Origin of the sequence: Aerococcus viridans (assembly GCF_001543285.1) — a bacterium.
GTDB lineage: Bacteria > Bacillota > Bacilli > Lactobacillales > Aerococcaceae > Aerococcus > Aerococcus viridans.
Genome location: NZ_CP014164.1, coordinates 1211100 through 2133845 on the forward strand (window position 1 = coordinate 1211100; position 922746 = coordinate 2133845).

Sequence of the window (922746 nt, forward strand, 5' to 3'; positions counted from 1 at the left end):
CGCCACTGTTTCAAAGTTTGTGGTTTGACTCACCCAATTACCACCAAATGTCTTCATCTCGCTATTTAAGACCACTTGATAAGTACCTGCATATGGTACACCGATTCGATAGTGACTACGTTCAACAGGTGTAAAATTGAAGGCACATACCAACAAGGCATCCGCTGCTTTACCATGGCGTATAAACGATAAGGTGGTTTCTTGATCATCATCAGCTTCGATAATTGTAATACCAGCTTTTTGGTTATCTTGCTCGTGAAGTGCAGGCGTCTCTTTATAAAGCCGGTTCAATTCAGCAACGTAAGATTGGAATTCAGTGTTATACTCACGATCTAGAGATGACCATTCTAACCCTTCATAGAAACGCCATTCCAAGAATTGACCAATTTCATTACCCATGAAGGATAATTTTTTACCAGGATATAGCAGTCGATAACCTTCAAGGACACGCAAGTTCGCAAACATCTCATAGCGGTTATGATTCGGCATCTTGCCTAATAAAGACTGCTTACCGTGTACAACTTCATCGTGAGAGAAAGGTAAAACAAAATTCTCATCATGCATGTACATGAAAGTGAAATTAATTAACTTGTAGTTAGAGCTTCTACCTAAGGCATCAATCCCGAAGAATTTCAAGGTGTCATTCATCCATCCCATATTCCATTTAAAGTTAAATCCTAGACCACCTTGGCTAGTCGGTTTCGTTACCCCGCTCCAAGCGGTAGATTCTTCAGCAATCATTAAGTAAGATGGGTCTCTGAAAAGAATTTCTGTATTGAGTTTCCGTAAAAATTCAAGCCCTTCCAGATTAACGTTATGTCCGTATTTATTCGGCACCCATGGTCCAATGTCATAATCCAAATACAACATATTTGAAACTGCATCAACTCGGATACCATCAAAATGGAAAGTTTCGAGCCAAAATACAGCATTGGAAATTAAGAATGACTGGACCTGCTTACGCCCTAAATCGAAGTTTTTAGTCCCCCAACGTACGTTTTCAGCACGATTAGGATCTTGGTATTCAAAAGTTGCTGTGCCATCATAGTTAGCTAAAGCATCATCATTTACCACAAAGTGACCTGGTACCCAGTCAACGATGACCCCAATCCCTGCCTGGTGACAGGCATCTACGAAGGACATTAATGGCCCAAAATCATGACCAAAACGACCAGCAATAGAGAAATAACCCGAAATTTGATAACCCCAAGAGGCTTCTAATGGGTGCTCCATTAAAGGCATAAATTCAATATGGGTATAGCCCATTTTTTTAACGTAAGGAATCAATTCTGCTTGTAGGTCAGCAAAAGTATAGGCCGAACCATCTTCGTGTCTATTCCAAGATGACATATGCACTTCATAAATATTTATCGGACTAGCAAACATATTGGATTGCTGTCTTTCTTTGATCCATTCTTGATCGTGCCACTCGTAAGTTGGGATGTCTTGTATCACAGAGGCGTTCTTTGGTGGCACTTCACCAGCAAAGGCAAAGGGATCTTGCTTTTCTCGTTTAACGCCATCATGATCTTCAATGACAAATTTATAAAGGTCCCATTCTTTTGCATCTTGCATAAAAATAGTCCATGCACCGGTCTCAGCAACCTTATCCATTCGCAGTTCTGCCCAATCGGAAAAATCTCCTTCCAAGTAAACACACTTGGCGTTCGGTGCCCATACAGTAAACTGGTAGCCATCTTGGTCATTATTAACTTGTTTCTTAGCTCCCAGAAATTTAAACGCTTCAAAATGATTGCCAATATTAAAATAATACATTTCATCGACCAAGCTTCTATCCTGGATTGATGAGCTTGCTTCTTTTCCTTTATACAAAATAACTTCCTCCTTACTTAATAACAAATATTATTATTTGCTATCTAAAAATCTGACCTAAAACTTTTCCTTCTACTGGCGTTTTAAATGCTAAATCTAACATTGCTAGCATTGTTGGGCCTTCATCTACCAAACGCCCACTGGCTAAAGTTTCACCAGCTCTAATCTTAGGGCCTTTTGCCATAAACATTGTCGTATACTTTCCTTTTTTGGGACTATAGCCGTGACTCGCTTTTAATAGCTTGACGCCTGGAATTTGTTTATTGGTATATTCAATGATTGGTCGTTCAATGTCACTTTCAAAGTAATAACCTTCACTTGCTTCGATTAAGGCAAAACATTCAGGGTCTGCACCTAGAGCAGCCGCCTCCTCCCGATTATAAATGGTTTCGATGTAAGGTTTTAAAGGTGCTAGTATTTCTTTAAGTTGTACCATTGTGAATGCATCATGATCTTTCACATAGATATAGCAAGACCCGTCCGTCGCTTTTGCATAGACTTTATAATCTTGAATTTCATTTTGTGCTTTTGTTTGAATTAATCTAGCTTTTTTAAATAGATGATTCGGTCGTATAACGACTTGGGTATCAATTTGATAGTGATCACCTAATAAGACGATATGGGCTTCTTTATAGGCAGGGGTTGTTTCAATTGCATGAAATAATTGGCCTAAATGTGCGTCTATTCGCTCAATGGCCGCCTTAGCTTCAGGTGATTTCACGCCAAAACCATGTCGAGTAGAATCAAGGTCAACAAGGTGGATTGCCATCACATCTGGTTTTTCATTTTCAATAGTATCTACTGCTACTGCCATAACAAAGTCGTCTAATTCTGGTTGTTTAATCCCTGACCGTAAATGACCAAATTTATGATTCTTTTCAATGAGGTATTTAGCTGATGATACTAATAGGGATACCGCAACTTGAGAGTGCCATTTCCGGTTTGCGAAAATTTCTGCAATATTATAATCAATTGATTTACTTTTACCGGTAGCAGGCCAAAGGATTGTTGAAACACTCAAACCATTTTCACTCGCGATATCGAATAAGTTTGGTGTTTTAATATATTTGGTATACCAGTGCCAATCAGGAGAAATTCGGTTTGGCTGTAAGAGTGTGTTGTTTATAATGCCGTGATCTTTGGGGTATTGACCAGTCACAATTGAGGTATGACACATATAGGTTAGTGATGGGTAAACTGATTCAACTGCCTCTACTAAAGCTGCTTCTTGACGGTATTTTTTGAAGTTTGGCAACGTTAAGGCATATGCTAGATCCTCCGTTCCAAAAGCATCTAAACTTACTATGACTAACTTCTTACTCGGCATTAATTAAATCCCCCTGATATGATTGCTGTATTCTTTATTATAACTTAAAATTTAATCTTAGTGGTATGAAAAAGCTTTCATTTCTAGATAAATAAAAAAGCGAGGACAAAAATGTCCTCGCTTTCCAAGACTAGGGTCTAAGCCGTTCACATCAGCTTTTGACCAAGTACCCACTTCCCGTGGTGATTTTCATCGTGTACTTTCTTTAACTACATGCACAGTCTTACAATATGCTGTGCGTGTCGCCTCATCGCATATTGAAATTCTAACATGAATTCACTTAGAAAACAATCCTTTTTTGTCGGATAAAGCTTTAATCGTTAAAGACCTTGAATTTAGTTATTATAACCGAATCACTTCAATTTTGTAGCCATCTGGATCAGTCACAAAGAAGTATCTTGGTTTGGTATCCCCTGGTAATTGTTTAAGGTCAGTAACATCCAAACCTTTTTCGCTTTGCGATGCATGAAGCGCTTCTAAATCTTCTACAGCAATCGCAATATGGCCATAGCCATTTCCTAAGTCATAAGCCTCTGAACCGTAGTTATAAGTCAACTCTAACTCATAATCATCACCTGGTAAAGATAAATAAGTCAATGTAAATTCGTGTTCTGGAAAATCTTTTTCTTCTGCAATTTCAAAACCAAATGCTTCTTTATAGAATGCTTTTGAAGCTTCTAAGTCTTTTACACGATAACAAGTATGTGCCATTTTCATTGATCCCATCTCCATTTCAATTTCTTTTTTTATTATATAGTTGTATTCTATCAAAGATAGTTTAAAAGGTTAAACGAAATATCCTATTTAAGATAAAAAAATGCAAATACTTTTATAATCTATCGATTGTCTTGAAGTGACTTTGCATATATTGATATCCTTCGCGAATAAACTCTCTCAGTACCTCTTCATCAATATCAGCTAATTTATTGACATAAACACAAGAAACACCGGCCTTATACTTACCAATTCTATCTAAAAATTGTTGCGAAATTTTCTTATCAAATTTTAGGTACAGAGAAAATCGTGCTTTTTGGATCGAAAATCCAGTCATTGGCCAAACGCCTTCGATGCCAGAAGTGGTCGTATATTCGTAAATACCATAGCCTATGATCGATGGCCCCCACATAACCGGTTCTTCCCCTGTTTCTTCGGTGAAAATCTTTAATAGCTTTAACCCATCTTCTTTTTTTGTTTTCGACACATCTAATGCTTCTATATGTTCTTTGGGATCAACTTTTGTTGGTAAAGTTTTTTGTTGATAGGTCATATTTTTATTCCTTAAAAAACATTAAAATTATTGGTAATTGTACTGTCCTCTATAAAACTATGCTATCATGGATTGGAGTAAATCACACTTTTAAACCCGTAAATGTTAGGGAAATTGTGATGAAAAGATGAGGAGCAACGATAACTATGATATGTCCAAACTGTCAGTCGACAATTCCAACAGATACAAAAATTTGTCCAAATTGTGACTATATTTTTACCCATCGTGACTCGGATGACAACTTTCATGATACGATTGAAATTCCCGCAGCTTCATATGCGGATACAATATATGATAAAGACGACCACTTTGAGGCTTATAAAGAGCACCAAACCTCTCCAATTCAAAACGCAGCTTATGCGGGTGGCAATACCGACTCTTATGATAGCAAAGATGATAATAAAGACGAGAAGAAAGCTAAGAAACCATTATTTTCTTTTGGCAAAAACAATAAAAAGACAAAAGCTACTGATAATGGTGGCCCTAGTCGCCTTCAAAACAAACAAGATGGCAACCGTCTCACTTCTTACATAGCTTATCTTTTGTCTTATATCAAAAAACCAATACAATCACCTACCACTAACGAATTAAATAAGAATCCAAACCACGGTATCACAAGCTTATTGCTACTTGCAATCTTAAATACTGTATCTATTACTTCCCTTGCAAATTACCTCGTTTCTCATTACGAATGGTTTGCTGATTTATCTGTCTTACCAAACTTGAATTTCGAATTTGTTGCTTGGCGCTTTGGTTTGAAAACATTCGTCTTTCTCATTATTAGCCTGTGGTTATTACCAGCAATGATTCACCTGTTCAATCGGAATAATGAATCCGAAAAAATGAGTAACAATGTATGGCTGACCCATTTCTTTGGTATGAATAGTATCTCAGTAATTGTCGCTATCGTTTGTTTCTTAAGCTCATTACTAGCGCCATTGATTTTTATGATTTTTGTGCTATTATTGACTTTAATGCAAATTGCTTTATTGATCATTACCATGACGATACATTTCTTGCAATCAGGTAATGTTAGCAAATCAAAAGCCTTCTATAGTATTTTGGGTGTTTTACTACTATTCTTCTTAGCAATCATTTTCTTAGTAGGTTTAATCTATTAATTTTCACTAGACTTCATTAGAAGTCTAGGTTCGCGGCTATGGCGGAATGGCAGACGCGCTGCCTTGAGGGGGCAGTGAGAGTATTCTCGTGCAAGTTCAAATCTTGTTAGCCGCATATGTACTTTTTATGAATAAAAAAACAGCCAGACACCCTAATTTAAAAGGACTTTGGCTGTTTTTTTTGGATGAAAAACTCTACTGAATAAGAGGAATATTGTCGAAAAAATGCCGACTTAATTTATACAAAAAGCGGTCCAGATGTTGAAATCTAAACCACTTTTCCGCTATATAATATTATAGTGTGACAACTTCATAACCAGCAGTTTCAATAGCTGCTTTAGCATTATCACCTTGGCCAGCATGAACTTGAATTGTAATTTCAATACCATCTTCATCATTCACAAAGATATGCGATACACTTACACTCGCGTCAGCAAGGACTTTGGTAATTTCTGAAAGAACCCCTACTCTGTCTTCGACAACTTTTACGACGATACGGCTACCTTTATCACCTGGTGTATAACCAGATAAGTCAATTAAGGCTTTGAAGATATCTTTATACGTTATGATTCCTTGAACTGTTTTATTTTCATCAACAATTGGTAACACGCGTAGGTTATTCGTACGCATATATTCCGCCGCTTCTTCTACCATCCACTCAGTAGTGGCAGTTGCTGCTTTCTTGTCCATGAATTTTTCAACATCAGCTTGAGAAAGAATGTAGTTCAATTCGTAAACACTTAGACTTGTCGCATCTGAAGCAGATTTTGCATCAATAATGTCTTGTGTAATTAACCCAACAAATTGACCATTCTTTGTAACTGGCAGATTATGAATCTGGTGACTTTCCATTTTGGCCACAGCTTCTGTTACAGAAGTCTCCGGTGAAATAGTAATCACATCTTTACTCATATATTGTTTAATTTTCATGAAGAACCCTCCCTATTTATCAATAGTTTTTAAGTGCTTACATATATTTTATCATTTACTTGAGTAAAGTACAGATTTTTGACCCTATTCTGGCTCAATTACTGTAACATTTTCGGTTGGTTCGCCGTTAACAACTTCTTGAATATAAGCCGGTGCAGATACGTTATGTTTTTCATCAAAGGTAATATCATAAGCGATACCCTCAAATCCTTCCGTTGCGCCAATAGCGTCTTTGATGGCTCTTGGGTCTGTAGAATCGGCTTCATCAATCGCGTCCATCACCATATTTGCAGCGTCATATGCTACTGCAGAGAACATATCTGGTTGAGTACCGAATTTTTCAACATAAGCATTATAGAAGTCTTGGACATCTTGGTCAGCATCTTCTGTATACACGAAATGGGCTACATAATAGACATTGGTCATATTTTCAGCACCTGCTAGTTCGACAATATTTTGGTTACCCAAGCCATTAGGACCAACAATCGCAATATCGATACCCATTTCTCTGGCTTGTTTAATGATTGGACCAGCTTCTTGGTAGTAACCTGCAATAAAGATTACATCAGGACTTTGAGATTTAACATTTGTTAGGACTGAGCTGAAGTCTGTATCACCAGAAATATATGATTCATCAATGATTACGTCACCGTCAAATTTTTCAACAAAGATATCTGTTAAGTTTTGACCATAATCAGTCGAGTTGTCTTTCAATACAGCAGCGGTTTCATAGCTATTTTGGTTGGCAAGCTCAGCGATAGCAGCACCTTGGAAAGAAATTTCAAAACTTGTCCGGTAAAAGTATTCCCATACTTCACCCGTTTCTGAGTTAATGGTTGCATCATCTACTGTAGTCGTTGCGGATACAAATGGCACTTGCGCATTTTCAGCCACTGGTTGGGTAGCAAAAGTTAAGGCCGCTGTAGCGGGTCCAAGGACGACTGAATTGCCTTGCTCAATTAAATAAGTCATACCTGTAGCAGCTTCTTCTGGTGTACCTTGATTGTCGTATGATTGATAACTCACTTCTTTTCCATCAATCCCGCCCTCTTCATTCCGTTGTTCAACGGCCAATTGGACAGCATTATCTTGGACCACACCATATGCCGCAGTAGCACCAGTTAGTTCCCAAAGGCCACCAATATTTACCGTATCTAACTTGCTAGTTGACACCTCTGAGGAGGATGACGAATTTGAATGATTAGAAGTGGCAGTAGTTGCTTGCGAGCAACCAGCTACTATAATAGAAGCCGCAAAGATCGTTGTTAGCATTTTAGTAAATTTCATATTTTTCATAAAAGATTTCTCCCATCTATTTGTAAATATTGTCTCCAACCCAAAACTAACCCAAAAGCCACATCCAACAACATAACCAAATAAAAAACGCCGACCCGTTCAAACGGGCCGGCGTTTTAGCTAAGAGCCCGTATCTCACGAGAAATAGGACTCTACAATATATGGTAGAATCCTCAGTTAGCTAATGATAATAATAAATTTAGATGTGGGAAAGCAGAAACAAATTCCGCTTGCATATTTGAATGTACAGTCATTATCGTTTCTACCTTCCTCTCTTTAAGTTAATTTAAATATAACAAATAAAGTAGAATAATCAAGTATTTTTTTAATTTAATTTTAATTATTTTCTAATTTATTTAATATCAAGCATGCTTAAGCCGATTCGACCTTTTTTCTCGTCTACTTCAGATACCCAAACTTCAACAATATCACCTACAGAAACGAAATCACTTGGATTACTTACGAATTTTGTAGACATTCTCGAAATATGAACTAAACCATCTTGTTTAACACCAACATCGACAAAGGCACCAAAATCGACAACATTACGCACTGTACCTTGTAATTTCATCCCTACTTTCAAATCTTTCAACGAAAGAACATCAGATCTTAAAATTGGCGCAGCAACGTCTTCACGTGGATCACGTCCTGGTGTCAGTAGTGATTTTTGGATATCTACTAAGGTCTCTTTACCAATACCGTATGCTTCAGATAAGGCATCTAAATCAAAATTGGCAATTGTTTTTCTGGCTTCTTCACTTTGAAGTTCTTCTAAAGAAACACCTAAGTCTTTCAGAATCGCCTTAACTTCCTTATAATTTTCAGGGTGAATGCCTGTATTATCTAAAATGTTGTCGCCCCCTGTAATACGGATGAAACCAACCGCTTGTTCATAAGTTTTAGGTCCTAAACGCTTTACCTTACCTAATTGCTTGCGGTCAGTAAAGACACCATTCTCATTTCGGTACTCAACGACATTTTTAGCAACTGCCATCGATAAGCCGGCAACATGGCTCAATAATGAAGCGGAAGCTGTATTTAAGTTGACGCCAACCCGGTTAACCACAGTTTCAACAGTGAAATCCAAGCTTTCAGCAAGTTCTTTTTGAGACACATCATGTTGGTACTGACCTACTCCGATGGCTTTAGGTTCAATTTTTACCAATTCAGCCAATGGGTCTTGCAAACGACGCGCGATAGAAACGGCTGAACGTTCTTCAACATTATACTCAGGGAATTCTTCGCGGGCAATTTCACTAGCTGAATAAACTGAAGCACCAGCTTCATTAACAATGCTATAAACCAAGTCTAAGTCATTATCTTGGATTTGTTCAGCAACAAATTGTTCAGACTCACGACTTGCTGTTCCGTTACCAATCGCGACCATTTCTACCTGGTAAGTTTTGATTAATTCATTGAATTTTTTGCTGGCTTCAGCTTTTTTATTGACTGGTGCATGCGGATAAATCACATCTTTAGCCAAAACTTTACCTGTGGCATCAACTACAGCTAACTTACAACCTGTTCTAAAGGCTGGGTCTAAACCTAAAACAACGCGTCCCTTCAATGGAGGTTGCATTAACAAGTTACCCAAATTCGTTGAAAAAGTAGCAATAGCGTGTTGCTCAGCAGTTTCGGTTAATTTAGAACGCAATTCTCTTTCAATAGAAGGTTTTAAGAAACGATCTAAGGAATCTTGAATAGCCGCTTGGATTTCGCGCGTTGACACTGGGTGGCCTTTGATAAAACGGTGTACCAAGTGTTCAATGATTGGAAACTCATCAGCTTCAATAGAAACATTTAAAATCTTCAACTTTTCAGCCCGATTAATCGCTAATACCTGATAAGGTTTCAGGTTTTGGATATTTTGGCTAAAATCGTAATATATTTCGAAGATAGCTTTTTCATCTTCCGCATTTTTACGTTTTATACTGGTTAATTTACCTTCTTTTAAAGTATATTTACGTAACCATAGACGAATATCTGCATCTTCTGCAATCCATTCAGCCATAATTTCGTGTGCCCCATCCAAGGCCATTTTAGTGTCTTGAATTTCGTCATTTAAGAATTTTTCAGCTTCCGCTTGAACATTACCTGTAGCTGGAGATGAAAATAACCATTTGGCAAGGTCTTCTAAACCATTCTCTTTGGCAATAGTTGCCTTTGTACGACGTTTTTGTTTGTACGGCGCATAAAGGTCTTCAACCGTTTGTAAAACTGTCGCTTGTTTAATTTTTTTAGCTAGGTCATCTGTTAATTTTCCTTGTTCTTCAATATTTGCAAGAACCGATGCCTTTCTTTCCTCTAATTGTTTCGTATATTGGTAAGCATGTTCAATTTCTCTAATCTGAACCTCGTCTAATGACTGCGTTACTTCCTTACGATAACGAGCGATAAAAGGTACTGTATTGCCCTCTTCTAGCAATCCCAATACATTTTCAATTTGCTTTTTATTAAATGGTAAGCTTTGATTAATAATTTGAATGTAAGATGACTCCATATTCAACACCTTTCTTTTTTCACGAACAATTATTATACCCCAAAAATGGTGCTTTTGCCATTCAACAAATTTAGACAGTCTTTGCGCATTTTAATTTCAGTTAATTATTGCAATTCTATCTTAAATAAAATATAATTATCTTAACTTAAACAGTTCCATGAGGGAGTAATCAGCGATTATTGTATCGTGGCGGCGCCAACATATACGGCAGATATCTGCTGGTGCCGTCTTAAAAGATGAGACTTATGGCTACTTCTCTACTTGGAGGAGTAGTCATAGGTCTTTTTTTTGAAAGACAACCTCTGGATCCTGCTTTAGGGATAATAATTTAAAGGATGGAGAGATGATTAATGTCAGAAGAAAAGAACAATCAGTCTTTTTTCACTCAAGATGCTGATCAAGTCTTCACATCATTAAATTCTTCTACTGAAGGTTTATCTGATGCTGAAGCTGCCAGTCGCTTAGAGAAGAACGGACCGAACGAAATTAAAGAAGGTGAACGCAAGTCAACCTTACAAAAGTTCTTGGATCAATTTAAAGATTTAATGATTATTATCTTATCCTGAATAATTCATACTTTGACTTCAAACCGTCTGAAACTGCCTAACGGCAGTCTTCATTTACTTTTTCATTTTCACCTGTTAAGTGATGCAAAAAGAACCCCATTCTGATATGGTAAAGGTGTCGAAACCAACCAAAAGAAAGGAGTTCTTCTCATGACTAGCTTACACAAAAACCAGGTAAAATTCAATTCAAATTTGACTATTTCACATACAGGTGGTCGCTTATCGAGTGATTCGGGTTTGGTCTTAGTTAAAGAGGTGATGAATACCTTCGACTTTTCACACGTAGCTAAACAGTGGCTCCATATTAAAGACAAACGTGTTTACTTCACACATGATAACTTAGCGATATTAGAACAACTCATTATGCAGTTAATTGCTGGGTACTCGGCAGACTCATCAGCTAATCTATTAAGACAGGATCCAGTCTTTCAAGCTGTACTCGGTAAAAAAGAGTTGGCCTCACAATCGTCAATCTCTCGGTTTTTAGATCGTTTCACCGAGGAGAACATGGATCAACTCCAAGCATTAAATCAGTCGCTGATTGATAAAGCGCGTTTGATTCGCAATGACACCGAGTTAATCATTGATGTCGATTCCACACATTCGGATACCTTTGGACGCCAAGAACAAACAGATTATAATGCCCATTATCAAACCTACGGCTATCACCCATTAGTTGCATTTGACGGATTGACCGGAGATTTCCTAAAAGCTGAACTGCGTTCAGGCAATCAGTACACGTCTAAAGGGGTAAAAGCCTTTATCGACCCGCTGTTACACCACTACAAGAGCACGTTACCTCATACCGAGATATTGGTTCGGGGTGACAGCGGCTTCGCCACACCAGAGGTGTATGAATCTTGTGAAGCAACTGAAAGCCAGTACGTTATCCGATTAAAGAGCAATCGGAGGTTAAGTCAGTTAGCTGAACACTCTGTTCTTTATGGGGATAATAAAAAATGGGAAGACCGAGAAATACAGTATTTTTCACTCCCTTATCAAGCACAATCCTGGTCAAAACCCCGTCGCGTTTGTATTCGATCAATCCGTGAAGCAGGAGAGCTTCTTTTTCACCACGCATTCATTGTGACGAATCTATCCGATAATGTCTCGCCTGAAGTCATATTCTCTCTTTACGGCAAGCGTGGAACAATGGAAAATTTCATCAAAGAAGCGAAATCAGGCTTTTATTTTGACAAAACAGATAGTCCGCGTTTCCTGGAAAATCATGTCAGAATGATGATCAGTGTCCTGGCTTACAACCTCGTCAATTTTTTAAAGACCATTGGATTTGAACAAGTCAATCGGGGGATGACGATTCATTCTATACGATTGACATTGCTTAAAGTTGCCGGAAAACTCGTTAAAACAGGTAGACAAGTCTATCTCAAACTGTCGAGTTATCATGTGTATCAAACTGAATTTTATAAGGTTTTTGAACGCCTACGGCGATCTAGGCAATGGATTTAGGCTAGTTATCGTAAAAATTTTTAACCTATTTTTCCAAGGGGTCAGTCTGCCCTTAAATAGACAAATAATTTTTATTACAGCCTTCTTCCGTATATATCCTGTTCGAAAACACATTATTTTGGAAGAATGTATCTGCCTAATTTAAATATAGGCACTTTGTTCAAAAAAATAGCTTAAATTTAGAGCTATGAATTATTCAGGTCTTATTAATCGCTGCAGCACTTTCATTAATTTTAGAAGGTTCTCACGGTTTGGTAGATGCAATTATTATTCTTGCGGTTGTATTAATTAATGCAATCATGGGTGTTGTTCAAGAAAATAAAGCTGAGGATGCTATTGACTCTCTTAAGAAAATGTCTTCACCTAAAGCAAACGTTCGTCGTGATGGCGAAGTTAAAGCAATCGATTCTAAAGAAATCGTTGTTGGTGACATTGTAATTCTTGAAGCTGGTGACGTTGTACCTGCCGACTTACGTCTATTTAAAGCAAGTTCATTACAAATTGAAGAAGCTGCTTTAACTGGTGAATCTGTACCGGTTACTAAAGATACGGCCCCTGTTGAAGGTGACGCTGGTATCGGTGACCGTTTAAATATGGGGTTCTCTTCTACTAACGTAACTTACGGACGTGGTGAAGGTGTTGTAACTGCAACAGCTATGGATACTGAAGTCGGTAACATCGCTGAGATGTTAGAAAACGCTGAAGGTAAAACAACACCATTACAAGAAAATATGAACGGGTTAACTCGTTTCCTAACTTATGCAATTGTTATTATTGCCGTTGTTATTTTCTTCCTAGGTTTATTGCGTGGATTTGACTGGATCACAATGCTATTAACTGCAATCTCAATTGCTGTTGCTGCACTTCCAGAAGGTCTACCTGCTATCTCAACTATTATCCTTGCATTAGGTACTCAAAAGATGGCCGACCGTCGTGCCTTGGTACGTAAGTTACCTGCTGTTGAAACACTTGGGGGTACTGAAGTTATCTGTTCAGATAAAACTGGTACCCTAACTCAAAACAAGATGACTATCGAAAAAGTTTACTACAATGGTGAATTACACGATGCATCTGAAGACATTGACCATAACGAACCTGTTTTCCGAGTTATGAATATGGCCAATGACTCTACAATCGCTAAAGATGGTTCATTAGCTGGTGACCCTACTGAAACTGCAATGATTCAATTCGGTTTCGACAAAGGTTACGATGTACGTGAAACAATCAAAGTTCAACCTCGTGTTGGTGAAGTACCATTCGATTCAGATCGTAAAATGTCTACTACTGTTCACGAAACTTTAGGTGAAGAGCAATCACACGGTAAATACGTTTCAATGACTAAAGGGGCGCCTGATGTTATTATTGAAAAATGTACACACTACGTGAACAACGGCGAAATCTTACCATTGGATGAAGCTGCTCGTAAGGAATTATTAGACGCTAACCACGCTATGGCTATCCAAGCATTACGTGTATTAGGTATGTCTTACCGTTACATTGATGAATTACCTGGTGAATTCAACACAGAAACTTTAGAGCATGATCTAATCTTCGCTGGTATGGTTGGGGAAATTGACCCTGAGCGTCCAGAAGCTAAAGACTCTATCGCTACTGCAAAACAAGCGGGTATCCGTACTGTTATGATCACTGGTGACCACAAAGATACCGCCGCAGCTATCGCAGCTCGTTTAGGTATCATTGAAGAAGGTCAAGAAGAAGCAGTTACAACTGGTGCACACTTAAACGAAATGACTGATGAAGAATTAGCAGCAAATGTTGAACAATACTCAGTCTACGCGCGTGTATCTCCAGAACATAAAGTTCGTATCGTATCTGCTTGGCAATCACACGATAAAGTTGTTGCGATGACTGGTGACGGTGTTAATGACGCGCCTTCTTTGAAACAAGCTGATATCGGTATTGGTATGGGTATCACTGGTACAGAAGTTTCTAAAGGTGCTTCTGACATGGTACTTGCAGATGATAACTTCGCGACAATCATCACTGCAATCGAAGAGGGACGTAAAGTATTCTCAAATATCCAAAAAGCAGTTCAATTCTTACTATCTGCTAACTTGGGTGAGGTTATGACTTTATTCGTTGCAACAATGCTTGGTTGGACAATCTTAGAACCTATTCATATCTTATGGATCAACTTAGTAACTGATACCTTCCCTGCAATTGCTTTAGGTCTTGAAGCAGCGGAATCTGATGTAATGGAACACAAACCTCGTGGACGTTCTGGTAACTTATTATCAAATGGTGTATTACCATCAATTATTTATCAAGGTATCTATGAAGGTGCTGTAACATTATTTGTATTCTGGTACGGTCGTTACCAAATGGGTGTTCCGTTGGAAGATGCAGAAGCTATGGCCTTCTTAACATTAGCATTCATCCAATTGTTCCACGCTTACAACTCTAAGTCAGTATTCAAGTCACTATTCGCTTCAAATCCATTCGACAACAAGTGGTTAAACATCGCAGTATTAGCTTCAACAGTATTGATGTTAATTACTGTATTCGTACCTGGTCTAAACGACGCCTTCGGTACTGTTCACTTGTTAGGTGACCCAATGGCTATGGAAATGTGGACTGTAATTCTATTAGCTGCTGCTTCTGTAGTACTTTACGTAGAAATCGGTAAATTTATTATCCGTGCTACTGGTTGGGATGAAAAATTTGATGCGGGGTCAGAATTAAACAAATAACAATTTTATCTATTTGCTTTTTTAAGCTACAAAGGGCTGTGACACTTCCGTCATAGCCCTTTTACATTGTGTCATATGATCTGTTTTTCCTGAGTTTATCTCATTATATATCTTTGCAATTTTTGCTTGTTTACCTACCAAATTCTTGCTAAGATTGAATAAAAATAAACTATACTATACTATTAAAGGTGGTTTTAGATGCGCAATACAATCAACAATCAACTACAACGATTTTTAGTTCTGTTCTTTGGTAAAACTGAAATAAAACCCTTATTCTTCTATACAGTAGCTAGCATTTTTATATTATTTGGATTAATTATGCAATCACCTAGCACTTTAATATCTGGTTATTGGACAATTCTCTTGTCTCCTAGTAATTTGATTACGGATTATTTTGAAGTTGGTGGAATAGGTGCAACTTTTTTTAACGTAGGAACTTTAACTTTAGCCAATACTTTTTTTATACATCGTAACGCCCCTAAAATTACTGGTCCACTTTTAGCTGCAATATTGACAGTTATGGGCTTTTCCTTCTTCGGGAAAAACTTATATAATTCGATACCATTTCTAATTGGTACCTTTCTTTATAGCAAATATTCGAATACGCCGATTGCAAACCTAGTATTGGGTGCTCTTTTTTCTTCAGCTCTAAGTCCTGTAGTGTCTTTAATCACATTTGGGCAGGGGTTACCCATCTATATAGGTATGCCGGTTGGTATCTTGTCCGGGGTAATGATTGGTTTCGTAATCCACCCAGTCTCATCTAGCTTTATACGATTTCATCAGGGATTTAATCTATATAATACTGGTTTCACTGCTGGTGTTATAGGATTACTGATTGCATCTATAATGCGGGTTTTCGAATTGCCGGTATCTTACGATATTGAACCCCAACAATTATTTAGTCCGCTCGTAACATGGTTTTTTCTCGTTTTTTCACTTGTGTTATTCTTATCGGGTTTTATTTTGAATGATTATTCATTTAAGGGTTATATGAACTTGCGAAAATCTTCCGGACAACTAATCTCAGATATTGTGATTGAATTTGGTACACCCATTACCTTAATGAATATGGGTATTCTAGGTTTAATTGCTATCACATATGTGCATATTGTTGGTGGCCAACTAGAAGGTGCAGTTGTTGGCGGAGTCTTGACTGTAATAGGTTTTGCAGCATTTGGTAAAAACCCATTTAATATCATTCCTATTATAGTGGGTATTTATTTGATGCAAATTGCTATGCATATTGACAACCCTAACACAACAAGTTCACTATTAGCTGCATTATTTGGTACTACCCTAGCACCAATCGCTGGGCATTATGGATGGAAGGCAGGTCTTGTTGCCGGTGCTTTGCATGCAGCAGTTGTGCAAAACACTGGTACTGCCCATGCCGGATTGAACCTATACAATAATGGCTTTTCTGGAGGTTTTGTTGCAGCGTTCCTTGTCCCTATACTTGATGTCATAAAGGAGAGAATTAACAAACATGAGAGAATACGCAAAGGTTAATCGTATTATATCAGAATTTATGAACTTATTTGATCATTATGAAATTAATAAATACCAAATGGAGCTATCCATCGCGACCGATAAGCAATCTACGTCTGTAATTAAATTTGATGGAAAAAAATCTAATCTTCCGCACTCCTTTGTTGATCAACTAAATGAGTTAAATGCTAAGAGACAACCAGAAATTGAATATTATTATGAGGACCTTCTTGGTATCCGTAATGATACTTTTAATACAGAAATTTTAGCTGCAGTTATCGATTATGTTACTTTTGATGTTACAGATACAGGGTTCCAGATTTATATTGAATGTGTATATGACTAGACTGAAAGTGCGCCTATTTTTAAAAATAATAAAATAACGTCTATATGGACTACAATGAATCTCTACCCGAAAACTGAACACTCAAAAAAAGAGTGTTGTAAGTTTTCGGGTTATTTTTATGCAATTTTTCGGTATACTTTATTTGAGTTATACAGAAGGGAGTGGACATTTTGAGTAAAAAGATATATAGCCAAGCTGAGATTCAAGTTTTAAGAAACAATCCTAATGTGAAAAGTGTGACAGAGAAAAGTATTACCTATTCATCAGAATTCAAAATAAAGGCCATTAAACAAAGCAAACAAGGTATGACGTCCACTCAGATATTTGAGCTTGCTGGACTTCCTTCGCATTTAATTGGAGAAGGAAAAGCGAATCAATCACTGTCTCGTTGGAAAAGATTATATAAAGATCACGGAGAAGATGTATTGTTACAAGAGACTCGTGGTTCAAAAAATAATGGTCCCTATGGACCAAGAGAACAATTATCGTTACAAGAGGCACTAGACAAAGCAAATGCCCGTATAGCCTATCTAGAGGGGAATCTTGAACTAGTAAAAAAATTAGAACAGCACGAGAGGAGCGTGAAAATCGACAGAAAAAACGACTTAAATAAACAGGAACGCTTTAAATTAATTAACCAAATTATTCGTGAAAATCAACTTGCTGGAATGGTGAATCATTTATGCGACCTTGCAGGGGTAAGTAGAAGTGGCTATTATTACTGGCTAAATAGTAGCGATAAACGTGCTGAGCGTGAACAAAATGATTGGGAAGATTTCCAATTGTTATATAGAATTTTTCTGGATAAGAAGAAGTGTGGGATTGGTGAAATAAAAATGGCGTTAGAAACTGAATACGATGTAGTAATGAATCATAAAAAAATCAGAAGAATTATGCGTAAGAATAATATCATCAATACGAGCAGCGAAACCATACCGTAAAATGATGAAGGCAACCCAAGAAAATGCTACCAAGAAAAACCTTGTCAATCGTCAGTTTGATCAAGGTATCCCGTACAAAGTATTTCTCACAGATATCACTTATCTTCCTTATGGAAGTGGACAATGGGCCTATCTTTCAGCGGTTAAGGATGGTGCTACCGGCGAGATTGTTGCACATCACTTCTCAACTAGCTTAAAAATGAATTTAGTTTATGAAACGCTAGATAAATTAAATAATGTGATTAAGGATATGCCAGTAATGGAAAGGTATATCCACTCAGATCAAGGGGTTCATTATACCTACCCTATTTTCCAGGAAAAAGTTGAGAATATGGGGCTAATACAGTCTATGTCGAGGCGCGGTAACTGTTGGGACAATGCACCTATGGAATCATTCTTTGGTCATATGAAGGACGTTGTATTATCTGAAAGAACAGAAACACTACAAGATCTTTGGTATGCAGTTGAAGATTATATTGAATTTTACAACAATCGTCGCTATCAGAAAAAATTAAAAAAGATGACCCCGACAGCTTATCGGGATCATCTTTTGTGGGTAGCGTAACTCTCTTTTTTTATTTGTTCAGTTTAACGGTAGGGTTTCACAAGTCCACTATAGACGTTTTTAATTATCTTTAGCGCATCGTTACAAACTCTTCAGCACCTGTTGGATGGATGGCAATTGTTTGGTCGAATTGTTTCTTGGTTAATCCTAAACGAACACCAACCGCAAAACCTTGCATCATTTCTTCTACGGCATAACCAATCCCATGAACACCAACAACCACTTCATCGTCGCCTTGGGTAATCAATTTAAACCGTGCTGGTTGTCGGTTTTCTGAAACTGCTGAATACATTGGCGTGAAGTTTGAAGTATACACTTTCACCTTGTCCGCACCAAATTTTTCTTTAGCTGCCTCTTCTGAATAGCCAATAGATCCGATTGCTGGATGGGTAAAGATGACAGTTGGTACTGTGTCATAGTCTAACAAATACGGGTCAGCACCATTAAAAATGGTATCCGATAAGGTTCTACCCGCCATAATGGCTACCGGTGTTAATTCAACTTTACCAATAACGTCACCAAAGGCATATAAGCCTTCCACATTGGTATTATGGTAGTCATCCACTTTGATGTGGCCTGATTTTGTTAATTCAACATCTGTATTTTCCAAACCGATATTATCTGTGTTTGGTGTACGTCCGATGGCATAAATCACTTTTTCAGCGTCAGCATGTTGGCCATTTTTAAAGTTTACACGAAGTGAACCATCAGCTAATTGTTCAATGGATTCAGGATCGCTTTCAGTCAGCAATTCAATGCCCGTTTTCTTCATTTCATCAACTAAGACTTCGATAATTGCTTGATCGTATCCTCTTAAAGGACGGTCATGTCGAACAGCTTGGCTTGTTTTGACACCTAGGCCATTTAATACGCCCGCAAATTCGGTTGCCACATAACCTGCACCAATGATTAAGACGCTTTCTGGTAAAGTTTCCCATTCAAAGAAGTCGTCAGAAGTATCCACCAAATCGATTCCTGGTAGGTCGATTAAACGCGGACGACCACCTGGCACAATGGCGATATGTGGGGCTATGTATTGGACGCCGTCAACTTCTACAGTATGGTTGTCGATGAACTTGGCTTCACCCGCTAAATAATGGGTGCCACGAGATTTAAATCCTGACGCATAGCCACCGTGGATACGGTCAATATAAGCATCTCTATTGGCTTTTAATACAGGGTAGTCAACTGGACCTTCTTCAGTGAAGTTTAGGCCGTATGCAGAACCGTACTCGTTAATCTGGTCTCTGAGCATCGTGCCATGCCAAGAAATTTTCTTGGGTACACAACCTCTATTTACGCAAGTACCGCCAACGTCTCTTTTCTCAATAATTAACGCTTTAGCCCCATATTCAGCGGCACGGTTTGCTGATGCGATACCGGCACTCCCGCCACCGATACTTATATAATCATATCTTTCCATTCATTCCACTCTTTTCCAAAAATTTGTTTTTTCTTCCGTTCTTCAGCTTCTTTAGCTTGTCGTTTTAAAAAGATTTGTCTCGCTTGATTGGTTTCAATCGCAATATCTTTTGTAAAATCGTCCACTTCATTGGTTATTTCGTCAGTAGACGGCTCTATTGTCGTTGCTTGGATTGGCTCTAAATACACATAGGCATTCGTTTGTTTAGCTGGAATGACCGCATTGTGTTTACCGTGATTGTCGTAAGCTTTAAAATATAAATCATTTTGCTCGTCATAAGCGTATGCATAGGCAATTAGCCAATGGTTTTTATAGGGGGAACCTAAATATTTTAAGGTACCAACGATGACTGGTGCTTGGTATTGGTCAATTAACTTAGGTACTTCAATATCCGGTAACAAGCCTGATTTCGCACGGTAATTTTCGAAATTGAATACCGAATTTAAGCCTGTTTCCACATTCCAATAAAAAGTCCCATTATGTAGGTGGTAGTCGTCGACAACTTTTTTAAAGGCATTAATTAGGTCCTGTTTAGCCATCCAATGGTTGGTGTCCCTAAGCACTGTAAAGTGTGTTAATACCGCAGCACAATAGGTGCCACAGATACCTGGACTACCTTTGTTTATGCAAGACTTGTAAGGTTTAAAGGCCTTTTCATCAAGTCCGGTCCAAATGAGTTTTTCCATATCCGTCCCTCCAATCAATATAACTTATTATATCATTATTCGACCTATCTTTTAATTATAGTGCTTATAGAATAGGAATTCACTCCTTGCCCGCACCACAAATTAAAGGTCTTAAAAATCTGATAATATTGCGACCTATCCGTGTTTTTCCCGTGAATTGTTGCTATAATGATAATTATGATTACATTAGGGAGGTGTACTTTTGGTGAGTAAACCAGAAGCTCAACTAACCTGGCCAGTTCAATCATTACTGATCTCGATATTATTTATCAGTAACCTATTTCCATTTTATATGACCTTAGTCACTTTCGCTGTCATATTTATATTCTTATTCATGTTAGGCCTACTTGGTCCGCGCTACATTAAGCGAGAAGTTGCAACCTCAATATGGATATTTATTGCGTATTCAGCAGTGATTTCATTTATCTTTCAAAACTGGGCAGGATTAGGGATTTCGATTGCCTTTATACCAATCGCCATCTATTTTAACTATTATCAGCAAGTCATTCGACCCTATTACGTTGAAGAATTATTGAACATTGCCTTAATTGGCTCATTTATCATCTTTATATTCGCAACCTTTGAATATTTAAATTGGGTACCAGAATGGGATTACAGTTTCATATCCCCAGAAATTAACCGCATCCACAACGGGCGGGCGGAAGCAACATTTGCCAACCCCAATTACTATGCCATGATGCTAGAATTCTTCTTCTTCATCGGCCTCTACAAAATGATGCGGACGACCAAGTACCGGAAGAAATTCGTTTTCCTATTTATATCCTTATGCAACCTATTCGCGATCACCTATACCGGGACCCGTACCTCACTACTCGTGGTGATTGGGACACTCTTTGTATTCTATTTCGTATTAGGTTATAAAAAAATAGCAGTTGGGACATTTCTAACCGCCACGACTGGCACACTGATCGCCATCAAATTAGGTTTTCTTCCGAGATTTGAGGACTTAGGATTTGCTTTTGAAGACCGGTTTGTCATCTGGGAAATCGGCTTGAAAGGCTTAAGAGACAACTTTTGGTTTGGACAAGGGCCTTTGACTTATCTCAATGTCTGGCAAGACTATGGGGACAAATACACACAACATGCCCATAATATTGTTCTAGACACCCTTCTTTCCTACGGTGTAGTTGGGACAGGTATATTGTTACCTTCGCTGATTTCATTAGGCAAGAAGATTCATCAAATGCGGCAATATCCGATTTTACGACGACGTTTAGCCTTGATTTGTAGTTTCTGCAGTATCGTTATCCTGCACGGCATGTTTGACTTGACCATTTTCTGGTTACAAACAGCCTTCTTATTCTTGTTCGTTGTTCTGTCTATCCATAACATGTACCACGAAGTTGAAACCAACCCAGAATTACAAGGCGAAGATAAAGACTATTCCAGAGACTAATTAACACATTTTCAAAAAAATAAATGCTAAAACGGCGGTTGAGACTAAGCTATCTCAACCGCCGTTTTGCTAACAATTTTTATATAATTATTTAACATCTCTATCTGCATGGAAAGTCACTTCTGCAGGCAAGATTAAGTTTAATACAATACCAACGATGGCTGATAAAGAAGTTCCTGAGAAGGTTAAGTAACCAAGGTCTAAGACAGCGCCACCTAATCCAATAACCAACATTGCTGATGCAATAATTAAGTTACGTACTTGGTTGAAGTCGATTTGCTCTTCAATTATGACTTTCAAACCGTTACTTGCGATAATTCCGTAAAGCAAGATAGACATCCCACCAATTACAGCGTTTGGAATTGTTGAAATCAAGGCAGTAAATTTACCTAGGAAGGCTAAGATAATAGCGATAATAGCGGCGTTTCGGATAACTGATACTGAAGCCACACGCGTTAAACCAATCACCCCAGTGTTTTCACCATATGTCGTATTCGCTGGTCCACCGATGAAGGCTGACACTGCAGTGGCTACCCCGTCACCGATTAAGGTTTTGCTTAGACCTGGATCTTTTAGGAAGTTACGGTCAACAACTTTACCTAATACTGTATGGTCACCAATATGTTCTGAAATAGTTACCAAGACAATAGGTACAATCGCCCATGTTTCAGGACCAAAGTATAAATTATATGATTTAAACACAGATGTCTCAAATGGTAGGTATAAAGCAGGCAACTCAAACCATTGCGCTTCAAAAACTGGGGTAAAATCTACAATCCCAAGTAGGACCGCTACAATATAACCACCAACAATCCCTACTAAGAACGGAATAATTTTGAAAAAGCCTTTCGCTCTTGTTTGAACAAGGGCTGTGATTAGGAATGTCGCAACCGCTACGACGATGTTACGTACATCCCCCTCTGCTACGAAACCTGCATTGGCTACCGCACTTGATGATAAACCTAAACCAATTACCATGATCATAGGTCCAATAACGATTGGCGGTAATAATTTATCAATCCAGTTAGTACCTGCAAAATGAATCGCAATCGCTACAAGAACGTAGACTATACCAGAAATGATGACACCAGTTTGGGCTGCTGAAATATCTCCGCCCATTTGTTGAATTGCAATTTGCATCGCTGTAATATAAGCAAATGATGACCCTAAGTAAACGGGTACTTTCGCTTTAGTTGCAACTTGATAAATTAAAGTCCCAATCCCACTCGCAAAAAGAGCAACAGATACAGGCATCCCTAAAAGAATAGGCACCAATACTGTTGCTCCAAACATTGCAAATACATGTTGAAAACTCAATAATAAACCTTTCGCGAACGACGGTTTTCCCTCTACATCTAATAAAAGTGGTTTCGCTTTAATTGCCATAACTCACATCTCCCTCAAATTTGTTTTACCTTATTTTTCTTCAAAAAAATAAGGTCATTCGCAAATTGACCTAAGAACACAATTGACATTATGTGGTCACACCTCGGGTTCCGCCCTCAATGCTTCACAGGATTTTATGCTTTCATTATTATAAGGGTTTGACATTTAAAGTCAAGACACTTGTAAAGATTTTTTAAAGATGGATGAGCATTTTTAGGAAAATATGCATTAAAAATCGATGAAAAAGGAGAAAGGCAGTGACTACCTTTCTTCTTTGAAAACATATTTTGTTTTAAATCGGTTTTAACAACCTGTCGCCCAAAAAAAATTACATTTGGCTTGGTGCTTGTACGCCAAGGATAGCTAAACCAGATTCTAACACTTGTGTTAAGGCATACACTAATGCTAAACGAGATTGTAATTGATCATCTTCAGTTAGGATACGTGTATGTGCATAGTATTTGTTGAATTGCTGAGATAAGGCTAATAAGTATTTAGCCACAACAGATGGTTCGTATTTTTCATATGCACTAGCTACGATATCTGGGTATCGGTTCAATTCTTTCAATACTTGGAAAGCTTCATCGCTATCTAGGTTGAAGTTTGTCATTTCGCTGATCTTAGCCGGCTCAAAGTTTCCTTTGCGCAAGATTGAGTGAGCACGAGCATTGGCATATTGTACATATGGGCCAGTCTCCCCTTCAAATTGTACAACTTCTTCTAAGTTGAAATCGAAGCTATTTAAGCGGTCATTTTTCAAGTCATGGAAAATAACAGCACCAACACCAACTTGGTGGGCAACTTCTTCTTTATTTTCTAAGTCAGGGTTTTTCTCGTTAATTTGTTTGAAGGCCAAGTCAATGGCATCGTTTAATACGTCTTCTAACAATACAACATTCCCTTTACGAGTAGATAACTTCTTACCATCTTGAGTAATTAAACCAAATGGAATGTGGTTAATGTCTGCAGCCCAGTCATAACCCATTAACTCTAATACAGCTTTTAATTGCTTGAAGTGGTTACTTTGTTCGTTACCTACCACATAAAGTGATTGGTCGAAGTTATAAGTATTTTTACGGTATATAGCTGTTGCTAAATCACGTGTGATATATAAAGTCGCTCCATCAGATTTTTTAATTAAAGCTGGGTTTAAGTTATAAGCCTCTAAATCAACGATTGTTGCACCGCGGTCCACTTTTAATAAGCCTTTGTCATCTAATTCGTCGATAACAGCTGGCATTTTATCTGAGTAGAATGCTTCCCCGTTGTAAGAATCAAATTCAATGCCAAGGATATCATAGATGCGTTGGAATTCTTTTAATGATTCGTCTTTAAACCATTTCCATAATGCATAAGCTTCTGGATCGCCGTCTTCTAATTTTTTAAACCATAGACGTCCTTCGTCTTCAAGACTTTCATCATTTTCTGCTTCTTCATGGAATTGTACATAGTATTTCAACAATTCTTGAATTGGGTTTTCACGAACAGCTTCTTCAGAACCCCATTTTTTGTAACCAACAATCAACTTACCGAATTGTGTCCCCCAGTCACCCAAGTGATTGATACGTACTGGATTGAACCCAACTTTTGTTGTGATGTTGGCAATGGCATTCCCGATAACAGTTGAACGTAAGTGTCCCATTGACATTGGTTTCGCAATGTTTGGACTAGACATATCGATGGTGATATTTTCACCGTGTCCAATGGCTAATTCACCAAAGTGGTTACCTGCTTCATAAATCTCAGTTAGGATCGCTTGTGTCACCAATGTTTGATTTAAGAAGAAGTTAATGTATGGGCCAACTGCTTCAACACGGTCTACAATTTCTCCCTCAATTTGTGGTGCAATTTCCTGTGCAATGGCTTGAGGCGCTTTGCGCAATTCCTTAGCAAAAATAAAACATGGGAAGGCGATATCCCCGTGTCCTTCATGTTTTGGTACTTCTAATAGATTTTGAATTTGTTCCAAAGTCAATTCAGTTTCAATGCTCGATTTAATGACTTGGGCAACTTGATTTTTTAAGTCCATTAAGTGTTCTCCTCTCGAAAAATAAGACAAATCATCAACTTAGTCAGATGCCAACTTGCCTCTTATTTTGATTTATATATTGAAGGCCGATTCATGAATTTATACATCCCTTGCTAGTTTACTTGTTTAATTTAAACCACCAAGCAAACACATTAAATTCCTATTGGTAAGAACCGGGCACTTTGTAAAAAAACTGTTTTACAATTAGTCAATTATATCACTTTTCCCCCAAATATAAAAGGCTCTACACGCATAAAGCTTCTTCGTCGCTATCATTCTATCATGTTTAATGGACCCACAGCAAAAGTTATTTTGATAGCCTTCCCCGACTGAAAAAATCCCAAAAAAAGGACTGCAGCATTTCGCCACAGCCCGCACGCGATGATATAAATCATAATGCATCAAATGAATGGTTTAATTTTTCAACTTTTCGAATAGCTTCTTCAACCATTTGACGGTTAATTTCAAATGGAGATGTTTGAATATGGTCTAAGGTAAATGCCTTATCTAATACTGTTTTTAAATCTTCGTCACTTTCAATTTCTAAGGCTTTCAATGATGTTGGTAATCCCACTGAAATCATGAAGTCACGAATTTCTTTTAATTCGTCATATTTTTTAGCCAACTGTAGGACAATTAATACTCCGTAAGAAACGATTTCACCGTGCAAGTGTCTTTCTCCTTGAGGTAAGACAGTTACGCCGTAGTAGAATGAGTGGGCAAAGTGACCGTTATAATCGTGATCTACTAATACTGACGTATACGAAGTCGTCCCAAGAATCTCAAATAGAATATTGTCGATAGCAGGTGATTCTTGGTGGGCTTTGGCAGCTTCAAGTGCCGCTAAGCCATTTTTCAAGACACGTTGGTTAGCACCCTGGACAATATGAACACCAATGGTATTATTGTAGGCTAATTCTCGTCCTTCAGCTGAAAAAGATACTTCCATTTCTTTGGAAATTGCGTCACCGATCCCGGCCCAAATGTATTGCTCAGGTGCTTCAGCAATAATAGTTGAGTCGGAAAATGAATGGACGGCTGGTGCATGTAACCGGTATGAACCCGCTGATTCATGGTCGTCATTGTATAAGACGCAAACGGCTGAAGTTGGCGCACAGTTTGAGGCAATTGTTGGGAAAGTGAACACTGGTTTTTCAAGTTTAGCTGAAACTGTTTTACCAGTATCAATGGCACGCCCGCCACCGACCGCAAAAATCATATCTGCTGCTTGAACTTGGTTTAAAGCTGCGAGGTGGTCGATGTTTGAATAAGAAGCTTCGCCCCCATACCATTCAATAGCGGTAATGGTTAACCCAGCTGCTTGAATCGCTGGTTTCAATCTTGGTAAAGCCTTTTCTAAAGCAGTTTGTCCACCTATGATGGCAACTTTCTCTCCTGCAAAACCTGCGTATTTTTTAATATCGTCATAGGCATCCGGCCCGATCGTAAAACTTGGTAAATTCACTGATATACTGATATCCATTTCCTTCTTCCTTAAATTCATTGCAATTAATATACCATTCAATATTGCAATATTCGAAGAATCGAGCTCCTTTTCGGGGTATCGGTTAGCTATCAATTGTTATCCTTATTTGCTATCATCTTGAAAAAGTAGTCTAAGTTGACCCTACCCCAGTGTTTGTTGGTATAATAGATTGGAAATCAAAGTTTGGAGTGACAGTATGAATAATAAAGTATCCACATATAAACGCATTATAGGCGTTACTGGGAACCACAATGCACTTGATCATGATTGGGATGAATTTATGCGTGATTATAGTCCGCATGGTTATAGTAAATCATTAACTATGGCTGGCCATATGCCAATTATTATCCCATTACAAGAAGACTTAGCTTTGGCAGAACAATATGTTGCTAATCTGGATGGCTTAGTTTTTACTGGTGGTCAAGACGTTTCCCCGCTATTATATGGTCGTGAACCTTCCCCTAGGTTGCAAAGTGTCTATCCCCCACGAGATCGTTGGGAACGGGCGCTATTTGAAGCTGCCACCAAAAAGAATATCCCGATATTAGCTATTTGCCGCGGTTTCCAGTTAATTAACATTTTGTTGAATGGTACCGTCTATCAAGACTTGAGCGAATACCCCATCGGTCAAGCAAATGCTGTTCAACACATTCAGAATTGGAGTCGCATGCACTTCCCACACCACTCAATCAAATTGGAAAAAGGGTCTATCATCAGCAACCTGTTTGATAATCCAAAAACACTGCTGATCAATACCTATCACCACCAAGTGATTGAAGACCTATCACCCCTACTTAAGGCAACAGCCTGGGCCAATGATGGGGTCATTGAATCCTATGAAGTGGACAAGTCCAAATCAACCTATAATATTTTAGGGGTACAGTGGCATCCGGAAATGATGACAGATAACCTTGAAGACAATATGCTACCAATATTTGAATGGTTCCACAATTTCTAATAAAATTAAACGCTTTCTTTTTCTAGTAAGTTCGTTTAGAATGTAATAGATTTATATTCAAACTATAACAGAAATCAGGAGGCGTTTTTTCTTTATGAAGTTTAGAAAATTATTGTGGTTGTTTATCCTACCTTTCCTTGTAGCCTGTGGTGTAACAGCTGGCTCTGGGGAAGCTAGTGAAAGTAGTACAGCAAGCGACAAGACAACAAGCTCAAGTGAAACTAATGATATAGAAAGTGCTAGTGACGAAGTGGTCAACTTAAAAGTCGGTGTAGTGTCCGCCATCGCGGAAGACATTTGGCAAAATGTTGCTGACCGTTTAGAAGAAAACGAAACGAATATTAACCTTGAAGTCGTTCTTTTCAATGATTTCGCCACTGCCAATACAGCCTTAGTTGAAGGCGATATTGATTTAAATAATTTCCAATATATCCCCTTCATGTATACCTTTAACCAAGAACAAACGCAAGGCCAGGAAATTCGTCCTATTGCCTTTACCTTAGTTTCTCGTTTAGGCCTATTTTCTAGTGATGATGCCATTGATTCGCTTGAAGATATTCCAGACAATGCAGCATTAGGGATGAATGATGATGCTGTTAGCATCGGTTATATCATGAATTTCTTAGATGCTAATGGCGTAATCACCTTAGCTGACGACGCGAGCACTATCCCTACCGAAGATGAAATTGTAGAGAATCCAAAAAATATTCAATTCAACTATATGCCAGCTGCCCAGCTACCACGTGCTTTACCTGATTTAGACTTGGCTGTGTCTGCTGTGGCTTACTTTGTAGACGCTGGTATGACCGTTGATGACGCCATCATTTTAGAAGATCCAGAACAAACACCGCCAGAATACTTCCTATCGATTGCAGTGAGAGAAGATGAGCTAGACGATCCTAACTTACAAACCATTGTTGATACTTATATGACGCCGGAAACCGATGAATACGCGGCTTCTATTAACCCAATCTACACCCCAGTTTGGCAACTTGGTATCGACGCTAATCAAATCTATGAAGACTATGCTGCTGAACTAGAAAATCAATAAAAGAAGTAAATGAATATAACAGCAAGATAAGCTGCAAAAAAAGAACTGCCTGCTCTCTCTAATTCAGAGAAAGCGGCAGTTCTTTTTTTATAAATGACTTTTGTTAATTGTTCGCTTTATTTTTACGGAAATATTTTTCTAATTCTGTCACCAATAAGACAATAATACCTGCACCAATGGCAATCAACCAACCTACCTAAGAATAAACCACCTAAATTTGACGGGTTTTGCGTCCCTACTTTAGGTGGTTCTTGTGATGTATTTATTTTTTTGTAAGATAGTAACCGTAGTTTAGCTAACAATTACTTAAGTTTAAGCAAACAGCATTAATCAGCGCGCAAGGCTTCAGCGGCGTCTTTCTTCGCTGCCATCCGTGCTGGAATATGACCACCAATAACTGTTAAAACAGTTGAAATGATCAATAATACAACTGCATGTACTGGGTCTAAAATGGCTACATTTTTAAGGTCTGTTAAGGATTCAATCAGTATATTGATTGGGAATGTCAATAAGTAAGCAGTTCCAACACCAATTAAGCCAGAAAGCACACCTAGGATTAAAGTCTCAGAGTCAAATACACGGGTAATGTCTTTTTTTCGAGCACCTAAGGCTTTAAGAACACCGATTTCTTTAGTACGTTCAAGAACTGATGTATAGGTGATAATCCCAATCATAATCATTGAAGTCACTAACGAGATACCGGCAAAGGCAACTAGCACGTAAGTTGTTGCGTCCATAATACCGCCAGTTAATTCAGTCATGGTACCCGCTAAATCTGTATAAAGGATCTTCTCATCTTCAGATTTGCCTTCGTTGTATGCATCTAAATAAGCAAGAACGTTATCTTTCGTTTCAAAGTTTTTAGGGTAAATCATGATAGATGACGGGATTGCGTTAGCGCCAAGTGCAGTTAAGACTTGTTCTTTACCAGCTTCATCTAAACTTTCGCCTGTAAGAACTGAACTGTCGCTATCATTTTGTGCTTGAACGATAGCTGAATTTTGATTATTTTCAATCACTGTTTCAGTCAAAGCGTTTGAATAGTTGATCCCTTCAGTTAAGATCGCCATAGTGGCATCTTCTTTTGGCCGGATAACAGCTGATACGCGTAATGTCTGATTGTTCTCGTTATCGTAAACAGCATTTAAATCTTGGTTTGGCATGTATAGACCAGTTGGTAATTCTTGATAGTAAGCGTCATTTGAAGCGACCACTACTTGGATACCGACGATGTCTTCAAAGGTAATTTCGTCGCCATTTTCATAGTCGAATCCTAGATTATTCAAGGCATTTAAGTTGACCTTGTTGTATTCGTCAACTACTAGAACAATATCCGTTTCTTCAGATGGTAATTCTCCTGCAAGCACGTCGTAGTTTTCCGTTAAAAAGGCATTCTCATCGCCAGAAGTAGCCTCTGGGAAGGTAGAAGCCCCTATACCTGATGATGTCGCATAGAAACTTTGGATGTCACCGGTAGCTGAATCTTGAGCGTAATTAGAAAAGGCAACTTGCTCAACTTCCCCATCTACATCGCGTAAAAGGTTCAACTGGGCAGAATAAGTATAGTTTAAAGCCTCAGTCAAGGCTGGGTCGATGTCTTTCACGTACTCAACTAAATCAGTGGTAATGTCATTCTCATGTTGACGAGCTGAAGCTGGGTCTTCGTTGGCAATTACGGTATTGCCATCTGGGTATTCCGTTTCTTCTTCAGTTGATAGTGTGAAATTAGAGGCATCTTGTGCCACTTGTGATATGGTTACCGGGAATTGAGCACTTGTTTCCGCCTGGGTTGAATCAATCTGCTTTTGGAAACCGTTTGATAGAGATAGGACAACCGCAATTGAAATAATCCCAATACTTGAAGCGAAGGATGTGATAAAGGTCCGCCCTTTTTTGGTCATGATATTTTTAAAGGAAAGGTTTAAAGCGGTTAGGTAAGACATACCCGTACGGCGCATATCTAAAATTGCATCCGCGTTCTCATTATCGTAAGGATTTGAGTCATTTAGTACTTCCCCATCTTTAAAATTAATGATACGGTTGGCGTATTGGTGAGCTAATTCCCCATCATGCGTAACCATGATCACCAATTTTTCAGTCGCTAATTCCTGGATCAAGCCCATAATTTGTTGACCAGTTTCAGAATCCAAAGCACCTGTTGGCTCGTCACATAATAATACATCCGGATCATTGGCTAAAGCACGCGCAATCGCCACACGTTGCATTTGTCCACCAGATAATTGGTTGGGTTGCTTGTGCATATGGTCCTCTAAGCCCACACGAATCAAAGCGTTTTTCGCTTTTTCCCGTTTCTCTTCTTTCGCCACACCAGATAAAGTCATCCCTAATTCAACGTTAGATAAGACATCTAAATGGCTGATAATATTATATGACTGGAAAACAAACCCGATTGAATTATTCCGGTAAGCGTCCCAATCGATGTCTTTAAAGTTTTTAGTTGACTGGCCGTTGATCACCATATCACCAGAGTCATACTGGTCTAAACCACCAATCATATTTAAAAGTGTTGTTTTCCCTGAACCTGAAGGCCCTAAGATGGCAACGAATTCTTGTTTTCTAAAAGCTAACGATACATCATTTAAAGCATGTGTTACCGTATCGCCCACTTCATACGTTTTCTTGAGGTTTTTTAATTCAAGCATTTACATAAGACTCCTTTTATTTTTACTGCTTTCATAGCTTATAGTATATTCATTCTCATGGCTAGCACAAAATAGGACAAAGTGTCTTATTTGGTAAAAGAATGATAAAATTGCATGAGTATAAGTATATTTTACCCTAAAAATTGGCAAAGGACGAATAAATGACTATAAGCAATAAATCATTACAAACACGCGAAAACATCAAATCATCCCTTCTAAAATTAATGGAAGCCCAACCCTTCACCAGCATCACTATTCAAGATATCGTCAAAGAGGCTGATCTAAACCGGTCGTCTTTCTACCGTTATTTTGATGATAAATACGCCGTGGTTGAAGAAATCGAAAATGAAATTATCGATAATTTAAAAAACGAGGCTATTGGTCAAGTTGAAGAGTTGTTCGCTCAAACAAGTAAATACGAGGTGCTTTTTTATATTCTGAACAAATTTTCCAAAGATACTACCCGATCAAGCATCCTTTTAGGCGAAAATGGCGACCCCTCCTTCGTCCATAAAATGACCAAGTCTGTTAAAGTAAATTTCCCAACCGATGTGAGACAAATGGAAATTCCTAGTAAATATGATGAATTAGCCAATGATTTGAAGGCCTCTGCCGTCATCAATTTCTTGGCTAAATTTGAAGCGTACAATAAGAAATATACCATCGAAGAAATTGCCTACTTCTTTTCATTGATCTAGCAATTTAGCAGCTATTGTATAATAAAAAAAATGGACCTTTTAAAGCCGCATGTTTGGCTAAGAGGTCCAGTTCTTTTTTGTTTATTTAGTTTTCAATCGGTTGATCTTCAGATAAGAATTCCGACCACTTGATTGCGTGATTGCTTTTTGTGACAACCAACCATTTAAGGCTTTCGTCATCTTCATTCAGCAATTCAGGTTGGTCCGTTAATGATTCATTTTTCGAAACAATATCTGCTGAGATTGGTGCTAGCATGTCTGTGACAGCTTTAGACCCTTCAACTGAGAAAAATGGCTCACCCGCAACTAACTCACGATCATTGAAGAAGGCGAAGTAAGAAACCTCACCAACTGCATCTGAACCGTAAGAAGAAAGGCCGATACGAACTGTGCCGTCAGCTTGCTCTTCAAGGTACAAGCCCTCTTTACTATAAACTTTATGCATGCAATTCACCTCTAAAATTATTCAAAAATTAGGTTAGTTTATCAATCAAATTTTGTGGGATTAAACGGTTGACCCAGCGAATGGCTTTCACAACCGGATTCTTGCTTAAGTGCTCATCATCCAAGCCCTCATTGTATTTGATTGACAATATTAAACCAATACTTAGCATACTCGTGAGTAAGGCAGTACCACCCGCCGAAATTAGCGGTAATGGAATACCTGTCAGCGGTAAAAGCCCGATAGACATCCCAATATTTTCGACGATATGGAAGGTGAACATCATGACTACCCCTGAAACCATTGACGCATAGAAGGCGTCGTGGGCTCTAAAGGCCACTGAAATCATTTGGAATATTAAGATGAAGTATAATAAGACGACAAAACTTGACCCTAGGAAACCAAAGTTTTCACCGATAGTAGAGAAAATCATATCCGACTCTCGAACTGGGACGTGAACTTGGAATTGACCAAGCCCTTTTCCAAGAAGGCCTCCCGAACCTATTGCCTTCAAACTTTGCGCTAACTGGTAAGATTCATTGGCCGAATTACCGAATGGATTTAACCATGAATCGATACGGGCAAATTGGTAGTCTTGGAAGCCTAATGCATATAGTAAATCCCGTTGATAGACTACCAAGATAATCAATATTAAGGCGATAACTGCAAATGATAGGAATGCAGGTAAAATAATATACCAGGTGATTCCTGACACGAATATGACACCGATAAACATCATTAAGAATACCAAGGTTGTCCCCAAGTCATTCTGTGCAATGATTAAAGCAACCGGTGGGATAGTCCATAAAGTAATTTTTAATAAGAATCGCGCATCAAATTTAACTCGTTCCATCATGACCATGTCTTCAATACCAAGACGACGGCCTTCATCATTGTAGCCTTGAACTAAATAAGCCATCATGATGATATAAGCAACCTTCATTAACTCTGAAGGTTGAAGAGATAACGGTCCAATGGTAATCCATGAATGCGCCCCATTGGTCACGGCTAATTCACGGTCATAGAAAATCAATACTAATACGAGTAAAACTAGCCCGAACCCGTAAGCTACCGGTGCAAAGTGATACAAGGTTTTCCGGTCAAGCTGCATCACTATAGCTGCTGCTACAGCCCCAACCGCAAACCAAGCTATTTGCATAATGGTTTGGGAATAGGACCCTGAATCATATTGTAAATATGTCGTTGAAAAAATAGTCACGATACTCACCAAAGCTAACAACGTGACGCATATGACGATAGTGATATCGACTCTACTCGTTGGTTTCTTCTTTAATCGCCGATTTGACGAACGTTTTTCCAAAATAATGCGCCCCTTTAATCTCTATTTCCTTGTGGTCGTGCAGGATTATTCGAAATAACGATATCTCCTGGTTGACGCTTTAATGTACCTATTGCGATTGTCTTTTTATCCATAAAAGGGAAACCCGCAGAGGTTGTTGTATGGTAGTTTGGACTTGAATCGATAAATTCTTCCACATTGTTTAAACGGTAGATAATATGGTTAATCATGGCACCTACAATTAACACGATTGATGTTAACCAAAGGTAGATCATTAATACAATGAATACCCCGATAGTCCCGTTTGAAACTGATGAACCACCAAAATTATTCACATAGAATGAAAATCCACTCGACAGAACAGCTGAAAGCAGTGTCGCTACAACCGCTCCTGGTACCGCGAACTTAAGCGGATACTTGTGATGTGGAATAAATTGGTAAATAAAAGTAAATACCAGAATCAAAACAAGCAATAGAATTGGCCATTTTACACTGGTAAAAATATCAAACAATTGCATTGGCACGTCTATGAATTGGTTTACTGCTTCTAAAAGTGTTTGTCCAAATACGAACAGGACACTTAATGCCACAGCAAATATAACTAAAACGAAGGCAATGGCGAAGGAGAATAAGCGCGAAATAATAAAATTCGGTTTATCTGTAATGCCATAGGTCCTGTTTAAAATATTTTGTACGGTTCCAAAAGCCGTAGATCCAGACCATAGAATCAATATGAAGGAAACAGAAAGCGCACCAGTTGTATCTGATGATAGGTAAGACTCCAATGTAGGCACAATTATAGGCTCCACTTGGTCAGGTAATAACGTTTCAAGTAATCCAACAACTGAATCTGGATCAAATGGTAACATCGGTATAATGTTGGCAATCATCATCAATAGCGGGAACAGAGATAGTAGAAAGTAATAGGACATTTCTGCAGCACTACCAGCAATATTTGCCTGATTAACCGAGGCTAAGGTCATTGGAATAATTCGATCTTTCAATTTTTCTTTCACTCTTGCCACCTCAATTCTTTACTCTTAATACTACTTAATTTAGGGCTATTTAACAAGTTTTCTTCCTGATTTAAAGCAAATAAAAACTGGTGGTTGAAATCGAATGCTATATACCCTTAGCACCAATTAAAAATCACCAGCCTTAAATTTATTTGTATGCACTAAGCGATTCTATTGTCCCGTATTTTGCCAAGTACCACTCACAACATCCATCACCATCAAAGTGCCTGAATAAGCATCATAACGGTAAGTTGCAATCAGGTTTGTATGTCCTTGTCCATCAGGAGATTGACGATAAACATCTACTTGTGCTAAATCTTCATTCACCAATGTTGGTAAGAAGAAATATTCGTCAGATTGGTATGCACCTTGCGAATCAGCAGAAATTAAAGGCGCTGCTTCAGCCAACAAGTCACGCGCACGTGTATTGTCGAAAGAGCCTTGGTTACCTTCTGCTTGACTAGAACTTGCATAAGTCCCTTGATCTTCCACTTCGCTAGATGGTACTACTTCTGAGGATGGTGCAGTTTTTTCAGGTTCTGCTGCAATGATAGAAGATTCAATCTCATCAGTTGTCATGGCTTGTGCAGTTGCAGCTTCACTCGCTACCGATGAATCCGCCACAACTTCTTCCGATGTTTGTGTTGTTTCATCAATTGACGCTCCAGTATCGTCGCTTGAAGATTCTGAATCAGCATCAGCAGATGCTTCACTTGAAGAAGAGCTGTCAGCTTCTACAACATTTAAAGAAGCACTCTCAGACGATGTTGAAGAAGAAGCACTTTCTTCACTTGATGACGTTTCATCTGAATACATACCCAAAGCAGAATCAACATTGTCACAAGCCGCCAAAGATAAAGCTAATAAAGAAATACCTAATAATGAATATACTTTTTTCATGGTCCTACCTCCCGTTTATCTTATAACTATTTTATCATAACAAATCAAATTGCAAGCCTTAAATGTCGTATCTTTACAAAAGGTTAACTATTTCATGAATACAAGATTACACTCTAGTAAAATTTGCCTGCCTCTACAATTTCATTATAACAAACCACCCTGCATAACCATATTGATGTGACAAGGAAAATGAACAAAACAATACAATCTGTAAGAAATGCACGTTGATTCGAATCAATTCCTTACAAATTATTCTATTTTTGAATTTAAATATGGGATTCATCTCTGAATATTGTAAGATCATTTAGAGAGAATATATTTTCATGTTTTATTTTCTAATAAAAAAGATTGTTTCTAATTAGGCAAGTCTACAATTTTTTATAAAATACAGTGCATCGAATCATACACCACTCTTTACTTGTCTTTTTCTTTGTATAGGCTGTGGGAATGATATCCGCTTTTTGTAAGGTGTGCGCTTCTGTACTTTTATTTCTTAAACATCACATAAGTAGTCATACCCACGAGGGTCACGAATCAAAAAAAGATTATCGCTTTAATTAGCTATCAAATTTTTTATCAATTCCATTCGACAGAAATTATTCTTCGGTCTAATCTAGAGGCAGAACGCTTGTTAGAAGAATGAACTTTAATTGAATGAATTTTCTACATACCTATTATCAGTTGACTAATAAATAATTGAGAATTTGATTGCTACGAACTTGATAGTAATGTGTTATTGATATCATAATGAGATTATTTACCATTATGGACACTGTGATTAGCGGAAATAATAAGAGTATCCAAGAGAAAAAAGGCAAAAGTACTAACAAGGTCAAATATCAAAAAATAGAGGAAGCCATTTTCCAAGCTATATTAAATATTTATGCTCATGTAACTAAAAATGAACATAAATACACCTTTAAAAAAATTTAATTCATGCATTTTTAGCCCCACTAGTTGGTAAAAAAAGTTTTCAACAAAAAACCACTATACACCAACACTTAAATGTTGATATATAGCGGTTTTCACTTAATGTTAAGAGTGGGATTCGAACCCACGACCTACGGTTTAGAAGACCGTTGCTCTATCCAGCTGAGCTATCCTAACAAAAGTCGTCATGTTTAGATGACAACTATTAAATATTATACCAAGATAGCAATATCTGTCAAGTGCATTTTACTCAGACTTAGGCAATTGTAAATATTTGGGTTTAAATAAATGCAATTCGTATTGCTGAGACACTTCGTCAAATTCCATCTTTTCAAAATAAATATGATCTTGCAGTCCCAACCAATTACCGATTTGACTCGGTGAAACAGCAATTTCAACTTCATCATATTGGTCTTTCAATTCATTGACGATGGCTGCTAACAGTTCTTCAATGCTTTCTTCAGACTTGGCACTAATCTGCACGTTTGGCTGATTAAAGGCCAAGATCGCCTGGTTGGTATTTGCCACTTTATCCATCTTGTTATAAACAAATAAATGTGGGATATCCAGCATGTCTAATTGCTTCAAGGTATCTAGGACGACCGCTTCCTGTTCGCTTGCATACGGTGATGACGCGTCGATCACAATCAACATCAAATCCACCTGACGACTTTCTTCCAAGGTTGAATGGAATGAATCGATAATTTGTGGTGGTAAATCTTGTATAAATCCTACCGTATCCGTAATGGACATTTGGAAATGATTGTTGAGTGAAAATACCCGTGTTAGGGGTGTTAAGGTGGCGAATAATTGGTTTTCTTCCAAGGTATCCGCTTGGGACAAGGCGTTTGTAATTGTTGACTTGCCTGCATTGGTATAGCCAATTAAGCCCAATTGGAAAATGGCGCCCTTTTCCCGGTTCTCACGAGTCCGACTACGGTGCTTCTCTACTTCTTTCAACTCACCCTTGATGCGTTGAATCTCGTTACGAAGAACCCGACGGTCTTGCTCAATTTTCGTTTCACCAGGACCTCTCGTCCCAATCCCCCCACCAAGTCTAGATAGGGCATTATAATTACCTGCTAAACGCGGTAATAGGTATTCGTTCTGTGCTAAGGCAACCTGTAATTTACCTTCTTTTGATGTTGCCCGCATAGCGAAAATATCCAAAATTAATTGAATTCGGTCAATCACTGGAAAATCTACTGCTTGTTGTAGGTTGTTATTTTGTGATGGCGTTAATTGCTGATAGAAAATAATTAAATCAGCTTCATTTGCATCTGCATGCATGGCCAATTCTTCTACTTTCCCCTTACCAATTAGGGTTCTGGCGTCAAATCTTTCCCGTTTTTGTGAAACGAGCCCAACCACTTCTCCCCCTGCCGTATTCACTAACTCCTCTAACTCTTCAATTTGCATATCAAATTGTCGGTCACTGGTGTCAGGTGTCTGAACTGCTGCTAATAAAACTTTTTGCATACTTCCTCCTTCTGAACCGAAAATCTAAATTAAGGCAAACTAGTCGCTTTCAAAAAATCTTCTGCTAGCTTTAATACCTGCTGCAAATTCTCAGGATGCGTCACTAAATCTAGCCAATGCGCATCTGTTAATCGATTTCTGATCCATGTTATTTGTCGTTTGGCATACCGTCTTGAATTTTGCTTTAAATCTTCTAGCGCTAATTCAAGTGGCATTTCACCTCGAATATAAGGGAATAATTCCTTATAGCCGATAGCTTTCATTGATTGTTGATCCTCAGCTAATTTTTGTGCCAACAACCATTTCGTTTCTTCAATAAGCCCTTGGTTGACCATATCATCGACCCGCATATTGATTCTTTCGTATAAGACTTGTCGGTCCGTATTTAAAGCGATAATCAACAAATCATAAGGCGACACATGATTTGCATGCGTTTCCGATTGGTCTGAAAACAGCCGGTCCGAAAAAGTCCCAACTTCTAAAGCCCGAATGACTCTACGTAAATTATTGGGGTGAATTTGGTCTGCTGCTTTAGGGTCTAAGTCAACCAATTTCCGGTAGACTGCTTCATTTCCTTCCATTTGCGCCAACATTTCCATTTGCGCACGAAATTCAGGATGTTCCAAATCTTTACCACCTAAGGTTAAGTCATATATAAAGGATTCTAGGTATAAACCCGTTCCCCCAACTAATATAGGGACTTTTCCTTTTGCCAAAATCGCCTCCATAGCCGACGTAGCGTCCTCTTTAAAGCGGGAAACTGAATATTCTTCGTCCACTCTAACATAGGAAACTAAATGATGCACTGCCACAGCTTGCTCACTTTCAGTCGGGGTCGCCGTTCCAATATTTAAATTTTGGTAGATTTGCATGGAATCACCGTTAATAATTTCACCATTAAATGCTGTGGCTAATTTTAAAGATAAACTGGTCTTACCTACACCCGTAGGCCCAGCTATTACTATCATCTTAGGCTTCATCCACCCACTCCTCCTGTTATTAGCGAAGGTTCGCTTTAAATTGTCGGTCCTCTTCAATTTGTTCAGCCGCTGCTTGCTTTGCAACTGTCGTAATATTAGACCCCGTCAGCATTCTTGCGACTTCGTCTATCCGCTCTTCATTTGTTAGTAATCGTACATTTGTGTAGGTACGGTTGCTGTTTTCATCTTTAGAGATGAACAATTGGTGGTCTGCCATCGAGGCTACTTGCGGTAAATGCGTAATACATAATACCTGAGCCTTAAGGGCAATTTCAAACATTTTGGTTGCAATAGCCTGAGCCACACGTCCAGATACCCCCGTATCCACCTCATCAAAGATAATTGCTGTCACCCCTGATGCATTTTGGAAAATAGTTTTCATTGCTAACATCAACCGAGATAACTCCCCGCCTGATGCGACCTTAACAAGCGGCTTAAATGGCTCACCAAGGTTAGTGGCGATCATAAAGGCGACATCATCAATCCCATATGGTCCTAATTCATCCAGGGTTAACATATCCACGCGGAATTTGGCTTTCTCCATATAGAGCGCCTGCATCTGTCCTTCAATGGACGTCACTAAACCTGCTGTTGCAGATTTTCTACTTTTAGATAAATCTTCTGCTAATGCTAATGCATTTGCTTGCGCTTTTTTCACTGCATCCTTTAATTTTTGTTGATTCGACTCACGGTTTTCAATTTGCTTCAACTCTTCTTTCGCCTTATCCAGATAGATTAGCACGGCTTCAGTATCGTCCCCATATTTACGAGTCAGATTTTTATATACCGCTAATCGTTCAATAATGTCATCCAAACGATTCGGATCATAATGCAGTTGCTCTACCTGGTCTGAAATACTTGAGGCTAAATCCTGTAAGGCATAATAAGTTCCCGTTGTTTGTTCGTAAAATTCACTATAGGTCGTGTCAAAGGCACGTATGGTCTCAAGTTCACCAATAACCTGACCGACTAAATCGATAATATTCAAATCAGCATTAGACAGCAAATTATTGCTGGCACCTAAGGCATCAGCAATTTTTTGAAAGTTTTGTAATTGATCACGTTCACTAATTAAAGCTTGGTATTCACCCACTTGTAAATTCGCCGATTCAATTTCATTGATTTGGAATTTTAATAAATCAACGCGTTGGGCAGCTTCCTGCTCGTTTAGATTTTGACTATCCAATTGCTTTTTCGCAGTTTGATAAGTTACATAAGCTTCTTGGTAGCTAGCTAGTTTAGGAGCAATTTCATGCTTAGCAAAATGGTCTAGCAAATGAATATGATTGCTTGTGTTCATTAAAGACTGGTGCTCATTTTGCCCATGGATATCTACAATGTGCGTACCTAAAGCTTTGAGCATGCTAACAGTCATGGATACACCATTAACTTTGATTGTATTTTTCCCATTGATATCTAACTGACGGACAATCATTAATTGGGCATCATCGAAAGGAATATCATTATCGGCCAACATATTGCGGCCTTCTTCGGATAAATCAGGCATGTAAAAGATCCCTCGAAGGTCAAATTTCTCGCTACCATAGCGAATGAAATCTGTTGACCCACGACCACCAACTAACAAGCCCACAGCATCAATAATAATGGACTTCCCGGCACCTGTTTCACCCGTTAGGACAGTCATGCCTGAATCAAAATCGATTGTTAAATCTTCTATAATTGCAAAATTTTTAATTGTAAGATGCTGAAGCATTTACATCTCTCCCCTTGTCTAACCCTATAGATACCCTCGTTAATGAAACACTGAATGTGCCTCTTCGATGACCGCATCAATATCAATCGCGGTATCAATTTGGCCAGGCTCACCTTCTGTATTCGTTAATAGCATTAAAAACTCAATATTCCCAGTACCACCAGTAATCGGTGAATAAGTTAAATCTGTAACATCGTAACCAAGACCGATGGCTGTTTGCATGGTATGTTCAATCACATCTCTATGGACTTTCTTATCCCGAACGATTCCTTTTTTACCGACTTTGTCTTTACCAGCTTCAAACTGTGGTTTCACTAATGCAGCCACTTGCCCACCGATTTTAAGAATTGGACGTAAAGGTGGTAAAATCAAATCTAAAGAGATGAAGGATACGTCAATTGTTGCGATATCTGGTTGACCGGCTACAAAGTCTTCAGGCTTCGAATAGCGGAAATTTGTTTGCTCCATCACCACAACCCTGTCATCAGAACGTAATTTCCAGTCTAGCTGATTGGTCCCCACATCCAGTGCGTAGGACATACTAGCACCATTTTGCAAGGCAACATCTGTAAATCCACCAGTTGAAGAGCCAATGTCTAGCACTTTCTTCCCGGTAAAGTCGATGTCAAAAGACTCCATGGCTTTAACTAATTTGAAACCACCACGAGATACAAAAGGCACATCTTCCCCTTTTAAAGTCAATTGCGTCGTTACCGGTAACTTTTCACCTGGTTTATCTACCCGTAAGGCTTTTTCAGTATAAATTTGTCCAGCCATAATAAAACGTTTGGCCTTTTCACGCGAATCCGCTAATCCCTGGCGAACGACTAAAATATCCGCTCTTTCTTTCTCCATTAATTCACCCCTTTTTTCAATTAAATTTTTAAGTATTTCAAGAAGCCAGCTAATAATTCCACGTCAAATGCTGGTTGAATTGTTTGAATTTGATCTAATAAACTTTTACATGAATCTATTTTATCAGACAAAGCGCTTAAGGCACCATTAGTACCCATTATTGACGGGTAAGTATTTTTATCAAGCTCTGCATCTGAATGGTTCAATTTACCTCGTGCTTCATCCGTCCACATCACTTCTTGTAAGTCATTTTGGATTTGGTAAGCAATCCCGTATGCCCAAGCGAAGTCATCTAATAAGGTAGCAACTTCACTAGAAGCTTGCGCAATTTGTCCTCCTGCAAAAACAGCATAGCGGATTAATTCACCAGTTTTGTGTTTGTGGATGTCTTGTAGTGTTCGCAAATTGATTTGCTTGCCTTCTGAATCAACATCCAGTATTTGCCCGGCAATCATACCGTTAGATCCGGCTGCTTTTGACAATTCCGCAATTAAATTTACTTTCGTTTGCATATTTTGGATTTTAGAGTCATTTGCAATTAAAGCAAATGAATCTGTTAGCAATGAGTCACCAGCAAGGATAGCTGTCGCTTCATCAAAGGCTTTATGGTTAGTCAGCTTACCCCGGCGGTAATCATCATTGTCCATTGCTGGTAGATCATCGTGAATTAAAGAATATGTATGGATATACTCTAAGGCAACAGCAGTATTCAAGCCAATTTGAATGTCAACGTTCAGCGCTTTTAAAGTAGCCAATAATAACATTGGTCGGATGCGTTTGCCACCCGTATTTAATGAATAAACCATTGACTCTTTTAATTGACCAGGTTGGGCGTGACCGAATTGGTCAACAGACTTCAGAATAGCTTCGTCTAAGACTGGTAATTGGTTTTCCATAAAAATAGTTGCATCCATTACTGGTCACCTTGACTCAATGGTTCTTCAAATACTTCTAATTGACCATTTTCTGTCATCAATTTTGTCATTGTTTCTTCAGCGTTTTCTAAAGTTTGGCTGCAATATTTGCTTAAAATCATGCCGTCTTGAAAAGCATCCATTGATTCTTCTAATTTGATATCGCCAGATTGTAATTGATTGACAATTGCTTCTAATTTTTCTAACGCCTCTTCAAACGATAGTTTTGAGGTATCGATAGCCATTTATGATTCTCCTTTTATTTTAGAAAATTGTTTCTTGTCTGTTCCAGTAATTTGTGCGGTAATACGGCCATCAGCTAATTGAATGGCTAATGGATCACCAATATCCACTTTTGTGATGGAATCTACCGGTTCTTGTTTACTTGTCACATAAGCAAAACCTTTACTCATCCGTTTTAGGGGTGATAAAAGATCCAGTTGGGACATCGCTTTTTGCAATTGATATTCCTTAGACCTTACCTGTTGGCTCTGGCTATTAATTAATTGGTGTTGCATATACTGTAATTTTGTCTGGTAATTGACTAATGTAATTGCAGGTGATGCTTGGTTTAGCCTTTGGTCTAAGTGCTGTACACCAACTTTTTGTGCTTTTAAGTAGCTTTCTTGCGACTGAATCAATCGTGCCTGTAGGTTTTTTAATTTTAATTGGTGCCCTTCATATAGTCGCAACGGTTGGCGGAAAATATAGGCGTTTTGATATTCTAATAATCGCTGTTTTAAATATTGTATACGATTAACCTGCGCTCGATATAGTCGTGCCTGCAATTCTTGAATGCGAATCAACTCTTCTGACAAGACAGGTGTAGCAATTTCTGCAGCAGCTGTTGGCGTCGCTGCTCTTTGATCGCTGACAAAGTCAACGAGGGTGGTATCTGTTTCATGACCGACTGAGGAAATAATAGGGATATCCATTTTCCGGACGGCACGAACGACCTTCTCCTCGTTGAATGGCCACAAGTCTTCAATAGATCCACCACCGCGGCCGATAATCACTGTATCATAATCACCGTGTGCGGACACTCGTTCTAAATTCTTCACCAATTCGTCGGCAGCGTACTTGCCTTGTACTGCGGTTGGGTACAAGGTCAATTGCACAACTGGGTACCGACGCTTAACAGTTGTAATGATATCTCTAATTACAGCGCCTGATGGCGAAGTAATGACTGCAATATTTTTGGGAAATCTTGGAACCGGCTTCGGATCAAACTGAAAAAGGCCTTCTTCAGTTAACTGTTTCTTTAATTGCTCATAGCGCTGGTAAAGAGCACCTACACCATCTGGCTCAAGGTGGTCAATATACAACTGATAACGACCAGTCGCATTAAAAACACCGATACGGCCAATTGCTAAGACTTTCATCCCATCTTCTAAATCAAATTTCAGCTGGTTAAAAGCATTGGCAAACATAACCCCAGATAATACCGCATGGTCATCTTTCAAGGAAAAGTATTGATGTTTAGCGCGTTTTCTATAATTTGATACTTCACCCGTTACATAGACTTGGTGTAAATAAGGGTCCTTTTCAAATTTGGTGGCAATATATTGCGTCAACTGGCTAACAGTTAAATAATTCTTATCAGACAATACCTGTCACTTCCTCTAATCTATCAATCATCTGTTTAAATACCATTAATTTGGTGACTGGCCCAACACCACCTGGTACTGGTGTAATGGCATGGGTTTTCTCTGCGACATTTTCAAAGTCTACGTCACCAGTAACTTTACCATTTTCATCATATGTAGTCCCAATATCAATCACTGTCGTGCCTGGTGAAACCATATCTTCTGTTAAGAAGTTCGGAATACCAACGGCAACACAGATAATATCAGCAGACCGCGTTAATTCTGCCATATTTTCCGTTTGACTGTGGGCAATCGTTACAGTAGCCCCACGTTGTAACATCAATTCTGCTAGTGGTTTTCCAACGATTGTAGACCGGCCAATCATCACAGCACGTTTACCTCTAAAAGTCGTATTTACTTCGTCCATCAAGGTGATTGCTGAAAGTGGTGTATTCGGTACCCGGCTTTGATTACCAGCTAATAGGTTCCCTAAATGTACAGGGTGAATGGCATCTAAATCTTTATCCGGATCAATCGCAATATTAATTTTTTGTACGTCAATTTGTTTTGGTAAAGGCATTTCAATCATGATACCTTGTACTGTTTTATCTTCATTATATTGTTGGATAACCGCCAACAATTCTTCTGTTGTTGTATTACTTGGGCAAGAAATTAATTCGTTTGCCACGCCGATTTTGTCAGCAAATCTAGTTTTAGTTCGTGCATATGATGCACTCGCTTCATCATCACCACAAAGAATAATGACTATTTTAGGGTGAATGCCTTTATCTTTTAATTCACTTACTCTTTGTTTCAATAACTCAGTTTGAACTTTAACATATTCTTTGGAACAAATTTCTATCATAATTGCCCACCTTATCCATAATGTAATGTAACAAGTATATCGAAAGTTGAGCCATAATAACAGTCTTGTAGTGGCAATATCATTAAATTATACCTATGAACATTTAAAAAAGAGGCTGGGACAAAACTACTTTTGCGAAAAAAGTAGTCCCACTTTCGTTTATTTTTATAAAGATATAGAAAAATACACTCCCACTACTGAACAAAAAAGTTCATAGTTTTGGGAGTGTATTTTTTGAGAGACCTTTTGTCCCAGTCTCCTCTTGCACACAAAACGATTATTCAGCTGACTGTTCACTGTCTAAGTCTGTTTCGCCCTCTTCAATAGTATCAATATCAACAGTTTCTACTGGTTTAACATCGCCATTCGCGTTGGCTTTTAATTCAGCTAAGACGTTTGATAAGATCCCGTTAATAAATTTACGCGCACGGTCATCCGAATATAATTTAGCTAATTCAATCGCTTCATTAACTGCTACTACACGAGGAACCGTTTCTTCATCGGTAAATAGTAATTCGAACACAGCTACTCGTAGAATTTGTAGATTCACTAATTCTAGTCGTTGCACTGACCAATTACCATGGATATGGTTATCGATCATTTGGTCAATCTCAAAGCGATTCGCTTTAACACCTTCTACTAATGTACGTAAATAAGCGGGAACAGTCACATCTTCAGTAACATCCGGTAATTTATCAAAATGATTTTTAGCTGAAAAATTCTCAATACTATCTTTCAACTTGATTGCATGATTTTCATACTCAATAAATTCTTCTTCAGTTAATTCCTCAAAATTTACCTTTTGACCCAATTTCCTGTGGTTTTGTAGGATATGATTGAAAGCACTTTCCAAAGAAAGTTGTGGATTGAACTCTTGCTCATAAGATATTAATACAGCGAGTTCTCTAATTTGTGATAACCCTAATTTCATACTTGTTCCCCTTAATACGATTTATTTACTTGCTTTTTCCATATACAAGTTTGTTACATGAACGTTTACGACATCAATCGTAATATCTGTCATGTACTTGACTTGGTCAATTACCTGTGATTGAATATTTTGTGCAACTGCAATTACCGCAGTTCCAAAATATAATTCTACAGACATATCTAATACCATTTCATTTCGATCATTTTGATAAAGAATTACTCCGGCATCGCGTTGGAAAACATCTTGAATTGTCTTGTTAGCACGTTTAATCGCTCGAACACCTTTGCTTTGCAAGGCAGTCGCTGCAGCAATATTTTCGATTACTTGAGGAGCAATTTCAATTGCACCGGTAGCTTGCACTTGATTATGCTTATATGCTTCAATTTTATCAGCCATTGTCGTTCACTCCTTATCTCAAATTACGCGCGTGAAATGTACTCTCCACCGTTAGAAGTATTGATTACTAATTTGTCACCAGCGTTAACAAAGAATGGAACGTTAACAACTACACCTGTTTCCATAGTAGCAGGTTTAGAACCACCTGAAGCAGTATCACCTTTGATACCAGGTTCTGTTTCTTTAACAACTAATTCAACTGTCTTAGGTAATTCAACACCTAATACCTCAGCACCAAAAGTGATGATTTTAACTTCCATGTTTTCTAACATGAATTTTAATTCGTCTTGGATTTGGTTTGCTGGAATTTCAGTTTGTTCATACGTTTCATTATCCATGAAGACGTGAGTATCGCCATCAGCGTATAAGTATTGCATGTCACGGTTTTCGATATGAGCAGTTTCTACTTTTTCACCTGCACGCCAAGTCTTATCTAATAATGCACCTGTACGTAAGTTTTTTAATTTCGAACGCACGAAAGCAGACCCTTTACCTGGTTTAACGTGTTGGAATTCTACAACACGGTATAAGTTACCATTATCTTGAATAGTTAAGCCTGTTTTAAAATCGTTTGTTGTAATCATATTTACATCTCCTAAAAAAATTTAATCATACCAAAATTATAACACATTAAAATGCATCCTGGCTCAAAAAGTCGGATGCATTCAATCATCTACGTAAAATTACACGATAATCAAGTGACGAGGAGCATGTGTCAGAACTTTATTCCCATCTTCTGTCAAAATGATGTCATCTTCAATACGAACCCCACCAATACCCTCTAAGTAGATGCCTGGTTCATTTGTAATAACAGTGTACTCTTTTAGTGGTTGTTTATTATGCATACTTGCATTTGGTGACTCATGAATATCTAAACCAATAGAATGTCCAAGTGAGTGTCCAAAGTCATCCCCATAACCATGGCTAGCAATAAAATCACGTGCAATAGCATCCATTTCTTCACCAGTCATGCCAGCTTTCGCTTGCTCATTCACCAGCTGGTTTGCTTGGAAAACAACATCATAGATTTCTTTCATCTTACTTGATGGTTCTCCAACAGCGATAGTCCTTGTGATGTCAGAAACATACCCCTTATAGTAGCAACCATAGTCCATAGTCACGATATCGCCTGCTTCAATCACTTTATCAGAGGCCACGCCATGTGGCATAGCAGAACGATAACCTGATGCAACAATTGTTTCAAAAGAAACACCACTTGCCCCTTGGCTTCTCATAAAGAAATCTAATTCATTTGCAACTTGGATTTCAGTCATACCGACTTGAATAAAGCCTAAGATATGCTCGAAAGCTGCATCTGCAATTTCACATGCTCGTTGAATTGTCGTAATTTCTTCTTGGTCTTTGGTTTGACGTAAGGCTTCAATCATTCCAGATGCTGGGATTAAGCGAGCAGAAACGATATCTTCTAACTCATCAAATTTAGCAACTGTCATATATTCTTCTTCATAACCAAGTTGACCTAGATTTTCGTTAACCACTACGGATTGAACGAATCGCAATGGACTAGTATGCGCTGCAGATCCGCCAGCAATGATAATTTCATAGCCAGCACACTGTGCTTTCGCTTGTTCCCGATATCTAAAATCTGTGATGAAGTACGCATTATTTGCTGTAATTAATGCTGTACCACTTGTGCCAGTAAAACCAGAAATATATCTTAAATTAAATGGGTCAGTGACATAGTATGCATTAATACCTTCAGCTGCCATGCTTTCTTGCAAAGCACTTATTCTCTTTTCCAAACTTTTCACCTCATATTGACTAATCTATCTCTCTAAATAGAGTCACTTTTTATAGCCCAATTAGTATAGCATATATCAGTTTTCAATGAAACTTAGCTTTATCCATAGTGCTCTTTATCAACATTCTTGCTCACTTTTTACCCATTACCCACAGCTACTTACTCCCGAGTTCTTTGATCATAAGGGACATTATTATATTTATATTGCCGTCCGTTTTCTACAATGAATACAGTCGTTTTAAAGACCTTATTTTTTAATTCAACTGACACATGTCCCTGGTTAAAGGTCATAGTCCAATTGCCATCTGTCCATGGTATTGACGTTTGAGTGGCAGCCGCTACTTCTTTTACTTGATCTGAAGTTGCTGAATTAACAGCTGCTTCTTTATTTTCTATATCCTCTTGATTGCTCGATCCAGCGGTAGCATCTGGCTGAATCTCTGAAACACTAGCTTGATCAGGATTATTTATGATTACACTGCTTTCATCCGGCAAAGGTTTTACCTCACTTTCTTCTTTAGAATGGGATGTATCCAATTCTTTACTATCTGACGGCTCTGACGGTTGATCCTTTGAACTTATTTGGTTAGTCACTACTTTCTTCTTCTCAGCGATCACTTTCTCAACCGCCAGGCGAGACATGATTTGTGCTTGATAGGATATTTTAATTTCTTCATTCATTTTAACTTGGCTACTGTACATATTTAAGTTAACTAAATAGATGAAGGTTAGAATCGACATATACATTAATGCGGTAAATAAGACAAAACCACTTTTCTTCATTATTATTTACCTTTCTTTACTAAAGGTAAAAGGATTTTATAATCCTTACCATCGAATAGCCTCACTTTAAACAGGAAGTTCCCATTATCTAATTCTTGAATCGCGAGACCTGTAGCGTTTGGAATTTGTGGCTCGTATCCTCCGTTTAAAGAATATCTAATCCAGGAGTTTCCATTGCTATCTTTATAATACCGGTAAATACCGACCTTATTATTTTCTTTGAGAGAAAGGGTATCTGCAGTATATCTAACTAGTTCCGTTTGTGTATGATCTGTCAAAAATTGGTTGGAGAAGATATCAAAGTCATCGTAGGCCATTACTTCATATCTGTTATATATATTCATCTCTGTTCCCATCACAGCCAAAAAGGTAATTTGAATTAGGGCATAGAAAAATAGTCCGTAAATCATTTCCAATAAGGTAAATCCTGATCTTGTATTAATCATATTTGACATAGTTAGATTTAACTTTCGCCTATTTAATTTATTCTTGAATCTTAAATTCTGTGAAATGACCATCCCGTTGATCCTCCAATTTGCCTTCTTCCAGATTAATTTCTATCCCTTCATGTATGCTTGCCCCAAATTGAACAGCATTTAATTGATGAAACTGTTCACGGCTTTGACTTAAGGCCCTTTCACTTCGCCTTAGGTTTTCAAGTTGCATCTGCTGGTTTATGACAAGGAGGTAGACCATAGCCCCTATTAAGGACAGTCCAATAATAGATTCGATGAACATAAACCCTTGTTTCCCCTTTTTACTATTGGAATTATGGATCAATTGGCTTTTTTTCTTCAATAACGTAACGCCCCCCAGAAAATTGATAAACAATTGCATAATCCTTCGTTGGTGTTCTTAAGGTTATCGTTTGTGGCCCAACAGTTCCTGACGTAGAAAATTCAAATCTCTTATAATGGACAAACTTAGATTCTTTTGGAAATACAAACGTCGTATCTACCGGTGAAGGTCGTAATAGATCAGCTCGAAATTCTACTGTATTACCTGAAAAAGTCACAAAATGTATTCCTTTCCTAACTATTGTCATTTTATGCACGTATTCAAAGTGTTGCATGACATTACGCATCATTACTTTTGATTCATAGCGGATAATAGCATCTTTTGCATATGGGACCGCAAGTATTAATGATAATGACAGCGCAAATAAAACAAGTATCATTTCCAGAAGAGTAAATCCCGACTTCTTTTTATGTTTTTTCATCAAAATCTACTCCTCTTAAAATGATGACGTTAATAATTCCTAAGGGGTAACAGTTTGTGTTGGAATAGCATTATATTTTTTTAATTGATCATTGGTGATATAACCTTCGTTTGCTAGTACTTCCGCCGTGACACTTTCTTCATCATGTTCTAGTAAATATAATTCCATCTGCGTTTCAACCGTTTCAACTAAAGCAGCGTTAGTTTTAGACTCTACATTTTTTGTTTGCTCGGACATGTTTGGTATAATTAGCAGTAACAAGGCTGCCACAATAAATAAGACCAGAACCATTTCTATAAGCGTAAAACCTTCTTTTCTACGACACTTTTGAATGAACTTAACCAACATTTCTTTCATGATAATTCCCCCTTAGATTGTTTCTAGCATCGTTAACATTGGTAACATTAAAATTAAGTAGACCATGACCACACAGATTGCGACACTCAAAAACAAAATGGATTGGGCTATTTTTATCTGTTGGTCAATCGTTTGATACAAAAGTCTTAGAACCCTCTGACTATATAACCTTGTCTTAATCGCCAATTGATTTAACAATTCTCCCTGAATAACTATTGCTGGAAATTCACGGGTGAACACATCGGCAGCTGTTAAACTATCTGCAAATGACACTCCTTGATAATATCTTTCGTCTAAGTACTCACCGAAAGCTTGTAAGAATGCAACTTCATCTTGTTTAATTAGCGACTCAGTGATTTGCCGTACTGAATAACCTATTTTAAATAGTTGGCTAAATTCGTAAGCAAAAAACTGGGTGTAATATAATCTAAATAATTTTCCAACCACTGGTAATTTGACATATAACCTTGCCCTTACTAATGGGTTAGTCCGCTTCTTCCATATAAGATAGATGATGAGTATAACTAACAACAAAATTGAGAACCCTATCATTATCCAATGCAGCTTTTGCAAGAAAATCAATAAATAGCTCAGTAATCCCTGTCCCTCACCCACTGACATAGAAGCTAATTGTGGCAAAAGAAATATGCGCAAGCCAAATAACATGCCAATCATCAACACAATTAAAGCAATTGGATAAAGCATAACCCCTTTTAGCTTTCGCATCTGTTGATCACGTTCTTGAATGTACTTGGCAATCGTTTCTAGCCCTAAGCCAAAATTGCCATAAGCTTCTGCCACTTGAATTTGATAAGCTACATTACCCTTAATTTTCATTTCATGTATAACTTGATAAAAATACTGACCAGCTGAGAAACCGGTCGCCATTTTGCCAAAAGTCACTTCTTGCTTAGGAAAAATAGTCTTTAAAAAAGAAAATATTTCAAGCATAGGAAACCCTTCTTGAAGCATTTCTGCGATGTATAAAAGTACAGTCGCCTGTAGTTGCGGTTGCCAAGTGCTAGTAATTTCAGTTTTCGCTAATTGTTTCCAGTTGATATTCTTCCATGCTGGACTGGGTGATGTAGCCATGATCATAAGCCTCCTTTAATAGTCGATTTAGTGATTTAAAATCATTTGGATAGCTTTGATTTAAAATGAAACTACTCAGCTGGTCACCCTGTAGTAACTCAAATAAGGCTAATTTCTCAGTCGCAACAATTTCTGGATCAGTGATACGAGGCACCAACCTTTGGGCAACGACTAATAGCAAGGTCTGGACCAATTGTTCGTTTGTGATGCCTAATTCTTTCAAGCGTCCAATTACACCAAAAGTATTTTTAGCATGAACGGTGGCTAAAACTAGATGACCAGTCAGTGATGCGCGAATCACCATTTTCGCTGTTTCTTCACTTCTGATTTCGCCAATTAGAATGATATCCGGATGGTGACGCAAACTAGCGGTCAGCAAACGGTCATAAGTAATATCCGCCTTTTCATTGACTTCTGTTTGTAAGAAAGTAGGTTCTTTAATTTCAATGGGCTCTTCTATTGTAATAATTTGACTGGCTTTTTCTTGATAGGTATTCCTTAACAGTTGGTAAATGGTCGTTGTTTTCCCTGAAGAAACTGGGCCCGAAAATATGATCAAACCACTTTTGCGCTTCATATATTTGTTCAGGGTGTCATAAGCTGCTTGATTCAAGTGATTGGATTTAAAATCACTGGTCACCTTATCATGGAAAACACGGATGACTAATGATTCATGCATGAGATAATTAGAGATTGACGATAATCGTAATTCGATTTTGTCGTCTCCCAAGTCATAGACAATAGCACCATCTTGGGGCATACGTTTCTCCCCTACGTCCATATTAGCCATATACTTTAATAACCGAATCAACTGACTCCCTTTTTCAAATTCAAGAGTTTCCTGCAATATCAATTGGTATCCGTCTCTTAGAAAAACATGATACTGCTGTCCCTCTGGTAGAATGTGGATATCATCGGACCGTTTTAATATCGCCATCGAAATCATACTGTCTATCATTTCTTTCAACCTATCACCTCCATTTATTTTCAGGTCATATAATTTATACGAAGAATTCTTATAAAATCGCTTACGAAATAAAAATAATATGCAAAAAAAAGCGCATCTCAAAATTTTGCGCACTTTTGCATGATAGGCCCCCGTTTTAATTTTGAAAATTTTCTGAAATGATATACTTTAAGCTAGGCCGCTAAATTGGTACTACAAAAAGGGAGGGAACTGCAATGGATGACATCGTAAATCGTTTATATCAAATTGAAAATACGGCTAAAGATGCGGAGAATACGGTTCAAGATCAAAAAATGAGCATTAAAAGATCATTTGACGATAAGAAACGTGATTTTTTACAAGCGGCTAATGATGCTTATGCTAAAAAAATCGAAACAACAAGAGAATCGTTTAGTTCTGAGGACTATGAAACTTCTCATAATCTTACTGCCAAATTTTCCCGTAAAATGCAACGCATTCAAGATATTCTTGACAATGAACACGGTCTTTATGTAGACGAGTTCATGGAAAAAGTAACAAAGCTTGGAGTCGATGAAATTGGATAACTATACTGCTATAGACACAAAAATTCATGGTATGCGAAAGCATTTATTGACCAGTGAGAAAATCGAGGCTCATGGGAATATTCGTACATTAAATGAATTGTACGCATTAATCACCGAAAATCCTTCTTACAAAAAGGCAGCAGACGTTCTAAAAACTGATGTCTCTTCGCGAGAAGATATTGAGTTGATGCTTAATTACGGCAATTTCTTTGAGTTTTTAAAATTATATCGTTTTTCCTCTTTGCAACAACGCGCTTTCCTTAAACGATATGCAATGTTTTTTGAGGCTTGGTTTATCAAACACACCTTAAGAACCGTCGTAAATCGTGGTGAAACAACCGTTATCATGAGCCCAGTCACCCATTATCTCGATGATAATCGCGGATTCAAAACGACAGATTTGATCATGGCAACTGATGTAAAAACAGTTGTGGATGCACTTGCTGACACCATTTACGGACCTTTTTTCCAACAATATAGTAACTTATTTAGTCAAAATGACTACGAGCGCTATGAATTCGAAATTGCCTTTGACCAATTTGTCATTCAACAAATTTGGCAAGGAGGTAAAAAATATCTAACCGGTGAGTCATTAACAGGTTTTAAAAAACTATTCGGCGCCCGCTTTGATATCTTAAATATTTTTACAATTTATCGTTTGAAATTCCTCTACCAATTAAGCGATAACGAAGTCACATCTGCTTTAGTAGTCGGGAAGTATCGTTTGAATGACGAGTATATCGATCGATTATTGCAAGCACCTGATATTCGAAACTTCGAAATCACGGTTGCTGAGCTTGGTTATGGTGACATTTTTGAACATTTATCGACAGATGAATCCCTACAAAAATATGAGGAAGAATTCTTAAGAGCCTTACAACGTCATCTTGCGACTAGAGCACCGAGATCAATGTATGCAATTATCAATTATTTAGAGGATAGCCGTCATGCTTTATTGATGTTAGAAGAATTAACCGAACGAATTACATATAAAAACATTTCACCTATAGAAAGGAGTTTAAATCAATGATAACCGAAATGCGCTTAGTCAATATTACCGGTCCTCGTGACGATATTGACCGGATGGCGGATCGTTATTTGACCCACTACCCTATCCATTTAGAAAATGCGTTGAAGGAGTTGTCAGAGATTCGAACACTTCGTCCCTATACAAGTCCAAACCCTTATGAACCTTGGGAAGAACGAATTGATAACTTATTAGACTACACAAACGTTGAGCATGGTAAAGACATTCATTTGGACAAACCCATGACCTTTGATCAAGCAAAAGCTTTAGTGAACGAAGTTGAAGAAAGTTTACAACATGAACGAGAAGCCATTACTAAAGTGCAAGCAGCACATGATGAAGCAAATGAAAACTTGTTAATGTTTAGACCCTTCCAATCGATTGACTTCAACTTAGATAAAATTTACGAAATGAACCACATTAAATTCCGTTTCGGTCGTTTCACTCGTGAAAACTACCGTAAGTTCGAAAAATATGTGGACTCAATGGTTCCGGCCATCTTTGTGAAGAGTGAAGAAACTGAAAAATACGTTTACGGGGTCTACTTTACACCAGATGAAGCGCGCCAACGTGTTGATGCCCTTCTATTCTCACTAGCTTGGGAACGGATTTACCTTCCTGAAGAAAGTGGTAGCTTCCGTGAAATTACCCATAAATACCAAAACCTAGTGGAAGATACTGAAAGCCAGTTAATCCAATTGAAACGTAAAATGCGTGCTTTGGTAACGCCAGTTGCACCTAATTTATTAGCTGCTAAAAGTCGTTTGATGGATTTATCTCAAGCCTTTGGTGTTCGTAAATTTGCAGCAATTACCCGTGAGGAATTCGCGCAAAAAGAAACACGTTACTTATTAATCGGTTGGATGGCTCAATCTGATGCGCAAAAATTCAGCGATGAAGTGAAAAACGATCCAAACGTGACTATGTATATCGAAGATGAAGATGACAACAGTCATTTGAATCCACCTACAAAAATGAAGAACAATTTCCTAATCCGCCCTTTTGAGTTACTAACCAAAATGTACGGCGTTCCAAACTACCGTGAAATTGATCCAACAGCGATTGTAGGTATTTCTTACTCCCTTCTTTTTGGTGCCATGTTCGGAGACGTGGGTCAGGGATTCATTCTATTTCTTGTAGGGCTTGTCGGATTCTTCAACAAGAAATTACGCCCTATCGGTATGTTAGCGCCAATTGGATTAAGTTCAACTATCTTTGGTTTCCTTTACGGATCAATCTTTGGATTTGAAGATGTTATCCATGCATTATGGCTACCTCCTATGACACACATGACAGACATTCCCTTCTTCGGAAGCTTAAATACAGTATTTATCGTAGCAGTCGCCTTTGGTATGTTCATGATCCTCGCAACAATGATTGTCAACATCGTGCAACGCTTTAATGCCGGAGAAAAATGGGAAGCTATTCTTGATAAGAACGGTATTGCCGGATTCATTTTCTACTTTGTATTGGTAGCTATGTTAATCCTTTACATGTCTGGACACACAATTCCAGCAATTGGCATCTTAATCGCTATCCTAGCTTTAGCATTAATCACGATTGCCTTTAAGGAAGAAATCATTCGCAAGTTGGAAAACCATAAAGAGAAAAATGGTGACAACATTGTGATTCAAGCATTAACAATCTTCTTTGAAACATTTGAAACCCTATTAACTTACTTCTCTAACTCAATTTCATTCGTCCGTGTGGGTGCGTTCGCTATTTCCCATGGTGCAATGATGAGTGTGGTATTAATGTTTGCAGGTGCTGAAAATAGTGGCAACATCAACTGGTTGGTCATTATCTTAGGTAACTTGTTTGTAATTGGTTTTGAAGGATTAGTCGTGGCAATTCAAGTTTTACGTCTTGAATTTTATGAAATCTTCAGTCACTTCTATCGTGGCGATGGTATTGAATTTAAAAATATTTGGATTAAAGATTTAAGGAGAAAATAAAAATGACAACAGAATTATTAATTAAACTGACAATGGTTGCAACTTTCGTATTGGGTTTTGTTTTACCATTTGGTTACTTCTACACAGGCAAAAAAACAAGAAATCGTTACAAAAAATCATTAACTACTAACTTAGTATTCGTTGTAGCTGGTATCTTAATTGCTATCGTATTAGCTTACAACCCAGAAGTTGCTTTAGCATCAACTGATGCTGCTGCAGAAACTGCTGGTTTAGCAACAGGTCTGGGTTACATCGCTGCTGCCTTATCAATTGGTTTATCATGTGTTGGTGGTGGTATCGCCGTTGCCTCTGCAGCTTCAGCTGCCCTAGGTGCTATTTCAGAAGATGGTTCAATCTTCGGTCGTTCATTAATCTTCGTTGGTCTTGCTGAAGGGGTTGCCCTTTACGGTTTGATCATCTCATTCATGATTTTAGGTCAACTATAATGAAAGCTTACGTAATCTGTGATAACTTAGACACTTTGACTGGATTGCGATTAGTAGGTATTGAAGGTGAAATTGTAAAGCCTGCGGAATTTGAACCTGCCTTTAAACGTGCAATAGCAGATAAAGGTATTGGCATTCTTTATCTTTCGCCTTCTCTAATTGAAAGCAATCAAGACCTTGTAAATGATGTTCGCTTTAACCAAGCAACACCACTTATCACTTCAGTCTTAGGTGCAAATGAATATCAAAATGCGACCAATACCATTGCTGAAACAATTCAACATGCAATCGGTATCCAATTATAGAATGGGAGTTTTAAGCAATGGATTTAGAAGATAAATTTGCTTATTTTGAAACGCAAGTCAACCAACAAGCGCAAGATATTATTGACGAACAAGTCAATCAATACCAAGCAACTTTGCAAAAAGACTATGATGAATTTGTGAAAAATACAAATCAAGAGTTTGATGCAAAATTTGCCAACGCCAAAAAAAATATGCGTAAAGAGTTGAATAAAAACACTTCTCAAAGTCAAATTCACTTACAACGTGACTTGTACTTACTAGAAGAAAAGTTGAGAAAAACGCTATTCGCTGAATTCAACAGTGCGATTCAAAATTACATGCAAACAGATGAATACCGCAACCAATTAGTTGTGATGATTAATAACTTAAAAGACTATGCAGAAAAAAATCGTGAAGAGTTGGTTGTTTACATCAACCATTCAGATCAAGGTATGATTGAAACTTTATTAGAAGAAACAAATGCAAATATTCAAATTTCAGACCGTGAGTTTTTGGGTGGCGTTCGTGGCGTCTTGAAAGACCGTCAAGTATTAATTGACTACTCTTTCTCTACCCTATTAGAAAACGTTGAAGATAGCTTTACTATCAAGGAGGTTGATGACTAGAATGGCAAACGAAAATTTAATTTATTCAATTTCGGGCCCAATCGTTAAAATAGCTGGTCCAACCGACTTATCCATGCAAGAAATGGTCCACGTTGGGGAAGACAAATTAGTTGGGGAAGTTATTTCTATCAATGAAAAAGAAACCACTATCCAAGTGTACGAAGAAACCGCGGGTATCCGTCCTGGAGAACGCGTTTACGGTACAACAATGCCGATTAAAGTACAGTTAGGCCCTGGTCTAATCAATAATATATATGATGGTATTGAACGTCCTTTAGTTGAAATTGAAAAACAATCCGGATACATGATCAAACGTGGTGTACAAGTAGATTCGCTTGATAAATCAACCTTATGGCATGTGAAACCAGTTGTTGAAGTCGGTGACCAAGTTTCTGGTGGTGAAATTATTGCCGAAATTCCAGAATCTAACGCCGTTACCCATAAAGTTTTGTTACCACCTACAACTGTTGGTGAAGTCGTAGAAGTCGTTGCTGAGGGTGACTATACTATCGAAGATATCTTGGTTAAAGTTCGTCGCTTCAACGGTGACATTGATGAAATCAAAGCTTATCAAGAATGGCCAATCCGGCAAGCACGACCTGTTGCTTCTCGTTTCGAGTCAACTACACCACTTGTAACTGGTCAACGGATTATCGACTCTGTCTTCCCTATCGCTAAAGGTGGTACTGCTGCGATTCCTGGTGGTTTTGGTACTGGGAAAACAACTATGCAACATCAGATTGCCAAATATGCTGATGCAGATGTGATTGTCTACATTGGCTGTGGTGAACGTGGTAACGAAATGACCGAAGTACTTGAAGACTTCTCAAAATTGATTGACCCTCGTTCAAATGCGCCTTTGATGGAACGTACAGTTTTAATTGCCAACACTTCCAACATGCCGGTAGCAGCTCGTGAAGCCTCTATTTATACAGGTTTAACAATCGCTGAATACTACCGTGATATGGGTTATGACGTAGCGATCATGGCCGATTCAACATCTCGTTGGGCGGAAGCTTTACGTGAGTTATCTGGTCGTCTTGAAGAAATGCCAGCTGAAGAAGGTTTCCCAGCATACCTAGCTAGCCGTATCGCAACTTTCTATGAACGGGCTGGTTACATGCGTAACTTAAACCAATCTGAAGGTTCAGTATCGATCATCGGTGCTGTGTCTCCTCAAGGTGGGGACTTCTCTGAACCAGTTACCCAAAATACAAAACGTTTCGTACGTTGTTTCTGGGGGCTAGATTCAGAACTTGCCCATAAACGCCACTACCCTGCTATTAACTGGATGAACTCTTATAGTCAGTACGTGGATGATTTAGGTGCTTGGTATACTGCCAACGTTTCTGAAAAATTCTTAGCTAACCGGGCTGAAATGATGGCTCTTTTACATGAAGAAGACCAATTAATGGAAGTTGTAAAACTAATCGGTTCTGATGTACTACCTGACCACCAAAAATTAGTCTTACAAACTGCTCGTGTTTTCCGTGAAGGTTTCTTACAACAAAATACCTTCCATAAGGTAGACTCAGCGGTGCCAATGGCTAAACAAGAAAAAATGATAGAAGTTATTTTATACTTACATCACCGTGCGAAGTCATTGGTCCAATGGGGTATGCCGATGTCATATCTAAATAAATCAAACATTTTCACTGATGTAATCAACATGAAGTATACAACCTCAAATGACAACTTAACTGATTTCGATCACTACTTTGAGGATATCGATACATTCTATGAAAATGCTATGCAAGAGAACGGTTAAGGGGGAATAATAATGGCAATAGAATATCTAGGATTAAATTCCATTAATGGCCCTCTAGTAGTTGTAGACGGTGTTAGAGGTGCTGCATATAACGATATCGTACGCTTTCGCGTGAATGGCAACGAAGAAAAATTAGGTCAAATTATTACAATGGAAGGCGAAAAAGCCATCATTCAAGTATTTGACTCAACTACTTCTATGTCTCTAGACAATACACATATACAATTTACTGGCCACGGTTTAGAAATCGAACTTGCACCTGAAATTCAAGGGCGTGTGTTTGATGGAATCGGTCGACCAATTGATAATTTAGGACCAATCCATTCTGGCATTAAGCGTGATGTTAATGGTGCACCACTGAACCCTGTATCTCGTGTTTACCCACGTGACTATATTGAAACTGGGTTCTCAGCCATTGACGGATTAATGACGTTAATTCGTGGTCAAAAATTACCTATCTTCTCTGGTGATGGTATGAGTCATAACCAAGTAGCCGCTCAAATCGTTAAACAAGCTAAATTGGGTGAAGATTCTGACGAAGAATTCGCTGTTGTATTTGCTGCTATGGGTGTAAAACATGATATTGCCGACTACTTCCGTCGTTCATTTGAAGAGTCCGGTGCCATGGACCACGTAACCATGTTCGTGAACACCGCTGACGATCCCGTTATGGAACGTCTAATTACCCCTCGTGTGGCCTTAACTACAGCTGAATACTTGGCTTATGATTTAGGTAAACATGTGTTAGTTATCTTAACAGATATGACTTCTTTTGCTGAGGCCTTACGTGAAGTGTCATCAGCAAAACAAGAAATCCCTTCTCGTAAAGGTTACCCAGGTTACCTTTACTCTGAATTGGCAACTATTTATGAACGTGCGGGTATCGTTAAAGGTAAGCCAGGTTCAGTAACGCAAATTCCTATTTTGACCATGCCTAACGATGATATCACGCACCCTATCCCTGACCTTACTGGTTATATAACTGAAGGACAAATCGTATTGGACCGTGTGATTGAAGGAAAAAACGTTTATCCACCAGTTGGGATTCTACCATCCCTATCTCGTTTGATGAAAGATGGTATTGGTGAAGGGTTTACCCGTGAAGACCACTCTGACGTAGCTAACCAATTATTCGCTTCTTATTCTGGGGCCAACGAGGCTAAATCTTTAGCTTCTGTTATCGGGGAAGAAGAGTTATCGGATATTGATAAACTTTACCTTAAATTTGGTGAATTATTCGAACAAAAATTTGTAGGTCAAAGCCAAGATGAAACAAGAAGCATCCAAGAGACATTGGACTTAGGTTGGCAATTATTAGGTATTTTCCCGCGTGAGGAATTGACCCGTATGGATACTGAAGTCCTTGATAAATACTACAAAAACACAGCTGATGAGGTATTAAACCAACAAACAACTGACAAACCCCTAGTATAAGGTGGTGAAAATTAATGGATATTAATAACACCCCTACCAAGGGGAACTTAATGCAGATTCAAAAGACATTAGATCTTTCGCGAAACGGTTACCTATTGATGGACCGGAAACGGATTATCTTGATGAATGAGTTGATTGATTTGCTGAATAAGGCTTCTGGCTTACAAGATGACCTTAAAAAGGCTTATGAGTTGGCTTATCATAAATTGACAATTGCTGCTTATGAAAATGGTATTTTAAGTGTACATGATGCATCAACTAACGTAGATGTTGAAGACGATATCCAATTAAAAGTACGTAGTGTCATGGGTTCAGAGGTGCCAGAAATTAATTACAAACCCCGACCTATGAAGCCCGCTTACTCATTCTATGACAATACAGTAGCTATTGATGAAGCAAGGATTGCCTTTCGTCGGGTAAAAGAATTGTTGATTCAAATTGCTGAAGTTGAGAATGCGGCTTATCGTTTAGCGAACAACATGCAGAAAACGCAAAAACGTGTAAATGCCCTTCAAAACGTGACCATTCCTCAATTGGAGGGTGCACAAAAATCTATTTCTTCAGCCCTTGAAGAGAAAGAACGTGAAGAATTTACCCGTCTTAAAGTGGTTAAACGTATCTTAAACAGCAAGTAGTAAAAAGATAAAGACGACCTATGTAAGCTGGTTTCGCGCCAGTGTACTTAGGTCGTCTTTTTGATTATATAAAAAGTGTTGGCGGAAGTTTCTTTCGAACCTCTACCAACACTATTTGTATTGAATAACTTTATTCAGCTAATTCTGTATTGTAATGTACGTTTTGTACATCATCGTCGTCTTCTAATAAGTCGATCAAGTTTTCAAGTTGGCTGGCTTTATCTTCAGGTAGTTCTAACATTGTTTTAGCTACCATTGTGATTTCAGCCTGTGCTAATTTGAATCCTTGCGCTTCTAAGGCGTCGCGAACATCAGTGAAGTCAGAAGCTTCTGTAGAAATTTCAAATACTTCATCTGAAGTTGTCATGTCTTCCCCACCAGCTTCGATTACGTTCATTAACATTTCATCTTCGTCAAGGTCTAAACCTTCACGCTCAATCACGATGTAACCTTGACGGTCAAACATGTAAGCAACTGAACCTGATTCACCTAATGAACCACCGTTTTTGTTAAAGATAGTACGTATATTGGTTAACGTACGGTTGGTATTATCAGTTAAGGTTTCAACTAAAATAGCAATACCGCCTGGTCCATAACCTTCGTACGTGATTTCATCGTAGTCTTCACCAGCAGTGTTACTTGAACCTTTTTCAATCGCACGGTTTACATTGTCGTTAGGCATGTTCGCTGCTTTTGCTTTATCCATAACCAAACGTAAAGATGGGTTTGATTCTGGATCAGGTCCACCCGCTTTCGTTGCTACATAAATTTCACGAGAAAGTTTTTGGAATACTTTCGCTCGTTTAGCATCGGTTGCACCTTTTTTGTTTTTGATTTTACTCCATTTATTATGTCCAGACACGACATATACCCTCTTTCCTGTAATTTTTCACTAGGTTATTATATCAAAGTATTGACATCATAGCAATGAAGCCTATTTATTAGGTACCATTACTTCCACATGTGATGGTAAGACTTCGATAGCAATTGGTAGCGCTGGACCAACCTCACCGTCAATATTTACTTTCACTTCATCAGCGTCTTCAGTAACGACAGAGATAGCTACTTTTTTAACGTTATACGTAATCATGTTATTGGCTTCAGAGATATACCCGCCGTTTAATTCTTGTAACATACTCGGTAATGCAGCAAATAGATTTTCATCCTTTAAGGTCATGATATGTAATAAGCCATCATCTGGAGTTGCGTTAGCAATCATATTTTCAAATGATCCTACACTGTTTGTTAAGGCAACCACTAGTACTTTGGTTGAGATTTCGATTTCTTTATCGTCGTCTAAGACTAAGTTGTAGGTGTATTGGTTATCGTTTAATACAGCTCTCATTGAGTCACGCACGTAGGCGAAGAAACCAAATTTTGATTTATCTTCACTTGATGTTTCCATTACGGCTGTTGGAATTGATCCAATAGCGGCCACGTTGCAGAAGTATTGGTCGTTTATTTTAGCGATATCAATTTTTCGTGTCTTGAAGTTAGCTAAGTCTTTAGCTGCTTCTTGAGGTTTTAGGCTAATTCCTAAAGCTCGAGCTAGATCGTTGGCTGTCCCAAGTGGAATAAGACCAAATTTAATGGTTGAATCTGTTTCAGCGATTCCTGAAATCCCTTCGTTAACAGTTCCATCACCACCAACGACGACAACAGCTTCATACCCTTCGTCGCTTGCTTCACGAGCCCATTTTTTGGCGTCGCCCTCTCCTTCAGTGAACTTTGTTTCGACATCGTCGAAGGAAGCAGACAGCGCTTTTTCTAAATCACTTTGAATTTCTTTCCCCGTCCCCTTACCTGATGATGGGTTAATAATCAACCTTACTTTAGACATATTCGCTACCTCCATGTACTTTGTGTTACCTTCATTTTACTAGACCGTTGGCGAATTAGCTATATTTAGCCCTAGATTATTTTGAATACGAATGAAAGCGAGCTAGATCAATTTTACATTCATTTTACAGAGTTGAATTCACATAGCATGTATACAATTGTTTTGATATAATTAAGAGCAAATCAGGCTATTTTTACAATAAAATTTGTTATAGAAAAGTGTGTGTATAGTGAAGAAAAACAATGAAGAAAAGAAAAAAATTGGGAATGGGCTGTCTGGGACTGAAAAAGTGATGTTCTATGTGAATGTGGCTTTTAAATCCTTGGCTAAAACATTTCTAGTCTTATTACTTATGCTCTTTCTTGGTGGGACATTGGGTCTTGGATTAGGATCAGGCTATTTCATTGGTTTGGTGGAAGATATGCCAATCCCCACTGAAGAGGAACTTTCTAATGCGGTGGAGAATGCCGGTGAGATTTCGACCATGACTTATAGTGATGATACTGAAATTTCTAGTATTCGCGCTGACTTGGTTCGTGAAAATACTAAACTAGAAAATGTTAGTCCATATATTATTAATGGTTTAGTAGCTACAGAAGATGAGAACTTCTTCGAACATGATGGTGTGGTACCGTCAGCCATTATCCGTGCAGGTGCTTCAACCTTCCTTGGTGTGGGAGGGACTTCCGGTGGTTCAACCATTACCCAACAGTTGATCAAGCAAAAATTATTAACCAATGAAGTGTCTTTTGAACGTAAGGCAAAGGAAATTTTGCTAGCGATGCGGTTAGAAAACCACTATTCAAAAGAGCAGATTCTGCAAGGTTACTTGAATGAATCGCCATATGGCCGTAATCATAAAGGGGAAAATATTGCAGGGATTGAAACTGCAGCCCAAGGGATTTTCGGTGTATCAGCGAGTGAAGTTACTTTAGCACAAGCAGCCTTTTTAGTGGGTATTCCGCAAAACCCATATACTTATACCCCCTTCTTGCAATCCGGTGAATTAAACGATGCTGAATATTTAGAAGATGGCATTATCCGTTCGCATGAAGTCTTACAACGGATGCGGTTAACCAACTATATTACTGAAGAAGAATATCAACAAGCGATTCATTATGATATTACCCAAGACTTCTTAAGTGCGGGAACTAGCGAAGAAGTACCAGATGAACGTAATTCATACATCTATCAAGCGGTTGAACTTGAAACCATTGATATCTTGATGGAACAAAAAGTAGCGGCTGATGGACTGACTATGGCTGATGTTAACGCGAATGATCAGTTATACAACCAATATTATGCTGAGGCGGAAAATCAAATGCGTAACGGTGGTTTAACCATTAAAGCAACAGTCGATCCTGATATTTACGAAACAATGAACTCAACCGTTCAAGAATTTTCTGCTTCATTTGGTACCACCTATTATTCAGAATCAACAGATGAAAATGGTGACCCCATTGAAGTTGTAGAACCTGTTCAAAATGGAACGGTTTTACTAGATAACGACACGGGCCAAGTCCTTGGTTTTGTTGGGGGGATAGACTTTGATACGAGTCAAGTTGACCACGCCTTTAGATCTCGTCGTTCACCTGGTTCATCATTCAAACCGCTCTTGACTTACGGTCCAGCCCTGCAAGAACAAATTGCTGGCGCAAATACCATGCTAGCGGATACTTATACTCGTATCGTAGAACCAGATGGGGACGTTTATGAACCAACCAACTTTGGGACTACTATTTCAAATGACTTTGTTACTGCTCGCTATGCCCTTTCAACGTCTATGAATAACCCGACACTGGCCTTATATAATGAGTTATTAAACCAAGGCGTCGATATTCAATCTTATGCATATAAGATGGGGTTAAAGGATGCGGTTTCAACTGATGAATTCAATAACTTAGCCCTATCACTAGGTGGGACAACTACTGGTCCAACTGTATTAGAAAACGCGGCAGCCTTTGCGACTTTTGCAAATGGTGGTGTTTACGTTGAACCTTACCTAATCGAAACTATTACAGATTCCAATGGTAACGTGGTTTACCAACATCAAACGCAAAAAGAACGCGTCTTTGATGAAGATGTAGCCTATGTAATTGCTGATATCTTAAAGGATGCGACAAGTACAGGTGCTATGGCTTCTTATAAAGCGCAAATGGACAGTGATTTAGACTGGTTCATGAAGACTGGTACTTCAGAACAATTTAAAGATTTGTGGGCAAACGGGTCGACACCTAATGTAACCCTTACTTCTTGGATTGGTTATGATAACATCACGCAAACTCGTGACCTATATAGCCAAGCTGAAAATGCAGTATATGGTACGCCAGCTCAACGGTCATTACGTTACTGGACAACCTTAGGTAACCGACTAAACTACTACTACCCGAACACAATGGGTTCTGGTGAAGTTTTAGAAGAACCTGAAGGCGTTCACGAGGAAACAGTTGTGACGGAAACTGGTACGAAATCTGGTAGCTTTGAAGGACCGTATGATACAAGTTATACAATCCCTTCATCAGCAGCAACCAACACTGAATTGTTTACCGCGGCTATGGATCCAGAACAACCAAGCTTTATCTTTGGTATCGGTGGTTCGATGGATGACTACATGAACAAACTTGAAAGCTTCCGTTCTAAGACAAATGCTACTGTAAACGCTAAGGTTCAAGAAGTATTAGAATCCTTTAAACTACGTAGTGCAGAAAATGAACAACGCCGTCAAGAACTTGAAGAAGATAACATTGAACAAGATGGTTAGAAAAATAAAAAGGATGGCGCTAGGGAACAAAGCCGTCTCCTAACAAAGGAACCCTTCAACTCATTCTAAATTAGAAAGAGTTGAAGGGTTTTTATCCTTCTAAAAAACGTTAATATGGCTGTATCTGAATAAGTTTTTAGAAACATCATAAGGTATTGAAGAAATTATTAATCATTTGGGGGGAAGAACTGATAGAATTTGAAGTTACAATGAAAGTAGAAACGACGATTCCAAAAGGGCATTTTGTACACAAGCGAAGTCGTCGTACTGTAAAGAAACATCGCATAAATGTCTGAATGATTTCTTATCGCACAAATCCGTTAAAAAAAATGCGACGAAACAATCACCTTTTATGATTATCTCATCGCATTTTTTATTTTTAGAGCTAGTTATTTCCTAGCACCAATCATTCTTCTAAGACATACCTGGTTTCAATACTACCTTAATGTTGTTATCAGCTTTTTTGTCAAAAATATCATATGCTTCAGCAGCTCGTTCCAAAGGCATTGTATGTGTAATGATATCCGATGGGTCAAATTCCCCTTTTTCAATCATGTCATAGATTTTCGGCATCAAGTGGATAACCGGTGCTTGTCCCATTTTAATATTCACATTACGCGTAAAGAAATCTTGGAACGGGAAATTCGTTGCTGGAGTCATGTAAACCCCAGTTACCATTAATGTACCAAATTTCTTCACAGCTTCACTTGCCGTCTGTATCGGTGAGTAGGAACCGCTTTGCGGGGTAAGAATTTCTTTAGTTTTTTCTTTTATTGGCGTGACACCATCCATTCCTACACAATCAATTACTACCTCAGCACCGCCCTTAGTCATTTCATATAATTCACTACCAACTTGGGATACATCTGAAAAATAAACGGTCTCTACGCCGTTCATTTTTTTCGCATGCTGCAAACGATGGTCGACGTTATCTACGGCAATTACACGTTTAGCACCTTTCATTTTGGCAAATTTTTGTACAAATAATCCGATAGGGCCAGAACCCAATACGATTACTGTATCTCCTGGTTTCATACCACTATGTTCTACACTCCAATATGCTGTTGGCAGTACATCTGATAGAAATAATACCTTTTCATCCGGAAGATTATTTTCTGGCACAACAAAAGAAGTAAAATCTGCAAATGGGACACGTAAGTATTCAGCTTGTCCTCCTGGGTGATTTCCATTCATTTTACCAAAACCGAACAATCCACCTTGGTCAAACATTGGATTAGGGTTGGAATTGTCACATTGACTTTCCATATGATGAGCACAGAAATGACACTCTCCACAACCAATGTTGAAAGGGATAACTACTCGGTCGCCTTTTTTCACTTTCGTCACTGCAGAACCAACTTCTTCTACAATGCCCATAGGTTCATGCCCTACTACATAGTCTTCTTCCATAACCGGTTTCCCGTTATGATATAAATGCAAGTCAGAACCGCAAATAGCTGTTGCTGTAATGCGAATGATCATATCAGTGGGTTCTTCAATGGTTGGATCCGGAACTGTTTTGACTTCCATTTTTTCGTTTCCTTGCCATGTTACTGCGCGCATAGAATCTCTCCTTCTTACAAAAGTGATAGTTTCGTTTCAGCTATGGTGTGAGTTTATCATCTTGTTTTATATAAGTCAAAAGTTATGTAATCGTTTACGTTTGAAAACTTCTTTATTGTCGTACCACTTTAAGCTTTGTCTTATACCTTTTCTCATAAACAACAAGTGGTTTCTACTACTAAAACTATCATAAAAAACCTTCTCCCAGAACGTATTTTGTATAGAATATCCCAACCACCCTATTGGATAAAGTCTATCTATTCAACTATTAAAAAACAATGCTGTCTTCATTTAGAAAAAGTGATAAACTTATCTAAAATAAACCATCAACACGCTCCTGAATAAATTAAACACCATGATCAAATAAAAGGGGATGAAAAATATGGAATATGTTGAACAAAATTTTTACTATCATAATGATAAAATACAATCTACCGACAACCTGCATCCGTTTGAAAAATTAACAGGAAAAAATGTGTATGAAGTGATTCGCGTTAGAGAGGGCATACCGCTGTTTTTAGAAGATCATTTGCGCCGATTCAGAGCGTTTGCTGGATCTGTAGGTCTTCCTTTAACAGATTCAGATGATATTTTAATCAATCGTTTATACCAGCTTATTGATAAGAATGGTGCCTTTGATCAAAATATCAAATTGATATGGAATAAAGATATGGGTTTACTGGCTTTCTTCACTAAAAGTCCTTATCCGCCTGCGCGCTATTATCAAACTGGCATTAAAACAACTTTGTTGAATTTGGAAAGAGAAGATCCGAATATCAAGATCCAACGTGAAGCGTATCAAAAAACTGTACTAGCGGAACGAGAAAAAACGGGTTCATATGAAGTGCTTTTAGTCGACCACGAAGGTAACGTCACAGAAGGCAGTCGTTCAAATCTATTTATTGTTAAAGGGGAGAAACTCTATACTCCCCCAGCTAAAAATGTTCTTTTAGGTATTGTCCGTTCTAAAATTGTAGCTATTTGCCAACAGCAGCAAATTGATATCATTGAACAAAATATTCCAGTAACTGAATTAAATACTATCGATGGCGCTTTTATATCAGGAACGGGTAATGATGTATTGCCTATAGCTTCCATCGATTCCTTCAAATTAGCGTCGGTAAAAAGTCCGGTCATTTCATCAATTATGCACGAATACGATCGTTTAGTGAAGGAGTACATTGCCTCTAAAAAAGACATTTAAAATAAGATTTGCAAAACAAGATAGTCTCCCAACAAAGAAACCCTTCAACTCATCCTAAACTAGAGAGTTAAAGGGTTTTTATTCTTTTAAAAAGCCTAATGAGTCAAATATCTTAAACGATAAGTGAAACACAAAAATTTAATAAGTGACCCTCCATCTATCAAAATTATGACAACATAGAATAGTTATCTACGCTAAAAGCAAAATTAACGTGGAAATAATTTTTGTCCGAAATCAATCAAAACAAAAACCGCAACGAAAAAATCATATTTATCATTAATTCATCACCATTTTTATTTCTAGCGCTAGGTATTCCCTGGCTTCATTTTTTTATGAAGGATGACAAGCAGGTTATTCAATAATGATTGCATCTAAAGTTGCCATATCAGCTTCAGAAATTTCAAAATCTAATTCAGCATTGGCAAGAATGTATTCTTCGTGAACTGATTTTGGTAGAATGATGTGACCTTTTTGCAAAGGATAACGGTAGCATAACTGCGGTACGGATACACCGTACTTATCTGCAATCGCCTTAATATCTTCGTTGCCTAATAAGCGACCTGTACCTAATGATGAATAAGCTTCAACGATGATGTCGTTAGCTTCACAATAAGATACAATATCGTCTTGCGTATAGCCGATGTGGTACTTGATTTGGTTTACAACAGGTTTAATATTTGTGTTTTCAATTAAGTGTTGTAAGTCGTCTGCGTTAAAGTTTGAAACCCCGATTGCACGGACTAAGCCTTTATCATACAATTCCTCTAAAGCTCGCCATACTTGGATATTTTCTTCATAGAAGCTTGGACGTTTGTCATCAGTTCTTGAGAAAAAGCGCCATGGCGTCGGACAGTGTACTAACAATAAATCAATATAATCAGTGTCTAAATCTTTTAATTCTTGGTAGAAGTTGTCCATAGCCGCTTCATAAGTTTTCGATTCCCCGCGAACCTTAGTTGTGATGAAGATATCTTCACGGTTAACGCCAGAAGATTTAATCCCTTCACCAATCCCTTTAGCGTTTCCGTAAGCATGGGCACCGTCAATGTGTTTGTAGCCATTGTCTAGAGCAAAACGAACTGAGCTCACTGCCTCAGCGGTCGGTGTTTGCCAAGTCCCTAATGCGATTTGTGGGACTTCTACCCCATTATTTAAGGTTAATGTTTGATTTAATAAATTCATGTAATTTCCCCTTAATACGTATTCAGTTTACACTGTACCTACATTATAATTGGAAAATTTTAGACCACCAAATAAAAGCTCTTACCTCGTGATAAGATAAGAGCTTTAGCTTTAAAAAATTATTTTAGTTTTTAAGTGATTGAATTGGCGCTGGAATACGACCACCACGGTTGATAAAGGTATTTGGAGAAGTTCTATTGACTTGCATAACAGAAGCTTCACCAAACAAACCACCAAAGTTCAAGACTTCATCATCACGACGACCGATAGCTGGAATTACTCGAACAGCTGTTGTTTTAGAATTGATCATCCCAATGGCTGCTTCATCAGCAATAATCGCTGAAATAATTTCAGGCGTTGTATCACCAGGTATGACGATCATATCTAAACCAACTGAACATACTGCCGTCATAGACATTAAAGTTTCAAGATTTAAAGTACCGTTAGCAGCAGCAGCAATCATCCCTGCATCCTCACTAACTGGAATGAAGGCACCTGATAAACCACCAACATTTGATGATGCCATGATACCACCTTTTTTAACTGCATCATTAAGCATAGCTAGAGTCGCTACTGATCCATGGGCACCTACTTGATCTAAACCAATTTCTTCTAGGATATGAGCTACAGAATCACCAACAGCTGGCGTAGGCGCTAATGACAAGTCTACGATACCAAAGGGTACACCAAGCATGTTAGAGGCTTCTGTACCTACTAATTGGCCCATACGAGTGACTTTGAAAGCTGTTTGTTTAATCGTATCTGCCACTGTTTCAAGAGATGCATCTTTTGGCAATTCTGCAAGTGCATTGCGGACAACACCTGGTCCAGAAACCCCAACGTTGATCACAACATCCGGCTCCCCTTGACCGTGGAAGGCACCGGCCATAAATGGATTGTCTTCAACTGCATTACAAAAGACGACTATCTTAGAGGCCCCCATGCTTTCGTTTTCTTGGGTTAATTCAGCTGCTTTACGGACAACTTCACCCATGATTTTAACAGCATCCATGTTGATTCCTGCACGTGTTGACCCAATATTAACGGATGAACAAACGTGGTCTGTTTCAGCCATGGCTTGGGGAATTGATTCGATTAAAGCTCGGTCCCCAGCAGAAAATCCTTTATGCACTAAGGCTGTATACCCACCGATATAATTGACACCAACTGCATTGGCTGCCTTATCTAAGATATGGGCGTATTTTAACGGGTCACCACCTGAAGCCGCTAATAATTGCGAAATTGGCGTTACAGCAATACGCTTATTAACGATTGGTATCCCGTATTTCTCTTCAATTTCTTCACCAGTTTTTACCAAGTCTTTGGCAACTGTAGTGATTTTATCGTATACCTTTTGGCAGGCACGGTCGATATCTGGATCTGCACAGTCAATCAGTGAAATCCCCATTGTAATTGTTCGAATATCTAAATTGTTGTCTTTAATCATCGAAACTGTTTCAATGATATTATTCATTTCTAGCATGTTTGTTTCTCCTCAACTGACTTAAATTTTATGCATGGCATTAAAAATATCTTCGTGCATTACATAAACTTCCATCGCAGTTAATGCATCTTTAATTTCTTTTTTAAAGTCCTCAAATTCAACGCTTAAACCATCAATATTGACGATCATCACCATGGTAAAAAGGTCTTGCATGATAGATTGCTCAACATCTACAATATTTGCGTTTAATTCAGCACATTTAGTGGCTGCTTTCGCTAAAATACCAACCTTATCCTTACCAATTACTGTAATTACTGCTTGCATATTATCCCATCCTTCAATTGATTTATCCCCGTATTTAATGCAAATCCAACTGACAACTTAAATAAGTTCCTTGTTTTATCTTTTGCCAAGTACAGTTGTCTCTTGAACAAAATAAACAAAATCTCATCCTATTATAATCTATGCCATTTGAAAACAAAATCAAAAGATGACATTCTCACAAAAAAGCTGACATTTTAAGAGGAATTCGATACAAAATCAATCACTTATTGCATTTTACTAAATTCATTCTAGTAAAGGTACAGTCAGGCTCACGCTTATTAGCAATCCTCTACCTACTGCTATTATTCGTAATCAACGCCTCTGTCCAGGCAGTCTCCAAATAATCCTCATAGATAAAATCTTCTGTATAAGTCATCATCCGGTCATGGATAGTCTCAACCCAAGCCGCTTGATCATTATCTTGTCCCTTATACACTGCTAGTGGGACACTTTCATATGAAGTCTCATTAGCTGTTCCTGAGAAATAAGTCGGCATGAACTTCCCGGCGCTCACTTGAACTTCACCGTTCTCATCACGCTCAAAAGTCACCTCATGAATGCCCCCAAGTTTATTATCATCCGCAACTTGACCAGTCATAAATGAAGCTTGCGAATAAATCACATATGTATCCTTGTCATTCAACCAATTCACGGGCTGTAAATCATGTGGGTGTCCACCAATCACCAATTTTACACCAGCATCTGCCAAGGCCTGGGTTACAGCGATTTGTTCACCATCCGGCAAAGTCCCGTATTCAGTCCCCAAATGTAAGGATACAACAACCGCATCCACTTGGTCATTCAATGCCGCTACGTCTTCAAGCATCACTGGTAAATCCGCATAGTTAACCACCCACGGCTCATCTTCAGGCGGAACCATGCCGTTGGTCCCATAAGTATAAGCCAGAAAGCCCAACTTAATCCCATTTTTCTCGACAATCCTTGCCGTGTCATGGTCTTCTTGACTACGAAAAGCCCCGTAATACATGAGCCCAGCCTCATCCAAATAATCCATAGTGATGTAGGCTCCGTCCGCAAAGTGGTCCAGCGTATGGTTGGTCGCAGTTGATACACCGTCAATACCAGCCCGCTTCAAAGACCCCAGAATGGACGATGGCATATTAAAATTCGGATAAGTCGCCACCGGCAATTCAGGATAGGCCGCAGGAATCTCCAGGTTGGCCACTGTAAAATCTGCATAAGATGTAAATGGCGCAATTTTAGCAATCATAGGGTCAAAATTATAGTCCGAAACTCCCAAATCAACTGCCGTTTCCCCACTATTCGAACCATAAGCAATCAAATTGTCTCCAGTTAGAGCACCCACATCCTGTAGTGAAGCCGTTTGATCCGCAAACACCTCCGCTGCCGTATCCGCAGTTGCCGTCACCTCCGAATGAATCAAAACATCACCAACCGACCGCAAGACAAACGTTCCATCCTCACCCTGCCACTGGTCCTCAGTTTCCTTAGTCGGCAGATTTGACAAAAAAGACGGCACTTGTATGGCTGGCGTATCCTTACCCGCTTGTTCATCCCCATTTTCATTGGCGTTATTTGGTGAAACAATCCCATTGTAGGCAAGTGCAATGCCCACTAGACAGGTTAGTCCAATAGCTATCATCATCAGTAATATTCGGTTACCCTGGCTTAATTTATTCTTCATCTAAATCCAACACCTTCCCAATTCATTATATTAATGATAATGGAAGAGTTTTTAAACAACAAGGTAAAATGGATTTCAGCAAAGCACCTTAGCTCAACGACTAAGGCATCCAGGTCTTGAGCTGGTCTTTCGAGCTCGCCTGAATAGCGATATCTACTATTATAAAATGAAAATTTAAAAAGGACCTTCAAAGTATTTCGCTTTGGAGGTCCTTATCTATTTATGCATCCTTAGTTGAATCACGTAAAATAAATTTATGTGGTAAGGTTACATGGTTTTCGATTTCTTCTTCTTTGTTCATCAATTTTGTTAGGATACGCATTGAAACGGCACCAATATCATATAAAGGTGGTTCAATTGACGTTAAAGTTGGACGAACAACTTCAGTTAAAGCCGTGTTGTTTGATGTCACAATAGCAAATTCTTCTGGTACCTTCACACCATTATCCACCATATGGTTGGTTACTTTAACAGCTAACTCATCACCGACGACAACGATACCGTCAGCTTTTGAATCAAGGATTTGTTGGGCAATGTCTTCACCGTTTTTGAAACGAGAGTCTTGCACTTCAAATAATAATGATTCGTCCAATTCTTTACCAGCTTCTTCTAAAGCTTTTAAGTACCCATTGTAACGGTCCAGGTTATTGGTAAAGTAGGGTTTAGCCGCTAGGTAACCAATGTTTTTATATCCTTGTGCAAATAAACCTGAAACAGCTTCATAGAAAGCTTGTGTGTAGTCGATATTTACAGAAGGAATTTCACCTTTATGATCGTTTAAACCAGCTAATACAAACGGTGTGTTTGTACGGTTGATTTCTTCACGAACAGAGTCAGATAATTGGTGACCCATGTAGATAACACCATCTACTTGTTTGGCTAAGATATTAGAAAGAACTTGTGATTCTTTTTTATTATCTGCATTGTCTAGGATAATGTTGTATTTATACATTGAGGCAATATCATCAATCCCCAAAGCTAAAGCACTAAAGAAATTGTTTGTGATATCTGGTAATAATACCCCAACTGTTGTCGTTTTTTTACTTGCTAATCCACGTGCGACCGCATTTGGACGGTAGTCTAGTCGTTTAATTACATCTAATACTTTTGCACGCGTTGAAGGTTTAACATTCGTGTTACCATTTACGACACGAGAAACTGTAGCCATAGATACTTGTGCTTCACGTGCAACATCATAGATCGTAACAGTTTGTTTTTCCATCTTCATCGCTCCTTTTTAAATTTTTAAATTGATTTTCATGCTTACAACGCCAAATATAGCACTAAAAAGTTATATTTGCAAGCGTTTTCTTTGCGGCAGTGACTGCTTTCATTCACATTTTCATATTCTATCAGTATTTGACTTGTTTAACAAGTCATTTTCATAAAAACGTGCAAAATTTGCATGATTTTTACAAATCACCACAAAAATTGCCTACAAGTATTGGGTCTCCGACTTTTGGTGTGGATGAGAAATCATTCAAACCTATTTTGTATAAAAACACAAAAAGACATATGAATATTTCCTATGCTAAAATTTAAGCGTCTAAACCAAAATTAGAAAGGAAATTCATATGTTTCAGAACGATAATATCAGACTTTTACTAAACATTAAGGATACTAACATCACATTTAACGAAGAAAATTGGATTCAAGAGCGTAATATTAAAGGAATAAATGTAAAAGTTTTTACTGGCACGTTAACCTACAAGCCCAAGGCTTGCCCTAAATGTGGTTGTGTAAATGACCCTTCTATCGTTAAAGATGGGTTTATGACGTCCAGGATCACGTGGTTACGCCAATCCAATACACCAACCTATCTAGAGCTTAAGAAGCAACGCTTCTGGTGTCATGAATGCGATGAGCGCTTCATTGCTCATACCAGTGAGGTTGCACGTAATTGTCATATCGCTAAACAAGTGAAGCAATCTGTTTTAGTTGAGGCTGCAGATACGATTTCAAACAAGGATCTCGCTCGTAGGCACTGTATCTCAGATAATACTAGTAGACGAATTATTAATCGCTTTATGGATGACTATTTTCGTCGCAATCGCACAAAACTAGCGAAACACATGTGCTTCGTTGAGATCAAATCTACAAAACAAGCTGACAATCAAATGAGTTTTATTTTTAGTAATGAGGAGACTCATGAAGTTCTTGGTATACTGCCCACTCGACAACTATACAAATTAAGAGAATACTTCCGCCAATTTAGTTTAAAAGAGCGCTCTGCTGTTGAAACCATTGTTGTTGATATGAATGCGCCTTATATGACTTTGGTTAGAGAAATGTTTCCAAACGCCAAAGTAATTATTGATCGTTTTCATATCATTCAATTGATTTCACGTTCTTTAAACAAAACGAGAGTTCAAGTAATGAATACTTTCAATATAAATAGAAATAATGGTGAAGATAAAAAAGAGTATCGCAAGCTGAAAAGTTTTTGGAAGCTTATCCTAAAGGATTTCAACGAAGTTGATTTTATAAATTATAGAAAACAACGTTTATTTAAAGGGAAAATGGTTTGTGATATGGATATTCTTGATCATCTACTTTCTTTAGATGAGGATTTAACGGAAAATTACTGGGTATATCAAGCTTTACTAGAGGCTTCTAAAGAAAATAATATCGAAATGTTTCATGAGACTATTACTGCAGAACGTCACCAAAATATCAGTAAATATATGCAAACCTCACTGAACATATTATTGAAGAATATAGCGTTTATCGCAAACACCTTCCATTACAAGACTAGATCAAACGCTAGTCTAGAAGGAAAAAATAATCGTATCAAAGTCATAAAACGTGTATCCTATGGATATCGAAATTTTTTCAATTTCAGAAATAGGGTGATGATTAGTTTCATTTTAAAACCGGGCAAGCCCGCTTCCCTTAATTAAATAAACATGATACATCCCGCTCGCTATGTTCAAAGAAAAAAACTGCAAGTGTACGTCCTTAGCCGTGAAAAAGCATGATATCGAGACCTTGGCTCGATATCAAGGCAGAGAGACCTTGGCTCTCGCCGGTGTCACGGCTCTTAAGGAACGTACACAGCAGTTCAAAGGACAAAAAAGATAGTTCTTCTTTTATCAAATCTCATTTAAAATAAAATAAAAAAGAAACTCAAATCCATATAAAATGAATTTAAGTTTCTTGCTTAAATTAAGCTATCCACATTAAATGTCGAAGAGCCCAAGTATTTCAACATCTCAAATACTTGTAGACAATCCTGTTTGATTTGCTTAAATCAGCAATTATTTTTCTTTCACTTCTTCTACTTGTTGTTTCACTTTTTCAGCATCTTCTTTAAGTGGTTGTTCTTTAGCTGCTGCTTTATCAGTAGCAGCTTTCACTTCTTCAGTACCTTCCGCGACTTCAGTTTTTGCATCATCTGCTGCTTGGGCAGTCGTATTTTTGGCGTCTGCATAAGCATTTGCCACTTCATCACGCGCTACTTGGTATTGTTTAGTGGCTTCAGTAGTTGCTTCGTTTAATTGTGCTTTTAAAACTTCAGCAGATTCTGATAAGTTCACGCGGATATCTTGCGCAGCGTCGCTAGCAGTTTGATACATTACGTTACCTTTTTCAGTGACGATATCAGCGTAGTCTAAAGCTGTATCACGAAGAACGTTTGCTTGTTGATTTAAGTCATCACGGAACTCGCGACCTGATTTTGGTGCGAATAATAATGCTGCTACAGCACCTGCAGTACCACCGATGATTGCACCTAATAAGAATGAACCTGTATTTCTAGACATATATATTTCCCTCTTTCTTTCAATTAATAATATTGATTAGTATGGCTTAGATTGTGAACTTTCTTGCGCCTTGCGCACTTGGCGTTTTTGATATAAAGCTTTAGCTGATTGGCCCACTTTTTGAATACCAGTCACAGTTGGTTGTCCAGGTTTTACAACTTGCTCAGCAGTTACAGTAGTTGAACCAGTTTCAGTAGCACCTGTTGTTTTATCCTTAATATCATCTACCTTTGTTTGGGCCGTATTAGTAATATTTAGGACTAAGTTACGTGTAGAATCATTCACGTCTGAAACGGTTACCCCAATGTCCCCGATTGCTTTGAACAGTGGGTCCACTTGAGCTACTTTTCCATTCACATCATCTAATAAAACATTAGACTTATTGAGTAATCCTTGCACCTCAATTGATAATGCATCCACATCCTTGGTGACTACTTTAACTGTTTCATTCGCTTCATTAACAACACCTGTAACTTCCTTCATGGTTTTTGTTAGTTCACGTAAGAATAGAATAATGTAGATCACTAATGCCGCAAATGCTATTGCTGCGATTAAGCCCGCAATTTGGCCTCCGGTCATGTAAAAATCACTCCTTCTCCATCTCTCATATCATTAAATATAAGATATTTAATATATAACTATAAGAATATTTTACCACACTATGAGAGGGCTTTACAAAAAATAACGCACTTATTTTAAGCTAAAAAATCCTACAACTTAAATATTGGTTAACCCTTTTGCAATTGGCTTTACAATAATTTCATCATTCGATACCATGAAGAACAAGGATTATATTGAAAGGATGATTTATTTGGATCAAATTAGACAATGGTGGCGCACTTATATCGAATCAATTGACTATGCTAGCCTACTCTCAAGCTTAATTTCTACCGTTTTTGAACTAGTAATCACTGCATTAATCTTTTGGATTGCCAAAAGGACTGTCGACCGGATTGTTGACGTATACTTTGAACGAGACGCTAAACGAATTGAAAACCGCAATGTCGGGTCTATTCAACGAAACAAAACCCTCCATAAATTAGTGGAAAACATTGTTCAATACACTTACTATTTCCTATTAGGTTACTCTATTCTAGCTATTCTAGGTTTACCAGTAGCCACACTAGTAGCCGGTGCTGGGGTTGCTTCCTTAGCCTTAGGTCTCGGTGCACACGGCTTTATCACTGACGTTGTGAATGGTTTCTTCATTCTTTTAGAACACCAATTTGCTGTTGGAGACTACGTTACGATCGCTGGTTTATCAGGTACTATTATTTCAACTGGTATCCGGACAACTATTCTTTCTGGTGACGACGGTTCAAGACACTTTATCCCTAACCGCAACATCGAAAATGTAACCAACTCTTCTAATACCACTCGTCGTATGTACGTAGACTTGTACATTGATCCGAACGCTGATTTAGTTTCAATCGAATCTGTTATTAAAGATGGTTTATCACTAGCTTCTTCTGATGACCGGGTTTTAGGTGAAGCGGAAGTTTGGGGTTACCAACGTGACGCTGTCGGCCGCTTATTCTACCGCGTAGTATTCAATACTAGAGATAGCGATAAGATGGCAGTTCGTTCAGACTACTATGAACAACTTACAGCCCTGCTTGTACGTAATGGCTACAAACAACCTGTTTATGACTCAGGGGCAGAATTATAGTCATTACAAACACATATATAAAAACCGCACGATCAGGCCCTAATTGGGACATAGATCGTGCGGTTTTTGTATTTTTAACCTACTTCTGTAATGACTTCCCAGTCAGCATTGTAGAAAGTGACTTCTTTCTTGTCATCTTGCCAGTCTAAGATGGCAAATGATGGATAAGGGTATTCACCTTTTGGAATGCGGATTGAACCTGGGTTAATAATTTTTATCCCGTCGATTTCTTGGTCATCCATGACATGGGTATGGCCGTACATGATGACATCCGCTTGATTGTCTTTCGCTAAGGCAACCAATTTCTTCAAGTTCTGTTTTACTCCATATAAATGTCCGTGGGTCACGACAATCTTCCCTTCAGGGGTATTTAAGCTAATGACATCCTTGTAGTTGCCATAGTCAGTGTTTCCTCTTACGGTATGGAAAATCCCCCAAATGGTATCATCTTCTGATAACTCGGAGTCCCCACAGTGGATAAATAAATCAATGTCATCTCCTGCTTTTAAGACTAGGTTGACAAGCGCCTCGTGGTCGCCGTGGTTATCACTCGTGATTAAAATCTTCATATAAGTTCAACTCCCCATTTTCTAAATCTTTGGCTAGTAAACGTAAGGCATTTCCTCGGTGACTTAAAGAATCTTTTTTCTCTGCTGACATTTCAGCTGTAGTTAACCCTTCACTTGGTACATAAAAAATCGAGTCATAGCCGAAGCCATTTTCCCCGCGTTCTTCACGCAAGATGACCCCAGATAAGGTGCCGTGATAGTGGCTAACTACTTGACCTTGTGCGTCAGAAACGACTAGATAGGTATGGAAAGTCGCCCCTCTATCTGCATCAGGGACGTTAGCAAGCTCGGTTAAGGCCTTTTTCCGGTTATTGGCATCTGACTTCTCAGGACCTGCGTAACGGGCTGAATAAACGCCTGGTGCCCCGTCAAGTGCGTCAATAGCTAGACCGGAATCATCCGCAATAACTGGCATGTGCAAGTCTTTAGCGGCTGTTGTGGCTTTAATCGTCGCATTTTCAATGAAAGTACTCCCAGTTTCTGGAATATCTGGATAATCTGGGAAATCTAGCAAGGTTTTAACTTCAATCCCGTATTGGTCGAATAATTGCTTGAATTCCTTGGCTTTACCTTGGTTGGCTGTAGCGATCATTACTTGCTTCATATAAATGTTAGCCTTCTTTCATCTGTGTTTGAATTGCTTCAAGTGTTTCGATAGGGACACGGTCTACTTCAATTGGGTCATCCAACCAGTCGTCCGCAATCTCCTTAAATAGTTCTGGTGATCCGGTAGTGTAAAATTCAGTCATTCTTGGTGATGGATCATTCGACAATTTGGCAATGTCGTTGTAATCCAAAAGGATGGATACGTCTGAAATAGTTTCCTGGCCAGAATCAATCAGTTTGACCGTATGTCCCAAGGTTTTTTGTATGGTATCTCTTAGTAAAGGATAGTGGGTACAACCTAGAATGACTGTATCCAACCCCTTATTTTTTATGGGTGCTAAAGTTTCCGCAATCACCTTTTTGGCTAAAGGTGTAGCATATTGTTGGCTTTCTACTAATGGGACAAAGGCTGGACAAGCTAATGAAGTCGTGTTCAAGTCTTTATTTTTTTGTAGTAAGTTTTCAAGATACATGCCACTTTTAATGGTCCCTTCTGTACCTAAAACACCAATTTTGCCATTTTTTGTGTATTTATTGGCTGCTCTTGCACCCGGCTGAATCACCCCAATAACTGGAATAGACACCCGCTGTTTAATTTCATCTAAGGCAACCGCAGTCGCTGTATTACAGGCAATGACCAATAATTTAATATCTTTGGTTAAAAGAAAATCGACCATTTGATTGGTAAAAGCTGCTATTTCTTCTACACTTCTTGGTCCATAAGGACAACGTGCATTGTCGCCAATATAGATAATCGATTCATTGGGCAATTGTCGCATAGCTTCTTTCACTACTGTCAAGCCACCTACACCAGAATCTAAGAATCCGATAGGTCTGTTCATGTTAACCTCCTCCGTCAAACAAATCATTCAAAAGTAGCAATGAACAATTTATAATCTATGGTACAATTATAACAGAAGAAGACGATCCACTTCACCAATTCGCAATTATTAAACGTAATTTAAGGAAAAAGGTAAATGTCTCGTTTGAAAATCAAATTGCCGATACGAACTGGAGGATATGCTATATGAAAATTGCACTTATTGCCCATGATTCAAAAAAAGATATGATGGTGTCCTTTGCAACTGCATACAAATTCATTCTTGAAAAACATGAATTATTTGCTACAGGGACAACTGGTTTACGTATTATCGAAGCCACTGGTTTAGACGTTCACCGCTTTAAATCCGGCCCACTTGGGGGCGACCAACAAGTCGGTGCGGCTATCTCACAAAATGAAATGGACTTAGTCATCTTTCTGCGTGACCCATTAGCAGCTATGCCCCACGAACCAGACGTGACTGCCTTAATCCGTTTATGTGACGTATATAACATCCCATTAGCAACTAATATCGGTACCGCAGAAGTCCTTATTCGCGGGTTAGACGAAGGCTTTATGGACTGGCGTAAACAATACGAAGATGGTTTCTTAAACCATGATATCTTAGAAAATATCGAAAAAGGTAACGAAGGCCGTAAATTGATCGAGTAAATTTGAAAAAAATGGCTCTTCGTCAAATAGGACTGATGAGTAATGTTTGCCCTTTAACAATAGATTTAAGCCAATAAAAAAACGGTCGGGGAATTTCCCGACCGCTTTCTTTATTTTAGATTATAAGTATTTGTTTAATACTTGTTCTAAGTTGTCTTTAGGTGTGTAACCAATTAATTGTTCCACAACTTGACCATCTTTTTTGATCATTAATGTTGGGATGGACATGATACCAAATTCACGTGCTGTTTCTGGATTGTCATCTACATCCATTTTAGTGAATTTAACTTGGTCACCCATTTCATCATCTAAAGTTTCAACGATTGGTGATTGCATACGACAAGGACCACACCAAGTTGCCCAGAAGTCGATTAATACAACGCCTTCTTCAGTTTCATTTTTAAAATCTGCATCTGTAATAGCTTTAACCATTTGTATTACCCCTTTCATTTTTATTCATCATCATTATAGCATTGTCTGACCAATTTGAACATTTATCTGCTTTTTAGCAATTTAGCCCTTAAATTTAGCGATTGTCGCCCCGTTACCACCCATGTTATAAGGTGCGAATTCAAAGGATTCAACCCGTGGATGGTTCTTCAAGGCCATTTGAACACCCTGTCTTAAGGCGCCCGTCCCGTGACCATGAATAATGGTGACCTGACCATGTCCTGCTAGTAAAGCTGAATCGATAAAGTTGTTTAGTCGAATCATGGCTTCCTCATACCGTTCACCACGTAAATCTAGGCTGGTATTGACTGATTTAGCCTTACTTGCTTTGAGTCCAGCCCGATGATTTTTCTCTTTCTTCGGTTTCTCATCAACTAAAGTTAAATCTTTTTCAGCCACTTCCATCTTCAGCATACCCATCTGAACAACCCAGTCCTTTTCACGTTTCTCGACCAAGGTACCACGTTGCCCGTAGGTTAGCACATTCACTTCATCGCCCACTTCAAAGCTGGCTTTTCGCTCTTTATTTTTCTTGGCTTTTTGAAGGATTTTGTTTTTCTCTAGCTGTTCCTCTTGCGTTAAGTTAGACAAGGCGCTTTGACGATCAATCATCTCATGTTCTTTGATATTACCAATGGTTGGATGGTTGATTTGCCATTCCCGAATCTCCGCCAGAATGGCATCAGCTTTTGTCTTGGTGTCTTCTACTAATTGATTGGCTTCTTTGCGGGCCCGGTTCATATAGGTTTGTTTGTCAGCTTCTAGTCTAGCTTGTGCCTTTTTCAAATCATTTAAAAGATTTTCAGCATCGGCTAAGTCTTTGGCGGCTTCGGCTGATAAGTCTTCGTATTCATGACGTTGGGCTTCAAGATCAAGCAACATTTCGTTCAGATTTTGGCTGTCTTCTTGGATATAAGAACGCGCTTCTTCCACCATTTCAACTGGTAAACCCAGTCGTTGGGAGATATCAAAGGCGTTAGAGCGACCGGGCACCCCAATCAGCAATTTATAAGTCGGTTCCAAGGTAATTTCATTAAATTCCATCGAAGCATTGATGGCCCCAGGATGTTCGTAGGCGTAAGTTTTCAGTTCAGGGTAATGGGTAGTGGCCATTACTCTTGCATTTAGGAAGGCAAAACGGTTCAATACCGCGATGGCGATGGCTGCCCCTTCTTGAGGGTCGGTACCAGAACCCAACTCATCGATTAAAACTAACGAATGTTCGTCCGCAGCCTCAACAATACGAATAATATTGGTCATATGGCCCGAGAACGTTGATAAACTTTGTTCAATGGACTGTTCGTCACCAATATCCGCAAAAATCTCATTGAAGATTTCTACCCGTGAATCTGCCTTGGCTGTGATATACAAGCCTGATTGTGCCATTAATTGCAGTAGACCGACTGTTTTCAAGGTAATGGTTTTACCACCAGTATTTGGCCCTGTAATAACAATCATATTGTATTCGTGGCTAAAATGAATGTCATTTGCGACTACTGATTTGCGGTCTAATAAGGGATGTCTAGCCTCTTTCAAGTCAATACGTTCAGATTCATTTGCTAAAATCGGTCGGTTAGCCCCAATTTCACGGGCAAAGAAGAATTTAGCTTGAATCAAGTCCAAATCTCCAAGACGTTGATTATTTTCAGCAATTTCACTAGTGTAAGGGGCTAATTCTGCAGATAGCTCTTGGAAAATACGTTTAATTTCCTCGTCTTCTTGGACTTGCAGGGACCGTAAGTGGTTATTCGCATCTAAAACTGTTTGCGGTTCAATATAGAGTGTTTGTCCTGATGACGATTGGTCATGAACTACCCCACCAAAGGCATTGCGATATTCTTGTTTAACCGGAATAACAAAGCGGTTGTTACGGATAGTAATGATGGCCTCACTTAAATAGGAGGCTTTATTAGACCGGATGATATGGTCTAGTTTGACACGGATACCTGCTTCTTCACGTTTGATTCCTTGTCTTAAGCCATGTAAAGTTGACGAGGCATTGTCATAGACTGACCCATCATCTGCGATAGCATTTTGCATTTTACGCATCAAGTCCCGCATATCAATAAAGTCATCCGCTATTGAATATAATTGCATTAATTCAACTTTCGCTTCTTTTAGTTTACTAAAGAAGTTAGAAACCTCACCAGATGCCCGTAAGACCCGGCCTACTGCAGCTAATTCTTTCCCGTTTAAGTCAGCACCAATATCCAATCGTTTTAAGAATGGTTTTACGTTGATTAGTTGGCTGACTGGGATCCGTTTGTCTAATTCAAACAAGCGTTTTACATCGTCAACACTTTGTAAGGCTTGTTCGATTTCTTCCGCTTCTGCACTTGGTTTTAAATTTAAAGCTTGGATTTTTCCTATTTCAGTTCGGGTTTCTTTTGCTACTTGTTGTTGTATTTTCTCAAATTCTAAGGTTTGAAATATTTTAGGATTCAAAATTTGTCCTCCTTCTATTGTTATCAGGAACGATTATAAAGTCTTCTTAAGTAGTAAATAGGCCGTGATCAATTATCACAGCCATATCAATTGCCACGGTGCGCAGTACGCAAAGGCATATATTTTCAAGTTTTTAAAATGGTAAGTTGCCTAATCCTTGTAATAGGATGTTGAATACCTGGCCAGATAAGATTGGGGTATTCAAGATAATAAAGTCGGCAATTGATGAATTGGCTAAGGCTGTTTGCACCCCTTCAAAGGTTAAAACTGACATAAACATTAAAATAAAGAATGACCAGAACCAAGCTGAGAAGAAACCAAATAAGCCGCCCAAAATACCGTTCCATTGAATATCCATTTCTTTAAATTTCAAGTCTCTTAAGCCAAAAGCAATAAATTTAGTAACAATCCAGACAAGCAAGATAATGGCTAACAAAGCAACTAGTCTAAAGTAAATAATATCCATATTTTGTAATAAAGCTACTGGATAATAGACAAAGGTATTTTTAATATCTAAACCTACATAAGGTACCCATAAGGACACACGGTCAACTAGGTTTTGATAGAACAAAACAGCAAACAAATACGCGACCAACAGACCTAGTGAATGAATGCCTTGTAGTATAGCCCCTCGGTAGACACCAACACCTATGCTAAGTATAAAAAATAATAAAATCAAAAAACTTGTCATGCTTTCCTCCCATTGATACCCATATTTTCTATCAATCGCCTAAGATCTCGGTGTTTGACGCAAACGACCCAATTGTTTTGAGGCTGTGTTCACACTGGACTTCAAACTAGGTTGGCTAATTTCAGGAATTTCTTTATCTAAGTCAGCCTGTGATGGTGTTTGTTTTCCACTTGCTTTTGTTTGTGGTGGTCTTTTTACTGACGATTTAGCTTGTCCCTGGTTTTTCTTCCCTTTTGATGGTGTTTGGGATTGCTTCTTTTCTTGTGCTTCACGCATCTTTTCTTTTTCTATTTCAGCAATTTCTTTCACCAATGTACCCATGGTTTGCTCCATTGATTTGACACGGACCATTAAATCAGCGTTTTCTTTAGATTTTACAGCCATTTGTGCTTGTAAATCCACATTATCCGATTGGATGTTTAACGCTACTAATAAAGCCATCTCTTCCATTGACATATTGGGATTCTTTTTACTGATATCAGCAAGTAATTGGTTGATATCACGGCTCACTTGTTGAATATGTTCACTTGTTTTATGACTCTTGATGGTAAATTTGTGATAGCCCAATTTCGCTATTACTCTGTTTTTTTCTTCATTCGACATATTTGTCACTCCAACTTTTTATACTGTGCGTTAAATGTTTGTAGATGCAATAGAAAGGTCGCGTCTTAACGACTTTCGTTCCACCTAGCTTCCATAATCTAAGATATTTTACCATTTATCCCGAATAATGGCTAGACCTAGCCACTATCTGCTTTTAATGATCAAAAAGGTAGAAAAATTGCAATGATTTTAAGCTGTTATAAAAGATTTAATCAGATTTTCATGACAAGTCAATATTCTTCGTGTATGATGAAATACGATATATTGAGATAGAGGTGCGGAGCTTATCAGTACATACCCGAGCGGGAGCGTTGAAAGTATGGAAAGGAATATTCGCCGAAATATTTTAACCCCAAGTTAAAGTATTGGGCATAAACAAAAAATGTTTATGACTGTCACTTAACCAAGTGATGCGCTATCCTAGGAGTAACGACCGTAAGACTAGTCTAGTCTTACTGCGTACAAAGGGAAGCCTCTATTGCAATTTATTGCTGTAGAGGCTTTTTATTATTTTCGGGAGGTATTATTATGAAAAATCATCAAGTAAGTAACACTTGGCAAAAAGCTTTGATTGCTATTTTGACCATCATATTGGCCATCGTTGGCCCAACATCCGCTTTTGTTGAAGCGAGTGAAGTCGGCACAACAATTGAGGTTGACCAAGAAGCATTAGCTGAAGGTTTAGACACAGAAGGCGTCCTACGTGTTGGGATGGAAGCCAACTATGCGCCCTTCAACTGGTCGCAAACGTCTGACGCGGACGGTGCAGTCCCTATTTCAAACTCTGACGGTGAATATGCAAACGGTTATGACGTACAAATCGCTAAACGTCTAGCTGATTCACTAGGTTTAGAACTTGAAATTGTTAAGTTAGAGTGGGACGGTCTACCACCTGCACTTGAATCTGGCATGATTGACGTGATTATTGCCGGTATGTCACCAACACCAGAACGTCTACAACAAATGGACTTCTCAAATTCTTACTATTCTTCAGATATCGTGCTTGTAACTATGGCTGACAGTGAATACGCAGATGCTACATCGCTAGAAGATTTCGCTGGCACAACTGTTACTGGTCAATTAAATACATTCCATTATGATTTAATTCCGCAAATCCCTGACGTAACTCAAGCCACTGCCCTAGATTCATTCCCAACGATGATTACTGCTTTAACTGCTGGTTCAGTTGACGCCTATGTATCTGAAAAACCAGGTGCCATGGCTGCTGTAGCTGCTAACCCTGACTTAACATACGTTGAGTTTGCTGAGGGTCAAGGATTTGACTTAGGTGAAGTCACTTCTGATATTGCTGTTGCAGCCAGAAAAGATTCTCCATTAACCAACATTATGAACCAAGCCTTAGCAACTATTCCAACCGCTGACCGTGACCAATTAATGGAAGATATGGTGAACTTGAACGAGCGCGGTGAAAGTGCTGGTTTCTGGTCTGAAGTTGCGGGCATTTGGGATACTTACGGTTCCCAATTTCTAACTGGTGCTGGTAACACTATGTTTATCGCGTTAAGCTCGACAATTATGGGATTTGTCATTGGTTTATTGATTGCTATCTACCGTTCATTAATCGTTCGTCGCGATCAAAAACCAGTTGCCTACTTCTTCTATAAATTATTCGACTTTGTGATTGCGGCCTACATTGAAATTTTCCGTGGTACACCAATGATGGTACAAGCTATGATGATTTTCTATGGTTCAAGACTATTCTTCAATTTCCAAATGTCTACTATGTTTGCAGCCTTACTAATTGTGTCGATTAACACTGGTGCTTATCTTGCCGAAGTGATCCGTGGTGGGATTACCTCAGTGGATAAAGGCCAGACTGAGGCCGCTCGTGCCATTGGTATGAACCACTACCAAACAATGACGACAATCGTTTTGCCACAAGCTATTCGGTCAATCTTACCAGCTTTAGGTAACGAATTTGTGATCAATATTAAAGATACGTCTGTATTGAATGTTATCGCAGTAACTGAGTTATTCTTTGTAACGAAATCAGCTGCTGGTTCAACGTACCTAACCTTCCAAACATTCCTAATTACAGCGATTATCTACTTCGTCTTAACTTTTACAACAACTCGTGTTTTGAATTTCATCGAAAATCGTATGGCAGGCAAAAAGACTTACCATGTCTATGAATCTAGCACGAATACAGTAATCAACGGTCAAAGAGAACAATAGGAGGAAAATGACATGCAAAACCAAGATCAATTAATCTTAAATGTACAACATTTAGAAAAACGTTTTGGGGAAAACTTGGTCCTACGTGATATCGACTTCCAAGTACGCCCAGGACAAGTAACCTCTATTATTGGTTCATCTGGATCAGGTAAATCTACCCTACTACGTTGCTTAAACCTACTTGAAGAACCAACTGGCGGCGACATTTTATACCACGGTCAATCGATTTTAAACGGGAAGAAAATGAACATTAATAAATACCGTACCCAAGTTGGTATGGTATTCCAATCATTCAACCTATTTAAAAACTGTACAGCCCTAGAAAACTGTACAGTTGGCCAACGTAAAATCTTAGGTCGTAGTCAGGCTGAAGCAGAAGCAGTTGCCCTTAAGAACCTTGAAAAGGTCGGTATGGCACCTTACCGTGACGCCCGCCCTGAGCAACTATCTGGTGGACAACAACAGCGTGTCGCGATTGCCCGTGCCCTTTCAATGGACCCAGAAGTATTACTATTCGATGAGCCTACATCTGCCCTTGACCCAGAAATGGTTGGGGAAGTATTGGAAACAATGACCCAATTAGCAGCAGAAGGTCTAACAATGATCGTTGTAACCCACGAAATGGCCTTCGCCCGTGACGTATCAACCAATATCGTCTTCATGGACAAAGGTGTCATCGTCGAACAAGGTCCAGCCAAAGAGGTCATCGATACCCCGAAACAAGAAAGAACAAAAGCCTTCTTGACAAGATACGCAAACGAAAGATTTTAAACTGGATGGTAAAAATGTCGCTTAGACTAGCCGTACTGTAACAAATTCTTCTATATCTGAAAGATATTGAAGGATTTGGTGAAGTGTCAGCGAAGTCTGACATTTTGAACTCGACTATGTAAGGTGCGAGTCGCTCGATTTTGAATGAGGGTGCAAGGTGCTACATACTTTCAAATAGCAAAAAATCACAAAAAGCAGTTGGGAAATCCAACTGCTTTTTGTGTATTATCTTATGCTTAAATCTATTCACCGAATTCGATATCATCGCGAATATGAATTAATAAATCACGCACATTTTCATCTTTCACTTTATCTGTGTATGCTGTCAGTAGATCATAATTGACATGCGCATCTGTAATTTCACCGAATTCAGATTGAATGGCCTTGGCTTCTTCTCTGTATTGGTTTAAGTCTTTAGAGACCGTCTCGTCGAAATAAGTGGCTGCATACCGCACCTTCTTGGCGCTCTTTCTAATTTCGTGGACTGCCTCGTAGTCAGAAATATCCACTGTCTTAAAGGCGTATCGCAATTTTTTATCCTTCTTTTTCAGGCGCTTAAGCGTATACTTTTTCCAGTCTTTCTTATTTTTAAATAGGTCGAGTTCAAGGATTTCTTTCGCATCCTCAATAGCCTGCTGAATGGTGGCGCTATTGCCCTTATTAAAAGTCCGGTTCATTTCTATCCGCCGTTCTTTCACGAAGGTGTTAAATAGCTGGTAATAAGCCTCGCTAGTTTCAGGATGATTTACTGCATAATCTTCGCAATATGCATAAAGCACATCCAATTCACGAAGGGGTCCAAATACGCGTGCTGCTGCACCCAATTGCTGGTTCAACTTGTTATAATGGTCTTTGTCCATACGTTTTTTTATAAAGTTAAGTAGACCACGTAATTCTCGAATTGAAACACGCAAATCGTGGACTAGTTTATCGGAAAATGGGTTGTTCTGATAATCTAGATATAAGCGCGATATCTTATTTATCTGCTTTCTAAATACATCATGCCGTTTATTCATTCAAAACACTCCCTTCCCTAGGAATTCCTTTTCATATAATTTCATTATACAAAATAAATTATTATCCGTAAAACGAAACAGGCACTCCCCACAAAAGGAAGTGCCTGTTTTTAGATGATTTAGTCATTTGAATATTTTTCTTCAATTTTTGAGAACCATAATGAAAAGATTGTCCCTAATACAAAGGCAATCATACACCAAATCAATGTATTCATGAATGATAAACCAGAATTTGCTAAACCTTCAGCTGAGAAACCTGGAAATACTTGTGTTGGGAATAAGGCAATCGATGAACCAATTACAGTCCCTAAAATAAGGTGGTACATTTTAGAGTAGTAATGCTTGAAGGCCCATTCAGCAGCCTTCGCTAAACCAATGACACATAGTAATCCACCTAATCCTAATGGAATAATGACTGAAAAATCAAGAGCTGCAATACCAGCGGCCATTTTGTCATATAAACCAAAATAAATTAAGAAATTTGAGGGACTCATCCCTGGTATAATAACCCCTAAACCAATCAAAGCACCTGATAATACCCAGGCGATAAATGATGGTTGTACTTGTGTAATCCCTTGACCACCTAAGAACATGATCAAGAAAATGATGACTGCGGTTACTGCAAGCAAGGTTAAGTCAGATGTACTGCGCCCTTCTTTTCCAGCCGACTTAAATAGTGATGGTAAAGTCCCCACTACGAAGCCGATAAATAAGGTAATAAAAATAGCTGCGTAAAGTCCAAAAGCTTTTTCAACGAAAATTGAAAATACCAATATTCCTAATAAGAAACCAATCCCAACTGGCATAAAGTAACGGACATTTTTCCAGAAGTTTTCCGTAATATTAGCTAAAAAATTAATAATTTGATCGTACAAGCCGAAAATGACAGCTAGGACTCCACCTGAAAGACCTGGTAGAATTCCTCCTATTCCAACAGCTGCACCCTTCAGAACACGGATAAACCAATCTGCCGAAAAGACGGCATCTTTTTTATTATTCATTTATTCTCCTCTTTCAATTCCTTTTTTTACTAGACAGTTCAATAAGACGAGTCCAGTATAGTCTTATCTAATACTAATTGTATCAATCTTTGGTCTGAGAATCATCGTTTGAGGCTAAAAAAAATGAAAGTTCCAGTTGGAAATAATCAATTAATCAACACCCAACTCGCCTATAGCGCTCACCATCTGGTTCTTCCCTCGGTGTTTCGCTTGATATAAGGCTTGGTCAGCCCGCAATAAGGTACTTTTCATATCTTCATGCGGATTTCTATGGGCCACACCAATTGACACCGTAATCTTTAAAGGCTCGCCCTCTTCACTAAATAGCGGCATTTCAGCAATCCTTTCATGGATAGATTCGGCTAAATCCAGCGTTTTTTGTCCAGTACAGTCAAAGACTAAACTCACGAATTCTTCCCCACCATACCGGTAACAATCGAATAAATCGGACTTTAAATTATTTAACACGGTGCCTATTTCTTCCAGTGCCTTATCGCCCACAAGATGACCATAGGTATCATTTAACTTTTTGAAATTATCAATATCAAGAACTAATAGGGAATAGGAATCATTATTTTCTGAAATTTTCCTAAGGTCTTCTTCTAATTTTCGGGCGTTATAGAGGGCCGTTAGGCTGTCGTGCACTGAGGATTGGTATAGTTTGTCTAGATCGTTGGTGAATTGGTAGGAAACGTATATGAATAACAATGACAAAACAGCCAACAATAGGTAAGCTGAGAATATTTGGAAGGGATCTTCTAATCGAATAGAGGATAACGGCACAGTAATGACAATAGCCATAATCACTAAGAAACATAGTTGGAAGAACTCTGAATGTTTGGCTTTAATACGGTCAAAGACACCTAAACTGAGCAAAATATAGGCTAAGGCGATTAAGAGGTTTAAACTGGACAAGGTTAGGTCGCCAAAGAAAAAACGACAAATCGCAACCAAGACTATTGTCGGATGGGCAATTTCCTTATCCAAATACACCATGGTATAGGCGAATAGCGCCGGCCTGAAGTCAAAACGCACACCTTCAAAGATAAAGGATGACATCATCAAGCAAATACCCGCTGCCGTTTGTAAGCCAATAAAGAGGTTACGGTTGTTGATTGGATTTCGTCTTTTCTCAATACTATATCGCCAGCGCCAAACAAAATAAATATCCATAAAAATAATTGCCATATTTGCTAAGACATTTACAATCATGCTATCCTCCTATATTCATTAATGTGTATAATATTCCTAATTCAAAATATTACCTTAAAATTTTTATTTAGTCCTGTCTTCACACGAAAACTCATTCCACTAAATATATCACAATTGGTCGGTTGGAAAAAACTAAAATACTTTTCATGAGAGAAAACTCTTGGAAATTTATCCATTCCTTAATTATTAGACATTCATTTTTTAATTTGGCTAAACCTTACACTTAATTAAGGATAATAAGTTATATTATTGGAAATCCTGGTATGAATGTTTGAAATTATTCGTAAATAAAAAAGCCAACTAAAACAAGTCTAGTTGGCTAATACAATTATTGTTCGCATTTATATTGTGACAGACTAGCGAACACCGCCGCCGCCACCTCCACCGAAGGAACCACCACCACCACCAAAGCTGGTACCGCCCCCTCCACCAGATGATGAAGAAGCTGTTGCAGCGCTATGACCGTCTGAATAAGATCTGTTAAGCATTGAACCATAGTATGCGTAGTAGAAGAATGGTGCATCTGAGTAAGTTGAGATTTCAGCATATTCAGGATAAATCTTACGGAATTCTTCTTCCACTTCATCAGCAATACCAAAAGCACCCGCATAAATCATTAATTCATCCCATAAGGCAACTTCATTGGTTTGACGCTCATTTAGTAATGAGAAGTCTAACAGATAGTTTTTGAATTTCACGATATTATCGCGTAACTCAAAGCCTTTATCTGTATAAGCGACACCTGCCACTTCATGGGCGATATCTAAGTCGCTTTTTTCACGACGTGATTTGGCTGTTAAGCCGACAAAAGTGTAACCATTTTCTTCCAAATAATCTGATGAATAAGAATCTAAGGCTCGTTCATAGGCCTCAATTTTCTTGTAATTCTTTTCGATATATTTAGAGAAGGCTTTTTGTTCAACACGGCCGTCTTTTTGAGCAACACGTTGCATCAATTTAAACAATCGTGCTGATGGGCCGGTTGGCGCCTTGTCTGATTGAACATAGATAACAGCTTGATCTTTCGATCTTAGGATGCCATCAATTTCTTCTTCACGCACTGTGATATAACCATTTTTTACCAGGTATAATATCCCTGCCGTCATATAGTTTTGCCGCAATTCACTCTTGTTATCGATTAATTGGGATAAAATCACATAAAGTTGGAATACATCTTCAGTTGGCGCTTCACGGTAATATTCTCCTTGCGTACGTTTTTCCATAGTTTTCATGGTTGGATAATACTCTCGGTATTTCCGTTGGTTAGAAGCATATTGAGAGATCCCCCAAATACCCGCACCCAGTCCACCAATACCAGCAGCTGCTGCTAAACCAAGGATGACCTTAGTAGATGTTGAGGTTGAGGTATCGGCTTCACTTGCCCCATCCATTTCTTGAATATCTTCATAAGTGGCATCAGGATTATAGTCTTCATAGTTATACGATGACCCTTCGAATGCTTGCTCTACAAATGAATCAAAGCTTCTATCTTCAATCACGAAGTCAGTTGGATAGGTGCCATCTGGAATACGCAAAAGAATCGTTACATAGTTGTTGGAACCTAATGGCTCTGTAGATGCCGTCTGAACGACACCATCGCTTGTGATATCAATATTACCGTTGAAACCAAATCCCCAAATACGGTTATCATCATAATTCATCGTTTGTACATCTGAGGAAATTTCCACAGACACAGCTTTGGGAGATGGTGACAAGTCGGAGTTAATAAACTGCCAATAGACCATTTGATCCGTTGATGTTTGTATAACAAAATTTGAAATCTCATATGACAACTCGTATGTATGTTGGCCGTATTCAGTAATCCCCCAATTCAGTTCATTCGTGTTTTGCCCATAGGTACCTGCTTTTTGGTCAAAACTATCATCAATATCCCATGATGACTGTTCTTCCATAGGCTGTCCATCCATTGAAACTGTAAAGTTAGAGATGTCCTGAACGTCTTCAAGATTCATACCTTTATAAATCTCAGTTCCCTCATCAGTATTCATGTCCCAAGTTTCATGGATTAAGGCTGATCCATCAGATTGTAAAGTTACATCTACATCGATCGAATTAATCTCATTCGCCAATACTGATTGGGGTGCTACCCAAAATAAAACCAACGCACCAAAGGCTATGATCATCTCAATAGCTTTTTGATGTGTTTTTACCATTGTGGCATCTCCGCTTTTTCTGCTGAATTTTCGAAGTATTCTTCCGGTGTAAATCCTGTAAATCCAGCAATAACAGAATTCGGGAAAGTTTTAATTAAACGATTGTATTTAGTAACAGTGTCATTAAAGACCATACGTGACTGACGTACATTGTTTTCATAAGTATTTACAGAATTCATTGTTGATTGGTAAACGTCCGAAGCTTTTAAATTCGGATATTGTTCCACTACTACATCAATTGAACGTAATGCACGGTTGAAAGCTGCATCATCTTTTTCCACATCACTAACAGAGGAGTTACGTGATACATTCGAACGTGATTCAACGATTTTAGTTAAGGTATCGTGTTCATGTGTTTGATATTGTTTGGTTGCTGAAATCAAATTGGTTAAGGCATCCCAACGAGATTCTACTTGTGCTGCAATTTGCGCCATGGCATTTGATACCATTTCTTTGGAACGTACGAAGTTATTGTAGGCTCCAATCCCCCACACAACTAATATAACGATTATAGCAATGACAATAATCCATACCATAATATCCAACTCCTTCTCTTTTTATATTCTAATTATACTTTAAATGTCATCGTCAATAAAGCGATACCATCGGGCATTGTATAAAAAAGAGAGATAAAGTACTATATTGACATACTTACATCTCTCAAATTTCTATATATTTCTCTTATCCTTCTATTTCAAAGCTATTGGTTAAACGATCTAATCCTTCAATTTCAATCGAAATTTCATCGCCTGTTTTAAGCCAGTCTTGTTGACCTTCTGGATAACCTAATACTACCCCTGAAGGTGTACCTGTTAAGATGATATCCCCTGCCTGTAAGGTCATGTATTCAGAGATATAAGACACAATCTCAGCTACCTTGAAAATCATTTGCTTGGTACTAGCTGATTGAACTTCTGCACCATTACGGTATGTCTTAATGACTAAATTGTTGATGTCCACTTCATCTTTTGTTGTTAAATAGGGACCAACGGGTGCAGATAAATCGTTTGTTTTACCAAGTAACCATTGACCTGATTTAAACTGTAAGTCACGAACGGATACATCATTGGCTATAGAATAGCCAAATACGGCATCTAGGGCCTCGGAATGAGAAATGTTTTTAACTGTTTTGCCAATTACGACTACTAATTCCCCTTCATAATCGAATTGTTCGCCGTGTTTATTCAATGGGATGACCTGATGATGGCTGGCTAAGGCGTTATTAAATTTTGAAAATAACACGGGTTCTTCTGGATCATCAGAGATTTTTGATTCACTCACATGGTCATGATAATTTAAGCCTACACAAATTATCTTCTCAGGATTATGGATAACAGGCGCATAGACAATGGTGTCCGCATCCACAAAGTTCACTTCATGGGCGTGGTGGGTATAGTAGTCTAGAATTTGTTGAATACGGTCCTTGTAGGCCCCTTCAATAATGGCCTTCAGTTGGTTTGGGACTTGGATACCTAATGTTTCACTTGCTTCTCTGATGTCGATAATCCCTAAGTCACTCAGGATACCGACTTGAATGTCATTTGAATTTGCCGGGAAATATTGAATAAATTTCATCGTCAACCTCCTATGATTCTGCCTGTTCAGTGATTTTTACTACCCTTAAAATACCACTTTTGACTGTAAAATGTACATCATAAGCATCAAAACGCATGCCGTAAATTTTATCAGGATTATCTTGGGTTCTAGGTCTCGGGTCTTGAGCTAAAACGGCTTGCAGTTGGGTAAGTAAATATTCTGGTAACCCCGCAGTCACCGCTTCAGGCATATCGACTGTCAATGGGCGCCACGCTACTTCATCTGTAAAACCAGCCCTAGCTTCTTCATGGATGTCTGTTTTGACATAGGGTTTGATATCTAAAATAGGTGTTTTATCCATTAAATCAACACCAGATACTTCTAAAGACACTTTTCCAGCCCCATCGATATGAACTTTTTCTAATTTCACTGAAGACAGGCCGATAGGATTTGGTCGGTACGGCGACCTTGAAGCAAAGACACCTACCCGTTCATTCCCACCCAAACGAGGCGGTCTGACAGTTGCTTTGTTGGCCCGACCCTTTTGTGCTGAAAAATACCAAACTAACCACAAGTAATCAAAGGATTCAATCCCTTTAAAATATTCAATTTGATTGTAAGGTGGATAAAATTGAACCATGCCCTTTACTTGTGGCACAACCATACTTTGTCTAGGTATACCGAATTTTTCAACAAAAGCCGTTTCTATCCAACCTATAGGTGCTACTTCCATTTGCAACCTCCATGCGCTTTCTTATTTCTACTTTATTTTAATTGATTACAATACTAGATGGCACTTTCCTCAATATACTTGTGTAAGTTTCCTTCGCAAACTATACTAAGATTAAAGAGAAACATGACAAAAGGAGATTTTATGGCCAACTTAGATACGATAAAAAAACTTTATCAAGATTACCCTGAAATGCCCTATATCAATCCAGATCGTGATTTCGATACCTTTATGGATAAACTGGATGTTCAAAAAGAACATCTAGTCCCTAAACGAAATATGGAACGGACGGAAGAAGGCTTATTACCTGGTCACATTATTTTATTATGGCGTCTTGATTTGGGGACTTTTTCAACTGAATCAGCTATCCCTCGCTATTTTGAGTACATTTACGGTATTCATGCCTTAGATGCCTTGGACAATTTTATTGAAGAAGGTCTAGCTTACCAAATGTCAGCCAAGGAAACTTTGTACTTAGTGAATGCCGGGACTTTGAAAAAAATTCTTAAAAATGCTGGCTTATCGGGCTATTCTTCTATGAAGAAAGATGAATTGGTGAAATATGTGCAAGATCAAATCAGTGAAGAAGATTTAGCACCGCAAATGCCTATGATCGCTTATCAAACAACTGAACGCGGTCATGAACTGGTTGAAAAATACGATGATATTATTCAACGTCATGGACCTAAAGGTTAAACTTGTATATCAAGAGCTGTGATGATGTCACAGCTCTTTTTGCATCCTCATTGCGTTAGCCCTACTCCATTTCCAAGAGTTGTTTGAAAATTTTTTCCGAAATAATTTTAATTTTTTCGCCGCGATTAGCGTATTCTTCAGCTTTTTTAAATTTACTTGTTTTCTTCTGCTTATTTAAATCAGATTGTGAGACAATAAGGTAATCTGTCTTAAGGGTCACTGACTTACCTAAAATAGCCCCCTTATTCAAACTAGCTTGCATGGCTTCTTCACGGGACATATTATCTAAGTCCCCTGAAAAAACAATAGTCTTATTAAATAAGGGATGCATAGGATTAAAGTCACTTGTTTCTGCCTTTAAGTCCTCCACTTTAATTTGTTTTGGATAGGCACGGCGGTAGAAATCATTCTTGAAGTCTTGTTCACTTTGATAGACTTGCTTAGCTTGGTTGAAGAGTTGGTTGTACACTTCCACCGTAATATAGCAGTCTGTTAATCCCCGGTGAGCGCCCTCGTATGAAATGCCGTAGAATTGGGCCATAGTCCCCAATTTATGGTTGGGTGTTTCTGTTACTAATTTACGAGCGATGGTTAGCACGTCCAGGTAGTCGTTTCTCACGGGGAAATTATAAAGGTTTACTGCGGTATCATAAATAAAGCTCAAGTCGAAGTTGACATTGTAGCCTAAAATGATATCTTCTTGGATGAAATCTAAGAATTCGGGTATAGCCTGTTCAATTGGCGGTGCGGTCATGACCATATGATTGGATATGCCAGTTAAATTGGTGATAAATCCTGAAATTGGTCGGTTAGGTTGGACCAAGGTTGAAAAAGTCCGGTCCATCTGGTGGTCACGAATCCGAATAGCTGATAATTCTAAAATTTCGTCGTTACTTGGTTTTAAGCCGGTTGTTTCGATATCGATCATGACATAATCTTTTGGAAAACCGATGATTGACTTGCCCATATGCGGTCGTTGTTGACCAGATCTTCTATTGTAAGCCATACTGCCACTTCCTTATTTACGAGTGTTTTTACACCTTAATTGCGCATTATTCTTATACACTATATTATACGTTTTATTTTCCATTAGTTAATGATAGAAAGGATGTTTTGATGAAAATATTTATCGACGGTGATGGTAGTCCCACTAAACAAGAATCTATTCAATTAGCGAAAAAATACGATTTACCAGTCGTTTTAGTAACCTCGATTGACCATTTTTCAAAAAAGCCAGTCGCTGACCACGTGGAAACAGTCTATGTGGAAAGAGGCGCTGATTCGGCTGATTTTAAGATTCTATCCATGATTAGCGCCGGGGATATTGTGGTCACCCAAGATTACGGTCTAGCATCATTAGCCCTGGCAAAAGCGACGGTCATCCACCATTCTGGCATGGTCTATACCGTCATGAATATCGACCAATTGCTTCGCCAGCGGTACGAAAGCCAGCAGATGCGAAAGGCCAAGATGCGGACTAAGGGTCCTAAACCCTTTACGGCAAAAGACCGTCAGCATTTTATTCAAGTCCTAGACGAAATAATCCAAGACCGCCTCTAAAAAGCTATTCATACCAATCTTGTTGGAGGACTTCAATGGGATAATTGGCTTCACAAAAGTCGACAGCTTGATTGAGCATCTTTTCCGCAAAGGCATATGAATTTGACACAATACCCATGCCAAGAATAGCCTGGTTGATGACGTCTTGATCTCCTGTTTCAGCGACTGAAACACCGTATTTGGCAGATACTTTTTTCATCATACTTTGTAGAATGCGGCGTTTGTCTTTCAGCGAATCGCTAGCAAATGTAAATGTAATTTCCAATCCCAGTAAAATCATGTCAAAACCTACCCCTTTTTCCTAAATTCTCTCATACTATTTTCTAGTGTCAACTTTTTGATTTAAAAGAATTTATGCCTTATAGTGAATGTATGAATCGATTGTATAATTAAATGTTGAAAGGAAGATTCTATGAAGATTGCTTTACTAGAACCATTACGCGTACCAGAAGCCCGCATTAAAGAACTGGCCCAACCGCTGATTGACGCTGGTCATGAATTTACCTATTACCCTGACAAAACGACTCACCCAAATGAACTTTATGAACGCTCTAAGGATGCGGATATTGTGATGATTGCCAATAATCCCTACCCCGCTGAAGTGATCGATCGTTTAGAAAATACAAAATTTATCAATGTGGCTTTTACTGGTTTCGACCATGTTGATAGTAAAGCGAGTAAGGATAACGGTATCGCCATTGCCAATGCATCTGGTTATGCAACAACAGCGGTTGCTGAATTGGCTTTAGGTTTGACTTTAGACCTATTCCGCGCCATCACAAAGGGGAACGACGACATTCGTAATGCCAACTTCCAAGGTCCCTTCCAAGGGCGTGAAATCAAAGGAAAAACGGTTGGTATCGTCGGTACTGGTCATATTGGCCTTGAAACGGCCAAATTATTTAAAGCGTTCGGTGCTGATTTAATCGGATACAACCGATCTGAAAAGCAAGAAGCCAAAGACTTAGGCGTGGAATTAGTTGAACTGGATGAATTATTACAAAGGGCAGATATTGTTTCAGTTCATTTGCCTTTAAATGATGAAACAAGACACTTGTTAAATAAAGACAAATTAAGCTTGATGAAAGAATCTGCTGTGATCATTAACGTTGCCCGCGGGCCGATAATTGATGATTCAGCCTTAGCAGACTTATTGAATGAAGGCAAAATAGCCGGCGCTGGGATTGACGTCTTTGACGGTGAACCGCCATTGCCTGCTGACTACCCATTATTATCGGCTAAGAATGCTATTTTGACACCACATGTTGGTTTCTTATCTGACGAAGCCATGGAATTAAGAGCGCAAATTGCTTTTGAAAACACCAAAGCATTTATCGACGGTAAACCACAAAACATCGTTCAAGAAGCCTAGTTTCCATCAACTTAAATCAAAAAAATCCAGGTTACCCGGTTAAAGGTGCCTGGATTTTTCGTATGATCAACGTTTATTTATTAGCGTGTAGTTCTTGAACCTACATAACGTTTTTCAATATAGTTTGATAGTTTAGTTAGAATCGTAATGATGATGATGTACATCAAACCAACAATCAACCACATGCTACCTGATTGGTAAGTGCGGGCGATGATGATACGACCTGTTTGCGTCAATTCTACGATACCAATTACGGATAGGATTGACGTATCTTTTAAGGTAATAACGAACTGGTTAATGAATGACGGTACCATCACTTTTACTGCCTGTGGCAAAATGATGTGACGCATTGTTTGACCGTTTGTTAAACCTAGACTTCGGGCTGCTTCAGTTTGACCTGTGTCGATGGCTTGGATACCGCCACGAACGATTTCACCCATGTATGCTGCCGCATTTAGTGAAAGGGTTAAAATACCCGCCAAGTTACTTGAAATGGTAATGTTAAACATTTGCGGAATACCGAAGTAGATGAAGAATGACATTACAATTAGTGGTAAACCACGCATGATGTCAATATATACTGTCGCAATCCCTGATAGCACAACGTTACCACTTGTACGCATCAATCCTAAGAAAATACCTAAGATTGTCGCAATTACTAATGATACGATAGCTAAATAAACAGTTGTGCCTAAACCAGATAATAAGGCCGGGAAGTTGTTGGCTAGTTGAGTTAAGAAGCCGTTAGAAGAACTTGTTTCGCCCTCTTCAGAATCACCTAAGTATTTACCAACGATTTCGTCGTACTCGCCAGATTCTTGAATAGCTGCTAGTCCGTCATTAAACATTTGTAGTAATTCTTGGTTTTCACCAGCTAAAACAGCAAAGCCATAAGATACAGGTTCTAATTGGTCACCAATAACTTTAAGGTTTAAACCACCAGAGTTAATCGCGTAAGCCATTACTGGATAATCTTCTACCGCTGCCGCTGAGTTACCAGAAATAACATCTTGGTACATGTTAGAAGAGTCATCAAATGTCGTTACAGTAAAACCGTATTCGTCGGCCATTGATTGGGCAATTGTTGCCCCTTGTGTACCAGTTTTAACGGCAACATTTTGTCCTTCTAAGTCTTCGTATGATTCAATATCTGAATCCGCCAAAACAGCGAATGTTGTCCCTGAATCAAAATATGGTTCTGAGAAATCAAAAGTTTGTTTACGTTCTTCTGTAATTGACATACCAGCGATTACGGCATCTGCTTGTTGGGTCTCAACCGCTTGAACCGCCGCATCAAAGCCTAATGGTTTCAGCTCGTAGTTGAAACCTTGGTTAGCTGCGATAGCATCCAATAATTCAACATCGATCCCAGTGAAGTCACCATTTTCGTCTACGAATTCAAATGGTGCAAAAGTTGTATCGGTTGCAATTGTGTAAGTTTCACCTGAACCAGCTGCTGGTGTTTCTGATGAAGAAGATGTTTCTTCTTGACTAGCACCGTATTTAGCTAAAATGTCATCATATTCACCTGAAGCCTTGATGTTTTCAAGACCGGCGTTGAACATTTCAAGTAATTCAGCATTTTGGCCACGTAGTACAGCAAATCCATAAGGCGCTTCTTCAAAATTGTCACCAATGAATCGTAAGTTTAAACCACCTGATTCGATTGCGTAACCCATTACTGGATAATCTTCTACCGCTGCTGCTGAGTTACCAGAAATAACATCTTGGTACATGTTTGGCGAATCATCGAAAGTATTCACTGTAAAACCGTATTGGTCCGCTAAGTCGGCTGCGATGGTTGCCCCTTGCGTTCCTGTTTTGACAGCAACAGATTGACCTTCTAAATCTTCTAATGATTGGTATTCAGAATCTTCCAATACCGCAAAAGCAGTACCTGATTCATAATATGGTTCTGAGAAGTCAAAGGTTTGTTTACGTTCTTCAGTAATTGACATACCAGCGATTACCGCGTCTGCTTGACCTGTTTCAACAGCTTGAACCGCTGCATCGAAACCTAATGAACGTAATTCATAATCGAATCCTTGGTCTTCAGCGATTGCTGCTAAAATATCTACATCGATCCCAACAAATTCACCTGAATCATCTACGAATTCAAAAGGTGCAAAAGTTGTATCAGTTGCAATAATATAAGTTTCGCCATTACCTGTTTCAGTTGCTTCAACTTTACCAGGTGCGATTGAAAATAATAGAGTAAGTAAACTTACAATAAATACGGAAAATGATAGCTTTATATGCTTCATCACGGCTTTCCCTCACTTCTTTCTTTAAATGTTTTTAATGCTTTCACAAGATAGTTACAAGTATACCTTGAAATTATCAAAAAAGGAAAGGAAATATCACGCAAAATGTCAGATTTTCTCACACACGCAGATCAAACCTGTCTATTTACTCACACGTCTCATTTTGTTTTACCCAATCGCTTTTTTTCGCAAAATAAACATAGATGTGTAAAATAGGATTAAATCATAGAATTAAATCGAAGGATGAAAATATAAAAGAAAGTGATGTTGTATTATGGCAAAAGCTAAAAAAACCAATGTACTCCGTAAATTAGACCAACAAAAAATTCCCTATACAGAAATGACTCTTCCTGAAGATTCCACACCACATTCCAGTGAAGAAGTTGCTGAAGTACTTGGCATTAATCCAGACCAACAATTTAAAACGCTAGTCACACATGGAAAATCGAAAAAACATTATGTCTTCCTAGTCCCTGTTAACCATGAGTTAGACCTAAAATTAGCCGCCGCTGCCGTTGGCGAGAAGAATATTCATATGATTGCCCAAAAAGACCTTGAACCCTTAACTGGCTACATTCACGGTGGGTGTTCTCCGATTGGTATGAAGAAGGCCTTCCCAACCGTTATTGATGCCACCGCTCAAAATTATAAGACCATTATTTTTTCAGCCGGAAAACGCGGATTCTTAGTTGAAGCACCCGTTAATGAATTGGGAAAAGTAATTGCCCAATTAGATTTTGCCGACATTATAGCCAAAAAAAACTAGCCAAGAGAAAACTGGCTAGTTTTTCCTATGTCTATACTACTATCTTATATCCATGTAAAGTGTATTTGACGGCACAATTCGTGCACCAAACGGTACAAGCGATAGTACGGCTAGTTTAAAGTGTTGTTTGGCGAATGGGATACCGATAATGGTAATGGCTAAAATAACCCCCGTAAATAGGTGCATGGCTGCTAATTCTAGACCACCAAAGATTAACCATAGAATATTCCATAGCAAGCTACCAAAGCCACTTTCCCCACGGACAACGTCTTTACCAAATGGCATTAATGATAATTTGGCCATTTTGAAACATTGTAGGCCTACGGGAATACCAACAATCGTGAGGCACCATAGACTGCCGATAAAGAACCAAGAGATGGCAGAAATAAGCCCACCAAAAATCATCCAAATTAAATTTCCTAAACAACCCATGGGCGTTCATCCTTTCATTTTCGTTTTCAATAGTTTATGGTTATAATATAACATAGATAAGTTTACTAGCCATCCGTCTTACGATGTAATCTTTAAGTTAAAAGTAATTGTAAGCGCTATATAACCGTCTACAAAAGCTCGCTAGTAACAAATGCCAATTGGAGGATTTACATGACAGATATTAAATTAATTGCCATTGATATGGACCACACCTTGCTAAATGACAATGGACAGCTTCCTGAGAACTTTACAGACCAGGTACATGCCTTAAAAGAAAAAGGCATCCAGGTGGCCATCGCATCCGGACGACCACTTTATACTCTGGCAGATATGTTCAGTCATATTGAAGATGATTTGATTTTCGTATCTGATAATGGTGCTGCCATCACCAAACAAGGAGAACAATTATTTAATTCAATTATCCAACCAGATGACTACCGCAAATTGATGGCCTTTACCCTTGATCAAAATGAAGCAACTGGTATCCCTATCTTGTGTGCCCTAGACGCAGCCTATATTCCAAAAGCCCATGACCAGTATGATCAAGTCTACCGGACTTTCTATACCAATATTCACTATTCCGACGACTTTGCGTCAGTGGATGCTGTTGCTAACAAGTTTACAGTGTATACACCAAATAACGATGCTGTTGACCAATATGCGGACATTTACGGCCCGGCTTTAAGCAAGCAATTTTCTGCCACAACATCTGGTAAAGAGTGGATTGATATTATGAACAAAAATATCGATAAAGGCCAAGGCATGTACCAACTGAGCAACTTACTCAATATCACCACTGACCAAATGATGGCTTTTGGTGATAACTATAATGACATTGAAATGTTGGCTGCTGTGAAAATATTCATATGCCATGGAAAATGCCCATGACGATGTTAAAGCACAAGCTAATTTTATCGCCCCATCTAATAACGATCTAGGTGTATCAAAAGTCATTCAAGACTTGTTAGACGGTAACTTATGAAAATAAAATAAAAACACAGAAAGCAGTTGAACCTCACTCGGTCAGCCATTTTCTGTGTTTTTTCCTCTGTTTTGTTCTTCCTTATTCACCTGAAAACATCTACGAAATGACGTAAGGGCCTTTAAACCTCCCGAAGATTTCAGACCATTGTGTTACTTTGGTCCCTAATTTTTCATAAAAATTCAGCACTTCTTTTGAATGGGCAAAAATCAACTACGGGACAACTTGAACCATCCAACCGCTCCTTTTTGAAACTGACTGTAAAGTATCTTTAAACACTTATAGTATATAGCGGAATCCAGCCCAAGTCCCCTGATAACCATTTTACACAAGAAAAAAGAGCAATCTTCACTTAAGCTAAGACTCTCTCGATAGAAAGAACCGCAGTAAGCTGGTGATTGCCCTTTTTTAAATATTAATCAAACAAACCTAATTGTTCACAGGCTTTATAAATGCCGTCATTCCAGACCTCAGAAGTGATAATATCTGCAGTTTTCTTGACGTTATCGGTCCCATTACCCATTGCAACTGAGGTGCCAACCTTGGCCAACATTTCAAGATCGTTGTCGGCGTCACCGAAGGCATAAGTTTGTGAAATATCCATATTCAATATCTCAAGAACCCTGTCAATCCCATTAGCTTTAGACACGTCGAATGGATAGATATCCAAATGAGTCGGCCCCGTTTGAACGACTTTCAATTCAGTTAACCAGTCGCTCACAGTCCGGATATTTTCAGTGGTTACGAGCATTTGAAGGACGTGTTCAGGATATTCACTATCATCCACAATCTTAAATGGTTCACCGTAATCCCTGGCATGAAAGACATTTGGTAGTAAATGAAGTCCTTTCTTGGTGTCAAAAAAGCCTGGCACATCGCGAGAACGCATCTCGTCAATCGTACGTTCAACTAGTGCTTGGTCAATATAGTTTTGATAAACAAGGTCATTTTCGATATGAACTGCCTGACCATTTGAAGTGATAAATGAATCAATCTTCAATAAGTCACCCAAGTCCTGAGCCCGGTTCTTCCAGCGACCTGTTGCAATAATTGGTAGCACGCCATTGGCTTTTAACTTTTCAATGGCAAGGTAGGTTGACTCAGGAACCTTTTGTTCAATGGGTAAATGGTACTTGCTTGAGTCAAATAAGGTACCGTCAATATCAAAAAATGCCACTCGTTCAATCTTCATAGAAGAGCCTCCTGTAATTTTCTTACTTTCATTATAGCAGTTTACGCTTTCATTTGATCTGAGTGATTGCATTTACTAAAATATTTCTGCTTTCAATTGATCAATAATGGCTGCGAATTTCTTAGTATCCGCTATTGGCATCCGGTTGCTTTCTAATCTACCTGCTTTTAGATTGGCATGGACATGGGTAATTTCACCATAAAAATCATCGACAATATTCAAAATTTCATTGTTTGTGACCCTATCGGCTACAATTAAGTCAAATTTAGTTGGTCGGTGGAAGTCATAAAGCACAATTTCCCCTTTACTTCCTGAAATCACTGCTTTTGCGTCTGTTAATCGGTCAAAACCTGATTCTAGCACTGCTTCCTTACCGTTCACGTCAAATACCGCATTCACGTATACTTCTACTTGACTATCATGTAACTTGTAATCCAAGTTTTTCAGGACAAATTCACCTGGCAAGAAGTCTTCTAGTAAGGCAGCGTTATAGACACCCATATCTAGTAAACAGCCACCTTGATCTTTTTCAAAATGGTAAGAAGCATTGGACTCATCGAAATTTCGGCATAAAGAAGTGGTTACCGTATGGACTTCCCCAATTTCACCTTGTGCAACCAATTCTTTCACCGCTTGATAAGCAGGGGTAAAGCGACTCTTCATGGCTTCCATAAAGAAAACGGGTTTAGCATCTAAAGCTGCTTCAATTTTTGAAACTTCAGCTTGATTCATAGTCGCTGGTTTTTCACAAAGAATGGCTTTGCCTGCTTGGATGGCTTTCAAGACCCATTCCAAATGGTATTTATGCGGTAAAGCAATGTAGACCGCGTCCACTTGGTTGTCGTCCAATAATTCTTGGTAAGACCCATAAGCCTTTTCACATGGATGGTTAGCTTTGAAAGCTTCAGCCTTTTCAATCGTCCGGTTGGCAACTGCGTATAATTCACCGTCAGTTACCTCCTCTAGACTATCCGCAAAACGGTTGGCGATATTTCCTGCGCCGATAATTCCCCACTTAATCATCTAATGCTCCTCTCTGGATTCGCGTAAACTTCTTGGCAATTTGTTCGTTATTTTTCTTGTAATTGGTCATAAAAATCATGGCAAATAAAACATTAAAAATATATTCAATGGCAATTTGCGAAGAGAAAGTTCCTATTTTCAAGGAGTCTGACCGCTCCAAATCAACAGTTGTCAGCCAATGGTCAGTCATCCCCGCTAAAACTTTAGCGTCTAGGGACGAAATCAAAATAGTTGGCACACTTTCAGCTTTCAAAATCTCAATAAATTGCTGGTACTTGACTGAATCCGCCCGGTAAGAGGTAAAAATGGCACAGTCTGTCCTTGTAATATTGGACGCCACCCAAGCCTCATCCGCGTATTCTTCCGCTATCACAATGAAAATCCCTAATTTAGCCAGTTTATTCTGAAAAGATCGGGCTGAAATTTGCGTGTCACCTTTGGCAAAAATAAATATCCGCTTGGCATCTAGCATAGTTTTCACACAGGCTTCAAAAGTCTGTTCATCAAAATTGGCTTGCATAGCTTCAATCGTTTGCTTGGTCAAACTAGCCATTTTGTCGGCAATATCACTAGTCGAATCTTCCGGTACGAAGGGAAAATTGGCATCCACTGCCCCTTCTTTGAACCGGTCCTGCTGGGCATAGGCAATTAAAGCCACCCGGAAATCCCTGAAACCTTCATAACCTAGCTTTTGGGTAAATCGAACAATCGCTGAATGTGAGGTATAAGTTTTAGTCGCCAAGTCCCTTAAATTAAACTGGCTGGTCGCTAAGGGATTGCTCAAAATATAAGCCGCAATTCGCTTTTCATTGGGCGTAAATTTTTGGTCATTTTTAAGTGCTTGCACTAAATGCATTTTCTCACCTTCTCCTGAAAGGGTTTTCTACTCATAACATTGTACGCTATCTGCTTGAAAATTGGTATGGAGGATATCTTTTTGGTCAAAATGTTCAAAAACCCCCTTTCATTCGACACCTTCCTGGCAGTTACTACCAGAATAACCAAATCGCTATCATTTTCCCATCAATACAGCTATATTTAAGACAAATACATTTATGGAGGTTATGTTCATGTTAAACATTGCTTATATCGGAAACGGTAAATCCACCAACCGCTACCACCTACCCTTTTCTAGCCGCCTACCGGAAATTGTCAACATTCAAACAATTTACTCACGGTCTGGGAAAAGTGCTTGGCCAGCCCTTGAAGGCGTCAATTACACGAGTAACCTAGATGATATCTACAAGGATGAAGCCATCAACCTAGTTGTTATCACCACACCTAACCCTACCCACTATGATTTAGCCAAACAAACTCTTGAAGCCGGTAAAAATGTATTGGTTGAAAAACCATTTGCGGAAACTCGTGACCAAGCCAAAGAATTATTCGACTTAGCCAAAGAAAAAGGCCTATTCATCCAATGCTACCAAAATCGTCGCTACGATTCTGACTTCCTAACTACGCAAAAAGTCATCGAATCTGGTGTCCTTGGTGATTTGATCGATGTTGAAATTCACTACGATCGCTATAACCCTGAATTTTCAGAAAATTCAACTTATAGTTTAATCGATTCCTATACATACGGTCTAGGGTCTCATTCCCTAGACCAAGCCATTTCTTACTTCGGTATGCCTGACGATGTCCACTTCGACACCCGTCAAATTCTTGGTTCCGGCAAATTAAACGACTACTTCGATTTTGATTTAAACTACGGCAATTTAAAAGTGGCAGTAGCCGGGTCATTAATGCGGTTTGAAGCCAGACCATCTTTTGCCATTTACGGAAAAAAAGGTGTCTTCATCAAGCAAACAAAAGACCGTCAAGAAGACCACTTGAAATTAAACTACACACCTGATGAACCTGGTTTTGGACAAGACTTGCCTGAACATTACGGGACTTTAACCTACCTAGATGACAATGGCGTCTACCATAAGGAAGCGGTTGTTTCTGAAGTTGGCGATTATCGTCAAGTTTACCGCGATATTTATGAAACCATTATTAACGGCAAAGAGAAAGTCGTGAAAGATGAAGAAACATTGTTAGTGATGCAAATTATGGAAGACGGACAAGTCGATTTACATTAATTTTGACCCACTAAAGAAAGGAAATGAATATGAAATTAGGAATATTAGGTGCTGGTAAGATTGTCGTAGATTTCCTGTCAATGGTCCACGATATTCCAACTATAGAATTGGTTGCCCTTTTGTCATCTGAAAGATCTTTGGCTAAAAACCAAGCGATGGCGGACGACCACGGAATCAACCATGTTTTCACGGACCTAGACGCCCTATTAGCTAGCGATATCGATACCATCTACGTAGCCTTGCCTAACCATTTGCATTATGAATTTGCGAAAAAGGCACTCTCAGCCAATAAAAACGTAATTTGTGAGAAGCCATTCACCTTAAACTTGGCAGAACTGGAAGAACTGGAAGCCATCGCTCTGGAAAAAGATTTGGTATTAGTAGAAGCGATTACCAACCAACACTTCCAAAACTTCAAAGCATTAAAAGCAGATTTAACTAAACTAGGGACTATTAAAATCGTTGAAGCCAACTACTCACAATATTCAAGCCGGTATGATGCTTTTATGGACGGTGAGATTTTACCAGCCTTTGATCCAAAAAAAGCTGGTGGTGCCTTGATGGACATCAACATTTATAACGTCCATCTCTTAGTCGGCCTATTCGGTGCGCCGAAATCAGCCACCTATTATGCCAATGTAGATCGGGGAATCGATACATCAGGCATGTTGATCATGGATTTTGAAGATTTTAAAGCGGTCTGCATCGGGTCAAAAGATACCGACGCCCCAATTAAATCAACCATTCAAGGACGAAACGGTGCCTTAATTATCGATGGCCCAACCAATTCATTGGCTTCTTATGATTTGGCCTTGCGCGGAGGGTCTTCACAGACAACCGACAAACGAATTCACAACCACCGCATGTATGAAGAATTTGTTGAATTTGAAGACATCATCCGTACTCACGATATGGACCGGGTTAAAGCAAACTTAGCCCACTCTAAGGCGGTTATGGCAGTCATTGACCAAGCACTTGCTTCAGCAGATCTACAACTAGGATAATAACCACTAAAGTATACGACAAAAGCCTATGGCATCCACGATGGGGACCATAGGCTTTTCCTTTGTAAATTATTTTGATGCGTTTAAAGTTTCTAGTCCTAAGACCACATCATCGGTAATAATATTGGTTACTTTAGCATTAATTAGTTTTTCCATATCTTCAGATCGGTTTACTGTATAGGTGTTAATCCCGATATTGTTGGCTGCAAGATTGTCAAAATCTTCTGACTCTAAAGTCATGAAGAATGGGTGATAAAATTCATGCTCGTGACTAGTCGAATAATCACCTGGTTTCAAAATGCCACTCATCGTTAAAAGACCCGTTTTTAAGGCCGAATTTACCTTTTTGGCTTCATTCATGGTGTGGTGTTGGAAGGAAGATAAGACTACTCGATCAATTAGGTCATATTGTTGAATCAGGTCATTCACCTTTTCAACTAGACCATCATAACGGAAAATATTGGTTTTTAATTCAATATTGACCATGATGTCCAAGGGTTGGAACCACTTGAAAAATTCTTCGAGTGTTGGAATTTGAATGTCTTCATTTTCTTCAACTTGTCCTTGGAATTTGCCATAAAAATAGAAGGTTTTTAATTCCGCTAAGGTCATGTCCTTGATAAAGCCCGTGCCATTTGACGTCCGGTCAATGGTTTCATCGTGACAAATCACGACCTGTTCATCGCTCGTTAATTGAACATCAAGCTCAATACCCGTAATATTAAACTTAGCTGCTTCTTTAAAAGCTAGCATGGTATTTTCAGGGAATAACTTTGAATAGCCTCGGTGGGCAATAATGCCAGTCATAGGTTCACTCCTTATTCTTCGTGGTAACGACGGTTTAAAATTGAATTACCTGTAGTTTTATCAAATAAGTATGCTTTATTTATATCAATTTGTAGATACACATCAGCATGTGTTGGCACTCTTCTTGCTGGACTTAAGCGCGCTGTCATTTCACGTTCTGAAGAATGGAAATCAAAGTAGACGAAGGTATCTGCTCCCACTTGTTCAACATTTTTAGTTTGCACTAAAATAGTCTGGTTATCAAAACGGTCATTCTTATATTCAAAGTGCTCTGGGCGTAACCCAATTTGAATTTCTTGACCAGTTGCTTCTACTAAAATGTTATCCTGCATCTCTTGAGCTAATGGGAAGATTTCCTCGCTTGATTCAATTGCTATACCATTTTCCGTTTTCACTAAACGACCGTTTATTAAGTTCATTTGTGGACTGCCAATGAATTCCGCAACAAAACGGTTTACTGGATTATTGTATAAGTTTTCTGGTGTATCAAATTGTTCAACGCGACCAGCATTTAAGACTGCAATACGTGTCCCCATTGTCATCGCTTCGGTTTGGTCATGTGTGACATAGATGAAGGTAGTTTGTAATTGACGGTGCAATTCAACGATTTCAGAACGCATCGATACACGTAATTTCGCATCCAGGTTTGATAGTGGTTCATCTAACAAGAAGACTTTTGGATTACGTACCATCGCACGACCTAAAGCCACACGCTGACGTTGTCCACCAGATAAGGCACCTGGCTTCTTGTCTAAGTATTCAGTTAGTTGTAGTGGTCTCGATACTTCTTCAACTTTTGCATAACGTTCTTTTTTCGAAATACCTTCCATTTTCATTGCGAAGGCAATATTGTCACGAACATTCATATGTGGGTATAAGGCGTATGATTGGAAAACCATCGCGATGTCACGGTCTTTTGCAGGTACGTTGTTGACAACCTCATCACCAATACGTAATTCCCCTTCAGAAATAGTTTCTAATCCTGCGATCATACGTAGGGTAGTCGATTTGCCGCAACCAGATGGTCCTACAAATACAATAAATTCTTTATCTTCGATGTCTAAATCGATATTATGGATTGCTTTAAATTCATCTTCATAAATTTTACCGACTTTATTTAATTGAACTTTTGCCATTTTATCCTCCTATTAACCTTTCACTGCCCCTGCAGTTAAACCTTTAACCATGTTCTTAGATCCGATAACGAAGATGGCTAGACTAGGTATCATTGAAATAATAACACCCGCTACCATTAAAACTAATGATTGTGAGTCTACACTATTCAACATTGAAATCCCAATTTGAACAGTTCGCGCATTATCGTTATTCGTTACTAGTAACGGCCACATATACATGTTCCAACCTGCAAGGAATGACTGAACGGCCATTGAACCAAGCGTTGGTCTCAGTAATGGAAACATAATTTCAAATACAAATCGTAAATCTTTACACCCATCCATTTTAGCTGCTTCATAAATTTCATAAGGGAAGTTTTGTAGCGCTTGTGTACATAAAAAGATGTTAAATGCTGAAGCCATAAATGGCAGGATCAACACAATAATTGAATCATTTAAGCCCCAACCAGATACCATCAAGAATTGAGAGATAATTACCGCTTCACCTGGTACCATCATGGTAGAAAGGATTATGGCATACACTAATTTACTGCCTTTGAAATTTACAAATCTGAAAGCAAAACCGGCTAATAAGGATGTCAGAATCTGCAATAAGGTAACAGATGTTGCTACGATAATTGAGTTGACGATATAACGACCTAAAGGGGCGATATCAAAAACTTGAACGAAGTTTGTTAACGTTGGGTTTTGCGGGAATAGAATTGAATTTGGATCATATAATTCAGCTGATGGTTTCAAGGCCATTAATACGGCATAAATTAAAGGAAACATCATAAAAAGCCACATGATAACGTTAAGGACAATTACGCCTATTCGTTGAACGCTTTGCTGCATCAAATATTTTTGATCTTGTTTATTACGGTTAGTGACTGCTGTTGAAATTGCATGCGTGCTGGCCATTATTTATTACTCCTTCCTCGAATGATGAACATGATAATAGTTAAAATCATAATGATGACGAATAAAACAACTGATTCTGCTGAGGCAAATCCATACCGGTAATTCATAAAGGCATTCTTGTAAATATCGTAAACAATTACGTTCGTTGCTTCACCTGGACCTCCTTTAGTCAAGATATTGATTTGACCGAAACCTTGGAAGGCGTTAATCACATTGGTTACAATAACAAAGAAGAAAGTTGGCCCTAATGAAGGAATGGTAATATTGATAAATTTTTGAAAACCGTTGGCACCATCAATTGAGGCACTTTCATATAAAGAATCATCAATACTCGCTAATCCAGAAGAGAAATATAAAAAGTTCATCCCTGAATTTAACCAGCCAGTTAAAATCCCTACAACTACAAGAGACCATGCCGGATGAGTTAAAAGGTTCTGATTAGTGCCGATTAACTTGTTTACAATCCCTACCGTCGGGTTTAACATGACTTGGAAAATCATTGCCATACCTGCAGATGCAATAGCCATTGGCATCGCATACGAGGTAGAGAAAAATCTAATCCCAGGAAATGACCGTTGACATAGCATAGCCGCTATTAGTCCGACTGTCACACCAAAAAGTACAACAATCAAAACAAACTGGAATGATACTATCATAGAGTTCCAGAATGATTTACTGGCAAATAATTCAGCATAGTTTCTCAATCCAAGAAACTGAGACATTTGACCGAAAGAATCTGTTAGATATAGCGAACGGAAAATCGTTTGGATAAAAGGCCAAAACATAAATATTGTTAAAACTAACAAAGCTGGTAACAAGTACATATAAGGTTGGATTCGTTCACCCAAGGTCTTCTTCGCTTTAATGATTACAATTTCATCTGTACGTTCCAAAATTGTGCTCCTTTCAAAATATAAAACAGCCGGAAAAAGCTTCCGGCTGTACAAAGTCTAAATCTTATTGATTCGTCGCATTGTAGTTCTCAAGCGCTGCATTTGTTTGATCAGCCATATTTTGAACTGCCTCTTCTGCAGTGATTTCATCATTTAATAGACGCTCTAATTCTGCTTCGAAATACATACGTGCTTCTTGGTTTACACCAGATAAAGCACCTTGATCTTCAGGTGTTGCATCATGTAATTGGTCAATCGCTGTTTGGAATTGAGGGAATTCTGCTAGGTTATCTTTGAATACTTGCTCGCCGTTTGCATTCTTGTTAACTGGGAAGTAACCCGTGTCTGCATTCCATTGTGCTTGAACTTCAGGTGTTACTAGGTATTGCATGAAGTCCCAAGTAGCATCTTTCTTAGCTTCGTCTTCAGATTCGATCATCCATAGAGACGCACCACCGATTGAAACCCCACCTTCATCTTCCGCAGATAGTGCTGGGAAGTATGCCGTACCCACTTCGAAACGACCGTCAACTTCTGTTAAGATTTGGCGTAATGTTGCTGTTGAAGCTAAAGTGATTGCTGATTGACCTGAAACAAATTCAGCTTGTCCACCTGTACGTCCTACGTTAGGTGCAACACCTTCGTCCTGAGCTTTTTTCCAAGTCTCTAAGGCACGTAACATGCTACCGTTTTGGTCAAATACAACTTCTGTTGGTGTAGCTTCACGGCCGTTACCATTGTTATACATATCTTCTTCAGTTTTGTTGATGAATTGCTCGATGTACCAACCATAGATAGTTAATGACATTGGCATTTCAACGCCTGCTTCAGTTAATTGTGGTGAAATTTCAATAATTTCTTCAAATGTAGTTGGTACTTCTTCGATACCAGCTTGCTCAAATAGGTCCGCATTGTAGTACATTAACGGTGTAGATGAGTTGAATGGCATAGAGTATAAAGTATCATCTTTCGTATAGTAAGCTAATAAGTTTTCTTCTAAGTCACCTAATTCAAATCCAGATTCGTCAACGTAATCCTGAACAGGTACTGTTAAACCTGAGTCGATCATGAATGTCATCCCTTGTTCAAATACTTGAACTAAGTCGGCACCAACATCAGAACCAGAGGCAGATGAACGTAATTTTGTTAATGTTTCATCATAAGTTCCTTGATATTGCGCATTGACGAAAACTTCATCTTGCGACTCGTTATATTGGTCAACGATTTTTTGTAGTGCTTCACCAGTAGACCCACCCATACCATGCCAGAATACTAATTCAGTTTCGCCCTCTGCAGCACCAGTAGATGAGTTAGATGATTCAGAACCTGCACTAGCATTTCCACATGCAGCTAATAATGCAGCTGATAATAACCCCACACCAAAGCGCATAATATTCTTGTTAAATTTCATTATCCTTATTTCCTCCCGAAAATTGATCTCAAATTTTTAACTCCGCTATTTATCTTAAACTACCAATATTAACTTCCAATCAATTTTCAGTATTAGTTTTGAAAATAATCAGTAAAGTCTTTAATTCGAAATTTTTACACTTATTTGACTTTTTATATTTATAAAAAACGATAAAAAGCCTTTTATTATCAACTAAATAAAGGCAAATATACCGCTATACCAACTTTGATAAATATATTTTGTGTAAAGATTGTATATATATCTTTACAATTTCACGCCATAAATGGGTATTTTTAAACCGTCAAATGGCTTATTGTTTATGCTAAAGTCATTCTTATATGTTTATACTTTAATTTTTAAGCGTATTTAGATTACTATATAAGAAATTAATGATGTAGGAGGATGGTCATTTATGGCACGATTACAGCAATGCACCCTAGCCGATGTAGATGAGTTAAGAGCTGTCTCAATCGAAACTTATACGGACACTTTTGGGGAATTTAATTCGGATGAAAATATGCGGATTTACTTGGAGGATGCCTATAATCGAAGCAAATTAGTAGCAGAATTAGAAACCGCCAATAGTCAATTCTTCTTTTTGAAGGAGAATAATGAAACTATGGGTTATCTTAAATTGAATGTGGGCGAAGCACAGTCAGAATATAAGGGCGACAATCTTCTTGAAGTCGAAAGGATTTATGTGCGAACAGCTTTTCTACGCCACGGATATGGCACAAAATTAATTCAAGCTGCTGAAGAAATTGCACGTAGTCTAGGTGTGGCTGGTATTTGGTTGGGCGTATGGGAACATAATCAACGCGCACTTAATTTTTACAGCAAAATGGGCTTTCGCCATATTAGTCAACATTCCTTCTTCATGGCAGACGACGAACAAATAGACTTGATTTATTATAAAGAATTATAAGACACAAAAATCCCCAGACAGTATAGGGGACCCTAAATGTTAGTCTAAATTTTGGCTCTTCGTCAAATAGGACTGATGAGTAATATCTGCCAGGTAATCATTAGATTGCCTGGTTTTTTATATACTCTTTTCCATTATTCATTTTTATCTTTATACTATGCTTTTGGAGCAGCCCTTAGGCTGCTTGTACTACCGATATTTCATTTAGATATAGCTTGTTCGTCATTAATATTCTAGTTCTAAAATTTTGGAAGTTTCGGTATCCATAGGCTGTCCGTTTTAAGACCTTAATATTATTATTCAAAGTGATTTGGGATTTAGGCATGATATTGGACTAAAGGTTCAAATTTTAGTGAAACTTAGGCTTCAATTTTGAAACTTTGGGTATCAAAAAGGGCATAACACACTGTCATACCTTTCTTAAACTTATTAAAATGAATGTTTATAATCTTACTAATGGTCCTTATATACCTCAATTGATGATGTTAAGTTTTCTTCATAATTTTTAGACATTAAATCCAAGTACATAACATCTAAAACAAAAATCATCGCCGTATAGGTACCAATCGACTCAACATTAAAAACATGATTCTTATCATCAATCACAATATATTCATGACATATTTCTTTAAGCGTTACTGATTTGCGACCACCAATTTTTATGATGTGAATCCCATTTCTACGTTGGTTTAATCGATCTTTTTCCGAGATTTCCTTTATCAATGTCATACGCAAATCGCTATAGCCCGACAAGTCTAGTCTTTGAAATAATCGTAAAACGGTTGCCTTACTCGTATAAGAATTACTACCCAATTCAGTTGCAGTCAAATTTTGAATTTTTGTAGGATTTTTTAAAATATAATCTGCAATCTGTCGTTTGGAATTGGTAAAACCTTCTTTGCTTTCTAATCTTTCTAATAACATCATAAATTTCCTGCAAAATATGTATCACTTTTAATATTCATCTTATTAAAAAGTTTGCAATAACACTAAATTTATCATCGGCTATTAAATTTTAAAATTTTTCATATTTGAATATATTTGGCATCCTTGACCTAGGTCAAGGTAGAAACGCTTACTAGAATCTATACTAAAGTTATCAAACGAAAAGGAGTGTTCAATATGTCTGATTATCAAAAAATTTACGAAACAGAAGCTACAAATACAGGTGGTCGTGATGGTTTTAGCTATTTAGAAGATGGCTCTTATGAAGTAAAAATTACTACCCCTAAAGAAATGGGGGGTTCTGGAGCTGGCCAAAACCCTGAGCAATTGTTTGCTTTAGGTTATAGCGCTTGTTTTCACGGTGCTTTAGAAATTGTTAAAGGTCAACACAAAGTGCGTGAAGATTCACAAGTTACAAATATTGTGCGCCTATACAAGAAACCTGATGCTGTAGACTTCCAATTAGCTGTAGAAATTACTGTTGCTATTCGTGACCTTGACACTTTAGAAGTTCAAAAATTAGCGGACGAAGCACACAAGGTTTGCCCTTACTCTAAAGCAGTTAGCGATTCAATTGAAGTAACTGTTCGCGCAGTAAATTACGACGCTAGCAAAGAAAAATAAGCTTAAATTGCACACAACTCTCAATAAACGTTCACTAGCAATTCAAAACTAGTGGACGTTTTACTGTGCTATAATATATTAAGAAAGGATCGGTGGATATGAAAAAGACAATTGATTTTACAAAATATCATCATTGTGTCAGTACAATGCCCTTATTTCAAGGATTAATCGTTGAAGATATCCAATCAATCCAAAACTACATTACTGAAAAAAATGTTTCGGCAGGAAAATTAGTTTACGCTGCAGGCGAAAAGTTGCAATCACTCTACCTAATACAAGAAGGCCAGTTAAAAGTTTATCGCCTAGCTGCATCAGGAAAGGAACAATTGATTCGCATACTACAACAAGGTGATTTTGTAGGGGAAATGTCATTATTTGAGGAACGTCATTATGACTATTATATTGAAGCAACTCAGCCTAGCAAGCTATGTGCCATTAAAAAAGACGATTTTGAACAAGTTTTATTAGCCCATCCACAAATAGCTATCGAACTTTTAGGTGAAATGGCCCGCCGTCTTGATGATGCCGAACAGCAAACGACTGGCATAACTACAAGCTCGACGAAAGCGCGATTGATTCAATACTTATTGCATATGAGTGAAAAACAAGATTCTTTAAAAGTAAAATTAGCAACAACCAAGAAAGCTACGGCTTCGTATCTTGGAATGTCACCAGAAACTTTTAGTCGTTGCTTATCTAAATTAACTAAGGACCAACTTATTTCGCAACCACGTCCAAATATTATTGAAATACTAGATAAAAATGCGCTAGAATTCGCATTACTTGATGAAAGCATCGAAGCAAATGAATAATATTTTATTATAAAGTAACAGATTAATTGCTGTTACTTTTTTTGTCGCTCTAATAAGCTAATCCATAGAAACTACCAGCTAAAATATTTGTTTAACTACTTGTGAATATGCTCTTACCCTACTGTTTATAAAACTTTAATCTCCTATGTCGAATGACGCAAAAATATGTCCTAAATCTATTGACTTTTAAAAAAAGTTCATAATTTGATAACCTTGAAAAGTTTTTAAGCTTAAATTGTCAAATTAAGTGCAACACAGTTTTATAAAAGATTTCATAAGGTGTTTTCCAATTCAAACATTTTTTGGGACGTGTATTTAATTTCGTTGCCCAACCTTGTATCTCTTCATCAGTTGCATCTGTCAAATCAACACCTTTCGGTGAGTACTCTCTAAGGAGTCCATTTGTATTCTCATTAGATCCTCTTTGCCAAGGGGCATGAGGATCTGGAAAATAAATTTGCGTATTATTTAATTCCTCAGTCAATCGGGCGTGTTGACTGAATTCTTTACCACGGTCAGGTGTAATGGTTTTACAAAAATCAGAATCAATACCTTGTAGTAATTTAATCATTTGGTCAACTACCGGCTTAGAAGCTTTCTTCTCAGATTTACCGATTAGTAATAACCTAGATTTTCTATCAACTAGCGTTACTAAGCACGCTTTACCAGTTTGACCTGCAACTGTATCTGCTTCCCAATGACCAATCTCAGTTCGTTCATTAGCGCTATCAGGTCGTTCATGAATCGTATTGGAGATAGGGATCTTTCCTCTTCTCTCTACGTGATTTTTAGAATGGCGTGTTTTACCTCTGTGTCTTAATTTACGGATAGCGCCTCGATTACCGGTTGATAAACCAGGCTCATCGAAGTCGCCACGATAAATTGCACGATAGATAGTATTATAACTGATTTTATTTTTGGCATTTTCAAGGTTCAAACGACCAGAAATTTGTTCTGGAGACCATTGTTCGTTGAGAAATAGTCGTTTGACCAACTGGAAAATAGAGTCTTTATCTAGCGTGCGATGTCTGCCACATAGTTGTTTTCTACGTTTATACTCTCCATGAGCAGTTGACGGTGAATAACTGCCATCCTTGTTTGAATTACGATGTAATTCTCTTGAGATAGTCGATTTAGAACGGTCCAGGGTCTCGGATATATGCCCGATAGTTTCGCCTTGTTCATACATTAGGAATATTGTTTCTCGCTCATTCATGGTAAGATGTGTGTATGGATTCATAGTTTTCTCCTTCTAATAGTTGGTTGGTACATCTATTTTATAGGAAAACTATGGATCTTTTTTTATTTTATTATTGTTGTTGCACTTAAATTGTAAATTCGTCAGATATTAAAATTTTGAATATTAATTGATAGGCCCTATATGTATTTCCAACTAAAGCCCAAATTAGTAGTGTTGTAATGAAACCGTTGAAGTTAAATTCAATAGCCGATACTCAACCAATGAAATATGCAACTGTCACGAATGACCAATATAGAAACTTCTTACTGTCGTGATTCATCTTTCTCATCCTCTCTTAATTCATTTATCTCTACTCCTAATGCATCTGCTAGTCTAAATGATGCTTGCAGCCCTAAGTTCTTTCTTTCACCACTTGCCACCCTATATAATTGCGAGTGATTAATTTTACTTTCTTGAGATATTTGATGTATGGTTCGGTCTGTATTATTAATATAATCAATTAAACATTCTTGTATCCTACTCATTACTACCTCCATATAGTTGTAGATAACTTATCCACAACTATATGTTGTGTTATTTGTCATATGATGTTATAATCTTTATGACAATTAATTACTTAGAAAATGGTGATCCAACTCCCCGTGCTGGGGGACCATATATAGATTTTTGATGTCAAAATAAAAATGAAAGTGAGGTGAATAAATATGCCATACTACTTATGTAATAAAGATGTTGATAATAAAGGAAGACATGAAGTTCATACTAGAGATTGCTCTTTTAAACCTTCTGTTTCTAATTCAGTTGATTTTGGTTACTTTTCAAATTGCCAAGAAGCAATTAAGGCTATGAAGAGTGCGAACCCAAATCATGAATTTGATGGTTGTTATTATTGTTCTAATGCATGCCATAAAGGTTAATGATCACGCAAAACTTGTCTTCGATACATCTCATCTTGAAATCGTATGATTTCTTGCAACTTATCAACTTGGTCAAAGCTAGAATGTCCATTCACCAATTTAGAATGAAATTTTAGTAGATCTAACTTGATACTATGTTTTTTACCTTTCACTCGCCCTACTACCAATCATGTGGTAAATAGTGCGAGTGTTTTTATTTTCTTTTTCATACTAAATCCTCTCTTCTAAATACTTCTTATTTACTTTTCCACGTATTGTGATTTTGCCTTTTGCTGCTAATTCATCATTCAGTGATTTGATAATCTTATAAGCATGTGCTTGACTACATTCAAATATTTTCATGATGTCTTTGACGTTGTAGAATTCAGGCATTTCCATTTGTATCACCTTCTTCCAGAATATCTTCTATTGAAACTCCCAGATATTGAGCGACCCTGTATAACGTTATCGAATAAGGAGTCACCTTGTTCCACTTGGAAATTTGTCCATTTGATAATTCAAGGTCTTTTTCAATTCGATAAACGCTAACACCTTTCTCTTCAGCTATTTCTTTAATAGTGTCGTATAAATCCACTTTCTCACCATCTTCTCACGGAATAAAATATATAAATATTGACATATAACAGAATATATTCTATTATATAAGTGTGATAAATAACCCCACCGAATTCGCACAGGAATCCGGAGGAGTAACGACTTAACCGCTCTACCAAAGCGAATTTAGCCGTCTGTATTTGTGTACTTCTCAGGTACAAATACATATTATCACAGAATATATTCTATTGAAATAATAATATCAGAATAAATTCGGAGGGTAATATGAGAATTTATGATAAAGTCAAAGACCTTGCTAAAGCAAGAAATATTTCTATTGCAGAATTAGAAAGGCGTTTAGAATTATCGAATGGATCTATTTCTAAGTGGAATACATATATGCCAAACACTGAACCACTTCTAAAAGTGGCAAATTTTTTTGGTGTTTCTACTGATGAATTATTAGATAATGTCGATACCTCTAAAGAGAAATCACAAGGTTTACTAGCAGCACACATTGCTGATGATGTTACGCCTGAGGAAATGGAGGAGATACTAGACTATATTAATTACATTAAATCGAAAAGGTAGGGGATTATACTGAATGAGTTAGAAAAATTATGTCAAAGTATGACAATTTTGAATATATTTTTAAAGATGATATGCCCCTAAAGTTATTTGGTTATATTGATAATGAAACAATTTATATAAATAATAAAATTTCTTATGAAGATAAATTAGCGACTTTAATGGAAGAAATTGGACATTATCATATGACGGTTGGGGATATTGTAGACTACTCAGATATGAAAGAGAAATACAAAGCAAGATTATGGAGTTATGAGCAATTAATATCTGTTGATAAATTAAAGAAATATCGACATTCTTTTGATCCTGTTCATGATTATGAAATAGCTGAAGATTTCGGATTACCAGTTAACATAGTTGTTGACGCGATTAGAATGTACGTTGTGAAGGATAAGATTTAGGGAGGATAAATAGAAATGTCGAGAAAAACATATGAACCAAAAACAGAAAACTTTAATGCTAGATCGAACTCAATTGTGGATTTGGCTGACTTAGATTTACAGGAACGTGATTATGTAGAACGTAAAGTGTCAAATGATGCTAAGAAACCACTTGTAGCCTGGTTATTATGGTTCTTTTTAGCTAGTTTTGGAGGTCATAGATTTTACTTTGGAAAAATTGGTTCAGGGTTTGGGATGATTGCTGTGACGCTGTTTCTATCTAGTTGGATGTTTGGAATTCCAACAATTATTTGGTTCATATATGATGCATTCCAAATTAATAAATGGCTAGAACAAAGTAGAGAGAATGTTCGTGAAGATGCAGTCAGAACAGTGTTGTTGATGAGAAAATAAAAACAAAAAAAAGCCCTACCAGTCGGTTAGATTGGTAGGACGTTTATTGGTTAAATATATTATATCATATAGGAGGAGTTTTGATTATGAAGAAATTGGTTTTAGTTGGTTTATCTGTGTTTGCGTTAGCTGCTTGTGGGGCTAATGAATCTGAAAGTGCTGAAGAATCATCTACTTCAACTAGCCAAGAGGTAAGTGTTTCTGAAGAAAGCAGTACTGAAAGTGTAGCACCTGAAGAAACGACTTCTTCAGAATGGACGTTTGATGGCACTGTTGCAGAAATTGAGGATGTAAAAGTAGAAATCACTGATTATCATGTTATTCCTATTGGAGAACCAGGTAATGAATATGGTGAGTCACCAGTAATTGCTTTTTGGTACGATGCAACTAATAAGTCTGGAGATGATATCAATGCAATGTCAGCATGGATGGCTATTTTTACGGCAGTTCAAGACAATGACCCAAATGTTATAAATGAATTGGAAGTTGCTTCTTTACCTGATGAACAATACTTAGATAGTCAGATGGAAACAATTAAAGAAGGTGGAACAGTTTCTAACGCTTGGGGATATTACTTAACTGATGAAACTACACCAGTAACCCTAATTGCCACTCAAGGCATTATGGGCGAAGAAATTGGCCAACACAATTTTGAAATAGCGGAATAGCATATAGCAAAAAGACATCAGCCTATTCTTGGTCAGAGTAGGTGATCTCAAAGTTGTAAATTTAATATAGCGTAATTGGGAGGAATCAAATGAAAGACTATATTTATTTAGATACTGAGTTACTTAATTCAAACTTAGCTCAAGCATATGAAGGACTACCCATAAAATCATCTAATGAAGAACAACTTTCTAATAACAATTCTACTACATCTAATCATGATGTACATGGAGATGTAAGCGTAATGCCGGCCGGGGTAGGAACTTCATTTGGAGGAAAGATTAGTAATAGCGAATCTGAAGGTTTAACCGAGAGTCAAAAAGACGTATTAGAAAGTGCGTTTCATGATTATGCGGTCGACTTATTAATCGAAAAATTTAGTTCCAATGATGATTTAGTATCAAATAAATCCGAGTTGAAAGTTGGAGATATGTTTCAATTATCTGGAAATTTTAAAATAATTGATTTCGAATATCTTGCACAGGTTTCAGATATAACTGAAATTGAAGGCATTATTAACCCTGAACAAACAGAGTTTTATCAAATACAAGCTCAAATTAATTTGCTGTACAAGCAAAAAGGCAAAAATAATATTACACGTATTAAACAGTTAGAAAAACAAAGAGATGGTCTACTTGAAAAATTTTCTGAAAGTACTACCCCTTTTAAAATCATCAATGACTTAAGTGAATTCTCAAAAAAATTGTATCCTGAAACTATAATATTTAAAATGGACAACTTAATTATCTTACTTGATAAAAAATACTTAAGAAATAATGTTAGTCAAATTAATGCACTATCCTTTTCTAATAGAAAGGCAGTCATTTTAGGATTAACTATCTCAAAAGTAGACTCTGTATGGAGCCAAGATAAAAAAATAGAAGATATTCAACCAAATAACATTGGTTCAATTCCTTCTATAATTTCTGATATTATTCTATCGTCATTTGATTTAATTAGTGTTAATGACTACTACGTTAAGCCTATTGCTGTTTACTTCGAATAATTGATAATTTTTTATCATTATTTTCTCGCATTCTCTCGAGACGAATCTTTTTGTTATCCATCTCTATAGTATTTTTTTCTTTGAATAATTTATGTTCCTTACTTTTGTGAATATAGTCTTTGCGCATCTGCTTATAAATACTTTTTCCGGATAACATAAGATTCACCTCTTTCAATTGAATTATAGCATAAAAATAAAAAACACCCCACTCTCCTATCTTGGCGGACAGAGAGTGAGGTTACTGAAGTTTTAACAAAATGCACTAAGTGTATGCTTTTTGTGTACCTGCATTTTACCACAGACAGGAGGAAAATTGTATGCCAGCTTATAAAGATAAGAACACTGGAAAATGGTATTTCAGTATCAGATACCAAGATGATTTCGGTGCAAATAAGCGTAAAGTCAGACGTGGATTCAAAACCAAGAAACTAGCCCTTGAAGCTGAACGAGAATTTATGAATAAAGAAACTGGTGAAATTGACATGACGTTCAATTCACTAACAGAAATTTATCTTGACGATATGTCTCATAGACTAAGAGAATCTACAATGGACAACAAACGGAGTATCATTAATAGTAAGATAACACCCCTTATAGGTGACACAAAACTTTCAAAAATAAATGAACGAACAATTCGCAAATGGCAAAATCAAATTTTAAGTTTGAAAGATGATAATGGTAAGCTATTTTCCCAAACTTACATTAAAACGATTAATAATCAAATGTCCGCAATTCTGAATTATGCAGTCAAATACTACGGCTTGGAATCAAACCCCATCCATACGATTGGATCAATAGGTAAGAAACACGCGGATGAAAAGAATTATTGGTCATTAGAACAGTTTAACAAAGCAATGGCATATTATGATTTTAGAGATTCTCAAACGACTTATAGTTTTCCCACCTTACAATATAGATTTGCTTTCCACTTATTATTTTTCACAGGTATAAGAGTTGGTGAGTTACTAGCCTTATCTGCTAACGATTTTGATTATACAAATAAGATATTAACGATTAACAAATCTTATCAGCGGTTACGTGGGAAAGACGTAATCAACCGACCTAAAACAGACACATCAATCAGAGATATAACTATTCCGCAATTTATATTAGATATGCTTGATACCTACTTAGAAACCTTATATGATTATCAACCTGACGATAGAATTTTTCCAAACGTGAGAAAAGATACTCTAGCTAAGCAGCTTCAAATGATTTCTAAACACACAGACTTGCCAAGAATACAAGTCCATGATTTAAGACATAGCCACGCTAGTTTACTAATTAAACAAGGCATTAACTTTAAGGTCATTCAGCAACGCTTAGGTCATAAAGATATTCAAACTACTTTAAACACATACTCACACCTTTGGAGCTCTGCTCACCAAGAAGTAGCCGAATTACTAAATGGTATCAATATGGTATCAGAGTAAAAAATAAGACCCTACAAACACTGTTAAACCAATGCTAGTAAGGTCTTTTATTTTTATTCCCACTCGATTGTTGCAGGTGGCTTGCTCGTAATGTCTAAGACTACGCGGTTGATGTGTGCACATTCGTTTACGATACGTTTAGAAATGGTGTCTAATACGTCGTAAGGGATGCGTGCCCATTCAGATGTCATACCGTCGATTGAGGTTACGGCACGTATACCAATTGTGTATTCGTAAGTACGCTCGTCACCCATTACCCCTACTGATTTGAAACCAGGTAGGACTGTAAAGTATTGCCAGATGTCGCCTTCTAGACCTTGTTTTCTAATTTCATCACGTAAGATGAAGTCAGATTCACGAACGACTTCTAGTTTTTCAGGTGTTACTTCACCGATAATACGGATAGCTAAACCTGGCCCTGGGAACGGTTGGCGCCAAACGATTTTATCTGGCATACCTAGTTCTGTCCCTACTGCACGTACTTCATCTTTAAATAAGGTATTTAAAGGTTCGATCAATGAGAAAGTCATGTCTTCTGGTAAGCCACCAACGTTATGGTGAGACTTGATGGTTTGCGCTGTATCTGTACCTGACTCAATAACGTCTGTGTATAAAGTACCTTGCGCTAAATAATCAACGTCTTTAATTTTTTGCGCTTCGTCATCAAATACGTAAACAAATTCGTTACCGATAATTTTACGTTTACGTTCTGGGTCAGATACGCCTGCTAATTTGCTTAGGAAGCGGTCTTCAGCATCTACTTTGATGATGTTTAAACCAAATTTACCACCTAGTGTTTCCATTACTTCTTCCGCTTCGTTTTTACGTAATAAACCGTGGTCTACGAAGATACAAGTTAATTGGTCACCAATGGCTTTTTGTAATAATACACCAACAACAGATGAGTCTACCCCGCCAGAAAGGCCAAGTAATACTTTACCTTCGCCAACTAATTCACGAATTTCTTGGATTTTAATGTCGATGAATTTTTCCATCGTCCATGATCCTTCTGCACCACAGATGTCGAAGACGAAGTTGCGTAACATGTCGTTACCGTGAACTGATGCGCGTACTTCTGGGTGGAATTGGAAACCGTAAAATTGTTTTTCTGTGTTTTCAAAGGCTGCTACTGGACTGTGTTCACCGCGGGCAGTGACTTCAAATCCTGCTGGAATTTCTTCGATACGGTCAGAATGGCTCATTAAAACCAATTCTTCTGCCTCTAATCCTTTAAAAATGGCTGAATCTGTCTTGTCAATGAATAATGGTTGTTGACCATATTCACGTTTATCAGATCGAGCGACTACCCCACCATTTTTAAATGTCATTAATTGCATACCATAGCAAATCCCTAAAACTGGGATACCTAAATCAAATACGGCTTCATCGATTGAAAAAGCACCGTCTGCATACACTGACATTGGACCACCAGATAGGATGATTCCTTTAACATTACCTTTCGCCATGATTTCGTCAGCTGTTAGTTTATGTGATAATAGTTCTGAATAAACGCCTAACTCACGAATACGACGGGTAATCAATTGGTTATATTGACTACCGTAATCAAGTACAATGATTTTTTCAATATCTTGCATTGATTGTTGGACACTCATGTTTTCACTTCCTTTTTCGAATTTCATCTTTATTCTAGCATTTAATATTTGTGATTACTAGGAATTTATCAATGATAATGAAATATTGTTCGGAATCTACCCGGACAATTTTTAATAATTTGCTAAATTTATATTTAATTCGTTTTCAAAGGTGTTGGCCTCTGTAAATATTGTATATAATAGAACAGAATAGGAGTGAAAGTATGAAAAAAGCGACTGGTAAAGCCAACGGGAAAATCATTGTTATAGGTGAACATGCCGTGGTTCATGGGTATCCATCTGTAGCCCTACCCTTCCATGCGGTAGAAATGACAGTGACCATTGAACAGATCCAAACCAATGCTTATTTGGTGAGTGACCTATATGAAGGACCACTCCACCAAGCACCATCTGATTTACAGAACTTGCTAGCTGTTTATGACCAATTGCGGGCGGATTTAATGACCCAAAACCAGCGTCACTGGCTGATCAATATCCACTCATCTATACCTGCTGAGCGTGGTATGGGTTCTTCAGCAGCTATGGCAACAGCTTTGGTCCGCGCTTTCTACAATTACTATGACCTCCCCCTTACAGAAGACCAACTATTAAAATACGTAGACTTATCTGAAAAAATTAGTCACGGCAATCCGTCTGGTTTGGATGCACGCGTAGCTGGTCTTGGTGTCCCTTTGATTTATCAAAAAAATCAACCAATGACGATTGTTCATTTTGAAACCCCTTATTGGTTGGTTGTTGCAGATACTGGTATTCATGGTAACACTAAAAATGCGGTATCAGATGTGGCAGCTGGTTTGAATTCAGCTTTTATTACCCGCCGACAAGCTGTTGAACATAACTTGCGTCAGCTTGGTGAAGCTGCTACGCGCTTCATTGATTTAGTTGAATTAGATTCTGCCAAAATGGCCAATGACCAGTGGTTTACGGCTATTTGTCGCACATTTAAGGAAGCCCACAAGCATTTGCGGGCTTTACAGGTATCCAGCCCCGAACTTGAGGCCGGCGTGACTTTTGCGGAAGCGAATGGGGCCGGCGCAGCCAAGCTAACTGGTGGTGGCCGTGGCGGTTGCTATTTCGCCTTGTGTGACAGCAAGGACAAGGCTGCCCTTTTGGCTAAAGCTTTAAAAACAGAAAATATGGCGGTAGCGAGCTGGGTGGTGCCTTTTAAATCATCACCTTTAGATGATAATGTCGGCGAATAGTGGGCGTAATCTGTAGAAATCGGTTATAATAGGGAAAGAAAATTTTTTGAGGGAGAATCGAGATGTCAGTTTTTCAAGGCGCTTACCGGGCGCACACCAATATTGCATTAATTAAATATTGGGGTAAGGCGAATAAGGACCTGTTTATCCCCACTACATCTAGTTTGTCGCTCACTTTAGACGCTTTGTATACAGACACGCGCGTGACGTTTTCAAATGAATTGGATGCGGATATTTTTTATTTAAATAATCAATTGCGAAATGAGGCAGAGACTGCGAAAATTAGCAAGTTTTTAGATATGTTTAGACAAGAAGCTGGCGTAGACTTGCGGGCTAAAGTAGAAAGTGTCAATCATGTGCCTACTGCGGCAGGCTTGGCTTCTTCTTCATCGGCATTTTCGGCCTTAGCGGCGGCTACTAGACAGGCTTTGAATTTAGAAGATCAAATTTCTGACCAGGCCCTATCAACATTTGCACGACAGGGCTCTGGATCAGCAACCCGGTCCATTTTCGGTGGCTTTGTTGAATGGCAAAAAGGGACGACCAATGAAAACTCTATGGCAGTTGAAATTGACGACGCCAGTTGGGATGTTGGCATGGTCATTATGGCCATTAATACCGCTGAGAAACGGGTTTCTTCTCGTGAAGGGATGGCCCATACCATGCAGACGTCCCCTTTCTACCCTGAATGGGTCCGTCAAAACATGATCGATTTAGAACGGATTAAAGCGGCCATTGCCAAGCAAGATTTTCAATTGATGGGTGAAATCGCTGAAGCCAACGCCATGCGGATGCATGCAACAACTATGGCTTCTGATCCGTCATTCACCTATTTCGAACCTGATACCATTAAAGCCATTCAAGCAGTCCAAGATTTACGCGCGACTGGTGTGTTGGCTTACTATACAATTGACGCTGGACCGAACGTGAAAGTTTTATGTAAAGCGAGCCAGATGGACGAGGTGGAAGCCTTTTTTGCAGAACGGTTTAAAGATATGAACTTTATCCAAACAACTGCTGGACCTGGGATTAAACCCTTAGATAGATGGGAGTATGACGATGGCGCAATCTTATAATGATAGCACGATAATCCATACGAATAACGATACAGACGCCATCAAGGTGGCCGTACCGGGGAAATTATTCCTTGCGGGCGAATATGCAGTGGTGAGTTCTGGCCAAGCTGCCTTATTAACGACTGTTGACGCCTTCTTACACCTCACTTTAGAGGTAAATTCTGGGCAAAATGGCTACTTAATCACCAACCAGGCTGACCATCCAATTGCTTGGACCTACGACGTCAATGGACAAGTCGTTTCTAACGACCCAGAAGCTGGAGAATTCCCACTAATTTGGCAAGCCTTGCAAACTGTGACGGCATATGCGGAAGCAACCGGCATGAAATCGGCAGCGACACCAGATTACTTTGATTTGAAAATTCAGTCTGACTTGGACGCGGCTGACGGGACTAAATATGGTTTAGGATCATCTGGTGCCATCTCAGTGGCTGTCGTTTCAGCCTTATTGAAATTCTACAAATTAGACCAGGATATTACGGAATCGCAGTGGGTCTACCGGGTCTTTAAACTGGTCGCAATTACCCAAGCGCAATTGGGTATGGTAGGATCACTTGGAGATGTCGCAGCCAGCACCCAAACTGGTGTCATCTACTACCAAAACTTTGACCGGGAATGGTTTGACCAACAAGCCAAGTCAACTGGACAAGAAATCCATGCTTTAATCGAAGAATTTTGGCCCGAGTTGATGATTGAACAATTGCCCGTTGACCCAGACTGGACTTTATCCCTAGTTTGGTCTAAAGAAAAAGCATCGACTGAAGACTTATTAAAAATGGTAGCCCACCATATTTCTGAACGAGAACTAGAAGAAGTCATGACCAGTTTTAAACAATTGGCCAAACGGCAAGTTTTAATGGCTAAGGCAGCCATCCAAATGAATGAATGGTCTTTATTCAAATCAGCGATTAAAGATAATTTCGACAATATTTTAACCTATACCCAAACATTGAATAAGCCTTATTTGACCAAGTCCTTTAAGAAAGCATTGAAGTTAGTCACATCAGAAAAAACCGTCGCCAAAATTTCTGGGGCGGGAGCTGGAGACTGCGCCTACGCAATTTCTAGTCAAGCTGATGAGGCCAGAGCCATCCAAGGCTTATGGCGAGAAAACGACCTAGTCGTTCTTCCCTTCGCTTTCTGGCAAAGAAATGAACAGGAGAGATAGTATGAACCGTAAAGATGCCCACGTGCACAATGCTGAAATGCAATACCAAACAGCGCCAACCGATTTTGAATCTGTCCGCTTTGTCCACCCATCCCTGTCCCACCAAGAATTCAATAATATCGACTTGTCGACCACTTTGTTTAAGCAACAGTTTGACCGTCCTTTCTATATTAATGCTATGACTGGTGGGTCTGAATGGACCAAAAAAATTAATGGTATGTTCGCTGAAGTGGCTCGTGAATGTCATTTACCAATGGCTTCAGGATCCGTTTCTGCAGCCTTAAAAGACCCTTCTGTAGCAGATTCTTTTACCATTATTCGTGATGTAAATCCCAATGGTTTCTTGATGGCCAATGTCGGCGCTGATAAGACCTTAGAGGATGCCAAAAGAGCAGTCGATTTATTAGACGCTGATGCCTTACAAATTCACTTGAATACGGCTCAAGAAATTGTCATGCCTGAAGGCGACCGTGATTTCAGAAAACTAGAAGATAATATCGTCGCTATCGTTGAAAAATTAGACCGTCCTGTCATGGTCAAGGAAGTTGGCTTTGGTATGTCATACCAAACCATGCACCACCTACAAAGTCTAGGCGTCAATACCATCGATGTCTCAGGTACTGGTGGAACGAATTTCGCTAAAATCGAAAACGCCCGCCGTGAACACCAAGAGTTCGCCTACATGGCTGACTGGGGTCAATCAACCGTTATTTCATTATTAGAGGCACAACCTTTGATGAGCCAGACGGCCATCGTTGCTTCTGGTGGGATTAAAGACCCCATGCAAATGATGAAGGCCCTTGCCCTAGGCGCATCTGCCGTTGGTATGTCAGGTCAATTCCTGCATTCGGTCCTTGGTGAAGGCGTAGACGCTACGATTGAAATGGTTAAGTCTTACGACGAACAATTGCGCTTGTTGATGATGGTATTGGACTGCCAAAACCTGAACGAACTGCGTGACACAGACTTAATGATTACCGGCAAACCTGCCGAATGGTCAAGACTCCGCCGAATCAATATCGAATACTTCGCCTCAAGAAGCCAGAATTAAGATAAGGATGTGAAAAATGTCGTTTAGACTCGTAACAGTGGAAGAAATAAATGTAGTGATGGTACATCACGCAACTTATTTCTGAAGTGGCACGAGTCTGACATTTTGAGCTCGACTACAAGGTGCGAGAGCCCCTTTATAAAAATGCGATACAAATATCACTTCAATTTAAATAATCACCAAAAAGTGCCCAATCAACAGGAGGAGGCACTTTTTTTGCATGCACCTTTTTATTAGGCTGCCCATATTTATATCAGCCGAGCCGAAACAAAAGGGCTACTTTCACCCCCTACAATTTTAGACAAAGGATTGTTGGATTTAGCCAAATGACGAGAGTAAAAAAGACCATGGCCCTCGAGTCACGGTCTGAGGCTAGCTTGGAATCGCTATACCCTTTTTCAAAAAATTATAAGAAGATGTATAAAATGGCGATAGTGCCGACGCCGGCGATGATGGTTTTGATGATGTCTTTAAACCGGTAGGCGACGAACAAGGACACGAGTGCTGGTATCAGTTTGATGTTCTCCAGTGGGTTGAGGTTGAAGTGGCTTTCCCAGAAAAATATGTCGGTGAAAATCATTGCGGTAAAAATGATAACGGGTAGGTAAGCCATTGTTTTGTATACCATTGGAGAAATTTTGCTGTTACGCATAACGAGTGCTGGTACGACGCGCATGGCGGTGCACAGTAAGCCGAGTGTTACTACGAATAATGTCATGATACCCCTCCTATGTTACACGGTTATTTTCTTGACGTTTTAAGAAATAGAATACGACCGATAAGGCGATGGCTGTGGCCATAATAATCACATAAGATGATTGGAAAATAGTCATCAAGATGACGGCAATCACACCGGTGAATAGCATGGTGTTGAGCATCATGCGGTTATTTAGGTTCGGGACAAGAATGCCGATAAACATAGCAACCATGACAAAGTTTGAAATGACATCAGGAATTTGAATGAAGAAACCAAACAAGGCACCTGAAGCGGTAAATAGGATCCAGGAAGTCCATGTTGCAGTGGCGACGAATAAGGCATCGTTAATGGCCCATGGTTTCTGTGGATTGTTATCCTGCAGTTTTAATATATTGATGGCGTAAGATTCGTCTGCTGTCATGTAGCCTAACCAAGCGACCTTAAAATTGGGCGCTTGGTTTAAGTATGGGCCAAAAGACACACTATACAAGGCTTGGCGGGAACTTAATAATAGTACTGAGATAAATACTTCCATTACACCAGCATTTTGTGCAATCAGGGCTGCTGCCACAAATTGCGAGGAGCCCCCAAACACTAGACTGGACATCAGCACAACCTGCCACCAGGTTAAGCCGGCATCAGCGAGTAGTAACCCACAAGCTAAACCAACTGGTAGATACGCCACGATAATAGGGATTGATAGCTTGATTCGTTCGGACTTAGCGTCCACTGTTTCTTCCATTAAACACCCTCCCTTATGTTTGATTAAAGTCACACCTAACTAACGGTTAACTTCTCTATGATAATCCATAAATTTTTTGATGAAATTGTAAGGATCGATTAAACCGATTTGACGGGCAAAGATATATAAATTTGATTCCCGTAAGAAGGCTCTCTGGATTAAACGGTAATCCGTGGCGATTCGAATAGGTTGGGTATCCGCGATTAATTCGCCCTCGGATAACACCCAAGCATGACGAGTAAATTCTAATACTAGGTCCGTGTTATGGGTGTTGATGATAATCGCAATTTCTTGTTCTTGGTTAATTTGATATAGGTACTGCATGAATTCATTATAATGATGGTAGTCTTGGCCTTCAGAAGGCTCGTCAATAATTAATAGTGATGGCTTGTTGATTAAGGCAGACGACAACATAATTCGTTTTTGTTGGCCAAAGGATAACTGGCCAATTCGTAGTTCAGCAGCATAAATCAAACCCGTTCGTTTTAAGGAATCTCGAATGACTTCTTCTGCTTCTTCCGCGGAGTAATTACAATTAGCGGCAATCCCATTCAGATAGTCTTTCACAGTGAAATCCAGGATGGATTGATCGATATTTTGTTGGATATAGACTGTTTCCTGCTTCATTTGACATAGGTTATCGTCAGTGACTTCTTCACCTAACCAAGTCATCGTGCCCGAATCCGGGCGGATGTTTCCGTCCATCATTTGACCCAGCGTGGACTTACCCGACCCATTTTTCCCGACAATGGCAATCATGTCACCCTTGAAAACTTGAGTGGAAATATTGCGCAAGGTGGGCCGGTCCCGCCATGGATAAGTGTAGGATACATTATCAAGGGTCAGAATGGATTCATCACTACGTTTTTGGACGAAATTTGGTACGGTCATCAGCCAGGATTCAATGGTTCGTTTTAGGTCTGGACCATGTATATAATTGACATTTGATATGTTACGGACCTTTTCTAAAGGATAGCCGGTATAGCGAATCGCCGATACATAGGATGGCTCGCCAATACCTAAACTGTTCAGAATATTCCGTTTTAATAATTTCTCTGAATCCCCATCAAAAATAACCCGACCTTCGGAAAGAACAATGACGCGGTCAACTGGACGGTATAAAACTTCTTCAATCCGGTAATCAACCATGACAATCGTCGCGTCAGTATTATGGTGAATATCATCTACTAAATCGATGAAAATTTGCCCAGCGCGGGGTGCTAAGTTCGCTAAAGGCTCATCAAAAATAAAGACGGATTGCTCATAGTTGACGTTATTGACAAAATTTTGAATGTCTCTTTGTCCTTCTGAAAGACGCTCTATACTTGTATCTGCTTCGGTTGGGTGTTCAAGGATACGGTGCTTTAATTCTTCCGAAAAATTAGGGATATAATCACTTGACCGCTTGCGCTTGCCGTTTTCTTCTAGGGTTTCCTCCAAGTGATGGTCGACCGCATCAGCCATAGCTGTTGCGTCCATAGTTTCCATTTCTAGGTCGAAATTGATAATCTCTCCTTCAATAGTCCCTTGAAATTCGTCGGTCGCTAATTTTCCACGTAGGGCGCGTACTAGGGTGGATTTACCTGAGGCATTAGCCCCGATGATCAACACTTTTTCACCGCGATAGAATGTTAGATTGATATTTTTCAATGCCCGTCTACCTGCACCCTCGTAGGTAAACGACATATTTTTAAATTGTATCCAAGGATTGGACATAAATCCATGCCCCTTTCAATAATATTTACGTGCGAATGGTTATATGAATCCTATCAAATAGCTGGCGAATCCCTAATTGCCGAAAGCAGCATCCACTGTATCGTATTTAGACCGTTTACCTAAAATACGCACTTCTGGTTCTAGGGCTACCTTATTCAGGTCCCAAATCACTTCTTGAATATGGTGGATCATGTTAATATAGTCAGTTGCCGTAGCACCACCCACGTTGATGATGAAACCAGCATGTTTTTTCGAAATTTGTGCACCACCAATAGTGTAGCCTTGTAATCCAGCTTCCTGGATCAGTTTCCCTGTAAAATGGCCTTCTGGTCGCTTGAAAACAGATCCGCATGATGGATACTCTAACGGTTGCTTGGATTCACGAAGGTAAGTCAGCTCATCCATTTTAGCTAAAATGGATTTTAGGTCGCCCTTCTTCAATTTAAAACGGGCTTCAACCACAATGTCACCTGTTTCTTGTAGGTCAGAATGTCGGTAAGAGAGATTTAGATCTTCGTTCTTCAAAGTGTACATACGTCCAGCTTTTGTGACCACGTCCACTTCAACTAGGACTTCAGAAATTTCGCCGCCATATGCACCTGCGTTCATATACACAGCGCCACCAGTGGATCCTGGGATACCACAAGCGAATTCAAAACCAGTCAAGCCTTCAGCACCTGCCGAACGACTCACATCGATGATTTTAGAGCCAGCGCCAGCTTTAATGTGCGTACCGTCAATTTGGATATGATCCATTTCAGTCAGCATCAAGACAACTCCTGACACACCTTCATCTGAAATGATTACGTTTGACGAATTACCAAGAACTAAAATTGGTTCGTGGGCTTTATTGGCAAAACGAACAAGTGCTTGGATTTCTTCTGGGGTCTCTGGGAAAATTAAAACATCCGCTGGTCCACCCGTTTTTGTATAGGTATAGTTATTTAATGGTTCGTTGAATTTTATCGTTGATTGGGGAAATGCTTTACGCAAATCGTTTAAAAACATGGTAAATTACCCTTCCTGGTAATATATTTAGCAATAATAAAAAAACAGCAAAAATTGCTGATAAACTGCTAGTTAAATCTAATTCATAATAACATATTTTAACGCATTTTTACATTAGGTTAAAGGGTTTGTGTGGCAGATTCGTTAACATTCTCTTAAAAACGTGTTATAGTATTATTTTAATTAGTGACAAATTGTCCCAACCTTTAATACGAAAGGACCTCTCTATGAATAAAATCAGACAAAATGCCTTAATGATGCTCGCTTTAACCTTTATCTACGCAGGTTTGCAGATTGCCCGTCCTGCAGCGGACTTAGCTTGGTCAAACATCTCACTATCAATCATTATTCCAATTATTGCCATGGTTTTCGCCTTTAATGAAAAAGACAATAAATGGCGTTGGTCCCTTGTAACAATTGAAGTCATGCTATTAATTGTAATGATCGCTATGGCCATTCTAAAGTAGTATATGAATTTTAAAAGGTCGAGACTGAAATGGTCTCGACCTTTTTGCTATGCGATATACTTATGCTTGGTCTTGGTTTTCGACTGCTAAGCCCATCATGACTAAATCATGGAAGGCATTATCATGATAAATCCCTTTAGGGGTTACACCAATTTCTTCAAAACCAAATTTTTCATACAAGCCAATGGCCCGCATATTATCTTTAGATACTTCTAAACGTAAGTAACGTAAGATATCATTTTCTGTTGCCCAGTCAATCATATCTTCCATCATGACACGGGATAAACCCAGTCCCCAGAATCGACGTAGGATGGAAATGCCTAGTTCACCCATATGTGCCACTTTAGCATGTTGTTCTGCCCCAATGCTTGCAACACCAATAATATCATCCCCTAATCGTGCAATTAATACACGATTATTCAACACTTCTTGTAAAGATTTCAAATAACGGGTTTCTTGTTCTTGGTTAATCCCTAAGCCTTCTTCACCGAATGAAAGGAAGTCAGTTTCGCTACCCACTTCCTTGTAGAAGTCTAATAAGGCTTTTGCATCTTTAGGCATAGCATCTGCTAGCGTAATTTCTAATTGTTCTTTTTTCATATTGTCTCAATCCTTCTATGTGACTACTCGTAAAATTGGCTGTTAGCTTAAGCGAGGTCAGCCACTACCCCATCATACAATGCTTGTCCACGCGGGCCTTCATAGGTTAAGGTTACCTCACGACTGGTTTCAGAACTTGCAGTTAAGGTTATCCAAAGATAATCTTTAGGTAAATCTTCAGCTACAAATTGAGGCCATTCGATAATGGTCACCCCATCGCCGTTAAGATAATCTTCTAAACCGACACTATCTGAGCCTGTTTCTTCTAATCGATACGCATCCATGTGGTATAAAGGGATGTCGTTGTCTTCATATTCGCGAATAATCGTGTAAGTCGGGCTTTTAATGGCTTGATCAATACCTAAAGCCTTGGCAAAGTATTTGGTGAAAGTGGTTTTGCCCGCTCCTAAATTGCCTTCCAAGCAAATAATGTCCCCTGCTTCCACTTGGTTGGCTAATTTTTGGGCAAAAACATCTGTATCAGCCTCACTCGCCCATTCAATTGTATAAGTCATATGACACCTTCTCTCCCTTATAATATCTCCACTTACTTTACTAAAAAATCAAAAAGACTACAAGATTCAAGCATTCTTTCTTCATTTTTCAAAGCTGTTTCGATGTTAATCTCCCTTTCCCATTGAATAAATTTGAGACATGTTTTTGACTGAAACCCATCCTTTTGGCAAATGCTCCTTGAGACATATCCATGTTAACCATTAATACCTTACGCCTTTCTACTGGAGGTGTCACTTTGCACCATATTTTTCCGATATCAACCTAAATGGCTGTATAATATCCTTGTTGTATTGGTCTTTTCTATTCCCTTTTAATAGATGAAAGTGCCCAAACTATTTTTGATTTCTTTGACACTACCAACCGTTTTTAATTCTCTGATTCTACGCATCAGTACCATAACAAACTCATCACCTTGGACGCAGGTTGCCTTCGCATGATTCGTGCAAACCTGTTCGATCAATGGGTTTTTGTATCTTAAATCCAGAATATTACCCCATGCCTATGTTATCTTACCCCCATTATAAAATAAAGCCTCCTAGAGATTGGAATATTTTAACCTATTAGGTAAAAAATATTTTCCTCTTCCCATACAAAAAGAGAAACAGCAAAAAAAGCCATTCCTCTTTCAATATTGCTTTATTTATTGGTTCTTTTACAAATAGTGTTGGTAAATAATTTCAAAGCACACGAATACGTTTTTTAGTTTTTAATAATAATTAAGAAATCAATAAAGTTAAAGCCATGCACGCTGTGATGTGTTTGGCTTTTTACTTGCCTTTAGGCAAGGGAAGTGACCAATGAGATAACATTTCTAACAAATGGTGTTTTATCCTTCAGTGTACGTTCCTTAAAAGCCGTGGCACCAATGAGAGCCAAGGTCTCTCTACTTTGAAATCGAGCCTTAGTCTCGATTTCATGCTTGTTCACGGCTAAGGACGTATACTTTCAGTCCTCTTTATTCTCTTTATTCAAAAATATACCACTATCCCTGGGTTAACTTGCTATCCCCTCAAATGTATATGGTTTAGGATTGGATGGTTTGTAATTTAATTTGAATTGGACTAAAATTCTTGCACGTAAATGATGGAAGTTCGAATATCCAAAACCTGTTCGTTTAATTAATTTAATTTTATTGTTAATACCTTCGGTAGGACCATTTGATACAGTATATTTTAAGGCGTTGTGTATATAAGGCAAGAATTTGACTAATGTTTTGATGGTTCTTCTCGTACGACTTGGCAAAGTGTGGTTCTTAGTCCCATGTAAGATTTCATTAAAAATATTGATATCATGAGTTGAAATGGCATATTTTAATTCATTCATCAGGGTATAAGTAACTAAAAGTTCGTGTGAGATACTCAAAAGATAATCAACAATACGTTGTTCTGATATTGCTTCACCAAATTGACGAACATAATGTGTATCCGTGAAATTTAAATCTTCAGCATTCTTTAACAACAATTTCCATTGTTTTTTGAGTTTTTTGTAGTCCGATGGACGGCTTGTTTTGATAGCATTCATCACTTTAATACGAATAGAATTGATTGTTTCATTCAACAGCTTTACTATATGGAATCGATCAATGACAATCTTCGCATTAGGGAAACATGTGCGAATGACCTCTAGATAAGGTGTATATAAATCAATCGAAACTGTCTTCACGCTGTTTCGGGCAGTCCAGGTAAAAGAAGAAAAGTAATCGATGAGCGACGCTTGTTTTCTATCAACGACAATATCAATTAGCCTTCTATTATGCGTGTCCACAAGGACAGCACTCATTGCATTGGCTACACGATTAGTCGATTTAAACTCATCTACACCGAGGTGATTCGGGAGATAATTTCCCTTAGGTGATAGTCCCATACTTGCTTTCATTAAAGTTCTGGCCACTGTTGGAGAAGAGACATGATAACGTTTAGCGATTAACCGCATAGATTGCGTTTCAATCAATTCGGAGCTAATTTGACTTTTAATGGTTTTAGAAATACAGCAAAATTTTTCAACTAATGGTGTTTCAGCGATAAAAGTTTGTGCACAGTGTTTACAATAAAAGCGTTGCTTCTGTAATTTAAGTAAAACAGGATTAGTAGCTGTGTTCGGTAATCTAATGATAGCTGGTTTAAAGCCATGTTTGATGATATCTTGATTACCAGTATTCTTTACACCACAGTGCATACAAGCCTTAGGCTTGTACGTAAGAACCCCATGTAAAACGAAATGATTTATTTCATGATACTTTTCAAGTGGCAACAGATGCATAGATTTTGGTATTGTAATATCGATATTATTGTCGAAAATACCGCAGAGTTGTTTTATAATAGATGTATGGGACATGATCTTTCCTTCTTTCTGTATTCGTCGTAGTTTACATGCATTAAGGATATCATGTCCTTTTTGCGTACACAAAAATAGTGTCAATGAGATTCAACATGAAATCTCACCAACACTATTTATTATAGAACCTATTTATTCGCTCTAATCATCTAAGATGGCTTGGTTAGCTGTGATGATAGCTAACTTGTAAACATCTTCTTCTACACAACCACGTGAAAGGTCTGAAATAGGTTTCGCCATACCTTGTAAGATTGGGCCGATTGCTTCAAAGTTACCCAAACGTTGTGCAATCTTGTAGCCAATGTTACCTGATTGGATTTCTGGGAATACAAATACTGTTGCTTGACCAGCAACGTTTGAATCTGGTGCTTTTTGTTTTGCTACTGCTTCTACAAAAGCCGCATCAAATTGTAATTCACCGTCAATTTCAAATTGTGGTGCTTTTTCTTTCGCAAGACGTGTTGCTTCAGCAACTTTCTCTTGCTCTGGGGATTTTGCTGACCCTTTAGTTGAGAAGCTTAATAAAGCAACTTTTGGATCAATGTCAAACATCGCAGCTGTTTTAGCAGATTCAACGGCAATTTCAGCTAAACCTTCTGCATCCGGGTTAATGTTGATTGCACAGTCAGAGAATAAGTATTTCTCTTGATCTCGGCCACGCAACATGATGAAGGCACCTGATGTAGATTTAACGCCTGGTTTTGTTTTAATAATTTGTAAGGCTGGACGAACTGTGTCACCTGTTGAATGACGGGCACCTGATACTAAGGCATCACATAGACCGTGGTATACCAACATCGTACCGAAGTAGTTTTTATCGCGTAAAATTTTACGTGCTTGTTCTTCAGTAGCTTTACCTTTACGGCGTTCAACAAAAGCTTCAACCATTTCGTCGAATGCATCGTAGTTGTTTGGATCAATAACTTCAATTTTATTGATATCAAAGCCACGATCATGCGCGATTGCTTTTAATTCTTCTGGGTTACCTAATAAAACCGGTTCAAGAATCCCTTCAGCTTTCAAACGCACAACAGCTCCTAGAATACGCTCATCATACCCTTCTGGGAAAACGACACGCACATTTTTATCTTGGATCTTGGCCTTTAAGCTATCAAACATATCCATTTTTAACATTCCTCCTCAGAAATTTAAAACGCTTACTATCCTTATTTTACACAATTCCGAAACATTTGTCATAACAAATACTGCAAAGATGTGCCGACATTACATAGCAGACGCTCAATCAATTATTCGCCCAATTTTGAACGCAAATATGCTGTTTTTAATACAAAATCGTTTTCGTTATTTGGTCAGCAAAGTCTGCGTATTTTTGATACATCAAAAATTTTTCTTTGTATTTGTCAGCCATTTGTCCATCTGGCGTTTTAGTTGTAAATGACAAGTCTTGCCATAAGTTAGGCCCTTCTACAAGCACACCGGCCCCAATCAAGCTTGCATCGTCATTTGAAACATATTGCAAGGTTATCCCCATAATATTTGCGATCCATTGCCCTATTTTAGGGTCCTTAAATATTTTTCCGTTTACCTGAATCATTTTTTGTTCTAAATCAACGGTCTTAAAGACCATATCCACCACTTGGCGAATTTCAAAAAAGACCCCTTCAAAGACAGCTTTAGCCATATCCAACTGGCTCGTGTGCCCTTGAATCCCTTTAAATTCAGCTTGTAAGTAGGCATTCCAATACGGCGCTCTTTCTCCGTTTAAGAATGGCAAGAAATAAGGGCCGCTAGCTGAAAAATCATGTACCAAAAGCGTGGCTAACATATCTGAAAAAGATTCCCCTCTAGCCCTAAAGCCAAATTGTTGATGACACCAGTCTAATGCGTTGCCGGCGTTATTAACTGGCCCACCGACGATATAATGGGGTTGGTCGTCCGCGATATAGGTGAAAATCCGGCCACTTTCATGCAAGGACAATTGGTCAGTTAAGGTCCGGACAGCTGCTGAGGTCCCAAAAGATAAAACGAATGGGCTAAGTTCATGGTCCCCTTGAATGGCGTAGGCTAAATTAGATAGGTTGGCCAAGGCGCCGTCAGTTGATCCTGATAGTATGTGGAAGTTATCAGCTAACCCTAAGGCCTTGATAAAGTTAGTTTTTACAGGCAATTCTTTGGTTGAATCGACTAATTTCGGCAATTGGTTTTCAGTCAGGCCGACCACCTTTAGTAAGTCTTTTGACCAAGTATTTTGGGCTAAATTCATCAGCCCCATAGCAGATGCCGTTGCCCTATCAATCACAAATTCTCCCGTTAACTGACGGATAATATAGGCCTTGATGTCCATAAATACGACTGTTTCATCTGTAAATAATGCCGGACGGTCCTGGTTTAGATAAGCTAATTTCACAAACGGGTTCATGGCATGGATTGGCGTCCCTGATTCAGCGAAAAAGGCGGCCGCTAGACCTGATGCTTGCATTTCCTGCGCCACATGCTTGGCCCGCAAATCTGCCCAAGTCATGGTGTTTTGCATAATGTCACCTGCTTCATTCATTGCAAGCAAAGCATGCATTTGGCTTGAAAATATTAAAGTGTTGACCCAGGGGTACTTGGCTTGCATTGCTTTAAGTAAATCCACGAATTGTTGGAAAACGACTAGCGGATCGCTTTCATGCTTGCCCTCGCTATCTCGTTGAATGTAATTGCGGGCTTCCATAGTATCCAATACCCGGTATGGGGTTTCCATCAAGGCAAATTTTAAGTTGGTGGTGCCAAGGTCGGCGACGAAATATTGAAAGTATTGCATGATAATTCCTACTTTCTAAATGCATTTATTTTCTTCTGGAAAAAGCTTGATTATCGAAAGCGATTTTTCAAAAGGCATACGATACCTCTATTTAACCACAAAAACGCAATGAAGCCACGATTAAAGTTAACCGGACGTCATTGCGCTTGTGCTAGTTTATTCAAGTGTTCTCAGCTAAATACTAACGGATTTCAGCTGATAATTCGTTTGTTAACGCTTCAGTGATACGAGCAACATCATTCGTTACTTCTTCATCTGTTAAAGTGGCTTGTGGGTTCAAGTATTTCAAGCTGTAAGCAAGTGATTTCTTACCATCTTCAATATTTTCACCTTGATAAACATCAAAGATTTCGATATCGACTAAGATGCCACCTTTAGAAGCTTTTTGAATAGTTTTCACAACATCCGCATTCGATACTTGGTCAGACACAAGGAAAGCGATATCCCGGTCAGAACCAGGGAATTTAGGGATTGTTGATTGTTTCACATCTACTTTTGGTAAGGCGTAAATTTCATCTAATGAAATTTCAAATACCAAGGTATCTTTCAAGTCATGTTTGTCAGCAACACTTGGGTGTAATTGCCCAATGTAACCTAATTCAACACGTTCGTCAGATTGACCAACTGCATAAATTTTGGCGGTACGGCCTGGATGCATATCTGCCAATTCAGACGTTGCTTCAAATGTTACGGCCACATCAAGGTTGAATGAATCTAAAATGCTTTCAACTACACCCTTCATGTCGTAGAAATCAACAGCTTTCGCTTGGTGACTCCAAGTTTTCGCTTGTGCGTTACCTGTCCAAACAGCAGCTAAATGTGTTTCATCAACGGGTAGGTCAGCGTCGGCCCATTTGAAGACACGGCCTGATTCAAAAATAGCGACATCAGAAGTTTTACGGGCTACATTGTATTGAACAATTTCAAGTAAGGCACTTAAAAGATTTGTCCGCATGAAACGACGGTCATCTGACATTGGGAAGTCAAGCGCAACTGGTTTCGCGTTCGCCATTTCCAATACCGTTTGATTGTCCCCAATTAATGAGTAAGCAATCACTTGGTTAAACCCTTCAGCCAACATTTGATTATTGGTACGACGTTTGAAAGCTTGCCAGTCAGTAAGTCCCATATTTTGTGCGTTAACAGCCGGTAAGCGAGAAGGAATTTTATCATAACCATAAATTCGTGCAATTTCTTCAACTAAGTCAGCTTGAATGCTAATATCCCAGCGACGAGATGGTACAGAAACAGTGAATTCGTCGCCGTTACCCGCTACTTCAAATTGTAATTGCTTGAAGATTTGTTGGATGTCTTCATAAGATAAGTCCATCCCCAAACGTTTGTTAACGTAAGCTAGGCTAGTGGTGACTTGAACTGGGGTTAAGTCGATGGCAGATACACGTTCAGAGCCTTCTACCACTTCACCCTTGGCTAAGTCAGCAATCATTTCAGCTGCAAATGCACCTGATTCAGCAACTGTTGCCTTGTTAATACCACGTTCATTACGCATAGATGATTCAGAATGCAAGCCATTACGACGAGCCGTCTTACGAATATGGATTGGTTCAAAGTTGGCTGCTTCAATCAATACATTTGTTGTATTTTCATCGATTTCAGTATCTAACCCACCCATGACACCAGCTAATGCAATTGGTTTTTCACCATCAGTAATGACGATATCTGAATCTAGTAAGGGACGGTCCACTTCATCAAGCGTGACGATCCGTTCGCCCTCTTTAGCTAGACGCGTTTCGATTACCTTATGGTCTAATTTATCATAGTCAAAGGCATGTAATGGTTGGCCATTTGCTAGTAAAACGTAGTTAGTGATATCTACTACGTTATTAATTGGACGGATGCCAGCAGCCATTAATCGTAATTGTAGCCATAATGGTGAAGGTTCAACAGTGACATTTCTCACCAAGAAAGCATTGTACTCAGGCACTAATTCAGTGTCTGCAACTTTCAAGTCAATCGCACCTGCTAAATCTTTACCCTCATATTTGGTGATATCTGTGTAGTCAAAGTTTGGTTGACGGTTGTAAACAGCCGCTAATTCCCAAGCTACACCACGCATAGAGAAGGCATCTGCACGGTTTGGTGTAATATCTAATTCAATGATTGGGTCATCTAATTTTAGGTATTCTACAATATCCATACCAGCTGGTGCTTCTTCAGGTAAGACCATAATGCCGTCAGCGTATTCTTTAGGAACGACACTGTTTGAGAAACCAATTTCTTCAAGTGAACAAATCATCCCTTGAGAAACTACACCACGCATTTTACCTTTTTTAATTTTCACATTACCCGCAATACGAGAGTTTGGTAAGGCAACGATCACCTTTTGACCTGCAGCCACATTTGGCGCACCGCAGACAATTTGGAAAGGCTCATCTTCGCCCACTTCAACAGTCGTAATCGACAGGTGGTCAGAATCTGGATGTGGTTCGCAAGTTAATACGTGGCCCACAACAATTTTCTTCAAGCCAGTACCTAAGGCATTCACGCCGTCAACCTCAATACCAGTACGTGACATACGTTCCCCAATATCTTGCGGATTCAAGTCAGCAAGATCGATAAATTCATTTAACCAATTATATGATACTTTCATTTATTGCTACCCCTCTTCCGTAAATTGTTTTAAGAATCGTAAATCATTTTGGTAAAAATGACGAATATCATCAATACCATATTTCAACATAGCCACACGGTCAGGTCCTAAACCAAAGGCAAAACCAGTGTATTCAGTAGAATCAATACCAGCCATCTCAAGTACTGAAGGATGCACCATACCACCACCTAGGATTTCAATCCAACCAGATTGTTTACAGATGTTACAGCCAGCGCCACCACATTTGAAACAAGTAACATCAATTTCAACAGATGGCTCAGTGAATGGGAAATAAGACGGACGTAAACGCACTTCAGTTTCTTCCCCAAACATATGACGGGCAAACAATTCTAAAGTCCCTTTTAAGTCAGCAAGTGACACATTACGGTCAACAACCAAACCTTCAATTTGATGGAATTGGTGTGAATGCGTCGCGTCATCATCATCACGGCGGTATACTTTACCAGGTGAGATCATTTTTAATGGGCCCGCCTCAAAGTCGTGGGCGTCCATCGCACGTGCTTGTACTGGTGACGTATGGGTACGTAATAAGACCTCGTCGTTTATGTAGAAAGTATCTTGCATGTCACGCGCTGGGTGGTCTTTCGGTAAGTTCATGCGTTCAAAGTTATAGAAATCAGATTCAATTTCAGGCCCTTCAACCACTTCGTAACCCATGGAAATAAACAAGTCTTCAATTTCTTCCATGACTTGTGTCAGAACGTGCTTAGTTCCTGTTGTTGGTTTTTCACCAGGTAAAGTAACGTCAATTGCTTCCGCTTGTAATTGGGCTTCTAAAGCTGCTGCAGAAAGTAAGGTTTCTTTTTCGCTTAACTTGCCCTCAGCTTTTGCTTTCAATTCATTGGCGTAAGCACCAACTTTTGGACGCTCTTCTGCTGATAAATCACGCATACCGCGTAGGGCTTCCGTAATAGGACCCTTTTTCCCTAAATATTTCACACGAACAGCTTTAATATCAGCTAGTGATTGTGCTGTATCAATTTCTTCCATGATTTGGTTTTCAATGGCTTTTAAATCATCGATAATTTGCATTTTTCCATCTCCTGACTTTTATCCTTTTATGAGTGTTCCTAAAAATGAGTAACTAGACCAACAAAAAAAGGTCTTTCATCCCCCTAAAAAAAGGGACGAAAGACCGTGGTACCACCCTGATTCCGGTATAGTTAGTCCATACCAGCACTCATTGATCGTTTTAACGGGTCGACCGGACCTGCTTTCAAATAGCACAGCTATTCTCCCGCAAGCCTACTCAAGAAGTGAAAATATTTTAACTATGTAGGTAAGATTCCCAGCGCCACTTACTCTCTAGACTACATATTGTTAAAAATTGTCTTCTGTTAATGTAATTTCTCTTTATATTTTAGCGTTTTCGGCCGTTTTGTCAACCTTATTCGGCTAGCTCAACCCATTCATCTGCCCAACGATGTAAATTGTTGAAGATTTTTTGTAAGTCTTGGCCTTTTTCTGTCAATGTATAAACCGTGACGATATGACCATTCGTTTCTGACTCTTCTTTCTGCACAATACCTTCTTCAGTTAATTCCCGTAATCTTTCAATTAATACACGGTCGGAGATACCGTTAATTGAGTCACGTAATTGACCGAATCTTAGTGGTGTTGCCAGTAATACTTCAATAATTAAGCTGTTCCATTTTTTACCAATCACTTTGCAAGCATGTTCCATCTTACTACACATTACCGGTAAGTCTGCTTGTTTAATGGTAATTTCCATCTTGATCAATCTCCTCTTGCGTTTCTACTAATTCTTCCTTTTCTTCTAATGAGACATCTTTACTACTTGTGGCAGCAAGCGCTGGAATAACCAATTTACCGACGAAGTTCCTAAAAGATTTCATCATTTGTCTCTGTGATAAGTTGGCTAAACTCGGTTTTACAAAGTCTTCAGTTGCAATATATTTATCCACGAAAGTGATCACATAGGACTCTTTGTAGCGAGGAAAATGTGGGGTTGCGAGCCACATGTGTTTTAAAATGATATCTTCTTCAACAGATGATAAATCCGTCACTACCCGAGCATTCATTAAGGCAATTTTAGGATGGTTCCTAAGATGAGACCCTTTAGAAAAAGTGACTTCCCCTGGTCTATAATAAAATAAATCATGTAGTAAACCGGCACGTGCACAAGCCTTGTAATTCCAACCTAGCGCCTTAGCCACTTTATAGGCCATATAAGATACTAGATAAGAATGGGTCAAGCGATTGCCGTGGACATGTTGCTTAAAATAAGCCAAGTCCGTAACGAAGGGATGATCCTTAATATCCGCTATGATTTGCATATACTCTTGATCGTCTTCCCAAAAATAATGTGCTTGCGCTGTCACGTTCATCACCCTTTTCCAACAAAATTCACTACTTTCAATTGATTTCTACATGCTAACTTAATGCATTGCAAGGCTTGCGGCAAATACAATCATGTCTTGCCATTGAGAAGAAAATGATTTAGTCTTGGATGGGAAATTGATACATGACTATCGCCCCAGCAACTGCAACATTCAAAGATTCAGCTGAACCAGACATGGGGATATATAAAGCCGCATCTGCTAATTGACTAGTTGTTTGACTTACACCGTTACCTTCATTTCCCATAACCAAGGCCCATTTCCCTTTCGATTTTAAATCAAAGGCGTTACTTGCTTTCGCTTGGTTGTTTAGTTCTGTTGTTGTAATAAAATAGCCAGCCTCTTGTAATTGTGGAATGACTTCTACCAAGTCAACCTCATAAGTATTCACTGCAAAATGACTACCTTGCATAGATCTAAGTACCTTATCATTATATAAGTCAACCGTACCCAATCCTAATAAGACATCACGGTAACCAAAGGCGTCCGCTGTTCGGATTAAGGTGCCTAAGTTTCCAGGATCTTGCACTTGATCTAAAATCAGTAAGCCTTTTGTCAATTGGTCAATATCCAAAGACTTAGCTTGCGGTATGTTGGCTACTGCGAAGATATCTTGGTGGTGATCTGTTTGGCTTAGTGCCTTGGCCACTTCAGGTGTTACCTGTGTCAGCGGCAAATCAGCTTTTAAAGCTTGTATTTGCATCACATTTTGATGGCTACTTTCAGGCACATAGTAAATCATTTGAATCTCTGCATCCGCCTTGACGGCCATCTCTACAAGATGTGGCCCTTCCAGCAAATACTGGCCTGCTTTTTTGCGGCCTTTACGGGTAAAAAGTTTCTTTAATTCTTTAATCTGTTGATTTTGAACAGATGAAATTAAGCGTTCTACCATAGGTTTATGCGTTTTCTGGCTTAATCAATTCGTAAATGGCTTCAGCGTAAATAGCTGCTGATTTCATTAAGTCACGAACCGCAAAGAATTCATTGGCTTGGTGCATAGTGTCTACTGAATCTGGGAATAATGCACCAAAGGCTACACCACGTTTGAGTAAACGGCCATAGGTTCCCCCACCGATTGAACGTTCTTGCCCTTTTTCGCCTGTTTGATTTTCATAAACAGCTAGTAAAGTTTGCACCAAAGGATCATCTGCTGGTACGTAATGCGGTACTTTATTGGTTTTCGTACCATCTACAAAGCTGTAGTGGTAAGTTTCTCCGTGGGCCGCAAATGTTGCATCAATTTCACTGTATTCTTTACCACGTGGTACACGAATATTTAAGACAGTGTATAATTTGCCGTCTTCTTCGCCAACCAAACCTGGGTTTACAGTCACTTTACCCATAATTTCATCTTCATGGGCAATACCTAATTTTTCACCATTAAAGTCTAAATGTAATAGGTCACCTAAGAATTTCAATAGGTCATCTTGGGCTAAATCATCGTCTAATTGTAATAATAATTTAGATAAATATGTTGCCGCATTATATCCAACACTTGGATTCATTGCGTGAACGCCTTTACCTTCAACAGTAATTGCCGTTGCATCAGCGTCTGGACTTACAATGATTGTGATTTCTGGATTAGCTGCTTGGAAATCGGCAACGATTTGGTTGACATCAGAGGTCAATCCAGTCACAACTGCATGTGCTTCACCCGGTACCATATTTTCACGAAGACCACTTTCAAATGAAAGTAATTTTTCAGAACGACGGTCGAATATTAGCTTAGCTGAGTACATCCCTTTTTCCCCATTAATAATTGGGAAGTCCGCGTCTGGAGAGAAACCAAAATCTGGTTCTTCTTCTACTTCGAAGTAACGGGTTACACCTTGCCATTCACTTTCTTCGTCAGTACCAACGATGAAACGAACACGTTTCTCAACTGGTAATCCTAATTCTTTGATGACTTTCAAACCGTAGTAGGCAGCCATTAAAGGACCTTTATCGTCTGAAGCACCACGGGCATAGATGCGGTCGTTGATAATTTCGGGTTTGAATGGATCAGTATCCCATTTATCGTCTACTGGAACAACGTCTACGTGGGCTAAAACACCAAGCGTTTCATCGCCTGTACCGAATTCAGCATGACCTGCAAGGTTATCGACGTTTTTAGTTGTGAAGCCATCGCGTTCAGCAATCTTCAAGAAAGTTTCTAATGCCTCTTTAGGGCCAGGTCCAACAGGTGCCTCTGCACTTGCTTTACTGTCGTCACGCACACTGTTTACGCTTAATAATGTAAATAAGTCATTGATTAAGTCATCTTTACGATTGTTGATTTCTTCTTGCCAATTAATTGTCATTTAGAATCCTCCTAGAATTTTATACATATCTATATTTTAGCACAGATTTGACGATAACTCACATAATACAACTAACAAATTGTAAGGGTGCGAGCTTTGGCGCTCAGGCAGGTAACACTGGAAGGAATATGCCGTAGCAAGTTTACTTGCTGCAAATATTCCTGAAGTGGAGACCGGACTGCCAAAGCGAACCCAACTAAAAAGGGTGTGAGCGTCGACGCCGAGAAAGGAACCGTTGGAAGATGAAAGCAGTAGATGATACAGTCAGCTACAACTTCATCTGAAACGCAGTTGTTTCTGGAGACTCGAACCCGACTAAAAAGGGTGCGCGCTAGATTGCTCAGCTCAACAACACTGGAAGAATAGTGTCGTATCACACAAAGTGTGATGCAAACTATTTTGAAGTGGACTTGAGCTGATCTAGTGAACCCGACGATAGTACAAAGTTAAAAAGGTATTGAGTTTATAGACTGCTTGTAGTTAGCCTTCTGCTAAAAAATAATTCGGCAAGTTTCGATAGTTAAGTGTAGGCACTTTTTGAAGTCAGATATATGCAGACAAGAACTCACCCCCATCAAAAAAGCTAGGTGCATGACCTAGCTTCTTGAGTGATTATTCTGTGATGTTTAATGCTTTACCTTCGAAGATGGCGTCGTAGAGATCTTGATAGTCTACTTGAACGAATTCACCTTCTGTTAGGGCATCCGGTAGTATCAATTGCCCAATGCGTTGTCTATGTAATTGCACGACTTCACAATCAACTGCATGGAACATGCGCTTAACTTGGTGGTACTTACCTTCTGCAATGACCACACGGGCTAAGGATTGGCCAGCTTCTTCGTCTACTTGGTCGATGAAGAGTTGTGCTGGCTTTGTTTTTTCACCTTGGCCAATGTCCAAGCCTTTTTCAAATTGGTCAATATGCTTGTCTGATAATAACCCATCAACAAGCACAGCGTATTCCTTTTCCACGTGTTTCTTAGGGGCCATTAAGGCATGGTTGAACTGGCCATCGTTAGTGATCAGTAGCAGACCTGTTGTGTCTTTGTCTAGGCGTCCAACTGGAAATGGTTGGTAGGTTAAGATCAGGTCTTCTGGTAACAGGTCAATCACAGTCTCCCACCGGTTGTCTTCGGTTGCAGATATCACGCCGTCTGGCTTGTGCATCATGATATAAACATAAGGTTCATAGACGAGTTCTTGACCATCCACTTCCACCTTGTCCTCTGTTACATTGACTGGTTGATTGGGCTTCTTGGCTACAGAACCATTGACATAAATAGCGGATTTTTTGATTAAGGTCTTCACATCACTCCGGCTATAAGGAGTCATGCTAGAGACAAATTTATCTAAACGTTGGGTGTTCTTCCCTGCCTTTTTATTTGTCATAGCGGCCCATTCCTAATTTCGCACGAAGCATTTTGGCCTTATCGCCAAGTAGTGTATCTAATAGTTTAAAGCGTAAACCACCAATGACATAAACCGCTACCCCAACACCAGCTACAATCACGATTTGGACCACTTGGTGCACAAGTGATATTTCAGGTGATAAGATAGTGCGTCGTAAGAATTGGTTGACTAACCAAGTGGCAATACCCATAGCACCTGATAACAAAGCAATGCCCTTGATTTGGCCTAGAACTTCAACTACTGATAAGTTGATACGGACTTTTAGGCGCCACAAGTAGAATACAGCAATTCCGATAAAGGCTGTTCCTGTAGCTAATAAGGCACCTGAAGTGCTAAACATCGCTAGGAAAGGTGCTTGTAGGACCAATTTAAGTGTTACCCCAAGTAACATACCCATAATAGCGTCTTTAAAGAAGGACATGGCTTGCAGCATGGCAACCAATACTGAAAAAAGCCCCATAGTCACAGCTACTGCTGCTGATAATTGTAATAGTGAGGTACCTAGTGGATCGTGGGTAAAGATGATCGCGTACAAGGGCTCAGCTAAAACCGCCATCCCGATTGCAGATGGGAACATGACTAGGGAGAATAATTTCAAGTTGTGGCCGATTAACCCTTTTGTTTCTGGAAAATCTTGTGTGGTATGTCGGTCAATACGTTTTGGCTGTGCTTTGTTTTCCAGCTTGGCCTCGATACCCCTTTTCTCTTCTGAATAGGTAGCTGAAATAACAGCGATGGATGTCGAACCGATGGCAACCGCTAGGGAAACGATGATGGTCACGAGTTTATTGGCGTTGGCACCGAAAATGGCGTATTCATTGATTAATTGATCATGTGAAAGATGAGAAACCCTTTCCATTATCGGCATATAGGTGTTGGTATCGACTAAACGGGATAGTTCGATTGCTGAACCGGAAACGATGAATGGAATAGCAATCATCACGATTTCGAGTAATAGATTTTTGGAAGAGACGTAGGTTTCTTCCTTAACCGCGTACAATTCTTCTTCCTTATTGTAACCTTTGCGGTAGCGCATAAAGAAGAATACCAATGTGGCTAAGGCTGCTAGTGCCCCAACGAAGGCCGCAAATGTTGAGTGAGTTACAGCTTTGACCATTTCACCGTTATTGATCACACGGATGATGTAAACCGCCCCTAACATGTATAGGACACGTAAGATTTGTTCAGTAATTTGTGAAATCGCGGATGGCTTCATATCTTGGTGCCCTTGGAAGTAACCACGGATAACTGAAATTGTTGGTAGAACAACTAAAGCTGGCACCAAGGACCGAATAACTAATACTACTGAATCGAAATCACGGGCTGGTGTTGATTGGGCCAAAATGGGTGCGAATGTCCAAAGTAGGACACCACCTACTAAACCAGTAACTGTCATCAAGGCTAGACCCGCCTTGAACAAGCGGTTGGCTGTTTTATAGTAGCCTCGTGCATTATAATAAGCCATTTGTTTAGCGATTGAATCTGGTACCCCGGCGATTGTAATAGACAAGAAAATCGCGTAGTAACTATACCCAATATTGAACAAGGAATTGGCTTCATTGGCGATGTGCGGTTCACCCATCCATTTGTACCAAGGCATGATGTAAAGGACCCCTAAGATCCGTGACACCATTGAGGCAATGGTCATCCAAGATGCCCCAGCATTCATTTTTTCTTGTGCGCTGGCACTTGGTTTTCTAGGTGGCAGATCAAGTGGATCCACTTCTTCAGGTTGAATCACTTCTTCCACTTCATCAGTCCGATTTAAATTCGGATCGTCTATACCCATATTTATTTAGCTCCTTATACAATAAATTTGATTTATTTCAATTTTTTATATTTATTTATCTTTGAAAAATACTTAGCTTTCATTTTATATAATACCTACCGTCATTTCAATCATCATCAGATTAAAAAGACCTTAAATTTTAAAAGAAAGGCTGTAAAATTTGGCCTTTTGGCAACTATATAGTAGGCCTATTATATCAGAAAATCTGAAGTTGAATTCACCAACTCGCCAACAATAGTGGCATGCGATATTACTAACAACTAACAGCTTCGACTACCTTCAATTTAAAAGGTAATGATAAGTAAAACTTTAGTCGCAACAAATTAAACTTTCCAAATAAAAACTGACAGTTATGTCGTCTACACAACTGCCAGTTTATGATTTGTCTGAATGTTATTGTTGGTTAGCTTTTAATTTTGATACGAAGTTAGATAAGTCGCCTAAGAATAGTTCAAATTGTAAACCATTCATCATAACATCTGGATCATCTAATGATTTTTCGATAATTTTTGGAATGTAGTCCACAGCTAATTGGCTAGCCACTTTAACAGAAGCACCATTTGCTAATGCACCAACAAAGATTGAACCGAAGATATCACCAGTACCGTGGAATTTACCACCGATAAATGGTCCAGTTGCTAAACCTTTTTCACCAGTCTCTACGTCCAAGTAGTAAGCACCAGTTTGACTTTCACCGTCATATCCTGCACCAGTTAATACAACTGAAGCATTGGTTTGTTTACGAACTAATGTTAAGAATTCGTCAATTTTTTCTTGTGGCCAGATACCTTCAGTGTAGTCCACACCATACAAGAAGCTCGCTTCTGTTTGGTTAGGCATAATCACATCTGCCATCGCACATAAATTCAACATTTCTTTAGCATATTCTTCGTCAAAACCGTAGTAGAAGCTACCATTGTCAGCCATAACAGGATCAAGATAGAATTTTGCATCATCTTTTAATAATTTTGGCAATTCTTTCTCTAAAAACTTGATTTGGCGAACGCTACCTAAGTAACCTACATATGCTGCATCAAATTTTAAGTCAAATGAGTGCCAATGATCCACGATTTTTTCCATTTCATCAGTTAAATCTAGAAATGTGAATCCTTCAAATCCAGGCCCCGTATGTGTTGACAACAAGGCTGTTGGTAAAATAGTTCCTTGCAGGTGCATACTTGATAGAATAGGTAATGCCACTGTTGTAGAACATTTACCGAAACTAGAAGCATCGTGAATAATTAAAATATTTTTCATGTAAAATTCATCTCCCATTAATTAAAACTAACCATATTATACACAAGACAGCTATGATGTCTACTAATTTGCCACAATATTAACTAGTTTGTTTGGTACTACGATTTCTTTGCGAATTGTTTTACCAGCAATTGCTTCTTGCACTTTCTCGTTTGCATGGGCAATTTCTAACAATGCTTCTTTGGCACTATCATTAGGCACTTGTAATTTCGCTTTGATTTTACCATTCACTTGAACAACAATTTCGATTTCATCGTCAACGATCATCGCTGGATCAAATGTTGGCCAGTCTACGTATGAAATACCAGGTTCGTTTCCAACAATTACCCACATTTCTTCTGCTAAATGCGGCGCGATTGGAGCAATCAATTGAATAAAGCCTTTCACGTATTCATAGTATAGGCTTTCAGCCTTATTGGCTTCATTTACAAATACCATCATTTGAGAAATGGCTGTATTAAAGTGTAGGTTGTCAAAGTCTTCCGTAACTTTTTGAACAGTTTGGTGGTAAACTTTGTCTAATTCACCAGTGTTCATTGTCGTAATACGGTCACGCATTTTGCCATTTTCATCAACTAGTAAACGCCATACACGTTCTAGGAAACGACGAGAACCTTCAAGGCCATTCTCAGACCAAGCGATTGACGCATCTAGAGGACCCATGAACATTTCGTATAGACGTAAGGTATCTGCCCCGTATTGGTTGACTACATCGTCAGGATTTACAACGTTCCCTTTAGATTTAGACATTTTCTCATTACCTTCACCAAGAATCATCCCTTGGTTATAAAGTTTTTGGAATGGTTCTTCATTTGGTACTACACCTAAATCATACAAGAACATATTCCAAAAACGTGCATATAGTAAATGCAATACCGCATGCTCAGCCCCACCTATATACAAGTCCACATTGTACCAGTAGTCTAAAGCTTCTTTGGGAGCAAATTCATTTGAATTTTTAGGGTCGATATAACGTAGGAAGTACCATGATGAGCCTGCCCATTGTGGCATTGTGTTTGTTTCACGGCGGCCTTTCATACCTGTTTCAGGATCAGTGACATATAACCAATCTTCAATATTGGCTAATGGAGATTCACCTGTACCAGATGGTTTAATGTTGTCAGTTTTTGGTAAACGAACTGGTAGCTCATCTTCTGGAACTGCAGTTGTTGTGCCATCTTCCCAATGGATAATTGGAATTGGTTCACCCCAGTAACGTTGACGAGAGAAGACCCAGTCACGTAAACGGTATGTTGTTTGACGTTCACCGCGACCTGAAGCTGTTAACATTTCAATCGCTTTTTCAGTAGCTTCTGCAGTTTCTAAACCGTTTAATTCACCTGAATTAATGTGAGGACCGTCTCCAGTATATGCTTCAACAGCAACATCGCCACCTTCAATTACCGGTCGAATGGGTAGGTTGAATTGTTTAGCAAATTCGTAGTCACGGCTATCATGGGCAGGAACCGCCATAACAGCACCCGTACCATATGAAGCTAAAACATAGTCTGCAACCCAGATTTCAAATGGTTCACCAGTTAATGGGTGGATACCGTAAGCACCGGTGAATACCCCAGTTTTTTCTTTGGCTAAATCTGTACGGTCTAAGTCAGATTTCATTGAAGCTGCAAGTAAATAAGCTTCCACTTCTTCACGTTGCGCTTCTGTCACGATTTGACGCACCAAGTCATGTTCAGGCGCTAAAACAGCGAAAGTTAAGCCGTAAATTGTGTCTGGACGCGTCGTAAAGGCATCAAAAGTTAAGTCATGATCTTTAATATCGAAAGTTAATTGCGCACCTTCTGATTTACCAATCCAGTGACGTTGCATTTCAACAACTGAATTTGGCCAGTCAACATTTTCCAAACCTTCTAATAAACGGTCAGCGTAAGCAGTAATCCGTAATACCCATTGTTTCATTGGTTTACGAACCACTGGGTAGCCACCACGTTCAGACTTACCGTCGATAACTTCTTCATTGGCTAATACTGTACCTAAAGCTTCACACCAGTTAACCAAAATTTCGTCTTCATAGGCTAAACCTTTTTCATATAATTTAGTGAAAATCCATTGTGTCCATTTATAGAATTTCGGATCGGTTGTATTGATTTCACGGTCCCAATCATAAGAAAATCCTAGTGATTTGATTTGACGTTTGAATGTGGCAATATTTTTCGCAGTGAAATCAACCGGGTCATTCCCTGTATCTAAGGCGTATTGCTCAGCAGGCAAACCAAAAGCATCCCATCCCATTGGGTGTAAGACGTTATACCCTTGTGCACGTTTGTAACGCGACATGATATCTGTTGCTGTATACCCTTCTGGATGTCCTACATGTAGTCCAGCCCCTGATGGGTAAGGGAACATGTCTAGTGCGTAATATTTAGGTTTTGAATAATCCTCTAAAGTTTTAAACTCTTTATTCTCGTCCCAATATTTTTGCCATTTCTTCTCAATTACTTTATGATTAAAAGCCATTGTTTTCTGTCTCTCCTTTAATTGTGAAAATAAAAAAGCCCTACATACGTCAAAAAAACGTATATAGGACGAAATAATTTCGTGGTACCACCTATGTTTTGTACTCTTCATACCGATAACGTTGGCGCGACGTGGTAACGGATGCTTCTCATCGTCACCAACTTATAATCCAGCCTAATTCACAAGTGGTTCAAATATACTTCCACCAACCGTATACTCGCTTCATTGAACACAACTTGTTACTACCTCTGAAAAAGTTCAAATATTGCCTTTATTCTAGCACTTTCACCCAGTAAAAGCAAACCGGTTCAATCCAGATTTTCCAGTCTTATTTGGCTTTTCTAGCAGCTAACTGACCTTTAATAGTATCAAAGACTACTTGCACTGGCATTTCTTTATGGGCAAATAGTTGGTAGTTTAATTTAGCTTGGTAAACTAACATATCTAAACCACCAATGACCACACAATTTCTTGCTTTTGCTTGTTGCATAAACCGGGTTTCCATAGGGTCGTAAATCACATCCATGACCACGGTCCCCTCTTGTAACCAGTTTTCATCCGCCAAAATGGATTGGCCCCGGCTTGCTGCCATCCCAAGGCTCGTTGATTGAATCACGATTTCAGCCTGCTTGACTGCTTGACCAACATGATCTTGGTTTGAAAGGTCAATCATTTTTAAATCAATTTGTGGGTAGTCTGCTCTTAAAGCATCGCACACCTTAATCAGCAAGTCTTTTTCTTGGATATTGCGTGCCACCACAGAAATATCTCTGATGCCTTCAATCACGGCCTGGGCAATAATGATTCTAGACGTTGCGCCAGATCCGTAAACGACTAACCGCTTACCAACGAGGTCAACACCTCTATTTTTCACGGCAAGCCATAAGCCGGCACCATCCGTATTGTAGCCTACCCATTGCCCCTTGTCGTCTCGGGTAATCATGTTGACAGCGTTGACATACTGACTAGCAACATCTAAGCGGTCAACCGTCTGCATGGCCTTGAATTTCCCTGGCATGGTAATGTTAATCCCTTGAACGTCTAGGGCTTTCAAATGCTCGATTCGTTCAATTGTGTCATCTTCGCCCGTTTCAAAAGCGATGTAAACCATATTCAGGTCTTGAGCTTTGAAAGATGTATTGTAAATGATGGGTGAAAGCGAGTGGCTCAAGGGTTGCCCAATCACCGCTGCAAACTTCGTTGACCCGTTAATATCTGTAATTGAATCCACGCATTAAGCCTCCGCTTCTACGATTGTGATAGGTAATTGATCGTTATTTAGATCAGTGAAAATGGACGCTAACCAGCCGGCATATTGGTCAAACGTAATGGTTTTGAGTTCACATTTACCGAATGATTCTGGGAATATTTCTGTAATTTCCCCACCTCGACGTTTCTTGTCGTTGGTCATAGCACCAAGAATATCCTCAAAAGTATACTCTTTTGCCACATGCACTTGGTCTAATAGATGGTACTGGTTGAGTAATTTGTTAAAACGGTCAGCCAAACTTAATGCTGTCAGCCCTTCTTTTTCGGCCATTAACTGGGTCAAGATCATCCCCGTTGCAACGCCTCGACCGTGGGAAACTTTGTAATGCGATACTTGCTCAATCGCATGGCCAATGGTATGGCCAAAGTTCAATAATTGACGCAAGCCTAAATCTAGTTCGTCTTCTAACACAACGCTTCGTTTAATCTCAACACAACGTTTAACAACAGCTGCCAAGTCTTCGCTCAAGGCATTTAAAGGTTGGTCGCGGGTCATTAAGTTGTTCAGTAAATCACTGTCTAAAATCATGCCGTATTTAATTAATTCGGCACACCCATCTTCGAAAATACTTTGCGATAAAGTATGGAAGGTAGTTAAGTCACAAAGGACGCGTGCAGGCTGATAAAAGGCGCCAACTAGGTTTTTACCCTGGGGTAAGTCGATGGCCGTTTTGCCGCCTACTGAAGAATCAATAGCTGAAAGTAAGGTCGTCGGAATTTGAATGTAAGGAATGCCACGCAAGTAAGTCGCTGCTGTAAATCCAACTAAGTCACCAATTACCCCACCTCCCAAGGCAATCAGGATGTCTGAACGTGAATAATTCAAAGTGGCCAACTCTTCCTGCAAGCGGATGTAGTTTGCAGATGATTTCTGGGCTTCTCCGGCCGGTAAGGTACTGATGTTAACATCAGTCGTAATTGGGCTAATCGCCTCTTGTAAGGTCCCTAGGTAGCCATATGAAGCGACGTTCTCGTCAGTCACGATCATCACCTTACGTTGCTGAACTAAATCTTCCAGATGGTGTCCGGCATTTTTAATCAAATCGTTGTCAATGATCACATCGTAGGGTTTGGCAACTGCTACATTTACATTTTCCAATTTCATTCCTCAATTCTTTAAAATACGTTTGTCGTTAAGTGGTTTAACCGGTATTTGTAGATTAATTTAAATCCGCTAAGAATGCGTGTAATGCTTGCACTTTCTCAGTTAACGCCTTGTACTCATCTAAGTATAACGATTGTCGGCCGTCTGACCAAGCCTCATCTGGATTTTGATGAATTTCAATGATCAAGCCGTCAGCACCAGCAGCAACCGCAGCCATAGCCATTGATTCAACCCACTCTCGTTTCCCTACAGCATGGCTCGGGTCAACCACGATTGGTAAGTGCGTTTTTGATCGTAAAACAGGAATCGCTGATAAATCTAAAGTGTTTCGCGTACTTGTTTCGTAGGTACGAATACCTCGTTCACATAAAATTACATTAGGATTACCGTGGGCTAAAATGTATTCAGCCGCCATTAATAAATCTTCGATTGAAGCTGCCATTCCGCGTTTTAACAAGACTGGTTTTGTCGTTTGACCAATTGCTTTTAATAAGTCGAAGTTCTGCATGTTTCGAGCACCCACTTGGTACATATCGATCCCATCGAATAAATGCACTTGATCAACAGCCATCACCTCTGTCACCACTGGTAAGTCGTATTTCTTACCAACAGCCTCTAACATGTCTAAACCTTCTTGCCCTAAACCTTGGAATGAGTATGGAGAAGTACGTGGTTTGAACGCCCCACCGCGTAACATATTGGCACCTGAATCTTTTACCGCTGCAGCTACTTCGTCTAATTTATCTAAACCTTCGATTGAACAAGGACCTCCGATCATGGCAAAATGACCATCACCAATTTGGATATTGCCTACCTGTACAACAGACGGCGCCGACTTGTATGATAGGCTCGCTCGTTTGTATGGTTCTTTAATATTGGCTAAAATCGTTTCTTCGGTTTCTGCAGTCATTACTTGTGTATTCATTTTATTTTCTCCTTTTTTAAAACGCAGTATCAATAGTCATTTTCCAAGGTTGGAATTTAAGCAAGAAAAAAGCCCTTTACAACAAAACCACCCTGAGTGATTTTTGTTGTAAAGGACTTTCTTGTATAACTAGCACCTATGCTAGTTGCTTAAGAACTAAAGCCATATCCTTTTTTAAGTACAACAAAATCACCTTTACCAAAACCGTAAAAGTAAAAGTAAAAGTTGAAAAAGTTATAGAATGTTGTACTTAGTAATGATTTCATGGCTGTAGTCCTCCTCTCGCTATTTAATAATGCAACTTTAGCAGTCTTTTTTTACCTTGTCAACAGATTTCTAATTTGATTCTAATTTTATCCAAAAAAACACCCCAGCTTGTAGAGGGGGAGCTAAACAAGCTGAGGTGTCATAATTTGATCAAATTAGTTAAGTTTTAAGACTTGGCCAATGTACAAGTTGTAGTTTGATAAGCCGTTCAATGTCATTAACTCATCTAAGCTTAACCCGTTGTTTTTAGCAATACGGTATAAAGTTTCACCAGATTTAACTGTATGTGTCTTCGCACTTGAAGTAGCTGAAGAAGATGTAGCTGAGGTAGATGAACTTGTGCTGGCTTGACTAGATGAACTTGTTGACGCATTAGAAGAAGCTTGGCTAGATCCACCAGTTGTAAATACTTTACCTGGATGAATTAAGTCAGATCCACCATTTAAGGCCCGGGCTTCCGCTAATGAAATACCTAAGGCACGTGCAACAGTGTAAATACCGTCACCAGATTTAACAGTGTATGAGTTGCCTGAAGCTGATGCTGAAGCTGATGCTACGCTTGTAGATGTACTTGCAGATGATTGACTAGCTGAAGCACTTGAAGTTGATGAAGCTGAACTAGAAGACGCTTGACTAGATGAAGCTTGACTAGATGAACCTGCAGTAAATACTTGGCCTGGGTGAATTAAGTCAGAACCACCATTTAAGGCACGAGTCTCTGATACTGAAATACCTAAGGCACGTGCAACAGTGTATAAACCATCACCAGATTTAACTGTGTATGAGTTGCCTGATGCTGATGCTGAAGATGATGCTACGCTTGTAGATGTACTTGCAGATGATTGACTAGCTGAAGCACTTGAAGTTGATGAAGCTGAACTAGAAGACGCTTGACTAGATGAAGCTTGACTAGATGAACCTGCAGTAAATACTTTACCTGGATGAATTAAGTCAGATCCACCGTTTAAGGCACGGGCTTCCGCTAATGAAATACCTAAGGCACGTGCAACAGTGTATAAACCATCGCCAGATTTAACTGTGTATGATTGACCTGATGTAGATGCTACGCTTGTAGATGTACTTGCAGATGATTGACTAGCTGAAGCACTTGAAGTTGATGAAGCTGAACTAGAAGACGCTTGACTAGATGAAGCTTGACTAGATGAACCTGCAGTAAATACTTTACCTGGATGAATTAAGTCAGAACCGCCGTTTAAGGCACGTGCTTCTGATACTGAAATACCTAAGGCTTTCGCAACACTGTATAAACCATCACCAGATTTAACTGTGTATGATTTACCTGATGTAGATGCTGAAGATGAACCAGCATTTGCACTTGCGCTTGATGTAGAAGACGAGCTTGATGTAGAAGTCGTCGACTGACCTGCTTTAAACACTTGGCCTGGGTGAATTAAGTCAGAACCGCCGTTTAATGAACGTGCTTCTGATACTGAAATACCTAAGGCTTTCGCAACACTGTATAAACCATCGCCAGATTTAACTGTGTATGATTTACCTGATGTAGATGCTGAAGATGAAGATGAATTAGTGTTAGTAGCTGTTTCTGTGCTTGATGAGCTAGACGATGAAGATGCGCTAGATGAAGCTACAGATAATACTTGGCCTGGGTGAATCAAGTTAGAAGTTAAGCCATTTTGCGCCTTAACCTCTGCAACAGTTACACCTAAAGCACGTGCTACAGTGTATAAACCGTCACCAGCTTTAACAGTATAAGATTTTCCACCATTTGTAGATGATGTTGTCCCTTGTGCAGATAAGTTTGTAGTTGCACCTGAAACTGATGCAGATGTACCTGAAGTTGAACCAGCAGGTGTATCGTATTGTGTTAAACCATGTGTCGTAATCAAGTTGTTTAATTTACCACCATAGCGGGTATCAGTTGCGTAAGTACCAGTTAAGGCAGCAGTCGCATCTTTGTATGAGCTTGTATTTGATTTCCAAGTACCAGAATAGAATTCAGAATCCCAAGTTACACCGTTAACCATTTTATTCGCGTAGTCAGTTAACGACTCTTTATAAGATGGGTAAGCACGGAATGAATCTCTGATTTGGTAGTAGTTACCAGAACCATCATCTTCTAGTGTGTAGAAAGTTACACCCTTACCGTTGTATGTCCCTTTAATCCCAAACAAGTTGTAATATGGTGCTGCTGATAGACCTGATGCCCCCCAATTAGACTCTAAAATCGCTTGAGCAATCATCACTGATGCGTATAAGTCGTTATCATTTGCTAGCTTATAGGCATCTGGAATGATGCTATCTAAGAAAGCATTATTGGTTGATGCAAAAGTAACTGTCGTCCCTTCGCTCGCTTTTACTGTTGGCATATCGATATTTGCACTCAAACTTGATACAGCAAAAGCAGACCCTAAAACGATGGCCCCTAATGTTGCTGATTTTTTGGAAATTGACGCAATTGATTTGCGCGACCCTGCTTTATTTTCCTCAATAACCAATTATACTCCCCCTTGTAATTTTTCAATTGTCAAAAAACCAAAACTTTCACAACCTAAATTCTATCGAAAATAATTTTATTAAGAAAGACTTAATTTGTGTTGATGTTATTATTTAATATTTGTAATATTAGTGTAATATTGTTTACTGAAAACCCCACGGTAGATTAAGCTATTAATTATAGAAAGAAGGTATGAAATGTTTCAAAATATTGTTACCGTGACACATCAAATTATGAAGGAAAAAGTTCACAAAGGCGACCATGTGTTAGATGCGACGGTAGGTAAAGGGAACGATACCCTGCTACTTTCACAACTAGTTGGTCAAGAAGGTATCGTCTACGGCTTAGACATACAAGCACAGGCGATTGCATTCGCTGAAAAACGCCTTTCTGAAGAGGCAAAATTTAAAAATACAAAATTATTTGTAAAAAACCATAGCGAATTAGACCAAGTCATTCCAACCGATGAAAAATTACAATCAGCCATCTTCAACCTTGGTTATTTGCCTAGCGGTGATAAGGAGATCATTACCCAATCAGATACCACTGTTAAAGCCATCCAAACCGTCCTTGAACGTTTGGATAAGATGGGTTTGTTACTGATTGCTTCATATGTTGGTCATCCGGGTGGTATGGAAGAATTCGAAGCGGTTCAATCTTATCTCGAAAAATGCGACCAAAAAAGTTATAATGTAGCTATGTTCAATTTTTTGAACCAAAAAAACCTACCTCCACGATTATTTATCGTTGAAAGGAGACAATAAATGGCAGCAATCAAATCCATGGCCGGTAGTAAAAACCGCCAAATTATTGTCCCAGCAATTTTCCATGTCCTACTCGTATGTCTCATGGCAGTCCCTGCCTTCATGTCATTACAAGCAGTCAACACGATTAACTGGACAAATTTTCTACTATTAATATTCTGGCAATTTTTACTTACACAGGTCTACTTATTATTTTCTAAGCAAAAAGAACTCACACTCATTAAGAACATGATCGTCTTAGGTGTGGTCGAAGTTGCCCTATTCGCTATGTTAATTTTTAGTCCCGTAACTATTTTGGCAAAAGGATTACTCTTCCTACAATGGTTACTGATTCATTTAGTGATTGGCACGCATAACCTACTGCCAGTATTGCCCCCATTATTCATCGCAATGGAAATGGTTATCATGCAAAACATTGTAGAAATGGCTAACGCGCAAGTTTTATTAACCGGTTTAGGCCTTATCAAATTCCTATTCTACCTTGCAGTATTCTCCTGGTTGTCTAGCTTATTCATGGATTACCGTTCTGAAGGCGTAGAAATCGCTGGTAAAAAATCAAATTCAGCAAGAATGATGAAATTACTGGCAAGCTTTGCAGTCACCGTCTTAATCATCGCTATCGCTGCAAGCTTCATTATTCCGGATTCATTGAATGGTCAAACAATCGCTTTAATCATCATTTCATTAGTGATGATGATTTACAGTTTATTCCTTAAAAAGAAAGCATAGTAATTGAAAAAAGCCCGCTTTGAATGGTTGTAAGCACCATAGCAAAGCGGGCTTTTGTGATATTGTTAGCGTGTTTGGTAATGAATGCTAGCTTTTTGATGCTTCTAGGCCATCAAAGATTTCGACTACTTCTATATATAGAAAATCTATATCGAAAAAAAGACTAGCTAAACAGATGTTTAACTATATAGTGGACCCAAAAAGTTAGACTAAATTTTATGAGAGTTGACCGATTGGTCAGCTCTTTTTAATACATGCAATTTGGCTTAATTCCTGTTGTCGACAATACTTCTCATAAATTTCAATCTGTCAAGAGTAGTAGCGGAGCGACTCTTGATAGATTGAAACTTTATGTGAAACTATGAAAAGACAATGGAATTAGTATATTGGCTGCGATACTGGACGGGGCTTAGCCATCCTAGTTTCTCTTTAATTCGTTCTTTATTATAATAGTTAATATAGTTGGTAATTGATTCAGCCAATTCTTCAAAACTATGATAAGTTTGACCATAATACATTTCTTGTTTGAGTATACTAAAGAAATTTTCCATTGGTGAATTGTCATAACAATTCCCTTTTCTAGACATACTTTGGAAGATATCATTATCTTTTAAAGTTTTTGAATACCGTTTCATTTGATAAGCCCAGCCTTGGTCTGAATGAAAAGTTCTTCTGAATATGCAATCATTTGTACGTTCTATAGCTACCTTCAAAGCTTCCATCATACTTTCACCGTTAGGCCGTTTTGTTATTTGAAAACTGATGATTTCGCTATTGAATAAATCCATATAAGGATCTAAATAAAGTCTGCCTGTCTGAGTATTGCCTAACTGGTCCGTATAATAGTATTTGAATTCAGTTGTATCAGTCGTAATTTTTTGATGTGGAACTGATGTGTTAAAACGTCGTTTTAAACGATTTGATGCTACTTTCCCTACAGTTCCCTTATAAGACTTATACTTTCTGCTTTTGTGTGAGAAGGCAGTTACAAGAATGCCTAATTCACGCATTAAGCGTAATACTTTCTTCCGATTTATATGATAACCTAATTTTTTTAACTCGGGAGTCAGTCTTTTATACCCATAATCCTTATTTTTCTCTCTTAGTTCTAGTAAAGCATCTTTGTAAACTTTATCCTTGTCTGGTCGTTTAGATTGCTTCCTAATATAGTGATAAGTTGCCTTTGGAAAGCCAGTTACTCTCAAAATATCAACTAATTTGAATTTATTAATAGTATGGAGATTGTAGATTGCTTGAGCTATTTGTTTCTTTGTTGCTGTTTCTCTGCTTCCTGCAATCTCCCTAATTCCTTTAAAAATTCATTCTCGATTCTCAAATCACGATTTTCATTTTCAAGTTGTCTCAGACGCTCAACGTCTACATCTTCTCTAGTTATATTCTTTGGATCCTGAAATACTTTCTTATCAGCTTTCTTCCGTTTACCCATTTTCGGTGGCCTACCTCTCTGTTCTGATAAGCCATCGACACCTTTCTTGAGGATAGTAGTGCGCCAATTACAAATTAGACTAGGGTTATTCATCCCTAATGAATTGGCTACTTCTCGATAACTCATCTCTGTTGTTTCATATAATTTTACAGCACTAAGCTTAAAATCAACAGAGTAATGAGTTTGATTCTTACTACGTTTCAGTCCTTCGATTCCAAATTGTTGATAGCTATTAACCCATCTTCTTACAATAGAATCTTGTATATTATATTTCTTTGCTACCGCTAGGTAGCCACCATAGTTCCCCAGATAATGTTTTACAATTTCCAATTTAAATTCTAGTGAATATTTTGCCATAAAAATAAACCCCCAAAAGTTAGATTTTTGGTCTAACTTTTGGGGGCCTCTACACTAGTCTGGTGGGCTGTTGCCCTAATTGTTAAAATTTAAATTAGATTTACGCTTTAACAACGTTAGCTGCTTGTGGTCCACGGTTTCCGTCTTCGATTTCTTTCAGGATAATGTTATAACCAAACATCAAAGTGCATAGAAATGGGTATTTAATAGTAAAGAAATTTCACTAAGCATAGCTACGAGTAGAAAAGATTTAGTAAATTTGCTCCCTTTCTGCTCTATGTTATGCTCCCTAATCAAAATGCTCCAGCACATCGCTAGCTAAATGTTTACCAGGGCTTTGATAGATATGTAAAGTGTTTTCTTCTATATAGAGTATAAAATTATTATCATTGGTAAACAACACATAAACATCAACTGGCAAATCACCATCATACCTATAACGAATATAGTCAAAATTCTGGCTATATCCTTTTTTATTTAAAGTCGCCCCTTGAGAAAACCATGTAATTCATTACATGGATGAATCAAGTTCTAGGGCGACCGTCATTGTATTCCGTTAATTGATTTTCTATATACTTTTTGACCGTTTCTTTAGACATACTGCCTACTGTTGCCATGAAATAACTAGGTGTCCATAAATGGCCACCCCATAACATTGCTTTTGTTTCTGGATATGCTTTGAACCATAGACGTGCAGATTTCCCTTTAAGTGTTTTGACGATACTACTTGCGGCATGTTTAGGGTTGAACGAAATCAACATATGGATATGGTCAGGCATTACTTGGAGAGATTGGATGACAATATCGTGTTCATCACAAATATGCGTCAATATATCTTGCATGGCGTTTTGTTTTTCAATGGTTGTAAATATTTCTTTACGATACTTTGTTACCCAAACCAAATGGAAATTAAAATCATAGACATTTGTCCTTGTTTTCACTATCATATGTAAACACCTATTTAACTACATTATAGCAATTGTTATCGCTATAAACAAGTGTCATACGTATGGTATAATATATCTATAAATGCAAGGGGGGTGAAAACATGTATCAAGGAATTGAGTGTAAAATCTATCCTAACGAAAAACAGCGTCAGTTAATTCATATGACCTTTGGTCATACCCGATTCATCTGGAACGAAATGTTGGCCATGTTGAATGCGCGGTACGAAAACAATCCTGACCTTCAAATGCTATCTTATAATGCGTTATCCTCTCTTATTCCACAAATGAAGAAGGAATATCCCTGGTTGCGTGAAGTTGATAGCGTAGCTGTTCAATGTAGTGTTAAACGCTTATCCGAAACTTTTGTTCGTTTTTTTAAAGGTTATTCAAGATATCCAAAATTCAAATCAAAGAAGAACACCAGACAGTCGTATTTAAGTACCATACGTGGCAACAACATTCGTTTTAATGATAATCAGCGGTATATCAAATTACCTAAATTAGGTTGGATAAAATGTAAGTCAAGTGTGCTTCATATTGAGAATGAACGCATAAAATCTGTCACCGTAAAATATACACCTAGTGGCGACTACTATATCTCCATTTTGGTCACAAGCGATAATCAAGCAATGCCCAAAACAGGAAATGTAGTCGGTGTCGATTTAGGTGTAAGTGATTTAGCTATTACGTCTGATGGTCAAAAATATCAAAGTCAGCGACTACATTTGTCTTGTAAGAAGCAATTACATTATTGGGAAAAGCGAATGGCCCGTAGACGTTTACAAGCCAAAAAGAACGGTGTAGCTTTAGTGGATGCGAAAAACTACCAGCAAGCCAAACGCCAAGTGGCCCGTATTCATCAACGTATCAAAAATATCCGCAAGGATTACATTCATAAAATCACAACCGATATGGTTAAAAGTTATGACGTTATCGTTCTAGAGGATTTAAAGACGACTAATATGATGAAAAATCATCAATTAGCCCGTTCAATCGCTGGCCAATCCTGGCGGATGTTTAGAACAATCCTAGAGGCAAAGTGCGGAATGTACGATAAGACATTTGTAGCTATTAATCCGTACAAGACATCCCAGAAATGTTCTAATTGCGGGTATGATAGCGGTAAAAAAGCGTTAAATATACGTCATTGGACTTGTATGAAGTGTAATCTGCATCACGATAGAGATATCAACGCAGCTAAAAATATATTAAATATTGGCCTGGAACAGGCCTTAGTTAAATAGCTTAGACCGCTGTTTTGCTTTGAAATAAGTGGAACAAGTCATGAGTGTTCCTAGAAACACGCAATTTTAATGGCGTTGTAGTTCATTTACAAAATTAGGAATACTAAAATTGATATCTACCACTGACTTAGATATTAATTTCATATTATCACCGAATATATTATAACAGGAAACGCAAAAAAAGCCCCTACCTCCGAATAGGAAGTAAGGGCTTTACTGTGCTAAGTTGGGAGCAAAGCACCTATATAATATAACTTATTTTAAAGATTTTTTCTTATTTTTATTTCTATTCTCTAGGGTATTCTTGCAAATTCCTCTTTTTCTGGATTTGATAAATCTTATGAATATTGATGATTAACGTCTTTATGACGGCATATACCGGTATACAGATTAGCATGCCCAAGATGCCTGCAATACTTCCAGCTCCAATCAATAGTAAAATAATGGTCAGAGGATGGATATTCATGGACTTACCAAATAATAGTGGCTTGATCAAATTACCGTCCAACTGTTGGATAACTAAGATCGATAGCCCCATGTACAATGCTTGTAATGGTGAAATAAAAAGTCCTACTATCACCGCCGGCACTGCACCGATAAATGGTCCAACATACGGAATAATATTCGCAACCCCACAAAAAATAGCCAACAGTAGTCCATAGGGTTGTTTAAAGATCATCATCGCTAGAAAACTTAAAATTCCAACAATAAATGCATCTAAAACCGTACTGCTGATGTAAGCAGACAACGTCTCGTTTAATTCACGTACCGTTTGCCGTAGCTCTTTACGGATCGTTAACGGGAAGAATTTTGAAACAGCATCTAAAAAACTGTGTCCATCTTTAAACATGAAAACCAAAATAAATGGCACTGTGAACAACAGCACAAGAAAATTCATTGCAAATCCCACGATTAGTGACAACCCAGTGGTTGCATTGATGACTCCAACTCTGATTAAATTATTAATCGATAGGTTTGCTGAGTTCAACTGTTCAACTAAATTCAGGTTTTTAAACTCTTCCTTATTTGAAAGTTCATTTAACCAACGACCTGTTTCCTCAGCATAGATTGGTAAATTTTGTGTTAGCTCAGTGGTTTGTTCAACCATTTCAGGAACTACATTCAGCAATATTAGAGCACCAGCAAAGACCACCACAATAAATGATAGGAGAAATCCAATCACCCTTGGCACCCCACCTCTTTCCTCTAAAAAAACAACGATTGGATCAAACATATAATACAAAAAACCTGCAACTATCAATGGCAGAAGTATTGCCGAAGCCATCCCAATCAGCGGTTTGAAAATGTTGGCCATTTGTAAAATAAAATAAATGCCAATAATCGTTAAGACTATTTCCACTGTCCAAAAAAATAACTTGGACTGCTTGAATCGCGTAAACATAAGCGCCTCCTCTAAATTTTTTTATATAATCTGATCTTATATTACCATTAATCCACACAGAGCGAGCGATATTTGCAGAAAAAGATGTAGCAGACAATTAAGTCCACTACCTCTACTAATTTAAAACTATTTAACTGTCGCACCAGTTCCTATATAATTTGCTCCCTTTATGCTCCCTAGCGCTCCCTTTTTGGCATCGAATTTTAGACCTTAAATTGTCAAATTAAGTGCAACACAGTTTTATAAAAGATTTCATAAGGTGTTTTCCAATTCAAACATTTTTTGGGACGTGTATTTAATTTCGTTGCCCAACCTTGTATCTCTTCATCAGTTGCATCTGTCAAATCAACACCTTTCGGTGAGTACTCTCTAAGGAGTCCATTTGTATTCTCATTAGATCCTCTTTGCCAAGGGGCATGAGGATCTGGAAAATAAATTTGCGTATTATTTAATTCCTCAGTCAATCGGGCGTGTTGACTGAATTCTTTACCACGGTCAGGTGTAATGGTTTTACAAAAATCAGAATCAATACCTTGTAGTAATTTAATCATTTGGTCAACTACCGGCTTAGAAGCTTTCTTCTCAGATTTACCGATTAGTAATAACCTAGATTTTCTATCAACTAGCGTTACTAAGCACGCTTTACCAGTTTGACCTGCAACTGTATCTGCTTCCCAATGACCAATCTCAGTTCGTTCATTAGCGCTATCAGGTCGTTCATGAATCGTATTGGAGATAGGGATCTTTCCTCTTCTCTCTACGTGATTTTTAGAATGGCGTGTTTTACCTCTGTGTCTTAATTTACGGATAGCGCCTCGATTACCGGTTGATAAACCAGGCTCATCGAAGTCGCCACGATAAATTGCACGATAGATAGTATTATAACTGATTTTATTTTTGGCATTTTCAAGGTTCAAACGACCAGAAATTTGTTCTGGAGACCATTGTTCGTTGAGAAATAGTCGTTTGACCAACTGGAAAATAGAGTCTTTATCTAGCGTGCGATGTCTGCCACATAGTTGTTTTCTACGTTTATACTCTCCATGAGCAGTTGACGGTGAATAACTGCCATCCTTGTTTGAATTACGATGTAATTCTCTTGAGATAGTCGATTTAGAACGGTCTAGGGTCTCGGATATATGCCCGATAGTTTCGCCTTGTTCATACATTAGGAATATTGTTTCTCGCTCGTTCATGGTAAGATGTGTGTATGGATTCATAGCTTTCTCCTTCTAATAGTTGGTTAGTACATCTATTTTATAGGAAAACTATGGATCTTTTTTTATTTTATTATTGTTGTTGCACTTAAATTGTAAATTCGTCACACAAAAAAAAAGACGAGGTCTATAAACCCCGTCATATCAATCTTATTTGATTATGCTTTAACAACGTTAGCTGCTTGTGGTCCACGGTTTCCATCTTCGATTTCGAAAGAAACTTCTTGACCTTCTTCTAAAGATTTGAACCCGTCACCTTGAATAGCTGTGAAGTGAACGAATACGTCGTCAGCGCCGCTGCGTTCGATAAATCCAAAACCTTTTTCTGCGTTAAACCATTTAACTTTACCTTGTTCCATAATAATAGAATCCTCCTCGTGCTCATGCACATATTTCTTTAGTAATTCTTGCACGGCTCGAGTAAAACTTTTAAGTGCCTAGCACTTTTAAAAATGTATAACTTTTTACCTATCCAAAAATTCTTACTTTAGTATAACATGGATCAATACATTTAGCAATGATAAATTATAAGTAAATTTATTTTTATCATTCAAAAATACCATATTCCTGTAAACTTAAGAAAGCATCGCCACCTACAATGATGTGATCCAGTATTTCTATGCCAATCAAATCCCCCACTTCAGCCAACCGTCTAGTAAAGTTGATATCCGCCTGAGAAGGCGACGGATTACCGGACGGATGGTTATGGGCGACAATAATTCGCGCAGCAGACGCCCGAACCCCTTCTTTAAAGATTTCCCTTGGATGTGCAACTGAAGCATTTAAACTTCCAACGAATATGGTCTTCTCTTTAACGATTTGATTTTTTGTATTTAGATATAAGGCCATCACATTTTCCTGCTGTAGGTCTTTCAACTTCTCAATACAATAATTCCCCGCATCTTTCGTCGACATGATCACGCCCAATTTTTCCTGGTTAGATTGGTATAAGCGCCGACCAAACTCAATAGCAGCCTGTATTTCAACCGCCTTAGCTGGTCCAACACCTGGCAATTGGATCAAATCATGGTAAGAAGCCGTACGTAAATCATACCTCGTTCCGAAATGCTGGATAATTTTCATAGCCAATTGAATAGCGTTCAAGCTCCGGTTCCCCGTCCGTAATACAATAGCCAATAACTCATACATAGTCAACGATTCCGCCCCGTGGGTCATCAACCGTTCCCTTGGCCTAATCTCCTCTGGTAGCTCATGTATCGTTGTCTTTAATAACACGTGGTTTTCAGTCATTCCTTCACACCCCTCTACCATATTTATACGTGGTAAAAGTGCTAACTTGACCAATCTAATTATAAATAGAAATCAAGTTTCGCTTTATTTTTTTGGCAAAAAGAAAAACGTGCAACTTTCGCTACACGCTCTCTCATAAATCCACTTATATTTTTAGCTGATGCCACAGAAAACCCTAGAACAAACCAGTGATTTCGCCATCTTTTTTAATATCCATATCCAAGGCTGCTGGATGTTTTGGCAAGCCAGGCATCGTTAACACATCACCCGTCAAGGCCACAATAAAGCCAGCCCCAATTTTGGGCACCAATTCACGTACGGTCACATCAAAGTCTTCTGGTCGACCCAAAGATTTTGGATCATCAGATAGTGAATATTGGGTTTTCGCCATACAGATTGGTAAATTACCCCAGCCATTTTTCTCGAAACGACGCATTTGATTCTGAGCTTTCTTAGAAAAGACAACATCACGTCCGCCATATACCTTTTGTACAATAGCACGGGCTTTCTCTTCTAAATTTGTTTCTTCATAAGCATAAGTCGCTTTAAATTCCTGGTCATTACCTTCAATTGCAGTAACGACAGCGTCCGCCAAGTCCAAACCACCCTGGCCACCATCAGCCCATACAGATGATTTCACACACACCACCCCAAGCTCAGCACATTTGTCTAAGACAACCTGTTCTTCCGCTTCGGTATCCGTCACGAATTCATTCACACAAACAACCACTGGCACTTGGAAATTTTGCATGGTTTCAATATGTTTTTGCAGATTGGCAAAACCAGCCGTCACCGCTTCAACATTTTCGCCTTCATTCAAGTCTTTCACTAAAACACCACCGTGCATTTTCAATGAACGAATAGTCGCTACAATAACGACTGCATCCGGCGCTTTTCCAAGGACGGGCACTTTAATGTCCATGAATTTCTCGGCCCCTAAATCAGCCCCGAATCCTGCTTCAGTCACCACATAATCCGCTAGTTTCAAGGCTGCATGTGTCGCCACAACTGAGTTACAACCATGGGCGATATTGGCAAATGGCCCACCATGCACAAATGCTGGCGTATGCTCTAAAGTCTGCACTAAATTCGGCGCAATAGCATCCTTCATGACCAAGGTTAAAGCACCTTCAGCCCCCAAATCAGCTACAGTAATTGGTTGACGGTCGCGGTTTTCCCCAATGACAATCCGGGCAAACCGCGCACGCATGTCTTCTAGGTCTGTCGCTAAACACAAAATCGCCATAATTTCTGACGCCACCGTAATGTCAAATCCATCTTGACGCGGGAAGCCGTTCCCAATGCCACCTAAGGCTACTGTAACCTCGCGTAAAGCACGGTCATTCAAGTCAACCGCCCGCTTCCAAGTCACCCGGCGGACGTCGATAGCCAATTCATTCCCTTGGTGGATGTGGTTGTCGATTAAAGCAGATAAGGTATTATTGGCTGTTGTAATGGCATGCATGTCGCCTGTGAAATGCAGGTTAATATCTTCCATCGGTTGGATTTGCGCGTAACCACCACCGGCAGCACCACCCTTAACCCCCATAGTTGGCCCTAACGAAGGCTCACGTAAGGCGATCATGGTTGACTTGCCGCGCTGACTCAAAGCATCCCCTAAACCGACTGTAGTTGTCGATTTCCCTTCACCTGCAGGGGTCGGGTTTATAGCTGTCACCAAAATCAACTTGCCGTTTTCATTCGATTCAATTTTTTCCAAGGTTTTTGCAGGTACCTTGGCCTTATATTTTCCATATAAATCGATATCGTCCACATTAAAACCAATTTTTTCAGCAATTTCACTTATCGGTGCCAACGCATTTTGTTGGGCAATTTGAATATCTGTTAACATGACAAAACCTCTTTCTATGACATCATTTTCTCATTATATTCTAGCATACTTGACTGCAAATCTAATATTTTCTTAAAAAGGACACTTCTTGTCTTGGCTGGCCAAACCGCCATAAATCAGGGGGCCAGCAAGTTGACGTCTACTCCTTTTTGCCCAAAAGCACTTTCGCACTAAAAAAAGACTGGCACACGAGAGTACCAATCAAATTTATTTAATCTAAAAATGGTAAGGCGTCACCAAGACGGCCAACGACTGCTAAAACGCGGTCGTAGGTTTCATCATCCGGCGCTACCAAATCAGGAACCATGATCACGTCTAAACCTGCTTGATAAGCGGCATTCACGCCATGAATAGAGTCCTCTAATACGATTGTTTTTTCTTTGTCTAAGTTGAAATCAGCCACAACTTTTAGATAAATTTCTGGGTCGGGCTTAGCGTTTTCTACTTGGTCACCACCAAGCACACCTTTGAAGTATTTCCGGATGCCTGTTGCCTCTAGTAAATACTCTACTGTTTCAATATTTGTTGATGACGCGACATAGCAATCAACATTTTTAGCTGCTAACGTATCCAACACTTTGATCAAGTCGTCTTTTAAATCAGGCGCTTTATCTTTGATGATTTCAAGGTATCGTTTATCTTCGCGGGCCAATAAAGCTTCTGCCGCTTCTCTGTCACCAATGGCTTCCTCGTACATTTGAAGGGTTTCCTTCTCGCCAACCCCAACATATTTTAGGTAGTCATCCATGGTGAATTCAATGCCTAACGATGCGAATCCTTCTTGGTTTACTTGGGCGTAGACCTTCTCAGTGTCTAGCATTAACCCGTCCATATCAAAAATTACTGATGTTTTCATAGATATCCTCACTTTGTAGTTTTTCTCGCACTTCAGAGATAAAGTAGAAAGAGCCACAGAACACTACTACGGCATCTACATTTGCTGGTGCGGATTGCTTATAATCATCATACCAATTATTCACAAATTTCGCATCTGTCGTGGCTAAATAATCGTTTTCTTTTCTTGCTTCTTCATAATCAAAAGTGGTGACATATAATTCAATGTCTGAATGTGCTTGGATATAGTCCAGTGAGTCGTTAATTTCCTTACGGTCTAAACTTGAAAAATACATGATTATTTTTTTATCTGCAAAAGTTGCTTTTAATACTTCTAGCAACCCCTTAATGGCTGAAATATTGTGGGCGCCATCAATATAGGTGGTTGGCTGGTTAGCGATTAATTCCATCCGACCTGGTAAAGCCGTCGCTTGAATAGCTGCAATGGCTGTTTGTTGGTTGAAATACAAGCCGTTTTCCTTTGTAAAAGCGGCAAAAGCCCCGTAAGCTGTCCGCGCATTCCATACTTGGTAAAAACCAAGTTGTGGAATGTCCATTTGCGGTTGCAATTTATAAGAAATCAATTGACCTTCCTCTTGAGTCACTTTGTCTTGGATAATAGCCAAGTATTCTGGGGCAATTTCCCCAACAATCATGGTATCCCCTTGGCGCATAATGCCGGCTTTTTGCTTGGTAATGGCGAATTCATCTTTACCCAAATCGGGAATATGGTCTTTACCAATAGAAGTGATGACCCGGACGGCATGCGGGAAAATATTGGTGTAGTCTTTTTTGCCACCAATCCCTACTTCAACGATCAGGATGTCGACGTCCACCTGGCCCGCATATATAAAGAAAGCTAAAGTGAGGACTTCGAAATAGGACATAGCTTCGATGTTTAGAGCTTCGATATGGTGACGGACTTCGTTCATCAGGTGAATAAATGCTTGGTCGTCGATATTCTCTTTATTGTGGCGAATACGTTCGGTTAAGGACGTCAAATGTGGTGACGTGAATAGGAGGGTCGAGTAACCGTGAGCTGTCGCCATTTGCTCGATATAACGACAGGTTGACCCCTTGCCGTTGGTACCAGTCACGTGGATTGCGGGTGTTTTTAACTCTGGGTGGTCGTAGCGGTCAAGCACGCTTGCCATCCGCGAAAAATCTTTTGGCGTCGACTTGGTGTACATTGCCATCCATTGTTCGATTTGCGCCATATTGTGCATTAAAATAGCCAATTTCATGCCCCCATTTTTTTAATTATCATCTTACCAGACATCATTCTAGCACGGAAATTCCTTTAAAAGTATTTTATTTGTGTAAATCACTGGGTATATTTTTCTGTATGGCCTAGATTAAATCGAAAAAAGAAGCCGACTATTTAGCTTAAGTCGGCTTCTTAAATGGTTATTTGGTTCTATAATAAATAGTGTTGGTGAGAATTCATATTGAATCTCATTGACACTATTTTTGTGTACGCAAAAAGGACATGATATCCTTAATGCGTGTAAACCACTACGAATACAGAAAGAAGGAAAAATCATGTCCCATACATCTATTATAAAACAACTTTGCGGTATTTACGACAATAATATTGATATTACAATACCAAAATCTATGCATCTGTTGCCACTTGAAAAGTATCATGAAATAAATCATTTCGTTTTACATGGGGTTCTTACGTACAAGCCTAAGGCTTGTATGCACTGTGGTGTAAAGAATACTGGTAATCGAGATATCATCAAACATGGCTTTAAACTAGCTATCATTCGATTACCGAACACAGCTACTAATCCTGTTTTACTTAAATTACAGAAGCAACGCTTTTATTGTAAACATTGTGCACAAACTTTTATCGCTGAAACACCATTAGTTGAAAAATTTTGCTGTATTTCTAAAACCATTAAAAGTCAAATTAGCTCCGAATTGGTTGAAACGCAATCTATGCGGTTAATCGCTAAACGTTATCATGTCTCTTCTCCAACAGTGGCCAGAACTTTAATGAAAGCAAGTATGGGACTATCACCTAAGGGAAATTATCTCCCGAATCACCTCGGTGTAGATGAGTTTAAATCGACTAATCGTGTAGCCAATGCGATGAGTGCTGTCCTTGTGGACACGCATAATAGAAGGCTAATTGATATTGTCGTTGATAGAAAACAAGCGTCGCTCATCGATTACTTTTCTTCTTTTACCTGGACTGCTCGAAGCAGCGTGAAGACAGTTTCGATTGATTTATATACACCTTATCTAGAGGTCATCCGCACATGTTTCCCTAATGCGAAGATTGTCATTGATCGATTCCATATAGTAAAGCTGTTGAATGAAACAATCAATTCTATTCGTATTAAAGTGATGAATGCTATCAAAACAAGCCGTCCATCGGACTACAATAAACTCAAAAAACAATGGAAATTGTTGTTAAAGAACGCTGAAGATTTAAATTTCACGGATACACATTATGTTCGTCAATTTGGTGAAGCGATATCAGAACAACGTATTGTTGATTATCTTTTGAGTATCTCACACGAACTTTTAGTTACTTATACCCTGATGAATGAACTAAAATATGCCATTTCAACTCATGATATCAATATTTTCAATGAAATCCTACGTGGGACTAAGAACCAAACTTTGCCAAGTCGTACGAGAAGAACTATCAGAACATTAGCCAAATTCTTGCCTTATATACATAACGCTTTAAAATATACTGTATCAAATGGTCCTACCGAAGGTATTAATAATAAAATTAAATTAATTAAACGAACAGGTTTTGGATATTCGAACTTCCATCATTTACGTGCAAGAATTTTAGTCCAATTCAAATTAAATTACAAACCATCCAATCCTAAACCTTATACATTTGATGGGATGGCAAGCTAACCCAGGGATAGTGGTATATTTTTGAATAAAGAGGACTGAAAGTGTACGTCCTTAGCCGTGAACAAGCATGAAATCGAGACTAAGGCTCGATTTCAAAGCAGAGAGACCTTGGCTCTCGCTGGTGCCACGGCTTTTAAGGAACGTACACTGAAGGACAAAACACCATTTGTTAGAAATGTTATCCCATTGGTCACTTCCCTTGCCTAAAGGCAAGAAAAAAGCCAAACACATCACAGCGTGCATGGCATTTAACTTTATTGATTTCTTAATTATTATTAAAAACTAAAAAACGTATTCGTGTGCTTTAAAATTATTTACCAACACTATTTGTAAAAGAACCGGTTATTTTGGGTCAAATTAACCTTGTAATTCAGCGATTCTTTCTTTAGTAGAAGCTAATTTCTCTTGGTAATCTTTACCTTTTTGACGTTCTTCTTCAACGACAGCTTCAGGAGCATTGGCCACAAAGCGTTCGTTAGACAATTTCTTCTCAACCCGGTCTACTTCAGATTGCCATTTGGTTAATTCTTTCTCCAGGCGAGCTATTTCTTCTTCGATGTTAATGAAACCAGCTAATGGTAAGTAAATGTCTCCACCGTCAAAGAATAAGGTTACGGCTTGATCTGGTGCTACAGCACTTGTATCAATCGTAAAGCTTTCTGGGTTGGTAAAGCGGTTAATGAAGGCAATATTGTCTTCAAGGGCTTGACCAATTTCAGCGTTCCGTGGTTTCACAATGATTTCAATTGGTTTAGATAAGGCCACGTTTTGTTTGTTACGGGCGTTACGGATTGCTTTAACCAATGAAATAACGTAGTTCATATCAGAAGCAGCTTTTGGATTAGATAAGTTTTCATCTACTGTTGGGTACGCAGCTGTAACGATTGAGGCCTCTTTGTGTGGAATATGCGCCCAGATTTCTTCTGTTACAAACGGCATGATTGGGTGCATTAAACGTAGAATGTTGTTTAATGTGTAAGCCAATACTGAACGAGTTGTTGCTTTCGCTGCTTCGTCCTCACCTTGTAGGGTTTCTTTGGCCATTTCAATATACCAGTTACAAAATTCATCCCAGATGAAGTGGTACAATGAACGACCTGCTTCACCAAACTCAAACTTATCAAAGTTTGCGGTAACTGATGCAATGGTTTCATTTAGACGTGTTAAAATCCATTGGTCCTTGATTTCATTCACGTTTGATAAATCAATTTCATCATACGTTAAGTCATCAAGGTTCATAATGGCATAACGAGAAGCATTCCAAATCTTGTTGATGAAGTTCCAAGCTGCCTCAAGTTTTTCTTCGTTATACCGAATATCTTGACCAGGTGTTGAACCAGTTGCTAGGAACCAACGTAAAGCGTCTGCACCATACTCGTTAACAACATCCATTGGGTCAACCCCGTTACCTAGAGATTTAGACATCTTACGCCCTTGGCTATCACGGATTAAACCGTGGATTAACACATTTTTGAATGGACGACGACCAGTGAATTCCAACCCTTGGAAAATCATACGCGCAACCCAGAAGAAGATGATGTCATACCCAGTGACCAATGTTGATGTTGGGTAGTAACGTTTAAAGTCTTCTGCATCTGTATCTGGCCACCCCATAGTTGAAAACGGCCATAAGGCAGATGAGAACCACGTATCTAATACGTCTGGATCTTGTTCCCAGTTTTCACTGTCAGCAGGTGCTTCCATACCGACATACATTTCACCAGTTTCTTTGTGGTACCAAGCTGGAATTTGGTGGCCCCACCATAATTGACGTGAGATAACCCAGTCGTGGGCATTTTCCATCCAAGTCTTAAAGGTATTTTCAAAACGAGGAGGGTAGAAATCAACACGGTCTTCAGTGTCTTGGTTTTCTAATGAATTATCCGCTAATGGACGCATTTTAACAAACCACTGTGTTGAAAGACGTGGTTCAACAACGACACCTGTACGCTCAGAGTGACCCACTGAGTGGACCATTTCTTCTGTGCGGATTAAGAAACCTTGTTCGTCTAAGGCAGCAACAACTGCTTTACGGGCTTCTTCACGAGTCATGCCAGCAAATTCACCAGCATTTTCGTTCATTGTTGCATCAGCGTTCATCACGTTGATCCGTGGTAAATCATGACGGTTCCCTACTGCAAAGTCGTTAGGGTCATGGGCAGGAGTAATTTTTACAATACCAGTCCCAAATTCACGTTCTACGTAATCGTCCGCAACGATTGGAATTTCACGGCCAACAAGCGGTAAAGTAATGGTTTTACCAACTAAGTGGGTGTAACGGTCGTCATCCGGGTGAACTGCAACCGCTGTATCCCCTAACAGGGTTTCTGGACGTGTTGTAGCGATTTCTAACGAACCTGATCCATCTGTTAATGGGTATGAAATGTGGTAGAATGCACCGTTATCATCAGAGTAAATCACTTCCATATCAGATAAGGCAGTTTGTGCTTTTGGATCCCAGTTGATAATATATTCACCGCGGTATATTAAGTCTTTATTGTATAAATCAACGAAGACTTTACGCACAGCTTCGCTTAAACCGTCATCTAAGGTAAAACGTTCACGAGAATAATCAACAGAAATACCCATTTTACCCCATTGTTGACGGATAGTTTCAGCATATTCTTCTTTCCAATCCCACACTTGGTCAATGAATTTTTCGCGGCCAAGGTCATAACGAGAAATACCTTCTTCGGCTAATTTTGCTTCAACCTTAGCTTGCGTCGCAATACCCGCGTGGTCCATACCTGGTAACCATAAAGTATCGTATCCTTGCATCCGTTTTTGACGGATAGACATATCTTGTAAAGTCACATCCCAAGCATGACCTAAATGCAATTTACCTGTTACATTGGGAGGTGGAATAACAATTGAATATGGTTCAGCAGTTTTATCTTCATTAGGGGCGAATACACCAGATGCTACCCATTTATCATAGCGACCTTCTTCAACCGCATTCGGTTGGTATTTAGTAGACATATTAGTCTCTTTCATGAAAGCTTCCCTCTTTCTTTGTTTCATATTTTTGGCAAAATAAAAGCCCTATACTATAACAATCTATGGTTAGACAATTATAGTATAGGGCGCAAATTTCATTGCTCGGTACCACCTACATTTTCACTTCATTGTAAGGACATGATAACGGTATGTACCGAAGTAAAGTGACACTTTGCCTACTGCGCAACCATTATTGACTGTCTTACCTGTTCACACCAACCACAAGCTCGCTTAAAGACAAACACAATAAACCTCACAGCAATTACTTAAATTATTTGCATAGCCAATAATAGCATGGAAAGAACCAGAAAGCAAGAAAAGGGTGCGAGGGGCGACGCTAGTCTCTGGTCTCTTCATTGGTCTAATCAACATCATATCACCCTTCTAACCTAATCTAGCGTGCGCATTTTAAAGATAAACAACATTCAGAAAAAGCCAGGAGCGCTAACTCCTGACTTTTCCAAAATTATTAATCTTGACGTTTTGTTTTGCCTTCCCACTCACTCAGGCCGCCCTTTAAGATATAGATTTTATCGTAACCAGCGTCTTTTAATTTTTTCGCTGCACGGCCAGTTAAACTGTGCACATCAGCGTATAAATAAATTGGACGTGATTTACTGAAGCCCGGCACACCTTGTTGTAAAGTAGAATATGGTACATTACGGGCACCAAAAATATGGGCAGAGTTGAATTCATTTGCTTCTCGGATATCAATAATTTGTGCTGATTGCATGGTTTGTTGGAAATCTTCTTGAGAAATCATGGTTGCGTTGTTACGACGCAATAGGTAGCTGTATAACCAGAAGCCTCCCCAAACCAATAATACGACAATTAAAATAAGCCAAGAGATAGTAACAAAGTTGATCATAAGTGTTGTTTTTCCCTTCTAACGACAAAGTCTAAATATTTTTCATAACTAGTGACGCAGCACCATACACACCTGCATCATTCCCCAAAGTAGCTAGACGAATACTTGTGGTCTGTCCAACACCAGGATATACCGAATTGTGGAAATAGTCTGTTACTTTATCTAGTAAGTATTGACCAGCATTGGCAACCCCACCACCAATTAAAATATATTCTGGATTAGTTACGGCAGCCACTTGCCCTAATGCACGTCCTAAATGTCCCATCGTTTCATCAACAACAGCTTCTGCAAAACGGTCACCCGCTTCGGCCGCTCTAAAGATATCTTCAGACGTTACAGGGTCTCCGTTAAAAATACGACCTTGAATGGTAGAACCCGTATCATCCATAGTATACGCTAATTCACCAGCAGTCCATACGATACCTGACGCAGAGGCCACAGTTTCTAAACAGCCATGTTGACCACAAGTACATTTACGGCCACCATCCTTAGAGAACATATGCCCAATTTCACCAGCAGCACCTTGTCCAACGACCAATTGGTCATTGACAATAACACCACCACCAACACCAGTACCTAAAGTCACCAAGACAACATTATCCGCGTGGTCACCGGCACCCTTCCATTGCTCACCTAAAGCCGCAACATTAGCGTCGTTTTCGATTAAAATTGGCCAATCTGCATTGAAGTGGCTACGAATCAGATCTGCAACGGGCTGTTCTTCAACCCAAGCTAAGTTATATGCACCAGCAACCGTACCTTTTTCCCGATTCACAAAGCCTGGAGACCCCATACCAATGCCTAGAATATCTTCGTTAGTCCAATTATTTTCTAGCATTTTTTCTTGAACAGCTAGAATTAAATCTGGAATAATGTGTTGGCCGTCTTCTTTAGTATCTGTAGGCACTGACCATTTATCAATAATTTCGCCTTCAATTGAAACAACTGCTAATTTTATTGATGTACCACCAAGGTCGATACCGAATATTTTCTTAGTCATTATCATAACTCCCTCTTATCTATTCATTACATAACTCTATTTTATCAGACTTTAACAAAAAAATTTAGGTTTTTAAGCAAAAAAATGATACCGGTTGCATAATATTTATATTTCCCCAACAATAATTTGGTCCACTGGAATATCAAAATCATCAATTTCAAAGGTCACTTTATCAGAGACCATGCCTGGAAGAGCTAAGGCAATCTTGTTTCCTGGGTAATCCGCTAGGAAAATATCGTAAAAACCACCACCATGGCCTACACGGTAACCATCTGGTCTAAAAAACAAACCTGGTACAAGCACCAAGTCAATGGCCTCTTTATCGATAAAATCAGCGTCTGCTGTTGGTTCGTAAATACCGAATTTCGTCTTCTCCAAGGCATCCATCCCTTGATACTTAGCAAATGCCATTTGACGATTGGGATAGGTTTTAGGCACATATATCTTTTTGCCAATGGTTAAGGCGTAATCAATAATGGGTTTCGTATCAATTTCGCCTGGATGGGCAATGGTTGTGGTAATGGTATCGGCTTGAATAAAGGCTTCATTGGTAAATAATTGGGCATAAATATCTGCTTGCAAAGCAATTCGATCACCCTCTGGTAAAGCCTCCCAATATTTAAGAGTCCGGTTGCGAATGTCCTTCTTGTCTAAAATTGTTTTCGTCTCTTCTATCAAATAAATGCTCCTAACCACCTATTAAAGTATTGAAAATGCCGTGGTTGATCAAAATAAATCCAGCAATCACTACAAAGGTAGCAGCTGAACCAATACGTTGCGTCAACCGTTGATCTGGCCCTTCCCCGCGAATTAGCGCCATGGTCACTAAGAAACCACCTACTAATCCGCCCACATGGCCCCAAATATCAATCCCTGAACCCATCATACCAAAGACCAAGTTAATCCCCACAAGGGTTAAATATTGCGAACCAATGCTTTGGATATGGCGATTTCTCGGGAAGAGATTTTTAAGCGCTAGGAAAACAGCAAACAAACCAAACAAGGCAGTCGATGCCCCAGCTGAGATATTTTCAGAAAATTGGTAAGAGAACAAGTTCCCCATCAAGCCAGAAGCCAGGTAAATCACCAAATAGCGCCAGTGGCCTGCAATATTTTCAACCATACTACCTAAATAATACAGGGTAATAGAATTAATCAATAAATGAACAATGCCAATATGCAAGAACATGGGGGTAATTAATCGCCAATACTCTCCTGCAGCAATTAAAGGATTAAATTTAGCCCCAAATAATAATAAGGTGGCAGAACTTTCGGAACTGCCCATAAATTCCATCATAATAAATAAAATAATTTGAATACCTAGCAAGGTATACGTCACAAAAGGTTTTCTCGTAAACATGCTTAGCTCCTTTTTAATAGTGAATGTACTTTCACATATTATACCCTAGTTTTCAGGATAATCACAAAATGGCAGCTGCCTACAAGAAAACTTTAGAATTCTTCCACAAGACACCACAAACAAAGGCAAAAAAAGACCCACACCAGCGCAAACGCCAATGCAGGTCTCCCAATAGTAAATACGTATTTATGATTTGTGTGTTACCGAGTCAGTTATCTAATTTGCATTAGATTATTTTACCTCTTTGAAGACACAAACTTTACGTAATTTTGGACTATATTTTTTTAATTCTAAACGGTCTGGATTGTTACGACGGTTTTTCTCTGTTAAGTAAACACGTTCGCCTTTTAATTCAGTGTTTTCTAAAATAATGTTCACACGCATGTGATACCCCTCCAATACAATAAAATTATTAACTGATATACAGTAACCATACTCGATTATTGTACCATAATCTTAACCTATATGCCAAATATTTTTTAGTCTTGTGAAAAAAATTGGTCATACACTTAAAATGATTAGCATGGGGCTGTAATTTGAGTGTCACAGCGCCACGCACAATTATTGTGCTTCTTCTAATGCTTCCGCCTCTTCTGCTGATGCTTCCGCGTTTTCTGCCAACTGGTCAGCTACTTTATTTTGATATTCTTCAATATCATAGTATAAACCTAAGACATTTGGTGCAGCAGCTTGGGCAGATACAGACACATCAGGTGTTGTTCCTGGGATAACGATAGAAACCGCAATTTCAGGATCATCATACGGTGCCCATCCGGCCCAAGTTGAATTTTCAAGCGTATCAGATACTGTCGCAGTACCTGATTTACCCGCTACTTCAATTGGGAAATTAGCAAAAATAGCGTTCCCCAAACCAGTTGAAGTATGGATAACAGACCAGATACCCTCTTGCACTTCCGCAAGCATTTCATCTGTAATCGACAATTCATTCAATACAGTTGGTTGATATTCGTAAACCGTTGCTCCATCGCCAGCAGTCTCCTCGTCTTCGGTAGGTGCCAAAATCTTATCTAGCACATGTAAAGCATAGCGGGTACCACCATTCGCAATGGTTGAGATATATTGGTTTAATTGAATTGGTGAGTAGGTATCAAACTGACCAAAAGACAAGTCAAGTGCGTTACCTGGGTCACCAGTATCGGCTCCGATTAGACCAGTTGATTCATTTTCCAAGTCAATACCAGTCGATACACCTAAACCAAATTCTGCATAGTAGTCACGTAAGGTATCATACACGGCATCTGTATCCAGTTCTGACAAGTCCATGTATGGTTCGTAGTAGTTTACACCACCCATTGCCATGGCCAATTTAATCATGTAGACGTTGGAAGATTGAGCTGAGGCTTGTTTATCCGTTAAGATTCTTGGCGTTGAATCGTTATCAGATGTCAACCACCAAGAAGCTTTAACTGGCGTACCGGAGAAGTATAGGGGTTCATCGGTGATTTCATTGTCTGAACCAACTTCAAGCAAGCCTTCTCCGTAACCAGCGGCAATCGTTGCAGGTTTTACAACAGACCCGGATACAAAGACGCTATTAATCGTACCTAAGGCATCATCAACAATTTCACCATCTGAATTTTTCTTCTTACCAACTAAGGCGTAAATAGCCCCCGTATCAGGATCAGACGCTACAATATAGATAGAATTGTTGTCTTCAGTTGTCGCATCTTCTAAATACTGAGTTGCATAAGCTTCTAATTCCGCTTGGTATTCAGAATCAATGGTCAACTGAACCGTATTCCCCATTTCTCCAGCATAAGTCTGTTCAGAGTTGATAATTTCTCCGTCTTGACTCACTTCTGTTTCATAGGTCGTTTTTGAACCACGTAAATCCGCTTCATACTGTTCTTCAATATAAGACACCCCTACCCGATCATTTAGGGCATAACCCTTAGCCAGGTAGAAATCTCGTTGGTCGCTTGGAATCCCTTCTTCTGTAGAAGATACACTCCCAAGCAATGAACGTAGTAATGAATCTTGCGGGTAAGTCCGTTTCCAATCGGTTGTCACATTGACACCTGGTAACTCAGCTGAACGCTCTGCCACAACGGCCATTTCTTCAGTAGTTACCCCATCATTTTTAATCATGACAGTTGAGAGTGACGAGGCGGCATTCATTTTGGCAAAAATAACTGCTGCTTCCTTATCTTGGTCACTTAGACCATTCAAGTCGTCGTCAGTCACTTTACTCACTTGGATGGCGTAAATTTCATCATCCGCTGCAGCGGCCTCATCGTCCGTTAACCGGTCATTGATGACATCTGTATTGGCTGCTACAAAATAATCCTGCAGGTCACGATCGGATACATCCTCGAAATCTATAGCTATATATTTAGCTAGATTCTGCGCTGTTCGGGCCATATCCTCACCAGAAGTGTCCTGGCCACGTGTATAAGAAATTGCTGGTAAAGCCTCATTAGACACCATCAATTCGCCTTCAGAATCAACAATCAACCCACGAGGGACCGATTCCTCAACAATAGTTGTTTCTGTCGCATTCACCAGATCAGAGAACATATCCCCTTGAACGAGTTGCAAATAAGATAAACGCAAAATAAGTATTGCAAACAGGACAAAAATCCCTATCAGCATCACGTTCAAACGGTTTAAAAAGGAGCCCCATATTGGTGCACGTCTTTTTGGTTGGTCTTGATCATCAGAACCCATTTTATTCAACTTTTCCTCAGCACCCTCATGTTGCTTCGGTTGTTTATTTTGATTACCTTGATCCAACTTGTCACCTACTTTCAATTAAAACACTTATATGCAGCCAAATAGTTCAGTCCACTCAAGCTAGCATCATCTTTTTTAATTATACACAAAAAATGGTCCTAAGACTCGTATAAATTATTAAGAATCCCTATATCCATCTAAAAATCCCAGAAGTTTTTATTTTTGTAAAAAATCTTTAAACAAGGCAATCAATCTGCGAAATATGATATGCTAAAAGCAATTATCAAAAAGGAGTTCGTGTCATGACGCAATACATAAAAACGATTCAACAGAAATGTCAGAAACACCCACTCAAAGCTTCAATGATTGGCTTGTTTCTAGCAGTCTTTATCCTGATGGGACTCTTCTTTATCTTTGGCCTAAAAATATTTCCATTCGGCAATGGCACCATCATGACTGTCGACCTAGGCCAACAATATATCGATTTCTATCAATACTACCGAGACATCTTCCAAGGTAATTGGGATCAGATTTTCTATTCCTTCTCAAAAGCCACCGGAGGCGAAATGGTCGGGACCTGGTCTTACTACCTCATGTCCCCCTACTTAATTTTCTTGCTATTTTTCCCGCAATCCTGGCTTTCCTTTGCCGTCGCCTTGATTGTCATACTCAAACTCGCCACCGCAGCATCCGCCTTCCAGTTCATGTTAGGTCGGTTCTATAACGAAGTGACTTGGCAATCACTCACATTTTCATTCGCCTACGCCTTCATCGGCTACCTGTCCGCCAACCAACTAAACGTCATGTGGCTAGACGGTGTCATCTTCCTTCCCTTTCTCATTTGGGGTTTAGAAAAGGTCATGCGCGGTCAATCTGGCTGGACCTATGTAGGCTGGCTAGCCCTTATCCTAATCTCGAATTACTATATCGGCTACATGATTTGTTTATTCTTAATCCTATTTTTCTGCTACCGGATGGTCGCTCATGGACGAGCTGACTTACACGGTCAAGACCAGATGGAAAGATTCAACCAGGACTTGGCGCCAACCGCGCAATATCAAGCAAGCTACTTTACCAGTTTGAAAACCTATTTCATACAAACATTTGGTAAATTTGCCGGTTGGTCACTCGCAGGTGGTGGTTTAGCTGCCTTTATTTTAATGCCGACATTCTATGCATTATCAACCAGTAAAGGGCAACAATCGTCACCCGAACTGGAATTGACCACCGATTATCCTTTATACGATATTGTGTCAAAATTCATCCTAGGGGCCTTTAACTTTGACCAAATGCCAGAAGGATTGCCCAATATTTTCGTAGGAAGTCTAGCGCTTATCATGGCCATCCTTTACTTTTTCAATAAGAAGATTCCTTGGCAAGAACGATTAGTCGCCGGTGGATTGACGACGGCCCTATTATTATCCATGAACATTTCAGGGCTAAACTTGATTTGGCACGGGTTCCAATACCCAATCTGGTACCCGTACCGTTTTTCATTCGTCTTTTCATTCTTTCTATTATTTATCGGCTACCAGCTCTACCGACAAAAAACTGTCTTATCCATTAAAAGTGCAATAGCTTTGCTGATACCTTTTGCTATTGCCTATGGTTACCTACTCTATAAGATTGAAGAATTCGACTATATTTCAGTCACAACCGTCCTAGTCTCCTTCGTCTTATTCGTTGGGGTCACTGCCCTACTGATGATGGCTGTTGACTTCGACCGGTTGATTTACATCCTCCTATTGTTCATCACCATGAGTGAAGTGTTTGCTAACTCAGTGATCACTATTTCCTCTATTTCTTACTTGAAACACGATGACTTTGCGGATTATATCGCTGAAATCAAACCAGAAATCGCAGCCTATGCGCCCGGAGAAAACGAATTCTACCGGATGACCAAGACCTTCCAGCGGACAAAAAATGATGCCATGCAGCTGGGTTACTATGACTTGAACCATTTCAACTCAACAATGGAACGAAACACCACCCAATTGTTCAAGCAATTAGGGCAACCTATGTCAGACGGCTTTACCAACTATACAACAGGGACTCTACTGACAGACGCCCTATTTGGTGTCCAATATTACTTTGACGTCACACCGTTTGAAGATGATCAAGGCGCCTTAAAAAACCGGGTCATGTCAACAAGAGCTGACTTGAGTGGATACCCTATCACAGAAGTCACAGACCAATTAATCATCCATGAAAATCCCAATGCCTTGTCGCTTGCCTATATGGTCAGCCAAGATATCCAAGATGTCGCCATTGATGACGTCAACCCAGTTTACCTGCAAGATGAATTGTTGAATGTCTTGAGCGGAAAGGGCACAACAGAAGGCATTGACCTTTCACAATTTGAGATTGCCAACTTTGCCAGCGTGGACCTTTTCCATGTTGATTCACAAGACGCTTCAGTGGTAAATACAGCTTATACCCGTGATGACACCGGAGAAGATTCATTTATTGATATCCATATCAATGTGAAAACCAACCAAGCTTATTACATTACTGTCCCTTCATTCTTGAACGATGAAGAAGTCAAATATTACTTAGACGGCGAGCCATTGGACTACGATTCTTCCTACCAGTCGATACAATTATTTAATATTGCCAACGACGAACAAGGCGCAGAGAAAGTATTTACCATCCAATTGCTAGATGACGACACAACCCTAGCGGATATCAACCTCTATACCCTTGACCAGGAAAAAGTTTCCACCATGGCAGAAGACTTGAAGCAAAATCAGTTGGCACTAACTGACTTCTCAAATGGGGCTTTCTCAGGCACCGTTACTGTAGACGATCCAAGTGAATACTTGATGGTTACTGTCCCATATGCAGAAGGCTGGCACGCCAAAGTCAACGGCCAAGAAGTCAATACCCTGCCCCTATTAAACGGTGGTTTTATGGGTCTCCAATTCCAAGAAGCCGGTGATTATGAAGTCACCTTCTACTACATCCCACAAGGCTTGATATTAGGTGTCGCCATTACAATCGCAACCGGATTAATTCTAGTTTGTGTATATGTCTTCAACAAGAAAAAAGTGAAAACGAAATAAATACAAAACGTCTGCTGATAATTGTCGGCAGGCGTTTTTTAGAGGCATTTTACGAAATTTGCGAAAAAAAGAGGCTAGCCAAAGCTAACCCCTCTATTACCAATTTAATGGCGATCACATTATTTTGCTGCGTCAAAACGTTTTGCAACTTCATCCCAGTTTACAATGTTCCAGAATGCTGCAATGTAGTCAGGACGAACGTTTTTATATTTCAAGTAGTAGGCATGTTCCCAAACATCAATACCTAATAATGGTGTTTGACCATCCATTAATGGTGAGTCTTGGTTTGGTGTAGAAGTGATTGCCACTTCACCGTTAGCTAAAACTAGCCAAGCCCAACCAGATCCGAAACGACCAGTTGCTGCAGTTTTGAATGCTTCTTGGAAGTCTGCAAATGAACCGAACTTAGCGTCGATAGCTTCTTTCAAAGCGCCTGTAGGTTCACCGCCGGCATTTGCTGCGAATTGTTCCCAGAATAATGTGTGGTTTGCGTGTCCACCAACATTGTTGCGAACAGCAGTTTTTTTATCTTCAGGTACAGCGTCAAAGTTAGATAAGATTTCTTCAGCAGATTTGTCTGCTAAATCAGTACCTGCTAAAGCTGCATTTGCATTTGTTACATAAGTATTATGGTGTTTGTCATGATGCAAGTGCATTGTTTCCTCGTCGAAATACGGTTCTAATGCATCATAAGCGTATGGTAATTCTGGTAATTCAAAAGCCATTTAAAATTCCTCCTATAAAACTTATCATTATTTTCTTACTAAAATCACTATATCAAGTCAGAACATAAAATTCAAAGGAATCGACTTAAAGCGCTCACTTATTTTTAAGAAAACTTTTTCCTTTTCCAATCATCCGTTCATTGTTTTTGACCAATCTTTGTTATAATGAATGTTAACGTGAGAATGCTTAGTCATTTTCCAGATCCACCATTTAAGAGTGGGAATATGAGAACAGAAAAGAGCGAATGTATGAAAGAAAGCAATATCCTCGTCATCTTATACGATGCCCTATTGAATTATCCAAAAATTATCCGTGTCATTTCCTATAGTTTTAAAAGAATGTTGGTCTATGCCCTATTAATTGCAGGTATATCAGCAATTCCGACCTTCTTCGACACCTTGAAAGTATTTGATTTACTAGAAACCAACGCAACATCAATCGTTAATCAAATCCCTGACTATCAAGTCACAGATGGCAAGATAGCCACCAGCGATGACCAATCGGCCTTCATTTTTGAAACTGACCTGATGACCTATGCCTTTGATCCAAATGATGAAATCGCCAATCAAGAAGTGACGACTAGTCAAAACAATCTGATTACTGTTGAAAACAACTCAGATAACCTAACTTTATCATTCATGGGCCAACCGATTGCCTTCACCTACACACAATTAGGTGACGCTGCCAATAGCGATGGCGTCAAAGGCATTATCCAGTCAATGACTAGCCTAACTTGGGCCTACTACCCGATTATCTTCATCATTGTGGCCCTATCAAGCCTATTAAATCTAATGCTAGCTGGCCTGATGATTGCCCTAGTAATTGGTATGCTACCTGATTCAACTCGGTTAAGACTAACCTTTAAAATGCGGTTTTCTTTAGCCCTTGCGTCATTAACCATGCCACTAATGGTCATTACCATCTTTAACCTATTTGGCTTCTATGTTGTCTATCAGTTGGAAATTATGTATATCTTCGCCTTGATTCGTTTATGGCGACTATTAAAAAAAGTACAAGTTATCAAAATACAAAAATAACAGCGGAAAAGAAAATAGCGACTAGAACGAAAACGTTCTAGCCGCTATTTTTTGTTATTCAAATTTAGAAATCCACTTGGTTGTCTTCTTTGTTTTTACGACGTTGGTCACGACGTTTTTTACGTTGGTCAGCCATGCGGTTGTCTTTGTTATGTTTAGAAATTTGACGGCTTAATTTTTTCTTGTAACCTGGTTTGACTTTACGACGTTTGTTTCGTTCAATCATCCCAACTACAGTATGGTCAACTTCAGGTGCTTTTTGACGGGCAGCACGGGCATCGTGGTCTTTACCGTCGATTAATTGATGGTCTTTGATATCTTTATTTTCAAAGATGATCCCTTTGTTCTCCAACCATTCAATATCTTTTAATTCATCCGGAATATAGAAGGTAATGGCAGTACCTGGTTTACCTTGACGACCAGTACGGCCTACACGGTGGATGAAGAATTCTAATTCATTCGGTACTTCGTAGTTGATTACGTGAGACACACCATCAATATCGATCCCACGAGCAGCTAAGTCAGTTGCCACCACGTATTGGAAGTCCAAGTTTTGTACTTGTTTCATTACACGGCGACGTTCGCGAGCTGGTAAATCACCATGAATTTGACCGACATTTAAGCCTTGAGATTTCAAGTATTTGTACAATTCTTGTACAGTTTCCTTGGTGTTGGCGAAGATTAAAGCTAAATAAGGTTGACCAATTGTTAAGGTATCGAATAACAATGCTTTACGGTCGCGCCCTTTAACAGGTACCAAGTAGTTATCAATGGTATCTGAAATTTTGTGACGGGCTTCTATTGTTATCCATTCAGGATTGCTTAGATATTTTCTCAAGAATGGTTTCAATTTGTCCGGAATAGTTGCAGAGAAAACGTACATGTTCAATGATTTTGGCATACGGCCTGCAATTTGGTCAACTTCATTTAAGAAACCTAAATCAAGGGTCATGTCTGCTTCATCGACAACGAAATCTGTTACTTGGTGTACAGAAATCAATTGGTTGTTAATCAAGTCTAATAGACGTCCTGGTGTCGCAACAACGACTTGTGGTACGGCATTTTCTAAACGGTTGGCTTGTTTAACAGTATCTGTCCCACCAAAAGCGCGCTCGATATGTAAATCTTCATCTGAAAATGACAAGATTTGACGGCCAGCTTGGTATAACTGCTCCGCAAGTTCACGACTAGGTGCTGTAATAACCAACTGCGTGTGGTTTTCAGCTGTAATCTTATTTAAAAGTGGTAATAAGAAGGCGTGCGTTTTTCCTGATCCTGTTTGGCTTTGGGCAATGACATCGCGGCCTGATTGAATCACTGGAATAACTGTTGCTTGAATTGGAGACGGCTCATAGAAATTTAAATCTGCGAGTGCGTCGTTGATAAATGGTTTTAAATTAAATTGTGTAAAAGACATGGTCTCCCACCTTTCTCTGCTTGCCAGCTTAGGCAAGTACGGTTCTTTTTGCTCATCCGTATTATTGTACCATTATCCTTCTTAAATCGAAAACAATAGAATATTAAAAAATACTAAGAATAGTTAGGACTAATTCTTGTGTAAGTGATGAAAGTTCGTATATAATTGATGATGAACTATGAAAGGATGTAGCATAATGACTAACAAACAAGTTGGTGGGCTTATCGTTATGTTTGGTGCAGCGGGAGATTTAGCGCGCCGTAAACTATACCCATCTTTATTCCGCTTATATCAGCGTCAATTATTATCTGAAAACTTTGCTTTGCTAGGAAACTCTAGACGTGAATGGACTGACGATTATTTCCGTGATATCGTCTTAGATTCAATTTCTGACCAAGAAGCAGACGAAGAAACAATCAACAACTTTATCAAACATTTCTTCTACACATCTCATGACGCCACTCAAGCGGATGATTATGAGCATTTGAATAATGAAATGGCAAGATTAAGAAATGAATTTAATACTGGTGAGAAAAATTTATACTACCTATCGACTTCACCAGCCCTATTTCCTGAAATTACCCAGGGATTGAAAGATGCTGAGATTGTGACAGATGGCGGTACACACCGAGTCATCTTAGAAAAACCATTCGGTACTGACCTATCATCAGCCAAAGAATTAAATGATGCCTTAGCGATTTCTTTCGATGAAAAAGATATCTACCGTATTGACCACTATCTTGGTAAAGAAATGGTGCAAAATATCTTAGCGACACGTTTCTTTAACCCTGCAGTTGAAGCTTTATTAAACCAAGAATTCGTTTCAAATATTCAAATCACCTTAGCAGAAGACATGCCAGTTGGTAGCCGTGGTGGTTACTACGACAAATCAGGTGCTATTCGTGACATGCTGCAAAACCATATCCTACAAGTGGCGACATTACTTGGTATGGACCTACCCGCTTCACCTGACCAAGACGATGTACATGCCAATAAGTTAGCTTTCTTGAAACAAATCGATTCATTAACAGCAGACCAAACAGCTAAACAAACCATTCGTGCCCAATACCTTGCAAGTGAAGATGGTGAATTCATCAACTACTTAGAGGAAAATGAGGTCGCGCCTGATTCTGTGACTGAAACTTATTTAGCGGGCTATTTCCAAGTCAATAACGACCGTTGGGGCCAAGTACCCTTCTACTTCAAAACAGGTAAAGCCTTAGATGACAAACGGACAACTGTTGAAATTATCTTAAAAGATGCCGGTGATAAAACAGACATCGATAAAGGGTGTAACCCAAGTCAAAGTCGCATCACCTTCAACATCCAACCAGAAACCGGTTTAGCCTTTAACCTAAATCAAAAATTGCCTGGTGAGGAATTATTGCCAACACTGGTGTCTATTCATTCTAATGTAGACGAATTAAACGCTGCTTATGTACCAGATGCTTATGAAAAATTGATTTACGATGCCTTAATCGGTGACCAAACCAACTTCTCTACATGGGATGAATTGGCTGAACAGTGGCGAATTGTTGATTCAATCATTGCCAACTGGAAAAATGCAGGCACTAAAACCTTACCTACTTATGTTGGTAAAACACGTGGACCTAAGGAAGCGGATGAATTATTACGCCAAAATGGCCATGTTTGGGTAAAATAGTTTTATTGAACATTGCCTTATAGAAGAAACAGTATATTTCACACAATCTAATCCATATAAACAAAACCAGGAACGAAGATGAAAATCGCGGTTCCTGGTTTTTTGTGTTCACTAGTTTAACGCACCTGGTTTCAATTGCCTTATAAGCAAACTAACTTTCAGAGTAAGTGAACTCTGGCACTTGAATGTCACCGGCGATAATGGCTGCTTTAGCTTCTTCAATTTGCGCCCAATCTTCGTCTGATAATTGTCCTTGAGTTAGCGAAACGCCATCATTTTCCAAGCCATAAGCTAAATTTTCACCTGCAGGAAAGGCATTGTCTCTTGTTTCCTCGGCTAAAGCAATAATAGCTGCCCCAGTATCTTTAAGGGTCGACGCTAAGGTAAAGTTGCCACCAGTCCACTCACCCTCGTCAGTTTGATCTCGGTCAACCCCAATCACCCATAATTGCGTTTCTGAATTAGCTTCTAGACGGTTACGGGTCTCAGTGAAAACACCGTTACCAGACCCGCCAGCAGCTGTATAAATCACGTCAATACCCTGCGTATACATAGCATTAGCAATTTGTTGCCCTTTAGAGGCGTCACTAAACGACTCCGTATATTGGCTTTCTACTTCAATATTCTCGTCAATATAGGCAACACCCGCTTTAAAACCTGTTTCAAAACGGTCAATCACTGGAATTCTAGTCCCACCAATAAAACCAACTTGATTCGTTTCTGTAGTTAAAGCAGCCGCAACGCCTGCTAAGAAGGCAGATTCTTGGTCTTTAAAGGCGATAGATACCGCATTGTCTAGGTCAACTTCCCCATCAATCAAAGCGAAATTTTGATCAGGATTTTGCGAAGCCACTTCACTTAAGGCTTCTGCAGTTGTATACCCAAGACCAACGATAATATCATATTGGTCTGCAACCGCAACATTTAAATTAGGAATCAATTCAGATTGATCAGGTGATTCATAGTATTGGACCTTGGCTCCAGTTTCCGCTTGCCATGTTTGTAGCCCTTCCCAAGCAGATTGGTTGAACGACCGGTCATCAACGCCCCCTTCATTGGTTACCATACCGATTGATAAGGCATCAGTAGCTGTTGATTCACTCGCTTGTGAACTGGATGATGACGCTGTGCCAGCATTGGCATCCGTACCGGCATTTTGCCCTTGGCAGGCCACTAAAAGTAAGGCAGCGCTTGAAATAAGGATGGTCTTAAATATTGAAGACATGAATCGATTTTCCTCCCAACGAAAAACGGCAATGTTCGTTTATTCGCGTTATTCTTTTCTTTACTCCATTACTTTAGCATAGTTTTATCACTAAATCCATATGTATATGTTTTTTTATTTATTATTGTTCGTTATATTACACATTTACACGCTATAATTTCAGTGAAATAGCCGATTCACTTTGTAAAGCCGAACAAAAAAAGACCGCAACTGAATTTTACATCCAGGCTGGGGTCTTGAAAGCTATAGCCTATTTTTCTATTAGTCAAAAAATTGGTCGCGACGGTATTTCATAGCCACTTCACCTAGTTGCGCTAATAATTCGTCTTTCTCCTCTGAAGAATAAACGTTAGCGCCTGAGGCTTTCTCGTGGCCACCACCATCATGTTGTGCAGCAATATGGTTGATTGCTGGCCCTTTAGAGCGGATTCGGCAACGTACTTTCCCATCTGGTTGTTCGATAAAGGTTACCCAAGTAATAACCCCTTCAATCGTTCCTGGAATTTGGACTATTTGGTAGGTTTCATTGGCTGTTAAATCAAGCGACTGCAATAAATCTTGTGAAATATAAACTGAATTCACAGTCCCTTGTGCTGACAATTTCATGTTTTGTAGGACATAAGCTTGCAAGCGAGCTTGAGAAATAGTTTGTGTATTCGATTCTTGCATCAAGTCAGAAGCTGGGAAGTCGTAGTTCAACAATTCACCGGCAATGTGCATAGTATCGCGGGTTGTGTTGTCATATAAGAAACGACCAGTATCCCCGACAATTCCTAAGAAGAAGCATTTAGCTGCTTCATCATTCATTTGCAACTTGTTGTCCTCACGCAAAACAATAGATGCCCATAATTCTGACGTCGATGAGATACTTGGCTCAACGATCATAAAGTCCCCGTATGGATCTTCATTCGGATGGTGGTCAACTTTGACAAGGGTCGCCCCTTTTTTATACCGTTGATCATCAATCCGTGGTCGGTTAGCTGAATCGTTCACGATAACAAGTGCTTGCTTGTAAGTATCATCCGAAACATCATCCATATCCCCGAATTCTGCTAATGAATCGTCATCTTGCCCCACTGCATAGATATATTTATGTGGGTAAGTTTCTTCCAAAACTGCCTTTAATCCCATTTGCGAACCTAACGCATCCGGATCTGGGCGAACATGGCGATGAATAATGATAGTATCGTGTGCCTCAATTGCCGCTAATATTTTATCTAACATATTGACCTCTTTCTAAGTCCTAAAAATTTTCTCTTTTATCATTATACCCTTGATTGACAGATTCGTCATTAATTGGTCAGTGTTTTCACACTTGCCAAGGCTTTAGTCATCACTTGCTTGCCGTGGTAAACCGTAATATCAATCTCCATAGACCGTCTAGAAACATCTAAGAATTCTAAGACGATATCGATGGTAGATTGTAAGGGTACTAATTTTAAATAATATGCACTTACCTTATCGACAACAATTGATTTATCTTGCATCTTCTTGACAAATTGTTTAACCGATAGTTGGATAATACTATGTTGTAAGGCATTAGATAAGGCACCGAAATCATTCGTTAATGAAACATCACTTAGAAATCGGTAGCGAGCTTTTGTCATATCCTCATTTTGTGCAACAAATTTCAACTTATCAGCTAATAGCATCTCAATCCGGTTTTCACTCTGTTCCGTTTGTTGAGTATACTGTAAAGTCCGTAAGACATCTTGTCTAGATAGGATACCTTGTAAATAATCCTCTTCATCCACAACCGGTAGTATTTCTAACCCGTCCCAAATCATCATATGTGTAATTGAAGCAACACTCATTGGCTTCTTAGCCGAAATCGGTGTTGATGTCATAGCTTTAGCTAAACGGGTATCCGGTGCGAAATCTAAGATATCCTTAGCTGTTAAGATTCCCGCTAACTTACCATCTCTTTCACAAATTGGAAAACGGGTATGCCCCGAGTTTTCTGACAATTGTCGGTAGGCCGTAATCGTGTCATCCGTGTATAAAAATTGCGTTTGCTCAAGCGGAATGTAGATATCTTCAACAAGTAAAATATCCTTCTGCATAGACCGTTCTATCATAGCTTTATTGATTAAAGTAGCCGTTGCATAGGTATCGAAGTTGACACTTAAAAGTGGTACTTCCCGCTTGTTAGCCAAGTCCACAATGGCATCTGAGGGTTTAAAGCCACCCGATATTAAGACAGCGACGTCATTCTCCAAGGCAATCCGTTGAATTTCATCACGGTTACCAACGATAATCAAGGAATCTGGTTCGATATAACGACGCATCCCGTCCGCTTCCATGGCGCCGATAATAAATTTACGGACCTGACGGCTCACACCTGAAGCCCCACCCAAGACCTGACAATCCGTTACCTGGATAATTTCTTCGATGGTTAAATGGTGCATGCGGCGGTTTTCGTTTTCTTCAATTCGGACGGTTCCCACCCGCTCTTTGGTCGCCACTAAATGCAAGTTTTCAGCAGATTTAATCGCCCGATAAGCTGTCCCCTCTGACACCTTCAAATTGCGTGCGATAGACCGAACCGAAATTTTGGCATCAATGGGGAGGTTTTGAATATATTGTATGATTTGTTCGTGTTTAGTTGCCATTGGCATTGCTCCTCCGTTTAAAATCTGACCCATTCGGTTCTATTCGTCATCATTCTCTTCTTTAGATGACGTCTGATCTGGGGCAGGTTGAATTGCTGCATCTTCTTTTATATTTTTATTTTCGTATATATCTCCATTCTCTGTTAATAATGTGTTGGATTTGTAGGCCAGGGTTCCCGCTTCTTTTGCTTCATTGGTATATAAATTCAAGCGAATATTTTCAAAAGCTAACTGCGACAAATCACTCACCGTAATCCCAAGCAACCGGATTCCTTGACTGACATCCCCGTATGTTTGCCATAGGTCCAAGGCGTAGAAATAAATATCCTGGCTATCTGAAATGGCGTCCACAAGTGACGTCTGCCGTGTAACCGTCTCAAAATCCGCATTCCGAAACTTCAAAGTCACCACTTTTCCGTGCATGCCCTTTTCACTCAAGGCATCAGACACAGAATTGGCTAGCTTACGCAAGGTTTCTTCCACCTCATTATCATGGTAAAGGAAAGGATAAAAGGTCCGCTCCTTTCCAATCGATTTACGGATCCGGGTGACTTTAACAGGCCGATCATCAACACCGCGGACCCTTTCATACAAAGCCAAACCAGCTTTACCGAAGTACTGAATGCATTCATCTTGGGACAATTTCTTCAAGTCTGCGCCTGTATAAATAGCCAGTTCATGCATTTTTTCAGCCGACCGTGTTCCGACCCCATAAAAATCTTCAATCGGTAATTGCTCTAAAAAGGGAATCGCTCGTTTTGGTGTAATGACCGTCATACCAAATGGTTTTTGATAGTCAGACGCTAATTTGGCAATAAACTTATTATAAGACACCCCAATCGAACAAGTTAAATTCAATTCTTTATAGATGGTTTCTTGGATTTCCTTGGCCACGTCCATGGCGTAAGGAATCCCCTTCTTATTGTCAGTGACGTCTAAAAAGGCTTCATCAATGGAAAGGGGTTCAATAATATCTGTATACCGCTTGAAAATTTCCCGTACTTGTTCTGATACCTCTCGATATAAGGCATAGTTGCCCGACACAAAAATCCCTTGCGGACATAAGCGGTAAGCCTCAGCCGCAGACATGGCTGAGTGGACACCGTATTTACGCGCTTCATAAGAAGCCGTTGATACAACACCCTTACCAGAATTCTCTTTTGGATGGCGGGCAATAATCACCGGTTTTCCTCGATAAGCAGGATTATCCCTTTGTTCAACCGAGGCGAAGAAAGCATCCATATCGACATGTAATATTTTCCTAGACCCATCAATTTTTGGGTCCTCAAATGATAATATCCCTATCGTGCGCATGACACCTACCCCCTTTAAACACTGGGTTACTTGTGATGATTAGTCTTCGTCGACAAAAATATTCACAGTCGCCTTAGGATTCAATACAATTGATTCCCCTTTACGCGAAATCGTAAAGGATTTGTCAAAAGCTTCAATTTCATCGATCGTATATTTTTTATCTAGTTTAATATCTAACTTATCTAGGTAGTTTAATAAATCTTTATCATCTGTCACACGTTGGATTTTAAACTTATCACCAACCGCTAAGTCAGCTAAGGGCACCGTAGCCTCTTTAGCCATCACGCCATCCTTATCAGGAATAGCCCCACCGTGCGGACAGTATACAGGTTTACCTAAGAATTCATCTAACTGGTCAATGAAGAACTCTGTCCCAGTATGCTCTAACTGTTCAGCTTCCGCATGAACTTGATCCCAGTTATAACCTAACTTTTCATATAAGAACATTTCCCATAAACGGTGACGACGTACTAAAGAAGCACCCATTTTAATTCCTTCTTCAGTTAATTGGACACCTTGGTAAGGAATGTAAGTGACCCAACCCTCTTCTTGTAATTTAGAAATCATTTCAGTTACAGAGGCTGCGGAAATATTTAGGGCTTCGCTGATGGCTTTGTTGCCTACACGGTCCATCTTGCCACCGAACTCAAATATGACTTTCATATAATCTTCTCTACTTTTTGACATGGTTAATCACCTTTCCTCAATGCTTACGCTCATTAGTACTATTATACCTTATTTTTAGGTGTTTTTGGAAATTACCTACTTTGTTTTTATAGATATACCTAAAAAAAATGTTATTTTCTTAACGATGACTCTTAAGAAAAAAAGCAATACCTAAATCTAGCACAATCAAAAAGAGCATGACACTTTGTCATACCCTTCTCAATCTTTCATTTCTGAAATCATGCTATTTTAAAAAGTCGTCGATATTCATTTCATCTAACGGATGAACGTCATATACCGTCGCCTGTAATTTTGCATAATCTAAATAGTCATTCGCGTGTAACTTCTTAATTTCTTGAATACGGGCACTAAATTTCTTTGGTGCCTGACGTTTCCACGCAAAATCTTTAAAATATTCTTCAATGTCTTGCCATTCTATCCCATTATATCCTTGTTTTTTAATACTTTGAGATTTTGAAAGAAACCATGGACGAAGACACAGGAATTCAAAGTTCGAAACTTTCATAATGGCCTCCGTAACGAAAGGTTCAATCATTCTGAATCAAGCGGTTGCTGTGACTAGATTTGATCGTCCTCTTGGTGGTCGCCTGCTCCTACATTTTCAATGACTACATCATTTTCGCGTGCTTCTTCTTCAGCAGCATCGCTCATGATGTCGTTAGCCATTTCAGTATTCATTGGGTCAGCTTTTTGCGTACGCGCAACTGAACGACGGTCAAATACTAAGTAGACGCCTTCACAGTCTAAAGTGATAGTGTTTTTAGTTTCATCGATTTCAGCAATGACACCGTGTAAACCACCGATTGTTACTGCTGAATCACCAACTGCCATTGCAGCCATCATTTCTTGTGTTTCTTTTTGACGTTTTTGTTGTGGTCTAATTAACATGAAGTACATTAAAGCCACTAAAACAACGATATATAATATTGTTCCCATTAAGAATAACCTCCTGTTTGATTATTTGTTCACATATGAACGCTTAATTTTTTTCATCAGTAGCATAATCGTACCATAAAGTACCCGCTATTTACATAAGTTTAGCCTTCTGCGGCAAAAGTTTTAGCAAGTCCGCACCTAGCCCTTTTTCAAAAGGAAGGGTCTTGACCTAGAAAGCGGTTTTTTGAACCTTGCCGTAATATTGCAAGAAGAATTCATCTCTAAAGTCCAATAGACGGTCTTCGCGAATAGCGTCTTTAATTTGCTCCATCAAATTGATTAAGAAATGCAAGTTGTGGATTGACGTTAATCGTAGTGCAAATGTTTCATTGGCTTTCAATAGGTGACGGATGTAAGCGCGTGTGTAATTACGGCAAGTGTAGCAGTCACAATTTGGATCTAATGGCGTGAAGTCACGAGCGTATTGGGCATTTTTGATGACTACACGGCCTTGACTGGTCATGGTAGTCCCGTTACGTGCAATACGAGTAGGCAATACACAGTCAAACATGTCAACACCGCGGATAACCCCTTCAATCAAGGCATCCGGACTACCGACACCCATTAGGTAACGCGGTTTGTCTTCAGGCATGACAGGTGTTAGGTAATCTAAAACCTTGTACATATCTTCTTTCGATTCACCAACTGATAAACCTCCAATTGAGTAACCTGGGAAGTCCAAACCAATCATATCTTTGGCGTGTTGTAGACGTAAGTCTTTATAGCCAGCACCTTGTAAAATCCCGAATAATGCTTGGTCATCTGGTCGTTGGTGGGCGTTTAAACCACGTTCAGCCCAACGTGTTGTACGGTGAATCGATTTTTCAACGTAGTTGTGGTCGTGGTTGAAGTCTGGACATTCGTCAAATGACATAATGATGTCCGCACCCAAGTTATTTTCGATATGGATGGCTTTTTCTGGTGATAAGAATAATTTCTTACCGTCTAAGTGAGACTTGAAGGTGACCCCTTCTTCCTCAATTTTTCTAGAATCAGCCAGCGAGAATACTTGGAAGCCACCTGAATCGGTTAGAATTGGTTTGTCCCAGTTCATGAATTGATGTAAGCCACCTGCTTCTTTGACTAGGTCATCACCTGGACGTAACCATAAATGATAGGTGTTAGACAGAATGATTTGGGCATTCATATCCGTTAACTCTTCAGGAGACACAGCCTTTACAGATGCTTGCGTACCAACAGGCATAAATACCGGTGTTTCGATCGTACCATGAGGGGTTTCCACTTGGCCTAAACGCGCACCCGTATGCTTTTCTTTTTTATGTAATGTATATTTTAATGCACTACTCGTCATTAGAATTCCTTTCTTTCTACCACACATGCTACTTTTTGAATCAAAATAATTGATGTGTGTACGACTAGATTTCTACCTAGTCCAACATATTGACAACCAAACAATGTTACCATGCATCCGGCCTGCAAGCAAGGGGTATAGGCCACTTCATAGGCCTTTCTAGCTGTTTTCTAATTTAAGCCAGATAGGATATTTTCGATATCGTTTTTGATTTGTCCTTCAACTTCCGCAATATCAGAAGCTTTATATTGGCACTCAATCGCAACAGGAATGGCTGGGTCTATCTCTTTCAAGACGGCAACAATGTCCACGTCCCCTACCGATAAGCCTGCTAAACTAGTATTGGTCGCTTGTTCCACTTGTTTTAGGTGAACATAATGGACCAATGGTAAGACATTTTTCACCGCGGCTACTGGATCTTCATCGAAATATAAGAAATTGCCCACATCGAAGCACATCCCCACTTTGTCGTTGCCATTATCCTGTAAAAAGGCTTTAAAGTGGTTGCTAGCGCCTGTTGCTTGTGTGTTGTCATTTTCCAAGGCTAGAGAAATACCGAAACGATCAATTAAGTTATAGACTAGGATCATATCTTGCGCCACTGTTTCTGGGCTGTAGGCACCTAAGTTGACCTTCAATTGTACAGCGCCCACCGCTTGAGCCAATTCAAAGAAGTTTTCTAATTCAGGGTTCACCAAACCTTCTTCAAATAAAGGTGCTGGCACAGAAAGGAAAACAGTTAAGCCCGCTTCTTTGTTTGCAGCTTTTAGGTCCACCAATTCTTGATCTGAACCGTCAAAGTACTCACTTCTCAATTCAATATTGTCAAAACCCAACCCTTTAACAGAACCAATTATATCTAATTGCCCAAAACTTTCTTGTGCCATCAATTCACCAGAGGCAATTGTATTTAAAACCCAGTTCATTATTGATACTTCCTCTCTGATTTAAAACTCGGATAAACTAAAAGGGGCTGTCTCACAGCCCCTTTTGCATGCTAAGAAAGTCGTGATATCAGGTTCCCATAGTCAGAATTGTCCGACACTTCTCAAAATGTGCGGTTAATGCTAAGCGACTATTGTCACACCTATCTTTTAGCTACTGGTTTGTCCAGTATTTCTTTTAATAAGATACCACGTTTTAGGTTATCTTGATTAGATAAAGCTAATATTTCGCGTTGATTTCGTGATTTTTTCTTGCTTTCAGTCGTCACACGTAAATCTTTACCTGGATTTTTCATTTCCTTAAACAATTGGCCTACTTCTCTATCAAAACGGTCCGCTTCACGGTCATACATTTCATCCATTTGCTGCAATTCTTTCCCTAATTCAAGGACATTGGCAGCCATTTCTTGGTCAAAATAATCACCATTCGACACATCCCAACCCATTCCTTCACCATCAAGCGCGGTACTTTGACCGCCCTCAGCTTGCTTTAAGGTTGCATGTTGGTTTTGACGCTTCTGGCCCCCCATAGCTTGATTTTGTTTAGCATACTGCTGACCACGATTTTGTTGATTTGCATTTCGTCTTTGATCCTGTTGCTTTGTAACTTGAATCTTTTCAGCCTTCACTTCTTCAAATGACTTCTGCGCATCCGCATCCACTTCATCTATATACTCTTGCGCTTTAGCTAGATAATTCGCCAAGGTTTTTGGCTTCTTATCTTCTTGGTATCTACCGCGACTGGTACTTTGACGATTTAAAGTTTGTCGAGTCTGTCGAGCTTGGGTTTGGCGCGTGTTTCTTTGTCGATTCACGCCGTTTTCACTCATCCGCGAAGGTTGATTAGAAGCATCAAATCGTTTCGCTTTCGCCTTCTCTTCTGCTTCTAGCTTCTTTCGATGATCCTTGTAAAAGCTGTGCGCTAGCGCAAAGACGAAGATCAGAATTCCAATCAGTTCCATTATTGATCACCTGAATTGTATTCAGAATCTCCTTCAGAAAGACTTTCGCGCATCTTCGTATCCGCTTGAATATTTTGCATATTGTAGTAGTCCATTACCCCAATTTTACCGTTTCTAAAGGCCTCAGCTAAGGCTTCTGGTACTTGAGACTGTGCTTCCACAACTTTCGCGCGCATTTCTTGCGTTTTCGCAATGTTTTCTTGTTCTTGGGCAACGGCCATCGCACGACGCTCTTCAGCTTTCGCTTGGGCAATTCGTTTATCCGCTTCCGCTTGCTCTGCCTGTAATTTCGCACCGATGTTACGGCCTACATCAACGTCCGCAATATCAATCGATAGGATTTCAAAAGCTGTTCCAGAGTCTAAACCTTTTCGCAAAATAGTTTGTGAAATCACATCTGGGTTTTCCAAAACATCTGAGTGTGTCACTGCTGAACCAACGGTGGTAACAATACCTTCACCTACACGGGCGATGATAGTAGATTCACCAGCACCCCCAACTAAACGTTCAATATTAGCGCGTACAGTTACTTTCGCTTTAGCACGTACTTCTATCCCATTCATCGCAACTGCAGAAATAATGGGTGTTTCAATCACTTTAGGATTAACAGACACTTGAACAGCCTCAAATACGTCACGGCCCGCTAAGTCAATGGCTGCAGCTTGTTCAAACTCTAGGTCAATATTGGCGCGTTGGGCTGCGATTAAGGCATCCACGACCATATTGATATCCCCACCCGCTAAATAGTGGGCCTCTAAATCATTTAGATCAATGGTTAATCCGGCTTTTGTCGCCTTAATCAAAGGTTTAATAATGTTATTTGGATTTACCCGACGTAGCCGCATGCCGACTAAATCGCCTATCCCCACCTTAACACCAGAGAAATAAGCTGTTACCCAAAGGCCAACTGGCACAAAGGTAAAGAATAAAATTAAAACGACTAGAATAAGAATGGCTAAAATCAAAATTCCCCAAATACTTGTGTCATTTCCATACGAACTACTCATGGTTCACTCTCCTTACTAATAATTGATTGTTACGAATCCTCACAACAACCACCTGTTCATCACTACCAATCACTTCATTGTCACTCATCACTTCCAAGATATTCCCGTCCGAGAAAGTTGCCTTCCCAGTCGGTCTCAGTGGCGTAAGCGTCACAGCCTCTTGCGAAACATAATCCGCAACAGACACACTCTGCGATTGATAACCTCTCTCCCGATTCAAAGATGTATTCAATACGATTTGATCGTTAAAAGGAATCCGGTAACCCAACTTGACTAAAATATAAAAGGCCACGATACCCACAACAACACCGATAGTTAAATCTACCACCGCGTCACCAATATCAGCAGTCTGTCCCATCAATCCCCAGGCACCGATCAACAAACCTACGACACCCAATATTCCGTAAGTAGGTAAAAATACTTCGGAAATAATCAAGACTGTCCCTAAAGCGAAAAGCACTAGCGACAACCAAGACCCATTGTCATACAAACCAAAATACAATAAGAAAGATCCCGCACCCACAATGCCTCCAAGCATATAATGACGCGTCATCATTCCAGCGATAATGGCTAGGATACCAATGGAAAATAATACTGTCTCCATTTCTCCACCTCCATCCATCTTCTATACTATATATTTTACCATATTGAAAGACCGCTTTCATAATGATAGCCTAGCTTCAACGGTTTCTCCTCTTTGAAAACAAACTTATGCGATAAAAAAATTCTCCGCAAATTAGGCTTACTACCCGTTTGCGGAGAATTGATCTATTACTTATTTTTTATATAGGTTTAATTTTGGACTAAGGGTGTCACATCAAACTTGATTTCATGATTTTCATCAATTGAGATATTCACTGCATGTTGCTTACTGATCGTACCTGCAATGATGGCACGTGCTACTGGTGTTTCCACTTGGTTGGTGATGAAACGACGCAATGGTCGTGCACCAAATTGTGGATCATAAGCAGTGTCACCAATCCAGCTCACCAATTCATCACTAAATGTTACAGCAATTTCTTGGCTAGCTAAGCGGTCACTTAATTGTGCTAACATCTTGCGTACGATACCGTCCATATCATTGTGTGATAATGGTCTGAATAAAATAGTGTCATCGATACGGTTTAAGAATTCAGGTCTAAAGTGCATTTTTAAAGCACTTTGAACAGCTTCTCTTGCTTCATCATCGATTTCGCCATTCTCATCAGTACCGTCTAACAAGGCATCTGATCCTAAGTTACTTGTCATAATGATGATGGTATTTTTAAAGTCTACAATCCGACCTTGTGAGTCAGTTAGACGACCGTCATCTAAGATTTGTAACAGGATATTGAAGACATCTGGATGGGCTTTTTCAACCTCATCTAGTAAGACCACTGTATATGGATTACGACGTACAGCTTCGGTTAATTGGCCACCTTCTTCGTAACCAACATAACCAGGCGCTGCCCCGATTAAACGAGTCACATTGATTTTATCCATGTATTCACTCATATCAAGACGGACCATGTTGTTTTCTGAATCAAACATGGCTTCAGCTAAGGCTTTAGCCAGCTCAGTTTTACCAACACCAGTCGGTCCTAAGAATAAGAATGAACCTAACGGACGGTTTGGATCTTGAACACCGGCACGTGAACGTAATACCGCATTTGTCACGCTATCAACTGCTTCATCTTGACCTACCACACGTGTATGTAAGGTGTCATCTAAGTGAAGTAATTTTTCACGTTCCCCTTCGACTAATTTATTCACAGGGATCCCAGTCACTCTTGAAACCACTGCGGCGATAGAGTCTTCAGTTACAGATTCTTCTACCAAACGGTCAGCACTCTTGTCTGCATGCTCGTGGTAGGCTTTTTCCATATCTGCTAATTCTTGTTCCAAGGTTGGAATAATCGCATGTTTTAATCTGGCTGCTTCTTCAAGATTGTATTCATTTTCCGCTTGCTCCAAAGCATGTTTGGCATTTTCAATTTCTTGACGTTTAGCGTTGATATCAGACATACCGCCTTTTTCAACTTGCCATTGCATGGTTAATTGGTTAGTTCTTTCACGGACCTCGGCTAACTCTTCTTGAAGGTCAGCTAACCGGCGTTTACTTGCCTCATCTTTTTCTTCTAGTAAGGCTTTTTCCTCAATTTCTAGTTGAATTAAACGACGACGTTCTTGGTCTAACTCTGTTGGCAATGAGTTCATTTGCACGCGGATTTCAGCACTAGCTTCATCCACCAAATCAAGGGCCTTATCCGGTAAGTACCGGTCAGTGATGTAACGGTCTGACAATTCAGCTGCCGCTACTAAAGCTTGGTCATGTATCGTTACTTCATGGTGCAATTCATACCGTTCTTTCAAACCACGTAAGATTGAAATAGTATCTTCAACACTTGGTTCTTTGACTAAGACACGTTGGAAACGACGTTCCAAAGCCTTGTCTTTTTCCATGTATTGACGATATTCATCTAAGGTTGTGGCACCAATGCAGTGCAATTCGCCACGAGCCAACATCGGTTTAAGTAAGTTTCCAGCGTCCATTGACCCTTCAGTCTTACCGGCACCTACAATGTTGTGGATTTCATCGATAAATAAGATAATCCGGCCGTCTGCCTTTTTCACTTCATTTAAGACTGCTTTCAACCGTTCTTCAAATTCACCCCGGTATTTAGCCCCTGAAATCAAGGCACCCATATCTAACGAGAAGACTGTTTTGTCTTTTAAGTTGTCAGGGACATCTTTTTTTACAATACGTTGGGCTAAACCTTCAACGATAGCGGTTTTACCTACACCAGGTTCACCAATTAGGACCGGGTTATTTTTAGATTTACGAGACAAGATACGGACCACATCACGAATTTCTTCATCACGTCCGATGATAGGATCCATTTTACCTGCTTTAACTTGTTCGACTAAGTCGACGCCATATTTCTCTAAAGCTTCGTAATTTTCTTCTGCTTGTTTACTTGTCACACGATCACCCTGTCTCAAATCTTCAATTTTTTCTTCTACTGCTTTGGCGGTAATTTGATGTTTTTTAAACCATTTTGCAAGGTCTGTATAAGCGACATCATTCAGTGCCGCTAGCACCATTTCGGTGGCTAAGAATTCGTCACCTTGTTTTTCTGCACGCGCTTGGGCTTTTTGAATCAATTCACCCAAACCACGTGATAGCCCTTGGCCATATTGTACATTTGTACCTTGGACCACTGGTACCGCATCTAATTCACGGTTTAATTCTTCTGTAAGTTCTGCCATTGGCACATTTAAATCTTCATAAAAGTCATAAGCAAAGTTTCCAGGTTGCACTAACGCTGTAAACATATGGGGAATACCAATTTCTTGATGTTTACGTGTCATAGCAATTTGTTGGGCATTTGCGATTGCCTCTTGTAAGGTTGTAGTCATTTCCATGTTTGCCATTTCACATCTCTCCTTTTCACTTTATGTATATAGTATAGCAAATTGGTCAGGATAGGTCAAACATTTATTAGTGATATTTTTGACTTTTTTAACCATCAGAATCCTTGATATATCAGTATTATATTAAAACTTAACTATAAACATCAAACTAAAGGTCAATATGTGACCACTTACTTTCTTTGACCAATTCAATATGGCGCACATCATCCCACAAAATCTTCTGACTACCGATTAAAAAATAGAAATAATTACTCTCCCCATTAAACCAACCAAAGATACGATCAAGGTAGCGGCCTAAATGATCTTTCAAAGACAATTGAATAGAAACAGGATAGTGGTTTAACCAAGCTTCCTGCAAGACTTGGTCAACCTCTTCCCTCGTCATCTCTGGCAGTGGAATAGATGCCTTAGCTGCATCTTTATGGTTGGTTTGAATGCCTTTGACCAATTCATCCATGGCATAAGCAGTAGCCCACTTCATACCAAAGGTCCGGTCTTCGTATTCGTTATAAGGCGTGAAGTGTTTACGGGTCCTTGGGTGTCGTTGCTTTTTCAACCAAGACAGTTGGGCCCGTCTTCTAGCGTTCGGGAGTTCCCAAGGTTCAAGCCGCTTAGCCATGCGCCTCACCTTCGATACCCGCCATACCACCAGCATGTCCGCCGACCAAACTAGACCGGTCAATTGCCCGACCGCCAGCTTTAAGAGACGAGGCATAGACCAAACTCTTAAAACCGTATTTCTTACGGATGGTATCTACAATCACATCTGTTTTCATGTCCGCTACTTGATTATTTTCACTTTCAAATAAATTTAATTGAATTGCTTGATGGTAAACAAGGTTGCCACTGTATAAAGAAATATGCCGGATGACTTGGTTTTCATAAAGTAAGGACAGCAGGTACAAGGCCACTTCAGCAATCACCTTACTTTGATTGGTCGGTGTTACCTTGACTTGCTTATGAATACCCCTTTTACCACTTGTATCAAAGTAGCCCATAGAATAGCCTAAGCCAAGACCGACGACTTGGGTTTGCGCGCCAGCTCGTCTTAAACGGGTACCAATTTGGTCAGCCATTTCCTTGACGACGACAGCAATTTCATCCTTATCGGTGTAGTCTCTTGGTAGCACTTGACTGTTGCCAATGGACTTGTCCTTTGTGGTATAAGGGGTGCCGAGAAAAGACCGGTCCACGCCCCACGAATGGGCATAAAGTTGGGCACCCATGACCCCTAATTTATCTTTTAATACGTAATAAGAAGAATGGGCGAGGTCATAGACATTATTAATACCCATCCCCTTTAGCCGGCGGGCCATTCGGTGGCCAATACCGCAGACTTCTGTTAAATCAGCAATCTGCCATAGGGTATCCGGCACATCCTCATACCGCCATTCAGCAATCATATCGCCCTCCTTTTTCGCGCCAATATCTAAGGCCACTTTGGCTAGAAACGGGTTATCGCCAATGCCAATCGTGGTATAAATGCCGGTCTGGTCATAGACATCCTTTTGTATTTTCTGAGCCATTTCGTATGCATTATTCACCTTAAATAGGCGAAATGAATCCGTCACATCTAGGAAACTCTCATCTATTGAAAATACGTGATGGTTGGCTTCGTCCACGTAGCTTTTATAGATCCGATTAATCTCTTGATTCTTCTCCATATAAAACCGCATACGCGGTTGAGCGATCACCAAATCTTCTGGATAGGGATAAGGTAAATCACGGGCCCGGGTCACGTTGGAAATATTAAAGGCTTTCTTAGCGGCGGGTGAGCTAGCCAAAATAAGGCCCGAGCCCCTACTCTGACCACCTTTTTCATCATGATAGGACATGACCACTAATTTTGTTGTTAGTGGGTCTAAATCACGCGCTACTGCCTCCACCGAAGCATAAAATGACTTACAATCGATACACAAAATATCGCGACTGGGTTCCTTTGAATAGTCAAACGTTACATTATTTGCAAACATCCTCAGTCCTCCTTAGTTTAGATATTTAATCTTTTATTCCAAAAAAATCGAACGTGTGTTCCTGTCAATAATAGAACGTACGTTCGGTAAATACAAGTGATTTCAAAGGAAATGTTGAAACAAAAATAAAAAGACCACGATCCGTACGGTCGCAGCCTCCTCAGTTAACTATTTAAATACAATTTTAGTCTTCCTTTTTTATCTTCTTCGTCTTACTCTTCTTCGCGCTCAACTACTAAGTCAATCGCCATTACCACACCTAAAATAATCGGCACCACGTCAGCCGGCACATGGTCTTCGATATCAATCACAAAAGTATCGCGAATTGAAATCAACTTACGGTCGATACGGGCAATTTGGTCGCCATTTTCATCCGTAATACGGAAATCAAAATCAAGAATATTCCCCTTCACATTCCAATCCAATGACGTGACCTTGTAGTTATCTCTAAATAAGGAAACCTTCTTGCGGATTTCAGCTACCTTGTCATTATTTTCATCATACACATCGACCGTTGGCATCAAATCAATCATTTGCTCTTTCACTTGCGCCACTTCTTTATCCTGAGCTAGGTCAATAATGCGAAATTGTTGGCCAATTGACAGCCATTTATTCTTGATTTTATAAACAGGATCGCCATCTTCATTCTTCAAATTAAAGTCGCGTTTCAACGATAGTAATTGGTTTTTCATATATAATTTCACTATCTTATCACCCTTTCTACTGTTAACTCATCGATCACTATACCCTTATACTAAGAAAAATTCACATGATATCACTCATACTTTAGTCCGAAATCTAAGGTATAATTAGAAAGAGAATCCATCATCGTAAAGGAGTTATTATGTATTTAACCATTTTCGCTATCTTGCTCGTTGTCGCCGGTTTCGTTAACGGGTTTATCTTTTTATTTAAATATCCCAAAGAATTTCAATCGACAAAAATCGTCCATGGTTTCTTAACCCTATCCTTACTTCTTATCGGCCTATATTTATTGATAAAAAATGTATAAACCAAAAATGCCAACAATTGCAATTTACACAACGGCTGGCATTTTCGGTTATAAGTCTTAACTTTTGAATACGAGATAACAAAAAAGAAAGCTTTTACTGATATGAAACCCTACCGTTAAACTGAACAAATAAAAAAGAGAGTTACGCTACCCACAAAAGATGATCCCGATAAGCTGTCGGGGTCATCTCCATTTAGGATTTCTTTTACTTCTGCGACAGTCTTATCAACGTCATACTCGTAACGTTGTTCCAGTATTTTGTCACTAATAATTAACTCGCCTTTATTAATATAATCCTGAATTTTCATAATTGTTATTACTGTAGATGTTAAAATCGAATTTGGATCATTTTTCAAATTGGATAAAGTTGTGCGACGCAAAATTTCTCATTTGAGAAACTACACCAACATGAAGTTTCCAAATATAGCTTATTTGTAATTGAAAGTATACAATCTTTCACAATCAGGATAAAAGCCCGATTACTCATACCGCCACTCCTTGATTAAGTCCATATAAGAATGTAGTTTTGGAATTTCCATGATACCTACACTGTTTTTACTTGTCATCAATGAAAATATACAAAAATGTATGTTTAAAAGAACTTTTTTTGTTACAAAAAATGATTTCATCTGAAAATTAAGAAAACGGTTGCAACCAACGTAGAGAAAGATTGAATGCGTTTTCAATAATAGGTATACTTTATTTATAAAGATGTTAAAGAATTCACAAAGGAAGAGGTTATATTATGGTAAAAGTTGCGATTGTTACAGGTGCTGGTCAAGGGATTGGGTTAGCGATTGCTAAACGTCTACATGCAGATGGCTTTAAAATTGGTATTGTTGATTATAATCCCGAAACAGCTGAAGCTGCTGTAGCCGAATTCCCAGAAGGTGATGCTATTGCTGCAGGCGCAGATGTGTCTAAACGTGAACAGGTATTTGAAGCATTTGATAAAATTGCAGCACATTTTGGTGATTTAAATGTAGTTGTCAATAATGCGGGTGTTGCACCGACAACACCATTAGAAACAATTACCCAAGAAATGTTCGACCAAGTATATGGTATCAACGTAGCAGGTGTAATCTGGGGTGCACAAGCTGCTCAAAAACACTTCAAAGCCTTCGGTCACGGTGGTCGAATCATCAATGCTACGTCACAAGCAGGGGTATTGGGTAACCCTGAATTAGCTTTATACTCAGGCTCAAAATTTGCAGTCCGCGGTATTACACAAGTATTAGCCCGTGACCTAGCTCAAGATGATATTACTGTGACAGCATACGCACCTGGTATCGTGAAGACACCAATGATGTTTGGTATCGCTCACGAAGTAGGAGTCAATGCAGGTAAAGACGATGAGTGGGGTATGAATCAATTCGCACAAAACATTACCCTTAAACGTCTATCAGAACCAGAAGATGTAGCCAACGTAGTAGCATTCCTAGCTGGACCAGACTCAACATATATTACAGGTCAAACAATCGTTGTTGATGGTGGTATGGTCTTCCACTAAGCTAAATGATTTGATGAATTTTGATAACACCCTTCGAGAAATCGGGGGTGTTTTTGTTGAATACACAAATCAAACGTTTATCTAATCTTGGATCACGTTGATTTAAGATCAATATACATGTATTCCCCGTATGTATATAACTATATTTTTAGGAGATAAATCATAAATAGCTAGAAGAGAATAATTGATTAAATTCATGTTTTTTTCATTTCATAGTAAAATTTCATTATGACAGTAATGAATAATTAAGGATATTAATTGTCTGACTCAAAATTTAGGTTTAAGAAAGGAGTCATAATGGCAAACCAGTTCTATTCCAACAGTCAAAGCTATACTGAAATTGAACAAAATGTATTAGATTATATTGCCAGTTATCAAACTGATTTAAAAGATTTGAACATACAAAAATTAGCATATGAAACTTTAACTTCAAAATCAACAATTTTTAGATTAACGAAAAAGCTATGAAAGTTGCTTGCTCTAGAAGTAAAAAATAAGAGAACAGGCATCTTAGCAACCTGTTCTCTTATTTTGTGTTTCCAATATTATACCTTTATATTCATTTAAAATATTGTTACACGTTAATGTAGTAATAGTCATAACACATGGCTAGCGACTCTTCATTAGTAACTGAATTGCTTGTTGAATACGCTCTTCACCTGTGCTACCATCTTTAATATTTTCTTGCACACATTCTACTAAATTTTCGGCAACAATTAAACTAATCGCACGATCAATACTAGAGCGAACCGCTGATAATTGAGTCACAATATCCACGCAATCTTTTCCTTCTTCCATCATATTCAAAACGCCATGCAATTGACCGTCAGAACGTTTCAAGCGATTCACAATTTTTTTATCGTATTCCATTAAACAATTTCTCCGTTCCAAGCAGAAATTCCGCCCATTACATTTATCACGTTGTATCCTTCTTGTGCTAATTGTTGACAAGCCATTGAAGAACGTGCTCCAGAGTGGCACATTACATAATACTCTTGGCTTTTATCCAATTTATTTTTTTCAGCTGAAAGATTACTTAAAGGAACATGGATTGCGCCGTCCAGGTGACCATTTTCCCATTCGTCGATTTCTCTAACGTCTACTAAAGGAAGATTATTTTCTTTCCATTTTTGTTCAAATTCTGACATTGATATTGAATTATACATTATTTTACCACCTTTTCTGGTTTTACAGTTGAGTAAAGAGCAAATGCGCCATCTAAATTTTTGGCTTGGTAGCCATTTTGTTTCAATATTCTTTCTGCTGCATAGCTACGCAGTCCACTGTGACAGCTGACAATAATCGGTTGATCTTTGGGCAACTCCGCCATGCGGTCTCGCAAACTATCTAAAGGAATATTGATTGCACCTTTTAAGCGGCCGTTGGATTTCAGTTCACCTTCATTTCGAACATCTAGCAGTAAATATCCTTCTGCTTGCTTGTCTTCTAATTCATACCATTGAATAGACTCACTAATGCCTTCCATAAGATTTAAAGCTACATAACCAGCCATATTAACAGGATCTTTAGCAGAACCAAATGGAGGGGCATAAGTGAACTCTAATTCCGGCAACTCCTGTACCGTCATTCCGGCTTTAATAGCTGTAGCAATGATATCAATCCGTTTATCTACACCATCTTCTCCGATGGCTTGAGCACCATAAATTTTACCTGTGGTCGGATGAAACAATAACTTTAATACAATAGTTTTTGCATTAGGATAATAGCCAGCATGACTTTTTCCTTGAATGTGTATCACTTCGTACGCCTCATCAGCTTGTTGCAATTGGCGTTCATTCAAACCAGTCGACGCTGCTGCCATTTTGAACACTCGTACAATCGCTGTCCCTATGCTACCTTTATTTTTACGGTCTAATCCGCTAATGACATCAGCCACTTGACGGCCTTGTCGGTTAGCTGGCGAAGCCAATGCAATCATTGTGTCTTCTCCGTTGATCTGTTGTTTAACGACAATCGCATCCCCCACAGCGTAAATATCTTTTTGACTAGTTTCATATTGGTCATCAACGACTATCCCACCGCGTAAACCTGTTTCGACACCGGCTGTTAAAGCTACCGTTGTTTCCGGTTTTACACCGACAGACATTAAAGTGATATCACTCTCCAAGCGTTCTCCATTTTCCAATACTACGATTTTACCTTTTTCTTCAAATGATTCAGCTGCCAACCCTGTATACAATTTTATACCATTAGCTACTAATTCTTTCGTTATATAAGCTGCCATTTCTTCATCAAAAGGTGGTAGTACATGTGGTGCTTTCTCCACAATAGTAACTTCTATTCCTCGTTGGGCTAAACTTTCTGCCATTTCTAGCCCGATAAACCCAGCACCTATGACAACTGCTTTTTTAGAGTTGTGTATATTGATAAAGTTGGCAATCGCATCGACATCAGGAACGGAACGTAAGGTAAATATATTCTCTGCTTCTTCTAATCCCTTTGCTTGTGGAATGAATGGTTTTGCTCCTGGGGATAAGATTAATTTATCATACCCCAGCGTGTATGTTTCTTGATCGGTTTTTACGACCACTTCTTTATTATCGGAATCGATAGAAATAGCTTCACTATTTGGCCGCACATCTAAATCGAATCTTGCTTGCAACGTTTCTGGCGTTTGAACTAACAAGTCCGTCCGTTCATCAATTTCTCCAGCGACATAATAAGGCAAACCACAATTAGCAAATGACACATAGGGCCCTTTTTCTAACACGATAATTTCTGCTGTTTCATTCAACCGTCTTAACCTTGTAGCGGCAGACATTCCGCCTGCTACACCACCTATAATGACTATTCTCATTAATTCTTACCTCCTTTTGTTGCGCCTGTCCAGGCCATCATGCCACCACGGACGTTGATAGCATCATGCCCTTGTTTCAGTAACATTTTCGTTGCTCGTTTACTACGCATTCCCGATTGACACACTACATAAACTTGACCTTTAGGCGTGTAGTTAGCAACTTTAGACAATGGCAGATTTTTAGCTCCTGGAATATGACCATTTTTAAATTCATGTGGTTCTCTCACGTCAATAATTTGCGGTTTATCGGTTAATTTCTTTTCCAATTCAGTGGTTGAAATCGTAGGCATTTTTTTAAAAAACATATTTTTTCTCCTCAATAGATGATTATTTTATGGTTACTTTTTCCGTTAAATACTCTTTCAGTAATTCTTTAGGTTGATAACCGACTATTTTTTCAACCGGTTGACCATCTTTATATAAAACCATAGTCGGAATGCTAATGACACCCAGTTGACTGGCTGTTACATTATTTTCGTCAATATTCAATTTTGCCATTTTAATTTTAGATGCAAACTCTGCTGCTAATTCTTCTAATACTGGTCCTAGCATTTTACATGGTCCACACCAAGGCGCCCAAAAATCGACTAGTGTAATCCCGTCTTGTACTTCGGATGCTAAAGTGCTATCAGTTACTTTTACTGTCATTTGATTATTCCTCTCTATTTATCTTTAGTTTGCTATTTCTTTTCACTGAAAATGTACTTAGCACTAGATCATATCCACCTTTAACAAATGGATGACACCGCATATACGTCCAGCTTGCATCAGAGACCCTTTTGTTGCGCCGTGTTTTCCCACCCCTTCAACAGCAGGGTGCGAGCAAGTGGGATACTCACGACATCTCGGCGGAAGCAGTGGTGAAATCACTTTTTGATAATCTTTAACTTGGTAAAAGGATGTTGCTTTTTTATATACCCCTATGCGTATTTATATTATACCCCCATAGGTATTATTTGTAAAGTTTTTTCTTACTGAAGGATGCAGACTGCAAATAACATTTTTTAATATTTTATTTGTTATCTAGATATAGTACTACCGAACAGTGTTAAATAGGCTTGAATATATAGGTAACTTAATGGTATCTAGTGATTTGAGAAACCATTGTAAATAGAAGAAGGATATTAACGGTATGCTTATTTTTTATCGCAGAGAAGCAAGAAATTAGACAACTACAGTAACAAATGCACGGAGAATCAAAAAATGAAAAAAAGAAACAATACGTCGGTTAATTCATTCAGGAACTCCTCTAGAAGTCTATTTCGGCATGCCTAATACTAATGTTGAAGAAAGGGAGAGAGTATAAAACTGAGTTGCTCCAGAAGTAAAAAAAATAAGAGAACAGGAAGTTTTACAACCTGTTCTCTTACTTTTAAATTTAAAGTTACATGCTATTTTGCAAACTGACTGTTATAAAGATCCGCATAGAAGCCACCCTTAGCCATTAAAGGCTCATGGTTACCTTGTTCAATGATATTACTGTGGTCCATAACTAAGATAATATCAGCGTTACGGATAGTTGATAAACGGTGGGCGATCACGAATGATGTTCTACCTTCCATCAATTTGTCCATAGCTTCTTGTAAGCTGTCGCATACTAGCTTTGGAAAAAGTATTTACATTTATAACTTGGCAATATCGGTCCGGTAAGTCAGTGATGCACCGTGAATCTGGTCCACAAGCTTGTAGGCTGCCTGGCGGGCGCTTTGAATGTCATCTGCTAAGGCAACTGGCGTGAGGACACGACCACCGTTTGTAATCAATTGCCCTGCTTCATCTGTCGTCGTCCCGTTATGGAAAATCAAGGCGCCTTCAGGTAAGGATTCAATCGCAACATGGTTGTCGTAAGCACCAGGATAGCCTTTAGAATATAAGACTACACCGACTGCAGCTTGTTTAGACCAGGTTAAATCTGTGGGTTTTAAAGTGCCAGCTAGGGTCTTTTCAAATACCGTCAGCAAGTCACTTTCAAGTCTAGGTAAAAGCACTTCCGTCTCAGGATCCCCAAAACGGACATTAAATTCCAAGACTTTCGCTTGGCCATCTTGAATCATAAAGCCGATAAATAAAATCCCATAAAAAGAAAATTTTTCAGCGATTAACCCACGTTCAATCTGCCCCAAAATAGCTTTGATCTGTGCCTCCAAGGCTGGATCAGTGGTTTCAGGCGTTCTTGGTAAAGAATAAACACCCACGCCACCCGTATTGGGCCCTAAATCGCCATCAAATGCCTTCTTATAATCTTGGGCCGTCTCCATGGGTACCAATTGGTTATTGGACACGAAACATAAAAGTGACTGCTCATAGCCGTCTAAATAGTCTTCAATAACGACTTGGCTAGCGGAATCACCGAAACTTTGATCAAGCAACATGTCTTTTAAAGTAGTTTCTGCTGCTTCAAGACTGTGACAAATCACAACGCCCTTGCCCTTGCATAAACCGTCCGCCTTAATAACGATTGGCAGGTCAGCTTGGTTGATATAGGCCTTGGCTTGAGCATAGTCAGCTGTGGTAAAAGAGTTAGCAGTTGGAATTTGATATTTATTCAAAAATTGCTTGGTCAAATCCTTGCTAGCTTCTAGTTGGGCGCTTATTTTGTCTGGACCAAAAACAGCAATACCAGCCTCTTGGAAAAGGTCAACAATGCCGGCACAAAGCGGATCCTCTGGCCCTACAATCACCAGCTCGATGGCCTCAGTTAAGGCAAAATCAAGTAAGCGGTCAAAGTCCATCACGTCGATTGGGACATTGGTATAATCACTTGCCGTACCTGCATTTCCAGGTGCTAGAAAAATATCAACTGGTCGGTTGGACTGGGCTAATTTCCAAGCAATGGCATGTTCTCTACCACCAGCACCAATAATTAAAATTTTCATGATTTCTCCTTAGGAATGAACAGCTCGTCATTAGTGTTTGAAATGACGCATGCCAGTGAACACAACTGAAATATCGTAAGCTTTAGCTGCTTGAATCACTTTCTCATCTTGGACAGAACCACCTGGTTGTACGATGGCTTTAATGCCATATTCATGTAAACTGTCGATGGTATCTGGGAAGAAAAAGCCGTCTGAAGCGACAACTGCCCCTTCTAACGGGAATTCAGACCGTTGTAAGGCATCTTCAAGCGCCCATACGCGACGCACTTCCCCGTGACCTAAAGCGTAGGTTTGTTTGTCCTTTGCAATGACCATAGCGTTTGACGCACAGTGTTTAGCCACTTTCCAAGCAAAGTCCATATCTTCTAACTCTTTGTCGGTTACTTGACGGTCTGTTTTAAGTTCAAGACCTGTTTCCGCGTAGATTGGTAAGTCTTTATCTTGGATTAACAAGCCGCCCACTGTTTCCTTATAAGTTGTCCCTTTACCCTTGAATTCACCTAATTTAGTCGATTTAACTAAACGTAGATTTTTCTTTTTGGCCAAAATGGCAAAAGCTTCTTCCGTAAAGTCAGGCGCCACAATAATTTCTAGGAAAATTTTCGACAATTCTTCAGCCGTTTCAGCATCAACCGTGCGGTTAAAACCAATAATCCCACCGAAAATAGACACTGGGTCCCCAGCAAATGCTTTTCTGTATGCGTCTGCCGGTGTATCAGCAACCGCTACCCCACATGGATTGGCATGTTTGACTGCCACACAAACTGGCTCGTCAAACTCTTGGACAAGGTCCATATTGGCCCGCATGTCATTGTAGTTGTTGTAAGAAATTTGTTTCCCGTGTAATTGTTCTAAGTCAAAGTCATCTTCAAGCGGACTTTCATAGTAAACAGCCGCTTGGTGAGGGTTTTCACCGTAACGCAATTCTTCCTTATAACGGAAGGCTTTTGTTAATAGTTCTGGGAATTTTTCATCAGCTAGGCCAGTAAAGTATTCAGCGATCATGGCATCATAGAAAGCCGTTAATCTAAAGGCTTTTGCCGCTAGATTTTCCCGTAATTCAAGAGTATTCTTATCATTTTCCAAAGCGTCAGCAACTAAATCATAATCCGCTGCGTCTGTAACAATTAAGACGTCTTTGTAGTTTTTAGCTGCTGCACGGATCATTGAAGGACCACCAACATCGATTTTTTCGATAATTTCTGCCTTAGATGAGGCCGTATTATTTACGGTTTCTTCAAATGGATATAAGCTGTTGATGACCATATCAATGGCATGAATCCCTAACTCGTCAACTGTTTCTTGATGTTCAGGAATGTCACGGTTGAATAAGATCCCACCATGAATATGTGGATGTAAGGTCTTCACACGCCCCTGTAAAATTTCAGGTGAATTGGTTACTTCTTCAACAGCAATCACCTTGATTCCAGCTTCTTCTAATAAAGATTTTGTCCCACCTGTAGAGATGATTTCCCAACCTAATTGGTCTAATTTGGTCGCAAATTCAACAATACCAGTCTTATCGTAAACAGAAATTAAAGCTCTTTTCATTTTTGTCTCCTTATGTCTCCGTAATATTTTTTTCTTCGCTTAATCGCTAAACCTAGCCGCCTAGACCGCCAATGACCTCAGCAATAGCTGTGACTAATATACTGTGTTCTACTGCTAAAACGCGTGCCTGCAAGGTTTCTGCAGTGTCTGTCGGCAAAACAGCAACGACTTCTTGAATCAAGATTTTCCCCTCATCAAAGTTTTCATCCACTAAATGAACGGTCGCCCCAGTTACTTTAACCCCGCGATTAATGGCTGCTTGATGGACTTTCAACCCGTAATACCCCTTACCTGAGAATGCCGGAATAAGTGACGGATGAATATTCAACATCCGGCCTTCAAAAGCTTGGACCAAGTCTTTGGCAATCAATTTCAAGTATCCTGCTAAAACCACAATATCCACGTCATAGCCCTGTAAAGTCGCTAGAATCTGCTCATCATCATTGGTATAAACTTGGTCAATCCCAGCCTTTTTGGCTCGTTCTAAACCATAAGCATCCACCTTATTTGAAATAACTACTGACACTTCAGCTGGTAGGTCACCTAGACGACAAGCATCTATAATGGCCTGCAGATTGGTTCCACCGCCAGAAATTAAAACGCCAATTTTGATCATACAAAAGATACTCCATCAGCTTGCGTCGTCACCTGACCTAATTTAAAGGCGCCGCTGTCATTAGCCGCTAAAACTTGTAAGGCCGCATCAACATCCGCTGGGTCTAGGAAAATGACCATGCCGATCCCCATGTTAAAGGTTCCAAACATTTCATCCTCTGCCACCTGGCCTAGATCTTGTAAATAATCAAAAATATCTAGCGTTGGGATTTGATCACGATTAACCGTTAAACCAAGCCCTTCAGGTAAAGTACGCGGTACGTTTTCAAATAAACCACCGCCTGTAATATGAGCCAAACCTTTAACAGTCATGGCATTGACTAAAGCCAGCACATCTTTAGCATAGATTTTTGTAGGTGTCAGTAAAACTTCGCCCACCGTCTTATTAGTATCTCGATATTGATCATTAAAATCAATCTTATTTTTTTCTAATATGGCTCTAACCAAAGAAAACCCATTAGAATGAACACCTGAAGACGGCAAGGCAATAGCGATATCGCCCGCTTTGATGTCTTTTCCTGAAATGATTTTTTCTTTATCGACAAGACCGACAGCAAATCCAGCTAAATCATAGTCGTCTTCGCCGTACATACCTGGCATTTCAGCAGTTTCACCACCGATTAAGGCAGCACCAGCTTGTTTACAACCATCGGCTACGCCTTGGACGATACTGGCCATTTTCTCGGGGACTAATTTACCTGTCGCAATATAGTCCAGGAAAAATAAGGGCTTGGCACCTTGGCAGATAATATCATTGACACACATCGCAACAAGATCAATCCCAACGGTGTCATGGATACCAACTTCTTGGGCCACCATTAATTTAGTTCCTACGCCGTCAGTCCCTGAAACTAAAACGGGCGCCTTCATATCCGGCGCACCCAGTTCAACCATACCTGAAAAGCCACCCGTTTCAGTCATCACCTGATCTGTATAAGTGGCTTTCATCATGTCTTTAATTAATTGCACCTGCTGGTAGCCGGCTTCTTTGTTGACCCCAGCAGACTTATAATCTAATCCCATTTTGATCTCCTATTATCTTCTATCTGTCACTTATTCTTCAGTAAAATAAGGTTCATACAGTTTATTGCGCCCGATGGCACGGTGAAAGCCATCTAAAGAAATATATTTCAAGCTGTCACAGCCAATCAGGTCTCTCACTTCCTCAATCGTCCGGTTGTAAGCCACAAGTTGGTGCTTGTCTGGAATATCCACGGTCATCGATTCACCCTTCACAACTGGTGGCGCAGCAATTCGCACATGAATCTTACTTGCCCCTGCTTCCTTTAAGGTGTTGACCGTTCGTTTAATAGTTGAACCTCGCACAATCGAATCATCGATTAAAATGACTTCACGGTTGGCCACAATACTTTTAATTGGGGTCAATTTGATTTCAATATTTCGTTCGCGAATGGTTTGCGATGACTGAATAAAGGTCCGGCCAATATAGCGGTTACGGACAAATCCTTGCTCATAGGGTAATCCTGACGCCTTAGCGTAACCCATAGACGAAATCACACCCGATTCTGGTGCCCCAATCACAATGCCTTTGTGCAATTGGTCTTCTTGCCACAAGGTTTCCCCTAAACGATAACGCGCATCATAGACAGAAATCCCGTCTAGAATGGAATCCGGACGCGCCGTATAAATAAACTCGAAGGCATCCAGGTTTTCGGTTGCTGCCATGTTGGCCGATAGGTAGTAAGAAATGCATTGTGTTTTTGTTTGAACAAACAATTCACCCGGTTGGATTTCACGAGTCACGTGCCCAGCAATCGAATCAATCGCTGCCGTTTCTGAACTCGCAATGATGGTATCGTCCATCTTCCCAATGGCTAAGGGTTTAATCCCGTCTAAATGTTTATAGGCGATAAACCGATCGTTGTTCATATAAATCAAGGTAAATTTCCCGATTAAAGCTTCAAAATAAGCCTTAATTATTTCAACATCTTGCCCTAGCACTTCAATACAAGCCTGGTAGGTGAAATCTTCATTTTCAATTTCCCCATCAATCGCCATTAAAGCCCCTTCATGGTAGAAAGGCATAGGCTCACTTTCCCGGTTTTCAAAGGGGTATTGGACAAATCCAATCCCCTTATTCCCCGGCATATGTTCAATCAAACCGTCACCAAAATGTTCACTGATTAACCCTTTTTCACGGATCAATTGACTGTCACCATCTGGCGTAATGGTCCCAATACCGACAGCCGCTTGCCCTCGGTGTTGCAAAGCATAGAGACCGTAATATAGATGCGGAAATGCTTCAATATTATCGAAAGCGTAAACGCCTAAAATACCACTCATTTAGCCCCACCTACTACAACGCTTGAATCGCTGCTTCGTTGTTCATATCGCGAACACCACCGCTTAACTCTTTTTTATAGTCGTTTAATTTTTCTGTTAAAGCTTGGTCTGCTACTGCTAATATTTGTACGGCTAAAACAGCCGCGTTTTCCCCACCATCAAGGGCCACAGTCGCAACTGGGACACCTTTTGGCATTTGAACGATAGATAATAAGGCATCTAAACCTGACAAGGTAGATGATTTAACCGGTACACCGATTACTGGTTTTACCGTCATGCCAGCAATCACCCCTGGTAAATGTGTCGCTTTACCGGCAATACCGATATAAAGGTCAGCGTCATTTTGTCCAACTAAGGCTTGTAGATCATCTAAAGCGCGGTGAGCAGAAATCACAGATACTTGGTAAGGAATTTCAAATTTACTTAGGTTACTAGTTACTTTGCGGGCGATTTCAACATCACTTGAACTACCCATAATAATTCTAACGAACATAATATAATTTCCTCCTATTTGGCGTTTAAATACGCAAAAGCTTCAGTTAAGAATGGATTTCCACCTTGACTTGGCACGTTTTGGTAGAGGTCTTGGCCACTTCTCTCAAATGAAGAGATGGTCCCAAAGACTAAACCGTTTGGACTAGCTAAGCCGTCAATATTTTCTTCTGCAAAATAAGTATCAAAAGCAGCAATCACTTGACCATTAGCTTTGATTTTTTCTGCTGCTTCTCCTAATACAACGCGACCAAATGCTGTTGCAAGCGGTGCGGTATAGGTTTTGTTAGCTCGACCAGTGGTAAAGGCTGATTTTTCAGAAACCACACGGCCAGTAGTCAAATCAGACACAAACTTGCCGTTTTTATTTGGTAAAACACGAATTGCTGAATGACCAGTCACTTGGCCAAATTCAATTAAACCAGTGCGGATTAAGGCTGAAAAAGCAGATCCAGACCCGATAATCAAGCGATCGGCTTTTAGATGAGCGTCAATAGCTTGGCTGACATCTGGTCTGTTAAGGATCAATTCCCAAGCACGACCTTGTTCATCCGTTTGGTTACCAAAGATTGACCCATTTGGTAAAGCCAGTAATTGTGTCTCTTTTAACTTTTCAAGTAACGTTTGAATTGATTGCTCAAATTTGGCATTTGATGAGTCGGCGATGACCATCACTTGACAGTCAAATCCAGCTTCTTCAAGGGCAAATTGTAAGTCATATTCACCGTTGGTTCCGTATAAAACTGGAATCAAAGCTTTGACCGGGGTTGCTGTTTGGCCAAGAGAACTATTAGGACATGCAAAACTATTGCCTGCGACAATTTTAGGTGTTTGGCGGTCAGCAGTTTCAATCTGATCAAATACAGAAGCAAAAACTTCATTTGAGGCAGCTTCAATCGCCTTGACAGCGTAGTCTTGACCAGCAATTTGAATGGTATCCGCTTGCGTTTGGCCGACAACTTGGTAAGGAATATCCCCAAGTAGGTCTTTAGGATCGCCGGCTAATTCTAAAAGGAAAGCCCCCATCATTGGTTCAGCCAAGCGGTTGGTGAAGTCCTCTGAAACAGCGACAGAAATCCCATTTCCATAAGACATTTCGATTAAATCTTTCAACATCCCGTTAAAACCAACAGTCGAAGCAGCTAATAAAGCGTCCCCTTTAGCCAATTGATGGATGGTTTCATAGATGGCTTTTTCTTGGTCTAAATCGATGGTCCAGTCCCGGTCTAATGGGTTTTCCACTAAGACAACTGTTGAACCCACTTGCTTGAAGGCACGAGAAACCACTTGGTCTACGTGACCTTGCGCAACCGCGAATGACAGTAAAGTTGGCGGTACGTCGATATCATCAAAGGTTCCTGACATGGAATCCTTTCCACCGATACTCGCTAAATTAAGTCCAGACATAGCTAAGTTGGCCCCTAATAGAGATAAAACAGGTTTACCCCAGCGTTCTGGATCATTTTGTAAGTTTTCAAAGAATTCTTGGAAGGATAGACGTAAATCTTTATAGTCAAATCCTAAGGCCACCATGCGGCTGACTGATTCAATCACTGAGTAGAAAGCCCCGTGGAACGGTGATTGTTCTGATAAGTAAGGGTCAAATCCGTAGGCCATACCAGACGTTGTGGTCGTTTTACCACCAGCAACTGGTAATTTTGAGACCATACCTAATTCAGGCGTTGCCCGGTATTTACCACCGAATGGGAAGAGTACAGACGCACGACCAATCGAACCGTCAAACTGTTCCGCCATAGCCTTCTGGCTTGCTCTATTTAAGGTTGACATATAAGCTTTTAATGACGCTTCATCCCAGACTGTCCCTGCTTTCACATCATTTTGGAAAAGGGTTTTTGGTTGTAGTAAGGTTGCATTCGCGTGTTTAGCCGCCCCATTTGAATCTAAGAAGGCTCTTGATAAATCAATGATTTGCTTACCTGACCAAGTCATTTGCATCCGGTCATTATCAGTCACTTCAGCAATAATCGTCGACTCAACATCTTCCTCTTCGCAGTATTGTAAAAAGGCTTCAATGTCTTTCTCAGCAACCACAACAGCCATACGTTCTTGCGATTCAGAAAGGGCAATTTCACCACCATGCATACCAGGGTATTTCACCGGCACATCATCCAGTTGAATATCCAATCCGTCTGCAAGCTCACCAACAGCAACAGAAATCCCACCAGCACCAAAGTCGTTACAACGTTTAATTAAACGTGTTGCTTCACCGCGTCTAAATAAACGGGTAATTTTTCTTTCAATGGCTGCGGCCCCTTTTTGTACTTCAGCACCTGCATTTTCAAGAGATTGTTCGGTTTGAATTTGCGATGACCCAACGGCTGCACCCAAACCGTCACGACCAGTCCGGCCACCTAATAAGATGATTTTGTCAGTTGCGACAGGTTCTTCGCGGACGATATTTTCTTTTGGTGCCGCTGAAATTAAAGCCCCTGTTTCCAAACGTTTAGCTTCATAACCAGGATGGTAAATTTCTTCAGCATAACCACCCGTTAAACCGATTTGGTTGGCGTAATCGCTATTACCTTCTAAGGCACGTTTCGTAATAGTTCTTTGCGGTAACTTTTCAGGATGAGTGGCCTCAAGTGGTAGATTAGGGTCTTTAGCCCCCGAAATCCGCATCCCTTGGTATACCCAACTTCTACCAGATAATGGATCACGAACCCCTCCACCAACACAAGTAGACGCACCACCAAATGGTTCGATTTCTGTGGGGTGGTTATGGGTTTCATTTTTAAAGTAAAGGATCCAATCTTCTTCAGTGCCATCAACGTCTACCTTAATTTCTAAAGCACAAGCATTCACTTCAGGTGAAATCTCAACATTGTCAAGGATGCCATTTTCCCGTAAGTAACGGCTTTGAATTGTTCCTAGGTCCATCAAGGTGATAGGACGTTCAGAACGGCCAAGTTGTGCTCTTTTCTCTAAATAATCATTTAAAGCTGCCTTGAATAAGGGTTCGTAGCGACCGGCATCGATGGTGACGATATCGATTTGGGTGTTGAAAGTGGTGTGACGACAGTGGTCTGACCAGTATGTATCAATGACTTTCAACTCAGTTAAATTGGGATTACGGTTTTCAGATTTAAAATATTCTTGGCAAAATCGCAAGTCATCTAAATCCATGGAGAATTTTTGAGATAGGTCAACTAAATCAGCTTCAGACATTTCGGTGAAACCAACAACTTCCTCAAGTTCTTCAGTAGATGAAGGGTAAATTTCAAATGGGGGTTCATCCATGGCAATGACGGTATTTTCAACCGGATTGATGAAGTAATTTTCAAAAATTTGCCCTTGGTCTGGTGTGACATTGTTTAAAGTCACGACTTTAGAATGGAAAACTTTGACTTCTTCAAATCCAAGCACATGTTGGATCATTTCCGTCATCATTTGCTCATGTTCATTGTATTGACCAGTCACTTGGCGGTAGCGGAAAGTGTAGTCAGCGCTCGGGATTTCTTCGATAAAAGTTAATTTTTCAGTATCGAATAAGGCTTTTTGGACCGCTTCAAGGGTAGCTTCAGAAGCCCCCTCAAATTGGTAAAGATTGTAGAAAGCAATTTCAGTATCCGCAGCAAAATTTAAAAATTCTAAGGCCTCTTTAGTGTATTTTTGACCTTCAACATCGAATTGGGCGTTATTTTTTGTAATAACTTGCATGTTTGGCCTCCAATTATTCAAAGTAATGCACAAGTGCTAAAGGTTCGATGTATTCATCACCTTTATAGACACGCATGTTGCCCCCTGCAACTTCATCAATTAAGACAATGTCATCAGAATTGTCTAAGCGACCAAATTCTAATTTGATGTCATATAATTCTAGGCCTTTTTCGGCTAATGCTTCTTTGATAACTAGGGAAATATCTTGGGTTAATTTTTTCAATTGGTCATATTCGCCAGCTTTTAAAATATTTAATTGCTCTAAGGCATCTTGGGTAATCAAGGGATCTTGTCGGTCATCATCTTTTAAAGTGAACTCTACGTAGGCATCAAGTGGTGCACCTGATTCAATGTAAGACCCGTAACGTCTGATAAAGCTACCAACAGCTTTAAAACGACAAATGACTTCTAACCCTTCACCAAATACAGAGGCTTTTTCAATCTGCATGGTGTTTTCTTCAGTATTTGAAGAAATATAATGCGTTGGAATATTCTTTTCTTTAAATAATTCAAAAAAGTATGTTGAAAGCACAACATTAGAGTGGCCTGACCCTTCAATCGTTGCCCCTACTTGGTTTTCACCTGGGTCAAATACCCCATCTTTACCCGTAACATCGTCTTTAAATTGGAAATAATATTGGCCGTTATCATCTTGGTATAAGTTTTTCGTCTTACCTGAATAAATAAGCATTGCTAAAAATCGCTCCTTTTCATAAACACATACGTTTCCATTGAATTATTTCGGAATATTCGTTTTCCGGATAACCATATGCTTACCTTAACGAATTTTATGGGTAAAGACAAGTTAAAACTGAACATTTTAATAAGAAATGTTAATTTTTGTTTGGAAATAGCCTTTATAAACGAACATTCGACTTTATGTATGCGTATAACGTTAAGAATTTAATGTTGTCGACAAAAATTGTGCAACTTTTGTATTTCAGCAAATTTTGCTGGCGAAACTGGCAAAATGGGCAAAAAAAGACCGCCATAAGTGCAGCGTGTTGCGCACTGATGACGGCCTATCTGTCCTTGTACGTCATATTGGACATACATTTTGGGGCGGACTAGCTTTTATATATTCGAATTTTTATTAAGCTTTTGGTTGGGTTTTGAGTACTTCAACCTTCTTGCCATTAATTTTCTCTTCTAATTCAGGGTACACAAGACGTGCAGTCGCTGAACCAAAGACCATTAATTCATACAATAATTGTGGATCTTCAGTGGTTCTTGATAATAAGCGTAGGTAAATTTCCCCGTCACCAGTCAAGATTAAAGTGTAGTAGCCTGCACGTTTCAAGTTGATTTCATTGATCACTGCTAAGGCTTTTGTTTGATTGTTGAAATCTTCAACTTGGACTAATTTACGATAAGTGATTTGGAATTCTGTAACCGACGAACCTTCTTTAAACTCACGTGCTACTACGTTAAAAGGAATCGTTTTATCTTCAGCAATACGGTAAGCACCTGAGAAAACAACTTGGTCTTCATTGAATTGATTCTTCTTAACGGGAACTTTCTTATCGTTAAACATTTTCTCTAAAATTGGTTGAATTGATGGCATGGTATGGTATTCCTCCGTTTATCTTCTAAATTCATTACTATCATCATTGTAACATAAGCTTGTCAGAAACCGAGAACAAGGTTGGTCAAAAGTTGCATAGATTTATCACTTTCAATTCATTAGGCGATCAAAGACTACAGCGTAATCTCCCCTGTAAGCTAGACTAAAATCGGGTTCGAGCCCCCAAAAAGGACTGCGTTTCAGTTTAAGTTGTTGCTGACGTTGTCAGCCACTGCCTCAAACTTCCAACGTTTCCTTTCTTGGCGTCGGCTCTCGCACCTTAGCTACAAATTCCGCTATCATTTCTAGTGCCTCATCTGCTTCAGGAATCGGGTAAATTGGGAAGATGTGGACCATATGTTGGTGGATATCGAAATAAATCGGTAATCCCTCAGCTTCAACTTTTTCTTTCAAGGCAAGTGTATAAGTCAAGGTTAAATCTCTCGTTCCACTCACGACTAATATAGGTGGTAAGTCATTAAATGCTCCATACCATGGTGAAACTAAAGGACTAATTGCTGGAAAGGGTTTAGCGAAAGTTTCTGTTTCAAGCGCAATTAATTTCGGTTGTAGAAAGGGTTCGTACTCCACATGGTCATATTCTACCAGGAAATTTTGCAAGGTGCCATCCAAAATAGGCGCGATAAGTACTGCCGACTCTGGCAAAGGTAAACCATAGTCACGCAATTGCTGCATAAAGGAAACCGCCAAAGCGCCACCTGTCGAATCACCAAGAATCGCAATATTTTCTGGGGCAATCCCCTTCTCTTCGATTAAATATAAGTAGCGTTTTAAAATCATTTTGTGCGCATCAACAACCTTGTGGGTTGGTCCCTTTGGATATATGGGCATGACTACTTGTCGATTAGTTAGGTCTGCCAATTTACGGGCCATATTAAAGTGCAATAAAGTTGGTTGTAACCAATAGCCACCACCCGAAAGATAGAAAACGACCTTTTCTAACCTTTGTGAGCTTGGTGACTGGCTGTCCTTTTGCATGTTTTGCACGGTAAAGGTATCTGTGAAACCGTCTAAATAATCAAAACCCATTGAACGCTTGATCAAGGTGAGTTCTAGGGGCAATTCATTACGGTTGTAGGCGACGGAATAAAGGCGGTCATAGTTGGAATTTTGACCAGGAAGAATACTGGAAGCCAGGGTCAGACTATCCTCGACCAATTGCGCAGCGTAAGAAATATTCACCTTACGGGCCCTGATTATTTGACTGGCAACAATACCTGTTAATGCACCCAATGCGGCTTTTGTCCAAGTTTTCATAGGAACCTCCTAAAGGATTTTCTTACAATAATCATATCATGATAAGCTGTCCGTAAACACCTATCTGTATTAACCAACTCAATATTTTTAAGAATAGAAAAAAGCCCGAATAAAATATCCGGACTTAAATAATCTTAAAATGTCAATTTTGGTTCCCAAAACGGTTCTTCTATTAAGTTTGAATCAGCAATAGCCATATCTAGGACTTCCATAACCGTTAAACTTTGGGCTAAGTGTTCTTCTGCATACATGGTATCCTTATGATCAATCCAATTTGCAAAAATCTTAAATTCTGCACCCATTTTATGCTCGCATGTATTCAATTCGAAATGATCCGTATAGCCATCATTTGTCCAAATATCAAATGAAGTGACCCTATTAGTAGCGCTGTTGACTGTAATAGTACCTTTAGTCCCTTGAATAGTTGCCCCATTTTTTCCTGTAGAATCCTTTGAAGCCATGCATACGCCTTTTGTGTATCCATAGTCCATGATTAAAACGCCAGATGTATCGATAGCATTCTCGATGTTGGGGTAGTATGTAACTTTCTTTGGTTTCCCAATTAAGCCAACAACGAAATGGATATTGGATGAATTTAAATCCATTAAGGCACCGCCCCCATTTTTGATATCAAAGGCCGGTAAAACGTTACCAGCTGTGAAAGAGTCATACTTACTCGAATATTTTGAGAAATTGCATTCAACTAACTTAATATCTCCAAGAAGTGGTAAAAGTTCGCGGATTTTACCATAATTTTCAACGAACTGCCCTGTTACAGCTTCAGCCAATACTAAATCGTAATCAATGGATAGTCGTTCCAATTCAATTAATTCCTTTTGTGACATCGTAAAAGGTTTCTCACATATCACATGCTTACCATGAAGTAAGGCTTCCTTAGCAAAAGGAAAATGTAAGTTATTAATGACGGCAACATACACTGTATCAATATCTGCTTCAGTCAAAAATTGGGTGTAATCACTATACACTTGGTCAATGCCATATTGTTTTTGAAAGGCGATTGCCTTGTCAACGCTTTTAGGTGTTGAGTTAATTGCAGTTACTTGTATTTCTGGCAACTCAGCAATTACCGGTAAAAATTGTTCGACTACTTTTCCAGTCCCCGCTATCCCTAATTTCAAATCTACTCCTCCATTAACCTAAAAATACCGCCAAACTAGGTCTTAACATTATTTTATGATAGCTAATTATAAGCCTGTAAACCCATAAATTCTAGCCCTTTTTGACACAAATTTTAATTTTCATTCAATTTCATACAAAGTAATCGGTCCACCTTCTTTTTAAAATAAAAAGGCTCTTTCAGACTCCCTGGTAACGATCAAAAACAAGGAGCGCCAATTCGTTTTACTAGCCAGCTATTCAAATGTCCTTTATCATATAAGATAGTTAGGCAAAAGATTTTAAGGAGGATTTCTCATGAAAAAGTATAACAATTTCATTAACGGTGAGTGGACAGCCCCTACCAATAATGAATACAAAGAAGTAGAAAACCCGACAACTGAAGAAACGATTGCCCAAGTTGCATACTCTGCAAATGAAGATGTTGACCAAGCAGTTGAAGCAGCTAAGACCGCCTTTCCTGCTTGGAATAATCTATCTCTTGAAGAAAGAACCGGTTATGTAGAAAAATTATTAGATGAAATCAAAGCCCACAAAGAAGAGATTCGTGACATTATTGTTGAAGAATTTGGTGCTGCCAAGACCTTCTCCGAGTCAGGACAAGTTGGTTTAGCCATTGATGAAATGTCAGCTACAGTTGAGGCCATTAAAGATTACAATTTAACGGAAGAAATTGGAAATACTAAAGTGATTAAAGAAGGTTATGGTGTAGTTGCTGCCATCACACCTTGGAACTATCCATTAAATCAAATTCAACGGAAAATAACACCTGCTTTATTAGCTGGGAATACCGTAGTTGTTAAACCAGCATCTGATACACCACTCACTGCAGTTAAACTATTTGAATTGGCTGAAAAAGTAGGATTTCCAAAAGGTGTATTCAACCTAATCCTTGGAAGTGGTAGTGGTGCTGGTAACTATCTAGCAGAACATGAAGATGTTGCCGTTGTTTCCTTTACTGGGTCAACTGAAGTTGGTCAAGGACTTTATGAAAATGCTGCTAAAGGCATCAAACACATCATCCTTGAACTAGGTGGTAAATCTGCGTTGGTTTACTTACCTGGTGGCGATTTATCCTTTGCCGTTAAAAAAGCAATGGGGACTATTTTAAACAACCAAGGGCAAACTTGTACTGCACTTACAAGACTATTAGTGCCTAAAGACGAATTAGCTGATGTAGAAGCTGAAGTAAAATCTTTCTATGAAGACAATGTCGTTATCGGTGATCCTGCTGATCCAAATACGCTTGTTGGTCCAATGGTATCCGCTAATCAAAAGAAAACAGTACTCGAATATATTGAAAAAGGTAAAGCTGAAGGGGCTAAAGTTTTAGTCGGTGATAAAAAACCAGCCATTGAAACTGGTCATTTTGTAACACCTACTGTCTTTACAAACGTGACTAATGATATGACGATTGCCCAAGAAGAAATTTTTGGTCCTGTACTTGTCATCATCACATATGATACTGAAGAAGAAGCGATTGAAATCGCAAACGACTCAATCTATGGCCTTTCAGGTGCGGTAGTTGGACCTACTGAAGATGCTTATAGAGTAGCTAAGCAATTACGAACTGGTAATATCTTTGTAAACAAATCAGAACGTAACCCACTTGCACCATTTGGTGGCTACAAACAATCCGGCCTAGGTCGCGAAAACGGTCTTTACGGTGTTGAAGACTACTTAGAAACAAAAGCGATTTTCTTAGAAGATTAAGCGATAGTATCTTAGAAAATAAATAAGTAAATTTTCGATACAAAAAACAGCTACTAGGTGACTGATATCACCTAGTAGCTGTTTTTTAATTTTTTATAATCTATCTTTGATAGGTATAAGACCATCTATTCCGTGTTCTGTGAATAAACCACTACACCACCAAAGAAGTCATTCTTAGTCATTTACCATCAACCCAAGCAAGGATTCATATACCGGTTTGGATTGGCAGACTTCTGCCACGAAATAAGCGATATAAGTGACGATGGCAATCGGTAGTAAGTACTGAATAGACCCTCCTGTCATTTCTAATATTAGAAAAATACCCGTTAATGGTGCGCGGACAATAGCCGCAAAATGCGCAGCCATCGCAATGACAGTAAAGACCGTAATCGTGTATGCGTCCACCAGTCCCAATTCATACAAGCTACTGGTGTACAAGTTGCCGACCAGCGCCCCAAGAGATAATAATGGGAAAAAGATCCCCCCTGGAATTCCTGACCCGAATGCCACACCGAGCAGAACTAGTTTTGCCAGGAATAGATAGAGCAAGGTCAACAGACCCGGATTATCTAAAAATGGTAGCAAAATGAGTTCTTCGCCCGACCCGATTAACCGCACATCCATCAAAAGTACAAGTGCCGTTAGCACAAAGGGAAAAACCATTTTCCAAAAAGTAGGTGCAGTCCATTTACTATATATAGCTTTAGACCATAAGATAACTTTATTAAAAAGTACACCTGATAACCCTAACAAGACCCCTAAAATAAGTAAATAAGGGTAAGTAGCCATTTCCACACGTAAAGCTTGAGGAATAGTGATAGCAGCATCATCTCCGATCAGTGCTATCGATACTAAAGATGCTGTAATTATCGTTAAAGTGGCAGACAAAAATCCACGACGGGTAACCTTCTTCAATAATTCCTCTAAGCAGAAAATGATACCTGAAACAGGCGCATTAAAAGCAGTGGCTAAACCGGCTCCTGCAGCCCCAACAATCAAGTATTTACCGGATTTAGCAGGCGTTTTGGTAACTTCTGCCACCCCTTGGCCGATTGAAGCACCGATTTGAACAGAAGGACCTTCACGCCCGAGCGTCAAACCTGATCCGATAGCCAATAAACCACCTAATAATTTATAAAATAAGACCGATGCCCATGAAAAATTGAGCTTACCGCTTAATTTCCCGGCAATTTGTGGAATACCTGACCCACCAATCATAGGTTCTTGCTTAGCTGTCCAAGCCACAATGCAGCCGATAACCGCAAACATCAAAACAAAGCCGATGCTGTGCCAAATCGAAGTCTGTCCCCAGACCAAAACACCCTCAACCACATGCATGATTGCTGGAATAGCCAGTCGAAATCCAGACAACACAATTCCCACGATAACCCCAGTTACAACCGACAATAAACCCAAACGATAATTCAATCGTCCTTCATGCATCACTATCATACCCCTCTTTGACAAGTTTGACTCTTTAAATATATCTAAAATTGTCAAATTAAGTGCAACACAGTTTTATAAAAGATTTCATAAGGTGTTTTCCAATTCAAACATTTTTTGGGACGTGTATTTAATTTCGTTGCCCAACCTTGTATCTCTTCATCAGTTGCATCTGTCAAATCAACACCTTTCGGTGAGTACTCTCTAAGGAGTCCATTTGTATTCTCATTAGATCCTCTTTGCCAAGGGGCATGAGGATCTGGAAAATAAATTTGCGTATTATTTAATTCCTCAGTCAATCGGGCGTGTTGACTGAATTCTTTACCACGGTCAGGTGTAATGGTTTTACAAAAATTAGAATCAATACCTTATAGTAATTTAATCATTTGGTCAACTACCGGCTTAGAAGCTTTCTTCTCAGATTTACCGATTAGTAATAACCTAGATTTTCTATCAACTAGCGTTACTAAGCACGCTTTACCAGTTTGACCTGCAACTGTATCTGCTTCCCAATGACCAATCTCAGTTCGTTCATTAGCGCTATCAGGTCGTTCATGAATCGGATTGGAGATAGGGATCTTTCCTCTTCTCTCTACGTGATTTTTAGAATGGCGTGTTTTACCTCTGTGTCTTAATTTACGGATAGCGCCTCGATTACCGGTTGATAAACCAGGCTCATCGAAGTCGCCACGATAAATTGCACGATAGATAGTATTATAACTGATTTTATTTTTGGCATTTTCAAGGTTCAAACGACCAGAAATTTGTTCTGGAGACCATTGTTCGTTGAGAAATAGTCGTTTGACCAACTGGAAAATAGAGTCTTTATCTAGCGTGCGATGTCTGCCACATAGTTGTTTTCTACGTTTATACTCTCCATGAGCAGTTGACGGTGAATAACTGCCATCCTTGTTTGAATTACGATGTAATTCTCTTGAGATAGTCGATTTAGAACGGTCCAGGGTCTCGGATATATGCCCGATAGTTTCGCCTTGTTCATACATTAGGAATATTGTTTCTCGCTCGTTCATGGTAAGATGTGTGTATGGATTCATAGCTTTCTCCTTCTAATAGTTGGTTAGTACATCTATTTTATAGGAAAACTATGGATCTTTTTTTATTTTATTATTGTTGTTGCACTTAAATTGTAAATTCGTCATCTAAATAAAAAAATCCCAACCAAGAAAAAGCTCGATTGGGATTCTCTGTATAGCTACTGTAGTAGCATTATTTTTGTTTACGGCGACGTTCTGGGATACGTGCAGCTTTACCATGTAAGTCACGTAAGTAGAACAATTTAGCACGACGAACTTTACCTTCACGTAATACTTCAATTTTAGCTACGCGTGGCGTGTGTACTGGGAAAGTACGTTCAACACCAACACCGTTTGAAATTTTACGAACTGTGTAAGTTTCGCTGATACCAGCACCACGACGTTGGATAACAACACCGTCAAATAACTGGATACGTTCACGTTCACCCTCAACAACTTTCGCGTGTACACGAACAGTGTCACCAGGACGGAAGTCAGGTACATCGTTACGTAGTTGTTCTGAAGTGATTTGATCAATTAAATTACTCATTTAGATTCTCTCCTTCCAACAACACTCATATGGCAATTTTGCCACAGCGGAATATCATAAAGTATGTGTTGAAACAACACCTTTAATAGTGTATCAAATTTATCACTTATTGTAAATAGAAAGTTGAAAGTTTCTTGTCATAAATAGTGGACGTCCTATATAAGGGTTTGCGATCACTCGTCTGCTTTATTCTAAAGTAACATCTTTAGACTAAGTATCCTAAATAGGAATCGTTTCAATGAATCATCCCAATCACACTATACAAATATTTGTTAGTTGCTCGTGTTCACGATACAATGATATGTGAATAGGAAACGGTTACAAATCAGTGATAAAGGAGACAAAGTGATGACAAACCAGAAAACGCAAATAAATAATATTTACAAAGATTTATATTTAGAAGTATCCGATTTACGTAAAAACGTCTATAAGGATGGCCAACAAATTTATGCATCCTGGGATCCTTCCACTCTCCGTGAAGATTTTAAAGAAGCAGCCTTAAATTTTGCCTATTATGTTGCCCTTCGTCGCCGAGATATCCGCAGTCTACAATTAAAACTGGGCAATCTTGGTCTTTCTTCACTTGGTCGTCTCGAAGGCCATGTATTAGCTACCCTTGATTTAGTCGTTTATCATCTCGCCAAAAGTGCGAATATGCCTGCAGTTGACATTCCTGAACATATGACGAAAACCAGTCAAGGACAGGGGTCTACACTTGACCAACTCACCAAAGATTTCTTTGGCTCAGGTGCTGAGGATCGTTATTCCCGCATTATGGTAACTATGCCCAATGAAGCCGCCACTGACCAAGACCTAGTTGATCAAATGGTAAAGGCTGGTTTAGACGTCGCCCGTATTAACTGTGCACATGATGATGTATCTACTTGGCGGAAAATGGTTGAAAATATTCATCAAGCTGGCAAGAAATACGAGCGTGACATTAAAATTTTCACCGACATTGCTGGTCCTAAAGTACGAATTCAAGCCATCTATACTACTCTACAAGACCCCAAGCTCTATGAGGGAGATATTTTTTTCCTCACAAGCGATACGACATTAAAAGACTTTTATGATTGTGAAATTGTCTTATCTTGTCCAATTCCAGAAATTATTCAAGATTTAAAGGTTGATGAGGCGGTGTCACTTGATGATGGTAAAATTATAGGTAAAGTCCAAAAATCTTATCCTGAAGGAGTAAAAATTCGCATCACCCAAATGGCATCAAACGGTAAGAAAGTGAAAGCCACGAAAGGCATCAACTTCCCTGATCGTGAGTTAAATATCCCTGTATTAACTGATAAAGATATCGATGATTTGGCTTTTTCTAAAGAAGAAGCTGACGTGATTGGCTTCTCTTTCGTTCATAACTTAGAAGACGTACGCCAAATCAACCAAGTCATGGCTGACAAAGTAACCAATGACGAAGAAAAATTAGCGACGATCAAACTAGAAACCGTCTCTGGTTTTGAGAATCTCATCAATATCATTATCGAAGCAAATCGCTACCGACCAACAGGCATTATGATCGCTAGAGGAGACTTAGCTGTAGAAGTTGGCTATCTCCGACTATCAGTTGTCCAAGAAGAAATTCTTTGGTTCTGCGAGGCTGCGCAAATTCCTGTGATTTGGGCCACCCAGGTTCTTGAGTCCTTGGTAAAATCAGGTGTACCTTCACGTGCTGAAATTTCAGATGTGTCTATGGGGTCACGAGCTGAATGTGTCATGTTAAATAAAGGTGAACATATCCTCGAAGGGATTAATCTCTTACGGTCAATTTTAGAAGACATTGATGAACACCAATTCAAAAAGACAGCCTTAATGAAACAATTAAACGTAGCCAATACCATTTTCGAATGAAAATAAACACCTACCTCTAATGACTCAAAGGTAGGTGTTTTTATAATGGCTAACTACAATAGCATCCATGTTATTGTCGCTTACCATCCTTAGTATAGGTAATGACTTTTGTCCCCTTATTATCAGCAATTTCCTTAGCCCGCTTCATAGCATCCTCTTTTAAATCAAAAGTATCCGCAGCCCGTTTTGCCTTCACGGTAATCACTTGCCATTGCGCATTCTCGTGATCAAATTTCACTTGAACGTCCTCATCCATCAAATCAGGATTGGCTGATTCAGTATCATGCTTATCGCTCTTTTTGGGGTTGGTTGCCTGTTTAACTTCCGAAATCTCTGTATCAGAAGCATTCTGGTACCACTCTTTCCCTTGCTGGATTGCAATGGGTATTAAATCTTCCTCTTTGTAACCCGCTGCTTCCATAGCATTCATGATCTCAATAATCTTCTTGCGTTCAACCTCATCAAAGTTTTTTAAGCTGTCAGGATAATCTTGCATATTCCATGGCATAACATCATCTCCATTCTTAACTCATATTGTATCAAGAATGGTGAATAAATAAAAAAGATATCCATGTTAAAGCTAGTTTGAAACTGTGGTCCACACAATAGACCCACTCATAACAGTCCTACTCAGTTTCTGCTTTAATTTCTTCTAACCATTTAGCTTGTTGATCTGTTAAGGGGTAATTTTCTAACATATCCGGCCGGCGTTCATAGGTCCGGCGTAAGGATTCTTTCCCCTTCCAGTCAGCAATTTTAGCATGGTTACCAGACATCAACACATCCGGCACAGTCATCCCCTTGTATTCAGCCGGGCGGGTATATTGTGGATACTCTAACAAACCAGTCGAGAAGGAGTCACCCGTAATCGATTCCTCATTACCCACCGCATCTTCAAGCAAGCGGACAGTAGCGTCAATCACAATCATAGCCCCTAATTCGCCACCAGTTAGTACATAATCTCCAACCGAAATTTCATCGGTCACATATGATCGAATCCGCTCGTCATAGCCTTCGTAATGACCACAAATAAAGATCAGATGATCGTCTTTTGCGAATGACTCCGCATGTTTCTGCGTAAAAGTTTCACCAGCTGGATCCATCAAAACCACGCGTTTTTTCGTATTAGGATGTTTACCCTCAATTTCTTCTAAGGCATCATTGATGGGGTCAACCCGCAATAACATACCAGCACCACCGCCATAAGGATAATCGTCCACATGCCCGTGTTTGTTTACTGCAAACTTACGAAAGTCCGTCACATCAATATTGGCCACCCCTTTTTCCTGGGCCTTCCCAATAATCGACGTGTTCATCGGACCTTCAAACATCTCTGGAAAAAGGCTTAATACATCAATCTGCATTAGGCGTCACCCTTTTCCGCGTCCACATCATCAATCAGACCGTCCATCGGGTCAATCACAACTCGGTTATCATCCAGATCAATCTCTAACACAATATCTTCAATATAAGGAATCAAGATATCCTTCCCTTTATTTGGACGTTGAATAGCCCAAACATCATTAGACGGTAGTGACGTAATCTCCCGGACCTTGCCTAGATAAGTCTCATCAGTCGTATAGACTTCTAAACCAATAATATCATCATAATAAAACTCATTCTCATCCAATTCGTCCGCCTCGCGCTCAGTGCCCGCAACCTTCAAATCAAACCCTTTGAATTTTTCTACATCATTAATATTGTCCTTGCCCTTAAAATGCAACAAATTGAAATTCTTATGCAGACGGTGACCATCCACCTCAACAGTCTCAACCAACTTGTCACCATTAAAAATCGCCAAAGTCGCACCAATTCTAAACCGCTCTTCCGGGAAATCAGTTGTCGCCATCACACGGACTTCACCGCGTAAGGCCTGCGTATTCACGATTTTCCCGACCAAATAATACTGCTCTTCAGCCATGCCCTCAATCTTCACCATATCTATTGCCTTCCCTTCTTATGTGCCTATCTTCCAACCTTCAAACCACTTATTAGAATAGGACACACCTCACATTTCTAGCGACCACTGTAATTAAAAATAACATGGTCAAACGTCAGTCTTATTTTACATCAATACACCTTAAAAACCAAGATAACACGACGAATCCCAAAAGTGCCCCATCCAAAAGTTGTTTAAAGATATCAAAAAAAGACGCAGACATTTCTGTCTACGCCCTCAAAAAGCGAATCGCTTTGTTACAAACTTTGTATAAACCCAATTATAAGGGAGCTCGACTATCGCACCTTGTGAAGTTGAGCTCGCCTATCGCACCCTGTTTAGTCGGGTTCGAGTCTCCAGAAAGAACTACGTTTCAGATTAGATTGTAACTGACTTCGTCAGCTACTGCTCTAATCTTCCAACGTTTTCTTTCTGAACGTCGACTCTTACACCCTGTTTAATCTTCTCTATCTATTACCAAGCGAATTCTCTTTGGTCCTTCTACTCGGACTGAATAGATAATGGTACGGATTGCGTTTGCAACGCGGCCACCCTTGCCAATCACCCGGCCTACATCATCAGGATGTAGCAACAAATGGTATTCTAAAAATTCATCTCCATCAACAATGTGCAGTTGGATTTCATCAGGATGATTCACCAATGGTTTCACAATTGTTAACAATAAATCTTCAATATTTGGCATATCATTCATAGTGTTTACGCTTATTTATTAGCTGCTTTAGCTTCTAATTTGTTTTCGTGGTGTTTTTTCATCACGCCTTGACGAGATAAAATGTCACGAACTGTATCAGTTGGTTGCGCACCATCTTTTAACCATTTTAAAGCTAATTCTTCATCTAACTCAATAGTTTCTGGTTGAGTAGTTGGGTTGTAAGTACCAATTTTTTCAATGATACGACCATCACGTGGTGAACGTGCGTCTGCTGCAACGATACGGTAGAATGGGTTACGTTTAGATCCCATACGTTTTAAACGAATTTTTACTGCCATGAGTAAGTTCCTCCTAAAAATTAAGTGTTTTTATATATTTAAAGCCTTAAAAGCTCATCACAAGTAAACATGATAACAAGTTTTTGTCAGCTTGTAAAGTATTTTCTCTTTACAGGGCGAATATATTTTTCCCTATCGGTGAAAAAAGGCTTATTTCCCTTTTTTCTTAGCTTTTTTCAACTTGCGGGCCATTTGTTTGGCTTGTAATTCAGCGACCCGGTTCTGGTTACGGTTGCCACCGCCTCCAAATCCACCGAAGCCACCGCCTCCTAGGCCACCCAACATGTTTTGAAGAGCGCCCATGTTGCCGTTAGACATAGCTGACATCAATTTACGTGACTCGTTAAACTGTTTAATTAAACGGTTCACTTCTTGTAGTGTAGTCGCTGACCCTTTAGCGATACGACGACGGCGTGATTGGTTGATTGAATCTGGATTTTCACGCTCATACGGGGTCATAGATTGGATCATGGCCTTGGTTTGCGCCATTTGTTTCGGATCAATATTTAAGTCGTCCAAATTCCCCAATTTATTCATACCTGGAATCATCTTCAAGATATCTTTCATAGAACCCATCTTGTTCATCTGGTCCATGTTTTTAATGAAGTCATTGAAGTCATAGGTATTTTCACGCATCTTAGCTGCCATTGCTTCTGCTTCATTTTCATCAAACTCCGCTTGGGCTTTCTCTATAAGGGTTAACATATCCCCCATACCCAAAATTCGGTTAGCCATACGGTCTGGGTAGAAGCGCTCAATCTCGTTTAATTTCTCACCAGTACCCGTAAATTTAATCGGTTTACCAGTTACAGAAACGATAGATAAGGCCGCACCACCACGGGTGTCACCATCTAATTTCGTTAAGACAACCCCTGTGATATCCAACTCTTCGTCAAAGGCCTTAGCCACGTTGGCTGCCTCTTGACCAGTCATCGAGTCAACAGTTAATAAGATTTCATCCGGTTCTACTGCCGCTTTAATATCTTTTAACTCAGTCATTAACCGTTCATCAATTTGTAGACGACCGGCCGTATCGATGAAGACTAGGTCATGACCATTCATTTTAGCGTATTCAATCGCTTGCGTCGCAATCTCAACTGGACTTACTTGGTCACCCAAAGTAAAGACTGGTAAGTCTAATTGCTGACCAATTGTTTGTAACTGGTTGATAGCAGCTGGACGGTAAATATCACCGGCTACTAATAATGGTTTCTTGTGGTCATTTTTCTTCAAGAAGGCCGCTAACTTACCAACGGTAGTCGTTTTCCCGGCACCTTGAAGACCTGCCATCATAATCACGGTTGGTGGTGTGGTTGCGAATTGAATATCTTCGTGTTCTCCACCCATTAAGTCAGTTAATTCGTCGTTAACAATCTTCACGACTTGTTGCGCTGGCGATAGTGATTGCAATACCTCACTGTTTAGCGCACGTTCATTGACACGTTTCACAAAGTCTTTCACGACTTTAAAGTTCACGTCAGCTTCTAGTAAAGCCAGACGCACTTCACGCATCATTTCTTTTAAATCGCCCTCGGTAATTTTACCCTTCTTACCCATCGTTTGGACAGCGCCTTGTAGCCTATCCGATAAACTTTCGAAAGCCATTCTTGGTAACACTCCTTATTTATTCATTCATCTTAAGCATTCACTTCGGACATTTATTAAATCAGAAATTGTTAAAATTCTTCACTTGCTTCATCACGGTTATCGATCGCAATTAATTGCTTCATATAGTCTGCTAGTTGCGTATCATCTGGGTATTTTTTCGCTACATAGGCAGCCATCTTTTCCCCTACCGCCTCACGCGCATAATAATCACGCGCCAAGTGCAAATGATTTTCATATTTCAACAAACTTTTTTCTGTCCGTCGAATGTTGTCATAAACTGCTTGTCTTGACACATCAAAATGTTCTGCGATTTCCCCTAATGAAAAATCTTCAGCATAGTACAGTTCAATATAAACACGTTGCTTTTCAGTTAACAAATCCCCATAAAAAATCAATAGGGTATTCATTTCATTTGTTTTTTGAATCTCCATCTAAGCCTCTTCTATCTGTCTAAAATTTGTCAAGCAGTTTTCCTTTACAAGTGTTTAGTATACACTATCAAACCCCTAGAATCAACGATATGGCCCAAGTCCTTTAGTCGTTTTTATCGGCTATCAACTTCAAGTATTTGATATACTTTATCCACAATATGAAAAAACCGGAGGCTGAATTTAGCCCCCGATCACGCACTTGCCTTAATAATTAAGCTTCCGGATCTTTCAACCCAGCTAATTTCTTCACTACGTATACAATAATGGTCACAACAAGAACGGTAGCTAGGATAATACCCCAAGTAGCTAATGTCAATGGTTCTGTACCAAATACATTGTTTAAGAAAGGTACATAAACAACCAATAATTGTAGGACTACTGAGAAGGCCATTGCGGCTAATAGTTGTTTGTTTTGGAAGAAGGTCTTATCTAGTCCAAATCCTGATAAACGACGAACGTTTAAAATATGGAACAACTGCGCAATTGCCATGTAAGTAAATGTCGCAGTTTGTGCATAAGTTAAGCTCATACCAAAGATATTATGGAATAGGTAGAATACCCCAAAGGCACCTAGACCAATAATCACACCTGAGATGATAATCCGACTTAAGAATGTCTTATTCACTAAACCAGATTCCGGATTTCTTGGTGGATGTTCCATAACATTGCTTTCTGCCTTTTCATAAGCTAACGCAATCGCTGGACCAATATCTACTAATAGGTTTAAGAATAAGATGTGTAGTGGTTGAATTGGCATTGGTAACATAAAGACAATCGTCGTTAGGATCGCCATAATCTCTACCATGTTACAAGCGAATAAGAAGGAAATGAATTTTTTGATATTTTCAAAAATGATACGTCCTTCACGAACCGCGTCCACAATCGTACCAAAAGCGTCATCCGTTAAAATCATGTCTGATGCTTCTTTGGCAACTTCAGTACCACGGATCCCCATGGCAACCCCGATATCCGCACCATTTAAGGCTGGTGCATCGTTAACCCCATCACCTGTCATCGCCACAACGTTGCCTTCATCTTGGAAGGCACGGACAATTTGTAACTTGTTTTCCGGTGATACGCGGGCAAATACGGCCACATCGCGGATTTTATCGATAAAGTCTTTGTCTTCATGGATGGCATCCAATTCTTTACCAGTCATGGTATTTTCATGGTTTTCAATTCCAATATCGCGGGCAATAACAGATGCCGTTCTTGGGTGGTCTCCAGTGATCATTTTCACCTGGATACCTGCCGCTTGTGTTTGGGCAATCGCATCTTTCACGTCTTGACGTGGCGGGTCAATAATCCCGAATAATCCGTCCATCGTTAACTTGTCTGTATTGCTGTTCAACCAAGCTTCCATGTCGTCAGCGACTTTATCCGCCTCACCTTGGTCTTTAATGGTATAAGAAGCCAAGGCAATTACACGGTTACCGTCTGCTGTCAGGATTTCATTCTTCTCTTGCCAGAAATCTTCTTCACCATTTTCAGTTGCCACTAAATCTAGGACCACATCCATAGCACCTTTTACGATTAGGCGGTGGATGTTATTTGGAAATTGGTAAAGTGCTGCCATATATTTCTTCTCAGAATCAAATGGAATTTCTTGGACAAGTTTATAGTCATTGTCTTTTTCCCACTGCGGTGATAGACCGACTTTATGGCCTAATACCGTTAAGGCACCATCTGTTGGGTCACCTTTAATGGTATATGGGTCTTGATTATCTTCGTCTTCTAATTCAGCTGCTTCTTCATCATCTAGTTGATCACGTTCGATTAAACGGGCATCAGATGACAAGTAACCGTCCGTAATCATTTTCAATAAGACAGCCTTATTGTCGCTTAAATCGTCAACATCTTCAATTGAATCAATATCGAAAGTTACTTTTTCCGCATCTTTTGTAATATCGCCTTCAGGTGTATAGCCTGAACCTGAAACTTCATATTGGACATCATTTTTAATAATGATACTTTCAACCATCATTTGATTTTCTGTTAATGTACCCGTCTTATCTGACGCTATGATTGACGTAGCACCTAAGGTTTCAACTGCAGAAAGTGTTTTAACCAAGGCCTGGTGTTTAGCCATTGTCTGCATACCATTTGATAAGGTAATGGTTTGAACAGCTGGCATAGCTTCAGGGACTGCTGCTACCGCAAGGATTACTGCAATATATAAGATTTCACTTGGCGGGTTGCCGTTGAATAAACCAATAGCAACTACTAAAGCTGCTGCTATGAAAGCTACGACAATCAAGGCTTTACCTAATTGGTCAACCTCTTTGTCTAACGGGGTTTGCATGTCCTTTTCACCCGTCATCATTTCAGAAATACGACCAACTTCAGTTTCCATTCCAGTACCAGTTACAATCACTTGCGCCTTACCACGCGTCACTGCAGTACCTGAAAAGACCATATTTAACCGGTCACCAATTGACTCTTCTTCGTCGTAAGTCGCATCTGGGTCCTTGTCCACAGCTTCAGATTCACCGGTCAATGACGCTTCCATGACTGCAAAGTTGTTGCTTGTAAGCAAACGACCATCTGCAGCAATCGCGTCTCCTTCACCAAGAACCATCACGTCTCCTGGGACTAACTGAGAAGAATCAATTTCAATCTCTTCTCCGTTTCGGATCACATGTACACTAGTATTGACCATATTTTGCAAGGCTTCCACAGACTTTTGCGCTTTAGTTTCTACAAAATATCCAGTCAGCACCGAAATTAAAACGGCCAGCATCACGGCTATAGCTTCAACCCAATCGCCCATTGCAATTGAAATTATGGCTGCGACGGCTAGTAAATAAACGATAATATTATTTAAATTATCTAATAGGATCTCCCACTTAGACTTACTATCCGATTCTTTTAACTTATTTTCCCCATAAGTTTCTAAACGCTTAGAAACTTCCTGGTCACTCAATCCTTCAGTCTTCGATGTTTCTAATTCATCAATGACCTCTTGTAACTTTTTTTGATAAATATTTTTGCTCATCGCCTCATCCTTTCTTTGATAGAACGTTCAGCTCTATTTACATATTATGTTAACATAATATTTTATCCATTAAAAATGATTCAACTTGCGAATACGACATTTTTAGCCATAGCTAATCTCAATCATAAATGCTTCCTACCAAAAAAAGGCTGGAAGATGACTTCCAACCTTATATATATATATCTGACTTCATTAGCGGAACTACTCACTAGCTCACCCGATTTAAGCACCTATACCTAAAAAAATTAGGCTCACTATCTTTCAATCATCTGCCTATTTTACATCTTTTAAAGCACGTTTCGCTAATAGCAGTGAACCAGTAATCCCAGCATTGTCACCTAGCTTAGGTAACTGGATATAATCTGTCATTGCTGGCAATTCAACATAGTTAGCAAGCGCTTTTTCCACTTGTGTACGAACTTTATCTAGCAGTTGGTCTTGATGCATCACGCCACCACCTAGTACGACGCGTTCTGGCGCTAAAGTTAACGTATAGTTGGCAATGGCTTGACCTAAGTAATCTGCAACATAATCCCATACTTCATGATCTGAGGGTAGGTCAGCACCTTTAATACCTGTTCTCTTTTCAATGGCAGGTCCTGACACAAGTCCTTCAATACAGTTACCATGGAATGGACAAGCCCCTTCAAAGTGGTCATGAGGGTCTTGGGCAACCTTAATATGACCCATTTCAGGGTGAGCGTATGCATGGTAAATTTCCCCATTCATAGAGAAGCCACCACCAACACCAGTCCCAATCGTTAGATAAAGACAAGAGTTAGCACCTTTTGCAGCACCCATGGTATTTTCAGCGAGTGACGCCCCATTCACATCTGTTGTCCAAGCAATCGGTTTATCACCAAACCATGCTTTCATTTGCCCTACAAAATCATAATTTTGCCAAGGTAATTTAGGCGTTGAGGTGATATAACCATAAGTTGGCGAGTCATGATTGATGTCGATTGGCCCAAAAGATGAGATACCGAAACTTTCCACTTCATATTTGTCAAAGAATGCTTTCAATTCACCCATAGTTTCTTCAGGGACTGTTGTATCAATACGCACTTGGTCAATAATATTTAAATCTTCGTCAGCTACCGCACAGATAAACTTCGTGCCTCCAGCCTCTATACCACCATATAATAAATCTCTTGTCATGATTAATTGCCTCCATTGTTGTAATCTTTTCCCTTATTATACAATACTTGCTACTATTATAAAAAGAGAGGCCGACACTTTTGTGACCGCCTCTCTACAAATTTGTTTTTGCTAAAGAATCTATTCAATAACTTAAACTTCTTCAAAGAATTGACCTGGATGCTCAATTGCACGTACACGAACAATATCTGGAATTTCTTCTAATTTTGCCACTAAACGCTCAACTTTCTCATGATCTAATTCCTCTAAATCAACTAATGTATAAGCAAAGTCACCACGACCACGGTTCACCATATTGGCGATATTCATGCCTTGTTCCGCAACAAAGGTTGAAATCTTACCAATCATGTTTGGAATGTTACGGTTGATAATGGTGATACGAACTGGTGAATTAAAGCTCATTTGTACAGATGGAAAGTTCACTGAATTTACAATATCCCCTGTCTGTAAAAAGCGTTTTAAGTTTCCAGCTGCCATACGGGCACAATTGATTTCTGCTTCCTCAGTAGAGGCACCTAAATGTGGTAACACACGGATTTTTTCATGGTGCAATAAATCTGCATCCGCAAAGTCCGTAGTATACCCACCAATACGGTTGTCATTAACAGCTTTTAAAACTGCTTCTTTATCTACAATCGGACCACGCGCAAAGTTATATAATTGCACATCTTCTTTCATCATAGCCAACTCACGTTCGCCAATCATACCACGAGTTGAATCCATTAAAGGTACGTGAACAGTAATAAAATCACAGATTTTTAATAAATCATCCAATTCCATCACACGGTTAACACGACGCGAAATACTCCAGGCAGTATCCACAGACACATATGGGTCATAACCATACACTTCAATCCCTAAACGGTAAGCATCGTTAGCGATCATAGCACCAATAGCACCTAAACCGATAATACCTAGTTTCTTACCTTCTAATTCATTTCCAGCAAATTGTTTCTTGTTCGCTTCAACAATCGCTTCAACATCATCATCTGGACCAAACTTGTAATTTTGTATCCATTCATGTCCTTGTAAAATAGGACGAACAGATAACAATAAATTAGCTAGCACTAACTCTTTAACCGCATTCGCATTCGCACCAGGGGTGTTGAAGACAACAATTCCCGCCTCAGTAGCACGTTGAATTGGGATGTTATTTGTACCCGCACCAGCTCGCGCAATCGCTTTTAATGAATCGTTAAATGTTATATCATGCAAATCTTTAGAACGTAAAATCAATGCATCTGGATCATCATTTTCATTAATGGCATATTTCGCTCGTTCAAAACGTTCCATACCTTCAGCAGCAATCGCATTATAAGTCGTTAATTGATAAACTTTATCTTTTAATTCCATTTGTTCAATAATTCCTCCATACTTTAAAGTGGGCACAACATCCGGTTACATGTCGGTTGATTACGATCATTATAATGTAAGCCGAATATTTAAGTTGTTGACAGGCTATTTATTTTCTTCTTCAAAAGCTTTCATAAATGCTACTAGTGCTTTAACCCCTTCTAATGGGAAAGCATTATATAAGCTAGCACGCATACCACCCACTGAACGGTGGCCTTTTAATTGTTTAAATCCTGCCTCATCTGCTTCAGCTATAAATTTCTTATCTAATTCAGGATCGTTCGTTAAGAACGGGATATTGGTTAATGAACGGTTTTCTACTTTTACATGATTGACAAATAAATCAGATCGATCAATGTAGTCATATAATAAGTTCGCACGTTCCTTAGCGTTCGCATACATGGCTTCTTGTCCGCCTTGCGCTGCAACCCATTCTAATACCAAACCAACCATATAAACTGCAAAAGTTGGTGGTGTATTAATCATAGAACCTTTGTCTGCTTGTGTTGCATAAGAGAAGAAGTCTGGTAAGGCTTTATCTTCTTTCAGTAAATCTTCACGCACAATAACAATTGTAACTCCTGAAGGTCCCAAGTTCTTTTGAGCACCTGCATAAATTAAACCGAAATCTTCTACTTTATAATCATTCGCTAAAATATTAGATGACATATCCGCTACTAAAGTCACACCATCAAAAGTAGGAACATCACGGAATGTAATACCACCAATTGTTTCGTTAGTTGTGATATGTAAGTAAGCAGCTTCTGGATCTACAGCTTCAGCAGTAATTTCTGGAACTGCTGTAAAGCCCATTGCCTTAGAAGATGCAATGACATCAACCGACACATCATCTAAATTTTCAGCTGCTTTAATGGCTTTTGTAGCCCAAGAACCAGTATTCACATATTGCGTCTTTTGTCCTTTCGCAAGGTTTGCTGGTACCATGGTGAATTGTTGTGTTGCACCGCCCTGTAAGAATAAAACTTTATAGTGATCAGGAATGTGCATCAAATCGCGTAGTAGTTGTTCAGCTCGTTCGATAATCCCAACGAAGGAGGAAGAGCGGTGACTCAATTCCATCACGGACATTTCTGTACCGTTGTAATTTAAAAGTTCCGCTTGTGCTTGTTCTAATACAGCCTTGGGCAATACTGCCGGACCGGCTGAGAAATTATAAACAGTTGTCATTTAATTTCCTCCATCTATTGGTTTACATATTTTGAACGACTTCACATCGTCACCACTATTATATGCTTTCATCTAATTTTAATCTACCCTATTCTCAACTTATTTTTCTCTCATTTTTTATCCGAATAACACTTTGTGCATATAAAAACAGAATATAATCTTTAATTTTATTAGTTTTGTACGTTAATAAACCCATATTTCACAAATCAATTATATTAAAGTTCGTAAATTAAAAAATAGAAAAGATACTGATTTCTAACCAATTAGTACATATATTGTCCTTTCTAAACTTTATAAGTTATCATTTAAAAAAATGTGTAAGGGGATGGAAACATGAAATTGTAAATGAAGCAAAAGTTATTTTCGTTGAAGCAGGATTTTAATATTTACGACCACAATCAAACACCCCTGTTTCGTGTATCTGGCAAATTATTTTCAGTTGGTCGCCAATTACGGATTTATGATGCCCTAACAAATGAGGAACTGGCTTATGTTAAAGAATCGCCTTTTCGCTTTTTAACCCAGCTAAAGGTCTACCAAGGCACTGATTATATAGCTACTATCCAACAAAAAATGACCTTATTTAAAACCAAAATGGCCATTGAAGATATCGGATGGACAATTGAAGGAGACTTTTTAGGTTGGCATTATGTCATTAAAGATGAACAAAAACAGACAATTGCGCAGGTTAAGGCAAAAATGCTGTCTTGGTCAGATACTTTTGAAATAACGATTGATGATACTCAAGTAGACCCCATTATTGTACTTGCGGTTATTCTTTCGATTGATACTATTCGTGACAAGCAACAATCTGGTTGAGAAAGGTAAAAATGATGACCGATACCTAAGCTGAAATTACTATAATAGAGGTGTACTGGAAACACATCCCAACAATTTTCAGTACAGCCATTCACTTTAGCGCCACAGCTGAAGATTTTTCTGCATCACAAACAGGCCTATTCTCATTCCAGGCCTGGTTTTTTTATAGATAGATTTCAGAAATAGTATAGCGATTTATCTAAAAGCCACAGTTTAAAAGTGATCAGATAACGAAAATGTCTTAAATTAAGATCATCACCGACAATAGTGACCAGAAATACGATTAAACAAAATTCAATTCTTTGTTGTATATGCAAAAAATAGACTAACTTAACCATTCATCTATGGCTTAAGTTAGTCTATTGCTGTCAATTGAAGTTAAACTTCTACAACATCTTTAATTAATTGGTAAATGAATTTCTCTGCATCAAACACTTGCAGGTCATCCACTTTTTCACCAAGTCCGATAAATTTAACGGGAATATCCATCTCATAACGAATTGCAAAAATCACGCCACCCTTAGCAGTTCCATCAAGTTTGGTTAAGACAATACCGTCAATATCTACAGTCTTATCAAACTCTTTAGCTTGTACTAAGGCATTTTGTCCTGTTGTTGCATCGAGTACCAATAATATTTCATGAGGCGAACCAGGTAATTCCCGTGTTAAGATACGCTTCATTTTATCTAATTCATTCATTAGATTAATTTTAGTTTGTAGTCGTCCAGCTGTATCTACTAATAAGTAGTCGTAGCCACCTTCACGCGCAGTTTTAGCAGCGTCAAAAGCCACAGAAGCCGGGTCACCTTGCGCCTTACCAGTCACGATTGGTACATCAATACGGCGTGCCCATTCTTCTAATTGTTCAATCGCACCCGCACGAAAAGTATCCCCTGCAGCAAGCAAGACTTTTTTACCATCTTGTTTTAATTGGTAAGCCATTTTCCCAATGGTAGTCGTTTTCCCGACACCGTTCACCCCAACAAATAAAACAACTGTGGGACCGTCTGGATTTTCATTGATTTCAACATTCGGCTCGCCACCTTTGTCGTAAATCTCCACCATTTTCTCAATGATGACATCTTTTACTTGTTCACCTGAAATAGCACCGCGACGTTGTACTTCCTCACGTACTGCGTCAGATAAGGCAAGTGTCATGTCAAAACCAACATCAGAAGAAATGAAAGTTTCTTCTAAATCATCAAAAAACTCATCATCCACTTGGCGGAAACCAGCAAACAATTCATTCATACGGTCAGAGAAAGAACGTCGTGTCTTCTCAACACCCTTATCGTACTTTTCAAAGACAATCTGATCTTGACTAGGCGATTCAGATTGACGCTGTTGCTCAACAATCTCATCCTCACCCGTAAACGCGCGTTTAATACGGTCAAATAATCCCATCGTATCACTCCTTTACTAAAATAAAAATTTCATATGTCATCGTAAAATTATAAGTTAAGGTGTATATTAACTAACTTACTTATATCGTAAAAGTAACAATCCTGACTAGAATCAATTTTAAATATTGGCCTCTGAAAAACTATTAAAATAGATTTCCGAATGTAAGCTGAAGCCTTATAACAACTGCACTTAATGTCAGAACTGCCTATAGTTTATCGTAGCTTTAGTCATCTGTTTCAAAGAAAACAAAATGGTCAATTGCTTTAGCAACCCCGTCATTTTCATTAGAATCTGTGATATAATCTGCGAACGCTTTTACATCTGGGCGACCATTTTCCATCACCACAGATGTACCTGCCCACTTAAGCATAGCTAAGTCATTCTCCTCGTCACCAATTACCATCACTTGGTCTTTAGTTAACTCTAAAATATCGGCTAAATGACTCACACCAGTTCCTTTATCAATCCCTTTAGGCATGATTTCTAATTGGAAAGGATGGCTACGCATCACTTCGAAATCTTCATATACCCAGTTTGGAATTTGATCAATCATACGCATTAAATGGTCTGTTTCTGTATTTATCACCACTTTAAAAATTGCCGTTTCTGGATCTAAATTGTCCATATCAAATTGTTTGAATGGTAAGAAATTCATTGTTTGTTGATAAAGACCTGGATGGTTTTCAGGGAATGGGAATTGGTAAACTGCGTCAATCAATACTGCTTCAAGTGGCAATTCTAAAGACGCCATCACTTCATATAATGCTTTAGCTTCCGCCATTGACATGGTCACTTGGCTAGCTACTTTGCCGGTTTTATTTTGAATAACTAACCCGCCGTTATAGGTAATAGAATAGTGGTCTGCCGTATTGGTTGCTAAAGTATCCAAGAATTTTTGAATTGCTTCAAGTGGTCGACCAGTACAAATCGCAACATCCACACCGTTATCAATCGCCTTGCGAATCATTTCACGGTTACCCTCACTAATCGTCTTATCGTTTCGTAATAAAGTGCCATCTAAATCAATTGCAATTAATTCAATCATAATGCCCTCATATTTCTGTTCAATATTTTCTACATTACCTACATTTTGACACATTTCCCCATGAAAAACGACTAAATCCTCTTTAATTTGATGATTCTAGTAATTTCTCATCAAATTCTTCTAAACGAACAGCCGCCAATTTAGACACACCAGAATCCTGCATGGTTACGCCATACAAGATATTTGCTGACTCCATCGTCCCCTTACGGTGGGTAATCACAATAAATTGCGTCTTATGCGCAAATTCGCGTAAAAACCGACCATAACGAGCTACATTGGCTTCATCAAGCGCCGCTTCCACCTCATCTAAAATAGAGAAAGGTACAGTTTTCACATCTAAAATCGCAAACAATAAGGCAATTGCAGTTAAAGCTTTCTCCCCACCTGATAATAAGGATAGGTGTTGCAGCCGTTTCCCTGGCGGTTGAGCTTCAATATCAATTCCAGATTCCAACAGATTATCCGGTCGCGTCAATTTTAGACTCGCCCGACCTCCACCAAATAATTTAGGAAAGATATCTTCAAAAGCATCCCGAATAGCAATAAAGGCTTGTTCAAATCGTTCAGCTACCTCTTCATCCATTTCAGAAATTGTTTGATAGAGTTTTTCTTTGGCAGCCAATACGTCATCTCTTTGTTTTTGCATAAAGGTAAACCGTTGATTTACTTCTTCAAACTCATCAATGGCTGCTAAATTAACCGGTCCAATTTGTTCAATTTCTTTTTTTAACTGACGAACTTTTAAGGATGCTGATTCCATAGACATGGTTAATTCTGACGTCGCTCTTGCCCGTTCAAAGGTCAGACCGTATTCTTCCCGAAGGTGGGTTAAATGGTTATCAATCGATACTTCATATCGAGAAGCTGTTGCCTCCACCTTAGCTTGCTTTTCAAGCAAGTCTTGGAGATGTGTATTCATTTCTTGGACTTCTTTGTCTAAGGCATCAGCCTTATTCTGCGCCTCATTGCGGACTTTTCGGACCGCTTTTAATTGAGCTTCACAATCTTTCTGTGCTTTCACAGCTGCTTGATAGTCAGCTTCCAAGGTGCCAGAAGTTTCAGAATTGGATAAAATAGCTTCCCGCATCAATTTAAGTTCCGCTTCTACTTGGCTTACCTGATTTTCTTTTGCTGCTAATTCAGCTTCTTGACCTGCTAATTGACTTTCAACTTGAGTGTATTGCGATTGCATGACCGCTAAATCTGTTTCAGCAGCCTGCAATTGACCTTGTAATTGCGCCCTTTTTTCCGCCTTATCAGTTGCTGATAAGTTCATATCCTCGATCAGATTTTTCAATTGGTTGACTTGATCGTCAACAACTTTTAAATCCGCTTCTAACTTCGCTTTTGCTTTTTCTTGTTTCGCCTTCGTTTTTGAAGCAGAAGCTTGCAGGCTTTCACCAGTTTTTAAAGCTTCAGTTAAATCAGCAATTTGCCCGGTTAACTGGTCAATTTGACTCGTTAAAGTCCGTTCACTAAAGCGTGCTTCATCACCTTGTGCTTTGATTGTTTCAAGCTCTTTCACCATCTCTTCAGATACTTGTGACACTTGGTGCATCTCTTCTTGCAAGTTGGTTACGGTCGCTGTCAAGGTCTTGATTTCCTGACTTAAATGATCGATGTCCGTTTTCCGGGACAGTAAACCAGCATTGTTATTCCGTTTCGTTGCCCCACCAGTCATTGACCCACCAGCGTTAATTACATCTGATTCAAGGGTCACAATCCGGTAGCGAGAATACAGTGCTTTAGCAATCGCACGGGCATTGTCAAGATTATCAGCGACAATGACATTCCCCATTAAGTTGGCCATAATTTGTTGGTATTGGTTATCAAAGTCAACCAAATCAACCATCACACCGATAAATCCAGGCATAGACTGAATTTTATTCAAGTCATTGGGATTTACTGACCGGCCTTTAATCACATCAAGTGGGAGGAAAGTTGCCCGCCCTGCACGTTGCCGTTTCAATTCACCAATTAATTGACTGGCTACCTGACCATTTTCTGTAACGATATTTTGCATAGCGCCAGCAAGTGCCGTTTCAACGGCCCCAGTATAAGTATCTGGCACGCGGAGCAATTGGGCAACTGCCCCGTGGACACCCTGAATTTTATCTGATAGGTCTAAAGCTGCCTTAACCCCCTGGTAGAAACCAGCATGGTCGCGGTCCAAATCTTCTAGCGACTCTTTACGGGCAGTGGCCTGCATTAGCCGTTGATTCGCTTGGTTCATTTCTTGATTAGCTCGGTAAGCTTCGTCTTGCTTGGCTTTTACTTCTTGATCTTTCATTTGATATTGGTTAAGCAAGGACTCTATTTCTTGACCCATACTTACCTTATCCGCTTCAGCCTTAGCAAGTTCGGCTTTCAATTCAGCTAAAGTAGTTTCTTTAGCTGTTCGCTCAGACTGGTTTTTTTCAACTGAGGCGACTTCATTCGCTATATCCTTCTCAAGCTGGCTTAAGTCATTTTGTAGACTGGACTGTTTTTGTAGTGCTGTAATATATTCGGTCCGTTTAGCTTGAACTGCTGCTTCAGAATCATCCGACAGGTCTTCAAGCGCAGACAGTAAACTATCGCGATCAGTCGTTTTTTCATCAATATCCTTTTCCATATCCGCTAATTGGGCTTTTAATTGGATAATGGAGGCTTTAAAGTCTTTTACCGCAGCCTTCAAGCTATCAAGATTCTCAGCTTGGTTGGCTTGGTTATTTTCCTTGAAAAGGACTTTTTGGTGGTGAACTTGAATTTTAGCTTGTAATTGCTCAGCATTTTTCACCAAATCAACATACTGCTCATGCAACTCGTTAACGGACGCATCTGCCTGACTAGCCTTGCCTTTATAATCCGTAAGCGAGGCTTGTGTTTTAGTTAAAGCAGCTCGTCGGTTATGAATGTCCTCACCATAAGCTAAGATATCATTTTTGGCTACTTGCCACTGCTCATTCAAGGTTTCAATCTGAACTGCCGTTAATGCAATCTCAATGTCAGACAATTCTGCCTTTGATGCTTTATAACGTAAAGCTGCATTCTTCTGTTCTTCTAAGGGCTCAATCCGGTCAGCAAGTTCAGATAAAATATCATAAATTCGGTGCAAGTTCTCTTCAGTATGTTTCAACTTCCGTTCAGCTTCATGCTTACGTGACTTGTACTTCATAACACCAGCAGCTTCTTCAAAAATACCTCTTCTATCCTCTGGCTTCTGGGTGAAAATCTGTTCTACTTTACCTTGAGAAATAATTGAAAATGAATCCCGTCCAATTCCCGTATCCATCATTAATTCGGTGATGTCCCGTAAACGGCAGGGACGACGGTTAATCATATATTCAGAATCCCCAGCCGCTGTATAACGACGTGAAACAGCCACTTCATCTGTTTCAAAATTCAAGGCGCGGTCGCTGTTGTCAAAAGTGAGGGTTACTTGGGCGTACTGTCCCTTACGGCGGTCTTCAGCACCTGCAAAAATCACGTCAGACATCTTAGATCCACGCAAGGACTTGGCAGATTGCTCCCCCAGAACCCACTTAATGGCCTCTGTAATGTTCGACTTCCCTGAGCCGTTTGGTCCTACAATAGCTGTAAACCCATTATCAAATTCGATTGTCGTCTTATCCGCAAAACTCTTAAAGCCGACCATTTCAACTGTTTTTAGGTACACAGGCTAATTCCTTTCTCCTACTATTTTTTCAACAATTCTAAAGCATTGGCCGCAGCAGCTTGCTCCGCCGCCTTCTTAGAATGGCCAACGCCTCGTCCAATGATTTCATCATATAAACGAACTGCCACATGAAATTCTTTACTGTGCGCTGGACCAGATTCACTTTCAAGTTCATAGGCCAACTGAATCGCACCCTCTTTTTGTAACTCTTCTTGTAAGGCCGTTTTCGCATCAGATAAACGTGTAAAATCACCATTCTTGATCTTAGGATAAATGGTTAGGGACATCAAATGCTCTATCGCATCTAACCCAAGATCAAGATAAATCGCACCTAGAACCGACTCAAATAAATCGCATAATAAAGATGGGCGCTTGCGTCCATTACTTGCTTCCTCACCATTACCCAAACGTACAAACTGGTCAAAACCACACTCAACACAACGTTTAGCCAATGACTCCTCGCGAACAATTAAAGCACGTAAAGACGACATCCGTCCCTCATCCATCTCGGGATAATTACGGTATAAATAATTAGATACCACTAACTCTAAAACCGCATCCCCTAAAAATTCAATCCGCTCATTATCCTGTAAAGCTAGATTTTGGTTCTCATTCACATATGAAGAATGGGTAAACGCCTCAATATAATGCGTTTCATCTTGTATTTCCAAACCAAACCGATCAGCCAATAAAGCCTTCACACCTGACAAATCCATGAAAATTCCTCCTTCTTTATTTTCAATAAAATAAGGCTGGACAACCAACTGCCAGCCTCCTCAAACATCGAATCATAAGCCTACTTATGGCTATCGATATACTTCACAATATCCGCAACAGTTTTAATTTCTTCAACATCATCATCAGAAATCTGGATACCGAAATTATCTTCCAATTCCATCACCAATTCCACAACATCCAACGAATCCGCACCCAAATCGTCCGTAAACGACATCTCAGGCGTCACACTAGAAGCCTCCACACCGAAACGTTCCACAATTAAAGCCGCTACTTGTTCAAAAGTTGTACTCTCTGCCATGAAAATCCTCCTAAATAAAATCCTAACTTACACATCAACTAAAACTTTTTATTTTTTGAAAAAGGGGGAAACTAGGTCAAGCTAGCTCCACTTTCAGCAAATTTATTCTGCCTTCTTAGCAGCCATTTCTTTTTCAAATGTTGTGGCCAATTCCTCAATAATACCTGCATCTACAATTGTCGCTGCTTGTAAAATTGTATGAAAGACGCTCGTCGCATTTGAAGAACCATGTGCTTTTAATACTGGTGCTTTTACACCAAATAAAATACCGCCACCTGCTTGGTCTAAATCAATTTTAGTCATCATATCTTTTAATGACCCTTTGATTAGTAAACCACCAAGTTTAGAGCCAATTCCACCATCCATAATCGCATTTTTAACCAATTTCATTACAGCAGCTGCTGTTCCTTCAACTGATTTTAATACGGCATTTCCAGTAAATCCATCGGCTACGACAATGTCTGCTACCCCGTTTAAAATTTCACGAGATTCGACATTACCAGTGAAATGAATCTGATCATTGGCTTTTAATAAACCAAAGGCTTCTTTCGTTAAGTCATTCCCTTTATTGTCTTCAGTACCGTTATTTAATAAACCAACTGAAGGTGCAGCTTTTTTCAAGACTGCACGGGCATAGGCTGTTGCCATGACTGCATATTGATTTAAATATGACGCTTTTGATTCCGCATTGGCACCACAGTCTATTAATAATACTGAGTCCCCAATATTGGCTAAGTTTGGTAGAGCTGCCATTAAGGCTGGACGCTCAACACCTTTCATCCGGCCGACCACTAGTAAGCCTGCTGTTAATAAGGCGCCTGTGTTACCAGCTGAAATCAAGGCATCTGCTTCACCGTTTCGTACTGCACGCGCTGCCATCACCATAGATGATTCACGTTTTGTACGTACAGCTCTTACTGGGTCATCTTCAGATAATATCTTATCTGCTGCGTGAACAATTTCCACGTTTTCAGGTGTAGACCCTTCAATTTCTGCTTTGATCGTATCTTCATCTCCATAAAATATGATGGTGACGTCTTTACGTTCAGCTGCAGCTTTTAAGCCACCCAAGACGATTTCTTTAGGCGCGTTATCGCCACCCATTGCATCTACTGCAATTCTCATTTCTATGCCTACTTTCTACATTCAATAAATTCAAAAAGCTGCTCTTATTATATCATACCCCAAAGCCACTTGTAGCCTATAAGGGAAAAAGGATTTCAGCTTGAAAACTTGCAGCACGTTGGCCTTGATTGTCTTTATTTTGCCTAAATTTTTATTGCACCAATAATCCTAAGCGTTGATTGTTGTCACTTGCTGGTCAAGCCATTCGGCTAATTCAGTGAATTCATTTAAATGGCCTTCAAAGTAAGGAATAAATTGGATGGCGTCTTCCCGAGCCACTTCTAAAATGACACCATCTTCAATTGGATCAGCCACCTTAAATTCTGGTAGACCAGACTGACGGGTGCCAAAGTAATCACCGGCACCACGTAATTCTAAATCTTGCTGGCTAAGGTAAAAACCATCTGTCGATTCAACCATAATATTCATCCGCTGTTTCCCGTTATCTGTTCTTGGATCAGCCACTAAAACACAGTATGATGCATACTCACCACGTCCTACCCGTCCTCTTAACTGATGGAGCTGGGCTAAACCAAACCGGTCAGCATCTAAAATCACCATATAAGTCGCGTTTGGTACGTTAACCCCTACTTCGATAACTGTTGTTGACACGAGTATTTGAATATCATTATTCTTAAAGGCTTCCATGACTTGGTCTTTTTCATCCGCACTCATTTGTCCGTGTAATAAACCAACTGAAAACTGACTGCCAAATTGCGCCACATAAGTTTCATAAATATGCTCAGCATTTTGTGCTTCTAAAGCTTCTGATTCACCGATTAAAGGGCAAATAATATAAACTTGTCGGCCTTTTCTCACTTCTAGCCAAATTTGTTCATCAACTTGGGCTTGTCGGTTATGGCGAACCCATGATGTTTCAATCGGAATTCGTCCTGAAGGCATTTCTTTTAATTTAGAAACGTCCATATCCCCCATCATCGTAATCTCCAATGTACGAGGGATTGGCGTTGCGGTCATATACAGGACATTAGGTGCTTTAAATTCCCCTTTTGCCACTAATTTAGACCGTTGGTTAACCCCAAACCGGTGCTGCTCATCAATCACAACCATCCCTAAGTCAGCGAATTTCACATCATCTTGAATTAAGGCATGTGTCCCAATTAAAAGGTCAATGTCCCCGTTTACCAAATCGGCTAAAATTTCCCGCCGTGCTTTAGTTTTCGTCGAGCCCGTCAGTAAAGCCACTTTGTAATCCGTTTTTTCAAAGAATCCTGAAATGGAGGCATAGTGTTGGTCAGCTAAAATTTCAGTTGGTACCATCATGGCGCCTTGAAACCCAGCGTCAATCGTTGCCACTAAGCAAATCATAGCTACTACCGTTTTCCCGGATCCAACATCTCCTTGAAGAAGACGGTTCATCTGGAAGGGCTGCCGTAAATCTGCGCAAATTTCATTCACTACAGCCTTTTGGCCAGCTGTCAATTCAAAGGGAATAGTCTGGATAAAGTCACGAAGATGGTCGTTATCATAAAGTATTTGAGCACCATTGGCAATGCGACGTTGTTGTAATTTGCGCCATTGTAATTTCAAGGCGTACAAGAAGAGTTCTTGGTATTTCAATTGCCTACGTGCTTGCCGGTTGTTTTCTTGACTATCTGGAAAATGGATTTGCTGGATGGCTAACTTATGCGGCATGAGTTGGTATTTTTCCCGCAAAGTTTCGGGCAATAATTCCACAACTAGGTCCCCATATAAATCAATAGCTTGCTTGATTAAATCGGTCAGCGATTTAGTCGACAGGCCTTGAGTTAAATGGTAAATTGCTTCAAAATCATTATCACCACTCTCCTCATCTTGGTGGTTGGAGAATAGTTTGATGCCTACAATTTGTTGTTTAGCCGCTTCAAATTTCCCATAAACAACAATTTCTTGGTTGACCTGAATATTCTTTTTTAAGTAAGGCTGGTTAAAGAAGATAACCTGCAATACCTCATGGTCCATAGCTAAGCGATAGGTCAAACGGTTACGATTGCGCCCAAAATATTGGACAACGGGTTCCGTCACTACCACACCTTTTACCGAAGCTTTGGTATTATCCACTAATTCACCGGCCGATTTTACAGACACATCTTCGTAACGGAAAGGGAAATGGTAAAGTAAATCTTCTACCGTTGAAATCCCAACCTTTTCTAATAATGCCGCTTTTTTTGCGCCAACACCTTTCAAAACTGTCACTGAATCGGATAAAGCTCGTGCCATCACAATCCCCCCTTTCCTTAAAAGTAGCTTGTTATAAGGAAAGAAACCCGGTCAAACCAGGATTCTTCCATTAAATTCACCTTATTATTAAGATTAATGATATCGTTATCATTAAATATTAACCTGGCTCAAGATTTCAATCAAAGCGCGTCGATTCGAAAACCCAGATAAATGATTAGCAATTAAGAACCCATCTGCATTGGTTTCTTCTTTCAAACGGCGCAACTGCATTTCCACTTGTTTAGGTGTGCCGTATACTTTTTTAGACGCATGCCTATCTTCTGCATCCGGATCAATAGTTGTAACAAAGTCTCTTGCTTCAGACACTTCCATCAACTCCAAATAAGCACGTTTGTCATCTTCTAGTGCATCTATCCAATCATTTAAGGCATAGTTTAATACTTCCTTCATATTGCGCTTTGTAGAAGTCACTGCATAAAGGGCGATTAGTACTGAAGGTTGTGGCATCCCTTTAGAAGGTTTGAAGTGTTTTCTATAAATCTTGATTGTTTCAATACATTCAGCCAAATCTCCTGAGAAGAATAAGCCGAATACCATACCTAAGCCTTTTTCGGCGATAAACTTCGCATTACGGCGTGAACCTAACATGGTATAAAGTGGCGTCACGCCGTCAAAATAAGCAGGCATTACACGTAGTCCATGCATCTCATCTTCAGTTGTTAGATCATCATAAAGTAAACCTGCAATTTGTGAAATCGTCTTTTCATAATCTAGTCCACGGTTAATCTGCATCCCCAATGTTTCCTGACGGGTAACTTCTTTTGGCATAGAATGGCCAACACCTGCTTCAACACGTCCAGGATACATGGCTTCAAGCACCATATAGTTCTCTGCAATTTGATAAGGAGTGGAATTATTGATAATCACCGCACCCGTACCCAACTTAATCTGCTTTGTTGCTGCACCGTAACGGGCTAATAATAACTGTGGAGTTGATGATAAGACAGCTGGCGTTGAGTGGTGTTCTGTTAGCCAGTATCGGTCTAAGCCCTTTTCATCCGCCAATTTAGCTAATTCTATTGACTGCTCAAAGGACTCTAATACCGATGTATTTTTATCCCGAGGTATAAAATCTAAAATACCTATCCCTAAAGTCATTTTGTCACTCCTCTTACTGATTTCAATAACCTTATTTTACCATATGTAGAAATAGAATAAACTGTTCAATTACTTTTACAAAAAATGAAGTTAAATCCAAAACTGTCAATAATGATCGATATCCAATAACCCGTCCCAAGCATACTGTGTCCTTATTCCCAACAATTTATGATAAGTTTAAGTGGATGAATAAAACACCTTTGGGAGGTAGAAAAATGAAAAAATATTTGCGTTATCTTGGACTGGCTTTAATCACTTTGGTGGTCGCTGCTTGCGGAAAGCAGACGGAAGATACACAAACCATCAAAGTGGCCACATCACCTGGCCCCTATTCTATTCTATTTATGGAAGAAGTGGCCCCAAGATTAGAAGAACAGGGCTACACCGTTGAAGAAATTCAGTTTTCTGAATTACGCCAAGCTATGATTGCTGTTGATGAGGGTGAAGCGGATATCAATGTAGACGGTAACCGTTTGAACACTGAAAGTTATAATGATACTCTGGGTGCTAGCTTTGAGCAAATTGTCCGTATCCCAACTGTACCGGCAGCTATCTATCCGGGGCAAAAAGACAGTCTTGATGCTGTTGAAGAAGGTGATACCATCGCTATCGGTAATGGTACAGTTTCCATGATGCGTGGTTTATTACTCATGGAAGACCTTGGGTGGATCACTTTAAACCCAGACGTTGAAGCAGCCAAAGTGACTGCTGACGATATCGAAGAAAATCATGTAGGCATTGAAATTGTCGAAATGCAAAGTGCTGCTGTCCCACCTGCAATCCAAGATGTCTCTTATGCCTTAGTTGCTGGATCAATCGCTTATGACGCGGGTATGGACTTAGACTCCCGTTTGGTCACAGAACAACCAATCGAAGGCCTACTACTTGAAGCCATTACGACTGCAGATAAAATGGACCAGCCTTGGGTGGAAGATATCAAAGCTATCTACCAATCAGAAGACTTCAACCAAGCAGTACTTGACCGTAACGAAGAAATTGGCACAGAGTTTTGGATTATCCCTGAAGAAAATCAATAGATTATAGACTTAAACAAAAGACAAAAAAGCCATCGCGGTAAGGGTTCATCCCCAACCACGATGGCTTTTCTTATATATACATTGAAGTGATTTTAGGTTTTTCACACATCGCTATGACACAGTGACCCTAGCTAGCGCGTACATTGGCAAACTTTATCATCCGCAACTTGAACGCCGACTACAGCTTCCACCATATTTTTAGCCACTAAGTCTAGATTAGCCAAGTAATAATTGCGGTCAGTTGCATCTGCTAGGAAAAATAATTCCAGTAACCGGTAATTAATTCCCCAACTTCGTGCATTATTACAATTCAACAAGTCCCCTCTTTTTGATAAGCCTAAACCGTTTCTAGTGACTAAGCCAAAATGCTTTTCAATCATTGCAATCAAGTTATCATCTATAGCATCTGTCACATAGTCCGAATGAATGATGATGTGCCCGCCTTTTTGTGGTTGAAGAGCTGCATCCATATGTACTTCAACCACCACCCAATCCGCATAGGTCTTCATATCTGTTGCATGTTGGTAAAGATTGTCCATATAGAAAGCCACTTTGATGCCAGCTGCTTTAGCACATTTTTCAATATAGGGTTTTAACTTCCGTACCATTTCTGCCTCAGTAAATTGCCCAGATACGGCACCTGGGTCCCCATTTCCATGTCCAAATGCAATTAAAAGGCCTTTATATTCTTTAAATGTTGTTGATTTCATCTTGTCTCCTAACCCACCAACAAATGGCGAATAGATTGTAGTTTGTCCATCAAATTGCGTTTCTTATTGTAAATAGCTTGGCGAGAAATTGGGTAAATTTCAAGTAATAACTTGGTCTTCCCCTGACAAGCAATCACTTGGTATAGAAAGTCTAAATCACGATGTTGTAATATTTTCGCCGCCTCAGCTAAGAAATGCTCAATATCAGCTGTTAACTCAATCCTCGGCCCCTCACCTAAACCTTCCTCAAACACCCAGTCATCCGCTGTCGAAAATTCCTGACCACCCAAACGTGTGTGCTTACGCAATTCATCCAACACCCGCCAAGTTATCACCCGCTTCACATAAGCCACAAACCGGTAACGGTCAGCCTCACTTAGCGGATCCCCATCAAAATCCTCCGCTGCTTGATATAAAGCAATCTGCGCCAACTGGTAAATATCATCGTAATAAGACTTATACACATCCACATGATATCGATTTAAGACATGCACAATCACACCATGATACTGGTCCAACAACTCCGGATACTGATATTGATCAAACATAAAAGCAATTTCCTCCCCTAAACGAGCTTAAAGTATCTTTTCATCACCTGCAGGTAACTTAAAATACGTTTATAACTGAGGAAAAGGCAAGTCCATATTAGGATGACAGGCTAGTATTTTTCACTAGAATTATCACTTAAAAGTCAAAAGTGACGCAGCAAAAACTGTAAATGAGCTCAAAATATCACTTATTCAATATAAAACAATCTATTTTCAAGTCCTAGCAATTATTTGGTTTCATAAAAATAAATACAATGTTATAAATAAGATAACAAAAAGTATAAAGGTGGTAGAACATGCGCATGTATAACAGGAATCTTGAAACAGTCCCAGAAAAATTCAATTGGCAAGATCATCTCAACACCATCATCGAAAAAGCCATCACTGGAAATCCCCGTCACTTCAATCAACTGCTTCAAAACATGTCCCTCCTCTATAATGTATCGGCATTCAAACTACCTTTTAAGACAATTATTCTTTTCACCGACCAATCCTTTGGCATTAGTCACCTAGACACCATGTCACTCTTGAAAGCTTGGCATGACCAATACGCCTTCCCGGCGACTTATTTCAATCAAACACACACGCATATTTTGGATAGTAATAAGCGGTTACCGATTACCCTTGGAAAATTTGCCTTCCAACGCTTTGATGACAAAAAGGAGATCAATCACATTCTGGCCTTACATAATATACAAGTCTACTATGCGGATGCCCAGTGCAAGAAGGATACCTGGATTGAAGTAGACAACCACTTCAAATATAGAATCAATCTAAAAAATAAATACTTAAGAGAAAAAATGGGTTTTTATGCCACCTTCCGCCAACAACACTTACGATTCTTTAATCAAATGGCTTTTTATAGTCAGTTCAACCACTTCACTCATCATCCATCATTAAGCAATCAAGCTGATGAGGATACATTTGACAATCAACAATTTATGGTCAGCGAATCTGCCTATCAACCCATTAAAGCATATGTAGACTTTGGCCAGCTAGATAGTATGTACCAACTTTTCGCCAATATTCTCTACTATGTTTTTGGTCAAGAGAAATTAAAGAAAATCGCAGGCAAAAACACACAAAAGAAGATACGCAAAATTCAAAAAGGCATTAAAGAATAGGATCAAACGCCGTACAAGCCTAACAGTAAATTAAAAAAGCTGAGCTACCATTAGCCCAGCCTCATGATTTATTATCCTCTATAACTAGATATCAATTTCTAACAAAATTGGTGTGTGGTCTTGACGTGTACCAGAGTCTAGCATTTCAGATTTTTGCACTTTGTCTGCAATCCGGTCACTTACCAACCAATAATCAATGCGCCATCCGGAATTGTTGATTTTGCTTGTTTTCACTCGTTGTGCCCACCAAGTATAAACACCTTCAACGTCGCCATGAATATGACGGAAGGTATCTGTGAAACCGCGGTTTAACAAATTGGTAAAGCCAGCACGTTCTTCATCAGTGAAACCAGCAGAAAAATGATTATTTTTAGGGTGTGCCAAATCAATTTCTGTATGGGCGACATTAAAATCACCACAAGCAATCACTGGTTTCTTAGCATCCAAGTCCGCTAAATAGTTTGCATACTGCACATCCCAAACTTGACGGTCTTCTAAACGCGCTAAAGCAGAGCCCGCATTTGGTGTGTAAACATTGGTTACATAAAAATCAGTAAATTCTAACGTAATCATACGACCTTCATAATCCATCGTCGTTGGTGCTCCAATTTGTGGGAAAGTGACTTCTGGCGTGTAGTCTTTCTTGTATAAGAACATGGTACCAGCGTAACCTTTACGGGCAGGCTCAACACTAGACACCCAGACCACTTTATAGTCAGGCACATCTGCTTCAATAATATCCAAATGTTTTTTAGTTGGACCTTTCGCCGATAGTTTTGTCTCTTGAATCGCAATTACATCTGGTTGGTGTTCGCGAATCATTTTTAAGACCTCTCGCGATAATTCAGCACGCGGAGATGCCCCAGTTAAAGCGGCATTTAAAGAATCAATATTCCATGAAATTAATTTCATTGTTAAGCTCCTTTATCTCTCTTATTTAGCATCATTTTAGCATAACCAGAAAAGAACCCCAATTCAAATGTATGATTGGGGGTAAGTAAATGGCTATTTCAAAAAATATAATCACTTGTCTATATGATTAGTTTATCAAAAAACGCATGGTCTTCACCACGCGTTTCATTCAATATGCTATTCTTCATCTACCCAATGATATATAAAGAGTACGTAGCCCCAAAACTTCTTAATTTCACGGAAACCGCTAGCTTTTAAATAACTAGGCTCAAGTTGTGTGACATCAATAGTTTGAGTGCTTTGGTAGCAACTTTTCCAATATTAGGTAAAGCGTGTGACATAATACCCTCTCCTTCATTTTCTTCACTTTATATTACTATCTTAATATATATAAGTTTATACTAAAAGGAGAAAATGCTTGATTTCAAAGACAAGCGTGAATAAGCTTACCTCAACAAGTGGAAGAATTAGTTTATATTCTTCCAGTTAAGCGCCTCAGCTGGAACAATTAGTTTTTATTCTTCTAGTTAAGCGCCTCAGCTGGAACAATTTATTTTTATTCTTCCAGTTAAGCACCTCAGCTGGAACAATTGGTATTTATTCTTCCAGTTAATCACCTCAGCTAGAACAATTTATTTTTATTCTTCTAGCTAGGTACAACTCAAAACCAAAAAACGTATATGCCTTACTTGCGCAAGCAAGGCATATACGTGTATAAAAGGGGATCAAATTTAGGTATTACTAGATGCGTTGGATACTATTAATTGTAGTTTGCTTGTCTTTCTTTATATCCATAATAAGCATCTTCAAGGATTTCTTGCATTTCATTTACTAAAGCTAAGCGCGGATTCACTGGTGTACACTGGTCCTCAAAGGCTAAGTAGGCGATATCTTCTGTTTTATCCATGAAGGCAGATTCATCAACGCCCTGGTCTTTTAGACTCATTTGAATTCCAACACGTTCTCCAAGTTCGAACACAGCTTGAGCTAAGTTTTTTACTCCTTCTTCTGGAGTTTTTGCATCAAGTCCGATTAATTTAGCGATGTCTTGGTATTTTACATCCGCTTTGTAGTAATTGTATTTTGGCCAGTTCGCTTGTTTCGCTGGGCGGGTTCCGTTATAGCGAATAACGAATGGTAGTAAAATCGCATTTGTTCGACCGTGAACTGTATGGAAAACTCCACCAATCTTATGAGCCATTGAGTGGTTAATTCCTAAGAAGGCATTACCAAATGCCATACCAGCCATAGTTGAAGCGTTATGCATTCTTTCACGTGCTTCTGGATCATTATATTTTACTGAAGCTTCTAAGTTTTCGAATACAATCTTAATTGCTTGTAAAGCAAGTCCATCAGTAAAGTCGTTAGCCATCACTGATACATAAGCTTCGATTGCGTGGGTTAACACGTCCATCCCTGTATCAGCTGTAACAAAATCTGGTACAGTCTCAACTAAAGCAGGATCTACAATTGCGACTGTTGGTAGTAATGAATAGTCCGCTAATGGGTATTTCATATTATTTTTCTTATCAGAGATAACCGCAAATGGTGTCACTTCAGAGCCTGTTCCTGATGTCGTTGGAATACCTACATACTTCGCTTTAGACCCAAGTTCTGGGAACTTAACTGCTCTTTTACGAATGTCTAGGAATTTTTGAACTAAATCTCTAAAGTCTACTTCTGGTTGTTCGTAGAATAACCACATGACTTTAGCCGCATCCATAACAGATCCACCACCTAGGGCGATAATTGTATCGGGTTGGAATTGAGCCATCGCTTCAGCTCCACTTCTAACAGTTGTAATATCTGGATCTGGCTCAACGTTATGGAAGATTTGGTAATTTACTTTGTTTTGGCGTGCCTCAAGTTGGTCGATAATTCTTTGCGTAAAGCCGAGTTTCATCATTGATTCATCCGTAATAATCATGACACGTTCAACATCAGCCATTGTTTTTAAATATTGGATTGAGTCACGTTCGAAATAGATTTTTGAAGGTACTTTAAACCATTGCATGTTATTGCGTCGTCTCCCAACTGTTTTAATGTTAAGTAAATTCAATGCTCCGACGTTTCCACCAACTGAGTTGCGTCCGTATGATCCGCAACCTAGAGTTAATGATGGGATGAAAGCATTGTATACATCTCCGATTCCCCCGAATGTTGAAGGAGAGTTCCAAATAACTCGAATGGCTTTAACTTGACGGCCGAATTCATTTGCTAATTCTTGATTTTGTGTATGAATCGCAGCTGAGTGACCTAATCCAAAGAACTCAACCATTTGTGCAGCTTTTTGAATTCCATCTTCAGTTGTTTCTGACTTCAATAAGGCTAAGACTGGAGATAGTTTTTCGCGTGTTAATGGTTCGTTTGGTCCAACTTCTGACACCTCTGCTACTAGAATATTTGTTTCTTCCGGAACGGTGAAACCTGCTTGTTCTGCAATCCATGTCGCTGGTTTCCCAACAATTTCATTATTTAATTTTGCGCCAGCACAGTTTTCACTGAATGCTTTAGAACCGAAACAAAATTCCTCTAATAGTGCTTTCTCTTTTGAATTTACGATATAAGCATGATAGCTTACTAATTCATCTTTAAATTCTTTATAGATTTCTTTATCAACAATTGCGGCTTGTTCAGAAGCACATACCATTCCGTTATCGAATGATTTACTTAATACGATGTCATAAGCTGCTTGCTTAACGTTTGCTGTCTTTTCAACGTAAGCTGGCACATTTCCTGCCCCTACTCCTAAAGCTGGCTTACCACATGAGTAAGCTGATTTAACCATGGCATTTCCACCAGTGGCTAAGATTGTCGCAACCCCATCGTGATTCATTAATGCATTCGTTGCATCTAACGATGGTTCTGTAATCCACTGTACACAGTTTTCTGGTGCACCTGCTTCAATCGCTGCATCTCGAACGATTTGAGCAGCGTGAGCCGATGACTCAAGTGCTGCCGGGTGAAATGAAAAAATGATTGGGTTACGAGTTTTTAATGCGATGAGCGCTTTGAAAATAGTTGTCGACGTCGGATTCGTTGTCGGAGTGATGGCGCAAATAACTCCAACAGGTTCAGCAATTTCTGTGATCCCCGTCACTTCATCATCACTGATAACACCAACTGTCTTCATATCTCGCATGTAATTTACAACGTGCTCACAAGCAAATAAGTTCTTTGTCGCCTTGTCTTCAAATACACCACGGCCAGTTTCTTCAACCGCATGTCTTGCTAAAGTACCATGTTGATCTAAAGCTGCAACTGAAGCTTTCGCTACAATGTGATCAATTTGCTCTTGATTAAAATGATCGAATTCCTCTAAAGCAACCAAACCTTTTTCTACTAAACCATTAATCATGTAATTAACATTTCCGATAACTTCTTTTTCAATTAATTCCGTCATTGTTACGCTCCCCTTTTCTTTATCTTTGATTACATGTTACTCTTTTCACAAACGAAAGTAAAGAGGTTTATTGTTAAAAACGCTAATATAATAGGTTTTTATTAGGTGTTGTAACAGTTATCTATGCTGTTTCATTCAATGATAATTCTCTATATGTGATTAAATGAGCATATTGACGCTTCTGTTATATAACAATATTGATATTGTTTTATTGATATAAATATTTTTTTGAATATACTGGTAATATTTGCTAGAAATACATAAAAAGCGCAACACTGTTTTAAAGTGTTACGCTTTAATTATGTCGCTTTATTTAATCATCTAAATATCCTTTATAGCGTTCTGTTCTCAACAATCTTTTAGCATTCTCGACCCGTTCTGCAGTCGGTGGTTCGACTCCTTCCAAACGGTATTTAAATCCAAGTGCCTCATATTTGTAGACACCTAGTTTATGATATGGAAGCACCTCGAACTTGCGAACATTTGATAAAGTTTCAACATAATCGCCTAATCGAATCAGATACTCATCGTAATCCGTACGCGTTGGAACAAGTACGTGTCGAATCCAAACAGGTATATTCAACTCTGAAAGTAATTCAGCCATCTGCATGATATTCTCATTGCGCACACCCGTTAATTTTACATGACCTTTTGGATCAATATGCTTAATATCAAATAAGAACAGATCAGTATACTTCATCAGTTCTTCAAATTGTGAGCGGAATGGTTCCTCTAATGTAAAGGGTGCGCCACACGTATCAATGGTTGTGTGGACACCATGTGCTTTACAAATTTTGAAATATTCAATCAGAAATTCGATTTGAAGTAAAGGTTCTCCCCCACTTACAGTTACTCCGCCGCTATTACCCCAAAAAGAACGGTATTGTATGGCTTCATCGAATAATTCTTGTGGTGTATATTGCGTTCCTCCACGCATATTCCAAGTATCTGGATTATGACAAAACTGACAACGAAGACGACATCCTTGCATAAAAGAGATGAATCGTATCCCTGGTCCGTCAACTGATCCGAAACTTTCAGTCGAGTGGACGTTCCCAATAATTGGTGTTTTAACTTCTGACAAGATATATCCCCCTTCAACAAGATATCTAAAACTTAAGTGATTACATTGAACTGTGCATTGTACGGTTAATAACATCCATTTGTTGCTCTCTAGTTAATTTGATGAAGTTTACAGCATAACCAGATACACGGATAGTTAATTGTGGATATTCTTCTGGGTGATCCATCGCATCTAATAACGTTTCACGGTTAAACACGTTAACGTTTAAGTGGTGTCCACCTTCTTTAATGTATCCGTCTAACATATTCACTAAGTTATCTTTTTGAATTTCTTCATCTTTACCTAATGCTTTTGGAATGATTGAGAATGTATTTGAAATTCCATCTAAAGCATATTCGTAAGGCATCTTAGCAACTGAAAGTAAACTTGCTAACGCCCCATGAGTATCACGTCCGTGCATTGGGTTCGCTCCAGGAGCAAATGGCTCTCCTTCACGACGACCGTCTGGCGTGTTACCAGTTTTCTTACCGTAAACAACGTTTGATGTAATAGTTAAGATTGATGTTGTATGGATAGCATCACGGTATGTTGGATGTTTCTTAACTTTAGTCATGAATGCTTTAAGTAAATCAACACCGATCTCATCGGCACGTTTATCGTTATTACCGTATTGTGGGAATTCACCTTCGATTTCATAATCGACAACTAGACCATTTTCATCACGGATTGTTTTAACTTTTGCATATTTGATTGCTGATAAAGCATCAATTGCAACTGAGAATCCAGCAATACCTGTAGCCATCGTACGTTTTACATTTGTATCATGTAAAGCCATTTCGATACTTTCATAGCTGTATTTATCGTGCATATAGTGGATAACGTTTAATGAATTGATATACAATCCTGCTAACCATTCTAACATGTCATCATAACGTTCCATCACTTCATCATATTCTAAGTATTCTGAAGTAATTGCTCGATAGCTTGGTCCAACTTGTGCTTTCGACATTTCGTCGACACCACCGTTGATTGCATATAATAATGCTTTTGCTAAGTTCGCGCGCGCACCGAAGAATTGCATTTGTTTACCAACTTCCATCGCTGACACACAACATGCGATGGCATAGTCATCACCGTAAATTGGACGCATAATGTCGTCATTTTCATATTGAATGGCTGATGTGTCAATAGACATCTTCGCAACAAATCGTTTGAAATGAGTTGGTAAGCTTGGTGACCATAACACAGTTAAGTTTGGTTCTGGTGCTGGTCCTAAGTTTGATAATGTATGTAAGAATCTAAATGAGTTTTTAGTTACTAGTGGTCGTCCATCAATCCCAACACCACCGATTGCTTCAGTGACCCAAGTTGGATCTCCTGAGAATAATTGGTTGTAATCAGGTGTACGTGAGAATTTAACTAGACGTAATTTCATAACGAAATGGTCAACTAATTCTTGCGCATCTTTTTCTGAAAGCACACCTGTAGCAAGATCACGTTCAATATAGATATCTAGGAATGTAGATGTACGACCTAATGACATTGCTGCCCCATTTTGTTCTTTAATTGCCGCTAAGTATCCTAAGTATAACCATTGGAATGCTTCTTGCGCTGTTTCAGCTGGACGAGTTAAATCAAAGCCGTAAATATTACCTAATTCAATTAAATCTTGTAAGGCACGGTATTGTTCACTAACTTCTTCACGTAGACGCATAACTTCTTCGTTCATTTGTCCGTTACCAATATTTGCGAAGTCTTTTTGTTTCTCTTCCATTAAACGGTTTACTCCGTATAATGCAACACGACGGTAATCTCCGATAATACGTCCACGACCGTAAGCATCTGGAAGTCCTGTAATTACTCCTGAACGACGAGCAGCACGCATCTCAGGTGTGTATACATCAAATACACCTTGGTTATGAGTTTTGCGGTACTCTGTAAAGATATGTTCAATTTCTGGATCAATCTTGTAGCCATATGCTTCTGCAGATTGAACAGACATATGGATTCCACCGAATGGTTGTAAACTACGTTTGAAAGGTTTGTCAGTTTGAACACCCACAACTTTTTCAACGTCTTTGTTCAGGTAACCCGCATCATGTGACGTAATTGTTGATACAACTTTAGTATCCATATCTAGAATGCCACCAGCATCACGTTCTGCTTTTGTTAGTTCCATTACTTGATCCCATAATTGGAAAGTTTCAATCGTTGCACCTTCTAAGAATGAATCATCACCTTCGTATAAAGTATAATTCTCTTGAATAAAATCTCTAACATCAATTGACTCTTGCCATTTAGTCCCTGTAAAACCTTCCCAAGGATTAACATTCATTTTTTCGTTTTTTAATTTTTCCACGGTATCCCCTCCATATAAATTCGAAGCAAACATCTAAGCTTGTGATTAATTACACATATGATAAACTATTTTTATACCTAAAGCAATAGGATATAACAATAAGCAATAGGATATAACAATTATTTATGTGAATTTTAGAACATTGTACAAAAATAGCCCCATCGTTAGACAGGACTTTTAAATATTAATTTAATTCGGAATAAAATCACTCGGAATACCTAAAGCAATACGAGCAAAGCGTGAGATGCGAGATAAATCCCAATGCGGTTTAAAGACAACTTTTATATCGATTTCAGTAATTTTATCAAAGTTAGCTAATTGATATCTCACGTCACTATCAATGAAGTCTGCTAAGGGACAACCGGCAGTTGTTAAAGTCATTATGACTTCAACCTTCCCTGCTTCATCCATATCTACTTCATATATTAGGCCTAAGTTCGCAATATCTATGCCTAACTCTGGATCGATGACTCCTGTTAATTGCTCTAGTAATTCTTCTTCGTACTTTAATGCTTCGTTTTTGAATAGAATACCAAATTCTTCATTCATAAAAGATGTTCCTTTCGTTTAAATAATATATTTATTTTATTCATATTGCTTATGAAGTTTTTGTTCGCTAGTATTATGTAATATAGTACGTTTAGTTTATACATGAATAGATTTAATATCAATCGAATTTTATAAGGGGTAAGAAAATGGAAAATCAAGTAGACCTTAATAGACCTGTGAAACAAGTCCTTGATTCACACCCTGAACTTCTCGACATTCTTGTCGATTTAGGCTTTAAACCTTTAGCTAATCCAGCCATGAGACAATCGGTTGGAAAAGTTGTCACACTAAAACAAGGCTGCAAATTAATCAACCTTCCTTTGGAACAATTAGTGAATGAACTACAATGGAACGGCTATACTGTCATCGGAGGTGACGTGAATGAGTAATAATACAGACAATCGCATAGATATATTAGAAGGTATTCTTCTTAAACTGCATCATGGAGCAGATCCTGAATCAGTTCAGGATGAATTTAATGAGCATTTCACGGGTGTGAGTGCCATTGAAATCTCCATGATGGAGCATCAATTAATGTATGGGGATAGTGTGATTACGTTTCAAGATGTTCTTAAGCTATGTAATGTTCACGCGAATCTGTTCAAAGGTACGATTGAAGATGGTAAAGCCCCCGATGCTGATCACCCCGGACACCCCGTAACAGTATTCAAAGAAGAGAATATGGCGTTACGCTCTGCCCTGCTACGGATTAACAATATTCTGGATACCTTTGAAGAAATGCCGGTTGAAGAATTGTCTGATGGAATGATTAAAGGACTTAAACGTCAATATGATATCATCGGGCAATTTGATAACCATTACAACCGGAAAGAACATTTATTCTTCCCGGTTATGGAAAGTTACGGCCACGACGCTCCACCAAAAGTTATGTGGGCAAAAGATGATGAGATCCGTGACTTATTCAAACGCGCCTATAAAGCCATGGAAAAATTTCCCGATATTAAATTTTCAAAAGTAAGAGATACGTATGAAGCTTTCCAATTTGAATTCAATGAAATGATTTTTAAAGAAGAAGCTATATTAATTAATATCTTACTTGAAAGTTTCAATCAATTGGATTGGTACAACATCGCCCTGCAAAGCGATAATTACGGCTATGCAATTATTCCTCCTCGCGAAACTTGGGAACCAGAAAACCTGGCAGACTTACTCGAAGAAGATACGAAAAAAGCTGAAGAATTAACAATTCAAGAAGTACCTACACCAACTAAGTCAGTTCAAAAAACAATGAATACAGTGGAAAGTAAAACAATCGAAACACGAAAAATTACCGTTAATGGCGGTCAATTTACCGTTCTTTGGGAACCAGATGAGACGCTTGACTCAAGCAGTAACCAAATCATGAACCCAACAGTGCCTCTTTCGATTGGTGATGGTTACTTGAGCTTAGAACAAATCAAAGTCATCTTTGATTACATCCCAGTGAAAGTTACTTTTGTTGATCAAAATGATATCGTACAATACTTCAATCACAAGAAGGAGTCATCAATATTACCACGACACGCTGAAAACATCGGTGCTAAGGTAGAAGATGTCTATCCAGAAGCAGTCTGGGATACATTAGAACCCATTGTTCAAGCTTTCAAAGATAACACATTAACTGAAGAAAGCTTTTGGTTTGAACATGAATCAGAATTTTTATATATTTCGTATAAAGCACTCTTTAATGAATCCGGGCAATATCAAGGATTCGTTGAAATAATACAAAACATCCAACCTATCTTAGATATTCAAACGGATAAATGGCGTAATTTACTCCCTCAAAGTAAGGTTGATTTAACACTTAAGGATCCAGCTAATTTAACTCAGGTTAATCACAAACATCAGTCTCAAGCAGAATCACAAGTACTTCAATTTGGTAAAGGACAGTTGGAATTCAACTGGTCTGCAAGCAATGAGACAGTAGTCAATGATCCAAAGGATTTTTCTAATGAGCAATTGATTAGTATCGGCGAAGGATATTTAAGTTTAAAGCAAGTGAGACTCATTTTGGATTCAATGCCCTTTGAGATTACTTACGTTGACGGCGATCATAAGTTTAAATACTTTAATAATATCGGTCCTTATGACGAGATGCTCTTCCAAAGATCACCTTTAGAAATTGGACGTGACTTAGAATATTGTCACCCAGCTAGAGTTTGGCCAAAGGTTAAACGCTTATCTGAAGACCTTCAAGCACAACGTCGTTTTATTGAACCTATGTGGTTCTCACCTGGGAATAAACTTATTTATATCTTGTATATTGGTGCGCAAGATCAAAATGATAATTATCATGGTATTGTGGAGACCGTTCAGGATGCTTCAATGTATGTTGAATTGGACGGAACAGAGAAACGATTGTATTAAAAAAATCGGTTATTACAAAAAATGTAATAACCGATTTTTTCTATTCAAACTCAGCCGACGTTTGTTTTTTTATCAACTGTTCTACTTCATCGTAATACACATTGTTTGTTGTATTCTAAAAGTGGTCCATTATTCAGCAAGTTGCCGTTGAAAATGGGCCACTTATTTTTATGCTTACCATACATGATTAAATGGATGGAGGCGGAAGGAGTGATTATGAGAATCAACTACTCTCTGTTAAAACAGAGAGTTTGTCCTAAACATGGTGGTTGTACAAACGATATAATATCTCCAACCGTTTAAAGACACTAAGGGATGGTTGACTGGCACCCCATCAGTAAGCGGTCTGTAGACACTTACCGAATATTGTTTTATGTTTAATAATTTTGTATTGGCACAACTTTTTCAAACCGCGGGTTTTTCTCACTCGACAGATATCGGTGACCCAATTCTTGAATATTGATAGCTGCCACACGGTCATCATTTGATTGATACCCACAATTCTGACAAGTAAACAAGTGCTTATCTTGTTGTCTATTAGCTCTATCAATTGATTCGCATTTCGGACAACGTTGGGACGTAAATTGTGCGGATACTTTTAAAACTTGCGAACCACTTTCTAAAGCTTTATACATTAACTTTTCTTCAAAATCGAAGAATCGCCAAGAATGGTGTTCATACCGTACATCTTGCTTACGGTGGTGAGTCGTGTTAAAAGTAACGTTCGTAAGATCTTCCACCACAAACAAGGTATTGGCCCCGTATCGGTCAACGAGTGTCTTTGATAATTGATGGTTCACATCATTCATCCAGCGGTTCTCTCGTCTTTCAATTGTTTTAAGACGTCTACGACTTGATTTGGTGTTCTTCGCTTGTAAGGACTGGCGCAATTTCTTAAAACGCCGTCTTTTCTTCATCAAGCTTTTACCCGAATAGAAGGTAGTATGAGCTGTATCATCCGCAATAGTTAGTATCTGTCTTAAACCACGGTCAATGCCTACAATACGTTGAATATTCGTTTCATCTGGGCTGTCTATCTCTTTACTTGCGGACACGTGTAAGAACCACTTACCCTTACGACAGAGTAATTCAGCTTGACCGAACTTGTAAGCATTCTGGCTAAATTGTTGAAGATAATCGATATGTTGCTTATCACAAGACACTTTAATTCGTCCTTGATTGGTCGTCAGTGAATAGGTATTGTTTTGGTGATAAGCGTAGTTACGATTACGTACGAACACAGCGACTGGTTGCTTAAACCCTAGGGGTTTCGTTAAATGGTAAAGGTCTTTATATAGGGTATGATATTTACCTGTATGGATATCTTTATAACGCTTAGGTTTTTGTTTAAACTGTGTTTTCACGGTCTTATATCTCGCGATTACCGTACGCATCACGGACTGGGCCATTTGCGATTGCAGCCCAAAATCCTGACGTATCTGATGATACAAGGCGTTGTGCAAAGTCGTTTGACCTAATTCAAAGTCATGGTCAAAGATATATGTCGAAACAAAATTACAAGCGTTTAAAAACTGTTGTTGAGTTTCTTCGAACTTTTCAATATCACTAGCACTTGGGTATAATTGCACTTTAATCGTTTTCGTTAACTGCATCTTATCACCTCTTTTCTCTTAAAATACATTATACTAGCTATTTAGAGGAAACATAAACGATAACCTAGTAAAATCAACAAAAAGACCTGTCTATTTCGCTAATTCCTCCTAGGTATCAATACCTAGGTTTCCTTAGCTGACAGCTTGTAAATGAAACAATTTGATGTTATCTCAAGATATCGCCAAGGTGAGTCCAATCGGCATATCGTAAGAGAGTTAGGAATCGATCGCAAGACGGCGAAGGCCATTTGTGATCGATATAAGAAAGGCATTGACGATTTGAATTCCAGTAAGAGTGAACAAGAAGTGGAAGAAGCAACCGAACAGCTTGTTTTAACTCGGTCGTATGACAGTTCCAAGCGAAGAGCACGGGCGTATACTCCTGCAGTAGAAGCACGGATGAAAGAATTATATCAACAAGAATTGAAAAAGAATAAACGGTTAGGCCCGCATAAACAAGCATTAACCGCGATCGCTGTGCATGAGCTTCTCGCTGAAGAAGGTCATCCCATTGGTTACCGTACCGTCGCCCATTACTGGCGGCAGTTGAAACAAAAAACAAGAGTAGCCTTTAGGTTACCGTGTGGACTTTGATTTTGGGGAAGTCAAACTGGAAATCGCCGGTAAGGTTCGCACCTACCACTTAGCAGTGTTTGCGAGTCCTGCCTCTGATTTTTATTGGGCCTATTTATATACGAATCAGAAACAAGATGTTTTTCAAGAGGCCCATGTTCAATTCTTTGAGATGGTGGGAGGGGTCTATCAGGAAGTGGTTTATGATAATATGCGCAATGTCGTCACGCGCTTTATTGGCCGGTCTGAAAAAGAACTCAATGAATCGCTGATCAAATTGTCTCTCTATTACGGCTTTGAAATTAATGTGACTAATTGTTTTAGCGGCCATGAGAAAGGGACGGTAGAAGGTCGAGTTAAACATATTCGCCGTCAATGTTTCAGTAAATCTTACCAATTTTCATCCATAGAAGCTGCCCGAGACCATTTAACGCAGCAGTTAATACGACTGAATCAAAAGAGTCAGATTGTTGAGGAAAAGCAATACCTACTGACCTACCGTCCGCCCTTTGAATTAGCCGAAATGGTTCAATGCCGCGTCAATAAATATAGTATTATCCAGTATGAAACCAATGCTTATTCGGTCCCCGATTATTTGGTGGGGCATACCGTGCAATTAAAAGTGTATCCGGAGTATTTTGTGGTTTATGCCAACCACGAGGAAGTCTGTCGGCATAAAAAATAGAGGGTTCCCATCAGTATCAGCTTGACATATACCACTACCTCAAGACGCTGATGAAAAAACCGGGAGCGTTAAAACACTCCTTGGTGCTCAAACACTCGCCCGATTTGAAAGCCCACTATGCCTTATATTATAAAGAAAATCCCCGTGAATTCCTAGATAAATTAGACCAGTACCAAGCCTTGCCCAAGGTGCAATTAATGGAACAGCTTTCCCAGAATGCCCCGGCTCGAAAGTCGGCTTCCCTTTCTCAAGAAGCCGAAGCCATTACAGAGGCCATTGAAGCGGATTGGAGCGTGTGAAGTAATGACGATTGAAGAAGCAGCTAGAGAATTAAAATTGGCCTATATTTGTGAACATTCCCAAAGTTACCTAAAAGAAGCCAACCAGCGGGGATTAAACTTAGATGAAGCCTTAAAAGAATTATTGTGGGAAGAGGTCACGCAACGACGTGAGCGGAGTCATCAACGCCGAATCAACCAGGCGAAGTTTCATCATAAGAAGTATCTAGCAGATTTTGATGACAGCGTGTTTGAAGAACAGCCGCGCAAGCAGCTGCGTGAGTTAACCTAACTGGAATTTATTAAACGGAAAGAAAATGCGATCTTAATTGGGAATCCAGGCACCGGCAAGACGCATTTTAGTATTGGGATTGGTATAGAAGCCTATTTACAAGGTATGAGTGTTCAGTTCGTTAATGCGCCTAACTTAGTGATTCAATTGAAAGAAGCGGTCACCCAGAGTCAGTTTGTCCGTTTTAAACGCCGTTTTGAAAGTGTTGATTTGGCTATTATCGATGAATTAGGCTACTTGTCTTTTGATGAAGCGGGACGCTGAGCTCTTATTCAATTTACTATCGAACCGGAACGATGAAGGATCGATTATGATCACCACTAACTTAACCTTTGATCGATGGCAGGAATGTTTTAAAGATGCCACTTTAACCGGCGCTCTCGTGGACCGATTAGCCTATCAAGCGAATATCATTAATATGAGAGGAGAAAGTTACCGCATTAAACAAACGAGCTCATGGATTGATTCCATGACTCAAGGATAAATTGCCGCAGAGTGGTCCATTTTTCAGTTGACATTTACAGATTCACCACCTCTCTAATTTTGTCTCTTGAATGCCCCGTACTGGAAGAGATTGTTCGTTGAGGAATCCCTTGTAGATGCATTTCAAGAATCTTATGATAATTGATCATAAAAATAACCTCCTGTAACTTATTTGGGTTCTTTTACAAATAGTGTTGGTAAATAATTTCAAATGTCAAAAAAGCCACCCTAACCGGATGACTTTTGATTAGCTTATTAGTCTTCATCTACCCAATGGTAAAGAAAGAACATGTAGCCCCAAAATTTTCTAATTTCACTAAGACCCGCTCTACGATTGGCTTGCCACCAAGTCACTTCCTCACCGGCAACATCATGATAGGTAGCGACGTATGTTAAATCGAACCCGTAATGGCGATTTTGTCGTTCATAAATCATCTTTGTTCGCAGCATATGGTAATCTGAAGACGTGATAACGGCAGAATCATAGCCCAATTCTTGCATCATCTTCAATGTATTTCGTGCGTTGGTATAAGTAGACGTAGCGTTCCCTTCGTTAATTAAAGCATCACTTGGCGCACCCGCCCCTACGTAAAAATCTAGATTTGACTGGGTTAGTGGACTTACGATAATTTTTCCTGACCGTGAATAACCTGCTTCAAGCAAATCAACTGCTTCACCAGCCCGCTCACTAGCCCCTTCTGGCACAACAATAATATCTGACACTCTCGGTTCCTCATCAACAATGAGGTTACTGAGGGTAATCACACCTAATAAACCTATAGCGATCATAATGCCGGCAAAAAAGCCCGCAAGTCGAACAAGATTATTTCCTTTCATCTACATTCCTCATTTTGATAAGCAATTTCCTTTTGTCTTATCTTACCACATGGAAATCATCGGATGAAAAGTAAAGTATCATTTTCCAGAATCAAATATAATTGTATTATTGTGTTTCCTTGCAAGGGAAGCAACACCCCTTTGAATGATTTCAGTAAATTGATCTTCAAATTTAAACATATCGACCGGTTGTTGATTTAAGTCAGCGTTCTCAATATATGCTTTTAATCGTTTTTGTACTTACTTCATTTCAAAATCAATCTCATCTGGATGCTCAGCACTCGCTATTATATAGCAAAATTCATCTATTGGTAAGTCTTCACAGATGTCAATAATATTGAATAACCGTTCTTCATAGTAAATAAGTTTTGGAATATCACAGATTTCTGTAATTACCGGTAATATCACAATCCGCGATTGTTCCAAGATATCCTCAACAATTGCCGTATCCCCCGGTTGAATAAAAATATATTCAACACCAGGTATGTTTGGCACTTCAACATCTTCATAATGTGCAGCGATGACTTCATAGCCTGCCATAGAAAATTGTTCTACCGCCTGACAGCCAATCGCGTTCGTTGCACCGATAATCGCTACTTTATCCATTTTCTCCACCAAGATTCCTTATAAAAATAAATGCCACTCACCAACTGTTATTAATCTTTCGATCAATAAAACCCATAATCATATGCTATATTTCAACAAACAAGCAAAGATATCCCATAAAAATTTATACTGTCTAAAAATACAACATAACAATAACATACGCTTTGCACTTTTTCTCTTCATAATCGTGAATGTAAATCGGTCTTTTGAAAAGGGTTTGTTCTTGCAAATATTAGCAAAATGAGTTCATATATCTTATTTAGAAATCCTCCCTATGTTTAGAATATAAAGGGTACAAATTTATTAAAAGTAAAGCGTCGTATTGTGAATCTCAACCCGAAAACTGAACACTCAAAAAAAGAGTGTTGTAAGTTTTCGGGTTATTTTTATGCAAAATTTTCGGTATACTCTATTTGAGTTATACAGAAGGGAGTGGGCAGATTGAGTAAAAAGATATATAGCCAAGCTGAGATTCAAGCTTTAAGAAACAATCCTAATGTGAAAAGTGTGACAGAGAAAAGTATTACCTATTCATCAGAATTCAAAATAAAGGCCATTAAACAAAGCAAACAAGGCATGACATCCACTCAGATATTTGAACTTGCTGGACTTCCTTCTCATTTAATCGGAAAAGGAAAATCCAATCAATCACTATCACGTTGGAAAAGATTATATAAAGATCACGGAGAAGATGTATTGTTACAAGAGACTCGTGGTTCAAAAAATAATGGTCCCTATGGACCAAGAGAACAATTATCGTTACAAGAGGCACTAGACAAAGCAAATGCCCGTATAGCCTATCTAGAGGGGAATCTTGAACTAGTAAAAAAATTAGAACAGCACGAGAGGAGCGTGAAAAACGACAAAAGAAACGACTTAAGTAAACAAGAACGCTTTAGATTAATTAACCAAATTATTTGTGAGAATCAACTTGCTGGAATGGTGAATCATTTATGCGACCTTGCAGGGGTAAGTAAAAGCGGCTACTATTACTGGCTAAATAGTAGCGATAAACGTGCTGAGCGTGATCAAAATGATTGGGAAGATTTCCAATTGTTATATAGCATTTTTCTGGATAAGAAGAAGTGTGGGATTGATGAAATAAAAATGGCGTTAGAAACTGAATACGATGTAGTAATGAATCATAAAAAGATCAGAAGAATTTTGCGCAAGAATAACATCATATCATCAATGCGAGCAGCGAAACCATACCGTAAAATGATGAAGGCTGGTATATAGATACCTTTATTGCCCTTTATCCCGAGGATGGCTTTAATGATAAAACAGAAATAGCAAAGAAATACTATAAAATCTATCAACAAATTGTTAAACCTGATGATGACGATGATCCTCCGTATGTGGAACTTCCACCAACTGGTTTTCACAGCTTGTTATCTTATCAAGGTCATATCTCCAGTATGATCTATTGGATTTTGGATGTTAACACACCCTATCTGAAAGAGCTATCTATTCCAGAGCGAGCTTCAGTATACGAGAGAGTTCATGCTACCATGTCTGACCATCCTCACATGGTCGTAGTGAAACAGATCTCTTTCTCCGATCCACATAGCAGGTATTATCGCTCCGGTTATAAACGGTCAGAGATTGTAGATGGTGAGGAAGTACAATGGAATATTTTAGGGGACTTATATGATTTTCATAAAGGAACTGAGCATATTCATCCTGAAGCTTTAGAAGAACTGCAAAGCATTGTAGAAAGTGTCCAACAAGGATATTTCGAAGAGGTTTATGAAGAATACGAAGTAAACAGCTTTTATGAAGTCTTATTTTTAGAAGTGTATCACATGATTCTAGACCGGACTTTAGTGAAGAAATGTGGAAGCTGCGGTAGGTATTTTGTTGTTAAAAACTTGAATGTTGAATACTGCGGTAGACTTATTGATCCAGATGAAGAATCTCTGGATACTAGAACTTGTTCAGATGTTGGCCCTAAAAGGTCTTACATGAAAAAATTAGAAGAAGGTTTATCTTTGAAGTTTTACGATAGAGCATACAAAACTCATTATGCAAGAATCAATTCTGGAAAGATGACAAAGCAGGAGTTTTTCCTTTGGCACCAAGAAGCAAAAGAAAAGCTTGAAATGGTTAGAGCAAATACTTATGATTTTGAAGAGTTTAAAATCTGGCTCAAAAAATAGAAAAGACCATGCCCGGCTGCTGCTATTGCTGCTAGTCATGGTTCTTTATTGGCCATAGTATTTTTATTGTTGTCCCGCCAAGTTAATAATGCTTGACGGGTTTTCTTTATCCTCCAGCTAATTTGATCAGGTCTTCTAAAGGTTCATAACCTTTATCGTTAAAAACGTACTTCCGTACTTCACCATTGATTGTGGCAGTGATTAGCCCAAACACCTGACCTGGGTTTTTCTTAAAAGTCATGGGCAGCTCACCAAAGAACTCGGACCCGAAGGAGGATTCAATGAAGTTCTGACGGTTGAGGTGGATTGTCCTGATAAAATTCAAGATATTAAACTTGATCTGTTCTTCGAGACTCAAGTCTCCAGCTTTCAGCATTTTCTTTACTTCTACTTCTGAATACTTCAATTGGCCATCCCCTTTCATCACCCATAGATTCTACTAAAATGAGACGATTTGTTCTTTCTCATATAGCTCTCCATTTGCATCTTTCCACATCGTTTTTACAGTAAGCTTTGACGACATTCCCATATAATAAATAATATGTTCTTCAAAACTCTTTCCTGCTTCAAGTATCTCATAAGGAACCTTGTCCCTCATAACAATATTCCTTAGATCTCCAGGGACCTCGTAATCAACATGATACGCAGTAGCTTGACCAGAATTCCAAATCTTTAATCTGTACTTACCTTTCGAGACATTATATATTCTAGCTTCTACTATAGATTTATTTGCCGCCTCACGTACTTTTTCTTTCTCTTCAAGTTCATATTTTTTTAATTGTTCTTCCATTTCATTTAATCTCAGTTGGACCTTATTAACTTTTCTAGACTCATGAAATGAAGCAATCGAAATCGCAATAGCTATAAATGGAATTCCATACCCTGTGACAATATCAAATATATCTTTTACTTCCATTTCTTAAACGCCTTCTTTAAGTCTTTTTCTACTTCCTTGAATATATCCTTTTTGAAATCTTCAAGATTTGCATCAATAATGTGGCTGTTCTCTTTAATTAATTCTTCTTTAGTCACGACTCTACCACAATCTGAACATTTAATAAGTGTCTCATCAGGAGCATCCATCAAATCTTCTATATTTTCTTCAACAGTCGAAAATTGATCATTAGCACACACGCTGCACTTTAGGGTTATATTCATCTTCATATCTTTCAAAATTTATCATCTCCTAACCATTTCAATGAAATACTTTAACACCCTACTCTGTATACCCTAATCAGATCTCTTTTTCACAAATTCAACTTCATTTGTCTTAAAATCTTTTAGGATTGCTTCTACAATTTCCTCACCATAGCTAATAATTTCATGACTGAAAGATTCAACATAATATGATATATCAAAACCTTCAACTTGAATTAATTGTTCATCTTGCCTCCCTTGATTTACCAAAACATATTTATTATCAAGCTCTATGTATTGGTTATAAGGTCCACCTTCCTCTTTATCTAAAACTTTTATTTGTTTTGGTAACCACCAACGCATCTCCTCACTACACACATTGCCATTCTTATCTAACAAGCATAATTCCGGACCAGATTCTACGGCTAAATTCCCGCCTTTGATTAGATCTTCGAGATATTTCTTTTGAATATCATCTTCTGCCTTTAATTTCATCTGAATCACTAATGGCTTGGATTTACTGCTTGCAACTGATTTTGCTATAATATTTAGATGTAAATCTTTCATACGGCCTTCCCAGTCTTTATCTGTGGGTCTTCTAAGCAGTTTGAGGTCTATTCCATAATAGTTGGCGTATTCAGCAGCCCCGCTTTGAAATCCAGTTTTAGTTACAATAATTCCCTGCGCGTTTCCAATATCGTGTAAAACTCCGAAGAAATTTCTAACCTTTTCTAGCGTCAAACTTGAAGCATAGTTCTTACATTCTATTAAGACAGTATGTTTAACATTACCCAGCTTAAAGCGCCACAAGACATCGATTTGATGAGCAACTCCTGACCTACCTCTCACTTCAACATTATGCTCAACCTGTATATTTTCTCCATAATCATTATTCAATATTGCTTGATATATTGTTTGTGTAAGCTGCTCATATTGAATTGACTCTCTATAAATATCTACGTCCACGTGACTCACCTCCCACATCATAACCATCAACAAAATATTCTGTAAACTCATCTTCTTCAAAAACGGACATCTCTGCGTCTAAAAATGCCCGTTCTCTTTCACTGCCTATCTAAAAAGTTACCATCACCGCTTATCTGGGTGTCAAAGTGATCAACCAGAATCACTATCTGAAAATTAACCGTCACTACCGATCTGAAAAGTTACCATCACAGCACATCCAGGTGTTACCCTCACAACCGATCTCGATGTCAAACTTATCTGGGTGTCAAACTAATCATGTATATCAACCAGTCTCACATCTTCACCCCGTATACCACCTTTATTACTTCTAACGCCTCATATAAGATTCCCAAAATTTACTTATGCGGAGGAAAAGTTTCTTGGGGACTCAAGTTTACCACCACTAAACAAAACCACTGAGTTACAGCCACTAATGCCAAGAGTAGCCAGGTACGTTTCCGGAAGTTCAGCAATCACCTGTTGCTACAACACTTGAAAACACTGGATTGTTAAGCGAGGTTTTCGCTGAGCTGCCATTTCGGTATGTGGCTCATTTTCTCCTAACTACGTTTTCTAATTTTATCAAAGGCTTTTGAATCTTTCAAAATTTTGTAGCCTACCTTTACATCTTTAAAATAAAGGCGGATTTTATAATGAACTTAGCCATTTAAAATAAAAAAAACGCCACGTGAATTCCATGTTATATTGAAGTTACCACAACTCTCAATAGACAAGGATGAATTCACATGACGCAAACCCATGATAACACAGTTTCACGCAAGGGAAAACATCTTTCCTACTCAGAATGTTGCCAAATCGCTATCCTGAAAAAGGAAGGCTATTCCAACCGTCAGGTTGCCAAAGTGCTGGGACGTGTTCCGCAAACCATAAACAATGAGATTGATCACGGAACCATCACCCAGTTAAAACGCCAAACGCAAAATGGAAACGTGTATGACACCTACTATTCTGTTTATGACGCTGATGCAGGACAGGCCTTCTATGAAAAGCAACGACTGAACTGTGGCAGACGCCCCAAATGGGCGAACACAAATGCCTTCATTGATTGGGCAGATGACAAAATGTTAAATGAAAAATGGTCGCCGGACGTCGTGGTCGGATTTGCCAGAAAACACGAGCTGTTCGATTGTGCCATCATTCCTGGAACAACCGCTCTTTATCAATGGATTGACCGCGGAATCATGCGAACAAAGAACATGGACTTGCTTGAAAAACTGTCCCGTAAAATCAAAGCGGTCCGCCCAGGACACCGTCCCAACAAGCGTGTTCTCGGGACGTCAATTGAAGAACGCCCTAAAGAAGTTGAAACACGGGAAACGTTCGGTCATTGGGAAATCGACACGGTAGTGGGAAACAAGACCAAGTCGGATGCCGTGCTGCTAACGCTGGCTGAACGGCAGACACGCTTTGAAGTCATCCTAAAGTTGAACGGGAAGGACACCTAATCGGTGGACCAAGCGGTTCAACAGCTAAGAGAACGGGCTGGCGCTAACTTCGATCAATTATTTAAGACCGTGACCTCCGACAATGGCTCGGAGTTTTCGGGGCTACACGATGCTCTGCAAGATGTAGCTGACGTCTATTTCAGCCACCCCTATGCTTCTTGGGAGCGTGGGACGAGCGAAAATCAGCATAAATTAATTCGCCGTTTCGTCCCCAAGGGAAGCCCGATTAGTGAGGTGAGCGAGAACCAGATTTTGCGGATCCAGCGTTGGATGAACGATTACCCGCGGAAAATTTTGGGTTATGCAACACCACATGACACATTTGTTCAAGCATTCAAGCAAGAACGATTGGGGGCTTGACCTATCATTACTTGACCTCGGCATGGCTTCATGTCTGGAAAGGTGGCCTGAGGCCAGACTGGTCGGAAGACTACCATCCCTCAGTTCATTATCAGAGGGTCACTGATTTAGAATAACAAGGCAGTTACGGTACCAAACAAATGAGTTACCTGTACTGGCTAACTTAAACTTGAAATTTACGATCAATTTTTTAATTTCTATTTGATACATTTTACTTAATAATATCCCAGCTTAATGGTGTTCCTCGTTCTATATCAGTAGCTGCTTTCCGATTTATTATTTCATTATAGTGCTTTGGAGGCAAACCATTACCAGGTCTTATAGATTTCACATTATCTTCTGTAAATTTATCTCCAGCTTTTATATCTTTTACGACGAAAAGTGATCTTCCCAATAATCTATTATTTTTTTTCTTCTCACTCATGGTATAATCAACTTTTCCTAAAGCCTTTTCAGCATCTCTTACTGAGTCCACCATTTCCTTAAACTGTTGTGGCTCTAGAGAAAAGGAAGAGTCAGGTCCACCAACAGACCTATCTAATATAAAATGTTTCTCAATTACATTAGCCCCTAATGCAATTGACAAAACAGGAACAGTAATACCTAACGTATGATCTGAAAGACCAACTTCAACTCCAAACGTTTCTTTCATATTTGGTATTGTATTCAAATTTGCATCTTCAATCTTTGCCGGATATGAAGATGTACACTTAAGTAAAATAATTTGATCATTTCCTACACGATTACACGCTTCAACAGCCTCCTGAATATCGTTCAATGAAGCAACTCCAGTTGAAATAATCATAGGTTTACCTTTAGAAGCTGTATATTCAATTAATGGTATATCCATTATCTCATATGAAGCAATTTTATAAGCGGGCACATTTATACTTTCTAAAAAATCAACTGCTGACTTATCAAATGGTGAGGAGAAAAATATTAAACCGATGCTATTTGCATATTCCTTTAATTCTTTCTGCCACTCCCAAGGCATATGCGCTTCTTCGTATAAATCATATAAAGTTCTTCCATCCCAGATAGTTCCACCTTTGACTGTGAAATAATCATTATCGCAATCTAATGTAATTGTGTCTGGTGTAAAGGTTTGTATTTTTATTGCATCTGCTCCAACTTCTTTTGCAGCTAAAATTGTTTTCTTGGCAATATTTATATCGTTCCCATGGTTTGCAGAAAGCTCTGCAATTATAAAAGTTCTCTCTTTATTGCCAATAGTATGTGAATCAATCTTAATCTTCATTGATAGGTTCCTCCATATCAAAATAAACTTCGCTGACAGTTTTAACTCCAATTCCATTGGAATACTTGGGTGTGATTTCTAAACATGAGCCATACATTAAATCAATCCACCACTTTAGGTCTTTAAATCCAAAATAGTGACGGAATGCCAAAGTGCTAGATAGCCTTGGATTTATCTCAAACGGTAAATACTCACCATCATCATTCTTTCTAACTTGTATATTAATTGAACCTCTAAGGTTAGTTAGATTAGCGATGTTATTAGCCAATTCATCAATCTTAGGGTCTGATATCCTTCGAACAAATTTACTTAAACTCCCATACCCTAATTCTCTCTGAAAGGCAATATTATAAACATTTTCTCCATCTGAAAAAACACCTATTGTAAATTCTTGCCTATTGTCTCCTATTATTTCTTGAATAATACTGTTGGGGTGTTTCTTTTTGTAGTAAATAAAATCATCAGCATCTTCAATTTTTACTACTCCTTTACTACCTTGAGTAAACTTTTCTTTCAATAAAAAAGGGTAGTTTAATTGACTAGAAAATTCTTTTATATCATAAGTCTTTGGATGTTTAATTCCTTTGGCTTTAAAGAAATCAATAGTTTGCAGCTTATCCAAAAATGTATTTATAATCTCATTATGATTAATTAAAACTTTCACCTCATCGCCCAGAATAGATTTGTTTTCGCTTAATGTTTTAATTTCAATTTCCGAGCTTGGGATAATTAAGTCTATGTCATGACTATTGCAGATGTCTTTTATAAAACTTAAGTATTGTTCTTTATTATTCGCTCTAGGAGCAATATAAAATGAATCTACATCTAGTTTATTTGCAGGATACTCGTTGATATCACACCCCACGAGTATTTTATGATACTCTATCTCATTTAAGATTTTTACAATTCCAATGCCTATATCTCCACCTATTCCAGTAACTAAAATATTTATCTTTTTATTTTCCATCTAATGGCCTCCTTAGTACATTGGAAAGATAACTTGGTTCTCCACCAACACGCTGTATATCTTCTAGTAATTGATTAATATCATACTCGACACTAACAAATTCAAACAATTTTGTACTCGTATCAAAAACTACAAACGAGGGGAACCCTCCATCCCTAGGTTGTCCAATTGATCCTGGGTTAATTATTTCACATTTCCCCTGCCTAATTTTCATAGGATAGTGGGTATGTCCTTGAAAAACATAATCAAAGTCAATCTCAGAATATCTATCAAAATCTGAATTTGGATAAATATATTCATCTATAGGATCCCAAGGACTACCATGAATGATTTTTATTTTCAAATCATCTATCAGAATATCCTTTACCTCTGGTAAACTTCTTAAAAACTCTATATTCTCTTTCGTTATTGAACTTGAAAATTTTTCTATAGAACTACCGTATTTTTCAAAATATGATTTGGCAGCTTTTTTCTTATCAATTATATCAATAAACATTTGATCATGATTTCCTAAAACGCAATAAATGTTTTTCATATTCCGAAGGGTATCAATGACTTCATTATGATAATAATAATAACCTACAGCATCACCACAAAATATATGAACATCAATTCCTATTTCATCCATTTTGATTAAAGCTTCTTCCAATGCATATTTATTGCCGTGGATGTCCGAAAAAATTGCTATTCTCATATAATCACTTACTTTCAAAAAAAGTATCGAGTTTCATAAAGTTACTATTGACATTCCAATCATCAATAAAATTTTCTTTTATTACTTTAGCAACCGAATCCACACTACGCAATTTATGTTCTCTGTATAAATTAACAAAATCATTTTTTTTACTAAATCCTTTTGATTCTGAATTTCTTATTGATTCTTGCATTCCTGTATCCATAACTCCAGGATCAATTGATAGAATTTTTACGGCTGAGTCTTTATTGTTCTCTGATAGTGAAACTTCGAGATACATTTGAATTGCTGCTTTAGAAGTACAGTACAAAGCCCAACTATCAATTGGCTGATTATATGCTCCCGAAGAAATATTGATGATTTTCAGTTGTCTACTATTTTGATTTGCAAACCTAGTCAACTTGCTAATCATAAGTACCGGTGATAGAACATTTACTGTTAAATTGCTTTTAATATCAGTTTCTTCTAACAAATCAACTGTTTTAATTGGATGAATGGTACCAGCGTTATTAATAAGCGTTATTTTAAAATCATCTTTAAGGTTGAATTGTAGGATTATATTATTCATCAAATCATCTACATTTTCATAGTTATTCAAATCAAATGGATATGCTAATATCTTTTGGTGATGTTTTTTATTCAACTCAGCTTTTATTTCATTTAGTTTAAATTGATCTCTAGCTATTAATATTAGCACTCTATCTTTATCAATTACTGTTCTTGCCAATGATCTTCCTAAACCTTTCCTTGCTCCAGTAATTATTACATACTCCATATACTCACCCCATTAATTCATCTATGATTCTTTGTACACCTTTCCCATCAATAAAGTTCGAATACTTATCGCTAAGCGATACTCTATATGCTTGTTCCTTTAGAAGCTCAATTTCCTGTATGATTTGTTCTCTTAAGCTATCAGATTCCCAATTTAGTACTTTATGAACAAGATTATTTTCTAATATTGCGGATACCGTGAACTTTTGATTATCAATAACTTGAATAGGGATAAAAGGTGTACAAGTAGCTATGAGTTCATATATAGTTTGTCCTGCTGCAGTTATCGCAAAATCAGACTCCAACATTAGTTGCTTAATTTCATCACCAGTTAGATTATTATAAATTTTAACGTTATAAACGCCATTGTTTGAAATTTCTTCTAATTCGTTAGATGTGGTTCCAATTATTATTCTGAAATTTATATCAGGATACTTTGTGCAAATTTGAGTAGTGATGTCTGGCAACAAATTTCTTATGTCTGTTCCACCCATTACAATTAAAGCGTTCTGTATGTTTTTTTCTATATAGTCTCTTTTTACATCTATAAATGGAGGGCGGAGAATAATGTAATGAGGACCTAATAAATAAGTGATTGCTTTATCTTTAGGATAAACTATATAACTCGTATCCAAAGCTGGGTTTAAAACTATTCCTTTAGGATAGTTTAACCGTCCAACATCATCTATGTACAAAGCTCTTTTAGAAATTTGGGAGATGATCTCGTATATTTCTAAATTAGCTTTATAAGAATCTACGATAACATAATCACTTTTAGATATGCATTTGTATAGGTTGTTTTTATCATACCAATTCACAAATGTGAAATTTCTCTTCTTTAACAAACCAATATTATTTTCGTCTCCGTATATAACAAGTTCGACGTTAAACCCTCTGCTTGCTACCTCATCGTATAATGAAGTACATCTAGATATATGCCCAAGACCTATATCAGGTCCACCTTCAGTAAAAATTTTCACATTCATCATTATCAATCCTACTTACTTGATTTTTTTCTGTTCAATGTGGGCATTTATATCATACAATTCTGGCATTTTTTCAAACAACTTGACAATATCTTTCAAGTAAAAATCATGAGTCCCGTGATATAAATACTTGTAGATTTGTGAAATTACTTCAAAATCATCATCTGTATCTAATGTCCATCTATACTTTGAATAATCTGTATTATTTTTATAATAGTAAGTCCTATCAGATGTCTCATAAATGTATGGTGTAACATGTTCTCTCTGGTATTTCTCTTCTGCATGATTAAAAGCATATTCTAATATTTTGAAAGAAAACACTTCAGTATCTAGTCCCCTTGGGTATGTTCTATTTAATACATCTGAACCACCATTTGATACAATATCTAAATTTCCTGTGTTATAATAATCAATTATTTCATCCAATACCTTAGGATCAATCAAAGGACAATCCGAAGTGATCCGGACTACAACGTCTAAGTTATTCTCTTTGGCTGCATAATAGTATCTTGATAAAACGTCGTCTTCACTTCCTCTAAAAGATTTTACGCCACATCTTAAAGCCTCTGATTCAATCACTGCATCTCTTTCATGAGTTGTTGTTGCAATTATTATTTCATCGATTAACTTAGACTGTTTCACTCGCTCAATCACATGTTCTAACACAGTTTTTCCCTGAAGGTTTTTCATAACCTTTTCGGGTAGTCTAGTTGAGCCCATTCTTGCTTGAATTATTGCGCCTATTTTCATATTCTTACCTACTTTCGGTAATAATCTATTACTTTTTTCACTGCTACCACAACATCATTCACATCTTCATTAGACATGCTTGGGAATAGGGGTAAAGTGATCATGTTTTCATACAGTTCTTCTGCATTAGGGCATATGCCCTTTGCATAGCCTAAATCTCTATAATAAGGATGAAGATATACTGGAATGTAATGAACATTGACACCAATATTCTCAGCTTGTAAAGCTTCAAAGATTTCTTTCCGAGTTGTAGTTAATAACTCAGGCTTAACTTTTATAACGTAAATATGCCAGCCCGAATCTGAAAATTCTGCCTCAGATGGTGTCACTATTTCTTTTAAATCCTTAAATGCTTCATTATATTGTTCAACAATTTCTCTTCTTCGAGTGATAAAATCATTGATTTTATTCATTTGACTTGTTCCAAGCGCACTTTGAACATCAGTCAATCGATAATTATAACCAAGGTGTTGTTGTTCATAATACCAAGGACCATGATTTTCATTTAAGATTTCTTGATCTCGCGTGATTCCATGTGTTCTAAAAATCATCATCTTTTTGTATAAATTCTCACTATTTGTAGTTACAATTCCACCTTCAGCTGTTGTTATAGGTTTTACCGGGTGAAAACTGAATTCAACCATATCCGCTTGACTACCAACTTTTCTCCCCTTATATTCGCTACCTAATGCATGTGCAGCATCTTCTATGATAATCAAATCGTGCTTATCTGCAATTTCTTTAATTCTGTCCATATCAACAGATTGGCCTGAAAAATCTACTGGAATAATTGCTTTGGTCTTATCTGTGATTTTCTCTTCAATTCTATCTGGATCAATGTTATATGTCACTGGATCAATATCTGCGAAAACAGGAGTTCCCCCACAGTAAAGTACGGCATTGGCCGAAGCTGCAAACGTCATAGAACTGACTATGACTTCATCACCTTCTTTTATTCCAGCCGCAAAACAAGCCATATGAAGAGCAGCAGTACCGTTTGAAACTGCAACAGCATACTTAGCCCCTACATAGTCAGCTACTTTCTCTTCAAATTCTTTTACAAAAGGACCAGTTGTTAAATAATCACCTTTTAACACATCTACAACTGCTTGTATGTCTGATTCATCTACAGTTTGTTTACCGTATGACAAATAAGTATCTCTTATCGGTTTACCGCCTAATATAGCAGGTTTATCCATAATGATTCCTCCTAACTATAGTCCCAACTCTTCAATTTTCTTTCTTAGTGTCTCTGTATCTATCCATTCAGTGTTTGTACCAGAGTTATACTCCCAGCCTTCTTCAATTAAAGTGCCGCCTTCTTTAAAGTAATAATCTTTTGACCACCAAATGTAATTAGGATAAATGATGTAATGATCCCCATAATCATAGGTACCTCTTGAATCATCGCTAGTAATCATAACTTCATGAAGTTTTTCGCCTTCTCTGATTCCAACAACATTAATCTTACCACCAGGATTCATAGCTTCTGCAATATCAGTAATCGTGTATGATGGATTTTTAAATACATATGTTTCTCCACCTTTTGATTCTTCTAATGCTTTTACAACTAGATCTACTGCATCATCAAGAGTCATCCAGAATCTCGTCATTCTTGTATCTGTTATTGGAAGTTCCGTGGTACCGTTATTAAGTAACTCTCTAAAGAAAGGAATTACCGATCCTCTGCTTCCAGAAACATTTCCATACCGAACTACTGCGAATACTGTTCCTTCATCTCCACGATAAGAATTTGCTGAAACAAATAATTTGTCTGAAACTAGCTTTGTGCCACCATAAAGGTTAATTGGATTAACCGCTTTATCTGTAGAGAGAGCAATAACTTTTTTGACACCACAATCAATTGCTGCATCAACAATATTCTGAGCTCCATGAATATTTGTCTTAATAGCTTCAAAAGGATTGTATTCACATGCGGGCACTTGCTTCATTGCAGCAGCATGAATAATATAATCTACCCCTTTGAAGGCCCTGTATAATCTATCTTTATCGCGAACATCACCAATAAAGAATCTTAATTTTGAGATCTTGTCCGGAAATTTATTACTAAAATCCTTTCTCATGATGTCTTGTTTAAACTCATCTCGTGAATAGATAATAATTTTTTTAGGGTCAAAGTTTTTAAGAACCATTTCAGTAAACTGCTTTCCAAATGAACCTGTTCCACCTGTAATTAAAATTGATTTGTTATTAAGCATTTTATTTCTCCTTTTCTCTCAATTGAAGTCTAGTTTTTATTTAATAGTACATTTTTCCAAGGCATTTTATGAACCTTTGCCGATAATATCCATACAACAACAAATTTTATAGCAAATATTATTGTAGTTGCTTGCGCAGCTCCTATAGCTCCAAATTCTCTTATAAAAAAATAGTTTAATACAATATTTAAAAATGCTGTAGCAAAAGTAACCATAGCCAAAGTACTATTTTTCTGTTCATAAAAAATATAGTTGACCACCATAAGGTACATCCCGTTAAAAGCATATCCTAATGCAATCCAAATCACGTAAACACTTGATTCATTAAATGCTTTACCTAAGAAAACACTTAGAAAAATTGGTGCTAATATGCCTAAACCTAAGGCAAGTAGTAGTATACCAACAAAATATATATAAGTGAATTTTACGATTTTTATTTTTGTAGTATATTGATTTTCCTTCAATTTTTCATATAGCCAAGGAACATAAGCATTATTAAAAGATGTAGACAGTAAATTAATTATCGTCCCTACCTGATATCCCACTGTATATACACCCGTTGCAGCTAAGCCGACCATAGAGGTAATAAAAAATCTATCTGTCATTGATATAATGGTTCCAGACAAAACATGTGGTATCAAAGGAATTCCAAACATTAAAGCGTGTTTAATATATTCTTTCTTTATAACGAACTTAACCCACTTCTTCTTGATTAGTATAAATAATGAAATTAGTGCAAACAACGCTAAAGTAATTACCATTCCATATATTCTCCCAGTATAACCTAAGCCTAAATAGACAACAAAAAAAATACTTATACCCAAATTCAGTGAAGTTTGTATGATATTAAATATTCCATATAAAAGAGCTTTTTTCTTAACTTGAAGTAAGCTAAGTAATATACTGCAAATAAATTGAGACACTGCAAAAATTAATACACTCCATAACAATCTACTAGGAAAAGAAGCTGTTCTTGCTATAAATGCAGAGGAAAAATAGAATATAGATCCCACAAAAATTGAATTAATCAATAAAATAAAAATACAATTACCAGCATACTCACTTATGTTAATTTTCTCACGATCATAATATTGTCTGGTTATAGCACCATTTAAATTCAAGCCTATAAAAGGCACTATGAATGTTACTAAAAGAGTAAACATTGAGACTATACCATAATCTTCAGGAGTTAAATGTCTTGTTAATATTGGTAGCATTAAAAATGGTATAGCTGAATTTAATATACTGGTTAAAGTATATATACTGGTATTCTTTATTAAGCTATTATTTAAATACTTCTTATGCATTTTAACGCCTTCTCAATCAAATACTTCACCTTATATCCCTCCATTAATGTAAACTCATTAAATGTCAAATATTCCTGATGCAAAGCTTATCTACTGCCTTCAATCATATCATTAATATAATCTAATTCTGTTTTTATACTAAAATCGTGTATTTCATAATCAATATTTTTTCGTTGTTTCATTAATATGTCGTTGTTATATTTCGTGTTCAAAATTCTTTTTAACAACTCATTTTTGATGTCGTTATAGTGCACTATAGATTCTGGCAGATTTCTAAACAATCTATTTCCACAAAGAGCTTCTCTATTAATATTCATATTTAACTCGATTACTGAACACCCTGCAATCATTGCTTCTAATGAAAGAGTAGTTAAATAACCAATAAAAATTTTTGAACTATATAAAACCATAAAATTATCATTCTCATTGATGATATAATTTACATTTAAATCATTAGATGTAATTATATCTTGAATAATTTCTTCGTAATGCCTTCTATTCAACGATGGATGTAATTTAACTATTACATTGCTTATTCCTTCTAAATCATTTAAACTATCTTGAAATGATTTAAAAGTATGGTAGATTATTTCTCTATTTGTTTTTTCGTCTATTGGATTGAGCGCTAATGTAATATTTCTTCTAGTCATATCATGTGGCTTTGTTAATAGATAGTTAAACTTATCTGTGCCAGATATAATAATTTTTTGCTCTGGAATGTATTCTTTCAAAGTATCGTATGAACTTTTCCCCCATACCATAACATACGTAGAATAAATATATTTAAATAATCCTGGTGTAGGATATGGAATCATACCATGTTGATGAGTTACGCTTATCACACCTACTTTATTTGCAGCTTTAGTAAAAATTTGATCATAGATATGAAAATCTTGAGTAGTAAATATAACTTCTGTATCCAATTCAACAAGTATCTTCTTAGCTTTTTCATATAAGAATATACATTTATTAATGAGTAAGTTTTCTTCAAAATTTAGATTAGAATTTGACTTTTTAATTCCTATGAATTTAGGATATTTCAAACTCAATACATCAAACCCTTTTATTTTATAATACGCTGCTACTCTTTTACTATTTGTAACTATCAGTGTATATTGCTTGTTTTCATTATTCGTAGTTTTCTGTATTAGGTTATCTAAAATACTAAAATGTCTTGAATCCGCTATATCAAACATTTGGACATAAACATACTTTTTATTCTTATATTTTAATTTAGGTAATACATTGCTATAAAATCTCTCCGATGGTATTTGTTTTGCTACCCAAGATATAAGTTTTTTAATATATAACTTTAACTTGTTTGTGCTAGAAGTAAAATTTTCTTCGTAAAAATGGGTCAATAAAAACTCTGTAGCATTGATGTCATCATGAATAATTTCATGTTTTATTTTGTTTTCTGCGTTCAAAATTTTATCCATAACTTCACCCTCTAATCACCAAATAAATATCTCTTATTGCTCCTCTAACTCCTGTATAATACTTCTTATAGTTAGAGTTCTTAATATCACTCATTATATCTTGTAAAGCTAAAATTTTTGGGTTAGTTAATTGGTTAACTCGCCTTTCCCAAAACTTACTGCACTCTATGATCATTCTTAGAAAGTTGTCATCTACTTCTTTGTCCACAGCTTTTAAATAAGAAATTAACTCTCTACTCATTTTAAGTCTTTGACTATGCATTTCATCCACATAGTTAAAATTATTCAAATACTTTTTAATTTTGCTAGTCAGAGATAATTTTTTTGCACCGATAACATTTTTATCATGTTGCCTATATAGAATTAACATCTCTGGAACTGCAAAAACTTTGCCTTCAAGTAAGCACTGTAATGCAATCCAATAGTCATGAATCCAGTAATTAGGAATGGGAAAAATTCTATTTAAAACATCCTTCCTAAAAGCCATAGTTGCCCCAGTAACAAAATTGTTTTTTAGAAGTGATTCTAGAACAAATATTTTGTCCTTCTTAAGCTTATTATTTGAAAAACCTATAGAACTCCATAAATCTCCTGGTAATTCTATTAAATTAGAATCTACTAATCTCGCGTTAGAAAATACTAAATTAACTTCTGGGTTTTTTTTAAATTCATCAAGAACTTTATCAATTTTATACTCAACCCAATAGTCATCTTGGTCCGACGTAAAGATAATATCTCCGGTGCATAAACTTATAGCTTTTTCGAAGTTTTTTGCAACACCTAATCTTGACTCATTAACTAATACTGACCATTCAATATTAGTCTCTTCAAGAATTGATTCTATAAGTTTAATCGTATTATCCGTTGAAATATCATCGCATATAACAATTTCATCTGGTTGTCGAGTTTGATTTATGATACTCTTTAATTGCTCTTTAATAAACTTGCTACCATTAAATGTACACATAGCAACTGATACTCTATAATTCATCGATATATCTCCTCAATGCTTCATACCACTCATTTCTAGCCTTAAGATTATTTCTCACTAAATCCTCTTTTGCTAACCTCGAATTCTTAGGCCTCTTAGCTCTCGTAGGATAATCTTCTGTCTTTATAGGATTTACTTTAACATCCATACCTGCTTGATTGAATATCTCACATGCGAATTCGTACCAACTGCAATATCCTTCGTTCGTAGCATGATAAATTCCATACTTATCTGTTTCAATCATTTCAAGTAGTAACCCTGCTAAGTCATAAGTATACGTAGGAGATCCAACTTGATCTGCCACTACAGAAATTTCATCTATTTCTTTTCCTAATCGAAGCATAGTTTTAACAAAATTATTGCCGTTACTTCCAAACACCCAAGAAATTCTAACAATAAAATATTTGTCTACAAGCTTCTGAACTTCTAATTCACCTTCGTATTTTGTTTGCCCATAATAATTTATAGGATTTGGCGTATCTGTTACTTCAAAAGGCTTGTCCCCTTCACCATCAAATACATAATCCGTGCTTATATAGATCATTTTTGCATCTATTTCTTTACATGCCTCTACAATATACCTTGTTCCTAAGACATTTACCGCATGACAAAGTTCTCTTTCATCCTCTGCTTTATCCACTGCTGTATATGCAGCACAATGCACGATGACATCAGGGCTATAATCTTTTATAACCCTTTTAACATCATCTTCATTAGTAATATCTAAAGTGTCTCTATCTGTACCTAAATACTCAATTTTTTTTTCTTCTAATCTTTTAATAACATCATATCCAAGCTGTCCATTTGCTCCCGTTACCAATACTTTCATTAGTTATCACCTTGCCTATCTCCGTACATCTTTACATAGTAATCTTTATAATCACCTGATATAATGTTTTCCCACCAGTCACGATTTTCAAGATACCATTTGATTGTCATCTTAATACCTTCATCAAATAGTGTAGTTGGCTCCCATCCTAATTCTCTTCTAGTCTTTGAAGGATCAATAGCATAACGCATGTCATGTCCTGCTCTGTCTTTTACAAAAGTAATTAAAGATTCAGGCTTTCCTAACTCTTTTAAAATTGTTTTTACTACATCTAAATTTGTTTTTTCGTTATGCCCACCTATATTATAAACTTCACCATCTTTCCCCTTGTGAAGTATTAAGTCTATAGCTATACAATGATCTTCAACATAAAGCCAATCTCTAACATTTTCCCCCCTGCCATAAACAGGTAATGAGTCATCATTAAGTGCTCTTGCTATTATAAGTGGTATTAGTTTCTCTGGGAAGTGATAAGGGCCATAGTTATTAGAACATCTTGAAATGGTTATAGGCAATTTAAAGGTTCTGTGATATGCCTGTACTAACAGATCAGCAGATGCTTTTGATGCTGAGTATGGTGATGATGTATGAATTGGAGTCTCTTCTGTGAAGAACAAGTCAGGTCTATCTAGTGGTAAATCTCCATATACTTCATCTGTGGAAACTTGGTGAAATCTCTTTACTCCATATTTCCTAGAAGCATCCATTAACACTTGTGTACCTAGGATATTTGTTTTTAAGAAAATGCCTGGATCTTCGATTGATCTATCTACGTGAGACTCTGCAGCAAAGTTAACTATAAAGTCGAATTTTTCTTCTTCAAATAGCTTGTCTATTAAATCTCTATCCGTAATATCACCTTTTACAAATCTAAAGTTAGGATTTTCCATCACTGGCTCTAGTGTTGATAAATTCCCTGCATAAGTTAATGCATCTAAACAAATAATCCTATATGTTGGATGCTCTTTAAGCATATGAAAAACAAAGTTACTTCCTATAAATCCAGCTCCACCTGTTACTAATACATTCATTCCTTTTTCCCCTCTTTCGTTAGTATTTAAAGTTTGCATCACTTTCAGATAACATCGGTGCACTTAAATCTTTCTCGGATAAAATCGGGCTATCTATACCCCAATCTACATTTATCTCAGGGTCGTCAAATCTTATACTTCTATCATTTTCTGGAGAATAATACTCATCTACTTTATATTGTACTTCTACATTATCCGTTAATGTTATAAACCCATGGGCAAACCCCTTAGGAACTAACAATTGTTTTTTGTTTTCTTCTGTTAGTTCAACAGCTACCCATTTTTTATATGTAGGAGATCCTTCTCTAATATCTACAGCCACATCTAAGATTTTCCCTTTAGTGCATCTCACAAGCTTTGTCTGCGCCTTAGGATTCAGCTGGAAATGAAGTCCTCTTAATGTCCCTTTCTGTGCTGAAAGAGAATGATTATCTTGGATAAAGTCAATATCAATACCAAACTCTTTAAACTTCTCTTTAGAGTATGTTTCTGTAAACCATCCTCTATGATCACCAAAGACTTTTGGCTCGATAATAATTACATCCTCAATATCTGTCTTTATAATATTCATTTATCCTACCTCTTTTCTAATAATGAATTTTGCCTTCAGCAACTTTCTTCAAATGTTCTCCATAAGGTGATTTACCATATTTCTCTGCAGACGATAAAAGAGTTTCTCTATCAATCCACCCATTATGATACGCAATTTCTTCAAGCGCTGAAATTTTGATACTTTGTCGCTTTTCAATCATTTGCACAAATTCTGCAGCTTCAATCAAACTATCCATAGTTCCTGTATCTAACCAAGCAAATCCACGTCCTAAAAGCTTCACATTAAGAGTTTCGTCTTCTAAGTACATTCTATTTAAGTCGGTAATTTCAAGTTCTCCCCTATGTGAAGGCTTAACTTTCTTCGCTAAGTCTACAACTCTATTATCATAGAAATAAAGACCTGTGATACAGTAGTTAGATTTTGGATTCTTAGGTTTTTCTTCAACTGAGAGAACCCTTCCATTATCATCAAATTCCACAATTCCAAAGCGTTCTGGATCATGAACATAATATCCAAATATTGTAGCTTTACCATTCTTTGCATTTTCAGCTGCTTCTTTTAGTATAGGAGTAAACCCATTTCCATAATAAATGTTGTCTCCCAATATCAGTGCTACATTATCGTCTCCTATAAAGTCTTCACCAATAATAAAAGCTTGCGCTAATCCATCCGGTGATGGCTGTTCAGCATATTCAAGACTAATTCCAAATTGACTCCCATCACCTAATAGTCTTTCAAAATTAGGCAAATCTTGTGGTGTTGAAATAATAAGGATATCTTTGATACCAGCCAACATGAACACTGATAGTGGGTAATATATCATTGGTTTGTCATATACTGGCAATAATTGCTTGCTTGTTACCATTGTTAATGGATATAATCTTGTACCTGATCCTCCAGCTAAAATAATTCCTTTCATTTTATCCTCCCCCCTTTAAATTTCATTGATCTTTTGACTAAATTTGTAAAAAGTGCAAATCGCCAACTTATAATTCTTTTTAAATTATTCCTCTTATTTGTAGTCGCAGTATTATTGTGTCTTCGGTACAAAATCAATGGCTCATCAATATATGTTACTTCAGATTTGTTTAACTCTACTAATATACCAATCCAAACATCATGCATAGGAATATTTTCTGGAAATGGCAATATGATATCTAGCACCTCTCTATTAAAAGCCATACAACAACCTATATAAGTATTCTTAATGATATTTTTAACTATTCCCTTTCTCCATGTTGGATGAATTGAATTCATACTATTAATTTCGTTTAGATCCGAATCTACATATTTCGCAGCCGATACCAATAATTTTGTGTTATTTCTACTAAAAACATCTTTAATAGTCTTTGCTTTATTAGGCAACCAAACATCATCTTGGTCAGATAACACTATAATATTATTTTTTGTTTTTCTTATTGCGTTCTCAAAATTCTTAATTACACCTTTTTCATTATTACTATACAACTTTACTCTTTTGTCATTTAAGTAGGTGCTAATAATTTCGATAGTGCTATCTGTAGAGCCATCATCACTTATTATAAGTTCATCATCTTCTTCTAATTGTCCTATGATACTTTCAATTTGCTCTTTTAAGTATAGTTCTCCATTATAGGTTGCTAATGCTACAGATAAATTCATCCTTTTCTCCTTTCAATTGCTATTTTTAAAAACGCTATATTTTTATGCAAAATGGAAAGTTTTATTGATCGGTACAAAATTTTTGTTGCATAAAAGGCTCTTCCCTTAATGCTATCTTTACAATACTCATAAAAATCCTTCGAATAAATCTCAAATCTACTCAGATCTCTGCTATAATTAGTATGGTCCTCGTCTGAAAAATCCTGGATAATTACGCAGTCAAACACTGCAATTTTCTTGAATATTTTTTTATATTCTCTTACAAAATAATGATCTAAATAATCTAAAAATATGTTTTCATTATAACTTCCGGTTTTTTCAAAAACATCTCTTTTAACAGCCATTCCAGAGTTGATTGCAGTAATATCTTTATATACACCCGAAGTGCTCATATTTATTCTTTTAACACTATAGCCATTAGATAAACTCGGAGACATTTGCATATTTTTGGACTTTACGATAGGAACATGCATATATATTTCAGGATATTTGGATATTGATTCGTTAAGCTTGTCAAAGTACTTCACGGTAATTTTTGTATCTTGGTCAAAGATCACCACCCAGCTATCTGTATCAATTTCTTTTAAAGCCCGATTATATGCTTTACTTAACCCTGAATTACCCTCCATGTCTAGATATTTAATTGCTCGTTCATTGCAAAACATTACATTACTATTTTTCATTTGGGATTTGACGCTGTTATCACAAACGATAATATTTAAACTATCAATTCCTATTTTTAATAATGATTTTAATGTAATTGAGTTTTTACACGCCAAATTATAAATAACTACTATACAAGTAAATTTCATTGTACGCCCCCTCTTGCAGCATTTTCCAAATATATAACACCATCATATATTTTTGAACTTAGTTGTCTGTATATTAAGAAGCAATGCTTTTTTTATAAAATGCATTAATAGATGTCATTACAATAACTAAATACCCGAGACCTATTGGGTTGTTTAAAAATGGATTCACTGAAGAGATAATACACAGCATTAGTAATCCAATTATTATTGATTTAACATGTGTTGCTTCTCTTAAATTCAATTTCCTGCAGGATTTTAAGCCTACAAATAAGTTTTTGAGTATGATATATACATAAGATATAAAACCTAAAATCCCCATATTCACTAGCAATTCCAACCAGAAAAGTTCAAATTTCACCATTTCTCTAGTTGCAATTTCATTTATGAATAAAATTCTCACACCAAACCCTTTTCCAAATAACATATTCTCAAACCATACATTAATCATAGTTAATAATTGATTAGATTAGATTTGATTATATAGCTACTATCCGTTCTGCTAATACGATTAACCAAAGTAGATGATAAGAACTCTGAAAAAATCAATGTTACAGCTATTCCAACAACTATTGTAAGTAGTAAAGCAGCTAATTTTTTACTTCCCTTTGAAAATGAAATTACCAGCAATATCCCAAAAACTAAAGACACCCATATTCCCATTGTCATAGTTGTTAAACACCCAACAAGGAGTATAAACATTCTAATGATAGAAAAAAAAGTTCTTTCATTTGATAAACTAACATATTTATAAAGCTCATGTATAAATGCTATAGCCATATAAGGACTAGTCTTTAAAAAAACACTAGGCAACCCATATCTCATTGATAAATGTCCGTATTCTAAATTCATAAGTAATGGGTTGATTACACTGTATAGAGATGGTCTCGCACTAAGAGCTACGAAAATTCCTATGGAGAACAATGCAAGAAAAAAAGCAGCTTTATTAAAGATGTTCAAAGCTATTTTTGCCTTCTCTGTTGTATTAATAAATAGTGTGAATGGAAAGAATATCAATAAATACAAGTATCCTTGGCTCGATAAAACAATGTCAGATATAGGATATCCCCTTATCATCCCATTCATTATTGAGATTAAATAGAAAAAGAAAAACACCACCACAGGTATATGAAAAATGTTCTTTTCTACTTTGAAATTATTACGAATGATTTTAAATATAAAATATAAAATCGCCAACAAAAACAGAATATATCTAATTGTTAATGGACCAAAAGTCAGTAATCTTCCTGCACCACCAAGTACGAGTTCGATGACTATAATGATTGCCAATAAATTAGGTTTAGTACTTAAGTGCTTACCGTTTTGAGTTATACTATTCTTTAAAGAAATCTCTCCAGTCAAACTTTCTACCTCCAATATTGGAAATGACATTTCTATGTGTCAATAAATATCATTTACACTCTTTCTCAATTTTGCTTTGAAAGAATCCATTGAGAACTGTTCTATAAATAATTCTTTACAATTATTTCTTCTTAGTTCCATCAATAAACCATTAAAATTCTCGTTATTTTTTATTAAATCCACACATATGTTTCCTTTTACATTTAAACCAACACCATACTTCTCAACTATCTCTGCTGTATCTGCAGGGATGTTATTTATGATAGGAAGTCCATGCTGGAAGTAATCTATAGACTTCATTGTTAATCCAACACAAACACTATCTTTCATAATATTCAATCCAAAATGACATTTATCAAGAATATCTTGTTTCTCTTGTGGATCATAGACTTTACCATGGTATTCAACAGTAGCACCACCTGCTTTTGCTGACTCAATAAGCTCTTGTTTGCTTTCACCATCACCTATAAGATGAAGCGTTACAGGCTTAACCTTCTTGATGGTTTCTATGATTTCTTTGATCTTAGGAATATCAATGATATTGTTAATTGACCCTAAGTAAGCCAAATGTATATCATCTTCGCTTAACTGAGGATTGCTAACTACTTCTATCTCTCTTTTAGCAAGATATACAGTTTCTGTCTTAACACCTTTCAATGCATCACCTAAAACAGACTGATATAAATCACATTCAGTAATTATAAGATCAGCATATTCTAAGCTCTTATCTCTCATTGCACCCCAAAAAGTAAATGGTGGAAACTGCTTTGCCTTCCCTATAGGCATCGTTTCTGGCCATAAATCTATTAAGTCTAATATAAGCTTTACATCTTTATGCTTTTGCTTATAGCTGGCAGCAAACTTTGCTAGAGAATTCGGTGGTACAAATGTATATACTAAGTCTGGCTTTAACTCTTCGACAATCTTAAAAGCATCGCCCGCGTATTTATAATGTGAAGATAGTCTTGATACTGATAAATTCTTATAGTAGGGCTTTGACTTAACAAAAATAAACTCTTCTTTAGGTTCTTTTCTATGTACTTTTTTGAAGTGCCTAAAATCAGATTGAATTACTGTTACGTCGTATCCTTGTTCTTTGAAAAACTCATGAACTAAATCAACTCTATCCTCATAAGTATCAAAGCAATTAACTATAACTGCTTTCATCACCTTCCACTCTCCAATTCCGTCAACTCTATAGATTCTCTAAATGTTCTTATTCGGTAATTTGTCTTATCATAGTCACTCATGGACTTCTCATAAACCAAATTACCAAATATCTTATTCACAATTCCGATTCCAAACATCAACCTCAATACAGGATTAAACATCTTAGTCATCATGATCTTCTTCCCATGAATTTCACCAATCAATCTAACCAACTCACTGGTCTTCACATATTCTTTGTTCTGTGGGAAGTACAATCCCGCCTCTTCATGGTCAACCATGACCTTAATGAACTCACAAAGATTATCTATATGAAGCATACTGCGCTCATTATCGATGTCAGGAAATACAGGTATCTTCTTGGACATGTTAGCAAGCCTTGGATAGTTACCTTTGGAGCCTTTCCCATAAATCATAGGTGGTCTTAGCACAACTATCTTAAAATCATCTGATTCTAAATCTTTGATACCTTCCTCTGCCTGGAGCTTACTATTTCCATAAAAGTTACTCGGTGTCGGAACTGTATTTCTATCAATGACTCTCTTACTACCGCTGCTATCCCCATAGACAATAATACTGCTCATAAAAATGAACTGCTTTACACCTTCTGCCTTGGCCTTCTCAGCAGTTTCGATCGTAAGGTCTCTATTAACTTTATAGTAGAGGTCTTCCATCTTTGGATCAGATGACACATGAGCAATCCCAGCCACATGAAACACGACATCATATAAACTGAAGTCCTTCTCTTTCCATGAGCCGTCTTTCATATCAACCGTATCTACTATATATTTATCAGGTTCTCTCATGAACCAATTCTCAAGAGATGTACCTATATAACTGTTCTTTCCAGTGATTAGAACTCGCTTCATCGTTTCACCTCTTAATAAATTGGAATGACTCGAACCTTTACTTTCTTCTTTATCTTTAGTCATCTTTGCAATAACCCCAGTCCCACCTTCAATAACGCCTTTGCTCTTAAGAACAGCTGTAAAAGTTCCTATGAAACATATAAGGTCAAACCAAAGACTTCTCTTTTTAACGTATTCCCCATCCAACCTAGACTTTTCTTATATAGGCAACTCATCTCTACCATTAATCTGCGCCCAGCCTGTAAGACCAACCGGCACATTATTGGCACCGTACTTGTCCCTTTCTTCAATCAGATCATACTGATTCCAAGGGCTGGTCTTGGACCGATGATACTCATCTCGCCTTTAAAGATATTGATGATTTGAGGTAGTTCATCCAGAGATGTTCTGCGTAGAAACTTACCTACCTTTGTAATCCACTGATCTGGATTTTCTAAAAGATGTGTTGGTGTGTCCTTCGGCGTATCAATTCTCATGGTTCTAAACTTCAATATATGAAAATGACTCTTATGGATTCCTACTCTCTTCTGTTTAAAGAGAACAGGTCCAGGGGAGTCAACCTTGATTGCTAATATAAGTATTAAAAAACAGGAGCTAAAATGATTAGTCCTAAACCTGAAAGTATGATATCTATTAATCTTTTTATCTTTAAGTAAACCATGATAATTCCTCCTGCTTCGGTTATGTATGAATAAAGTGCATTTGAGCACCTTGTTTTCCAATTTATGTATAATTCTTAGCCAAAATCTATATATAGTATGTGTGACGTATTTTTAGTGCCTTTTTATGCTATATATTGTGTTTATCCTTTCATGATACTCACATCGTTATACACATTCAATCAACAACGCTATTTTAATTAAAGAATTGCAGTGTCTCATAAAACAATTTATATTTGTTCCATTCAATACTATTCATGCACATGTTTCTTGGCTGTGCACTCAATGTTTTTGTTCACTTATATTTTCTTTTCGCATAGTCATAAAATCGTTTAGAAGAATCCACTGTTATTTAATCTATTATTAGCCCTCTCAAAAATAACCTCACATCTTAATAAACTGGTCATTGTTACTACAAAACATCTCACGTCAATTCAAAAAGACAAGCCTTGTTTTAATAATAGACATTTCATCCTTCGAATCTTAAAAATCTGTGATAATTCATCAGAATTTGTTTTTATAAGATTTCCTCAACTTTTATAATAGAATCACCTAATTGATAGATTTATCGATTAGGTGATTCGTACACATAATTCTAACTTATATAATTGGAGATATGCTTTGGTACCTTAAGCTAATCAAATACCTAGAAAATCATTAAATTATCGAACGCCTATGGAAGTATTCTTGAGTTACATTAATGATTCACATTTGTCTAGCTTAATTTGACAAATCAAACATTATAATATTCGTAATACCCATATCCCTTATTTTTATTAATAGGAACATCATTTAAGATATAACCAATAAGATTGGCTTTAACATTATCTAGCGAAACCTTAGCTTCAACCACTTGATCTCTTCGAACATAATTTTGACGTACAACTAAAATGGTACCATCTACTTTACCTGAAATTATCTGACCGTCTGTAACTGAATGTAAAGGCGGGGTATCAAAAATCACTAAATCAAATAATTCCGTAATTTGGTCTAGCAACACTGAAAATTCTTGAGATCCCACTAACTCAGCTGGATTGGGCGGTATAGGCCCAGAAGGTAAGATATACAAGTCAAAATCTTCAGAATATTGAATTACACTTTCTAAAGAATATTCCTCATTTACAAGGGCTGTTGTTAGTCCTACATTATTATTTAATTTGAAGGTCTTATGTAGAGTAGGTTTTCGCAGGTCAGTATCTACAATTAATACTTTTTTCCCAGTTTGAGCGTATGTATAAGCCAAGTTAACAGTGGTTGTTGACTTTCCTTCCATAGATATAGAAGAGGTAACTGCAATGCTCTTAACTGAACTGCCAATTTGTGCAAACTCAATATTAGTCCGAATTGTTTTATACTGTTCCGCTATTGCTGACATAGGTTCAAAGTATGTTACTAAAGGTGATCCTAATTTTTGTTCATTTTCTAGTTTTTGTTGCTTTTTCTTACTTTTAAAATTAAACATAATTTACACCCTTCTTTCTCGACTTTTAGTAGCGACAGTACTTTGTACTCGACTATGCTCTTTCTGATCCTCACTTAGTTCAAAAATTCCTCCTAGTTTAACCATTTGTAAATCTATAAGGTCATCACTAGATTTCACTCTGCTATCTAATACTTCAATAACAAGTGCGATAGCTACCATAATCATTGCGCCAAGGAGGCCACCAATTATGGTTACTCGTACTACATTAGGTGACACTGGAGATGGATTGAACGTAGCTGACGAAACTACATATAAATTTGAGACATCATCACCATAAATACTGATCAATGTCTTTTCAAATTCTGTAATGACACTATTTACAATATTCTGCGCATCTCCTGGTGTATCCATCGTTGCAGAAATGTTAAAAGCCTGAGAATCAGTAGATTGTTCAACCCTTAAAGCATTCCGTAGTTGAGGAACTGTAAATTTTCCATCCAAACTATTGTTCACTTCCGTTAGCACACCATCTCCTAAGATAATATCTCTGTAGGTACTGACTAAAGTTACGTTAGTTTGTATTTCGTTATATTGAATTGAAGTATCCTGACTACTACGTTGATTAACAATCAACTGCGCTTGAGATGAGTATTGTGGCTCTACGAAAAACATGACTACTATCGCTGCTAAAGTTGCACCAATAATCGTCATATTCAAAATTCTAATAAAGTATTTTTTAAACAATAGCCATAAATCATAAAGTTCATATTCTTTTTCCATTTTTCCTCCTAATTAACCTAAACCATTTCTAACCATCACCAAAAGTTTCTTTAATTAAAAATACCAAGCATTAATAGTTTAAAGCCGTATTTTTTAAATTAAGAAGTTTTATATTTGCATTTAATTATAGTCCAAAAATGAATCTTTCATCAATGTAATTTACATCCATAATACAATTTCATGACATTTAGTCAAGTCCATAATCCTGTGTAAAATACTATACAATGTTTTACCGGTCTCTCATTGATCAAACTTAATATATTTTCTTGTAGAACTGAGCCATTCGTCATGAAGGTCTATAAGGACAGCTCCAATTAATCGATTGGCAGACGTTCGGTTGGGAAAAATCCGAATAATCTTTTCTCTTCTGCGGACTTCCTGGTTCAGTCGTTCAAGAAGGTTGGTGCTTTTTAGCCGATTGTGACCATTTCCGATAACCGTGTATTGAAAGGCATCTTCGAAGCCATTATCCAATGTTTCGCAAGCTTTTGTATATTTAGACTGGTCGATATATTCACCGACTAAGGCATTCTTAGCTGTTCGAGCGAGTTCAATATCCGTAAACTTAAAGATCGCTTTTACTGCTTCTCTAAACGGTTTTGAATTCTTTTTTGGAATGGAACTGAAGATGTTTCTTAAAAAATGGACCTGGCATCTCTGCCAACTCGCGTTGGTAAATGACTTACGAATTGCAGACACTAGGCCTTTATGGGCATCAGAAATGATGAGTTCTGTCCCCTGTAGACCGCGTTCTTTTAAGTATTCAAAGAAGATGGACCATGTGTCATCACTTTCTTCATTTTGGATCATGAAGCCAATGATTTCACGATCACCACCTTCTGTTATCCCGATCGCAATATGGCAGCTTTTAGAAAGCACTCGATGGTCCTCACGGACTTTTATGTAGAGAACATCAGTCATCAGATAAGGATAACTCGTACCTGAGAGTGAACGGTTCTGCCATTCGTTGACCATCGGGTCTAACTGCTCAGTCAGGCTAGAAACAAAAGATTTCGATACCGATTTTCCACATAGCTCTTCAACAATCTTTGAAACTTTACGTGTCGAAACGCCTGAAACATACATCTCAAGCATTGAAGCGAGCAGTGCCTTTTCATTTCGCTGATAACGCTCAAACACCGTCGGTGAAAATTCACCATCACGTGTTCTAGGCACTTTTAACTCGAGTGTGCCCACACGAGTCGTAAAGTCTCGCTCATAATAGCCATTTCTTTGACTCTGACGACTTTCTGAACGTTCATAGTCATCGGCTTGAATATATTCTGTTCGTTGATTTTCCATCAATTGGTTGAAAACAGTGGTCAAAATATTTTTAGAAACTTCATCTTTTACCGAATGTTCAATAATACTTTGAACCTCTTCGTTGTTCAGTGTAAAATGTACTTGGGTCATGTAACGTCCTCCTGGGTATGTTTTTGTGGTTAAAAACATTGTACCGTAAAAGGGCTGTTACATGGCCTTTTATCTTTTACACAATTATATGGACTTTATCTGACATTTCCTTTCGAAATATAACCTATATATATAAAAAGGGTGTATAAAAATCTTTCTCCCAAAAGCTCTTTTACATTTTTACACAACATTGTTTATATTCTATTTAGTTATTTAATGAATTAATCTTAAAGAAATTAGTTTGCTAGGCAACTGTCTTTCTTACATCTAACTGATCTAACTAGGAAAACTTATCTGCCCTAATTCTGAGAGGTTGAATTTTTTTATGTAACACATGATGTACAACATATAGAATCTGACTTAAAATACAAATTCAATACTGATTTTGAAAAATTATTCACTGAAAAACCAATTCCAATTTCTATTCCTGTAACTTTACAAGAATACTCTTGAACAATTACAATAATTAGATTTCCAGGTCAGAAAACCAAAATTATCTAAACAAATTTTTCGTCACTTTCCTAGAGGAAGTAGACAATACATACGTATTATAAAAGAATAAAATTTATATGATTTTATAGACCGAGCTAAGTCAAAATTAACGAAATTTTATAAACTCTCCAAATTATATGATTTCCCTGAACTAACAATCCAATCCTAAGAACACTTAGCTATACAAACAAAATTAGCGGAAAGGATACTTCAATTTCGAATTGAGTGTAGAGTTAATGGTAAAAAAGAATCAAGTTTTATTTGCAAGACAATGGGGAGTATAGAGCAAGAGATAAGAAATTTGTAAAAATTCACTATGATTGAAAGAGTCTTTTTTATGACTATTTTAGATCACCTATCTAGTTTTCAAAAATTTTAATTTATCAATATATGTTATTATTTCATAGTAAACACAATAAAGGACAAAGCAACTGAACTGCCCTCTGTCAAGTAGACAAGCAAATAAACAAATTTTTGTGTGCCATGTATGAATTTCTCATGCATGGCTTTTTCTTATAATGGAATCCGTAATCCCATTGATAAAGTAACGCGTTTCGAGTTATAAAAGTTAATGTAAGTATTAATGGCGCTCTCTAAATCTTCAAAAGATTCAAAATTGTCAAGGACAGTATAAAATTGTAGGTTTATGACAGAATAAAAATGTAGGTTTTTGACAGTCTAATTTAGAAGTCCATTTATATTTTCCCTTTCATACGATATGATTTTCCAGTAATCTTGAAGACTTTAACATGGTGAACCAGACGATCAAGAATGGCGGCGGCTATTTCAGAATTCTGAAATAGCTCCCCCCATCGAGATAAGATAATATTTGTCGTAATCATTGTTGATTTTTTTTCGTAACGCATCGTTAATAGTTGAAAGAAGAGGTTAGCTTCAACTTTTTGAATTGGTAAATAACCTATTTCATCAATGATCAAAAGATCATATTTGGCATATCGTTTCAGAACACGATCGACGGTCCCTTTTTCAAAGGCAGAACGAAGACGTAAAAGTAATTCATGACAACTGATAAACAGCGTACGGTAGCCTTGATGACATGCTTCAATGCCTAATGCAATGACAAGGTGTGTTTTCCCTACACCAGGGTTTCCAATGAAAACTAAGTTTTCTTTTTTTTCCATAAAAGCCATATGTTTCAAGTCTAGAATCTCTTTTTTGTTAACGCTTGGTTGAAAGTTGAAATCAAATTCTTCAAGTGATGTCCGTTTGGGAAAGTGTGCGCGCTGGATGACACGTTCCACAGTCTGATTCGTTTGAAAGTCTAATTCTTGATTAGTTAATTCTAGAAGAGCTTCTGTTACAGAAAGCTCATCTCGATTGGCAATTTCAATATAGTTTGGCACATATTCTCTCATATGTTTTAAATTCAAGGCCTCTAGATTATTTAATAGTTTTTGATAGTTACTGCTCATTCGAAGGCACCTCCAGTAAATCATATTGCTTTAAACTTCGTTTAATATGTTCTTGGATGTCATCTTCTTCTTTGTGGCTCATGACATCTGATTTAAGTATCTGAACCAAATCTTCTTGGTTATAGTTCAATCTTTTTGTGGTAAGTGGGTGCGAACGAATCTGTTCTCCGTTATAATAAATGTGCACGTACTCTTCGTTTTCGGAAAGATCCAAGTCAACTTCTTTTCCGATATAACGAGGGTCTACAGAGTACCTACATTTGCGGAAAATGACCATTGCTTCCTTTGTGACTTTACGGCGAATAAAGTCTTCAAAATAAGGATTTAACAAGTCATCTTTTAGCTTATGGAGGTGCTCTTTTTCATTAATTTTCCAAAGTATATCAGGAATCTCGTCCGTTGCTTGAGACACTTCCGAATTTAATTCATCACAAAGTTCGTCAACGATTCGAATGAGGTCTGTCGAATCATAAAATTCATGATTGTAAACCCGTAACCGGTCCATTGTTCTGGCGAGAGCTTCTACGCTGCCTTTTGTTTGGGGGCGAAAAGGACGACAGACCATTGTTCTGAACCCTGCATCTTTACTAAAAGAATAGAAGCGATCGTTTAAATGAACCTGAGAGAATTGAGTTCGTGACCGGTCGACGACAGTTTTCATATTATCGAACCATATTTCTTCTGGAACACCACCGGTGTTATAAAAGGCATCATTCATGCACTCAAACAATGTATCTTGTTTACGATCAAAGGTAAGCGTAATAAATTTCTTCTTTGAGTAGGGCAATATATAAAGGAAAATATTAAAGCGGAAGACTTCTCCCTGACTGCTTATCAGTCGCATTTCTTCTTTCCAATCGATTTGTGCTGAAAGACCAGGCGTATATTCGACGCGTACCGTTGCTTTCTGTATCCGTTCTTTTTTCACTCCACGGCAATAGTCTCTAACAAGACTGTAACTCCCATCGAACCCTTTCTTTTGTATGAATTTGAAGATACTTTTAGCGGTACATTGATCTTCTAACTTAATATCTATGATTTGTTTGAATGAATCTAATTTACTCGGATATGTCCTCCTTGTTTTAGGTTTATTACCTTGTAACGCTTCTTCATACGCTGCTTTAACCGTACGATAGTCACATCCGTATTGTTCCGCTAACGCAGTATAATTGGGCTTTATGCCATCAATCATATGTTTTTTCACTCCTTCTCTGATATCTCTTCTCATTCCTATTCCACTCCAATTCTATAGGGGATAAGAAGAGTATATAAAAAATGTAGGAAAACCAACAATTTTACATTGTCATTTTCCTACATTTTATAACTGTTCTTTACATCCAAAATGTCTTCTTCTATAACACTCATCCTTAAGGATGCCCCAGAAACTTTCCATAGGTCCGTTATCAATACAATAGCCTGGTCTCGACATACTTTGTATAACCTCATTTCTCTTTATATATTCTTTGAACCAATGGGAAGTATACTGATAACCACGATCACTATGTATCAAGGTCTTATTTGGTAACAGTTGACCTTCAATTTGCTTAAATGTTTCAGCTACGAGGTGGTTGTTATTGGAAATTCCTAATTTCCACGCAATAATTTTCTTCTCACCATAATCCAAAACTGCACTCAAATAGGCTTTAGAGTGGTTATTGTATTTTAATTCTGTTACATCAGTTAACAGGACTTCATTTGCTTTATACGTTTTTTTGAATTCGCGATTTAACACATTTTCAGCTACATTTTGTGGTTTATGCGGTTTATAGTGGTATCGTTTCTTACGAATAACTGATTTTATACCTAAATGAGTCATTACTCTGTATACACATTTATGATTAGCTTTCTCCTCACAATAGTGATTCAAATAAATTGTCATTCTCCTATATCCATATATACCATTAACTTCTTCATTCACGTCAATAATTGTCTTCATGATATTATTTAAGCGTATTTCCTCAGCCGTCGGCTTTCGTTTTAACCACTTATAATATCCAGCACGACTAACCCCTAATACCTGACATAAAAGAGTTATTTTGAATCCTTTTTCTTTGAGGCAGGAGATGGTTTGAAATTCCGCTTCATATCGTGCTCTTTTAATATCGACCCTCTTTCTATCTCCTCGAGCTTTTTTAATACCGCATTCTCTGTTTTTAAGTACTCATTTTTAGCTTTTAAAGCAGCTATTTCTGTACGTAACTGTTCAGTTTCAGTTTGAATCGTAGAAGGTTTTCGGCGTCCTCGTCCATCTATTAGGCCTTCACTTCCATGTTTTTTTATATTTTTGAACCCATGAGTAAACGTTATTATAAGATACTTGATATTTTTTTGCTGTTTGCACATATGATAAGTTATTGGATAAACAATCCTTGACAATTTCTATTCGCTCACTGGTCGTTGTTTTTCTCATTTTCATAGTGTACACCTCGGGTTTCGTACTGTAACTCTTACTACTTTTACCCTCAGTATACTTCATTATCCAATAACTTACAGTTGATACAGCAGGAACATTGAATCTTAGTGTTAGATATCGAAGAGATCCCTCATCATTTAAATCAGCATTAACTACCTTTTGTTTAAATTCTTCAGAATATATATTATTTAATTTTCTAGGTTTCAAGGCCTCTAAACCATACTTTCGATATTTATTAACATATTGATAGAATATTGTATTATGTATCGATAACCCATACTCTTTTACCAAAGTTGGATAATTTATACCATCTTTGATGAACATCAGAATATATTTTTCTAACACATCTGCAGAATATATTTTTCTATTCATAAAAAAATCCCCTCTAAAGTAGACTTATTTTATTAAGTGTCTACTTTAGGGGGAGCATATCATTTTAGAAGTCATCAGTCCTATATATTGTAGAGCCAAAAAAAGAAACTTGACCTCACAATAGAGATCAAGTTTCTAGTTTAAAGTTATCTATCCACATCAAATGTCGAAGAGCCGCTTTTACTAGCCTAACTTTCCTAAGGGAAAGAAAAAGAAGTATTCCATATCTTAATTGATATAGAATGCTTCAAGGCTATTTATAGTTCTTATTCAATGATATAAAATCGATAACTAGTAGAAAATTTACTTTATTTGATTCACATAAAATATTTAACATAAAACAAATATCTGGCTGTATTTAAAGAAATTTCAAATAGCTATTGTAGCCAATTTTTTCAGTATCTACTTGCTTATCTCTTATTATATACGTTTTAATTTTTTAAATACTTTGCGAATAACTCCTATAAATCCAAGGTCTTTTAACATCTTTTTTCTACTTTTTTTTATATATATGGCAGTGTATTTATTTGTATACTTAGATAATTGATCTACAAAATATTTATAATTATTTTTTTCTACTGCTTTAGAATATTCTACGTGACTAGAATTTGAAATATTTTTTCGTAAATCTTGAACTTGCTTTCTGAACTGAGATAGATTTTGATTTGGTTTGACACGTTTTTTTGGTCTCCATTCTCCCGCTCTATCTGCCTCAAATAATCTATAGGCTAATTCATCGTGTGTATGACGATAATGTGATAATTGAGACTCAAAAATTTTTTCTTTATCCACTCTGTCCATAATTAGTCTGCCTTCAGACATTGCTGTTTCTATTAATGTTCTAATCTTATCGTTTCTTACTATTACGATATTTGTTCCTTTACTATCAGTAGTATATTCGGGTAACCAAGCATCGCCAAGAACTATATCAGCAGTTTCATTAAATACGTCATCTGTAAAATTCGAGGCCACAGGCTTAAATAATCCCCACCCCCAATTCTGTCCATACAATTCACTATTTGCCTTAATTATTGTGGATTCTTTACCATTAATAAGTCCAGTCATCTTTATACCATACCTATTAGCGGGCTTATCTAATAACTTATATCGAAAATCAATATCAATTAAATTTCCGGGCTTTATTCCAACTTGCCATGCCATTGATTCAGCAAATTTTGAACTTTTCTGGTGCCCACAAATTAACCCTACAGTATATTTTATTCTATCAGCTATAGTTTTATCTTGTTTAGCAAGCAAACGTATAGCATAAATAAAACTTGGAATACCAACTATTGCATATCTGCCAGGTATTTCTTTGACCTGTTTTATAACTTCAGAAAATTCTACAGGATAGTATTTGGTTTTAGCGCCAGCTTTAATCTCCTCTAAATTATAAGAAATATCATATTTAAACAGAATTTTATTTTGAGAACTCACATTTCGTTTTACATGAATAACGTAATCAATCAAATTATTATCGAATAATTCTTTGAAAATCCATGTTCCCATTCCACCAGAACTAGCTAATTCACGAAAGTCTCCTTCATTAACATGGCCGATAAGTAATGAATTATAAAAACCGATGCGCTCATCAAAATGTATTCCTTTTTGTTTCTTATATAATTCAGAAGAGACAATAGATTCATTAAACTCTGTGTTAAAATTTGGTGATACAAATTCTGCAGTTGCTGATAACTTTTTTGAGGGATCTAAAATTTTTTCTTCATATAAACCATAACTATTAAATTCCATAACTATATTTTCATCCACAACAGCCATAGAGCCACTTGCTTCACTATATTTTTTATTTATTAGAAAATTTTCGGTATCCATTCAGTACTCCTTTTTAATAACTAACTAGGTTTCCTTAAAATCAAGTTTCTCTCAAAATCATTAAAGCCTAATGTCCACATAGAAATAGCAAATGCAAAAGAGTAAATTAAGCCAAATACTATTAAGCTGATTATAGAATCGATGTGAACGAAGACGCTTATTAGAATACCGACAATCACTGGCATAATTAGTGCTGGAATAAAACTCAAAATTTCCTTCCAGAAGCTTTTAATATCAATCCCTATTACAGAGTGATTATACAAATTCATCAAAAGTCCATTTCCAATTATATAGGATAGTCCAGTTCCAATAGTGACTCCAATAGCTCCGTATTTCTGAGAAAGTGGTATAGAAATAAACACGTTCCCAACTGCCATACCCAGGTATAGCCATGATCTAAAGTGATGTTTATTTTTCGCTCTTTGAATTTCAATGCCTAAATTTTGAATTAAAGGTATAGTAATAGTAACCATCAAAATCACAGCTACATAATAAGATTCAGTGTAATTTGAACCTGCCCAAATACTAATAAACGATTTTCCAAAAAAAATAAACCCTAGGCAAACAAAAGACAGTAGTATAAATTGAATTCGTCCGACTTTTACAAAGAGATTGGTGATTTCAGAATCACTTGCATTATTGAATTCCATTCGATGTACTCTTGGTGTAAAAACCGAAGATATAGAGGTAGAAAGTTGTGTATAGTATGTATTCAAATTAGCTCCCACACTATAAATCGCAACAGCAGCCGTACCTTGATACCGGCCCAATATGGTTTTATCAACATTATTATTAATTTGGTCTACAACCATATTTATAAAAATGAAAAAAGAGAAATTTGACATTTCTTTAAATAATTCCTTATCAAAGTTTTTGAATGATATAACCATATCTAACCTCTTAAATGCGTATATCATCGTAATAATATTAATTACAATATTTACTACGGCCGTTCCGACTACCAAGCCTATCGAGCCAAATCCCATCAATAATAAGGGCAAATTTACTAAGGGTGTAGTGATTTGATTAGCAATTACCAACAAATATTGTACAACAAATCGTTCATTAGCTTGGATGTATGTAGTAAAAATTACTGTAACAAATGAAAATGCTAAATTAATATCAAGTATCAAAACTAGAATTCTAGCAATTTCAATTTCACTAGGTGTTAAACTAGGACCGAAAATTAAATCTATATTAAATGCTAGGATAATTCCAGCTATTACGGCCAAAACACCTAACCCTATAAATATCTCAAGAAACATTCCATTCAAATTCGCTATTTCTTGTCTATTACCTTTTTCCCTATATCTGGAGTAAAATCTCATATATGCGCTTCCAAAACCTAAGTTCAATACACCCAGATAAGCAATAATTGAGGCTGCAATATTATATAGACCATATTCACTTTGCCCCAATAAACGAATCATAATTGGTGTATACAAAATACCAACTACTATTTGTATAATTTTTGAGAAATATGACAACAATACTCCGCTCTTTAATTGATTAACTTTCAAACTCTTCATCTACTCCTCTATCTTTAATGCTTTATTTAAGTAGTTCAAAGAATTTTTATATTCTATTTCTAATAAGTTATCAGTATCAGAAAAATCAGTTTCAAACCAATTACCATCAAAATGTTTTTCAGACCTACTTTGCAAATTAAAATTTTCTAAAATAGTATTAATTCTAGAAAACATGGAATTTTTACCTTTTCTTTCATATACTACAAATGGAGTTTTAAATATGATAGAGAATACTACACCATGAAAAGAATCAGTTAAAAACAAGCTTGCATTATTAATATAATCTAAAAATTCACTAGGTCCGGTTGTATATGTATCCACTTCACTAATAACTCCCAAATTGATAATTTTCAAATTATTTTGTATGCTCAGTTTATCAATTAATTCTTTAACTTCATTATTTGGGCCTCCTAAAAAATATGTTAAGATATATGAGCATTCTGGGCGGTTTGCAGCTTTCTTACTGATTGATAGCCACTCATCGCGGTGCAAGAGCATGGTAGGATCAACAGAAACCGTTGCATCACGCCCTGATAATTCCTTAACTATTCTTGCTCCATCTTTTTCTCTAACAGAAATAAAAGCCATTTCCTTCAACCATTTTGAAAAATTAGCATGATAAGCTTTAGGAACTTCGCTGATACCAAAACTAGCTGCATATGATATTCTTTTTTCTTTTGGAGCAAATGTTAAAAAATCGATAAAAGATCCATCACGATAATTTGTATTCCAAACCTGATCACTACCCGTAATATAAAAATCATAATTTTTTAGTTTATTTAATTCCAGTTCCTGTTCTGAAATTGTAAAGAAACTTTCTTTAATATAATTATGAGTGAACTCTAAAAAATATTTTCGCCTTTTTAGTATTATGGCCTCTTTGTCACTCGGTGATAATTGTTCAGATTTATTTTTTTCGATTTTATTTAACTTCACATATAATCGTCGAAAATTCTCCATCGGTGAATTTTTCAAGAAATTTGTTATTCTTTCAATTATTCCACTTTTTTGTTGGTATAAATAATTAAAATTTGTATAATTTTTAATTGTTTCTACTTCGAAATTTTGTTTTTTTAGTACTTCTTGTAAGGCATAATTTTGTAACCTATTTCCGTAATTATTATAATCATTAATTGTTAATATAGCTATTTTTTTCATAACCTACTGCTCCCTTTATAAAGTAAAAATTAATTCCTATGTTTGACTGTATACAAGTATAGAGATGGATTAACAAAAAAAATAGTTCTCGATATAATTTGTTTGATTGTATAAAGTCGAATAATGTTTCCTGAAAAAACAAGCTTTTTAAAGTTCTTTCGGAATATTTTTATTATTTTGCTTTTTATATTTTTATAATGTTCAGATTTAATTGCTTCATTAAATACCACAATTATCTTTTCTATAACATAGACTCTAGCCAAAGATAAAATACTTTCTGTATAATGATTTAAATTTAGGTATTCTATTGCTGATATTCCCGCAGAAATTTGATCAATCTTCTTTAAAGTAAAAGGGGCATTTACAGCACTATCTATATTATCCATGTAATTATAATAGGTTTCACTTACAATTATTTTCTTATTTGCTAATGAGTGTGCCTGAACATTAAATAAATAATCTTCACTGTAGGAATAGTCTACATATCTTACATTTTTTATCAAATTACTTGAATAAATTTTGTTCCAATTATGGTTTGTAGTGTTCTTCCCTTTTAAATAATTTTCTAGAATAAGATTCTTATTTGTAATAATTTCGTTTTGCAATTCAAATTTTAAAATAGAATCATTGTTAATTCTCTTATAACCACATTCTACAATATCAGCTTTATAATTTTCTAAACATGCTACTAATTGTTCGTACATATTAACTTCTATAGTATCATCACTGTCTACAAAACCAATGATTTCCCCAGTCGCATGATCTAGTCCTAAATTTCTAGTCTCCGCAACTCCAGAATTTTGTTTAGAATAAATTTTTACTCTTTTATCTTTTTTATTCAAATTTTTTAAAATATCCAGAGTTTTATCTGTAGATCCATCGTTCACTACAATTATCTCCAGATTTTTATATGTCTGATTGATAATACTATCGATACATTGCTGTATATGTTTTTCAGAGTTGTAGACGGGCACTATAATCGAAACTTTTTTTATCTCCATTACTTCCTCGCATTCTTTCATATAAAAAACTGCCTATTTATTATGTTTGGTCTTCATATTTTGTGAAACTAGTCATTATACCAATAATAATCCAGAGTATAAATGAAAACCATACGGACGAAAGAACTAATGTAACTTCAAATCCTTGGTAAACAATAATCCCCATTAAATAACCTGCGGAAATTATAACTTTTTTGTTATTTTTATTCTTCCAAAAAGATTGCCAAATAAATAATAAAAATGATATAAAAGATATCAATCCTATGAAACCTACTTGCAACAATATCTGTAGAAATAAATTATGAGTAGTTAAAGTTGTATTTGTAAAGTCTTTTAATTCTGCACCAGCACCATATCCAAATAGTGGTTGTCTTGAAATTAATTCAAAAGCAGATTTCCAAAGAACTTCTCGTCCAGAATATAGTTCTTTACCAGTTATATCAAATGCGATCATATTTAACCTTTCAAAATTAGGTATAATATCAGAAGCATAAGGTACAATATATGTAATTAATCCGATAATCAATATAACTGAAATGAAATACATGTTAAATCTTAATTTTGACGCAGTGATTTTCTTCCAATAAAAAATTGTTACCAGTATAGCAACGATTGAGATTAAAGCTGTCCGGGAACCACTTAACAATACAATTAATAAGACTAATGAACACCATATTATTAGAGAACTTTTTTTAAAATTTTTCTTATAAAAAATAGTATACATTATAGAAAAGTATGACATGGTAAGAGACATCATCGCTACTCTATTAACATTTGCAATACCAAGTAAATTTATTTCTGTGGTCCCTGGTTGTACAACAAAATGAAACAATACTTCGCCAATTAGAACAATAAAAACAAATATATTAAAAAAATGCAAAATTTTTAAATTAGGCGCTCTCCAATAAAGATTTGAACATACGAAAAATAAAATAAACGCTAATAGTTGAAATAATAATACTTCGGGGCTATCATTTAGATTAAGTAGAAAAAGTATCAAATATAAGGCTATAGGAATTAGTAACTTTACATTACTAATATCAAATCTTGCAATCAATAGGTATATAAAAATGATTATAGCAATTGTACTTATAAACATTGTATATATAAATCCTGTTCCCAAAACTGGTGTTAATTCAATTAATGAAAAATATAAGATCAATATCCCAATTAAGGTAGTAAAAAATTTATCTAAGGAAACACGGTTCACACTTCTCATCCTAACTATTCATCCATAAATATTAACTATATTATGAATTTATTTTAATAATATAAGCCATTCTTCAACTATTTTATTAACTGAAAATTTTTTTGCCTTATCTGATGCATTACTACCCATAGTTTTTCTAAGGGTATAATCATTCATGATTAGCATTACTTTTTCTGTAAATTTCTGATAATCAAATTTTTCAATCAAAAATCCATCTGTTTTATCAGTAATTATTTCTGAAGGCCCTTCGGTTTTGTATGACACAACTGGTAACCCCATTTCTAACGCTTCAGTCACAACTAAACCAAATCCTTCAATAGTGGAAGGTAGCACTAACATAGAGTTCTGCAAGTAATGAGATTTGACATCGTCTGTTGACCCTAATACATTAACAGAATGTTCTAATTTATGATTTTTTAAATCTTGAACTAACCGTTCCATATCAGGACCATTTCCTACGATATTCAACTCAATTCTTGAACCACTTTGGGTAATAATTTTCATAGATTTAAGTAATAAATCTATTCCTTTAGTTAAATAGTAAATTCTTCCCACAAATAAAATACTTTTGTTAGTAAGTGGACTCTTCTCTATTGATTTAAAAGTCAAAGGATTATATATTCTTGTGGCTCTTATTTCGAAGGTATCTTCATAAATCTTTTTATCATGATCAGTTAATACAATTACTTCATCTAATTTAGGTAGTAATTGCCTATATGCATTTAATTCTCCCCAAAGCCATTCATTTTCAATTAAAAAATATCTCTCTACTGTATTATGCATCCACCCGATTTTTTTACTATTTAAATTTAATAAGCTAAGTATGCCAGATTCTCTTGGACTAACACCAATAATAACATCAAAATTGTACTTCATAAAAAAATTCTGATAATTCTTTATCTCATTTTTTGGAAATAACATCTTAATCAGTAAATTTTTATTTTGTACTAAATTTCTCTTTACGAATATTTTAGTTAATATCTTGTGAAAAATATAATCATTTTTTTTTCTTTTCAAAGACTTATCATATAGAAGATTTATGTCAGGATGTAAATTGTACAGTACTTTATCTGTATTTATTAACACTATAGATACATCTACTTCATCAATTTTAGCCAATTCATTGGCCAAAATTGAAACTATTTTCTGTTGACCCCCAATTTCAGCTAGGCTACTAGTTAGAAAGCATATTTTCATCTCAATAATGACCTCCAATTTTGGATTATTTTATTATATAATTTACTGCTTATAAACGTTGACAGGTAATTCAAAATGGATTCTGCGTTAAAGTCAAGTGATAAATTTTTACGATAATATTTTCTAGCAATCTTACGCTTTTCAAAGTATCTATTCAAAGACCCTAATAATCTATTTTGATGATAAATTAGTTTATTTGTTGTCAAAATTTGATGTTGTACATTGATTTCTTTTATTTTTTCAAAAATTTTTATGTGACCTGCAATCACTTTATCATAATTATTTGAAATACTATCTGTTTGAACATCATAATAAACCAGTTGTTCCGCAATTAAGATTCCATTGTATTTTGTTAATAATTTTAGATATAAATCCCAGTCCTGGCAACTTTCCATTTCAATATCTACGCCGCCAACATTGATATAAGCTTCCCGAGTAACTAATAAAGTGGAAAATCCACCAAGAATATTATTTATCATAATATCATTCAATGATAAAAATTTATTTTCAGTTATGTTTCGTTTTTGTTCAAACAAACAAGTAGAAAATTTTATATCTGCTGTGGAATCATCTAATAAAGCTTTCATTTGCTTTTCAATTTTAGTTTTATAAAAAGCATCATCACTATCTAAAAATGCTAAATATTTACCCGAAGCTTTAGCAACACCTAAATTTCTAGAATAATTTGCTCCATGATTTTTTTTTGAATAAATTCCAAAAACATTCTCATACTTAATTGCCAATTGTTCAATTTCTTCTACCGATCCGTCAGTAGAACAGTCATCAACAATTATTATTTCAATATTAGGATATGTTTGACTTAAAACACTGGCAATTGCCTGCTTTATTAGCGATTTTCTATTATAGTTTGGTATGATAACACTTACTAAATCCTTATTCATTTTAACCCTCTTTTGCACTATCTTTTATTCAGTTTTCTTTTATGTAGGTAATTATATAAACCATATGGTAAAAGAGCCACTAATAACGGTCTAATTGAATAAACATAATTCCATTTAGATAATTCTAGCTGATTTACAGCAAATAATTTAACTCTTACTTCATTTATTCGGTTTTTTATACTACGCCTTTTAAATGCTTCTTGGTCGTCTCTCATTTTGTACAATGGAACTTGAATGTTTGCTCCTTTATATCCGCTAGAATATAATTTTATCCATAGATGATAATCTTCTACTCTTAATAATTTATCATCTACTGTATATCCATCAACTTGATTATATGCCGATTTTTTTATAATTACAGGTGCATGGGCAAATGGTGAGCTTTTTACAAAGTCTGCCTTTTCAGGATATTCTTTTAAGTCACTTTGGCCCCAATCTCCTAGTTCATCAAAAAAGATCATATTGGAACTTACAAAATCAATATCTGAATGATTTTGCAAAAAAAGCAGCTGTGTTTCAAATCTATTTGGAAAAGAAATATCATCCGCATCCATTCTAGCTATTAGTTCACCTTGAGCAGCTTTTAAACATTTATTTAAAGTATAGTTTAACCCTTGGTTTTTTTCATTAAAAAGCAGTTTTACTTTATGACTATTACTTTTCTCTATTTTTTTTAATATTTCTAATGTGTTATCAGTGGAGCCATCATCGCAAATAACTACTTCAAAATCTTGAAAAGTTTGGTTCCACAGGGAATCTAGTGCTTCCGTTATTGTATTTTCACAATTAAAAGCCCCCATAATAACTGAAATTTTAACCATCTGGTATAACTCTCCTATCAACTATAATTTGAGACTTATCTTTTATACTCAGAACAATTCTGAATATATTTCATACATTTCTTTATTTACTAACTCGCTTGAATATTTTTCGGCAATTCTTTGATTATTTTTTGATATTTTTTTTAATTGTTTATTTTCTAAATTTAGTAGATTATTAATTTGCTTTGCAATTATTTCATAATCACCTGGATCATCAACCGTGAACCCTGTCTCCCCATTGTTCGTATAGTCTTTAATTCCTCCAATATTTGAGCTAATCAATGGTAGCCCTGCAGCCATTGCTTCCAAGCCTGCCAAACCCAAACCCTCTCTTTTGGAAAGAAACAGAGAAAAGTCTGAACCAGATAGGTACTCCTCTATATTATGTGTATAGCCAATAAAGTGGACATTATTCTCTAATTTATACTCACTAACTTTAGTTCGTAAGTAACTTTCCTGAGTACCTATACCGCATATTACATAATGCAGCGCATCATCTTGCATAATATTTAGTGCCTCGATACCTGCAATATGGTTCTTATTATTATTAAGTTCACCTACAGAAATCATTATTTTACTATCTGCTGAAATCTTTAATTTTTCTCTAAGTCTTTCTTTATTGTTTTTATTCAAAGATGCTTGGATTTTGTTAAAATCAATTCCTACTTATAGTGGACCCAAAAAGTTAGACTAAATTTTATGAGAGTTGACCGATTGGTCAGCTCTTTTTAATACATGCAATTTGGCTTAATTCCTGTTGTCGACAATACTTCTCATAAATTTCAATCTGTCAAGAGTAGTAGCGGAGCGACTCTTGATAGATTGAAACTTTATGTGAAACTATGAAAAGACAATGGAATTAGTATATTGGCTGCGATACTGGACGGGGCTTAGCCATCCTAGTTTCTCTTTAATTCGTTCTTTATTATAATAGTTAATATAGTTGGTAATTGATTCAGCCAATTCTTCAAAACTATGATAAGTTTGACCATAATACATTTCTTGTTTGAGTATACTAAAGAAATTTTCCATTGGTGAATTGTCATAACAATTCCCTTTTCTAGACATACTTTGGAAGATATCATTATCTTTTAAAGTTTTTGAATACCGTTTCATTTGATAAGCCCAGCCTTGGTCTGAATGAAAAGTTCTTCTGAATATGCAATCATTTGTACGTTCTATAGCTACCTTCAAAGCTTCCATCATACTTTCACCGTTAGGCCGTTTTGTTATTTGAAAACTGATGATTTCGCTATTGAATAAATCCATATAAGGATCTAAATAAAGTCTGCCTGTCTGAGTATTGCCTAACTGGTCCGTATAATAGTATTTGAATTCAGTTGTATCAGTCGTAATTTTTTGATGTGGAACTGATGTGTTAAAACGTCGTTTTAAACGATTTGATGCTACTTTCCCTACAGTTCCCTTATAAGACTTATACTTTCTGCTTTTGTGTGAGAAGGCAGTTACAAGAATGCCTAATTCACGCATTAAGCGTAATACTTTCTTCCGATTTATATGATAACCTAATTTTTTTAACTCGGGAGTCAGTCTTTTATACCCATAATCCTTATTTTTCTCTCTTAGTTCTAGTAAAGCATCTTTGTAAACTTTATCCTTGTCTGGTCGTTTAGATTGCTTCCTAATATAGTGATAAGTTGCCTTTGGAAAGCCAGTTACTCTCAAAATATCAACTAATTTGAATTTATTAATAGTATGGAGATTGTAGATTGCTTGAGCTATTTGTTTCTTTGTTGCTGTTTCTCTGCTTCCTGCAATCTCCCTAATTCCTTTAAAAATTCATTCTCGATTCTCAAATCACGATTTTCATTTTCAAGTTGTCTCAGACGCTCAACGTCTACATCTTCTCTAGTTATATTCTTTGGATCCTGAAATACTTTCTTATCAGCTTTCTTCCGTTTACCCATTTTCGGTGGCCTACCTCTCTGTTCTGATAAGCCATCGACACCTTTCTTGAGGATAGTAGTGCGCCAATTACAAATTAGACTAGGGTTATTCATCCCTAATGAATTGGCTACTTCTCGATAACTCATCTCTGTTGTTTCATATAATTTTACAGCACTAAGCTTAAAATCAACAGAGTAATGAGTTTGATTCTTACTACGTTTCAGTCCTTCGATTCCAAATTGTTGATAGCTATTAACCCATCTTCTTACAATAGAATCTTGTATATTATATTTCTTTGCTACCGCTAGGTAGCCACCATAGTTCCCCAGATAATGTTTTACAATTTCCAATTTAAATTCTAGTGAATATTTTGCCATAAAAATAAACCCCCAAAAGTTAGATTTTTGGTCTAACTTTTGGGGGCCTCTACAACTCCAGGGATTTTTCTTACCTTCACTTTAAAATCTTTTCTTGCTATATTTGTATCATCCTCATTTATTGTTAACAATAAATCTGTATATTTTGCAAAATATCGCTCTATTGGATAATAGAATATCCAATTTTTTTTAGGTCCCCCTTTATAAAAGTGAAACCCATGGGCAGTATAAATGATTTTTGTCTGTGTTTTTTTAAAAACTATCCTACTTAAAACACTACCTATTGGTGAATGACAATGTAATAAATCAAAGTTTTTCTCTTTCAACATTTTTAACTGCTTAATTACTTTTATATTTTTTTTATAAGTTCCACTACCTCTAGGAAAATCTATCTGGTAACATTTCACGTTATTTAAAGTTAAACTTTCTTTTAGTTTTTGAGCATCATCTCTAGAAATAGTGCCAGCGTCAATAAAATTAGTTCCAACAGATACTTCATAACCTAAGCTTTGAAGTATTAAAATATTATCCAAATTAAATTGTTCAATCATAGATGCTACTGAACTGATTATCAATGCTTGTTTTATAATTTTCACATCCTTATATCGTTCATTTTTCAGTTATAAGTATTGATTCTTCTAATGTAAATTTTTGATAATTCAAATGACTTGTATTACTCAACATTTGGTCATAATATAAACTTCCAAATACTTTTTTCACTAAACTTGTATTTTTTAATAAAAAAATTAACCAATTAAATATTTTTGTGATCCAAATAGGATGATGTTGTATTTTAGCAATGGTTTCAACCAATTTACTAGTTTTTACATACTCCTTATTTTGCGGATGGAAGTACCCTTCATCATGTGAATCTATAATTAATCGAAGTAATTCCACTAAGTTACTAATAAATAACATACTTCTCCTATTTTCATAATTTGGAAAGATAGGTGTTTTTTGTGCTAGTTTAGAGAGTCTCGGGTAATTGCCTTTTGATTCTTTACCATAAATCATAGGAGGTCTAATAATGGCTACCTTAAAACTTTCATCATTCAATTTCTCAAGTCTTTGTTCAGCTTGAAGTTTACTATCACCGTAGAAATTATCTGGATCTGGTATAGTATTCTCATCAATACATTCTTTTTTAGTACCGAATACAATTATGCTGCTTAGAAAAATGAAGTGATTGACTCCATCATTTTTTGCCTTTAGCGCAACTTCCTCTGTTAAATCTCTATTTACAGAATAGTATAAGTCTTCTAAGGATTTATCTGATGAATTGTGAGCTATTCCAGCAACATGTAAAATTGAATCATATTGAGACCAATCGTCTGATTTCCAACGATTGTCTCTAAGTGAAATTTTATCTACTTTATAATCCTCAGGCCATTGAGCGACCCACTCTTCAAAGGAAGTCCCAATATAACTATTTTGACCCGTAATCAAAATTCGTTTCATTTAGATTCCTCCTTTATATCTCTTCTGGCCTTTTCAATGGTTCCAGTACCACCTTCAACGACGCCTTCACTCTTGAATACACTTACCACAGTTCCAATAAAGCACTTTACATCAAATAAAAAGCTAATATTTTCTACATAGTCACCATCTAAACGCGCCTTAACAGGTATTTCCAACTCATCACGTCCATTTATTTGTGCCCAACCTGTTAAACCTGGACGCACATTATTTGCTCCATATTTGTCGCGTTCTTCAATTAAGTCATCTTGATTCCACAAAGCTGGACGAGGACCAATAATCGCCATCTCCCCTTTTACAATGTTTATTAATTGTGGGAGTTCATCTAAGCTAGTTTTTCGTAAAAAATGGCCTGAATTAGTAATAAATGCTGCTGGATCGTTTAGCTGATGGGTCGGCATATCTGCCGGAGTATCTGTTCTCATTGAACGGAACTTGTAAATCTGGAAGAATTCCTTATTTTTCCCAACTCGTTTTTGTTTAAAGAAGACGGGACCTGGAGAATCCAATTTGATCCATAACGCAAGTATAAGAAAAAGGGGACTTAGTATAATTAGGCCCCCTAACGATAATATAAAATCTATAAATCTTTTTAAATATTGATACATAATAGAATCCTCCCAAAATTCTGAAACTTATACTAATGTATACCTGAATAATTCATAGCTCTAAATTTAAGCTATTTTTTTGAACAAAGTGCCTATATTTAAATTAGGCAGATACATTCTTCCAAAATAATGTGTTTTCGAACAGGATATATACGGAAGAAGGCTGTAATAAAAATTATTTGTCTATTTAAGGGCAGACTGACCCCTTGGAAAAATAGGTTAAAAATTTTTACGATAACTAGCCTAAATCCATTGCCTAGATCGCCGTAGGCGTTCAAAAACCTTATAAAATTCAGTTTGATACACATGATAACTCGACAGTTTGAGATAGACTTGTCTACCTGTTTTAACGAGTTTTCCGGCAACTTTAAGCAATGTCAATCGTATAGAATGAATCGTCATCCCCCGATTGACTTGTTCAAATCCAATGGTCTTTAAAAAATTGACGAGGTTGTAAGCCAGGACACTGATCATCATTCTGACATGATTTTCCAGGAAACGCGGACTATCTGTTTTGTCAAAATAAAAGCCTGATTTCGCTTCTTTGATGAAATTTTCCATTGTTCCACGCTTGCCGTAAAGAGAGAATATGACTTCAGGCGAGACATTATCGGATAGATTCGTCACAATGAATGCGTGGTGAAAAAGAAGCTCTCCTGCTTCACGGATTGATCGAATACAAACGCGACGGGGTTTTGACCAGGATTGTGCTTGATAAGGGAGTGAAAAATACTGTATTTCTCGGTCTTCCCATTTTTTATTATCCCCATAAAGAACAGAGTGTTCAGCTAACTGACTTAACCTCCGATTGCTCTTTAATCGGATAACGTACTGGCTTTCAGTTGCTTCACAAGATTCATACACCTCTGGTGTGGCGAAGCCGCTGTCACCCCGAACCAATATCTCGGTATGAGGTAACGTGCTCTTGTAGTGGTGTAACAGCGGGTCGATAAAGGCTTTTACCCCTTTAGACGTGTACTGATTGCCTGAACGCAGTTCAGCTTTTAGGAAATCTCCGGTCAATCCGTCAAATGCAACTAATGGGTGATAGCCGTAGGTTTGATAATGGGCATTATAATCTGTTTGTTCTTGGCGTCCAAAGGTATCCGAATGTGTGGAATCGACATCAATGATTAACTCGGTGTCATTGCGAATCAAACGCGCTTTATCAATCAGCGACTGATTTAATGCTTGGAGTTGATCCATGTTCTCCTCGGTGAAACGATCTAAAAACCGAGAGATTGACGATTGTGAGGCCAACTCTTTTTTACCGAGTACAGCTTGAAAGACTGGATCCTGTCTTAATAGATTAGCTGATGAGTCTGCCGAGTACCCAGCAATTAACTGCATAATGAGTTGTTCTAATATCGCTAAGTTATCATGTGTGAAGTAAACACGTTTGTCTTTAATATGGAGCCACTGTTTAGCTACGTGTGAAAAGTCGAAGGTATTCATCACCTCTTTAACTAAGACCAAACCCGAATCACTCGATAAGCGACCACCTGTATGTGAAATAGTCAAATTTGAATTGAATTTTACCTGGTTTTTGTGTAAGCTAGTCATGAGAAGAACTCCTTTCTTTTGGTTGGTTTCGACACCTTTACCATATCAGAATGGGGTTCTTTTTGCATCACTTAACAGGTGAAAATGAAAAAGTAAATGAAGACTGCCGTTAGGCAGTTTCAGACGGTTTGAAGTCAAAGTATGAATTATTCAGGGTATATTAAGCATTATAACTTTACCATAACTTTTGTGCCAATTCACTAGATTATTGTGCTTTCAATGTATTAAAGTATCGCTACATTCATAATTTTACAATCTTTACATTCGATAAATAATTTAGTGTGTAGTAATAGAAATTTTGTTCTCTAAGTTTTTGTACCGTATTTCCATAAAGAAAAACGCTTAGAGTTCATTGTTAGTATTTTCATTTACTAAAAGTTTCCCATACAAAAAGCACTCAACATTTTGGGTTAAGTGCTTGATGGGTTTATATTATTTCTTTCGTTTTCTCAGAACTATTAATAAAATAATTATGATAATCACGAGTACTACGATAATTCCAATAAAAACTTGTGGTGTGAACCATCGATTTTCTAATTCTACAGCGTCGTCAGATATTTCTGCTTGCTCGTCTGTAATAGTAAATGGTTCATCCCATGTCCACTCGTCATCATTGTTTGATGCGGTCATTTTTAGACGATACTCCCCTGGTTCTAGATATTGATTTTCCCAGTCAATGACGAAGTTTATCGTAGAGTTAGGCGCGAAATTCGTTGCTTCTAGTGTTGCTGTTTTAATCGCTTCTTGGGCGTCAGCATCATAAACTTCGGCTTCAATATCGATATTGCCAAGTATAAAAGGCTGATCATTTTGCAATTTAGTGACAACAGCTGTTTGGTAGTTTACTAATGAAGGTTCAATGCCCGTTAAGTTTAAATTTGAATTTGCTTCGTGATCTTCATCTTCCGTTACCTGTAAGCCAATAACGTATGCATACTGATTATTAATCTGCACGCTCTCTTCATTCTAGTCACTTTCATCATCGTGATTAAATATCTCCGCTTGCAACACTTCTGTATAACCAGGTTCAAGAAATAAATCAAATTACGATACACCAGTGTCAAACTGACTCTCAGGTAGGATAGCTTGCACAGAGTAACGTACCGAATCCTCAGTTTCTGGAGCCTCTACACTACCTAGTTGCCCTCGCTCATGCGGGGAATACCGTTTCGGGTAAATCATTTTTAGTTGTAAATAGGGATCACCCCCGCTCATGCGGAGAACACGAATCTAAGTGTAGGTATCTTGTTAGAATATTAGTATCACCCCCGCTGGTGCGGGGAATACGTTACTTTTGGTGGCGAAGGTGCAGTTACAGCAGGATCACCCCCGCTGACGCGGGGAATACTCCATCGCTTTGCGAATTGATGATGATACGCGGGGATACACTAAAAAGATCCCTTGAAATCAGCCTTTACATTTGTCCAACTTCTAAAATCCATTCATTTTAGGCCTTATACTTAATATCATAATATGCTTTAAGAAAAAATCACAGTCCAATATAATAAAAATGTGGATGTAATCTTTTAAATTCTGTTTTATCGAAACGAATTATATTTTCCACCAACTCATGTACGTTTTTCCCCGCAAAAAAAGAGCAGACACTCATCTGCTCCTGAAATTTGAATTCAGTATCAAATAAATAAGCAAATAATCTTCTTGCATAGGTATCGGCGATAAATGCTACTTGGTCAAAGACAAATACTAATAGAACGTCCGCGGTTTCTTGCCCTATCCCGTGAATTTTTAAGAGTTCTGATCTAAGATGTTGACCATAGTTTAGTGCAATTTCAGCGAATTACCAATTTTGATTTTGAAACCAACGAAATGTTTCCTGAATAGCACGTGATTTATTTTTATAAAAGCCTGATGGTTGAATGAGGAATTGTAAGTCTTCGTCACTTAGTCCTAATATTTGATCTGGTATAAAGTCCGTAGTTTGTTTCAACCGTTCCAGTGATTTTTCAACATTTCGCCAATTGGTATTTTGAACTAAGATTGCACCTAGGATAATTTCAGCTTTTGTATCTGGTGGCCATTTACCGACATCTGGGAATGTAGTTTTTAACTTTTCATAAATGGCTTGTGTTTGATTAGCTGATACCTTGAAATCATTTGTCATCAGTTAAATAACCTTCTAATTTAAGCAAAGCTATTTTACGGTCGATACCACCTGCATAGCCAGTTAGATCACCATTTGTGCCTACTACACGATGGCAAGGGACAATAATCGAAATGGGGTTACGCCCAACTGCGCCACCTACAGCTCTTGCAGAACCTCTGCCCTTACTTTGACGAGTAGCGACATTCTCAGCTAACTCTTGATAGGTAATCGTTTGGCCGTAGGGTACTTTCTGTAATTCAGACCAGACTTCTTGCTGGTAAGCTGTACCTTGAAGGTTTAATGGTAACTTTGATGGTTGTGGGTTTTCTCCATTAAAGTAGGCAGTCAACCAAGCTTTAGTCTGTTGAATGATTGGATGTTGATGATCAACTGCTACCTGGCCTAAATCAAAGCCCGCACCAAAATGTGCCTGGTCTTCAAACCATACGCCAATAAGACCATGGTCATTTGCTAATATAGTGATGTCCCCTAATTTAGATTGAAAAATGCTTTTTAGCATATCTTTCACTTCCCTTTTTTCAATATATCTTGTGGTCATCATTATACTAGGAAAACTTGCCAGAGAACATCAAGAATATTTATTTAGCAAAAATCGCGTGTACTGTATCAATTAATAATTTCTTGATATAGTAGCCTGATTGAACTAATGTACTGAATCTTTGCGCATTATCTCGTGATTGGACATAGCGATTTGCATCCATATCCGCAATCACTTGTTTTGCTTCATCTAAATCACGAACGACTATCCCGAGGTCATTCTCTTCAATAATGGCACGATTGGATAGATTTTCTGGGATGATCACTGGAATACCAGCAGCCAAATAAGTCCCTAATTTATAGCTATTGCATAGTGCAAAATATTCTTTAATCGGAATCCATCTTGCTTGAGCTCGAATGCCCATTGGGCTTGTACTTTTCGTGGAGTTTTTTCTGGTTTTCCCGAAAAGTTCTCAACTTTTTTAGGTGGATAGGTTACACTGAGTTGGACAGAAAAGATAAGGTGTGTATACTAAAAGAAACACACTGGAGGAATCTATCATGTCAACGCGCAGAAAGAGACGCAGTTACTCAGATGAATTTAAACATCAAATCGTAGACCTACACAAAGCAGGAAAACCAAGAAATGAAATCATTTCAGAATATGAACTAACCCCTTCCACTTTCGACCGCTGGGTCCGCGAGAATACTGAATCGGGTTCTTTCAAAGTTCAGGACAATCTGACCCCTGAACAAAAAGAACTGAGAGCTTTAAAGAAGCGAAATGCTCAATTGGAAATGGAAAATGATATTTTAAAGCAAGCGGCGCTGATATTCGGGCGAAGGTCGAAGTAATCAAAGCAAACAAACATAAGTATTCTATATCAGCGATGTGCCGTGCCCTCAAAATTAACAGAGGATCTTATTATTATGAAGCCAAAAAGAAAGAAAGTGAATCAGAACTCGAACAAGCAATCATTGAAGAATTCGCAAGAAGTAATAATGCGTTCGGCACGCGGAAATTGAAACCTGTACTTGAAAAGAGAGGTTTTACTGTCTCTCGCCGTCGTATCGGTCGTATAATGAAAAAATTCCATCTCGTCTCAAAATATAACCGGCCGTCTTACAAACCCCAGAGAACCGGTGTTAATCAAGCTAGAATCGAAAACATCCTGAACCGTGAGTTCTCACAAGAAGAGCCGATGAAAGTGATCGTCACGGATTTGACTTACGTCAAAGTAGCTACTAAGTGGTTTTATGTATGTTTTATCCTTGATTTATTTAATCGTGAAATCATTGGTTATTCCGCTGGACCGCATAAGACCGCTGACTTAGTCATGCAGGCCCTGGCGACAGTTAAGGGCGATCTACATATGGTGAACACTTTTCATACCGATCGAGGAAAAGAATTTGATAACCATACGATCGATGAATTATTGGATACCTTTGACATTGAACGCTCGTTAAGTAGAAAAGGAAATCCGTATGACAATGCCGTAGCGGAATCGACATATAAATCGTTTAAGTTTGAATTTGTCTACGACAATCGATTCGATACACTCTATGAACTGCAGGTCCAACTTATGGACTACGTCCATTGGTGGAATAATTTCCGTCCGCATGGCGCACTAAACTACGAATCTCCCATAGACTATCGTAAAACTTGGGAAGAAGAACAGTCTGAAAATGGAAGAGATAAGTCATTCGTCTATCGGTCGGCCACTGAGTCAAAACAGTATGAGGCCAGGACGGAAAGGGTGGTCTTGCCCTTGTAGTCGTGGACACAGACTGTTACATTAATTAGCCGATCGATTGAACGAAAGGCTTCCGCCATTCGGTTGAGAGAGGCAAAAAGAACGTGAACTTAATTATCTTTTACACTTTATATTTTCTGTTCAATAATGTGTTGACATTCCAAGGTAAGCTACCTCAAGTCTAAGTAGTTCGTTCTCTCGCTCTAATGCTTTTTCACGTGTTAAATCTTTTTCTTCACTCTTTTTAGATTTTCGAGGTTTCTTTGTCATTGAAGGTCTCCTCTTTAACTTTAGTTTTAGGCCTTCTATTCCTTGTTCATTAAATGCTTTCCTCCAACTATAAATTAATGCAGGATTATTCATTTTAAATTGATTTGCAGTTTCTTGAAAAGAAGCCCCTGTTTCTAACATGAATTTTACAGTATCTAATTTAAATTGAACAGTGTATGTTTCCTTACCGCTCTTTCGTTTTAAACCCTCTATCCCTAAGGATTTATAGGTTCTAACCCATTGTTTTAACGGTGATGAAGAGGGCATACCATATTTGCTTGCTAGTAATTTGTATCCTAGATTAGTATTTAAATACTCAGTAACGAGGATAAAGTCCATATAATTGTGTAAAAGATAAAAGGCCATGTAACAGCCCTTTTACGGTACAATGTTTTTAACCACAAAAACATACCCAGGAGGACGTTACATGACCCAAGTACATTTTACACTGAACAACGAAGAGGTTCAAAGTATTATTGAACATTCGGTAAAAGATGAAGTTTCTAAAAATATTTTGACCACTGTTTTCAACCAATTGATGGAAAATCAACGAACAGAATATATTCAAGCCGATGACTATGAACGTTCAGAAAGTCGTCAGAGTCAAAGAAATGGCTATTATGAGCGAGACTTTACGACTCGTGTGGGCACACTCGAGTTAAAAGTGCCTAGAACACGTGATGGTGAATTTTCACCGACGGTGTTTGAGCGTTATCAGCGAAATGAAAAGGCACTGCTCGCTTCAATGCTTGAGATGTATGTTTCAGGCGTTTCGACACGTAAAGTTTCAAAGATTGTTGAAGAGCTATGTGGAAAATCGGTATCGAAATCTTTTGTTTCTAGCCTGACTGAGCAGTTAGACCCGATGGTCAACGAATGGCAGAACCGTTCACTCTCAGGTACGAGTTATCCTTATCTGATGACTGATGTTCTCTACATAAAAGTCCGTGAGGACCATCGAGTGCTTTCTAAAAGCTGCCATATTGCGATCGGGATAACAGAAGGTGGTGATCGTGAAATCATTGGCTTCATGATCCAAAATGAAGAAAGTGATGACACATGGTCCATCTTCTTTGAATACTTAAAAGAACGCGGTCTACAGGGGACAGAACTCATCATTTCTGATGCCCATAAAGGCCTAGTGTCTGCAATTCGTAAGTCATTTACCAACGCGAGTTGGCAGAGATGCCAGGTCCATTTTTTAAGAAACATCTTCAGTTCCATTCCAAAAAAGAATTCAAAACCGTTTAGAGAAGCAGTAAAAGCGATCTTTAAGTTTACGGATATTGAACTCGCTCGAACAGCTAAGAATGCCTTAGTCGGTGAATATATCGACCAGTCTAAATATACAAAAGCTTGCGAAACATTGGATAATGGCTTCGAAGATGCCTTTCAATACACGGTTATCGGAAATGGTCACAATCGGCTAAAAAGCACCAACCTTCTTGAACGACTGAACCAGGAAGTCCGCAGAAGAGAAAAGATTATTCGGATTTTTCCCAACCGAACGTCTGCCAATCGATTAATTGGAGCTGTCCTTATAGACCTTCATGACGAATGGCTCAGTTCTACAAGAAAATATATTAAGTTTGATCAATGAGAGACCGGTAAAACATTGTATAGTATTTTACACAGGATTATGGACTTGACTGTAACGAGCTTAATTTTAAATTTTTCAGTATATTTAGACATAAAAACACCCCCAAAAGTTAGTTTTATAACTCTAACTTTTGGGGGTAATGTCCAAACAAGGTCTAGGAAATGTTCTTTTACCACTACTGATCTATCGTCTTGCCCTTTATCTATCTAATCATGCTTTCATTTCAAACCATCCGTACATCCTTAGTCGTATCAGGATTTTCTCTTAAGGTTAAGACCCCATCATTCATTTCATAGACTTTATCGCATTGGTCTATTAAACGAAGATCGTGTGTAACCATGATAGTTGTTTTATTTTGTTGTTTGGTCATTTTGGCCAAGACATCCACCACATCCATCGCACGTTTAGAGTCTAGGCTTGCTGTTGGTTCGTCGGCAAATATAATTGAAGGATTATTATATAAGGCGCGCGCAATTGCTACACGCTGCTTTTCCCCCCCAGATATTTGCTCTGGAAATTTATTTTTTAATTTTTCAATACCTAGTAGTTCCAATAAATCTAATGGGCTTTTCTCTTTTTTAGATAGTTTATCGACTAATTTCAATTGATCAGATACTTTTAGGAATGGAATAAGATTTGACGCTTGCAAGATAAAACCTACTTCTTCAAAACGAATGCGCGCCCGCTCTTTTTCTTTCTTTTCACTAAAAGGTTTATCGTTAATCATTACCCTACCTTGTGTTGGTTCCTGTAAGCCGGCAGCAATACTTAAAAAGGTACTTTTTCCTGAACCGGATGGCCCGATAATAGCAATAAATTCACCTTTCTCTGCTGTAAATGACGTTTCTTCAAGGGCCACAATTTCGGTATCCCCATCTTTAAATTTTTTCTGTACATTTTCAATTGTTAATACACTCATAATGACCTCCTAGGCGATTGCTCTTGCTGGATCAACGTTCACTATTGTTTTCACTGAGAATAAGGCACCAATTAATGAACAAAGTAAAATCAAGCCACCGACTGCTATAAAGAACAGCCAATTGATTTGGGTTGGCACTTGAGCTGGTAGGAAATAGATGCTCAAAATGGTCACCGCAACACCTAGTACTAGACCAATTAATGTAAGGATAATGGTTTGTACAACCACAGAACGACCAATTGTGCCTGTTGAAATACCTTGAGCTTTCATCACACCGAATACGTCAATTTTTTGAATAGTAAGTACGTAAATAAAAATACCAATCACAACTGCTGCAATTAAAATTAAAAAGCCAATCATGAAAATAAATGTGAGTAACTGTGCGCTATATCCTGGTAAATTATTGATAAAATCTGCCGTTGACCATATTTCCAGATTATCAGGTAAATCTGTTGCTTCACCACGTACGACAATAGCATTAATTATTTGATTATCCGCTTCTTGCCCTAATTCACCTTCAGGCATTTGGCTATTATCTGATGTATTCGATGTATTCAACGAAGCGTCTTGGATGTTTCTAAAAGCATTTTGTGTGATATGAACCATCGGCGCAATACTATATTTCGTATTTGTCGTTAATCCCACAACTTCAAACGCTTGTCCTTCAATCGTTACAGTAGCCCCTATTCCTAGGCCATATTGTTTAGTTAGACTATCGTCGATTAAAGCTTCATTATCAGCGTTCACCTGACGACCTTCAGTCACTTTAGGTGCAATAAAGTCATCAAATTGGATACCAAATAGGGAAATAGATAGTTGTTCATCACTTTCGATATCATCTGAATGCATATTGGTTGGCATTTGTAGTAATGAAGCTTTATTATCTGAATCAACCGCATCATAATCTTCTTCATCTATATTAGAGCGACTCATTGTCCCATCTGCTTCTTCTGTCAAAATGATTTGGTCAGCTTGCCATTGGTCAATCCCCACTCGACTCTCCATCGCTAGGCCATAAGCCAAACTAATTAAGAAAAAAACCAAAAAGGCAATCAAAAACATTACCCCAACAACCAAACTATACTTCTTCTTTGCATATAATATTTCTTTAATGGCTAAAAACATTCTTACTTGCTTCCTCTCTCTATCTGTTGAATCTAATTTTTCATCGTCAAAAATCCAACTATTAAGAATCCCCTTTAAAATATACGTCATACATCGGGACTAGCTTCTACGTAGGAGAATAGTCTTCTGGGCCCCGTCCAGTTATTGTAAGCAACTCTCTATACGCTTGTAGCCACATGACAATCGTTGGACCTAGATCAAAGGTATAGACATCTAGCTTTCCGGAAAGATTCTTTCCAAAAATTTCAACTTGGTATCCTGCATGCTGCAAGCGGATAGCTGCAGATAAACCACCTATCCCTGCCCCAATGATTGCGATTCTTTCTTTAGCTGTCATGTTATTGGTCCCCTTTTTATAGATCCATTTTATTATTTTATCACTTGATAAGTTTATTAATAACAGATTACCATTTAAGGTATGACTTATCAAGTATAGGAGATTTATGCATGGCTTTTTTGTGGAATCAAGCTATAATATTAAATAGAGAGGAGTTCATCTCATCATGTCCTTAAAAGATTCTTCAAGCAGAAGTCGTATTATTGAAGTTGCACGAAATATGTTTATGTCAAGTGGTTATAAGGCTACCTCTACTAGAATGATTGCGAAAGAAGTTGGGATTACACAACCAAACTTATATTATCATTTTAAAAACAAGGAAAGTCTTTATCTTGGGGTTTTAGATGAAATAGGTGGAGAAGTATACACTGACCTATTGGCGATTGTTGAAAATGACCAACTTGATCTAACTGGTAAACTATTACAAATGTCTTATTATCTACAAGATAACCAAGACATGGATATCTATACTATGATGCAAGATATGCAAGCAGACATTTCCATTGAAAGTAGACGCATCCTATACCAAATCTTTCAAGAAAGTTATAAACGGCCATTCATTTTATTATTTGATGATTACGAAAAGCAATTAAAACATCAGCTTACTGGAGAGAAAATTGCTACATATTTCTTTGTGACACTGGCCCCTTATATTTCTTCTAAACAAACAATCAGCAAAACGATTGCTTTAGAGGAAATGATTGATTTATTTCTGCACGGGATTATCTAATAGAATAAGTTGTTTCTTCCGAGAAATCCTCCCGACTACCGGGTCAAAAAAAGCGTTGATTGAAATGTATATCAATCAACGCTTTCGCTTTTACTTGTTTAAAGATTTTAATACTCTTTGTGCTCGTTGACGTGTTTTACGGTTTGGACTTTTCATCCGGCGTCGTACACTCGCTGCGTCCATTTTTTCTGCCATGATACTTCCTCCTTGACTTTTTAATAGTAAGTGGTTAAAATCGTAATGATTACGATTTACATTTTAGGATTTTATATTAACTCTTTTTATAACATTTGACAACACATGGTACAGAAAGGATTTATTCATGGCTAAGAAATCAAAGATAGCGAAAGCACAAAAACAACTAGCAACCGTAGAAAAATATAGAGAAAAACTCGAAGCATTAAAAGCAGCCCGTGACTATAAAGGTTGAAGCAAATTACCACGTAATGACTCACCTACTTGTATCCACAATCGAGACAGAATTGATGGTCGTCCACATGGTTATATGCGTAAATTTGGCGTGAGTCGTATTCGATTTAGAGAATTAGCCCACCAAGGAAAAATCCCTGGTGTAAAAAAACATCATTCTAAATATATCTTCAAATTCTATTATTTATAAAGTGAATTAGTTTTCCTTAGATAAGTAGTAAAAAATCCCCTTAGTAGGCTTATTTCTAAACACCTACTTGAGGGGATTTTTTTATTTAATACTTTATTTGTAGTGTCTTACTCGCTATTAGCTATAAATCTATTGTTTTCTACGTTTAGATTTAATAAAACCACTTACAAACAGTCCCAATCCTGTCACAAATATAGTAAGGCCTATCCAAGCTCTTGACTCATAACCAGTCGCTGGTAAACTATCGCTTTCTTCTGTTTCCGAAGATACTGATTGTTTACTTGGCATATTAGACGCTTTCGAAGATTCAGATTTTCCTGGTGTTTCAGGAGATTCCGGTGTTTCGATTTCTTCTGGTTCTTCCGGCTCCACCGGTACTTCAGGTTCTACTGGCTCTTCCGGTTCCACCGGTACTTCGGGTTCTACTGGCTCTTCCGGCTCCACCGGTACTTCAGGTTCCACTGGTTTTTCCGGTTCCACTGGCTCTTCTGGTTCCTCAACCTTACGTACAAAACCAAAGTCTAAGGTTGGATCTCGGTCACCATCTTCAACTAAATGTCTTGATGTAGCGGTCCAAGTTGAAGAGTCAATGGCCTTATCATTTCCTACACCTTCACTTGTTGGTTCTAGCCCTTCTAGGGCTTTCGCAGATGCCTCGCGGTCTATGCGAACCACATATGTCTTATCTGCTGGTAAGTTATCGAATGAGTAGTAACCTTTGCCATCTGTGGTTTGTGGTCCCACTAGGTTACCATCCACATCTGTCACTGGGTTGCCTGCTTCATCTTCGATTGTTAAGACAATACCTGCTAGTGGTATATCTGTACTATCTTGAAGGCCGTCTTTATTCTCATCAATCCAGATATAGTCTCCTACGCTGACGCGTTTATATGGCGTATGCGTATTTTTAACTGTAATTATCTTATCTTTTGCTTCACTGATAGTTGCTTCGTAGCCCTTGGCAACATCCACTTCTACAATATCATAGTTAATTGACTTCCCAGCTTGGTTAACTGGTAATCCAGTCCAGGTGTAACGCCAATCGCTATCTGCCGAAACTTTTACTGGTTTTCCTTGTGGCTCACCATTCGCTAATAACTGTACAGAAACTTCTTCGGGTCTAATACCATCTTTATTGTCAGCATCATCCCACACTTTATTCACTGTGATTGCTTTTTCTGCTGGTGTGTAATTATTGGTCAATATGATATTTCCATGGTTTGAATCATCAACGGTTACTTGATAAATTTCATCAGCGTTATTTTCGACTACTGAATACTCAATATTTTGACCATTATTTTTCAATGATAAATTATCCCAAGTGTATGTCCAATCATTCTTAGCATCTAATGTCGCTACTTGTTTTGTTGGCTGTCCATCAGCTAACAACGTTACTTCAATATTTTCTGGTCGGTTACCATCTTGGTTATTACTATCATTCCAGCTCTTAGTTACCGTTACTGATGTTTTCCCTGGTGTATAGCTGTTTGTCACAGTTTTTCCAGAGATGGTCGTTGAATAATTTTCAACAGTGTTCTCAGTAAAGGTATAGGTAATATCATTACCATTATCTTTAAGTGGTAATCTAGTAAATTCATGTTGCCAATTATTTGCTTCAGATAGTGTGGTTGAATCTACTACATGCCCATCTGCAAGCAGGTTGATTGTAACTTCATCTGGTCTAACGCCATCTTGGTTATTCGCGTCATCCCATACCTTATTTACTGATACGCTAGTTTCAGCAGGTTCATAACTATTTGTCAGGATGAATTCGCTAGGGTTAGATTTATCAAGGCTAACTTCGTATTCATCAGCTTTATCTATTTCCACAACGGAATATTCAACTTTCACTCCTGCTGCATTCACAGGCAAGTTATGCCATTCACCTACCCAATTAGTAGCTTCACTTAAAGTAAGTTCTTGTCCAGTTGCTTTTCCATTAGCTAACAATGCTACTTGAATACTGTCTGGTCGGTTGCCATCTTGGTTATCACCATCCACCCATTTCTTACTGATTGATAAGTCTTTAACTAATGGCGTGTGCTTATTCGTAACCACTGCATTTCCATTCAAATATTCAACTGTTTGTACATAACCATTTACAGGTGTCTCAACTACTTCATAAGTTACTGGTTGTCCAGACTGGAATACTGGTAGGTTTGACCAGTTATATGACCAATCATTATCAGCAGATAGCGTAACTGCTTCACCAATATTTTCACCATTTGCTTGCAATTGAACTGAAATATTATCAGGACGAAGACCATCCTGGTTATCGAAATCATCCCATTCTTTATTCACTTTAAATTCTTTCACAGCTGGTATATGACTATTTGTAATAGTGAATTGGTTATTAGCTTCTTCACTGATTACATGATCATATCCAACTACAGGTTCTTCCGTAACAGTATAGTCAATCTCTTGGCCATTTGCATTTACTGGTAAATTAGTCCATGTATATGTCCAATTGTTCGTTTGCTCAATTTCAACAATAGTACCTTGAGGCTCGCCATTTGCATACAATTGTACTTTTACCCTATCAGGTCTGATGCCATCTTGATTATTACTATCATTCCATACTTTATTGACAGTTACATCCTTAACGGCCGGTGTATGCGTGTTGGTTAAGACAATCTGACCGTCTTTCAACTCACCGACGGCAGAAGTATATCCTTTGGCCTCACTGGTTTCAACTACAGTATATTCAATCATTTGACCTTTATCATTTAAAGCCAATCCATCCCAGGTTGCAGTCCAGTTGTTTGCTTCATTTAAGGTTACTATTTCTCCTGTTTCCTTACCGTTCGCTAATAATGCTACTTGAACGTCTACTGGACGTAAACCATCTTGGTTGTTCACATCATCCCACTCTTTTGAAACTGTAATAGCAGTTTCTTTCGGTAAGTAGACGTTAGTAATGACACCATCTTTGATTGAGGTTTCATAATGCTCAACTGGTTCTTCTGTAAAGCTATAGACAATTTCTTGTCCGTTATCATAAACAGGTAAGCCAGTAAATTGATGTGTCCAATCATTCTCTGCAGATAAGTCTACATGTTCTATGATTTCATCATTAGCAAGTAAATTCACTGAAACAATATCAGGACGAATGCCGTCTTGATTGTCACTATCATCCCATTTTTTAGTTACTGTTTTTTCAGTTACTGCTGGTGTGTGACTATTTGTAATCGTAATTTGTCCGTCTTTCACTTCACTTATATCAGTTTGATATCCTTCGATATTATTTAGCTCAACAACTTCATAAGTTATTGCTTCACCAGCATGATTAACCGCCAAATCAGTCCATGTGTATGTCCAGTTATTTTCTACGGATAGTGGCACAATATTTCCTATTGGTTCGTTATTTGCTAATAATTGAACCTCAATCGCGTCTGGTCGTAGACCATCTTGGTTATCGCCATCTTCCCACACTTTATTGACTGATAAAGTTGTTACTGCTGGTGAATGCTGATTGATTAATGAAATATGTTCTGTACCTTGGTTATCTACTGTCTGTGTATAACCATCTTGTGAACCGATTTCTTTTACTTCGTAAACAATACTTTCACCTGATTCATTTACTAATAAATCGGTCCATTGGTGCGTCCAATTGTTGTCTTGATTTAATGTAACTGGCTCTCCATAATCTTTACCATTAGCTGTTAACTGTACCTCAATGTCTTCTGGACGTAGACCATCTTGGTTGTCGCTATCGTCCCAAACTTTATTCACAGCTATATCTCGAGTCGCTACTTCATGATTATTTGTTAAAGTTACCTCACCGTTAGAAATATCACTTGTAGTTGCTTGATATCCTTCAGGAACATTTATTTCAACAACTTCATATGCTATCGGATTTCCTTTTGCATTTACTGGTAACTTGTTCCAAGTATAAGTCCAATCATTTTCTTTATTTAAAGTAATTGGATCACCAATATTTTGGTTTCCATCTGTTAATTGAACTTCTACGCTATCTTTTCGTAAACCATCACGGTTGTCATCATCGTTCCATACTTTATTTACCGTCAGAGAAGTTTCTTTAGGTTGATAAGTATTCGTAATAATCACATTACCATGATTTTCATCGTTTACTGTTGTTTCATAACCTTCTGGTAGGGATAATTCTTTTACAGAATAAGTAATCTCTTTTCCAGATTCCTTCAATGGTAAACCAGACCAGGTTGCAGTCCAATTACCTTCTTGACTAAGTGTTGCGGTATGTTCCGTTTCTTTACCGTTTGCTGTCAATACAACTTCGATACTTTCTGGACGAATTCCATCTTGGTTTTCAGCATCGTCCCATTCTTTAGTTACAGTCACAGAAGTTTCAGCTGGTGTATAACTATTTGTAATAACGCCTTCTTTTATAGAAGTAGAATAGTCTAATACTGTATCTTCAGTCAGTGTATAAGTAATTTCCTGTCCATTATTAAATACAGGTTTATTTTCAAAATGATGTTGCCAATTATTCTCTTCGGATAATTTTACAGAATCAACTACTGTACCATTAGCTAGTAAATGAATAGTAACTTCTTCTGGGCGTTTACCATCTTGATTATTTGCGTCATTCCATACTTTACTTACCGGGATATTCATCACTTGTGGAGAACGACTATTCGTTATTATTATGCGGTCACCATCTTCTGCAATGGTTGTTTCATAATCGGCTACTGATTTTTCTTCTACTTGATAATGGATCTCCTTACCAGCAGATTTAGCCGGTAGATTATCCCAGGTATAAGTCCAACCATTCTCAGCTGAAAGTTTAACTGGTTCACCTTTAGCTACACCATCTGCTAATAACTGTACGACAACTTCATTTGGACGTTTACCATCTTGATTATTGGCATCATCCCATTTCTTATCTACTGTTACAAATGTTTTTTCTGGTTGGTAACTATTTGTTAAAATAAGGTCTTTCCTATTTTCAGCTTTTGTAACTGTAGGTTGATAACCATCAGTTGGATTCACCTCTACAACAGAATAATCAATTGGTTGACCATTTTCATGGGTTGGTAAACCTGTAAAAGTATATGACCAATTATCTTTATTTAAAGTAACAGGTTCTCCTATATTCTTACCATTGGCGATTAATTGGACTTGAACTTTATTTGGTCTTATACCATCTTGGTTTTCAGCATCATCCCATTTTTTGCTTACTGTAATATCTGTTGGTTTTGCTGTATTGGTAACAGTTAATCCATCTTCAGCCTTTTCATAATTTTCTAGATTTAGCGCTTGACCATTTTGATCTACTTCTTTAACACTAAACTTATACTCATTACCTTGACTATCTTTAGCGGCCATCTTCTCCCAAGTAACTGAGGTTACAGCGTTAGGAAGTTCTTTCAGCGCTGCACCTGGTACCTTTTCAACATCGCCGTTTCCGACTTGACGATAAAGTTCAAAATAAACAGTTGGATGGTCATTTGCGCCACCTATCCAATTTTTATTTGCTTGAACATCAACTTTTTGTTTTTCATTATTGATGATCAAACCATCTGTATTTTGTTCTTTGAATTTATCTGGGTTCCAACTACTATCAGCAATGTTGATTGTAATATTACCTTTTTCTCCATAACCATAGATGAGATAAATAGGTTCCGTCTTCGTGTAATCAGGTAATGCCGTAGTTTCTTCTAAAATATATCTACCAGCTCTTTGAGATTGTAATTCTTTTGAACCATTTTCATCCGTTTTAAAAGTAGTTACTTTCTCTCTACTACCATCATTCTTCACACGATATAGGGTAAACTCTACCCCTTCTAAAGGCTTACCACTATCTACATCTAATTTTTGGAAGTGCATGTCTAAGGTACGACCAGAACCACCACCACCGAAGAACCATTGCTGTGTTCTTGTCGTAACGGTTGACTCAGATATTTGTTTTTGCTCTTGGCCTCCGACTAATTTAACAGCATTCTTAACATTATAAATACCGATTAAATTAGGGTTTAATCTAGTAGCATAAGTTACTGTATAGCTATCATTAATATAGCCCAGATTAATCGTAAAGCTACGCTTATCTTCAGCTAAATTAACTGTATAGTCAGTAACTTCATTCCCTTTACTATCATATAATTTAATTGAATCTTGAACATAAGTTTGCAAACCATCTAATTGATCTGAGATTACTGCGTCATGTATTGGTAATTTATTAGGGTTAACCGTTAATCGCCAATCAATATTTTCAGTATCCTCATTTTGCTCTCCTACTTTATCCGTATTTACAATTGCCTTACCACCGAAGTAATCAATGTGGGCTGCCGCTTTATCCGTAATAGGATCACTATTTTCTGGTCTAGATGTTAATGTGGCCTCATTTGTGTATCGGTCAATTTTCTCTTTATTCACAGATGGGAACATCAATATTTTAGTTTGATAAATAATCTTGTATTGATATGGACCATCAGGAAGGTTGATTTTAAATTGATTATTTCCAGAAACATCTATTGTCACGTCTTGTGTAACATCTTTATTGTCCTTTACTCTAATAATTTTAAAACTACCACTTACTAATTCTTGATCTTCAGGAATGACATCATCAATCGTTGCATTATGTAAATTCACAAAATATTTTTCATTGTCTGTATTGGCATTTAATTCCCAAGTGATCAATTTATCAGCGTCATTCTCACCATTTGTAATCCCAACAGCTTTCTTATCTATATTCAATGTTGGTTTAGCAATAGACTTATCTCTAGATTCTGTATTACCGGTGTATTCTATCTTAGCTGTATTTTTAACCTCTTGTTGTTCTTCAGTTGGTGAAAGCGTTGTTGAGTAGGTCAATTGATAAGATTGCGCGTTTAGCTTATCTTTACTAATAGCAAATTGACCATTACTTGGTGTACTTACATTAAATTCACCTGTTACATCTTTACCACCGCTTTTAATTTGAATATCTTTTACTGTACTAGTAGTTGGTGTGAAGGTATCCGTTAATTTAAAATTATTTAAAATATTTTTATTGGTATTAAAATTAATGGTCCAATTTACTTGCTTAGTACCATCCTCATTAATGACTACCTGACCATTCTTATTACTTCCCGCTACACGTTTATTCACACTTGCATCTGCTGTTTCTTTACCACCTTGCCACTCCAAAGTAGCTTTATTAGTTTGTGTTTTGTTGCCAGCATCATCTGCAGTTGTACGATATATAATCGTATATACAGCGTTAGTTTCTGCTCTATTAATTTCTAATTCAAAACCTGAAGCGGCTTTCATATCTAGACTATAATCTGTGAAATTCGTATCATTTTCTTTTACTTGTAGGCTACCACTTATATAACTATAGTTTGTAGATTCAAATAAATCTTTAATGATTGGATTTTTTAACTTAATCTTGCTTGTATTAAATGTAATCGTCCATTCAATTTCTTGCTTGCTCTGATCACTATTTAACACATATTTCCCGGATTTTTTAATACCTGCTTTAGGTCCAGTTAATGTTGCTCCTGAATGAATAGTTTCACCAATTCCAGTGCCTTGACCATCACCAAATACCAACTCAGCATTATTTGCAAGTTCAGGTTGCTGCATACCTAATTCTGTATAGTAGGTACGGTAAATAAATTTATAAGTGTGTGGTCCAGCCTCAGTTATATTTAATTCGAAACCAGTTCTACCATCAGCATGTGTATACGGTGTTATGTCGAAGTTGGTCACTTCTTTATCATCTTGCAGTAATTTATATAAATCAGTGTCCTCAGTATCAAATTCTAAATGATCACTACTAAAAACATCTTTTACATTAATAGATGGTACATTTAATTTCTCAGAGTTCATCGTAATCGTCCAGTCAACGTAAGGATTACCTTCATCATCAACACCTTGATTACCAACTTTACCACCAGAAGGTATTGTATTTACTTGGACAGTTGCTTCAGCACGATTAGGTTGAGGCAAGTCATCATGAACCTCATTTTTAATATCTACATTATTTAAACCAACTGGAACATCTGATGCAAATTGAATTTTATATGCCTTACCCTCTGCATCAAGATTTGAAAATACGGTATTACCCGCTAAATCTTTTGAAAGCTGAACAGGTATATTTTTAACACTCAATTCATTACCATCTAGATCTGTATCAACTTCAAAAATTTGCACGCTATCTTCGATTAGCGAACCTTGGCTCAAAATATCTGTTAAATTAACAATCCCTAAGTTTTCGCGTCCATAATTATACTTAACTTCCCAAGCAATTTTATCTGGTGCATTGAAATTACCAGTTTTCGTGATGATAGGTAGGTCCTTAGACCATACACCAGTAAAATTATCACTCACATTATTTTCATTACCATCTAAGAGGATACGCGCCTTATTATTGATAGTGTGTACGCCACCACCACCTGGACGTGTTATCGCTGTTGTATAGGTGATATCATAAGCATCATTAATATCCCCAATATTTAATTCAAATCCTGCACCAGTAATCGTCGCTTCTAGACCTTCAACTTCTTCTCTACCAATTTCTTCATTTTTAAAATTACGAACAATTCGCTCGATTTTAAAGCTATTTGGTTCGATTGATAGATACTCGCCTAGGTCGTCTATCACTTTAGCTTGCGATATTTCCGCCATTGAGTCATTCACGCGTACAGTCCAATCAATATGTGTTGGATTTCGTTGGACTTCAATCTTTTCGCCATTATCGCCTAGGATATATTGGAAACCTGCTGTTTTCTTATCGGTTCCTTCGTAATCTTCTTTATCAGCACGAATGATTACAGTATACGAAGTATCATCTTGATAAGGTACTTCTACAGTAATTTCTTCTTTTTCATTAAAAATTTCAGTATTAAACTCTCCTGAAATATTGACATACATATCAACATTATCATAATCATTAACAGCCTCAGTAAATGTCAAGACTAATTGGTTAGATTCAGCATTGAATGTGGCAACTGTCACACCTTCAATTTCAATTTTCCCACTTCCCGTTACACCATGCGCTATTTCCGGTAATGCATAGGTAAATGTTTGCCCGTCTTGAATATCTAGAGTATCTGGCTTTTGGAAAGTATACTTCAATAAAACTGCATTCAATTCTGAAGGGTCTAAAGTAAGTTCATCACCATTTTCAACTTGTATAGTATTGCCAGCAGTAGTCGTAAATGAAAATTCAAATCCTGTGATTAAATTAACCTCTTCATTATTGATTGCTTGTCGTTGGACTAGCTTTGTATTTTCTGTTTGAATTTGTTGGTCCAGGGTTATTGGTGTTTGTACTGATTTTTCATCTTGATCACCATTGTCATAATTAATGGAAAGTGTAGTATAAATATCTTCAGAAACTTGTTCTTTTTGATCTATTGGTAATAAAACTAAGTTATCAGCACTTTTATAGGGTGATGTATAAACGCTATACGGTAGTGAACCAGAATATGTAGCAATTCTACTTGCCTCATCATATTTCCAGCCTTTACTATTCTCTGCATCAAATTTTAAATTTTCTGGTACTTTTGTAGATATTACATAAGTTTCGATAGTTGATTGACCGGTACCATTCCCAATACCCGTATCTTCATATGAGATTTCATAGCTTAATGCTACTTGCTGGGCAGGACCATCTTCATCATCAGCTGAGCCTTTTGTTTCGCTTGTTTTTGCTTGAGCAGTCACTTTAGGTTGACGACTAACAAAATTGTACTGACGATAATTTGTTGCCATGATAACTTGTGCATTTTGAACTACTTCAGCCTTTACAGAAACTTGTGCCCCATTTGGCATAAATCCGTTATCCTTTGTTTGTAGGTTAAGCGTAGTAGCATTTGCATAATCACTAGCAAGGTCACCTAGCTTATATTCAATAATCAGCTGATGAAGCACTACAGAGCACCTTCATTTGCATTCTGGAAATGTGATTCATTCTTCAGATGTCGTTTTCACTTCTGTTTCATTCAATTGGCTTAGTTTCCTGACTACTTGATGAAACTTCCAAACTATCGTCCTCTAAAACATCTACCTCAGGTGTAAGATTACTCTCAATATCTTCACTCACTTCTGAGCTTGTTTCTAGACTTGAATCTCCCTGACCATAGACAGATGCTAATGCTATTGCAGGTTCAATAAAAATGTTTGCCGTGAACAACATGACGATAAATACTCTAAAATACTTTGCTATTTTACCCATTTTAGTTCCCTCCATAAAACGCCCAATACCCAATAATAAGAAACACAATAAAACGTCTTCATACTTACCGTGAACAAATATTATTCAATCTATGAAAATGCTATGAATATTTTTTCTAATTCGATATTTATCTGATACTGGAAGTATATCAAATTTATCTTATATTGTATATCAAGGGAAATTTTTATATCCTTTTTTATCAAAATTATGTATAGATGATGCATATTTTGATAAAAAAGGATATAAATGTAAACAATATATGGATTTTATGGTGTATTATAATTTTATTGCTAATATTTCTAAATTGAAATTTGATATATTTCTCATTATAATGAGTTTTTAATTATGCTTATTTAATCTGGAGGGAATTAAGTGGAAATCTTTTTAAAATCTGTTGATTAAAGACGTTTAAAAATACTAGAGTATTTAGCTTTCAGCGATGACTGGGTACCCTTACCCCAACCAGCCACTAATCTAAACACCTCTATCAGAATCATAACCACTGATATTGCCTTTCTAAAGGATCATTATCCTGAATTAGGTATACAATCTATGCATAAAGGTATTCAAATCAATTTGAAGTATAATTACTCTTTAGGCACGATTTATAGAGAAATACTACAAGACACTTTAGCTTTTCAAATTTTGCAAGAAATCTTTTTTGATAAAGCATTAAATATTCAAGATTTAGCATATAAATTTCATGCAAGTATATCCTCTGTATATCGAACCATCGTTGAATTAAATCAATATTTTAAGGCTTTCAATGTGATCATCTAAACCAATACTTCGATTCTTACGGATGTCGCATTGAGTCAAATCCATGTCGTCTAATTGGTGATGAACGTTATATTCGTATTTTATATCGAACATATTTAAAGAGATAGGTTCACCAGTTGATTGGTCTTTTAAGACTTTAGATGAAAAAGACGTTGACGATGCTTTAAAGTTATTACTAAATGTAATTGAACAATTGGCAGGGGATTATTTTAGTAACTTTGATTTTGCCCATTTCTGGACAATTAAATTAATTATATGTGTAAATCTTATTCGCTATCTAAATGGACATATGGTTAAAAAATGTAAAGAACATAATCATTTTGTCACTTTACTAAGTCAAGTTTTATATTTAGTACCTACTTCCAATATATTTAAATCTATTGGTATTCAAAATATTACACCTAAGTTAATGTATCAATTACTATACCCTTACTACAAAAAGAACTTTGCTTTTAGTTGGGGAGATTTAGTTAAAGTTAGAAGCCACGAAGAATATATCGATCAAGCATTGACTCATTTAGAAGAGTTTTTACAATCATTGGCAACTACTATTTATATTGGTATAGATATTCAAAAGCTTTTAGTAATGAGCTATGGGACAATCTATTTAGAAGATGATGATCCCAATGCTCATTATATTTTAAATAATACCAACAATTCATTTGCTTTGATGTTAAAGAGTAATTATCCTAGTTTATATAAAAAGTTTTATCAGGCCATCAAGCATTTTAGAGAATTATTAAAAGTTTCCGCTGATGATAATAAAATTCATTTTATTATTTATACCTTGATGACTCATTGGAATAATTTATTTATTGATATTCATACAAAACATCAACAGTTATCAGTCTTGATTTTAAGTGAGGCCCATTTTTCACATGCCAAAGCGATTCAGGAGGTATTAGCTGCAAAGATAAACTTTAATGTTATATTTGAAACTTATAATCAACGGGAATTATCAATTGATACATTACAAAATATAAAACACGATATAATTGTATCAACTTTTACGTTTCCTGATGAGGTTGACAAACCAACTATTATAATTGATCAATATCCAAATAATCTTGATATTTCGAGAGTACTTCGCCTAGTTGAACAAATGATAGACAAAAAAGTTTTAGAATTCCAAGAAAAATTAAACATTTAAATTAATAAGCACAGAAGCTTCAGGAATCCATTCCATTAGCTTCTGTGCTTATTTGTGTTCTAATATAGAGTTCTTATTCTACCGATGCTAAGAAGTGGTAAACTGGTTGACCACCGTCTACAATTTCAACTTCAATATCTTCGTTGGCTTCTTCGACAGCTTCAGCAATCAATTCAGCTGTTGCTTGGTCAGTTTCTTCACCAAAGATTAACGTCACTAATTCTTTGTCTTCATCAATCATTTGATTAATCATGTTGATGGTTTCTTTGACTAAGTCAGCATCTTCAGAAACGATTTTGCCGTCTATGATGCCCATAAAGTGATCTTTATGGATTTCTAAGCCGTCAACTGTTGTATCACGAACAGCTACTGTGACTTGACCACTATTTACGTTGGCCATTTCAGCAACCATTGCTGCTTTATTGTCTTCTAATGTCCCATCAGGATTGTAACCTAACATAGCTGTTAAACCTTGAGAGATATATTTAGTTTCAACGACGGCAGCTGGAATTTCTGAAACTTCAACAGCTTGGTTAGCAGCCATAATGATATTCTTATTATTTGGTAAGATGATCACATTATCTGCATTCGCTTTATTGATAGCATCTAAGATGTCATTTGTTGATGGGTTCATCGTTTGACCACCAGAGATGATTGATTTAACGCCCAAATCTTTAAATAGGTTTTCAATTCCTTCACCGGCTGCAACAGCGATAATCGCTAAATTCGTACGCTCAACTGCTGGCGCTGATTCTGTTTGGGTTGATCCTTTGCCATCTAAGATATCGTCATGTTGTAGACGCATGTTATCTACTTTAATTTTCACTAATGAACCAAATTTTTGGCCATAGTTCATGACTTCACCAGGTGTTTCTGTATGTACATGAACTTTTACAATCTCATCATCGGATACAACCAATAATGAGTCACCAATACCATCTAAATGGTTACGGAATGTATCATAATCAAATTCATCAGTAACGGTTTCACCTTCACCAATTTTGACCATGATTTCAGTACAGTAACCAAATTGAATATCTTCTGATGCTACTGAATGAGATGTATTAAAGAAGTTTTCTTGGTGAGCTAGTTCTGTGACATTCGCTTTGTTTGGATCAGCTGATTTAACTGGAATAGATTCACCTGTTAATGATTCTAAGAAGCCATGATAGATATATACTAATCCTTGACCACCTGAATCGACAACACCTACTTCTTTTAACACGGGTAGTAAGTTAGGTGTGTTTTCTAGTGATGTTTGTGCTTCTTCTAGTACAGCTGTCATCACTTCAATGATGTCATCTGTTTGTTCAGCTTTTTGCATACCTGCTGCTGCTGAATCACGTGCTACTGTTAAAATAGTACCTTCTACGGGTTTCATAACAGCTTTTACAGCTGTATCAATACCGCGTTGGAAAGCATTTGCTAAATCTTGGGCTTCAATGGTTGTTTTACCTTCGATTACTTTAGCGAAACCACGGAATAATTGGGATAAGATAACGCCTGAGTTACCGCGTGCCCCCATCAATAATCCCTTAGCTAAATCTTCTCCAACCTCACCAACGGTATCGGAATGTTGTTTAATTACTCGTTCGATACCTGATGTGTATGTTAAATTCATATTTGTTCCGGTATCACCGTCTGGCACCGGGAAAACATTTAATGAATTCACGTATTCAGCATTCTCTGAAAGTCGGTTACCCCCAACTTCAAGCATAGATATGAACGCTTCAACGTCTAATACTGTTCTTTTCACCTAAAAATCCTCCTTGATTACCGCAACTAGTCTTCAATCACACGGACGCCTTGTACGTACACATTCACTACGTTTGCAGCAATACCTAATTGACGACCTAATTCGTATTTCACAGAACTTTGTACATTGCGACAAATTTCAGAAATTTTCGTACCGTAGTTGACGATAATGTATACATCCACTACTACTAAATCGTTGTTATCTACTGAAACAAGTACCCCTTTGGTATAGTTTTCTTGTTTAAGAATTTCTTGGATACCATCACGGATTTGATGCTTGCTTGCCATACCAACGACACCGTAGTTTTGTGTTGTTGCCATACCTACGACTGTTGCGATAGATTCATTTGTAATATCAATTTCACCGAAGTCTGTTTGCATTTTTAATGCCATAAAAAATGTCCTCCTTTTGAAGGGTTGTCTTGCTAGATTAATCTAAAACTTTATCGTTCTAAACAAATATAACTTCATTTATAACACTCATTTTACCACATACTAGGTTATTATACCTAAATATTTCACAAGTCGCAAACCCCTATAAAAGGCACAAAAAAAGCCGTGGTCTTCCCTCACTGGAAAACTACGACCTTATTTGGTATTAATCATAAATGGATTAAGCGCGGGTAACTAAACCAGCTTTGATTGCGCGTGCAGAAACCCATACACGCTTTTTGTTACCATTTTCGTCGATGATACGAACTTTTTGTAAGTTTGCTTTAAATGTACGTTTTGTAGCATTCAATGCGTGTGAGCGGTTGTTACCTGAAGTCGTTTTACGTCCTGTGTAATAACATTCTTTAGCCATTGTCATAATCCTCCTCTACAAATTTTCATACCATAACATATTACTATACTTAACGTCATAAATCAAACTTATTTATGATAAAAATGATGATTAGACTTAATCTCGGGCTTGAATAGCGAGGATAAGACCATTACTAAAGGCAATTTTCATGGTATTTTGACCTGGTAGAAACTCATTTGAAATTAAAGCTAGTGGCGTTGACATTTGATAGTTATCTAATGGGTAGACCACATTTTTAAGGGTTAAATCTGTGATTGGGGTCATAGCCACAAATGACAGGTATTTCATCTCTTTTAGGCGGTCAACTTGATGTTGCCCTGGTCTTAAGAATGAAACAGCATTGTTTTCTTCAACTAAGTGAACACGATCAATCATCGACGCAAACCGTTCTTGATAGATGAGCCATAAGTTAGATAATAAATGGTCTACCCTACCCCCTAGCATACCAAATAGATGGTATCTTGCGTTCGGGTATAAGTCAGCGACTGATCCCAAGGCGTGTTCTGTGTCGGTTTCATCTTTCATGGGTTCTAGCTTTTCGATTGATGCTGCCTTTTTGGCTACTTGTTGATAGACCTTATCCTCGATTGAATCAAAGTCTCCTACAGCCAAATCAATTGGAAAATTCATGTCTAAGAGTTGTTTGGCGCCTAAATCGACACCTACAAAGGCTGTTTCTGAATCGTTGTGGGCGACTTTCTGCCGCTCGACATAGCCTTTAAAGAATTCGGGGTCAAAGGGGCCTGATCCGATGAGATAAACTTGCATGTATCCACTTCCTTCTAGTGACTAACAGTTAAAAAAAATTCAAGTCCTAAAGTTTACTTAATGGCCATTTTTAATGCATCAATTGGTTGTTTCACGTCGTCTTTATTGAATATGTATGAACCTGCTACAAAGGCGTCTGCGCCGTTTTCTGCACAGATTCTAGCAGTCTCAGCGTTGATGCCACCGTCTACTTCGATTAAGAATGTTGCGTCATTTTCCGCCCTAAAGGCACTTAATTCAGCTATCTTATTAACAGTTGATTCAATAAATGATTGGCCGCCGAATCCAGGGTTTACGGTCATGACTAAAATCATGTCGACGTCTTTTAGGATCGGTGCAATGGCTGATACGGGCGTCGCTGGATTAATGGCCACACCAGCTTTCATACCGTGTTTGTGAATGGTTTGGATTAAGCCGTGTAAGTGGCTAGTCGCCTCGTAATGCACCGTAAAGTAGTCTGCCCCGGCATTGGCGAAGGTTTCCACGTGGGCTTCTGGGTTAGCTACCATTAAATGGCAGTCTAAGGTCATCTTGGTGTTTGGACGCAAGGCTTCAACAACGCCAGCGCCAAAAGTTAGATTTGGCACAAAATGGCCGTCCATGACATCAATGTGAACCCAGTCAGCGCCAGCTTTTTCGATTCGATTTACTTCGTCAATAAATTTACCAAAATTTGCAGATAAAATAGATGGTGCAATATACATGTACATTCCTACTTTCTAATATTTGGGTTTTGCATCGTCAATTTCTTGGAAGATTTGTAGGTAAGAGTCATAGCGACTTTGTGCGATCTCACCAGCTTCTAAGGCGGCTTTCACTGCACATTTAGGTTCTTGAATATGGGTGCAACCACGGAACTTACATTGGTCTTGAATGGCCCGCATTTCAGGGAAATAATTTGACAGTAAGACCTTATCCAACTGGTCGATATCTATACTAGAGAAACCTGGTGTATCTGCTACTTTCCCTCCAAATATATCATGTAATTCGGTATGACGGGTAGTATGACGACCGCGTCCTAGTGATGTTGAGATTTCCCCTGTTTTAATCGCTAAATCTGGTAATAATCGGTTAAGCAAAGTAGATTTTCCAACCCCTGACTGGCCTACAACCACCATGGTCCGATTGGCCACGATGTCCTTCAATTGATCAAAATTTCCATCTAGGTCTGTTGATAAAATGACCTGGTAGCCGACTTCCTTATAGACCTTGATGAATTGGTCGATCCGGTCTTTATCCGCTTGACTAGCTTGGTCAGTTAAGTCCATTTTGGAAAAGTAAAGAATCGGTTCAATATTCTCTGACTCTAAATAAACTAAAAAACGGTCTAATAATTTTGGCTGAATTTGGGGTTCCGTAACAGATGCTACCAATAAGGCCACGTCCACATTAGCTACTGCCGGTCGAATCATTTGGCTATAGCGTGGTAAGATTTTCATTACATAGCCTTCTTTGGTATTGTTGGCTTGAAATTCCACAAAATCGCCCACCAATGGTGTTGTTTGCGTATTTCTAAATTGGCCACGTGCCCGTGTAGTATAAATCACTCGGCTTTCTTTTTCTTCTACATAATAAAAACCAGATAGGGCTTTAATAATTTGGCCGGTGTAAGTTGGTGCATTTGGTTGAATATAATCATCTTTTCTCTTCATATTTTTGAAAAATACCTCCTTATTGGTTCAATTGTATATATCCTCAATAGATATGAACTACAACACCATTAAAATGGCATGTTTCTAGGAACACTCATGACTTGTTCCACTTATTTCAAAGCAAAACAGCGGTCTAAGCTATTTAACTAAGGCCTGTTCCAGGCCAATATTTAATATATTTTTAGCTGCGTTGATATCTCTATCGTGATGCATATTACACTTCATACAAGTCCAATGACGTATATTTAACGCTTTTTTACCGTTATCATACCCGCAATTAGAACATTTCTGGGATGTCTTGTACGGATTAATAGCCACAAATGTCTTATCGTACATTTCGCACTTTGACTCTAGGATTGTTCTAAACATCCGCCAGGATTGGCCAGCGATTGAACGGGCTAATTGATGATTTTTCATCATATTAGTCGTCTTTAAATCCTCTAGAACGATAACGTCATAACTTTTAACCATATCGGTTGTGATTTTATGCATGTAATCCTTGCGGATGTTTTTGATACGTTGATGAATACGGGCCACTTGGCGTTTGGCTTGCTGGTAGTTTTTCGCATCCACTAAATTCACACCGTTCTTTTTGGCTTGTAAACGTCTACGGGCCATTCGCTTTTCCCAATAATGTAATTGCTTCTTATAAGACAAATGTAGTCGCTGACTTTGATATTTTTGACCATCAGACGTAATAGCTAAATCACTTACACCTAAATCGACACCGACTACATTTCCTGTTTTGGGCATTGCTTGATTATCGCTTGTGACCAAAAGGGAGATATAGTAGTCGCCACTAGGTGTATATTTTACGGTGACAGATTTTATGCGTGCATTCTCAATATGAAGCACACTTGACTTACATTTTATCCAACCTAATTTGGGTAATTTGATATACCGCTGATTATCATTAAAACGAATGTTGTTGCCACGTATGGTACTTAAATACGACTGTCTGGTGTTCTTCTTTGATTTGAATTTTGGGTATTTTGAATAACCTTTAAAAAAACGAACAAAAGTTTCGGATAAGCGTTTAACACTACATTGAACAGCTACGCTATCAACTTCACGCAACCAGGGATATTCCTTCTTCATTTGTGGAATAAGAGAGGATAACACATTATAAGATAGCATTTGAAGGTCAGGATTGTTTTCGTACCGCGCATTCAACATGGCCAACATTTCGTTCCAGATGAATCGGGTATGACCAAAGGTCATATGAATTAACTGACGCTGTTTTTCGTTAGGATAGATTTTACACTCAATTCCTTGATACATGTTTTCACCCCCTTGCGTTTATAGATATATTATACCATACGTATGACTGTTGTTTATAGCGATAACAATTGCTATAATGTAGTCAAAGAGGTGTTTACATATGATAGTGAAAACAAGGACAAATGTCTATGATTTTAATTTCCATTTGGTTTGGGTAACAAAGTATCGTAAAGAAATATTTACGACCATTGAAAAAAACGCCATGCAAGATATATTGACGCATATTTGTGATGAGCACGATATTGTCATCCAATCGCTCCAAGTAATGCCTGACCATATCCATATGTTGATTTCGTTCAAGCCTAAACATGCCGCAAGTAGTATCGTCAAAACACTTAAAGGGAAATCTGCACGTCTATGGTTCAAAGCATATCCAGAAACAAAAGCAATGTTATGGGGTGGCCATTTATGGACACCTAGTTATTTCATGGCAACAGTAGGCAGTATGTCTAAAGAAACTGTTAAAGAATATATAGAAAATCAATTAACGGAATACAATGACGGTCGCCCTAGAACTTGATTCATCCATGTAATGAATTACACGGTTTTCTCAAGGGGCGACTTTAAATAAAAATTTGTGTCTGCATACTTATGCTCTATTTTAACCTAAATTCTATATAAAAAACACTCCGACAATTTTTATTCATTAGAAAGGTCTTTAAACTGGCAAAAAAGGCGTAAACAATAATGTCTACGCCTTGTGCTGATTGGTCCTTCTTTTGCTAATCTTCTACATTTGAACTTTCACGTTGGCTAGATGATGAACTAGCACTCGATGATGAGCTTGACGATGATGAGCTTGACGATGAAGAACTTGAGCTTGAACTACTATTAGATGATGAACTTGATGATGAGCTATCATCGTCTTCGTCGTCATCATCGTCATTGGATGATGAGCTTGAGGATGAGGATGAAGATGAAGATGAAGAGCTTGAACTTGATGAACTAGATACTGGTTCCGGTCCATCAGACATCACAATATATAATTCATCTCCAGCTACAAATTCCGTACCTGGTGTAATTGATTGAGAAATCATAACGCCATCCGGTACCCAACCTGAATATTGAGAATCGAATGAAGCAACTAAACCATTTGAATCAGCATATTGTTGAATTGACGCTCTATTCCAACCAGATAAATCAGCCATCGTAAAGGTTTCAACACCCGCAGAAACAACAAAGTTAATAGTTGTCTCACCAGGTATGACTGCTTCGCCTTGTTCGATAGATTGACTCAAGATGTCGCCTGCTTCAACTGAATCAGAGTAGTCTTCTTCTTGGGTGACGGTAAAGCCTAACGCCGTTAATTCTTCTTCAATTTTCGTAAATGGTTGACCAGTGTAATCCTTTAATTCATATGGCTCAGGACCTTGCGAAATATTGACGTCAACTTCCGTATCATGTTTTACTTCTGTGTTTGCTGATGGACTTGAGTTGATCACACGACCAGCTTCAACTTCTTCATCGTATACTGCTGTTACATCTCCTAGAACTAAATCTAAGCTTTCTAAAGTTAAGGACGCCTCTTGCTCTGTCATACCCGCTAGGTCAGGTACAGTAATATTGCGACCTGCCATATAGTTATAACCTAGGAAAGCAATCAATAGGAGTCCAACGATGATTCCTGTAATAATGGCAAGTGGTTTACGACTTTTCGGCTGTTTATTACTCGGATTCCCAGAATTTTTATTAGGTTTACTTGTTGGCTTGTTACCACCGTTCTTACCGGTACCATTACCACTAGGACTTGGGGATGGGTCTGCTTGTAAGCCACTAACACCAGCTACATCCGCAGCGCCTGCGCTTCCACCACCTGCAGCCGTTCCCGTACCCGCTAAGGCGGCTCCAGCTAGACCAGCGCCTGCAGCCAAAACAGCCTTATCTGCAATATCATGTTCATCTGAATCATCTAAAACAGCCTCTTCTGCATTTTCATCGGTTGTATCCGGTGCTGTATCGTCATCAACTGCTTTTTCGCCAGCTGCCATTAACTTTACTTCATCGGACTCTCCTAGACGCATTTGATTTTCGATATCTTCCTTAGCCATGACAATCGTTTCATTGGCCATGTTAGCTGGGATAAATACAGGCTCATTTTTCCGGTTATCAGAAAAGACCGTTTCTAAGTCATCGATCATTTCTTGTATAGTTTGATAACGAGCAGATGGTTCTTTAGCTGTTGCTTTGGCCACCACATTAATTAAACTTTGTGGGGCGTCTTCCCGGTAAGCTTCGATTGGTGGTAGGGGTTCTTGGAAGTGTTTCAGGGCGATTGAGACAGCTGATTCACCGTCAAATGGTACCCGACCTGTCAGCATTTCAAATAGGACTACACCTAATGAGTAAATATCTGAAAGACTTGTGGCCATTGAACCACGTGCTTGTTCTGGTGATAGATAATGGACTGAACCGATAATGGAATTGGTTTGGGTGATACTTGTTTCAGAAGTCACCATAGCAATCCCAAAATCCATAATTTTAATTGTACCATCGTGGTTGACCATAATATTTTGTGGTTTTAAATCACGGTGCACAATACCGATATTATGGGCAGCTTGAACACCTGATAAGATTTGAATCATCAAGTTTTGGATAATATCTACTGGAATTGGGTGGTTTTCACGGATATAGGCTTTTAAGTCCATACCGTCCACATATTCCATCACGATAAACTTGCCTTCCTCATCTTCACCCACGTCAAATAAATTGACTACGTTTGGATGGTTCAATTCTGATACGGATAGGGCTTCACGCTCAAATCGTTTGGTGGCATCCATGGCATCTGTTTTCCCTACACGCAAGAATTTAATGGCAACATCACGCTCTAAGATAGGATCATAAGCAAGGTATACATCCGCCATACCACCTGAACCGATATGGTTCACAATTTTATAGCGTTCATCAATGATTTGACCAGATTTCATTAGAATTCACCCCTTTCATTTTCAATTTCATGTTCGAATGTTTCTTCCTTTTTTAAATTTGCTGGTGTTCTATGTGCGACAACCACCGAAACATTGTCTCGGCCTCCACGGTCGTTAGCAGCAGCAATTAATTGTTCAGCTTTCGCTTCAATAGTGAGTCTTTCATCACTCAAAATGGCCAAGGCTTCTGTTTCCTCAACCATATCGGTTAATCCGTCTGAACATAATAGTAATGTTTCACCTTCTAAAAAGTCTACAACATCAATATCTACATCTACGTTAGCAGCAATACCCACTGCCCGAGTCACGATATTCTTTTGTGGGTGAACCTGAGCTTCTTCTTTAGTAATCATATCCATATCCAATAATTCTTGGACAAAAGAATGGTCTTTAGTAATCTGTTTAAGCGCATCCGCTTGATGAATATAGATACGTGAATCCCCTACATGGGCTAAAACCACTTGTGCCAAATCTTCTAATGGTACAGCTGCGACGATTGTTGTACCCATACCTGACAAATCATGGTATTGGTTGGCTTTTTCAAATATATGTTCATTGGCAGCTTGGATTTGATCAGTCAACCATTCAGAAATGATATTGGCGTCCGTCATGTTTTCAGTGCTTTCCCAAGCATTTCCTACATGATAAATAGCCATTTCTGAAGCAACATCTCCAGCGTTGTGGCCACCCATCCCGTCACAAAGCAATAAGATTGCTGCTTGGTCTTGGTTGTAAAAAACGCCTACTTGGTCTTGGTTTTGTTTTCTTTGGACACCGACATCAGTTTTGCTTGCGATTTCCATGTATGCTCACTTTCCTTCGCTAGTTTTTTTCAAAGCTGGCGATAAAGAAACCGTCAGACATATAGGTATGCGGTAGGATTTCAATTGTTCCATCTGCTCCTATTGACTGATCAAGATTATCTCGCCAATGTTTAAATGACTTCAATGTTAGGTCTGGATGTTGGTCTAAAATGGCTTTGACCACATCTTCATTTTCTTCTCTTGTAATTGTACATGTAGAGTAGGTAATCACGCCACCCTTTTTCAATAATGGTAATGCTTGGTTCATAATTGTTACTTGAATGTCATGTAAGGCATCCAAATCTTGCAACGTTTTGTGGTATTTAGTATCTGGTTTACGGCGGAATAGGCCCACCCCTGAACATGGTGCGTCGACTAAAATCTTATCAAAGCTTGTCGGTTCACTGCCATTTTCCCCAAAACGGTCTAACAAGGCAGTTGCATCTTGATGGAGAATTTCCACGTGGTCAGCTACCTGCATCCGGTCTACATTTTCTTGAATTAAAGGCAATTTATTTTCTGCTATATCACAGGCAATGACATGCCCAGTTCGGCCAACTGCTTCAGCGATTTGCACAGTTTTTCCACCCGGTGCGGCACAAGCGTCAAGAACCGTTTCCCCTGGTTTCGGGTTTAAAGCTTCTACAGCTAGAAGTGCTGATTCATCTTGAATGGTTATTTCCCCGTTCATAAATAAGGATGAATGGGCTGGATTCCCCTTAGTTACCCGTAAGGCAAATGGGGACAAAGGACTAGGCGCTACGGAAAAACCTTCTGCCTCAAGAATTTCTTGATATTCAGTCATCTTGTCGTTATCTAAATTATTAAATTTATTGTTGGCACGTACTGTAATAAAAGGCGTTTGATTGAGTGAATTAGCCAATTTTTCGGCTTCATCTAAGCCAAAACGGTCCACAAAATAATCTACCCATACAGGCGGTAATGAGGCCTCTAGGGTTAACTTCTCTCTTGGATCTTCTTTGGTTTGGATAAAATCAGCCATTGTTTCATAACGTCTGGTGAAATTCCGTAAGACCCCATTCGCAAATTTAGCCAAGGTCTGATTGCCTCGTTTGCGGACAATTCTAACCGCTTCGTCAACTACCGCATAATTTGGAATATTGTCTAAATAATACATTTGATAAGCCGAAACAATGAGTAAAGACCAAACCCATGATTTCACTTTATTGGGTTTGGCTACAAAATCACGGACAAAAGCATCCAATGTATAGTAGTTTTGAACAGACCCATAAACCAAGTTCGTATAGAGATTACGGTCTGCTTCGGCCACAGCTTCTTCAGTTAACACCCGATTTACTTCTTGGTTGATGAAATGGTTGTGGCGGATAATTTGATTAACTGACTCCATCGCTTGAAAACGTGCAGACAATTTTAAAGGCGTTTGGTAGCCCCCACTATGGCCGCCGTTACGGGCATTTGACCCTGGTTCTACTTGATTATTCTCCATCTATATCGTCCTCCACTTGGTCAAAGCTATCGCCGACCGCTAAGTTGCCGGCCCCACCGTTAATGAAGGCTGCAACGTCCATTTTTTTCTTACCAGCTGGTTGTAATTGTTCAATAGCTAGAACGGTTTTGTTTCCTGTTGCTACCCATAATTGAGCCGGTTTCTTTTGAATTTTAATAATTGTGCCTGGTTTTTCGTCAGTCGATTCTTCTTTGACTGGTGCTACCTGCCAAATTTTCCATCGCTGCCCGTCCACTTTTGTATGGGCTACTGGCCAAGCATTAAAGGCCCGCACTTGGTTGTCAATTTGCTGCGCTTCTTTACGCCAATCAATTTGTTCCTGTTGGCTCGTAATATTTGGGGAAAATGTCGCCTCTTCCTCAACTTGGGCTTGCGGTTCAATTTCACCGGCAAATAATTTCGGTAATGTTTCTATTAATAGGTCCGTCCCTGCAACCGATAATTTATCGAACATAGTCGCAACGGTATCGTCACTTTCAATTGGGACGACCACTTGGGTTAAAATGTCCCCTGCATCCATTTTTTTCACCATCCGCATAATCGTCACGCCTGTTTCCTTGTCACCATTCCAAATGGCATAGTGAACTGGTGCGCCCCCGCGGTATTTAGGTAGTAATGACGCATGTACATTTACCGCGCCGTATTTTGGCGCCTCTAATATGCTCGTCGGTAAGAATTGACCAAAGGCTGCTGTGACGATTAAATCGATGTCCTCAGCTAATAAGTCTTTGATTTCTTGGTCCCGGCCGATTTTTTCCGGTTGGTAAACTGGAATGTCGTGTTTTAAAGCCGCTTCTTTCACTGGTGATGGTGTTAATTTCCGTTTGCGCCCTACTGGACGGTCGGGCTGCGTCACAACTGCAACCACTTCATACTGGTCATCTTGCGCAACTAATGCGTCTAATATATTCACTGAAAATGCGGGTGTCCCCATAAATACAATTCTTTTCAAATGTGTCTCCTTTAAATAAATCCTGTGCTTGCTTCCTATTATACCATTATTTCAATCTGAGATTTACGCCGATCGTGTCAGATTTAGCTTGAAATGACTAGCCTTTTTACATGAAGGATTGTGGGTCTACGTCAATGGATACGTAAATTTTGTCTTTTGACCAATCTTGGGCCTTTTCTTGAATTTCTTGTAATACAGCTTGGATGGCCTGGTTGCCTCGGTGCTGGTACAAGAGTTGGTAATAGTATTGATTATTAATTCTTGAAATGGTCGACTGAGCGGGACCAATCACCTTAGTTGCTTGAATATCGGCCCGCTGTAAAATTGCAGCCACCTTAGCAGCCGTTGCTTGCGTTGTATGATCGTCAAAATTAGAAATGGTAAACCGAACGGTAAAATAATACGGTGAATACTGGTTAAGTTTCCGGTATTGCATTTCGGTTTGATAGAAACGGTCATAATCATGATTTTTAGCCAAGGTTAAGGCATAATGGTCAGGATTATAAGTTTGAATCAAGACTTGCCCGTCCAGGTCCCCGCGGCCTGCCCGTCCTGACATTTGGGTCAAGAGCTGGAAAGTCCGCTCAGCTGCTCTAAAATCTGGCAGATAGAGTGTGGTATCTGCATTGATAATCCCTACTAAAGTGATATTTGGAAAATCCAGCCCCTTGGCAATCATCTGGGTACCTAGTAAAATATCTGCTTTTTTATCAGCAATTTGCTTTAATATCCGTTCATGACTCCCTTTACGACGGGTGGTATCCATATCCATCCGAGCCACGGTTTTATTCGGAAACAGCTCATTAATTTCTTGTTCCACCTTTTCCGTCCCCGTACCAAATTCACGTAAGTGGGTTTGACCACAATCTGGACAACGTTGCGGTCTGGCCTCGTTATAGCCACAATAGTGACACTGCAACTGTTTGTCATGATAATGGTAAGTCAGTGATACATCACAATTTGGACATTGAAAGGTATAACCGCAGTCTCGGCATTGCATGAAATTGGCGAAACCACGACGGTTTAACATCAAAGCAACCTGTTCGCCCCGGTCCATTGTAGCCTGCATTCGGTCACGTAATTGCCGTGAGAATTGATAGTAATTTTTATGTTTAAATTCTTCACGCATATCAATAATTTCAACAGGCGGTAGTGGCCTTTGATTGGATCTTTCTGGCATTTCAAGTAGTTGATAAACCCCATTTTGGGCTCGTGCTCTAGATTCTAGACTAGGGGTTGCTGACCCTAGGATAACGGGCGAATGGTGGTAAGCTGCCCGCCATTTGGCCACTTCCCTTGCATGGTAGCGAGGATTATCTGATTGTTTGTAGGTGGATTCATGTTCTTCATCTAAAATAATCAAACCGATATTGTCTAATGGTGCAAATATAGATGACCGGGCCCCTACAGCGATTTTAGCTTGACCTTTTTTTAATTTGCGCCACTCATCAAAGTGTTCCCCTGTTGATAATTGACTATGCAAGACCGCTACTTGGTTCCCAAAGCGACTTTTCAACCGGTTGACCATTTGCGGGGTTAAGGAAATTTCTGGCACTAGTAAAATGGCCTCTTTATCTTTATCTAAGGCCTCTTGAATCAGTTGCAGGTAGACCTCAGTCTTCCCTGACCCTGTTACCCCTTGTAGTAAGAATACCCGGTCTTCTTGGTTATCCATGGCTTCTTTTACAGCAATAAAGGCAGCTTCTTGTTGAGCTTGTAAGGGTAACTTTTCTGATTTTTCAATCGCAATATCTGCATAGGGATCACGGTTAACTTGTTGGTCGTAAAGTTTTAACCAGCCCTTTTCAGCCCCTGCTTTAAGCGTAGCTGTGTGCAAGTCAAACTCGTCCCGTAAGTATTTAGCTGGTACTTTCTTACCGTCCAGCTCCATTAACACTTCCACCAAGGCAAGTTGCTTTTTAGCTGTTTTTCGAATGCTGGTGACTTCTTCCTCTAGTTGGTCAAAGGCCATCAGTGGTTGTACCCATTTTTCCGTTTTATAGCGTTTACGGTCTTCTACCCGATAGTCTATAGACAGGTGACCTTTATTTTTAAGTGCTATCAACTCGGTGAGAATTCCCCTTTTTTCGGCTTCAGACCAGGCGATTTCACTGAGGTCATCAAAGTATTGCTGATGGTCCAGATAGGAAATTTCAGGGGTTGGCAGGAAGAACTTTTCATAATTTACCTTGAGCAAGTTAGGCAGCATGGTATGGTAGGCTTCAACTAAGAAACAAAAGTTTTGCTTGGCCATATCCTTACCTAATTGCAACATTTCCGCGTTTAAAACCGGTTCGTCGTCTAAAAGTGCGGTAATCGGCTTCAATTCGCCTTCAAAATCAGCCTCTGTTTTAGCTGGTGAAATGACATAACCCAAGAGGTTACGACTGCCAAATGGGACTTGTACCCGCATGCCTGGTTGAATAATATTCACCATTTCTTCAGGGATTTGGTATTCAAAAGGATGGTCCGTCTGCATGGTGGGAACGTCCACAATCACTTCTATAACATTTGCCTCAACCATTCCAGTCGCCTCCTTCATCGTATTGATCTACCTATTGTATAGTAATTGGTTGGCATTTAACATTAATTGCCTGTGGCATACATTTTCGCTTTTCCTTTGTATATTCGTTCGTTAATTTATCCTTTTTGTAACTAAAATCTAATTAATTTGAGATATTAGAGTTTATTTACGAACATTTAACTTTAATTCTATTTACTTGTTCGTTAATTTATCTTAAAATGAGAGAGAAGGAAATATTTTTATTTAAAGGGAGCACAACATGATTGGATTAGAAAAAGCCATTGTCGCAACTTATTTTCACACACCAACTCACGGCCAACTTGAATACCAAGAACAGGCACTGATAACCATCAACCAAGATGGGGTAATCGATAGAATTGTACCGGCTGATGATGGTGATTACCAACCGCTAATCGCCTTATTTGAAGAACGTGGCACTTTAATTCGTCTAACAGACGGCCAATATTTATTACCAGGTTTCATTGATACCCATATCCATGCCCCTCAATGGCCTCAAGCAGGGATTGCTTTAGACGCTCCCTTGGATGTTTGGTTAAATGAACACACTTTTCCACTAGAGGCTAAATATAAAGACATTGACTTCGCGAAAGCAGTTTACACAGACTTAGTGGCGACCTTACTCGCTCGTGGCACCACTACTGCCCTTTATTTCGGGACTATTCACAAAGAATCGTCATTTGAATTGGTTAAGATTGCTGCAGAAAAAGGTCAACGCGCCTTAGTTGGTAAAGTAGTTATGGATGACCCACAAGGTAACCCTGACTTTTACCGAGATGCGTCAACTGAGATTGCCCTACAAGAAACTGAAGAATTTATCCAAGAAGTGCGTGCCTATGGTAAGGACGTCATTCAAGGCGTCTACCCTGTTGTCATGCCCCGGTTTGCGCCCTCTTGTACTGACGAGGCCTTGGCAGGTTTAGGTGCACTAGCGCAAAAATACGACACCCACGTCCACACGCATTGTAGTGAAGGGCAATGGGAACATGATTTTACTTATGAACGCTTTGGTAAAACTGACACTGAAGCCCTTAGAGACTTTGGTTTATTCGGCAAAAAATCAGTTATGGCCCACTCTAACTTTATCAATGACGATGATGCTGCGATTTTTGCAGAAAACCAAACAGCGGTTGCCCACTGCCCTATTTCTAACGTTTATTTTGCTAATAGTATCATTCCCATTAAACACCTAAAAGAATTAAATGTACAAGTTGGCTTAGGAACAGATATTTCCGGTGGTTTTTCACCATCTCTATATGACGGGATTAAACAAGCTGTGATGAGCTCACGTCAATTAGAAGACGGTGTTGATACCCGGTTACCGCAAGCCAAACGCGGTGTGCCCGATTCTCGCATTTCTGTTGTAGAAGCCTTTTCGCTCGCTACACTTGGTGGTGGTGAAGCCCTAGACTTACCAATTGGTTTAATTAAAGAAGGCTATGCTGCTGATTTCCAAGTAATTGATACAAAAGCCAAAGAAAACCGTATCCAAGGATTTGGTGTCTTTGAAGATCTAGGACAAACATTTGAAAAGATCCTATACTTAGCTAACCAAGCCAATATCCAACAAGTATATGTTCAAGGTAAATTAGTTTCTGAAAAATAATATACAATTGATGATAAGAGGTATGGCCGTTTTGATGGTACACCTCTTTTTTTGCGTATTTCAATAGCTAAGTCACTTCACATAGCTTGATTGAATAATCAAAAAAACCAAGCACCGGAAAGCTACTTGGCTTAATGAAGTTTATATGTTTTCAAAACTTATAATTAGCTTTGTGTTAATGAGTCTGGATCAATCACTAAGTCATTAGAAGCGATTTCTTCTAACGCTTGACCTACAAATTTAGGTGATTGGTATTCAGTTAACATTGGGTTCTTCTCAACTTGTAATTCAGTTGCGCGTTTTGCTGCAATTGATACTAATGAGTATTTTGAGTCGATGCGGTCTAATAATTTGTCAATTGATGGATAGATAATCATTATTTTTCGTCGCCTTCCTTTAAGTAATTTTCTACAATATCGTCGACAAAGCGGTCAGTCTTTAAATGCTCAGCATTTATGATGGTTTGAATTCGTTCAACTGCTGAGTCTACATTGTCATTTTCAACAACATAGTCGTATTGCGTAACCAATTGTAACTCTTCACGTGCTTGATGCATCCGTTTTTCAATGACTTCTGGCGCGTCGGTACCACGGTTAACTATTCTAGATTCTAACTCATGCATAGTAGGCGGTGCAAGAAAAATGAATACCGCATCTGGCATACGTCTTTTAACCTGCAATGCACCTTGAACCTCTATTTCAAGGAAAACATCCTTACCTTGGTCAGTCATTTCTTCAACGTATTGAAGGGGTGTTCCATAGTAGTTGCCTACATATTCAGCATACTCCAACAAACGTTCGTCTTCAATCATACCTTCGAATTCGTCGCGCGATACAAAGAAGTAGTCTTTTCCATCTACTTCGCCCGGGCGCGGTTGTCGGGTTGTTGCAGAAACTGAATAATAAAACTGATCATGATTTGTATCAGTCTCGAACAGCGCTTGTCGCACTGTTCCCTTCCCCACTCCAGAGGGACCGGATAATACAACTAATAGTCCTTTCGATTTCATAGAACACCTTTCACCCTTCACATTTTGATATAGCATTAATAGTACCACAAATTTAAATATTTTTCTCAAAGACCTGAAGATTTTCTTTAATGTTCGGATTAATTTTCAATTAGAATCATACCATAATTAAGCTTCTGAGTAAAAAGTGAACAGATGTTCGTAAAAAGACTTGCATACCGAACGGACGTTCTTTATAATATAAAATGTAAAGCGAACAAATGTTTGCTAAATCAAGTTACGTTACTACGTACCCATCTTTCTGACCACTGTTCAATATAAGGAGGCTTATCATGCAAAACCCATTATCTTATCAATCAATCCGTAATCTATTCATCCCAGTTGATCCAATGTTGCTTGAAGCTGAACAATCTAGCCAGTCAAATATCCTTTCTTTCAATAGTGAAGAGCGCAAAGCGAAAAAGGAAAGCAACGTATTGACAACTATTATGCCAATCAAAGACATAATCAAACATATTAACTATTCAAACGAATTAGGTGACCCCCTATATATTACCGTTACTCGTCAAATCGGTTCTATGAACACCAAAGATATTTTATTTGGTATCTTTCGGTCAAAATATACCGATAAAGACATTGTCCTATTTGAAGATGTTGATAATGATGTTATGCGCATCATTAAAGTCGATGAAATCATGGCTGTTCGTTCAGTTTATGCCGATTAAATTAATCATCCTTATCACCAACAATTCCATAACACCGCAAAAACCAGCTAATCAGATAGCTGGTTTTTGCTTTTACCTATTATAGAACTGGAGAGAACAATCTCGAGAACCCTTGACGGAATTTCTTCCATTTTGTTTGGTTTTCAAAATGATTGATATCTACTTGAGTCGATTCTTTCAAGTCGTTTTTGAAGATTTCCTCTAATTGGGCAACGAGTTTGCGGTCGTAAACAAAGGCATTGATCTCAAAATTCAAAGCAAAGCTTCGGATATCAAAGTTAGCAGTCCCAACGCTGGCAACATGACCGTCTACGCATACTGTTTTGGCATGTAAGAACCCATCTTCACGGTATTTATGTACGTGAACACCAGCTGGCAGTAAGGATTTTACATAGTATTCAGTTGCTCGATATACTAATGGGTGGTCAGGTTTTGATGGAATCATGATATGGACTTCCACACCTGATAAGGCTGCCATCTCAACTGCTTCAAAGATGGCTTCGTCTGGAATAAAGTAAGGTGTTTGAATATAAATATACTCTTCTGCAATATTAATCATCTGCAGGTAACCCATTTTAATTTGGTCAGATTCTTCGTCTGGACCTGATGAAACAATCTGCATGGCTGTTTCACCATTTACTTCTGGGTCTGGGAAATATTCATGGTCAAAGTCACTTGGTTTGGCTTTTTTAGAAGCGAACCAGTCTACCATAAAACGGCTTTGTAAAGTTTTGACGGCATCTCCTGTAATCCGAAAATGGGTATCACGCCAATAACCTAAAGGTCCTTTACCAATATATTCTTTGGCTACATTAAAGCCTCCTACATAACCGACTAAACCGTCAATCACCACAATTTTACGGTGGTTACGCCAGTTTAGACGAAAATTAAAAATAAAGAAGGGACTTTTTGAGAAGAAACTTTCAAACTGTATCCCTGCTTCTTCCATGCGTTTCACTGATTTCTTACTTAGCCGACGACTACCCACTGCGTCAGCCATCAATTTGACCTCTAATCCCGCTTCGGCCCGGTCAATTAAGGCGTCTACTACCCGCATACCCACTTCATCATCAGTAAAAATGTAGTATTGTACATGCACCGAATCTGTTGCGGCATAGATATCCGCAACTAGTCGGTCCATTTTTTCTTGGCCTGAAATAAAGATTTCGACATGATTGTTTTCAGTCAAGATTGAATAGTCACTCTTAAACAAGACACGCATCATTTTTTGAATACCTCGTGGATAGTGGTTGACATTTTTCTGTTTACCCTTGTCATTTAGGTACTTATCTTTTAATCCGTTCAATCCATAAACTTCTTGGTTTCGGATCCTAAAGATATTTTGGTCGGAAAGTTTCCGGCCTACAAAATAGTAAATGATAAATCCAATACCCGGTAGTAATATAAGGACCAGTAGCCAAGCCCAAATAGCCGCCACAGGACGGTCTTGTCTAAGGACGGTAATAACTGCGGCGATGGTATTTAACACTAAAAAAATTAAAATCCCATAAAAAATATATAAACCCATGTTTTCCCCTTTTTAAAAGTAAAAGAGCAAACAAGGTGGCCAATTGAAAATGCCAAGGACTTGTTGTTTGCTCTTACTTACTATTTATTGTTACAAGATATGATGGACGAGTTAGTCATTCAATAAACGTGAACGTTCTTTGCGCGAAATATATGGCGTATTCTTTGGAATCCAAAATTTCGATGATACGTTCAAGATGATTACTAGGATGATTAAAGCTAAGGCTAAGTTAGCCAAGAATGACCATAACATACTCATCGCATATGTACCGTCAGCCACTTGACCAACATTTAGCACATATTGATTAAAGATAAATTTTAGGATGAAGAATGCGGCAAAAGTCATAACTGTCCCGGTAATTAGGTTTAGGTATACACTAGACATACGGCGGTTGAATAACGTCCGCTGTAAGTTTCGGGCAAATTTACCCGATAACCCAACCATAGCTGTTTGGATTGCACTAGCTACTAGCACCATCCACTCTGTTTGTACATTCTCTACTTGTAAATACCCCACTACTGCTCCAAGTACTGCACCAGCGATAAAGCCTGCTGTTGATCCTCTTCTATATGAATAGAAAACCAATAGGGTTAATGAAATCGCTACGGTAATATTGTAACTTGTAATGGTTTCTGGGAAGATACTTTCAATTAATAAAGCCAGGATGACAAATAATAAGCCTTCAACCCAGACTACTAATTTTTGTGACGCGTTCATGCCGGACCCCCTTAGTTTTGTTTCCCTTTTTTCTTATCTTTTTTGTCAGGATGGTAGTTTGAAGCTTCCATAATGACTGGTAAAATCATCGGACGGCGTTGAGTTTCACTATATAATTTCTTACTTAGCGCATCCCGGATGTCACCTTTTAATTTAGACCATTCAAAGTTCTTGTCTTTAAGATTTTCCTCAGTCACTTCAACGACAAGGTCTTTTGATTCATCTAATAGGGTTTCAGAAGCCTTCATATAGATGAAACCACGAGAAATAATTTCTGGACCAGATAAGATTTTACCTAGACGGCGCGAAATCGTTAGGACAACTAAGAAAATACCATCTTCAGATAAGATACGGCGGTCGCGAAGAACAATATTACCAATATCTCCAACACCTGATCCATCAATCAATACATTTGAAGCTGGTACGGCACCACCGATATGGATATTGCCATCTTTATAGGTCAAGATATCCCCTTTATCTAATAAGAAGACACTCTCTTCTGGAATACCTACCTCTGTTGCCAAGTGTTTGTGGGCAGACATTAGACGGTATTCACCTGAAATTGGGACCACATATTTTGGCTTCAATAAGCTGATCATTAATTGTAAGTCTTTTGGACTCGCATGACCACTTGACGCATACGCCTGAGCTAATTCAACCACTTCACCGCCTGCACGGTAAACATCGTTTTTAGTTTCTGCTACCACTTTTTCCATATCATAAGAAGGTGTTGTCACAATAATGACCTTATCACCGTCTTTAATAGATACAGTTGTGTGACGGCTTGAGGCCATTTTTTGTAAGGTTGTTAATGGCTCACCAGATTTTCCAGTTTCTAGGAAAATAATTTCATGATCTTCAAAACGGCCAAGGTCCTTCAAGTTGGTAATCAAGTCTTTTGACGGAATCGATAGTTTGCCTAAGCGAATAGCTACGTCAATAATTTCTTCCAATTCAGTATCATCTAAGAAAACACGACGACCTAGTTTACTTGCAACATCTAAAACTTGTTGAATACGCATTAAGTTTGAAGCCACCGCCGCAACGATAACACGACCTTTAGCATTGCGCACTTCCTTCAACAAACCTTGTTCAATTTCAATTTCAGTGGCGTTGGGTTTCATATTTTCTGCTGCATTGGAATCTGATAGTAAGGCGAATACACCGTCACGACCGATTTCAACAATACGAGAAAAGTCTGTTTTATATGCATCTGAAACTGTCATATCAAACTTGAAGTCACCTGTATAAACGATTGAGCCTTCTGGTGTAGAGACTTCAATCCCTACTGATTCAGGTACAGAGTGAGTGGTTTTAAAGAATTTAATCACGACATTCCCAAAATCAATTTCATTATCTTCCGAAATAATATGGAAGTCTTGATAATTCTTCAAGCCAATTTTCTTGGTTTGAATTTTCGCTAATTCAATTGTTAATTCAGTACCAAATACGGGTACTTGAATATCTTTTAATAAATACGGTAAAGCACCAATAGCATCCGCATGGCCGTGGGTTAAAAATACCCCTGCTACACGGTCTTGGTTTTCTTTTAAGTATGTAAAGTCTGGAATCATCATATCGATTCCTAATAATTCATCTGGTGGGTATACAAGACCACAGTCTAAGACATAGATTGCTTCATCAACTTCGACTAGGTACATGTTTTTCCCGTTTTCACGGACACCACCCAGAGCGATGATATTAATATCACTCATATTATTGCCTCCTAATATATTGGGTTTATTTTTATAAAGTCTGGATGCACGCTAAATAGTTAGTGCAGCCTGTACCCAAGCTGACGCAAATTGTTAGTCAGCTTGGATATATTTTTTACTCAAAAAAAGTGCGGTGCAATGACGCTTCGCCACATTGCCCGCACATCGCTAGCTTAAGTATAACATAAACTAGATTAATTTATCAGCTACCATTTGTTCTGCAATCTGAATTGAATTCAATGCAGCACCCTTCCATAAGTTGTCAGAAACAACCCACATATGGAATCCACGTGGGAAGTCTAAGTCTTTACGGATACGGCCAACAAATGTTTCCGTTTTCTTCTCAGCATTCACTGCTTGAGGATATAATTGTTGGTTGATATCATCTTCCAATACAACACCAGGTGCGTCTCGTAAAACATTTTGAATATCTTCAAGTGTCACGTCATCTTTATCCACTTCAAAGTAAACAGACTCTGAATGGCCATAAACAACCGGTACACGCACACATGTCGCAGATACGCCAATCGTATCATCACCTAAGATTTTTTTGGTTTCATTGGTCATTTTCATTTCTTCAAATGTATAATGGTTGTCTTGGAACTTATCAATTTGCGGCAATACGTTATAAGCCATTTGATAATGTTTCTCGTCTCCACCAACTGGCAAGATGCCAGGTGTTTGAATATCATTACCTGCTTCAATATCCCGATATTGTTGACGCATTTCTTCAATAGCTGTCGCCCCTGCACCTGATACCGCTTGGTAGGTAGACACAATCACACGGTCTAACCCAAAGGCATCACGGATTGGATTTAAAGCCACAACCATTTGGATTGTTGAACAGTTAGGGTTAGCAATCAAGCCATTATGATTTTTCAATGCTTGTGGGTTTACCTCTGGCACTACTAAAGGCGTATTTTCATCCATACGGAAGGCAGAAGTATTATCAATGACAACTGCACCAGCATCAATGGCTGCTTGGCTAAATTCGATTGAACGGTCTCCACCAGCTGAGAAAAAGGCAATATCCACACCTTCAAAAGCATCTTTTGTCAATTCTTCAACAACATAATTTTTATCGCCCACCGGTAATGCTGTACCCGCTGAACGCGCTGATGCTAATAGTTTCACATTTTTTACTGGGAAATTTGCTTTTGCAACCAAGTGACGTAATTGTTCCCCAACTGCACCTGTTGCCCCGACAATTGCTACATTATACTCTTTTGCCATAATTGATTCATCCTTTTATTTATATTCGATATTATTCGCACTCGCTGTTTCATTTTATCAGAGCTTAGCCTTTTTCTCAATGAAAATGACAGTATTATGAAATAAAAATGAGAAAACACTCAATTAATATAAAAAAGCACCCAGCTGATTCACTGAGTGCCCTTTTTTAAAAAATTATCTGAATATTATTCGGCGTCTAAGCCTTTCATTGTCAAGTTGATACGACCACGGTTATCGATTTCTGTCACTTTTACGCGGACTTTTTCGTCCATTGACACTACGTCTTCCACATTATTGGTTCGTTCTTCTTGCAGTTGAGAAATATGCACTAAACCATCTTTACCTTTAGCGATCTCAACAAAGGCACCAAATTTTTCAATGCGTTTGACAGTTCCTACATACACTTCACCTGCTTGAACTTTCAAGGTCAATTCAGCAATAATTTCTTTCGCGCGTTTGATCATTGCCGCATTATCTGAAGCGATATTCACGCCACCTTCTTGATCGATATCAATTTTAACACCTGTTTCATCGATAATTTTGTTGATGGTATCCCCACCTTTACCGATAACCACTTTAATGTCATCTGGATCAATTTGCATTTGCTCAATTTTTGGTGCATATGGACTTAATTCAGCACGTGGTGCGTCAATTGCAGTTGCTAAGTGACCCAAGATTTCAACCCGCGCTTTATGGGCTTGGTCTAAAGCTTCACGTAGAATTTGTTCCGTGATCCCTTTAATCTTGATATCCATTTGTAAAGCAGTAATACCGTTTTCTGTACCGGCTACTTTAAAGTCCATGTCACCCAAGTGGTCTTCTAGACCTTGGATATCAGTTAAGACTGTATAGTTTTCTTCGTCTTCATCCATGATTAGACCCATTGCGATACCAGCAACTGGGGCTTTAATTGGCACACCTGCGTCCATAAGCGCTAAAGTACCCGCACAAATAGATGCTTGTGATGATGAACCGTTAGATTCTAATACTTCAGCAACTAAACGAATTGCATACGGGAAGTCTTCTTCACTTGGCAATACTTCATTTAAGGCGCGGTAACCTAAAGCACCGTGACCAATTTCACGACGACCAGGAGAACCGTAACGGCCGGTTGAACCTACTGAGTATTGAGGGAAGTTGTAGTGGTGCATGAAACGTTGGGTAACATCACCAGCTAAACCATCAATACGTTGTTCTTCAGATAAGGGTGCTAATGTCGCTACTGATAAGGCTTGAGTTTGTCCACGAGTGAATAAACCAGAACCGTGTGTACGTGGTAATAAGCCAACTTCTGAAGCTAATGGACGGATTTCATCAATTTTACGACCATCAGGACGAACTTTATCATCAGTAATTAAACGACGAACTTCTTTATATTCTAATTGGTTCGCAATTTGACGCACTTGGTCCATTAAGGTCACAACATCTTCATGTTCTGCATATAATTCGCTGTAGTGGTCGATAATCGCTGCTTTAACCGCTTCGATATTTTCTTCACGTTCCAACTTGTCAAACGTTTGGATTGCTTCAACCATTTGTTGATTGTATTGTGCTGTTACTTCAGCAACCAACACGTTGTCCGGTGTATTTAATTGGACGTCCATTTTTTCTTGGCCAATTTTTTCCCGGATTTCATCTTGGAAGTAGCACAATTCACGAATTGATGTGTGACCAAACATTAGGGCTTCAAGCATTTCTGTTTCAGATAATTCAGCAGCTGATGATTCTACCATGTTGATGGCATCTTTAGAACCAGCAACAATTAACTCTAAATCAGATTGCGCTTGTTGTTCTACAGTTGGGTTGATCACGAAATCACCATTCACACGACCCACATTAACCCCTGCAATTGGACCGTCAAAAGGAATATCAGAGATCGTTAAGGCTGCTGATGAACCAAACATTGCGGCCATTTCTGGTGAACAGTCTGGGTCTACTGATAAAACAGTATTAATCACTTGCACTTCATTGGTAAACCCTTCGTCAAACATTGGACGGATTGGACGATCAATTAAACGTGCAGTTAATGTTGCATGTTCGCTTGGGCGACCTTCACGTTTAATGTAACCACCAGGAATTTTCCCTACTGAGTACATTTTTTCTTCATAGTTTACTTGTAATGGGAAGAAGTCTTGCCCTGGCTTAGCTTCTTTTGCCCCTACTACGGCAGTTAATACGACAGTATCTCCGTAACGAACCAATACCGCTGCATTGGCTTGTTTAGCTACCTGACCGTATTCGATCGATAATGGGCGGCCGGCCCAATTCATTTTAAACACTTGCTTTTCTTCCATGTTCTAACATGCTCCTTTATTTGCATACTGCCAACAAGTTTGCTACTAAACAAATTTCTAAGATCAAGACTTGATACTCACAAATTTGCATAGTAGTGAACAACTGTTGGCGCTTTTATTCCATACTAGTTTATTTTCCTATAAAAAGGGTTAAAAATCAACAAAAGCGAGACACAAAAGTATCCCGCTTTAAGATCATATTTATAAGAATTAACGACGTAAGCCTAATGCTTTGATTAATTCACGGTAACGTTGAACATCTTTGTTACGTAAGTAAGCTAACAAGTTACGACGGTGACCAACTTTTTTCATTAAACCACGGTAAGAATGGTGGTCTTTTTTGTGCGTACGTGCATGTTCGTTAAGAGAGTTGATATCTTCAGTTAAGATAGCGATTTGTACCTCTGGGCTACCAGTATCTCCTTCGTGACGTGCAAATTGTTGGATTAATTCGTTTTTACGTTCTTTTGAAATTGCCATGTGACAACACCTCTTTCATCATATTCGCCGTAAACTGCGACAAGCGTTGGTGATTCAACTCGCGAAGTAAACGGTCATCTGACATTATACACATAATCAACTTATAATGCAAATGGAATTTTGGGGAAATTAGCAAGCATAGATGTACTGTATTGATTAATCTAAGGTGTATTGAAATTTTTAGGCATTTCGGCCTGCACTTACCCATCATCGCCTTCCATGCGGTGGGATCGTCCAGAGCCTTGGTCTCTGGACTTGGCTGACTATTCATTCTGTATGGGCTAAAGCCCACAGACTGATATACGTCACCACATCCTCTTTCACCGCTAAGGCATGCTAGGTAGTTGTGGCCTCAGCTAAAACTCGTCAAAATATTTTCCACCTTACCTATCTAACCCCTAATCTGACCGCTAGTTCTATTAATGTGCTAAAAACATGAGCTTATTGAATAAACGATAGCTATTGCAAAACTCCCTGTCATTATCACACTAAAAAATAAATTTAATACTAGTTTTGATAAAGAAGGAATCGTGACATATTCAAAGACACAAAACTTTCCCAATACGCCAACCCGTGGACAACCAGCCTTTAGTCCCTTGCGAAATGTTCATACAATATATACAATAAAGCTTAATATCGACATGGAGGCAAGCAATGAAAAAAGATCCAATTCTACCTTATTTAATAGCATCCGCCATCACCGCAATACCCTTTATTTTAATCTGTTTAACAGCAATGATTGACGTTGATTTTTTGACGGTAGTCGACCAAAATATTGGCCAACATCTCTATCAATGGGGCCCACCGCCTTTTACAACTTTTGTACAATCTTTCACCCTCATCGGTAATGCCCAAGGAATCATTCCGCTCACGATGATTATAGCCGGTATTTTTTACTATATCAGCCGAAAATGGCAAGTATTCCTTTGGATAGTTTTCACTATTCTAGTTGGCGTTGGGCCTGTAGTTGACCTAATTAAAAACATTATTCGAAGGACGCGCCCTTCCTACTTGACGCACCTTGTTGACCAAGGGGGCTATTCCTTCCCTTCTGGACATGCAACTGGCGCAGTACTAGCATGGGGAACCCTAGCTTTCTTAATTTGGTATTATTTTAAGGATAAGTACCCAAAGATGATGCCCTACTTAATTGGCTTTACCATCTTCATGGTGGTTGCCATCAGTGCATCTCGCTTATACCTTGGCGTCCACTATCTATCTGATATTATCGCCGGTTGGTCTATAGGCGCTACTTGGTTAATCCTTTGCTTGAATTACTTTAACCTTTTCATAGCAGATAAAATTGCATTGGAAAATGAAGTAAAGGATACTAGCTTAAAAGAAGAATAAGCAAAGAAAAAGGCACCGCCGACAAAGCGATGCCTTTTTTGTTACTAAAAATTTTATGAAATATCAAACGCAAGCTACGCTTACTTGATAGCTAAGACAAGTAAGCGCTATTTCTTCATTTCCGCTTTCAATTCCATGATAATGTCACGAAGTTCTGCGGCTTTTTCAAAGTTCAAGTCCTTAGCAGCTTGTTTCATTTCTAATTCCACATTCCGTAAAGCTTGTTCTCTATCATCGCGTTTCAAAGCTCGGAGTTGTTCTGTTAGAGAATTACTCATTTCTTCAGAATTCACATGGGTAATTCGAATAGCATCACGAATTTCTTTCTTGATTGTTTGCGGTACAATCCCATGTTCCTTGTTATAAGCTTGTTGGATAGCACGACGACGGGCCGTTTCATCCATTGCCCGGCGCATAGAATCGGTGATTCCATCAGCATACATAATTACATGCCCATTTTGATTACGAGCTGCCCGTCCAATGGTCTGGATAAGTGACCGCTCATTACGCAGGAAGCCTTCTTTGTCTGCATCTAAAATCGTGACTAAAGATACTTCTGGCACATCAATCCCCTCACGCAGCAAGTTGATCCCAATTAATACATCAAAAACACCTAAACGCAAGTCACGGATGATTTCCGTCCGTTCTAACGTCTTGATATCAGAATGCAGATATTTCACCTTGATGCCCACTTCTTCTAAGTAGTCAGTCAAGTCTTCTGCCATTCGTTTGGTTAATGTGGTGATAAATACCCGCTCTTCCCGTTCGATCCGGTCATTGATTTCACTAATAATGTCGTCAATTTGACCTTCAATTGGACGCACTTCCACAGTAGGATCAAGTAAGCCAGTTGGTCGAATGATTTGTTCGACAATATCATCTTCGCCAGCTTTCTCAACTTCATAATCCGCTGGTGTTGCAGATACGTATAGGGTCTGGTTTAATTTTTCTTCAAACTCTTCTAATTTTAATGGTCGGTTATCCAAGGCGGAGGGTAAACGGAAACCGTGGTCAATTAAAACTTGTTTTCTAGCCTTATCGCCATTATACATGCCGCGCACCTGTGGCATGGTCATATGTGACTCATCCACCATTAATAAGAAATCTTCTGGGAAGAAATCGAGCAAGGTATAGGGTGCTTCCCCTGGTTGACGGCCGTCCATGTGACGAGAGTAGTTCTCAATTCCGTTACAGTAACCCATCTCAAGAAGCATTTCAATGTCATAGCGGGTACGTTGTTCTAGACGTTGCGCTTCAAGCAACTTCCCTTCATCATTCAACTCTTTCAAACGTTCTTCTAATTCAGCCTCAATTGATTTAACTGATTTCTCTACTTGTTCATGGTCCACCACAAAGTGCGTCGCTGGATAAATGGGAAAATGTTCTACTTCAGACTGGACTTCACCTGTTAAAGCATCCACTTCTCGAATTCGATCAATTTCATCACCAAAAAACTCCACTCGAATCGATGAAGAATCATGAGATGATAAGAAAACGTCCACAATATCCCCACGCACACGGAAAGTCCCACGCTGGAAGTCGATATCATTTCGTTCATACTGATTTTCAACTAAACGACGCATAAAGGCATCTCTAGATAATTCCTGTCCTTGTCTGATTGATATCACATGGTCTCGGTACTCGGCTGGATTCACCAACCCATAAATACAAGAAACAGAAGCTACTACAATCGTATCCCGACGCTCCAAAATAGAAGACGTCGCCGAATGACGCAACTTATCTATCTCATCATTCACTGAAGCTGATTTTTCAATATATGAATCACTTGACGGCACATAGGCCTCCGGTTGGTAGTAGTCGTAGTAAGATACGAAATACTCCACCGCATTATTCGGGAAGAATTCCTTTAATTCCCCGTATAATTGCCCAGCAAGTGTCTTATTATGGGCTAGAACCAAAGTTGGTCGGTTGGTTTGGGCGATCACATTGGCCATGGTAAAAGTCTTCCCAGTCCCCGTACCACCTAGTAAGACTTGCGCCTTATCGCCAGCCTCCACTTGTTCTACAATTCTTCTGATGGCTTCCGGTTGGTCCCCACTCGGTTCATATTCCGAAACTAAATCAAATTGGTTTATCATCATGAACCTCTCTTCCTTTTAAAATACACCATTACATACCCTAATATTATACCACCTAAGTGATTAAAGCCGAAACCTTAGCCCTTGGAAAAAGGGGGTTCGCGACTTGGTTAACGGTTCAGTGGAAACTGCTATCAGTTTTCAAAAATCACCAGCCTTTTTTCCTTCCCAATGCCAATAAATTTTTGAACAAAATCCTTTTACAAGATACAAGTCATATTCTTGATGGTCTCTATTAGCTCGCTATTTCCACCAAGTTTGATCTGCCCAAGACATTTTTCCTTATGAATACATAAGACATTATCACTTGTTTATTTAAAGTCGCCCCTTGAGAAAACCGTGTAATTCATTACATGGATGAATCAAGTCCTAGGGTGACCGTCATTGTATTCCGTTAATTGATTTTCTATATACTTTTTGACCGTTTCTTTAGACATACTGCCTACTGTTGCCATGAAATAACTAGGTGTCCATAAATGGCCACCCCATAACATTGTCTTTGTTTCTGGATAAGATTTGAACCATAGACGTGCAGATTTCCCTTTAAGTGTCTTGACGATACTACTTACGGCATGTTTAGGGTTGAACGAAATCAACATATGGATATGGTCAGGCATAACTTGCAGCGATTGGATCACAATATCATGTTCATCACAAATGTGCGTCAACATATCTTGCATGGCGTTTTGCTTTTCAATGGTTGTAAATATTTCCTTACGATACTTTGTTACCCAAACCAAATGGAAATTAAAATCATAGACATTTGTCCTTGTTTTCACAATCATATGTAAACACCTCTTCAACTACATTATAGCAATTGTTATCGCTATAAATAATATTCATATGTATGGTATAATATATCTATAAACGCAAGGGGGTGAAAACTTGTATCAAGGAATTGAATGTAAGATCTATCCTAACGAAAAACAGCGTCAGTTAATTCATATGACCTTTGGTCATACCCGATTCATCTGGAACGAAATGTTGGCCATGTTGAATGCGCGGTACGAAAACAATCCTGACCTTCAAATGCTATCTTATAATGTGTTATCCTCTCTTATTCCACAAATGAAGAAGGAATATCCCTGGTTGCGTGAAGTTGATAGCGTAGCTGTTCAATGTAGTGTTAAACGCTTATCCGAAACTTTTGTTCGTTTTTTTAAAGGTTATTCAAAATACCCAAAATTCAAATCAAAGAAGAACACCAGACAGTCGTATTTAAGTACCATACGTGGCAACAACATTCGTTTTAATGATAATCAGCGGTATATCAAATTACCCAAATTAGGTTGGATAAAATGTAAGTCAAGTGTGCTTCATATTGAGAATGAACGCATAAAATCTGTCACCGTAAAATATACACCTAGTGGCGACTACTATATCTCCCTTTTGGTCACAAGCGATAATCAAGCAATGCCCAAAACAGGAAATGTAGTCGGTGTCGATTTAGGTGTAAGTGATTTAGCTATTACGTCTGATGGTCAAAAATATCAAAGTCAGCGACTACATTTGTCTTATCAGAAGCAATTACATTATTGGGAAAAGCGAATGGCCCGTAGACGTTTAAAAGCCAAAAAGAACGGTGTGGATTTAGCGGATGCGAAAAACTACCAGCAAGCCAAACGCCAAGTGGCCCGTATTCATCAACGTATCAAAAACATCCGCAAGGATTACATGCATAAAATCACAACCGATATGGTTAAAAGTTATGACGTTATCGTTCTAGAGGATTTAAAGACGACTAATATGATGAAAAATCATCAATTAGCCCGTTCAATCGCTGGCCAATCCTGGCGGATGTTTAGAACAATCCTAGAGGCAAAGTGCGAAATGTACGATAAGACTTTTGTAGCTATTAATCCGTACAAGACGTCCCAAAAATGTTCCAATTGCGGGTATGATAGCGGTAAAAAAGCGTTAAATATACGTCATTGGACTTGTATGAAGTGTAATATGCATCACGATAGAGATATCAACGCAGCTAAAAATATATTAAATATTGGCCTGGAACAGGCCTTAGTTAAATAGCTTAGACCGCTGTTTTGCTTTGAAATAAGTGGAACAAGTCATGAGTGTTCCTAGAAACACGCCATTTTAATGGCGTTGTAGTTCATAGCAGGTTAGATAAGACTCATTAAATTTACCTTGACTTATCTCTTATTATTTCTGTATAATATTGTCTGTTAGTGACAAGTTCACTTTTATAATTTTGACAGGAAAGTGGGTGTTTTTAATGCCAAATATTGAATCAGCAATCAAACGTGCTCGTCAAAACGAAACTGCTAACGCTCGTAACAGTGCGAAAATCGCTTCTGTACGTACAGCTGTTAAACGTTTTGAACAAGCTGCTGCAGAAAACGCAGACAACAAGGATGAATTATTCCGTAACGCTTCTAAAATGTTAGATCAAGCTGCTAGCAAAGGATTAATCCACGCTAACAAAGCTGCTCGTGAAAAAGCTCGCTTAGCTAAAAAAGCATAATCGACCTTGGTAAATGGTGTTACCAAAACCAATCATTATAAAAAGCAGGAAAATGACGTACGCATTTTCCTGCTTTTTTTGTTGCCTGTTTTTTCTCACATATATGTCTTAACTAGCTGCCCTACCTGAACAAAAGTCTAAAATAAACCACTCAATCCCAAGATGTTGGTCTACTTTTCCCTGTTTAATATCAAAGTCTAATTCAATCAACTTCATATAACCCACCATGAGTAAATTCGGCGAATAAGGATGAATCGATTGGCCAGCCATTTTAATCCGGTATGGATGAACGCCAATCGTTTCAGCCATTGATCCTTGGTCATAACCCGCTTTCTTCAATTGGATAATTTGCGTATACAAGCGGAAGTTAGACTGGAGTAAACCAAGAATGGCGATGGGTTGATTTTTCTGTGCGATTAGTTCGCGGTATAACCTTAAAGCAGCGGCTGAATCTTGACGCATAATATGGTCCGTCAGATGGAAGATATTGTCATCCAATGACGGTGTCACCAACAAGTCTACATCTCGCTGGTTGATCCTTTTCTCATCCCCTACATATAAAATCAACTTGTCCATCTCACGAATGGACTGGGTAAGCTGGAAATTGGTTCGTTTCAAGAATAGGGCCATGGCTTCTCTGGTCATATCGACGCCTTCTGAAGCCACGTACCGCTGCATATAGTCCTTCACTTGAGGTTCGGCCATGACAGAGGTATCCACAAATGTGGCCTTCTTCTTGAGTTGCTTCACAATTTTCTTCCGGCCATCTAAGGATTCATAATCAGCCACAATGACTAATACCACATCATCTGCTGGATTATCCAGGTATTCGAGTAAGGACGCGTCATCCTGCTTAATGGCGTTCTTCTTTTGTGACCCCGTTAAAAAAGCTGGTTGCCGCATTAAAATCAGTCTCGGTTGATTGAAAAATGAAATAGTGTTGGCTTCAACCATCACGTCCGCCAAGCTGTCTTCTTCCATATCAAATGACATGTAATTCATGGCGTTGGCGTCTTCTTGTAAGTACTGGCTTTCAATGGCCGTTAGAAACCGGTTGATTAAGTAGGTTTCAGGCCCTTGTAGTACATATATAGGGTCAATTTGCCCGTTATTTAGCGCCTGTAATGCCTTTTGTAATTCCATAACCTACCTCCTAATTTGATTGCACACTGTCTATTTTAGCGGATTTGGGCCAGTAAATATAGTGGACAGCGCCCATTGTATCCGTCCGGTATATTTTTGTTTGATTAGCTTCTAAATCAGCCACCACCCGGTCAGCTGGATGGCCATACCGGTTGTCTTTACCCACTGAAATCCAAGCGATTTTTGGGTCAGTCCGCTCGATAAAGTCAGCTGGCGTTGAATGGTCTGATCCATGGTGGGCAACTTTTAAAATATCCACCGGTAGACTCGGGAGCGCATTTTCTGCTGCCCCGTCTATATCCCCCGTAAATAGAAAGTCATGAAGTCCTATTCTACCATATAAGACTAAAGAATCCGCATTTTCTCCTGCACCTGATTTATCCGGCGCTAAAACTTGTAAATTAGTTGTTTGGTCAAGGGCCACCTGGTCTCCAGATTTAAGCCAGATAATCTCCATTTTGGGATTTTTCCCGGCCTCGATTGCCTCCTGCAAGGTGGTTAAGGATTCTGTGTCCGCGTCCATTCCGATGGGTAAATATAAGGTTTCGATTTTAAAAGCCTTGGCGATTTCACCGAATGATCCGATGTGGTCGAAGTCGCCGTGAGTTAAAAACACCCCATCGATGGTCCTTGTGCCCGCCGCTTTAAGCGCTGGAATAATTTGCCTTTCAGCGATACTTTCAGTATCCCGTAATTGCCAGGATTTGGATGGATCTCGGTCAGCTAAAAGTGTAGCGAAGTTGATTTTCCCCGCTAAATCGATTAAATAGACCTTTCTTTGGTAAGGCATTTCTAGGAAAAAGGTATCCCCCTGCCCAATCGCTAGCATGGCTACTTGCCCGTATCTTTGTAAATAAGGGTTCAAATACAGTAAAACTAAGCTAAGCGCTAGTAGTCCGTGCAAGCTTTTACTGATTTTCGCTTTTGAAAGATCCGCTAGATACATGAGTAAAGTGACCACAAAAAATACCAAGACAGCAATTTGTGGCCTACCCGTCACCCACTGAAACCAAGTCCATTTTCCAGCGAAAAGCGCTAGCATTTCTATTCCCTCAATCAAATAGGCTAATCCAGCTTGTAGCCAGGTGAAATAAGGGCCTAAGCCGGTGATTTGAATGAGTAAAATCAAAAGGAGTCCGGGAAATAAAAAGGTGGCGAATAGCCAGGAGTAGCCGTAATTTAAGATAAGAGACACCCAGGAGAATTCAAAGTAGGTCATGGTTAAAAAGGGAATGGTGACTAAACTACAGATGAAACTTTGCCAGATTTCGACTTGTAGGGAGTGCCGGCATTTGGCTTGGATAAATTTCCCAGTAAATAAAATGGTATAGGACAAGGCATAGGTCAACTGAAAGGACAGGGTAAAGATACTGCGTGGGTCTACAATTAGGAGCAAAATCATGGACCAGGAAGTGCCTACGAGTGACGAAGGTTGCCCGCCCCACCGCTTTTGGAGGACGTTATAAGTATAAGCTACAAAGGACCGAATCAGGCCGTAGGGCCACCCTAAAAAGACGGTGTATATGAGTAGGATGGCAATGGCGAAATAATCAAAAGATTCTACTGTGACGCCTAATCGGAGAAGGATTTTCTTGAAGAAAGTTAAGAAATACTGGACGTGAAAACCGGAAATCGAAAACAAATGAATCAGGCCGATTGCTTGATAAGCATCTAATACTTCCCCTTCAAGGGCATCCATTTCATTGAAAAAGAGGGATAAGGTATAGGCTGATACGGTTGGATTTTGAATGGTTGTCAGCCAATTAATGATGGCTTGTCTTTGGTTGGCTAACCAAAATTGACCATGATTCAAATCCCCATTAATGTTAATGGCATCCGGTGACATGATCCAATAGATATCTTGCCGTTTTAAATAAGTCCGGTAGTTAAACAGATGAAAATTTTGGTTTTCATCCGCTTGTTCTAATGTGCCAGTAAGGGTAGCCTGAAAAGATTGTTCTTTATCTAACCAAGCTTTTTGGTTATCTTCGTCTTCAAGCATATAAAATACTTGTACCTTTTCATTTTGTCCCTTTAAGAGCGTAGTCCCTCGAAAAGACAACAGATTGCCTTCAACTTTTACATCAGTGATGGCCACATCCATAACCAATTCTTCTTCTGCCCCAGTTAGGATACTGTGTCGACTAGCATCTTGATAGGCAAAATAAGCGCCGAGTAAACAATGTACAAACACTAGTTGTAGCAAAAATTTGCCTTCTTTTAAAGCAAGCACACGGACCAAAAATAAGCCATAAGAAAGCCAGACCCAAGGACTATTGGTCAGGACCACAACTGCAAGTAGAAGAACACCTAAACTATGGAGGACTAACTTATATTGCATCTTAATCCACCGTAATTAAAGGCCGTAACTTCTCCATCGTTTTCTCCCCAATTCCTGACACTTGGTCTAGGTCATCAATGGTTTCAAATAGACCGTTCGTCTCCCGGTAATTAATGATATCGGCCGCCCGCTTCTCGCCTATACCAGATAAGGTCTGTAGCATTGTAGCATCTGCAGTATTGATATTGACCAGGCCCCCGTCACTATTGGGATCCCCAGAACGCACGGATACATCACTTTCTGTGACCTGAGAATCAGCAACCAATGCTTCAGTTGAAGGACTAACCTCTTCGCCCATTTTCGGGACATAAATCACCATTTGATCAGTGACTAATTGCGCCAAATTCACCTGACTTTGGTCCGCCTCACCAGTTACCCCACCCGCCATTTCAACCACATCATGAACCCGCATACCTGGGGTCACTGGGACAACTTGCGGGATTTTTACAGCCCCTTTAATGTCTACATACCAGGTTTCATTGGCTGCGCTACTCGCGATAGTTTCGCTTTCTTCATCAGCTTCTTCATCAGCTTCTTCTCTAGAGATTTCGCTGGCTGTACCACCCACCGCACTTGATGAAACTACAACATTTTCCGACAGGTGTTCTTCTGAGCTTAGCAAGTCAGATGTTCCTTCGTCCGTTTCTGCCTCTACCACTAAGGCGTTAGTTTGGCCTTGTCTGCCTTGAAATACCTGACTAAGTCCGTAAATCCCTAGTCCACTCACAGTCACAAAGACGACAAAAATACCCAGCAAGTAGGGTCTATACAAGAACCACACTTGTTGGATATTCTTTTCTTTCGTATCTAATGCAAATTGACTTAGCCATGCCCGCAACTGCTTCATGATGATCACCTCACCTATTATATACGGCAAGATCAGTTAAAAGTGTCGGCTCATATTTCAAAACTTTGAACATTCCTTTTCTAATATAGGTCAATCAAAATAAGGAAATCTCATAAAATACACTTCTCATATATTCGACCTTAGGGAATGAGGATATTTCCCTGTCTGTTGGGCATATCTCCTTTCGGCGAAAAAGACAACACAAAAAAAGACTTATGCATATCACATAAGTCTAAGCCAAGTATATTTTTATTTTTTAACTATTTACTTGTATTTTATTCACCTTCAAGCATTCTGCGCCCTTCTTCAACAGTAGTGTTTGGATCTTCAGGTGGCGTATTTCTTAATATTTCTGGGGCAGCTGTTAGATCAGGCTCACCACCTGCCATGATGGGGTCACTACTATAGTGGAATTTGTTCCCATCACGGGCAGTTTCTCCTTCGAGTGCTTGAGAGGCTTCTCCTTCTGAGAAGTTGTAAAGTGTATGTGTAAACTCCTTACCTTGTTTTTGTAAGTCTTGAGTACCGTGTGGTACAACTGGACCATATTTTTCTTCCAATTCTTCACAAGCTTTTAAGAATTGAAGTTGGTGCTGCGTTTCACGAGCCATGAGGTAGCTTAGCATATCGCGAACACCTTTATCCTCCGTTTGCAGGAAGTTACGTGATACTTGAAGGCGAGCCTGTGATTCACGGACAACATTGAAACGCATATCAGCGAGTAAATTACCGCTTGAGGTGATGAAATTTGCGCTCCACGGGTTTCCGTTAGAATCAGATAGCCCTGCACCAAGACCATTGACGAATGCATGTTGAGGGTCCATACCACCAAGTATTGCAGCAGTCGCTGGATCGCTAGTTCTCGCAAATTCTTCTATCGTATCAGTAGGAGCGTCACGTAATAGGTCATTGATCATGGTGGCTAACATTTCCATATGGCCTATTTCTTCCGTACCAGTGTCTAATAATAAATCTTTATATTTTTCATTGCCAACAGTGTTCCAACCTTGAAGCGTATAGGCCAACATTCCTGTAGTTTCGCCCCATTGACCCCCCAAAATCTCCTGTAAGCGTCGTGCGAGAATAGGATTACTCTTCTCAGGTTTTGCATGATACTGTAATTTTGATTTTCTGATGTACATGTGACAGTCCTCCTAATGTATTATAATGTCATACGTCGCATTAATTTCTTCTAAATAAGTATTACATAATCAATGGTAGTGTACATATATTCATACTTCAAATGAAACGGTTTAAAAAAATATAATAAAAGACGCCTAGATTGAATTAATTGAGGACGTCTTTTATAACTGATATATTTATTCATTTGGTATTGCTTTATCGTTCTATAACCCAAAAAATTTAACCATTTAATTCAGCATATTTGGCTTTAATGGCTTCGTTGACATTTGGTGGTACAACGCCCGAAATGTCTCCATTAAACTTCGCTACTTCCTTAATAATGGAGCTTGAAACAAAGCGATATTTCTCACTTGATAATAAAAGAACGGTCTCAATATCTGGCGCTTGGTGCTTGTTCATTAGGGCGATATTGGTTTCTTGTTCAAAGTCACTGCCGTTACGCAAACCGCGAATCAAAATACCGCAGTCCAATTCTCTAGCAAAATTCACTGTTAGGCCAGATTTTAAGTAGATTACCTCTACATTATCTAGATGTTGAGTGGCTTCCTGGGCTAAGACTAATTTCTCCTCGCCAGTAAATAAAGAGGTTTTGGTGGTATTTGTTGCGACAGCGACGTAGACGTAGTCAAACATCTTGGCTGCCCGCTCAATCATGTCCACATGGCCCATGGTTAAGGGGTCAAAAGACCCAGCATATAAGGCTCTTCCTTTTGTTGTCATCTAGTCTTCCTCCATTCGGTATACCAAGATTCTGGTAATCCCGTAAGTCACATCTTTGATCAGTTTGAGTGGTCCAAAGGCTTCTGGCAGTGTATCCCGCTTGTCTAATTCACAGATTAAGCGGGCATCAGGTGCCAGCCAATTGTCCGCTAAAAAGCCGTTGATCACATCTTCTAATTGTTGCCCTTTATAAGGTGGGTCCAAGAATACCAAGTCAAATTGCAGGTCCTTATCTGCTTGACGTAATTGTTGGATGGCCTTGCGGTTGTCCCCTGCCTTCAAGACATACTGGTCCTCAATCCTTACAGCAGCAACATTTTCTTTAATCGTTGCTTGTGCTTGCCGGTTCTTTTCAAAACCGTAAACAACTGCTGCACCTCTTGAAATAGCTTCTATTCCAAGTGCTCCAGACCCAGCATAGAAGTCTAAAACTCTTGTCTCCTCATCGAAATAAGGGCCAATAATATTAAATAACGATTCCTTGATTTTATCTGTAGTTGGTCGGGTATTATCCCCTGGCACCGCTTTTAAACGATGTTTCCCAAATTTTCCAGCTATGACGCGCATAGACTTGTCACCCCACGTTTTAAAATTTGTCTATATTTTACCATATCAAAGACCACGCACCTATAAGTGCCCCCTTGAAAAAGGGGTCCCCGAAATTTAGCTGAGATATTTCTGATATAGACCTCATCAAAAAAGAACGCTGTGCTTTACCACCTGACGTCCTTTTCCAATCAATATTTAAATGAATCTACACCATATAACCTAAAAAATACGGCAGTTGTTGGCGCCACCAGATCCAGTCATGAGACACATCTGGCCCCCATTCTGCGAACCAGGCTGGGATATTCTTATGCTCAAAAGCTTCACGCAACTTGTAGTAACCGGGCAGACCGTCTGCTTCCCAGTCGCCTAAACCGGTACAAACAATGATATCTGCTTGGCGCAAGTGGTCGATAAACCACGGATCGTTCAAGGTCCAAATGTAGTCCACTGGCGAGTTGTAATAAACAGCTAAGTCACCACCGAAATCACCACCAAAATAACGGGCGTCGTAAACACCTGATAGGGCAATGGTTTTATTAAAGACATCCGGATGTTTCAATTGGAAGTTTAAGGCATGGTAAGCACCCATCGAACAACCCGTTGTCATCATTGGGTCAAACCAACCCGTATAGTGCTTGATGAATGGGATAGCTTCATCAAGCACATAACGTTCGTAAGCATTATGGGCTTCAGCGCGGTCGTGTTGAGACTTACCTTTGTGTAACCAAGATTCTTGGTCATGGGATGATAGAGTGAAGAATTGGACTTTTCCTGCTTCGATGAAATAATGTGCAGCTTCAATCATACCGAAGTCTGCAAATTCATCTTTAGAACCACCAGATGACGGGAATACCACTACCGGAATACCTGCGTGCCCATAACGATTTAAGTACATTTCTTGATTTAAGTGACCTGAATAATGGTGTAAGAATTCTGCATTCATGGGGTTTCCTCCAGTTTTGGGTAAAATGACAACCAGTGTAAAGCTAACCTTCTTTATGTTGGTGGACGTAGTTGAAAATCTCTTCAATTTCCGCTTCTGTATCCGCTAAAATACCATAGAATTGGTTACCTTGTAAGGCAGAAAAAGCGTCTGGTAAACGTTTTGAGAAGACAAATCGGTCGCCGTAATGACTGCGTAAAGCCGCTTCATCGTGGGCATAAGTATTTTGATCACGGTGGGTAATAGCCACACAGTATCGAGCGGGTGAACTCGGTGTTTCAAAAGGTTGACCGTCCACAATGCGGGCAAATTGGCGGAATAAATCTACATGGTTGGCATAGTTATACATATCAATGGTATAACCACCAGCCACCCGGTTATTGTATTCAACCACTAGGTAGTCGTCCCCATTTTCAAAGAATTCAATATGGAAAAACCGCTCCTTCATACCGAATTGTTTGACGATAGCTTGACCGTACGCCCGTAATTTTTCAGGAATTTCCTTTTGAATAATATAGCCGTAGTCTAATTGGTATTTTAATACCTCCAAAGTTGGGTCATGGTAATACAAGCTTGTTTCAAAGACAATATCCCCGTTTTGGTCGATTAAACCATCATACGACAATAACTTCCCGTCCTCGATATAAGGTTCAAAGAAGTAGGCATCTTTCTCGTCCCACTCCTCTAAAAATTTGTAGACCGCGTCTTGGTCTTTTAACTTGTAGGTACCTGATGAACCCACACCTGAATTGGGTTTGGCTACTAATGGAAGTCCCAGTTCCTTGACGATTCGGTTGACGGTACCCTTTTTATTGGCCACTTTTCCTGGAACCGCTGGCACTCCCGCCTTGGCGAATAGTTTCTTCATTTCAGACTTAAATTTAACCTTGCGCAAATCTTTTGGCTTGTTGCCAGGAATATTAAACTGTTCACGAATCTCAGCTTCCAAATTCAACCAATGCTCATTTTGCGACTCAATCCGGTCAATTTTCCCGTGCTTGAAAAATAAGTAAGCAACAGCTTTTTTAACTTCTTCAGTATTTTCTAAGTCGTTGACTTTATAGTATTCTGTTAAATCATCTTTTAAAGATTGAGGTAATTGGTCATAGGGTTCTTGACCAATCCCAAGAACGTTGAACCCTTGCTGTTTTAATCTGTTAGTAAATAATTGAAAGTTCTCTGGATAAAAAGGTGATGTCACAATAAAATTCATGTAAGTTCCTCCGCTCAGGGTCTTTTGCTTATATTTTATATTAATTTTTGATTAGAATCTCTCTTTCATTATAAGCGGTAATGGGTGCAAAAGCAATTGCATCTAAGTTATGGGAAACGCATTCATTCCCCCTCTTAAAGCCCCACATAACGGTCACTCTATATCATTTGAACTTAATATGCTCATCGGTTAGAATAGAAAGTGGAGGTGTTTTATGACACAAGAAGTTACTTTAAGATCTGCCCAAGCTGCAGACTATCCAGCAATACACGCATTAAACCGAGGCGCTTGGTTTAAATCAGACTATGAAGCATACCCAGAAGCAACTGATGCTTACGTTGACTTAGACTTAAACAGTTCGTTGAGTGATGCATCAATGGCAACCGTTGCGGAAGTTGACGGCCAGATTGCTGGTGTTATTTTAGTATCCGCAGATTCAGAGCCTAAATACGGCCGGATGCTGATGCAATCCACTATCGAATCAGCTGCAACGATTCATGCTCAAGGTCCTGAAGTTGCCGACTATTTTTATAACCGGATGAAAATAGAAAGGGAATACGATGCAAAATTACTAGAAAATGCTAAAAAAGATGTAGCTTACGATGGCCGTATTGTGCTATTTATTATGGATCCAAATTTTCAAGGTCTAGGAATCGGCAGCAAATTATTCCAAGCCGCTAAAGATTATTTTGAAGCTAAAAATGTGGCAAATTATTACCTATTCACTGACTCTTCATGTAATTATCCTTTCTATGATTACAAAGGAATGCACCGTGCTGGTAGTTTAAGATTTGATCAATCAGGTTTATTCGAACAATTTGATGGTTCAGAATCAACGGAACCATTCGAGTTTTTCATATATGACAATCAATAACAATACTGGAATAATTTCCAAATATGGCGTAAACATCTTATACCATACCTCTTTTACATATTTACTTGTCTGCAATGGATAGGCAAGGAAATAATTTAGCAGATGAACTTTCCTCGATCACTTAATATATCTACAATACGTGTACTTATATTACCGATGTCGTGCTCTAGCCACGGACTCGACAACATCGGATATCTACATCAAATTTAGATTAATAAGACATCGATAATCTGTTTCTAAATTTCTTCTCTATAACCTTCATTTTCAGTATAAAAATAATATTTTCATTTTCCAGTAAATGGGTAATGTTGATAAACATATTCCTGCGAGAATTTCCTATCATCTTTTGTGATTAATTTAATGATGGTAGAAATTCTCTTTTTTTTTCATTAGTTATCAAAAAAATAGTGTTGGCGGTATCCTCTAAAACTCCCTGCCAACACTATTATCCTATAAACTCTTCATTGCATCAGATCTCATAAATATGTACATTATCATTTTCCATACAGAATTATCCTTCCTATAAAAGCGAAGTATCTATTTGACCGTTTTAATCTAAAGTAAATAGCAATTCATCTAGATCAAATATCTCAATATATTTATGTGTATGTTGCTTAATTAAACCTTTATCCTCTAACGAAGAGAACTTCCTACTTATTGTTTCGGGTGTTGTACCCAAATAAGAAGCTAGCTCCTTTTTTGACATTGGTAAAGTCACATAAGTATGATTTTCCTCATCTTCAACATATTCTGCTAGAAAATTAATAATACGAGATTCTACCTGCTCTATACCAACCTGCATCGTTTGCTTTTCTGATACCTGTAAACGTTTCGTAACATCTGAAAGTATTCGTCTCATAATTTCTGGGTAAGCGTCTAGATAGTTATCCATATCTTTTTTATGAATTCTACATATGCTTACTTCTGATATTGCTTCAGCATAATTAGAATGGTAACTATCAGCTTGAAAAATAGCCACTTCTCCCATAAAATCACCAGGATTTAGTATGCGTACAGTTTGTTCACGACCGGATTCATTTAAGTTGTAAATACGTACACGCCCACTATTTATGATATATAGTGTGTCATCTTTATCACCATTTCCAAATAACAACGCATTCTTTGCATAATGTACTTCATGCGCTGATTGTGCAATTAAACTCATTTGTTCTTCATCTAGGTGGTTAAAAATTGGTACTAACCGTATACAATCTACATGACTATGGTGATGATGGTGTGCCATACAACTTTCCTCCTAATTAATCGTTATCTATATAATCATCGTCTTCTAACGCATCCTTATTAGCAATGGCTTGAAGTTGCCAAATATTTACATCTAAATAATCTTTATAACTAATTAGTAAATCCTCTAACGCATCATCTGCTTCTTCTTGAGCTAAACGCAATGCACGAACGGTAAATTCACGATTAGTTCTAAAATCTTCTACTAACTGTAAGACCATTTCTTCAGCAGAATAATATTTTTCAGACGGATCTTCAGAAATTATTGCAAATTGCTGAAATTCAGCAGTTGTTGATGCTGGCTTAAATCCCGAAGCTAGTAAACGTTCTGCAATTTTATCAAACCATGTTTCATTCTCATTATACAGTTTTTCAAATAACTCATGCAATGAATAGAAATTTGCCCCTTTTACATACCAGTGATATTGATGTAATTTTACATGTAAGGTATGAATATTGGCCAGTATATGATCTGTAACAGCTGCAGCATTAATCTTGGTATGGTGAATGTGTTCTTTATAGGCTTGTTCAGCGGCTAACTTTTCTTGTCTTTCGTTTACTGTTGTCATTTTATAAACCTTCCTTTACTTTTGAACTAATAACGGAATATCCTAAGTTTTCAATAGCGTTTTCAATTGTACTCAAATTGACTTGTTCTTCATCGAAATCCACCTTTACCTTACTTGCATTAAACAGTACTTTTACAGAATCCTTTTCTACACCAGCGGTCTGTTTTAAACCACTTTCAATTTTTTGTAAACATGATGGACAAGTTAATGTTTCTAATTTTAATGTTGCTTTTGTCATATCTATCACTCCTTTAAATAAATTATATAAGGTATTTTTTTTAAAATAATTGATACAGATCAATTATTTTAATTGATATCCTCTTAATCTCATTGCATTTAAAATAACGACCAAAATACTTGCCTCATGAACTAACATACCAATTGACATAGACATCCATTCACTGAATATTAAACTAAAGAGTAATATTATCACCACACCAACAGCAATAAGAATATTTTGTCGCATATTCGCATATGTCCCTTTAGCTAAACCTAAAGCATGGGGGAGACGATTAAAATTGGAATTCATCAAAACAATATCTGAACTTTCAATGGCTACATCTGTTCCATTTCCCATAGCTATCCCTACTTCTGCAGTAGCTAGAGAGGGGCTATCGTTCACACCATCACCAATAAAAGCAACAATTTCACCATTAGACTGCCTTTCTTTTAGAAATGACTGCTTATCCTCAGGCAGCATATCGCCGTGGGCCTCGGTTAATCCTAGCTCTTTTTTAACTAAATTAACTGTACCTTGATTATCCCCTGATAATACAATCAGATTTTTAACACCAAGTGATTTTAATTTTTGTAGGTCTTGTTTAACACCTGGTCGAACCTGGTCACGGATTCCCATTAAAATCATTAACTGATGATCAATTGCTGTTAATACAATTGAACTACCGTCTCTTTCTAATGTATCTAATTTTTTAAGCACTTCATCAGATAGTGGTATCCTTTCTTGTTCCATTAAGTTTTTATTCCCTACTGCAACGATGTGTCCATCAACGTGAGCAATTATGCCCCCACCTTTTATAACCCGTGTACGCTCTACAGGTCGTAGTTTATATTGCGCTAACTTATTCGTAATAGCGACTGCTAAGGGATGGTCAGATTCCCTTTCAACTGAGTATAAAAGGGATAAATCCTCCTCTTGATTATTACCATAGTAAACGAATTCGCCCACTTCTGGCTTTCCTTCAGTTAAGGTACCTGTTTTATCAAATAGGACTGTATCTACATTCGCAAAATGACTAATCACTTCTGACCCTTTAAACAAAATACCATTCTTTGCACCATTTCCTATACCCGCCACGTTTGAAACAGGTACACCAATGACCAAGGCTCCTGGACAACCAAGTACTAATACAGTAACTGCTAGTGCCGTATCTTTAGTTACTACCCAGACTAATAGCCCAATGATAAGTACCACAGGTGTATACCAACGAGAGAACTGGTCAATAAATCGTTCAGCTTCTGATTTAGAATCTTGTGCTTCTTCTACTAATTCAATAATTCGACCAAATGTAGAATCCTCTCCAATTCTATCAGCGACTATTTGAATAGTCCCATTATCCATAATGGTACCGGCAAATACTTCGTCACCTTTCTCTTTCTTTAGAGGTAAAGATTCGCCGGTGATATTAGCCTCATTTACATGTCCCTTTCCAGTAGTTACCCTACCATCTACTGGAATCTTAGCCCCAGTTTTGACTAAGAGAATATCTCCTTCCACTACTTCATCAATACCTACTTCTTCAAATTGTCCCCCGTCCAATTGCTTAAAAGCAGTCTCTGGCGCCATTTCCGTCAATTCTTTAATAGCAGATCGCGTTTGCTTAAGTGTACGCTGTTCTAAATATGAGCCAAATAAAAATAGAAAAGTAACAATAGCTGACTCTTCGTAATTTTGGATAAAGAAAGCGCCAATAACCGCTATCGTGACTAAAACATCAATACTCACTACTTTTACTTTCATAGCCTGATAAGCCTGTATTGCAATGGGTATAACACCTAATATGGAAGCAGTAATAAAAGCACTATTAAAGATAACCGTATTAGTAAAAATGAAATGTGCAATAAAACCTATACTGATAAGTAAACCACTAATAACCGTAATATGATTTTTATGTTTCAAAATAGTCTGTTGCATATAAACCCCTCCTATACTTTTGTACAACTACAGTGTATTCATTTTCGAAAGATATAAAATTGATGCGCATCAATTTTATAAACATAGTCCTGAATAATTCATAGTTTTTCAAAAACGTTTCAAAAACCTTGTTATAACAGTCTATTTTGTTTCGTTTATTCGCACCCTTTGGGTGTACAAAAAGAACCCCAATCTGCTATGGTTAAAGTGACTAAACCTAACCAAAGAAAGGGGTTCTCTCAATGGCAACTTTACACGAAAATCGTCTACTTTTCAATTCAAATGTTACAGTATCTCACTCTGGTGGAAATTTGTCCTCAGATTCCGGCTTAATATTAGCAAAAGAATTCATGAACAAATTTGAGTTTAGCCAAATCTTATGTAAAAACATCCAGATTCAAGATGACCGACTGTATCATGTTCATGAAAATGAATCTATTCTGGAACAAATCATCTTGCAGTTGATTGCAGGCTATCCTACAGATTCTTCAGCCAATATATTAGCAACGGATCCTATCTTTCAAGCTGTTTTAAGCAAAAAGCGGTTGGCTTCACAGTCATCCATTTCTCGCTTTTGGGATCGGATATCAACAGAAAATATCGTCCAGCTACAAAAGGTTAACCAGATTTTGATTGATAAAGCACGGACGATTCGAAATACGAACGAAATGATTTTCGATTTAGATTCTACTCACAGTGATACCTTTGGAAACCAAGAAATGACCGATTATAATGCGCATTACCAGACAACCGGTTATCATCCACTCGTTGCCTTTGATGGTCTTACCGGAGACTTTCTTAAAGCAGAACTTCGTTCTGGAAATGTCTACACCTCAAAAGGCGTCGCAGCATTTACTCGTCCATTATTTGAGCATTATCACTCTGTGACACCAGTAAGCACTATTATGGTACGTGCAGATAGTGGATTCGCAATGCCTGATTTGTATGAGCTTTGTGAAGAGTACGATAGTTTGTATACTATCCGTTTGAAATCCAATCGTAATCTGTACAGAATCGCTGATCAATTCGTTACCATTAAGGATCATCACGATTGGAGTAAGAAAGAAGTTCATTACTATAACGCCACTTATCAAGCAAAGTCATGGGGAAAATCCAGAAGGATCTGCATAAAATCAACCAGAGAAGCTAGTGAATTGCTTTTTAGACATGAATTCATCATTACTAATTTTTCAAAAGACGTCTCTCCAGAAATGGTTTTCCAAACGTATTCAAAAAGAGGAACGATGGAAAATTACATTAAGGACGCAAAAAACGGCTTTTACTTGGATAAAACAGATAGCCCACGTTTTATAGAAAATCATGCTCGTATGATCGTAAGCCTATTGGCTTACAATATCGTGAACTTCATGCGGACACTGTGTTTTACCAATGAAACGAAAGGGTATCAGGTTTCTACTATTCGCTTATTTCTCTTTAAAATTGCTGGAAAGATAGTTCATTCCGGAAGAAGACAATACTTGAAATTAAGTAGTTACCATGTTTACCAGAAGCTATTTTATCGGATTCTACAAAACATTCAGGTACTGCAGTGTTAGTTGCGTTTATTGCGCCATTCAAAAAAATTCGTTAACCATCCGATAGGATGAGTGCGCCCAAAATGAGGTCTTTCTTGAACTTAATCAGTTAGCAAAAATAAATTAAACCCTTTAGAAAAATATTTTTGAGAAAAAGAACCATTGAGCATAAAACTAAACAGATAATTATAAAATTTGGTAGTTTATAAAAAGTATGAATTATTCAGGAATAAATATTGACGTCGGACACTTGTTAAACTACGTTCGCTACGAAGCAACCTTCCTTTTTTATCTTCGGTTGCTTTATCAATTTGGTGTTGGCCACTAATTGTTAATACTCCGTTTTCGTAAGTAACTTGAATATCTTCTTTAGGAATACCAGGAAGTTCAGCTTCTACAAAATATTCATTATCAGTTTCATGAATATCTGTTTTGATTAAATTTGGCTTAAAATCATTGAATAAATTACGACTAAAGTCTTCAAAAAAATTGAAAGGTGTCATGTTATATGTGTCTGAGTTACGTTTTTGAATCTCGTTTGACATAATAATCAATCCTTTCTATATTTTCATTTTCTTTTCAATTATTATTTTAGTCAAAAAAAGTCAGTTTTCAAGTATTAAGCTATTTGAAAATTGTAAAATTATTTTTTTGGTAGAAAAGGGCGCACTTGCTCTTTTGTTTAAGCGCAAAACATCAACTTGAAAAGTGATGTGTAAGTGCGCCCTTTTATTTTTTCTCTAGTTTTTCTTTTATCTTTTTTTCTGTGAATGTTTGCAGAACATAGGGAAATTTAGGATTTATTAAATCATATGCCGAACCCATTATTTGATTAGTTACTCGGACAATCATTCCATTTTGCCGCATTAACATAACTTTTTGATTATGTTCCGGTAAAAGAACTGGGTTATTTCTTTGACGATATAATTCAAGTAGAATTTCTTGGCAATCAGGATCTTCGAACAACTCTTTGTGTATTTTTTCTAAGTTCTTTTTAGCTTTTTTATTTTGATATTTCTTATAAAGCATTGGAACAAGTTGAGCAATTAAAAGGAAAAATGATATGAAAAATGTGATTAAAACTAAGGGCATGTACTGCTCATAAAAGGTAGATAAACCTAAGTTATTAATGATTTCTTGAGATAAAAATATACGTCCTGTCAGTAGTGTGAGAGATGTCATAAAAAAAGCTATTAATATTCCTAGACTTATTGGTTTGCTAAGAAAATCAAACAAAGAATTAAAAAAATTATCGGACATTAATTATTCTCCTTTTTTGTAAAATGTATTTGTCATTCTTAATTATAAAGGAAGCATTAATTAAATGTATTACATTAAGAAGGGATTGGGATTTTCCCAATCCCTTTGAACAGAACGAAAGCCGATTTAGAAAAAGGGCGCACTTATACCTTTTACGCATGTAAAAGGTTGTGCCAAATTATCTCGTTATTTTTTCGTTCAATATGTGATTGACGAAAACTCGAAATTTAGAAAGACAGTGTAAAATTTTCTGACGAAAATTAAAAATTCGCTTCGCTCATGTATCAGAAAAAATATTTTTTTTAGCAATCCAATTTGAATATTTTTCGCGACTTTCTTGTGTTAAAATCATCGGATATTTTAATTCAAAAATTTCTATTTCTGCTTTTAAATATACAGGATAACGACCATTTGAAAATCTATAAACTGGTTTAGGAAAGTTTGGTCTTTTTGTAATATTGTGAACAGATTGACGACTATTCATATTCCACCGTTCTTTTAAATCATAACGAGATAACAATTCAGGCATCATATCTTTTTCTTGCAAAACCTTATTTTCTAATTTTGAAATTATTCCCTTCTTCTCGTCTGTCATTTTCCAATCTTGATATAAATCTGTATTAAAATTATCATTCATAATCTTTACCTTCTTTAATATCCTAACCAAAAGTTCAATTCATATTCCAATCTATTTTCTTCTGCTTTAAATTGTTCACGAAGTTGGTTTCCTAAATTTATCGGCGAAATATTTTTGATCATGTTTTTATATTTATATTTAGAATTTCGAGAAATTTTTCCCCAAAAATTCGGCTGATTTATCAAAGCATAAATTTTCATTTGGTCATCAACTTTATCTAAAGTAGACCAATCTGGTTGAAGTATATGTATATCTTCAACACAATTTTTCCATTCTTCAGTCCTTGAATGTTTTAATTCAAATTCAATTCTCCAATAATCTTTATCTGCAATTTGATTTTCAAAAACATCAAGCAATTGCTGCTTTTTATTATAAATTCTAATGTACCTATCAGACCTACGAGAACCAAAATATTTAGTTTCTACTTTCCCATCAACCCCATAAAAATTAGTTGATTTAGTAGGAGGGTTCTGTTGCAAAGTTTTAAATCTACTATCAAATAAGATAGAATAATCGAAAAAGATAGCAGGAGGAATGACGATGAATCATTTTAAAATAACAGAACGGCCTAACGGTGAAAGTATGATGGAAGCTTTGAAGGCAGCTATAGAACGTACAAATGATTGCATATTCAGAAGAACTTTTCATTCAGACCAAGGCTGGGCTTATCAAATGAAACGGTATTCAAAAACTTTAAAAGATAATGATATCTTCCAAAGTATGTCTAGAAAAGGGAATTGTTATGACAATTCACCAATGGAAAATTTCTTTAGTATACTCAAACAAGAAATGTATTATGGTCAAACTTATCATAGTTTTGAAGAATTGGCTGAATCAATTACCAACTATATTAACTATTATCAACTATATTAACTATTATAATGAAGAACGAATTAAAGAGAAACTAGGATGGCTAAGCCCCGTCCAGTATCGCAGCCAATATACTAATTCCATTGTCTTTTCATAGTTTCACATAAAGTTTCAATCTATCAAGAGTCGCTCCGCTACTACTCTTGACAGATTAAAATTTATGAGAAGTATTGTCGACAACAGGAATTAAGCCAAATTGCATGTATTAAAAAAGAGCTGACCAATCGGTCAACTCTCATAAAATTTAGTCTAACTTTTTGGGTCCACTATATCCCCGCATCATTTGTCTCGGCGGTTTTTAATCGTAATGGCATCGTTACGCATACTTTATCAGTCTTAGGATTTATCATCTTTTATAGATTGCTATATTGTTCTACTTTTTTATAAAAACCGATATAAAGCAAATAATAAAAAAACAAAAGCTGTAAAAAGCAGTGGCTGACGATCTACCTGAGCATATACTGTTAAGAAATAATTATTTAACACATCATATTGGCTAATAGATTGAACAACTTTCTTCCTTAGACGATCAAAAACACTTAGTTCCTCATCTCTACCTTTCAACTCTAGTCCTTCATCTGTAATCTCTTTTTCCTCATCAGAATCTGAAGCTGCATCCGACTCAATATTTAAACCCTTGAGAATGTTATCTTCTGTTTTAAAGACAGGCTCTTTACTTACAAACTCAGAATACAAAACTCTTCTGTAATCCGTACCATAACCGCCTTCACAACGATAAAGCAGCATTCTCCCTCGTTCATCCTCAGCAGGTTCTACAAAATAATTCTTATTTGTCTCATGTACGACTTCTTGGGCTATTACTTTATAGGTGTAGACATCCTCAAAATCACTTGCATAGATATAATCACCTGGAGTCATTTGATCAATATTTTTTAGTAAGGTATCATTTACTAAATTATGAGAAAAACCAATAAATAAACCTTCTCCCAACTCTTGATTAGCTCTAGCTGTAGCAACTCCATTAAAAAGGTTCCATTCACTCGTTCCAGCAAGTATAGGAACTGATATATTCGCTTTTGGCATATAAATTGAACCAATTCCATATTTTTCAATTGTCGAATGATAATTTTTTTTAGCCTCAGCTATTTCAGCACCTCTTGCAAAATCAACTTCCTCATCATAGTTTGCTTGATTGATTCTTTTTTGTCGGGCATGAGCTGATTTTGACAGCTCTTTTTCTACTAGCTTAATAGCTGATTCAGGGTCGCCTTCACTTCCCATAATAAGATAACCTGTCGCACCAGAGATGATTAAAATAAAAGCTAAACTTAAAGAGAAGTAAGCAATCAGTTTTTTTATTTTATTTTTCATTTTTACTATCCTCCTCTTTATAAATTAAATATAGTCCATTGATTATTATCATATCCTAAAATAATATAAAAGAAAAGGTTGTACAATATTTGACGTTGGTGAATAAAAATTCACTAACGTCTTTTTTATACTAATAAAGGAGAGAATTCACTTGCTTATACAAAATGATAATCGAAATTACACTGGTATTCAAGATAAAAATATTATTTTTGAAAGTCCTTCTACCAAGATGAGTACTATTAAAGGGAAAAAAGCATTAATAATTCATGCTAAATTAACTTATAAGCCTAAGGCGTGTCTTAAATGTGGCATTGTCAATGAATCCTACACAGTGATTAAAAATGGAACTCAAACTTCTATGATAAGACTCTGTAATGACCATCATGCTGCTCGATACCTAAAGCTAAAAAAACAACGATTTTACTGTAAGTCATGTTGCGAAACATTTATGGCTGAAACTCATCTTGTTAAAAGACATTGTTTTATCTCTAATATTGTGAAGGCTGATGTGATTAGTGAAGCGACTAAAGCCAATTCTGTTAAAAATATTGCTGAACGATCTGGCGTTTCCTGGCACACTGTTCAACGTTTAATAAATCATGCTGCTAAAGAAGCCAGTCCATTCTATAACGATTTACCGTCTCATTTATCATTTGATGAGTTTAAATATAGAAAAGGGACACTTGCTTTTGACTATATCAATGCTGAAACGGGACGTATCCTAGGGATAGTTCCTGGGACGACTAATATCATTATTAAGAGACACTTTATTTCTCGCTATAGTATTAAAGAAAGAAATCAAGTAAAAACAATCACCATTGACATGAATTCAGGTTATATTTCCTGTATTAAAGAGCTATTTCCCAAAGCCGATATTATTATTGACCGCTTCCATATTGTTCAATTAATTGGTCGTTCTATGAATAAATCACGCATTAGCCTAATGAACCAGCTTAGGACAAACACTGAGGATCAAAAGAAATATCGACGATTAAAACGTCATTGGCGCCTGTTCTTAAAGAAAGAAAAACTCATCAGTTATACAACTTATAAGCCATACAAACTTTTTGGAATGCGAACTGAATTTGGTATTTTAAACGAAATGCTTGACTATAACAGTACTTTTAAAGAAAATTATCAGCTTTATCAATCATTACTTAAAGCCGTTAATGACAATGATTACCACACTTTTAAACGAATTCTGAATAAAGATTATAAAGATATCTCACATTACATGTCAGTTAGTTTGAAAACACTCAGAAAACATCAACACTCTATTAAAAATACCTTTAGGTATCCTTTTTCTAATGGCCGAATTGAAGGAAATCATAATAAAATTAAAGTATTAAATCGTGTTGCTTATGGCTTTCGTAATTTAGGTAATTACATTGACCGAATTATTTTACATTTTAATCTAAGGAAAAACCCTGCAAACGAAAATCAACTCGCTTTTTTTAACAAGCGAGTTGACCTTCGTTTTAATATTCGACTATATTTAGTCACCAACGTCATTTGACGTAGAGCCAAAGAAAAAGGCAAAGATTTTAAAAATCTCTGCCTTTAACAATGAATCTAAAAATTTTAAAGCTAATTTTCTTTTTTCTTCTTCGTTACAGCGGTTCCAACTCCAGCCATCCCCACTAATGCGAATAAACTAAGACCAATAGCCGATGTAGCTGTTTGTTCGAAGCCATCTTCTGCTTCTTCTTCTTTCGGTTTATCTTCCGGTTCTGGATCCGTTGGCTCTTCTGGGTCCACTGGCTCTTCTGGATCCGTTGGCTCTTCTGGATCCGTTGGCTCTTCTGGATCTGTCGGTTCTTCTGGATCCGTTGGCTCTTCTGGGTCCACTGGCTCTTCTGGGTCCACTGGCTCTTCTGGGTCCACTGGCTCTTCTGGGTCCGCTGGCTCTTCTGGGTCCGTCGGCTCTTCTGGATCCGTTGGCTCTTCTGGGTCCACTGGCTCTTCTGGATCAGTTGGCTCTTCTGGGTCCGTTGGCTCTTCTGGATCAGTTGGCTCTTCTGGATCCGTTGGCTCTTCTGGGTCCGCTGGCTCTTCTGGGTCCACTGGCTCTTCTGGATCCGTTGGCTCTTCTGGGTCCGCTGGCTCTTCTGGATCAGTTGGCTCTTCTGGGTCCACTGGCTCTTCTGGGTCCGCTGGCTCTTCTGGATCCGTTGGCTCTTCTGGGTCCGCTGGCTCTTCTGGGTCCACTGGCTCTTCTGGGTCCGTTGGCTCTTCTGGATCAGTTGGCTCTTCTGGATCTGTCGGTTCTTCTGGATCAGTTGGCTCTTCTGGATCTGTCGGTTCTTCTGGATCCGTTGGCTCTTCTGGGTCCGTTGGCTCTTCTGGATCCGTTGGTTCTTCTGGATCCGTCGGTTCTTCTGGATCCGTCGGTTCTTCTGGATCCGTTGGTTCTTCTGGATCCGTTGGTTCTTCTGGATCCGTTGGCTCTTCTGGGTCCACTGGCTCTTCTGGGTCCGCTGGCTCTTCTGGGTCCGTCGGCTCTTCTGGGTCCACTGGCTCTTCTGGGTCCGTCGGCTCTTCTGGATCAGTTGGCTCTTCTGGATCCGTTGGTTCTTCTGGGTCCACTGGCTCTTCTGGGTCCGTTGGCTCTTCTGGATCCGTTGGCTCTTCTGGATCCGTTGGCTCTTCTGGATCCGTTGGTTCTTCTGGGTCCACTGGCTCTTCTGGGTCCACTGGCTCTTCTGGGTCCACTGGCTCTTCTGGTGATAGAACATAATCATCTCTATGAGTTTCACCATTTACTATAATCTCTCGTCCTATAACTGTCCCATTTAAATTATGATTTAAAATTATTTTAGCATCCGGAGCTAAAATACTTCCTGTTACAGCACCTCTGTTTTCTATTACACCTTTATACATATAGTCTGACTCACCTGAATCATAAACATTCCAGATAACGTTAGCTCTAGACCATTCATTGACTTCACCAATACTTATAGAGCTACCATCTGTAAAACTTGCAATAGATTTAGGAACAAAAAATTTATCTCTTATATCCATTTCTTTCATATCTATGTTAATAATCAGTGTAGATATTTTTTCTGTATTAAATCCTTTAATACTAATAGGTCTATCAGTTTTAAAATCATCTTTTTTGAAATTATAGACATAGAAATCTGAACTTTTACCAATTATAATTTCTTGATTATTTTCATCATTATTATTAATAGTAGTTGCATTATCTTTAAAACCTGCTAATTTTTTGTTCAACTCTTTAGTTTCTTTTTCGACTTCAGCAAAATCTATAAACTCTACATCAGTATCTTGCCATAACGAATTAGGACTATTAGACTTATTAGGTTTATCTACCTTAATATTGTCAATAGACCAAGCATTCCCATTATCTATTACATCTATTTTAACCTCTTTCCCAACAACTAAAATAGAATCTTCATAAGGTGTAGCACTAATAGGAGCATTTCCTGAAATTGTTTTTAAATAGCTGACCTCTTTTACACCTCTAGTTCCAAAGTCGCCTCCATTAATAAAGTTATTTGCTAAAATATTTCCATTTACATGAACATTTCTTTCCACCTTATCTAAACCTACAAGATGAAAACCACCAGCAATACCAAATAAGCTATCTTTATAAAATTCTGTGTTTTTATATGTATTACTTTCATTTATTAAAATAACGCCGTTATCATCTTTATCTGCATCACTGAAATACTTTTCAGCAACGTTGATAGCTACCTCTTCACGGTCTGCCCCTTGGTGGCGCTCGACAACAGGCTCGCTCACAACTACTTCTTCAGTTTCAGTTTCTCCTGTTACATTCACATTTTGGACATTTTTTTCCACCGGTTCAACTTTTTGGGATTCACCTTGTACTACATCGGGCGTTACCACCACTTCTTCCGTTGAATCAACTTGACCATCTTCTCCTAGAGGAGTCGGTGTTACTCCTTCTTCTGTTAGAACATCTTGATCACCTTGATCGGGTGTGCTGGCTTCTACTTCTTCTTGCTCTGTTGGCTCTACTTCTTCTAGTGCTTCTTCAACTAACGGAACTGTCTGTTCAACAGCTTCTTCTGGTGTTTCTGTAACTACATCTTCATTAGTTTCATCTGTAGTGTCAACTTCAGCGTCAGTTACAACATCTGTTGTATCGTTTTCCCCCTCAACTGCTTGAACTTCATTAACACCAGCTAGTGCTAATGACATACCTACAGCTACTGAAGCAACGCCTACACTTAATTTTCTCAATGCATAACGTTTCTTTTTGTTAGCTGCTTTTTCGGCACGAGTTTTATAGTTATTTTTGCCTACCATATCAAAACTCCTTTTCTATATTTATGGATTAGCTTCCGCTTAGTGTAAGTATATCAAATATAATATATAAAAACTACTAAATATGCCCTTAAACACATCTTCTGTTGTGAATTTGTACCCTTCTGCTTGTAGTAGTTTTAGAAGCTCATCTTTTCTGTGTTTATTTTCAATGTATTTAATTTTTAATTCAGTCATTCTTCCCTCAAGTTCCTTGGTTAATTCAGGATTGGATTTGACTAACTCTTGCCATTTCTTTAATTTTCCTTCTGTTTCTTTAATTTTTCCATCTAAGCCATTTAACTCCATTTCCCATGGTTTCTGATTCGCCTCTATCTGTTCGTTCATTTTGTCTACAACCTGCTTTATCTGTACATAAATGATTCAGACTACAGGATTTCTCTCTTTGATTTATATAAGTACAATTTTTAAAAATAAGAATCTTATCACTTGTGATAAGGCTCATTCCGAACTACTGACCACAATTGTGACAATCTTTTAAAATCAATCAGTGAACCCGCATCAGCTTGTGCGGTGGTTTTACGTAAAAACCTCACTTATTTGTGGTATGGCTTATTCCGAACTACTGACCACAAATGTGACAAGCTTTTAAAATCATAGAGCGAACCCGTATTAGCTTGTGCGGTGGTTTTACGAAAAAACCTCATCTATTTGTGGTATGGCTCATTATTTTGTATTCTAAAGGCGCGATAAATTTGTTCTGTTAAGACCAATCGCATCAACTGATGAGGTAAGGTCATTTTGCCAAAAGAAACAGCTTGATTTGCCCGCTGGTTGACTGCACTACTCGTACCTAAGGATCCACCAATCACAAAAACTAAAGTTGATTTCCCTCGGGTCATTTGACTCTGCATCGATTTAGCTAATTCTGGTGAGGACAGCATTTGTCCGTTAATTGCTAGCAGATAAACATAATCATCCGGTTTTATTTTATTCAAGATACGTTCACCTTCCGCATCCTTCACCATTTCATCTTCCGATTCACTAGCGTTTTCTTTTGTTGGTTCGTCTTTCACTTCAATAATTTCAATCTTTGTATAGCGCGAAAGGCGCTTGCTATACTCTTCAATGCCTTGTTTTAGGTACTTTTCTTTCAATTTACCAACTGAGATAATTTTAATTAACATGCAAAAATAACTCCTATCATGCAAATATTTCGTTATTAACTTTTTTATCTTTTATTCTACTAGATTTTTCTGCTAAAGTGTTTATAATTAATCGTATTTGAACCTGAATAATTCATAGTTTTTCAAAAACGTTTCAAAAACCTTGTTATAACAGTCTATTTTGTTTCGTTTATTCGCACCCTTTGGGTGTACAAAAAGAACCCCAATCTGCTATGGTTAAAGTGACTAAACCTAACCAAAGAAAGGGGTTCTCTCAATGGCAACTTTACACGAAAATCGTCTACTTTTCAATTCAAATGTTACAGTATCTCACTCTGGTGGAAATTTGTCCTCAGATTCCGGCTTAATATTAGCAAAAGAATTCATGAACAAATTTGAGTTTAGCCAAATCTTATGTAAAAACATCCAGATTCAAGATGACCGACTGTATCATGTTCATGAAAATGAATCTATTCTGGAACAAATCATCTTGCAGTTGATTGCAGGCTATCCTACAGATTCTTCAGCCAATATATTAGCAACGGATCCTATCTTTCAAGCTGTTTTAAGCAAAAAGCGGTTGGCTTCACAGTCATCCATTTCTCGCTTTTGGGATCGGATATCAACAGAAAATATCGTCCAGCTACAAAAGGTTAACCAGATTTTGATTGATAAAGCACGGACGATTCGAAATACGAACGAAATGATTTTCGATTTAGATTCTACTCACAGTGATACCTTTGGAAACCAAGAAATGACCGATTATAATGCGCATTACCAGACAACCGGTTATCATCCACTCGTTGCCTTTGATGGTCTTACCGGAGACTTTCTTAAAGCAGAACTTCGTTCTGGAAATGTCTACACCTCAAAAGGCGTCGCAGCATTTACTCGTCCATTATTTGAGCATTATCACTCTGTGACACCAGTAAGCACTATTATGGTACGTGCAGATAGTGGATTCGCAATGCCTGATTTGTATGAGCTTTGTGAAGAGTACGATAGTTTGTATACTATCCGTTTGAAATCCAATCGTAATCTGTACAGAATCGCTGATCAATTCGTTACCATTAAGGATCATCACGATTGGAGTAAGAAAGAAGTTCATTACTATAACGCCACTTATCAAGCAAAGTCATGGGGAAAATCCAGAAGGATCTGCATAAAATCAACCAGAGAAGCTAGTGAATTGCTTTTTAGACATGAATTCATCATTACTAATTTTTCAAAAGACGTCTCTCCAGAAATGGTTTTCCAAACGTATTCAAAAAGAGGAACGATGGAAAATTACATTAAGGACGCAAAAAACGGCTTTTACTTGGATAAAACAGATAGCCCACGTTTTATAGAAAATCATGCTCGTATGATCGTAAGCCTATTGGCTTACAATATCGTGAACTTCATGCGGACACTGTGTTTTACCAATGAAACGAAAGGGTATCAGGTTTCTACTATTCGCTTATTTCTCTTTAAAATTGCTGGAAAGATAGTTCATTCCGGAAGAAGACAATACTTGAAATTAAGTAGTTACCATGTTTACCAGAAGCTATTTTATCGGATTCTACAAAACATTCAGGTACTGCAGTGTTAGTTGCGTTTATTGCGCCATTCAAAAAAATTCGTTAACCATCCGATAGGATGAGTGCGCCCAAAATGAGGTCTTTCTTGAACTTAATCAGTTAGCAAAAATAAATTAAACCCTTTAGAAAAATATTTTTGAGAAAAAGAACCATTGAGCATAAAACTAAACAGATAATTATAAAATTTGGTAGTTTATAAAAAGTATGAATTATTCAGGATAGTATAAAAAAGTTAAGATTTTTAATTTTAGTCATTTTTTTAGAACCCATTATTATCCTTTAAAAAAAATAGTTATCTCAAATTTTCCACAAAAAAAAGAGGGTTTACATGGTCGAATTAGTAACATAACTAAATCGACCATGTAAATCCTCATATTGATATTTACAGTATTCGTTTTTTGACAATAGATATTTTCCAAGACATAGTCGTTAAGATACGATTAAGCTTAATTGCAATATCAAATGCATAAAAAATTTTAAAAACCTTTATAGACAGCGAATTACTCAATAATCCAGTATTACCAATGCTTTGAAGCCATTGACGGCAGGGAGTGTTTCATCCCTTACCATTTTTCAGGTGAGTTGTTGGTGGTTCTGACCCAAGAGGATAGGTTAGCTGAGTCAAGAGAAGGAGCAAAGCGGCTCTTGACTCAGCTAATCTATTCTCTTATCCTATAGAACCAACAAAACACCTTAAGCTGCTTGTAAATCGGCCAGTTCTTCCTGAAGGCGTTCTGCAGGTGTTGTATAGCCCATTATTTTTCTTGGTCTGTGGTTGATCGTATCGGTTACTTCCAGTAAATACGAATAGGACAATGGACGCAGAGTGACTCCCTTTGGGATAAATTCTCGGAGCATGCGGTTATGCCTTTCGTTCGTTCCTTTCTCCCAAGAAGCATACGCATGAGTAAAGAAAACCTGAACGTCTTCAGCGATGCTTTCGATAAGAGACAGACTTGAAAACTCAGAGCCGTTATCATTTGTGAGTGACTTGAACTGTTCTAGCCCCTGTTTTTTCATCAAGTCAAGCACGCCTTTTTGAACCAGCGCTGCGCCTTTTCCCCAAACTTTCTTAGTGAGGCAGTAGCGTGTTTTCCGTTCAACCATAGTGATGATGACAGGCTCATTTTTTGTTTTCTTACCTAATACTAAATCGACTTCCCAATGCCCAAATTCTTCCCTCGAGAGTACTTCTGGAGAGCGATCTTCGATACTGCGTCCCAAGTGTTTAGCGTTATGACCTTTAGGTTCAGAAACGGTTGTTTTTCGTGGCCGCATCCTAGTCTTCATAGGCAAATCGATATTACGGATTGGAAGTACGGCAGCATTTATCAAAGCGTAAACGGTCTTCGTGCATGGTACGCGTTCGTCAGGGTGCAACTTTCTATAAGAGTGTACAAAAGTATCCACACTATGAATCCGCAACCCTTTCTTGGGTGCTAGATTTTCAGGTAAGGCAGCAAGGAAAGCCGCAGAATATTTATTATGATCCCGCGCATGCGAGTTCTCACGATTTTCTTTATAAACCCGTGCGCCTGAGGCGGCAATATACTGCTCGTAATAATTGCGCTTATAGTCAAGCTGGCGCGTTCTACCGCGTTTCAACTCACGAGAAACAGTGGGTTGGCTGACCCCTAATTCTCGCGCCATTTCAGCTTGTTTATAGGTGCCGCTTTTCGCCATCTGTTCCAGCATTCCGCGTTGGATGTCAGTAAGTTGTTTGAAGGTGCGCTTTTCTGTGATACAATTATTTTTGGTCATGTAGATACCCCTTATACTTTTGGTTTGGTTGCTAACAAGTATATCGTATCTACATGATTTTTTTGTTTATTTCCTTATGCATTTCATTTTACAATTTACCAAGATACGATTAAGCCATAAAAAGTAAACTTTTACTTGTAAAATTGTCATTTATCTAAATTGATATAAATGATCAGTTTAAACTCTTTTAAAAGACTGATCAAATATTAACCAAATCATATAAGATTATAAAGGCCAGCCCTGTGTAATAAACCGTAAGCAATCTGGTAAGTGCTTAGACCAATATTCTTCTGAATGTTCATCCCCATGGAAAATATTCAAGGACACATTTTCTGGCGCCACACCTGCCTGCATCACCTGTTGGCTATATTTAATGGCATCCGTAATATAAGCCTGTTCAGTATAAGGACCGATGATCATCTCATCTATCTCGTCCCCTTCTTCAGTCCCGCATTCGATATAAATCCGTTGGTCATTTGGCAAATCCACCCGTTCAATAAACCGGTCAAAATCTTGCGCAACTGCCCAATTGGTTAATGAAAAAATCCCTAACCGACCAATTTTGTCCTTATAAGCAGCGCCAAGATACGTTGAAATAGTCGCCCCAAAGGAAGACCCTACCATCGCCGTGTGAGCAGCGTCTGGTATAGTCCGGTAGTGTTTGTCAACAAAGTCTTTGACAATGGTCACCACAAACTCAGAAAACTCAGCGCCTCGTCCCCCTTGACCAGATAGTCTTGGATCGTAGGCATCCTTGAGCGTCCACGGCAGGTATTCCAAGGTCCGCATCTCCTCGCCATTATCAATGCCGACAATAATCATACTTGGTAAATCCGGATTCCGCTTGATTGCGTGAATTGTTTTCCAAGAATGTTTCGAAAAAGCTTCCTTAGAATGAAATACATTCTGCCCGTCATGCATATAAACAACGGGATAATGCTTGTCCGGATGCGCTTCATAGTCCTTAGGTAAGAGGACACGAATTCGCCGCTTAGCCAAGGTATAAGGCACATCTAAAATATGTTCTTTCAGTTCCAAATAGAAAAATGGGGCAAACGCCATACTGACTCTCCTCCAAAGATTGAAAAAGGACCCTGGGCACATTCAATCCTAAGGTCCCTTCAAACTTTCATTTACTATACATTTTATTATATATTACGCATACCGTTCATTCAAACGATCTTTATCATCCGAATCCTTCTTGGCCATCAAGTCTGCCGCATAGGTATCAAAGGCCGTCGCATAATCCGTCGCCATCGCCTGCCTAGGAGACACATCCACCCGACGCACGAAATGCAACTTCTCAAGATTCTTTTGAATGTGGTCCGCTTCCGACACATCCGTGTACAAAACCGCATACTTCATCTTCCGCGACACATAATAAACGAAACCGTACTTTTGTAACTGTTTAACTTTTTTATTTGAATACATCCACACAATCAACGCTTGCCGTGACTGTGCTTGATCATAAATACTCATATTATCGACTTCCTTTAATCACTCGCTTTAATCTCATTATAACAGGAATTCATCTGCCAGTAACCCTTAAACCTTTATATGGCAAAATAACGGGCCCAAACTTGCTGGCCCGCTATTCTTACCTCTTATTTTATTCCAATACTAATAGCAAGTCACCAGAATTTACTTGGTCGCCGTTGGCAACAAGTAATTCTTTCACAACTGCCTTACGCGGTGCTTTCAAAGTAGTCTCCATCTTCATGGCTTCAGAAATCAACAGTAATTGACCTTCTTCAATTTCATCACCTTGTTGCACCTGAACATCAAGGATTGTACCAGGCATTGTCGCTGCAATATGGTTTGTATTGCCGTGATCAGCTTTACGACGAACAGCAGCCGTTGTTTTAGCATTGGCGTCACGTACTATAATTTCACGAGATTGTCCGTTTAATTCAAAGAAGACAATCCGTTGACCAGTTTCATCCAACTCACCAATTTGGATTAAGCGGATGTATAAGACTTTACCCTTTTGAATTTCAACATTCACAGTTTCACCAGTCTTCATACCATAGAAGAAGCTTGGTGTTGGGATGATTGAAACATCAGAATAACGTTCGAGTTTATGACGGTAGTCTACAAAAACATCAGGATACATAATGTAAGATAAGACGTCTTGGTCGTCTACATCTTCATCACCTAATTTAGCAATCAATTCTTGACGAGTAGCTTCAAAATCAATTGGCGCTAAGTGTTCACCTGGACGATCAGTTGAAGCCTCTTCACCTTTTAAGATGATGTCAGATACATCTTGTGGGAATCCACCTTCTGGTTGACCGATTTTACCTTTAAATAAATCGATAACAGATTGAGGGAAGTCGTATTTTTTCCCTTCTGCGAAGAATTTATCAATTGTTAGGTCATTTTGAACCATAAATAAGGCCATATCACCAACGACTTTAGATGAAGGGGTAACTTTAACGATATCACCAAACAAGAAGTTTACATCATGATACATTTGTTTTACTTCGTCCCAACGACTACCCAAACCAACAGATTTAGCTTGTTGTTGTAAGTTTGTATATTGACCACCAGGCATCTCTGTAGTGTAGATTTCAGTTTCTGGACCCTCTAAACCTGAAGTGAATTCATCGTAGTAAGAACGCACACCTAACCAGTATTGGTTAATTTTCTCTGCATTTTGTACGTGGATATTTGGTTTACGGTCGTTATACTCCATCGCATAATATAGTGATTGCATAGATGGTTGTGATGTTGTTGAAGCAAAGGCAGAAGATGCCACATCCACAATGTCTACACCTGCACGTGATGCTTCAGTGTAAGTTAAGATACCGTTACCTGCAGTGTCATGCGTATGCAAGTGAATTGGCACATCTACATTGTCTTTTAATTCTGAAATTAAAGCATAAGCAGCTTGAGGTTTTAATAAACCAGCCATATCTTTCACTGCAATAATATCTGCGCCCATTGCTTGTAACTCTTTAGCCAACTTCACATAGTAGTCTAGAGAATACTTAGTACGCTCTGGATTTAAGATATCACCTGTATAACACATTGTCGCTTCAGCGATCTTACCAGCATCTTTCACATATTGAATTGGTTTTTCAATTTGTTTAGTCCAGTTTAATGAGTCAAACACACGGAAGACGTCAATTCCTGAAGCTGCAGCCTGGTCAATGAAAGCTTTCAACGTGTTATCTGGGTATGAAGTGTAACCTACCGCATTTGAACCACGGAATAACATTTGTAGCAAGGTATTTGGCATTGCTTCACGCAACTGCTCTAGACGGCTCCAAGGGTTTTCAGTTAAGAAACGGAAGGCTGCATCAAATGTCGCCCCACCCCAAACTTCCATAGAGAATAGGTTTGGCAAAGCATCTTCCATCACTTTAGCTGGTTTCACCATGTCACGGGTACGCATACGAGTCGCAATCAACGATTGGTGTGCGTCACGCATTGTCGTATCCGTTAACAATAGGTCATTTGAATTTTTAATAAAGTCTTGAACACCCTTAACACCATCACGGTCTAAAATTTGTTTAGCTGATAGGCCATTACGGTCCACCAGCTCAATTTTAGGGGTTGGGATGGTTTCGAATTGCCCTTTTTCATTTTCAATACCCGGGAAGCCATTTACAGAAATGTCTCCAATATATTGTAAGACTTTGTTCCCACGGTCGCGGTTGCGTTCTTTAGGGAAATCAAACAATTCAGGTGTATTATCGATGAATACAGTGTTTGCAGTACCTGCTTGGAAGACAGGATGGTTTACAACGTTACGCAAGAATGGAATGTTGTTCTTAACCCCACGCACACGATACTCTCTTAAGGCACGGTCGGTTTTGGCTACCGTATCTTCGAAATCTGTACCGTAAGTGATTAACTTAGCAATCATTGAGTCAAAGTACGGACTAACAACTGTATTTTGGAAACCATTACCCGCATCTAAACGGACACCAAAACCGCCTGGAGAACGGTAAGTATTGATTTTACCTGTATCTGGGAAGAAGTTGTTATTTGGATCCTCTGTAGTTACACGACATTGGATTGCAAAACCATTTAATGGTAAGTCTTCTTGTGCTGGTAAACCAATTTCACTTAAGCTTTCACCTGCAGCAACACGGATCTGTGTTTGGACAATGTCCACACCAGTGATTTGCTCTGTAATTGTATGTTCTACTTGGACACGAGGGTTTACTTCGATAAAGTAGAAGTCATCGCCATCTAACAAGAACTCAACAGTTCCGGCATTAGCGTAGTCCACTGAATCTAAGAAGTCACGGGCAGAATTACAGATACGGTTACGTAATTCCATTGACATGTTTACAGTTGGGGCAACCTCAACCACTTTTTGGTGACGACGTTGAACTGAACAGTCACGTTCCCATAAATGCATAGTGTTTCCTTGCTCATCAGCCATGATTTGAACTTCAATATGTTTAGGTCCTTCTACGTATTTCTCAACGTAGGCTTCACCTGAACCAAAAGCTTTAGTCGCTTCAGAAACCGCTAGACGGTATTGTTCTGCTACTTCATCTTCTGAACGTACCACACGCATACCACGTCCTCCACCACCTAAGGCAGCTTTGATGATAATTGGGTAACCAGCAGTTTTACCAAATTCAAACACTTCTTCAAGACTTTCAACTGGTCCATCAGAACCTGGAATCAACGGAATATTCGCTTTTTTAGCTGCTTCACGAGCTTTTACTTTATCCCCGAACATATCTAAAATTTCGTGTGAAGGACCAATAAACTTGATGCCCTCTTCCTCACAACGACGCGCAAATTCAGTATTTTCAGACAGGAAGCCGTAACCAGGGTGAATCGCGTCAGCATTCACATCTTTCGCAATTTGAATAATCGATTCGATATCTAAATAAGCTTCAACAGCCTTTTTATCCTTAGACAATAAATAAGACTCATCCGCCTTGAAACGGTGAACTGATACTTCATCCTCTTGTGAATAAACTGCGACTGTACTAATTCCTAGTTCAAAACACGCTCGGAAAATACGGATTGCGATTTCCCCACGGTTCGCAACTAACACTTTATTTATCATATATAGTAACTCCCTCTCTTACGTCTCTCATTTCTTGACGCTTGTTTCCACTAGCCAATTGTATCATAGTTTGCCATATTTTGAACAATTTTGATATAGGAAAATGAAAGAAATCTCATTTTATTATCATAATTGACAGATGTTAACGTTTTACTTTTCACCAATCGGCTATTATGGTGTTTTGTACTTCATGATCAATTAGTCTAGAGCTAAAAAGAAAGCTTTTTCTTCTATAATGATTTAGTAATTATGCCTTTTATCAAAAAAAAGCTGAGGTTTACCCCCAACTTCTCTTAAATATTATTGATTTTCTATTTTTTTCATTTCATCGGCAACGAATTGGACGTCTGTTCCGACAATAACATGTAAGTGGTTTTTATCTAAGACGTTCACCCCGGGTACACCAAGACCTTTGATTCTTGCTTGATCGACTTGGTCAACATCGTCTAATTCAAAACGTAATCGGGTTGCACAGTTGTAATAGCTACGGATGTTGTCTTGTCCACCAACAGCATCATAGATGACATTCGCCATGCGTGAATATTTATCATCGCTAGCTTGAGATCCACTACCTTTTTTGCCAGCAGTAGTTTCTGAATCAGATTCTGTAATCGCTGCTTCAGTTACGGCATTTTCACCGCGTCCCGGTGTGGCAAAATCGAATTTACGGATAGCAAAATCGAAGATAAAGTAGTAAACCACAAACATGACTAAACCTAGAACTAACAGCATTAATGGTTGGTTAGCAATCGGCACATTCAAGCTTAAGGCAAAGTCAACTAACCCTGCCGAGAACCCGAATCCAGCAGTCCAGTGGAAGGTTGCTGCAACAAACATTGAAACCCCTGTTAGGAAGGCGTGAACCAAGTATAATCCTGGCGCTGCAAACATAAATGAGAATTCTAGAGGTTCAGTAATTCCTGTGAAGAATGAAGCGAAAGCACCAGCAATCATGGTACCAGCTGCAATTTTCTTCGCTTTTGATTCTGCATTCTTATACATGGCCAAAGCTGCCCCAGGTAAACCGAACATCATGATTGGGAAGAAGCCGGCTTGGTACATTCCAGTAACCCCTTTTACCCCTTCAGAGGCCCAGAAGTTTCCGATGTCATTAATCCCAATTAAATCAAACCAGAATACTGAGTTTAAGGCGTGGTGTAAACCAGTTGGAATTAGTAACTTGTTGAAGAAACCGTAAATACCAGCACCTAGCGCGCCAAGGCCTGAGATGAACGTACCGAATCCTACTAAAGCGTCATAAGCTACTGGCCAAACGAAATACAGCAGTAAAGATATGATTAACATAGCACCTGCTGTTAAGATTGGAATCAACCGTCTACCTGAGAAGAATGCGAGCGCTGTTGGCAATTTAGTACCTGAATAGCGGTTATATAAGGCTGCCGCTACTGAACCAGAAATAATGGCCATAAAGACATTTTGTGTTGCGCCGAAAGCCATCGGTACTTCTTCAACAGGCATATTGAGTAAGACACTTAAACCAGCCGTTGATAATAGGTTTGTCACAATGAGGTAACCGACTAAACCTGATAAACCAGCCGCCCCATTGGAATCCTTAGATAATCCTGTAGCAATACCCACTGAAAATAGAATCGGTAAATTGTTGATAATGGCAGTCCCTGATTGAATCAGGAAGACAGCCGCTTGGTTAGACCCGTCACCAGAAAGTCCAGCTGGATCAATCCAATAACCAATCCCCATTAATAAAGACGCAACAGGTAAAATCGATACCGGTAACATGATCGATTTTCCTAAATTTTGTAAATAATTTTTCATATTATCTTATCCTCCCTTTTGATAAAGACAATTTTTAATATACATTGATGATCTATCAACGGTTTACAGACTGAGCCATGCGGAAATAAGTATGCCGTTTACCCCGCACCGCCAAACTCAAAGCGGTGATATTTTCTGGATCAGGCATCCTACCGTAGGCACCATCACCAATGTGGTGGCAGTCTACGCCAACACGTTTATTGGATAAACCTATCGTTTCAATCACTGAAGCTTGGGCAGACTCTTGACTCGTCCCAATCGTCGCCATCACCAATCCACCACGTGCATGCACACTTTTCGTGACCGCCTGGTTTTCAAGCTCATTCACCCCAGGCGCCGTATTCACAGCCGGAATCAAGACCCCGTCAGCGCCCTCATCCATAAACCCAAGCAAAGCCTCTTCATTGACGATACTCTCCGTAAGCCCCGCCCCATGCATTTTACCCGCAAAGACTAGCCCTGAAAAATATTTTTTCGTTTCTTTGACTGCGTCCTTGATTGCTGACATAGTCACACCCGTAGCTGGATTCCCTGTCAGTAAAATCATGTCTACACCCAAATCATTCGTCGCTTGTAAACTCGCTTTAGACACCAAGCGACCTGGATTTAAAGACACCCGACTTTCAAGCAATTCCTGCTCTTCATCAACAGGTTCCAAATTGATTGCAATCGGTCTTCCGATTAATCGCTTTAATTCACGGATGGTTTCTTTTGACCCCGCAAATGCTTCCAGACCTGGAATTTCTGGGTTGAAGACATCTAACTCATTCAAGACAATGATATCTGCACCAAACGTCGCCATCACTTCAGGGTTTGACAGCCCTTGAATCAAAGGCGGCGATGTCACTACGGTTTCTGCAATAATGGTCCGTCCTTCACTGGCAAAAATAGCTTTCTTTAATTGGCCAGCATCCATCTGATTGATCTCGCTGGCACTAGCTGAAATTAAACGTTTCATTTCATCTCTCCTCCCTTTGCAAAAGGCTAGCTCACCAACAACTAACCGATTACATTCCTATCAGAAATTATATCAATTTTGATCGCCATTACCAAACTTTTATGCAAAAAAAGTGATATATATACTAGTCATCTAGACTACGTCTAGAATAATAAACCCTTTTTATAGGATTTAGTAATTAAGCCTTCGGTTTGCACTTTTCCTAGCATCACCTTAAATGCATTGGGACCGCCTCAGACATAGCAAAGTAGTCCCGACGAAATCAATCCCTTGTTCAAAGACATTACCCCGCCCATTTCTGAATCCAGAGGTTAACCTAGTAAGGCTTAGCAAGATACGATGATTCCGTCTTTAACTTGTTGCATAAATTGTGTTTTATTCATGATCATTTTACTTCCTTATGTTTATTCCTATAAAATCGCCATTAGAAAATAGTCTTTAGAATCCGTTTAAATGCTTTTTTATAAGGATTTAAAATTATTTTAAATGGATTATATATTTTAGAATCTACTTTCACCATTTCGTTTTTTTGCAATCTATTTCCCCTGAAAAATGAAAGTAATTTCAATATTCGTTTTTACAAATATAAAAAGAACAGACCGCTTCAACAGATCTGTTCTTAGACATCAATTATTCATTTTGTTCATGCAAGCCCGCTTGACTTGGTTTTGCCTTTTTGGCCCGAAGGCTACGTCGCCACGAACGATCAGAGGCGATAACGGATAAGGCGATACCTGTCATCATACTCGTTACAAGAAGGCTAGACCCTCCATAAGACATGAAGGGGAAAGTAACGCCTGTTAAGGGAATTAACCCTAATACCCCACCCAAGTTTACAAAAGCTTGAATTAAAAAGTATGAACCAACACCAACAAGGACGGTTTGGTCATATATACGGTGCATTTTAATGGCTTTGTGGAAGATGTAAACCACTAGTGCAAAGTACAAAACAAGTACAAGCATCACGCCCCACAAACCAAATTCCTCTCCAATAATTGCCATAATAAAATCATTATGCGCTTCAGGCAAGTAGCCAAGTTTTTGGATAGAGTTTCCTGCACCCCGGCCAAGGATGCCACCATTTGATAAGGCATAATAGCCATAAACTAATTGCAGTCCTGTATCCTGTGCATCCGCGAATGGATTAATAAAAGAGGTAAAGCGGGCAATCTGATAATTATCTATATGCGATAAATCAAATAGATTCAAGATAATAATAACTGAAATATACACAACAATTGCTGCTAGAACTGATTTAGTCAGCCATTTCAGTGTTAGGCCAGAATTTAATAGGAGGATTACAAATAATGACCCAAGAATGAGTACACCACCTACATCTGGGAAGAAGAATACGAGCGCTACCCAAATACCAATAGCTGCCGCCTCTTTTTTGTATTGAGCAATCAATTTAAATGGACTATTTACTTCAGCAATCGTCTTCTGAACCTCATCCTTCGCTAAGAAATTAGCGACTAATAGAACCAAGGCTGGTTTTGCAAACTCTACTGGCTGAATGGAGAAGGCACCAACCCCAATCCAGCCTTGAGCTCCATTAATGGTTTCCCCAAATATGAAAGTGAAAACTAATAGGACCGTGACCCCTATATACATTAACTTTTGAAAACGTTGATGTCGCCATATTTCTGGCTTGATAATATAAATTAGAAAGATAGCGATGATACCAGCAACCGCAAAGAGGCCCTGTCTCTCTAAATAATAGTATGTCACTTGACCTGATGATGTCGCTAGGTAAGATGATGCAGTTGTCACCATCAATAATCCAATTGTCAGCAGCAAGCCATATAATATCAAAATCTTCCCATCTAAATCTTCACAATGGGCAAGGACGCGTTTAAACCAGGATGGTCCTTCATGATTTCTTTCTTTTTTAGCTTGCTTACGCGCATTTTTAGATTGTTTTTTTGCTTTCTCTTTATCTAATGCATTTGATTTTTTTTGTTTTTCCTTATTTGCTTGGGCTTTTTTTCTTTTAGATTCTGTTGGCACAATAGCCCTCCTTTATGGATTTTGTATGATGTTATACATCCGTTGATACTAGAAATAAGTAGTGGTATGGACAGCCATTACTCAGTTATCCATTATAGCATAATCGGCCCATACATTAGCGGAATCCTATTACAATTTATTGAAAAATCAAACATGATTTATTGGTCAACCTACTATGTAATCTTCTCTGTAAAAAATAACCATAAAAAAGACGCAGACAAATCGTCTACGTCTTAAAAAAGTATTTATGTACGCTATAGCGCATTAATCAAATTAACCTAAGTTCTTTTTCTTAGCTGCTTTTGCACGTTCAGCTTCGTTTAAGATTGATTTACGTAAACGAATGCTTTCTGGTGTTACTTCACAGTACTCATCTTCATTCATGAATTCTAATGATTCTTCAAGTGTCAGTAGTTTCGGTGCTTTGATTGAAGCTGTTTGGTCTTTGTTTGAAGAACGAACATTAGTTAAGTTTTTAGAACGGATAATGTTTACAACAATATCTTTTTCACGTGTACTTTCACCAACAATCATACCCCCGTATACTTGTGTACCTGGGTTAACAAAGATTGTACCACGGTCTTCAACTTGCATGATACCGTAAGTAGTTGCTTTACCAGTATCAGTTGATACTAAGGCCCCATTACGACGACCACCGATTGGTTCGTTGATGTATGGTGCATAGTGGTCAAATGTATGGTTCAAGATACCGTAACCATGTGTTAATGACATGAAGTAAGTGGTGAAACCAATCATACCACGAGCTGGTACATGGTAAGTTAAACGAGTTGTACCTAGACCTGTAGAGATCATGTCTACCATATTACCACGACGTTGGTTTAAGGCGTCGATAATTGAACCTTGGTATTCTTCAGGTGTATCGATTTGAACTAACTCAAACGGTTCAGATTTCACACCATCGATGTTACGGATAATAACTTCTGGACGAGATACTTGTAACTCGTAACCTTCACGACGCATGTTTTCAATCAAGATAGATAAGTGAAGCTCACCACGACCTGAAACAACCCATGCATCCGGAGATTCTGTATTGTCTACACGTAATGAAACGTCAGTATGTAATTCGTAACGTAAACGTTCTTCTAGTTTACGAGAAGTTACGTGTTTACCTTCTTGACCTGCGAATGGTGAATCGTTTGTTAAGAAAGTCATTTGTAGTGTTGGTTCATCAATACGTAATGGCTCTAAAGCCTCTTTGATGCTTGAATCTACAACTGTTTCCCCAACGAAAATATCTTCCATACCAGAAACAGCAATAAGTTCTCCGGCTTTCGCTTCGTTAATTTCAACACGCTCTAAACCTAAGAAACCGAATAATTTTGTTACACGGAAGTTTTTCTCAGTACCGTCAAGTTTCATCAAGGTAACTTGGTCACCTACACGGATAGTACCGCGGAATACACGACCAATACCGATACGACCAACGTAGTCGTTATAGTCTAGTAACGATACTTGGAATTGTAAACCTTCCTCAGAGTTATCAACTGGTGCTGGGATTTCTTCAAGAATTGTATCGAAGATTGGGTCCATTGTTTCTGATTGGTCAGCTGGATCGTCAGAAAGACTTGAAGTACCACTTAAAGCTGAAGCGTATACTACTGGGAAGTCTAACATTTCATCATCTGCACCTAATTCGATAAACAAGTCTAATACTTCGTCTACAACTTCTGATGGACGAGCTGATGGTTTATCAATTTTGTTTACAACAACGATTGGCGTTAAGTTCGCTTCAAACGCTTTTTTCAATACAAAACGCGTTTGCGGCATTGTACCTTCGTAAGCATCTACAACTAAAACTACACCGTCTACCATTGTCATGATACGCTCAACTTCACCACCGAAGTCCGCATGTCCTGGAGTATCCATGATGTTAATGTGGTGACCCTTGTAGTTTACAGCTGTATTCTTAGCTAGGATGGTGATACCACGTTCTTTCTCGATATCGTTAGAGTCCATTGCACGCTCGTCAATTTTTGTACGTTCATCTAAAGTATCTGATTGTTCCAACAATTGGTTAACCAAAGTAGTTTTACCGTGGTCAACGTGGGCAATGATTGCAACATTACGAATATCTTCACGTTTTGCCATTTTTAAAAATTCCTCCATTTATATAATAAATACAAATTTTGTATCAATTATTTGTCAAGTTTATGAAACCGTTTTACCGTAAAACCCATAGTTATAAACTTTAACAAAGTTTCTCGTAATAAAACCGCCATAATATCGTATCACTTATCAATTGAAATTACTAGTTTTTTCGATTATGTGGACCAAATAAATCAGGAAGTTCAAGCCCCTTTTGATATAAAAAGTACAATGCTTGCTTATCTTGGACCCTTCAAATTCTCAATCATTCGTCGATATGCTGACGGGTAGGCTGCTAATACCCGATTTTGGTTTAATAAATCAACCGGTTCGCCAGTAAATTGCGATACTTGAATGCCCACTTCGTTTGCCAAGACTTGGCCGGCAGCAATGTCCCAGGGTTGCAGCCTTGGTGAAACGTAAGCGGCGATTTCACCCTTCAACAAGGCAATGATTTCAATGCCCGCTGACCCATAAATGCGAAGACCCATAGATTCTTTGACTAGTTGTTGTACTTTATAAGCGTCAGTCATGATCATGCCCCCATTGACCGCAATCAAGGAGTCTTTTAGGCTTTTGTCCTTGAATGGTGGTTGAAAGACTTGGCCGTTTCGTTTAATCCCTTGATCAGCGATGGCTTCAAAGTAATCGTCATTCATCACGTCGTACACAACACCTAGCTTTCCAAGGCCGTCTTCGTAGTAAGCGACCATGATGGCAAAGTGATTTTGCTGTAGGACAAAATTGGCTGTGCCGTCGATGGGATCTACAATCCATACACCGCCAGCCAGACTGGACGGGGTGTCACCCATTTTCTCCTCCCCGATGTAACGGTCGTCTGGAAAATTGGCTGCAATCTTGTTTCTAAATAGTAATTCAACTTCTTTATCTACGTTGGTAACAAGATCTTTTCGGTTGGATTTACTTTCTATTTGGATTTCACTATTCAATTGGTCGTGGATATAGCTTGCTGCTTCTTCAACCCACTCTTTCACCAACGCTGCCCGCGCTTCTAACATTTACATGCCTCCTACTTCACCCTGTAATGATTCAACTTATTCGCCTTACGGCATTGAAATGGTTTTTGCTTCCGAATTTCTTGCCTTTTTGATGGTGCCGTAAAGCTGATAACCAGAAATTTTCTCAAAGCTGTTGCCTAACTGCTTCTCTTCCATCTTACTTGGGACAACTTCCTTAAATGCTTTATACCGATTCAGTAATTCCTCACGGTTGATGCTTGATTCATACGCCTGCTCCAAGCCATTCCACATCTTCACCACTGTCGCCATTTCTTGACTGGTCCAATCCAAATCGATTGGATATTGATAATTGTTAGACATCGTATTCCTCCGCTTTCGTTTTCATATTTATTATAGCGGAAAATATGTAAAAGAGATAACTTACCCATCAGTTTTTCAAGTTTTCATTGCACTTTAATGCTCGTACCCTATTATTTGGCGCTATACCATTCGCATTTGTTTTAACCTTTCGACTGATCTTTACACCTAGTTTTCTGCAAATATTGCACAATGAGCTCAAACCATTATGGCAGATGCTAGCTTATATCTCAGCCTAATATTGATTGTCTTTACTTTTACCTTTATTCACATTTCTTTTAGAGGCTTTTTTTAATATAAAACTCAAAGAACTCATTTGGGATAAGGTCAAAAAAATAACCCCGCGTAAGTTAAACTTACACGGGATTTTCTCGTCTGAATATTCAAATGAAAAGTCAAATTATAACTTATTAAGATGGTCTACATGTGAATTGGCAATCCTAATAATCCTTCAGCTGCATCCATTACAACTTCTGATAATGTTGGGTGGCCATGAATTGTTAAAGCGATGTCTTCTGCGTTCATGCCTGCTTCGATCGCTAACCCAACCTCAGCCATAACGTCTGAAGCAGAGATACCAACCATTTGCGCGCCAACTAATACGTCATCTTCTTTAGTCGCTACTAAGCGGATGAAACCTTGGCCAGCGTTTAATGATAATGCACGACCGTTACCCGCTAGTGGGAATTTCACAGTTTTCACGTCTAAACCTTGATCTTTAGCTTCTTTTTCAGTTAAACCGTAAGAAGCTAATTCAGGTGTAGTGTAAGCTACAGATGGCATCACTTTGTAGTCGATAGCTGCTGGTTTACCAGAGATCGCTTCTGCAGCAATCTTACCTTCGTAAGATGCTTTATGCGCTAAAGCAGCACCAGGTGTGATATCACCGATTGCGAAGAAGTTTTTCACTGAAGTGCGGCCTTGATTATCAACTTTGACTAAACCACGTTCTGTTAATTCAACCCCAATTGCTTCTAACCCTAAGTCTGCTGTATTCGCACGACGGCCAACAGATACCAATACGTAGTCAGCAGTGATTTCTTTAGCTTCACCTTTAACTTCGTACTTAACTGTTACTGAGTCACCGTTGTCTACGGCTTCTTTCGCCATCGCGTTGACAGTTGTTTCGATACCGATGTTCTTCATTTCTTTTTCTACAACTTTTACCATATCTTTTTCAAATGTTGGTAATAATTGGGGAGAACCTTCTAAGATTGTTACCTTAGAACCTAGGTTAGCGTAAGCCATACCTAATTCAGAACCGATAACCCCGCCACCGATAACAACTAAGCTTTCAGGAACTTCTTCAAAGTTTAAAGCACCTGTTGAATCTACAACACGGCCACCAAATTTGAATCCTGGGATTTGGATTGGTGTAGAACCTGTTGCAACGATTGCGTTGTTGAATGAGTATAATTGGTGAGAATCATCATCACCCATTACAGTAAATTCATTTTCGTTGTTGAAGTAAGCTTCACCACGGATGATTTCAACTTTATTCTTTTTAAGTAACATTTCAACACCAGAAGTTAACGTATTTACTACTGTATTGTTCTTCCAGTCCTGTGTTTGCGCGAAGTCTAATTTAACGTCACCAGAAGTTACACCAAAGGCAGCGTCGCCGCCTTTAGCGTTATGATAAGCATGACCAGCTTGGATCAAGGCTTTTGAAGGAATACAACCTACGTTCAAGCAAACCCCACCGATAAACTCGCGTTCAACGATTGCTACTTTTTGTCCTAATTGTGCAGCGCGGATGGCAGCTACATAGCCACCAGGTCCAGCACCGATAACAACTGTGTCTAATTCAATTGCAAATGCGCCTACTACCATTCTATAATCATCCTTCCATCAATAATAATTCAGGGTCAGCCATTAAACGAGCGATTTCGTTCAGCGCTTTTTGACCAGTTGCACCGTCTACGATACGGTGGTCAAATGTTAATGATAATTTCAATACGCGACCCGCAACAACTTCACCATCAGCATTTACAACAGGTTCAGACTTGATAGCACCAAATCCTAGGATAGCTGTTTCTGGGTAGTTTAAGATCGGTGTAAAGAATTCTCCACCAACAGAACCGATGTTAGAAATAGAAACTGTACCGTCAGCCATCTCTGGGCCTTTTAATTCGCCAGAATGTGCTTTAGCTGCATTTTCATTGATGATATCAGCGATATCGAACATTGAACGAGTATCTGCATTCTTAATGTTTGGCACATATAGGCCCGCATCAGTATCAGTTGCAATACCAATGTTGTAGTAATGTTTGTATACAAATTCTTGTGTAGCATCATCAATAGAAGCATTTAATTGAGGATATTTCTTAACAGCTGCTACTAAAGCTTTCACAGCATAAGGTAAGAAGGTCAATTTAGTACCACGTTCAGCTGCAATATCTTTGAATTTCTTACGGTGATCCCATAATTGAGAAACTTCCACATCTTTGAACAATGTAACCATTGGCGCTGTGTGGTTAGCTGTATCCATTGCTTTAGCGATTGCTTTACGCATTGGTGTCATCTTGATACGTTCTACGCGGTCTGAGTTGTCAGCAAGTGTGGCAGCTTTCTTAGCTGGTTTAGCTGGTTTAGCTGCTGGTGCTTCTGTTGTCGCTGCTACTTGAGCAGTTTCAGTAGCAGGTGCTTCAGGTGCAACAGTTGTTGCGCCGTTAAAGTTGGCAACATCTTCACGTAAGACACGACCATTTTTACCAGTACCAGCAACAGCTGTAATGTCAACACCTTGCTCACGAGCAAATTGACGTACAGAAGGCATTGCTAATACGCGTTTGTTAGGATCTGAAGCAACTGGTACGTTACCAGCTGATGCGTTTGTAGACACGCCAGCTGCTGGATCTGCCGCTTTAGTTTCTTGTGCAGGTGATTCTGGAGTAGAAACTGGTGCTGATGCTTCTGAGTTATGACCAGGTGCATCAATTTCAGCTAATACATCACCAACGTTAGCAACTGTTCCAGCTTCCACTAAGATACGAACGATCTTACCTGTTACAGGAGAAGCTACTTCTTCAACTGATTTATCGTTTTGGATTTCAACTAACGAATCTTCTTCATTTACGTCGTCGCCTTCAGCAACCAACCAAGAAACGATTTCACCTTCAGCCATACCTTCACCTACGTCTGGTAAAGTGAATTGGTATACGCCGCCACCTGTTGCAGGTGCAGCTGGTGCTTCCGCTGCTGGTGCAGGTGCTGCAGCTTTTTCTGCAGGCGCTGATGCAGCTGCGTTGTCTTCTAATCCTTCACCTTCAAAAGTGATTAATGGTGTACCAACAATGGCAACATCACCTTCACTGTAATGTAATTCAGTTACCTTACCTGTAACTGGTGAGTAAATTTCTTCTACTGATTTATCATTTTGGATTTCAACGATTGGATCTTCTTCGTTGACTTGGTCGCCTACAGCTACTAGCCATGAAACGATTTCGCCTTCCGCCATACCTTCGCCGACATCTGGTAAATTAAATACAAAGGCCATATTTGTTATTCATCCCTTCTAATTAGAGCTTAAAGTTTATATTTTAACAAGTAATAAAGGGGGCTGTGACATCAATGTCACGCCCCTAATTACTATTTACCTGTAATTTCGTTAGCAGCCGCAACAATATCAGTTGCATTTGGCAACCAAGCATTTTCAGCCATACCAAATGGGAATACTGTATCTGGCGCAGCGACAACTTTAATTGGTTCTTCTAGAGACAAAATGCTACGCTGAGAAATTTCTGAAGCCACCTTATCCGCAACACCCGCTTGACGTTGTGCTTCTTGTACGATTACTACGCGACCAGTTTTTTCAACTGATTTTGTAATTGTTGCCATATCTAATGGCGAAACTGTACGTAAGTCAACGATTTCAGCAGAAACACCATTTTTAGCTAATTCTTCAGCCGCTTTGATTGCTTCACGAACCATGTAGCCATAAGCAATGATTGTTACATCAGAACCTTCTTGAACAACGTTTGCTTTACCAATTTCAAGTGTATATTGTTCTTCAGGTACTTCTTCACGGAATGAACGGTAAAGTTTCATGTGCTCTAAGAATAATACTGGGTCGTTATCACGAATTGCAGCAGTTAATAAACCTTTAGCATCACTTGGGCTAGATGGAATAACAACTTTCAAACCAGGCGTTTGTGCCATTAAACCTTCTAATGAGTCCGCATGCATTTCTGGTGTATGCACACCACCACCAAATGGTGAACGGATAGTGATAGGTAAGTTACGAGTTTGGCCCATGCGGAATCGTGTACGGTTCATTTGACCAGCAATTGAGTCAAATACTTCAAATACGAAACCAAAGAATTGGATTTCCATTACTGGACGGAAACCGTGTAATGCCATACCAATTGCCATACCACCGATAGCTGATTCAGATAATGGCGTATCGCTTAAACGTTCTTCGCCATATTTGTCGAATAAACCCTTAGTCGCACGGAAAACACCACCGTTTTTACCAACGTCTTCACCAAAAATATATACTTTTTCATCGCGAGCCATTTCTTGGTCTAGCGCTTCAGTAATCGCTTCGATCATTGTTAAGTTAGCCATAATTATTTAGCCTCCTTTGCTGAATATGCTTCAATTTGTTCTTGAATATTTTGTCCAGGCACTTCGAACATGTTTTCTAAGAATTGCGTAACTGTTTGTTTAGGTGCCATGTCAGCTTCTTTCGCAGCTTCTTTGATTTCTTCACGAACTTGTTCTACATATTCATTTTCGATTTCTTCAGACCATAGGCCTTTTCCTTCTAAGAATGCACGCATACGGATTAAGGGTTCACGTTTAGTCCAGCTGTCAATGTCTTCTTGCGTACGGTAGATCTTAGGATCATCACCTGAAGTAGAATGCGCGCCTAAACGGTTTGTAACTGTTTCAATTAAAACAGGACCGTTACCAGCTAATGCCCATTCACGTGCTTGTTTAGATACAGCGTAAACTGCTAAAGCATCGTTACCGTCTACTTGAATACCTGGGATACCTACAGATACAGCTTTTTGTGCTAAAGTTTCAGCAGCTGTTTGTTTGTAACGAGGTGTTGAAATTGCAAAACCGTTGTTTTGAATAAAGAATACGACTGGTGCCTTATAACGAGAAGCATAGTTCATACCTTCGTATACATCACCTTGAGATGAACCACCGTCACCTGTATATGTAAATGTTACAGCTTTGTCACCATTTAATTTTTGTGCACGAGCAGACCCCATCGCTTGGATGTATTGTGCACCAATGATAATTTGTGGTGGCATTGCATTTAGATCAGCCGGGTAGTTGTTACCTTCAACATGTCCCCGAGACCATAAGAATGCTTGAGAGATTTTTAAACCGTGAGCGATTAATTGAGGGATATCACGATATCCTGGGAACAACCAGTCATCTTTTGTAAATGCATAAGAACTTGCCATTTGAGAAGCTTCTTGACCTAAAGTAGGCGCGTAGAAACCTAAACGACCTTGTTTTGCCAATGCCATTGAGCGTTCATGAAGTGTACGTGAGAAAACCATACGTTTCATTAACTCAACTAATTCTTCATCTGATAAATCAGGCATGATGTCAGGGTTAACAACATTGCCATCTTCATCTAAAATTTGAACCATTTGAAATTGAGCACTGATAGCATCTAGCTGCGCTTCATAATCCACTGGTAATTTAGCCATTTGTAACACATTCCTCTCTTTTATAAAAATTTCACATACTATCGTTAAGCTGTGTTATTTTGTTTACCTTACTGATTTACCTTATCAAATCATGTGAGCCTTTTCAATCTTTTTGCAGTTTTTGCAATAAAATCTATTATAATACAGAAACCACAATTAGAAAACCCTTCCATTGTTAATTTTATAGTAAACTTAATCTTTTACCACAACCAAGCCATTTTCGATTAAATAGAAATAGATTGTTTTATAAGTGTTTCTTAAACTGTACTAGTAATATTTGAACTTCTGTTTCACCTAGTGAATTAGTTTACATAGTATAGTTTTTTTGCATTCAAAGTCTTTTTATGAGAAAATATACCAGTTATGATAGAAGAAAAGGAGTTGTTCAGATGATTACTATGGAAGACATTATTCGTGAAGGACATCCTACCTTACGGAAGAAAGCTGAAAAAATTACTTTCCCAGTTTCTGAGGAAATTCGTCAGTTAGCTGATGATATGATGGAATTTTTACGCAATAGCCAGGATGAAGAATTAGCTGAAAAATATGGTTTACGTGGTGGTGTTGGGATTGCTGCGCCACAATTAGATGTATCTATTCAAATGACTGCCCTATTAGTGCCAGACTTGATGGATCCAGAAAATGCCGAGCCATTATTAAACGGTGTATTCTTAAACCCACGCGTTGTCAGCCATTCTGTTGAAGGTGTTTGTCTTCGTGAAGGTGAAGGTTGTTTATCTGTTGACCGCGACGTACCAGGTTATGTCCCTCGTCACGCCCGCATCACAGTTACTTATAACGATATTGACGGTAACGAATATAAGAAACGTTTCTCTGGCTACCCAGCCATCGTATTGCAACATGAAATTGACCATTTAAATGGGATCATGTTCTACGACCACATCAGTGAAGAAACACCATTCGCCCTTGACGAGCATACCCACTTGTTGGGCGACGAATAATTTAAGATTAATTACTTATATATGACGAATTTACAATTTAAGTGCAACAACAATAATAAAATAAAAAAAGATCCATAGTTTTCCTATAAAATAGATGTACTAACCAACTATTAGAAGGAGAAAGCTATGAATCCATACACACATCTTACCATGAACGAGCGAGAAACAATATTCCTAATGTATGAACAAGGCGAAACTATCGGGCATATATCCGAGACCCTGGACCGTTCTAAATCGACTATCTCAAGAGAATTACATCGTAATTCAAACAAGGATGGCAGTTATTCACCGTCAACTGCTCATGGAGAGTATAAACGTAGAAAACAACTATGTGGCAGGCATCGCACGCTAGATAAAGACTCTATTTTCCAGTTGGTCAAACGACTATTTCTCAACGAACAATGGTCTCCAGAACAAATTTCTGGTCGTTTGAACCTTGAAAATGCCAAAAATAAAATCAGTTATAATACTATCTATCGTGCAATTTATCGTGGCGACTTCGATGAGCCTGGTTTATCAACCGGTAATCGAGGCGCTATCCGTAAATTAAGACACAGAGGTAAAACACGCCATTCTAAAAATCACGTAGAGAGAAGAGGAAAGATCCCTATCTCCAATACGATTCATGAACGACCTGATAGCGCTAATGAACGAACTGAGATTGGTCATTGGGAAGCAGATACAGTTGCAGGTCAAACTGGTAAAGCGTGCTTAGTAACGCTAGTTGATAGAAAATCTAGGTTATTACTAATCGGTAAATCTGAGAAGAAAGCTTCTAAGCCGGTAGTTGACCAAATGATTAAATTACTACAAGGTATTGATTCTGATTTTTGTAAAACCATTACACCTGACCGTGGTAAAGAATTCAGTCAACACGCCCGATTGACTGAGGAATTAAATAATACGCAAATTTATTTTCCAGATCCTCATGCCCCTTGGCAAAGAGGATCTAATGAGAATACAAATGGACTCCTTAGAGAGTACTCACCGAAAGGTGTTGATTTGACAGATGCAACTGATGAAGAGATACAAGGTTGGGCAACGAAATTAAATACACGTCCCAAAAAATGTTTGAATTGGAAAACACCTTATGAAATCTTTTATAAAACTGTGTTGCACTTAATTTGACAATTTAAGATATAAAAAAATGATGCTGGATTTCAATTCCGGCATCATTTTTTTGAGCTATTTGAGTTCGTCTTGTATACGGGCTAACAATTCAACTGCTACACCGATTTTACTTTGTCTTTCTAAAGGTCGTTCACTATCTTTAGTGATTAAAGTCACTTGGTTGTCATCTGTATTGAAGCCAATTGTTTGGTCTGAAACGTCATTAGCGACAATCATGTCGACTCCTTTTTTCAATAATTTGTTGCGGCCATATTCAATCACCTTTTGAGTTTCAGCTGCAAAACCCACTGTATAATGGCCTTCTTTAGGCAAACTAGCTAAAATATCAGGATTTTCGGCCAATTGAATGGTCAACCCATCCTGATTAGATAGCTGGTCTTTTTTCATTTTTTGATCAGCTGGATGGGCAGATCGGTAGTCAGATACAGCGGCAGACATGATTACAATATCCTTGTCTGTGACATGTTTGTGCATGGTGTCATACAATTCTTGAGCTGATTCGACGGTGACCACTTCTATGCCGGGTAGAACAGGCAGATTTTTAGCGTGGTCAGTGCGGACTAGAGTCACTTGTCCGCCAGCAAGGGCGGCGGCATTGGCGATAGCCAAACCCATTTTGCCAGAAGAACGGTTGGTCAAGAACCGGACGGGGTCTAATTTCTCGGTAGTCCCGCCGGCTGATACCAGTAGATTATGCCCGGTTAAATCAAGAGTTTGCCCCTGCTTATCGATGGCAATAGAGACTAATAAGGCTTGGAATACGGCTTCTGGGGCTGGCATCCGGCCTTTACCCTCGTAACCTTCTGCCAGGAATCCGGTATCTGGTTCTACCACAATATGGCCGTCTAAACGGAGTTGGCTGACGTTACGTTGAGTAGCCTGGTTAGTCCACATTTTCTCGTTCATAGCGGGTACAAATAAGAGTGGCGATTTCAAGGCCAACATCATGGACAATGCTTCGTTATCCGCAATGCCATTGGCAAATTTCCCAATTGTATTGGCGGTTGCTGGCATAACGATGGCGTAGTCAGTCCAATCGGCTAAAGCGATATGGGCCACGGTATCCGGGTTGTGGACACCTTCAACTAATGGTGGATATTTGGTTAGGACTTCAAAGGTATACGGTGTGACAAATTGCTTTGCGGACGGTGTCAAGGCAACGCGCACATTAGCCCCTGCTTTAATGAGGGTACGGACAAAATCTGGGATTTTATACGCTGCGATGCCACCCGTGACAACGACTGTTAAATTTAATCCTTTAAGCATGGTCTCCTACACTTTCCAATTGACTTATTCTCTAGTTAAAATACCCACAACTGTTGCCTTCATATCCGCTACAGTCGACACACGGTTGTGGCGTACTTCAGCAGTTTGGATTTCTTTGATGGCATTTGGATAATCGCGGTTTCCTGCAGATTGAATGTTGGCTACCAATTCATCGTCAGTCGCATGTTCAACATCTTGTCCAATAGCTGTCAAAACAGCTTGCGGGAACTTGTATGGGCTAGCTGTTGACACAACAACGCTCGGTCCACTTAGGACATCTTTGGCTTTCAATTTTTGTAGACTCGCTGATGCAACACCAGTATGCGGATCCATTAAATAGTCGTATTCTTGGTATACGCGGTCAATTTCAGCTTTAGTTTGGTCCTCGTCGGCAAATTCGCCAAGGAAGGATGCAAATTTCTCGCTCACGTCAGCTGGGAATTCGTACCGCCCTTTTTCATCTAAGTCATTCATCAAGGCTGACAACTGAGCCACGTCATCTCCTAGGGCGTGGAATAACATCCGTTCGAAGTTGCTTGAAACCAAAATATCCATAGACGGTGAAATAGTTAACTTGAACTCACGGTTTTTGTCGTAAACACCTGTGTTGAAGAAGTCGTATAAGACAGTATTATCGTTAGAAGCACAAACCAATTTACCAACTGGTAGACCTAATTTTTGTGCATAGTAACCAGCTAAGATGTCCCCGAAGTTTCCTGTTGGGACCACAAAGTTGACCGGACTGCCCGCTTCAATTTCTTCATGTTTCACTAATTGGGCATATGCGTAGAAGTAGTACACCACTTGCGGAATTAAGCGCCCGATATTCATTGAGTTAGCTGATGAGAATTGGATGTTTTCTGCCGCTAAATCAGCGCGTAAAGCTTCATCGTTAAATAAGCGTTTCACTTCTGTTTGCGCATCATCAAAGTTCCCTTCAATCGCCACCACAAAGGTATTGTCCCCTTTTTGGGTTACCATTTGTTTTTCTTGAATAGTAGAAACGCCACCTTGCGGATAGAAAACAATGATCTTTGTACCTGGTACATCTGCAAATCCAGCCATTGCTGCCTTACCAGTGTCGCCTGAAGTAGCTGTCAAAATAGCAATCTCTTTGTCGTTGGCATTCATTTCTGCTGATTTTTTCATTAAATGCGGTAAGATTTGTAGCGCTAGGTCTTTAAAGGCAATCGTTGGACCGTGGAATAATTCTAAATAGTAGTCATCCCCAACTTTTGCTAATGGCGCAATTACATCCGTATCGAATTTTTCATCGTAAGCACCATCAATACAAGCTTTTAAATCTGCTTCTGAAAAGTCATCAAAAAAGATAGACATAACAAAATAAGCCAATTCTTGGTAGGTCATCTCTTTTAATTCAGACCAATCAAGGTCAATACTAGGCCATTCTGTTGGGACGTAAAGCCCGCCATCAGTTGCTAGTCCTTGAACAATGGCTTGTGAAGCTGTCACGATATTATCCTGGTTACGTGTACTTTTAAATTGCATCTTAATCCTCCTAAGCGACTCCTATTACCTTGTTGATCATTTTATCTATGTCAGTCACTCTTTATATTTGTTTTATTTTACCATAGAAGGCACATTTATAGCAGTGTAGGCTACTTTTTCTCATAATTCTCTATTAGAAAATCCATATGAATTATTGCATGTTTATAGCTTAAAATAGATTTTATTACTCATATGTGTTAACATTAATTGTGTTCCTAAATTTTTAAATTGTAGGAAACGTAAATACAAACGTATATACTCAGGAGGTATTCGAATGAAATTTACAGCTCAAAAACGTGATGGTGCTGGTACTTCAGCAGCTAAACAATTACGTAAAGAAGACTTAGTTCCGGGCGTTGTGTACGCTAGTGACTTAGATCCAATTAACATCTCATTGTCAGTTTCTGATGTAGAACAAATTCGTCGTGAATTAGGTCTTAACTCAGTATTTGATTTAGAGTTAGACGGTAAAACACATACAGTTTACGTACGTGAAATTTCACAATCAGCGTTGAAACCAACTATCTACAACATTTCTTTACAAGCGATTAAAAAAGGTCAAAAACTTGAAATGCCATTATCTATCGTTATTGTTAACGAAGATGCTTTAGCAGATAAAGAAGGTGTAGCTTCTACTACAACACTTGAAATTAACGTTGTTGCTGACCCAGCAACTGCGCCAGATTCAGTTGAAGTAGACGTTACAGGCTTAGCTATTGGTGACTCAGTAACTGCTGGTGACTTAAAACTTGCTAGCGATATTGAATTAGTAACAGATGCTGAAGAGGTTGTTGTAGCTATTTCTGCGCCAGTTGAAGAGCCAGAAGCAGTTGACCCAGATGCAGAGGTTGCAGAACCAGAATTAATCGATGAAAAAGAAGGCAAAATTGTAGAAGATACTGAAAACTAATATTTTTTCAATTCCTTTCATTACATAAGAACCGGAGTGATTTATTTCACTCTGGTTTTTTGTTTTCTTTAAAAATTAGAAAACCTTTGGCTTTTATTTTAACAAATAACTACATGCATCAAAAAACAGGGCATGATTGCTACGTCACTGCCCTGTTTTGCTCGCGGGTATTTATTTTTCAACTAGGATAATTTTCTTATTAGTTTTGATTAGTAGATAAGAGATGGCATAGCATGCGCCCCATGTCGCAAGTCCCGACATGCCGTTCATGATAGCTGAGTACACCCATGGGCTCATTCCTTCTGGTGCGTATTGCCCCCAAAAGGCTACACCGGCTAGAAAATGAACAAAGTATTCTGCAAATATGGCGATGAAAGTAGCCAATCCAACATATAGGAAAAGATTTTTTTCATGATTGTTCTTTGCTGCTTCTTGGATTTGTAGGGCAAAAATACCCGCTAATCCAGCTAAGGCAAAGGCAAATATATATTCTATAATACCTTGTACTGGTGTTAAAATACTGGCAAATCCAGAAATAAATTTAATCAGTCCTAACAAGAATCCTGACAGTAAACCAGCACGAATCCCTCTTCTAAACGCTACAATATAAATAATGGCTAGTGATATTTGTACTCCAAAACTTGGGCCAATGTCAATCGGTATCATCGATACTATAAAAGCAATTACTGCTGCAATAGCGGCCTCGATATTTTCATTTAACTTAACTGATCTCATTTCTTCTTCTCCATTCTTTTGTAGGCACAATGCAAGCTATTTTGAAATATCAACAAAGTTAATAAAAAAATCGCATCTATCACAATTGTGACAAACACGACCTCTCAATGTATTCAACGATTTAACGCATTAAATCATTCACCAACAAATGGCTATTGAACACTTCCTTACGCCAGTATAAACCGGATCAAGTTATGAGGGTCTGTTTTTAAACATCTCAGCAAAAGCTCCCCTAGTGCATACAAGTATATTATTTCTTTTAGTATATGCTTTTCTTGCACCTTTAGCAAGTGGTAACCCAAACATTTTATTTAAAGTCGCCCCTTGAGAAATCCGTGTAATTCATTACATGGATGAATCAAGTTCTAGGGCGACCGTCATTGTATTCCGTTAATTGATTTTCTATATATTCTTTAACAGTTTCTTTAGACATACTACCTACGGTTGCCATGAAATAACTAGGTGTCCATAAATGGCCACCCCATAACATTGCTTTTGTTTCTGGATAAGCTTTAAACCATAGACGTGCAGATTTCCCTTTAAGTGTTTTGACGATACTACTTGCGGCATGTTTAGGGTTGAACGAAATCAACATATGGATATGGTCAGGCATAACTTGGAGAGATTGGATGACAATATCGTGTTCATCACAAATATGCGTCAACATATCTTGCATGGCGTTTTGTTTTTCAATGGTTGTAAATATTTCCTTACGATACTTTGTTACCCAAACCAAATGGAAATTAAAATCATAGAAATTTGTCCTTGTTTTCACAATCATATGTAAACACCTATTCAACTAAATTATAGTAATTTTTATCGCTATAAACAAGTGTCATACGTATGGTATAATATATCTATAAACGCAAGGGGGTGAAAACATGTATCAAGGAATTGAGTGTAAAATCTATCCTAACGAAAAACAGCGTCAGTTAATTCATATGACCTTTGGTCATACCCGATTCATCTGGAACGAAATGTTGGCCATGTTGAATGCGCGGTACGAAAACAATCCTGACCTTCAAATGCTATCTTATAATGCGTTATCCTCTCTTATTCCACAAATGAAGAAGGAATATCCCTGGTTGCGTGAAGTTGATAGCGTAGCTGTTCAATGTAGTGTTAAACGCTTATCCGAAACTTTTGTTCGTTTTTTAAAGATTATTCAAAATACCCAAAATTCAAATCAAAGAAGAACACCAGACAGTCGTATTTAAGTACCATACGTGGCAACAACATTCGTTTTAATGATAATCAGCGGTATATCAAATTACCCAAATTAGGTTGGATAAAATGTAAGTCAAGTGTGCTTCATATTGAGAATGAACGCATAAAATCTGTCACCGTTAAATATACACCTAGTGGCGACTACTATATCTCCATTTTGGTCACAAGCGATAATCAAGCAATGCCCAAAACAGGAAATGTAGTCGGTGTCGATTTAGGTGTAAGTGATTTAGCTATTACGTCTGATGGTCAAAAATATCAAAGTCAGCGACTACATTTGTCTTATAAGAAGCAATTACATTATTGGGAAAAGCGAATGGCCCGTAGACGTTTACAAGCCAAAAAGAACGGTGTGGATTTAGTGGATGCGAAAAACTACCAGCAAGCCAAACGCCAAGTGGCCCGTATTCATCAACGTATCAAAAACATCCGCAAGGATTACATTCATAAAATCACAACCGATATGGTTAAAAGTTATGACGTTATCGTTCTAGAGGATTTAAAGACGACTAATATGATGAAAAATCATCAATTAGCCCGTTCAATCGCTGGCCAATCCTGGCGGATGTTTAGAACAATCCTAGAGGCAAAGTGCGAAATGTACGATAAGACATTTGTGGCTATTAATCCGTACAAGACAACCCAAAAATGTTCTAATTGCGGGTATGATAGCGGTAAAAAAGCGTTAAATATACGTCATTGGACTTGTATGAAGTGTAATATGCATCACGATAGAGATATCAACGCAGCTAAAAATATATTAAATATTGGCCTGGAACAGGCCTTAGTTAAATAGCTTAGACCGCTGTTTTGCTTTGAAATAAGTGGAACAAGTCATGAGTGTTCCTAGAAACACGCCATTTTAATGGCGTTGTAGTTCATAATCGTTCTGACTTAAGGTATAATAGAATTGAGCGTTGGTTCAGCACAACCACACTATTGTATTAATATCATCAATATGATATATTTTTAAGAACATATTTTTGCATTCTTTTATTTTGAGGCCTATGGGGGGAAGAAATTTGAAGCTATTTTTTTCAAATAAAGCGATCAATAAATTGCAATCATTATCACAATTTGAACATATTTGTTTAAGTGATACACAATATTTACGTCTTTCTAATGAACAGGAAGTTGACCTAGTTTTGCGGACCAATGAGACGGATTTTTCCGCCTATGACGAGGTACTAGAAACCCATATTGGCCAAGTTCCCGTAAGAAAGAATGCTTAAAATTTTTAGGCCATGACAACCGCATTGATTTCGATGACTTTAGACAAGTTTTCGTTTTAATTGTTGATGGTCAGGTAATGAACGATAATATCTACCTACAAAAAGCGTCATAATATATATTATTTTTAACCAAGCGGGCTAGGTATACTGGTCCGTTTCTTTATTGAAAAAGGAGTTATCATGTCTGAAAATCCATTCAAATCCTACTATAAAAAGTCTCGTCAAGACCGTATCGATGTCTTAGTGGACCAAGAGCATATCACTAGCGACCAAGGAGAATTTTTAAAAAACGGCCAAGGTTTACCCACTGAAATTGCTGATAATATGATTGAAAATGCCCTCTCAACCTACGGACTTCCCTATGGTTTGGCTCTAAACTTTCTAATAAACGATCAAGAAATCCACATTCCTATGGTTACTGAAGAACCTTCTGTGATTGCGGCTGCATCAAATGGTGGGAAAACGATTCAGCAAGCTGGTGGATTTAAGACACAAGTTAACCAGCGTTTGATGACTGGACAAATTGCCTTTACGGGGGTTGAAAATGATACCCAAGCCCTACGTTTTGAAAACTGGGTGAATGAAGTTGCAGATGACTTACTAGCTGTGGCCAATACTGCCTACCCTTCTATCGTTGGACGCGGTGGTGGCGCGCGGTCCATCCGTAGTCAATACTACCCAGCAACCGCTAGTAGTGCCCCTTTTTTTATTGTGTATCTAACGATAGACACTCAAGAGGCGATGGGGGCCAATATGATGAATACCATGTTGGAGGCTTTAAAGGCGCATATTCTTGGACAGGTGGATTTTATTGCGAATCTTGATGGTTTGATGGCTATTCTATCGAATTATGCAATAGAAGCTACGGCAACGGCGACTTGTGAGATTCCAGCCCAGCTATTGGATAAGGGGGAGGTTTTAGGAAGTGAAGTTGCTAGAAAAATAGCATTAGCGAGTCAGTTGGCTCAAGTGGATGTATACCGGGCAACTACTCACAACAAGGGGATTATGAACGGTGTAGATGCTTTTGTATTAGCTACAGGTAATGACTGGCGAGCAGTTGAAGCTGGTGTGCATGCCTATGCGGCCAGAGACGGACAATACCGAGGATTGGCCACTTGGTCATACGACGTTGACCGTGAAGTGCTAACTGGTGCCCTTACCCTACCTTTAGCTTTAGGTGCTGTTGGCGGGTCTATTGGTATCCATCCAACTGTTCAAGTGACCAAGTCCATACTAGGTCAAGCAGACGCTAAAACACTGATGGAAATTGCTGTATCACTTGGGTTAGCCCAAAACTTTGCAGCCGTCCGAGCCCTTGTTTCTGAAGGTATTCAAGCTGGACATATGGCACTACAAGCCAAGTCCCTAGCCATCCAAGCAGGTGCACAAGGTGACCAGGAAATTAACCAATTACTATCAGCATTAGAAAAAGCTGATCACAAAAACTTGGCGACCGCTAAAGAATTATTAAAGAAATTACGAAATGCCTAAAAAAATCGTTACCCGCTTGAAGTTCAGTTTACTTCTTGTAGGTAACGATTTTCTTTATTTATACAATCGTTTGTGGCCTTCTACCCCAGCTAATTGGAATTGCTCTTCATCTTCAGATAAGACTAATTGACTACCATCTGTTGGTAATTCTTCTTGGAAAATCAATTCGTAGTCGGCAACCGATAGTTGGACGCGGTTATCTAACATGGCTTGATGACTTTCGTCAGCTAACATGTCCTTGAAGCCTTCCACTAAAGTAATAGAGAAGAATTCACCAACTGCACCTGAACCATAAGAATACAACCCAATAGTGTCCCCAGCTTCAAGATTTTGACTTTGGTCTAACAAGGATATCAAGCTTAAATATAAAGAACCTGTATAGATGTTACCAACGCGTTTATTGTAGACGCGGCTGGCTTCAAATTGTTCTGTTAAGGCTGCTTGTTTGGCTTCATCCACTTCCGGCAATAATTGGCGTAATCCTTTTAAGCCCATTTTTGAATAGGGTAAATGGAAGGCTAAAGCTTTAAAGTCAGCTAAAGTTTTATTGGTCCGTTTTTTATATTCAGTCCACACTGTCTCTAAGTATGATAGGTACTGTTCATTAGAGAATTTACCATCTACTTTGGCATATGTAGAATAATTTGGTCGCCAAAAATCGTAAATGTCCCCAGTATAAGAAACAGCATCGTCGTTAATGACTGCAACGCGTGGGTCTTTACTGATTAGCATAGCTACTGCACCTGCCCCTTGTGTTGATTCTCCTGACGTATTCAAGCCGTATCTAGCTATGTCAGTTGCAATCACCAAGACTTTTGACTCTGGATGACGAGCGATATGGGATACCGCCGTTTGAAGACCAACAGTTGCTGCATAACATGCCTCTTTCATTTCAATAGCACGGGCAAATGGGTTAATCCCCAAAAGCTGGTGCACATGGACTGCCATTGCTTTTGATTGGTCGACACCTGATTCTGATCCCACAATAATGAAATCAATCGCTTCTTTATCTTCTGCTGTTAAAATTGGCCAAGCTGCATTAGCTGCCATTGAAACTGGATCTTGGGTTAAGGGTGCCACTGCTTGCTGGGTTTGACCTAAACCAATCGTAAACTTCGCTGGCTCAACATCTCTTGCTTCAGCCAGTTCTTCCATATCCACATAGACATGTGGTGTGAAGAAATGTAGTTTATCTATACCAATATTCATATTCGTTACTCTCCCAACATCATTTTTTATACGTATAACGTAATTTATCACCTATCATTTTATCATAGTTTCCCCTCTCTATCCGCATTTGTATCATTCTTAGGAAATTCTGAACATATTTTTTCATAAAAAAGATAGACACGACAATTTGTCATGCTTCTCCTAGATGGAAACTGTCTGGTCAATTGGTTACTATTTTAGTGACGAGGAATCAGGTATCAAAAGACTTACTTTGATACGAGGTCAGTAGCATCAAATTCCGCTACTACAGTTTTGTAAGAAATGTATGTCATTATTTATTTAAGATTACTTCATCATCAGGAATTCCACCACGTTCAACCGAATCCATACGTTCAACATTTTCTTTGATAACTGCTAATGATTTAGAACCACCATCTACATTTTTCAATAGTAAAATGGCAATAATTACATTTTTTTATAATGATATGTAAGGAGATACCTATTTATAGGCTATCACTTTAAAATTTAATCTTTTTCATGGTATAATAAGACATACCAAAAAAGTTATTTATCTGTAAGGGGGTTAAGCATATGCCAACTAGTAAGGCACAGAAAAAAAGAAACCGTAAAATACTATGGTATGTATTGTTAATCATTTTTACGATTGTACAAGGTTTTCTGATTTCAGATGATGATCAGGCTTAGTTAATTGAATATACGATAATTAAAACGTCAAAAAATGGTCTTCCTTATTTTTTGACGCTTTTTTTATGAATATCTATCGTTATCAAAATATGCAATGATATTGTGCATTTAAGAAAAATATGATTAAGTAATAATATTTTGAAGATAAGTAGTGTAACAAGGTCCTATCATTTAAAAATATTTTGCTGCTTTGTAAGAGTACCTTTCTCTTCTTAAATTCCCCCACCTCCATTCACTCATTTTCGGTCTAAATTTATATTTTCCCCTTTATTAAAAACTGCATAAAAAAATCGAGCTAGGAAAATGCCTAACTCGATATTAACGCATATACTACCCATTAAATTCTACGACTTGCCCATCATAGGCCATTAAGACTTTGTCCGCTATTCCCAAGAATAAGCCATGTTCAACAACACCGACCATTTGAATCAACTCATCAGCCAACTTGACTGCGTCTACTATTTTTTCTAAATGAAGGTCAATAATAAAGTTACCTGAATCAGTTACAAATTTAGTGCCATCTAGTGATAAACGGAATGTTGGCGCATAGTTTTTATCCTCAAATGCATAAAATAAGTGTTGACTAGCTGCTGGAATCACCTCAATTGGCAGTGGAAAGGCACCTAGTTGGTCTACTTGCTTGCTGTGGTCGCAAATCCAAATGACGCGTTTGCTGTTAACGGCGATGATTTTTTCAATTAAATGGGCACCACCGCCCCCTTTAATGCCATTTAATTGTGGATCAAATTCATCTGTGCCATCAATTGTCAGATCAATAGCTGGGACATCATTTAATGAGGCTATTGGAATGTTTAGACTGGTTGCTAATTCGGCCGACTGAATGGAGGTTGGTACACCGGTAAAGGTTAAGCCTTCCTCTTTCATCCGTCTGCCTAGTTCCGTAATCAGGTAATAGGCTGTTGAGCCTGTGCCTAATCCAACGACCATACCATCTTTAACGTATTGGGCTGCTGCAACCCCAACTAATTCTTTTTCGTTCACCATATGACTCCTTTGTCTGGCACCCTATCCTAATTGATCTGCTTGACCAAGTTGGATAAAGGCATCAGTATATAGTTTTAATAGATCTTCTAATGTATCCATTTCGATGTATTCATCGGCTTGGTGGGCCACATGTGCATCGTGTTGGAAGCTCATACCAAATGACACGCAATTTGGCATTACTTTACTATATGATACCCCACCAGAGATAATAGGTTCAATAGCATGGTCTGGGAAATGTTTGTGGAAGGTATTTAATAATAATTGATTGGCTGGTAAATTCACGTCAGATAGTATTGGCGCTGTATCAAATGATTTCACAAATGGGATATCGGCGAATTCTTTGGTGAAGGCAGCTGTCAATTCTGGTTCGGTAATATTAGTTGGGTAACGGACATCAATGGTAAAGGCAATTTGCCCATCTGCCGTTTTCTCAATAACGCCTTGGTTTAAGGTCAATGGCCCCATAATATCATGGTTACGAGCTACGTCAAATCCAGACCCATCATAAGGACGAAATAGGCGTGTCCACTTGTTGGCGAATTCATCTGAATAGGTATTGGCGATGATTTCAAAACCACGGGTGATTGCTGAGTCTCCTGCTTCTGGCGTTGAGGCGTGGGCAGAAATGCCGTAAACCGTTAGGATTGTTTGGCCGTTTTCTTCTTTGATAGCGATTGGCCATTGTTTGTTATGAGCATATGCTTCTAGACCAAGATTTAAGGTGTCAGCGATGACAAATATCGCTTCTGATGGCACTACATTTGACCCGGCCCCGCCGACGACACTTTTAATGATGGTATCTAGTTTTAAATCGCCCTTGAAGTTCCAAGTTGTGGCCCCTTTTTCCCCGATTTGTAGTGGGAATTGCCCGTCTGGTGTGATGGCGAAGTCAGGTGCCCCTTCTTTGATAACGTATTGTGGGATGTCCGTCATGTCCGATTCTTCGTCAGACCCAATCACGATACGGATGGTATTTTTTAAGGGAATTTGGTAGTCCTGTAAGATTTTAACCGCATAGTATGACAAAACAGCATTCCGTTTCATATCTGATGTGCCACGGCCGTACATACGACCGTCGATAATTTCAGCGCCAAATGGTTCTTTGGTCCAATTTGACAAGGCCCCTACAGGTACGACGTCAATATGACTAGCAACGTCCACCCGGTGGTTAGTCCCCGCATTTTGGGGTTCCATGTGAACGGTATATGGGTAAACATCCCCAACCTTCATGTCGTCACGGACAGCTAAATCATGCATAAAATCTAGTGCCTTGCGGACTTCAGGTCCATAAGGTGCATCTGCTGTAGCCGCCTCATCATCGCGAATAGATGGAATACGGACCAAACCTTGGATGTCTTCGATCATTTGTGGTATATATTGTGCGAAATCTATTCTATCTAACATGTTATTCTCCTAGTTTTTCTAAATTTTAAATTTTTTGTGTTATATAAGCGGGCTAAGTGATGAAATAACGGGCAATTAAGCCGAATATTAGCAGATGAATCGGGTAAATCCAATACAGCCATTTGGCGTTGTAACGTCCCCTTAGTCCATTGTAGTAGTAGGTCATTACAAAAGATATCGGTGCAGTCACTTCCCATAGAACGAGTACAGCTCCAGCAAATGATTGGATGAATCGTTGATCTCTGGTGATATAAAGAACACCAATTAAGATAACGCCGAACATGCCGTAATCCGTATTGAAATATTCTGCAGCGATTGCTAATAAGACGATAGGGATAATACCTAGCCAGCGGTATTTCATTATACTAGCCAGCCAGATTGATAATAGCCCCAACAACAAGGTAAAGAATACATTTTGATAGGCCAAATCAAAAAATTGCTGACTAATGGCTAGGTTAAAAGGGATTTCCGATATCAAGGCAAAAATTCCTAACCTTATAGCATATTTTTGTTTATTAGAGGTATGGAAGAAACCTTCAACCAATAGGAAACAAAATATCGGAAAAGCAATCCGCCCGATAAGCCGAAAGCTGGTATAAGCTGTATAAGCCAAGGCGTAATCAAAGGTTTCCAGTTGCCCACTATTTAATAAAGGCAGTAAAATAGCTGCACCCATGTGGTCAATAATCATGGTGACCATGGCAATCCATTTCAAGGTAGAACCCGAAAGCCCGCCCTGTTTATTTTGTGCGTTCATTGCTTGAGCCAAGCGACTACCTCCTTATTTTCACGATTTTCATGATAGTGTTATTTTATCATATTTTTTTCATTTTTCTTTATTTATCACATTGTACGGGCAAAGAAAAAGGCCGAGAAAAAATCCCGACCCCTTGTTGATATTAAAAAAGTTATTGAACACAGATTTGGTTTTTATAAATCCCTAACCTGTGTTCAGCTTCATGAAACCATTCAGGCCCAATCTTAAAAAAACTATCCTATTTTACAATCAACCCACATATTCTTGTAGTCCTTTGAAATCACGAATTCTTCCAGTGCTATCTGTCTTAACGCCCTGGCTCGCATATTGGTTCAAAGGCCATGATAGAAAAAGCAAAAGCCAACAGCTTGAATTGTACTATGCCGGTGTTTTCAAAGCACCATCTTTTGCTACGGCCTTGTTAGAACGTCGGTTTGATAAGTATTTTGAAAATTTAGACAAGATATAACATACTAGCCAATATAGGAAGGTCATGATCACAAACATTGGAATCACATATGCTGTATTTTGGTTGTAGATGATCTTCGCATTATGGGTCAATTCCGGTAAGGAAATAATTGTCGCAAGCGATGTATCCTTAATCAAGGCAATCAATTGCGACACAATCGAAGGTGCCATTGACCGCACAGCTTGGGGTAATAGAATATATATCAAGGTTTGAACACGGGTTAAACCGGTTGAAAGCCCTGCTTCTGCCTGCCCTTTTGGAATAGCATTCAATCCACCACGAATAATTTCTGAAATCATGGCTGACTCAAATATGGTCAAAGCCCCTACTGCTGCCCAGAAAATATTTAAGCGAATCCCTAATTGTGGCAAAGCAAAATAAGTAAAGAAGATAATCAATAGTAAGGGTAAGTTACGAATAATATCAATAACTAGCCCTAAAGCTTTAGATAAAATTGGAATCCCCATAAAACGAACAACCCCAAAAATACCACCTAAAATTAACGAGAATATGATAGCGTAAAACGTTACTTGAAGCGTAACCCATAGACCATCAAGTAAAAACTGGATATTCATCCATTGAAATGCACCTGCAAAATCCATCTATTACCGCTCCTTTCTAACGTACGTCCTGTTGTGCTAATCGTTTTTCAATATATGAAACTAATAAAGTTAAAGGTACTGTAATGACCAAGTACATACCTGCAATCATTGTGTAAGTCCCTAAAGTATTAAAGGTTTCACTGGCAATTAAATCACCGTAATACATTAAATCTAACCCAGCTACCATAGCTAGAATAGAAGAGTTTTTTACTAAGTTGATAAATTGGTTACCTAGTGGTGGAATCACAATTTTCACAGCTTGCGGTAAAACCACGTACTGCATCGTTTGCACGTAAGTCATCCCTTGTGAAATAGCTGCTTCTTTTTGCCCTTCAGGTACAGCATCAATCCCTGAACGCACAACATCCGCGATAAAGGCTGATGTATAAAGGGTTAAACCGATAATCCCTGATTGGAATCCGGTAATATCCATCCCATATAAAGGAATAACTACATAGAAAAACATCACAATAATCAATAAAGGGATATTACGGAAAAATTCTACATAGATATCACCAATTTTAGCTAAAACCTTATTATCTAAGGTTTGGAAAATACCCACTAAACCACCAAGAATTAAGGAAGCAATCAGAGCGATCACTGATGCAATCAAGGTATTGATAAATCCTTCAATAATTAAATCAGAATAATTTGTTAATAATTCAAACATGTGCTCAACCTCCCTACTCTGCAATTGATGACTCAGTATCGTCACCAAACCATTTTGCATATATTTCTTGATATGTACCATCAGCTACCATATCATCAATGGCTTGGTTTACTTCATTTAAGAAGGCATCTTGACCCTTGTTGATGGCAATACCGTATGGTTCATTTGTAAAGGTTGATCCAGCAATTTTGTAACCTGGATTTTGTTCCATGATCCCTAATAAAATCGCATTATCAGTAGTCATCGTGTCCCCTTGACCTGATTTTAAGGCTGTGAAGGCTTCAGCGTAGTTTTCTAACTCTAAGACATTCGCATCCGGCGCTGCTTCTTTAATTCGTTGGGCTGATGTAGACCCTTTTACCGCCAAAACGGTATGTTCACTCGTCAAGCTCTCAACACCTTCTATATCAGAATCTTCAGGTACCATCAAGGCTTGCCCAGCGTCAAAGTACACTTGACTAAAGTCAACTTGTTTTAACCGATCTTCTGTGATGGTCATGGTTGCAATCAAAGCATCTACGTTCCCGTTTTTCAGTAAAGGAATACGGGTTTTTGAGGTTACCTCGACAAATTCTGCTTCGGCATTTTCCCCACCGACACGGTTGGTAATTTCTTTCGCCATATCGATATCAAAACCTTCGATACGGTTTTCTGCAATATTATATTTCCCAAATAAGTTGGTATCGACTTTTACCCCCCAAGTGATGACCGGGTAGGCTTCACTGTCGATTCGCTCAGCAATATCCTGTTGGCTAGCAGCAGAGCTTGTACAGGCCGTAGCCAAGAAAGCAAAAGCCACTAGCGCGACAATTCGCCATAGTTTTTTCATAGTATTTCCCTCTTTTCTTAAGCGTGACTTAGTGATTAGACTATGATCTTGCTTAGGAATTGAATGGCACGTTCATCATGAGGATCTTCGAAGAACTCTTTTGATGGACGGTCTTCTAAAATTTCTCCGTCTGCCATAAAGATGGTTCTATTCGATATTTCTTTGGCAAAGCCCATCTCATGCGTTACAACAACCATAGTCATATTGTCCTCAAAAGCGATACGTTTCATTTGGTCCAATACTTCCCCAACCATTTCTGGGTCAAGAGCTGAAGTTGGTTCGTCAAATAGCATCATTTTCGGACGCATAGCTAGACCACGTGCGATGGCCACACGTTGTTTTTGCCCACCAGATAATTGACCTGGGTAAGCGTCACGTTTATCCCACATGTTTACACGTTGTAATAATCGCTCTGCTCTATCTTGGGCGTCTTTATCGCTTTTCTTCAAGACTTTTAAAGGCGCCAATGTTACATTTTCTAACACAGTCATGTGAGGATATAATTCGAAGTGTTGGAACACCATACCGCAGTCGCGGCGAATTTGACGAATGTCAGTGTTGCGGTCTGTAATGTCTTTCCCGTCAACAAATAAATGGCCTGAATCTACCTTCTCTAAAGCATTTATCGTCCGAATCAAAGTTGATTTACCAGAACCAGAAGGTCCAATCAAGGTCACAACTTCACCCTCGTCTATCTTCAGATTAATGTCTTTCAACGCGTGGAATTTACCATAATATTTTTCAACATGATCAAATGTAATCATCATAGCACCTCTTCTTATTTGATTTTTCCCTATGAATAAAATTGCAATAAACTTGAATGCAAACAGGATTTTTGCATAAAGATAAAACAATTCTAATCATTTCTTAAGCAAGTGTCAACTTTTTTGATAGATTTCTTAACATGTTTCAGTATCAATGTGATTTTATATTTCATAATCGAATTATTTGAATACCTTTTTACGTGATATGACGTCCTGTCGAGATTTTGAATTGTCATTCTTTTTATATAAGTATTATAATAAGACTAGAACTATTTGAAACACCCATTCAATCAATTAAATGGAGGTTATAGCGTTGAATCAACCAAAAAACGGCTCTCAAAATATCTCTTCTCAGTTTAGAAGCGATATGGTGATGGTGCCAGAAGTTATTAACGAAGCATCCGGTATTCGCGTGTTTGGACGAACTTTAAAATCATTTGTCTTTACAACTGACGTCGCCACAATCCTATACTGTAATGCGGATGCCGTCTTAGCTGTCTACCCATTCTCCCCGCATCCTGCGATCATTTCAGCAGTGACATCAGTAGCCAGTCAACCTGTATTTGCCGGTGTTGGTGGCGGTACAACTCAGGGTAAGCGTAGCGTAGATATTGCCCTTTTTGCCGAAGCGACAGGGGTTCAAGGGGTTGTGGTGAATGCACCGATGACTGCAGAAAATATTTTAGATATTGAGCACACCGTCGACTCCCCGATTGTAGCGACAGTTGTCTCTGCCTATAATGATATTGAAGCACGGATTTCTGCCGGTGCGGATATCTTAAACGTTTCAGGAGGCAAAGAAACAGCCGCTATTGTTGAACGGATTCGCCGGGATTTCCCAGATGTGCCGATTATCGCAACTGGGGGCAATAATGAAGACACCATTCGTAAGGTGATTGAAGCTGGCGCTAACGCCGTTTCCTGGACACCGCCGACTACTGGTGAGATATTTAAAGAGAAAATGGTCAAATACCGTAAAGACCGCCGCGAGGACTTCCTTGAAACCCATGATGGTATGACCTTACGTGAATTTGAGGAATATATTGAGGAACATCCAGAAGCTGAAAAGAATTATAGTGAAGATTCTTCTGATGGCTATCTGTAAGACGAGATGGAGGATATATGGATCAAGAACATAGCAACCGACTAATAACCATTCAACAACAAGTTAAAAACCACAACTTAGATGCCCTAATCATTAGCGACAAGGCATCCATCGACTACTACACCGGTGTCATTTTTGACCCCATGGAACGTTTTTGGTTATTGATTATACAGCCGGATAAAGGTCCACAAATTATCGCTAACAAGCTATTTGTATTCGACGAATTAGCTGATGTTGACGTCACTTGGGTAGATGATAACTACACAATCGCTGAAGCCTTCGCAAATCTAGCGGATTTCCCAGCAACCGACGCCCCACTACGAATCGGCGTGGATAAATTGTGGCGGGCTGACCAACTATTAGCCATCGCCAAAACATACAACCAGGCCACTTTTGAAGTAGGATCTGACTTAGTTGATGCCCAAAGAGCTATTAAAACCGCTGAAGAACAAGAAAAAATGCGTAAAGCTTCAGACATTAACGACCGTGCCATGGCTCGTTTAATCGAAGAAGTCTTACCACTTGGTTTAGACGAATTGGCTGCAGTAGATCAATTAGCCCGTATTTACGATGAAGAAGGCGCAGATGCCGGCTTTTCATTCGAACCCATTATCGCCTACGGTTCAAACGGTGCTGACCCACACCATGAATCTGACCATACCTTGCCGAAACTGGGTGATTCGATTGTCATTGATATCGGCTGTAAACATGAAGAATACTGTTCGGACATGACTCGTACCGTTTATTACGGTGAACCTAGTGCTGAGGCCAAAAGGGTATATGACATCGTGCTTGAAGCCAATTTACGTGGTATTAACGCGGTCAAGGTTGGCGAAACTTTGGCGAATGTGGACGCTGCAGCGCGTGATTACATTACAGCCCAAGGATATGGTGATCAATTTACCCACCGACTAGGCCATTTCATCGGACGCGAAGTTCATGAAAAAGGTGATGTGTCAAAAGCTAATACAGATACCATTAAAGATGGCAATATCTTCTCAATCGAACCTGGTGTTTACCTGACTGGTAATACAGCCGTTCGTATTGAAGATTTAGTGATCGCGCATGATGGTGGCACTGAAAACTTGAACCACTTCACCAAAGATATGCTTATTATTCAACCAAAATAAAACATTGCACACTAAAACACGACAGTCGTCGTGTTTTTTTAGATTCATATTCATTTACAAGCTGTCAGCTAAGGAAACCTAGGTATTGATACCTAGGAGGAATTAGCGAAATAGACAGGTCTTTTTGTTGATTTTACTAGGTTATCGTTTATGTTTCCTCTAAATAGATAGTATAATGTATTTTAAGAGAAAAGAGGTGATAAGATGCAGTTAACGAAAACGATTAAAGTGCAATTATACCCAAGTGCTAGTGATATTGAAAAGTTCGAAGAAACCCAATAACAGTTTTTAAACGCTTGTAATTTTGTTTCGACATATATCTTTGACCATGACTTTGAATTAGGTCAAACGACTTTGCACAACGCCTTGTATCATCAGATACGTCAGGATTTTGGGCTGCAATCGCAAATGGCCCAGTCCGTGATGCGTACGGTAATCGCGAGATATAAGACCGTGAAAACACAGTTTAAACAAAAACCTAAGCGTTATAAAGATATCCATACAGGTAAATATCATACGCTATATAAAGACCTTTACCATTTAACGAAACCCCTAGGGTTTAAGCAACCAGTAGCTGTGTTCGTACGTAATCGTAACTACGCTTATCACCAAAATAATACCTATTCACTGACGACCAATCAAGGACGAATTAAAGTGTCTTGTGATAAGCAACATATCGATTATCTTCAACAATTTAGCCAGAATGCTTACAAGTTCGGTCAAGCTGAATTACGCTGTCGTAAGGGTAAGTGGTTCTTACACGTGTCCGCAAGTAAAGAGATAGACAGCCCAGATGAAACTAATATTCAACGGATTGTAGGCATTGACCGTGGTTTAAGACAGATACTAACTATTGCGGATGATACAGCTCATACTACCTTCTATTCGGGTAAAAGCTTGATGAAGAAAAGACGGCGTTTTAAGAAATTGCGCCAGTCCTTACAAGCGAAGAACACCAAATCAAGTCGTAGACGCCTTAAAACAATTGAAAGACGAGAGAACCGCTGGATGAATGATGTGAACCATCAATTATCAAAGACACTCGTTGACCGATACGGGGCCAATACCTTGTTTGTGGTGGAAGATCTTACGAACGTTACTTTTAACACGACTCACCACCGTAAGCAAGATGCACGGTATGAACACCATTCTTGGCGATTCTTCGATTTTGAAGAAAAGTTAATGTACAAAGCTTTAGAAAGTGGTTCGCAAGTTTTAAAAGTATCCGCACAATTTACGTCCCAACGTTGTCCGAAATGCGAATCAATTGATAGAGCTAATAGACAACAATATAAGCACTTGTTTACTTGTCAAAATTGTGGGTATCAATCAAATGATGACCGTGTGGCAGCTATCAATATTCAAGAATTGGGTCACCGATATCTGTCGAGTGAGAAAAACCCGCGGTTTGAAAAAGTTGTGCCAATACAAAATTATTAAACATAAAACAATATTCGGTAAGTGTCTACAGACCGCTTACTGATGGGGTGCCAGTCAACCATCCCTTAGTGTCTTTAAACGGTTGGAGATATTATATCGTTTGTACAACCACCATGTTTAGGACAAACTCTCTGTTTTAACAGAGAGTAGTTGATATTACAGGATCCTAACCACTTTCCATCTAAATACTAGTCTACTTATATACACGACGTGCCGGGTAAATGAAGAAACTCCTCCTAACGCTTCTTCCTATGACTTGCTGATTTGGTGTATCTGCCATTTCAATCGCTTCTCTTTTAAGAAACGACCAAAATAATACTGGTTACAAGTCCACCAATACCCTATTTTTCATTTTATGATGCCAAATATTTAAATGATAAGCTTCAAAAAGCACCCATCACGACAAATGAAGGGCGCTTTTTACTTTTATTCTAGTGTTTTATTTCTAATCGACTTCTGTCGCACCTTTTCTACTTAAAGATCATTTGGAAGAATTCGAAAACGCGCGGTCCGAGCAAGACTACTGCTAGGATGGCGAGGGCTAGAATAATCCATACCAGTACTTTGCGGGAGTGATTGCTTGAACCAGACCAAAAGTATTGTTTTTGTTTTTGTCTTTCGAAGAAGATTTCATTGGTGTCTAAGTCTTGGAAGGTTTCTTTTGGCACAGGTGTTTCCGCAAACGTTTCGACGTTAAATTCTGCAGTATCCTGTGTGAGTGTTGTCTCAGGGACTGAGGATTTAATGTCATCTGAAAAAGGATTTCCATACTTTTTTTGGTTATTCTTCTTCTCGCGTTCAAGCGCTTTTTTCGCTTGGCGATATGTTTGCCGCTTCACCTAGTGCACCACCTTTATTATTTAGTTCATTTTATCCAGTATTCCTAGTATAATCTATTTACAAGAAATTTCAAATTGTAGAGAAGGAGATTTTTTCATCTTTTCCTCTTAATTAAAGGAGCTTATTTCATTGAAACAAAGTTTTCATGTTGGTATGCGGACGCTAAAGACTTCCTTGAGTGTCTTTATGATTATCCTTATTTCTGCATTTATCCCTATTGACCCGCAAATTGCTGCTCTTTCAGCGGTATTTTCACAAAGGGCTGACGTCACTTTGTCGCTTTCTTTTGGTTTACGCAGAACCTTATCCATTGTTTGTGGGGCTTTTGCTTCATTAGTTTATATTTTTTTACATAAGTTATTGCCTGACCATTATTTGATTACTGCACTTTTAGGCGGTTTAGGTATTTTAATTACGATTCAAACTAACCTTCTCGTCAAGAATCCACAAGGGGTTATTGGTGGTAGCGCCACTTTCCTTGTCATTGTCTTCAATATTCCAGCGGACAATCAATATGTCTATGCCCTACTTCGGGTGTTAGATACCTTTTTGGGCGCCATTGTCGCTGTAAGTATCGAGTATATTTTCCCAAGAGAGCGAGTGGTTCCTTGGATCCTTACTTACAATAGTTATGTACCGAAATTCCTACAAATCTCTACCTCTGATGATGTTTAAATGATCACTAAGGTGAGCTTAAGATTGGACTAACTTAGCTTTTCCTTAAGTTAGAGACCCTTCTTTCGAGTTTTTACCCACAAGTGGTATAATAAATGAGAAGTGGAATGCGCGGTATTAACGTCATTTACTATCTATTTCGATCAATCCATGTGATTAAAGAGAGGTTTAAACTATGACCATTGGTTATCATCGCCCTAGTAAGGCCATCGTGTCTCTAGATGCGATTATTCATAATTATTTCGCTATTAAAAAGCATATCGGTAATAAAGCTGTTATGGCAGTTGTTAAGGCTGACGGCTATGGTTTAGGTGCTGTCAAAATAGCCGACGCACTCCAATCTCGCGGTGCCGACGGTTTTGCAGTCGCGGTTGCGGATGAAGCTTTAGAATTAAGGGACGCTGGGATTATTGCCCCTATCATGATTTTAGGCTTGACTGATCCAGACGACGCTTGGCTTTTAGCCAATTTAGAAATTGGTGTGACAGTGTCTAGCTTAGACTATTTAAAATACGCCAAGAAACATGATAAAGACTTTTCTCGCCTTCATCAATTGAATGTCCACCTTAAAGTGGATTCTGGAATGGGACGGATTGGCGTGCGGTCTGCTAAAGAAGCGCAAAAAATCATTGATTACATTGCCAAACATCCGAAGAAATTTAAGTTGGCTTCAGTCTTTACCCACTATGCTACAGCTGATTCCTTCACTGACCATGGTAAGGATAAGGTTCAAGCCCAATCTGACTTTTTTGAAAGTTTGCTTGGTCAATTGGACTACTCAGCATTAGGGTACACCCCCCTTTTCCATCAATCAAACTCTGCCTTAAGCCTGTGGTACCCGGAAAAAACGTTGGATGCTGCGCGACTTGGCCTGGGCTTATACGGATCCATCCCAAGTATGGAAGATGTGGCGTCGCCTGTTGATTTCAAGCAAGCATTGACCTTGGAAACGGAAATCATCTACGTCAAACAAATGCATGCGGGCGATACGATTTCCTACGGGGCTGATTATGTGGCCGGTACGGATGAATGGGTGGCTACCCTACCGATTGGCTATGCGGACGGCTGGCAAAGAAGTTATTTGGGCCTGGATGCCATTGTTGACGGCGAGCGGTGCCCGAGTGTGGGCCGGATTTGTATGGACCAGATGATTATTCGCCTACCCCATGAGATGCCTGTAGGCGCTAAAGTGACCTTAATTGGGACAAATGGCGGCCAAACTGTTGATGTAGTGGACGTTGCTAGTCACGCTGGAACGATTGCCCATGAAGTCTTGACGAATTTAGGCCAACGATTGCCCAGAGAATATACATCTAATAAGAAAAAGACAATGAAATAACGCTGTCGAAATCTAATAGTTTTTCCATTTAATCCTTGCCTTTAGTGGATAGTCATGTTAATTTTAAACTAACGATTATACAAATAGAAAGTATAGATATAGAGGATGCGCAACCAATCAGTAGCCGATGGTGAAAGGTGGTTGTGCCGAAATGCAGATTTTCTGTGTTGGGGGTAATACCTAAGAGGGTTATCCCTGTCAAACCTTAATGCCCATTAAGGTGCGGAGCGCTTGTCTTATGCTAGGGATTAAAAACTGTTAGGGTTATTGAATGCTATCAGTATTTTTTGACACGTTTTCCTAGGTAGACATAGAGTGATGCTCTTGTCTGCCTTTTTTTATACTCAAGCTATCTGATCGTTTTTTCATAAAGACAATTTCAAAGTGCGAACAATATAGGAGGATTCTCATGACAATTTTTAAAGGTTCTGCGGTAGCCATTGTTACCCCTTACGATAATTCATTAGAACAAAATATCAATTACGATGTGTTTGCGGAGTTGATTGAATTTCAAATTGAAAATGGTACAGATGCCATTGTCGTTGCCGGAACAACTGGTGAAGCTTCAACACAAACTGACGAAGAACAAGTTGAATTAGTAAAATTCTGCGTGGAAAAAGTCAATGGCCGTGTGCCCGTGATTGCTGGTGCTGGGTCTAATGACACTGCCCACGGAATCCAATTAACGAAAGACTGTGTAGCCGCAGGTGCAGATGCTATTCTTTCTGTAACGCCTTATTATTTAAAAACGAGCCAAGCTGGTTTATTGGCGCATTATAGTGCCATTGCAGATGCAGTAAAAACGACGCCTATTATCTTATATGATGTACCAGGACGTACAGGTATGTCTATTGCACCAAAAACATTGGCGGAACTTAAAAATATCGAAAACATTGTCGCCATTAAAGATGCAACTGGTGATTTAGCCAATGCAGTGGATGCGCGTTACCACGTTGGTCCTGATTTTGATGTGTACTCTGGAAACGACGATACGGTTATTCCATTAATGAGTTTGGGTGGCCAAGGGGTGATTTCTGTTTTGGCTAACATTGCACCAAAACAAGTACATGAAATGACTCATTATGCCTTAAATGGCGACTTTAAAAAAGCGGCTGAAATTCAAACGACTTTTAAACCGTTAATCGACATTTTATTCAGTGAACCAAATCCAATTCCAATCAAAAAAGCTATGTCTATGCTTGGTTTCGATACAGGTTCAGTGCGTCTACCACTAGTCCCTGCTCAAGAGGAAACAGTGGCTGCACTAGAAGCTGAAATGAAACGATTGAATTTGCTATAGTCTTTTCAATTCTGAAGTAAATTGTGGTATATTAAAGGGTGTGTAACTTATGAGTGCACGCTCTTTCTTTTATTGCAGCTGATAAGTGATAGATTGAATATGTAAAATAGGAGTTTTGATTTATGCCAACTGGAACACCACCATTTCGAATCAAACTAAAAAAAGTTGATCAGCAAATGGTTGACATTTATAATCGTTCTTCTTTCCATCGAAACGAACTCTTGATTCCCCTTAGACCCTTCTCTATTGAGTTAGCCGACAAGAAAATTGACATCTCTGTGCGTCAAATTGTTGTCTTACCTGAACCGATTATGAGATGGTTAATCTTACCGGAAAAAGACTGTGGTCCTCACGTTGACGACCACAAACCAACAGAAGAAAAAATATATGCCTATATTTTATCCCTAGGTGAACCTTACCTAGATGCTATTGCCAATGATTTTGTGGAAACACCTGAAGTTAAACACATTTTTGATGAACCCCATGTCTTCAGTTTCTCATTTGTCACTTGGCAACATCTACTACAAACTTTGATTCAATTACAGTTGGAATTGAAACGACCTGAAGACAACATTCAAAAGAAAATGATCTTTAGTATTGTATCGACCATATTCCTTGAATTGTGTCGACTTTCTTCTGCTTCAAACCAAAACCGGTTAGAGATGTCTGAAAGAGAGATTTTAGCCTACGAGATTAAACATTTTATTGTTGATTCCTACCGAAAAGACCTAACCCTTCAAGACATCGCAGACAAGTTTGACATTTCAACGTCAACTGTCAACCGGGTATTCCAGCCTTACTTCCATTCAACCATTTACCAATTCATCTTGGACTTGCGGTTGGGCTATGCCTATACCCTGATTGAAAATGGTTTGTCTATCACGGAGTCATGGCAAAAAGCTGGCTTTAATGATTATAGTAACTTCTATAGAGCCTTTATTAAGCATTATCATATTAGACCGCATCAGGTACCAAAAAAAGGAGACTCATAAGGATCTCCTTTTTTTATAGATTTATAGATTTATAGATTTATAGATTTATTGATTTCAGTCGTCGGCTGTCTCTTTACCTATCATAGCCCTAAAAGCAGTGGTACCACCCTCAGTCCAGGATCGGACAAAATAGTGCTGAATCATGCTACTTGCAACAACTTTTTTCATACATCAAACAAAAAGTTCACGGCACTTGCCCTAATCTGGGTTAAGTACCGTGAGCTTTTTTGTATATAGTCATTGAATTTTGCTAATAATCTAATCTTCTACTAGTCCTAATTTTTTGAAGATGTCATCCACTTTTTGGATGTGGTAATGGTAGTCAAAGGCGTCATCAATAGCTGCTTGATCTAGGTGACTAGTGATTTCTTCATTGGCTTCTACAAGCCCTTTAAAGTGCTTGCCTTCGTCCCAAGCGATTGCTGTTAATGGTTGAACTAAATCGTAGGCTGCTTCGCGTGATAAGCCTGCATCAACCAATTTTAGCAATACACGTTGTGAGTAGATTAAACCGTGAGTAGCATCCATGTTGCGTTTCATATTTTCAGGGAAGACGGTGAGTTTTTCCATAATGTTTGCGAAACGATTTAACATATAATCTACTAAGATTGTTGTATCTGGTAGAATAATCCGTTCAGCAGATGAATGAGAGATATCTCTTTCATGCCATAAAGTCACGTTTTCATAGGCAGTCATGACGTGACCACGAACGACACGGGCTAATCCAGCCATGTTTTCTGAACCGATTGGGTTACGCTTATGTGGCATAGCGCTTGAACCTTTTTGCCCTTTTGCAAAGAATTCTTCCACTTCCCGCGTTTCCGATTTTTGTAGCGAACGGACTTCTGTCGCAATATTTTCTATCATTGTAGCAATTAAAGCGAGTGATGAAATATATTCAGCGTGTAGGTCACGTGGTAAGATTTGAGTTGAAATCTCTTGTGGGTTAATGCCTAAGTGTTCACATACATAAGTTTCAATAAATGGCGGTACATTGGCGTAAGTACCTACTGCACCAGAAATTTTACCTGCTTCAACACCTCGCGCAGCTGCTTCAAATCGTTGGATATTTCGTTTACATTCTGAATACCAACGTGCTATTTTCAAACCAAAAGTCGTTGGTTCAGCATGAACACCATGGGTGCGGCCCATTGTAACCGTGTATTTATGTTCAATCGCACGTGCTTTTAACACCTGCAAGAATCGGTCTAAATCTTTACGAATTAAATCATTTGCTTGTTTTAATTGGTAACCTTGAGCTGTATCCACAACATCAGTAGACGTTAAGCCATAATGCACCCATTTACGTTCTTCGCCCAATGATTCAGACACATTACGGGTAAAGGCAACCACATCATGACGGGTGTCTTTTTCAATTTCTTCCACTCGTTTTGTATCAAAAGTGGCCTTTTCACGAATAGCTTGCGCATCCTCTTTAGGGACTTCCCCTAAGGCTGCCCATGCCTCTGTTGCAAGAATTTCAACTTCCAACCAAGAGGCATATTTATTTTCTTGTGACCAGATTTGCCCCATTTCAGGACGGGTATATCTAGGTATCATAACATTCTCCTTTATTGCACGCGCTCAATTTTTGTACGCAACAATTATATCACATGCCAGCTTTCTGGCAGTGATTATTTTTCGCAAAAAAAAAAAAGACGAGTCCCATTATTGAATCTCAAATTGGTCTCGTCTCTGTAATTTTTATGGCTAATGGTGATCGTGATCATAGTCCAATTCTTCCATCAATAAATCAGGGTGGTCAGCTTCTAGTTGGTCTAAAACTGCCGTCACTTGCGGGTCAACATTGCCTAAAATATCTTCATAAATGGCTAAATATTCGTAGGCCGCTTCATATTGGCCGTGCTCATTAAAGCGGAATGCTGCTTCTTTTAAAGCTGTTAACATATCCACGGATGGGTAGTCGTTTAAGCCCAGATCCTCAAGGAAGGCTTCTTGTTCCTTACCTTCAAGAATTTCTGGCCACTCACGGTCTAATTCTGCTAAGACTTCTAAACCTGCTCTGGCATTATCATTTTCATTCCACATAAGGGAAATATGGTATAACATGTAGGCTTTCTCAAAGTCTTCTTTACGGTAGTAGAAGTCCCCGATTAAAGCAAACCCATAAGCTAGGTCCTCTACTCTAAGTGAATAACTCAAACCATTAAGAACGGTTGGGTAAGACATCCCGTACTGTTCCATTTCTTGGTATAGTTCCGCTAAGGCGTAGATAGTGTCTACATCATAGGGATTCCATAATAAGGCTTGTTGGTATGAGTCAATCGCTTCACGCCATTCATTGGCTTGAATTTGCACTTTGGCATACTCCACATACATACCCGCATAATCGCGCGTAGTTGGTGATAATTCTAAACCTGTATCATTATTATAGATAAATTGGAAAAGATCTAGTTCATCATAAATACTTAAATTTTTAATATTTTTCTTAGGTGTGAATTGGTCGAAATCGTCTTCCATCCGGCGAATGTATAATGACATTTCAAAATTAGCACGGACTGGGTCGACTGCCGTAATGTTGCGAATGCGTTTAACGAATTCGGCATCATCTTGCATTTTAATTTCAGCAATCATTTGATTGTAATCTGTTGATTGATTCGGGAATTTTTCCGCCATCACTTCATTGAAGGCTTTAATAAAAGCTTCATCGCTGGTGTGTTTGTGGTTATCTCTTAAAATTTTAGAGATAACTTGAATGCAGTAGCTGTAATCATCAGTTGGCACAGCTTGAATTCTTTGTATAAGTTTTTCTTGGTCCTTATCCATAAGCTCGTCTCCTAAAGCAATAAATTTCAGCATAAAATAAGTTCTTCATTACACCAAAATTTATTGTACTGTTTTTTTTGTGCTATTGAAACCAAAAAGCCTTTAAAATACTCTTTCATTTTTGATTTTAAAGTTGCGCAGTGTTGAAAATTGTATTTTTCCTGACTGTTGTAAAATACTGTATCGCATGAGATTAAAACTGGCATTGGTTATCAAAGGCCTTATTTTTCCTTAAATTATAACATATATTACAGATTTTTTACGGCACAATCCCTTTCTTAAAATTAAATTATAAAAAGCCTTGAAACCGCTTGTAGAAGTTTAGTACACTATAGACATAAGTTAAATATTGCAAAGTATAAATTATTATGACGAAAGTTAAATTAGAAGGTGAACTCTTGGAAGCAATTGCCGTTAATACATTTCAGAAACATTTATCTCTTAGCTATCATGATGAACGACGCACAATGATGCTTAAATCTTATAATAATATCCCTTCACTTGAGCAAATTGGTATGGATCTTGCAGAATACTCTAGTATTACTGCTAGTATGCATTATCATGACCATTTTGAAATTCTATTCTACTTAGGTAATCAATGTCAGTTTATCGTAAATGATATCAGTTACACACTTTACAATGGTGATATTATGATTATTCCACCTAACATTCCGCATTTAATGACTAGTGAAGAAGGTATTAATAATACCCGTTTTAGCTGCATGGTACCTGAGAAGTTGATTCATCAATATGCTATGGTAAATGATAATCTTTATGAAGATATTATTCGCTTTTATAATGAACCGGGGCATTACCGTTTAGATAAAGAAAATCTGGATAAGATAATTACTCATTTAAATAAAATTCTTACTTATAGTGATGAAGAAGTAGAAGAAACTACCTTCGCAACTGCTTTTCACCTATACCATTCATTGATGAACGTCTACCATGCGAAGAAAATCCCGTCTATGTCTGGTGATTATAAAGAGGACAAACACTTTAGTCACATCATCTACTATATCGATCAACACTTTAAAGAATCTGACTTACAATTAGACCGGATTACAAAAGTATTTGATATTTCGCCATATTATTTATCAAAACTATTCCGTAAAGAAATGAACCAAAACTTCCACGAATATTTGATTGAGAAACGTGCCAACTATGCTGCACAATTAATCAATCATATGAGCACCAACAAAATGTCCTTACAAGACATATCCGACGCATCCGGATTCGGTGACTACTCTACTTTCTACCGTTCATTCAAGAAGGTATTCAACACCTCTCCGAAGAAGTATGCACAACAAAATACGCAGACTATTCTTTAAAATTTACAAAAAGAAGAACCACCCTATCCATGCCGACTAGCGCTGATAGAGTGGTTCTTTTGTTATATATCCTATTGGTCAGGTTGGTCATCGTCAGATTTATTTCTAAAATCTAAGATATCATGGACGTCGCCAAGTGTTGTGTCGCTGTCTTGGTTGTTATCGCCGTCTTCTTTAACGTCATCTTCCTCTTCATCAGCTCTACTGTATGATGGTTCTGCCTCAGGCATATCCAGATTATAGCGGTCATGGATATTTTGCGAGAATTCTTCATAAGAAATCACTTTAACAAATGAATCTGGTGTAAATCGTGGTCGGTATGCCTCTGGAAAATCATCAAATTCAGACATTGAGAATAAGAAGCTCTCCCTTTGTTCTGGTGTTAGCGTAGTAAAATAAGCTAATGGAATCATATCGTCAGTTAAACGTTTGTTTCGTAGACGTTTGATAAAATGCACAATATTATTTAAATCATGGTAATAGGCAAAATATAGGGCTGACTGTCGTCCTTCAATTGGTGTTTGTGCATAGTTGATGAGTAAGTTTAATAAGGCCTGTTTTTCAAGTTCATTTCTAGCCTCAAACCCTTCATAAGTTGTGCGAATCATGTATGGTTGGTCTAAAGCTACTTCGGCCAGTTTGGAATCATCATCATAAATTTTCAAAATCCGATGTTTTGACCCATCCTTGTATTCTTTGCTAGCTACATAGTAGTTTTCTATAAATCCTAAATTGATCAGCTTTGAATATAATTCATCTGTTCTCACACTAGCCCTCCGTTCGTATTGCTATCATTCTTATGATATATATATTTATTATACATGATTATTGGAACAAAAAGGCTAATTGTTGATACTAGAATTTTTCCCTTTCAAAGCACGCGCTCTTAGTTTAGCAATTCGAGACTGTTTTCTCCTCACTTCAAAGGAGAATCCGCGCCCAGTCACTTCAGATACAGGCGACACATACATAAAAGCATTCGCATCCATTTCAGTTACCTGGTTTTTCAACCGTAATAATTCTTCACGGTCAACAACTGTTGTAATCACCGCACGTGATTTCTTGGTATAGCCACCCTTAGCCGTATAGATTGTTGTCGCACGGGCCAATTCTATCAAAATAAAATCGTTGATTTCACCAGCCATTTCTGACGTAATATTCACGTTGTATCTTGCAGAACCACCAGTGATAACGCGGTCGACAACGACATTGGCCAGTAGGACCCCGATTGTGGCATACAAACCACTTTCAATCCCAAATACCACCATATTCGCAAGCAAGATGGTCATATCGGAAATCATGACCCCTGTCGCAAAGGTGATAGGTAGGTACATGTTCATTATTTTGGCAATAATATCTACCCCACCAGTTGTGGCTCCGGCATTAAAAACTAGGCCGACACCAATTGAAAGGAGGACTTGTCCCAAAATCAAGTTGACCATGGGATCATCAGCAACTGCCCCTGTAACTGGTACAAACCGTTCGAATAAGGCATAAAAGCCTGAATAGAGAATGACAGAATACAGGGTTGTTCCACCAAACTCCTTACCAATCACCATAATCCCAATGACCAGTAAGACTATATTAATAGCAAAAAGAATCACTGAATAAGGTAGCGGAATAAAAGGTGCCAATACCTGCGCCATACCTCCAGTACCCCCACCGACAAGGGAATCCGGTACTAAGAAGAAATACAAACCAATGGTCATGCCTAAAGTCCCCAAAGTGATGATGAATAATTGCTGAATATCTATAGCTGCTAATACTTTTTTCAATTTAATACCTCTCTTTTTTGTCCAATCTAATACACAAAATATAACAAAATACCCCTGGGCAATCAATCAGTGACCCTCATTGTTTACATTACAAATTAAAGCTTGTGATAAAAGTTGACAAAGTGATAATTTCAAATTAAAATACCATTAAATTTATCAATCGAAAATATACGAATAGATGAATAAGAATTAAATCCGAGAGGGATGAGAAAATGGCTGAAACAACAGCAACTGCAAAAGTTATTGTAAATGATTTAAAGAAAAGCTTCGGTAAAAATGAGGTCCTTAAAGGGATCGACTTAACCATTAACCAAGGTGAGGTAGTTTGTATCATCGGACCATCAGGGTCTGGTAAATCAACATTCTTACGTTGTTTAAACCGTTTAGAAGACATCAACGGTGGTGAAGTTTTAGTAGATGGCACAAATATTGCCGACAAATCTATTGATATTAATAAAGCCCGCCAAAATATCGGCATGGTATTCCAACACTTTAACCTGTTCCCACATTTAAGCGTTTTGGAGAATATTACCCTAGCGCCAACTGAATTAGGTAAGGCACAAAAAGATGCCAGCAAAGAACAAGCTTTGTCTTTATTAGAACAAGTAGGCTTAGCGGATAAAGCAGAAGCTTTTCCAAACTCTTTATCTGGTGGACAAAAACAACGTGTGGCCATCGCCCGCGCTTTAGCAATGAATCCTGACATCATGCTGTTTGATGAACCAACATCAGCACTTGACCCAGAGATGGTTGGTGACGTATTAAACGTTATGAAGGACCTTGCTAAAGAAGGTATGACCATGGTCGTTGTAACACATGAGATGGGCTTTGCCCGTGAAGTAGCTGACCGCGTAATCTTCATGGACGGCGGATATGTTGTTGAAGAAGGTAAACCTGAAGACATCTTCAGTAACCCACAACACAACCGTACAAAAGAATTCTTAGACAAAGTTTTATAATTTATTGTTAAAGAAAAAAGGTATGTGATGTTTTCTATCACATACCTTTTTCTTTATTCACTTTAAACACTATCTTACAGCACCATACAAGGCCATGTCCGAAATACCTGAATTATTAGCTAAAGCTGCTTTTCGTAGCCCTTCATATTCGAAGTTTAAGGCTAAAGCCAATTGTCTGTCAGCTTCATTTCGACTATCTTGATCAAAAGACAAACGGTTCATTTGCACTTCTTTAAACAAGAAATGCACAATATTTTCTAAGGCTTCCTTGGCCAACCCCTGGTCTTTATAGGCTTGACCCATACAGAAGGTTAAGTCTGCAGCCTGGGTGTCTTTATGCACTTCAGCCACTGCGATTTCTCCTATTGCTTCTCCAGAAGCTTTGTCTTCCACACACCATCTGTAGGTTTTACTTCTGTCCTTTCGTTTATCCCATTTCTCTAAAATACTCTTACTATCAGAAACGGATTGGTGCTTGTCCCATGTAACAAATTCTGTATCTGCCGTATTCCCTGCCCAATTCTTGAACATGTCTTTGGCATCACTTGTTTTGAACTTACGTAACAATAGATGTTGTGTTTCTATTGTCTTGGTTCCTTTATGATTCATAACTAACCCCTACTCACGATTTACTTGAAAATTCATGTAATCGATTCATATTTCCCAATCTATTATAGCATGTTTTTCTAATGTAAAAATAGGATTGTGAACTTTTTAGACATTCGAAACAAATTTAGTACTTGTTTATCCCTGGTTTATGCCTTATAATGTAATCCGTAAAAACTCGCAGTCATACCTGCAATATGATGGAGGAATAATAAATGAATAACAACGAATTCCAGGTACTACTTTACTACAAATATGTACCTATTAAAGATGCGGAGCAATTCGCAAAAGACGAATTGCAATTCTGTAAATCAATCGGCTTAAAAGGCCGTATTTTAATTGGTGATGAAGGGATCAACGGTACTGTATCTGGTCCAAAAGAAGCAACTGAACGCTACATGGACCACATGCATGCTATGGAAGAATTTTCTGACCTATGGTTTAAAATTAACGAAGCGGATGACTACGCACACAAAAAAATGTTCGTACGTTACCGTAAAGAAATCGTTTCTTTAAACTTAGAAGAAGATTTAAACCCTAACGAATTATCTGGGACCCACTTAGATCCAGCTGAATTCCGTGAAGCAATGTTAGATGAAGATACTGTTTTATTAGATACACGAAACGACTATGAGTATGATCTTGGTCACTTCAAAGGCGCTATCCGCCCTGATATCCGTAACTTCCGCGAATTACCTGAATGGGTACGCGAAAACAAAGAAAAATTCATGGACAAAAAAGTCCTTGTTTACTGTACTGGTGGCGTACGTTGTGAGAAATTCTCAGGTTGGATGATCCGTGAAGGTATCGAAAACGTTAGCCAATTAAACGGTGGTATCGAAAACTACGGCCAAGACGAAGAAACACGTGGCGACTTATGGGAAGGGAAAATGTACGTCTTTGACGACCGCATCTCTGTACCAATCAACCACGTTGACCCATCAATCGTTGGTAAAGACTACTTCGACGGTACACCATGTGAGCGTTACGTAAACTGTGGTAACCCAGAATGTAACAAACAAATCTTAGCTTCAGAAGAAAACCAAGAAAAACATCTTGGTGGTTGTACACACGAATGCCGTGTTCACCCACGCAACCGTTACGTACAAGCTAAAGGTTGGTCTCACGATGAAATCGTTGCACGTTTAGCAGCAATCGGTGAACAATTAACCGTAGAAGCCTAATTTAGAAATCAAAAGACCGCTAGGAAAACCCTGGCGGTCTTTTTGCGTCTACAGAAAGAGGATATTATTCATGATGAGTCCATCATCACACCTTGGTGAGCTAGTGGGCCTAACCACTACAATCTAATTTATACTGATGATTTTGAATCATCCCCAACATTTATGAAAGATCATTTTATATCATAATGGTCGAAGACTTTCTAAACTACAATTGCATGGGTTCAATCAAGTCGAGTTTGCTCGACCAGTTCAAGTCCACTTCAGCCTAAGTTGCACCACACTGCGTGTGGTACTGCCTTAGACTCCCATCATTATTGAGCTGAACGGTCTCGCTCTCATCCTAGTATTAAAGCGTCATCGTTTAATGCACGTCCTGATTGTTTTTTGAACATGTCTAATAATTGTTGTACGGTTAATTGTTTCTTCTCTTCACCAGAGATATCAATCAAGATGCGACCATTGTCCATCATCAACAGGCGGTTACCCATTTGGATGGCTTGTTCCATATCATGTGTAATCATCAAGGCTGTTAATTGGTCTCGTTGGATCACTTCTTCAGTTAATTTTAAAACCATGTCCGACGTTTTAGGGTCTAAGGCGGCTGTATGCTCATCTAATAGTAAGACTTTTGGCCTTTTCAAAGTTGCCATCAATAATGTTAATGCTTGACGTTGTCCACCAGAAAGCAAGCCAACTTCAGCAGTTAATCTATTTTCTAAACCTAAGTCCAATAGTTTCAAGGCTTCTTTAAATTCTTCACGTTGCTTGTTGTTGACCCCTCGTCCAAATCCAAATGAGTGTCCGCGACGGTCTGCAATAGCCATGTTTTCTTCGATAGTTAACCGGCTAGCAGTTCCCATCCGTGTGTCTTGGAATACGCGTGATACTAGGCCTGCCCGTTTGTTGGCATTTAGGTTAGTCACGTCTTTATCTTCAATTTTAATAGTTCCTTGGTCTACCAACAGCGAACCGGCAATGGCATTTAGGAAAGTCGATTTTCCGGCCCCGTTACCCCCAATAACGGTGATGAAATCACCTTTTTCCACCTTTAGGTCGATTCCTTTTAATACGTGGTTTTCGTTTGGTGTTTTAGCTTCAAATGTTTTATGTATATTTTGTAATGTTAATACGCTAGTCATTGGTCAATCTCCTTTCTATGCTTCTTTGGTTGTGATTGAGTTTTTCATGACTTTTTTACCGTGTTGACGAACAGCTGGTACCCCAAGCGCTACGGCTAGGATTAAGGCTGAGAATAGACGGACGTCGTTTGGATTGAAGTTTAGTTCTAATACCAATAGTAATAGTAAGCGGTAAATGATTGACCCTAATACAATCGCTAATAAGCGTTTAACAAAGGTGATGTTATTCCCGATGGCTTCACCAATGACTACTGAGGCTAAACCGATAACCATTGCCCCAACCCCCATGTTGACATCTGCATAGCCGTTATTTTGCGCTAATAAACCACCTGATAAACCAACTAATCCATTGGCTACCATGAAGCCGATAATCTTTGTCCAGTCTGTATTGATCCCGTTGGCTTCACTCATCATATAGTTATCACCTGTAGCACGAATGGCTAAACCAATTTGCGTATCAAAAAACCATTTCAGTAAGGCCACGATGGCTACAACAACGATTAAACCAATAACGATAACTGCTAAAGTCTTGTCTTCAATCACTTGACGCATTTGAGTGACCAAGGTATTTTGACTTAATAATGGCAAGTTGGCTTGACCTAAAATACGTAGGTTAATAGAGTACAAACCAGTCATGGTGATGATAGATGCAATCAAAGCTGGTACTTTCAATTTCGTATGCAATAAACCAGTGATTAGTCCAGCAGCTGCCCCAATGATAAATGATAGTAAGGTGGCCATCCAAGGTTCCATGGCAAATTCAAAAATTAACCGTGATACCAAGGCTGCCCCTAAAGAAAACGACCCTTCCACTGTCATATCGGCCACATTTAGGATTCGGTAAGTTAAGTAAACCCCCATCGCCAATAATCCCCATAACAATCCTTCTGATATACTGCCTAAAATAACACTCATGTTAAAATCCTCTCTCTTCCCTTTATTCTGCCACTTGGATGCTGTCAGGATCGATGCCCAGCGCTTCCGCCATGTCTTCATTTACGTATAATTCTAATTCTTCCGCTTGCTCAATCGGCATGGTCGAAGGATCTTCACCTTCAATTACACGTGCTGCCATTTCAGCTGTTTGACGGCCCAATTCGTAGTAGTTTAATGAATAAGTCGCTAATCCACCATCTTCCACTTGGTCAATTGAGCCAGCAACAACCGGCACTTGGTATTGTTCAGAAACCGCACCAACCGTTGACGCTGCCCCTGCCATGATATTATCTGTTGGAATATATAACAATTCCGCTTCTGACATCACAGAATTCAAGGCTTGTTGTACATCATTAGTCGAGGTGACCGTACGAATGACTGGCGTTTTACCAGCCGCTACAATGGCTGCTTCAGCTTGTTCTGCTTGAATTTGCGAGTTGACCTCACCCGTATTGTAGATGATGCCAACATTTTCCGCTTCAGGTTTAATCGATATTAAGAGCTCAACTTGCTTCTCAACCGGCATCTGGTCGCTTGTTCCCGTCACATTTCGGCCCGAACCCTCTAGTGATTCCGCCAAACCTGCTGTTATAGGGTCAGTTACGGCTGTAAAAAGGAGTGGTTTCTCCTCTTCCGTCACGGCTAGTGCCTGAATCGTTGGCGTTCCAATACCTAAAACCAGCTCAGAATTCTTCAACAATTGTCCTGCCATTGGATACAAGTTGGCTTGCTGACCCTGGGCATTCATCCGGTGGTAAACCACGTCAACGCCCTCTTCATAACCCAGTTCAGTCATCCCATCAATAAAACCTTGCTCCGCATCATTTAAGGAATTGTGGTCCATAATTGACAAAATACCGATATCTAAAATGCCATTGTCTTCAGCATTCTCACAGCCAGCCACAAAAATCGCCAAACTAGCTACTAAAGCTACCAAGCCTTTCTTTAAGCTCAATCTTTTCATTATTTACTCCCCTTTACAATCAATCCAAAGAAAAAAGCACCTATCCAGATAAAATCTAAATAGGTGCTTATAGCGCTAAAATATCTAGCTATGCCACAATAGATTTTATCTCTACGTGGCCACTTGTTACGCAACAAAATGTTTAGCCATCATAGATACGGTTCAGTTGTTTACTGACGTTTGTATCTATGATCTAAAACAGATTTCATAAATACAAACTACCTAAAATAGCTAAAGTAAAAGCGATTATTCGTATGTAGGCTGTTCGTTTTCATCAATAAATCCCCTCGAATATGGCTGTCATTCATCAAGTTGCGTCTTTCAATAGCATTATCATAGATTTAATTAAAAAAATTGTCAAGCCAATTCACATAGATTTTTCATATTATTGCTTTTTTTATAAGGTCGTTACCAGTTAAGGATTCTAAACTTGCATAAACCACCCTTTTTCTTCATAATGAGAGTAAGATTAAATTTAAAGGAGACAACAATTCATGCAAAACAAACGTCCATTTACCAACCTATCAAAAATTGAAGAAATTGCTGCTGAAATCCCTACTCCATTCCATTTATACGACGAAGCCGGTATCAGAGACCGCTGTCGTCGTCTGAAAAAAGCTTTCTCTTGGAACCCTAACTTCCATGAATATTTCGCTGTTAAAGCCACCCCAAATCCACACGTATTGAAAATTATGCAGGAAGAAGGCATGGGCGTCGACTGTGCATCTTATACAGAACTTGTATTAGCCGACAAAGTTGGTTTCTCAGGCCACGATATCATGTTCTCATCTAACGTAACGCCAGCAGCTGACTTCAAAAAAGCAGCTGAACTTGGTGCGATCATTAACTTTGACGACATCACGCATATCGACTTCTTCAAAGAACACGTAGGCGAATTTCCAGAAACTGTTTGTATCCGTTACAATCCAGGTGGGACATTCGAAGTTGCGAACGGCATCATGGACAACCCTGGTGACGCCAAATACGGTATGACACCAGAACAAACCCGCCAAGCCTTCCAAAAATTAGCAGACTACGGCGTGAAAAACATCGGTATCCACTCATTCTTGGTTTCCGGTTCGACATCAAACGAATACTATCCAAAATTAGCACGTACATTATTTGAATTAGCGGTTGAATTAAAAGACCAAACTGATTTAAATATCACCTTCATCAACCTATCAGGTGGTGTTGGGGTGGCTTACAAACCAGAAGAAACACCTGCAGACATCGACATCATCGGTGACGGTGTGCGCCAAGCATACGAAGACATCATGGAACCAGCTGGATTGGGCGATGTTGCCATATTTACCGAATTAGGTCGTTGGATGTTAGCTGAAAACGGTGGTTTAGTAGCCAAAGTCCTACATGAAAAAATCACTTACAAAGACTACATAGGATTAGACGCATCTGCCTCTGACCTATTACGTCCAGCAATGTACGGTGCTTACCACCACATCTCTGTTTTAGGCAAAGAAGACGAAACTGCCGACCAAACATACGATGTAACAGGTGGTCTATGTGAAAACAACGATAAATTCGCTATCGACCGTCAATTACCCAAAACAAACATTGGCGACTACATCTGGATCCACGACGCAGGTGCCCACGGTGCCTCAATGGGTTACCAATACAACGCCAAATTACGGTCAGCAGAAGTCATGTTAAAAGAAGACGGCACATTTAAACAAATCCGTCGTCCTGAAACACCAGAAGACTACTTCGCAACTATGGACTTTAATTTCTAAAAAATATATCCAGCAAAAAGCGCCCGAACATGATGTTTGGGCGCTTTTTGCTTTATTCTTTTAGTTTGTGAACAATTAAGTCAGCCCTTTAAACTAAGCCTTCTTCAGTTAATGCTGTTTGATAGTTTACTAGGGCTAAGAATTCTTCTAATGTGATGTCATACTTAGTGATATATTGCGCAGCTTCTACACCAACATAACGGTAGTGCCATGGCTCAAAGCTATACCCCGTTACCTGCTCTTTTCCTTGTGGGTACCGTAAAATAAAGCCATAATCTTGGGCATTTTCTGCGAGCCATTGAGCTGATGGTTGGTCTGCATAAGCCTCATCTAAACTGCCACCTATCCCTGTCCATTCAGTGCCTAACCAATCAAAGGCTAGTCCAGTTGAATGTTCACTGGCTTCTGCTGGTGCAAAATAATCATTTGTTAGGTCACGCGCTTCTGATTCTGAATAGCCTTGAGCTAAGTAATCTTGAAAACCATTCTCCACATTTTGTGCTTGATAAGCAATGGTCCGGTGAGCAGAAATTGTCGACAAGGTATACCCGGCACTTGCTGCTGCATCAATCAAAGCAGTATAAGCATCTGTAATCGCTGCGTTATAGGGTTTACCTGAACTTGCATAAGCGAATTCCATCACTGGTTCGGTAAGTAATGGGTTAAGTTTATTGACTAATTGATATTGTGCTGAATCTACATCAACTTCTTTAGGTAGGTCTGTCAGCAACTCGGCTAAGGCTGCAGTTTCGTCCAGTTGCAGCGCAGCAGCTACATTTGTTGCAATATCCTTCACAGAATAAGCTTGGATATCATCTGCATAGTCGGCTGAATATTCGGCCATTTGACTGGCTTCTTCATCGGTTGTGCCGTTTGATGCAACCGGTGTGGTGATGGTTTCTGCCAACTCAGCTTTACGTGCTTCAGCCTTTTTCTCATCATCTGAAGAGGCTGCAGAGGCACTTTCTTCGGTGGTTTTTGTATCTGTGGGCTGGTTTGTGGTGGTTTCTGTTTCGGCGTTGGTCTTACTGTAGCTGATATCATAGGTAGCAAGCACTAAAATAAAGGCCAAGACGACGGCGATGTAGGCCTTGTTAAATATACTGATATTCATTTTTGGCACTTGAGTCACTCCTCATTTTTCCCATTTCTCTTTTACCTGCCTAAAAATCACAGGTCCTCTATGCTATAATAACAGAGTGAGATTTCAATTCGATTAAAAAAGAGTAAAACTAATTTTAATATACAAAATTTTTAGATGAGGATGAATGAGATGAATCGTGAAGGAATTTTAAGCGCAGAGAGAATTGTTGTGAAAATTGGGACACATTCTCTTTTGAATAGTCAAAATCAAATCAATTATAACCGGATTGACCGCCTAGCTTTGGCCCTTTCTACCTTAATTCAAGAAGGTAAGGAAGTGATTCTTGTAACCTCGGGTGCGATTGGTGTTGGTTCTGTCAAAATGGGCTTAACTAGCCGACCTACCGATATGGCATCACAGCAAGCAACTGCCGCTGTTGGACAAGTGGCTTTGATGAATTTATATAGTCGGTCATTTAACTACTACAGCCAATTTATCGGGCAAATCTTGTTAACACGGGACATTATCGACTTCCCGGATTCTTACAACAACTACAAAAATGCCATGAATGCCTTATTAGGACAAAAAATCTTACCCATTATCAATGAAAACGATGCGGTAGCAGTTGATGAAATGGACCACCAAACCCGTTTTGGTGATAACGATACCCTATCTGCCTTGGTTGCTTCCACAATGGATGCGGACTTGTTGATTTTCCTAACAGATGTAGACGGCTTTTATAATGACAATCCGAAGCGAAATCCTGATGCGGTTCGCTTTGATGTCTTGCATGAGGTGACTGACGACTTATTGGATATGGCTAAAGGCGATGTTTCTGCTTTTTCAACTGGTGGAATGGAAACGAAATTGACAGCTGCTAATGAATCTTTAAAATCTGGACAAATGACGGTAATTATGTCATCAGAAGATCCTATGCAGATTTTAGACTTAGTTAAAGGCGAATCAGTTGGGACACTTTTCTTGCCTAATTAAACGAATCTAATAGCCTTTCTCAATAGAAATGGATATAATTAATGAACACAATGAGAAAATACTCATTATTCTAATGTAATGGAGGTACGGACATGATTGATGCACAAGGTTTAGTGAATCTTGGTAAAGCTGCAAAGGTGGCTTCACGAGAATTAGGTAAATTGCCAAGCCAACAAAAAAATGCGGCTTTATTAGCAATGGCCAAGTCCTTGCGTGCCAAGCAAGCGGCTATTTTAGCGGCTAACCAGGCTGATATTGAAAATACACGAAAGGCTGGTCGACGCCCCGAAAGCTTTATTGAACGGATGACTTTAACAGAAAGTCGGATTAACGATATGGCCGCTGGTTTTGAAAAGGTGGCGAATTTACCGGATATTATCGGGCAAACGGATGAAATGTGGTTTACTGAAGATGGCATTGAGATTGGGAAGAAACGTGTACCACTTGGAGTTATTGGGATTATTTTTGAATCACGTCCAAATGTAACAGCAGACGCTAGTGCCCTAACCTTTAAAGCCGGTAATGCGGTCATTTTACGTGGGGGTAGCGAAACGATTCAATCCAACTTGGCCATTATTGAGGCCATTAAAGCTGGTTTATCTGAAGCTGGCGTAACAACAGATGCGGTCAACTTGATCGACAATCCTGACCGGGCCTTAGCGACTCAATTTATGCAAATGAACCAATACTTGGATGTCTTAATTCCACGTGGTGGTGCAGCCTTGATTCAAAATGTCGTGAAAAATGCGACTGTGCCAACAATTGAGACAGGCATCGGAAACGACCACCTGTACGTGCATGAAGCGGCTGATTTAGATAAAGCTTTAGCCATTTTGAAAAATGGCAAGCTACAGCGGGTTTCAGTATGTAATGCTTTAGAAAACCTATTAGTCGACGAAAAAGTCGCGGAAGCCTTTTTGCCACAAATCGTTGAATCCTTTAAAGCAGACAAGGTTGTAGTGCACGGAGACCAAAGAACGCGGGAAATCTTGCAAGGGAAAATCGATATCCTACCTGTCAATGAGGAAGATTATGCAACGGAATTCTTGGCTTATGAAATTGCGGTCAAGGTAACTTCTGGCTATGATGAAGCTGTTGAACATATCCAAACTTATTCATCTGCCCACACAGAAGTGATTGTAACCAAAGACTACTCGGTAGCCCGTCAATTCGTGGATGATATTGATGCTGCTGCGGTGGTTGTTAACGCCTCTTCTCGCTTTACAGATGGCGATAAATTTGGTTTTGGTGGCGAAATAGGGATTTCGACTCAGAAATTGCATGCCCGCGGACCAATGGGGATTGAAGCCTTAACGACTTATAAATATGTGATTTATGGCGATGGGCAAATCCGTCAGTAATCATCATATGATAACAGAAACGTGCGTACCGGAGATTCTTTCTGGTACGCTTTTTCGTGGTATAATGGGCGTAAATATTTTTAATAAGGAGCATTTCATGACCAAGCGCGTTTTATTTATACTGACTGGTGGGACGATTTCGGCTCAGGATTCCGACCACGGGCTTGTTGCCGGGACTATCAACCAAGAACTGACTGAAATCCTAGCATCTTCTGGGTTAGATTTTACTTATGAGGCAGTCAACCTATTGTCTATCGATTCAACCAATATGCAACCGGAAAATTGGCTGCAGATGGCCCAAGTTATCCAGGACCAATACGAGGCCTATGACGGCTTTGTTGTCGTGCACGGGACAGATACCATGGCCTACGGGGCGGCTGCTTTATCTTACCTGGTTCAAAACAGCACCAAACCAATTGTCTTTACTGGGTCACAAGTGCCCCTATCAAAAATTGGTAATGATGGCGTGAAAAATATCCTAGACGCCGTAACCTATGCCATTTCTGACCAGGCCTATGCCGTATCGATTGTATTCCACGGGGAGGTTTTACTGGGCACCCGGTCGCGCAAAGTCCGGTCTCGGTCTTACCAAGCTTTCCAAACCATCGATTTCGCCAACCGGGCAGTTGTCCGGTCACAAAGGGTTTTACCTATCTTAAATCAATCTAGTGATTTAGGGCCAGTTAAATTCTACAACCAACTGAATCCGCGCGTGGGCTTGATTAAATTAACGCCCGGCCTTCCAGCTCAAGTCATTGAAGCCTATTGTCAGTTGGTGGATGTCATCGTTATTGAAGGTTTTGGGATTGGTGGGATTCCGCAATTGACAGCTCTTGATTATGCAGGGCAAATTCGGGCAGCCGTTAACCAAGGAAAATATGTGATTTTAACCACTCAAGTACCAATGGAAGGTTCTGATTATGAGGTCTATGCAGTTGGTCAGTCAATTTTAGGGGAAAAGCATATTATTGAAACAGCGAATATCACCAGCGAAGCCCTAGTTATGAAGGCTATGTGGGCGCTTGGGAATTCGGCAGATTTTGACCATTTCAAAGCTATGATTCAAAGACCTATTGATTATGACTATCTGAAATAAAAAATAAAGCAGGTGCATCCTTTCAAGATTGTTGGGTGCACCTTTTTTATTTATTTAGGTATTTTTTGATCGATTTAGATTTATTGGTAGATTTATCCTTATTTATTTCCTTGCCTGTCTTCATAAGTGTAAGAACGAACCACGTACAATTCTTTATCGTATCCTTGTACATCATTAGGTGACGCACAAATCCCATTTTCGTCAACCTTATTTGAATATTTGCTTTGCAAATATTGTTGTAAGATCTTACAATGAAAATGATACGGCAAAAAGATAGCGGTTTTAATAGTGGTCTGTATTTTTTGAATAAAGAAAAAGAGCTGAATTGGTGATATTCAGCTCCTTGTTATTTTCTATTGCAATTGTTGATCTACACTAGTTTTTTTGGTGTACTTCTTCACTTCAGGAATGACCTTTTCACCTAGTAAATCAATGGTTCGTTTGATTTTATCTATCGGAACACCACCCATATCAATTTGGCCGATGTACCGGTCCATACCATAAACTTCATATTGATAAAGCAATTTATCAACAATCATTTCTGGACTGCCCGCCATCATCGTATCTTGAACAGATCTTGACTGCGCGAATTGCTGCTTAGGGAAAATAGAGCCATTTGAATGTAAGAATGATGATTTCACATGTGGGTAAAACTCTGCCAATGCTTCTTGACCTGTAGGGGCAATATACATAGGGCTAGCTGTTGTTAACGGATAAGTTGTTGGGTCTATACCAAGATTCGCTAGTTCTTCATGGTAAGCCTCTACAGCTGGATAAAAGGCCATCGCTGGTCCAGCTAGAGTCGTTAGGACCATCGGGATACCCGCACGCCCTGCTTTCACTGCAGAAGCTGGTGACCCACCTACACCCCGCCAAATTGGAATAAAGTGATTTTTTGGTTTAGGGAAAATTTCTGCTTGGTTTAAACGGTGGCGGAATTGCCCTTCCCAAGAGATTTTTTCACCCTTTTCAACTTGCTGGTTGATGTAATTTAATAACTCAAATTTTTCTTCGAACAATTCTTGATAGTCGCGTAATTCATAACCTAACAGCTCAAATAAACCAATTCGAGAGGCACGACCACCTACTAATTCAACCCGCCCGTCAGAAATTAAATCTAAAGTCGCAAAGTTTTCGTAAATTCGAACCGGGTCAGATGTCGATACAACAGTTGATGAAGAGGATAATTTAATCTTATTCGTCGCTTGGGCAATGGCCCCTAAAATGACTGCATGGGCTTGAGAGACAAAGTGTTCTTGATGAGATTCACCAAGGGCAAAAATATCTAAGCCCGCTTGTTCAGCGTGTTGAGCCGTTTCGATTAATTCTTGAACTCTTTTTTGTTCCCCTACCCCTTGGTTGGTATGTGGATTTGGGGCATAGTCACCTAAAGAATACAGGCCAAATTGCAAGCCTTCATTTGGTTTAAAACCAAACTTCTCTTTCATTGTTGTCATCGTTATTCTCCGTTCATTTTTGAATATATTTTTAGATAGCGCTATTATAATTTCAAATCCGAATTAACACAAGAAATCAGCTTACAATTTGTTAGTTAGGCAATTTTCTGTTAGTAAGATGATCTTCATTTTCCAATCAGACGCACAAAGATCTTATTTATTGAAATCGAACAAGTTCAAACCGGTTTCTGCTTGGTCTTTCGACCGTTCCACTTCCCCAGAAATCATATGAACAAAAATTTCTCCAGTACCTGAAATAATGGCTTCGTTTAAGTGGCCACCAACTACTGACCCATCTGCACGGCCAAACGTAGCATGTAGGTGGTTATATTGTTCGCCGTCCATCATCGACATATTGCCGTTCAATGAAGTTAGCTCTAACTCTTCACTTAATTCGTTAGGACTGTATGAACGCTCTGCCACATTGTATAGGCTGTATTTCACCTGGTCACAAGCGCCAATCCCTTGAACAGTTGCTAAAGATATTTTCTCACGCTTAGCTAATTCTGCCAAGGTAGTAATAATCTCATCACCTCTATCAAGTCGTACAACTAACACATCACCAAATCGTCTATAATCCATTCGTACATTCTCCTTTGCCGAAATTCACAAGTTATTTTACTCCTTCAATTAGGATAACACACCTAGATTCTAAAGCATTATCAAAAGCCATACCAAAAACCAATCGAAATCCCTAGCCGTCTTGACTAAACCGATTCTCAAGTACAAAAAAGAGATAGCCCCGAAAGCCTATCCCTTAGTTTGAAATCTATTATTTGCTTGTTTCGCTTTGACCATAGCCATAACCGTAGCCATAACCATAACCGTAGCCTAATTTATTGGCATCTTCACCGTTATATACGGCACCGATCACGTTGGCATTCACCACGTCCAATAAATCTTTTGTTTTGCGTACTTCGTTTTTGTTAGCAATTCCTGAACGAACAACCACAATCACGCCATCTACACGCGTTGCAACAACTTGTGCATCGGTAACAGCTAGGATCGGTGGTGTATCAAAAATAACTAAGTCAAACATTTCTTCTAATTCGCCGATTAATTCAGCCATGCGGTTTGAACCTAGTAGTTCAGATGGGTTTGGCGGAATTGGACCAGCTGCTAAAATGTAAATATTTGCATCCGCAACATAGTTTACAGTATCCATGATGCTTGCATCACGGTCTGTTAGTAAACTTGTCAAACCAACAGTTGTGTTGATATTGAATGTTTTGGCTACTGTTGGTTTACGTAAATCAGCGTCTACTAATAAGACACGCAAGCCTTGTTGCGCCATTACAGCAGCAGTATTGGCTGTAACAGTTGATTTACCTTCCCAAACACCAGATGATGTGAACATGATTGATTTAAAATCATGGTCAACCATTGAGAATTGGATATTCGTACGAATTTGACGGAAAGATTCAGAAATGACGTCATTTGGTTGCGTAACAGTAATTAAACTAGCGCCTCGGCGTTGTTCTGCATTCATCTTGTCAAAATGTTTTCTTTTATTCTTAAACAAAATTGAACCTCCTAGACACGACGACGGTTTCTAGAACCATCTTTGACTGCATTACCTTTGAAGCGCGTATTTTCAACTTTACTTTTATCCATTTGTGGAATAGTTCCTAATAAAGTCCAACCAAGCTCTTCAACGATATCACTGCTCTTAACTGAATTATCTAACATTGCATTGACTAATTGCCATACAACACCGACGATTAATCCTAATAATGCACCAATAATGATATTTAAAATGACATTTGGTGAAGTTGGCGATTGACCAGGTTCAGCTGGGGTTACAATCGAAACGTTCTCTACTTGTAATACTTGTTGTACAACTTCGGAGAAAGATACAGCAATTGCGTTGGCTAAGTTAGCAGCAACATAAGGTGATTCATTTTCTACAGAAATGGTAAATAGTAATGAATCTGAATCCATAGAAACTGTCACGTTTTCTGCTAATTCAGCGGCCGTCATACCTTCTGCTTCAGGTACATCTGCAATAGCGGGGTCAAGCACTAATGGACGGCTTACCAATGATTGGTAAGTGTTTAAAAGTGTCAAGTTCGCTTGTAATCCTGATTGAGTGATTGTATTTTCGGTAGTAGCGGTAGCAGCGTTATTCACAACAATATCAGTTGTAGATGTATATTTTGGTGTCATTAAGAAAAATGTCACTAAAGCTGCTAATACAATCCCAATAACAGTGGTTGAAATAATCTTCCAAATATTCGCAGTAAGAATATTTAGTATCTCAATTAAAGAGATCTCTTGGGTGTCGTTCATCTCGTCCTCCTCGAGCAAATATAATGCATATTATTTACTTCCTATTTGAATATAATATCATAACTATGTCAGTCTACCATACCAGTTTTTAAGTTTTCAATAAGATATTGTGGTTCCTGGTATTTTTCACTTGATTCTCATTATCCGTTTTCAGATGTTTTCGCATCACGGTGAACAAAATCAACTAACTTTTTGTTTAAGGTATCATCGTTAACCGCTGTTAAGTCTAATGATTCAACGAATTCATAAATTTCTTCAATTGGCTGACTGGTAATTTTTCCAACAAAAATCTTATCATCAACTTTTTGACCAGTTGTTTCATCAGTCAGTAGCAGTTCTTCATAAAGTTTTTCACCAGGTCGAATACCACTTTCAACAATTGGAATTTCTTTTTCAGTAAAGCCTGATAGTTTAATCATTTTCTTAGCAAGATCTAGAATTAGGACTTCTTTACCCATATCTAAGATAAACAATTCCCCACCTTCTGCTTTAGCGCCAGCTTGGATAACTAAGCGACTAGCTTCAGGAATCGTCATAAAGTAACGACGCATTCTAAAGTCTGTAACAGTTACCGGGCCACCCTCTTCAATTTGTTTCTTGAACGCAGGGATAACTGAACCACGCGAACCCAATACATTACCGAATCGTACTGCTGCAAATTTCGTATGGTTTGAAACTTTATCCATACCAGTTACTAGCATTTCAGCGATTCGTTTTGAAGCTCCCATTACGTTAGGTGGGTTGTTAGCTTTATCAGTGGATACCATAACGAAGACATCAACATTGGCATTCTTCGCTGCGGTTGCTACATTCAATGTTCCAAAGACATTGTTTTTCACTGCTTCAGTTGGGTTAGCTTCCATTAGCGGTACATGTTTATGGGCTGCTGCATGGTAAACGATATCTGGTTTGTAGGTTTGCATGATTTGTTCAATATGTTCTTTATCTTGAACGTCCGCAATGATTGGAATAATCCGGGTATTTGGTAAGTCTTTTTGAGCGAACTCTTGGTTGATCAAGTAGATTGAGTTTTCTCCGTGACCTAAAAGATAAATCGTTTTTGGTGCGAATTTAGCTACCTGACGACATATTTCAGAACCAATTGAACCACCAGCACCTGTAACTAAGATGTCTTTACCAGAGATTTGACGGAAGGCATCTGAATCGTCTAATTCCACTTCGTCACGACCTAACAAATCAGAAATTGAAATTTCTTGTGGCCCAGAAGTTGTATCCATTTGGTAACCTAATAATGTTTTTTCAACTGAAGGCATTTGACGCACATCCACGTCGTATTCAATACCCCAGTCTAAGATTTGTTCAATCTTTTCACTTGGTAGGGTTGGTGCCGTAATAATGATGTTTTGTAGATGGTATTGTTCGATAATACTTGGAATATCTTTAATGCAACCTAAGATGCTCAAGTTATCCAATTTCTTATGTAATAACTCTTTATCATCATCTACAAAGCCAACGAATCGGTAAGCTCCATCATTTTTAAATTGTTTAAGGAAAGTATTCCCACCTCGACCTGCACCTACAAGTAAAGTTGGTTCAAAGACACTTTCACCATTTGGTATGTTTTCTCTACGGTCCATTGTTAATCGCCATGTAGCTCGTGATAAAAAGGTTAGGCCTATAGCAAATACAGTTAATAAAAAAACAAAACGAATGGAAAAACTTCTATAAATGATTGCTACTGACGCTAGGGTTAAAATTGACGCAATAAAATGGGTAATCAGTAAATCTGAAGCCCCTTTAAAACTCATATAGCGAATAATTAAATTGTAGTTTTTGGTTCCTAAACTAGCTAGTATATAAGTAATGAAATAGATAATAGATAAACCTACCGTCACTGATAAGGTTAAACCAACATAAATTTCAAGTAATAGATATGCGACAAAACCAGCGACTAATATCGATACAAAATCAGCAATCGCTAGTATCGAATATTTTTGGTATTTAGAAAAATTCATTTGCGCGTTACGCTCCCAACTTGTGCTTTTCTTTTTCCTGATCAATTGATTTCAAACTATAATCCAACAAACTAAAACAAACCAAAGAATTTCTTCTTACGTTTTGGTTGGTCTAAAACAAAATTGGTGATCATTGGATCCCCATTCACCAAACTTTTCGCATTGGCTTTAAAATCAAATACAATACGAGTCCCATACTCAGCCTGCATTTTATTGAAAGCCGCCTCCATATTAAAGCCCCTAGGTCCATGTGGACGGTGGGCATCTGAAGCGAGCATATGGACAAGATTGTCTTCAATCAACAAACGACTCGTTTCTTCAACACCTGAACCAAACTCCCCTAAATATGAAGCTGCTGTTAACTGTGCATAGCACCCCATCTCCACAAAACGATTTAATATTTCTGGTTTTTCAATAATCTTTTGATTTCGTTCCGGATGAACGATGATCGGACGGATATTTCGTGACAATAAATCAAAGAATACTTGTTCCGCATAATGCGGTACTTCATGACTTGGAAATTCAATTAAAACATAATGGCCATCTAAATCTGTAAATAAAATTTCACCTTGGTCAATGTGGTCTAACAACTCACCGTGGAGTCTGATTTCTTGACCAGGGAATACAACTAAATCAATGCCTCTGCGGTCAAGTTCTACTTGCAGTTGCCCAACAGCTTCTTCAATCTTGCTACGTTCATTAACAAACTCTGAATTACGGTGGTGGGGTGTGGCTAAGATATGGGTAATCCCTTCTTGAACAGCGACATTCGCCATCTCTATTGCCATTTCAATATCTTTAGCGCCATCATCCACGCCTGGTAATATATGATTATGGATATCTATCATTACATTCCCTCCTTTTCATTTAGTGAATGAAGTATTGTGATCACTACATACCTAAAAAAGATTCAGGATATATGAATCTTTTTGTAATTAGGGCAATTTTCATTTCTACAATATACTATATGTAAACAATTTATATGTAAAAAATTGGTGAAGTCACCTTACAATTTCACAATAATCATTCATTTTTCACTACTATATACTCTACCGCTTTTCAACCAATTTTAAAATATCATTTTCATCATATACCAATTTTATATCCATCAATGTAGATGACCCAATCAATTCTTTGAGGAAAATACGGTCGCCTTCCCAAAGGGTTAAGTCAAAAATCTTATCCTTGTCTACCCAAGCTAGGTCCCCTTCTCTGGTTTGTCCGACCTCGTTATTTTCTAATTGACCCGTATATAAGAAAATATACATAGGTTCTTGGTCAGCATAGATAAAAGTGACTATCCCCCGGAAAACGGCTGCTTTTAATTTTTGGCCAGCTTCTTCTTTAACTTCTCTTTCCAAGCATTCCATAGGTGATTCACCGTGTTCAAATTTGCCGCCGATACCAATCCATTTCCCATGGTTGACGTCGTTGGCTTTTTTCGTCCGGTGGAGCATCAAGTATTGATCCAAGTCATTTTCCAAGTAAATAAGTGTTGATAACATATAGCCTCCACTTAGTCTAAGTCAGCGTCTACTAGTATCCCCATACCCAATGCACCCTTACCGCCGTGAACCCCTAAAACGGGTGTTAAATATCGGATAATGATGTCTTCATTTGGATAGTTTTCTAGGAAAAAGTCTCTGAATTCAATGGCTTTATCATAGGCATCACCGTGGGCAAAGCCTAAATGCAGACGGTCACCAAATTGCGCACGCGCTTCTTCATAGATACGCAACCAAGATTTTTTAATTTTTCCTTCAGTACGGATCTTCTCAAAAACATCTACTGTCCCGTCATCTTCAAATCGTAGGATAGGATAGATTTTTAATACAGACCCGATAAAGGCTGAGGCTGCCTTGGCCCGGCCACCTTTGACCAAGTTGTTTAAATCTTCAATAAAGACATAAATTTCTGAATCTTGAATCATTTGGTTCATAGCTGGAATAATTTGTTCAGCCTTATAGCCTGATTCAATCAAACGAATCAATTCTTTCACTTCGTGGGCAATGATAATAGATACAGCCTTGGTATCGATTAAGTGGACATTGATTCGATCTTGATATTCTTGCATGACCATACGGGCTGTTTGGAAGGTCCCACTCAGTTTGCTAGACATAAAGACCCCATAAACCTCGTCGTAACCCTTGGCTACTAGTTGATCCATAATTCGGTAATAGTCCGCTGGTTCGGGTTGAGATGAGGTTGGCAATTCGGCTACACTCACCATTTTGTGGTAAAAGTGTTTCAAACTCATTTCGTTAGTGGTATCATCCATCACTTCGCCATCTTTAAAAGCAATCTTTAAAGTTACCTCGTACACATCGGGATGGTTTTTTAATTCGTCAGGCAAACTGGATGTACTATCTACAATGATTGCTGAGCGCATAATATTTTCCTCCTTGTAACACTTGGTGTCCTGTGTTGATTTACAGTATATTATAACAAAAAAAATGCGATAAATCGCATTTTTCTCCCGTTTTACAATTCGGCATCTACCACTAAAAAGATTCCAATCGAACCGTTCCCTACATGGGTCCCTACAACCGGCGTTAATGCAGAGACAGTTACTTGTGACATATCCATATCATCTGACATATTGGCAACAAGTTCTAAGGCGCGTTCTGAAGCGTTTGAGTGGGCTACAGATACATGTAACCGGTGACCATATTTAGCGTGGGCAGTCTCGTAAATTCCTTTGAATTTTTCTTTCATTTTACGGTCAGTACGGATTTTATCAATCACTTCTAGCACACCCGTTTGGTCAATTTTAATTAAAGGTGTGATTTTTAATAGGTTACCAAAGAAGGCACCGGCAGCTGATAACCGGCCTCCTTTTACTAGTTATCCAATGATCCTACCATAATATAAGTTTCTGTCTCATCTGCTACCTTTTTTAAAGCTGGGACGATTTTTTCCGCCTCCTAGCCTGCTTCTAGTAAACGTAAGCATTCGCGAACAAGGTGTTGCGATACCCCTGAAGTCGATTTAGCATCGATAATATGGGTCGTTACTTGGTCAGTAAATTCACGTGACACAGCTTCTAATGACGATTTAGTCCCACTTAATTGACCTGAAATGACCACGCCATACACTTCATCGTAGCCCGCTTTGACGATTTCTTCATATACGTCATAGATTTGGCCGTTTGTCGGTTGTGATGTTGTAGGCAGTACTGTCATTGTTTCTATTTGATTGTAGTAGTCGGAAATCACTTGGGGATCACTAGAATCTTCACGGACTTCCCCGTCTGGAAAAATAACGCTCAGTTTTAGTTTGGAATACATTTTCCAAGTTGCTAAGGTCTTCTGGTAAAGTTGCTGTTGAGTCAACGATAATTGCTGTTTTCATATATATGAGTCTCCTTAAAAATACATCATTGTACTAAAAATGGTGTCGACATAGTTTACCATGACCGCGAGTCAAAAAAAAGGGCAAGTTTTAACACTTACCCCTTTTCCTAGTTCCCATAACTAGATTGTTCGTAAAGTTTCATTAGTCATTGCAGCGCGCTTCAAGTTCAGTAGTATTTTTATTACAGATGATAGGCATTTAAAGGACACTGTTATCAAGGCACTAGAAGAAAATATACATTTACTATATTTTTGTTGGCATACGTAACAGTTAATATATGCAATAAAAAATAGCCTCTATAAAGTTTCTAAACGATAGTTGAATGTTGCAAACAAAAAACACCCCACTTCAAATCAAGAAGTAGAGGTGTTATCGATTCGTTTAACTCGCTATTTTATCTTTTTCAGTAAGGATAATACCTATAACAAGCCCAAGAAGTGCTGGGACTAGCCAGCCGAATCCGTAGGCGTAGAATGGTAAGACTGCTTGGGCGAAATGACCGATTGCGTCTCCACCAATTAGATTGAAAATACCCTCTGGTAATGTTTTGATGAAGTCAAACAAGGCAGCAACCATAGTAAAGCCAGTTACCCAGCGGTAGACATGCTTACTGGTGTAGACGGGTTCACATAGGGCTAAAATCACAAGTGAGATTGCCAGTGGATATAGGAACATTAATACCGGCGTTGATAAGCCGATTATCGTTGTTAAACCAACGTTTGAAACGACAAATGATAAGACCGCAAATAAAATTGTCCATTGTGCTAATGATAATTTATTTGGGAATAGCTCTTCAAATGTTTCTGCACAGGCTACGATTAATCCAATAGCTGTTTTCAAACAAGCAAATACCATCACAATGGCTAACAAGATTGAACCAGCTGTACCAAAGTAGTGTTGGGTGATCAATGAAAGCGCGACGCCCCCATTTTCCTGAACATCAATAAAGCCACGACTTTGTGTGCCTAAGATGGCTAAACTGAAGTAAATTAAGCCCATTAATATAGCAGTTAACAAACCGGATTTAACGGTTGAATTAGCTAAGGCTTTAGGTTCGTTGATCCCTAATTTGCGGATTGACCGGATAATGATAATCCCAAATGCCAAGGCCGCCAAGACATCCATGGTGTTATACCCTTCTAGGAACCCTTGGAAAAAGGCTTGGTTTGTATAGTTGCCAATCGCGTCAACTTCAGCCACACTCGTTTCTGGCATAGTAAATGCACGAACAAAAATGACAGCTAGGAAAACTAAGAAGACGGGGTTTAAGAACTTACCAATATAATCCATGATATTAGACGGTCGAAGAGATAAAGCTAAGGCTACCCCGAAAAATAAGGCTGAATAAATCAATAAAGCGACAGGTGACCCAGCAAAACTTGTTGTCGCAAAACCCACTTCAAAAGATACAGATGCCGTCCTTGGACTAGCGAAGAATGGGCCTATAGTTAAATACAGTGCTACCGTAAAAAAGTATGCATATTTTCTAGAAATCTTACTTGCTAAATGAAAGACACCTTCTGAGTGTGTCATCCCCATAGCAGCTACTGCTAGTAAAGGTAGCCCAGTTGCAGTAATAATAAAGCCTAGACTTGCTTGCCAAACATGGTCACCGGCCATTTGTCCCATCAAGACAGGGAAGATGATATTACCGGCACCAAAAAATAAGCCAAACAAGGTCGAAGCCACCACAATGAGTTCACGCATTGTCAATTGTCTCTTCAAATTTGGTTTCATAAGTGTAACTCCTTTTCGTATTCAACAAAAATACCATATCCTAACATAAAACAACATTACATTAAGATAAAATTTAGGGAATTTTAACCCTATCCTCTTTTGATTTACAAATATCTCGTAGGATTTTCTTATAAAATATAGGAATATGCTATAATTTATAGCGTTAACAGGATGGGGAAAGTAGACGCAATAATCAAATATATTTCAATATCCTTTCGTCCCTACAACAAATTTTTTAACAACATTTAAGGAGAACACTATGCAAATCGCGATTGTAGGATTAGGTGTAGCTGGAAATGGCACCCTAAAAGCCCTAATTGATTTTAAAAACCAACATCCAAAGCAGTCCTTAACAATTGATATTTATGATGAATCTACGTCCTTAGGCAGTGGTTTCCCCTATCAAGAGGACGACCATAAGTTAGTAATGAATTCATATGCGAAAGATTTGTCTATCGAAGCAGATAATCCTAATGATTTATTAGACTGGTTGTCATACCACCATAAAGAATACTGTAATCCAGGAGCCTTTATCCCCCGTGCAATGTACGGTGATTATCTAAAAGATCGTATGAAACATTATTTAGACAATGACCACGTTCATATCCATTACCAACGTATTCAAGACATCCAAGTTGTAGATCAAGCAGGTAGTCATATTACAGGCAGCCAGGAAAAGAATTACCACTATCAATTACAAACAGCTGATGGTCATTGGCAGAACACCATCTATAACGTCGTTTTCTTAAATATTGGGCATCCACCTTATGCAGATCGCTATCACTTAATGGGGCACAGTGGATATATCCATGATCCGTACCCCGTAAATGAGAAACTTGCCGCTATTCATCCAAATAAAAAGATTGGCATCATTGGGTCCGGCTTAACTGGTCTAGATGTTATGCGTTACTTGCAATATCACTATGCTGGGCAACTCGCTCGTTCAATTACCTTCTTTACACGATCTACACCATTCTCCTCTGTTAAACAAGGGCCATATGATGGTTATATTCAGGCTACTTTTAATATGGATTGGATTAAAAATCAGCAGTCAGCCCATAATGGTTATATTCCACTAGATAATATATTGGAAACTTTTATGGGAGATATGGCAGTTAATCATGTAGATGTTAAACGCGTAATTGACCGATATAGTAGTGGCTCTATCACGCAGATTCGTCAAGAATTAGCCCACTACGATCGCGATTTACATATATTCCAAATTTATGCAGGTATTGTCACCCCTTATTTACCTTATATATACATGGGCATGTCGGTACTGGACCGCAATAGATACAAGCAAGAATATATGCCTATTTTTGAACATTTCAGAAGCCAAATGATACATGAAGCCCTAGAGGATATTATGCGGTGGTATGATGAGGGAAAAGTGACCTTCCAAAGTAAACTGGCGGATATCAAACCGCATAGTGACGGTGGGTTTGAACTGATTTTTGAGAACGGTTCAAGCAAGCATGTGGATATTCTAGTGAATGCAGCTGGATTTGAAAGTCAATTACTGCCGGCAACACAGCAAGATATATTCATAAAAAACATGGTTGATCGTGACTTATTTACCCCTGCCTTAGACGGTGGTGTGCTTATAACCTGGCCTCAAGGACAAGTCATTTCTCAACGGTATGGAACGCTCGACAACCTCTTCTTATCAGGGCGTTGGATTATGACTACACAATACGGAAACAACAATGCAAAAATGTCTTTTGCCTTTGGACAACAAGTCGCAAAACAATTTCTAGATTGGCAAGTAAAAGCGTATAAATAAATAAAGAGTCTGACTTGATCGCAATGAATCTTAATCAAGTCAGACTCTTTATTTTATACTGCTAATTGATTGGACCCATCGCTATAATCAATCTCAATCCCTGGTTGAACATTTGGGATATAGACATGAAACTGCAATTCTCCATCATCCTCAATGGAATAGGCCTCCATGAAAATCCCGCGCGCCAGGAGTTCATCCCCCATGAATAAAGGGGTAATCCGATAGCGGACATGATTTTCACTATCTTCCACGTAGGCAGCCACATAGTTTTCAAAAGGAAGCATACCTTCCACATTGAAATACCTAGTCCCAGTCATCAAGTTCAGCAAATTATCCTGCTGACCAGTCAACTGAAAACCAATCAAATGACTTCGGTTATACAACCAGCCAGCCGATACAATATCATACCGGTTTTGTTGCCAACCAGTTGGGGTAATTGCGGTCAAAGCTTCTCGTTGTTCCGATTCAGCCGGCATCAAATCCGCCCCTAACAAGGCATTGGCTTCAGACACCCGACCCAAATCATCCAAAGGGCTATACCGCTCCCAGGCTTCTTCAACATCCGTCAAATCCGCATCCGAAAAAATCGGCACATTGTCATTTACTTCAACATAAGCCTGCCCGCCCGGCACACTAGGTGGGTTTTGGTGGTAGAGCTGACCTAAATCCTCAGCCTCTTCCAGCGAAGGTGCCCCTTGTTGGCTTTCAGACGCCGAGTCACCACTTGATTCTGATTCAGATGAAGAACTTGCCCCATTCCCACTACTATCTTCTATAGAAGAAGATGCTTGATCGTTCTTATTCCCTTCATCAGCCTGACGCACCCGCGACGACTCAGACGCTAATTGATGGTCCTCCAATATCTCCTGGTAAATCGACGACGTCCGGGATACCTCTTTGGCCACCTCAACTGGCTCAGCTAACCGCTCTTCCGCCATCCGGTTACCAACCCATAGAAATAGGATTAATCCCGCCAGAACCAGCATGGCAAATAACCGCTTATCCTTAGGACCATTTTGATTTCTACCAACCACCAACAACACCTCCCTCTCACTAAATATCTGCCTTTTATCATACCATATTTCCATTTTTTCTGGGCAAAAGGACCAGCACTTTCATGGCTGACAAGCCAATTTATCCGAATTTTTCGTCAAGAAAAGGACTGTAGCTTTTAGCCACAGCCCCTGTAAAATTTTATGATTAACGATGGTTATAGTATCGGGCTTAAAATTAGTCACCGTTGTAAATAGTTGGTACGATCATGTAATCCACCGTACGTAAAGCTCCTAGGTCACGACCACCAGCATATGAAATACTCGATTGTAAATCTTCTTCCATTTCGCGCATGGTATGCCATAAGCTACCACGGCTTTCAATCAACATTTTTTTACCTTCAACGTTTTTGTAGATCCCTTTTTGGAATTGAGATGCTGAACCAAAATATTCTTTGTAAGTTACACCATCTTCCTCTACAGTTTCACCTGGTGATTCAACGTGGGCAGCTAGTAGTGAACCAATCATTACCATAGATGCACCGAATCTTACAGATTTTGCGATATCCCCATTTGTACGAATACCACCATCAGCAATAATTGGTTTACGTGCTGCTTTAGCACATAATTTAATCGCTTGTAATTGCCAACCAGCAGTACCAAAACCAGTTTTGATTTTAGTGATACATACACGACCAGGTCCAACCCCTACTTTAGTCGCGTCAGCACCGGCGTTTTCTAAATCACGCACTGCTTCAGGTGTTGCCACGTTACCAGCAATCACAAATGTCTCTGGAATTTGTTCTTTAATGTATTTAATCATATCGATAACAGTCTCAGAATGACCGTGAGCGATATCAATTGTAATGTAGTCTACGCGTTCACCACTTGCTTTGATTTCATCGATGAAAGTATATTCTTCTGGTTTTACACCAACAGAAATTGACGCAAATAAACCTTCAGCATTCATATGCTTGATAAATGGCATACGTTTTTCTGGTTCAAAACGGTGCATAATATAGAAGTAACCTTTGCGGGCCAATTCTTCAGCTAACGCTTCATTTAATACAGTTTGCATGTTTGCTGGCACAACTGGTATTTTAAATTCACGACCTCCAAATTCAATTGAAGTGTCTGCCTGGCTACGGCTTGTAATCACACATTTAGCAGGTATTAATTGGACTTGTTCATAATCAAAAGTTTCCACGAATTCAACTCGCCTTTCTCTCTATCAATATCTTCAACAACAAAAGGTGTCCGTAAACACCAATTCGTATTCTACAGACTAACTTTCTGAATTGCAAGTTTTATTTATTCAATTTTTTAGCAATTTGTAAAATTTTATCCGAATCAAGGCATAATTAGACTGTCTTTTTCACTTATTAACGAACATTAAACTTTAGAATCAATCCGAACATTACTAAATTCAAAACAAGCGGTTTTGACCTCGTAGAATTAATATTAAAAGACGAACTATTAATCTCATAACATTTTTATTTAAACAAAAAAGAAACTAGCTTATCACTAGTCTCCCTCTTGCAAAAAAATCTACCTTTATACTTGCCAGCTATCATTAAATTTTTCATGCGCTTTTAAAGCATCAATCGTTGGCATACCACCTTGAGCACCAAATTTTTGTACTGATAAAGAACCTGCAATTGAGGCAAATTGAATGGCGTCAGCTAAACTGTTCCCTTTAGATAAGGCCACAGTGAAGGCACCTGAGAAGGTATCGCCAGCACCTGTTGTATCCACTACCTCCCCTTTAATCGCTGGCACATGGACAGCTACTTCCCCATCATGGTAACGGATCCCGTCACCACCCATGGTAATCAATAATTGCGCTGGATATTGGCCCAATAAAGCATCAACATCTTGGTCACCAAACATCTCTTTGGCTTCTGTTTCATTTGGCAATAAATAGTCCACTTTTTCTAAATAGGCCTTGTCAATCTCAATAAAAGGCGCTGGATCATAAGTTACTTTAATATCATGCGCGTCTGCTAGGTCAATCAAATATTGAATAGATGGCATGGGAATTTCATTTTGAATAACGAAATAGGTACAAGCTAACAAGTCCGCTTCCACTGATTTCAAATAATCAACTGTCACTTCTTGGTTGGCACCAGGCACATAAACGATAGCATTGTCCCCTTCAAAAACCGTGATATGGGCAGAACCTGTAGTGGTATCTTCAATGGTTTTAATAGCTGTCACATCCACACCGTTTCTTGCTAGATTCGCCTTAGTTTCTTGTCCAAATTGGTCGCCACCAACGCAACCGAACATTTGAACTCGACCACCTAGTCTAGCAGCTGCTACCGCTTGGTTAGCCCCCTTTCCACCAAAAGTTGTTTCAAAAGCTTGCCCGTATACAGTTTCTCCCTGCTTTGGCACACGGTTTGTCGTTACAACGAAATCTGTCGAAATACTACCAATTACACCAATCATTTAAACATTCCTCCTCATGTATCATTCTTACCTATATTATACGTTATTCATGCCAACTAGGCAGAATTTTTCAAAAAAAAGAAGCCGCGCACTACACACGACTCCCATTGTACAGATATTCAACTATTCTAATTCTAAATGATCTCTAAGTTCTGCAGAGGTTTCTGAAATTTGTGATTCAGATAAGATATTGTAGTAAATACCTGTCGACATATCGCCAGTACCTACTAAAGTAGTAGATTCCACATTTTCAGAATCTACTCGGTAGTTCCAGGCTAATTGGGTCATATCTGAAACAGTTAAGTCAGTAACCACATTGGCTTGTACTGTGTCGAACAAGCTACCTAGACTACCAATATTAGACACATCAGAATACTTATCTAAGATAGCTAATAGCACTTGACGTTGACGGTCAGCACGTCCATAGTCACCATCTGGATCATCATAACGGTTACGGACATAAGCTAAAGCTTCAGCACCTGTTTCCAAGGTAATTTGACCTTCTGGGAAGGTATATTCATCTTGAGAGAAACTGAAATCATTGTATAAGGATACCCCACCAATTGCATCGATGATGTTCATCATACCCGTCATATTCACTAAGGCATAGTAGTCAACCGGTACATTCAATAGGTTTTGAACTGCATTGATTGAACCAGATGCCCCCCCGGCCATGGCATAAGCACCGTTAATCTTGAAATCAATACTTGAAACATAAGTATCACGTGGAATGGATACCATTTTAGCAGTTTGTGTATTCGGGTTAATGGTCACAAGAATCATGACGTCAGTATTTTGTTCATCAGTTGTTCTCGTCCCCCCTGAGTCCATCCCCATAAGTAAAATAGAAATTGGTTCTTTATCCGAAATAGTCACTTCTTTTTCACGGACTTCTTCTACCGGTTCCGCACCATCAGCGTCCGCTGGTTGGTAAATCGCGTCTCCTGTTTGGTCAATTCGGTAGTATGAGTATGCAAGAATCCCGCCTCCAATAATTAAAAAGGCTAACAATACCCAAGCAAAACAACCTAATAAGCTACGACGTTTCTTACGAGGACGCTCCTCATGATACGCTTCCCCTTGACTTCTACGATGGCGACTTTCTCTATTTGCCATATAATCCCTCCTCCTCAAAGATAGATATAAAAACTTTTACAAATTTTATGCTGTTTAGTATTGTATGATTTATTCTGTAACGGTACTTTCTTCAACAGGCATATCGGTCACAGGTTCTTCAGATGTAACCGGCGCTTCTGACGTGGCAGGTGCTTGTTGACCCGTTTCTGGCACGCTTTCTTCAGGTACTGTCGTTGATTCTGATGTCGCCGCCGCTTCATTACTATAAGTGTCGCTATAGGTATCTGTATAATCTGATGTTTCTGAATAAGTAGATGAATCGTAATATGTGCCCGTGTCTTCTTCAATAGTTGGGTCACCGTAAGTATTCAAGTCATTACTAGTTTCCTCAGTCACAGTGCCACTTGGGTCAAAACCAGCAGTAATATGTTCTAGCAATTCCTCATCTAAAGTCGTCGGAATCGTTTGATCTTCATTTTCATCGAGTAAGTCCGTGTTCCCTGTTGATTCTAAGTAGTCATTAATTGAATAACCAAAGATGTATTTGACCAGTTCATTCAAGTCTTCCCTTGAATATACACCTGGTTGAACGGCCATCTCGTCATCTGTTAAGATGCCGTCCCAATTTAAGTCAGACACTGGGAAGTAGGTTGATGCAACCCCATACTCAACAGGATAAACGATGGCTGAATTAGTCGCTTCATAATCGATGTTGTCTTGCATGATAGATATATTTTCTAAACGCTCTAATTCAGGAATTAACATGTAATAACCAAAATCAAGGTTTAGGTCAACATAGTCATCAAAGACTAATTTATTTAAATTATCCAAAGCTGGCAGGTATTTGGCTTGTAAGACAAACATATTATCTACTGTAATATTTGTTTTAATATCATCGCCTACGGCATCTAAGATGTCATTGTAATTGGTAATTGTTCCAAGTGAAATGACCTTATCTACTACCGCTTCGATGAATTGTTGTTGTCGTTTTTCACGGCCAATATCGCCTTCAGGATCCGATTTACGCATCCGTACGTATTGCATTGCTTCTATGCCAGATAAGGTGCGTGTTTCGCCTTCTGTAAAAGAAACGTCATTTTGAGTAAAAGTTAAGGTGGGTGTAATATCCACACCCCCAAGGGCATCAATCACGTCCATAAACCCTTGCATATTGACATTCACATAATAGTCAATTGGTATATCTAAATAGCGTTGTAGGGAGTTGATTGTCCCTTCAATCCCATTATAATTCATATAAGCATGGTTTAATTTATCAAATTCATCCGTATCACTTTGGACCCCTAAGGCATCTCTTGGAATAGATACGACAGTTGATTCGTTAGTCTTTGGATTAATGGTGAAGACCATCATTACATCCGTCCGCGTCTCCTCAACATCCTCGTAATAAAGCGCTCCGCTATCAAGACCTGTTAGTAAAATAGTAATTGGTTGACCATTTTTTAATTGGGCATCTGCATCACGAAGTTGCGCTGAATTCACATCCTCATAAATATCAGAACCGAATCCAGAAATATCAGCATATACTTTAAATGCACTCGCACATATAACGACTACCACAGCTGCAGCACCTAAAATCCAATAGGTTTTCTTTTCTTTGGGTATCCATTTTGAGGATGTAAGGGTCTTTAAACTGAATGAATTCGCTTTTTTATTATTACGGCGACTAGGGGCTTGATTGTTTTGATTATCTTGCTTTGTCATAAGCGCTCCTCTGGAGAATTATTAGGAAAATTGCTGGGTTTTCTTTGCTAAAAATATCTGGTTTATCTTGTGAAACTTAAGCAATCTATACCAATTTACATTATAGCATAATGAAATTTAACTTCATTTCAATTTAAATAATCTTAATAATTATATATGCCAAAAAAACCATTAAGTTTGCAAGACTGCCCTTAATGGTTCCGTTATGGTACTTAATCTTTTTGTTGCGTTAAAATAATTGGCCCATCTTCAGTGATGGCTAAGGTGTGCTCATACTGTGCTGAACGTCCGCCGTCAATTGTGCGGGCAGTCCAACCGTTACCGTCCATTTTGGATTGCCATTTACCAGTATTTACCATTGGTTCAATGGTTATCGTCATGCCGGCACGTAAACGTTGCCCTTTTCCAGCCACACCAAAATGTGGTACTGATGGACCCTCATGCATAGTTGGTTGAATACCATGACCCACAAACTCACGTACCACAGAGAAACCTTCCCCTTCGACATAAGATTGAATAGCCGCACCAATATCACCAATACGGTTACCTACACGTGCCTGTTCAATACCTATTGCTAATGCTTTCTTAGTAACGTCCATTAAACGCTGACCTTCTTCATCCACTTGACCGATACCATAAGTCCAGCAAGAATCGGCAAAGTATCCATCTAAAGATAAGACAGTATCTACACTGACAATGTCCCCATCTTTTAAAGCGCGATCAGGAAATGGAAAGCCATGACAGATTTCATCATTAATAGAAATACAAGTTACATATTCATAACCTTCAAAGCCTACTTGTTCCCGAATAGCACCTGCTTCAGTAATTTTCTTATCGAAAAAGGCTTCTATTTCCATTGTGGTTACACCAGGAACCATCATTGGACGCAATTGTTCATGGATACTAGCTAGTAAAGCTCCTGCTTTTTTCATGCCTTCTATTTCACGGGCAGATTTTAATGTTATCATTCACTCTCGTCCTTCCTTTATATTCACGTTCATTATACCCTAAAATCAAACGGAATAAAATTAATCAATCATCCATTATATCATGTAACCGTTTTATTTTTTATAACTTTTAGTGATAATATTTGGCTTTTACCCTATTAAACTGGTATGATTAAGTTAGTAATAAAACGTTTTTGCATATTTTTAACAGGCAAATATGAAACGTATCAACCAACGGCCTGAGCGAGGTGAATGGCATGGGAAAAACACAGAAACTAGAACAAGTTGCCTACTTACACATAAAAGATCAAATACTTAGCGAAAATTGGAAAACAGGATTCCATATTGTTGAAGCATTTATTTCTGAAGACTTAGATATTAGTCGTAGTCCGATTCGTGCTGCTTTAAGTACGCTAGCGGATGAAGGTTATGTAGACATGATTCCATATCGTGGATTCTTTGTAGCCGAGAACCCACCCAAAATTGATTTTGTTGCCCATCGTTTACGCTATGAACTAATCATTAGCTACAGAATGTTAGACCAAATGATTAAACAAAAAGTAAAGGGTGAAGACTACAAGGCCCTCTTAGAAGAAAAAGTGAACGCGGTTAGAAAAGCTTACGATGAAAAAAACTTCGACGATTTTTTGACTACTAGTGAAGCATTATTGAAAACAATATTGGACCTCGGTAACCATGACTTTTTAGTCAAAGAAGCATTAGAATGCTCTCGAACTGTCATGACGGCTATTTTAGAAAGATACCGGTCAGATGAACCTACTGATTTCATTTTGGATATGTATCCATTCATGATGTACCTAGGTGACTTAGTACGGTTGATTCGAGAAAACCGTTTTAACGATGCTCGTGTATTATTTGAGATTATCTTTAACTATTTAAAAACTCAACTACCCAAAGAGACTCAAGTAGCATTTGAAAACATTGATAGCTATCGTTTGGCTTAGACAATCGTCTATATATTGAATGAAAGCACTCTATATCGTCAAAGAGTGCTTTTTTTGCTATAATTTAGTTTGGAATGAAAATTATAATTGAAAGGAGCGAACCATATTGCCAAAGGCACTAGTTACCTTTGCTTCTTTAACTGGAAACGATGAAGAAATAGCAAATATTATGACCAAATCCCTAGTTAATTTGGGCGTAGATGCACGGATGGTAGAATGCCAATCTGTATATGCGACGGATTTTCTAGAAGAAGATATCTGTGTTGTCGTCACCTATACCTATGGTGCTGCAGCGGATTTACCAGATGAAATTGTAGATCTTTATGAAGAATTGGCGGATGTAGATCTAACAGGAAAAATATTCGCAACATTAGGGTCTGGTGAGTATGATTATGAGGAGTTCTGTAAATCAGTTGACGATTTTACCTTACAATTCAAACAAGCCGGTGCTATCCAAGCTGGTGAAGCTGTGAAAATTGAATTATATCCAGAAGATGAAGATATTCCTGAAATTGAACAACTGGCTCAGCAATGTGTAAATACCTATCAAAAACAACAATAAGTATTAGGAGGATTTAATTGATATGAAAAATTTTGACCAATTATTAGACAAATATGCAAACCTGTTAATCGAAAAAGGCATTAACGTACAAAAAGGTGACAATGTAATGATTTACATTGCTGTCGACCAAGCCCCTCTAGCCCACTTCTTAGCAAAACACGCTTATGAAAATGGTGCTCGCCGTGTACACTTTACTTGGAAAGATGATTACACTACTCGCTTAGACTACGAGTACCAAACGACAGAAGATTTAGCGGAAGTTGCAGACTATACTGTAGCCCGCCAAGAAGATTTAATTTTAAATCAAAAAGTATCACGCCTTTCTATCGTTTCTGGTGACCCAGATTTATTGAATGGTATTGACCCAAGCAAAATTGATACCGTTCAAACAAGTCGCGGTCAGAAATTAAAAGTTGTCCGTAATGCGACAATGAACGATCAAGTTAAATGGACAGTTGCAACAGCGGCTGACTACGGCTGGGCGAAACACGTTTTCCCTGAATTAGCTGATGATAAACAAGCAGCGACAGATGCATTATGGGATGCCATCTTCAAAGCTAGTCGTGTATACGAAGCTGATCCAGTAGAAGCTTGGAACAAGCACCGTGACTTGTTAGATGAAAAAGCACAAAAATTAAACGACAATCAATTCAAAAAATTACATTACACTGCACCTGGTACAGATCTAACATTAGGTTTACCTGAAGGTCACATTTGGGTATCTGCTCAAAGCTTTAACCCTGAAGGTTCACCATTTATCGCTAATATGCCAACTGAAGAAGTCTTCACAGCACCAGATACAAACGTGATGGATGGCTATGTGACTTCAACAAAACCGCTATCTTACGCGGGTTCTACGATTGAAGGCATCAAAGTAACCTTTGCAGACGGTAAAATTGTAGACGTTACAGCTGATAAAGGTGAGCAAATCATGAAAGATTTAGTCTTCAACAATGATGGTGCCCAAGGATTAGGTGAAGTTGCATTAGTGCCACATCAATCACCAATTTCTCAAAGTAACCTAACATTCTACAATACTCTATTTGATGAGAATGCTTCAAACCACTTGGCAATCGGTGCTGCTTACCCAACTACCGTTAAAGGCGGAACTGAAATGTCAGAAGAAGAATTACAAGCAGCTGGTATCAACCGTAGCCATGTCCACGTTGACTTCATGATTGGATCAGCTGAAATGGATATCGATGGTATCGACGCAGATGGTAATGTATTCCCTATCTTCCGTCAAGGAGAATGGGCTTTCTAATTATCTAGTCATTAATTACTTTTTACACACAAATTAAAGGAGGTTGACCATGTCGCACAATCAAAAAAATAACGAAAACGACTTGAATGAACTGTATAATCGTTTAAAGAATATGGACCGAAAAAAAGTTGACGAAACCCTTGAATACCTAGATAAAGGTTCACCAAAATTAAACTGGTTATACATCACCCTTGCTGTTGCCATTATTTTTCTTTTAATTTGGTTAATTATGGTAATGAACCCGAATGAAGATGTGGCGCCAACAATCGGTAGGTCAGAAGAAATCAATCTTCAAATTCAGGAAATGGAAACCCGTATCGAATCTTTGGAAAGCCAAGTAGAAAGCATAGAAGAAGCTAATAATTAATATAAACAACAAAATCGCTACCAAGTACCTAGGAAACTAGGTACATTGGTAGCGATTTTTTAGTGATGAACATCATAATTTATTTGAATATAAATACTTTACTAAAAATATAATTCAACAAGACGACCACAATTTGTGTGACAAGTTTTGCCCAAACTTCTCCTATACTTAGATAGGTTAATAAAAACATTAACAACATATCGATAAAAAAAGATAATAAGCGGAATGTGACAAAACTGGAAAATTCTTTAAGAATAATACGTACTGACCATTTTTTTGCTTTAAACACCCAAATCTTATTGGTAATATAAGCAAATATAATAGATAAAATCCAAGCCACTGTATTAGAAACAAAAAGACTTGATACTTGTCTCATCAGAAAGAATGACACAATATTGACTAATGTTGTTAATACGCCAAAAACTACATAGATAACAAATTCTTGATTAAATAACTGTCTCTTCACCTTATCTATAAATGCCATCATTAGTCCTCATTCAATTCATTCTTTAAATCTGCTTCGGTTTCTTTAATAATAAATATGGGTCTATTTTTAGTTTCTAAGAAAATTTTGCTGATATATTTACCAATGATCCCGAGACAGAGTAATTGGATACCACCGATAAACAAGATAATCACTACTAGAGAAGGCCACCCCGCAGTTGGATCTCCGAATATTAAAGCACGTAGTATTATAATCAATCCTGCAATAATAGAAATGACAAACATCAAGGCGCCAGAATATGAAGCAATTGATAAAGGTATTTCAGAAAAATTGATAATTCCTTCAACTGAATATTTAAACAAGCTCCAGAAAGACCAAGTAGTATTACCAGCGACTCTTTCTCTATTTTCAAATTCTAGATAGATAGTATTGAATCCTACCCACGAAAATAAGCCTTTTGAAAAACGATTGTATTCTGTCAATTTAAGGATAGCATCCACCATTTGTCTGGTCATCAACCGATAATCACGTGCGCCATCTACAAATTCAGTATCACTAATTTTATTCATGAGTGCATAGAATTGTTTAGCGAAGAAGCTACGGATAGGCGGCTCCCCATCACGGTCTACTCTTCTTGTCCCAACACAATCAAGCGTGGGATCTTGGTATAATTTATCAAGCATTATTGGCAATAATTCAGGTGGATCTTGTAAGTCAACATCCATTAAGGTAACAAAGTCCCCTTTTGCTTGTTTTAAACCTGCATAAATCCCTGCCTCTTTACCGAAATTTCTCGAAAATGAGATATAACGTACTTGATCATTCTCCTTGGCTAGCTTTCTCATTTCATTTAAAGAATTATCCGATGAACCATCATTCACAAAAATATATTCAATATCTTGATCCATCAATGGCTTTACCTTTTCCATTTCTTTGTAGAAAAGGTGAATAGATTCTTCTTCATTAAAACACGGTACGATGACTGATAACATATTTTCATCCCTTCTATAATTATTACGCCTAAAGACTTTTTAACCATACATACTAAGGATTAAATTTATTTTTAAGCAAATTAAACTATTTCACAAAATATTTAGCTTTTTATGAAATAGTAGTACGATCAAATCTTCTGCGCAAATAAACTAAGATAATCAAGGCAAGAGCGCTAATAAAGATTGTTAATTTGAAAAATGGTTGTTCAAATCTTAATTCAATAAAAACTTCTCCCTCTGGTATTTCAAAACCTATCATACCAAAATTGGTATCAACAATTGTCGATTTCTCGCCATTAATATATAAGCTCCATCCAGGTTCATTGAATATTGGAAGTACCATAAAAGGATATCTATTTAAATTATTAAATCTTACTTTCACTTGCCCATTATTAATGTCTAGACTATAATCTTGATTTTCAATTTCATTTTTATATTGTTCCAACCCATCATAATCAATGCCATACACTCTTTTTATTTCAAATTTGTAGTCCGAATGTGTTGGGAATGTAAATACAGCATCTTTACCATTTTCAACTAATGCTATTTTATTTGGTCGGCGTTCTGAATATATTTTATCAAAGCCATATAACTCAATGCTATCGCCATTGATTTTATATTTTATTGTACTATTCTCATCTACAGGTATTAATGAGTAATCTATTGCTATTTGATCATAGTCACTATCTTCAAAAGATAAGGATACTGTTGTATCTTCACTCTCTTCTTGAGGTAATAACTTATTATTTTCAAATTCACCGTTTTCTATACTAATGTCATATTGAATATCATTGATTTGATAACGGTTATCTCCGTCATTTTGAGCGTATTCACTTTCTACAACGGCACCATCTACCATTAGCTCATCTAAATTTTTGTTGTTTGCTTCATCTTTACTGTACAAGTATTTCACAGGATGAATAAAAGGTAGCCCTAAAGTATTTTCATAAATATATGTTTCACCATAATTATTCTGTTGATTCGTTCGTTCGAAACCATATGGAATTCTTTGGTGATCTGCTGGTGAGACAACTGTATCAATGCCTAATAGGCTATATAAAGATTGTCTCCCACCAAATCCATTGATCTGATTCAAATGCTCAGAATGATCTAAAACTTTTAATTCCGTAATAAAATTTTGGATAGAACCATTCAAAAAGCTTGAATAAATATTATAGCTAGAAATATCTTTAGTAAGAGCGAGATTAATTGGTGATTCTGTAAAATCAATTTTACTTATATTTAGTTCTTCACTCTCTAAATTATTTATAATTTCAGTAATCAACATGGAGTCATTTTGGTAAGTATTTACTATTTTTGCTTCATCAATTTTATATAAGTGATAATCATAATAAAGTTGTCGATTTTGATCATAAAGTAAAAGAACGTTAACTCCCCCAAGTATCAAAAGTACAGGGAGAAATATTTTATTATTCTTAAATAAATATATTAGTATTAACAACAAACTCGTTATAATAACAAAAAATGGCCAATATTCTACTAATAGTGAAGGCTTGTCCGTCAACGGCATTTTACTTGAATTCATGTAAATTAAAGTCGTTATTAGTAAAGAAATTATAGCTCCATAAATCGCATGCTGCCTTGTTATTCCCTGTCTTATTGTTTCTAGAGACATACCAATTGCAATAGACATAAACAATGGCACTAGGAATATCCATCGCTCCTCTGGATATGAAAAGCCATTCATTATACTTCCAAACAGTGGACTAAATCTTGCTACCATGCCTACCAATGTAATCAACACAAAAAATCTAACATTATTATTTTTATAAATTGGGTAAAAAGAAGCTAACAATACAAATAAAACTGGTATTACTTGATATTCATCAGTAAAAACAAAATTGTGAATCTCAGGATCAAAAGCAAGTAGAGGTGCTGTAAAATTGCCGGAAGTACGCTTTGTTTTCAAGAATCCAATAACAAATGGTACGAAGCCAGGAGAACCTAATATTAGACCCAATATACCATATATAGCATAATTTTTGATTTGGAGCCACAAACTACTTTCGTTCGTTGTTAAATGTACAAAAAAACGTATCCCAATATAAATCAAGGTCATAAGTAAGACGATATACGCTAAATAGCCATTATTAAATACAGCTAATCCTACAGCAATTGCAAAGATAAATCCTTTTTGTTCACGAATTATTTTTTCAACTCCGAGAATTAACAAAGGTGCCCATATAAACCCATCACCAAAGATTTCCCACAAACTAGTTTGATGAAAATACACTGGTGAAAGTGCATAAAATAATGATGAGAATAAAGCAATGTTTGGTCTCACATCTAGATATGTTAGCAATCTTGTTGTAATGAATATAATAATTGCTGTTCTAAAAATACTTACGATCAGTATCATATTTGCCCAATATACAAGATCCACATTAGAAATCATTCCTACGGATTCAAGTAGAAAAGTAATTATACTTGATAAGTAAAACGATATTGAAGTCGAATAATAATAACTTAAAGACGTAAAGAAATTTTCTCCACCCATATATTGAAAATCATAAAAGAAGTTTCCATTCGAAAATTGATTATATAGGTAATCTTTGAAAATAATCATTTGACTAAACTGGTCCCCACCAGTAGCCATCATTTGATCATTTAATACACTATTTTTTATAAAAAAACCATGACCAATCAATGAAATGATTATACATAATAAAATAAAAAGAAATCTCTTTTTATAACGTCCCATAAATACTTTTCCCCCAAAACAAAATTAATTTTAAATTTTTAAAAAGTGACTACTTTTTAGTCACTTAGCTTATATCTAATAAAAATTAATTCATTAGTCTTCTATTTTCATAATCTGTTGGAATATATCTTGTAATTCTACTCGTTTTAAGAATAGTATTGCTAATATATATACCATATATAATACAAAACCTACGTATATGTTCAGATAATTGGCTGTGATATAAAATATAACGATATGACTAATGATTAATAACCACTCGCTGACATCACTTTTCAACATAACAAATTCCTTTCTAGAGGCATACATATACCATAAGAAATAACACAATGTAGTTGCCCAAGCAATTCCTGCAAGTGTTTGAGTAATTAAGAACACGATGAATACAAAAGCAAAGGCTAATCCCGCATATAATATTGAGTCACGGATATATTTTTTCTCGCCTCTTTTCGCCTTATACAAGTTTGCTACGACAATTTTTGAAATCATTATGTAGGGTATCGAAACAAAAGTAATCGATAATAGCTCAATTGATGGTACGTAATTCGGTAAGAAGAATTCGATAATCCATTTAAATACAAAGAATCCTAACCCACCAAAGATACCTAATAATAACGTTAAACGTTTAATGATATTAGCTACTTTAGGATTATCAGTTTTAGAAATTAAGTTATAGAAAACCAAAGCTACCGCATTCACTATTAGGATAATGACGTTTAATACAGAATTTTGGAATGAATACTGGGCAAATTCTTCAATTGAGAATCCCCAGTTGGCAATCCAAGACCCGATATTGCCGACAAATGTCAACGACATATTTGCTAGTAAAATCAAGAAACCAACTCGAAAAATTTCAAATTTGTCTTTAACTGTAAAGCTTGGATTAAATCCTAATTGTTTAACAAAATTCATTTCATAATAGAGATACATTAATACATACGAGATTACATTCAAAACGATATAGAAAATATAATTTTCAGATTGGAAAATAAATATACCAATTAATAGTAATACAATATACGAAATTGATCTAAACATTGATGCAATAGTAAAGTTCTTAAATTGACCAATTGCTTGTAGAAAATTTGAATGATAAGTTGTTACATTTGAGAAGAACGTCACGACCGAGAATAGAATCAACACTGGATCTCTCGTTATTAAAGATATAATAAACATTCCTATGAACATCATAAATTGGAAAGCATTCGCAAAGTTATGCTCATTTCGGACTATATCTTTATCTAAGTCATTGATGTTATCCCCACCGTACTTAATATAGATACCATCTGCAAATCCCAGATGGAATAAGTAAGTAAAACTCAAGTATAAGGTGTATTGACGATAGGAACCATATTGAGCGACAGTTAATATACCGGGCAAAATGAACCCTACAATAAAGCTAGTACCAAACCCTACAATATTAGACATTGCCACGTTTAGGATATTTTTTAATGTTTTCATTTTCATCCTCACAATTTATTCTAAATTTTGTTTAAGCAATAAACGATTCCGAGAAGATTTGAACTTCCGACACCTCGTTTAGGAAACGAGTGCTCTATCCCCTGAGCTACGGAACCATAATATAAGAGCTGTGACAATAAAATCACAGCACAAATTTGATAAACTATCTACGCCAACCTTTAATATAATGCTTCAAATAAGAGCCGAAATAGTATATCCATTGATTATCAGTAATACTTGAAAGTCTAGATTCATCCGGATTAACGGGTATTTCTAATAACTCTGGCCATTGCTTTTCAATTAACCCTTTATGAATAGCCTTTTTAAAGCGCTCACTGCGAGAAACGCCTAACCACAATTCTATCAGATAACGATTGTTGAAAATATATAAGGGATTACTAAAATAATCATAGTTTTGAGCATTGTTGGTAAACCAACGCCCCCATCTGTTTTCCCAAAAAAATAAATCATATATAGATACATTCTTCGAAGGTAGATAAGCTTTTAAATCATCTTTCCAAGACTTAATGGATGCTCTACTTTCATCTGAATAATTATGACTTTTAGTGACTAAATATGAAACTGATGCCAAACTATCCGGTAAATTTTGACCAAAATTGGACTTTGCTAAAGGTATAATATCGCCTGGTACAAATGAACGGTCATTTAACTCACTAGAGGCTAATGTATAAGCATTTTCAAGGATTCGAACATTTTGCATACCAGCTAAGTCGCTTGCAGCTTGGTTCAATTGCACTTCATCCAATTTTTTTCTAGATAAAACTTTATATTCGAAGTTGAATCGTTCACTCAACGCTTTGGGCACTACAATATCTGCAGTATTTTCATCAAAATTTTCATGTGCAAATGTATAAGCCACTATATGTTCTGTATAATCCTTAAAGAAAGATAAGATTAAACGGCTATCAAAACCTGAAGTTAATGGAATCGCAATTTTTTCTTTTCCCATTACTTCATCCAAAATACGGCCTATAATTTGGCTAGTTTGGTTTATCACCTCATCAACACTTGTTTCGGGCAATTTTTGAATAGGAAAGTATCGTTTCGTTTGTTTAGCAGTCACGTCTAAGTAATGATTTGGCAAAACATTTTTTACGTTTTGGAGCATTGTTAAATCATTTGGCATAGGATGTTGTTGTTCCAAGGCACCCTTTTTAATCGCGATAGCCTGATCAGATACCTCTAAATTGAATACATCTCTCAGTAGAGACAAATTAGCTGATGCAGCAACTTCTTTGCCCTCTAAATAATAATTTACCGGAATACTGCCAGTCGCATCTGGTAAAACGAACAACTTATGGCCAAATTGCGCTACAATAATAAACCTTCCAAGTAAGTATTTAGATGCTTCTATAAGAGAATCAATATCAGTTGATCCATTTAACTTTTCGACTAAGTCCTCCAATGTTAGTTTTGTATCTTGAATATGAAGAACTTGCCCAAATAATAACACTTTTTGATGATTCTTTTTTGATATAGCCACTTCACTTTCATTTGTTTGAAAATAGTAATTTTCAAATTTTATAGTGTGTTTAAAATTAGCTTGTGCTTCTTGGCTAAATAAGTACGTCGTTTCCAATGATTGGCCTCCCGTTCTAGAAATAACAATTATAATCGACGCTTAATTGCATTTAATACATAGTTTACAAAGTAATAACTTGCTTTAGGTAAGGGTAACTGTTCAAGATTATAATAAGTATTCCATGTACGTTTTAAAGCGCCAAAACGATCACTTGAAATTGACCCTTCAACTTGACGATACGAGTTCAAGGGTAATAATATACCATAAGCTGTTATATCATTTTCTCGCATGATTTTTAACCAGGTTGCTGTGTCTTGCCCTTTTCTCACTAACGGCATAGTGAAATTTCCAACAACATTACGATCAATCATCACCGTTGAACAAGCTATTGCAGTATTTTTTAATAATCCTTTATAGTTCAATGAAATAGGAACATTGGTTCTTTCCTTTAATACCTTACCATCCTCATCAATTAATCGAATATCTGTATATGAAAAAGCAATTTCTCCTTTTTGCATAAAATTGATTTGGCGTAATAACTTTTCTGGTTCCCACACATCATCCGAGTCAATAAAGGCAATATATTGGCCAGTTGCTGCACTGATACCAGTATTCCTCGCAACAGCAGCCCCAGAATTTTCAAGAAGGTTAATTACTTTTATTCGGTCATCATGTTTAGCGTAGTCTTCGATTATTGCAAGACTATTATCTGTTGACTGATCATTTACCAATAATAATTCCCAGTGCTTATACTGTTGGTTTTGCACACTCTCAATAGTTTCGCTAATGAAGCGTTCAGCATTATAAACAGGTGTTATTATCGAAATTAAATTATTTTCGAATTCCATCACTATCTCTCCTATTTAAAATGGATAATTTTTACACGAGATTCATATAATTTACTTAAATCAAATTGTGCTTGATACCATTCTTTATCAGTTTTACCAGATTCGATAAAAATAATGATTTCCTCTGGTGTGTCATCTGCTCCGTTTAATTGAGTCGCTACAGGTAGATATTTAGTCGATAAATCTTGAATGATTGTACTATCTGTATATTGTGCTAATGCAATACGTCGTTTTTCTTTAGGTATAATCAACCAATTATTTAACGCCTCTATATTAACGTTATCTGCAGACACAATAGTTTGGTAATCTTCAAGGTCCCAATTGTAGTCGTAAGCATAAACAATCTTATTACTAAAGAAATGAGTAATGAATAAAATAACAGTTGATAAAATGAATCCTAATATTAAACCAATTACAGCATAAAAAATAAGTTGTGAATTAGATCCTTGAGGCGCTAATTCAGCCAGCACGTTACTCGTTGGTACCATTGGATTCTCTTCCAAAATTAAATCTTCACCAATATCTGGTTCACTAAGGATTACTAAGTCATAGTTACTTAGAAAAGGAACTTTATCCTCTTGAATATATTCATATATGGCTTCAGCAACGGCTAAATTTTCTTCTGGTGTTTGTCCTACTAGAACACGAATTGTAATTTCTTCAGTTGAACTATTACGAACTGAAGCAATACCACCACGGAAATCTTTAGATTTTTGCAAACCAACATTACTTTCAGCTTCAAGCGTCGGTGCTATATCTACTCCTGATGCCTGTTCAATTTCAGCTAGTACATCTGGACGAATTAAAAATTCATCAATAATAAAAGAGTTCGCTAAAGTCAAACCTTCATCATTTATACCAACAAAAGAAAATTCAGCAGGTTCTTGATCATAGACCTCCATTAAATGCTTGTAAGAAGCTTCAATTTCTTCTGGCTTAACATCTGCATTGGCACCAGTTTCTGTAGTAGCTGTTTCCATTGCCGAATTCTCAATATAATTGGTTAACAGTACTCTTGCGCCTATCGTCAATACCATTACAACGACTGCACCAATCAAAATTTTTAAAATATTATCCTTTATAAATCGCCATAGCTCAGCGATAATCGTTAACAAACTCATTTATCTAACCCTCTTTTTTTGTTGACTTGCTTCTCCATGATACCAATGTACGCGATAATTAAGCCAAAGAATATCCAATGCCATTCAATTAACATATTATTGGCACTTGTAATACTAGCACCTATAAAAATGATTAAAAATGTAATGATAGCATTCATCACATTTCGCTGATTCTTCGTAACTCCTTTTCTTAAATTGAACAAACGGTAAATCATTAACCCGTACCCTACTACATAGGCTATGAATACAAAAACACCATATCCGACTAAAATTTCAAACCACCAATTATGAATATTAAACACATTTCTAGTTGGCAAAGTACCAAATGTTTGCATCCATACTTCTATGTTACCAGCACCAACACCTAATCCAAACGTTCTACCAAAATAGGTTAACCCGTTCCGCAACATATTTATTCTAGCAGTATCACCAGAAAGATAAGGTCTAGGTAAAATATAAATATATTTCATAATTGTGTCTTGTACCAGAGGTACGAAAGCAATTGCTAAAGCCAATAACGCTAATACAATGACAATGATTTTTTTTATCCAATTTCTCTTTACATTCCAGCGGATTTTGAGGGCAAAGTAAATAACAAAAAAGGCCATCGCCATCAATAAACTCATTCTGGAACCTGATTGATAGATTAATAACGTCGCTAATATCATACAAAATAAAGTTAATAATCTTTTCAGATTATTTCTAGTTGTATTCAATAGAATTAAATTGACCGGAAAAGCAGCTAATAGCATTGTTGCATAGTCATTTTGATTGGCAAAAAATGTAATCGGCATCCGTGTCCACGGTTGAGTTGCAAAAGTTGAATATTTGTCTAACTTTCCTACATCAGCTAATAAATAGGTATTAGTTAAAACCTCAAACAATCCCCATAAGCTCAAGAATGTTAACATGACCCAAACCGTTTTAATTAAGATACGCCACTGAAAATAATCTTTGGTCCAGAGGAAAATGCCTATAACACTTGACACGCCTAACGTAAGCAATACCATCGTCTGTAACCATGCGCCAATACTCATCGCCCATAAAATGGAGCAAAGAGCCCATAGCCACCAAAATATAAACACGCCAACCATGAACGTTGCAGTTGAGTTTGTGTTAATTTTAAAGGCTCTTCGGTTTTTAAAAATAGTAAAAATAATAATTGGGATAATAAGTAGTGAAAAAATTCGATAAAGAGATATTTGCCCAACCGGTAGAGAGACGGCCAATAAATTTGAGCCTAAAAATACACTAGATACTAAAATAACTAAATAAAATAACAATTGGCCCCTCCTCACAACATTCTTTTTTGATAATTTCTTTTGGTAATTGAGTTAAATTTGAAAAGCATTGATTTTTCCTGTGAAATAATCGACGTATAGTTTAGCTGACGCCTCATTACTAAAGCCCTTTTCTTTAATTGCATTAATTCTCGCTTGAACATTGGGAACTGGTTGTTGACTCATTTTGACCAAGGTATCAACCCATTCAGAAATAGGCGTATCTAAACTCACTTGTTCAACTAAGTCAAGGCCTAAATCTACCTCTGAAGTAATAGCTTTTGACATTACTGTTGATACACCAGCACCTTGCACCTCAACAACCGTTGTTGGCAAACCTTCAGAAAACGAAGGCAACAGTAGAACATCTAGTGCAGGATAGTATTCTGAAATAGGGTTTATTCGACCAGTAAATGTAATAAAGCTTTCTAGACCTTGTGCCTTTACAATTTCCTTTAATGACGACTCAAGATGTCCTGCTCCTGTTACTAGAATTTTCGCATTTATTTGCTTGTCCTTGATATATTTGGCAATCTCTAATGTTTTTTCGTGGTTTTTAACAGGTACTAATCGACCGACATGTCCGATGAGGATCGTATCATCAGAAATGCCAAAGTCACTTCTTCCTTTTTCACGTACCTGCTGAAAATTTTCTTCAGAATGATTATACTCTTCAACATCGATTGAATTTGGAATGACCATTGCATTATTCAAGCTAGTTTTTGGTCCATAAACTGATTTAATGGCAATACGACCACACCCAACAGCAGCTGTCGAAAGTTTAGTATTAATAGTTTGTTCCATTTTAAACATCAACTGATCTTTTACACTTTTAACTTTATAATCATTGGCATGATGTGCATGGATATAAAAACGTTTAACACCATAATTGCGTGCTATTTTATAGTAAGGTATTGCACGATAACCTTCAACATGACAATGCACTAAATCATATTTATTTTCTTCAAAAGGTTTACAGAATGTCTTAGAAAATGATTTGTAGCCTTCTTTTTTTGGATTTATTAGTTGATAAATTTTACCACCAGTAGCTTGAATAGCTGTTTCAAATTCCTTACTACATTCATCATAAGTCGCTATATCAAATGTGATACCATATTTAGGCATTAATTTTGCCTTATTCAATATAAAGGAAGAAATTCCTCCCCCAAAACTCCCCATCACATGCAGTATACGTAAATGTTTATTATCTTCAGTCACTTGCATCTTCTACTACTCCTCACTAACATATCTGCATAAATGTATAACATTTATTAAATCCGTACAATTATACTATAAACTTGTAGCATTCTCATTTATAGAGTAATAAATAATGAGGCTGTGACAAGCGTATCACAGCCTCGTATTTGTCTAATAAATATTGGGTTATTAGTCCCCTAAAAACATACTCATTTTAAATAAATAAACAGATAAATAAGTTCAATCTTTCTGACTTCACTTAATTTTCATTGTATACATCACGAGTATAAACCTTTTCAGAAATATCTTTCAACTCTTCATTCATGCGATTTGTAATCACAACATCTGAATCATTTTTAAATGTTTCAAGATCATTGACTACTTTAAATTCTCCGTAAGTATCACCTGTCCAAGTTGGTTCAAAAATAATGATTTCAATACCCTTAGCTACTAATTGATTCATGATATCTAGAACTGCCGATTCACGGAAGTTATCCGAAGATGATTTCATTGTTAATCTGTAAATACCAACAGTTTTAGGATTTTTAGCTGCAACTGTATCTGCGACAAAATGTTTGCGTGTTTTGTTTGCTTCTACAATAGCTGAAATAATATTATTTGGTACACCTTCAAAGTTTGCACGCAATTGTTTCGTATCTTTTGGTAAGCAGTATCCACCATACCCAAATGATGGGTTGTTGTAGTGTGTACCAATACGTGGGTCTAATGAAATACCATCAATGATAGATTGGCTATTCAAACCTTTCATTTGTGCATAAGTATCTAATTCATTAAAGAATGATACACGCATGGCTAAATATGTATTTGCAAATAATTTAACGGCTTCAGCTTCAGTTGGTTCCATAAACAAGATATCGATATCTTCTTTTTCAGCACCTTCAGCTAATAAGTTAGCAAATTGTTTCGCTTCATCCGTGTGGTCCCCAACAATAATACGAGAAGGATTTAAATTATCGTATAAGGCTTGTCCTTCACGTAAGAACTCTGGTGAGAATAGGATACGGTCTGTACCTTTAGCTTGACGCATTTCTTGGGTAAACCCAACTGGAATTGTAGATTTAATAATAATTGGCGCTTTAGTGTCTTGCAATAAGACATCGTCAATTACACCTTCAACTGTTGATGTATCAAATGAGTTTGTTGTTTCATCGTAATTAGTTGGTGTTGCAACAATAACAAAATCAGCATCTTTATAAGCATCGTCTTTATCAGAAGTTGCTCGTAAGTTTAAAGGTTTTGTTGCTAAGTATTGCTCAATTTCTTTATCAGCAATATGAGCTTGTTTATTATTTAACATGTCTACAATTATAGGGTTCACTTCTAATGCTACTACCTCATTGTTTTGTGCTAGTAAGATGGCATTTGCCAATCCTACATATCCCGCTCCCACTACCGTTATCTTCATTCAAATTGCCTCCTGTGTATGGATATATTTAATTTTTTTCATATTCCATTGTAACACTTGTCGTTAATGCTTTGAAATAAATTATACCATACCTATACTTGACCAATATTTAAAAAAAAATTAAATAACCTTTTGGTATACTAGATATAGCATAAATTGAGGAGTATTACCCATGAAAATCTTACATACTTGTTCTTACTATTCAACTTCACCCTTGTTTCAGCAACTATTTGATCGTCAAGTAGCTGACGGACATGATATTGATGTATACGTCCCTATCTCAAATCAATTTCCTGAAGAACGGATTGCTTCTAAAGCGTCATATGCTCAAACTGTCCGTGTCTTCAACCAAATCGAGCGATTTTTCTACTTCTATAAGCAAAACAAAATCTATCAAGATTTAAAAAGCCGCTATAAAACGGGCGAATACGACTTAATTCACGCCCATTCCCTATTTACCAACGGCTATATGGCCTACCAAATTCATAAAGAATATGGTACCCCCTATGTAGTAGCCGTGAGAAGTAATGAAGTTGCTGATTTCTTTAGAAAAGCAATTTGGCTAAGACCTATTGGCTTAAATATCTTGAAACATGCTAGTCAGATTGTTTTTATCTCACAAAATAATTTTGAGAATACCTTTGAAAAATATATTCCCAAAAAGCTCAAAAAAGAATTACTAGCAAAAACTTTGGTCTTGCCAAACGGTATCGATCAGTTCTGGCATGAACATGCCTTTGAAAATCGCCAAGGGACTTTAAACGAGCCATTAAAAATTGTTGCGACCGCAAAAGTTCAAAAGGCTAAAAACCTACTTACTTTAGCAGACTATGTCGCTACCTATAACCAGGATGTAGCGCCAGCTGAGTTACACATCATTGGCCCTAATTGGGACCAGGGTATTTTTGACGAATTAATTGAAAAACCATATGTGAATTACCACGGGCCAATGGATAAAAATCAATTAATTGCTTTTTACCGAACGGCAGATATCTTTGCCCTACTGTCTTCTCCAGAAACCTTTGGATTGGTTTATGTTGAAGCGATGAGCCAAGCTTTACCAGTAATTTACACAAAAGGCGAAGGGTTTGATGGTTTCTTCCCCAATAAAAGAGTTGGTGTTTCGGTAGATCGATTTGATATCGCTGCCTTTAAAGATGCTGTCGACTACATCAAAAAGTACTATCCAGAAATTTCTAAAAATGCATTAAAAGAATCCAAAAAATTCCAATGGGATGATATTCATCAAGACTACATCGATATCTATAATAGAATATTACAAAACTAAAAAAATGTGCGTTGGTTGATAGCCAACGCACATTTTTCTTTATTTATTCAATTGTCGGATTGCCCACTCTAGTTTCTAATACATAAAACACAAACTGCTCAACTTTATTATATAAGTTAGTTAGCGTATAGCCGATAATCCATGATACTGAGAATACCATAACTGCCACAAAGATAATAGCCGGTATAAATGTAATTGGTGACCACTGTATAATCTGATGAATAATTGGTAGATTCCAAATAAATTCACGTACCTCAGATTGCTCATGAACCAAGTAAACACCCAAAGTATAGGCTGCTATGGTATTGATCCTTACTGACTTCACTTTGATTTGTCGAATATACATAAAGATGCAGTAGGACATGATAAATTCAAAGGGCCCGTTGTAGTTTAAAAAGTCTACTTCGGGTAAGATATATTGCAAAAAGCCAGTAATCAAGGCTAATGTTAGATACCCTAGTAGATATTGATTACGGGTGAAGTCTTTAATAAATGCGCCATGTAGGCGGATATAGGCGCCTACAAAATATAAATACACGAAGAAAATTAATGAAAAACCTGAGTTAATTGATATAATTTCCTGGTTGTTGACAAAAAATGGCCATACAACCCCCACCAAAGTCGATAAGAATAAGAAATGTTGATACTCTTTCTTACTAATCATATGAACAATTTTATTTAAGAAAGGAATGAATAGGTACAAGGCAAAGTAATTCGATATAAACCAGTACTCTCCCCTAAATGTGGCAAATAACTTACCTAAAATCCGCCAAATATTAAAATCGATAGCGCCAAACACCATTAGTATGGTGATTAAAATGGCTGAAACAAAACCTGGTAGCATGGCTACATGGATAATTTTTTTAATTTTTAGTTGTTTAGCATTAATTGAAAAATAGCTTGAGATAATAATATAGACATTTACACATACATATATGATGGCACGAAGTAAGGTTAGTAAGAAGTTATTCAAGCCAGTTACTTCTAACTCTACCTTCATGATGTAGTGGGTGATCACATGCGAAACTACAATCATAAACATCGCAATAATTCGAAGCAATTCAAAGTTCTGTTGTCGTTCTTTCATCTCCACTTACCTTTCCCTATTGAAATATTGGTTCTCATAATAAAATAGTCTATCACTTTGAATAGCTAAAACATAGAATATTACATACATTTCATAAAATGCAATGGTACTTGGATTTTTAGTTCCTATAAAAATAGGCACGAAAAAAGACCTTTAAGCCATGTTTTTACAATGGTTTACAGGTCTCTTGCAATTTCCATTAATCTTTAAACATTGTACCAAGTGTTAATTCGAATCCTTTAGCGAATGAAGGGTCTTTTTGCACTTTAATCAGTGACTCGTATTCAAAGTCGATTTCACGGTCCGGTGTGTCAGATTCACACAATACGGCTATCCCAGCACACGTTGAGTTAAATTCTTTCAACATTGAGTTCATCCCTGTGATGGTTCCCCCACCGTTTAGGAAGTCATCGATGACTAATACGTGTGAGCCTTGTGGTAGTGAAGATTTTGTTAGTTCCATTTTTTCTACTCGGGTTGTCCCTTTTGTAGCGTAGTTAATAGAAACCGTTGAGCCTTCGGTTACCTTTGAGTCACGACGCACAATAACGAATGGTATGTTCAGGTATAGTGCAACCATTTGTGCGATTGGCACACCTTTTGTCGCAATAGTCATGATGGCTGTTGCTTTTGATTCTGCATAATAGCTTGCAATGATTTTACCTATTTTGCGTAACTGATCTGGGTCACTTAATAAGTCAGTTAGGTAGAAGTATCCACCTGGTAGAATCCGGTCATCTGAAGCTTCTAATTGGTAAATCAGATTTTCCACTTCAACAATCGCGTCTTCTTTTGACATTGTTGGAATATAGATGACACCACCAGCAGCTCCAGCTACAGTTTCGATTCTTCCAAATCCACTTAATTCAAATTGTTCTTTTAAAATCGTCAAATCTTCAGAAATGGATGATTTCGCTGATTCGTAACGTGACACAAAAAACGTTAACGACACCAACTTGTGTGGGTGTGATAATAAATATTGTGTCATGTCCACTAGTCGCGGGCTACGTTTGATTTTCATATAGTCCAACCTTTCAAATTCTTTTATATTGATATTTATTATATATTGAATCTAGTCAATTTGAAAGGAAAATTTATGATAATGTTCGTTTATTTTTTGTAAATAGCAAAAAAATGAGCTAATTCTCGAAAGAACCAGCTCATTTACTAAACATTCGTAATTAGCCTTTAGTGATTTTAAGAAAACCACTTTCGATAATGAATATTAAAACGAAGATGGCAACAATTGTTGCACCTGGTGGTGTGTCTAAATAGTAAGACGTTGTCAGCCCAGCAAACATCCCAAACATGGCGATGATCACACCGACGATAATGACTGAATCAAAGTTTTTCACTAGTCGTAACGCAATGGCTGCTGGCATAACGATGATTGCTGATACTAGTAGTGATCCTGCAATTGGCATGATTAAGGCAATGGCCATTCCAGTAATAATTGAAAAAATGACTGAGATCATTCGAACTGGCAAACCTGCCGTATAGGCGGTGTTTTCGTCAAATGAAACGAGGTATAAGGGCCGTTTAAAAATTAAGTAGCCAGCTACAATAAATACCGCTAGTCCAATCAAGATATAGACTTGTAATGACGAAACGGTCACGATGGAACCAAATAGGTAGGCGTTAATAGAGGCCGCTGAATCTACTTGGTTCAATAATAGTAAGGCTAAGGCCATCCCACCAGACATCATCATGGCAACCGATATATCTGAATAGTTGGCGTAAACGACCCGCAAGTATTCTAAGATTAAGGCTGCTGTCGCCACGAACAAAATGGTTGTAATAGTTGGCTCGACCCCTAATAAATACCCGAAAGCCACTCCGGCTAATGAGATGTGGGCTAAGGTATCCGCCATTAATGATTGCTTACGCATGATTAATAGGAGACCTAGGATTGGGGAAATAAATGAAATGGTGGTTGCGGCTATGAATGCCCGTCCCATGAACTCATACTGAAACATCTCCACGGCGAATTCTCCTTTCTTACTAAATGCACACGTTTGTCATAGTATTCATCTATAATATTGTCGTCATGAGTTACCATCAAAATAGCTTTCCCATGTTTTTCTGTGTTATGACGTAAAAGGTCATAAAAGGCCGCGCGGGAATTCTTGTCCATCCCTGTTGTCGGCTCATCTAAAATAAATAAATCTGGATTGGTCGCAAAGACGCGTGCTAAACCTACTCGTTGTTTCTGTCCACCAGAAAGGTCCCCTATTTTTTTATTGCGTTGTTCTTCCATACCGACTGATTTTAAGGCCCTTTCGACATGTGATTTATCGTTGTCATCTAGTTTTTTAAACCAACGATCTTGTTGGAAACGACCAGAAGCCACAAATTCATAGACTGTACTTGGAAAACCAGCATTAAAGCTGTTCAAAGTTTGCGGTACATAGCCAATTTGTAATTTTTGACCAAAAGCATTGGTTTTAGAAATTGTAGCGGACCCTTGATCAGGTGATAAAAGGCCAAGTATATTGCGTAATAAAGTTGATTTGGCTGCGCCATTTTCCCCGGTGAGGATGACAAATTCACCCTGGTCTACGGTAAAGGAAATGTCGTTTAATACGGGTTCGTTGTCCCAGGAAAAGCCTAATTTTTTCACCTCTATGTAGTGCATTGTATCCCTCCTTCTTCTATATTTAAATATCTCATTGGACACCTTCTGCTAAACTCTCTAAATTATCTTTCATGATTGCAATAAAACCGGTGCCATCTGCTGGATATTGGCTAGTATCAACACTCTCCATTGACTGCAATTCACCTACTGTACCGCCCACTTCTGAGGCAATTGTTTTGGCAATTTCAGTAGCACCACCAGCTTGACCGTAAATCACTGAGATATTGTTTTCTGTCATATAAGAAACGATGTCCGCAATGCGTTTAGGCGATGGTTCAGCTGACTCAGTTACCCCTGTAACTGCTACTTGATGTAAACCATATCGATTGGCTAAATAACCAAAGGCCGCATGTTGCGTTAAGAAGGTTTCTGTTTCTGCAGCTTCAAAAATACGCGCATATTCTTCATGGACAGCCATCATATCGCTAGCAAATTGTCCCGCGTTTTCTTGGTATGTTTCAGCGTTATCAGGATCTGCTTCCGTTAATGCATTGGCAATTGTCTGTGCTTCAGTGACCGCATTGACAGGGTCTAACCAAGTATGTGGGTCCGTTTCGTGACTGTGGCCCTCGTGGTCGTGGTCTTCCTCTGTTTCAGCATCAGTGTCCTCATCTGTATGTTCTTCTTCAGAATGTTCTTCAGTCTCTTCTTCAGAAGTCGTTTCTCCGACTGTTTCCACATCACCATCGATCAATTCAACTTCTGAAGCTGCTTCAATAATGACTAAATCTGGGTTATCAATCGATTCTAATAAAGTTGCTACGAAGGTTTCCATGTCTTCACTGTTATAAACAAAGACATCTGCTTCATTTAAAGTCGCAATATCTTGCGCACTCGGCTCATATTCATGGGTATCCGCATTCTCCATCATAACCGTTACCTCAGCACTATCTCCAACCACAGCGTTGGTTAAGGCCTGCATAGGGTAAAAAGTTGTTACAATCTGTAAGCTACTATCATCACTTGCTGTCGACGCCCCATTGCCACATGCTGCCAAAAAGGCGATGGCTGATAAAGCTAGCAACCAAAAAAATCGTTTAAATTTATTCACACTATTCTCCTTATAAAAATTACTATATATATATGAATACTTCTTCATTAAATCGTAACCGATACGATTTGACAAAAGCTAATATATCATACTTACAAAAAGCTAGCAAGTAAAAAAGGTCGAGTTTTAGCTCGACCCTTCCCCTAAAATTTATTTATCTTTGAATGCTTCATTAATTTCAGGCATCACACGTACCATATAAACTTCTTGGCAAAAGCCGCGTAAGGCATTATAAATCCGTTGGCCACGGCTGTAAACCTGGGTAAAGCCAATAATTGTCGGCCCAGACCCAGACATCGTGACCCCGTCTGCACCAAAATCGAGCATTTGCTGTTTCAACTTGGCCAATTTAGGGTGCTGGCTAAAAGTGACTGGTTCCAAGGAATTCCCAATTGCTGCCATCAGGTCTTCATAAGACTCTGACTCTAGGGCTGCCAGTACTTTTGGCGCATTGGGTTCATAGTTTAATCGTTCAACATCTAGTTGGTTGAAAATTTTCCGTGTTGAAACCGAGATAGCTGGTTTAGCAAGAATTATCCAACATTTAGGAGCTGGTTTAATTTGGCGGATTTTTTCCCCTCGACCTTCTACCAAAGCCGTGCCGCCCGCAATCGAATAAGCCACATCAGACCCAACCTGATTAGCCAACGCCTGCAATTCTTTCAAGGGCAAGTTGATATCCCATAGGGTATTGAGTTTACGAAATACTGCTGCTGCGTCTGTTGATCCACCACCCAAGCCTGCTGCGACAGGAATCCGCTTTTCAATCGAGATATGAACACCCGTCTTGATATTGCCCACTTTTTTCATGAGTTGGGCCGCTTGGTAGGCATGGTTGCGGTTATCTTCTGGCAAAAAGGCGCGACTTGTCTCCACGATAATCTTGTCTTCTGGGATTAACTCAAAAGTTAAGTAATCTGACAAATCGATTGACGCCATCACCATGGCTACTTCATGGTAATTGTCTGAGCGACGAAATAATATATCTTGAGCAAGGTTGATCTTTGCCGGTGCTACTTCTCCCTCGATCATAAGCAAACCTCCCGTCCAATATTTTTTCCGTATAATTACTAATAAGTTTACCAAAAATATTACGCATTAAAAAGAAAAAAACCACAATATCAAGCACTTCACAGATGAAGCTAGATACTGACGGTTTTCAATGTCGTATATAATATATATATCATTTCAATCGCTTATTCGAATTCGATTTCGACTGATTCAGTTAACACATCAGAATAGCTATAGCAGATGCGTTCAAATTTGTTTTCTTCTTGGTCTAGTTCAACCACGAAAACAGCAGGGAAAGTGTCACTTAGCACCCCTTGGCGTTTCATCACGCGTTTACGACCAATCTGTTGTGTTAGATGGACGCGTTCACCAATTTTTCCTTCAAGTTCCGCTTTAATCGTTGCAATATTATTTGGCATGCCCTCACCTCTCTGCTATAAAGTATACCATAAAATGCAAGATATTTAAATACCATTTTTGTCTTTTATTGTCAACAATAATAATGGTAGAAATAGGTGAGAATTTTAGCCAGATAATCTTAATCTTGGAAGGTTAAGTCTTCTTTATATAGTGCGTCTGCCAAGTGTCCAAAATCTGCAATCGTTAGCGTTTCCGCCCGTTGTTTTTGGTCAACTCCTGCAATTTCAAGGGCTTTTACCATTTTTTCAACGACGGCTTCTTCTTTTCCAAAGGCAGCCCGTAAGTTATTCCAAATGGTCTTACGTCGTTGTTTGAAGCTTGACCGTACTAAATGGAAGAAAAATGCTTCGTTTTCAACAGTAATTCTTGGTTTATCCAGCTTGTTTAAGGCCAAGATAGCCGAATCTACGTTAGGTTGTGGGTTAAAAACAGTCCGCGGTACAGTAAAGGCGATTTCCGCGTCACAGTAGTATTGAATAGCTACTGATAATGACCCATAAGCCTTTGTCCCTGGGGCTGCTGTCAATCGCTCTGCTACCTCTTTTTGCATCATCAAGATGAATTGGTCGAAGTGGAAGCTGGCTTCAAGTAAGTTGAAGATGATTGGCGTTGTAATATAATAAGGCAAGTTAGCCACTACAACCGTCCGCTCAGCAGGTGGGAAGGCCGCCATTGTCGCATTCAAGTCCGCTTCCAAGATATCTTGGTGCTTGATTGTTACGTTGTCGTAATCACTTAGGGTATCGGCTAAAACTGGCAACAAGCGTTGGTCAATTTCAAAAGCCAATACTTCCTTGGCATTGATGGCTAAAAACTCCGTTAAAGCCCCAATCCCCGGTCCGATTTCAATGGCGTTGGTATCCTTGTCCACCCCTGCTACGTCCACCATATGTTGTAGGATTTGCGGTTCAGTCAGGAAGTTTTGCCCCAAGGACTTTTTCGCATCTAAATTGAATTTCTTTAGGATGGCACCCGTTCTTGAAGGCGTTGCGATATATTTAAATGGTTCATTCATAATTTTCACCTATTTCTTTTGGTAATTTTCAAGCACTGCTGCCACTTGGTCTAATGATATCTGGAAAAGGGCTAACCGTTTCGCAAGCTGTTTGCCGTTGACATAACCCAAGTGTAGCTGGCTTGATAAGTATGCTCTTCTGTCTTTGGCATCCGGCGTCCCAATCAACCTTAAGGCAATCAAGTCTTTTTGTGCGATAGGTTCAACCGCGTTTCCTGCTGGATCAGCCAACTGGTAAACATTGACCAGCGCTTTTTCAATCGCTGAATCAGAGGCATGCTCAACCCCTAAACTCCCCTTATGACTTGGTTTCGCTTCATCTCGTTCAATAAAGGCATGTTGAACACCAGGTACAGCGTCCACAACCGCTTGACGAATCTTAGTGCCTGAGATATCTGGATCTGTAAAGACAATCACCCCATGGAGTTCATGAGCTTTCTTGATTTCAAGTAAGGTCCGTTCATCAATCGCTGACCCGTTAGTTTCAATCGTTGTGACTTGGTAGAGCCGGTTTAACCGTTGGGTATCTGACTTGCCCTCAACTACAATCACTTGTTTAATTTGTTTCTTTTGTTTTGCAGATGGATTTTCAGCTTTCGCCATCTCTCCCTGTTTGTCTTCAGCTGTCATATCACGCATCTACTTTCTTTTGACCAATTGTTGGCCATCAAAATCCAGTGCGAATAAATCCAAAGCATTTTGGAAGGTTTGCGCTTCAAAATCTGCAATTGAACTTTCGCGTGTCGTTGCCAAGGTCTCTGCCACGTAGGCTACAAAGGCTGATTCATTACGTTTGCCCCGTTTTGGTACCGGCGCTAAATACGGCGAATCTGTCTCAATCAAAATCTTATCATCAGGCACCAATTTCGCAGCTTCCCGCACCTCTACCGTCTTTTTGAAGGTCGATACACCGGAAAAAGAGACGTGCATGCCTAAATCTAGGAATTTCTCGGCCCATTCAGGTGTTTCACCAAAGGAATGCATAATGCCACCGAAATCGCCCACTTTTTCTTCTTTTAAAATGCGGTAGCAATCAGCCGTCGCCTCCCGGTTATGGATGACAATAGGCAAATGTAATTCGCGGGCAATCGCTAGTTGACGTCGGAAAGCTTTTTCTTGTACGTCACGGGGACTAGTATCCCAGTAATAATCCAAGCCCGTTTCCCCAACCGCCACTACCCGGTCATCTTCTAAAGTAGATAATAGGTATTTTTCAGCTTCGCCATTGTAATCCACCGCTTCAGTTGGATGCCAGCCGTAAATGCCAACCATGTCCCCATTTTCCTCGACCATTTCTTGGGCTCGGTTAATGGTATTGTAGTTAAAACCTACTAAGGCAAAGCCTTTTACCCTAGCATGTCTAGCCCGAGTGATGGTTTCATCGCGGTCGTCATTAAAATCATCTACATTTAAATGTGTGTGCGTATCAAATAACATATTTTTCCTTTCTTAACTTAGAAAAAGGGACTGTGACAACCAGCCCCTTCTTCGCGTTATCATTAAGCTATTTCACTACCATTTGCAGCATCTTCAGGTGCAAATACTACTTGTAGTTTACCCTCGTGTTCTGCGGAAAGGATCATTCCTTGAGAAACTTCACCCTTCATCTTACGCGGTTTCAAGTTGGCGATGATGCAAACTTTTTTCCCGATTAAAACACTTGGATCTGGATAGAATTCACGAATACCAGATAGGATTTGACGGTGACCCTTGTCCCCTGCATCCAATCTGAATTTCAATAATTTGTCTGCCCCTTCAACGAAGTCAGCATCAATCACTTCAGCAACCTTGATTTCAACCTTATCGAATACATCATATTTGATTTGGCTATCTTTAACGGATACCAATTCCGTTTCTTCAGGGTTGAAGCTTTCGTCTTCTTCCTCGTCGCTAGCTGATTTATTGGCCGCCATTTGCGCTTGGATATAAGCTACTTCTTCATCGTGGTCTAGACGTGGGAAGATTGGTTGCCCTTTTTCAACTACTTTCGCTGTTTCTGGGTATAAACCAACTTTGGCATTTTCAAAGCCTGCGTCAGCGTCGAAATCTAAACCTAATTGTTCAAAGATCTTAGCTGGCGTTTCCACCATCACTGGTTGGATTAGGATGGCAATCACACGTAATGAGTCCACCAAGTGGTACATCACTGACTGCAATTTACCTGCTTCTGCTTCATCTTTAGCTAAGATCCAAGGTGCTGTTTCATCAATGTATTTATTAGTACGAGAGATGATTTCCCAAACATGATCTAAGGCTACACTGAATTGTAGGGCATCCATTGATTGTCGGTATGCCGCTACTTCTGTTGTGATGAGGTCTTCTAATGGTGCATCAAAGTCAGTAATTTGACCTGGGTAAGCACCTACTTGACCACCTAAGTACTTGTTCACCATTGAAACAGTACGATTCAATAAGTTTCCTAAGTCATTCGCTAAGTCATAGTTAATACGGTTGATGAAGTTGTCAGGGGTAAAGATCCCGTCATGACCAAATTTCACTTCGCGCATCAAGTAGTAACGTAAGGCATCTAGACCGTAACGTTCAACTAGCATTTCTGGGTAAACAACGTTCCCTTTAGATTTAGACATTTTACCATCTTGCATCAATAACCAACCGTGGCCAAAGATTTGTTTTGGTAATGGCAAGTCTAATGCCATCAACATAATTGGCCAATAAATCGTATGGAAACGAACGATTTCTTTACCTACAAAATGAATATTTGCTGGCCAATATTTGTCAAAGTTTTCAGCATCCGCATTTGGATAGCCTAAAGCTGTAATGTAGTTGGCTAAAGCGTCAATCCAAACGTAAACTACGTGTTTAGGGTTAGATTTAACCGGCACCCCCCAGTTGAATGATGTACGTGAAACGGCCAAGTCTTCTAGACCTGGTTTAATGAAGTTGTTGATCATTTCATTTTTACGGGTTTCAGGTTGGATGAATGTTGGGTTCTCTTCGTAGTATTGTAGTAAACGATCAGCGTATTTACTCATCTTGAAGAAGTAAGATTCTTCTTTTACTAATTCTACGTCGTGACCAGATGGCGCTTTACCACCGATTACTTTACCATTTTCATCTTTGTAAACTTCTTCTAATTGGGTTTCAGTGAAGAACTCTTCATCAGAAACTGAGTACCAACCTTCATATTCACCTAGGTATATATCACCTTGTTCTAATAAGCGATCGAAGATGTATTGAATGGCTTCAATATGTTGTTGGCTTGAAGTACGCATGAAAATATCGTTTGAAATCTTCATTGTCTTCCAAAGTTCTTGCATACCAGCCGCCATACCATCAACGTATTCTTGCGGTGAAATGCCTTGTTCTTCAGCTTTTTGTTGGATTTTTTGTCCGTGCTCGTCGGCACCAGTTAAAAACATCACATCAAAATCGTTCGCACGTTTGTAACGCGCAAGTGTATCAGATGCTACTGTTGTATATGTATTTCCGATATGTAATTTACCACTTGGATAATAGATCGGTGTTGTAATATAAAATGTTTCCTTATTTTCAGCCACGAATGAGTGCCCCCTAATATTTGTCTATTCTCTTTCCGTAATAGTATATCATAATTTACCAGTATTTTAATGGGGTCCGACGACATTTACGATCACTCGTGTCAAGAATAATTGATAATGTGCTAATGATTCAATTTGAAAAATGGCAAATCTGCCCTTAGCTGATACACTAGTATATCTACTTATCTAATTATCTACTTACTAGACTAATTGCTTACAGGTCATTAATCACCCGGTTAGCAAACTGTGGGGCGAAGCGGCCAACATGACCGTATGAAACAGCCTTTCCCGGACTTGGCGCGTGTAAATAATAGCCATCCTCAAGGGCTAAGGCGACATGGTAAACTTGGTTGTCTTCTTCAAAAAAATATAGGTCGCCAGGTTGAACATTGTTCAAATCTACAGGTTGTCCAAAATATTGCTGTTGATTGGTTGTACGTGGCATATATAAGCCGTTTGACTTAAAAATATATTCTATAAAACCGGAGCAATCAAACCCAGATAAATCATTGCCACCCCAAACATAAGGAATGCCAATCAAATCATTGGCTGTGGTCAGGATGGCTTGCCGTTTAGTTGTTGCGGTCTTGAATGGTAGGTGTGCATTTTGGTCGCTAGCTGGTATTGATGCTATTGTGCCCTTTCCCTTGGCATGAATGGCTTGTGCGGGAAAGGCGAGTGCAGCCACTGTGTATAAGGCGGCCAGCAAGTATAAGAAACTTCTTTTTCTAAACATATTGATCACTCCTTTATTGGTTATAACAGGGTTATCATATCAGGTTGATACCCCTGTTGCTATGGGCTTTACACAAGTTTTACCAAGCATTTTCTGGGTGTTTTCACGTATACGGATTGGGGGCAAAATGCGTCAAAAAAAGACCTGAACCGGGGTCCAAGTCTTTCATCTTTTCTATATTAATATTTACGCGCCTTCGATGGTAATTAAGAAGTATTTTTTCTTACCGCGACGAACGACGATGTATTTGCCTTCGATGGCATCTGCTGCTGAGATTTCGTAGTCGACGTCTTGTAGGCGTTGACCATTGATGTAGATGGCGCCGTTGTTGATGTCTTCGCGTGATTGACGACGTGATCCTTCGACGCCTGCGTCTACTAACCAAACGGCTAAATTGTTGCCTTCTTTGGGCATTGTTGACCCTGGCATGTTACCGAAACCTTGTTCAATTTGTTTGGCTGATAGGTCTTGGATATTGCCTGAGAATAAGGCTTCTGTGATGGTTTGGGCATCTTGTAAGCCTGTTTGACCGTGAACAAAAGTAGTCATTTCTTCTGCTAGCCGACGTTGTGCTTCACGTTTTTCTGGTTGAGTAGCTACTTTTTCTTCTAGGGCATCGATTTCTTCTTTATTTAAGAAGGTAAAGTATTTCAAGTATTTCACGACGTCTGCATCGTTTTGGTTTAACCAGAATTGGTAGAATTCGTATGGTGACGTTTTTTCTGGGTCTAGCCAAATCGCACCACCGGCAGTTTTACCGAATTTAGTGCCATCCGATTTCAACATTAATGGAATAGTTAATCCAAAGGCTTCTGCGTCGGCTCCAGCTTCTTTACGAATTAATTCTAAACCTGATGTGATGTTGCCCCATTGGTCGGCCCCACCGATTTGAAGACGAACGTCCTCGTTTTCAAATAGGTGTAAGAAGTCCATTGATTGAAGGATTTGGTATGAGAATTCTGTAAATGAGATGCCTGTTTCTAATCGTGAAGCCACGATATCTTTTTTGATCATGGTATTCACGTTGAAACGTTTCCCAATATTACGTAAGAAATCAAGTAAAGTCAGGTTTTTAGTCCAGTCGTAGTTGTTGACCATACGGAAGTCGGCGTCTTTTTCTTTCAGGAATAAGTTTTCCATTTGGCTAGCTAATTTGCGAGCGTTTTCTTCTACCTGCTCCATAGATTGTAGGTTGCGTTCTTCCGATTTACCTGAAGGGTCACCGATTGAACCTGTCGCTCCCCCAATTAAGATAACTGGACGGTGTCCTGCTAATTGGAATCGTTTAAGGACCATAAATGGAATTAAGTGACCGATATGTAGTGAGTCACCAGTTGGGTCAACACCGCAGTATAAGCTGATTTTGTTGTCTTTGATGTAGGCTTTTAGGCCGTCTTCATCAGTTTGTTGGTTGATGGCACCGCGCCATTCTAATTCTTCAATAATGTTCATGTTTTTCGCTCCTTTTTCCTTTTATAAAAATAAAAAAGCCCCTGTCTAAGCTCTTCCAATTGGAAAAACCTAGACAGGGACGATTAATTACCGTGTTACCACCCAAATTGTTATAAACATTTAGTTTACAACCTCTCTTTGTGCGTTATCGGGCACTAGCCGGCGGAATTTGTACTGCTATGTGTAATTCACTATCAATCCTTGACTAGTTTTCACCCACCACTAGTTCGCTAATTGCCAGATTTATTGCTACTCCACCAATTGACTTGGTGCCATAGTGCATTCCTTGCACAAGATTATTTGCGTGTGAAGCTTTCGCTTCTCACTGAATTTTATCAAAGTCATTGGATAAGTCAAGCAGTTTTGATGTCTTTTTCTACTATTCGATTGATACTGATATGCTTTCTCTTCTATCCAATTACCATTCTTCGTGGTTCCATGCTAGGCCGTCTAAATTGCCTTGGGCTTGGAATAGACGTTTGTCGGTTTCAGCGATTTCAGCTTTCACTTTTTTTAGTATGGCGATTGTTGCGTAGTCTGTTGCCGTTTCGATGGCTTGATCAATGATCGCCTCGGTCCATTTCAAGTCATTTTCCATTCCGGTTCTAGTCTCCTTGTTTAATGCCGTCATATGTTGTGCCCTCCTTAACGCCAGCTTGTTTTAGGTAGTTGCGCTTCAATGTCGCCTAGATTCTCCATTTCTTCTGCCCATTCTTCAGCAACAAGATTTAGTTGCTCTTGTAATGGTTGGTCAAAATCACCTGCAATGTCTTTTAACTGTGCGATCAGCCAAGCGTTTCGTTCAGCAAATTTTGCCTGGTTTGGTAGTTCTAGGTATTGTCTAAAACGGACTAAGTTGTCTTGCTGGATATGTTCTGGTTGGTAGGAATGTTGGGCAAGGACAAATGGTGGCAAGTAATCTAAGCCAATCGCACGTGCAAAGGATTGGAAAGGACGAAGTAATTCTGAAATGGTTACTTGTTCCCGGCCACCTGCTTGGTACTGTCTTAAAGGTACACCCACCGAGATGATTACACCAAATTCTTTACCTTTTAAATTTTTACTATAGGTATCTAAAAATTCCTTATTAAAGACTTCTTGAATAAAATCCGATACTAAACCAGGTGCTTGATACCAGAATAACGGAAACTGAAGCAGCCATCTATCTGATGTTAGGATAGCTTCTTGATAAGCTGTCACATTTGATTCAGTGAATGGTCGTTCAATTTGGATAAAAGGAACGGTACTTGGTCTTGCTTCATATAGGAATTGATGGGAGGCTGAAGTCTCCATTTCTGGATGACCACCAAAGATCACGCTTGTCATTGATTCGCCTACTTTCTCATATATATTTTTTTATGCATTTCTAGTCATTTTATTTAAAGTCGCCCCTTGAGAAAACCGTGTAATTCATTACATGGATGAATCAAGTTCTAGGGCGACCGTCATTGTATTCCGTTAATTGATTTTCTATATACTTTTTGACCGTTTCTTTAGACATACTGCCTACTGTTGCCATGAAATAACTAGGTGTCCATAAATGGCCACCCCATAACATTGCTTTTGTTTCTGGATATGCTTTGAACCATAGACGTGCAGATTTCCCTTTAAGTGTCTTGACGATACTACTTGCGGCATGTTTAGGGTTGAACGAAATCAACATATGAATACGGTCAGGCATTACTTGGAGCGATTGGATGACAATATCATGTTCATCACAAATATGTGTCAATATATCTTGCATGGCGTTTTGTTTTTCAATGGTTGTAAATATTTCTTTACGATACTTTGTTACCCAAACCAAATGGAAATTAAAATCATAGACATTTGTCCTTGTTTTCGCAATCATATGTAAACACTTCTTCAACTAAATTATAGTAATTGTTATCGCTATAAACAAGTGTCATACGTATGGTATAATATATCTATAAACGCAAGGGGGTGAAAACATGTATCAAGGAATTGAGTGTAAAATCTATCCTAATGAAAAACAGCGTCAGTTAATTCATATGACCTTTGGTCATACCCGATTCATTTGGAACGAAATGTTGGCCATGTTGAATGCGCGGTATGAAAACAATCCTGACCTTCAAATGCTATCTTATAATGCGTTATCCTCTCTTATTCCACAAATGAAGAAGGAATATCCCTGGTTGCGTGAAGTTGATAGCGTAGCTGTTCAATGTAGTGTTAAACGCTTATCCGAAACTTTTGTTCGTTTTTTTAAAGGTTATTCAAAATACCCAAAATTCAAATCAAGGAAGAACACCAGACAGTCGTATTTAAGTACTATACGTGGCAACAACATTCGTTTTAATGATAATCAGCGGTATATCAAATTACCCAAATTAGGTTGGATAAAATGTAAGTCAAGTGTGCTTCATATTGAGAATGAACGCATAAAATCTGTCACCGTAAAATATACACCTAGTGGCGACTACTATATCTCCCTTTTGGTCACAAGCGATAATCAAGCAATGCCCAAAACAGGAAATGTAGTCGGTGTCGATTTAGGTGTAAGTGATTTAGCTATTACGTCTGATGGTCAAAAATATCAAAGTCAGCGACTACATTTGTCTTATAAGAAGCAATTACATTATTGGGAAAAGCGAATGGCCCGTAGACGTTTACAAGCCAAAAAGAACGGTGTAGCTTTAGCGGATGCGAAAAACTACCAGCAAGCCAAACGCCAAGTGGCCCGTATTCATCAACGTATCAAAAACATCCGCAAGGATTACATTCATAAAATCACAACCGATATGGTTAAAAGTTATGACGTTATCGTTCTAGAGGATTTAAAGACGACTAATATGATGAAAAATCATCAATTAGCCCGTTCAATCGCTGGCCAATCCTGGAGGATGTTTAGAACAATCCTAGAGGCAAAGTGCGAAATGTACGATAAGACATTTGTGGCTATTAATCCGTACAAGACGTCCCAAAAATGTTCCAATTGCGGGTATGATAGCGGTAAAAAAGCGTTAAATATACGTCATTGGACTTGTATGAAGTGTAATATGCATCACGATAGAGATATCAACGCAGCTAAAAATATATTAAATATTGGCCTGGAACAGGCCTTAGTTAAATAGCTTAGACCGCTGTTTTGCTTTGAAATAAGTGGAACAAGTCATGAGTGTTCCTAGAAACACGCCATTTTAATGGCGTTGTAGTTCATAATAAAACTGGTGAATTTGGTCCAACTGGTATGCCAATTAGGTACCAGATGACTGCCATAATAATCCACACAATACCGATGGCTACTGAGTAAGGTAATACGTTAGACATTAAAGTTCCTAAACCAGAACGCTTGTCGTATTTGTATAATACTGCTAGAACTACCGGAATGTAAGCTTGCATTGGTGTTAACGGGTTAATAATCCCATCACCAATACGGTAAAGCATTTGGGTGAATGATGGGTGGTAACCTAATAGCATGAACATTGGGACAAAGATTGGTGCCAGGATTGCCCATTTTGCCGAAGCTGAGCCAATAAAGAAATCAACGAACATTGATAATAAAATAAATCCGATGATTAAGGCGATACCATTGGCGCTTTCTAGTAAGGCTGCTCCTGAAATCGCAATGACTGTCCCCATGTTAGACCATGAGAAATATGCCATCATTTGACTTGAGAAGAAGATGATGACGATGAAGCTACCCATATCAGCCATTGATGAAGATAACATCCGAGACAAGTCGTGTGAATCTTTGACTTGGCCGGTCATCTTACCATATACGAAACCTGGTACGAAGAACATAATTGTCATCAAGACTGTGATACCATCCATAAATGGTGAACCAGAAATTAACGAACCTGTTTCAGCATTTGCTAAGAATGAATTTGGCATCAAGGCTAAAACTGCAATAATAACGATTGTCGCTAGTAATGACCAGTTTGCATATTTGACTGCTTTGATTTCTTGGTCTGATAATGACCCACCATTGTGAAATGCTGGTATTTTCTCGCCGGCAAATTCAGGTTGGTACTCACCCATTTGTGGTAATGAAATTTTAGTCAGTACGAAGTAAATCACTGGTACTAATACAAATGTTGAAGCGAAGATGAAATAGTAGTTCATCGCAACGTTTAGTTCAATATCTGGCAAAATAGTCTGTGCTGCTGATTCTGTAAAGGGGAATAATAAGGCATCAGACATCCCCAACATCACGTTGGCCGCAAAGGCTGCAAGTGATGATACATAACCTAGAACTGCACCGGCCATTGGGTTAAAACCAATTTTCAAGAAGGTTAAGGCTGCTAACGGTGGCAATACGATTGGACCAGCGTCCCCAGCGATGTTGGCAATTACCCCTGCAAAAATGATGATCAGCAAGATGTATTGCTTGGGCGCTTTCTCCACTACGTTAGTTAAAACGGCTTCAAAGTAACCTGATTTCTCAGCCATACCTACACCAAGCATAATAACTAACACGGCTGACAAGGCTGGGAATCCGGCAAAGTTTGTCCCTGCTTCTGATATCATGCGGGCAAAGTATTCACCAGTTAGCAAGTTATTTACTGCAATCTCTGAATTATCTATCGGATTGACAACCGATACACCAAACATACTCATTACCCATGATGCTAGAATGACTAGGATACTCAGGTAAATGAAGATCATAATTGGTGAAGGCATTTTGTTCCCTACACGTTCAATTGCATTAAGAATACGGAGTAACCGTGATTCTTGTTGTTTTTCTTCCACTTATTTCATCTCTTTTCTTATTGTAATTCTTGCCTAGCTTTTCGCTATTGTTTAGATTATAAAGATTCCATTAAATTTCTTCAAGTCTTTGTTAAATTTTGCATAATTTTTAGCCTTTTCTTGTAAGGTAATCTCCATTTTCCCAAATAAAAAAGACCCATACCCTCTTTATATGGATCTATTTGTTAGATTTATTGACGGCTAGAGACCATTTTTTTGTATAAGTTACTTGTACTTGTCTCAACCCTACCGTATTGATGTACGAATCCTAATAATTTGTAATTGTTTTTGCTTGTAATGTTCACCTCTTTCCGTTGTTGGATTTGTATTTCCTGCGAAAGAGGGGTTTGTAAATTATAGAACCTTTAACGGCTAGCCACCGTTTCTGTGATTGTTTGAATTGCGGCTTCACTTCTTTGAATCAAGTCTTTTCCTTTGGCACCTAATGTTGCTTGTAGGTTTTCATCCTTTAATAATAAGACGTTTTCTTCAACATTTTCGTTGGCTGCTTGGATAGCCGTTTTCAGCATAGTTGTCCCAACGGTAACATCGGCCATGACTGACTTGCGTCCTAGGCTTGCGACTTGAGTCATGATTTCTAAGGCTTGTGTTGCGTGGTCCATGATTTCCAATGGCACTTCTGTGGCAATTTTTAAGCCCGCTTGAATCGCTTGTAGGCGGTCAGCCTTTTCTTGGTCAGTAGCTTTTGGCAATTTGAATGCACCGAATAGTTGGTTTGATGCGTCTTCATCCCCTTGCACCAAAGCGAACAGTGCTTCTTGATGGCTAGTCATTTGATTGACTAGACCCGTCAGCAAATCAAGGTCCGCCCCTTTTTGCTTTTCAATAGTAATATTTAGGACCATGTTACCTAAGGCAGCGCCCATTGTGCCGGCGTATGCTGCTGCTGACCCGCCCCCTGGTGCTGATTGGCTTGAGGCTAATGCTTCGATATAAGTATACATTTCCATGATATATTCTCCTTTTTAATCATTTTTTGAGTGACGTTTGAATAATTTCTTCTATTATAGAATAGTGTTAAAACAAGTTGAATAGTGGAATTAAAACGATTGGTACGAACATGGATGGTGCGATGTTCATGACCTTAATGTCAGTAATTTGTAAGAGATTGAAGCCTAAGCCCATAATAATGAGGGACCCTACTGCACCGATTTCTGAGGTTACGACGTCTCCTAATAAGGGCGCGATGGATGCGGATAGTAACGATAAGGCTGCTTCATAAATAAATAATGGGATAGCGGCAAAGGCTGACCCAATTCCAAGAGTTGACGACAAGACAAAGACAAACACAAAGTCTAAGATAGATTTGGCGTACATGGTGGTGTGGTCTAGGAATAAACCAGACTGCAGGGACCCAATGATCGCCATTGCGCCGACTACAACGAATAAGGTGGCCGATACAAAGGCTTCTTGAAAGGTAGATTCACCTTCGTCAGCTACTCTTTCTTGGAGTTTTAGGGCAAAATGGTTCAATTTCCCGTCGAAGTCAACTGTTTCACCGATTAGAGTCCCCATCACTAAGGACAGCACCATGACGATTAGATTGTCTGTTTCAAGGGCACCTTGGATACCAATAAATATAACGACCAAGGCGACAGCTGTCATTATGCCTTTTCGTGTGTTGTTTTTTAAGAGGTGACCGAATGTCGTCCTACACCTGCCCCAAATACTACGCTAATCGCGTTCACAATTGCCCCCAATATGACCATGTCCTAACTCCTCTTATCTTCGTTTTCTTTTGAATTTGATTATAACAAATAATGAGATTTTTATGTGTAACTTGTTAACATTTTGTTAAACCCAGTTTCCATGTTATATTTTATGACACAAAGCGTTAATTTGCCCTTGCATTCTATTAAAAATACATTCATAATACACAAGTAGTTAAATTTAGGACGACAAAAAAGGAGCAATTTTTATGCGAACATGGACTAGAGAAGCAATTTTTGAAGACGTAAAAGAGAAAAATGTACATTTTATTCGTCTAGCATTTTCAGATGTTAACGGAATTTTGAAAAATGTTGAAATCCCTGTTTCACAGCTAGACAAAGCTTTAGATAACGAAATGGCCTTTGATGGTTCTTCTATTGATGGATTTGTCCGTATCGAAGAAGCTGATATGAAGCTACACCCAGACTTGAATACTTGGACTGTTTTCCCTTGGGGTTCTGATGACAGAAAAGTTGCCATCTTGATTTGTGATATTTATACAACTGATGGTGAGCCATTTGCAGGTGATCCTCGTGGTAACTTAAAACGTATGGTAGAAAAATTAGATGATTTAGGTTTTTCTGCTTTCAACTTAGGTCCTGAGCCAGAATTCTTCTTGTTCAAACTTGCAGAAGACGGCAACCCAACGACTCGCGTAAATGATGTTGGTGGTTACTTTGACGTGGCTCCTGTTGATTTAGGTGAAAACTGTCGACGTGAAATCGTATTGGTACTTGAAGATCTTGGTTTTGAAATAGAAGCTTCTCACCATGAGGTTGCGATCGGCCAACACGAAATCGACTTTAAATACACTGATGTTGTAGATGCTTGCGATAAGATTCAATTATTTAAGTTAATCGTTAAAACTGTTGCGCGTAAATACAACTTGCATGCTACTTTCATGCCAAAACCTATTTACGGTATCAATGGTTCTGGTATGCACTGTAACATGTCTTTATTCAAGGGAAGCGAAAACGTCTTCTTTGATGCAGATTCTGAAACTCAATTATCTGAAACAGCTATGCAATTTATCGCTGGTGTCTTAGAACATGCTAAAGCCATCACTGCAGTTGCTAACCCAATTGTAAACTCATACAAGCGTTTAGTTTCAGGCTATGAAGCACCCGTAAACATTGCTTGGTCTGCACGTAACCGTTCACCACTAATCCGTATCCCAGCAGCTCGCGGGAAATCAACTCGTGTTGAATTACGTTCAGTTGACCCAGCTGCTAACCCTTACTTAGCACTTGCAGCTATCTTAGGTGCTGGTCTTAAAGGTATCGAAGACGAAACAGTTGCACCTGCACCAATTTCTCGTAACGTATACAAAATGACTGCTGATGAATTAGTTAACGGTGGCATTGATAAATTACCTAGCTCTCTATCTCGCGCTTTAGACGAATTAGAAATCGACAACGTTGTACAAGACGCTTTAGGTGCACACATCACTGCAAACTTTATTTCAAGCAAGCGTATTGAATGCCAAGAATACTTACACCAAGTAACTGACTGGGAATTGAATACATACTTAGAACAATACTAATTTAGGCAAAATGAACACGACTCGGCGAAAGCTAGGTCGTGTTTTTTTATTGTATACGAATAGAAAAAACACATAACCTAAACAGAAATTCAGATTATGCGTTAAATTTGGTTTATTCATTTCTTAACAGTTTGTGTCGCACCCTAGTCAGGTTCGCTTTGGCATTCAGCTATCCACTTCATAATAACTTGCCCAAAAGCTCGCACCCTCTTTTTAAAAGTCGTTCCAGTTTTTATCGTCTGTATACTTGTCAACCACAAAACTGTGATTGGTTTTGTATGTGGACGGTTTTTCTTTTCTTGTAAATCCACGGTATGTGTTGCCTTGTTTTTTGGCATTGCGGTTTGAACTCGGCGTGTACTCGTCTTCTTCTACAAGGACTTCTTTGGTCCGGTGCTTTCTAGCTTGTCTTAGTCGGGATACTTTTTCCGGGTAGCCAGTTTCATCTAATGCTTCTTCGTAGAAGTTGATTAAGGCTAGGGTGTGGTAGGGTTTGACGTAGAAGTAGGCTAATCCTAGCGTGAATGGAATCAATAGGTACCATCCGATAAAGCGTAGGTTTAGCCAGATAAATCGCCATTTCCGGCCGCGCATCATCCGGCGAGATTCTGTGATGGCTTCAGATGCTGTTAGGATTGGGAAGTCGACGATTAAATAATCGGTCAATGCATATCCAATACCTTTATAAACCGCTGGGAAAAACAACAATAATGACCACATGAGTAGGTAAAAACCACGTAGGAATCCTGCCCAAGTGAATTTAATTGAATCGCGCATAATGGGCCCAATAATGTCACGGTGGATTCGTATCGGTCGTTGGTTATTCTTCACCATCAATGACCGTAGATAAGCCATTTCAGCTCCGGCAATAAAAACGATCTCGATAATCATAATCAGAATGCTGATGGGGAAAAGGACGAAGGATACTGCAGTTGGTACGGTCCCAATTATCCATACGATTGCCCAATAAATAATGGTAAATAAGACAAACCAACCTATATTTTGGCTTAGCGTCTCTTTAGCTTTTACTTTTAAATTTCTTCGCAATCACGGTCACCTCCTCATTAAAAATCATCCATTGATTATGTTCAAATAGTACTTGTCTAATCGATAAACTTTTAGACACCAGTACTTACCTTTCAGACCAGCTAATCTTATATAAGTATTTTATCAAATTCTCAAGTTTCGCCATCCACCCTAGGACCTATTTCAAACAAAAGAATAGCCTTGAATACCGTTGTACTCAAGGCTGTCCTTCGCCAGTAATAATGGTTACATCTTAGTCGCGAGAACGACCACCAAATAAAATCAAGACACGTAGTAATGACAAGGCACCTGCGATAGCTGAAGCGACGTAAGTCATAGCTGCAGCGTTCAAGGTTTTACGAGCATATGGTAATTCTTTGGCTGTTAAAATATGCCCATCTTCCATAATTTGTAGCGCACGTTTAGAGGCGTCAAATTCGACTGGTAAGGTCACTAGTTGGAAAAGTAAGGTTAAAGAGAACAAGATAATCCCAATGTTGATAAGGGTCTCGTTATAGCCCGCGATGGCACCTAGGATTAAGATTGGCCAAGACATTTTTGAACCGATATTGACAGCGGGTACAATCTTTTGACGTAGGGTCATCATGAAATAACCTTGGGCATCTTGAACCGCGTGACCACACTCGTGGGCTGCAACGCCGATAGCAGCAATCGATTTTGAATTTGCTGTGGCGTCAGATAAACGCAATACTTTATTGCTTGGATCATAGTGGTCAGTTAAGTTACCGGAAATACGTTCAACTCGAACATTGGTAATACCTGAATATTCTAGGATGTATTCGGCAACTTGGGTACCGGTCATCCCTTTTGCAGTGGCATATTTACTATATTTATTAAATGTGCGATTTACGTTGGCACTTGCGATGGACGCGATTACAGCACCAATAATAATTAAGATATAAGTCCAGTCAAACATCATGGGGAAAAACATTGAATCACTCCTTCTTTCATATTATAACATCTAACTCCGCCCTGGCCAATGCGGATGCTGGTTAGGGGGTCATGATTTGTTGGTGGATGATGTCGATAACTTCCTGACTTTCTGGTAGGTTGTTCAGGTAGAATTCATGGTGCATGTAATCAAACTGGTAGTAGTTACTGGTATGATTATGGACACGTAATCGACGGTGCAACCAACGGCCGTCGCAGGCGTGGCTGTCATCCGATCCGTTAATGAAATCAACTGCTGGCATTGAGTCAATTGGCATTTTGGCATAGTTCAAGGCAGGGTTTTTATCCCGCCAGATCGTTTTTAAGGCATTGACCTTGGTGGCGTCAAATTGCACATCATTCGGGTTGATGTTGACGTCATCAAAACTAGTATTTAGCCATGGTGACAGTAAAATCACTCGTTTCACAGGCTGGCCGATTTGGTCCATCCGGTCCGCAACCAATAAGGCTGGAATCGCACCTGTATCAGAAGCGAGGAAGTAGACATTTTCTAGTGACCGTCCCTTTTTGTCAGCGATTTCTTCTATTAGAGCTGTAATCCGCCCGGCTTCAGCGCGTAAGTCATAATTAGCGAATGACCGCAGCAAGGGAATTGATACATTCGCCTCATCTTCAAAGCGGTTAGCTATTTTTCGGACGAAGGCCCATTCACGCTCTTGTAAGGTATGAATCCCGCTACCGCCATGAAAATAAATAATCCAGGGCTTGTCATTCTTTGTAGGCGTGTCTTGTGAGTCCAATACCGGTTCCGTATCAATATCCGTCAGCTCGACGATGACACCCTTTTTGCCACGGTGAATCTCTGAAGCATGGTCCCGGGTAATAAAAAATAAGTTTTCGTGGTTAATGCTCCTTTTAGCTAGGTCTTCAGTTGCCTGTTTCTTGCTATTGGCAGGGGTTAATCGATTAGCTTCCCGCTTAATCCTCATACCATCTTGTATCACCTTGCTGCGCACCGATCGCTCTTGACTCATGGCATGATAAACATAGCCGACGCCTGTTGCAGCAGCTGCTAACCCTAGTCGCCAAATTCGGTTATTGTCCTGCTTACTCATTCTTGCACGCTCCTCCCCATTTTCTTCATCATAAAACTTGCACAGCTCTTTAGTCTATTATAACTGAACACCTGGCATTGGATAGGGACTAAAGTCCTAATTTCTGGCAAAAGAATTCCTACATTTTCCTTAGCATTTGTTAAAAATTATATTAATTTCTTGAGATGTTCGCTTAAGTCTCGTATCATTAAGGGTATATTATACTTTATGGGTTATTACCGCAATTCTACACCCAAAAATACAGCATTCATTTCTGTTATTCACTGCGGTAATACGAGAAAAAAATAGAATAAGGAGATAGATAATGGTATTGAAGAAACTATCCACCCTTGCAATCGTCGGGGCGAGCATTGGGGTATTAGCAGCCTGCTCTAGGACACCAGACCAAGTGGTGACAAAGTCAGCCGAAAACGCCCAAGCTATGATGGGGCAATTAGAATCCATTCAAACGCAGGAAATGGCTTTACAAGATGCTTTTGAAGAAGATTTAGCAGCTGACGAAAGTCTAACCAACTTGACTGAATCAGGCACGGGTGCAACACGGGAAAACCTACAAACCAGACAAGAAGAATTTGACGAATTAAAATCGCTTTTTGAAGATTTCCAAGGTCAGGTTGAAAGTTTAAATGAATTTGACGAAACTGACTTCACAGCCGGGGAAGATTTCGCCAACTTTGATGCGTCTCGGCAATTAGCTGACAGCGTGAACACGCAAATGAGCGCCTACATTGAAAACTACCAAGCTGTTTTGGAAAAAGAAGATGCTTATTACACAAGTTTAGCAGCTGAAGACAGCGATCTAACGACCTTCTCTGACGGCCTAGCGGAAATTAACGGCAACTTTAAAACGTCACAAGCAGCCTTATCTGAAATGTTGCCTGACTTAACGGAATTGGCCAAACTTTCGCAAACAGAAAATCAAGCACAATAAAATGAAATAGAACGGAGGCCAGAACCTTGAAAGACAATCAATCCAATCCAAATTCGGATATTAAGACAACTTTAGACCCAAAAAACGAAGGACCTAAATTCAATTGGAAACTTGTTTTAGGGCTACTCACAGCCATTGTATTAGGTTTAGCCTTAATCTTTGGCATTCGAACAGACTGGTATGGCTTAGCCAATGAAAATAACCAAGAAGAATCCGCAAGTAATGAAAGTTCGTCTGAACAAAACGCTGAATCTACCAGTGAATCTGGTGAATCAACTGAAGCAAGTCGTGAAGATGCTAGCGATACAGCGACAAGCGGTGAAGGTGACGGTGCACAATTACCAAATGTTTCTACAGAAGCAACGGCTTTATTAAACCAACCAAAAAATTTACCCTCAAAATTCCAATACGATTCAGGTTACGATATTGCCTATCCTGAAGACGGGGTAAAAGGGATTTACCTATCAGCTGCCGGTGCCACTGACCAAGCCCTATTTGATGAAAATATGGCCCTTTTAGATGAAACCAATCTAAATTCAGTCGTACTAGATGTCAAAGACGACTACGGGAATATTACTATGGACCTACCGTCAGAAGATGATACGGTCAACAACAACGAAACAGATAGTATTGACGGCGAAGGCATGATGCAAACTTTCGAAGACAAACAAATCTATCCAATCGCTCGTATCACAACCTTTAAAGATACCAAGCTAGCTAACGCTGATCCATCACGTACCTTCCTAACAGAATCTGGTGAAGTATGGACTAACGATGGTGGCGATGCCTTCTTAAACCCATACAACAAAGATAACTGGGAATACCTTGTAGAGGTCGCTAAATCAGCCGCTCGCGCTGGTTATAAGGATATTCAATTTGACTATGTCCGCTTCCCAGAAGGATTTGAAACTTTCGGTGAAACCTTAACTTACGATATGGGTGACTACGCTGAATATGGAAAAGCTTCAACTGAAGCCCGTCAAATGGTTATCGCAGACTTCCTAGCTTATGCCCGTGAAGAACTTGAACCATATGGTGTAGATGTTTCTGCAGATATCTTTGGTTACGTGACAGATGTTGTGGCAACACCTGGTATCGGTCAAAACTACAACATGATCGCTGAAAATGTCGATGTCATTTCATCAATGATCTACCCTTCTCACTGGGGTCCTGGCTACTTCGGCTTAGACTACCCTGACTTGTACCCATATGAAGTTGTACAAGCTTATATGGGAAAAGAGAATGCTTTAAATGCTGAGCTGGAAGAAGCACCAGTATCTAGACCTTGGTTGCAAGACTTTACCGCATCATACCTAGCGGAAGGTACTTATGCTGAGTACGGCGCGGCCGAAGTACAAGAACAAATTGACGCTGTTATTGAAAGTGGCGCCAAGGAATACCTACTTTGGGATGCATCAAACACCTACACAAAAGGTGTAGATTACAAATAATCGTAGTAAACAAAAACTCGACGTCAGCTGGCGTCGAGTTTTTGTTTTTTTCAAGTAGTGTTGGTAGGCGTTTTTAAGGAATTTTCACTAACACTATTTTTGTGCATACAAAATGGCCATGCTTTCCTAAAATAAAGTAAAACACCACATCATACTTGAAAGAAGGAAAATCATGACCTATTCATTTATTGTACAATTGTTATGCAGACTTTACGAGACAATTTCTACTTAATGATTTCAGTGTGGAAACACCGTGTCATATGCTGAAGCATAGTGTCCCCTAAATCTGTAAAGGTTGCAACACCATTAGCATGGACTTTCGTTTGAAAACCATAGGCATCTGCCCCACTAACCGTATTGAAAACACAAATATCTGTGGTTACACCAACAACATGGACTGTATCAACGTCTTTATCAAGCAATAAATCCGCCAAACCAGTATTAAAGAAGCTATTGTAATTTTCTTTAGGTAGGTATGTGACCAATTCATTGTCTTGGTTGGCTTGGAACCAGTCTTGCAATTCACCATAAAGTGCTTGTCCTTCTGTACCCACCACATTATGGGCTGGCCACAATTTAAAGTGGGGATCATCCACTTGATGAGCGTCCATAGCCACGACCACATCCTTCCCTTGGCTGATAAAGTCTTCTGCCAGAGATTTAATGTAGGGAACGATGGCTTGACCTGGTTGGCCAACGGTTAATGAACCGTCTGGTGCCACAAAATCGTTACTCATATCTACAATGATTAATGCTTCTTTATCCATGAAATCAACCCCTCAATCGTCATTTTCATCATTCTTTGAAAAATAAATTTGCATTTCTATACACAATATTTATCCTTGTCTTATTTGTTTCTTAGCTCGGTAATGAATTCTTCTATTTTGTCCATGGCAATCGTCAATTCTTTAATTGAGTATGCGTATGAGATACGTAAGAATCCTTCCCCACCCTCACCAAATGCTGAACCAGGCACAACTGCCAATTTCTTCGCATCAAGGAGCGCCAAGGCAAATTCTTCACTGGTCATATCAAATTCACGAATGTCAGGGAAGGTATAGAAAGCCCCGCGTGGTACGAAACAAGGAATGCCCATATCACGGAATCGGCCTAATAAGAAGTTACGACGTTTTAAATAGTCTTTCCGCATCGCTTCTACATCATCATCACAATCTTCTAAAGCCACAACTGACGCATATTGCGATACAGTTGGTGCAGCCATAATCGTGAACTGGTGGATTTTCAACATTTGTTCCACTAAAACTTCTGGTCCACATAGGTAACCAATTCGCCACCCTGTCATTGAGAAGGCTTTAGCAAACCCGTTAATGTAGATTGTCCGTTGTTTCATCCCTTCAAATGAAGCGATTGACGTATATTTATCTTTGGCATACCAGATTTCAGAATAGATTTCGTCCGTTAAGACATATAAATCATATTTCTTAATGACGTCAGCCAATTTTTCCAACTCTTCCCGAGTTGCCGCTGCCCCTGTTGGGTTGTTTGGATAGTTTAAAATAATAGCCTTGGTTTTTTCTGTAATTAATGCTTCAATATTTTCTGGTTGTAAAATGAAGTCGTGCTCACTTGGTAGCTTCACTGGTACGGGAATCCCGCCAGCAAGCTCAATTGACGGTGTGTAAGATACGTAAGACGGATCCATACACAATACTTCATCACCTGGGTTAATTAATCCACGACAAGCAAGGTCAATGGCTTCAGAACCACCAACAGTGACAATCACTTCCGTATCTGGATCATAATCCAAGTCATATTTGCGGTCTACATAATTTGAAATTGCACGTCGCAATTCAATTAAACCTGCATTGGCAGTATAATAAGTTTTACTTTTTCTAATGGCCCGAATCGCTTCTTCACGAATTGACCAAGGCGTTGGAAAGTCAGGCTCCCCTACACCAAGCGAAATCACGCCTTCGATTTCATTGGCAATGTCGAAAAAACGGCGTATACCAGATGGCTCCATATCAATTACGGTTTTATTTTGAGATTTCGTCATTGTGAGATCACCATACGTCCGCCATGTTCTTTGATATCTTTGTAGACAACCCCTTGTTCTTTATAGCGGTTCATTACAATGTGGGTTGTTGTAGCGCTAACTTCGTCGATAGCTGCTAATTTAGAGATAAATTTAGAGATATCTACCATCGTTAAACGCTTGGTTAATAATAGGAAATCATAAGTACCTGACATCAAGTATAAAGATTCTACTTGATCATATTGGTAAATGGTTTCTGCAATGTCTTGATAAGATACACCGTGGTGTAAATCAACATTGACTTCTACCATCGCTGATAGCAAGTTGTCATCGGCAACGTCCCAGTTGATCATGGTGTGGTAGCCGGCAATCACGTTATCTTTTTCATAAGCAGCGATTTGCGCAACGACTTCTTCTTCGTTAGCTTCAATCATGTTAGCAATAGTTTTAGGTGCTAATCGCGCATCCTGCGCTAAGATAGCTAACAATTCTTTTTTCTGTTCGATGTTCATTTTTATCCCTCCAAAAACGACATAACTTGTAGCCTTAAGCATACTTTTAAAGTGAAATTTTGTCACTTCATTTGAATAATTTTAATAAAAATTTTTGATTTCACCCCAATTTCAAAAACGCTTCCTCTTCTAGTATATATCAACTACTCTCTGTTAAAACAGAGAGTTTGTCCTAAACATGGTGGTTATACAAACGATATAATATCTCCAACCGTTTAAAGACACTAAGGGATGGTTGACTGGCACCCCATCAGTAAGCGGTCTGTAGACACTTACCGAATATTGTTTTACGTTTAATAATTTTGTATTGGCACAACTTTTTCAAACCGCGGGTTTTTCTCACTCGACAGATATCGGTGACCCAATTCTTGAATATTGATAGCTGCCACACGGTCATCATTTGATTGATACCCACAATTCTGACAAGTAAACAAGTGCTTACCTTGTTGTCTATTAGCTTTATCAATTGATTCGCATTTCGGACAACGTTGGGACGTAAATTGTGCGGATACTTTTAAAACTTGCGAACCACTTTCTAAAGCTTTATACATTAACTTTTCTTCAAAATCGAAGAATCGCCAAGAATGGTGTTCATACCGTGCATCTTGCTTACGATGGTGAGTCGTGTTAAAAGTAACGTTCGTAAGATCTTCCAACACAAACAAGGTATTGGCCCCGTATCGATCAACGAGTGTCTTTGATAATTGATGGTTCACATCATTCATCCAGCGGTTCTCTCGTCTTTCAATTGTTTTAAGGCGTCTACGACTTGATTTGGTGTTCTTCGCTTGTAAGGACTGGCGCAATTCCTTAAAACGCCGTCTTTTCTTCATCAAGCTTTTACCCGAATAGAAGGTAGTATGAGTTGTATCATCCGCAATAGTTAGTATCTGTCTTAAACCACGGTCAATGCCTACAATCCGTTGAATATTAGTTTCATCTGGGCTGTCTATCTCTTTACTTGCGGACACGTGTAAGAACCACTTACCCTTACGACAGCGTAATTCAGCTTGACCGAACTTGTAAGCATTCTGGCTAAATTGTTGAAGATAAGCGATATGTTGCTTATCACAAGACACTTTAATTCGTCCTTGATTGGTCGTCAGTGAATAGGTATTGTTTTGGTGATAAGCGTAGTTACGATTACGTACGAACACAGCTACTGGTTGCTTAAACCCTAGGGGTTTCGTTAAATGGTAAAGGTCTTTATATAGCGTATGATATTTACCTGTATGGATATCTTTATAACGCTTAGGTTTTTGTTTAAACTGTGTTTTCACGGTCTTATATCTCGCGATTACCGTACGCATCACGGACTGGGCCATTTGCGATTGCAGCCCAAAATCCTGACGTATCTGATGATACAAGGCGTTGTGCAAAGTCGTTTGACCTAATTCAAAGTCATGGTCAAAGATATATGTCGAAACAAAATTACAAGCGTTTAAAAACTGTTGTTGGGTTTCTTCGAACTTTTCAATATCACTAGCACTTGGGTATAATTGCACTTTAATCGTTTTCGTTAACTGCATCTTATCACCTCTTTTCTCTTGAAAATACATTATACTATCTATTTAGAGAAAACATAAACGATAACCTAGTAAAATCAACAAAAAGAGCTGTCTATTTCGCTAATTCCTCCTAGGTATCAATACCTAGGTTTCCTTAGCTGACAGCTTGTAAATGAAATAGATTATTTTTGTAGTGATATGGCTAGTAACCCATTTTTTCTGATTATTAACTTTTAGGTTATGCTTATGCCTAACATAGTCTTAAAAAGCAGTGGGACCGCCCTCACCCTAGTTAGGTTCGAGTCTCCAGAGAGGTCTCTCGCACCTTAATCATATTACTCCTAGACAGGAAGCGTCGTCTTTCGCACTCCTTTTCTCCTTAAACAATTTTTATATCCTTGTTAACAGTTTTCTAAAACCCTTTCCAATTTAAAATGATACAATGGGCTTACCGACAACTACGACCTTAATGGTCATAATCAGTCTGTAGGAGGAAACATACAATGGAAAAGTTTACAAAACGAATTTTATTAACTAGTGGTGTTTTAGCTTTGGGACTTGCCGTAGCTGCACCAAATAAATTAGCAGATAAGATTGCTATTGACCCGATGTTTACATACGGGGAAACTTTAGATGATAGCCAATATACTGAAACAAAAAAATTATTAGGTGTTGAAGATGGCGCGACTGAAATCGAAGTGGCTGTTAATGAATTAAATGACTTATTACAAGATAGCTACCCATACAACCAAGTCTACTCTTCAGCTTATATCACACCAGCTGATAACGATGGTGGCGTAACGGTTGAAATCGAAACACCAGATACAATAACAGATATCACTGAAGCCCAATATGAGAATGCGGCCATTACTGCGGGTGCAATTGACGTAGATATTAAAGTTGCTTCTGCTGTTACAGTAGATGGTTCAGGTGCCTTAGCGGGTGTTTATAAAGCCTTTGAAGATGCTGGTTATTCATTAGATGATGATGCCCGTCAAGTGGCCCAAGATGAGTTAGCGGTAACTTCTTCAATTACACAAGAGAATGAAGATACTGAAGGTTACTCTGATAGCGACATGAACGCTGCGATTGCGGATATTAAAGCGCAAATTGCTGACTTGAAAGACCAAAATGGTGGCTCAATTTCAGTGGATGAAATTACTGTTATCGTGAATAATGTTGTGAATAACTACAACTTAAATGGTGTGATTTCTGAAGACAATATCCAAGCGATTATTGATCAAATGAAAAACTTCTCTAACCTTGAGTTAAGTGAAGAGCAAAAAACACAATTATCTAACTTAGCAAGCTCATTGTCTGACGCTGCAAGTAACGTTGCCGCTTCTGCTTCATCTGCAATCGAAAATGCAGATACTGAGCAATTACAAGAAGATGCTATAGGTATTTGGGACCGTATCCTTTCTATCGTAGATAATATCTTTGGTACAAGCTTCAGTTCTGCTAGTGACACAACAGCTGAATAATCTATAAACAAAATTGTCCTCAACGACTAAGTTTCCATACAATTCTAGCCGTTGGGGGCTTTTTTTCACCTTTTTGAATCATCTGTGAGTGAACCAACCCACCATCTATATATGAAAGCATATAATAAAACTAAATACTTATGGAGGTGTAGCAATTGAGTGAACAAAGTAAAAAAGAATCTTTGATGAATGGCAATTACGTGAAAAGTATGGTTTACGGTGGCCTCGATGGTATTGTCACAACCTTCGCCGTCGTTGCAGGGGCAACTGGTGGTGCCTTATCACTTGACGTAGTCATCATCCTTGGCTTCGCCAATCTATTAGCAGATGGTTTATCTATGGCCGTTGGTGACTTCCTTTCAAGTAAGTCTGAGGGAGAGTTTGTTGAGAACACCATCAAAAAACGGCGTCTTGATTTTAAGAATGATTTTTCAAGTGAAGTGGCTAAATTATCTGCAAACTACCAAGCAAAAGGCATTTCAAAGGATGACGCCGATCAGATTTCAGCAACCCTAGCCAATTATCCTGAAATCTTTGAGCAAGAACGTGTGAATAGTGAGTTTGGGGATGAAGAAATCGAAACACATCCAATGAGAAATGCTTTAGTAACGTTCTTCTCATTTTTAATATATGGTTTTATCCCATTAATTGCCTACGTATTCGCCTCAACTAATACTTTTTTGATGGCCAATACCTTTGCAGTTGCATGCGTCTTAACCGCCATCACCCTATTTATCCTAGGTGCATCAAAATCACGTTTAACGCATACCAATTGGTTTAAATCTGGTATGGAAATGCTTCTGATTGGTGGTGCAGCCGCCCTAGTTGCCTATGGTATCGGTGTACTTTTAGGTAGCTAAGATATACCTGTAGTGACTATGCTGATTAAAAAAAACACCATAAAAATACCGCCTCGGCCTTAGAAGACCGAGACGGTATTTTTTATTTATTTTTCATTTACTAATTCTGGATAAAGCGTTTGAATTGATAACTGGTCATTAATTAATTTAGACGAAGGATCTAATTTCGCTTTTTGGTCAATACCTTGTTTCCAGAATAGTGCGAGAATAATTAAAGTAATGGCTGCCCCGCCCCAGTAGGATAAGTTACTTAATCCTAAGTTAAAGCCAATTGGTTCACTTAACAAGTAGACTACAACGGCATATAACATAAAGACACTTGGCACTAGTGTGACGAAGTAATTTCTACCCTTTAGGAATAAGTAGCGTGTTGTTACTAGTAAAGCTAGTACCGCTGTAACTTGGTTGGCCCAGTTGAAGTAACGCCATAAGATATTAAAGTCCACAAAGGTTAAGAAGAATGAAATCACATAAATTGGTAAGGTGATTGTCATTATCTTCGGCAATGTGTCCTGTTTCATGTGGGTATAGTCTGCAATAATAATACGCAATGAACGGAATGCAGATAGACCAGAAGATAATGGTAACACAATAACCCCAATAATTGCCAAAGTACCAAATATTGGTCCTAACAATTCTAATGACACGGCATTCACAACTGCTGAAGCAGTACCTGCATCAATCATACCTGATAAAGTTTCACCGTCAAATAAGGCTAATGAAGCTGCCACCCAAATCATCGCGATAACACCTTCAGCGATCATCATACCATAGAAAGTGAAACGCCCTTCACGTTCATTTTCCATTGTACGAGATACCATTGGTGCTTGGGTTGCATGGAAACCTGACATCGCTCCACATGAAATAGTAAAGAATAAACCTGGGAAAATAGCCAAGCCTTTAGGATGAAAGTTCGACATAGTAGCTGAAGACAATTCAACCATTGAGTGGTCTCCAAAGATTAACGTTAAACCAATTGCTACTGTTGAAATAATTAATATTGCACCAAACCACGGATACACTTTACCCATTGCTTTGTCGATTGGTAAAACTGTTGAAATAATGTAGTAAATAAAAATAGCAATTATAATGATAATTAAAGCAACGTTACCTGGAAGCAAGCTTTGAATAAGCGCTGCAGGCGACGAAACGAATACAGTACCTACCAATAATAATAGTAAACAAGCAAATAAGTTGACTACATGCATAGTCCCTTTATTAATATACTTACCTGCTAAAGCGGGTAATTGTGCCCCATTATTTCTAAGAGATACCATCCCTAACATGTAATCGTGGACCGCCCCAGCAAATATACACCCAAAAACAATCCATAAATAAGCAACAGGTCCATATAAAGCACCCATAATCGGTCCAAATACAGGTCCTGTACCTGCGATGTTTAATAATTCAATAATACCGTTCTTCCATCTAGGCATTGGTACAAAGTCCATGCCATCTTGTAAAACCTCCGCTGGTGTTGTCCGTTCAGGATTTGGCTCGAAGTTTTTCTCGATATAGCGACCATAGGTGAAGTATCCTACAACTAAAGCGACGACACCTATTATAAATGTCCACATAAAAATTTCCTCCCTTTTTTATCAATGTAAGCGTTTATACCTTTATATTATCACGCTATATTGATATACAAGTCAATTTTACTTGAAGGAAATCATTGTCAATATATTTATTTGTACATTGCTGTTTTTATGAATATGAGAAAAAAAGTAATTTAAACATTGAGATACAGACCTTTTCATGACAAATTTTCATTTTCCCCCTTGTTAGCTTCATGCTTCTCTTATATAAAAAACGCAATGTACAGTACAAATTTGTATTCTTCACTAACTCTAATACTTATGTGGTTGAGAATAAATAAAAAGAGAGGTAGCTTACCATTCGCTACCTCCCCATAATATTTTTTCCACATTGAATGTTTTAAAAATTGTCCCGTAAATTTCTTAAATCTTTAAAAGCTGTGACATCTTCTGGTTGCATAAAAATGTTAATGATTTTTTCTCTACCAATAGTTGAAGGATAGGTAGGATGGTTTACAGCATTTAAAACTTCTGCTTGCCCTAAGGCTTCAGCAATTACTTCATTTTCTGGAAAGATTGAATGGGCGAATTTTAAATTCGTTAAGGTATACTCATGTCCTGCAAAGACAGCAATGTCATCGTCTAAGCGACTAAAAGTTTCTAAGGCATCAAATGCTGCTTGGTAATCACCCGTAAATACTCGACCACAGCCGGCTGAGAACATTGCATCACCAGCAAATAGAAATTGATTATCGACAATATAGGCTAAGTGACCAGCTGTATGGCCCGCTGAAAGTAAGGCGGTTACTGTATGGCCTAAAATATCTACCTGGCTACCATCTTCTAAAATTGTCATATCGTCAAAACCTGGCACTTCACTTGGACCATAAATATTAGTTTCTGGGTAGGTCTGGATAATTTCCTCTACACCACCAATATGATCGTCATGTTTATGTGTTAATAAAATAGCAATTTGGCTAGGTTTTTCTACTTCGATATAAGATAAAACTTCTGCTGCTTCACCCGGGTCAACAATCACAACACTATCTGTATCTTCAATCATCCAAATATAATTATCTGCTAATGCATGTATTGGGAAAATATTCATACGTAAACTCCTCACTACTCCTTGTATACTTAACGTAATCTATATGAACTACAACGCCATTAAAATGGCGTGTTTCTAGGAACACTCATGACTTGTTCCACTTATTTCAAAGCAAAACAGCGGTCTAAGCTATTTAACTAAGGCCTGTTCCAGGCCAATATTTAATATATTTTTAGCTGCGTTGATATCTCTATCGTGATGCAGATTACACTTCATACAAGTCCAATGACGTATATTTAACGCTTTTTTACCGCTATCATACCCGCAATTAGAACATTTCTGGGATGTCTTGTACGGATTAATAGCCACAAATGTCTTATCGTACATTTCGCACCTTGCCTCTAGGATTGTTCTAAACATCCGCCAGGATTGGCCAGCGATTGAACGGGCTAATTGATGATTTTTCATCATATTAGTCGTCTTTAAATCCTCTAGAACGATAACGTCATAACTTTTAACCATATCGGTTGTGATTTTATGCATGTAATCCTTGCGGATGTTTTTGATACGTTGATGAATACGGGCCACTTGGCGTTTGGCTTGCTGGTAGTTTTTCGCATCCGCTAAAGCTACACCGTTCTTTTTTGCTTGTAAACGTCTACGGGCCATTCGCTTTTCCCAATAATGTAATTGCTTCTTATAAGACAAATGTAGTCGCTGACTTTGATATTTTTGACCATCAGATGTAATAGCTAAATCACTTACACCTAAATCGACACCGACAACATTTCCTGTTTGGGTATTGCTTGATTATCGCTTGTGACCAAAAGGGAGATATAGTAGTCGCCACTAGGTGTATATTTTACGGTGACAGATTTTATGCGTTCATTCTCAATATGAAGCACACTTGACTTACATTTTATCCAACCTAATTTGGGTAATTTGATATACCGCTGATTATCATTAAAACGAATGTTATTGCCACGTATGGTACTTAAATACGACTGTCTGGTGTTCTTCTTTGATTTGAATTTTGGGTATTTTGAATAACCTTTAAAAAAACGAACAAAAGTTTCGGATAAGCGTTTAGCACTACATTGAACAGCTACGCTATCAACTTCACGCAACCAGGGATATTCCTTCTTCATTTGTGGAATAAGAGAGGATAACGCATTATAAGATAGCATTTGAAGGTCAGGATTGTTTTCGTACCGCGCATTCAACATGGCCAACATTTCGTTCCAGATGAATCGGGTATGACCAAAGGTCATATGAATTAACTGACGCTGTTTTTCGTTAGGATAGATTTTACACTCAATTCCTTGATACATGTTTTCACCCCCTTGCGTTTATAGATATATTATACCATACGTATGACGCTTGTTTATAGCGATAACAATTACTATAATTTAGTTGAAGAAGTGTTTACATATGATTGTGAAAACAAGGACAAATGTCTATAATTTTAATTTCTATTTGGTTTGGGTAACAAAGTATCGTAAGGAAATATTTACAACCATTGAAAAGCAAAACGCCATGCAAGATATGTTGACGCACATTTGTGATGAACATGATATTGTCATCCAATCGCTGCAAGTTATGCCTGACCGTATTCATATGTTGATTTCGTTCAACCCTAAACATGCCGCAAGTAGTATCGTCAAGACACTTAAAGAGAAATCTGCACGTCTATGGTTTAAAGCTTATCCAGAAACAAAGACAATGTTATGGGGTGGCCATTTATGGACACCTAGTTATTTCATGGCAACAGTAGGCAGTATGTCTAAAGAAGCTGTTAAAAAGTATATAGAAAATCAATTAACGGAATACAATGACGGTCGCCCTAGAACTTGATTCATCCATGTAATGAATTACACGGTTTTCTCAAGGGGCGACTTTAAATAAAAAGTGATCTTTCTCTTGCATCTTAACATATCATGCATACTATCCGCCATTTATCCTACTGAAACGAGTTTTATTTATGATAAGGTTCCCCGTATCAGTTGTGACTGCGGTTTTTAATCGCAATTGAATCGTTACGGTTTCCTTATCTGCTTCAGCTATTTCTTTTACTTTATTTTAACAATAAAGAAGGGTCAACGTATTTTAAACTCACGTTGACCCTTCCTTAAAATTCAATTAAATACTATTTCCTTTTCTTTTTGAAAACTAATGCAGAACCAATAGATAGGAATAATGCTCCTAAAATACTAGTGATTGTTGTACTTTCTACCCCTGTTGGAGGCAAATCTTGATTTTTAGGTTCTACAGTAACATTTGCTGCATCTGTGTTATTTGGCTCTCCTGGGTCCACTGGCTCTTCTGGGTCCACTGGCTCTTCTGGATCCACTGGTTCTTCTGGATCCACTGGCTCTTCTGGGTCCACTGGTTCTTCTGGATCCACTGGCTCTTCTGGGTCCACTGGCTCTTCTGGGTCCGTCGGTTCTTCTGGATCCGTTGGTTCTTCTGGATCCGTTGGTTCTTCTGGATCCGGTGTTTCTTCTGGATCTGTCGGCTCTTCTGGATCGGTTGGTTCTTCTGGATCAGTTGGTTCTTCTGGGTCCACTGGCTCTTCTGGGTCCACTGGTTCTTCTGGGTCCACTGGCTCTTCTGGGTCCACTGGTTCTTCTGGATCGGTTGGTTCTTCTGGATCAGTTGGTTCTTCTGGGTCCACTGGCTCTTCTGGGTCCACTGGTTCTTCTGGGTCCACTGGTTCTTCTGGGTCCACTGGCTCTTCTGGGTCCACTGGGCCCACTGGCTCTTCTGGGTCCACTGGCTCTTCTCTTACTTTTGTACCAACTTGGATGATTCGATTCACAGGATCTTTTGTAACTTCACTAGAAACCTCTACCCGTGAAACTTCTTCGCCATTTTCGTACGTTACTTCTTCTACGATGGTACGAACTCCTGGTGTTCCTTCTTGTGACTCGACTTCTTCCCCCACTAACATGTCTGGGTTCTCGACACGAATGGTATCAAATGCTACCTCTTCGGTGTGAGTCTCTTCAACTACTTCTCTTACTTTTGTTCCAACTTGAATCACTTTATTTACTGGTGCAGTTGTGATTTCATCTGAGATAACTTCTCGAGCAGTTTCTTCTCCACCAACAGTCGTTACTTTTTCAACGATTGTTCGTTCGCCTAATACACCTTCTTGGGATACTTCTTCTGTACCGACTAGTAGGTCTGGATTATTCACATACTCGATCTCAAAAGCGACTTCTTGAGTACGAGTTTCTTCACTCACTACAGTTGCAATATCTTCAATTGGAGCTGCTTTTGTTCCAACTTGAATCACTTTATTTACTGGTGCAGTTGTGATTTCATCTGAGATAACTTCTCGAGCAGTTTCTTCTCCACCAACAGTCGTTACTTTTTCAACGATTGTTCGTTCGCCTAATACACCTTCTTGGGATACTTCTTCTGTACCGACTAGTAGGTCTGGATTATTCACATACTCGATCTCAAAAGCGACTTCTTGAGTACGAGTTTCTTCACTCACTACAGTTGCAATATCTTCAATTGGAGCTGCTTTTGTTCCAACTTGAATCACTTTATTTACTGGTGCAGTTGTGATTTCATCTGAGATAACTTCTCGAGCAGTTTCTTCTCCACCAACAGTCGTTACTTTTTCAACGATTGTTCGTTCGCCTAATACACCTTCTTGGGATACTTCTTCTGTACCGACTAGTAGGTCTGGATTATTCACATACTCGATCTCAAAAGCGACTTCTTGAGTACGAGTTTCTTCACTCACTACAGTTGCAATATCTTCAATTGGAGCTGCTTTTGTTCCAACTTGAATCACTTTATTTACTGGTGCAGTTGTGATTTCATCTGAGATAACTTCTCGAGCAGTTTCTTCTCCACCTACTGTCGTTACTTTTTCAACGATTGTTCGTTCGCCTAATACACCTTCTTGGGATACTTCTTCTGTACCGACTAGTAGGTCTGGATTATTCACATACTCGATCTCAAAAGCGACTTCTTGAGTACGAGTTTCTTCACTCACTACAGTTGCAATATCTTCAATTGGAGCTGCTTTTGTTCCAACTTGAATCACTTTATTTACTGGTGCAGTTGTGATTTCATCTGAGATAACTTCTCGAGCAGTTTCTTCTCCACCAACAGTCGTTACTTTTTCAACGATTGTTCGTTCGCCTAATACACCTTCTTGGGATACTTCTTCTGTACCGACTAGTAGGTCTGGATTATTCACATACTCGATCTCAAAAGCGACTTCTTGAGTACGAGTTTCTTCACTCACTACAGTTGCAATATCTTCAATTGGAGCTGCTTTTGTTCCAACTTGAATCACTTTATTTACTGGTGCAGTTGTGATTTCATCTGAGATAACTTCTCGAGCAGTTTCTTCTCCACCTACTGTCGTTACTTTTTCAACGATTGTTCGTTCGCCTAATACACCTTCTTGGGATACTTCTTCTGTACCGACTAGTAGGTCTGGATTATTCACATACTCGATCTCAAAAGCGACTTCTTGAGTACGAGTTTCTTCACTCACTACAGTTGCAATATCTTCAATTGGAGCTGCTTTTGTTCCAACTTGAATCACTTTATTTACTGGTGCAGTTGTGATTTCATCTGAGATAACTTCTCGAGCAGTTTCTTCTCCACCAACAGTCGTTACTTTTTCAACGATTGTTCGTTCGCCTAATACACCTTCTTGGGATACTTCTTCTGTACCGACTAGTAGGTCTGGATTATTCACATACTCGATCTCAAAAGCGACTTCTTGAGTACGAGTTTCTTCACTCACTACAGTTGCAATATCTTCAATTGGAGCTGCTTTTGTTCCAACTTGAATCACTTTATTTACTGGTGCAGTTGTGATTTCATCTGAGATAACTTCTCGAGCAGTTTCTTCTCCACCTACTGTCGTTACTTTTTCAACGATTGTTCGTTCGCCTAATACACCTTCTTGGGATACTTCTTCTGTACCGACTAGTAGGTCTGGATTCGCCACGTACTCGATTTCAAAGGCTACATCTTCGGTGCGTGTTTCTTCAACTACTGTAAGACTACTCACTCTAACCCACATCGTTGCTTTAGCTATACAACCATTTGAGTCTATAACTGTTAATTCATATTGAGTATCTTCTGTAGGGCTAACACTTGGATTTTTATCTTTTGATATGACTGTGTCATCCCCTACTTTTCGCCATTCATAAGTGAAGGTCGTACCATCATTGTCTCCACCTGTGACAGGACTCATGTAGTTTTCTCCATTTTCATCTGTTCCACTACCTAAGTTAATGGAGTCGCCTAAATTGATCGTTGCATCTGTTAAGCTGACTTCGATAAGTGTCGGAACATCTACCTCTGGTACTGGGAAATCTTTTGTCTGATCATTACCAAATATATCTTTGTAGGTTAATTTTGCAAATTCGTTAGTGTCTGCTGGTCCTCCTGGGAAATCCGGCTTCGCTACAACTGTATATTTAAGTTGAGCACTCTCATATATTGTTCCTGGGTTCCAAGTTATTTCTCTAGTGTCAGAATTGTAAGTTGCACCTGCTGGTAATGAACTTTCAACTAAATCAAAGTTATCTCCAATTTTGTCCACTACTTTCGCATTTGTTGATGCATAGCCAAGTCTTTGGGAGATTTCTTCAAAGATCGCATCAAGGTCTGTAGCTGATGGAGCTGGGTAATAACCCTTATTTTGTGCTTGTGTTAGTATATTATCTGCTAGTGCCTTTTCTGTAGCATTCATGCCGGTTGTTAAACCGATAGTAAAGACATCAGCTATATCATTTTGATAGATATTTTTACCTGCATTTATAGCCCTTTGGATATGAACATGGTTAATATCCGTAGTTTCAGCATAAGGGTTGCCGTTACTTGCAGTTGGTAATCCATCTGTTAACATGATCACTACTTTATTTGAGTTTGGATTTTGATTACTTGTTGTTCCTTCGATTACGCTCCGTCCTTGTTCAAATCCTGCTTCGGTATTTGTACCTCCAAAAGCAGTAATTCTATTAATACTATCAGTTACTGCCCTTAAGTCACTAGATAAATCAAGATCTGTAGTTGCCTGATTTTGTTGACCATAATGTCGTTGAGGATTATTCCGAACACCTGTAGCATATGCTGGGCCACTGAAACTTACTACAGAAACCCTACTACCAGGGATTCCATTTGGACCCAAGACTCTCTCGGCAAAGTTAATTGCTGCAAGCTTTCCATAGTCAAGTCTAGTTGGTGAATTAGGTGTTTCTACAAAATTCATGCTTCCAGATCTATCCAGCACAAGTACAACATCGACCGGAGCTTGTTGTAGCTCTCCAGTAATATTCAAATTCACTTCAAATGTTCGACATCCCGGTGTTCGTTTAGCTGTTTTATCTACTCCAATTGTATCTTGTAATCCACCTGTAGATTCTGCACTTACATGTGAGACGACAGATCCTCCATATCCTAAAAGTAATGTAAATAAAACGAATAAGGAGATAATTTTATTATATATTTTTTTCAAGCTTACGCCTCCTTTCAATGAATTCATCAAGTTTACAATTTGTTGTTTTTTTCACTTGCACCCCCCTTCAATTTACATCAGAAGTTGCCATACCTAAATAATTCCTTAAGAGTGTTGTCTCTGCCCTCCAATATGACACCGTTTTCATCTCGTATTAGCTCACCATTACCTACAGCATTCACATCGTTTGAAAAAAACGGCTCAAATAGCTGGATAAATAACGAGAATACAGTTACTTCTTGTTCCGGGGCTACTTCATTAGACCTATTTTCTTCTGCAGCATTCACCTCTTGCATACTCACATTTGAGAGAATCGCTGCTATTGTTAAAATGGTTAAGAGATTCTTATATCCAGTTTTTTTCTTCTTTTCCAATCTTCTTCTTATTTTCTATAATCATAACACAATTATATTTATTTTAGTAACTAATAGATCAATAAACTAAAGGATAATTTAGATAATTACCTTTATTAGATTTTTCAAAGTTAAAGAGCCAACAGCACTTTTACCTGCTGTTGGCTCTTCTTTAGTTAGGTCATTTAATCTATCGACTATTTCTTTGCTAAAATGGGTGTAGATGAGGTAGTCCGCCTTAGTTTCTTTGTTGAATGTTATTTTGTCAATGAATGTTCGTAAGATTTCTTTGGTATCCGCTTTACTATCTGAATCCATTATGGCTCGATTAGCTACTTTCATTATCTTAGACACATCTTCTGTTTTGACTTTGTACCCTTCTGCTTGTAGGAGTTTTAGAAGCTCGTCTTTCCTGTGTTTCTTTTCAATGTATTTAATTTCTAATTCAGTCATTCTTCCCTCAAGTTCCTTGGTTAATTCCGGATTGGATTTGACTAACTCTTGCCATTTCTTTAATTTTCCTTCTGTTTCTTCAATTTTTCCATCTAAGCCGTTTAACTCCATTTCCCATGGCTTCCGGTTCGATTCTATCTGTTCGTTCATTTCGTCTACAATCTGCTTAATGTGCTCTGGTACAAGTATGAAAAAAATATAATACGCTATCCCGGGATGACCAGGGGTTAGACGGCTCACTATGTGCAGTCTTAACTTCAATCGTAAGTGGTTATCATAATTTTATTACCGTTTAGCTATTTTCAAGAGTCTTTACAGAACTACCGAACGCAATTACAGTAAACTTTTAAAAATCTCACTATGAATCTTCATCAGAGTATACGGGTATTTCTACGAAAAAACCTCATCTATTTATGGTACGGTTCATTATTTTGTATTCTAAAGGCGCGATAAATTTGTTCTGTTAAGACCAATCGCATCAATTGGTGAGGTAAGGTCATTTTACCAAAAGAAACGGCTTGATTTGCCCGCTGGTTGACTGCACTACTCGTACCTAAGGATCCACCAATCACAAAAACTAAAGTTGATTTCCCTCGGGTCATTTGACTCTGCATTGATTTAGCTAATTCTGGTGAAGACAACATTTGCCCATTAATAGCCAACAGATAAACAAAGTCATCCGGTTTTATTTTATTCAAGATACGTTCACCTTCCGCATCCTTCACCATTTCATCTTCCGATTCACTAGCGTTTTCTTTTGTTGGTTCGTCTTTCACTTCAATAATTTCAATCTTTGTATAGCGCGAAAGGCGCTTGCTATACTCTTCAATGCCTTGTTTTAGGTACTTTTCTTTCAATTTACCAACTGAGATAATTTTAATTAACATGCAAAAATAACTCCAATCATGCAAATATTTCGTTATTAACTTTTTTATTTTTTATTCTACTAGATTTTTCTGTTAAAGTGTTTATAATTAATCGTATTTGAAAAATGAATCTTAAAATTTCTTAAAGTCATCAAGCTTTATGGGAGGTTATTAAAATTAATTTAATATATCGAGCACTACATTTTTTTATAAAACCAGTAAGCCAATTATCTAGTGCTAAAAAAATTGCTTTGTCGTTTGCTGTCGTCATCTTTGTAGGTTCACTACTACTAAGTTTACCAATTAGCCAGGTGGCCACATCAGATGCAACATACTTTGATCATCTATTCATTGCTGTTTCTGCTGTCTCTGTCACAGGTTTATGGGTTGAATCCATTTTTGATACCTATAATACGTTTGGACAAATTATTATGATGATGTTGATCCAAATCGGTGGGTTGGGCTTAATGACCTTCATCGCGTTAATTTATTTTAGGATTGGCCAAAATGTTCGTATTCGAGACCAAGTTGCTGTGTCTAACGCTTTAAACAATAGTTCATTAAATAATATTTCTAACTGGCTAGGTAAAATTTTCCGATACACTTTTATTATTGAAGGTATTGGTGCTTTACTATTTGCTACTTATTTTATTCCTACATATGGTTTAGGTCGCGGTACTTTTCTGAGTATCTTTATGGCTGTTTCTGCTTTCTGTAATGCTGGGTTTGACCCATTAGGAAACTCTTCTATGATAGGTTTACAGACACAGCCAGTGGTTATTTGGACCATTATTTCTCTTGTCATTCTTGGTGGTATAGGATTTTCAGTTTGGTTTGATGTGGCTAACCAAATGAAGAAATTCGACCGATCTAGACCAAAATCTGCTTTAAAAAAGGCTATTCGTCAATTACGACCACATACTAAATTAGCTTTAAAAATGACCATCCTAATTATTACATTAGGCACCTTTCTATTTCTAGCCTTCGAGTGGAACAATACCGGCACAATTGGAGAGATGTCTATTGGTAACAAGTTCATGACCGCTGTTTTTCAAACCGTTACTATGCGTACTGCGGGATTTGCTTCTATCGATTATACACTGGCACACCCTGTTAGTATTTTGATATTCATTGTCACTATGTTTATTGGTGGTAGCCCGGGTGGTACTGCCGGTGGTTTAAAAACAACAACATTTGCTTTAGTATTAATGCTAGCTATTGCAGAAATTCGCCAGAAAGAATTTATCAACTTTGATAAACACACGATTCCAGCAAAACTATTACGTCAGGCATTTGTTATTTTCTTACTATATACCACTTTATTGATTATTGGTTCAGGTTTAATCTTAGCTTTTGATCCTCAGGTGGATTTCTTATATATACTATTTGAAACCATTTCTGCGTTTGCAACCGTTGGTGTAACAGCCAATTTAACACCAACGCTTTCTATGGCTAGTCAAATTATTTTAATGGCATTAATGTTTATGGGACGAATTGGTCCAATGACGATGTTTCTTTCTTTATTACCAAGTAAAAATAATAAAAAACGGGATATTAAATATACAAACACAAATATTTTAATAGGATAGGTGTTAAAAATGGGAAAAATGAATTTAGTAGGTATTTTAGGATTAGGAATTTTTGGGTCAACCATCGCTAAAGAATTATCTGAAAGCGGTGTTGAAATCATTGCCTGTGATTTAGATGAAAAAAATGTTAACCGTTTAGATGGTTACTTAACAGTTGGTTCAGTTGGAGACTTTACTGATATAGAATATATGCGTGACCTTGGTTTTGGCCAATGTGATGCGATTGTTATTTCTACAGGTACCAACCTTGAAGCTTCTGTATTAGGTGTTATAAATGCAAAAGAATTAGGTATTAACCATATCATCTGTAAGGTTAAAAATAAAACAAATCGTAAAGTTTTAGAAGCGCTAGGTGTAAATACCATTGTGCAACCAGAAAAAGAATCTGGCATTCAAATTGCTCGCCGTATGATTCACTACACCATTGAAGAAATTATTAACCTAGATGACGAAACATCTTTAGTAGAATTCCGTGCGCCAGAAGAATGGGTGGGCAAATCACTCACTTCATTGAATACACGTCAACGCTACGACATCAATATCATTGGTATCCGCAAACGTCGCCGTGAAGCATTAACCACAACCTTCCCTGCTGACTATATCATCCAAGCAGATGATATCTATGTCGCTATTGCTAATACTGACAAATTTGAAAAAGCTGACTATTTACGTGAAATTCGTTAATGGCCCTTATGCAACTATTAGGTTGGGACGCTGGTCTCAACCTTTTTATTATTCATTTACCTAATGTTTATGATTATCCACAGTTTCCACAACCATTAGACGCGAATTATCGGCATTTTTGAAAAAGTACACTCCGCCCCCATAGTTATCCCCACTATCCACACAAAGGTTCACAATTCACAAAGCTTATATCTCAGTGTTTTAAGCGGTACCAACATCTTATACACAACCACACCATCTTATCCACATCTATGTGGATAAGATGTGGGGATAAGTGGACAAGTCTCTAGGTTTTCTATCCCTCGATAAATCAAATGATACTTTCCACTTGATACAAGTTATACCATCGAAAAAGCTCAACCGATATTAACTGACGGTTGAGCTTCATTTATATTATTTAATAATTCTGTGTAATTGAACAGAATTTCTTCTTTATTGGGTTGCGGAACTGTTGTTTTGTGGTTGCAATTGTACTGTCGTTGTTTGTAATTCACCATTACGGTAGAAAGATACTTCCACACTTGCATCAGATTCTTGTTGGTATAAGATTTGACGCAATGACGCTGAGTCAGTCACTGCTTCACCAGCAAATTCTACAACAACATCATCCGCTTGTAAGCCTGCAGCTTCAGCACCTGAACCAGCCACAACTTCTGCGATGTAGACACCACCTTCAACATCATCCGGTAATTGTAAGTTTTGTGATTGATAATCTAATGACACTCGGTTAAGGTCAACCATAGATACACCTAATTCCGGACGGACAATTTCGCCATTGGCTTCCAGTTCACCAATGATTGTTTGCACCTCACCTGCTGGAATAGCAAAGCCCATACCTTCTACTTGGTCACTTGATACCTTCATCGAGTTGATCCCAATCACTTGTCCAGCAGCATTTAATAAAGCACCACCAGAGTTACCAGGGTTAATCGCCGCATCTGTTTGGATAACATTAGCCACCCAGTCAGATGTGCCATCACCGTTAATATCAACAGGTACCGAACGGTCTAAACCAGAGATAATCCCTTGCGTTACAGTTGTCGCATACTCAGAACCTAAAGGTGAACCAATTGCAATCGCAGGTTCCCCTACTTTCAAGCTATCAGAATCCCCAAATTCAGCAACTGTTGTCACAACATCTGAAGAAATCTCCAATACCGCTAAGTCAGTCCATGGATCAGAACCAACCACTTCAGCCTCAACTTGGGTACCGTCAGCCATAATAATATTAATCGCATCTGCCCCGTCAATTACGTGATTGTTAGTGACAACATAAGCAGTGTCCCCGTCAACCTTGTAGATGACACCTGAACCCTCAGAAGAAGTTTCTAATTCTGAAGACTCTGTTGTAGTTTCTCCTTGAGTTGGTGAAGTAAATCCGAATAAATCATACGTTGACACAGACTCTGTCATGTTCACAACAGAAACAACTGCATCTTGTACGTTAGCTACTGTTTCAGAAACATCCGTAGTCACATCAAGTGAAGTCGATTGGACTGAAGAAGCTGCATTAGCTGCTTGCGCACTAGAAACTGCCTCATCTACAATCGATTGCACTTCTTCTGTTGAAATCTGATCATCTGTATCATTGGCAGTCGTCACAGCATAGCCCACACCAGAAATTAACACAGCAGCAACTGCACCACCAATTAAGCCTGATTGTAAGGCGGTCAATTTACGTTCTTTCTTTTCAGGTCTATGTGGTTCATTTGGGTTTTTAATTGGTTCATCATTTTGGTTATCCACTGATGACTGGTCATTTAAATTATTTGGATTATTTGACTGAGACATTTGCTCATCTCCCTCGATTTTTATTTTAGGCGCTTAACGCTTTGATTATAGTAGGTATATTTGAATTGTTTATGACTTTTTACAGGCGATTCTATAAATATTTATAAAAATTTATAAGGTAAACAAGCTTGTTGGCTTGTCTGGATTGGTATCATATACTTCAAATTGCTCATGAACACCAAGATCAGCCTGAAGCATTGCGGATACGCAAGTTTGGTGGGCAATGGTTTTCATGTTATTCTCTTTAGATAAATGGCCTAGATAGATACGTTTCGTTCTATCCCCAATCATATCAATCATGGCTTGAGCACCGGCATCGTTTGATAAATGGCCCTCATCGCCAAGGATACGTTGTTTTAAAGACCATGGATAAGCACCCATCCGCAACATATCCAAATCATGGTTGGACTCGATTAAATAACTATCTGAATTCTTCAATAAGCCAATTAACCGGTCACTCACATAACCTGTATCCGTTAGAATGGTAAACTGTCGGTCATCCTTTTGAAAGGCATAAAACTGCGGTTCAGCAGCGTCATGGCTCACACCATAGGACACAATATCCACATCGCCTAAAGTTAGTATATCACCTTGCTCCATGACATGCTGTTTTTCTACTGGGATAACCCCAACCTTACTCCCAATTGCTTGCCAGGTCGCCTCATTAGCATAGACATTTAAATCATACTTACGCGCCAAAACACCCATCCCCTTAATATGGTCTGAATGTTCATGCGTAATAAATAAACTATCAATCTCATTGATATCACGATTAATGCCGGCTAACAATTCTTTCATTTTTTTCCCGCTAAATCCTGCGTCCACTAAAATTTTCCGCTTAGGGGTTTCAATATAAGTAGCGTTTCCGCTAGAGCTACTGCCGAGCATGGAAACACGCATTGTAAAATCATTTTGTGCAGTCTCCATGATTGCCTCCTTCTAGATCTAAATACTGTTGTTTTTTCATTTATTATTCTTTATCTTATTACAGTCTATTCAGCGACGTCATCATCCGAAACTTCCTCAGCCCGTGGTTGCCACTTCAATTTCTCTAACTGCAAATGGTCAATTGCTTGTGCCGAACCCATCAAAGGTAACTGGACAACCTGCGCCTCTTGGTCCAGCGCCTTAGCAACCTTCACATTCGACCCCGCAACCCAAGCATATAAATATTGATGGTCCAACCACTCTGCCGATTGACGGCCCCAAGCATCCGGATTCATTAACTGGCTGCCGATGCCCTTCAAATAGCCCTGCCACAACTTGAATAAGGATACCCCTTTTTCACTCCGCATTGGTAAGACATTTTTTTGTAAAAGGGCAACCAAAGCCACGCTGACAACCAGCAATAACGAAGCCCATACATTTAAAGCTTGCAGCTGCAATTGCCAGTAAATCACGAAACCTGTTCCAAATAACCATGCTACCATATAAAGGGTTAGAATAGCCATGTAAACTTGATTCATTTTACTATAAACACCGTCTTTGGTTAAGGGTTGTTTAGCTACTTGATTAATCTTACGGACTAATTTCCGGCCAAATCGTGACATCATCGTTACCTTGCCCGTATTGTTAAAAACTAAGTCATTTAAAGACACCACATCACGACTGGTTTGGGTATTTTCTTGAAGCCTCGTTAATAATAATTGACCTGCTGGATTATTGACTTCCTGTTTCAATGTTGATACTTGAATATCAGTTAATTGGCCACGTTTATTAACTTCAAAATGGGCCGCCAAAACTTTTGCTTGAATCATCTCTAAGACTAACAAGACAATCTTTTGATGGTCCGAATACCCTTTACCCATTAACCGAGCTACAGTTTGTGGACCGTAAGCATTGGGTTGACTCTCCACAAAGCCTTTCTTATTCGGCACCGCAATCACAATTTGGCGCTTCTTCATATATAGATAAATGGTATAAGCAAAAATTAAGACAAATAAAGTCCCCGCCACAGACCAGATTTTCATGGTTTGGCGTCTTTGTAAATTCGTTGCTGCTTCTTGGCTAGCCTGCATACTTTCAATAGTAGATTGGCCTTCAGAGTCTGCCCCCACCTTTTGGTTATCAGGTAGAATGGACACCGGCATGTACATTTGAAGGGCCACGCTTTCATCAGCTTTTAAGTTATCTACTGTGATTGTAAATGATTTTCTATCGTCAGCCCATTGCAAGTCCGTTTTGCCAGGACCTGAAATGATTAAATCAGATTGGTCTTTCGGCACGGCTTGCGGGAATGTGATAGTTAAAGTGGCTTGATCGACGTCATAGGGTAATGCTAGAAAGCTACTCTTTAAAATCGTCCACTCAGAATAATTGGTCCAAGCATCTGAAATCGTCGCTGAAACCTGGGTAATATGTGGTGCATTCGTCACCGTATTGTAGATGGTGATATCCGCCACTTGATCATCGGCAGTAGAAACCGTAAAAGTCCCCACTTCATTTGAATCACTCTCAACAAAAGTGAAATAAGAATCCGCCGACACACTCTTCATATCCACGCCAAGATTGGCCAACTTGCTCATATCCGTTAGGGCAATCCGGTGGTTAAATTCTTCAACCGTCCCCTTCACGTCAAAGCTAATCGTCTCCTCTTGCTGCATGGTCCCATCGGCCTGCACATTCACAGTCGCCGTGTAATCACTCACCGAAGCCACCGCCTGCACGGCTGTCTGGTATCCCGTCAAAAAGAATAATGCGATTAAGCTGACTGCAATAATCGTCAACTTGTGCCAGTAGTTACTGACTTTTTCTTGATAATTTTGAAACATGAATCGTCCTCTTTCCAATTATTGGGTCATAATTGCCCCATAGATACCATCTACAAATACACGCTGCGTCGTCCCTTCATTCGTGCGAATCAATAGGGTCCACACTGGATGGTAAAGGGTCATTTCATCAAGCACTAGGGTCACGCGGTATGATAAGAATGAACGCACAATCGTTGATTCGTCTGGAATACTGTTGTTTAAATAGGCATTTTCAAGGGCCTGTTGTTCACTAATGACCGTCCGTTCCTCGCCTTGAGTCGCAGTACCACCAGCAATCGTCTGGTCATAGGCGTAGATTGCAAAATCATCATTCACCTTAAACACAATTTCTCCAGTTCCATCCGCAATCACTGCACCCGATGCCGTCTCTTGCATATAAGTCACCCTACCTGCATTCTTATCATAGCTAATAAACCGGTATTGGTTTCCTTGATAAATTTCACTATTAATAAATTGATTCAAGCTGGCTAAGGCAGAATCAGAAAGTTCCCCTGCTGGTGTTTCACCAGTCACCCCTTCCAGTTGAATGGGGGTATTAATCTGTCCTAAGATTTGATTACCGTTTACTTCAACACTTTGCGTATCTTCTGTGACGGCTAACACATCTTCTTCACTTAAGGTTGTATTCAAGGCCCTAATAAAAGGAATCCGCAAGACCTCATCTGAAATCTCATCATATTGAATATCTTTGGCTTTAAATTTCGTCACAATATCCACTGACTGATTTTCAATCGCTTGATTCGATGTCCCCACGTACTTACTCATAAAAATATTAATCAGAAATACATCTAAAATCAGGAAAGCTAGAATAAAGATGATTTCTACTTTTTTAAAATTCATCGTTAGCTCTCCTCCTCGTCACTATCTGATAATGGCGGGTTCAAAAATTGAGAATAATCATTTTCGGCTACATCAGAAGAAAAAGATTCCGAAATACTTTTGTCAAACTGAGTCTTCACTTCTTCCTCACTCACCTGTTGGCCTAGATTATCAAAATAAAGAGATAAATCAACAACCTCGCCAGATTCAGTATACGTAGTCTGGAGTGATGGATACTGACTCATATCAATTAAATCTTCAAGCATAAACCACTTACTACCAATTTGAATATGCCAAGACGGGATTAATGCTACTAGGCGGCTCGTTTCAGGATTCTGTACCCAACGATAGCCCAAGACCAATTCCGAAATGTCTTCGTTAGGATAACCGGCATTATTCAGTAAATCTAAAGCGTCTGCACCTGACATAACCTTATAAGATTCTGATAAATCTGTCACCTGGGTTTGAATAGTCAAAGCAGACATATAAATGTTTTGAATGGTATCACCAGACATAACAAACTGTGCTTTTGAGACGTAATTATTCCCAAAAACCGGCAGTGAATGTACATACTTACGGTAAGTAATCATTTCACTTTCGTCGTCACCATTAGACTCTACATACAGCCATGATGTTTGGTCAGCTAAAATATCCGCCATAGCAGCAGATGTGACCTCAATTTGTTGATTTAAATTCGTTTCTTCCGCTTTCGTACTATCTTGTAACAAGACTACTTCAAAAGTTTCCATATTGATCGTTAACTGACGACCTTCTGTATAATAGCGTGAAATTTTATTCATTGAATAATCATGGATATCTTCTGGTGTTTCAAAGAAATGATTCAAGAGGTAAGTTGTTGGTTGACGCTCTTGTAAATAAGTTAACTGGTCAATTTCTTGTGCCTCTTTTGATACATAAGACACCCCATTGGCTAGGGTAACTGGCACAACTGGAGCCATTAAGTCTTCATATGAAGATAAATAATCATGGACCCGGGCCATTACATCATCTACACTATCTGAAATAGTCAACGAATAGGCCGTATCAGTCACATCATTCAATAGATAGACTTCATTGGTTTCCATAACATAAATATAAGAAGTGATTGAAATTTCCTGTAATTCTTCAGGAAGTCTAGACACATCCGCAATCAACAAGTTAATCGGTGTTTCATTGTTCAATTTATCTTCAACATAAGGTTGGGTTTGGACGTAGTTGCGGATATTGTAGGCAGAATCTTCTTCTATTTCACTATCATAGTCGAATCCTGCAGCAACATGTTTTAGCTCTTTAATCGCTAACATATTATCGATCGCTACGTATTCATCCGCCTCACTATGTAAAATTAAGGTCTGTGAGGCTGTAATTTCAACATCTTCAGTCGAATTTCCGTCTGTTGTTTCATTAGAAATCGCCATATTATTCAATTCGGTAGTGGTTTCCCCATTACTTTCTTGATCAGCCTGACTAAACAAGGCACTTAAGGCACTAGGCCCATAAAGGTTACTGACTGAAGCAGCAACCGATATAAGCGCTAGTATGGCAAGTATCGCATGAAGGATCCAATTCCATCTATCCTTCTTCATCGGCCCATTCATCCTCCCCTGCCCAATCATCACTATCAAACTCCTCAAATGGAAGTGAGATAAAGAATGTGGTTCCTTTATTTTCAATCGAATTTACCCAAATTTTCCCGTTATGCAATTCAATTTCTTCTTTTGCAATGGATAAACCTAACCCACTACCACCTTGAGCGCGTGAACGCGCCTTATCTACTCGGTAGAAACGGTCAAATAGGTGTGGAATCGATTCTTGAGGGATACCTAACCCTTGGTCTTGAATACTTAAGACCAGTTGGTTATGTGTAGACATTAAACGGACATAGATTGTCCCACCATCTGGCGAGTATTTAATGGCGTTATTCATAATATTATCGATAACTTGAATTAACTTATCTTGGTCAATTTCTACCCAGACCTCTTCTTCCATTAATTCACGTTTAATAATATAATTTTTACCTTCATAATCTTCAGATTGCAACATCATGTTAAAACGGTCTAAGATATGGTTCACCAAGTCTTTGAAAATAATCAACTCTCGGTTAATCACCTGTTGCTTAGCGTCCATTCTAGAAAGATGTAGTAAGTCTGAAATCATCCGAATCATACGGTCAGTTTCAGTTTGAATAACATTCAAGAATTCAACCGCTACTTTTTCATCTTTAATGGCCCCGTCAACCAATGCTTCACTGTATGAACGCACACTCGTTAGTGGTGTACGCAACTCGTGTGAAATATTTGAAACGAATTGCTTACGGTCACGTTCAATTTTTTCATGTTCCGTAATATCTGTTAATACCCAAACCAAACCGGAAATAAAGCCAGATTCTCGTTGAATAACTGAATACTCAGCGCGAATAATTGTTTCACCTTCATCATTTGCATAATTTAGTAGGATGGATTCATGTTGGTCAAATAATTCTCTGAATGAGAAACGATCAGAAAGGTCTAGGGCTTCAATAATAGATTCCCCAATCACCTCTTCTTGTGTCTTATTCAAAATATTCAATGAACGGTCATTAATAATGGTAATTTTTCCGCGTCGATCGGTGGCAATAACCCCATCCGTCATATGACGTAGGACTGAATCCAACCGCTGCCGCTCTGCTTCAGTTAGGTCTTGTGCGTCCCCGACACGAACCGATAAGTAGTTGATAGATTCTGCCAACTGCCCGATTTCATCTTCTGAATTGATATCCAAAGTAGTTGAATAGTTTCCTTCAGCAATTTGCTTGGTTTGATCGCGCATTTTTTGTAGCGGATTGATGATCTGACTAGAGATTAACACTGCTAATCCTGTCGTAAATACAAGTGAAATACCTGATGCAATCAAGAATAGAGACATAATATTTTGAATCTGACTATAGATAGTCTCTAGATTTGCAGTCACATTTAAAATACCAATCATGGCTCCTGAAGATGCCGTAGAAAAAATTGGTGTCACAAATTTTTTGATGCGAATTTCTTGATTGGAATCATAGCCTGACGTCTCACTACGAATACCTGTATATAACGTTTCTTCTATATCTTCATCCACCGTTCTTTGCCCAATATAGGCTTGCGAAGTGGGGTTAGAAGTAGCTAATAAGAAACCATTGCTATCGAATAATTGAATTTCTAATACACTATCATTATTAAAGCGACGCAAGATTGAATTCACCTGCGTCTCTTTTTCATCCTCATTCAAATCTTCATCTTCCATCACCGACTGAATATTATCAATGATAAAAGTGGTCTGACTCGTTACTTGGTCATCAAACGACGTTAACATTTCAGTTTCTAGTGAACGAATAAAATACGCTCCGACAATTTGGAGCGAAATTAGTAGCGTTAATATAAAAATAACAGGTATTTTGAAATGAATAGATTTGAAAAAAGGAATCCCAGATTTCTTCCTTGTTTTTGGCATGACTGACCTCTATTCTTGAGTTGGAATTTTAACGAAATAACCAACGCCCCGTCTGGTAATTAAAATCTTAGGATGACTTGGATTTTCTTCGATTTTTTCGCGTAAACGTCTCACAGTTACATCCACTGTACGGACGTCACCAAAATAATCATAACCCCAAACCGTTTGAAGCAAGTGCTCCCTAGTCATTACTTGGTTAATGTGTTGTGAAAGATAATGTAGTAACTCAAATTCACGGTGTGTTAACTCAACATCTTCCCCATTTTTAGAAGCAATATACTCATCCTCATGGATCAATAAATCGCCAATTTCAATAATATTGTCTTTCTCCGTCACTTCGTCAGCTACTACTGGTTCAGCAACTACCGCAGTACGGCGAATATTGGCTTTTACGCGCGCCATTAACTCACGGTTTGAGAATGGTTTGGTCACGTAATCGTCCGCCCCTAATTCAAGCCCCAATACCTTATCAATTTCACTATCTTTAGCAGTTAGCATAATGATTGGCACTTGGCTATCTTTACGAATTTGACGGCAGACTTCTAGCCCATCGATTTTTGGTAACATCAAATCTAAGACCACTAGGTCGGGTTGGAATGATGCGAATTTTTCTAAAGCTTGTTGCCCATCATAGGCAGTATCTATTTCATAACCTTCATTTTTTAAGTTGAAAGATATAATATCTGAGATTGGTTTCTCATCGTCAACAATTAATATTTTTTTCATTAATGTGCTCTCCTTGATTGTGAATATATGATCTTGGAAAATTTGCTAGAACTTATCACCTTATTTTAACACCTTTAGGTGAAAATGCCAATAATGCCTACTAAAGGGCTTTCATATCTATTGACATGTGCTTTTGATACCAAATTTTTCTAATAAAAAAAGGCCGAGGGGGGTAATCATCTCGACCTTTCATATTTTATATTTAAAAGATTGCTTAGTTATAAGCAGCCATACTTACAGCAAATGATGGTGCCCAGTATGGATTGATTGATTCTGAGTGAACTGTTTCCCCAGGACGTTGTGAATGGATGTATTGTCCATTACCTAATGAAATTGCTACGTGGTATGGAGAACCATATGAACCCCAGAAAATTAAGTCGCCTGGTTGTGCAGATGAAACTGAGATTTTTGGACCAGCGTATTGTTGTTCACCAGTGTAGCTACCAACGTTTACGCCGTAAGTTTGTTTGTAAACATAGTTTACGAAACCTGAACAGTCAAAACCTGAAGGTGTTTTACCACCCCATAAGTAAGGTACACCAACTTGTGCGTAAGCATTGTTTAATAATGCTGTTACGTTACCAGTTTGTGCTTGAGCTGCTGCCTCTGCTGCTTGTGCTTCCGCTTCTGCCGCTGCTTGTGCTTGGGCTGCTGCTTGTGCTTGAGCTGCTGCCGCTGCTGCTTGTGCTTCTGCTTCTGCCGCTGCTTGTGCTTGGGCTGCTGCCTCTGCTGCTTGTGCTTCCGCTTCTGCCGCTGCTTGTGCTTGGGCTGCTGCCTCTGCTTCCGCTTGGGCTGCTACTTGTGCATCCGCTGCTTGTGCTTGAGCTGCTGCCTCTGCTTCGGCTGCTACTTGTGCATCCGCTGCTGCTTGTGCCTCTACTTCAGCTGCCGCTTGTGCGTCTGCTGCTGCTGCTTGCGCTTCTTCTTCTGCTGCTAAAGCTTCGATTTCTGCGTCAGCAGTTTCAGTTTCTTCTACTGTATTTGCAACTGGTGCAACTTCAGCTTCTTCTGTAGCTTCAACAGATGCTACTTCAACAACCGTTTCAGTTTCTTCTACTACTGGTGCTTCTTCAACAGCAGGTGCTGCAGCTAGGCCAGGAATAGCCAATGATTGACCAACTAAGATCAAGTCAGATGATAAGTTGTTTTGTGCTCGTAATTCAGTCGCTGAAACGCCAAATTGACCTGCAATTTTGTTGATAGAGTCGCCAGCAACTACAGTGTAGATACCATTTTCGTCTGCTACATAGTTGTTAACAGTTTCTTCTACTACTGGAGTAGCTTCTACTTCCGTTTCAACTGTTTCTTCAGCTACAGGAGCTGTTTGTTCTACTGTTGTTTCTTGAGCTACTTCACCTTTAACTTTTAATTGTTGACCAACTAAAATCAAGTCACCTGAAATACCATTTAAATCACGTAAGTTTTGTGCTGTTGTATCAAAATCTGCAGCGATTTTGTTTAAAGTATCGCCTGCAACAACTGTGTATACGTTAGTTGCATCTGCTACACGTTTAGTGCTTGCTACTACTGGCGCATCAACAGTTGGAATATTTAAAGTGTGACCTGCGAAAATTAAATCTTGGTTATCAATTGTGTTCACTTCTAATAAGTCAGCGATTGATAAATCAAATTTACGTGAAATAGCAGTTAAAGTATCTCCCGTTTCAATTGTATATACTTCGTCTGCTGAAACATTAGTGGTTGCAAAGGCTGCTAAAGCTGCTGACGTCGCTAAAGATGTCCCTACCATTCTTTTTACTGAAAACTTCATTAAATTTCTACCCCCTGAAATTAGTGATTACAATAGCTATTATATACAAGCGAACCACAATTTTCCGTAACAATCAGGTTACAAATCATTTACTATTTCTTACACAAATCCTTAATTTTACGTTATACTTCGCTAATAAAATTTACCTTACTTGAACTAAAATCACAAAAAAAATAATAAAAAAATTTAAAAAATGTTAATAAATCAATCTTTTAAGAAAATCTTAAATTCAAATTAAAGATCTCTATTTTAAATATAAACGCCATATCTATGTAACAATAACGTAACATTGGATGCAATAAATGTAAAAAAACCTCTTTAAAGTAGTATCGATATCCCATCCACACCCTTCAAAGAGGTATTATTCAAACAAATTTCCCTAAAATAAACCAAATATAATCATGATCGCCCCTGGTAAATTATTCAAGAAATGAATAAAGATGGCATCATTGATATTTTTCTTCCGCCAATAAGCCATAAAACAAGCCGCCCCGATTCCTGCATATCCTGCATATATAATGAAAGAAATGAAGTTGCCTGAAAGATGCATACTTGAAAAGAAGATTGAAGAGATGATAATAGCTGCAGAGAAAAAGCTATCCTTAAACATCCCTTTACTGATCATACCGCGGAAAATGATTTCCTCCATCACTGGGGCCATAGTAATCACAGTTAAGCCGAGGTTTAAGGCCACTAAAATATTGCTATTACTACCTAGCAAACCAAAAATCATATCATCATTTACCGTCGTCTCTACTCCGTACATGTTACTCATAATGACTGACATAATCATTTTAAAGGCTAAAACACCCGCAAAAATGGCTAAATCCTTTTGAATATCATCCCAAGTTAAACCCACAACATTTTCTGGATTTTGCTTTTGGTATCGGCGATAAAACCAATAGCTCACAACAAACATATAAACAATACTTAGAATGCCTAATAACGTTAACCAAGTATTATCCAAATAGCTAGCAAACATGACGTATAATTGAGGAACTGAGACCATTATAGTATAAGCAATCGTCCACAAAACAACCTTAACCGCGCCAACTATCCAACCTGTCCACTTCTGTCTAGTTGGATCTTGGTAATAAGCATCCGTATTTCGATCCTTCCTTTTCCCCATATAATACCCCTAACTTTTTTGTTGATTACAACTTTCCTATATATATAAGACTTACTTATTTTTTATATCAAAATGAACTACAACGCCATTAAAATGGCGTGTTTCTAGGAACACTCATGACTTGTTCCACTTATTTCAAAGCAAAACAGCGGTCTAAGCTATTTAACTAAGGCCTGTTCCAGGCCAATATTTAATATATTTTTAGCTGCGTTGATATCTCTATCGTGATGCATATTACACTTCATACAAGTCCAATGACGTATATTTAACGCTTTTTTACCGCTATCATACCCGCAATTAGAACATTTTTGGGACGTCTTGTACGGATTAATAGCCACAAATGTCTTATCGTACATTTCGCACTTTGCCTCTAGGATTGTTCTAAACATCCGCCAGGATTGGCCAGCGATTGAACGGGCTAATTGATGATTTTTCATCATATTAGTCGTCTTTAAATCCTCTAGAACGATAACGTCATAACTTTTGACCATATCGGTTGTGATTTTATGAATGTAATCCTTACGGATGTTTTTGATACGTTGATGAATACGGGCCACTTGGCGTTTGGCTTGCTGGTAGTTTTTCGCATCCACTAAAGCTACACCGTTCTTTTTGGCTTGTAAACGTCTACGGGCCATTCGCTTTTCCCAATAATGTAATTGCTTCTTATAAGACAAATGTAGTCGCTGACTTTGATATTTTTGACCATCAGACGTAATAGCTAAATCACTTACACCTAAATCGACACCGACTACATTTCCTGTTTTGGGCATTGCTTGATTATCGCTTGTGACCAAAAGGGAGATATAGTAGTCGCCACTAGGTGTATATTTTACGGTGACAGATTTTATGCGTTCATTCTCAATATGAAGCACACTTGACTTACATTTTATCCAACCTAATTTGGGTAATTTGATATACCGCTGATTATCATTAAAACGAATGTTGTTGCCACGTATGGTACTTAAATACGACTGTCTGGTGTTCTTCTTTGATTTAAATTTTGGGTATTTTGAATAACCTTTAAAAAAACGAACAAAAGTTTCGGATAAGCGTTTAACACTACATTGAACAGCTACGCTATCAACTTCACGCAACCAGGGATATTCCTTCTTCATTTGTGGAATAAGAGAGGATAACGCATTATAAGATAGCATTTGAAGGTCAGGATTGTTTTCGTACCGCGCATTCAACATGGCCAACATTTCGTTCCAGATGAATCGGGTATGACCAAAGGTCATATGAATTAACTGACGCTGTTTTTCGTTAGGATAGATTTTACACTCAATTCCTTGATACATGTTTTCACCCCCTTGCGTTTATAGATATATTATACCATACGTATGACACTTGTTTATACCGATAACAATTACTATAATTTAGTTGAAGAGGTATTTACATATGATTGTGAAAACAAGGACAAATGTCTATGATTTTAATTTCCATTTGGTTTGGGTAACAAAGTATCGTAAGGAAATATTTACAACCATTGAAAAGCAAAACGCCATGCAAGATATGTTGACGCACATTTGTGATGAACATGATATTGTCATCCAATCGCTCCAAGTAATGCCTGACCATATTCATATGTTGATTTCGTTCAACCCTAAACATGCCGCAAGTAGTATCGTCAAAACACTTAAAGGGAAATCTGCACGTCTATGGTTTAAAGCTTATCCAGAAACAAAGACAATGTTATGGGGTGGCCATTTATGGACACCTAGTTACTTCATGGCAACAGTAGGCAGTATGTCTAAAGAAGCTGTTAAAAAGTATATAGAAAATCAATTAACGGAATACAATGACGGTCGCCCTAGAACTTGATTCATCCATGTAATGAATTACACGGTTTTCTCAAGGGGCGACTTTAAATAAATTATCCTAACCTTACCATACCTGAAAAGTGAATTCACTAGACTAGTGAGCATACTTTCAAAAACTAATAACCATTAACAAGTGTAACGATATCTGAAACGATTGCACTGTAGTTAGAAGCATATGTAATTGTAGTAGTGACAATAATATAAACGATAACCTAGTAAAATCAACAAAAAGGCCTGTCTATTTCGCTAATTCCTCCTGGGTATCAATAACTAGGTTTCCTTAGCTGACAGCTTGTATATGAAAATATATGTTAGAAAAACTATTGCCTTGAAAACCTAGCATTTCTTAAATAAGCGTTTATTCAATCCTTGAGTAAATAAAATGGGAAGAGTTTTTTGTCTCTTCCCATTTTTAATTCCAATTGTATTATTTGCAGTACGCTAGATTTCCGAGTTAAACCTTAGGCAGAAGTTTTCCTAGCATACCTTCGCGGTGAAGCAAGGATGTCCTGTCCAATATCAGAATGTTTGGGCCACTACGTTACATTCTAAATCGTCCGGCAATGATAGGAAAAACTGAAACCAAAAGATTACTAGAAATTTCATTATTCTGCTGAAAATTCGAATGTGTCGTTTTTATGCTCTTTTAAGTTCATATAGAAGCCACTACCTTCATATACTTGAAGCGCAACAACTGATTTACGGTCTTCTTCATCAGGATAAACATCTTTTACATATGGGTTGTCTTTTAGAATATCCTCTAAGTAAGATTGATCCACTTCGCGCACTTTACCGTCAACGGTGATGGCTTGAATCCCATTTTCGTCATTTGACATAGCTGAAATTGATACATGCTCATTTGCTTGTAATTGAGTATAGAATTCATTACCTGGTTTAGTCATAAAGAAAATCCCATTTTCGTTCGCTACACCAACATTCGCAAACCGTGTACGAGGTTTCCCTTCACTGTCTACCGTCGCAAAAACCGCTGCACCTATATTTTCTAAGATTGTCATGTAATCTTGTAATGCCATTTTTCAACATCTCCTTCATCATTCTACTTTCTTCTATTATATCGCAAAATCCCATATTTCTTTAGTAGAATCTAAGTCAAATATCCATAAAAAAACTATTGAATGTCGAGGGATGAAGTGAATGGTGCATTATCACTAGCGTTCCCTACGTAGAACTTGTACTCACCGGGCGCGGTGATAAAGTCGCGGGCCTTGTTGCCCCATACACCTAGCGGGGGGGGTTGGTTGTAGATGGATCAATTGTGATAATGATATCTGTTGTTTATCCTACTTCTAAGTAGCTTTTCCTGAAACCAACTAACCGCATTGGTGGTTGCCCGTCAACTGGGATAGCTACATAAACTTATACAACTTCAGCACCGTCGTCGACACCTGGGTGATATTCTTCGTGACCGTGGAAAATGGTTTCTTCATCGCAAGCTGGATAAATTATTGGGACTTTAACAGATGGACTAGCCAGCCCAAATACTAAGTCAGCAACCAGTGGCCGTCTTCATGTCTGCCCCTTCTGCGGCTACTAACCCGGCCATGACAATAAATATTTGCTGCTTAACCATTTCTTTAGCGTTCGCTAAATTGCTTAAGCCACCCACTATCAGCTAGTTCTTAATGTTTGCATTTCCTCCTAGCTGTCGCTATATTTGCAAGTGAATAAAAGGTGAAGCCAGTGATTGAATGCGAGGAAATACCATTGAAAACAACCATTAGAAGACGACAAATTGGGGAAATCCCCTTACTAGAAGTCGTTCCATTAGACCAGCGAAACGCCCCCTTACCCTTGATTGTCTATTATCATGGCTGGCAATCCAATAAGGAACTAAATTTAACCCAGGGGCGAAAGTTAGCAAAAGTAGGTTTTCGGGTCCTGTTACCAGACGCCATGAACCATGGTCGCCGCAAGCAAGCCATATCTGCCATCCCATCATTGACTTTTTGGCAAAGTATCCAAAGTAATTTATTTGAATTTGGGGCTATTATCCAACATTTCAAACGACTCAACTTGGTCTTAGATGACCGGATTGGGGTTGGCGGGACTTCTATGGGCGGGTTTACGTCGTCTGCTTTACTGACCCACCATCCAGAAATTAAAGTAGCATCTTGTATGATGGGGTCACCTACCCCTATCCAATACCGAGAGCGACTGATTGAACATGCCAGCAGATTATCTAACCGGTTTGTGCCAGATGATTTAAGAGATTTGACGGCTTGGGTTGACCGGTATGATTTGTCCACCCAAGTTGACAGCTTAGCGAGCAGACCCTTCTTGATTTGGCACGGCGAACGTGATTGGCGGGTACCTTATGACCAGACTGCGGGGTTCGTAAAAGACAACAACCACTTGGACAATATCATTTTTATACACGAGGATGAAGACCATTTGGTTACGACAGAAACAATGGATATGATGACGACTTTCTTCTTAGGCCATTTGTAGGATTGTCCTCATCGCGAAAAAAGGACAACCTTTCCTAGCTGGGGTTAGCTAAGAGGGTTGCCCTTTTTCAATGATTTAGATTTTTATTACTCAGCTTTTAATGCTGCTTTTGTGATGTAGTTGTATGGTTGGTTGAAGTGAGGTAAGAAGAACAAGTCTAATAATGCTAATTTATCGACTGTTAATTGTTCTTGCACTGCTAATGAGAACATGTGGATTCCCATTGATATATCATAGCGTGATACCATTTGCGCACCTACGATACGACGAGATTCTTCTTCGTATACAATACGCAATTTAACTTCGGCATTTTCTTCTGCTGGCATGAAGCTTGGTAGTTGGGTATCTTCGATGTCTGTGTAGTTTACTTTCAAGCCGTTTTTCTCTGCTGCACGTACTGATAAACCAGTAGATACTAATTTCAAGCCAAAGATTTCGATACCGTTTGAACCTTGAATACCAGCACCTTCTACATGGTTACCTAAGATATTTTGACCTGCAACGATACCTGAACGAACAGCATTTGAAGCTAATGCAATATAAGCTGTGTCATTTACAGCGTTTGAGTAGTTAGTTGCACAGTCACCTACTGCGTATACTGAGTCGTCGTTTGTTTTGAATGTACGGTCTACTAAGTAAGCGCCGTTAACAAATGTATCTAAGTGGTCTGCACCTAATCCAGCGTTTGGACGGAAACCGATACAGTTGATGATAACGTCAGCTTTGTATTCGCCGTTAGTTGTTTTAAGACCTGTTACTTTGCCGTTTTCACCTAAGTATTCTTCAGCTAATTCACCAAAGTGAGTGTGTACGCCGTTAGCGCGTAAGTTTTCGTCCATTGCTACTGCGAAGTCCACATCGTAGTAGTTCATTAATGAATGTTCTTCTGCGTCGAAGATGTGTACTTCTTTACCGCGACGAGCTGCTGCTTCAGCGATTTCAACACCGATGTAACCAGCACCGATAACACATACAACGTTAGCGTCGTCTGCTGCTAAGGCTTTGTCAACTGCTTGACCTTCTTGGAATAATTTTAGGAAGTGTAATCCTTCTAAGTCGTTACCTGGTAATTTAGGTGCGATTGGAAGAGATCCAGTTGCTAAAACTAATTTGTCATAGTTTTCTTCTAATTTTTCACCTGATTTAGTTTCTGCGTATACAACTTTATTTTCAAAGTCGATTTCTTTTACTTCCGTTTCCAAAGATACTTTAGCACCTTTAGCTTCGAAATCTGCAGCATTTGTGTAGAATAACCCTTCGTAGCTATCGATTTGACGACCTACCCATAATGCGGTCCCACAACCTAAGTATGATAAGTTTGAGTTACGGTCTATTAATGTAACTTCTACGTCTTGATCTGAATCTAATAATGTATTTGCTGCTGAGATACCTGCATGGTTAGTCCCTACTACTACAACTTTCATTAAATGTTTCCTCCTCGATGTATATATCGTTTGCTCATTTATTTACAAGCTTAGAATAACACCATTTTTTTTGGATAACAAACCAAAGTTGTATAATTTATAAAAGCTCACAAAGTCACTAGCAAGCAATTTTTAAAGAAAGTTTGTGAAAAACTTATTTAACCCCTTTATTCAAAGGGTAATTATTGCATTTTTTGTTATTTTACTGAAAATAATCTTTTTTATCTCAAATTCGTTATTTCACAAATCTAGGTTTTTTTGTACATTTATTGTATTTTTGTTGATTTTAAACCTATATAAATGAAAAAGACACTCACAATTAAGTGGCGTCTTTCCCTTATGTATCAACGTTTATTGTATTATTTACTTGTGAATGTCTCGCATGTGAAAAAGTTTGTGCATTTTTATACGATGTTACAACTTATCGATTTCTTCCTCGGTTAAAGGTTGGTGTCGCAGACTCTCTAAAAAACGCACTGTCGACCCTACATCTTGTTCCCCAGTTTCTTGACGGACCTGCTCGCGGTATTTGACATCGATCTTGATAATCTTATAGATTGAAGCTAGGACCGGCACCCCGATTAACATACCAGGAATACCCATCAAGCCCCCACCAACAGTTACAGCGAATAACACCCACATAGATGGTAGTCCAATTGAATCCCCCACAACTCGTGGATAGATCAAGTCCCCTTCTAATTGTTGGACAAATAAGACGAAGATGAGATAAATCAAGGCGTAGGTTGGGTTTAAAGCGAGTAGGATCAAGACGCCGACCGCACCCGATAGGAAGGCACCAATAATTGGAATCAATGCCATGACACCTTGCAAGACACCTAACATCGCAGCATAAGGAACTTGAAGAATAAATAACCCGACTGTCACTAAAGTACCCAAGATGATTGATTCAATAACCATTCCTGAAATAAACTTAGCAAATGTTTCATTAGCAACTCGAGCAACATTTTCAATTAATTGGTGGATATCATCGCGAACATAAACCGTTAGCAACCGATCTACTTGTTTGGCTAATTTTTCCTTTGAAAAGAGAATATAAATGGCAAACAAGATACCCAAGAAGATATTAGTTACTGCACCAACAGAAGTTGTCAATACGGAAACAGAAGTGGTTGCGACATTAGATGCTAAGCTATTAATCCCACTAGCTACACTAGAAAACATGCTACCCCAATCAATGTTGACTTGGTTGGCCAATTCATTGACTAAGGGTACTAAAGCTTCTTGACGGTTAAACCAATCTGTTAAGTTTTGGACCGTTTCAGGAATAACATCAATCAAGGTCATGACTGCTGATGCCAATTGCGGTACGACAATAACAACAGTCGCTGCAATGACTAAACAAACGATTAAGATTGCTAAAATAATGGCTACAGGTCGTCTAGACCCTTTTATATATTTGTTTGTGGCTTTTGGATAAAGGTACTTTTCAAGCCAGGTCATCAATAGATTCAGGACAAAAGCAACCATCCCACCTAAGATTAAAGGGAAAATCACTGACCAAATCATAAAGACTGTTTGGACAAGGTATGACCAGTTGATGACGACTAATATAAATACTGCAATCAAGGCCAACCATTGGATCCCTTGCTTTGATGGTCCATTTAATTTTTTCAAAATAATTCAACTCTTTCTTTACTTTAATATGTATACATTTTAACATATCAAGACAAGAGTAGGTTAATGAGAATAGTTGGGTCAAGGAGGCCAAAATAAGGCGTTAAATCGATATCCCTTAACAGCTCAGCCAGCGGTTCTTGTCTAAGGGGTTGGCCGATGAGCACCTGTTCTAGGTCAGCAATATCCTTTTTACCGAAAAAGTCGCCATAAATCCGACATTTTTGAATATGGCCTTTAGCGACTTCTAAGGACACTTCAATGGTTCCTATGCCAGGGGCGCGGACGGCGTTATTGATGGCATAAGTCGGGTTATTGCCGAAGTTCCAGTCCCAATTCTTGTATTTATCGGCCACCATCTGGTCGATAATAGCCCAGTCTCGGTCGGTTAAATCATACCGCTTGGCTTGACTCATATCCTCGATGCCTAAAAATTCAGCAGCCATCAAATCTTTGAATTCAAAATTGGTCAACTTTTGGTAAGCTGGCGCTAAATGACTTCTGATGTCCGTTACCCGTGCACGGACAGATTGAATGCCTTTTGAAATGATTTTCTTTTCATCGGGATTGAGGGCTTTGACCATAGCATCATAGTCTACGTCTAGCATTAAAGAAAATCCGCCATAGACCAAGTCATTTTTTATGGTCATGGCTGCGCCGGAAATCTTTTTCCCAGCAATCTCTAAATCGTTCCGTCCACTCTGACTCAGGTCTTTGACCCCAAATTTCTCTAGAGCATCAATCGTCGGTTGATACATCTTGGCGTAATTGCCGTAAATATCTGTGTTCCCTGGATAAAGGAAGCAAAAGTTGACGTGGCCGGGGTCTTGGTAAAGGGTCCCGCCACCGGTATCGCGGCGGACGAGTAGGATGTCATGGTCTTTAACATAGTCTTCATTGACTTCAACCAGGGAATTTTGAAACCGGCCCACTTGGACTGTTGGCTCGACGATATAAGGCAGTAAGACGGGCTCAGTAATCTCAAGCTGGTCTTGGACATAGACTTGAACGGCTAAAGCATAAGCCCCGTCCATGATATATTGGCCATTTCGGATTGGTTCAATGACGATCATTTGGCTAATTCCTCCTGCATGTAGGCGTTGGCGCCGATAATGGTGTCTGCGATATCCCCATCAAGTCGGTAGGTTTGCCCTCTTATCTGGTCAGGAATCCGGTACAACTTCTTATTCAATTGGACATACATGGCTTTTGGATTGTTGGCGGTCATTTCTTGGAATGGGGTTTTAACGAATTGTGGCGTGGTATAGCCTACCCCAATATCCAAGAAGAGAATGGCTTGCCCTTGGCGTTGAGCTAAAAAGTCATCATAACGGGCTTTTTGGGCGAAGAATTCTGGACTTTCTACCATGCCCTTGCCTGCTTTTCTCTTGTTGACCTCCATCACGGCCCCACATTCTGGACAATGGGGGATTAGGTCATATGGAATCTCCATGTTTTCTTGCTGGTCCACCATTTGCCGGATTAAATCGTCGTCTCGGTAGGTTTCTTGGTGGCACATTTGACTGCACTGCATCAAAATATACTCCCCTTGAATGTGGAATACCCTTTCCAAGTCGTAATCCGCCACCGCAAAGGCATTGTCTGCGTTGGTGGTAATAATATGGTGGGGTTTATTGGCCAAGAGTTCTTTCAAAGCGATATAAGAGGCCCCTACTGGTTGGTCAAGGTAATTCAAGGTGATAAAACGAGATTCGAAGGCCCAATATTCCTGAGTCGATGGAAAATCGAATAAACTAGCTTGTAACATATCGAAGAAACCATATTTCTCAATAAAGTCAGGGAAATTATTTTCAAACCGCGGCCCCACATAGGTGAAACCGTCAGCTGCTGACATGCCAGCCCCAATTCCAACCACCACTGCGTCTGCCTCGGCGACTGCTTCTTGCAACATTTTTGCTTGATCATCTCTTATCTCTTCAAAAGCTTTCCACATACCTACACAATTTCCTTTCCTGTAAAAAGAGTAGGCAGCTAGTTTTTAGCCTACCTACTCCAAAAATGCGTTATTTAATTGATTAAAACTTTTTGATATAAGGCCAAATCTTCATCCAAGAAGACATTAAAGACAACCTGTAATGAACTATCCGTTTCCTTTAAATAATCTTGAACTGTTTGAATGGCAATATCTCTGGCTAATGCCTTTGGAAAATGAAACTCACCAGTTGAAATGCTACAAAAAGCAATAGTCGAAAGCCCTCTAGCATCCGCTTCTTTTAGGGAATTTAGGTAGCAAGCTGCCAACAAATCTTGGTTCATTTGAGACACCGGCTCCTTATAAATCACTGGTCCAACCGTATGAAAAATGAAAGCAGACGGCAAGTTATAGGCCTTTGTGACCATGACCTTCCCCACTGGCAGTTTACGGCCATTTAATGCCTTAGCCATATCCGTTCTGACCTGAGCACCCGCCATTGTATGGATTGTATTGTCTACACAATGATGGTTTGGAATATAGCAACCTAGTCCATTCTTATTGGCCGCGTTCACAATGGCATCCACCTTCAAGCGGGTAATATCCCCTTGCCAAAGAAAAATACGTTGGTCCAACTGGCTTTTTTGCCATTGGTCTGGGCTGGCAGCTGGCGCTAGCTTGGCTTGAAGTAAAGATTCTTCTGCCAGTAAGTATTCCGGGCTTGGTTGGTAGACATCGCGTACATTGACTAAACCTCTAAAAACCGTCCAGCGACTGTGGTCATCAGGGATGGCGGTTATGTCTAGGCAGTTGTCAGCTTGGACGGTGCCTGCCCTTTTCAAAGATTCAGTAAAGGCTTTCTGGGCGTGACTGCTTTCATTCTGATGGTCCCACAGGTAGTGAATGGCCGTCTTGAGTGCTTTGTCCATCAGTCTAGGCTTCTGGCAGTTGGTCGTATGCGGCTTGGTCTACGCCAGTCATTTTGTATACCCAACTGGCTTCGGCTTTTTCTGAGTTCAATTGTTCAGGTACTTCTTCTGCTGCTTTGTTGATGGCTGTGATAGTTCCTGCCAATGGTGCTTGCAATTCTAGGACGGTTTTTGAGGCTTCCAGGTTTAAAATCGCTTGGTCTTTTTCGATTTGGTCGCCGTCATTGGCGATGAATTCGACGTAGCCAACGGTCCCGATGTCGTCTTGTAATTCTGGCGTCATGATAAATGTAAATTCGTCTTCGTTTTGTTCTACCCATAGATAATTTGCTAGTTTGCGCATGTTGTTTCCTCCTAAAATTTGATTGCTTCTTTGTTAATCAAAGTAGCATGATTTGCCCTGATTGACTAATAATTTATTTGTAATCTTGTTATCATTATCTTTTGGAAAAAGGGCCATCGCCGCTCAAGCTAATGTCTAGATATCAAAGGCTTGTGCGATCAAGGCCAGGTGTTCTTGACGACTTTCTATGCCCGGCACCATCGGGATCACCATAAATTCATCGGCAGCTGTGACATCAATGATCCTGTCAATTTGAATTTTGACTTGCCGGATATCACCTGTGATGAGTTTTTTTCGGTTACGGGCTATTTTAGCCAAATCTGGTTGCGTAAACTTATAGTTGGCTGCTTCATCGATAGTTGGCAAGTGGTCAAATTCGCTGTAGTCCTTTTTGCCAAGAATCCATAAATCAAATGCTCGTTGAAGCGGCTGGATATCGGCCCCTTCAGGCACGACGGCGATAAAGGCCGAAACCATGAGTTGTGGTTTGTCCAAGGTGGCAGACGGTTGGAAATTGTCCCGGTAAATTTTCGCAATCCGCCCCGCCGCTTCAATGGCATCTTCGTCCTGGTTAAATAATAAACTATAAACGTAGCCAATCCCTAATCGGGCAGCCTTATAAGCTGATTCTTCGCTGGCTGATAGGGTCCACAAGGTCGGTGGGGTTTCAGCCCGCGGATAAACCTGGACATCCCCATAAGAGGACGCTGTTTGGGTCACAAAGTCTCGCACTTCCCCCATAGCCTCTTCATTGTCCTTGTAGCCTTTGAGATTATTGTCCAATGCCTCACGAACCGCTTGACGGCCGGGATTGTTGCCCATACCTAAATCCACCCGGCCAGGATACAAGTGAGCGATTGTAGCAAAGACTTCAGCCACTTTCAATGGGGCATAGTGGGGCAACATGACCCCGCCAGACCCGAATTTCAACCGTTTAGTCTGACTCAAAAAGTGGGTCATCAGAATTTCTGGGGCAGCGGATGGATAAGCAGCTAAACTGTGGTGTTCCGCAAACCAAAAGCGGTGATAACCCAAATCTTCAGCCGTCTTAGCTAAAGCGAGTGTATCAGCGTAAGCCTCTCTGTCGCTTTTTCCCTTGTCACGGGCCACGAAATCAAGGACATTCCATTTCACTGTATTGGTCATACAACTGTACTCCTTTACTTTTATAAACTGTTATATTACAAGTTTACAATTATATCCACAAATTACAGAGATAGCCTTTTCAACTATTATCATGATATCATATAAACTGTTCAAATGTTTGCATAATTTGTTTTTATCCAACTAATTATGTATCCGCATACACCTATTGTGATTTTCGAATATTCAATCCAAATGCATTCTGAAATCCAGAAATCCATAGACATAGAAAGGACAAACAATTATGACCCAAGATTATAAGACTTTGTTACAACCAGTGACCCTACCCAACGGCCTAGTCCTCAAAAACCGCTTTGCCCTATCGCCAATCATAACCAATTCATCCACCCAAGAAGGCTTCATCACCCAAGAAGACCTCGATTACGCCAGCCGTCGCGCTAAGTCAGCTCCCATCCAAGTGACCGGTGCTGCCTACATCGAACCCTACGGTCAACTGTTTGAATATGGTTTCTCCGTTGACGATGATCGCGCTATTCCAGGTCTTCGCAAAATGGCTACCGCCATGCAAGTTGACGGCGCCAAAGCCATCCTACAATTAACCCATGCTGGCCGTTTTGCCAACCAAGCGATCTTGGACTACTACACAGTTTATGGCCCAAGTCCGCAGACATTGCATACGCCAATCGACCACCAAGTTTTAGAAATGTCACCACGTAAGATCAAGCAAGTCGTTCGCCAGTACGGGGACGCCACTCGCCGTGCGATTAAAGCAGGTTTTGCTGGGGTGGAAATTTCAGCGGCTCAACGTTTATTGATGCAGACTTTCTTCTCTCCTTATTCAAACCAACGGACAGATGAATATGGTCCACAAAGTTTAGAGAACCGGGCCCGCTTTGGACTTGAAGTCTTTAAAGAAGTACAAAAAGTGATCAATGAAGAAGCGCCAAGTGATTTTATCCTCGGTTTTAGAGGCACCCCTGAAGAAACGCGCGGCAAGGAAATCGGCTATACCGTTGAAGAATTTAACCAATGGGTGGACTGGATCCTTGAAGTGGCAGATTTAGATTACCTCGCTATTGCCTCTTGGGGTCAAAACATTTTCCAACATACTGTACGCGCTGAAGGTCAATACTATGGTCAACCAGTCAATAAAATCGTTCATGACCATTTAAATGGCCGCGTTGTCATGATGGCAACAGGGGGTATTAATTCACCTGACAAAGCCATGGAAGCTATCCAATATGCAGATATGGTGGGGATGTCATCGCCTTTTATTACGGAGCCGGATTTTGTCAATAAATTAGCAGCCGGAAAAGCAGATGAAATTGACTTACAATTAACCAACAAAGATATTGATGACCTTGCTATACCAAAAGCAGCCTTCAAAGACATCGTCCGTATGATGGACTACGGCAAAGGCTTACCACAAGAAGCCCGCGACAAATTACGTGAACACGAAAAAAATTATGATTCAAAATAAACACTTAAATATCTAAAAATCTAAACATTTAAATACCTATAGATATGCCTTCGGTTTTAGCCTTCTCAATCATTCCCTTAGTTGCGGGAACGACATATGTTGCGTCTAAACACGCTGTGTCTGCTATGACAAAATCAACTGCCTTCATGCATACCAACAACAAAATTCGTGTTAACAGTATCGCCCCAGGTGCCATCGCTACAAATATTGCCTCAACGATGACCAACTTAAATGACTTTGGGAACGCTCGGATTGGTGCCGTCAGCGCCTTAAACCTAGGTGTTGGTCAACCCGAAGATATCGCCCGCCAATGGAGCAGTATTCTTAGCATCAGATGACGCTAAATTGATCAAAGGTGATATTATCACTGTAGATGGTGGCTTCACGGCACCATTCTAAAATAAATAAATTTTCCGTAAAAAAAGCTGGTCCTCATTTTTTTGAGAGCCAGCTTTTATTTGTTTTTATATCCTTATTTATCGATCATCACGCAATAGTCGATTATGGGTTTGGTCGATTAAGACAGCACCAAGCGGTGCGGTGACTAAGATGGCAACGACTGAGATGGTTAAAATGATTTGACCATTCGGCAAGCCCATCGCTAAGGGCACAGCGCCTATGGCTGCTTGTACTGTGGCTTTTGGAAGGTAGGCAAAGACGGCGAATGCTTTTTCCTCTTTGTTTAATTGAGTGCCTAAAACAGATAAAAGTACACCAAGTCCTCTAAATACCAACAACAAGACAATTAACACTACTGCAATGAGTCCTGAATCTTTGACGGATTCGATGGACATGCTGGCACCAACTAACACGAATAGGATAATTTCAAAGACTTGCCATAAATGATTAAAACCTACTTGAACAGATTTGGCTTGAACTGGATTGACGCGAAGCATCATAAAGCCCATTGCCATCACAGCAAGTAAGGCTGAGAAGCCAATTGGTCCTGTCATGGCTTTTTCAATCCCATCAAATAACATGGCCATCCCAAAGGATAAGATGACTGGATAGCCACCTGATAATTGATATTTTTCAATAGCTAGTGACAGTAGCCAACCCACCAATAATCCCCCAGCGATCCCTAATATGATAGAAGTTGGCATAGATAGCATGCTTAACCAATGGAATTCACCGGTTTGAGCAAGGGCTATTAAGGCAGTGAATATGATGATGACGAAGATATCATCCATAGAAGAGCCCGCTAGAATCATTTGCGGCACCCCTTTTTTCTTGCCATATCCCTTACCCATTAAATCTAACATGCGGGCAACGACGACGGCTGGTGATGTGGCCGCGACAATAGCCCCTAGGATAGCTGCAGATAAGTATGACATCCCAAAGAATATTGGTGCCAAAATGATTGTCCCAATGATTTCTAGGGTAGCAGGTAGGAAGCTCATCAAGATGGCTGGGCGCCCTACTTTCTTCAAGTCCTGCAAATCGATATTTAAACCCGCTCTCAGTAAGATGATCATCAAGGCAATCCGTCTTAAATCACTGGCTATATCCAATGTACTTTGGTCAATTAGATTGAAAAATGATGGTCCCATGATTAAGCCAGCGATGATGTAGCCGATTAAACTAGGTAAATTCATCGCACTCAACAAGCGCCCCAATAAATACCCCACAACAATGATAAAACCTAACGATAGTAACATAATTTCCTCCTTTTGCAGGTACAAAAAAAACTGATACGCCTGCAGTTTTACTTGCAGAAGTCATCAGCTTTTCAGCGGTTCGGTATGGGATGGCCTAAAATCACCATCTACTTGACCAGGGAGAACCTCATTCCCTCTTTTTATGCTCTCTAAGCATACGCTTTTTTTCTGAAAAATACAAGGTATAAAATACACATATTATTATAGCCTTGAATGCAGTGAGCCCAGAATTAGCCAAGGTCTAATTCTTTGTCTGACAATTCATTCTGTAAGGGCTAAAGCGCATAGCAGTATGATATGGGTCAGTCAGCCTCTCTTCACTGCTAAATCATGCTAGGTGATTCAACCTCTTACTCATATATAAAGTACTACTCTCCATAATAACAATTAGTACTTTTCCAGAAAGGCAATCACCTGTTAATTCGCTAAACATAAAAAGGGTTATTTCCCATTACGACAAATTATAAAAAAATAGTGAGATTATCCTAAATACATAAAATAATCAACCAGACATTTTCGCTTGTTATTAAAGAAGTTGAGGTGTCTTTTCTTGCTATCATTTTTACTCGGGTGTATATTATAGGTGCTCCTAAAAATAAAAAGACAGTACCCTTGAAAGGATGGAGAAAGATGGCCAAATTAGTATTTATCCGCCACGGACAAAGTGAATTGAATTTACAAAATGTGTTTACCGGATGGTTAGATCCGGCTTTAAGTCCTCTGGGAGTGGAGGAAGCTAAGGCTGCTGGTCTAGCGCTTAAAAAAGAAGGTTTAACTTTTGATGTTGTACACACTTCCCTACTAGCACGTGCGATTCAAACAACTTTTTATACGCTAGATAATTTAGACCAACTTTACTTACCAGTCTACAAACATTGGCGGTTAAACGAACGTCATTACGGTGCGCTTCAAGGTTTGAATAAGGCAGAAACGGCCGCTATTCACGGTGAAGACCAAGTGCATATCTGGCGCCGTTCTTATGATGTCCGCCCGCCTCAAGCGACTGCCAATACTTTTGACCGCCGCTACCAAGACCTTGATATCGACCATTTATTAGCTGGCGAAAGTTTAAAAGACACTTTAAACCGGACCATGCCTTATTGGGAAGACCATATTGCAGCTGATCTAAAAGAAGGCAAAAATGTCCTTGTTGTCGCTCATGGTAACAGTTTGCGCTCATTAACCAAATACTTGGAGGGTATTTCTGATGAAGATATTCCTAACTTAGAAATCGCAACCGGTGAACCCATTATCTATGACGTTGACAAAAAGCTTCATATCTCAAACAAAAAAATCTTAACGAAACACATCGCCAAATAACATGTCATCACATGCAAATAAATAGCTTAGAAGTCTGGAACATTGTATCCCTCGACTTCCAAGCTATTTTTCTTCTTTAAATTTTTCTTCTTTAAATTGTGTTTCATAAACTTGCGTTAACTCAGCCAATTCATCTGGCAATGGCCATTGTGGTGGTTGACCGTTCATGATTTGCACGAATACATTTAAGCAATTATGCCAACCTGTAGCCGTTTGCACTACCCAGGCAAGGTCCGAAAATGTATGGTTAAAATGTAATCTAGCACCAGATGCCGTTTCAGAAATCTCCATACGTATCACATCGCGCCCATCTTCGATAAACTCAAAACCATCTTCAAGTGAAAACTTAGTAATCACCCCTTGGTAAAGATTCCCTTCGCCGTCGTCAAATTTGATTAATCCGCCAACTTGGCCATCCATTTCCCCTGTTGCGAATGGATACCATTTTGAAAAAATGACCGGATCTGTCAAAGCGTCGAATACTGCCTCTTTTGACTGGTAAAAGCCCCTTTCAAAGTATAGTGAATACGAACTTTCGTTTTCAATTAATTGCCCAAATAGCATTGTGTTTCCTTTCCCTTACGCTAAATCTAATAGCCTTTGGATATCAATCTTCTTCATCTGCATAACGGCTTGAATTTGTGCTGGATTACGTTGTAACACTCCAATATTTGCCGACACAATTTGCCATGATAAACCATATCTATCTTTTACACAACCACACTGCTCAGCTTTAGAAACAACGGCATAATTTTCCCAGCAAAAATCTATTTCATCCTGACTCTCGCAAATTTAGCGTCAAAGATATCGGTTCATTAAATGGAAATATGGCCCGCCATCCAAAACAATATAAGGTTGGTTATTTAAAGTGAACTTTGCCGTAATAACTTTACCTGACATACCCTCAAAGTGTTCCTCAAAACTGGCATCACTGGCATCTGGATAGTATTCAATGTGCTGAATTTCTGAATTCGGAATCAAATCTACATAGAAGCGAATCGTCTCTTCACAATCGCCGTCACTAAACCATAAACAAGGTGCAATACGCTTCACGATAGCGCCTTCTCATTGGGTACTGGTCAGTCATACGTAACTAATACTTATATAGTTTACCACAAGAAAGTGAAAATTCGAACAGTCTATCCCCATTAGGCCTATCCCCCACTTTTTGAAAAATGACTCTTCGGCGTACGTATTACCTATCATTGCCTAAAATCTAGGAAGTGATACAGGGCGTTTACGTCTTACTGAATATACAGTCAGCAAAACCTTCAGACCTTGGCGGTGGCCCACCTGTTGCATTCAAGGCAATGATAGGTATAGTGAAAGCCGAAATCTTTTAATCACTAAATTAAGTTAAACATTTTACTACACACCATTACATAAAAAAGAATCCAGCCTTTACACTGAATCCTTTAGAGTAAATCTATTTAGCTTGTGCTGCTTTTTTATCTTTTTTGTAGATGGCATCGACGATGACGGCAATGGCGTTGTCACCTGATACATTTGTTGCGGTACCAAATGAGTCTTGGGTGATATATAAAGAAATAGCTAATTGGTTGAAGGCTTCTGTTAAACCAACCATTGGTAAGAAAGGTAAAGCTGACATGATGGCCCCGCCTGGTGCACCTGGTGCAGCGACCATAGCGATGCCTAATACCATGATGAAGCCAGCCATTGTACCAATTGAGATTGGCATTGAGTACATCATTAAGATGGCTGTCACACAAGATATGATGGTAATCATTGAACCAGCTAGATGGATAGTGGCGCATAGTGGCACAACGAAGTTAGTAATTTGTTCAGAGACACCATTTTTCCGGGCAATTTCAACGTTTGTTGGAATGGTTGCGGCAGATGATTGGGTACCTGCAGCTGTTAACCAACCGGGAATTTGATTCTTCATCATTTGGATTGGGTTCTTACCGGCGTAAGCACCAACCACGGCGAACATGCAGGCTAGGTATAGTAAATGTAAGACGATGGCAGTGACTAATACCCGCCAAAAGACTGACATAACAGCAAATACCGAACCTGAATATGACATATCCGCAAAGTTGAAGAAGATATAGAATGGCAGGAATGGAATCACGACTGTTTGTAAGGTTAAATCGATGACCTTACCGAAGTCTGTAAAGACGTTTACCAAGGCTTCTCCACGTCCGCGAGCTCGTAGCCAAGAAATCCCTAAGCCTAACATAAAGGCGAAGATAATGGCTGCGGTAACTGAAAACATGGGTTCTAGACCCATTGAGAATAAGGCGGTTGCCCCTTCACCTGATTCTTGGATGGTATTTGCCAAGTCAGAGGTGATAAACATTGGGAATAATTTGCTGGCTACAGTATAGGCTAGGATACCGGCGACAATTGTTGACCCGTAGGAAATGCCTACGGTAATCCCTAAAAGTTTACCCGCACCTTCTGCTAGTTCGGCGATACCTGGAATAATCAGGCCAACGATCATCAAGGGGATGATGAAGGATAGGAATTCGGAGAATAATCCGGATAAAGTTTTTAATACTTGGAAGAAAATTTCTGGTAGAAAGCCAAATTGGCCGACGATGATCCCTAATATAATTGCAATTACTAATTTCAAGGCTAGCGGTATTTTAAACCCCTTCTTTGCCATATGAACAACTCCTCTAAATCATTTCTTTCTCAAAAAGAAAAAAGGCCCAAATCAACTTGGGGCTTAACTTATTTTTATGAGATTACTACTTCTATTTTAACAGATTTTTAATGAAATACACTAGGTAATTCCGATAAAATTGCATTCGCTTCTTGCCATTTCGGAAAATATTGGTCCATTAGCTGGTAGAAACGCTTGGTATGGTTGGTTTCTAGTAAATGTACCAATTCATGAACGACGACTGATTCCAGGCAAATTAATGGTGCAGTGACCAAGTTCAGATTAATCCAGATGCGTTTCTTCTGAATATTGCAGGTCCCCCACCTGGTTTTCATTTGCTTGACCCGAAATTCATTGGCCCATACGTCCATATGCGCCATCATTTTAGGCCCGGTAATAGCTAATTGGTCTTTCAATTCTTGTCTGTAGAAGCCCATCAAGACTTGTGCCCGCTCATCCTGGTCCATACCTGGTTTGACAGTTAAAACTAGCTGGTCATTCATTAAATGGCAAGATGTTGGCCCCGGTTTTTCGATGACTAATAAAGGATAGGACTGGCCCCATAAATAATGGTTTTCACCAGTTTCATAGTGTTTGACTTGGTCTTGATAGCGGTTAAGGATATCCGCCTGCATCCGCTCAATTTGGGCCAAGTTGCTTTCCACAAAGGCGACAATAGCAGCTTTACTAGCATATTTGGGTGCTGAAATGCGCAAGTCCCCATGCGGGGGGACGGCTTTTAAGGTCAAATTTTTATAGTTGGCCTGCTTGGTTACTTGAACAGGGTAGCCCGCGATGGTCATATCAATTTTAATAGCTAGCACCTCCTCTCGCGATTTTATGGCAAAATGACTACCTTATTCACTCTTGTTAATTTCTGCAATGAGGTTATCGTAATTGACTGTGGCATTCATGAAAGCTGCATTATCCGTTGCGAAATGCTGGTGGAAGTCGGTGACGGTTTGGACGGATACATCTGCATGATTAATCGTGTAATCAATGATGTGGCCACCAAAGTTCTTGTCTTCGCTGATAAAATGGCAATGAAAACCTTGTTTAACTACACCCTCAAATAGGTAGGGACCGTATATTCCTATGCAAGTACCCTTGACATTTTCTTGCTTGAATTCAGGTTGCTTGCGACTGGCTTCGATAAAACGCGGGTAAGGTTCTTCAACGCGCGGGATGACCCGAGTATGCATGAAATCAAAAGACCCTTCGATGCGGATGACTGAAAATGTCGATAAGGATTTCAATTTCCCTTTAAGGAACTGATGCCATTCACCTAAGGTAAATAATTGATTTACGGTGAAGGTTTGGTCTGGGGTAAAGTCAGTCACGGCTGCATACGGCACGGTTTCGTCCCCTTTTAAAACGACTAATTCGCCATTTTCCTTGGCTTGATATGCCTTACCGTCAATCACGATCAATTCCCCATCTAAATGGTCCATGGTGCCAATCCCATAATTGCCCTCTTTTAATAAATCTTCTATGGTCATCGACCCATCGAAAAAGCCCGCCATTAAGTCGCCCAATGTTTGATGTTGAAATAGTTTCGCCATATCTGTCTCCCCGTATCGCTTTCTGTGCACAGTTCATTTTCATATTATTTAAACGATGGCACTTCTTGTCATGTCCATACTACCTTTTTTACCCTCGTCTCGCAAGCAGTTGCGGGGGGTGCCTGCTTGAAATTGTTGACCCTTTTTCCTATACTTACTAGTACTTACAAGATAAAAAATTTGAGAGGAGTGGTTGGATGATTTCGCACGAATTGCCTTTGATGCCGATTGGCGAAGACGAAAAACGGTGGATGGCGGAAATTACGGGTGATGATGAGACGTTCGTCTTGAAGCGGGATTTTCAGCCTGAGATCAGGCCCGGCGTCTGGGAAATTTATGACGGTTGGTACCAAATTCACGGCCAATTTACTGGCATTTCACCTTTTGAGAAGGAATATGTTCTTGTGCAAAACGGGCAGATGACCCGCCACCTTGACTTTCGCTATATGATTAGTGCCCTACCGCAAATAAAGGCCTACGAAGACCAGCGAAAAGAACGGCTAGCATACCAAATCACCAAAATCCTGGATGAAATCTACGAAGCAGTACCCTACGACGGGGTTTCAGACGCCATTTTAAGCCAAAAAGAGGATATGTCGATGGTGGAAACATCTAGCGAATTGGTCAAAGGTCTAGCCAACATCTTGAAACAAAAAGATGACATCATCAAAAAATACCAGACATATTACGACCAAGCAGAAGACTTGTGGTAGATAGATAGGAGCTGCGACAAAAGTCGCTGCTCTAATCTTCCAAAGGTTCCTTTCTTGGTGCCGGCTCTTACACCTTAAAAAGCCGAACAATTATATGAAATAGTTCTTGACGAATCGTTTTTTCATCCCTAGAATGTATGGACGTATCACTGACAAAGGTCATTTAGGAGAATTAGAAAACATGGAAAAAACGGAATTGAAAAAAAGTGTCAGCGGCTTGACTGCGCTGACAGTATTAGTGGGTACTGTAATTGGAGCGGGGATCTTCTTTAAGCCTACAGCGGTGTATTCTGCTAGCGGGGCTCCGGGTGTTGGGCTGTTGGCTTGGTTTGTTGCCGGTATCATTACCATCACTGGTGGTCTGACTGTTGCTGAAATTGGCACGATTTACTCGGAATCGGGCGGATTAATGCTGTATATGGAAAAAGTATATGGAAAGATTTGGGGGTTTCTGGCTGGATGGGCACAGATGATTGTTTATTTCCCAGCAAACTTTGCGGCTTTGGCCATTATCTTTGCGACGCAAGTTATCAATCTTTTCGGGTTAAGCGATCAATTGATCATTCCCATTGCGATTGGGACCGCCCTCTTTATAGCCCTCATGAATTTTATGGGAACGAAGCATGGCAGCAGGATTCAAAATGTCGCTACTTTCCTGAAACTTATTCCTCTTTTTATTATCATTATTGCTGGGTTACTTTATCCTGGAGGAGGTCAACAGAGCCTTATGCCTTTTGTTTCAGAAGACCATTCTTTCCTGACTGCTCTTAGCTCAGCACTGGTTGCCACCCTTTTTGCTTATGATGGTTGGATGAACGTGGGGACGTTGGCGGGAGAGATGAAAAATCCCGGGAAGACATTGCCTCGTGTGATTGTCGGCGGACTCTCCATCGTGATGGCCGTTTATCTTGCAATCAATGTTGCCTATCTTTTTGTAGTCGATAGCGCTACTCTTGCAGGTACTGCTACCCCTGCAGCAGCTGTTGCTTCTAAACTGTTTCCAGGTATTGGCGGCAAATTAATCACGGTGGGAATCTTAATCTCTGTTTTTGGTGCAATGAATGGCTACTTCATTTCTGCTATGCGCATTCCCTATGTACTGGCAAAAAGAGGATTGCTTCCTTTTGCTGATTGGTTCGGTGTTTTGCATCCCAAAACTTATGTCCCAATGAATGGCGGCATAATGATTGTTTCTATCTCTGTCGTGATGATGCTGTCCGGTTCGTTCAATCAGCTGACTGATTTGATTGTATTCGTTATATGGATTTTCTCTACCATGACTTTCCTGGCAGTCATTATCCTGCGGAAAAGAAAACCCGCAATTGAGCGCTCTTACAAAGTGCCACTCTATCCCTTTATTCCGCTGGTAGCAATTGCAGGAGGCTTGTTTATTTTAGTGAGTACTTTGCTGACGCAGCCGTTCAACGCTTTATTGGGAATCGTCTTGACTCTGTTAGGTGTTCCTGTTTTCTTATATACTCAAAAAAATCAAAAAGCTCCCGTTTTAATTGAAGAAGAATAATATTGGCATAGATTATCGAACAAGCAGCCCCATATGGAAGCTGCTTGTTTTGCATTTTTTTGGGGTGGTTTATAGGGATTTGGGGAGGTTTGTATAGTACAGAACTTTTTTATGAGCTGTATCATACACATTTCCTAAAGAAATAAAAAAAGTCATTGGTTCTATATTTTTTTTACAAAAAAAGAGGAATCTCCATTATCATAAAGTTAACGACAACCATGATAAGATAGGAGATTCCCCGTATGAATAAGTTTATCAATACCACATTACAATTGAAAGATGAAAATATAATTTTCGAAGATAAAGTTGAAGAGATGATAGTTAAGAATATAAAATCACTGATCTATTTCGGCAAGTTAGATGTAAATCCTCAGTATTGTCCAGCCTGCGGCTGTGTGAAACGAGGAAATAGTATCGTTAAGAATGGATCTAAAAAATCAAGAATTACGCTAATAAAGATATCAGGGTTACCTGCTTACCTTGAATTAAGCAAGCAACGCTATCACTGTAGAGAATGCGATAGCTACTTCACTGCTAAATCAGAGATAGTCGGTGATAACTGTTTTATTTCTAAGCGCGTTAAACGGATGGTATTAGACTTTGCAACCAATGCGTTGACACTTAAACATATCGCAGAGACATGCAACGTTTCTGATCATACAGTTCAACGGGTAATTAATGGTGCTGGTAAAGACCTTAAACCTAGCATCTTCGATGCACTACCAGAGCATATTGCTTTCGATGAATTCAAAGGTGTAAAGCATGCCGAAGGAAATATGAGCTTTATGTTTATAGATAATACGAATTCACGTATTGTAGATGTGCTAGGAGATCGCAGAAAATTCAAGCTACGTGATTACTTTTTTGCCTATCCGTTGAAAACTCGTCAGAAAGTTCAAACAGTTACAATGGACATGTACATGCCTTATATGGAAGTCGTTAGAGAGGTATTTCCCAACGCCAAAATCATCATTGATCGTTTCCATTTAGTTCAAGCATTAAATCGAGAATTGAATAAGTTACGTATTGAAGTAATGAATGCCTTTAGAGTTCCTGACCATAGATTGTACAACAAGTATAAAAGGTATTGGCGACTATTCTTAATGCCCCGAGAAAACCTAAACTCATGGGATTATCAACCGTTTAAATTATTCGATTGGCTTACGAATACCGGTGGTATTTTAGATTATTTACTAGATAAGAACCCACTATTAAAAAACACCTATAATATCGTCCATAACTTGCGTGAAGCGCTTCAAGAGAATGACTCTGAAGTGTTTAAAGCTCAGTTAGCGCAGTCTAAGTTAGTTAAATTACCAAGCGGATTAAGTCGTGTGCTACGTAAATTTACCAAACTTCAAAGATATATTGGGCATACTTTCAAATACAACCACTTAACGAACGGCCGAATAGAAGGGTTGAATAATAAGATTAAGATCTTAAAACGAATAGCTTACGGATACCGAAACTTCCAAAATTTTAGAACTAGAATATTAATGACCAATAAACTATATCTAAATGAAATACCGGTAGTAGAAGCAGCCTAAGGGCTGCTTGATAATCACAAATTAAAGATAAAAAATGAATAATGGAAAAGAGTATAAAAAAACCAGGTAATCTAATGATTACCTGGCAGATATTACTCATCAGTCCTATTTGACGAAGAGCCATAGTTTTGGGAGTGTATTTTTTTGAGAGACCTTTTGTCCCAGCCTCTTTTACACTGGTTTCTCTGCGTACGAATTTATTACAAGTATTTTTATCAAAAGAATTAATTGTGCTATTAAGTTGATTAAACAAAAAGATTACACCTAGAAATCACTCTATAATTGTAGTGTCAGAACCAACATTAAAAAGAAACAAGATGTACTCAGTCGTATCATCAAAATTTCAAATTTTGAAAACTTATTACTTATTTTCCAAGCGTATTTGTTAGTGATTTAAAAGTCGTGGATTCACTTAGATGGAATAGCCTCTACATATTATTTTTGCATCGCTGGATATCAGTAAAGTATCACTGAACCATTAAGCCCTCTATATGTATAGAGGAAAAAATAGATTTGCCCATCATAGATAAATGTAGCTCGTTCTTCCTCAAAGGTAAGCTTTTATCAAGATAAATAAAAAGGCCATTGTGTTGAATCAATATGTAGTTGTTATTTTGAGGGTTTTTATATGAAATATCCACATCTACTGCACCCACGCAACAAGTGCGAGTTGCTCTAAGTGAAACAGTTATTATCGTACGACCTTTCTTCTTCATCCATTCCTGTACTGCCTCATCCACTTTAATAGATATAGCCATTTTTCTATCACTGTCCCTTTTTTAGAATAATCAGGATTTTATATCATTAAATCACAAATAATTTAGGCGTTAAAAGACACCAATATAATTTTCCTTATACAGCATACTGGCTGGTCTGACCCGATTCTGGAAGGGGGTCAAACCAGCCAGTGCTTTTTTCGTTCCTGCTTCGTTTTATTTCGGCTCTAATTTCAATGTCATAGCATTGATGGCAACAATAACGGTCGATAAGGACATGAGGACGGCGCCGAAGGCCGGACTCAAGGTAATGCCAATTGGTGCTAGTATTCCTGCAGCTATTGGGATTGCGATAAAGTTATACCCTGCTCCCCATACCAGATTTTGTTTCATTTTACTTGTTGTCTTGTTTGCTAACTCGATAAAGGATTCAATATCCCCTGGATCAGACTGAGTAAGGATAACATCCGCAGAATCCAAAGCTACTTGTGTGCCGGCACCAATTGCTATACCCACATCTGCCATCGCTAGAGACGGAGCGTCATTAACGCCGTCTCCCACCATGATGACTATTTTACCTTGATTTTTCATTGATTCTACTAAATTATATTTATCTTCTGGAGATTGATTGGCTCTATATTGAATCCCTAGAATTTCTGCAACTCCTTGTGCAGCTTCCTCGTTATCACCAGTAGCCATGAGTGGTTCAATTCCGTAATTTTTCAGTGCCTCGATCAAGTTTCTGCTGGTTTCTTTCAGTTCATCTCCCAATGCGACAGCGCCGATTGCTTCATTATTTTCTACAAGGATACTTAAAGTAGCGCCTTTCGGAGTATCCATACGCAATGCTTTTCCGTATGCCTTTTGGCTGATTAATTGATAGTGGTGGCCGTTCGCCTCCCCTTCTATTCCTGCTCCCGAAACGATTTCAATGGAGTCAAAGGAAACTGACTTAATGCCTTTCGCTTCAGCGTGGTTCACAATCGATTGGGCAATCGGGTGACTGGAGCCCGCCTCTATACCCGCCAACAAGCCTGTAATTTCTTCTTCAGAATATTTATCACTCAAAACAGTGACGTCCAACACTTTAAATTCACCAGTTGTTAAAGTACCTGTTTTATCCAATACCATAACATCCGCTTTAGTAGTTGCTTCCAAAGCTTCTCTATTTTTAACCAGTAATCCTCGGCTTGCACCCAAACTAGTACTACGTGATACTACCAAGGGAATAGCAAGACCCAAAGCATGTGGGCAGGCAATAACTAACGTAGTCACAGTAAAGATAACGGCTGTGGGTAGGTCCGCAATGATCATCCAGACTATTAGAGCGATTAAAGATACTACAACGGCAACGTAGAACAACCAGCTAGCTACTTTGTGAGCCACATTCTCTGCTCGAGATGGTTGGCTTTGTGCTTGGCTAATTAATGTTTGTACTTGTGAGATAAAGGACTTATCCCCTGTTTCTGTTACTTCTACATATAGGATACCACTACCATTTGTTGATCCACCAATGACTTGATCTTTAACATTCTTTTCGATTGGCTTAGATTCACCTGTTAAGAGGGCCTCGTTTACACGGGATTCTCCGCGAATAATGATACCATCAGCTGGAACATTTTCTCCTGCTTGAACACGGATAACATCTCCAACCTGAAGGTCAGACACAGGACGAGTCTCAATCGAATCGTCTTCTAAAACAACATGAGCATCTTTCGGCACCAACTCAGCCAATGCTTTTTGCGCGTCCCCTGCTTCACCCAATGCCTTCATTTCAATCCAGTGTCCTAATAACATGATTAAAATTAACGTTGTAAACTCAAAGAAGAAGTCCATGACATGTTCTCCAGTTACATATCGAGCGGCCACTGCGTAAACACTATAGGCATAAGAAACCGTTATTCCCAAAGTAATCAAGGACATCATGCCTGGAGCTTTTGAATTAAACTCATCTTTCGCACCCATGTAGAATGGTTTTCCGCCATAAATGTATAGAATTGTTGCCAATACAGCTGCTACAACGTCTGCATAAGGAAAGATAATTTGGAAAGGCAACTGAATATCCATCATAGGAGTAATGAGTAAGATTGCAATTCCTAATGGGAGTGACTTCAAGAAAATCTCCTTAAAGCTACCGTGATGGTGGTGGGCATGCCCTCCCATTGCGCCATGCCCACTGTGGTCATGACCAGCATGATGATCGTGATGCCCCCCGTGATGTTCCATTTCATTATGGTCGTGTTTTGAGTGATCCATGTCGCCGTGATTATGATGACTATGTGACGAATGTTTTTTGTTATTGCTCATTTTTAATTCCTCCTTATTATATTAGAGACTGATTTTAAAGTTTTAGAACCCTCTCATCTAACACTGCATATAATTCTCATGAAAAGGGTTCTATACTTTATCTCTATCTACTATCTATGAATAAATGGTATTCGTACTTTATGCACTTAATACTGAATAGTTAGTTTCTGCTAAAGCAGCATTGAGCGTTTCGGTATCAATCTCTGTTTGACTTTCAAGTACTGCTTTTTTAGTCGCTAAATCAACCTCTACAGATTCAACCCCTTCAATAGCTGAAAATCTTTCTTGTACCGTGTTCGCACAACCTGCACATTTTACGCCATCTAATAAGACTTCTTTTTTCATTATTCTATTCCCCTTTTTTTATCTTCAGGTAATACTTCACTTAATACACTGTCTATACCCACTTGCTTAGCAATCGCTTTGGCTGTACGTTTGTTATCTCCAGTAATCATGATTACTTCAACACCGCGTCTTCTAAGTTCTTTAGCAGCCTTCATACTATTTTCCTTGAGTGTGTCAGCTACTGCGATAATTACAGCTAGTTCTCCATCAACAGAGAGATACATCTAATGCTATAACAATCGGTACGAAATATCCAGTAATGATATCGGCCATTCGAGCAATGGGTAATTTAGACCCTTGAGCATCTTCTACTAAACCATTATTTCTCACTTCCCTTTTGCGTTTACAAAAGTAACCCACAACCGTAGTCTACACTCGTAAACTATGGTTGTCAAGGAATTTTTATTGCGTCTCATATAAAGCATTAAAAATACCTATCTACCTTTAGATGATACACGTACCTTCCATATAAATACCAGGAATCAGATGAATAAGGAGTTAAACCAACTTCGAAAAGTGTTCTACAAGACGGATCATATTGCTTACAAAGCCATATTCGTTATCGTACCAAGCAACTGTTTTAACCAATTGTCCCCCATTTGCATCTAATACTTCTGTTAACGTTGCATCAAAAACGGATCCATGTGTAGTCCCCACGACATCGGAGGAAACAATTTCATCCTCAGTGTACCCATATGAATCATTCGCGGCTGCCTTCATCACTTCGTTAATCTGATCAACGGTTACCTCTCTATCCAACACCGAGAACAGTTCTACAAAGCCCGCAGTAATGACAGGAACCCGTGTGGTGGTACCCGTAATGATCCCTTTAACCTCTGGAATGACTTTTCCTAATGCGTTGGCAGCGCCAGTCGTAACAGGAATAACATTTTGAGCACCTGCGCGACTTTTACGTCCCCCGGGAGCATCTTGCATGTTTTGTGTCGCTGTATAGGCACGCGATCCTGTCATCAGGCCTCGTTGAATCCCAAACTCGTCCACTAATACTTTTGTCATTAAGGCTAAACCATTTGTCGTACAGGAAGCGGCGGAAATAATTTTGTCACTTGGACTCAAAATTTCTTGGTTTACACCAAAGACAACGACTTTCGTTTCTTCATCTTTAGTTGGTGCTGAAATAATTACTTTTTTAGCTCCAGCGTCTATGTGTGCCTGTGCTTTTTCATTAGTTGTGTAGAAGCCTGTACATTCCAAAACGATATCAATGTCCAAATCGGACCATGGTAGTTTTTTGGCATCCTTTTCTTCGAATGTTTTAACTTCTTTGCCATCAACCAGAATTGAATCGCCTCTTACCTCGATATCATAAGGGAAAATCCCATAGGCAGTATCGTATTTTAAAGAGTAGGCTAAATCCTCATTATTTGTTAAATCATTTACTGCAACAACCTGTAGTTCTGAGTCCCTCAACTCTTTAATACGGCGAAATGCTAAGCGTCCAATACGACCAAACCCATTAATTGCTATTTTAGTAGTCATTTAATCCCATTCCTTCTTTTTTTTATCTTGGCTACAACTGTAATCTTCTTAATGATTATATACTATAGTTATAAAATATAATTGTCAAGCTTTTTAATCCTTAGTTAAGAACAAAAAATTCGTTGTTCTTCAAAGACATTCTTTATCATAAATTTAGAATTTGTTTCATCGAAAGCCCAATTCGATAGGTCGAATCTAAATCTTACGTTAGTTTACGATTGTATTCCTTTGTATGCTCGCAGCCTATTCAGGTAAACAAATCACGTCAATAGTTCTTTTTTGTTTAGTGAGCTCTACTTTGTTCGACACAAACGACGAAAAAAACTGCTTGATCTTGCCTAAAAATGGGATCAAAACGGCTGCGTTTTGAATGGGTTTATCAGGGGTATTAGTGGGTCAGTGTATGCTGAAGAACAATGTTGTTAAAAGTTTAATTTAAGGTTTTATAGTAGCCATATATCAGTATCTTTTTAATCTCTATTCTCCAGTGGATTCAATGTTGGCTAATGTAATATTTCTTGTGGTAATAGTATTAGTTTGTTCTTATTTTTTAAAGGATAACGACAACAAATAAAAATGATAAAAATTCGTAAATTAAGAGGTGTTCATGGCTTTTTAGATATGTTTGCATAAAAAATACCTTATAACAGTTTTAAAACGCCTATAACCCCCTAAAATTTCGATTTAAAAGGTAGTTAGTGTGATTTAAATCATATTAGATAAAATTATAGCTAAATAAGCAAAACATGTTACCTATACCCTTTAATTTTCTTCTGAGCGTATTTCAGGGGTTTGTTAAGGGTGTTAACCCTTGACCATGCGTTAGCATGCTAGTAAATGCAGAAATTTATCCGAGATTACTTAGATTTTCAAACATTCTCATATAACGATCCCACTTTTTTTGAAAATAAGGGGTTTAAGGGGCTTTGCCCCTTTTTTTAATGGCTTGCGTCAGCCAGGTTGAATCTCAACCCGAAAACTGAACACTCAAAAAAAAGAGTGTTGTAAGTTTTCGGGTTATTTTTATGCAAAATTTTCGGTATACTCTATTTGAGTTATACAGAAGGGAGTGGACAGGATGAGTAAAAAGATATATAGCCAAGCTGAGATTCAAGCTTTAAGAAACAATCCTAATGTGAAAAGTGTGACAGAGAAAAGTATTACCTATTCATCAGAATTCAAAATAAAGGCCATTAAACAAAGCAAACAAGGCATGAAATCTACTCAGATATTTGAACTTGCTGGACTTCCTTCTCATTTAATCGGAAAAGGAAAATCCGATCAATCACTATCACGTTGGAAAAGATTATATAAAGATCATGGAGAAGATGTATTGTTACAAGAGAATCGTGGTTCAAAAAATAATGGTCCCTATTGACCAAGAGAACAATTATCGTTACAAGAGGCGCTAGACAAAGCAAATGCCCGTATAGCCTATCTAGAGGGGAATCTTGAACTAGTAAAAAAATTAGAACAGCACGAGAGGAGCGTGAAAAACGACAAAAGAAACGACTTAAGTAAACAAGAACGCTTTAGATTAATTAACCAAATTATTCGTGAGAATCAACTTGCTGGAATGGTGAATCATTTATACGACCTTGCAGGGGTAAGTAAAAGCGGCTACTATTACTGGCTAAATAGTAGCGATAAAAGTTTGTGCACAGTGTTTACAATAAAAGCGTTGCTTCTGTAATTTAAGTAAAACAGGATTAGTAGCTGTGTTCGGTAATCGAATGATAGCTGGTTTAAAGCCATGTTTGATGGTATCTTGATTACCAGTATTCTTTACACCACAGTGCATACAAGCCTTAGGCTTGTATGTAAGAACCCCATGTAAAACAAAATGATTTATTTCATGATACTTTTCAAGTGGCAACAGATGCATAGATTTTGGTATTGTAATATCAATATTATTGTCGTAAATACCGCAAAGTTGTTTTATAATAGATGTATGGGACATGATTTTTCCTTCTTTCTGTATTCGTAGTGGTTTACATGCATTAAGGATATCATGTCCTTTTTGCGTACACAAAAATAGTGTCAATGAGATTCAACATGAAATCTCACCAACACTATTTATTATAGAACCAAAAATGTGAGGTCCGTCTTATCAACTACTCTCTGTTAAAACAGAGAGTTTGTCCTAAACATGGTGGTTGTACAAACGATATAATATCTCCAACCGTTTAAAGACACTAAGGGATGGTTGACTGGCACCCCATCAGTAAGCGGTCTGTAGACACTTACCGAATATTGTTTTACGTTTAATAATTTTGTATTGGCACAACTTTTTCAAACCGCGGGTTTTTCTCACTCGACAGATATCGGTGACCCAATTCTTGAATGTTGATAGCTGCCACACGGTCATCATTTGATTGATACCCACAATTTTGACAAGTAAACAAGTGCTTATCTTGTTGTCTATTAGCTCTATCAATTGATTCGCATTTCGGACAACGTTGGGACGTAAATTGTGCGGATACTTTTAAAACTTGCGAACCACTTTCTAAAGCTTTATACATTAACTTTTCTTCAAAATCGAAGAATCGCCAAGAATGGTGTTCATACCGTGCATCTTGCTTACGGTGGTGAGTCGTGTTAAAAGTAACGTTCGTAAGATCTTCCACCACAAACAAGGTATTGGCCCCGTATCGGTCAACGAGTGTCTTTGATAATTGATGGTTCACATCATTCATCCAGCGGTTCTCTCGTCTTTCAATTGTTTTAAGGCGTCTACGAATTGATTTGGTGTTCTTCGCTTGTAAGGACTGGCGCAATTCCTTAAAACGCCGTCTTTTCTTCATCAAGCTTTTACCCGAATAGAAGGTAGTATGAGCTGTATCATCCGCAATAGTTAGTATCTGTCTTAAACCACGGTCAATGCCTTCAATACGTTGAATATTCGTTTCATCTGAGCTGTCTATCTCTTTACTTGCGGACACGTGTAAGAACCACTTACCCTTACGACAGCGTAATTCAGCTTGACCGAACTTGTAAGCATTCTGGCTAAATTGTTGAAGATAAGCGATATGTTGCTTATCACAAGACACTTTAATTCGTCCTTGATTGGTCGTCAGTGAATAGGTATTGTTTTGGTGATAAGCGTAGTTACGATTACGTACGAACACAGCGACTGGTTGCTTAAACCCTAGGGGTTTCGTTAAATGGTAAAGGTCTTTATATAGGGTATGATATTTACCTGTATGGATATCTTTATAACGCTTAGGTTTTTGTATAAACTGTGTTTTCACGGTCTTATATCTCGCGATTACCGTACGCATCACGGACTGGGCCATTTGAGATTGCAGCCCAAAATCCTGACGTATCTGATGATACAAGGCGTTGTGCAAAGTCGTTTGACCTAATTCAAAGTCATGGTCAAAGATATATGTCGAAACAAAATTACAAGCGTTTAAAAACTGTTGTTGAGTTTCTTCGAACTTTTCAATATCACTAGCACTTGGGTATAATTGCACTTTAATCGTTTTCGTTAACTGCATCTTATCCGCTCTTTTCTCTTAAATACATTATACTAGCTATTTAGAGGAAACATAAACGATAACCTAGTAAAATCAACAAAAAGAGCTGTCTATTTCGCTAATTCCTCCTAGGTATCAATACCTAGGAGGAATTAGCTGACAGCTTGTAAATGAATATACGTGTGACATTCGCACTAATTATAGTTCGTTTCTATTTCACTAACGAATATTTCGTATCGGCTAGCGCAGCGACAAATCTATTTTCTAAGATTTCGGATTGGCTTTCGATCGTGGCTTTTTTATTAGCCAAATCGATTTTTACAGATTCTACTCCCTCAATTTCCGCAAATCTTTCTTGCACCGTGTTCGCACAACCTTCACATTTCATACCTTCAATCAATACTTCTTTTTTCATCATTCATTCTCCTTTTTCTTTTAATTTTTTTATCTTCTTCAAATCGAAGAAGGTCAAAAATAAATCCAATAAACAATTAACCGGCCGGAAAGTCAAAGTGGATTTCTCTACAACAGTGACAGTGAGCCGCTTCAATGATTCCCTTTAATAACAGAGGCACGTCCATCAGCGAAGAAAGGAAACTTTTTCGCGTGACATTCTTACTTATATGGACGAAAATCATTTTTTTGTGTATTCCGCTAAATATTTTTTCAACGGTCGATTTGGCCATAAGCTCCTCTTCTATTGCTTCGGCGCACTTAACACAACCAATCCCTTCAATAATCAACCTAGGTCTCATCTTTGTCATCCTTTAACAGTTGTTTCACTTAACAGCCGAAGGTTTAAATCGTTTCAAGCGTAAGGCGTTTAGTAACACAGACACCGAACTGAAACTCATTGCGGCTGCCGCAAACATTGGACTCATCAATGGTCCGCCGAAAATATACAAGAGACCCATCGCAACTGGAATACCCACAATATTGTAAGCAAAAGCCCAGAACAAGTTTTGTTTAATGTTTCGTAGCGTTGCATGACTTAAATCAATCGCAGTCAATACAGCGGTTAAATCATTACGCATAAGGACAATATCAGCCGATTCAATCGCCACGTCTGTACCTGATCCAACTGCAATACCGATATCTGCTTGAGCTAATGCGGGTGCATCGTTAATGCCGTCTCCAACCATCGCTACCTTCTTGCCTGCCTCTTGTAGTTTTTTGACTTCCTCTGCTTTATCTTCAGGTAATACTTCACTTAATACACTGTCTATACCCACTTGCTTAGCAATCGCTTTGGCTGTACGTTTGTTATCTCCAGTAATCATGATTACTTCAACACCGCGTCTTCTAAGTTCTTTAACAGCCTTCATACTATTTTCCTTGAGTGTGTCAGCTACTGCGATAATTCCAGCTAGTTCTCCATCAACAGAGAGATACATCGGTGTTTTTCCTTCGTCTGCTAAACGATCGGATTCTTTTTCCACACTTGATAAATCAATCTTTTGCTCTAGCATCAGTTTACGGTTTCCAATGTACATATCTTTGCCCTCAATTTCAACTCGAATCCCGTGTCCTGGAATCGCTTCAAAATGATCTGGTTTAGCTAATGTCATGTTCTCTTCTTTTGATTTCTGTACGATGGCTTCACCTAATGGGTGTTCAGAACCTGTTTCACCGGAAGCTGCATAATATAAAAGATTTTCTTTAGTAATAAGAGGAGTTACCAAAATATCTGTCACGATAGGTTTACCTTCTGTCAGTGTCCCTGTTTTATCAAATACAATCGTGTCTAAATTATGAGTGGTTTCTAACGCCTCACCACTTTTTATCAAGACACCATGTTCTGCCCCTTTTCCGGTTCCAACCATAATACCTGTTGGAGTCGCCAAACCTAAGGCACATGGACAAGCAATGACAAGGGTTGTTATGATAACGGATAAAACAAATATTCCAGATTGACCTGCAATTAACCAAGCAAACCCTGCTAAAACGGCTAATGCTATAACAATCGGTACGAAGTATCCGGTAATGATATCGGCCATTCGAGCAATGGGTGCTTTAGACCCTTGAGCATCTTCTACTAATTTTATGATTTGAGATAGAGTTGTGTCACTTCCCACTCGAGTCGCTCGGTAATCAATGGAACCATTTTTATTGATACTAGCCCCAATAACCTCGTCTCCACTTTCCTTTTCCACGGGGATACTTTCTCCTGTCAGCATTGATTCATCGACTGAAGTGCGTCCCTCAACAACAACACCATCTACAGGCATACTTTCTCCCGGACGAACTCGAATAACATCTCCTAAAGCAACTTCGTCCACAGTAATCTCTTGTTCCACACCATTACGTATTACTCGAGCTGTTTTAGGAGCCAAGTTAATTAATTTTTCAATAGCTGAGGACATTTGCCCCTTTGAGCGGTCTTCTAAAAATAGCCCTAATGTATGGAGCGCCAAGATAACTCCAGTTACTTCATAATAAAGTAAATCGGAAAAGTTGCCGTAACCCAGGCCTGTCCCGATTGTCGCAGCAAGGCTGTAAACAAATGCAGCCGCCGTACCAAGCGCAATCAGGGAATCCATATTTGGGTGACCTTTAAATAAACTTTTAAATCCCTTCTGGAAATATTCCCAGCTTACTACCATTATCGGCAAAGTCAGAATAAGTTGTAAAAGAGAAAAATTAAATGCATTTATCATTGGGTCAACGATATTTGGTAGAGGCATACCGACCATATGACCCATGGATATAATTAATAAAGGGATTGTAAGTATAATGGATATCCAAAAACGATTAAAAAGTTGCTTCAATCTTTTTTCTTTTTTCTCACGCTTCTCTGCTCGTGAATTATCTTGAGTATCCGTAGTCTCTAATACGGCTGCATAACCACTATTGGATACAGCACCAGTCACATCAGATACTGAAATTGCCGACGGGTTATAGGAAACTTGCATTTTTTCTGTCGCTAAATTGACGGAAGCTTTATCTACGCCCGACAACTTTCCGACGGCTTTTTCAATTGTCTGTGCACAGGATGCACAGGTCATCCCTTCAATTGCAAAGGTTTGCGTCGTTCCTTCTTGGGCAATCAGTTCATACCCTGAATTATCCACTGCTTTTTGTAGATTTTCTACCGAAAAAGTTGCTTCATCGTACTCTATACTTAACTTCTCTGTTGCTAGGTTTACGGAAGCCTGTGTGACCCCACGAACCTTTTTTGCTGCTTTTTCTACTGTCTGTGCACAAGACGCACAGGTCATACCTTCTATGGCAAATGATTTATTCTCCAATTTTTTCGCTCCTTATTCTCCATGATGATGTAAATGGCAATCGCATTGCCCTTCTGCACACTGACAATCAACTTCTTCTACTGCAAAAGCTTTTTTCATCTCTAATATTTCTTCTAGCCGTTGGATATCATCGAAACTTAAAGTATGATCCTTAATGATACTCTCTATTACATTCCCGACATTCTTCCGACAAATACGATCGAAAATATCGTTTGTAAAACTTCTTACCGCTTCTTTCTCTTCGATATTTGCCGAATAAATATATTTTCTACCTTCTTGTTCTGTATTCAGTGCGCCTTTTTCCACGAGTCGACCTAAGAGCGTTTTGGTTGTCGCTTGTTTCCAGTCCATTTTCTCTTCCAATATAGAAATGACTTCTTTACTAGTCACTCGACCATTCGCCCAGACTACTCGCATAACTTCCCATTCAGCATCGGTTATATGAAGGTCTCCAGCTATAGTACTCATATTCTCTCCCTCTTTCGTTTACGCTCGTAAGCATTAATGTTAAATAGAGTTTACACTAGTAAACGATTATTGTCAAGAGTTTATGTAAATGAATAATTTGTGATGTATTATTTTTCCTGAATAATTCATACTTTTCGTTGAAACATGTGCCAACTGCCTAACGGCAGCTTAAATTTACTTTTTCATTTTCACCTGAAGGTTGGCATGAAAAAATCAAACACACTCAACTAGCCGATGCGATTCTGGATCGAATCAAGCACAATTCTCACCAAATCATAGTTGATGGTGAAGTATCCATGCGAGAGCGTCACGGTTTGGAGGGCATGAAATGATTCCGATTGAAGTTGAAACTCGTATCGCTCTTTTTTTATTTTCGACGATACCTTCCAGAAGATATCGATTTAAATCTATCCTCGTTACTCCTACCTTATTACTTAGAGGACGAAAAGCAGCCTTCGGCTGATGAAATGGTTAATTTAGCCACTAAGTTCCTTGAACAAGCTATGAAGGAATACGAATAATCTATTAATTTATTTTAAGATGAAAAACAGAGCTCATATTGGGCTCTGTTTTGATTAATTTCTTATTCTCTTCAATCAATTAGCGGAATGGACGACAACTTTCGCATTCAGTGGACGACTATTCCGCATTTACTGGACGAAACTAGTCGCCGTACTCACTTATTTTTTATTATACCACCGATACTATTCGTCAGAATATCCTCAGATTCATTGAGCTCGATAATAATCGGTGTCGTATTCATAGTTCCCTAGGACATAATAATTCCGTTGAGTTGGAGCGGTATCATGCATCATCAAGCCAGTGTGTCCATGATATTTTCCTTTTTGCAACTCAAAATAGTATGTGCTGTGGATCTAGTTTCTTTTTACTTCGGTGAACGGTTAATTTTGTTTGCCAGCATGTAATAACGTGTCCCCTTATACGACCTCGATCACTACTGACACCAGCACCCGGTTTTTGATCTCTTTATAAAGACTTTTGTCCTTAGTATCAATGAACGTGATAAATCGCTCAAAGTGCTGGAATCTAAGGATTTCTAGGTATCGTCCCGACGTATCGAAACCACGCACTCTATGTGTGTTGTAGCTTAGCTATCGATGCAAAATAATATGTGAAGTGGGAAGTTTAAAGGTTTCATCTATTTTTTCTTGAGTCTCCCCAGAAGAAGAGTGCCACAGTTCCTGGACCGGTATGTGAACCTATTGTAGTTCCAACATTATTTATTTCAACCTTGTTCTTCAAGTTGGGAAATGATTCCTCGATTAATCTCGCGACTTCTTGAGCTTCAGTATTAAAAGCAGAATGAGATATATAACATTTATCAGAATATTCAAGATCTTTAATAGCATGATTTTTCATTTTATCTACAATTAAACTAATTACACGTCTCTTACCTCTTACTTTTTGTTGAGGAGTTAATTTTCCATTTTCATCCATATTTAACAATGGACAGATTTTAAATGTTGTTCCAACAAATCCAGATGTCTTTGAGATTCTTCCTCCTTTAACATAAAAAGATAAATCAGTCGAAAAAAACCAATGATGTAGATTCAGTTTGTTATTTTCTACCCAGTCATACAACTGTTCAAGTGTGTATCCGTCGTCCCTTAGATCTGCCAGTTTATCCATCAATAAACCATAACCAGACGATGCCGCAAGAGAGTCAACGATGTATATTTTTCGATCCGGATATTCCGCTTCCAATAGTTGCTTTGCTGCACACGCTGAATTATATACTCCAGATAATCCTGAAGACAGTGATACGTGTAAAATATCCTTCCCTTCTTTCAGAAACGAAGAAAAGTAATCTACAAACTCTCCTACATTTACTTGTGATGTTTTCGTCTCAGCCCCATTACTCATTGCTTTATAAAAATCGTCATATGAAATCGACTTACCAAGATCATCTTTATATTCTTTTCCATCTACCATAAAATGAAAACAAACATAATTTATACCACGACTGTTGAAGTGCTTTTCTGTTAAGTCTGCAGTCGAACAAGAACTTAAAATAAATTCTGACATCATCTTACCTCTTTTCTCTTCTCACATTAGCCTTTAATGAAATAATTGAATCCATTTGCAGAAAGTTCAGAAAGTTTAACTGAAATCTCATCAATAGACACGTTCTGATTGTTTCTAAACCAAGTTTGATATACAGCTATAATCCCAGCTATTGTATAGTCAATGATCATATCTTTATCAATCTCGTCCAAATCAGCAAACATGGTTTTATTCCTCTTGATTATTTCCTTAAGTTTTTTCCTGAATAATTCATACTTTTCGTTGAAACATGTGCCAACTGCCTAACGGCAGCTTAAATTTACTTTTTCATTTTCACCTGTTAAGTGATGAAAAAAGAACCCCATTCTGATATGGTAAAGGTGTCTAAACTAACCATAAGAAAGGAGTTCTCTTCATGATTAGCTTACACAAAAACCAGGTAAAATTCAATTCAAACATCATCATTTCGCATACAGGTGGTCGCTTATCGAGTGATTCGGGTTTAGTCTTAGTTAAAGAAGTAATGGATACCTTCAAGTTTTCTGATTTGGCAAAATCACTTCTGGACATTAAAGATAACCGTGCTTACTACACGCATGATAATTTAGCGATATTAGAACAGCTCATTATGCAATTGATTGCTGGTTATTCGGCAGACTCGTCGGCTAATCTGTTACGACAGGATCCAGTCTTTCAAATGGTGTTAGGCAGAAAACAATTAGCCTCACAATCGTCAATTTCACGGTTTCTGGATCGTTTCACCACGGAAAATGTGGGTCAATTACAATCATTAAATCAGTCACTCATTGATAAAGCGCGTTTGATTCGCAATGACACCGAGTTAATCATTGATCTCGATTCCACTCATTCAGATACCTTTGGCCATCAAGAACTAACAGATTATAATGCACATTATCAAACCTACGGTTACCACCCATTAGTTGCCTTTGACGGACTGACTGGAGATTTCTTAAAAGCTGAACTGCGTTCAGGTAATCAGTACACATCTAAAGGGGTGAAAGCCTTTATCGACCCATTGTTACACCACTACAATGAATCGATACCGAATACTGACATATTGGTTCGTGGGGACAGCGGCTTCGCAACACCAGAGGTGTATGAGTCTTGTGAAGAAAATGAAAGTCAGTATGTGATCCGATTAAAGAACAATCGGAGGTTAAGTCAATTAGCTGAGCAATCCGTTCTTTACGGGGATAACCAAAAATGGGAAGATCGGGAAGTTCAGTATTTTTCAATGCCTTATCAAGCACAATCATGGTCGAAACCCCGTCGTGTCTGTATTCGATCAATCCGTGAAGCAGGAGAACTCCTCTTTCAACACGCATTCATTGTGACTAATCTATCCGATAATGTCTCACCTGAAGTCATATTCTCTCTTTACGGCAAGCGAGGGACAATGGAGAATTTCATCAAAGAAGCGAAAGGTGGCTTTTATTTCGATAAAACAGATAGTCCACGCTTCTTAGAAAATTATGTCAGAATGATGATTAGTCTGCTTGCATACAACCTCATCAACTGTCTAAAGACTATCGGCTTTGATAAAAAGAACCAAGGGATGACTATTCATTCCATCCGACTAACATTCCTTAAAGTCGCTGGCAAACTTGTGCAAACAGGCAGACGAGCCTATCTAAAATTGTCGAGTTATCATGTGTATCAAACTGAATTCTATAGGGTCTTCGAGCGCCTACGGCGATCCAGTCAATGGATTTAAATCAGTCATCACGTTAATTTTTTGAATCAATCGTCTACAAGGGAGAAGTATGCCTTCAAACAAACAAGAGAATCGTAAGAAGGTTCATTTAGTTAAAATCTACTTCGAGAACGCACTATTTTGTAGAAAAATTCCCAATTTTTCCAAGAACGATTAATTTATTCAAGAAACCAGCTTAAATTATAGAGCTATGAATTATTCAGGTTTTTTATAACTTTTTAACTTTCGTTTCGATGCGACACGCCTGACGAAAATATGGATTGTGTTTTAGTTCATTAATTAGGGATTAGATCGTCGGACACTTCTCTTTTAAAAAAGCACCGAAAATAAGCTTTTTCAGAGTGTCGGCGGATAGACATCCCACTGTACGGGTTTTCTATCCCCCGATTTCATTTTGATTACAAATTTGAGCCTAACAGGCTCAAGGGGTCACAGCATCGCAAATTATTCATCTACAAACTATTTCAGCTTTAAACACAAAAAAGCAAGGTGAGAGCCCTGCCTTTTTACGTCTTTATCGGACTATAATTGTATGAGTAGCTCATTGGGGAGTACCATCTTAAAATCTAGGAGAATGATATGCTACTCTCTGTCTATACTATAACTCGAATGTAAGTTCTGGTATATGAATATTGTAAGTTTTTTTGCAAAGATTTAGTTTTTTACAACAGAAGCTTCATAAATAGAATCCACTGCTTCTTTTAGTTTTGCATCAAAGTCTGCATCACTTTGATTAACAGATAAGTCCTGCGTAAGCGCCCGTGAAAAACTTGCTATAACATTGTCATTTTGACTAAGTATTTCGTTCGCTTCGTCTCTTTCATAACCACCTGATAAAGCAACAACACGTAAAACTTGTGAATGATCGGCTAATTCTTGATATAAATTAGCTTTCGTTGGGATAGTTAATTTCAACATCACATAATCATCAGTAGCTAATGCATCTAAATGGTTTTTAATGGATTGTTTTAAATATTCCTCAATTTGTTCTTTATCTTCAGAATGAATATTCACTTCAGGTTCAACGATAGGAACTAAGCCAGCATCAATTATTTCTTGAGCAACTTGAAACTGCTGGGTGACTGCATCATCGATGCCTTTTTCATTATATGAAAGAATGTTTGAACGCATTTTTGTACCAAACATATTTTGTTCTTTTGCTTGTTTAAGTAAATTATTAAGTCCTGGAATTGGCTTCATTAATTGTACGCCATGTTCTTCATCTGCAAGTCCTTGATCTATTTTAATAAACGGAACAATTCCTTTATTGCTTAAATAATCTCCAGCATACTGACCTTCTATCCTATTATTCATCGTATGTTCAAATAAAATCGCGCCAATAATTTTATCCGGAGTAAAAGATGGAGATGTGATGATTCGTGTACGCATTTTGTGAACAAGATCAAACATTTCATCGTCATTTGAATACTGGTCTTCACTGACCCCATAAGCATTCAGAGCTTCTGGTGTACTACCACCGCTTTGATCAAGTGCCGCGATAAAGCCGTCTTTATTCTTTATAGTATCAAAATGTTCTTGATTCATTGATAAATTCCCCTCCATAGATTTTCTGAAATTCCCATAGTTATCCTTCACTAATTAGTTTATTAAAAATTTTCATCCTATACCGCCGATTTCATTTTTATTACAAATTTGAGCCTTACAGGCTCAAGGGGTAAACATTCTAAATAACAGGTCTTCTTTGCCTATTATCGCTGTTATTACATTTTCTGATTATAAAAGTGGCAGGGCTAACGCAATTGCCCCAATAATAATCGCTGTCCAGTTGAGTCCTTTCTGTGGGGAAAATAGCCCGATGATTCCTAGAACGACTGCAGCTACTCCCATCCATACCGGTTGCCAAAAGAAAGCGATTATCCCTACAAGAATTCCAATCCATCCTAACCATTGCCCAGTTGTCTTATTCATAATTTATCTTCTCCTTATGCATATTTTTTAATTATTTATTTAATCGAGAAACATATTCTGTTAAACGCACCAAATTAGAAACAAAACCATGTTCGTTATCGTACCAAGCAACTGTTTTAACCAATTGTCCCCCATTTGCATCTAATACTTCTGTTAACGTTGCATCAAAAACGGATCCATGTGTAGTCCCCACGACATCGGAGGAAACAATTTCATCCTCAGTGTACCCATATGAATCATTCGCGGCTGCCTTCATCACTTCGTTAATCTGATCAACGGTTACCTCTCTATCCAACACCGAGAACAGTTCTACAAAGCCCGCAGTAATGACAGGAACCCGTGTGGTGGTACCCGTAATGATCCCTTTAACCTCTGGAATGACTTTTCCTAATGCGTTGGCAGCGCCAGTCGTAACAGGAATAACATTTTGAGCACCTGCGCGACTTTTACGTCCCCCGGGAGCATCTTGCATGTTTTGTGTCGCTGTATAGGCACGCGATCCTGACATCAGGCCTCGTTGAATCCCAAACTCGTCCACTAATATTTTTGTCATTAAGGCTAAACCATTTGTCGTACAGGAAGCGGCGGAAATAATTTTGTCACTTGGACTCAAAATTTCTTGGTTGACACCAAAGACAACGACTTTCGTTTCTTCATCTTTAGTTGGTGCTGAAATAATTACTTTTTTAGCTCCAGCGTCTATGTGTGCCTGTGCTTTTTCATTAGTTGTGTAGAAGCCTGTACATTCCAAAACGATATCAATGTCCAAATCGGACCATGGTAGTTTTTTGGCATCCTTTTCTTCGAATGTTTTAACTTCTTTGCCATCAACCAGAATTGAATCGCCTCTTACCTCGATATCATAAGGGAAAATCCCATAGGCAGTATCGTATTTTAAAGAGTAGGCTAAATCCTCATTATTTGTTAAATCATTTACTGCAACAACCTGTAGTTCTGAGTCCCTCAACTCTTTAATACGGCGAAATGCTAAGCGTCCAATACGACCAAACCCATTAATTGCTATTTTAGTAGTCATTATATTCCTCCATTTAATTTTTTAATTATGTACTATTTTTCTTAATGAATATGTGCTGGTTATCCTTAATTAGCAGCCAAAGTTTAACATTAACCCCTCCTCTACGTCTACTCGTGTAAACCATAAGTTGACTTTAGTTTACATTAGTAAATGATAGCTGTCAAGAGTTTTTTTGAAATAGCATTTTTTTATGATCTTACTCTGACAAGTTTTCTAGATTCTTAAAATATCTTATAGAGGTTATAAAAATGAACAAGCCAATTATAATAATTTCTTCTGATATTGTTATTGATATATATTTTAATTTAACAAGGAACATAAAATCCCTATACAAAAGAAGGTATCACTAAGTCTTCTCATATACAGGGATTTTTTCTATATTTAATTGATCGCACATTTTTTGGATTATTATTCTTGACCTAGTTCCTCTTCAACAAACCATTTATGATTACGAACAACTGCTCCGCCATCTGTTGGTTGGTAATCCACCATATAAACATTCGTAGTTACAGCGTCATCAATTATTGCAGTTGCTCCTTCCATACCTTCCATATGGTCGGCTTCTAATGTCACTTCTTCTCCAGGTTCAAATGCGCCTTTGGTTGACTCAGAAATGTCTTCGTGGATAACCCAGCGATGATTTTCCACTCGTTCTCCACCATTGGTTGGATTGAAAGAAACTTCATAAACCGTCGTAGCAAATACGCCAGAAACAGTTGCTTCGGCACCTTCCATTCCAGGCATATGATCGCGCTGAAGAATAACAGATTCTCCTACTTCGTACATCGGATTTTCAGCTTCTTCCAAGCCTTCTGTAATTTCTCCCGACTCATCATGCTTCATATCTCCCATATTATCCATATCTCCCATATTATCCATATCTCTTGTTTTTTTGGACTCACTAATTATCTGGTTCTCATAGCTATCTTCTAATGATGGTTGATTTTCAAGTGTATAGTTAGCAAATATTAAATCAGCGTTTTTAATATTAAATGCTTCAGTTAAATCGTCTACTGAAAAATTAGTACTTTGAGAAATCGCCCAGAGAGTATCTCCCCAAACCACTTCGTAATTTTGAAGTTCTTCTAATGTATCGTATTGGGAAACATCTGCTTGTACTTCTTCTACTGTACGCGCTCTCCAAAATTGGCTTGAGTCTTGTACTTCTTCCCCTAATTCTTCTTCTACTAGCCATTTATGATTTTCAACAGTATCGCCTGTTTCTGTATCCGTGTACGTGACCATATAAACAGTGGTGTCTTCTACCGAATCAATAGTTGCGGTCACCCCTTGCATACCGGGCATATGGGAAGCTTCTAGAACGACTTCGTCACCTGCTTGGTAAGGCTCGTCTTGGGCATTTTCAACTTCCTCGTGTACAACCCATTTGTGATTGGCGACTTCCTCTCCTGTTTTGGTATCGTTATAGGTGATTTCATAGGCAATTGAATCAAAGGCACCTACAACCTCACCTGTAGCTCCCATCATTCCTGGCATGTGATCGGTTTGAATCGTTACTTCGCTTCCTTCTGGATAAGTTGGATTTTCTGCCTCTGCCAATCCTTCTGGAATTTCCCCAGATTCATCATGTTCCATACCTTCGTGGCCTGTTTGAGATTTATCCGTTGTTTCGCTAGCCACCGTTTTCGAGCCAGTTTGAGCAGCATTATCTGCATCATCAAGTGTATTCGCGCCTACCTTATTCACTAGTGGATAAGAACTTAATAATGCTACAGATAAAAGACTACTTATAATTGTTTTTTTCATACGATTTCTCTCCTTTTGGTAATACTACCTTTGTTTACGAATGTAATTGAATGAACTTACATGTAGTTTATAATTACCCCTTATCATTGTCAAGCACTTTGATTTTTATCAATTACAAATGAAGACTTATCACTGTTTTTATTATCTCATCAATATTTAAAAAGCGATACCATAATAAACACGTAGATTAATTTAGAAACCAAAGACAACAAATTATCCCTTAGATCACCTATAAATCCCTTATTAATGCCCACTAATTTTAATTGTTTTTAAAGTACTTCTTTTACAAGTTCAGTCAAGCCCATGTGGAATGTCAACACATTATTGAACAGAAAATATAAAGTGTAAAAGATAATTAAGTTCACGTTCTTTTTGCCTCTCTCAACCGAATGGCGGAAGCCTTTCGTTCAATCGATCGGCTAATTAATGTAACAGTCTGTGTCCACGACTACAAGGGCAAGACCACCCTTTCCGTCCTGGCCTCATACTGTTTTGACTCAGTGGCCGACCGATAGACGAATGACTTATCTCTTCCATTTTCAGACTGTTCTTCTTCCCAAGTTTTACGATAGTCTATGGGAGATTCGTAGTTTAGTGCGCCATGCGGACGGAAATTATTCCACCAATGGACGTAGTCCATAAGTTGGACCTGCAGTTCATAGAGTGTATCGAATCGATTGTCGTAGACAAATTCAAACTTAAACGATTTATATGTCGATTCCGCTACGGCATTGTCATACGGATTTCCTTTTCTACTTAACGAGCGTTCAATGTCAAAGGTATCCAATAATTCATCGATCGTATGGTTATCAAATTCTTTTCCTCGATCGGTATGAAAAGTGTTCACCATATGTAGATCGCCCTTAACTGTCGCCAGGGCCTGCATGACTAAGTCAGCGGTCTTATGCGGTCCAGCGGAATAACCAATGATTTCACGATTAAATAAATCAAGGATAAAACATACATAAAACCACTTAGTAGCTACTTTGACGTAAGTCAAATCCGTGACGATCACTTTCATCGGCTCTTCTTGTGAGAACTCACGGTTCAGGATGTTTTCGATTCTAGCTTGATTAACACCGGTTCTCTGGGGTTTGTAAGACGGCCGGTTATATTTTGAGACGAGATGGAATTTTTTCATTATACGACCGATACGACGGCGAGAGACAGTAAAACCTCTCTTTTCAAGTACAGGTTTCAATTTCCGCGTGCCGAACGCATTATTACTTCTTGCGAATTCTTCAATGATTGCTTGTTCGAGTTCTGATTCACTTTCTTTCTTTTTGGCTTCATAATAATAAGATCCTCTGTTAATTTTGAGGGCACGGCACATCGCTGATATAGAATACTTATGTTTGTTTGCTTTGATTACTTCGACCTTCGCCCGAATATCAGCGCCGCTTGCTTTAAAATATCATTTTCCATTTCCAATTGAGCATTTCGCTTCTTTAAAGCTCTCAGTTCTTTTTGTTCAGGGGTCAGATTGTCCTGAACTTTGAAAGAACCCGATTCAGTATTCTCGCGGACCCAGCGGTCGAAAGTGGAAGGGGTTAGTTCATATTCTGAAATGATTTCATTTCTTGGTTTTCCTGCTTTGTGTAGGTCTACGATTTGATGTTTAAATTCATCTGAGTAACTGCGTCTCTTTCTGCGCGTTGACATGATAGATTCCTCCAGTGTGTTTCTTTTAGTATACACACCTTATCTTTTCTGTCCAACTCAGTGTAACCTATCCACTAAACGCCCAGACAAGGATAAAGTTTACAAAGATGCTTTACTAGAACTAAGAGAGAAAAATAAGGATTATGGGTATAAAAGACTGACTCCCGAGTTAAAAAAATTAGGTTATCATATAAATCGGAAGAAAGTATTACGCTTAATGCGTGAATTAGGCATTCTTGTAACTGCCTTCTCACACAAAAGCAGAAAGTATAAGTCTTATAAGGGAACTGTAGGGAAAGTAGCATCAAATCGTTTAAAACGACGTTTTAACACATCAGTTCCACATCAAAAAATTACGACTGATACAACTGAATTCAAATACTATTATATAGACCAGTTAGGCAACACTCAGACAGGCAGACTTTATTTAGATCCTTATATGGATTTATTCAATAGCGAAATCATCAGTTTTCAAATAACAAAACGGCCTAACGGTGAAAGTATGATGGAAGCTTTGAAGGCAGCTATAGAACGTACAGATGATTGCATATTCAGAAGAACTTTTCATTCAGACCAAGGCTGGGCTTATCAAATGAAACGGTATTCAAAAACTTTAAAAGATAATGGTATCTTCCAAAGTATGTCTAGAAAAGAGAATTGTTATGACAATTCCCCAATGGAAAATTTCTTTAGTATACTCAAACAAGAAATGTATTATGGTCAAACTTATCATAGTTTTGAAGAATTGGCTGAATCAATTACCAAATATATCAACTATTATAATGAAGAACGAATTAAAGAGAAACTAGGATGGCTAAGCCCCGTCCAGTATCGCAGCCAATATACTAATTCCATTGTCTTTTCATAGTTTCACATAAAGTTTCAATCTATCAAGAGTCGCTCCGCTACTACTCTTGACAGATTGAAATTTATGAGAAGTATTGTCGACAAAAGGAATTAAGCCAAATTGCATGTATTAAAAAAGAGCTGACCAATCGGTCAACTCTCATAAAATTTAGTCTAACTTTTTGGGTCCACTATAAACCTCAGATACGTTTTTTTTACCGCTAATTCGCCAAACGGTTCTGTTGCAAAGTTTTAAATAAAGAATAAAATCCCTTACGGTATCTATGATACGCCCGTACTGGCCCGTTCAGATATCGGGATTGCGATGGGTGCCTTTGGTGTCGCTTCGATGTGGGAAGCTGCCTTTTTTGATTCTAAAATAGTCCTTTTTTCAATATATAAATACTTTAACTGCCATAAGCATACCCTTTTTCCAGTTCGTCTTTACTTGTAGTTATTTCTATTGTGATATGATCCTTTACACCCGATGTATGGGCAAGCTCTGCAATTTCTTCTTTGATTTCCCTAGTCTTGTTTATATCGGAAGAGTCTATAAGAACCGTAACGATAAGGGCATTTTCTTCTCCGTCCAGTGACCAAATGTGAAAATGAGAGAGGTCCTTTACAGCAGGAATATTGTTAATGGAGTTCGCCAGGTTCTCTACGTTTACATTTTCCGGCGAACCGTTCAATAAAATTTTCATTGTACTGAAAAATTCAGGTACAGTTTTATAGAGGATATAGAGTGCTATCAAAATCGATAAGATTGGATCCAGACGATATGCCTCGGTAAAGTTCATTAGAATACTCACAATCAAGACTCCAATCCACCCTAATACGTCTTCCAGCATATGGAGGTTCAACATACCCTCATTTTTGGATGTGCCTTTGCTTAAAATCCAAGCAGCATATCCATTCAATGCAATAGCTACGAGAGAAAGCCAGAACATGCCACTATAATTTACGGGTTGTGGGTCAAGCAAACGTGGCACACTACGATAGATCATAAAGAACGAGCCACTAATTAGCACAACGCCAGTTATCAGCGCGCCCAGTAAAGAAAATCGGTTATAGCCAAAGGTGAACCGTTCATCTTGTTTTTTCTCTGAATAACCTTGAAAAAACCAAGCGAATCCAATTGAAATAGAGTCCCCTAAATCATGAACGGCGTCAGACATAATGGACACACTATTGAAAAGAAACCCAAAGAAAAATTCACTTATGGAGAAAATAAAGTTGGTGAAAAAAGCAATTTTAATATTTTTTTTCGATTGATCCTGATGCGAGTGATTATGATTTTTATCTGATTTTGACATTTTAAAAACCTCCATTTAGTTTTATACCTTATTAGCTTTTATTGTTCTTGTTCATTGATATGAGTTAAGACTTGTTCGAGAATACTGAAAACATGAAGATCATCAAGACTGTAAACCATGCTTTTCCCTTCTCTTCTTGCCTTCACTAAACGTGAATCTTTCAATATTTTTAGTTGGTGTGAAATCGCGGACTGTTCCTTATCCAATGCAAGCACAATGTTTCCAACACTGAGCTCTTCTTTCTGTAAAAGAAAGAGAATTGACAAGCGTGTAGGGTCACTAATCACTTTGAATACTTTGCTTATTGATTGGATCTTCTCTTTATTGATTGGCGAAGTTGTTGATGTATCCATATGCTCTTATTCCTCTCACATGATTTTCCATTCATATATATAATACCACATGAGTAAAACGATGCTAGTTTTTTGTTTATAGACAAAATTAAGACTTTTGTATCAGCAATAGTAGTCCATTTGAATAAGAAGCATCTTGTCTTGACAAAACTCATACAGTGAGTTAATATGATTCTGTAAACACATGAATGTAAATTCATATATTTACAGAATCATTCCGATTTACAAATAAAAGGAGATGGAGACTAGATAAGCCCAAACCATATGAATCCTTGCCTTACTTAAGCAAACAAACGAGCTCAGAATTTGCAAGGCACAAAAAAAGTCAACAAAAATCAAAGAAATTTAATAGAAAGGTGATAGAAATGGAAACTACCAAAGAGCAACATTCACAGGAAAAAGAGAAACATAACCACGACCATGATCACAATCACGGGAAGATGCCTATTATTCTATACTTTATTGGTTTGGCATTGGCAATTGTTGCATTGTTCTTAAGTGGAGAATATCAATTAATTAAAAACATCATGTTCTCACTCGCCACAATTAGTGCGGGCTATCATGTCATTGTTCTGGAAGGTCTTGGGGAAACAATTGAGAACACAAAAGCAAATAATAAGTTCACGCCTAATTCTCATATTTTAATGGGATTAGCGGCTATAGGAGCTTCAGCAATAGGGAATTTTTGGGAAGGAACGTTGTTGATTCTCATTTTTTCAGGCGCACATTTCCTGGAAGATTACGCTGAAGGAAGAAGTAAACGAGAAATCACGAAATTACTCGAAATGAATCCAACGACTGCTCGGTTAATTTTGCCTGATGGGAATACAAAGATTGTTGATGTCAGTGAATTAAAAGTGGGAGATCAACTTCAAGTATTGAATGGCGATCAAGTCCCCATTGATGGCGTCATTTTGTCAGGCTCTACGTCCATTGATGAGTCGTCTATTAATGGAGAAAGTATCCCAAAAGAGAAGTCCAAAGGAGACTACGTTTTCGGAAGTACAATCAATGGAACAGGTACTTTCACAATGGAAGTCACTAAAGAAAATAAAGATACAGTATTTTCAAAAATTTTACAGTTAGTAAACCAGAACCAAGACAACCAAACAAAAGCTGCGAGTATAATCCAAAAATTTGAACCGAAATACGTTACAGTTGTTTTAATTGCCATTCCGTTATTCATGTTATTGGCTCCTTTTCTCCTAGACTGGACATGGTCACAAAGTATCTATAGAGGATTGGTCCTTTTAGTGGCAGCTTCACCCTGTGCTTTAGCAGCAGCTACTGTATCGGTAACTTTATCGACGACTTCTAACTTGGCCAAAAAAGGCGTCCTTTCAAAAGGTAGTTCTTACCTGTCTCAATTAGCCGATACTCAAGCCATTGCATTTGATAAGACCGGAACTTTGACCAAAGGAAAACCTGAAGTAACCAATTATTATTTTGCTGATTCCGTGAACGAAGAAAATATGATTGATATCGTGGTAGCTCTTGAAAAAGAATCCAATCACCCCTTAGCAGATGCCATTCTAAGAAAGTTTGAACAAAAAAATCAACTGACTATTGAAGTAGAAAATCAGATTGGTAAAGGGTTGACAGGAGATTACAACGGCAAAAATTATCGGATCGGAAAACCAACTTCATTTGACGAGGTTGCAAATGAATATATTCGTTTAAATAATGAGTGGGCATCAGAAGGTAAGACAGTCGTATATGTAGCAGAAGATGAGAATGTCATTGGACTTATAGCTCTCATGGACGTTCCAAGTGAACATGCAAAAGAAACTATTAAATACTTTAAAGAACAAGGCATACACACCACTCTAATCACTGGCGACTCAGAAATGACAGGAAAAGCAGTTGCTGAACAATTAGGAATAGATGAAGTAATCGCGAATGTCATGCCAGATGATAAATCTCGAATTATAGACGAGCAAAAAGAGAAATACGGCGTAACAGCAATGGTGGGTGATGGTGTAAATGATGCCCCAGCCCTTGTGAATGCAAATGTAGGGATTGCCATGGGAGACGGAACCGATGTAGCAGTAGAGGTGTCTGATTTAGTTTTAATGCAGAATGACTTATCTAAATTGGTTAAAGCTCATGGAATTTCTTCTAAAATGAATCGTGTCATATGGCAAAACATCCTTTTTTCAATGGCAGTCGTAGCCTTTTTAGTTGTAGTGAGTTTATTAGGTCTAACAGATATAGCAATCAGTGTCACTATTCATGAAGGAAGTACGTTGGTCGTTATTCTGAATGGACTTCGTTTATTAAAATCTAATTAATTCTATCAAAACCCATAAATCTAGGGTATAGTAATAACTGTCTGAAGTTAATATGCCTTTAACGTTCTAAAAACGTTAGAGGCATATTTTTTATAAATTACTTTGTCTCAAAAACAATCGATTATGAGACTGTTTTGAGAAGCGACTTTTTCTTCTCTAAAAGCGCTCTTTTTTAGTCTCAAAAGTTGTATCAAAATCTATGTATCTTTAACAACCCTTTGTGATACAATGAGAGTTAAAAAGGGGGGGGGTAGAACTGTGAGTGGATATATCTACGGATACGCGCGCGTCAGCACGCAACACCAGGATCTGAACCGGCAGCTAGACTTGCTAGCGGAACAAAATTGCAACGAAATCTTGACGGAGAAAATGACAGGGACTAAGAGCAATCGTCCTGAGTTGAACCGTCTAAAGGATAAATTGCGACCTGGGGACACGGTGGTGGTGGAGAGCTTCTCCCGCTTGGGACGAAGCACCAGGGATCTGATTGACCTGGTCACCTACTTCGAGGAGCAGGACGTGAAGCTGGTCAGCCTGAAGGAGAACTTCGATACAACCACCCCGCAGGGGAGGCTCATGATGACCGTCTTCCAGGCCTTCAGCCAATTCGAGCGTGATTTGATTGTGGAGCGGACGAAAGAGGGGCTCCAGAGTGGCCGTGCCCGAGGTCGGATAGGCGGAAGACCACGTGTGAACAAACGTGATATTGAACGAGCCGTGAAACTGTATGAGAGCAAAGCGTATAGTGGCAAAGAGATTACAGAAATGACTGGTATCAGTAAAGCTACTCTCTATCGATATATAAAGAGTAAGAAAAAATAATAATTACAACATGTAGGGAGCACTGCTGCAATAGAACCACACACAGCCAGGAGTAATTTGAGGTTCAATTATTAAACTTATATTCTATAGAAGAAAGAAATACTGATATGGTCACAATAACAAAGGAGATTTATGAACAAATAAAAATTGAACTTCCTATAATAGATAGAAGTTCCGCTTCACGAAACGAATCTGGAAAGTTATGGAGAAATTTGAGAAGTAAATAATCTATTCTATATAAAAGGACTAACGATACATATCAAGTAATCAAGAGAAAATAACGCATTTTAAGCCGGTTTCAGATTTAAAAGTGAGTCACTGTCCACAATACTAGCCTAAAATGCGTTTTTTTTACCCATATCTTTTGTTAAGATTTATTTTGCAACTTATAGTTATAAGAAATGAATATTGTAAAAAATGATTAGGTAGCGTTTATTAATCCATGTTCATAACTTAAGACTTTAGACAACATCCCAAAAGCAGAAGATTCTACTACGCCTGACAAAGTGATGACCTTTAGTGGCATGGTAAACATGGTCGCCATTGACGGCAAACAGTTCGACATGGACCGGATCGATTTACGCGCTAAGGTCGGGGAAAAGGAAGTTTGGGAGATTAAAAACACACGGGACATGATGGGTGGCATGATCCACCCTTTCCACCTACATGGCGTCCAGTTCAAGGTGATAATCCGGAATGGCAACGCCCCACCAGCCAATGAACAAGGTTGGAAAGACACCATCGCACTTTATCCAGGCGATAGCGTTAGGATTGAAGTCACATTCCCAGAAAAGGGGATTTTTTATTTACCATTGCCATATCCTAGAGCACGAAGACAATGGCATGATGGGTCAAGTTTTAGTAGAATGAAGATACCAACGAAATTGGAGGAGAAAGATTACGTGAAGATTTTAATTGTGGACGACGAAGCAAGCATTCTGGATATCGTGGAAGCCTATTTGAGTGCAAAAGGCTATCAAGTGTTTCGCGCTTTGAGCGGAAACGAGGCTTTAAAAAAGGTTGATATTGTCCAACCTGACTTGATTGTGTTGGATCTCATGCTGCCTGGTTTATCTGGCCTCGAAGTCTGTAAAAAAATAAGGGACTCCTCCACTGTACCGATTATCATGTTGACTGCGAAAACAGCCGAAAAAGATATCTTGGAAGGGTTAAGCCTGGGGGCTGATGACTACATCACAAAACCATTCAGCCCGAAAGAGCTGGTTGCTCGGGTCGAAACCGTTTTACGCCGTGTCCAACCAGAATACCGAGAAGAAAAGTGGTCTTTCGAAGAAGGTTTGCTGGTTATCTACCCGGATCGAAAACAAGTATTCAAACAAGGTGAAGAAATCATTTTGACCCCGACCGAGTATGCTTTATTAGCCCTTCTGGCCTCACATCCAAAGCGCATATTTTCACGGGAACAGCTGCTGGACGCTGTGAAAGGACTCGATTTTGATGGAACGGATCGGGTGATCGATACCCACATCAAAAATATCCGTCAAAAAATTGAGGACGACACGCGCAACCCCTACTTCATCTTAACCGCATATGGAACGGGGTATCGATTTGGTGGTCAAAAATGAAGCGAACCATTAAATGGCAACTCTTGCTCTCGTTTGTTTCTCTGTCCTTTATCTTAGTGGGGACCCTCAGCTGGATAACACTAAACTTAATGCAAAGCCACTTCGAAGACTATGTGCGCGAAAGGCAAGAATCAGAGTTAACAGCATACCAGACTGAGTTAGAAAACTTCTATCGGAAAACGGGTACTTGGGCAGATGCCCCTCCAACAATCCAAAATATTGGACGCGATGCTCTCCAGAAAGGCATCATCCTAAAAGTATATGACCATGCTGGCAACCAAGTATGGGGCCCCTCTCCCTCAGAGGAAGAAGAGTCAAAAAATAGGATTCAAACCCACCTCCTAAATATGGAGCAGATAATGGGCGATATAGAGAGTGGCTACGTGCAGACAATCGTTCCCCTCGGTAGCGAAACAGACCCAATCGGTTCTCTCGAAGTGCAATCCGTTGGACCTTTCGCTTACACGGAACATGATGCGTTATTCCTTGCCGATATGAGGAACAACTTGATTTTTGTAGCGATTGGGTCCCTAATTATCTCCTTATTTTTCGCGTTATTGATTGCCAAAAAATTAAGTTCACCAATCGTCAGAATACAGAATTTTACGACGGAAATTGCGAAGGGTCACTACAGTCACCTGGCGATTGAGGAAACAGGGATTCAGGAAATTGATAGCCTCTTGGATTCCGTGGATGAATTGTCTGGGCAACTCCAACGCCAACAAGAGATTCGTAACCGCCTTTCCTCTGACATCGCACATGAAATCAGGACACCATTGACGACTTTGAAAGGCAATATTGAGGCCATGATTGACGGGGTCTGGGAAGTATCGGAAGAACGCCTCTACCACTGTTACGAGGAAGTTAACCGCATTGCCCGCCTGATCGGACAAATTGATCGGATCAATGAAATTGAAAGCCATGAAAGCCAGCTGCAGAAGTCATCCTTTGATTTGCTAGAACTTACGCAACAAGTTGCCGGCACCTTTCAAGCTTTGTTGATTGAGAAGGGTATTGAATGTGCCATTAACGGAGAAGCGGTTTTAATTTCTGCTGATCGAGATAAGATTCATCAAGTGGTAACTAATCTCTTGTACAATGCAATTAAATTTACCCCTTCCGGTGGCCACATTGATCTTCAGGTTTCCCAAATTAGTGGCGTAGCTTCCTTTAAGATAACCGATACCGGTCAAGGAATCCCTCCAAATGAAATCAATCAAGTTTTTGAAAGGTTCTATATGGCTGAACCCTCTAGGAACAGGAAACTGGGTGGCCAAGGGATTGGTTTATCGATTGTTAAAGGAATTGTGAACGCCCACCATGGGACCATCTCTGTCGAAAGCACATACGGAAAAGGGACGACTTTTGTTGTCAGTCTTCCGCTAGAAAGCCACATAAAAGCATAAAAGAGGCACTCCCATTATGGTGGAGTGCCTCTTTTTTCCCTATTTGTTGGCAGTTTGATACATTTTGTTTGGCAAGGTTCTGCTTTTTTCACTGAGCCATCACATCTATGTCTGACTCTTCTGGATTTTCAGTTACAATTTCAATTAATAATCGGTGAGGTAGATTGAGACTCATCTCCCCAGGAGATTGAATCCAATCTCTTCGCACCGCAATCTGGTACGGACTGTTGTCTTCCTTATTTCGAATCCGTTCGCCGTCTATCTAGACAATATTGTATTTACCGGGTGCCGGATAGTAGGTAATGAGTCTGTGTTCCTCATTTCCTGTCAGCAGGAAACGATCCACCTCTTCGCCATTAATCGAGATAACCGCGTAAACATTGTTATTATCATTATTCGTCTGTTGGACTGCAAAGATAGCCGTCGGTAAAAAAGACAAAACAATAAGGAGGAAGATAATAACGACATCAAAGGGTTTTACCATTTTTATGTACTTCGTTATCATTATTTTTCCTCCTTTTTTATTTATCTTCTCGTCAGCAGTTTACTCCAAGTGCTTTTTACGCTTCAGGTATTCCTCTTCTGTCAGGTTTCCTTTGGCAAACTCTTTTTGTAGGACCTCCAAAGGCGTTTCTTTTTCAACCGTCCGATTCCCCTTATCGGAAAAAAGTTTAATGAAAAGATACACCACAATAATCACTAGGATGATCCAAAATATTCCCATAAACATCATGTACCCCATTCCGCCCCATGTCAAGCTGTTCCAATATTCCATCATGATAAAAACGCTCCTCTCTATATTTTAGACGTGGCCCATGTGATTTAGTGCTCTTCCTTCAGCTTCCATCCTTTTAGATAGTAGGCTTTTGGCGGATAATCCCGTCTACGGTAAATCCAAATGGCGATGGCGCCAACGAACAAGAGGAGGGACAACCCTTGGGACACCCTTAAAAAATCACCCATCCATAAACTGTCGGTGCGCATACCTTCGATAAAGAAGCGCCCCACCGAATACCAAATAACATAGCTGAGGGCCACTTCGCCTCGTCGCAACAAGTTTTTCCGATTCCTCAACATGATAATGATGACAAATCCTAGGAGGCTCCACAAGGACTCGTACAGGAATGTCGGATGGTAGTAGGTGCCATTAATTTGCATTTGATCAATAATAAACTTTGGCAGGTAAAGGTTCTCCAAAAAGGTGCGGGTCACTGCTTCCCCATAGGCCTCCTGGTTGATAAAGTTCCCCCATCGGCCAATGGACTGCGCCAACAGAACATAGGGCGCCAGTATATCGAGCATCAATGAAAAAGGTATCCCTTTTTTCTTCGTGAACCAGTACACGGCCAGCCCCCCTGCAATCAAACCGCCATAAATGGCGATGCCGCCTTGCCAAATGGCGATGATTTCAAGCGGTTTCTTGATATAATACTCCCATTGAAAAAGAACGTAATAAATTCTTGCTCCGATAAGTCCAAGGGGGATAGCCCACATTGCCATATCTGTAATGTCCTCTTCGCCCAAGCCTCTTTTCTTTCCTTCCTTAGAGGCAAGTGTGATGGCAAGCAACATAGCAGCCCCAATGATAATCCCATACCAGTAGATGGTGAATGGGCCAAAGGAAAACGCGACGCGGTCGATTGTTCCGACAATTGATTTCATAACTTACTCCTTACTGATTTTCATTCTGTATCCCGTTCGATAGTTATAAGCCCAAATAAGGCGCTGGATCGACCTGGATTCCGTTTTCGTATACTTCAAAGTGAAGATGGACGCCCGTAGAATCTCCGGTGGTTCCCATGATGCCCAGTTTTTGCCCCTGGGTCACTTGTTGCCCTGCCATTTGTAAGGTGAGCGCATCAATTTTTTCTTGAAGTACGATGGTCCCTGTTCGCAACTGCTCCTTCCTTGCTTCTAAACCATCCAACTTTACTTGTTGGCTGGTGCTTTCTCCATCTAATTCCCGCAGTTGCTTCTCAAGCTGCTCTTTCTCTTGTGTCAGGTCTTCAATACTTCGTGCATTTACATCCATAGGAAGAATGAGCAAACTCGATAAGAGTGGGATACTTATAAATTTGACAAGCTGCTTTCTGTCCATGTGTCCTCCTAGTTTCAGGCCAGGTGGCGAATGTTAACGAATGTTGCCTGTTATTTCAATCATTATAACGTTACAACTATATGAGACAGGAACCTCCTTTCTTACTTTTATTGACTATACCAATGAATTATGTAGATTTTATGGAGTTGCCCCATCTCCATAAGAATCACATAATTTTTTGTTATTCTTATCTAGAAGATGAGAAATAATCTTTGTTCTCACTCATTTGGTTTGATTTTTGCTTGTTTCAGGGTTTGCCATTCACAATCTATTTCGTTTGTAGCATTGGCATAAAAATAAAAGAGGAGTGTTGAAGATGGAATCAATTATATTTGTGGTACTGATGGTGGTTGGACACATGCTCATGATGTTTCTCATGCCTGGTATGCATGGCGGACATAATCATAAAGGACATGACCATACCGGCGACGCGGAGGATAAAAAGCGTCTGGAAGATGAAATCCAGCAATTAAGGGAAGAGCTGAGTGACACGAAAGCCCGATTAAACCAAAGAGAATAGTAAGGGGGCTGCTGTTTTGAGGCAAAAAATAATCTCCATAATTGGATTCATCATGATTTCGCTTTTCATCCTTTCCCTTTCCATCGCCGTCACCATCAACTTTACGCCGCTCTATTCGTTTGATATTGGTTACTTGAATATATCGGAATATGTAGGCATGCCGAAAGAGCAAATCTTAATGAACTATCGTATTCTACTAGATTACCTGAATACCCCATGGATAGCGAAACTGGATATGCCGGATTTCCCTAGCTCAGTTAGCGGGTTATTCCACTTCACTGAAGTGAAGAAGTTGTTTATGCTGGACTACCTGATTCTGATTACTTCAGGGATAGGCTCCTTCTGGTTTATGCAGTATCTAAACAGAGAAGGGCAATACTGGCGACTTCTTCGATACTTCCAGTGGGGAATCTTGCTTCCGCTGGGTGTTGTTTTGGCTCTATTGATCAACTTTGATGTGCTGTTTGTGCTATTCCATCAGGTATTCTTTAACAATGATGCTTGGTTATTCAATCCTAGCACCGATCCGATTATATTAGCTTTACCCGAAGCATTCTTTATGCATAGTTTTATATTGGCATTTGGAGTAATCGAATTTTTGTTTATAATAGGGTATTTCATTTCAAAGAAACAATGGATAAAATACGAAAAAAAGACTCCTTGAATGTAGAGGCCCCCAAAAGTTAGACCAAAAATCTAACTTTTGGGGGTTTATTTTTATGGCAAAATATTCACTAGAATTTAAATTGGAAATTGTAAAACATTATCTAGGGAACTACGGAGGCTACCGAGCGGTAGCAAAGAAATATAATATTCAAGAGTCTATTGTAAGAAGATGGGTTAATAGCTATCAACAATTTGGAATCGAAGGACTGAAACGTAGTAAGAATCAAACTCATTACGCTGTTGATTTTAAGCTTAGTGCTGTAAAATTGTATGAAACAACAGAGATGAGTTATCGAGAAGTAGCCAATTCATTAGGGATGAATAACCCTAGTTTACTTTGTAATTGGCGCACTACTATCCTCAAGAAAGGCGTCGATGGCTTATCAGAACAGAGAGGTAGGCCACCGAAAATGGGTAAACGGAAGAAAGCTGATAAGAAAGTATTTCAGGATCCAAAGAATATAACTAGAGAAGATGTAAACGTTGAGCGTCTGAGACAACTTGAAAACGAAAATCGTGATTTGAGAATCGAGAATGAATTTTTAAAGGAATTAGGGAGATTGCAGGAAGCAGAGAAACAGCAACAAAGAAACAAATAGTTCCAGCAATCTACAATCTCCATAATATTAATAAATTCAAATTAGTTGATATTTTGAGAGTAACTGGCTTTCCAAAGGCAACTTATCACTATATTAGGAAGCAATCTAAACGCCCAGACAAGGATAAGGTTTACAAAGATGCTTTACTAGAACTAAGAGAGAAAAATAAAGATTATGGGTATAAAAGACTGACTCCCGAGTTAAAAAATTAGGTTATCATATAAATCGGATGAAAGTATTACGCTTAATGCGTGAATTAGGCATTCTTGTAACTGCCTTCTCACACAAAAGCAGAAAGTATAAGTCTTATAAGGGAACTGTAGGGAAAGTAGCATCAAATCGTTTAAAACGACGTTTTAACACATCGGTTCCACATCAAAAAATTACGACAGATACAACTGAATTCAAATACTATTATAAGGACCAGTTAGGCAACACTCAGACAGGCAGACTTTATTTAGATCCTTATATGGATTTATTCAATAGCGAAATCATCAGTTTTCAAATAACAAAACGGCCTAACGGTGAAAGTATGATGGAAGCTTTGAAGGCAGCTTTGAAGGCAGCTTTGAAGGCAGCTATAGAACGTACAAATGATTGCATATTCAGAAGAACTTTTCATTCAGACCAAGGCTGGGCTTATCAAATGAAACGGTATTCAAAAACTTTAAAAGATAATGATATCTTCCAAAGTATGTCTAGAAAAGGGAATTGTTATGATAATTCACCAATGGAAAATTTCTTTAGTATACTCAAACAAGAAATGTATTATGGTCAAACTTATCATAGTTTTGAAGAATTGGCTGAATCAATTACCAACTATATTAGCTATTATAATGAAGAACGAATTAAAGAGAAACTAGGATGGCTAAGCCCCGTCCAGTATCGCAGCCAATATACTAATTCCATTGTCTTTTCATAGTTTCACATAAAGTTTCAATCTATCAAGAGTCGCTCCGCTACTACTCTTGACAGATTGAAATTTATGAGAAGTATTGTCGACAACAGGAATTAAGCCAAATTGCATGTATTAAAAAAGAGCTGACCAATCGGTCAACTCTCATAAAATTTAGTCTAACTTTTGGGGTCCACTATACAGATTTAAAAATCTGAGTTTCCGCTTTTGTCATTTCAAGGATGGACTATTGTCTCAGCCTCTTCTAATTTATTCTTAAGATATTTTTACTTTCTTTGCAGGTGCTGATACTTCTTTTTATTCTTTTCGACCTTTCAACTTATACTTCATTAATCTCATGCCATTGAAAATTACCACCAAGATACTACCTTCATGAACCAACATTCCGATAGACATATTCATCCATTCGCTGAAGAAGACGCTGGTCAACAAGACCAACACTACGCCAACTGCAATCACGATATTTTGTTTCATATTATTTGCGGTGGCTTTTACTAATCCTAATGCGTGAGGCAAGTTGCTGAAGTTCGAGTTCATTAAAACGACATCGGATGTTTCAATTGCTACGTCCGTTCCGCTTCCCATTGCGATGCCAATGTCTGCTAAAGCTAAGGACGGACTATCGTTAACGCCATCTCCAACAAAGGCTACAATTTGACCACGTTGTTGAAGTTTTCCGATATAAGCCGATTTGTCTTCCGGCAACATGTGGCCGTGAGCTTCGGTCAAACCAAGTTCGCCGGCGACCACATCAACGGTTCCTTGGTTATCTCCTGAAAGAACAACTAGATTTTTCACGCCCAAGTCTTTTAATTCCTGCAAATTAGCTTTCACACCCGGACGGACTTGATCGCGAATGCCCATCAGTACTTTTAATTCACCGTCGACCGCTGTCAAAACGAGAGAGTTCCCTTGTTGTTCAAACCATTTGACATCTTTTTGCACTTTTTTGCTGAGAGTGACATTTTCTTTTTCCATCAAGGCCACATTCCCAACAGCCACTCTATGTCCAGCTACACTTGAAACGATTCCGCCGCCTTTCACGACTTCAGTTTCTTCAACAGGATAAAAGTTTGTTTGGCCAATTTGATTTAAGACCGCTTTTGCTAATGGATGATCTGATTCCCGTTCCACACTGGCCAGATAGCTAAGCGTTTCAGCAGAATCTTTTTCATACAGTTCAGTCGCTGCAACGGTTGGGTTTCCGACAGTTAAAGTACCTGTCTTATCAAATACAATTGTATCCACATTGCTGAAGTCTTGAATGACTTCACTCCCTTTTAAAAGAACACCGTTACGAGCACCATTCCCAATACCGGCAACGTTTGAGACAGGCACTCCGATAACTAATGCGCCTGGACAACCTAGAACCAAGATGGTGATTGCTAACTCAATATTTTGACTGAACGCCCATACAACAATTGCCAGAACCAAGACAGCTGGTGTGTAGTATTTAGAAAAGCGATCAATGAACCGTTCCGCTTCGGATTTAGAATCTTGTGCTTCTTCCACGAGTTCAATAATTTTCCCAAATGTGGTATCCTCACCAACTCGGTCAGCTCTGATTTGAATCGTTCCGTTTTCTAAAATGGTTCCTGCAAAAACTTCTGCATCAGCTTGCTTGTTGACCGGAACAGCTTCACCTGTAATGCTAGCTTCATTGATATGCCCTTCACCCGTAAGGACGATGCCATCTACTGGAACTTTCGCACCCGTTTTAACGAGTAAGATATCCCCTTCATCTATATCATCCACGTCTACTTCTTCAAATTCGCCATTATCCATTTGTTTCAAGGCGCTTTCGGGTGCCATTTCAGTCAATCCTTTGATAGCAGATCGCGTTTGGTTCAATGTTCGTTGTTCCAAGTAGTGTCCGAATAAGAATAAGAACGTGACAATAGCCGATTCTTCATAATTTTGAATAAAAAGCGCACCAATCGCTGCAATACTGACTAAGACATCAATACTGATGACTTTGACTTTCATTGCTTGAAACGCTTGAATGGCAATTGGCGTAATCCCAAAGACAGAGGCGATGATCAAAGACCACTCTGAAAGGCCTACGTTTTCTAAAACAAAGTGACTGAAGAAACCGAGTACGATAAACAATCCACTGATGACGGTGATAACATTTTTCTTGCTTAATATATATTGTTGCATGTTTTTTCCCTCCAAATTTAATTTCTCTCTTATTGATAAACACAATATAACCTGAATAATTCATAGCTCTAAATTTAAGCTATTTTTTTGAACAAAGTGCCTATATTTAAATTAGGCTGATACATTCTTCCAAAATAATGTGTTTTCGAACAGGATATCTACGGAAGAAGGCTATAATAAAAATTATTTGTCTATTTAAGGGCAGACTGACCCCTTGGAAAAATAGATTAAAAATTTTTACGATAACTAGCCTAAATCCATTGCCTAAATCGCCGTAGGCGTTCAAAAACCTTATAAAATTCAGTTTGATACACATGATAACTCGACAGTTTGAGATAGACTTGTCTACCTGTTTTAATGAGTTTTCCGGCAACTTTAAGCAATGTTAGTCGGATGGAATGAATAGTCATCCCTTGGTTCTTTTTATCAAAGCCGATAGTCTTTAGACAGTTGATGAGGTTGTATGCAAGCAGACTAATCATCATTCTGACATGATTTTCTAAGAAGCGTGGACTATCTGTTTTATCGAAATAAAAGCCACCTTTCGCTTCTTTGATGAAATTCTCCATTGTCCCTCGCTTGCCGTAAAGAGAGAATATGACTTCAGGTGAGACATTATCGGATAGATTAGTCACAATGAATGCGTGTTGAAAGAGGAGTTCTCCTGCTTCACGGATTGATCGAATACAGACACGACGGGGGTTCGACCATGATTGTGCTTGATAAGGCATTGAAAAATACTGAACTTCCCGATCTTCCCATTTTTGGTTATCCCCGTAAAGAACGGATTGCTCAGCTAATTGACTTAACCTCCGATTGTTCTTTAATCGGATCACATACTGACTTTCATTTTCTTCACAAGACTCATACACCTCTGGTGTTGCGAAGCCGCTGTCTCCACGAACCAATATGTCACTATTCGGTATGGATTCATTGTAGTGGTGTAACAATGGGTCGATAAAGGCTTTCACCCCTTTAGATGTGTACTGATTACCTGAACGCAGTTCAGCTTTTAAGAAATCTCCAGTCAGTCCGTCAAAGGCAACTAATGGGTGGTAGCCGTAGGTTTGATAATGTGCATTATAATCTGTTTGTTCTTGATGGCCAAAGGTATCTGAATGAGTGGAATCGAGATCAATGATTAACTCGGTGTCATTGCGAATCAAACGCGCTTTATCAATGAGCGACTGATTTAATGATTGTAATTGACCCACATTTTCTGTGGTGAAACGATCCAGAAACCGTGAAATTGACGATTGTGAGGCTAATTGTTTTCTGCCTAACACCATTTGAAAGACTGGATCATGTCGTAACAGATTAGCTGACGAGTCTGCCGAATAACCAGCAATCAGTTGCATAATGAGCTGTTCTAATATCGCTAAATTATCATGCGTGTAGTAAGCACGGTTGTCTTTAATGTCCAGAAGTGATTTTGCCAAATCAGAAAACTTGAAGGTATCCATTACTTCTTTAACTAAGACTAAACCCGAATCACTCGATAAACGACCACCTGTATGCGAAATGATTATGTTTGAATTGAATTTTACCTGGTTTTTGTGTAAGCTAATCATGAAGAGAACTCCTTTCTTATGGTTGGTTTAGACACCTTTACCATATCAGAATGGGGTTCTTTTTTCATCACTTAATAGGTGAAAATGAAAAAGTAAATTTAAGCTGCCGTTAGGCAGTTGGCACATGTTTTCAACGAAAAGTATGAATTGTTCAGGTATAAGATAATTGCTTAATTAATTAATTGACTGACATCAAGTTTAGAAAGTTCTCTTTTATTGTTTCTAAGCACCTCGAATCGGATTGCAACAAAAAAAGCAATCCTGAAAAAATAGCTTTTCTTCCAGAATTGCCTAGTTCATTTAATCTGTTAAGCGGCCTTGACTTTTGTTTTAAGGACCGAATAGCCTACGTTTTCGATAGCTTTTTGAATCTCTTCAATCGAAGTGACAGCTGAATCAAAATTGGTTTTGACTTTGCTGGAGTTGAATAATACTTTAAGGCTGTCTTTATCAACACCGTTAACTGATTTTACAGCACCTTCAATTTTTTGCGTACAACTTGGACAAGACAACGTTTCTAATTGCAATATAGCTTTTTCCATAATTCCTATCTCCTTTATGTGTTTTTATTTTATCGGCATTTGACTACTGGTCTTCACTGACCCCATAAGCATTCAGAGCTTTTGGTGTACTACCACCGCTTTGATCAAGTGCCGCGGTAAAGCCGTCTGTATTCTTTATAGTTATCCTTCACTAATTAGTTTATTAAAAATTTTCATCATAACAGGTCTTCTTTGCCTATTATCGCTGTTATTACATTTTCTGATTATAAAAGTGGCAAGACTAACGCAATTGCCCCAATAATAATCGCTGCCCAGTTGAGTCCTTTCTGTGGGGAAAATAGCCCGATGATTCCTAGAACGACTGCAGCTACGCCCATCCATACTGGCTGCCAAAAGAAAGCGATTATCCCTACAAGAATTCCAATCCATCCTAACCATTGCCCAGTTGTATTACTCATGATTTATCTTCTCCTTATGCATATTTTTTAATGATTTATTTAATCGAGAAATATATTCTGTTAAGCGGCCTTGACTTTTGTTTTAAGGACCGGATAGCCTACGTTTTCGATAGCTTTTTGAATCTCTTCAATCGAAGTGACAGCTGAATCAAAATTGGTTTTGACTTTGCTGGAGTTGAATAATACTTTAATGCTGTCTTTATCAACACCGTTAACTGATTTCACGGCCCCTTCAATTTTTTGCATACAACTTGGACAAGACAACGTTTCTAATTGCAATATAGCTTTTTCCATAATTCCTATCTCCTTTATGTGTTTTTATTTTATCGGCAGCAGATTAATGAACACTGCCTTTTCCTCTTTACAACTGTAATATAGCTCACTTTTAGCAAACGAAAATTGACGCATATCAAGTTCGGCACTTCTTTTTATCTTTTTACTCAATTCACCATCTTAATAGTCTTTTTCTGCCCCTTATTGCCATCAGAATAATAAGAAATTGGTGGATAATCTTGTCTGCGTATAAACCATACTACAATCGCGCCAATAAACAGGGGCAGAGACAAGGCTTGCGAAACGCGGATCCACTTCCCAATCCATAAACTGTTCGTTCGCATACCTTCAATGAAGAACCGACCCACTGAGTACCACAAAACGTAACTCAAAGCGACTTCTTCTTGACGCAAAAGCACTGAGTTCTGTCCCATTGTTAATGAAGAGTGACAGAACACCAACGTGTAGAAAAAAGTGTGTCCGATTATTCGCTGTAAAGCAATAAATCATCTAAATCCTGAATCTTGATTCTTTTCCCAGACAGTTGTTGAATCAATCCCTCGTTCTCCAATTCTCCAAATTTGCGACTGATAGTCTCAGGTGTCGTTCCTAAATAGGAAGCAATATCCTTTTTTGCCATCGGCAGGGTGATGGTGGGAGAGTTACCCATTTCAGGTTCCACATTTTCTGCCAAAAACAAAACTAAACGGGTAATGACACTCTCCACGGCTACTTGTGCAGTTTGACGTGCGGATTTTTCTAACCGCTGCGACATCTCTCCTAGCAGTTTTAACGAAATTGCAGGATACTCTTTTAGAAACGCTTGTACATCATGTTGTTGAATCATGCAGACAGACGTATCTCGAGTAGCTTCTGCGTATTCCTCGTGCACAACATCAGGATTGAACAACGTCCATTCTCCCGTAAAGTCACCTGGATTCAAAATACGCACTAGTTGCTCTTTACCAGAATCAGACAAGCGATAGATACGGACTTTTCCGCGATTTACAATATACAAGGCACCATCTTTTTCTTGCGAGCGAAACAGAAACGCCCCTTTTTGATAGTGCTTCGTGTGCGCTTTTCCAGCGATGCGATCCATCGCGCTTTCCTCCAAATGATTGAATATCGGGACTAAGCGGATACAAGCTGAGTGGTCTCCTGTTGCATGTGGTTGGGTGTATTGAGTCAATTCGTTCTTCCCCTTTATCAGTTTACTGTCCTTTTTTTTAACTTTCCTATATTTAGTATAAAGGCCCCTAGCTCAAAAAAATTGATACTCATCAAGAAAAGTCTTTTTAACGGCAAAAAAATAGGAGTTGGAAAAAGTCCCAACCCCAAAATCTTTAATTTTTAAATGTATGTTTACGAAAAACCTAATCTTCATCCTCATCAAACGCATCGTCATCTTCCAATGCCTCTTTGCCAATGAACGCCTTGAGATTGGTCATTGGGAAGCTGATACTGTCGCCGGTAAAACAGGTAGGGCTTGTATTGTAACTCTAGTCGATCGTAGATCTCGTTTTTCCCTACTTGGTAAGGTTGAAAAGAAAATCTCTAAAAATGTGATTGATTGTATGATCAATCTACTAAGAAATATAGGAGAAGATAAATGTAAAACCGTTACACCCGATAGAGGAAAAGAATTCTCCCAACATAGTCGAATAACGCTAGAATTAAATGGCACTAAAGTGTATTTTCCAGATCCACATGCTCCATGGCAACGTGGTACAAACGAAAATACTAATGGTTTATTACGTGAATATTCACCTAAAGGTGAAGATATTTCAGGTATTTTCGATAGTCAAATTTAAGAATGAGCGAATAAATTAAACACGCGACCACGGAAATATCTAAACTGGAAAACCCCTTATGGTGTATTTTTTAATGAATCGTTGCACTTAATTTGACAATTGAAGATACATTTATTTCGACTTTATATCTATTTCCATTTCGCTTCTGCTGTCGGTTCATAAGCAGCCATTTTCTCTAACAAGACTTCTGGATCAGTTTCAACCAACAACATATCCCGGTATTGTTGATGCATAAACCCATGATCGACTTGGAAATCCAAAAAGTCCAACAAGCCATCATAGTAGTTATTCACATTCAAAATCCCGATTGGTTTATCGTGGTAGCCAACTTGCTTCCAGGAAATCACCTCAAACAACTCTTCCATGGTCCCTGGACCACCCGGCAAGGCAATAAACCCGTCAGACAAATCAATCATCTGCGCCTTCCGTTCGTGCATCCCTTGGACAACAAACAATTTAGTCAGGTCAGGATGTTGAATATTATTGTCCGCCAACTTCTGTGGCACAACCCCCATCACATCGCCGCCAATAGCCAAAGCCCCGTTCGCTACAGCAGCCATACAGCCCACATTTGACCCACCATAAACCAAAGTCCGCCCAGATTTAGCAATCAACTCCCCGACCTTTGTCGCCATCTCTTCATAAACTGGGTCATCTCCAGTAGCCGACCCCAAATATACCGCAACACTTTCAAGTTCCATGCACAACACCCCTTCTTTACCAATATTTTAACCAAACCATCAGCATCTGACAAGTACCCCCCCCTGAAAAAGGGCGAAACGCATTTTGCTGGTTTTCTCTATCAAGCACCCCCGTTGACTCACCCCACGCATCATGTCATAATTTAAATAGAAGAGGTGGTTATATGACAACAACATTAAATAAAATCGCATACGAAAACTTACAAGACCAAGTAGTGGTGGATATCCGTGACAATACAACCTTCCGTCAAGGTCACTTGCCTAATAGTTTGAATGTCACAGCCAAGCAAAAAGAAAAATACTGGGATAGCTTGGTCAAAAACAAAGAGAACCTTGTCATCCTTACAGATAAGGAAGAATCGCTCGCTGACTTTGAAGACCTAGAGCCAAACGCTTATCTTCTTTTTGAAGATATCCCACAAGAAGTATTGGTGACAAGCGCGGAAATCACAGCAGCAGATTTCTTGCAATTATCTGATGACAATGACTATATTTTATTAGACTTACGTCACCCAGATGAAATTACCCGCCCAGCACCAGAGAAAAACTTGATCAATATCCCACTAGAAAAGCTAGCGGATAACTTAGAAAAAATTGATAGCGACAAAGATATTTACCTACTCTGTGGATCAGGTGGCCGCGCCACAGCAGGCGACGCCTACTTAACAGCACATGGCTACAACAAAACACATGTCATCGAAGGCGGCATCAAGGCAGTTATTCAAGCCCAAGGGGAATAATTGTTTTACCTGTGTTTTATTTTAGTTTGCTATGTTGCTTTACTGAGGAGAATCTCCACTAATATTATTAAAAAGATAGTGATTGCCAAGTCAGCGGTCACTATTTTTTCATTTGCGTGATTGTTTTTCTGAAATTTGAATGGTTTTTTCCGTAATCTTTTATATATTAGTGTATGATAGATATATACATTATATATTATAGGAAGGAATAGGTCATGTTGAAAAGATTACCCATTCTATTATTAACAGGTTTGCTTTTAACTGGTTGTGCTGGAAATGAACAAGAAAATGGCGATGGGCCTCAAGAACAAGCCACTTCTAGTGAATCTTCAGAGGCTACCGATACTAATAGTGTTGAGGGTGCAAAAAGCACTGACCTAGATGTGGGGACTAATGAAGAAAGAGATAATCAAGTAGCTAACTACTATATCGATCCTGAGACCTCAAGTGTATTACCGGCCAATGAGGATGCGAACCCTGATGTTGTACTCGCCACTGTCGATGATGTACCTAGGAAGTTACCAGAAACTCCAACGTCGTCAGTAAAGGAAGCACATGCTATGGCCGATCGCGGTATTTACGGGATTTTCTTCGTCAACGGTATGTACTTACAAGGGGAAGATGGTGAAGAAGGCCAGCAAGCATTAAAAGAGATTGCCGACATGGGTCATGTGATTGGTAACCATACGCTTACGCATTATAGTCTTGACCAAGTGCCTGACGAAGAAACCTTGCGTCACGAAATTATTGGTAACCAAGATATTATTGAAGAAATTATTGGTTATCGCCCACAATTCTTCCGTCCACCACACGGTATTGAAATCCCAGAATTAGAGGGGATTTTAGAAGAAGAAAACATGGTGTCGATGAACTGGTCATATGGTTTTGATTGGGACGAAGCTTATTCAGACCCAGCGACGCTAGCAGATGTCATGGTGAACACTGAATTCTTATCTCCTGGCGCTAACTTACTCATGCATGACTTAACTTGGACAAAAGAAGCTATGCCGGCCATACTAGACGGTATTCAAGCCAAAGGTTACGAATTTGTTGACGCCCGTGACATCGCCACACGAGACGAAATGGCTGACTTATAATCTAACCACTTGATCTTGAAAAATATTTATACACGCAAAAAGATAGTGTCTGTTTAAGTTAACATTCACTATCTTTTTGAATTGGTGATTAAATTGACTACATTGAGAAATTACTCATTATCATTGGTATATATTTATATTCTGTAACTATTGAATGTATTCGTGAATTACCTTAAAGCTGAGGCCCTATCTATTAATCAACAAACGTTACTAAATAGCGTTGAAGCTAGAGACTTCATGTTTTAATTAACCTTTTGCCTCTTTTTTCTTTAACAGCACGATGTTTTCTAAATGTGCGGTATGAGGGAATTGGTCGATTGGTTGTACTTCTACGACTTCGTAGCCAAAGTCGAGTAACCAAACTAGGTCGGCTGCTAAACTTTTCGGTCCGCATGAGACGTAAACAATACGGTCGGTGCCGAATCGACCGATGGCACGCATGACTTTACCGCCCGCCCCGTTACGCGGTGGATCTAATAATAGTAGGTCTGGTTGTCCCCAAACATCCGGTAAAACCCGCAATCCTGCTCTGGCATCCGAGGCCATAAAGAAGGTATTGTCTAGGTTGTTATCCGCGGCATTTCGTTTAGCTGAGTTGATTGAATTCTCTACGATTTCAATCCCTGCCAGTGATTTTGAAGCGGCTGCTAATGGTAATGAAAAAGTCCCGATGCCACAGAATAGGTCTAAAACTTTCATATCCTCTTTGACCTGAGCCATGTCAATCGCTGTTTCGACCATCTTATTGGCTTGGACAGGATTTACTTGGAAGAAAGTATCTGGCCAAATACGGAATTTAAACCCTTGTAGTTCGTCGTTGATATAGTCACGACCGTGAATGAGATAGACATCGTTGTCATACGACCGTTCGGTACCCCCATTTTTCTTCAACCATTGGAAGGAAACGATCCGTGGTTGCGCGTTCAGTAAGCGTTGGGTAAGGTCTTCAATGGCTTCAGTATAAGCATCCGGTGCTTCTAAAGCGTAAATGGCGACCATGATTTCTCCTGTTGCAAATGATTGACGCATCAATAGGTTGCATAGCAAACCTTCTTTAGTATCTTTATCCAAGCCTGGGAATTGGTAGTCTTTTTGCCATTTGGAGACAACCTTTTTAATAGCAATCATCTCTTCTGGTGCTAGGATGGAGTCTTCTAAGTCGATGACTTTTCGGTAATTTCCTTGTTGGTGCATACCTAGTGACCCGTCTACGCCAAAGGTTAATTCCATCTTATTGCGGTATCGGTAAGGATTGTCCATGCCGATGATGGGTTTAACTAAGTTGGTATCAAAGCCAGCTTCTGCTAAATAACCCTTAATCAGATTTTCTTTGTGTGTTAGCTGGTCTTCGTATTTCATAAATTGTAGGGGCGCGCCGGCAGCCATTTCTCGGTCTACTGGCATATCCAGATTTCGCATGGGACTAGGTTCCAGCAATTCATCAAATGATAGACTGGCTTTATGACGTCCTTTGGCATTGGGCACAGTCACGCGGACTTTGTCACCTGGGACGACATTATCGATGAATAGTAGTAAATGTTTTCCGTGGGGGCCTTTTTCTGGCGGATGGATATAGCGCACAAAACCCACGCCTGTATGGTCCAGTTTCTCAACTGTCACCTCAAGAACTTCTGTTGGATATAGATCTTTCTTCAATGTTTCACACCTCTTCTGGCAATTGTCAAGAAATTATAACAGTTTATACGAAAAAAGACTAGGTTTCCCCAGCCTGATTTCTACTATTATCTACTATATTATGTGATGATAATTTATTCCCCGCGGTAGCGCATTTTCAACCCATTTAGGAAGTTACGTGCATACCGGTCACCACATGGTTTGTAGTTGCGGTGGCCTTCTTTACGTAAGACGGCACCTAATTCACTTTTGGTTAAACGGCCACCAGCATCTTCCATGATTTCATGCAAATCTTCTGTGGTCAATGACAAGGCAATCTTCATTTTCTTCAATAATAGATTGTTGGCATTGTCGTCAGTTAACTCAAGCTTTGGTTCCGGTGCCCCTTCACGGACGCCACGTTGGGAAGTGATAATCCCATTTAAAAAGCGTTCAAAGTATTCATTGTCTAAGACTTCTTCATACTCACGCTCATACTCGTCTTCACTAGTTCGCGTTGAAGTAGTGAAGGCACGTACTTGATCAGCGGTAACACTTGCCCCACCCATGTCGAAAATTTTTACAACATCTTCGTCTTTAATATCTAAAGCATAACGCAAGCGCGTTAGTCGGTCATTATTATTCATTTTATCTCAACCTCTCTCAATAGTCATTATAGCAGATTAACCGTCACGACGCGCATCTGCTTCAGTAATTTCACGGATTGGCTTACAGGGGTTGCCGAATGCAATCATGTTGGCTGGAATATCTTTTGTGACTACTGAACCGCCACCAATGACAGCCCCGTCCCCAATCGTTACACCTGGCATGACTTTCACACCACCACCAAACCAGACGTTATTGCCGACTGTGATGGGTTTGGCGTACTCTAAACCTTTATTGCGACGGTCTGCATCTAGCGGGTGTCCGGCTGTATAAAAGCCGCAGTCTGGTGCAACAAAGACATCATCTCCGAATGTGACTTTAGCCCCGTCTAGAATAACTAAATTGTGGTTGGCATAAAAGTGTTCCCCGATTTCAACGTTAAACCCATAATCACAATAAAATGGCCCTGCAATTTCAAATCTCTCGCCCGTTTTGCCTAGTAACTGGCGGATAATATCTTGTCGCTTTACTTTTTCACTAGGCCGTGCATGATTAAAGTCATAACACAATTCCTTGGCATCCGCTCTGGCGTCTATTAATTCCTGGTCATAGTTGGCGTCATAAATCAGCCCAGCTATCATCTTATTCTTTTCAGTTGTCATGAAAGTGGAATGTCAACACATTATTGAACAGAAAATATAAAGTGTAAAAGATAATTAAGTTCACGTTCTTTTTGCCTCTCTCAACCGAATGGCGGAAGCCTTTCGTTCAATCGATCGGCTAATTAATGTAACAGTCTGTGTCCACGACTACAAGGGCAAGACCACCCTTTCCGTCCTGGCCTCATACTGTTTTGACTCAGTGGCCGACCGATAGACGAATGACTTATCTCTTCCATTTTCAGACTGTTCTTCTTCCCAAGTTTTACGATAGTCTATGGGAGATTCGTAGTTTAGTGCGCCATGCGGACGGAAATTATTCCACCAATGGACGTAGTCCATAAGTTGGACCTGCAGTTCATAGAGTGTATCGAATCGATTGTCGTAGACAAATTCAAACTTAAACGATTTATATGTCGATTCCGCTACGGCATTGTCATACGGATTTCCTTTTCTACTTAACGAGCGTTCAATGTCAAAGGTATCCAATAATTCATCGATCGTATGGTTATCAAATTCTTTTCCTCGATCGGTATGAAAAGTGTTCACCATATGTAGATCGCCCTTAACTGTCGCCAGGGCCTGCATGACTAAGTCAGCGGTCTTATGCGGTCCAGCGGAATAACCAATGATTTCACGATTAAATAAATCAAGGATAAAACATACATAAAACCACTTAGTAGCTACTTTGACGTAAGTCAAATCCGTGACGATCACTTTCATCGGCTCTTCTTGTGAGAACTCACGGTTCAGGATGTTTTCGATTCTAGCTTGATTAACACCGGTTCTCTGGGGTTTGTAAGACGGCCGGTTATATTTTGAGACGAGATGGAATTTTTTCATTATACGACCGATACGACGGCGAGAGACAGTAAAACCTCTCTTTTCAAGTACAGGTTTCAATTTCCGCGTGCCGAACGCATTATTACTTCTTGCGAATTCTTCAATGATTGCTTGTTCGAGTTCTGATTCACTTTCTTTCTTTTTGGCTTCATAATAATAAGATCCTCTGTTAATTTTGAGGGCACGGCACATCGCTGATATAGAATACTTATGTTTGTTTGCTTTGATTACTTCGACCTTCGCCCGAATATCAGCGCCGCTTGCTTTAAAATATCATTTTCCATTTCCAATTGAGCATTTCGCTTCTTTAAAGCTCTCAGTTCTTTTTGTTCAGGGGTCAGATTGTCCTGAGCTTTGAAAGAACCCGAGTCAGTATTCTCGCGGACCCAGCGGTCGAAAGTGGAAGGGGTTAGTTCATATTCTGAAATGATTTCATTTCTTGGTTTTCCTGCTTTGTGTAGGTCTACGATTTGATGTTTAAATTCATCTGAGTAACTGCGTCTCTTTCTGCGCGTTGACATGATAGATTCCTCCAGTGTGTTTCTTTTAGTATACACACCTTATCTTTTCTGTCCAACTCAGTGTAACCTATCCAAACAAAATCTATTTATAACCAGAAATAACTATCTTAAACATTTACAAATTTATCTAGATTGAATAGAGCTCTTAATATATTGGTCTCGTTAAAAAATTTAAGTTCCAAGTCTCATATTAAAAAGGGCGGAACTAAGTCCCGACCTTTTATGCTAACTTAATTCTTTTTATGATGAAGTTTACTTACAATTATTGGTGCAAGCTTACTAGTAAAATTTGTAGTTTTTAAGATAAAAGTTGGAATGTCAACACATTATTGAACAGAAAATATAAAGTGTAAAAGATAATTAAGTTCACGTTCTTTTTGCCTCTCTCAACCGAATGGCGGAAGCCTTTCGTTCAATCGATCGGCTAATTAATGTAACAGTCTGTGTCCACGACTACAAGGGCAAGACCACCCTTTCCGTCCTGGCCTCATACTGTTTTGACTCAGTGGCCGACCGATAGACGAATGACTTATCTCTTCCATTTTCAGACTGTTCTTCTTCCCAAGTTTTACGATAGTCTATGGGAGATTCGTAGTTTAGTGCGCCATGCGGACGGAAATTATTCCACCAATGGACGTAGTCCATAAGTTGGACCTGCAGTTCATAGAGTGTATCGAATCGATTGTCGTAGACAAATTCAAACTTAAACGATTTATATGTCGATTCCGCTACGGCATTGTCATACGGATTTCCTTTTCTACTTAACGAGCGTTCAATGTCAAAGGTATCCAATAATTCATCGATCGTATGGTTATCAAATTCTTTTCCTCGATCGGTATGAAAAGTGTTCACCATATGTAGATCGCCCTTAACTGTCGCCAGGGCCTGCATGACTAAGTCAGCGGTCTTATGCGGTCCAGCGGAATAACCAATGATTTCACGATTAAATAAATCAAGGATAAAACATACATAAAACCACTTAGTAGCTACTTTGACGTAAGTCAAATCCGTGACGATCACTTTCATCGGCTCTTCTTGTGAGAACTCACGGTTCAGGATGTTTTCGATTCTAGCTTGATTAACACCGGTTCTCTGGGGTTTGTAAGACGGCCGGTTATATTTTGAGACGAGATGGAATTTTTTCATTATACGACCGATACGACGGCGAGAGACAGTAAAACCTCTCTTTTCAAGTACAGGTTTCAATTTCCGCGTGCCGAACGCATTATTACTTCTTGCGAATTCTTCAATGATTGCTTGTTCGAGTTCTGATTCACTTTCTTTCTTTTTGGCTTCATAATAATAAGATCCTCTGTTAATTTTGAGGGCACGGCACATCGCTGATATAGAATACTTATGTTTGTTTGCTTTGATTACTTCGACCTTCGCCCGAATATCAGCGCCGCTTGCTTTAAAATATCATTTTCCATTTCCAATTGAGCATTTCGCTTCTTTAAAGCTCTCAGTTCTTTTTGTTCAGGGGTCAGATTGTCCTGAGCTTTGAAAGAACCCGAGTCAGTATTCTCGCGGACCCAGCGGTCGAAAGTGGAAGGGGTTAGTTCATATTCTGAAATGATTTCATTTCTTGGTTTTCCTGCTTTGTGTAGGTCTACGATTTGATGTTTAAATTCATCTGAGTAACTGCGTCTCTTTCTGCGCGTTGACATGATAGATTCCTCCAGTGTGTTTCTTTTAGTATACACACCTTATCTTTTCTGTCCAACTCAGTGTAACCTATCCAAGTACAAAATAACCATCTAAAGTATATCACCTTAGATGGTTAACTAATTCCTATTATCCTATATCGTTTGAGCTTAGATCTCTATTCTCATTCAATTGTTTCCACCAGTAGGCACTCTTCTTGGGATATCTTTCTTGCGTATCAAAATCTACATAAAATAGACCGTATCGCTTATTGTAGCCGTTTGACCATGAGAATACATCCATTAATGACCAAACAAAGTAACCGGCTACATTGACACCAGCATCAATTGCCTCTGTACAAGCTATTAAATGCTTTCTGATGTAATCAATTCGAGGCGTATCATCGATTAACTCTGTATTGAAGTCGTCCTTATACCCCATCCCATTTTCAGTTACATAAATCTTCTTATAGTTTGGATACTCTTTAGCTACGCGAATCATTTGATCTCTTAGACCATCTGGATAAATTAGCCAATCCCAATCATTTCTTGGGATGTCCATATCAAACATTTGCTCGCCTACTCCATGTAACGCGAAAACTGACGTGCCTTTCTCCCCAGTACCATTATGGTGGATATCATTATCACCATCATAAGCTCTCACAAAATTACTTTGATAGTAATTAATACCTAGGAAGTCATTTAAATCTTTCGCTGCATCAAGATGCGCTAAGTCTTCTTCTGTAATATGAATTTCACCATTATTTGCTAGTAGTATTTCATTTACAGCATCCATCACTTCTTCGGTATAGTAACCTTTATAGGTAGCATCTAGTAAAAACTTATTCGCAAGTACATCATACAAGAATGCTGCATGCTCATTTTCTTTTTTACCTTCATAAGGATACTTGGTTTCTAGTGAATGAATAATCCCAATTTCACCATCATATTGCTTGTCTTTGAATAATTTAATGGCTTTTGCATGGGCAACCATCATATTATGTTGTCCTTGCAAAGTTTTTGAGAAATCATAAGTAATTGCTGGCGGGAATTTTCCTACTAAATATTGCCCACTAGTTACAGGCCAAATCTCATTAAAGGTAATCCAATATTTTACTTCCTCTTGATATTCGTTAAAGCAAAATTCTGCATATCTGACAAAACTTTCAATTGTATGCGGATTTAAGAAATCTCCTTGACTATGTAAGGCATCCGGTGTATCGAAATGATGTAGTGTAACATAAGGCTCAACCCCTTGAGCACGAGCTTCTTTAAACAAATCATGGTAAAATTGTACACCAGCTGGATTAGCTTCCGCATCGTCTCCATTAGGGAAGATACGCGACCATGCGATAGATATACGAATAGCATCAACACCAAATTCGTGTGACAATTTTAAATCTATTGGATATTTGTTATAAAAATCACTCGCAGGATCGGCTTTAAATCGACCTTGTTTTTCTAAATAATCGTCCCAGGCGACTTTCCCCTTGCCGTCTTTTGTCGTTGCCCCTTCTGCTTGATAAGCGGCTGTTGCTCCACCTAGTAAGAATTCTTTAGGTAAATTCATTATAAACTCCTTTACTTTGTTCTGACTATTGGTCTTCATTTAATACAGTATCCACAAAATCTAATGCGGCTTTTGGATCACGGGTCAATGAGATATACTCTTTCCCTTTTGTTTTGACTAACTTCACATTTAATCTATCAGCATCTTCTTTAATATCATCATAGTTAGAAACTACTTGAGGTGCTAATATGATTAAATCATAGTTCCCCATAATCTCTTGGTGAGCGCCATAAGCTCCCGCTCCAGCAACGACTGGCACATCGTATTCCTTAGCCCCTTTGTTTAGGGCGTTGGCTAATAGCCCACTGGTTCCTGCACCGGCACATAATACTAAGACAGATACTTCATCTTTAATATGACTGCCAGTTGAAACTTGATCGTCATTTTCAGTTGTTTCAGCTTGTTCTTCAATAATTGCTGTTTCGTTAGCCGCTTCTCCTTCTAAAATCTGTTTGTCATACACCTTAAAGAAAGGATAGTAAATTAGTGCATCTACCACAATGAGTAAGGCTGCGACCACAAAGGATAACGGGGCAATTCCTGTCCCTAATACGATACCGATTGGACCTGGTGTTGGCCATGGTAGGAAGTAAGAGAAGCCGTTCATGCCGATTACTTCAACGAAGAATTTAAAGATCCAAACGTTGATAATTGGCGCCAATACGAAAGGTACGAAAAAGATTGGGTTCAGTATTATAGGTCCACCAAATAGGATGGGTTCATTTACCCCAAATGAGGTTGGAATAAAGGACGCCTTACCTACTGCTTTATTTTGTCTCGATTTACCAAACCACATAAACAGATAAGGTACGACAAATGTTGCCCCTGTCCCCCCTAATGTTGCAACGAAATATTGCAAACCAGGTGTAATAATGTTGGCTGCTTGTTCCCCGCCTTGAATTAAGGCCAAGTTGGCATCCATATTTAAGAAGGCTATGGCTGTAATAGCTGGTTCAACAATTGATGGTCCATGAATCCCAATAAACCAGAAGAAGGCCATAGCACCATAGATAATGGCAATCCCAACATAACCGTCAGCGGCTGTAAATAGAGGTTGAAACATTTCAATGACCGCTTGAGCGAAGCTCACACCTGTGAAGGCGCGGATGGCTACGTCAATCCCGTAAGCAATGATGACTGCAATCGCAAAAGGTATGACATCAGTAAAGGCTTGTGAAATGTTTGGTGGTACTTCCTCTGGCATTCGAATGGCAATGTCATTTTTCATACAGAAGTTGTAGACAATCACGGTAATAAAGGCTGCTACAAAGGCCGCTAATAGCCCTGTTGTCCCAAGATAACCAGATGAGAATCCTGCAACAACTGCATCTCCTTCACCCTGTGCAATCTCAGTTGATGAAAAGAATAGGAAGACAACAATGGCCGCAATCATGGTGGAAACCCGGTTTAACTGCTTGGTTGCCGGCAAGCGTCTATTATAGGAATCTGTTAATGCCCTCGCTGTTGTTGCTGAAACGAGTAGCCCTAAAATCCCCATTGAGAAGGTATAGGGTTTTACAATGAAGTCAACTACTTCATCACTCCAATAGAAACCCCACACATTTGGCACATAAGCAATTAGCATAAAAATACTTGAGAATAAGACGACAGGCATGGCTGATATAAACCCATCTTTAATCGCCCGCAAGTAAATATTTCTAGACAGTCTCTCGAAGAATGGTTTCATCTTCTCAATCTGAGTAATCAATTGATCCATCATTTTAGTCACCTACTCTACGATATAGTTCGATAAAATCAGTTACAATCTCTTTTAACAACAAGGTCGTCATCAAGTGGTCTTGCCCGTGGACCATAATGAAACCTAACTCAATATTCTCACCACTCGCTTCTTTAGCTAGCATATTTGTTTGGACATTATGAGCATCTACTAAACTTTCGTTGGCTTCACCAACCAATCGTTCAGCTTCGTCAAATTCGCCGTTTCGCGCTTTGGATAAAGCTTCCACCAAAATTGACCGTGCCTCACCAGCATATGCGACAATTTCAAAACCTATCATAGTTGCTTCTTCTTTATTCATCACTGCTACCTCCGTTAATTGATCTTATTTACTTGTGACTAAATTACTGGCAATTTTACTTTCCCAAGACACTGCTGTCTCGTTTAATGTCTGATTTAATTCTTCAATATTGGCCACACCTTGTGTGCTCAACCATTCTCGGGCTGCAGTTTCTCCTTCATTAGCAAAAACGGCAACCGACTCTTTCCAAGTAGCCCGGCCACATAAAACCCCATTAAAGTCTGCGCCAGCTTCTTTGGCGAATACCAAGGTATCTCTAAATAATTGTGAACTTACTCCTGCACTTAGGTAGATATATGGCAAGTCTGTCGCTTCGTCTTGCGCTTTAAAGTAACCTTTCGCTTCTTCAGCAGTGTAAACTGGCTCATCATCAGTAAAGCCTTCAACAAAGTTCATATTTACAGGTACTTCCACTTTTAAGACATCTACGTCATATCTATCTTTAGAGAATTCTTTCATAGCTTCTAATACTTTTCTTGGTTTTACTTTTGCATATTCTTTCGATTTAGCATCTTCAATATCTTTGTCATAAGTTAAGATCTCTAAGAAGTAAGGAATTTCTTCTGCCTTACATTCAGAACCAATACGTTCTACAAAGGCTTTTTTTTGTTCATTAATTTCATCATCTTCATCTGCATCATAATATAGAAGGAATTTAACAGCATCTGCCCCTTCATCTTTAATTCGTCTAGCAGACCAGATTGGTAATAAGTCTGGTAAGCGACCTGGTTCTGAAGCGTCATAACCTGTTTCTTCATAAGCTAATAACAAACCTGCAGAAGGCGCTTTCACTTTTGCCGCTGGTAAACCATATTCAGGGTCTAATAAGATAGATGAAGCGTAAGGTGTCAACTCTTCAGAAATAGCTTCTTTGAATGTTTCAACCGCCTTTTGAATATCCTCTGTTTCCCCTGCTTGAGCGATCATTTTCTTCAATGACCCCCGTTGATCAATAGCTAGCGCGGAAATAAATCCTTCTTTAGTAGATAATTGTTTTAATTTATTTAGTTTACCTTCTGATACGAATTTCATAATATCCTCCTTGTAACTGATTGTTAATTTATTTTGTTTTATGTTTCTATTTGTTTAATTAGATATTATAACGCTTTCATTTTATAGTCAAGCCTTTTTAGAATATTTTTTATTCTATTTTTTTATTTATTATGATTGTTATTGTTGATATTTGTTTATTTTTGTTCTACAATGAGTTTGTAAATATAAAAATTAAACTTTGGAGGTTATATTATGAAAGTGTATCTTGGTGCTGACAAAGACGGAATGCAATTAAAAGAAGTCATTAAACAATACTTACAAACAAACAAGATTGATTTTGAAGATCTATCAGAAACACCTAGCGTGGATTTTGTAGAATCTACCACAAAGGTAGCCCAAAAAATTCTAGCAGATGACAATGCACGCGGTATTTTATTTGATCGATATGGTGCTGGTTCGTACATTTCGGCCACAAAAATCAAAGGCATTATTGCCGCTGAGGTTTCTGATGAACGGTCTGCTTATATGACTAGAGAACACAATAATTCAAAAATCATTACATTAGGTGAACAAATTGTGGGGCATGAACTAGCAGAAAACATTGTGGATGCCTTTCTATCTGCCGATTATGACGGTGGTCGCCACCAAATCCGTGTAGATATGTTAAACGCTATGTGCTAAGGGAATAGAATCGGAGGTAAAATTATGAAAATTGCAATTGGTTGTGACCACATCGTAACAGATATTAAAATTCGCGTATCAGATTACTTAGTAGAACAAGGTTATGAGGTAGTTGATGTAGGTACCTATAATCACGTGAGAACCCACTACCCTATCTTTGGGCGTAAAGTTGGTGAGGCAGTAACAAATGGTGAAGCTGATCTTGGTGTCGTCATTTGTGGTACTGGTGTTGGGATTTCAAACGCCGTCAACAAAGTGCCAGGCGTTCGTGCAGCTTTGGTAAGAGATATGACAACTGCTCAATACTCTAAGCGAGAATTAAACGCCAACGTTATCGCCTTCGGTGGGATGATTACTGGTGAATTATTAATGGAAGATATCATTTCTGCCTTTATCCAAGAGGAATATCAACCTTCTGAGGAAAATAAAACCCTCATCAACAAAATTACCCACCTTGAATCAAGCAATCATTCAGACAACCCTGACTTATTCACTGAATACCTTGAAAAATGGGACCGTGGCGAATACCACGATTAAGCGGTGATTATATGATTTTGACTGTAACCTTAAACCCTTCCGTTGATATCTCATACACCATCCCCGACCTGCGATTAGACACAACAAATAGAACTGACCAAGTGGGTAAGACAGCTGGTGGCAAAGGGATTAACGTGACTAGGGTCATTCATGATTTAAATAAAGCCGTCACCGCCACCGGTTTTATAGGTGGACATTTAGGTGAAGGCATTGTCTCGGAATTAAATAAAAACGGTATCAAAACAGATTTCTTATCTATCGAAGGTGACACCAGAAATTGTATTGCCATCTTACATGATGGTCAGCAAACCGAAGTCTTAGAATCAGGTCCTACCATCACCGATAAAGAAAATGCGGCCTTCTTAACTCACTTCAAACAAGCTGTTGACTATGCTGATGTCATTACCATTTCTGGGTCTTTACCCAAGGGTTTAGAAGAAGATTACTATGTAAAACTGATTCAGATTACCAATGATTTAGACAAGAAAACCGTGCTCGATACGTCCAAATCTAATCTTTCAAGTGTACTAGAAAGTCCATTTAAACCTACTGTAATCAAACCCAATATCGAGGAATTGTCCGAATTATTAGGTCAAAAAGTGAGTGCAGATCCAGCAAATTTAAAAGTTGTATTAGCTGATGAATTATTTTCGGGGATTGAGTGGATTGTCGTGTCTTTAGGGGGTGACGGTGCTTTTGCTAAACACGGGGACCGTTACTACAAGGTGTCAATTCCAAATATCAACGTGGTGAACCCTGTTGGTTCTGGTGACGCAACGGTGGCTGGTATCGCCAGTGCTTTAGAAGACAATTTGGATGATATCAGCTTACTCAAACAAGCAATGACTACAGGTATGTTAAATACAATGGAGCGTATAACCGGTCATATCGATATCAATCATTTTGATGACTTATTTAATCACGTGACTGTATCCGAATATTAGTTTATTTTCTGCTCTTTTCAAGTATACTAAGTATTTGAGAAGGGCTTTATTTCGTTATATGATAGATATACGACCTATTTTCTATGACGATGCTATTGAAGCACTGGCTAATAATAATTGAAAAATACCTATTACACATTACCGGAAATGAGGTGAACTCAACAATGTTAAAAAAGAAGAGACATGAATTTATCTTAGATTTATTAAAGCGTAACGGCACCGTATCCGTAACTGATATCGTCGAGAAGTTAAATGTATCAGATATGACTGTGCGACGAGACTTAACAGAACTAGAAGAAAGTGGTTCATTAAGACGGGTTCATGGGGGAGCCATTTCACTAGGCGAATATCCAAAAGAAGAACTATCTCATGACGCTAAGAAAGTCATTAATATCAGCGAGAAAAACCGTATCGCTGAAAAAGCGATTGAGCTAATTAATGACGGTGACATCATCTACATGGGCCCTGGTACCACCATGGAAATCATGGCTCAAAAGATGGAACGGCAAGATTACGAGGTATACACCAACTGCTTACCCGTCTTCAATACCCTGGCTGATAAAGACATCAATGTCTACCTACTAGGGGGTAAAATTAAGAAGAATACCCAAGCTTTTAATGGCTATATCACCCTTGCTGTACTGGAAAACCTAAAATTCCACAAGGCCTTCTTTTCTGCCAATGGGGTCACCAATAACAGTATTATGACTGCCACCCTTGAAGAAGGAAAGACGCAGGAACTGGCTCTGAATAATTCAACTGAGAAGTACCTACTGCTAGATGCCTCTAAAGTTGGTAAAGAGGACTTCTTCACTTACTATTCTTTAAACGATGTGACTGCTGTAGTCATTAATAATGATGAAGACCATCGGTATGAACGGATCATTAATCATTCTAATATTCTACTAGTTTCTGACTACGAAAAAAACTCCAAGAATTAACCATTTCGTTAATTCTTGGAGTTTTCTTTTCATTTTTTACACTTTTGCAGTTTGTCTACTGTTGGTGTACACGAATGCAACTACCGTTAGTAGGTGAAACACCAATACCTGGAACTAAAGCAGCAGGGTTAAATGAAGCTTCTTCAACGTCTTGGAAATAGTTTTCAGGGTTTTTATTTAATTCCATTACCCCTAATTCAACAAACGGGAAGTCTTCTTTTGGCCATACATTCGTTAAGTCAAAGGGATTAAAATCTACTTGCTTAGCTTCTTCTTCCGTCATAATTTGGAAATACAATGTCCATTTTGGATATTGGCCAAATTCAATCGCATCAAATAATCGGTATGCATTGCAGGGTTACCAGGAACCACTTGGTTTCGACTTACACTATTTTTTACTAGTCCGTTTTTAGACATTGGATTTTTCAAAATAAAACCTCCTATTTTTTATCCTTTAAGGGTAACACTAGCTAGAAAACTACTCAAAAAATTTTGCTTATTTTAAACTAATAAAAAACATTTGTCATATATAAACCTTTAATTAATGAGTACTTACCCTTTCTGTAGCAGCGAGCGACTAATTATAAAAGAACGATCATTTAAAAAAAGCGTTCAAATGAACGCTTCTAAAATACTATTATTTATTTCCCTAACATGTCATAACGACCTGTATGTAAGTGTCTTATCGTTTCACCACCTGGTAGTGGAGGTAAGCCTAATGAATCTTCACGAGAGAAGGCTTCTTTCAGCCCTTCTGTCCATGAGACATAGTCCATGTTTTCTGGGCTAATTTCATGGAAGATCTCATTTCCGCGCCCTTCTAGGATCTTACGGCCAAATTGTGGGTCTACTAGCGTACCACGGCCAACAACAACGATATCTGTATAGTTTTCTACTGCATCTTTAGCACTTTCTTCGTCAAAGACACCACCAACCGCTAACAATTTAGTTTGGTCATCTAATACGGCCTTAAATAATTTAGCATATGATTCATCCACGCCATTTGGTGTAGAGTTGTAGCCTCCCCATAATGATAGGTGGATATAGTCGAGTTCATTTTTCACAATTTCAGAGACTAAGGCTGTAGCATCTCTGTAGTCGTAACCAACCACATCGCCGTGAATTTCTTCAGGGCTGAGTCGATAACCAATAATAAAATTGCTTGGCGCTTGTTCAGCGACTACGCGTTTCACTTCTTTCACAACTGCTAGGGGGAAGGCCATGCGTTTCTCAAGGCTGCCACCCCATTGGTCGTTTCGCTGGTTTGAAAAGGCTGAGAAGAATTGTTGCAATAGGTAGTGGTTGGCTCCGTGGATTTCAACCCCATCAAAACCAGCTTTTATCGCACGATTTGTTGCCCGTCCAAAGTCTTTGATGATGTCTTCAATTTCTTGACCAGTTAATTCACGTACTGGATAAGATAAGAAATCGAAGTCAATGGCTGATGGTGCCACAACGTCTTGACCAGAAATCGCTTGACCTACTGCTGCTCGACCTGAGTGGTGGATTTGTAGGACAGCTTTGTTGCCATCTTTCTTCATAGCCGTCGCTAATTTTGTTAGACCGTCCAAATGGGCATCAGAATAAACCGCTAATTGCTCTGGGTAGCCAGGATGGTAGGCAGGTCCCCCGTTTTCACTGACATAATGGAATTCAGTGACGATTAAACCTCCTGCTTGTGACCGGGCACCGTAGTATTTCAAGGTGTCGTCGCTCACAAATCCGTTGCGTTTACCAGATTGGGACTGCATGGGTGACATGGCTACCCGGTTATTTAAAACGGCTCCGTGACGTAGGGTTACTTTGTCCGTTAATTTGTTTGTCATTCTGCTAGCTCCTTATATACATTTTCTTCATCATTTATTTCCGACTGTTATATCGATAAAATTCGATATGTTTGGATAAAACATGGGTTGCTGACTAGCTAATACCTATATTTCCTTATCAATAAATTTGCGTAATTCTTGAATTGCGGCCTCATTGCGACGGTAGTATATCCACTTACCAAGCCGAGTTGTGGTCACCAAACCAGCCTTACTCATCATGGTTAGATAATGAGAAGTCGTGGATTGGGTAAGCCCAAGCGCCCGTTGGATTCTTCAAATAGTACATAATCAGTAAGTGGTGTTCATTTGCTAAAGCCTTAAAACATCTATCGACGCTAAATAATCACCTCCCCTTTTCCAAAAACATAAAATAATCATATCGAGTTATTTCGATATGTAAAATGAATCGACTCAAGCAAGCTAAATTTTTGACTATCTTCTGTATATGCACTTTGAACACAGGAAAATAAAGATAACAACTGTCGCTTTAAATCCTTAAAGGAGAATCACTATGGACAGATATTCTGTATATGGCAGCCTAGTCACTAAACCTGGTCATCAAAGGCGAAAAAGCCCAATTTTAAACATGCGCTTACTCATCAAATAAAAGAAATTTTCCAAAAAACACGCCCCCATACTGATTCTTCTTTCAGTATAGCGGCGCATTTTAGTTTTTTCAGACTAACCGGCACAAGTCATTTTGACAAATCTTCTAGAAATTCGTCGCCCCAGTCACAAATTGCATAGACGACATTATCCAGTCTTTTACCTATATCAGTTAGCTTATATTCAACTTTTGGTGGCAACTCTTGATAGACCACTCTTTCAATCACCTGGTCGCGTTCTAATTCTCTGAGTTGTCGAATGAGCATTCGTTGATTAATGTCTGGCAATAAGCGCTCAAACTCGCTTAATCGTAGCACTTCCTTTTGCAATAAGTGATAAATGATGGGAATCTTCCATTTACCACCGATAATCGATAGCGCCAAATCCTTTGTTGTATAGAATTCCTTGTTATTAAATTCGATAAGCATTGTATCCCTCCATTCAGAATTTTGAACTGAATCATTCTTAAAAATAACGCTATTAAAGATACCACAGTATGGTTAAGTACAGAAAAACTTTGTACTCTGGATAGGATAGTCGTTTATATATTTCTCCATCGACGAAAAAAGGTTGAGTCACGATGATCTCAACCCTTATTTTATATTGTTCTGCCCAGCATCCTTACATATCTACATCTCTAAAATTAGCTTCCACAAAGGCAGCTTCTTGATCATCATCTGATAAGGCATAGGCTTCACCGATATCCCCATCTTTGTTGGTCCACACGTAATTGTGGGCGTAAACGGCATTTGAGAAGTCCCCTTCGTTCCAAGCGGTTAACACTTCAATGTAGAAAGGATAGTGTTCAGAGTCACTAAATGCTTCAGCTTGTTCAAGCATGATATCGATTCTTTCTGGTGTGATTTCTAATGCACCCTGTTTCGAGTTGGCTTGAACTTTTTGATGGGTCATATAGTGGATGGCATTTAGAAATTGGCTTTCTTGGGTAATATCAATATGCAACCAAGAACCATATAATTCTCTACCCATTAAGACCTTGGTTTCCGCTTCTTGAGCAAGCGCTTGTTCGATTTCTGAACCATCATATTCTGAACCTTCATCTTCTAAATCCTCTGCTTCTTCAGATTCGCTCTCTTCTGATTCAGATGATGCACTTGAGGCCGAACTAGAAGCTGTAGAACTTGTAGTCGACGCTACTGAACTTGACGCGGCGGTGGTACTCGATTCGCCTGATTCACTTACACTAAAGTAGACCACAGCAACAATCCCACCCGCGACTACTAGAGCTAAAAAAATTAAAAATGCATTTAATACCTTTTTCAACGATACATCCTCCCAAAATACTTTTCCTTCATCTACAAATTCTGTTGAATTGACACCCCGTTCTCACTACAAGATGTCATTGGTCACTAGAAAAATACCCATTTCCCGATTAAACCGATAATGACTGTCCAAGCAAGTGCTTATTTCCAGTCAAATTTATGGCGTGTTACTTTCATCTAAACCCTCCCAAACTTTGCTTGCGAAATAATTTTAAAGCCCTCTTCATCCCTTTTAACCACCTTATCATAAACGGCACCGTAATTTAACTTCTTTGCTTAATAAATACGAACTTCTTATCATTTGAGTAGTTTGATTCGAATTGATAACCGTCAGCGTCGAATTTTTTTATATCTGTAAGATTTTTAATTTGATTGCTGGCTAAAAAGGCAACCATCTTACCACGCCCTTTTTTAGAAATGGTTGAATGTTTTTTCAATCCATCTGTCTTATTTGGGTCGTATTCGTAAAATTCAAAGTCGACCCAATGGTAGCGCCCTTGGTCCAACATCACTGAAAACTCCTGGCTCGCCAGATTTAAGACCGTCTCCCCCTTTTCAAAAAAGTCATTAAAATCACTTCCCCATAGGTGGCGCAAGTTTTGGCCTTCGACTTTAAGGGGTGTGTTGAAGTCGAGTCTGTAGGGGCGGATGGGGTCGGTGGCTTTGATTGGGCCGTATAAGGCGGATAGGATGCGGAAATGTTGGTCTAAATAGCTTGCGATTGCTGTGTCTGCATCGTCCACAATAAATTGACGGAAGGCGAGGCCGTTATAGAGGTCCAGGGCTTGGTAAGCAGGACCCGTATTTAATTGTCGGATATAGTCTTTGACTTGTGACACTTGTTGGTCAGAAATTTTGTAAAGTTTTTTCAACTGGTCGTTTGACTGGGCTTGTAGGGTTTGGATAATAGCTTGGGTAGTGGCTGAATATATCGGTTTATCTGTTGAAAGTTTATCTACTCTCGTTTCTTTAGCAGGGGCAAAAATAATTTTCATTGTTCACTCGTCCTAACGCTTATAATCTATGGTCCTAGTTTAGCTTATTCTGTGGCTGTTGGCCAAATGATTGCCATGTGTATTGTTAGCAACTTTTGTCCAAAACCCCTATGCTAAAAGTAACAAATAATTGAAATGAGAAAGGATGCTTTTCATGGGGAAATTAGACGGAGTGATGGCACATCACGCAATCTAATCCTGAAGTGGCACGAGTCTGACATTTTTAGAGCAGCTTTCGGAACATAGTGACATAGGGATGCCTATGCATTAGAAGGAGCTCAACTTCAGGGTGTGATTTCTGAAAGCGACTTTAAATGCGACCAATTCCTACTAACATAATAAAGACCAACAAAGCGACGTTTTGTTGGTCTTTTAATTTACCCAATTTCAATTTCTTTGATAATCTTCGCCGATACGCCACCAACGATTGTATTCTCTGGCACATCCTTAGTCACCACGGCACCTGCTGCGATAATCGCCCCATCACCAATGGTCACACCAGCTAAATTCGTCGCATTAGCGCCAACCCACACATCCTTCCCGAGGGTAATGGCCCCTGGAATCAGGGAACCACGGTCACTTGGATTTTCAGCATAGTTCAAGGTTGCCATCACCACATTATGGCCAATCAAAGCCCCGTCCCCAATGTAAATTCCGCCTTGGTCTTGAAACTTGCATCCGGCATTGATAAAGACATTTTTGCCAAAATGAATATTCTTCCCAAAGTCAGTGTAGAAGGGTGGAAATAAAGCGAAGGTTTCGTCAATCTCTTGTCCTGTTAGATCTGCTATCAATTGACGAAGAGCTGCTGGTTCATGGTATTGATTGGTAATTTTTAAAGCTTCCTGACTCATCTGGTGCATGATTTGGTGGGCTGATGACCCAGATTGGACACGTTTACCCTTTTCCATATCATCTAAATAGGTTTGTAAGTCCATGATTTTCGCTCCTTTATACTGGTCTTTCTTGCTTATCCTTAGTATAGAAGCCAAGTGGGCAGACCACAACTATTTAGGCGGATAAATAAAAAAGATGAGGCCCAGTCAGTACGACTAGACTCAAATCTATTTTATTTAAAATTATCCTTTCGCCAGCATATCTGCTGCTGCTTTAGCATAGTCTTCGCTGCCTGAAGCAGCTGCAAATTCTGCGATGGTAATGGGTTGAATGGATAGTAATTCAATAATATGGTCTTTCATCTTGGGCCAAGTATAACCACCCGCTTGACCGTAAGCATTGATTAAATCCTCTAAAGCTGTTTCACCAAAGAGTAAATAATGGGCGGTGAAGTCGTTGGCCATATCCCCTACTTGAGCTTCTGTCCAGTCAATAACCCCTACAACACTATGGCTTTCGTCTACTAGGATATGACCTGGGAATAAGTCGCCGTGGTAGAAGCCAGTTTGGTCTGGCCATAAACTTTCGTCCGCCAACCATTTTTCCCAACGCGCAAGCAAGTCTTCATTCACTGTATATTTTGCTTTTACAGCGTCTATTCGCGCCTGCATGTTGGCCCGTAAACCACTGGCTTTTTGACTTTTAATGCCAAGTTCTTCAGCTTTTGCGACTGGAATTTGGTGGATATCAACCAAGGCCTTGGCTAATGATTGTGTATATGTCGTTGGAACATTTTCCACATCAAACAACCAGTCGTTTTCATAAGTTGTCATATCGGTTGTGACTGCTGGACTGCCAGCAACACTTTGATAAGCAATCAACTGCTGGTCAAAGACTGTCCAGTTAGGCACTTCTACTATCGTCACTTCTTGGTTAACAAGGTCTAGAATGCCCTTTTCCAATTTGGCTTTTTCAAAAACTTCATCTCGTCTCGGTACCCGGAGTACCCAGTTTTCTTGGCCTTCATCTTGTCCTAAGACGACTTGAAAATCCAAGCCCATATTGACGGCAACTAGGTTGTCCGCCAATAAGTGAATGCCAAAATTCTTGGCTAATTGAACGATTTCATCTGTTTGCATTTATTCTGCCCTTTCTGTTATTCGATCGATTTAAACATGCCCAAGCGAATCATGACGAACCTGCTTAATCCTCTAATTTGCCTACTAAACCAGCTACCTAGTCTAATGGTTCTGCGAATACAATGCCTTTGCCTTCTTGGTCCATGCCTAATTTCGTATAAATGGACCGGCTAACCTCCATGTATTTCGATTCTTCAACAATCACCATCAAGATTTCATGCATGGGTGCCACTTCAAATCTTAAAAACGTTTTGGTTTGTGGCCGATACCCTTCCTGTGAATGACGGTACACTCTTGGAACCCAGCGGCTTTTGCAGCTTCAATGACCTCGCCTGTTCGTCCACTAGGCCCTACCGCATATACTGAATACTATATAAGTGACCTCCTAAAATCGGTGTAAATTAACGATGTCTCTTGTGAATGCGATGGCCCCAGCTTCACTTAACTGGATGGCATCATAGGCATTTCTGAACTCGCGTAGTTCTTGCACTTTATATCTTGGTACAATTTGCATGACGATATCTATCTCCAGTTGAATAGATCGCCTTTGATAATTCTTGGATAATCCAGCTGACCCGTGCCTCTGAATGAAAACGTGTTGGGCCACATATAAAGCTTGAGTGGCGTCAATGAATTCCTTGCCTTCGTAGGTACAAATGGTCGTCACTAATTTGTATGGACCTTCGTGTTGGTGGTCTACCCGTTTTTTTTCGACACTCAGGTCTACCCCAACTAAAAATAAAGGTGAACCCACCTATAGAAATACGACACCTATCAAAAACCTTACCATGGTTAGCCAAGCGACTAGTTGTAAAAATAGCTGTATCAATAGGACCACACCTACCATGGGTAGAATTTACATTGATGTCTCCTTAAAATTTTCAATTAATTTAGCCAGACTTTCCCCACCCCTTATAAGGATTCATCTCTATTTAATCCTATCATGAATTAAGGGGTTAACAAAATTTGAATACTGAAATTTTTGCATTTTTAGCAACCCCCTTCCTTCAACTCAAGTCATTTTCAAATTCCCTTTTACTTTCAGCCATAAATTCCGTATACTAAAAAAGTAAAGTCAATTTCAATGACAAATGAAAGCCATAAATTTTTAAGAAATCGAGGATTGTTTATGAGTGCGGTAGCCGCAAACTAAGTTATTCAAATCAGAAGTAAGATCATTACCGGGACGGACATTTAGTCACCCGCTTTTCAACGTGGTTTTATTTCTAACTTAGAAGGTGCCTACCTCACTTTACAAACATGCTGGATATTGGAATGCCCCTAGATGAACTAGGTCTATTTCCCTATCCCTCTTGATTTGAAGCTACGGTGTGCCCGTGGCTTCTTTTTATACCCACATATCATTGAAATACTGGGAGGTTCCCTTCAATTCGCCCTAAGTAAAATTGCCTATTGATGAGGAGAAATATACATGAATCAAAATACCTATGAAAAATTACAATACGAGGCCTTTAAAGCCATGGTCCGTTCTTACTGTGTCAGCGAACTTGGTGGTCAATTAATCGACAAATTAAGCCCGTCTACCAATCTTGACGTGGTCCAATTACGGCTAAAGGAAACATCAGAAGCCCGCGCCGTTATTGATACCGGGTCATCCGTCCCCTTTATGGGGGTCACTAACCTAGACCATACCCTGACCAAGTTAGACAAGGGGATTGTCCTGACCGCCAGCGAACTTTTCGCGGTAGCTGAATTCTTGCGGGGGTGTCGTCGGATTGCCGGCTTTATGGACAAGCACGCCTTTATCGCCCCAACCCTTGCCCAGTACGCCCAATCAATGACCGACCTCCGCCAGATTGAGGAGGAAATTCATTTTGCCATTAGAAATAATCAGGTAGATAACGAGGCTAATCGTGATTTGAAACGGGCTCGCCACCATATACAAACAATCGAAGAGAAAATTAAGGATCGCCTAAACAAATTTCTGACCAGTGCTAGCAATAAGTCCTACATCCAGGAATTCGTCGTGGCCTACAAGAACGACCACTACACCATTCCCATCAAAGCTTCCTACAAAAATCAAGTTCAAGGAACAGTGATTGAAATGTCACAAAAGGGCACAACAATTTTTGTTGAGCCTAACGTGGTCAGCAAATTATCCGCCGAGCTAGATGCCTTGCGTGCCGAGGAAGCCATGCTTGAATACCAGATTTTAGCTGGTTTAACCGGACTAATCCTTGAAAACACCCAGCTGATTAGGGTCAATATTGAGTTAATTGCTCAGTACGACATGATCTTCGCCAAAGGGAAATACAGTCGTCAAATTGATGGCATTGCCCCGTCAACAAACGATTATGGTTACATCAACCTGGTAGATGCCAAGCACCCCCTATTAACGGAGCCAGTCGTACCTTTGAATTTCACCATTGGAGACGACTACCGAAGCTTGGTCATTACCGGACCAAATGCCGGTGGGAAGACCATCGTCTTAAAAACGGTCGGGTTAGTGACCCTCGCTACCATGTCTGGCTGTCATATCGCCGCTGACCCTAAAACGGAAGTAGCCGTTTTTGACCAGACTTTCGTCGATATTGGGGACAACCAAAGTCTTGAAAATGCCTTATCCACATTCTCATCGCATATGAAGAATTTATCGGATATTTTGCGCGTGGCCAACAACAATACCTTGCTCCTTTTTGATGAAATCGGCAGTGGGACTGAACCCAATGAAGGTGCCGCCCTAGCGATTGCCATTTTAGAAGCGTTTTACCTGAAAGGTGCGATTACCGTTGCCACCACCCATTACGGTGAAATCAAGGACTTTTCAGACCAGCATCCAGATTTTATGAATGCCGCCATGCAGTTCCAGAATGAAAGTCTAGAACCTACCTATAAATTATTGATGGGTCAAGCCGGCGCCAGCAATGCCATGTGGATTTCCCGGAAAATGGCCGTTCCTGACCATATCTTGCAGCGAGCAGAAGGCTACCTAATTGATAAAAACTACCAATTTGACCTGGTCAAAGACAACAAAGTCAGAAAAGCCAAAGCCGATAAACCAGGAGACGATCTTTTCACTGACTACCAAAAAGGTGATCGAGTGACCCTACTTGAAACTAGCCAATCTGCTTTAATTTATTCACAGGTGGATAAATACCATCAAGTAACAGTTTATGTTGACGGTGAATATGTGGATATCCACATCCGCCGTCTACAATTAGACCAAAAAGCCAGCGACTTATACCCAGATGGTTACAATTTAGACAACCTATTTGTAGATTACGCTACCCGTAAACGCAACCACGACATTGAACGCGGGTCGAAAAAAGCCCTGCGGAAAATCCATAAAGAATTGCGTCATAAAGATTAGTTTTAAGATTAAGTTAAGGTTCTAGTATCGGATTAAATAAAGATGGGGGAAATGGCCCACCACTTCCATTCTGGTTATTGAAAGCCGATTAAAAAAGCATTGCCTGAAATTTTGGGCAATGCTTTTTTTCGTTATTTTTACCAAATATTCCAAGGATAAGCTTCTGGCAAAGGTGATGCTACAGAGATTGGGGTCTTTTGAACAGGATGGGAAATGGTTAAACTATTAGCCCATAAAGCAATTTGTTGGCCCACTTTACTGTATTGTGCACCATATTTTTGATCTCCCCAAATAGACGTACCAATTCCTGCCAGTTGAACTCGAATTTGATGTGGACGGCCGGTCTGTAACTTTACGCTAAGTAGACTGAGTCCGTCTCTAGATGCGATCACACTATAATCTAGGACGGCCTTTTTTCCTTCTTTATGGTGCTCTGAAACAATTGACACTTTATTCTTTTGTCGGTTTTTGTACAGGTAATTCACAAGGCGGCTGCTAGCCTGTTTCGGTTTCTCATTGACCACCGCCAAATAGGTCCGTTCCATTGCGTTCCGCCGAACCTGGTCAGATAATCTTGACGCCGCTTTTGAAGTCTTGGCGAATACCATTGCCTCTACCCCTTTTCAAACATAGTGGCCCCACCATAGCATACCGAATTAACTTTCCCTAATTTATCTAGTTTTATATTGCTATAACTGATCCCCTTTCCAAACTCAAAAGGTTCTAAAACTTAGAACATCAACTTTTTACCTACCTAACCACTAGTACATATTTCGTTTTTCAATATTAGTGGTAAATGCATCTCTTTATAGTAGTAATAAAGTTACTACGTATTTCCAACATAGCTACAGCAATAAGTTTTTCTTTATAAGGACCTTTGACATTTTATAGTGTTCTTGGGCTTTTTGAGTGATTGAATAGGTTATGATAGGCAATCGATAATAATTAATCTTTTATAGAACAAATTTAATCCAGTTATAAGCATTATTCTTTTCTTCTTCGATAAAAATGAAAACGTTTTATATATCTTTCTTTATTTTTCATCAAATGGTATGATAAAGATTGGATTAAAAAGGTATATATTATCTAATAAAAATTTCATTTAATGGATATTTTTATTTTTCTATGGTTAGGGAGGAAAATTTTATGAAAAAGCAATATGCATTTTATGCTGTAACGGCGGCATTAGTGGTAGCCATTTCTTTATTTATCATTATTCCTGTTCCTGCATCGAATGGATTCTTCACATTTGCCGATGTAGGTATCGTCACAGCTTCACTGGTTTTTGGGCCAATAGGCGGATTAGTTGTCGGTGCTATGAGTGGTGGTTTAATTGACTTACTTTCAGGCTATGCACAGTGGATTATCTTCTCAGCAGTTATCCACGGAGCGCAGGGATATATTGCTGGTTTAGCCAAAGATAAAGGCCGTAAAGAAAAAGTATTATACTTAGTTTTATCCGCAGTTGTGATGATTGTCGGTTATGCGATTGCTAGTTGGATCTTATATGGTACGGCTGCTGCAGCGATTGCTGGCTTATTCACTAACATTCTACAATCTGGTGTAGGGGTCTTGATCGCTATTCCAATCAGTATCCGATTAAAACCAGTTATTGAACGCTACTTATAGGTTGAATATGTAGTTAAAAGGAAATGACCACTAGCTCGAACCTCGAGTTAGTGGTCATTTTTGATTTGATAGCTATTGTTCTATTATTGTTAGTGCTTCGTTAAGGACTTTTTCACCCTTCATCAATATTAAATTCAAATGCCATAGATATAAGAATCAGTCCACTTACCCTTAATCCAAAACCCTTGAACAAAATATACTTCTCTGCGCTTTCACATAAGCAACTTGACGATGCATTCCTAACATTGACATTAGCTACAATTCGTTGAGCTTTGAAGTTGGTAAAGATAAAGACAATCAAAGTCCGTACACCTCTACTACTATTAATTTTAAGGTTAGTTTTGATAACTTATCAAATGTCTATAGCATCTATTTCAAGTGTCATTAATAAACTAATATCTGCACAAAAAACAAAAGCTACTACGTCTGGAATTATAACAGGTTTTGGTGGAATTATTACTATGCCAGTAACAGTTCCTGCGAATGTCGCTTCTGTTTTATTAGTGCAAATGAGAATGATAGCAGCTATCGCACTCATCCGTGGGTATGATCTGAATAGTGATCAAGTAAAAACATTCATTTATGCGACTTTAGCAGGCAGCTCTGTTGCTGATGTAACTAAGAAAACCGGAATTATTATTAGCAATAAAATGATGACGGGAGTTATCAAAAAAATACCAGGGGAAACATTGACCAAAATTAATCAAGCTGTTGGCTTCAGATTGGTTACTAAATTTGGAACTAAAGGTGCTATCAACCTAGGAAAAGCTGTGCCGGTTGCTGGAGCTGTAGTTGGCGGTGGAATCGACTTATTTACCTCAACAGGGATTGCTAAGTTAGCTAAAAGAACCTTTACCGATGATGGAATCGATGTTGGAGATGGTACTATTATTAATAAGTCTGAATTTGAAGTCATAGACTAGATTAAACGCTTGTCCTCTGTAGCCAATCATCTCCTCAACAGACTTTTCTTTTTTGCGACCTCTTCTTTCTTACAGTCTCACTAGTCAATCCATATCATGCGACTGTATTTCTCATCTATGTTATGATGAAATTAATCAAAAATAGCGGAGGTATTTAGAATGAGCCAAGTACTTGTTGAAATTTGTTTACGTGTGAGAAATATTGATGCGACTTTAGACTTCTATACAAATCTATTTGATTTTGAGGTAGCTAGCCGCAGAGAGTTTCCGGAGAATAAATTTGATTTAATCTACTTAAACTCACCAGGTTCAAATGTCCAAATCGAGTTAACTTACAACTATGATGCAGATCCATACACAATTGGCGACGGCTTTAGCCATTTAGGTGTAACTGTTGATGATTTAGAAGCTATGCATGAAATTTGTAAAGCATCTGCTTATGAAACTGGCGACTTAAAAGGTCTTTCAGGAGGCACACCTTCATACTTCTTCGTGACTGACCCAGATGGTTATCGTATCGAAGTTAAACGTAAAAAATAAACTTCTTAGCATTTTAAAAGGCGTTACCCTAGTTTAGTCTGAACTGCCCCCTGTCAAGTAGACAGGTAAATAAACAAAATTTTTGTGCCATGTATGATACTTTTCATCCATGGCTTTTTTTATGCCGGAATGCTTAAGCCCATTTTTAACGTCACCCGTTGAGTGTTATAAAACCCAATATATTGTTTAATATCATTCTCTAATTCTTCAAAGCTCACATAAGTCTTCAGCCGATACATTTCTTCTTTAATAATTCCCCAAAAGTTCTCCATTGGACCGTTATCAATGCATTTCCCCACACGAGACATACTGTGGGTGAGTTGATGTTTCTTCACAAAATTATTAAAGTCGTATGACGTGTATTGATATCCCCGATCGCTATGAATAAGCGTTTGGGTTGATATAATCTTGTCTTCAATTTGGCGAACTGTATCACGAACTAAGGCATTATCATTACGTTTCGATAGTTTAAAGGCTACGATCTTATTTTCGCCATAATCCAATATGGCACTAAGATAAGCTTTGGCGTTCTCTCCATACTTAAATTCAGTCACATCGGTTAATAAGACTTCCATCGATTGATAGTCCTTTCGGAATTCTCTATTGAGGACATTATCGGCGATATGTGCAGGATTGTGGGGCTTGTAACGATATCGTTTCCGACGGATAACAGCTTTCAAGTTCAGTAATTTCATCAAACGATAGACACACTTATGGTTTACTTTAGCGTTCATGAAGTAGTTCAGATAGATAGTTATTCGACGATAGCCATAAATACCTTTATGCTTTTCATAGACTTGAAGGATTAATTCAACAAGCTTTCGAAGCCGTTTTTCCGACGCAGTCGGCTTGCGTTTCAACCACTTATAATAACCCGCTCTGCTCACACCCAAAGCATCACAGAGATGGATTACTTTGTATCCTTCTTTTTGTAGTTTCTTGATCGTTTGGTATTCCGCTTCATACCTCGTTTGCGTGACATCAACTCTCTTTCCACTTCTTCTAACTTTTTTAACGCTACGTTCTCCGTTTCTAGATACTCATTTCGTGCTCTTAAAGCTGCATTTTCAGCCCGGATTCTTTCTTCTTCCGTTTGAACAGAGTTTGGTTTGCCGCGACCTCGTCCATCTACTAGTCCGTCAGGACCATGCTTCTTATATTTTTGAACCCATGAATACACGTTATTGTAGGACACCTGATACTTCTCAGCAGTTTTTTTATAAGATAAACTATTAGCTAGGCAGTCTTGGACTATTTTGATTTTTTCTTCTTGTGTTGATTTTTTATCTGTCATCGTATACACCTCGGATTTTGGAGAATAGCTCCTCATTTCTTCCCCTTTAGTATACTTGTTTATCCAGCTCCTGACAGTATCAACTTTTGGGATATTATATTTAACAGCTAGCTGACCTATAGGTAATCTATCTTCTAAATATTCTTTCACGACTAAGTCCTTAAATTCTTTGCTATATTTATTGTACTTAGATTTAACTTGAATCCCACTAATTCCATGCTCTTGGTATCTTAAGACTTTATCCCAAAAGGACGTCCAATTAATTAATAAACCATAGGCTTCTTTTAATTCTTTGAAACTGATTCCTTCATTCAGATACATCAAAATATATCTTTCGATTTCTTCAGTTGTATGTTTACTGTTTGAACGCATAAAAATCCCCCTAAAGTAATTTTTCTTTTTTAAGTGTCTACTTTAGGGGGAGCATATCAGTCGCTAGGGTAACGCCTTTTTATTTTGCTTTCACGCCTATTGAAATACCCATTTCGTGTGCTTCAGGATACGTATAAATGTAGTGTAATAAGGTTACCTGCTCGTGAAAAAATTGTATATATGCTCTCTTTTTAGAGTGGGAAGATGGCTCTAGCCTACTTGCATTGTTCATGGTGGAGTAACGGTATTTTCTTCAAAAGCATCCACTTTTACCAATATTTCCTAGAGCATGCTACCGTAGGGCTGCTTGCATCTCATGAACGTAGTCATAAATGTAAGACTTGGCATCATTTCCGTGGGCTTCAACTAGACGCACAATGCCGCTACCTACAATGACGCCATCTGCTTTGGCTGAGATATCTTTCACTTGGCTTGGTGTATTAATCCCAAATCCAACGGCTACTGGTATATCTGAAACAGCACGTATTTCCGCCACCATGGCAGAAATATCCGTTGTGATATTAGACCGCACGCCCGTTACCCCCATAGATGACACTAGATAGATAAAGCCTTGAGCCTTTTTGGCAACATCTTTAATCCGGTCTTTAGAGGTCGGTGCAATTAAAGTAATGACTTCAATCCCGTATTGATTCGCAACAACTTTCACCTCATTATCTTCCTCAAAAGGCAAGTCAGGAAGGATAATACCAGAAACACCAATTTCCTGACATTTAGCGAAAAACTTGTCATAACCATACACAAAAACCGGGTTTAAATAGGTCATAAAAACTAATGGCACATGGATTTGATCCTGCAATGAAGCTACCATATCAAAGACGTTATTCAAGCGCACCCCTGCTGATAAGGCCCGGACACTCGCATTTTCGACAACTGGCCCTTCAGCGATTGGATCTGAGAAAGGAATCCCGATTTCAATCAGGTCAGCCCCTGCTTCTTGGGCGGCTAGGATATTTTCAGCTGATTGGTCCAGGTTGGGATCGCCTGCCATCAAATAGGAGATAAAGGCTTTTTTATTTTGGAATGCTTCAGCTATTTTACTCATAAATCTCTTCTCCTTTATAACGGGCAATGGCTGCCACATCCTTGTCCCCACGTCCTGATAAACAAATCACGATGCTTTGGTCTGGTGACAGTGTTGGCGCCAATTTTTGGGCGTAAGCAACAGCATGGGCAGATTCAATCGCTGGAATAATCCCTTCTATTTTAGATAGGTATTCAAAAGCCGCCACCGCTTCATCATCTGTTACTGGCACATATTCTGCACGGCCAACTTCATTTAATCGAGCATGTTCTGGCCCAATCCCTGGGTAGTCAAGACCCGCTGAAATGGAATAAACTGGGGCGATTTGACCATATTCATCTTGGCAGAATAAACTCTTCATGCCGTGGAAAATACCTGCCGTCCCCTTAGCCATAGTCGCTGCGTGTTGAGTGGTATGAATCCCTTTTCCAGCGGCCTCACATCCAATTAACCGAACTCCTTCATCTTCAATAAAGTGGTAGAAAGTCCCAATCGCATTAGACCCGCCACCCACACAAGCAATGACCGCATCCGGCAATTGCCCGTGATTTTTCTGGAATTCATCTTTAATTTCACGAGAAATCACACTTTGGAAGTCCCTCACCATAGTTGGATATGGATGAGGCCCCATGACAGAACCTAGAACATAATGCGTATCTTCCACCCGGTTACTCCATTCACGCATGGTTTCATTCACCGCATCCTTCAAGGTTTTGGTCCCCTTAGCCACACTGTTCACCTTAGCCCCCAATAATTCCATCCGAAAGACATTTAAAGCTTGGCGGTCTGTATCTTCTTGCCCCATAAAAATTTCACATTCCATCTTCAACAAGGCCGCCGCTGTCGCTGTCGCCACCCCGTGCTGACCAGCCCCAGTTTCTGCAATTAAGCGGGTTTTCCCCATTTTTTTCGCCAACAAGGCTTGCCCTAGGACGTTATTAATTTTGTGCGACCCGGTATGGTTCAAGTCTTCTCTTTTTAGATAGACCTTGGCCCCACCTAAATCAGCCGTCATATTCTCTGCATAATACAAACGCGACGGACGACCCGCATAATCATTTAATAAAGCAGTCAATTCTTTCTGAAAGTCTGGATCATTTTTATAAAAATTGTAGGCTTCCTCCACCCGTTGCACTTCCGCCATCAAGGTTTCTGGAATATACTGGCCACCAAAGTCGCCAAATCTACCATTAGTCATGTGTTACCTCCCGTATTTTCGCTACGAATTCCTGCATTTTCACTGGATCTTTGACCCCATCTGTTTCAAGTGACGACGACGCGTCTACCGCATAAGGCCGAACCACTTTTAAGGCCTCTTCAATATTATCAACCCCTAGACCTCCAGCCAGGAAGAAGGGCTTATCTTGGTATGCTGACACCATTTGCCAGTCAAATACTTTCCCTGAACCACCGCGACTAGGACTCAAGCTGTCGAATAATAAATAGTCCGCTTGACTTGGAGCCACCACCAATTCATCTCCAACCGCAACCGATTTGATAATGTCTTGGTCAACTTGACCCTTCAACTGTTCAATATAGGCCTGGTCTTCTTCACCATGTAACTGGATTAAATCAATAGTCCCCGCCTGACAAATGGCTACGATTGCTTCAATTGGGGCATTCACAAAGACACCCACCGTTTGAATATCTGCCGCTAAATCACGTCTAAATTTTGCTGCTAAGTCAGGCGCCACATACCGCTTAGTCCCTTCCACAAAGATAAAACCCACGAAATCTGGTTTAGCCGCATTTGCTGCCTCAATATCTTCCGGCCGTCTCAAGCCACAAATTTTCACTTTAACCATTACAAAGCCCCTTTAAGTTCACTTAATTTCGCTTGTTTATCGTCAGCCAACATCATAGATTCACCGATTAAAACCGCGTCCACTCGGTTGTCATGTAATAATTTGATATCCGCTGCTGTCTTAATCCCACTCTCAGCCACAAAAATCGTGTCATCTGGCGTCAGATTTCTCAAGCGAATCGAATTTTGGAAGTCCACTTCAAAGTTATGTAAATTCCGGTTGTTGACCCCGATAATCCGGCTGCCCGCTTCAATAGCCATGGCAACTTCATCCGCGTCATGGGCTTCCACTAAAAACGACAAGCCCAATTCATCTGCTAAAGTAATGTATGCGGCCAACTGGTCTGGACTTAAGATTGCACAAATCAATAGTATAGCGTCCGCCCCGATTGCCCGGGCTTGGTAGATTTGGTAAGGGTCGATTATAAAATCTTTTCGCAAAATGGGAATAGTCACTGCTTGGCTAATTTCCCGTAAGTATTGGTTACGCCCCTCGAAATAATCTTCTTCCGTTAAAACCGACAAGGCCGTCGCCCCAGCCGCTTGGTAATCTTTGGCAATGTCCACATAAGGAAAATCTTTGGCGATTAAACCCTTTGATGGCGAGGCTTTCTTGACTTCGCATATAAAGGACATGTCCCTTTCTTTCAAAGCTTGTTCAAAAGCAAAAGGTGGCAAATGACGGTCTGGTAAAGTCGCTAACAAGTCTTCCAAAGGTGTTTTCAACTTGTCTTCGGCTACCCTTTTCCCCCGAGCGAGGACGATCTCATCTAAGATACTCATGCAGTGACCTCCTGACCAATACGGTTTGTTGCGGCAATAAATTCGTCTAATTTGGCTTTAGCCTTACCTGAATCAAGCATATCTTCAGCTAGACGGACACAGTCGCGTAAAGACAGTTCATCTTTACCCATGTACAGGCAGCAAGCCGCATTCATGACAACGATATTGCGGCGGGCACCTTGTTCACCGTTTAAGATATCTAAAGCGATCTGAGCATTCTCTTCTGGACCACCGCCGATTAACTCGCTCAATTGACCGCGTTCAAGGCCGAATTGTTCTGGGGTAATAAAGTAGCTAGTCACCTTACCATCATTGACTTCACAAATAGTCGTGGTATCAGTAATTGTAATTTCGTCCAAGCCGTCATGACCGTGAACCACCATCGCCCGCTTCACATTCAATTGGTTTAATACTTGAGCAAGTGGTTCCACTAATTTCTCGTCGTATACACCCAATAATTGTTTGCTTGCACCCGCTGGATTGGCTAAGGGACCTAAAATATTGAACATGGTACGGGCTCCTAATTGTTTACGGACAGGCGCCACATGTTTCATGGCTGAGTGGTAAGTTTGGGCGATCATAAAGCAGAAGTCTGTTTCCTCTAAGATTTGTGCACTTTGGTCCGCCGTTAGGAAAATATTTGCGCCCAAGGCTTCCAATACATCCGCTGACCCACATTTACTCGATACTGACCGGTTACCATGTTTGGCTACCGCAACACCAGCAGCCGCAACGACAAAGGCAGAGATGGTTGAAATGTTGAAGGAATTTAGCTCATCCCCACCCGTCCCAACAATATCAAGGACGTCTTTTTTTGCGGATAATTTAAGGCCTTTATCACGCATGACTTCAGCTGAAGCAGTAATTTCGTCAATGGTTTCACCCTTCATCCGCAAAGCCGCAAGGTAAGCACCCATTTGACTGTCAGTCGCTTCCCCTTCCATCATCTGGTTCATGACTTGGCCTGCCGTTTCTTTAGATAAATCATTGCCTAAGAATAATTCATTAATCGCCTTGTTAATCATGTGTATTTCCTCCTACTTTAAGAAAATTCTGAATCATCGTTTCGCCGGAAGGTGTTAGTATCGACTCGGGATGGAACTGGACACCAAACATTGGGTGTTTACGGTGACGGACAGCCATCACCTCACCCTTGTCCGATTCGGCAATCACTAGTAGCTCATCCGGCATACTTTGTCGGTCCGCAATCAGCGAATGGTAGCGGGCTACTGGCACAACTGGCGGTAACCCTCTAAAAATCTCACTCCCACTCGCCACATGAATGGTGGACTGTTTCCCGTGGACAGCTGGCTGGGCATGAATAATATCCGCCCCGTAAGCTAGACACATCGCTTGAAGACCTAGACAAACCCCTAAAATTGGAAAATGGTCAGCCAATTCTTTGGTGACAGCCACTGTGACGCCTGCATCCTCCGGTCGTCCTGGCCCAGGAGAGATAACAATATGTGAGGGATTTAAATCAATAATTTCTTCGATGGTGACTTGGTCATTTCGCACAACTTGGATAGCTTCATCCGTATTCTTGCCGATCAATTGGTAGAGATTGTAAGTAAAGCTGTCGTAGTTATCAATCAGTAAAATCATGGTTATGCCTCCTCGTGTCCTAATGCTGTCATCATGGCTTTGGCCTTGTTCTTCGTTTCTAAGTATTCTTTTTCAGGGGCTGAATCTGCCACAATTCCAGCACCAGATTGGACAAAGACTTGGTCATTCTTCAAGACAGCCATCCGGATGCCGATACACATGTCCATGTTGCCGGCAAAGTCGATATAGCCTAAAGCACCGCCATATGGCCCCCGTTTGGTATCTTCAATTTCATCAATCAATTGGCAGGCCCGAATCTTAGGGGCACCAGATAAAGTACCCGCTGGTAGTGCCGACTTTAAGACATCTAAACAAGTCGCGTCTGGTCTGACTTTGGCCGTTACCTTGGATGAAATGTGGCTGACGTGTGAAAACTGCTTGATGGCTCTATATTCACTGACTTCTAGCGTACCGAATTCAGCGACCTTTCCGATATCGTTACGGGCTAAGTCAACAAGCATGTCATGTTCAGCCAACTCTTTTTTATTTTGCAAGAGGCCTTCAACTAATGCCCTATCTTCCGCATCCGTTGCCCCGCGCGGTACAGTACCGGCTAATGGAAAGGATGAAGCGACCCCGTTACGAACAGAGACCAGTGTCTCCGGTGATGCACACGCAATTTCTAAGTCATCGAAATGCATGTAGACCATGTAAGGAGACGGATTAATCGTTCGAAGCAGGCGATAAGTTTGGAGTAATGACCCGGCAAATGGGGCCTTAAACCGGTTGGATACCACCGCTTGGAAGATGTCACCCTCCACAATATGGTGTTGGATTTTCTCTACGATACGCTCGTAATCTTCTTGGCTAAACAAAGCCTCAAAGTCGCCCACGTCTTGGGTCAAGTCCTCCTCGATAACAGGGTCTGGACGCATAATCATCTGCTCCATATCCTTCAGGTCTGTAGCCCCTTGGATGTAGTTTTCTTCTAATTTGTCGGTTTCAATATTGACGATTAAGACAATCTTTTGGCGGAAGTGGTCAAAGGCAATGACTTTATCCATCAACATGAAATGGTAGTCCCGGAAATTTTCTGGGTTATTTTTCGTTAACTGTAGAGATGGTTCCGTATATTTGATGCAGTCATAAGACAAGTAACCAACCAAACCTCCTGTAAAAGGCGGTAAATAATCAATACTTGGACTCTTACAACGGTCAAGGATATCGTTCAAGGATGCTAGTGGATCATCTGCTTGGAAGCTTTCTTCATGCTTACCCTCTTGCACGGTTACTTGACCGTCTATTGAGTAGATCGACAAGTTCGGTTTATAGCCAAGAAAAGAATAACGACTCCAGTTATCCTTATTCACCACACTCTCTAGTAGGTAAAAGTGGTCAGATTGTTTGCTGATCGTTCTCAGCACTTCGATTGAGGTTGCTACATCGGAAAAAATCTCTAAAGCAATTGGGATAATCGTATGGTCTTTCCCTAACTGTCTCGCCTCTTCTAAACTTGGTCTAATCATTGTAGTACGCTCCTTTTAATTTATTATTGAAATCATAAAATTACGGCTAGTCATGACGATTGGGGCGAAAACAACAAAAAAAGCACCCATCCATGACTTATACAAGTCAAGGACGGGTGCTCTAAAAACATCCGCGGTACCACCTTGAATTTACAGACACTACGCCTGTACGCTCTGCAGGATACTAACATATCCCTCGCAACTGACGTATGCGTCACGTCGCAGAATAATCAGAAGTTTATCTCCAAATACACTTCCTTTAACTGCGCCCTCCGTGGTCCATTTGATGCACTGCGTTGTGCGAGGCTCTCAGTAATCCCCACTCCCTGTAACTGCACGTTACACCGTTATCTCCACTTCATTGGTTTAAAGTTGTTATTCGATTAACTAGAGTATAACGGGACAGGTAAAAAGAAGTCAAGTGTTTTATTAACGAAACATTAAAAAAAGCTAGTAAAATAATTATATCTTAATTATTCATATCAAAAGTTCATTGCAATTTCTTTACCCATTTTAGGTATCTCAGAAACAAAATTCATAATTTAATCCTTGGAAAGGTTTCTAAAACTACTTATATTGAGCATCCTATTCAGTTCTTTTTCATTATTTAAACTTTTGACCATAACTTTTCTCCTTATTATAACTTCACAAGACTTTTCTCGCTTCATACATCAATAAAAATAATAGTCATAAATTTAGCCAAATAATACTACAGCGCGAATTTAGCTTTCAGCTATCAATTAACTTAAATGTGATATATACTATTTCTTCCAAATCAAGCAACAAATTATAAATTAATTGAAGCAACAATAAAAAAGCTAGTTATCCACTAAGGTTGTAGATACCTAGCTTCCTAATTATTTGAAAGTTTTATTTCAATTATAATATTTCCTTTACTCGACCGACAGTACCATCTTCTAGCATGACTTAAATTCCATGTGGATGGTTTTGAGAGTTAGTCAGAATTTTACCCACAATACCCTCAGTTAATTTTCCAGATCGTTGGTCCTGTTTTTGAACAACTTTTACCTGGCTACCAATTTGAATATGACTTCTTTTATTACCTTCGTTCATGATGGGCTCCTTTTACAGGTAGCGATTTTTTTATAGTCGCAACCATTTGCTTAACCCATTTTATCAGAAAATCATCGAAAAAGGCTAATAGGAAAGCAATGCAAAGCCAGTCGCGGTAACTATACTGATATCACCCGTCATAATCCCAACTATACAAACAACTGCGAATACTATTTTTGGGGATAGAAAAGGCTATAATCTATTCAATTATAGCCTGCATAACATATAAAATTGTTCCTACATCAATCTATCTATTACTAGGTCGTTAAATCGCAGCTAATGCTTTATCTAAGTCAGCTATGATATCAACCACATTTTCAATTCCGATAGATAAACGGATTGTTTCAGGTTTAATACCACCTTCAGCTAGTTCTTCTTCAGTTAGCTGACTATGGGTCATTGAAGCTGGGTGAACCACTAATGATTTAGCATCTCCAACATTCGCTAATAGAGAGAATAATTCTAGATTTTCAATGAATTTAACCCCACCTTCATAGCCACCTTTAACGCCAAAGGTAAAGATTGAACCTGCCCCTTTAGGTAAGTATTTTTCTTTTAAGCTATAATATGGGCTACTTTCTAGTCCCGCATAATCAACCCATTCTACTTTATCGTGTTGCGCTAAGAATGTAGCGACCTTTTCTGCATTTTCAACATGACGATCCATACGTACATGTAATGATTCTAAGCCTTGAACTAATAACCAAGCATTGAAAGGTGAAATTGAAGCCCCAGTATCTCGTAATAGCGTCGCACGAATTTTTGTAGTATATGCTGCAGGGCCAAAGGCATCTGCGAAAATAAGATCATTATAAGTTGGATCAGCTTGACTTAAGCCTGGGAACTTATCATTTTGTTGCCAGTCAAACTGTCCACTTTCTACAATTACCCCACCGATTGAGGTACCGTGACCGCCAATAAATTTAGTTGCTGAATGGACAACGACATCTGCACCATATTCAATAGGACGTGCTAGATAAGGTGTTGCAAAAGTATTATCAACGATTAATGGTATACCATGTTTATGTGCTACTTCGGCTAAGCCACTAATATCTTCAATATTTCCAGCTGGATTGCCGATTGTTTCTACAAATACAGCCTTGGTATTGTCTTGAATAGCTTTGTCCACATTCGCTAAATCACTCGTATCTACTATCGTCACATCGATACCGAAGTCCTTGAATGTATGTTCAAATAAGTTGTGACTTCCCCCATATAGGTTAGCTGTCGCTACAATATGGTCTCCTGCTTTAGCTAAAACTTGAATAGCATAAGTAATAGCGGCCATACCCGAAGCGACAGCCAAACCAGCTGAACCACCTTCTAAAGCAGCCACTCTACCTTCAAAGACACCCTGAGTAGGATTCGTGATTCGCGTATAAATATTGCCACCTTCTGCTAAGGCAAAACGATTAGCGCCTTGCGCTACATCATCAAAAACATAAGCTGTTGTTTGGTGTAGAGGGACAGCGCGTGACCCTGTTTCATCAATCGTTTGGGCAGCATGAATGGCTTGTGTCTCAATTTTATAGTCTTTTGTCATAATAAATTCCTCCCGATTTTGTCATTTTTTCATCAAAAAAGCTTCCATCCCTTGCTTATGCAAAGGATGAAAGCTACTTCATGGTACCACCTTAATTTAGTATATTATCGCTAATATAAACTCACAGAGTACGTTAAAAAATCGTCGCACTCTTTCCCTGTAACGGAGGTTTCCGAATAATCCTCACCTATTTTTGGCTTAAACTATTATGCTCCAAGACCATTTTCTTCTAATCTCCTTGACCTACTTCCACCACACATAGGCTCTCTCAGCAAGTGTCATAAAATACTTATCTCATCATCGCGTATTGCATATATCAATTTAGATATATAATAATGTCATTTTGATGATAAGTCAACCTTTTATATTTAATTGTTTTTTCATCTTAAAGCTTTTGTTCAGCATCATTCACTATATTAATAAATATAAAGCGCATAACTTTTTAAATATTCGTTTTATACCATCATCAACAGAATTTTTGCTTATAGGTAGTCTCTTCGAAACTTATACTCACGCATTCAATTACGGCTGATACTTAGTCTAGCTCTGTTATGATATTACTAACACCTTCGAGTCTAAAGGATAAACGGATTGTTTCAGGTTTAATGCCACCTTCACCTGGTTCTTCTTCAGTTAGTTGGCTAAGTGTCACTGAATCCGGTAAAGAAATTGCCCCTCTAGAAACTAACGACGAAGCATTCGTTAAAAATCTAACTGACAATCAATTACCAAAACCAGTAGCAGGCTTCTTCCTAGCGATTCAAGGAGACATCAAAAATGGTGTATTGGATGTACAATCAGATGACTTTGAAAAGGTATTAGGCAAGCCTTTAACACCGCTTGTGGACGCCTTTAAAGAATTACTTCAATAATTTCATATCATTCAATAAGACAGCTTTTTATCCTAAAAATCTAAAGAGCCCCTACTAGTTAGCCTTAGCGGCGACTAGTAGGGGCTCTTTTTGAATATGAATACCTTCAAATCGAAAAATCGTTTCTGTTTACCTGAATTTTGGCATCAAGTCAAAGATCCAACCACAAATAGGGACAGCCTTTTATTAAGCACCCATCTATCATATATATTGTCTTGTGGTTAATCTACGTCATCATTTAATCAACTACTAAAAGCGTAGTTTTTCTTTTGACTACCGTATTGCTTTATAGTCCACATCTGTATAGGAAAAATTAGTAATCAAATTGACTAATTGATCGTAAGTTTCAGGGCTTATTGCCTCCTTAAATCCATCATAATCGTTGACATGGACTTTTCCTATACAACACATACAAACTCTAGCAATATGTGCACCTGAACAAGGCTCATTGCGACAGATCACAGCAATATGATCATGTTCTTTAGGATCCCCTTTCTTACTTCTGTAGAAACGAAAATACGGCATAAAACCTAAGGCACTAATCCCACCTACAAATTCACTAAAACTCACGCATTCATCATTAAACATTCAACACACTCCTAGTTATTTTATTCAATAAAAAAAGCACAACGCGACTCGTCGTGCCAATAACTTGGTTAGACTCATCTATCTCTTTCGAGTTGGAATTAGCACCTTGCCAAAGGTAGGTTGCTGAAGCTTCATAGGGCCAAATCCCTCCACTTGCTCTGAATAAGTTGTGTTCTTTAATTGTATGCGTATTTTACCAAATGTATGGATAGATTTCAAATCGTGATGAAATTCGACATTTAAATTAAGATAAGCAAATTTTTATGCGACTTATTTAGACATTCAATTATGAAGTAAAAATGATGATACTGTTACGCGACGCTAGTTCGACGTTTCAAAACTGTCATCATTCATTTGACATATGGCATATCCTAGCTATCTTCCACATGATGAACTACAACGCCATTAAAATCGCGTGTTTCTAGGAACACTCATGATTTGTTCCACTTATTTCAAAGCAAAACAGCGGTCTAAGCTATTTAACTAAGGCCTGTTCCAGGCCAATATTTAATATATTTTTAGCTGCGTTGATATCTCTATCGTGATGCATATTACACTTCGTACAAGTCCAATGACGTATATTTAACGCTTTTTTACCGCTATCATACCCGCAATTAGAACATTTTTGGGTTGTCTTGTACGGATTAATAGCCACAAATGTCTTATCGTACATTTCGCACTTTGCCTCTAGGATTGTTCTAAACATCCGCCAGGATTGGCCAGCGATTGAACGGGCTATATGAATTATTCAGGAATTGACTATTTGAATTAAAAAACCATTAGAAGCACTCTCTCCTGCTTCTAATGGTCTCAAATTTTTATGCTAGAAAGTTAATTTTAGAATTCACATCATAACGTGTTGATTCAGTTGGTTCTTCGCCTGGTTTACCAATTGAAATTGCCATGATAGGCACGAAACGCTCATTATCAAGGTTTAAAGTTGCAACTAAGTCTTTTGAATTATAGCCTGCCCATGCATTCGCTTCATATCCGTGTGCTCTAGCAACCAATAATAATTGCATTGCTAACATTGAACTGTCTAAGGTAGCATCTTTAATTAAAAAGTCGCGATCAGCTTTCTCATACATTGGTAAAAATGAATTGAAGATGGCGTCTAATTTTTCTTTGGTAATTCTGCCCTCTTCATACACTTTGGTCCAAACTTCGCGATAAACTTTATGTGAGTGAGTATCGCCTAATATAAAGATTGTAACTGGTGCTGTTTCTAATTGGGGATAGTTAAACGGCATCGTGACTGCTTTGACTTTGTTACGAGCTTCTTCATTATCAACGACGACAAAGTGCCATGATTGTAAGTTACATGCGGATGGGGTAATTGTCGCTTCATCTAACATTTCGACGATTTCATCACGACTGATATTTTGACTAGGGTCAAATCGACGGTATGAACGACGATTGAATACGATATCTTTATAGTCATTATTAACATAATCTTTTGCTAAAAATTTCTCTCTCATGAAAACACTCTCCTTTTCTTATAAATTAATTTTATCGCAAAGCTGGTGGATTTACAATGAATTTGTGAAAAGTTTAACAATTTGTTAATATAAATATGAGACCAGATAGACACTTGTGATATGCTCCCCCTAAAGTAGACACTTAATAAAATAAGGCTACTTTAGGGGGAGTTTATTTATGACCAGAAAAATATATTCTAATGTTTATTGAAGATGGCATAAGTTTTCCAACTCTGGTAGAAAAGTATGGGTTATCGACGCATAACACCATATTCTACCAATATGTGAATAAATATCGAGAGTATGGTTTAGCAGCCTTACAATCTAGAAAATATAATAATTCATACTCTGAAGAACTTAACCTAAAAGTGGTGGAGGCTTATCTTAATTATAACTTTTCAGCTTGAGGCGATAAAATGACCGTCATACCACCTTTTTTAGTATTAGATTTTTTGTGAAAACATATACATGATGTTTTTCTACTATGTAGGAATATGTCCACTCATTTCTTTAGTTTATCTCTAAGTTCTTGCCATGAATATCGTTCTCCATCAATTTCACGATGTAGCATAGCATGGCAATTGGAACAAACAGGAATCATCCAAATCATAGTTTTCCCTCCTAATGTGATTACAACATTTCTATCAACCCAGCTTAATCTTCAGTATCTTTTCCGTCAATACAACTATGAGTAAATCGATATGTTCTCACATACTTCAAAACCACCTCTAGGGTTGTGTTGATTGAATTATTGATCCTCGCACCCCCCTTTAATTAAATTTTCTACCTTGTCACCAACAATACACACTCCACGTGGGATGTGATTAAGCTATTGATTGATTGATTAAAGTGTGGTTTTAATATCCTATGTTATCGATTCAATAAAATAACTTTGTGAAAAGCTCACTCTACTGATTTCTTTTAATAGTTCATTAACGTAAACTTTATTCCTTACTATTTTAGCATTAACATCATCTTTAATAATTGTTTCTCTTTCGTTCTCCACAGTGATTTTATGACTATGAGGCCAAAGTGTTATGCGCTGAAAAAAAAATTAAGATCATGATGAAACCAAGTAAGGAGGTTTATGTTGCGATCAAAATAAAAATTTTTAATGAACCTTTTTGCTTTTATTGAGCGTTTATATTTAGATACAGCAGAGTGGCATTAAGTAACTCCACAATCCCCCTCGGAAGAAGAGCTTCAAGACGGCCTAGGATAAAATAAAAAAAAGTCAGTAGAACAAGCCCACTGACTTTTGAAACCCTTGTTTTTAATGATTAACGGTTAGACATGATAACTTTAATTTCGTCTTCATTAATACCTACTATCGCTTCGCCTAAATCAGTTGAAACTTCGACTAATTTGGCAGCATCTTTGTAATTGGCTACTGCTTCAACTATGGCTTTAGCACGTTTTTCTGGATTACCTGATTTGAAAATACCTGAACCAACAAAAACGCCTTCAGCACCTAATTGCACCATTAAAGCCGCATCAGCAGGTGTTGCCACCCCGCCAGCTGAAAAGTTCAACACAGGTAATTTACCAGTATCATGGACTTGCTTTAATAAATCATAAGAGACGCCTAATTCCTTAGCTTGATTAAAGAGCTCATCATCTTGTAACGAAGCCACATAGCGGATTTGTTCATGGATTTTTCTTAAGTGGGTAACCGCTTGACTGACATCCCCCGTTCCTGCTTCACCTTTAGTACGAATCATTTTAGCCCCTTCTTGAATACGGCGTAAAGCTTCACCTAAATCTCTAGCGCCACAAACAAAAGGTGCTTCAAATTGGTGTTTATCAATATGATAAACATGGTCAGCTACTGATAAGACTTCTGACTCATCAATATAGTCAATTTGTAAACTTTCTAAGATTTGAGCTTCGACAAAGTGACCAATTCTTACTTTCGCCATAACTGGTATAGAAACCGCTTCTTGAATTTCTTTTATCATTTGAGGGTCACTCATTCGACTAACACCACCAGCAGCTCGAATGTCTGCAGGAACTCTTTCTAAAGCCATGATTGCTACGGCACCAGCCGCTTCAGCAATTTTAGCTTGTTCCACATTTACTACGTCCATGATTACGCCACCAGCTAGTTGTTTATGTACTTCTTCAATTGATCGTTTCATTTTGATTGCTCCTTTATAAATATTGTCTTCACTTTAACAGTCTTTTGGATGTTTCTTAAGATGCAAAAATGGATATTTTTATGGGTCCAGATAGTTTTTTTATGTATAATGGATAAAATGAATAATACGAGGGGAAAGAAATCATGATTACGGTGAACTTTAACGAAGACCAACACCTCTACTTACAAATAGTTGATGAAGTCATCCGGCAAATTGCCCAAGGACATTTAAAAAGTGGTGACCAATTACCCTCACGGCGGGCCTTGGCAGATCATTTAAAAGTCAGTCTTAATACGGTCATTAACGCTTATGACCAACTGACTGATGAAGGTTATATAGTTTCGAGGGAAAGATCTGGTTATTTTGTGGATTTACTTGCAATTGATATGTTGCCCTCTGAGGAAATTGAGACAAAGCCACAAAAACATGAGCATGCTAAAATAAGTGAAGCCAGCCAATATACTTATGATTTTCACTTTGCCAACCGTGATATGACTACTTTAAAACCCAAACAATTATTGCAGTATGCACCCGACGCTCTAGCAAAAAGCATGGTTAATTGTAATTTAAAAGAAGACTTGGGTGCGCTCCCTTTACGCTTGGCTATTGCTAATTATTTACGTAAATACCGGGGAGTGATGACTTCAGCTGACAATATCATCATTACAGGCGGTCATACGGCTAGCTTACAGACGCTATTTGCCTTATTAGACGATTCAATCTATGCCTTAGAAGATCCTGGCTATTATAAAAATTTAGATATCTTTACAAACTATCAACAAAAGACGATTCGAATTCCGATTGATAAATATGGTTTCTCAGTTAAAGATTTGGAGACTACATCAGCCAACATCGTGATTACTACGCCCAGCCATCAGTTTCCCACTGGCATTATCATGGGGATGCGTCGACGTCAGCGTTTATTAAAATGGGCCTATCAGGCAGAAAACCGTTATATTATTGAAAATGACTACTATAATGAGTTCCGCCTCAAGGGCCGTCCTGTTCCTGCTTTGACTAGTCTGGACGACCAAGAGCGCGTCATTTTATTAGGGGCCTTTCGTCAAAGTATGGGGTCAATTTTTAAGATGTCTTATTTAGTTTTACCCGATCAATTAATGAAAAAATTCCATCAAGCTCATTTAAAAACCACTGGTATTTCCAGCTTTGAGCAATATTTAATGACTGATTTTCTCAATTCTAACCATTTTCCTAAATACATTAATAGCCTGCGGACTAATTATCGTCGTAAGGAAAAAGCGGTTCTAGCAGCGCTTCACCAAAGCCAACTCCCCCTAACCATTAAGGAAGCAGGGGCTGGACTTTTCTTTATTATTAACATTGAGGGTGAGATTCCACCGGCTGACGTGATTCAAGCTAGGCTAGCTGAAAATAAGATCCGCTTGCAACCGGTCAACCACTACGCTAAATTAAATAACCAGTTCGACCAAAGTTACATTTTAGGTTATGCTGGGCTAGCGCTTGATGAAATTGACCAAGCTATTCAAGCTTTAGTCACTATTTTTAAATAAAGCAAAAGACTCAGTAAGTCAGCGAAAAGCTTACATACTGAGTCTTCTAATTTAGGATAAAAGAAATTCAACTAGGTAAACAACGATTACCGATACCGTCATAACTGCTAAAGTCACATAAGGAATATAAAACAAACATAAGCTTACATGTTCAAAACGATCAATGTAGGCTATGAATTCAAGCTTATATAAAAGCGCTAAAAGTAATGGTAAGTGCACCTGTACTCACGCGCTGACTACTTTCTTCATAAGTTTGATAATTTCCCTATCCAACCTAACAGCCTTACTCTAATTGACCAGTTCCCACAAACATACCCCTGTTTGCATAATAAAAAGGAGTCACTTAATCTTAAAATTAAGTTTACTCCTTTTAATATTAGTGGAAGTTTTTATGTTGAAATGGCAACAGTTTTTTTGACAAATTTTATAAGGTGCAGAACTTCTTTCCGTATGCTATTCCGATTGTCCTTGACAATGAGCCTCCTCGGATGTGACGATCTTCGGCAGGAGCTAACAGTTAAAGTTAGACTGCCTCGCTAGCGTTCGCACATCCGAGCTCATTATCAAGGATTCGCTGCGCCAATTTCTGGTTACGGTAACCAACCGGTGTCTCGTAGCCAAGTGTACCGTGCAACCGAAGCAGTAACAGAAGAAATAAGGGCGTCCAGTTCTATCAAATCTAGCGTTGAGGTGGCTTCTGTGGTTACCGATACGAAAGAAAGTAAAGAAAATGAAGAAGTATATTCAGAGTCGGTATCTTTTGATGGCTATGCATTAATCGAAGTATATGGAGGGGAATTATCAGGATATCGTGCAGCAAATGTAGTCGTTGATATCGGTTTTGGTGACAGGGAATATTAGGCCTACACAAATGAATTTGGACAATTGGTTCGGGTTGTTGCAGCAGAAATCATTTTGCAAGATGATACCACTGAACCGGTTAATTCCAACGGACGCTATTACGATGACGAAGCAAACGTTTCGGGTACTGAGAATTCAAATCTTGATCAAGGGCACGTCATCGCCGACTCCTTAGGAGGTGTGTCCAATGCCTATAATATTACTCCACAAGACAGTGTGCTGAACCGTCACGGGGATCAGGCTTATATGGAACGAAACATTGTGCAAGCAGGTGGGGCTACTAATTTTGAGGCTATCATTACCTATCCAGATACAACTACACAGGTTCCAAGTTCTTATAAATACACGTATACGATTAATGGGTACCAAGTAGTAGATGAATTCCAAAATATTAACCCAGATGAATACAACGCAGCACAAGGGCTAACAAGAGAAGATAGCTCACCTTCTGGCAGTTCCGGAATAGCAACATTCGCTGCACCCACCGAGACTGCTGGAGGAGATGTATCTGCTGTAGATACGAACGGCAATGGCCAAGTCACGATCCAAGAAGCAAAAAATGCAGGGTACGCTATGCCCATTTATAGTGATCATTGGTTGTATCCGTACATGGATGACCGAGATGGGGATAGACAAGTCGGCGAATAGCTGTTAGAAATCTCATAAAATAACTCATACGTAGTCGGTAAAAATCAGTGCATTGCGAGTCAGTTTCTAAAAATTATAATCCACTAAGTATAACCTTATTTTTTTTAGCTATACTATCGCCCTTGCAAAGGTTATCTTTTGACTTTTTCTGAGAGGTTTCATAAAGTTAGAGAAAAGTAATTCATGTGAATAACTGCGATGTTTGTTCTATTAAAAACAAGGAGGTTACACCATGGACAAGATTATGATCACCGGCGCAAGCGGTAACATAGGCAAAGTCTTAATAAACCATCTTAAAAAGAGTTACGAGTTGACTTTGGTGGATAACAATTTCTATGACGTTAGACCGGAGCTTTTGAAGGGCACTATCGTCAAAGAGCTCGACTTGACCGTTAGCGAAAATTGGGAGGGTCTATTAGAAGGAATCGACTATGTTATCCACTTAGCGGGTAATCCTTCCCCCAATGCTGCGTTTGATGATTCATTGATTGAAATGAATTACAAGATGCCTTACTATTTATTCAAAGAAGCCTCAAAGAACGAGAACTTCGTAAAGCGGATTATCTTTGCAAGCTCTATTCATGCTGTAAATGCCTATCCGAAAAATGTGCAAGTGTCTGTCGATGATCCAGTCCGGCCAGGAGATCTGTACGGTGTCTCGAAAGTCTACCAAGAAAGCCTTGCCAGCTATTTCGCCTTTATAGAAGGGCAAGAATCAATTGGCATTCGTATTGGTAATTTCAATGAAAACCTTCATGAACCGATTGTTGATGAATCCGGGCTGTCCGAATACCTTTCCCCGCGAGACCTTTGCCACCTAGTTGAATGCGCTATCAGGGTTACGCTGACTGAACCGTTTTTATTGGTTAATGGGTTGTCGAATAATAGATTCCCGCGTCTAGACATTTCACAGGCAGGGACAGCCATCAGTTACCAGCCACGTGATGATGCCTTTGCACTGCAGGGCTTCTTTACTGACGAAAATAGAAATTAATTCTATCAAATTCTCCAAAAAAGAGCGCTGCTGTATATAAGAATCCATATTTCACTTGTTAAGTTTACTACGTATTGAGGGGGACCTTATGGGAGAAGTTATAGAAGGACTTTATGCAACGTCGGAAGATGCTAGCCTTGCTATTGAGCGGCTTAAGAATCAAGGTTTTTCCTCTTCTGATATAACGGTTATAGCAAACGCAGATATATATGGTAATTTTAGTGACATAGTAGATGCAGATGTAACTATACACTCCCGTACAAAGAAAGATATTGAAGATTCTATATGGAAAAAAGTTAAAGGGATTTTTGTAAAAATGAATCAAAAGAAAGAAGCAAGTGACTTCACAGGTTCCACACAGACGGAAACAAAGCCACTATTCTCTTTTAATAAAGAAATTAATGCGGGAACATATCGACTATTTCGTACGTTCGTGGGAATATATCCACCAATCTTACCGTTTACAAAAAGGGCACTCTTGCTAGGAGTGCCCTCAATCATAAAAATCGGTGTAATTAATAGTCTTTTTTCTTTACCGGAATCCAGATTTCGCTTCGATACTTTGGATTTCCAGTGTCTGGACTCTCGTTCCACAAAATTTCTGGGCCTTCAACTAACTCATAACCTGAAGACGGAAACCACTCTGAGTATACTCTACCCCATACATTTTGAAGTGTCTCTGGGAATGGTCCAATCGATTCAAATACTGCCCAGGTACAAGCATCAATTTTTAATACATTAAATTCTGCTGTTTCATCACCTGAAGTTGCTACCCCGATGTAATGATCCAACTCGCCCTTTTCTTCCATTCTTCCTTCTGAAAAATTAGTGGAAGCACTAATAATACCCATTAGTTCTACATTTGAGATTGCTTTTAATTGTTTAATAACCTCCGGTGTTAAAAATTCGGTCATTTGTGCAATTTCTTGATTGACACCTTCAAAAATAATTGGGACTCTCTTCTTAAATCCTACTAACTTAAACGACTCTTTCTCAACAATACGATAGTTCATTTCGCATCCTCCTTTAATTGATAATTGAAAGGTCATTCGTGGATAAGCTTTTAATTGTGTAGTCTCACTCCTTGCCTCAGAAGGGAGAATACCATACTGGGAATGAAAAGCACGGGAAAATGAATCAGCCGAATTATAGCCATATTTGACGGCTACATCAATAATTCTCAAATTTGTATCTTTCAAATCAATTAAATAGGCTTCAACATCCTCGTTAGCTTATCTAATGTTTTCGGTGGGTTAACAAGAATTTCACGGGCCTTATCCATATCAACTTTCACATTATATGTTAAAATTCCAGATGGTTTGCCTTTAAAAAGATAATATACAATATAACCTCCGGCAACTTCTTCAATAATCGCATCATCACGGTTGCGACTCATTTCACCGACACCTTCAATAGAAATATCTAAGATATTCGTATAAGAGAGTGGTGCACCATGATTATAAACTTCTTCAGCGCCCGTCATGTTTCGTCCCGCTACTTTCCCAGAATACTCCGCTTGCTCTTCATGTTCAAAACGATTACGTCCTATGATTACATCTGGATAATTCAACACATCTCCTGCCGCATAGATATGTTTGTTGGAAGTTTGCAAATACTTGTCAGCAATGACGCCATTACCCACTTCTAAACCAGCTGCTTCTGCTAATTCAACATTTGGCTTTAATCCAATTCCTAAAACAAGAACATCCGCTTTCAATACAGCGCCATTCTCTAGTTTTAGACTTACTTGATCGTCTGCTACACTGTAACTATTAGCATAAGTATTGTTTATCAAAGAAACACCAATATCTACAAAGCGCTGTTGAAATTCTTTAGCAAGCATTCGTGGTAGTCGTTTTTCATTTAATACTTCATTAGGAAAAACAAGCGTCACATCCATATCATTCAGCTTTAGACCTGCTGCAAGTTCTGCTCCAACCCAGCCTCCTCCAACGATAATGACTTTGCTCCCAGGTTTGGCTAATTTTCGGAGGTTTCGGTAATCTTCTAAGTTTCTTAAAGCTAGGACACGCTCGCTCTCCAGCCCATCAATCCACTTTGGAGCGCCACCCAATGAATAAAGCAATTTTTCGTATTGATAGATTTCTCCACTTTCAATCTCAATCGTTTGTTGATCGGCATTAATTTGCTTCACAGTTGTCCCAGTTAAGATATCAATCGATTCATCATCCGAAATATTATAATATATCGTTTCTTTTGGATAGTCTGGCTCTGTCCAAAATTCTTTACTTAATGGAGGACGATAGTAGGGTTTGTCAGTTTCTTGCGTGACTATCAACAATGTCCCTTTACGGTCATACTTACGAATTTCCATTGCGGCATTGGCACCAGCCATCCCGCCACCTAATATTATATATTTATATGAATATTGCATAAATCATGCCTCCCTTTTTCTCTTCCTACATATATTACCAAAATTCTTCTTAAATATTTTTGTATACGCTATATTTCTTATTCTCTCTCGAATTAGATCTATGATTGTCTCAGTTATTCAAGGATAGCCTATTAATGAAATTTCAGCGTATTTATTTCCCATTTAGAGAATAAGAAAGCTGTGATCCATAATTGTTAAAAAATACACATAAAAATGAGACACAAAACGATGCTAATGATATTGCATCGTTCTGTGCCTCTTTCATATTCCGGTTGTGTTATATGTATCTAAGCTCAACCTTATATACTTTAATGGTATATTCTACTTTCCGTGAAGCTGTTTAAAATTCTATGCAATCAGTGACCAAAGATGTTGAATCGTACCATTCTCTAACAGAATAAAAATACCCAAGCCGATGAAAACGACTGGTACGATGACTTTTTCGTAACGCTCAACTACTTCACCAATCATAGGAACCGAAGCTAACCGTTTGGCTAAATAACACAAGGTAAAAATCCCAATGATAAAAACAAGGATCACAACCATGACTTCCTGGATGGACATTCCAGTAAAGTAAGGAATATAAATCCCCAAATTATCTCCGCCAAGGGCAATGGTCAGAGCAAACATACTCGCAACTTCTGACTGTCTATGCGACATCTTTTCTTCTAAGTCCTTTTCATCTACATCTTCATCGATGAAGATAGCCCGAATCCCCAGAATCAAAGGAAGTAAACCAAGTAATCCGATCACCCAATCTTGTGGAATAAAGTTCAGGAAGTACGCTGCAATGAGACTAAAGCCAACGAGCAACCCCGTTCCAATATATTGGCCAATATAAATTGATCGTTGTTTAACCGTATTCATGGTAGAGAAAAGAATAGTTAAAACAACCAAATAATCGATGGACGTAGAGATAAAAACTAACATTGAAGATATAATTATTTCCATAAGCCTCCCCTTTCAATATGTTTATTAGAATTGGTGGTTTTCACACAAACACATCAACTTGGCCAAAGCCAAGGGAGAATGTTTAATAAATTGCTTCATATAAAACATCCAACTTTCATATTTTTTTCACGTGACTCATATGCTTTCTAAACCAACATTTATGAAGTCGCTTTGTTCCCTCATGAATTATACCATTAAACATACAATGTTTCAGCCACTCAGCTTGCTCATTTTGCTTGCCTTCTTGAAAAATCCGTGCATGGGTAGGAGATCTACTTCTGCGAAACTAACGTTTCTTCTCAAGTAGTGTCACTGTCTCAACATGTGTCGTGGATAAGGTAAGTATGTAAAATGGTATGTGGAACATAGTGATTTGCTGTAAATGATTTGCTAACTACTTTAGTTCTTTATACAAAGTATAAATCGGATATTTTATTATTTTTTCTTTTATATCTTCTGAGATTAGGTCAAAGTATTTGTCCGCTAAAGTAGTATTCCTTAGTAAAACTGATGCGGCAAACTTTTCATCATTTCTTGATATATTGCTTTCGATTACTTCAATAAGTATTTTATTTTTATCTGCACTTAATGAACCTAGACGATATTTTACTTGCAGAATATTTAATTGATCAACATATGAACTATCTTCTTGTTTTCTTGTTGAACATGACCAATTAGCAAAATTTAAACATGCTGATAAGCTTAATGATGCATTATCCTCATTATCTAAATAATCACAATAATTTAGCATTTTTAATAATAAAAGTTCAATACCATCAAATGGTTGCTGTATATATACTCTCTTATGAATTTCAAAAATATTTTCTACTTTAAAATTTTTTATTTCTAGTAAATGTTTAACACCAAGCTTATTAAAGGAAAATATTCTTCTGATATCATCCTCTATCTTATTAACATCATTTAACTCAAAAAAATCAAAAAATCTGCAGCTTTTCTTATTCTCAACACCATAGAACAATAAATCAAATTTTTCAAAATTCATCAAATAAAAACCTGTTTCATTTGGTTTTTGAAACCCTACCGTTAAACTGAACAAATAAAAAAAGAGAGTTACGCTACCCACAAAAGATGATCCCGATAAGCTGTCGGGGTCATCTTTTTTAATTTTTTCTGATAGCGACGATTGTTGTAAAATTCAATATAATCTTCAACTGCATACCAAAGATCTTGTAGTTTTTCTGTTCTTTCAGATAATACAACGTCCTTCATATGACCAAAGAATGATTCCATAGGTGCATTGTCCCAACAGTTACCGCGCCTCGACATAGACTGAATTAGCCCCATATTCTCAACTTTTTCCTGGAAAACAGGGTAGGTATAATGAACCCCTTGATCTGAGTGGATATACCTTTCCATTACTGGCATATCCTTAATCACATTATTTAATTTATCTAGCGTTTCATAAGGAAGATAAGTGATATCTGTGAGAAATACTTTGTACGGGATACCTTGATCAAACTGACGATTGACAAGGTTTTTCTTGGTAGCATTTTCTTGGGTTGCCTTCATCATTTTACGGTATGGTTTCGCTGCTCGTATTGATGATATGATGTTATTTTTGCGCAAAATTCTTCTGATTTTTTTATGATTCATTACTACATCGTATTCAGTTTCTAATGCCATTTTTATTTCATCAATCCCACACTTCTTCTTATCCAGAAAAATTCTATATAACAATTGGAAATCTTCCCAATCATTTCGATCACGCTCAGCACGCTTATCGCTACTATTTAGCCAGTAATAGTAGCCGCTTTTACTTACCCCTGCAAGGTCGCATAAATGATTCACCATTCCAGCAAGTTGATTCTCACGAATAATTTGGTTAATTAATCTAAAGCGTTCTTGTTTACTTAAGTCGTTTCTTTTGTCGTTTTTCACGCTCCTCTCGTGCTGTTCTAATTTTTTTACTAGTTCAAGATTCCCCTCTAGATAGGCTATACGGGCATTTGCTTTGTCTAGTGCCTCTTGTAACGATAATTGTTCTCTTGGTCCATAGGGACCATTATTTTTTGAACCACGAGTCTCTTGTAACAATACATCTTCTCCGTGATCTTTATATAATCTTTTCCAACGTGATAGTGATTGATCGGATTTTCCTTTTCCGATTAAATGAGAAGGAAGTCCAGCAAGTTCAAATATCTGAGTGGATGTCATGCCTTGTTTGTTTTGTTTAATGGCCTTTATTTTGAATTCTGATGAATAGGTAATACTTTTCTCTGTCACACTTTTCACATTAGGATTGTTTCTTAAAGCTTGAATCTCAGCTTGGCTATATATCTTTTTACTCAATCTGCCCACTCCCTTCTGTATAACTCAAATAGAGTATACCGAAAATTTTGCATAAAAATAACCCGAAAACTTACAACACTCTTTTTTTGAGTGTTCAATTTTCGGGTAGAGATTCACCTTTTGTCCCATCCTCCTTTTCATACTCTGTATTTAAAACGTATTAATTTATTTAGCAGGGAAAACTTTTTTCTTCAATTCCATCAGTACAGTTGTAGATAAGGCCAGTCCTGTTGCAATAGCCCAATGCATTAAGCCAAAAGTATCTGGGATTGAGAATACCCCTCTAACAACCGGTAAAAGAGTGATACCATATAGACCTAAACAAGCAATAAAGGCCATTAATATAAATTTGTTAGTAAAGAATCCTGCTTCAAAACTAGTTTGAGTAGTCGAACGCGCAGGGAATATTTGCAATGTTCTAGATAAAATAAGTGTTGTAAAGGCCATCGCTACACTTATCTCAGCTGAGTACTGCAACCCAATAAACTGAGAAATGATAACCGCTAGACCGATTAAAGAACCCCGGAATATAACTGTGCTTAAGGTTTTTCCTGAGAAAATAGGCTCATCAGGATCTCTCGGTGGTTCATTCATGACGTTAGGTTCTCTAGGCTCTAATCCCAAAGCAATAGCAGGAAGGGAATCATTAGCTAAGTTAATAAAGAGTAATTGTAATGCTGTAAAGGGATTAACCCAATTGAGTAATAAAGCAACTAAAATCGCAATAACAGCACCTAAGTTACCTGAGAATAGGTAAGCAATAGCTTTTTTAATATTACTGTAAACCGTACGCCCGACAGCAACCGCATGAACGATAGAAACAAAATTATCGTCTGTTAAAATCATAGCAGAGGCATCTTTAGCAACGTCTGTTCCGCTTCCCATTGCGATTCCGATATCAGCTTGTTTTAATGCAGGGGCGTCATTGACTCCATCTCCAGTCATTGCGGTCACCTGGTTTTTCTTTTGCCAAGCATCTACGATTCTGATTTTGTTTTCAGGAGTGACACGAGCATAAACGGATATTTTTTCTAAGTTGTTCATTAGTTCTTCATCACTTAACGCGTCTAATTCTTGTCCAGTATAAGCTAGATCGCCTTCCTTAAAGATGTTTAAGTCACGTCCGATAGCACGAGCGGTTGTTTTGTGGTCACCAGTAATCATGACAGTTTTAATTCCTGCTTTTTCTGCATCCTGAACGGCGTGATACACTTCTTCTCTAGGAGGATCGATCATTGCAAGTAAACCGACAAAGATTAAATCACTTTCATCTTCAACTTCAATAGTATCTTTTTCAATAGGCTTGTAAGCGAAAGCTAACACACGAAAGGCCTGGTCAGAGAACTTTTCGTTTTGCGCTTTGAGAGCCTCTAATCGTTCTTCTGTTAATTCGACAATTTCACCGTTCAACTTAATACGTGAGCACAAGTCGAAGATAATATCTGGCCCACCTTTTGTTAAGAGGCGTTTTTCACCATTGATTTCATGCACGGTTGACATGCGCTTTCTGCTTGAATCAAAAGGTAGCTCGAGTAAACGCGGGTATTTCTTACGGATTTCTTCATAGGGTGCACCTTGCTTGTTACTGTAAGCAATTAAAGCCACTTCAGTAGGATCACCGCTCGATTCCCCTTTCTCATCAATATTGGAATCATTCGCTAGTACAGCTATTTGCATGAGTAATCTTTCAGACTCTGACCACGTTTGCTTATCCCCTGAGAACAAGTTTGATTCACCATTTGGAATAAATGCATCCACTACCGTCATTTTATTCTGAGTTAAAGTACCTGTTTTATCAGTACAGATAACACTAGTTGAGCCCAGTGTTTCAACTGCGGGCAATTGTCTGATAATCACATGCTGTTTAGCCATTTTATTTGTTCCAACAGATAAGACAATCGTTACGATGGATTGGAGAGCTTCAGGAATAGCCGCAACAGCCACAGCTACCGCAAACATAAAGGCGTTAACTAATGGAACAGTATAGTCTTGTGAATCTCCTAAGAAGATTCGAACAGCTTGAATAGCAAAAATGAGAATGGATAAAATCAGAATACCAATACCCAGTTTTTTACTGAAATCTTCCAGTTTTCGTTGGAGAGGGGTTTGTTTGGCTTCTGCACTTTGAATCAACTGGGCGACTTTACCCATTTCTGTTTCTTCTCCAATAGCTGTGACAACCATTTTTCCTCTACCGTAAGTGACAAGCGTGCCACTATAAGTCATATTACTTCTATCCGCAAGAGGGGCATCTTCTTCCAGCTTATCAACGAATTTATCTGAAGCAACCGATTCACCTGTTAATGCCCCTTCTACGACTTGAAGAGATTCCGCTTCAATCAGTCTTCCGTCTGCTGGTATATTGTCTCCCGCTTCTAAAAGAACAATATCTCCTTTAACCAGTTCTCTAGCCTCGACATTTTGTAGACGACCATTTCTAATGACAGTACTCGTCGGAGTGGCCATTCGCCTCAATGATTCGAGAGAATCCTCTGCTTTTTTCGTCTGGACGACACTTAAAATGGAGTTAATGATAAGCACCGCAAAGATAATAAGAGATTCAACGGCTTCTCCTAAAACAATCTGCACAATAGCCACAATAAGTAAGACAATAACCATGGGATCTTTAAAGGTATCTATAAACATAGAAAAGGTCGATTGTCTTTCTTTTCTAGAAATCTCATTGAAGCCTTGTTCTTCTTGCCTCTTCTTGGCTTCCTCCGTCGATATACCTTCTGTAGAGGTATTCAGAGACGAAAATACCGTTTCAATACTTTCTTTATAATAATCCATTTTCTGTCCTTTCTATGCTTTTGGAGTGAGATAAAAAAAGACGCATACGGAAAAATTCACTCACTTCCGTATGCGTCTCACTATTTAATACAGCACCAGCAGATAAATTATCTACGATTGGTGGCACTGTAGCAGTAAAAAACTGCCAGTTACTCCCGCACTTCTTATTTTAATGTCAAACTTATTATAAATGAGGGAAGGAAAAAAAGCAAGTTAATTCACTTTCAAATGAGGGGAGAATATGTGTTAAGTGTTGTTCGATTAGGACTAAACCAGAATCACTTGATAAACGACCACCATCATGAGAAACGATTAAATTATTGCTGAATTTTACGGCATTTTCTTGTAAAGTAACCACTGAGAGAACCCCTTTCTATGGTAGTTTGTGGTGAATTAACCACATCAGAAAGGAGGTCTTTTTTCATCACCTAATGGGTGATGAAGCAGATTATTTTAAAGACTATTAAATCAATGTTAGGAAAGACTATTAGTAAAACTATGAATTATTCAGGTCCATCATCTTTTCCTCCTTAGAAGGCTACTTATCTATTCATAATATAGCAGAGTAGGCTATTTTAAACTATAGTTTTTGTTTTCAGAGAAGAATACTGTTATACCAACCTTTCAAGGCTCGACCCGTTCCCGCATACGCACCTTCCCTTAAATGCTCCAAACGAGAAATCAGACTTACATTTATCTATAATTTCAAAAAAAGGGGGTTCCAGACACTTACATGAAGCCTAGAAAGCCCTCTATAAAACCATTTCTTATTTAACTTTTTGCATCAATACCACACACTCCACATGCCAAGTTTGTGGGAACATATCTAATGGTTGAACTTGCTCGAAGTCATAGCCAGCTTCCACAAATTTAGCGATATCACGTGCCATGGTTGTTGGGTTACATGATACATAGACAATTTTCTCTGGATTAGCTTCAATTGTTGATTCGATGAAAGTATCCTCTAAGCCTTTACGTGGTGGGTCTACAACAACCACGTCCGGTTGAACGCCGGCTTTAACCCATTCACCCATTACTGTTTCGGCTTGTCCTGTTTCAAAATGGACGTTATTAATATAATTTTTAGCTGCATTATTTTTGGCCATTTTTACAGCGTCGCCTACCACTTCTACCCCGTATACATGTTTGGCCTTTTTCGCTAGTGCCAAAGTAATTGTCCCAATACCACAGTAGGCATCTACCACCGTTTCTTCCCCTGTTAAATCAGCTGCATCAATCGCTAATTGGTACAATTTTTCCGCTTGAGGGGTATTAATTTGGAAGAATGACCGACTTGAAATATCAAAGGTAAAATCAAACATCTTATCTTCGTATTTATCCACACCATATAAAACACGTTGTTTACCTGACATCACGAAATTTGTTTGTTTAGTATTCGAACTCAAGACAATAGACACAACTTCTGGTAGTTTTTCCACAATTTCAGTCACAATTTGGTTTTCTTCCGGTAGATCTTTACCGTTAATCACAATAATGACCATCATTTGGTTTGTGTAGTAGCCTTTACGGATGACAATATTACGGATTAATCCTGAGTGTTTCCCTTCATCATAACCTTTTAACCCATGTTGGTTAAAGATATCCACAATACTTGCGATTGCTTCATCAATGCCTGGTAATTGGATTTTAAAATCTTCCACAGGGATAATCTCATGAGAATTTTTCCGGTAAAATCCTGAATATAATTGTCCTTCATCATCCGCACCGATAGGAATTTGCGCCTTATTACGGTATTTAAAAGTATCTTCAGAACCTACAGTAGGCAATACTTCGCGCCCTTCAGCTAGACCAAAACGACTAAAAGCATTCTCCACTTGCTTTTGTTTGAAAGCAAGTTGTGCTTCATAAGTCATATGTTGCAGTGGCATTGTGCCCACTTGGCTTGATACCTTATCCACAATGCCTACCCGGTCCGGTGAATCCACAGTTCGTTGCATCATTTTTCCATAGCCAAACTTTTCACCCACAGAAATGGCCTTAATTGTCCCCACTTCACCAGGTAAAGCATTCTCTACAAATAGTGGATAACCATCCACTTTAACCACACCTAAACCTTGAAAGGTAAGGTCTTCAATTGTGCCCTCAAAAGATTCATTCTTTTGAATTGGCGTTGTATATTTTTGTTTCATATTTATCATCATCCTTTTTCATTATCTCCACTATTTTACCATGCACACCCTTGAAATACTTGAGAAAACAACAAAACGCCAACACCCAAGTGCCAGCGCTACTAATCAAATATTTTTTATAATGTTTTTCTTAACACCTCAAATAAATTGAGTGTATCAAGCTTATCCTCAAAACAAGTGTCAGTATGCTTATACATTCTGTTACCAAATTCAATATTCTGGGTTTATAATCTAAGTGAATTTTACACTTAAAGCCAAAAGGTTACTTCAAGTATCCTTTATATATGTTCACATACTTATCGATGAAGGCTAAGTATTGGTCCACTTCAATAGATTCGTCTATGGTATGAGCGCTATCAATCCTACCTGGTCCATAAATAGCAAAGTCAAATTTGTTATCTACATTGGTAAAGTTAGACCCGTCAGTTGCACCACTTAACCCGCGGTTTTCCGCTTGTGGATCTTCTACCTTAATTAAATCTACTAATGCAGAATCATTAGCCCCATCTGCATATTGGTTGTTTTGTAACAAGTTCAATTCTAATGTACCTTGACCGTTAGCGTTAATTTCTTCAATCACATCATTGAAAATGCCAACCACAACGTCATTGCCTACTTCAGGAATTGTCCGTGCATTTCCTGATAGGACTGTATATTCAGGGACTGAGTTAATTTGGTTGCCCCCTTCAATCATTGTGAATACATTCAACATCTTGCCTAACATATCGTTTTCAGCTGTCGCAGCCGCTTCATCAATCTTGATATTGGTCTTGTTGATAAAATCGTTAATCAGCTGGATGGTGTTAACCCCTTTTTCCGGTGTAGAGGAATGGGCAGCACGTCCGTGGGCAATGACTTGATATTGAATTGAACCCTTATGTTTGGTGTTGTAGTAAGGGGTTGATGGTTCGGCGATGATCATGCCGTGGATATCTTCAGTGTAGCCTAGGTCAGTTAATTGTTTAGACCCTAGCATACCGATTTCTTCTCCAACACAAGCTAGTAAACGAACTGTCCCGCTAAAGTCTTGGACAGATTCTTTTAATTCGATCATGGCGATAATTAAAGCCGTTAACCCAGCCTTCATATCGGTAGTCCCACGTCCGTACATCACACCATCATGAATTTCTGCACCATATGGTGGGTATGTCCACAAGTCTGGGTTCCCAGCATCTACCACGTCCATATGACCTGATACCGCTAAAATTTTACCTTCTTGGTTACCTTTTAATTCAGCTACTAAGTTAGTACGACCGTCTGCATATTGAATCAATTGCGATTCAATGCCGTGGGCTTCAAGTAAGTTTTTATAGTATAGGGCGACAATTTCTTCGTTGCCGTTTGGCGTTTCTAACTGGATGACATCCTGTAAAATTTTAATTTTCTCTTGTTGATCCATAGAAACCTCCCTAATTTAGGACTTTACGGTCAAATGGATCTACTGAAAATCCTGCTTCTAAAACGTCTTTAGCGTATTGTTGTGCGCCCCATAATGAATGGTCACGGAAGTTACCACATTCCACGCGCTCAGTTCCTTGTACATCTGACCATTTCGCTGCTAAGACATCATTCAATACTCTTGTCATGGCTGTTGCCACTTCTTCAACTGATGGTGTTCCCCAAACAATCATGTAGAAGCCAGTCCGGCAACCCATTGGTGAAATATCGATAACACCTTCTAAATAATCACGCGTGTAAGCCGCTAATAAGTGTTCCAAAGTGTGAATGGCACTTGTTGGAATGGAATCTTGGTTTGGTTGCACAAAGCGGATATCAAACTTGCTTAATTTATCTCCTAACGCCCCTGTTTCAGCGCCCGCAATCCGTACGTATGGTGCCTTCACTGCATCGTGGTCTAATGTAAAACTTTCTACTTTTGCCATAATGATCTCCTTATCTATTTGTGATGAATTTAAATTAAAACTTCTTTATTATCTTATCATTAATTGTCAATCTTTCATAGGTATCGAGATTTTCCCTTAGCAGAAGAGGGCGTAACCCTAGCTTGTTGCTAGTCAGGTGAAAACCTATGCTATAATCAACGAAAGATCTAAAGGAGGGCCCACCATGAAAGCAACCCAACGACGAGACTTACTCATTCAAACCTTGAACCAAGCCACAACGCCCCTGAAAGCCACTAGCCTTGCCAAAGAATTTGGTGTCAGTCGCCAAATCATCGTCGGGGACGTCGCTATTTTGCGAGCCAGTCACTATGACATTATCGCCACAAACCAAGGCTACCTATTAGCCGATAAAGCTACCAGCGTGGATGATAGTCGCTTCCGTGGCAAAATCGTCTGCCAGCATTTAGCTGACCAAGCTATTGAAGAATTAACTATTATCGTCAACCACGGTGGCTTCGTTGAAAATGTCGAGGTAGACCACCCTTATTACGGGTTAATTAAAGCTAGCCTACAAATTAAGCAAGTGGGCGATATTCAAGACTTCCATGCAGCCATGGATAAATCAGCCGGTACCATGCTGTCTTCTTTAACCAACGGCATCCACTTGCATACTATCACAACGTCTGATGAGGCTACATTTGTAGCCATTAAAGCCGACTTAAAGGCTGCTGGCATTTTATTAGACGAAGGTATTTAATTTACACTTTCAAAGCTTAGATGATTTTCCTTGTCAGTCTTTACACCTGTCTTGACACCTTAAGGGATTTTGCGTATGATGAACTCAACAAATTTGGGAGGAAATTATCATGCAAAGGAATCAAGTGTCTAAGCGCACACAAAATATAACTATTACTGGTTTACTTACCGCTATAGGGATCTTTATCCCCTTAATTATGCCCTTTAAAGTCGTCATAGGCCCTGCCTCTTTTACCTTAGGTTCTCATGTACCTGTTGATATGTCCATGTTTAGAAAACCTTCAACAGCAGCTATTGTCGCAGTCGGCACTACTATCGGTTTTTTAATGGCAGGTTTCCCAATCATTATTGTGGCTCGTGCCCTTACTCACTTAATTTTTGCAACTTTAGGCGCTTATTACCTAAAAAAAGCACCAAATACCCTGGTAAAAATTGGCTCAAGAACAGCCTTTAACTGCGTGATCAACACCATCCACGGGCTTGGCGAAGTAGCAATTGTATATGCTCTAACTACGGCTGGCGTAGTCCCACCATCAGATGGTTTCATGTATACTTTAATTGTTTTAGTCGGTATCGGTACCTTGATCCATGGAATGATTGACTTTGAAATTGCCTATCGAATTACAAAGGCCATCGAAAAAAGAGCACACCTTGGTTTTGCTCAGGTAGCTTTATAAAATTGACACAAAAAAGAGAGCAGCCGCTCTCTTTTTTCTTGCTATTTTCCACATATCAATAGCTGCCATTATAGTAATTCGCCATGACGTTTCACATAGATATGTTTCACGATTTGTACTAATATCAAATACAAAACGACTGTTACGGCTAATACCCCCCAGAATTGGATTGGTAATGCAGCTAAGCCAAGTGCGTGACCTAAACCTGTATACGGTGCAAATGAACCGATTAAAATACCAATACCTGTAATTGAAAGTACTACTTTTGATGGTCGACTTTGGATAAATGGGATTTTTGGTGTGCGTAAAGTATATAAAACAAGCGTTTGTGTCCATAAGGAAACCACAAACCAACTAGATTGGAAGATCGCGATAAATAAATCTTGTTGACCTTCGTTTAAGTTTACAAATTGTCCGCCAGCAATACTTGGTGCAATAATGAAAAATGTAACGATAAAGGTTGTGACATCAAAAATGGAACTTGTTGGTCCAAACCATACCATAAATTTTTGGATGGAAGAAGCTGCCCATTTTTTGGGTAGGTATAAATATTCTTTATCCATATCGTCCCATGGTAATGACATTGACGCAATTTCATAAATTAAGCCTAAGAATAGTAATTGAATAGGTAGCATTGGTAAGAATGGTAAGAAAATACTAGCAATCAGTACTGAGAATACATTCCCAAAGTTAGATGAAGTAGTCGCTTTGATATACTTCATGGTATTACCAAATACTTTTCGTCCTGCTAGAATTCCTTTTTCAAGAATCATTAAGTCTTTTTCTAGCAAGATGATATCTGCTGACTCTTTCGCAATATCCACTGCGTTATCCACAGAGATGCCCACATCTGCTGCCCTTAGTGCTGGTGAATCATTAATCCCATCACCTAGAAAACCTACCACATGACCATTTTCTCTTAGTATCGTCACCAAAGTTGATTTTTGCGTTGGATTTAATTTTACAAATAAACTATGTTTTTCAGCTATTTCACCTAGCTCTTTATCTGTTTTATCCACTAATTGATCCCCGGAAATAATATGTTCTTTGGGAATACCTACTTGCTCAGCTACGGATACCGTCACTAGTTCGTTATCACCTGTCATAATTTTCACATTAACCGCATGCTCATTTAACGCTTTAATTGCTGCTTTAGTAGATGGTTTTGGTGGATCTAGGAAGGCTAAATAGCCAATAAGTACCATTTCACTTTCATCTTTTACTGAGAAAGCATCTACTGGGCTAGGGTTTGTTTTTTGGGCAACACCTAGTACACGTAATCCTTGGCTATTTAATTTGGCAACTTGTGCTAATACTTTTTCTCGTACTTGGTCTGTCAACTCAAGTATGTCACCCGCATAGTCCACGTAAGAGGATACAGCCAACATTTCTTCAATCGCACCCTTGGTGATCATTTGTGTCTTACCAGCTTGATCTTCAACCACTACACTCAGTCTTCTACGCTCGAAGTCAAAAGGAAGTTCATCTACTTTTGTATAAGCTAATTTTTCGCATGCTAATTCTTCTTCACCTGCTTGAATAATCGCTTTATCCATAAGGTTACCTAAACCAGTTTGAAAATAGCTATTTAGATAAGCATGACGCAGCACACGATTGCTTTCTTCTCCATCAATATTTAGATGGTGTTGAAGCACAATATTATCTTGTGTTAAGGTACCAGTTTTATCTGTCACTAATACGTCAATAGCTCCAAAATTTTGAATACCTTGAAGGTTACGTACAATCGTACCCTCTTTTTTCATATCTTTAGCGCCCTTAACTAAGTTTGTTGTCACAATCATCGGTAACATTTCAGGTGTTAAACCTACCGCAATGGAAATGCCAAATAGTAAAGCTTGTAACCAATCACCTTTTGTTAAACCATTAATCAGAATAACAATCACTGCCATCAAACCCATAAAGCGAATTAATAATAGTGATGTCTTTTCAATACCTTCATCAAAACTTGTTTTGATAGGTTCATTGGCAAAGGCATCCGCAATACCACCGAATAATGTATTATTCCCGGTTCTTACTACCACACCTTCACCAACACCGCTCACTACTTCACTTCCAGTAAATACTAGGGTAGCGTAATCTGTTTCACTAGTTGGTTCCTCTATTTCATCCAGTGCGCGTTTCTCAACTGGATGACTTTCACCTGTTAATGAAGTCTGAGATACGAATAAATCTTTACTGTTTATTAAGCGAATATCCGCTGGAATCATATCCCCAGCTTTTAACCGAACTAAGTCACCGATTACGATATCTTCAGTTCTAATTTCTTGGTACTGACCTTCCCGCTTAACTGCCGATGTCACTTCGACCATAGATTCTAATGCTTCTACAGATTGATTTGAACGGATAGTTTGAATCAAAGACATGGTACCACTTAAGATAATTAACACTACAATAATAATTGGCCCTAAAATTTCCCGTTCAGTAGCCTCTACAAATACATAGTCTGTTAAAAATGAAATCAAAGCTAAACTTAATAGTACTAGTGTAAACGGCGTGAAATAAGCCTCAAAGATATAGCGCCATAAACTTTTCTCTGTACCATAATCTATTTCATTATCACCATATTCAGCTCTAATTTGACTTGCTTCTTCTTCTTTAAATCCGTCTACTTTTACTTTAAATATTTCTTTTATTTCTAAAATAGGTTTACTAGCTAGTTCAAAGTAACCTAATTTATCTCTGTTATTCATCATTGTATTCAATCCTTTCTTTCACACGATGCTACTTCCTCACATTAGTCTAGACTGTAATCAGCCACCTAAAGTTCTGGAAAGGATGCAAAGAAAGTCTTTAACCATTGAATGAATGATAAAAACAACTAAGAAATGATACACCTTTTTACCATAAAAATACCTCCTCATTTTATACTTGTTAAAATGAAGATTTGTCGCAATATAAAAAGCCCCCACTAAAATTAGCGAGAGCCTACTCTAAATATCCACAACAAAAACGGGTATACACCTATTTTTGTTATTTGATCTTTTCGTGGAGTTTTAGCACTATACAACGTAAACATTACTGTTAGCTACGTTAGAAATTCCTTCTATTCGGATAATCCTGTTATACCCATTGGCGTCTCTGGACGTTTCTGGGCAGTAGCCTGTGTTTGTATAGGAGCCTCTGCCTAACAAATCATATTCTCTTTTCAACACTCATAAGCATACAAACATTAACAGCTATTGTCAAGTCATAGAGAAAACTTGGGTTTGTATCAAGCCTTTGTTAGCTTATATTTACTAGTTAATTTTACGAATTGTTCTACCTGAACCTACCCAGTCAACCCCCTTCACTTGCTAGGAAAAACACCCAATATTTACATTTTAACTGTAACCACCTTTACCCCAACTTTGGACAATTAAATATACCTCAAATATCCTAATTGATATTGCTAGCTTGATTCACAGAATGTTAGATTTTGAAATTACTTATTAAATAACTTAGGTTTGCGAGATTCGTTTGCAAGATTGAGGCCGGAACTAGCTAGCATGCCTTGACAGTGAAAAAGGATAACTGACCATATCAGAGTATTTGAGAGTAAGTGTAAACAAGAGACTTTGCGATTCATTTACTAACGATAAAAAAACATGTCCGATTCACCGATTTGGTAGACCAGACATGTTTTAGTTTTGTTCAAAATTAGCGTTTATCCAATTCTTCGGTTAATAATTGATTAACAACTTGTGGGTTCGCTTGACCCTTAGTAGCTTTCATAATTTGACCAACTAAGAAACCAGTCGCTTTCTTCTTACCAGCTTTATAGTCGTCAATTGATTGTTGGTTGTTATCAAGAATTTCAGTAATTAATGGTAACAATTGTGCTGGATCAGATAATTGTACTAATCCCTCAGCTTCAACAACCTCTTTAGCTGAACCACCTTTATCTGCTAAGACTTTGAATACTTTCTTCGCTTGCTTGCTTGAGATAGTACCATCTTCAATCAAGGCAATCATTTCTGCTAATGATTCTGGCGTTAAACCAATTTGGTCTAAGTCTTTCTCATTATCGTTCATGTAAGCATTCACTTCACCCATTAACCAGTTAGAAGCTTGTTTCGGATCAGCGCCAGCTTTCACTGTAGCATCAAAGAAGTCAGACATTTCTAAGGTTTGCGTCAAAATTTGAGCGTCATATTCTGGTAATTCGAAAGTCTCTACATAACGTTTACGACGATCAGCCGGCATTTCTGGTAAGCTTGCTTGAATTTCCTCTAACCAAGCATCAGATACTGTAAATGGCGGTAGGTCTGGTTCTGGGAAGTAACGGTAGTCGGCTGCCCCTTCTTTTACACGCATTAATTGCGTTTTACCAGTGTTTTCATCGTAACGACGAGTGGCTTGTTCAATCACACCACCTGCGTTTAAGACTTGTGCTTGACGTTTTTCTTCGTAAGCTAAACCTTTACGAACATAGTTGAATGAGTTTAAGTTTTTCAATTCGTTTTTGGTACCAAATTCTTTTTGGCCATAAGGACGTAAAGAAATATTGGCGTCACAACGCATTGAACCTTCTTCCATTTTCACATCAGAAACGCCAGTGAAACGGATGATTTCACGGATTTTTTCTAAGTATGCATAGGCTTCTTCTGGTGAACGCATATCTGCTTCAGATACGATTTCTAATAACGGTGTACCTTGACGGTTTAAGTCAACTAATGAATCGCCAGCACCGTGGATGTTTTTACCTGCATCTTCTTCTAAGTGAAGACGTTCGATACGGATTTTTTTGGTTTCACCATTCACTTCGATTTCAATCCAACCATTTTCACCAATTGGTCGCCATAATTGAGTTGTTTGGTAAGCTTTTGGATTGTCTGGGTAGAAGTAGTTTTTACGGTCGAAGTGTTGTACTGGGTTGATTTCACAGTTTAAAGCTAAAGCGGCTTTAATGGCGAATTCAATACCACGACGGTTCATTTTTGGCAAGACACCAGGATAACCGAAGTCAATAACGTTTGTGTTTGTGTTAGGTTCTGCTCCAAAGTGAGCGGCAGATGGAGAGAACATTTTTGATTCTGTCTTTAATTCGACATGGACTTCAAGTCCAATGACTGTTTCGTAATTCATGCGATTTCCTCCCTCTTACTCTGCTGGATGTTTTGTATAAGCGTCGTTTACTTGTTCAACAGCGTATGCTGCACGGTAAATTTTTTCTTCTTCGAAACGGTTACCGATGATTTGTAAACCGATTGGTAGACCTTTGTCGTCAAACCCAACAGGCATTGATAAACCAGGTAGTCCAGCTAAGTTTACAGGAACTGTTAATAAGTCAGCCATGTACATTTCGATTGGATCGTCATTCTTCTCACCTAATTTAAAGGCTGTACCAGTAGTTACTGGTGATACGATTAAATCAACTTCTGAGAAGATGCTATCAAATGCTTCTTTAATTAACATACGTACTTTAGCAGCTTTCATGAAGTATTCGTCGAAGTTTTCTGATGCGATAGAGAATGTACCTGTCATCAAACGACGTTTTACTTCATCACCAAAACCTTCAGTTCTTGTATTGACATACAATTCTTCTAGATCATTGAAGCTTTCTGCGCGGTAACCGTAACGGATACCATCATAGCGTTGTAAGTTTGAAGATGCTTCTGCAGAGGCGATGATATAGTAAACTGGAATACCATATTTCAAGTTTTCGAAGCTGATTTCTTTAATAGTTGCACCAGCATTTTCTAATTGCTTGATTGATGCGCGAACTTGTTCTTTCACTTGTTCGTCAACAGCGTCACCAAAGAACTCTACCGGTACACCAACTGTTAACCCTTGAACGCCATCTTTCATAGAGGCCACATAGTTAGGCACTTCAATGTTTGCTGAGGTTGAATCATGGTCATCATAACCAGCAATTGCTTCTAACATAATCGCATTATCTTCAACTGTACGAGTCATTGGCCCAACTTGGTCTAATGAAGAAGCAAAAGAAATAACGCCCCAACGTGACACACGACCGTAAGTAGGTTTCATCCCTACAATACCGTTGTATGCCGCGGGTTGACGGATTGAACCACCTGTATCGGTACCTAATGTTGCCATCACTTGACCAGCTGAAACAGCGGCCGCTGAACCACCTGAAGAACCGCCTGGTACACGGTCTGTATCAAATGGATTGCGAACTGGGCCGAAATAAGACGTTTCATTTGAACCACCCATGGCGAATTCATCCATGTTTAATTTGGCAATATTAATCGCACCTGCTGCAGCTAATTTTTCAGTAACTGTTGCATCATAAATTGGTACAAAGTCAGCTAGCATTTTAGATGCTGCTGTAGTTGTGACACCGTTTGTTAAGATATTGTCTTTTAATCCAATCGGAATGCCTTGTAATGGTCGGTCAGAGGAGTAACCTTTTTCGTCAGATGCTTTGGCTTTTGCTAAAGCATTCTCTTCGTCTAAAGTGATGACCGCGTTGATTGTGTCATTTTCTGCTTTAATACGGCGTATAGCTTCTTCCACTAATTCAACAGATGTCACTTGGCCTGCTACTAATTTCTCATTTAATGAGCGAATTGTATCTGTAAATTTTTCCATTAAGCGTCGCCTCCATCTGTATCAATAATTGATGGCACTTCGATAAAACCATCGACTGTTGTTTTGGCGTTGATAAATAATTCATCACGCGTTTGCATTTTCACAACTTTATCTTCGCGCATCACGTTTTCAAAATCGACTGCCCAAAACATAGGTGCTACATCGGTAGTATCGATTTCTTGTAATTCTTCAATCATATTTAAAATATTCCCAAATTCTTCAGTAAAGTGAACGACATCTTCATCTTCAACCTTGAATTTAGCTAATTTAGCAATCCGTTTAACTTCTTCTTCAGAAATTGACATAACGGGTTCCTCCTTCATTCTTCAGCTTAGTTTTCGCCTTATTTTACCTGTTTTATTTTAGCACAAACGGCTCAAGTCAACAATGTTAATTAAGGTTACATGAGTATTTTTTTACAATTTTAATCTTAACCATTGGAAAATAACTTATAAATGCGAATAGGCAAGCTTTTTTACTAAAACTTGCCTATCAAGATGACTATTCGTTTTATGGCTGTGAGCCAGAAATAAGTCGCCTACCCCTTTTTTAATTCTGAAAAAGAGGTGGATATGTTATAAAATGTTACACACTTTAATCTACGAGTACATAGTTGAAGGTGTCTGCGTCTTTACTTCTAGTCAATAGGGCCCGAACGCCGTCAGCGGTTACCACTTGAATTTGAATCTCAATATTGTTGTTGAATACTGAGCTTGCGGTTGAAATGGCTTGCTGTGATAAAGCGATAATTTCGCTATAGCCATCGAATTGACTGTAGATGACGATGTTGATGTTTTGTTGCTCGTTATCCTGGTAGTAACCTACCCCTGATAGACCGGATAGTTGCGGATAGAAGCTTTGAATTTGGTCACGGAAGCGGGTGAAGGCTACTGTGTCCTCTTCGTTTGGTGCGTCATCGACGCCGTAAACGACGAAGTCTTGGTTGTAGGTTGACCAGTCACCAAATGAGTTTCCACTTGATGAAACGGCATCTGTTGAGAAGGTTCCGCCACCTAAATCACCAGATGCTTCGTTTTCAAAGATGGCTACATGGATCGGTGTGTCCGCGTAATCCTCGTTTTCACGAATGTCAGAGACGATGGTTTTAGCCATCTGCTTCCCATGTTCGATACGCTCTTCAGAGGTAATTTCCACTTCTTCGCTGTCTGAATCAGTCTTGAAGATATCTGAATAGTTCATTCCTAAACCGATTGAAATCCCTGCGATATTCCCGTCCTGATCAACGAAATTGTATTCCATAATGGTATTTAAATAGCGGGGTTCAAACCCGTCCATAGTGGTCGATTCATAACCGGACGGATTTAGGCCATCTGGATTTTCGTCCGATTGGGCTGTTAAATAAGTCAAGGTCTGGTCCTCGCCGATGACTTGTCCTTCTTGGAGCGAGTAGTCTTCAGTGGCGAAAATATTCTTGGCTAGGTCATACAAACCGCGCTCTAAATTCTCCGCATTGGCTTGTGAAGATGCCCCCGCTGTAATTCTTGAAGCAGAATTGGTTTGGTAAGTGCCGTCACTAATGTATGACGAGTAGTATTCTGTCGACAGTTGGCTTGTTTGTGTTTGTTGTTCTTCATTACTAGATGAAGTTTGGCTGGCTGAACCCACTGATTCAGTTGAATCGGCTTGGTCGTTTTGACAGGCTGTTAGGGCCAAGGTCGCCACCAATAATATGGATAATGTTTTGCATTTTTTGATTTTCAACACGACATTCCCTTTCTTAACTTGGTATTCTCCCCAATCACAAGTCCGCATTTTCTTCTTTCTATTGGTCTATTATATTATAACTTGTCAACCATGTCTTGTTCAGAAAATACAGTAACGCCTAAGTTTTCTGCTTTGGCCAATTTTGACCCTGCATCTTCCCCGGCAACTAGGATATCCGTCTTCTTAGAAACAGACCCTGTAACGTTACCACCTAAGGCCTCGATAGCTTTCTTAGCTTCCGGTCTTGTGTACTGAGATAATTTCCCAGTTAGGACAACTGTTTTGCCGGACCAGAAGGAATCGATGGCTTCAACTTCTGCTTTAACCGGTCCCTTGTACTGCATGTTGACGCCATTTTCTACTAGGGCATCAATGGTTTCGCGCACGCCGTCTGTGGCAAAAAAGGCAACTATGGAATCCGCGATAGTTTCACCAATCCCTTCAATATTGGTTAAATCGGTTCTTTCCTTGGTCATAATTTCTTGCATGCTTGGGTACACTTCAGCAATCTGACGAGCAGCCTTAGCACCAACGTGACGAATGCCTAAACCAAATAATAAGCGCTCAAGTGAATTTTCTTTAGAATCTTCAATAGCTTGGATAATCTTATCTGACGCCTTATCACCAATTTTATCTAAGGCCATCAACTGGTCTTTCTTAACTTGGTATAAGTCAGCTGGACTATGGACATTGGCCTTGTCATACATTTGCTCTAGGACAGATGGGCCAACACCGGTAATATTCATGGCGTTTCGAGACACGAAATGATACAACTTCTCTTTTGCTTGGGCTGGACAAGCTGGGTTCACACATCTCAAAGCCACTTCATCCTCTAAATGGACTAGGTCGCTATGGCAAACCGGACAAGTCGTTGGTTTTGGATACGGCGTTGAATCTTCAGGTCGCTTGTCTAAAACAACCGTCACCACTTCTGGAATAATATCCCCCGCCTTATGGATGACCACTGTATCATTTAGGCGGATATCTTTAGCTTCAATCAAGTCCATATTGTGGAGGCTAGCCCGTTGAACGGTTGACCCGTCTAATAAAACTGGTTCCATAATGGCAGTTGGGGTCACTACACCCGTGCGCCCAACCGTCCACTCGATATCATGGATGGTCGTTTCCACTTCTTCGGCTTGGAATTTGTAGGCAATCGCCCATTTCGGTGCCTTAACCGTATAACCTAAAGTTTCTTGATCACTAAAATCGTCTACCTTGATAACAATCCCATCAATACCGTAAGACAATTCGTGACGTTTAGCAGTCATTTCTTCAATGTAGGCTTGAATTTCTTCGAAAGTTTCACACACTCTGGTTAGCGGGTTTACACGAAAGCCATAGTCTGGGAAATGTTGGAACAAGTCTTGTTGACTCTTGATCGGTAATTCATCAGAAAAGACTCCTGAGTATAAGAAAATATTCAAATTACGACTGGCTGTGACTTTTGAATCCAATTGACGGATTGATCCAGCAGCTGAATTGCGCGGGTTAGCGAAAGTTGGCAATCCTGCTTCTTCACGTTTTTCATTTAAGGCCAAAAAGGCATCCTTAGGCATGTAGATTTCGCCACGCACCTCGATATCGATATCTTGGCGAAGTTTCATAGGGACTGATTTAATGGTACGAACATTGTTGGTAATATCTTCACCAACGACCCCGTCACCCCGAGTGGCTGCCCGGACGTAACGACCGTTCTCATATTGAATGGCTACGGACAAACCGTCGATTTTCAATTCACAGACAAAGCGCACTTGGCCATTGACATTCTTTTTGACATCTTCAACGAACTTGGCCACTTCGTCAAAATTGAAGGCATTACCTAGAGACATCATAGGTTGTGAATGGGTTACCTTGGTAAAGGCTTCACTTACAACGTCCCCCACCCGTTGCGTTGGTGATTCAGCTTGAATAAAGGTCGGGTACTTGGCTTCTAAATCCTGCAACTCACGGTAAAGTTTGTCATATTCGGTATCTGAAATCGTTGGATTATCTAAGGCGTAGTATTGGTAGGCATAGTCATTCAAGAGACGGGTTAAGGCTTCAATACGGGCAACATCAGTACTTTGTTGGTCATCCTTTGTCATCGTTCAATCTCCTTTTATTCCGTGATAGATAATTTAAGCTTGTTTCTCAATTGGGGCGAAGGCAGATAATAGACGCTTGATTCCTTGATTAGGGAAAGCGATATCTAACTCTTGGTCGTTGCCAGTTCCTGAAACCTTGACAACTGTCCCAACACCCCATTTTTTGTGGACGGCTTTATCGCCGATAGCCCAAGTTACTGGACCATCTACTGTTTTAATATCTTTATTCGCAGTAACTGGGTCAAATACTGACCGTTTCGCTTCTTTCTTCCGTTCATAGTAAGACTTGGCATTGGCTCTTTCATAGGTGTTGGACGCCCGTTTACGCTTGCTAGCATAATCCGCCGCAAACGTTGAGCCTGAGCCAAATGGCAAGTCTGATTGACTACCACCAGATGGTTGGAAAACAGACCGCTCATTTTCGCTGTCATCTAATAATTCGTCATCAATTTCTGCGATAAAGCGCGACACTGGGTTGGATTGGTATTTCCCATAAAGCAACCTTGACAATGAATTGGTTAAGTATAATTTCTCTTCCGCTCGGGTAATGCCTACATAAGCAAGTCGGCGTTCCTCTTCCAGTTCAGACTCTTCCTTAGCAGCACGGGCTAATGGGAACATGCCCTCCTCCATCCCAATAATGAAAACAATTGGGAACTCAAGTCCTTTAGCTGCATGCAAGGTCATCAAGGTCAATTCCCCTTGTTGGTCAATTTCTTGGTTGTCTAAATCTGATACCAATGATAAATCCGTGATAAAGCCCATCAAGGCATCATCTTCAGCCGGATTGTTGTCAATCACACCATCAAGTTCTGCTTGAATCCCTTCAAGGTCGAATAAATTGAAGCTACCATCTGGATTGAGCGGGTTATTTTCCGGATTGACGTCGCTTTGGTTGAGGTTGGCTGCTTGTAATTCTGTCGGCCGGTCCGCTTCTTCTTGGGCCGCAATTTGCGCTGCTTGTTCGCGGTCTTCTTGCTCAGCTTCCCAACGTTTGTCGAACTCTTGAGTTACCGAAATGAACTCGTGAATGTTGTCGATGCGGGCGTCAGCTTCAAGTGTTTTTTGATTTTCCAAGTCTTTTAAGTAGCCGGTTTGCGCTAAAATTTCCTCGACTAAGTCTTGGATGGCTAAGAATTCGCGTTGCGCTTGGAGATTGGCCATCATCTTTCCGAAAGCCTTTAAATTCGTAGCACCTTTACCAGTGATAGGTGAATGGTCTACTAGGGTTGCCGCCTGTAAAAGGGAAATCCCTTGCTGGTTGGCGAATGTGTTTAATTTATCTAGGGTTCCTGGTCCAATACCACGTTTAGGCACGTTGATAATCCGCGTAAATGATAGGTTATCAGAGGGATTGGCCAGTAGACGTAGGTAAGCTAGAATGTCTTTAATTTCCTTGCGGTCGTAGAATTTTAGACCGCCAACGATCCGGTAGGGCATGTTGGCCTTGACCAAATTCTCCTCCATTACACGGGACTGGGCATTGGTTCTATACAGGATGGCAATGTCTCCGTAACGCTTGCTTTGTCCTTTGATAGCATCTTTAATTTTACCGATGACATAGTTGGACTCGTCACGCTCATTTTGCGCCCGATAATAAGAAATCAATTCACCTTGGTCATTATCTGTCCAAAGGGTCTTATCCTTACGATAGGTGTTTTTATTGATGACATTATTGGCCGCCTGCAAGATATTTTTAGTAGACCGGTAATTTTGTTCCAATAGGATAGTGGTTGATTTTGGATAATCCTTTTCGAAGTTCAAGATATTTTCCATATTGGCACCACGCCAACCATAAATAGACTGGTCCGCGTCCCCTACCACACAAACGTTGTGGAAGTAGTCACCTAATTGTTTTACCAATTTATATTGGGCTTCATTGGTATCTTGGTACTCGTCCACGTGGATATAGTGGAACTTTTGTTGGTAGTACTTCAAGATATCTGGTTGTTGGTCGAATAATTTAACGGTATACATGATTAAATCATCGAAATCGAAAGATTGCGCTGCTTGTAGCCCTTTTTGGTAGCGTTCATATACATCTGCCACTACATCTTCTATATATCCAGAATAATTTTGCCGGTAGTCGTCAGGCAGCATTAAGTTATTTTTCGCATCAGAAATACGCCCTAACAACATTTTATAAGAAAACTTGTCCTTGTCTAAGTTCAATTCCTTAATAATACGTTTGATTAGGGTTTGTTGTTCAGATGGATCCGCAATGGTAAATGACCGCGTAAAGCCAATCGCTTCCGCTTCTCGTCTTAAAATTCGTACACACATAGCGTGGAATGTAGATACCCACATATCGTTTGCGTCAGGTCCTACAAGGGCAGACACCCGTTCTTTCATCTCTTTAGCTGCCTTGTTGGTAAAGGTAATTGCTAAAATATTCCAAGGATTTACATCTTTCTCACTTAAAATATATGCCATGCGGTGGGTCAAAACACGCGTCTTCCCACTACCCGCACCAGCCATAATTAATAGCGGCCCCTCGGTATGCTCAACAGCTTCCTTTTGTCGATCATTAAGCCCCTTCGTAAATTGATTCAATGCCATCATTAGGCCACCTTCCCCGTATAGTTTCACTGTTAAGGATACCATTAATAGAACACCTGTTCAACGAAAACAAGGTGCGACACAAACCGATAGAAATGAACCGTTGGAAGATTAGTGTAGTGACTGACGTAGTCGGTTGCAAACTAATCTGAAACGCAGTCATTTCTGGTTTGTGGCGCCCGATTAAACAAGGTGCGAGCGAGACCGCTCAGACCAACAACACTGGAAGGTTAGTGTAGTGACTGACGTAGTCGGTTGCAGACTAATCTCAAGTGAACTAAAGCTGGTCGAGAGAGAGTCTGATTATAATGCAAAGTCGGCCATTCTTCGCCTTCCACTTTGTTTAATTAGTTACGATTGACACTCAATATTCAGCATGGAATGTTTCACTTTTATTATGGTTACATCGATCACTTACAATGGCTGTATGATCATTAATCCTAATCTGTGAATGTTTAGTAAAGCGCCTTTTTCCAGCCGAAGGTTAAAGCCATAAAAAGACGAACCTTATAAGATTCGTCTCTGTCACTTATTTGTTGATTTGATAAAGAATTAATTGGTTTATCCAGATGCGGGCTTGTTTACGCGCCATCGCATAATCTTTATGTACTAAAGCTTTCAGCATCGTTGGATAGATTTCTTTTAAATCGTTCGCTTCACGTTTGAAGGCTGAGTGATCCTCCTTGGCTTCTTTTATGTACAATTCATGTAGGGGTTGAATTGTATTCAAGGTAACTTGTCTAAAGTATGAATTCGGATAGAAGGATACCAAATAGGTAAACATTTTGAATTCAGTATCAAAGTAAGTTTCCAAGTCATATGTTGCAAGTGATTCAGAAATAATTTGTTTCAACTCTTCAACTCGTTCGGTGTCTACTTGGACATCTTTATTTTGCATTTGCTGGAAGAGATTCATCGTTAATAATTCAATAAATTGTAGACGTTCCACAATTGCTCGTGCGTTTAGTGCATTTTTCGCTACTACCGCACCCTTATATTGTTCAATACGAATATAATCTTCTTCAGCAAGTTGTGCCATGGCTTTTCGAACCGGCGTACGACTCATGCCTAGCGTTTCTGCAATTTCCACTTCTTTTAAGTGTGTATCTGGTAATAGCAAATTACTATCGATTTGTTCCTTTAGGTATTGATATGCAATGTCCTTATAGCTCTTAGTCTTTGCCACGGTTTTACCCCCTATAAAAAGTACAATATAACGAAATATTGTTCATCTTTTATAATACACTTGAATAGCAACCATTGCAAATGAATTTTCTTTCACTTATCCTATTGAACCTGGTTATCAAACCGAGTTAATTCGTATCTTTCTATCACATCTATCAAAGATTCTGCATAATTAGGATCTGTAGCATACCCAGCTTCTTGCAAGGCATAGGCCGCTTCTTTATACGAGCTTGCATTCAAAACACCACTATAATGTGTTTTATTCCATGAAGTGCCGTTTGCAAGTAACCTTCCGTGATCAGCTACTGATTCTTCCCAAGATGTATAGACCCGGAAAGGTTCATCCACCGTAATATATCGCCCATTCACAAATTCTTGTGTGGGTAAATCTACACTTGGATCATTTGGGCTGTATGATTTACGGCCAAATAAATTAAAATATTCACTAGATAATTGACTTTTACCAAAATTAGATTCCAGTATTGCTTGGGCAGTGACAATACTTGGTAATACGTGAGATTCAGGGTATTCCATTACTGCATATTGGCCGATTAAATCCACAAATTCTTGGTCTGTATATACCATTTCCACTTCTTCACTGGAGGCCTCACTTGACGTAGGTACGCCTTGATAGTCTTGGGAAAAGAAAAACAGTATTAATCCAAGAATTGCAAGTGTTCCTAACCATATCTCTTTACGACGTTGCGCACGTTTCTTCTTTGAAGGATATCGTATTTTTTTATATTTTCTTTTTTTGAAAATTAGCCTAAATACCTGTTGATACCCTTTCAACCAACCTTGCCAACCGTTTATTTTACGTTTCTTTTGCTTCTTCTTATTTGCCAAAATATTGTCACCTCCTTGCATACATCTCGTTTGGCCATAATTGGCCCATTTTTCCCTTGCATTATACATAAAAAGCGTTGAGTAAACCATTACGATTACTCAACGCTTATATTAAGATTCTTTAAATCTATACCATTGCCCCACCAAGATAAGCTTCTTGTACTTTCTCAGAGGTTAACAATTCTTGACCAGATCCTGATAATAAAATCTTACCCGTTTCCATTACGTAAGCACGGTCAGAGATGCTTAATGCTTGCTTGGCATTTTGTTCAATCAATAGGACAGTTGTACCAGCCGCATTGATTTCTTCAATGATGTTGAAGATTTGTTGGATGAACAATGGCGCTAACCCCATTGAAGGCTCATCTAACAATAATAATTTTGGCTTAGCCATCAAGGCTCTTGCCATAGCCACCATTTGCTGTTCCCCACCAGATAAAGTGGCCGCGTCTTGGTTTAAACGCTCTTTGATGATTGGGAAGTATTCAAATGATTTTTCCATGTCTTCTTTTAAGCCGTCGCGGTCTTTACGAGTGTAGGCACCCATTAAAAGGTTTTCTTTAACAGACATCCCTTTAAATACGTGACGACCTTCAGGAACTTGAGAAATCCCTGCTTTTACAATTTTCATTGCGTTTGATTTCAATATATCTTGTCCTTCATAAAGGATTTGTCCGCTTTTGGCTGGTTTGATACCTGAAATCGTACGTAATGTTGTTGATTTACCCGCACCATTGGAACCGATTAGGGAAACAATTTCGCCTTGATTGACTTCAAAGCTGATGCCTTTAATCGCTTCAATCATACCGTATGAGACTTTCAAATCTTTTACTTCTAACATTGTCATATTTTACTCGCCTCCTAAGTACGCTTTGATAACAGCTGGATTACTTTGGATTTCGCTTGGTGTACCGTGGGCAATCAATTTACCGTATTCCAATACGTAGATACGTTCACATACATTCATTACAAGAGACATATCATGTTCGATAAGGACTACTGTAATGTCGAAATCTTTTTGAATTTGACGGATCAATTCAGTTAAGTTAGCTGTTTCATTTGGGTTCATCCCTGCAGCTGGTTCATCCAAGAATAAGATTTTTGGCTCAGTCGCTAAGGCACGAACGATTTCTAGACGACGTTGTTGACCATATGGCAAGTTTTTCGCTTTTTCATATAGTAAATCTTGAAGGTTAAAAATACTTAGCAATTCGACTGCGCGTTCTTTTAATTCTTCCCGGTTTTTGTAGAAAGCTGGCGTACGCAAAACACTAGACAAGAAGCTAGCGCCGTGTTTAGTATGTAAAGCTACTAACACGTTATCTAAAACAGTCAACTGACCAAATAAACGGATATTTTGGAAGGTTCTTGCTAAACCATAGCGGTTGATTTCACTTGGCTCTTTACCATTTAAAACCACATCACCTTCGTCAGTTGATAATTTTACTTCACCTGAACTTGGTACATAAACACCAGTTAATAAGTTAAATAACGTCGTTTTACCTGCACCATTAGGCCCAATAAGTCCAACTAATTCATTCTTTTCTAAATCAATATTTACATTTGATACTGCGGCTAACCCGCCAAAATTTTTATTTAAATCTTTAATCGTCAATAATGACATGGTTACGCCTCCTCTTTATCAGAATCTTTTTTCTTGCGGTTGAATAATTTAGCGAATTGTAATTCGTAATCACCCATTAAACCAGATGGCTTGAATACCATGATAGCGATAATCGCGATACCGTATACAACCATACGTAATTGACCTAAAGGCGCTAAAACTGAGTTTAGTAAACCTAAGGCGATGGCTGCAACGAATGAACCTGTTACTGATCCGATACCACCGAATACAACGATGATTAACACGTCGATTGAACGTTGGAACGTGAATTGGGATGGGTTGATTACTGAAAAGTAACCTGCGTATAAAGTACCTGCGATTGAAGCTGTTACAGCACCGATTACAAAGGCGATGATTTTATACTTAGTTGTTTTTACCCCAACAGATTCAGCAGCGATTTCGTTTTCCCGAACAGCAATAGTAGCACGTCCTGGACTAGAGTGGATATAGTTTACAATGAATAATGTTGTTAAAACGATGAAGATAAATAAAGTAATCCACGTTACATTCATTGGAATACCTGAAATACCAGCGGCACCGTTAGTGATTTTTAAGTTTTGGATGATGACACGGATAATTTCAGAAGCCCCTAAAGTTGCAATCGCTAAGTAGTCACCTTTCAAACGTAAGGTAGGAACCCCTACGATTAAAGCGACGATAGCTGCTAAAACAGCCCCAGCAGCCATACCAGCATAGAAACCGATTGGTCCTGGAATTTGAGTTGAAAGGATGGCACCAACATAGGCACCAATGGCCATAAATCCGGCGTGACCAAGCGAGAATTGTCCCGCATAGCCTACTACTAAGTTCAAACCAACAGCTAGGATCATATTAATCCCAATTGTCACCATAATATTTTGATAGAACGACGTTACTAATCCCATTAAATAGGCTGCCATGATTAAGAAGAATAGTCCCAAAATCACACAAATCCAAGTAATTGTTGATTTAGTAAAGAAGTTTTTTGCCCATGATTCTTTTTTCATCATAACCCTCCTATACTTTCTCTTGTGTGCCTTTACCTAACAATCCGCTAGGTTTGAAGACTAAAATAATAATCAAAATGAAGTAAACGGCAGCGTCACGCCAAGTAGATAAACCAATCATAGATACCATTGATTCAACCACACCGATTAAAACCCCACCTAACATGGCACCAGGAATTGATCCAATACCACCTAAAACAGCCGCTACGAAGGCTTTAATACCAGGTGTTAGTCCCATAGTTGGTGAAATAGAGTTATAGTAGATACCTACCAAGACCCCACCAGCACCAGCTAAGGCAGAACCAATAGCGAAAGTGAAGGAAATAATGCTATCTACAGAGATACCCATTAAACGCGCTGCATCAGCATCTACAGATACTGCACGCATCCCTTGTCCCATTTTCGTTTGACGAACAATGTACTGTAGGGCAATCATCAAGATAATCGTTACAATGAAAATCACCACTTGTTGTGTTGAAATCGTAAATAAACCTAAATCCAGTGATAAGTTTGGTAATGATGTAGGGAAGGCACGTACTTCTGGTCCTACATAGTAGATCATAAAGTTTTGTAATAGGTAAGATACCCCTATTGCCGTAATTAAGGCTGCAATACGTGTTGATTTACGTAAAGGTTTGTATGCCACACGCTCAATAATTACCCCTAAAATTGCTGTAAAAATCATTGTTAATATAAGCGCTGGAATAATATTCATCCCTAACCCCGTAATTAACCAAAAACCAAAAAAGGCTCCAACCATATAAACATCACCGTGCGCGAAGTTAATCAAGCCGATAATTCCGTATACCATTGTATAACCTAAAGCCATAAGGGCATAAATACTACCCAAAGAGAGTCCGTTTACAAGCTGTTGCAAAAACATCTCCATTTATTTCACTTCCTTTTCCTTTTTTGAATACTTGTGAGTTGCCCCACGGCAAATATAATCCAACATTATATTTGTTCATCTTTATTAATAAAGTATGTATTTACTCATGTAACATTTAATATTTTCAACTTTTTGTCATCCCTGCCATTGCAGAAGTTGACCTAGTTACCGCAAATACCATAAGAATAAGACTGGTTTTATTATAAGAATATGCCAATTCTTATGCAATCTTTTTTAATAATTTTCTAATTTTATTTTAACATCGTAATACTTTTGACAATGTCAACGCTTTATATCCTCATTTTTCAACATAAAATAAGGGAAGTCCTAGTATTAAAAAGACAAACATGTACAAAGTTTGCATTTCATCTAGAACTTCCCAAATTTGTTTTTTATTAAATGGTCAGACTACTCTATTCACTCACGATGTCGTCTGGAGAGATTGTAGTAGAACCTACAACTTCACCTTCTTGCATTTCTAGAATGTAAGCTGTCTTGATTGGATTATGTTGGTCATCGAATGAGAATGTACCGGTCGCACCAGCAAATTCTTCTGTTTCTTCAATTGCAGCTGTTACTGCATCTGGATCACCTGATCCTGCACGTTCAATAGCGTCAATCGCTAAGTTGGCAGCATCGTAACCTAAAGCAGCAAACATGTCTGGTGTTTTACCGTATTCAGCTTCGTACGCTTCAATAAACTCTGCCGTTGCTTCTGTTGACCCTTCACCAGTTGTATAGTGAGAAGTGTAGTAGAAGTCGGTTACATTTTCCGCACCCGCTAAATCAATAAACTCTTGGCTACCAAAACCATCTGGTGCCAGAATAACTGCATCAATTCCCTTTTCACGTGCTTGTTTAACGATTGGACCACCCTCTGAATAGTAACCAGCTATAAAGATTACGTCCGGATCGTCAGAAGCGATGTTATTTAGGATTGAATTGAAGTCAGAATCACCTGCAATGTATGACTCATTTGCAACAATGTTTCCTTGGAATTCTTCTTCAAACGTAGCAGATAAGTTCTGTCCGTAATCAGTTGAATTGTCTTGGATAATTGCGGCAGTTTCATAACCTTCACCATTAGCAAAACTTGCAAGTGCCGAACCTTGGAAAGCATCTTGGAATGCTACACGGAAAACGTACGCTAATGTATTACCAGAACTATCAACTGTTAAGGTATCACCTGTCGCAGCTGGGGCAATCATTGGGATTTCAGCATTCGTTCCAGTTGGAATTTGTGCTTCAAATGCACCGGTTGTTGCTGGCCCGATAATCATTTGTACATTCTCTTCATCAATTAAGCGTGTTGCTGTATTGGCAGACTCATTTGGATCAGTACGGTTGTCAGCTTCAACATATTCGATCGTCTGACCGTTAATGCCCCCAGCATCATTCGCCAGTTTAAAAGCCAATTTAACCCCTTCATTTGCCGGGCCACCATAGGCTGCACCAGCACCAGATAAGTCCCAGTTACCACCAATCTTGATAGTATCTCCACTACTCTCGCTAGTTGAACTTGCATTGTTGGATGTTTGCGTCACTGAACCACAGGCCGCCAACATCATTAAAGAACCCATTGTTAAAAGCATTTTTTTCATTTTCATCATAAATTCCTCCAAAATTTTATATTTGGAACAATAAAGATAAGACTACTATTAGTATAAGTTTTTTCTTTCTAAAAAGCAATTGATTTTTAATTTTATTTTAATGTTTTTTTGTAGATTAGATTTAATAGGCAAGATTAGTTGGCAACATCTTCTGGACTTACTGCTGAAGAACCTACTTCTTCACCATTTGCCATTTCGATGATGTAAGCAGTTTTCACTGGGTTGTGGTTTTCGTCAAATGAGAATGTACCAGTTACTCCTTCAAAGTCAGTTGTTTCAGCTAAGGCATCTGTGATCGCTTGACGGTCATCCTCGCCAGCACGTCCAGCTGCATCTGCTACTAGGTAAGCTGCGTCATAACCTAAAGCAGCAAACATGTTTGGTGTTGAACCATATTCTGCTTCAAAGGCTTCAACGAATGCAGTTGTTTTATCTGTTGCACCTTCACCAGTTGTGTAGTGAGCAGTGTAGTAGAAGTTATTCACGTTTTCAGCACCAGCTAATTCAACGAATTCTTCAGCCCCAAAACCATCTGGTGCTAAGATTGCTGATTCAATACCCATTTCACGGGCTTGTTTCACAATTGAACCCCCTTCAGTATAGTACCCAGCGATAAAAATGACGTCTGGGTTCTTAGAAGCGATGTTATTTAAAATTGAGTTGAAATCAGTATCACCTGAAACGTAAGATTCAGTTCCGACTACTTCACCTTCAAAGATGTCATCGAACTCAGCTGCTAAGTTTTGACCGTAGTCAGAAGAGTTATCTTGGATGATCGCCGCAGTTTCGTAACCTTCTTGGTTAGCAAATTCCGCTAGTACAGAACCTTGGAAAGCATCTTGGAACGGCACACGGAAGACGTAATCCAACACATTACCAGAGCTATCTAATGTTAATGAGTCACCTGTCGCTGCTGGTGCAACAATTGGCACACTTGCGTCAGTCGCTGTTTGGATTTGTGCTTCTGTTGAACCTGTTGTATCAGAACCAACTAAAACTGAGATATTTTCTTCATCAATTAAACGCGCAGTTTGCGTAGTTGATTCAGTCGCATCTGACTTGTTGTCTACAGAGATATAGTTCACATCTTTACCTAAGACACCACCATCTTCGTTGATTTCTTTGAAGGCCAGGGCTGCACCATCGTTGATCGCTGTACCGTAAGCAGAAAAGGCACCTGATAAACCAAAGTTACCACCAACATTGAAAGTTTCGTTGCCTGCAGTGTTTGTAGCGCCTGAATTGCTAGTAGAAGTCGCAGCCCCACAAGCAGCTAAAGTGACGGTAGATAGTAAAGTTAAAGCTAATTTTTTAAATTTCATCTATATGTCCTCCCCAGAACGTAATTGATTTTAATTTTGCCTCATGTTCAAACCCAAACGATACATCATTATTTGCCATAAAAAAACGACAGCCGCTTCAGGACCGTCGTTCTAACCAAGGCCCTCTTTAACGAGAAATAGGACCCTACACATTCGTAGAATCCCCTTAGTTAATAATAATAATAATGTTAGCAAAGGTTGGCGAAACAAGATTACTGGCATTGTATGATTGTTTTACAGCTGTTCTCATCTTGTTTCACTTCCTTTTTAATTTGTTCTTAATGAGTTGCTATTAATATAGCAGAGTTTAGAAATGGTTACAAGCCTTTTATTAGAAATTTGCTAGAATTTCCGGAGAATCTTTTTAAAGTATAAAAGTATTAAAGCCTATTCTGGCGCTACTGCAGTTGATCCAACCACTTCATTATTTTGAATCTCTTGGATGTAGGCTGTTTTATTTGGTGTATGGTCTTCTTTCATTGTGATTGCACCAGTTACCCCTTGGAAATCAGTGGTATTCGCGATCGCTTCAGCAATGGCTTGATTGTCTTCAGAACCCACTTCTTCTACCGCATTTGCGTATAGGTAAACTGCGTCATAACCTAAGGCTGCAAACTCATCAGGCGCTTTACCGTAAGCTTCTTCAAAGGCTGCTGAGAATTCTTGAGAGGCTTGAGAAGCATCTTCATCTGAAGCGAAATGAGACACATAATAGATGTCATTCATGTTTTCTTCACCCGCAAGTGAGCTTAACTCTTCTGAGGCCAAACCATCTGGTCCAACAATCGCCGCTTCAATACCCATTTCACGGGCTTGTTTGATGATTGTTCCCGCTTCAGTATAGTAACCGGCAATGAAGATGACATCCGGATTTTTAGATTTAATATTCGTTAAGATAGAAGAGAAGTCTGTATCGCCTGATACATAGGATTCAGTTGCTACAACTTCCCCTTCAAAAGCGCCTGTAAATTCGTCTGATAGAATTTGTCCGTAATCTGAAGAGTTATCTTGCATAACCGCTGCCGTTTCATAGCCTTGGTTATTTGAAAAACGTGCAATCGCGCCGCCTTGGAAAGAGTTTAGGAAGGCTACTGAGAACCCATATTCATAAGCTTCGCCATTTGAATCCAAGGTCGCCCCATCGCTTGTTACCGCTGGCCCAATAAATGGCACTTGCGCTTGTGTAGCTGCATTAATTTGCGCTTGGAAGTTAGCGGTCAATGACGGCCCGACAATCGCTGATACGCCCTCTTCATCAATCAAACGCGCCGCCGCTGACGCTGATTCATTGGCATCCGACTTATTATCCGCTTCAATATATTCAATTTGCTTGCCGTCGATCCCACCAGCTTCGTTGATTTCTTCAACTGCTAGCTTCGCCCCGTTATTAATATCATTCCCGTAACCAGCAGCAGAACCCGTTAACTCAAAGTTCCCACCAATTTTAATCGTGTCCTCACTCGTATTTGAATTCGAACTAGAAGTCTGCGTTAAATTTCCACAACCCGCAATTACCATTGTTGACAGCAACATGACTGAGAAACGTTTAATCCCTTTAATATTCATGATAAATCCTCCTATATCTCCACTACAATTTTAAATTTTAATATAATTGCCAATCCCCTTCTTTGAAAAAGGGTATCCCTTAACTCAAAATATTCTCCTTCATTCTCGTCACTCTTCCTAGCTAACTGGTCCCAATAAAAAAGCCGGCGCTTCGTGAGATACGAACCACCGGCTAATTAGCTAGGCCCATATTTCATGGAAAAAAGGACCCTACATCATGTTGTAGAACCCTAACTAAGCTAATAAAAGTAATAAAGACGCGTGAGAAATACTAAACGGATTTGAGGCCCAAATAGCCATCGATGATTTTTTGTTCATGTTAGTCATGGTACCTCGCTCCTTTTCGTTTTTCTGAGTTGTCTATAATATACCAAATTAAATTCTAATAATAAAGCTTTATTTTAATCATTTTATCATTTTGTTCCTTTTTCTTGAAATCGTCTACTTATCGCCCTAACTTGACTCTAACCGTTTTTTTATATCTTTTTTGGCTTATTCCTGCCTATTTCATTTTTCCTATTGATTCCAGCTAATCTTTCTCGGTGGTCTAAATAATGTTAGTAAAAACAATAAAGCTGTGAAGCTCTGACGTATGTAATTCAAATGATCATTTTGGTGATGATTATGCTGATAGGGTTTGTTGCTGAATGACAACAATTATTAAAAGCACCAATAACCATAGCCGGAACTGTTCAGTTTCTGACCTTCTTTCAAAATAATGGTTTCATGGGCCTCCTTTTAATCCTCACCTTATACGGGCCTGACGCCACATTCTATACCTCGTTCATCAATATCCCAACCAATTTCTTTATCTATTACTTTGGAGTCTGGGCCATGTCACGAGGCAATGATACCGATTTACATCCTAAACAATTGGCAAAACGACTCTTACTTTCAACCCTTGTCTCAGTCGGACCTATTCGATTACTGATTAATGTGGTTCTTTTACAAATAGTGTTGGTGAGATTTCATGTTGAATCTCATTGACACTATTTTTGTGTACGCAAAAAGGACATGATATCCTTAATGCATGTAAACCACTACGAATACAGAAAGAAGGAAAAATCAAGTCCCATACATCTATTATAAAACAACTCTGCGGTATTTTCGACAATAATATCGATATTACAATACCAAAATCTATGCATCTGTTGCCACTTGAAAAGTATCATGAAATAAATCATTTCGTTTTACCTGGGGTTCTTACGTACAAGCCTAAGGCTTGTATGCACTGTGGTGTAAAGAATACTGGTAATCAAGATATCATCAAACATGGCTTTAAACCAGCTATCATTCGATTACCGAACACAGCTACTAATCCTGTTTTACTTAAATTACAGAAGCAAGGCTTCTATTGTAAACATTGTGCACAAACTTTTATCGCTGAAACACCATTAGTTGAAAAATTTTGCTGTATTTCTAACACCATTAAAAGTCAAATTAGCTCCGAATTGGTTGAAACGCAATCTATGCGGTTAATCGCTAAACGTTATCATGTCTCTTCTCCAACAGTGGCCAGAACTTTAATGAAAGCAAGTATGGGACTATCACCTAAGGGAAATTATCTCCCGAATCACCTCGGTGTAGATGAGTTTAAATCGACTAATCGTGTAGCCAATGCAATGAGTGCTGTCCTTGTGGACACGCATAATAGAAGGCTAATTGATATTGTCGTTGATAGAAAATAAGCGTCGCTCATCGATTACTTTTCTTCTTTTACCCGGACTGCTCGAAACAGCGTGAAGACAGTTTCGATTGATTTATATACACCTTATCTAGAGGTCATTCGCACATGTTTCCCTAATGCGAAGATTTTCATTGATCGATTCCATATAGTAAAGCTGTTGAATGAAACAATCAATTCTATTCGTATTAAAGTGATGAATGCTATCAAAACAAGCCGTCCATCGGACTACAAAAAACTCAAAAAACAATGGAAATTGTTGTTAAAGAATGCTGAAGATTTAAATTTCACAGATACACATTATGTTCGTCAATTTGGTGAAGCAATATCAGAACAACATATTGTTGATTATCTTTTGAGTATCTCACACGAACTTTTAGTTACTTATACCCTGATGAATGAATTAAAATATACCATTTCAACTCATGATATCAATATTTTCAATGAAATCTTACATGGGACTAAGAACCACACTTTGCCAAGTCGTACGAGAAGAACTATCAGAACATTAGTCAAATTCTTGCCTTATATACATAACGCCTTAAAATATACAGTACCAAATGGTCCTACCGAAGGTATTAAGAATAAAATTAAATTAATTAAACGAACAGGTTTTGGATATTCGAACTTCCATCATTTACGTGCAAGAATTTTAGTCCAATTCAAATTAAATTACAAACCATCCAATCCTAAACCATATACATTTGAGGGGATGGCAAGTTAACCCAAGGATAGTGGTATATTTTTGAATAAAGAGGACTGAAAGTGTACGTCCTTAGCTGTGAACAAGCATGAAATCGAGACTAAGGCTCGATTTCAAAGCAGAGAGACCTTGGCTCTCGCTGGTGCCACGGCTTTTAAGGAACGTACACTGAAGGATAAAACACCATTTGTTAGAAATGTTATCTCATTGGTCACTTCCCTTGCCTAAAGGCAAGTAAAAAGCCAAACACATCACAGCGCGTGCATGACTTTAACTTTATTGATTTCTTAATTATTATTAAAAACTAAAAAACGTATTCGTGTACTTTGAAATTATTTACCAACACTATTTATTATAGAACCAATAAAAAAAGCCAAAGCGAAAAATTAATTCTCGCTTTGACTTTCATAGGGTCCACCAACACTATTTGACATAGAACCCTAACCTTAGTATATTTGACGAAGAGCCGCAAGTTCATTTGAACTCACTAACACGATTTATTAGAGAACCCTTGTTTGCTCAACAACATCATATGTTGTACAACTTTACTTTCGAGTTATATTGTTATAATGTACAATTATAGAGTCGCATAAAGTGCAGTATTAGCCAATAGAACAAGAGTCATTAAGAATACGTTAATAAATGTTCCTAAATAAACATTCCCAGTTAATCTATAGAAGTATCTATTAAATATTGCAGCTATAATTAGTACAGGTACCAACCCAATTACAACAATTGATGATAGTGCCTCTGAAGGAAATGCTGCTTGGCCCATTACGAATAACGATCCATATTGGTAGATTAAGTAGAATATTAACCCGCCTACAAACATAAAGATTGAAACAAGGTAACCCTTAATACCATCAAAGCGTTCATCAGCTGTATTGGAATTTATGGATAATCCCACTATAGAGTAGAAAACAAAGAATAACGGTGCATATTTTAATAAAGCTACAAAGTGACGGGGTTCAAATGTTTTAACTGCTAATGTCCACAATCTAAAATCTGTTTTAAATAGAGCATCCACTATAAATAACATGAGATAACTAATACAAATAGCAATCACTGCAACGGATAAGGATGCAAGCACAGTTTTCACATTAACTTTCAAGCCGTAATTTTCAATTGTTACTCCTTTAGGCTTTTGATAAATAAAATAATTCACTATCAACACCATTAGCGTAATCAGTGCAATATTGATAGCCCAGTATGCAATCGTATTTCCTGTTGGAGCTCCTAAAAAATCACTAACTTCAATTAATGTATCACGATATCTTATCAGTATAAATTGGGCGATACTAGTAATAAGTACCGCAGTTGAAACTTTTTTAATGTCCGAGTGCTTATTCTTAGAGTAAGCAAAAACTAAAGTAATTAAACTTATTGCAATAATAATATAGTTAATTTGTGTCATTAATCTTAGTCCAACTTCTACACCACTATAGAATGTAGTGAATAGTAAGGCTGGCATAAACGACCCGAATATAATCATTATTAAGTTTGAAGTTTTTTCGCTATTTGTATTGGGAACAGGCAGTGATTTTGGTCTATCAACAATTGCTTTTGACAAGAACGGTACTTTCAACAATATTTTAACGACAGGTACAAACATTAAGAAGAAACCAATTAAAGCCAAAAATGAGAACCATTCTTTATACATCCATGATTGATTATCATTTCCAATTTTTATAATATCAGAATATTCTGAAAATGCTTCATCGTAAAAATCAATTACATAACCTGTAGTCTTCATTGAGAAGGTATTCCAGGGGTGGGTTTCTTCAGGTTGATAAATAACTCGCTTGCCATCGCCTACTTTGTAAAATTCGCCAACACTAGGATTTTCAGGATTACCCAGAAATGATTGTGCTTCCGTTGTGCTAATATAATCTTTTTCAACAACTGTTTTTCCTAGAGCTGATGCCTCCGGACTAAAGAAAAATTCATCATACTTTCCTGCAATTGCACCAGAGGTTCTAGGTCCATATGCATTGACAATATCGTTTAATTCATAATCTAAAAGATAGATATTAGAGTAATCTGACCCCATTGTTAAAGAACTACTAATCTTTCTAAAACCTGATTGTTCGTAAAACTTTTCATCTAAGAGTACTGCGTTCGTTGCAGAAAATCCTCCCATAGAATGACCAGAAACAGCGATGATACCATTATTATTTTCATCTTTCAAAACAAAGTCTTGTTCGTACATGTAGTTGACAGCATCGTACATAGCTGTTGGCCAGAAAGAAAAGAATGGAATTGTCTTATCCATTTTCCCTACTGAATGACCATGATCATATAGATCTAGAGCTAACACTACGTATCCTCTCTTCGACATTTCTATTGCTTGTGCTGCTTGCATTTCTGCTGAGTTTAAATAACCGTGTGTAGCCACAATTGTTGGACGCGGTTCATCTTTGGCCCCTTCTGGCAAGTATAATAGACCAGAAAGTTCGCCGTTATCCGTTTCAAAACTTATGCGTGAGATGTCTACATCTCCCGATGAACTGTTGCTCATAGAAGCAATAAAGCTTCCGATAAAAATTAATAAGAGTGATGTAATAAGTAACACTAACGTACTTCTTTTTTTCACGTTAATAACCTCCATTTATATAATTAACTTTTTATTCTACATTTATCATCATTCTCAGCCATAAGAAAATCTATACATATTTAGATGTATCAATTGCTTTTCCGCCACCTAATCCAACGATGATATCTGTCCCTTTTTCTTTTGCTAATTTTTTAAGACGATTGACTTCTTCGCGTGTCGCTTCTCCACCAAAATCTGCGAGATGTAAGGTTATGCCAAAACGTTCAGCTGTTTTATCCAATTTGTCTTGGACTCGTTCAATATCGCCTGGATTCCCGATAACTAAAGCAGATTCACCAAAGGATTTAACATAAAAACCTAAATTTAATAATTCGTTTTCTCCTTGGACATATTTTGTTGGACTAATAAACGCTTTTCTCATCTTTATAACTCCTAACTTTTATTAAAATACAATAAATCATTGAATTACTAACCGAGTAACCGCTTACATAATTCAGTTGATTCCCTTCCTTGAAACTAGAGTCATCATAACAAGTAAGCGTTATCAAGTCAATAGACAGACAACATCATTTGTCCGATTCGATTGTTTTAAGGATGATGTATAGTAAAATATGATAGTCAATACGTTTTCGAAGGGGGGCACAAAGCATGAACCGACAAAACGCAACGAAGGAAATCATTGCTTATTCCTTCAAATATCTCGCACGTGAAAAGGATATTGATAAAATATCAATTACAGATATAATGGACCAGACAGATTTCCGCCGCCATACTTTTTATGATCATTTTGATGACAAGTACGATTTAATTACTTGGATTTTTTCATATGAAACCTCTAAATTAATTCAATCACTTACGGTTTGGGAAAAGTGGCAAGAAGGATTACTCTATCTATTGAATTATCTTGAAGAAAACAGGGATTATTATAAGAAGGTTTTCTCAAGCAGGAAGTCCGATTCATTTAAGGAGTATTTTACGTATTATATTAGGCAATTTGTTAAAAAAGTCGTGAATGACTATTTTCGAATACACGTTATTTCTAATAAAAACCAAGCTATTATTGAGACAACAGCTGACTTTTATGCTTATGGATTGTCAGAAATGCTATATCGCTAGGTTCTCGGAGGCTGCAAGCTTAATAGTGAAATATATCACAAAATAATTATCCAAGTGATTGGCTATAGAATTGAGCCTTAAATTGCTTTATTATTATGTATATAACTTACAACATATTAAGGAAAAATATTGACTATGCAATGCTTACGAAGGAAGTGATTGGATATGCAAGAATATATTTTAGCTATTGATCAAGGAACATCAACAACTCGTGCAATTATTACTGACCGCCAAGGAAATTATATTGGCACTGCATCTCAGAAATTTGAACAACTTGTTCCACAATCTGGCTGGGTGGAACAAGATCCAAATGTGATTTGGCAATCAGTCTGTACTGTGATTCATAAGGTTATGGAGGGATCCTGTATATCATTCCATCAAATTAAAGCGCTTGGAATTACAAATCAACGCGAAACATCTATTGTATGGGATCGACAGACTGGGCAACCAATTTACAATGCCATTGTGTGGAACTCTAATCAATCACTAGATATCATTAACAAATTTAAACAAGATGACGTTGAAAATTACATACATAAAAAAACTGGATTAGTGCTTAGTCCCTACTTCTCTGCTAGTAAAATTCGCTGGATCCTCGATCATAAATTAGGTTCACAAGAAAGAGCAGAACGTGGAGAGTTAGCTTTTGGAACAGTTGATAGTTAGCTTATTTGGAAACTTACAAATGGTAAATTACACTGCACCGATCACACAAATGCATCACGGACGATGTTATTTAATATTCACACCTTGGAATGGGATGATTACTTACTAAATCTATTTAATATTCCAAAAAATATGTTGCCGGAAACTTATCCAAGCTCTTATGTTTATGGACTGACCGATTCAGATATTTTTGATGGAGTGAACATTACAATTGCTGGCGTTGCGGGAAATCAGCAAGCAGCGTTATTCGGTCAATTAGCCTTTCATCCTGGCCAAGTAAAAAGCACTTATGGTCAAGGAACTTTTATTGTCATGAATACCGGATCTGAACAAAAATGTCTAAACACAGGTTACTCACCACAATTGGTTATTCGATTGACAATCAAATAACTTATGCACTTGAAGGATCTGCTCTTATTTCAGGTAGTGCAATTGAATGGTTGAAAGAAGGCTTGAATTTATTTGAATCAATAGCGGATTCAGAAATTTTTGCACTTGAAGCTGAAACTAATTCCGGAGTTTACGTTGTCCCTTCCTTTCGAGGAATAGGTGCTCCATATTGGGATTCAAGCGCACGAGGATCTATTCTGGGAATCAATGAATTCACAAGTCGACGAGAATTGATTCGAGCAACTTTGGAATCCATTGCCTATCAAGTCAGTGATATTTTTGAATTAATGGAATTAGATACTGATATCGTAATAGATATCCTTTACGTTGATGGTGGAGCTGCACAAAATAATCTATTAGTACAGTTTCAAGCAGATATTCTCGGAAAAACAGTCGAGCGTACCGAACGCTTAGAGACCACTGGATTAGGGGCTGCTTACCTTGCTGGTTTAGCAGTTGGTTATTGGCGTAATCAAAACGAACTTGCTGCTTTAGTATCTGCAAACGAACAGTTTAAGCCTAATATGAGTATTAAAGAACGTCAAGAACGACTGCACGGTTGGCATAGTGCTGTTAAAGCAACACTCTATTATGCTAAGTTATTACACAAATAATTATTTTCATAGAAAAGTTATATACTCTCGCTGAGTACTTTTAAATACGAATTTACCGGCACACTTTAGTTTCAGTTCGCACTCACAAAGCGTAATCAAGCAGGCTGGGTCATAACTAGCTGCAAAAAGGTTCCAATCACCAAATTTGGGTTCTTTTACAAATAGTGTTGGTAAATAATTTCAAAGCACACGAATACGTTTTTTAGTTTTTAATAATAATTAAGAAATCAATAAAGTTAAATGCTATGCACGCTGTGATATGTTTGGCTTTTTACTTGCCTTAAGGCAAGGGAAGTGACCAATGAGATAACATTTCTAACAAATGGTGTTTTGTCCTTCAATGTACGTTCCTTAGAAGCCGTGGCACCAGCGAGAGCCAAGGTCTCTCTGCTTTGAAATCGAGCCTTAGTCTCGATTTCATGCTTGTTCACGGCTAAGGACGTATACTTTCAGTCCTCTTTATTCTCTTTATTCTCTTTATTCTCTTTATTCTCTTTATTCTCTTTATTCTCTTTATTCAAAAATATACCACTATCCCTGGGTTAGCTTGCCATCCCCTCAAATGTATAAGGTTTAGGATTGGATGGTTTGTAATTTAAATGGAAGTTCGAATATCCAAAACCTGTTCGTTGAATAAATTTAATTTTATTATTAATACCTTCGGTAGGACCATTTGGTACAGTATATTTTAAGGCGTTATGTATATAAGGCAAGAATTTGGCTAATATTCTGATAGTTCTTCTCGTACGACTTGGCAAAGTTTGGTTCTTAGTCCCATGTAGGATTTCATTGAAAATATTGATATCATGAGTTGAAATGGCATATTTTAGTTCATTCATCAGGGTATAAGTAACTAAAAGTTCGTGTGAGATACTCAAAAGATAATCAACAATACGTTGTTCTGATATTGCTTCACCAAATTGACGAACATAATGTGTATCTGTGAAATTTAAATCTTCAGCATTCTTTAACAACAATTTCCATTGTTTTTTGAGTTTTTTGTAGTCCGATGGACGGCTTGTTTTGATAGCATTCATCACTTTAATACGAATAGAATTGATTGTTTCATTCAACAGCTTTACTATATGGAATCAATCAATGACAATCTTCGCATTAGGGAAACATGTGCGAATGACCTCTAGATAAGGTGTATATAAATCAATCGAAACTGTCTTCACGCTGCCTCGAGCAGTCCGGGTAAAAGAAGAAAAGTAATCGATGAGCGACGCTTATTTTCTATCAACGACAATATCAATTAGCCTTCTATTATGCGTGTCCACAAGGACAGCACTCATTGCATTGGCTACACGATTAGTCGATTTAAACTCATCTACACCGAGGTGATTCGGGAGATAATTTCCCTTAGGTGATAGTCCCTTACTTGCTTTCATTAAAGTTCTGGCCACTGTTGGAGAGGAGACATGGTAACGTTTAGCGATTAACCGCATAGATTGCGTATCAACCAATTCGGAGCTAATTTGGCTTTTAATGGCTTTAGAAATACAGCAAAATTTTTCAACTAATGGTGTTTCAGCAATAAAAGTTTGTGCACAGTGTTTACAATAAAAGCGTTGCTTCTGTAATTTAAGTAAAACAGGATTAGTAGCTGTGTTCGGTAATCGAATGATAGCTGGTTTAAAGCCATGTTTGATGATATCTTGGTTACCAGTATTCTTTACACCACAGTGCATATAAGCCTTAGGCTTGTATGTAAGAACCCCATGTAAAACGAAATGATTGATTTCATGATACTTTTCAAGTGGCAACAGATGCATAGATTTTGGTATTTTTATATCAATATTATTGTCGAAAATACCGCAAAGTTGTTTTATAATAGATGTATGGGACATAATTTTTCCTTCTTTCTGTATTCGTCGTGGTTTACATGCATTAAGGATATCATGTCCTTTTTGTGTACACAAAAATAGTGTCAATGAGATTCAACATGAAATCTCACCAACAATATTTATTACAGAACCAATAAAAAAAGCAGGCGCCCTATTACTGGAAACCTGCTTTTAATATAATAAATTGCAAAGTTTAGCTAACAACAGGAACTTTGATACCTTGATCATATTGATTATCTAACATACCACGTTGGCAGTATGCGATGTCGTCTTCTATGCGGCAAATCTTAACCAATTCGTTTTGAACGAATTCACCGTCAGGAATTGCACTCTTTGCCTTGTAAACTATTTGATCAACTAAGACGCGGATTTCGCCTGATTGATCTTTTGTCACAGGTTCAACGACAATTGCTACCCTATTCATCAACATTACTATCTCCTAAATATCTTAATTCAGCCATCAGTCCCTCCCATTTTATATGCTTTGCATAGCCCTGTCAAATATTGATAGATTGGGATTTTGTCTTTATTTTCTCATTAAAAATCCATTATTGTGTTTGACCATTCTTCAAAGACCATGTTTCTTCAAATAAATGGCTCTCCATCACTTTCAAATCATCCGCTACAACTGGGCTAAATCCCATCTGATCGAGAACATCTTTGTGTAAGTCTAGACCGGGTGCCACTTCAGTTAAAACCAATTTCGCTTCCTTATTCAACTCAAATACCGCCCTATCAGTCACAATGGTTATTTTCTTACCCGCCTTAACTGCTTTTGACCCATTGAAAGTAACATAAGATAGGGCGTCCGTAAACTTACTTTTATTTCCTTGATCATCAATTACTAGTTGGTTATTTTCAATATGACTTTTATCTTTCACCATAAAAGGACCTACAAAAATAATTTGCTTTGCTCCTTCCGCAATGTCCATCATACCACCAGGGCCCATAATACGGTTACCCAATAAAGTCGTATTCACATTGCCATTTTGGTTTATTTCACCAAATCCAAGTACTGTTGTTTCTAGTCCGCCACCATGGTATAGGTCGAACATGTCACCAGAGTTAATGACTGCCTCTGCATTATAATTTGGTCCATAGTCAAAACCGGGAGCAGGCACCCCACCAACAGCTCCTAAATCTGTGGTGAAATGATATTGATCCAGTAAATTGGCTTCATAAAATAAATTAGATACTATACAAGGAAGTCCAACTCCTATATTAATGATAGTATTCCTCTTCAATTCTAATGCTGCTCGACGTGCAATCACTAATTTAGCCGACAATGGTGCTGGATTAATCGGCAAGTCATGACTACGAATTTCATTTGAAAGCAATGGACTATAGCTAGTTGCAAAGGTTTGTTGATGATACTCAGGTGTGCCTTTATACACGTAATCTACCAAAATCCCTGGTACAAGTACGGATTTTGCCTGTAAACTTCCTCTTTTAACTACTTGTTCAACTTGAGCAATGACGATTCCACCAGAATTCTTAGCTGCAATAGCCATTGTTAACGCTTGAAGATTCATGGGCTCATGGTTAAAGGCCAAGTTCCCCTTCTCATCAGCATAAGTTGCCTTAATAACGGCTACATCAATGCCAATGCTCTTGTAAAATAACCACTCTTCGCCTTGTAGATTTTCAACTACCATTAAGTCATCTTGCTGACGAGCTTTATCAGACATTTTTCCACCAGATTGACGAGGGTCTACATAGGTATCAAGTCCAACTTTTGTCCATACGCCCGGTCCTTTTTCCGCGGCATTTCGATAAAGTAAACCAATCGTTCCTTGCGGTATAATAAATAGTTCAATTTGATTATCCAAAGCAGCTTGCCCAGTTAATGGGGCTCCGTGTATATGAGACCCGATATAGCGTTTGAGTAATCCAGGTGCTAACAATAAGTCAATTCCCGTTCCCTCACCGCGACTGAGTCCTGCAACTGATATCACAGTAATGTCTTTTGGATGATTGGTTTGCTCATATTGCTGACGTAATGCGCCAAAAAATTCTTCCGCCAAACCACCAATACCACTAGTTGTGAAAGCAATGCGTGCCTCATCCTTTACTAAGGTGACAATTTCTGTTACTGAACGAATCTTACTTTTCATAGTCCACCTCTAAATTCTTTTTTAATGCTTCAATAAAAATAGCGGACTAAGTTTTCGCACCCGGTCCGCTACAAGACTTTTAAACAAACTATACAAAGGCGCTAAATCCTGTTAAATATCGCCCTATAATCAGACTATTTACTTCATGTGTGCCTTCATAGGAATAAATGGCCTCTGCATCTCCAAAATATCTTGCAACTTCCGTATCCACCGTAATACCATTTCCTCCGCAAATTTCTCTACCCAATGCTACAGTTTCCCTTAATAAACGAGCATTTTGCATTTTAGCAATTGAAGCTGGCACTTCAGCATATTTCCCCTCAGTTTGAAGTTCAGCTAAGCGATAAGATAAGGATAAGCCAGTTGCAGCATTCGCTTGCATCCTCGCTAATTTTTCCTGGGTAATTTGGAATTGGCTAACTTTTTTACCGAACTGTTCTCGCTGTCCCGTATATTTCAAAGCCGCTCTTAAGGCACCCGCATGTCCACCTGCCGTAATATGGGAAACATCTGCACGCGTTGCGTAAAGGATACGCGAAACATCTCTAAAGGATTGAATTTTAGGTAGTCTAAAGGCCTCAGCCACCTGTACATTCTTTAAATGAATATGACCATTTTGTACCAGTCTTAGAGCTATTTTCCCATCAATCTTCTCTACAGTAAGGCCCTCGGTTGCGGTTGATACCATGAAGCAAAGGATATCATTATTTTCTGGGTTACGGGCAAATGTTGGTATGAAATCTGCTGAACCTGCGCCGCCAATCCAACGTTTCTCACCATTCAGTAGCCAGTTATCGCCATCTCTTACTGCTGTTGTCGCCATACCTCCAGCTATATCTGACCCGTGATCAGGTTCTGTTAAGGCAAAACAAGTCTGCCACTCAAAACTAGTAAATTTTGGTGCGAAATAATCAATTTGCTCCTGACTTCCACCTTGCAGTAAGGTAGTGAAGCCTAGCCCCGCATGGACAGTCATAAAAGTTGCTAAGGACATGTCCGTCCTGGCCAATTCATAATAACGGAAAAGATTAAAATATTCGCTCACTTTATATGGGTGCTGGCTTTCTTTGAATAAATCAGGATGGTTCATTAAACCTAGGTCGCCGACCGCTTTAAAAGCCTCAAAAGGAAAAGTTTCTTCTTTCCAGTGTTGTTTTAAAGTAGGCGCTATTTGATCTTCTAATACTTGACGCAATTTACTCAACAATTCAACTTCTATTTCAGTTAATTTTTGGCTGAAACCATAGACGTCTTCAGGATATAAATCTGAAAGTATCTGCTGTTTATCCATATGCCTACCCTCCTACTTAAATACAGCCGAAAGGTTAGTCATATAGGTATGTCGTTCTTGGAACCCATTAATAAGCTCCTCAAATATTTCATCAACTGTCATAATCTCGTTAATTCGCCCCACGCCTTGACCCATGCTGAGTTGTGCATGTTGGACATCTCCATTTTGCATCGCTTCATAAGACCTACGCCCTGAAATCAAAGGCATTAGTGTTTCTAGTGTCGCGCCGTCTTTTTCTGCTTGAAGGATTTCTTGAGCCATTTCATTATTAGCCACACGCATAGCATTTCTTAAAGAGGTCATTGTTAAAACAGTCCCATTTTCTGGTATCTGTAATAAGGCCTGGCGATAAGTATCCGAAGCATTCACTTCTGGTGTTGCTAGAAATCTAGTGGACATTAAGACACCATCTACACCTAAAGCCATAGCGGCATATAGGCTTTTACTATCCACAATCCCACCAGCAGCCAATACAGGTACAGATATTTTCTCTACCGCTTTAGCCCAAAGTACTGGACCAGAAACAAGGTCTACTCCTGGGTGGCCACCACCTTCAGCACCAACAAAGGCAATGATATCCGCACCATCTTCCTGTGCCGCTAACCCATGGCGGATGGAGGTAACTTTATGAATCACTTTAATACCAGCATCTTTCAAGGGTTGGATAAAGTTTCTTGGTCGTTGACCAGAAGTTTCAACTACTGGTACCCCCTCTTCAACCAAGACTTGAATATAATCCATAATCACTTCTGGCATGGCTACTTCAGGTACTAATGAAATGTTGAAGCCAAAGGGTTTATCAGTTAAGGATTTCATTTTTTGGACTTCAGCTCTTAAACTATCGACATCCGGGAAAGCCATGGACGGTACTATACCAAGTCCACCAGCATTTGACACAGCTGAAGCAAGTTCAGCCAGCGACATATACTGCATTCCCCCTTGGATAATTGGATACTGAATATTGAGCATTTCAGTGACACGCGTTTGCATATTGGATCGCTCCTTCTCATATTAACGATTAGAGGTTATCAAATAGGCCTGCACTTATCATGAAAGTTCATTGTCCGTACCATATTTATCTAATAACCACTAATTAAGCTTCATCTAGAAAATCATATTTAAGACTTTCATTTTCTAGATAGAAATTCTCTAAAATAGATTGGTAAACAAAGTTTTCAACTTTTGAATACCCTGCTTTTTTCTCACGTACTAAGGTTGGAATATAGGGAATAGGATCTTCAAATCTTTTCTCAACAATCCCCATCTGATTTAATTTGGCAATAAATAAGCTAAAATATACTGTTGGTAATAGCGCAACTAATTGATTATAGAGGACCGTTTCAATCATGTAGTCCCACGAGCCTGAAGTAAATAGTTGAATCGCCTTAGAATCATGGGTACGCAACTTCTCCATAACCAAATCATGTACCACATCTTCCTTGTTATAAGTAACATAATGATAGTCATCTAAGTGTGACCATCTAAGCAAGCGTTTCGTCACTAAGGGATGATCTGGTCCCATAAAAGCCACAATTTCTGTTCTCACTAATTGATGTGATTCATATTTATTTTCATCTAATATCTCAGGTGGTACTAGGACTGCCATATGAATCATATTATCTTGAAGCATCCGGTATAAATCATTAGTACCTGCTTCAACAATTTCAATATGCGCATCTGGATTTTCGATGAGAAATTGTGGAATAAATTTATTAAAGAAAAATCTTAAGTAAGTTGGGTGAATCCCAATCTTGATGCGCCCCTTGTAGACGAGCGATTCTTTCTCAATCACTTGTTCCAAGTTGTTGTATTGGTTCAAGACTTTTAAAGCTGACCCATAAACCCGCATCCCAGATTCGGAAACGCTTACAATTCTTCCGTTCTTTCGGTTAAAGAGAGACACACCTTGCTGTTTTTCAAAGTTTTTAATAAATTGGCTTAGCGCTGACTGTGAGACAAAAAGGTTATCTGCGGCAACTGTTAAATTACCATTTGATTTTACAATTTCCACGAAATACTGCATTTGGTTGATGTCCATATTTATTGGCCCCTTTACGTTTCTTCTTGCCAATAGTTTACCATACCAGGCTATCTTCCTTGGAACTTAGGCTTTCTCTTCTCTAAGAAAGCAGTAACTGCCTCGCGGTGATCTGCAGTTAAGGAAGCCTTACGCATATATTTCGCTTCTAATTGGTTATTCTCTAAAGCTTTTGGATATTGTAGGTCATACATAATCGCCTTTTGATAAGCTATAGCTACAGAAGGACTAGCAACAAAACGACTAGCCAAGTTCAAAGCGGATGATAGTAAATCTGCATCCGGCACTACTTGATAGATTAGGCCATATTGTTCAGCTAACTCAGCTGTGATGGGTTCATTTAACATAACATGACGGTTGGTACGGTAGGTCCCAATTGACTCACTCAAATTAAAGAGCAAGCTAGTATCACCTGGAAAAGCCATCTGAATGAAGGCTGTCACTAATTGTGCATTTTCTCCCATCAGAATAAAATCACAAGCTAAGGCTAAACCTAACCCAGCACCAGCTGCTACACCATTTACGGCCGCAATCACTGGTTTAGACGACCTACGAACTGCTGCAACCATTTCTCCCGTTTTAATCACACCTGATTCGGGAATACCTTCACCCGACGTCGCCAAGTCTTTAAATTGGCGAATATCACCACCAGCGCAGAAGTATTTTCCAGCCCCTGTAATTACAATCGCTTTTACATCTGGATTCTCTTCAACCGATGCTACAGCATCAATCACTTCCTGATAAGTTGTTTCAGAAAAGGCATTGCCGGAAGCTTCACGATTAAAGGTAATCCTTGCAATTTGGTTCTCGATGGTAAATAAAATTGTTTCAAACATTGATTTACTCCTTTGCAAAATGGGCGAAGGACTAGCCAAGCTAATAGAATTCCAATAACTTAGCGAGTCCTTATACCATCTTGTCTAGTGAATATACTCAAAGATACCAGCAGCACCCATACCAGCACCTATACACATAGATACCATGCCGTACTTACTATCTTCACGCTTGCCCATTTCAGCTAGTAACCTTGATGTTAAAATCGCACCTGTTGCCCCTAGAGGATGCCCTAGGGCAATCGCTCCACCATTCACATTAGTGATGGATTGATCAATACCTAATTCACGAATTGACGCTAAAGCTTGAGAGGCAAAGGCCTCGTTTAACTCGATTAAATCCAAATCATCTAAGGTTAAGCCAGTGAGTTCTAAGACCTCTGGAATCGCATAGGCTGGGCCAATCCCCATATATTTTGGATCAACGCCAACAGCCTTAAAGCCAACAAAACGAGCAATTGGTTTAACCCCTAATTCTTTGACTTTATCGCCTGACATTAAGACAACAAAACTTGCACCATCAGAAATTTGTGAAGCTGTTCCTGCTGTCACAGTGCCATCTGCCTTAAAGATTGTCCGCAATTTTCCTAAAGTTTCCATTGAAGACTCTGGTCGAATCCCTTCATCTTGATCAAAGATTTTTTCTTCTACCTGTGGGCCATGTTCGGTATAGCGCACTTTATGGGTAGTAACCGGTATAATCTCATCCTTGAAACGACCAGAAGTTTGTGCTTTGTGGGCCCGGCGATGACTTTCTACACCAAATGCATCCTGGTCTTCGCGACTAACCTTGTATTTACTTGCTACATTTTCAGCAGTTAACCCCATTGGATAAGACACACCCGAATCTTCTGTTTGTAAGGTTGGGTTATTTGTTGGTTCATTCCCACCCATCGGAACTGCACTCATAAACTCAACACCACCAGCTACTAGCACATCTGATTGACCAGCCATAATAGCATTAGCTGCTATAGCAATTGTTTGCAATCCCGATGAACAATAGCGGTTCACTGTTTGACCAGCAACTGTATAAGGTAATCCCGCCCGTAAGGCAATTGTACGGGCAAAGTTCATCCCTTGCACACCTTCTGGAAAGGCTGATCCGACAATGACATCCTCAATTAAAGCTGGATCAAAGTCACCTTCAATACGGTCAATGACCCCTTTTAATACTTCAGCAGCAACATCATCTGGACGATCATTGGCTAGGGCACCATTCGGCCGCCCTTTACCAATCGCTGATCGGCCGTAAGAAACGATATAAGCATCTTGCATCATTCGTTCATTCCTTCCTAATTTCATCCACTAGTTTCGTAATGGTTTACGTGTTTCTAACATATAGGCAATCCGTTCATATGTTTTTTGGTTGTTCGCTAATCTAAGGAAATGCATTTTTTCTAGATGTTGTAACCAATCTTGGTTAACAAATGTTCCCTCAGGTAAGTCCCCACCTGTCATAATTTCTGCAACGGTTAACCCTAATTCCATATCATAGTCACTGATAAAATGACCTAGTCGCATGGCATCTAATTGACCTTCCACAACCGCTTTGAAGCTAGTACCTAGAATTGGGAAGTTCACTTTAGTTCGTGGAATATAGTTCGTTTTAGCTAAATAAGTTAACTTGTCTAAGGCAATCTCCACTACGCTATCACTAGCTGCCACAATATCATCAGACTGTCTTAGATAGTATTTGTCTCTGGCTTCATAAGCTGACATCGATACATCACCAGAAGCTACGCGCGTAATGACATCGCCTAGAATACGCATTTTCGCATCTTTTTGGATTGGCATATTCATTACACGTTCAGTTAATTCCGCTAATCCACCGCCACCAGGGACAAGACCTACACCCACTTCAACTAAGCCGATATAAGATTCCGCCGCAGCGACAATATAAGGTGATGCTAAAACCAATTCTGCCCCTCCACCAAGTGCACGCCCACGGACAGCCGTTACAATTGGTTTTGATGCGTAACGAACGCTATTAACCGCTTTATGTAATTCACTAATCGTTTGGCCAATTAACTCATCAACCCCGTCAGATTCAATTGCTTCCTTCATCATATTCAAATTAGCTCCTGGACTGAAATGCGGCCCATTTGAATAGATTACCATACCAACATAGTCGCCAGATTCTAATTCATCGACTGCTTTAATCAATTCAGTCGATAAATCCCCTGTGATTGTGTTATTTGGTGTATGGAAATTAAATAATAACTGTTCTCCATTTATAACACTTAAAGTAGATGCATCTGTTTGCCAAATATTTTCATCTGTTTTTTCACTCATTGGCGTAATATTCTCAAGAATTTCCCCTTTTTGGTAGAATGGTTCACCTCGATTAGCTACCCATTCAGGTAGGGGACCAATCTCTTTTTCAATACGTTTTTTAACCCGTTCAAAGCCCATTAAATCCCAAAGTTGGAAGGGACCCATTTTCCAATTGAAACCCCAAACCATTGCCCGGTCGATATCTTTGTAATCTGCTGCCGCTTTAGGTATATTATTGGCTGCATAATAGAAGGTACTCGCTAAAGTTTCCCAAAGGAACTTACCAGCTGTATCTGTAGATTTAAAAATGACATCCATATTATTTTTTAAATTACTTGAAAACTCAGCTAAAATTGGTAAATTGGGTTTTTCAACTGGGTTATAAGTCAATGTTTCTGGATCTACTACCAAACGTTGACGCCCTTCTTTTTTATAAAAACCATGGCCAACCTTATTGCCCAAAGCTCCTGCTTCAACCAATCTGCCAATTAAAGTAGGTTGGTTGAAATATGGTTGTTCGCTTGGATCTTGCGTCAAGCCTCCAACTACAAAAGTAGCCACATCATTCCCTACTAAGTCAGATAAACCATAAGTCCCAGTGCGTGGTCGCCCAAGTACTTTTCCTGTTAAGGCATCTACTTCCGTGATTGACAAGCCGTCACGTTCAGCTCGGTACATGATGTCATTCATAGAATGGGTGCCCGTTCTATTAGCGATGAAGGCTGGTACATCATTGGCTATAACTACCCCTTTACCTAATTTTTTCTCAGTAAAGACTTTTAATTGATTAACCGTCGCTTCGGAAGTGAATTCAGTTGGAATCAATTCCACCAATTTCATATAGCGTGGTGGATTAAAGAAGTGCATGCCTAAGAATCGTTCACGCTCTGCACCTTTAAAAACTTTAGCTATTGCCTGAATTGGGATACCAGAAGTATTTGTCGCTAGGATAGCTTTTGGTTTAGCAACCGCAGCAATCTTTTCCCAAATCGCGTGTTTAATCTTGATATCTTCTTTAACTGCTTCAATAAAAATATCGGCATCTGAAGGTTCCTTTAAGTCATGATCAAAATTCCCATAGGTTAAGTTACCTTGAAATTGACTTTGGTATAGCATCGGTTTCTTGCGGTCAGTGATACGGTCATAGCCAGACTTAGAAAGTTTATTGGGTTCATTTTCATCGATGACAACATCTAATAATTGTACTTTCAATCCCGCATTTACGAGTAAGGCGGCAATTTGACTCCCCATGACACCAGCCCCGAGAACGGTCGCTTTTGTAATTGTCATTGTATTTCCCTCCATCTTTGATCAATTGTCTATAATGAGAGATTGGATAGCGTAGCTTATCTGCCTTTTCTACCCAACGCTCTATTATTGTTGCTTTAAATACTAATTAAATGCTGCTTGTCCGGTTAAGGCACGACCAATGACTAAAGCATTTACTTCATGCGTTCCTTCATAGGTATAAACGGCCTCTGCATCTGCAAAGAATCGAGCAATATCATTGTCCACTACAATCCCGTTACCTCCACAAATTCCGCGGCCCATTGCCACTGTTTCCCGAAGTCTTAATGCATTCATCATTTTACCGACTGAAGTTACTACCTCGTTGTAGTCACCTTCTTCTTGTTGACGTGCAATTTGTGAACATAGAGCCATTGCAGCAGTTAAATTTCCTTGCATCATGGCTAATTTTTCTTGTACTAATTGATAATTAGAAATTTCTTTACCAAATTGCTTACGCTCAGTGACATATTTCAAGCTAGCTTGTAATGCCCCAGCCATCGCACCGGTGGCCATGTTGGCAACTCCTGCACGTGTTGAATATAAAACTTTCGCAATATCTTTAAATGAATTGATATTTTGTAGTCGATCACTTTCAGCTACTTCAACATCTTTCAAATGGATATTAGCATTTGGCACAATTTTTAGAGCAATTTTATTTTGAATTACATCAATATCCAAACCAGCTTGCCCTGCTTGAACGATAAAGCATTTTGGCTTACCAGTTTCCTCATCTCGAGCAAATACTGGAATCACATCAGCAACTGAAGCACCACCAATCCACCGTTTTTCACCATTGATAATCCATTTGTCGCCTTCGCGTCTAGCACTTGTTTCTAATCCCCAAGCCACATCAGAACCATGATTTGGCTCAGTTAAAGCAAAACATGTGCGTAGTTGATGACTGGCTAGTTTTGGAATATACTTTTGAACTTGTTCAGGACTACCACCAAATAGGAAAGTATTAAAACCTAGTCCCGTATGAACACCCAATAAAGTATTCAAGGACACATCAAAACGCGATAGGGTAAAAGCGAAAAAGAATTGGAATAATTGACTGGTTGTCTTTTTACCTTCACGCCCTTCAAATAAAAGTGGATTGTCAAAGTATCTTAAATTACCAATATCTTCAAAGAATCCTTCTGGTTCTGATTCAGTTACCCATGCTTCATTTAAGCCACTGCGGTATTTGCTTTCTAATAGTTCTACCAACTGTTTTAAAACTTCAATTTCTCCATCGGTTAAACCACTTGAGATCTTTAAGATATCTTCTGGGAATAACTCTTTTAATACTGCTTCTCTATTTTCCATGAGGTAAACACTCCTTATTATTTATATATAGATCAATTGCCACGCTGGTTTTGCCTGAATTGAATATTTTCTAGTAAAACTAACAAAGATGATATCGCTTACAAACTTATATTAATACCAATAAGGTGTAAAGAAAAATAAGCCTTATTAATATGGACTATGAGTAATACTAATAGTTATTGTAAACGCTTTCTAAAAAGCGTCATTAACAATAGTTATAAGCTAAACTTATGATTACTATTAAAAAAGGCTCTACAATATATAGGACTGATGACTTCAAAAAAGGTCATTGGTTCTATATTTTTTTACAAAAAAAGAGGAATCTCCATTATCATAAAGTTAACAACAACCATGATAAGATAGGAGATTCCCCGTATGAATAAGTTTATCAATACCACGTTACAATTGAAAGATGAAAATATAATTTTCGAAGATAAAGTTGAAGAGATGATAGTTAAGAATATAAAGTCACTGATCTATTTCGGCAAGTTAGATGTAAATCCTCAGTATTGTCCAGCCTGCGGCTGTGTTAAACGAGGAAATAGTATCGTTAAGAATGGATCTAAAAAATCAAGAATTACGCTAACAAAGATATCAGGGTTACCTGCTTACCTTGAATTAAGCAAGCAACGCTATCACTGTAGAGAATGCGATAGCTACTTCACTGCTAAATCAGAGATAGTCGGTGATAACTGTTTTATTTCTAAGCGTGTTAAACGGATGGTATTAGACTTTGCAACCAATGCGTTGACACTTAAACATATCGCAGAGACATGCAACGTTTCTGATCATACAGTTCAACGAGTAATTAATGGTGCTGGTAAAGACCTTAAACCTAGCATCTTCGATGCACTACCAGAGCATATTGCTTTCGATGAATTCAAAGGTGTAAAGCATGCCGAAGGAAATATGAGCTTTATGTTTATAGATAATACGAATTCACGTATTGTAGATGTGCTAGGAGATCGCAGAAAATTCAAGCTACGTGATTACTTTTTTGCCTATCCGTTGAAAACTCGTCAGAAAGTTCAAACAGTTACAATGGACATGTACATGCCTTATATGGAAGTCGTTAGAGAGGTATTTCCCAACGCCAAAATCATCATTGATCGTTTCCATTTAGTTCAAGCATTAAATCGAGAATTAAATAAGCTACGTATTGAAGTAATGAATGCTTTCAGGGTTCCTGACCATAGATTGTACAACAAGTATAAGAGATATTGGCGAATATTCCTAATGCCCCGAGAAAACTTAAACTCATGGGATTATCAACCGTTTAAATTATTTGATTGGCTTACGAATACCGGTGGTATTTTAGATTATTTACTAGATAAGAACCCACTATTAAAAGACTCCTATAATATCGTCCATAACTTGCGTGAAGCGCTTCAAGAGAATGACTCTGAAGTGTTTAAAGCTCAGTTAGCGCAGTCTAAGTTAGTTAAATTACCAAGCGGATTAAGACGTGTGCTACGTACATTTACCAAACTTCAAAGATATATTGGGCATACTTTCAAATACAACCACTTAACGAACGGCCGTATAGAAGGTTTGAATAATAAAATTAAGATCTTAAAACGAATAGCTTACGGATACCGAAACTTCCAAAATTTTAGAACTAGAATATTAATGACCAATAAACTATATCTAAATGAAATACCGGTAGTAGAAGCAGCCTAAGGGCTGCTTGATAATCACAAAATAAAGATAAAAAATGAATAATGGAAAAGAGTATAAAAAAACCAGGTAATCTAATGATTACCTGGCAGATATTACTCATCAGTCCTATTTGACGAAGAGCCTTAAAAAAGAAATACAAAATCCCTTATATAGTTGAATTTTATAAGCAACCATTATTAGGTATATTTAAAAGCAAATAAAAAAACACTAGGAAAATAAGTCTCCTAGTGCCTAATTTAATCCTTATTTTAACTACCTGCGCTTGCTGTCAAATTTTCTTTAGCGTGCGCTGACATCATACGGCTAAGTTCTAGACGGTCTGGTTTACCAACCGAGTTAACTGGGATTTCATCAATTTCCATGTAAAGTTTTGGCGTCTTATATCCGGCAAGTTTTTCCAGGCAGAATTGATCTAGTACTTCTTGGAATTTGTCTGCACCTTCAACATCTTGATTGACCATAATCGCTGCTGAAACAGATTCACCAAATTTTGGATGTTCAAATCCAAGTACAATAGCTGATTTAACCAATGGATGTTGGGTTAATACGGCCTCAACTTCAGATGGTAGGACATTTTCCCCACCAGTAATAATCAATTCTTTCAAACGATTGACTAAAGTCATTTCACCATGTTCGTTTAAGTAAGCTAAATCCCCAGTTCTAAAATAGCCATCGTGGAAAGCTTTGGCATTTTCTTCAGGCAACTTCCAGTAACCAGGTGTTACGTTCTTACCTTTCACTAACAATTCACCAATTTCACCTTGCGGTAATGGATGCATCTCGTCATCTACAACGATCATTTCATCAAATAAAAGAGGAGAACCAATTGTAGCTGGGCGCTCATTAGCGCGTTGACTAGTATTAAACGTTAATAAAGGCGCTTCGGTCAATCCGTAGGCGTTAATGATAATTTTACCCATTTGCTGGAAAACTTTTTGTACAGCTGGTAATGGTGGTGACCCTCCTGCGACTAATAAGTCTACGCTCATTAAGTTTTCTGGTTTAAAGTCAGGTGAAGCGATAATACCGTAGTACATGGTTGGAATCATGACTAGTACATTTGGTTTGTAAGTACGGATCCAATCGTTAATGGTTTCATAGTTGAAGTAGCGTTCTAACACTAATTGACCACCTACAACTAACATTGGTATCGCAATATCAATAAAACCTAAAATGTGGAACATTGGGGTTGAGCCAATTGTTACCCAATCTTCACTCATTCTCCAAGAAATGATTTGATTGAATACGTTATTTAGATAACTTTCATGGGTATGAATGACCCCTTTTGGTCGACCGGTTGAACCTGAGGTATAAATTAATAAAATAGGATCTTGCCAATCAATAGACACACTCTCAAAAGGTTGATGGTTACTTAAATCCATCATTTGATTGTATTCAGCCTCGTCCACATTGTACTTGATGTAAGCGTCAGGTACTTCTGATAGACGGTCTAAATGGTTAGTTGCATATAAAATATATTCAATACCTGCATCTTCTACCACTCGGGCAATTTCTACTGGTTTTAACCGCCAGTTGAGTGGAACGAAGACTGCACCAATCTTAATTGCAGCTAACAACATATCAATAATAGCAATATCGTTAGGCGCAAAAGTGGCAATTCGGTCTCCCTTTTTGATGCCTGCATCCTCTACCAAGTGCCGAGCTAAAATTTCCGCTCGTTGATTTAATTCTTGATAGGTAAATTCTGTTTGTTTCAATGGATCAATCACCGCCACTTTTTCAGGGGAAGTAATTGCGCGCGTTTTAATCCAGTCCAAATTCATTGTTTATCTCTCCTTAAACATTAGAATTTGTAAGCGCTATCATCTTTTGTTACTCTCATTTTACTAAAAACTCAAGCCATGTCTAGAAAATCCTTTAATTTTTAAGGAATTAAAGGAGAAGCTGGGACACAAAAGCCCAATAATAAGGGATCGCTTAAAACAATATTGTACAATTCATAGTGAGTTTGATGATTTTGACCATAAAAAATGTAGAACCAGAATTAAATCCCGGTCCTACTTTTATTAATCTTCTTCTTTTAGTGCTGATACCATTTCCACTTTCTTCAATTTGTAGTGCATGAAGATCATGACCACAATGGAGAAGGCTAAGGTAATCAGACTTGCGTAAAGGTAAGATTGCCATTGGATCACAATCGGGAAGAATACCTGATCGATTGCCACTGTATTTAGGATATAGCGTAGTAAGCCGTATCCTAAGAAGTTCCCAATGATAATCCCTACCATGGTTAAGAATAAGGTTTCTCGATAAACATACATACTGACTTCAAGTGACCGGAATCCTAGCACCTTAACTGTCGCCAACTCGTGCATCCGTTCTGACACATTAATGTTGGTTAATGAGTAGAGGACGATAAAGGCCAGCCCACCTGCAGAAATAATCAAGACGACGGTCACCAGATCAAGGGCTGATAGGGTTTCTTCAAAGTCCGTGATTTGACTAGCGTTTAAACTTGTCCCAATGACACCAGCTTCTTCATTGACTTGGTCAAAGATTGCGGATTGATCGCTAGTGGATAAGCCACTGTCAAATTGAACAAGGGCTGTGTTTTCTTCACTTTCTTCACCGAATACCTCTTGATAGTAAGCATCTGTCATGTAGATTTCATGACCTAGATAGTTGGTGATGACGCCTTTTACAGAAAATTCATAAGGATCGTTATTGGTATCCACCAAGGTCACTGTATCTCCTGCTTGAACGCCTAACAATGATGCTAGTTTAGCGGTGATAAGAACACCATCTTCAGGTAAGGTCATTTGACTTTCAGTGTCTAATTCCTGCATTTGGAAGTAATCTTGATAGTTGCTTTCTGAGTCAAAGGCCATGACACTCACGATTTGTTGGGTGATTGAATCGTCATCGGTCATCAGCACATCACGGGTCAGCGGTAAAACATTCTCCACGTCACCATTATCTGATAAATCGGTGACTACTTGGTCGCGGTCTTCTTGACTGGCATCCATATTGAGTGACAGGCTACCGTCATACATTTTCACTTGGTTGAATTGTTCATTTGGTAGACCTGAAATAGAGTCAGATAGACCGAATCCAGTGACAATCAACATGGCACATCCGGCAACCCCGATAATGGTCATCAAGTTACGCCCTTTATAGAGGAAGATGTTCCGCCAAGTGATCTTACCTTGGAAACTCAAGCGCGACCAGAACCCTTTGAATCTTTCTAGGAAAATATGTTGGCCATTTTTCCCGGTAACAGGTTGCAATAGGCGGGCGGTCTTCTCGTTCAGAGTCGTTCTAGTGGTTAACCAAGCTGGTACAACAGTCGTCAACAAGGAAATCCCTACTGCGATTGAGATGTCCACAATTTGCCAAGTGTATATCATGCCAGGTAAGGCCACGGTATTGGAGAAGGCAGACACAATGATATTCGGGAATAGATAGTTACCGATTGAAATACCGATGACCATCCCTAAAATAGCTGCCACACCTGCATACATAATGTATTTGGTTTGAATCGTACGCGGGCTATAACCTAAGGCCTTGTAAGTCCCGATTTGAACCCGCTGCTCTGTTACCATCCGTTGCATGTTGGTAAAGGAAACTAAAGCTGCAATCAGGAAGAAAATAATTGGGAAGGCTTGGCCAATTGTCGCCATGTTATCCGCATTATTTTCCCAAGCGGTATAGCCTGAGACGCCAGAACGGTCATTAATCGTATAAGTCGGTTCATCTAAATCAGCCACTGTTGATTCAGCGTCTGCAATATCTGCTTCAGCGCTAGATAAGGATTCTTTAGCTTTCTGACTTTCACTTTCATAATCACTTCTTGCTTGGTTTAACTCACTTTGAGCTGAATCAAGACTTGCTTGACCAGCTTCTAATTGAGCGGCCACACTAGACATGCCAGCTTGAGCTAAGGATACGCCTTCAGGTAGTTGCGACTCAATTTGACTTTCTTGTTGGTCTATTTGACTCTGGTTGTCATCAATTTCTGATTGCGCTTTGTTTAATTCACTTTCGCCAGACGCCAATTCAGACCTAGCTGAGTCAATTTCCGCTTGTCCAGATGAAATTTCTGATTCGGCTTCAGATACAATCTGGTTATAGACTTCACTTGGTCGGTAGGCGAATACGTCTTCAATTTCTGATTGCTTATCTGCGATGACTTGATTGTATTCGTCTGAATAGGCCTCAAAATCATCTACAGAGGTCACGTCAATAGCGATACTGGTATAAATATCCCCATTAATCGCTTCAGGTGTAACCACCGCAAAACCGTTTAATTGCCCGTCTCCAAGTGCTGTCGCCCCGCGGCTAACATTTGAAATTTGCAGGGGTGAATTTACGTAGCCGACAATGGTAAAAGTCTCACCTAAAAGAGCTGGCGCACCACTTTCATCGTCTTCTGAATTAACGCCTAAATCAGTTAAACTGATCTTTTGACCAATTTGGTAGTTTTCCTCATTGGCTAATTGGTTATCAATGGCGATTTCATCGGCCGCTTTAGGTAACCGCCCTTCTTGGACATCAAATTGGTTGATATCTGATGTTTCATTGAAGTTTGGATAGAAACGGACTAAATCATGACTCGTAGCAATCTGACGGTCAACATAGGCATAGGGTTCATACACGATATCTCCCACGTCTTCCAGTAAAGCTAAATCATCCTCGTCTAGCCCCATAGTTGACTGAATAGACATATCTTCTAAGTTGGTTTGGTTAAAATACTTGTCTGCAACCTGGATCATGTCTGGTGCAGCAGCACGGATACCCACGAAGAACCCTGTTCCCAAGGCGATAATCAGCAAGAGCGCTAAAAACCGCCCCAGGGTATTCTTAATCTCGCGAAAGCCGTCTAACCATATTTTTCTATTCTTCATTTTCATCAATAACCACCTACCATTCAATATCTTGAATTGGTATCGGTTGAGCATTTAATTCCTGCGACGAAACAGTTCCATCATTGATTTTGATGACTCGGTCAGCCATTGGCGCAATCGCCTGATTATGGGTGATGACAACAACAGTTGTCCCCTGTTCATTGGCTAAGTCTTGTAAGAATCCTAACACCTTTTTCCCAGTTTCATAATCTAAAGCACCAGTCGGCTCATCACATAATAATAGCTTCGGATTTTTCGCAATCGCACGGGCAATCGATACACGTTGCTGTTCTCCACCTGACAATTGTGAGGGGAAATTGTCCTTTCGATGATATAAGCCAACCCCTTGTAGTGCATCCTTGGCCGCTAATGAATTATCCGAAATTTCTTCCGATACCTCTACATTTTCAATAGCCGTCAAGTTAGGGATTAAGTTATAGTTTTGGAAAATGAATCCCACTTCGTCACGCCGGTAATCGGTTAACCCTTTCTCGTCATACGAAGCAATATTCTTATCAGCTACTAAAACTTCGCCTGAAGTCACTGCATCCATCCCACCTAAAATATTTAAAAGCGTCGATTTCCCAGCACCAGAAGGGCCAAGAATCACTACGAATTCGCCCTCTTCAATTTCTAAGTTTACATGGTCATTGGCTAAAATTGCGGTATTTCCTGTTCCATATTGTTTTACGACATCCTTTAAGTGAATGTAAGCCACTATCAACACCATACTTTCCTTTTTAATCTACCCTAATTCTTCGTCTTTACTCCCAATCATCCTTAATCATATACTATTTGGTCAAGCAAAATCAAAGAATCGAAATATTTAATTTAAGTTATTTCAATAATCTATGAGCTAGATGATCTTGATAAAGATATAAATTTACTTATCTGTATGTTTAACAATTATTCATCAGTCCGATCTGACCTAGCGCCTCTTTTTCCTAATCAAAAAACGCCCCTAAAGTAGCTTGTTCAAGTCTACTTCAAGGGACGTCATTGTTCTGTTATTTTAAATGTTGTTTGTGGAAGGCGAAGTGTTCTTCTAAGAATGTTGCGATGAAGTAGTAGCTATGGTCATAGCCTTCTACTTTTTGGTAATTGACTGCTTGACCATTTTCCTTGGCGTTTTCGAGGAAATGGCTTTCGTCTAATTGTTCTGGATAGAATTCATCTTGGCTACCTTGGGTGATTAGAATTGACGGCGCGTCAACGTCTTTAATCAGTTCTGTGGCATCCCATTCTTTCCAAGCTTCCTCATTTTCACCTAGATAGGTTGTGAAGGCTTTAATCCCCCACGGCACTTGGCTTGGGTTTAGAATGGGTGCAAAGGCAGAGATGGCTTTGAAGCGGTTGGCGTTTTTCAAGCCAATAACTAAGGCGCCGTGTCCGCCCATTGAGTGGCCCATAATACTTTCTTGGCCCGCATAATGAGGGATTAAATCGGCCGCGATTGGCCCCAATTCATCCACAAGATAATCATACATCTTGTAATGGTTGGCCCATGGTTCTTGTGTGGCGTTCAAATAGAATCCTGCCCCTTGACCAAGGTCATAGGCCTCGTCATCAGCAACATCTTCTCCGCGTGGTGATGTATCTGGAATCAAAACAGCTACTTGCTCTTTTTCGGCTAATCTTTGGAAACCACTTTTTTGACTAAAGTTATCGTCTGTACAAGTTAAACCGGATAAAAACCAAACTAGCGGGATTTCTTGTCCCTTTTCATTAGAGGGCAAAAATAGACTAAAGGTCATGTCGCATTGTAAGGTATTTGAGAAATGGCGGTATTTACGGTGTTGACCGCCAAAGGCACGATTGCTAGCAATCATTTCTAAAGTCAATTTTCATCACTCCCCATAAGTCAACATGGTACGGATAGATTCACCTTTATGCAGCAAGTCAAACGCCTCATTGATGTCTGTGAAATCAAGGTTATGGGTGATAAATGAATCGATATCAATCTCACCGTTCATGTAATCTTGTACCATACCTGGTAGTTGCGTTCTACCTTTCACGCCACCAAAGGCAGACCCACGCCATACACGACCTGTAACTAACTGGAAGGGACGTGTGCGGATTTCTTTACCTGCACCGGCAACTCCGATAATGACACTTTCACCCCAACCTTTATGGCAAGCTTCTAGGGCCGAACGCATCACGTCAACGTTTCCGATACACTCGAAACTGTAATCTACCCCACCGTCTGTCATTTCAATGATGACATCTTGGATTGGTTTGTCGAATTTAGATGGATTTAGGAAATCAGTAGCACCCATTTTTTCAGCTAATTCAAACTTATCTTCGTTCAAGTCAACTACAATAATACGACTTGCTTTCGCTTGCACCAAACCTTGAATAGCCGCTAATCCAATAGCACCTAAACCAAATACAGCCGCCACAGCGCCTTCTTCTACTTTAGCGGTGTTATGGACTGCACCGATCCCAGTTGTGACACCACAACCAAATAGACCGACTTTATCAAGTGGCGCTTCCTTATCAATTTTCGCTAAAGAAATCTCAGGAACGACTGTATACTCGCTAAAAGTACTTGTTCCCATGTAATGGTAAATAGGCTCGCCATTATAAGAGAAACGCGTTGTGCCATCAGGCATTAACCCTTTACCTTGCGTTTCACGGACAGCACTACATAAGTTGGTTTTACCAGAAAGACAGAATTTACACTCCCCACATTCAGCTGTATATAGTGGAATCACGTGGTCGCCCACCTCAACAGACGTCACTTCATCACCTACAGCAACCACCACACCAGCACCCTCATGGCCTAGTACAGCAGGGAATACACCCTCTGGATCATCACCCGATAAGGTAAATGCATCCGTATGGCAGACAGAAGTATATAAAATTTTCACTAATACCTCTTTCGCCTTTGGTTCCGCAACATCAATTTCAACAATCTCCAGCGGTTCGCCTGGATTAAATGCAACAGCAGCTCTACTTTTCATTAAAATTCCTACTTTCTGTTGTGCTTTTTCAATTACTTGTATTACCATAATTACATACTAACATTTCTAGCACAATACTGACATTTATATCACTATATCAATTTTTGGAAAAAGGACTTCCGAATTGAAAGCTGATGATTCATTTTTACGAAAATTGAAATTGGTCAGAAGTAAGTGTTTATGTAAAATCGACATTAAAAAATCTGGGCCTTATTTTTTCACGTCATCCTTGAATGATCCACCACAGTTCGCAAATTAAAGCGACATTTGAAAATCTATGAGCAGGCAATTTTCTACAAATTATATTTTAATTGAAACTTGTATTAACAGTTTTACCTCCAAGTTTAAGCCAATGATAGCGCCTTTCTGGTCAAAGAATGAAGCTTTACTAGCATGACTTAGCAGTGAAGACCACAGGATGCGGGAGCTGACGTTCCGATGACCAATCTAGCAATGACTGGATTCTTATTATAATTTTTGGAAGATTTCTACTTTTAAGTAGTCACTTTCCGGGTTACCTTTTGGTGCCGGGAAATCTACTGGTAAGCCAAAGTCAGCTACTGGCATGATGTCCACGCGTGCGTCATCAGACCCTTCACCAATTTGTTTAATGAAATCATCTTTAGTCATGTTGGCGGCATTTGTTGAACTTACCAAGTAACCGCCTGTGTTTAAGATTGATAATGCTGAAGCAACTAGGTTGCGGTAGTCTTTGCTGGCTTGGAACGTGTGTTTTTTCGTACGTGAGAATGATGGTGGGTCAAGGACCACGATGTCAAAACGTAAATCATGTGTTTTGGCATAATCTAAGTAGTTGAAGACATCCATCACGCGGACTTTGTGTTGGTCACCGATTTCTAAACCGTTGGCTTCGAATTGCTCTTGTGTTAATTGTAGGCTTCGTTTTGCCACATCAACACTCATCGTTTCAGCTGCCCCGCCTAGTGCTGCAGCGACAGAGAAAGCACCTGTGTATGAGAACAAGTTCAGCAATGATTTACCTGGTGCAATTTCAGTTTGAATGTAGTTACGGACGTTACGTTGGTCAAGGAAGATCCCTGTCATCCAACCGTCATCAAGACGAACGATGTAGTTTACACCGTTTTCTTGGATGGTTAAGGTTTCAGGAATGTCGCCAGCTAAAACTTCTGATTGTTTAGCGCTGCCTGTGCCGTCTAAGTTGAATCTGTTTTTCCCAACAATACCTTTAAGTTCTGGGAATACATTGTTTAGGGCTTCTAGGATAATGTCTTTGTAGCGGTAAATACCTTCTGAATACCATTGGATCAAGGCGTAACCTGCGTACCAGTCGATTGTGAAACCGCCGATGCCGTCTCCTTCACCGTTGAAAATACGGAAGGCAGTGGTCATGTCGTCGATTAATAGGGCTTGACGTTGGTTCTTCGCTTCTTGTAATTTCGCTTGTACGAAATCAAGGTCACCAAGTAAGCCTGTGTCAGCGTTTTGGTCAGTGGTTAGGATCCACCCAACACCTTTGTGTTGTTTGGCCATGTAGCCGTATCCTAGGAATTCGTGGTCGATACCGATGATTTCGACTAGTTCTCCTTCAGTAAATGATGGTGGATTAACGAAGTCTTTCTCAGTTAAAAGGATTTGTCCTTTTTTCACTTGGACTGTTGCCCATTTACGTAGTTCCTTTTTTGGTAATTGTGTATTCTTTTTAGCCATTTGTATTTCTTCTCCCTTTTATGTACCTGTTGCTGATTTTCAAAATGTCATAGATCAGGTAACCGATGATTACCCCTGCGCCATTAAAAATGACGTCATCAATATGACTTACGCCTGTTTCTAAATAAAATTGCATGGTTTCAATTGATACGGAAAATAACAATCCCCAAAGTAACGTGATGAAGAAGGCACGTTCCATCTTAAAGATATAGGGGAACATCATACCAAATGGAAAGAACCAAACAACATTTCCAAAGAAGTTATACCAGAAGGAAAATGCGGATCCGCTTCTTAACTTAATAGTATCAACCAGTGGTACCCAATTTAATTCACTCAGCGACCGTTCAAAATTGAAGGACGCCTGCCACCATTGCCAATCATAACGTAGTACGGTTAAATGTACCAACAATATTAAATATGTGGCAAAAGTAAATTTGATTGCTTCTCTAAACCAGTCAATCGAATAGTCTGTATTCTTAGACCGTTTATAGAAAATGATTCCTGCTTGAATAACCAGTAAAGCAATCATATAGAAGATGGTTTTATCCAAACTAAACAACGATAGCTCTACTAAATGGAAATTTAAAATTCTGCCTGCAGAAATGTCTTCTAGCCATGTAAGTAACGGCCCTAAAAAATACATCTTAGTTCAATCCTTTTGTTACTAGTCGATTGCTTTAAAAGCTATTCGACCTTATTTTTTTCTAGCAATGTTTCACCGTCGTAAAATACTAGGGTAAATATTGTCCCAACACCGGCTTCACTTTCCACGTGGATAGTGGCTTGGTGTAATTCAACGAGTTGTTTGACAATCGATAAACCTAAACCAGATTCACCGAATTCGTTATTTTTTCGAGAAATATCTGCTTTATAGAATCGCTCCCAGATATTTTCGACTTGTTCTTTCGTCATCCCCATACCTGAATCTTTTATTTTAATATAAGTTTCCCCATCTTGAAAGGCGCTGGACATAAAAATTTCGCCATAATCAGTAAATTGTACCGCATTTTGGATGATATTGAAGATAATTTGGTGGAATCGGTCATAATCAGCGTAAATCGGCACCTCGTCTGGCATATCCAATTCAAACTTGGTGTGCTTAGCTTTGGCTGTTTCAGATAGTTGCAGGGCAATATCCTTTAAAACTTCGGCTGCATTGAATTTCGATTTCTTCAATACAATTTCATTAGATCTGATTTTTTCAATATCTAGATTTTCGTTAACTAAACGATTTAATCGGTTGGCTTCCTTATACATCAAGTCCACAGACCGGTCAATTTTATCTTCAGGCAAGACTTTTTGTCTTAACCCTTCCAATAAACCAATCATAGTCGTTAGTGGGGTCCGGATTTCGTGGGCCACATCCATCATCAATTGACGGCGGATGTTTTCTTGCCGGTCGATTTCCACCTCAGACTCCCCTAAGGCAACCGCCATTTGGTTAAAGTCCTTGGCTAAATCATCAAATTCATCAATATTATTTACGCCCAAACGAACGGAATAGTCCCCTTGCGCGATTTTCTGGGTCGCTTCCTGGATCCGGCGAATCCGTTTATTTTGATAGCCTGCAATAATGACTGAAAAGATGACCGCAATAATCAAAGCAATCATGATTCCTTTAACCACATTTTGCACCAGGTTATCAATAATCGCATCGGATTTGCTAGATGGCACTCCAATAACTAAGTAACCCGCAAAGGACTGGTCTTCTTCATTGGTCAGGGGCATGAAGATGGCTAAGGCATCTCCGTCTTTTTCTGTAATGCCCATTTCAAAGGTCCGTAAATTCAAATCGTGACCATTTTCTAACGTCTTCAATTCTTCATCCGTCAACTGATTATTTGGAATCATCGCTGCTTCATCGGTTGGATAAATCAATTCGTTGTCCGCATTAAAATAGAACACCTTCATATTAGACGACTGCAGTAAGGGTTCCATGGAAGTTAAGAATTCGGTTGAAATGGTCTGTCCTGAAATAAAGTGGGCAATGTCATTCAATTGTTGCTCTTGCCGCAGGAGTACTTGGTCCCTAGAAAAAGAAAACAAAGTCACCCCCATGGCTACTATGGTCACGCCGATGACCACTAGAAAGCTGAGGATTTGTTGGTAAAAAAAATTCAATTTCATTGTTAAACACCAGTTTCGTCAAATTTATAGCCTACTCCCCAGACTGTTTGAATAAGTTGTGGCCCATACTCTTCCATTTTTTGACGTAACTTTTTAATGTGGGCATCTACTGTACGCTCATCCCCGTAGAACGGGTCTTCCCAAAGCGTTGTCAGTAAGTGTTCCCGGGTAAACACTTGTTTTGGACGTCCGGCCAATAATTGTAAAATTTCAAATTCTTTGGGCGTTAAATGTTGAATTAATTGGTCTTTATAGAAGGCTTCACGGTTTTGGCTATTAATCCGGATAAATTCCGTTTGGATGTCAAATTGATCCGCATTGCCCTTTTCCTCTGCGGCTTCAACTGCAGATTCAGTCAATTGGCTGCGACGGTACAGTGCACGCATCCGTGCCATAAAGGTGATTGGGTCAAAGGGTTTAACTACGTAATCATCTGCACCAAGGCCTAAACCAAGGACTTGCTCACTTTCTGCGTCACGAGCAGTCAGCATGATAATTGGTACTTGTTTATTTTGTTGGCGAATGTCACGACAGATTTGAATCCCATCTTTACTTGGTAAGTTTAAATCCAAAATCACCATTTCAATCGTTTCTTCGTTGGCTAAATAGTATTGCCAGCCCTCTTCACCATCCTGGATAAACGTCGCTTCCCAGTCTTTTTGTTGTTCAAAAAACATACTCATCATCTCTGCAACACTTTCGTTATCTTCAATCATCAAGATGTTCATGTTTTCGTCCTCCTTATAAGTCAAATTATTCCTTTAATATTTAGTCCGGCGCTACTATTGGATGGTTTAGGGCAGAAACTCTATTCTCCTATATTGTACCCTAAAATCCATTACGACCGGCTATCTTTACCTATCTTTTGCCCTAATTTTATAAAATATCAAAAATTTGTGAACTTTTTGGGGGGAATTGGCGAATAAATACGTATGTAATAGATTGGAGGGGTAACCTCTATTGAGCCAGAAACATTAGGAGGATGAAAAATGAATCAAGTGCAATTAATCGGACGTCTAGCTAGAGAAGTCACCCTAACTGAAATTTCGAACAACCGACAGGTGGTCAATAATGCAGTAGCCATTAACCGCAAAGGGAAAGGTGGGACTGACTATGTCGACTTTATCCCAATTACTGCTTGGAATGGGACGGCTAAACTCATTGATACCTATATGCAAAAAGGCGATGAGTTAGCGGTTGTTGGTCAATTACGCATGCGTCAGTTTGAAAACAAACAGGGTCAAAACGTTTCATCAATTGAGGTTCAAGTATCTGAAGTAACTTTCCTCCGTAAGAAAATCGGCGTTGATCAACCGCAAAACCCTGACGAACAATTAATGGCCAATATCGAAACCCTGATTTTAGATTAAATAAGATAGAAGACTTGATTAACTCGTCCTAAATTAGACCCATCCTGATTTAGGTAGGTCCTACGCTTTCCAGTAGAAAAATGTTCCAGTACAATAGACTTAAAGAAAGGCTTTTATATAGACTTAAATTCAAGTGTATAATAAAAGCTATTAGCGAAACTATTGTAGAACACATTCTGGTTAGGGGGGAAGCAAGTATGTCTATTTTTCAAATTGTCTATGTCTTTTGCCTGGCCATCCAACTAGGCTTCTATTTTTCTTTCTCCAACACCATCATGCCCGTGCTTGGCAAACAAGCCGGTAACGTTGGCCAAAGGATTATGCAGGACATCAATAAGCAGGTTGAAAACGACCAATTTCTAGGCAGTTTTTTCGCACCGATATTTTTATTCATTGCTATACTTTTGCTGGGCAACCCCATTGACTGGCAAATGTATCTGAGCTTTGTGATTTATTTTGCCGGTGTCATCGGCGTAACTATCGCCTTTAATATGCCACTGAACCGCCAACTAGCTAACCGGAAAACCCGAACCGATTGGGCTGAATTTGTCCAACAATGGTCTAGGTGGAATCATGTGCGAACTGGATCTGCCCTAGTCGCCTTAGCCCTAGCCATCAGCTAATTATAATATTAGCTACACCAACATCTAGTGATTAAACATACCATCATTAAATAACTAGCCTACCGTCACCTGATTATTCACTAAACCAAACCTAATATCAGCTGGTCACCTGCACATGCATCAGCTATAGAAAAGGCCTTGTGGCTGAAGATCCTGTTCACCCACAAGGCTTTTATCGTGAATTTTTTAAACGTTTCTCCTGAGCAATCCTCTGGCTAAATGATTAGCCGATATTATGTAATACAAAAAAAAAATGACCAATACTAAATTTTGACCCCTACTATAACCAACTGATTGTATACACGAAAATTGCAACCAAAAAAAGCGATTTTCAAGCAGTCAACCACTGTCAAATCGCTTCATTCTATCTATTCTTCTAAATTTATTCTATTGTGTTATTGCTGTATTTCTTAATTGCTCAGCGTATTGGTTAATCTTACGTAGTCGGTGGTTAACACCTGATTTAGAAATTGGTTCACCGTCAACCAGTTCCCCTAATTCTTTAATAGATGCCTCTGGGTTTTCCAACCGCAGTAAGGCAATCTCTTGTAATTTTTCAGGCAATTCACCAATCCCAACGGTTGATTGAATCAATTCGATATTTTCAACTTGTTTAGAAGCTGCTGTCACGGTCTTATTCAAGTTGGCATTCTCACAATTGACAATCCGATTGACTGAATTCCGCATGTCGCGAACAATTCGAATATCTTCAAACTTCAGCATAGAAGAAGTGGCCCCAATTAGGGCTAAGAAGTCAGCAATCTGTTCTGACCCTTTTAAATAAGCGATATAACCAGACCGACGTTCGACTGACCGCGCATTTAAATTAAACTGGTTCATCATCGTTACCAAGTCTTCGCAATGCTCTTCATATACTGAGTAAATTTCTAAATGATAAGCTGATTTTTCAGGATTATTCACTGACCCACCAGCCAAGAATGCCCCTCGCAAGTATGACCTACTCCGCTGTTCATTCTCCATCATCTCGGCTGAAATATTTGGATTAATGACCAAATTATCTAGAATTTCTAAGTCCTTCAAAATCTCCTCAACTCGGTCTTTCACCCGCACAATATAGATATTATTCTTTTTTAATTTCATTTTCTTCCGAACAACCAACTCACCGTGGGTATGAAAAAATCCCTTCAACAGTGAGTAGATTCGTCGTGCAATTGCGGCATTTTCTGTCTGTACATTTAAGATTAATTGCCCATTCATAAGGGAAATCGATCCGTTCATACGTAAAATGGCTGCTAGCTCTGAACGCGCGTGTTCATAGTCCACTGTTAGCTGAGTGAGTTCTTTCTTTACATCTCCTGCAAATGAAGCCACCAGCTCACCTCTTTCTTATTCACTTTATTTTATGCGATCGTTCATGACACCCATAATAGCGCTCACTAATTTATCTTGGTTATGGTAGACCCCACTTTTTTCAAGATTTAAAAAGTCACAACCAACAACCTGACATTTTTGATCTGCCAAGCCTTGACGGTCTTGAGTGATTTGAACGAGATAGTCTTTCTCACTCGCACCTTCCAAGTATTCAAAAGGTACTGGGGTTTTATTCAATAGCACCGTGTCTATCGCCTTAGCCCCTAAGTGTTCGTTAATTACACGTACATGGTCTGCATCTGAGAAATGCTCAGTCTCGCCAAGTTGTGTCATGATATTACAAATATAGACAACTTTGGCGGGCGTGTCAACAATTGCGTTACGAATTTCCTCAATTGCCACGTTCGGCAAAATAGACGTATATAAAGAACCAGGTCCCAGAATGACCATATCGGCCTGCATAATTTCTGACACCACCTCGCGCCCAGCACGCGGACTAGTGATTGGATTACCCAACTCATCCACTTGCTTTCGGTCATTGGCCAAGCGAACAGTCACTTCTTGAATTTGGTCAGGGTGGGCTACAACAGCTGTTTCCCCTTCAATCATAGTCCCATCTGCAAAGTGCCCTTGTAAAACAAGCGCCTCTTCACAAGCTGGCAAGACCTTGCCATCCACTTCCATCATATAAGAAAGTAGACGCATAGCGGCAAAGGTATCGCCCCGCATTTCAGCAATGGCTGCAATGATTAAGTTGCCAATCGCGTGACCAGAAAATTCTTTATCTTCTTCACTAAAACGGTATTGGAATACATCTTTATATATTTTCTTCATGTCCGATAGTGCAACTAGGCAATTACGGATATCTCCTGGAGGAATTGTACTGACTGCATTACGTAAAGAGCCACTCGACCCACCATCATCAGCCACCGTGACGATGGCTGTCACATTACAATCAGCATTCTTTAGACCTTCCAACAAGATAGGAAGACCCGTTCCGCCTCCGATGACCGCAACCTTTGGTCGTCTACCCGGACGTGGATTCTTATTTATCACGATAGGTTCATCGACTCTTTTCTTTTTGTGCGATCACGGTGGATGATGTTGACCTTGTAACCTAGGTCTTGGATATGGTGGGCAACACGTTCAGTCAAGGCAATTGACCGGTGCTGACCGCCTGTACATCCGATAGTGATCGTCAGACTAGACTTCCCTTCTTTTTCATATAAGGGTAATTCAAAATCTAATAAATCAGTAAATTTACGGTAGAAAGTCTCTGTTTCTGGTTGAGACATGACATAGTCATAAACTGGTGCATCTAGCCCTGTCATTGGGCGTAATTCATCGATATAATGCGGATTTGGTAAGAAACGGACGTCCATCACGATATCTGAATCAATGGGTAAACCATATTTAAATCCAAATGACATGACATTAACAGTGAAAGTTCCCTCATCTTCAGATTGGAATTCGGTCAACAATAACTCGCGGAATTTACGAGGTGTTAAGTTAGTCGTATCAATCACTGTAGATTCCTTACGAATATCATTTAATAAGATTTTTTCTTTTTGAATCGCTTCTAAGACAGACACCCCATCTTTTTGAAGTGGGTGGGCACGGCGTGTTTCTTTATAACGAGCCACTAAAGTCTGATCATCCGCTTCTAGGAATAATACGGACATTTCAATGGTGTTCGTGTTGTCCATGCCATTAATCTCTGTTAATAACTCATCAAAGAATGAACGTGACCGTAAATCAATCACTAAACAGATTTTACTGATTTTACCTGTTTCTTTGATTAAATCCCAGAATTTAGGTAATAGTGACGGTGGCATATTATCCACGCAGTAGTAACCCATATCTTCAAAACTTTGTAGGGCGACCGTTTTACCGGCACCGCTCATACCTGTGATAATGACTAATTTTAGTTGATCATTCAATTTGTTTTTTCCTCCTTAAAGGGGAGATGAAAGGTTGCCCTTTTATCGATAAAGCTGCCAGACAGCAGACACTTAAGCCGTTAAGTCGTTTAAGGCTGCCTCATATGCCTTAATTTTTGCTTGTGTTGCTTCTAGTGAATCAGCGACCACACCAATATAGAACTTGATTTTTGGTTCTGTACCTGATGGTCTAACGGCAATCCATGTTTCATCTGCTAGATAGTATTTCAATACATTTGATTTGTCCATGCCTAAGGCTTCAGTAGTACCGTCAGCAAACTGGCGCGTATCTTGTAGGTAGTCCTCAGTTTTAACAACTGCTTGACCAGCGATTTCACTTAAACCTTCCCCACGCAAATTGTTTAGGATGGCTTCGATTTTAGATGCACCCTCTTGGCCTGGTAAGCTTACAGAGATTGTTTTTTCTTGGTAGGTGCCGTATTCAGCAAACAAGTCTTGTAAGCCATCATAAGCTGTTTTACCTTGTTTCTTGTAGAAAGCGGCTACTTCAGCTAATAATAAAGTCGCTTGAACGGCGTCTTTATCACGAACGAAGGCTTTCACTAAATATCCGTAACTTTCTTCGAAACCGAATAGGAAAGTCTTGCTAGCATCAGCTTCATAGTTTTTGATCTTTTCCGCAATAAATTTGAATCCAGTTAATACGTCAACTGTTTCAACACCAAATGATTTGGCAATCGTTGTTGGCATCTCACTTGATACGATGGATTTTAAAATCACTCCGTTATCAGGTAATGTACCTGTATTTTTCTTAGCGGTTAAAATATAATGCGTCATTAATGCGGCAATTTGGTTACCAGTAATCACTTGGTAGTCACCATTTGGCAATTTCACAGCTGCACCCATACGGTCAGCATCCGGGTCAGTCGCGATTAAGATATCCGCGTCATTGTTCTTACCATACTTTTCAGCCACTTCAAAGGCCCCCGCTTCTTCAGGGTTTGGTGATTTAACCGTTGAAAAATCAGCATCCGGCTCTTTTTGCTCAGCTACATAGGTGACATTGGTAAACCCAGCGTCAGCTAAAGTGCGTTCCACCAGCATTTGACCCGTACCATGTAGTGGTGTATAAACGATAGATACTTGGTCAGCCATCTCGTCAATCACAGCTTGGTCCACCACAACAGCCTTCATATTATCTAAGTATTTTTGGTCGATTTCTTCACCAATAATCGTAATTGTGCCGTCAGCCTTAAGCGCTGCTTCATCGCCTACTTCAACAGTTAATGGGTTTTGAACCGCACGTACGTTGGCCGTTACAGCATCCGCGTCCACTGGTGGCATTTGTCCACCATCTTCACCGTACACCTTGTAACCGTTGTAGTCAGCTGGGTTGTGAGAAGCTGTGATCATAATCCCCGCAAAGGCATTTAATTCACGGACTGCAAATGACAATTCAGGCGTTGGGCGTAATGATTCAAATACGTAAGATTTAATCCCGTGTGCCCCTAAAGTTTTCGCCGATTCCATAGCAAATTCAGGCGACATATGACGAGAATCGTAAGCAATCGCCACCCCACGGTCCTTCGCATCTTGACCATAATCTTCTAGTAAGTTAGCCAATCCTTCAGTCGCTTGACGAATAGTATAAATATTCATCCGGTTAATGCCGGCACCTAAAATCCCGCGCATACCAGCTGTACCAAAACTCAATGGTTGATAAAAAGCATCCTCAAGCAATTTTTCGTCAGCTTCAATAGACGCCAAATCCTCTTTCAAAGCACCGTCTAACTCTTCAAAATTACGCCATTGTAAGTAAGTTTCTTTCCAGTTCATCCTATAGCCTCCCTAGTTTTAAAAGCGATAACATCTTAACCTTATTGTATCAAATTTTATGAAAAAAGATACATCAAAGATAAGCCGATTGGCAATTTCATATAGTGTACTAGCTTGAGCGAAGGTTGGTCCTTTTTCAATCAAAAAGGAGGTAGACCAAAGCCTACCCCCTTCAAGCTAACGCACAGTCTCCTTGCTTTAGCTGTTTTATATGATGTTTAGAACTAGTCGTTTAGTGCTTCAATGTAATTGAAGGCTTCTTGACCACCAATGGCACCGTCACCGACTGCTGTTGAAATTTGGCGCAATTTCTTTTGACGAACGTCACCAATGGCGAAGATACCAGGAATATTTGTTTGCATGTCTTCATCTGTGATCACCCAGCCTTCTTCATCTGTGATGTTTAAATCAGCAAATGCTTCGGTATTTGGAATCAAACCAACATAAATGAAGACACCATCTGTATCCACGTCAGTGATTTCACCAGTTTTAACGTTTTCAACGGCTAAACCAGTGACTTTCATGTCGTCCCCTTTGATTTCTTTGACAACTGTATTCCAGGTGAAATCAACCTTATCGTTAGACATAGCACGGTCTTGTAAGATTTTTTGAGCCCGTAATTCGTCACGACGGTGAACGATATTCACGTTTTTACCAAATTGCGTTAAGTAAGTCCCTTCTTCAACAGCTGAGTCACCCCCACCAATTACACGAAGGTCTTTATCACGGAAGAAAGCCCCGTCACAAACCGCACAGTAAGAAACACCGCGACCTGAATATTTATCTTCACCTGGCACACCCAATTTACGGTGAACAGAACCAGTTGCGATAATGATCGCCTTAGCTTGGTAAGTTTTACCCATATCTGTTTCCAGTAAATGCGCCCCTTCATTCGGCGTTACTTTAGTGACCGTCCCAAATTCGTGGACCACACCAAATTGCATAGCCCCCTCATACATTTCATTGGCCAAGTCTGGTCCTTGGATGCTTTTGAAACCAGGGTAATTTTCGACATCCGCTGTATTGACCAATTCGCCCCCAGGGATTCCACGTTCTAATAATGCTACGGACAAGTTAGCCCGTGATGCGTATAAGGCAGCAGTCATACCCGCTGGTCCTGCACCAACCACAACTACATCAAATTTTTGAATTTCTTCTGCCAAATTGTACACATCCTTTCTTGTAATTTTTCATTTTTATAATCAATTGCTTTTCTTAACATCGTTTACCATTCTAACACGATTTAAGGGAAAAAGATTGCAACTAGCTCAAGCTAATTACAATCTTTCACAAAAACTCTCTAATGAATTAAAGTTCATCTTCGATGGATAGTAAGTACTCTTTCAAACCTTCTTTGATATCGTCTTGTTCAAGACCATATTCAATGCTTGTTTGCATGTAGCCCAATTTATTCCCAACATCATAACGACGACCAGTAAACTCATACGCAAACACGCGTTGCGTTTTGTTTAAACGGTCAATGGCATCTGTTAATTGGATTTCGTTACCAGCACCCTCACCTTGTGTTTCCAACAAGTCAAAGATTTCTGGTGTTAACAAGTAACGACCGATAATCGCCAAGTTTGATGGCGCATCTTCTGGTTTTGGTTTTTCAACGAATTGTTTTACATTGTAGATTTTTTCAGAGAATTGCGCTTCAGGATCGATTACCCCGTATTTATCTGTATCTTCATGTGGTACAGGCATTACCGCAATGTTAGACGCTTTTGTGACATCATAAGCGTCAATCAATTGTTTCGTTAATGGCACTTCGTCAACCATCAAGTCATCCCCAAGCATTACGACAAAAGGCTCGTCACCAACAAAGGCTTTTGCTTGTAATACCGCGTCTCCTAACCCTTTTGGATAAGATTGACGTTTGAAGAATAGGTTTAAACCAACCGTTTCCCCGATGATTTCAAGCAAGTCATCACGGCCCTTATCAGCCAAGTTAGACTCTAACTCCACATTTGAGTCAAAGTGGTCTTCGATTGGTCGTTTACTTTTTCCAGTAACAATTAGAATATCTTCAATTCCTGAAGCCAAGGCCTCTTCTACGATAAATTGAATCGTTGGTTTATTAACAATCGGCAACATCTCTTTCGCCATCGCCTTTGTTGCAGGTAAGAACCGTGTACCTAGCCCTGCTGCAGGAATAATCGCTTTTCTTACTTTCGCCATGAATGAATCCTCCATTTATCTACTAAATTTTCTAACTTCATTATAACTCAAATTGCCCTTAAAAAATATCCTTCAAGTCATCTTCAAATTGCAATTCACCTTTGCGTTCTCTAGCCATTAAAGTGGCAATCACATCTTGAATAGTAGACTCACCTTGAATCACCTTGTAAATTGCTTGGGTAATCGGCATATCAACGCCCTCTTCTTGGGCCAATTCATAGGCTGAAACAGCTGTCGCAAACCCTTCAACAACCATACCCATGTGGTCTTCAACATCTTTAACCGCTTGACCTTGACCAACTTGTTGACCCGCCCGCCAGTTTCTTGAGTGGACACTGGTGGCAGTAACAATCAAGTCACCGACAGCTGAAAGGCCCATAAAGGTTAGTGGATCAGCCCCCATGGCCACTCCTAACCGGGTAATTTCAGCAAGCCCTCGGCTGATTAAAGCCGCCTTGGCATTGTCCCCATAACCTGCACCTACTAAGGCACCAGCACCTAGGGCGATAATATTTTTCAATGACCCTGCCAGTTCAACCCCGATGATATCCGGATTGGTATAAACCCTAAAGTAGTCATTCATGAATACTTCTTGGACTAAGTGGCAGGCCTCGTCATCAATTGAAGCCGCTGTTATGGCCGTAATATCATGTTTGACCACCTCTTCTGCGTGACTTGGTCCGGATAAAACCACCACACGCGCTTGGCCGATTGGCTGGAAGACTTCCGTTAGAATCTCAGAAATCCGCAAGTGAGTGCCCTGCTCTAATCCCTTAGCCGCGTGCATAATGACCGGTAATTCGTGCACATTTTTCTCCTGCAAGATAGCAACCACCTGGCTTGCTACCTGCCGTATGGCCTTGGTGGGCACGACAAAGTTGATTAAGTCTGCCTGGTCCAAGGCTTTGCCCATATCATTTGTTGCAATAATATTCTTCGGCAACACTAGATCAGGTAAATAATGGTCATTTTTCCCAGTGGTCTGAATCTCACGGGCCTGGTCTGGATTATGGGTCCATAAGGTCACCTGATGGCCATTTTCTGCAAGGACCATGGCAAGTGCTGTTCCCCATGAGCCAGCGCCTAGTACGGCAATATTTTTGGACGTCACGTCATCACTTCTCCATTCTATGGGCATATTTTCTATTTACTTGATTTGTAAGCTGGACCATTGTGTTCAGAGTAGTATTCATAATACTTGTCGTTCATGCGGCGTGCGGCAAAAATCAATAATGCGCCGATGAATAAGACGGCGGATAATACTTGGCTGACACGGAAAGGTCCCCACCACAAGCTGTCTGTCCGCAACCCTTCGATGAAGAAGCGGCCAAATGGATACCAGATCAGATAAAGTAAGGTGGTGTCCCCAATACGCAAGGTTTTATTACGTGAACGGACGAATAATAGGACGGCAACCCCAAGGATATTCCAGACTGACTCGTACAGGAAAGTTGGATGGTAGTAAGCCCCATCGATGTGCATACCGTCTACAATAAATTGCGGTAAATGTAAGGTATCTTGTAGGAATTCTAAGGTCACTTCCCCACCATGGGCTTCTTGGTTAACGAAATTACCCCAACGACCAATGGCTTGCGCTAGTAATAGGTAAGGTGCTACGGTATCCGTTACAAATAAAGGATCCATTTTCTTCGATTTAGCGTAGAAGTATAAGGTTAAACCTCCGGCGATGACACCACCATAAATGGCAATCCCACCGTTCCAAATTTGTAGGATTTCGCCTGGATTTTGTAGATAGTAGTCCAATTCAAATAGGACGTAGTAGACGCGCGCGCCGATAAAACCGATTAGAATGGTCCATACAGCTGAGTCTAAAATAAATTCTTCATCCCAACCCTTACGACGAAAATCTCTTGAAGCAAATGTAAGGGCTAGTAAAATAGCAGCCCCGATAAAAATCCCGTACCAACGGATTGGCCAACCGAATATGTCAAAAGCGACTGGATCTATTGCAGCTATATTCATCATTTTGTTCTTTCTCTCCTTTTGTTAATGGCAGTTGTTCATCCCTTTTACTATTTATTGTCACAGTATAGGGCTTTTATAATTTGTTTTTGTCGATAAGTGTCGTTAAACGGTCATTAAACATTTGTGCAGCGTCAAAGCCCATTGATTTGGCTCTAAAGTTGATAGCTGCTACCTCGATAATACTTGAAATGTTCCGTCCAGTTTGAACAGGGATGCTAATTTTGGGAATCGCGACCTCTAAAATTTGTTCACCCTCTTCCGCAGTACCCAGGCGGTCAAAATTGGCCCCTTTTTTCAATTCTTTCAAGTCAATAATCAAGTTTAGCTGTTGTTCTTTACGGACTGCACCTGCCCCGTAAAGCGTCATCACGTCAATAATCCCAAGACCACGAATTTCCATGACATTACGTAGAATTTCAGGTGCTTCACCCATGATGGTCGTATCATCTCGCTGATAAAAATCTACGCGGTCATCAGCCACTAAACGGTGACCACCTTTTACAAGTTCTAAAGCGGTTTCTGATTTACCTACACCAGAGTGGCCAGTAATCATAATACCCAGCCCATATACGTCCACAAATACCCCATGTTTTGAGACCCGCTCTGCTAAGTGAGCATGCAACATCTCAGTCAAATTGCTGGATAGACGAGTTGTTGTCGTTGTGGAACTCAATACGGGAATATGATTTTCTTTAGCTGCTTGAATCACTTCATATTCTGGTTGCAAGCCCCGAGAGAAGATGAAGAACGGCGTGTCCTCCCTTGATAGACGGCGCATAATTAATAGCCGCTCGTCTGAAGTCATTCTAGACAAATACGTATGCTCAGCACGTCCAAACAATTGCACACGCTCTGATGGATAGTAGTTAAAATAGCCGGTAATTTCCAAACCAGGTCTCGAAATATCACTGGTAATGATCTCGCGGTCTAGATAATCTTCACCACAAAGAACCTCAAAATCAAATTTTTCGACTAAGTCTTTCACGGTTACCTTTGTCATATACGGTTTCCTTTCTTAACAAGTCACTTTGCCCCTATTTTACCATACTAGACCCATATGGACAGATGGTTAAGCTGTAATTTGTGAAAAAGAAAAATCCGCCCGTCAATCTGGCATTCAGATCAACAAGCGGATTAGAACTTAAAATATAGATTTGACTGCGTCGGCTCTAGCACCCTAGTCGGGTTCGCGCCCTTCATTATTTCCCGGCTTCGGTAAATTTCTCAAAAAACCAATGGTACATTGAGAACAAGAAGGCTGCGGCCATTGCGTAAAAGAAGTTTGCGAATACGAAGGATGTTGGGAAGAACAATCCAACGATAATAAACATAAAGCCATTTACGACTAATCTAAACAAGCCGAATGTTAGGATATTTAAAGGTAAGGCCAACAAGTTTACGATAGGACGGATAATTGAGTTCACAATACTCAATACGATAGCTACTAAGATTGCTGACCAAAAGTCTGCCACATATACATTCGGGGCAAGAATCCATGAAATAGCCATCAAGCCCAAAGCATCAATCAGTGTTGCTAATATAAAACGTCTCATAATTAAAAATCACGCCAACTTTCTTCCTCATCAGGATTATCTTTTGAATCTTTATAATAGTCAGATTCATTATAGTCGTCCTGATCTTCACCATCAAATGATTTAGTTTGACGGTATTCGTCACGGTCATCTCTATCTACACGTGTACGCCCTTCATCCCTAGGCAAAATCAATGCCAACAATAGATAAATCAGTACTCCAGCTCCGCCAGAAAGTGTGACGAAGACAAAGATTACACGGACAATCGTCGGATCAATTTCAAAGTATTCGGCGATTCCGGCACAAACACCATCTACTTTTACGTCATTACGTGATTTTGTTAATTTCTTAGCCATTCTATTCACTCCTGCCTTCTTAGTGGCTTCTGTTTGGCATTACAAAAATTAAAATAATGTAGATTAGCCAAACTGGAAACTGTGCCAAACTGAATAATACTGCGATGATACGGACTAAATTCCCAGAAATACCGAAGTATTCACCAATACCACCACATACCCCAAATAAGTATCAATCTTTTCTTGACTTCATTAATCTCCCTGACATAATTAAACCTCTCCTCTACGCATATCAGAATCATCTTTCACGCGAATATTACCACGCATGGTCTTCAAGTTCACTCGATAAGCCTTTTCTTCAGCTACATCGTAGTAAAATGCTTTTTGTTTGTTAAATTGATCGTTGACTTGTGATTGACTCTTAATTAAATCTGATCGGAACATAATTTCACCTTGGTTGGTGTGGGCTAACCCATCAACTGCTGTACCTGCTGGCATATTCAATTTAATATCGCCATTTTTTGTTTCTACTTGAGCACGAACTAACGGTTTTGCGTTCATCGTAATCACGATATCCCCATTTAATGTTTCCATCAATACATTTTCTACGTGCCCCTTTAATCGTTGGCTACCATTCAATGATTTCACCACTAAATCTAAGGCTTCCACATCGTTTAAGGTTAATTGACCATTTTTCGTATCCACTTCAATCATCGAAGCTGTAAAGTCTTCGATATTAATCGCGCCGTCAACTGTTTGAATATAGATATCATTCGTATCCATATGTTCAACCGTTACAGGGCCTGAAATTGTTCTCGCTTTAATAAAGTCTAAGCGGTCTTTTGGCACTTGTACCACAATATCTGTCTTGATGAAACGAGAAATCATGTTCAAGTTTAAGGCCCCGTCAACAAATTCTAGGTTTGCTCTTTTTTCAAAGGTAGTTTGCGCATCTTCTTCCTCGAAATCGCCGTATAACTTACCAACGACTGTTAATTTCGTAGTTGGTTGGTCCCAAGAGGTCAACTCGATCTGACCAGCCGCGATTTGAATATCCACCATTGATAATGGTTCAGTATATTCATAGGTTGCTTCAAAATCATGGGTAATCAATTTAGGCATTGGAATTGATCCGCTACCTTTTTCAAATTTCACTGTTTTTGATACCTTATCTTGCACTTGGTCTAAAACTGACCGTGTTTTAGTGAAGAAGTCGCCAACGATATTTTTGTAGTCGTAAGCATTTTCTTCAGTTTCTTCTTCAATCGGTTGGCTTTCGTCAACTTTTGAATCTGCTTGTGCCGTCTCTTTTGATGGTCTTGGATTTTCCGCATCGATTTGAATAATATCTTCTTTCAATTGGTGGATTTGTTCCGTCAATTGGTTGATTTCTTCAGTCAAACGATCAATTTCAATATGCGTTACTTCAGATTTTTCTTCTTGGTTAACCAAATTTTGACGCTCAGTTAATTTGCTTGCGAGTGACGCTTCCAAGTCTTTTTGAATAGCCACTTTTTGTGTACGGCCAGTAATATCATCTTGATTGACCGCTTGGTCATTTTCCCAATCAGCATAAAAGTCATCTAAGATATCTTTCTCTTCCTCAACATGCGTTTGTATTGTAGGGGTTGATTCAGCTTGTTTCGCTCTATTTTCTAATAAGATAATCGCTTCTTCGTTTGTTAAAATGCCTTCTTTAACTAAGTTTAAAATACGTTCTTTATGATTGGTCATTGTGACAACCTCCTAGTTGTTTAGCTTTCCTTTGTTATCTATATTCTGCCAACTTTGGAGGTAAATGTCATAGGTCTATGGACCTAATTTCACAATTGTTTGATTTTAGCCCTATTGAACCCCTGTAAAAAAGGCTTTGGAACCGTCATTGCTAGCAGACACTTGTAAGTGGACTGGAATTTGTTGTTTCAATTCAGCCACGTGAGAAATAATCCCAACAATACGGCCGCTCGCTTGTTGCAAATCAGTCAAGGTTTCAATCGCTTGTTGCAAGGATTCTTGGTCTAAGGTACCAAAACCTTCGTCAATAAAGAGCGTGCCAATTTCAATACCACCGGCATCATTTTGAATCACGTCAGACAGACCAAGGGCCAAGGCTAAGGAAGCTTTAAAGCCTTCTCCACCAGATAGGGATTGGACCGACCGCTTCCCACCAGCTTGGTAGTCAAAGACAGCTAGGTCAAGTCCTTTAGCCCCTGCACCAGACTGCCCTTCGACAATCCGTCTAAATTCATACCGCATTTGAGTCATGGCCATCAAACGTTCATTAGCATATTGGAGAATTTCATCAAAATACAAACCTAAAATATAGCGCTCAAAAGAAATATAGCCATAAGCCTTCTCTTTCCCATTGGCTACCTTATTTAGGAGCGATAGTTCCCCGAAATGACGCCCTTTTTCTTGGTAGGATGCGAAACTATCCTTAAATAGGTAAATAGCATGGTCTAATTGGGCTTTGATTGAAATCACCTGATCTTTTGCGTCTTTCAATTTATTTAATTTAAGGCGTTCTTGCTCAATATCCATCTGATAAGTATCCGCTTTTTTATCCAAACCAGCTGCTGCAATTTGATTTTGGTTTGCTGTCTTATTTTCTTTAAAGGCATAAACCTCATTATCAAAACGTTGAATTTCACTTTCAATAGCTGCCCAATTCTTTTGACTTTGATGGATTTGACAGATGTCTTCCTGACTTTCTTGACGGTCGGCCATCGCCTCATCCAAAGCAGTTTGATCAGCTTTTAATTCTACTTGACCTTGCTCGATTTGATCATTATATCCTGTAATCTGTGTGGTTAGCTTGGCAACTTCTTGCTGGTACTTATCTAATTGAGACTTCAACGCTTGGTCTTTAGCTGTAATTTCTGCTAAGGTCTTGTGTTTCGCTTGGTATTCAGCTGTGACAACAGCTTTAGAATCCCCCACCAATTGCCCTTTTAATTGGTCAATTTCAGTGCGTAACTCTTCTACCGTACTTTGATTAGATTCTGATTGTCCTTTAAGGGTAGACGCCTCGACATGCTTATTATTTAAAGCTTTCTTGGCATCGTCCACTTGCTTACTCATCTCATTAAATTGCTTGTCCAAGTCTTGTTTGGTTTGGCTTAACTTGTCTAAATGTGCTTTGCCTTGTTGAATATCTGCTGCTTCTTTATCAAGTTGGGTCTGCCATATAGCAAGTTTTTCTTCATTACTTGTCGCCTCTGCCGCTAATCCTTTAATATTTTGGTCAGAAGCCATTCGGTCAAAAGTCTCCTGAATCGCAGATAAGCGCTCTGCTTTACTTGAATATAATTGGAAAGCTGCTTGAGTAGCGTCCACCCCTGCCTCGACCATTTCTTTGGTCACTGCACCCTCTTGTTGCACTGCGGGCGCTGGATGATGAATAGAACCACAGACCAAACAAGGTTGTCCTTCAACCAATTGACTAGCTAATTCGCCCGCTAAGTTTTGGCTATAAGCCAATTCCAGACGGTTTCGCTCGTCTACTTTTGCTTGATAGTCTTTTTGGTCCGCTTCAACTTGAGCAGAGAGGTCTGCAATCTCTTGGTTGGTTTTAACCATGTCTTGATAGCTTTTCACTAACAAGTTATATTGATAGCTTTTATTATCCATTGAGGCTTGTTGCTGGCTAATATCCCCTACTTTGTCTAATTCTGCTTGTAGTTTTTTCAGTGATATTTCCCCAGCTTCTATCACTTTTTCCTGGTCTTGAATCTGACTGGTTAATTTTTTTGCCTGTTCAGTCAAACTTTGGCCATGAGCCACTTGCTTTATGAGTCTACCTTCTTGCATTAAATAGTTATCCCATTTATTTTCTTGGATAGCCAAATCTTGCAATTCTGCCCGTAGACTATCTACTAGGTCAATCCGGTCTTGCCAGTCAGCTTGTTCAGCTTTGACGGCTTGTAAACGACCATCTGCTTCTTGTAATAGGTTCGTTTTCTCATTCATCAAGACCTGTAATTGCTCTTGTCTATCCGTCAACTTTTGAATTTGTTGGATTAATCGGTATGCGTCTTGAGTGGTCTGATATTGGTTTAACGCCTGACGTTTACCAACAATTGCTGCCTCTCGTTCTTTAATAGAAGCTTCTTGTTGAACCAACTCATCTTGTTTGGTGAGCAATTGAATGTAACCTTCTAGCTTTTGAATCTTAGCTTCTGCTGCTGTGATTTCTTGGCTTAATTGTGCAGTCTCTTGATTCATTTCAATAGATTTTTGCCCTGCCCATTCAGACAGCGCCTGATAGTCTTCTTGGTCCACCCAATTTTGAACGCGGTCTTTTTCTGTTAGGGCATTTTCAGAAACCCCGGTTTGATTTTCACTTTGATTACCATCTTGTTCTTTCGCTTGCTCGGTCTTATTATCTGCAAAGGTCACGAATGATTGGCTATGTTGGTCTACTTGTTTCTTCAAGGTGCCCACTTCTTGGTTGGCCTGTTTAAACCGTTCGGCTATGGCTTGTTGGAACCGGTCTAAATAATCAGTGTGGAATATGGTCCGTAAAATGCCTTCCTTTTCGCCCGAGCTAGCTTCCAAGAGTTTTTTAAACTCTCCTTGTGGCAACATGACAATTTGTCTAAATTGATTTGCTGACAAACCAAGAACTTCAACTAACTTACTATCCACTTCTTGCGTTTTACTTAGTGAAAAATCTTCCCCTTCTAAGGTTACTTCCGCATTCTGCTCTCGAATTAAGCCCTTTTTAGTCGGCCGTTTTTGCTTGGGAATCCGTTCCACCGTATAGGTTTTCCCGTGAATCATAAAGGTTAACCGTACATAAGCAACACTTTCATCTTCAGCTAACTGCGACTTCAATTCATTAATATCACGCGATGAACCAGAAGTCTTTCCGTATAAGGCGTAAACAATGGCATCAAAAATGGTCGTTTTACCAGCACCAGTGGATCCTGAAATCAAGAATAAGTTCTGATCGCCTAAGTCTGTAAAGTCTAGGCTCGTTTTTTCTTTATAAGGTCCAAAAGCCTGCAATTCAAGTTTAATAGGTCTCACTATGCCTTATCCTCCTTTAAGGTTGATTGGAAAATATCACGGACAATTTCCGCTTGGAATGCTGATAATTCTTGGTCCGTATTATTTTGATAAAACTGAGCAAACTGGTCCCATACAGGTGTTGCTTGCACTTCATGACGTTTGGTTTTCAAGTCTTGTCGCTGTCTATTTTCTAAAGCTACATACTCTAAGCTCATGGCATTTGGGTACCGTTTCTTCAAGCGATTCATAGCTTCATGCTGAGCATAGGCGTCCGTTAGTTCAAAGAAAATATAGTCATCTGATTGCCCTTGTAACAAATCTTCAAATTGACCGCGCATAATCCGCATATCCTTATCAGGCCTTAATTCATGCTTCACAACTTCAATGGTGTCTGCCTTTTTATCCAAGTCAATCTCTAAAAAGCCCTTATGATGATGAACTTCTGACTTAGAAAACTTCAAGGGTGAACCTGAATAGCGAATTCGCGGACTACCTACTTGTTGCGGTCCGTGTAAATGACCAAGCGCCACATAATCAAAGCCATCAAAGACAGTATGGGGTACATATTCACTGGTACCAATGGACAAGGGACGTTCTGAATCGGATTTTTCTAAGTCTTCCCCTGCCCCTTCAATGGCCCCAGCTGTTACATAACCATGGTAAAGGATGATGTTGACACGACTAGGATCCCATTTGTCCTTAATTCGCCCTACCTGTACCTTAGTCGCATCCTCAATACTACGGATAGTTTCTTCAGGATACAGGCGTTTAATCGTTAGATGATCGCTAAACGGTAATAGATACACATCTGCGTCCCCAACTTCAACCTTTTGAATCTCGGTGCTAGGGACACCAGCCATGTGTAATCCTTGTCCTGACAGTAAACCTGCAGCATAACCTACACGTTCACCTGAATCATGGTTTCCAGCGATAATACAAATGGGACAAGCTAGTTCTTGTGACATTTTCGTTAGCGTTTCATTGACTAACTGAACCGTTTCACCACTAGGTAAAGTCCGGTCATATAAATCACCTGCCATAATCACCAAATCAGGCTTTAAAGCGACGGTTTGTGCTAGCCAGTCATTTAATATGGTACGTTGGTCTTCTATTAGAGAGTGGTTATTGACCACTTTTCCAATATGCCAATCCGCTGTATGTACAATTTTCACTACTATCCCACTTCCTTCTCATAATCTTTCATTTTAAAGAAAAAACACTATGTTTCAAGATGAATGTAATATTTATCGTCAACATAGTGTGTTTCTATTTTATTCTATTGTTTCAACAATGGTTTTAAGTATTTACCTGTGTATGAGCCTTTCACTTTAGCAACCTCTTCAGGTGTACCAGAAGCAACAATCTTGCCACCTTGAGCACCACCTTCAGGGCCAATATCCACAATATAGTCTGCTGTTTTAATCACATCTAAATTGTGCTCAATCACGACAATAGTGTTACCAGCATCTACTAAACGTTGTAAAACACCAATTAATCGCTTGATATCTTCAGTATGTAGACCGGTAGTTGGTTCATCTAAAACATATAAGGTGTTACCAGTTGCCACACGTTGTAACTCAGAGGCCAATTTCATCCGTTGCGCTTCCCCACCTGATAGGGTTGGCGCTGGCTGACCTAATGTCACATAGCCAAGACCTACATCGACGATGGCTTGTAATTTACGACGAATTTTTGGTACTGCTGCAAAGAATTCTAATGCTTCTTCAATACGCATGTCTAAAACTTCCGCGATATTTTTACCTTTATATTTTACTTGTAAAGTTTCTGAATTATAACGGGTACCATGACAAACTTCACATGGTACATATACGTCAGGTAAGAAATGCATTTCAACTTTTAGGATGCCATCGCCCTTACATGCTTCACAACGGCCCCCTTTAACATTAAATGAAAAGCGTCCTTTACCGTATCCACGTAGTTTGGCTTCATTAGTTTGCGCAAAAAGATCACGAATATCGTCAAATACAGATGTATATGTTGCTGGGTTAGAACGCGGCGTACGACCAATCGGGCTTTGATCAATATCAATAACCTTATCTAACGATTCAAAACCTAAAATTTCATCTACTTTACCATAAGGCATCTTTGCTCTATTTAGTTCACGAATCAGATACTTTTTCATGACCTCATTAACTAATGAGGATTTACCTGATCCAGAAACACCTGAAATCACATTTAGACGGCCAATTGGAATATCCACATCAACATTTTTAAGGTTGTTTTCACTAGCACCTCTAATATGGATAGCACCATGGTCTTCCTTACGTCTCTTTTCAGGTAAGTCAATTTTACGGGCACCTTTTAGGTATTGCCCTGTGATAGAGTCTTTATTATTTGCCACTTCATCCGGTGTACCTGCAGCCACGACTTCGCCACCATATTCACCAGCACCAGGTCCCATATCTATTAGATAATCTGCTTCACGCATAGTTTCTTCATCATGTTCAACGACAATCAAGGTGTTCCCTAAATCACGCATACGTTTCAATGATTTAATCAGACGGTCATTGTCTCTTTGATGTAATCCAATTGAAGGTTCATCCAAGACATACATGATGCCAGAAAGGTTTGATCCAATTTGAGTAGCTAGACGAATACGCTGCGCTTCCCCACCTGATAACGTACCTGCAGAACGGTCTAAAGTTAGGTAGTTTAAGCCCACTTCTTCTAGGAAGTTTAACCGTGAGGCAATTTCACGCATAATCGGTTGCGCAATCGTCGTATTTTGTTCAGATAAATCTAACCCCTCGAAAAATTCAATGGTATCCACAATCGCTTTATGCGTTACTTCAGCAATATCTTGACCACCAATTTTTACTGATAAGGCTTGACGGTTTAAACGTTTACCATGACATACAGGACACTCTAATTCGGTCATATATTGACCCATAGCTTCTCGCATAGCCTTAGATTGACTAGATTGGTAACGACGACGTACATTAGGAATCACACCCTCAAATACCCGCATTTTATCTTGAACAGATCCGAACTCATTTTGATAATGGAAATGGAATTCTTCTTCGCCAGACCCATATAAAATCAGGTCTTGTTGTTCTCGTGTAAGTTCTTTAAAAGGTACATCCATTGGTACCTCGAAGGCAGTAGCTGCTTGTTCCAACATGGTTGGGTAGAAAGCAGAACCTTTTGAATCCCAAGGTACGATAGCCCCTTCTTTTAATGTTTTATTTTTATCTGGCACAATTAAATTAGGATCAGCTTCGATTTTTGAGCCTAAACCAGTACACTCCTCACAAGCTCCATAAGGCGCATTAAATGAGAATAGACGGGGTTCTAACTCCCCTACTGTAAATCCACAGTGAGGGCATGAATAATGCTCTGAAAAGAGAATTTCGTCCCCATCAATTAAATCACAGACTGCATAGCCATCAGCTAATCTAAGAGCCGCTTCTAAAGAGTCAGCCAAACGCCCTCTAATATCTTCTTTAATCACTAAACGGTCGATCACAATATCGATTTGGTGTTTTTTATTTTTATCTAATTCAGGTACATCATCAATGTCATAGATTTCGCCATCAATACGCACACGGACATACCCCTGTTTACGGATACCGTCAATGATCTTTTTATGTTGACCTTTTTTACCATAAACAACTGGAGATAGAATTTGCACTTTAGTCCGTTCAGGCAAACTTAAAATTCGGTCTAACATTTGGTCTAAAGATTCACTCGTAATTTCGGTACCATCATTTGGGCAGATTGGTTGGCCAACCCGAGCATATAGTAAACGAAGATAATCGTTCACCTCAGTAATGGTCCCTACTGTTGACCGTGGGTTTCTTGAAGTAGTCTTCTGGTCGATTGAGATGGCTGGACTTAATCCTTCAATAGAATCTACATCTGGCTTTTCTGTGTTACCTAAGAATTGACGCGCAAAGGCCGATAGACTTTCCACATATCGTCTTTGACCTTCTGCATATAAGGTATCAAAGGCTAAAGTACTTTTTCCGGATCCTGATAAACCAGTTACAACGACCATTTGATCGCGGGGAATATCAATATCAATATTTTTTAGATTATGGGAACGAGCGCCCCTTACTTTAATTAAATCTCTCAATCATGCCACTCCTTATTGTTATACCTCATTACTAAACCTCAATTGATGTTCAGCAAATAATGATTATACCTTATCACTTATATCTTCTCATCTATTATGACATAGTTCGCATTTGTTGCGAATAATTTGACTTAAACACGCTTCTATTTTAACACAAACGTATGTTCGTTGTACAATATTCACCCTAGGATATCGGCAAAAGTATCCTGTTTATAGCGAAACGAGCCTCTAAGAAAAGTCCCTACCCTCCACTAGCTACCTGATTTGCGCATAAAGAAAAACCACCGACAAATGCCAGTGGCTTGAAAAGGTTATTGGTTTGGAATATGGATTAACCAAAACGTCCAGCAACATAATCTGCTGTTTGTGTATTGGTTGGGTTGTTAAAAATTTGGTCAGTTTCACCAAATTCAATGATGTGTGATCTACCTGGGCCAGTTTCTGGGTCAGCGTAGAAGAAGCCTGTGTAGTCAGATACACGCGCAGCTTGTTGCATGTTGTGCGTTACAATTGCGATTGTATAGTCATCACGTAATTGTTGTACTAACTCTTCAACTTTTAAAGTAGAGATTGGGTCTAAGGCTGAAGTCGGCTCATCCATTAACAATACGTCCGGTTTAACTGCTAAGGCACGTGCGATACATACACGTTGTTGTTGCCCACCAGAAATAGCCATACCGTTTTTGTTTAAGTCATCTTTCACTTCGTCCCAAATCGCTGCACCACGTAATGATGTTTCAACGATTTCGTCTAATTCATTTTTGTCACGGACACCGTGTGTACGAGGACCGTAAGCAACGTTGTCATAGATTGACATTGGGAATGGGTTTGGTTGTTGGAAAACCATCCCTACGTTTTTACGTAACATGTTTAAGTTCATATCACGGTCGAAGATGTTTTTACCGTCTAAAGTAATTTCACCATCGATACGGCAACCTTCAACAAGGTCGTTCATACGATTTAATGTTTTCAAGAAAGTAGATTTACCTGATCCAGAAGGACCAATTAATGCTGTTACTTGTTTTTCGTAAATAGGCATGTTGATACCTTCTAGGGCTTTAAAGTTACCATAGTAAAGGTCCATGTTCTCTGCCTGCATTTTAATTTTAAGATTGTTGTTTTCAACCATGATTAGTTTTGTCCTCCTTTTGTAAATCGTTGTGATAACCATGTAGATAAGCCGTTAATAACTAATACAACTAATAATAGTACTACACCGGTAGCATTTGCTTGATCACGGTGTAAACCTTCACTTGATAATACATACATATGTAATGCTAATGTACGACCAGATGAGAAGATTGAATTAGGTAGTGATGTTGATGTACCTAATGTATACATCAAGGCTGCTGTCTCACCAACGATACGTCCGATAGCAAGGATGATACCTGACAAGATACCTGGCATAGCAATTGGCAATACGATTCTAAAGATAGTACGTAATTTACCAGCACCTAAACCGAAACTTGCTTGACGTAAATTGTCTTTAACTGACATTAAGGCTTCTTCAGTATTACGGATAATCAATGGTAATACCATAATTGCTGAAGTAAGAATACCTGAAATTAATGAATATTGGAATCCTGCTGCAGATACAAAGGCTAGCATACCGAATAAACCAAATACGATAGACGGCACACCTGTTAAGGTATCAGTCGCAATACGGATACCTTCAACCCATTTGTTATTTTTACCAGCATACTCTACTAGGTAGAAACCAGCAAATACACCAAATGGAATAGCAAGAAGTAATGAGCCACCAATTACGTAGATTGTTGTGATAATTGAAGGCATCATTGAAACGTTATCTGTTGAGTACTTCCATGAGAATAAGTCAGCTGTTAAGTGAGGGACACCTGAAACTAATACATAACCGATGATCCATACTAAGGCAGCAAATGTAACTGCTGCAAAGAAATATGTAAATCCACGTAGTACTTTAGACATTAGTTATTTACCCCCGTTCTCTTAACATACGCGAAGATACCATTGATAATCAAAATAATAACAAATAACACCGCACCTGTTGCAACCAAGGCGCTTTGGTGGGTACCAGTTGCATAAGCCATCTCTAAGATGATATTAGCAGTCATTGTACGTGCACCTTGGAATAAACCACGTGGGAAAATTGCTTGGTTCCCTGCAACCATGATAACTGCCATTGTTTCACCAACAGCTCGACCAATGCCTAAGATGATAGAAGAAAAGATCCCTGATCTAGCAGCCGGCATCATGATCACATAAGATGTTCTATCATGATCAGCGCCTAATCCAACTGAGGCATTATAGTAAGTTTTTGGTACTGCACGTAAGGAAGACTCAGACATGGTAATAATAGTAGGTAAAATCATAATTGCTAAAACAATACCCGCTGTCATGATACTCATACCATTTGATGCAATTCCTAAAGATCTTGAAAAAGTTCGAATTCCTGGAACCAATACTTGTAAACCGAAATAACCAAATACAATAGAAGGAATACCAGACATTAAGTTCATCGCTGGTTTCAAAACTTTATGTAATTTGGGAGGGCAATAAAATGCCATAAACATCGCAGTAAATACACCTGTTGGTACGCCCAACACGAATGCGATTAAGGTTACGTATAGTGAACCTATTAACATTGGTGCTAACCCAAAAATTTCTTGAGATGGTTGCCATTCGCTACCAAATAAGAATTGACCAAAGCCATAATCAGCCATAAAAGGTAATCCTCTTGCAAATATAAAGTAACAAATTGCTAACAAGGCAAGAATTGAAGTGAAAGCAGCTAACATGAAAACGTACTTCATTACTGTTTCCAACATATTATTTTGTTTCATATGTTCTCCTTATTAAATTCAAATTCACTCTAAAAATGTGTCCAAGGGAAATTATAACTTATCTATCCGGTTTTAAAAACCCATAAATTCACAATTGGTTATTCGACCTCTGAATAATTTAAAATACCCTCAAAATATAAAAGGAGTTGCTACTATATAGGAGTAGCAACTCTAATAAGATAAACCCTTGGTTGTTACTTAACTAGTCAGAATTATTGAGCAGTATCTTCCCAGTTAGTAGTTTCGCCAGTAAAGATACTTGCGACTGTAGCTAAGCTTAAGTCAGAAACGCCATTCTCAGGGTTAACGATTACCGCAACACCATCAATAGCAATTGCTTCTGCAGTTACATCAGTTTCATCATCCGCTAATGCGCGAGAAGCCATACCTAAGTCTGCAGTTCCATCAGTAGCAGCCTTAACACCTGCAGATGAACCATTAGAAGTAATATTAATTTGAACACCTGAGTTTAATTCTTCATAAGCTTCCGCTAATTTTTCCATTACTGGAGAAACTGAAGTAGAACCGACAATGTTGATAGTTCCTGATTGAGAGCCGTCACCTGCATAAGCTTCCGCATCAGCTTTAGCTTGTACAAAACCTTCATCTAAAACGATTGCTTGACCTTCTTCAGAGAAAATGAAGTCGTGGAAGTCAGCTACTACACCTTCTAATTCGCCTTGATATACGATGTTAAATGGACGGGAAATGGCGTAATCACCTGATGCAACGTTTTCTTCTGTAGCTTCAACACCATCAACAGAAACAGCTTTAACTGTATCGTTTAATGAACCTAAAGAAATATATCCGATTGCATTTGGATCATCAGCAACAGCAGTCATTACTTGGTCTGTACCATTCATGATCGTAGCTGCAGCAGTAGTGTTATCAATATCATCAGCCATAACGCCTGTAGCCTCAACGAAGGCATCACGCGTACCAGAACCTTCTTCACGAGAGATAACTGAAATAGGCCCAGTAATTGCTGCCGCTTCTGTTGTCGAATCAGAACTTGTATCCGTTGAGTCATTACTAGAGTCACTGTTTCCACATGCAGCTAAAGCAGCTGAAGCACCTAACGCTAAAACTAATTTTGAAAGCTTGCTAAAAGTCATTTATACTTTCCACCTTTTCTTTTTCTTAATCCATATAACCATATTCCAAACGATTACAGCATTATTATATAAAATGATTGTAAATATCTAAGTCGATAAAATGTAAATTACCGCTATTTGTGTAAATATATTGTAAAGTTTGTGTAAATTTCATTGGTAAATTCTCATTTATCTTCCCTCATCGGCTAAATTTACTATGCGTTTATTCTTCTTCAATTTCATCTTCTTCATCTAATTCTAGCGGTTCTAGCTTAGGAATATAGACCGTAAAACTTGTTCCCCTACCAAATACACTATCTACTTCGATCCCACCCCCCATATGTTCTAGTATATTCCGAACAATGGATAAGCCTAGCCCTGTACCACCAGATGCAGTTGACCGGTCTTTACTTACCCGGTAGAATCGTTCAAATATTCGTGGAAGGTCCTCTTGTGGTATGCCGATACCATTATCTGAAATTTTAAATTGAATCATATTTTCCTGTTCAGAAATGAATACCTTAACAAAACCATAAGGATTATTATAAATAATGGCATTATGAATTAGGTTGGTAAGTACCTGTAAAATCCTACCGCGTTCTCCTCTAAAAGAAACATCTGGCTGGGAGTTATCATCTTTAACTAAATTAATATGCTTATCTTGTGCCCGCCCACTTAGGTGTTGAAATACGTCTTCTACAAGCTCGTCCGCCTCTAACAATTCAGTCGTTTGTTGTACTTGATCCTGTTCAATTTTAGCCAGGTCTAAAATATCCTTAATTAAAGAACCGAGGCGATTACTCTCTTTTTGCATAATTTTAACGAATTCCACTGCTGTATCGTGATCTTCAATGGCCCCATCTAATAAGGCTTCAGTAAATCCTTGTAAGGCAGTGACTGGTGTTTTAAGCTCATGAGATGCGTTAGAAATAAAATCGCTACGAACTTTTTCCAAATGGCGAATACTAGTAATATCATAGATTAAAAGAATAATTTGTTCTGAATCATTTGGATTTGTTAGTTCTTCATTGGTTTCAGTATCAAAGTAAGCATCCACTTCTTCATAGCTTAAATGAATAATATTCACATCCAAAATAACCTCTCTTGGATAATATAAATAAATTTCCTCATTAATTTTCTGTTTTGTTTTAGAAGCTTGGTTTAGCATTTGAACCAAACGATAACTTTGTAAAACTTCTTCAAAACGACGACCTTCTATCTGCTCCTCCAGCCCTAGAATTTCATAAATAGCTGGGTTAGCTAAACGCACAATATGGTCTTTATCTACCATCACAACACCTAACATCATGGCATCTACCAATTTGTTCATTCGTTGTGTTTGATTTGTAATTTGAAATTCTTGAAGAGCTAGCTCATTGGATAGATCATTAATATTTTCACCAATTTCATCAAATTCTTCAATGTCTACGGGTGTATATTTTGTCGCATAATCATTATTTGCTATATGATTTAATTGACGATTAATGGCCAAAATAGGCAAGTGTATTCTGCGGTTAAAGTGTACAAAAAAACCCACCAGTATAATAACCGCTCCAAGAGCCATCACCACAGCGATATAGATAATGTTTTCTTCCACTGGACGATTAAGAGGAAAATTTCTCAATACTTGAATATACCCAAGTACATCTCCTTTTGAGTTAGAAATTCGTTCAGAGTAAGAGTAAATAATTGTATTCTTTTCTGTTTCTTCCTGTCTAAACCTATTATCCATATTTTCTTCATAGTCTCTAAAGGCAGCATCATTTAACAACAGGTCATTACCTACAGCGTAAACTTTGTTGCCGTCAGCGTCATAAATTAAGATTCGATCATTTAAATTGACCATAGGTTGAATGGTTCGTTTAACGTCCCGGAATTCAGCTGTATTATCGGTGATATCAACTGGATCTAAAGACCTGAAACTTGGTCGAATAGTAGATACAACATTGATTAAAGTATTTTGTACTTCATCGTTTACGGTGTCCGACACAAAGCGATTGACGGTAAAGGCAAATATCACACTATATAAAATAAACAACAGTGCAAACACTGTTGTTATACTTTGAATCAATTTTTGCATCAGTTCGGCACCTCGAATTTATACCCAAAGCCCCGAACGGTAATGATATATTCAGGATTTTTGGTGTCTAGTTCGATTTTTTCACGTAAATGACTCACATGCACATCCACAATACGGGTTTCACCTGCATAATCAAACCGCCATAATTTTTGCAATAGCTGTTCACGAGACAAAGTCCGGTTCACACGACGGGCCATATAAGTTAATAACTCGAACTCTTTAGGCGTCATTTCAATCGACTCTCCACGCACGTATACTACATAATCATTCACATGAATTTCGATATCACCAGCTTTAATGATTTCAACATCTTCATCTTTAAAATTCCCTACTGAATCTTTCGTTAGGGTAATTTTATGCTTTTCTTCCACGCCATTTTCCGCATCCACTGAAGATACTGAATATGTCGCACGACGTAAGATAGCCTTCATACGGGCCAATACTTCACGCGGACTAAATGGTTTAGTCATATAATCATCCGCACCCAACTCCAACCCGATGATTTTTTCTAATTCATCATCTTTTGCAGTTAACATTAGAATAGGTGTGTTTATCTTATTTTGACGTAAGTTTTTACAAACGTCCATCCCATCCATTTTGGGTAGCATTAAGTCAAGAATAATAAAGTCTAATTGATGATTCATGGCCAATTCTAAACCTGTCTGTCCATCTTCTGCTTGAATAACTTCGTAGCCTTCTTTTTCTAGACTATATTTTAATAATGTTAATATTGATTGTTCATCATCCACTATTAATACTTTTTTCATATATTTCCTCCACATAAAATTTTTAGGAAATCTCATTCACGTTCAAAAGTAACCAACTACCCTAAATACCAGATACAAGCTGAACTTCACTCACAATTATATAACCTTTTAAGCGTATTTTAAAATACCCTCAGTTAGAAAAAGTAACTCCTAATTTTCATCACTCAATTGATTTTTTAAATACGCGTCAATAAAACCATCCAAGTCACCGTCCATGACGCCTTGTACATTGGCTGTTTCATAGTCAGTTCGGTGGTCTTTTACCATATTATATGGATGGAATACGTAGGAACGGATTTGTGAACCCCAGGCAATTTCTGATTTTTCACCACGAATTTCATCTAATTCTTTGGCATTTTTTTCAGCTAGTAAATGCGCTAATTTAGCTTGTAACATCTTCATAGCCGTATCCCTATTTTGGAATTGAGACCTTTGACCTTGTGAGGCCACGACAATACCAGTTGGCACGTGGGTTAACCGAACTGCTGAAGATGTTTTATTGATATGTTGCCCTCCAGCACCTGATGCGCGGAATACGTCCATTTCAATATCTGATTCATCAATTTCAATTTCCGTATTTTGGTCTAATACTGGCATAATCTCCACTGAAGCAAAAGAGGTATGGCGACGTTTGTTGGAATCAAATGGTGAAATACGCACTAAGCGATGGATCCCATCTTCCGATTTCAAAAATCCGTAAGCATTCAACCCTTTGATTTCAAGTGTAACAGACTTAATTCCCGCCTCATCACCGTTTTGAAAATCGAGTGTCGTCACTTGATAATCGTGTTGGTCTGCCCACCGTTGGTACATACGCAGTAGCATTGAAGCCCAATCTTGGGACTCAGTACCACCAGCACCTGGATGAATCTCTAATAAGGCATCGTTATGGTCATACTCACCACTTAGTAAAATATTGCGCTCATAGGCGCTAATTTTAGCTTGGAAAGCTTGTATTCGATTAACTAATTCCTTAGATAAATCGGGATCTGGTTCTTCTTTAACCATTTCGTTTAAAAGTGTCAATTCTTCATATTCATCCGCTAGATTATTGAATTCATCATAGACCTTTTTCAAGGCGTTATTCGCGTCAATTACTGATTGTGCTTTTTCTGAATCATCCCAGAAACCTGGTTGCACCATATCAGCTTCATACTCAGCTAAATCTGCTTCCATCTTCTCTAAGTCAAAGAGACCCCCTGAAGCTGTCAATTTGGGTTTTATTTTGCTCTAGTAAGTTATTAATTTCATATTGTTCCATCTTATATCGCTCCTAATAAAAACACGGGACCAACATGCATGATGATGTTACTCGGTCAATGCCTTGTTCGTCCCGATGTTCATAATATGCTCTTATTTAGCTTGTTTACGTTCTAAGTTTTGACGAATTTCAGATTGCATGAACATGCGTGTTGCATCATATTCAATACCGGCAATCATTTCGTTGAAACGGTCAAATCCTTCAGATTGGTATTCTACCAATGGGTTATTTTGCGCGTAAGCACGTAGTCCAACCCCTTGACGTAATTGGTCCATAGCGTCAATATGGTCAGTCCAACGAGAGTCAACTGCACGCAGGATAACCACTTTTTCAAATTCTAGGGCCATATCTTTGTTATTGATTGAATCAATTTTTTGGTTGAAACGGTCAGCCGCTTTATCAGTAATAAAGGCAATAATTTCTTTTTGGCTTTTACCCTCTAAGTTATCAATGTCTACTTGCGTATTGCGGTATAAGGCTGTTTCGGCAAAATCAGCCAGCGCTTCTAAATTCCACTCAGAACGGTCACCAGCAGTGTATAATTCCACTTGGCGTTTAATAGTCCGCTCAATCATTGGCCACATCACGTCATCCAATGACTCTTCAGCTGAAATCACTTGGAAACGTTGTGCGTAGATGACATCACGTTGTTGACGCATCACCTCATCGTATTCTAGGACGTTTTTACGGGTATCGTAGTTATTCCCTTCAACACGAATTTGCGCGGCTTCAACTTGTTTAGTAATCATACGAGACTCAATCACCATGTCTGGATCATCTTGGTCTACGTTTAATCTTTCCCATAATTGTTGGATACGTTCTGAACCGAAACGACGCATCACGTCATCTTCAAGTGATAAGTAGAAACGTGAGTAACCTGGGTCTCCTTGACGTCCAGCACGCCCACGTAACTGGTTATCAATACGGCGTGATTCGTGACGTTCAGTACCAATTACAGCTAAGCCACCAAGTTCTTTTACTTCGGGGCTCAATTTAATATCTGTACCACGCCCCGCCATGTTCGTCGCAATCGTCACGGCGCCCTTTTGACCTGCATCAGCAACAATTTGCGCTTCACGTTCATGGTTTTTAGCGTTCAATACGTTATGGCGAATACCTAATTGCGTTAAAGCATCTGATAACATTTCAGAAGTTTCAACCGCTACAGTACCTACTAAAACTGGTTGTCCAGCTTGGTGACGGGCAGCGATATCCTTTACAACCGCGTTAAATTTAGATTTTAAATTAGGGTATAAGATATCTGATTTATCTTCACGGATAACAGGTTTATTGGTTGGAATTTGAATGACGTTCATATTATAAATTTCACGGAATTCTTCTTCTTCAGTTTTAGCTGTACCTGTCATACCAGATAATTTTTCATACATTCTGAAATAGTTTTGGAAGGTAATTGTCGCCATTGTTTTCGATTCATTTTGAATGTCCACATTTTCTTTTGCTTCAATCCCTTGGTGTAAACCATCTGAGAAACGACGACCTTCCATGATACGACCAGTAAAGCCATCAACGATCTTCACTTGGCCATCAACCACTACATAGTCAATATTTAAAGCCATGATGTAGTTGGCACGTAAAGCTATATCGATATGGTGGATTAAACGACCATTTTCGATATCATATAAGTTCTTCACATGGAATACATCTTCTGCTTTTTCAATCCCCGCTTCAGTAAGGGCAATCGTTTTAGACGACACATCAATCACATAATCGTCTTCTTCTTTTAAGCTCTTGGCAAAATAATCTGCCCGTTGGTACAAGGCAGTTGATTGCTCAGCCTGGTTTGAAATGATAAGTGGCGTACGCGCCTCATCGATTAAGATTGAATCTACTTCATCGACAACCGCAAAGTATAAAGGACGCTGCACCATCTGGCGTTTGTATACGACCATGTTGTCACGCAAGTAGTCAAATCCAAGCTCATTATTTGTTGAATAAGTAATATCCGCTGCATATGCTTCACGCTTTTCGTCGTTGTTCATACCAGCTTTATTCAAGCCCACTGTTAAGCCTAAGAAAGTATATAACTCACCCATTTGCGCTGAGTCACGGCTTGCCAAGTAGTCATTGACTGTCACTACATGTACCCCTTTACCAGTTAAGGCGTTTAGGTATACTGGCATCGTTGCTGTTAAAGTTTTACCTTCACCAGTTTTCATCTCTGCTATGTTTCCGTAGTGTAAAGCCAAACCACCCATAATTTGTACGTGGTATGGGAATAATCCAAGGACACGGCGTGCACCTTCTCTTACTGTAGCAAAAGCTTCCACTAAAATATCTTCCAAGTCTTCACCTAATTGTAGACGTTCTTGGAATGACTTAGTCATATCTTTTAATTGGTCATCTGTGTAATTTGCAAAACGATCCTCTAATGCTTCAACTTGTTTTGCAGTTTTATCAAATTTTTTCAAATCTTTTCTTTGGTTATCAAAAACCTTTTTTAAAACATTTGCCATTATTTTCTCCTTTGGTTCAGAAAATTATATAAATCTTGGGCTAGGGCACATCATTCTACTAGATAATATGCTGTAGGCCTTGGTACCCACTATCCCCAATATATTTATCGTCCTATACATGATAGCATTAAAATTTTGTCATTAAAACAAGAAACGGCTAGCCTAAGCAGAAATTATGAGATTTTTACAATCTTTTTCCTGGAAAAATGACTAAACCCATAAAAAAAAGCTCCGGCAATCACCGGAGCTTGTCATTTTATCGAATGTTTTCTTGGTTATGCGTCTTCTAATTCATCTTCGATGGCAATTAAACCATATGAACCTTTACGACGAGCGTATACCAAGGCACCTTTACCAGTTTCAGCATCTTCAAAGATGAAGAAGTTGTGACCTAGCATTTCCATTTGCAATACTGCTTCTTCTGCAGTCATCGGCTTCACAGATAAGGTTTTACGACGCACAATCTTAATTGGGTCATGTCCTTCTTCAGCCTCTTGCTCAACGCGGTCAGCTTGTACTTGTGTTTCCACAGCACCTGGTAAACCAGCACTAACACGAGGTTTACGATTCATTTTTGTTTTGTATTTACGTACTTGCCGTTCCAACTTATCAACCACAAGGTCAATAGAACCGTACAAGTCTTGAGATGTTTCTTCAGCACGTAAAGTCAAACCACCTGTTAAAGGAATTGTAACCTCTGCCTTAGCATCCTTATTCGGATAAACTTTCGCATTTACATATGCAGTAGCATCTGGTGAATCAGTGAAATACCGTTCAATCTTAGAGATTTTCTTTTCAGCGTACTCTCTGATTGCTGGAGTGATTTCAATATTCTCACCGCGGACGTTGTATGTAAACATAATCTTTCATCCTTTCTACCAGTAATAAATTACTGGTGAAGCTCCTATAGCTTCTTTATTAGTACTTTTATTATAATGGAAACCGCTTACCAATACAAATAATCTACTCTCAAAAATGCATATTATCTTGCAAGGGTTAATCCGCTTATTTGACTGAAGCCAGCTAATTCAAGTGCTTTATAGGCTGAGAACATTGTGGTGCCCGTAGTATAGACATCATCAAATAAAACAATAGGTCGACGTTGGTCTAATGGACTTATTGCTGGATTAATCCTAATTTTATTAAGGTCTCGTAACCGATTCTGTCGATTTTTATAAGCTTGCTTCCCCTTATTCCCCTCACTTATCAGTAAATCCTTATAAGGAATACGTGCAGCTTCTAATAATAAGGCTGTTTGATTGAAACCTCTATTCGCTACTTTCTCACTAGAGGAAGGCATAGGGACCCAAATCGCATTCTGATCTTTTCGATAAGCAGATCTTATTTCATGAGCAAAAAGAAAACGGCCCCGTATATCTCCCTGCCCTTTTAAAACGACTAACCAATCTTTAAATATTCTATTATATTGGTAGAATGCTTGATTCTTAAAATGCCAATTGTGGTACCTATGCCAACTTTGACAATCACTGCAAAATCCTTCTGCATTCACTTCAACTACCATTCCTTCCACAACGGGCCGCCCGCATTGTTTACAGGTATTTTTAATAGGAATAGTTTCTAATCCGCTTAAACATTCTTGGCAAAAAAGAGCTGGTTGAATCCGACCTAAAGACAAGATATCCGATAAGGTTAAGTGAATATCTAAGATATTTTGACATATTAAACAAGCTGACGCTGTATCAGTAGTTGTGCTTTCATCATTCATCAAAGTCTTAAAAAGATTAGTCATCAATTAAACCTCGTTTTCTTGCTTGCTCATTCATCGTTTTAATTTGCCGAATTGCGGCGTTTGATGCTTTCGTTTTCCCGTAATGGAGAAAGTACACATCTCCAGAAGGCCATTTAGGTTTTCTACCTACTCGCCCAGATATTTGCACAAGCGCCGCTGTGGTAAAAGTTTGGTCTTCGCTCCCCAATACAATGACATCAATATTCGCGAAAGTGACCCCACGTTCTAAAATGGTTGTTGAGAACAGAAAATCATAGTGTCCATCTCGCATATTTTGCACTTTACTAATTCGATCAGGGTCTTTAGAAGAGACAGATTCAAATCGGTAGTCAGCAAACGCTTGTTGACACAATTTAACAAAGGTCAACATCCGGTCGATATGCGGCATAAAAACTAAGACTCGTCGTCCCTTTTTTAATAGTTGGTTTAATAAGCGTTTAAAGACAATTGGCACCTTACCTGCCTGAATGAGGCTTTGCCAATCCCCTACCCATCGGTGGACCGGAACTGGTAGGCGGTGTCGATGGTAACGTGCCGGGAGAATAGACACGGGCATTCTCCCCTCTTTAATTTGTTTTTCATGGCTGGGACTAGGTGTTGCTGTCAGTAAAACCTGTGCACCAGTCTCTTTTACAGCACGAACAGAAGCAAAATATAACATTGGGTCACCGTCATAAGGGAAAGCGTCAATTTCATCAATAATCAGCAAATCAAAAGCTGCTTTAAACCGAATTAACTGGTGGGTAGACCCAATTGTAAAAGCCGCACCACTATATGATTCTTCAGATTGGCCGTGAAGTAATTGAATAGTTACTTCAGGAAAAGCTGCTTTAAACCTAGGTGCCAATTCATTAGCAACATCAATCCGTGGTGTTGCTAGTGCAACTTTTCCTCCAGCCATCAGCGCTTGATTAACCGCTTCAAAGACCATTTCGGTTTTACCCGCACCAGTAACTGCCCAAACTAAACGTTGACCACCAGTTTGGTAGCTTTGACAAATCTCTTCAGAAGCTTGAGCCTGTTGTTCAGATAAGGTCCCATTCCACGCCAGATAAGATTGGTTTCTTTTCCAGTAATGTGCTGTTGCTGTTTCTTCTAGGTGATAGAGCTTGTCGCAGGTTCGCAACTTACCAAAGTTAAGACAATGCAAACAGTAAAGACATTCTATTAAGTCACATTGACAGATATTTTGATGAAAGTTTGTACGGTTACCACAACGAAGACAAGTTAACCGTGAACCGCTTTTCTCTATGGCAGGAAAAATCTGTAGTCCGGGAATTTCTAGTGAGGCCATGGACTCATCGGTCTGGTCAATTTCCTTGGCTGTAACGAGTCGACCGCTTAATAAATTGATTATTTCTTCCATGATTCTCACCCCTCATCCAGTTTATACGTCAAATTTTAGGGATTATGCCAAAAAAAAGAGACCAGGAAATTTCCTAATCTCAAAAAGTACATAAATAAGTGCAATTTCAATTAAATTTAAGTTTTGAACCTACTTGATATCAGTATTTTGCCACCAAGCTAAAGCGTAGGCAGCTGGGCCAAGATGTGTCCCAATAACGGGGCCTACTGGCGTTCGTTGCATATCTAAGTCTGGGTGGTTTTCAGTCATATAAGCCACCAAACTTTGAACTTGCGGGGTGTCATCTTCCCCGACAATGGCGACCCTTAATCGTGGCTCTGCTTGATAAGCTTGTTCAAATAAATCAAGCATCCGTTTCACAGTCTTTTTATGGGTACGAACTTTTTCAAAAACCTCAATTTTTCCCTGTTCAAAATGCAAGATTGGTTTTACTTGTAATAGGTTACCAATTCCAGCTGCACTAGAAGAGATACGGCCACCTTTAGCTAAGTGTCCCAAATTTTCTACTGAAAAATAAGCATCTGAAGTTAATTTTAAGGCATCTAATTTTGGTAAGATTTCTTCTAAGCTTAGACCTTGTTCACGCAACTTAACGGCTTCTTGAACGAATAAACCTTGTCCAATCAAAGAAATATCGGAATTATAAACCGCAATCCGAACATTTTTTTCTTCAGCAACTTCGTTTGCAATCATACTAAAGGTTTGGAAGGCACCAGAAATACCTTTAGATAAGGTAACAACCAAAACCTCATCATGACTGTCAGCTAACCGCTCGAAGACTTCTGTGACAAGGCCTGGCGCAGGTTGCGAACTTGTTGGGATCTCATCTAAGGCCGCCATTTTGGCATAAAATTCATCAACCGTGATGTCGATATTGTCACGGTAGGATCCGTCTGAAAATGTGATTGTTAATGGTAGAACTGTAATATCGTGACGACTAACAAATTCGTCTGAAAGATAGGCAGTACTATCCGTTACAATGGCAAGTGACATATAATTTTCTCCTCTAATCCCTGTACTTTACAGATTGCCACTTGAAAAATAATCAACTGACAATAACTTCAGTGCCATTTTATCAAACATCTGGATAAAATTCGACAAGTTTATCTAGTAAAGCGCTTCAACTTTGTGAAATATACACAAAAGACAGGCAAATAGCTAAAAATAATAAAATATGCTACTCTCAAAGGAAAGAAATGATTAACAAGGAGGCAAGTCAAATGATTGAATACCGGACTGTAGTTGCAGGCGGCGGTAGCCACGAAATTGAAGTGAAAGGGTCCAGATTTATTTGCCATGCACAACGAGTCTTCAATGAAGATGAAGCCAACGCTTTTATCCAAAAAATTCGTAAAGAACACTACAAAGCCACTCACAATTGTGTAGCCTTTCAAATTGGCGAAAAAAATGAGATTCAACGAGCGCTAGATGATGGCGAACCCTCTGGAACAGCGGGCGTCCCTATGCTAGAAGTTTTAAAACAGCGGAATTTACAAAATATTATCGTAATTGTTAACCGCTATTTCGGTGGTACTAAACTAGGTGCTGGTGGGCTCGTTCGTGCTTACTCATCCGCAGTGTCTGAAGGATTAGATGCCATTGGTCAAGTAGAACGTCAGCTGCAAACCCAATTAGACATCAAAGTTGCTTACCCAATAACTGGTCAATTAGAACATTGGATTGCTGAATCACCCTACAGCTTATTAGATACAACTTATCTAGCTGACGTAACTTATCATTTAGGTGTCCCGTCTGATTTAGTAGATCAAGTTCAAGCCGACATCGTTAATCTAACAAGTGACCAAGCTGAATTTGCTATTGGGCAACAAATCTATGTAGACATCCCAATTAGTTACTAATTTAATTATCAACTATAAGCAAACCCACTAGTATAATTTTGCCTTGCATTTTTAAGATGACTGGAGGACAATATAATTGTAAACCCTTACAAATGGAGGCACTATTATGGAAATTGAAAAACAAATTGCAGATAAGTATTTGAAGACATATATGGTTGAAAAAGCTCCAGGATCTGCATCTTTAATTGCTTTCCCCACTTCAACTGAAGAAGTGGTCGCATTTATTAAGGATGCCAACGCAAGAAAGCAACCCACGATTACTATCGGTCGTCAAACTGGATTAACGAGCGCAACTTATCCTATCAATAATGCTTGGTTACTAAGCTTGGAGAAAATGAATAACATTATTTCATTAGATGAACAAACGCTGACTTTAACAGTTCAAGCAGGTGTAACCTTATTTCAAATCCGTGATTATCTAGAGAATACGCCTTATTTCTATGCCCCTGACCCTGGTAATAAAAATGCTTCAGTCGGCGGAAATGCATCTACAAATGCTGGTGGGATGCGAGCGATTAAATACGGTGTGACCCGTGACAATATCCGTGGTTATGATGTGGTATTAGCTAATGGAGAATTGATTCACGTTGGCTCTTTAAATAAAAAAGATGCAACAGCTTATGATTTGAAAGACCTATTTATCGGTGCTGAAGGTACACTCGGGGTAATCACAGAGTTGCAATTGAAATTAACACCACGTCCAGCTTTTGAGAAATCTGTTATTCTCGGTTTTAATTCTTTAGATGGTGTGTCAGATGCTATTTTTGAAGTTGTGAAGTCACCTGTTCAACCAATTGCTTTAGAACTTTTAGAAGAATCAGGTATCCACTATTCTGAACAATTTATCAACAAGAAAATGCCTGAAGTTCACGGCGAAGCTTTCTTATTGGCAACCGTAGCAGACAATGCGGCAGACGGTTTAGCCTTCCAACTTGAAGCCATTCAAACCCTCGGGAAAAAGGCTGGTGCAATTGAAGCCCGCGAACTTTCTGATGATGAAGCACGCGAAATGTGGGCCATCCGTGATAATGTCTTGAACGGTATCGTTTCTAAAGGTGACTGGAAAATGTATGACCCAGTTGTTCCTAACCACTTATTTACAGACTTAGTGAAGGAAGGTAAACGTTTAGGAGATAAATATAATGTCCAAACAGGTTTCTTCGGTCACGCAGGAGACGGTAATATTCATATTTGTATCTTACGGGGTGATCAAGATGATGAAACTTGGGAACAAATTAAACACGACTACGAAAATGATTTATTCCCATATGTTGCTGAACAAGGTGGTTTATTATCTGCAGAACACGGTGTTGGTTTAGAGAAAAAAGCCTATCTACCTTATTTCAAAGATGAAGCATATATGGCAGTATTGAAATCCATCAAACAAGCCATGGATCCAAATAACATCTTGAACCCAGGAAAAATGTTTGACTAAACAGGATGTGAGATAGGGCGTCTAGATAGGAGTCAATGGAAGAAATAGTGCCGTGGCACACAGAGTGTGACGCAAACTATTCTGAAGTGGACACCTATCTGCCCTGACGAACTCAACTTCACAAGGGTGAGAGCGAGACCGCTCAACTCAATAACGATGGAAGACTATAGCCGTATCACACGCAGTGTGATGCAATATAGTCTGAAGCGGACTTGAGTTGGTCGAGCGAACCCAACTACAGGATGCGAGCACCGACGCTCAGAAAGAAAACGTTGGAAGATTAGTGCAGTAGATGACGCAGTCAGCTGCAAACTAAGCTGAAACGCAGTTCTTTCTGGAGGTGCGAGCTCAACTTCACAGGATGTGAGACAGCGCAAACTTAATGTTTATGGGTAGCCTTTCGGCTTCCACATACCTATCACTGCCTTAAAAGCAGTGGGACCGCCCTTAGAAAAATTTTCTAAGGGCTTTTCTGACGACTCATTCTGTAAGGGGTCCCCCCTAACAGTCTGATGTGGGTCAGAAATCCTTGCTTCACTGCTAAGGCGTGCTAGGTAGTTCCAGCCTCGGGCTTGTATTTTTAAAGTATAATCGCTATGTAAATCTAATCAATAATCTATTTCATTTTAAGTTTATTTGTATTTCAAATAGAAAGAGGCTGGGACAAAAGGTCTCTCAAAAAAATACACTCCCAAAATTATGAACTTTTTTGTTCAGTAGTGGGAGTGTATTTTTCTATATCTTTATAAAAATAAACGAAAGTGGGACTACTTTTTTCGCAAAAGTAGTTTTGTCCCAGCCTCTTTTCTTTAACATACTGATTTAACTCAATTGGCTAAAGACGTTTTCAATAGTGTCTTCAAATACTAAGGCATCGTGATAGGGAATTTGAAGTGGTGATTTGTTTACTACGGTTAGATATTGTCCTCGGAAGTAGTTTAAGAATCCAGCTGCTGGATAAACGACTAGACTTGTTCCCAAGATAACTAATAAATCTGCTTGGCGAATCTTATCCACTGCCCCGTTCACTACGTCTTGGTCTAATTGTTCTTGATACAACACAATATTAGGTCTAACAATGCCTTGGTCAATTGAACAGCGCGGAATACCATCCTGGTCTAATTGAAGTTCTTCTAATTTATAATGATGGCCACATGAAACACAGTAGTTATCTAGGGTGCTGCCGTGTAATTCGTAAACCGCTGATGAACCAGCTTTTTGGTGCAGACCATCGATATTTTGCGTAACCACAGAAACATCTTTTCCAGACCCTTCCAAGCTAGCGATAAATTCGTGCCCTATATTAGGCGTAGCTTCTGGATAAACTAATTTATCAAAGTGATAGGCAAAGTATTCCTTTGGGTATTGGGTAAAGAAATGATGAGAAACGACTTCTTCTGGGCTATAGGTCCCCCCTAAGTTTTCCATGAAAAGGCCATTCGCTGACCGGAAATCAGGAATACCAGAGGCTGTAGACATTCCCGCTCCTGTAAAAAAGACAATACGTTGGCTATCCTGAATTTGTTGTTTAAATTGTTGGATTTTATCGTCCATGTTAGTTCTCCTTTATATAATTCTTTACCTATTCTAACATGACCAAATTTTTCATGCGAAATATCAAACCATTAAAGCCTTGAGCAATCTAATTGCTTATAAATTTGGTTTTATCTAATATAATGACTGACATTATAAAAAGGAGTACATTATGCGAATTGAATTTTTCCACGATGTGATTTGCTCATTTTGTTTCCCCATGTCTAATCGCATGCGGAACATCACTAGTAAATATAATAACATCGACGTGGTCCACCGATCTTTCGCTTTAGGTTGGGAACCAGATCACTTTATCCAAATGTTTGGCTCACGTGAAGCTGTTAAACCTGAAGTGTTAACGCACTGGGAACAAGCTAATCAAAATGATGATGACCACCGCTTTAATATAAAGGGAATGCTTGAAACTGACTTCAACTTTCCAACTTCAAAAAATGGTTTAAAAGCAGCAAAAGCCGCTGGTATTATAGGCGGGCAAGATGGTTATTGGGATGCTTTTGATGCTATCCAAAATGCACTATTCGTTGAAAATAAGAATATTGAAGAATTTGAAATTTTAAAAGCTGCTATAGCGACTACTCATATCGATCTTGACCAATGGGTAGCACAATATAAAAAAGCTGAAACAGAAGAAGCGGTTTTACAAGATTTAGCAGTCAGTCAAGCTTATGGCATTCAAGGAGCGCCAGCTTTAGTGGTCAACCAAAAATATTTGATTTCAGGTGCACAAGCAACTGAAGACATTGAAAACCAGCTAAAACAAATTGCTGAAGAAGAAGGTCAACCATTAACACCAAAACTGCAAACCTTAGGTGGCTTGGGAATGGCTTGTAATTTCGTAGCTGGTCAATGGATTTGTGACTAATCTTTCTTTCAATGAGGTATATGATGAGATTAGCGGAATATACTTGGGACATGTTTTAGTAAAAAACGCTAAGTCCTAGATAAGTAGTTTTTAAATAGTTCCCCATAACAGTGATAATTCTTGAAAAAGTACAAAATGAATCTAACAAATTCACCCGTTGAAAAATAATAGAAAATAGCCTTTGTGAAAAGTAACATCACAGAGGCTATTTTCTATATAAGTTAAAGCTTTTTAAGCTTTTGACTCGGCTATTACAGCCTATGAAGTTGAGCTCGTACTTCGCATCCTATTTAGTCGGGTTCAGTCGACCAGCTCAAGTCCGCTTCAGACTATATTGCATCACACTCGTGTGATACGGCTATAGTCTTCCATCGTTATTGAGCTTAACGGTCTCACTCACACCCTATTTCTTCCACCATTCGTCATACACTGTGATTGGTAATTCACGTTTGTGTTGGGTTTTTAGGTACCAGTTTTCGATTTTTTCAGCTGCTTCTTGGGCTACTTCTTTGCCTTCTAAGTAAGCATCGATGTCTTGGTAGGTGACACCTAGGGCTACTTCATCGGCTAAGCCGGGACGGTTTTCTTCTAAGTCAGCTGTTGGCACCTTAACGTATAAATGCTCTGGGGCATCTAAATATTCAAGGATAGCGCGTCCTTGACTTTTATTTAACCGCCAGATAGGCAGGATATCTGCTGCGCCATCACCGAACTTGGTATAGAAGCCTGTCACTGATTCAGCGGCATGGTCTGTCCCTACCACGACACCTGCATTTTCACCTGCGATCGCATATTGTACCAACATTCGTTGGCGTGCTTTGATATTTCCTTTATTGAAGTCAGAAATGGTAAGGCCACCCTTTTCCAATTCTTCAACGGTGACATCAACAGCTGGCTTGATGTTGACGCGTACAGTTTGGTCCGCAGCCATGAAATCTATAGCGTCCATAGCATCAGCTTCATCGGCTTGGTTGCCGTAAGGAAGACGGACTGCGATGAATTGATACTTATCGTCGCCAGTTTCTTCGCGCATTTCAGTTATGGCCATTTGACATAGTTTACCGGCTAGGGTTGAATCTTGCCCACCAGAAATGCCTAATACTAAGCTTTTTAGAAATGGATACTTGTGAAAGTATGCCTTGATGAAATCGATGGTACGTCTGATTTCTGTTTCCGGGTCAATGCTCGGTGCGACTTTAAGGGCATTGATGATTTCTTCTTGTAATGAACGCATGGTATTCTCCCCTTTTATTGCTTTATTCATCAACTTAGTCTTCGTTGTCACCGTTTAAATCGGATTCTTTAAACTCTTCATTGATACGTTCACGAATTTCAGCGATTGAATTCATCTTTAAATCATACAGTTCTTGCGATAAGTCCACTGGATATGGCTCTGGATTCAACATACGGCGGTATTCTGACCATAAGGCATCCAAGTGCTCGCGTGAAAAATCACGAACGGTTTCAAGCGTTGGCAGATCGTAAACCAATTCACCCTTGTCGATGATGGTTTTTAATAATGGACGAGCGTTGAAACGACGAACTGTTTTATTGATATAAGTATAAATTGGATGGAACATGAAGATAGACTCAGCGTCATTAGGATCTTCATTCATGGTTGTAATATAGTCCCCTTCAGATTTACCATCTTTCTTGCGGGTAATACGCCAAATTTGTTTCTCACCTGGTGTGGTGATTTTATCTGGAGACGACGAAATTTTCATGGTTGGGACCATATCGCCATGCTCATCTTCAATGGCACATAGTTTGTAAACGGCTCCTAAGGCTGGTTGGTCAAAGGCAGTAATCAGCTGAGTACCTACACCCCAAGCGTCAATTTTAGCGCCTTGCATTTTCAAGTTTAAGATCGTTTTTTCATCTAAATCGTTTGAGGCAGAAATGATTGCATCAGGATAGCCCGCTTCATCCAACATCTTACGGATACTTGATGATAAGTAAGAAATATCGCCAGAGTCGATACGAACGCCGACAAAACGAGATTTATCTTCCATCTCATTGGCCACTTTAATCGCATTTGGCACTCCTGAACGAAGGGTATCATAAGTATCTACTAAGAATGTACATTTTTCATGGGCATTTGCATAAGCTTTAAAGGCCTCATAGTCACTTTGGTAAGCTTGTACCATAGCATGCGCATGGGTTCCTGAAATTGGAATGTTGAATAATTTACCTGCGCGTACGTTTGAGGTTGAATCAAATCCACCGATGTAAGCAGCGCGCGAACCCCAAATTGCTGCATCCATTTCTTGGGCACGACGGGCACCGAATTCAGCTAGTGCGTCGTCGCCAGCTACGTTACGAACGCGTGAAGCTTTGGTTGCAATTAGGGTTTGATAGTTGATGATATTTAAAACAGCCGTTTCGATCAAAGTACAGTCAGCTAGTGACCCCTTAATTTGCATCAATGGTTCGTTCGAAAAGGCAATTTCCCCTTCTTCCATTGAACGAATTGTTGCATCGAAGTGGTAGTTTTTCAAATAGTCTAAGAAATCTTCGGGATAGTCTTGTGTTTCCCGTAAGTAGGCGATATCGTCGTCGGTAAATTTTAAGTTTTGTATATATTGAATGACACGTTCTAGGCCTGCGAAAATGGCGTAGCCACTTTCAAACGGATTTTTACGGAAGTACACTTCAAAAACCGCTTGTTGGTCAGCTTTTCCAGCGTCCCAATAAGTCTTCATCATATTGATTTCATATAAATCTGTGTGAAGCGCCAGGCTATCGTTGGTCGTTGTCTTCATATTCTTATTCCCTCCAAGAATTGCGATTTGACTTTCCTTATTATACCACTATTCCTCAGCTAGTTGTCACCTCTAGACGCTTATATCCTTGTTTTAGTAAGCAAAAAAGCGTTAGCTACCAGTACACATGACTGTCGCTAACGCTTAAATGACTTTTCATTTATAAAAATTTGAACAAACAACTCATCTGTTTAGACATCAGCGGTCTCACATCCTATTTAGTTGGGTTCGCTTTGGCAGTCCGGTCTCCACTTCAGGAATATTTGCTGAAAGTAAACTTGCTACGGCATATTCCTTCCAGTGTTACCTGCCTGATCGCCAAAGCTCACACCCTGTTTAGTCGGGTTCGAGTCTCCAGAAAGAACTGCGTTTCAGATTAAGTTGTAGCTGACTTCGCTATCTACTGCCTTAATCTTCCAACGTTCCTTTCTTGACGTCGACTCTCACACCATGTAGTTGAGCTCGCCAGGGCAGACAGGTGTCCGCTTCAGATTAGTTGGCGACACACCTTGTGTGTCACGGCACTAATCTTCCATCGTCTCCTGTCTAAACGCCCTGTCTCACATCCTATCCTATGACGTCGATGTTCATTTCTTCTGCTTCTTCTCTTGTGACTGTTGGTTTTTCGTCTTCGTCAATTCCTGATGAGGATACTTTGTCGAAGAGAATTTTAATAGTTTGCAATAAGATCTTGAAGTCCAAGAACATTGAGTATTGCTTGATGTAGATCAAGTCAAAGTTCAATTTAGAGTTAAAGTCAGTGGCATATTTACCGTAGACTTGTGCGTAACCCGTTATTCCTGCTTGTACGTTGTGACGTAAGTAGTAGTGCGGGTTTTCTTCTTGGAATTGGTTCACGAAGAATGGTCGCTCTGGACGTGGTCCAATCATGGACATATCTCCGCTTAGCACATTCAACAACTGTGGTAATTCATCGATACGCAAGGCACGGATATATTTACCAACTGTTGTGACACGTACGTCATTTTTCGTTGCAATCATTGGGCCAGATTTCACTTCAGCGTCCGTTGTCATCGAACGGAATTTCAAGATATCAAACTCTTCGCCACCTTTAGTAATACGTACTTGGCGGTAGAAGACTGGCCCTTTGGAGGTTAATTTAATAATAATCGCTGTAATCAACATGATTGGTGACGTTAAGATTAAACCAACTAAGGCTATCATGATATCTAAACCACGTTTGATTAAGGCTTGGTCCGCTGGAATCGCAAAGTCTGAGGTTTCAATAATAGATTCATCTTCAAAATTCATAATATTTGGATTTACCATGACCAGGTTTTCAAATTTAGAATTTAAGAACAGTTTTTTATTGGCCCGCATCAACAAGTCATAAATTTTCAATTTTTCGCTTTCATCAATTTGCGATGCAAGATATACAATATCATACTCATCTAAACGACTCTTCACATTGCGGTAGTAATCTTCTAACACCACGTGCGTTACGATATGACGAGTACTTTTCGAATTCTTGAAATTATATATTGCCGGAAAAACAGCTTCTTCAGATCCAACGATCATTACCCGTTTCGTAGACGCATAGCGTCGGTAAATATCGAAGACTAAGGCTCTAAAAGTGTAGAGCATCACAACACTTACCACAAAGTCGATCAAGACGACTGAACGCGGAAAGGCTAACCATCTACCAGCAAAACTTAAAACCATAGCAACAACTGCTAAGATTCCTTGACTGATGATGGTGATGAAGAAGAGGTCGCCTTTGGTTTTATCATATAGGATATAAACCCCAAATAAAATATTGATAAATACAAAGATAATTAATATCCAACCAATTGCCCCTTGGAAAGCTTCATAGTTTTTCAAAGGTACATATCGACCATACCGCAAAAAGAATGAAACAAGATAAGAAAGGAACAAGATTAACGCTTCTGTTGCCACGATAACCACGCGGTACCAGTTCGTCCATTCTCCGTTTTTTTGCATTTTTTCACCCATTTCATTATATATATACTATAAGTAAGCACCTATAATCCCTAATATTCTACCATAACCCGACTGGATTATAAGCCTATTCTAGTTAAAAAACCTTTAAATTCCCCTAGAAAAACTGAAAAAGCAGCTAGTTTTTACCCTAACTGCTTGAAACCATTTTGATTACTCTGGTGATCCGTATGGAATTTGACTTGATTCAATTACTGAATCACTTGCAACAGATGACTGAGGTCGTTCTGTTGTTGTTGATTCAACCGCTGATTGCTCTTGTGAGCTAGATGATGTCGCGCTATCCTCTATAACTGAACCATTGCTTGAGGAAGATGATGATTCATCCATCTGACTTGAGTCACTTGCAGTACCGTCTTCAATTTCTGAATCTTCACGTGATGATTCAGATTCACTCGATGATGTCGAATCGCTTGAAGTAGATGTTGATGCACTATCACTTGAGCTACTAGTTGAACTACTATTTGAATCACTTGAGCTTGCAACACTAGAACTTGAACTAGATGCACTTGATACATGACTCGGTGATGAACTTGCTGAAGAAGAGATTTCTTCACTTGAACTGTCATGAGTTGACGAATCACTAGAAGGAGTTGATTCAACATCACTTGATGAGATAGAAGAGTTAGTATCTGAACTTGATGCAACGACCCTCGATGAGCTAGATACACTACCACGACTTGATGAACTTGATGCATTGCCCCGACTTGATGACCGTGAAGTACTTTGTTCAAATTGTTTGGATGCTAATACACCAGAAGCTACATTAGTATTCACACCAAATGATGGCCGATCTGCAATTTGACGCAGTGTTATGGTAGCTGATGCGCCATTTGAAGCCAAAATTTCTTCTCGTTTAGCTTCTAAATCAGCAATGCGACTTTTTGAGTCTTTAATGGCAGCTTGCCCTTCCTTACGAATTTGAGCTAATGCTTCATCTGATTTGTTGGTTGCTTCAGCTTCTTCTATCAAGCGGTTAAAGATATTTTGTGTCGCTTCCTCATCACTTGTAGCAATCATCTCTAACAATTTATCTTGTAGATAAGGATTTTCAATTTCATTGACCCGTTCAATGATCTTTGTAAGTTTGTCCACCAAACTAATGTAAGTAAGCGCACTATCTTTTTCAATTGCTAGTAAATCACTTTTATATTCTTCAATTATATCAACTTGATATTCGGCTTCGTCAATCAACGTTACGGCTGTGCTATAGAACCCATCATCTTCAAGGTTTAGTTGACTAGCATAGTTATCACGAAGTAAATCCAGTTTATCAACGGTTACCTCATCATCTACAAGAACGTATTCTATAATCGTCGCCCCATTGATGACTAATTCGTTATTACCAAGTTTATCTTTATCAAATAAATCATTTAACTGGCTTTGTAAATCAAACCGTTGCTGTACAGAATGAATTCGGTCAACGATGATATCTTTATCAGCACTGTCTCTTAAACTATCTACTTCTTTAGTTAATTCAGTAATCTCGTCTTGTTGAATGTCTGCTTTTAGAAAGGTATAGGAGTTATCAAAATAAAGTGCATTTACTGCTGTTGCCACTGCTTCAGTTTTTTCTTCTGCAGACGTGCGATTCGTATTTATAAACGCACGAATGATGAAAAAGGCTGTCAAGCATATCACTACACCCGATAGAACATAGGCAATTTGTCGATTATCTTTAAAAAAACGCTTGCGCACTTTTTCTCCCTCCCTTTTCTCTTTTTCTCAGTTTCTTAGCCTTAAGACTATCATGCAATTGCACAAAAAACGCCAACTGTTGCACTTTATCATATAATTTTTATATTAGTCATACTTGTGTAATCAATTTGTAACAGCGTAAACATAGGGTGTTGAGCTTTGGCGCTCAGGCAGGTAGCACTGGAGGGAATATGCCGTAGCAAGTTTACTTGCTGCAAATATTCCTGAAGTGGAGACCGGACTGCCAAAGCGAACCCGACTAAACAGGGTGTGAGTGTCGACGCTCAGAAAGGGAACGTTGGAAGATTTGAGCAGTGACTGACGAAGTCAGGTACAATCTAATCTGAAACGCAGTCCTTTCTGGAGACACGAACCCAACTAAAAAGGATGCGAGACAGGGCGTTTAGACAGGAGACAATAGCATAATAGTGCCGTATTACACAAAGTGTGATCCAAACTATTCTAAAGGGGATACTTGTCTACCCTAGCGCGCTCAACTTCATAGGGGTTAAGCGTCTACGTAAATGAGTAGATTAAGTTTAACAATTTCTCTACATTTTACCGTGTATAATCTTTTGCCGATTAGAAGCTTTATTTAAAGTCGCCCCTTGAGAAAACCGTGTAATTCATTACATGGATGAATCAAGTTCTAGGGCGACCGTCATTGTATTCCGTTAATTGATTTTCTATATACTTTTTGACCGTTTCTTTAGACATACTACCTACTGTTGCCATGAAATAACTAGGTGTCCATAAATGGCCACCCCATAACATTGCTTTTGTTTCTGGATATGCTTTGAACCATAGACGTGCAGATTTCCCTTTAAGTGTTTTGACGATACTACTTGCGGCATGTTTAGGGTTGAACGGAATCAACATATGGATATGGTCAGGCATTACTTGGAGCGATTGGATGACAATATCGTGTTCATCACAAATATGCGTCAATATATCTTGCATGGCGTTTTGCTTTTCAATGGTTGTAAATATTTCTTTACGATACTTTGTTACCCAAACCAAATGGAAATTAAAATCATAGACATTTGTCCTTGTTTTCACCATCATATGTAAACACCTCTTTAACTACATTATAGCAATTGTTATCGCTATAAACAAGTGTCATACGTATGGTATAATATATCTATAAACGCAAGGGGGATGAAAACATGTATCAAGGAATTGAGTGTAAAATCTATCCTAACGAAAAACAGCGTCAGTTAATTCATATGACCTTTGGTCATACCCGATTCATCTGGAACGAAATGTTGGCCATGTTGAATGCGCGGTACGAAAACAATCCTGACCTTCAAATGCTATCTTATAATGCGTTATCCTCTCTTATTCCACAAATGAAGAAGGAATATCCCTGGTTGCGTGAAGTTGATAGCGTAGCTGTTCAATGTAGTGTTAAACGCTTATCCGAAACTTTTGTTCGTTTTTTAAAGATTATTCAAAATACCCAAAATTCAAATCAAAGAAGAACACCAGACAGTCGTATTTAAGTACCATACGTGGCAACAACATTCGTTTTAATGATAATCAGCGGTATATCAAATTACCCAAATTAGGTTGGATAAAATGTAAGTCAAGTGTGCTTCATATTGAGAATGAACGCATAAAATCTGTCACCGTTAAATATACACCTAGTGGCGACTACTATATCTCCCTTTTGGTCACAAGCGATAATCAAGCAATGCCCAAAACAGGAAATGTAGTCGGTGTCGATTTAGGTGTAAGTGATTTAGCTATTACGTCTGATGGTCAAAAATATCAAAGTCAGCGACTACATTTGTCTTATAAGAAGCAATTACATTATTGGGAAAAGCGAATGGCCCGTAGACGTTTACAAGCCAAAAAGAACGGTGTAGCTTTAGCGGATGCGAAAAACTACCAGCAAGCCAAACGCCAAGTGGCCCGTATTCATCAACGTATCAAAAACATCCGCAAGGATTACATGCATAAAATCACAACCGATATGGTTAAAAGTTATGACGTTATCGTTCTAGAGGATTTAAAGACGACTAATATGATGAAAAATCATCAATTAGCCCGTTCAATCGCTGGCCAATCCTGGCGGATGTTTAGAACAATCCTAGAGGCAAAGTGCGAAATGTACGATAAGACATTTGTGGCTATTAATCCGTACAAGACAACCCAAAAATGTTCTAATTGCGGGTATGATAGCGGTAAAAAAGCGTTAAATATACGTCATTGGACTTGTATGAAGTGTAATATGCATCACGATAGAGATATCAACGCAGCTAAAAATATATTAAATATTGGCCTGGAACAGGCCTTAGTTAAATAGCTTAGACCGCTGTTTTGCTTTGAAATAAGTGGAACAAGTCATGAGTGTTCCTAGAAACACGCCATTTTAATGGCGCTGTAGTTCATATATAACTTAATGATAACTAGGTTTGCCATAAAGCTGAAATAATACCAATCAGAATTAAAAAAGCATCGCAACTAAGTGTTGCGACGCCAGTTCGTATAATTATTGAGCATATTTTTCATTCATTCGCCGTTCATAAACGTTTAATAATTTTGTTAGGGTGAAGGTTAACATAAAGTAGATAGCCATTGAGATGATTAGTGGAATGATACCATTAAAGGTAATCGTTGATACATTACGGGTTTGGAAGGTTAATTCCGCTACACCGATTGTAGATACGATAGATGATTCTTTAATTAAGGATACGAACTCATTCCCTAGTGATGGCCAGATAGATCTTAATGATTGTGGAAAAATAACTTTCCGCATCGTTGTCCAGTAGCCTAAACCAAGTGAGCGAGCAGCTTCAGCCTGCCCTTTATCTACAGAACTGATACCTCCACGGATAATTTCTGCAATATAAGCACCTGAGTTTAGAGATACCGCAACCAAACCTGATGTCATGGTTGACCAACCAAACATACCAGCAAAACCGAGGTAAACAAATAATACTTGAATCATTAGTGGTGTCCCACGAACTACTTCGATGTAAGCTTGAGCTATCAAATCGACTAATTTATTTTCCGATAAACGCATTAACGCTAGCGCTGCACCAATAATTAAACCAAAGAAAATAGCTGTCGCTGAAATGACTAAAGTTGTTTTTAAACCATTCACGAAATAAGGCGCATAAGCTGCCCAAGTCGATTGACGATTGTCCTCAATAATTTGGTAGGATTCCTCCAACCATTGGTCAATTAAACCTTGTTCCTGAGCGTCCGCAATGGATTTGTTGACTGCTGCTTGTAATGTAGGTTGGTCTTTTGGCATTGCTGCTGCCTTACCAGGATCTTGGATTGGTAAATTCGCTTCAATAACTGTTAAACTAGGATTTTCCGCCGCATACGCTCCGGCTACGTCCTCATCTAATAATACCCCGTCAACTAACCCCGAATCTAAAGCTGAAATGGAATCAGTCGTCGTACGCATTACTTGTACTTCTGAATTAGGGTAATATTCTCCAACTAATAACTGTTGTGTGGTCCCTTCACCAATAGAAATTTTTCCACCATTTGAAAAGTAGCTATCATCTGTAATTTCACTCACTTTGCTTTCTTGAATAACAAATGATTGACCAGAAACTTGGTAGATATCAGAAAAATCTACTGATTTAGCGCGCTCTTCAGTGGAAGTCATTCCTGCTAATACAATATCAATTTGACCAGTATCCAATGATGTTAATAAATTCGAAAACTCCATATCAACAACTTCAAGGTCTACGCCTAAGTCATCTGCGATTTTTTGTGCTAAGAAGATATCTAGTCCAACAACTTGATTTTTGCCATCTTTCAAAATAGAGAATTCAAAAGGTGCATACGTTGAGTTAGTCCCAACCCGCAATACCCCTCGGTCTTTGATGTCTTGGTATAAAGTGTCCTCTCCAGGTGCTGTTGCTTCACTGGCATCGATGGTAGATGCCGCTGATTGACCCTCTTCAGTTGCCAAAACGGGACTTTGACTCAACCCAACCATGGCTAGGACAAGTGTCATACAAACCAAGATAATTTGTTTCATATATTTCATGATTCTGCCTCCTCTAAAGCATTTTTCTCTTATATCAACATTTGCTTCTTATCAACTATTTAATTAGCTAACTTCAACTTTTACTATTTTAGGCAATAAAAAAATCCCCACCTCTATAACAGAGGCGGAGATCCACGGTACCACTCTAATTTTAGGGATGGCCTTCACCTCCCCTTACTTGAAATGGTAACGTCATTAGCGAAATGACTTACTAACAAAGGTTCAGTCATTTTTCTCAACAATGCGGTTCAATCATCCATTCTGTAAGGCCTCACACCAACGCCCCTCGCTATACCAGTAGATAATTTACTCTTTGTTTCATTGAATATTTATTAAAATAGTATGTGGTTTTACCACGTCCACTACATTATATTGACATGACCGTGTATTTGTCAATCACTGTCGGTTGAAATGTTGAAAAAGTATCAGTCGTTTTCAAGCATCAGAAAGCTTATTTGGTCTAGGTTTCCTTGCTTATAGCAGTTTTGTAGGTATTTTTTACATGAGATTTTCACGCAAAAAAGCTGACAAATTGAACGATCAAGTCAGCAATTATGCGTTTGGTCATCTATCACCGCGATGGCCTACAAAGAAGAGGAAGATGTTCCTTTCCAATAAAAAAAGACTAGCACGGGGCTAGCCTTCTTGGTTTGATTTATATATAAATTAGCCTACGAATTTAGCTGCGTATTCTGCGAATTGCGCACCAGCGCTTGCTAAGAATTGTTTAGAGTCTTCGTTAGTTACTTCACCAGTCTCCATGTCAGAAGTTTCAGATGTGTTGATGTAAAGTTCTGGTTGAGCCATAGTTTGTAAGTCTAAGAATACTAATGATTGACGTAATGAGTGATGCGCTAAAGTACCAGCAATACCAGAGATAGATTGAGATGCTACTAAAGCAGGTTTACCAGCCCATACGTTTTGACCCCAAGGACGAGAAGCGACGTCTAAAGCATTTTTCAATGCAGCTGGGATATTACGGTTGTGTTCAGGTGTTACAAAGATGATCGCATCTTGAGCTGCAACTTGTGCACGGAACTCTTCGTATTCTGCTGGAGAGTTAGCGTCTAAGTCTTGGTTATATAAAGGTAAGTTTGCGATTTCTAAAAAGTTAACTTCTGAACCTTCTGGTAAACCAGCAACGATAGCTTTCGCTACACCTTCAGACAAAGAGTTTTGACGGATAGAACCTACTACTACACCAAATTTTGTCATGTTAAAAATCTCCTTTTCAAATATTCTTAATTTTTTTATCTTACATGATATATCATAACACCTCGAATTCGAAATATCAAAAGTTAGCGCTTCGTATAACAAGTTTTTTATTGCGAAATGAAGATTTGTCACCCTTGTGATATGAATATCCCCACTATATCAAGGTTTTTACTTACAAATTGTAAGTTGTACAAAATGGACTATTTGCTCAAAGAGTACAATCTTTGTGTTTTATAACCTTTATCTTATTTAACAACTCACTTATTTTGCGCAAAAGTACACGAGCTCCCTCCACATAAAAAGCCAGAATGTGAACATGAATTCCGCAGCAAAATCCTGTTCAGTGTACCATTTCTTTGGATGCTCATTTTTATCTATATACAGGAAAAAGGACTGCACCAAAAGTACAGCCCCTCAATTCGGAAGAATATATGCATTTTAAGCTACGGACCGTTTCGCACTTAGCGGATATCGGGCTCGCCAAATTAGACTTGTCACGTACTTAGTTATCTTAACCATTCATTATTTCTTGCAACATCCGAAAAGGCACCTGGTTCTGTTGTTTCACCTTTGGCCCAAATTTGCTCAGCCATTGTACGTGCTGATTGTGGTAAACCAAATAGTTTGATGAAGCCTTCTGCATCATTTTGGTTGTAGATATCATCTTCACCAAAGGTTGCTAATTCATCTGAATATAATGAGTAAGGACTTGTCATACCTGCGTCGATGATATTCCCTTTATACAGAATCATTGTCACTGACCCGGTCACAGTTTTTTGTGTTTCGTCTACAAAGACTTGCAGTGCTTTACGTAATGGGCTAAACCATAAACCGTTGTAAACTAGGTCAGCGTATTTCAAGGCTACGCTTTGTTTGTAGTGTTGTGTGTCACGGTCTAAAGCGATTTGCTCTAATTTCTCATGAGCGTGGTAAAGAATAGTGCCACCTGGTGTTTCATATACCCCACGTGATTTCATCCCTACTAAACGGTTTTCAACGACATCTAAGATACCGATCCCATTGGCGCCACCAATTTCATTTAATTTTTCTAGTAAAGCGATTGGTGCTAATTTTTCCCCGTTTACAGCAATGGGGATACCTGATTCAAAGGTCACCGTAACTTCAACTTCTTGGTCAGGTGCAGATTGTGGTGATACCCCTAATTCCAAGATTTCTTCGTAGTTTGGTTTGTTGGTTGGGTCTTCTAAGTCTAACCCTTCATGTGACAAGTGGAATATATTTTCGTCTTTAGAGTAGTTGGTTTCACGTGTAATTGGTAGTGGCACGTTATGCGCTTCTGCGTAGTCAAAGGCTTGCTCACGAGACAAGATATCCCATTCACGCCATGGGGCGATGATCGTCATTGTTGGATCGAATTCACGGATGCCTAACTCGAAACGCACTTGGTCGTTTCCTTTCCCAGTACAACCGTGAACAATAGCGTCACAGTCTTCTAAATGCGCAATTTCAACCATACGTTTAGCAATTAATGGACGCGCGTAGGCAGTCCCTAATAAATAAGTCGACTCGTATTTAGCACCTGCTTGGATCGCTGGGAAAATGTAATCCGTAATGAATTCCTCACGCAAGTCTTCTACATATAATTTCGTCGCCCCACAGGCTACCGCTTTTTCTTTCAAGAATTCAAAGTCTTCTTCTTGACCAACATTACCAGTCATCCCGATAACTTCACAGTCGTTATAGTTTTCCTTTAACCAAGGAATAATCACTGAAGTGTCTAACCCACCTGAGTATGCTAGTAAAACCTTTTTAATGTCTGCTTTTGTTCTTGCCATAATGAATGCCTCCTAAATTTCTGTCTAAAATTTTCTATCTAAAATTTTCTAATTAAAATCGTTAAGCGTATTTTTGGTTCATCTTTCTCTCATATACATTCAAGACTTGCGACAAGGCATAAGTCATGATGAAGTAGATGATCATTGAAATAAATAATGGGACCACTGCTTGGTAAGTAATACTTGTTACCGCACGTGTTTGGAAGGTTAATTCCGCCACCCCAATGGTCGATACAATAGAAGATTCCTTGATCAAGGTGATAAATTCATTCCCCAGTGACGGCCAAATCGATCTTAATGATTGCGGAAAAATGACTTTCCGCATGGTTTGCCAGTAGCCAAGCCCTAGTGAACGCGCAGCCTCAGCTTGCCCCTTATCAACGGATTGAATACCCCCACGGATAATCTCCGCGATATAAGCACCCGAGTTCATGGATACTGACACCAAACCGGCAGTCATTGTAGACCAGCCAAAGATAGACCCTACACCAAGGAACATGAATAAGACTTGGATCATTAATGGTGTACCACGCACAAACTCGATATAAGCTGTCGCCAAGAATTTTAAAACTGGGTTATTAGTCAAACGCATAAGGGCTAAGAAAATCCCCAAGATCATACCGAAGAAGATGGATACCCCTGCAATAATCAAGGTTGTTTTAATCCCGTCCCAAAAATATGGCCAGTAGGTGGTCCAACCTGTTCCCGCGTTTTCACCAGCGATAATATCAAATGAGGCTTCTGTCCAAGTTTCGATTAAGCCTTGGTCATTCACATCTTCTAGAATATCGTTGATAGCTGTTTGTAAGGATGGTTGGTTTTCCGGGATACCAATTGATTTCCCTTGATCTTCAACCATGCCGTCTAAGTTAGAGTCAATAACGGTTAACCCTTCATTTTCAGCTGCATTGGCACCGGCAACCGTGTCATCTAGTAACACCCCATCTGCTTGGCCAGAAATTAAGGCCGCAATGGCATCCCCTGATTTACGCATGATCAACAAGTCTGGATTTTCAAAGAAGTCTCTCACATAACCCTCTTGTAATGTCGCTTCAGATACAGCAATGGTATGCGCGCCATTTTCAAATGAGGTATAATCTACAATTTCATCTTCTTCGCCTTCACGGATAACGATGGATTGACCAGATAATTCATAAGCATTTGAGAAGTCTATGGATTGGTCACGTTCTTCAGTTGCCCCCATACCAGCGATGATCATGTCGATACCTCCCGTTTCAAGCGAAGCGATCAACGACCCAAACTCCATATCAACAACTTCCAGTTCAACCCCTAATTGGTCTGCAATATATTCTCCTAGGAAAACATCAATCCCGACGACTTCGTTTTGACCGTCTCTTAAAACGGTAAACTCATAAGGTGAGTAACCAGAAGCAGTCCCCATTCTAAGCACACCACGTTCTTGAATCTCCGATAGTAATGTATCTTCACCTTCAACCTCAGCCGCTGCTTCAGGACCCGTCCAAGACGATGCGGAAACACTTTTGGCTGGTACAACAAGACTGATCAAGATGGCCAAAATAACCATCAAATTAAAACCCTTCAACTGCCATCCCACTTGATTTTTCTTCTTCAGCTGACTAAACATTTTCTTCAACCTCCTAGATTTTTCCTATAAAAAAAGCCCACCTCTCCTAAAAAGAAGAGGCGGACGAATATCCACGGTACCACTCTACTGTCGCGATTTTTGTCTATAAGCTTCCCCTTGTAAAAAACTAGACTTTCATCCAATCTTTATAAACAAGCTTTCATTTGTCGGCCCGGAAAATAAAAAAATCCGCCCCTTCAAATGAAGAGGCGGTTAATATCCACGGTACCACTCTACTGCTGACAAAAATACATCAACGCTTGATGACTTAACGCGCCTAACGAATTGAGCTACTTTTATATCTGATTAACTTACTTCACTCAATTATCTCAGCAATGCGGTTCACAATTCTCCTGACATAGACCTTCCACCAATCGTCTACTCGCTTTAGTCAGTACCCTTGTTACTCTTTGCTTCTATGATTTAATATTCAATTCTCATAAAAAAATAACATCTATCATTTATTTTTAAGTTTTTATCATTTTCTTTTAATTATTCTAATCGGTAATTTATAGAAAGTCAACCGGAAAAGTAAAATTCTTTTTACAAACTTTTTAACCTAGGAAATATTCGCTCGAACCCTTACGATTGCTGCAGTCACAGCTTCTGGCGCTGGCCCCCCAGCAACATTCCGGCGGTAAACACAATTCTTCAAATCGATGGCGTCATAAATATCGACATCAAATAATTCTGAGAATTCTTGGTACTCAGCTAAGCTTAATTCTTCCAAGCTCTTTCGGTTTTCCGTACAATAACCTACTAAATCTCCGGATACCTGGTAGGCATCTCTAAAGGCCATCCCTTTGTTGGTCAAGTAGTCCGCACAATCCGTAGCATTTAAAAAGCCAGTACCACATGCTGCATACATCACATCCTTATTGACGATTGTTGCTTCTAGCATACCTGGTAACAGAGTTAACATTGCTTTTACATGGTCAATCCCGTCAAAAAGCTGTTCCTTAATTTCTTGCAAGTCTTTATTGTAAGCAAGCGGCAGGCCTTTCATGATCGTTAACACACTCATCAGGTTGCCGTAAACCCGACCCGTTTTCCCACGCATTAATTCATGGATATCCGCATTCTTCTTCTGAGGCATGATCGATGAACCAGTTGAGAATGAATCCTTCAGGCTGATGAAACGGAATTCTTGGCTGGACCACATGATCGTTTCTTCTGCGTAACGGGACATGTGCATGGACATCACGGCTAAATCTGACAGGAATTCGATGGCATAATCGTTGTTGGATACCGCATCGATTGAGTTAACATATGGTGCTGTGAAACCTGCCACCTGGCCAGTTGTATAGAAAGGGTCAATTGGGTAAGTGGACGTCGCTAAGGCCCCCGCACCCAGCGGCATATCGTCCGCTACCCGGTCTGAAAGGTCCGCAAACCGCGATAAGTCACGGCTAAACATCTGCGCATAAGCCAATAAATAGTGGGCATAAGTGATTGGTTGCGCCCGTTGTAAGTGGGTGTAGCCTGGCATAATCGTATCCAAGTGTCCCTCTGCTTTTGTCAAGATAGCCTCAATCGCTTCTTGGGTTTTCTCGATAAAATCTTGCAATTCATCCAACACATAAATCCGCATAGCCGTCGCTACCTGGTCATTACGAGACCGACCAGTATGGACCTTCTTCCCAATTGTGCCAAGACGTTTAGTCAACTCAGCCTCGATGAAAGAGTGAACATCTTCTGTTGTAAAATCAACGGCTAAAGTCCCATCCGCATAATCTTGACGCATTTGTTCAAGCTCTTTTACCAAGCTATCCGACTCCTCTAAACCAAGAATCCCTTGGTGACCTAACATGGCCGCATGGGCTTTTGACCCACGAAGGTCAGCGTCCAACAAGCGATAATCTACTTGGATAGACTGGTTGAATTGATAAGCATCTTGTGACATTTCCTCGTGAAATTTATTAGACCAGATGGCCATAGCAATACACTCCTTTGATACATTGACAAATTTTTGTCTTTTCTAGTATTCGTTAATGAGAATGTTAACAAATAATGAGAAAATAACAAGCCTTTTTTATTTTTGGAAAAAATTCTGGACCTTTTCCTGGCGCGCAAAATAGGCCTGACCCTTGTGGGCAAGCCCTTGTTGATGGTGTGATTATTTTCTAGATGGCGGCATATTTTCCTACAAATTCACAATGTCTGTATCCAACAAGTCAGCTGCTTCAATCTGCTTAGCCAATTGCAATAGCAGGTATTCGTTTCCTTTGTTGGCAATAAATTGCGCCCCAATTGGCAGTCCTTCTTCATTTTTAAACATCGGCAGGGAAATCGCTGGTTGGCCGATTAAGTTGACAATCGACACATATGGCGAATAAGGGATTGATTGGCCAAAATGATCCCAAATAAGCTGTTGCTGGTCCTCTTGGCTTAACTGGTCGATGTCTTTTTCCGCTGCAAGAATTGTTTCATCGGCTTCAAAAATCCCATGTTTAGGCGCTGGTCCATTCGTTGTTGGCGTCAGCAAGAGGTCATAATGCTTGAATCCTGCTTCATAAATGGCTGCCCATCGGTCCCAGTCGCCAATCATTTGACTTAATTCCACCGCTGAAATTTTGTAACCAGACCGGTAAATCGCCCAAGTCAAGGGTTCCATATCCGCATCCGTTAACTCACGGCCAAGTGCTTGGGCAATACCCTCCATCATCACCGTTGTTTCAACACTGTTCATTTTAAAGTAAGACTTCATGACTTGAATCCGGTCCACTGGGTCCGCAACTTCAAAGACATCATGACCCAGCGCTTTCAACTGTTCGATCACCTGGTCTAAGACAGCCTGCCCCACTTCACTGATGGTTAATTGGTCATTCAAATCAGTCAGATAACCAATACGTAAGGGCCGGTCTAAATCCACCAATTGGTCTTCTTCGATTGTTGGCATTGGGAAAGGCGCCTCATATTGGGTGACCTGCAAGACCTTCAACAAGGTCCAAGTATCACGGACTGATTTTGTTAAGGCAAAAGGTACCGCAGCACCTTGCCAACTCCGGTATTGACCGGGACCAACTGGCATACGCCCACGACTCGGTTTCAAACCAATCAGCCCTGAATAAGACGCAGGCATTCGAATCGATCCGCCCCCATCAGAAGCATAGGTTAAAGGCACCATTCCAGATTTTAAGGCCGCAGCCGCGCCACCACTTGAACCACCTGGATTACGGTTGGTATCAATCGGCGAATTAACCGCGCCAAAAGTTTTAGAATCACTAATCCCTTTAAAACCAAATTCAGGCACGTTAGACCGACCAACCGCGATAAAACCAGCCTTTTCAACAGCTTGAACGAAATTGTCCGTTACCGTCGCCATGTTATCTTTGAGTAATATCGACCCACTCGCAGCCAACTGACCAGCTTGTGACTGGCCAAGATCTTTAATTAAAGTTGGCACCCCGAAAAAAGGTGGTAAATCCGCTTTTTCCTGCGGGGTCAATGTCGCTAAAAGCGCGTCATACTCATCCGCTTTGGCCAAAGCATCTGCGTCTTGACGCCAAACAACCGCATTTAAAGTCGGGTTCAAAGCCGTCATATTCTTTAAAGCAGCAATCACAACCTCCTTAACTGACAACTTCCCTTCTTTAATTTGTTCAGCATAGTAGCTCGCATCTTCTGTAAATAACATCATCAAACGCCCCTTCAACCATTCAGTATTTTTTCAGTTCAATAAATCCATAGCTTTATTATAATCAAAAGCCCTAACTGAAAGATAGGTTGAACTCTTACCTACAGAAAATGAATAAAAAAAGAGCCGCGACATCACTGTCACGGCCCCATAGTTTGTTATTTATAGGGTATTCGATTTCATCAGCCAATAATCGGCAGATCAATATCTCTTGCCCTAGTCGGGTTCGAGCCTCCAGAGAGGGCTGCGGTTCAGATTAGATTGTTGCTGACTTTGTCAGCCACTGCCCTAACCTTCCATCGTTCCTCTCTTGGCATCGGCTCTCTCACCCTGTTTTTTAATACATACCTGCACTTGGATCCATTGCTGGCATTTGTGGTTCAGGTTTCGGTTGGCTTGCAACAGCTGCTTCAGTAGATAAGATTAATCCAGCTACTGAACCTGCGTTTTGCAATGCTGAGCGAGAAACTTTTGTTGGGTCAACAATTCCTTCTTCAATCATGTTTACCCATTCAGAAGTTGCTGCATTAAAACCAATGCCGTCTGCTTGTTCTTTTAATTTTTCAACAATAACAGATCCTTCTAAACCAGCATTCTCAGCGATTTGACGTACTGGTGCTTCTAAAGCACGTAAGACGATTTGTGCACCAGTTCGTTCATCACCAACTAATGTTTCAGCTAATTCAGCAACTGCTTTTTTAGCATTGACGAAGGCAGTACCACCACCAGCTACGATACCTTGATCAACAGCCGCACGTGTGGCATTTAAAGCATCTTCGATACGTAATTTACGTTCTTTTAATTCTGACTCAGTAGCTGCACCAACTTTAACAACAGCAACACCACCAGCTAATTTAGCTAAGCGTTCTAATAATTTCTCACGGTCATATTCAGAAGTTGTTTCTTCAATTTGAGTACGGATTTGGGCAACACGTTGTGCTAATTGCTCTTTATCGCCCGCACCCTCAACAATAGTTGTTTCATCTTTTGTGATTACAACGCGGTTAGCAGAACCTAATTGGTCAATTGTCGTATCTTTTAATTCAAGTCCTAAGTCTTCAGTAATAACTTGACCACCTGTTAGGATAGATAGGTCTTCTAACATTGCTTTACGACGGTCACCAAAGGCTGGTGCTTTTACCCCAACAACGTTGAAAGTACCACGGATTTTATTTAAAACTAGTGTTGGTAATGCTTCACCGTCAATATCGTCAGCTACCAATAGTAATGCACGACCTTCTTGAACAACTTGTTCTAGAACTGGCAAGATGTCTTGGATATTAGAAATCTTTTTATCTGTTAATAAAATATAAGGATTTTCTAAAACGGCTTCCATCTTGTCATTGTCAGTTACCATATATTGAGATAGGTAACCACGGTCAAATTGCATACCCTCAACAACATCTAGAGAGGTATCAATTGATTGAGATTCTTCAATAGTGATGACGCCATCTTGGCCAACTTTTTCCATTGCTTCTGCAATTAAGTCACCAACTTCGCTGTCGCCTGATGAAATTGATGCAACGTTAGCGATAGCGCCTTTAGAATCTACAGGAACTGAAATTTCAGATAACCGATCTGACGCTACGCGAATTGCTTTGTCAATCCCGCGACGAACACCTACTGGGTTAGCACCAGCAGTAACGTTTTTCATACCTTCAGTTACAATTGCTTGTGTTAAAACAGTTGCAGTTGTTGTACCGTCACCGGCAATATCATTTGTTTTTGAAGCTACTTCAGCAACTAGTTTTGCACCCATATCTTCAAATTTATCTTCTAATTCAATGTCTTTAGCGATAGTTACACCATCGTTAGTGATTAGCGGTGAACCATAACTTTGGTCTAAAACAACATTACGACCTTTTGGTCCTAAAGTTACTTTCACCGTATCAGCTAATATATCAATCCCACGAACCATTGATTGACGTGCATCTTCTGAAAATTTAATATCTTTTGCCATTTATTCATTCACCTCATAAAATTTTATATTTTTATTAATCTGTAAATATTGATAAATTGACTAATCTACAATTGCGATAATATCGCTTTCTTTAATAATTAATAATTCTTGACCATCATATTCAAATGTTGAACCTGCATATTTTTCAAATAGAACGCGGTCGCCTTCTTTCAATTGTGATGTGAAATCTTCCGTATTCTCAGCAACTGCTTCAACAACACCTACTTGTTGTTTCTCTTTAGCAGCTGACGGTAATACGATACCTGAAACTGTTTGCTCTTTAGCCTCTTCAACTCTCACAACTGCGCGTCCGTTTAATGGTTTAATCATTTACATGTCCCTCCATTTAGATAAAATATTTGTCAAACCCAAGCTAAATTACTTGGTTTTTTTAGAGATTAGCACTCTCTTTGATTGACTGCTAACCTCTACATTTCCTATATTAAAACAATCAAATATGAATTGCAAGAGAAATGTTGACTTTTTTTGACCTATTTTTACCCACAAGTCGAAAACCTTGATTTTATGCGGAAATTAAGGTAATTTTATTAAGTGAAATCTAAGATTAACTTTGACTAAAATCAGACTAATCTTGAAGAGAGGAATGTAGTTGTTGAAATTAAAAGGACCAGTAATATTCTTATTACTATTCAAAGCCTTATTTATCTTTCTAGCGCTCAACTTTGCCATTCGTAGCGTAGAAGATACCGGTTGGGATTGGGCAGTATACCTAGCCATTGGTATTACAGCCTATGAAATGATGGATTTATTCAAAACGATTGGTATAGTACGGCAGTTAAAATCTAAATAACGACCTGAAAAATATCAATTTTTGATAAAAATTGCAAAGTATTTAACATCATTTTAGATCACATATGTGAAACTTAACAAACTTTCAGGCGATTTAAAACATACAGAATAGGCCGAGAAAAAACATCTCGGCCTATTCGCTTGTATATTTATATAGATTTTGAATCCTGCGACTATTTTATTCAACTGATTAATTAGTAAGGTAAAACTAAATTGCCAAACAAGAATGTCATTCAGGTTACCTTGCTATAATTTTCCAACTCAAACTTTTGTATAAATAAAGTATTTAACCACCGACACCAGCATCCTATACCGAATGCTTACATGATTGCATAATATACTAACAAGTCATTACGAATTTGTTGAGATGAAGTAGATCAATGTTTGTAATTCATTGGTGAAGTCTACATCCTGCACTCTGATGCTATCCGGTACATCCAACCTCACTGGCGTAAAGTTCAAGATACCTTTAATCTCTGCTTCTTCTAATGCTGGAATCATATTTTGGGCAACTGCTTCAGGTACCGAAAGAATGACCACTTCAATATCCATTAATTTCAATTGCTTCGTTAAATCCTTCATGTCATAAACAGGTACCCCATTGTGGACTGTTCCGATGATATCTTGGTTGATATCGAAAGCTGCGCCAATACGGATATTGTTTGATTTCTTGAAGTTGTAGTTTAATAAGGCATTACCAAGGTTACCAACCCCTACAAGGGCTACTGTTGTTAAACGGTCTTGGCTTAAAGTCTTACCAAAGAATTCTAATAAGGCATCGATATCGTAGCCGTAACCACGTTTACCTAAAGCCCCAAAGTATGAAAAGTCACGTCTAATCGTTGCACTTTCAACTTTTACTGCTTCACTTAATTCTGTTGAAGAAACGCGTGTTTTCCCCATGTTTTTGAATACGCGCAGGTAGCGATGGTATAGTGGTAATCTTTTGGCTGTTGCTTTGGGTATTTTACGCATGTTCAGTCCTCTTTCTTATTCTAAAATGATTTCTTAGACAGTATACCAAGTTTGTGAAATTAACACAAGAGTGCCTACTCACCAAATTTTAGACTATATTAAAAATTGCAATATTTTATAAAAAGTTTCCAAGGAATGCTCAAATCTTTTTGTGGTAAAATAATTAAGACAATAAATGAAAGGATCATGCCTATTATGATCATATTACAAGGTTCAAATCTATCTCGACGCTATGGCGTTGAAGTAATTTTTGAAAACGTACAAATGACTATCCAACACAACAGTCGAATTGCCCTGGTTGGCCGCAACGGTGCTGGTAAGTCGACACTATTAAAAATGTTAGCCAACATTGAAGCACCTGATGATGGCCAAGTGTCCTTGACTAAAGGAACAACTATTGCTTATATGGACCAACACACTGCGGTTTCTGGTGACCGGACTATTTACGAAGAAATGGTCTCTGTTTTTGAACCCGTTATTAAATTATTGAAAGAATCCGAAACAGCGGCCCTAGCCTTGGCTGACGAAGAACTCATGCAAGATGCTGAAGCCTATGAAGCTGCCTTAAACCGCTATGACAAGCTTCAAGAGGACTTGATTCGTTTTAACGCTTATGGTTACGAATCAGAAATCCGTATGGTCTTACACGGTTTCAAATTCTTCGATGAGGACTACGACCGTAAGATTTCGACGCTTTCTGGTGGCCAACGTACTCGTCTGGCTTTAGCGAAAATCCTACTAGAAAAGAAAGATTTATTGATTCTCGATGAGCCGACTAACCACTTGGATATTGAGACATTAACTTGGTTAGAGAACTATCTACCAAAATATCCTGGTGCCTTATTAATCGTGTCCCATGACCGGTATTTCTTGGATGCTGTGACCAATGAAACTTATGAAATGGCCCACCAAGGTATTCATTATTACAAGGGGAACTACTCTTTCTACTTGAAGGAACGCGTACAACGTGTCACCCTGCAAATGAAGGCCTACGAGAAACAGCAAGAAGAGATTGCCAAATTAGAGGACTATGTAGCCCGTAATATCGTTCGCGCATCTACCACGAAGATGGCCCAATCCCGTCGTAGGCAGTTAGAGAAAATGACCAAGATTGAAAAGCCAATGAATGATGAGAAATCAGCTCGTATCCAGTTTTCAGTAGCTGAACCTTCCGGGAACGACGTCTTACAAGCCAATAAGTTAGCGGTTGGTTATAGTCCGGACAATGTTTTAGCTGAACCCATTTCTTTCCAATTGCGGAAACAAGAAGCCATTGCCATCGTTGGGCCAAATGGTGTAGGAAAATCAACTTTATTAAAAACAATCATCAAACAAATCCCTGCTCTACGCGGTACCATCGACTATGGCGCTCATCTACAAATGGGTTACTATGACCAGGAATTAGGGAATCTAAATTCGAAAAAAGATGTCCTGCATGAATTGTGGGATGAACATCCGACGATGATGGAGCGGGATATTCGGACAATTCTTGGATCTTTCCTATTTACTGGAAACGACGTGACTAAGTCCGTTGCCACCCTTTCTGGTGGGGAAAAAGCCCGTCTTGAATTGGCTAAACTAGCACTTAGACATGACAATTTCTTGATTCTTGATGAGCCGACCAACCATTTGGACATCGATTCTAAAGAAGTCTTGGAAAATGCTTTGATCGAGTACGACGGCACATTGTTATTTGTCAGCCATGACCGGTACTTTATCAATCGAATTGCCACTTCCGTTTTAGAAATCAACCCTGAAGGTTCGACACTTTATCTAGGTGACTACGATTATTACGTAGCTAAAAAAGCCTCTGAAGAAGAACGATTAGCCCTATTAGAAGCTGAAAATAACCAAGAAAAAGTTGAAAAAGCAGTGATTGAACCTGCTTCTGATACCAAACAAGCCTTCCAAATGTCTAAAGACAAGCAAAGAGAAGAGCGTAAATTGCAACGGGAAATTGCTCAGCATGAAGAAACTATGGCCGAATTGGAGGCAACCATCGAAGGTATTCAACTGGATATGACCAAGCCCGAATTCTTAGATGACTTCGAGAAATTGAATCAACTAAACCAAACGCTTCAAGAAAAAGAAGAAGCGCTAGACCAAGTCATGACTGCTTGGGAAGAAGCCGCTACTAAACTAGAAAACCTATAGTAACGCAAAATAAGGCATGCCACATTCAATATGATGGCTTGCCTTATTTTTTTATCTTGCGTTTTATGGGAAAACACCCCAAAATACTATCTATTTCAAGAATACGGCGTCGTCCACTTGGTATTTGTCCCCTTCTACCCCTTTGCGGACATCGTCAATCCGGGTCTTGGTGGCTTGACGGAAGAAGGCCAAGTCGTTCAATACCGTGACGAATTGGAATCCTTGTTGAATTCGGTTGATTGCATCTTGTGCATTAGCTGTAAAGATGCCTGGAATTTTACCTGCATCTTTACAAGCTTTAAGGACTTTTTGAATATTGGCTTCAAGTTCTGGACTTGTTGATGGGTCTTCAACACCCATGGCATGCGCTAGGTCAAGACGACCGATGTACACACAGTCAATTCCTTCAACACTCACGATCTCTTCAACGTTTTCAACTGCTTCTGGGGTTTCACATTGGACGATAACCATGGATTTTTCGTCTACTTCACCCTTGTTGTAGTTTTCATAAGCACCCCAAAGTGGTCCACGCCCAATCCCTTTACCGCGGATCCCGATTGGAGGCATTTTAGTGTTTTGAATCACGAATTCCGCTTGTGCTTTGGTATTGACCATTGGAATCATCAATCCATGTAAACCGATATCCAACATTCGACCCATCATTGGACCATCTTCTGGGTTGTAAACACGGGCATATGGGGCAGTACCGTATAATTCGGCTGCACGCACCATATCTAAGGCTGTTTCTAAGCTTGTTTGAGCATGTTCGAAGTCAATCATAGCAAAGTCGAAGCCATTGACCCCTAAAATTTCCGTATTTAACGAAGAGCTTGATGCCACAAAAGCACCGATAGCATAGCCTTTTTCAGCAATTTTTTCTTTTACAAGGTTGCGCATTTCCATTTATATCATCCTTTTCCCGTCTTTAGTCCTATTCAAATCAGTCCTAATGTCTCTATTTCTAATTAGTCAATAATGTTAAAGCCTTGGTAGCCTTGTTGTTTCAAGAATTGGCTGTAAGCTTCGTTGTAGTCTTCACGCGCTGGGGCGAAAATATCCACATTCACCACTGTTTCTGGCGAATCGTACACATGAATATAATGTTCAACGCCCTTCGGCACGACTACCCATGAGCCTGCCTTCATGCGGAACGGCTCACCGTCAACGTAATAGTCACATTCACCTTGTAATATCCAGGCGATTTGTTGGTGGTCATCATGCGTATGTGGGCGTAAGTCGTTGCCATTCTCTACTCGGTTAACTGTTACATTGACGCCGTCACCTGACATGGCGAACACGGCTTGATCGATTCCAGGGCGTAATGGACGGTAGGGAATTTCATTGATGTTTCCAAAATCTACATTTTCTAGTGCCATGATGCATTCCTCCAATATTGATACTTTGTTTTTATTAAAACTTTATGAGTTTTTTGATTGGTGTCACCTTACCATCTCATTTTATTAAAAGCAATAAGAGAAAGTATTTGCCAACGAATCCTTTTGATATTGTCCTGGGGATCTCTGGAAAAATGGTTGACCAACTTTTTCTAGCCTTCTATGAAGGAAATGACATCTTTTGGTCAAATTTAGGGGCATATTATGTCAAAATATGCATCTTTCAAGATGTACAATTTTTGTTTTCAACTCGTTTTCAGCTGACAAAATGGTCCAGCTCACCCTCATAAAGCTCACCGTTTTTTCATTTACAAAAATATTACAATTGACCAAATCCCTTGATACATATATGATTAACTCATCTTTGTGTTTCAAAAATGACATTAAATTAAAAATAAATGTGGGAAATACTTGTTAAAATGAAAATATGATGATAATATAGCACTAACTTAAATCAAAGGAGTGAGACCAATATGGCAATGCATACAGATTTTACAAATATGACCAACACCTCTTGGTCAATGACCTCTACTGATCACCAGACACATACATCTTTATTATTATTATTAGCTAACTAGGATTGTTCCAACATATGGAAGAGTCCTATTTCTCGTGAATGCGGGCTCTTAGCTAGTAAGACTGCGGGCCGCATAAATGGTTTGCAGTCTTTTTTTGTTTCTGATGATCGGCTTTTAAGTGAATTTGATTAATATGACTCACAATATCTGGTTCCAAAAGTCAAAATTATCCGACGCTTTCCAAAATACCTTAATTACCTACAGTAATAGTTCTACTCTTGGTCTAGCGCGTATATTCTAAGCGACTTTTGTCTCACCTCAACTTAACCCTCGAAAGGAGTTTTCAAATGCAAGATGTCGTAATCGTAGCTGCACAAAGAACCCCCATCGGATCATTCGGTGGCGTATTTAAAAATGTTTCCGCTGTTGACTTAGGTAAGGTAGCCGTTCAAGGAGCCATGGCTAAGGCCAACATTGATCCAACCCTAGTAGATGAGGTCATCTTCGGTAACGTCTTAAGCGCAGGTTTAGGTCAAAACGTTGCCCGCCAAGTTGCAGTCGCTGCCGGAATTCCAGTTGAAAAACCAGCCTTCGCTGTCAACAAGGTTTGCGGTTCAGGTTTGAAAGCTGTCGCCCTTGGCGCGCAAAGTATTATGGTGGGCGAATCGGACGTCGTGGTTGCTGGCGGGACCGAAAATATGAGCCAAGCGCCTTACATTGTTGAAGATGCACGTTGGGGTATGCGAATGGGCGACCAGAAAGTGGTCGACACCATGATTAAAGACGGTTTAACCGACGCCTTCAACAACTACCATATGGGGATTACCGCAGAAAATATTGTAGAAAAATATGGTTTCAAACGAGAAGATCAAGATGCCCTAGCTGCTTCCAGCCAACAAAAGGCGGAAGCTGCCATCAATAACAACAAATTCCAAGATGAAATTACACCCGTCGCCGTTCCGCAAAGACGCGGCGACGATATCCAAATCGAAGCGGATGAATATCCAAGAGCTGGTGTTACCCAAGAATCTTTAGCTAAATTAAGACCAGCCTTCAAGCGTGATGGTGGATCTGTTACAGCAGCCAACTCTTCAGGTATTAACGACGGGGCTGCAGCCATCGTCTTAATGTCCAAGGAAAAAGCCGAAGCGATTGGCGCTAAACCTTTAGCTACCATTAAAGCCTTCGCAAGCGCCGGCGTTGACCCTTCAATCATGGGAACAGGTCCAATTCCAGCTACCAGAAAAGCACTGGATAAAGCCCAATTGACTATAAAAGACATCGATTTAATTGAAGCCAACGAAGCTTTCGCTGCCCAAGCCTTGTGTGTATTGCAAGATCTTGATGCAGATATGGACAAGGTCAACGTGAACGGCGGTGCCATCGCCTTGGGTCACCCGATTGGTGCATCCGGCGCCCGCATCTTAGTCACCCTGGTCCACGAAATGATCAAACGGCAGTCTACTTATGGCCTAGCTACCTTGTGTATCGGGGGTGGCCAAGGAATATCCATGATTATCGAAGGAAACTATTAATCGGCTATGACACCAGCTAAGGGCTGAACCCCTTTTGACAATTGAAAAATGACTCGTATTTAGAAACCCAAGCATACATATAAAGGAGATTTTTATTATGATTGACACATATACTTTCCACGACATGACCCTATCTTGGTTGAACGGCGCGATGATTGGCACAGACGGCGGGACAATTTTCGGTCCGGTACCAAGAGCGCTTTGGGGCCGCTACTATCCATATAATGATAAAAACCAAGTGGCTGAGGTTTGTGACCCGATTGTTATCCAATACCAAGGGAAAAACTACATCATTGATGCGTCCTTTAACTTGGATAAATTTAATGAAAAAGGGAAACGAAATGTTGGCCTTCAACAAGAAGGTAGTATCCAAGAAGACTTTGAAACGCTTGGGATTACGCCTGAAGATATTGACGTTGTGATGATGACCCACATGCATAACGACCATGCCAGCGGTTTGACTTACTTTGAAGACGATCAATGGCAATCAACCTTCCCTAATGCGACGATTTATATCTCTGATATCGAGTGGGATGCGGTAAGACATCCAAATGCACGGACTAAGAATACTTATCCGAAAGAAAATTGGGAAGCCATCCAAGGACAAGTAGCAACCTTTACGGATAGCATTACCATTGCTGAAGGGATTACCATGGAAGTGACAGGTGGTCACAGTCCTGGTCATACCATTATACGTCTTGAACAAGCTGGCGAAACTATGCTACATATGGCAGATATCCTACTTACATTCGTTCACACAAACCCACTTTGGGTCGGTGGTCTAGACGATTACCCAATGGATTCTATTTCAGCTAAACAAGAATTGATGCCAGAAGCCCTAGCCAACAACTACCGCTTTATCTTCTACCATGATCCATACTACCGTGTGGTTGAATACACTGAAGACGGGAAAAACATCCAATACGCTATGGCGTCATCGCGCGATGTCTTTATCCCATTCACTGACCAACAAGACCGGGTCCCAAAACAAGTTGAAGCAGCAGTCATTAAATAAAATATTATTGCAGCTATCAAATGAGCCAGATAAGTTAAAATATCAATCATCCCTGAGCAAGTTTCTTCTATATAAGAGGTGTCATTTAATTGCCCTATTGTATAGAAGAAACTTGCTTTTTTAGGTACGCGAAAAGTCGCTGAGCATTGACGCGTCTAACGCATTTAGGCGCGTAAACACCAAAGCATAAACGCGCCCATAAACTGGACCAAAATTGGGTTTAAATTACTAAAATCAACCACAAAAAAACAGCTAGATTAGGCGCTTTTCGTCCCCTACTAGCTGGTTTTTATTTTGCCATTAGTTGGCCTTTAGTCTGCTTATTCGACTACTTCAAAAGAAATGTCGTCCATGGTATCGAATTTCACTTCGACCTTATCGCCAATTTCAATCTTGTTCGCCTTGGTCATGCCACCGGTCATAATTGGCACGCCGGCCTCTAATTTCACACCCCGCTTATACAAGGCGTTGGCTAGGAAGACCACCGCATTGGCTGGATGGTTGGCTACATCCTTCCCAATCCCTTCATCAATCTTCTCACCATTAATATAAACAACAGCTTTTTCGTTCAAGATATCCACTTGGTCTAAGCTGAAGTGGGTATTTGAATAAACTGCCCCCTGGCAAGAAGTGTTGTCAGCAACCACATCTTCCAAGGAGAAACGGAAACCGTGATAGCGAGAGTCTACTATCTCAACAGAAGAATAGACATAGTCAATCTTATCCATGACTTCTTCAAAAGTTACATTCTCTTGGTAGATATCCTCCTTCAAGACAATAGTCACTTCCGGCTCAATACGGGGGTGGATAAACCGTTCCATCGACAAAGGTTCGCCGTCATAAGAAATCATATACTCAAAAATGTGGGCATAAACTGGCTGATCAATATTCAACTGTTTAATCTTAGCCGGTGACGTCAAACCAATCTTATAGGCCGCCGTCTTCCCGTCTGTTTCTTTCTTCAAAGCTACGACCAAATCTTGGATATCATAGGCTTCTTGCTCATCGAAGAAAACATTAAACACCTCCGTCACATTATCAATCGCCGTCTTATTCTTCTCCGCATCATACAAATACTGCGCAATCTCCTGCATCTTCGACTCTTCCATACCTGTCAGCTCCTTTTAATTCATTAAAAAATAATGATAAATATTAACCCCATTGTATCAAAACTGACAAATAAAGCAATCTGAACTCTCATATATTTCTAATGAAAAAGGGCATTTGCCCCGATTGCTGGCAAACACCCTAAATCACTCCCCTCAATAAAATCACGAAACTTTAGTCTTCCAAGCTGATGATGATTTTACCTAAGTTTTTATTGTCTTCCATATATTCATGGGCCTCTGGTAGGCGGTCAAAAGCCATGACAGTGTCAATCACTGGTTGAATAGTACCGTCTGCAATTAAAGGCACGACTTCTTTATTGACGTCTGCTACTAGGCGCGCCTTGTAGTCGTCTGAGCGTGTTGACAGCAAGGTCCCTTGGAGTTTCACCCGCTTAAAGAGCAATTGCCCCATATCAAAGTCCGGAACCTCTGTGCCCCCAAGAACACCGATTAAAACCCAGCGGCCGTCTTGGCCGATAGCTGACGCATTTTTATTAGCATAGGACGCCCCAATGAAATCTAGAATGACATCGACTCCCCTATTGTCAGTTGCTTCAGAAATCACGTCGGCGAAATTTTCTTCCTTATAATTAATGGTGGTCTGGGCGCCTAATTCTTTAGCTAGGTCTAATTTATCTTGACGGCCTGCGGTGGCAAAGATTTCTACCTGCGACAGGTGGTTGGCCAATTGGATAGCTGCAGTCCCAACGCTAGAACCCGCTGCATGGACAAGGATCCGTTCACCTTGATGCAAGTCGCCGATCCAATACATAGTCTGGTAGGCGGTCATGAAGGCTTCTGGAATGGCGGCAGCGGTAGTAAAAGGCGTGTCTTTAGGGAAAACCATGGCACGACTTAGGGGGATGCGGGCGTATTCGGCATATGCGCCGTGGGTAATAATCCCCGCTACGTGGTCGCCAATAGCAACATGACTGGATTCCGTCCCGTCTGTATGAATATCTACCACTTCACCAGCAATCTCAATCCCCATCACCCGGTCTTCAAGGCTGGCATCCGGCTTCAAACTGTTCCTCGACATGACATCATGGCGGTTAAGCCCAATTGCCTTGACCTTGACTAGAGCCTCACCCGCTTGTGCCATCGGCCTGTCGATTTCTTGCAGTTCAAAATTCTCTGGGCCACCTGCTTGATTGAGTATCCAAGCTTTCATCCAATCCACTCCTTTTGTATATGTGTTCGTCCCTTACATCATAAACCATTTGCGGACAATTGATAAGTAAAGCAGCTTATGATCTTTCTTATTTAATGAGGGTCCGGTAAAATGATCTATATATTCTAGGTGCGAGACAAACCGTTAACAGATGAACGTTGGAAGTTTAGGGCAGTGGCTGACAATGTCAGCTCAACTTAAACTGAAACGCAGTCATCTATGGTTTGTCCAACCCGATTTTAATGATAGTAAAAAAACGATTGACAGGTGATACGGATGAAAGATATTTATGTTGTTGGGGCGATTTTGATTAAAGACCAGCGAATTTTATGTGCCCAACGCGGGGGCGCGAAGTCTTTAGCCTACTTGTGGGAGTTTCCTGGTGGGAAGATAGAAGCTGGCGAAACTGCGCAAGGAGCCCTGAAACGTGAATTGGAAGAGGAGTTAAAGATCCAGGTTCAAGTATCCCCAGAGATATTTGATACATCAGCCTACGAATATGATTTCGGACGCGTTCATCTCACAACAATTATCTGCCAGCTTGAGCAAGGTGAGCCCTTCTTGACGGAACATAAGGCCATCAAGTGGTTGAAGCCTAGCGAATTGAAGTCTTTAGACTGGGCGCCAGCGGACCTGCCTGCTGTAGATAAGTTATCACAAATGACGCTATAGATTGATTTGTAGACTGAATTTTAGGATTTTTTGGAGGTATATATGGATTTATTAGCGCAATCTTTGCGGCATGCTTTTATTGATCAGAGGCAGTTGGGGCATGCCCAGTATGACCCTGAGTTGATTATTAATCAGCCTGATGAGAATATCTTCCTATTAAATACCTTGCAGGAGGAATTGGATACCAGCGAAACTTTTACATTTTCAGTGGCATTTGTGACGGAGAGTGGTCTCAACACGCTGAAAACCCACCTCTTTGATTTACACCAACGAGGGATAAAAGGCCGGTTAATTACCTCCAACTATTTGGACTTTAACTCACCAGATATTTTCAAGGCCTTGCTGAAAGTTCCTAATTTGGAGGTCCGCATTTCTGACAAAGAAGCTTTTCACGCTAAAGGGTATTTATTTGAACACAAGGACCACGCTTCCTTTATTATTGGGTCGTCAAACTTGACCAACCATGCCTTAAAAACCAATTACGAGTGGAACATTAAACTGACTACCTACCACCACGGGGCCATTATCCATCAAATGCAGGCCCATTTAGACAAGGAATGGGCGAGTGCGCAGCCTTTAACTGAAGACTGGATTGAAGCATATGCCAATTCCTTCCAACCGCCTAAATACCGTGATACTAGTATCTTACTGGACCCAGCCAAGAACTTTATCGTACCTAATAAGATGCAACAGCCAGCCTTAGATAGTCTTATTGAATTACGGCAAAATGGCGCCGACCGTGGCTTAGTAATCGCGGCTACCGGGACTGGTAAAACCTACCTAGCGGCTTTTGATGTCTTGGAATCCAAACCCGAAAAAGTCCTTTTTATCGTTCACAGGGAACAAATCTTACATTCCGCAATGGCCTCTTTTAAAAGGGTGATGCATACAGAACCAGATGATTTATTTGGCTTTTATACAGGTAATAAAAAGGATAGCCAAGCCAAGTATATTTTCGCCACCCAACAGACCATTACCCGCGACCAACATTTACACCAATTTGACCCAGAAGAATTCGATTATATCTTAGTAGATGAAGTCCACCGAGCTGGATCAGCGTCTTACCAGCGGATTTTTGACTACTTTAAACCCAAATTCCTACTTGGTTTAACGGCTACACCTGAGCGTACAGATGGCTATAATTTATATGAACTCTTTGACTACAATATCGCCTATGAAATCCGCCTGCAAGATGCTCTTGAAGCTGATTTACTAGCCCCCTTCCATTACTTTGGGGTGACCGACTTCGAAAAAGACGGCGAATTGATTTCTGAAACCACCCAATTAAAGAACCTAATCCTAGACGAACGGGTTGATTATGTCATGGACAAGTTGACTTACTATGGTTTAGATAAAGAAAAGGTCAAAGGCTTAGTCTTCTGTAGCCGCAACGAGGAAGCCAAGTCCCTATCCGACAAATTCAACGCCCGTGGTTATAAAACTGTCGCCCTATCTGGTAGCGATAGCCAAGATGTGCGAACCAAGCAAGTAAATCGGTTAACTTCAGGTCTCTTAGACTATATTTTTACAGTGGATATCTTTAATGAAGGGATTGATATTCCAGAAATCAACCAGGTGGTCATGTTACGTAACACCCAATCCAGCATCATCTTCGTCCAACAAATGGGGCGTGGGCTTCGTAAGCATGATGATAAGGAATTCGTGAATATCATCGACTTTATCGGCAACTACAAGAACAACTACCTGATTCCCGTAGCCCTGTCTGGTAATTCAAACCGCAGTAAGGATACCATGCGGAAGACGACCCTCAACACCAACTTTATTTCCGGTTTATCCAATATCAATTTCGAAAGCATTGCTAAAGAGCGGATTTTTGAGTCTATAAATGCTGTGAAACTAGACTCCATGAAAGAATCGAAAGAAGCCTACCTAGGCTTAAAAAATGAATTGGGTCGTGTGCCAATGTTGATTGATTTTGAAACAACCAACAGTTTCGACCCTTATCTATTAGCCAACAAAAAGGATAATTACCCCGCTTTCTTGGCCAGCATCAAGGAAAGGGACAATACCCTTTCTAAAGCTGCCAACGATATCTTAAAGTTTTTATCGCGGGAAATCTTACCAGGCAAACGGGCGCATGAACTAGTCTTATTGAATGAGCTCGCTAAAGAAAGTGTAGATACTTTAAGCTTGGCCAAGATTCAAACCATTTTGACCAAACATGACTTAAGCCATGACCCTATTACTGTGCAGTCAGTGGTGCGAACCTTGTCCACCGATTATTACGCCGGTAGTTCAAAGAAAACTTACCAACCGGGGCAAGTCGTGACCATAGTAGACGAGGGGATTAACTTAAGCCCTGGATTCCAGTCAGCAAAGAAAGATTCGACCTTTTTGCATCATTTAAATGACTTAATCACTACGGCCACCTTATTAAATGACGGTTATGACAAATCATCAGACTTAACCTTGTATCAAAAATACGGCCGTCGTGACGCCCTACGTCTGCTCAAATGGGAAACGCAATTGGTGGACCAAAATATCGGGGGCTATACTCAGGATAAGGAACGGAAAATTTTTACAATTTTTGTGACACTGGATAAAGGCGACGACTTTACTGGTGCCCAAGTTGCTTATGAAGATGCCTTGTTAGACCCACAGACGATGACTTGGTTCACGAAAGCGCCAAGGACACTGGCCTCTCCTGAAGTGAAAATCTTACAGGATGCGGACGACTGGCAAATTCATATGTTCATTAAAAAGGACGATGATGAAGGAACCGAGTTTTATTATTTGGGTGAAGTGACACCTGATGTTTCGACGATTACCCAACTTGAAAAGCCGAGTGGTGATGGTGAAACCCGGAACGTTGTGGAGATGAACTTGCATTTTAAAGAAACTATTCCAAGAAATCTCTTTAACTATCTACAGTAAACTACCCTTGCCAACCTATCCCCGTTTTGATAGGATAGTGACTCATAAATAAAAACAACTATCGCCGGATAGGTATTCTAGTGCACATAGGCCCTTCGAATTGAAGGTGTGCTGCTTGGATGTCTGTCCGGTTTTTTTAGGAGGAAAATCATGTTTGCAGTCTTCACAACGACCTTAATTGCTGGCTTAATCGATGGCATTAATCCCTTTGCGCTCACCCAGCAATTCATTTTACAATCTAAAATTAAATCCCCATATCATATTTTGTATTTTATCTTCCCCATTGGTCTGGGAAACTTTTTAATCGGTTTAGCCTTCTACTTTGGTTTCTCTGATTGGATTTTCCAAGCCTTCAATTGGGTAAACCATCTTTATCCATACACCTGGCGTTACCTAGCGTCGGTAGCCGGTCTTTTGATCATCGCCTATTTAATCTTTACCCACTTGAAAAAAGACCAACCTGCAACAAGCCAGGAAGATGTGCAAAAGGAAGCCGTTACCCAAACAGAAGAAACGCACTTATCAGCTGGCGCATTGATCATGCTGGGTATTGCCTCTTGTCTAGCTGAAATCTCCTCAATAGCGCCATATTTAGCCTTGCTAAGCTATTATGCAACTGTATCGATTACTGATCTACAAGCAACGCTTCTACTGGCCTTTTATTCCTTTGTCTTGTTTATATTACCTATGTATGGCTTGTTTTTAATGTCCCTATTCTTTAAGAGTAGTTTGACGACTATTTATACACGAATTGCGGGCTGGATGGATTTCTTCATCACACGTATTTTGCCGATTATCTTGATTTTGATTGCTGTTACCTTATTCGGGTATGGCATACAAATCTTCTAAAAAATGCGGTTCTTTTACAAATAGTGTTGGTAAATAATTTTAAAGCACACGAATACGTTTTTTAGTTTTTAATAATAATTAAGAAATCAATAAAGTTAAATGCCATGCACGCTGTGATGTGTTTGGCTTTTTTCTTGCCTTTAGGCAAGGGAAGTGACCAATGGGATAACATTTCTAACAAATGGTGTTTTGTCCTTCAGTGTACGTTCCTTAAAAGCCGTGGCACCAGCGAGAGCCAAGGTCTCTCTGCTTTGAAATCGAGCCTTAGTCTCGATTTCATGCTTGTTCACGGCTAAGGACGTACACTTTCAGTCCTCTTTATTCAAAAATATACCACTATCCCTGGGTTAGCTTGCCATCCCATCAAATGTATAAGGTTTAGGATTGGATGGTTTGTAATTTAATTTGAATTGGACTAAAATTCTTGCACGTAAATGATGGAAGTTCGAATATCCAAAACCTGTTCGTTTAATTAATTTAATTTTATTATTAATACCTTCGGTAGGACCATTTGATACAGTATATTTTAAAGCGTTATGTATATAAGGCAAGAATTTGGCTAATGTTCTGATAGTTCTTCTCGTACGACTTGGCAAAGTTTGGTTCTTAGTCCCACGTAGGATTTCATTGAAAATATTGATATCATGAGTTGAAATGGCATATTTTAGTTCATTCATCAGGGTATAAGTAACTAAAAGTTCGTGTGAGATACTCAAAAGATAATCAACAATACGTTGTTCTGATATCGCTTCACCAAATTGACGAACATAATGTGTATCCGTGAAATTTAAATCTTCAGCGTTCTTTAACAACAATTTCCATTGTTTTTTGAGTTTATTGTAGTCCGATGGACGGCTTGTTTTGATAGCATTCATCACTTTAATACGAATAGAATTGATTGTTTCATTCAACAGCTTTACTATATGGAATCGATCAATGACAATCTTCGCATTAGGGAAACATGTGCGGATGACCTCTAGATAAGGTGTATATAAATCAATCGAAACTGTCTTCACGCTGCTTCGAGCAGTCCAGGTAAAAGAAGAAAAGTAATCGATGAGCGACGCTTGTTTTCTATCAACGACAATATCAATTAGCCTTCTATTATGCGTGTCCACAAGGACAGCACTCATCGCATTGGCTACACGATTAGTCGATTTAAACTCATCTACACCGAGGTGATTCGGGAGATAATTTCCCTTAGGTGATAGTCCCATACTTGCTTTCATTAAAGTTCTGGCCACTGTTGGAGAAGAGACATGATAACGTTTAGCGATTAACCGCATAGATTGCGTTTCAACCAATTCGGAGCTAATTTGACTTTTAATGGTTTTAGAAATACAGCAAAATTTTTCAACTAATGGTGTTTCAGCGATAAAAGTTTGTGCACAATGTTTACAATAAAAGCGTTGCTTCTGTAATTTAAGTAAAACAGGATTAGTAGCTGTGTTCGGTAATCGAATGATAGCTGGTTTAAAGCCATGTTTGATGATATCTCGATTACCAGTATTCTTTACACCACAGTGCATACAAGCCTTAGGCTTGTACGTAAGAACCCCATGTAAAACGAAATGATTTATTTCATGATACTTTTCAAGTGGCAACAGATGCATAGATTTTGGTATTGTAATATCAATATTATTGTCGTAAATACCGCAAAGTTGTTTTATAATAGATGTATGGGACATGATTTTTCCTTCTTTCTGTATTCGTAGTGGTTTACACGCATTAAGGATATCATGTCCTTTTTGCGTACACAAAAATAGTGTCAATGAGATTCAATATGAATTCTCACCAACACTATTTATTATAGAACCAAAAATGCCCATAAAAAAAGCCAAGCATGAATGGACACACTTGGCGTTTGGCTTTTAGCCGTTAAATATTATATAAAACTTACAGCACAGGATAGACAATGCTTAGAGCTGCTTGGTTCCCCATCTGACCCGGTTCACATCTCTACCCTTGCCGCAAGGCCTTTCGGCAAATTTAATTATACCATTTCTATTGATACTTTGTAAAGGACTTCTTCCATATTATGACATCTTTCAAAATATAGTCATGTATGAAAAGAGACCAAGCTAACAATATTGGCTTGGTCTCTAATTCTGAAAACAACATGTTAGTGATAGATAAAAATGAGGCGGGGTCTGCGCAACTCTCGCACCCTTAGTCGGGTTCAAGCCTCCAGGGAGGACTGCGTTTCAGATTAGATTGTACCTGACTGTGTCAGCCACTGCCCTAATCTTCCAACGTTCCTCCCTTGGCGTCGGCTTTCGCACCCTGGTGTTTACCCCATGTCCTTAACTTTAATCATACGTGTAATAGATGCACGTTCGTTTTCGTCTAGTTTCATTTGGATATACTTGATGGTTTCCTTGATGTTTGGAATCATTCGGTATTCTAAGGCGTTTACTCGACGTCTTGTAGATTCAATTTCCGTTGCCATTAATTGACACGTTTTTTCAATTTCGCTCAATTTTAATAGCTTAGGCATGACATCGTTCAAGACTTCGATGGCATCGTCTAATTCACTAGATGTGTTTAGGTAACCATACTTCACTTCGTTGTCGCTGTCTTGATTGTCATCATCGTATGAAAATGACATCTTAGGTACGTCAACGCTCATGATATTTTTTTTGGCAATTTCTAAGTTGACCTGTTTAGTCGGTAAGGCCACGATTTCTTCCATAAAGGCGTCATTCATTGATGATGAGGCCAATACGAAGTTACCTAAGGCACCCGACAATTCGTCTTCTACTTCATTGCGCAGTTGGTTATTTTCTTTAATTAGTTCGATAAACTGGCGCATTAATTCGTCCTGCTTATCTTTTAGCAAGTCATAACCATTTTGAGCAACCTTTAAACGTTCTTTTAATGTGCTCAGTTCCATCCGTGTTGGTTTGACATTTAGCGCATTTGCCATTTAAGATCACTCTCCTTCAGTTGAAGGCATGTATGTATCGATTAAATCATCTTTAATACGTGTTAATTCTGTACGAGGCAAGATCGCTAGTAATTCCCAAGCTAGATTTAAGGTTTCTTCAATCGTACGGTTGTACTCAAAACCTTGGTCAACGTATTTGTCTTCAAATGCTGTGGTAAATTCTACGTATCTCTTATCTGTTTCAGATAGGGCTGATTCACCCAATACTTGAGATAATTCTTTAGCTTGTTTACCTTTCGCATAAGCAGCAAATAGTTGGTTCATTGTCGCTGCATGGTCTTTACGTGTTTTACCTTCCCCGGTACCTTTATCTTTTAGACGAGAAAGTGATGGCAATACGTTGATTGGTGGCTCAATACCACGTGCATCAAGGTCACGGTCTAAGATAATTTGCCCTTCGGTAATATAACCTGTTAGGTCAGGAATTGGATGCGTAATGTCATCCTCTGGCATAGTCAAGATTGGAATCTGCGTTACAGAACCTTTAGACCCTTTGATACGGCCAGCACGTTCATATAGTGTAGACAGGTTTGTATATAAGTAACCTGGGTAACCACGACGTCCTGGTACTTCACGGCGGGCTGCAGATACTTCACGTAAGGCTTCACAGTAGTTAGTCATGTCAGTCATGATAACCAATACTTGCATGTCTTTTTCGTAAGCTAGGTATTCTGCTGCTGTTAAGGCAATTTTTGGTGTTGCTAAACGTTCAATTGAAGGGTCATCCGCTAAGTTGATGAACAATACTGAACGGTCGATGGCACCTGTTTCACGGAATGATTCCATGAAGTATTCAGCCTCTTCAAAGGTAACCCCCATTGCTGCAAAGACAACGGCGAATTGGTCGTCGTCACCTAGTACAGTGGCTTGACGTGCGATTTGGGCAGCAAGCTCTTTATGCGGTAAACCTGAACCAGAGAATACGGGTAGTTTTTGTCCACGAACTAAGGTGTTCAAGTGGTCAATTGTTGAGATACCAGTTTGAATAAATTCATCCGGGTAGTCACGAGCCATTGGGTTAATGGCTTGCCCATTGATGTCACGACTTTCCTCAGCGATGATTTCTGGACCGTTGTCGTTGATGTTACCAAGTCCGTCGAATACACGACCAATCATGTCTTCAGATACGCCGAATTCAAGTGGTCGTCCTTGGAAGCGCACTTTAGTGTCTTGTAAGTTAATACCAGAACCACCACCATAGATCTGTACGACTGCGCGACTTTCTTCTACTTGAAGCACTTGTCCTAGACGTTTTTCACCAGTTTGTAACTGTACTTCTACTAACTCATCAAAACTAATGCCTTCAACGTCTTCTACAATCATTAGGGGACCATAAACGTCGGAGATAGATTTATACTCTTTTAACATTATGCGTAGCTGCCTCCTTTCAAGATTTCTATCATAGCTTCTTTAATTTCATTGTTGATAGCGTCAATGCGGTCTAATTGATCTTCTGGGATAAATTTAGAACGCACAATTTTTTCGCGTAAGTCGACTGTGTTGTCAGCAATTTCTTGGTAGTAAGCACCTTTTTCCATTGCTTGGCGCGCTTCTTGGTCGAAGGTTAAAATGTTGAATAACATTTTCTCTTGTTTCTTCGCTGAAGTCGTTGTATCTACGTCATCAAAGGCATTTTGTTGTAAGTAACCTTCACGAATCATAGCTGCGATGAGTAGGGTCATTTTATCTTTTTCCGATAAGGCATCAATACCAACTAATTGCACAACTTCTTGTAAGCTGTCTTCTTCAGTTAGGATATTCATGGCTTTTTGTACCCATTGGCCCCACTCAACGCCTAATTCTGCCGCTACACCCTTGTAGATTTCTGAATCATACAATGAGTATGAGCTTAACCAGTTAATGGCTGGGAAGTGACGTTGACGAGATAGGTTGGCATCTAATGACCAGAATACTTTTACAACGCGTAAGGTATTTTGTGTAACCGGCTCAGATGTATCCCCACCTGGAGGCGACACGGCACCAACTGCTGTAACTGACCCTGTACGGCCTTCGCTACCTAAAGTACGGACGATACCAGCACGCTCATAGTATTCTGCAATACGAGAACCTAAGTAAGCTGGGTAACCTTCGTCACCAGGCATCTCTTCTAGACGACCAGACATTTCACGAAGTGCTTCCGCCCAACGAGAAGTTGAATCGGCCATAATTGCTACTGAGTAACCCATGTCACGGAAGTATTCAGCAATTGTGATCCCTGTATAAACAGAAGCTTCACGGGCTGCTACCGGCATGTTTGAAGTGTTGGCAATTAACACAGTACGCTCCATGATTGATTCACCAGTTTTTGGGTCAACCAATTCAGGGAACTCGTTAATTACGTCAGTCATCTCATTACCACGTTCACCACAACCAACATAAATTACGATATCAACATCTGCATATTTTGCAATTTGGTGTTGTACAACTGTCTTACCGGCACCGAATGGCCCTGGAACTGCAGCCGCTCCACCCTTAGAGATTGGGAAGAAAGTATCGATAACACGTTGACCTGTTGTCATGATTTTATTTGGTGAGTATTTTTCTGCAAAAGGACGACCTTGACGAACTGGCCATGTTTGCATCATTGTGAATGATTTCTCGCCTTGCTCAGTGTCTAAGACATACACGTTATCTTCTAAAGTGTAGTCGCCTTCTTGAATTGATTTCACTGTACCTGAAACGCCAACTGGCACCATGATACGGTGTTCAATTACGGGACCTTCTTGAACAGTACCCACAATGTCACCACCTGTAACTTGTGTGCCTGCTTCAACAGTTGGGGTAAAATGCCACACTGCTGAACGGTCTAGGGGCGCTACTTGCACACCACGTTCTAAGTAGTTTGATTCGGTTGAATCCATGAACTCTTGTAATGGTCGTTGGATACCGTCAAACATTTTCGTTAACATACCAGGTCCCAGTTCAACTGATAATGGTTGACCAGTTGTTTTTACTACTTGGCCAGGTTTAAGACCAGAAGTTTCCTCGTATACCTGAATTGAAGCAACATCGCCGTGCATTTCAAGGATCTCCCCTGTTAATTGTAGGTCACCTACTAAACAAATATCACGAACAGCTGCTTCTTCCATGCCACTAGCTTTAATCAGTGGACCGGAAACTTCAATGATTTTTCCGTCTTTCAAGACTGTTCCTCCCTCTTATCGTTTTCTATGATTTTTCATTTGCGTATTTTGATTCTTATAGAATATTTTGACCAACCGCTTTCTCAACGTTGTCATTTACACGAGACTGCCCGATACCCAAGCTCCCTTTGTGTGAAGGAATCAGAATGATTGCTGGGCTAACTTGTGTGTCGTAAAAGGCAATGGTGTCTGGAATTTGCTGTGCGATTGTTTCGGTCAAATAGATCACACCATAGTGGTCGTCTGCCATTTTCCGGATTGTTTCACGGGCTTGTTGGCTTGAAATCACTGGATAGGCGTCGAAACCAATCAATTGGAAAGGAACAACGACGTCTTTTTCACCGACTACACCGATTTTATAAGCCATAAATAGGTCGCATCCTTTCTTCAACACTTTTTTGGTCTAGATCATATTCTTTGGCGTTTAAAATAAGTCTTAGATTGGCTACTTCATTTTCTTTGAAGTAAATGTAAGCCAATACAGGCATTGGGCCAAATGGTACCCAAGCTGCCTGACGAATTTCTTCAGCCTCGATTTTCTTGATTTTCTTATCTAATTTCACCACATCAATTGGATCATTGGCGCTGATACGGTCATTGATTTTACCAGCGAATGGTAAGCTGGCAAATTTATCCAATACGCGGTTATAGTCTTTACTCGTTGCTAAGTCGACTAATTCTACCTCTTCAAAAGTCCCATCATCAGATAAAACTGCTTCTAAAAACCCACGAGAACGACCCTGTTTCATACCACGAACAACCATAGACAAGTTTTCTAAATCAATCATCATCAATAGAGTATTCGCCATATCTTGATCATCTGATTTGTCGGCGATGTCTCTTAAATGGCCTAGGTAAGACTGGTCCAATAGGATCGAAATACCGTCTAGGTCATGGTATTCTTCGTAATAATCACGTGCATGTTGGACCCCAGCTTTCATCACTTCCGGGAACTGGTTACCTTCACCGGTTTGCATTAAGGTCCGTAAGGCTTCGATTGAAAAACGGCCGATGTTGATATACATGTGCGAGAAATCGCGTTCTGTATACCATTCTTTAAATAACACTTTTAAATTGTGGTAGCTGTAACGCAAGGCAAATACGTCTACCACTTCATCTACAGGCGTTTCTTCATATAAACCAGCATACATTTCACGTAAATCACGGGTTAGGAACCCTTCGAAATCATGTGTTTCTCCGATATTTTCAGGGATATGGTAGTTCATTTTACGTAGGGCAGCAAATACATCTTCAAGGGAGTTGGCACGTAAAAGTGCGTCATAGTCTTCTTTTGCTAGCAAACTACTTTCTTTTACACGAATGGTTGTATCCAGTTGTGCATATGTAGCGTTTGGCATTGCTATCACTCCCCTTTCTTAGAATGCTTGTTTCACTAATTTTGGCGCTAATGCTTTTTTCTTTTGGTCAATGATTGATTCAAAAGTAAAGTTATAGTCCACTTCTTCGTTACTTAAAATAAAACCTGAACGCTTAGCAAGGAAAGTGTCATCTAACTGAATAGATGGGTTTAAGGCTTTCACTTGATCAGCGTCGAATTGGTGTTGGCTGAATTCACCTACTGTTAACGTAAGGTTCTCAGTACCAGCTACTTGGTTTAAAGCGCCTTTGATAAAACCTGTAAACTCTTCGCTTGATAATTGTTGTAATTCAACAATAGCTTGGTTATAGACTTTTTCTAGTAAGGCTTGTTTGGCTTGTAATTTGTCATTACGTAAGACGTTTAAGTAGCTTTGTTTTTGTGTTTGTAATTTTTTAGCTTCAGCGTTTTTGATGTGTTGCTTTTCAGCCACAATTTGGGCATCGTTTTGCGCTTTGGCTTTGTTGATTTCTTCATTCATTTCAGCTTCAAATGCTTTTAATGCTTCTTTTTCTTCCTTTTCAGCATTGGCTAGCACTTGATCAACTAAAGTTTGAATATCTGCCATTCGACTTATCCTCCTTCTTTTGGTTTTTCTACTTGGTTAGTGATTAACCAACAGAAAGTACTAATAATAGAGAAATAACGAATGCTAAGATTGCGTAAGTTTCAACCATGATAGAGTAGATGATTGCGTTAGATACGTTTTCAGGACGTTTGGCTAGAATTTGGATACCTGCTGTTGCAGTATGCCCTTGCCAACGTGCTGAAATTAAACCTACTAAACCAATGGGGATACCTGCTACAAAGTATTGTAGTCCTTGAGTTAAGTCTAATCCTGTACCTAATTGCAAGTAAATCATGATCCCAATAACGAAACCATACAAACCTTGCGTACCAGGTAATAGTTGTAAGATTAATGTTTGCGCAAATTTTTCGGGTTGGTCTTTAACCAAGGCAGCTGCAGCCGCACCAGTTTCACCAACACCACGTGCAGAACCCATACCAGAGAAAATTACGGCAATTGCAATTCCGACCATCGCAAAGATTTGGCCGCCGTTTTCCACAAAAAATTCAAACCATGTATTCATTATTTAAAAACCTCCATTTTGTTGTCTTCTTAATTATTAATTTTCTTCTACATCTTTTAGGGAAACAAACTCCTGTAGTGTACGGATCGGTTTAAATGCCCGACCGCCACCTTCATAAAATTTACCAAAGAACTCAACAAATACCAGACGCATACTATGAACGTAAGCGGATAGTAGTGATAAGAACATGTTAAATAGTTGCAAGGCGATAATCATCAAAATACCCGCTGTAAAACGAACAGGCACTGGCAAGATAGTAAACAAGATATTAAAGGACATGGCGATTGCGCCACCTGAAATACCTAAAGCCATTAGTCGTGTATAAGAAACGAAATCTCCTACATACGAAGATACACCGTATAAGTTATACAAACCAACGACACCACCAACTGCCTTATTATTACTCGTGAACATAGGAACCAAGATAATTCCTGCAGCTGCAATAATAGCAAACCATTTTGCGATAGGAATCAACATATCCATACCGGTCATAAAGCCAGTAATACCAATAGCTAGCGCTATTAACAGTGCTAACCAACCAATACCGTCATTATAGGCTGATGCATAGTCTTTACGACTAAGCTGTAATCTGATATTTAAGCATAAACCTACAAAGATGTGAATGTACCCAATCGCTAATGAAATAATCATCAAGGTTAAGGCATCTTCAGTTGGATTGATCAAACCGAATGGTAAAGCTTCACCAAATAGGGATCCATAAGCTAAACCAATTAACATCGTTGGGTAGGATAGAATATGTCCAAATTTCACAAAACGTTTGGTACCCTTCCGTAAATCCATTACCTTCATGGCAAAGAGTGTACCAATCCAAAGGAGGATACCGTAACCGAAGTCCCCCATCATCATAGCGAAGAATAACATGTAGAAACCAGCTACCCAGTTGGTTGGGTCTTTCTCCCGGTAATTTGGCAATGAGTACATTTCAGTAATCATTTCGAATGGTTCTACTATAGAAGCATTATGTAATTTGATAGGCACTTCATCTTCTTTGACTTCTTGTTCGGTTGTTTCTTCTAAAATAATAGCAAACGTGTGCACATCAAAGGCTTCTTCTAAAGCGCTTTGCAAGTTTTCAACCTGCGCTTCTTCAATCCAACCACTGAATAAAGATAACTGTTGGTTATCATATGAAAGTTTTGCTGCGTTGGCACGTTGACTACGGTTAAAGAATTCTTCTACCGCTAATTGAATAGTGGCTTTAGATTCTTGCATGTTTTTAATGTCTTTAACAACGGCTTCCTCATCTTTGATGAGTTGTTTCCGTTCACTTTCCAATGTTTGGAAGGTCTCTTCTGGGGTTTGTCCGTAATTGAACGCCACTTCAGAGAAATAATTTTCTGCAAGACTTGCTTGCAAGTTGTCGTGGTGACCTGGTAAGGCAACGACTGCGACTCCAATTTCATTCTCGTTGGCAAATACTTCTTCAACGGCCACATCTTCAATGGCTTTTAATTGTTGCCAGTGGTGACGGTTTTCGTCATTTGGAATCGTTCCTAGACGAACATCGAATAGTTTAAGCTCTTGTAGAGATTTTGGATCGACATCTAGGGCCCGCCATTTGGCGATGGTTGTTTGTTCATCTTCAACCCGTTGGCGTTGGTCTTGAATGTCGTTACGCTTTTGTCTTAAGGCTTCGACTTTTTCAATCAATTGTAAAGCTGCTGCTTCATCCACAGTTTGATGTAGTTCATCCATGGTCATTTGTGGGCGTTTGGTCGTAATTTTATCTTTTAAAGATACCTTTTGTTGGTATTGACTGAGATAATGTAATACTTCGCGTCCGCGTTCATAAATGACTTGGTAATCTTGATCACTTTGGTAATTATTGTTGAAGGTAAAGTCTTGGCCGGCTACCTTTAGAGAAAGGTCACTAACTTGTATATTTTGCATCGTTTGTAAGGTATATAACAATTGGTCTTTGTTACTTGGCGCCGTTACAATCGATACTTTTTGCATCTTAGCGATTGCCATAGCTATTTTTCACCTCCTCAATTACAAGTGAGACTAAAGATGGCAAAGCGCCTTGGAATTGATTCTCAATTTCCTTAATCTCTTGATCATTCTTCGCTTTTTCTTCAGATTTGTACGCTTGTAAAGCTTTTTCATTCTCGGCACGCTGCGCTTCTTGATAATCTTTCAAGATTGCATCTTTTTCAGACGCCATTTGGCTTAATTTGCGATTTTTGTCTTCTAATAAACTTTCTCGCTTACTTGCATATTTATCACTTAGTGCTTGCGTTGCTTTCTCAGTATCGACAATTTTTGCTAAAGTTTTGCTGGACACCCAATTCACCCCCTAAAAGCGTTATAACAACTTAATTATAACAAAAAAACGCTTTATTTTAAATGTAAACGCTAAATTAATCACAATGTCTTATTTTTTAGTATTTTGACATCTCACTTAGTTTTCTACTTTTGGTTTACGACTTGAATTTTTGCGTTTCTTGCGTAATTCAATAAAAAAGTCTTGTAACAGTGCCTTACATTCTTCATGCATAACACCACCTATGACTTCAACTTGATGATTAAACCGACTATCATCCAGTAAATTCATCAAGGTTCCTGCCGTGCCACCCTTTTGATCGTAAGCGCCAAAATAGACATGTCTGATACGACTTTGTATCATGGCACCCGAACACATGGGACAAGGTTCTAACGTCACATACAAGTCCGCATCGGCTAGCCGCCAAGATGCCCGATTACGATTGGCTTCTCGTATAGCGAGAATTTCCGCATGGGTTGTTGCATCCTGGCTGGTCTCACGCAAGTTATGGCCACGCCCGATGATTTCCCCCTGGTAGACGACAACTGCCCCAATTGGCACTTCACCAATAGCTGCTGCCTTCTTCGCTTCTTCAATCGCTGCCTCCATAAAAGCAATTTGGTCCACGTCAAGTGTATTGAATTTTGTATCCTTTTCTTCTGACATTCCACACCTCATTTCGGTCTAAAACATGTCATAATCATACCACTACTAAGGCTTACAACCAACTGATAGCTAGGGCTCACCGGACTTTTTAATCACTTTCTTCCTATTAACTATAGGCCTATAAAAAAATTTTTGATTGGGTGATTTGACATGATTTGAAACCGTTATCATTATATATAATAGCCTTGTATATAACTTGTATAGACAAGTTTACAATTACTAGTTGGATATCATATGGCATTTTCTTTATAGAGGAGGAAGAAAGATGAGTGATTTTAAACAAGATGCTAAATCCTTACTGGATAACATTGGGGGTAAGGAAAATATCCACGCCGTTACACACTGTGCGACGCGTATGCGGTTTGTATTAAATGACCCTAAACAAGCGGATGTTAAAGCTATCGAAGACATCCCTTCTGTTAAAGGGACATTTACTCAATCTGGTCAATTCCAAGTGATTATAGGGAACAAGGTGGCAGATTTTTACAATGATTTTGAAGCGGTTTCAGGTGTTTCTGGTACGTCAAAAGAAGCGGTGAAAGCAGCAGCTGATCAACAACAAAACTGGATTCAAAAAGCCATGACCTTCTTGGCTGAAGTATTTGCACCAATTATTCCAGCAATTATCGTCGGGGGGCTTATTTTAGGTTTCCGTAATGTGCTTGAAGGGGTGCCAATGGAGTTCCTTGGGCAAAAAATTGTTGATGGTGTTGCACAAACGATGGGTGACGGTTCACCTCAATACAACACGATTGTTGATGTTTCAACATTCTGGGCTGGCGTGAACAGTTTCCTTTGGTTGCCGGGTGAAGCCATTTTCCACTTCTTACCAGTTGGGATTACATGGTCTGTAACACGTAAAATGGGGACCACACAAATTCTTGGTATCGTATTAGGTATCACATTAGTTTCACCACAATTACTAAATGCTTATGCTGCACCAGACGCTATCTTAGCTGGTGAAGTACCACAATGGGACTTCGGTTTCTTCCAATTAGATATGATTGGTTACCAAGCCCAAGTATTACCGGCCATGTTCGCAGGTTTATCACTTGCTTGGCTTGAAAAATTCTGGCGTAAATACATCCCAGAGATGATCTCAATGATTTTCGTGCCATTCTTATCATTAGTACCTGCCATTATCTTGGCGCATACAGTTTTAGGTCCAATCGGGTGGACTGTAGGTACTTGGATTTCTAGTGTTGTGTACGCTGGTTTAACTGGACCTGTTTCTTGGGTGTTCGGTTTGATTTTCGGCGCCCTATACTCACCACTTGTAATTACTGGTTTACACCATATGACAAACGCGATCGATACGCAGTTAGTGGCTGACTTTGGTGGTACTGGTTTATGGCCAATGATCGCCCTTTCAAATATTGCACAAGCATCTGCGGTTATGGCGATTTGGTGGACAACGCGTCAAGATGAGAAAGAAAGTCAAATTACCATTCCATCTGCTGTATCAGCTTACTTAGGGGTAACCGAACCGGCAATGTTCGGTGTAACCATTAAATATGTTTACCCATTTATTGCAGCGATGATTGGTTCAGGTTTAGCTGGTTTACTTTCAACAACAGTTGGCATTACAGCGAACTCAATCGGTGTTGGTGGTTTACCTGGTATCTTAGCGATTCAATTCCCATACTGGGGTTGGTTCTTACTAGCTATGGCCATCGCCATCGTGGTACCATTCGCATTGACAATTGTATTTAAGAAAACTGGTTTCCTAGCTAATAATAAAATCGATTTCAATATCAAGTTCTAGCATTAGCCAGATAGATTCAAGTTTCATGCTCGCCTTGGATGCCCATTGGCGAGCTTTTTTCTAAAAAGGAGGAAGGCACAATGACAAATGAATTAGGGAAAAAGGTAATATATCAAATTTATCCAAAGTCTTTTAACGACACGGATGGGGACGGTTTTGGTGATCTTAGAGGCATCATTGAAAAATTAGACTATCTAGAAAAGTTAGGCATCGATATGATTTGGATGAACCCCTTCTACCCATCGCCTCAAAATGATAATGGTTATGACATTTCAGACTACACAGCCATTGACCCACGTTTTGGGACTATGGATGATTTTGAAGAATTAGCCCGTGAAGGAAAAAAACGTGGCATCGACCTGATGCTGGATATGCCTTTAAACCACTCTTCTACTGAACACGAGTGGTTCCAAAAAGCCCTAGCTGGCGACGAATACTATCAAGACTCCTATTACATTCGGCCCGCTCAAGAAGACGGGTCTTTGCCAACAAACTGGGAATCTAAATTCGGCGGCCCTGCTTGGGAACCATTTGGCGACACTGGCAATTACTACCTGCACCTCTTCGATGTGACCCAGGCTGACCTAAATTGGCATCATCCAAAAGTGCGCGAAGCCCTATTCGATGTTATCCGCTTCTGGATCGACAAAGGGGTTTCCGGCATCCGCTTTGATGTGATGAACGTGATTGGTAAGAGCGAGGTCCTAGAAGACTCAACTGGTGGCCCAAGTTCTACCCAAGAAAAACGTTTATATACGGATACAGAAAATTCACACGGTTGGATTCGAGAAATGGCTCAATCTACCTTTGGGGATATCGAAGGCTTTGTCACAGTAGGTGAAATGTCGTCTACAACAGTTGAAGATGGTGTCCGTTACACCAATCCTGCAGAAGAGAAATTAACTATGATCTTCTCCTTCCACCATTTAAAAGTCGACTACAAAGATGGCGAGAAATGGTCTAAAGTTGATTTCGACTTCCAATCTTTAAAAGACATTTTAAACGAATGGCAAGAAGGCATGTCAGATGGTAACGGTTGGAATGCCCTATTCTGGAACAACCATGACCAACCACGCGCTAACTCTCGTTTCGGTGACACCGAAAACTATCCATACGAAACAACCACCATGCTTGCCCAAACTATTCACATGATGCGCGGTACGCCCTACATCTTTGAAGGGGAAGAAATCGGTATGACCAACCCGGATTTCGACGACATCAACGACTACAACGACATCGAAACCTTCAACAACTACCAAATCTTATTAGATAAAGGTGTTTCTGAAGAAGAAGCGATGGAAATTATTAAATTTAAGTCCCGCGATAATAGCCGGACCCCAATGCAATGGGATGATTCAGAAAACGCTGGGTTTACCACTGGTACACCATGGTTGAAAGTAGCTGACAACTACAAAGATATCAACGTGAAGAAGGAACTTGAATCAGGCAAAATCTTCCCGTACTATCAAAAATTAATTCAATTGCGCCATGAACTGCCGATTATCCAAGACGGTGCTTACCACGAATTACTGACCGACCATCCAGAAGTATTAGCTTACTACCGGACTTATGGCGACCAAATCTTGTATGTCTTCTCACACTTCTATCCAGGCACTAGTCAAGTTGACCTACCAGAAAGTGTTGATTTAACCCGTAACTATGACAAGTTATTAGGGAACGGTGATTTAGGCAAAATGACAGCCTCATTCGAGCTAGGACCATATGAAACAGTTGCATTCCTTTCGAAATAGGGTACATAACATCCCTTTAAAATGGGTAAATGAAAAGGAGTTGGATTTTTCCAGCTCCTTTTTTGGGTTCTATAATAAATAGTGTTGGTGAGATTCAATTGAGTCTCATCGGCACTATTTTTGTGTACGCAAAAAGAAGGACATGATATCCTTATTTCAAGTAAACCTCGACGAATACTGAAAGAAGGAAAATCCATGTCCCATATAACTATTATAAAACAACTTTGCGGAATTCTCGACAATAATATTCAAATTGGTGTACCAGAGGGAATGACTATGCTTCCAACTGAAAAGTATCAAGATGTGAATTATATAGTCGTTGAAGGCGTCTTAACCTACAAGCCTAAGGCTTGTATCCAATGTGGTGTAAAGAATACAGGAAGCCATGATCTGATTAAACATGGGTTTAAGCCTACAATTATAAGATTACCTAATTCAGTTTCAAATCCGATATTGCTAAAACTAAAGAAGCAACGATTTTATTGTAAACATTGCGCGCAAACCTTTATTGCTGAAACACCTTTAGTACAGAAATACTGCTGTATCTCAAACTCAATAAAAAGTCAGATAAGTTCAGAATTAGTTGAAACACAATCCATGCGATTAATCGCTAAACGATATCACGTGTCGTCTCCAACAGTCGCTAGGATTCTACTGAAAGCTGGTAAAGGACTATCACCAAAAGGAAACTATCTGCCTAGTAACCTTGGTATAGATGAGTTTAAATCCACTAATCGAGTAGCCAATGCGATGAGTGCTGTCCTTGTGGACACCCATAATAGAAGGTTGATTGATATTATTGTTGATCGGAAACAAGCTTCTCTAATCGATTACTTTGCTTCCTTTACTTGGGCTGCTAGAAGTAGTGTGAAAACTGTTTCTATCGATTTGTATACACCCTATCTTGAAGTAATACGTACTAGTTTTCCTAATGCTAAGATTGTAATTGATCGATTCCATATCGTGAAGTTACTAAATGAGACAATTAATTCTGTTCGTATTAAAGCTATGAATATCGTGAAAAATAGCCGACCATCTGACTACAGAAAACTTAAAAAACAATGGAAGTTGTTGCTAAAAAATGCTGAAGACTTAAATTTCACTGATACATATTATGTTCGCCAATTTGGTGAAGAAATTTCGGAACAGCGCATTGTTGATTTCCTATTGAATATTTCGCCGGATTTATTAGTAACATATACTCTAATGAATGAGCTTAAGTACGCAATTTCTACGCATAACATTGAGCTATTTGATGAAATATTGAAGAGCACAAGGAAAATAACCTTGCCTCGACGTGCGAGAAGAACTATCAGAACTTTACAGAAGTTTTTACCATATATCCATAATTCATTAACTTATACCGTCTCAAACGGACCTACCGAAGGTATTAATAATAAGATTAAATTAATTAAGCGTACTGGTTTCGGATATGCTAATTTCTTTAATTTACGCGCTAGAATACTAGTCCAATTCAAACTAAAATACAAACCTTCAAACCCAGCACCATCCACTTATGAAGCAATGGCAAGCTAAGGCCTGCCAAACTATTACTATTTTCGTAGTCCTTGTTGCTACAACATAATAATCTTCTTGCCTAAGGGCAAAAAAAAGCCATACACATAATCGTGTATAGCTTTTCTCTTTGAAGCTTATTTACATATTAATAAATACTAAATAACGTATTCGTGATATCTGAAATTATTTACCAACACTATTTGTAAAAGAACCCTTTTTTGCGACGACCATTACATGTATACTTTTATCTGCTTTTGAGCGTTTTCTGTGGCAAAATGGCAAATAGACGTGAGCATACTGTACATCATCATTCAAGTAGAGACGATGGCAATCAATAGCCTAAACTGGCATCATCTAAACATTCGCTATCGAAGAAAAACACCCTCAACTTGGCCAAACAAGGCTGATTGAGGGTAGTTGTCCTATCTATCCCAAATTAGCGCACGATTTAATGAGCCGTCCGGCGCGCAAATTCCGCAAATCTAAATTTGTCGATCCGGTGGTGGGATGAGGTATATTGAAAAAAGGTGGCATCTTCTAAGTATACATGGCTGTTGACCTGGATGATAAAATCATCTGGGCCAATGGCCATGTGCTTTTGATCTATATCATCCGCCTTATTGGCAAAGGATATTTGTAAGTCCAATTCTTGTTCAAAGTATTGATAAATGGACACTTCCGCAATTTCATCTGGCACCCCATCTTGGATAACGGATACGCGGAGGTAGTCGTGGTCAACAATGACCGTTTCCCCTTCCATTTCACGGGCCCGAATCAGGTGGATGAAGGGTTCGCCCGCTTCAACACCGTCTTCACCGACGAGAAAGTCAGGTGCCACCACCCGTTTATTACTCAAAACTTGGGTTGCAGTTTGGAAGTGTTGGGATTCTTGTAATTCCTTGTAGGAAGTTAAACCGGATATAGGAAAAGAAAAACGGGCAAAGTCTAGGACGATAGCCCCTTTACCTTGTTTCTTCTGGATAAAACCGGTGTCTTCCAATCTTTTCTGCGCTTTACGGATGGTTTCACGCGATACATCGTACGTCTTGGCCAGGTCATTTTCACTCGGAAGTAACCGGCCTACAGGGTAGATGCCCTGGTGGATTTTATTTTGAATGTCAGCGGAAATAAATTCGAACTTGTACATTTCCGTCACCTACTTATCTAGCTTAATTTTGTGTGTCCTTTTCGCTAGAAGTTAATCCAGCATGTCTAGGTATTGATGGTATTTGTCTTCGCCAAATAGGGTTGAAATCACGTGGGCTTTATAAGCTTCAAGGTCGATATCCATTGCGATGTAGACATTTTTTGGTCGGTCAGTACGCTCCTCAAAGTCGATGACGGTCTGTCCGTAAGTATACTCACCTTTAGTTTCAATGACCAAGTTAGTATGGTAGACTTCGGTCAAAATTTCTGGGTGCAGGTAGCCAACAACTGCTACTAAGTCATGGATGACGATTCCAATTTTGCCTTCATTTTCAAATGAATTCAGGACATAGTCGTCGAACATTTCACGGATCATGCCGCCTAGTTCACCGCCTGCTTGACGGATAAATTCTAAGTCGTTCATATCCAAGAGGGACGGTCTCGTCACGTCTAAACCAACCATTGTAATCGGGACAGATTCGCCCAAGGCTTGATAGACGATATCGACTGAAACGGGGTCAAACCAGTAGTTAAATTCCGCTACCGGGTTCGTGTTCCCGTCAAAAGCAGCCCCACCCATAGACATGATTGACCGGACTTGTTTCATGGTCGTTAAGTCTTTTTCAACGGCCAAAGCAATATTCGTTAGTGGTCCTAAGGTAATCAAATCGATTTCACCAGGATATGCTTTAACTTGTTCAAGAATGAAATCCACTGCGTGCTGATCTTGAATCAAACTTTCATCATAGGGGAAATCAACCCCACCCATTCCGTTTGACCCGTGGATATTTCCAGTCGCGTTCTCTCTTGGCGGTTTGTTATCTTTTAAAGAGGTGTAATCGTTGTCAGCGCCTGGATAGATCTTCACGCGACCATCGAAATAAGTAGATATCCGAACCGCATTCGTGGTGGTCATATCCAATCCCTTATTCCCAGCAACCGTAGTGAAACCTAAAATTTCCAAACTATCGTCCGATAAGGCCGTCATCAAGGCCGCTGCATCGTCAATTCCTGGGTCCGTATCAATAATTACCTTACGTTTATCCATTAAAATTCCTCCTATATCCTATCTGTCTATACAAATCCATTGTAACATGTAAGCGGTTTATTATATAATAATATAATTTTACCAAGAGGAACTCGTGTCGTTAACCTAACGATTTTGTTTAAATTGCGCTACCACTTGAATATGGGTTGATAATGCTTTTAAAATCTTCTCTAATGACTCTAAGTCCCCAATCATATTGCTTGGGTCTGCTTCAATAAAGAAGCCGTAACGGAAGGGTTTCATTGGGATTGGACGGGCATTTAATCCTTCCAAGTTGATTCGGTAAACATCTAATACCTGTAGTAACTTGGCCAAAGCACCTGGTTCATGCGGTGTTTCAATATATAACATGATCTTGTCATGGGTATTGGTCATATCGATATTGTCATATCGTTCAAAGACTAAAAACCGCGTCATATTCCCTGATTCGTCGTATGCTGCTGGTTCTAGCGCTTGTAAACCGTGCAATTCACCCGCACGAGGGCTGGCAATCGCTGCTTTCGTTGGGTCATCTTCTTGCACAATAAATTCAGCAGAAACAGCTGTATCGATATAGGCCACTGGTGCCATGTTTGGATAGCGGTCAAATAATAATTTACATTGGATTAAAGCTTCTGGGTGAGAGTAAACTTCCGTCACTTGATGAATGTCAGCACCTGGTAACCCCCATAAAACATGGTTTACTGGTTGGTAGTGTTCATATTTAGCCAGGACTGGTCGGTAACGGATAATATCCATTGTTCGTGCAATCAAGCCTGTTGTCGAATTTTCAATTGGCATGACAATGCGGTCCACTTTTTCAGCCACTAAGTCATCTACCATGGGTTTAAAGTCATCGTAAGAGATGATTTCTAAACGTTCATCATCAATCTCAACATGCAACTGTTCGCGTACAAAAGCAATCGTTGCCGCCTCACTATACGCACCTGGAATGCCTTGGTAACCAATTCTCATCATTATTTCACCCTTCTTTTTGAAATCTCATATTCATAAGTGTACCAGTTTCAAGGGCTAATGTCATTCTGGATAAAATAAAAAAATACCCCCAACCACTACTAAGCATAGCAATTGGAGGCATTTATTTTCGATTTATTTTGTAAATGATTTTGCTTGGCCTACAGCATAGTCGTAAGCGTCAGCTGCTGAATCTTTTACGCGATCACCGAGTGAACGGTTTGGTAAAAATGATACATCATCAGCACGGCGAGCTAAGTCACGACCTGTATGGCGTAATTGGCGACCAGCATCATCGATGAAATCACTGAATACTGAGTTTTTATCTTCTTGGTATAACGCGACAGCGACAATACCTGCAATTGCAGCAATTGCACCTAAAGCAATTAAACCTTTTTTAGTTGATTGTTCCATGATATCACTCCCCATAATTATTATATACATTATAGCATATCCACTACACCAGCGAAAATAATATGGTTACTGGTCAAGCCAGTAAATTAGGCTAAATTCCATACAATTTTGGTGGCTACTCCTAATTCACGTTCATCAGGAGACATTCCAAAAGTAAATGAATAAGCGGACTGTATCAACGTTATAGTCCGCTTCATACGACTTGTTGTGAAAGCTTATTGACCTGCACTAATCAAATCTTTGACGTCGTTGCTTTCTTCTTGGCCATCTGGGTGTTTTACACGAATGTATAATTCTCCTTGGCGGGCACCGACTGTGACAACGTCGCCTTCGCTGATTTTATCAGCGATCAACATTTCAGCGATTGGATCTTCAATTTTTTGTTGGATTACACGGCGTAATGGACGTGCACCGTACTCTTTATCAAAGCCTTTACTTGCGATTTCTTTATTAGCGCCTTGTGTCACACGGAGTTTCACACCTTGCTCTGCTAATAATTTGGTTAAGGCTGTAGTAAATTTCTGTACGATTTCAACGATTTGCGCTTCCGCTAATGTATGGAAGACGATGATTTCATCCACACGATTTAAGAATTCTGGTCTGAAGGCAGACTTCAATTCTTTACGGATACGGCTGTCCATTTCTTCATGACTATCTGTGGCTTGTTTGGCACCGAATCCGACGTTTTTATCGTCACGGATGGCAGTTGCTCCCAAGTTAGATGTCATGATCATGACTGTGTTACGGAAGTCTACTTTACGGCCTTTAGAGTCCGTAATATAACCATCATCTAAGACTTGTAGCAGCATATTGAAGACATCCGGGTGGGCTTTTTCAATCTCATCGAATAAGACCACTGAGTATGGGTGTTGACGAACTTGTTCAGTTAACTGACCACCTTCGTCGTAGCCGACGTAACCTGGTGCTGAACCAATCATTCGACTTGTTGAGTATTTTTCCATGTATTCAGACATGTCTAAACGGATAATATTGTTGTCTGAACCAAACATTTCACCTGCTAGGGCTTTGGCTAATTCAGTTTTACCAACACCTGTTGGGCCAAGGAACATGAATGAACCGATTGGACGGTTTGGATCCTTAATCCCTGAACGTGCACGACGTATGGCACGAGACACGCTCTTAACGGCTTCATCTTGACCTTTAACACGTTTGTGTAAGTGGTCTTCTAGTTTGATTAACTGTTGGTTTTCACTTTGGGTTAATTGTTGCATTGGCACACCTGTCCACATAGCCACAATGTCCGCTACGTTTTGGCTGTCAATTTCAATATCAAACGGCTCATCTTGAACAACTTGTGGGTTGTTTTGTAGGTCGAATAATTCTTGACTTAAACGTTGTTGCTGTTGGTGAACACCAGCAGCTTTTTCAAATTCTTGGGTATTTACATAGTGTTTCTTCAATTCTTCTAAATCAGTTAATTGCTTACGAATACCTACAAGGGTTTGTTGGGTAGTATCTTTATCACTATTGTCTAAACGCGCTGTAGCTGCAGCTTCATCCATAATATCAATTGCTTTATCTGGTAAGAAACGATCAGCAATATAACGGTTACCTAGACGAACAGCAGCTTCAATAGCCTCATCTTTAATCGTCACTCGATGGAATTTTTCATAATCTTTTCGGATACCTTTAAGAATTTCAATAGCATCCGCTTCGCTTGGTTCATCAACTAGGACTTTGGCGAAACGACGTTCTAAAGCAGCATCTTTTTCGATATATTTTTGGTACTCATTTAAGGTTGTAGCACCAATCACTTGTAGGTGACCACGGGCTAAGGCTGGTTTCATCAGGTTAGAAGCATCAATAGCCCCTTCTGCTGCACCGGCACCGATTAAACTATGCAACTCATCAATGAATAAGATGACATTACCAGCTTTTTCCGTTTCCTCTAGTAAGTTTTTCACTCGGTCTTCGAATTCCCCACGGTATTTAGTACCTGCAACAAGGGACCCCACATCAAGAGATACGACACGTTTATTGGCTAAGGTTGATACGACATCGTTGTTTGCAACTGCGATGGCAACTGCTTCAGCGATGGCTGTTTTCCCAACACCTGGCTCACCTACTAATACAGGGTTATTTTTAGTTCGACGGCTAAGGACTTGCATGATGCGACGTAACTCTTTCTTACGGCCGATTACTTGGTCCAACTGCCCGTTACGTGCTTGTTCCGTTAGGTCTCTGGTTAAAGAGTCTAAGGTTGGCGTCGTACTTTGTGGGCGTTTGCTACCGTGGTTTGATGGTTTGTTGTTGTTCTCGTTGCTTCGGTTGCGCACAGGTGGACGTTGGCCAATTGAACGGTAGATGTCTTTACGTAATTTTTCGATATCCACGTCCAGGTTTTTCAGAATACGAACAGCTAGTACTTGGTCAGCGATTAAAGATAGCAAAATGTGCTCTGTGCCGACTAAAGTGACTTGTTGGCGTTGTGCTTCTTCACCTGCAATGTATAAGACTTTTCTTGAACGTGGTGAGTACACCACGCGATTCAAATCTACGGGGGCGTCTTGGGCTTCATCCTTACCGTATCCGATGACAAATTCAACTTCTTCTTTCACAGCCTCGTAACTTGGCAAGTGGTCAACTAACACGTTATGCGCAACACCCTCGGGCTCACGGTAAAGTCCTAGCAGCAAATGTTCTGTTCCAATGGCTTTATGACGAAATTGCTTGGCTTCTTCAGCAGCGTACAATAAGGCCTGTTTTGCTTTCTCTGTATAAATTTCGTTCATAAGGTCCTCCTATCTGGTTACCTATATTTCAGCTTCACAAGCATCGATCTTAAAATTAAGGATCGGACTTCATCAGCGTTAACAATTTTACCTAGGGCATCCTTATCGACTGCTGAGTGCATGATTTGCGCTTCGTTTTCGGTAACAATCTCGTTGACTAATAAATTTTGAATGATGGCAGTTGCATCACGTAAGCTCATTTCTTGATGGACAAGGTCGACCATGGCATCGATTAATTCAGCCTCTTCGACCATTTCCAGTTTCATAATGCGGATATATCCGCCCCCACCACGTTTACTTTCTACTATATAACCCTTTTGCGGGGTAAACCGTGTGTTAATCACGTAATTAATTTGTGATGGGACACATTGAAATTGGTCTGCTATTTCGCTACGACTAATCTCAACATGCTCTTCTTGTTGTAAGATTTGCTTTAAATAAGATTCAATAATATCAGACATATTTCTATTTTTCACATTCATCACCTCAAGCCTGATTCTTATTTTGACTAATTTTGACTATTCAACCATATCATACGATAACCGACCTTAACTAGTCAATTCAAAAGCTTAGTAATTGGAGGTGTGTCGGAAGAGTTTGACTTTTAGAACCTGATTTGAAGACTTATATTAAGGAGCGTTATACGCTGTAAAAAAAATTGAAGTATCTCATATTTATATAACAAAAAGGCAACGCAAAGGAATTGCTGGTCAACTCCTTTACGCCACCCTCAAGTCAAAGCGTGCTTATCTCATTATTCAAATCAAAATCATTAGACGGTTTTAAGATACGCCATCTTATGCTAAGGATGCGATAACCTTGTCGGTGAAGGCTGCTGTTGTTAAATCACCGCCTAAGTCTCGGGTAAAGTTACCTGCATCGGACAAGACCGAATTCAAAGCGTCGCGCAAACGAGTGGCATCTGCTTGTAAACTGATATGGTCAAGCAGGTCGGCAAAGGCCAATAAGATGGCTGTGGGGTTGGCAAGACCCTGGCCGGCAATATCTGGTGCTGATCCATGAACGGCTTCAAATATCGCCACGTCATCACCCAAATTGGCACCTGGCACTAACCCCAAACCACCAATCAAACCGGCCATTAAATCAGATAAAATATCGCCGTATAAGTTTTCGGTGACGACCACATCGTACTGTTGGGGACGCATCACCAATTGCATGGCCATGTTGTCGACTAAAACCTCCGTTGCTTCAATTTGCGGATATTTAGCGGCAATTTCGCGCGCCACTTTTAGGAATAAGCCGTCTGATAGTTTCATAATATTGGCTTTAGTGACGATAGCGACCTTTTTTCGGTCATTAGCCACGGCATACTCAAAGGCTGCTGTGACAATCCGTTCTGTCGCCTGTCTGGTAATGATTTTGATGGAATGGGCTTCGTCAGGTGAAATCTGCTCTTCTACGCCCGCGTATAAATCTTCTGTATTCTCCCGGAATAAAACGATATCCACGTCCCGGTGAAGTGCAGGAATTTGGCCTAATACGCGGATTGGGCGGATGTTTGTATGTAATTGATAATGTTTTCTAAGTGATACGTTGACCGATCTAAAACCCTCACCAATTGGTGTTGCAATGGGTCCTTTCAAGGCAACCTTGTGAGTATCGATGGCGTCGTAAACGGCTTTGGGAATCAGTTCACCCGTTTCATCAATGGCGTCTTGTCCAGCGACCACTTCATCCCAAGTAATTGGACTGCCTAGGGCTTTTGCCACTTGTTTGACAACTTGTGTAATTTCTTTTCCAATCCCGTCCCCAGGAATTAAGGCGATTGTATGTGTATTCGTCATGAAACCACTCCTTTTAAAGTCGATAATATAATAGCTTTAATTGATTCATCATTATTGGAAAATGGGTAACAAACCAAAGATGGCAGCAGTAATCACGTAGACAATGAAAATCCCAAGTGACACGACCAAACCTTTTTCTGCCAGTCGCCCCATTCCACGCCTGTTAAACCAAGTAGTACGTATGAGAAAGGCACTAGTGGGCTGAACAAGTGGAAAGATTGACCGATTAGAGACGCAAATGTTAGTTGTAACGGGGTAAATCCGTAAACATATCCGGCTTGATAGGCATCATGCCGTAGTAGAAGGCATCGTTATGTAGGAAATAAGTACCTGGTTGGCTTCAGATGCGTTGCTGTCAATTCGCGCTTTTTGATTTTTAGGATTAGGATAGTTGACTAGTAAGGTGATCACTGTACCTAACATAAAGATAATCGCTGAAGGCACAGACCCTTCAACCAATAAGGCAATGGCTACAAGAACGATAATTAAGTTGATCCAGACATTTTTAGGTCGACGTAATTCAAGGGTTTCTGGGTCGTCGATGACCATCATGGCCTGCATTTCTTGTTCAGACAAGTTGACCACACCAAGCGTCTTCCGTTCTTGTAAACCAAAACCCAAGCGATGATAAACATATAAATCAAACCAGCTACCATCATTGGCACTAGTCCGCGCATGACATCATTGGTTTCAACCCCCATAACAGCGATATCACGGGCAGTTGGACCACCCCACGGCAGTAAGTTAACGATTGAGTGCGACGTCATGGTTAAAACAGCTAGGTTTAACAAGGACATATTTAGTTTCTTGTAAATTGGCACCATAGCGGTACAGACAATGATCATAGTCGCTGTCCCATCACCGTTTAAGGAAACAGCAGCTGTTAAGGCAACAGTTGCCAAGGCGACTTTTAAGGGGTCCCCTTTGGCAAAACGAATCATCGCGTTAGACAAGGGATCGAATAGGCCTGCGTCAATCATGATGGTAAACATATATATTGCGAAGAATAACATAATCCCGGTAGATGACGTGGTCCCCAAGCCATCCATAGCCGCTTGACCAATATCAATCTGCCACAAATTAAGGACTTGTCCAATTATCGCCCATAACAGTGGCAAGAATACCAAACCAATGAAGAGTGACATCTTCTTACGCATAATAACAAACATCAAAATAACAATCAGGGCGTACCCCATAAATGCAATCATTAAAAAACGCCTATTACTTTCTCATCATTTTATATGTGTTTTATCATGCGCTAAATACAATCAATTGTCAATGAAATTTCCGCAAAAATACAAAACATGTTACATTAGCTTACATATTATGATAGTTATGTTTTATTAGATGCCAAATAAAAAAGCCAACAAAATATAGGCTTTTGCTGGCTTTCTCAAAAATCGAATCGTTCACATCGTTTTTTGTCTTTATAATAAACTAAAAATACTTTGTTTCTTTAGGTATATTTTCTACCGAAATCTCTCACTCATATCAAGAGAGCTGACATGACAGGTTGGATTCTATAAATTCCCTAACAAAGTCCGCATTTCTAGGAAGTCATCTGTTGTGCAGGTGGCTACAGTGTTTGGGACTTCTGTTGTACTGTAGTGGATAGCTTGCCATCCGGCTTGAATGGCCCCTTCGATGTCGTTTTGATAGTCGTCACCGACGAACAAGATTTCTTGAGGTGCAACATTTAAATCAGCAGCAATGGCGTCAAATACCTTGCGTTGTGGTTTTGACCCACCCATACTTTCAGAAATGTACCACTTATCCTTATCAATAAATTGATCGACACCTAGGTTGGTCAATTTATCTATTTGCGCTTCCGTTGACCCATTAGTTAAAACGAATAGCGTCATCCCTTTAGATAAGGCCGCTTCCATCAAGGCTACTAAGTCTTCGCTTAATCTTAATTGTTCTTGATATTGATTTTTCAGTTGGTTGAATTTTTTCGCAGTTGCTTGGTCAATTTCATGACCAAAATGTGCATATGTCTCAATGACCCGGTCATTTTTGAAGGCAGCTTCTGTCTTTTTGCCAGCCATAAAGGCTTGATATTCTTGCTCGGAGAATTCGGCGTAGACTTGATTGAAGGTCTCAAAATCAACGTCTAGATGGTGGTCTGTCGCCTGCATATCTCGGTAGGTTTCCTCATAGATGGTTAATCGGTTGTACAAGGTATCGTCTAAATCAAATCCAATTGCTTTCATATCTATCCCCTTTTCAATCATTTTCATATGATAACAAATAGCGGCCTTGAACGCACATATTACGAAAAAAGACGACCCAAGTCTGAAATTAGACCGGACCGTCAATTTGTCTACATTTTTTAGTAGATTTTGTCATTATCTTTTAAAATTTGAAAAAAGGATTTTGCTGAGTTTCTTATCGCCTTGCATTTCAAGCTGACAGGCACCGGCATATTGGTACTCATAAATGTACTGCTGGCCAATATTTTGAATACTTTTTAAGCTGGCTTGTTGGTAACCATTTTCACTAAGACTCGCTAAATCACCGCCTAAAAGACCTTCCAATTGCACTTTAAAATCTTCAAGTGCATTGGCTTTATAAACATCTCGGTCAGCTTTTAAATAATCAAAGACAGGTAAATCAGATACAATCGTGTTCACCTTGCTGGCTAATGCTTCAAGTAAGACGATCCCTTCTGTTTCCTCGTGCGTCATGAATAAATAGACATCTGCCATTTGATAGGCAACGCGGACCTGGTCACGGGGGATATAGCCGGCAAAAATCAAATTCGGCAACTCGGTGGCGATGGCTTTTTTGACATCTTTAGGTAAGGTATAAGGATTTGAATAGCCAAACCAAATAAAGGTAACATCTGGCATTTGCTTGGCCAATTCGACAAATTCAATAATCCCTTTACGCTCAATTTGTAGACCCACTGAAATGGCTACTTTCTGGTCCGGGCGCAGATTAAACCGCGCCCGCATGTTGGCCACTTCTTCTTGGCTAGCTTGCCAATAAGCTAGGTCAATCCCATTTGAAATGACATGGATAGGTTTATCGATATCGTATTTTTCAAGTAAGCTTTTAGCATACTGACTTGGCGTCAGGATCAGGTCTGCCGAGTTGTAGCAGGTGTTGAGCCAGTATTTAAATCCGAGCGATGCTTGGTTAGAAAAGGTGTAGGAATTCTTGAAATCTTCCATGGTTGAGTGGGCGTGGTAGATGACAGGTTTACCAGCGGCTTTTGCCTTTTTAGCAACAACAAGGGAATGAGGAAAGACGGTATTGGTGTGAACCATGTCGAAGTCATCCTTGTAGTTGGTTGTATAAGCAATGCCCGCAGATTCAAGGGCCATTTCCTGGTGCAACTGGGCGCGTCCTACCCCACTTTGTTGAATTGATTTCTTCATATCACTGTGCAATAAAATTTTCATCATAGACTCCTATATCCACTTACTCACTAGATCAACTAAAAAGATAGTTGAATAAGAGTAAATCAAAATGGTAACGGGTTTCCCTACTGCCAAGACTTGAACGAAACGCGACAGAGACAAATTGGTTAAACCAGCCACATAGCAAATCACATCAGCCGGCATAAAGGGCAAGATCAAACCTAAAATCAAGACCCGTTTAAAGCCCGACCGGTCATCCAGCCAACTTAAGGCCTTATTATAGTACTTATCTCCCACTAGCATATGGACCAAACTTCGGCCATACTTGCGGGCTAAGTAAAAGTTGAATATGGACCCTAGGAAAATGGGCATCAAGTTCCAAATAAAGCCCCAGACATCCCCAAACATGTATACACCAAGCGGGATGGTAATCGAACCAGGTATGACGGGCACAACGGTTTGGATAAATTGAATCACCACAAACATCAGCGGTGCGGCAATCCCAAAGTGGCCCATAAATCTTAAAAAGGCCACCTTATCTACTAACAAACCGTTCTGCCATGCCCAAACAATAAAGATTACAGTCGCAATCGTACCTAGAATATTCAGTAAATGAATCAACCGCTGTACGAATTGTTTACGATGCATATCCATAGCCAATCTCCCCTCAATAGTCTACGCTATTGTCTGAAATATTAATCACCTTTAGTATAACGTATTTCTTCGATTTTTATTGTAAACTTTTAAAAGGTAGAATCATAGGTCAAAAGTACCATTATAGATACAGAAAATAAAAAATAAACAAAAAAAGATAGCCCTATTGAGCTACCCCATTAGTCGGGAAAACAGGATTCGAACCTGCGACCCCTTGGTCCCAAACCAAGTGCTCTACCAAGCTGAGCTATTTCCCGCTATTAAAAAAATAAACATGCACCCAGCAGGATTCGAACCTGCAACCGCCTGATTCGTAGTCAGGTACTCTATCCAGTTGAGCCATGGGTGCATAAATATAAAATGCCGAGGACCGGGGTCGAACCGGTACGAGGTTAACCCTCGCAGGATTTTAAGTCCTGTGCGTCTGCCTATTCCGCCACCCCGGCATATTATAAAAAGTATTTAAATGTTTTGTCTTTTAGACAAAGCGGAAAACGGGGTTCGAACCCGCGACCCCCACCTTGGCAAGGTGGTGCTCTACCACTGAGCTATTTCCGCGTGTTTTTTGTGTCATCAACTGACGACTAGATAAGAATATCATCTGATAGCAAAGATGTCAATAACATTTCCGAAAAAAGTTTAAAAAACATGAAAAAACATTTTTTTACCTTCCGAAAATAGGCAAATGGAGGCGATTGGCAGAAAGTTTAGGTAAGATCCTTACAGTTCCCCATTTTCAGCTTTAAGCTTTATGCTTTAGTAACGTACTATTCCATGATCATGTCGTATTGACTTGCTGTTAGATCTACCTTAGTATGCAAGTCTTCTCTAACCCCCGTCGCACTCCCCCGTAATTGAGGCGGTGTATAAGGAATCAGATCTTCTTCAAAATAAATTGTTCCAAGAGATAAGGAAATGCCAATTGAGCTATCTTCTTTTCCTTCAAAGGCAGGCAAGGAAGCTAATTCATCGAATACAGCCATAAAATTTTCTTCAGAATCCAAATGTTTAGCCTGGCGACCAATATAGCCCCGTGATTCGCCAGGCGCTCGATAGGTTTCAACATAGTGTATTTCCCCAGTTACATAGCCGGTAATCCCCGCACCAATAGTCAATATTATCAAAAGCAAGCATGCATGCCCAATAAATTTCTCCACTATCCTTCACCTCTTTAAAATCCACAATACAATCCACTTATGCTGAAAACTGAAATTCTTTATTCTATTTATAGCAAATTCCTTGAAAACACTACCTTGGATGATCATTATTCTTTTAAATTCATCCTACTTGTATTACATTTATTTTTAACCCATATTAAAAAACGCCATTGAATCAGTGTTTTTTGAGAATTCACATTTTCTTCAATATTTTATCTCAAATCTTCACGGGAAATTCAAAGGTACACGCTATTATATAAGCATACCCAATATAAAAAATTTTCTTCATAAATCTTTCTCCTCCCAAACGAAAGATTATAAAGTAAACCACCTACCGCTTCCCAACGGTAGGTGGTTTTTTTATGCCCCATAAAAACCGCCCATCATAAGATAGGCGGTTTTCAAATCTATTCTTCTATCAACAATTGGTATACGGCCCCAATCAAGTTGGCTTCACTACCATATTTACACAAACCAATCTCAATCGGTTCAAATGAATTTTTGAACCATTCTACATGGTCTCTTATTTCATTATACTTATTTTGAATGCCTTCTAATAATAGTGGTTGAGCGGAGATTCCACCACCAAAAATAACGCGGTCAAGATCTAAAGAAATTTGTAGGGTATGGATGATATAAACGATATCTTGGCAATATTGTTCGAATAAGGCTGTAACTTCAGGATTGTCCCCCTCTTCTAAGGCTTGGAAAACTTCCTCCCCGTCACCAGGTGCTAATCCTAATAACGCTCTTGATTTGTTGATAGAGATAACGGCAGATCCGCGCCTTCCCATTGCGTTCTCTGTGGTCATATCGTTAGAAGATGCATACATATAGAACAGTTCGCCCGCTTGGAAATGACTGCCTTGGTGCAGTTGCCCATTTAAAACAATCCCACCACCAACACCCGTTCCTATTAGTAAAACTAAGCCATTTTTAACATCTGTTAAGTGCCCTTGCCATAATTCAGCTTGAGCTGCTGCCTTGCCGTCGTTAATAGCCACCGCTGGTAGGGCAAAATTTTCTTTAATAAAGTGTTTAAAATTTAAGCCATCGATAAAAGGAATTGCGCCCCCAACATGGACGACACCTGTTTCTGAAATCACCTGCCCTGGTGCAGAAAAACCAACTCCTTTTAGCTGGTCCCCCACCTGTGCCGTGCTTGATTAACAATATCAATGATAGCTAATTTTAAATCAGGCAAGTTCTGTGGCGTTTTCCGCTTATATTGGTTGGTAATCTGACCCAATTTGTCTACCAATCCTGATTTAATATTTGTCCCGCCGATATCAATGCTTAAATATAGTGCTTGTGCTGTCATTAAACCGCCTCCAATAATGTAATCGCTTACGATATATTGCAACCATTTTACGCTAACATGTAGCAAAAAAAACAGAAAATACACTCTGGTTCTGATCACACACCTTTAAATATGCGCTTCTATCAGGTCTGCCAACATCTGCGTTTGCTTAGGTAGTGGTACGTAAGCTTGGGGCGGGATTTTTACAATAGGTTTGGCCATCCGGTGGGCAAATTTGGCTAAGTTGTCAAAATACATCCGGGTCTGTGGGCTGACTAGATATAAATCAAATTGATCCTCTTCAATTGCCTTTTGTCCGGCATAGATGGAGGTTGCGGCGACCTCGATGTCTGTACCCTGTGTTTGAAATAGTGCGGTTGCCTTCTTAGCGACTAGTGACGATGACATCCCACCTGCGCATACAATTAATACTTTTTTCACTTATATACCCTCCAGTCCTACTTGTGTCCACAAAGGGTTCGCAAGGAAATGAAATCCTTTGCACCATTATCCATTTCCTTTCTCAAAGATACAAGAAAAACCGAGTAGGATCTTTCCCCACTCGGCCCTTCTTGATTATGCAAATGTGTTCAATATTTAACGAATACTTACTGGTCTAAGTGCCAGATGTCTTTGTTGTATTCTGCAATCGTACGGTCTGCTGAGAAGTAACCTGCGTTCGCGATATTAATTAATGAACGACGTGTCCAGTCGCGACGGTCTTCGTAATCCAAGTAGACTTTTTCTTTCACGTCAATGAATTCCTCTAGGTCGATCAAGGCCATGAAGTAGTCCTTGCTGGTCATGTCTTTATATAGACGGTTCAGACGTTCAGGAATACCGTAAGCCATCAATTCATCTGAGATAATGAAATCAACGATTGGTTGAATACGTTCTTGTTTGTAGTAGTCTTGTGGGTCGTAACCATCTGTAGCGTATAGGTTTACGATTTCTTCACTTGATTTACCAAATGGATAAACGTTCTCTTCACCTACTTGTTCAGCGATTTCAACGTTGGCACCATCCCAAGTCATGATAGTTAATGCCCCATTTAACATGAATTTCATGTTACCAGTACCAGATGCTTCTTTAGAAGCTAATGAGATTTGCTCAGAGATATTGGCTGCTGGAATTAAGTATTCCGCTTCAGACACGTTGTAGTTGTCTACGAATACTACTTTCAAGTGTGGTGCCACGTCTAAGTCATTTTCAATTAATTCTGATAACGACAAGATTAAATGAATAATATCTTTAGCAATTGTGTATGCTGGTGCTGCTTTACCACCGAAAATAATGGTAATTGGCGTTCCAGGAATGTTCCCTGCTTTAATTTCATGATATTTGTAGATGATGTATAGGGCCAACATTTGTTGGCGCTTGTACTCATGAATACGTTTAATTTGAACATCTACAATTGAATGACGGTCAATATTAATACCACGTGTACGTTGCAAGTGGTCTGCCAAGGCATTTTTATTTTCTCTCTTGATGCGACGTAATTCATCTAATGCCTTATCATCATTTTCGAATGCTAATAAGTCTGTTAAGTCAGCATCTTCACGCCATTTTGTCCCAATGTGTTCATCAATAAAGTTTGTTAACGACGGGTTAGCTGCCATTAACCAACGACGGAAAGTAATCCCGTTTGTTTTATTTGAGAATTTTTCAGGATAAATCTCATAAAAATGGTTTAACTCGTTATTTTTCAATATTTCTGTATGTAAAGCGGCAACCCCGTTGATTGAGAATCCAAAGTGAATCGCAATCGATGCCATATGCACAGTACCCCATTCATCAATGATGTGAACTGCTTCATTATCTGGGAATTGATCTTTAATGATTTCGTCTAGCTGTACAATGATTTCAGCAATCTCTGGTACAACTTCATGAATATCAGCTAATGGCCATTTTTCCAAGGCTTCTGAAAGAATCGTATGGTTAGTGAAAGCAACCACATTGCGTGTGATTTCTACTGCTTCTTCAAAATCAATGCCATGTTCCGTTGTTAATAAGCGAACGAATTCTGGAATAATAAATGTCGGATGCGTATCGTTAATTTGTACAACAACATATTCTGCTAAGTCATGGATGTTAGACCCACGCTCGATCGCTTCTTGAATAGCTAATTGAGCACCATTTGAGACCATGAAATATTGTTGATAGATACGTAATAAGTTCCCGTTACGGTCAGAGTCATCTGGATATAGGAATAAGGTCAAGTTCTCTTCAATCTGAGTCTTGTCAAAATTAATAGAACCTTCTTCGATAATTTCTGGATTTACTGTATCTAAGTCAAATAAGCGTAATTTATTGACGTTTGGTTGGTTGTAACCAGGCACATCAATTTCATATAGCGTTGATTGTAAAGTGAATTGACCAAACGGCACCTTGTAAGAAATGTCAGATTTTTTTAGCCACGTTGGATGGTCTAACCATTCATCGGGTTGGTAAGATTGTTTATTATTCTCAAAGTATTGGCGGAATAACCCGAAGTGGTAATTTAATCCTACCCCATCACCGTTCAACCCTAAAGTGGCAATTGAGTCTAGGAAGCAAGCTGCTAGACGGCCCAAACCACCATTTCCTAGTGACGGCTCTGCTTCAGCTTCTTCAACTTCAGCAAGAGAAGTCCCGTTTTCCGCTAATTCAGCGGCTACTTCATCGTATAAACCTAAGTTTAAAAGGTTGTTTGATAGTAATTTACCAATTAAAAATTCAGCAGAAATATAATAAAGTTTACGTTTACCTTGATTTTGTGGCATTGCAGCTGTTTTTTCTTGAACAAGGTCTAATAAAATTTTGTAGATTTCAGCGTGTGACAACTCGCTTAGCTCTTGATTAAATTGCGCTTTTGCACGTTCGTTTAAATTTAACATGATTGTCTCCTTATCTTTAACTGTGTATCAGTAAGTTCAAAATTTTCCAATTATTACATTCAACTAATCATTATCTTCAGGTAAAAAGGCCGCCTCCGCTGCTATACTATTTGTACCATTATTTTGATCATCTTGACTAACGAAAGCTTGATTTACTCTAAAGTATGTTTCAGTGACTGAACGCAAACGTTCTTCAAGGTCGACCGTAAAGTCTTCTTGACGGACTCGCCAGTCCCAGTTGCCGCCAATTGTAGACGGGATGTTAATCCGGCCTTCAGGTCCCAACCGTAACAAGTCGTTCATCATATAGATAGCTAATCTTGACGGCGATGCGGCGATCCCTCGAACAAAAGCGTCTGATGGGTGTTCCCCTACACCACGGTTCAAGTATTGGTCCGCTTGGTCTCGGTCTGCTTGGCTTGCCTGGTTCATATACCAGTCATAGGCTTGCATGGAATCATGGGTTGACGCATAAGCCACTGAATTAACTGGATAGTGATGTGGTAAGTCTTCTGAGTCTTGCCCATAGAAGCCATTCTGCAAGACTTTCATACCTGGATAACCAGTCTGGTCTCGCATGTCGTTGACAGCTTGGGTCATAAAGCCTAAATCTTCGGCGATGACTTTAATGTCACCTAATTCTTTCTTGAATTGGTCGAAAATCTTATTGCCCGGCCCCTTCTGCCATGAACCTGAGGCAGCTGTTGGCGAACCAAATGGCACTGCCCAGTAGCTTTCAAAGCCACGGAAGTGGTCAATCCTTACCACGTCATATAGTTTGAAGCTTTCCTTCATCCGCAAGATCCACCATGCATAATCCGTTTCTTCCATGTAGTCCCAGTCGTAAATAGGGTTGCCCCAATATTGACCGTCAGCCGAATAGAAATCCGGTGGCACACCAGCAACCAGTGACGGATTGTTCTTCTCGTCAGTAAGGAATAATTCCGGTTGTGTCCACATTTCAACTGAATCGCGGGCCACATAAATTGGAATGTCTCCAATGATTTCGATGTGGTTGTCATTGGCATATTCTTTTAAAGCTTTATATTGTTGGTTAAACCAAAATTGGGTTACCAGGTGGTATTCATACCGCTCAATATGGGCCTCGCAGAATTGTGTGACCACCGCTTCATCATAGTTCCGCAAGTTCGTTGGCCATTCATACCAAGGGTTTTGCCCCTGTTCTTCCTTAACCGTCATGTATTGGGCGAATGGCACTAACCAAAATTGATTTTCTTCATAGAATTGTAAGAATTCTTTGTCATTGTAAGCTTTTGCTTGCACAAAATTAGCCACGGCTTTTTCTAGAATAGGTCTTCTCTTTTGGAAAATGGTATTGTAAGCCACTTTCTTAGGATCATCACCAAAGTTGACCTCTTGATAGTCAGCTTGGTTTAGGTAGCCCTTTTTCATTAATAGGTCAAAATCAATAAAATGGGTGTTGCCGGCAAAGGCTGAAAATGATTGGTAAGGCGAGTCCCCGTATGACGTTGTAGTCAGTGGTAGAATTTGCCAGTATTGTTGCTTGGTTTTGACTAGAAAGTCGACAAATTCATAGGCTGACGCGCCAAATGAGCCGATACCAAATTGATTTGGTAGGGAAGATATGTGTAAAACGACACCACTTGCTCTTTCCATGCTTGAACCTCCTGTTTGCTGTTGATGTTTAATAGCTTTTCGCTTAATTCACTTTTATTTTACATGAAGCGCTTACACAATGCAACCGATTTCGTAAACTTTTTTGAATAATATTGAAAGCGGTATCAATTTTCGGTATAATAAATGCAACAAGCAGAGAGGATAACACTTTATGGCAATTACAATTCGAGATGTCGCTAAAAGAGCGGGTGTAGCGCCTTCCACCGTTTCACGGGTGATCGCTGACAACCCTTCGATTAGTGAAAAAACTAAAAATAAAGTGCGCGCTGTGATGAAGGAAATGAATTATTTTCCAAACATTTATGCGCAAGGGCTTGCAAGTGCCCATTCTAAAACATTTGGCCTTGTCCTACCCCTAGCCACTGACGCCTTTTACCAAAACCCCTTCTTCCCGACCGTCTTACGTGGGATTAATTTTGAGATGGCCAAACATGATTATTCTATCCTGCTTTCAGTTGGTTTAGATGATGATCAACGGCAAAAGCACATTGAAAAAATCGTGAATGGCAAGCAAGTTGAGGGCCTGATTTTTCTATATGCTTCAAAAAATGACCCCCTATTGCGGTTCGCCCAGAAAGTCAACTGTCCAGCCGTTGTCATCGGGTCGCCCGACAACACTAAAGTTCATTTCGTGGATAATGACAATGAACTGATTGGTTACCAAGCTACTAAGTCGCTGATACAACAAGGGTGTACCCGGATTGCCTATGTCGGTGGGGATATGAACCAGTTCTTTATTGCCGACCGTCACAATGGCTACAAACGGGCTTTGGAAGGTGCGGGTATTATTTATGACCCTAGCTTGATTTATAACGATATCAACTTCTTACCAAGTGATGGTTATGAATTAGCTCAAAATAAAATTGATTTTAGTCAAATTGACGGCCTGGTTATTTCCGATGAGTTGGTTGCTGAAGGGATTCGGAATTATCTGGATACCCAGGACATTCAAGATGTCCATCTGATTACTTTTTCAGCCTACCGCCAAGGCAATACCCAGTCGATGATTAAGACTTCTTATGTCAACCTGAATTCACATATTATCGGTTCAAGGGCCGTGGATATTTTATTTGAAGCCTTAGATCCAGACCAAGCTAGCACACGATTCATTCATGAATATGTCGACGCTGACTTACATACAACTTAATCAAACAACGTTAAAGACTGTAATTACTTGCAGTCTTTTTATTATGGTTAGTGACTTAATACTTCGTATTTTTTGAACTTCCAAAATTATTAGATTTTAAGAATGTATTGTACTTTTTCTAATTATGGATGTCTTTAATAAAGCTATAACGCAAAAAAGCCATGAAAACGAATCATGACTTCTTTCGAATTATCCTTATTTAAAACATTAATCTTTGAGTCTTTTTTTAAATGATAAGTCTAAAAACACCTTACTCTATCGTCAAATTAAAGCATTACTACCACAAATATGCTTTTAGCTTAACCAATATCAATAATCGTATTTTATAATTCGAGTTTTAGCTTCTACTCCTAATACCCGAGACTGACGCTTTCCTAACATGCCTACGTAGTCAGAACAGCCCTCAGAATTTTTTTCTGAGGGCTGTTCCGCTGCTAGTCGTGTTATTCAGGACAGACAGGTGTCCACTCAAAAATATTTTGCGCCACACTTTGTATGTCACGCACTATTTTTCCAAGGACTACTGTCTAAACGCCCTGGACTACATCCTAATTTTAAGGGAATGATAGAGAAAGCAAGGAGCCCAGGGTTTGTTAACACTATTAAATTTGATGAAGCACTTTTAAACTAAATAAAGTTTTTAAGCTAAAATACTATCAATCAATTGCATGACTTGGCGGACTTCTTCGTTTTTGACGATGGGTTCTGCGCCTAGTGTGACAACATCATAGAAGTTGCGGTAGAAGGAAACGTCTGCTGGCTTGCTTTCTGGTAATGGTAAGGTCTCAGTGACGCCATCAACTGGTGGTGCCATTGTTTTGGTCAAACCGACGCCTGCTCTAATCGGTGATGGTTTATTTTCCACATCATTACCGGTTGCTTTCACGATGCGCCCGTTCATTTCCCAGTCTTCAATGATGGCTGTTCCTTGGTTACCTTTGATATACCAACGAGGCAGGCTAATGAAGTTAGATGTCCCCACTTCAACATGGGCGCGGATGCCGTTTTCAAAGGTGATATAAGCCATAAATCCGTCGTCTACTTCGTCGCCGAGGATATAAGATAAGTCTGAGTAAACGGACTTGATTGGTGAATCTACTAGCCACAATAGTTGATCAAATAAATGGATTCCCCAGTCTAAGACCATACCGCCACCGTGGGCTTTTAGATGGCGCCAGTCGCCTGGAATGCCATTAGCGCCATGGACGCGTGATTCAATCTGGAAGACGTCTCCAACGGCTTGACGCTTTGTGAATATGTCTTTGACTTGTAAGAAATCTGGGTCCCAACGACGGTTTTGGTGCACCATGAGTACGCGTCCTGTTTCTTCAGCTACGGCGATCATTTCGTCGAATTCTTCGGTATTCATGGCGACTGGTTTTTCACAGATCACATGTTTACCGGACTTCATGGCACGAATAGCTAGTTCTTTATGGCTGTCGTTAGGTGTAGCGATTAAAACTGCATCGACTTTCGGGTCATCTAAAATGGCATCAAAGGCTGGATAGACGTAAGTGCCCGTTTCTTCCGCCACGTCTTTTCGGCTCTGATCGATGTCGTAAGTCCCCACCACTTGTAAGTAGTCGGCTTCAGCTGGAATCAGGCCGTGGACATGGTAGGTCCCCATGCCACCGTAGCCAACAGTTGCGATGTTTAATTTATTATTTACTTGTTTTGTCATCTATGCCCACCACATTTCTTGGGGTTGGTCTCGCATCAGAACAGATTTCAGGTTGGTAATGGCCCGGTCTAGTCCTTCACCTACAGACATAATTGGGTCTTCATGTTCAATTGAAAGCACGTAATCGTAGCCGTAAATCCGCAATTGGGCCAACATTTGTGACCATTCGGACATTGGGTGCCCTTCACCGACACTTCTAAAGGTCCAGGCACGACTAGCAACATCTTGATAAGGTTGCATATCGGTTAAACCATACATATTGATATTGTCTTGGTCTAAATAAGTATCTTTAGCATGGAAGTGGTTGATAGCACCCGCTTTACCCAATATTTTAATGGCTGCGACTGGGTCAATCCCTTGCCACCACATATGCGATGGGTCAAAGTTACAACCAATATTGTCCCCTGCTTCAGACCGTAAACGTAACATGGTTGCTGGTGTATGGGCTAAAAATCCACCGTGCATTTCAATCCCGATGTTAACGCCCGCTGCCCCTGCTTCTTGGTTAATGTCCTTCCAGTAAGGGACTAAGACTTGGTCCCATTGGTAGTGGTAGGCATCTGCATACTCTGTTGGCCAAGGAATGACAGGCCAGTTAACATGGGTATCTGTCGCGTTTCCGCCCCCAACACCTGAGAAGCCATTTACCACTGGCACGTTCAATAAGGATGCCAGTTTGATGGTTTTTCTAAGCAATTCATCATGGGCTTGTGCTTGTACTTTATCCGGCGAAATAGGGTTACCGTGCGCCGATAGGGCCGAAATAGATAAGCCACGGTCCGCCACTTTTTGTAGATAATCCTTTCTAGCGTCACTAGATGCTAAAAGGGTATCAATCTTCAAATGAGCATCCCCTGGGCTAGCACCCGTACCAATTTCTACAGTTTCTAATCCTTTTTCTGCTACTTGATCTAACATCTCTTCAAAGGATAAATCATTAAATAACGGGGTAAATACGCCTAATTTCATAAAATCCTCCTATACTCATCTAATTTCTTTACTTCAATTTTTAAACTTTATTATTTGTTTCAATAGGAAAATGACCATATGTAGGCCTTTCAGTCAGAGGTGCTGCCCAGTGGACGGCATTTTTAATGACCTGCTGGATAGTTGGATGATAATAAGTCGGAAAAGTTTCATGCCCAGGATGGAAGTAGAAAATCTTCCCATTCCCGCGCCGATAAGTCATACCACCACGGAAAACTTCTCCATTTGGATAGCCAGTAATAAAGATTAATTCATCCGGCGCTGGAACATCAAAGTGTTCTCCATACATTTCTTCTTGGTCTAAATCAATCCACTCGCCCACACCCTGGGTAATTGGGTGAGACGGATTCACATTCCACACCTTGGCAGAAAGACCGTCCTCGCGCCATTTTAAGTCACAAGTCGTGCCCATTAATTTCTGGAATATTTTAGAAAAATGACCCGAATGCAAGACAATCAGCCCCATGCCTTCCAAAATGCGCTGGTGAACCCGGTCAACAATCTCATCTGCCACTTCATCGTGCGCCATATGTCCCCACCAAAGGAGGACATCCGTTTGATTTAAGACTTCCTCGGTCAAGCCGTGTTCTGGCTGGTCTAAAGTCGCCATATTGACTAGAAAGTCTGCCGTTAAGAAACTGGCTAAGGCTTCATGAATACCCTCTGGATAGACAGCTTTCACGTCCTCATCCGTCAATTCATGACGAAACTCATTCCATACTGTTACTCGAATCATTAGAATCCTCCTATTGATTTAGAAATACGGGTTGTCCAGTTTTCGCTGATTGATAAATGGCTTCTAGAATTTCAGTCACTATCAAAGCTTCTCGCGGTTTTACAACCGGCTCTGTATCATGAATAATGGCTTGAATCCACTGCTCTGCTTCCAACACTTCGGGGTCATCAGCATCCCCTTCAAAGAAGTCAACTGCACCTGGGTCAACAATGACTTGCTTGTCGAATAATAGGCCATGGTCTTCACCATTAATTGTTAACCCATCGTTCATATCCGCACCACCCTTAGTCCCGTGCAAGGTCGTTTTCGCCTCACCTGACTTAACGGTATTTAAGGCCCACGATGATTCTAGATAAATGCTCGCACCATTTTCCATGACGATATACCCAAAGGCTGAGTCTTCTACGTTAAATTCTTTGGGATCCCAAGAACCAAAGGCATTTGCAGCATTTTCTGTATCAGCTAATTTTCTATAAGTATTTCCGACGACGTATTTGGGCTGATAATTGTCCATCATCCATAAAGTTAGATCAAGCGCATGAGTACCGATGTCAATTAAAGGACCTCCGCCTTGCGCTTCCTCATCAAGGAATACACCCCAAGTTGGGACAGCACGACGACGAATAGCATGCGCTTTAGCATTGTAAATTTCTCCTAATTGACCCTCTTGGCAGATGGCTTTTAGGTATTGGCTGTCCTTTCTAAAACGGTTTTGATAGCCGATGGTTAGTTTTTTACCGTTTCGTTCAGCCGCTTCGATCATCGCGCGACCCTCTTCTGCTGTTTTGGCCATTGGTTTTTCGCACATTACGTGGTTGCCTGCATCAAGCGCTGCAATGGATAATTCTGCATGCGTCGCATTTGGGGTACAGACATGAACCACATCTAAGCTTTCTTCAGCCAACATATTCTGGTAATCGGTATATACATTGGATTCGTTAGTCCCAAATTTGGCTTTTCCAGCTAGGGCCCGGTCTTCGACCAAATCACAAAAAGCCACCAATTCTACCTCTTCAACTTGGGCTAAGGCCGGTAAATGCTTCTGCATCCCGATGCCTCCGCATCCGATAATGCCTACCTTTAATTTTGTTACTGATTCTGTCATGTGAATCCTCCTTATAAAATATCATCTCAATCTAATGCAACCGGTTTCTTTATTTTCGATAGAAAAAGGCACATACGGTTCGTGTTAAGATTCGCATGTACCTCGGTTGTGCTATTTAATTACTTTGCCTGTTTCAACATCGAAGAAGTGGGCCTTATTCATGTTAAAGGCGATCTTGATGGTTGTACCAACTTCGTGGTAGTCACGGGCATCTACCACAGCAATGAACTCTTGTCCTTTAACATCTAAGTATAGGATAGACGTTGCCCCTGTTAATTCGGATACCGTAATGGTTGGTTCGACAACCGTTTCTGGTGTAGCGTCTAAAGCCAATTGTTCAGACTGCATATCTTCTGGACGAATACCAAAAGTCACTGTTTTGCCGTCATAACCTTTCTCATCTAAAATGCGCCGAGATGGTGGGGCCACTTCAAGCTTTGTGCCACCTCCTAAATGAATATGGCCAGCTTCATACTTCACATCCACTAGGTTCATGGCAGGTGATCCCATGAAGGCTGCTACAAAGGCATTTTCTGGGTTGTTATAGACTTCAAGCGGTGTCCCTACTTGTTGGATTTCACCAGCATTCATGATGACAATCCGGTCAGCCAAAGTCATGGCTTCTGTTTGATCATGGGTTACATAGATGATGGTTGTGTTTAAACGCTTATGTAATTTAGCGATCTCAGACCGCATGTGAACCCGTAATTTGGCATCCAAGTTGGATAAAGGCTCATCCATCAAGAAGGCTTTAGGTTGACGGACTACTGCACGTCCTAAGGCTACACGTTGACGTTGCCCACCAGATAAGGCGGCTGGTTTACGTTCTAATAAGTCCGTGATTTGCAGTAATTCTGCCGCTTCATCCACGCGCGAATCAATTTCTTTCTTGTCTACTTTACGCAATTTCAAACCGAATGCCATGTTTTCACGCACAGTCATATGTGGGTATAGGGCATAGTTTTGGAATACCATGGCGATGTCACGGGTTTTAGGTGCCACATCGTTAACGACTTGTCCGTCAATGACCAAGTCCCCTTTGGTAATATCTTCCAAACCGGCTACCATCCGTAAGGTTGTCGATTTTCCGCATCCGGAAGGGCCTACGAAAACAATAAATTCGTTGTCTTTAATATCTAAATTGAAGTCCGTTACCGAAAACTTCTCCGCATTGTCGTATTTTTTATAAATATGATTTAATTTTATTTCAGCCACAAGGCATTCTCCTATCTTCAAAAATGCACAGTTCAATTGTCATTTTCTTAAACTTGTTAAAGGTGGTACATGATCCATTTAAAGCATCTGGTCTAGGTTCAAACAGGCTTCAAAATCATACTGGATGAATTAAGCTTCCAACAGTTGAAATTCGTCCAAGGTTTGGTCGCGGAATCTTGTCTTCCACATGACTAAGAGCAGCATGGTCACTAGACCGATTGTCTGCAAGCTAGCAATTAAAGATACATCAAAGTTGTATAAACCGTAAGCCATAGCCAAGAAAGTCGGCAGTGATAAGGCATTTAGGATTAAATTGATGGACTCTTTATAAGTTTCAATAGACGTAACCGGGCTCCCCTTGGTCATATAGAACATGAGGGCTGCAATCCCAACTAAGAATAGGTTCATGGCTAGGAATATCAAGCTAATCACACTCGAGAAGATCAAGACCACTAAGACGCGGTTTTGGTCTAACCATTGCTGGCTCAAACTTTCCTGAACACCTGCTTGGTCAAGCCCTGTCAAGTCGAAGTCTTTGGTATAAAGGACCGTTGCCGTTGGCGCCCCAGCTTCCATTAAGACGAATTGATTCTCTTGGAAAATGAGTGCCGTTTTCCCGCTAGCTGCCAGTGTCTCTAGCTGGTCGTCTGCTAATCCAAAGGCGACGGTTCCTTCAGCGCTTTCTGAAACCACTGGTTGGTCGATCAGCATTTCTCCATTTTCAAAGGTGACTTGCTGAATCTCGTCTACCACTTGGTCGTCTACAAGGGCCATGGCATTGGGATAGTAGTCGGTTACGGGAAACTCGGTCATATTGGCATAGTTTAAGGTTACTGGAACTATCATCAAACCATTTAAGAAGAGGATGACCAGCAACATTTGCCACCATTTGAGGTCATGGCGGTTAAACCAAATTTTGCTTGGTGTCCAAATACTCTTAAAGTAATTGATGGGAAATATTGCTTTTAACACGTTCATCGCCTATCTTTCTATCTGCTAATTGCTTGCTTAATCCGTAAGTTACTTGTGAAAAATCATGTATTACCCTTTCGTACCACCAGCAGTTAAACCAGATACAAAGTTCTTTTGTAAGTAGAAGAACATGATTGAAATTGGTAAGGCGATTAAAAGCGCCCCTGCCGCGAATAAAGTTACCCGTTGTTCACGAGGGTTGGTAATAAATTGTTGTAACCCGATGGCTACGGTGTAATTTTCTGGTGAACGCAAGATGAAACGGGCTAGCATGTACTCACCGAATGGGGTCATAAATGCCCATAAGGCTTGCACTGAAATCATTGGACGCACTAACGGTAAGACGATTTGTCCAAAGGTCCGTAAGTGGCCTGCCCCGTCTAATTTTGCGGATTCATCTAGGTCAATTGGCACGGTATCAAAATACCCTTTCATCAACCATGAGTTCATTGGGATTGACCCGCCGACATAGGCGAAAATCAAGAACCATAATTTGTCTAGCCCCCCAACTAGTAAGGCCATAACGTAAAAGGCGGTCAAGGCTGCTGTTGTTGGAACCATTTGAACGATGATGAAGAACTTTAGGGATTGCTTCCGCCCTGCGAACCGGTATCTTGAGTAGGCATATCCGGCTAAGGTAATAATCGTTACCTGTAAGGCCATGGTAATCACCGCAACGATTAAAGTATTAATATACCACTGACCGTATTGGGTTTCTGTAAACAAGCGTTCAAAGTTACTTAGGGTAAACTGACCTGAGAAGTTCAAGTTAAAGGCAATTAAGTTTCCACCCCTGAAGGCTGATGTAATGGTAATCAGTAAGGGATAGATGATGATGATTGCCATAAAGACTAAGAAGGCATAGGTAAAGAATTGGGTCCAAAAGCGGCCGCGTTTTTGCGTGTTAGCTAATTTTTTCTCAGCCATGGCTTAATCCTCCATTTCAAAAGCATTGGTGTATTTAAAGATGATCAATGAAATCACAATAACTATAGTTGAGATGATGATGGTAATCGCGGATGATACGTTATATTGTGGCGATTGCCCTGTTGTCAACTTGTAGACCCATGAAATCAAGATATCTGTAGTCCCGGCATTGTTCCCTACTGAACCAGGTCCACCTTCATTAAATAGGTAAATCATTGTGAAGTTGTTGAAGTTTCCTGTGTATTGCGTGATTAATACCGGTGCCGCAACTGACAAGATATGCGGGAAGGTAATGAATCGGAATTTTTGGATTGGTGAAGCCCCGTCGATTGAAGAGGCTTCGTACCACTCACCTGGTATAGATTGTAGAATTGACGTGGTCAATACGTAAATGTATGGGAAACCAAGCCAACCCTGGATAGAAATCAAGGCCACCTTGGTCCAGAATGGGTCCGTTTTCCAGGCTAGTGCTGGAATTTCCAAGAATGGGATCAAGTTATTGATAAACGGAATGACCTGGGAGTTGATGGCTCCGGCAGATGGGTTGAACATATTTGAAAAGGTTAAGATTGAGATAAAGGCTGGTACCGCCCATGGTAATAGTAGGATAACCCCGAAAAAGCGACGGAATTTGATGAATGGTTGGTTCATCAGGATTGCTAGGAAGATGCCTAGTCCTACTTGTAAGGTTGTGGCTAATAGGGTCCAAATGACGGTCCATGAGAATACGGCACCGAATGTTTCTCGGTAGGTTGTTAGGGTAAAGATTGAACTAAATGTCTCAAATCCTGTCCACTCGATTAATTTAGCGGGTGGAATGTGTTGAAAGTCGTAGTTGGTAAATACGATTAGGATCGTTACCACTACTGGGAACACAATGGCAAATAACATTAAGATATAGGCTGGGATGGTTAATAGATAAGGGAAACCTGATTCGTAAAGGTTATTTAAGATATCCTTGGCTGATCGGTTGACCTTGTCTGGGTTGATGGCGTTTAGTTTAGCCACATTGCGCGCATCCCACATTTGTACGGCGTAGAAAATAAAAAAGATGACAGTTATTAATAATTCAAGTACCCCTTCAATTAATAAGAAGAGGGAATGATCTTCACGAGGTGTTACACCTAGGGTAATTAAGCCATTGAAGGCATCAAACCCAAAGCTGAATAAGTGGAGAATGTATAAGGCAAAAATCACTAAAAAGATGACGCCTTTAAGGACTTGCTTGTTTACAAATTGCCCACCACCAGGGATGATTGAGGCCAAAGTCGCTTGATTGATACGACTCTTTTGCTCAGAAGTGAAGTTCACTTTTTTTCTTTCTTTTGCAGTTTTAACCACTGCAACCAACTCCTTCACTAGAAAACCATGACAAGTATCATAGATTCTTTTTGTTTAATGGTTCATTACTTAAAAATTTATGCCACTTCTTATAATAAGAAGGATGGCTCAGCGATGATTACTAAACCATTAGCTAAACCATCCTCAAATGTTTTAAAGGGGTGTCACTTAGTATTTTTGTGCAATGTTATCTACAATCACTTGAACAGCGTCATCTGCTGATTGTTGTGCAGATTTGTTGCCTGATACTGCATCAAACATCATTGTTTCAGCACCTGTCCAAACTTCAGCCATTTCTGGAATATTTGGCATTGGTACAGCATCGTTATATTGCTCGATAACAGCGATAGCTAATTCATTTTCACCGGCATCCACAATTGCCTGACGGGCTTGTTGGTTAGCTGGTACTTCTGAGTTAAATTCATGTAGGCTATTCATATTTTCTTCAGTCGTTACATATTCTAACCATTGTTGTGCGGCTTCTTCATTTTCAGTATAGCCTGAAATAACCCAGCCCTTACCACCACCGAATGTTTGGTAAGCTTCCCCGTTTGGCAATGTTGGGATTGCAGCAACGCCGTAGTCAACGCCACCTTCTTGGTAAGACGCTGCAGACCATGGTCCGCCGATTACTGCAGCTGCACCGCCAGAGATGAAGGTTTCATCTACGAAGCTACCAGCTGAAGTTGTATCTAACATACCTTCTGGCCATTTTTCGTACCATGTTTGTGCGTATTCAATCCCTTCAACAGCACCTTCAGTATTTAAACCGATGTCAGCTGTATCAGTACCATCTTGTCCGAAGATGTAGCCACCGTAACCAGCAATTAAACCGTAAGCAGAGTAGAAGTCTACCCAGTTTGCTAAGAAGCCGGTGTTTTTGCCTGATTCAGAAGAGTAGTCATAAGCTGAATCTTCTGACAAGGCTTCTAATTCTTCAAATGTTGTTGGGGCAGTATCGATTAATTCTTTGTTGTAGTAAAGGACTAAGGCTTCAACTACATAAGGCATACCGTAAATTTCGTCATTAGCTGTTACTTGACGCTCATCTGTTTCGTCATAACGACCATCATCTGGCAGTGTTACTGGTAATAAATGTCCTTGAATACCTAGATTTCCAATCCGGTCGTAAGGGGCGATTGTCACGTCTGGCGCAATCCCTGCTGGACCATCTAATGAAAGTGAATCTAAGGTTTCGAACATTTCACGCTCAACAACTTCAACGTCAATCCCTGTCTCTTCTTCAAAAGCTGGGGCAATTTCATTTACGTAATCCACGTAGTCAGCACCAACTGATACCTGTAAGGTGCTACCGCTTGCGCTATCTGATCCGCCATCTGAACTAGCGGATTCTTCGCCACCATTCCCACATGCTGCAAGCACTAAAGCAGCTGACGCTGTTACCAAACCAAAGGCTGTTTTCTTCCACTGCAATTTACTCATTTACTTTTCCTCCTAAAATATAAATACCCATAATGTAATCGCTTGCACAAATTATTGCACACACTTTCGATCTTTGCAACCGTTTTCGTGTAAGTTTTAAAAATATTTTTTTACTTTTAATATATTGCAAAGTATTTTTTACTGTCGACTAGTTTAATTTACACTAACCATGTAGGTTCCCTGTCTCACTTTAATGTAACCGCCTTCAATACCTGCAAGGTTCGTGAGGACAATTTTTGTATTTTTCTCTAGACCAATCTGCAAGTCTTGATTACCCTGGTTAAAATAGGCGCGCAAGGTTTGTCCTCGGTAAGTCTTTGTAAAGGCTAAAATTCGCTCACTAGGCAAGTCTTGTGACCAGTCTAGGGTCCCCAAGTTGATGAGATCACTATAGTTCCGTCGCATTTGAATCAGATCCTTGGTAAATTGCCACATAGCTTGGTCTTGCTTGTCCTTTTCCCAGACCATGCATTTGCGGTTGTCTGGGTCGTTGCCACCGTCCAGACCGATTTCCGTGCCGTAATAGATGCAAGGCGTGCCGGTTTGAAGGAAGGTGAAAGCAAGAGCTGACTGGACTTTATCCTTGTCGTAATTGGCCCGGGTTAGGATTCGGTCGGTGTCGTGTGAATCTAATAGGTTAAACTGGGCCTGGTTGGTTTGCGTTCGGTAAAGCATTTGTTGACTGGTCATCCGGTCTATAAACTGCTGGTTGGTCAGCTCACGATTTGCTGTCTCGTCGCCTATTTGATCTTTTGATGTCAGTCCTATTGATCCTGTCGGTCCAAAAAAGAAGTCCTTGATTTGGTCTGTCATCGGATAATTCATGATGGCATGGAATTCGTCCCCTTCAAGGAAACGCTGGGCTGAATGCCAGATTTCGCCCACAATATAGAAATCTTCTTTCAAATTTACGCAAGTCCGATGGAAGTCTTTCCAGAATTGATGGTCCACTTCATTGGCAACATCCAACCGCCAACCGTCGATATCAAATGTTTGAATATAGTGACGGGCAACGTCTAACAAGTAGGCTTTTACCTCAGGGTTTGCCGTATTTAATTTGGGCATGTGGGGTTCAAATGCAAAGGTCTGATAGGTCAATTGCTGGCGGTCAAACCGCTCGCCGCCACTATAGTCAATCGCCCCAAAGGCTTGAACAGGAAAGTCTTGGATATGAAACCAATTTTTGTAGATAGACTGGTCTTGATTTTCCAAGACGTCTTGCCATTGGCTGGATGCATAGCCGATATGGTTGAAGACAGCGTCTAGCATTACTCGAATGCCCCGAGCATGGGCTTGACTGACCATTCTGCCAAATAATTCAGCGTCACCGAAGGCTGGATCGATGGTCATATAGTCGCTGGTATCGTATTTGTGATTGGTATCCCCTTTAAAAATCGGGGTGAGATAGATGCCAGTGATCCCCAAATCAGCCAAATAATCCAGATGGTCGATAATCCCTTGCAAGTCTCCGCCATAGAAGTCATCATGACGGGGATGGGCCCTTGAACCCCAAGGCAAGGTGTTTTCTGGGTCATTTGTGGGGTCTCCGTTCGCAAACCGTTCAGGGAAAATCTGATACCAGACCGTATCTTTCACCCAAGCTGGCGTCTTAACGCGGTCACTTTCATGAAAATACGGCAGGCGGAAATAAGCATTGACTTGGCCTAAAATATGGGTATCACCTCCTGGGTAAACTCCGCGGTCACAATAAAAGACCACATTCCCGTCAATGTCCTGGACCCGAAAGGCATAAGCTAGACGGTTGGGCGCTAATGGCCACTCACACTGCCAATAATCATGGAGGTCACTAGAGGCGACTTTCGTCATTTCCTGACTGGTCTGGTACCAAGCCTCCGAATAATGTAGATAGGTATCCCCCGCCAACAAGTCCACCTGGATTACGTCATTTTTCTTGGTCCGCAGGCGAATATGGACGGTATCTTCATCATATAAATAGGCAAATTCACTCTCCGGTCGGTGGTATAAAGCTGCTGCATCCATTGGTTCTCCTCATTTCTATGTTTTATTTTGACGCGCACAATAAGTAATCGCTTACATCCAAAGATAGAAAAATAGCTAATGGCCCATAACCATTAACTATCCTCCTAATCGACTTCGCTGACCCTAAGATTTACCTTCTTCAAGCGGTAACCATCAAGCCGACATTTTTCTTTATGACTATATTAAAAGTGAATTTTACCTACTTCTTGACCGCCATCGATTTGTTGGTCAACGCTAGCTAATTCAATCCGGTCAATAGATTCACTGTTCGTTACAACCACAATCACTGTTTTTTCTTTACCAGCCTCTTCGATCGCTTGTAAGTTCATTTCGCCAACCACTTGACCAGCAGTCACTTCTTGGTCCACGGCTACCGTTAAACCAAAGATTTCCGGGTCGAAATTGTTGGTATCAATCCCCATGTGAATCAATACTTCAAGGTCATCGCTCGTTTGAATCCCGATTGCATGATGGCTTGGGAAGATCGACACGATTTTACCAGCTACTGGCGCATAAACTTTAGCAGTTTTAGCGTCTGCATCAGGCTCGACAGCGTAACCGTCACCCATCATTTTTTCCGAGAATACAGGATCATTTACACGAGAGATATCTAATAATTGACCAGCAACCGGTGCAAAAACAGGTGATGTTTGACCAGATGAAGCCGATTTCTCAGACACAGCCGCCGGTTCACTGGAAGCCGCCTTGCCTGTTACCTTGTCAGAAGGTGCCGGAATTGCAGTACCAGCGTCCAACAAGTCGTTGATGTCAGATTTTAAGATGTCAGATTTTGGTCCGTAAATGGCTTGTACACCAGTACCGCGAACCATTAAGCCCATAGCACCAGCTGCTTTCCAATACTCATCGCTAGCTACTTTTTCAGTGTCCTTAACTGTCACACGTAAACGCGTCATACATGCATCTACATAGTCGATATTTTCTTTACCACCTAATAGGTAGATAACATCGGCAATTTGTTGCTCGTTCGCATTTGAGGCAATGGCTGAAGTTTGGCCGTCAGCTGATTTATCAGCTTGTTCAGCCCCCAATCCCTCTTCGTAGTTCCCTAAACGACCAGGTGTTGCATATTTAAATTTCTTGATCATGAAGTTTGCAATAAAGTATGTTAATACACCAAATACCAGTGTCACCAAGATGAAGTTGATCACGTCACCAATAATACCGGCTTGCGCTGATAATGGGATACGGGTCAAGAATTCAATAATCCCAAATGAATGCACGCGTAGGTTTAACACATCTGCCATAGCAAACGCCGCCCCTTGGATCACCGCATACACCACATATAAAGGCATAGCAATAAACATAAACATGTATTCCAATGGTTCAGTTACCCCAGTTAGGAAAACGGCAGCCGCAGCTGAAATAAACATTGGTTTATATTTATCTTTCTTATCTTGGTCAACATTGCGGTACATTGCGTAGGTTAACCCCATCAAGATACCTGAGGAACCAATCATTTGCCCAACTTTGAAACGAGCTGGCACCCAATTTTCTAGTACAAATTGATAATTTTGCGTGTCACCAGCATTGTTGAAGTTTGCTAAGTCAGTTGCCCAAGCTAACCATAATGGATCTTGTCCAACTACTTGTGCACCCGCTTGCGCACCCGTTAAAATTTCATAAGTACCACCAAGTTCGGTGTAGTTAATTGGAATAGTTAGCATGTGATGTAAACCAAATGGTATTAGTAACCGTTCTAATGTACCAAAGATAAACGGTGCTAAGATTGGCGCAGTATCTTGGGATGTTGCAATCCATTGACCGAATGCATTAATACCTGATTGAATTACTGGCCAAACTACAGCTAATCCTAAAGCTGTTGCTAAAGCCCATACAATCACAACAAATGGTACAAAACGCTTCCCATTAAAGAAAGATAACACTTCCGGTAGCTTACGATAATTGTAGTATTTATTGTAGGCACTTGCCCCAATAAAACCGGAAATAATCCCTACAAATACCCCCATGTTTAAAGCTGGCGCTTCTAGAACACTAGTAAAGTAGCCATTTACAGGAATCGTTTGACCAAATACCGTGCTTGTCACAGCAGCAGGATCAGCTAACATTTCAGCTGTAACGCCAAACAAGGCACCTGTAATCCGGTTAATTAAGACAAAAGCAACAGCTGCCGCAAAAGCCCCTCCTGCACGTTCTTTAGCCCAAGAGCCACCAATTGCAATGGCAAATAATAAATGTAAATTACCAATAATGGCCCAACCAATTGATTCTAAAACGCCACCTGTAGTAACTAAAAAACTAATATTTTCAGCAAACAAGGGAATGGTCTTACCAATTGAAATCATTAAACCTGCAGCTGGCATTACTGCAATAACAACCATCAAGGCCTTCCCAAACTGTTGCCAGAATTCAAATGTAAACAGTCTCTTCATTTTTTTTGCTCCTTCATTTACACCGTTTTGATAACGGTTTCATATCTCGAAATAAATTATACACCGTAAAACACTTTTGTGCAACCGTTTGCATCTTTTTTTAAACTATAGCAGAAAAACCGCGAGAATTTCCCACTCCCACGGTCCTTTTAAATGTTTTATTTAATTAAAAATACTGCCCTTCTTCTTGCTATTTCTAACATTTGTTAGCCTTAAATATTGTAGATAAATCAGAAAATCTAGCTAGTAATCATTCTAATGTTGCCATATTTACATACGTAGTTTCCATATTTATCTTTATATTTAGCTTCTAGTCAATAGTTTCTACCAGTACACCTGAATGGTCTGATACGGCCTGCTGACGTTCGCCATCAAACACAACTTCGGATTTCTTTACAGCTACCCCTTTTGGTACGAAGATATAGTCAATACGAATTTGTTCTTTAAGCCCGGTCCAGCCACCGATTTCTTTCAATACTGTCGGTCCACCGACAGTTTCTTCTGCAATCGTATATGAATCTGTAATAGGAATAGCCGTTGACACCATGTAGTCATAACCATCTGTACCGGCAGGATTATTAAAGTCACCCATAAAATAAATTGGTAACTTAGTTCTAGTTAGGTATTTTTCAGTTTCTTGCCATTCATAATGAAATTCTTCATTATTTTCCCCGTGCCACCATGAGAAGTGACCAGAAACCGCCATAAAGCTTTCGCCATTTGGTTTAGTGATCTTAGCCGTAAGAATACGACGAGTTTTATAGTCATACCAATTATGACTTTTTGACACGTTATAGCTAGTGACGCTATCAATCGGGTATTTTGATAAGATCGCTACACCCTCTTGCATTGTGTCATGCGCAATATGAGTCATAGCCCACGCCCAATAGTAGGTTTTGCCTAATTCCGCTAATAATGCTACTAAACGCATAGCAAAATTATCTTCTTTAACATTCACTTGCCCATCCATAGGGACAAAGTTCACAATATTTTTAACGTCTACTCGATGTCCGATAATTTTCTGATTAACTTCTTGTAAGCCCACTACATCGATATCCCATTCAGCAATCGATTGCGCAATAAAAGCTAATTTTTGATCTTGATTTTCTTCACCATAAGAATGAGTATTTAATGTTAACAGTTTCAACTAAATTAACGCTCCTTTTTATTCATTTTGATATCAGTAACTTGTCTATTTAATTCGATTATAACTCAAACCCTTTAATTCACAAAAACATAATGTGAAGTGAAGTCAAATCCTCTATTAACAATCAGACATTAGCTACCCGTACTAATCCGCCAGATAGCAAAACGAATAAAGGCTGCAATCAATAGCATGGCCATTTCACCAGCAAAGCGGCTAATATTATGCTTTGGTGATTTGAAAAGGACTTGGAAGGCATCTCCTAGTCTCACTTTTAAAATTACAACACTAAAGGCAATTAAAATAAAAATCAAGATGGCCATTCCGGTGTTGCCAATCAATAAAAACCCAATCAAGATAAGTAATAAACTGATATAAAATTGCCCTAGACTATCTTGTGTTTGGTCAATTTGATCCCACTTAGATTTGATTAAAAAGCCCCCAAAAGGCAGGATACATACAGACATTAGTGAAATCACTGTAAAGACATTCGTGGTCAAGTTTTCTAGTAAACCCAGTCCTTGCGCGTTGCCTTGGAAAGTTAATAGGGCAACATATAAGATGGGTGCAATAACCAGCAATATAATCACAAAATGTACCATTCTACTTAAATTTTTTCTAGTCATAGGTCACGCTCCTCATTTTCTTTCTGTAATCGTTCTTGTTTTCGCACATATTCAAAATAGGCAATTGCTAATAAGTTGGTGGCTTGGTGGATAGGTAACATAGATGCAAAGGCTTCATCCTTATAATCAAAGCGTGTTGTTTTAAAATAGATTGTATAATCGGCTAAGCTAGCTAATAAACTGGTATGCATTTCACTCACCGCGATCAGGATGGCCCCTTTACTCTTAAAGATTTTCAATTCTCGTTCAATCAAAGCCACATTGCCACTAAAAGACGCCACAATCAGCACATCTCCAGGTTTAATAGATGCACTTGCAATTTTTAGTTCCAAAGGTGCTGAAATATCGATAGAAAATTTATTGTTCAATAAAATACTTCTTCTAAAATCGTTTAAAGCGTTCTTTTGCGCCCATCCAGTCCCATATAAGAAGACATTATCCGCATCAAAAATACTTTCAACAATGGGGTCAACCTGCATATTACTGAACATCTTAAAGGTATCTTGGGTATCGGCTGCTAACTGCCCCATTGGATCAATTTCACTATCATGCCGTTGATTTTCTGCTTCATTGTTGAGGTAGAATTTGAATTCCGCATAACCTGAAAAGCCAATTTTTTGGGTGAAACGGGAAATCGTCGATTTTGAAACAGCCAAAATCCTTGCTAATTCAGTGATAGACATCTTCCTAACCGTCTGACTATGCTTCATGATATAGTCAAAAATATAGATTTCATTTTCAGTTAATTTACTATACAAGTCGTTATAGATATTTTCTATAGGTTTCATAAATGCCTCCAAAATAATAAGAGTGGACCTCGGCCCACTCCTATTATATCAAAAGCGTTTACATTTAATAGATTAAGATAACTCAGGCCAGTATGATGCGTTTGCCTCAATTAAATCATCCAGAATTTGTTTGGCTACACGTGCATTTGGCACGGTTCTTGATAAGGTAATAGCTTGCCATAATTTTTGATAAGAACCTTCGCTCCAAGCTTCAACCACTAATTTTTCAACGGCCACTTGTTGCTCCATTAAACCTTTTTGGAAGCGCGGAATTTCGCCCGTTACCAATGGTTCAGGTCCGTTTGATGTAATGATACAAGGGATTTCTACCATGGCTGTTGGATCAAAGTTCACGATTGATCCATTGTTTGGCACAATCAACAACATTCTTTCACGCGTATTATACGCCAAGGCTCTCGCTAAATCGACAATATATGAGGCGTGATCATCTGCTTTTAATGTCGTTTTAGCACCTGAACCATAATTCACTACTTGGTTACATTCTGAGAACACTTGTTTTTCACGGTGGTCCATTACTTCATTAGCCCGCGTATAGTCTGGATTAGCTATTGCTACTTCATCTTGAGGGTATAGGTAGTATTTTAGATAGGTATTTGGCAAGGTATCTTCATCCAGCCAAGACACTTCCTTTGCTTTTTCATAGGTATGCATCCAACTTTCTTCCACTTCCTCTTCAGAAGCATCAGCCAATTCTTCTGGCGTTACATAACCATGTTCATGAACCCACTCTTTTAATTTTGGCATTAAATCGTTGCCTTCATGGTCACGGATATCTGTCCACCAACCAAAGTGGTTTAATCCATAATAACGAACAACGAAGTCTTTACGAGATTTAAGTCCTAAAATATCCGCCATTCGGTATTCAATCCCTACAGGCATATCACAAATGTTGATAATACGGCTATTCGGACGTAATTTTCTAGTCGCTTCTGCTACGATTGCTGCTGGGTTAGAGTAGTTTAACATCCAAGCATCTGGAGAGTATTCTTCCATATAGTCAATCAATTCAAGTACGCCACCGATTGAACGCATACCGTATGAAATACCACCTGGTCCACATGTTTCTTGACCAATTACTCCATATTTTAATGGAATTTTTTCATCTTTTTCACGCATGGCATATTTACCAACACGAATGTGGGCCATCACGAAATCAATGTCTGTAAAAGCTGTAGCTGGATCGGTTGTAGCCACGAATTCAATTTCTGGTGCGCGTTCATTTAGGATAATTTCACAGGCATCGGCAATTTGTTTTTGTCGGTCCCCATCGTTATCGTAGAATTTAATTTGACGGATTGGGAATGTATCTAAATTATCCAGTAACATCATGATGATACCTGGTGTGAAAGTTGAACCCCCACCTGCTACAAGAATCGATTGTTTCTTTAATGTCATTATGAATTCCTCCTAATGCAATTGTTTAGTCGCTATTTTTCTATACCTCTATGCTAACAGAAAATTAAGCGTTTTCACTGCTCACTCAACCTTCTGTTCGCATTTCAGCATTTATGCACTTGTTCCAACTTACGGAAATTGTTCCTTAGTTTTTCGCTTTACCTGTCCGTTTAGCAATTTCAACGTCCACTTCATCACGAACTTGTGGGACATCTAGTCCAATAATCACTTGAATCGCTTGACCCTTACGTACCACCCCATGCGCACCGTTTGCTTTAAATTCTTTATCAGTGGCTAATGCATTTGGGTCTTTAACTGTTAACCTCAACCTAGAGGCACAGTTGTTAACGTCAGTAATATTTTCTGGACCGCCTAACAAGTCAACATAGTTAGATGCAGTTACCGCGAAACGTCCACGACTAGGATCATTTGCAGCCTCTTCAGCATAACTTGAAATAGCTTTATTACTTGCTTTTGATTCTGAAGGATCCTGGCTAGTATCATTCGGATCAAACCCAGCTGCTTCTTGTTTCTTCTTATCTTTATAATCTTGTTTAGTGTACATTTTCACTTCTGCTTCATCATCTTCACGTCCAGGTGTTTTCAAATCAAATTTATTAATCATCAAGCTGAAAATCACAAAGTAAATACCAGAGAAGATTAAACCAATCACTAGCCAAGTGATAATTGCACCAAAATGATTAGACCACATTGGAATAATAAATTTAGAAACAACTGCAATTAGACCAGAACCTATATCTCCTGCAAGTCCGAATAAGTACATAGTTGTTGCGAGTGAAGCTGCAAGTAAGGCATGGATAAAGAATAGTTGTGGCGCGATAAATAGAAAAGTAAATTCAAACGGTTCTGTAATCCCAGCCATAATCGCTGTGAAAGCTGTTGGCAATAGTAGAGATAATACTTCTTGGCGTTTTTCTTTTTTCGCTGTCGCATAGAAAGCTGCTGAAATACCAATCGGTGCGAAAATTTTTGACATATTATGCAACCCAAAAGCGCCTTCTGGGAACTGTTCACGTAAAGGTGCTGGATTTGAAGCAATCACATTTAATTGATCCAACCAAGCACGTTCTATTCCACCTTCAATCACTGCAGGGCCATAGACAAATGGTTGGTATACAAAATGATGCAGTCCTGTTGGAATTAAAATACGTTCTAAGAATACATATGCGAATACACCGAAGGCACCTGAACTCGCCAACCAACCCTGTAATGTTGCAATACCACCTTGAACCGCTGGCCAACCCCAAGCTGTTAGGAAGGCTAATGGTAACATGATAAAGAATCCTAAGATATAAACGAATGTTGACCCTTGGAAAACACCCAACCAGTCTGGTAGTTTAGTATCAAAGTACCGGTTGTGTAGCCAAACAACAATAGCCGCTACGGCAATGGCACCAATAATATTGGTATCCAATGTTTTTACACTACCAATCAGTTTTAACCCACTGACACCACCTGGTTCTGCGGTATAATCAACCCCAAAGTTCGTCCCCCAAATTTCAAGGATTTTAGCCAGGAAACTTTGAAAAGTCATGTAAACAATAAATGACTCCAAGCTGGCACGACCAGCCGCTTTTGTTGCTAACCCAATAGGTAAACCAATTACAAATAGCAATTCAATTTGATTAAATACTGTCCAACCACCAGATTCTAAAATCGACCAGATATTTCGCCAAAGACTGCCCTCGGATGCGATACTACCCATAATCAATTCATTTTGGAAAAGAATCGAGAAGGATAATATAATACCCGCGAACGAGAATAACAGCACCGGCACAAACATTGCGCCCCCAAACCGTTGTAATTTCGCCATCATAATTTCTTCACTCCTTTTTGTTGAATATTGCTTCCAATACTGTCATCTTAGCATTGCTTTTTTCTATATGCAAACGCTTACACATTTATTGAGACAAGTTTTCTAACCCGCACCCAGTTCCAAAGAAAGGAAATTGACCCAAAAAAAAGACCGTATAGCGATACGATCTTGTGAAGGTTAAATAGTTATCAATTTACACTATAAGTAAATGGTTATCTTAACCCTACTTACATTTAAATCAACTGAAACACAGGTTTTTTGGAGGGGCGAACCCGACTTAAGGGTGCGAGACAAGACACTAAGAAAGAAGTAGCGAAAGATTAGACTACGCTTCTGCTAAGTATTTCTCTTCAAATTCATCTAGCAATGCGCGTGCTTCTTCCGTTGATTCAGTTTCCATTAGGCCAATACGTAAGTCGTTGGCACCACGGAATGAGCGGATGTAGATTTTAAAGAAACGACGTAATGGTTTATATGGACGACCGTCTTTGGCAGCATTCTCGTCGAACAAATCTAGGTGGTATCTGAATAGGTCTAACAATTCTTTTGGTGTGTGGTCTCGCGCTTCTTCTTCAAAGGCGAACGGGTTATGGAAAATTCCACGACCAATCATGACGCCGTCAACACCATATTTATCCACTAATTCTTGACCGACTTGACGATTTGGAATATCACCGTTAATGGTTAATAAGGTTTGTGGTGCTATTTCGTCGCGTAGTTTTTTGATTTCTGGAATCAATTCCCAGTGGGCGTCTACTTTAGACATTTCAGTCTTGGTTCGTAAATGAATCGATAAGTTGGCAATATCTTGTTTTAATAGTAGACTAAGCCATTCTTTATATTCTTCTGTATTTTGATGACCAAGTCTTGTTTTCACTGAAACGGGTAGGCCACCTTCTTTAGCTGCTTGAATTAATTCAACCGCTACATCTGGACGGAGGATTAACCCTGATCCTCGGCCGTGTTTAAACACGTTAGGTGCTGGGCATCCCATGTTAATATCTAAACCAGCATAGCCCATTTCATTCATCCCTTTAGCCATTGCCGCAAAATGATCAGGATTGTCTCCCCAGATATGCGCTACGATAGGCTTTTCATCTTCTGTGAATAGTAATCGTGAATTTAATGAATCGCGACCTTTTGGATGTACATATGATTCTGAATTGGTAAATTCTGTAAAATAAACATCTGGTTTAGCTGCTTTTTGAACTACATGACGAAAAACAGTATCTGTTACATCTTCCATTGGCGCTAAAATAAAAAATGGTCGTGGCAATTCTTGCCAAAAGTTTTTCTTTTCTTCCACAATAAATTCCTTTCTCTTTTTCTTATATATTGAATACAAAATAAAAAAGCGATTCGCTTTTTTACTTACTCTAGAATTTTTGCTTACAGCGTTACATTATCTCAAATCTGAACCACAATTGGAAGCAAAATATCTTATATCATCATTACATTTTATTCTCTCAAAACTTAACCTGAAATATTACCCTTTTCTTTTTGTCTGTGATATAATTCACATGTAAATAGGGATAACAATTTTCCTACTTTTATATATGCGGTTTCTATTGTGAATTTTGTGACATAAACTAGGAGGTTTATTATGGTTAGGGTATTTGCAAGTCCGGCACATTATGTTCAAGGTAAAAATATTTTAACAAGTCAAGTAGCTGTAGACTACATTCAAAAGTTAGGTGATAAGGCCTTACTACTAGCAGATGATGTTGTTTGGGAAATTGTTGGGGAAACCCTAAATGACTCATTGACGGCAGCTGGCATGACCATTATCCGTGAGCCTTTCCAAGGTGAAGCTTCTACTGCAGAGATTGATCGCGTAACGAAAATTGGTCAAGACAATGATGTAAATCTTGTTTTAGCACTAGGTGGTGGGAAAGCTATTGATGCAGGGAAAGCCATTGCAGATGACCTACAGTCACCAGTGGCTATTTTACCAACCGTTGCTTCTACAGATGCACCAACTTCTGCGCTATCTGTTATTTACTCTGAGGAAGGCGCCTTTGAGAAATACCGATTCTACAAGAAGAATCCCGATCTAGTCCTATTAGATAGTCAAATTATTGCGCAAGCACCAGCTCGTTTCTTCGCTTCAGGAATCGCTGATGCACTGGCAACTGCAGTTGAAATGCGACCAACTATGACTGGTAACCACGATACCATGGCCGGTGGGAAAACAACTTTAGCTGCTCAAGCGATTGGAGACAAGAGCAAGGAAGTCTTGTTCGCTGACGGAGTTAAAGCTTTTAAATCCGTTGAAAAACATGTAGTCACACCAGCAGTTGAGAATGTTATTGAAGCCAACACACTTCTTAGTGGACTGGGCTTTGAATCTGGTGGTCTTGCAGCTGCCCACGCTATCCATAATGGTTTCACAGCTTTAGAAGGTGACATTCATCACCTAACCCACGGTGAAAAAGTTGCTTATGGTACGCTAACACAACTCTTTATGGAAAATCGTCCAACTGAAGAGATTGATGCTTACATCGACCTGTATCAAGCTTTAAACTTACCTACTACCCTAAAAGAATTACACTTGGATCCTGAAGACCGTGATGCCTTGATTCGCGTGGGTAAACAGGCCACAATTGAAGGGGAAACAATTCACAACATGCCATATATCGTCACAGCTGAAGACGTTGCAGATGCCTTGATTGCTGTAGATGCATACGTAACCGGCCGCAAATAAGCATAAAAATGACCAATTCCAAAATTGAAAGCGACTGAGATATACTCAGTCGTTTTTTTACATGTAACTTAAAAAGATGATTTAATGCCATAAGAAGTCCATGTATAGGTGGTTTTGTGCTGCCCATGTAGCTTCTGAGTGGTCCCCCCCTGCTGCTAAATGCATATAAGTTTCACCACCACGATCTAAGAATGCTTGCTCAAGATAACCAGCCTGCTCTAAGCGATCTTGATTCACTTCTTGGTCACCAAAGGACAAGTATAATCGAGTGTCTTGGTCGATAGATTGGCGTCCCAATTCAGCCACTAATTCATCAAAACAAAAACCAAAAGCTGGTGATAATGCGGCAACTTTAGAAAAAGTCTCATTATGAACAACTCCACCATAATAAGCCATTAAGCCACCCATAGAGGAACCAGCAATTGCTGTGCCCTCACGCCCCGCAATAGTTGGATAGTTATCATCAATAAATGGTTTTAGTTCATTAACTAGCCAATCCATGAAATGATCTCCATAACCATCAATTTGACCAAAATGTGCTGTATCTACTGAATAAGGACAATATTCACGGAGACGTTCACCGTCTTCATGGCTACACTCAACGCCTACAACAATCAGCTCTTTATTGTAGGTATCCAGAAAATCCAATAAATCCCAAGATTTTCCATAAGTTGCCATCTCGTCAAAGAATAAGTTATGCCCATCAAACATGTAAAGAACAGGATAGCGTTGTTTACTTTCTGACAAACGATCTGGTAAATACATGTGGACTTGTTTATCCACATCCTTAAATGGAAAATGAAAAGCAAATTGTTCATACATAGTCGCACAACTCCTTATTGATACTTACTTTAATACACCGTGTAGAAATAGCAGAAAGACTTTACTTAAATCCATTACATGATTTTCTCCACATCCGGGAAAATATAAGGCACAATTGTCATAAAATACTAACCAGCAATTGAATTAGGATTGACTTCTTCGGTTAATCGGCTACTAAATGATTGGAATTAACATAAATTTTACGCGTGCAACTGCAATAATTCCTTGCATGATTGTCGAATCTTTTTCTCATAATGAAGCCATTCCTTTTAAATAGTCCATTTCATTATAAGGCAAAAAAGCTGAAACAGGTATTGTTAATTACTTTTATTAGTTTTATACTAAACGAAACTTATCGATTGATAAGTTTATGAATTTTAAAACAACACAATTAATTCAACAAGCTCACCAAACTACCAGGACATTATGAGAAAGAAGGTCATATGATGAATTCAACAATAAAGGTTGGTTACGCCTGCTTGAACCTAGACTTAGATCGAGGGTTTAAAACTTGTCGTTTTGCTAATTTAACTAATGAAAAATGGATTGAGTTAATTAGCTGGAATTTAGAAACACTTAAACAAATGTTGATTTACACTGCAGACCACAACATTCAAATGTTACGGTTATCAAGTGATTTAATTCCTTTTGCGACTAAGGATAAAGATGAGGTTGATTTAAACTGGCAGGTATATTTTCAAGATGAATTCGATGCACTAAAGAAGCTCATAAAGAATTTAGACATCCGCATATCCTTTCACCCTGGTCAATATACTGTGCTAAATTCACCAAAGGAGGATGTAGTAGAGCGCGCAATTGCTGATTTGGATTATCATGCCGATTTGTTGGCGTTATTGGGCGGTGATCAAAGTAATAAAATGGTGATTCATATTGGTGGTGTGTATGGCGATAAAGACGCCGCAATTCAACGGTTTATTCAAGTAGCTAATAGCCTTTCTAGTAAGATTCGTCGTCATTTAATCATCGAAAATGATGAACGCTTATTTAATATTGAAGATGTCTTGTATATTAGTCAACTCACTCACTTACCTGTTGTATTTGATAACCTACATTTCAATATATTAAAACCCGAAAATAGCCGTAGCATGAAAACCTATATTGAATTAGCTGGTCAAACTTGGACTACTAATGATGGTAGACAGGTTATACACTATAGCCAACAAGCATTAGGTAAAAAACCGGGTGCGCATACTAGAACGACCGCACTTGATCCATTTATCCATTTCATTCAAAATGAATTAAGTGGCCCTATTGATATCATGTTAGAAGTAAAAGATAAAAATCGGTCTGCAGAAAAAATCCAATTATATCTTGACCAAGATATTGGGGCCGCCGAAAAGTTATGGGCACGTTATAAATATGACGTGATGGCAAAGTCTTTAAATATTTATCAAGCCATTAGAAACCTTTTAAAAGATAAAGAGCACACTGATTTTGAAGCCTTTATCCAATATCTTGAAACTGCTGAAAACTTACCAGAAGATATTGGTAATGAAATAAATGCTGGACAACATATTTGGGGATACTTTAAAAACCAAGCCACCGATACTGAGCGTGGTAAGTTTAAACGCAATCAAGAAAAACTACAAAACCAAGAAATATCGATTACACAATTCCGTCGATACTTGAATCAATTACTGAAAAAGTACCCAAATCCATATTTAGCTGACAGTATTTACTTCAAGCCATTCAAATAACTACTTAAGATAGGAAGATGATAATAAATATGGCAAAACATGTAATGGTAGTTGGGTCAGATATGGGCGGTATATCCGCTAGCCGATTACGACCCGCAAGCCATTAAGTAGATATCCATGAGAAAAATGATTAACCAGTTGGTAAGATGCCCCAATCCAAAAATGATGATCATATCTTCAGAAGTTTCAGAAATTATAATTGAAGGAAAACACGCTACACACCGGAAGATTTCAAAAGTAAATTTAATGTAAACCATGGAGCGACTTTTGGCTTAGGATCTTCTTTGGGGCAAAGTAATCACTTTAGGCTACCTTTAAAGAAAAAAAGGGCAACAATTTATACTTTGCTGGGTCAAGCAGCCCTCCAGGTGCCGGTGTAGCGATTATACTCTCCTCAGAAAAATTACTGCCGATGAAGTCATGTTGGATGATGGTATAAAATCCTCCTCATCATCAATTGTTGCAACATTACTATAGAAACTAAATTGAAAGGAAGATATTCATGAAAAAATATACCCAATGGCCCGTAATTTATCTCATCGCATTTGCTGTAATGATTTTTCTAAATTACTGGTCTGCCACTAACGTTGGGATTGTCGCAAATCAAGACCCTGCACTCATTCAACCTGCCGGCTACGCTTTCTCCATTTGGGGAATCATCTACATACTCACTTTTATTTGGATCATTCGCTTATTCTTTAATCGTCAAAAAGCGCAACCAGTAGTAGATAGATTAACTTTTCTGCCTGTTATCAATTTCTTTCTGAACGGTTTTTGGATTATTACCTTTACCCAAGAATGGTTGCTTGTTTCTACAATCATTATTGCTTTATTACTCATCAACTTAGTCACCATATATACAAGATTATCGGATATAGATAGCCGACACTGGCTTGATCGTTTACCATTCTCTATTTACTTTGCTTGGGTAACTGTTGCAACAATTGTCAATATCTTCACCTGGTTTATCGGTGCCGGCATTAATTCTTTCATTGGACTTTCTGAGTTATCTTGGACCAATATCATGCTAGTAGTAGCTAGTCTATTAATGGGTTACATCACCTTTAGATACAAAGACATTGCCTTTCCATTAGTATTCATTTGGAGTTATGTAGCGATTTTAATAGAAAACCAGTTTAACTACGTTTCTTTAGCGGTTATCCTTATCATCTGTATCATTGCACAGTTGGCTAGTGCCAGTCTATTGATGAAACAGTACTTAAGCAAATAATAACTTAAATAAAAAAGCTCCCTAAGTGCACGCTTAGAGAGCTGAGACAAAAAGTATTCGCGGTTAGCAGATGGACCTGGCTAACCTTTTTTTGTGCATCCCAACAACAAACGATACACCTAGTATAAACCGGATGCAAGTATAGCTAGGCATGGTTAAATTGTAATTGCTAGCTAGGGTGATTTACAAGTGAAACATTTCACATTTACAATATATGCCCTTTTTATCCCCTTCCCTACAAGGTTTTAACGAAAAAAAGCACATTTCTGTGCTTTTCATTTAATCATCTTAGAAAAAATATAGTCGCTTCCTAAAGACTAAAGGCCCAGTATAAAAAGACCAATCCTGTTATTACAGCAATAATCAAAAGAAAGATAATAATGTCAACGAAAGTATCCCTAGGATTATCACGAATCCGATCAGGTTGTTCTTTAAACCGCTCTCTTTGTCGTTGCCTAGCAGAAAGTTGTTCTAGGCGATTTCGGTCTCCATGTTTATCTTGCGCATTCATTTTTCTTCTATTAAACATTACCCCACCGCCTTCTCTTTCTCACTCGATTATAAATTGTATACTATTATAAAGAAAACTTACCTCGCTTCAAAATATTCTACCTATGACAAGCTCATACCTGGTTTAGCGTCTAACGCTAAAGAAGCAAATTGCTGTGTTCGGTATAAAGACTCTGCTGCAGCACCTATCATCGCCGCATTGTCACCGCAAAGGCTTAATGGCGGGAAATGTAAGGTGACTGGACGATCTAATCCTTCAACTGCTGCTGTTAATTGGCTACGTAAACCTTTGTTGGCTGCTACACCGCCTGCAACTAGTAAGTGGTTGATTTCTGGATATTGGTTTAAGGCAGAAATTGTCCGACCCACTAATTGATCAAGTGCTGCTGCTTGGAATGAAGCTGCGACATTGTTCATATCAACCGTTTCATTCTTTTGTTTGGCATTATGCATATGGTTGATTACAGCAGACTTTAAGCCTGAAAAAGAAAAATCTAATGTATCTTCCCCCTTCATAGCTCGCGGATATTGATAAACATCTTCCCCTTCATGAGCCATCTGGTCAATGATTTTCCCACCTGGATAAGGCACCCCGATGACACGGCCGATTTTATCGTAAGCTTCTCCTACAGCATCATCACGCGTATCACCAATTGTTTCAAAATCATTTTCTCCGCGCATAATAACTAGTTCAGTATGACCACCGGATACAACTAAAGCCAACAATGGATAAACCATTGGTGAAATCAGTTGATTGGCGTATATATGACCAGCCATATGATTAACCCCGATTAAAGGTTTTTGATGAGCAAAGGCTAAAGCTTTTGCTGCCGTAACCCCAATTAATAATGAACCGACTAGGCCGGGTCCTTGGGTTACTGCGACAGCGTCCACATCTTCCCAGGTCGCGTTACCTTCAGTCATAGCTAGGTCGATGATTTGAGTAATTTGTTCTACATGATGACGGCTGGCGATTTCAGGCACGACACCGCCAAACCGCATATGACTTTTTATTTGACTTGCGACAACGTTGGACAGCATGTCTGTCCCGTTCTGGACGATGGCAGCGGATGTTTCATCACAAGAAGATTCGATTGCTAGTATTGTTGCCATAGCAAAATGGCTCCTTTCAGTTTTTTTTTCAGATTTTATCCACTAAATTTCGTTGATAAATAATAGCGTCGTCTAAGTCTACAGGATAATAGTTGGGACGACTAGCAATTTGTTTGAAGGCTAGTTTTTCGTATAGTTGTCGCGCTGCTTGATTACGGCTCCGGACTTCAAGGGTCACTATTTTACCTTTATTTTGGGCAAAATAAAGCAAAGCCTCTTCAAGCAACCGGTAGCTAAGTCCTTGTCTACGGTAATCAGGCAATATGGCAATATTGAAGAGCTCTACCTCATCAATAATCAATTGAAAATGCGCTAGTCCAACAATCTCTAAATTTGCTGGATCGCGCATAATAAAGAAGTGATGGTATGGATTAGCCAGGCTATTCCCAATGGCTTCTGCGGTCCAAGACAGGTCCCCTTGGAAGGCTTGGTGCAAGCCAACGTGGATTTCGGTGGCTATTTTGCCTAAGGCTTTAGGGTCTTGGTCTTTGGCCCAATGGTGGTCTAGGTGGTCAATTTGCACAGATTACACCCCTTCGACGATTTCGATTTGCTCTACATTAATTAGGGGAGCTAACCGCATTTCGAAGGCATCTTCGTCATTGTCAGAGTAATAGTTCTCTTTGGTATCACTTTCGTAAAATCCAAAACGTTGATAAAAACGTTGTGCGCCATGGTTTGATGCCCGTACCTCTAGTGTCATAGCATTTCGGTCCAGTTGTTTAGCACAGTCGATAGCTCGGTCCAATAAGGCAGTCCCGATACCGATAGATTGGTAATCTGGATTTACGACTAAGTTTGAAATATGGACATCCGTCCGGTCACGGCGACAGCCAATAAAGCCTACTAATTCTTCACCTAAAAAGGCTTGGATGTAATAGGTATTAGGATTTTGGGTCATATCATACAGGAAGTCCCGGGCTGTCCAAGACATGACTTGGTGATAGGCGCGGTATTCGACGTCAACCATCTGATGGATCACGGTGGTATCTTGCATAACAAAGAAAATGGATTGGCCATCTGGTAAGGCAATTGACTGTTTGTCTAATATTAAATCGGATACTAATGAATGTTTCATTGTAAACAACACCTGTCGATTAAAATTTTTGAAAAATGCTTTAATTTGTTCTCTCCACGTACGTGCCTTCATCTGCCTTAGCCTCCTCAGGATTTTGAGCGACCCAGTTTTCTTCAGCTTCTGATAATTTTGCATAATCCGGAATAAAGGTATCAACGTCCACTTGTTTCAGTGGTAATGCACCTAGGTGGCCAGCATGGATCAAACCTGATTCACTTGGGAAAATAATGGCTTCTTCACCAAATTTGGCTTCAATGTCTTGGCGGAAGGCTTCAATATCAGGGCTGACAAAATTCAGCGGTAAGCTTTGTAAGTCCGGATTGTCTTTTAAGTAGGCCTCAACCTGGTCTAAAAACTGGGAAAATTGGCCGTGCAATGTTGTGAATAGTGGCGTAAAACGGTTGCCTTCTCTAAGGTAAACAGTCGCAAAAGCCGTCTTTCTTCTGGCATCGATGAATGGGACGATTAAAGCTGGGCCACTGGTTGCTTGTACGTTGCCCGCTAACGCCATCAGGGTTGGTAAGGTAAACAAGGGAATGTTTAGCGTGTTGGCCATGGTTTTGGCTGCTGTTACCCCAATCCGCAATCCTGTATAAGAGCCCGGTCCCTCTGTAACAACAATGCCTTCAAGGTCACTTGGTTGCCAACCGATTAATTTGAACATACTGTCAATTAAGGGGAGCAACTGGGTTGAATGTTTAATTTTGGTATTGGTGGTCGTTTCTGTCACAACCTGGTCCCCATCACGTAGGGCGACACTAAGAGCTTGAGTTGATGTATCAATTGCTAAAGTTTTCATAAAACCACCTTTTTAAAATTTGGAGGTGCGAGAAAAGTCGTTAAGACTTGCACCCTTTTTTCACACTTGGCCGAGTTCGATTCTTGCACACTGACGTCAGATCTCGCACCCTTTTTAGTTGAGCTCGCCAGGGCAGACAGGTGTCCGCTTCAGAATAGTTTGTTTCACACTTTGTGTGATACGGCACTATTCTTCCATCGTCTCCTGTCTAAACGCCCTGTCTCACATCCTTTTTCTTAGTATATCAAATTCTACCTTTTAAATGTAAAAACAATTGACGTTCTTATAGTTTTTACCCTATTTGACCGTCAATTGTTTTCATTTTTATTTATATTTAAGGTTTAACCATTGTCAATTGTATGACCTAGGTCTTTTTGCATTTCGTGGTAGTCTTCTTTTGAGATGTTAAATACTAATAAGTATGCAATAAACACCAAACCAAATCCAAACAATGGGAATAGGATTGACATGTTGTAGATTGCACTCACATTTGATGCGGTCCAAGTTGCTGCATTATTCAACTCTAATGAAGGGGCTGCGAATACAATTAATAACGGTACGGCTGCAGATGAGAATGCTGTACCGATTTTACGACAGAAGATATATGAAGAATATAACGATCCGTCTGAACGGAAGCCTTGTTTCCATTCGTTGTAGTCAATTGCATCTGAAATCATTGCCCATGATAGTAATTGGAAACCGAATGTAAACATATTCGCGACTGCCATCAAACCAATCCAAACGTAAACATTTTCCACTGGGAATAATAACATTGTTCCATAGATTATCAAGCTACCAATTAAAGGTACAATGATGACTTGGCGTTTACCAAATTTACGTACCAGTGGTGTAACCAATAACACCCCAATCACTAAAGGTGCAATTTCAATAAGGGTGAACCATGAGAATAATGAGCCATCGTTGTATTTAACTTGTAATGTCATTTGGTGTAATTGTGATGCTGAGTAGATGAAGATTGTTTGTGCTGTACCGGCAATAATTTGGGCGATTAAGGCACGGTTTGAGAATAATGTTTTGAACGTTTTGAAGATTGACGGTTGGTTTTTGATTTGTGCCATATCTGGCTGTACACGTTCTTCTACATTTGCATATAACAAGAAGAATGAGATTAAAGCGACAACCCCTAAACCTAACATTACTGGGAACATTAATTGTCCTTGGAATTGTGATACGACTTGTCCGTCGACTACTTTATCTTGATATATGATTAACGGAATAATTGCTACTGGTAATTTGGCAACCCCTGCACCAATTGAACGTGCTGTAGAAAGTTTTGTACGACCTTCAGATGAGTCAGTTACTACTGAGTTTAAAGTACCATAAGGGATATTTACTAAAGTATAAGCAAAGTCCCAAGCCACATAAGAAATGGCACAGACAGCTAACTGCACACCATAGCCCATTGATGAGGTATCAAAGTACATAAAGGCTGAAATGATGGCTAGCAATGGACCCCCAACTAAAATGAATGGTTTATACCGGTCACCTTTAAAAGGTTTAATCCGGTCAGAGAAATAGCCAACCAATGGATCATTCACAGCATCAAATACACGTATCAGAATCATTAAGGCAGCAAAGTGTGTCGCTTCAATTCCAATGTAAGATACATAGAAAATTGTAAGGTAGTAAGTTACAACAGAATAACTTAGATTACAACCAAAGTCTCCAAAAAAGTAACCAATAATATCACGGAAGCCAAAAGGGCGCTTATCAGTTGCATCCATCGTCGCCGAGTTTTCGTACGAGTTGCTCATGCTATTCCTCCTGTGTTTACGAAATTTACCTTCTGCACATTGTTACACGGCTATTTTACCAAATAAATTTGATAATTTTATTACATATTGCAACTTTACATAACCTTCACAAGAAACTAATATATACAATAAAGTATATCACTTAAGAAGTTTTCTTCTGTTTGAATAAACGCTTATAAAACTCAAAGAAAAAGACTTATTGATGGGCAATACAAACCTATTATTTGCCTATATTCTTGAAGTTATCATATAAAAGATATCTCCATCACTTGATTCGAATTCGAAATGATGATATACTCGTTTTATAAGTTAATTCGAATTAGAAATAAGTGTTTAAAAAATGATGATTAATTTTTAAGTTCCTAACCAAAAACCCCATTTTTAAGGAGGTCTTCCCGTGACTGAAATCATTGAAAAATTGCACCATATCACTGCTATTGTTGGCGCCCCTAACCAAGTGTTGACATTTTACCGTGACATCCTGGGTCTTCGTTTAGTCAAGAAAACACTAAATTACGACGACCCTTTCACTTACCACCTATATTTCGGTAACAATGAAGCTGACGCCGGGACCATCATTACCTTCTTCCCTTGGGAAAATGACCGCCTTGGTCAATTGGGTGACGGTCAATTGGCGACCAATTCTTTTGCTATTCCAGCTGGTAGTTTAGATTTCTGGGCTAACCGCTTGGAAGTCAAAGGCATTCAATTTTCCCGTGGCAGCCGTTTTGACAATGAGACAATTCTCGTCAAAGATTTCCATCATTTGAATATTGAGCTGGTTGAAAAGAATTGGGGCAAGGCTAATACTTACGCAGTCGACGACATTACGCCTGAGACGGCTATTCAAGGTTTTGCTGGTGCGGTTTTATATAGTCACCGCCCTGACCATACGATTGAATTGTTCGACCAAATTTTCGGTTGGCATAAGGTGGGCGAGGACGACCAATATATCCGTCTACAAGCACCTGGCAAACGGAAGGAATGGCTAGATATTCGAAAAACTGCTGATTCTTTTGGTAAAATGGCTATCGGTACAGTTCACCACATTGCCTTTGAAGTGGCGGACGAAGAGGCCTTAAACTATTGGCTAGAAGTAGCCCAACAACGTGGTTACCACACTAGCAATATCAAGAACCGTGACTATTTCAAATCCTTATACTTCCGCGAGCGCGGTGGAATTTTGATTGAATTAGCGACTGCTGGCCCCGGTTTTACTTGGAACGAAACGGTTGAAGAACTGGGTAGCCAATTATTCTACCCAGCCAAACATGAGGCGATTATCGACCAAATTAAAGCCAAATTGACACCCCTAGATTTCTAAAAAGGAGTTCATCTATGAGTTACGAATATATTTATCAAGCAGGAGAAAACCAAGCCGAAGCCAACACCCTACTACTTCTACACGGTACAGGCGGAACTGAGCGCGACCTACTAGACATTGCCCAATTCATCGATCCCAAGGCCAACATCCTATCATTACGTGGTAACGAGCCTGAAGGAGCAATGAATCGTTTCTTCAAACGCCACGGTGAAGGCAACTTAGACATCGAAAACTTGAAATACCATGCTAAAGACCTGTATAATTTCATAGGAGCCTTGGCCGCAGAGAAAGGGTTCGATCCAGCTAAAGTAGTGCCAATTGGTTACTCAAATGGCGCAAATATTGCTGGCGGTGTTTTATACCTATATGACAATCCTTTTAGGGGCGCGATTTTACTCCACCCTATGGTACCATTTAGAGATGAAACGATGCCAAACTTGACCCATACACCTGTCTTTATTGGTGCTGGTTTCAACGACCCAATCTGTGCACCAAGCGAAAGTGAAGAACTTAAAACCAGCCTAGAATCAGCTGGTAGCCCAGTTACCCTTCACTGGGAAAACTATGGCCATTCCTTATCTATGCCTGAGTTACAAGCAGCGAAAGGATGGTACGCTACCGCTGTTGGCTAATACAAAAAAAGGAATGATAATCAATGGATTCTGATCAATTATTAAAACGCATTAACGAGCTAGCTGCTAAGAAAAAAGCTAGCACGATCACTGAAGAAGAACTAGTGGAACAAAAAGAGTTGCGCCAAGTTTACTTGAAACAATTCCGTTCAGCCTTCAATGACATTATCTTAAACACGCGGGTAATCGACCCTGAGGGTACTGATGTGACACCGCGAGCCGTTCGCGACGCCAAGAAAAAACAAGCCGATAAACAAGAAACAAAGACTGAAGAATCAACAAATATAGATAAATAAAAGCTAAATATCAAAAAGATGGGTATCACCTAGCAAACCGGTGATACCCATCTTTCTATTAAATTAAGCTAAAATATTAGCACCATTTGATTGAATGACATCACGGTACCAGAAGAATGAATCTTTACGTGAACGGTCAAATGTACCGTTCCCTTGGTCATCTGCGTCTACATAGACGAATCCGTAACGTTTAGACATTTCAGAGGTTGACGCAGATACTAGGTCAGTACAGCCCCAAGGTGTATAACCCATTAAGTCAACACCATCTTCAATGGCTTCGTGCATTTGTTGGATGTGTGATTTTAAGTAGTTGATACGGTAGTCATCATGGATTGAACCATCATCTTCTACGGTATCGAAGGCACCTAAACCATTTTCCACGATAAACAATGGCACTTGGTAGCGGTCGTATCACTTGTTTAAGGTAATCCGTAAACCAACTGGGTCGATTTGCCAACCCCAGTCAGAGGCTTCTAGATAAGGATTTTCTTCTGAAATAGAGAAATTACCTGCAGTTGCGCCTGCGCCTTCATCCGGATTATGGCGTGCAATCGATGACATGTAGTAAGAGAATGACATGAAATCAACTGGATGGGCTGCTAAAATCGCTTCATCACCCTCAGCCATTTCCACATGAATGTTGTTTTCTTTTAAGAAACGTTTTGTGTATGCTGGGTATTTACCACGTACTTGAACGTCTGAGAAGAATAGATTTTCATGGTCTTTATGAACTGATTCCATAACATCTAATGGGTTTGGTGATGCCGGGTAAGCTTCCATACGCGCTAACATCATCCCCACTTTTAAATCTGCCTTCAATTCATGGGCGAATTTAGTCACTAACGATGACGCCACAAATTGATGGTGAGCTGCCTGATACATGTCTGATAAGTTTTGTTTACCATCTTCAAATAATAAAGCACCACCTACATATCCGGAAATCCCCATAATGTTAATTTCGTTAAAGGTTAACCAGTATTTCACCTTATTTTGGTAACGTTCTAGAACTGTTTGACCGTATTTAATGAATAAATCAATTACTTCACGGTTCTTCCAACCACCATAATTTAAGGCAATGCCGATTGGTGTTTCGTATTGAGATAAAGTCACTAATGGTTCAATACCGTATTTCAAACATTCATCAAAAGCAGCATCATAGAAAGCTAGGCCTTCTTCATTTGGCTCTTTATCATCACCATTCGGGAAGATACGTGACCAAGCAATGGATAAACGGAAAGTTTTATAGTCCATTTCAGCATACAAGGCAATATCTTCTTTGTAGCGGTGGTAGAAGTCAGAACCCCAACGTTTAGGGTATAAGCCTTCTTGATCTTCTAAAGCAAAAAGTACGTGCTCACGATTCATCGGTGCAGCGAAATCCGACATATTCTTCCGGTCTTCCGGTGCTACCGCTACCGCTGTATCAGAGGTCGCTGGCCCACGACCGCCTTCATTCCAAGCGCCCTCAAATTGATTGGCAGCTGTTGCCCCGCCCCATAAAAATCCTTGTGGAAATGCCTTGTTTGTTATATAATCCCTCTTTCTTAAGTTTTTAGTGTCTATGCAAATACTTCAATTAACTCATCTGTATAGGAAACTGCTCCTGCTTCAGTAGTTGCCACATTTGTATAAGCCGGCGTATTAGTAATGATAACCGGTGTAGTCACTTGGTAGCCAGCCGCCTTAATCGCTTCAATATCAAAGGATACTAACGAATCGCCCGCCTTCACATGGTCACCTTGAGCAACATGTGCTTCATAGAATTTACCTTCCAATTCAACCGTGTCCATACCAATATGGATTAAAATTTCTACCCCACCATCTGTAATAAAGCCGATTGCATGTTTCGTTGGAAAAAGAATTTGTACTAATCCGTCTGCCGGCGCCGTGACTAAACCTTCACTTGGTTCAATGGCAATCCCTTGACCCATTGCCCCAGTTGCTAACACTTGGTCTTCTAATGAAGCTAATGGCACAATGTTACCTTGTAATGGGCTATTTAAAATTTGATCTTTAGCATCTGACACGCTAGCAGATACTAAAACTGGTTGGTCGTCACTTGCTGTTACTTCAGTTGCACTAGTTGTTTCATCGTCTCCATATAAAGTAGGTACTTTAACAAACATTTGAATAGCAAAAGCTAAGACAAAGGCAATCACACTACCAATCGCTAAGTGGATTACTGAGTGGAATGATCCTGTAGTTGGTTCAATAAATGATGGGAATAAGAAGATACCCATACCACCCATAGCGTACATTGTTACATTAAAGATTGATAAGTAGACACCGACAATACCTGAGACAATACATGAAATGATAAATGGTGTACGCATTGGTAAAGTGTAACCATAGATTGTTGGTTCAGTAACTCCAAAGATTGCTGAGATTAGTGTAGGTAATATACCTTTTTTTAACTTTGTCTTCTTTCGTTTTTAAATAGATAGCTGCTAAGACACCAACTTGAGTGAAACTTGGTAATACTGCAGCTGTTAAGATAACAGATGAGCCGTTTTGCGCTACATCCAAGATGGCAATCGGTACAAGACCCCAGTGCAATCCGAACATAACCATGATTTGCCAAGAAACACCCAATACCAAACCGTAAACTATTGGACTAAAGTTGTAAATTGCAGAGAATGCAATACCAATCCAATCAGAAGCAGTATTCGCGATAGGTCCTACTAGTAGGAACGTTAATGGAATGGTAACTAATAAAGTAACCATAGGTACTGCGAATAATTTCATCACATCTGGTGTAATTTTTTTCATGAATCTCTCTACTTTAGAAGCTAAGAAAATAGCTAAAATTACTGGTAATACAGTATTGTAGTAGCCACCTGCTGGTAAGGTAAAATTCAAGCCCAAAATATTGGTTGCTTCTGTTAATGATTCAGCTAAACCTGGATAAACTAAAGCACCAGCAATGGCTACTGCCGTATAAGTATTCATCTTGAATTTCTTAGAAGCAGAAACTGCTAATACCATTGGTAGGTATTGGAACAAACCATCCCCGATTGTGTTCATTAAAAGGTAGATACCTGACGTAGCATCTACACCAGTTGCTGCCATTAAGGCTGTTACCCCTTTTAAGATACCAGCAGCTGCTAAGACACCAAGGAAGGGTTGGAATAAACCAGAAACAACATCGATAAATCGGTCAAACAAGTTCCCTTTTTCGCCATCGTCATCAGCGTCTACTTCACCACCATCAGCAAAGTTGCCTGCTTTTAATACTTCTTCATATACTTCGGGTACGTGGTTACCGATAACGACTTGGTATTGTCCACCAGCTTGCATGACTGTTACCACACCATCACGTTTCTTCAAATACTCTGTATTGGCTTTGCTTTCGTCTTTTAAATAGAAACGCAAACGCGTCACACAGTGTCTTACTTCCTTAACATTTTCCTTACCTCCGACTTTGTCGACAATATCTTCTGCTAATTGAGTGTATTTCGCCATTTTCTCTACTCCTCTTCTTTTATAAAATCTAACTGACTATTGATATAAAAAAGACCCACAAATCTATTCCTGAAATACCTTAAGATGGGCGTATGTGTAGGGAGGTACACACACGCCTATCCTAAGCTACTAATAAAATAGAAAATGCAGGTCTTGCCGGCCGAACCGTAACGAATCCAGTATTTTTCCGTAACTAGACATTATTTTATTTTTTTCTATTAGCTGAGTGACTAACGAGATTGCCAATATGTAGGATTAAATATAATAATTCCATATCATTGACTTGCCAGCCCTTGGCTTCTAATAGGTATTCCTTAATTTTATCGGCTGCTTCTTTCTCTTTAGGATAGGAAATGAAGGCCAATTCCACCATTCGGTCATTTTTAACCGGTTGGTCATTTTCTTGCTCTTGTCCCTGGCGTATTAAGTAGTAACGAATATGGGTGACAAACCGCTGAAAATAAACTGAATTTTCATCGATGTGGATATTCGTTGCGAACTCAACGATACGAATAATATCGTTGGTCAATGCCATCTGTTCATAAGCAGATTGGTTGGCCGTTCGGTCCAGTTGCGCGTTTACAAAATGCAGGGTGATTGCAGCGACTTCTGTTTGCGGAAAATTCGGTGACAATTTTTGTCGGACCAAGTCCACCGCTTCTTCAGCGATTGCATACTCTTTAGGGTAAATTCTTTTGATTTCCCATTGCATGGGATTCATCAAATTGGGATCTTGTTTTTGCTGATGTATCGCAAACAAGATATGATCGGTAAGTGTGAGGAAGAGATTGGGATTAAAGGCTACATCCATTTTTTCTTTAAATAAGGATACGATTTTATAAATCCAATATATTTCTTCATCACTGGCATTTGTCATCACCATCAAAATGTGTTCGAGATCAACGTCTCCTTCAGGATAATAACGTTTTTCAATATTGTTGCCATCGATTGGATCGCCAACCTTGGCTTGGAAGCCTAACCCTTTCCCAATTAAAATTATTTCACGTCAGTCATCATCACTTGAAAACACGACATTATTATTAATTCTCTTTACGATTTTAAAACAAGTTTCCCCACACCCTCTCTCGATGTTTTCATGGGAACAAGTTCTTATACACAAAAAAGACCAGAGCAATAATAAATTCTTCATATTCTCAAAATATTATAAAAATATGCCCTCAAAGTTACTCACACAACTTTGAAGGCATATTCTTATAGTTTTTCTATTGGTTCTATAATAAATAGTGTTGGTGAGAATTCATATTGAATCTCATTGACACTATTTTTGTGTACGCAAAAAGGACATGATATCCTTAATGCGTGTAAACCACTACGAATACAGAAAGAAGGAAAAATCATGTCCCATACATCTATTATAAAACAACTTTGCGGTATTTACGACAATAATATTGATATTACAATACCAAAATCTATGCATCTGTTGCCACTTGAAAAGTATCATGAAATAAATCATTTCGTTTTACATGGGGTTCTTACGTACAAGCCTAAGGCTTGTATGCACTGTGGTGTAAAGAATACTGGTAATCGAGATATCATCAAACATGGCTTTAAACCAGCTATCATTCGATTACCGAACACAGCTACTAATCCTGTTTTACTTAAATTACAGAAGCAACGCTTTTATTGTAAACATTGTGCACAAACTTTTATCGCTGAAACACCATTAGTTGAAAAATTTTGCTGTATTTCTAAAACCATTAAAAGTCAAATTAGCTCCGAATTGGTTGAAACGCAATCTATGCGGTTAATCGCTAAACGTTATCATGTCTCTTCTCCAACAGTGGCCAGAACTTTAATGAAAGCAAGTATGGGACTATCACCTAAGGGAAATTATCTCCCGAATCACCTCGGTGTAGATGAGTTTAAATCGACTAATCGTGTAGCCAATGCGATGAGTGCTGTCCTTGTGGACACGCATAATAGAAGGCTAATTGATATTGTCGTTGATAGAAAACAAGCGTCGCTCATCGATTACTTTTCTTCTTTTACCTGGACTGCTCGAAGCAGCGTGAAGACAGTTTCGATTGATTTATATACACCTTATCTAGAGGTCATCCGCACATGTTTCCCTAATGCGAAGATTGTCATTGATCGATTCCATATAGTAAAGCTGTTGAATGAAACAATCAATTCTATTCGTATTAAAGTGATGAATGCTATCAAAACAAGCCGTCCATCGGACTACAATAAACTCAAAAAACAATGGAAATTGTTGTTAAAGAACGCTGAAGATTTAAATTTCACGGATACACATTATGTTCGTCAATTTGGTGAAGCGATATCAGAACAACGTATTGTTGATTATCTTTTGAGTATCTCACACGAACTTTTAGTTACTTATACCCTGATGAATGAACTAAAATATGCCATTTCAACTCATGATATCAATATTTTCAATGAAATCCTACGTGGGACTAAGAACCAAACTTTGCCAAGTCGTACGAGAAGAACTATCAGAACATTAGCCAAATTCTTGCCTTATATACATAACGCTTTAAAATATACTGTATCAAATGGTCCTACCGAAGGTATTAATAATAAAATTAAATTAATTAAACGAACAGGTTTTGGATATTCGAACTTCCATCATTTACGTGCAAGAATTTTAGTCCAATTCAAATTAAATTACAAACCATCCAATCCTAAACCTTATACATTTGATGGGATGGCAAGCTAACCCAGGGATAGTGGTATATTTTTGAATAAAGAGGACTGAAAGTGTACGTCCTTAGCCGTGAACAAGCATGAAATCGAGACTAAGGCTCGATTTCAAAGCAGAGAGACCTTGGCTCTCGCTGGTGCCACGGCTTTTAAGGAACGTACACTGAAGGACAAAACACCATTTGTTAGAAATGTTATCCCATTGGTCACTTCCCTTGCCTAAAGGCAAGAAAAAAGCCAAACACATCACAGCGTGCATGGCATTTAACTTTATTGATTTCTTAATTATTATTAAAAACTAAAAAACGTATTCGTGTGCTTTAAAATTATTTACCAACACTATTTGTAAAAGAACCTTTCTATTTTATAGGCTAGTTTAAAACTTTATAAGAAATATAAGTTTTATCTAGTCATTGCTAGAGTGTTATTAACTCCATTGGTGAAAACTATTTGATGTAAATCAATTCCCCCTACATTAAAGTTAGCTGCACATGCAAGTAAATATAATCTCCACATTCTTACAAAACGTTCATCGAACATCTCTTTAACAGTATCTTCTTCTTTAGTAAAGTTATCATGCCAACAAAGTAATGTTTTAATATAATGTCTTCTTAGACTTTCAACATCAATTACATTAAAATCTCTGTCAACACCTTTAAATATTATTTCCCTTAGGCTCGGTATAACTCCACCTGGAAATATATATTTATCCATCCACTTGTCTGTTCCACTTTCTTTGCCACCACTTATGAAGTGTAATAAAAACACTCCTTTTGTTTTTAATACAGCCTTTACATTGTCTAAAAACAAACCATAATTTTCATTTCCTACATGTTCTATCATGCCTACACTTACTACTCTATCAAATAATAGTTTTGAATCTTTAAGATCTCTGTAATCCATCAATTTGACATCTAACCGATCCTCAAGACCTTCTTCTTCAATTCTACTTTTAAATCCCTTGTACTGTTCTTGACTTAATGTGATGCCTGTTCCTTTTATATTGTATTTTTTAGCTGCTACTATTAACAAGTCACCCCATCCACATCCAATATCTAGTAAAGACATACCATCTTTTAATTGTAATTTATTAATTATGTGATTTACTTTATTAGATTGGGCTTGATAAAGAGTGTCATCTGGATTTTTAAAATAAGCACAAGAATAATTCATAGTCTCATCTAACCATAATTTATAAAAATCATTTCCCAAATCATAGTGTGATTTTACTTCTTGTTCTTGCTTTTCCTTGGATACATCATTTCTCCTAGGTTCATTTTTTTCTAATGTTTTAATTTTTTCCAACAATTCTTTTCTTATGTGCATTATCATACTAAGGCATTTGTAAAGATCTCCCTCCACTTCTATTTTCTTGTCCATATATGCTTCACCAAGTACTATAGATGGATCTTTTAAAAAATCTTTTTTGTTAAATGATTCATTTAATATAATTGTAAACCCTACTTCTCCCTCTCCAACTTTTATTTCTTCTTTTGATTTGTCATTAAATACTATTTTAAAACTCTCTTCGAATAATTCTCTAGGATAAGTATCGAGAAATTTTTTTACTGCCATTTTTTCTACTAACAATTATTTCACTCCTTTACCTTTATTTTTACAAGACTATTAATAATTTACCCAATTATATGGACTTTATCCTTGTTCTTTATCTAATTGCAATATTATCTCTAGTTGTAAGCGTTGTCAACAAATTTCGTAAACGTTTTCTAAATATTTTTAAAGCTATAAATACCAAATCACTTTCAGACAAAAAATTCTGCATAATATAGAGAAATCACCCAGCTGAACTAGGTGATTCTTTATTCTTCTATTTCAATGTTCCTTGGCTCATATTTGTAAATCGTTTAAAGCCAAAGTAAGCCATAATAAATGCTACAACAACCATACCAACCAGACTCATCATAATTGGGAAGCTTGGTAGTTGCGGTGTTAAAACGTACCGAATAGCTTCATTTACATATACTAACGGGTTAATCAGTACAAGGTATTGGAACCAAGGAGTGGCTTCTAGTGCTTGCCAAGTAAAGAATACGCCACCCGTAAAGACTAGGGGCATTAGGAAACCAGGGAACATCGCAGCAATTTGATGTGGTTTTACAATTGTCCCTACCAATAACCCTAAACTTGCAGAAGTAATTCCTGCTAAAACGAGAATTAATAAGAATAAAGGTAAGTCATCCAACGTCATTTGAATATTTAAATTTGTGCCCATGAATAAAAGGGAAATTGGCAAAACGATTAACGCGCCAATCCAAGATTCTAGTATACCTACAAACATTTTAGATAATGCAATAATTCTAACATCAACTGGTGCTAATAAACGGTCCTCAATCGCTCGTGTATTATTGAAATCCATTGATAAAGGAATGGCAGTTCCATGAATACCAGTAATAACTAAACTCATCCCTACCATACCCGGAAACATTTGATTAGGGAAAGACTCATCTAATATACCAATTCTAGGTAAAATATATCCGTATAGAAGAATCAAAACAAATGGTAGCATGGCCACACGGAAAATAAACTCACCTTTATCACGCCATTGAATTACCAAGTCTCGTTTTACCATAGCCTTAAAAGCTGTCCACGAAATATTATTTGTTCGTTTACTCGCCATTATTTAACCTCCTTGTCTTCAGTTAAGTATATAAACACATCATTTAATGAAGTTGAGCTTAATCTAATATCCTCTAATTGCGTGTCCAATTGATTAACCCAATTCAAGATAGCATTTAAATCTGGTGCCTCATGTTCTGGATATAACTGAAGGATCCCATCTTGAATATCTGCATGATGAATGCCTGGTAGTTCATTAGCTTGGTTGGCGTATGCCTCTTTTAATTCACTCAGTTGAATGTACACAATTTTATTGGAAGGCATCATTTTCTTCAGATTTTCTACTGTGTCAATCGCCTTAATTTCTCCTTGACTGACTATCGCAACGGTATCTGCAAGTTGTTCAGGCTCCTCCATATAGTGAGTGGTTAGGAAGATTGTGGTTCCTTGACGATTTAATTCAAGCATTTGCTCCCACAAAATTTCGCGATAAGCTGGATCTAATCCAGTAGTTGGTTCATCTAAAAAGATAATTTCTGGATTATGCATAATCGCCCGTGCAATTTTTAACCGTTGTGCCATTCCACCAGAATATGAAGCTACGTAATCATTTTGTCTGTCAGTTAATCCAAATTTTTCGAGTAATTCATCCGCCCGGTTATTGGCCGTCTCTTCATCCATTCCAAAGTAACGGGCATGGTAAATTAAGTTTTCTCTTGCAGTTAACCCTCTATCTAAATTATTATGTTGGGCAACTACCCCAATTTTTAAACGAGCCGCAGCTGGATTTTTAGTAAGAGATTCTCCATCCACAAAAATCTCTCCAGAGGAAGGTTGCAATTGAGTTGTTAACATATTAATAGTCGTTGATTTTCCTGCACCATTAGGTCCTAAGAAACCATAAATTTCCCCACGTTTAATTGCTATAGAAATACCCTTTACTGCTTCATAAGGTTTACCAGAAGCTGTTGGATAAGCTTTTTTAAGGTTTTCCGTTCTTAAAATAATATCTGACATCATAAACACTCCTTTTCTGTTTACATTTGTAGTTATATAGTTTACATATGTAAACGATTAAAATCAAGTATAATACCTATTTTTTTCGATATAAATTTATATCAGGCAAGTCATTAGACCATGGCTAAGGACGGTCCCACTGCATTGAAGGCAATGATAGGAAGTGTATAGCCGAGGCTAAATAACTCTGAAATCGAGCGCAAGAAGGCAGAAGCCAAAGTCGAGTAATAACTTTCTAAATTTGCACTATAGTCGGGCTCACTCGACCAGCTCAAGTCCACTTCAGACTATGTTGCATCACACTTCGTGTGATACTACCATAACCTTCCAGTGTTTTTGAGCTTAGCGGTCTCGTTCGCACCCTTAAACAAAAAAACACCCTCATCGCTTTGAGGGTGAAAAAGGAAAAAACAAAAATGAAAGGATGATGCAATCTATTAGAGGTCTAGATTGCCTCAAAAACATTATAGCATGGTTCAAATAAAAATGAAAGCCTTTTTATGAAACGTTTTCAACGTTGGTATTATAGGATTTCCCTATCATTTGTGACCCAGCGAGTCATTAGACTAAAAATTCATATAATGTCGGATTTTCAGATACCGAAATGTAATTGGCGTCGAAATTTTTCAACCTTTCTAATAAACCGGGTAGGGTTTCATAATCACCCAGCAGGATACCGACTAGAGCTGGGCCATTTGACCTGGAAATTTTCTTGGTATATTCAAACTTAGCGATATCATCGTCCGGCCCTAAAACGTCTGTTACAAATTCTCTTAATGCACCTGGTCGTTGCGGGAAATTCACTACAAAATACTGTTTAGTTCCTGAATAAATCAATGCTTTTTCCTCAATTTCGGCCATGCGGTTGATGTCGTTATTACCACCAGAAATGATGCAGACAACTGTTTTGCCAACAAGGTCTTCAGCCATATTATCTAGGGCAGATACGGTCAAGGCACCTGAAGGTTCGGCTACGATGGCTTGCTTGGTGTACAAGTCAATGATAGTACCCGCAATCTTACCTTCTTCGACTGTTTCAATGCGGTCGATATTGTCTTTCGCATATTGGAAGGTGATGTCCCCTACCTTACCAACCGCTGTACCATCCGCGAATTTGTTCACTTTCTCAAGTGCTGTCGGCTGACCTTGGTCAAGGGCTAGTTTCATGGATGCTGCACCGGCTGGTTCAACACCAACAATTTTGGTTTCAGGCATGGCTTCACGGACATATGCAGAAACACCAGAAATCAATCCACCCCCACCGATAGGCACTAAGACATAGTCGGCAGTTTCCCCATCGGCAGTTAGGCTGTGGTGGATTTCAACAGCTAATGACCCTTGGCCTGCAATGACATTTTCATCATCGTAAGGTTCAATAAAGGTCATCTGGTTTTCAGCACCAAATTCATGCGCAGCTTGGCTACACTCATCGAAAGTATCTCCTTCAATCACAATATTCACATAGTCGCCACCAAAATATTTTACTTGGTTAATTTTTTGAGCGGGTGTCGTATTCGGCATATAAATCGTTGCCATTACTTGCTTTTCGTTACAAGCAAAGGCTACCCCTTGGGCGTGGTTGCCGGCTGAGGCACAGATAACACCTTTAGCTAGATCTTTTTCACTGAGTTCACTAATTGAATAGTAGGCACCTCTTAATTTAAATGAACGCACAACTTGCAAGTCCTCACGTTTCAAATAAATGTTGGCCTTATACTTATCAGATAAATATTGATCATATTGTAAAGGTGTCTGCTTGACGACCGACTGTAATTTTTTGTAGGCACCCAGTACCTTCTCCTTATTGACACTTTTGACCATGTAGTATCCCTCTCTCATCTTGACCCTTTTTGATTGGCTTGCCGCCAGTTCTAGTTGTTTGTATCTACCGCATTTTCTTTAACGAACGGCATCATTTCGCGTAAGCGACCACCAACTTCTTCAATTTGGTGCCCTTGCTCTTTTTCACGCATTGCATAGAAGTCTTTAAAGCCGTTATCGTAATCATCTGTGAAACGTTTAGCGAATGAACCATCTTGGATATCATTTAAAACATCCTTCATACGTTCTTTCACATCCGGTGTAATTAAACGCGGTCCTGATACGTAGTCCCCATATTCAGCAGTATTTGAACATGATTTACGCATGTGGTCCATACCACCTTCATACAATAGGTCTACGATTAATTTCAATTCATGCATTACTTCAAAGTAAGCAATTTCTGCTTGGTAACCAGCTTCAACTAAAGTTTCAAAACCTGCTTGAATTAAATGCGTGGTCCCACCCATTAATACAGTTTGTTCACCGAATAAGTCAGATTCAGTTTCTTCACGGAAGTCTGTTTCGATGATTCCTACACGAGTTGCCCCGATACCATCAGCCCAAGACATGGCTAAGTCGCGCGCATTACCTGTTGCATCTTGATATACCGCAAATAATGAAGGCACCGCTGAACCTTTCGTAAATTCACGGCGTACCAAGTGTCCAGGTCCCTTAGGCGCAACCATGAACACATCAATTGAAGGATCTGGTTGGATGTTTTTGAAGTGGATGTTGAAACCATGGGCGAAGGCTAAAGCATTTCCTGCTTCTAAGTTCGGCGCAATTTCATTGGCGTAAGTATCTTTTTGAATTTCATCTGGTAATAAAATCATGATGATATCCGCTTTTTTCGTCGCTTCGGCAACTGAATATACATCAAATCCATCGTTACGCGCACGGTTTGCAGAGCTACCTTCACGGATACCGATAATGACATTTTGGCCATTATCTCGTAAGTTTTGCGCATGCGCATGTCCTTGTGAACCATAGCCGACTACAGCGATTTGTTTACCTGATAATGCATTACTGGTCATATCTTTTTCGTAGTATACTTTTGCCATATTTTTTGCCTCCATATATATCTGTTGAGTGTTCTTGTGTCAATTCTTTGAAAAATAGCCATCCTAGCCAAGCTCAGATGGGTCTAACAGTGTTGCACTCACCACATCCACTTGCTTCAATAATTGTCTGGTCAAAAGAGTCGCCGCTTCCAAATCTTGGAAATTAATCCCTATCGTTATATAGGAAATCGCCGGATCGTCCGCCCCTGCTAGGGTTAAAGTGTCAATGTTATAACGCGGTTTAAGGACAACTTGTGTCACCCGGTTTAAAACACCAGGCCTATTCACTACTTTTAATCGGATAAATTGAAAGATCATGATAAGCCCTCCATTTCATTATTTGCCTTACCAGATGGCACCATCGGGGTAACCCGTTCGTACTTATCAATCAAGACTTCTAATACATAAGCCCCATCATAAGCCAACATCTCATCTACCGCCGCCTGCATATCCGCTGGGTCCGTTACCTTAGCCGCCTTCACGCCTAAAGCTTCCGACAACTTCACGAAGTCTGGCAAG

796 protein-coding genes, 7 tRNA genes, 1 other RNA gene, 34 pseudogenes, 6 riboswitches and 4 other annotated features (2 of these 848 running past the window's edge) are annotated in these 922746 nt (G+C 38.9%); of the genes and pseudogenes, 197 read left to right on the forward strand and 641 right to left on the reverse strand.

Going from position 1 to position 922746, the window contains the following annotated elements:
* The 4 genes from glgB to AWM76_RS05830 all read right to left on the reverse strand — a co-directional run.
* Window positions 1-1776, reverse strand: the 5' portion of a protein-coding gene (gene glgB, locus AWM76_RS05815) for a 1,4-alpha-glucan branching protein GlgB (RefSeq protein WP_050774099.1). It extends 120 nt beyond the left edge of the window; only the first 1776 of its 1896 coding nucleotides appear in the window; it begins with the start codon at window positions 1774-1776; its stop codon lies off the left edge, out of view.
* A gap of 97 nt (window positions 1777-1873) precedes the next feature.
* Window positions 1874-3160, reverse strand: a complete 1287-nt coding sequence (locus tag AWM76_RS05820) for an alkaline phosphatase family protein (RefSeq protein WP_003141271.1) — start codon at window positions 3158-3160, stop codon at window positions 1874-1876.
* Between the two features lie 342 nt (window positions 3161-3502).
* Entirely contained in the window at window positions 3503-3877 is a 375-nt protein-coding gene (gene gloA, locus AWM76_RS05825) for a lactoylglutathione lyase (protein WP_039934738.1), read from the reverse strand.
* Between the two features lie 112 nt (window positions 3878-3989).
* Window positions 3990-4427, reverse strand: coding sequence for a DUF1801 domain-containing protein (locus AWM76_RS05830; protein WP_003141267.1), 438 nt, complete (start codon window positions 4425-4427; stop codon window positions 3990-3992).
* A gap of 146 nt (window positions 4428-4573) precedes the next feature.
* Here AWM76_RS05830 and AWM76_RS05835 point away from each other — a divergent pair, with 146 nt between their 5' ends.
* The gene (locus AWM76_RS05835) at window positions 4574-5548 is read left to right on the forward strand and encodes a zinc ribbon domain-containing protein (RefSeq protein WP_003141266.1); all 975 of its coding nucleotides are present in this window, start codon (window positions 4574-4576) and stop codon (window positions 5546-5548) included.
* Window positions 5549-5580: 32 nt separating this feature from the next.
* Window positions 5581-5663 (forward strand) — tRNA-Leu (locus tag AWM76_RS05840).
* A 179-nt stretch (window positions 5664-5842) separates the two neighbouring features.
* On the opposite strand, the gene AWM76_RS05845 is transcribed toward AWM76_RS05840, so the two are convergent.
* From AWM76_RS05845 to AWM76_RS05855, 3 genes are all read right to left on the reverse strand, one after another.
* Window positions 5843-6478 carry a CBS domain-containing protein gene (locus AWM76_RS05845; protein ID WP_003141265.1) on the reverse strand — a complete coding sequence of 212 codons (636 nt, stop codon included), beginning with the start codon at window positions 6476-6478 and terminating at the stop codon, window positions 5843-5845.
* 84 nt (window positions 6479-6562) lie between these two features.
* A complete protein-coding gene (locus AWM76_RS05850; RefSeq protein ID WP_003141263.1) occupies window positions 6563-7774 on the reverse strand; it encodes an ABC transporter substrate-binding protein in 1212 nt (403 codons plus the stop codon).
* A gap of 352 nt (window positions 7775-8126) precedes the next feature.
* Window positions 8127-10274: a Tex family protein gene (locus AWM76_RS05855; protein WP_003141262.1), complete on the reverse strand. Its 2148-nt coding sequence runs from the start codon at window positions 10272-10274 to the stop codon at window positions 8127-8129.
* Between the two features lie 350 nt (window positions 10275-10624).
* Between AWM76_RS05855 and AWM76_RS05860 the strand changes: the two genes are divergently transcribed.
* From AWM76_RS05860 to AWM76_RS10900, 7 genes are all read left to right on the forward strand, one after another.
* Window positions 10625-10840 (forward strand): cation-transporting P-type ATPase, encoded by a 216-nt coding sequence (locus AWM76_RS05860; RefSeq protein WP_060779358.1) that lies wholly within the window; start codon window positions 10625-10627, stop codon window positions 10838-10840.
* A 150-nt stretch (window positions 10841-10990) separates the two neighbouring features.
* Entirely contained in the window at window positions 10991-12310 is a 1320-nt protein-coding gene (locus AWM76_RS05865; protein WP_003140845.1) for an IS1380 family transposase, read from the forward strand.
* Window positions 12311-12561: 251 nt separating this feature from the next.
* Entirely contained in the window at window positions 12562-15021 is a 2460-nt protein-coding gene (locus tag AWM76_RS05870; RefSeq protein ID WP_420869277.1) for a cation-translocating P-type ATPase, read from the forward strand.
* A 198-nt stretch (window positions 15022-15219) separates the two neighbouring features.
* Entirely contained in the window at window positions 15220-16533 is a 1314-nt protein-coding gene (locus tag AWM76_RS05875) for a DUF1576 domain-containing protein (protein ID WP_003142811.1), read from the forward strand.
* On the forward strand, window positions 16511-16858 hold the full coding sequence (locus AWM76_RS05880) for a hypothetical protein (RefSeq protein WP_003142809.1): 348 nt from the start codon (window positions 16511-16513) through the stop codon (window positions 16856-16858). The genes AWM76_RS05875 and AWM76_RS05880 overlap by 23 nt, the downstream gene beginning before the upstream one ends.
* A 170-nt stretch (window positions 16859-17028) precedes the next feature.
* Window positions 17029-17799 carry an IS3 family transposase gene (locus AWM76_RS10895; RefSeq protein ID WP_201024706.1) on the forward strand — a complete coding sequence of 257 codons (771 nt, stop codon included), beginning with the start codon at window positions 17029-17031 and terminating at the stop codon, window positions 17797-17799.
* A gap of 4 nt (window positions 17800-17803) precedes the next feature.
* Window positions 17804-18364 carry an IS3 family transposase gene (locus AWM76_RS10900; RefSeq protein ID WP_218566038.1) on the forward strand — a complete coding sequence of 187 codons (561 nt, stop codon included), beginning with the start codon at window positions 17804-17806 and terminating at the stop codon, window positions 18362-18364.
* 70 nt (window positions 18365-18434) lie between these two features.
* Here the strand turns inward: AWM76_RS10900 and gorA are convergent, their stop codons facing one another.
* The gene (gorA, locus tag AWM76_RS05890; protein ID WP_003142330.1) at window positions 18435-19787 is read right to left on the reverse strand and encodes a glutathione-disulfide reductase; all 1353 of its coding nucleotides are present in this window, start codon (window positions 19785-19787) and stop codon (window positions 18435-18437) included.
* Complete coding sequence (locus AWM76_RS05895) at window positions 19766-20473, reverse strand: hypothetical protein (RefSeq protein ID WP_003142331.1); 708 nt, start codon at window positions 20471-20473, stop codon at window positions 19766-19768. Before AWM76_RS05895 ends, gorA begins: the two co-directional genes overlap by 22 nt.
* Window positions 20474-20678: 205 nt before the next feature.
* On the opposite strand from AWM76_RS05895, the gene AWM76_RS05900 reads away from it, so the two are divergent.
* Window positions 20679-21890: an O-antigen ligase family protein gene (locus tag AWM76_RS05900; RefSeq protein WP_235585477.1), complete on the forward strand. Its 1212-nt coding sequence runs from the start codon at window positions 20679-20681 to the stop codon at window positions 21888-21890.
* 87 nt (window positions 21891-21977) lie between these two features.
* Here the strand turns inward: AWM76_RS05900 and AWM76_RS05905 are convergent, their stop codons facing one another.
* The 3 genes from AWM76_RS05905 to AWM76_RS05915 form a co-directional block, all read right to left on the reverse strand.
* On the reverse strand, window positions 21978-23276 hold the full coding sequence (locus AWM76_RS05905; RefSeq protein ID WP_003142333.1) for a uracil-xanthine permease family protein: 1299 nt from the start codon (window positions 23274-23276) through the stop codon (window positions 21978-21980).
* Window positions 23277-23604: 328 nt separating this feature from the next.
* Window positions 23605-25305 carry an arginine--tRNA ligase gene (gene argS / locus AWM76_RS05910; protein WP_003142334.1) on the reverse strand — a complete coding sequence of 567 codons (1701 nt, stop codon included), beginning with the start codon at window positions 25303-25305 and terminating at the stop codon, window positions 23605-23607.
* A gap of 391 nt (window positions 25306-25696) precedes the next feature.
* Window positions 25697-26788, reverse strand: coding sequence for an iron-containing alcohol dehydrogenase family protein (locus tag AWM76_RS05915; RefSeq protein ID WP_157832730.1), 1092 nt, complete (start codon window positions 26786-26788; stop codon window positions 25697-25699).
* Window positions 26789-26987: 199 nt separating this feature from the next.
* Here AWM76_RS05915 and AWM76_RS05920 point away from each other — a divergent pair, with 199 nt between their 5' ends.
* The gene (locus AWM76_RS05920) at window positions 26988-27749 is read left to right on the forward strand and encodes a gamma-glutamyl-gamma-aminobutyrate hydrolase family protein (RefSeq protein ID WP_003142339.1); all 762 of its coding nucleotides are present in this window, start codon (window positions 26988-26990) and stop codon (window positions 27747-27749) included.
* Window positions 27750-27843: 94 nt separating this feature from the next.
* On the forward strand, window positions 27844-28800 hold the full coding sequence (locus AWM76_RS05925) for a MetQ/NlpA family ABC transporter substrate-binding protein (RefSeq protein WP_004262278.1): 957 nt from the start codon (window positions 27844-27846) through the stop codon (window positions 28798-28800).
* Window positions 28801-29126: 326 nt separating this feature from the next.
* Here AWM76_RS05925 and AWM76_RS05930 read toward each other — a convergent pair whose 3' ends face one another.
* A complete protein-coding gene (locus tag AWM76_RS05930) occupies window positions 29127-31463 on the reverse strand; it encodes an ABC transporter ATP-binding protein/permease (protein WP_004262282.1) in 2337 nt (778 codons plus the stop codon).
* 161 nt (window positions 31464-31624) lie between these two features.
* Between AWM76_RS05930 and AWM76_RS05935 the strand changes: the two genes are divergently transcribed.
* Entirely contained in the window at window positions 31625-32161 is a 537-nt protein-coding gene (locus tag AWM76_RS05935) for a TetR/AcrR family transcriptional regulator (RefSeq protein WP_004262287.1), read from the forward strand.
* Window positions 32162-32246: 85 nt separating this feature from the next.
* On the opposite strand, the gene AWM76_RS05940 is transcribed toward AWM76_RS05935, so the two are convergent.
* The 24 genes from AWM76_RS05940 to comGA all read right to left on the reverse strand — a co-directional run bounded on the left by AWM76_RS05940 (window position 32247) and on the right by comGA (window position 52640).
* Window positions 32247-32606 carry a glycine cleavage system H family protein gene (locus AWM76_RS05940; protein WP_004262291.1) on the reverse strand — a complete coding sequence of 120 codons (360 nt, stop codon included), beginning with the start codon at window positions 32604-32606 and terminating at the stop codon, window positions 32247-32249.
* Window positions 32607-32634: 28 nt separating this feature from the next.
* Window positions 32635-33924 carry an FtsW/RodA/SpoVE family cell cycle protein gene (locus tag AWM76_RS05945; RefSeq protein ID WP_039935421.1) on the reverse strand — a complete coding sequence of 430 codons (1290 nt, stop codon included), beginning with the start codon at window positions 33922-33924 and terminating at the stop codon, window positions 32635-32637.
* A gap of 14 nt (window positions 33925-33938) precedes the next feature.
* Window positions 33939-34919, reverse strand: a complete 981-nt coding sequence (locus tag AWM76_RS05950; RefSeq protein WP_039935423.1) for a YihY/virulence factor BrkB family protein — start codon at window positions 34917-34919, stop codon at window positions 33939-33941.
* 171 nt (window positions 34920-35090) lie between these two features.
* A complete protein-coding gene (locus tag AWM76_RS05955; RefSeq protein WP_004262308.1) occupies window positions 35091-35819 on the reverse strand; it encodes a hypothetical protein in 729 nt (242 codons plus the stop codon).
* A 1033-nt stretch (window positions 35820-36852) separates the two neighbouring features.
* Window positions 36853-36926: transfer RNA gene (locus AWM76_RS05960), tRNA-Arg, on the reverse strand.
* 69 nt (window positions 36927-36995) lie between these two features.
* The gene (hflX, locus tag AWM76_RS05965; RefSeq protein WP_004262313.1) at window positions 36996-38228 is read right to left on the reverse strand and encodes a GTPase HflX; all 1233 of its coding nucleotides are present in this window, start codon (window positions 38226-38228) and stop codon (window positions 36996-36998) included.
* 29 nt (window positions 38229-38257) lie between these two features.
* On the reverse strand, window positions 38258-39208 hold the full coding sequence (miaA, locus tag AWM76_RS05970; protein WP_004262316.1) for a tRNA (adenosine(37)-N6)-dimethylallyltransferase MiaA: 951 nt from the start codon (window positions 39206-39208) through the stop codon (window positions 38258-38260).
* Window positions 39209-39227: 19 nt separating this feature from the next.
* The gene (gene recN, locus AWM76_RS05975; RefSeq protein WP_004262319.1) at window positions 39228-40922 is read right to left on the reverse strand and encodes a DNA repair protein RecN; all 1695 of its coding nucleotides are present in this window, start codon (window positions 40920-40922) and stop codon (window positions 39228-39230) included.
* 39 nt (window positions 40923-40961) lie between these two features.
* On the reverse strand, window positions 40962-41777 hold the full coding sequence (locus AWM76_RS05980) for a TlyA family RNA methyltransferase (protein ID WP_004262322.1): 816 nt from the start codon (window positions 41775-41777) through the stop codon (window positions 40962-40964).
* A 20-nt stretch (window positions 41778-41797) separates the two neighbouring features.
* The gene (locus AWM76_RS05985; protein WP_004262325.1) at window positions 41798-42691 is read right to left on the reverse strand and encodes a polyprenyl synthetase family protein; all 894 of its coding nucleotides are present in this window, start codon (window positions 42689-42691) and stop codon (window positions 41798-41800) included.
* Window positions 42691-42936, reverse strand: a complete 246-nt coding sequence (locus AWM76_RS05990; RefSeq protein WP_004262328.1) for an exodeoxyribonuclease VII small subunit — start codon at window positions 42934-42936, stop codon at window positions 42691-42693. Before AWM76_RS05990 ends, AWM76_RS05985 begins: the two co-directional genes overlap by 1 nt.
* Complete coding sequence (xseA, locus tag AWM76_RS05995; RefSeq protein WP_004262331.1) at window positions 42937-44298, reverse strand: exodeoxyribonuclease VII large subunit; 1362 nt, start codon at window positions 44296-44298, stop codon at window positions 42937-42939.
* On the reverse strand, window positions 44291-45142 hold the full coding sequence (locus tag AWM76_RS06000; RefSeq protein WP_004262332.1) for a bifunctional 5,10-methylenetetrahydrofolate dehydrogenase/5,10-methenyltetrahydrofolate cyclohydrolase: 852 nt from the start codon (window positions 45140-45142) through the stop codon (window positions 44291-44293). The genes xseA and AWM76_RS06000 overlap by 8 nt, the downstream gene beginning before the upstream one ends.
* A 277-nt stretch (window positions 45143-45419) precedes the next feature.
* Window positions 45420-46073, reverse strand: coding sequence for a transcription antitermination factor NusB (gene nusB / locus AWM76_RS06005; protein ID WP_003142386.1), 654 nt, complete (start codon window positions 46071-46073; stop codon window positions 45420-45422).
* A 21-nt stretch (window positions 46074-46094) separates the two neighbouring features.
* Entirely contained in the window at window positions 46095-46469 is a 375-nt protein-coding gene (locus AWM76_RS06010) for an Asp23/Gls24 family envelope stress response protein (protein ID WP_003142387.1), read from the reverse strand.
* A 23-nt stretch (window positions 46470-46492) separates the two neighbouring features.
* On the reverse strand, window positions 46493-47053 hold the full coding sequence (efp, locus tag AWM76_RS06015; protein WP_003142390.1) for an elongation factor P: 561 nt from the start codon (window positions 47051-47053) through the stop codon (window positions 46493-46495).
* Between the two features lie 99 nt (window positions 47054-47152).
* Window positions 47153-48232, reverse strand: a complete 1080-nt coding sequence (locus AWM76_RS06020) for a M24 family metallopeptidase (RefSeq protein ID WP_106427298.1) — start codon at window positions 48230-48232, stop codon at window positions 47153-47155.
* A 158-nt stretch (window positions 48233-48390) separates the two neighbouring features.
* Window positions 48391-49014 carry a hypothetical protein gene (locus AWM76_RS06025; RefSeq protein ID WP_003142393.1) on the reverse strand — a complete coding sequence of 208 codons (624 nt, stop codon included), beginning with the start codon at window positions 49012-49014 and terminating at the stop codon, window positions 48391-48393.
* A 2-nt stretch (window positions 49015-49016) separates the two neighbouring features.
* Window positions 49017-49424, reverse strand: a complete 408-nt coding sequence (locus AWM76_RS06030; RefSeq protein ID WP_235585545.1) for a hypothetical protein — start codon at window positions 49422-49424, stop codon at window positions 49017-49019.
* A gap of 73 nt (window positions 49425-49497) precedes the next feature.
* Window positions 49498-49752 (reverse strand): hypothetical protein, encoded by a 255-nt coding sequence (locus tag AWM76_RS06035; protein ID WP_235585479.1) that lies wholly within the window; start codon window positions 49750-49752, stop codon window positions 49498-49500.
* Between the two features lie 31 nt (window positions 49753-49783).
* Window positions 49784-50233 (reverse strand): prepilin-type N-terminal cleavage/methylation domain-containing protein, encoded by a 450-nt coding sequence (locus tag AWM76_RS06040; RefSeq protein WP_003142398.1) that lies wholly within the window; start codon window positions 50231-50233, stop codon window positions 49784-49786.
* Window positions 50234-50272: 39 nt separating this feature from the next.
* Window positions 50273-50590 (reverse strand): competence type IV pilus major pilin ComGC, encoded by a 318-nt coding sequence (gene comGC, locus AWM76_RS06045; RefSeq protein ID WP_003142399.1) that lies wholly within the window; start codon window positions 50588-50590, stop codon window positions 50273-50275.
* A 12-nt stretch (window positions 50591-50602) separates the two neighbouring features.
* Window positions 50603-51682 (reverse strand): competence type IV pilus assembly protein ComGB, encoded by a 1080-nt coding sequence (comGB, locus tag AWM76_RS06050; RefSeq protein ID WP_003142400.1) that lies wholly within the window; start codon window positions 51680-51682, stop codon window positions 50603-50605.
* Window positions 51621-52640 (reverse strand): competence type IV pilus ATPase ComGA, encoded by a 1020-nt coding sequence (gene comGA, locus AWM76_RS06055; protein ID WP_235585546.1) that lies wholly within the window; start codon window positions 52638-52640, stop codon window positions 51621-51623. Before comGA ends, comGB begins: the two co-directional genes overlap by 62 nt.
* A gap of 224 nt (window positions 52641-52864) precedes the next feature.
* Here comGA and AWM76_RS06060 point away from each other — a divergent pair, with 224 nt between their 5' ends.
* The 9 genes from AWM76_RS06060 to AWM76_RS06100 are packed head-to-tail and all read left to right on the forward strand — an operon-like array spanning window position 52865 to window position 61369.
* Window positions 52865-53194, forward strand: coding sequence for a hypothetical protein (locus AWM76_RS06060; RefSeq protein ID WP_003142402.1), 330 nt, complete (start codon window positions 52865-52867; stop codon window positions 53192-53194).
* Complete coding sequence (locus AWM76_RS06065; RefSeq protein ID WP_003142403.1) at window positions 53181-54224, forward strand: V0D/AC39 family V-type ATPase subunit; 1044 nt, start codon at window positions 53181-53183, stop codon at window positions 54222-54224. The genes AWM76_RS06060 and AWM76_RS06065 overlap by 14 nt, the downstream gene beginning before the upstream one ends.
* Window positions 54221-56176, forward strand: a complete 1956-nt coding sequence (locus AWM76_RS06070; protein ID WP_003142404.1) for a V-type ATP synthase subunit I — start codon at window positions 54221-54223, stop codon at window positions 56174-56176. The genes AWM76_RS06065 and AWM76_RS06070 overlap by 4 nt, the downstream gene beginning before the upstream one ends.
* A 2-nt stretch (window positions 56177-56178) precedes the next feature.
* Window positions 56179-56622: an ATP synthase subunit C gene (locus AWM76_RS06075; RefSeq protein WP_003142405.1), complete on the forward strand. Its 444-nt coding sequence runs from the start codon at window positions 56179-56181 to the stop codon at window positions 56620-56622.
* Window positions 56622-56927 carry a V-type ATP synthase subunit F gene (locus AWM76_RS06080; RefSeq protein WP_003142406.1) on the forward strand — a complete coding sequence of 102 codons (306 nt, stop codon included), beginning with the start codon at window positions 56622-56624 and terminating at the stop codon, window positions 56925-56927. The genes AWM76_RS06075 and AWM76_RS06080 overlap by 1 nt, the downstream gene beginning before the upstream one ends.
* 17 nt (window positions 56928-56944) lie before the next feature.
* Window positions 56945-57532, forward strand: a complete 588-nt coding sequence (locus AWM76_RS06085; protein WP_003142407.1) for a V-type ATP synthase subunit E — start codon at window positions 56945-56947, stop codon at window positions 57530-57532.
* A 1-nt stretch (window position 57533) separates the two neighbouring features.
* Window positions 57534-59300 (forward strand): V-type ATP synthase subunit A, encoded by a 1767-nt coding sequence (locus tag AWM76_RS06090; protein WP_039935478.1) that lies wholly within the window; start codon window positions 57534-57536, stop codon window positions 59298-59300.
* Window positions 59301-59312: 12 nt separating this feature from the next.
* A complete protein-coding gene (locus tag AWM76_RS06095; protein ID WP_003142409.1) occupies window positions 59313-60734 on the forward strand; it encodes a V-type ATP synthase subunit B in 1422 nt (473 codons plus the stop codon).
* Window positions 60735-60748: 14 nt separating this feature from the next.
* The gene (locus AWM76_RS06100; RefSeq protein ID WP_003142410.1) at window positions 60749-61369 is read left to right on the forward strand and encodes a V-type ATP synthase subunit D; all 621 of its coding nucleotides are present in this window, start codon (window positions 60749-60751) and stop codon (window positions 61367-61369) included.
* 130 nt (window positions 61370-61499) lie between these two features.
* Here AWM76_RS06100 and AWM76_RS06105 read toward each other — a convergent pair whose 3' ends face one another.
* Window positions 61500-62231 carry a YebC/PmpR family DNA-binding transcriptional regulator gene (locus tag AWM76_RS06105; protein WP_003142412.1) on the reverse strand — a complete coding sequence of 244 codons (732 nt, stop codon included), beginning with the start codon at window positions 62229-62231 and terminating at the stop codon, window positions 61500-61502.
* 72 nt (window positions 62232-62303) lie between these two features.
* On the reverse strand, window positions 62304-63209 hold the full coding sequence (locus AWM76_RS06110; RefSeq protein WP_039935482.1) for a diacylglycerol/lipid kinase family protein: 906 nt from the start codon (window positions 63207-63209) through the stop codon (window positions 62304-62306).
* Between the two features lie 229 nt (window positions 63210-63438).
* Between AWM76_RS06110 and AWM76_RS06115 the strand changes: the two genes are divergently transcribed.
* Window positions 63439-65970: a transglycosylase domain-containing protein gene (locus tag AWM76_RS06115; protein WP_003142415.1), complete on the forward strand. Its 2532-nt coding sequence runs from the start codon at window positions 63439-63441 to the stop codon at window positions 65968-65970.
* Window positions 65971-66384: 414 nt separating this feature from the next.
* Here the strand turns inward: AWM76_RS06115 and AWM76_RS06120 are convergent, their stop codons facing one another.
* Window positions 66385-67533 carry a zinc-dependent alcohol dehydrogenase gene (locus AWM76_RS06120; protein WP_003142416.1) on the reverse strand — a complete coding sequence of 383 codons (1149 nt, stop codon included), beginning with the start codon at window positions 67531-67533 and terminating at the stop codon, window positions 66385-66387.
* Between the two features lie 382 nt (window positions 67534-67915).
* Here AWM76_RS06120 and AWM76_RS06125 point away from each other — a divergent pair, with 382 nt between their 5' ends.
* Window positions 67916-68737, forward strand: coding sequence for an aminotransferase class IV (locus AWM76_RS06125; RefSeq protein WP_039935484.1), 822 nt, complete (start codon window positions 67916-67918; stop codon window positions 68735-68737).
* Window positions 68738-69088: 351 nt separating this feature from the next.
* Here the strand turns inward: AWM76_RS06125 and AWM76_RS06130 are convergent, their stop codons facing one another.
* The 5 genes from AWM76_RS06130 to ccpA form a co-directional block, all read right to left on the reverse strand.
* Window positions 69089-69919, reverse strand: a complete 831-nt coding sequence (locus AWM76_RS06130; RefSeq protein ID WP_003142419.1) for an aldo/keto reductase — start codon at window positions 69917-69919, stop codon at window positions 69089-69091.
* A gap of 124 nt (window positions 69920-70043) precedes the next feature.
* Complete coding sequence (locus tag AWM76_RS06135; RefSeq protein WP_003142421.1) at window positions 70044-71402, reverse strand: PFL family protein; 1359 nt, start codon at window positions 71400-71402, stop codon at window positions 70044-70046.
* Window positions 71403-71423: 21 nt separating this feature from the next.
* A complete protein-coding gene (locus AWM76_RS06140) occupies window positions 71424-71687 on the reverse strand; it encodes an ACT domain-containing protein (RefSeq protein WP_003142422.1) in 264 nt (87 codons plus the stop codon).
* A gap of 289 nt (window positions 71688-71976) precedes the next feature.
* Window positions 71977-73353, reverse strand: coding sequence for a CapA family protein (locus AWM76_RS06145; RefSeq protein WP_003142424.1), 1377 nt, complete (start codon window positions 73351-73353; stop codon window positions 71977-71979).
* A 220-nt stretch (window positions 73354-73573) separates the two neighbouring features.
* Window positions 73574-74575, reverse strand: a complete 1002-nt coding sequence (gene ccpA / locus AWM76_RS06150; protein WP_039935487.1) for a catabolite control protein A — start codon at window positions 74573-74575, stop codon at window positions 73574-73576.
* A 352-nt stretch (window positions 74576-74927) separates the two neighbouring features.
* Here ccpA and AWM76_RS06155 point away from each other — a divergent pair, with 352 nt between their 5' ends.
* Entirely contained in the window at window positions 74928-76253 is a 1326-nt protein-coding gene (locus AWM76_RS06155) for an ISL3 family transposase (RefSeq protein ID WP_060779359.1), read from the forward strand.
* Window positions 76254-76610: 357 nt separating this feature from the next.
* Here the strand turns inward: AWM76_RS06155 and AWM76_RS06160 are convergent, their stop codons facing one another.
* Entirely contained in the window at window positions 76611-77114 is a 504-nt protein-coding gene (locus tag AWM76_RS06160; RefSeq protein WP_003141947.1) for a YtxH domain-containing protein, read from the reverse strand.
* A gap of 36 nt (window positions 77115-77150) precedes the next feature.
* Window positions 77151-77693, reverse strand: coding sequence for a DUF948 domain-containing protein (locus AWM76_RS06165; protein ID WP_003141945.1), 543 nt, complete (start codon window positions 77691-77693; stop codon window positions 77151-77153).
* A gap of 223 nt (window positions 77694-77916) precedes the next feature.
* Between AWM76_RS06165 and AWM76_RS06170 the strand changes: the two genes are divergently transcribed.
* The gene (locus AWM76_RS06170) at window positions 77917-78783 is read left to right on the forward strand and encodes a mechanosensitive ion channel family protein (protein ID WP_235585481.1); all 867 of its coding nucleotides are present in this window, start codon (window positions 77917-77919) and stop codon (window positions 78781-78783) included.
* A 74-nt stretch (window positions 78784-78857) separates the two neighbouring features.
* Here AWM76_RS06170 and AWM76_RS06175 read toward each other — a convergent pair whose 3' ends face one another.
* The 3 genes from AWM76_RS06175 to racE are packed head-to-tail and all read right to left on the reverse strand — an operon-like array spanning window position 78858 to window position 80800.
* Window positions 78858-79352, reverse strand: a complete 495-nt coding sequence (locus tag AWM76_RS06175) for a YfcE family phosphodiesterase (RefSeq protein ID WP_003141943.1) — start codon at window positions 79350-79352, stop codon at window positions 78858-78860.
* A complete protein-coding gene (locus AWM76_RS06180) occupies window positions 79330-79956 on the reverse strand; it encodes an XTP/dITP diphosphatase (RefSeq protein ID WP_003141942.1) in 627 nt (208 codons plus the stop codon). Before AWM76_RS06180 ends, AWM76_RS06175 begins: the two co-directional genes overlap by 23 nt.
* Window positions 79957-79963: 7 nt before the next feature.
* Complete coding sequence (racE, locus tag AWM76_RS06185) at window positions 79964-80800, reverse strand: glutamate racemase (RefSeq protein WP_106427283.1); 837 nt, start codon at window positions 80798-80800, stop codon at window positions 79964-79966.
* A 185-nt stretch (window positions 80801-80985) separates the two neighbouring features.
* Here racE and mgsA point away from each other — a divergent pair, with 185 nt between their 5' ends.
* A complete protein-coding gene (mgsA, locus tag AWM76_RS06190; protein WP_003141940.1) occupies window positions 80986-81450 on the forward strand; it encodes a methylglyoxal synthase in 465 nt (154 codons plus the stop codon).
* 120 nt (window positions 81451-81570) lie between these two features.
* Here the strand turns inward: mgsA and trxA (AWM76_RS06195) are convergent, their stop codons facing one another.
* From trxA (AWM76_RS06195) to AWM76_RS06210, 4 genes are all read right to left on the reverse strand, one after another.
* Entirely contained in the window at window positions 81571-81882 is a 312-nt protein-coding gene (trxA, locus tag AWM76_RS06195; RefSeq protein ID WP_039935150.1) for a thioredoxin, read from the reverse strand.
* An 81-nt stretch (window positions 81883-81963) separates the two neighbouring features.
* Window positions 81964-84345 (reverse strand): endonuclease MutS2, encoded by a 2382-nt coding sequence (locus AWM76_RS06200; protein ID WP_003141938.1) that lies wholly within the window; start codon window positions 84343-84345, stop codon window positions 81964-81966.
* Between the two features lie 133 nt (window positions 84346-84478).
* On the reverse strand, window positions 84479-85036 hold the full coding sequence (locus AWM76_RS06205; RefSeq protein WP_003141937.1) for a CvpA family protein: 558 nt from the start codon (window positions 85034-85036) through the stop codon (window positions 84479-84481).
* Window positions 85037-85075: 39 nt separating this feature from the next.
* Window positions 85076-85639 carry a cell division protein ZapA gene (locus AWM76_RS06210; RefSeq protein ID WP_003141936.1) on the reverse strand — a complete coding sequence of 188 codons (564 nt, stop codon included), beginning with the start codon at window positions 85637-85639 and terminating at the stop codon, window positions 85076-85078.
* 262 nt (window positions 85640-85901) lie between these two features.
* A riboswitch (Lysine riboswitch) is annotated at window positions 85902-86065 on the forward strand.
* A gap of 102 nt (window positions 86066-86167) precedes the next feature.
* Between AWM76_RS06210 and AWM76_RS06215 the strand changes: the two genes are divergently transcribed.
* Together AWM76_RS06215 and AWM76_RS06220 are read left to right on the forward strand one after the other, a co-directional pair.
* The gene (locus AWM76_RS06215; protein ID WP_003141935.1) at window positions 86168-87835 is read left to right on the forward strand and encodes an ABC transporter permease subunit; all 1668 of its coding nucleotides are present in this window, start codon (window positions 86168-86170) and stop codon (window positions 87833-87835) included.
* 12 nt (window positions 87836-87847) lie between these two features.
* Window positions 87848-88606: an amino acid ABC transporter ATP-binding protein gene (locus tag AWM76_RS06220; protein ID WP_003141934.1), complete on the forward strand. Its 759-nt coding sequence runs from the start codon at window positions 87848-87850 to the stop codon at window positions 88604-88606.
* Between the two features lie 242 nt (window positions 88607-88848).
* On the opposite strand, the gene AWM76_RS06225 is transcribed toward AWM76_RS06220, so the two are convergent.
* The 7 genes from AWM76_RS06225 to tsaA form a co-directional block, all read right to left on the reverse strand.
* Complete coding sequence (locus AWM76_RS06225; protein ID WP_003141933.1) at window positions 88849-89622, reverse strand: CHAD domain-containing protein; 774 nt, start codon at window positions 89620-89622, stop codon at window positions 88849-88851.
* A 119-nt stretch (window positions 89623-89741) separates the two neighbouring features.
* Window positions 89742-90623, reverse strand: a complete 882-nt coding sequence (locus AWM76_RS06230; RefSeq protein WP_003141932.1) for a DUF368 domain-containing protein — start codon at window positions 90621-90623, stop codon at window positions 89742-89744.
* Window positions 90624-90773: 150 nt separating this feature from the next.
* Entirely contained in the window at window positions 90774-91835 is a 1062-nt protein-coding gene (locus AWM76_RS06235; protein WP_003141931.1) for a GGDEF domain-containing protein, read from the reverse strand.
* A gap of 356 nt (window positions 91836-92191) precedes the next feature.
* Window positions 92192-94009 carry a DUF2207 family protein gene (locus AWM76_RS06240; protein WP_003141929.1) on the reverse strand — a complete coding sequence of 606 codons (1818 nt, stop codon included), beginning with the start codon at window positions 94007-94009 and terminating at the stop codon, window positions 92192-92194.
* Window positions 94003-94545 carry a LemA family protein gene (locus AWM76_RS06245; RefSeq protein ID WP_003141927.1) on the reverse strand — a complete coding sequence of 181 codons (543 nt, stop codon included), beginning with the start codon at window positions 94543-94545 and terminating at the stop codon, window positions 94003-94005. The genes AWM76_RS06240 and AWM76_RS06245 overlap by 7 nt, the downstream gene beginning before the upstream one ends.
* 145 nt (window positions 94546-94690) lie before the next feature.
* A complete protein-coding gene (locus AWM76_RS06250; RefSeq protein WP_003141925.1) occupies window positions 94691-95584 on the reverse strand; it encodes a fumarylacetoacetate hydrolase family protein in 894 nt (297 codons plus the stop codon).
* Between the two features lie 10 nt (window positions 95585-95594).
* Window positions 95595-96278 (reverse strand): tRNA (N6-threonylcarbamoyladenosine(37)-N6)-methyltransferase TrmO, encoded by a 684-nt coding sequence (tsaA, locus tag AWM76_RS06255; RefSeq protein ID WP_003141924.1) that lies wholly within the window; start codon window positions 96276-96278, stop codon window positions 95595-95597.
* A 123-nt stretch (window positions 96279-96401) separates the two neighbouring features.
* On the opposite strand from tsaA, the gene AWM76_RS06260 reads away from it, so the two are divergent.
* A complete protein-coding gene (locus AWM76_RS06260; protein ID WP_003141922.1) occupies window positions 96402-96971 on the forward strand; it encodes a hypothetical protein in 570 nt (189 codons plus the stop codon).
* A gap of 61 nt (window positions 96972-97032) precedes the next feature.
* On the opposite strand, the gene AWM76_RS06265 is transcribed toward AWM76_RS06260, so the two are convergent.
* Window positions 97033-97977, reverse strand: coding sequence for an exonuclease domain-containing protein (locus AWM76_RS06265; protein WP_003141920.1), 945 nt, complete (start codon window positions 97975-97977; stop codon window positions 97033-97035).
* A gap of 110 nt (window positions 97978-98087) precedes the next feature.
* On the opposite strand from AWM76_RS06265, the gene AWM76_RS06270 reads away from it, so the two are divergent.
* Window positions 98088-98531 carry a YaiI/YqxD family protein gene (locus AWM76_RS06270; protein WP_003141919.1) on the forward strand — a complete coding sequence of 148 codons (444 nt, stop codon included), beginning with the start codon at window positions 98088-98090 and terminating at the stop codon, window positions 98529-98531.
* A 4-nt stretch (window positions 98532-98535) separates the two neighbouring features.
* On the opposite strand, the gene AWM76_RS06275 is transcribed toward AWM76_RS06270, so the two are convergent.
* Window positions 98536-98811 (reverse strand): DUF503 domain-containing protein, encoded by a 276-nt coding sequence (locus tag AWM76_RS06275; RefSeq protein ID WP_003141917.1) that lies wholly within the window; start codon window positions 98809-98811, stop codon window positions 98536-98538.
* Window positions 98812-98943: 132 nt separating this feature from the next.
* Between AWM76_RS06275 and AWM76_RS06280 the strand changes: the two genes are divergently transcribed.
* A complete protein-coding gene (locus AWM76_RS06280) occupies window positions 98944-99903 on the forward strand; it encodes a 2-hydroxyacid dehydrogenase (protein ID WP_003141915.1) in 960 nt (319 codons plus the stop codon).
* Between the two features lie 80 nt (window positions 99904-99983).
* Here the strand turns inward: AWM76_RS06280 and AWM76_RS06285 are convergent, their stop codons facing one another.
* Window positions 99984-102167, reverse strand: coding sequence for an amino acid ABC transporter substrate-binding protein/permease (locus tag AWM76_RS06285; protein ID WP_003141914.1), 2184 nt, complete (start codon window positions 102165-102167; stop codon window positions 99984-99986).
* Window positions 102168-102441: 274 nt separating this feature from the next.
* Here AWM76_RS06285 and ybaK point away from each other — a divergent pair, with 274 nt between their 5' ends.
* Window positions 102442-102933 carry a Cys-tRNA(Pro) deacylase gene (ybaK, locus tag AWM76_RS06290; RefSeq protein ID WP_003141912.1) on the forward strand — a complete coding sequence of 164 codons (492 nt, stop codon included), beginning with the start codon at window positions 102442-102444 and terminating at the stop codon, window positions 102931-102933.
* A 39-nt stretch (window positions 102934-102972) separates the two neighbouring features.
* On the opposite strand, the gene AWM76_RS06295 is transcribed toward ybaK, so the two are convergent.
* Complete coding sequence (locus tag AWM76_RS06295; RefSeq protein WP_003141911.1) at window positions 102973-103365, reverse strand: YccF domain-containing protein; 393 nt, start codon at window positions 103363-103365, stop codon at window positions 102973-102975.
* A 171-nt stretch (window positions 103366-103536) separates the two neighbouring features.
* On the opposite strand from AWM76_RS06295, the gene AWM76_RS06300 reads away from it, so the two are divergent.
* Entirely contained in the window at window positions 103537-104253 is a 717-nt protein-coding gene (locus AWM76_RS06300) for an HAD-IIB family hydrolase (RefSeq protein WP_003141909.1), read from the forward strand.
* Window positions 104237-104347 carry an HAD hydrolase family protein gene (locus AWM76_RS11075; RefSeq protein ID WP_081453826.1) on the forward strand — a complete coding sequence of 37 codons (111 nt, stop codon included), beginning with the start codon at window positions 104237-104239 and terminating at the stop codon, window positions 104345-104347. Before AWM76_RS06300 ends, AWM76_RS11075 begins: the two co-directional genes overlap by 17 nt.
* Window positions 104348-104762: 415 nt before the next feature.
* Here AWM76_RS11075 and AWM76_RS06305 read toward each other — a convergent pair whose 3' ends face one another.
* The 3 genes from AWM76_RS06305 to AWM76_RS06315 all read right to left on the reverse strand — a co-directional run bounded on the left by AWM76_RS06305 (window position 104763) and on the right by AWM76_RS06315 (window position 107418).
* Window positions 104763-105539 carry a Cof-type HAD-IIB family hydrolase gene (locus tag AWM76_RS06305; RefSeq protein ID WP_106427282.1) on the reverse strand — a complete coding sequence of 259 codons (777 nt, stop codon included), beginning with the start codon at window positions 105537-105539 and terminating at the stop codon, window positions 104763-104765.
* Window positions 105540-105614: 75 nt separating this feature from the next.
* Entirely contained in the window at window positions 105615-106562 is a 948-nt protein-coding gene (locus tag AWM76_RS06310) for a Gfo/Idh/MocA family protein (RefSeq protein WP_003141905.1), read from the reverse strand.
* The gene (locus tag AWM76_RS06315) at window positions 106555-107418 is read right to left on the reverse strand and encodes a MurR/RpiR family transcriptional regulator (RefSeq protein ID WP_003141904.1); all 864 of its coding nucleotides are present in this window, start codon (window positions 107416-107418) and stop codon (window positions 106555-106557) included. The genes AWM76_RS06310 and AWM76_RS06315 overlap by 8 nt, the downstream gene beginning before the upstream one ends.
* 214 nt (window positions 107419-107632) lie before the next feature.
* Here AWM76_RS06315 and AWM76_RS06320 point away from each other — a divergent pair, with 214 nt between their 5' ends.
* Both AWM76_RS06320 and AWM76_RS06325 read left to right on the forward strand, forming a co-directional pair.
* Window positions 107633-108646: a Gfo/Idh/MocA family oxidoreductase gene (locus tag AWM76_RS06320; protein ID WP_039935144.1), complete on the forward strand. Its 1014-nt coding sequence runs from the start codon at window positions 107633-107635 to the stop codon at window positions 108644-108646.
* Between the two features lie 29 nt (window positions 108647-108675).
* The gene (locus AWM76_RS06325) at window positions 108676-109650 is read left to right on the forward strand and encodes a Gfo/Idh/MocA family protein (RefSeq protein WP_039935142.1); all 975 of its coding nucleotides are present in this window, start codon (window positions 108676-108678) and stop codon (window positions 109648-109650) included.
* 69 nt (window positions 109651-109719) lie between these two features.
* On the opposite strand, the gene AWM76_RS06330 is transcribed toward AWM76_RS06325, so the two are convergent.
* The 5 genes from AWM76_RS06330 to AWM76_RS06350 all read right to left on the reverse strand — a co-directional run bounded on the left by AWM76_RS06330 (window position 109720) and on the right by AWM76_RS06350 (window position 114797).
* Window positions 109720-110457, reverse strand: coding sequence for a glycerophosphodiester phosphodiesterase (locus AWM76_RS06330; protein WP_003141900.1), 738 nt, complete (start codon window positions 110455-110457; stop codon window positions 109720-109722).
* A gap of 11 nt (window positions 110458-110468) precedes the next feature.
* Window positions 110469-111593: an ABC transporter ATP-binding protein gene (locus AWM76_RS06335; RefSeq protein WP_003141899.1), complete on the reverse strand. Its 1125-nt coding sequence runs from the start codon at window positions 111591-111593 to the stop codon at window positions 110469-110471.
* A gap of 12 nt (window positions 111594-111605) precedes the next feature.
* Window positions 111606-112493 (reverse strand): carbohydrate ABC transporter permease, encoded by an 888-nt coding sequence (locus tag AWM76_RS06340; protein WP_003141897.1) that lies wholly within the window; start codon window positions 112491-112493, stop codon window positions 111606-111608.
* Window positions 112493-113386, reverse strand: coding sequence for a carbohydrate ABC transporter permease (locus tag AWM76_RS06345; protein WP_003141896.1), 894 nt, complete (start codon window positions 113384-113386; stop codon window positions 112493-112495). The genes AWM76_RS06340 and AWM76_RS06345 overlap by 1 nt, the downstream gene beginning before the upstream one ends.
* Window positions 113387-113450: 64 nt before the next feature.
* On the reverse strand, window positions 113451-114797 hold the full coding sequence (locus AWM76_RS06350) for an ABC transporter substrate-binding protein (protein WP_003141894.1): 1347 nt from the start codon (window positions 114795-114797) through the stop codon (window positions 113451-113453).
* 412 nt (window positions 114798-115209) lie between these two features.
* Between AWM76_RS06350 and AWM76_RS06355 the strand changes: the two genes are divergently transcribed.
* A complete protein-coding gene (locus AWM76_RS06355; protein ID WP_003141892.1) occupies window positions 115210-115722 on the forward strand; it encodes a GNAT family N-acetyltransferase in 513 nt (170 codons plus the stop codon).
* A 175-nt stretch (window positions 115723-115897) separates the two neighbouring features.
* Here the strand turns inward: AWM76_RS06355 and AWM76_RS11225 are convergent.
* Together AWM76_RS11225 and AWM76_RS06360 are read right to left on the reverse strand one after the other, a co-directional pair.
* Window positions 115898-116023: pseudogene (locus AWM76_RS11225) on the reverse strand (transposase); the annotation flags it as partial.
* A 152-nt stretch (window positions 116024-116175) separates the two neighbouring features.
* Window positions 116176-116646, reverse strand: coding sequence for a MurR/RpiR family transcriptional regulator (locus AWM76_RS06360; protein WP_039935136.1), 471 nt, complete (start codon window positions 116644-116646; stop codon window positions 116176-116178).
* A gap of 198 nt (window positions 116647-116844) precedes the next feature.
* Here AWM76_RS06360 and AWM76_RS06365 point away from each other — a divergent pair, with 198 nt between their 5' ends.
* Window positions 116845-117291, forward strand: a complete 447-nt coding sequence (locus AWM76_RS06365) for an organic hydroperoxide resistance protein (RefSeq protein ID WP_003141889.1) — start codon at window positions 116845-116847, stop codon at window positions 117289-117291.
* 98 nt (window positions 117292-117389) lie between these two features.
* A complete protein-coding gene (locus AWM76_RS06370) occupies window positions 117390-118103 on the forward strand; it encodes a Crp/Fnr family transcriptional regulator (protein ID WP_003141887.1) in 714 nt (237 codons plus the stop codon).
* A gap of 238 nt (window positions 118104-118341) precedes the next feature.
* Here the strand turns inward: AWM76_RS06370 and AWM76_RS06375 are convergent, their stop codons facing one another.
* The 4 genes from AWM76_RS06375 to AWM76_RS06395 form a co-directional block, all read right to left on the reverse strand.
* Window positions 118342-119343, reverse strand: coding sequence for an IS30 family transposase (locus tag AWM76_RS06375; RefSeq protein ID WP_060779340.1), 1002 nt, complete (start codon window positions 119341-119343; stop codon window positions 118342-118344).
* Between the two features lie 263 nt (window positions 119344-119606).
* Window positions 119607-119828 (reverse strand): hypothetical protein, encoded by a 222-nt coding sequence (locus AWM76_RS06380; RefSeq protein ID WP_039934722.1) that lies wholly within the window; start codon window positions 119826-119828, stop codon window positions 119607-119609.
* Window positions 119829-120431: 603 nt separating this feature from the next.
* Complete coding sequence (locus tag AWM76_RS06390) at window positions 120432-120599, reverse strand: hypothetical protein (protein WP_003141213.1); 168 nt, start codon at window positions 120597-120599, stop codon at window positions 120432-120434.
* Window positions 120586-120795 carry a helix-turn-helix domain-containing protein gene (locus tag AWM76_RS06395; protein ID WP_003141212.1) on the reverse strand — a complete coding sequence of 70 codons (210 nt, stop codon included), beginning with the start codon at window positions 120793-120795 and terminating at the stop codon, window positions 120586-120588. The genes AWM76_RS06390 and AWM76_RS06395 overlap by 14 nt, the downstream gene beginning before the upstream one ends.
* Window positions 120796-121040: 245 nt before the next feature.
* Between AWM76_RS06395 and AWM76_RS06400 the strand changes: the two genes are divergently transcribed.
* The 6 genes from AWM76_RS06400 (at window position 121041) to AWM76_RS06430 (ending at window position 125242) form a co-directional block, all read left to right on the forward strand.
* Entirely contained in the window at window positions 121041-121346 is a 306-nt protein-coding gene (locus AWM76_RS06400; protein WP_003141211.1) for a helix-turn-helix domain-containing protein, read from the forward strand.
* A 29-nt stretch (window positions 121347-121375) separates the two neighbouring features.
* On the forward strand, window positions 121376-121744 hold the full coding sequence (locus tag AWM76_RS06405) for an ImmA/IrrE family metallo-endopeptidase (protein WP_003141210.1): 369 nt from the start codon (window positions 121376-121378) through the stop codon (window positions 121742-121744).
* 15 nt (window positions 121745-121759) lie between these two features.
* Window positions 121760-122137 (forward strand): TM2 domain-containing protein, encoded by a 378-nt coding sequence (locus AWM76_RS06410; protein ID WP_003141209.1) that lies wholly within the window; start codon window positions 121760-121762, stop codon window positions 122135-122137.
* Window positions 122138-122223: 86 nt separating this feature from the next.
* A complete protein-coding gene (locus tag AWM76_RS06415; protein WP_003141208.1) occupies window positions 122224-122805 on the forward strand; it encodes a DUF5067 domain-containing protein in 582 nt (193 codons plus the stop codon).
* An 89-nt stretch (window positions 122806-122894) separates the two neighbouring features.
* Window positions 122895-123809: a DUF6414 family protein gene (locus AWM76_RS06420; protein ID WP_003141206.1), complete on the forward strand. Its 915-nt coding sequence runs from the start codon at window positions 122895-122897 to the stop codon at window positions 123807-123809.
* Window positions 123810-124126: 317 nt separating this feature from the next.
* On the forward strand, window positions 124127-125242 hold the full coding sequence (locus tag AWM76_RS06430; protein WP_003141203.1) for a site-specific integrase: 1116 nt from the start codon (window positions 124127-124129) through the stop codon (window positions 125240-125242).
* Window positions 125243-125295: 53 nt separating this feature from the next.
* On the opposite strand, the gene guaA is transcribed toward AWM76_RS06430, so the two are convergent.
* Entirely contained in the window at window positions 125296-126855 is a 1560-nt protein-coding gene (gene guaA / locus AWM76_RS06435; RefSeq protein ID WP_039934718.1) for a glutamine-hydrolyzing GMP synthase, read from the reverse strand.
* A 203-nt stretch (window positions 126856-127058) separates the two neighbouring features.
* Here guaA and mvk point away from each other — a divergent pair, with 203 nt between their 5' ends.
* The 4 genes from mvk (at window position 127059) to fni (ending at window position 131352) form a co-directional block, all read left to right on the forward strand.
* Entirely contained in the window at window positions 127059-128057 is a 999-nt protein-coding gene (gene mvk / locus AWM76_RS06440) for a mevalonate kinase (RefSeq protein WP_003141201.1), read from the forward strand.
* A gap of 62 nt (window positions 128058-128119) precedes the next feature.
* Window positions 128120-129133 (forward strand): diphosphomevalonate decarboxylase, encoded by a 1014-nt coding sequence (gene mvaD / locus AWM76_RS06445; RefSeq protein WP_003141200.1) that lies wholly within the window; start codon window positions 128120-128122, stop codon window positions 129131-129133.
* A complete protein-coding gene (locus tag AWM76_RS06450; protein ID WP_003141199.1) occupies window positions 129117-130301 on the forward strand; it encodes a phosphomevalonate kinase in 1185 nt (394 codons plus the stop codon). The genes mvaD and AWM76_RS06450 overlap by 17 nt, the downstream gene beginning before the upstream one ends.
* Before the next feature lies 1 nt (window position 130302).
* The gene (fni, locus tag AWM76_RS06455) at window positions 130303-131352 is read left to right on the forward strand and encodes a type 2 isopentenyl-diphosphate Delta-isomerase (protein WP_039934716.1); all 1050 of its coding nucleotides are present in this window, start codon (window positions 130303-130305) and stop codon (window positions 131350-131352) included.
* Window positions 131353-131758: 406 nt separating this feature from the next.
* On the opposite strand, the gene AWM76_RS06460 is transcribed toward fni, so the two are convergent.
* The 4 genes from AWM76_RS06460 to murB form a co-directional block, all read right to left on the reverse strand.
* A complete protein-coding gene (locus tag AWM76_RS06460; RefSeq protein ID WP_003141197.1) occupies window positions 131759-132070 on the reverse strand; it encodes an AzlD domain-containing protein in 312 nt (103 codons plus the stop codon).
* A gap of 10 nt (window positions 132071-132080) precedes the next feature.
* Window positions 132081-132791: an AzlC family ABC transporter permease gene (locus tag AWM76_RS06465; RefSeq protein ID WP_003141196.1), complete on the reverse strand. Its 711-nt coding sequence runs from the start codon at window positions 132789-132791 to the stop codon at window positions 132081-132083.
* A 39-nt stretch (window positions 132792-132830) separates the two neighbouring features.
* The gene (locus tag AWM76_RS06470; protein ID WP_003141195.1) at window positions 132831-134507 is read right to left on the reverse strand and encodes an ATP-binding cassette domain-containing protein; all 1677 of its coding nucleotides are present in this window, start codon (window positions 134505-134507) and stop codon (window positions 132831-132833) included.
* Between the two features lie 72 nt (window positions 134508-134579).
* Window positions 134580-135515, reverse strand: coding sequence for a UDP-N-acetylmuramate dehydrogenase (gene murB, locus AWM76_RS06475; RefSeq protein WP_003141193.1), 936 nt, complete (start codon window positions 135513-135515; stop codon window positions 134580-134582).
* Between the two features lie 227 nt (window positions 135516-135742).
* Here murB and AWM76_RS06480 point away from each other — a divergent pair, with 227 nt between their 5' ends.
* On the forward strand, window positions 135743-135982 hold the full coding sequence (locus AWM76_RS06480; protein ID WP_003141192.1) for a hypothetical protein: 240 nt from the start codon (window positions 135743-135745) through the stop codon (window positions 135980-135982).
* Window positions 135983-136042: 60 nt separating this feature from the next.
* On the opposite strand, the gene AWM76_RS06485 is transcribed toward AWM76_RS06480, so the two are convergent.
* The 20 genes from AWM76_RS06485 to AWM76_RS11125 all read right to left on the reverse strand — a co-directional run bounded on the left by AWM76_RS06485 (window position 136043) and on the right by AWM76_RS11125 (window position 162471).
* Window positions 136043-136582, reverse strand: coding sequence for a GNAT family N-acetyltransferase (locus AWM76_RS06485; protein ID WP_003141190.1), 540 nt, complete (start codon window positions 136580-136582; stop codon window positions 136043-136045).
* 47 nt (window positions 136583-136629) lie between these two features.
* Window positions 136630-137097 carry a tRNA (adenosine(37)-N6)-threonylcarbamoyltransferase complex ATPase subunit type 1 TsaE gene (gene tsaE / locus AWM76_RS06490; RefSeq protein ID WP_003141188.1) on the reverse strand — a complete coding sequence of 156 codons (468 nt, stop codon included), beginning with the start codon at window positions 137095-137097 and terminating at the stop codon, window positions 136630-136632.
* 88 nt (window positions 137098-137185) lie between these two features.
* Entirely contained in the window at window positions 137186-137299 is a 114-nt protein-coding gene (locus AWM76_RS11230; RefSeq protein WP_107127078.1) for a helix-turn-helix domain-containing protein, read from the reverse strand.
* Between the two features lie 792 nt (window positions 137300-138091).
* Entirely contained in the window at window positions 138092-139432 is a 1341-nt protein-coding gene (locus tag AWM76_RS06495) for an ISL3 family transposase (RefSeq protein ID WP_060779331.1), read from the reverse strand.
* Between the two features lie 141 nt (window positions 139433-139573).
* Complete coding sequence (gene pta, locus AWM76_RS06500; RefSeq protein WP_039936052.1) at window positions 139574-140557, reverse strand: phosphate acetyltransferase; 984 nt, start codon at window positions 140555-140557, stop codon at window positions 139574-139576.
* 157 nt (window positions 140558-140714) lie between these two features.
* Window positions 140715-142199, reverse strand: coding sequence for a gluconokinase (locus AWM76_RS06505; RefSeq protein ID WP_003143822.1), 1485 nt, complete (start codon window positions 142197-142199; stop codon window positions 140715-140717).
* A gap of 181 nt (window positions 142200-142380) precedes the next feature.
* Window positions 142381-144810 carry a phenylalanine--tRNA ligase subunit beta gene (pheT, locus tag AWM76_RS06510; protein ID WP_003143823.1) on the reverse strand — a complete coding sequence of 810 codons (2430 nt, stop codon included), beginning with the start codon at window positions 144808-144810 and terminating at the stop codon, window positions 142381-142383.
* Between the two features lie 6 nt (window positions 144811-144816).
* A complete protein-coding gene (gene pheS, locus AWM76_RS06515; protein ID WP_003143824.1) occupies window positions 144817-145863 on the reverse strand; it encodes a phenylalanine--tRNA ligase subunit alpha in 1047 nt (348 codons plus the stop codon).
* Window positions 145864-145951: 88 nt separating this feature from the next.
* Window positions 145952-146181, reverse strand: a binding site (T-box leader).
* Between the two features lie 37 nt (window positions 146182-146218).
* Window positions 146219-146563: a winged helix-turn-helix transcriptional regulator gene (locus AWM76_RS06520; protein ID WP_003143825.1), complete on the reverse strand. Its 345-nt coding sequence runs from the start codon at window positions 146561-146563 to the stop codon at window positions 146219-146221.
* Window positions 146547-147179 (reverse strand): HD domain-containing protein, encoded by a 633-nt coding sequence (locus tag AWM76_RS06525; RefSeq protein ID WP_003143827.1) that lies wholly within the window; start codon window positions 147177-147179, stop codon window positions 146547-146549. The genes AWM76_RS06520 and AWM76_RS06525 overlap by 17 nt, the downstream gene beginning before the upstream one ends.
* Window positions 147180-147291: 112 nt before the next feature.
* Window positions 147292-148086: a TrmH family RNA methyltransferase gene (locus AWM76_RS06530; protein WP_003143829.1), complete on the reverse strand. Its 795-nt coding sequence runs from the start codon at window positions 148084-148086 to the stop codon at window positions 147292-147294.
* Window positions 148087-148090: 4 nt separating this feature from the next.
* Entirely contained in the window at window positions 148091-149494 is a 1404-nt protein-coding gene (pepV, locus tag AWM76_RS06535; RefSeq protein WP_003143830.1) for a dipeptidase PepV, read from the reverse strand.
* Window positions 149495-150106: 612 nt separating this feature from the next.
* Complete coding sequence (locus tag AWM76_RS06540) at window positions 150107-150883, reverse strand: pseudouridine synthase (RefSeq protein ID WP_003143832.1); 777 nt, start codon at window positions 150881-150883, stop codon at window positions 150107-150109.
* Window positions 150873-152693, reverse strand: a complete 1821-nt coding sequence (locus tag AWM76_RS06545; RefSeq protein WP_003143833.1) for a putative polysaccharide biosynthesis protein — start codon at window positions 152691-152693, stop codon at window positions 150873-150875. Before AWM76_RS06545 ends, AWM76_RS06540 begins: the two co-directional genes overlap by 11 nt.
* A 393-nt stretch (window positions 152694-153086) precedes the next feature.
* The gene (locus AWM76_RS06550; protein WP_050774136.1) at window positions 153087-153950 is read right to left on the reverse strand and encodes a pyridoxamine kinase; all 864 of its coding nucleotides are present in this window, start codon (window positions 153948-153950) and stop codon (window positions 153087-153089) included.
* 63 nt (window positions 153951-154013) lie between these two features.
* The gene (gene leuS, locus AWM76_RS06555) at window positions 154014-156428 is read right to left on the reverse strand and encodes a leucine--tRNA ligase (protein WP_039936056.1); all 2415 of its coding nucleotides are present in this window, start codon (window positions 156426-156428) and stop codon (window positions 154014-154016) included.
* Window positions 156429-156756: 328 nt separating this feature from the next.
* Entirely contained in the window at window positions 156757-157659 is a 903-nt protein-coding gene (locus AWM76_RS06560; RefSeq protein ID WP_003143838.1) for a shikimate dehydrogenase family protein, read from the reverse strand.
* Between the two features lie 3 nt (window positions 157660-157662).
* Window positions 157663-158802 carry a 3-dehydroquinate synthase gene (gene aroB / locus AWM76_RS06565; protein WP_003143839.1) on the reverse strand — a complete coding sequence of 380 codons (1140 nt, stop codon included), beginning with the start codon at window positions 158800-158802 and terminating at the stop codon, window positions 157663-157665.
* Window positions 158803-158857: 55 nt separating this feature from the next.
* The gene (gene aroF / locus AWM76_RS06570; protein WP_003143841.1) at window positions 158858-159760 is read right to left on the reverse strand and encodes a 3-deoxy-7-phosphoheptulonate synthase; all 903 of its coding nucleotides are present in this window, start codon (window positions 159758-159760) and stop codon (window positions 158858-158860) included.
* A 389-nt stretch (window positions 159761-160149) separates the two neighbouring features.
* Window positions 160150-162471, reverse strand: coding sequence for a muramidase family protein (locus tag AWM76_RS11125; protein ID WP_003143842.1), 2322 nt, complete (start codon window positions 162469-162471; stop codon window positions 160150-160152).
* A 196-nt stretch (window positions 162472-162667) separates the two neighbouring features.
* Between AWM76_RS11125 and mnmM the strand changes: the two genes are divergently transcribed.
* Entirely contained in the window at window positions 162668-163234 is a 567-nt protein-coding gene (gene mnmM, locus AWM76_RS06580) for a tRNA 5-(aminomethyl)-2-thiouridylate-methyltransferase MnmM (RefSeq protein WP_003143844.1), read from the forward strand.
* Window positions 163235-163963 carry a hypothetical protein gene (locus tag AWM76_RS06585; protein WP_003143846.1) on the forward strand — a complete coding sequence of 243 codons (729 nt, stop codon included), beginning with the start codon at window positions 163235-163237 and terminating at the stop codon, window positions 163961-163963.
* Window positions 163964-164322: 359 nt separating this feature from the next.
* Here the strand turns inward: AWM76_RS06585 and AWM76_RS10435 are convergent.
* Both AWM76_RS10435 and tnpA (AWM76_RS06600) read right to left on the reverse strand, forming a co-directional pair.
* Window positions 164323-165767 (reverse strand): IS3 family transposase gene (locus tag AWM76_RS10435; protein WP_420869278.1). Its coding sequence is split into 2 segments (ribosomal slippage): window positions 164323-165222 and window positions 165225-165767, totalling 1443 coding nucleotides; the frame shifts between segments, so codons are not numbered across the junction.
* Window positions 165768-166291: 524 nt separating this feature from the next.
* Window positions 166292-166714 carry an IS200/IS605 family transposase gene (tnpA, locus tag AWM76_RS06600; protein WP_060779326.1) on the reverse strand — a complete coding sequence of 141 codons (423 nt, stop codon included), beginning with the start codon at window positions 166712-166714 and terminating at the stop codon, window positions 166292-166294.
* A 101-nt stretch (window positions 166715-166815) separates the two neighbouring features.
* Between tnpA (AWM76_RS06600) and AWM76_RS06605 the strand changes: the two genes are divergently transcribed.
* Entirely contained in the window at window positions 166816-167958 is a 1143-nt protein-coding gene (locus AWM76_RS06605) for an RNA-guided endonuclease TnpB family protein (RefSeq protein WP_060779361.1), read from the forward strand.
* A gap of 286 nt (window positions 167959-168244) precedes the next feature.
* Here AWM76_RS06605 and AWM76_RS06610 read toward each other — a convergent pair whose 3' ends face one another.
* The 7 genes from AWM76_RS06610 to AWM76_RS06640 form a co-directional block, all read right to left on the reverse strand.
* A complete protein-coding gene (locus AWM76_RS06610) occupies window positions 168245-169360 on the reverse strand; it encodes an AI-2E family transporter (RefSeq protein WP_003141880.1) in 1116 nt (371 codons plus the stop codon).
* A gap of 218 nt (window positions 169361-169578) precedes the next feature.
* A complete protein-coding gene (locus AWM76_RS06615; RefSeq protein WP_060779340.1) occupies window positions 169579-170580 on the reverse strand; it encodes an IS30 family transposase in 1002 nt (333 codons plus the stop codon).
* Window positions 170581-170735: 155 nt separating this feature from the next.
* Window positions 170736-170936 (reverse strand): cold-shock protein CspD, encoded by a 201-nt coding sequence (gene cspD, locus AWM76_RS06620; protein ID WP_003141585.1) that lies wholly within the window; start codon window positions 170934-170936, stop codon window positions 170736-170738.
* A 187-nt stretch (window positions 170937-171123) separates the two neighbouring features.
* Window positions 171124-171828, reverse strand: a complete 705-nt coding sequence (radC, locus tag AWM76_RS06625; RefSeq protein ID WP_039934963.1) for a RadC family protein — start codon at window positions 171826-171828, stop codon at window positions 171124-171126.
* A gap of 175 nt (window positions 171829-172003) precedes the next feature.
* Window positions 172004-173680 (reverse strand): formate--tetrahydrofolate ligase, encoded by a 1677-nt coding sequence (locus AWM76_RS06630; protein WP_003141581.1) that lies wholly within the window; start codon window positions 173678-173680, stop codon window positions 172004-172006.
* 211 nt (window positions 173681-173891) lie between these two features.
* On the reverse strand, window positions 173892-174536 hold the full coding sequence (locus AWM76_RS06635) for an HAD family hydrolase (RefSeq protein WP_003141579.1): 645 nt from the start codon (window positions 174534-174536) through the stop codon (window positions 173892-173894).
* A complete protein-coding gene (locus tag AWM76_RS06640) occupies window positions 174514-175758 on the reverse strand; it encodes a bifunctional folylpolyglutamate synthase/dihydrofolate synthase (RefSeq protein WP_003141577.1) in 1245 nt (414 codons plus the stop codon). The genes AWM76_RS06635 and AWM76_RS06640 overlap by 23 nt, the downstream gene beginning before the upstream one ends.
* A gap of 298 nt (window positions 175759-176056) precedes the next feature.
* Between AWM76_RS06640 and AWM76_RS06645 the strand changes: the two genes are divergently transcribed.
* Window positions 176057-177397, forward strand: coding sequence for an ISL3 family transposase (locus tag AWM76_RS06645; protein WP_060779362.1), 1341 nt, complete (start codon window positions 176057-176059; stop codon window positions 177395-177397).
* Between the two features lie 357 nt (window positions 177398-177754).
* Here the strand turns inward: AWM76_RS06645 and AWM76_RS06650 are convergent, their stop codons facing one another.
* The 7 genes from AWM76_RS06650 to AWM76_RS06680 all read right to left on the reverse strand — a co-directional run bounded on the left by AWM76_RS06650 (window position 177755) and on the right by AWM76_RS06680 (window position 186376).
* The gene (locus tag AWM76_RS06650) at window positions 177755-180391 is read right to left on the reverse strand and encodes a valine--tRNA ligase (protein WP_039935054.1); all 2637 of its coding nucleotides are present in this window, start codon (window positions 180389-180391) and stop codon (window positions 177755-177757) included.
* 472 nt (window positions 180392-180863) lie between these two features.
* Window positions 180864-181262, reverse strand: coding sequence for a rhodanese-like domain-containing protein (locus tag AWM76_RS06655; protein ID WP_003141742.1), 399 nt, complete (start codon window positions 181260-181262; stop codon window positions 180864-180866).
* 31 nt (window positions 181263-181293) lie between these two features.
* Window positions 181294-182262, reverse strand: a complete 969-nt coding sequence (locus AWM76_RS06660) for an ROK family glucokinase (protein ID WP_039935058.1) — start codon at window positions 182260-182262, stop codon at window positions 181294-181296.
* Between the two features lie 105 nt (window positions 182263-182367).
* Window positions 182368-182940, reverse strand: a complete 573-nt coding sequence (locus tag AWM76_RS06665; protein ID WP_039935060.1) for a 5-formyltetrahydrofolate cyclo-ligase — start codon at window positions 182938-182940, stop codon at window positions 182368-182370.
* Window positions 182941-182950: 10 nt separating this feature from the next.
* On the reverse strand, window positions 182951-183622 hold the full coding sequence (locus tag AWM76_RS06670) for a rhomboid family intramembrane serine protease (RefSeq protein WP_003141749.1): 672 nt from the start codon (window positions 183620-183622) through the stop codon (window positions 182951-182953).
* A 231-nt stretch (window positions 183623-183853) separates the two neighbouring features.
* On the reverse strand, window positions 183854-184006 hold the full coding sequence (gene rpmG, locus AWM76_RS06675) for a 50S ribosomal protein L33 (protein ID WP_003141750.1): 153 nt from the start codon (window positions 184004-184006) through the stop codon (window positions 183854-183856).
* Between the two features lie 177 nt (window positions 184007-184183).
* Window positions 184184-186376, reverse strand: a complete 2193-nt coding sequence (locus AWM76_RS06680) for a peptidoglycan D,D-transpeptidase FtsI family protein (RefSeq protein ID WP_235585484.1) — start codon at window positions 186374-186376, stop codon at window positions 184184-184186.
* Between the two features lie 242 nt (window positions 186377-186618).
* Here AWM76_RS06680 and AWM76_RS06685 point away from each other — a divergent pair, with 242 nt between their 5' ends.
* Window positions 186619-189378: a YfhO family protein gene (locus tag AWM76_RS06685; RefSeq protein WP_003141753.1), complete on the forward strand. Its 2760-nt coding sequence runs from the start codon at window positions 186619-186621 to the stop codon at window positions 189376-189378.
* A gap of 119 nt (window positions 189379-189497) precedes the next feature.
* Here the strand turns inward: AWM76_RS06685 and AWM76_RS06690 are convergent, their stop codons facing one another.
* Window positions 189498-190103: a superoxide dismutase gene (locus AWM76_RS06690; RefSeq protein ID WP_003141755.1), complete on the reverse strand. Its 606-nt coding sequence runs from the start codon at window positions 190101-190103 to the stop codon at window positions 189498-189500.
* A gap of 225 nt (window positions 190104-190328) precedes the next feature.
* Here AWM76_RS06690 and AWM76_RS06695 point away from each other — a divergent pair, with 225 nt between their 5' ends.
* A complete protein-coding gene (locus tag AWM76_RS06695) occupies window positions 190329-191141 on the forward strand; it encodes a DUF1189 family protein (protein ID WP_235585486.1) in 813 nt (270 codons plus the stop codon).
* Between the two features lie 64 nt (window positions 191142-191205).
* Here AWM76_RS06695 and AWM76_RS06700 read toward each other — a convergent pair whose 3' ends face one another.
* Window positions 191206-192558 (reverse strand): DEAD/DEAH box helicase, encoded by a 1353-nt coding sequence (locus tag AWM76_RS06700; RefSeq protein ID WP_003141758.1) that lies wholly within the window; start codon window positions 192556-192558, stop codon window positions 191206-191208.
* A gap of 196 nt (window positions 192559-192754) precedes the next feature.
* Between AWM76_RS06700 and zwf the strand changes: the two genes are divergently transcribed.
* Window positions 192755-194221, forward strand: coding sequence for a glucose-6-phosphate dehydrogenase (gene zwf, locus AWM76_RS06705; protein WP_039935067.1), 1467 nt, complete (start codon window positions 192755-192757; stop codon window positions 194219-194221).
* 151 nt (window positions 194222-194372) lie between these two features.
* On the opposite strand, the gene AWM76_RS06710 is transcribed toward zwf, so the two are convergent.
* From AWM76_RS06710 to AWM76_RS06785, 16 genes are all read right to left on the reverse strand, one after another.
* Entirely contained in the window at window positions 194373-195446 is a 1074-nt protein-coding gene (locus tag AWM76_RS06710; RefSeq protein ID WP_003141762.1) for a BMP family lipoprotein, read from the reverse strand.
* Window positions 195447-195707: 261 nt separating this feature from the next.
* Window positions 195708-196670, reverse strand: a complete 963-nt coding sequence (locus tag AWM76_RS06715) for a DHH family phosphoesterase (protein WP_003141763.1) — start codon at window positions 196668-196670, stop codon at window positions 195708-195710.
* A 68-nt stretch (window positions 196671-196738) separates the two neighbouring features.
* Window positions 196739-198058: a DRTGG domain-containing protein gene (locus AWM76_RS06720; RefSeq protein ID WP_039935070.1), complete on the reverse strand. Its 1320-nt coding sequence runs from the start codon at window positions 198056-198058 to the stop codon at window positions 196739-196741.
* 39 nt (window positions 198059-198097) lie between these two features.
* Entirely contained in the window at window positions 198098-199372 is a 1275-nt protein-coding gene (gene dinB, locus AWM76_RS06725) for a DNA polymerase IV (protein ID WP_003141767.1), read from the reverse strand.
* A gap of 39 nt (window positions 199373-199411) precedes the next feature.
* Window positions 199412-200059 carry a metal-dependent transcriptional regulator gene (locus tag AWM76_RS06730; protein ID WP_003141768.1) on the reverse strand — a complete coding sequence of 216 codons (648 nt, stop codon included), beginning with the start codon at window positions 200057-200059 and terminating at the stop codon, window positions 199412-199414.
* 223 nt (window positions 200060-200282) lie between these two features.
* A complete protein-coding gene (locus AWM76_RS06735) occupies window positions 200283-200564 on the reverse strand; it encodes a post-transcriptional regulator (protein WP_106427277.1) in 282 nt (93 codons plus the stop codon).
* A 53-nt stretch (window positions 200565-200617) separates the two neighbouring features.
* Window positions 200618-200995 carry a preprotein translocase subunit YajC gene (yajC, locus tag AWM76_RS06740; RefSeq protein WP_060779364.1) on the reverse strand — a complete coding sequence of 126 codons (378 nt, stop codon included), beginning with the start codon at window positions 200993-200995 and terminating at the stop codon, window positions 200618-200620.
* Window positions 200996-201164: 169 nt separating this feature from the next.
* Window positions 201165-202307, reverse strand: coding sequence for a tRNA guanosine(34) transglycosylase Tgt (tgt, locus tag AWM76_RS06745; protein WP_039935073.1), 1143 nt, complete (start codon window positions 202305-202307; stop codon window positions 201165-201167).
* Window positions 202308-202477: 170 nt separating this feature from the next.
* Complete coding sequence (locus AWM76_RS06750; RefSeq protein ID WP_003141776.1) at window positions 202478-203233, reverse strand: sugar phosphate isomerase/epimerase family protein; 756 nt, start codon at window positions 203231-203233, stop codon at window positions 202478-202480.
* A gap of 161 nt (window positions 203234-203394) precedes the next feature.
* Entirely contained in the window at window positions 203395-204213 is an 819-nt protein-coding gene (locus AWM76_RS06755) for a hypothetical protein (RefSeq protein ID WP_003141777.1), read from the reverse strand.
* Complete coding sequence (gene floA / locus AWM76_RS06760) at window positions 204213-205220, reverse strand: flotillin-like protein FloA (protein ID WP_003141779.1); 1008 nt, start codon at window positions 205218-205220, stop codon at window positions 204213-204215. Before floA ends, AWM76_RS06755 begins: the two co-directional genes overlap by 1 nt.
* Window positions 205213-205824: an NfeD family protein gene (locus AWM76_RS06765; RefSeq protein ID WP_106427278.1), complete on the reverse strand. Its 612-nt coding sequence runs from the start codon at window positions 205822-205824 to the stop codon at window positions 205213-205215. The genes floA and AWM76_RS06765 overlap by 8 nt, the downstream gene beginning before the upstream one ends.
* A 188-nt stretch (window positions 205825-206012) precedes the next feature.
* Window positions 206013-208634, reverse strand: coding sequence for an ATP-dependent chaperone ClpB (gene clpB, locus AWM76_RS06770; RefSeq protein WP_003141782.1), 2622 nt, complete (start codon window positions 208632-208634; stop codon window positions 206013-206015).
* A 148-nt stretch (window positions 208635-208782) separates the two neighbouring features.
* Entirely contained in the window at window positions 208783-209253 is a 471-nt protein-coding gene (locus tag AWM76_RS06775) for a hypothetical protein (protein WP_003141784.1), read from the reverse strand.
* Window positions 209246-210607 (reverse strand): Y-family DNA polymerase, encoded by a 1362-nt coding sequence (locus tag AWM76_RS06780; RefSeq protein ID WP_003141785.1) that lies wholly within the window; start codon window positions 210605-210607, stop codon window positions 209246-209248. Before AWM76_RS06780 ends, AWM76_RS06775 begins: the two co-directional genes overlap by 8 nt.
* 212 nt (window positions 210608-210819) lie before the next feature.
* Window positions 210820-211311, reverse strand: a complete 492-nt coding sequence (locus AWM76_RS06785; RefSeq protein WP_106427279.1) for an LURP-one-related/scramblase family protein — start codon at window positions 211309-211311, stop codon at window positions 210820-210822.
* Window positions 211312-212364: 1053 nt separating this feature from the next.
* Between AWM76_RS06785 and AWM76_RS06795 the strand changes: the two genes are divergently transcribed.
* Together AWM76_RS06795 and AWM76_RS10440 are read left to right on the forward strand one after the other, a co-directional pair.
* Window positions 212365-213129, forward strand: a complete 765-nt coding sequence (locus AWM76_RS06795) for a (S)-acetoin forming diacetyl reductase (RefSeq protein WP_003141791.1) — start codon at window positions 212365-212367, stop codon at window positions 213127-213129.
* A 297-nt stretch (window positions 213130-213426) separates the two neighbouring features.
* On the forward strand, window positions 213427-213597 hold the full coding sequence (locus tag AWM76_RS10440) for a transcriptional regulator (RefSeq protein ID WP_003141793.1): 171 nt from the start codon (window positions 213427-213429) through the stop codon (window positions 213595-213597).
* Between the two features lie 141 nt (window positions 213598-213738).
* Here the strand turns inward: AWM76_RS10440 and AWM76_RS06800 are convergent, their stop codons facing one another.
* From AWM76_RS06800 to AWM76_RS06880, 18 genes and pseudogenes are all read right to left on the reverse strand, one after another.
* Window positions 213739-213999, reverse strand: coding sequence for a metal-sensitive transcriptional regulator (locus AWM76_RS06800; RefSeq protein ID WP_003141795.1), 261 nt, complete (start codon window positions 213997-213999; stop codon window positions 213739-213741).
* The gene (locus tag AWM76_RS06805) at window positions 213999-214295 is read right to left on the reverse strand and encodes a rhodanese-like domain-containing protein (RefSeq protein ID WP_003141797.1); all 297 of its coding nucleotides are present in this window, start codon (window positions 214293-214295) and stop codon (window positions 213999-214001) included. Before AWM76_RS06805 ends, AWM76_RS06800 begins: the two co-directional genes overlap by 1 nt.
* Window positions 214295-215947, reverse strand: a complete 1653-nt coding sequence (locus tag AWM76_RS06810; RefSeq protein ID WP_003141798.1) for an FAD-dependent oxidoreductase — start codon at window positions 215945-215947, stop codon at window positions 214295-214297. The genes AWM76_RS06805 and AWM76_RS06810 overlap by 1 nt, the downstream gene beginning before the upstream one ends.
* A complete protein-coding gene (locus AWM76_RS06815; RefSeq protein WP_003141799.1) occupies window positions 215947-216252 on the reverse strand; it encodes a rhodanese-like domain-containing protein in 306 nt (101 codons plus the stop codon). The genes AWM76_RS06810 and AWM76_RS06815 overlap by 1 nt, the downstream gene beginning before the upstream one ends.
* Window positions 216253-216274: 22 nt before the next feature.
* Window positions 216275-216595: a thioredoxin gene (gene trxA, locus AWM76_RS06820; RefSeq protein WP_003141800.1), complete on the reverse strand. Its 321-nt coding sequence runs from the start codon at window positions 216593-216595 to the stop codon at window positions 216275-216277.
* A 4-nt stretch (window positions 216596-216599) separates the two neighbouring features.
* Window positions 216600-216871: pseudogene (gene yidD / locus AWM76_RS10445) on the reverse strand (membrane protein insertion efficiency factor YidD).
* Between the two features lie 467 nt (window positions 216872-217338).
* Window positions 217339-217533 (reverse strand): annotated as a pseudogene (locus tag AWM76_RS06825) (ABC transporter ATP-binding protein); the annotation flags it as partial.
* A gap of 36 nt (window positions 217534-217569) precedes the next feature.
* Window positions 217570-218823, reverse strand: a complete 1254-nt coding sequence (gene purD, locus AWM76_RS06830) for a phosphoribosylamine--glycine ligase (RefSeq protein ID WP_003141803.1) — start codon at window positions 218821-218823, stop codon at window positions 217570-217572.
* A 30-nt stretch (window positions 218824-218853) separates the two neighbouring features.
* Entirely contained in the window at window positions 218854-220374 is a 1521-nt protein-coding gene (purH, locus tag AWM76_RS06835; protein ID WP_003141804.1) for a bifunctional phosphoribosylaminoimidazolecarboxamide formyltransferase/IMP cyclohydrolase, read from the reverse strand.
* 52 nt (window positions 220375-220426) lie between these two features.
* Window positions 220427-220990 (reverse strand): phosphoribosylglycinamide formyltransferase, encoded by a 564-nt coding sequence (gene purN, locus AWM76_RS06840; RefSeq protein WP_003141805.1) that lies wholly within the window; start codon window positions 220988-220990, stop codon window positions 220427-220429.
* Entirely contained in the window at window positions 220987-222012 is a 1026-nt protein-coding gene (gene purM, locus AWM76_RS06845) for a phosphoribosylformylglycinamidine cyclo-ligase (protein ID WP_003141806.1), read from the reverse strand. The genes purN and purM overlap by 4 nt, the downstream gene beginning before the upstream one ends.
* Before the next feature lie 30 nt (window positions 222013-222042).
* Complete coding sequence (locus tag AWM76_RS06850) at window positions 222043-223293, reverse strand: amidophosphoribosyltransferase (RefSeq protein WP_003141807.1); 1251 nt, start codon at window positions 223291-223293, stop codon at window positions 222043-222045.
* A 13-nt stretch (window positions 223294-223306) separates the two neighbouring features.
* Complete coding sequence (gene purE, locus AWM76_RS06855) at window positions 223307-223786, reverse strand: 5-(carboxyamino)imidazole ribonucleotide mutase (RefSeq protein WP_003141809.1); 480 nt, start codon at window positions 223784-223786, stop codon at window positions 223307-223309.
* A 14-nt stretch (window positions 223787-223800) separates the two neighbouring features.
* Window positions 223801-227463 (reverse strand): phosphoribosylformylglycinamidine synthase, encoded by a 3663-nt coding sequence (locus AWM76_RS06860; RefSeq protein WP_003141810.1) that lies wholly within the window; start codon window positions 227461-227463, stop codon window positions 223801-223803.
* 13 nt (window positions 227464-227476) lie between these two features.
* Entirely contained in the window at window positions 227477-228154 is a 678-nt protein-coding gene (locus AWM76_RS06865; protein WP_003141812.1) for a phosphoribosylaminoimidazolesuccinocarboxamide synthase, read from the reverse strand.
* 402 nt (window positions 228155-228556) lie between these two features.
* Window positions 228557-229027: a hypothetical protein gene (locus AWM76_RS06870; protein ID WP_003141813.1), complete on the reverse strand. Its 471-nt coding sequence runs from the start codon at window positions 229025-229027 to the stop codon at window positions 228557-228559.
* A gap of 237 nt (window positions 229028-229264) precedes the next feature.
* Window positions 229265-230305, reverse strand: coding sequence for an alpha/beta hydrolase (locus tag AWM76_RS06875; RefSeq protein ID WP_003141814.1), 1041 nt, complete (start codon window positions 230303-230305; stop codon window positions 229265-229267).
* A 134-nt stretch (window positions 230306-230439) separates the two neighbouring features.
* Window positions 230440-231444, reverse strand: a complete 1005-nt coding sequence (locus tag AWM76_RS06880; RefSeq protein WP_003141815.1) for a Gfo/Idh/MocA family protein — start codon at window positions 231442-231444, stop codon at window positions 230440-230442.
* A gap of 295 nt (window positions 231445-231739) precedes the next feature.
* Between AWM76_RS06880 and AWM76_RS06885 the strand changes: the two genes are divergently transcribed.
* On the forward strand, window positions 231740-233155 hold the full coding sequence (locus tag AWM76_RS06885) for an aldehyde dehydrogenase family protein (protein WP_003141816.1): 1416 nt from the start codon (window positions 231740-231742) through the stop codon (window positions 233153-233155).
* A 174-nt stretch (window positions 233156-233329) separates the two neighbouring features.
* Here the strand turns inward: AWM76_RS06885 and AWM76_RS06890 are convergent, their stop codons facing one another.
* From AWM76_RS06890 to rplS, 3 genes and pseudogenes are all read right to left on the reverse strand, one after another.
* Window positions 233330-234598 carry a ClC family H(+)/Cl(-) exchange transporter gene (locus AWM76_RS06890; protein WP_039935082.1) on the reverse strand — a complete coding sequence of 423 codons (1269 nt, stop codon included), beginning with the start codon at window positions 234596-234598 and terminating at the stop codon, window positions 233330-233332.
* A 53-nt stretch (window positions 234599-234651) separates the two neighbouring features.
* Window positions 234652-235653: pseudogene (locus tag AWM76_RS06895) on the reverse strand (IS30 family transposase).
* Between the two features lie 172 nt (window positions 235654-235825).
* Complete coding sequence (rplS, locus tag AWM76_RS06900) at window positions 235826-236182, reverse strand: 50S ribosomal protein L19 (protein WP_004262406.1); 357 nt, start codon at window positions 236180-236182, stop codon at window positions 235826-235828.
* A 348-nt stretch (window positions 236183-236530) separates the two neighbouring features.
* On the opposite strand from rplS, the gene AWM76_RS06905 reads away from it, so the two are divergent.
* The gene (locus AWM76_RS06905) at window positions 236531-238039 is read left to right on the forward strand and encodes a pyruvate kinase (RefSeq protein ID WP_050774110.1); all 1509 of its coding nucleotides are present in this window, start codon (window positions 236531-236533) and stop codon (window positions 238037-238039) included.
* A gap of 70 nt (window positions 238040-238109) precedes the next feature.
* On the opposite strand, the gene AWM76_RS06910 is transcribed toward AWM76_RS06905, so the two are convergent.
* The 11 genes from AWM76_RS06910 to serC form a co-directional block, all read right to left on the reverse strand.
* Window positions 238110-238547, reverse strand: coding sequence for a DUF2188 domain-containing protein (locus tag AWM76_RS06910; protein ID WP_004262404.1), 438 nt, complete (start codon window positions 238545-238547; stop codon window positions 238110-238112).
* 118 nt (window positions 238548-238665) lie between these two features.
* Window positions 238666-239403, reverse strand: coding sequence for a tRNA (guanosine(37)-N1)-methyltransferase TrmD (gene trmD / locus AWM76_RS06915; RefSeq protein ID WP_004262403.1), 738 nt, complete (start codon window positions 239401-239403; stop codon window positions 238666-238668).
* Window positions 239403-239978: a ribosome maturation factor RimM gene (rimM, locus tag AWM76_RS06920; RefSeq protein WP_004262402.1), complete on the reverse strand. Its 576-nt coding sequence runs from the start codon at window positions 239976-239978 to the stop codon at window positions 239403-239405. The genes trmD and rimM overlap by 1 nt, the downstream gene beginning before the upstream one ends.
* Before the next feature lie 457 nt (window positions 239979-240435).
* Entirely contained in the window at window positions 240436-240681 is a 246-nt protein-coding gene (locus tag AWM76_RS06925) for a KH domain-containing protein (protein ID WP_039935586.1), read from the reverse strand.
* Window positions 240682-240701: 20 nt separating this feature from the next.
* Window positions 240702-240989 carry a 30S ribosomal protein S16 gene (rpsP, locus tag AWM76_RS06930; RefSeq protein ID WP_004262395.1) on the reverse strand — a complete coding sequence of 96 codons (288 nt, stop codon included), beginning with the start codon at window positions 240987-240989 and terminating at the stop codon, window positions 240702-240704.
* 150 nt (window positions 240990-241139) lie between these two features.
* A complete protein-coding gene (gene ffh, locus AWM76_RS06935) occupies window positions 241140-242594 on the reverse strand; it encodes a signal recognition particle protein (protein WP_004262392.1) in 1455 nt (484 codons plus the stop codon).
* 71 nt (window positions 242595-242665) lie between these two features.
* The gene (locus AWM76_RS06940) at window positions 242666-243028 is read right to left on the reverse strand and encodes a putative DNA-binding protein (protein ID WP_004262389.1); all 363 of its coding nucleotides are present in this window, start codon (window positions 243026-243028) and stop codon (window positions 242666-242668) included.
* A 211-nt stretch (window positions 243029-243239) separates the two neighbouring features.
* The gene (locus tag AWM76_RS06945; protein WP_004262387.1) at window positions 243240-246023 is read right to left on the reverse strand and encodes a cation-translocating P-type ATPase; all 2784 of its coding nucleotides are present in this window, start codon (window positions 246021-246023) and stop codon (window positions 243240-243242) included.
* A 273-nt stretch (window positions 246024-246296) separates the two neighbouring features.
* Window positions 246297-247181, reverse strand: a complete 885-nt coding sequence (locus tag AWM76_RS06950; RefSeq protein WP_004262386.1) for an ROK family protein — start codon at window positions 247179-247181, stop codon at window positions 246297-246299.
* A gap of 132 nt (window positions 247182-247313) precedes the next feature.
* Window positions 247314-248534, reverse strand: coding sequence for a phosphoglycerate dehydrogenase (locus AWM76_RS06955; protein ID WP_039935569.1), 1221 nt, complete (start codon window positions 248532-248534; stop codon window positions 247314-247316).
* A gap of 105 nt (window positions 248535-248639) precedes the next feature.
* Window positions 248640-249722 (reverse strand): 3-phosphoserine/phosphohydroxythreonine transaminase, encoded by a 1083-nt coding sequence (serC, locus tag AWM76_RS06960; protein ID WP_004262382.1) that lies wholly within the window; start codon window positions 249720-249722, stop codon window positions 248640-248642.
* A 345-nt stretch (window positions 249723-250067) separates the two neighbouring features.
* Here serC and AWM76_RS06965 point away from each other — a divergent pair, with 345 nt between their 5' ends.
* Complete coding sequence (locus AWM76_RS06965) at window positions 250068-250541, forward strand: LURP-one-related/scramblase family protein (protein WP_004262380.1); 474 nt, start codon at window positions 250068-250070, stop codon at window positions 250539-250541.
* A gap of 378 nt (window positions 250542-250919) precedes the next feature.
* On the opposite strand, the gene ftsY is transcribed toward AWM76_RS06965, so the two are convergent.
* The 8 genes from ftsY to AWM76_RS07005 all read right to left on the reverse strand — a co-directional run bounded on the left by ftsY (window position 250920) and on the right by AWM76_RS07005 (window position 262148).
* On the reverse strand, window positions 250920-251945 hold the full coding sequence (ftsY, locus tag AWM76_RS06970; RefSeq protein WP_004262379.1) for a signal recognition particle-docking protein FtsY: 1026 nt from the start codon (window positions 251943-251945) through the stop codon (window positions 250920-250922).
* 223 nt (window positions 251946-252168) lie between these two features.
* On the reverse strand, window positions 252169-252990 hold the full coding sequence (locus tag AWM76_RS06975) for a Cof-type HAD-IIB family hydrolase (RefSeq protein ID WP_039935583.1): 822 nt from the start codon (window positions 252988-252990) through the stop codon (window positions 252169-252171).
* 82 nt (window positions 252991-253072) lie between these two features.
* Entirely contained in the window at window positions 253073-256648 is a 3576-nt protein-coding gene (gene smc, locus AWM76_RS06980; protein ID WP_004262373.1) for a chromosome segregation protein SMC, read from the reverse strand.
* 20 nt (window positions 256649-256668) lie between these two features.
* The gene (rnc, locus tag AWM76_RS06985) at window positions 256669-257364 is read right to left on the reverse strand and encodes a ribonuclease III (protein ID WP_039935580.1); all 696 of its coding nucleotides are present in this window, start codon (window positions 257362-257364) and stop codon (window positions 256669-256671) included.
* Between the two features lie 80 nt (window positions 257365-257444).
* Window positions 257445-257684, reverse strand: a complete 240-nt coding sequence (locus tag AWM76_RS06990; RefSeq protein WP_004262367.1) for an acyl carrier protein — start codon at window positions 257682-257684, stop codon at window positions 257445-257447.
* Between the two features lie 102 nt (window positions 257685-257786).
* On the reverse strand, window positions 257787-258809 hold the full coding sequence (plsX, locus tag AWM76_RS06995; RefSeq protein WP_004262364.1) for a phosphate acyltransferase PlsX: 1023 nt from the start codon (window positions 258807-258809) through the stop codon (window positions 257787-257789).
* 168 nt (window positions 258810-258977) lie between these two features.
* Complete coding sequence (gene recG / locus AWM76_RS07000; protein ID WP_004262361.1) at window positions 258978-261029, reverse strand: ATP-dependent DNA helicase RecG; 2052 nt, start codon at window positions 261027-261029, stop codon at window positions 258978-258980.
* A 111-nt stretch (window positions 261030-261140) separates the two neighbouring features.
* On the reverse strand, window positions 261141-262148 hold the full coding sequence (locus tag AWM76_RS07005; RefSeq protein ID WP_004262358.1) for an MsnO8 family LLM class oxidoreductase: 1008 nt from the start codon (window positions 262146-262148) through the stop codon (window positions 261141-261143).
* 215 nt (window positions 262149-262363) lie between these two features.
* Here AWM76_RS07005 and AWM76_RS07010 point away from each other — a divergent pair, with 215 nt between their 5' ends.
* Window positions 262364-263185, forward strand: coding sequence for a MetQ/NlpA family ABC transporter substrate-binding protein (locus tag AWM76_RS07010; protein WP_039935564.1), 822 nt, complete (start codon window positions 262364-262366; stop codon window positions 263183-263185).
* 131 nt (window positions 263186-263316) lie between these two features.
* On the opposite strand, the gene AWM76_RS07015 is transcribed toward AWM76_RS07010, so the two are convergent.
* Both AWM76_RS07015 and AWM76_RS07020 read right to left on the reverse strand, forming a co-directional pair.
* Window positions 263317-263895 carry an N-acetylmuramoyl-L-alanine amidase gene (locus AWM76_RS07015; protein ID WP_004262352.1) on the reverse strand — a complete coding sequence of 193 codons (579 nt, stop codon included), beginning with the start codon at window positions 263893-263895 and terminating at the stop codon, window positions 263317-263319.
* A gap of 8 nt (window positions 263896-263903) precedes the next feature.
* Entirely contained in the window at window positions 263904-264443 is a 540-nt protein-coding gene (locus AWM76_RS07020; RefSeq protein WP_004262351.1) for a sigma-70 family RNA polymerase sigma factor, read from the reverse strand.
* 296 nt (window positions 264444-264739) lie between these two features.
* On the opposite strand from AWM76_RS07020, the gene AWM76_RS07025 reads away from it, so the two are divergent.
* Window positions 264740-265567 carry a hypothetical protein gene (locus AWM76_RS07025; protein ID WP_039935562.1) on the forward strand — a complete coding sequence of 276 codons (828 nt, stop codon included), beginning with the start codon at window positions 264740-264742 and terminating at the stop codon, window positions 265565-265567.
* 84 nt (window positions 265568-265651) lie between these two features.
* Here AWM76_RS07025 and AWM76_RS07030 read toward each other — a convergent pair whose 3' ends face one another.
* From AWM76_RS07030 to AWM76_RS07050, 5 genes are all read right to left on the reverse strand, one after another.
* Entirely contained in the window at window positions 265652-266479 is an 828-nt protein-coding gene (locus AWM76_RS07030; protein ID WP_004262349.1) for an exodeoxyribonuclease III, read from the reverse strand.
* Between the two features lie 760 nt (window positions 266480-267239).
* Window positions 267240-269882 carry a bifunctional acetaldehyde-CoA/alcohol dehydrogenase gene (gene adhE, locus AWM76_RS07035; RefSeq protein WP_004262348.1) on the reverse strand — a complete coding sequence of 881 codons (2643 nt, stop codon included), beginning with the start codon at window positions 269880-269882 and terminating at the stop codon, window positions 267240-267242.
* 313 nt (window positions 269883-270195) lie between these two features.
* The gene (gene pflA / locus AWM76_RS07040) at window positions 270196-270966 is read right to left on the reverse strand and encodes a pyruvate formate-lyase-activating protein (protein ID WP_039935557.1); all 771 of its coding nucleotides are present in this window, start codon (window positions 270964-270966) and stop codon (window positions 270196-270198) included.
* A gap of 40 nt (window positions 270967-271006) precedes the next feature.
* Window positions 271007-273241 carry a formate C-acetyltransferase gene (gene pflB, locus AWM76_RS07045; protein ID WP_039935578.1) on the reverse strand — a complete coding sequence of 745 codons (2235 nt, stop codon included), beginning with the start codon at window positions 273239-273241 and terminating at the stop codon, window positions 271007-271009.
* Window positions 273242-273454: 213 nt separating this feature from the next.
* Entirely contained in the window at window positions 273455-273814 is a 360-nt protein-coding gene (locus AWM76_RS07050; RefSeq protein WP_003142512.1) for a metal-sulfur cluster assembly factor, read from the reverse strand.
* Window positions 273815-273960: 146 nt separating this feature from the next.
* Between AWM76_RS07050 and AWM76_RS07055 the strand changes: the two genes are divergently transcribed.
* Window positions 273961-274203 carry a DUF1858 domain-containing protein gene (locus tag AWM76_RS07055; protein ID WP_003142510.1) on the forward strand — a complete coding sequence of 81 codons (243 nt, stop codon included), beginning with the start codon at window positions 273961-273963 and terminating at the stop codon, window positions 274201-274203.
* Complete coding sequence (locus AWM76_RS07060) at window positions 274196-276181, forward strand: DUF438 domain-containing protein (protein WP_003142509.1); 1986 nt, start codon at window positions 274196-274198, stop codon at window positions 276179-276181. The genes AWM76_RS07055 and AWM76_RS07060 overlap by 8 nt, the downstream gene beginning before the upstream one ends.
* Before the next feature lie 377 nt (window positions 276182-276558).
* Here the strand turns inward: AWM76_RS07060 and AWM76_RS07065 are convergent, their stop codons facing one another.
* Window positions 276559-277794: an RNA-guided endonuclease TnpB family protein gene (locus AWM76_RS07065; protein ID WP_060779365.1), complete on the reverse strand. Its 1236-nt coding sequence runs from the start codon at window positions 277792-277794 to the stop codon at window positions 276559-276561.
* A gap of 150 nt (window positions 277795-277944) precedes the next feature.
* Here AWM76_RS07065 and AWM76_RS07070 point away from each other — a divergent pair, with 150 nt between their 5' ends.
* The 5 genes and pseudogenes from AWM76_RS07070 to AWM76_RS11235 all read left to right on the forward strand — a co-directional run bounded on the left by AWM76_RS07070 (window position 277945) and on the right by AWM76_RS11235 (window position 280106).
* On the forward strand, window positions 277945-278388 hold the full coding sequence (locus AWM76_RS07070) for a helix-turn-helix domain-containing protein (RefSeq protein WP_060779366.1): 444 nt from the start codon (window positions 277945-277947) through the stop codon (window positions 278386-278388).
* Window positions 278378-279052, forward strand: a complete 675-nt coding sequence (locus AWM76_RS07075; RefSeq protein ID WP_003141443.1) for a Mu transposase domain-containing protein — start codon at window positions 278378-278380, stop codon at window positions 279050-279052. Before AWM76_RS07070 ends, AWM76_RS07075 begins: the two co-directional genes overlap by 11 nt.
* 50 nt (window positions 279053-279102) lie before the next feature.
* Window positions 279103-279351 (forward strand): hypothetical protein, encoded by a 249-nt coding sequence (locus AWM76_RS07080; RefSeq protein ID WP_003141445.1) that lies wholly within the window; start codon window positions 279103-279105, stop codon window positions 279349-279351.
* Between the two features lie 4 nt (window positions 279352-279355).
* A pseudogene (locus AWM76_RS10985) lies at window positions 279356-279886 on the forward strand (ATP-binding protein).
* Window positions 279887-279932: 46 nt separating this feature from the next.
* Window positions 279933-280106: an ATP-binding protein gene (locus AWM76_RS11235; protein ID WP_256638959.1), complete on the forward strand. Its 174-nt coding sequence runs from the start codon at window positions 279933-279935 to the stop codon at window positions 280104-280106.
* Window positions 280107-280360: 254 nt separating this feature from the next.
* On the opposite strand, the gene AWM76_RS07090 is transcribed toward AWM76_RS11235, so the two are convergent.
* Window positions 280361-280942, reverse strand: coding sequence for a YdcF family protein (locus AWM76_RS07090; RefSeq protein WP_003141452.1), 582 nt, complete (start codon window positions 280940-280942; stop codon window positions 280361-280363).
* Window positions 280943-281182: 240 nt separating this feature from the next.
* The gene (locus tag AWM76_RS07095; protein ID WP_003141454.1) at window positions 281183-281548 is read right to left on the reverse strand and encodes an NAD(P)-dependent oxidoreductase; all 366 of its coding nucleotides are present in this window, start codon (window positions 281546-281548) and stop codon (window positions 281183-281185) included.
* Between the two features lie 441 nt (window positions 281549-281989).
* Here AWM76_RS07095 and AWM76_RS07100 point away from each other — a divergent pair, with 441 nt between their 5' ends.
* Window positions 281990-282787: an IS3 family transposase gene (locus tag AWM76_RS07100; RefSeq protein ID WP_060779368.1), complete on the forward strand. Its 798-nt coding sequence runs from the start codon at window positions 281990-281992 to the stop codon at window positions 282785-282787.
* 179 nt (window positions 282788-282966) lie between these two features.
* On the forward strand, window positions 282967-283707 hold the full coding sequence (locus tag AWM76_RS07105; RefSeq protein ID WP_003141644.1) for a DUF6076 domain-containing protein: 741 nt from the start codon (window positions 282967-282969) through the stop codon (window positions 283705-283707).
* Window positions 283708-283813: 106 nt separating this feature from the next.
* Here AWM76_RS07105 and AWM76_RS07110 read toward each other — a convergent pair whose 3' ends face one another.
* From AWM76_RS07110 to AWM76_RS07125, 4 genes are all read right to left on the reverse strand, one after another.
* The gene (locus AWM76_RS07110; protein WP_106427274.1) at window positions 283814-284113 is read right to left on the reverse strand and encodes a hypothetical protein; all 300 of its coding nucleotides are present in this window, start codon (window positions 284111-284113) and stop codon (window positions 283814-283816) included.
* Window positions 284114-284146: 33 nt separating this feature from the next.
* Window positions 284147-284623, reverse strand: coding sequence for a hypothetical protein (locus tag AWM76_RS07115; protein ID WP_003141646.1), 477 nt, complete (start codon window positions 284621-284623; stop codon window positions 284147-284149).
* Window positions 284614-284871 carry an ECs_2282 family putative zinc-binding protein gene (locus AWM76_RS07120; RefSeq protein ID WP_003141647.1) on the reverse strand — a complete coding sequence of 86 codons (258 nt, stop codon included), beginning with the start codon at window positions 284869-284871 and terminating at the stop codon, window positions 284614-284616. The genes AWM76_RS07115 and AWM76_RS07120 overlap by 10 nt, the downstream gene beginning before the upstream one ends.
* A gap of 66 nt (window positions 284872-284937) precedes the next feature.
* Window positions 284938-285810, reverse strand: coding sequence for a restriction endonuclease (locus AWM76_RS07125; protein ID WP_050774102.1), 873 nt, complete (start codon window positions 285808-285810; stop codon window positions 284938-284940).
* A gap of 746 nt (window positions 285811-286556) precedes the next feature.
* Here AWM76_RS07125 and AWM76_RS07130 point away from each other — a divergent pair.
* Window positions 286557-287636 (forward strand): annotated as a pseudogene (locus AWM76_RS07130) (IS30 family transposase).
* A gap of 211 nt (window positions 287637-287847) precedes the next feature.
* Here the strand turns inward: AWM76_RS07130 and pseI are convergent.
* The 48 genes and pseudogenes from pseI to AWM76_RS07375 form a co-directional block, all read right to left on the reverse strand.
* Window positions 287848-288894 (reverse strand): pseudaminic acid synthase, encoded by a 1047-nt coding sequence (gene pseI / locus AWM76_RS07140; RefSeq protein WP_003141651.1) that lies wholly within the window; start codon window positions 288892-288894, stop codon window positions 287848-287850.
* On the reverse strand, window positions 288884-289861 hold the full coding sequence (locus AWM76_RS07145; protein WP_003141652.1) for an ATP-grasp domain-containing protein: 978 nt from the start codon (window positions 289859-289861) through the stop codon (window positions 288884-288886). Before AWM76_RS07145 ends, pseI begins: the two co-directional genes overlap by 11 nt.
* Window positions 289851-290555, reverse strand: coding sequence for a metallophosphoesterase family protein (locus AWM76_RS07150; RefSeq protein WP_003141654.1), 705 nt, complete (start codon window positions 290553-290555; stop codon window positions 289851-289853). Before AWM76_RS07150 ends, AWM76_RS07145 begins: the two co-directional genes overlap by 11 nt.
* A gap of 4 nt (window positions 290556-290559) precedes the next feature.
* Window positions 290560-291330: an SDR family NAD(P)-dependent oxidoreductase gene (locus AWM76_RS07155; protein ID WP_003141656.1), complete on the reverse strand. Its 771-nt coding sequence runs from the start codon at window positions 291328-291330 to the stop codon at window positions 290560-290562.
* Between the two features lie 4 nt (window positions 291331-291334).
* Window positions 291335-292318 carry a PseG/SpsG family protein gene (locus AWM76_RS07160; protein WP_003141657.1) on the reverse strand — a complete coding sequence of 328 codons (984 nt, stop codon included), beginning with the start codon at window positions 292316-292318 and terminating at the stop codon, window positions 291335-291337.
* Window positions 292319-292330: 12 nt separating this feature from the next.
* Complete coding sequence (locus AWM76_RS07165; protein ID WP_003141658.1) at window positions 292331-293065, reverse strand: cytidylyltransferase domain-containing protein; 735 nt, start codon at window positions 293063-293065, stop codon at window positions 292331-292333.
* 8 nt (window positions 293066-293073) lie between these two features.
* Window positions 293074-294264, reverse strand: a complete 1191-nt coding sequence (gene pseC, locus AWM76_RS07170) for a UDP-4-amino-4,6-dideoxy-N-acetyl-beta-L-altrosamine transaminase (RefSeq protein ID WP_003141660.1) — start codon at window positions 294262-294264, stop codon at window positions 293074-293076.
* A 15-nt stretch (window positions 294265-294279) separates the two neighbouring features.
* Window positions 294280-295284, reverse strand: coding sequence for a UDP-N-acetylglucosamine 4,6-dehydratase (inverting) (gene pseB, locus AWM76_RS07175; protein ID WP_003141661.1), 1005 nt, complete (start codon window positions 295282-295284; stop codon window positions 294280-294282).
* A gap of 29 nt (window positions 295285-295313) precedes the next feature.
* The gene (locus tag AWM76_RS07180) at window positions 295314-296591 is read right to left on the reverse strand and encodes a flippase (protein WP_003141663.1); all 1278 of its coding nucleotides are present in this window, start codon (window positions 296589-296591) and stop codon (window positions 295314-295316) included.
* An 86-nt stretch (window positions 296592-296677) separates the two neighbouring features.
* A complete protein-coding gene (locus tag AWM76_RS07185; protein WP_003141665.1) occupies window positions 296678-298030 on the reverse strand; it encodes a glycosyltransferase family protein in 1353 nt (450 codons plus the stop codon).
* A gap of 4 nt (window positions 298031-298034) precedes the next feature.
* Window positions 298035-299021, reverse strand: coding sequence for a glycosyltransferase family 2 protein (locus tag AWM76_RS07190; protein WP_003141667.1), 987 nt, complete (start codon window positions 299019-299021; stop codon window positions 298035-298037).
* Complete coding sequence (gene rfbD / locus AWM76_RS07195; RefSeq protein ID WP_003141668.1) at window positions 299011-299850, reverse strand: dTDP-4-dehydrorhamnose reductase; 840 nt, start codon at window positions 299848-299850, stop codon at window positions 299011-299013. Before rfbD ends, AWM76_RS07190 begins: the two co-directional genes overlap by 11 nt.
* On the reverse strand, window positions 299850-300881 hold the full coding sequence (gene rfbB, locus AWM76_RS07200) for a dTDP-glucose 4,6-dehydratase (protein ID WP_039935001.1): 1032 nt from the start codon (window positions 300879-300881) through the stop codon (window positions 299850-299852). Before rfbB ends, rfbD begins: the two co-directional genes overlap by 1 nt.
* A 19-nt stretch (window positions 300882-300900) precedes the next feature.
* On the reverse strand, window positions 300901-301452 hold the full coding sequence (gene rfbC / locus AWM76_RS07205; protein ID WP_003141670.1) for a dTDP-4-dehydrorhamnose 3,5-epimerase: 552 nt from the start codon (window positions 301450-301452) through the stop codon (window positions 300901-300903).
* Window positions 301453-301468: 16 nt separating this feature from the next.
* Entirely contained in the window at window positions 301469-302353 is an 885-nt protein-coding gene (gene rfbA / locus AWM76_RS07210; RefSeq protein WP_003141671.1) for a glucose-1-phosphate thymidylyltransferase RfbA, read from the reverse strand.
* Window positions 302350-303075, reverse strand: coding sequence for a glycosyltransferase family 2 protein (locus AWM76_RS07215; protein ID WP_003141672.1), 726 nt, complete (start codon window positions 303073-303075; stop codon window positions 302350-302352). The genes rfbA and AWM76_RS07215 overlap by 4 nt, the downstream gene beginning before the upstream one ends.
* Window positions 303072-303887, reverse strand: a complete 816-nt coding sequence (locus AWM76_RS07220; RefSeq protein WP_003141674.1) for a glycosyltransferase — start codon at window positions 303885-303887, stop codon at window positions 303072-303074. Before AWM76_RS07220 ends, AWM76_RS07215 begins: the two co-directional genes overlap by 4 nt.
* A gap of 73 nt (window positions 303888-303960) precedes the next feature.
* Window positions 303961-304311: a hypothetical protein gene (locus tag AWM76_RS07225; RefSeq protein ID WP_039935004.1), complete on the reverse strand. Its 351-nt coding sequence runs from the start codon at window positions 304309-304311 to the stop codon at window positions 303961-303963.
* 26 nt (window positions 304312-304337) lie between these two features.
* Entirely contained in the window at window positions 304338-305246 is a 909-nt protein-coding gene (locus AWM76_RS07230) for a hypothetical protein (protein ID WP_039935006.1), read from the reverse strand.
* A gap of 39 nt (window positions 305247-305285) precedes the next feature.
* Window positions 305286-306413: a glycosyltransferase gene (locus AWM76_RS07235; protein ID WP_003141678.1), complete on the reverse strand. Its 1128-nt coding sequence runs from the start codon at window positions 306411-306413 to the stop codon at window positions 305286-305288.
* Complete coding sequence (locus tag AWM76_RS07240; protein WP_335338909.1) at window positions 306413-307345, reverse strand: NAD-dependent epimerase/dehydratase family protein; 933 nt, start codon at window positions 307343-307345, stop codon at window positions 306413-306415. Before AWM76_RS07240 ends, AWM76_RS07235 begins: the two co-directional genes overlap by 1 nt.
* Window positions 307346-307943: pseudogene (locus AWM76_RS07245) on the reverse strand (sugar transferase); the annotation flags it as partial.
* Window positions 307944-308674: 731 nt separating this feature from the next.
* On the reverse strand, window positions 308675-309403 hold the full coding sequence (locus tag AWM76_RS07250) for a CpsD/CapB family tyrosine-protein kinase (RefSeq protein WP_003141683.1): 729 nt from the start codon (window positions 309401-309403) through the stop codon (window positions 308675-308677).
* A 3-nt stretch (window positions 309404-309406) separates the two neighbouring features.
* Window positions 309407-310144 (reverse strand): LPS chain length-determining protein, encoded by a 738-nt coding sequence (locus tag AWM76_RS07255; RefSeq protein ID WP_003141685.1) that lies wholly within the window; start codon window positions 310142-310144, stop codon window positions 309407-309409.
* Between the two features lie 240 nt (window positions 310145-310384).
* Window positions 310385-311557: an IS256-like element IS1542 family transposase gene (locus AWM76_RS07260; protein ID WP_060779369.1), complete on the reverse strand. Its 1173-nt coding sequence runs from the start codon at window positions 311555-311557 to the stop codon at window positions 310385-310387.
* A 1005-nt stretch (window positions 311558-312562) separates the two neighbouring features.
* Entirely contained in the window at window positions 312563-312697 is a 135-nt protein-coding gene (locus AWM76_RS11240) for an IS3 family transposase (RefSeq protein ID WP_082702807.1), read from the reverse strand.
* A gap of 47 nt (window positions 312698-312744) precedes the next feature.
* Window positions 312745-313482: an IS21-like element helper ATPase IstB gene (gene istB / locus AWM76_RS07265; RefSeq protein WP_003141336.1), complete on the reverse strand. Its 738-nt coding sequence runs from the start codon at window positions 313480-313482 to the stop codon at window positions 312745-312747.
* Window positions 313472-314710 (reverse strand): IS21 family transposase, encoded by a 1239-nt coding sequence (gene istA, locus AWM76_RS07270; RefSeq protein WP_060779370.1) that lies wholly within the window; start codon window positions 314708-314710, stop codon window positions 313472-313474. The genes istB and istA overlap by 11 nt, the downstream gene beginning before the upstream one ends.
* A 90-nt stretch (window positions 314711-314800) precedes the next feature.
* Window positions 314801-315619 carry an IS3 family transposase gene (locus AWM76_RS07275; protein ID WP_107127079.1) on the reverse strand — a complete coding sequence of 273 codons (819 nt, stop codon included), beginning with the start codon at window positions 315617-315619 and terminating at the stop codon, window positions 314801-314803.
* Between the two features lie 123 nt (window positions 315620-315742).
* Window positions 315743-316267, reverse strand: coding sequence for a helix-turn-helix domain-containing protein (locus AWM76_RS07280; RefSeq protein WP_003141428.1), 525 nt, complete (start codon window positions 316265-316267; stop codon window positions 315743-315745).
* Between the two features lie 420 nt (window positions 316268-316687).
* On the reverse strand, window positions 316688-318100 hold the full coding sequence (locus AWM76_RS07285) for a Coenzyme F420 hydrogenase/dehydrogenase, beta subunit C-terminal domain (protein ID WP_003141426.1): 1413 nt from the start codon (window positions 318098-318100) through the stop codon (window positions 316688-316690).
* 20 nt (window positions 318101-318120) lie between these two features.
* Window positions 318121-319629, reverse strand: coding sequence for a lipopolysaccharide biosynthesis protein (locus tag AWM76_RS07290; RefSeq protein WP_003141424.1), 1509 nt, complete (start codon window positions 319627-319629; stop codon window positions 318121-318123).
* Window positions 319630-320787 (reverse strand): polysaccharide pyruvyl transferase family protein, encoded by a 1158-nt coding sequence (locus tag AWM76_RS07295; RefSeq protein WP_003141422.1) that lies wholly within the window; start codon window positions 320785-320787, stop codon window positions 319630-319632. It lies immediately after the preceding gene.
* A 29-nt stretch (window positions 320788-320816) separates the two neighbouring features.
* Window positions 320817-321809 (reverse strand): glycosyltransferase family 2 protein, encoded by a 993-nt coding sequence (locus AWM76_RS07300; protein ID WP_003141420.1) that lies wholly within the window; start codon window positions 321807-321809, stop codon window positions 320817-320819.
* Between the two features lie 19 nt (window positions 321810-321828).
* Window positions 321829-322998, reverse strand: coding sequence for an O-antigen ligase family protein (locus AWM76_RS07305; RefSeq protein ID WP_039934846.1), 1170 nt, complete (start codon window positions 322996-322998; stop codon window positions 321829-321831).
* Between the two features lie 48 nt (window positions 322999-323046).
* Window positions 323047-324195: a glycosyltransferase gene (locus AWM76_RS07310; protein ID WP_003141416.1), complete on the reverse strand. Its 1149-nt coding sequence runs from the start codon at window positions 324193-324195 to the stop codon at window positions 323047-323049.
* Complete coding sequence (locus tag AWM76_RS07315; RefSeq protein WP_039934842.1) at window positions 324192-325097, reverse strand: glycosyltransferase family 2 protein; 906 nt, start codon at window positions 325095-325097, stop codon at window positions 324192-324194. Before AWM76_RS07315 ends, AWM76_RS07310 begins: the two co-directional genes overlap by 4 nt.
* Window positions 325098-325114: 17 nt before the next feature.
* Window positions 325115-325918, reverse strand: a complete 804-nt coding sequence (locus tag AWM76_RS07320) for a glycosyltransferase (protein WP_003141412.1) — start codon at window positions 325916-325918, stop codon at window positions 325115-325117.
* 48 nt (window positions 325919-325966) lie between these two features.
* Window positions 325967-326551, reverse strand: coding sequence for a glycosyltransferase (locus AWM76_RS07325; RefSeq protein WP_060779371.1), 585 nt, complete (start codon window positions 326549-326551; stop codon window positions 325967-325969).
* A 207-nt stretch (window positions 326552-326758) separates the two neighbouring features.
* Window positions 326759-328203 (reverse strand): IS3 family transposase gene (locus AWM76_RS10465; RefSeq protein WP_420869278.1). Its coding sequence is split into 2 segments (ribosomal slippage): window positions 326759-327658 and window positions 327661-328203, totalling 1443 coding nucleotides; the frame shifts between segments, so codons are not numbered across the junction.
* A 32-nt stretch (window positions 328204-328235) separates the two neighbouring features.
* Window positions 328236-328754, reverse strand: coding sequence for a glycosyltransferase (locus AWM76_RS07340; protein ID WP_115609890.1), 519 nt, complete (start codon window positions 328752-328754; stop codon window positions 328236-328238).
* A gap of 58 nt (window positions 328755-328812) precedes the next feature.
* On the reverse strand, window positions 328813-329661 hold the full coding sequence (locus AWM76_RS07345) for an NAD-dependent epimerase/dehydratase family protein (protein ID WP_003143693.1): 849 nt from the start codon (window positions 329659-329661) through the stop codon (window positions 328813-328815).
* A complete protein-coding gene (locus AWM76_RS07350) occupies window positions 329658-330287 on the reverse strand; it encodes a sugar transferase (RefSeq protein ID WP_003143691.1) in 630 nt (209 codons plus the stop codon). Before AWM76_RS07350 ends, AWM76_RS07345 begins: the two co-directional genes overlap by 4 nt.
* Before the next feature lie 243 nt (window positions 330288-330530).
* Window positions 330531-331850 carry an IS1380 family transposase gene (locus tag AWM76_RS07355; protein WP_003140845.1) on the reverse strand — a complete coding sequence of 440 codons (1320 nt, stop codon included), beginning with the start codon at window positions 331848-331850 and terminating at the stop codon, window positions 330531-330533.
* A gap of 432 nt (window positions 331851-332282) precedes the next feature.
* Window positions 332283-332804, reverse strand: a complete 522-nt coding sequence (locus AWM76_RS07360) for a DUF3324 domain-containing protein (protein ID WP_003141966.1) — start codon at window positions 332802-332804, stop codon at window positions 332283-332285.
* Window positions 332805-333648: 844 nt separating this feature from the next.
* Entirely contained in the window at window positions 333649-333972 is a 324-nt protein-coding gene (locus AWM76_RS10990) for a helix-hairpin-helix domain protein (protein ID WP_003141970.1), read from the reverse strand.
* Window positions 333962-334474 (reverse strand): methylated-DNA--[protein]-cysteine S-methyltransferase, encoded by a 513-nt coding sequence (locus AWM76_RS07370; RefSeq protein WP_039935165.1) that lies wholly within the window; start codon window positions 334472-334474, stop codon window positions 333962-333964. Before AWM76_RS07370 ends, AWM76_RS10990 begins: the two co-directional genes overlap by 11 nt.
* A gap of 79 nt (window positions 334475-334553) precedes the next feature.
* Window positions 334554-334877 carry a glycosyltransferase gene (locus AWM76_RS07375; RefSeq protein ID WP_003141972.1) on the reverse strand — a complete coding sequence of 108 codons (324 nt, stop codon included), beginning with the start codon at window positions 334875-334877 and terminating at the stop codon, window positions 334554-334556.
* Window positions 334878-335013: 136 nt separating this feature from the next.
* Between AWM76_RS07375 and AWM76_RS10470 the strand changes: the two genes are divergently transcribed.
* A protein-coding gene (locus AWM76_RS10470) for an IS3 family transposase (RefSeq protein WP_235585488.1) occupies window positions 335014-336227 on the forward strand; the annotation gives its coding sequence in 2 pieces (ribosomal slippage) (window positions 335014-335299 and window positions 335299-336227; 1215 coding nt in all).
* Window positions 336228-336347: 120 nt separating this feature from the next.
* On the opposite strand, the gene AWM76_RS07390 is transcribed toward AWM76_RS10470, so the two are convergent.
* Window positions 336348-336842, reverse strand: coding sequence for a helix-turn-helix domain-containing protein (locus AWM76_RS07390; protein ID WP_107127080.1), 495 nt, complete (start codon window positions 336840-336842; stop codon window positions 336348-336350).
* Between the two features lie 61 nt (window positions 336843-336903).
* Between AWM76_RS07390 and AWM76_RS07395 the strand changes: the two genes are divergently transcribed.
* Window positions 336904-338076 carry an IS256-like element IS1542 family transposase gene (locus tag AWM76_RS07395; RefSeq protein WP_060779369.1) on the forward strand — a complete coding sequence of 391 codons (1173 nt, stop codon included), beginning with the start codon at window positions 336904-336906 and terminating at the stop codon, window positions 338074-338076.
* A 223-nt stretch (window positions 338077-338299) separates the two neighbouring features.
* Here AWM76_RS07395 and AWM76_RS07400 read toward each other — a convergent pair whose 3' ends face one another.
* Genes AWM76_RS07400 through AWM76_RS07410 form a run of 3 tightly spaced genes read right to left on the reverse strand, consistent with a single transcriptional unit; the run spans window position 338300 to window position 340457 of the window.
* Window positions 338300-338995, reverse strand: coding sequence for an ABC transporter ATP-binding protein (locus AWM76_RS07400; RefSeq protein WP_003143296.1), 696 nt, complete (start codon window positions 338993-338995; stop codon window positions 338300-338302).
* Between the two features lie 9 nt (window positions 338996-339004).
* Complete coding sequence (locus AWM76_RS07405) at window positions 339005-340210, reverse strand: ABC transporter permease (RefSeq protein ID WP_003143297.1); 1206 nt, start codon at window positions 340208-340210, stop codon at window positions 339005-339007.
* A 16-nt stretch (window positions 340211-340226) separates the two neighbouring features.
* On the reverse strand, window positions 340227-340457 hold the full coding sequence (locus tag AWM76_RS07410; RefSeq protein WP_039935927.1) for an NAD(P)-binding protein: 231 nt from the start codon (window positions 340455-340457) through the stop codon (window positions 340227-340229).
* Window positions 340458-340623: 166 nt separating this feature from the next.
* On the opposite strand from AWM76_RS07410, the gene AWM76_RS07415 reads away from it, so the two are divergent.
* Window positions 340624-341187, forward strand: coding sequence for a TetR/AcrR family transcriptional regulator (locus tag AWM76_RS07415; RefSeq protein WP_003143299.1), 564 nt, complete (start codon window positions 340624-340626; stop codon window positions 341185-341187).
* A gap of 90 nt (window positions 341188-341277) precedes the next feature.
* Here AWM76_RS07415 and AWM76_RS10830 read toward each other — a convergent pair whose 3' ends face one another.
* A complete protein-coding gene (locus AWM76_RS10830) occupies window positions 341278-341382 on the reverse strand; it encodes a putative metal homeostasis protein (protein ID WP_157832732.1) in 105 nt (34 codons plus the stop codon).
* Between the two features lie 127 nt (window positions 341383-341509).
* Between AWM76_RS10830 and rpsN the strand changes: the two are divergent.
* Window positions 341510-341806, forward strand: a pseudogene (rpsN, locus tag AWM76_RS07420) (30S ribosomal protein S14).
* Between the two features lie 129 nt (window positions 341807-341935).
* On the opposite strand, the gene AWM76_RS11130 reads toward rpsN, so the two are convergent.
* Both AWM76_RS11130 and AWM76_RS07430 read right to left on the reverse strand, forming a co-directional pair.
* The gene (locus AWM76_RS11130; protein WP_060779374.1) at window positions 341936-351643 is read right to left on the reverse strand and encodes a Cna B-type domain-containing protein; all 9708 of its coding nucleotides are present in this window, start codon (window positions 351641-351643) and stop codon (window positions 341936-341938) included.
* Between the two features lie 67 nt (window positions 351644-351710).
* Window positions 351711-351947, reverse strand: coding sequence for a hypothetical protein (locus AWM76_RS07430; protein WP_060779375.1), 237 nt, complete (start codon window positions 351945-351947; stop codon window positions 351711-351713).
* Window positions 351948-352499: 552 nt separating this feature from the next.
* Here AWM76_RS07430 and AWM76_RS07435 point away from each other — a divergent pair.
* From AWM76_RS07435 to AWM76_RS07440, 3 genes are all read left to right on the forward strand, one after another.
* Window positions 352500-352727 carry a helix-turn-helix domain-containing protein gene (locus AWM76_RS07435; protein ID WP_003143301.1) on the forward strand — a complete coding sequence of 76 codons (228 nt, stop codon included), beginning with the start codon at window positions 352500-352502 and terminating at the stop codon, window positions 352725-352727.
* Window positions 352728-352756: 29 nt separating this feature from the next.
* Window positions 352757-352834: a hypothetical protein gene (locus tag AWM76_RS11245; RefSeq protein ID WP_420869282.1), complete on the forward strand. Its 78-nt coding sequence runs from the start codon at window positions 352757-352759 to the stop codon at window positions 352832-352834.
* 86 nt (window positions 352835-352920) lie between these two features.
* Window positions 352921-353877 (forward strand): M protein trans-acting positive regulator PRD domain-containing protein, encoded by a 957-nt coding sequence (locus AWM76_RS07440; RefSeq protein WP_157832733.1) that lies wholly within the window; start codon window positions 352921-352923, stop codon window positions 353875-353877.
* Window positions 353878-353950: 73 nt separating this feature from the next.
* Here AWM76_RS07440 and AWM76_RS07445 read toward each other — a convergent pair whose 3' ends face one another.
* From AWM76_RS07445 to AWM76_RS07475, 7 genes are all read right to left on the reverse strand, one after another.
* Window positions 353951-355633, reverse strand: a complete 1683-nt coding sequence (locus AWM76_RS07445) for a DAK2 domain-containing protein (protein ID WP_003143304.1) — start codon at window positions 355631-355633, stop codon at window positions 353951-353953.
* A gap of 26 nt (window positions 355634-355659) precedes the next feature.
* Window positions 355660-356025: an Asp23/Gls24 family envelope stress response protein gene (locus tag AWM76_RS07450; protein ID WP_003143306.1), complete on the reverse strand. Its 366-nt coding sequence runs from the start codon at window positions 356023-356025 to the stop codon at window positions 355660-355662.
* Window positions 356026-356245: 220 nt separating this feature from the next.
* Entirely contained in the window at window positions 356246-356437 is a 192-nt protein-coding gene (gene rpmB / locus AWM76_RS07455) for a 50S ribosomal protein L28 (protein WP_039935929.1), read from the reverse strand.
* A gap of 96 nt (window positions 356438-356533) precedes the next feature.
* A complete protein-coding gene (locus AWM76_RS07460) occupies window positions 356534-357205 on the reverse strand; it encodes a thiamine diphosphokinase (protein WP_003143308.1) in 672 nt (223 codons plus the stop codon).
* Window positions 357206-357258: 53 nt separating this feature from the next.
* Window positions 357259-357909: a ribulose-phosphate 3-epimerase gene (gene rpe, locus AWM76_RS07465; protein WP_039935930.1), complete on the reverse strand. Its 651-nt coding sequence runs from the start codon at window positions 357907-357909 to the stop codon at window positions 357259-357261.
* A 15-nt stretch (window positions 357910-357924) separates the two neighbouring features.
* Window positions 357925-358857: a ribosome small subunit-dependent GTPase A gene (gene rsgA, locus AWM76_RS07470; RefSeq protein WP_003143312.1), complete on the reverse strand. Its 933-nt coding sequence runs from the start codon at window positions 358855-358857 to the stop codon at window positions 357925-357927.
* Between the two features lie 138 nt (window positions 358858-358995).
* Window positions 358996-360138 (reverse strand): RNA-guided endonuclease TnpB family protein, encoded by a 1143-nt coding sequence (locus AWM76_RS07475; RefSeq protein ID WP_060779376.1) that lies wholly within the window; start codon window positions 360136-360138, stop codon window positions 358996-358998.
* 100 nt (window positions 360139-360238) lie between these two features.
* On the opposite strand from AWM76_RS07475, the gene tnpA (AWM76_RS07480) reads away from it, so the two are divergent.
* On the forward strand, window positions 360239-360658 hold the full coding sequence (gene tnpA / locus AWM76_RS07480; protein WP_060779320.1) for an IS200/IS605 family transposase: 420 nt from the start codon (window positions 360239-360241) through the stop codon (window positions 360656-360658).
* A gap of 202 nt (window positions 360659-360860) precedes the next feature.
* Here tnpA (AWM76_RS07480) and AWM76_RS07485 read toward each other — a convergent pair whose 3' ends face one another.
* The 5 genes from AWM76_RS07485 to priA all read right to left on the reverse strand — a co-directional run bounded on the left by AWM76_RS07485 (window position 360861) and on the right by priA (window position 368830).
* Window positions 360861-363062, reverse strand: a complete 2202-nt coding sequence (locus AWM76_RS07485; RefSeq protein WP_003142448.1) for a protein kinase domain-containing protein — start codon at window positions 363060-363062, stop codon at window positions 360861-360863.
* Window positions 363062-363865, reverse strand: coding sequence for a Stp1/IreP family PP2C-type Ser/Thr phosphatase (locus AWM76_RS07490; protein WP_003142449.1), 804 nt, complete (start codon window positions 363863-363865; stop codon window positions 363062-363064). The genes AWM76_RS07485 and AWM76_RS07490 overlap by 1 nt, the downstream gene beginning before the upstream one ends.
* Window positions 363866-363884: 19 nt before the next feature.
* Window positions 363885-365333, reverse strand: a complete 1449-nt coding sequence (gene rsmB, locus AWM76_RS07495) for a 16S rRNA (cytosine(967)-C(5))-methyltransferase RsmB (RefSeq protein WP_003142450.1) — start codon at window positions 365331-365333, stop codon at window positions 363885-363887.
* A complete protein-coding gene (gene fmt / locus AWM76_RS07500) occupies window positions 365323-366306 on the reverse strand; it encodes a methionyl-tRNA formyltransferase (protein ID WP_003142452.1) in 984 nt (327 codons plus the stop codon). Before fmt ends, rsmB begins: the two co-directional genes overlap by 11 nt.
* A 106-nt stretch (window positions 366307-366412) precedes the next feature.
* The gene (gene priA, locus AWM76_RS07505; protein ID WP_039935517.1) at window positions 366413-368830 is read right to left on the reverse strand and encodes a primosomal protein N'; all 2418 of its coding nucleotides are present in this window, start codon (window positions 368828-368830) and stop codon (window positions 366413-366415) included.
* A 259-nt stretch (window positions 368831-369089) separates the two neighbouring features.
* Between priA and guaD the strand changes: the two genes are divergently transcribed.
* The gene (guaD, locus tag AWM76_RS07510; RefSeq protein ID WP_003142454.1) at window positions 369090-370454 is read left to right on the forward strand and encodes a guanine deaminase; all 1365 of its coding nucleotides are present in this window, start codon (window positions 369090-369092) and stop codon (window positions 370452-370454) included.
* A 164-nt stretch (window positions 370455-370618) separates the two neighbouring features.
* Here the strand turns inward: guaD and rpoZ are convergent, their stop codons facing one another.
* Both rpoZ and gmk read right to left on the reverse strand, forming a co-directional pair.
* A complete protein-coding gene (gene rpoZ / locus AWM76_RS07515; RefSeq protein WP_003142455.1) occupies window positions 370619-370831 on the reverse strand; it encodes a DNA-directed RNA polymerase subunit omega in 213 nt (70 codons plus the stop codon).
* The gene (gene gmk / locus AWM76_RS07520; protein ID WP_039935521.1) at window positions 370831-371463 is read right to left on the reverse strand and encodes a guanylate kinase; all 633 of its coding nucleotides are present in this window, start codon (window positions 371461-371463) and stop codon (window positions 370831-370833) included. The genes rpoZ and gmk overlap by 1 nt, the downstream gene beginning before the upstream one ends.
* A gap of 290 nt (window positions 371464-371753) precedes the next feature.
* Here gmk and AWM76_RS07525 point away from each other — a divergent pair, with 290 nt between their 5' ends.
* Window positions 371754-372146 (forward strand): hypothetical protein, encoded by a 393-nt coding sequence (locus tag AWM76_RS07525; protein WP_003142457.1) that lies wholly within the window; start codon window positions 371754-371756, stop codon window positions 372144-372146.
* A 79-nt stretch (window positions 372147-372225) separates the two neighbouring features.
* Here AWM76_RS07525 and cls read toward each other — a convergent pair whose 3' ends face one another.
* The 6 genes from cls to rpsO form a co-directional block, all read right to left on the reverse strand.
* Window positions 372226-373674: a cardiolipin synthase gene (cls, locus tag AWM76_RS07530; protein ID WP_003142458.1), complete on the reverse strand. Its 1449-nt coding sequence runs from the start codon at window positions 373672-373674 to the stop codon at window positions 372226-372228.
* Window positions 373675-373785: 111 nt separating this feature from the next.
* Window positions 373786-374391 (reverse strand): energy-coupled thiamine transporter ThiT, encoded by a 606-nt coding sequence (locus AWM76_RS07535; protein ID WP_003142459.1) that lies wholly within the window; start codon window positions 374389-374391, stop codon window positions 373786-373788.
* An 11-nt stretch (window positions 374392-374402) separates the two neighbouring features.
* A complete protein-coding gene (locus AWM76_RS07540) occupies window positions 374403-376106 on the reverse strand; it encodes a ribonuclease J (protein ID WP_003142460.1) in 1704 nt (567 codons plus the stop codon).
* Between the two features lie 189 nt (window positions 376107-376295).
* A complete protein-coding gene (locus AWM76_RS07545; protein ID WP_003142462.1) occupies window positions 376296-377339 on the reverse strand; it encodes an aspartate-semialdehyde dehydrogenase in 1044 nt (347 codons plus the stop codon).
* Between the two features lie 185 nt (window positions 377340-377524).
* Window positions 377525-379633: a polyribonucleotide nucleotidyltransferase gene (pnp, locus tag AWM76_RS07550; RefSeq protein ID WP_003142463.1), complete on the reverse strand. Its 2109-nt coding sequence runs from the start codon at window positions 379631-379633 to the stop codon at window positions 377525-377527.
* Between the two features lie 210 nt (window positions 379634-379843).
* On the reverse strand, window positions 379844-380113 hold the full coding sequence (gene rpsO / locus AWM76_RS07555; RefSeq protein WP_003142464.1) for a 30S ribosomal protein S15: 270 nt from the start codon (window positions 380111-380113) through the stop codon (window positions 379844-379846).
* Window positions 380114-380767: 654 nt separating this feature from the next.
* Here rpsO and AWM76_RS07560 point away from each other — a divergent pair.
* Window positions 380768-381463 (forward strand): phosphatase PAP2 family protein, encoded by a 696-nt coding sequence (locus AWM76_RS07560; protein ID WP_003142465.1) that lies wholly within the window; start codon window positions 380768-380770, stop codon window positions 381461-381463.
* Between the two features lie 107 nt (window positions 381464-381570).
* Here the strand turns inward: AWM76_RS07560 and uvrB are convergent, their stop codons facing one another.
* Window positions 381571-383565, reverse strand: coding sequence for an excinuclease ABC subunit UvrB (uvrB, locus tag AWM76_RS07565; RefSeq protein ID WP_003142466.1), 1995 nt, complete (start codon window positions 383563-383565; stop codon window positions 381571-381573).
* A 359-nt stretch (window positions 383566-383924) separates the two neighbouring features.
* The gene (gene tnpA / locus AWM76_RS07570) at window positions 383925-384347 is read right to left on the reverse strand and encodes an IS200/IS605 family transposase (RefSeq protein WP_060779377.1); all 423 of its coding nucleotides are present in this window, start codon (window positions 384345-384347) and stop codon (window positions 383925-383927) included.
* Window positions 384348-384447: 100 nt separating this feature from the next.
* On the opposite strand from tnpA (AWM76_RS07570), the gene AWM76_RS07575 reads away from it, so the two are divergent.
* Window positions 384448-385590: an RNA-guided endonuclease TnpB family protein gene (locus AWM76_RS07575; RefSeq protein WP_060779378.1), complete on the forward strand. Its 1143-nt coding sequence runs from the start codon at window positions 384448-384450 to the stop codon at window positions 385588-385590.
* Window positions 385591-385795: 205 nt separating this feature from the next.
* A complete protein-coding gene (gene rpsT, locus AWM76_RS07580; RefSeq protein ID WP_003143716.1) occupies window positions 385796-386044 on the forward strand; it encodes a 30S ribosomal protein S20 in 249 nt (82 codons plus the stop codon).
* A 108-nt stretch (window positions 386045-386152) separates the two neighbouring features.
* Here the strand turns inward: rpsT and holA are convergent, their stop codons facing one another.
* The 8 genes from holA to AWM76_RS07620 form a co-directional block, all read right to left on the reverse strand.
* A complete protein-coding gene (holA, locus tag AWM76_RS07585) occupies window positions 386153-387187 on the reverse strand; it encodes a DNA polymerase III subunit delta (protein ID WP_003143718.1) in 1035 nt (344 codons plus the stop codon).
* 10 nt (window positions 387188-387197) lie between these two features.
* A complete protein-coding gene (locus AWM76_RS07590; protein WP_003143719.1) occupies window positions 387198-389528 on the reverse strand; it encodes a DNA internalization-related competence protein ComEC/Rec2 in 2331 nt (776 codons plus the stop codon).
* Window position 389529: 1 nt separating this feature from the next.
* Entirely contained in the window at window positions 389530-390375 is an 846-nt protein-coding gene (locus AWM76_RS07595; protein ID WP_003143721.1) for a helix-hairpin-helix domain-containing protein, read from the reverse strand.
* A gap of 275 nt (window positions 390376-390650) precedes the next feature.
* Window positions 390651-391517 carry a manganese catalase gene (locus tag AWM76_RS07600; RefSeq protein WP_003143722.1) on the reverse strand — a complete coding sequence of 289 codons (867 nt, stop codon included), beginning with the start codon at window positions 391515-391517 and terminating at the stop codon, window positions 390651-390653.
* A 220-nt stretch (window positions 391518-391737) separates the two neighbouring features.
* Complete coding sequence (gene coaD, locus AWM76_RS07605; protein ID WP_003143724.1) at window positions 391738-392238, reverse strand: pantetheine-phosphate adenylyltransferase; 501 nt, start codon at window positions 392236-392238, stop codon at window positions 391738-391740.
* The gene (rsmD, locus tag AWM76_RS07610) at window positions 392239-392805 is read right to left on the reverse strand and encodes a 16S rRNA (guanine(966)-N(2))-methyltransferase RsmD (RefSeq protein WP_003143725.1); all 567 of its coding nucleotides are present in this window, start codon (window positions 392803-392805) and stop codon (window positions 392239-392241) included.
* 187 nt (window positions 392806-392992) lie between these two features.
* Window positions 392993-393730, reverse strand: coding sequence for an esterase family protein (locus AWM76_RS07615; RefSeq protein WP_003143726.1), 738 nt, complete (start codon window positions 393728-393730; stop codon window positions 392993-392995).
* Between the two features lie 43 nt (window positions 393731-393773).
* A complete protein-coding gene (locus AWM76_RS07620; RefSeq protein WP_003143728.1) occupies window positions 393774-394943 on the reverse strand; it encodes an ATP-grasp domain-containing protein in 1170 nt (389 codons plus the stop codon).
* 214 nt (window positions 394944-395157) lie between these two features.
* Between AWM76_RS07620 and AWM76_RS07625 the strand changes: the two genes are divergently transcribed.
* Entirely contained in the window at window positions 395158-395817 is a 660-nt protein-coding gene (locus AWM76_RS07625) for a GNAT family N-acetyltransferase (RefSeq protein ID WP_003143730.1), read from the forward strand.
* A 550-nt stretch (window positions 395818-396367) separates the two neighbouring features.
* Here the strand turns inward: AWM76_RS07625 and AWM76_RS07630 are convergent.
* The 4 genes from AWM76_RS07630 to AWM76_RS07645 all read right to left on the reverse strand — a co-directional run bounded on the left by AWM76_RS07630 (window position 396368) and on the right by AWM76_RS07645 (window position 399780).
* Window positions 396368-397060, reverse strand: coding sequence for a Crp/Fnr family transcriptional regulator (locus tag AWM76_RS07630; protein ID WP_003143731.1), 693 nt, complete (start codon window positions 397058-397060; stop codon window positions 396368-396370).
* Window positions 397061-397076: 16 nt separating this feature from the next.
* Window positions 397077-397628, reverse strand: coding sequence for a Dps family protein (locus AWM76_RS07635; RefSeq protein ID WP_003143732.1), 552 nt, complete (start codon window positions 397626-397628; stop codon window positions 397077-397079).
* Window position 397629: 1 nt separating this feature from the next.
* Window positions 397630-397866: a heavy-metal-associated domain-containing protein gene (locus tag AWM76_RS07640; protein ID WP_016896718.1), complete on the reverse strand. Its 237-nt coding sequence runs from the start codon at window positions 397864-397866 to the stop codon at window positions 397630-397632.
* Window positions 397867-397929: 63 nt separating this feature from the next.
* Window positions 397930-399780, reverse strand: a complete 1851-nt coding sequence (locus AWM76_RS07645; protein WP_003143734.1) for a heavy metal translocating P-type ATPase — start codon at window positions 399778-399780, stop codon at window positions 397930-397932.
* 242 nt (window positions 399781-400022) lie between these two features.
* On the opposite strand from AWM76_RS07645, the gene AWM76_RS07650 reads away from it, so the two are divergent.
* A complete protein-coding gene (locus tag AWM76_RS07650; protein ID WP_003141076.1) occupies window positions 400023-401336 on the forward strand; it encodes an IS1380 family transposase in 1314 nt (437 codons plus the stop codon).
* Window positions 401337-401536: 200 nt separating this feature from the next.
* Here the strand turns inward: AWM76_RS07650 and AWM76_RS07655 are convergent.
* From AWM76_RS07655 to AWM76_RS07670, 4 genes and pseudogenes are all read right to left on the reverse strand, one after another.
* Window positions 401537-401860, reverse strand: a pseudogene (locus AWM76_RS07655) (Hsp20 family protein); the annotation flags it as partial.
* Between the two features lie 184 nt (window positions 401861-402044).
* The gene (locus tag AWM76_RS07660; RefSeq protein ID WP_003143621.1) at window positions 402045-402575 is read right to left on the reverse strand and encodes a super-infection exclusion protein B; all 531 of its coding nucleotides are present in this window, start codon (window positions 402573-402575) and stop codon (window positions 402045-402047) included.
* Between the two features lie 277 nt (window positions 402576-402852).
* Window positions 402853-403212, reverse strand: a complete 360-nt coding sequence (locus AWM76_RS07665) for a hypothetical protein (RefSeq protein WP_039936000.1) — start codon at window positions 403210-403212, stop codon at window positions 402853-402855.
* 14 nt (window positions 403213-403226) lie between these two features.
* On the reverse strand, window positions 403227-403754 hold the full coding sequence (locus tag AWM76_RS07670) for a replication initiation factor domain-containing protein (protein WP_106427339.1): 528 nt from the start codon (window positions 403752-403754) through the stop codon (window positions 403227-403229).
* Between the two features lie 7 nt (window positions 403755-403761).
* Between AWM76_RS07670 and AWM76_RS07675 the strand changes: the two are divergent.
* Window positions 403762-404179, forward strand: a pseudogene (locus AWM76_RS07675) (transposase); the annotation flags it as partial.
* A 284-nt stretch (window positions 404180-404463) separates the two neighbouring features.
* Here the strand turns inward: AWM76_RS07675 and AWM76_RS07680 are convergent.
* Entirely contained in the window at window positions 404464-405414 is a 951-nt protein-coding gene (locus tag AWM76_RS07680; RefSeq protein WP_003143785.1) for a class A sortase, read from the reverse strand.
* Between the two features lie 151 nt (window positions 405415-405565).
* Here AWM76_RS07680 and AWM76_RS07685 point away from each other — a divergent pair, with 151 nt between their 5' ends.
* Window positions 405566-406930 carry an ISL3 family transposase gene (locus tag AWM76_RS07685; RefSeq protein ID WP_003143787.1) on the forward strand — a complete coding sequence of 455 codons (1365 nt, stop codon included), beginning with the start codon at window positions 405566-405568 and terminating at the stop codon, window positions 406928-406930.
* A 71-nt stretch (window positions 406931-407001) separates the two neighbouring features.
* On the opposite strand, the gene AWM76_RS10545 is transcribed toward AWM76_RS07685, so the two are convergent.
* The 3 genes from AWM76_RS10545 to rlmH (AWM76_RS07700) form a co-directional block, all read right to left on the reverse strand.
* Window positions 407002-409707, reverse strand: coding sequence for a collagen-binding domain-containing protein (locus AWM76_RS10545; RefSeq protein WP_082702799.1), 2706 nt, complete (start codon window positions 409705-409707; stop codon window positions 407002-407004).
* Between the two features lie 39 nt (window positions 409708-409746).
* Window positions 409747-410052, reverse strand: a complete 306-nt coding sequence (locus tag AWM76_RS07695) for a hypothetical protein (protein ID WP_003143791.1) — start codon at window positions 410050-410052, stop codon at window positions 409747-409749.
* Between the two features lie 320 nt (window positions 410053-410372).
* Window positions 410373-410852 carry a 23S rRNA (pseudouridine(1915)-N(3))-methyltransferase RlmH gene (rlmH, locus tag AWM76_RS07700; protein WP_016896373.1) on the reverse strand — a complete coding sequence of 160 codons (480 nt, stop codon included), beginning with the start codon at window positions 410850-410852 and terminating at the stop codon, window positions 410373-410375.
* A 256-nt stretch (window positions 410853-411108) separates the two neighbouring features.
* Here rlmH (AWM76_RS07700) and AWM76_RS07705 point away from each other — a divergent pair, with 256 nt between their 5' ends.
* The gene (locus AWM76_RS07705; protein ID WP_003141076.1) at window positions 411109-412422 is read left to right on the forward strand and encodes an IS1380 family transposase; all 1314 of its coding nucleotides are present in this window, start codon (window positions 411109-411111) and stop codon (window positions 412420-412422) included.
* A gap of 682 nt (window positions 412423-413104) precedes the next feature.
* Here AWM76_RS07705 and AWM76_RS07710 read toward each other — a convergent pair.
* The 14 genes from AWM76_RS07710 to pdhA all read right to left on the reverse strand — a co-directional run bounded on the left by AWM76_RS07710 (window position 413105) and on the right by pdhA (window position 433087).
* Window positions 413105-414172 (reverse strand): IS30 family transposase, encoded by a 1068-nt coding sequence (locus AWM76_RS07710; protein WP_060779380.1) that lies wholly within the window; start codon window positions 414170-414172, stop codon window positions 413105-413107.
* Window positions 414173-414397: 225 nt separating this feature from the next.
* The gene (locus tag AWM76_RS07715) at window positions 414398-415234 is read right to left on the reverse strand and encodes an alpha/beta hydrolase (RefSeq protein WP_003141859.1); all 837 of its coding nucleotides are present in this window, start codon (window positions 415232-415234) and stop codon (window positions 414398-414400) included.
* Window positions 415235-415327: 93 nt separating this feature from the next.
* On the reverse strand, window positions 415328-415651 hold the full coding sequence (locus AWM76_RS07720; protein WP_003141860.1) for a YlbG family protein: 324 nt from the start codon (window positions 415649-415651) through the stop codon (window positions 415328-415330).
* A 130-nt stretch (window positions 415652-415781) separates the two neighbouring features.
* On the reverse strand, window positions 415782-419210 hold the full coding sequence (locus tag AWM76_RS07725; RefSeq protein ID WP_003141861.1) for a pyruvate carboxylase: 3429 nt from the start codon (window positions 419208-419210) through the stop codon (window positions 415782-415784).
* Between the two features lie 300 nt (window positions 419211-419510).
* Window positions 419511-421004 carry an N-acetylglucosamine-specific PTS transporter subunit IIBC gene (gene nagE, locus AWM76_RS07730; protein ID WP_003141862.1) on the reverse strand — a complete coding sequence of 498 codons (1494 nt, stop codon included), beginning with the start codon at window positions 421002-421004 and terminating at the stop codon, window positions 419511-419513.
* Window positions 421005-421059: 55 nt separating this feature from the next.
* A complete protein-coding gene (locus AWM76_RS07735; RefSeq protein WP_003141863.1) occupies window positions 421060-421962 on the reverse strand; it encodes a DUF7916 family protein in 903 nt (300 codons plus the stop codon).
* A gap of 630 nt (window positions 421963-422592) precedes the next feature.
* Entirely contained in the window at window positions 422593-423969 is a 1377-nt protein-coding gene (locus AWM76_RS07740; protein ID WP_003141864.1) for an FtsW/RodA/SpoVE family cell cycle protein, read from the reverse strand.
* 273 nt (window positions 423970-424242) lie between these two features.
* A complete protein-coding gene (gene typA, locus AWM76_RS07745; RefSeq protein ID WP_039935123.1) occupies window positions 424243-426078 on the reverse strand; it encodes a translational GTPase TypA in 1836 nt (611 codons plus the stop codon).
* 236 nt (window positions 426079-426314) lie between these two features.
* Window positions 426315-427094, reverse strand: coding sequence for an inositol monophosphatase family protein (locus AWM76_RS07750; protein ID WP_003141866.1), 780 nt, complete (start codon window positions 427092-427094; stop codon window positions 426315-426317).
* A gap of 45 nt (window positions 427095-427139) precedes the next feature.
* Window positions 427140-427415: a UPF0223 family protein gene (locus AWM76_RS07755; RefSeq protein WP_003141868.1), complete on the reverse strand. Its 276-nt coding sequence runs from the start codon at window positions 427413-427415 to the stop codon at window positions 427140-427142.
* 417 nt (window positions 427416-427832) lie between these two features.
* Window positions 427833-429245, reverse strand: a complete 1413-nt coding sequence (gene lpdA, locus AWM76_RS07760) for a dihydrolipoyl dehydrogenase (protein WP_003141870.1) — start codon at window positions 429243-429245, stop codon at window positions 427833-427835.
* A gap of 7 nt (window positions 429246-429252) precedes the next feature.
* Window positions 429253-430911 (reverse strand): 2-oxo acid dehydrogenase subunit E2, encoded by a 1659-nt coding sequence (locus AWM76_RS07765; RefSeq protein WP_003141871.1) that lies wholly within the window; start codon window positions 430909-430911, stop codon window positions 429253-429255.
* Window positions 430912-431003: 92 nt separating this feature from the next.
* Window positions 431004-431981 carry an alpha-ketoacid dehydrogenase subunit beta gene (locus AWM76_RS07770; RefSeq protein WP_003141872.1) on the reverse strand — a complete coding sequence of 326 codons (978 nt, stop codon included), beginning with the start codon at window positions 431979-431981 and terminating at the stop codon, window positions 431004-431006.
* 2 nt (window positions 431982-431983) lie between these two features.
* Complete coding sequence (pdhA, locus tag AWM76_RS07775) at window positions 431984-433087, reverse strand: pyruvate dehydrogenase (acetyl-transferring) E1 component subunit alpha (RefSeq protein ID WP_003141873.1); 1104 nt, start codon at window positions 433085-433087, stop codon at window positions 431984-431986.
* A gap of 389 nt (window positions 433088-433476) precedes the next feature.
* Here pdhA and def point away from each other — a divergent pair, with 389 nt between their 5' ends.
* Together def and AWM76_RS07785 are read left to right on the forward strand one after the other, a co-directional pair.
* A complete protein-coding gene (def, locus tag AWM76_RS07780; protein ID WP_039935126.1) occupies window positions 433477-434049 on the forward strand; it encodes a peptide deformylase in 573 nt (190 codons plus the stop codon).
* A 126-nt stretch (window positions 434050-434175) separates the two neighbouring features.
* Entirely contained in the window at window positions 434176-435177 is a 1002-nt protein-coding gene (locus AWM76_RS07785) for an IS30 family transposase (protein WP_060779340.1), read from the forward strand.
* Between the two features lie 57 nt (window positions 435178-435234).
* On the opposite strand, the gene coaBC is transcribed toward AWM76_RS07785, so the two are convergent.
* Both coaBC and thrC read right to left on the reverse strand, forming a co-directional pair.
* Window positions 435235-436446, reverse strand: a complete 1212-nt coding sequence (coaBC, locus tag AWM76_RS07790) for a bifunctional phosphopantothenoylcysteine decarboxylase/phosphopantothenate--cysteine ligase CoaBC (protein WP_060779381.1) — start codon at window positions 436444-436446, stop codon at window positions 435235-435237.
* 24 nt (window positions 436447-436470) lie between these two features.
* Window positions 436471-437955 (reverse strand): threonine synthase, encoded by a 1485-nt coding sequence (gene thrC / locus AWM76_RS07795; RefSeq protein ID WP_003143762.1) that lies wholly within the window; start codon window positions 437953-437955, stop codon window positions 436471-436473.
* A 274-nt stretch (window positions 437956-438229) separates the two neighbouring features.
* Between thrC and AWM76_RS07800 the strand changes: the two genes are divergently transcribed.
* The gene (locus AWM76_RS07800) at window positions 438230-438865 is read left to right on the forward strand and encodes a 50S ribosomal protein L25 (protein WP_003143761.1); all 636 of its coding nucleotides are present in this window, start codon (window positions 438230-438232) and stop codon (window positions 438863-438865) included.
* 171 nt (window positions 438866-439036) lie between these two features.
* On the opposite strand, the gene thiT is transcribed toward AWM76_RS07800, so the two are convergent.
* Together thiT and tnpA (AWM76_RS07810) are read right to left on the reverse strand one after the other, a co-directional pair.
* Window positions 439037-439600 carry an energy-coupled thiamine transporter ThiT gene (thiT, locus tag AWM76_RS07805; protein ID WP_039936035.1) on the reverse strand — a complete coding sequence of 188 codons (564 nt, stop codon included), beginning with the start codon at window positions 439598-439600 and terminating at the stop codon, window positions 439037-439039.
* Window positions 439601-439747: 147 nt separating this feature from the next.
* Window positions 439748-439844, reverse strand: a riboswitch (TPP riboswitch).
* A gap of 114 nt (window positions 439845-439958) precedes the next feature.
* Entirely contained in the window at window positions 439959-440381 is a 423-nt protein-coding gene (gene tnpA, locus AWM76_RS07810) for an IS200/IS605 family transposase (RefSeq protein ID WP_060779382.1), read from the reverse strand.
* A 100-nt stretch (window positions 440382-440481) separates the two neighbouring features.
* Here tnpA (AWM76_RS07810) and AWM76_RS11010 point away from each other — a divergent pair, with 100 nt between their 5' ends.
* The 4 genes from AWM76_RS11010 (at window position 440482) to AWM76_RS07825 (ending at window position 443553) form a co-directional block, all read left to right on the forward strand.
* Window positions 440482-440817, forward strand: coding sequence for a helix-turn-helix domain-containing protein (locus AWM76_RS11010; RefSeq protein WP_235585495.1), 336 nt, complete (start codon window positions 440482-440484; stop codon window positions 440815-440817).
* On the forward strand, window positions 440733-441623 hold the full coding sequence (locus AWM76_RS07815) for a transposase (RefSeq protein WP_235585554.1): 891 nt from the start codon (window positions 440733-440735) through the stop codon (window positions 441621-441623). Before AWM76_RS11010 ends, AWM76_RS07815 begins: the two co-directional genes overlap by 85 nt.
* A gap of 226 nt (window positions 441624-441849) precedes the next feature.
* A complete protein-coding gene (locus AWM76_RS11015) occupies window positions 441850-442059 on the forward strand; it encodes an iron-sulfur cluster biosynthesis family protein (RefSeq protein WP_235585497.1) in 210 nt (69 codons plus the stop codon).
* A 180-nt stretch (window positions 442060-442239) separates the two neighbouring features.
* Window positions 442240-443553, forward strand: coding sequence for a hydroxymethylglutaryl-CoA reductase, degradative (locus AWM76_RS07825; protein ID WP_003143380.1), 1314 nt, complete (start codon window positions 442240-442242; stop codon window positions 443551-443553).
* 54 nt (window positions 443554-443607) lie between these two features.
* Here the strand turns inward: AWM76_RS07825 and AWM76_RS07830 are convergent, their stop codons facing one another.
* The 8 genes from AWM76_RS07830 to AWM76_RS07865 form a co-directional block, all read right to left on the reverse strand.
* Window positions 443608-444762, reverse strand: coding sequence for a hydroxymethylglutaryl-CoA synthase (locus tag AWM76_RS07830; protein ID WP_039935944.1), 1155 nt, complete (start codon window positions 444760-444762; stop codon window positions 443608-443610).
* A 996-nt stretch (window positions 444763-445758) separates the two neighbouring features.
* Window positions 445759-446433, reverse strand: coding sequence for a ribose-5-phosphate isomerase RpiA (rpiA, locus tag AWM76_RS07835; protein WP_003143382.1), 675 nt, complete (start codon window positions 446431-446433; stop codon window positions 445759-445761).
* A 21-nt stretch (window positions 446434-446454) separates the two neighbouring features.
* Window positions 446455-447837: a Sapep family Mn(2+)-dependent dipeptidase gene (locus AWM76_RS07840; protein ID WP_003143383.1), complete on the reverse strand. Its 1383-nt coding sequence runs from the start codon at window positions 447835-447837 to the stop codon at window positions 446455-446457.
* 52 nt (window positions 447838-447889) lie between these two features.
* Complete coding sequence (locus tag AWM76_RS07845; RefSeq protein ID WP_003143384.1) at window positions 447890-448606, reverse strand: TraX family protein; 717 nt, start codon at window positions 448604-448606, stop codon at window positions 447890-447892.
* Between the two features lie 366 nt (window positions 448607-448972).
* Window positions 448973-449665: an amino acid ABC transporter permease gene (locus AWM76_RS07850; protein ID WP_003143385.1), complete on the reverse strand. Its 693-nt coding sequence runs from the start codon at window positions 449663-449665 to the stop codon at window positions 448973-448975.
* A 16-nt stretch (window positions 449666-449681) separates the two neighbouring features.
* Complete coding sequence (locus AWM76_RS07855; protein ID WP_003143386.1) at window positions 449682-450335, reverse strand: amino acid ABC transporter permease; 654 nt, start codon at window positions 450333-450335, stop codon at window positions 449682-449684.
* A gap of 13 nt (window positions 450336-450348) precedes the next feature.
* Window positions 450349-451164, reverse strand: coding sequence for a glutamate ABC transporter substrate-binding protein (locus AWM76_RS07860; protein WP_003143387.1), 816 nt, complete (start codon window positions 451162-451164; stop codon window positions 450349-450351).
* 35 nt (window positions 451165-451199) lie between these two features.
* Window positions 451200-451928 carry an amino acid ABC transporter ATP-binding protein gene (locus tag AWM76_RS07865; protein WP_039935945.1) on the reverse strand — a complete coding sequence of 243 codons (729 nt, stop codon included), beginning with the start codon at window positions 451926-451928 and terminating at the stop codon, window positions 451200-451202.
* A 313-nt stretch (window positions 451929-452241) separates the two neighbouring features.
* Between AWM76_RS07865 and AWM76_RS07870 the strand changes: the two genes are divergently transcribed.
* The 3 genes and pseudogenes from AWM76_RS07870 to AWM76_RS07880 form a co-directional block, all read left to right on the forward strand.
* The gene (locus tag AWM76_RS07870) at window positions 452242-453033 is read left to right on the forward strand and encodes a hydrolase (protein ID WP_039935946.1); all 792 of its coding nucleotides are present in this window, start codon (window positions 452242-452244) and stop codon (window positions 453031-453033) included.
* A gap of 17 nt (window positions 453034-453050) precedes the next feature.
* Window positions 453051-454163, forward strand: a complete 1113-nt coding sequence (locus AWM76_RS07875) for a M24 family metallopeptidase (protein ID WP_003143392.1) — start codon at window positions 453051-453053, stop codon at window positions 454161-454163.
* 297 nt (window positions 454164-454460) lie between these two features.
* A pseudogene (locus AWM76_RS07880) lies at window positions 454461-455603 on the forward strand (RNA-guided endonuclease TnpB family protein); the annotation flags it as partial.
* Window positions 455604-456073: 470 nt separating this feature from the next.
* Here the strand turns inward: AWM76_RS07880 and AWM76_RS07885 are convergent.
* Window positions 456074-456442: a hypothetical protein gene (locus AWM76_RS07885; protein ID WP_003142982.1), complete on the reverse strand. Its 369-nt coding sequence runs from the start codon at window positions 456440-456442 to the stop codon at window positions 456074-456076.
* Between the two features lie 130 nt (window positions 456443-456572).
* Between AWM76_RS07885 and AWM76_RS07890 the strand changes: the two genes are divergently transcribed.
* From AWM76_RS07890 to AWM76_RS07905, 4 genes are all read left to right on the forward strand, one after another.
* Window positions 456573-457118, forward strand: coding sequence for an FUSC family protein (locus tag AWM76_RS07890; protein ID WP_003142983.1), 546 nt, complete (start codon window positions 456573-456575; stop codon window positions 457116-457118).
* Between the two features lie 175 nt (window positions 457119-457293).
* Window positions 457294-458457: an alanine racemase gene (gene alr / locus AWM76_RS07895; protein WP_003142984.1), complete on the forward strand. Its 1164-nt coding sequence runs from the start codon at window positions 457294-457296 to the stop codon at window positions 458455-458457.
* Window positions 458458-458548: 91 nt separating this feature from the next.
* A riboswitch (Lysine riboswitch) is annotated at window positions 458549-458697 on the forward strand.
* A 169-nt stretch (window positions 458698-458866) separates the two neighbouring features.
* On the forward strand, window positions 458867-459757 hold the full coding sequence (gene dapA / locus AWM76_RS07900) for a 4-hydroxy-tetrahydrodipicolinate synthase (RefSeq protein ID WP_003142985.1): 891 nt from the start codon (window positions 458867-458869) through the stop codon (window positions 459755-459757).
* 122 nt (window positions 459758-459879) lie between these two features.
* Window positions 459880-460749 (forward strand): helix-turn-helix domain-containing protein, encoded by an 870-nt coding sequence (locus tag AWM76_RS07905; RefSeq protein WP_003142986.1) that lies wholly within the window; start codon window positions 459880-459882, stop codon window positions 460747-460749.
* Between the two features lie 258 nt (window positions 460750-461007).
* On the opposite strand, the gene purB is transcribed toward AWM76_RS07905, so the two are convergent.
* Together purB and AWM76_RS07915 are read right to left on the reverse strand one after the other, a co-directional pair.
* Complete coding sequence (purB, locus tag AWM76_RS07910) at window positions 461008-462309, reverse strand: adenylosuccinate lyase (protein WP_003142987.1); 1302 nt, start codon at window positions 462307-462309, stop codon at window positions 461008-461010.
* A gap of 150 nt (window positions 462310-462459) precedes the next feature.
* Window positions 462460-463536, reverse strand: coding sequence for a tetratricopeptide repeat protein (locus AWM76_RS07915; protein ID WP_106427310.1), 1077 nt, complete (start codon window positions 463534-463536; stop codon window positions 462460-462462).
* Between the two features lie 368 nt (window positions 463537-463904).
* Between AWM76_RS07915 and AWM76_RS07920 the strand changes: the two genes are divergently transcribed.
* Window positions 463905-464867, forward strand: a complete 963-nt coding sequence (locus AWM76_RS07920) for an AraC family transcriptional regulator (RefSeq protein WP_003142990.1) — start codon at window positions 463905-463907, stop codon at window positions 464865-464867.
* A gap of 71 nt (window positions 464868-464938) precedes the next feature.
* Here the strand turns inward: AWM76_RS07920 and AWM76_RS07925 are convergent, their stop codons facing one another.
* Complete coding sequence (locus AWM76_RS07925; RefSeq protein WP_003142992.1) at window positions 464939-465634, reverse strand: hypothetical protein; 696 nt, start codon at window positions 465632-465634, stop codon at window positions 464939-464941.
* Between the two features lie 75 nt (window positions 465635-465709).
* A complete protein-coding gene (locus AWM76_RS07930) occupies window positions 465710-466642 on the reverse strand; it encodes a YitT family protein (protein WP_039935879.1) in 933 nt (310 codons plus the stop codon).
* A gap of 212 nt (window positions 466643-466854) precedes the next feature.
* Between AWM76_RS07930 and AWM76_RS07935 the strand changes: the two genes are divergently transcribed.
* Window positions 466855-467601, forward strand: coding sequence for an amino acid ABC transporter ATP-binding protein (locus AWM76_RS07935; protein WP_003142994.1), 747 nt, complete (start codon window positions 466855-466857; stop codon window positions 467599-467601).
* A 69-nt stretch (window positions 467602-467670) separates the two neighbouring features.
* On the opposite strand, the gene AWM76_RS07940 is transcribed toward AWM76_RS07935, so the two are convergent.
* On the reverse strand, window positions 467671-468210 hold the full coding sequence (locus AWM76_RS07940; RefSeq protein WP_003142995.1) for a GNAT family N-acetyltransferase: 540 nt from the start codon (window positions 468208-468210) through the stop codon (window positions 467671-467673).
* Window positions 468211-468422: 212 nt separating this feature from the next.
* On the opposite strand from AWM76_RS07940, the gene trhO reads away from it, so the two are divergent.
* Window positions 468423-469391, forward strand: coding sequence for an oxygen-dependent tRNA uridine(34) hydroxylase TrhO (gene trhO, locus AWM76_RS07945; protein ID WP_003142996.1), 969 nt, complete (start codon window positions 468423-468425; stop codon window positions 469389-469391).
* Between the two features lie 335 nt (window positions 469392-469726).
* Here the strand turns inward: trhO and AWM76_RS07950 are convergent, their stop codons facing one another.
* Genes AWM76_RS07950 through AWM76_RS07960 form a run of 3 tightly spaced genes read right to left on the reverse strand, consistent with a single transcriptional unit; the run spans window position 469727 to window position 472430 of the window.
* Complete coding sequence (locus tag AWM76_RS07950) at window positions 469727-470530, reverse strand: ABC transporter ATP-binding protein (RefSeq protein WP_003142997.1); 804 nt, start codon at window positions 470528-470530, stop codon at window positions 469727-469729.
* Between the two features lie 15 nt (window positions 470531-470545).
* Window positions 470546-471445: an ABC transporter permease gene (locus tag AWM76_RS07955; RefSeq protein WP_003142998.1), complete on the reverse strand. Its 900-nt coding sequence runs from the start codon at window positions 471443-471445 to the stop codon at window positions 470546-470548.
* 22 nt (window positions 471446-471467) lie between these two features.
* Entirely contained in the window at window positions 471468-472430 is a 963-nt protein-coding gene (locus AWM76_RS07960) for an ABC transporter substrate-binding protein (protein ID WP_003142999.1), read from the reverse strand.
* A 494-nt stretch (window positions 472431-472924) separates the two neighbouring features.
* On the opposite strand from AWM76_RS07960, the gene AWM76_RS07965 reads away from it, so the two are divergent.
* The gene (locus AWM76_RS07965; protein WP_003143000.1) at window positions 472925-474178 is read left to right on the forward strand and encodes a diaminopimelate decarboxylase family protein; all 1254 of its coding nucleotides are present in this window, start codon (window positions 472925-472927) and stop codon (window positions 474176-474178) included.
* Between the two features lie 88 nt (window positions 474179-474266).
* Here AWM76_RS07965 and AWM76_RS07970 read toward each other — a convergent pair whose 3' ends face one another.
* On the reverse strand, window positions 474267-475292 hold the full coding sequence (locus AWM76_RS07970) for a M15 family metallopeptidase (RefSeq protein ID WP_003143002.1): 1026 nt from the start codon (window positions 475290-475292) through the stop codon (window positions 474267-474269).
* 159 nt (window positions 475293-475451) lie between these two features.
* Here AWM76_RS07970 and proB point away from each other — a divergent pair, with 159 nt between their 5' ends.
* The 3 genes from proB to AWM76_RS07985 all read left to right on the forward strand — a co-directional run bounded on the left by proB (window position 475452) and on the right by AWM76_RS07985 (window position 478712).
* Window positions 475452-476255, forward strand: a complete 804-nt coding sequence (gene proB, locus AWM76_RS07975) for a glutamate 5-kinase (RefSeq protein ID WP_039935880.1) — start codon at window positions 475452-475454, stop codon at window positions 476253-476255.
* A 92-nt stretch (window positions 476256-476347) separates the two neighbouring features.
* Window positions 476348-477616 (forward strand): glutamate-5-semialdehyde dehydrogenase, encoded by a 1269-nt coding sequence (locus AWM76_RS07980; RefSeq protein ID WP_003143005.1) that lies wholly within the window; start codon window positions 476348-476350, stop codon window positions 477614-477616.
* Between the two features lie 97 nt (window positions 477617-477713).
* Window positions 477714-478712 carry an asparaginase gene (locus AWM76_RS07985; protein ID WP_039935881.1) on the forward strand — a complete coding sequence of 333 codons (999 nt, stop codon included), beginning with the start codon at window positions 477714-477716 and terminating at the stop codon, window positions 478710-478712.
* Between the two features lie 353 nt (window positions 478713-479065).
* Here the strand turns inward: AWM76_RS07985 and AWM76_RS07990 are convergent, their stop codons facing one another.
* The 11 genes and pseudogenes from AWM76_RS07990 to brnQ all read right to left on the reverse strand — a co-directional run bounded on the left by AWM76_RS07990 (window position 479066) and on the right by brnQ (window position 489525).
* Window positions 479066-480169 (reverse strand): LLM class flavin-dependent oxidoreductase, encoded by a 1104-nt coding sequence (locus AWM76_RS07990; protein WP_003143009.1) that lies wholly within the window; start codon window positions 480167-480169, stop codon window positions 479066-479068.
* Window positions 480170-480322: 153 nt separating this feature from the next.
* Window positions 480323-480751 (reverse strand): PPC domain-containing DNA-binding protein, encoded by a 429-nt coding sequence (locus AWM76_RS07995; RefSeq protein WP_003143011.1) that lies wholly within the window; start codon window positions 480749-480751, stop codon window positions 480323-480325.
* Window positions 480752-480941: 190 nt separating this feature from the next.
* A complete protein-coding gene (locus AWM76_RS08000; protein ID WP_003143012.1) occupies window positions 480942-481691 on the reverse strand; it encodes a CpsD/CapB family tyrosine-protein kinase in 750 nt (249 codons plus the stop codon).
* 11 nt (window positions 481692-481702) lie between these two features.
* Window positions 481703-482458: a YveK family protein gene (locus tag AWM76_RS08005; protein ID WP_039935882.1), complete on the reverse strand. Its 756-nt coding sequence runs from the start codon at window positions 482456-482458 to the stop codon at window positions 481703-481705.
* 140 nt (window positions 482459-482598) lie between these two features.
* A complete protein-coding gene (locus tag AWM76_RS08010; protein ID WP_003143016.1) occupies window positions 482599-484434 on the reverse strand; it encodes a polysaccharide biosynthesis protein in 1836 nt (611 codons plus the stop codon).
* Window positions 484435-484505: 71 nt separating this feature from the next.
* Window positions 484506-485282 (reverse strand): tyrosine-protein phosphatase, encoded by a 777-nt coding sequence (locus AWM76_RS08015; RefSeq protein ID WP_003143018.1) that lies wholly within the window; start codon window positions 485280-485282, stop codon window positions 484506-484508.
* 201 nt (window positions 485283-485483) lie between these two features.
* Window positions 485484-485939 carry an NUDIX hydrolase gene (locus tag AWM76_RS08020; RefSeq protein WP_003143019.1) on the reverse strand — a complete coding sequence of 152 codons (456 nt, stop codon included), beginning with the start codon at window positions 485937-485939 and terminating at the stop codon, window positions 485484-485486.
* A gap of 11 nt (window positions 485940-485950) precedes the next feature.
* Entirely contained in the window at window positions 485951-486823 is an 873-nt protein-coding gene (locus AWM76_RS08025; RefSeq protein WP_003143021.1) for a DegV family protein, read from the reverse strand.
* A gap of 92 nt (window positions 486824-486915) precedes the next feature.
* Window positions 486916-487266: pseudogene (locus tag AWM76_RS11080) on the reverse strand (DegV family protein); the annotation flags it as partial.
* A gap of 92 nt (window positions 487267-487358) precedes the next feature.
* On the reverse strand, window positions 487359-487766 hold the full coding sequence (locus tag AWM76_RS11085) for a DegV family protein (RefSeq protein WP_003143023.1): 408 nt from the start codon (window positions 487764-487766) through the stop codon (window positions 487359-487361).
* Window positions 487767-488169: 403 nt separating this feature from the next.
* Window positions 488170-489525: a branched-chain amino acid transport system II carrier protein gene (brnQ, locus tag AWM76_RS08040; protein ID WP_003143024.1), complete on the reverse strand. Its 1356-nt coding sequence runs from the start codon at window positions 489523-489525 to the stop codon at window positions 488170-488172.
* Between the two features lie 259 nt (window positions 489526-489784).
* On the opposite strand from brnQ, the gene AWM76_RS08045 reads away from it, so the two are divergent.
* Complete coding sequence (locus AWM76_RS08045) at window positions 489785-491308, forward strand: FAD/NAD(P)-binding protein (protein ID WP_003143025.1); 1524 nt, start codon at window positions 489785-489787, stop codon at window positions 491306-491308.
* 53 nt (window positions 491309-491361) lie between these two features.
* Here the strand turns inward: AWM76_RS08045 and AWM76_RS08050 are convergent, their stop codons facing one another.
* From AWM76_RS08050 to map, 6 genes are all read right to left on the reverse strand, one after another.
* On the reverse strand, window positions 491362-492342 hold the full coding sequence (locus AWM76_RS08050; RefSeq protein ID WP_039935883.1) for a DNA/RNA non-specific endonuclease: 981 nt from the start codon (window positions 492340-492342) through the stop codon (window positions 491362-491364).
* Between the two features lie 196 nt (window positions 492343-492538).
* On the reverse strand, window positions 492539-493507 hold the full coding sequence (locus AWM76_RS08055; RefSeq protein ID WP_003143027.1) for a GMP reductase: 969 nt from the start codon (window positions 493505-493507) through the stop codon (window positions 492539-492541).
* A 347-nt stretch (window positions 493508-493854) separates the two neighbouring features.
* Window positions 493855-494751 carry a ribokinase gene (rbsK, locus tag AWM76_RS08060; protein ID WP_003143028.1) on the reverse strand — a complete coding sequence of 299 codons (897 nt, stop codon included), beginning with the start codon at window positions 494749-494751 and terminating at the stop codon, window positions 493855-493857.
* Window positions 494752-494874: 123 nt separating this feature from the next.
* Window positions 494875-495867: an LCP family glycopolymer transferase gene (locus tag AWM76_RS08065; protein ID WP_003143029.1), complete on the reverse strand. Its 993-nt coding sequence runs from the start codon at window positions 495865-495867 to the stop codon at window positions 494875-494877.
* Between the two features lie 69 nt (window positions 495868-495936).
* Entirely contained in the window at window positions 495937-497550 is a 1614-nt protein-coding gene (locus AWM76_RS08070) for an LCP family glycopolymer transferase (RefSeq protein ID WP_003143030.1), read from the reverse strand.
* 212 nt (window positions 497551-497762) lie between these two features.
* Complete coding sequence (gene map, locus AWM76_RS08075) at window positions 497763-498518, reverse strand: type I methionyl aminopeptidase (protein ID WP_003143031.1); 756 nt, start codon at window positions 498516-498518, stop codon at window positions 497763-497765.
* 236 nt (window positions 498519-498754) lie between these two features.
* On the opposite strand from map, the gene AWM76_RS08080 reads away from it, so the two are divergent.
* From AWM76_RS08080 to AWM76_RS08095, 4 genes are all read left to right on the forward strand, one after another.
* Entirely contained in the window at window positions 498755-499462 is a 708-nt protein-coding gene (locus AWM76_RS08080; protein WP_003143033.1) for a GntR family transcriptional regulator, read from the forward strand.
* Between the two features lie 106 nt (window positions 499463-499568).
* Window positions 499569-500024, forward strand: a complete 456-nt coding sequence (locus AWM76_RS08085; RefSeq protein ID WP_003143035.1) for a flavodoxin — start codon at window positions 499569-499571, stop codon at window positions 500022-500024.
* A 22-nt stretch (window positions 500025-500046) separates the two neighbouring features.
* A complete protein-coding gene (locus AWM76_RS08090) occupies window positions 500047-501288 on the forward strand; it encodes an aminopeptidase (protein ID WP_003143036.1) in 1242 nt (413 codons plus the stop codon).
* A gap of 49 nt (window positions 501289-501337) precedes the next feature.
* A complete protein-coding gene (locus AWM76_RS08095) occupies window positions 501338-501655 on the forward strand; it encodes a hypothetical protein (protein WP_003143038.1) in 318 nt (105 codons plus the stop codon).
* 79 nt (window positions 501656-501734) lie between these two features.
* Here the strand turns inward: AWM76_RS08095 and AWM76_RS08100 are convergent, their stop codons facing one another.
* The 11 genes from AWM76_RS08100 to AWM76_RS08150 form a co-directional block, all read right to left on the reverse strand.
* Window positions 501735-502139: a GtrA family protein gene (locus tag AWM76_RS08100; protein ID WP_106427312.1), complete on the reverse strand. Its 405-nt coding sequence runs from the start codon at window positions 502137-502139 to the stop codon at window positions 501735-501737.
* A 2-nt stretch (window positions 502140-502141) separates the two neighbouring features.
* Window positions 502142-503092 carry a glycosyltransferase family 2 protein gene (locus AWM76_RS08105; protein WP_003143042.1) on the reverse strand — a complete coding sequence of 317 codons (951 nt, stop codon included), beginning with the start codon at window positions 503090-503092 and terminating at the stop codon, window positions 502142-502144.
* 109 nt (window positions 503093-503201) lie between these two features.
* Window positions 503202-505814: a YfhO family protein gene (locus AWM76_RS08110; RefSeq protein WP_003143044.1), complete on the reverse strand. Its 2613-nt coding sequence runs from the start codon at window positions 505812-505814 to the stop codon at window positions 503202-503204.
* A 93-nt stretch (window positions 505815-505907) separates the two neighbouring features.
* A complete protein-coding gene (locus tag AWM76_RS08115; RefSeq protein WP_106427313.1) occupies window positions 505908-507275 on the reverse strand; it encodes an MATE family efflux transporter in 1368 nt (455 codons plus the stop codon).
* A 43-nt stretch (window positions 507276-507318) separates the two neighbouring features.
* Window positions 507319-507391: transfer RNA gene (locus tag AWM76_RS08120), tRNA-Arg, on the reverse strand.
* 47 nt (window positions 507392-507438) lie between these two features.
* Window positions 507439-508875, reverse strand: a complete 1437-nt coding sequence (locus AWM76_RS08125) for a hypothetical protein (protein WP_003143047.1) — start codon at window positions 508873-508875, stop codon at window positions 507439-507441.
* Between the two features lie 29 nt (window positions 508876-508904).
* A complete protein-coding gene (locus AWM76_RS08130) occupies window positions 508905-509666 on the reverse strand; it encodes a glycosyltransferase family 2 protein (protein ID WP_003143048.1) in 762 nt (253 codons plus the stop codon).
* An 11-nt stretch (window positions 509667-509677) separates the two neighbouring features.
* Window positions 509678-510787 (reverse strand): YveK family protein, encoded by a 1110-nt coding sequence (locus tag AWM76_RS08135; protein WP_003143050.1) that lies wholly within the window; start codon window positions 510785-510787, stop codon window positions 509678-509680.
* Window positions 510784-512070, reverse strand: a complete 1287-nt coding sequence (locus AWM76_RS08140; protein ID WP_039935885.1) for an O-antigen ligase family protein — start codon at window positions 512068-512070, stop codon at window positions 510784-510786. Before AWM76_RS08140 ends, AWM76_RS08135 begins: the two co-directional genes overlap by 4 nt.
* A gap of 51 nt (window positions 512071-512121) precedes the next feature.
* The gene (locus AWM76_RS08145; protein ID WP_003143053.1) at window positions 512122-513291 is read right to left on the reverse strand and encodes a glycosyltransferase; all 1170 of its coding nucleotides are present in this window, start codon (window positions 513289-513291) and stop codon (window positions 512122-512124) included.
* 232 nt (window positions 513292-513523) lie between these two features.
* Complete coding sequence (locus AWM76_RS08150) at window positions 513524-514690, reverse strand: nucleotide sugar dehydrogenase (protein WP_003143054.1); 1167 nt, start codon at window positions 514688-514690, stop codon at window positions 513524-513526.
* 172 nt (window positions 514691-514862) lie between these two features.
* Between AWM76_RS08150 and AWM76_RS08155 the strand changes: the two genes are divergently transcribed.
* Entirely contained in the window at window positions 514863-515978 is a 1116-nt protein-coding gene (locus AWM76_RS08155) for a glycosyltransferase family 4 protein (RefSeq protein ID WP_039935886.1), read from the forward strand.
* 43 nt (window positions 515979-516021) lie between these two features.
* Here AWM76_RS08155 and AWM76_RS08160 read toward each other — a convergent pair whose 3' ends face one another.
* From AWM76_RS08160 to tnpA (AWM76_RS08235), 16 genes are all read right to left on the reverse strand, one after another.
* On the reverse strand, window positions 516022-517065 hold the full coding sequence (locus AWM76_RS08160) for an acyltransferase (RefSeq protein ID WP_003143057.1): 1044 nt from the start codon (window positions 517063-517065) through the stop codon (window positions 516022-516024).
* Window positions 517066-517264: 199 nt separating this feature from the next.
* Window positions 517265-518086 carry a pur operon repressor gene (gene purR, locus AWM76_RS08165; protein ID WP_003143058.1) on the reverse strand — a complete coding sequence of 274 codons (822 nt, stop codon included), beginning with the start codon at window positions 518084-518086 and terminating at the stop codon, window positions 517265-517267.
* Window positions 518087-518246: 160 nt separating this feature from the next.
* On the reverse strand, window positions 518247-519047 hold the full coding sequence (locus AWM76_RS08170) for a metal ABC transporter permease (RefSeq protein ID WP_003143060.1): 801 nt from the start codon (window positions 519045-519047) through the stop codon (window positions 518247-518249).
* The gene (locus tag AWM76_RS08175) at window positions 519005-519700 is read right to left on the reverse strand and encodes a metal ABC transporter ATP-binding protein (protein WP_003143062.1); all 696 of its coding nucleotides are present in this window, start codon (window positions 519698-519700) and stop codon (window positions 519005-519007) included. Before AWM76_RS08175 ends, AWM76_RS08170 begins: the two co-directional genes overlap by 43 nt.
* A 31-nt stretch (window positions 519701-519731) precedes the next feature.
* On the reverse strand, window positions 519732-520751 hold the full coding sequence (locus AWM76_RS08180) for a metal ABC transporter solute-binding protein, Zn/Mn family (protein WP_039935887.1): 1020 nt from the start codon (window positions 520749-520751) through the stop codon (window positions 519732-519734).
* A gap of 150 nt (window positions 520752-520901) precedes the next feature.
* Entirely contained in the window at window positions 520902-521783 is an 882-nt protein-coding gene (ispE, locus tag AWM76_RS08185; RefSeq protein WP_003143065.1) for a 4-(cytidine 5'-diphospho)-2-C-methyl-D-erythritol kinase, read from the reverse strand.
* A gap of 164 nt (window positions 521784-521947) precedes the next feature.
* Window positions 521948-522181, reverse strand: coding sequence for a Veg family protein (locus AWM76_RS08190; protein WP_003143068.1), 234 nt, complete (start codon window positions 522179-522181; stop codon window positions 521948-521950).
* Window positions 522182-522300: 119 nt separating this feature from the next.
* Window positions 522301-523197, reverse strand: a complete 897-nt coding sequence (gene rsmA, locus AWM76_RS08195; protein ID WP_039935888.1) for a 16S rRNA (adenine(1518)-N(6)/adenine(1519)-N(6))-dimethyltransferase RsmA — start codon at window positions 523195-523197, stop codon at window positions 522301-522303.
* A 9-nt stretch (window positions 523198-523206) separates the two neighbouring features.
* Complete coding sequence (gene rnmV, locus AWM76_RS08200; protein ID WP_003143070.1) at window positions 523207-523836, reverse strand: ribonuclease M5; 630 nt, start codon at window positions 523834-523836, stop codon at window positions 523207-523209.
* The gene (locus tag AWM76_RS08205; protein ID WP_003143072.1) at window positions 523837-524634 is read right to left on the reverse strand and encodes a TatD family hydrolase; all 798 of its coding nucleotides are present in this window, start codon (window positions 524632-524634) and stop codon (window positions 523837-523839) included. It abuts the gene before it with no gap.
* A 62-nt stretch (window positions 524635-524696) separates the two neighbouring features.
* Window positions 524697-526715 (reverse strand): methionine--tRNA ligase, encoded by a 2019-nt coding sequence (gene metG / locus AWM76_RS08210; RefSeq protein ID WP_003143073.1) that lies wholly within the window; start codon window positions 526713-526715, stop codon window positions 524697-524699.
* 214 nt (window positions 526716-526929) lie between these two features.
* Window positions 526930-527451: a C40 family peptidase gene (locus AWM76_RS08215; protein ID WP_003143074.1), complete on the reverse strand. Its 522-nt coding sequence runs from the start codon at window positions 527449-527451 to the stop codon at window positions 526930-526932.
* Window positions 527452-527637: 186 nt separating this feature from the next.
* A complete protein-coding gene (gene tyrS / locus AWM76_RS08220) occupies window positions 527638-528903 on the reverse strand; it encodes a tyrosine--tRNA ligase (RefSeq protein WP_003143076.1) in 1266 nt (421 codons plus the stop codon).
* A 418-nt stretch (window positions 528904-529321) separates the two neighbouring features.
* Window positions 529322-529534, reverse strand: a complete 213-nt coding sequence (locus AWM76_RS08225) for a hypothetical protein (RefSeq protein ID WP_003143078.1) — start codon at window positions 529532-529534, stop codon at window positions 529322-529324.
* A gap of 14 nt (window positions 529535-529548) precedes the next feature.
* Complete coding sequence (locus tag AWM76_RS08230) at window positions 529549-530229, reverse strand: NAD(P)H-dependent oxidoreductase (protein WP_003143079.1); 681 nt, start codon at window positions 530227-530229, stop codon at window positions 529549-529551.
* Between the two features lie 100 nt (window positions 530230-530329).
* Complete coding sequence (gene tnpA / locus AWM76_RS08235) at window positions 530330-530752, reverse strand: IS200/IS605 family transposase (RefSeq protein WP_060779384.1); 423 nt, start codon at window positions 530750-530752, stop codon at window positions 530330-530332.
* A 100-nt stretch (window positions 530753-530852) separates the two neighbouring features.
* Here tnpA (AWM76_RS08235) and AWM76_RS08240 point away from each other — a divergent pair, with 100 nt between their 5' ends.
* Window positions 530853-531995, forward strand: a complete 1143-nt coding sequence (locus tag AWM76_RS08240; protein ID WP_060779385.1) for an RNA-guided endonuclease TnpB family protein — start codon at window positions 530853-530855, stop codon at window positions 531993-531995.
* An 82-nt stretch (window positions 531996-532077) separates the two neighbouring features.
* Here AWM76_RS08240 and AWM76_RS08245 read toward each other — a convergent pair whose 3' ends face one another.
* The 3 genes from AWM76_RS08245 to AWM76_RS08255 form a co-directional block, all read right to left on the reverse strand.
* On the reverse strand, window positions 532078-533613 hold the full coding sequence (locus AWM76_RS08245; protein WP_060779386.1) for an AbgT family transporter: 1536 nt from the start codon (window positions 533611-533613) through the stop codon (window positions 532078-532080).
* 365 nt (window positions 533614-533978) lie between these two features.
* Window positions 533979-534584 (reverse strand): cyclodeaminase/cyclohydrolase family protein, encoded by a 606-nt coding sequence (locus AWM76_RS08250; RefSeq protein ID WP_003140818.1) that lies wholly within the window; start codon window positions 534582-534584, stop codon window positions 533979-533981.
* Window positions 534585-534651: 67 nt separating this feature from the next.
* A complete protein-coding gene (locus AWM76_RS08255; protein WP_003140820.1) occupies window positions 534652-535239 on the reverse strand; it encodes a DUF554 domain-containing protein in 588 nt (195 codons plus the stop codon).
* Between the two features lie 307 nt (window positions 535240-535546).
* On the opposite strand from AWM76_RS08255, the gene glnA reads away from it, so the two are divergent.
* Window positions 535547-536887 (forward strand): type I glutamate--ammonia ligase, encoded by a 1341-nt coding sequence (gene glnA, locus AWM76_RS08260; RefSeq protein ID WP_106427256.1) that lies wholly within the window; start codon window positions 535547-535549, stop codon window positions 536885-536887.
* A gap of 213 nt (window positions 536888-537100) precedes the next feature.
* On the opposite strand, the gene AWM76_RS08265 is transcribed toward glnA, so the two are convergent.
* The 3 genes from AWM76_RS08265 to AWM76_RS08275 form a co-directional block, all read right to left on the reverse strand.
* Complete coding sequence (locus AWM76_RS08265; RefSeq protein ID WP_003140823.1) at window positions 537101-537934, reverse strand: DUF975 family protein; 834 nt, start codon at window positions 537932-537934, stop codon at window positions 537101-537103.
* A gap of 232 nt (window positions 537935-538166) precedes the next feature.
* Entirely contained in the window at window positions 538167-538865 is a 699-nt protein-coding gene (locus tag AWM76_RS08270; protein WP_003140825.1) for a zinc metallopeptidase, read from the reverse strand.
* A gap of 61 nt (window positions 538866-538926) precedes the next feature.
* Window positions 538927-539940 (reverse strand): alpha/beta hydrolase fold domain-containing protein, encoded by a 1014-nt coding sequence (locus AWM76_RS08275; protein WP_003140826.1) that lies wholly within the window; start codon window positions 539938-539940, stop codon window positions 538927-538929.
* A gap of 304 nt (window positions 539941-540244) precedes the next feature.
* Here AWM76_RS08275 and AWM76_RS08280 point away from each other — a divergent pair, with 304 nt between their 5' ends.
* Window positions 540245-540871 carry a YkyA family protein gene (locus tag AWM76_RS08280; protein ID WP_003140828.1) on the forward strand — a complete coding sequence of 209 codons (627 nt, stop codon included), beginning with the start codon at window positions 540245-540247 and terminating at the stop codon, window positions 540869-540871.
* A 26-nt stretch (window positions 540872-540897) separates the two neighbouring features.
* Window positions 540898-542322, forward strand: a complete 1425-nt coding sequence (locus AWM76_RS08285; protein ID WP_003140830.1) for a putative glycoside hydrolase — start codon at window positions 540898-540900, stop codon at window positions 542320-542322.
* Window positions 542323-542546: 224 nt separating this feature from the next.
* On the opposite strand, the gene AWM76_RS08290 is transcribed toward AWM76_RS08285, so the two are convergent.
* From AWM76_RS08290 to AWM76_RS08305, 4 genes are all read right to left on the reverse strand, one after another.
* On the reverse strand, window positions 542547-543089 hold the full coding sequence (locus AWM76_RS08290; RefSeq protein ID WP_003140832.1) for a cysteine hydrolase family protein: 543 nt from the start codon (window positions 543087-543089) through the stop codon (window positions 542547-542549).
* Between the two features lie 80 nt (window positions 543090-543169).
* The gene (locus tag AWM76_RS08295; RefSeq protein WP_003140835.1) at window positions 543170-544339 is read right to left on the reverse strand and encodes a pyridoxal phosphate-dependent aminotransferase; all 1170 of its coding nucleotides are present in this window, start codon (window positions 544337-544339) and stop codon (window positions 543170-543172) included.
* Window positions 544336-544830 carry an Lrp/AsnC family transcriptional regulator gene (locus AWM76_RS08300; protein WP_039934560.1) on the reverse strand — a complete coding sequence of 165 codons (495 nt, stop codon included), beginning with the start codon at window positions 544828-544830 and terminating at the stop codon, window positions 544336-544338. Before AWM76_RS08300 ends, AWM76_RS08295 begins: the two co-directional genes overlap by 4 nt.
* Before the next feature lie 293 nt (window positions 544831-545123).
* Window positions 545124-546359 (reverse strand): RNA-guided endonuclease TnpB family protein, encoded by a 1236-nt coding sequence (locus AWM76_RS08305; protein WP_060779387.1) that lies wholly within the window; start codon window positions 546357-546359, stop codon window positions 545124-545126.
* 482 nt (window positions 546360-546841) lie between these two features.
* Here AWM76_RS08305 and AWM76_RS08310 point away from each other — a divergent pair, with 482 nt between their 5' ends.
* Both AWM76_RS08310 and AWM76_RS08315 read left to right on the forward strand, forming a co-directional pair.
* The gene (locus tag AWM76_RS08310; protein WP_003143318.1) at window positions 546842-547822 is read left to right on the forward strand and encodes a DUF1002 domain-containing protein; all 981 of its coding nucleotides are present in this window, start codon (window positions 546842-546844) and stop codon (window positions 547820-547822) included.
* Between the two features lie 155 nt (window positions 547823-547977).
* On the forward strand, window positions 547978-548682 hold the full coding sequence (locus AWM76_RS08315; RefSeq protein WP_003143319.1) for a VIT1/CCC1 transporter family protein: 705 nt from the start codon (window positions 547978-547980) through the stop codon (window positions 548680-548682).
* 86 nt (window positions 548683-548768) lie between these two features.
* Here the strand turns inward: AWM76_RS08315 and AWM76_RS08320 are convergent, their stop codons facing one another.
* The 3 genes and pseudogenes from AWM76_RS08320 to AWM76_RS08330 all read right to left on the reverse strand — a co-directional run bounded on the left by AWM76_RS08320 (window position 548769) and on the right by AWM76_RS08330 (window position 552596).
* Window positions 548769-550259: a carbon starvation CstA family protein gene (locus AWM76_RS08320; RefSeq protein WP_003143320.1), complete on the reverse strand. Its 1491-nt coding sequence runs from the start codon at window positions 550257-550259 to the stop codon at window positions 548769-548771.
* Window positions 550260-550617: 358 nt separating this feature from the next.
* Entirely contained in the window at window positions 550618-551325 is a 708-nt protein-coding gene (gene gloB, locus AWM76_RS08325) for a hydroxyacylglutathione hydrolase (protein ID WP_003143321.1), read from the reverse strand.
* Window positions 551326-551454: 129 nt separating this feature from the next.
* Window positions 551455-552596, reverse strand: a pseudogene (locus AWM76_RS08330) (RNA-guided endonuclease TnpB family protein).
* Window positions 552597-552696: 100 nt separating this feature from the next.
* On the opposite strand from AWM76_RS08330, the gene tnpA (AWM76_RS08335) reads away from it, so the two are divergent.
* Complete coding sequence (tnpA, locus tag AWM76_RS08335; protein ID WP_060779388.1) at window positions 552697-553119, forward strand: IS200/IS605 family transposase; 423 nt, start codon at window positions 552697-552699, stop codon at window positions 553117-553119.
* A gap of 292 nt (window positions 553120-553411) precedes the next feature.
* Here tnpA (AWM76_RS08335) and AWM76_RS10550 read toward each other — a convergent pair whose 3' ends face one another.
* The 4 genes from AWM76_RS10550 to rlmH (AWM76_RS08355) form a co-directional block, all read right to left on the reverse strand.
* Window positions 553412-557764 (reverse strand): G5 domain-containing protein, encoded by a 4353-nt coding sequence (locus tag AWM76_RS10550; protein WP_158320210.1) that lies wholly within the window; start codon window positions 557762-557764, stop codon window positions 553412-553414.
* Between the two features lie 77 nt (window positions 557765-557841).
* Window positions 557842-558138 carry a hypothetical protein gene (locus AWM76_RS08345; RefSeq protein WP_003143745.1) on the reverse strand — a complete coding sequence of 99 codons (297 nt, stop codon included), beginning with the start codon at window positions 558136-558138 and terminating at the stop codon, window positions 557842-557844.
* Window positions 558139-558216: 78 nt separating this feature from the next.
* Window positions 558217-558681, reverse strand: a complete 465-nt coding sequence (locus tag AWM76_RS08350) for a hypothetical protein (protein WP_147291240.1) — start codon at window positions 558679-558681, stop codon at window positions 558217-558219.
* A gap of 296 nt (window positions 558682-558977) precedes the next feature.
* Complete coding sequence (rlmH, locus tag AWM76_RS08355) at window positions 558978-559457, reverse strand: 23S rRNA (pseudouridine(1915)-N(3))-methyltransferase RlmH (RefSeq protein ID WP_060779389.1); 480 nt, start codon at window positions 559455-559457, stop codon at window positions 558978-558980.
* 230 nt (window positions 559458-559687) lie between these two features.
* Between rlmH (AWM76_RS08355) and AWM76_RS08360 the strand changes: the two genes are divergently transcribed.
* Window positions 559688-561025 carry a TrkH family potassium uptake protein gene (locus AWM76_RS08360; RefSeq protein ID WP_003143502.1) on the forward strand — a complete coding sequence of 446 codons (1338 nt, stop codon included), beginning with the start codon at window positions 559688-559690 and terminating at the stop codon, window positions 561023-561025.
* A 9-nt stretch (window positions 561026-561034) separates the two neighbouring features.
* Window positions 561035-561709 carry a potassium channel family protein gene (locus AWM76_RS08365; protein ID WP_039935970.1) on the forward strand — a complete coding sequence of 225 codons (675 nt, stop codon included), beginning with the start codon at window positions 561035-561037 and terminating at the stop codon, window positions 561707-561709.
* A 432-nt stretch (window positions 561710-562141) separates the two neighbouring features.
* Here AWM76_RS08365 and AWM76_RS08370 read toward each other — a convergent pair whose 3' ends face one another.
* From AWM76_RS08370 to AWM76_RS08415, 10 genes are all read right to left on the reverse strand, one after another.
* On the reverse strand, window positions 562142-563500 hold the full coding sequence (locus AWM76_RS08370) for a S1C family serine protease (protein ID WP_003143507.1): 1359 nt from the start codon (window positions 563498-563500) through the stop codon (window positions 562142-562144).
* A 111-nt stretch (window positions 563501-563611) separates the two neighbouring features.
* Window positions 563612-564427, reverse strand: coding sequence for an MBL fold metallo-hydrolase (locus tag AWM76_RS08375; RefSeq protein ID WP_003143508.1), 816 nt, complete (start codon window positions 564425-564427; stop codon window positions 563612-563614).
* A gap of 65 nt (window positions 564428-564492) precedes the next feature.
* Window positions 564493-566271, reverse strand: coding sequence for a DUF2207 domain-containing protein (locus AWM76_RS08380; RefSeq protein ID WP_003143509.1), 1779 nt, complete (start codon window positions 566269-566271; stop codon window positions 564493-564495).
* Between the two features lie 18 nt (window positions 566272-566289).
* Window positions 566290-567111, reverse strand: a complete 822-nt coding sequence (locus AWM76_RS08385) for a two-component system regulatory protein YycI (RefSeq protein WP_003143510.1) — start codon at window positions 567109-567111, stop codon at window positions 566290-566292.
* A 2-nt stretch (window positions 567112-567113) separates the two neighbouring features.
* On the reverse strand, window positions 567114-568676 hold the full coding sequence (locus AWM76_RS08390) for a hypothetical protein (RefSeq protein WP_003143511.1): 1563 nt from the start codon (window positions 568674-568676) through the stop codon (window positions 567114-567116).
* On the reverse strand, window positions 568663-570558 hold the full coding sequence (gene walK / locus AWM76_RS08395) for a cell wall metabolism sensor histidine kinase WalK (protein WP_003143512.1): 1896 nt from the start codon (window positions 570556-570558) through the stop codon (window positions 568663-568665). The genes AWM76_RS08390 and walK overlap by 14 nt, the downstream gene beginning before the upstream one ends.
* Before the next feature lie 9 nt (window positions 570559-570567).
* Window positions 570568-571284 carry a response regulator YycF gene (gene yycF / locus AWM76_RS08400; protein WP_003143513.1) on the reverse strand — a complete coding sequence of 239 codons (717 nt, stop codon included), beginning with the start codon at window positions 571282-571284 and terminating at the stop codon, window positions 570568-570570.
* Window positions 571285-571498: 214 nt separating this feature from the next.
* Window positions 571499-573055 carry a C40 family peptidase gene (locus AWM76_RS08405; protein ID WP_060779390.1) on the reverse strand — a complete coding sequence of 519 codons (1557 nt, stop codon included), beginning with the start codon at window positions 573053-573055 and terminating at the stop codon, window positions 571499-571501.
* 379 nt (window positions 573056-573434) lie between these two features.
* Window positions 573435-574184: a CPBP family intramembrane glutamic endopeptidase gene (locus AWM76_RS08410; RefSeq protein WP_003143515.1), complete on the reverse strand. Its 750-nt coding sequence runs from the start codon at window positions 574182-574184 to the stop codon at window positions 573435-573437.
* Between the two features lie 158 nt (window positions 574185-574342).
* The gene (locus AWM76_RS08415; RefSeq protein WP_060779391.1) at window positions 574343-575485 is read right to left on the reverse strand and encodes an RNA-guided endonuclease TnpB family protein; all 1143 of its coding nucleotides are present in this window, start codon (window positions 575483-575485) and stop codon (window positions 574343-574345) included.
* 100 nt (window positions 575486-575585) lie between these two features.
* On the opposite strand from AWM76_RS08415, the gene tnpA (AWM76_RS08420) reads away from it, so the two are divergent.
* Complete coding sequence (tnpA, locus tag AWM76_RS08420; protein ID WP_060779392.1) at window positions 575586-576008, forward strand: IS200/IS605 family transposase; 423 nt, start codon at window positions 575586-575588, stop codon at window positions 576006-576008.
* Between the two features lie 604 nt (window positions 576009-576612).
* Here the strand turns inward: tnpA (AWM76_RS08420) and AWM76_RS08425 are convergent.
* Complete coding sequence (locus AWM76_RS08425; RefSeq protein ID WP_003141694.1) at window positions 576613-577041, reverse strand: pyridoxamine 5'-phosphate oxidase family protein; 429 nt, start codon at window positions 577039-577041, stop codon at window positions 576613-576615.
* Window positions 577042-577732: 691 nt separating this feature from the next.
* Here AWM76_RS08425 and AWM76_RS08430 point away from each other — a divergent pair.
* Window positions 577733-578476, forward strand: coding sequence for an alpha/beta fold hydrolase (locus tag AWM76_RS08430; protein ID WP_039935037.1), 744 nt, complete (start codon window positions 577733-577735; stop codon window positions 578474-578476).
* 86 nt (window positions 578477-578562) lie between these two features.
* On the opposite strand, the gene nox is transcribed toward AWM76_RS08430, so the two are convergent.
* The 7 genes from nox to AWM76_RS08465 form a co-directional block, all read right to left on the reverse strand.
* Complete coding sequence (nox, locus tag AWM76_RS08435) at window positions 578563-579900, reverse strand: H2O-forming NADH oxidase (RefSeq protein WP_003141700.1); 1338 nt, start codon at window positions 579898-579900, stop codon at window positions 578563-578565.
* A gap of 414 nt (window positions 579901-580314) precedes the next feature.
* Window positions 580315-581535 (reverse strand): AI-2E family transporter, encoded by a 1221-nt coding sequence (locus tag AWM76_RS08440; RefSeq protein ID WP_003141701.1) that lies wholly within the window; start codon window positions 581533-581535, stop codon window positions 580315-580317.
* A 47-nt stretch (window positions 581536-581582) separates the two neighbouring features.
* Window positions 581583-582608 carry a lipoate--protein ligase gene (locus AWM76_RS08445; protein ID WP_003141703.1) on the reverse strand — a complete coding sequence of 342 codons (1026 nt, stop codon included), beginning with the start codon at window positions 582606-582608 and terminating at the stop codon, window positions 581583-581585.
* A complete protein-coding gene (locus AWM76_RS08450) occupies window positions 582605-583489 on the reverse strand; it encodes an SIR2 family NAD-dependent protein deacylase (protein ID WP_003141706.1) in 885 nt (294 codons plus the stop codon). The genes AWM76_RS08445 and AWM76_RS08450 overlap by 4 nt, the downstream gene beginning before the upstream one ends.
* Window positions 583490-583563: 74 nt before the next feature.
* Complete coding sequence (locus AWM76_RS08455; protein WP_003141708.1) at window positions 583564-584397, reverse strand: protein-ADP-ribose hydrolase; 834 nt, start codon at window positions 584395-584397, stop codon at window positions 583564-583566.
* Window positions 584398-584401: 4 nt separating this feature from the next.
* Complete coding sequence (locus AWM76_RS08460; protein ID WP_003141710.1) at window positions 584402-584740, reverse strand: glycine cleavage system H family protein; 339 nt, start codon at window positions 584738-584740, stop codon at window positions 584402-584404.
* 135 nt (window positions 584741-584875) lie between these two features.
* A complete protein-coding gene (locus tag AWM76_RS08465; protein WP_003141711.1) occupies window positions 584876-585886 on the reverse strand; it encodes an MsnO8 family LLM class oxidoreductase in 1011 nt (336 codons plus the stop codon).
* A 241-nt stretch (window positions 585887-586127) separates the two neighbouring features.
* Here AWM76_RS08465 and AWM76_RS08470 point away from each other — a divergent pair, with 241 nt between their 5' ends.
* Entirely contained in the window at window positions 586128-587324 is a 1197-nt protein-coding gene (locus AWM76_RS08470) for an NADH-dependent flavin oxidoreductase (RefSeq protein WP_003141713.1), read from the forward strand.
* A 44-nt stretch (window positions 587325-587368) separates the two neighbouring features.
* Window positions 587369-587662, forward strand: a complete 294-nt coding sequence (locus AWM76_RS08475) for an SDR family oxidoreductase (RefSeq protein WP_003141714.1) — start codon at window positions 587369-587371, stop codon at window positions 587660-587662.
* Between the two features lie 138 nt (window positions 587663-587800).
* Here AWM76_RS08475 and AWM76_RS08480 read toward each other — a convergent pair whose 3' ends face one another.
* Window positions 587801-588982: a cation:proton antiporter gene (locus AWM76_RS08480; RefSeq protein WP_003141716.1), complete on the reverse strand. Its 1182-nt coding sequence runs from the start codon at window positions 588980-588982 to the stop codon at window positions 587801-587803.
* 47 nt (window positions 588983-589029) lie between these two features.
* Window positions 589030-589126: riboswitch (Fluoride riboswitch) on the reverse strand.
* Window positions 589127-589612: 486 nt separating this feature from the next.
* On the opposite strand from AWM76_RS08480, the gene gpmA reads away from it, so the two are divergent.
* Window positions 589613-590302: a 2,3-diphosphoglycerate-dependent phosphoglycerate mutase gene (gpmA, locus tag AWM76_RS08485; protein ID WP_039935029.1), complete on the forward strand. Its 690-nt coding sequence runs from the start codon at window positions 589613-589615 to the stop codon at window positions 590300-590302.
* Between the two features lie 63 nt (window positions 590303-590365).
* Here gpmA and AWM76_RS08490 read toward each other — a convergent pair whose 3' ends face one another.
* From AWM76_RS08490 to budA, 5 genes and pseudogenes are all read right to left on the reverse strand, one after another.
* Window positions 590366-590866, reverse strand: a complete 501-nt coding sequence (locus tag AWM76_RS08490) for an SRPBCC domain-containing protein (protein WP_003141718.1) — start codon at window positions 590864-590866, stop codon at window positions 590366-590368.
* Window positions 590867-590881: 15 nt separating this feature from the next.
* A pseudogene (locus AWM76_RS11025) lies at window positions 590882-591355 on the reverse strand (VOC family protein).
* A 373-nt stretch (window positions 591356-591728) separates the two neighbouring features.
* Entirely contained in the window at window positions 591729-592931 is a 1203-nt protein-coding gene (locus AWM76_RS08500; protein ID WP_003141722.1) for a dicarboxylate/amino acid:cation symporter, read from the reverse strand.
* Between the two features lie 107 nt (window positions 592932-593038).
* Window positions 593039-593755, reverse strand: coding sequence for a M48 family metallopeptidase (locus AWM76_RS08505; protein ID WP_003141724.1), 717 nt, complete (start codon window positions 593753-593755; stop codon window positions 593039-593041).
* Between the two features lie 33 nt (window positions 593756-593788).
* Complete coding sequence (gene budA / locus AWM76_RS08510; RefSeq protein WP_003141726.1) at window positions 593789-594493, reverse strand: acetolactate decarboxylase; 705 nt, start codon at window positions 594491-594493, stop codon at window positions 593789-593791.
* A gap of 197 nt (window positions 594494-594690) precedes the next feature.
* Here budA and AWM76_RS08515 point away from each other — a divergent pair, with 197 nt between their 5' ends.
* From AWM76_RS08515 to AWM76_RS08525, 3 genes are all read left to right on the forward strand, one after another.
* Complete coding sequence (locus AWM76_RS08515) at window positions 594691-595206, forward strand: hypothetical protein (RefSeq protein WP_003141728.1); 516 nt, start codon at window positions 594691-594693, stop codon at window positions 595204-595206.
* 181 nt (window positions 595207-595387) lie between these two features.
* Window positions 595388-596728, forward strand: coding sequence for an APC family permease (locus tag AWM76_RS08520; protein ID WP_039935035.1), 1341 nt, complete (start codon window positions 595388-595390; stop codon window positions 596726-596728).
* A gap of 242 nt (window positions 596729-596970) precedes the next feature.
* Window positions 596971-598275 (forward strand): ISL3 family transposase, encoded by a 1305-nt coding sequence (locus AWM76_RS08525; protein WP_060779393.1) that lies wholly within the window; start codon window positions 596971-596973, stop codon window positions 598273-598275.
* A gap of 932 nt (window positions 598276-599207) precedes the next feature.
* Here the strand turns inward: AWM76_RS08525 and AWM76_RS08535 are convergent.
* From AWM76_RS08535 to gap (AWM76_RS08550), 4 genes and pseudogenes are all read right to left on the reverse strand, one after another.
* Complete coding sequence (locus AWM76_RS08535; RefSeq protein ID WP_003143289.1) at window positions 599208-601298, reverse strand: heavy metal translocating P-type ATPase; 2091 nt, start codon at window positions 601296-601298, stop codon at window positions 599208-599210.
* A gap of 138 nt (window positions 601299-601436) precedes the next feature.
* On the reverse strand, window positions 601437-601643 hold the full coding sequence (tcrZ, locus tag AWM76_RS08540; RefSeq protein WP_002294571.1) for a copper chaperone TcrZ: 207 nt from the start codon (window positions 601641-601643) through the stop codon (window positions 601437-601439).
* Between the two features lie 2 nt (window positions 601644-601645).
* Window positions 601646-601867, reverse strand: a pseudogene (locus AWM76_RS08545) (HAD family hydrolase); the annotation flags it as partial.
* A 274-nt stretch (window positions 601868-602141) separates the two neighbouring features.
* The gene (gap, locus tag AWM76_RS08550) at window positions 602142-603143 is read right to left on the reverse strand and encodes a type I glyceraldehyde-3-phosphate dehydrogenase (protein WP_060779394.1); all 1002 of its coding nucleotides are present in this window, start codon (window positions 603141-603143) and stop codon (window positions 602142-602144) included.
* A 1078-nt stretch (window positions 603144-604221) separates the two neighbouring features.
* Here gap (AWM76_RS08550) and AWM76_RS10915 point away from each other — a divergent pair.
* Window positions 604222-604521 carry a helix-turn-helix domain-containing protein gene (locus AWM76_RS10915; protein WP_060779395.1) on the forward strand — a complete coding sequence of 100 codons (300 nt, stop codon included), beginning with the start codon at window positions 604222-604224 and terminating at the stop codon, window positions 604519-604521.
* Between the two features lie 255 nt (window positions 604522-604776).
* Here the strand turns inward: AWM76_RS10915 and AWM76_RS08560 are convergent, their stop codons facing one another.
* The 5 genes from AWM76_RS08560 to tcrY form a co-directional block, all read right to left on the reverse strand.
* On the reverse strand, window positions 604777-605103 hold the full coding sequence (locus AWM76_RS08560) for a transposase family protein (protein ID WP_060779396.1): 327 nt from the start codon (window positions 605101-605103) through the stop codon (window positions 604777-604779).
* Window positions 605104-605407: 304 nt separating this feature from the next.
* On the reverse strand, window positions 605408-606643 hold the full coding sequence (locus AWM76_RS08565) for an RNA-guided endonuclease TnpB family protein (protein WP_060779397.1): 1236 nt from the start codon (window positions 606641-606643) through the stop codon (window positions 605408-605410).
* A gap of 190 nt (window positions 606644-606833) precedes the next feature.
* Complete coding sequence (locus tag AWM76_RS08570; protein ID WP_039935897.1) at window positions 606834-607037, reverse strand: heavy-metal-associated domain-containing protein; 204 nt, start codon at window positions 607035-607037, stop codon at window positions 606834-606836.
* Between the two features lie 364 nt (window positions 607038-607401).
* Window positions 607402-609870 (reverse strand): heavy metal translocating P-type ATPase, encoded by a 2469-nt coding sequence (locus tag AWM76_RS08580; protein WP_004262484.1) that lies wholly within the window; start codon window positions 609868-609870, stop codon window positions 607402-607404.
* 12 nt (window positions 609871-609882) lie between these two features.
* Complete coding sequence (tcrY, locus tag AWM76_RS08585; protein WP_004262479.1) at window positions 609883-610338, reverse strand: copper-responsive transcriptional repressor TcrY; 456 nt, start codon at window positions 610336-610338, stop codon at window positions 609883-609885.
* Between the two features lie 200 nt (window positions 610339-610538).
* Between tcrY and AWM76_RS10560 the strand changes: the two are divergent.
* A pseudogene (locus tag AWM76_RS10560) lies at window positions 610539-610670 on the forward strand (ATP-binding protein); the annotation flags it as partial.
* An 823-nt stretch (window positions 610671-611493) separates the two neighbouring features.
* Here AWM76_RS10560 and AWM76_RS08595 read toward each other — a convergent pair.
* Together AWM76_RS08595 and AWM76_RS10835 are read right to left on the reverse strand one after the other, a co-directional pair.
* Window positions 611494-612384 carry a DegV family protein gene (locus AWM76_RS08595; RefSeq protein ID WP_039935896.1) on the reverse strand — a complete coding sequence of 297 codons (891 nt, stop codon included), beginning with the start codon at window positions 612382-612384 and terminating at the stop codon, window positions 611494-611496.
* A 26-nt stretch (window positions 612385-612410) separates the two neighbouring features.
* Window positions 612411-612626: pseudogene (locus AWM76_RS10835) on the reverse strand (TetR-like C-terminal domain-containing protein); the annotation flags it as partial.
* A 152-nt stretch (window positions 612627-612778) separates the two neighbouring features.
* On the opposite strand from AWM76_RS10835, the gene AWM76_RS08600 reads away from it, so the two are divergent.
* On the forward strand, window positions 612779-614098 hold the full coding sequence (locus AWM76_RS08600; RefSeq protein ID WP_005232990.1) for an IS1380 family transposase: 1320 nt from the start codon (window positions 612779-612781) through the stop codon (window positions 614096-614098).
* Window positions 614099-614752: 654 nt separating this feature from the next.
* Here AWM76_RS08600 and AWM76_RS08605 read toward each other — a convergent pair.
* The 5 genes from AWM76_RS08605 to AWM76_RS10570 form a co-directional block, all read right to left on the reverse strand.
* Window positions 614753-615643: a fructose bisphosphate aldolase gene (locus tag AWM76_RS08605; RefSeq protein WP_039934709.1), complete on the reverse strand. Its 891-nt coding sequence runs from the start codon at window positions 615641-615643 to the stop codon at window positions 614753-614755.
* Between the two features lie 189 nt (window positions 615644-615832).
* On the reverse strand, window positions 615833-616027 hold the full coding sequence (locus AWM76_RS08610) for a hypothetical protein (protein ID WP_003141178.1): 195 nt from the start codon (window positions 616025-616027) through the stop codon (window positions 615833-615835).
* Window positions 616028-616058: 31 nt separating this feature from the next.
* A complete protein-coding gene (gap, locus tag AWM76_RS08615; protein WP_060779398.1) occupies window positions 616059-617063 on the reverse strand; it encodes a type I glyceraldehyde-3-phosphate dehydrogenase in 1005 nt (334 codons plus the stop codon).
* 408 nt (window positions 617064-617471) lie between these two features.
* Window positions 617472-618830 (reverse strand): DUF1541 domain-containing protein, encoded by a 1359-nt coding sequence (locus tag AWM76_RS10730; RefSeq protein ID WP_003143498.1) that lies wholly within the window; start codon window positions 618828-618830, stop codon window positions 617472-617474.
* 448 nt (window positions 618831-619278) lie between these two features.
* Window positions 619279-620492, reverse strand: a protein-coding gene (locus tag AWM76_RS10570; protein ID WP_235585488.1) for an IS3 family transposase whose coding sequence is annotated in 2 segments (ribosomal slippage) — window positions 619279-620207 and window positions 620207-620492 — 1215 coding nt in all. Because the reading frame shifts where the segments join, the coding sequence is not laid out codon by codon here.
* A gap of 16 nt (window positions 620493-620508) precedes the next feature.
* Here AWM76_RS10570 and AWM76_RS08635 point away from each other — a divergent pair.
* Window positions 620509-621360: an IS3 family transposase gene (locus AWM76_RS08635; protein WP_060779417.1), complete on the forward strand. Its 852-nt coding sequence runs from the start codon at window positions 620509-620511 to the stop codon at window positions 621358-621360.
* Window positions 621361-621745: 385 nt separating this feature from the next.
* On the opposite strand, the gene AWM76_RS08640 is transcribed toward AWM76_RS08635, so the two are convergent.
* Both AWM76_RS08640 and AWM76_RS08645 read right to left on the reverse strand, forming a co-directional pair.
* Complete coding sequence (locus AWM76_RS08640; protein ID WP_060779399.1) at window positions 621746-622654, reverse strand: cation diffusion facilitator family transporter; 909 nt, start codon at window positions 622652-622654, stop codon at window positions 621746-621748.
* Between the two features lie 38 nt (window positions 622655-622692).
* On the reverse strand, window positions 622693-623007 hold the full coding sequence (locus AWM76_RS08645; protein ID WP_003143660.1) for an ArsR/SmtB family transcription factor: 315 nt from the start codon (window positions 623005-623007) through the stop codon (window positions 622693-622695).
* A gap of 365 nt (window positions 623008-623372) precedes the next feature.
* Between AWM76_RS08645 and AWM76_RS08650 the strand changes: the two genes are divergently transcribed.
* The 5 genes and pseudogenes from AWM76_RS08650 to AWM76_RS08665 all read left to right on the forward strand — a co-directional run bounded on the left by AWM76_RS08650 (window position 623373) and on the right by AWM76_RS08665 (window position 629112).
* Window positions 623373-625298, forward strand: coding sequence for a heavy metal translocating P-type ATPase (locus AWM76_RS08650; RefSeq protein WP_060779400.1), 1926 nt, complete (start codon window positions 623373-623375; stop codon window positions 625296-625298).
* 258 nt (window positions 625299-625556) lie between these two features.
* Window positions 625557-626120, forward strand: a complete 564-nt coding sequence (locus AWM76_RS08655; protein ID WP_039935500.1) for a recombinase family protein — start codon at window positions 625557-625559, stop codon at window positions 626118-626120.
* 563 nt (window positions 626121-626683) lie between these two features.
* Window positions 626684-626866: pseudogene (locus AWM76_RS11090) on the forward strand (multicopper oxidase domain-containing protein); the annotation flags it as partial.
* 156 nt (window positions 626867-627022) lie between these two features.
* Entirely contained in the window at window positions 627023-627706 is a 684-nt protein-coding gene (locus AWM76_RS08660; RefSeq protein ID WP_039935508.1) for a response regulator transcription factor, read from the forward strand.
* On the forward strand, window positions 627703-629112 hold the full coding sequence (locus tag AWM76_RS08665; protein ID WP_003142441.1) for a sensor histidine kinase: 1410 nt from the start codon (window positions 627703-627705) through the stop codon (window positions 629110-629112). The genes AWM76_RS08660 and AWM76_RS08665 overlap by 4 nt, the downstream gene beginning before the upstream one ends.
* Before the next feature lie 88 nt (window positions 629113-629200).
* Here the strand turns inward: AWM76_RS08665 and AWM76_RS10860 are convergent.
* From AWM76_RS10860 to AWM76_RS10585, 4 genes and pseudogenes are all read right to left on the reverse strand, one after another.
* Window positions 629201-629617, reverse strand: a pseudogene (locus tag AWM76_RS10860) (NusG domain II-containing protein).
* Window positions 629618-629656: 39 nt separating this feature from the next.
* Window positions 629657-629890, reverse strand: a complete 234-nt coding sequence (locus AWM76_RS08675) for an SHOCT domain-containing protein (RefSeq protein ID WP_003142439.1) — start codon at window positions 629888-629890, stop codon at window positions 629657-629659.
* Window positions 629891-629934: 44 nt separating this feature from the next.
* Window positions 629935-630774, reverse strand: a complete 840-nt coding sequence (gene lgt, locus AWM76_RS08680) for a prolipoprotein diacylglyceryl transferase (RefSeq protein WP_003142438.1) — start codon at window positions 630772-630774, stop codon at window positions 629935-629937.
* Window positions 630775-630817: 43 nt separating this feature from the next.
* Window positions 630818-631210 carry a M23 family metallopeptidase gene (locus AWM76_RS10585; protein ID WP_003142437.1) on the reverse strand — a complete coding sequence of 131 codons (393 nt, stop codon included), beginning with the start codon at window positions 631208-631210 and terminating at the stop codon, window positions 630818-630820.
* Window positions 631211-631526: 316 nt separating this feature from the next.
* Here AWM76_RS10585 and AWM76_RS08690 point away from each other — a divergent pair, with 316 nt between their 5' ends.
* The 3 genes and pseudogenes from AWM76_RS08690 to AWM76_RS10590 all read left to right on the forward strand — a co-directional run bounded on the left by AWM76_RS08690 (window position 631527) and on the right by AWM76_RS10590 (window position 633917).
* Window positions 631527-631730, forward strand: coding sequence for a hypothetical protein (locus tag AWM76_RS08690; RefSeq protein WP_003142436.1), 204 nt, complete (start codon window positions 631527-631529; stop codon window positions 631728-631730).
* A 16-nt stretch (window positions 631731-631746) separates the two neighbouring features.
* Window positions 631747-632394 (forward strand): TIGR01906 family membrane protein, encoded by a 648-nt coding sequence (locus AWM76_RS08695; RefSeq protein ID WP_003142434.1) that lies wholly within the window; start codon window positions 631747-631749, stop codon window positions 632392-632394.
* Window positions 632395-632449: 55 nt separating this feature from the next.
* Window positions 632450-633917 (forward strand): annotated as a pseudogene (locus AWM76_RS10590) (IS3 family transposase).
* Between the two features lie 291 nt (window positions 633918-634208).
* Here the strand turns inward: AWM76_RS10590 and AWM76_RS08710 are convergent.
* The 8 genes and pseudogenes from AWM76_RS08710 to AWM76_RS08740 form a co-directional block, all read right to left on the reverse strand.
* Complete coding sequence (locus tag AWM76_RS08710) at window positions 634209-636071, reverse strand: heavy metal translocating P-type ATPase (protein WP_039934596.1); 1863 nt, start codon at window positions 636069-636071, stop codon at window positions 634209-634211.
* A 251-nt stretch (window positions 636072-636322) separates the two neighbouring features.
* Window positions 636323-637642 carry an IS1380 family transposase gene (locus AWM76_RS08715; protein ID WP_060779355.1) on the reverse strand — a complete coding sequence of 440 codons (1320 nt, stop codon included), beginning with the start codon at window positions 637640-637642 and terminating at the stop codon, window positions 636323-636325.
* Between the two features lie 308 nt (window positions 637643-637950).
* The gene (locus tag AWM76_RS08720) at window positions 637951-638184 is read right to left on the reverse strand and encodes a heavy-metal-associated domain-containing protein (protein ID WP_003142314.1); all 234 of its coding nucleotides are present in this window, start codon (window positions 638182-638184) and stop codon (window positions 637951-637953) included.
* Between the two features lie 46 nt (window positions 638185-638230).
* Window positions 638231-638329, reverse strand: a pseudogene (locus AWM76_RS11030) (fructose bisphosphate aldolase); the annotation flags it as partial.
* A gap of 79 nt (window positions 638330-638408) precedes the next feature.
* Window positions 638409-638603: a DUF308 domain-containing protein gene (locus AWM76_RS08725; protein WP_003142315.1), complete on the reverse strand. Its 195-nt coding sequence runs from the start codon at window positions 638601-638603 to the stop codon at window positions 638409-638411.
* 60 nt (window positions 638604-638663) lie between these two features.
* Window positions 638664-638897 carry a heavy-metal-associated domain-containing protein gene (locus tag AWM76_RS08730; protein WP_003142316.1) on the reverse strand — a complete coding sequence of 78 codons (234 nt, stop codon included), beginning with the start codon at window positions 638895-638897 and terminating at the stop codon, window positions 638664-638666.
* Window positions 638898-639043: 146 nt separating this feature from the next.
* On the reverse strand, window positions 639044-639337 hold the full coding sequence (locus tag AWM76_RS08735; protein ID WP_305954472.1) for a prolipoprotein diacylglyceryl transferase family protein: 294 nt from the start codon (window positions 639335-639337) through the stop codon (window positions 639044-639046).
* Window positions 639338-639360: 23 nt separating this feature from the next.
* Entirely contained in the window at window positions 639361-640068 is a 708-nt protein-coding gene (locus tag AWM76_RS08740; protein ID WP_106427294.1) for a Crp/Fnr family transcriptional regulator, read from the reverse strand.
* A 229-nt stretch (window positions 640069-640297) separates the two neighbouring features.
* Here AWM76_RS08740 and AWM76_RS08745 point away from each other — a divergent pair.
* A pseudogene (locus tag AWM76_RS08745) lies at window positions 640298-640786 on the forward strand (IS30 family transposase); the annotation flags it as partial.
* Window positions 640787-640818: 32 nt separating this feature from the next.
* On the opposite strand, the gene AWM76_RS08750 reads toward AWM76_RS08745, so the two are convergent.
* Window positions 640819-641391, reverse strand: coding sequence for an LOG family protein (locus AWM76_RS08750; RefSeq protein ID WP_003142321.1), 573 nt, complete (start codon window positions 641389-641391; stop codon window positions 640819-640821).
* Window positions 641392-641555: 164 nt separating this feature from the next.
* Here AWM76_RS08750 and AWM76_RS08755 point away from each other — a divergent pair, with 164 nt between their 5' ends.
* Together AWM76_RS08755 and AWM76_RS08760 are read left to right on the forward strand one after the other, a co-directional pair.
* Window positions 641556-642131, forward strand: coding sequence for a rhodanese-like domain-containing protein (locus tag AWM76_RS08755; protein ID WP_003142322.1), 576 nt, complete (start codon window positions 641556-641558; stop codon window positions 642129-642131).
* 215 nt (window positions 642132-642346) lie between these two features.
* Entirely contained in the window at window positions 642347-643228 is an 882-nt protein-coding gene (locus AWM76_RS08760; RefSeq protein WP_003142323.1) for a polysaccharide deacetylase family protein, read from the forward strand.
* A gap of 246 nt (window positions 643229-643474) precedes the next feature.
* Here AWM76_RS08760 and rlmD (AWM76_RS08765) read toward each other — a convergent pair whose 3' ends face one another.
* From rlmD (AWM76_RS08765) to lacD, 9 genes are all read right to left on the reverse strand, one after another.
* The gene (gene rlmD / locus AWM76_RS08765; protein WP_003142324.1) at window positions 643475-644884 is read right to left on the reverse strand and encodes a 23S rRNA (uracil(1939)-C(5))-methyltransferase RlmD; all 1410 of its coding nucleotides are present in this window, start codon (window positions 644882-644884) and stop codon (window positions 643475-643477) included.
* A gap of 113 nt (window positions 644885-644997) precedes the next feature.
* On the reverse strand, window positions 644998-645489 hold the full coding sequence (locus AWM76_RS08770) for a YehS family protein (protein ID WP_003142325.1): 492 nt from the start codon (window positions 645487-645489) through the stop codon (window positions 644998-645000).
* Between the two features lie 36 nt (window positions 645490-645525).
* Window positions 645526-646110, reverse strand: a complete 585-nt coding sequence (locus AWM76_RS08775; protein WP_003142326.1) for a sugar O-acetyltransferase — start codon at window positions 646108-646110, stop codon at window positions 645526-645528.
* Between the two features lie 147 nt (window positions 646111-646257).
* Window positions 646258-647471 (reverse strand): IS3 family transposase gene (locus tag AWM76_RS10595; protein WP_235585498.1). Its coding sequence is split into 2 segments (ribosomal slippage): window positions 646258-647186 and window positions 647186-647471, totalling 1215 coding nucleotides; the frame shifts between segments, so codons are not numbered across the junction.
* A 453-nt stretch (window positions 647472-647924) separates the two neighbouring features.
* A protein-coding gene (locus AWM76_RS10600; RefSeq protein WP_235585498.1) for an IS3 family transposase occupies window positions 647925-649138 on the reverse strand; the annotation gives its coding sequence in 2 pieces (ribosomal slippage) (window positions 647925-648853 and window positions 648853-649138; 1215 coding nt in all).
* Window positions 649139-649265: 127 nt separating this feature from the next.
* Window positions 649266-650687, reverse strand: a complete 1422-nt coding sequence (lacG, locus tag AWM76_RS08800; protein ID WP_201024718.1) for a 6-phospho-beta-galactosidase — start codon at window positions 650685-650687, stop codon at window positions 649266-649268.
* A 22-nt stretch (window positions 650688-650709) separates the two neighbouring features.
* A complete protein-coding gene (locus tag AWM76_RS08805) occupies window positions 650710-652401 on the reverse strand; it encodes a lactose-specific PTS transporter subunit EIIC (protein ID WP_039934700.1) in 1692 nt (563 codons plus the stop codon).
* 4 nt (window positions 652402-652405) lie between these two features.
* The gene (locus tag AWM76_RS08810; RefSeq protein WP_003141168.1) at window positions 652406-652723 is read right to left on the reverse strand and encodes a PTS sugar transporter subunit IIA; all 318 of its coding nucleotides are present in this window, start codon (window positions 652721-652723) and stop codon (window positions 652406-652408) included.
* Window positions 652724-652747: 24 nt separating this feature from the next.
* Window positions 652748-653755: a tagatose-bisphosphate aldolase gene (gene lacD, locus AWM76_RS08815; protein ID WP_003141167.1), complete on the reverse strand. Its 1008-nt coding sequence runs from the start codon at window positions 653753-653755 to the stop codon at window positions 652748-652750.
* A gap of 213 nt (window positions 653756-653968) precedes the next feature.
* Here lacD and lacA point away from each other — a divergent pair, with 213 nt between their 5' ends.
* The 4 genes from lacA (at window position 653969) to AWM76_RS08835 (ending at window position 656819) form a co-directional block, all read left to right on the forward strand.
* Window positions 653969-654397 (forward strand): galactose-6-phosphate isomerase subunit LacA, encoded by a 429-nt coding sequence (gene lacA, locus AWM76_RS08820; RefSeq protein WP_003141166.1) that lies wholly within the window; start codon window positions 653969-653971, stop codon window positions 654395-654397.
* Between the two features lie 24 nt (window positions 654398-654421).
* Window positions 654422-654934 (forward strand): galactose-6-phosphate isomerase subunit LacB, encoded by a 513-nt coding sequence (gene lacB / locus AWM76_RS08825; protein WP_003141165.1) that lies wholly within the window; start codon window positions 654422-654424, stop codon window positions 654932-654934.
* 11 nt (window positions 654935-654945) lie between these two features.
* A complete protein-coding gene (lacC, locus tag AWM76_RS08830; protein WP_003141164.1) occupies window positions 654946-655878 on the forward strand; it encodes a tagatose-6-phosphate kinase in 933 nt (310 codons plus the stop codon).
* Window positions 655879-656042: 164 nt separating this feature from the next.
* Entirely contained in the window at window positions 656043-656819 is a 777-nt protein-coding gene (locus AWM76_RS08835; RefSeq protein ID WP_039934690.1) for a DeoR/GlpR family DNA-binding transcription regulator, read from the forward strand.
* Between the two features lie 55 nt (window positions 656820-656874).
* On the opposite strand, the pseudogene AWM76_RS08840 reads toward AWM76_RS08835, so the two are convergent.
* From AWM76_RS08840 to AWM76_RS08875, 10 genes and pseudogenes are all read right to left on the reverse strand, one after another.
* Window positions 656875-657150 (reverse strand): annotated as a pseudogene (locus AWM76_RS08840) (catalase); the annotation flags it as partial.
* 310 nt (window positions 657151-657460) lie between these two features.
* On the reverse strand, window positions 657461-658645 hold the full coding sequence (locus AWM76_RS08845; protein ID WP_003141161.1) for an NADH-dependent flavin oxidoreductase: 1185 nt from the start codon (window positions 658643-658645) through the stop codon (window positions 657461-657463).
* 105 nt (window positions 658646-658750) lie between these two features.
* The gene (locus AWM76_RS10605) at window positions 658751-658915 is read right to left on the reverse strand and encodes an ArsR/SmtB family transcription factor (protein ID WP_420869283.1); all 165 of its coding nucleotides are present in this window, start codon (window positions 658913-658915) and stop codon (window positions 658751-658753) included.
* Between the two features lie 425 nt (window positions 658916-659340).
* Window positions 659341-659679 carry a winged helix-turn-helix transcriptional regulator gene (locus AWM76_RS08850; protein ID WP_003141160.1) on the reverse strand — a complete coding sequence of 113 codons (339 nt, stop codon included), beginning with the start codon at window positions 659677-659679 and terminating at the stop codon, window positions 659341-659343.
* A 193-nt stretch (window positions 659680-659872) separates the two neighbouring features.
* Window positions 659873-660535 carry a DUF6241 domain-containing protein gene (locus AWM76_RS08855; RefSeq protein WP_003141158.1) on the reverse strand — a complete coding sequence of 221 codons (663 nt, stop codon included), beginning with the start codon at window positions 660533-660535 and terminating at the stop codon, window positions 659873-659875.
* Window positions 660536-660797: 262 nt separating this feature from the next.
* A complete protein-coding gene (gene yaaA / locus AWM76_RS08860) occupies window positions 660798-661529 on the reverse strand; it encodes a peroxide stress protein YaaA (protein WP_003141156.1) in 732 nt (243 codons plus the stop codon).
* A gap of 377 nt (window positions 661530-661906) precedes the next feature.
* Window positions 661907-662467 carry a DapH/DapD/GlmU-related protein gene (locus AWM76_RS08865; protein WP_039934686.1) on the reverse strand — a complete coding sequence of 187 codons (561 nt, stop codon included), beginning with the start codon at window positions 662465-662467 and terminating at the stop codon, window positions 661907-661909.
* Between the two features lie 141 nt (window positions 662468-662608).
* Entirely contained in the window at window positions 662609-663505 is an 897-nt protein-coding gene (locus AWM76_RS08870) for a macrolide 2'-phosphotransferase (protein ID WP_003141153.1), read from the reverse strand.
* A 97-nt stretch (window positions 663506-663602) separates the two neighbouring features.
* Window positions 663603-663797, reverse strand: a complete 195-nt coding sequence (locus AWM76_RS10780) for a hypothetical protein (protein WP_003141151.1) — start codon at window positions 663795-663797, stop codon at window positions 663603-663605.
* Between the two features lie 93 nt (window positions 663798-663890).
* Complete coding sequence (locus AWM76_RS08875) at window positions 663891-664259, reverse strand: hypothetical protein (RefSeq protein WP_003141150.1); 369 nt, start codon at window positions 664257-664259, stop codon at window positions 663891-663893.
* 678 nt (window positions 664260-664937) lie between these two features.
* Here AWM76_RS08875 and AWM76_RS08880 point away from each other — a divergent pair.
* Complete coding sequence (locus AWM76_RS08880) at window positions 664938-666836, forward strand: endonuclease MutS2 (RefSeq protein WP_003141148.1); 1899 nt, start codon at window positions 664938-664940, stop codon at window positions 666834-666836.
* Window positions 666837-666973: 137 nt separating this feature from the next.
* Here the strand turns inward: AWM76_RS08880 and AWM76_RS08885 are convergent, their stop codons facing one another.
* Window positions 666974-667444, reverse strand: coding sequence for an RluA family pseudouridine synthase (locus tag AWM76_RS08885; RefSeq protein ID WP_003141146.1), 471 nt, complete (start codon window positions 667442-667444; stop codon window positions 666974-666976).
* A 517-nt stretch (window positions 667445-667961) separates the two neighbouring features.
* Here AWM76_RS08885 and AWM76_RS08890 point away from each other — a divergent pair.
* The 3 genes from AWM76_RS08890 (at window position 667962) to gloA (AWM76_RS08905) (ending at window position 669928) form a co-directional block, all read left to right on the forward strand.
* The gene (locus AWM76_RS08890; RefSeq protein ID WP_003141143.1) at window positions 667962-668465 is read left to right on the forward strand and encodes an ECF transporter S component; all 504 of its coding nucleotides are present in this window, start codon (window positions 667962-667964) and stop codon (window positions 668463-668465) included.
* Window positions 668466-668821: 356 nt separating this feature from the next.
* Complete coding sequence (locus AWM76_RS08900; protein WP_003141141.1) at window positions 668822-669388, forward strand: EcsC family protein; 567 nt, start codon at window positions 668822-668824, stop codon at window positions 669386-669388.
* 159 nt (window positions 669389-669547) lie between these two features.
* Complete coding sequence (gene gloA, locus AWM76_RS08905) at window positions 669548-669928, forward strand: lactoylglutathione lyase (protein ID WP_003141139.1); 381 nt, start codon at window positions 669548-669550, stop codon at window positions 669926-669928.
* 119 nt (window positions 669929-670047) lie between these two features.
* Here gloA (AWM76_RS08905) and AWM76_RS08910 read toward each other — a convergent pair.
* The 11 genes and pseudogenes from AWM76_RS08910 to AWM76_RS08955 form a co-directional block, all read right to left on the reverse strand.
* Window positions 670048-670881: pseudogene (locus AWM76_RS08910) on the reverse strand (IS3 family transposase); the annotation flags it as partial.
* Complete coding sequence (locus AWM76_RS11155; RefSeq protein WP_003143816.1) at window positions 670839-671594, reverse strand: helix-turn-helix domain-containing protein; 756 nt, start codon at window positions 671592-671594, stop codon at window positions 670839-670841. The pseudogene AWM76_RS08910 and the gene AWM76_RS11155, both read right to left, overlap by 43 nt.
* 292 nt (window positions 671595-671886) lie before the next feature.
* A complete protein-coding gene (gene trpA, locus AWM76_RS08920; RefSeq protein WP_003141550.1) occupies window positions 671887-672657 on the reverse strand; it encodes a tryptophan synthase subunit alpha in 771 nt (256 codons plus the stop codon).
* Window positions 672650-673834: a tryptophan synthase subunit beta gene (gene trpB, locus AWM76_RS08925; protein WP_003141549.1), complete on the reverse strand. Its 1185-nt coding sequence runs from the start codon at window positions 673832-673834 to the stop codon at window positions 672650-672652. Before trpB ends, trpA begins: the two co-directional genes overlap by 8 nt.
* Window positions 673827-674441 (reverse strand): phosphoribosylanthranilate isomerase, encoded by a 615-nt coding sequence (locus AWM76_RS08930; RefSeq protein WP_003141548.1) that lies wholly within the window; start codon window positions 674439-674441, stop codon window positions 673827-673829. The genes trpB and AWM76_RS08930 overlap by 8 nt, the downstream gene beginning before the upstream one ends.
* Entirely contained in the window at window positions 674441-675223 is a 783-nt protein-coding gene (gene trpC, locus AWM76_RS08935) for an indole-3-glycerol phosphate synthase TrpC (RefSeq protein ID WP_003141546.1), read from the reverse strand. The genes AWM76_RS08930 and trpC overlap by 1 nt, the downstream gene beginning before the upstream one ends.
* On the reverse strand, window positions 675220-676248 hold the full coding sequence (gene trpD / locus AWM76_RS08940; RefSeq protein ID WP_003141545.1) for an anthranilate phosphoribosyltransferase: 1029 nt from the start codon (window positions 676246-676248) through the stop codon (window positions 675220-675222). The genes trpC and trpD overlap by 4 nt, the downstream gene beginning before the upstream one ends.
* Window positions 676241-676828: an anthranilate synthase component II gene (locus AWM76_RS08945; protein ID WP_003141543.1), complete on the reverse strand. Its 588-nt coding sequence runs from the start codon at window positions 676826-676828 to the stop codon at window positions 676241-676243. The genes trpD and AWM76_RS08945 overlap by 8 nt, the downstream gene beginning before the upstream one ends.
* A 2-nt stretch (window positions 676829-676830) precedes the next feature.
* Window positions 676831-678294 (reverse strand): anthranilate synthase component I family protein, encoded by a 1464-nt coding sequence (locus AWM76_RS08950; protein ID WP_003141541.1) that lies wholly within the window; start codon window positions 678292-678294, stop codon window positions 676831-676833.
* Window positions 678295-679221: 927 nt separating this feature from the next.
* Window positions 679222-679368: a YwbE family protein gene (locus AWM76_RS10610; RefSeq protein ID WP_003141538.1), complete on the reverse strand. Its 147-nt coding sequence runs from the start codon at window positions 679366-679368 to the stop codon at window positions 679222-679224.
* 265 nt (window positions 679369-679633) lie between these two features.
* Entirely contained in the window at window positions 679634-680911 is a 1278-nt protein-coding gene (locus AWM76_RS08955) for an O-acetylhomoserine aminocarboxypropyltransferase/cysteine synthase family protein (RefSeq protein ID WP_003141536.1), read from the reverse strand.
* A gap of 59 nt (window positions 680912-680970) precedes the next feature.
* Window positions 680971-681221, reverse strand: a binding site (T-box leader).
* A 241-nt stretch (window positions 681222-681462) separates the two neighbouring features.
* Between AWM76_RS08955 and AWM76_RS08960 the strand changes: the two genes are divergently transcribed.
* Window positions 681463-681783, forward strand: coding sequence for a Rossmann-fold NAD(P)-binding domain-containing protein (locus tag AWM76_RS08960; RefSeq protein WP_003141534.1), 321 nt, complete (start codon window positions 681463-681465; stop codon window positions 681781-681783).
* A 273-nt stretch (window positions 681784-682056) separates the two neighbouring features.
* On the opposite strand, the gene AWM76_RS08965 is transcribed toward AWM76_RS08960, so the two are convergent.
* The 4 genes and pseudogenes from AWM76_RS08965 to pdxS all read right to left on the reverse strand — a co-directional run bounded on the left by AWM76_RS08965 (window position 682057) and on the right by pdxS (window position 685987).
* Window positions 682057-682371 (reverse strand): hypothetical protein, encoded by a 315-nt coding sequence (locus AWM76_RS08965; RefSeq protein ID WP_003141532.1) that lies wholly within the window; start codon window positions 682369-682371, stop codon window positions 682057-682059.
* A 71-nt stretch (window positions 682372-682442) separates the two neighbouring features.
* Window positions 682443-682540: riboswitch (SAM riboswitch) on the reverse strand.
* 306 nt (window positions 682541-682846) lie between these two features.
* Window positions 682847-683113: pseudogene (locus tag AWM76_RS08970) on the reverse strand (RNA-guided endonuclease InsQ/TnpB family protein); the annotation flags it as partial.
* A 76-nt stretch (window positions 683114-683189) separates the two neighbouring features.
* Window positions 683190-683849 (reverse strand): nitroreductase family protein, encoded by a 660-nt coding sequence (locus tag AWM76_RS08975; protein WP_003143577.1) that lies wholly within the window; start codon window positions 683847-683849, stop codon window positions 683190-683192.
* Between the two features lie 1280 nt (window positions 683850-685129).
* A complete protein-coding gene (gene pdxS, locus AWM76_RS08985; protein WP_003143580.1) occupies window positions 685130-685987 on the reverse strand; it encodes a pyridoxal 5'-phosphate synthase lyase subunit PdxS in 858 nt (285 codons plus the stop codon).
* A 143-nt stretch (window positions 685988-686130) separates the two neighbouring features.
* Between pdxS and pdxR the strand changes: the two genes are divergently transcribed.
* From pdxR to AWM76_RS09000, 4 genes are all read left to right on the forward strand, one after another.
* Window positions 686131-687519 (forward strand): MocR-like pyridoxine biosynthesis transcription factor PdxR, encoded by a 1389-nt coding sequence (pdxR, locus tag AWM76_RS08990; protein WP_003143581.1) that lies wholly within the window; start codon window positions 686131-686133, stop codon window positions 687517-687519.
* A 621-nt stretch (window positions 687520-688140) separates the two neighbouring features.
* Window positions 688141-688380, forward strand: coding sequence for a hypothetical protein (locus AWM76_RS11040; protein ID WP_003143582.1), 240 nt, complete (start codon window positions 688141-688143; stop codon window positions 688378-688380).
* Between the two features lie 24 nt (window positions 688381-688404).
* Complete coding sequence (locus AWM76_RS08995) at window positions 688405-689028, forward strand: DNA/RNA non-specific endonuclease (protein ID WP_003143583.1); 624 nt, start codon at window positions 688405-688407, stop codon at window positions 689026-689028.
* Window positions 689029-689260: 232 nt separating this feature from the next.
* On the forward strand, window positions 689261-690022 hold the full coding sequence (locus AWM76_RS09000; RefSeq protein WP_003143584.1) for an NAD-dependent epimerase/dehydratase family protein: 762 nt from the start codon (window positions 689261-689263) through the stop codon (window positions 690020-690022).
* Between the two features lie 515 nt (window positions 690023-690537).
* Here the strand turns inward: AWM76_RS09000 and AWM76_RS09005 are convergent.
* From AWM76_RS09005 to AWM76_RS09045, 10 genes are all read right to left on the reverse strand, one after another.
* Window positions 690538-691035, reverse strand: a complete 498-nt coding sequence (locus AWM76_RS09005; RefSeq protein WP_235585557.1) for a GyrI-like domain-containing protein — start codon at window positions 691033-691035, stop codon at window positions 690538-690540.
* 191 nt (window positions 691036-691226) lie between these two features.
* Window positions 691227-692417 carry an NAD(P)/FAD-dependent oxidoreductase gene (locus AWM76_RS09010; RefSeq protein WP_003143586.1) on the reverse strand — a complete coding sequence of 397 codons (1191 nt, stop codon included), beginning with the start codon at window positions 692415-692417 and terminating at the stop codon, window positions 691227-691229.
* A gap of 348 nt (window positions 692418-692765) precedes the next feature.
* Window positions 692766-693368, reverse strand: coding sequence for a CadD family cadmium resistance transporter (locus tag AWM76_RS09015; RefSeq protein ID WP_003143587.1), 603 nt, complete (start codon window positions 693366-693368; stop codon window positions 692766-692768).
* 394 nt (window positions 693369-693762) lie between these two features.
* Window positions 693763-694452 carry a hypothetical protein gene (locus tag AWM76_RS09020; protein WP_115609888.1) on the reverse strand — a complete coding sequence of 230 codons (690 nt, stop codon included), beginning with the start codon at window positions 694450-694452 and terminating at the stop codon, window positions 693763-693765.
* Window positions 694440-695543, reverse strand: a complete 1104-nt coding sequence (locus AWM76_RS10625) for an IS3 family transposase (protein ID WP_476760502.1) — start codon at window positions 695541-695543, stop codon at window positions 694440-694442. The genes AWM76_RS09020 and AWM76_RS10625 overlap by 13 nt, the downstream gene beginning before the upstream one ends.
* A gap of 300 nt (window positions 695544-695843) precedes the next feature.
* Complete coding sequence (locus AWM76_RS09030; protein ID WP_060779403.1) at window positions 695844-698471, reverse strand: cation-translocating P-type ATPase; 2628 nt, start codon at window positions 698469-698471, stop codon at window positions 695844-695846.
* A gap of 184 nt (window positions 698472-698655) precedes the next feature.
* Complete coding sequence (locus AWM76_RS10840) at window positions 698656-698829, reverse strand: hypothetical protein (protein WP_003141507.1); 174 nt, start codon at window positions 698827-698829, stop codon at window positions 698656-698658.
* Between the two features lie 409 nt (window positions 698830-699238).
* The gene (gene rlmD / locus AWM76_RS09035; RefSeq protein ID WP_106427268.1) at window positions 699239-700621 is read right to left on the reverse strand and encodes a 23S rRNA (uracil(1939)-C(5))-methyltransferase RlmD; all 1383 of its coding nucleotides are present in this window, start codon (window positions 700619-700621) and stop codon (window positions 699239-699241) included.
* Window positions 700622-700883: 262 nt separating this feature from the next.
* Window positions 700884-702020 (reverse strand): ArgE/DapE family deacylase, encoded by a 1137-nt coding sequence (locus AWM76_RS09040; protein WP_003141503.1) that lies wholly within the window; start codon window positions 702018-702020, stop codon window positions 700884-700886.
* A 10-nt stretch (window positions 702021-702030) separates the two neighbouring features.
* Window positions 702031-702504: an S-ribosylhomocysteine lyase gene (locus AWM76_RS09045; protein WP_003141501.1), complete on the reverse strand. Its 474-nt coding sequence runs from the start codon at window positions 702502-702504 to the stop codon at window positions 702031-702033.
* A gap of 184 nt (window positions 702505-702688) precedes the next feature.
* On the opposite strand from AWM76_RS09045, the gene AWM76_RS09050 reads away from it, so the two are divergent.
* Together AWM76_RS09050 and AWM76_RS09055 are read left to right on the forward strand one after the other, a co-directional pair.
* Window positions 702689-703222 (forward strand): transcription repressor NadR, encoded by a 534-nt coding sequence (locus tag AWM76_RS09050; RefSeq protein ID WP_039934902.1) that lies wholly within the window; start codon window positions 702689-702691, stop codon window positions 703220-703222.
* A 109-nt stretch (window positions 703223-703331) separates the two neighbouring features.
* Window positions 703332-703898 (forward strand): hypothetical protein, encoded by a 567-nt coding sequence (locus AWM76_RS09055; RefSeq protein ID WP_003141498.1) that lies wholly within the window; start codon window positions 703332-703334, stop codon window positions 703896-703898.
* A 68-nt stretch (window positions 703899-703966) separates the two neighbouring features.
* Here the strand turns inward: AWM76_RS09055 and mgtA are convergent, their stop codons facing one another.
* The 17 genes and pseudogenes from mgtA to AWM76_RS09135 all read right to left on the reverse strand — a co-directional run bounded on the left by mgtA (window position 703967) and on the right by AWM76_RS09135 (window position 726852).
* Window positions 703967-706612: a magnesium-translocating P-type ATPase gene (gene mgtA / locus AWM76_RS09060; protein WP_003141496.1), complete on the reverse strand. Its 2646-nt coding sequence runs from the start codon at window positions 706610-706612 to the stop codon at window positions 703967-703969.
* Window positions 706613-706890: 278 nt separating this feature from the next.
* A riboswitch (M-box (ykoK) riboswitch) is annotated at window positions 706891-707058 on the reverse strand.
* Between the two features lie 497 nt (window positions 707059-707555).
* Window positions 707556-708983 carry an Asp-tRNA(Asn)/Glu-tRNA(Gln) amidotransferase subunit GatB gene (gatB, locus tag AWM76_RS09065; protein ID WP_003141494.1) on the reverse strand — a complete coding sequence of 476 codons (1428 nt, stop codon included), beginning with the start codon at window positions 708981-708983 and terminating at the stop codon, window positions 707556-707558.
* A 15-nt stretch (window positions 708984-708998) separates the two neighbouring features.
* Entirely contained in the window at window positions 708999-710453 is a 1455-nt protein-coding gene (gene gatA / locus AWM76_RS09070; protein WP_003141492.1) for an Asp-tRNA(Asn)/Glu-tRNA(Gln) amidotransferase subunit GatA, read from the reverse strand.
* Entirely contained in the window at window positions 710453-710758 is a 306-nt protein-coding gene (gene gatC, locus AWM76_RS09075) for an Asp-tRNA(Asn)/Glu-tRNA(Gln) amidotransferase subunit GatC (RefSeq protein WP_016897919.1), read from the reverse strand. The genes gatA and gatC overlap by 1 nt, the downstream gene beginning before the upstream one ends.
* 289 nt (window positions 710759-711047) lie before the next feature.
* A complete protein-coding gene (locus AWM76_RS09080; protein WP_003141486.1) occupies window positions 711048-712226 on the reverse strand; it encodes a CamS family sex pheromone protein in 1179 nt (392 codons plus the stop codon).
* A 26-nt stretch (window positions 712227-712252) separates the two neighbouring features.
* Window positions 712253-714265 (reverse strand): NAD-dependent DNA ligase LigA, encoded by a 2013-nt coding sequence (gene ligA, locus AWM76_RS09085; protein WP_003141484.1) that lies wholly within the window; start codon window positions 714263-714265, stop codon window positions 712253-712255.
* A 33-nt stretch (window positions 714266-714298) separates the two neighbouring features.
* Window positions 714299-714457 (reverse strand): annotated as a pseudogene (locus tag AWM76_RS11160) (hypothetical protein); the annotation flags it as partial.
* Between the two features lie 237 nt (window positions 714458-714694).
* Window positions 714695-716827 (reverse strand): annotated as a pseudogene (locus tag AWM76_RS09090) (UvrD-helicase domain-containing protein); the annotation flags it as partial.
* Window positions 716828-717353: 526 nt separating this feature from the next.
* Window positions 717354-718010, reverse strand: coding sequence for a GntR family transcriptional regulator (locus AWM76_RS09095; RefSeq protein ID WP_003141480.1), 657 nt, complete (start codon window positions 718008-718010; stop codon window positions 717354-717356).
* A 101-nt stretch (window positions 718011-718111) separates the two neighbouring features.
* Window positions 718112-718855 (reverse strand): glycoside hydrolase family 73 protein, encoded by a 744-nt coding sequence (locus AWM76_RS09100; protein WP_106427267.1) that lies wholly within the window; start codon window positions 718853-718855, stop codon window positions 718112-718114.
* Between the two features lie 127 nt (window positions 718856-718982).
* Window positions 718983-719702: an ABC transporter ATP-binding protein gene (locus tag AWM76_RS09105; protein ID WP_003141476.1), complete on the reverse strand. Its 720-nt coding sequence runs from the start codon at window positions 719700-719702 to the stop codon at window positions 718983-718985.
* Window positions 719703-719705: 3 nt separating this feature from the next.
* A complete protein-coding gene (locus AWM76_RS09110; protein ID WP_003141474.1) occupies window positions 719706-720479 on the reverse strand; it encodes an ABC transporter ATP-binding protein in 774 nt (257 codons plus the stop codon).
* 2 nt (window positions 720480-720481) lie between these two features.
* A complete protein-coding gene (locus tag AWM76_RS09115; RefSeq protein WP_003141471.1) occupies window positions 720482-721468 on the reverse strand; it encodes a branched-chain amino acid ABC transporter permease in 987 nt (328 codons plus the stop codon).
* 7 nt (window positions 721469-721475) lie between these two features.
* Window positions 721476-722354 (reverse strand): branched-chain amino acid ABC transporter permease, encoded by an 879-nt coding sequence (locus AWM76_RS09120; protein ID WP_003141469.1) that lies wholly within the window; start codon window positions 722352-722354, stop codon window positions 721476-721478.
* 413 nt (window positions 722355-722767) lie between these two features.
* Window positions 722768-723961 carry an ABC transporter substrate-binding protein gene (locus tag AWM76_RS09125; protein WP_039934893.1) on the reverse strand — a complete coding sequence of 398 codons (1194 nt, stop codon included), beginning with the start codon at window positions 723959-723961 and terminating at the stop codon, window positions 722768-722770.
* Window positions 723962-724098: 137 nt separating this feature from the next.
* Entirely contained in the window at window positions 724099-725286 is a 1188-nt protein-coding gene (locus AWM76_RS09130) for an ABC transporter substrate-binding protein (protein ID WP_003141465.1), read from the reverse strand.
* A 387-nt stretch (window positions 725287-725673) separates the two neighbouring features.
* Window positions 725674-726852: an ABC transporter substrate-binding protein gene (locus AWM76_RS09135; protein ID WP_003141463.1), complete on the reverse strand. Its 1179-nt coding sequence runs from the start codon at window positions 726850-726852 to the stop codon at window positions 725674-725676.
* A gap of 983 nt (window positions 726853-727835) precedes the next feature.
* Between AWM76_RS09135 and AWM76_RS09140 the strand changes: the two genes are divergently transcribed.
* Together AWM76_RS09140 and AWM76_RS09145 are read left to right on the forward strand one after the other, a co-directional pair.
* Window positions 727836-728540 carry a transposase family protein gene (locus tag AWM76_RS09140; RefSeq protein ID WP_147291239.1) on the forward strand — a complete coding sequence of 235 codons (705 nt, stop codon included), beginning with the start codon at window positions 727836-727838 and terminating at the stop codon, window positions 728538-728540.
* Window positions 728541-728549: 9 nt separating this feature from the next.
* Window positions 728550-729260, forward strand: a complete 711-nt coding sequence (locus AWM76_RS09145; RefSeq protein WP_082702804.1) for a transposase — start codon at window positions 728550-728552, stop codon at window positions 729258-729260.
* A gap of 556 nt (window positions 729261-729816) precedes the next feature.
* Here AWM76_RS09145 and AWM76_RS09150 read toward each other — a convergent pair.
* Both AWM76_RS09150 and AWM76_RS09155 read right to left on the reverse strand, forming a co-directional pair.
* Entirely contained in the window at window positions 729817-731832 is a 2016-nt protein-coding gene (locus AWM76_RS09150; RefSeq protein ID WP_201024709.1) for an alpha/beta hydrolase, read from the reverse strand.
* A gap of 73 nt (window positions 731833-731905) precedes the next feature.
* A pseudogene (locus AWM76_RS09155) lies at window positions 731906-732214 on the reverse strand (iron-containing alcohol dehydrogenase); the annotation flags it as partial.
* 227 nt (window positions 732215-732441) lie between these two features.
* On the opposite strand from AWM76_RS09155, the gene AWM76_RS09160 reads away from it, so the two are divergent.
* Window positions 732442-732909, forward strand: coding sequence for a TetR/AcrR family transcriptional regulator C-terminal domain-containing protein (locus AWM76_RS09160; RefSeq protein ID WP_003142576.1), 468 nt, complete (start codon window positions 732442-732444; stop codon window positions 732907-732909).
* 159 nt (window positions 732910-733068) lie between these two features.
* Window positions 733069-734579: pseudogene (glpK, locus tag AWM76_RS09165) on the forward strand (glycerol kinase GlpK).
* Between the two features lie 542 nt (window positions 734580-735121).
* Here glpK and AWM76_RS09170 read toward each other — a convergent pair.
* The 11 genes and pseudogenes from AWM76_RS09170 to fadE (AWM76_RS09220) all read right to left on the reverse strand — a co-directional run bounded on the left by AWM76_RS09170 (window position 735122) and on the right by fadE (AWM76_RS09220) (window position 747574).
* Window positions 735122-735799, reverse strand: a pseudogene (locus AWM76_RS09170) (transposase).
* A gap of 9 nt (window positions 735800-735808) precedes the next feature.
* Window positions 735809-736429 carry an ISL3 family transposase gene (locus AWM76_RS09175; protein ID WP_060779407.1) on the reverse strand — a complete coding sequence of 207 codons (621 nt, stop codon included), beginning with the start codon at window positions 736427-736429 and terminating at the stop codon, window positions 735809-735811.
* A gap of 190 nt (window positions 736430-736619) precedes the next feature.
* On the reverse strand, window positions 736620-736856 hold the full coding sequence (locus AWM76_RS09180) for a hypothetical protein (protein WP_003141117.1): 237 nt from the start codon (window positions 736854-736856) through the stop codon (window positions 736620-736622).
* A 118-nt stretch (window positions 736857-736974) separates the two neighbouring features.
* Window positions 736975-738540 carry a CoA-transferase gene (locus tag AWM76_RS09185; RefSeq protein WP_003141119.1) on the reverse strand — a complete coding sequence of 522 codons (1566 nt, stop codon included), beginning with the start codon at window positions 738538-738540 and terminating at the stop codon, window positions 736975-736977.
* 88 nt (window positions 738541-738628) lie between these two features.
* Window positions 738629-739831 carry an acyl-CoA dehydrogenase FadE gene (fadE, locus tag AWM76_RS10760; RefSeq protein ID WP_003141120.1) on the reverse strand — a complete coding sequence of 401 codons (1203 nt, stop codon included), beginning with the start codon at window positions 739829-739831 and terminating at the stop codon, window positions 738629-738631.
* A 12-nt stretch (window positions 739832-739843) separates the two neighbouring features.
* Window positions 739844-740821, reverse strand: a complete 978-nt coding sequence (locus AWM76_RS10765) for an NAD(P)H-dependent flavin oxidoreductase (protein ID WP_003141122.1) — start codon at window positions 740819-740821, stop codon at window positions 739844-739846.
* A gap of 103 nt (window positions 740822-740924) precedes the next feature.
* The gene (locus AWM76_RS09200) at window positions 740925-741869 is read right to left on the reverse strand and encodes a LysR family transcriptional regulator (RefSeq protein WP_003141124.1); all 945 of its coding nucleotides are present in this window, start codon (window positions 741867-741869) and stop codon (window positions 740925-740927) included.
* Between the two features lie 50 nt (window positions 741870-741919).
* On the reverse strand, window positions 741920-742705 hold the full coding sequence (locus AWM76_RS09205; protein ID WP_003141126.1) for an enoyl-CoA hydratase/isomerase family protein: 786 nt from the start codon (window positions 742703-742705) through the stop codon (window positions 741920-741922).
* 84 nt (window positions 742706-742789) lie between these two features.
* Complete coding sequence (locus AWM76_RS09210; RefSeq protein ID WP_039934675.1) at window positions 742790-743977, reverse strand: thiolase family protein; 1188 nt, start codon at window positions 743975-743977, stop codon at window positions 742790-742792.
* 30 nt (window positions 743978-744007) lie between these two features.
* Window positions 744008-746266: a 3-hydroxyacyl-CoA dehydrogenase/crotonase FadB gene (gene fadB, locus AWM76_RS09215; protein ID WP_039934670.1), complete on the reverse strand. Its 2259-nt coding sequence runs from the start codon at window positions 746264-746266 to the stop codon at window positions 744008-744010.
* 102 nt (window positions 746267-746368) lie between these two features.
* Window positions 746369-747574: an acyl-CoA dehydrogenase FadE gene (gene fadE / locus AWM76_RS09220; protein ID WP_003141131.1), complete on the reverse strand. Its 1206-nt coding sequence runs from the start codon at window positions 747572-747574 to the stop codon at window positions 746369-746371.
* A 447-nt stretch (window positions 747575-748021) separates the two neighbouring features.
* On the opposite strand from fadE (AWM76_RS09220), the gene AWM76_RS09225 reads away from it, so the two are divergent.
* Window positions 748022-749254 carry an ISL3 family transposase gene (locus tag AWM76_RS09225; protein WP_158320211.1) on the forward strand — a complete coding sequence of 411 codons (1233 nt, stop codon included), beginning with the start codon at window positions 748022-748024 and terminating at the stop codon, window positions 749252-749254.
* A 248-nt stretch (window positions 749255-749502) separates the two neighbouring features.
* Here AWM76_RS09225 and fadD read toward each other — a convergent pair whose 3' ends face one another.
* The 9 genes from fadD to AWM76_RS09270 all read right to left on the reverse strand — a co-directional run bounded on the left by fadD (window position 749503) and on the right by AWM76_RS09270 (window position 761626).
* Window positions 749503-751038, reverse strand: coding sequence for a long-chain-fatty-acid--CoA ligase FadD (fadD, locus tag AWM76_RS09230; protein WP_060779409.1), 1536 nt, complete (start codon window positions 751036-751038; stop codon window positions 749503-749505).
* A gap of 243 nt (window positions 751039-751281) precedes the next feature.
* The gene (locus AWM76_RS09235) at window positions 751282-754125 is read right to left on the reverse strand and encodes an ABC transporter permease (protein WP_106427326.1); all 2844 of its coding nucleotides are present in this window, start codon (window positions 754123-754125) and stop codon (window positions 751282-751284) included.
* A 10-nt stretch (window positions 754126-754135) separates the two neighbouring features.
* Window positions 754136-754837 (reverse strand): ABC transporter ATP-binding protein, encoded by a 702-nt coding sequence (locus AWM76_RS09240; protein WP_039935940.1) that lies wholly within the window; start codon window positions 754835-754837, stop codon window positions 754136-754138.
* Between the two features lie 289 nt (window positions 754838-755126).
* Entirely contained in the window at window positions 755127-755960 is an 834-nt protein-coding gene (fghA, locus tag AWM76_RS09245) for an S-formylglutathione hydrolase (protein WP_003143346.1), read from the reverse strand.
* 6 nt (window positions 755961-755966) lie between these two features.
* Entirely contained in the window at window positions 755967-757082 is a 1116-nt protein-coding gene (locus AWM76_RS09250) for an S-(hydroxymethyl)glutathione dehydrogenase/class III alcohol dehydrogenase (protein WP_039935935.1), read from the reverse strand.
* A 468-nt stretch (window positions 757083-757550) separates the two neighbouring features.
* Window positions 757551-758771 (reverse strand): class I SAM-dependent rRNA methyltransferase, encoded by a 1221-nt coding sequence (locus tag AWM76_RS09255; RefSeq protein WP_003143348.1) that lies wholly within the window; start codon window positions 758769-758771, stop codon window positions 757551-757553.
* On the reverse strand, window positions 758764-759414 hold the full coding sequence (locus AWM76_RS09260; protein ID WP_003143349.1) for a VanZ family protein: 651 nt from the start codon (window positions 759412-759414) through the stop codon (window positions 758764-758766). Before AWM76_RS09260 ends, AWM76_RS09255 begins: the two co-directional genes overlap by 8 nt.
* Before the next feature lie 41 nt (window positions 759415-759455).
* Complete coding sequence (locus tag AWM76_RS09265; protein WP_003143350.1) at window positions 759456-760898, reverse strand: sensor histidine kinase; 1443 nt, start codon at window positions 760896-760898, stop codon at window positions 759456-759458.
* Between the two features lie 2 nt (window positions 760899-760900).
* A complete protein-coding gene (locus AWM76_RS09270) occupies window positions 760901-761626 on the reverse strand; it encodes a response regulator transcription factor (RefSeq protein WP_003143352.1) in 726 nt (241 codons plus the stop codon).
* A gap of 261 nt (window positions 761627-761887) precedes the next feature.
* On the opposite strand from AWM76_RS09270, the gene AWM76_RS09275 reads away from it, so the two are divergent.
* Together AWM76_RS09275 and AWM76_RS09280 are read left to right on the forward strand one after the other, a co-directional pair.
* A complete protein-coding gene (locus tag AWM76_RS09275) occupies window positions 761888-762268 on the forward strand; it encodes a single-stranded DNA-binding protein (protein WP_003143353.1) in 381 nt (126 codons plus the stop codon).
* A 197-nt stretch (window positions 762269-762465) separates the two neighbouring features.
* Entirely contained in the window at window positions 762466-762891 is a 426-nt protein-coding gene (locus tag AWM76_RS09280; protein WP_039935936.1) for an anthrone oxygenase family protein, read from the forward strand.
* A 387-nt stretch (window positions 762892-763278) separates the two neighbouring features.
* On the opposite strand, the gene whiA is transcribed toward AWM76_RS09280, so the two are convergent.
* From whiA to AWM76_RS09415, 28 genes and pseudogenes are all read right to left on the reverse strand, one after another.
* The gene (gene whiA, locus AWM76_RS09285) at window positions 763279-764223 is read right to left on the reverse strand and encodes a DNA-binding protein WhiA (RefSeq protein ID WP_003143355.1); all 945 of its coding nucleotides are present in this window, start codon (window positions 764221-764223) and stop codon (window positions 763279-763281) included.
* 24 nt (window positions 764224-764247) lie between these two features.
* The gene (locus AWM76_RS09290) at window positions 764248-765279 is read right to left on the reverse strand and encodes a gluconeogenesis factor YvcK family protein (protein ID WP_003143356.1); all 1032 of its coding nucleotides are present in this window, start codon (window positions 765277-765279) and stop codon (window positions 764248-764250) included.
* Window positions 765276-766163: an RNase adapter RapZ gene (gene rapZ / locus AWM76_RS09295; RefSeq protein ID WP_003143357.1), complete on the reverse strand. Its 888-nt coding sequence runs from the start codon at window positions 766161-766163 to the stop codon at window positions 765276-765278. The genes AWM76_RS09290 and rapZ overlap by 4 nt, the downstream gene beginning before the upstream one ends.
* 72 nt (window positions 766164-766235) lie before the next feature.
* On the reverse strand, window positions 766236-767960 hold the full coding sequence (locus AWM76_RS09300; RefSeq protein WP_003143358.1) for a phospho-sugar mutase: 1725 nt from the start codon (window positions 767958-767960) through the stop codon (window positions 766236-766238).
* Between the two features lie 224 nt (window positions 767961-768184).
* Window positions 768185-769066, reverse strand: coding sequence for a thioredoxin-disulfide reductase (gene trxB, locus AWM76_RS09305; RefSeq protein WP_050774131.1), 882 nt, complete (start codon window positions 769064-769066; stop codon window positions 768185-768187).
* Window positions 769067-769268: 202 nt separating this feature from the next.
* Complete coding sequence (gene galU / locus AWM76_RS09310; RefSeq protein ID WP_016897951.1) at window positions 769269-770141, reverse strand: UTP--glucose-1-phosphate uridylyltransferase GalU; 873 nt, start codon at window positions 770139-770141, stop codon at window positions 769269-769271.
* A gap of 58 nt (window positions 770142-770199) precedes the next feature.
* Window positions 770200-771252, reverse strand: coding sequence for an NAD(P)H-dependent glycerol-3-phosphate dehydrogenase (locus tag AWM76_RS09315; protein ID WP_039935937.1), 1053 nt, complete (start codon window positions 771250-771252; stop codon window positions 770200-770202).
* A 32-nt stretch (window positions 771253-771284) separates the two neighbouring features.
* Entirely contained in the window at window positions 771285-772127 is an 843-nt protein-coding gene (gene lgt / locus AWM76_RS09320) for a prolipoprotein diacylglyceryl transferase (protein ID WP_003143362.1), read from the reverse strand.
* Window positions 772128-772200: 73 nt separating this feature from the next.
* Window positions 772201-773127: an HPr(Ser) kinase/phosphatase gene (gene hprK / locus AWM76_RS09325; protein WP_003143363.1), complete on the reverse strand. Its 927-nt coding sequence runs from the start codon at window positions 773125-773127 to the stop codon at window positions 772201-772203.
* Between the two features lie 199 nt (window positions 773128-773326).
* On the reverse strand, window positions 773327-773680 hold the full coding sequence (locus tag AWM76_RS09330; protein WP_003143365.1) for a phage holin family protein: 354 nt from the start codon (window positions 773678-773680) through the stop codon (window positions 773327-773329).
* Window positions 773681-773682: 2 nt separating this feature from the next.
* Window positions 773683-774015, reverse strand: a complete 333-nt coding sequence (locus AWM76_RS09335) for a PspC domain-containing protein (RefSeq protein WP_003143367.1) — start codon at window positions 774013-774015, stop codon at window positions 773683-773685.
* A 19-nt stretch (window positions 774016-774034) separates the two neighbouring features.
* A pseudogene (locus AWM76_RS10640) lies at window positions 774035-774172 on the reverse strand (PspC domain-containing protein); the annotation flags it as partial.
* Between the two features lie 53 nt (window positions 774173-774225).
* On the reverse strand, window positions 774226-775689 hold the full coding sequence (locus AWM76_RS09340) for a DUF4097 family beta strand repeat-containing protein (RefSeq protein WP_003143369.1): 1464 nt from the start codon (window positions 775687-775689) through the stop codon (window positions 774226-774228).
* Between the two features lie 111 nt (window positions 775690-775800).
* A complete protein-coding gene (locus tag AWM76_RS09345; RefSeq protein ID WP_003143370.1) occupies window positions 775801-778986 on the reverse strand; it encodes an SbcC/MukB-like Walker B domain-containing protein in 3186 nt (1061 codons plus the stop codon).
* On the reverse strand, window positions 778986-780140 hold the full coding sequence (locus AWM76_RS09350; RefSeq protein ID WP_003143371.1) for an exonuclease SbcCD subunit D: 1155 nt from the start codon (window positions 780138-780140) through the stop codon (window positions 778986-778988). The genes AWM76_RS09345 and AWM76_RS09350 overlap by 1 nt, the downstream gene beginning before the upstream one ends.
* 104 nt (window positions 780141-780244) lie before the next feature.
* Window positions 780245-783064: an excinuclease ABC subunit UvrA gene (gene uvrA / locus AWM76_RS09355; protein ID WP_003143372.1), complete on the reverse strand. Its 2820-nt coding sequence runs from the start codon at window positions 783062-783064 to the stop codon at window positions 780245-780247.
* A 331-nt stretch (window positions 783065-783395) separates the two neighbouring features.
* Window positions 783396-784163: a phosphate ABC transporter ATP-binding protein PstB gene (gene pstB / locus AWM76_RS09360; protein ID WP_060779419.1), complete on the reverse strand. Its 768-nt coding sequence runs from the start codon at window positions 784161-784163 to the stop codon at window positions 783396-783398.
* A 32-nt stretch (window positions 784164-784195) separates the two neighbouring features.
* A complete protein-coding gene (gene pstA / locus AWM76_RS09365; protein WP_003143375.1) occupies window positions 784196-785011 on the reverse strand; it encodes a phosphate ABC transporter permease PstA in 816 nt (271 codons plus the stop codon).
* Window positions 785011-785886: a phosphate ABC transporter permease subunit PstC gene (gene pstC, locus AWM76_RS09370; protein WP_004262795.1), complete on the reverse strand. Its 876-nt coding sequence runs from the start codon at window positions 785884-785886 to the stop codon at window positions 785011-785013. Before pstC ends, pstA begins: the two co-directional genes overlap by 1 nt.
* Before the next feature lie 212 nt (window positions 785887-786098).
* The gene (locus AWM76_RS09375) at window positions 786099-787001 is read right to left on the reverse strand and encodes a substrate-binding domain-containing protein (RefSeq protein ID WP_004262798.1); all 903 of its coding nucleotides are present in this window, start codon (window positions 786999-787001) and stop codon (window positions 786099-786101) included.
* A 202-nt stretch (window positions 787002-787203) separates the two neighbouring features.
* Window positions 787204-789060, reverse strand: coding sequence for a sensor histidine kinase (locus tag AWM76_RS09380; RefSeq protein WP_004262800.1), 1857 nt, complete (start codon window positions 789058-789060; stop codon window positions 787204-787206).
* Window positions 789060-789827 (reverse strand): response regulator transcription factor, encoded by a 768-nt coding sequence (locus tag AWM76_RS09385; protein ID WP_004262803.1) that lies wholly within the window; start codon window positions 789825-789827, stop codon window positions 789060-789062. The genes AWM76_RS09380 and AWM76_RS09385 overlap by 1 nt, the downstream gene beginning before the upstream one ends.
* 150 nt (window positions 789828-789977) lie before the next feature.
* Window positions 789978-791088, reverse strand: a protein-coding gene (gene prfB, locus AWM76_RS09390) for a peptide chain release factor 2 (RefSeq protein WP_106427328.1) whose coding sequence is annotated in 2 segments (ribosomal slippage) — window positions 789978-791015 and window positions 791017-791088 — 1110 coding nt in all. Because the reading frame shifts where the segments join, the coding sequence is not laid out codon by codon here.
* A 92-nt stretch (window positions 791089-791180) separates the two neighbouring features.
* The gene (gene secA, locus AWM76_RS09395; protein WP_004262805.1) at window positions 791181-793562 is read right to left on the reverse strand and encodes a preprotein translocase subunit SecA; all 2382 of its coding nucleotides are present in this window, start codon (window positions 793560-793562) and stop codon (window positions 791181-791183) included.
* A gap of 275 nt (window positions 793563-793837) precedes the next feature.
* Window positions 793838-794422, reverse strand: a complete 585-nt coding sequence (hpf, locus tag AWM76_RS09400) for a ribosome hibernation-promoting factor, HPF/YfiA family (RefSeq protein WP_004262806.1) — start codon at window positions 794420-794422, stop codon at window positions 793838-793840.
* A gap of 122 nt (window positions 794423-794544) precedes the next feature.
* Window positions 794545-795312 (reverse strand): ComF family protein, encoded by a 768-nt coding sequence (locus AWM76_RS09405; RefSeq protein WP_004262807.1) that lies wholly within the window; start codon window positions 795310-795312, stop codon window positions 794545-794547.
* The gene (locus AWM76_RS09410; RefSeq protein ID WP_235585501.1) at window positions 795305-796462 is read right to left on the reverse strand and encodes an ATP-dependent helicase ComFA; all 1158 of its coding nucleotides are present in this window, start codon (window positions 796460-796462) and stop codon (window positions 795305-795307) included. The genes AWM76_RS09405 and AWM76_RS09410 overlap by 8 nt, the downstream gene beginning before the upstream one ends.
* Window positions 796463-796807: 345 nt before the next feature.
* Complete coding sequence (locus AWM76_RS09415; RefSeq protein WP_004262809.1) at window positions 796808-797671, reverse strand: DegV family protein; 864 nt, start codon at window positions 797669-797671, stop codon at window positions 796808-796810.
* Window positions 797672-797898: 227 nt separating this feature from the next.
* Between AWM76_RS09415 and AWM76_RS09420 the strand changes: the two genes are divergently transcribed.
* Window positions 797899-798537, forward strand: coding sequence for a YigZ family protein (locus AWM76_RS09420; RefSeq protein ID WP_039935938.1), 639 nt, complete (start codon window positions 797899-797901; stop codon window positions 798535-798537).
* A 106-nt stretch (window positions 798538-798643) separates the two neighbouring features.
* Complete coding sequence (locus AWM76_RS09425) at window positions 798644-799972, forward strand: FAD-binding oxidoreductase (RefSeq protein ID WP_004262818.1); 1329 nt, start codon at window positions 798644-798646, stop codon at window positions 799970-799972.
* An 822-nt stretch (window positions 799973-800794) separates the two neighbouring features.
* Here AWM76_RS09425 and AWM76_RS09430 read toward each other — a convergent pair.
* Window positions 800795-801526, reverse strand: a complete 732-nt coding sequence (locus AWM76_RS09430; RefSeq protein WP_004262822.1) for an NAD-dependent protein deacylase — start codon at window positions 801524-801526, stop codon at window positions 800795-800797.
* A 151-nt stretch (window positions 801527-801677) separates the two neighbouring features.
* On the opposite strand from AWM76_RS09430, the gene AWM76_RS09435 reads away from it, so the two are divergent.
* Window positions 801678-802388 (forward strand): DsbA family oxidoreductase, encoded by a 711-nt coding sequence (locus AWM76_RS09435; RefSeq protein ID WP_004262827.1) that lies wholly within the window; start codon window positions 801678-801680, stop codon window positions 802386-802388.
* 403 nt (window positions 802389-802791) lie between these two features.
* On the opposite strand, the gene nadE is transcribed toward AWM76_RS09435, so the two are convergent.
* The 5 genes from nadE to tnpA (AWM76_RS09460) all read right to left on the reverse strand — a co-directional run bounded on the left by nadE (window position 802792) and on the right by tnpA (AWM76_RS09460) (window position 809893).
* Entirely contained in the window at window positions 802792-803622 is an 831-nt protein-coding gene (gene nadE / locus AWM76_RS09440; protein ID WP_039935939.1) for an ammonia-dependent NAD(+) synthetase, read from the reverse strand.
* A gap of 34 nt (window positions 803623-803656) precedes the next feature.
* Entirely contained in the window at window positions 803657-805150 is a 1494-nt protein-coding gene (locus AWM76_RS09445; RefSeq protein ID WP_004262834.1) for a nicotinate phosphoribosyltransferase, read from the reverse strand.
* A 567-nt stretch (window positions 805151-805717) separates the two neighbouring features.
* Window positions 805718-807112, reverse strand: a complete 1395-nt coding sequence (locus AWM76_RS09450; RefSeq protein WP_172545071.1) for a sugar transferase — start codon at window positions 807110-807112, stop codon at window positions 805718-805720.
* Between the two features lie 171 nt (window positions 807113-807283).
* Entirely contained in the window at window positions 807284-808828 is a 1545-nt protein-coding gene (locus AWM76_RS09455; RefSeq protein ID WP_004262842.1) for a cell division site-positioning protein MapZ family protein, read from the reverse strand.
* Window positions 808829-809470: 642 nt separating this feature from the next.
* Window positions 809471-809893, reverse strand: coding sequence for an IS200/IS605 family transposase (tnpA, locus tag AWM76_RS09460; protein WP_060779410.1), 423 nt, complete (start codon window positions 809891-809893; stop codon window positions 809471-809473).
* 101 nt (window positions 809894-809994) lie between these two features.
* Between tnpA (AWM76_RS09460) and AWM76_RS11050 the strand changes: the two genes are divergently transcribed.
* On the forward strand, window positions 809995-810330 hold the full coding sequence (locus AWM76_RS11050; protein ID WP_235585495.1) for a helix-turn-helix domain-containing protein: 336 nt from the start codon (window positions 809995-809997) through the stop codon (window positions 810328-810330).
* Window positions 810246-811136, forward strand: a complete 891-nt coding sequence (locus tag AWM76_RS09465; protein WP_235585560.1) for a transposase — start codon at window positions 810246-810248, stop codon at window positions 811134-811136. The genes AWM76_RS11050 and AWM76_RS09465 overlap by 85 nt, the downstream gene beginning before the upstream one ends.
* Before the next feature lie 186 nt (window positions 811137-811322).
* Here AWM76_RS09465 and AWM76_RS09470 read toward each other — a convergent pair whose 3' ends face one another.
* The 8 genes from AWM76_RS09470 to AWM76_RS09505 all read right to left on the reverse strand — a co-directional run bounded on the left by AWM76_RS09470 (window position 811323) and on the right by AWM76_RS09505 (window position 823387).
* On the reverse strand, window positions 811323-812843 hold the full coding sequence (locus AWM76_RS09470) for an ABC transporter substrate-binding protein/permease (protein WP_003143285.1): 1521 nt from the start codon (window positions 812841-812843) through the stop codon (window positions 811323-811325).
* Window positions 812844-812960: 117 nt separating this feature from the next.
* Window positions 812961-813174 (reverse strand) — a binding site (T-box leader).
* A gap of 335 nt (window positions 813175-813509) precedes the next feature.
* Complete coding sequence (locus AWM76_RS09475; protein ID WP_039935924.1) at window positions 813510-814058, reverse strand: NADPH-dependent FMN reductase; 549 nt, start codon at window positions 814056-814058, stop codon at window positions 813510-813512.
* A gap of 506 nt (window positions 814059-814564) precedes the next feature.
* On the reverse strand, window positions 814565-815854 hold the full coding sequence (locus AWM76_RS09480; RefSeq protein ID WP_003143281.1) for an argininosuccinate synthase: 1290 nt from the start codon (window positions 815852-815854) through the stop codon (window positions 814565-814567).
* Window positions 815855-815915: 61 nt separating this feature from the next.
* On the reverse strand, window positions 815916-817460 hold the full coding sequence (locus AWM76_RS09485) for an ABC transporter substrate-binding protein/permease (protein ID WP_003143280.1): 1545 nt from the start codon (window positions 817458-817460) through the stop codon (window positions 815916-815918).
* Window positions 817461-817662: 202 nt separating this feature from the next.
* Window positions 817663-817888, reverse strand: a binding site (T-box leader).
* A 131-nt stretch (window positions 817889-818019) separates the two neighbouring features.
* Complete coding sequence (gene argH / locus AWM76_RS09490; protein WP_003143279.1) at window positions 818020-819396, reverse strand: argininosuccinate lyase; 1377 nt, start codon at window positions 819394-819396, stop codon at window positions 818020-818022.
* A gap of 207 nt (window positions 819397-819603) precedes the next feature.
* On the reverse strand, window positions 819604-821097 hold the full coding sequence (locus AWM76_RS09495) for an amidase (RefSeq protein ID WP_039935923.1): 1494 nt from the start codon (window positions 821095-821097) through the stop codon (window positions 819604-819606).
* 337 nt (window positions 821098-821434) lie between these two features.
* The gene (gene groL / locus AWM76_RS09500) at window positions 821435-823057 is read right to left on the reverse strand and encodes a chaperonin GroEL (RefSeq protein WP_003143275.1); all 1623 of its coding nucleotides are present in this window, start codon (window positions 823055-823057) and stop codon (window positions 821435-821437) included.
* Window positions 823058-823117: 60 nt separating this feature from the next.
* A complete protein-coding gene (locus AWM76_RS09505; RefSeq protein WP_003143273.1) occupies window positions 823118-823387 on the reverse strand; it encodes a co-chaperone GroES in 270 nt (89 codons plus the stop codon).
* A gap of 280 nt (window positions 823388-823667) precedes the next feature.
* On the opposite strand from AWM76_RS09505, the gene AWM76_RS09510 reads away from it, so the two are divergent.
* A complete protein-coding gene (locus AWM76_RS09510) occupies window positions 823668-823868 on the forward strand; it encodes a hypothetical protein (RefSeq protein ID WP_235585502.1) in 201 nt (66 codons plus the stop codon).
* Window positions 823869-824218: 350 nt separating this feature from the next.
* On the opposite strand, the gene AWM76_RS09515 is transcribed toward AWM76_RS09510, so the two are convergent.
* Window positions 824219-824842: a redox-sensing transcriptional repressor Rex gene (locus tag AWM76_RS09515; protein ID WP_003143269.1), complete on the reverse strand. Its 624-nt coding sequence runs from the start codon at window positions 824840-824842 to the stop codon at window positions 824219-824221.
* Between the two features lie 195 nt (window positions 824843-825037).
* Here AWM76_RS09515 and AWM76_RS09520 point away from each other — a divergent pair, with 195 nt between their 5' ends.
* Window positions 825038-826996 (forward strand): ABC-F family ATP-binding cassette domain-containing protein, encoded by a 1959-nt coding sequence (locus AWM76_RS09520; RefSeq protein ID WP_039935922.1) that lies wholly within the window; start codon window positions 825038-825040, stop codon window positions 826994-826996.
* Window positions 826997-827086: 90 nt separating this feature from the next.
* Here the strand turns inward: AWM76_RS09520 and AWM76_RS09525 are convergent, their stop codons facing one another.
* On the reverse strand, window positions 827087-827899 hold the full coding sequence (locus AWM76_RS09525; protein WP_003143262.1) for an HpcH/HpaI aldolase family protein: 813 nt from the start codon (window positions 827897-827899) through the stop codon (window positions 827087-827089).
* A 62-nt stretch (window positions 827900-827961) separates the two neighbouring features.
* The gene (locus tag AWM76_RS09530; protein ID WP_003143261.1) at window positions 827962-828372 is read right to left on the reverse strand and encodes a cupin domain-containing protein; all 411 of its coding nucleotides are present in this window, start codon (window positions 828370-828372) and stop codon (window positions 827962-827964) included.
* An 883-nt stretch (window positions 828373-829255) separates the two neighbouring features.
* Here AWM76_RS09530 and AWM76_RS09535 point away from each other — a divergent pair.
* Complete coding sequence (locus AWM76_RS09535) at window positions 829256-830443, forward strand: acetyl-CoA C-acetyltransferase (RefSeq protein WP_003143259.1); 1188 nt, start codon at window positions 829256-829258, stop codon at window positions 830441-830443.
* 97 nt (window positions 830444-830540) lie between these two features.
* Window positions 830541-831458 carry an MBL fold metallo-hydrolase gene (locus AWM76_RS09540; protein ID WP_003143258.1) on the forward strand — a complete coding sequence of 306 codons (918 nt, stop codon included), beginning with the start codon at window positions 830541-830543 and terminating at the stop codon, window positions 831456-831458.
* A gap of 320 nt (window positions 831459-831778) precedes the next feature.
* Here the strand turns inward: AWM76_RS09540 and AWM76_RS09545 are convergent, their stop codons facing one another.
* Both AWM76_RS09545 and AWM76_RS09550 read right to left on the reverse strand, forming a co-directional pair.
* Window positions 831779-832567, reverse strand: a complete 789-nt coding sequence (locus AWM76_RS09545; protein ID WP_003143257.1) for a 2-keto-4-pentenoate hydratase — start codon at window positions 832565-832567, stop codon at window positions 831779-831781.
* 172 nt (window positions 832568-832739) lie between these two features.
* On the reverse strand, window positions 832740-833738 hold the full coding sequence (locus tag AWM76_RS09550; RefSeq protein WP_003143256.1) for an NAD(P)H-quinone oxidoreductase: 999 nt from the start codon (window positions 833736-833738) through the stop codon (window positions 832740-832742).
* Between the two features lie 276 nt (window positions 833739-834014).
* Between AWM76_RS09550 and AWM76_RS09555 the strand changes: the two genes are divergently transcribed.
* From AWM76_RS09555 to AWM76_RS09565, 3 genes are all read left to right on the forward strand, one after another.
* Complete coding sequence (locus AWM76_RS09555; protein WP_003143255.1) at window positions 834015-834410, forward strand: (deoxy)nucleoside triphosphate pyrophosphohydrolase; 396 nt, start codon at window positions 834015-834017, stop codon at window positions 834408-834410.
* Between the two features lie 42 nt (window positions 834411-834452).
* Window positions 834453-837305, forward strand: coding sequence for a DEAD/DEAH box helicase (locus tag AWM76_RS09560; protein WP_003143254.1), 2853 nt, complete (start codon window positions 834453-834455; stop codon window positions 837303-837305).
* Between the two features lie 150 nt (window positions 837306-837455).
* Window positions 837456-838154 (forward strand): GAP family protein, encoded by a 699-nt coding sequence (locus AWM76_RS09565; RefSeq protein ID WP_003143253.1) that lies wholly within the window; start codon window positions 837456-837458, stop codon window positions 838152-838154.
* A gap of 347 nt (window positions 838155-838501) precedes the next feature.
* Here the strand turns inward: AWM76_RS09565 and AWM76_RS09570 are convergent, their stop codons facing one another.
* The 12 genes from AWM76_RS09570 to tadA form a co-directional block, all read right to left on the reverse strand.
* Complete coding sequence (locus AWM76_RS09570; RefSeq protein WP_060779296.1) at window positions 838502-839842, reverse strand: ISL3 family transposase; 1341 nt, start codon at window positions 839840-839842, stop codon at window positions 838502-838504.
* 197 nt (window positions 839843-840039) lie between these two features.
* Window positions 840040-840136: signal recognition particle sRNA small type (gene ffs / locus AWM76_RS09575), an RNA gene on the reverse strand.
* 308 nt (window positions 840137-840444) lie between these two features.
* Window positions 840445-841080 carry a V-type ATP synthase subunit D gene (locus tag AWM76_RS09580; protein ID WP_003143154.1) on the reverse strand — a complete coding sequence of 212 codons (636 nt, stop codon included), beginning with the start codon at window positions 841078-841080 and terminating at the stop codon, window positions 840445-840447.
* A gap of 6 nt (window positions 841081-841086) precedes the next feature.
* Complete coding sequence (locus AWM76_RS09585) at window positions 841087-842469, reverse strand: V-type ATP synthase subunit B (protein ID WP_003143155.1); 1383 nt, start codon at window positions 842467-842469, stop codon at window positions 841087-841089.
* On the reverse strand, window positions 842469-844244 hold the full coding sequence (locus AWM76_RS09590; protein ID WP_003143156.1) for a V-type ATP synthase subunit A: 1776 nt from the start codon (window positions 844242-844244) through the stop codon (window positions 842469-842471). The genes AWM76_RS09585 and AWM76_RS09590 overlap by 1 nt, the downstream gene beginning before the upstream one ends.
* Before the next feature lie 55 nt (window positions 844245-844299).
* On the reverse strand, window positions 844300-844611 hold the full coding sequence (locus tag AWM76_RS09595) for a V-type ATP synthase subunit F (RefSeq protein WP_003143157.1): 312 nt from the start codon (window positions 844609-844611) through the stop codon (window positions 844300-844302).
* On the reverse strand, window positions 844601-845602 hold the full coding sequence (locus AWM76_RS09600; protein ID WP_003143158.1) for a V-type ATPase subunit: 1002 nt from the start codon (window positions 845600-845602) through the stop codon (window positions 844601-844603). The genes AWM76_RS09595 and AWM76_RS09600 overlap by 11 nt, the downstream gene beginning before the upstream one ends.
* Window positions 845603-845620: 18 nt before the next feature.
* Window positions 845621-846190, reverse strand: a complete 570-nt coding sequence (locus AWM76_RS09605) for a hypothetical protein (RefSeq protein ID WP_003143159.1) — start codon at window positions 846188-846190, stop codon at window positions 845621-845623.
* Between the two features lie 43 nt (window positions 846191-846233).
* Window positions 846234-846713 carry a V-type ATP synthase subunit K gene (locus AWM76_RS09610; protein WP_003143160.1) on the reverse strand — a complete coding sequence of 160 codons (480 nt, stop codon included), beginning with the start codon at window positions 846711-846713 and terminating at the stop codon, window positions 846234-846236.
* A gap of 36 nt (window positions 846714-846749) precedes the next feature.
* Window positions 846750-848705 (reverse strand): V-type ATP synthase subunit I, encoded by a 1956-nt coding sequence (locus AWM76_RS09615; protein WP_003143161.1) that lies wholly within the window; start codon window positions 848703-848705, stop codon window positions 846750-846752.
* On the reverse strand, window positions 848692-849018 hold the full coding sequence (locus AWM76_RS09620) for a hypothetical protein (protein ID WP_016898020.1): 327 nt from the start codon (window positions 849016-849018) through the stop codon (window positions 848692-848694). Before AWM76_RS09620 ends, AWM76_RS09615 begins: the two co-directional genes overlap by 14 nt.
* A gap of 117 nt (window positions 849019-849135) precedes the next feature.
* Complete coding sequence (tadA, locus tag AWM76_RS09625; protein ID WP_003143163.1) at window positions 849136-849663, reverse strand: tRNA adenosine(34) deaminase TadA; 528 nt, start codon at window positions 849661-849663, stop codon at window positions 849136-849138.
* A 265-nt stretch (window positions 849664-849928) separates the two neighbouring features.
* Here tadA and treP point away from each other — a divergent pair, with 265 nt between their 5' ends.
* The 3 genes from treP (at window position 849929) to AWM76_RS09640 (ending at window position 854715) form a co-directional block, all read left to right on the forward strand.
* The gene (gene treP, locus AWM76_RS09630; protein WP_003143164.1) at window positions 849929-851428 is read left to right on the forward strand and encodes a PTS system trehalose-specific EIIBC component; all 1500 of its coding nucleotides are present in this window, start codon (window positions 849929-849931) and stop codon (window positions 851426-851428) included.
* 80 nt (window positions 851429-851508) lie between these two features.
* Window positions 851509-853179, forward strand: a complete 1671-nt coding sequence (gene treC / locus AWM76_RS09635; protein WP_039935914.1) for an alpha,alpha-phosphotrehalase — start codon at window positions 851509-851511, stop codon at window positions 853177-853179.
* A gap of 195 nt (window positions 853180-853374) precedes the next feature.
* On the forward strand, window positions 853375-854715 hold the full coding sequence (locus tag AWM76_RS09640; RefSeq protein ID WP_050774123.1) for an ISL3 family transposase: 1341 nt from the start codon (window positions 853375-853377) through the stop codon (window positions 854713-854715).
* Window positions 854716-855145: 430 nt separating this feature from the next.
* Here AWM76_RS09640 and treR read toward each other — a convergent pair whose 3' ends face one another.
* The 22 genes from treR to malQ all read right to left on the reverse strand — a co-directional run bounded on the left by treR (window position 855146) and on the right by malQ (window position 873807).
* Complete coding sequence (gene treR, locus AWM76_RS09645) at window positions 855146-855844, reverse strand: trehalose operon repressor (RefSeq protein WP_003143168.1); 699 nt, start codon at window positions 855842-855844, stop codon at window positions 855146-855148.
* Between the two features lie 51 nt (window positions 855845-855895).
* The gene (locus AWM76_RS09650; protein ID WP_003143169.1) at window positions 855896-856891 is read right to left on the reverse strand and encodes a nucleoside hydrolase; all 996 of its coding nucleotides are present in this window, start codon (window positions 856889-856891) and stop codon (window positions 855896-855898) included.
* A 105-nt stretch (window positions 856892-856996) separates the two neighbouring features.
* Complete coding sequence (locus tag AWM76_RS09655; RefSeq protein ID WP_003143170.1) at window positions 856997-857848, reverse strand: prephenate dehydratase; 852 nt, start codon at window positions 857846-857848, stop codon at window positions 856997-856999.
* A 132-nt stretch (window positions 857849-857980) separates the two neighbouring features.
* Window positions 857981-858259, reverse strand: a complete 279-nt coding sequence (locus AWM76_RS09660) for an arginyl-tRNA synthetase (RefSeq protein ID WP_106427321.1) — start codon at window positions 858257-858259, stop codon at window positions 857981-857983.
* 215 nt (window positions 858260-858474) lie between these two features.
* A complete protein-coding gene (locus AWM76_RS09665; RefSeq protein WP_003143173.1) occupies window positions 858475-861012 on the reverse strand; it encodes an ATP-dependent Clp protease ATP-binding subunit in 2538 nt (845 codons plus the stop codon).
* 17 nt (window positions 861013-861029) lie between these two features.
* On the reverse strand, window positions 861030-861488 hold the full coding sequence (locus tag AWM76_RS09670; RefSeq protein WP_039935915.1) for a CtsR family transcriptional regulator: 459 nt from the start codon (window positions 861486-861488) through the stop codon (window positions 861030-861032).
* A 321-nt stretch (window positions 861489-861809) separates the two neighbouring features.
* Window positions 861810-862817 (reverse strand): isocitrate/isopropylmalate dehydrogenase family protein, encoded by a 1008-nt coding sequence (locus AWM76_RS09675; protein ID WP_003143176.1) that lies wholly within the window; start codon window positions 862815-862817, stop codon window positions 861810-861812.
* Between the two features lie 288 nt (window positions 862818-863105).
* Window positions 863106-863393, reverse strand: a complete 288-nt coding sequence (locus AWM76_RS11165) for a hypothetical protein (RefSeq protein ID WP_050774124.1) — start codon at window positions 863391-863393, stop codon at window positions 863106-863108.
* Window positions 863366-864025 (reverse strand): SLC13 family permease, encoded by a 660-nt coding sequence (locus AWM76_RS11170; protein WP_003143179.1) that lies wholly within the window; start codon window positions 864023-864025, stop codon window positions 863366-863368. The genes AWM76_RS11165 and AWM76_RS11170 overlap by 28 nt, the downstream gene beginning before the upstream one ends.
* Before the next feature lie 312 nt (window positions 864026-864337).
* On the reverse strand, window positions 864338-865030 hold the full coding sequence (locus tag AWM76_RS09690; RefSeq protein ID WP_106427322.1) for an HAD family hydrolase: 693 nt from the start codon (window positions 865028-865030) through the stop codon (window positions 864338-864340).
* 135 nt (window positions 865031-865165) lie between these two features.
* The gene (locus AWM76_RS09695; RefSeq protein WP_039935916.1) at window positions 865166-866224 is read right to left on the reverse strand and encodes a glycosyltransferase; all 1059 of its coding nucleotides are present in this window, start codon (window positions 866222-866224) and stop codon (window positions 865166-865168) included.
* Window positions 866225-866233: 9 nt separating this feature from the next.
* Window positions 866234-866836 carry a TVP38/TMEM64 family protein gene (locus AWM76_RS09700; RefSeq protein WP_003143184.1) on the reverse strand — a complete coding sequence of 201 codons (603 nt, stop codon included), beginning with the start codon at window positions 866834-866836 and terminating at the stop codon, window positions 866234-866236.
* Between the two features lie 183 nt (window positions 866837-867019).
* Window positions 867020-867093, reverse strand: a tRNA-Pro gene (locus AWM76_RS09705).
* A gap of 18 nt (window positions 867094-867111) precedes the next feature.
* A tRNA-Arg gene (locus AWM76_RS09710) sits at window positions 867112-867185 on the reverse strand.
* A 12-nt stretch (window positions 867186-867197) separates the two neighbouring features.
* Window positions 867198-867282, reverse strand: a tRNA-Leu gene (locus tag AWM76_RS09715).
* 40 nt (window positions 867283-867322) lie between these two features.
* Window positions 867323-867394, reverse strand: a tRNA-Gly gene (locus AWM76_RS09720).
* A gap of 209 nt (window positions 867395-867603) precedes the next feature.
* Window positions 867604-867993 (reverse strand): hypothetical protein, encoded by a 390-nt coding sequence (locus AWM76_RS09725; protein ID WP_003143185.1) that lies wholly within the window; start codon window positions 867991-867993, stop codon window positions 867604-867606.
* Between the two features lie 407 nt (window positions 867994-868400).
* Window positions 868401-869144, reverse strand: a complete 744-nt coding sequence (locus AWM76_RS09730; RefSeq protein WP_003143187.1) for an ROK family protein — start codon at window positions 869142-869144, stop codon at window positions 868401-868403.
* Window positions 869129-869314, reverse strand: coding sequence for an ROK family protein (locus AWM76_RS09735; protein ID WP_050774125.1), 186 nt, complete (start codon window positions 869312-869314; stop codon window positions 869129-869131). The genes AWM76_RS09730 and AWM76_RS09735 overlap by 16 nt, the downstream gene beginning before the upstream one ends.
* A gap of 105 nt (window positions 869315-869419) precedes the next feature.
* Window positions 869420-869734: a PTS cellobiose transporter subunit IIB gene (locus AWM76_RS09740; protein WP_003143190.1), complete on the reverse strand. Its 315-nt coding sequence runs from the start codon at window positions 869732-869734 to the stop codon at window positions 869420-869422.
* A gap of 167 nt (window positions 869735-869901) precedes the next feature.
* The gene (locus AWM76_RS09745; RefSeq protein ID WP_003143192.1) at window positions 869902-872169 is read right to left on the reverse strand and encodes a glycogen/starch/alpha-glucan phosphorylase; all 2268 of its coding nucleotides are present in this window, start codon (window positions 872167-872169) and stop codon (window positions 869902-869904) included.
* A gap of 63 nt (window positions 872170-872232) precedes the next feature.
* Window positions 872233-873807, reverse strand: coding sequence for a 4-alpha-glucanotransferase (gene malQ, locus AWM76_RS09750; RefSeq protein WP_003143194.1), 1575 nt, complete (start codon window positions 873805-873807; stop codon window positions 872233-872235).
* Window positions 873808-873979: 172 nt separating this feature from the next.
* On the opposite strand from malQ, the gene AWM76_RS09755 reads away from it, so the two are divergent.
* Entirely contained in the window at window positions 873980-874975 is a 996-nt protein-coding gene (locus AWM76_RS09755; RefSeq protein ID WP_003143196.1) for a LacI family DNA-binding transcriptional regulator, read from the forward strand.
* Between the two features lie 640 nt (window positions 874976-875615).
* Here the strand turns inward: AWM76_RS09755 and AWM76_RS09760 are convergent.
* The 17 genes from AWM76_RS09760 to AWM76_RS09840 form a co-directional block, all read right to left on the reverse strand.
* On the reverse strand, window positions 875616-876656 hold the full coding sequence (locus AWM76_RS09760) for a Gfo/Idh/MocA family protein (RefSeq protein WP_003143197.1): 1041 nt from the start codon (window positions 876654-876656) through the stop codon (window positions 875616-875618).
* A complete protein-coding gene (locus AWM76_RS09765) occupies window positions 876657-877625 on the reverse strand; it encodes a sugar phosphate isomerase/epimerase family protein (protein ID WP_003143199.1) in 969 nt (322 codons plus the stop codon).
* A gap of 40 nt (window positions 877626-877665) precedes the next feature.
* Window positions 877666-878379 carry a ThuA domain-containing protein gene (locus AWM76_RS09770; RefSeq protein WP_003143200.1) on the reverse strand — a complete coding sequence of 238 codons (714 nt, stop codon included), beginning with the start codon at window positions 878377-878379 and terminating at the stop codon, window positions 877666-877668.
* A 10-nt stretch (window positions 878380-878389) separates the two neighbouring features.
* Window positions 878390-879484, reverse strand: coding sequence for a Gfo/Idh/MocA family protein (locus AWM76_RS09775; protein ID WP_003143201.1), 1095 nt, complete (start codon window positions 879482-879484; stop codon window positions 878390-878392).
* A gap of 111 nt (window positions 879485-879595) precedes the next feature.
* Complete coding sequence (locus tag AWM76_RS09780; RefSeq protein WP_003143202.1) at window positions 879596-880699, reverse strand: ABC transporter ATP-binding protein; 1104 nt, start codon at window positions 880697-880699, stop codon at window positions 879596-879598.
* 129 nt (window positions 880700-880828) lie between these two features.
* Window positions 880829-881677, reverse strand: a complete 849-nt coding sequence (locus AWM76_RS09785; protein ID WP_003143204.1) for a DUF1189 family protein — start codon at window positions 881675-881677, stop codon at window positions 880829-880831.
* A 63-nt stretch (window positions 881678-881740) separates the two neighbouring features.
* A complete protein-coding gene (locus tag AWM76_RS09790; RefSeq protein ID WP_003143205.1) occupies window positions 881741-882598 on the reverse strand; it encodes a sugar ABC transporter permease in 858 nt (285 codons plus the stop codon).
* A gap of 3 nt (window positions 882599-882601) precedes the next feature.
* The gene (locus tag AWM76_RS09795; protein WP_050774126.1) at window positions 882602-883939 is read right to left on the reverse strand and encodes a carbohydrate ABC transporter permease; all 1338 of its coding nucleotides are present in this window, start codon (window positions 883937-883939) and stop codon (window positions 882602-882604) included.
* Between the two features lie 168 nt (window positions 883940-884107).
* On the reverse strand, window positions 884108-885382 hold the full coding sequence (locus AWM76_RS09800) for an extracellular solute-binding protein (protein WP_003143209.1): 1275 nt from the start codon (window positions 885380-885382) through the stop codon (window positions 884108-884110).
* 153 nt (window positions 885383-885535) lie between these two features.
* A complete protein-coding gene (locus AWM76_RS09805; protein ID WP_003143210.1) occupies window positions 885536-887383 on the reverse strand; it encodes a glycoside hydrolase family 13 protein in 1848 nt (615 codons plus the stop codon).
* A gap of 182 nt (window positions 887384-887565) precedes the next feature.
* A complete protein-coding gene (locus AWM76_RS09810) occupies window positions 887566-889794 on the reverse strand; it encodes a PTS transporter subunit IIBC (RefSeq protein ID WP_003143211.1) in 2229 nt (742 codons plus the stop codon).
* A gap of 310 nt (window positions 889795-890104) precedes the next feature.
* Complete coding sequence (locus tag AWM76_RS09815; RefSeq protein ID WP_003143213.1) at window positions 890105-890941, reverse strand: endonuclease/exonuclease/phosphatase family protein; 837 nt, start codon at window positions 890939-890941, stop codon at window positions 890105-890107.
* Between the two features lie 131 nt (window positions 890942-891072).
* A complete protein-coding gene (locus tag AWM76_RS09820) occupies window positions 891073-891564 on the reverse strand; it encodes a hypothetical protein (RefSeq protein ID WP_003143218.1) in 492 nt (163 codons plus the stop codon).
* The gene (locus AWM76_RS09825; protein ID WP_003143220.1) at window positions 891561-892352 is read right to left on the reverse strand and encodes a MurR/RpiR family transcriptional regulator; all 792 of its coding nucleotides are present in this window, start codon (window positions 892350-892352) and stop codon (window positions 891561-891563) included. The genes AWM76_RS09820 and AWM76_RS09825 overlap by 4 nt, the downstream gene beginning before the upstream one ends.
* A 72-nt stretch (window positions 892353-892424) precedes the next feature.
* Window positions 892425-893768 carry a 6-phospho-alpha-glucosidase gene (locus tag AWM76_RS09830; protein WP_003143221.1) on the reverse strand — a complete coding sequence of 448 codons (1344 nt, stop codon included), beginning with the start codon at window positions 893766-893768 and terminating at the stop codon, window positions 892425-892427.
* Between the two features lie 145 nt (window positions 893769-893913).
* Window positions 893914-895605: an alpha-glucoside-specific PTS transporter subunit IIBC gene (locus AWM76_RS09835; protein ID WP_003143222.1), complete on the reverse strand. Its 1692-nt coding sequence runs from the start codon at window positions 895603-895605 to the stop codon at window positions 893914-893916.
* A 325-nt stretch (window positions 895606-895930) separates the two neighbouring features.
* Window positions 895931-896851 (reverse strand): tRNA dihydrouridine synthase, encoded by a 921-nt coding sequence (locus AWM76_RS09840; protein WP_050774129.1) that lies wholly within the window; start codon window positions 896849-896851, stop codon window positions 895931-895933.
* Window positions 896852-897208: 357 nt separating this feature from the next.
* Between AWM76_RS09840 and AWM76_RS09845 the strand changes: the two genes are divergently transcribed.
* Complete coding sequence (locus tag AWM76_RS09845; RefSeq protein WP_003143224.1) at window positions 897209-898309, forward strand: glycerol dehydrogenase; 1101 nt, start codon at window positions 897209-897211, stop codon at window positions 898307-898309.
* Between the two features lie 81 nt (window positions 898310-898390).
* Here the strand turns inward: AWM76_RS09845 and AWM76_RS09850 are convergent, their stop codons facing one another.
* Complete coding sequence (locus tag AWM76_RS09850) at window positions 898391-899131, reverse strand: alpha/beta hydrolase (RefSeq protein WP_003143225.1); 741 nt, start codon at window positions 899129-899131, stop codon at window positions 898391-898393.
* Window positions 899132-899577: 446 nt separating this feature from the next.
* Here AWM76_RS09850 and uvsE point away from each other — a divergent pair, with 446 nt between their 5' ends.
* Both uvsE and AWM76_RS09860 read left to right on the forward strand, forming a co-directional pair.
* On the forward strand, window positions 899578-900849 hold the full coding sequence (gene uvsE / locus AWM76_RS09855) for a UV DNA damage repair endonuclease UvsE (protein WP_106427323.1): 1272 nt from the start codon (window positions 899578-899580) through the stop codon (window positions 900847-900849).
* A 502-nt stretch (window positions 900850-901351) separates the two neighbouring features.
* A complete protein-coding gene (locus tag AWM76_RS09860) occupies window positions 901352-902080 on the forward strand; it encodes a tryptophan-rich sensory protein (RefSeq protein ID WP_003143227.1) in 729 nt (242 codons plus the stop codon).
* Between the two features lie 310 nt (window positions 902081-902390).
* On the opposite strand, the gene AWM76_RS09865 is transcribed toward AWM76_RS09860, so the two are convergent.
* The 6 genes from AWM76_RS09865 to AWM76_RS09890 form a co-directional block, all read right to left on the reverse strand.
* On the reverse strand, window positions 902391-902609 hold the full coding sequence (locus AWM76_RS09865) for a hypothetical protein (RefSeq protein ID WP_003143228.1): 219 nt from the start codon (window positions 902607-902609) through the stop codon (window positions 902391-902393).
* A gap of 83 nt (window positions 902610-902692) precedes the next feature.
* Window positions 902693-903703, reverse strand: a complete 1011-nt coding sequence (gene tsaD, locus AWM76_RS09870; RefSeq protein ID WP_003143229.1) for a tRNA (adenosine(37)-N6)-threonylcarbamoyltransferase complex transferase subunit TsaD — start codon at window positions 903701-903703, stop codon at window positions 902693-902695.
* A gap of 28 nt (window positions 903704-903731) precedes the next feature.
* Window positions 903732-904226: a ribosomal protein S18-alanine N-acetyltransferase gene (rimI, locus tag AWM76_RS09875; protein ID WP_003143230.1), complete on the reverse strand. Its 495-nt coding sequence runs from the start codon at window positions 904224-904226 to the stop codon at window positions 903732-903734.
* A gap of 3 nt (window positions 904227-904229) precedes the next feature.
* Window positions 904230-904781 (reverse strand): ribosomal protein S18-alanine N-acetyltransferase, encoded by a 552-nt coding sequence (gene rimI / locus AWM76_RS09880; RefSeq protein WP_235585503.1) that lies wholly within the window; start codon window positions 904779-904781, stop codon window positions 904230-904232.
* Between the two features lie 40 nt (window positions 904782-904821).
* A complete protein-coding gene (gene tsaB, locus AWM76_RS09885; RefSeq protein ID WP_003143233.1) occupies window positions 904822-905580 on the reverse strand; it encodes a tRNA (adenosine(37)-N6)-threonylcarbamoyltransferase complex dimerization subunit type 1 TsaB in 759 nt (252 codons plus the stop codon).
* Window positions 905581-905921: 341 nt separating this feature from the next.
* On the reverse strand, window positions 905922-907355 hold the full coding sequence (locus tag AWM76_RS09890) for an MFS transporter (RefSeq protein ID WP_039935918.1): 1434 nt from the start codon (window positions 907353-907355) through the stop codon (window positions 905922-905924).
* Window positions 907356-907752: 397 nt separating this feature from the next.
* Here AWM76_RS09890 and AWM76_RS09895 point away from each other — a divergent pair, with 397 nt between their 5' ends.
* From AWM76_RS09895 to AWM76_RS09905, 3 genes are read left to right on the forward strand one after another with little or no spacing between them, the layout of a single operon-like run.
* Entirely contained in the window at window positions 907753-908679 is a 927-nt protein-coding gene (locus tag AWM76_RS09895; RefSeq protein ID WP_003143237.1) for a VOC family protein, read from the forward strand.
* A 14-nt stretch (window positions 908680-908693) separates the two neighbouring features.
* Window positions 908694-909311 (forward strand): alpha/beta hydrolase, encoded by a 618-nt coding sequence (locus tag AWM76_RS09900; protein ID WP_003143239.1) that lies wholly within the window; start codon window positions 908694-908696, stop codon window positions 909309-909311.
* A 23-nt stretch (window positions 909312-909334) separates the two neighbouring features.
* Window positions 909335-909607 carry a DUF896 domain-containing protein gene (locus AWM76_RS09905; RefSeq protein ID WP_003143241.1) on the forward strand — a complete coding sequence of 91 codons (273 nt, stop codon included), beginning with the start codon at window positions 909335-909337 and terminating at the stop codon, window positions 909605-909607.
* A gap of 63 nt (window positions 909608-909670) precedes the next feature.
* On the opposite strand, the pseudogene AWM76_RS09910 reads toward AWM76_RS09905, so the two are convergent.
* The 4 genes and pseudogenes from AWM76_RS09910 to AWM76_RS11120 form a co-directional block, all read right to left on the reverse strand.
* Window positions 909671-911137: pseudogene (locus AWM76_RS09910) on the reverse strand (glycoside hydrolase family 1 protein).
* Window positions 911138-911166: 29 nt separating this feature from the next.
* A pseudogene (locus tag AWM76_RS09915) lies at window positions 911167-913069 on the reverse strand (beta-glucoside-specific PTS transporter subunit IIABC).
* Window positions 913070-913274: 205 nt separating this feature from the next.
* Entirely contained in the window at window positions 913275-913946 is a 672-nt protein-coding gene (locus tag AWM76_RS09920) for a BglG family transcription antiterminator (protein ID WP_235585504.1), read from the reverse strand.
* A 45-nt stretch (window positions 913947-913991) separates the two neighbouring features.
* Window positions 913992-914069: pseudogene (locus AWM76_RS11120) on the reverse strand (CAT RNA binding domain-containing protein); the annotation flags it as partial.
* A 357-nt stretch (window positions 914070-914426) separates the two neighbouring features.
* On the opposite strand from AWM76_RS11120, the gene AWM76_RS09925 reads away from it, so the two are divergent.
* A complete protein-coding gene (locus AWM76_RS09925; RefSeq protein WP_060779296.1) occupies window positions 914427-915767 on the forward strand; it encodes an ISL3 family transposase in 1341 nt (446 codons plus the stop codon).
* A gap of 386 nt (window positions 915768-916153) precedes the next feature.
* Here the strand turns inward: AWM76_RS09925 and AWM76_RS09930 are convergent, their stop codons facing one another.
* The 7 genes from AWM76_RS09930 to ilvB all read right to left on the reverse strand — a co-directional run.
* The gene (locus tag AWM76_RS09930) at window positions 916154-917341 is read right to left on the reverse strand and encodes an SAM-dependent methyltransferase (protein WP_004262218.1); all 1188 of its coding nucleotides are present in this window, start codon (window positions 917339-917341) and stop codon (window positions 916154-916156) included.
* Window positions 917342-917579: 238 nt separating this feature from the next.
* Complete coding sequence (locus tag AWM76_RS09935) at window positions 917580-918389, reverse strand: ABC transporter permease (RefSeq protein ID WP_004262215.1); 810 nt, start codon at window positions 918387-918389, stop codon at window positions 917580-917582.
* The gene (locus AWM76_RS09940; RefSeq protein WP_039935222.1) at window positions 918389-919345 is read right to left on the reverse strand and encodes an ABC transporter ATP-binding protein; all 957 of its coding nucleotides are present in this window, start codon (window positions 919343-919345) and stop codon (window positions 918389-918391) included. Before AWM76_RS09940 ends, AWM76_RS09935 begins: the two co-directional genes overlap by 1 nt.
* Before the next feature lie 561 nt (window positions 919346-919906).
* Window positions 919907-921166, reverse strand: a complete 1260-nt coding sequence (gene ilvA / locus AWM76_RS09945; RefSeq protein ID WP_039935220.1) for a threonine ammonia-lyase IlvA — start codon at window positions 921164-921166, stop codon at window positions 919907-919909.
* A 50-nt stretch (window positions 921167-921216) separates the two neighbouring features.
* On the reverse strand, window positions 921217-922227 hold the full coding sequence (gene ilvC, locus AWM76_RS09950) for a ketol-acid reductoisomerase (RefSeq protein WP_039935218.1): 1011 nt from the start codon (window positions 922225-922227) through the stop codon (window positions 921217-921219).
* A gap of 63 nt (window positions 922228-922290) precedes the next feature.
* Window positions 922291-922545 (reverse strand): ACT domain-containing protein, encoded by a 255-nt coding sequence (locus tag AWM76_RS09955; protein ID WP_003142069.1) that lies wholly within the window; start codon window positions 922543-922545, stop codon window positions 922291-922293.
* Window positions 922542-922746, reverse strand: the 3' end of a protein-coding gene (gene ilvB, locus AWM76_RS09960) for a biosynthetic-type acetolactate synthase large subunit (RefSeq protein WP_167541425.1). The gene runs 1496 nt beyond the window's last position; only the last 205 of its 1701 coding nucleotides appear in the window; its start codon lies off the right edge, out of view; it ends in the stop codon at window positions 922542-922544. The genes AWM76_RS09955 and ilvB overlap by 4 nt, the downstream gene beginning before the upstream one ends.

Excerpts from the sequence above, each read along its gene's own strand:
- AWM76_RS05820 (WP_003141271.1), bottom strand. The coding sequence starts at position 3,160 with ATGCCGAGTAAGAAGTTAGTCATAGTAAGTTTAGATGCTTTTGGAACG.
- gloA (WP_039934738.1), bottom strand. The coding sequence starts at position 3,877 with ATGAAAATGGCACATACTTGTTATCGTGTAAAAGACTTAGAAGCTTCA.
- AWM76_RS05830 (WP_003141267.1), bottom strand. The coding sequence starts at position 4,427 with ATGACCTATCAACAAAAAACTTTACCAACAAAAGTTGATCCCAAAGAA.
- AWM76_RS05835 (WP_003141266.1), top strand. The coding sequence starts at position 4,574 with ATGATATGTCCAAACTGTCAGTCGACAATTCCAACAGATACAAAAATT.
- AWM76_RS05845 (WP_003141265.1), bottom strand. The coding sequence starts at position 6,478 with ATGAAAATTAAACAATATATGAGTAAAGATGTGATTACTATTTCACCG.
- AWM76_RS05850 (WP_003141263.1), bottom strand. The coding sequence starts at position 7,774 with ATGAAAAATATGAAATTTACTAAAATGCTAACAACGATCTTTGCGGCT.
- AWM76_RS05855 (WP_003141262.1), bottom strand. The coding sequence starts at position 10,274 with ATGGAGTCATCTTACATTCAAATTATTAATCAAAGCTTACCATTTAAT.
- AWM76_RS05860 (WP_060779358.1), top strand. The coding sequence starts at position 10,625 with ATGTCAGAAGAAAAGAACAATCAGTCTTTTTTCACTCAAGATGCTGAT.
- AWM76_RS05865 (WP_003140845.1), top strand. The coding sequence starts at position 10,991 with ATGACTAGCTTACACAAAAACCAGGTAAAATTCAATTCAAATTTGACT.
- AWM76_RS05875 (WP_003142811.1), top strand. The coding sequence starts at position 15,220 with ATGCGCAATACAATCAACAATCAACTACAACGATTTTTAGTTCTGTTC.
- AWM76_RS05880 (WP_003142809.1), top strand. The coding sequence starts at position 16,511 with ATGAGAGAATACGCAAAGGTTAATCGTATTATATCAGAATTTATGAAC.
- AWM76_RS10900 (WP_218566038.1), top strand. The coding sequence starts at position 17,804 with ATGAAGGCAACCCAAGAAAATGCTACCAAGAAAAACCTTGTCAATCGT.
- gorA (WP_003142330.1), bottom strand. The coding sequence starts at position 19,787 with ATGGAAAGATATGATTATATAAGTATCGGTGGCGGGAGTGCCGGTATC.
- AWM76_RS05895 (WP_003142331.1), bottom strand. The coding sequence starts at position 20,473 with ATGGAAAAACTCATTTGGACCGGACTTGATGAAAAGGCCTTTAAACCT.
- AWM76_RS05905 (WP_003142333.1), bottom strand. The coding sequence starts at position 23,276 with ATGGCAATTAAAGCGAAACCACTTTTATTAGATGTAGAGGGAAAACCG.
- argS (WP_003142334.1), bottom strand. The coding sequence starts at position 25,305 with ATGGACTTAAAAAATCAAGTTGCCCAAGTCATTAAATCGAGCATTGAA.
- AWM76_RS05915 (WP_157832730.1), bottom strand. The coding sequence starts at position 26,788 with ATGGATATCAGTATATCAGTGAATTTACCAAGTTTTACGATCGGGCCG.
- AWM76_RS05920 (WP_003142339.1), top strand. The coding sequence starts at position 26,988 with ATGAATAATAAAGTATCCACATATAAACGCATTATAGGCGTTACTGGG.
- AWM76_RS05925 (WP_004262278.1), top strand. The coding sequence starts at position 27,844 with ATGAAGTTTAGAAAATTATTGTGGTTGTTTATCCTACCTTTCCTTGTA.
- AWM76_RS05930 (WP_004262282.1), bottom strand. The coding sequence starts at position 31,463 with ATGCTTGAATTAAAAAACCTCAAGAAAACGTATGAAGTGGGCGATACG.
- AWM76_RS05935 (WP_004262287.1), top strand. The coding sequence starts at position 31,625 with ATGACTATAAGCAATAAATCATTACAAACACGCGAAAACATCAAATCA.
- AWM76_RS05940 (WP_004262291.1), bottom strand. The coding sequence starts at position 32,606 with ATGCATAAAGTTTATAGTAAAGAGGGCTTGTACCTTGAAGAGCAAGCT.
- AWM76_RS05955 (WP_004262308.1), bottom strand. The coding sequence starts at position 35,819 with ATGAAAAAAGTATATTCATTATTAGGTATTTCTTTATTAGCTTTATCT.
- hflX (WP_004262313.1), bottom strand. The coding sequence starts at position 38,228 with ATGCAAAAAGTTTTATTAGCAGCAGTTCAGACACCTGACACCAGTGAC.
- miaA (WP_004262316.1), bottom strand. The coding sequence starts at position 39,208 with ATGAAGCCTAAGATGATAGTAATAGCTGGGCCTACGGGTGTAGGTAAG.
- recN (WP_004262319.1), bottom strand. The coding sequence starts at position 40,922 with ATGCTTCAGCATCTTACAATTAAAAATTTTGCAATTATAGAAGATTTA.
- AWM76_RS05980 (WP_004262322.1), bottom strand. The coding sequence starts at position 41,777 with ATGGAGAAAGAAAGAGCGGATATTTTAGTCGTTCGCCAGGGATTAGCG.
- AWM76_RS05985 (WP_004262325.1), bottom strand. The coding sequence starts at position 42,691 with ATGGATGCAACTATTTTTATGGAAAACCAATTACCAGTCTTAGACGAA.
- AWM76_RS05990 (WP_004262328.1), bottom strand. The coding sequence starts at position 42,936 with ATGGCTATCGATACCTCAAAACTATCGTTTGAAGAGGCGTTAGAAAAA.
- AWM76_RS06000 (WP_004262332.1), bottom strand. The coding sequence starts at position 45,142 with ATGATAGAAATTTGTTCCAAAGAATATGTTAAAGTTCAAACTGAGTTA.
- nusB (WP_003142386.1), bottom strand. The coding sequence starts at position 46,073 with ATGAAATTAGGGTTATCACAAATTAGAGAACTCGCTGTATTAATATCT.
- AWM76_RS06010 (WP_003142387.1), bottom strand. The coding sequence starts at position 46,469 with ATGGCTGATAAAATTGAAGCATATAAGCATAATCAAGTGCAAGCTACC.
- efp (WP_003142390.1), bottom strand. The coding sequence starts at position 47,053 with ATGATTACAACAAACGATTTTAAAACAGGCTTAACTATTCAAGATAAT.
- AWM76_RS06025 (WP_003142393.1), bottom strand. The coding sequence starts at position 49,014 with ATGAAGAAAAGTGGTTTTGTCTTATTTACCGCATTAATGTATATGTCG.
- AWM76_RS06030 (WP_235585545.1), bottom strand. The coding sequence starts at position 49,424 with ATGATTTACGGACTATTTTTCTATGCCCTAATTCAAATTACCTTTTTG.
- AWM76_RS06035 (WP_235585479.1), bottom strand. The coding sequence starts at position 49,752 with ATGTTCATCGAATCTATTATTGGACTGTCCTTAATAGGGGCTATGGTC.
- AWM76_RS06040 (WP_003142398.1), bottom strand. The coding sequence starts at position 50,233 with ATGAAAAAACATAAAAAGAAGTCGGGATTTACTCTTCTGGAAATGATA.
- comGC (WP_003142399.1), bottom strand. The coding sequence starts at position 50,590 with ATGAAAGAAATGTTGGTTAAGTTCATTCAAAAGTGTCGTAGAAAAGAA.
- comGB (WP_003142400.1), bottom strand. The coding sequence starts at position 51,682 with ATGGCTACATCACCCAGTCCAGCATGGAAGAATATCAACTGGAAACAA.
- comGA (WP_235585546.1), bottom strand. The coding sequence starts at position 52,640 with ATGATAGACAGTATGATTTCGATGGCGATATTAAAACGGTCCGATGAT.
- AWM76_RS06060 (WP_003142402.1), top strand. The coding sequence starts at position 52,865 with ATGGATGACATCGTAAATCGTTTATATCAAATTGAAAATACGGCTAAA.
- AWM76_RS06065 (WP_003142403.1), top strand. The coding sequence starts at position 53,181 with ATGAAATTGGATAACTATACTGCTATAGACACAAAAATTCATGGTATG.
- AWM76_RS06070 (WP_003142404.1), top strand. The coding sequence starts at position 54,221 with ATGATAACCGAAATGCGCTTAGTCAATATTACCGGTCCTCGTGACGAT.
- AWM76_RS06075 (WP_003142405.1), top strand. The coding sequence starts at position 56,179 with ATGACAACAGAATTATTAATTAAACTGACAATGGTTGCAACTTTCGTA.
- AWM76_RS06080 (WP_003142406.1), top strand. The coding sequence starts at position 56,622 with ATGAAAGCTTACGTAATCTGTGATAACTTAGACACTTTGACTGGATTG.
- AWM76_RS06085 (WP_003142407.1), top strand. The coding sequence starts at position 56,945 with ATGGATTTAGAAGATAAATTTGCTTATTTTGAAACGCAAGTCAACCAA.
- AWM76_RS06090 (WP_039935478.1), top strand. The coding sequence starts at position 57,534 with ATGGCAAACGAAAATTTAATTTATTCAATTTCGGGCCCAATCGTTAAA.
- AWM76_RS06095 (WP_003142409.1), top strand. The coding sequence starts at position 59,313 with ATGGCAATAGAATATCTAGGATTAAATTCCATTAATGGCCCTCTAGTA.
- AWM76_RS06100 (WP_003142410.1), top strand. The coding sequence starts at position 60,749 with ATGGATATTAATAACACCCCTACCAAGGGGAACTTAATGCAGATTCAA.
- AWM76_RS06110 (WP_039935482.1), bottom strand. The coding sequence starts at position 63,209 with ATGTCTAAAGTAAGGTTGATTATTAACCCATCATCAGGTAAGGGGACG.
- AWM76_RS06120 (WP_003142416.1), bottom strand. The coding sequence starts at position 67,533 with ATGCGCGCAGTAACATGGCAAGGAAACGAAAAAATGGAAGTCAAAACA.
- AWM76_RS06125 (WP_039935484.1), top strand. The coding sequence starts at position 67,916 with ATGGAATATGTTGAACAAAATTTTTACTATCATAATGATAAAATACAA.
- AWM76_RS06130 (WP_003142419.1), bottom strand. The coding sequence starts at position 69,919 with ATGAATTTATTAAATCAAACATTAACCTTAAATAATGGGGTAGAAGTC.
- AWM76_RS06135 (WP_003142421.1), bottom strand. The coding sequence starts at position 71,402 with ATGCTAGAAATGAATAATATCATTGAAACAGTTTCGATGATTAAAGAC.
- AWM76_RS06140 (WP_003142422.1), bottom strand. The coding sequence starts at position 71,687 with ATGCAAGCAGTAATTACAGTAATTGGTAAGGATAAGGTTGGTATTTTA.
- AWM76_RS06145 (WP_003142424.1), bottom strand. The coding sequence starts at position 73,353 with ATGAAGAATAAATTAAGCCAGGGTAACCGAATATTACTGATGATGATA.
- ccpA (WP_039935487.1), bottom strand. The coding sequence starts at position 74,575 with ATGGAAAAACAAACTGTTACGATCTATGATGTTGCACGTGAAGCACAA.
- AWM76_RS06155 (WP_060779359.1), top strand. The coding sequence starts at position 74,928 with ATGTTTCAGAACGATAATATCAGACTTTTACTAAACATTAAGGATACT.
- AWM76_RS06160 (WP_003141947.1), bottom strand. The coding sequence starts at position 77,114 with ATGTCTAGAAATACAGGTTCATTCTTATTAGGTGCAATCATCGGTGGT.
- AWM76_RS06165 (WP_003141945.1), bottom strand. The coding sequence starts at position 77,693 with ATGACCGGAGGCCAAATTGCGGGCTTAATCGCAGCAATAGCATTTGCG.
- AWM76_RS06170 (WP_235585481.1), top strand. The coding sequence starts at position 77,917 with ATGATTTATTTGGATCAAATTAGACAATGGTGGCGCACTTATATCGAA.
- AWM76_RS06175 (WP_003141943.1), bottom strand. The coding sequence starts at position 79,352 with ATGAAGATTTTAATCACGAGTGATAACCACGGCGACCACGAGGCGCTT.
- AWM76_RS06180 (WP_003141942.1), bottom strand. The coding sequence starts at position 79,956 with ATGAAGCAAGTAATGATCGCTACAGCCAACCAAGGTAAAGCCAAGGAA.
- racE (WP_106427283.1), bottom strand. The coding sequence starts at position 80,800 with ATGAACAGACCTATCGGATTCTTAGATTCTGGTGTAGGTGGCTTGACA.
- mgsA (WP_003141940.1), top strand. The coding sequence starts at position 80,986 with ATGAAAATTGCACTTATTGCCCATGATTCAAAAAAAGATATGATGGTG.
- trxA (WP_039935150.1), bottom strand. The coding sequence starts at position 81,882 with ATGGTTAAAGCTATTACAGATGCAGATTTTAAAAATGAAACTGAAGAA.
- AWM76_RS06205 (WP_003141937.1), bottom strand. The coding sequence starts at position 85,036 with ATGACAAGTTTTTTGATTTTATTATTTTTTATACTTAGCATAGGTGTT.
- AWM76_RS06210 (WP_003141936.1), bottom strand. The coding sequence starts at position 85,639 with ATGTCGAATGAAGAAAAAAACAGAGTAATAGCGAAATTGGGCTATCAC.
- AWM76_RS06215 (WP_003141935.1), top strand. The coding sequence starts at position 86,168 with ATGAAAAATCATCAAGTAAGTAACACTTGGCAAAAAGCTTTGATTGCT.
- AWM76_RS06220 (WP_003141934.1), top strand. The coding sequence starts at position 87,848 with ATGCAAAACCAAGATCAATTAATCTTAAATGTACAACATTTAGAAAAA.
- AWM76_RS06225 (WP_003141933.1), bottom strand. The coding sequence starts at position 89,622 with ATGAATAAACGGCATGATGTATTTAGAAAGCAGATAAATAAGATATCG.
- AWM76_RS06230 (WP_003141932.1), bottom strand. The coding sequence starts at position 90,623 with ATGAATAATAAAAAAGATGCCGTCTTTTCGGCAGATTGGTTTATCCGT.
- AWM76_RS06235 (WP_003141931.1), bottom strand. The coding sequence starts at position 91,835 with ATGATTGTAAATGTCTTAGCAAATATGGCAATTATTTTTATGGATATT.
- AWM76_RS06240 (WP_003141929.1), bottom strand. The coding sequence starts at position 94,009 with ATGGTAAAAACACATCAAAAAGCTATTGAGATGATCATAGCCTTTGGT.
- AWM76_RS06245 (WP_003141927.1), bottom strand. The coding sequence starts at position 94,545 with ATGGTATGGATTATTGTCATTGCTATAATCGTTATATTAGTTGTGTGG.
- AWM76_RS06250 (WP_003141925.1), bottom strand. The coding sequence starts at position 95,584 with ATGAAATTTATTCAATATTTCCCGGCAAATTCAAATGACATTCAAGTC.
- tsaA (WP_003141924.1), bottom strand. The coding sequence starts at position 96,278 with ATGGAAGTAGCACCTATAGGTTGGATAGAAACGGCTTTTGTTGAAAAA.
- AWM76_RS06260 (WP_003141922.1), top strand. The coding sequence starts at position 96,402 with ATGACAAAAGGAGATTTTATGGCCAACTTAGATACGATAAAAAAACTT.
- AWM76_RS06265 (WP_003141920.1), bottom strand. The coding sequence starts at position 97,977 with ATGGCTTACAATAGAAGATCTGGTCAACAACGACCGCATATGGGCAAG.
- AWM76_RS06270 (WP_003141919.1), top strand. The coding sequence starts at position 98,088 with ATGAAAATATTTATCGACGGTGATGGTAGTCCCACTAAACAAGAATCT.
- AWM76_RS06275 (WP_003141917.1), bottom strand. The coding sequence starts at position 98,811 with ATGATTTTACTGGGATTGGAAATTACATTTACATTTGCTAGCGATTCG.
- AWM76_RS06280 (WP_003141915.1), top strand. The coding sequence starts at position 98,944 with ATGAAGATTGCTTTACTAGAACCATTACGCGTACCAGAAGCCCGCATT.
- AWM76_RS06285 (WP_003141914.1), bottom strand. The coding sequence starts at position 102,167 with ATGAAGCATATAAAGCTATCATTTTCCGTATTTATTGTAAGTTTACTT.
- ybaK (WP_003141912.1), top strand. The coding sequence starts at position 102,442 with ATGGCAAAAGCTAAAAAAACCAATGTACTCCGTAAATTAGACCAACAA.
- AWM76_RS06295 (WP_003141911.1), bottom strand. The coding sequence starts at position 103,365 with ATGGGTTGTTTAGGAAATTTAATTTGGATGATTTTTGGTGGGCTTATT.
- AWM76_RS06300 (WP_003141909.1), top strand. The coding sequence starts at position 103,537 with ATGACAGATATTAAATTAATTGCCATTGATATGGACCACACCTTGCTA.
- AWM76_RS11075 (WP_081453826.1), top strand. The coding sequence starts at position 104,237 with ATGGAAAATGCCCATGACGATGTTAAAGCACAAGCTAATTTTATCGCC.
- AWM76_RS06305 (WP_106427282.1), bottom strand. The coding sequence starts at position 105,539 with ATGAAGATTGAACGAGTGGCATTTTTTGATATTGACGGTACCTTATTT.
- AWM76_RS06310 (WP_003141905.1), bottom strand. The coding sequence starts at position 106,562 with ATGATTAAGTGGGGAATTATCGGCGCAGGAAATATCGCCAACCGTTTT.
- AWM76_RS06315 (WP_003141904.1), bottom strand. The coding sequence starts at position 107,418 with ATGCATTTAGTGCAAGCACTTAAAAATGACCAAAAATTTACGCCCAAT.
- AWM76_RS06320 (WP_039935144.1), top strand. The coding sequence starts at position 107,633 with ATGTTAAACATTGCTTATATCGGAAACGGTAAATCCACCAACCGCTAC.
- AWM76_RS06325 (WP_039935142.1), top strand. The coding sequence starts at position 108,676 with ATGAAATTAGGAATATTAGGTGCTGGTAAGATTGTCGTAGATTTCCTG.
- AWM76_RS06330 (WP_003141900.1), bottom strand. The coding sequence starts at position 110,457 with ATGACTGGCATTATTGCCCACCGAGGCTATTCAAAGTTATTCCCTGAA.
- AWM76_RS06335 (WP_003141899.1), bottom strand. The coding sequence starts at position 111,593 with ATGGCAAAAGTTCAATTAAATAAAGTCGGTAAAATTTATGAAGATGAA.
- AWM76_RS06340 (WP_003141897.1), bottom strand. The coding sequence starts at position 112,493 with ATGGCCAGCACGCATGCAATTTCAACAGCAGTCACTAACCGTAATAAA.
- AWM76_RS06350 (WP_003141894.1), bottom strand. The coding sequence starts at position 114,797 with ATGAAATTTAACAAGAATATTATGCGCTTTGGTGTGGGGTTATTATCA.
- AWM76_RS06355 (WP_003141892.1), top strand. The coding sequence starts at position 115,210 with ATGGCACGATTACAGCAATGCACCCTAGCCGATGTAGATGAGTTAAGA.
- AWM76_RS06360 (WP_039935136.1), bottom strand. The coding sequence starts at position 116,646 with ATGTTATTAGAAAGATTAGAAAGCAAAGAAGGTTTTACCAATTCCAAA.
- AWM76_RS06365 (WP_003141889.1), top strand. The coding sequence starts at position 116,845 with ATGTCTGATTATCAAAAAATTTACGAAACAGAAGCTACAAATACAGGT.
- AWM76_RS06370 (WP_003141887.1), top strand. The coding sequence starts at position 117,390 with ATGAAAAAGACAATTGATTTTACAAAATATCATCATTGTGTCAGTACA.
- AWM76_RS06375 (WP_060779340.1), bottom strand. The coding sequence starts at position 119,343 with ATGAATCCATACACACATCTTACCATGAATGAGCGAGAAACAATATTC.
- AWM76_RS06380 (WP_039934722.1), bottom strand. The coding sequence starts at position 119,828 with ATGAGTAGGATACAAGAATGTTTAATTGATTATATTAATAATACAGAC.
- AWM76_RS06390 (WP_003141213.1), bottom strand. The coding sequence starts at position 120,599 with ATGGAAATGCCTGAATTCTACAACGTCAAAGACATCATGAAAATATTT.
- AWM76_RS06400 (WP_003141211.1), top strand. The coding sequence starts at position 121,041 with ATGAGAATTTATGATAAAGTCAAAGACCTTGCTAAAGCAAGAAATATT.
- AWM76_RS06405 (WP_003141210.1), top strand. The coding sequence starts at position 121,376 with ATGTCAAAGTATGACAATTTTGAATATATTTTTAAAGATGATATGCCC.
- AWM76_RS06410 (WP_003141209.1), top strand. The coding sequence starts at position 121,760 with ATGTCGAGAAAAACATATGAACCAAAAACAGAAAACTTTAATGCTAGA.
- AWM76_RS06415 (WP_003141208.1), top strand. The coding sequence starts at position 122,224 with ATGAAGAAATTGGTTTTAGTTGGTTTATCTGTGTTTGCGTTAGCTGCT.
- AWM76_RS06420 (WP_003141206.1), top strand. The coding sequence starts at position 122,895 with ATGAAAGACTATATTTATTTAGATACTGAGTTACTTAATTCAAACTTA.
- AWM76_RS06430 (WP_003141203.1), top strand. The coding sequence starts at position 124,127 with ATGCCAGCTTATAAAGATAAGAACACTGGAAAATGGTATTTCAGTATC.
- guaA (WP_039934718.1), bottom strand. The coding sequence starts at position 126,855 with ATGAGTGTCCAACAATCAATGCAAGATATTGAAAAAATCATTGTACTT.
- mvk (WP_003141201.1), top strand. The coding sequence starts at position 127,059 with ATGAAAAAAGCGACTGGTAAAGCCAACGGGAAAATCATTGTTATAGGT.
- mvaD (WP_003141200.1), top strand. The coding sequence starts at position 128,120 with ATGTCAGTTTTTCAAGGCGCTTACCGGGCGCACACCAATATTGCATTA.
- AWM76_RS06450 (WP_003141199.1), top strand. The coding sequence starts at position 129,117 with ATGGCGCAATCTTATAATGATAGCACGATAATCCATACGAATAACGAT.
- fni (WP_039934716.1), top strand. The coding sequence starts at position 130,303 with ATGAACCGTAAAGATGCCCACGTGCACAATGCTGAAATGCAATACCAA.
- AWM76_RS06460 (WP_003141197.1), bottom strand. The coding sequence starts at position 132,070 with ATGACATTATTCGTAGTAACACTCGGCTTACTGTGCACCGCCATGCGC.
- AWM76_RS06465 (WP_003141196.1), bottom strand. The coding sequence starts at position 132,791 with ATGGAAGAAACAGTGGACGCTAAGTCCGAACGAATCAAGCTATCAATC.
- AWM76_RS06470 (WP_003141195.1), bottom strand. The coding sequence starts at position 134,507 with ATGTCCAATCCTTGGATACAATTTAAAAATATGTCGTTTACCTACGAG.
- murB (WP_003141193.1), bottom strand. The coding sequence starts at position 135,515 with ATGTTTTTAAACGATTTGCGTAAAGCATTTCCCCAATCAACGATAAAA.
- AWM76_RS06480 (WP_003141192.1), top strand. The coding sequence starts at position 135,743 with ATGAATAAAATCAGACAAAATGCCTTAATGATGCTCGCTTTAACCTTT.
- AWM76_RS06485 (WP_003141190.1), bottom strand. The coding sequence starts at position 136,582 with ATGAAAAAAGAACAATTAGAAATTACGCTAGCAGATGCTATGCCTAAA.
- tsaE (WP_003141188.1), bottom strand. The coding sequence starts at position 137,097 with ATGACTTATACAATTGAATGGGCGAGTGAGGCTGATACAGATGTTTTT.
- AWM76_RS11230 (WP_107127078.1), bottom strand. The coding sequence starts at position 137,299 with ATGGTTAACATGGATATGTCTCAAGGAGCATTTGCCAAAAGGATGGGT.
- AWM76_RS06495 (WP_060779331.1), bottom strand. The coding sequence starts at position 139,432 with ATGTCCCATACATCTATTATAAAACAACTCTGCGGTATTTTCGACAAT.
- pta (WP_039936052.1), bottom strand. The coding sequence starts at position 140,557 with ATGGATATGTTTGATAGCTTAAAGGCCAAGATCCAAGATAAAAATGTG.
- AWM76_RS06505 (WP_003143822.1), bottom strand. The coding sequence starts at position 142,199 with ATGCAATACTTTCAATATTTCGTCGCCGACCTTGGCACCACCAACTTA.
- pheT (WP_003143823.1), bottom strand. The coding sequence starts at position 144,810 with ATGAAAGTATCATATAATTGGTTAAATGAATTTATCGATCTTGCTGAC.
- pheS (WP_003143824.1), bottom strand. The coding sequence starts at position 145,863 with ATGCAAATTATCGATGATTTAAAAGCCATTGAAAACCAAATCATGGAA.
- AWM76_RS06520 (WP_003143825.1), bottom strand. The coding sequence starts at position 146,563 with ATGGAAATTACCATTAAACAAGCAGACTTACCGGTAATGTGTAGTAAG.
- AWM76_RS06525 (WP_003143827.1), bottom strand. The coding sequence starts at position 147,179 with ATGAACGTGACAGCGCAAGCACATTATTTTTGGGAAGACGATCAAGAG.
- AWM76_RS06530 (WP_003143829.1), bottom strand. The coding sequence starts at position 148,086 with ATGGTAGAACGCTTAATTTCATCTGTTCAAAATCAACAGATTAAAGAA.
- pepV (WP_003143830.1), bottom strand. The coding sequence starts at position 149,494 with ATGACAATTAATTGGCAAGAAGAAATCAACAATCGTAAAGATGACTTA.
- AWM76_RS06540 (WP_003143832.1), bottom strand. The coding sequence starts at position 150,883 with ATGACAAATAAAAAGGCAGGGAAGAACACCCAACGTTTAGATAAATTT.
- AWM76_RS06545 (WP_003143833.1), bottom strand. The coding sequence starts at position 152,693 with ATGGGTATAGACGATCCGAATTTAAATCGGACTGATGAAGTGGAAGAA.
- AWM76_RS06550 (WP_050774136.1), bottom strand. The coding sequence starts at position 153,950 with ATGAAAAATATTTTAATTATTCACGATGCTTCTAGTTTCGGTAAATGT.
- leuS (WP_039936056.1), bottom strand. The coding sequence starts at position 156,428 with ATGGCTTTTAATCATAAAGTAATTGAGAAGAAATGGCAAAAATATTGG.
- aroB (WP_003143839.1), bottom strand. The coding sequence starts at position 158,802 with ATGAAATTGGAAAATGTAAATGTAGCAGTTGCCAAACCCTACGATGTG.
- mnmM (WP_003143844.1), top strand. The coding sequence starts at position 162,668 with ATGTTTCAAAATATTGTTACCGTGACACATCAAATTATGAAGGAAAAA.
- AWM76_RS06585 (WP_003143846.1), top strand. The coding sequence starts at position 163,235 with ATGGCAGCAATCAAATCCATGGCCGGTAGTAAAAACCGCCAAATTATT.
- tnpA (WP_060779326.1), bottom strand. The coding sequence starts at position 166,714 with ATGATAGTGAAAACAAGGACAAATGTCTATGATTTTAATTTCCATTTG.
- AWM76_RS06605 (WP_060779361.1), top strand. The coding sequence starts at position 166,816 with ATGTATCAAGGAATTGAGTGTAAAATCTATCCTAACGAAAAACAGCGT.
- AWM76_RS06610 (WP_003141880.1), bottom strand. The coding sequence starts at position 169,360 with ATGTTTACGCGATTCAAGCAGTCCAAGTTATTTTTTTGGACAGTGGAA.
- AWM76_RS06615 (WP_060779340.1), bottom strand. The coding sequence starts at position 170,580 with ATGAATCCATACACACATCTTACCATGAACGAGCGAGAAACAATATTC.
- cspD (WP_003141585.1), bottom strand. The coding sequence starts at position 170,936 with ATGGAACAAGGTAAAGTTAAATGGTTTAACGCAGAAAAAGGTTTTGGA.
- radC (WP_039934963.1), bottom strand. The coding sequence starts at position 171,828 with ATGACTGAAAACCACGTGTTATTAAAGACAACGATACATGAGCTACCA.
- AWM76_RS06630 (WP_003141581.1), bottom strand. The coding sequence starts at position 173,680 with ATGTTAACAGATATTCAAATTGCCCAACAAAATGCGTTGGCACCGATA.
- AWM76_RS06635 (WP_003141579.1), bottom strand. The coding sequence starts at position 174,536 with ATGAAAACATCAGTAATTTTTGATATGGACGGGTTAATGCTAGACACT.
- AWM76_RS06640 (WP_003141577.1), bottom strand. The coding sequence starts at position 175,758 with ATGAAATTGGCTATTTTAATGCACAATATGGCGCAAATCGAACAATGG.
- AWM76_RS06645 (WP_060779362.1), top strand. The coding sequence starts at position 176,057 with ATGTCCCATACATCTATTATAAAACAACTTTGCGGTATTTACGACAAT.
- AWM76_RS06650 (WP_039935054.1), bottom strand. The coding sequence starts at position 180,391 with ATGAAAGAGACTAATATGTCTACTAAATACCAACCGAATGCGGTTGAA.
- AWM76_RS06655 (WP_003141742.1), bottom strand. The coding sequence starts at position 181,262 with ATGATCAACTTTGTTACTATCTCTTGGCTTATTTTAATTGTCGTATTA.
- AWM76_RS06660 (WP_039935058.1), bottom strand. The coding sequence starts at position 182,262 with ATGACTAAGAAAATATTCGGTATCGACCTTGGTGGTACATCAATAAAA.
- AWM76_RS06670 (WP_003141749.1), bottom strand. The coding sequence starts at position 183,622 with ATGTTTACGAGAAAACCTTTTGTGACGTATACCTTGCTAGGTATTCAA.
- rpmG (WP_003141750.1), bottom strand. The coding sequence starts at position 184,006 with ATGCGTGTGAACATTATTTTAGAAAACACTGAATTAAAAGGCGAACGT.
- AWM76_RS06685 (WP_003141753.1), top strand. The coding sequence starts at position 186,619 with ATGACGCAATACATAAAAACGATTCAACAGAAATGTCAGAAACACCCA.
- AWM76_RS06690 (WP_003141755.1), bottom strand. The coding sequence starts at position 190,103 with ATGGCTTTTGAATTACCAGAATTACCATACGCTTATGATGCATTAGAA.
- AWM76_RS06695 (WP_235585486.1), top strand. The coding sequence starts at position 190,329 with ATGAGAACAGAAAAGAGCGAATGTATGAAAGAAAGCAATATCCTCGTC.
- AWM76_RS06700 (WP_003141758.1), bottom strand. The coding sequence starts at position 192,558 with ATGTCTTTTACACAATTTAATTTAAAACCATTTATCAACGACGCACTC.
- zwf (WP_039935067.1), top strand. The coding sequence starts at position 192,755 with ATGACTAACAAACAAGTTGGTGGGCTTATCGTTATGTTTGGTGCAGCG.
- AWM76_RS06710 (WP_003141762.1), bottom strand. The coding sequence starts at position 195,446 with ATGTCTTCAATATTTAAGACCATCCTTATTTCAAGCGCTGCCTTACTT.
- AWM76_RS06715 (WP_003141763.1), bottom strand. The coding sequence starts at position 196,670 with ATGTTAGATAAAATATTAGCGGCAATTGAGGCACACGATACTATCATT.
- AWM76_RS06720 (WP_039935070.1), bottom strand. The coding sequence starts at position 198,058 with ATGGCAACTAAACACGAACAAATCATACAATATATTCAAAACCTCCCC.
- dinB (WP_003141767.1), bottom strand. The coding sequence starts at position 199,372 with ATGCGCACGATAGGGATATTATCATTTGAGGACCCAAAAATTGATGGG.
- AWM76_RS06730 (WP_003141768.1), bottom strand. The coding sequence starts at position 200,059 with ATGTCAAAAAGTAGAGAAGATTATATGAAAGTCATATTTGAGTTCGGT.
- AWM76_RS06735 (WP_106427277.1), bottom strand. The coding sequence starts at position 200,564 with ATGAAAGTTTCGAACTTTGAATTCCTGTGTCTTCGTCCATGGTTTCTT.
- yajC (WP_060779364.1), bottom strand. The coding sequence starts at position 200,995 with ATGGGAACAATATTATATATCGTTGTTTTAGTGGCTTTAATGTACTTC.
- tgt (WP_039935073.1), bottom strand. The coding sequence starts at position 202,307 with ATGACGAGTAGTGCATTAAAATATACATTACATAAAAAAGAAAAGCAT.
- AWM76_RS06750 (WP_003141776.1), bottom strand. The coding sequence starts at position 203,233 with ATGAACTGGGTTTTAAATACAATTGCCTCTGGTGAATTGATGGCACAA.
- AWM76_RS06755 (WP_003141777.1), bottom strand. The coding sequence starts at position 204,213 with ATGGAACTGATTGGAATTCTGATCTTCGTCTTTGCGCTAGCGCACAGC.
- floA (WP_003141779.1), bottom strand. The coding sequence starts at position 205,220 with ATGAGTAGTTCGTATGGAAATGACACAAGTATTTGGGGAATTTTGATT.
- AWM76_RS06765 (WP_106427278.1), bottom strand. The coding sequence starts at position 205,824 with ATGGAGACAGTATTATTTTCCATTGGTATCCTAGCCATTATCGCTGGA.
- clpB (WP_003141782.1), bottom strand. The coding sequence starts at position 208,634 with ATGGCAAACATGGAAATGACTACAACCTTACAAGAGGCAATCGCAAAT.
- AWM76_RS06775 (WP_003141784.1), bottom strand. The coding sequence starts at position 209,253 with ATGGCTAAGCGGCTTGAACCTTGGGAACTCCCGAACGCTAGAAGACGG.
- AWM76_RS06780 (WP_003141785.1), bottom strand. The coding sequence starts at position 210,607 with ATGTTTGCAAATAATGTAACGTTTGACTATTCAAAGGAACCCAGTCGC.
- AWM76_RS06795 (WP_003141791.1), top strand. The coding sequence starts at position 212,365 with ATGGTAAAAGTTGCGATTGTTACAGGTGCTGGTCAAGGGATTGGGTTA.
- AWM76_RS10440 (WP_003141793.1), top strand. The coding sequence starts at position 213,427 with ATGGCAAACCAGTTCTATTCCAACAGTCAAAGCTATACTGAAATTGAA.
- AWM76_RS06800 (WP_003141795.1), bottom strand. The coding sequence starts at position 213,999 with ATGGAATACGATAAAAAAATTGTGAATCGCTTGAAACGTTCTGACGGT.
- AWM76_RS06805 (WP_003141797.1), bottom strand. The coding sequence starts at position 214,295 with ATGTATAATTCAATATCAATGTCAGAATTTGAACAAAAATGGAAAGAA.
- AWM76_RS06810 (WP_003141798.1), bottom strand. The coding sequence starts at position 215,947 with ATGAGAATAGTCATTATAGGTGGTGTAGCAGGCGGAATGTCTGCCGCT.
- AWM76_RS06815 (WP_003141799.1), bottom strand. The coding sequence starts at position 216,252 with ATGTTTTTTAAAAAAATGCCTACGATTTCAACCACTGAATTGGAAAAG.
- trxA (WP_003141800.1), bottom strand. The coding sequence starts at position 216,595 with ATGACAGTAAAAGTAACTGATAGCACTTTAGCATCCGAAGTACAAGAC.
- purD (WP_003141803.1), bottom strand. The coding sequence starts at position 218,823 with ATGAAAATTTTAATTATTGGTGCTGGTGGTAGAGAACATGCCATTGCT.
- purH (WP_003141804.1), bottom strand. The coding sequence starts at position 220,374 with ATGAAAAGAGCTTTAATTTCTGTTTACGATAAGACTGGTATTGTTGAA.
- purN (WP_003141805.1), bottom strand. The coding sequence starts at position 220,990 with ATGATCAAAATTGGCGTTTTAATTTCTGGCGGTGGAACCAATCTGCAG.
- purM (WP_003141806.1), bottom strand. The coding sequence starts at position 222,012 with ATGGGATTAGATTATAAGTCTGCTGGGGTCAACAAAGAAGCCGGCTAC.
- AWM76_RS06850 (WP_003141807.1), bottom strand. The coding sequence starts at position 223,293 with ATGAGTGGTATTTTAGGCGTTTACGCTTTCGATAATATTGAAGCATTT.
- purE (WP_003141809.1), bottom strand. The coding sequence starts at position 223,786 with ATGTTCGTTAGAATTATTATGGGTAGTTCAAGTGATGTTGAAATCGCC.
- AWM76_RS06860 (WP_003141810.1), bottom strand. The coding sequence starts at position 227,463 with ATGCAAGTTATTACAAAAAATAACGCCCAATTCGATGTTGAAGGTCAA.
- AWM76_RS06865 (WP_003141812.1), bottom strand. The coding sequence starts at position 228,154 with ATGCTTATTTATTCAGGTAAGACGAAAAACTTATACCAAGATGATAAC.
- AWM76_RS06870 (WP_003141813.1), bottom strand. The coding sequence starts at position 229,027 with ATGCCATCAATTCAACCAATTTTAGAGAAAATGTTTAACGATAAGAAA.
- AWM76_RS06875 (WP_003141814.1), bottom strand. The coding sequence starts at position 230,305 with ATGAAAACTTGGACAAAAGCCGCATTGGGTGCATTAACAGGTATTGTT.
- AWM76_RS06885 (WP_003141816.1), top strand. The coding sequence starts at position 231,740 with ATGAAAAAGTATAACAATTTCATTAACGGTGAGTGGACAGCCCCTACC.
- AWM76_RS06890 (WP_039935082.1), bottom strand. The coding sequence starts at position 234,598 with ATGCATGAAGGACGATTGAATTATCGTTTGGGTTTATTGTCGGTTGTA.
- rplS (WP_004262406.1), bottom strand. The coding sequence starts at position 236,182 with ATGAGTAATTTAATTGATCAAATCACTTCAGAACAACTACGTAACGAT.
- AWM76_RS06905 (WP_050774110.1), top strand. The coding sequence starts at position 236,531 with ATGACAAACCAGAAAACGCAAATAAATAATATTTACAAAGATTTATAT.
- AWM76_RS06910 (WP_004262404.1), bottom strand. The coding sequence starts at position 238,547 with ATGCCATGGAATATGCAAGATTATCCTGACAGCTTAAAAAACTTTGAT.
- trmD (WP_004262403.1), bottom strand. The coding sequence starts at position 239,403 with ATGCAGATTGATGTATTAAGCCTTTTTCCAGAGATGTTTGAAGGTCCG.
- rimM (WP_004262402.1), bottom strand. The coding sequence starts at position 239,978 with ATGGTGAAGATTGAGGGCATGGCTGAAGAGCAGTATTATTTGGTCGGG.
- AWM76_RS06925 (WP_039935586.1), bottom strand. The coding sequence starts at position 240,681 with ATGCCAAATATTGAAGATTTATTGTTAACAATTGTGAAACCATTGGTG.
- rpsP (WP_004262395.1), bottom strand. The coding sequence starts at position 240,989 with ATGGCAGTAAAAATTCGTTTAAAACGTATGGGATCTAAACGTAACCCA.
- ffh (WP_004262392.1), bottom strand. The coding sequence starts at position 242,594 with ATGGCTTTCGAAAGTTTATCGGATAGGCTACAAGGCGCTGTCCAAACG.
- AWM76_RS06940 (WP_004262389.1), bottom strand. The coding sequence starts at position 243,028 with ATGGAGATTCAAAAAACAAATGAAATGAATACCCTATTGATTTTTTAT.
- AWM76_RS06945 (WP_004262387.1), bottom strand. The coding sequence starts at position 246,023 with ATGAGCAAAAATATTTATCAAAAAAAGTTACAAGAGGTCATTGATGAA.
- AWM76_RS06950 (WP_004262386.1), bottom strand. The coding sequence starts at position 247,181 with ATGACAAGAGATTTATTATATGGTGGTATAGAGGCTGGAGGCACGAAG.
- AWM76_RS06955 (WP_039935569.1), bottom strand. The coding sequence starts at position 248,534 with ATGGAATTAAAAGATAAAGTTTATCAATTAACGACTTATAATGCGATT.
- serC (WP_004262382.1), bottom strand. The coding sequence starts at position 249,722 with ATGACAACTGTTTATAATTTCTCAGCCGGTCCGGCAGTATTGCCCAAG.
- AWM76_RS06965 (WP_004262380.1), top strand. The coding sequence starts at position 250,068 with ATGAAGCAAAAGTTATTTTCGTTGAAGCAGGATTTTAATATTTACGAC.
- ftsY (WP_004262379.1), bottom strand. The coding sequence starts at position 251,945 with ATGGGATTATTTGACCGTATTAAACGCGCGTTTACGGGTGAGGATGAG.
- AWM76_RS06975 (WP_039935583.1), bottom strand. The coding sequence starts at position 252,990 with ATGATTGAATTAATTGCAATTGATTTAGATGGCACTTTATTACGAAAC.
- rnc (WP_039935580.1), bottom strand. The coding sequence starts at position 257,364 with ATGGATTTGTCAGGTGTGAAGGCTTTATTGGCTGATCGGTTTGGTTTG.
- AWM76_RS06990 (WP_004262367.1), bottom strand. The coding sequence starts at position 257,684 with ATGGCAGAGAGTACAACTTTTGAACAAGTAGCGGCTTTAATTGTGGAA.
- plsX (WP_004262364.1), bottom strand. The coding sequence starts at position 258,809 with ATGAGAATTGCAGTAGATGCAATGGGTGGCGATAACGCGCCTAAAGAA.
- recG (WP_004262361.1), bottom strand. The coding sequence starts at position 261,029 with ATGGCACGAGCTTTATCCGATTCAGTGACAGTTTTGAAAGGTGTTGGC.
- AWM76_RS07005 (WP_004262358.1), bottom strand. The coding sequence starts at position 262,148 with ATGACTTTAGGGATAGGTATTTTAGATTTTATACCTCGGGATAAAAAT.
- AWM76_RS07010 (WP_039935564.1), top strand. The coding sequence starts at position 262,364 with ATGAAAAAATATTTGCGTTATCTTGGACTGGCTTTAATCACTTTGGTG.
- AWM76_RS07015 (WP_004262352.1), bottom strand. The coding sequence starts at position 263,895 with ATGAAATCAACAACATTTAAAGAATATAAAGGCCTTTTAATTGCATTT.
- AWM76_RS07020 (WP_004262351.1), bottom strand. The coding sequence starts at position 264,443 with ATGTTTGATCAATATCAGTATCCGGAGTTGTTGGACCAGTATCATGGT.
- AWM76_RS07025 (WP_039935562.1), top strand. The coding sequence starts at position 264,740 with ATGCGCATGTATAACAGGAATCTTGAAACAGTCCCAGAAAAATTCAAT.
- AWM76_RS07030 (WP_004262349.1), bottom strand. The coding sequence starts at position 266,479 with ATGAAATTAATTTCATGGAATATTGATTCTTTAAATGCCGCTTTAACT.
- adhE (WP_004262348.1), bottom strand. The coding sequence starts at position 269,882 with ATGACGGAATTAATTGAAAAAGAAGTTATCGGAAATGTTAATTACATG.
- pflB (WP_039935578.1), bottom strand. The coding sequence starts at position 273,241 with ATGAATGTTAATCCTTGGGAAGGTTTTACAGGGACTAAATGGCAAGAG.
- AWM76_RS07050 (WP_003142512.1), bottom strand. The coding sequence starts at position 273,814 with ATGAATGAAGAATTTGGTATTCTATTCAAAAACGAAGCATTAAAGTAC.
- AWM76_RS07055 (WP_003142510.1), top strand. The coding sequence starts at position 273,961 with ATGGAAAATCAAGTAGACCTTAATAGACCTGTGAAACAAGTCCTTGAT.
- AWM76_RS07060 (WP_003142509.1), top strand. The coding sequence starts at position 274,196 with ATGAGTAATAATACAGACAATCGCATAGATATATTAGAAGGTATTCTT.
- AWM76_RS07065 (WP_060779365.1), bottom strand. The coding sequence starts at position 277,794 with ATGCAGTTAACGAAAACGATTAAAGTGCAATTATACCCAAGTGCTAGT.
- AWM76_RS07070 (WP_060779366.1), top strand. The coding sequence starts at position 277,945 with ATGAAACAATTTGATGTTATCTCAAGATATCGCCAAGGTGAGTCCAAT.
- AWM76_RS07080 (WP_003141445.1), top strand. The coding sequence starts at position 279,103 with ATGAAAAAACCGGGAGCGTTAAAACACTCCTTGGTGCTCAAACACTCG.
- AWM76_RS11235 (WP_256638959.1), top strand. The coding sequence starts at position 279,933 with ATGATCACCACTAACTTAACCTTTGATCGATGGCAGGAATGTTTTAAA.
- AWM76_RS07090 (WP_003141452.1), bottom strand. The coding sequence starts at position 280,942 with ATGAAAGGAAATAATCTTGTTCGACTTGCGGGCTTTTTTGCCGGCATT.
- AWM76_RS07095 (WP_003141454.1), bottom strand. The coding sequence starts at position 281,548 with ATGGATAAAGTAGCGATTATCGGTGCAACGAACGCGATTGGCTGTCAG.
- AWM76_RS07105 (WP_003141644.1), top strand. The coding sequence starts at position 282,967 with ATGATCTATTGGATTTTGGATGTTAACACACCCTATCTGAAAGAGCTA.
- AWM76_RS07115 (WP_003141646.1), bottom strand. The coding sequence starts at position 284,623 with ATGGAAGTAAAAGATATATTTGATATTGTCACAGGGTATGGAATTCCA.
- AWM76_RS07120 (WP_003141647.1), bottom strand. The coding sequence starts at position 284,871 with ATGAAGATGAATATAACCCTAAAGTGCAGCGTGTGTGCTAATGATCAA.
- pseI (WP_003141651.1), bottom strand. The coding sequence starts at position 288,894 with ATGAAGATTAAGATTGATTCACATACTATTGGCAATAAAGAGAGAACT.
- AWM76_RS07145 (WP_003141652.1), bottom strand. The coding sequence starts at position 289,861 with ATGGAAAATAAAAAGATAAATATTTTAGTTACTGGAATAGGTGGAGAT.
- AWM76_RS07150 (WP_003141654.1), bottom strand. The coding sequence starts at position 290,555 with ATGAGAATAGCAATTTTTTCGGACATCCACGGCAATAAATATGCATTG.
- AWM76_RS07155 (WP_003141656.1), bottom strand. The coding sequence starts at position 291,330 with ATGGAGTATGTAATAATTACTGGAGCAAGGAAAGGTTTAGGAAGATCA.
- AWM76_RS07160 (WP_003141657.1), bottom strand. The coding sequence starts at position 292,318 with ATGATGAATGTGAAAATTTTTACTGAAGGTGGACCTGATATAGGTCTT.
- AWM76_RS07165 (WP_003141658.1), bottom strand. The coding sequence starts at position 293,065 with ATGAAAATAGGCGCAATAATTCAAGCAAGAATGGGCTCAACTAGACTA.
- pseC (WP_003141660.1), bottom strand. The coding sequence starts at position 294,264 with ATGGATAAACCTGCTATATTAGGCGGTAAACCGATAAGAGATACTTAT.
- pseB (WP_003141661.1), bottom strand. The coding sequence starts at position 295,284 with ATGCTTAATAACAAATCAATTTTAATTACAGGTGGAACAGGTTCATTT.
- AWM76_RS07180 (WP_003141663.1), bottom strand. The coding sequence starts at position 296,591 with ATGCATAAGAAGTATTTAAATAATAGCTTAATAAAGAATACCAGTATA.
- AWM76_RS07185 (WP_003141665.1), bottom strand. The coding sequence starts at position 298,030 with ATGGATAAAATTTTGAACGCAGAAAACAAAATAAAACATGAAATTATT.
- AWM76_RS07190 (WP_003141667.1), bottom strand. The coding sequence starts at position 299,021 with ATGAATTATAGAGTATCAGTTGCTATGTGTACATTTAATGGTAGCAAG.
- rfbD (WP_003141668.1), bottom strand. The coding sequence starts at position 299,850 with ATGAAAGTATTGGTAACGGGAGCAAATGGACAGCTTGGATATGATGTT.
- rfbB (WP_039935001.1), bottom strand. The coding sequence starts at position 300,881 with ATGAATGTATTAGTAACAGGTGGAGCTGGATTTATAGGAAGTAACTTT.
- rfbC (WP_003141670.1), bottom strand. The coding sequence starts at position 301,452 with ATGAATATTATAAAGACAGATATTGAGGATGTAATTATTATCGAGCCA.
- rfbA (WP_003141671.1), bottom strand. The coding sequence starts at position 302,353 with ATGAAAGGAATTATTTTAGCTGGAGGATCAGGTACAAGATTATATCCA.
- AWM76_RS07215 (WP_003141672.1), bottom strand. The coding sequence starts at position 303,075 with ATGAATTTATCTGTAGCATTAGCAACCTATAATGGAGAACTATACTTA.
- AWM76_RS07220 (WP_003141674.1), bottom strand. The coding sequence starts at position 303,887 with ATGAAATTTACTTGTATAGTAGTTATTTATAATTTGGCGTGTAAAAAC.
- AWM76_RS07225 (WP_039935004.1), bottom strand. The coding sequence starts at position 304,311 with ATGTTATTTGGAAAAGGGTTTGGTGTGAGAATTTTATTCATAAATGAA.
- AWM76_RS07235 (WP_003141678.1), bottom strand. The coding sequence starts at position 306,413 with ATGAAAGCAGTTATAGTTAATTGCTTTGATACTTATGAGGATAGAGTT.
- AWM76_RS07240 (WP_335338909.1), bottom strand. The coding sequence starts at position 307,345 with ATGACTAAAGATAAAGAAGAAAGTAAAGGTTCGAGTCATTCCAATTTA.
- AWM76_RS07250 (WP_003141683.1), bottom strand. The coding sequence starts at position 309,403 with ATGTTTAATTTTAAAAGTAAGAAAAAGCAACAAAAACTAGAAAATGAA.
- AWM76_RS07255 (WP_003141685.1), bottom strand. The coding sequence starts at position 310,144 with ATGGAAAAAGAATATGAACTTTATGATTTATGGCTATTGTTTAAAAAA.
- AWM76_RS07260 (WP_060779369.1), bottom strand. The coding sequence starts at position 311,557 with ATGACCCAAGTACATTTTACACTGAACAACGAAGAGGTTCAAAGTATT.
- istB (WP_003141336.1), bottom strand. The coding sequence starts at position 313,482 with ATGAGCAGTAACTATCAAAAACTATTAAATAATCTAGAGGCCTTGAAT.
- istA (WP_060779370.1), bottom strand. The coding sequence starts at position 314,710 with ATGAGAAGAGATATCAGAGAAGGAGTGAAAAAACATATGATTGATGGC.
- AWM76_RS07280 (WP_003141428.1), bottom strand. The coding sequence starts at position 316,267 with ATGAATAGAAAAATATATTCTGCAGATGTGTTAGAAAAATATATTCTG.
- AWM76_RS07285 (WP_003141426.1), bottom strand. The coding sequence starts at position 318,100 with ATGGATACCGAAAATTTTCTAATAAATAAAAAATATAGTGAAGCAAGT.
- AWM76_RS07290 (WP_003141424.1), bottom strand. The coding sequence starts at position 319,629 with ATGAAGAGTTTGAAAGTTAATCAATTAAAGAGCGGAGTATTGTTGTCA.
- AWM76_RS07295 (WP_003141422.1), bottom strand. The coding sequence starts at position 320,787 with ATGAAAAAAATAGCTATATTAACAATTAATGATTATAATAATTACGGA.
- AWM76_RS07300 (WP_003141420.1), bottom strand. The coding sequence starts at position 321,809 with ATGAAAGAATGCGAGGAAGTAATGGAGATAAAAAAAGTTTCGATTATA.
- AWM76_RS07310 (WP_003141416.1), bottom strand. The coding sequence starts at position 324,195 with ATGAAAATATGCTTTCTAACTAGTAGCCTAGCTGAAATTGGGGGTCAA.
- AWM76_RS07315 (WP_039934842.1), bottom strand. The coding sequence starts at position 325,097 with ATGAATAAGGATTTAGTAAGTGTTATCATACCAAACTATAATAGAAAA.
- AWM76_RS07320 (WP_003141412.1), bottom strand. The coding sequence starts at position 325,918 with ATGGTTAAAATTTCAGTTATTATGGGGGCTTTTAATTGTGAAAATACA.
- AWM76_RS07340 (WP_115609890.1), bottom strand. The coding sequence starts at position 328,754 with ATGATTGAACAATTTAATTTGGATAATATTTTAATACTTCAAAGCTTA.
- AWM76_RS07345 (WP_003143693.1), bottom strand. The coding sequence starts at position 329,661 with ATGAAACGAATTTTGATTACGGGTCAAAATAGTTATATTGGGACTTCC.
- AWM76_RS07350 (WP_003143691.1), bottom strand. The coding sequence starts at position 330,287 with ATGTATCAATATTTAAAAAGATTTATAGATTTTATATTATCGTTAGGG.
- AWM76_RS07355 (WP_003140845.1), bottom strand. The coding sequence starts at position 331,850 with ATGACTAGCTTACACAAAAACCAGGTAAAATTCAATTCAAATTTGACT.
- AWM76_RS10990 (WP_003141970.1), bottom strand. The coding sequence starts at position 333,972 with ATGACAAATGATTTCAAGGTATCAGCTAATCAAACACAAGCCATTTAT.
- AWM76_RS07370 (WP_039935165.1), bottom strand. The coding sequence starts at position 334,474 with ATGCTAAAAAGCATTTTTCAATCTAAATTAGGGGACATCACTATATTA.
- AWM76_RS07375 (WP_003141972.1), bottom strand. The coding sequence starts at position 334,877 with ATGGGCATTCGAGCTCAAGCAAGATGGATTCCGATTAAAGAATATTTT.
- AWM76_RS07390 (WP_107127080.1), bottom strand. The coding sequence starts at position 336,842 with ATGGCCTTTTATCTTTTACACAATTATATGGACTTTATCCTCGTTACT.
- AWM76_RS07395 (WP_060779369.1), top strand. The coding sequence starts at position 336,904 with ATGACCCAAGTACATTTTACACTGAACAACGAAGAGGTTCAAAGTATT.
- AWM76_RS07400 (WP_003143296.1), bottom strand. The coding sequence starts at position 338,995 with ATGAGTGTATTAACAATTGAAAATGTACAGAAAAAATTTAAAGATGGG.
- AWM76_RS07405 (WP_003143297.1), bottom strand. The coding sequence starts at position 340,210 with ATGACGTATATTTTAAAGGGGATTCTTAATAGTTGGATTTTTGACGAT.
- AWM76_RS07410 (WP_039935927.1), bottom strand. The coding sequence starts at position 340,457 with ATGACAGCTAAAGAAAGAATCGCAATCATTGGGGCAGGGATAGGTGGT.
- AWM76_RS07415 (WP_003143299.1), top strand. The coding sequence starts at position 340,624 with ATGTCCTTAAAAGATTCTTCAAGCAGAAGTCGTATTATTGAAGTTGCA.
- AWM76_RS10830 (WP_157832732.1), bottom strand. The coding sequence starts at position 341,382 with ATGGCAGAAAAAATGGACGCAGCGAGTGTACGACGCCGGATGAAAAGT.
- AWM76_RS07430 (WP_060779375.1), bottom strand. The coding sequence starts at position 351,947 with ATGGGTAAAATAGCAAAGTATTTTAGAGTATTTATCGTCATGTTGTTC.
- AWM76_RS07435 (WP_003143301.1), top strand. The coding sequence starts at position 352,500 with ATGCATAAAGGTATTCAAATCAATTTGAAGTATAATTACTCTTTAGGC.
- AWM76_RS07450 (WP_003143306.1), bottom strand. The coding sequence starts at position 356,025 with ATGGCATTAAAAATGCAAACAGACTTCGGTGAAATTGATATTACAAAT.
- rpmB (WP_039935929.1), bottom strand. The coding sequence starts at position 356,437 with ATGGCTAAAGAATGTTATTACACAGGACGTAAAACGACTTCAGGTAAC.
- AWM76_RS07460 (WP_003143308.1), bottom strand. The coding sequence starts at position 357,205 with ATGCAAGTTTATCTCATCGGATCAGGCCCCTTTGACCCCGAATTCTTT.
- rpe (WP_039935930.1), bottom strand. The coding sequence starts at position 357,909 with ATGTATATTGCACCATCTATTTTATCTGCAAATTTTGGTAAATTTATT.
- rsgA (WP_003143312.1), bottom strand. The coding sequence starts at position 358,857 with ATGAAGAGAAAAGATGATTATATTCAACCAAATGCACCAACTTACACC.
- AWM76_RS07475 (WP_060779376.1), bottom strand. The coding sequence starts at position 360,138 with ATGTATCAAGGAATTGAGTGTAAAATCTATCCTAACGAAAAACAGCGT.
- tnpA (WP_060779320.1), top strand. The coding sequence starts at position 360,239 with ATGATAGTGAAAACAAGGACAAATGTCTATGATTTTAATTTCCATTTG.
- AWM76_RS07485 (WP_003142448.1), bottom strand. The coding sequence starts at position 363,062 with ATGAAATCTGGTCAAATCATTGATGAACGCTATAAAATTGTGAACCAT.
- AWM76_RS07490 (WP_003142449.1), bottom strand. The coding sequence starts at position 363,865 with ATGGAAATCGCAAGCAAAACTGATGTCGGTGTCCAAAGAAAACAAAAC.
- rsmB (WP_003142450.1), bottom strand. The coding sequence starts at position 365,333 with ATGGAGAATAATCAAGTAGAACCAGGGTCAAATGCCCGTAACGGCGGC.
- priA (WP_039935517.1), bottom strand. The coding sequence starts at position 368,830 with ATGGTTGAGGCAAATGTTATAGAAGTGATTGTGGACGTTCCCACCATG.
- guaD (WP_003142454.1), top strand. The coding sequence starts at position 369,090 with ATGATTGGATTAGAAAAAGCCATTGTCGCAACTTATTTTCACACACCA.
- rpoZ (WP_003142455.1), bottom strand. The coding sequence starts at position 370,831 with ATGATTATCTATCCATCAATTGACAAATTATTAGACCGCATCGACTCA.
- gmk (WP_039935521.1), bottom strand. The coding sequence starts at position 371,463 with ATGAAATCGAAAGGACTATTAGTTGTATTATCCGGTCCCTCTGGAGTG.
- AWM76_RS07525 (WP_003142457.1), top strand. The coding sequence starts at position 371,754 with ATGCAAAACCCATTATCTTATCAATCAATCCGTAATCTATTCATCCCA.
- cls (WP_003142458.1), bottom strand. The coding sequence starts at position 373,674 with ATGGGTTTATATATTTTTTATGGGATTTTAATTTTTTTAGTGTTAAAT.
- AWM76_RS07535 (WP_003142459.1), bottom strand. The coding sequence starts at position 374,391 with ATGAACGCGTCACAAAAATTAGTAGTCTGGGTTGAAGGCTTATTATTT.
- AWM76_RS07540 (WP_003142460.1), bottom strand. The coding sequence starts at position 376,106 with ATGAGTGATATTAATATCATCGCTCTGGGTGGTGTCCGTGAAAACGGG.
- AWM76_RS07545 (WP_003142462.1), bottom strand. The coding sequence starts at position 377,339 with ATGGCAAAAGAGTATAATGTAGCAATTGTCGGGGCAACAGGTGCAGTT.
- pnp (WP_003142463.1), bottom strand. The coding sequence starts at position 379,633 with ATGGAAGAAAAGCAAGTGTTTAAAATGAATTGGGCCGGCCGCCCATTA.
- rpsO (WP_003142464.1), bottom strand. The coding sequence starts at position 380,113 with ATGGCAATTTCAAAAGAACGTAAAAACGAATTAATCCAACAATTTGCA.
- AWM76_RS07560 (WP_003142465.1), top strand. The coding sequence starts at position 380,768 with ATGAAAAAAGATCCAATTCTACCTTATTTAATAGCATCCGCCATCACC.
- uvrB (WP_003142466.1), bottom strand. The coding sequence starts at position 383,565 with ATGATGATAAACCAATTTGATTTAGTTTCGGAATATGAACCGAGTGGG.
- tnpA (WP_060779377.1), bottom strand. The coding sequence starts at position 384,347 with ATGATTGTGAAAACAAGGACAAATGTCTATGATTTTAATTTCCATTTG.
- rpsT (WP_003143716.1), top strand. The coding sequence starts at position 385,796 with ATGCCAAATATTGAATCAGCAATCAAACGTGCTCGTCAAAACGAAACT.
- holA (WP_003143718.1), bottom strand. The coding sequence starts at position 387,187 with ATGGAATTACAAAAGGCATTACAGGCGCTAAATAACGGGCAAATTGAC.
- AWM76_RS07590 (WP_003143719.1), bottom strand. The coding sequence starts at position 389,528 with ATGCAATATAAGTTAGTCCTCCATAGTTTAGGTGTTCTTCTACTTGCA.
- AWM76_RS07595 (WP_003143721.1), bottom strand. The coding sequence starts at position 390,375 with ATGAAGCAGTTGCGGGCATGGCTAAGTCAATTTGCATTAGATACGAAA.
- AWM76_RS07600 (WP_003143722.1), bottom strand. The coding sequence starts at position 391,517 with ATGTACATCAGAAAATCAAAATTACAGTATCATGCAAAACCTGAGAAG.
- coaD (WP_003143724.1), bottom strand. The coding sequence starts at position 392,238 with ATGACAACAAAAGGAAGAGCCTTATATGCTGGGTCTTTTGACCCCTTA.
- rsmD (WP_003143725.1), bottom strand. The coding sequence starts at position 392,805 with ATGCGCGTCATAGCTGGAAAATTTGGGAAACATCGTTTAAAAGCGGTG.
- AWM76_RS07615 (WP_003143726.1), bottom strand. The coding sequence starts at position 393,730 with ATGAATGCAGAATTCTTACACCATTATTCAGGTCACTTAAATCAAGAA.
- AWM76_RS07620 (WP_003143728.1), bottom strand. The coding sequence starts at position 394,943 with ATGAATTTTATTGTGACATCACCTTTTTATCCAGAGAACTTTCAATTA.
- AWM76_RS07625 (WP_003143730.1), top strand. The coding sequence starts at position 395,158 with ATGACACAAGAAGTTACTTTAAGATCTGCCCAAGCTGCAGACTATCCA.
- AWM76_RS07630 (WP_003143731.1), bottom strand. The coding sequence starts at position 397,060 with ATGGCACACCATCATCACCATAGTCATGTAGATTGTATACGGTTAGTA.
- AWM76_RS07635 (WP_003143732.1), bottom strand. The coding sequence starts at position 397,628 with ATGACAACAGTAAACGAAAGACAAGAAAAGTTAGCCGCTGAACAAGCC.
- AWM76_RS07640 (WP_016896718.1), bottom strand. The coding sequence starts at position 397,866 with ATGACAAAAGCAACATTAAAATTAGAAACATTAACTTGTCCATCATGT.
- AWM76_RS07645 (WP_003143734.1), bottom strand. The coding sequence starts at position 399,780 with ATGCAACAGACTATTTTGAAACATAAAAATCATATTACGGTTATTAGT.
- AWM76_RS07650 (WP_003141076.1), top strand. The coding sequence starts at position 400,023 with ATGGCAACTTTACACGAAAATCGTCTACTTTTCAATTCAAATGTTACA.
- AWM76_RS07660 (WP_003143621.1), bottom strand. The coding sequence starts at position 402,575 with ATGTCCGATAATTTTTTTAATTCTTTGTTTGATTTTCTTAGCAAACCA.
- AWM76_RS07665 (WP_039936000.1), bottom strand. The coding sequence starts at position 403,212 with ATGAATGATAATTTTAATACAGATTTATATCAAGATTGGAAAATGACA.
- AWM76_RS07680 (WP_003143785.1), bottom strand. The coding sequence starts at position 405,414 with ATGAAAAATAAAATAAAAAAACTGATTGCTTACTTCTCTTTAAGTTTA.
- AWM76_RS10545 (WP_082702799.1), bottom strand. The coding sequence starts at position 409,707 with ATGGTAGGCAAAAATAACTATAAAACTCGTGCCGAAAAAGCAGCTAAC.
- AWM76_RS07695 (WP_003143791.1), bottom strand. The coding sequence starts at position 410,052 with ATGAACGAACAGATAGAGGCGAATCAGAAACCATGGGAAATGGAGTTA.
- rlmH (WP_016896373.1), bottom strand. The coding sequence starts at position 410,852 with ATGTTAATTAAAATTATCTCAGTTGGTAAATTGAAAGAAAAGTACCTA.
- AWM76_RS07705 (WP_003141076.1), top strand. The coding sequence starts at position 411,109 with ATGGCAACTTTACACGAAAATCGTCTACTTTTCAATTCAAATGTTACA.
- AWM76_RS07710 (WP_060779380.1), bottom strand. The coding sequence starts at position 414,172 with ATGACCAAAAATAATTGTATCACAGAAAAGCGCACCTTCAAACAACTT.
- AWM76_RS07715 (WP_003141859.1), bottom strand. The coding sequence starts at position 415,234 with ATGGCGTTTGCCCCATTTTTCTATTTGGAACTGAAAGAACATATTTTA.
- AWM76_RS07720 (WP_003141860.1), bottom strand. The coding sequence starts at position 415,651 with ATGAGTATTTATGATCAAGCACAGTCACGGCAAGCGTTGATTGTGTGG.
- AWM76_RS07725 (WP_003141861.1), bottom strand. The coding sequence starts at position 419,210 with ATGATAAATAAAGTGTTAGTTGCGAACCGTGGGGAAATCGCAATCCGT.
- nagE (WP_003141862.1), bottom strand. The coding sequence starts at position 421,004 with ATGAAAAATTATTTACAAAATTTAGGAAAATCGATCATGTTACCGGTA.
- AWM76_RS07735 (WP_003141863.1), bottom strand. The coding sequence starts at position 421,962 with ATGAAACGTTTAATTTCAGCTAGTGCCAGCGAGATCAATCAGATGGAT.
- typA (WP_039935123.1), bottom strand. The coding sequence starts at position 426,078 with ATGGCAAAACGTGAAGATATTCGTAATGTTGCAATCATTGCCCACGTT.
- AWM76_RS07750 (WP_003141866.1), bottom strand. The coding sequence starts at position 427,094 with ATGTTAGAAGCGCGGGCAGCGTTGGTGAAAGAGTGGGTTGAAGAAGCA.
- AWM76_RS07755 (WP_003141868.1), bottom strand. The coding sequence starts at position 427,415 with ATGTCTAACAATTATCAATATCCAATCGATTTGGATTGGACCAGTCAA.
- lpdA (WP_003141870.1), bottom strand. The coding sequence starts at position 429,245 with ATGGTAGTAGGCGCATTTGCAATTGAATTAGACACAGTTGTTATCGGT.
- AWM76_RS07765 (WP_003141871.1), bottom strand. The coding sequence starts at position 430,911 with ATGGCCTTTGTATTTAATTTACCAGATGTCGGCGAAGGTATGGCGGAA.
- AWM76_RS07770 (WP_003141872.1), bottom strand. The coding sequence starts at position 431,981 with ATGGCTAACTTAACAATGATCGAAGCGATTACTGAAGCGCTAGACCAA.
- pdhA (WP_003141873.1), bottom strand. The coding sequence starts at position 433,087 with ATGGCTAAATTACCAGTGGATTATGAAGCGCAGCTAGATGCTATCAGT.
- def (WP_039935126.1), top strand. The coding sequence starts at position 433,477 with ATGATTACTATGGAAGACATTATTCGTGAAGGACATCCTACCTTACGG.
- AWM76_RS07785 (WP_060779340.1), top strand. The coding sequence starts at position 434,176 with ATGAATCCATACACACATCTTACCATGAACGAGCGAGAAACAATATTC.
- coaBC (WP_060779381.1), bottom strand. The coding sequence starts at position 436,446 with ATGCTTAAAGGATTAAATTTAACAGTCGTTGTCACGGGTGGCATCGCA.
- thrC (WP_003143762.1), bottom strand. The coding sequence starts at position 437,955 with ATGCAATTTAAAAGTACACGTAACCAGGATAATATCGTGACAGCTTCA.
- AWM76_RS07800 (WP_003143761.1), top strand. The coding sequence starts at position 438,230 with ATGAAATTTACAGCTCAAAAACGTGATGGTGCTGGTACTTCAGCAGCT.
- thiT (WP_039936035.1), bottom strand. The coding sequence starts at position 439,600 with ATGAGATCAGTTAAGTTAAATGAAAATATCGAGGCCGCTATTGCAGCA.
- tnpA (WP_060779382.1), bottom strand. The coding sequence starts at position 440,381 with ATGATTGTGAAAACAAGGACAAATTTCTATGATTTTAATTTCCATTTG.
- AWM76_RS11010 (WP_235585495.1), top strand. The coding sequence starts at position 440,482 with ATGTATCAAGGAATTGAGTGTAAAATCTATCCTAACGAAAAACAGCGT.
- AWM76_RS07825 (WP_003143380.1), top strand. The coding sequence starts at position 442,240 with ATGTCTGAAAATCCATTCAAATCCTACTATAAAAAGTCTCGTCAAGAC.
- AWM76_RS07830 (WP_039935944.1), bottom strand. The coding sequence starts at position 444,762 with ATGAATATTGGTATAGATAAACTACATTTCTTCACACCACATGTCTAT.
- rpiA (WP_003143382.1), bottom strand. The coding sequence starts at position 446,433 with ATGGTGAACGAAAAAGAATTAGTTGGGGTTGCAGCAGCCCAATACGTT.
- AWM76_RS07840 (WP_003143383.1), bottom strand. The coding sequence starts at position 447,837 with ATGTTAGATAGAATAGATTTCGCACAATATATACCACAAATGATCGAA.
- AWM76_RS07850 (WP_003143385.1), bottom strand. The coding sequence starts at position 449,665 with ATGGATTTTGCAGGTGCATTTCAATGGATGAATATCCAGTTTTTACTT.
- AWM76_RS07855 (WP_003143386.1), bottom strand. The coding sequence starts at position 450,335 with ATGTTTGAATTATTAACAAATTATTCTGATTTAATTATTGAAGGATTT.
- AWM76_RS07860 (WP_003143387.1), bottom strand. The coding sequence starts at position 451,164 with ATGAAAAAACTATGGCGAATTGTCGCGCTAGTGGCTTTTGCTTTCTTG.
- AWM76_RS07865 (WP_039935945.1), bottom strand. The coding sequence starts at position 451,928 with ATGATTACATTTGATCATGTTGAAAAATATTATGGTAAATTCCACGCG.
- AWM76_RS07875 (WP_003143392.1), top strand. The coding sequence starts at position 453,051 with ATGGATCAAGAACATAGCAACCGACTAATAACCATTCAACAACAAGTT.
- alr (WP_003142984.1), top strand. The coding sequence starts at position 457,294 with ATGACCATTGGTTATCATCGCCCTAGTAAGGCCATCGTGTCTCTAGAT.
- dapA (WP_003142985.1), top strand. The coding sequence starts at position 458,867 with ATGACAATTTTTAAAGGTTCTGCGGTAGCCATTGTTACCCCTTACGAT.
- AWM76_RS07905 (WP_003142986.1), top strand. The coding sequence starts at position 459,880 with ATGCCAACTGGAACACCACCATTTCGAATCAAACTAAAAAAAGTTGAT.
- purB (WP_003142987.1), bottom strand. The coding sequence starts at position 462,309 with ATGATACCTAGATATACCCGTCCTGAAATGGGGCAAATCTGGTCACAA.
- AWM76_RS07915 (WP_106427310.1), bottom strand. The coding sequence starts at position 463,536 with ATGGATAAGGACCAAGAAAAACTTATACAAAGAATTCAAGCTGTGCCA.
- AWM76_RS07920 (WP_003142990.1), top strand. The coding sequence starts at position 463,905 with ATGACGAAAGTTAAATTAGAAGGTGAACTCTTGGAAGCAATTGCCGTT.
- AWM76_RS07935 (WP_003142994.1), top strand. The coding sequence starts at position 466,855 with ATGGCTGAAACAACAGCAACTGCAAAAGTTATTGTAAATGATTTAAAG.
- AWM76_RS07940 (WP_003142995.1), bottom strand. The coding sequence starts at position 468,210 with ATGAATCATAAAGGAACCAAGACAATAGAAACACAACATCTATTGTTA.
- trhO (WP_003142996.1), top strand. The coding sequence starts at position 468,423 with ATGAATAACAACGAATTCCAGGTACTACTTTACTACAAATATGTACCT.
- AWM76_RS07950 (WP_003142997.1), bottom strand. The coding sequence starts at position 470,530 with ATGACTAGCGTATTAACATTACAAAATATACATAAAACATTTGAAGCT.
- AWM76_RS07955 (WP_003142998.1), bottom strand. The coding sequence starts at position 471,445 with ATGAGTGTTATTTTAGGCAGTATATCAGAAGGATTGTTATGGGGATTA.
- AWM76_RS07960 (WP_003142999.1), bottom strand. The coding sequence starts at position 472,430 with ATGAAAAGATTGAGCTTAAAGAAAGGCTTGGTAGCTTTAGTAGCTAGT.
- AWM76_RS07965 (WP_003143000.1), top strand. The coding sequence starts at position 472,925 with ATGCAAAACAAACGTCCATTTACCAACCTATCAAAAATTGAAGAAATT.
- AWM76_RS07970 (WP_003143002.1), bottom strand. The coding sequence starts at position 475,292 with ATGAATATCAGTATATTTAACAAGGCCTACATCGCCGTCGTCTTGGCC.
- proB (WP_039935880.1), top strand. The coding sequence starts at position 475,452 with ATGAATCGTGAAGGAATTTTAAGCGCAGAGAGAATTGTTGTGAAAATT.
- AWM76_RS07980 (WP_003143005.1), top strand. The coding sequence starts at position 476,348 with ATGATTGATGCACAAGGTTTAGTGAATCTTGGTAAAGCTGCAAAGGTG.
- AWM76_RS07985 (WP_039935881.1), top strand. The coding sequence starts at position 477,714 with ATGACCAAGCGCGTTTTATTTATACTGACTGGTGGGACGATTTCGGCT.
- AWM76_RS07990 (WP_003143009.1), bottom strand. The coding sequence starts at position 480,169 with ATGACAACAATGAAAGAGAAGTTTGGTTTTAAACCAAATGAAGGCTTG.
- AWM76_RS07995 (WP_003143011.1), bottom strand. The coding sequence starts at position 480,751 with ATGGATTATAGACGATTTGGTGATGTGTTAGTTGTACGACTTGATAGA.
- AWM76_RS08005 (WP_039935882.1), bottom strand. The coding sequence starts at position 482,458 with ATGAACGACACCCAAGAGATCTCTTTAATTGAGATACTAAATATTCTT.
- AWM76_RS08010 (WP_003143016.1), bottom strand. The coding sequence starts at position 484,434 with ATGAATTTTTCTAAATACCAAAAATATTCGATACTAGCGATTGCTGAT.
- AWM76_RS08015 (WP_003143018.1), bottom strand. The coding sequence starts at position 485,282 with ATGATAGATATCCATAATCATATATTACCAGGCGTGGATGATGGCGCT.
- AWM76_RS08020 (WP_003143019.1), bottom strand. The coding sequence starts at position 485,939 with ATGTTATCAACACTTATTTACTTGGAAAATGACTTGGATCAATACTTG.
- AWM76_RS08025 (WP_003143021.1), bottom strand. The coding sequence starts at position 486,823 with ATGCGCTCAGCAATCATTGTAGATAGTACATCCAGTTTGCCTGACGAA.
- brnQ (WP_003143024.1), bottom strand. The coding sequence starts at position 489,525 with ATGAAACCAAATTTGAAGAGACAATTGACAATGCGTGAACTCATTGTG.
- AWM76_RS08045 (WP_003143025.1), top strand. The coding sequence starts at position 489,785 with ATGCAAATCGCGATTGTAGGATTAGGTGTAGCTGGAAATGGCACCCTA.
- rbsK (WP_003143028.1), bottom strand. The coding sequence starts at position 494,751 with ATGATTGGTGTAATTGGTAGTATTTCGACAGATTTCGTTGTAACGACA.
- AWM76_RS08065 (WP_003143029.1), bottom strand. The coding sequence starts at position 495,867 with ATGGCAAATAGAGAAAGTCGCCATCGTAGAAGTCAAGGGGAAGCGTAT.
- AWM76_RS08070 (WP_003143030.1), bottom strand. The coding sequence starts at position 497,550 with ATGACAAAGCAAGATAATCAAAACAATCAAGCCCCTAGTCGCCGTAAT.
- map (WP_003143031.1), bottom strand. The coding sequence starts at position 498,518 with ATGATAACATTAAAATCTGCCCGTGAAATAGAAGGCATGAAAAAAGCA.
- AWM76_RS08080 (WP_003143033.1), top strand. The coding sequence starts at position 498,755 with ATGGGAAAAACACAGAAACTAGAACAAGTTGCCTACTTACACATAAAA.
- AWM76_RS08090 (WP_003143036.1), top strand. The coding sequence starts at position 500,047 with ATGAAAAATTTTGACCAATTATTAGACAAATATGCAAACCTGTTAATC.
- AWM76_RS08095 (WP_003143038.1), top strand. The coding sequence starts at position 501,338 with ATGTCGCACAATCAAAAAAATAACGAAAACGACTTGAATGAACTGTAT.
- AWM76_RS08100 (WP_106427312.1), bottom strand. The coding sequence starts at position 502,139 with ATGGCATTTATAGATAAGGTGAAGAGACAGTTATTTAATCAAGAATTT.
- AWM76_RS08105 (WP_003143042.1), bottom strand. The coding sequence starts at position 503,092 with ATGTTATCAGTCATCGTACCGTGTTTTAATGAAGAAGAATCTATTCAC.
- AWM76_RS08110 (WP_003143044.1), bottom strand. The coding sequence starts at position 505,814 with ATGGGACGTTATAAAAAGAGATTTCTTTTTATTTTATTATGTATAATC.
- AWM76_RS08115 (WP_106427313.1), bottom strand. The coding sequence starts at position 507,275 with ATGAAAACATTAAAAAATATCCTAAACGTGGCAATGTCTAATATTGTA.
- AWM76_RS08130 (WP_003143048.1), bottom strand. The coding sequence starts at position 509,666 with ATGGAATTCGAAAATAATTTAATTTCGATAATAACACCTGTTTATAAT.
- AWM76_RS08135 (WP_003143050.1), bottom strand. The coding sequence starts at position 510,787 with ATGAGTTTGTTAACGATTATCGCTGAGCTATGGCGATTTATAAAGGAT.
- AWM76_RS08145 (WP_003143053.1), bottom strand. The coding sequence starts at position 513,291 with ATGCAAGTGACTGAAGATAATAAACATTTACGTATACTGCATGTGATG.
- AWM76_RS08150 (WP_003143054.1), bottom strand. The coding sequence starts at position 514,690 with ATGAAGATAACGGTAGTGGGAGCGGGATATGTAGGATTGGCAAATGCC.
- AWM76_RS08155 (WP_039935886.1), top strand. The coding sequence starts at position 514,863 with ATGAAAATCTTACATACTTGTTCTTACTATTCAACTTCACCCTTGTTT.
- AWM76_RS08160 (WP_003143057.1), bottom strand. The coding sequence starts at position 517,065 with ATGAAAGAACGACAACAGAACTTTGAATTGCTTCGAATTATTGCGATG.
- purR (WP_003143058.1), bottom strand. The coding sequence starts at position 518,086 with ATGAAAATCAAACGTAGCCCGCGACTAGTGGACATGACACAATATTTA.
- AWM76_RS08175 (WP_003143062.1), bottom strand. The coding sequence starts at position 519,700 with ATGCACTACATAGAGGTGAAAAAATTAGGCTTTTCCTGGGACAACGAA.
- ispE (WP_003143065.1), bottom strand. The coding sequence starts at position 521,783 with ATGATCGAGGGAGAAGTAGCACCGGCAAAGATCAACCTTGCTCAAGAT.
- AWM76_RS08190 (WP_003143068.1), bottom strand. The coding sequence starts at position 522,181 with ATGCCAAATAATATTGCAACGATTAAAGCGGAACTTGAAGGAAAAATT.
- rsmA (WP_039935888.1), bottom strand. The coding sequence starts at position 523,197 with ATGAATGAACCATTTAAATATATCGCAACGCCTTCAAGAACGGGTGCC.
- rnmV (WP_003143070.1), bottom strand. The coding sequence starts at position 523,836 with ATGCGTGATATGACAGCTGAAGACAAACAGGGAGAGATGGCGAAAGCT.
- AWM76_RS08205 (WP_003143072.1), bottom strand. The coding sequence starts at position 524,634 with ATGTTATTTGATACGCACACACATTTAAATGTAGATGATTTTAATGAC.
- AWM76_RS08215 (WP_003143074.1), bottom strand. The coding sequence starts at position 527,451 with ATGTTTAGAAAAAGAAGTTTCTTATACTTGCTGGCCGCCTTATACACA.
- tyrS (WP_003143076.1), bottom strand. The coding sequence starts at position 528,903 with ATGAACATTATTGAAGAATTAGAATGGCGCGGTGCCATCAACCAACAA.
- AWM76_RS08225 (WP_003143078.1), bottom strand. The coding sequence starts at position 529,534 with ATGACGGCATTAAACAAGGAGACTAGAACCGGAATGGAAAATGACTTG.
- AWM76_RS08230 (WP_003143079.1), bottom strand. The coding sequence starts at position 530,229 with ATGACAAGCGTGATCTTTGGTGGTCATCCAGAAATGGAGACTTCAGCC.
- tnpA (WP_060779384.1), bottom strand. The coding sequence starts at position 530,752 with ATGATTGCGAAAACAAGGACAAATGTCTATGATTTTAATTTCCATTTG.
- AWM76_RS08240 (WP_060779385.1), top strand. The coding sequence starts at position 530,853 with ATGTATCAAGGAATTGAGTGTAAAATCTATCCTAATGAAAAACAGCGT.
- AWM76_RS08250 (WP_003140818.1), bottom strand. The coding sequence starts at position 534,584 with ATGGAAATGTATACTTATATCGAAGCATTAGCCTCAAGCCAATCAGCA.
- AWM76_RS08255 (WP_003140820.1), bottom strand. The coding sequence starts at position 535,239 with ATGACAGCTGTCGCCTTGGTCGTTATATTTATTGGTATCCAAGGTGCC.
- AWM76_RS08270 (WP_003140825.1), bottom strand. The coding sequence starts at position 538,865 with ATGTTTTTCCCCATGATGTTTGACTGGACTTATATCTTAATTATTATT.
- AWM76_RS08275 (WP_003140826.1), bottom strand. The coding sequence starts at position 539,940 with ATGAGTAAGCAGGACAATAACCGAATTTGGCGACTAGGGTTAGCAGCT.
- AWM76_RS08280 (WP_003140828.1), top strand. The coding sequence starts at position 540,245 with ATGGTATTGAAGAAACTATCCACCCTTGCAATCGTCGGGGCGAGCATT.
- AWM76_RS08290 (WP_003140832.1), bottom strand. The coding sequence starts at position 543,089 with ATGGATAAAGAAGCATTAATCATTGTAGATATGAGTAACGATTTTGTG.
- AWM76_RS08295 (WP_003140835.1), bottom strand. The coding sequence starts at position 544,339 with ATGACGAAATCTCAAAATAAAACCGTAATTGATATGGAGCCATCTGGT.
- AWM76_RS08300 (WP_039934560.1), bottom strand. The coding sequence starts at position 544,830 with ATGAACATCGAACAGAAAAAAGAATTGTTAGCTATCTTAGCGCAGGAT.
- AWM76_RS08305 (WP_060779387.1), bottom strand. The coding sequence starts at position 546,359 with ATGCAGTTAACGAAAACGATTAAAGTGCAATTATACCCAAGTGCTAGT.
- AWM76_RS08310 (WP_003143318.1), top strand. The coding sequence starts at position 546,842 with ATGGAAAAGTTTACAAAACGAATTTTATTAACTAGTGGTGTTTTAGCT.
- AWM76_RS08320 (WP_003143320.1), bottom strand. The coding sequence starts at position 550,259 with ATGTGGACATTTATAATAGGTGTCGTCGCTTTAGTTGTAGGATACTTC.
- gloB (WP_003143321.1), bottom strand. The coding sequence starts at position 551,325 with ATGAATATTTTCCCAATACATGCATTAGCAGATAATTATATTTGGATG.
- tnpA (WP_060779388.1), top strand. The coding sequence starts at position 552,697 with ATGATTGTGAAAACAAGGACAAATGTCTATAATTTTAATTTCTATTTG.
- AWM76_RS08350 (WP_147291240.1), bottom strand. The coding sequence starts at position 558,681 with ATGGAGTTAAACGGCTTAGATGGAAAAATTGAAGAAACAGAAGGAAAA.
- rlmH (WP_060779389.1), bottom strand. The coding sequence starts at position 559,457 with ATGTTAATTAAAATTATCTCAGTTGGTAAATTGAAAGAAAAGTACCTA.
- AWM76_RS08365 (WP_039935970.1), top strand. The coding sequence starts at position 561,035 with ATGGGAAAAATGAATTTAGTAGGTATTTTAGGATTAGGAATTTTTGGG.
- AWM76_RS08370 (WP_003143507.1), bottom strand. The coding sequence starts at position 563,500 with ATGTCTCAGTCAAATAATCCAAATAATTTAAATGACCAGTCATCAGTG.
- AWM76_RS08375 (WP_003143508.1), bottom strand. The coding sequence starts at position 564,427 with ATGGAGACTGCACAAAATGATTTTACAATGCGTGTTTCCATGCTCGGC.
- AWM76_RS08380 (WP_003143509.1), bottom strand. The coding sequence starts at position 566,271 with ATGTTTCAAAATTATCAAGAAAAAGTCAGTAACTACTGGCACAAGTTG.
- AWM76_RS08385 (WP_003143510.1), bottom strand. The coding sequence starts at position 567,111 with ATGAATTTTAAAAAAGTAGAAATCATCTTTATTCTAGCTTTCCTGATT.
- AWM76_RS08390 (WP_003143511.1), bottom strand. The coding sequence starts at position 568,676 with ATGAAGAAGGATAGATGGAATTGGATCCTTCATGCGATACTTGCCATA.
- walK (WP_003143512.1), bottom strand. The coding sequence starts at position 570,558 with ATGCCAAAAACAAGGAAGAAATCTGGGATTCCTTTTTTCAAATCTATT.
- yycF (WP_003143513.1), bottom strand. The coding sequence starts at position 571,284 with ATGAAAAAAATATTAATTGTTGACGATGAGAAACCAATCTCAGATATT.
- AWM76_RS08405 (WP_060779390.1), bottom strand. The coding sequence starts at position 573,055 with ATGAAGTTTTCAGTAAAAAGAATGGTAGGGACATCTTTAGCGACGTCA.
- AWM76_RS08410 (WP_003143515.1), bottom strand. The coding sequence starts at position 574,184 with ATGGGGAAAAGGAAGGATCGAAATACGGATGCTTATTACCAAGATCCA.
- AWM76_RS08415 (WP_060779391.1), bottom strand. The coding sequence starts at position 575,485 with ATGTATCAAGGAATTGAGTGTAAAATCTATCCTAACGAAAAACAGCGT.
- tnpA (WP_060779392.1), top strand. The coding sequence starts at position 575,586 with ATGATTGTGAAAACAAGGACAAATGTCTATGATTTTAATTTCCATTTG.
- AWM76_RS08425 (WP_003141694.1), bottom strand. The coding sequence starts at position 577,041 with ATGGCATTACAAGATTACATGACAATCTTAGAAAATATAGGTGCAGCG.
- nox (WP_003141700.1), bottom strand. The coding sequence starts at position 579,900 with ATGAAAGTTGTAGTAGTAGGGACTAACCATGCAGGTATCTCAGCAGCA.
- AWM76_RS08445 (WP_003141703.1), bottom strand. The coding sequence starts at position 582,608 with ATGATCGTCATTGAACCAATCCGAAATGGCCAATATATCATGGACGGG.
- AWM76_RS08450 (WP_003141706.1), bottom strand. The coding sequence starts at position 583,489 with ATGTGGAAAGCTTTTGAAGAGATAAGAGATGATCAAGCAAAAATGTTG.
- AWM76_RS08455 (WP_003141708.1), bottom strand. The coding sequence starts at position 584,397 with ATGGACAAAGCACTCAAGACGGCCATTCACTACCTGTGGGACCATCAG.
- AWM76_RS08460 (WP_003141710.1), bottom strand. The coding sequence starts at position 584,740 with ATGCGCAAACTAGCAAATTATCTATGGGTAGAACAAAACGAAGACGAA.
- AWM76_RS08465 (WP_003141711.1), bottom strand. The coding sequence starts at position 585,886 with ATGACCAATACAGTGAAATGGAATGTCCTTGATTTCGTGGCCCGTGAC.
- AWM76_RS08470 (WP_003141713.1), top strand. The coding sequence starts at position 586,128 with ATGACCCAAGATTATAAGACTTTGTTACAACCAGTGACCCTACCCAAC.
- AWM76_RS08475 (WP_003141714.1), top strand. The coding sequence starts at position 587,369 with ATGCCTTCGGTTTTAGCCTTCTCAATCATTCCCTTAGTTGCGGGAACG.
- AWM76_RS08480 (WP_003141716.1), bottom strand. The coding sequence starts at position 588,982 with ATGTTACTATCGTTAGGTTTTATCATTGTTGTGGGGTATTTATTGGGG.
- gpmA (WP_039935029.1), top strand. The coding sequence starts at position 589,613 with ATGGCCAAATTAGTATTTATCCGCCACGGACAAAGTGAATTGAATTTA.
- AWM76_RS08490 (WP_003141718.1), bottom strand. The coding sequence starts at position 590,866 with ATGCTATTTGGGCAATTAATTGAAAACGAAAGTTCGTATTCACTATAC.
- AWM76_RS08500 (WP_003141722.1), bottom strand. The coding sequence starts at position 592,931 with ATGGCAAAGAAGGGGTTTAAAATACCGCTAGCCTTGAAATTAGTAATT.
- budA (WP_003141726.1), bottom strand. The coding sequence starts at position 594,493 with ATGGCGAAACTATTTCAACATCAAACATTGGGCGACTTAATGGCGGGC.
- AWM76_RS08515 (WP_003141728.1), top strand. The coding sequence starts at position 594,691 with ATGATTTCGCACGAATTGCCTTTGATGCCGATTGGCGAAGACGAAAAA.
- AWM76_RS08520 (WP_039935035.1), top strand. The coding sequence starts at position 595,388 with ATGGAAAAAACGGAATTGAAAAAAAGTGTCAGCGGCTTGACTGCGCTG.
- AWM76_RS08525 (WP_060779393.1), top strand. The coding sequence starts at position 596,971 with ATGAATAAGTTTATCAATACCACATTACAATTGAAAGATGAAAATATA.
- AWM76_RS08535 (WP_003143289.1), bottom strand. The coding sequence starts at position 601,298 with ATGAGCAATAACAAAAAACATTCGTCACATAGTCATCATAATCACGGC.
- tcrZ (WP_002294571.1), bottom strand. The coding sequence starts at position 601,643 with ATGAAAAAAGAAGTCTTATTAGATGGCGTAAAATGTGCAGGTTGTGCG.
- gap (WP_060779394.1), bottom strand. The coding sequence starts at position 603,143 with ATGACTACTAAAATAGCAATTAATGGGTTTGGTCGTATTGGACGCTTA.
- AWM76_RS10915 (WP_060779395.1), top strand. The coding sequence starts at position 604,222 with ATGAGTAAAAAGATATATAGCCAAGCTGAGATTCAAGCTTTAAGAAAC.
- AWM76_RS08560 (WP_060779396.1), bottom strand. The coding sequence starts at position 605,103 with ATGTCCCATACATCTATTATAAAACAACTTTGCGGTATTTACGACAAT.
- AWM76_RS08565 (WP_060779397.1), bottom strand. The coding sequence starts at position 606,643 with ATGCAGTTAACGAAAACGATTAAAGTGCAATTATACCCAAGTGCTAGT.
- AWM76_RS08570 (WP_039935897.1), bottom strand. The coding sequence starts at position 607,037 with ATGAAAAAAGAAGTATTGATTGAAGGTATGAAATGTGAAGGTTGTGCG.
- tcrY (WP_004262479.1), bottom strand. The coding sequence starts at position 610,338 with ATGAGTACTATAGCTGGAGACCTTCATATAACCGATGCTGAATGGGAA.
- AWM76_RS08595 (WP_039935896.1), bottom strand. The coding sequence starts at position 612,384 with ATGTCAGAATTTATTTTAAGTTCTTGTTCGACTGCAGACTTAACAGAA.
- AWM76_RS08600 (WP_005232990.1), top strand. The coding sequence starts at position 612,779 with ATGATTAGCTTACACAAAAACCAGGTAAAATTCAATTCAAACATCATC.
- AWM76_RS08605 (WP_039934709.1), bottom strand. The coding sequence starts at position 615,643 with ATGAATCAAGAACATTTTGATACTATAAAGAATAAAGACGGCTTTATC.
- AWM76_RS08610 (WP_003141178.1), bottom strand. The coding sequence starts at position 616,027 with ATGAATAAGACAACTGGGCAATGGTTAGGATGGATTGGAATTCTTGTA.
- gap (WP_060779398.1), bottom strand. The coding sequence starts at position 617,063 with ATGACTACTAAAATAGCAATTAATGGGTTTGGTCGTATTGGACGCTTA.
- AWM76_RS10730 (WP_003143498.1), bottom strand. The coding sequence starts at position 618,830 with ATGAAAAAAACAATTATAAGTAGTCTTTTATCTGTAGCATTATTAAGT.
- AWM76_RS08640 (WP_060779399.1), bottom strand. The coding sequence starts at position 622,654 with ATGTCAAAATCAGATAAAAATCATAATCACTCGCATCAGGATCAATCG.
- AWM76_RS08645 (WP_003143660.1), bottom strand. The coding sequence starts at position 623,007 with ATGGATACATCAACAACTTCGCCAATCAATAAAGAGAAGATCCAATCA.
- AWM76_RS08650 (WP_060779400.1), top strand. The coding sequence starts at position 623,373 with ATGGAAACTACCAAAGAGCAACATTCACAGGAAAAAGAGAAACATAAC.
- AWM76_RS08665 (WP_003142441.1), top strand. The coding sequence starts at position 627,703 with ATGAAGCGAACCATTAAATGGCAACTCTTGCTCTCGTTTGTTTCTCTG.
- AWM76_RS08675 (WP_003142439.1), bottom strand. The coding sequence starts at position 629,890 with ATGATGGAATATTGGAACAGCTTGACATGGGGCGGAATGGGGTACATG.
- lgt (WP_003142438.1), bottom strand. The coding sequence starts at position 630,774 with ATGAAATCAATTGTCGGAACAATCGACCGCGTCGCGTTTTCCTTTGGC.
- AWM76_RS10585 (WP_003142437.1), bottom strand. The coding sequence starts at position 631,210 with ATGGACAGAAAGCAGCTTGTCAAATTTATAAGTATCCCACTCTTATCG.
- AWM76_RS08690 (WP_003142436.1), top strand. The coding sequence starts at position 631,527 with ATGGAATCAATTATATTTGTGGTACTGATGGTGGTTGGACACATGCTC.
- AWM76_RS08710 (WP_039934596.1), bottom strand. The coding sequence starts at position 636,071 with ATGCAACAATATATATTAAGCAAGAAAAATGTTATCACCGTCATCAGT.
- AWM76_RS08715 (WP_060779355.1), bottom strand. The coding sequence starts at position 637,642 with ATGATTAGCTTACACAAAAACCAGGTAAAATTCAATTCAAACATAATC.
- AWM76_RS08720 (WP_003142314.1), bottom strand. The coding sequence starts at position 638,184 with ATGGAAAAAGCTATATTGCAATTAGAAACGTTGTCTTGTCCAAGTTGT.
- AWM76_RS08725 (WP_003142315.1), bottom strand. The coding sequence starts at position 638,603 with ATGAGTAATACAACTGGGCAATGGTTAGGATGGATTGGAATTCTTGTA.
- AWM76_RS08730 (WP_003142316.1), bottom strand. The coding sequence starts at position 638,897 with ATGGAAAAAGCTATATTGCAATTAGAAACGTTGTCTTGTCCAAGTTGT.
- AWM76_RS08750 (WP_003142321.1), bottom strand. The coding sequence starts at position 641,391 with ATGGAACTTGAAAGTGTTGCGGTATATTTGGGGTCGGCTACTGGAGAT.
- AWM76_RS08755 (WP_003142322.1), top strand. The coding sequence starts at position 641,556 with ATGACAACAACATTAAATAAAATCGCATACGAAAACTTACAAGACCAA.
- AWM76_RS08760 (WP_003142323.1), top strand. The coding sequence starts at position 642,347 with ATGTTGAAAAGATTACCCATTCTATTATTAACAGGTTTGCTTTTAACT.
- AWM76_RS08770 (WP_003142325.1), bottom strand. The coding sequence starts at position 645,489 with ATGAATAATAATGACCGACTAACGCGCTTGCGTTATGCTTTAGATATT.
- AWM76_RS08775 (WP_003142326.1), bottom strand. The coding sequence starts at position 646,110 with ATGACAACTGAAAAGAATAAGATGATAGCTGGGCTGATTTATGACGCC.
- AWM76_RS08805 (WP_039934700.1), bottom strand. The coding sequence starts at position 652,401 with ATGGATCAATTGATTACTCAGATTGAGAAGATGAAACCATTCTTCGAG.
- AWM76_RS08810 (WP_003141168.1), bottom strand. The coding sequence starts at position 652,723 with ATGAATAAAGAAGAAGCAACTATGATAGGTTTTGAAATTGTCGCATAT.
- lacD (WP_003141167.1), bottom strand. The coding sequence starts at position 653,755 with ATGAAATTCGTATCAGAAGGTAAACTAAATAAATTAAAACAATTATCT.
- lacA (WP_003141166.1), top strand. The coding sequence starts at position 653,969 with ATGAAAGTGTATCTTGGTGCTGACAAAGACGGAATGCAATTAAAAGAA.
- lacB (WP_003141165.1), top strand. The coding sequence starts at position 654,422 with ATGAAAATTGCAATTGGTTGTGACCACATCGTAACAGATATTAAAATT.
- lacC (WP_003141164.1), top strand. The coding sequence starts at position 654,946 with ATGATTTTGACTGTAACCTTAAACCCTTCCGTTGATATCTCATACACC.
- AWM76_RS08835 (WP_039934690.1), top strand. The coding sequence starts at position 656,043 with ATGTTAAAAAAGAAGAGACATGAATTTATCTTAGATTTATTAAAGCGT.
- AWM76_RS08845 (WP_003141161.1), bottom strand. The coding sequence starts at position 658,645 with ATGACAAACAAATTAACGGACAAAGTAACCCTACGTCACGGAGCCGTT.
- AWM76_RS08850 (WP_003141160.1), bottom strand. The coding sequence starts at position 659,679 with ATGCTTATCGAATTTAATAACAAGGAATTCTATACAACAAAGGATTTG.
- yaaA (WP_003141156.1), bottom strand. The coding sequence starts at position 661,529 with ATGAAAATTATTTTTGCCCCTGCTAAAGAAACGAGAGTAGATAAACTT.
- AWM76_RS08865 (WP_039934686.1), bottom strand. The coding sequence starts at position 662,467 with ATGGACTTACAAACCTATTTAGATGATATGGAAAAGGGTAAACGTGTC.
- AWM76_RS08870 (WP_003141153.1), bottom strand. The coding sequence starts at position 663,505 with ATGCAAACAGATGAAATCGTTCAATTAGCCAAGAATTTTGGCATTCAC.
- AWM76_RS08880 (WP_003141148.1), top strand. The coding sequence starts at position 664,938 with ATGAATCAAAATACCTATGAAAAATTACAATACGAGGCCTTTAAAGCC.
- AWM76_RS08885 (WP_003141146.1), bottom strand. The coding sequence starts at position 667,444 with ATGGTATTCGCCAAGACTTCAAAAGCGGCGTCAAGATTATCTGACCAG.
- AWM76_RS08890 (WP_003141143.1), top strand. The coding sequence starts at position 667,962 with ATGGTTAGGGAGGAAAATTTTATGAAAAAGCAATATGCATTTTATGCT.
- AWM76_RS08900 (WP_003141141.1), top strand. The coding sequence starts at position 668,822 with ATGTCTATAGCATCTATTTCAAGTGTCATTAATAAACTAATATCTGCA.
- gloA (WP_003141139.1), top strand. The coding sequence starts at position 669,548 with ATGAGCCAAGTACTTGTTGAAATTTGTTTACGTGTGAGAAATATTGAT.
- AWM76_RS11155 (WP_003143816.1), bottom strand. The coding sequence starts at position 671,594 with ATGCGTTCAAACAGTAAACATACAACTGAAGAAATCGAAAGATATATT.
- trpA (WP_003141550.1), bottom strand. The coding sequence starts at position 672,657 with ATGAGTAAAATAGCTGAAGCATTCCAAAATAAAAAAGCCTTTATCTCC.
- trpB (WP_003141549.1), bottom strand. The coding sequence starts at position 673,834 with ATGACTAATGGTAGATTTGGCGACTTTGGTGGCCAGTATATTCCAGAA.
- AWM76_RS08930 (WP_003141548.1), bottom strand. The coding sequence starts at position 674,441 with ATGGTTAAAGTGAAAATTTGTGGCTTGAGACGGCCGGAAGATATTGAG.
- trpC (WP_003141546.1), bottom strand. The coding sequence starts at position 675,223 with ATGAGTATCTTAGATGAGATCGTCCTCGCTCGGGGGAAAAGGGTAGCC.
- trpD (WP_003141545.1), bottom strand. The coding sequence starts at position 676,248 with ATGATTAACAAGGCGATTAATGAATTATTCTTAGGCAATGATTTATCT.
- AWM76_RS08945 (WP_003141543.1), bottom strand. The coding sequence starts at position 676,828 with ATGATTTTACTGATTGATAACTACGACAGCTTTACTTACAATCTCTAC.
- AWM76_RS08950 (WP_003141541.1), bottom strand. The coding sequence starts at position 678,294 with ATGATTAGACCAAGTTTAGAAGAGGCGAGACAGTTAGGGAAAGACCAT.
- AWM76_RS10610 (WP_003141538.1), bottom strand. The coding sequence starts at position 679,368 with ATGAACGAAGGTAATAAAAGAAGTCATATTCAAATTGGTAGCCAGGTA.
- AWM76_RS08955 (WP_003141536.1), bottom strand. The coding sequence starts at position 680,911 with ATGACAAAAGACTATAAAATTGAGACACAAGCCATTCATGCTGCCCAA.
- AWM76_RS08960 (WP_003141534.1), top strand. The coding sequence starts at position 681,463 with ATGATATTACTAACACCTTCGAGTCTAAAGGATAAACGGATTGTTTCA.
- AWM76_RS08965 (WP_003141532.1), bottom strand. The coding sequence starts at position 682,371 with ATGTTTAATGATGAATGCGTGAGTTTTAGTGAATTTGTAGGTGGGATT.
- AWM76_RS08975 (WP_003143577.1), bottom strand. The coding sequence starts at position 683,849 with ATGAGAGAGAAATTTTTAGCAAAAGATTATGTTAATAATGACTATAAA.
- pdxS (WP_003143580.1), bottom strand. The coding sequence starts at position 685,987 with ATGAAACGATCAATTGAAGAAGTACATAAACAACTAGCTGGTGGCGTA.
- pdxR (WP_003143581.1), top strand. The coding sequence starts at position 686,131 with ATGATTACGGTGAACTTTAACGAAGACCAACACCTCTACTTACAAATA.
- AWM76_RS09000 (WP_003143584.1), top strand. The coding sequence starts at position 689,261 with ATGGACAAGATTATGATCACCGGCGCAAGCGGTAACATAGGCAAAGTC.
- AWM76_RS09005 (WP_235585557.1), bottom strand. The coding sequence starts at position 691,035 with ATGAACTATCGTATTGTTGAGAAAGAGTCGTTTAAGTTAGTAGGATTT.
- AWM76_RS09010 (WP_003143586.1), bottom strand. The coding sequence starts at position 692,417 with ATGCAATATTCATATAAATATATAATATTAGGTGGCGGGATGGCTGGT.
- AWM76_RS09015 (WP_003143587.1), bottom strand. The coding sequence starts at position 693,368 with ATGGAAATAATTATATCTTCAATGTTAGTTTTTATCTCTACGTCCATC.
- AWM76_RS10625 (WP_476760502.1), bottom strand. The coding sequence starts at position 695,543 with ATGACATCCACTCAGATATTTGAACTTGCTGGACTTCCTTCTCATTTA.
- AWM76_RS09030 (WP_060779403.1), bottom strand. The coding sequence starts at position 698,471 with ATGGATTATTATAAAGAAAGTATTGAAACGGTATTTTCGTCTCTGAAT.
- rlmD (WP_106427268.1), bottom strand. The coding sequence starts at position 700,621 with ATGAAACAAAAATATACAACGCCAATTCAAAAGAATGAATCTTTTGAG.
- AWM76_RS09040 (WP_003141503.1), bottom strand. The coding sequence starts at position 702,020 with ATGGATCAACAAGAGAAAATTAAAATTTTACAGGATGTCATCCAGTTA.
- AWM76_RS09045 (WP_003141501.1), bottom strand. The coding sequence starts at position 702,504 with ATGGCAAAAGTAGAAAGTTTTACATTAGACCACGATGCAGTGAAGGCA.
- AWM76_RS09050 (WP_039934902.1), top strand. The coding sequence starts at position 702,689 with ATGAAAGCAACCCAACGACGAGACTTACTCATTCAAACCTTGAACCAA.
- AWM76_RS09055 (WP_003141498.1), top strand. The coding sequence starts at position 703,332 with ATGCAAAGGAATCAAGTGTCTAAGCGCACACAAAATATAACTATTACT.
- mgtA (WP_003141496.1), bottom strand. The coding sequence starts at position 706,612 with ATGATGAATAACAGAGATAAATTAGGTTACTTTGAACTAGCTAGTAAA.
- gatB (WP_003141494.1), bottom strand. The coding sequence starts at position 708,983 with ATGAATTACGAAACAGTCATTGGACTTGAAGTCCATGTCGAATTAAAG.
- gatA (WP_003141492.1), bottom strand. The coding sequence starts at position 710,453 with ATGGAAAAATTTACAGATACAATTCGCTCATTAAATGAGAAATTAGTA.
- gatC (WP_016897919.1), bottom strand. The coding sequence starts at position 710,758 with ATGTCAATTTCTGAAGAAGAAGTTAAACGGATTGCTAAATTAGCTAAA.
- AWM76_RS09080 (WP_003141486.1), bottom strand. The coding sequence starts at position 712,226 with ATGCGGACTTGTGATTGGGGAGAATACCAAGTTAAGAAAGGGAATGTC.
- ligA (WP_003141484.1), bottom strand. The coding sequence starts at position 714,265 with ATGACAAAGGATGACCAACAAAGTACTGATGTTGCCCGTATTGAAGCC.
- AWM76_RS09105 (WP_003141476.1), bottom strand. The coding sequence starts at position 719,702 with ATGACAATGTTAGAAGTAAAAGATTTGAAAGTCTCATACGGTATGATT.
- AWM76_RS09110 (WP_003141474.1), bottom strand. The coding sequence starts at position 720,479 with ATGTCATTATTGACGATTAAAGATTTAAATAAAAATTTTGGCGGGTTA.
- AWM76_RS09115 (WP_003141471.1), bottom strand. The coding sequence starts at position 721,468 with ATGATGAAAAAAGAATCATGGGCAAAAAACTTCTTTACTAAATCAACA.
- AWM76_RS09120 (WP_003141469.1), bottom strand. The coding sequence starts at position 722,354 with ATGGAGATGTTTTTGCAACAGCTTGTAAACGGACTCTCTTTGGGTAGT.
- AWM76_RS09125 (WP_039934893.1), bottom strand. The coding sequence starts at position 723,961 with ATGAAAATGAAAAAAATGCTTTTAACAATGGGTTCTTTAATGATGTTG.
- AWM76_RS09130 (WP_003141465.1), bottom strand. The coding sequence starts at position 725,286 with ATGAAATTTAAAAAATTAGCTTTAACTTTACTATCTACCGTCACTTTA.
- AWM76_RS09135 (WP_003141463.1), bottom strand. The coding sequence starts at position 726,852 with ATGAATATTAAAGGGATTAAACGTTTCTCAGTCATGTTGCTGTCAACA.
- AWM76_RS09160 (WP_003142576.1), top strand. The coding sequence starts at position 732,442 with ATGAACCGACAAAACGCAACGAAGGAAATCATTGCTTATTCCTTCAAA.
- AWM76_RS09175 (WP_060779407.1), bottom strand. The coding sequence starts at position 736,429 with ATGTCCCATACATCTATTATAAAACAACTTTGCGGTATTTTCGACAAT.
- AWM76_RS09180 (WP_003141117.1), bottom strand. The coding sequence starts at position 736,856 with ATGTTGATGAATAGGGTAGCAATTGTCGTTGAACCTGTGACAAAAGAT.
- AWM76_RS09185 (WP_003141119.1), bottom strand. The coding sequence starts at position 738,540 with ATGAAAAGTAAGATTCGTTCAGTAACAGAAATTGTCACCTTAGTAAAG.
- fadE (WP_003141120.1), bottom strand. The coding sequence starts at position 739,831 with ATGGATAAACAGCAGATACTTTCAGATTTATATCCTGAAGACGTCTAT.
- AWM76_RS10765 (WP_003141122.1), bottom strand. The coding sequence starts at position 740,821 with ATGCAAACGCGTGTCACTGAAATGCTCAATATTCAGTATCCAATTATC.
- AWM76_RS09200 (WP_003141124.1), bottom strand. The coding sequence starts at position 741,869 with ATGGACATCAACCAAATGCAGTATTTCGTGGAAATTGTAAAATCAAAT.
- AWM76_RS09205 (WP_003141126.1), bottom strand. The coding sequence starts at position 742,705 with ATGTTTGAAACAATTTTATTTACCATCGAGAACCAAATTGCAAGGATT.
- AWM76_RS09210 (WP_039934675.1), bottom strand. The coding sequence starts at position 743,977 with ATGCAAGATGCTTATATCGTTTCTTACGGCCGATCAGCGATTGGTAAA.
- fadB (WP_039934670.1), bottom strand. The coding sequence starts at position 746,266 with ATGACAATTACAAAAGCGACCGTTCTCGGGGCTGGTGTCATGGGGAGT.
- fadE (WP_003141131.1), bottom strand. The coding sequence starts at position 747,574 with ATGGAAAATAGAGAAGCAGTATTAAAAGAGTTATTCCCAGAAGATATC.
- AWM76_RS09225 (WP_158320211.1), top strand. The coding sequence starts at position 748,022 with ATGATAGTTAAGAATATAAAGTCACTGATCTATTTCGGCAAGTTAGAT.
- fadD (WP_060779409.1), bottom strand. The coding sequence starts at position 751,038 with ATGAATTTGGACTGGATTAAAACGCGCGCAATTACTTCCCCTGAAAAA.
- AWM76_RS09235 (WP_106427326.1), bottom strand. The coding sequence starts at position 754,125 with ATGAAAATGAAGAATAGAAAAATATGGTTAGACGGCTTTCGCGAGATT.
- AWM76_RS09250 (WP_039935935.1), bottom strand. The coding sequence starts at position 757,082 with ATGAAAAGTAGAGCTGCTGTTGCATTTAATCCAGGCGAACCGCTGGAG.
- AWM76_RS09255 (WP_003143348.1), bottom strand. The coding sequence starts at position 758,771 with ATGGCTAAAAAGAATACACAATTACCAAAAAAGGAACTACGTAAATGG.
- AWM76_RS09260 (WP_003143349.1), bottom strand. The coding sequence starts at position 759,414 with ATGTATTTTTTAGGGCCGTTACTTACATGGCTAGAAGACATTTCTGCA.
- AWM76_RS09265 (WP_003143350.1), bottom strand. The coding sequence starts at position 760,898 with ATGAAATTGAATTTTTTTTACCAACAAATCCTCAGCTTTCTAGTGGTC.
- AWM76_RS09270 (WP_003143352.1), bottom strand. The coding sequence starts at position 761,626 with ATGAACATCTTGATGATTGAAGATAACGAAAGTGTTGCAGAGATGATG.
- AWM76_RS09275 (WP_003143353.1), top strand. The coding sequence starts at position 761,888 with ATGAATCAAGTGCAATTAATCGGACGTCTAGCTAGAGAAGTCACCCTA.
- AWM76_RS09280 (WP_039935936.1), top strand. The coding sequence starts at position 762,466 with ATGTCTATTTTTCAAATTGTCTATGTCTTTTGCCTGGCCATCCAACTA.
- AWM76_RS09300 (WP_003143358.1), bottom strand. The coding sequence starts at position 767,960 with ATGAACTGGAAAGAAACTTACTTACAATGGCGTAATTTTGAAGAGTTA.
- trxB (WP_050774131.1), bottom strand. The coding sequence starts at position 769,066 with ATGACTGCTGCCTTATACGCATCACGGGCTAACTTGTCCGTAGCATTA.
- galU (WP_016897951.1), bottom strand. The coding sequence starts at position 770,141 with ATGGCGAAAGTAAGAAAAGCGATTATTCCTGCAGCAGGGCTAGGTACA.
- lgt (WP_003143362.1), bottom strand. The coding sequence starts at position 772,127 with ATGATGAATATAGCTGCAATAGATCCAGTCGCTTTTGACATATTCGGT.
- hprK (WP_003143363.1), bottom strand. The coding sequence starts at position 773,127 with ATGACAAAGGTAACCGTGAAAGACTTAGTCGAAAAATTTGATTTTGAG.
- AWM76_RS09330 (WP_003143365.1), bottom strand. The coding sequence starts at position 773,680 with ATGAGACGTTTTATATTAGCAACACTGATTGATGCTTTGGGCTTGATG.
- AWM76_RS09335 (WP_003143367.1), bottom strand. The coding sequence starts at position 774,015 with ATGGCTAAGAAATTAACAAAATCACGTAATGACGTAAAAGTAGATGGT.
- AWM76_RS09340 (WP_003143369.1), bottom strand. The coding sequence starts at position 775,689 with ATGACCAATCATAAAGAACGTATTTTAAACTTAGTTAAAGAAGGCATT.
- pstB (WP_060779419.1), bottom strand. The coding sequence starts at position 784,163 with ATGCAGGCAGAGAACATGGACCTTTACTATGGTAACTTTAAAGCCCTA.
- pstA (WP_003143375.1), bottom strand. The coding sequence starts at position 785,011 with ATGTCTAAAGTACTACGTGGATTTACATATTTCTTTGCAGCAGTTACA.
- pstC (WP_004262795.1), bottom strand. The coding sequence starts at position 785,886 with ATGAAACAAAATAATATGTTGGAAACAGTAATGAAGTACGTTTTCATG.
- AWM76_RS09375 (WP_004262798.1), bottom strand. The coding sequence starts at position 787,001 with ATGACTTTTAGCAAGCTTTCAAAATTAGTTTTAGCGTTAGGTGCTTCA.
- AWM76_RS09380 (WP_004262800.1), bottom strand. The coding sequence starts at position 789,060 with ATGCAAAAATTGATTCAAAGTATAACAACAGTGTTTGCACTGTTGTTT.
- AWM76_RS09385 (WP_004262803.1), bottom strand. The coding sequence starts at position 789,827 with ATGAAAAAAGTATTAATAGTGGATGATGAACAATCAATATTAACATTA.
- secA (WP_004262805.1), bottom strand. The coding sequence starts at position 793,562 with ATGGCAAATGTTTTAAAAAAGGTTTTTGATAACCAAAGAAAAGATTTG.
- hpf (WP_004262806.1), bottom strand. The coding sequence starts at position 794,422 with ATGTTTACATACAACGTCCGCGGTGAGAATATTGAAATCACTCCAGCA.
- AWM76_RS09405 (WP_004262807.1), bottom strand. The coding sequence starts at position 795,312 with ATGACTAATCTTTTTAAGACTTTGATGAATGATGAAAGCACAACTACT.
- AWM76_RS09415 (WP_004262809.1), bottom strand. The coding sequence starts at position 797,671 with ATGTCACTTGCCATTGTAACGGATAGTACTGCCTATCTTTCAGACGAA.
- AWM76_RS09420 (WP_039935938.1), top strand. The coding sequence starts at position 797,899 with ATGATTGAATACCGGACTGTAGTTGCAGGCGGCGGTAGCCACGAAATT.
- AWM76_RS09425 (WP_004262818.1), top strand. The coding sequence starts at position 798,644 with ATGGAAATTGAAAAACAAATTGCAGATAAGTATTTGAAGACATATATG.
- AWM76_RS09430 (WP_004262822.1), bottom strand. The coding sequence starts at position 801,526 with ATGGACGATAAAATCCAACAATTTAAACAACAAATTCAGGATAGCCAA.
- AWM76_RS09435 (WP_004262827.1), top strand. The coding sequence starts at position 801,678 with ATGCGAATTGAATTTTTCCACGATGTGATTTGCTCATTTTGTTTCCCC.
- nadE (WP_039935939.1), bottom strand. The coding sequence starts at position 803,622 with ATGCGTTCATTACAAGAAGAAATCATCAATGCCCTTAAAGTCGCACCG.
- AWM76_RS09445 (WP_004262834.1), bottom strand. The coding sequence starts at position 805,150 with ATGAAGACAACGACCAACGATAGCCTGGCGCTTCACACAGATTTATAT.
- AWM76_RS09450 (WP_172545071.1), bottom strand. The coding sequence starts at position 807,112 with ATGCAAAAAAACGGAGAATGGACGAACTGGTACCGCGTGGTTATCGTG.
- tnpA (WP_060779410.1), bottom strand. The coding sequence starts at position 809,893 with ATGATGGTGAAAACAAGGACAAATGTCTATGATTTTAATTTCCATTTG.
- AWM76_RS11050 (WP_235585495.1), top strand. The coding sequence starts at position 809,995 with ATGTATCAAGGAATTGAGTGTAAAATCTATCCTAACGAAAAACAGCGT.
- AWM76_RS09470 (WP_003143285.1), bottom strand. The coding sequence starts at position 812,843 with ATGAAATATATGAAACAAATTATCTTGGTTTGTATGACACTTGTCCTA.
- AWM76_RS09475 (WP_039935924.1), bottom strand. The coding sequence starts at position 814,058 with ATGACAAAATTTGGTGTAGTAGTAGGTTCTATCCGTCAAAACTCTTTG.
- AWM76_RS09480 (WP_003143281.1), bottom strand. The coding sequence starts at position 815,854 with ATGGCAAGAACAAAAGCAGACATTAAAAAGGTTTTACTAGCATACTCA.
- AWM76_RS09485 (WP_003143280.1), bottom strand. The coding sequence starts at position 817,460 with ATGTTTAGTCAGCTGAAGAAGAAAAATCAAGTGGGATGGCAGTTGAAG.
- argH (WP_003143279.1), bottom strand. The coding sequence starts at position 819,396 with ATGGCCATCTGGTCTAATAAATTTCACGAGGAAATGTCACAAGATGCT.
- AWM76_RS09495 (WP_039935923.1), bottom strand. The coding sequence starts at position 821,097 with ATGTTATTTACAGAAGATGCGAGCTACTATGCTGAACAAATTAAAGAA.
- groL (WP_003143275.1), bottom strand. The coding sequence starts at position 823,057 with ATGGCAAAAGATATTAAATTTTCAGAAGATGCACGTCAATCAATGGTT.
- AWM76_RS09505 (WP_003143273.1), bottom strand. The coding sequence starts at position 823,387 with ATGATTAAACCATTAAACGGACGCGCAGTTGTGAGAGTTGAAGAGGCT.
- AWM76_RS09515 (WP_003143269.1), bottom strand. The coding sequence starts at position 824,842 with ATGCGTAAAATACCCAAAGCAACAGCCAAAAGATTACCACTATACCAT.
- AWM76_RS09520 (WP_039935922.1), top strand. The coding sequence starts at position 825,038 with ATGATCATATTACAAGGTTCAAATCTATCTCGACGCTATGGCGTTGAA.
- AWM76_RS09525 (WP_003143262.1), bottom strand. The coding sequence starts at position 827,899 with ATGGAAATGCGCAACCTTGTAAAAGAAAAAATTGCTGAAAAAGGCTAT.
- AWM76_RS09530 (WP_003143261.1), bottom strand. The coding sequence starts at position 828,372 with ATGGCACTAGAAAATGTAGATTTTGGAAACATCAATGAAATTCCCTAC.
- AWM76_RS09535 (WP_003143259.1), top strand. The coding sequence starts at position 829,256 with ATGCAAGATGTCGTAATCGTAGCTGCACAAAGAACCCCCATCGGATCA.
- AWM76_RS09540 (WP_003143258.1), top strand. The coding sequence starts at position 830,541 with ATGATTGACACATATACTTTCCACGACATGACCCTATCTTGGTTGAAC.
- AWM76_RS09545 (WP_003143257.1), bottom strand. The coding sequence starts at position 832,567 with ATGGAAGAGTCGAAGATGCAGGAGATTGCGCAGTATTTGTATGATGCG.
- AWM76_RS09550 (WP_003143256.1), bottom strand. The coding sequence starts at position 833,738 with ATGAAAGCTTGGATACTCAATCAAGCAGGTGGCCCAGAGAATTTTGAA.
- AWM76_RS09555 (WP_003143255.1), top strand. The coding sequence starts at position 834,015 with ATGAAAGATATTTATGTTGTTGGGGCGATTTTGATTAAAGACCAGCGA.
- AWM76_RS09560 (WP_003143254.1), top strand. The coding sequence starts at position 834,453 with ATGGATTTATTAGCGCAATCTTTGCGGCATGCTTTTATTGATCAGAGG.
- AWM76_RS09565 (WP_003143253.1), top strand. The coding sequence starts at position 837,456 with ATGTTTGCAGTCTTCACAACGACCTTAATTGCTGGCTTAATCGATGGC.
- AWM76_RS09570 (WP_060779296.1), bottom strand. The coding sequence starts at position 839,842 with ATGTCCCATACATCTATTATAAAACAACTTTGCGGTATTTACGACAAT.
- AWM76_RS09580 (WP_003143154.1), bottom strand. The coding sequence starts at position 841,080 with ATGGCAAATGCGCTAAATGTCAAACCAACACGGATGGAACTGAGCACA.
- AWM76_RS09585 (WP_003143155.1), bottom strand. The coding sequence starts at position 842,469 with ATGTTAAAAGAGTATAAATCTATCTCCGACGTTTATGGTCCCCTAATG.
- AWM76_RS09595 (WP_003143157.1), bottom strand. The coding sequence starts at position 844,611 with ATGGCTTATAAAATCGGTGTAGTCGGTGAAAAAGACGTCGTTGTTCCT.
- AWM76_RS09600 (WP_003143158.1), bottom strand. The coding sequence starts at position 845,602 with ATGCCAAACGCTACATATGCACAACTGGATACAACCATTCGTGTAAAA.
- AWM76_RS09605 (WP_003143159.1), bottom strand. The coding sequence starts at position 846,190 with ATGGCAGATATTCAAACTTTAGTTGATCAAGTGCTAGCCAATGCTGAA.
- AWM76_RS09610 (WP_003143160.1), bottom strand. The coding sequence starts at position 846,713 with ATGAATACATGGTTTGAATTTTTTGTGGAAAACGGCGGCCAAATCTTT.
- AWM76_RS09615 (WP_003143161.1), bottom strand. The coding sequence starts at position 848,705 with ATGGCAATCGCTAAGATGCAAAAAGTATCGATTGTAACGGCGCCAAGT.
- tadA (WP_003143163.1), bottom strand. The coding sequence starts at position 849,663 with ATGTCAGAAGAAAAGGATACAAAATTCAATACACTTGACGTGGACCAA.
- treP (WP_003143164.1), top strand. The coding sequence starts at position 849,929 with ATGAGTGATTTTAAACAAGATGCTAAATCCTTACTGGATAACATTGGG.
- treC (WP_039935914.1), top strand. The coding sequence starts at position 851,509 with ATGACAAATGAATTAGGGAAAAAGGTAATATATCAAATTTATCCAAAG.
- AWM76_RS09640 (WP_050774123.1), top strand. The coding sequence starts at position 853,375 with ATGTCCCATATAACTATTATAAAACAACTTTGCGGAATTCTCGACAAT.
- treR (WP_003143168.1), bottom strand. The coding sequence starts at position 855,844 with ATGTACAAGTTCGAATTTATTTCCGCTGACATTCAAAATAAAATCCAC.
- AWM76_RS09650 (WP_003143169.1), bottom strand. The coding sequence starts at position 856,891 with ATGGATAAACGTAAGGTAATTATTGATACGGACCCAGGAATTGACGAT.
- AWM76_RS09655 (WP_003143170.1), bottom strand. The coding sequence starts at position 857,848 with ATGATGAGAATTGGTTACCAAGGCATTCCAGGTGCGTATAGTGAGGCG.
- AWM76_RS09660 (WP_106427321.1), bottom strand. The coding sequence starts at position 858,259 with ATGGAACAATCAACTAAAAAAGGTTTAATTGCTTTAGGTGCAATTGCT.
- AWM76_RS09665 (WP_003143173.1), bottom strand. The coding sequence starts at position 861,012 with ATGAACGAAATTTATACAGAGAAAGCAAAACAGGCCTTATTGTACGCT.
- AWM76_RS09675 (WP_003143176.1), bottom strand. The coding sequence starts at position 862,817 with ATGACGAATACACATACAATCGCCTTAATTCCTGGGGACGGGATTGGA.
- AWM76_RS11170 (WP_003143179.1), bottom strand. The coding sequence starts at position 864,025 with ATGATTGCATTTATGGGGTACGCCCTGATTGTTATTTTGATGTTTGTT.
- AWM76_RS09690 (WP_106427322.1), bottom strand. The coding sequence starts at position 865,030 with ATGAAAGCAATTGGATTTGATTTAGACGATACCTTGTACAACCGATTA.
- AWM76_RS09695 (WP_039935916.1), bottom strand. The coding sequence starts at position 866,224 with ATGAAAATTTTATTGCACAGTGATATGAAGAAATCAATTCAACAAAGT.
- AWM76_RS09700 (WP_003143184.1), bottom strand. The coding sequence starts at position 866,836 with ATGGATATGCATCGTAAACAATTCGTACAGCGGTTGATTCATTTACTG.
- AWM76_RS09735 (WP_050774125.1), bottom strand. The coding sequence starts at position 869,314 with ATGACAGCACAAGCACTATATTTAAGCATTGATATCGGCGGGACAAAT.
- AWM76_RS09745 (WP_003143192.1), bottom strand. The coding sequence starts at position 872,169 with ATGTTAAATTTAAACGAACGTGCAAAAGCGCAATTTAATCAAGAGCTA.
- malQ (WP_003143194.1), bottom strand. The coding sequence starts at position 873,807 with ATGGAAAGAGCAAGTGGTGTCGTTTTACACATATCTTCCCTACCAAAT.
- AWM76_RS09755 (WP_003143196.1), top strand. The coding sequence starts at position 873,980 with ATGGCAATTACAATTCGAGATGTCGCTAAAAGAGCGGGTGTAGCGCCT.
- AWM76_RS09760 (WP_003143197.1), bottom strand. The coding sequence starts at position 876,656 with ATGACAAAACAAGTAAATAATAAATTAAACATCGCAACTGTTGGCTAC.
- AWM76_RS09765 (WP_003143199.1), bottom strand. The coding sequence starts at position 877,625 with ATGAAATTAGGCGTATTTACCCCGTTATTTAATGATTTATCCTTTGAA.
- AWM76_RS09770 (WP_003143200.1), bottom strand. The coding sequence starts at position 878,379 with ATGATTCGAGTAACAGTATGGAATGAGTTTCGTCATGAATTGACGGAT.
- AWM76_RS09775 (WP_003143201.1), bottom strand. The coding sequence starts at position 879,484 with ATGACAGAATCAGTAACAAAATTAAAGGTAGGCATTATCGGATGCGGA.
- AWM76_RS09785 (WP_003143204.1), bottom strand. The coding sequence starts at position 881,677 with ATGAACGTGTTAAAAGCAATATTTCCCATCAATTACTTTAAGAGTATT.
- AWM76_RS09790 (WP_003143205.1), bottom strand. The coding sequence starts at position 882,598 with ATGGCTGAGAAAAAATTAGCTAACACGCAAAAACGCGGCCGCTTTTGG.
- AWM76_RS09800 (WP_003143209.1), bottom strand. The coding sequence starts at position 885,382 with ATGAGTAAATTGCAGTGGAAGAAAACAGCCTTTGGTTTGGTAACAGCG.
- AWM76_RS09805 (WP_003143210.1), bottom strand. The coding sequence starts at position 887,383 with ATGGATGCAGCAGCTTTATACCACCGACCGGAGAGTGAATTTGCCTAT.
- AWM76_RS09810 (WP_003143211.1), bottom strand. The coding sequence starts at position 889,794 with ATGAAGAGACTGTTTACATTTGAATTCTGGCAACAGTTTGGGAAGGCC.
- AWM76_RS09820 (WP_003143218.1), bottom strand. The coding sequence starts at position 891,564 with ATGACTAGAAAAAATTTAAGTAGAATGGTACATTTTGTGATTATATTG.
- AWM76_RS09825 (WP_003143220.1), bottom strand. The coding sequence starts at position 892,352 with ATGAAACCTATAGAAAATATCTATAACGACTTGTATAGTAAATTAACT.
- AWM76_RS09830 (WP_003143221.1), bottom strand. The coding sequence starts at position 893,768 with ATGACATTAAAGAAACAATCGATTCTTGTAGCAGGTGGGGGTTCAACT.
- AWM76_RS09835 (WP_003143222.1), bottom strand. The coding sequence starts at position 895,605 with ATGATGGCGAAATTACAACGGTTTGGGGGCGCAATGTTTGTGCCGGTG.
- AWM76_RS09840 (WP_050774129.1), bottom strand. The coding sequence starts at position 896,851 with ATGGAAGATGTAACAGATACTGTTTTTCGTCATGTAGTTCAAAAAGCA.
- AWM76_RS09845 (WP_003143224.1), top strand. The coding sequence starts at position 897,209 with ATGGTTAGGGTATTTGCAAGTCCGGCACATTATGTTCAAGGTAAAAAT.
- AWM76_RS09850 (WP_003143225.1), bottom strand. The coding sequence starts at position 899,131 with ATGTATGAACAATTTGCTTTTCATTTTCCATTTAAGGATGTGGATAAA.
- uvsE (WP_106427323.1), top strand. The coding sequence starts at position 899,578 with ATGAATTCAACAATAAAGGTTGGTTACGCCTGCTTGAACCTAGACTTA.
- AWM76_RS09860 (WP_003143227.1), top strand. The coding sequence starts at position 901,352 with ATGAAAAAATATACCCAATGGCCCGTAATTTATCTCATCGCATTTGCT.
- AWM76_RS09865 (WP_003143228.1), bottom strand. The coding sequence starts at position 902,609 with ATGTTTAATAGAAGAAAAATGAATGCGCAAGATAAACATGGAGACCGA.
- tsaD (WP_003143229.1), bottom strand. The coding sequence starts at position 903,703 with ATGGCAACAATACTAGCAATCGAATCTTCTTGTGATGAAACATCCGCT.
- rimI (WP_235585503.1), bottom strand. The coding sequence starts at position 904,781 with ATGAAACATTCATTAGTATCCGATTTAATATTAGACAAACAGTCAATT.
- tsaB (WP_003143233.1), bottom strand. The coding sequence starts at position 905,580 with ATGAAAACTTTAGCAATTGATACATCAACTCAAGCTCTTAGTGTCGCC.
- AWM76_RS09890 (WP_039935918.1), bottom strand. The coding sequence starts at position 907,355 with ATGAGCAACTCGTACGAAAACTCGGCGACGATGGATGCAACTGATAAG.
- AWM76_RS09900 (WP_003143239.1), top strand. The coding sequence starts at position 908,694 with ATGAGTTACGAATATATTTATCAAGCAGGAGAAAACCAAGCCGAAGCC.
- AWM76_RS09905 (WP_003143241.1), top strand. The coding sequence starts at position 909,335 with ATGGATTCTGATCAATTATTAAAACGCATTAACGAGCTAGCTGCTAAG.
- AWM76_RS09920 (WP_235585504.1), bottom strand. The coding sequence starts at position 913,946 with ATGACAAATGCCAGTGATGAAGAAATATATTGGATTTATAAAATCGTA.
- AWM76_RS09925 (WP_060779296.1), top strand. The coding sequence starts at position 914,427 with ATGTCCCATACATCTATTATAAAACAACTTTGCGGTATTTACGACAAT.
- AWM76_RS09935 (WP_004262215.1), bottom strand. The coding sequence starts at position 918,389 with ATGGCGAGTAAACGAACAAATAATATTTCGTGGACAGCTTTTAAGGCT.
- AWM76_RS09940 (WP_039935222.1), bottom strand. The coding sequence starts at position 919,345 with ATGTCAGATATTATTTTAAGAACGGAAAACCTTAAAAAAGCTTATCCA.
- ilvA (WP_039935220.1), bottom strand. The coding sequence starts at position 921,166 with ATGGTCAAAAGTGTCAATAAGGAGAAGGTACTGGGTGCCTACAAAAAA.
- ilvC (WP_039935218.1), bottom strand. The coding sequence starts at position 922,227 with ATGGCAAAAGTATACTACGAAAAAGATATGACCAGTAATGCATTATCA.
- AWM76_RS09955 (WP_003142069.1), bottom strand. The coding sequence starts at position 922,545 with ATGATCTTTCAATTTATCCGATTAAAAGTAGTGAATAGGCCTGGTGTT.